At 66.5% G+C, this 899,664-nt stretch carries 828 protein-coding genes, 16 tRNA genes, 3 rRNA genes, 2 other RNA genes, 12 pseudogenes and 6 riboswitches (2 of these 867 cut by a window edge); of the genes and pseudogenes, 458 read left to right on the top strand and 403 right to left on the bottom strand.

The window, feature by feature from the left end:
- From IG194_RS16620 to IG194_RS16710, 20 genes are all read right to left on the bottom strand, one after another.
- On the bottom strand, window positions 1-211 hold the start of the coding sequence (locus IG194_RS16620; protein ID WP_058488254.1) for an urease accessory protein UreD. Its footprint begins 623 nt before the window's first position; 211 of the gene's 834 nt are visible here — the first part of the coding sequence; the start codon lies at window positions 209-211; its stop codon lies beyond the left edge, outside the window.
- Between the two features lie 321 nt (window positions 212-532).
- Window positions 533-1,231 (bottom strand): urea ABC transporter ATP-binding subunit UrtE, encoded by a 699-nt coding sequence (urtE, locus tag IG194_RS16625; protein WP_058488255.1) that lies wholly within the window; start codon window positions 1,229-1,231, stop codon window positions 533-535.
- Window positions 1,232-1,433: 202 nt separating this feature from the next.
- The gene (gene urtD, locus IG194_RS16630; RefSeq protein WP_141679711.1) at window positions 1,434-2,279 is read right to left on the bottom strand and encodes an urea ABC transporter ATP-binding protein UrtD; all 846 of its coding nucleotides are present in this window, start codon (window positions 2,277-2,279) and stop codon (window positions 1,434-1,436) included.
- Window positions 2,276-3,355, bottom strand: coding sequence for an urea ABC transporter permease subunit UrtC (urtC, locus tag IG194_RS16635; RefSeq protein ID WP_058489700.1), 1,080 nt, complete (start codon window positions 3,353-3,355; stop codon window positions 2,276-2,278). The genes urtD and urtC overlap by 4 nt, the downstream gene beginning before the upstream one ends.
- Window positions 3,356-3,476: 121 nt before the next feature.
- The gene (gene urtB / locus IG194_RS16640; RefSeq protein WP_058488257.1) at window positions 3,477-5,066 is read right to left on the bottom strand and encodes an urea ABC transporter permease subunit UrtB; all 1,590 of its coding nucleotides are present in this window, start codon (window positions 5,064-5,066) and stop codon (window positions 3,477-3,479) included.
- A 200-nt stretch (window positions 5,067-5,266) separates the two neighbouring features.
- Window positions 5,267-6,517 carry an urea ABC transporter substrate-binding protein gene (gene urtA, locus IG194_RS16645; RefSeq protein WP_058071126.1) on the bottom strand — a complete coding sequence of 417 codons (1,251 nt, stop codon included), beginning with the start codon at window positions 6,515-6,517 and terminating at the stop codon, window positions 5,267-5,269.
- Window positions 6,518-6,790: 273 nt separating this feature from the next.
- Window positions 6,791-7,387, bottom strand: a complete 597-nt coding sequence (locus IG194_RS16650; RefSeq protein ID WP_009613314.1) for a MarC family protein — start codon at window positions 7,385-7,387, stop codon at window positions 6,791-6,793.
- Between the two features lie 515 nt (window positions 7,388-7,902).
- Window positions 7,903-10,707: a hybrid sensor histidine kinase/response regulator gene (locus IG194_RS16655; RefSeq protein WP_058488258.1), complete on the bottom strand. Its 2,805-nt coding sequence runs from the start codon at window positions 10,705-10,707 to the stop codon at window positions 7,903-7,905.
- Between the two features lie 147 nt (window positions 10,708-10,854).
- Entirely contained in the window at window positions 10,855-12,144 is a 1,290-nt protein-coding gene (gene purD / locus IG194_RS16660; RefSeq protein WP_043268715.1) for a phosphoribosylamine--glycine ligase, read from the bottom strand.
- Window positions 12,145-12,234: 90 nt separating this feature from the next.
- Window positions 12,235-13,842 (bottom strand): bifunctional phosphoribosylaminoimidazolecarboxamide formyltransferase/IMP cyclohydrolase, encoded by a 1,608-nt coding sequence (purH, locus tag IG194_RS16665; protein WP_058488259.1) that lies wholly within the window; start codon window positions 13,840-13,842, stop codon window positions 12,235-12,237.
- A 97-nt stretch (window positions 13,843-13,939) separates the two neighbouring features.
- Complete coding sequence (gene fis, locus IG194_RS16670) at window positions 13,940-14,260, bottom strand: DNA-binding transcriptional regulator Fis (protein WP_009613305.1); 321 nt, start codon at window positions 14,258-14,260, stop codon at window positions 13,940-13,942.
- Window positions 14,257-15,255, bottom strand: coding sequence for a tRNA dihydrouridine synthase DusB (gene dusB / locus IG194_RS16675; protein ID WP_009613304.1), 999 nt, complete (start codon window positions 15,253-15,255; stop codon window positions 14,257-14,259). Before dusB ends, fis begins: the two co-directional genes overlap by 4 nt.
- 227 nt (window positions 15,256-15,482) lie before the next feature.
- The gene (locus IG194_RS16680) at window positions 15,483-16,658 is read right to left on the bottom strand and encodes a DUF3426 domain-containing protein (protein WP_225617126.1); all 1,176 of its coding nucleotides are present in this window, start codon (window positions 16,656-16,658) and stop codon (window positions 15,483-15,485) included.
- A gap of 17 nt (window positions 16,659-16,675) precedes the next feature.
- A complete protein-coding gene (locus IG194_RS32805) occupies window positions 16,676-16,987 on the bottom strand; it encodes an MJ0042-type zinc finger domain-containing protein (protein WP_225617127.1) in 312 nt (103 codons plus the stop codon).
- Between the two features lie 75 nt (window positions 16,988-17,062).
- Complete coding sequence (gene prmA / locus IG194_RS16685; protein ID WP_058488260.1) at window positions 17,063-17,941, bottom strand: 50S ribosomal protein L11 methyltransferase; 879 nt, start codon at window positions 17,939-17,941, stop codon at window positions 17,063-17,065.
- Window positions 17,942-18,049: 108 nt separating this feature from the next.
- Window positions 18,050-19,396, bottom strand: coding sequence for an acetyl-CoA carboxylase biotin carboxylase subunit (gene accC, locus IG194_RS16690; protein ID WP_009613299.1), 1,347 nt, complete (start codon window positions 19,394-19,396; stop codon window positions 18,050-18,052).
- 17 nt (window positions 19,397-19,413) lie between these two features.
- Window positions 19,414-19,884 (bottom strand): acetyl-CoA carboxylase biotin carboxyl carrier protein, encoded by a 471-nt coding sequence (gene accB, locus IG194_RS16695; RefSeq protein ID WP_009613297.1) that lies wholly within the window; start codon window positions 19,882-19,884, stop codon window positions 19,414-19,416.
- 25 nt (window positions 19,885-19,909) lie between these two features.
- Window positions 19,910-20,353: a type II 3-dehydroquinate dehydratase gene (gene aroQ, locus IG194_RS16700; RefSeq protein ID WP_058488261.1), complete on the bottom strand. Its 444-nt coding sequence runs from the start codon at window positions 20,351-20,353 to the stop codon at window positions 19,910-19,912.
- A gap of 141 nt (window positions 20,354-20,494) precedes the next feature.
- Window positions 20,495-22,351: a protein-disulfide reductase DsbD gene (gene dsbD / locus IG194_RS16705; RefSeq protein WP_058488262.1), complete on the bottom strand. Its 1,857-nt coding sequence runs from the start codon at window positions 22,349-22,351 to the stop codon at window positions 20,495-20,497.
- A 133-nt stretch (window positions 22,352-22,484) separates the two neighbouring features.
- Window positions 22,485-23,393 carry a LysR family transcriptional regulator gene (locus tag IG194_RS16710; RefSeq protein WP_058488263.1) on the bottom strand — a complete coding sequence of 303 codons (909 nt, stop codon included), beginning with the start codon at window positions 23,391-23,393 and terminating at the stop codon, window positions 22,485-22,487.
- Window positions 23,394-23,502: 109 nt separating this feature from the next.
- Between IG194_RS16710 and IG194_RS16715 the strand changes: the two genes are divergently transcribed.
- Together IG194_RS16715 and speB are read left to right on the top strand one after the other, a co-directional pair.
- On the top strand, window positions 23,503-24,600 hold the full coding sequence (locus IG194_RS16715; protein WP_141679712.1) for a polyamine ABC transporter substrate-binding protein: 1,098 nt from the start codon (window positions 23,503-23,505) through the stop codon (window positions 24,598-24,600).
- A gap of 66 nt (window positions 24,601-24,666) precedes the next feature.
- Window positions 24,667-25,629 (top strand): agmatinase, encoded by a 963-nt coding sequence (speB, locus tag IG194_RS16720; RefSeq protein ID WP_058488264.1) that lies wholly within the window; start codon window positions 24,667-24,669, stop codon window positions 25,627-25,629.
- Between the two features lie 186 nt (window positions 25,630-25,815).
- On the opposite strand, the gene IG194_RS16725 is transcribed toward speB, so the two are convergent.
- Window positions 25,816-27,429, bottom strand: a complete 1,614-nt coding sequence (locus IG194_RS16725; protein ID WP_043318812.1) for a sensor domain-containing diguanylate cyclase — start codon at window positions 27,427-27,429, stop codon at window positions 25,816-25,818.
- A gap of 249 nt (window positions 27,430-27,678) precedes the next feature.
- On the opposite strand from IG194_RS16725, the gene IG194_RS16730 reads away from it, so the two are divergent.
- The 4 genes from IG194_RS16730 (at window position 27,679) to speA (ending at window position 32,191) form a co-directional block, all read left to right on the top strand.
- A complete protein-coding gene (locus tag IG194_RS16730; RefSeq protein ID WP_024128112.1) occupies window positions 27,679-28,746 on the top strand; it encodes a DUF2333 family protein in 1,068 nt (355 codons plus the stop codon).
- Window positions 28,746-29,285 carry an NUDIX hydrolase gene (locus IG194_RS16735; RefSeq protein ID WP_058488265.1) on the top strand — a complete coding sequence of 180 codons (540 nt, stop codon included), beginning with the start codon at window positions 28,746-28,748 and terminating at the stop codon, window positions 29,283-29,285. The genes IG194_RS16730 and IG194_RS16735 overlap by 1 nt, the downstream gene beginning before the upstream one ends.
- A 389-nt stretch (window positions 29,286-29,674) precedes the next feature.
- Window positions 29,675-30,046 (top strand): translation initiation factor Sui1, encoded by a 372-nt coding sequence (locus IG194_RS16740; protein WP_024128111.1) that lies wholly within the window; start codon window positions 29,675-29,677, stop codon window positions 30,044-30,046.
- 231 nt (window positions 30,047-30,277) lie between these two features.
- Window positions 30,278-32,191 (top strand): arginine decarboxylase, encoded by a 1,914-nt coding sequence (speA, locus tag IG194_RS16745; RefSeq protein ID WP_058488266.1) that lies wholly within the window; start codon window positions 30,278-30,280, stop codon window positions 32,189-32,191.
- Between the two features lie 144 nt (window positions 32,192-32,335).
- Here speA and IG194_RS16750 read toward each other — a convergent pair whose 3' ends face one another.
- Complete coding sequence (locus tag IG194_RS16750) at window positions 32,336-33,754, bottom strand: PLP-dependent aminotransferase family protein (protein ID WP_058488267.1); 1,419 nt, start codon at window positions 33,752-33,754, stop codon at window positions 32,336-32,338.
- Between the two features lie 124 nt (window positions 33,755-33,878).
- Here IG194_RS16750 and cbpA point away from each other — a divergent pair, with 124 nt between their 5' ends.
- Together cbpA and IG194_RS16760 are read left to right on the top strand one after the other, a co-directional pair.
- Window positions 33,879-34,829 carry a curved DNA-binding protein gene (gene cbpA / locus IG194_RS16755; RefSeq protein WP_043268738.1) on the top strand — a complete coding sequence of 317 codons (951 nt, stop codon included), beginning with the start codon at window positions 33,879-33,881 and terminating at the stop codon, window positions 34,827-34,829.
- On the top strand, window positions 34,826-35,128 hold the full coding sequence (locus tag IG194_RS16760; RefSeq protein WP_043318803.1) for a chaperone modulator CbpM: 303 nt from the start codon (window positions 34,826-34,828) through the stop codon (window positions 35,126-35,128). Before cbpA ends, IG194_RS16760 begins: the two co-directional genes overlap by 4 nt.
- A 797-nt stretch (window positions 35,129-35,925) precedes the next feature.
- On the opposite strand, the gene IG194_RS16765 is transcribed toward IG194_RS16760, so the two are convergent.
- On the bottom strand, window positions 35,926-36,486 hold the full coding sequence (locus IG194_RS16765) for an NADPH-dependent FMN reductase (RefSeq protein WP_009613278.1): 561 nt from the start codon (window positions 36,484-36,486) through the stop codon (window positions 35,926-35,928).
- Window positions 36,487-36,731: 245 nt separating this feature from the next.
- Between IG194_RS16765 and IG194_RS33060 the strand changes: the two are divergent.
- The 3 genes and pseudogenes from IG194_RS33060 to IG194_RS16775 form a co-directional block, all read left to right on the top strand.
- Window positions 36,732-36,836 (top strand): annotated as a pseudogene (locus IG194_RS33060) (dTDP-glucose 4,6-dehydratase); the annotation flags it as partial.
- A gap of 187 nt (window positions 36,837-37,023) precedes the next feature.
- Complete coding sequence (locus tag IG194_RS32815; protein ID WP_225617256.1) at window positions 37,024-37,413, top strand: hypothetical protein; 390 nt, start codon at window positions 37,024-37,026, stop codon at window positions 37,411-37,413.
- Complete coding sequence (locus IG194_RS16775) at window positions 37,410-38,243, top strand: arylamine N-acetyltransferase family protein (protein ID WP_043268744.1); 834 nt, start codon at window positions 37,410-37,412, stop codon at window positions 38,241-38,243. The genes IG194_RS32815 and IG194_RS16775 overlap by 4 nt, the downstream gene beginning before the upstream one ends.
- On the opposite strand, the gene IG194_RS16780 is transcribed toward IG194_RS16775, so the two are convergent.
- The 5 genes from IG194_RS16780 to IG194_RS16800 all read right to left on the bottom strand — a co-directional run bounded on the left by IG194_RS16780 (window position 38,240) and on the right by IG194_RS16800 (window position 42,546).
- Window positions 38,240-38,698, bottom strand: a complete 459-nt coding sequence (locus tag IG194_RS16780) for a DUF2214 family protein (protein WP_043268746.1) — start codon at window positions 38,696-38,698, stop codon at window positions 38,240-38,242. The two genes, IG194_RS16775 and IG194_RS16780, sit on opposite strands and share 4 nt — an antisense overlap.
- Window positions 38,699-38,810: 112 nt before the next feature.
- Window positions 38,811-40,160: an MATE family efflux transporter gene (locus tag IG194_RS16785; RefSeq protein ID WP_043318797.1), complete on the bottom strand. Its 1,350-nt coding sequence runs from the start codon at window positions 40,158-40,160 to the stop codon at window positions 38,811-38,813.
- A 52-nt stretch (window positions 40,161-40,212) separates the two neighbouring features.
- Window positions 40,213-40,614 carry a YkgJ family cysteine cluster protein gene (locus IG194_RS16790; protein ID WP_058488268.1) on the bottom strand — a complete coding sequence of 134 codons (402 nt, stop codon included), beginning with the start codon at window positions 40,612-40,614 and terminating at the stop codon, window positions 40,213-40,215.
- An 82-nt stretch (window positions 40,615-40,696) separates the two neighbouring features.
- Complete coding sequence (locus IG194_RS16795; protein ID WP_058488269.1) at window positions 40,697-41,941, bottom strand: DUF1835 domain-containing protein; 1,245 nt, start codon at window positions 41,939-41,941, stop codon at window positions 40,697-40,699.
- Window positions 41,942-42,096: 155 nt separating this feature from the next.
- On the bottom strand, window positions 42,097-42,546 hold the full coding sequence (locus IG194_RS16800; RefSeq protein ID WP_009613271.1) for a DMT family transporter: 450 nt from the start codon (window positions 42,544-42,546) through the stop codon (window positions 42,097-42,099).
- Between the two features lie 89 nt (window positions 42,547-42,635).
- Between IG194_RS16800 and IG194_RS16805 the strand changes: the two genes are divergently transcribed.
- Window positions 42,636-43,070 carry a hypothetical protein gene (locus IG194_RS16805; RefSeq protein WP_058488270.1) on the top strand — a complete coding sequence of 145 codons (435 nt, stop codon included), beginning with the start codon at window positions 42,636-42,638 and terminating at the stop codon, window positions 43,068-43,070.
- Between the two features lie 246 nt (window positions 43,071-43,316).
- Here IG194_RS16805 and IG194_RS16810 read toward each other — a convergent pair whose 3' ends face one another.
- Together IG194_RS16810 and IG194_RS16815 are read right to left on the bottom strand one after the other, a co-directional pair.
- Window positions 43,317-43,604, bottom strand: a complete 288-nt coding sequence (locus IG194_RS16810) for a HigA family addiction module antitoxin (RefSeq protein WP_043318788.1) — start codon at window positions 43,602-43,604, stop codon at window positions 43,317-43,319.
- Between the two features lie 424 nt (window positions 43,605-44,028).
- Entirely contained in the window at window positions 44,029-46,056 is a 2,028-nt protein-coding gene (locus IG194_RS16815) for an NADPH-dependent 2,4-dienoyl-CoA reductase (RefSeq protein ID WP_058488271.1), read from the bottom strand.
- A 198-nt stretch (window positions 46,057-46,254) separates the two neighbouring features.
- Between IG194_RS16815 and IG194_RS16820 the strand changes: the two genes are divergently transcribed.
- The 9 genes from IG194_RS16820 (at window position 46,255) to IG194_RS16860 (ending at window position 56,875) form a co-directional block, all read left to right on the top strand.
- Window positions 46,255-46,449 carry a hypothetical protein gene (locus tag IG194_RS16820; protein ID WP_009613266.1) on the top strand — a complete coding sequence of 65 codons (195 nt, stop codon included), beginning with the start codon at window positions 46,255-46,257 and terminating at the stop codon, window positions 46,447-46,449.
- Window positions 46,450-46,619: 170 nt separating this feature from the next.
- Window positions 46,620-49,715: a formate dehydrogenase-N subunit alpha gene (gene fdnG / locus IG194_RS16825; protein WP_141679713.1), complete on the top strand. Its 3,096-nt coding sequence runs from the start codon at window positions 46,620-46,622 to the stop codon at window positions 49,713-49,715.
- The gene (gene fdxH, locus IG194_RS16830) at window positions 49,712-50,644 is read left to right on the top strand and encodes a formate dehydrogenase subunit beta (protein WP_043318779.1); all 933 of its coding nucleotides are present in this window, start codon (window positions 49,712-49,714) and stop codon (window positions 50,642-50,644) included. The genes fdnG and fdxH overlap by 4 nt, the downstream gene beginning before the upstream one ends.
- A gap of 81 nt (window positions 50,645-50,725) precedes the next feature.
- Window positions 50,726-51,352: a formate dehydrogenase subunit gamma gene (locus IG194_RS16835; RefSeq protein WP_009613255.1), complete on the top strand. Its 627-nt coding sequence runs from the start codon at window positions 50,726-50,728 to the stop codon at window positions 51,350-51,352.
- Between the two features lie 190 nt (window positions 51,353-51,542).
- Entirely contained in the window at window positions 51,543-52,475 is a 933-nt protein-coding gene (fdhE, locus tag IG194_RS16840; protein ID WP_058488273.1) for a formate dehydrogenase accessory protein FdhE, read from the top strand.
- A gap of 95 nt (window positions 52,476-52,570) precedes the next feature.
- The gene (gene selA / locus IG194_RS16845; protein WP_009613252.1) at window positions 52,571-53,977 is read left to right on the top strand and encodes an L-seryl-tRNA(Sec) selenium transferase; all 1,407 of its coding nucleotides are present in this window, start codon (window positions 52,571-52,573) and stop codon (window positions 53,975-53,977) included.
- Entirely contained in the window at window positions 53,974-55,905 is a 1,932-nt protein-coding gene (selB, locus tag IG194_RS16850; protein ID WP_058488274.1) for a selenocysteine-specific translation elongation factor, read from the top strand. The genes selA and selB overlap by 4 nt, the downstream gene beginning before the upstream one ends.
- Before the next feature lie 336 nt (window positions 55,906-56,241).
- Complete coding sequence (locus IG194_RS16855; RefSeq protein ID WP_135499953.1) at window positions 56,242-56,640, top strand: hypothetical protein; 399 nt, start codon at window positions 56,242-56,244, stop codon at window positions 56,638-56,640.
- A 139-nt stretch (window positions 56,641-56,779) separates the two neighbouring features.
- Window positions 56,780-56,875 (top strand) — tRNA-Sec (locus IG194_RS16860).
- A 27-nt stretch (window positions 56,876-56,902) separates the two neighbouring features.
- Here the strand turns inward: IG194_RS16860 and IG194_RS16865 are convergent.
- From IG194_RS16865 to IG194_RS16925, 13 genes are all read right to left on the bottom strand, one after another.
- Complete coding sequence (locus IG194_RS16865) at window positions 56,903-57,943, bottom strand: tyrosine-type recombinase/integrase (RefSeq protein ID WP_058488275.1); 1,041 nt, start codon at window positions 57,941-57,943, stop codon at window positions 56,903-56,905.
- On the bottom strand, window positions 57,943-59,226 hold the full coding sequence (locus tag IG194_RS16870; RefSeq protein WP_058488276.1) for a hypothetical protein: 1,284 nt from the start codon (window positions 59,224-59,226) through the stop codon (window positions 57,943-57,945). Before IG194_RS16870 ends, IG194_RS16865 begins: the two co-directional genes overlap by 1 nt.
- A 93-nt stretch (window positions 59,227-59,319) precedes the next feature.
- Window positions 59,320-60,705, bottom strand: a complete 1,386-nt coding sequence (locus IG194_RS16875) for a type II secretion system protein GspD (RefSeq protein WP_058488277.1) — start codon at window positions 60,703-60,705, stop codon at window positions 59,320-59,322.
- 9 nt (window positions 60,706-60,714) lie between these two features.
- Window positions 60,715-61,803 carry a zonular occludens toxin domain-containing protein gene (locus tag IG194_RS16880; RefSeq protein ID WP_082996219.1) on the bottom strand — a complete coding sequence of 363 codons (1,089 nt, stop codon included), beginning with the start codon at window positions 61,801-61,803 and terminating at the stop codon, window positions 60,715-60,717.
- Between the two features lie 7 nt (window positions 61,804-61,810).
- Complete coding sequence (locus IG194_RS16885; protein WP_082996220.1) at window positions 61,811-62,182, bottom strand: DUF5455 family protein; 372 nt, start codon at window positions 62,180-62,182, stop codon at window positions 61,811-61,813.
- A 2-nt stretch (window positions 62,183-62,184) separates the two neighbouring features.
- The gene (locus IG194_RS16890; RefSeq protein WP_141679714.1) at window positions 62,185-63,663 is read right to left on the bottom strand and encodes a hypothetical protein; all 1,479 of its coding nucleotides are present in this window, start codon (window positions 63,661-63,663) and stop codon (window positions 62,185-62,187) included.
- Between the two features lie 15 nt (window positions 63,664-63,678).
- Window positions 63,679-63,999: a hypothetical protein gene (locus IG194_RS32820; RefSeq protein WP_058488278.1), complete on the bottom strand. Its 321-nt coding sequence runs from the start codon at window positions 63,997-63,999 to the stop codon at window positions 63,679-63,681.
- An 830-nt stretch (window positions 64,000-64,829) separates the two neighbouring features.
- A complete protein-coding gene (locus IG194_RS16900) occupies window positions 64,830-65,162 on the bottom strand; it encodes a hypothetical protein (protein WP_058488279.1) in 333 nt (110 codons plus the stop codon).
- 42 nt (window positions 65,163-65,204) lie between these two features.
- The gene (locus tag IG194_RS16905) at window positions 65,205-65,546 is read right to left on the bottom strand and encodes a hypothetical protein (RefSeq protein ID WP_141679715.1); all 342 of its coding nucleotides are present in this window, start codon (window positions 65,544-65,546) and stop codon (window positions 65,205-65,207) included.
- Between the two features lie 199 nt (window positions 65,547-65,745).
- A complete protein-coding gene (gene pflM / locus IG194_RS33345) occupies window positions 65,746-66,012 on the bottom strand; it encodes a lysogeny maintenance protein PflM (RefSeq protein WP_160329398.1) in 267 nt (88 codons plus the stop codon).
- Between the two features lie 2 nt (window positions 66,013-66,014).
- The gene (locus tag IG194_RS16915) at window positions 66,015-66,242 is read right to left on the bottom strand and encodes a hypothetical protein (protein ID WP_058488281.1); all 228 of its coding nucleotides are present in this window, start codon (window positions 66,240-66,242) and stop codon (window positions 66,015-66,017) included.
- Window positions 66,239-66,520, bottom strand: coding sequence for a hypothetical protein (locus IG194_RS16920; RefSeq protein ID WP_141679716.1), 282 nt, complete (start codon window positions 66,518-66,520; stop codon window positions 66,239-66,241). The genes IG194_RS16915 and IG194_RS16920 overlap by 4 nt, the downstream gene beginning before the upstream one ends.
- Entirely contained in the window at window positions 66,520-66,735 is a 216-nt protein-coding gene (locus IG194_RS16925) for a hypothetical protein (RefSeq protein ID WP_058488282.1), read from the bottom strand. The genes IG194_RS16920 and IG194_RS16925 overlap by 1 nt, the downstream gene beginning before the upstream one ends.
- 137 nt (window positions 66,736-66,872) lie before the next feature.
- Here IG194_RS16925 and IG194_RS32825 point away from each other — a divergent pair, with 137 nt between their 5' ends.
- Complete coding sequence (locus tag IG194_RS32825) at window positions 66,873-67,142, top strand: hypothetical protein (RefSeq protein WP_082996221.1); 270 nt, start codon at window positions 66,873-66,875, stop codon at window positions 67,140-67,142.
- 540 nt (window positions 67,143-67,682) lie between these two features.
- Here the strand turns inward: IG194_RS32825 and IG194_RS16930 are convergent.
- Window positions 67,683-67,940 carry a hypothetical protein gene (locus IG194_RS16930; protein WP_058488283.1) on the bottom strand — a complete coding sequence of 86 codons (258 nt, stop codon included), beginning with the start codon at window positions 67,938-67,940 and terminating at the stop codon, window positions 67,683-67,685.
- A gap of 174 nt (window positions 67,941-68,114) precedes the next feature.
- Here IG194_RS16930 and IG194_RS16935 point away from each other — a divergent pair, with 174 nt between their 5' ends.
- Window positions 68,115-68,354 carry a hypothetical protein gene (locus IG194_RS16935; RefSeq protein ID WP_058488284.1) on the top strand — a complete coding sequence of 80 codons (240 nt, stop codon included), beginning with the start codon at window positions 68,115-68,117 and terminating at the stop codon, window positions 68,352-68,354.
- Between the two features lie 136 nt (window positions 68,355-68,490).
- Here the strand turns inward: IG194_RS16935 and IG194_RS16940 are convergent, their stop codons facing one another.
- From IG194_RS16940 to IG194_RS16950, 3 genes are all read right to left on the bottom strand, one after another.
- Complete coding sequence (locus IG194_RS16940; RefSeq protein WP_058488285.1) at window positions 68,491-69,087, bottom strand: GrpB family protein; 597 nt, start codon at window positions 69,085-69,087, stop codon at window positions 68,491-68,493.
- A 64-nt stretch (window positions 69,088-69,151) separates the two neighbouring features.
- Window positions 69,152-69,328, bottom strand: a complete 177-nt coding sequence (locus IG194_RS16945; protein WP_160326822.1) for a hypothetical protein — start codon at window positions 69,326-69,328, stop codon at window positions 69,152-69,154.
- Window positions 69,329-69,499: 171 nt separating this feature from the next.
- Window positions 69,500-70,174, bottom strand: coding sequence for a M15 family metallopeptidase (locus IG194_RS16950; protein WP_058488286.1), 675 nt, complete (start codon window positions 70,172-70,174; stop codon window positions 69,500-69,502).
- Between the two features lie 191 nt (window positions 70,175-70,365).
- Here IG194_RS16950 and IG194_RS16955 point away from each other — a divergent pair, with 191 nt between their 5' ends.
- Window positions 70,366-71,991, top strand: a complete 1,626-nt coding sequence (locus tag IG194_RS16955) for a methyl-accepting chemotaxis protein (protein ID WP_058488287.1) — start codon at window positions 70,366-70,368, stop codon at window positions 71,989-71,991.
- A 7-nt stretch (window positions 71,992-71,998) separates the two neighbouring features.
- Here IG194_RS16955 and IG194_RS16960 read toward each other — a convergent pair whose 3' ends face one another.
- From IG194_RS16960 to IG194_RS17000, 9 genes are all read right to left on the bottom strand, one after another.
- Entirely contained in the window at window positions 71,999-72,205 is a 207-nt protein-coding gene (locus tag IG194_RS16960; RefSeq protein WP_009613244.1) for a hypothetical protein, read from the bottom strand.
- A gap of 72 nt (window positions 72,206-72,277) precedes the next feature.
- Complete coding sequence (locus IG194_RS16965) at window positions 72,278-72,742, bottom strand: glycine cleavage system protein H (RefSeq protein ID WP_058488288.1); 465 nt, start codon at window positions 72,740-72,742, stop codon at window positions 72,278-72,280.
- Window positions 72,739-73,113, bottom strand: coding sequence for a DsrE family protein (locus IG194_RS16970; protein ID WP_043318751.1), 375 nt, complete (start codon window positions 73,111-73,113; stop codon window positions 72,739-72,741). The genes IG194_RS16965 and IG194_RS16970 overlap by 4 nt, the downstream gene beginning before the upstream one ends.
- A complete protein-coding gene (locus IG194_RS16975) occupies window positions 73,100-73,585 on the bottom strand; it encodes a GNAT family N-acetyltransferase (RefSeq protein ID WP_058488289.1) in 486 nt (161 codons plus the stop codon). The genes IG194_RS16970 and IG194_RS16975 overlap by 14 nt, the downstream gene beginning before the upstream one ends.
- Window positions 73,582-74,145: a DUF4136 domain-containing protein gene (locus IG194_RS16980; protein WP_058489703.1), complete on the bottom strand. Its 564-nt coding sequence runs from the start codon at window positions 74,143-74,145 to the stop codon at window positions 73,582-73,584. The genes IG194_RS16975 and IG194_RS16980 overlap by 4 nt, the downstream gene beginning before the upstream one ends.
- 120 nt (window positions 74,146-74,265) lie before the next feature.
- The gene (locus tag IG194_RS16985) at window positions 74,266-74,856 is read right to left on the bottom strand and encodes a DUF4136 domain-containing protein (protein ID WP_058071695.1); all 591 of its coding nucleotides are present in this window, start codon (window positions 74,854-74,856) and stop codon (window positions 74,266-74,268) included.
- A 59-nt stretch (window positions 74,857-74,915) separates the two neighbouring features.
- Window positions 74,916-75,668: a methyltransferase gene (locus IG194_RS16990; RefSeq protein WP_058488290.1), complete on the bottom strand. Its 753-nt coding sequence runs from the start codon at window positions 75,666-75,668 to the stop codon at window positions 74,916-74,918.
- On the bottom strand, window positions 75,661-75,969 hold the full coding sequence (locus IG194_RS16995; RefSeq protein WP_043318744.1) for a MazG-like family protein: 309 nt from the start codon (window positions 75,967-75,969) through the stop codon (window positions 75,661-75,663). Before IG194_RS16995 ends, IG194_RS16990 begins: the two co-directional genes overlap by 8 nt.
- Window positions 75,970-76,017: 48 nt before the next feature.
- Window positions 76,018-76,875 (bottom strand): MaoC family dehydratase, encoded by an 858-nt coding sequence (locus IG194_RS17000; RefSeq protein WP_058488291.1) that lies wholly within the window; start codon window positions 76,873-76,875, stop codon window positions 76,018-76,020.
- A gap of 212 nt (window positions 76,876-77,087) precedes the next feature.
- Between IG194_RS17000 and IG194_RS17005 the strand changes: the two genes are divergently transcribed.
- Window positions 77,088-78,080: an AraC family transcriptional regulator gene (locus tag IG194_RS17005; protein ID WP_058488292.1), complete on the top strand. Its 993-nt coding sequence runs from the start codon at window positions 77,088-77,090 to the stop codon at window positions 78,078-78,080.
- Between the two features lie 441 nt (window positions 78,081-78,521).
- Here IG194_RS17005 and IG194_RS17010 read toward each other — a convergent pair whose 3' ends face one another.
- A complete protein-coding gene (locus IG194_RS17010; RefSeq protein ID WP_058488293.1) occupies window positions 78,522-79,877 on the bottom strand; it encodes a 3-oxoacyl-ACP reductase in 1,356 nt (451 codons plus the stop codon).
- Between the two features lie 167 nt (window positions 79,878-80,044).
- Between IG194_RS17010 and IG194_RS17015 the strand changes: the two genes are divergently transcribed.
- The gene (locus IG194_RS17015) at window positions 80,045-81,325 is read left to right on the top strand and encodes an acetyl-CoA C-acetyltransferase (protein ID WP_058488294.1); all 1,281 of its coding nucleotides are present in this window, start codon (window positions 80,045-80,047) and stop codon (window positions 81,323-81,325) included.
- Window positions 81,326-81,764: 439 nt separating this feature from the next.
- Here the strand turns inward: IG194_RS17015 and IG194_RS17020 are convergent, their stop codons facing one another.
- Window positions 81,765-82,211, bottom strand: coding sequence for an Lrp/AsnC family transcriptional regulator (locus tag IG194_RS17020; RefSeq protein WP_009613218.1), 447 nt, complete (start codon window positions 82,209-82,211; stop codon window positions 81,765-81,767).
- Between the two features lie 167 nt (window positions 82,212-82,378).
- Here IG194_RS17020 and yedA point away from each other — a divergent pair, with 167 nt between their 5' ends.
- Window positions 82,379-83,266 (top strand): drug/metabolite exporter YedA, encoded by an 888-nt coding sequence (gene yedA / locus IG194_RS17025; protein ID WP_058489704.1) that lies wholly within the window; start codon window positions 82,379-82,381, stop codon window positions 83,264-83,266.
- Between the two features lie 6 nt (window positions 83,267-83,272).
- On the opposite strand, the gene IG194_RS17030 is transcribed toward yedA, so the two are convergent.
- From IG194_RS17030 to IG194_RS17040, 3 genes are all read right to left on the bottom strand, one after another.
- Window positions 83,273-83,524: a hypothetical protein gene (locus IG194_RS17030; RefSeq protein WP_009613214.1), complete on the bottom strand. Its 252-nt coding sequence runs from the start codon at window positions 83,522-83,524 to the stop codon at window positions 83,273-83,275.
- Between the two features lie 120 nt (window positions 83,525-83,644).
- Complete coding sequence (locus IG194_RS17035; RefSeq protein WP_058488295.1) at window positions 83,645-85,228, bottom strand: rhodanese homology domain-containing protein; 1,584 nt, start codon at window positions 85,226-85,228, stop codon at window positions 83,645-83,647.
- A complete protein-coding gene (locus IG194_RS17040; protein WP_058488296.1) occupies window positions 85,225-85,830 on the bottom strand; it encodes a 3-mercaptopropionate dioxygenase in 606 nt (201 codons plus the stop codon). Before IG194_RS17040 ends, IG194_RS17035 begins: the two co-directional genes overlap by 4 nt.
- 113 nt (window positions 85,831-85,943) lie before the next feature.
- On the opposite strand from IG194_RS17040, the gene IG194_RS17045 reads away from it, so the two are divergent.
- From IG194_RS17045 to IG194_RS17125, 17 genes are all read left to right on the top strand, one after another.
- Entirely contained in the window at window positions 85,944-86,840 is an 897-nt protein-coding gene (locus IG194_RS17045) for a LysR family transcriptional regulator (RefSeq protein ID WP_058488297.1), read from the top strand.
- 121 nt (window positions 86,841-86,961) lie between these two features.
- Entirely contained in the window at window positions 86,962-88,047 is a 1,086-nt protein-coding gene (locus tag IG194_RS17050; protein WP_081884617.1) for an IS110 family transposase, read from the top strand.
- 721 nt (window positions 88,048-88,768) lie between these two features.
- Window positions 88,769-89,836, top strand: coding sequence for an LLM class flavin-dependent oxidoreductase (locus IG194_RS17055; RefSeq protein ID WP_082996271.1), 1,068 nt, complete (start codon window positions 88,769-88,771; stop codon window positions 89,834-89,836).
- 12 nt (window positions 89,837-89,848) lie between these two features.
- Window positions 89,849-90,793 carry an ABC transporter substrate-binding protein gene (locus IG194_RS17060; RefSeq protein ID WP_058488299.1) on the top strand — a complete coding sequence of 315 codons (945 nt, stop codon included), beginning with the start codon at window positions 89,849-89,851 and terminating at the stop codon, window positions 90,791-90,793.
- Between the two features lie 17 nt (window positions 90,794-90,810).
- The gene (locus IG194_RS17065) at window positions 90,811-91,893 is read left to right on the top strand and encodes an LLM class flavin-dependent oxidoreductase (protein ID WP_058488300.1); all 1,083 of its coding nucleotides are present in this window, start codon (window positions 90,811-90,813) and stop codon (window positions 91,891-91,893) included.
- 4 nt (window positions 91,894-91,897) lie between these two features.
- Window positions 91,898-93,049 (top strand): acyl-CoA dehydrogenase family protein, encoded by a 1,152-nt coding sequence (locus tag IG194_RS17070; RefSeq protein ID WP_058488301.1) that lies wholly within the window; start codon window positions 91,898-91,900, stop codon window positions 93,047-93,049.
- Window positions 93,050-93,161: 112 nt separating this feature from the next.
- Window positions 93,162-94,148, top strand: a complete 987-nt coding sequence (locus tag IG194_RS17075; protein ID WP_058488302.1) for an aliphatic sulfonate ABC transporter substrate-binding protein — start codon at window positions 93,162-93,164, stop codon at window positions 94,146-94,148.
- Window positions 94,149-94,159: 11 nt separating this feature from the next.
- Window positions 94,160-95,122 (top strand): ABC transporter substrate-binding protein, encoded by a 963-nt coding sequence (locus IG194_RS17080; protein ID WP_058488303.1) that lies wholly within the window; start codon window positions 94,160-94,162, stop codon window positions 95,120-95,122.
- 177 nt (window positions 95,123-95,299) lie between these two features.
- Window positions 95,300-96,202, top strand: coding sequence for an acyl-CoA dehydrogenase family protein (locus tag IG194_RS17085; RefSeq protein WP_058488304.1), 903 nt, complete (start codon window positions 95,300-95,302; stop codon window positions 96,200-96,202).
- A gap of 176 nt (window positions 96,203-96,378) precedes the next feature.
- Window positions 96,379-97,350, top strand: a complete 972-nt coding sequence (locus tag IG194_RS17090; RefSeq protein ID WP_058488305.1) for an aliphatic sulfonate ABC transporter substrate-binding protein — start codon at window positions 96,379-96,381, stop codon at window positions 97,348-97,350.
- A gap of 80 nt (window positions 97,351-97,430) precedes the next feature.
- Window positions 97,431-98,441 carry a taurine ABC transporter substrate-binding protein gene (gene tauA / locus IG194_RS17095; RefSeq protein WP_058488306.1) on the top strand — a complete coding sequence of 337 codons (1,011 nt, stop codon included), beginning with the start codon at window positions 97,431-97,433 and terminating at the stop codon, window positions 98,439-98,441.
- 190 nt (window positions 98,442-98,631) lie between these two features.
- Entirely contained in the window at window positions 98,632-99,423 is a 792-nt protein-coding gene (locus tag IG194_RS17100) for a taurine ABC transporter ATP-binding protein (protein ID WP_058488307.1), read from the top strand.
- The gene (locus IG194_RS17105; protein WP_009613191.1) at window positions 99,413-100,231 is read left to right on the top strand and encodes an ABC transporter permease subunit; all 819 of its coding nucleotides are present in this window, start codon (window positions 99,413-99,415) and stop codon (window positions 100,229-100,231) included. Before IG194_RS17100 ends, IG194_RS17105 begins: the two co-directional genes overlap by 11 nt.
- A gap of 179 nt (window positions 100,232-100,410) precedes the next feature.
- On the top strand, window positions 100,411-101,247 hold the full coding sequence (gene tauD / locus IG194_RS17110; protein WP_043268829.1) for a taurine dioxygenase: 837 nt from the start codon (window positions 100,411-100,413) through the stop codon (window positions 101,245-101,247).
- A gap of 188 nt (window positions 101,248-101,435) precedes the next feature.
- Window positions 101,436-103,460 (top strand): OPT family oligopeptide transporter, encoded by a 2,025-nt coding sequence (locus IG194_RS17115; protein WP_058488308.1) that lies wholly within the window; start codon window positions 101,436-101,438, stop codon window positions 103,458-103,460.
- A 67-nt stretch (window positions 103,461-103,527) separates the two neighbouring features.
- Window positions 103,528-103,743, top strand: a complete 216-nt coding sequence (locus IG194_RS17120; protein ID WP_009613188.1) for a CopG family transcriptional regulator — start codon at window positions 103,528-103,530, stop codon at window positions 103,741-103,743.
- The gene (locus IG194_RS17125) at window positions 103,737-104,102 is read left to right on the top strand and encodes a type II toxin-antitoxin system VapC family toxin (protein WP_058488309.1); all 366 of its coding nucleotides are present in this window, start codon (window positions 103,737-103,739) and stop codon (window positions 104,100-104,102) included. Before IG194_RS17120 ends, IG194_RS17125 begins: the two co-directional genes overlap by 7 nt.
- Here the strand turns inward: IG194_RS17125 and IG194_RS17130 are convergent.
- The 9 genes from IG194_RS17130 to IG194_RS17170 form a co-directional block, all read right to left on the bottom strand.
- Complete coding sequence (locus IG194_RS17130; RefSeq protein WP_058488310.1) at window positions 104,090-104,815, bottom strand: DUF6796 family protein; 726 nt, start codon at window positions 104,813-104,815, stop codon at window positions 104,090-104,092. The two genes, IG194_RS17125 and IG194_RS17130, sit on opposite strands and share 13 nt — an antisense overlap.
- Entirely contained in the window at window positions 104,812-104,994 is a 183-nt protein-coding gene (locus tag IG194_RS17135) for a hypothetical protein (protein WP_043318704.1), read from the bottom strand. The genes IG194_RS17130 and IG194_RS17135 overlap by 4 nt, the downstream gene beginning before the upstream one ends.
- On the bottom strand, window positions 104,991-106,139 hold the full coding sequence (locus IG194_RS17140) for a PepSY-associated TM helix domain-containing protein (protein ID WP_058488311.1): 1,149 nt from the start codon (window positions 106,137-106,139) through the stop codon (window positions 104,991-104,993). The genes IG194_RS17135 and IG194_RS17140 overlap by 4 nt, the downstream gene beginning before the upstream one ends.
- Window positions 106,140-106,146: 7 nt before the next feature.
- Window positions 106,147-108,558: a TonB-dependent receptor gene (locus IG194_RS17145; RefSeq protein WP_058488312.1), complete on the bottom strand. Its 2,412-nt coding sequence runs from the start codon at window positions 108,556-108,558 to the stop codon at window positions 106,147-106,149.
- Between the two features lie 101 nt (window positions 108,559-108,659).
- The gene (locus tag IG194_RS17150; protein ID WP_058488313.1) at window positions 108,660-109,628 is read right to left on the bottom strand and encodes a FecR domain-containing protein; all 969 of its coding nucleotides are present in this window, start codon (window positions 109,626-109,628) and stop codon (window positions 108,660-108,662) included.
- Complete coding sequence (locus IG194_RS17155) at window positions 109,625-110,131, bottom strand: sigma-70 family RNA polymerase sigma factor (RefSeq protein WP_043268844.1); 507 nt, start codon at window positions 110,129-110,131, stop codon at window positions 109,625-109,627. The genes IG194_RS17150 and IG194_RS17155 overlap by 4 nt, the downstream gene beginning before the upstream one ends.
- A 128-nt stretch (window positions 110,132-110,259) precedes the next feature.
- Window positions 110,260-112,215 carry a choline BCCT transporter BetT gene (gene betT, locus IG194_RS17160; protein ID WP_058073012.1) on the bottom strand — a complete coding sequence of 652 codons (1,956 nt, stop codon included), beginning with the start codon at window positions 112,213-112,215 and terminating at the stop codon, window positions 110,260-110,262.
- A gap of 755 nt (window positions 112,216-112,970) precedes the next feature.
- Entirely contained in the window at window positions 112,971-113,867 is an 897-nt protein-coding gene (locus IG194_RS17165) for a sigma 54-interacting transcriptional regulator (protein WP_058488314.1), read from the bottom strand.
- A 90-nt stretch (window positions 113,868-113,957) separates the two neighbouring features.
- On the bottom strand, window positions 113,958-114,737 hold the full coding sequence (locus tag IG194_RS17170; protein WP_058488315.1) for a MetQ/NlpA family ABC transporter substrate-binding protein: 780 nt from the start codon (window positions 114,735-114,737) through the stop codon (window positions 113,958-113,960).
- A gap of 426 nt (window positions 114,738-115,163) precedes the next feature.
- Here IG194_RS17170 and IG194_RS17175 point away from each other — a divergent pair, with 426 nt between their 5' ends.
- The 3 genes from IG194_RS17175 to IG194_RS17185 are packed head-to-tail and all read left to right on the top strand — an operon-like array spanning window position 115,164 to window position 117,767.
- Entirely contained in the window at window positions 115,164-116,600 is a 1,437-nt protein-coding gene (locus IG194_RS17175; protein WP_058488316.1) for a cytochrome ubiquinol oxidase subunit I, read from the top strand.
- A gap of 2 nt (window positions 116,601-116,602) precedes the next feature.
- Entirely contained in the window at window positions 116,603-117,610 is a 1,008-nt protein-coding gene (gene cydB, locus IG194_RS17180) for a cytochrome d ubiquinol oxidase subunit II (protein WP_043318694.1), read from the top strand.
- A gap of 10 nt (window positions 117,611-117,620) precedes the next feature.
- The gene (locus IG194_RS17185) at window positions 117,621-117,767 is read left to right on the top strand and encodes a DUF2474 domain-containing protein (RefSeq protein ID WP_082996270.1); all 147 of its coding nucleotides are present in this window, start codon (window positions 117,621-117,623) and stop codon (window positions 117,765-117,767) included.
- Between the two features lie 376 nt (window positions 117,768-118,143).
- Here IG194_RS17185 and IG194_RS17190 read toward each other — a convergent pair whose 3' ends face one another.
- A complete protein-coding gene (locus IG194_RS17190; protein WP_058488318.1) occupies window positions 118,144-119,355 on the bottom strand; it encodes an MFS transporter in 1,212 nt (403 codons plus the stop codon).
- Window positions 119,356-119,656: 301 nt separating this feature from the next.
- Here IG194_RS17190 and IG194_RS17195 point away from each other — a divergent pair, with 301 nt between their 5' ends.
- From IG194_RS17195 to IG194_RS17215, 5 genes are read left to right on the top strand one after another with little or no spacing between them, the layout of a single operon-like run.
- Complete coding sequence (locus IG194_RS17195; protein ID WP_058488319.1) at window positions 119,657-122,488, top strand: xanthine dehydrogenase family protein molybdopterin-binding subunit; 2,832 nt, start codon at window positions 119,657-119,659, stop codon at window positions 122,486-122,488.
- Complete coding sequence (locus IG194_RS17200; protein WP_009613171.1) at window positions 122,481-123,014, top strand: (2Fe-2S)-binding protein; 534 nt, start codon at window positions 122,481-122,483, stop codon at window positions 123,012-123,014. Before IG194_RS17195 ends, IG194_RS17200 begins: the two co-directional genes overlap by 8 nt.
- A gap of 2 nt (window positions 123,015-123,016) precedes the next feature.
- Window positions 123,017-124,252 (top strand): c-type cytochrome, encoded by a 1,236-nt coding sequence (locus IG194_RS17205; RefSeq protein ID WP_058488320.1) that lies wholly within the window; start codon window positions 123,017-123,019, stop codon window positions 124,250-124,252.
- A gap of 1 nt (window position 124,253) precedes the next feature.
- A complete protein-coding gene (locus tag IG194_RS17210) occupies window positions 124,254-125,222 on the top strand; it encodes an XdhC family protein (RefSeq protein ID WP_058488321.1) in 969 nt (322 codons plus the stop codon).
- Window positions 125,219-125,824 (top strand): NTP transferase domain-containing protein, encoded by a 606-nt coding sequence (locus tag IG194_RS17215; protein WP_058488322.1) that lies wholly within the window; start codon window positions 125,219-125,221, stop codon window positions 125,822-125,824. Before IG194_RS17210 ends, IG194_RS17215 begins: the two co-directional genes overlap by 4 nt.
- Before the next feature lie 527 nt (window positions 125,825-126,351).
- On the opposite strand, the gene IG194_RS17220 is transcribed toward IG194_RS17215, so the two are convergent.
- The 3 genes from IG194_RS17220 to IG194_RS17230 form a co-directional block, all read right to left on the bottom strand.
- Window positions 126,352-126,762: a type II toxin-antitoxin system VapC family toxin gene (locus tag IG194_RS17220; RefSeq protein ID WP_058488323.1), complete on the bottom strand. Its 411-nt coding sequence runs from the start codon at window positions 126,760-126,762 to the stop codon at window positions 126,352-126,354.
- Complete coding sequence (locus IG194_RS17225) at window positions 126,759-127,019, bottom strand: antitoxin (protein ID WP_009613156.1); 261 nt, start codon at window positions 127,017-127,019, stop codon at window positions 126,759-126,761. The genes IG194_RS17220 and IG194_RS17225 overlap by 4 nt, the downstream gene beginning before the upstream one ends.
- A gap of 82 nt (window positions 127,020-127,101) precedes the next feature.
- Entirely contained in the window at window positions 127,102-128,226 is a 1,125-nt protein-coding gene (locus IG194_RS17230; RefSeq protein ID WP_058489705.1) for a methyltransferase, read from the bottom strand.
- A 128-nt stretch (window positions 128,227-128,354) separates the two neighbouring features.
- Here IG194_RS17230 and IG194_RS17235 point away from each other — a divergent pair, with 128 nt between their 5' ends.
- Complete coding sequence (locus tag IG194_RS17235) at window positions 128,355-129,131, top strand: ferredoxin--NADP reductase (protein ID WP_058488324.1); 777 nt, start codon at window positions 128,355-128,357, stop codon at window positions 129,129-129,131.
- A 188-nt stretch (window positions 129,132-129,319) separates the two neighbouring features.
- On the top strand, window positions 129,320-130,873 hold the full coding sequence (locus IG194_RS17240; protein WP_058488325.1) for a TerC family protein: 1,554 nt from the start codon (window positions 129,320-129,322) through the stop codon (window positions 130,871-130,873).
- 17 nt (window positions 130,874-130,890) lie between these two features.
- On the opposite strand, the gene mscL is transcribed toward IG194_RS17240, so the two are convergent.
- A complete protein-coding gene (mscL, locus tag IG194_RS17245; RefSeq protein ID WP_043268871.1) occupies window positions 130,891-131,304 on the bottom strand; it encodes a large-conductance mechanosensitive channel protein MscL in 414 nt (137 codons plus the stop codon).
- Between the two features lie 190 nt (window positions 131,305-131,494).
- On the opposite strand from mscL, the gene IG194_RS17250 reads away from it, so the two are divergent.
- The 3 genes from IG194_RS17250 (at window position 131,495) to radA (ending at window position 133,526) form a co-directional block, all read left to right on the top strand.
- Window positions 131,495-131,737 (top strand): YdcH family protein, encoded by a 243-nt coding sequence (locus IG194_RS17250; RefSeq protein ID WP_009613144.1) that lies wholly within the window; start codon window positions 131,495-131,497, stop codon window positions 131,735-131,737.
- A gap of 77 nt (window positions 131,738-131,814) precedes the next feature.
- Window positions 131,815-132,057: a hypothetical protein gene (locus tag IG194_RS17255; protein WP_043268874.1), complete on the top strand. Its 243-nt coding sequence runs from the start codon at window positions 131,815-131,817 to the stop codon at window positions 132,055-132,057.
- A 95-nt stretch (window positions 132,058-132,152) separates the two neighbouring features.
- Window positions 132,153-133,526, top strand: coding sequence for a DNA repair protein RadA (radA, locus tag IG194_RS17260; RefSeq protein ID WP_058070082.1), 1,374 nt, complete (start codon window positions 132,153-132,155; stop codon window positions 133,524-133,526).
- A 736-nt stretch (window positions 133,527-134,262) separates the two neighbouring features.
- On the opposite strand, the gene IG194_RS17265 is transcribed toward radA, so the two are convergent.
- Window positions 134,263-134,634: a PilZ domain-containing protein gene (locus IG194_RS17265; RefSeq protein WP_009613140.1), complete on the bottom strand. Its 372-nt coding sequence runs from the start codon at window positions 134,632-134,634 to the stop codon at window positions 134,263-134,265.
- Window positions 134,635-135,052: 418 nt separating this feature from the next.
- Here IG194_RS17265 and IG194_RS17270 point away from each other — a divergent pair, with 418 nt between their 5' ends.
- From IG194_RS17270 to yjiA, 3 genes are all read left to right on the top strand, one after another.
- Window positions 135,053-137,119 carry a carbon starvation CstA family protein gene (locus IG194_RS17270; RefSeq protein WP_009613139.1) on the top strand — a complete coding sequence of 689 codons (2,067 nt, stop codon included), beginning with the start codon at window positions 135,053-135,055 and terminating at the stop codon, window positions 137,117-137,119.
- Window positions 137,120-137,134: 15 nt separating this feature from the next.
- Window positions 137,135-137,338, top strand: coding sequence for a YbdD/YjiX family protein (locus IG194_RS17275; RefSeq protein ID WP_009613138.1), 204 nt, complete (start codon window positions 137,135-137,137; stop codon window positions 137,336-137,338).
- A 75-nt stretch (window positions 137,339-137,413) separates the two neighbouring features.
- Window positions 137,414-138,394 (top strand): GTPase, encoded by a 981-nt coding sequence (yjiA, locus tag IG194_RS17280; protein ID WP_043268876.1) that lies wholly within the window; start codon window positions 137,414-137,416, stop codon window positions 138,392-138,394.
- A gap of 265 nt (window positions 138,395-138,659) precedes the next feature.
- Here yjiA and IG194_RS17285 read toward each other — a convergent pair whose 3' ends face one another.
- From IG194_RS17285 to IG194_RS17325, 9 genes are all read right to left on the bottom strand, one after another.
- On the bottom strand, window positions 138,660-140,147 hold the full coding sequence (locus IG194_RS17285; protein WP_058488326.1) for an APC family permease: 1,488 nt from the start codon (window positions 140,145-140,147) through the stop codon (window positions 138,660-138,662).
- Between the two features lie 350 nt (window positions 140,148-140,497).
- Complete coding sequence (locus IG194_RS17290; RefSeq protein ID WP_058488327.1) at window positions 140,498-141,241, bottom strand: cache domain-containing protein; 744 nt, start codon at window positions 141,239-141,241, stop codon at window positions 140,498-140,500.
- A 581-nt stretch (window positions 141,242-141,822) separates the two neighbouring features.
- Window positions 141,823-142,572 (bottom strand): FadR/GntR family transcriptional regulator, encoded by a 750-nt coding sequence (locus IG194_RS17295; protein ID WP_058488328.1) that lies wholly within the window; start codon window positions 142,570-142,572, stop codon window positions 141,823-141,825.
- 153 nt (window positions 142,573-142,725) lie between these two features.
- Window positions 142,726-143,418 carry a substrate-binding periplasmic protein gene (locus tag IG194_RS17300; protein WP_058488329.1) on the bottom strand — a complete coding sequence of 231 codons (693 nt, stop codon included), beginning with the start codon at window positions 143,416-143,418 and terminating at the stop codon, window positions 142,726-142,728.
- Complete coding sequence (locus IG194_RS17305; RefSeq protein WP_058488330.1) at window positions 143,415-144,788, bottom strand: glutamine synthetase family protein; 1,374 nt, start codon at window positions 144,786-144,788, stop codon at window positions 143,415-143,417. The genes IG194_RS17300 and IG194_RS17305 overlap by 4 nt, the downstream gene beginning before the upstream one ends.
- A gap of 121 nt (window positions 144,789-144,909) precedes the next feature.
- Complete coding sequence (locus IG194_RS17310; RefSeq protein WP_058488331.1) at window positions 144,910-145,632, bottom strand: type 1 glutamine amidotransferase; 723 nt, start codon at window positions 145,630-145,632, stop codon at window positions 144,910-144,912.
- A 10-nt stretch (window positions 145,633-145,642) separates the two neighbouring features.
- On the bottom strand, window positions 145,643-146,083 hold the full coding sequence (locus IG194_RS17315) for a flavodoxin domain-containing protein (RefSeq protein WP_058488332.1): 441 nt from the start codon (window positions 146,081-146,083) through the stop codon (window positions 145,643-145,645).
- On the bottom strand, window positions 146,080-147,360 hold the full coding sequence (locus tag IG194_RS17320; protein WP_058488333.1) for an FAD-dependent oxidoreductase: 1,281 nt from the start codon (window positions 147,358-147,360) through the stop codon (window positions 146,080-146,082). Before IG194_RS17320 ends, IG194_RS17315 begins: the two co-directional genes overlap by 4 nt.
- The gene (locus IG194_RS17325; protein ID WP_058488334.1) at window positions 147,357-148,577 is read right to left on the bottom strand and encodes a cytochrome P450; all 1,221 of its coding nucleotides are present in this window, start codon (window positions 148,575-148,577) and stop codon (window positions 147,357-147,359) included. The genes IG194_RS17320 and IG194_RS17325 overlap by 4 nt, the downstream gene beginning before the upstream one ends.
- A 284-nt stretch (window positions 148,578-148,861) precedes the next feature.
- Between IG194_RS17325 and IG194_RS17330 the strand changes: the two genes are divergently transcribed.
- Complete coding sequence (locus IG194_RS17330) at window positions 148,862-149,542, top strand: type 1 glutamine amidotransferase (RefSeq protein ID WP_058488335.1); 681 nt, start codon at window positions 148,862-148,864, stop codon at window positions 149,540-149,542.
- A gap of 1,059 nt (window positions 149,543-150,601) precedes the next feature.
- Here the strand turns inward: IG194_RS17330 and IG194_RS17335 are convergent.
- Entirely contained in the window at window positions 150,602-152,095 is a 1,494-nt protein-coding gene (locus IG194_RS17335; protein WP_058488336.1) for an aldehyde dehydrogenase, read from the bottom strand.
- A gap of 231 nt (window positions 152,096-152,326) precedes the next feature.
- On the opposite strand from IG194_RS17335, the gene IG194_RS17340 reads away from it, so the two are divergent.
- Both IG194_RS17340 and IG194_RS17345 read left to right on the top strand, forming a co-directional pair.
- The gene (locus IG194_RS17340) at window positions 152,327-153,004 is read left to right on the top strand and encodes a YceH family protein (RefSeq protein ID WP_058488337.1); all 678 of its coding nucleotides are present in this window, start codon (window positions 152,327-152,329) and stop codon (window positions 153,002-153,004) included.
- A 97-nt stretch (window positions 153,005-153,101) separates the two neighbouring features.
- Window positions 153,102-153,401 carry a hypothetical protein gene (locus tag IG194_RS17345; RefSeq protein ID WP_058488338.1) on the top strand — a complete coding sequence of 100 codons (300 nt, stop codon included), beginning with the start codon at window positions 153,102-153,104 and terminating at the stop codon, window positions 153,399-153,401.
- Window positions 153,402-153,418: 17 nt separating this feature from the next.
- On the opposite strand, the gene IG194_RS17350 is transcribed toward IG194_RS17345, so the two are convergent.
- The 4 genes from IG194_RS17350 to IG194_RS17365 form a co-directional block, all read right to left on the bottom strand.
- Window positions 153,419-155,038 carry an NADP-dependent glyceraldehyde-3-phosphate dehydrogenase gene (locus IG194_RS17350; protein ID WP_058488339.1) on the bottom strand — a complete coding sequence of 540 codons (1,620 nt, stop codon included), beginning with the start codon at window positions 155,036-155,038 and terminating at the stop codon, window positions 153,419-153,421.
- Between the two features lie 130 nt (window positions 155,039-155,168).
- Window positions 155,169-155,318: a hypothetical protein gene (locus IG194_RS17355; RefSeq protein ID WP_176707146.1), complete on the bottom strand. Its 150-nt coding sequence runs from the start codon at window positions 155,316-155,318 to the stop codon at window positions 155,169-155,171.
- A 36-nt stretch (window positions 155,319-155,354) separates the two neighbouring features.
- Window positions 155,355-156,707, bottom strand: coding sequence for a GntP family permease (locus IG194_RS17360; protein ID WP_058488340.1), 1,353 nt, complete (start codon window positions 156,705-156,707; stop codon window positions 155,355-155,357).
- Window positions 156,708-156,781: 74 nt separating this feature from the next.
- Complete coding sequence (locus IG194_RS17365; RefSeq protein WP_024128099.1) at window positions 156,782-157,303, bottom strand: gluconokinase; 522 nt, start codon at window positions 157,301-157,303, stop codon at window positions 156,782-156,784.
- A 204-nt stretch (window positions 157,304-157,507) separates the two neighbouring features.
- On the opposite strand from IG194_RS17365, the gene IG194_RS17370 reads away from it, so the two are divergent.
- From IG194_RS17370 to IG194_RS17380, 3 genes are all read left to right on the top strand, one after another.
- The gene (locus IG194_RS17370) at window positions 157,508-158,542 is read left to right on the top strand and encodes a LacI family DNA-binding transcriptional regulator (RefSeq protein ID WP_009613113.1); all 1,035 of its coding nucleotides are present in this window, start codon (window positions 157,508-157,510) and stop codon (window positions 158,540-158,542) included.
- 255 nt (window positions 158,543-158,797) lie between these two features.
- A complete protein-coding gene (locus IG194_RS17375; RefSeq protein WP_058488341.1) occupies window positions 158,798-161,455 on the top strand; it encodes an EAL domain-containing protein in 2,658 nt (885 codons plus the stop codon).
- Between the two features lie 276 nt (window positions 161,456-161,731).
- Entirely contained in the window at window positions 161,732-163,063 is a 1,332-nt protein-coding gene (locus IG194_RS17380; RefSeq protein WP_009613109.1) for an OprD family porin, read from the top strand.
- A gap of 812 nt (window positions 163,064-163,875) precedes the next feature.
- Here the strand turns inward: IG194_RS17380 and IG194_RS17385 are convergent.
- Together IG194_RS17385 and IG194_RS17390 are read right to left on the bottom strand one after the other, a co-directional pair.
- Complete coding sequence (locus IG194_RS17385; protein WP_192353593.1) at window positions 163,876-167,148, bottom strand: carboxyl transferase domain-containing protein; 3,273 nt, start codon at window positions 167,146-167,148, stop codon at window positions 163,876-163,878.
- Window positions 167,145-168,836, bottom strand: coding sequence for an AMP-binding protein (locus IG194_RS17390; RefSeq protein ID WP_058488343.1), 1,692 nt, complete (start codon window positions 168,834-168,836; stop codon window positions 167,145-167,147). Before IG194_RS17390 ends, IG194_RS17385 begins: the two co-directional genes overlap by 4 nt.
- Before the next feature lie 158 nt (window positions 168,837-168,994).
- Between IG194_RS17390 and IG194_RS17395 the strand changes: the two genes are divergently transcribed.
- Complete coding sequence (locus IG194_RS17395; RefSeq protein ID WP_009613104.1) at window positions 168,995-169,915, top strand: LysR family transcriptional regulator; 921 nt, start codon at window positions 168,995-168,997, stop codon at window positions 169,913-169,915.
- Window positions 169,916-169,930: 15 nt separating this feature from the next.
- On the opposite strand, the gene IG194_RS17400 is transcribed toward IG194_RS17395, so the two are convergent.
- The 6 genes and pseudogenes from IG194_RS17400 to IG194_RS32830 all read right to left on the bottom strand — a co-directional run bounded on the left by IG194_RS17400 (window position 169,931) and on the right by IG194_RS32830 (window position 173,327).
- Window positions 169,931-170,275 carry a hypothetical protein gene (locus tag IG194_RS17400; protein WP_058488344.1) on the bottom strand — a complete coding sequence of 115 codons (345 nt, stop codon included), beginning with the start codon at window positions 170,273-170,275 and terminating at the stop codon, window positions 169,931-169,933.
- Between the two features lie 104 nt (window positions 170,276-170,379).
- Window positions 170,380-170,640: a hypothetical protein gene (locus IG194_RS17405; RefSeq protein ID WP_058489706.1), complete on the bottom strand. Its 261-nt coding sequence runs from the start codon at window positions 170,638-170,640 to the stop codon at window positions 170,380-170,382.
- A gap of 129 nt (window positions 170,641-170,769) precedes the next feature.
- The gene (locus IG194_RS17410) at window positions 170,770-171,252 is read right to left on the bottom strand and encodes a hypothetical protein (RefSeq protein ID WP_064987552.1); all 483 of its coding nucleotides are present in this window, start codon (window positions 171,250-171,252) and stop codon (window positions 170,770-170,772) included.
- Between the two features lie 525 nt (window positions 171,253-171,777).
- Complete coding sequence (locus IG194_RS17415; protein WP_064987553.1) at window positions 171,778-172,263, bottom strand: ImmA/IrrE family metallo-endopeptidase; 486 nt, start codon at window positions 172,261-172,263, stop codon at window positions 171,778-171,780.
- Window positions 172,253-172,630, bottom strand: a complete 378-nt coding sequence (locus tag IG194_RS17420; protein ID WP_058488347.1) for a helix-turn-helix domain-containing protein — start codon at window positions 172,628-172,630, stop codon at window positions 172,253-172,255. Before IG194_RS17420 ends, IG194_RS17415 begins: the two co-directional genes overlap by 11 nt.
- Before the next feature lie 49 nt (window positions 172,631-172,679).
- A pseudogene (locus IG194_RS32830) lies at window positions 172,680-173,327 on the bottom strand (SOS response-associated peptidase).
- 8 nt (window positions 173,328-173,335) lie between these two features.
- On the opposite strand from IG194_RS32830, the gene IG194_RS17430 reads away from it, so the two are divergent.
- Complete coding sequence (locus IG194_RS17430) at window positions 173,336-174,394, top strand: tyrosine-type recombinase/integrase (RefSeq protein WP_225617128.1); 1,059 nt, start codon at window positions 173,336-173,338, stop codon at window positions 174,392-174,394.
- 67 nt (window positions 174,395-174,461) lie between these two features.
- Here IG194_RS17430 and IG194_RS17435 read toward each other — a convergent pair whose 3' ends face one another.
- The 5 genes from IG194_RS17435 to IG194_RS17455 form a co-directional block, all read right to left on the bottom strand.
- The gene (locus IG194_RS17435) at window positions 174,462-175,472 is read right to left on the bottom strand and encodes a DUF4365 domain-containing protein (protein ID WP_082996226.1); all 1,011 of its coding nucleotides are present in this window, start codon (window positions 175,470-175,472) and stop codon (window positions 174,462-174,464) included.
- A 192-nt stretch (window positions 175,473-175,664) separates the two neighbouring features.
- Window positions 175,665-177,203: an IS66-like element ISSal1 family transposase gene (locus IG194_RS17440; protein ID WP_023911545.1), complete on the bottom strand. Its 1,539-nt coding sequence runs from the start codon at window positions 177,201-177,203 to the stop codon at window positions 175,665-175,667.
- A 61-nt stretch (window positions 177,204-177,264) separates the two neighbouring features.
- Window positions 177,265-177,600, bottom strand: a complete 336-nt coding sequence (tnpB, locus tag IG194_RS17445; protein ID WP_003156940.1) for an IS66 family insertion sequence element accessory protein TnpB — start codon at window positions 177,598-177,600, stop codon at window positions 177,265-177,267.
- A complete protein-coding gene (gene tnpA / locus IG194_RS17450; RefSeq protein WP_023911066.1) occupies window positions 177,597-177,932 on the bottom strand; it encodes an IS66-like element accessory protein TnpA in 336 nt (111 codons plus the stop codon). Before tnpA ends, tnpB begins: the two co-directional genes overlap by 4 nt.
- 409 nt (window positions 177,933-178,341) lie before the next feature.
- Window positions 178,342-179,010, bottom strand: a complete 669-nt coding sequence (locus IG194_RS17455; RefSeq protein ID WP_023082734.1) for a hypothetical protein — start codon at window positions 179,008-179,010, stop codon at window positions 178,342-178,344.
- A gap of 206 nt (window positions 179,011-179,216) precedes the next feature.
- On the opposite strand from IG194_RS17455, the gene IG194_RS17460 reads away from it, so the two are divergent.
- The 7 genes from IG194_RS17460 to IG194_RS17490 all read left to right on the top strand — a co-directional run bounded on the left by IG194_RS17460 (window position 179,217) and on the right by IG194_RS17490 (window position 187,071).
- Window positions 179,217-180,752 carry a hypothetical protein gene (locus IG194_RS17460; protein ID WP_160329399.1) on the top strand — a complete coding sequence of 512 codons (1,536 nt, stop codon included), beginning with the start codon at window positions 179,217-179,219 and terminating at the stop codon, window positions 180,750-180,752.
- A gap of 48 nt (window positions 180,753-180,800) precedes the next feature.
- Window positions 180,801-181,028 (top strand): helix-turn-helix transcriptional regulator, encoded by a 228-nt coding sequence (locus IG194_RS17465; RefSeq protein WP_023082732.1) that lies wholly within the window; start codon window positions 180,801-180,803, stop codon window positions 181,026-181,028.
- 771 nt (window positions 181,029-181,799) lie between these two features.
- Window positions 181,800-182,792, top strand: a complete 993-nt coding sequence (locus tag IG194_RS17470) for an inovirus-type Gp2 protein (RefSeq protein WP_058488350.1) — start codon at window positions 181,800-181,802, stop codon at window positions 182,790-182,792.
- Window positions 182,793-182,948: 156 nt separating this feature from the next.
- Entirely contained in the window at window positions 182,949-183,863 is a 915-nt protein-coding gene (locus IG194_RS17475) for a LysR substrate-binding domain-containing protein (protein ID WP_058488351.1), read from the top strand.
- 97 nt (window positions 183,864-183,960) lie between these two features.
- A complete protein-coding gene (locus tag IG194_RS17480; RefSeq protein ID WP_058488352.1) occupies window positions 183,961-185,244 on the top strand; it encodes an NADH:flavin oxidoreductase/NADH oxidase family protein in 1,284 nt (427 codons plus the stop codon).
- 119 nt (window positions 185,245-185,363) lie between these two features.
- Window positions 185,364-185,945, top strand: a complete 582-nt coding sequence (locus IG194_RS17485; protein WP_058488353.1) for a Fe-Mn family superoxide dismutase — start codon at window positions 185,364-185,366, stop codon at window positions 185,943-185,945.
- Window positions 185,946-185,988: 43 nt separating this feature from the next.
- Complete coding sequence (locus IG194_RS17490; RefSeq protein WP_058488354.1) at window positions 185,989-187,071, top strand: NAD(P)H-dependent flavin oxidoreductase; 1,083 nt, start codon at window positions 185,989-185,991, stop codon at window positions 187,069-187,071.
- A 231-nt stretch (window positions 187,072-187,302) separates the two neighbouring features.
- On the opposite strand, the gene IG194_RS17495 is transcribed toward IG194_RS17490, so the two are convergent.
- Window positions 187,303-188,355, bottom strand: a complete 1,053-nt coding sequence (locus tag IG194_RS17495; protein WP_058488355.1) for a mechanosensitive ion channel family protein — start codon at window positions 188,353-188,355, stop codon at window positions 187,303-187,305.
- A 93-nt stretch (window positions 188,356-188,448) separates the two neighbouring features.
- Entirely contained in the window at window positions 188,449-190,182 is a 1,734-nt protein-coding gene (locus tag IG194_RS17500; RefSeq protein WP_058488356.1) for a peptidoglycan D,D-transpeptidase FtsI family protein, read from the bottom strand.
- 308 nt (window positions 190,183-190,490) lie between these two features.
- Here IG194_RS17500 and IG194_RS17505 point away from each other — a divergent pair, with 308 nt between their 5' ends.
- A complete protein-coding gene (locus IG194_RS17505) occupies window positions 190,491-190,820 on the top strand; it encodes a four-helix bundle copper-binding protein (RefSeq protein WP_082996211.1) in 330 nt (109 codons plus the stop codon).
- A 43-nt stretch (window positions 190,821-190,863) separates the two neighbouring features.
- Here IG194_RS17505 and IG194_RS17510 read toward each other — a convergent pair whose 3' ends face one another.
- Both IG194_RS17510 and nhaA read right to left on the bottom strand, forming a co-directional pair.
- On the bottom strand, window positions 190,864-191,274 hold the full coding sequence (locus IG194_RS17510) for a DUF1330 domain-containing protein (protein ID WP_037011165.1): 411 nt from the start codon (window positions 191,272-191,274) through the stop codon (window positions 190,864-190,866).
- Between the two features lie 117 nt (window positions 191,275-191,391).
- A complete protein-coding gene (gene nhaA, locus IG194_RS17515; protein WP_058488357.1) occupies window positions 191,392-192,750 on the bottom strand; it encodes a Na+/H+ antiporter NhaA in 1,359 nt (452 codons plus the stop codon).
- Window positions 192,751-193,041: 291 nt separating this feature from the next.
- Between nhaA and IG194_RS17520 the strand changes: the two genes are divergently transcribed.
- Window positions 193,042-195,015, top strand: coding sequence for a BCCT family transporter (locus IG194_RS17520; RefSeq protein ID WP_058488358.1), 1,974 nt, complete (start codon window positions 193,042-193,044; stop codon window positions 195,013-195,015).
- 19 nt (window positions 195,016-195,034) lie between these two features.
- On the opposite strand, the gene IG194_RS17525 is transcribed toward IG194_RS17520, so the two are convergent.
- The 4 genes from IG194_RS17525 to IG194_RS17540 all read right to left on the bottom strand — a co-directional run bounded on the left by IG194_RS17525 (window position 195,035) and on the right by IG194_RS17540 (window position 199,922).
- Complete coding sequence (locus tag IG194_RS17525) at window positions 195,035-195,442, bottom strand: DUF1850 domain-containing protein (RefSeq protein WP_024767251.1); 408 nt, start codon at window positions 195,440-195,442, stop codon at window positions 195,035-195,037.
- Complete coding sequence (locus IG194_RS17530; protein WP_058488359.1) at window positions 195,439-197,466, bottom strand: TRAP transporter permease; 2,028 nt, start codon at window positions 197,464-197,466, stop codon at window positions 195,439-195,441. Before IG194_RS17530 ends, IG194_RS17525 begins: the two co-directional genes overlap by 4 nt.
- A gap of 48 nt (window positions 197,467-197,514) precedes the next feature.
- Window positions 197,515-198,468 (bottom strand): TAXI family TRAP transporter solute-binding subunit, encoded by a 954-nt coding sequence (locus IG194_RS17535; protein WP_058488360.1) that lies wholly within the window; start codon window positions 198,466-198,468, stop codon window positions 197,515-197,517.
- A 113-nt stretch (window positions 198,469-198,581) separates the two neighbouring features.
- The gene (locus IG194_RS17540; RefSeq protein ID WP_058488361.1) at window positions 198,582-199,922 is read right to left on the bottom strand and encodes a chloride channel protein; all 1,341 of its coding nucleotides are present in this window, start codon (window positions 199,920-199,922) and stop codon (window positions 198,582-198,584) included.
- Window positions 199,923-200,062: 140 nt separating this feature from the next.
- Between IG194_RS17540 and IG194_RS17545 the strand changes: the two genes are divergently transcribed.
- The 4 genes from IG194_RS17545 to IG194_RS17560 all read left to right on the top strand — a co-directional run bounded on the left by IG194_RS17545 (window position 200,063) and on the right by IG194_RS17560 (window position 203,595).
- Window positions 200,063-200,404: a hypothetical protein gene (locus tag IG194_RS17545; RefSeq protein ID WP_141679707.1), complete on the top strand. Its 342-nt coding sequence runs from the start codon at window positions 200,063-200,065 to the stop codon at window positions 200,402-200,404.
- 342 nt (window positions 200,405-200,746) lie between these two features.
- Complete coding sequence (locus IG194_RS17550; protein ID WP_058488363.1) at window positions 200,747-201,802, top strand: OmpP1/FadL family transporter; 1,056 nt, start codon at window positions 200,747-200,749, stop codon at window positions 201,800-201,802.
- A 153-nt stretch (window positions 201,803-201,955) separates the two neighbouring features.
- On the top strand, window positions 201,956-203,314 hold the full coding sequence (locus tag IG194_RS17555; RefSeq protein ID WP_058488364.1) for a spinster family MFS transporter: 1,359 nt from the start codon (window positions 201,956-201,958) through the stop codon (window positions 203,312-203,314).
- Between the two features lie 140 nt (window positions 203,315-203,454).
- Window positions 203,455-203,595 (top strand): hypothetical protein, encoded by a 141-nt coding sequence (locus tag IG194_RS17560; protein WP_160329400.1) that lies wholly within the window; start codon window positions 203,455-203,457, stop codon window positions 203,593-203,595.
- Between the two features lie 120 nt (window positions 203,596-203,715).
- Here the strand turns inward: IG194_RS17560 and IG194_RS17565 are convergent, their stop codons facing one another.
- The 3 genes from IG194_RS17565 to IG194_RS17575 are packed head-to-tail and all read right to left on the bottom strand — an operon-like array spanning window position 203,716 to window position 207,103.
- Window positions 203,716-204,567: an SDR family oxidoreductase gene (locus IG194_RS17565; RefSeq protein ID WP_058488365.1), complete on the bottom strand. Its 852-nt coding sequence runs from the start codon at window positions 204,565-204,567 to the stop codon at window positions 203,716-203,718.
- 7 nt (window positions 204,568-204,574) lie between these two features.
- Window positions 204,575-205,357: an SDR family NAD(P)-dependent oxidoreductase gene (locus IG194_RS17570; protein ID WP_058488366.1), complete on the bottom strand. Its 783-nt coding sequence runs from the start codon at window positions 205,355-205,357 to the stop codon at window positions 204,575-204,577.
- Entirely contained in the window at window positions 205,358-207,103 is a 1,746-nt protein-coding gene (locus IG194_RS17575; RefSeq protein ID WP_058488367.1) for an N-acyl-D-amino-acid deacylase family protein, read from the bottom strand.
- 116 nt (window positions 207,104-207,219) lie between these two features.
- On the opposite strand from IG194_RS17575, the gene IG194_RS17580 reads away from it, so the two are divergent.
- Window positions 207,220-208,254: an AraC family transcriptional regulator gene (locus IG194_RS17580; protein WP_058488368.1), complete on the top strand. Its 1,035-nt coding sequence runs from the start codon at window positions 207,220-207,222 to the stop codon at window positions 208,252-208,254.
- Here the strand turns inward: IG194_RS17580 and IG194_RS17585 are convergent.
- Window positions 208,251-208,835: a TetR/AcrR family transcriptional regulator gene (locus IG194_RS17585; RefSeq protein WP_058488369.1), complete on the bottom strand. Its 585-nt coding sequence runs from the start codon at window positions 208,833-208,835 to the stop codon at window positions 208,251-208,253. The two genes, IG194_RS17580 and IG194_RS17585, sit on opposite strands and share 4 nt — an antisense overlap.
- An 86-nt stretch (window positions 208,836-208,921) precedes the next feature.
- Between IG194_RS17585 and IG194_RS17590 the strand changes: the two genes are divergently transcribed.
- The gene (locus tag IG194_RS17590) at window positions 208,922-209,743 is read left to right on the top strand and encodes an MBL fold metallo-hydrolase (protein WP_058488370.1); all 822 of its coding nucleotides are present in this window, start codon (window positions 208,922-208,924) and stop codon (window positions 209,741-209,743) included.
- 18 nt (window positions 209,744-209,761) lie between these two features.
- Here IG194_RS17590 and IG194_RS17595 read toward each other — a convergent pair whose 3' ends face one another.
- Window positions 209,762-210,658, bottom strand: a complete 897-nt coding sequence (locus IG194_RS17595; protein ID WP_058488371.1) for a LysR family transcriptional regulator — start codon at window positions 210,656-210,658, stop codon at window positions 209,762-209,764.
- Between the two features lie 145 nt (window positions 210,659-210,803).
- Here IG194_RS17595 and IG194_RS17600 point away from each other — a divergent pair, with 145 nt between their 5' ends.
- The 4 genes from IG194_RS17600 (at window position 210,804) to IG194_RS17615 (ending at window position 215,747) form a co-directional block, all read left to right on the top strand.
- Entirely contained in the window at window positions 210,804-211,448 is a 645-nt protein-coding gene (locus IG194_RS17600) for a carboxymuconolactone decarboxylase family protein (RefSeq protein WP_058488372.1), read from the top strand.
- Window positions 211,449-211,502: 54 nt separating this feature from the next.
- A complete protein-coding gene (locus IG194_RS17605; RefSeq protein WP_058488373.1) occupies window positions 211,503-212,237 on the top strand; it encodes a GlcG/HbpS family heme-binding protein in 735 nt (244 codons plus the stop codon).
- 133 nt (window positions 212,238-212,370) lie between these two features.
- Window positions 212,371-214,317: a DUF1302 domain-containing protein gene (locus tag IG194_RS17610; protein ID WP_058488374.1), complete on the top strand. Its 1,947-nt coding sequence runs from the start codon at window positions 212,371-212,373 to the stop codon at window positions 214,315-214,317.
- Between the two features lie 59 nt (window positions 214,318-214,376).
- A complete protein-coding gene (locus IG194_RS17615) occupies window positions 214,377-215,747 on the top strand; it encodes a DUF1329 domain-containing protein (RefSeq protein ID WP_058488375.1) in 1,371 nt (456 codons plus the stop codon).
- A 96-nt stretch (window positions 215,748-215,843) separates the two neighbouring features.
- Here the strand turns inward: IG194_RS17615 and IG194_RS17620 are convergent, their stop codons facing one another.
- The 5 genes from IG194_RS17620 to IG194_RS17640 all read right to left on the bottom strand — a co-directional run bounded on the left by IG194_RS17620 (window position 215,844) and on the right by IG194_RS17640 (window position 220,578).
- A complete protein-coding gene (locus IG194_RS17620; RefSeq protein ID WP_058488376.1) occupies window positions 215,844-216,698 on the bottom strand; it encodes a hypothetical protein in 855 nt (284 codons plus the stop codon).
- Window positions 216,698-219,259, bottom strand: coding sequence for an autotransporter outer membrane beta-barrel domain-containing protein (locus tag IG194_RS17625; RefSeq protein ID WP_058488377.1), 2,562 nt, complete (start codon window positions 219,257-219,259; stop codon window positions 216,698-216,700). Before IG194_RS17625 ends, IG194_RS17620 begins: the two co-directional genes overlap by 1 nt.
- Before the next feature lie 210 nt (window positions 219,260-219,469).
- On the bottom strand, window positions 219,470-219,733 hold the full coding sequence (locus IG194_RS17630) for a hypothetical protein (protein WP_023101161.1): 264 nt from the start codon (window positions 219,731-219,733) through the stop codon (window positions 219,470-219,472).
- A 9-nt stretch (window positions 219,734-219,742) separates the two neighbouring features.
- A complete protein-coding gene (locus tag IG194_RS17635) occupies window positions 219,743-220,102 on the bottom strand; it encodes a hypothetical protein (RefSeq protein ID WP_058488378.1) in 360 nt (119 codons plus the stop codon).
- A 29-nt stretch (window positions 220,103-220,131) separates the two neighbouring features.
- Window positions 220,132-220,578: a hypothetical protein gene (locus IG194_RS17640; RefSeq protein WP_058488379.1), complete on the bottom strand. Its 447-nt coding sequence runs from the start codon at window positions 220,576-220,578 to the stop codon at window positions 220,132-220,134.
- Window positions 220,579-220,695: 117 nt separating this feature from the next.
- Between IG194_RS17640 and IG194_RS17645 the strand changes: the two genes are divergently transcribed.
- Window positions 220,696-220,941, top strand: a complete 246-nt coding sequence (locus tag IG194_RS17645; protein WP_014833962.1) for a helix-turn-helix domain-containing protein — start codon at window positions 220,696-220,698, stop codon at window positions 220,939-220,941.
- 5 nt (window positions 220,942-220,946) lie between these two features.
- Here IG194_RS17645 and IG194_RS17650 read toward each other — a convergent pair whose 3' ends face one another.
- The 9 genes from IG194_RS17650 to IG194_RS17690 all read right to left on the bottom strand — a co-directional run bounded on the left by IG194_RS17650 (window position 220,947) and on the right by IG194_RS17690 (window position 227,185).
- Entirely contained in the window at window positions 220,947-221,495 is a 549-nt protein-coding gene (locus IG194_RS17650) for a hypothetical protein (protein WP_176707144.1), read from the bottom strand.
- A gap of 69 nt (window positions 221,496-221,564) precedes the next feature.
- Entirely contained in the window at window positions 221,565-221,753 is a 189-nt protein-coding gene (locus IG194_RS17655) for a hypothetical protein (RefSeq protein ID WP_058488380.1), read from the bottom strand.
- Between the two features lie 25 nt (window positions 221,754-221,778).
- Window positions 221,779-221,958, bottom strand: coding sequence for a carbon storage regulator CsrA (gene csrA / locus IG194_RS17660; RefSeq protein ID WP_014833966.1), 180 nt, complete (start codon window positions 221,956-221,958; stop codon window positions 221,779-221,781).
- Between the two features lie 64 nt (window positions 221,959-222,022).
- Window positions 222,023-222,958: a hypothetical protein gene (locus IG194_RS17665; protein ID WP_058488381.1), complete on the bottom strand. Its 936-nt coding sequence runs from the start codon at window positions 222,956-222,958 to the stop codon at window positions 222,023-222,025.
- A 78-nt stretch (window positions 222,959-223,036) separates the two neighbouring features.
- On the bottom strand, window positions 223,037-224,041 hold the full coding sequence (locus IG194_RS17670; RefSeq protein WP_058488382.1) for a YqaJ viral recombinase family protein: 1,005 nt from the start codon (window positions 224,039-224,041) through the stop codon (window positions 223,037-223,039).
- A 134-nt stretch (window positions 224,042-224,175) separates the two neighbouring features.
- Complete coding sequence (locus IG194_RS17675) at window positions 224,176-224,577, bottom strand: hypothetical protein (protein ID WP_023101168.1); 402 nt, start codon at window positions 224,575-224,577, stop codon at window positions 224,176-224,178.
- Window positions 224,578-224,731: 154 nt separating this feature from the next.
- Window positions 224,732-225,700, bottom strand: coding sequence for a DUF932 domain-containing protein (locus IG194_RS17680; RefSeq protein ID WP_023101169.1), 969 nt, complete (start codon window positions 225,698-225,700; stop codon window positions 224,732-224,734).
- Between the two features lie 98 nt (window positions 225,701-225,798).
- On the bottom strand, window positions 225,799-226,071 hold the full coding sequence (locus IG194_RS17685; RefSeq protein ID WP_023436179.1) for a hypothetical protein: 273 nt from the start codon (window positions 226,069-226,071) through the stop codon (window positions 225,799-225,801).
- Between the two features lie 199 nt (window positions 226,072-226,270).
- Window positions 226,271-227,185 carry a LysR substrate-binding domain-containing protein gene (locus IG194_RS17690; protein ID WP_015475656.1) on the bottom strand — a complete coding sequence of 305 codons (915 nt, stop codon included), beginning with the start codon at window positions 227,183-227,185 and terminating at the stop codon, window positions 226,271-226,273.
- A 108-nt stretch (window positions 227,186-227,293) separates the two neighbouring features.
- On the opposite strand from IG194_RS17690, the gene IG194_RS17695 reads away from it, so the two are divergent.
- From IG194_RS17695 to IG194_RS17705, 3 genes are all read left to right on the top strand, one after another.
- On the top strand, window positions 227,294-228,406 hold the full coding sequence (locus IG194_RS17695; protein WP_015475655.1) for an extracellular solute-binding protein: 1,113 nt from the start codon (window positions 227,294-227,296) through the stop codon (window positions 228,404-228,406).
- A gap of 4 nt (window positions 228,407-228,410) precedes the next feature.
- Window positions 228,411-229,187, top strand: a complete 777-nt coding sequence (locus IG194_RS17700) for an MBL fold metallo-hydrolase (RefSeq protein WP_041711727.1) — start codon at window positions 228,411-228,413, stop codon at window positions 229,185-229,187.
- A gap of 268 nt (window positions 229,188-229,455) precedes the next feature.
- Window positions 229,456-230,187 carry a TorF family putative porin gene (locus IG194_RS17705; protein WP_058488383.1) on the top strand — a complete coding sequence of 244 codons (732 nt, stop codon included), beginning with the start codon at window positions 229,456-229,458 and terminating at the stop codon, window positions 230,185-230,187.
- 418 nt (window positions 230,188-230,605) lie between these two features.
- Here IG194_RS17705 and IG194_RS17710 read toward each other — a convergent pair whose 3' ends face one another.
- Entirely contained in the window at window positions 230,606-231,637 is a 1,032-nt protein-coding gene (locus tag IG194_RS17710; protein WP_082996213.1) for an IS110 family transposase, read from the bottom strand.
- Window positions 231,638-231,808: 171 nt separating this feature from the next.
- On the opposite strand from IG194_RS17710, the gene IG194_RS17715 reads away from it, so the two are divergent.
- Window positions 231,809-233,179, top strand: coding sequence for an IS1182 family transposase (locus tag IG194_RS17715; RefSeq protein WP_064987544.1), 1,371 nt, complete (start codon window positions 231,809-231,811; stop codon window positions 233,177-233,179).
- Window positions 233,180-233,377: 198 nt separating this feature from the next.
- Here IG194_RS17715 and IG194_RS17720 read toward each other — a convergent pair whose 3' ends face one another.
- Window positions 233,378-234,067: a GNAT family N-acetyltransferase gene (locus tag IG194_RS17720; protein WP_058488384.1), complete on the bottom strand. Its 690-nt coding sequence runs from the start codon at window positions 234,065-234,067 to the stop codon at window positions 233,378-233,380.
- Between the two features lie 284 nt (window positions 234,068-234,351).
- Between IG194_RS17720 and IG194_RS17725 the strand changes: the two genes are divergently transcribed.
- Together IG194_RS17725 and IG194_RS17730 are read left to right on the top strand one after the other, a co-directional pair.
- A complete protein-coding gene (locus IG194_RS17725) occupies window positions 234,352-234,594 on the top strand; it encodes a YdcH family protein (protein ID WP_058488385.1) in 243 nt (80 codons plus the stop codon).
- Window positions 234,595-234,809: 215 nt separating this feature from the next.
- A complete protein-coding gene (locus IG194_RS17730) occupies window positions 234,810-236,246 on the top strand; it encodes an IS1182 family transposase (RefSeq protein ID WP_058488386.1) in 1,437 nt (478 codons plus the stop codon).
- A 180-nt stretch (window positions 236,247-236,426) separates the two neighbouring features.
- On the opposite strand, the gene IG194_RS17735 is transcribed toward IG194_RS17730, so the two are convergent.
- From IG194_RS17735 to IG194_RS17745, 3 genes are all read right to left on the bottom strand, one after another.
- Window positions 236,427-237,425: an NAD(P)H-dependent flavin oxidoreductase gene (locus IG194_RS17735; protein ID WP_058487236.1), complete on the bottom strand. Its 999-nt coding sequence runs from the start codon at window positions 237,423-237,425 to the stop codon at window positions 236,427-236,429.
- Between the two features lie 211 nt (window positions 237,426-237,636).
- Window positions 237,637-238,731, bottom strand: a complete 1,095-nt coding sequence (locus IG194_RS17740) for a polyamine ABC transporter substrate-binding protein (protein ID WP_192353594.1) — start codon at window positions 238,729-238,731, stop codon at window positions 237,637-237,639.
- 81 nt (window positions 238,732-238,812) lie between these two features.
- A complete protein-coding gene (locus IG194_RS17745) occupies window positions 238,813-239,628 on the bottom strand; it encodes a carbon-nitrogen hydrolase family protein (RefSeq protein WP_023101124.1) in 816 nt (271 codons plus the stop codon).
- 130 nt (window positions 239,629-239,758) lie between these two features.
- Here IG194_RS17745 and IG194_RS17750 point away from each other — a divergent pair, with 130 nt between their 5' ends.
- Entirely contained in the window at window positions 239,759-240,550 is a 792-nt protein-coding gene (locus IG194_RS17750; RefSeq protein ID WP_023436190.1) for a helix-turn-helix transcriptional regulator, read from the top strand.
- A 396-nt stretch (window positions 240,551-240,946) separates the two neighbouring features.
- Here the strand turns inward: IG194_RS17750 and IG194_RS17755 are convergent, their stop codons facing one another.
- The 12 genes from IG194_RS17755 to IG194_RS17810 form a co-directional block, all read right to left on the bottom strand.
- Window positions 240,947-242,191 (bottom strand): acetyl-CoA hydrolase/transferase family protein, encoded by a 1,245-nt coding sequence (locus IG194_RS17755; protein ID WP_023101126.1) that lies wholly within the window; start codon window positions 242,189-242,191, stop codon window positions 240,947-240,949.
- A gap of 63 nt (window positions 242,192-242,254) precedes the next feature.
- The gene (gene catC / locus IG194_RS17760; RefSeq protein WP_023101127.1) at window positions 242,255-242,533 is read right to left on the bottom strand and encodes a muconolactone Delta-isomerase; all 279 of its coding nucleotides are present in this window, start codon (window positions 242,531-242,533) and stop codon (window positions 242,255-242,257) included.
- Window positions 242,534-242,549: 16 nt separating this feature from the next.
- Entirely contained in the window at window positions 242,550-243,848 is a 1,299-nt protein-coding gene (locus IG194_RS17765) for an MFS transporter (protein WP_043273567.1), read from the bottom strand.
- 193 nt (window positions 243,849-244,041) lie between these two features.
- Entirely contained in the window at window positions 244,042-244,929 is an 888-nt protein-coding gene (locus IG194_RS17770; RefSeq protein WP_023101129.1) for an acyl-CoA thioesterase, read from the bottom strand.
- Window positions 244,930-244,939: 10 nt separating this feature from the next.
- Window positions 244,940-245,644, bottom strand: a complete 705-nt coding sequence (locus IG194_RS17775) for a 3-oxoacid CoA-transferase subunit B (protein ID WP_023101130.1) — start codon at window positions 245,642-245,644, stop codon at window positions 244,940-244,942.
- Window positions 245,645-245,646: 2 nt separating this feature from the next.
- Window positions 245,647-246,351 carry a 3-oxoacid CoA-transferase subunit A gene (locus tag IG194_RS17780; RefSeq protein WP_064987623.1) on the bottom strand — a complete coding sequence of 235 codons (705 nt, stop codon included), beginning with the start codon at window positions 246,349-246,351 and terminating at the stop codon, window positions 245,647-245,649.
- Window positions 246,352-246,535: 184 nt separating this feature from the next.
- The gene (locus IG194_RS17785) at window positions 246,536-247,237 is read right to left on the bottom strand and encodes an SDR family oxidoreductase (protein WP_058487244.1); all 702 of its coding nucleotides are present in this window, start codon (window positions 247,235-247,237) and stop codon (window positions 246,536-246,538) included.
- Window positions 247,238-247,249: 12 nt separating this feature from the next.
- Window positions 247,250-248,302, bottom strand: coding sequence for a cyclase family protein (locus IG194_RS17790; RefSeq protein WP_058487243.1), 1,053 nt, complete (start codon window positions 248,300-248,302; stop codon window positions 247,250-247,252).
- 124 nt (window positions 248,303-248,426) lie between these two features.
- Window positions 248,427-249,329 carry a LysR substrate-binding domain-containing protein gene (locus tag IG194_RS17795; RefSeq protein ID WP_058487242.1) on the bottom strand — a complete coding sequence of 301 codons (903 nt, stop codon included), beginning with the start codon at window positions 249,327-249,329 and terminating at the stop codon, window positions 248,427-248,429.
- 129 nt (window positions 249,330-249,458) lie between these two features.
- Window positions 249,459-250,349, bottom strand: coding sequence for an MBL fold metallo-hydrolase (locus IG194_RS17800; RefSeq protein ID WP_058487241.1), 891 nt, complete (start codon window positions 250,347-250,349; stop codon window positions 249,459-249,461).
- Window positions 250,350-250,394: 45 nt separating this feature from the next.
- A complete protein-coding gene (locus tag IG194_RS17805) occupies window positions 250,395-251,264 on the bottom strand; it encodes an alpha/beta fold hydrolase (protein WP_058487240.1) in 870 nt (289 codons plus the stop codon).
- 8 nt (window positions 251,265-251,272) lie between these two features.
- Window positions 251,273-252,469, bottom strand: a complete 1,197-nt coding sequence (locus tag IG194_RS17810) for an acetyl-CoA C-acetyltransferase (protein WP_058487239.1) — start codon at window positions 252,467-252,469, stop codon at window positions 251,273-251,275.
- A gap of 282 nt (window positions 252,470-252,751) precedes the next feature.
- Here IG194_RS17810 and IG194_RS17815 point away from each other — a divergent pair, with 282 nt between their 5' ends.
- On the top strand, window positions 252,752-253,990 hold the full coding sequence (locus IG194_RS17815; RefSeq protein ID WP_058487238.1) for an OprD family porin: 1,239 nt from the start codon (window positions 252,752-252,754) through the stop codon (window positions 253,988-253,990).
- Between the two features lie 249 nt (window positions 253,991-254,239).
- On the opposite strand, the gene IG194_RS17820 is transcribed toward IG194_RS17815, so the two are convergent.
- The 3 genes from IG194_RS17820 to IG194_RS17830 are packed head-to-tail and all read right to left on the bottom strand — an operon-like array spanning window position 254,240 to window position 257,096.
- Complete coding sequence (locus IG194_RS17820; protein WP_023101140.1) at window positions 254,240-255,049, bottom strand: HpcH/HpaI aldolase/citrate lyase family protein; 810 nt, start codon at window positions 255,047-255,049, stop codon at window positions 254,240-254,242.
- A 10-nt stretch (window positions 255,050-255,059) separates the two neighbouring features.
- Window positions 255,060-256,223, bottom strand: a complete 1,164-nt coding sequence (locus tag IG194_RS17825) for an acyl-CoA dehydrogenase family protein (RefSeq protein ID WP_023101141.1) — start codon at window positions 256,221-256,223, stop codon at window positions 255,060-255,062.
- Between the two features lie 45 nt (window positions 256,224-256,268).
- The gene (locus tag IG194_RS17830; RefSeq protein ID WP_034075623.1) at window positions 256,269-257,096 is read right to left on the bottom strand and encodes a MaoC family dehydratase N-terminal domain-containing protein; all 828 of its coding nucleotides are present in this window, start codon (window positions 257,094-257,096) and stop codon (window positions 256,269-256,271) included.
- A 276-nt stretch (window positions 257,097-257,372) separates the two neighbouring features.
- Between IG194_RS17830 and IG194_RS17835 the strand changes: the two genes are divergently transcribed.
- Window positions 257,373-258,809, top strand: a complete 1,437-nt coding sequence (locus tag IG194_RS17835; RefSeq protein WP_058487237.1) for an IS1182 family transposase — start codon at window positions 257,373-257,375, stop codon at window positions 258,807-258,809.
- A gap of 253 nt (window positions 258,810-259,062) precedes the next feature.
- Window positions 259,063-259,182 (top strand): annotated as a pseudogene (locus IG194_RS17840) (transposase); the annotation flags it as partial.
- A gap of 29 nt (window positions 259,183-259,211) precedes the next feature.
- Here the strand turns inward: IG194_RS17840 and hxsC are convergent.
- The 15 genes and pseudogenes from hxsC to IG194_RS17910 all read right to left on the bottom strand — a co-directional run bounded on the left by hxsC (window position 259,212) and on the right by IG194_RS17910 (window position 275,899).
- A complete protein-coding gene (gene hxsC, locus IG194_RS17845; RefSeq protein ID WP_058488387.1) occupies window positions 259,212-260,375 on the bottom strand; it encodes a His-Xaa-Ser system radical SAM maturase HxsC in 1,164 nt (387 codons plus the stop codon).
- On the bottom strand, window positions 260,369-261,823 hold the full coding sequence (gene hxsB / locus IG194_RS17850) for a His-Xaa-Ser system radical SAM maturase HxsB (RefSeq protein WP_034076272.1): 1,455 nt from the start codon (window positions 261,821-261,823) through the stop codon (window positions 260,369-260,371). The genes hxsC and hxsB overlap by 7 nt, the downstream gene beginning before the upstream one ends.
- Window position 261,824: 1 nt before the next feature.
- Complete coding sequence (gene hxsD, locus IG194_RS17855; RefSeq protein WP_058488388.1) at window positions 261,825-262,121, bottom strand: His-Xaa-Ser system protein HxsD; 297 nt, start codon at window positions 262,119-262,121, stop codon at window positions 261,825-261,827.
- Window positions 262,121-262,426: a His-Xaa-Ser repeat protein HxsA2 gene (hxsA2, locus tag IG194_RS17860; protein WP_034076276.1), complete on the bottom strand. Its 306-nt coding sequence runs from the start codon at window positions 262,424-262,426 to the stop codon at window positions 262,121-262,123. Before hxsA2 ends, hxsD begins: the two co-directional genes overlap by 1 nt.
- 622 nt (window positions 262,427-263,048) lie before the next feature.
- Window positions 263,049-263,324: pseudogene (locus tag IG194_RS32835) on the bottom strand (tyrosine-type recombinase/integrase); the annotation flags it as partial.
- Window positions 263,325-263,376: 52 nt separating this feature from the next.
- Window positions 263,377-264,633 (bottom strand): integrase domain-containing protein, encoded by a 1,257-nt coding sequence (locus IG194_RS17865; RefSeq protein WP_058488389.1) that lies wholly within the window; start codon window positions 264,631-264,633, stop codon window positions 263,377-263,379.
- Window positions 264,634-264,818: 185 nt separating this feature from the next.
- Window positions 264,819-265,174: a transfer-messenger RNA gene (ssrA, locus tag IG194_RS17870) on the bottom strand.
- A gap of 73 nt (window positions 265,175-265,247) precedes the next feature.
- On the bottom strand, window positions 265,248-265,925 hold the full coding sequence (locus IG194_RS17875; protein WP_058488390.1) for a type 1 glutamine amidotransferase domain-containing protein: 678 nt from the start codon (window positions 265,923-265,925) through the stop codon (window positions 265,248-265,250).
- A 104-nt stretch (window positions 265,926-266,029) separates the two neighbouring features.
- Window positions 266,030-267,040: a sodium:calcium antiporter gene (locus tag IG194_RS17880; protein ID WP_058488391.1), complete on the bottom strand. Its 1,011-nt coding sequence runs from the start codon at window positions 267,038-267,040 to the stop codon at window positions 266,030-266,032.
- A 64-nt stretch (window positions 267,041-267,104) separates the two neighbouring features.
- Window positions 267,105-267,273: riboswitch (yybP-ykoY riboswitch) on the bottom strand.
- Window positions 267,274-267,385: 112 nt separating this feature from the next.
- Complete coding sequence (locus IG194_RS17885; RefSeq protein ID WP_043268982.1) at window positions 267,386-267,637, bottom strand: hypothetical protein; 252 nt, start codon at window positions 267,635-267,637, stop codon at window positions 267,386-267,388.
- Window positions 267,638-267,729: 92 nt separating this feature from the next.
- Window positions 267,730-269,115 (bottom strand): sensor histidine kinase, encoded by a 1,386-nt coding sequence (locus IG194_RS17890; protein WP_058488392.1) that lies wholly within the window; start codon window positions 269,113-269,115, stop codon window positions 267,730-267,732.
- Window positions 269,112-269,786 carry a response regulator gene (locus IG194_RS17895; protein WP_009613084.1) on the bottom strand — a complete coding sequence of 225 codons (675 nt, stop codon included), beginning with the start codon at window positions 269,784-269,786 and terminating at the stop codon, window positions 269,112-269,114. The genes IG194_RS17890 and IG194_RS17895 overlap by 4 nt, the downstream gene beginning before the upstream one ends.
- Window positions 269,787-270,027: 241 nt before the next feature.
- Window positions 270,028-272,859, bottom strand: a complete 2,832-nt coding sequence (locus IG194_RS17900) for an FAD-binding and (Fe-S)-binding domain-containing protein (RefSeq protein ID WP_058488393.1) — start codon at window positions 272,857-272,859, stop codon at window positions 270,028-270,030.
- A 147-nt stretch (window positions 272,860-273,006) separates the two neighbouring features.
- A complete protein-coding gene (gene lldD, locus IG194_RS17905) occupies window positions 273,007-274,152 on the bottom strand; it encodes an FMN-dependent L-lactate dehydrogenase LldD (RefSeq protein ID WP_009613082.1) in 1,146 nt (381 codons plus the stop codon).
- Between the two features lie 70 nt (window positions 274,153-274,222).
- A complete protein-coding gene (locus tag IG194_RS17910; RefSeq protein ID WP_009613081.1) occupies window positions 274,223-275,899 on the bottom strand; it encodes a lactate permease LctP family transporter in 1,677 nt (558 codons plus the stop codon).
- A 318-nt stretch (window positions 275,900-276,217) separates the two neighbouring features.
- On the opposite strand from IG194_RS17910, the gene IG194_RS17915 reads away from it, so the two are divergent.
- A complete protein-coding gene (locus IG194_RS17915) occupies window positions 276,218-276,982 on the top strand; it encodes an FCD domain-containing protein (RefSeq protein WP_009613080.1) in 765 nt (254 codons plus the stop codon).
- Between the two features lie 153 nt (window positions 276,983-277,135).
- Here the strand turns inward: IG194_RS17915 and smpB are convergent, their stop codons facing one another.
- The gene (gene smpB / locus IG194_RS17920) at window positions 277,136-277,615 is read right to left on the bottom strand and encodes an SsrA-binding protein SmpB (RefSeq protein ID WP_043268990.1); all 480 of its coding nucleotides are present in this window, start codon (window positions 277,613-277,615) and stop codon (window positions 277,136-277,138) included.
- Between the two features lie 172 nt (window positions 277,616-277,787).
- Between smpB and IG194_RS17925 the strand changes: the two genes are divergently transcribed.
- Together IG194_RS17925 and IG194_RS17930 are read left to right on the top strand one after the other, a co-directional pair.
- The gene (locus IG194_RS17925; protein ID WP_058488394.1) at window positions 277,788-278,222 is read left to right on the top strand and encodes a type II toxin-antitoxin system RatA family toxin; all 435 of its coding nucleotides are present in this window, start codon (window positions 277,788-277,790) and stop codon (window positions 278,220-278,222) included.
- Complete coding sequence (locus tag IG194_RS17930) at window positions 278,215-278,523, top strand: RnfH family protein (protein ID WP_009613076.1); 309 nt, start codon at window positions 278,215-278,217, stop codon at window positions 278,521-278,523. The genes IG194_RS17925 and IG194_RS17930 overlap by 8 nt, the downstream gene beginning before the upstream one ends.
- A 61-nt stretch (window positions 278,524-278,584) precedes the next feature.
- On the opposite strand, the gene IG194_RS17935 is transcribed toward IG194_RS17930, so the two are convergent.
- A complete protein-coding gene (locus IG194_RS17935; protein WP_043268997.1) occupies window positions 278,585-279,118 on the bottom strand; it encodes an outer membrane protein assembly factor BamE in 534 nt (177 codons plus the stop codon).
- Window positions 279,119-279,214: 96 nt separating this feature from the next.
- Here IG194_RS17935 and fur point away from each other — a divergent pair, with 96 nt between their 5' ends.
- On the top strand, window positions 279,215-279,619 hold the full coding sequence (gene fur / locus IG194_RS17940) for a ferric iron uptake transcriptional regulator (RefSeq protein ID WP_009613072.1): 405 nt from the start codon (window positions 279,215-279,217) through the stop codon (window positions 279,617-279,619).
- 425 nt (window positions 279,620-280,044) lie between these two features.
- Here fur and recN read toward each other — a convergent pair whose 3' ends face one another.
- The gene (recN, locus tag IG194_RS17945; RefSeq protein ID WP_043268999.1) at window positions 280,045-281,721 is read right to left on the bottom strand and encodes a DNA repair protein RecN; all 1,677 of its coding nucleotides are present in this window, start codon (window positions 281,719-281,721) and stop codon (window positions 280,045-280,047) included.
- Between the two features lie 170 nt (window positions 281,722-281,891).
- Between recN and grpE the strand changes: the two genes are divergently transcribed.
- The 9 genes from grpE (at window position 281,892) to IG194_RS17990 (ending at window position 292,780) form a co-directional block, all read left to right on the top strand.
- Window positions 281,892-282,455: a nucleotide exchange factor GrpE gene (gene grpE, locus IG194_RS17950; RefSeq protein WP_009613068.1), complete on the top strand. Its 564-nt coding sequence runs from the start codon at window positions 281,892-281,894 to the stop codon at window positions 282,453-282,455.
- An 89-nt stretch (window positions 282,456-282,544) separates the two neighbouring features.
- Window positions 282,545-284,461 carry a molecular chaperone DnaK gene (gene dnaK / locus IG194_RS17955; RefSeq protein ID WP_009613067.1) on the top strand — a complete coding sequence of 639 codons (1,917 nt, stop codon included), beginning with the start codon at window positions 282,545-282,547 and terminating at the stop codon, window positions 284,459-284,461.
- A gap of 122 nt (window positions 284,462-284,583) precedes the next feature.
- Window positions 284,584-285,714 carry a molecular chaperone DnaJ gene (gene dnaJ, locus IG194_RS17960; RefSeq protein ID WP_009613066.1) on the top strand — a complete coding sequence of 377 codons (1,131 nt, stop codon included), beginning with the start codon at window positions 284,584-284,586 and terminating at the stop codon, window positions 285,712-285,714.
- Window positions 285,715-285,801: 87 nt separating this feature from the next.
- Window positions 285,802-286,608, top strand: coding sequence for a 4-hydroxy-tetrahydrodipicolinate reductase (dapB, locus tag IG194_RS17965; RefSeq protein ID WP_009613065.1), 807 nt, complete (start codon window positions 285,802-285,804; stop codon window positions 286,606-286,608).
- Window positions 286,609-286,837: 229 nt separating this feature from the next.
- A complete protein-coding gene (gene carA, locus IG194_RS17970; RefSeq protein WP_043269001.1) occupies window positions 286,838-287,974 on the top strand; it encodes a glutamine-hydrolyzing carbamoyl-phosphate synthase small subunit in 1,137 nt (378 codons plus the stop codon).
- A 26-nt stretch (window positions 287,975-288,000) separates the two neighbouring features.
- The gene (gene leuE / locus IG194_RS17975; RefSeq protein WP_099049140.1) at window positions 288,001-288,651 is read left to right on the top strand and encodes a leucine efflux protein LeuE; all 651 of its coding nucleotides are present in this window, start codon (window positions 288,001-288,003) and stop codon (window positions 288,649-288,651) included.
- Between the two features lie 19 nt (window positions 288,652-288,670).
- Complete coding sequence (carB, locus tag IG194_RS17980) at window positions 288,671-291,892, top strand: carbamoyl-phosphate synthase large subunit (RefSeq protein ID WP_058488395.1); 3,222 nt, start codon at window positions 288,671-288,673, stop codon at window positions 291,890-291,892.
- Complete coding sequence (greA, locus tag IG194_RS17985) at window positions 291,889-292,365, top strand: transcription elongation factor GreA (protein WP_009613057.1); 477 nt, start codon at window positions 291,889-291,891, stop codon at window positions 292,363-292,365. The genes carB and greA overlap by 4 nt, the downstream gene beginning before the upstream one ends.
- A 10-nt stretch (window positions 292,366-292,375) precedes the next feature.
- Entirely contained in the window at window positions 292,376-292,780 is a 405-nt protein-coding gene (locus IG194_RS17990) for a hypothetical protein (protein WP_043318857.1), read from the top strand.
- A 49-nt stretch (window positions 292,781-292,829) separates the two neighbouring features.
- Here IG194_RS17990 and IG194_RS17995 read toward each other — a convergent pair whose 3' ends face one another.
- The gene (locus IG194_RS17995; protein ID WP_058488396.1) at window positions 292,830-293,144 is read right to left on the bottom strand and encodes a YhbY family RNA-binding protein; all 315 of its coding nucleotides are present in this window, start codon (window positions 293,142-293,144) and stop codon (window positions 292,830-292,832) included.
- A gap of 78 nt (window positions 293,145-293,222) precedes the next feature.
- Between IG194_RS17995 and rlmE the strand changes: the two genes are divergently transcribed.
- From rlmE to IG194_RS18085, 18 genes are all read left to right on the top strand, one after another.
- Window positions 293,223-293,846 (top strand): 23S rRNA (uridine(2552)-2'-O)-methyltransferase RlmE, encoded by a 624-nt coding sequence (rlmE, locus tag IG194_RS18000; RefSeq protein ID WP_058488397.1) that lies wholly within the window; start codon window positions 293,223-293,225, stop codon window positions 293,844-293,846.
- Window positions 293,847-294,044: 198 nt separating this feature from the next.
- Entirely contained in the window at window positions 294,045-295,964 is a 1,920-nt protein-coding gene (ftsH, locus tag IG194_RS18005) for an ATP-dependent zinc metalloprotease FtsH (RefSeq protein ID WP_058488398.1), read from the top strand.
- A gap of 9 nt (window positions 295,965-295,973) precedes the next feature.
- Complete coding sequence (gene folP / locus IG194_RS18010) at window positions 295,974-296,843, top strand: dihydropteroate synthase (protein ID WP_058488399.1); 870 nt, start codon at window positions 295,974-295,976, stop codon at window positions 296,841-296,843.
- Window positions 296,840-298,180, top strand: coding sequence for a phosphoglucosamine mutase (gene glmM / locus IG194_RS18015; protein ID WP_009613051.1), 1,341 nt, complete (start codon window positions 296,840-296,842; stop codon window positions 298,178-298,180). The genes folP and glmM overlap by 4 nt, the downstream gene beginning before the upstream one ends.
- A 65-nt stretch (window positions 298,181-298,245) precedes the next feature.
- On the top strand, window positions 298,246-299,001 hold the full coding sequence (tpiA, locus tag IG194_RS18020) for a triose-phosphate isomerase (RefSeq protein ID WP_009613048.1): 756 nt from the start codon (window positions 298,246-298,248) through the stop codon (window positions 298,999-299,001).
- Between the two features lie 2 nt (window positions 299,002-299,003).
- Entirely contained in the window at window positions 299,004-299,396 is a 393-nt protein-coding gene (secG, locus tag IG194_RS18025) for a preprotein translocase subunit SecG (RefSeq protein WP_043269011.1), read from the top strand.
- Between the two features lie 13 nt (window positions 299,397-299,409).
- Window positions 299,410-299,495 (top strand) — tRNA-Leu (locus tag IG194_RS18030).
- 89 nt (window positions 299,496-299,584) lie between these two features.
- Window positions 299,585-299,661 (top strand) — tRNA-Met (locus tag IG194_RS18035).
- A gap of 128 nt (window positions 299,662-299,789) precedes the next feature.
- Window positions 299,790-300,248 carry a ribosome maturation factor RimP gene (gene rimP, locus IG194_RS18040; RefSeq protein ID WP_009613046.1) on the top strand — a complete coding sequence of 153 codons (459 nt, stop codon included), beginning with the start codon at window positions 299,790-299,792 and terminating at the stop codon, window positions 300,246-300,248.
- A 46-nt stretch (window positions 300,249-300,294) separates the two neighbouring features.
- Entirely contained in the window at window positions 300,295-301,776 is a 1,482-nt protein-coding gene (gene nusA / locus IG194_RS18045) for a transcription termination factor NusA (RefSeq protein ID WP_009613044.1), read from the top strand.
- A gap of 27 nt (window positions 301,777-301,803) precedes the next feature.
- Window positions 301,804-304,329: a translation initiation factor IF-2 gene (infB, locus tag IG194_RS18050; RefSeq protein ID WP_058488400.1), complete on the top strand. Its 2,526-nt coding sequence runs from the start codon at window positions 301,804-301,806 to the stop codon at window positions 304,327-304,329.
- Window positions 304,330-304,432: 103 nt separating this feature from the next.
- Window positions 304,433-304,822: a 30S ribosome-binding factor RbfA gene (gene rbfA, locus IG194_RS18055; RefSeq protein WP_009613040.1), complete on the top strand. Its 390-nt coding sequence runs from the start codon at window positions 304,433-304,435 to the stop codon at window positions 304,820-304,822.
- Between the two features lie 3 nt (window positions 304,823-304,825).
- The gene (gene truB / locus IG194_RS18060) at window positions 304,826-305,740 is read left to right on the top strand and encodes a tRNA pseudouridine(55) synthase TruB (protein WP_009613038.1); all 915 of its coding nucleotides are present in this window, start codon (window positions 304,826-304,828) and stop codon (window positions 305,738-305,740) included.
- Window positions 305,741-305,839: 99 nt separating this feature from the next.
- Window positions 305,840-306,109: a 30S ribosomal protein S15 gene (gene rpsO / locus IG194_RS18065; RefSeq protein ID WP_009613036.1), complete on the top strand. Its 270-nt coding sequence runs from the start codon at window positions 305,840-305,842 to the stop codon at window positions 306,107-306,109.
- A gap of 166 nt (window positions 306,110-306,275) precedes the next feature.
- Window positions 306,276-308,381, top strand: coding sequence for a polyribonucleotide nucleotidyltransferase (pnp, locus tag IG194_RS18070; RefSeq protein ID WP_009613034.1), 2,106 nt, complete (start codon window positions 306,276-306,278; stop codon window positions 308,379-308,381).
- 288 nt (window positions 308,382-308,669) lie between these two features.
- Window positions 308,670-310,088 carry a hypothetical protein gene (locus IG194_RS18075; RefSeq protein WP_058488401.1) on the top strand — a complete coding sequence of 473 codons (1,419 nt, stop codon included), beginning with the start codon at window positions 308,670-308,672 and terminating at the stop codon, window positions 310,086-310,088.
- A 195-nt stretch (window positions 310,089-310,283) separates the two neighbouring features.
- Window positions 310,284-310,634, top strand: a complete 351-nt coding sequence (locus IG194_RS18080; RefSeq protein ID WP_009613032.1) for a BON domain-containing protein — start codon at window positions 310,284-310,286, stop codon at window positions 310,632-310,634.
- Between the two features lie 52 nt (window positions 310,635-310,686).
- Window positions 310,687-310,884, top strand: a complete 198-nt coding sequence (locus tag IG194_RS18085; protein WP_009613031.1) for a CsbD family protein — start codon at window positions 310,687-310,689, stop codon at window positions 310,882-310,884.
- A 54-nt stretch (window positions 310,885-310,938) separates the two neighbouring features.
- Here IG194_RS18085 and IG194_RS18090 read toward each other — a convergent pair whose 3' ends face one another.
- The 19 genes from IG194_RS18090 to dksA form a co-directional block, all read right to left on the bottom strand.
- Window positions 310,939-312,390 (bottom strand): rhomboid family intramembrane serine protease, encoded by a 1,452-nt coding sequence (locus IG194_RS18090; protein WP_058488402.1) that lies wholly within the window; start codon window positions 312,388-312,390, stop codon window positions 310,939-310,941.
- A gap of 59 nt (window positions 312,391-312,449) precedes the next feature.
- Window positions 312,450-312,746 carry a DUF2845 domain-containing protein gene (locus IG194_RS18095; protein WP_058488403.1) on the bottom strand — a complete coding sequence of 99 codons (297 nt, stop codon included), beginning with the start codon at window positions 312,744-312,746 and terminating at the stop codon, window positions 312,450-312,452.
- Window positions 312,747-312,762: 16 nt separating this feature from the next.
- Window positions 312,763-313,053: a DUF2845 domain-containing protein gene (locus IG194_RS18100; RefSeq protein WP_043269023.1), complete on the bottom strand. Its 291-nt coding sequence runs from the start codon at window positions 313,051-313,053 to the stop codon at window positions 312,763-312,765.
- 11 nt (window positions 313,054-313,064) lie between these two features.
- Window positions 313,065-316,235 carry a DUF748 domain-containing protein gene (locus tag IG194_RS18105; protein WP_058488404.1) on the bottom strand — a complete coding sequence of 1,057 codons (3,171 nt, stop codon included), beginning with the start codon at window positions 316,233-316,235 and terminating at the stop codon, window positions 313,065-313,067.
- 91 nt (window positions 316,236-316,326) lie between these two features.
- A complete protein-coding gene (locus IG194_RS18110; protein ID WP_058488405.1) occupies window positions 316,327-316,947 on the bottom strand; it encodes a response regulator transcription factor in 621 nt (206 codons plus the stop codon).
- A gap of 77 nt (window positions 316,948-317,024) precedes the next feature.
- Window positions 317,025-318,203, bottom strand: coding sequence for an acetyl-CoA C-acetyltransferase (locus IG194_RS18115; protein WP_058488406.1), 1,179 nt, complete (start codon window positions 318,201-318,203; stop codon window positions 317,025-317,027).
- A 116-nt stretch (window positions 318,204-318,319) separates the two neighbouring features.
- Window positions 318,320-319,198 (bottom strand): oxygenase MpaB family protein, encoded by an 879-nt coding sequence (locus IG194_RS18120; protein WP_058488407.1) that lies wholly within the window; start codon window positions 319,196-319,198, stop codon window positions 318,320-318,322.
- Between the two features lie 94 nt (window positions 319,199-319,292).
- On the bottom strand, window positions 319,293-321,230 hold the full coding sequence (acs, locus tag IG194_RS18125) for an acetate--CoA ligase (RefSeq protein ID WP_058488408.1): 1,938 nt from the start codon (window positions 321,228-321,230) through the stop codon (window positions 319,293-319,295).
- Window positions 321,231-321,647: 417 nt separating this feature from the next.
- Window positions 321,648-323,312, bottom strand: a complete 1,665-nt coding sequence (gene pgi / locus IG194_RS18130; RefSeq protein WP_009613022.1) for a glucose-6-phosphate isomerase — start codon at window positions 323,310-323,312, stop codon at window positions 321,648-321,650.
- Window positions 323,313-323,380: 68 nt separating this feature from the next.
- A complete protein-coding gene (gene panD, locus IG194_RS18135; protein WP_009613020.1) occupies window positions 323,381-323,761 on the bottom strand; it encodes an aspartate 1-decarboxylase in 381 nt (126 codons plus the stop codon).
- Between the two features lie 110 nt (window positions 323,762-323,871).
- On the bottom strand, window positions 323,872-324,723 hold the full coding sequence (gene panC, locus IG194_RS18140; protein WP_058488409.1) for a pantoate--beta-alanine ligase: 852 nt from the start codon (window positions 324,721-324,723) through the stop codon (window positions 323,872-323,874).
- On the bottom strand, window positions 324,720-325,520 hold the full coding sequence (panB, locus tag IG194_RS18145; RefSeq protein ID WP_009613015.1) for a 3-methyl-2-oxobutanoate hydroxymethyltransferase: 801 nt from the start codon (window positions 325,518-325,520) through the stop codon (window positions 324,720-324,722). The genes panC and panB overlap by 4 nt, the downstream gene beginning before the upstream one ends.
- A gap of 124 nt (window positions 325,521-325,644) precedes the next feature.
- Entirely contained in the window at window positions 325,645-326,130 is a 486-nt protein-coding gene (gene folK / locus IG194_RS18150; protein ID WP_058488410.1) for a 2-amino-4-hydroxy-6-hydroxymethyldihydropteridine diphosphokinase, read from the bottom strand.
- On the bottom strand, window positions 326,127-327,530 hold the full coding sequence (locus IG194_RS18155; RefSeq protein ID WP_009613011.1) for a polynucleotide adenylyltransferase PcnB: 1,404 nt from the start codon (window positions 327,528-327,530) through the stop codon (window positions 326,127-326,129). The genes folK and IG194_RS18155 overlap by 4 nt, the downstream gene beginning before the upstream one ends.
- 757 nt (window positions 327,531-328,287) lie before the next feature.
- Window positions 328,288-329,724 (bottom strand): sigma-54-dependent transcriptional regulator, encoded by a 1,437-nt coding sequence (locus IG194_RS18160; RefSeq protein WP_058488411.1) that lies wholly within the window; start codon window positions 329,722-329,724, stop codon window positions 328,288-328,290.
- A 26-nt stretch (window positions 329,725-329,750) separates the two neighbouring features.
- On the bottom strand, window positions 329,751-332,702 hold the full coding sequence (locus IG194_RS18165; RefSeq protein WP_058070040.1) for a sensor histidine kinase: 2,952 nt from the start codon (window positions 332,700-332,702) through the stop codon (window positions 329,751-329,753).
- A complete protein-coding gene (locus tag IG194_RS18170) occupies window positions 332,686-332,862 on the bottom strand; it encodes a hypothetical protein (protein WP_003095129.1) in 177 nt (58 codons plus the stop codon). Before IG194_RS18170 ends, IG194_RS18165 begins: the two co-directional genes overlap by 17 nt.
- A gap of 84 nt (window positions 332,863-332,946) precedes the next feature.
- Window positions 332,947-333,834, bottom strand: coding sequence for a tRNA glutamyl-Q(34) synthetase GluQRS (gene gluQRS / locus IG194_RS18175; protein WP_058488412.1), 888 nt, complete (start codon window positions 333,832-333,834; stop codon window positions 332,947-332,949).
- Between the two features lie 85 nt (window positions 333,835-333,919).
- Window positions 333,920-334,363, bottom strand: a complete 444-nt coding sequence (gene dksA, locus IG194_RS18180) for an RNA polymerase-binding protein DksA (RefSeq protein ID WP_192353595.1) — start codon at window positions 334,361-334,363, stop codon at window positions 333,920-333,922.
- Window positions 334,364-334,554: 191 nt separating this feature from the next.
- Here dksA and IG194_RS18185 point away from each other — a divergent pair, with 191 nt between their 5' ends.
- Both IG194_RS18185 and sfsA read left to right on the top strand, forming a co-directional pair.
- Entirely contained in the window at window positions 334,555-335,727 is a 1,173-nt protein-coding gene (locus IG194_RS18185; RefSeq protein WP_058488413.1) for a pyridoxal phosphate-dependent aminotransferase, read from the top strand.
- Window positions 335,727-336,434 (top strand): DNA/RNA nuclease SfsA, encoded by a 708-nt coding sequence (sfsA, locus tag IG194_RS18190; RefSeq protein ID WP_058488414.1) that lies wholly within the window; start codon window positions 335,727-335,729, stop codon window positions 336,432-336,434. Before IG194_RS18185 ends, sfsA begins: the two co-directional genes overlap by 1 nt.
- 147 nt (window positions 336,435-336,581) lie before the next feature.
- Here the strand turns inward: sfsA and IG194_RS18195 are convergent, their stop codons facing one another.
- Window positions 336,582-336,911 carry a Rieske (2Fe-2S) protein gene (locus IG194_RS18195; RefSeq protein ID WP_009612967.1) on the bottom strand — a complete coding sequence of 110 codons (330 nt, stop codon included), beginning with the start codon at window positions 336,909-336,911 and terminating at the stop codon, window positions 336,582-336,584.
- An 82-nt stretch (window positions 336,912-336,993) separates the two neighbouring features.
- Window positions 336,994-339,204, bottom strand: a complete 2,211-nt coding sequence (locus IG194_RS18200) for a TonB-dependent hemoglobin/transferrin/lactoferrin family receptor (protein ID WP_058488415.1) — start codon at window positions 339,202-339,204, stop codon at window positions 336,994-336,996.
- A gap of 185 nt (window positions 339,205-339,389) precedes the next feature.
- Between IG194_RS18200 and IG194_RS18205 the strand changes: the two genes are divergently transcribed.
- The 5 genes from IG194_RS18205 to IG194_RS18225 are packed head-to-tail and all read left to right on the top strand — an operon-like array spanning window position 339,390 to window position 344,046.
- Complete coding sequence (locus IG194_RS18205) at window positions 339,390-340,445, top strand: hemin-degrading factor (protein ID WP_058488416.1); 1,056 nt, start codon at window positions 339,390-339,392, stop codon at window positions 340,443-340,445.
- Between the two features lie 10 nt (window positions 340,446-340,455).
- Window positions 340,456-341,349 carry a heme/hemin ABC transporter substrate-binding protein gene (locus IG194_RS18210; protein ID WP_058488417.1) on the top strand — a complete coding sequence of 298 codons (894 nt, stop codon included), beginning with the start codon at window positions 340,456-340,458 and terminating at the stop codon, window positions 341,347-341,349.
- Between the two features lie 50 nt (window positions 341,350-341,399).
- Complete coding sequence (locus IG194_RS18215) at window positions 341,400-342,383, top strand: FecCD family ABC transporter permease (RefSeq protein WP_099049139.1); 984 nt, start codon at window positions 341,400-341,402, stop codon at window positions 342,381-342,383.
- Entirely contained in the window at window positions 342,383-343,150 is a 768-nt protein-coding gene (locus IG194_RS18220) for a heme ABC transporter ATP-binding protein (protein WP_058488418.1), read from the top strand. Before IG194_RS18215 ends, IG194_RS18220 begins: the two co-directional genes overlap by 1 nt.
- An 11-nt stretch (window positions 343,151-343,161) precedes the next feature.
- Window positions 343,162-344,046 carry a ChaN family lipoprotein gene (locus IG194_RS18225; protein WP_058488419.1) on the top strand — a complete coding sequence of 295 codons (885 nt, stop codon included), beginning with the start codon at window positions 343,162-343,164 and terminating at the stop codon, window positions 344,044-344,046.
- A gap of 805 nt (window positions 344,047-344,851) precedes the next feature.
- Here IG194_RS18225 and IG194_RS18230 read toward each other — a convergent pair.
- From IG194_RS18230 to IG194_RS18240, 3 genes are all read right to left on the bottom strand, one after another.
- Window positions 344,852-345,652, bottom strand: a complete 801-nt coding sequence (locus tag IG194_RS18230; protein ID WP_009612954.1) for a Crp/Fnr family transcriptional regulator — start codon at window positions 345,650-345,652, stop codon at window positions 344,852-344,854.
- 107 nt (window positions 345,653-345,759) lie between these two features.
- A complete protein-coding gene (locus IG194_RS18235) occupies window positions 345,760-346,032 on the bottom strand; it encodes a TfoX/Sxy family protein (protein ID WP_009612953.1) in 273 nt (90 codons plus the stop codon).
- A 209-nt stretch (window positions 346,033-346,241) separates the two neighbouring features.
- The gene (locus IG194_RS18240; protein WP_058488420.1) at window positions 346,242-347,804 is read right to left on the bottom strand and encodes an AAA family ATPase; all 1,563 of its coding nucleotides are present in this window, start codon (window positions 347,802-347,804) and stop codon (window positions 346,242-346,244) included.
- 219 nt (window positions 347,805-348,023) lie between these two features.
- Between IG194_RS18240 and mrcB the strand changes: the two genes are divergently transcribed.
- Genes mrcB through IG194_RS18255 form a run of 3 tightly spaced genes read left to right on the top strand, consistent with a single transcriptional unit; the run spans window position 348,024 to window position 351,521 of the window.
- Window positions 348,024-350,345, top strand: a complete 2,322-nt coding sequence (gene mrcB / locus IG194_RS18245) for a penicillin-binding protein 1B (RefSeq protein WP_009612951.1) — start codon at window positions 348,024-348,026, stop codon at window positions 350,343-350,345.
- A 16-nt stretch (window positions 350,346-350,361) separates the two neighbouring features.
- Window positions 350,362-351,192, top strand: coding sequence for a hypothetical protein (locus tag IG194_RS18250; RefSeq protein WP_058488421.1), 831 nt, complete (start codon window positions 350,362-350,364; stop codon window positions 351,190-351,192).
- Complete coding sequence (locus tag IG194_RS18255) at window positions 351,192-351,521, top strand: YqcC family protein (RefSeq protein WP_009612949.1); 330 nt, start codon at window positions 351,192-351,194, stop codon at window positions 351,519-351,521. The genes IG194_RS18250 and IG194_RS18255 overlap by 1 nt, the downstream gene beginning before the upstream one ends.
- An 18-nt stretch (window positions 351,522-351,539) precedes the next feature.
- Here the strand turns inward: IG194_RS18255 and IG194_RS18260 are convergent, their stop codons facing one another.
- Window positions 351,540-351,986 carry a DUF4124 domain-containing protein gene (locus IG194_RS18260; protein ID WP_009612942.1) on the bottom strand — a complete coding sequence of 149 codons (447 nt, stop codon included), beginning with the start codon at window positions 351,984-351,986 and terminating at the stop codon, window positions 351,540-351,542.
- A gap of 402 nt (window positions 351,987-352,388) precedes the next feature.
- On the opposite strand from IG194_RS18260, the gene IG194_RS18265 reads away from it, so the two are divergent.
- The 62 genes from IG194_RS18265 (at window position 352,389) to katG (ending at window position 402,077) form a co-directional block, all read left to right on the top strand.
- A complete protein-coding gene (locus IG194_RS18265) occupies window positions 352,389-354,119 on the top strand; it encodes an acetolactate synthase 3 large subunit (RefSeq protein WP_009612941.1) in 1,731 nt (576 codons plus the stop codon).
- Between the two features lie 2 nt (window positions 354,120-354,121).
- Window positions 354,122-354,613 carry an acetolactate synthase small subunit gene (gene ilvN, locus IG194_RS18270; protein ID WP_009612939.1) on the top strand — a complete coding sequence of 164 codons (492 nt, stop codon included), beginning with the start codon at window positions 354,122-354,124 and terminating at the stop codon, window positions 354,611-354,613.
- Between the two features lie 46 nt (window positions 354,614-354,659).
- Entirely contained in the window at window positions 354,660-355,676 is a 1,017-nt protein-coding gene (ilvC, locus tag IG194_RS18275) for a ketol-acid reductoisomerase (protein WP_009612937.1), read from the top strand.
- A 140-nt stretch (window positions 355,677-355,816) separates the two neighbouring features.
- Window positions 355,817-356,635: a CDP-diacylglycerol--serine O-phosphatidyltransferase gene (gene pssA / locus IG194_RS18280; RefSeq protein WP_009612935.1), complete on the top strand. Its 819-nt coding sequence runs from the start codon at window positions 355,817-355,819 to the stop codon at window positions 356,633-356,635.
- A gap of 62 nt (window positions 356,636-356,697) precedes the next feature.
- Window positions 356,698-357,711, top strand: a complete 1,014-nt coding sequence (gene msrP, locus IG194_RS18285; protein ID WP_058488422.1) for a protein-methionine-sulfoxide reductase catalytic subunit MsrP — start codon at window positions 356,698-356,700, stop codon at window positions 357,709-357,711.
- Between the two features lie 5 nt (window positions 357,712-357,716).
- Window positions 357,717-358,325, top strand: coding sequence for a protein-methionine-sulfoxide reductase heme-binding subunit MsrQ (gene msrQ, locus IG194_RS18290; RefSeq protein ID WP_024128092.1), 609 nt, complete (start codon window positions 357,717-357,719; stop codon window positions 358,323-358,325).
- 45 nt (window positions 358,326-358,370) lie between these two features.
- A complete protein-coding gene (locus IG194_RS18295) occupies window positions 358,371-358,613 on the top strand; it encodes a hypothetical protein (protein WP_153010615.1) in 243 nt (80 codons plus the stop codon).
- Between the two features lie 247 nt (window positions 358,614-358,860).
- Window positions 358,861-360,396: ribosomal RNA gene (locus tag IG194_RS18300) — 16S ribosomal RNA — on the top strand.
- 148 nt (window positions 360,397-360,544) lie between these two features.
- A tRNA-Ile gene (locus IG194_RS18305) sits at window positions 360,545-360,621 on the top strand.
- A gap of 27 nt (window positions 360,622-360,648) precedes the next feature.
- Window positions 360,649-360,724 (top strand) — tRNA-Ala (locus IG194_RS18310).
- 235 nt (window positions 360,725-360,959) lie between these two features.
- A 23S ribosomal RNA gene (locus tag IG194_RS18315) occupies window positions 360,960-363,849 on the top strand.
- A gap of 131 nt (window positions 363,850-363,980) precedes the next feature.
- Window positions 363,981-364,096 (top strand): 5S ribosomal RNA (gene rrf / locus IG194_RS18320).
- The 16S, 23S and 5S rRNA genes sit together here with 2 tRNA genes alongside, the layout of an rRNA operon.
- Before the next feature lie 498 nt (window positions 364,097-364,594).
- On the top strand, window positions 364,595-365,539 hold the full coding sequence (gene birA / locus IG194_RS18325) for a bifunctional biotin--[acetyl-CoA-carboxylase] ligase/biotin operon repressor BirA (RefSeq protein ID WP_058488423.1): 945 nt from the start codon (window positions 364,595-364,597) through the stop codon (window positions 365,537-365,539).
- Window positions 365,529-366,278 carry a pantothenate kinase gene (locus IG194_RS18330; protein WP_058488424.1) on the top strand — a complete coding sequence of 250 codons (750 nt, stop codon included), beginning with the start codon at window positions 365,529-365,531 and terminating at the stop codon, window positions 366,276-366,278. The genes birA and IG194_RS18330 overlap by 11 nt, the downstream gene beginning before the upstream one ends.
- Before the next feature lie 8 nt (window positions 366,279-366,286).
- Window positions 366,287-366,970 (top strand): SPOR domain-containing protein, encoded by a 684-nt coding sequence (locus IG194_RS18335; RefSeq protein WP_009617111.1) that lies wholly within the window; start codon window positions 366,287-366,289, stop codon window positions 366,968-366,970.
- A 140-nt stretch (window positions 366,971-367,110) separates the two neighbouring features.
- Window positions 367,111-367,195, top strand: a tRNA-Tyr gene (locus IG194_RS18340).
- 25 nt (window positions 367,196-367,220) lie between these two features.
- Window positions 367,221-367,294: transfer RNA gene (locus IG194_RS18345), tRNA-Gly, on the top strand.
- An 18-nt stretch (window positions 367,295-367,312) separates the two neighbouring features.
- Window positions 367,313-367,388: transfer RNA gene (locus tag IG194_RS18350), tRNA-Thr, on the top strand.
- 83 nt (window positions 367,389-367,471) lie between these two features.
- Window positions 367,472-368,665: an elongation factor Tu gene (gene tuf / locus IG194_RS18355; RefSeq protein ID WP_009617114.1), complete on the top strand. Its 1,194-nt coding sequence runs from the start codon at window positions 367,472-367,474 to the stop codon at window positions 368,663-368,665.
- Window positions 368,666-368,718: 53 nt separating this feature from the next.
- Window positions 368,719-368,794: transfer RNA gene (locus tag IG194_RS18360), tRNA-Trp, on the top strand.
- A gap of 46 nt (window positions 368,795-368,840) precedes the next feature.
- A complete protein-coding gene (gene secE, locus IG194_RS18365) occupies window positions 368,841-369,209 on the top strand; it encodes a preprotein translocase subunit SecE (RefSeq protein WP_009617115.1) in 369 nt (122 codons plus the stop codon).
- 9 nt (window positions 369,210-369,218) lie between these two features.
- Window positions 369,219-369,752 (top strand): transcription termination/antitermination protein NusG, encoded by a 534-nt coding sequence (nusG, locus tag IG194_RS18370; protein WP_009617117.1) that lies wholly within the window; start codon window positions 369,219-369,221, stop codon window positions 369,750-369,752.
- Window positions 369,753-369,871: 119 nt separating this feature from the next.
- A complete protein-coding gene (gene rplK / locus IG194_RS18375) occupies window positions 369,872-370,303 on the top strand; it encodes a 50S ribosomal protein L11 (RefSeq protein WP_009617119.1) in 432 nt (143 codons plus the stop codon).
- Window positions 370,303-370,998, top strand: a complete 696-nt coding sequence (rplA, locus tag IG194_RS18380) for a 50S ribosomal protein L1 (protein ID WP_058488425.1) — start codon at window positions 370,303-370,305, stop codon at window positions 370,996-370,998. The genes rplK and rplA overlap by 1 nt, the downstream gene beginning before the upstream one ends.
- Before the next feature lie 204 nt (window positions 370,999-371,202).
- Window positions 371,203-371,703, top strand: a complete 501-nt coding sequence (gene rplJ, locus IG194_RS18385; RefSeq protein WP_009617123.1) for a 50S ribosomal protein L10 — start codon at window positions 371,203-371,205, stop codon at window positions 371,701-371,703.
- A 77-nt stretch (window positions 371,704-371,780) separates the two neighbouring features.
- Window positions 371,781-372,149: a 50S ribosomal protein L7/L12 gene (gene rplL, locus IG194_RS18390; protein ID WP_009617125.1), complete on the top strand. Its 369-nt coding sequence runs from the start codon at window positions 371,781-371,783 to the stop codon at window positions 372,147-372,149.
- A gap of 221 nt (window positions 372,150-372,370) precedes the next feature.
- Window positions 372,371-376,444: a DNA-directed RNA polymerase subunit beta gene (gene rpoB / locus IG194_RS18395; RefSeq protein ID WP_192353596.1), complete on the top strand. Its 4,074-nt coding sequence runs from the start codon at window positions 372,371-372,373 to the stop codon at window positions 376,442-376,444.
- Window positions 376,445-376,505: 61 nt separating this feature from the next.
- Window positions 376,506-380,705, top strand: a complete 4,200-nt coding sequence (gene rpoC, locus IG194_RS18400; protein WP_009617128.1) for a DNA-directed RNA polymerase subunit beta' — start codon at window positions 376,506-376,508, stop codon at window positions 380,703-380,705.
- A 150-nt stretch (window positions 380,706-380,855) separates the two neighbouring features.
- A complete protein-coding gene (gene rpsL / locus IG194_RS18405) occupies window positions 380,856-381,227 on the top strand; it encodes a 30S ribosomal protein S12 (RefSeq protein WP_192353597.1) in 372 nt (123 codons plus the stop codon).
- A 100-nt stretch (window positions 381,228-381,327) separates the two neighbouring features.
- Complete coding sequence (rpsG, locus tag IG194_RS18410) at window positions 381,328-381,798, top strand: 30S ribosomal protein S7 (RefSeq protein ID WP_009617132.1); 471 nt, start codon at window positions 381,328-381,330, stop codon at window positions 381,796-381,798.
- Window positions 381,799-381,828: 30 nt separating this feature from the next.
- Window positions 381,829-383,958 (top strand): elongation factor G, encoded by a 2,130-nt coding sequence (gene fusA, locus IG194_RS18415; RefSeq protein ID WP_009617134.1) that lies wholly within the window; start codon window positions 381,829-381,831, stop codon window positions 383,956-383,958.
- A 30-nt stretch (window positions 383,959-383,988) separates the two neighbouring features.
- The gene (tuf, locus tag IG194_RS18420) at window positions 383,989-385,182 is read left to right on the top strand and encodes an elongation factor Tu (RefSeq protein ID WP_009617114.1); all 1,194 of its coding nucleotides are present in this window, start codon (window positions 383,989-383,991) and stop codon (window positions 385,180-385,182) included.
- A gap of 159 nt (window positions 385,183-385,341) precedes the next feature.
- On the top strand, window positions 385,342-385,653 hold the full coding sequence (gene rpsJ / locus IG194_RS18425; RefSeq protein ID WP_003243886.1) for a 30S ribosomal protein S10: 312 nt from the start codon (window positions 385,342-385,344) through the stop codon (window positions 385,651-385,653).
- Between the two features lie 82 nt (window positions 385,654-385,735).
- A complete protein-coding gene (gene rplC, locus IG194_RS18430; RefSeq protein ID WP_009617147.1) occupies window positions 385,736-386,371 on the top strand; it encodes a 50S ribosomal protein L3 in 636 nt (211 codons plus the stop codon).
- 14 nt (window positions 386,372-386,385) lie between these two features.
- Window positions 386,386-386,988, top strand: a complete 603-nt coding sequence (gene rplD / locus IG194_RS18435) for a 50S ribosomal protein L4 (RefSeq protein ID WP_009617148.1) — start codon at window positions 386,386-386,388, stop codon at window positions 386,986-386,988.
- The gene (rplW, locus tag IG194_RS18440) at window positions 386,985-387,284 is read left to right on the top strand and encodes a 50S ribosomal protein L23 (RefSeq protein WP_043273414.1); all 300 of its coding nucleotides are present in this window, start codon (window positions 386,985-386,987) and stop codon (window positions 387,282-387,284) included. Before rplD ends, rplW begins: the two co-directional genes overlap by 4 nt.
- A gap of 11 nt (window positions 387,285-387,295) precedes the next feature.
- Window positions 387,296-388,117 carry a 50S ribosomal protein L2 gene (gene rplB, locus IG194_RS18445; RefSeq protein ID WP_009617152.1) on the top strand — a complete coding sequence of 274 codons (822 nt, stop codon included), beginning with the start codon at window positions 387,296-387,298 and terminating at the stop codon, window positions 388,115-388,117.
- Window positions 388,118-388,133: 16 nt separating this feature from the next.
- Complete coding sequence (gene rpsS, locus IG194_RS18450) at window positions 388,134-388,409, top strand: 30S ribosomal protein S19 (protein ID WP_003093734.1); 276 nt, start codon at window positions 388,134-388,136, stop codon at window positions 388,407-388,409.
- Window positions 388,410-388,421: 12 nt separating this feature from the next.
- On the top strand, window positions 388,422-388,754 hold the full coding sequence (rplV, locus tag IG194_RS18455; RefSeq protein ID WP_003103908.1) for a 50S ribosomal protein L22: 333 nt from the start codon (window positions 388,422-388,424) through the stop codon (window positions 388,752-388,754).
- 13 nt (window positions 388,755-388,767) lie between these two features.
- On the top strand, window positions 388,768-389,454 hold the full coding sequence (gene rpsC, locus IG194_RS18460; protein ID WP_009617162.1) for a 30S ribosomal protein S3: 687 nt from the start codon (window positions 388,768-388,770) through the stop codon (window positions 389,452-389,454).
- Window positions 389,455-389,465: 11 nt separating this feature from the next.
- A complete protein-coding gene (gene rplP, locus IG194_RS18465) occupies window positions 389,466-389,879 on the top strand; it encodes a 50S ribosomal protein L16 (protein WP_009617163.1) in 414 nt (137 codons plus the stop codon).
- The gene (gene rpmC, locus IG194_RS18470; protein WP_009617164.1) at window positions 389,879-390,070 is read left to right on the top strand and encodes a 50S ribosomal protein L29; all 192 of its coding nucleotides are present in this window, start codon (window positions 389,879-389,881) and stop codon (window positions 390,068-390,070) included. Before rplP ends, rpmC begins: the two co-directional genes overlap by 1 nt.
- 2 nt (window positions 390,071-390,072) lie before the next feature.
- On the top strand, window positions 390,073-390,339 hold the full coding sequence (rpsQ, locus tag IG194_RS18475; protein ID WP_192353598.1) for a 30S ribosomal protein S17: 267 nt from the start codon (window positions 390,073-390,075) through the stop codon (window positions 390,337-390,339).
- 16 nt (window positions 390,340-390,355) lie between these two features.
- On the top strand, window positions 390,356-390,724 hold the full coding sequence (gene rplN, locus IG194_RS18480; RefSeq protein ID WP_003093714.1) for a 50S ribosomal protein L14: 369 nt from the start codon (window positions 390,356-390,358) through the stop codon (window positions 390,722-390,724).
- Window positions 390,725-390,736: 12 nt separating this feature from the next.
- Entirely contained in the window at window positions 390,737-391,051 is a 315-nt protein-coding gene (rplX, locus tag IG194_RS18485) for a 50S ribosomal protein L24 (RefSeq protein WP_009617167.1), read from the top strand.
- Between the two features lie 17 nt (window positions 391,052-391,068).
- Window positions 391,069-391,608: a 50S ribosomal protein L5 gene (gene rplE, locus IG194_RS18490; protein WP_009617168.1), complete on the top strand. Its 540-nt coding sequence runs from the start codon at window positions 391,069-391,071 to the stop codon at window positions 391,606-391,608.
- A gap of 13 nt (window positions 391,609-391,621) precedes the next feature.
- The gene (rpsN, locus tag IG194_RS18495; RefSeq protein ID WP_009617169.1) at window positions 391,622-391,927 is read left to right on the top strand and encodes a 30S ribosomal protein S14; all 306 of its coding nucleotides are present in this window, start codon (window positions 391,622-391,624) and stop codon (window positions 391,925-391,927) included.
- 188 nt (window positions 391,928-392,115) lie between these two features.
- Window positions 392,116-392,508: a 30S ribosomal protein S8 gene (gene rpsH / locus IG194_RS18500; RefSeq protein ID WP_009617170.1), complete on the top strand. Its 393-nt coding sequence runs from the start codon at window positions 392,116-392,118 to the stop codon at window positions 392,506-392,508.
- A gap of 11 nt (window positions 392,509-392,519) precedes the next feature.
- On the top strand, window positions 392,520-393,053 hold the full coding sequence (rplF, locus tag IG194_RS18505; protein WP_009617171.1) for a 50S ribosomal protein L6: 534 nt from the start codon (window positions 392,520-392,522) through the stop codon (window positions 393,051-393,053).
- A gap of 10 nt (window positions 393,054-393,063) precedes the next feature.
- A complete protein-coding gene (gene rplR / locus IG194_RS18510; RefSeq protein ID WP_009617172.1) occupies window positions 393,064-393,414 on the top strand; it encodes a 50S ribosomal protein L18 in 351 nt (116 codons plus the stop codon).
- Between the two features lie 3 nt (window positions 393,415-393,417).
- Window positions 393,418-393,918, top strand: a complete 501-nt coding sequence (gene rpsE, locus IG194_RS18515; RefSeq protein WP_009617173.1) for a 30S ribosomal protein S5 — start codon at window positions 393,418-393,420, stop codon at window positions 393,916-393,918.
- 2 nt (window positions 393,919-393,920) lie between these two features.
- Entirely contained in the window at window positions 393,921-394,097 is a 177-nt protein-coding gene (gene rpmD / locus IG194_RS18520) for a 50S ribosomal protein L30 (protein ID WP_009617174.1), read from the top strand.
- Window positions 394,098-394,100: 3 nt separating this feature from the next.
- Window positions 394,101-394,535, top strand: coding sequence for a 50S ribosomal protein L15 (gene rplO / locus IG194_RS18525; RefSeq protein ID WP_009617175.1), 435 nt, complete (start codon window positions 394,101-394,103; stop codon window positions 394,533-394,535).
- A complete protein-coding gene (secY, locus tag IG194_RS18530) occupies window positions 394,536-395,870 on the top strand; it encodes a preprotein translocase subunit SecY (protein ID WP_009617177.1) in 1,335 nt (444 codons plus the stop codon).
- Between the two features lie 29 nt (window positions 395,871-395,899).
- The gene (gene rpmJ / locus IG194_RS18535; RefSeq protein ID WP_002555468.1) at window positions 395,900-396,016 is read left to right on the top strand and encodes a 50S ribosomal protein L36; all 117 of its coding nucleotides are present in this window, start codon (window positions 395,900-395,902) and stop codon (window positions 396,014-396,016) included.
- A 130-nt stretch (window positions 396,017-396,146) separates the two neighbouring features.
- Complete coding sequence (rpsM, locus tag IG194_RS18540; RefSeq protein WP_009617178.1) at window positions 396,147-396,503, top strand: 30S ribosomal protein S13; 357 nt, start codon at window positions 396,147-396,149, stop codon at window positions 396,501-396,503.
- Window positions 396,504-396,521: 18 nt separating this feature from the next.
- The gene (gene rpsK, locus IG194_RS18545) at window positions 396,522-396,911 is read left to right on the top strand and encodes a 30S ribosomal protein S11 (protein WP_003093689.1); all 390 of its coding nucleotides are present in this window, start codon (window positions 396,522-396,524) and stop codon (window positions 396,909-396,911) included.
- 16 nt (window positions 396,912-396,927) lie between these two features.
- Window positions 396,928-397,548: a 30S ribosomal protein S4 gene (gene rpsD, locus IG194_RS18550; protein WP_009617181.1), complete on the top strand. Its 621-nt coding sequence runs from the start codon at window positions 396,928-396,930 to the stop codon at window positions 397,546-397,548.
- Window positions 397,549-397,570: 22 nt separating this feature from the next.
- Window positions 397,571-398,572, top strand: coding sequence for a DNA-directed RNA polymerase subunit alpha (locus IG194_RS18555; protein WP_009617182.1), 1,002 nt, complete (start codon window positions 397,571-397,573; stop codon window positions 398,570-398,572).
- Window positions 398,573-398,615: 43 nt separating this feature from the next.
- Window positions 398,616-399,005 (top strand): 50S ribosomal protein L17, encoded by a 390-nt coding sequence (rplQ, locus tag IG194_RS18560; RefSeq protein WP_009617183.1) that lies wholly within the window; start codon window positions 398,616-398,618, stop codon window positions 399,003-399,005.
- Window positions 399,006-399,207: 202 nt separating this feature from the next.
- Window positions 399,208-399,672 carry a bacterioferritin gene (gene bfr / locus IG194_RS18565; protein WP_009617184.1) on the top strand — a complete coding sequence of 155 codons (465 nt, stop codon included), beginning with the start codon at window positions 399,208-399,210 and terminating at the stop codon, window positions 399,670-399,672.
- A 260-nt stretch (window positions 399,673-399,932) separates the two neighbouring features.
- On the top strand, window positions 399,933-402,077 hold the full coding sequence (gene katG, locus IG194_RS18570; protein ID WP_176707155.1) for a catalase/peroxidase HPI: 2,145 nt from the start codon (window positions 399,933-399,935) through the stop codon (window positions 402,075-402,077).
- A 302-nt stretch (window positions 402,078-402,379) separates the two neighbouring features.
- On the opposite strand, the gene uvrA is transcribed toward katG, so the two are convergent.
- Window positions 402,380-405,235 (bottom strand): excinuclease ABC subunit UvrA, encoded by a 2,856-nt coding sequence (uvrA, locus tag IG194_RS18575; RefSeq protein WP_009617186.1) that lies wholly within the window; start codon window positions 405,233-405,235, stop codon window positions 402,380-402,382.
- A gap of 211 nt (window positions 405,236-405,446) precedes the next feature.
- Here uvrA and IG194_RS18580 point away from each other — a divergent pair, with 211 nt between their 5' ends.
- The 3 genes from IG194_RS18580 (at window position 405,447) to IG194_RS18590 (ending at window position 408,248) form a co-directional block, all read left to right on the top strand.
- A complete protein-coding gene (locus IG194_RS18580) occupies window positions 405,447-406,835 on the top strand; it encodes an MFS transporter (protein WP_058488427.1) in 1,389 nt (462 codons plus the stop codon).
- An 18-nt stretch (window positions 406,836-406,853) separates the two neighbouring features.
- Window positions 406,854-407,351, top strand: a complete 498-nt coding sequence (ssb, locus tag IG194_RS18585) for a single-stranded DNA-binding protein (protein ID WP_009617188.1) — start codon at window positions 406,854-406,856, stop codon at window positions 407,349-407,351.
- A gap of 699 nt (window positions 407,352-408,050) precedes the next feature.
- Complete coding sequence (locus IG194_RS18590; protein WP_009617189.1) at window positions 408,051-408,248, top strand: hypothetical protein; 198 nt, start codon at window positions 408,051-408,053, stop codon at window positions 408,246-408,248.
- Between the two features lie 43 nt (window positions 408,249-408,291).
- On the opposite strand, the pseudogene IG194_RS18595 reads toward IG194_RS18590, so the two are convergent.
- From IG194_RS18595 to cobG, 8 genes and pseudogenes are all read right to left on the bottom strand, one after another.
- Window positions 408,292-409,302 (bottom strand): annotated as a pseudogene (locus IG194_RS18595) (hypothetical protein); the annotation flags it as partial.
- A 254-nt stretch (window positions 409,303-409,556) separates the two neighbouring features.
- Complete coding sequence (locus tag IG194_RS18600; RefSeq protein WP_058488428.1) at window positions 409,557-411,998, bottom strand: TonB-dependent siderophore receptor; 2,442 nt, start codon at window positions 411,996-411,998, stop codon at window positions 409,557-409,559.
- Window positions 411,999-412,419: 421 nt separating this feature from the next.
- On the bottom strand, window positions 412,420-413,397 hold the full coding sequence (locus IG194_RS18605) for a FecR domain-containing protein (RefSeq protein WP_058488429.1): 978 nt from the start codon (window positions 413,395-413,397) through the stop codon (window positions 412,420-412,422).
- A complete protein-coding gene (locus IG194_RS18610) occupies window positions 413,394-413,894 on the bottom strand; it encodes a sigma-70 family RNA polymerase sigma factor (protein WP_058071839.1) in 501 nt (166 codons plus the stop codon). The genes IG194_RS18605 and IG194_RS18610 overlap by 4 nt, the downstream gene beginning before the upstream one ends.
- A 132-nt stretch (window positions 413,895-414,026) precedes the next feature.
- Complete coding sequence (cobJ, locus tag IG194_RS18615) at window positions 414,027-415,670, bottom strand: precorrin-3B C(17)-methyltransferase (protein WP_058488430.1); 1,644 nt, start codon at window positions 415,668-415,670, stop codon at window positions 414,027-414,029.
- Complete coding sequence (locus tag IG194_RS18620; protein ID WP_167361003.1) at window positions 415,670-416,413, bottom strand: precorrin-2 C(20)-methyltransferase; 744 nt, start codon at window positions 416,411-416,413, stop codon at window positions 415,670-415,672. Before IG194_RS18620 ends, cobJ begins: the two co-directional genes overlap by 1 nt.
- Complete coding sequence (locus IG194_RS18625) at window positions 416,410-417,036, bottom strand: precorrin-8X methylmutase (protein ID WP_009617200.1); 627 nt, start codon at window positions 417,034-417,036, stop codon at window positions 416,410-416,412. The genes IG194_RS18620 and IG194_RS18625 overlap by 4 nt, the downstream gene beginning before the upstream one ends.
- Window positions 417,029-418,357: a precorrin-3B synthase gene (gene cobG, locus IG194_RS18630; protein ID WP_058488432.1), complete on the bottom strand. Its 1,329-nt coding sequence runs from the start codon at window positions 418,355-418,357 to the stop codon at window positions 417,029-417,031. Before cobG ends, IG194_RS18625 begins: the two co-directional genes overlap by 8 nt.
- 90 nt (window positions 418,358-418,447) lie before the next feature.
- Window positions 418,448-418,632, bottom strand: a riboswitch (cobalamin riboswitch).
- A 77-nt stretch (window positions 418,633-418,709) separates the two neighbouring features.
- Here cobG and IG194_RS18635 point away from each other — a divergent pair.
- The 3 genes from IG194_RS18635 (at window position 418,710) to IG194_RS18645 (ending at window position 421,516) form a co-directional block, all read left to right on the top strand.
- On the top strand, window positions 418,710-419,912 hold the full coding sequence (locus IG194_RS18635; RefSeq protein WP_058488433.1) for a bifunctional cobalt-precorrin-7 (C(5))-methyltransferase/cobalt-precorrin-6B (C(15))-methyltransferase: 1,203 nt from the start codon (window positions 418,710-418,712) through the stop codon (window positions 419,910-419,912).
- Window positions 419,909-420,637, top strand: a complete 729-nt coding sequence (locus IG194_RS18640) for a cobalt-precorrin-6A reductase (protein ID WP_058488434.1) — start codon at window positions 419,909-419,911, stop codon at window positions 420,635-420,637. Before IG194_RS18635 ends, IG194_RS18640 begins: the two co-directional genes overlap by 4 nt.
- 255 nt (window positions 420,638-420,892) lie before the next feature.
- On the top strand, window positions 420,893-421,516 hold the full coding sequence (locus IG194_RS18645) for a glutathione S-transferase family protein (protein ID WP_058488435.1): 624 nt from the start codon (window positions 420,893-420,895) through the stop codon (window positions 421,514-421,516).
- A gap of 7 nt (window positions 421,517-421,523) precedes the next feature.
- Here IG194_RS18645 and IG194_RS18650 read toward each other — a convergent pair whose 3' ends face one another.
- Together IG194_RS18650 and IG194_RS18655 are read right to left on the bottom strand one after the other, a co-directional pair.
- On the bottom strand, window positions 421,524-422,207 hold the full coding sequence (locus tag IG194_RS18650) for a vWA domain-containing protein (protein ID WP_225617231.1): 684 nt from the start codon (window positions 422,205-422,207) through the stop codon (window positions 421,524-421,526).
- Entirely contained in the window at window positions 422,189-423,190 is a 1,002-nt protein-coding gene (locus tag IG194_RS18655; RefSeq protein ID WP_058488436.1) for an ATP-binding protein, read from the bottom strand. Before IG194_RS18655 ends, IG194_RS18650 begins: the two co-directional genes overlap by 19 nt.
- A gap of 156 nt (window positions 423,191-423,346) precedes the next feature.
- Here IG194_RS18655 and IG194_RS33065 point away from each other — a divergent pair, with 156 nt between their 5' ends.
- Both IG194_RS33065 and IG194_RS18660 read left to right on the top strand, forming a co-directional pair.
- Window positions 423,347-423,481 carry a hypothetical protein gene (locus IG194_RS33065; protein ID WP_009617212.1) on the top strand — a complete coding sequence of 45 codons (135 nt, stop codon included), beginning with the start codon at window positions 423,347-423,349 and terminating at the stop codon, window positions 423,479-423,481.
- 275 nt (window positions 423,482-423,756) lie between these two features.
- Entirely contained in the window at window positions 423,757-424,854 is a 1,098-nt protein-coding gene (locus tag IG194_RS18660; RefSeq protein WP_058488437.1) for a 3-deoxy-7-phosphoheptulonate synthase, read from the top strand.
- A gap of 471 nt (window positions 424,855-425,325) precedes the next feature.
- Here IG194_RS18660 and cobN read toward each other — a convergent pair whose 3' ends face one another.
- Together cobN and cobW are read right to left on the bottom strand one after the other, a co-directional pair.
- Window positions 425,326-429,057, bottom strand: coding sequence for a cobaltochelatase subunit CobN (gene cobN / locus IG194_RS18665; protein ID WP_058488438.1), 3,732 nt, complete (start codon window positions 429,055-429,057; stop codon window positions 425,326-425,328).
- A 114-nt stretch (window positions 429,058-429,171) separates the two neighbouring features.
- Window positions 429,172-430,224: a cobalamin biosynthesis protein CobW gene (cobW, locus tag IG194_RS18670; protein WP_058488439.1), complete on the bottom strand. Its 1,053-nt coding sequence runs from the start codon at window positions 430,222-430,224 to the stop codon at window positions 429,172-429,174.
- Between the two features lie 91 nt (window positions 430,225-430,315).
- A riboswitch (cobalamin riboswitch) is annotated at window positions 430,316-430,507 on the bottom strand.
- A 99-nt stretch (window positions 430,508-430,606) separates the two neighbouring features.
- Between cobW and IG194_RS18675 the strand changes: the two genes are divergently transcribed.
- Both IG194_RS18675 and cobM read left to right on the top strand, forming a co-directional pair.
- Entirely contained in the window at window positions 430,607-431,011 is a 405-nt protein-coding gene (locus IG194_RS18675; RefSeq protein WP_058071829.1) for a cobalamin biosynthesis protein, read from the top strand.
- A gap of 46 nt (window positions 431,012-431,057) precedes the next feature.
- Window positions 431,058-431,806: pseudogene (gene cobM, locus IG194_RS18680) on the top strand (precorrin-4 C(11)-methyltransferase).
- A gap of 500 nt (window positions 431,807-432,306) precedes the next feature.
- On the opposite strand, the gene IG194_RS33070 reads toward cobM, so the two are convergent.
- The 3 genes from IG194_RS33070 to ccoG form a co-directional block, all read right to left on the bottom strand.
- The gene (locus tag IG194_RS33070; RefSeq protein ID WP_009617223.1) at window positions 432,307-432,429 is read right to left on the bottom strand and encodes a hypothetical protein; all 123 of its coding nucleotides are present in this window, start codon (window positions 432,427-432,429) and stop codon (window positions 432,307-432,309) included.
- 95 nt (window positions 432,430-432,524) lie between these two features.
- Window positions 432,525-433,934 (bottom strand): GntR family transcriptional regulator MpaR, encoded by a 1,410-nt coding sequence (mapR, locus tag IG194_RS18685; protein WP_058488441.1) that lies wholly within the window; start codon window positions 433,932-433,934, stop codon window positions 432,525-432,527.
- A gap of 75 nt (window positions 433,935-434,009) precedes the next feature.
- On the bottom strand, window positions 434,010-435,422 hold the full coding sequence (ccoG, locus tag IG194_RS18690) for a cytochrome c oxidase accessory protein CcoG (RefSeq protein ID WP_058488442.1): 1,413 nt from the start codon (window positions 435,420-435,422) through the stop codon (window positions 434,010-434,012).
- Window positions 435,423-435,535: 113 nt separating this feature from the next.
- Between ccoG and IG194_RS18695 the strand changes: the two are divergent.
- From IG194_RS18695 to IG194_RS18705, 3 genes and pseudogenes are all read left to right on the top strand, one after another.
- Window positions 435,536-435,808, top strand: a pseudogene (locus tag IG194_RS18695) (DUF934 domain-containing protein); the annotation flags it as partial.
- A gap of 140 nt (window positions 435,809-435,948) precedes the next feature.
- Entirely contained in the window at window positions 435,949-436,833 is an 885-nt protein-coding gene (locus IG194_RS18700) for a sugar nucleotide-binding protein (RefSeq protein WP_009617230.1), read from the top strand.
- Window positions 436,826-437,764, top strand: a complete 939-nt coding sequence (locus IG194_RS18705) for an NAD-dependent epimerase/dehydratase family protein (protein WP_058488443.1) — start codon at window positions 436,826-436,828, stop codon at window positions 437,762-437,764. The genes IG194_RS18700 and IG194_RS18705 overlap by 8 nt, the downstream gene beginning before the upstream one ends.
- Here the strand turns inward: IG194_RS18705 and IG194_RS18710 are convergent, their stop codons facing one another.
- The 10 genes from IG194_RS18710 to IG194_RS18755 form a co-directional block, all read right to left on the bottom strand.
- Window positions 437,765-438,121 carry a SirB2 family protein gene (locus IG194_RS18710; protein ID WP_009617233.1) on the bottom strand — a complete coding sequence of 119 codons (357 nt, stop codon included), beginning with the start codon at window positions 438,119-438,121 and terminating at the stop codon, window positions 437,765-437,767.
- Between the two features lie 7 nt (window positions 438,122-438,128).
- Entirely contained in the window at window positions 438,129-439,136 is a 1,008-nt protein-coding gene (locus IG194_RS18715) for a hypothetical protein (RefSeq protein WP_009617235.1), read from the bottom strand.
- A complete protein-coding gene (locus IG194_RS18720; RefSeq protein WP_141679760.1) occupies window positions 439,133-441,667 on the bottom strand; it encodes a fimbria/pilus outer membrane usher protein in 2,535 nt (844 codons plus the stop codon). Before IG194_RS18720 ends, IG194_RS18715 begins: the two co-directional genes overlap by 4 nt.
- A gap of 21 nt (window positions 441,668-441,688) precedes the next feature.
- Window positions 441,689-442,447, bottom strand: a complete 759-nt coding sequence (locus IG194_RS18725; RefSeq protein WP_009617240.1) for a molecular chaperone — start codon at window positions 442,445-442,447, stop codon at window positions 441,689-441,691.
- 215 nt (window positions 442,448-442,662) lie between these two features.
- Window positions 442,663-443,193 (bottom strand): fimbrial protein, encoded by a 531-nt coding sequence (locus IG194_RS18730; protein ID WP_009617242.1) that lies wholly within the window; start codon window positions 443,191-443,193, stop codon window positions 442,663-442,665.
- 944 nt (window positions 443,194-444,137) lie between these two features.
- Window positions 444,138-444,842, bottom strand: a complete 705-nt coding sequence (locus tag IG194_RS18735) for an OmpW/AlkL family protein (protein WP_043273450.1) — start codon at window positions 444,840-444,842, stop codon at window positions 444,138-444,140.
- A gap of 135 nt (window positions 444,843-444,977) precedes the next feature.
- Window positions 444,978-445,505, bottom strand: coding sequence for a DUF3299 domain-containing protein (locus IG194_RS18740; RefSeq protein ID WP_058071822.1), 528 nt, complete (start codon window positions 445,503-445,505; stop codon window positions 444,978-444,980).
- A gap of 8 nt (window positions 445,506-445,513) precedes the next feature.
- Window positions 445,514-446,779, bottom strand: coding sequence for an ABC transporter permease (locus IG194_RS18745; protein ID WP_058488445.1), 1,266 nt, complete (start codon window positions 446,777-446,779; stop codon window positions 445,514-445,516).
- A gap of 2 nt (window positions 446,780-446,781) precedes the next feature.
- Window positions 446,782-447,489 (bottom strand): ABC transporter ATP-binding protein, encoded by a 708-nt coding sequence (locus tag IG194_RS18750; protein WP_058488446.1) that lies wholly within the window; start codon window positions 447,487-447,489, stop codon window positions 446,782-446,784.
- 8 nt (window positions 447,490-447,497) lie between these two features.
- Window positions 447,498-448,058: a DUF2796 domain-containing protein gene (locus IG194_RS18755; protein ID WP_058488447.1), complete on the bottom strand. Its 561-nt coding sequence runs from the start codon at window positions 448,056-448,058 to the stop codon at window positions 447,498-447,500.
- A gap of 135 nt (window positions 448,059-448,193) precedes the next feature.
- Between IG194_RS18755 and IG194_RS18760 the strand changes: the two genes are divergently transcribed.
- Window positions 448,194-448,556 (top strand): hypothetical protein, encoded by a 363-nt coding sequence (locus IG194_RS18760; protein WP_058489709.1) that lies wholly within the window; start codon window positions 448,194-448,196, stop codon window positions 448,554-448,556.
- A gap of 312 nt (window positions 448,557-448,868) precedes the next feature.
- Here the strand turns inward: IG194_RS18760 and trxA are convergent, their stop codons facing one another.
- From trxA to IG194_RS18775, 3 genes are all read right to left on the bottom strand, one after another.
- Complete coding sequence (gene trxA / locus IG194_RS18765; protein WP_009617254.1) at window positions 448,869-449,738, bottom strand: thioredoxin; 870 nt, start codon at window positions 449,736-449,738, stop codon at window positions 448,869-448,871.
- Between the two features lie 261 nt (window positions 449,739-449,999).
- Window positions 450,000-450,659: a class I SAM-dependent methyltransferase gene (locus tag IG194_RS18770; protein WP_058488448.1), complete on the bottom strand. Its 660-nt coding sequence runs from the start codon at window positions 450,657-450,659 to the stop codon at window positions 450,000-450,002.
- On the bottom strand, window positions 450,656-451,102 hold the full coding sequence (locus IG194_RS18775) for a YbaY family lipoprotein (protein ID WP_058488449.1): 447 nt from the start codon (window positions 451,100-451,102) through the stop codon (window positions 450,656-450,658). The genes IG194_RS18770 and IG194_RS18775 overlap by 4 nt, the downstream gene beginning before the upstream one ends.
- A gap of 163 nt (window positions 451,103-451,265) precedes the next feature.
- On the opposite strand from IG194_RS18775, the gene nrdR reads away from it, so the two are divergent.
- The 12 genes from nrdR (at window position 451,266) to IG194_RS18835 (ending at window position 460,448) form a co-directional block, all read left to right on the top strand.
- Complete coding sequence (gene nrdR, locus IG194_RS18780) at window positions 451,266-451,730, top strand: transcriptional regulator NrdR (RefSeq protein WP_024128042.1); 465 nt, start codon at window positions 451,266-451,268, stop codon at window positions 451,728-451,730.
- A complete protein-coding gene (gene ribD, locus IG194_RS18785; RefSeq protein ID WP_058488450.1) occupies window positions 451,727-452,827 on the top strand; it encodes a bifunctional diaminohydroxyphosphoribosylaminopyrimidine deaminase/5-amino-6-(5-phosphoribosylamino)uracil reductase RibD in 1,101 nt (366 codons plus the stop codon). The genes nrdR and ribD overlap by 4 nt, the downstream gene beginning before the upstream one ends.
- Before the next feature lie 114 nt (window positions 452,828-452,941).
- Window positions 452,942-453,107, top strand: a riboswitch (FMN riboswitch).
- 176 nt (window positions 453,108-453,283) lie between these two features.
- Entirely contained in the window at window positions 453,284-453,946 is a 663-nt protein-coding gene (locus IG194_RS18790) for a riboflavin synthase (protein WP_043273458.1), read from the top strand.
- Between the two features lie 14 nt (window positions 453,947-453,960).
- Window positions 453,961-455,055, top strand: a complete 1,095-nt coding sequence (gene ribBA / locus IG194_RS18795) for a bifunctional 3,4-dihydroxy-2-butanone-4-phosphate synthase/GTP cyclohydrolase II (protein ID WP_058488451.1) — start codon at window positions 453,961-453,963, stop codon at window positions 455,053-455,055.
- A gap of 99 nt (window positions 455,056-455,154) precedes the next feature.
- Window positions 455,155-455,631, top strand: a complete 477-nt coding sequence (gene ribE / locus IG194_RS18800; RefSeq protein ID WP_043273459.1) for a 6,7-dimethyl-8-ribityllumazine synthase — start codon at window positions 455,155-455,157, stop codon at window positions 455,629-455,631.
- Window positions 455,628-456,107, top strand: a complete 480-nt coding sequence (nusB, locus tag IG194_RS18805) for a transcription antitermination factor NusB (protein WP_043273460.1) — start codon at window positions 455,628-455,630, stop codon at window positions 456,105-456,107. The genes ribE and nusB overlap by 4 nt, the downstream gene beginning before the upstream one ends.
- Window positions 456,108-456,121: 14 nt before the next feature.
- Window positions 456,122-457,081, top strand: a complete 960-nt coding sequence (gene thiL / locus IG194_RS18810; protein WP_058488452.1) for a thiamine-phosphate kinase — start codon at window positions 456,122-456,124, stop codon at window positions 457,079-457,081.
- 5 nt (window positions 457,082-457,086) lie between these two features.
- Window positions 457,087-457,602 (top strand): phosphatidylglycerophosphatase A, encoded by a 516-nt coding sequence (locus IG194_RS18815; RefSeq protein ID WP_009617274.1) that lies wholly within the window; start codon window positions 457,087-457,089, stop codon window positions 457,600-457,602.
- 99 nt (window positions 457,603-457,701) lie between these two features.
- Window positions 457,702-458,349 carry a TIGR02281 family clan AA aspartic protease gene (locus tag IG194_RS18820; RefSeq protein WP_058488453.1) on the top strand — a complete coding sequence of 216 codons (648 nt, stop codon included), beginning with the start codon at window positions 457,702-457,704 and terminating at the stop codon, window positions 458,347-458,349.
- Window positions 458,350-458,611: 262 nt separating this feature from the next.
- The gene (gene ribA, locus IG194_RS18825) at window positions 458,612-459,235 is read left to right on the top strand and encodes a GTP cyclohydrolase II (protein ID WP_009617276.1); all 624 of its coding nucleotides are present in this window, start codon (window positions 458,612-458,614) and stop codon (window positions 459,233-459,235) included.
- Window positions 459,232-459,648, top strand: a complete 417-nt coding sequence (locus IG194_RS18830) for a hypothetical protein (protein ID WP_009617277.1) — start codon at window positions 459,232-459,234, stop codon at window positions 459,646-459,648. Before ribA ends, IG194_RS18830 begins: the two co-directional genes overlap by 4 nt.
- The gene (locus tag IG194_RS18835; RefSeq protein WP_009617278.1) at window positions 459,648-460,448 is read left to right on the top strand and encodes a cobalamin-binding protein; all 801 of its coding nucleotides are present in this window, start codon (window positions 459,648-459,650) and stop codon (window positions 460,446-460,448) included. Before IG194_RS18830 ends, IG194_RS18835 begins: the two co-directional genes overlap by 1 nt.
- A 144-nt stretch (window positions 460,449-460,592) precedes the next feature.
- On the opposite strand, the gene IG194_RS18840 is transcribed toward IG194_RS18835, so the two are convergent.
- Window positions 460,593-461,606, bottom strand: a complete 1,014-nt coding sequence (locus IG194_RS18840) for a zinc-binding alcohol dehydrogenase family protein (protein ID WP_043313772.1) — start codon at window positions 461,604-461,606, stop codon at window positions 460,593-460,595.
- A 9-nt stretch (window positions 461,607-461,615) separates the two neighbouring features.
- Window positions 461,616-461,909: a putative quinol monooxygenase gene (locus tag IG194_RS18845; RefSeq protein ID WP_043273468.1), complete on the bottom strand. Its 294-nt coding sequence runs from the start codon at window positions 461,907-461,909 to the stop codon at window positions 461,616-461,618.
- Between the two features lie 103 nt (window positions 461,910-462,012).
- Here IG194_RS18845 and IG194_RS18850 point away from each other — a divergent pair, with 103 nt between their 5' ends.
- Window positions 462,013-462,915, top strand: coding sequence for a LysR family transcriptional regulator (locus tag IG194_RS18850; RefSeq protein ID WP_064987594.1), 903 nt, complete (start codon window positions 462,013-462,015; stop codon window positions 462,913-462,915).
- A gap of 3 nt (window positions 462,916-462,918) precedes the next feature.
- Here the strand turns inward: IG194_RS18850 and IG194_RS18855 are convergent, their stop codons facing one another.
- Together IG194_RS18855 and IG194_RS18860 are read right to left on the bottom strand one after the other, a co-directional pair.
- Window positions 462,919-464,232 carry a bifunctional DedA family/phosphatase PAP2 family protein gene (locus IG194_RS18855; RefSeq protein WP_058488454.1) on the bottom strand — a complete coding sequence of 438 codons (1,314 nt, stop codon included), beginning with the start codon at window positions 464,230-464,232 and terminating at the stop codon, window positions 462,919-462,921.
- Window positions 464,229-464,948 (bottom strand): DNA-3-methyladenine glycosylase, encoded by a 720-nt coding sequence (locus tag IG194_RS18860; RefSeq protein ID WP_058488455.1) that lies wholly within the window; start codon window positions 464,946-464,948, stop codon window positions 464,229-464,231. The genes IG194_RS18855 and IG194_RS18860 overlap by 4 nt, the downstream gene beginning before the upstream one ends.
- 63 nt (window positions 464,949-465,011) lie before the next feature.
- Between IG194_RS18860 and IG194_RS18865 the strand changes: the two genes are divergently transcribed.
- Entirely contained in the window at window positions 465,012-465,866 is an 855-nt protein-coding gene (locus IG194_RS18865; protein ID WP_058488456.1) for a class I SAM-dependent methyltransferase, read from the top strand.
- 125 nt (window positions 465,867-465,991) lie between these two features.
- Here IG194_RS18865 and IG194_RS18870 read toward each other — a convergent pair whose 3' ends face one another.
- Window positions 465,992-467,218 (bottom strand): alpha/beta fold hydrolase, encoded by a 1,227-nt coding sequence (locus tag IG194_RS18870; protein WP_058488457.1) that lies wholly within the window; start codon window positions 467,216-467,218, stop codon window positions 465,992-465,994.
- Window positions 467,219-467,536: 318 nt separating this feature from the next.
- On the opposite strand from IG194_RS18870, the gene IG194_RS18875 reads away from it, so the two are divergent.
- From IG194_RS18875 to IG194_RS18960, 18 genes are all read left to right on the top strand, one after another.
- Entirely contained in the window at window positions 467,537-468,802 is a 1,266-nt protein-coding gene (locus IG194_RS18875) for a glutamate-5-semialdehyde dehydrogenase (protein ID WP_058488458.1), read from the top strand.
- Window positions 468,802-469,464, top strand: a complete 663-nt coding sequence (gene nadD / locus IG194_RS18880) for a nicotinate-nucleotide adenylyltransferase (RefSeq protein ID WP_043273479.1) — start codon at window positions 468,802-468,804, stop codon at window positions 469,462-469,464. The genes IG194_RS18875 and nadD overlap by 1 nt, the downstream gene beginning before the upstream one ends.
- An 11-nt stretch (window positions 469,465-469,475) precedes the next feature.
- Window positions 469,476-469,829: a ribosome silencing factor gene (gene rsfS, locus IG194_RS18885; RefSeq protein WP_009617292.1), complete on the top strand. Its 354-nt coding sequence runs from the start codon at window positions 469,476-469,478 to the stop codon at window positions 469,827-469,829.
- 6 nt (window positions 469,830-469,835) lie between these two features.
- Window positions 469,836-470,303: a 23S rRNA (pseudouridine(1915)-N(3))-methyltransferase RlmH gene (rlmH, locus tag IG194_RS18890; RefSeq protein ID WP_009617293.1), complete on the top strand. Its 468-nt coding sequence runs from the start codon at window positions 469,836-469,838 to the stop codon at window positions 470,301-470,303.
- A gap of 15 nt (window positions 470,304-470,318) precedes the next feature.
- Entirely contained in the window at window positions 470,319-472,205 is a 1,887-nt protein-coding gene (gene mrdA / locus IG194_RS18895) for a penicillin-binding protein 2 (protein WP_009617294.1), read from the top strand.
- A gap of 50 nt (window positions 472,206-472,255) precedes the next feature.
- A complete protein-coding gene (gene rodA, locus IG194_RS18900) occupies window positions 472,256-473,359 on the top strand; it encodes a rod shape-determining protein RodA (protein ID WP_099049098.1) in 1,104 nt (367 codons plus the stop codon).
- Window positions 473,360-473,380: 21 nt separating this feature from the next.
- Window positions 473,381-474,403, top strand: coding sequence for a lytic murein transglycosylase B (gene mltB, locus IG194_RS18905; RefSeq protein ID WP_099049029.1), 1,023 nt, complete (start codon window positions 473,381-473,383; stop codon window positions 474,401-474,403).
- On the top strand, window positions 474,400-475,431 hold the full coding sequence (locus tag IG194_RS18910) for a septal ring lytic transglycosylase RlpA family protein (protein WP_009617297.1): 1,032 nt from the start codon (window positions 474,400-474,402) through the stop codon (window positions 475,429-475,431). The genes mltB (IG194_RS18905) and IG194_RS18910 overlap by 4 nt, the downstream gene beginning before the upstream one ends.
- A gap of 89 nt (window positions 475,432-475,520) precedes the next feature.
- Complete coding sequence (locus IG194_RS18915; RefSeq protein ID WP_058488459.1) at window positions 475,521-476,681, top strand: D-alanyl-D-alanine carboxypeptidase family protein; 1,161 nt, start codon at window positions 475,521-475,523, stop codon at window positions 476,679-476,681.
- A gap of 196 nt (window positions 476,682-476,877) precedes the next feature.
- A complete protein-coding gene (locus tag IG194_RS18920) occupies window positions 476,878-477,168 on the top strand; it encodes a DUF493 domain-containing protein (protein WP_009617299.1) in 291 nt (96 codons plus the stop codon).
- Complete coding sequence (gene lipB, locus IG194_RS18925) at window positions 477,168-477,830, top strand: lipoyl(octanoyl) transferase LipB (RefSeq protein WP_058488460.1); 663 nt, start codon at window positions 477,168-477,170, stop codon at window positions 477,828-477,830. Before IG194_RS18920 ends, lipB begins: the two co-directional genes overlap by 1 nt.
- On the top strand, window positions 477,827-478,810 hold the full coding sequence (lipA, locus tag IG194_RS18930) for a lipoyl synthase (RefSeq protein ID WP_009617302.1): 984 nt from the start codon (window positions 477,827-477,829) through the stop codon (window positions 478,808-478,810). The genes lipB and lipA overlap by 4 nt, the downstream gene beginning before the upstream one ends.
- Window positions 478,811-479,204: 394 nt before the next feature.
- Window positions 479,205-479,747: a fimbrial protein gene (locus IG194_RS18935; RefSeq protein WP_009617304.1), complete on the top strand. Its 543-nt coding sequence runs from the start codon at window positions 479,205-479,207 to the stop codon at window positions 479,745-479,747.
- A 49-nt stretch (window positions 479,748-479,796) separates the two neighbouring features.
- Window positions 479,797-480,528, top strand: a complete 732-nt coding sequence (locus tag IG194_RS18940) for a molecular chaperone (RefSeq protein WP_064987593.1) — start codon at window positions 479,797-479,799, stop codon at window positions 480,526-480,528.
- Between the two features lie 5 nt (window positions 480,529-480,533).
- Window positions 480,534-483,083, top strand: coding sequence for a fimbria/pilus outer membrane usher protein (locus IG194_RS18945; RefSeq protein ID WP_082996280.1), 2,550 nt, complete (start codon window positions 480,534-480,536; stop codon window positions 483,081-483,083).
- Window positions 483,084-483,116: 33 nt separating this feature from the next.
- Window positions 483,117-484,115, top strand: coding sequence for a fimbrial protein (locus IG194_RS18950; protein WP_058488461.1), 999 nt, complete (start codon window positions 483,117-483,119; stop codon window positions 484,113-484,115).
- Between the two features lie 8 nt (window positions 484,116-484,123).
- The gene (locus IG194_RS18955) at window positions 484,124-485,110 is read left to right on the top strand and encodes a fimbrial protein (protein ID WP_058488462.1); all 987 of its coding nucleotides are present in this window, start codon (window positions 484,124-484,126) and stop codon (window positions 485,108-485,110) included.
- 243 nt (window positions 485,111-485,353) lie between these two features.
- Window positions 485,354-486,379: a fimbrial protein gene (locus tag IG194_RS18960; RefSeq protein ID WP_082656968.1), complete on the top strand. Its 1,026-nt coding sequence runs from the start codon at window positions 485,354-485,356 to the stop codon at window positions 486,377-486,379.
- 43 nt (window positions 486,380-486,422) lie between these two features.
- Here IG194_RS18960 and IG194_RS18965 read toward each other — a convergent pair whose 3' ends face one another.
- From IG194_RS18965 to leuS, 9 genes are all read right to left on the bottom strand, one after another.
- Window positions 486,423-487,727, bottom strand: a complete 1,305-nt coding sequence (locus tag IG194_RS18965) for a lytic murein transglycosylase (protein ID WP_371263889.1) — start codon at window positions 487,725-487,727, stop codon at window positions 486,423-486,425.
- Window positions 487,728-487,804: 77 nt separating this feature from the next.
- Window positions 487,805-488,095, bottom strand: coding sequence for a hypothetical protein (locus IG194_RS18970; protein WP_058488463.1), 291 nt, complete (start codon window positions 488,093-488,095; stop codon window positions 487,805-487,807).
- Between the two features lie 129 nt (window positions 488,096-488,224).
- The gene (gene arfA / locus IG194_RS18975; protein ID WP_043313745.1) at window positions 488,225-488,377 is read right to left on the bottom strand and encodes an alternative ribosome rescue factor ArfA; all 153 of its coding nucleotides are present in this window, start codon (window positions 488,375-488,377) and stop codon (window positions 488,225-488,227) included.
- A gap of 81 nt (window positions 488,378-488,458) precedes the next feature.
- The gene (locus IG194_RS18980; protein ID WP_058488464.1) at window positions 488,459-489,415 is read right to left on the bottom strand and encodes a helix-turn-helix domain-containing protein; all 957 of its coding nucleotides are present in this window, start codon (window positions 489,413-489,415) and stop codon (window positions 488,459-488,461) included.
- 96 nt (window positions 489,416-489,511) lie between these two features.
- Window positions 489,512-491,593: a hydantoinase/oxoprolinase family protein gene (locus IG194_RS18985; protein WP_058488465.1), complete on the bottom strand. Its 2,082-nt coding sequence runs from the start codon at window positions 491,591-491,593 to the stop codon at window positions 489,512-489,514.
- A 10-nt stretch (window positions 491,594-491,603) separates the two neighbouring features.
- Window positions 491,604-493,340, bottom strand: coding sequence for a hydantoinase B/oxoprolinase family protein (locus tag IG194_RS18990; RefSeq protein ID WP_058488466.1), 1,737 nt, complete (start codon window positions 493,338-493,340; stop codon window positions 491,604-491,606).
- 347 nt (window positions 493,341-493,687) lie between these two features.
- Window positions 493,688-494,725, bottom strand: a complete 1,038-nt coding sequence (holA, locus tag IG194_RS18995) for a DNA polymerase III subunit delta (RefSeq protein ID WP_009617330.1) — start codon at window positions 494,723-494,725, stop codon at window positions 493,688-493,690.
- Window positions 494,726-494,764: 39 nt separating this feature from the next.
- Window positions 494,765-495,379 carry an LPS assembly lipoprotein LptE gene (gene lptE / locus IG194_RS19000; RefSeq protein WP_043273491.1) on the bottom strand — a complete coding sequence of 205 codons (615 nt, stop codon included), beginning with the start codon at window positions 495,377-495,379 and terminating at the stop codon, window positions 494,765-494,767.
- 61 nt (window positions 495,380-495,440) lie between these two features.
- Window positions 495,441-498,062, bottom strand: a complete 2,622-nt coding sequence (leuS, locus tag IG194_RS19005) for a leucine--tRNA ligase (protein ID WP_058488467.1) — start codon at window positions 498,060-498,062, stop codon at window positions 495,441-495,443.
- A 237-nt stretch (window positions 498,063-498,299) separates the two neighbouring features.
- Here leuS and IG194_RS19010 point away from each other — a divergent pair, with 237 nt between their 5' ends.
- Together IG194_RS19010 and IG194_RS19015 are read left to right on the top strand one after the other, a co-directional pair.
- A complete protein-coding gene (locus IG194_RS19010; RefSeq protein ID WP_009617334.1) occupies window positions 498,300-498,728 on the top strand; it encodes a hypothetical protein in 429 nt (142 codons plus the stop codon).
- 50 nt (window positions 498,729-498,778) lie between these two features.
- On the top strand, window positions 498,779-499,540 hold the full coding sequence (locus tag IG194_RS19015; protein WP_058071572.1) for a YdcF family protein: 762 nt from the start codon (window positions 498,779-498,781) through the stop codon (window positions 499,538-499,540).
- A 204-nt stretch (window positions 499,541-499,744) separates the two neighbouring features.
- Here the strand turns inward: IG194_RS19015 and lnt are convergent, their stop codons facing one another.
- From lnt to miaB, 5 genes are all read right to left on the bottom strand, one after another.
- A complete protein-coding gene (gene lnt / locus IG194_RS19020) occupies window positions 499,745-501,274 on the bottom strand; it encodes an apolipoprotein N-acyltransferase (protein WP_058488468.1) in 1,530 nt (509 codons plus the stop codon).
- A gap of 321 nt (window positions 501,275-501,595) precedes the next feature.
- Window positions 501,596-502,435 (bottom strand): HlyC/CorC family transporter, encoded by an 840-nt coding sequence (locus IG194_RS19025; RefSeq protein WP_009617338.1) that lies wholly within the window; start codon window positions 502,433-502,435, stop codon window positions 501,596-501,598.
- Window positions 502,436-502,456: 21 nt separating this feature from the next.
- The gene (gene ybeY, locus IG194_RS19030) at window positions 502,457-502,918 is read right to left on the bottom strand and encodes an rRNA maturation RNase YbeY (protein WP_058488469.1); all 462 of its coding nucleotides are present in this window, start codon (window positions 502,916-502,918) and stop codon (window positions 502,457-502,459) included.
- Window positions 502,911-503,927, bottom strand: coding sequence for a PhoH family protein (locus tag IG194_RS19035; protein WP_043273496.1), 1,017 nt, complete (start codon window positions 503,925-503,927; stop codon window positions 502,911-502,913). The genes ybeY and IG194_RS19035 overlap by 8 nt, the downstream gene beginning before the upstream one ends.
- A gap of 90 nt (window positions 503,928-504,017) precedes the next feature.
- A complete protein-coding gene (miaB, locus tag IG194_RS19040) occupies window positions 504,018-505,358 on the bottom strand; it encodes a tRNA (N6-isopentenyl adenosine(37)-C2)-methylthiotransferase MiaB (RefSeq protein ID WP_043273497.1) in 1,341 nt (446 codons plus the stop codon).
- A 132-nt stretch (window positions 505,359-505,490) separates the two neighbouring features.
- On the opposite strand from miaB, the gene IG194_RS19045 reads away from it, so the two are divergent.
- Complete coding sequence (locus IG194_RS19045) at window positions 505,491-505,820, top strand: DUF1820 family protein (protein ID WP_009617346.1); 330 nt, start codon at window positions 505,491-505,493, stop codon at window positions 505,818-505,820.
- Between the two features lie 57 nt (window positions 505,821-505,877).
- Here the strand turns inward: IG194_RS19045 and IG194_RS19050 are convergent, their stop codons facing one another.
- The 4 genes from IG194_RS19050 to IG194_RS19065 all read right to left on the bottom strand — a co-directional run bounded on the left by IG194_RS19050 (window position 505,878) and on the right by IG194_RS19065 (window position 509,425).
- The gene (locus IG194_RS19050; protein WP_058488470.1) at window positions 505,878-506,423 is read right to left on the bottom strand and encodes a tetratricopeptide repeat protein; all 546 of its coding nucleotides are present in this window, start codon (window positions 506,421-506,423) and stop codon (window positions 505,878-505,880) included.
- A 215-nt stretch (window positions 506,424-506,638) separates the two neighbouring features.
- Window positions 506,639-507,922 (bottom strand): glutamate-1-semialdehyde 2,1-aminomutase, encoded by a 1,284-nt coding sequence (gene hemL / locus IG194_RS19055; protein WP_058488471.1) that lies wholly within the window; start codon window positions 507,920-507,922, stop codon window positions 506,639-506,641.
- A 62-nt stretch (window positions 507,923-507,984) separates the two neighbouring features.
- A complete protein-coding gene (gene thiE, locus IG194_RS19060; protein WP_009617352.1) occupies window positions 507,985-508,608 on the bottom strand; it encodes a thiamine phosphate synthase in 624 nt (207 codons plus the stop codon).
- Between the two features lie 19 nt (window positions 508,609-508,627).
- Entirely contained in the window at window positions 508,628-509,425 is a 798-nt protein-coding gene (locus IG194_RS19065; protein WP_024128129.1) for a hydroxymethylpyrimidine/phosphomethylpyrimidine kinase, read from the bottom strand.
- Window positions 509,426-509,605: 180 nt separating this feature from the next.
- Between IG194_RS19065 and IG194_RS19070 the strand changes: the two genes are divergently transcribed.
- The 3 genes from IG194_RS19070 (at window position 509,606) to IG194_RS19080 (ending at window position 514,417) form a co-directional block, all read left to right on the top strand.
- Window positions 509,606-511,993, top strand: coding sequence for a hybrid sensor histidine kinase/response regulator (locus IG194_RS19070; protein ID WP_058488472.1), 2,388 nt, complete (start codon window positions 509,606-509,608; stop codon window positions 511,991-511,993).
- Window positions 511,994-512,123: 130 nt separating this feature from the next.
- On the top strand, window positions 512,124-512,771 hold the full coding sequence (locus tag IG194_RS19075; protein ID WP_058488473.1) for a TetR/AcrR family transcriptional regulator: 648 nt from the start codon (window positions 512,124-512,126) through the stop codon (window positions 512,769-512,771).
- Window positions 512,768-514,417, top strand: coding sequence for an acyl-CoA dehydrogenase family protein (locus IG194_RS19080; protein WP_058488474.1), 1,650 nt, complete (start codon window positions 512,768-512,770; stop codon window positions 514,415-514,417). The genes IG194_RS19075 and IG194_RS19080 overlap by 4 nt, the downstream gene beginning before the upstream one ends.
- Before the next feature lie 32 nt (window positions 514,418-514,449).
- On the opposite strand, the gene IG194_RS19085 is transcribed toward IG194_RS19080, so the two are convergent.
- Together IG194_RS19085 and IG194_RS19090 are read right to left on the bottom strand one after the other, a co-directional pair.
- Window positions 514,450-514,785 carry a type II toxin-antitoxin system RelE/ParE family toxin gene (locus IG194_RS19085; RefSeq protein WP_009617370.1) on the bottom strand — a complete coding sequence of 112 codons (336 nt, stop codon included), beginning with the start codon at window positions 514,783-514,785 and terminating at the stop codon, window positions 514,450-514,452.
- Window positions 514,785-515,051 (bottom strand): type II toxin-antitoxin system Phd/YefM family antitoxin, encoded by a 267-nt coding sequence (locus tag IG194_RS19090; protein WP_009617373.1) that lies wholly within the window; start codon window positions 515,049-515,051, stop codon window positions 514,785-514,787. The genes IG194_RS19085 and IG194_RS19090 overlap by 1 nt, the downstream gene beginning before the upstream one ends.
- Before the next feature lie 166 nt (window positions 515,052-515,217).
- Here IG194_RS19090 and amn point away from each other — a divergent pair, with 166 nt between their 5' ends.
- Window positions 515,218-516,693, top strand: coding sequence for an AMP nucleosidase (gene amn, locus IG194_RS19095; RefSeq protein ID WP_009617376.1), 1,476 nt, complete (start codon window positions 515,218-515,220; stop codon window positions 516,691-516,693).
- 84 nt (window positions 516,694-516,777) lie between these two features.
- Window positions 516,778-517,536 (top strand): deoxyribose-phosphate aldolase, encoded by a 759-nt coding sequence (gene deoC / locus IG194_RS19100; protein WP_058488475.1) that lies wholly within the window; start codon window positions 516,778-516,780, stop codon window positions 517,534-517,536.
- A gap of 298 nt (window positions 517,537-517,834) precedes the next feature.
- Here the strand turns inward: deoC and IG194_RS19105 are convergent, their stop codons facing one another.
- Window positions 517,835-518,881: an MBL fold metallo-hydrolase gene (locus IG194_RS19105; RefSeq protein WP_043313712.1), complete on the bottom strand. Its 1,047-nt coding sequence runs from the start codon at window positions 518,879-518,881 to the stop codon at window positions 517,835-517,837.
- Between the two features lie 95 nt (window positions 518,882-518,976).
- On the opposite strand from IG194_RS19105, the gene IG194_RS19110 reads away from it, so the two are divergent.
- Window positions 518,977-519,588, top strand: a complete 612-nt coding sequence (locus IG194_RS19110) for a pseudouridine synthase (protein ID WP_058488476.1) — start codon at window positions 518,977-518,979, stop codon at window positions 519,586-519,588.
- A 7-nt stretch (window positions 519,589-519,595) separates the two neighbouring features.
- Here IG194_RS19110 and IG194_RS19115 read toward each other — a convergent pair whose 3' ends face one another.
- Both IG194_RS19115 and IG194_RS19120 read right to left on the bottom strand, forming a co-directional pair.
- Window positions 519,596-519,799 carry a DUF2788 domain-containing protein gene (locus IG194_RS19115; protein ID WP_009617380.1) on the bottom strand — a complete coding sequence of 68 codons (204 nt, stop codon included), beginning with the start codon at window positions 519,797-519,799 and terminating at the stop codon, window positions 519,596-519,598.
- A 458-nt stretch (window positions 519,800-520,257) separates the two neighbouring features.
- Entirely contained in the window at window positions 520,258-520,737 is a 480-nt protein-coding gene (locus IG194_RS19120; protein WP_009617381.1) for an Lrp/AsnC family transcriptional regulator, read from the bottom strand.
- 443 nt (window positions 520,738-521,180) lie between these two features.
- Here IG194_RS19120 and IG194_RS19125 point away from each other — a divergent pair, with 443 nt between their 5' ends.
- On the top strand, window positions 521,181-522,344 hold the full coding sequence (locus IG194_RS19125) for a DUF6515 family protein (protein WP_064987591.1): 1,164 nt from the start codon (window positions 521,181-521,183) through the stop codon (window positions 522,342-522,344).
- Here the strand turns inward: IG194_RS19125 and IG194_RS19130 are convergent.
- Genes IG194_RS19130 through IG194_RS19140 form a run of 3 tightly spaced genes read right to left on the bottom strand, consistent with a single transcriptional unit; the run spans window position 522,337 to window position 524,163 of the window.
- Window positions 522,337-523,227, bottom strand: coding sequence for a cation diffusion facilitator family transporter (locus tag IG194_RS19130; RefSeq protein WP_412535682.1), 891 nt, complete (start codon window positions 523,225-523,227; stop codon window positions 522,337-522,339). The genes IG194_RS19125 and IG194_RS19130 overlap by 8 nt on opposite strands.
- 2 nt (window positions 523,228-523,229) lie before the next feature.
- Window positions 523,230-523,745 carry a DinB family protein gene (locus IG194_RS19135; RefSeq protein ID WP_058488478.1) on the bottom strand — a complete coding sequence of 172 codons (516 nt, stop codon included), beginning with the start codon at window positions 523,743-523,745 and terminating at the stop codon, window positions 523,230-523,232.
- Between the two features lies 1 nt (window position 523,746).
- Entirely contained in the window at window positions 523,747-524,163 is a 417-nt protein-coding gene (locus IG194_RS19140) for a hypothetical protein (protein WP_009617385.1), read from the bottom strand.
- 167 nt (window positions 524,164-524,330) lie between these two features.
- On the opposite strand from IG194_RS19140, the gene hrpB reads away from it, so the two are divergent.
- From hrpB to IG194_RS19165, 5 genes are all read left to right on the top strand, one after another.
- Window positions 524,331-526,847 (top strand): ATP-dependent helicase HrpB, encoded by a 2,517-nt coding sequence (gene hrpB, locus IG194_RS19145; protein WP_058488479.1) that lies wholly within the window; start codon window positions 524,331-524,333, stop codon window positions 526,845-526,847.
- Between the two features lie 88 nt (window positions 526,848-526,935).
- A complete protein-coding gene (locus tag IG194_RS19150; protein WP_058071556.1) occupies window positions 526,936-527,325 on the top strand; it encodes a helix-turn-helix domain-containing protein in 390 nt (129 codons plus the stop codon).
- Window positions 527,326-527,442: 117 nt separating this feature from the next.
- Window positions 527,443-528,099, top strand: coding sequence for a paraquat-inducible protein A (locus IG194_RS19155; protein ID WP_058071555.1), 657 nt, complete (start codon window positions 527,443-527,445; stop codon window positions 528,097-528,099).
- The gene (locus IG194_RS19160; RefSeq protein WP_009617390.1) at window positions 528,086-528,706 is read left to right on the top strand and encodes a paraquat-inducible protein A; all 621 of its coding nucleotides are present in this window, start codon (window positions 528,086-528,088) and stop codon (window positions 528,704-528,706) included. The genes IG194_RS19155 and IG194_RS19160 overlap by 14 nt, the downstream gene beginning before the upstream one ends.
- Window positions 528,699-531,002, top strand: coding sequence for a PqiB family protein (locus IG194_RS19165; protein ID WP_058488480.1), 2,304 nt, complete (start codon window positions 528,699-528,701; stop codon window positions 531,000-531,002). Before IG194_RS19160 ends, IG194_RS19165 begins: the two co-directional genes overlap by 8 nt.
- A gap of 411 nt (window positions 531,003-531,413) precedes the next feature.
- Here the strand turns inward: IG194_RS19165 and IG194_RS19170 are convergent, their stop codons facing one another.
- The 5 genes from IG194_RS19170 to mksB form a co-directional block, all read right to left on the bottom strand.
- Window positions 531,414-532,973: an ABC transporter permease gene (locus IG194_RS19170; RefSeq protein WP_043313694.1), complete on the bottom strand. Its 1,560-nt coding sequence runs from the start codon at window positions 532,971-532,973 to the stop codon at window positions 531,414-531,416.
- Entirely contained in the window at window positions 532,973-533,980 is a 1,008-nt protein-coding gene (locus IG194_RS19175) for an iron ABC transporter substrate-binding protein (RefSeq protein ID WP_009617396.1), read from the bottom strand. The genes IG194_RS19170 and IG194_RS19175 overlap by 1 nt, the downstream gene beginning before the upstream one ends.
- 122 nt (window positions 533,981-534,102) lie before the next feature.
- Window positions 534,103-536,940 (bottom strand): Mks condensin complex protein MksF, encoded by a 2,838-nt coding sequence (mksF, locus tag IG194_RS19180; protein ID WP_058071552.1) that lies wholly within the window; start codon window positions 536,938-536,940, stop codon window positions 534,103-534,105.
- Window positions 536,937-537,656, bottom strand: a complete 720-nt coding sequence (mksE, locus tag IG194_RS19185; RefSeq protein ID WP_058488481.1) for an Mks condensin complex protein MksE — start codon at window positions 537,654-537,656, stop codon at window positions 536,937-536,939. Before mksE ends, mksF begins: the two co-directional genes overlap by 4 nt.
- The gene (gene mksB / locus IG194_RS19190; RefSeq protein ID WP_058488482.1) at window positions 537,646-538,923 is read right to left on the bottom strand and encodes an Mks condensin complex protein MksB; all 1,278 of its coding nucleotides are present in this window, start codon (window positions 538,921-538,923) and stop codon (window positions 537,646-537,648) included. The genes mksE and mksB overlap by 11 nt, the downstream gene beginning before the upstream one ends.
- A gap of 241 nt (window positions 538,924-539,164) precedes the next feature.
- Here mksB and IG194_RS19195 point away from each other — a divergent pair, with 241 nt between their 5' ends.
- From IG194_RS19195 to IG194_RS19235, 9 genes are all read left to right on the top strand, one after another.
- Complete coding sequence (locus IG194_RS19195; protein WP_058488483.1) at window positions 539,165-539,770, top strand: hypothetical protein; 606 nt, start codon at window positions 539,165-539,167, stop codon at window positions 539,768-539,770.
- 161 nt (window positions 539,771-539,931) lie between these two features.
- The gene (locus IG194_RS19200; protein WP_058071550.1) at window positions 539,932-540,996 is read left to right on the top strand and encodes a hypothetical protein; all 1,065 of its coding nucleotides are present in this window, start codon (window positions 539,932-539,934) and stop codon (window positions 540,994-540,996) included.
- Between the two features lie 14 nt (window positions 540,997-541,010).
- Window positions 541,011-541,556 (top strand): hypothetical protein, encoded by a 546-nt coding sequence (locus tag IG194_RS19205; RefSeq protein WP_058488484.1) that lies wholly within the window; start codon window positions 541,011-541,013, stop codon window positions 541,554-541,556.
- Window positions 541,557-541,599: 43 nt separating this feature from the next.
- Window positions 541,600-542,619, top strand: coding sequence for a DUF6160 family protein (locus IG194_RS19210; protein ID WP_009617413.1), 1,020 nt, complete (start codon window positions 541,600-541,602; stop codon window positions 542,617-542,619).
- A gap of 106 nt (window positions 542,620-542,725) precedes the next feature.
- Window positions 542,726-543,535, top strand: a complete 810-nt coding sequence (locus IG194_RS19215; RefSeq protein ID WP_064987590.1) for an energy transducer TonB — start codon at window positions 542,726-542,728, stop codon at window positions 543,533-543,535.
- Window positions 543,532-543,984 (top strand): ribosomal protein S18-alanine N-acetyltransferase, encoded by a 453-nt coding sequence (rimI, locus tag IG194_RS19220; RefSeq protein WP_009617416.1) that lies wholly within the window; start codon window positions 543,532-543,534, stop codon window positions 543,982-543,984. The genes IG194_RS19215 and rimI overlap by 4 nt, the downstream gene beginning before the upstream one ends.
- A 163-nt stretch (window positions 543,985-544,147) precedes the next feature.
- Window positions 544,148-545,392, top strand: a complete 1,245-nt coding sequence (locus IG194_RS19225; protein ID WP_058488485.1) for a C69 family dipeptidase — start codon at window positions 544,148-544,150, stop codon at window positions 545,390-545,392.
- A 66-nt stretch (window positions 545,393-545,458) separates the two neighbouring features.
- A complete protein-coding gene (gene can, locus IG194_RS19230; RefSeq protein ID WP_009617419.1) occupies window positions 545,459-546,103 on the top strand; it encodes a carbonate dehydratase in 645 nt (214 codons plus the stop codon).
- An 87-nt stretch (window positions 546,104-546,190) separates the two neighbouring features.
- On the top strand, window positions 546,191-547,186 hold the full coding sequence (locus IG194_RS19235; RefSeq protein WP_058488486.1) for an isocitrate/isopropylmalate dehydrogenase family protein: 996 nt from the start codon (window positions 546,191-546,193) through the stop codon (window positions 547,184-547,186).
- Window positions 547,187-547,188: 2 nt separating this feature from the next.
- On the opposite strand, the gene IG194_RS19240 is transcribed toward IG194_RS19235, so the two are convergent.
- Window positions 547,189-547,383 carry a hypothetical protein gene (locus tag IG194_RS19240; RefSeq protein WP_009617424.1) on the bottom strand — a complete coding sequence of 65 codons (195 nt, stop codon included), beginning with the start codon at window positions 547,381-547,383 and terminating at the stop codon, window positions 547,189-547,191.
- A 336-nt stretch (window positions 547,384-547,719) separates the two neighbouring features.
- On the opposite strand from IG194_RS19240, the gene IG194_RS19245 reads away from it, so the two are divergent.
- The 6 genes from IG194_RS19245 (at window position 547,720) to IG194_RS19270 (ending at window position 552,262) form a co-directional block, all read left to right on the top strand.
- Window positions 547,720-547,965 carry a FitA-like ribbon-helix-helix domain-containing protein gene (locus tag IG194_RS19245; protein WP_058489713.1) on the top strand — a complete coding sequence of 82 codons (246 nt, stop codon included), beginning with the start codon at window positions 547,720-547,722 and terminating at the stop codon, window positions 547,963-547,965.
- A gap of 88 nt (window positions 547,966-548,053) precedes the next feature.
- The gene (locus IG194_RS19250; protein WP_058488487.1) at window positions 548,054-548,278 is read left to right on the top strand and encodes a type II toxin-antitoxin system Phd/YefM family antitoxin; all 225 of its coding nucleotides are present in this window, start codon (window positions 548,054-548,056) and stop codon (window positions 548,276-548,278) included.
- Window positions 548,279-548,304: 26 nt separating this feature from the next.
- Entirely contained in the window at window positions 548,305-548,556 is a 252-nt protein-coding gene (locus IG194_RS19255) for a HigA family addiction module antitoxin (protein WP_058488488.1), read from the top strand.
- Window positions 548,557-549,283: 727 nt separating this feature from the next.
- Window positions 549,284-550,045: a hypothetical protein gene (locus IG194_RS19260; RefSeq protein ID WP_141679759.1), complete on the top strand. Its 762-nt coding sequence runs from the start codon at window positions 549,284-549,286 to the stop codon at window positions 550,043-550,045.
- A gap of 46 nt (window positions 550,046-550,091) precedes the next feature.
- Entirely contained in the window at window positions 550,092-551,381 is a 1,290-nt protein-coding gene (locus IG194_RS19265) for an AAA family ATPase (protein ID WP_082996278.1), read from the top strand.
- Window positions 551,378-552,262, top strand: coding sequence for a DUF4435 domain-containing protein (locus IG194_RS19270; RefSeq protein WP_082996277.1), 885 nt, complete (start codon window positions 551,378-551,380; stop codon window positions 552,260-552,262). Before IG194_RS19265 ends, IG194_RS19270 begins: the two co-directional genes overlap by 4 nt.
- 576 nt (window positions 552,263-552,838) lie before the next feature.
- Here the strand turns inward: IG194_RS19270 and IG194_RS19275 are convergent.
- Window positions 552,839-553,108, bottom strand: a complete 270-nt coding sequence (locus IG194_RS19275) for a DNA-binding protein (protein ID WP_082996276.1) — start codon at window positions 553,106-553,108, stop codon at window positions 552,839-552,841.
- Window positions 553,109-553,228: 120 nt separating this feature from the next.
- Between IG194_RS19275 and IG194_RS19280 the strand changes: the two genes are divergently transcribed.
- The 4 genes and pseudogenes from IG194_RS19280 (at window position 553,229) to IG194_RS19300 (ending at window position 555,116) form a co-directional block, all read left to right on the top strand.
- On the top strand, window positions 553,229-553,462 hold the full coding sequence (locus tag IG194_RS19280) for a hypothetical protein (RefSeq protein WP_058488489.1): 234 nt from the start codon (window positions 553,229-553,231) through the stop codon (window positions 553,460-553,462).
- A 219-nt stretch (window positions 553,463-553,681) separates the two neighbouring features.
- Window positions 553,682-554,374 (top strand): annotated as a pseudogene (locus tag IG194_RS19290) (tyrosine-type recombinase/integrase); the annotation flags it as partial.
- A gap of 80 nt (window positions 554,375-554,454) precedes the next feature.
- Entirely contained in the window at window positions 554,455-554,700 is a 246-nt protein-coding gene (locus IG194_RS19295) for a FitA-like ribbon-helix-helix domain-containing protein (protein WP_009617429.1), read from the top strand.
- Entirely contained in the window at window positions 554,697-555,116 is a 420-nt protein-coding gene (locus tag IG194_RS19300) for a type II toxin-antitoxin system VapC family toxin (RefSeq protein ID WP_058488490.1), read from the top strand. The genes IG194_RS19295 and IG194_RS19300 overlap by 4 nt, the downstream gene beginning before the upstream one ends.
- Window positions 555,117-555,197: 81 nt before the next feature.
- Here the strand turns inward: IG194_RS19300 and IG194_RS19305 are convergent.
- From IG194_RS19305 to IG194_RS19350, 10 genes are all read right to left on the bottom strand, one after another.
- Window positions 555,198-555,274 (bottom strand) — tRNA-Met (locus tag IG194_RS19305).
- A gap of 177 nt (window positions 555,275-555,451) precedes the next feature.
- On the bottom strand, window positions 555,452-556,552 hold the full coding sequence (gene ychF, locus IG194_RS19310; RefSeq protein ID WP_058488491.1) for a redox-regulated ATPase YchF: 1,101 nt from the start codon (window positions 556,550-556,552) through the stop codon (window positions 555,452-555,454).
- Between the two features lie 24 nt (window positions 556,553-556,576).
- Entirely contained in the window at window positions 556,577-557,161 is a 585-nt protein-coding gene (pth, locus tag IG194_RS19315; RefSeq protein ID WP_043273581.1) for an aminoacyl-tRNA hydrolase, read from the bottom strand.
- Between the two features lie 40 nt (window positions 557,162-557,201).
- Window positions 557,202-557,813: a 50S ribosomal protein L25/general stress protein Ctc gene (locus IG194_RS19320; protein WP_009617434.1), complete on the bottom strand. Its 612-nt coding sequence runs from the start codon at window positions 557,811-557,813 to the stop codon at window positions 557,202-557,204.
- Between the two features lie 106 nt (window positions 557,814-557,919).
- Window positions 557,920-558,861: a ribose-phosphate pyrophosphokinase gene (locus IG194_RS19325; RefSeq protein ID WP_024128138.1), complete on the bottom strand. Its 942-nt coding sequence runs from the start codon at window positions 558,859-558,861 to the stop codon at window positions 557,920-557,922.
- 84 nt (window positions 558,862-558,945) lie between these two features.
- Window positions 558,946-559,020, bottom strand: a tRNA-Gln gene (locus IG194_RS19330).
- Window positions 559,021-559,078: 58 nt separating this feature from the next.
- Window positions 559,079-559,153, bottom strand: a tRNA-Gln gene (locus tag IG194_RS19335).
- A 32-nt stretch (window positions 559,154-559,185) separates the two neighbouring features.
- Entirely contained in the window at window positions 559,186-560,034 is an 849-nt protein-coding gene (gene ispE / locus IG194_RS19340) for a 4-(cytidine 5'-diphospho)-2-C-methyl-D-erythritol kinase (protein ID WP_058488492.1), read from the bottom strand.
- A gap of 1 nt (window position 560,035) precedes the next feature.
- The gene (gene lolB, locus IG194_RS19345) at window positions 560,036-560,659 is read right to left on the bottom strand and encodes a lipoprotein insertase outer membrane protein LolB (RefSeq protein WP_009617438.1); all 624 of its coding nucleotides are present in this window, start codon (window positions 560,657-560,659) and stop codon (window positions 560,036-560,038) included.
- A gap of 8 nt (window positions 560,660-560,667) precedes the next feature.
- Window positions 560,668-562,389 carry a tetratricopeptide repeat protein gene (locus tag IG194_RS19350; protein ID WP_043273584.1) on the bottom strand — a complete coding sequence of 574 codons (1,722 nt, stop codon included), beginning with the start codon at window positions 562,387-562,389 and terminating at the stop codon, window positions 560,668-560,670.
- Window positions 562,390-562,578: 189 nt separating this feature from the next.
- On the opposite strand from IG194_RS19350, the gene hemA reads away from it, so the two are divergent.
- From hemA to IG194_RS19380, 6 genes are all read left to right on the top strand, one after another.
- Window positions 562,579-563,847 (top strand): glutamyl-tRNA reductase, encoded by a 1,269-nt coding sequence (gene hemA, locus IG194_RS19355; RefSeq protein ID WP_043273585.1) that lies wholly within the window; start codon window positions 562,579-562,581, stop codon window positions 563,845-563,847.
- Window positions 563,844-564,926 (top strand): peptide chain release factor 1, encoded by a 1,083-nt coding sequence (gene prfA / locus IG194_RS19360; RefSeq protein ID WP_043273586.1) that lies wholly within the window; start codon window positions 563,844-563,846, stop codon window positions 564,924-564,926. The genes hemA and prfA overlap by 4 nt, the downstream gene beginning before the upstream one ends.
- Before the next feature lie 6 nt (window positions 564,927-564,932).
- Window positions 564,933-565,763 carry a peptide chain release factor N(5)-glutamine methyltransferase gene (gene prmC / locus IG194_RS19365; protein WP_058488493.1) on the top strand — a complete coding sequence of 277 codons (831 nt, stop codon included), beginning with the start codon at window positions 564,933-564,935 and terminating at the stop codon, window positions 565,761-565,763.
- Window positions 565,757-566,542, top strand: a complete 786-nt coding sequence (locus IG194_RS19370) for a molybdopterin-synthase adenylyltransferase MoeB (RefSeq protein ID WP_058488494.1) — start codon at window positions 565,757-565,759, stop codon at window positions 566,540-566,542. Before prmC ends, IG194_RS19370 begins: the two co-directional genes overlap by 7 nt.
- The gene (gene murI / locus IG194_RS19375; protein WP_058488495.1) at window positions 566,535-567,329 is read left to right on the top strand and encodes a glutamate racemase; all 795 of its coding nucleotides are present in this window, start codon (window positions 566,535-566,537) and stop codon (window positions 567,327-567,329) included. The genes IG194_RS19370 and murI overlap by 8 nt, the downstream gene beginning before the upstream one ends.
- Window positions 567,330-567,455: 126 nt before the next feature.
- Entirely contained in the window at window positions 567,456-567,980 is a 525-nt protein-coding gene (locus tag IG194_RS19380; protein ID WP_009617456.1) for an acyloxyacyl hydrolase, read from the top strand.
- A 320-nt stretch (window positions 567,981-568,300) separates the two neighbouring features.
- Here IG194_RS19380 and phrB read toward each other — a convergent pair whose 3' ends face one another.
- The 4 genes from phrB to IG194_RS19400 form a co-directional block, all read right to left on the bottom strand.
- Window positions 568,301-569,728, bottom strand: coding sequence for a deoxyribodipyrimidine photo-lyase (gene phrB, locus IG194_RS19385; RefSeq protein WP_058488496.1), 1,428 nt, complete (start codon window positions 569,726-569,728; stop codon window positions 568,301-568,303).
- A complete protein-coding gene (locus IG194_RS19390; RefSeq protein WP_058488497.1) occupies window positions 569,725-570,675 on the bottom strand; it encodes a MerR family transcriptional regulator in 951 nt (316 codons plus the stop codon). The genes phrB and IG194_RS19390 overlap by 4 nt, the downstream gene beginning before the upstream one ends.
- Window positions 570,665-571,636, bottom strand: a complete 972-nt coding sequence (locus tag IG194_RS19395) for a YbgA family protein (RefSeq protein WP_058488498.1) — start codon at window positions 571,634-571,636, stop codon at window positions 570,665-570,667. The genes IG194_RS19390 and IG194_RS19395 overlap by 11 nt, the downstream gene beginning before the upstream one ends.
- A 117-nt stretch (window positions 571,637-571,753) precedes the next feature.
- Window positions 571,754-572,737, bottom strand: a complete 984-nt coding sequence (locus tag IG194_RS19400; RefSeq protein WP_058488499.1) for an NAD(P)/FAD-dependent oxidoreductase — start codon at window positions 572,735-572,737, stop codon at window positions 571,754-571,756.
- Window positions 572,738-573,003: 266 nt separating this feature from the next.
- Between IG194_RS19400 and IG194_RS19405 the strand changes: the two genes are divergently transcribed.
- Both IG194_RS19405 and hemH read left to right on the top strand, forming a co-directional pair.
- Window positions 573,004-573,930, top strand: coding sequence for a TIGR01777 family oxidoreductase (locus tag IG194_RS19405; RefSeq protein ID WP_058488500.1), 927 nt, complete (start codon window positions 573,004-573,006; stop codon window positions 573,928-573,930).
- Between the two features lie 9 nt (window positions 573,931-573,939).
- Window positions 573,940-574,965, top strand: a complete 1,026-nt coding sequence (hemH, locus tag IG194_RS19410; RefSeq protein WP_009617462.1) for a ferrochelatase — start codon at window positions 573,940-573,942, stop codon at window positions 574,963-574,965.
- Window positions 574,966-575,522: 557 nt separating this feature from the next.
- Here the strand turns inward: hemH and IG194_RS19415 are convergent.
- Window positions 575,523-577,664, bottom strand: coding sequence for a methyl-accepting chemotaxis protein (locus IG194_RS19415; protein WP_058488501.1), 2,142 nt, complete (start codon window positions 577,662-577,664; stop codon window positions 575,523-575,525).
- A gap of 192 nt (window positions 577,665-577,856) precedes the next feature.
- On the opposite strand from IG194_RS19415, the gene IG194_RS19420 reads away from it, so the two are divergent.
- Both IG194_RS19420 and IG194_RS19425 read left to right on the top strand, forming a co-directional pair.
- Window positions 577,857-578,678 (top strand): M48 family metallopeptidase, encoded by an 822-nt coding sequence (locus IG194_RS19420; RefSeq protein ID WP_058488502.1) that lies wholly within the window; start codon window positions 577,857-577,859, stop codon window positions 578,676-578,678.
- A 79-nt stretch (window positions 578,679-578,757) separates the two neighbouring features.
- On the top strand, window positions 578,758-579,741 hold the full coding sequence (locus tag IG194_RS19425) for an NAD-dependent epimerase/dehydratase family protein (RefSeq protein WP_043273600.1): 984 nt from the start codon (window positions 578,758-578,760) through the stop codon (window positions 579,739-579,741).
- A 384-nt stretch (window positions 579,742-580,125) separates the two neighbouring features.
- Here IG194_RS19425 and IG194_RS19430 read toward each other — a convergent pair whose 3' ends face one another.
- From IG194_RS19430 to IG194_RS19450, 5 genes and pseudogenes are all read right to left on the bottom strand, one after another.
- Entirely contained in the window at window positions 580,126-580,569 is a 444-nt protein-coding gene (locus IG194_RS19430) for a ketosteroid isomerase-related protein (protein WP_009617468.1), read from the bottom strand.
- Window positions 580,570-580,655: 86 nt separating this feature from the next.
- Complete coding sequence (locus IG194_RS19435) at window positions 580,656-581,237, bottom strand: TMEM165/GDT1 family protein (protein WP_099049030.1); 582 nt, start codon at window positions 581,235-581,237, stop codon at window positions 580,656-580,658.
- Window positions 581,238-581,317: 80 nt separating this feature from the next.
- Window positions 581,318-581,455: riboswitch (yybP-ykoY riboswitch) on the bottom strand.
- 39 nt (window positions 581,456-581,494) lie between these two features.
- Window positions 581,495-582,961, bottom strand: a pseudogene (locus tag IG194_RS19440) (amino acid permease).
- A gap of 124 nt (window positions 582,962-583,085) precedes the next feature.
- Entirely contained in the window at window positions 583,086-584,090 is a 1,005-nt protein-coding gene (locus IG194_RS19445; protein ID WP_058488504.1) for a class I SAM-dependent methyltransferase, read from the bottom strand.
- 41 nt (window positions 584,091-584,131) lie between these two features.
- The gene (locus IG194_RS19450; RefSeq protein WP_058488505.1) at window positions 584,132-585,094 is read right to left on the bottom strand and encodes a 2-hydroxyacid dehydrogenase; all 963 of its coding nucleotides are present in this window, start codon (window positions 585,092-585,094) and stop codon (window positions 584,132-584,134) included.
- Between the two features lie 83 nt (window positions 585,095-585,177).
- Here IG194_RS19450 and IG194_RS19455 point away from each other — a divergent pair, with 83 nt between their 5' ends.
- The gene (locus IG194_RS19455) at window positions 585,178-585,807 is read left to right on the top strand and encodes a LysE family translocator (protein WP_058488506.1); all 630 of its coding nucleotides are present in this window, start codon (window positions 585,178-585,180) and stop codon (window positions 585,805-585,807) included.
- A 378-nt stretch (window positions 585,808-586,185) separates the two neighbouring features.
- Here the strand turns inward: IG194_RS19455 and IG194_RS19460 are convergent, their stop codons facing one another.
- Window positions 586,186-587,361, bottom strand: coding sequence for an acetyl-CoA C-acyltransferase (locus IG194_RS19460; protein ID WP_058488507.1), 1,176 nt, complete (start codon window positions 587,359-587,361; stop codon window positions 586,186-586,188).
- A 200-nt stretch (window positions 587,362-587,561) separates the two neighbouring features.
- Between IG194_RS19460 and IG194_RS19465 the strand changes: the two genes are divergently transcribed.
- The 4 genes from IG194_RS19465 (at window position 587,562) to IG194_RS19480 (ending at window position 593,365) form a co-directional block, all read left to right on the top strand.
- Window positions 587,562-589,244: a fatty acid--CoA ligase gene (locus IG194_RS19465; RefSeq protein ID WP_058488508.1), complete on the top strand. Its 1,683-nt coding sequence runs from the start codon at window positions 587,562-587,564 to the stop codon at window positions 589,242-589,244.
- A gap of 200 nt (window positions 589,245-589,444) precedes the next feature.
- Window positions 589,445-591,322: a DUF1302 domain-containing protein gene (locus tag IG194_RS19470; protein ID WP_009617480.1), complete on the top strand. Its 1,878-nt coding sequence runs from the start codon at window positions 589,445-589,447 to the stop codon at window positions 591,320-591,322.
- Between the two features lie 112 nt (window positions 591,323-591,434).
- Window positions 591,435-592,808, top strand: coding sequence for a DUF1329 domain-containing protein (locus IG194_RS19475; RefSeq protein WP_009617481.1), 1,374 nt, complete (start codon window positions 591,435-591,437; stop codon window positions 592,806-592,808).
- Window positions 592,809-592,924: 116 nt separating this feature from the next.
- Complete coding sequence (locus tag IG194_RS19480) at window positions 592,925-593,365, top strand: response regulator (protein ID WP_043313648.1); 441 nt, start codon at window positions 592,925-592,927, stop codon at window positions 593,363-593,365.
- Window positions 593,366-593,876: 511 nt separating this feature from the next.
- On the opposite strand, the gene IG194_RS19485 is transcribed toward IG194_RS19480, so the two are convergent.
- Window positions 593,877-594,773, bottom strand: a complete 897-nt coding sequence (locus IG194_RS19485; protein WP_058488509.1) for a neutral zinc metallopeptidase — start codon at window positions 594,771-594,773, stop codon at window positions 593,877-593,879.
- A 67-nt stretch (window positions 594,774-594,840) separates the two neighbouring features.
- Window positions 594,841-595,713 (bottom strand): PhzF family phenazine biosynthesis protein, encoded by an 873-nt coding sequence (locus IG194_RS19490; protein ID WP_058488510.1) that lies wholly within the window; start codon window positions 595,711-595,713, stop codon window positions 594,841-594,843.
- A gap of 141 nt (window positions 595,714-595,854) precedes the next feature.
- Between IG194_RS19490 and alaC the strand changes: the two genes are divergently transcribed.
- Window positions 595,855-597,078: an alanine transaminase gene (gene alaC, locus IG194_RS19495; RefSeq protein ID WP_058488511.1), complete on the top strand. Its 1,224-nt coding sequence runs from the start codon at window positions 595,855-595,857 to the stop codon at window positions 597,076-597,078.
- A gap of 175 nt (window positions 597,079-597,253) precedes the next feature.
- On the opposite strand, the gene IG194_RS19500 is transcribed toward alaC, so the two are convergent.
- Together IG194_RS19500 and IG194_RS19505 are read right to left on the bottom strand one after the other, a co-directional pair.
- A protein-coding gene (locus IG194_RS19500; RefSeq protein ID WP_197674156.1) for an IS3 family transposase occupies window positions 597,254-598,434 on the bottom strand; the annotation gives its coding sequence in 2 pieces (ribosomal slippage) (window positions 597,254-598,179 and window positions 598,179-598,434; 1,182 coding nt in all).
- Window positions 598,435-598,644: 210 nt separating this feature from the next.
- Complete coding sequence (locus tag IG194_RS19505) at window positions 598,645-599,079, bottom strand: DUF411 domain-containing protein (RefSeq protein ID WP_058488512.1); 435 nt, start codon at window positions 599,077-599,079, stop codon at window positions 598,645-598,647.
- Window positions 599,080-599,252: 173 nt separating this feature from the next.
- Between IG194_RS19505 and IG194_RS19510 the strand changes: the two genes are divergently transcribed.
- The 3 genes from IG194_RS19510 (at window position 599,253) to IG194_RS19520 (ending at window position 600,616) form a co-directional block, all read left to right on the top strand.
- The gene (locus IG194_RS19510; protein ID WP_009617493.1) at window positions 599,253-599,720 is read left to right on the top strand and encodes a DUF4345 family protein; all 468 of its coding nucleotides are present in this window, start codon (window positions 599,253-599,255) and stop codon (window positions 599,718-599,720) included.
- A gap of 156 nt (window positions 599,721-599,876) precedes the next feature.
- A complete protein-coding gene (locus tag IG194_RS19515; RefSeq protein WP_009617495.1) occupies window positions 599,877-600,227 on the top strand; it encodes a hypothetical protein in 351 nt (116 codons plus the stop codon).
- A gap of 86 nt (window positions 600,228-600,313) precedes the next feature.
- Complete coding sequence (locus IG194_RS19520; RefSeq protein WP_043273615.1) at window positions 600,314-600,616, top strand: DUF1883 domain-containing protein; 303 nt, start codon at window positions 600,314-600,316, stop codon at window positions 600,614-600,616.
- 13 nt (window positions 600,617-600,629) lie between these two features.
- Here IG194_RS19520 and IG194_RS19525 read toward each other — a convergent pair whose 3' ends face one another.
- From IG194_RS19525 to IG194_RS19535, 3 genes are all read right to left on the bottom strand, one after another.
- Window positions 600,630-601,124: a DUF4136 domain-containing protein gene (locus tag IG194_RS19525; protein ID WP_058488513.1), complete on the bottom strand. Its 495-nt coding sequence runs from the start codon at window positions 601,122-601,124 to the stop codon at window positions 600,630-600,632.
- 76 nt (window positions 601,125-601,200) lie between these two features.
- The gene (trmA, locus tag IG194_RS19530; protein ID WP_058488514.1) at window positions 601,201-602,292 is read right to left on the bottom strand and encodes a tRNA (uridine(54)-C5)-methyltransferase TrmA; all 1,092 of its coding nucleotides are present in this window, start codon (window positions 602,290-602,292) and stop codon (window positions 601,201-601,203) included.
- A 120-nt stretch (window positions 602,293-602,412) separates the two neighbouring features.
- Window positions 602,413-603,708 carry an NCS2 family permease gene (locus IG194_RS19535; RefSeq protein WP_058488515.1) on the bottom strand — a complete coding sequence of 432 codons (1,296 nt, stop codon included), beginning with the start codon at window positions 603,706-603,708 and terminating at the stop codon, window positions 602,413-602,415.
- 330 nt (window positions 603,709-604,038) lie between these two features.
- Between IG194_RS19535 and IG194_RS19540 the strand changes: the two genes are divergently transcribed.
- The 3 genes from IG194_RS19540 to IG194_RS19550 all read left to right on the top strand — a co-directional run bounded on the left by IG194_RS19540 (window position 604,039) and on the right by IG194_RS19550 (window position 608,108).
- Window positions 604,039-604,506: a SecDF P1 head subdomain-containing protein gene (locus IG194_RS19540; protein ID WP_058488516.1), complete on the top strand. Its 468-nt coding sequence runs from the start codon at window positions 604,039-604,041 to the stop codon at window positions 604,504-604,506.
- A gap of 181 nt (window positions 604,507-604,687) precedes the next feature.
- Window positions 604,688-606,391, top strand: a complete 1,704-nt coding sequence (locus IG194_RS19545; protein ID WP_009617515.1) for a molecular chaperone HscC — start codon at window positions 604,688-604,690, stop codon at window positions 606,389-606,391.
- Between the two features lie 10 nt (window positions 606,392-606,401).
- Complete coding sequence (locus IG194_RS19550; RefSeq protein WP_058488517.1) at window positions 606,402-608,108, top strand: J domain-containing protein; 1,707 nt, start codon at window positions 606,402-606,404, stop codon at window positions 608,106-608,108.
- Between the two features lie 54 nt (window positions 608,109-608,162).
- Here the strand turns inward: IG194_RS19550 and glyA are convergent, their stop codons facing one another.
- Both glyA and IG194_RS19560 read right to left on the bottom strand, forming a co-directional pair.
- Window positions 608,163-609,416: a serine hydroxymethyltransferase gene (gene glyA / locus IG194_RS19555; RefSeq protein WP_009617520.1), complete on the bottom strand. Its 1,254-nt coding sequence runs from the start codon at window positions 609,414-609,416 to the stop codon at window positions 608,163-608,165.
- Window positions 609,417-609,596: 180 nt separating this feature from the next.
- Window positions 609,597-613,856: an EAL domain-containing protein gene (locus IG194_RS19560; protein WP_412536087.1), complete on the bottom strand. Its 4,260-nt coding sequence runs from the start codon at window positions 613,854-613,856 to the stop codon at window positions 609,597-609,599.
- Between the two features lie 249 nt (window positions 613,857-614,105).
- On the opposite strand from IG194_RS19560, the gene ettA reads away from it, so the two are divergent.
- Window positions 614,106-615,770 (top strand): energy-dependent translational throttle protein EttA, encoded by a 1,665-nt coding sequence (gene ettA / locus IG194_RS19565; protein WP_009617524.1) that lies wholly within the window; start codon window positions 614,106-614,108, stop codon window positions 615,768-615,770.
- Window positions 615,771-616,000: 230 nt separating this feature from the next.
- Window positions 616,001-617,335 (top strand): NADP-specific glutamate dehydrogenase, encoded by a 1,335-nt coding sequence (gdhA, locus tag IG194_RS19570; RefSeq protein ID WP_058488519.1) that lies wholly within the window; start codon window positions 616,001-616,003, stop codon window positions 617,333-617,335.
- Between the two features lie 389 nt (window positions 617,336-617,724).
- On the opposite strand, the gene IG194_RS19575 is transcribed toward gdhA, so the two are convergent.
- From IG194_RS19575 to IG194_RS19590, 4 genes are all read right to left on the bottom strand, one after another.
- Entirely contained in the window at window positions 617,725-618,747 is a 1,023-nt protein-coding gene (locus IG194_RS19575; RefSeq protein ID WP_043313631.1) for a cytochrome-c peroxidase, read from the bottom strand.
- 130 nt (window positions 618,748-618,877) lie between these two features.
- Window positions 618,878-620,098, bottom strand: a complete 1,221-nt coding sequence (locus IG194_RS19580; RefSeq protein ID WP_058488520.1) for an RtcB family protein — start codon at window positions 620,096-620,098, stop codon at window positions 618,878-618,880.
- A gap of 46 nt (window positions 620,099-620,144) precedes the next feature.
- The gene (locus tag IG194_RS19585) at window positions 620,145-622,010 is read right to left on the bottom strand and encodes a DUF4105 domain-containing protein (RefSeq protein ID WP_058488521.1); all 1,866 of its coding nucleotides are present in this window, start codon (window positions 622,008-622,010) and stop codon (window positions 620,145-620,147) included.
- Between the two features lie 57 nt (window positions 622,011-622,067).
- A complete protein-coding gene (locus tag IG194_RS19590; RefSeq protein WP_009617533.1) occupies window positions 622,068-622,556 on the bottom strand; it encodes a DUF3015 domain-containing protein in 489 nt (162 codons plus the stop codon).
- 231 nt (window positions 622,557-622,787) lie between these two features.
- Between IG194_RS19590 and IG194_RS19595 the strand changes: the two genes are divergently transcribed.
- From IG194_RS19595 to IG194_RS19620, 6 genes are all read left to right on the top strand, one after another.
- Window positions 622,788-623,117 carry a TraR/DksA family transcriptional regulator gene (locus tag IG194_RS19595; protein WP_009617535.1) on the top strand — a complete coding sequence of 110 codons (330 nt, stop codon included), beginning with the start codon at window positions 622,788-622,790 and terminating at the stop codon, window positions 623,115-623,117.
- Between the two features lie 99 nt (window positions 623,118-623,216).
- Window positions 623,217-625,700 carry a Lon protease family protein gene (locus tag IG194_RS19600; RefSeq protein ID WP_009617537.1) on the top strand — a complete coding sequence of 828 codons (2,484 nt, stop codon included), beginning with the start codon at window positions 623,217-623,219 and terminating at the stop codon, window positions 625,698-625,700.
- Window positions 625,701-625,879: 179 nt separating this feature from the next.
- Window positions 625,880-626,221, top strand: coding sequence for a hypothetical protein (locus IG194_RS19605; RefSeq protein ID WP_058488522.1), 342 nt, complete (start codon window positions 625,880-625,882; stop codon window positions 626,219-626,221).
- A 168-nt stretch (window positions 626,222-626,389) separates the two neighbouring features.
- Window positions 626,390-626,884 (top strand): TIGR00645 family protein, encoded by a 495-nt coding sequence (locus IG194_RS19610; RefSeq protein WP_043273630.1) that lies wholly within the window; start codon window positions 626,390-626,392, stop codon window positions 626,882-626,884.
- A gap of 124 nt (window positions 626,885-627,008) precedes the next feature.
- On the top strand, window positions 627,009-627,308 hold the full coding sequence (locus tag IG194_RS19615) for a DUF6482 family protein (RefSeq protein ID WP_009617543.1): 300 nt from the start codon (window positions 627,009-627,011) through the stop codon (window positions 627,306-627,308).
- A 70-nt stretch (window positions 627,309-627,378) separates the two neighbouring features.
- Window positions 627,379-627,996 carry an FKBP-type peptidyl-prolyl cis-trans isomerase gene (locus IG194_RS19620; RefSeq protein WP_009617545.1) on the top strand — a complete coding sequence of 206 codons (618 nt, stop codon included), beginning with the start codon at window positions 627,379-627,381 and terminating at the stop codon, window positions 627,994-627,996.
- 541 nt (window positions 627,997-628,537) lie between these two features.
- On the opposite strand, the gene IG194_RS19625 is transcribed toward IG194_RS19620, so the two are convergent.
- Both IG194_RS19625 and IG194_RS19630 read right to left on the bottom strand, forming a co-directional pair.
- On the bottom strand, window positions 628,538-628,762 hold the full coding sequence (locus IG194_RS19625; protein WP_009617547.1) for a hypothetical protein: 225 nt from the start codon (window positions 628,760-628,762) through the stop codon (window positions 628,538-628,540).
- A 176-nt stretch (window positions 628,763-628,938) separates the two neighbouring features.
- The gene (locus IG194_RS19630) at window positions 628,939-629,907 is read right to left on the bottom strand and encodes a polyprenyl synthetase family protein (protein WP_058488523.1); all 969 of its coding nucleotides are present in this window, start codon (window positions 629,905-629,907) and stop codon (window positions 628,939-628,941) included.
- Between the two features lie 240 nt (window positions 629,908-630,147).
- Between IG194_RS19630 and rplU the strand changes: the two genes are divergently transcribed.
- The 5 genes from rplU to IG194_RS19655 all read left to right on the top strand — a co-directional run bounded on the left by rplU (window position 630,148) and on the right by IG194_RS19655 (window position 633,787).
- Window positions 630,148-630,459, top strand: a complete 312-nt coding sequence (rplU, locus tag IG194_RS19635) for a 50S ribosomal protein L21 (RefSeq protein WP_058488524.1) — start codon at window positions 630,148-630,150, stop codon at window positions 630,457-630,459.
- Between the two features lie 24 nt (window positions 630,460-630,483).
- Window positions 630,484-630,741 carry a 50S ribosomal protein L27 gene (rpmA, locus tag IG194_RS19640; protein WP_009617551.1) on the top strand — a complete coding sequence of 86 codons (258 nt, stop codon included), beginning with the start codon at window positions 630,484-630,486 and terminating at the stop codon, window positions 630,739-630,741.
- Between the two features lie 156 nt (window positions 630,742-630,897).
- Window positions 630,898-632,118 (top strand): Obg family GTPase CgtA, encoded by a 1,221-nt coding sequence (gene cgtA, locus IG194_RS19645; protein ID WP_064987586.1) that lies wholly within the window; start codon window positions 630,898-630,900, stop codon window positions 632,116-632,118.
- A gap of 62 nt (window positions 632,119-632,180) precedes the next feature.
- A complete protein-coding gene (proB, locus tag IG194_RS19650) occupies window positions 632,181-633,299 on the top strand; it encodes a glutamate 5-kinase (protein ID WP_009617553.1) in 1,119 nt (372 codons plus the stop codon).
- A 26-nt stretch (window positions 633,300-633,325) separates the two neighbouring features.
- Window positions 633,326-633,787, top strand: coding sequence for a CreA family protein (locus IG194_RS19655; RefSeq protein ID WP_058489714.1), 462 nt, complete (start codon window positions 633,326-633,328; stop codon window positions 633,785-633,787).
- 363 nt (window positions 633,788-634,150) lie between these two features.
- Here IG194_RS19655 and rpsT read toward each other — a convergent pair whose 3' ends face one another.
- Window positions 634,151-634,420: a 30S ribosomal protein S20 gene (rpsT, locus tag IG194_RS19660; RefSeq protein ID WP_009617555.1), complete on the bottom strand. Its 270-nt coding sequence runs from the start codon at window positions 634,418-634,420 to the stop codon at window positions 634,151-634,153.
- Between the two features lie 242 nt (window positions 634,421-634,662).
- Here rpsT and murJ point away from each other — a divergent pair, with 242 nt between their 5' ends.
- From murJ to ispH, 6 genes are all read left to right on the top strand, one after another.
- Window positions 634,663-636,201 (top strand): murein biosynthesis integral membrane protein MurJ, encoded by a 1,539-nt coding sequence (murJ, locus tag IG194_RS19665; RefSeq protein WP_058071504.1) that lies wholly within the window; start codon window positions 634,663-634,665, stop codon window positions 636,199-636,201.
- A gap of 106 nt (window positions 636,202-636,307) precedes the next feature.
- Window positions 636,308-637,246 (top strand): bifunctional riboflavin kinase/FAD synthetase, encoded by a 939-nt coding sequence (gene ribF / locus IG194_RS19670; RefSeq protein WP_009617557.1) that lies wholly within the window; start codon window positions 636,308-636,310, stop codon window positions 637,244-637,246.
- A 23-nt stretch (window positions 637,247-637,269) separates the two neighbouring features.
- Window positions 637,270-640,104: an isoleucine--tRNA ligase gene (gene ileS / locus IG194_RS19675; protein ID WP_058488526.1), complete on the top strand. Its 2,835-nt coding sequence runs from the start codon at window positions 637,270-637,272 to the stop codon at window positions 640,102-640,104.
- Entirely contained in the window at window positions 640,097-640,600 is a 504-nt protein-coding gene (gene lspA / locus IG194_RS19680) for a signal peptidase II (protein ID WP_043318028.1), read from the top strand. The genes ileS and lspA overlap by 8 nt, the downstream gene beginning before the upstream one ends.
- Window positions 640,593-641,045, top strand: coding sequence for an FKBP-type peptidyl-prolyl cis-trans isomerase (gene fkpB, locus IG194_RS19685; protein WP_043273639.1), 453 nt, complete (start codon window positions 640,593-640,595; stop codon window positions 641,043-641,045). Before lspA ends, fkpB begins: the two co-directional genes overlap by 8 nt.
- An 87-nt stretch (window positions 641,046-641,132) precedes the next feature.
- Window positions 641,133-642,077: a 4-hydroxy-3-methylbut-2-enyl diphosphate reductase gene (ispH, locus tag IG194_RS19690; protein ID WP_058488527.1), complete on the top strand. Its 945-nt coding sequence runs from the start codon at window positions 641,133-641,135 to the stop codon at window positions 642,075-642,077.
- 51 nt (window positions 642,078-642,128) lie between these two features.
- On the opposite strand, the gene IG194_RS19695 is transcribed toward ispH, so the two are convergent.
- From IG194_RS19695 to IG194_RS19730, 8 genes are all read right to left on the bottom strand, one after another.
- Window positions 642,129-642,548 (bottom strand): type IV pilin protein, encoded by a 420-nt coding sequence (locus tag IG194_RS19695; protein WP_058488528.1) that lies wholly within the window; start codon window positions 642,546-642,548, stop codon window positions 642,129-642,131.
- On the bottom strand, window positions 642,545-642,874 hold the full coding sequence (locus IG194_RS19700) for a PilY2 family type 4a fimbrial biogenesis protein (protein ID WP_058488529.1): 330 nt from the start codon (window positions 642,872-642,874) through the stop codon (window positions 642,545-642,547). Before IG194_RS19700 ends, IG194_RS19695 begins: the two co-directional genes overlap by 4 nt.
- A complete protein-coding gene (locus IG194_RS19705) occupies window positions 642,871-646,365 on the bottom strand; it encodes a pilus assembly protein (RefSeq protein WP_058488530.1) in 3,495 nt (1,164 codons plus the stop codon). The genes IG194_RS19700 and IG194_RS19705 overlap by 4 nt, the downstream gene beginning before the upstream one ends.
- Window positions 646,366-646,384: 19 nt before the next feature.
- The gene (locus IG194_RS19710; RefSeq protein ID WP_058488531.1) at window positions 646,385-646,957 is read right to left on the bottom strand and encodes a PilX N-terminal domain-containing pilus assembly protein; all 573 of its coding nucleotides are present in this window, start codon (window positions 646,955-646,957) and stop codon (window positions 646,385-646,387) included.
- Window positions 646,954-647,700 (bottom strand): PilW family protein, encoded by a 747-nt coding sequence (locus IG194_RS19715; RefSeq protein ID WP_058488532.1) that lies wholly within the window; start codon window positions 647,698-647,700, stop codon window positions 646,954-646,956. Before IG194_RS19715 ends, IG194_RS19710 begins: the two co-directional genes overlap by 4 nt.
- A gap of 11 nt (window positions 647,701-647,711) precedes the next feature.
- A complete protein-coding gene (gene pilV / locus IG194_RS19720; RefSeq protein WP_160329401.1) occupies window positions 647,712-648,284 on the bottom strand; it encodes a type IV pilus modification protein PilV in 573 nt (190 codons plus the stop codon).
- Between the two features lie 8 nt (window positions 648,285-648,292).
- A complete protein-coding gene (locus tag IG194_RS32840; RefSeq protein WP_058488534.1) occupies window positions 648,293-648,769 on the bottom strand; it encodes a GspH/FimT family pseudopilin in 477 nt (158 codons plus the stop codon).
- Between the two features lie 149 nt (window positions 648,770-648,918).
- The gene (locus tag IG194_RS19730; RefSeq protein WP_058488535.1) at window positions 648,919-649,431 is read right to left on the bottom strand and encodes a GspH/FimT family protein; all 513 of its coding nucleotides are present in this window, start codon (window positions 649,429-649,431) and stop codon (window positions 648,919-648,921) included.
- A 178-nt stretch (window positions 649,432-649,609) separates the two neighbouring features.
- On the opposite strand from IG194_RS19730, the gene thiO reads away from it, so the two are divergent.
- Window positions 649,610-650,719, top strand: coding sequence for a glycine oxidase ThiO (gene thiO / locus IG194_RS19735; protein ID WP_058488536.1), 1,110 nt, complete (start codon window positions 649,610-649,612; stop codon window positions 650,717-650,719).
- Between the two features lie 97 nt (window positions 650,720-650,816).
- Here thiO and IG194_RS19740 read toward each other — a convergent pair whose 3' ends face one another.
- From IG194_RS19740 to IG194_RS19755, 4 genes are all read right to left on the bottom strand, one after another.
- Window positions 650,817-652,154 (bottom strand): sigma-54-dependent transcriptional regulator, encoded by a 1,338-nt coding sequence (locus tag IG194_RS19740; protein ID WP_009617580.1) that lies wholly within the window; start codon window positions 652,152-652,154, stop codon window positions 650,817-650,819.
- Window positions 652,155-652,165: 11 nt separating this feature from the next.
- The gene (locus tag IG194_RS19745) at window positions 652,166-653,755 is read right to left on the bottom strand and encodes a sensor histidine kinase (RefSeq protein WP_043273654.1); all 1,590 of its coding nucleotides are present in this window, start codon (window positions 653,753-653,755) and stop codon (window positions 652,166-652,168) included.
- Window positions 653,748-653,978 (bottom strand): PP0621 family protein, encoded by a 231-nt coding sequence (locus tag IG194_RS19750; RefSeq protein ID WP_009617584.1) that lies wholly within the window; start codon window positions 653,976-653,978, stop codon window positions 653,748-653,750. The genes IG194_RS19745 and IG194_RS19750 overlap by 8 nt, the downstream gene beginning before the upstream one ends.
- Before the next feature lie 138 nt (window positions 653,979-654,116).
- Window positions 654,117-655,130, bottom strand: coding sequence for an outer membrane protein assembly factor BamD (locus IG194_RS19755; protein ID WP_009617585.1), 1,014 nt, complete (start codon window positions 655,128-655,130; stop codon window positions 654,117-654,119).
- Between the two features lie 146 nt (window positions 655,131-655,276).
- On the opposite strand from IG194_RS19755, the gene rluD reads away from it, so the two are divergent.
- The 4 genes from rluD (at window position 655,277) to clpB (ending at window position 659,866) form a co-directional block, all read left to right on the top strand.
- Window positions 655,277-656,236 carry a 23S rRNA pseudouridine(1911/1915/1917) synthase RluD gene (gene rluD / locus IG194_RS19760; protein ID WP_058488537.1) on the top strand — a complete coding sequence of 320 codons (960 nt, stop codon included), beginning with the start codon at window positions 655,277-655,279 and terminating at the stop codon, window positions 656,234-656,236.
- Entirely contained in the window at window positions 656,233-656,961 is a 729-nt protein-coding gene (pgeF, locus tag IG194_RS19765) for a peptidoglycan editing factor PgeF (protein ID WP_058488538.1), read from the top strand. The genes rluD and pgeF overlap by 4 nt, the downstream gene beginning before the upstream one ends.
- 97 nt (window positions 656,962-657,058) lie before the next feature.
- A complete protein-coding gene (locus IG194_RS19770) occupies window positions 657,059-657,223 on the top strand; it encodes a hypothetical protein (protein WP_160329402.1) in 165 nt (54 codons plus the stop codon).
- A gap of 78 nt (window positions 657,224-657,301) precedes the next feature.
- Window positions 657,302-659,866, top strand: a complete 2,565-nt coding sequence (gene clpB / locus IG194_RS19775; protein WP_009617588.1) for an ATP-dependent chaperone ClpB — start codon at window positions 657,302-657,304, stop codon at window positions 659,864-659,866.
- Window positions 659,867-660,272: 406 nt separating this feature from the next.
- On the opposite strand, the gene IG194_RS19780 is transcribed toward clpB, so the two are convergent.
- Both IG194_RS19780 and IG194_RS19785 read right to left on the bottom strand, forming a co-directional pair.
- Window positions 660,273-660,605 (bottom strand): PilZ domain-containing protein, encoded by a 333-nt coding sequence (locus IG194_RS19780; protein ID WP_009617596.1) that lies wholly within the window; start codon window positions 660,603-660,605, stop codon window positions 660,273-660,275.
- A 3-nt stretch (window positions 660,606-660,608) separates the two neighbouring features.
- Complete coding sequence (locus IG194_RS19785; RefSeq protein ID WP_058488539.1) at window positions 660,609-662,954, bottom strand: DUF1631 domain-containing protein; 2,346 nt, start codon at window positions 662,952-662,954, stop codon at window positions 660,609-660,611.
- A 209-nt stretch (window positions 662,955-663,163) separates the two neighbouring features.
- Between IG194_RS19785 and IG194_RS19790 the strand changes: the two genes are divergently transcribed.
- From IG194_RS19790 to IG194_RS19800, 3 genes are all read left to right on the top strand, one after another.
- Window positions 663,164-663,239, top strand: a tRNA-Asn gene (locus IG194_RS19790).
- Window positions 663,240-663,248: 9 nt separating this feature from the next.
- Window positions 663,249-663,325, top strand: a tRNA-Pro gene (locus tag IG194_RS19795).
- A gap of 6 nt (window positions 663,326-663,331) precedes the next feature.
- Window positions 663,332-663,407 (top strand) — tRNA-Lys (locus tag IG194_RS19800).
- 369 nt (window positions 663,408-663,776) lie between these two features.
- On the opposite strand, the pseudogene IG194_RS19805 reads toward IG194_RS19800, so the two are convergent.
- A pseudogene (locus tag IG194_RS19805) lies at window positions 663,777-664,408 on the bottom strand (CatB-related O-acetyltransferase).
- A gap of 1,061 nt (window positions 664,409-665,469) precedes the next feature.
- Here IG194_RS19805 and cyoA point away from each other — a divergent pair.
- From cyoA to cyoE, 5 genes are read left to right on the top strand one after another with little or no spacing between them, the layout of a single operon-like run.
- A complete protein-coding gene (gene cyoA / locus IG194_RS19810; protein WP_009617601.1) occupies window positions 665,470-666,396 on the top strand; it encodes a ubiquinol oxidase subunit II in 927 nt (308 codons plus the stop codon).
- Between the two features lie 8 nt (window positions 666,397-666,404).
- Window positions 666,405-668,381 (top strand): cytochrome o ubiquinol oxidase subunit I, encoded by a 1,977-nt coding sequence (gene cyoB, locus IG194_RS19815; protein ID WP_009617603.1) that lies wholly within the window; start codon window positions 666,405-666,407, stop codon window positions 668,379-668,381.
- Between the two features lie 3 nt (window positions 668,382-668,384).
- Window positions 668,385-669,014, top strand: a complete 630-nt coding sequence (cyoC, locus tag IG194_RS19820; RefSeq protein ID WP_009617605.1) for a cytochrome o ubiquinol oxidase subunit III — start codon at window positions 668,385-668,387, stop codon at window positions 669,012-669,014.
- Entirely contained in the window at window positions 669,014-669,352 is a 339-nt protein-coding gene (gene cyoD, locus IG194_RS19825) for a cytochrome o ubiquinol oxidase subunit IV (RefSeq protein WP_009617607.1), read from the top strand. The genes cyoC and cyoD overlap by 1 nt, the downstream gene beginning before the upstream one ends.
- A 10-nt stretch (window positions 669,353-669,362) precedes the next feature.
- Entirely contained in the window at window positions 669,363-670,250 is an 888-nt protein-coding gene (cyoE, locus tag IG194_RS19830) for a heme o synthase (protein ID WP_009617609.1), read from the top strand.
- Window positions 670,251-670,557: 307 nt separating this feature from the next.
- On the opposite strand, the gene IG194_RS19835 is transcribed toward cyoE, so the two are convergent.
- The 3 genes from IG194_RS19835 to IG194_RS19845 form a co-directional block, all read right to left on the bottom strand.
- Window positions 670,558-671,856: an NAD(P)/FAD-dependent oxidoreductase gene (locus IG194_RS19835; RefSeq protein ID WP_058488540.1), complete on the bottom strand. Its 1,299-nt coding sequence runs from the start codon at window positions 671,854-671,856 to the stop codon at window positions 670,558-670,560.
- Between the two features lie 46 nt (window positions 671,857-671,902).
- On the bottom strand, window positions 671,903-672,076 hold the full coding sequence (locus tag IG194_RS19840) for a DUF3094 family protein (RefSeq protein ID WP_009617611.1): 174 nt from the start codon (window positions 672,074-672,076) through the stop codon (window positions 671,903-671,905).
- 69 nt (window positions 672,077-672,145) lie between these two features.
- The gene (locus IG194_RS19845) at window positions 672,146-672,775 is read right to left on the bottom strand and encodes a DUF1780 domain-containing protein (RefSeq protein WP_058488541.1); all 630 of its coding nucleotides are present in this window, start codon (window positions 672,773-672,775) and stop codon (window positions 672,146-672,148) included.
- Between the two features lie 132 nt (window positions 672,776-672,907).
- Here IG194_RS19845 and IG194_RS19850 point away from each other — a divergent pair, with 132 nt between their 5' ends.
- From IG194_RS19850 to IG194_RS19865, 4 genes are all read left to right on the top strand, one after another.
- Window positions 672,908-673,324 (top strand): GNAT family N-acetyltransferase, encoded by a 417-nt coding sequence (locus IG194_RS19850; protein ID WP_058488542.1) that lies wholly within the window; start codon window positions 672,908-672,910, stop codon window positions 673,322-673,324.
- A gap of 2 nt (window positions 673,325-673,326) precedes the next feature.
- Window positions 673,327-673,803: a hypothetical protein gene (locus IG194_RS19855; RefSeq protein WP_058488543.1), complete on the top strand. Its 477-nt coding sequence runs from the start codon at window positions 673,327-673,329 to the stop codon at window positions 673,801-673,803.
- Window positions 673,800-674,516, top strand: coding sequence for an energy-coupling factor ABC transporter permease (locus tag IG194_RS19860; RefSeq protein WP_058488544.1), 717 nt, complete (start codon window positions 673,800-673,802; stop codon window positions 674,514-674,516). The genes IG194_RS19855 and IG194_RS19860 overlap by 4 nt, the downstream gene beginning before the upstream one ends.
- 107 nt (window positions 674,517-674,623) lie before the next feature.
- Window positions 674,624-674,839, top strand: a complete 216-nt coding sequence (locus IG194_RS19865) for a hypothetical protein (protein ID WP_058488545.1) — start codon at window positions 674,624-674,626, stop codon at window positions 674,837-674,839.
- Window positions 674,840-674,845: 6 nt separating this feature from the next.
- Here the strand turns inward: IG194_RS19865 and IG194_RS19870 are convergent, their stop codons facing one another.
- The 7 genes from IG194_RS19870 to pilB form a co-directional block, all read right to left on the bottom strand.
- Window positions 674,846-675,121 (bottom strand): type II toxin-antitoxin system mRNA interferase toxin, RelE/StbE family, encoded by a 276-nt coding sequence (locus IG194_RS19870; protein WP_024128153.1) that lies wholly within the window; start codon window positions 675,119-675,121, stop codon window positions 674,846-674,848.
- The gene (locus tag IG194_RS19875) at window positions 675,121-675,315 is read right to left on the bottom strand and encodes a hypothetical protein (RefSeq protein ID WP_009617620.1); all 195 of its coding nucleotides are present in this window, start codon (window positions 675,313-675,315) and stop codon (window positions 675,121-675,123) included. Before IG194_RS19875 ends, IG194_RS19870 begins: the two co-directional genes overlap by 1 nt.
- Window positions 675,316-675,580: 265 nt before the next feature.
- Complete coding sequence (gene yacG / locus IG194_RS19880) at window positions 675,581-675,790, bottom strand: DNA gyrase inhibitor YacG (RefSeq protein WP_043272268.1); 210 nt, start codon at window positions 675,788-675,790, stop codon at window positions 675,581-675,583.
- Window positions 675,787-676,395 (bottom strand): dephospho-CoA kinase, encoded by a 609-nt coding sequence (gene coaE / locus IG194_RS19885; protein ID WP_058488546.1) that lies wholly within the window; start codon window positions 676,393-676,395, stop codon window positions 675,787-675,789. Before coaE ends, yacG begins: the two co-directional genes overlap by 4 nt.
- 73 nt (window positions 676,396-676,468) lie before the next feature.
- Window positions 676,469-677,341: a prepilin peptidase gene (locus IG194_RS19890; protein WP_058488547.1), complete on the bottom strand. Its 873-nt coding sequence runs from the start codon at window positions 677,339-677,341 to the stop codon at window positions 676,469-676,471.
- Window positions 677,342-678,559, bottom strand: a complete 1,218-nt coding sequence (locus IG194_RS19895) for a type II secretion system F family protein (protein ID WP_058488548.1) — start codon at window positions 678,557-678,559, stop codon at window positions 677,342-677,344. It abuts the gene before it with no gap.
- Window positions 678,560-678,562: 3 nt separating this feature from the next.
- A complete protein-coding gene (gene pilB, locus IG194_RS19900; RefSeq protein ID WP_058489715.1) occupies window positions 678,563-680,266 on the bottom strand; it encodes a type IV-A pilus assembly ATPase PilB in 1,704 nt (567 codons plus the stop codon).
- 232 nt (window positions 680,267-680,498) lie between these two features.
- On the opposite strand from pilB, the gene IG194_RS19905 reads away from it, so the two are divergent.
- The 3 genes from IG194_RS19905 (at window position 680,499) to IG194_RS19915 (ending at window position 682,428) form a co-directional block, all read left to right on the top strand.
- Window positions 680,499-680,975 carry a pilin gene (locus IG194_RS19905; protein WP_082996272.1) on the top strand — a complete coding sequence of 159 codons (477 nt, stop codon included), beginning with the start codon at window positions 680,499-680,501 and terminating at the stop codon, window positions 680,973-680,975.
- A gap of 153 nt (window positions 680,976-681,128) precedes the next feature.
- Window positions 681,129-681,204 (top strand) — tRNA-Thr (locus IG194_RS19910).
- A 150-nt stretch (window positions 681,205-681,354) separates the two neighbouring features.
- A complete protein-coding gene (locus IG194_RS19915) occupies window positions 681,355-682,428 on the top strand; it encodes a diguanylate cyclase (protein ID WP_058488549.1) in 1,074 nt (357 codons plus the stop codon).
- On the opposite strand, the pseudogene IG194_RS33350 reads toward IG194_RS19915, so the two are convergent.
- Window positions 682,425-682,631, bottom strand: a pseudogene (locus IG194_RS33350) (type II toxin-antitoxin system HipA family toxin); the annotation flags it as partial. The gene IG194_RS19915 and the pseudogene IG194_RS33350 sit on opposite strands and share 4 nt — an antisense overlap.
- Window positions 682,632-682,673: 42 nt before the next feature.
- Between IG194_RS33350 and IG194_RS19920 the strand changes: the two are divergent.
- From IG194_RS19920 to IG194_RS19930, 3 genes are all read left to right on the top strand, one after another.
- The gene (locus tag IG194_RS19920; RefSeq protein ID WP_058488551.1) at window positions 682,674-682,925 is read left to right on the top strand and encodes a type II toxin-antitoxin system HicA family toxin; all 252 of its coding nucleotides are present in this window, start codon (window positions 682,674-682,676) and stop codon (window positions 682,923-682,925) included.
- The gene (locus tag IG194_RS19925) at window positions 682,922-683,263 is read left to right on the top strand and encodes a type II toxin-antitoxin system HicB family antitoxin (protein WP_043318088.1); all 342 of its coding nucleotides are present in this window, start codon (window positions 682,922-682,924) and stop codon (window positions 683,261-683,263) included. Before IG194_RS19920 ends, IG194_RS19925 begins: the two co-directional genes overlap by 4 nt.
- Before the next feature lie 65 nt (window positions 683,264-683,328).
- Window positions 683,329-683,556, top strand: a complete 228-nt coding sequence (locus tag IG194_RS19930; protein WP_043272290.1) for a DUF433 domain-containing protein — start codon at window positions 683,329-683,331, stop codon at window positions 683,554-683,556.
- Between the two features lie 187 nt (window positions 683,557-683,743).
- On the opposite strand, the gene IG194_RS19935 is transcribed toward IG194_RS19930, so the two are convergent.
- The 3 genes from IG194_RS19935 to nadC all read right to left on the bottom strand — a co-directional run bounded on the left by IG194_RS19935 (window position 683,744) and on the right by nadC (window position 686,338).
- Window positions 683,744-684,940: a type II toxin-antitoxin system HipA family toxin gene (locus tag IG194_RS19935; protein ID WP_058488552.1), complete on the bottom strand. Its 1,197-nt coding sequence runs from the start codon at window positions 684,938-684,940 to the stop codon at window positions 683,744-683,746.
- Window positions 684,940-685,191 (bottom strand): helix-turn-helix transcriptional regulator, encoded by a 252-nt coding sequence (locus IG194_RS19940; RefSeq protein ID WP_009617650.1) that lies wholly within the window; start codon window positions 685,189-685,191, stop codon window positions 684,940-684,942. Before IG194_RS19940 ends, IG194_RS19935 begins: the two co-directional genes overlap by 1 nt.
- 298 nt (window positions 685,192-685,489) lie before the next feature.
- Window positions 685,490-686,338 carry a carboxylating nicotinate-nucleotide diphosphorylase gene (gene nadC / locus IG194_RS19945; protein WP_058488553.1) on the bottom strand — a complete coding sequence of 283 codons (849 nt, stop codon included), beginning with the start codon at window positions 686,336-686,338 and terminating at the stop codon, window positions 685,490-685,492.
- A gap of 269 nt (window positions 686,339-686,607) precedes the next feature.
- Between nadC and IG194_RS19950 the strand changes: the two genes are divergently transcribed.
- From IG194_RS19950 to IG194_RS33355, 4 genes are all read left to right on the top strand, one after another.
- Window positions 686,608-688,890: a DUF1631 domain-containing protein gene (locus IG194_RS19950; protein WP_058488554.1), complete on the top strand. Its 2,283-nt coding sequence runs from the start codon at window positions 686,608-686,610 to the stop codon at window positions 688,888-688,890.
- 920 nt (window positions 688,891-689,810) lie between these two features.
- Window positions 689,811-690,371: a 1,6-anhydro-N-acetylmuramyl-L-alanine amidase AmpD gene (gene ampD / locus IG194_RS19955; protein WP_058488555.1), complete on the top strand. Its 561-nt coding sequence runs from the start codon at window positions 689,811-689,813 to the stop codon at window positions 690,369-690,371.
- Window positions 690,368-691,207, top strand: a complete 840-nt coding sequence (ampE, locus tag IG194_RS19960; protein WP_058488556.1) for a regulatory signaling modulator protein AmpE — start codon at window positions 690,368-690,370, stop codon at window positions 691,205-691,207. Before ampD ends, ampE begins: the two co-directional genes overlap by 4 nt.
- Window positions 691,208-692,684: 1,477 nt before the next feature.
- Window positions 692,685-693,389, top strand: coding sequence for a methyl-accepting chemotaxis protein (locus tag IG194_RS33355; RefSeq protein ID WP_370311529.1), 705 nt, complete (start codon window positions 692,685-692,687; stop codon window positions 693,387-693,389).
- 365 nt (window positions 693,390-693,754) lie between these two features.
- Here the strand turns inward: IG194_RS33355 and IG194_RS19970 are convergent, their stop codons facing one another.
- Together IG194_RS19970 and cra are read right to left on the bottom strand one after the other, a co-directional pair.
- Entirely contained in the window at window positions 693,755-694,534 is a 780-nt protein-coding gene (locus tag IG194_RS19970; RefSeq protein WP_058488557.1) for a TatD family hydrolase, read from the bottom strand.
- A gap of 5 nt (window positions 694,535-694,539) precedes the next feature.
- Window positions 694,540-695,532, bottom strand: coding sequence for a catabolite repressor/activator (gene cra, locus IG194_RS19975; protein WP_043272548.1), 993 nt, complete (start codon window positions 695,530-695,532; stop codon window positions 694,540-694,542).
- 228 nt (window positions 695,533-695,760) lie between these two features.
- Here cra and ptsP point away from each other — a divergent pair, with 228 nt between their 5' ends.
- From ptsP to IG194_RS19990, 3 genes are read left to right on the top strand one after another with little or no spacing between them, the layout of a single operon-like run.
- Window positions 695,761-698,637, top strand: coding sequence for a phosphoenolpyruvate--protein phosphotransferase (ptsP, locus tag IG194_RS19980; protein WP_058488558.1), 2,877 nt, complete (start codon window positions 695,761-695,763; stop codon window positions 698,635-698,637).
- A complete protein-coding gene (pfkB, locus tag IG194_RS19985; RefSeq protein WP_058488559.1) occupies window positions 698,637-699,599 on the top strand; it encodes a 1-phosphofructokinase in 963 nt (320 codons plus the stop codon). Before ptsP ends, pfkB begins: the two co-directional genes overlap by 1 nt.
- Window positions 699,600-699,613: 14 nt before the next feature.
- Window positions 699,614-701,344 carry a PTS fructose-like transporter subunit IIB gene (locus IG194_RS19990; protein WP_058488560.1) on the top strand — a complete coding sequence of 577 codons (1,731 nt, stop codon included), beginning with the start codon at window positions 699,614-699,616 and terminating at the stop codon, window positions 701,342-701,344.
- A gap of 260 nt (window positions 701,345-701,604) precedes the next feature.
- Here the strand turns inward: IG194_RS19990 and IG194_RS19995 are convergent, their stop codons facing one another.
- The 9 genes from IG194_RS19995 to arnB form a co-directional block, all read right to left on the bottom strand.
- Window positions 701,605-702,777: an IS4 family transposase gene (locus IG194_RS19995; protein WP_192353599.1), complete on the bottom strand. Its 1,173-nt coding sequence runs from the start codon at window positions 702,775-702,777 to the stop codon at window positions 701,605-701,607.
- Between the two features lie 158 nt (window positions 702,778-702,935).
- A complete protein-coding gene (locus IG194_RS20000; protein ID WP_058488561.1) occupies window positions 702,936-704,312 on the bottom strand; it encodes a UDP-glucose dehydrogenase family protein in 1,377 nt (458 codons plus the stop codon).
- A gap of 17 nt (window positions 704,313-704,329) precedes the next feature.
- A complete protein-coding gene (gene arnF / locus IG194_RS20005; protein WP_058488562.1) occupies window positions 704,330-704,785 on the bottom strand; it encodes a 4-amino-4-deoxy-L-arabinose-phosphoundecaprenol flippase subunit ArnF in 456 nt (151 codons plus the stop codon).
- Complete coding sequence (gene arnE / locus IG194_RS20010; RefSeq protein WP_009617671.1) at window positions 704,782-705,126, bottom strand: 4-amino-4-deoxy-L-arabinose-phosphoundecaprenol flippase subunit ArnE; 345 nt, start codon at window positions 705,124-705,126, stop codon at window positions 704,782-704,784. Before arnE ends, arnF begins: the two co-directional genes overlap by 4 nt.
- Complete coding sequence (gene arnT / locus IG194_RS20015) at window positions 705,123-706,769, bottom strand: lipid IV(A) 4-amino-4-deoxy-L-arabinosyltransferase (protein ID WP_058488563.1); 1,647 nt, start codon at window positions 706,767-706,769, stop codon at window positions 705,123-705,125. Before arnT ends, arnE begins: the two co-directional genes overlap by 4 nt.
- Complete coding sequence (gene arnD, locus IG194_RS20020) at window positions 706,766-707,650, bottom strand: 4-deoxy-4-formamido-L-arabinose-phosphoundecaprenol deformylase (protein WP_176707137.1); 885 nt, start codon at window positions 707,648-707,650, stop codon at window positions 706,766-706,768. Before arnD ends, arnT begins: the two co-directional genes overlap by 4 nt.
- Window positions 707,647-709,650, bottom strand: coding sequence for a bifunctional UDP-4-amino-4-deoxy-L-arabinose formyltransferase/UDP-glucuronic acid oxidase ArnA (gene arnA / locus IG194_RS20025; RefSeq protein ID WP_058488565.1), 2,004 nt, complete (start codon window positions 709,648-709,650; stop codon window positions 707,647-707,649). The genes arnD and arnA overlap by 4 nt, the downstream gene beginning before the upstream one ends.
- A complete protein-coding gene (gene arnC / locus IG194_RS20030; RefSeq protein WP_043318122.1) occupies window positions 709,647-710,660 on the bottom strand; it encodes an undecaprenyl-phosphate 4-deoxy-4-formamido-L-arabinose transferase in 1,014 nt (337 codons plus the stop codon). The genes arnA and arnC overlap by 4 nt, the downstream gene beginning before the upstream one ends.
- A 4-nt stretch (window positions 710,661-710,664) precedes the next feature.
- Window positions 710,665-711,804 (bottom strand): UDP-4-amino-4-deoxy-L-arabinose aminotransferase, encoded by a 1,140-nt coding sequence (arnB, locus tag IG194_RS20035; RefSeq protein ID WP_058488566.1) that lies wholly within the window; start codon window positions 711,802-711,804, stop codon window positions 710,665-710,667.
- 360 nt (window positions 711,805-712,164) lie between these two features.
- On the opposite strand from arnB, the gene IG194_RS33160 reads away from it, so the two are divergent.
- The 4 genes from IG194_RS33160 to IG194_RS20055 all read left to right on the top strand — a co-directional run bounded on the left by IG194_RS33160 (window position 712,165) and on the right by IG194_RS20055 (window position 716,571).
- Complete coding sequence (locus IG194_RS33160; RefSeq protein ID WP_058488567.1) at window positions 712,165-714,189, top strand: aminotransferase class I/II-fold pyridoxal phosphate-dependent enzyme; 2,025 nt, start codon at window positions 712,165-712,167, stop codon at window positions 714,187-714,189.
- A gap of 71 nt (window positions 714,190-714,260) precedes the next feature.
- Entirely contained in the window at window positions 714,261-715,049 is a 789-nt protein-coding gene (locus IG194_RS20045; RefSeq protein ID WP_058488568.1) for a transporter substrate-binding domain-containing protein, read from the top strand.
- Between the two features lie 51 nt (window positions 715,050-715,100).
- The gene (locus IG194_RS20050; RefSeq protein ID WP_009617684.1) at window positions 715,101-715,811 is read left to right on the top strand and encodes an ABC transporter permease; all 711 of its coding nucleotides are present in this window, start codon (window positions 715,101-715,103) and stop codon (window positions 715,809-715,811) included.
- A gap of 10 nt (window positions 715,812-715,821) precedes the next feature.
- On the top strand, window positions 715,822-716,571 hold the full coding sequence (locus IG194_RS20055; protein ID WP_058488569.1) for an ABC transporter permease: 750 nt from the start codon (window positions 715,822-715,824) through the stop codon (window positions 716,569-716,571).
- Here the strand turns inward: IG194_RS20055 and IG194_RS20060 are convergent.
- Window positions 716,568-717,191 (bottom strand): TetR/AcrR family transcriptional regulator, encoded by a 624-nt coding sequence (locus tag IG194_RS20060; RefSeq protein WP_058488570.1) that lies wholly within the window; start codon window positions 717,189-717,191, stop codon window positions 716,568-716,570. The genes IG194_RS20055 and IG194_RS20060 overlap by 4 nt on opposite strands.
- Window positions 717,192-717,295: 104 nt before the next feature.
- Between IG194_RS20060 and IG194_RS20065 the strand changes: the two genes are divergently transcribed.
- Entirely contained in the window at window positions 717,296-718,309 is a 1,014-nt protein-coding gene (locus IG194_RS20065; RefSeq protein WP_058488571.1) for a succinylglutamate desuccinylase/aspartoacylase family protein, read from the top strand.
- A gap of 126 nt (window positions 718,310-718,435) precedes the next feature.
- Here IG194_RS20065 and IG194_RS20070 read toward each other — a convergent pair whose 3' ends face one another.
- Both IG194_RS20070 and IG194_RS20075 read right to left on the bottom strand, forming a co-directional pair.
- The gene (locus IG194_RS20070) at window positions 718,436-720,019 is read right to left on the bottom strand and encodes a peptide chain release factor 3 (protein ID WP_043272311.1); all 1,584 of its coding nucleotides are present in this window, start codon (window positions 720,017-720,019) and stop codon (window positions 718,436-718,438) included.
- A 113-nt stretch (window positions 720,020-720,132) separates the two neighbouring features.
- A complete protein-coding gene (locus IG194_RS20075; RefSeq protein ID WP_064987531.1) occupies window positions 720,133-721,404 on the bottom strand; it encodes a cation:proton antiporter in 1,272 nt (423 codons plus the stop codon).
- A gap of 666 nt (window positions 721,405-722,070) precedes the next feature.
- Between IG194_RS20075 and IG194_RS20080 the strand changes: the two genes are divergently transcribed.
- Window positions 722,071-723,234 (top strand): type III PLP-dependent enzyme, encoded by a 1,164-nt coding sequence (locus IG194_RS20080; RefSeq protein WP_058071454.1) that lies wholly within the window; start codon window positions 722,071-722,073, stop codon window positions 723,232-723,234.
- 622 nt (window positions 723,235-723,856) lie between these two features.
- Here the strand turns inward: IG194_RS20080 and IG194_RS20085 are convergent.
- The 3 genes from IG194_RS20085 to IG194_RS20095 all read right to left on the bottom strand — a co-directional run bounded on the left by IG194_RS20085 (window position 723,857) and on the right by IG194_RS20095 (window position 727,239).
- The gene (locus IG194_RS20085; protein ID WP_058488573.1) at window positions 723,857-725,647 is read right to left on the bottom strand and encodes a phosphoethanolamine transferase CptA; all 1,791 of its coding nucleotides are present in this window, start codon (window positions 725,645-725,647) and stop codon (window positions 723,857-723,859) included.
- A gap of 115 nt (window positions 725,648-725,762) precedes the next feature.
- A complete protein-coding gene (locus IG194_RS20090; protein ID WP_058488574.1) occupies window positions 725,763-726,557 on the bottom strand; it encodes a tetratricopeptide repeat protein in 795 nt (264 codons plus the stop codon).
- Window position 726,558: 1 nt separating this feature from the next.
- Window positions 726,559-727,239, bottom strand: a complete 681-nt coding sequence (locus IG194_RS20095) for a Fe2+-dependent dioxygenase (protein WP_058488575.1) — start codon at window positions 727,237-727,239, stop codon at window positions 726,559-726,561.
- Between the two features lie 203 nt (window positions 727,240-727,442).
- Here IG194_RS20095 and IG194_RS20100 point away from each other — a divergent pair, with 203 nt between their 5' ends.
- Both IG194_RS20100 and IG194_RS20105 read left to right on the top strand, forming a co-directional pair.
- Window positions 727,443-729,692, top strand: a complete 2,250-nt coding sequence (locus IG194_RS20100) for a TonB-dependent receptor (protein WP_058488576.1) — start codon at window positions 727,443-727,445, stop codon at window positions 729,690-729,692.
- A gap of 90 nt (window positions 729,693-729,782) precedes the next feature.
- On the top strand, window positions 729,783-732,326 hold the full coding sequence (locus tag IG194_RS20105; protein ID WP_225617235.1) for a PepSY domain-containing protein: 2,544 nt from the start codon (window positions 729,783-729,785) through the stop codon (window positions 732,324-732,326).
- A gap of 68 nt (window positions 732,327-732,394) precedes the next feature.
- Here IG194_RS20105 and lpxO read toward each other — a convergent pair whose 3' ends face one another.
- Window positions 732,395-733,294 carry a lipid A hydroxylase LpxO gene (lpxO, locus tag IG194_RS20110; RefSeq protein ID WP_043315260.1) on the bottom strand — a complete coding sequence of 300 codons (900 nt, stop codon included), beginning with the start codon at window positions 733,292-733,294 and terminating at the stop codon, window positions 732,395-732,397.
- Between the two features lie 144 nt (window positions 733,295-733,438).
- On the opposite strand from lpxO, the gene IG194_RS20115 reads away from it, so the two are divergent.
- From IG194_RS20115 to IG194_RS20125, 3 genes are read left to right on the top strand one after another with little or no spacing between them, the layout of a single operon-like run.
- Window positions 733,439-734,194 carry a 5-oxoprolinase subunit PxpA gene (locus IG194_RS20115; RefSeq protein WP_058488578.1) on the top strand — a complete coding sequence of 252 codons (756 nt, stop codon included), beginning with the start codon at window positions 733,439-733,441 and terminating at the stop codon, window positions 734,192-734,194.
- Window positions 734,191-734,868, top strand: coding sequence for a 5-oxoprolinase subunit PxpB (pxpB, locus tag IG194_RS20120; protein ID WP_058488579.1), 678 nt, complete (start codon window positions 734,191-734,193; stop codon window positions 734,866-734,868). The genes IG194_RS20115 and pxpB overlap by 4 nt, the downstream gene beginning before the upstream one ends.
- Window positions 734,865-735,785 (top strand): biotin-dependent carboxyltransferase family protein, encoded by a 921-nt coding sequence (locus IG194_RS20125; protein WP_141679696.1) that lies wholly within the window; start codon window positions 734,865-734,867, stop codon window positions 735,783-735,785. Before pxpB ends, IG194_RS20125 begins: the two co-directional genes overlap by 4 nt.
- Here IG194_RS20125 and IG194_RS20130 read toward each other — a convergent pair.
- Window positions 735,782-736,264 (bottom strand): Lrp/AsnC family transcriptional regulator, encoded by a 483-nt coding sequence (locus tag IG194_RS20130; RefSeq protein WP_009617716.1) that lies wholly within the window; start codon window positions 736,262-736,264, stop codon window positions 735,782-735,784. The genes IG194_RS20125 and IG194_RS20130 overlap by 4 nt on opposite strands.
- Window positions 736,265-736,571: 307 nt before the next feature.
- Between IG194_RS20130 and IG194_RS20135 the strand changes: the two genes are divergently transcribed.
- On the top strand, window positions 736,572-737,198 hold the full coding sequence (locus IG194_RS20135) for a LysE family translocator (RefSeq protein WP_009617717.1): 627 nt from the start codon (window positions 736,572-736,574) through the stop codon (window positions 737,196-737,198).
- A gap of 330 nt (window positions 737,199-737,528) precedes the next feature.
- Here the strand turns inward: IG194_RS20135 and IG194_RS20140 are convergent, their stop codons facing one another.
- The 9 genes from IG194_RS20140 to IG194_RS20180 form a co-directional block, all read right to left on the bottom strand.
- Window positions 737,529-738,500 (bottom strand): peptide ABC transporter ATP-binding protein, encoded by a 972-nt coding sequence (locus tag IG194_RS20140; protein ID WP_058488580.1) that lies wholly within the window; start codon window positions 738,498-738,500, stop codon window positions 737,529-737,531.
- Window positions 738,500-739,471, bottom strand: coding sequence for an ABC transporter ATP-binding protein (locus IG194_RS20145; RefSeq protein WP_058488581.1), 972 nt, complete (start codon window positions 739,469-739,471; stop codon window positions 738,500-738,502). The genes IG194_RS20140 and IG194_RS20145 overlap by 1 nt, the downstream gene beginning before the upstream one ends.
- The gene (locus IG194_RS20150) at window positions 739,468-739,635 is read right to left on the bottom strand and encodes a hypothetical protein (protein WP_009617720.1); all 168 of its coding nucleotides are present in this window, start codon (window positions 739,633-739,635) and stop codon (window positions 739,468-739,470) included. Before IG194_RS20150 ends, IG194_RS20145 begins: the two co-directional genes overlap by 4 nt.
- 11 nt (window positions 739,636-739,646) lie before the next feature.
- Window positions 739,647-740,558, bottom strand: a complete 912-nt coding sequence (locus IG194_RS20155; RefSeq protein WP_058071443.1) for an ABC transporter permease subunit — start codon at window positions 740,556-740,558, stop codon at window positions 739,647-739,649.
- Between the two features lie 10 nt (window positions 740,559-740,568).
- Window positions 740,569-741,579: an ABC transporter permease subunit gene (locus IG194_RS20160; RefSeq protein ID WP_009617723.1), complete on the bottom strand. Its 1,011-nt coding sequence runs from the start codon at window positions 741,577-741,579 to the stop codon at window positions 740,569-740,571.
- 64 nt (window positions 741,580-741,643) lie between these two features.
- Window positions 741,644-743,227 (bottom strand): ABC transporter substrate-binding protein, encoded by a 1,584-nt coding sequence (locus tag IG194_RS20165; protein ID WP_058488582.1) that lies wholly within the window; start codon window positions 743,225-743,227, stop codon window positions 741,644-741,646.
- A gap of 10 nt (window positions 743,228-743,237) precedes the next feature.
- The gene (locus tag IG194_RS20170) at window positions 743,238-744,617 is read right to left on the bottom strand and encodes an OprD family porin (RefSeq protein ID WP_058488583.1); all 1,380 of its coding nucleotides are present in this window, start codon (window positions 744,615-744,617) and stop codon (window positions 743,238-743,240) included.
- Between the two features lie 145 nt (window positions 744,618-744,762).
- On the bottom strand, window positions 744,763-746,346 hold the full coding sequence (locus IG194_RS20175; protein WP_412536090.1) for an ABC transporter substrate-binding protein: 1,584 nt from the start codon (window positions 746,344-746,346) through the stop codon (window positions 744,763-744,765).
- A gap of 239 nt (window positions 746,347-746,585) precedes the next feature.
- Window positions 746,586-747,149, bottom strand: coding sequence for a helix-turn-helix domain-containing protein (locus IG194_RS20180; RefSeq protein ID WP_009617731.1), 564 nt, complete (start codon window positions 747,147-747,149; stop codon window positions 746,586-746,588).
- A gap of 181 nt (window positions 747,150-747,330) precedes the next feature.
- Here IG194_RS20180 and IG194_RS20185 point away from each other — a divergent pair, with 181 nt between their 5' ends.
- Window positions 747,331-748,548: a M24 family metallopeptidase gene (locus IG194_RS20185; protein ID WP_058488584.1), complete on the top strand. Its 1,218-nt coding sequence runs from the start codon at window positions 747,331-747,333 to the stop codon at window positions 748,546-748,548.
- Between the two features lie 295 nt (window positions 748,549-748,843).
- Here the strand turns inward: IG194_RS20185 and IG194_RS20190 are convergent, their stop codons facing one another.
- Together IG194_RS20190 and IG194_RS20195 are read right to left on the bottom strand one after the other, a co-directional pair.
- A complete protein-coding gene (locus tag IG194_RS20190; RefSeq protein ID WP_058488585.1) occupies window positions 748,844-750,232 on the bottom strand; it encodes an OprD family outer membrane porin in 1,389 nt (462 codons plus the stop codon).
- A gap of 265 nt (window positions 750,233-750,497) precedes the next feature.
- Window positions 750,498-751,880, bottom strand: coding sequence for an OprD family porin (locus IG194_RS20195; RefSeq protein WP_058488586.1), 1,383 nt, complete (start codon window positions 751,878-751,880; stop codon window positions 750,498-750,500).
- 1,050 nt (window positions 751,881-752,930) lie between these two features.
- Here IG194_RS20195 and IG194_RS20200 point away from each other — a divergent pair.
- Window positions 752,931-753,866 (top strand): IS110 family transposase, encoded by a 936-nt coding sequence (locus IG194_RS20200; protein ID WP_009615021.1) that lies wholly within the window; start codon window positions 752,931-752,933, stop codon window positions 753,864-753,866.
- Between the two features lie 370 nt (window positions 753,867-754,236).
- Here IG194_RS20200 and IG194_RS20205 read toward each other — a convergent pair whose 3' ends face one another.
- The 3 genes from IG194_RS20205 to IG194_RS20215 form a co-directional block, all read right to left on the bottom strand.
- Window positions 754,237-755,862: an ABC transporter substrate-binding protein gene (locus tag IG194_RS20205; RefSeq protein ID WP_058488587.1), complete on the bottom strand. Its 1,626-nt coding sequence runs from the start codon at window positions 755,860-755,862 to the stop codon at window positions 754,237-754,239.
- A 33-nt stretch (window positions 755,863-755,895) separates the two neighbouring features.
- Window positions 755,896-757,497, bottom strand: coding sequence for an ABC transporter substrate-binding protein (locus IG194_RS20210; protein WP_043315244.1), 1,602 nt, complete (start codon window positions 757,495-757,497; stop codon window positions 755,896-755,898).
- 199 nt (window positions 757,498-757,696) lie between these two features.
- On the bottom strand, window positions 757,697-758,410 hold the full coding sequence (locus tag IG194_RS20215) for an SIMPL domain-containing protein (RefSeq protein WP_009617743.1): 714 nt from the start codon (window positions 758,408-758,410) through the stop codon (window positions 757,697-757,699).
- Between the two features lie 195 nt (window positions 758,411-758,605).
- Here IG194_RS20215 and IG194_RS20220 point away from each other — a divergent pair, with 195 nt between their 5' ends.
- The 13 genes from IG194_RS20220 to IG194_RS20280 all read left to right on the top strand — a co-directional run bounded on the left by IG194_RS20220 (window position 758,606) and on the right by IG194_RS20280 (window position 776,092).
- Window positions 758,606-759,862: an ATP-binding protein gene (locus IG194_RS20220; protein WP_009617745.1), complete on the top strand. Its 1,257-nt coding sequence runs from the start codon at window positions 758,606-758,608 to the stop codon at window positions 759,860-759,862.
- 22 nt (window positions 759,863-759,884) lie between these two features.
- On the top strand, window positions 759,885-760,445 hold the full coding sequence (locus IG194_RS20225; protein WP_009617747.1) for a response regulator transcription factor: 561 nt from the start codon (window positions 759,885-759,887) through the stop codon (window positions 760,443-760,445).
- 225 nt (window positions 760,446-760,670) lie between these two features.
- Window positions 760,671-762,404: an ABC transporter ATP-binding protein/permease gene (locus tag IG194_RS20230; protein WP_009617749.1), complete on the top strand. Its 1,734-nt coding sequence runs from the start codon at window positions 760,671-760,673 to the stop codon at window positions 762,402-762,404.
- 199 nt (window positions 762,405-762,603) lie between these two features.
- Window positions 762,604-763,551 (top strand): M23 family metallopeptidase, encoded by a 948-nt coding sequence (locus IG194_RS20235; RefSeq protein WP_009617750.1) that lies wholly within the window; start codon window positions 762,604-762,606, stop codon window positions 763,549-763,551.
- Window positions 763,532-763,894, top strand: a complete 363-nt coding sequence (locus tag IG194_RS20240) for a metallopeptidase (protein ID WP_009617753.1) — start codon at window positions 763,532-763,534, stop codon at window positions 763,892-763,894. The genes IG194_RS20235 and IG194_RS20240 overlap by 20 nt, the downstream gene beginning before the upstream one ends.
- 17 nt (window positions 763,895-763,911) lie before the next feature.
- The gene (locus IG194_RS20245) at window positions 763,912-764,358 is read left to right on the top strand and encodes a bactofilin family protein (RefSeq protein ID WP_009617754.1); all 447 of its coding nucleotides are present in this window, start codon (window positions 763,912-763,914) and stop codon (window positions 764,356-764,358) included.
- Between the two features lie 73 nt (window positions 764,359-764,431).
- On the top strand, window positions 764,432-765,373 hold the full coding sequence (locus IG194_RS20250) for an AEC family transporter (RefSeq protein ID WP_009617755.1): 942 nt from the start codon (window positions 764,432-764,434) through the stop codon (window positions 765,371-765,373).
- 533 nt (window positions 765,374-765,906) lie between these two features.
- Entirely contained in the window at window positions 765,907-766,713 is an 807-nt protein-coding gene (locus IG194_RS20255; protein WP_058488588.1) for a YfaP family protein, read from the top strand.
- Window positions 766,714-766,753: 40 nt separating this feature from the next.
- Window positions 766,754-768,481: a DUF2138 domain-containing protein gene (locus tag IG194_RS20260; RefSeq protein ID WP_009617757.1), complete on the top strand. Its 1,728-nt coding sequence runs from the start codon at window positions 766,754-766,756 to the stop codon at window positions 768,479-768,481.
- Window positions 768,451-769,110, top strand: a complete 660-nt coding sequence (locus tag IG194_RS20265; RefSeq protein ID WP_043299978.1) for a DUF1175 domain-containing protein — start codon at window positions 768,451-768,453, stop codon at window positions 769,108-769,110. Before IG194_RS20260 ends, IG194_RS20265 begins: the two co-directional genes overlap by 31 nt.
- On the top strand, window positions 769,107-773,651 hold the full coding sequence (locus tag IG194_RS20270) for an alpha-2-macroglobulin family protein (protein WP_082996204.1): 4,545 nt from the start codon (window positions 769,107-769,109) through the stop codon (window positions 773,649-773,651). The genes IG194_RS20265 and IG194_RS20270 overlap by 4 nt, the downstream gene beginning before the upstream one ends.
- A complete protein-coding gene (locus tag IG194_RS20275; RefSeq protein WP_058488590.1) occupies window positions 773,652-775,289 on the top strand; it encodes a DUF2300 domain-containing protein in 1,638 nt (545 codons plus the stop codon).
- Window positions 775,290-775,294: 5 nt separating this feature from the next.
- Entirely contained in the window at window positions 775,295-776,092 is a 798-nt protein-coding gene (locus IG194_RS20280) for a YfaP family protein (protein WP_058488591.1), read from the top strand.
- 638 nt (window positions 776,093-776,730) lie between these two features.
- Here IG194_RS20280 and IG194_RS20285 read toward each other — a convergent pair.
- From IG194_RS20285 to gatC, 5 genes are read right to left on the bottom strand one after another with little or no spacing between them, the layout of a single operon-like run.
- The gene (locus IG194_RS20285; protein WP_043272341.1) at window positions 776,731-777,117 is read right to left on the bottom strand and encodes a carboxymuconolactone decarboxylase family protein; all 387 of its coding nucleotides are present in this window, start codon (window positions 777,115-777,117) and stop codon (window positions 776,731-776,733) included.
- 11 nt (window positions 777,118-777,128) lie between these two features.
- Window positions 777,129-777,515: a septal ring lytic transglycosylase RlpA family protein gene (locus IG194_RS20290; protein ID WP_009617764.1), complete on the bottom strand. Its 387-nt coding sequence runs from the start codon at window positions 777,513-777,515 to the stop codon at window positions 777,129-777,131.
- 53 nt (window positions 777,516-777,568) lie between these two features.
- Window positions 777,569-779,014, bottom strand: coding sequence for an Asp-tRNA(Asn)/Glu-tRNA(Gln) amidotransferase subunit GatB (gatB, locus tag IG194_RS20295; protein WP_058488592.1), 1,446 nt, complete (start codon window positions 779,012-779,014; stop codon window positions 777,569-777,571).
- An 11-nt stretch (window positions 779,015-779,025) separates the two neighbouring features.
- The gene (gene gatA / locus IG194_RS20300; RefSeq protein ID WP_141679702.1) at window positions 779,026-780,480 is read right to left on the bottom strand and encodes an Asp-tRNA(Asn)/Glu-tRNA(Gln) amidotransferase subunit GatA; all 1,455 of its coding nucleotides are present in this window, start codon (window positions 780,478-780,480) and stop codon (window positions 779,026-779,028) included.
- Between the two features lie 19 nt (window positions 780,481-780,499).
- On the bottom strand, window positions 780,500-780,787 hold the full coding sequence (gatC, locus tag IG194_RS20305) for an Asp-tRNA(Asn)/Glu-tRNA(Gln) amidotransferase subunit GatC (protein ID WP_058488593.1): 288 nt from the start codon (window positions 780,785-780,787) through the stop codon (window positions 780,500-780,502).
- Window positions 780,788-781,028: 241 nt separating this feature from the next.
- Between gatC and mreB the strand changes: the two genes are divergently transcribed.
- The 8 genes from mreB (at window position 781,029) to tldD (ending at window position 792,026) form a co-directional block, all read left to right on the top strand.
- Window positions 781,029-782,066 (top strand): rod shape-determining protein MreB, encoded by a 1,038-nt coding sequence (mreB, locus tag IG194_RS20310; protein ID WP_009617768.1) that lies wholly within the window; start codon window positions 781,029-781,031, stop codon window positions 782,064-782,066.
- A gap of 79 nt (window positions 782,067-782,145) precedes the next feature.
- Window positions 782,146-783,195: a rod shape-determining protein MreC gene (mreC, locus tag IG194_RS20315; RefSeq protein ID WP_082996203.1), complete on the top strand. Its 1,050-nt coding sequence runs from the start codon at window positions 782,146-782,148 to the stop codon at window positions 783,193-783,195.
- Complete coding sequence (gene mreD / locus IG194_RS20320) at window positions 783,195-783,683, top strand: rod shape-determining protein MreD (RefSeq protein WP_009617770.1); 489 nt, start codon at window positions 783,195-783,197, stop codon at window positions 783,681-783,683. The genes mreC and mreD overlap by 1 nt, the downstream gene beginning before the upstream one ends.
- 71 nt (window positions 783,684-783,754) lie before the next feature.
- Window positions 783,755-784,339, top strand: a complete 585-nt coding sequence (locus IG194_RS20325; RefSeq protein WP_009617771.1) for a Maf family protein — start codon at window positions 783,755-783,757, stop codon at window positions 784,337-784,339.
- Between the two features lie 39 nt (window positions 784,340-784,378).
- Window positions 784,379-785,836 (top strand): ribonuclease G, encoded by a 1,458-nt coding sequence (gene rng, locus IG194_RS20330; RefSeq protein ID WP_009617773.1) that lies wholly within the window; start codon window positions 784,379-784,381, stop codon window positions 785,834-785,836.
- A 14-nt stretch (window positions 785,837-785,850) separates the two neighbouring features.
- On the top strand, window positions 785,851-789,678 hold the full coding sequence (locus IG194_RS20335; RefSeq protein ID WP_058488594.1) for a YhdP family protein: 3,828 nt from the start codon (window positions 785,851-785,853) through the stop codon (window positions 789,676-789,678).
- A 54-nt stretch (window positions 789,679-789,732) separates the two neighbouring features.
- Entirely contained in the window at window positions 789,733-790,581 is an 849-nt protein-coding gene (locus tag IG194_RS20340) for a carbon-nitrogen hydrolase family protein (RefSeq protein WP_058488595.1), read from the top strand.
- A gap of 2 nt (window positions 790,582-790,583) precedes the next feature.
- Window positions 790,584-792,026 (top strand): metalloprotease TldD, encoded by a 1,443-nt coding sequence (tldD, locus tag IG194_RS20345; RefSeq protein ID WP_009617779.1) that lies wholly within the window; start codon window positions 790,584-790,586, stop codon window positions 792,024-792,026.
- Window positions 792,027-792,186: 160 nt separating this feature from the next.
- Here tldD and yjgA read toward each other — a convergent pair whose 3' ends face one another.
- Complete coding sequence (gene yjgA / locus IG194_RS20350; protein WP_009617781.1) at window positions 792,187-792,711, bottom strand: ribosome biogenesis factor YjgA; 525 nt, start codon at window positions 792,709-792,711, stop codon at window positions 792,187-792,189.
- Between the two features lie 119 nt (window positions 792,712-792,830).
- Between yjgA and pmbA the strand changes: the two genes are divergently transcribed.
- The 6 genes from pmbA to IG194_RS20380 all read left to right on the top strand — a co-directional run bounded on the left by pmbA (window position 792,831) and on the right by IG194_RS20380 (window position 798,537).
- Window positions 792,831-794,180 (top strand): metalloprotease PmbA, encoded by a 1,350-nt coding sequence (pmbA, locus tag IG194_RS20355; protein ID WP_043272348.1) that lies wholly within the window; start codon window positions 792,831-792,833, stop codon window positions 794,178-794,180.
- A gap of 561 nt (window positions 794,181-794,741) precedes the next feature.
- Window positions 794,742-795,113, top strand: a complete 372-nt coding sequence (locus IG194_RS20360; RefSeq protein WP_009617785.1) for a hypothetical protein — start codon at window positions 794,742-794,744, stop codon at window positions 795,111-795,113.
- Between the two features lie 13 nt (window positions 795,114-795,126).
- Window positions 795,127-796,503: a class II fumarate hydratase FumC gene (gene fumC / locus IG194_RS20365; protein WP_058488596.1), complete on the top strand. Its 1,377-nt coding sequence runs from the start codon at window positions 795,127-795,129 to the stop codon at window positions 796,501-796,503.
- A 27-nt stretch (window positions 796,504-796,530) separates the two neighbouring features.
- Window positions 796,531-796,980, top strand: a complete 450-nt coding sequence (locus IG194_RS20370; RefSeq protein WP_009617791.1) for a tetratricopeptide repeat protein — start codon at window positions 796,531-796,533, stop codon at window positions 796,978-796,980.
- Between the two features lie 8 nt (window positions 796,981-796,988).
- Window positions 796,989-797,615, top strand: a complete 627-nt coding sequence (locus IG194_RS20375) for a superoxide dismutase (RefSeq protein ID WP_058488597.1) — start codon at window positions 796,989-796,991, stop codon at window positions 797,613-797,615.
- A 22-nt stretch (window positions 797,616-797,637) separates the two neighbouring features.
- Window positions 797,638-798,537 (top strand): ZIP family metal transporter, encoded by a 900-nt coding sequence (locus IG194_RS20380; protein ID WP_058488598.1) that lies wholly within the window; start codon window positions 797,638-797,640, stop codon window positions 798,535-798,537.
- A gap of 25 nt (window positions 798,538-798,562) precedes the next feature.
- Here IG194_RS20380 and IG194_RS20385 read toward each other — a convergent pair whose 3' ends face one another.
- The 10 genes from IG194_RS20385 to IG194_RS20430 all read right to left on the bottom strand — a co-directional run bounded on the left by IG194_RS20385 (window position 798,563) and on the right by IG194_RS20430 (window position 805,623).
- A complete protein-coding gene (locus IG194_RS20385) occupies window positions 798,563-798,835 on the bottom strand; it encodes an HPr family phosphocarrier protein (RefSeq protein ID WP_009617794.1) in 273 nt (90 codons plus the stop codon).
- Window positions 798,836-798,866: 31 nt separating this feature from the next.
- On the bottom strand, window positions 798,867-799,724 hold the full coding sequence (rapZ, locus tag IG194_RS20390; protein ID WP_058071418.1) for an RNase adapter RapZ: 858 nt from the start codon (window positions 799,722-799,724) through the stop codon (window positions 798,867-798,869).
- A gap of 1 nt (window position 799,725) precedes the next feature.
- Window positions 799,726-800,190, bottom strand: a complete 465-nt coding sequence (gene ptsN / locus IG194_RS20395) for a PTS IIA-like nitrogen regulatory protein PtsN (protein ID WP_043272351.1) — start codon at window positions 800,188-800,190, stop codon at window positions 799,726-799,728.
- A gap of 12 nt (window positions 800,191-800,202) precedes the next feature.
- The gene (gene hpf, locus IG194_RS20400) at window positions 800,203-800,511 is read right to left on the bottom strand and encodes a ribosome hibernation-promoting factor, HPF/YfiA family (protein WP_009617801.1); all 309 of its coding nucleotides are present in this window, start codon (window positions 800,509-800,511) and stop codon (window positions 800,203-800,205) included.
- 76 nt (window positions 800,512-800,587) lie between these two features.
- Window positions 800,588-802,090, bottom strand: a complete 1,503-nt coding sequence (locus tag IG194_RS20405) for an RNA polymerase factor sigma-54 (protein WP_024128165.1) — start codon at window positions 802,088-802,090, stop codon at window positions 800,588-800,590.
- A 207-nt stretch (window positions 802,091-802,297) separates the two neighbouring features.
- Window positions 802,298-803,023: an LPS export ABC transporter ATP-binding protein gene (lptB, locus tag IG194_RS20410; protein ID WP_058071416.1), complete on the bottom strand. Its 726-nt coding sequence runs from the start codon at window positions 803,021-803,023 to the stop codon at window positions 802,298-802,300.
- On the bottom strand, window positions 803,023-803,559 hold the full coding sequence (lptA, locus tag IG194_RS20415; protein WP_009617806.1) for a lipopolysaccharide transport periplasmic protein LptA: 537 nt from the start codon (window positions 803,557-803,559) through the stop codon (window positions 803,023-803,025). The genes lptB and lptA overlap by 1 nt, the downstream gene beginning before the upstream one ends.
- Window positions 803,546-804,115, bottom strand: coding sequence for an LPS export ABC transporter periplasmic protein LptC (gene lptC / locus IG194_RS20420; RefSeq protein WP_009617808.1), 570 nt, complete (start codon window positions 804,113-804,115; stop codon window positions 803,546-803,548). Before lptC ends, lptA begins: the two co-directional genes overlap by 14 nt.
- 8 nt (window positions 804,116-804,123) lie before the next feature.
- Window positions 804,124-804,648: a KdsC family phosphatase gene (locus IG194_RS20425; protein WP_058488599.1), complete on the bottom strand. Its 525-nt coding sequence runs from the start codon at window positions 804,646-804,648 to the stop codon at window positions 804,124-804,126.
- The gene (locus tag IG194_RS20430) at window positions 804,649-805,623 is read right to left on the bottom strand and encodes a KpsF/GutQ family sugar-phosphate isomerase (RefSeq protein WP_009617811.1); all 975 of its coding nucleotides are present in this window, start codon (window positions 805,621-805,623) and stop codon (window positions 804,649-804,651) included.
- A gap of 243 nt (window positions 805,624-805,866) precedes the next feature.
- Here IG194_RS20430 and IG194_RS20435 point away from each other — a divergent pair, with 243 nt between their 5' ends.
- From IG194_RS20435 to hisC, 10 genes are all read left to right on the top strand, one after another.
- Window positions 805,867-806,676 (top strand): ABC transporter ATP-binding protein, encoded by an 810-nt coding sequence (locus IG194_RS20435; RefSeq protein WP_009617813.1) that lies wholly within the window; start codon window positions 805,867-805,869, stop codon window positions 806,674-806,676.
- On the top strand, window positions 806,676-807,473 hold the full coding sequence (gene mlaE / locus IG194_RS20440; protein WP_009617815.1) for a lipid asymmetry maintenance ABC transporter permease subunit MlaE: 798 nt from the start codon (window positions 806,676-806,678) through the stop codon (window positions 807,471-807,473). Before IG194_RS20435 ends, mlaE begins: the two co-directional genes overlap by 1 nt.
- Complete coding sequence (gene mlaD, locus IG194_RS20445; RefSeq protein ID WP_009617817.1) at window positions 807,473-807,949, top strand: outer membrane lipid asymmetry maintenance protein MlaD; 477 nt, start codon at window positions 807,473-807,475, stop codon at window positions 807,947-807,949. Before mlaE ends, mlaD begins: the two co-directional genes overlap by 1 nt.
- A 20-nt stretch (window positions 807,950-807,969) precedes the next feature.
- Window positions 807,970-808,623 carry a phospholipid-binding protein MlaC gene (locus IG194_RS20450; RefSeq protein WP_043272555.1) on the top strand — a complete coding sequence of 218 codons (654 nt, stop codon included), beginning with the start codon at window positions 807,970-807,972 and terminating at the stop codon, window positions 808,621-808,623.
- Window positions 808,620-808,931 (top strand): lipid asymmetry maintenance protein MlaB, encoded by a 312-nt coding sequence (locus tag IG194_RS20455; protein WP_058488600.1) that lies wholly within the window; start codon window positions 808,620-808,622, stop codon window positions 808,929-808,931. Before IG194_RS20450 ends, IG194_RS20455 begins: the two co-directional genes overlap by 4 nt.
- Window positions 808,932-809,045: 114 nt before the next feature.
- A complete protein-coding gene (locus IG194_RS20460) occupies window positions 809,046-809,285 on the top strand; it encodes a BolA family protein (protein WP_009617824.1) in 240 nt (79 codons plus the stop codon).
- A gap of 21 nt (window positions 809,286-809,306) precedes the next feature.
- Window positions 809,307-810,572 carry a UDP-N-acetylglucosamine 1-carboxyvinyltransferase gene (gene murA / locus IG194_RS20465; RefSeq protein ID WP_009617826.1) on the top strand — a complete coding sequence of 422 codons (1,266 nt, stop codon included), beginning with the start codon at window positions 809,307-809,309 and terminating at the stop codon, window positions 810,570-810,572.
- Window positions 810,573-810,584: 12 nt separating this feature from the next.
- Window positions 810,585-811,220 carry an ATP phosphoribosyltransferase gene (gene hisG, locus IG194_RS20470; RefSeq protein ID WP_009617828.1) on the top strand — a complete coding sequence of 212 codons (636 nt, stop codon included), beginning with the start codon at window positions 810,585-810,587 and terminating at the stop codon, window positions 811,218-811,220.
- A gap of 125 nt (window positions 811,221-811,345) precedes the next feature.
- On the top strand, window positions 811,346-812,656 hold the full coding sequence (gene hisD, locus IG194_RS20475; RefSeq protein ID WP_058488601.1) for a histidinol dehydrogenase: 1,311 nt from the start codon (window positions 811,346-811,348) through the stop codon (window positions 812,654-812,656).
- A 109-nt stretch (window positions 812,657-812,765) separates the two neighbouring features.
- The gene (hisC, locus tag IG194_RS20480) at window positions 812,766-813,824 is read left to right on the top strand and encodes a histidinol-phosphate transaminase (RefSeq protein WP_058488602.1); all 1,059 of its coding nucleotides are present in this window, start codon (window positions 812,766-812,768) and stop codon (window positions 813,822-813,824) included.
- A gap of 48 nt (window positions 813,825-813,872) precedes the next feature.
- Here the strand turns inward: hisC and algW are convergent, their stop codons facing one another.
- Window positions 813,873-815,036, bottom strand: coding sequence for a Do family serine endopeptidase AlgW (gene algW, locus IG194_RS20485; protein ID WP_009617842.1), 1,164 nt, complete (start codon window positions 815,034-815,036; stop codon window positions 813,873-813,875).
- A gap of 115 nt (window positions 815,037-815,151) precedes the next feature.
- On the opposite strand from algW, the gene IG194_RS20490 reads away from it, so the two are divergent.
- On the top strand, window positions 815,152-815,910 hold the full coding sequence (locus tag IG194_RS20490; RefSeq protein ID WP_058488603.1) for a Nif3-like dinuclear metal center hexameric protein: 759 nt from the start codon (window positions 815,152-815,154) through the stop codon (window positions 815,908-815,910).
- 13 nt (window positions 815,911-815,923) lie between these two features.
- On the opposite strand, the gene mltB (IG194_RS20495) is transcribed toward IG194_RS20490, so the two are convergent.
- Window positions 815,924-817,030 (bottom strand): lytic murein transglycosylase B, encoded by a 1,107-nt coding sequence (gene mltB, locus IG194_RS20495; protein ID WP_058488604.1) that lies wholly within the window; start codon window positions 817,028-817,030, stop codon window positions 815,924-815,926.
- Between the two features lie 378 nt (window positions 817,031-817,408).
- Here mltB (IG194_RS20495) and cysD point away from each other — a divergent pair, with 378 nt between their 5' ends.
- The 4 genes from cysD (at window position 817,409) to IG194_RS20515 (ending at window position 822,259) form a co-directional block, all read left to right on the top strand.
- Window positions 817,409-818,326 (top strand): sulfate adenylyltransferase subunit CysD, encoded by a 918-nt coding sequence (cysD, locus tag IG194_RS20500; RefSeq protein ID WP_043272357.1) that lies wholly within the window; start codon window positions 817,409-817,411, stop codon window positions 818,324-818,326.
- 39 nt (window positions 818,327-818,365) lie between these two features.
- Window positions 818,366-818,710 (top strand): four helix bundle protein, encoded by a 345-nt coding sequence (locus IG194_RS20505; RefSeq protein WP_009617855.1) that lies wholly within the window; start codon window positions 818,366-818,368, stop codon window positions 818,708-818,710.
- A gap of 70 nt (window positions 818,711-818,780) precedes the next feature.
- Window positions 818,781-820,682 carry a sulfate adenylyltransferase subunit CysN gene (gene cysN / locus IG194_RS20510; RefSeq protein WP_009617857.1) on the top strand — a complete coding sequence of 634 codons (1,902 nt, stop codon included), beginning with the start codon at window positions 818,781-818,783 and terminating at the stop codon, window positions 820,680-820,682.
- A gap of 359 nt (window positions 820,683-821,041) precedes the next feature.
- The gene (locus IG194_RS20515) at window positions 821,042-822,259 is read left to right on the top strand and encodes an ATP-binding protein (RefSeq protein ID WP_058488606.1); all 1,218 of its coding nucleotides are present in this window, start codon (window positions 821,042-821,044) and stop codon (window positions 822,257-822,259) included.
- Window positions 822,260-822,632: 373 nt separating this feature from the next.
- On the opposite strand, the gene IG194_RS20520 is transcribed toward IG194_RS20515, so the two are convergent.
- Window positions 822,633-823,076, bottom strand: coding sequence for a YhcB family protein (locus IG194_RS20520; RefSeq protein WP_009617861.1), 444 nt, complete (start codon window positions 823,074-823,076; stop codon window positions 822,633-822,635).
- Window positions 823,077-823,214: 138 nt separating this feature from the next.
- On the opposite strand from IG194_RS20520, the gene IG194_RS20525 reads away from it, so the two are divergent.
- The 3 genes from IG194_RS20525 to zapE all read left to right on the top strand — a co-directional run bounded on the left by IG194_RS20525 (window position 823,215) and on the right by zapE (window position 826,439).
- Window positions 823,215-823,859 carry an alpha/beta hydrolase gene (locus IG194_RS20525; RefSeq protein ID WP_058488607.1) on the top strand — a complete coding sequence of 215 codons (645 nt, stop codon included), beginning with the start codon at window positions 823,215-823,217 and terminating at the stop codon, window positions 823,857-823,859.
- 43 nt (window positions 823,860-823,902) lie between these two features.
- Window positions 823,903-825,249, top strand: coding sequence for a tryptophan--tRNA ligase (locus IG194_RS20530; RefSeq protein ID WP_058488608.1), 1,347 nt, complete (start codon window positions 823,903-823,905; stop codon window positions 825,247-825,249).
- 95 nt (window positions 825,250-825,344) lie between these two features.
- Window positions 825,345-826,439: a cell division protein ZapE gene (gene zapE, locus IG194_RS20535; protein ID WP_043272363.1), complete on the top strand. Its 1,095-nt coding sequence runs from the start codon at window positions 825,345-825,347 to the stop codon at window positions 826,437-826,439.
- Window positions 826,440-826,794: 355 nt separating this feature from the next.
- Here zapE and IG194_RS20540 read toward each other — a convergent pair whose 3' ends face one another.
- On the bottom strand, window positions 826,795-827,754 hold the full coding sequence (locus tag IG194_RS20540) for a hypothetical protein (RefSeq protein WP_058488609.1): 960 nt from the start codon (window positions 827,752-827,754) through the stop codon (window positions 826,795-826,797).
- A gap of 90 nt (window positions 827,755-827,844) precedes the next feature.
- Complete coding sequence (locus tag IG194_RS20545) at window positions 827,845-828,744, bottom strand: GlxA family transcriptional regulator (protein WP_161788523.1); 900 nt, start codon at window positions 828,742-828,744, stop codon at window positions 827,845-827,847.
- A 250-nt stretch (window positions 828,745-828,994) separates the two neighbouring features.
- Here IG194_RS20545 and IG194_RS20550 point away from each other — a divergent pair, with 250 nt between their 5' ends.
- On the top strand, window positions 828,995-830,131 hold the full coding sequence (locus IG194_RS20550; protein ID WP_058488610.1) for an acyl-CoA dehydrogenase family protein: 1,137 nt from the start codon (window positions 828,995-828,997) through the stop codon (window positions 830,129-830,131).
- Window positions 830,132-830,327: 196 nt separating this feature from the next.
- Here the strand turns inward: IG194_RS20550 and IG194_RS20555 are convergent, their stop codons facing one another.
- Entirely contained in the window at window positions 830,328-831,365 is a 1,038-nt protein-coding gene (locus IG194_RS20555; protein ID WP_058488611.1) for an NADP(H)-dependent aldo-keto reductase, read from the bottom strand.
- Window positions 831,366-831,609: 244 nt separating this feature from the next.
- On the opposite strand from IG194_RS20555, the gene rplM reads away from it, so the two are divergent.
- From rplM to IG194_RS20590, 7 genes are all read left to right on the top strand, one after another.
- Window positions 831,610-832,038, top strand: coding sequence for a 50S ribosomal protein L13 (gene rplM, locus IG194_RS20560; protein ID WP_009617884.1), 429 nt, complete (start codon window positions 831,610-831,612; stop codon window positions 832,036-832,038).
- A gap of 14 nt (window positions 832,039-832,052) precedes the next feature.
- Window positions 832,053-832,445, top strand: a complete 393-nt coding sequence (rpsI, locus tag IG194_RS20565; protein WP_009617885.1) for a 30S ribosomal protein S9 — start codon at window positions 832,053-832,055, stop codon at window positions 832,443-832,445.
- Window positions 832,446-832,707: 262 nt separating this feature from the next.
- Entirely contained in the window at window positions 832,708-833,298 is a 591-nt protein-coding gene (gene petA / locus IG194_RS20570; RefSeq protein ID WP_009617887.1) for a ubiquinol-cytochrome c reductase iron-sulfur subunit, read from the top strand.
- A complete protein-coding gene (locus IG194_RS20575) occupies window positions 833,298-834,509 on the top strand; it encodes a cytochrome b (RefSeq protein ID WP_009617889.1) in 1,212 nt (403 codons plus the stop codon). The genes petA and IG194_RS20575 overlap by 1 nt, the downstream gene beginning before the upstream one ends.
- Window positions 834,509-835,291 (top strand): cytochrome c1, encoded by a 783-nt coding sequence (locus IG194_RS20580; RefSeq protein ID WP_009617891.1) that lies wholly within the window; start codon window positions 834,509-834,511, stop codon window positions 835,289-835,291. The genes IG194_RS20575 and IG194_RS20580 overlap by 1 nt, the downstream gene beginning before the upstream one ends.
- A gap of 93 nt (window positions 835,292-835,384) precedes the next feature.
- The gene (locus IG194_RS20585) at window positions 835,385-836,002 is read left to right on the top strand and encodes a glutathione S-transferase N-terminal domain-containing protein (RefSeq protein ID WP_009617896.1); all 618 of its coding nucleotides are present in this window, start codon (window positions 835,385-835,387) and stop codon (window positions 836,000-836,002) included.
- A gap of 11 nt (window positions 836,003-836,013) precedes the next feature.
- On the top strand, window positions 836,014-836,421 hold the full coding sequence (locus IG194_RS20590) for a ClpXP protease specificity-enhancing factor (protein ID WP_043315205.1): 408 nt from the start codon (window positions 836,014-836,016) through the stop codon (window positions 836,419-836,421).
- Between the two features lie 1,275 nt (window positions 836,422-837,696).
- On the opposite strand, the gene IG194_RS20595 is transcribed toward IG194_RS20590, so the two are convergent.
- Genes IG194_RS20595 through IG194_RS20610 form a run of 4 tightly spaced genes read right to left on the bottom strand, consistent with a single transcriptional unit; the run spans window position 837,697 to window position 841,088 of the window.
- Window positions 837,697-838,278: a BON domain-containing protein gene (locus IG194_RS20595; RefSeq protein ID WP_009617898.1), complete on the bottom strand. Its 582-nt coding sequence runs from the start codon at window positions 838,276-838,278 to the stop codon at window positions 837,697-837,699.
- Window positions 838,275-838,868: a phosphoheptose isomerase gene (locus IG194_RS20600; protein ID WP_009617899.1), complete on the bottom strand. Its 594-nt coding sequence runs from the start codon at window positions 838,866-838,868 to the stop codon at window positions 838,275-838,277. The genes IG194_RS20595 and IG194_RS20600 overlap by 4 nt, the downstream gene beginning before the upstream one ends.
- A 28-nt stretch (window positions 838,869-838,896) precedes the next feature.
- The gene (locus IG194_RS20605) at window positions 838,897-839,277 is read right to left on the bottom strand and encodes a YraN family protein (RefSeq protein WP_058488612.1); all 381 of its coding nucleotides are present in this window, start codon (window positions 839,275-839,277) and stop codon (window positions 838,897-838,899) included.
- Window positions 839,274-841,088 carry a penicillin-binding protein activator gene (locus IG194_RS20610; RefSeq protein WP_058489720.1) on the bottom strand — a complete coding sequence of 605 codons (1,815 nt, stop codon included), beginning with the start codon at window positions 841,086-841,088 and terminating at the stop codon, window positions 839,274-839,276. Before IG194_RS20610 ends, IG194_RS20605 begins: the two co-directional genes overlap by 4 nt.
- A 129-nt stretch (window positions 841,089-841,217) precedes the next feature.
- Here IG194_RS20610 and rsmI point away from each other — a divergent pair, with 129 nt between their 5' ends.
- The 18 genes from rsmI (at window position 841,218) to lpxC (ending at window position 860,554) form a co-directional block, all read left to right on the top strand.
- Window positions 841,218-842,060, top strand: a complete 843-nt coding sequence (gene rsmI / locus IG194_RS20615) for a 16S rRNA (cytidine(1402)-2'-O)-methyltransferase (protein ID WP_058488613.1) — start codon at window positions 841,218-841,220, stop codon at window positions 842,058-842,060.
- A gap of 88 nt (window positions 842,061-842,148) precedes the next feature.
- An RNA gene (gene rnpB, locus IG194_RS20620) (RNase P RNA component class A) lies at window positions 842,149-842,501 on the top strand.
- A gap of 308 nt (window positions 842,502-842,809) precedes the next feature.
- The gene (gene mraZ, locus IG194_RS20625; protein WP_043272369.1) at window positions 842,810-843,265 is read left to right on the top strand and encodes a division/cell wall cluster transcriptional repressor MraZ; all 456 of its coding nucleotides are present in this window, start codon (window positions 842,810-842,812) and stop codon (window positions 843,263-843,265) included.
- Window positions 843,266-843,273: 8 nt separating this feature from the next.
- Complete coding sequence (rsmH, locus tag IG194_RS20630; protein WP_058489721.1) at window positions 843,274-844,215, top strand: 16S rRNA (cytosine(1402)-N(4))-methyltransferase RsmH; 942 nt, start codon at window positions 843,274-843,276, stop codon at window positions 844,213-844,215.
- Window positions 844,212-844,505, top strand: coding sequence for a cell division protein FtsL (gene ftsL / locus IG194_RS20635; RefSeq protein ID WP_009617905.1), 294 nt, complete (start codon window positions 844,212-844,214; stop codon window positions 844,503-844,505). Before rsmH ends, ftsL begins: the two co-directional genes overlap by 4 nt.
- Window positions 844,502-846,247: a peptidoglycan D,D-transpeptidase FtsI family protein gene (locus IG194_RS20640; protein ID WP_043272370.1), complete on the top strand. Its 1,746-nt coding sequence runs from the start codon at window positions 844,502-844,504 to the stop codon at window positions 846,245-846,247. Before ftsL ends, IG194_RS20640 begins: the two co-directional genes overlap by 4 nt.
- On the top strand, window positions 846,247-847,713 hold the full coding sequence (locus IG194_RS20645) for a UDP-N-acetylmuramoyl-L-alanyl-D-glutamate--2,6-diaminopimelate ligase (protein ID WP_058488614.1): 1,467 nt from the start codon (window positions 846,247-846,249) through the stop codon (window positions 847,711-847,713). The genes IG194_RS20640 and IG194_RS20645 overlap by 1 nt, the downstream gene beginning before the upstream one ends.
- Window positions 847,706-849,070 (top strand): UDP-N-acetylmuramoyl-tripeptide--D-alanyl-D-alanine ligase, encoded by a 1,365-nt coding sequence (locus IG194_RS20650; protein WP_043272372.1) that lies wholly within the window; start codon window positions 847,706-847,708, stop codon window positions 849,068-849,070. The genes IG194_RS20645 and IG194_RS20650 overlap by 8 nt, the downstream gene beginning before the upstream one ends.
- On the top strand, window positions 849,070-850,152 hold the full coding sequence (gene mraY, locus IG194_RS20655; RefSeq protein ID WP_009617910.1) for a phospho-N-acetylmuramoyl-pentapeptide-transferase: 1,083 nt from the start codon (window positions 849,070-849,072) through the stop codon (window positions 850,150-850,152). Before IG194_RS20650 ends, mraY begins: the two co-directional genes overlap by 1 nt.
- A 13-nt stretch (window positions 850,153-850,165) precedes the next feature.
- Window positions 850,166-851,512: a UDP-N-acetylmuramoyl-L-alanine--D-glutamate ligase gene (gene murD, locus IG194_RS20660; protein ID WP_058488615.1), complete on the top strand. Its 1,347-nt coding sequence runs from the start codon at window positions 850,166-850,168 to the stop codon at window positions 851,510-851,512.
- The gene (gene ftsW, locus IG194_RS20665; protein WP_043272374.1) at window positions 851,512-852,711 is read left to right on the top strand and encodes a putative lipid II flippase FtsW; all 1,200 of its coding nucleotides are present in this window, start codon (window positions 851,512-851,514) and stop codon (window positions 852,709-852,711) included. The genes murD and ftsW overlap by 1 nt, the downstream gene beginning before the upstream one ends.
- Window positions 852,701-853,774 (top strand): undecaprenyldiphospho-muramoylpentapeptide beta-N-acetylglucosaminyltransferase, encoded by a 1,074-nt coding sequence (gene murG / locus IG194_RS20670; protein WP_043315201.1) that lies wholly within the window; start codon window positions 852,701-852,703, stop codon window positions 853,772-853,774. The genes ftsW and murG overlap by 11 nt, the downstream gene beginning before the upstream one ends.
- Entirely contained in the window at window positions 853,767-855,209 is a 1,443-nt protein-coding gene (murC, locus tag IG194_RS20675) for a UDP-N-acetylmuramate--L-alanine ligase (protein WP_009617917.1), read from the top strand. The genes murG and murC overlap by 8 nt, the downstream gene beginning before the upstream one ends.
- Window positions 855,209-856,156: a D-alanine--D-alanine ligase gene (locus IG194_RS20680; RefSeq protein ID WP_009617919.1), complete on the top strand. Its 948-nt coding sequence runs from the start codon at window positions 855,209-855,211 to the stop codon at window positions 856,154-856,156. The genes murC and IG194_RS20680 overlap by 1 nt, the downstream gene beginning before the upstream one ends.
- A gap of 4 nt (window positions 856,157-856,160) precedes the next feature.
- Window positions 856,161-857,024, top strand: coding sequence for a cell division protein FtsQ/DivIB (locus IG194_RS20685; RefSeq protein WP_043272377.1), 864 nt, complete (start codon window positions 856,161-856,163; stop codon window positions 857,022-857,024).
- 21 nt (window positions 857,025-857,045) lie between these two features.
- Window positions 857,046-858,290 carry a cell division protein FtsA gene (gene ftsA, locus IG194_RS20690; protein WP_009617923.1) on the top strand — a complete coding sequence of 415 codons (1,245 nt, stop codon included), beginning with the start codon at window positions 857,046-857,048 and terminating at the stop codon, window positions 858,288-858,290.
- Between the two features lie 55 nt (window positions 858,291-858,345).
- Window positions 858,346-859,530 (top strand): cell division protein FtsZ, encoded by a 1,185-nt coding sequence (gene ftsZ / locus IG194_RS20695; protein ID WP_009617925.1) that lies wholly within the window; start codon window positions 858,346-858,348, stop codon window positions 859,528-859,530.
- A gap of 112 nt (window positions 859,531-859,642) precedes the next feature.
- A complete protein-coding gene (gene lpxC, locus IG194_RS20700) occupies window positions 859,643-860,554 on the top strand; it encodes a UDP-3-O-acyl-N-acetylglucosamine deacetylase (protein ID WP_009617927.1) in 912 nt (303 codons plus the stop codon).
- A gap of 173 nt (window positions 860,555-860,727) precedes the next feature.
- On the opposite strand, the gene IG194_RS20705 is transcribed toward lpxC, so the two are convergent.
- A complete protein-coding gene (locus IG194_RS20705; RefSeq protein WP_009617929.1) occupies window positions 860,728-861,183 on the bottom strand; it encodes a DciA family protein in 456 nt (151 codons plus the stop codon).
- A 305-nt stretch (window positions 861,184-861,488) separates the two neighbouring features.
- Between IG194_RS20705 and secA the strand changes: the two genes are divergently transcribed.
- From secA to IG194_RS20725, 4 genes are all read left to right on the top strand, one after another.
- Complete coding sequence (gene secA, locus IG194_RS20710; protein ID WP_058488616.1) at window positions 861,489-864,242, top strand: preprotein translocase subunit SecA; 2,754 nt, start codon at window positions 861,489-861,491, stop codon at window positions 864,240-864,242.
- Between the two features lie 95 nt (window positions 864,243-864,337).
- A complete protein-coding gene (gene argJ, locus IG194_RS20715; RefSeq protein ID WP_058488617.1) occupies window positions 864,338-865,555 on the top strand; it encodes a bifunctional glutamate N-acetyltransferase/amino-acid acetyltransferase ArgJ in 1,218 nt (405 codons plus the stop codon).
- A gap of 309 nt (window positions 865,556-865,864) precedes the next feature.
- Window positions 865,865-866,488 carry a glutathione S-transferase family protein gene (locus tag IG194_RS20720; RefSeq protein WP_058488618.1) on the top strand — a complete coding sequence of 208 codons (624 nt, stop codon included), beginning with the start codon at window positions 865,865-865,867 and terminating at the stop codon, window positions 866,486-866,488.
- Between the two features lie 28 nt (window positions 866,489-866,516).
- The gene (locus IG194_RS20725; RefSeq protein ID WP_058488619.1) at window positions 866,517-867,467 is read left to right on the top strand and encodes a Nudix family hydrolase; all 951 of its coding nucleotides are present in this window, start codon (window positions 866,517-866,519) and stop codon (window positions 867,465-867,467) included.
- Between the two features lie 405 nt (window positions 867,468-867,872).
- Here IG194_RS20725 and IG194_RS20730 read toward each other — a convergent pair whose 3' ends face one another.
- Genes IG194_RS20730 through IG194_RS20745 form a run of 4 tightly spaced genes read right to left on the bottom strand, consistent with a single transcriptional unit; the run spans window position 867,873 to window position 872,468 of the window.
- Complete coding sequence (locus IG194_RS20730) at window positions 867,873-868,445, bottom strand: cob(I)yrinic acid a,c-diamide adenosyltransferase (RefSeq protein WP_009617942.1); 573 nt, start codon at window positions 868,443-868,445, stop codon at window positions 867,873-867,875.
- A 3-nt stretch (window positions 868,446-868,448) separates the two neighbouring features.
- The gene (locus tag IG194_RS20735) at window positions 868,449-870,494 is read right to left on the bottom strand and encodes a sensor histidine kinase (protein WP_024128173.1); all 2,046 of its coding nucleotides are present in this window, start codon (window positions 870,492-870,494) and stop codon (window positions 868,449-868,451) included.
- 57 nt (window positions 870,495-870,551) lie between these two features.
- Window positions 870,552-871,466, bottom strand: coding sequence for a putative 2-dehydropantoate 2-reductase (locus tag IG194_RS20740; RefSeq protein ID WP_058488620.1), 915 nt, complete (start codon window positions 871,464-871,466; stop codon window positions 870,552-870,554).
- A gap of 36 nt (window positions 871,467-871,502) precedes the next feature.
- A complete protein-coding gene (locus IG194_RS20745) occupies window positions 871,503-872,468 on the bottom strand; it encodes a response regulator (protein WP_058488621.1) in 966 nt (321 codons plus the stop codon).
- Window positions 872,469-872,618: 150 nt separating this feature from the next.
- On the opposite strand from IG194_RS20745, the gene IG194_RS20750 reads away from it, so the two are divergent.
- Both IG194_RS20750 and IG194_RS20755 read left to right on the top strand, forming a co-directional pair.
- On the top strand, window positions 872,619-873,098 hold the full coding sequence (locus IG194_RS20750) for a YajQ family cyclic di-GMP-binding protein (RefSeq protein ID WP_009617950.1): 480 nt from the start codon (window positions 872,619-872,621) through the stop codon (window positions 873,096-873,098).
- A 119-nt stretch (window positions 873,099-873,217) separates the two neighbouring features.
- Entirely contained in the window at window positions 873,218-874,066 is an 849-nt protein-coding gene (locus IG194_RS20755; RefSeq protein WP_009617952.1) for a mechanosensitive ion channel family protein, read from the top strand.
- 498 nt (window positions 874,067-874,564) lie between these two features.
- On the opposite strand, the gene ampG is transcribed toward IG194_RS20755, so the two are convergent.
- Window positions 874,565-876,373: an MFS transporter AmpG gene (gene ampG, locus IG194_RS20760; protein WP_058488622.1), complete on the bottom strand. Its 1,809-nt coding sequence runs from the start codon at window positions 876,371-876,373 to the stop codon at window positions 874,565-874,567.
- A gap of 39 nt (window positions 876,374-876,412) precedes the next feature.
- Window positions 876,413-876,793, bottom strand: coding sequence for an MGMT family protein (locus IG194_RS20765; RefSeq protein ID WP_009617955.1), 381 nt, complete (start codon window positions 876,791-876,793; stop codon window positions 876,413-876,415).
- 192 nt (window positions 876,794-876,985) lie between these two features.
- On the opposite strand from IG194_RS20765, the gene IG194_RS20770 reads away from it, so the two are divergent.
- Entirely contained in the window at window positions 876,986-877,990 is a 1,005-nt protein-coding gene (locus IG194_RS20770) for a DUF481 domain-containing protein (RefSeq protein ID WP_058488623.1), read from the top strand.
- Window positions 877,991-878,074: 84 nt separating this feature from the next.
- On the opposite strand, the gene IG194_RS20775 is transcribed toward IG194_RS20770, so the two are convergent.
- Window positions 878,075-878,833, bottom strand: a complete 759-nt coding sequence (locus tag IG194_RS20775; protein WP_009617962.1) for an SDR family oxidoreductase — start codon at window positions 878,831-878,833, stop codon at window positions 878,075-878,077.
- Window positions 878,834-878,939: 106 nt separating this feature from the next.
- Between IG194_RS20775 and IG194_RS20780 the strand changes: the two genes are divergently transcribed.
- The 12 genes from IG194_RS20780 (at window position 878,940) to IG194_RS20835 (ending at window position 889,836) form a co-directional block, all read left to right on the top strand.
- Window positions 878,940-879,677, top strand: coding sequence for a HugZ family protein (locus tag IG194_RS20780; protein WP_058488624.1), 738 nt, complete (start codon window positions 878,940-878,942; stop codon window positions 879,675-879,677).
- Window positions 879,678-879,741: 64 nt separating this feature from the next.
- On the top strand, window positions 879,742-880,209 hold the full coding sequence (locus IG194_RS20785; RefSeq protein ID WP_058488625.1) for an FxsA family protein: 468 nt from the start codon (window positions 879,742-879,744) through the stop codon (window positions 880,207-880,209).
- A 192-nt stretch (window positions 880,210-880,401) separates the two neighbouring features.
- Complete coding sequence (locus IG194_RS20790) at window positions 880,402-880,695, top strand: co-chaperone GroES (RefSeq protein ID WP_003094064.1); 294 nt, start codon at window positions 880,402-880,404, stop codon at window positions 880,693-880,695.
- Window positions 880,696-880,741: 46 nt separating this feature from the next.
- Complete coding sequence (gene groL / locus IG194_RS20795; protein ID WP_058488626.1) at window positions 880,742-882,382, top strand: chaperonin GroEL; 1,641 nt, start codon at window positions 880,742-880,744, stop codon at window positions 882,380-882,382.
- A 75-nt stretch (window positions 882,383-882,457) separates the two neighbouring features.
- Window positions 882,458-882,520, top strand: a riboswitch (Fluoride riboswitch).
- 63 nt (window positions 882,521-882,583) lie between these two features.
- Window positions 882,584-882,967: a fluoride efflux transporter CrcB gene (gene crcB, locus IG194_RS20800; protein WP_043315190.1), complete on the top strand. Its 384-nt coding sequence runs from the start codon at window positions 882,584-882,586 to the stop codon at window positions 882,965-882,967.
- Between the two features lie 161 nt (window positions 882,968-883,128).
- Window positions 883,129-883,812: a response regulator transcription factor gene (locus tag IG194_RS20805; RefSeq protein WP_009617976.1), complete on the top strand. Its 684-nt coding sequence runs from the start codon at window positions 883,129-883,131 to the stop codon at window positions 883,810-883,812.
- Window positions 883,802-885,079, top strand: a complete 1,278-nt coding sequence (locus IG194_RS20810; RefSeq protein WP_009617978.1) for a sensor histidine kinase — start codon at window positions 883,802-883,804, stop codon at window positions 885,077-885,079. The genes IG194_RS20805 and IG194_RS20810 overlap by 11 nt, the downstream gene beginning before the upstream one ends.
- A 79-nt stretch (window positions 885,080-885,158) precedes the next feature.
- Window positions 885,159-885,830, top strand: coding sequence for a class I SAM-dependent methyltransferase (locus IG194_RS20815; RefSeq protein WP_009617980.1), 672 nt, complete (start codon window positions 885,159-885,161; stop codon window positions 885,828-885,830).
- A gap of 2 nt (window positions 885,831-885,832) precedes the next feature.
- Entirely contained in the window at window positions 885,833-886,537 is a 705-nt protein-coding gene (locus tag IG194_RS20820) for a lipopolysaccharide kinase InaA family protein (protein WP_009617981.1), read from the top strand.
- A complete protein-coding gene (locus IG194_RS20825) occupies window positions 886,534-886,764 on the top strand; it encodes a hypothetical protein (protein WP_009617982.1) in 231 nt (76 codons plus the stop codon). The genes IG194_RS20820 and IG194_RS20825 overlap by 4 nt, the downstream gene beginning before the upstream one ends.
- Window positions 886,765-887,070: 306 nt before the next feature.
- Window positions 887,071-888,279, top strand: a complete 1,209-nt coding sequence (pncB, locus tag IG194_RS20830) for a nicotinate phosphoribosyltransferase (protein ID WP_058488627.1) — start codon at window positions 887,071-887,073, stop codon at window positions 888,277-888,279.
- A gap of 81 nt (window positions 888,280-888,360) precedes the next feature.
- Window positions 888,361-889,836 (top strand): helicase HerA-like domain-containing protein, encoded by a 1,476-nt coding sequence (locus tag IG194_RS20835; RefSeq protein ID WP_058488628.1) that lies wholly within the window; start codon window positions 888,361-888,363, stop codon window positions 889,834-889,836.
- Window positions 889,837-890,181: 345 nt separating this feature from the next.
- Here the strand turns inward: IG194_RS20835 and IG194_RS20840 are convergent, their stop codons facing one another.
- The 6 genes and pseudogenes from IG194_RS20840 to IG194_RS20860 all read right to left on the bottom strand — a co-directional run bounded on the left by IG194_RS20840 (window position 890,182) and on the right by IG194_RS20860 (window position 897,060).
- Window positions 890,182-892,071: a methyl-accepting chemotaxis protein gene (locus IG194_RS20840; protein WP_058071387.1), complete on the bottom strand. Its 1,890-nt coding sequence runs from the start codon at window positions 892,069-892,071 to the stop codon at window positions 890,182-890,184.
- A gap of 564 nt (window positions 892,072-892,635) precedes the next feature.
- Window positions 892,636-893,400 (bottom strand): methyl-accepting chemotaxis protein, encoded by a 765-nt coding sequence (locus IG194_RS33360; protein WP_371263883.1) that lies wholly within the window; start codon window positions 893,398-893,400, stop codon window positions 892,636-892,638.
- 90 nt (window positions 893,401-893,490) lie between these two features.
- Window positions 893,491-894,531 (bottom strand): annotated as a pseudogene (locus IG194_RS33365) (cache domain-containing protein); the annotation flags it as partial.
- 121 nt (window positions 894,532-894,652) lie between these two features.
- On the bottom strand, window positions 894,653-895,129 hold the full coding sequence (locus IG194_RS20850) for a prepilin peptidase (protein ID WP_058488629.1): 477 nt from the start codon (window positions 895,127-895,129) through the stop codon (window positions 894,653-894,655).
- 73 nt (window positions 895,130-895,202) lie between these two features.
- Window positions 895,203-896,672, bottom strand: a complete 1,470-nt coding sequence (locus IG194_RS20855; RefSeq protein WP_009617996.1) for an inorganic phosphate transporter — start codon at window positions 896,670-896,672, stop codon at window positions 895,203-895,205.
- Between the two features lie 163 nt (window positions 896,673-896,835).
- Window positions 896,836-897,060, bottom strand: a complete 225-nt coding sequence (locus IG194_RS20860; RefSeq protein WP_009617998.1) for a hypothetical protein — start codon at window positions 897,058-897,060, stop codon at window positions 896,836-896,838.
- Window positions 897,061-897,234: 174 nt separating this feature from the next.
- On the opposite strand from IG194_RS20860, the gene IG194_RS20865 reads away from it, so the two are divergent.
- On the top strand, window positions 897,235-897,537 hold the full coding sequence (locus IG194_RS20865; protein WP_009618000.1) for a PsiF family protein: 303 nt from the start codon (window positions 897,235-897,237) through the stop codon (window positions 897,535-897,537).
- 394 nt (window positions 897,538-897,931) lie between these two features.
- On the opposite strand, the gene IG194_RS33075 is transcribed toward IG194_RS20865, so the two are convergent.
- The 3 genes from IG194_RS33075 to IG194_RS20875 form a co-directional block, all read right to left on the bottom strand.
- Window positions 897,932-898,066 carry a hypothetical protein gene (locus IG194_RS33075; RefSeq protein ID WP_009618002.1) on the bottom strand — a complete coding sequence of 45 codons (135 nt, stop codon included), beginning with the start codon at window positions 898,064-898,066 and terminating at the stop codon, window positions 897,932-897,934.
- A 117-nt stretch (window positions 898,067-898,183) separates the two neighbouring features.
- Complete coding sequence (locus IG194_RS20870; RefSeq protein ID WP_058488630.1) at window positions 898,184-899,083, bottom strand: pseudouridine synthase; 900 nt, start codon at window positions 899,081-899,083, stop codon at window positions 898,184-898,186.
- 70 nt (window positions 899,084-899,153) lie between these two features.
- Complete coding sequence (locus tag IG194_RS20875; RefSeq protein WP_009618004.1) at window positions 899,154-899,384, bottom strand: DUF2789 domain-containing protein; 231 nt, start codon at window positions 899,382-899,384, stop codon at window positions 899,154-899,156.
- 146 nt (window positions 899,385-899,530) lie between these two features.
- On the opposite strand from IG194_RS20875, the gene IG194_RS20880 reads away from it, so the two are divergent.
- On the top strand, window positions 899,531-899,664 hold the 5' end (the start) of the coding sequence (locus IG194_RS20880) for an MFS transporter (protein WP_058488631.1). Its footprint extends 1,069 nt past the window's final position; only the first 134 of its 1,203 coding nucleotides appear in the window; the start codon lies at window positions 899,531-899,533; the stop codon falls past the right edge of the window.

The raw sequence follows: 899,664 nt of genomic DNA on the forward strand, positions 1-899,664 counted from the left end.
GGGCGAGGGTGTCGCCGCCGGCGATGCCGCCGGGCGGGTGCACCACGATGTGCTGGCAGACCTGCGGGCCCTCGGCGTACAGGTGCTTCTGCACCCGCAGCGGCCCCAGGTGGCGCCGCGTGACCGGCCGCGTGCCGTCGCCGACGCGGGCATAGGCCAGCTCCAGCTCGGCGTGCCAGGCGGGGTGGAAGAGGGCGGCGGGTGCGTTCATGGGGCGTGTTCTGCTGGGGTTGCCCTGGGTAGAGCAATTGGCGTGCCTTCTGCGCCAGGATAGTGCGTGGGCCTGGCAAGCCTGGGCGGCAGCGGGGGATGGGGTTGTCCGAGTGGTCAGCTATGGGCGCGATTGCGGTGCGTTGGCACGCGCCATGCACCATCATGGGGCGTAGGGCGAATAACCGTTCGCGGTTATCCGCCGCTACACCAATCTCCCTGGCCGTTCCGAAGTCGGCCTGGGTGGTGCCCAGGTCGACACCGAGCGGCCTGGGGCCAAGGTCAAACGGCGGATAACGCCGGAGGCGTTATACGCCCTACGTCAGATGGCCACCAATCCGCGTACCCCTTCGCTTTCCATGTCCGCGCCGCGGCCCTGCTGGACGATCTCGCCGCGGGCCATCACCAGGTACTGGTCGGCCAGTTCGGCGGCGAAGTCGTAGAACTGTTCCACCAGCAGGATGGCCATGTCGCCGCGCTCGGCGAGCTTGCGGATCACCGCGCCGATCTCCTTGATCACCGAGGGCTGGATGCCTTCGGTGGGCTCGTCGAGGATCAGCAGGCGCGGGCGGCTGGCCAGGGCGCGGCCGATGGCCAGCTGTTGCTGCTGGCCGCCTGAGAGGTCGCCGCCGCGGCGTTGCTTCATCTCGCGCAGCACCGGGAAGAGTTCGTAGATGAATGCCGGCACCTGCTTCGCCTCCCTGGCGCCGAAGCGGGACAGGCCCATCAGCAGGTTCTCCTCCACGCTCAGCCGCGGAAAGATCTCGCGGCCCTGGGGCACGTAGGCGATGCCGGCGCGCACCCGCTGGTGCGGCTTGAAGCCGGTGATGGCCTTGCCCTCCCAGGTGACGCTGCCCTCGCGCGCCGGCACCAGGCCCATCAGGCAGCGCAGCAGGGTGGTCTTGCCCACGCCATTGCGCCCGAGCAGGCAGGTGACCTCGCCGATCTTCGCGTCGAACGACAGGCCGCGGAGGATGTGGCTGCCGCCGTAGAACTGATGCAGATTTTCAACATTGAGCATGCTTTGAATCCTTTGAAAAGCCGCTGAAGGCCCGAGGCTGAAGGCTGAACGAAAAAGCGACTCCCTCGTCCAGCCTCCAGCGATTTTCTCGGCTCTTATCGGTTTTAAAAGCCGCTGGAGGCTTAAGGTTGGAGGCTGAACGAGGAAGCACCGGCTCTTTCGTCCAGCCTCCAGCGCTTTTTATCGGCTCTTATCGACTCTTTTATCGTCCTAAATAAACCTCGATCACCTGTTCGTTCGCCTGCACTTCCTCCAGCGAGCCCTCGGCCAGCACGTGGCCCTGGTGCAGCACGCTGACGTGGTCGGCGATGCTGCCGACGAAGCCCATGTCGTGCTCCACCACCATCAGCGAATGCTGGCCGGCGAGGGACTTGAAGAGTTCGGCGGTGAACTCGGTCTCGGCGTCGGTCATGCCCGCCACCGGTTCGTCGAGCAGCAGCAGTTGCGGCTCCTGCACCAGCAGCATGCCGATCTCCAGGAACTGCTTCTGGCCGTGGGAGAGCAGGCCGGCCGGGCGGTTGCGCGATTCGCGCAGGCGGATGGTGGCCAGCACTTCCTCGATGCGGTCCTTCTGCTCGCCGGAAAGCTTCGCCCGCAGGCTGGCCCACACCGACTTGTCGGCCTTCTGCGCCAGCTCCAGGTTCTCGAACACCGAGAGCGCCTCGAACACCGTGGGCTTCTGGAACTTGCGGCCGATGCCGGCCTGGGCGATTTCCACCTCGCTCATGCGCTGCAGGTCGTAGGTCTCGCCGAAGTACGCCTTGCCGCTGTCGGGGCGGGTCTTGCCGGTGATCACGTCCATCAGCGTGGTCTTGCCCGCGCCGTTGGGGCCGATGATGCAGCGCAGCTCGCCCACGCCGATGTACAGCGTCAGGTCGCGCAGGGCGCGGAAGCCGTCGAAGCTGACGTTGATGTCTTCCAGGGTGAGGATGGTGCCGTGGCGCACGTCCAGGCCTTCGCTCGCGCTGGCGCCCAGGCCGACGGCGTCGCGGCCCGTGCCGCTGGGGTCGAAGGCCGGTTCCAGCATCAGGTGGGGGACGGCTCTCATTGCGCTTTCTCCCGCTTGATCAGCCCGAGGATGCCCCGCGGCAGGTACAGGGTGACGACGATGAACAGGGCGCCGAGGAAGAACAGCCAGTACTCCGGGAAGGCCACGGTGAACCAGCTCTTGGCGCCGTTCACCACGCCGGCGCCGAGCAGCGGGCCGAGCAGCGTGCCGCGCCCGCCCAGGGCCACCCACACGGCGGCCTCGATGGAGTTGGTCGGCGACATCTCGCTGGGGTTGACGATGCCCACCAGCGGCACGAACAGGGCGCCGGCCAGGCCGCAGAGCACCGCGCTCAGGGTCCAGACGAACAGCTTGTAGCCGCGCGGGTCGTAGCCGCAGAACATCAGGCGGTTCTCGGCGTCGCGCAGGGCGGTGAGCACCCGGCCGAACTTGCTCCGCGCCAGAGCGAAGCCCAGCGCCAGGCTGGCGGCCAGCAGCAGGACGATGGCCAGGAACAGCGCGGCGCGGGTGCCCGGCGCGGTGATCGAAAAGCCCAGGATGCTGTGGAAGTTGGTGAAGCCGTTGTTGCCGCCGAAACCGGTCTCGTTGCGGAAGAACAGCAGCATGCCGGCGAAGGTCAGGGCCTGGGTCATGATCGAGAAGTACACGCCCTTGATCCGCGAGCGGAAGGCGAAGAAGCCGAACACGAAGGCCAGCAGCCCCGGCGCCAGCACCACCAGGCACAAGGCCCAGAGGAAGTGCTGGGTGCCGGCCCAGTACCAGGGCAGCTCGTTCCACGACAGGAAGGTCATGAACGCCGGCAGGCCGTCGCCGGCGGCCTCGCGCATCAGGTACATGCCCATGGCGTAGCCGCCCAGGGCGAAGAACAGGCCGTGGCCGAGGGACAGCAGGCCGGCATAGCCCCAGACCAGGTCCAGGGCCAGGGCGACTATGGCGTAGCAGAGGATCTTGCCGGTCAGCGTCAGGCCGTAGGCCGACAGGTGCAGGGCGCTGGTCTCGGGCAGCAGGTGCAGCAGCGGCAGGATCAGCAGTGCGACGAGGGCGGAGACGACGATGCCGGCGGTGAGTTTCGGGCCGGCCTTCTGCGCGGCCGTCACGGTGAGTGGTTGGTTCACGGGCAAATCTCCCCCGATTCCTGTAGGAGCGAGCTTGCTCGCGAACGGATTCGCTGCTGGGGCTGTTCGCGAGCAAGCTCGCTCCTACGAAGAGCAACTGGTTCGGGCATTGGCGTTTTCATCAATCGATGACCCTCCCTTTCAGGGCGAACAGCCCCTGCGGGCGTTTCTGGATGAACAGGATGATCAGCGCCAGGATCAGGATCTTGCCCAGCACCGCGCCGATCTGCGGTTCGAGGATCTTGTTCGCCACGCCCAGGCCGAAGGCCGCGCAGACGCTGCCGGCCAACTGGCCAACGCCGCCGAGCACCACCACCAGGAAGGAGTCGATGATGTAGCTCTGGCCCAGGTCCGGGCCGACGTTGCCGACCTGCGACAGGGCCACCCCGCCGAGCCCGGCGATGCCCGAGCCGAGGCCGAAGGCGAGCATGTCCACGCGCCCGGTGGGCACGCCGCAGCAGGCCGCCATGTTGCGGTTCTGCGTCACCGCGCGGACGTTCAGGCCCAGCCGCGTGCGGTTGAGCAGCAGCCAGGTTAGCGCCAGCACGAACAGGGCGAAGCCGATGATGACGATGCGGTTCCACGGCAGCACCAGGTTCGGCAGCAGCTGGACGCCGCCGGAGAGCCAGGCCGGGTTGGCCACCTCGACGTTCTGCGCGCCGAACAGCACGCGCACCAGCTGGATCAGCACCAGGCTGATGCCCCAGGTGGCCAGCAGGGTTTCCAGGGGGCGGCCGTAGAGGTGGCGGATCACCGTGCGCTCCAGGGCCATACCGATGGCCGCGGTGACGCCGAAGGCCACCGGCAGCGCCAGCAGCGGGTAGTACTCCAGCAGGCCGGGGGCGAAGCGTTGCAGCAGCGACTGCACCACGTAGGTGGAGTAGGCGCCGAGCATCAGCATCTCGCCATGGGCCATGTTGATGACGCCGAGCAGGCCGTAGGTGATGGCCAGGCCCAGGGCCGCCAGCAGCAGGATGGAGCCCAGCGACAGGCCGCTGAAGGCCTGGCCGAGCAGGTCGCCGACCATGAGCCGGCGCTTGACCTGGGCCAGGCTGGTGGCGGCGGCGGTGCGCACCTGTTCGTCGGCCTCCACGGCCGGGTCGAGCAGGTTCTGCAGGCGGGTGAGGGCCAGCGGGTCGCCGGAGTCGCCGAGCAGGCGCACGGCGGCCAGGCGTACCTGCGGGTCGGTGTCGGCCAGTTGCAGGTTGGCCAGGGCTAGCTGCAGGGCGGCTTTCACCTTGTCGTCGGTTTCCGCACCGGTGCGCTGGGCGAGCAGTTCGCGCTGCGCGGGCTTGGCGGTCTTCTGCAACTGGCGCGCGGCTTCCAGGCGCAGCGTCGGGTCCTTCGCCACCAACTGGTGGCTGGCCAGGGCGGTGTTGAGCAGGCCGCGCAGGCGGTTGTTCAGGCGCAGCTTGTCGGGCTCGCCGGCGGGCGGGGCGTCGCCTTCGGCGGCGCGGTAGTGCTTGTCGTCGCCGAGGAGGAAGGCATGGTTCTGCGCGTCGACGGCGAAGCGGCCGGCCTGGAGCGCTTCGAGCAGCGGCAGGCGCTCGGCCTCGGGTGCGGCGGCCCAGTGTTCGAGCAGCGTGGCGCGGCCGGCGTTGTCGGCGGCGGCGAAGTCCTGCGCCGGGCCGGCTTGCGCGGGCAGGGCGAGGAGGGTGGCCAGCGCGAGGGCGCAGGTTTGGATGAGACGGATAAGGGCGGGTGGGGGCATGGGTTTTTTCGTTGGTTGGAGGCTGGAAGCTGGAAGCTGGAAGCTGGAAGCTAGAAGCTAGAAGCTAGAAGCTAGAAGCTAGAAGCTAGAAGCTAGAAGCTAGAAGCTAGAAGCTAGAAGCTAGAAGCTAGAAGCTAGAAGCTAGAAGCGAGACCGCGTCGCTTTTGGCTTTCAGCTTCCAGCTTCCAGCTTTTTTCAACTCAGTCCGGCTTCTTGTCGTTGCCCGGGATGAACGGGCTCCAGGGCTGGGCGCGGATCGGCTCGGGGGTTTTCCAGACCACGTTGAACTGCCCGTCGTCCTGGATCTCGCCGATCATCACCGGCTTGTGCAGGTGGTGGTTGGTCTTGTCCATGGTCAGGGTGAAGCCCGAGGGCGCCTTGAAGGTCTGCCCGCCCATGGCTTCGCGGACCTTGCCGACGTCGGTGCTGCCGGCCTTCTCCACGGCCTGGGCCCACATGTGGATGCCGACGTAGGTGGCTTCCATCGGGTCGTTGGTCACGGCGGTGGAATAGTTCGGCAGGTTCTTCGCCTTGGCGTAGGCCTTCCAGTCGGCGACGAACTTCTCGTTCTGCGGGTTCTTCACCGACTCGAAGTAGTTCCAGGCCGCGAGGTTGCCCACCAGCGGCTTGGTGTCGATGCCGCGCAGTTCTTCCTCGCCCACCGAGAAGGCCACCACCGGCACTTCGGTGGCTTCCAGGCCCTGGTTGGCCAGTTCCTTGTAGAAGGGCACGTTGGAGTCGCCGTTGACGGTGGAGATCACCGCGGTCTTGCCGCCGGCGGAGAACTTCTTGATGTCGGCGACGATGGTCTGGTAGTCGCTGTGGCCGAACGGCGTGTAGACCTCCTGGATGTCCTTGTCGGCCACGCCCTTGCTGTGCAGGAAGGCGCGCAGGATCTTGTTGGTGGTGCGCGGGTAGACGTAGTCGGTGCCGAGCAGGAAGAAGCGCTTGGCCGCGCCGCCGTCCTCGCTCATCAGGTATTCCACCGCGGGGATGGCCTGCTGGTTCGGCGCGGCGCCGGTGTAGAAGACGTTGGGCGACATTTCCTCGCCCTCGTACTGCACCGGGTAGAACAGCAGGCCGTTGAGTTCCTCGAACACCGGCAGCACGGATTTGCGCGAGACGCTGGTCCAGCAGCCGAAGACCACCGCGACCTTGTCCTGGGTCAGCAGCTGGCGGGCCTTCTCGGCGAACAGCGGCCAGTTTGAGGCCGGGTCGACCACCACCGGTTCCAGCTTCTTGCCGTTCACCCCGCCCTTGGCGTTGATTTCGTCGATGGTCATCAGCGCCATGTCCTTGAGCGAGGTCTCGGAGATGGCCATGGTGCCGGACAGCGAATGCAGGATGCCGACCTTGATGGTCTCGGCGGCCTGGGAGCCGAAGGGGAACAGGCCGGTGAGCAGCAGCGCGCTCACCGCCAGGGTGCTTTTCAACAGGGGACGACGTTTCATCGCGGCAGCCTCCTTGGCTTCCAGTACCTGGGAGGGTGCCGCGCGGATTCTGGGCCGTCGCCTGTGCAGCCTCCCGAAGTGGGTAGGGGACCCCTGCGGGTCGGGAGGTCTATCGCAGCATCCGTGCCAAGCAGCGCAAAGCCCTGTGCCAGAAGGCCTGCGCGGGATTTTCTGCCGTTTCGGCCAGGCTTTTCGCGGCGCCATTCTGGTGCGCCGAGGGGGCGCACGGACGATTCGCCCCCAATTGGGGCGCGCCGCTGTGTGACGCCGGTCTCAGGGCGCGGGCAGGAAGTAGCCGCGCACGCCGGTCATGATGATCTGCGCGGCCAGGGCGCAGACGAACAGGCCCATCAGCCGGCTGACGATCTGCAGGCCCTGCTCGCCGAGGATGCGTTCGATGCGGTCGGACAGGAAGAGGGTGACGCCGAGGGTGAGGCAGGCGAGGACGATCGCCAGCAGCGCCAGCAGCTTGTCCTCCCAGTGCTGGCCGACGCCCATCACCAGCAGCGCGCCTATGGTGCCGGGGCCGACGGTGATGGGGATGGTCAGCGGGACGATGGTGACGTCCTGCTGCACGTTGTCGCTCTGCACCGCCGAGCGCCCCTGGGCCATGCCCAGGGCGGAGATGAACAGCACGCTGCCGGCGCCGATGCGGAAGGCGTCGGCGGTGATGCCGAAGAGGGTGAAGATGTAGCGCCCGAACAGGTACAGCAGCACGCTGGCGACCAGCGCCGCCAGGGCCACGCGCCAGGCCATGTGCTTGCGATCGCGCGGGGCGAAGCCGCGGCTGAGGCTGATGAAGCAGGAAAGCACGAAGAAGGGGCTGTAGAGCACCAGCATCTTCAGGTACACGCTGAACAGCACATGCATGGGGGGATCTCGTCCGGGTGAGATGGCTCTGCTGGGGCTGAAGCATAGCGGGCGGGGTGGGCGGCGGTCATTGCCTGGGGGCGGGTTTTGGTGGGGGTTTTATTGTAGGAGCGAGCTTGCTCGCGAAGGGGGTTTACCGGTGGCTACGGTGTTTCGGGTTGACCTCGCCCCTCTCCCTAACCCTCTCCCTGAAGGGAGAGGGGACCGTTGGGCAGAGCCGGGCGTTCTGGCGTTAGCCGGCAACGCCGAAGGTTTCCGGCTGAAACCATCACTTCTCTCGGCACGGACAAGCTCCCTCTCCCTTCAGGGAGAGGGCTGGGGAGAGGGAAAGGCGGCAAGCCAATACACCGAAGTCGCCGGTAAACCCCCTTCGCGAGCAAGCTCGCTCCTACACCCTCCGGCAGACACAACGCCCGTAGGATGCGGTTGAGCGAAGCGATACCCATCACCGCAATCGCATGAGTTTCGCAAGCTCAACCCATCCTACGAAAAGCACCTCGGGGCAGTGATGGACGTCAGGACGGCAGCGCCGCGTCGCTCTGCTGGCGCAGGCGGCGTTCGCGTTCGGCTACCCAGTAGGCCACCAGCTCGCGCAGTTGCGACAGTTCCACCGGCTTGGCCATGTGCCCGTCCATGCCGACCAGGCGGGCGCGTTCCTTGTGTTCGCTGAGGATGTGCGCGGTGAGCGCCACCACCGGGGTGTGCGGGCGGTGTTCGCTGGCTTCCCAGGCGCGCAGGCGCTCGGTGGCGGAGAAGCCGTCGAGCACCGGCATCTCGCAGTCCATCAGCACCAGGTCGTACTGGGTGGCCTTCATCGCGGCCAGGGCTTCCTCGCCGTTGCTGGCGGTGTCCGGCTGCAGGTCGAGCTTGCCGAGCATGCCGCGGATGACCTTGGTGGAGATGCTGTTGTCCTCGGCCACCAGCACGCGGAAGTCGCTGGGCGGGCTCAGCGGCGCAGGTTCGGCGGCCGCCGGCAGGTAGTTGGTCACGCCGCTGGGGCCGCGCTGGGCCAGTTCGTCGGCGAGGGTGGCCTTGAGCGTGTAGCCGGCCACCGGCTTGGCCAGGATGCGCTTGATCCCGGCGTTGCGGGCGATGATCTTGCTCGGCGCGTTGCTGATGCCGGTGAGCATGATCAGCAGGATGTCGTGGTTGAGGTTGGGGTCTTCCTGGATCTTGGTCGCCAACTGCATACCGGTCATGCCGGGCATGTCCTGGTCGAGCAGGACCACGTCGAAGTATTCGCGCAGGTGCGCCTTGGTACGCAGCAGGGCCAGGGCTTCCTTGCCGGAAGCCACGGCGCTGACGTTCATGCCCCAGACGCTGCACTGCTGCACCACCACCTTGCGGCAGGTCTGGTTGTCGTCCACCACCAGCAGGCGCGCGCCCTGCAGCGGGCTGTCGAGGTCGGCGGTGGGGTGTTCGAGCATGTCCTGGTCCAGCGGCAGGCTCAGCCACAGGGTGTTGCCGCTGTCGCCGCCGCTGTCCAGGCCGCTTTCGATGCCCAGCTGGCCGGACATCAGCTGGATCAGCTGGCGCGCGATCACCAGGCCCAGGCGGCTGCTCAGGCGGGTGGCGGAGAGGAAGTCGCGGCTGTGCAGCTCGGCGGTGAGCAGGGCCTGGCGGTCGTTGGGGTCCAGCGGGCGGCCGCTGTCCTGCACGGCGATGCGCAGGCGCGTCTTGCCCGGCGGGCCGTCGAGGGCTACCACCAGGAGGATCTCGCCTTCCTCGGTCTGCTTGAAGGCGTTGTCCAGCAGGCTCAGCAGCACCTGGCGCAGGCGCGTCGGGTCGCCGCTGATCACCCGTGGCACCTGCGGCTGGGTGAAGCTGATCAGCTCGATCTTCTGCTGCTCGGCGCGCACCCGGAAGATCGCCAGGCAGTCCTCGATCAGCGCGCCCAGGTCGAACTGCACCTCGTCCAGCTCGATCTGCCCGGACTCCAGCTTGGAGATGTCGAGGATTTCGTTGATCAGCGCCAGCAGCTCGTTGCCGGCGCTGTGGATGGTCTGCACGTAGTCGCGCTGCTTGGCCGACAGCGGCGTGCCGAGCAGCAGCTCGGTCATGCCCAGCACGCCGTTCATGGGGGTGCGGATTTCGTGGCTGATCTTCGCCAGGAACTCGCCCTTGGCCTTGAGCTCGGCGCTGCTGGCGGCGCGCTTGCGGCTGGCGTCGAAGCTCTCCTGCTGCAGTTGGCGCTGGCGCTCGGCCAGGGCCAGGCTGAGCAGGAAGCCGGCCGCCGCGGTCAGCCCCAGCAGCGCGCTGCCGAGCCAGTCGCTGCGCGTGGGCACGTAGCCGAGCAGGGCCGGCAGGCTCAGCAGCCAGGCGCTGACGAACACGCCCATGGCGATGACGAACAGCCGGGCCGGGCGGTAGCCGTGGCGCATGTAGTAGGCGGCGATGAGGAACATGCCCAGGCTGGTGATCGCCACCAGGCCGTAGAGCAGCTCGCCGGTGGGGATGTCCAGGGCCAGGTGCAGCAGCGCGCCGAGGCCCAGCAGGCCGAGGCTGCCCAGGGCCAGCAGGCGGCCCAGGGGGCGGCGTGGCGACTGGCCGTGGAAGAAACTGGCGGTGTAGCCCAGGGCGCAGAACAGCACCAGCAGCAGGGCCAGCTGGGCGGTCAGCGGCTGCCAGGTCTGGTGCGTGCCGTACCAGGGGCTGAGCAGGCCGAACAGCGTCAGGCAGGCCAGCAGCAGCCCGGCGTGCACCCCGGCCAGCCACAGGCCGCTGAGCACGCGGTTGTAGGCGAAGCGCACCAGGTTGTAGAGCAGCAGCATGCCCAGGCAGCCGAGGAGGATGCCGAACTGCAGCGGGCGCTGCTGGCCGGCGGGGTACTCGGCGCTTTCCAGGCTGATGGTGGGGCGCAGGCTCTGGCTGGAGCTCAGGCGCAGGTAGAGGTCGAGGACTTCGGGGCTGCTGCGCAGCGGCAGCAGGATGTCGCTGTTGAGCAGCGGGCGCTGGCCGGGGTAGAGGTTGCCGGCCTGGCGCTCTTCCAGCAGCTGCGAGCCGTGCAGCAGGTAGAGCTGCAGGCTGTCCAGGCTCGGCGAGAACAGGCGCAGCTGGCGCGGCGCGTCGCTGGCCGGCAGGCGGTAGTGCAGCCAGATGGCGCCGGGGCCGGCGGGGGCGTGCAGGTCTTCGATGTCGAGGGGGCTGAACAGCGGGCGCAGGCGTGCGGAGAGGACGTCCTGCAACTGCAGGCGGCCTTCGCCGTCGTGCAACTGCGACCAGCCGTCGGCATCCTGCGCCTGGACGAGGCCCGGGCCTACGAGCAGGGCCGTCAGCAGCAGGCAGACCAGAAGTCCTGTGGCGTTCCAGAGCCGGCGCACGGCGAATTCCCTTCGGTGGAGAGTGGCCGGATTATAGCCAAGTGCCGACGGCCCCGAAATCCACCCGGGCCCGCACGTGGCCGCCTGCCGACCGCAGGTCGGAAAAACGGGCGCAAAGGCGGCTCAGCCCCTGCGCCCGCCGGCCTTTCAGCCTTCGCCGCGTTCGCGGGCGATGGCGCGGTAGCCGATGTCCTTGCGGTAGAAGCAGCCGTTCCAGCGGATCTGCTCCGCCAGGCGATAGGCCTGCTGCTGCGCCGAGGACACGCTCGGGCCGATGGCGGTGGCGCAGAGCACGCGGCCGCCGGAGGTGACCACCTGGCCGTCCTTCAGCGCGGTGCCGGCATGGAACACCTTGCCGTCGAGCTTGGCGGCTTCGGCCAGGCCTTCGATGACGTCGCCCTTGGCGTAGTCGCCCGGGTAGCCGCCGGCGGCCAGCACCACGCCCACGGTGGGGCGCGGGTCCCAGGTGGCCTCGACCTTGTCCAGCGCCTTGGCCAGGGCGGCCTCGACCAGCAGGACCAGGGAGGACTCCAGGCGGACCATGATCGGCTGCGTCTCGGGGTCGCCGAAGCGGCAGTTGAACTCGATGACCTTGGGCGCGCCGCTCTTGTCGATCATCAGGCCGGCGTAGAGGAAGCCGGTGTAGACGTTGCCTTCCTCGGCCATGCCGCGCACGGTCGGGTAGATGACTTCGTCCATCACCCGCTGGTGCACCTCGGGGGTGACCACCGGGGCCGGCGAGTAGGCGCCCATGCCGCCGGTGTTGGGGCCAGTGTCGGCGTCGCCGACGCGCTTGTGGTCTTGGCTGGTGGCCATGGGCAGCACGTTCTGGCCGTCGACCATGACGATGAAGCTGGCTTCCTCGCCGTCGAGGAATTCCTCGATCACCACGCGCGAACCGGCGTCGCCGAAGGCGTTGCCGGCGAGCATGTCGCGCACGGCTTCCTCGGCTTCTTCCAGGGTCATGGCGACGATCACGCCCTTGCCCGCGGCCAGGCCGTCGGCCTTGATCACGATGGGCGCGCCTTTCTCCTTCAGGTAGGCCAGGGCCGGCTCGACTTCGGTGAAGTTCTGGTAGTCGGCGGTGGGGATCTTGTGGCGGGCCAGGAAGTCCTTGGTGAAGGCCTTGGAGCCTTCCAGCTGGGCCGCGCCCTTGGTCGGGCCGAAGATGTCCAGGCCGCGCGAACGGAACAGGTCGACCACGCCGGCGACCAGCGGTGCTTCGGGGCCGACGATGGTCAGTTGCACGTTCTTCGCGGCGAAGTCGGCCAGTTGCTCCAGGGCCAGCACGTCGATGGCGACGTTCTCGCACTTGGGCTCGGTGGCGGTGCCGGCGTTGCCCGGGGCGACGAAGACCTTCGCCACGCGCGGGTCCTGGGCGACCTTCCAGGCCAGGGCGTGTTCGCGACCGCCGCTGCCGATGATCAGTACATTCATATTCGATAGCTCTCGTCTGAGAGCTGGAAGCTGGAAGCTGGAAGCTGGAAGCGGTCGGGCTTCAGGCTTCCAGCTACAGGCTTCCAGCTTTTAGTGCCTGAAATGGCGCATACCGGTGAAGACCATCGCGATGCCGGCTTCGTCGGCCGCCGCGATGACTTCGTTGTCACGCATCGAGCCGCCCGGCTGGATCACCGCGGTGATGCCGGCCTTGGCCGCGTTGTCGATGCCGTCGCGGAATGGGAAGAAGGCGTCCGAGGCCATGACCGCGCCTTTCACTTCCAGGCCGGCGTGCTCGGCCTTGATGGCGGCGATGCGCGCGGAGTTCACGCGGCTCATCTGGCCGGCGCCGACGCCCACGGTCTGGCGGTGCTTGGCGTAGACGATGGCGTTGGACTTGACGAACTTGGCCACTTTCCAGGCGAAGATCAGGTCGTGGATTTCCTGTTCGCTGGGCGCGCGCTGGGTGACGATCTTCAGGTCCGCCTCGGTAATCATGCCGATGTCGCGGCTCTGTACCAGCAGGCCGCCGTTGACGCGCTTGAAGTCCCAGCCCGGGGCGCGCTCGGCCGGCCACTCGCCGCATTCCAGCAGACGCACGTTGGCCTTGGCGGCGACCACGGCGCGGGCGGCCGCGGAGACTTTCGGGGCGATGATGACTTCGACGAACTGGCGCTCGACGATGGCCTGGGCGGTGTCGCCGTCCAGCTCGCGGTTGAAGGCGATGATGCCGCCGAAGGCCGACTCGGTGTCGGTGGCGTAGGCCAGGTCGTAGGCCTTGCGGATGCCGCCCTCGTTCTCCGGGACCACGGCCACGCCGCACGGGTTGGCGTGCTTGACGATGACGCAGGCCGGCTTGACGAAGCTCTTCACGCATTCCAGCGCGGCGTCGGTGTCGGCCACGTTGTTGAACGACAGTTCCTTGCCCTGCAGCTGCACGGCGGTGGAAACGCTGGCCTCGCCCTTCTCCGCCTCGACGTAGAAGGCCGCGCTCTGGTGCGGGTTCTCGCCGTAGCGCATTTCCTGGGCCTTGATGAACTGGCTGTTGAAGGTGCGCGGGAAGGCGCCGCGGCCTTCGGTGGAGAGGGTGTCGCGGGCCTGGTCGATGGTGCCCAGGTAGTTGGCGATCATGCCGTCGTAGGCGGCGGTGTGCTCGAAGGCCTTCAGGGCCAGGTCGAAGCGCTGGGCATAGGTCAGGCCGCCGGCCTTCAGGGCCGCGACCACGCTGGCGTAGTCGCCGGCGTTGACCACGATGGCGACGTCCTTGTGGTTCTTCGCCGCGCTGCGGACCATGGTCGGGCCGCCGATGTCGATGTTCTCGATGGCGGTCGGCAGGTCGCAGTCGGCCTTGGCCACGGTGGCCTCGAAGGGGTACAGGTTGACCGCCACCAGGTCGATCGGCTTGATGCCGTGCTCGGCCATCACCGCGCCGTCGATGTCGCGACGGCCGAGGATGCCGCCGTGCACCTTCGGGTGCAGGGTCTTGACGCGGCCGTCCATCATTTCCGGGAAGCCGGTGTAGTCGGCCACTTCAACGGCGGCGATGGCGTTGTCCTTGAGCAGCTTGTAGGTGCCGCCGGTGGAGAGGATCTCCACGCCGAGGGCGACCAGCTCGCGGGCGAAATCGACGACGCCGGTCTTGTCGGAGACGCTGATCAGCGCGCGGCGGATGGGCAGGCGGAGGGAGTGGTCGGTCATAACGGTTCCATCTGATGAGGATAAGAGCGCTGGAGGCTGGAGGCTGGACGAGGGGCGCTTTTTCGTCCGGCCTTCAGCCTTTAGCCTCCAGCGGCTTTTAGAGGAGGTCGTACTGCTTGAGCTTCTTGCGCAGGGTGCCGCGGTTCAGGCCGAGCAGCTCCGACGCCTTGGTCTGGTTACCCTTGACGTGGTCCATCACGGTTTCCAGCAGCGGTGCCTCCACTTCGCAGAGCACCATGTTGTACACGTCCGTGACCGGCTGCCCATCGAGGTGGGCGAAGTAGTTGCGCAGTGCCTTCTCGACGCTGTCGCGCAGGGTATGGCCTTCCTGCGTCGGCGTGTTCAGGTGCTGTTTGAGGTTCGCGTTGTCGCTCACGGGTGTCATTCCACTCACTAAAGTCTCGGTCATCGTTGTCATGCGGCCACCCCTTTTCCGTTGTCGTGGCGCTCGGCGAAGAACTGCCTGACGCTGGCGCTCTGTGCATCCGTGTTCTGCAAACGATTGAACTGGGCGCGGAACTCCGCCGCCCCCGGTAACGTCGCCAGGTACCAGCCCACGTGCTTGCGGGCGATGCGGACACCCAGCTCTTCCCCATAGAAGGCATGCAAGGCGGCCAGGTGCTCCAGCAAAATGCTTTCCACCTCGGCCAGGGACGGCGCCGGCAAGGTCTCGCCGGTGCTCAGGTAGTGCTCGATCTCACGGAATATCCACGGCCGGCCCTGGGCGGCGCGGCCGATCAGCAAGGCGTCGGCGCCGGTGTGCTGGAGCACCTGGCGGGCCTTCTGCGGCGAGGTGATGTCGCCATTGGCGAACACCGGGATGGACACCGCCTGCTTGATCGCGGCGATGGTTTCGTATTCGGCGTCGCCGGTGTACAGGTCGGCGCGGGTGCGGCCGTGCACGGCCAGGGCCTGGATGCCCGACTGCTCGGCGATGCGCGCGACGTTCACGCCGTTGCGGTTGTCGCGGTCCCAGCCGGTGCGGATCTTCAGCGTCACCGGCACTTCGACGGCGGCCACCACGGCTTCGAGGATTTCGGCCACCAGCTTCTCGTCGCGCAGCAGCGCGGAGCCGGCGGCCTTGTTGCAGACCTTCTTGGCCGGGCAGCCCATGTTGATGTCGATGATCTGCGCGCCCAGCTCGACGTTGGCGCGGGCGGCCTCGGCGAGCATCTGCGGGTCGCCGCCGGCTATCTGCACCGAACGCGGCTGGTCCTCGCCGTCGTGCACCAGGCGCAGGCGCGACTTGCGGCTGTTCCACAGGCGCACGTCGCTGGTGACCATCTCCGAGACCACCATGCCGGCGCCGAGGCGGCGGCACAGCTGGCGGAACGGGCGATCGGTGACGCCGGCCATGGGAGCCAGGATCAGTCTGTTGGGCAGTGTGTAAGAGCCGATGCGAACCACCGACATCGCTTCCCTGTTATGGGGCGCAATCGCTGCACGCTCCCGCGGGTCGAGGACTCGGGGAGGGTCGGCGAGAGGCCACCGGTGCTTGCAAAAAAGGGAGGGCATGATACCCGCTCTCGATGACCGGATAAAGGCGATTTTGGATAAATTCTGAACAGCCGCCGGCTTATTGCCTGGGGTTGGAAGACGAGCGGAACTGGCGCTGCGCGGGGTTCTGCGCTATGCGCCGGTCACTCCGGCGAATGGAAGCTGAGGCTGTAGTTGACCGCCTTGGGGCCCGGGTCGAGGATGTCCAGCGACACGTGGATCGGCGTCTGCGGCGGCATCTCGCTCTGCCCGGCCAGCTCGCCGCCCAGGTATTCGCTGGGCTTGAAGCTGCGGCTGGCGATCAGTTGGCCGTTGAGGTCGGCGAAGCGCAGCTCCAGCAGCGGGAAGGGCTGGGAGAAGCTGGCGCGGTTGTAGATGATCGCGTCCACCACCAGGGCGCCGCTGAAGTCCGGGTGGCTGCGCACCACCAGGTTGCTGCTGCGGATCTGCTCGACGTCGACTTTCGACGGCAGGGTGCAGCCCAATTGCGGGCAGAGTTCGGCGAACCAGGGGCGGTAGGCGTCCTCGCGGGCCAGTTCGTCGAAGTGGTAGGCCACGTACTGGCCGCCCAGGCCGGCCAGGGCCAGGAGGATCAGCAGCAGCCAGAGCAGGCGCCAGCCCCAGCGGCTCTTGGGCTTCTGCCAGTCCAGTTGCAGCGGCTCGTCGCTGAGGTCGTGCAGGGCGGCCTCGCCCAGGCCCGGGTCGGGGCGGCGCGGGGCCTTGTCGTCTGCCTCTTCGTCCTCGTCGTCCAGCGGCGCGCCCAGGCGGGGCATCTCGCGTTCCGCCAGCGGGGGCTCGGCCTCGGGTTCCTCGTCCGGCTCGGCTTCGGTTTCCAGCGGCTCGTCGTCGCGGCGGGCGCTGAAGCTCGGCAGGTCGTCGTCTTCCTCTTCTGCGGCAGCGGCGGCCACGGCCGGCTCTTCGACCGGCGCGCTCTGCGGGTGCGGCGGTGCGACGGGGGGCTGCTCGGGCTCTTCTTCGATGCGGCCCAGGCTCGGTTCCTGGCGGCCGCCTTCGCTCGCCTGGCGTTCCTCGTCGCGCAGCAGGGCCTCGGCCCAGCGTTCGTCATGCGGGTCGCGCGCCGACGGGCGGTTGCCCAGCAGGGCCTCGGCCGGCTTGGGCGCGGCCTGCAGTTCGCGGAATTCCTGGGACAGCTCGAATTCGTCGAGCTTGGCCAGCTCTTCGTCGAGGTTGAGGCTGTCCAGGTCGAGATCGTCGTGGATCCACAGGGTATCGTCGGCGGACTTGGCCGCTACGGCGGCTTCTTGCGCCGGCCTGGCCGGTGCCGGGGCGGGCGCCGGGGGCTGGGTGGGGGCCGGCATGGGTGTGGCGGCCGGGGCTACCGTGCTGTCGGCGGACGGCCGCGCGCTGTGCGGCGCCAGCGGCCAGCCGAGGGTGGCGACGCCGGGCGCCGGGACGGGGCGCGGGGCTCGCTCGGCGCGGCGGGCGCTGCGGGTTTCGGGGCCGCAGCCGGCGGCTGGATGGGCTCGCCGCCGGAGCGCGCGGTGCCGCCCAGCATATGTTGCGGGGCGTTGAACACCTTGAGGCAGGCGCCGCAGCGCACAGCGCCATTGGCCGCACCCAGCTGCGCCTGGTTGACGCGGAAACTGGTGAGGCAATGCGGGCACTGTGTGATGAAACTGGCGCTCATGCGGCGGTCCGGCGATAAACGGTCGATTAGTCTAACTCAAGCCTCGGCGTGCGGGCAGTTGGCCGCCACCAGGGTTCAGCGGCGGCGGCCGCTGATGCGTACCCAGCCTTCGCGCTCGGCGGTGGGCTCCAGCTCGAAGGCGTCGGCGTAGGCGGCGCGCACTTCCTCGGCCTGCTCGGCGAGGATGCCCGACAGGGCCAGGCGGCCGCCGGGCTTGACCAGGGAAGTCAGCTGGCCTGCCAGTGAGACCAGGGGACCGGCGAGAATGTTCGCCACCACCACGTCGGCCTGCCCGGCGGGCAGATCGGCGGGCAGGTAGACCGGGAACAGCGCCGGGTCGATGCCGTTGCGCGTGGCGTTGTCGCGCGAGGCCTCCAGGGCCTGCGGGTCGATGTCGGTGCCCAGCGCCCGCTTCGCACCCAGCAGCAGCGCGGCGATGGCGAGGATGCCGGAGCCGCAGCCGAAGTCCAGCACGGTCTCGCCGGCCAGTTCCTGGCCGTCCAGCCATTCCAGGCACAGCGCGGTGGTCGGGTGGGTGCCGGTGCCGAAGGCCAGGCCCGGGTCGAGCAGCAGGTTCACCGCCTCCGGCTGCGGCGCCTCGTGCCAGCTGGGGACGATCCACAGGCGGCGGCCGAAGCGCATCGGCTTGAAGTTGTCCATCCAGCTGCGTTCCCAGTCCTGGTCCTCGACCACTTCGACCTGGTGCTGGGGCAGTTCGCCGCCGGTCAGCAGCTGCAGGTGCGCCAGCAGCGCGGCCTCGTCGGTGCCGTCCTCGAACAGGGCCAGCAGGTGGGTGTGGGTCCACAGCGGGGTGGTGCCCAGGTCCGGCTCGAAGATCGGCTGGTCCTCGGCGTCCATGAAGGTCACCGAGACGGCGCCGACTTCCAGCAGCGCGTCCTCGTAGGTGGGCGCCTGTTCCGGGGTGATGGCGAGGCGGACTTGAACCCAGGGCATAAAAAACCTCGTGAGAAAACGGCTGAAGGCTGGAAGGCCGGACGAAGGGCGGGATTATCCGCTTTTTCGTCCAGCCTTCCAGCCTCCAGCGCTTTTATCGGCGTGGGGTCAGTGACTCATGCCGAGTTTCTTTTCCAGGTAATGGATGTTCACACCGCCCTTGCAGAATTCCTTGTCGCGGACCAGGTCCTTATGCAGGTCGATGTTGGTCTTGATGCCGTCGACGATCAGCTCGTCCAGGGCATTGCGCATGCGCGCCAGGGCTTCGTCGCGGTCCTTGCCGTAGGTGATCAGCTTGCCGACCAGCGAGTCGTAGTTCGGCGGTACGGTGTAGCCGCTGTACAGGTGCGAGTCGACGCGCACGCCGTTGCCGCCGGGGGCGTGGAAGTGCTTCACGGTGCCCGGGCTGGGCATGAAGTTCTTCGGGTCCTCGGCGTTGATCCGGCATTCCAGGGCGTGGCCGCGGATCACCACGTCCTCCTGGCGGACCGACAGCTTCTGGCCGGAGGCGATGCGCAGCATTTCCTTGACGATGTCGATGCCGGTGACCATCTCCGACACCGGATGCTCCACCTGCACGCGGGTGTTCATCTCGATGAAGTAGAAGCGGCCGTTCTCGTAGAGGAACTCGAAGGTGCCGGCGCCACGGTAGCCGATCTCGACGCAGGCGCGAACGCAGCGTTCGAGGACTTCCGCGCGGGCCTTCTCGTCGATGCCCGGCGCGGGGGCTTCTTCCAGCACCTTCTGGTGGCGGCGCTGCAGCGAGCAGTCGCGGTCGCCCAGGTGGATGGCGTTGCCCTGGCCGTCGGAGAGCACCTGGACTTCCACGTGGCGCGGGTTGGTCAGGAACTTCTCCAGGTAGACCATGGAGTTGCCGAAGGCGGCGCCGGCCTCAGTGCGGGTCAGCTTGGCCGACTTGATCAGCTCTTCCTCGCTGTGCACCACGCGCATGCCGCGGCCACCGCCGCCGCCGGCGGCCTTGATGATGACCGGGTAGCCCACTTCGCGGGCGATGGCCAGGGCGGTTTCCTCGTCTTCCGGCAGCGGGCCGTCGGAGCCCGGTACGGTGGGCACGCCGGCTTTCTTCATGGCGTCCTTGGCCGAGACCTTGTCGCCCATCAGGCGGATCACGTCGGCGCTGGGGCCGATGAAGGTGAAGCCGGAGCGTTCGACCTGCTCGGCGAAGTCGGCGTTCTCGGCGAGGAAGCCGTAGCCCGGGTGGATACCGTTGGCGCCGGTGACTTCGGCGGCGGCGATGATCGCCGGGATGTGCAGGTAGGACTGGCCGGCCGGGGCCGGGCCGATGCACACGGCCTCGTCGGCCAGCGACAGGTGCATCAGCTCGCGGTCGGCGGTGGAGTGCACCGCGACCGTCTTGATGCCCAGCTCCTTGCAGGCGCGCAGGATGCGCAGGGCGATCTCGCCGCGGTTGGCGATCAGTACTTTATCCAACATCGCAGGTTCCCCGCGGCTTAGACGATGGTGAACAGCGGCTGGTCGTACTCGACCGGCTGGCCGCTTTCGACCAGGACCTGCTCGATGACGCCGCTGGTTTCAGCCTCGATGTGGTTCATCATCTTCATGGCTTCGACGATGCACAGGATGTCGCCTTTCTTCACGCTCTGGCCGACTTCGACGAAGGGCGCGGCGGTCGGCGACGGCGAGCGGTAGAAGGTACCGACCATCGGCGAGCGGACCACGTTGCCGTTGAGCTTGGCGGCAGCCGGCGCGGCTTCGGCGGCCGGTGCGGCGGCAGCGGCCACCGGGGCCGGGGCCGCAGCGGGGGCGGGCGCGTAGGCCGGGGCGGCAGCGTAGATCGGCTGGGCGGCGGTCTTGCTGTGGCGGCTGATGCGCACCGATTCTTCGCCTTCGCGGATTTCCAGCTCGTCGATGCCGGATTCTTCGAGCAGTTCGATCAGTTTCTTGACTTTACGGATGTCCATTAGCGTTCGCACTCCCAGGTGATGGTCACGGGCGTTCAAGTTGTTCGAGGGCGGACTCCAGGGCCAGGCGGTAGCCTGTGGCCCCCAGGCCGCAGATCACCCCTACCGCCACGTCGGAGAAGTAGGAGTGATGCCGGAAAGGTTCACGTTTGTGCACGTTGGACAGGTGCACTTCGATGAATGGGATGCTCACCGCGAGCAACGCGTCACGTAGCGCGACACTCGTATGCGTGAAAGCCGCCGGATTGATGAGGATGAAGTCCACGCCTTCGCTGCGCGCGGCATGGATGCGCTCGATCAGTTCGTACTCGGCGTTGCTCTGCAGGTACATCAGGTGATGGCCGGCCTCGCGGGCGCGGCGCTCCAGGTCCTGGTTGATCTGCTCAAGGGTGACCGAGCCGTAGACGCCGGGTTCGCGGGTGCCGAGCAGGTTCAGGTTGGGCCCGTGCAGGACCAGTAGGGTGGCCATCGGCTTTTTGTTCTCTCGTCGCGCGGATTGGAAATTGGCCGGGACTATGCCGGAAACCGGTCGTGACTGTCCAGTCATGCCGGTTTTGCGGTAGATGTCGGCATGTTGCCTGATGATTGCTGCAGAAATATGAGGCGCGCTCTAGCGCGCGCCGGCCTGCTGCAGATGGGCGGCCAGGGTGGCCGCGTTGGTCTCGCCGACGATGCGCAGGTCGCTGTGTTCCTGGCCGCCCGCGTCGAACAGCAGCAGCGCCGGCGGGCCGAAGAGGTTGTAGCGGTCGAGCAGGGCGCGCTGCTCGGCGGTGCTGTCGGTCATGTCGAAGCGCAGCAACTGGTAGCCGGCCAGTTGCGCTTGCACTGCCGCGTCCGGCAGCACCTGGCGTTCGATGATCTTGCAGCTGATGCACCAGTCGGCGTACCAGTCCAGCAGCACCGGCCGGCCGGCGGCGCTGGCCTGGGCCAGGGCGGCGTCGAGCTGCGCTGGGGTGGTCAGGTTCTGCCACTGGCCGGGCGTCGAGCTGGGCGGGCCGGCATGGCTGGAGGGTTCGGAGCGGCCCAGCGGGTGCAGCGGGTCGGATTCGCCGCGCAGGGCGCCGGCCCAGGCCGCCAGGGCGTAGACCAGGAACATCAGGCCGAGCAGCTGGGCGCCGCGCTGCAGCGGCGTCTTGTTCACCAGTTCCAGGGTGCCCAGGGCGATGGCCACGCCGCCGGCCAGGGCGCCCCACAGGGCCAGGCTCACCGGGCCGGAGAGCACCCGCTCCAGCAGCCAGATGGCCACCGCCAGCAGCAGCACGCCGAAGAAGTTGCGCACGCCGGTCATCCAGGCCCCGGATTTCGGCAGCACGGCGCCGCCGCCGGCGCCGAAGATCACCAGCGGGGTGCCCATGCCCAGGCCCAGGGCGAACAGCAGCAGGCCGCCGCCGAGGGCGTCGCCGGTGCTGCCGATGTACAGCAGCAGGCCGGCCAGGGGCGCCGAGACGCAGGGCGAGACCAGCAGGCTGGAAAGCACGCCCAGGGTGGCCGCGCCGGCGATGGAGCCGCCACGGGTGTCGGCCGCCATGCGGTCCAGGCGCTCGCGCAGAAAGCCCGGCAGGCGTAGCTCGAAGATGCCGAACATGGCGATGGCGAAGGCCACGAAGAAGGCCGCGAAGGGCACCAGCACCCAAGGCGACTGCAACATCGCCTGCAGGTTGAGCTTGGCGCCGAACAGGCCCATCAGCGCGCCGAGCACGGCGTAGCACACCGCCATCGGCAGCACGTAGGCCAGCGACAGGGTGAAGCCGCGCATGCCGCCCGGGCGCCCGCGCAGGACCACGCCGGAGAGGATCGGCAGCATCGGCAGCACGCAGGGGGTGAAGGTCAGCGTCAGGCCGGCGAGGAAGGCGATCAGCAGGCCGCGGTCGAGCTTCTTGATCTTGCCGCTGCCTTCGCCCTTGAGCAGCGCCAGCAGGTCGTCGACCACCGCCGGCTCGCCGGAGGCCACGGCCGCCTTGCCGGCGGCGGCGGGCTTGGCGCCGAGGCTGGCGACGCCCGCGGCGGAAACCTGCACCTGGACGGTTTCCGGGGCGTAGCACAGGCCCTTGTCGGCACAGCCCTGGTAGGTGACGGTGAGGCGGTAGGGCAGATTCTGCGGGTTGTTCAGCGGCACCTTGACGTCGGTGATGGCGTAGTAGACCTGGGAGTCGCCGAAGTAGTCGTCGTGGTGGGCCTTGCCCGGCGGCAGCTGCACGTCGCCGAGGCTGACCTCGGCCGGCTCGACCTGGAACTTCATGCGGTGCCGGTAGAGGTAGTAGCCCTCGGCGTTGACGAAGCGCAGCAGCACCTGCTGGCTGTCGCTGTCCTCGACGCTCAGGCGGAAGGCCTCGGCCACCGGGAGGAACTTGCCCTCGGCCGGCGCCGCGGTACTGAAACCGGGGGCGGCGGGGGCCGGCTTGTCGAACAGGCCAGCGGTGGCGGGCAGGGCGACCAGGAACAGGAGCAGGGTCAGCAGACGGCGCATGGAACTCTCGCGGACTTTCTGGGTGGCGGCATGATAGCGGAAAGCTTCCGATGCGGCCCGAGGAGCTGTCACAAGAAGTGCTCGAGGCTGTGGGACTGCGCCGGCGAGCTCGGGTTCCCGCATCGCTGCCGCGTCAATCGGCCGCGTGCTGGCCGAACGCCCCCAGCAGGTCGCTGACGAAGGCCTGCTCGGCGTCGCCGGGGTGGCGGCCACGGTGGCGAGTCAGGCTGAAGGCCACCTCGAAGCCCAGTTCGCCCGGCAGCAGCTCGCGCAACTGGCCGCGTTCGATCCAGGGTTGCGCGACATGCCGGGGCAGGTAGCCGATGTGCGCGCCGGAGAGGATGAACGCCAGGCTGCCGTCCACCTGTTCGCAGCGCGCGCTGCTGCGGCCGGTCTGCAGCGGTTCGTCGGCGGCGATGAAGCGGTAGGGGTGCAGCACCTGGTCGGCGTCGGCCAGGGAGTCGCGGGTCGGCTTGCTGTGCTCGAACGCCGGGTGGCCCGCGCCGCAATACAGGCCCTGGGATTCGACGAACAGGGGGTGATGCTCCAGCGCCGCCTGGGTGCCGGCGAAGTAGCCGACCGCCAGGTGCAGCCGGTCCTGCAGTAACAGGCGCTCCAGTTCGGCGGGCGTGGCGGTGAGCAGTTCCAGGCTGACCGCCTGGTTGCGCTGGCGGAAGCGGCGGATCGCCTCGGACAGTCGCGCGACGACGCTTTCTTCGAGACTTTCCGAAAGGCCGATGCGCACCTCGCCCAGCAGCTTGTCGGCCACGCCGCGCGCCTCGTCGCGGAAGCCCTCGATGGCGACGAACAGCCGCCGCGTCGATTGCAGCAGGCGCTCGCCCTTGGGCGTCAGGCGGAAGCCGCCCTTGCCGCGCTCGCACAGGCGGTAGCCCAGGCGCGTCTCCAGCTTGGCCATCTGGATGCTGATGCTCGGCTGGCTCAGGCCCAGCTCGCCCTGCGCCGCGCTGAAGCCGCCGCACTCCACCACGGTGACGAACAGGCGCAGCAACTGCAGGTCGAGGTCGCGCAACTGGCTGAGCATGGCTGTCTCCAAACATTGCCAAAATGCAATGCCAAAGTAATTAACTTTGTATTTTTACAAAGTAAAGCCCGCCCCATGCTCGCCCCATAACCACAACAACCCCGAGGCGATGATCATGCGTGTGTTTCCCTGGGCTTCCCTTGCGGCCCTGCTCGCGGTCCTGGCCATGCCCCTGCAGGCGCAGGAGCGGGTACTCAACCTGTACAACTGGGCGGATTACGTCGGCGCCGAAGCCTTGCAGCGCTTCCAGAAGGAAACCGGCATCCGCGTCAAATACGACACCTTCGACAGCGCCGAGGTGCTCGACAGCAAGCTGATGACCGGCCGCAGCGGCTACGACGTGGTCTTTCCCGCCAGCAGCGGGCTGGCCCGCGCCATCCAGGCCAAGGCCGTGCAGCCGGTGGACGACGCGCAGCTGAAGAACTTCGCCAACCTCGACCCGGAACTGCTGGCCAAGCTGGCCGCCATCGATCCGGGCAACCGCTACGGCGTGCCCTACACCTGGGGCACCGTGGGCCTGGCGATCAACAGGGACGAAGTGCTCAAGCGCATCCCCGATGCGCCGCTGGACAGCCTCGACCTGCTGTTCAAGCCCGAATACGCCAGCCGCCTGGCCGACTGCGGCATCTCGCTGATCGACTCGCCCCAGGAAGTGATCAGCGTGGCGCTCAACTACCTGGGCAAGCCGCCCTACAGCACCGACGCGGCCGACCTGGCCCAGGTCCGCCAGTTGCTCGAAAAGCTGCAGCCCAACGTGCGTTACATCGCCAGCGGCAAGCACATCAACGACCTGGCCAACGGCACGCTGTGCCTCGCGCTGACCTACACCGGCGACGCGCTGATGGGCGCCGCGCAGGCCAGGCAGGCGAACAAGCCATTCGAGGTGATCTACCGGATACCCAGGGAAGGCACGCTGATCTGGTTCGACACCATGGCCATCCCGGTGGACGCGCCGCACCCGCAGGAAGCGCGCGCCTTCATTGACTTCATGCTGCGCCCGGACGCCATCGCCGAGCTGACCAACACCCTGTACTTCGCCAATGCCAACCGCAAGGCCACACCGCTGCTCAATGCCGATGTGGCCAGCGACCCGGACATCTACCCGGCGCCGGCTATGCGCCAGAAGCTGTTCGGCGAGCAGTTGCTGACCTTGAAGCAGCAACGTGAGCGGACGCGGCTGTGGTCGGCGTTCCGCACCCGCTCCTGAGCGAGGGTAGAGCCGCAGGCACCGAGCTATCAGGACACACCAAAAAACACCGATGATGAGGACACCATGGATCAAGCCCACGACAACGACCAGGCCATCACCCGCGACAGCCTGTATGGCACCGCCGCCGAATCCACCTACGCCGGCATCACCAGCTTCATGCGCCGCCGCTACAGCCGCGACCTGCGCGGCGTCGACCTGGTGGTGAGCGGCGTGCCCTTCGACACCGCCACCACCAACCGCCCCGGCAGCCGCTTCGGGCCGCGGGCGATCCGCGCCGCCTCGGTGCAGATGGCCTGGGCCCGGCACTTCCCCTGGGAGTTCGACCCCTTCGACCACCTGGCGGTGATCGACTACGGCGACTGTTCCTTCGACCACGGCGTGCCGCAGGAAACCCCGGCAGCCATCGAAGCCCACGCCGCGCGCATCCTCGATGCCGGCTGCGCGCTGCTGACCCTGGGCGGCGACCACTTCATCAGCTACCCGTTGCTCAAGGCCCATGCGAAGAAGCACGGCCCGCTGTCGCTGATCCACTTCGACGCCCACAGCGACACCTGGCCGGACGAGGACTGCCAGCGCATCGACCACGGCACCATGTTCTACCATGCCGCCCGCGAGGGGCTGGTGGACCCGGCGCGCTCGGTGCAGGTCGGCCTGCGCACCACCAACGACGATGTGATGGGCTTCCAGGTGCTGGATGCCCGCGAAGTGCACCGCCACTCGCCGCAGGCCATCGCCGAACGCATCCGCGCGCGGGTGGGGGACCACCCGGTGTACCTGACCTTCGATATCGACTGCCTCGACCCGGCCTTCGCGCCGGGCACCGGCACGCCGGTCTGCGGCGGGCTCAGTTCGCACCAGGCGCTGGAAATCCTCCGCGCGCTGCGTGGCATCAACCTGGTGGGCATGGACGTGGTGGAAGTCGCGCCGCCCTACGACAGCGCCGAGATCACCGCCCTGGCCGGCGCGACCCTGGCGATGGAGATGGTTTGCCTGTACGCGGCGCGGCACAAGCTGGGCGAGCGTTGATGGGATGGCCCGGTAGGCGCGGGAAACCCATTTTACGGGGCGTCGTGGTTGGACCTGGCGCGCTCTTCAACGGCGTTTCGTGCCCATCACCGAGCGGGGCATGGCCAAGGTCAAGCGGCGGATAACCGCGAACGGTTATCCGCCCTACGCCGAGCCCATCCCGGCGTTATCCGCCTATCCGCGGGGTCAGGCGAACACCTCGACGCGATTGCGCCCGCCATGCTTGGCGCGGTACAGCGCCTCGTCGGCGCGGCGGGCCAGGACGGTGGCGTCTTCGTCCGCGCCCAGCTGGGCGATGCCGCAACTGAAGGTGCAGGCCAGGTCGGCGGGCTTGGCCGGGTAACGGATTTCGGCGAAGCGCTGGCGGATTTCCTCCAGCACCTTGTGCGCCGCCACGCTGTCGGTGTCCGGCAGCACCACGGCGAATTCCTCGCCGCCGTAGCGGCCGATGTGGTCGGTCTTGCGCAGGCGCTGCTTGAGGAACAGCGCCAGGCTCTTGATCACCCGGTCGCCCATGGGATGGCCGTAGCTGTCGTTGACCTTCTTGAAGTGGTCGATGTCGAGCATGGCGAAGGCCAGCGGCTGGCCTTCGCGGCGCGCGCGGTAGCTGGCGTCTTCCAGCAGCTGCAGGGTGTGGGTGTGGTTGTACAGCCCGGTGAGGCTGTCGCGCACCATGCGCGCCTTGAGGCTGCGCGCCCGCGCCGCGCGGTTGCGCACGGTGGCGATCAGGTGGCGCGGCTTGATCGGCTTGGTGAGGAAGTCGTCGCCGCCCTCGCTCATGGCGTCGAGCTGCTTGTCCAGATCGTCCTCGGCCGACAGGTAGATGATCGGCACGCTGACGTGGCGCTCGTGCTGGCGGATCACCTTGGCCAGCTCGGTGCCCAGGCATTCGGGCATGTACATGTCGAGGATGATCAGGTCCGGCTGGAACTCGGCCAGCTCGGCCATCACCGACAGCGGCGCGGTGAGCGCGCGGGTGACGATGCCGGCGCCGTTGAGGACCATCTCGGTGTGCGCCGCCTGGGCCCGCGAGTCGTCGACGATGAGCACGCGGAAGGGGTCGTAGTGGGCGACGCGGGTGAGCATCTCGATCTTTTCCAGCACCCCGGAGGCGTCCAGGGTGCCGCTGAAGAACTCCTGGCCGCCGGCGCGGGCCGCGGCCAGGCGGGTGGGGGTGTCGGTGTCCTCGTGGCTGAAGAACAGCACCGGCAGCTTGTGCGCCAGGCCCGCCTGCACTTCCTCGGCCAGGGCCAGGCCGAGGCCCGCGCCGGCGAAGTCGACGTCCATCAGCAGCGCCGCCGGGTGGCGTTCGGCCATGGCCGCGCGGAAGGCCGCGGCGTGCTCGCACAGCTGCGCGTGGACGCCGAAGAACTCCAGCTGCTGGGCCAGGCGCTCGGCGCGCTCGGCGTCCTGCAGGGCCAGGTAGACCGGCTTGCGCAGCGGCGGCAGCTGGGTGTGTTCGAGCTGGTCGCCATGGCGCAGGCCGGTGCGCGACAGGCGCAGCATCAATTGGGCGAACTCGTTGATCCGCTCGCTGGACAGGCGCCCGCGATTGCCCGCCACGGCGTCCAGCCCGGCGCCGATGGCGGCGGCCAGCTGGGCGTGCTCGGCCTGCTCGAAGCGCTCGGCGTAGCGCTGCAGGCGCAGGACGGCCTCGCGCAGGTCGGCCATGCCGCTGGCGGTCCATTCCGAGCGGCTGAGCTGCTGCCAGATCTCCAGCACGTGCCGGGCCTGGTGGATCACCCGCTGGGCAAAATGGTGTTTCAAGCGATCGCGGGTGGGATCGTCGTGCTCGGTCATGGCGCACTTCTTGTGAGGGCTGACGCGGTGGCGGGGTCGCCAGAGCGATGATGGCACCATGCTACCATTTGCCGCTGGCAATTCCAGTGATGTCGGTCAAGGATCGCCAGGCGTGCCATGCAGAGGGTAGGCTGCCCTTCGGGCGCCGACTGCGGCATGCTAGTGCGCCTGGATCGCGGCATCGCCCGGCACCTGTGGCGGGGCCTGCGGTCCAACCTTTTTCCGTTAGGTCGAACCAAGGACTTTGCCATGTGGAACTGGAAGAATCGCGGCGGCTCGGTGCGCGAGCGCGTCGACGACAGGGTTGACGATGTGCGCGCCTACTTCGGCGGGCCCTGGCTGGTGCGCGTGGTCGGCGGGCTGCTGGGCGCCTACCTGGTGGTCGCCGCCCTGGTCGGCTGGTACTGGAGCCGCGAGCCGGACCTGTTCCCCGTGCAGCAGCATGCGCAGCAGGCCGCCGAGCGCGCCGGGCGGCAGATGGTGGTGGGCTACACCACCGTGGAAACCCTCAAGGAAGTGGTCGGCACCCTGCTGAACAAGCCGGGCGGCTACCTGTCCAACGACATCTTCCCGCCGGGCCTGTGGCTGGACAACATGCCCAGCTGGGAATACGGCGTGCTGGTGCAGACCCGCGACCTGTCCCGCGCGCTGCGCAAGGACTTCGCCCGCTCGCAGTCGCAGTCCACCGAGGACGCCGACCTGGCCCGCGCCGAGCCGCGCTTCAACTTCGACAACAAGAGCTGGGCGCTGCCGTCTTCCGAGTCGGAGTACGCCGAGGGCATCAAGTCCCTGGACCGCTACCTGGCGCGCCTCTCCGCCGAGCAGCCCAACGCGCAGTTCTACGCCCGCGCCGACAGCCTGAACAACTGGCTGGGCGACGTTTCCACCCGCCTGGGCTCGCTGTCCCAGCGCCTGTCCGCCAGCGTCGGGCGGGTCAAGCTGAACACCAACATCAAGACCGCCTCGGCGCTGGCGCCGGGGGAGGCGCCGCAGGTCGACGAAGAGGTGCAGGAAACCCCCTGGCTGCAGATCGACAACGTGTTCTACGAGGCCCGCGGCCAGGCCTGGGCGCTGTCGCACATCCTGCGCGCCATCGAGGTCGACTTCGCCGACGTGCTGGCGAAGAAGAACGCCACCGTCAGCGTGCGGCAGATCATCCGTGAGCTGGAAGCCACCCAGGAAGCGCTGTGGAGCCCGATGGTGCTCAACGGCAGCGGCTTCGGCGTGCTGGCCAACCATTCGCTGGTGATGGCCAACTACATTTCCCGGGCCAACGCCGCGATCATCGATCTGCGGCAACTGCTGGCGCAGGGCTGATGGACCTCGTCAGCGCCGCCGAGGCCGCCCACCGGCTGGCCTCGGACCGGGAACTGATCGCCTGGGTCGACGAGCGCGACCAACTGCTGGGCGAGCTGCCGCGCGCCCAGCTGCGCGAGCGCGGGCTGATCGGCCGCGGCACCTTCATCCTGCTGTTCAATGGCGCTGGGCAGCTCTGCGTGCACCGCCGCAGCCTGAGCAAGGCGGTGTACCCGGGCTACTGGGACGCCGCCGCCGGCGGGATGGTGCAGGCCAGCGAGAGCTATGCGCTGTCGGCCAGCCGCGAGCTGGAGGAAGAGCTGGGCGTGGCCGGCGTGGAGTTGCGCGAGCATGGCACCTTCTTTTTCGACGAGCCGGGCAATCGGTTGTGGTGTGCGGTGTTCTCGGCGACCTGGGATGGGCCCTTGAGGCTGCAGCCGGAGGAGGTGCTGGAGGCGCGGTTCGTCGAGCCGGGGGTGGTGCTGGAGGAGGCTACCTCTGGGGCTTTGTACTGTCCGGATTCGTTGCAGGCTTTGCGGTTGTATCTGGGGCAGCTTTAAAGAGCAAGAGCCCCTCTCCCTAACCCTCTCCCGCAAGCGGGAGAGGGGACTGTCCGGAGTGTGCAGTAGCACGGTGCTTTGGCCATACCTTCGTTTGTGCATCCACTCCGAAGGTGCGGCGAAGCGCGTAGTTCCCGGCGCGGACTCCCTCTCCCGCTTGCGGGAGAGGGCCGGGGTGAGGGTGCTTTTCAGGCATGTCGCCAATCCGCCGATCAATGACGCATTTCCACCCTTAGCATTTGCCTCCAATGCTGGTAAATTGCGCGACCTTTCCGCTCGGGTCCTCCGGCGGGAATGCGCAGCCCCTGCCTGAGTGGGGCGTCGCGGTCGGCGCCAGCCGATCATTCGTTGACCTGGCCCTTAGAGGCCAATCCTGGGGAAAACGCCCGGTGGTCAAGAAAGCATCCTCCCTGTCCGCCCTTGGCGGGCTCGTCTACTCCACCGATGCGGGCCGGCATTGCCCGGACTGCAACCAGCCCATTGGCGCCTGCATCTGCAAGCAGTCCGTGGTTCCGGCCGGCGACGGCATCGCCCGTGTGCGCCGCGAGACCAAGGGCCGCGGCGGCAAGACCGTGACCACGGTCAGCGGCGTGCCCCTGGCCGAAGACGCCCTCAAGGAACTGGCCACGGCGCTGAAGAAACGCTGCGGCACCGGCGGCGCGTTGAAGGACGGCGTCATCGAGATCCAGGGCGACCACGTCGAGCTGCTCCTCGAAGAGTTGGCCAAGCGCGGCTTCAAGGCCAAGAAATCCGGCGGCTGATTCGTCTCTCCCCTGCAGGGAACGGGTTAGGCAGCGGCGCACGGCGCCGGCATGCCGGCCAGCCCGTTCCCTAGATGGGAGATGCGCCGCGCTCGCGAGTTCGCCACGCTTTCCTAAACTACCGCCAGAGATGGCGGTCAACACGGCAACGTCATACCCGACGTTTAGGCTTGTTGCGTCCGCGCGCTACCCCGCCGGGCGCTCGACATTCTTCTGAGGAGACACCCGCGCATGGCCGCAAGACGGACCCGCAAAGACGACGGCAGCAACTGGACGGTGGCGGACAGCCGCGGCATCTACGGTATCCGCCATTGGGGCGCCGGCTATTTCGCGATCAACGACGCCGGCAACGTCGAGGTGCGCCCGCAGGGGGCCGACGCCCAGCCGATCGATCTGCATGCGCTGGTCGGCCAGCTGCGCGAGGCGGGCCTGTCGCTGCCGCTGCTGGTGCGCTTCCCGGACATCCTGCAGGACCGCGTGCGCAAGCTGACCGGCGCCTTCGACGCCAACATCGCGCGCCTGGAGTACGGCAGCCGCTATACCGCGCTCTACCCGATCAAGGTCAACCAGCAGGAAGCGGTGGTGGAAAGCATCATCGCCACCCAGAACGTCTCCATCGGCCTGGAAGCCGGCTCCAAGCCGGAGCTGATGGCGGTGCTGGCGCTGGCGCCCAAGGGCGGGACCATCGTCTGCAACGGCTACAAGGACCGCGAGTTCATCAAGCTGGCGCTGATGGGGCAGAAGCTCGGGCACAACGTCTTCATCGTCATCGAGAAGGAGTCCGAGGTGCAACTGGTGATCGAGGAGGCCGAGCACGTCGGCGTGCTGCCGCAGGTCGGCCTGCGCGTGCGGCTGTCCTCGCTGGCCTCCTCGAAGTGGGCCGACACCGGCGGCGAGAAGGCCAAGTTCGGCCTCTCCGCCGCGCAGCTGCTGTCGGTGGTCGAGCGCTTCCGCCAGGCCGGGCTGGACCAGGGCGTGCGCCTGCTGCACTTCCACATGGGCTCGCAGATCGCCAACCTGGCCGACTACCAGCACGGCTTCAAGGAAGCCATCCGCTACTACGGCGAACTGCGCGCCCTCGGCCTGCCGGTGGACCACGTCGACGTCGGCGGCGGCCTGGGCGTGGACTACGACGGCACCCACTCGCGCAACGCAAGCTCCATCAACTACGACATCGACGACTACGCCGGCGTGGTGGTGGGCATGCTCAAGGAGTTCTGCGACGCCCAGGGCCTGCCGCACCCGCACATCTTCTCCGAGAGCGGCCGCGCGCTGACCGCGCACCACGCGGTGCTGATCACCCAGGTCACCGACGTCGAGCGGCACAACGACGAACTGCCGAAGATCACCGACCTCGCCGAGCAGCCGGAGATCGTCCAGTACCTGGCCGACCTGCTCGGCCCGACCGACGCCGAGATGGTCACCGAGACCTACTGGCGCGCCACCCACTACATGAGCGACGCCGCCAGCCAGTACGCCGAGGGCAAGATCAGCCTGGCCCAGAAGGCCCTGGCCGAGCAGTGCTACTTCGCCATCTGCCGGCGCCTGCATAACCAGCTCAAGGCCCGCCAGCGCTCGCACCGCCAGGTGCTCGACGAGCTCAACGACAAGCTCGCCGACAAGTACATCTGCAACTTCTCGGTGTTCCAGAGCCTGCCGGACACCTGGGCTATAGGCCAGGTGCTGCCGATCCTGCCGATCCACCGCCTGGGCGAGGAACCGGACCGCCGCGCGGTGCTGCAGGACCTGACCTGCGACTCCGACGGCAAGATCACCCAGTACGTCGACGAGCAGAGCATCGAGACCAGCCTGCCGGTGCATGACGTGAAGGAAGGCGAGGACTACCTGATCGGCGTGTTCCTGGTCGGCGCCTACCAGGAAATCCTCGGCGACATGCACAACCTGTTCGGCGACACCGACTCGGTGAACGTCTACCAGAACGCCGACGGCAGCTTCTACCACGCCGGCATCGAGACCCACGACACCATCGAGGACATGCTGCGCTACGTGCACCTGTCGCCCGAGGAACTGATGACCCACTACCGCGACAAGGTGGCCGGCGCCAAGCTCACCGCCCGCGAGCGCACCCAGTTCCTCGACGCGCTGCGCCTGGGCCTGACGCGCTCGGCCTACCTGTCCTCCTGACCGGCACGGCCTGCTCTTCGTAGGGCGTATAACCGTTCGCGGTTATACGCCGTTACCCCGCCGACGTGGTGCTCTTCGTAGGATGGGTTGAGCTTGCGAAACCCATCGGGTCATGGTGATGGGTATCGCTTCGCTCAACCCATCCTACGTCTCCATCACCTGCGCCACGCGCCTGGCCAATTCGGCTGCCTGCCTTTCGTCCTTCACATTGGTGAAGCTCATCACCAGCGCCGGTTCCTGGCGCGCCTCCACGCACCAATTGTTCAGCGCCTGCAAGCCCAGGCCGGCTTCCCTTGCGCGGGCGGCGATGGCCTTGTCGTCGCCATCGATCCGGCCGATCAGGTGCAGGCCGCCGGGCAGCTCGGCGAATTTCATGCGCTCGCCCAGGCGCCGCTCCAGGGCCGTGCGCAGCAGTTGCCGGCGCTGCGCGTAGAGCGTGCGGGTGCGCTTGAGGTGGCGGGCGAAGTGGCCTTCCGCGATGAAGTCGCACAGCGTCGCCTGCTGCAGCTCGGCGCAGCCGTTGGCGAAGGTCTGTTGGCTGCGCACGAAGCGCTCCAGCAACGGCGGCGGCACCACCAGGTAGCCCAGGCGCAGGGCCGGGCACAGCACCTTGCTGAAGGTCCCGGCGTAGAGCACGCGGCCCTGGCGGTCCAGGCTCTTGAGCGCCGGCAGGGGGAAGCCGGCGTAGCGGTATTCGCTGTCGTAGTCGTCCTCGACTATCCAGGCCCCGGCCTGGGCAGCCCAGTCCAGCAGGGCCAGGCGCCGCGGCAGGCTCAGGGCCACGCCGGTGGGGCTCTGCTGCGAGGGCGTGACCAGGGCGAAGCGGGCGTCGGGCGTGCGGCGCAGGCCTTGTTCCACGCACAGGCCGTCGGCGTCCACCGGCACCGCGACCGGCCGGGCGCCGGCTGCGGCCATCAGCTGGCGCCCGCGGGGGTAGCCGGGGTCCTCGTGCCAGAAGGCGTCGCCCGGTTGCAGCAGGGTGCGGCTGATCAGGTCCAGGGCGCCCTGGTAGCCGGCGCAGATCAGCACCTGCGCCGGCTCGCAGGCGATCCCGCGGGACACGTTGAGGTAACCGGCCAGCGCCTCGCGCAGCGGGGCGTAGCCGCAGGGATCGGGGTAGGCCAGTTCGACCTCGGCGGTGTTGCGCAGGCGGCGCGCGGCCAGGCGCGACCACAGCGCCTTGGGGAAGGCGTCCAGCGCCGGCAGGCCGAGTTGCAGCGGCAGCACCTGCGGGCCGTGGGCGATCAGCCCGGGCAGCACCTGCTCCGGTTGCGGCGCCAGGCGCGCCGGGCGCTCGGCGTTGCGCCCGGCCAGCTGCGGCGAAACCACTGTGCCCGCCGGGCCGCGGGCCAGCAGGTAGCCTTCGCTGGTCAGCAACTGGTAGGCCAGCTCCACGGTGCCGCGGGCCACGCCCAGCTCGCTGGCCAGGCCGCGCACCGGCGGCACCCGCTCGCCCGGGCGCAGGGTGCCGCGGGCGATGGCCTCGCGGATGCGTTCGTAGAGCTGGCGGTAGATCGGCTGCGCCAGGCCGGGGTCCAGGCGCAGGGCGAGGGGCTCGGTCATGGCCTGGTTCGCTGCGGGCTTTGTGGATAAATGACTATGCCATGACGCGGATCAGCCGTCGCGAGCGGACGAGTGCCGCGCCAGCGACTAGGCTTGCAGTTCCAGACCCGGGAGCAGCAAGGCGATGGACTTCAAGGATTACTACGCGGCGCTGGGCGTGGCGCCGGACGCCGACGAAAAGGCGATCAAGACCGCCTACCGCAAGCTGGCGCGCAAATACCACCCCGACGTCAGCAAGGAGGCGGACGCCGAAGCGCACTTCAAGGAAGTCTCCGAGGCCTACGAGGTGCTCAAGAGCCCCGAGAAGCGCGCCGAATACGACCAGTTGCGCCAGTACCAGCAGAGCGGTCGCTTCGAAGCGCCGCCGGGCTGGCAGCCGTCCGGCGGCTTCGAGGGCGCCGAGCATTTCCAGGAGCAGGATTTCTCCGACTTCTTCGAGTCGATCTTCGGCGCCCACGCCGGCCCGCAGGGGCACCGCCGGCGGGAAAGGCGCGGCCGCGACATCGAGCTGGAGGTGCCGTTGTTCCTGGAGGAGAGCCAGTCCGGCGAGCCGCAGCCGATCCGCTTCGGCCTGCCCAGCTACGACGAGCAGGGCCGACGCCTGCCCGACGTGGAGAAGACGCTGAAGGTGCGCATTCCTCCGGGCGTAGTGGACGGCGAGCGCATCCGCCTGAAGGGCCAGGGCGCGCCCGGCATCGGCGGCGCGCCGGCCGGCGACCTCTACCTGATCATCCGCCTGGCGCCGCACCCGCTGTTCGACGTCGACGGCCGCAACCTTGTCCTCAGCGTGCCGCTGGCGCCCTGGGAAGCGGCGCTGGGAGCGAAGATCGAGGTACCCACCCTGAACGGCCGCATCGCCCTCAGCGTGCCGCCGGGCAGCCAGAGCGGCCAGCGCCTGCGCATCCGCGGCAAGGGCCTGGCCGGCAAGGGCGAGGACCCTGCCGGCGACCTCTACGCGGTGCTCAAGGTGGTGATGCCCAAGGGCGCGCCCGAGGGCGAGACGCGCAAGCACTGGGAAGAACTGGCCGCCCGCGCGGCCTTCGATCCACGCAGCCAGTGGGGTAAACGGCCATGAGCGAGATACTGCTGAGCCTGGAGCTGGAAGAGCTCTGCGAGGGCGCGCGGCTGCCGCGCGAGACGCTGCTGGAGATAGTCGAGGTCGGCATCGTCGAGCCCCTGGAGCGGCGGGGCGACACCTGGCTGTTCAGCGTCGAGTCGCTGACCCTGGTGCGCCGCGCGGTGCGCCTGCAGCGCGAGTTCGAGGTGGACTGGCCGGGCATCGCCCTGGCCCTGCGCCTGCTCGACGAGGTGGAGCAGCTGCGCAGCGAGAACGCCCGCCTGCGCCAGCGGCTGGCGCGTTACGAGGAAGATTGAAGGGGCGGGAGAGTCCGCCCCGCTCCACATTCCCCGCTCCTACAGGTTGCCGGAAAGCACGGCATTCCTCCCCGTAGGAGCGGACCTTGTCCGCGATAGCCGGATATCCCGGCGCGGATCGCGGATGAGATCCGCTCCTACGCCACCCCACCCACACCATTCCAATGTAGGAGCGCGCCCTGCGCGCGAAATCGCGGGCAGGGCCCGCTCCTACAGGTTGCCGGAAAGCACGGCATTCCTCCCCGTAGGAGCGGACCTTGTCCGCGATAGCCGGAGGTATCGGCGCGAATCGCGGATGAGATCCGCTCCTACGCCACCCCACCCACACCATTCCAATGTAGGAGCGCGCCCTGCGCGCGAAATCGCGGGCAGGGCCCGCTCCTACAGGTTGCCGGGAAGCGCGGTATTCCTCCCTGTAGGAGCGGACCTTGTCCGCGATAGCCGGAGGTATCGGCGCGGATCGCGGATGAGATCCGCTCCTACGCTGCCCCACCCGCGCCATTCCAATGTAGGAGCGCGCCCTGCGCGCGAAATCGCGGGCAGGGCCCGCTCCTACAGGTTGCCGGGAAGCACGGTGTTTCTCCCCGTAGGAGACCTTGTCCGCGATAGCCGGATATCCCGGCGCGGATCGCGGATGAGATCCGCTCCTACGCCACCCCACCCGCGCCATTCCATGTAGGAGCTCGCCCTGCGCGCGATTTCGTGGGTAGGAAGGCACACCGTTGCCCGGGAACGATGGCGTGCTACGAGAAGGATGATGCTCGCTCCTACAAAAACGGCTCGGCTCGGCGCGGGGCTCAGGCTCCGGCGATCTTCTCCACCCAGCGGGCGTAGCTGTCGATGATGGTCTGCAGGAAGGGCCCGACCTGGTCGTTGGCCTTGCCGGCGGCGTCGAAGAAGTTGCCGGCGCCGCCCAGGTAGGTTTCCGGCTGCTGCATGCAGGGCACGTCGAGGAACACCAGGGACTGGCGCAGCGCATGGTTGGCGCCGAAGCCGCCGATGGCCCCCGGCGAGACGCTGACCACGCCGCCCGGCTTGCCGCCCCAGGCGCTCTTGCCGTAGGGGCGCGAGCCCACGTCGATGGCGTTCTTCAGCGCCGCCGGCACCGAGCGGTTGTATTCCGGGGTGACGAACAGCACCGCGTCGGCGCGGCGGATGCGCTCGCGGAAGGGGGCGTAGGCGGCCGGGGCGTTGTCGCCGTCCAGGTCCTCGTTGTACAGCGGCAACTGGCCGATCTCGACGATCTCCAGCTTCAGGTTCGCCGGGGCCCGCTCGGCCAGGGCCAGGGCCACCTTGCGGTTGAGGGATTCCTTGCGCAGGCTGCCGACCAGCACGGCGACGTCGAAGACTTTGCTCATGGGCGTTTCCTTGTGGCGAGGGAAGTCGGGAACCTTCGTTATAGACGAGAAATCTGGCATTCGCGGAAGCGCTGCGCGGATCGGTCGCGCGATCATGTCCCAGGCTTTCAATCGATTCTTGGCTCTGTCGACTATGCCATGGCGCCCCTAGAGTGGCCCCATCCACTCTCCAGACGAGGTCGAACATGTGCACGAGAATCTTCTTCGCCGGCGCCACCGGCGCCGTGGGCAAGCGCCTGCTGCCCATGCTGCTGGCGCGCGGCTACCGGGTGCTGGCGTGCAGCCGTGAGCCGGCGCGGGCCGAGGCCCTGCGCGCGGCCGGCGCCGAGGCGCAGGTGCTGGACGTCTTCGATGGCGCGGCGCTGACGCGCGCCATGCTGGAGTTCCGCCCGCAGTGGGTGCTGCACCAGCTCACCGACCTGCCGCCCGGCCTGGACCCGGCGCGCATGGCCGAGGCCGCGCCGCGCAATGCCCGGTGCGCCGCGAGGGCACCGCCAACCTCGTGGCCGCCGCCCGCGCCGCCGGGCGCAGCGGCTGGTGGCGCAGAGCATCGCCTGGGCCTATGCGCCGGGGCCCTTGCCGCACCAGGAGCGGCAGCCGCTGGACCTTGCGGCCGAAGGCCCGCGCGCCATCAGCGTCGGCGGCGTCGCCGCGCTGGAGAACGCCGTGCTCGGCGCCGCGCCCCTGGAAGGCCTGGTGCTGCGCTACGGGCGCCTGTACGGCCCGGGCACCGGCTGCGACGAACCCGACCCGCGCCTGGCCCTGCACGTCGACGACGCCGCCCGCGCCGCGCTGCTGGCGCTGGAGTGGGGCGCGCCCGGGTGCTACAACCTGGCGGAGCAGGACACCGAGGTCAGCACCGCGCTGGCGCGCCACCGGCTCGGGTGGCAGCCGGGCTTCCGCCTGGCCCGAGGAGAAACCCCATGACGCCACTCACCCCCTTCACCCCGCAGCAGCTGCAGGCCTGCCTGGCGCGCCTCGGCCTGCCGCCGCAGCCGCCGGCCGCGACCCTGCAGACGCTGGAACGCCTGGTCGACGCGGCGCTGCACCACCTGCCCTTCGAGAACCTCGACGTGCTGCTGGCGCGGCCCGTCGCCATCGAGCCGGAGGCGGTCTTCGCCAAGGTCGTCGAGGGTGGCCGCGGCGGCTACTGCTTCGAGCTGAACAGCCTGTTCGCCCGCCTGCTGGCCAGCCTCGGCTACCGCATCAGCCTGCTGGTGGCACGGGTGCGCTGGGGCATGCCGGCGGAGGTCGAGCGCACCCAGCAGAGCCACCTGCTGCTGCGCATCGAGCTGGACGAGGGGCCCTACCTGGCGGATGTCGGCTTCGGCGGCGCCAACCCGCCGCGGCCGCTGCCGCTGGTGATCGGCGAGGAGCTGCCCGGCGGCTGGCGCATCGCCCCCCACGACGGCGACGAACTGGAACTGGCGCTGCATACCGCCAGCGGCTGGCAGGCGCTGTACCGCTTCACCCTGCAACCGCAGCACTGGGTCGATTACCTGCCGCGCAACTGGTACACCTCGACGCACCCGGACAGCGTGTTCCGCAAGAGCCTGCGGGTAGCGCTCAGCGAGGGCGACAGGCGCCTGACCCTGCTCGACGGCCAGTTCGGCTGGCGCGATGCCAAGGGCAACGCCGAGCAGCGGCGGATTCTCGACGTGGACGAGCTGATCGAGGTGCTGCGCGGGCGCTTCCACCTGCGCCTGCCGCCGGCCACCGCCGAGGCCCTGCGCGAGCCCCTGGCGCGGCTGCTCTAGCTGCCGGTCATGCCGATGCCGTGGGCCATCAGGCTGGCCAGCAGCGGCAGGATCAGCATCGCCAGCAGCTCGATGCGGATCACCAGCGTCACCCGCCGGCCCTGGGCCTCGCCGACCTGCGGGGCCTGCCCGGCCTTGAGCGCGTTGCGCCAGTTGAGGAAGGTCAGCGTCGGGTAGATGGACAGCAGCGCCACCAGCACGAACAGGCCGACCAGGGCGTGGAAGGCGGCGTTGTGCAGGTAGTAGTCCAGGCCCTTGGCGAACCACAGGGTGCGGGCGATGCCGCTGAGCAGCACGACGCCGGCGCTGGCGCCGTAGGCCAGGTCGATGATCACCAGGCTGCGGGCGCGCCTGGCGTCCAGCGGCAGCTGGAACAGGCGGTGCTCCAGCACCAGCAGGGCGAACATCACGAAGATGGAGATGAAGTGCAGGTAGGCAACCAGGGCTGAAGCCATGTCGTCGGGTCCTTGTCAGGCGTGGGCCGTGGTCCGCGCCACGGCTTCGTTGTGCTCGGCGCGATCGTGGGCGCCGCCTGGCACTTTAGAGCGCGGCGGCGGCGCCTGCCAGTCAGGCCGAGGGCAGGCCGACCCATGCGTCGCGGCGCGTCAGGCGCCAGGCGTAGGCGGCGAGGATCAGCCCGCGCAACAGCATGAAGCTGAGGAACGCCAGCCACAGCCCGTGGTTGCCCAGCGGTTGCAGCAGCCAGCCCAGCGGCAGGCTCACGGCGCAGGCCAGGAGCATGGCGTTGCGCATCTCGCGGGCGCGGGTGGCGCCGATGAACAGCCCGTCCAGCAGGTAGCTCCACATGCCGATCAGCGGCAGCGCGGCGAGGTAGGGCAGGTACTGGTCGGCCACCGCACGCACCTCGGGGATGTCGCTCTGCAGGGCGATGAACAGGTGTCCGGCGCTGCCGAAGAACAGCACGAAGGCCAGGCTGGCCAGCAGCGACCAGCCGCAGGCCACCAGCAGCGAGCGGCGCAGCGTGCGCCGGTCGCCGCTGCCGATGGCGTGGCCGCACAGGGCCTCCACCGCGTGGGCCAGGCCGTCGAGGGCGTAGGAGGTGATCATCAGGCCGTTGAGCAGCAGGGCGTTGGCCGCCACCGTGGCGTCGCCCAGGCGCGCGCCCTGCACGGTCACCAGGAAGAACACGCCCTGCAGCGCCAGGCTGCGGATGAAGATGTCGCGGTTGACCATCAGCAGCGGCGCCCAGCTCACCCAGCGGCGCAGGCGGCGCCAGTCCGGCACGCCGGGGAAGCGCCCCAGCGCGCCGCGAGCGAGCCACAGGCCGAGGGCCGCGCCGCTCCACTCGGCGATCACCGAGGCCTGCGCGGCGCCGGCCACGCCCCAGCCCAGGCCGAGCACGAAAAGCAGCTCCAGGGCAATGTTCACCAGGTTGGTGGTCAGCAGGATGGCCAGCGGCCCGCGGGCGTTCTGCGTGCCCAGCAGCCAGCCGATCAGCGCGTAGCTGGCCAGGGCCGCGGGCAGGCCGAACAGGCGGATGTGGAAGAACTGCCGGGCCAGGCCGTCGAGTTCCGGCGAGGCGTTCATCAGGCCCATGGCCAGCGGCGTCAGCGGCAGCGCCAGCAGGCCCAGCAGCAAGGCCAGGCCCATCGCCAGCAGCAGGCCCTGGCCGAGGATGCGCCGCAGCGCGCCGCCGTCGCCGCGCCCGGCGGCCTGGGCGGCGAAGCCGGTGGTGCCCATGCGCAGGAAGCCGAGCACGCCCACCAGCAGGGTGTACAGGCTGCCGCCCACGGCCACCGCGCCCAGCTGATGGGCGTGGGGCAGGTGGCCGATGACCGCGCTGTCGACCAGGGTCACCAGCGGCACGGATACGTTGGACAGGATCATCGGCGCGGCCAGCGCCCAGACCCTTCGGTGGGTCGGGCGATCGCGCCAGGCGTCGCTCAGTGGGTTCATGCAATGCTCCGCAGCAGCGCCGCAGTATAGCGGGGCCTGCGCGCCCGCGGCCTTACGCCGGCTTCTTGCGGTAGGCGCAGTAGCCCGGGCGCGGGCCCACCTGCGGGTGGTTGCGGCAGGTGTCCGGGCGCTTGGCGTAGACGGTGCACAGGCGCGTCTTACGGTCCAGGTACAGGCAGTCGCCGTTGCTGCTGCGGGTGAGGGTGAAGATGCCGCTCTTCTGGTTGAAGCGCTCGACCAGGCCTTCCTTGCTCAGGCGCCTGGCGATGTTCTTGGCCGGCTCCTCGCGTTCGAATTCGTCCACCACGCCCAGGCGGATGAGGTCGCCGATGCGCACTTCCACCGGCATGGTGCAGCAGGTGGCGTGGCAGTCGCGGCACAGGCCCGAGCTGTACTTGGCCCAGGTCTCCAGGCGGTCGAGTTCGGCGTTGGCGATCAGCGGCGGTTTTCTCATGGCGGCGGCACGGTGCGTTGCGGGGCGCGCAATCATAGTGGCCTCGGCGGCGGATTGCGCGCCCTTTCGACGAAACGGCGGCTCAGTCGCGCCAGCGCGGCTGCAGGTCGTCGTCCAGCGTCCAGTGCGGCTGCCCCGGGCGCAGGCGCACGCCGCCGACCCAGCGCTCGGCGGCCAGTTGGTCCAGGCCGTGGCGCTCGCCGGCCAGCACCTGGCGGCCCAGCGCGGTGAGGCGCACCGGGCGCTGCGTCCAGGGCAGGTGCTGCTCGGCTTCGACCAGCAGCGGGGTGGGGCTGTCGATCAGCGGGCGCATCAGCACGTGGAACATCAGGTCGCCCAGATAAGGCAGCGGCTCGCGGTGCGTCATCAGCTCGGCGAACACCCGGCCAAGGGGCAGCTCGCCGCGCTCGGCGACTATGCCCAGGCTCAGGCGCTCGGTCAGCGACAGGCCGTCGCGCGCGTCGGGCAGCTCCTGCAACTGGCGGCGCAGGGCGTTGCCCAGCAGCGGCAGCGCCGGTGTCGGTTTGCTGGCCAGCGTGGCCCAGGCCTGTGGCGAGGGCTGGCGGTAGGCGTCCCAGGCTTCGCGGGCCAGCAGCAGGGCCTCTTCGCCCAGCGGCCGGCGCTGCGGCCAGAGCCAGGCCAGCAGGTCGGGGGCCAGTTGGCCGATGCCGATGAAGCGCTGCACGCCGGGCACCCGGTCGGTCTCGATCAGCTCCAGGCGCTCGGGCAAGCGCGGCAGGCCGGCGAGCACGCGGACCAGGAACAGCTGGTCGTAGGCATCGGCCTCGCACCAGAGCACCACCCGCTGGCGCTCGGGGAGTTGGTCGAGCAGGGCGTATTCGTCCCGGGTGCGGCGCAGGGCGTCGGCCGCGGGGATGTCGAAGGCCTGGCTGACGAAGGCCGCGCGCAGCTGGCGGAAGCTTTCTTCCGGCAGCACCGGCACGGGGCCCATGCTCAGCGGGTCAGCGAACATGCGAAATTCGCCGCGGAAGCCGGCGAGTTCCAGGCTGTGGGCGATATCGTTGCCGCAGCGCAGGTGCAGGCAGGCGGCTTCGTCGCCGCTGGCGAAGTCCGGGTGGCGCGCGGCGAAGGTGATGGCCTCGACGTGGGCCTTGAGCTTCGGCCAGCTGGCGAAGCCCAGTTCCCGCGCCAGCAGCCACTGGCAGTCGGCCAGCCGCGGCGGGTGGCCGAGGCCGTGCGGGGCCTGGGCGTGGAGGCGTTGCAGGGCTTGCGCCTGGCCGGCGCGCAGGTCGCGCAGCAGGGCCTTGGCGTGCTGGCGTTGGCGGTCGAGGTCGATACGGCCGTCTTGGCCGGAAGTCGGGGACATACGAGCTCCTTTCGGGCCGGGTCCGCTGTCGGGCCGGAGTCGTATGGAAAGTCGGCGGATGCATCACCTGGGCGAACCCTTTCCGCGGACCGGTGGCGTGGTGGACGCCGCCGCCCGACTATAGCGGCGGCGCCCGCGCCGGGCAATGCCGGCGCTCAGCCCTTGCGGATCAGCCAGATGCCTACGCCGATGGCGGCGATGCCGGCGAGCTTGAGGGCGCTGATGGGGTTCTCCCTGAAGCCGGCCCAGCCGAAGTGATCGAGGGCCATGGCCATGCCCAGCTGGCCGGCCAGCACCAGCACCATGAACAGCAGGGCGCCGACCCGCGGCGCGGCGAAGGCGGCGATGAAGATGAAGAACATGCCGAGGAAGCCGCCGCACCAATGCCACCAGTGCAGCGAGCGCAGTGCCGGCACGCCGGGGAACTCGCGGTTGGCGAGGGTCAGCACCAGCAGGCCGAGGGTGCCGACGAAGAAGGAGATCAGCGCGGCGGCCAGCACGCTGGACACCTGCTTGGCCAACTGGCCGTTGATGCCCGCCTGCAGCGGCAGGCAGGTACCGGCGATCAGCGGCAGGACGAACATCCACCAGGGTGGCGTGGGCATGGGGGACTCCTTGGCAGTCGAAGCGAAAAGGACAGCCGGCTAGTATGCACCAGACCGGAGCAGCGCTCCCGCTTCCCAGGAGAGAAACCATGGGCACCTCCGCTTCCCGCACCCTGGCCGTGCGCATCGAGCGCCCCTGGCAGGTGGCCTACGACTTCCTCGCCGAACCGCGCAACTTCCCGCGCTGGGCCTCGGGCCTGTGCAGCGCCATCGAACCGCTGGACGCCGACCACTGGCTGGCGCAGACGCCGCAAGGGCCGCTGCGGGTGCGCTTCTCGCCACGCAACCCGTTCGGCGTGCTGGACCACGACGTGCTGCCCGAAGACGCCCCGCCCATCCACATCCCCCTGCGCCTGATCGCCAACGGCGACGGCTGCGAGCTGCAGCTGACCCTGCTGCGCCAGCCGGCGATGGACGACGCCGCCTTCGAGCGCGACGCGCAGTGGGTGGAGAAGGACCTGGGGACGATCAAGGCGTTGCTGGAGTCGGAGGAGCTGCCTTGGACGATGGGGTTTTCGCCGTGAAGTTCGGGGCGGGTGCTTCGAGGTTGAACGCGGAGCGTGTTTGGGGCCAAGGTCAGGCGGCGTATAACCGCGAACGGTTATACGCCCTACGCCACCTGTAGGCGCCGCTGCTTTTCGTAGCCTGTAGGATGGGTTGAGCGAAGCGATACCCATCACCGTGACCGCATGGGTTTCGCAGGCTCAACCCATCCTACGAAATGCACCTGGTGTAGCCGGCAGATAATTGTTCCTACGGGATTTCCCTCTTTACGCCACCGCCTGCAGCCGGGGGATCGGCGGATGGGGTTGCTGGCTGACCTGCCAGAGGTCGTAGGCGGCCTGCATCGCCAGCCAGTGCCGGGCGCTGGACAGGCCGGCCTGTTCCAGGCGCCAGGCCAGGTCGGCGCTGATGGGCGCGCGGCCATGCAGCACCTTGGACAGGTGCGGCCGGCTGAAACCCAGGTGCGCGGCCAGCGCGGTGACCGACAGGCACAGGGCCGGCAAAACATCCTCGCGCAGGATTTCGCCCGGGTGGGGTGGGTTGTGCATGGCCATGGCGAGCCCTCCGCTCAGTGGTAGTCGAGGTAGTCCAGCAGTTCCGCGTCGGTGTCTTCGAAGTGCTAGCTGCTGTTGACGGGCAAGTTTATCGCCAGACTGTAATCGGACCGATTACAGCCGCCCGAGCCGAGATGCTTGTAGGATGGCGCCGCTTCTCGTAGGAGCGAGCTTGCTCGCGAACGGAGTTTCCCGGTCATGGCGGTGCATGAGGTCACCACCGTTCCCTCTCCCCAGCCCTCTCCCTGAAGGGAGAGGGGGCTTGTCCGTGCCGAGAGAAGGCAAGGTTTCCGTCGGAAGCTTTCGGTGTTGCCGGCTGACTCCAGAACAGCCAAGCACGCCGAACGGTCCCCTCTCCCTTCAGGGAGAGGGTTAGGGAGAGGGCGCTCTTCGGAACCGCACCAGGCCCTCCCAACAGAACACCTCACAACCGCGCCCCCAACTCCGCCCCCTCCCTGATCGCCCGCTTGGCATCCAGCTCCCGCGCCAGGCGGGCGCCGCCGATGATGTGGTGGCGCAGGTTCTCCGCGGCCTGGGTGGGGTGCAGTTCCAGCAGCGGTTCCTGGCCGGCGCAGATCACCACGTTGTCCACCGCCAGGCACTGTTCGCGGCCGTCCACGCGGATGTGCAGGCCGGCGTCGTCGATGCGCAGGTATTCCACGCCGCCCAGCATTTGCACCTGGTGATGCCTCAGGTGGGCGCGGTGGACCCAGCCGCTGGTCTTGCCCAGGCCGGCGCCGGGCGTGCCCGGCTTGCGCTGCAGCAGCCAGAGCTGGCGTTTCGGCGTTATCGGCGTGGGCCTGCGCAGCCCGCCGGGTGTGCTGTTGTCCAGGTCGATGCCCCATTCGCCCAGCCACTGGCCCAGCGGCTGCGGGCCTTCGCGTTCGGCGAGCAGGAAGCTGGCGACGTCGAAGCCGATGCCGCCGGCGCCGATCAGCGCCACCTTCCGGCCCACCGGCGCGCCGTTCAGCACGTCGAGGTAGCCGAGCACCCTGGGATGCTCGATGCCCGGCAGCTGCAGCCGGCGCGGGCGGATGCCGGTGGCGACTATCACCTCGTCGAACTGCCCTTGCAGCTCGCCTCGGGCGATGCGCCGGTTCAACTGCAGGTCCACGCCCAGCTCGGCCAGGCGCACGGCGAAGTAGCGCAGGGTTTCGCCGAACTCTTCCTTGCCGGGGATGCGCCGGGCCAGGTTGAACTGCCCGCCGATCGCGCCGCCGGCCTCGAACAGGCTGACGCGGTGGCCGCGCTCGGCCGCCACGCAGGCCGCCGAGAGCCCCGCGGGGCCGGCGCCGATCACCGCGATGCGCTTGGGCTGGCGCGCCTTGCGGTAGCGCAGCTCGGTCTCGTGGGCGGCGCGCGGGTTGACCAGGCAGCTGGCGCGGCGGTTGGCGAAGGCGTGGTCGAGGCAGGCCTGGTTGCAGGCGATGCAGGTGTTGATGCGCCCGGGCTGGCCGGCGGCGGCCTTCTGCACGAACTGCGGGTCGGCCAGCAGCGGCCGGGCCAGGGACACCAGGTCCGCCTGGCCGCTGGCGAGCAGCGCCTCGGCCAGTTCCGGGGTGTTGATGCGGTTGCTGGCGATGAGCGGGATGCGCAGTTCGCGGCGCAGGCGCGCGGTCACCTCGGCGAAGGCCGCGCGCGGCACCGAGGTGACGATGGTCGGCACCCGCGACTCGTGCCAGCCGAAGCCGCTGTTGAGCACATCGACGCCGGCTTCCTGCAGCGCCAGCGCCACCTGGCGTACCTCGTCCCAGGTATTGCCGCCTTCCACCAGGTCGAGCAGCGATAGGCGGTAGCCGATGACGAAGCGCTCGCCCGCCGCGCGGCGGATGCGCCGGACGATCTCCAGCGCCAGGCGCATGCGGTTCTCCAGGCTGCCGCCCCAGCGGTCCCGGCGGCGGTTGCCGCGCGGGCAGAGGAACTGGTTCAGCAGGTAGCCCTCGCTGCCCATGATTTCCACCCCGTCGTAGCCGGCGGCGCGGGCCAGGCGCGCGCAGCGGCCGAAGGCGGCGATGGTGCGGGCGATGCCGCGCTCGGACAGCTCGCGCGGGGCGAACCAGCTGATCGGCGACTTGAGCGGCGAGGCCGAGACCACCAGCGGGTGATAGCCGTAGCGCCCGGCGTGGAGTATCTGCAGCAGGATGCGTCCGCCCTCGGCGTGCACCGCCTGGGTCAGGCGGCGGTGCGCCGGCACCTGCAGGCTGCCGGTCAGGTCGCTGCCCAGCGGCAGCAGCCAGCCCTCGCGGTTGGGCGCGAAGCCGCCGGTGATGATCAGCCCCACGCCGCCGCGGGCGCGCTCGCGGTAGTAGGCGGCGAGCTTGCCGAAGTCCCACAGGCGGTCCTCCAGGCCGGTGTGCATGGAGCCCATGACCACGCGGTTGCGCAGCTGCAGCGGGCCGATCCGCAGCGGGGCGAGCAGGTGAGGGTAGGGGCTGGCGTCGGTGGCGTGCATGCTGGCTTCGTCGGCAGGGCGATGAGCGCACCATAGGAAGTTGCGCGGCGCCGGTGAACGGCCCGGCTGACGGCTGCGCCGGGCATTTGGGCCAAGCCGCCGCGGCTTGACAGCTGGCGCAGCGGGCACACACTGGAACGGTGGGGCGGCAGCTTTCGCCGCCCCCGGTTCCCTGACCGGCTTCCTCGGGAGGTTGTCATGAACGGCACAAGAAGAAAGCACCTGCGGCACTACCGCCACTATCTGCTAGCCGCGCTGCTGGGCCTGTTCCTGCTGGGCCTGCACGAGAGCGTCAACCAGGACCTGCAGCCCTCCTGCCTGGGCGACGACGGCCAACTGATCTGTTCCTACCCCTCGCGTACCGATTTGCAGGTACTGCTTTATTTCCGCTGAGCTGGCCTGCGTGGGCTGACCTGGGTCAGGGAAGCGTCTCGGCCTTTTCAGGCAGAGTGCTCGGCCGCGCCTGCTGGCGCTGCCTGGCGCAATGCGCCAGGTTGGCTATCTTTTAAACAGAGGCGCCTGGCCAGGTACTGGGCGCCCTTTGCCTGATCAGGAGACGCACGATGGATATGAACCGTCGGCAATTCTTCAAGGTCGCCGCCGTCGGCCTTGGAGGATCAAGCCTTGCGGCCCTCGGCATGACGCCCCCGGAGGCCTTTGCCGAACAGATCCGCCACTTCAAGCTCGAACGCACCACCGAGACGCGCAACACCTGCACCTATTGCTCGGTAGGCTGCGGCATCCTCATGTACAGCCAGGGCGACGCGGCCAAGAACGTCACCCAGAACATCATCCACATCGAGGGCGACGGCGACCATCCGGTCAACCGCGGCACCCTCTGCCCGAAAGGCGCGGGCCTGCTGGACTTCGTCCACAGCCCCAACCGCCTGAAGTACCCGCAGATCCGCGAGCCCGGCTCCAGCGAGTGGAAGCGCATCGAATGGGACGAGGCGCTGGACCGCATCGCCCGGCTGATGAAGGACGACCGCGACGCCAACTTCATCGAGAAGAACGAGCAGGGCCAGACGGTGAACCGCTGGCTGACCACCGGCTTCCTGGCCGCCTCGGCGTCTTCCAACGAAGCGGGCTACATCACCCACAAGGTGGTGCGTTCCCTCGGCATCCTGGGGTTCGATAACCAAGCGCGTGTCTGACACGGCCCGACGGTGGCAAGTCTTGCCCCGACGTTTGGCCGTGGAGCCATGACCAACCACTGGACCGACATCAAGAATGCCGATCTGATCCTCATCATGGGCGGCAACGCGGCCGAGGCGCACCCCTGCGGCTTCAAATGGGTGACCGAAGCCAAGGCGCACAACAAGGCGCGCCTGCTGGTGGTGGACCCGCGCTTCACCCGCTCGGCCTCGGTGGCCGACTACTACGCGCCCATCCGCACGGGGACGGACATCGCCTTCCTCGGCGGCCTGATCAGCTACCTGATCGAGAACGGCAAGTACCAGAAGGAATACGTCGAGCACTACACCGACGCCGCCTTCATCGTGCAGGAAGGCTTCGGCTTCGAGGACGGCCTGTTCAACGGCTACGACGCCGAGAAGCGCAGCTACCCGGACAAGTCCGCGTGGAACTACGAGCGCGGCGAGGACGGCTTCGCCAAGGTCGACCCCACGCTGCAGCACCCGCGCTGCGTGTTCAACCTGCTGCGCCAGCACTACAGCCGCTACACGCCGGACGTGGTCAGCAACATCTGCGGCACGCCCAAGGACATGATGCTCAAGGTCTGGGCCGAGATCGCCGAGACCTCGGCCCCCGGCAAGGCCATGACCATCATGTACGCCCTGGGCTGGACGCAGCACTCGGTGGGCGCGCAGATGATCCGCACCGGCGCCATGGTGCAGCTGCTGCTGGGCAATATCGGCATGCCCGGCGGCGGCATGAACGCCCTGCGCGGGCACTCCAACATCCAGGGCCTGACCGACCTGGGGCTGCTGTCCAACTCGTTGCCCGGCTACCTGACCCTGGCCATGGACGCCGAGCAGGACTACGCCGCCTACATCGCCAAGCGCACCGCCAAGCCGCTGCGCCCGGGGCAACTGTCCTACTGGCAGAACTACAGCAAGTTCCACGTCAGCCTGATGAAGTCCTGGTTCGGCAAGGCCGCCACGGCCGAGAACAACTGGTGCTTCGACTGGCTGCCCAAGCTCGACATGCCCGGCGCCGGCTACGACGTGCTGCGGGTGTTCGACATGATGTACCAGGGCAAGGTCAACGGGTACTTCTGCCAGGGCTTCAACCCCATCGCCTCGTTCCCCAACAAGGCCAAGGTCGGCGCCGCGCTGGCCAAGCTCAAGTGGCTGGTGATCATGGACCCGCTGGCCACCGAGACCTCGGAGTTCTGGCGTAACGCCGGCGACTTCAACGACGTCGACACCAAGTCGATCCAGACCACGGTGATTCGCCTGCCCACCACCTGCTTCGCCGAGGAGGACGGCTCCATCGTCAACTCCGGGCGCTGGCTGCAGTGGCACTGGAAGGGCGGCGAGCCGCCGGGCCAGGCACGGCCGGACATCGCCATCATGGCCGGGCTGTACCACCGCCTGCGCACGCTGTACGCGAAGGAGGGCGGCAAGTTCCCCGACGCCATCCTCGGCCTCGACTGGCCCTACCAGCGTCCGGACGACCCGAGCCCCGAAGAGCTGGCCAAGGAGTACAACGGCAAGGCCCTGGCCGACCTGGTGGACCCGAAGAACGGCATGGTCCTGGCCAAGGCCGGCGAGCAGTTGCCCGGCTTCGCGTTGCTGCGCGACGACGGCAGCACCGCCAGCGGCTGCTGGATCTTCGCCGGTTCCTGGACGCAGCAGGGCAACCAGATGGCCCGCCGCGACAACGCCGACCCCTACGCCATGGGCCAGACCCTCGGCTGGGCCTGGGCCTGGCCGGCCAACCGGCGCATCCTCTACAACCGCGCCTCGGCGGACCTTGCCGGCAAGCCGTGGGACCCGGTCAAGAAACGCCTGGTGTGGTGGAACGGCAAGGCCTGGGGCGGCACCGACGTGCCCGACTACAAGCCCGACGTGCCGCCGGAAGCGGGCATGAACCCGTTCATCATGAACCCCGAGGGGGTGGCGCGCTTCTTCGCCGTGGACAAGATGGCCGAAGGGCCCTTCCCCGAGCACTACGAGCCGTTCGAGACGCCCATCGGCATCAACCCGCTGCACAGGGACAACCCCAAGGCCACCAGCAACCCGGCCGCGCGGGTGTTCAAGAACGACATGGAAGTCTTCGGCAAGGCCGACGAGTTCCCCTACGCGGCCACCACCTACCGCCTCACCGAGCACTTCCACTTCTGGACCAAGCATTGCCGGCTGAACGCGATCACCCAGCCGGAGCAGTTCGTGGAAATCGGCGAGGTACTGGCCAAGGAACTGGGGATCGCTGCCGGCGACCGCGTGAAGGTCTCCTCCAACCGCGGCTACATCAAGGCCGTGGCGGTGGTGACCAAGCGCATCCGCCCGCTGCAGGTCGACGGCAAGACCGTGCACCACGTCGGCATCCCGCTGCACTGGGGCTTCGCCGGGGTGGCGCGCAACGGCTACCTGACCAACACCCTGACGCCCTTCGTCGGCGACGGGAACACGCAGACGCCGGAGTTCAAGTCGTTCCTGGTCAACGTCGAGAAAATCAGCGGAGGTGAGGCATGAGCACGCAAGACATCAGTGCCCGTTCGGCCACCACCACGCCGATGCCCTCGGTGCGCAACCAGCAGGAAGTGGCCAAGCTCATCGACGTGTCCAAGTGCATCGGCTGCAAGGCCTGCCAGGTGGCCTGCTCGGAATGGAACGAGCTGCGCGACGAGGTGGGCCACAACCACGGGGTGTACGACAACCCGCTGGACCTGACGGCCGACTCCTGGACGGTGATGCGCTTCACCGAGCACGAGAACCCCAACGGCAACCTCGAATGGCTGATCCGCAAGGACGGCTGCATGCACTGCGCCGAGCCGGGCTGCCTGAAGGCCTGCCCGAGCCCGGGGGCGATCGTGAAATACGCCAACGGCATCGTCGACTTCAACCAGGACCACTGCATCGGCTGCGGCTACTGCATCACCGGCTGCCCGTTCAACATCCCGCGCATCTCGCAGAAGGACCACAAGGCCTACAAGTGCACCCTGTGTTCCGACCGCGTGAGCGTGGGCATGGAGCCGGCCTGCGTGAAGACCTGCCCCACCGGCGCCATCGTCTTCGGCACCAAGGACGCCATGAAGGAGCACGCCGCCGAACGCATCGAGGACCTCAAGTCGCGCGGCTTCGAGCACGCCGGCCTGTACGACCCCGAAGGCGTCGGCGGCACCCACGTGATGTACGTGCTGCACCACAACGACCAGCCCTCGCTGTACGCCGGCCTGCCCGACAAGCCGGCCATCAGCCCGCTGGTCAGCCTGTGGAAGGGCATCACCAAGCCGCTGGGCCTGCTGGCCATGGGCGCGGTGGTGCTCGCCGGGTTCTTCCACTACACCCGCATCGGCCCCAACCGCACGGAAGAGGACGAGCAGCCGGGGCCGGACCCGGAGGCGCCGGTACACAAGGTCGACCCTTCGGTGCACCGCTATGACCCGCGCGACCCGCGTTGAGCCCATGCACCGAACAGCCCCCTCTCCCGTCGGGGAGAGGGTTGGGGAGAGGGCGCTCGTCGGCCCTCAGAGGAGCCCAGCATGAAAAAAGACATCCAACGCTATACCGCCAACGAGCGCAGCAACCACTGGCTGGTGGCGATCTTCTTCATCCTCGCCGGCCTGTCGGGGCTGGCGCTTTTCCACCCGGCGCTGTTCTGGCTCAGCAGCCTGTTCGGCGGCGGGCCCTGGACGCGCATCCTGCACCCCTTCCTGGGGCTGGCGATGTTCGTGTTCTTCCTCGGCCTGGTGCTGCGCTTCGCCCACCACAACCTGCTCGACCGCAGCGACGTGCAGTGGCTGAAGCAGTGGCGCGACGTGGTCGGCAACCACGAGGAGAACCTCCCCGCGGTGGGCCGCTACAACGCCGGGCAGAAGCTGCTGTTCTGGACCCTGCTGCTGTGCATGCTGGTGCTGCTGGCGACCGGCCTGGTGATCTGGCGCCAGTACTTCAGCGCCTGGTTCGGCATCGAGGTCATCCGCCTGTCGGCGCTGCTGCACGCCTTCGCCGCCTTCGTGCTGATCAGCAGCATTATCGTGCACATCTACGCCGGCATCTGGGTCAAGGGCTCCATGGGCGCGATGCTCTATGGTTGGGTCAGCCGCGCCTGGGCCCGCAAGCACCACGCCGCCTGGCTGAAAAGCGTGGACAAGGGCGAGGGCCACTGACCGGGCCCGCACCCCCCGTAGGATGGCGTTGAGCGCAGCGATACCCATCAATGGGACGAGCACAGTAATCCAACCCATGCACCGAACAATCCCCTCTCCCTTCAGGGAGAGGGCTAGGGAGAGGGAACCCACGCCGGCCCAGGGCTCGGCCTTCACCCCTTCTCCAAAGCCCATCGCAAAGGAGTCCTGCGTGCCAGGCCAAATCCTCGAACCCGGCCAGATCGAAGCCGCCGCCAACATCCCCCCCTTCCTCAAGCTGCCCTCGCCGCAACTCTTCACCCAGCGCGGCCAGCGCCTGCGCCAGCTCGCCGAAGGCCACCCCCTGGGCGACTACCTGAACCTGCTGGCCGAACTCTGCGACATCCAGCAGAACCTGCTCGACAACCCACCGCCGCTGCCCATGCCCGACGAAGCCGCCCTGCGCCGCAGCGTCGAACACGGCATGCCGCCGCTGGGCTTCGAAGTGCTGGTGCGCGAAGGCACCTGGCTGGCGCTGCTCGACCCGCTGCTGCAGGCCTTCGCCACCAGCCCCGCCAGCCCCATCGCCGATGCCCTGCAACAACTGCGCAAGGCCGACGCCGGCCAGCGCAAGGCCTGGGCCCTGGCCCTGCTCAACGGCCAGTTCGACCTGCTGCCGGCGGCCCTGGTGCCTTTCCTCGGCGCCACCCTGCAGGTCGCCTTCAGCCACTGGCTGCTGCGCCTGCCCGAAGGCCTGCTCAGCGAGCGCGAGGAACAGACCCTCTGCCCGGCCTGCGGCTCGCCGCCGGTGGCCGGCGTCATCCACAACCGCGGCAAATACAACGGCCTGCGCTACCTGGCCTGCTCGCTGTGCTCCTGCCAGTGGCACTACGTGCGCATCAAGTGCAGCCACTGCCGACAGAGCAAGGGCCTGTTCTACCTGTCCCAGCAGCACGACGGCCGCGAGGTCATCCACGCCCCGCTGCGCGCGGAGGTCTGCCCCAACTGCCAGGCCTACCTCAAGCAGTGCTACCTGGAGCACGACGAAGCCGCCGAGCCCCAGGCCGACGACCTCGCTAGCCTGGCCCTGGATATCCGCCTGGCCGAAGAGGGCTACCTGCGCAGCGCGCCCAACCTGCTGCTGTCACCCGGCGGCGCAGACTGACCTAGACTGCATCCAGACCCCCCGTAGGATGGGTTGAGGAGCCCGCGACGATACCCATCGCCTCCCAACCCTCGAAGCACCAGACAGGACCGCGCATGACCTCCGCCCGCCTGCCCTCCATCGACCGCCTGCTGCGCAGCCCGGCCTGCGCCCCCCTGCAACAGCGCTACGGCCGCGAAGCCCTGCTCGGCACCCTGCGCGACCTGCTCGACGAACTGCGCGAGCCGGCCCGCCACGGCCAGCTCGCCGCCGTGGAACTGAGCGAAGCGGTGCTCGCCGGCCGCGCCGGCGAACGCCTGGCCGCGCACCATGCCAGCCGCGTGCGCCGGGTGTTCAACCTCACCGGCACCGTGCTGCACACCAACCTCGGCCGCGCCCTGCTGCCGGACGAAGCCATCGAAGCCATCACAATGGCCGCGCGCTACCCGCTGAACCTGGAATTCGACCTGGCCAGCGGCAAGCGCGGCGACCGCGACGACCTCATCACCGGGCTGATCCGCGAATTGACCGGCGCCGAGGCGGTCACCGTGGTCAACAACAACGCCGCCGCCGTGCTGCTGGCGCTCAACAGCCTGGGCGCGCGCAAGGAAGGCATCATCTCCCGCGGCGAACTGATCGAGATCGGCGGCGCCTTCCGCATCCCCGACATCATGGCCCGCGCCGGGGTGAAACTGGTCGAGGTCGGCACCACCAACCGCACCCACGCCAAGGACTACGAAGCCGCCATCGGCCCGCGCTCGGGCCTGCTCATGCGCGTGCACACTAGCAACTACAGCGTGCAGGGCTTTACAGCCAGCGTCGCCACCCGCGACCTAGCGGCCATCGCCCACGCTCACGACCTGCCGCTGCTGGAAGACCTGGGCAGCGGCACCCTGGTGGACCTGACGCGCTGGGGTTTGCCCAAGGAACCGACCGTGCAGGAAGCCCTGAAGGACGGCGCCGACATCGTCACCTTCAGCGGCGACAAACTCCTCGGCGGCCCCCAGGCCGGGCTCATCCTAGGCAGCAGGGAACTGATCGGGCGGATCAAGAAGAACCCGCTCAAGCGCGCCCTGCGCGTGGACAAGCTGACCCTCGCCGCGCTGGAAGCCGTGCTCGGCCTGTACCGCGACCCCGACCGCCTGGCCGAACGCCTGACCACCCTGCGCCTGCTCAGCCGCCCGCAGGTCGACATCCAGGCCCAGGCCGCGCGCCTGGCGCCGCTGCTCGCCGCGCAATTGGGCGCCGGCTGGGCGGTAAGCGCGGAAGCCGCCCTGGGCATGATCGGCAGCGGCGCCCAGCCGGTGGCGCGCCTGCCCAGCGCCGCCCTGGCGCTGCGCCCGCAAGCTTCCAAGCGCTTGCGCGGCCGCGCCCTGCGCGAACTGGAAGAACGCCTGCGCGGCCTGCCGATCCCGGTGCTCGGGCGCATCGACGACGACACCCTGTGGCTCGACCTGCGCCAGCTCGACGACGAGGCCGCCTTCCTCGCGCAACTGCCGCTGCTGGCGGAGGGCGAGGCTTGATCGTCGGCACCGCCGGGCACATCGACCACGGCAAGACCGCCCTGCTGCGCGCCCTCACCGGCGTGGAAGGCGACCGCCGCCCGGCCGAGCGCGAACGCGGCATCACCATCGACCTGGGCTACGTCTATGCCGACCTCGGCGACGGCGCGCTGACCGGCTTCATCGACGTGCCCGGCCACGAACGCTTCGTCCACAACATGCTGGCCGGCGCCAGCGGCATCGACCTGGTGCTGCTGGTGGTGGCCGCCGACGACGGCGTGATGCCGCAGACCCGCGAGCACCTGGCTATCGTTGAGCTGCTCGGCATCCCCCGCGCCCTGGTGGCCCTGAGCAAGGCCGACCGCGTCAGCCCGCAGCGCCTGGCCGAGGCCCGCGGCGAAGTGGAAAGTCTGCTGGCCGCGGGGCCGTTGGCCGGCGCGCCGGTCTACCCGGTTTCCAGCGTCACGGGGGAGGGCGTAGATGCCCTGCGCCAGGCCCTGGCCACGGCTGCCCGCGAGGTCCGTGAGCGCTCCAGCCAGGGCGGCTTCCGCCTGGCCGTGGACCGCGCCTTCAGCGTCAGCGGCGCCGGCCTGGTGGTCACCGGAACGGCCTTCTCCGGCAGCGTGAAGGTGGGCGACGAACTCCTCCTCGGCAATGCCGGCCGCCCGGTGCGCGTGCGCGGCCTGCACGCCCAGAACCGCGTAGCCGAACAGGCCCACGCCGGCCAGCGGGTGGCGGTCAACATCGCCGGCGAACGCCTGGGCCCGGACCAGGTGAAACGCGGCGACTGGCTGCTGACGCCGGAACTGCACGCACCCACCACCCGCATCGACATCGACCTGCAACTGCTCCCCGGCGAACCCCGCGCCCTGGCCCACTGGACGCCGCTGCACGTGTACCTGGGCGCCCAGGACGTGACCGGCCGCGTCGCCCTGCTGGAAGACGAACGCCTGGCGCCGGGCGAAAGAGCCTTCGCGCAGCTTGTGCTGAACGCTCCCGTGCAAACCGTGCACGGCGACCGCCTGGTGCTGCGCGACCAATCCGCCCAACGCACCCTCGGCGGCGGCCGCGTGCTCGACCCCTTCGCCCCGGCCCGCAACCGCCGCAGCCCCGAGCGCCTGGCACAACTCCAGGCCCTGCGCGGCGAAGGCCTGGAACAGGCCCTGCCGGTGCTGCTGCAACACGCCGACAACGGCCTGGACCCCAAACTGCTGGCCCGCCAGTTCAACCGCCCCCGGGCAAGCTGGCAACTGCCCGCCGAACTGGTGGAAATCCCCACCCGCGGCGGCCCGCGCCTGTTCACCGCCGAACACTGGCACGCCCTGGGCGAACAGCTGCTGCAAGCCCTGGCCCGCTTCCACGCCGAACAACCCGACGAACTCGGCCCCGACCGCGACCGCCTGCGCCGCTACGCCTTCCCACAACTGGAACGCCCGATCTTCATCGCCCTGCTGGAACAGGCCCTGGCCGGCAAAACCGTGGAAAGCAGCGGCCCCTGGCTGCACCTGCCGGACCACCGCGTACAACTGGGCGCCGAAGACGAAGCCCTGCGCGAACGCATCCGCCCCCTGCTGCAAGCCGGCGCCTACGACCCGCCCTGGACCCGCGACCTGGCCCGCGAACTGCAAGTCGACGAAGCCGCCATGCGCCTGCTGCTGCGCAAACTCGCCCGCCTCGGCCAACTGCACCAGGTGGTAAAGGACCTGTTCTACCCCGACGAAACCCTCCGCCAACTGGCCCGACAAGCCCTGCAACTCCACACCGAACAAGGCCTGATCCGCGCCGCCGCCTTCCGCGACCGCATCGGCATAGGTCGAAAGCGCAGTATCCAGCTACTGGAATACTTCGACCGCATCGGCTTTACCCGGCGCTTCGGCAATGAGAGAAGGGTTCGGGAGGATTCGGCGTTGGCACTCGGGGCAGGCGTCAATGCAGAGCGAACTGCCTGAGTGCCGCCATCATGGTGATCACCAAGACTGCAGGCCAATGGCGGCAAGGCAGGTCTGATTGCTCAAAAAAGCAGCAGCGCTTACCATGGTGAGCATTGCAATCCCCGTTTCAGGAGGGATTTTATGGTGATGCACCTTGTTGGCCGGCCCGCGGCCAAACCTACCGGCAAGCCCAAGCCCAGGACCAAGAAAGGCGCGCGTGATCCGCTCGCGGTCGTGGAACAGGCCGCGCGTGCCGGGGACGCCCAATATCAATACTTTGTCGAGACCGGGAAGCTTCCGGACTCTAAGTGAGGTTGCGTGTCGATTGCGCGAGTCTTCGTAACCGACAGCTTCATGAACCTCCCCGCCTGGCACGACCTGTACGTCGATTTCTACAACCTGAAGGTCTGCGATATTCATCCGTCCCATTGGGGGCGTGATGCCTCTCTTTGGCAGGTGCCTTTCGGCCATGTCCAGTTGACTGATAGCCGAGTGGTCCTGCTGCGCTGGAGCAAAATCGGCGATCCCTTCAAACGCACCGTGAAAGACAGCGAGTCCGAGCATGACCTGTGGCTGCTCTATGCGCAGGACCTCCCGGAAAACCGTTATTTGATGCTGTCCGTATTCGGCCCTCATGCGCATAAGGACTCGCGCTTCCAAAGCTACATCCGCACATTGAAAGTGGATATAGTCGATCCCTGGCTGGATGGCAGGCTTCATTGCTTCGAGCCGCCGGAAGACTATGAGCCGTGATTGAAATGGCCGTTGCTCTTGATGGAAGAAACGGCATTGCTGTTCTGGGCAGTGATGCGTCCAGGGATTTTCGACACTTCTTCGACACTCCACCGGAGTCGGCAACGGAAGCTGGCGAAAAAGCCTTGTAGATCAATATGGAAGGCAATCACGCCCGGTGGCGTGGCCGGGCTTCAAACCCGGTGGGGGACGGCAGCCGTTCCTGGGTGAGTTCGACTCTCACTGCCTTCCGCCACTTCCACACCCCGGAGCCCGCATGGCTCTAGGCTTCCAGCTCGGCGAGCTTAGGCAATTCGACGCCAGTGTCGAAAAAGTGTCGAAAATCCCTGATCGGTCCAAGCATCAACACATCCTGCAAGTGATCAGGCGCAAGGTGCGCATAGCGCATCGTCATATTAAGCGAAGCATGCCCTAGCACCCGCTGCAGAGTCAGGATATTGCCGCCATTCATCATGTAATGACTGGCAAAGGTATGCCGCAGAACGTGAGTTTTCTGACCAGCCGGCAACGACACCCCAGACACCTTCACCGCATAGTCAAAGCTATCCCGGCAGTTTGAAAACAAGCCATAGACCTTGAAATGAGCATGAATCCGAGCCTCAAGCTCTACAGGGATCGGAACCGAACGACGACGCTTCGACTTAGTATTGACGAAGTGGACAGCACCGGCCCGCACACGCTCAGGAACCAACGCTTGTGCCTCGCCCCAACGACAGCCAGTAGCTAAGCAAATCGTCGCCACCATCTCGACATGCGGAGTCTTGCAATGATGCCGCAGCGAGTAAAAAACCTTGGCAATGTCAGCCTTCGACAGAAAAGAAAGTTCACGCTCTTGCAGCTTCAAAGGCCGGACCTTAGCCAAAGGGTCAGGATAATCAATCTCCCCCAGCTGCAACAAAACGTTAAAAAGAGACTTGAGATAGCCAAGTTGAATATTAACCGTTTTCCCACTAATACCAGACGCCAACCGCGCAGCCCGATACGCAGTGTACTGAGCCCCAGTAAGCTCCGAAGCTACCGGATCACCCAACGCCTCAGCCATGCGACGCAACACAAGATCAGTACGCTCCACATCGACCAAAACATGCCCATGAAGCAGCTTCCAACGTTCAATCAGCACCAACAGCCTACGACGATCCTTAGGCTTAGGGTTCCAGGCAGGATTAAGCGCAACCTGAGACCGAACCATCGACTCAAAACGCTGCGCCTCACCCTTTGTCTTAAATTTCTTGCGAAACCGACGGCCCTTAATAGGCTCAACGTCAGACAACCAACGACCGTCCTCAAGCTTACTGATAGTCACTAGACGGCCCTCCCCCAGCGCACAGTCCGCTCCCGAAGCAACTCAGCGACGTGCTTGTAAATCTGATGCTCCCCCTTACCCTTGGACGCGTAATGGTCCCGAATCACAGGCCAACAATCCCATTGCTTTAGCTGCTGAAACGCACGCTGAGCACCGATGCGATCACGCGCAACGATGGAAAGGAAATTCCCTAGAAAAAGCTCCACGTTCTTACCGGAGAAACCCCGAGCCGTCTTGTAGTAGCGCTTGTAAACGGTATCCTCAAGCAAGGAATCCGCCTCAACAGAAACCACCACGTCATCACGAATCAAGGTCCAAAAAGGATCATACATACCGGGCCGAGACAACAGCCGAAACGACCCCAAAGCATAGGTCCAAAGCCCCTGCAAATGCCCCGCTAGCGACGCGAACGAATGCGTTCCAATGCACTCCCCAGTCCGATGCAAAACCGAGCCATCAGCAAACTGGCGCACCACGGAATGATGAAAACGAGCCTCAATGCGATAAACCGGCTTTTCAGGGTCATAGTTGGAAGCGTCATCAGCGTCAAAAGGATTGTCCGAACGTCGCCATACAGATTCCCAATAATCCAGCTTGTCAATGGCACGTGCCTGTAGCGTCTTGTTATAGATCGCCATTTGCATGCCAGATGCAGAGCCAAATAAAAACGACTGGCCTCGCCCATAGGTCGCCACATTCTCATCAAAGCAAACCGACTGAATACCCGAATGGTCACGCTGTGCCCTAGCACGGCAATGCAGGCGAGCCACCAAATCAGCAGGTGGTACCCAACCCTGCACATCAAGGGCAACGTGCACCGCACACTGATTAACCTCGCACTGATCAAGCACCTGAGCCGCAAACCCATCAAGCCACACCTGAAGCTGTTCAGGCGACTTAGAATCGATAGCATGCGGAGACACCTCAATTTTAAGGTGAGAGCCCACCACATCAGCTTTTTCGTTGAAATTCTTGACCAAAAGAATCAAGCCAAGATCAGCGTTCTGAAGCTTGCACTGATACCCCGAATCGCGCCCCACGCGACCGGCATGCCACCACTCGCCTGCAAACTCCACCATGCCGGGCTCTTCAAAAAGCGCCAGCACCTGAGGACGAATCAGTCCCTTGTAAAGCTGGCGAACGGTATCCACGCCACACCGAAGAATGCGAATGCCTGACAGATCGGTGATGGCAGCCGAAGAAGGATCAACGAAGAGCCGCCCCCGCGAACTCTCTTCCCCCGTAAGCACATCCAGACGTTCCTGATCCTTAGCCTTTTTCATTCCCCAATTCCTTCAACAATGTGCAGTAATGACCACTTGGAAAACTGTTTATAAGACGTGCTACAGGGGCGTCTTTGGGCCCCCGGGCGGCCACTAGGGGGCGTCCCCGTGCTGCGCCCGACGCCGCCCCCTATCGGCTCGCCCAGGGGCCTCAGAATCGCCAATGCCGAGCGTCGGCAGAGCCAGTTGGGCGGCTACCTGAGGAGCAGTGAAAGGGGCTTGAGAGAGGTCGGAGAAAGGCTTACTCGGGTCAAACACCCGAGCGGAAAGCATGACCACAAGATTGGATGCCTTAGTCCGCTCAGAATCGAACCGGAAAAGGCGCCCCACCACCGGCACATCCGATAGCAGTGGCACCCTCGAGGTCGACTTATCCGTCTGTTCCGAGCGCAACCCACCCAGCAATATCCCCGAGCCATTGGCAAGCTGCACCTTGGTGGAGATACGCCGCGTATTAGTAATGATATCGGCGGCTGTCTTGTCGTTTGAAACACTAGAGGCATCCTGTTCAATCGTGAGTTCGATCGAACCGGAAGGCGTAATGAAGGGCGTTACCTTGAGCGTAACGCCAACATCCTGCCGCGTAATGGTCTGATAAGGATTGTCCGCAGGCGTAGCGCCAGACGTAGTGGTACCCGTGATGAAAGGGACATTCTGGCCGACGACAATGCTGGCCTCTTCCCGATTGAGCGTCAGCAGCTGCGGAGTCGAAAGAATACGACTACGCCCGGTGGACTTCACCGCCTGAAAAAACGCGCCCAAGGTCGGACCGTCAAACGTCAGGCTAAAACCAAGGTCTGAATAGTCCACCTTACCGAAGGCAGTACCGCTAAGGCTCAACCGATTATTCGCAGCCGTAACATTGAGCCCCAGCGACTGAAAATCATCATCCGAGAGTTCAGCCACAACAGCGGTAATCATCACCTGCCGCCTAGGCCGATCAATCTCTTTGACGACCTGGCGCACCACCTCAAGCTGATCCACCGTCGCAGTCACGATCAACGCGTTAGACGTAGGCGAAGGGGAAACCATCGCTTGAGCTTGCCCAGGCATTGCCCCCTTGTTTGACGCTTGATCGGCGGCCATTCTGGAATTCAGCACATCGCGAACAGACTCAAAAGCAAAATCTGACTGTAGATGCTGAAGTTGAATAACCTCTGTTTTAAATGCCAGCGGAGTAGGCATTTCCTTAGAGCTAACCTGAATAGTCTTTGCGTCACTCGAAAAGTAAAATCCAGCCGTTCTAACAGCTTGGCCTACTAATTCTTCCAGCTGCTGCGGAGTATCATACTTGGCATAAATAGACAAAGGCGCCGACTTCAAATCAGCGCCCACAATTAAAGACTTTCCAAGATGGGCAGATGCCCAATCCACCAAATCCATTACGGTGCCTTCTGATATATCAATTGCCTCAGTGGCGTTAACCACAGGCGCAAGCACCATCCCAAGAGCTAATAGCCCTCTTGCCATATAAGACATGATCAATCCCTAGCGATAGATGGAAAGATAGTCACTGTCACGAACTAACAGAGCCTCAGAGGCACCCCTGTCTTTAACAGTGATGTTCTTTACTGCAAAATCTTTAGAGTTAATGCGCTTGCCGTCCTTAGTCTCAAAAATATATCGAACTCCGTCCGGGAAGCGCTGGAACGAAACTATCTTGTAGTCTGAGAACTCTTCTTTTAGTTTCTTAGTCGCTACAGGAGCAGCTACAGGCTTAACACCCTCGGCCGCTGAAGAAGACGCAGAAGGGCGGTACGTAGCTGCAAAAGTCACCGAGGCGGCAAAGACCGCACCAACAAAGAAGCCCGTAATTACACGAGTGCGACGGAAAAAGATTTTCGTTGTACGCATGTAGAACCCCGCATTACGAACAGCCGCCGGGAGCTTTCTGCGCCAATATCCCGGAGGCAACATTGAATAGCAGCCTTTGTCGTACTCTTTGTCATATTCCTGAGTGGTATCGTAAAAATCATAAAACTCTGACCCGCGATAAAACCACTCATCTACCTTCATTGAATTGAACTTGGCGCCATATTTAACAATGGCGTAATGCATCTTGGGCAAGCATCCATTCCAAAAGCCAAGACTCAAGATTCGACCAATAGAACTTAAGAACGGAACCTTTACGCGATCAAGGCGATTGATATAAACAACATGTTCAGCAATCGATTCACGAACTTGCTTATCGATCACATTGATGTTCTGGACAATAAGCCAAAGGTCCCAGCGCCGTTTGCGGAGGAATAAAAAGAACTTGAGAAGGTCAGAGCGCCCGCCGGAATTCCAATCGCGGGAGTTCAACCAAACGCCGGCTTCATCAAGAAAAATTCCACCAAACTTTTCCTCATCGTAAACATCGCAACCAATACCAAGACCAACCAAGTCATCAGCGGTAGGAAGATCAGGAAGCCGAACAAGGCGAGAGTGCTTATTGTTCGGCCGGCAAAGCTTATCCATCCGAACATCAACATTTACCGCAACACGCCGACCTTTCTTGAGATACTCAAGTATCTTCATTACGGCAAGCAGAGTCTTACCGGCACCAAGTTTGCCGGTGACGATATAAACGGCCATGGCAAACCTATGCGTTTTCGAATTTTTCAGTGATACGGATAACCCACATGAAGATAAGCGACTTCAAACGGGCTAAAAGCAGAGTAGAAATAGCAATGGAGAAATTGCTAGGAATAAACATGCGACCGATAACAATTAAATCATTAGGTGCTTGGGCAGCAATGCCAGAGCCAATCGCATTCAACGCCACAGTAAAAGCAGTGATAGCCGCGCCAATTGCTCCAATAACAAGAATAATCATTCCAAGCTTGCTAAAGAACTTGGCTATGTACTCCAGCAGTGGTCCGATGATTGGCGATATAAAACCAATGAGAAAGCGTGAAAGCTGAGCAAAGAAGCGGGGGAAAAGCTTTTTAAGAAAACCAATTATCCAGCCCATGATTAATACCCCGATTTTGCTGCTTTCGTATCTTCAAGGCGTAAGCCCGAATAGAAAATCTTCCAAACGCCAATAATGGTCCAGCACCAGACAATCCACTCAAGCAATGCCCTGACGCGACTCAGAACACAGGTATCAATGTCCATATGAGCCGAATACTTTCCTAGGCTAAAACTTATCGAAAAAATACCGCAGCCCGAAGCAGAGGGGAAAATTCGCTCAAGCGCATTCCCCATATCAATTCCACCACCAAACCAAGAGTCCACCGTAGACTCAACTTTATCCAATTGCTCCTGAGTCTTTTCCTCGCGCTCTTGCTGAACACGATCACCTTCAGTCTTAATCTTATTGCCTATCGCATCACCGGCGTTCCCACCCTTAACCTCAGCTTCAGAGTCAGAACCATCACCGGAGTTGTCGTAATCCTGGCCAAAAAGACCATCAATAATTTGCTGAAGTAAACTATTGGTTTTATCGATTTTAGGGCCTAGCTTTTCGCCCAAGTCATTTATCGCTTGGTTAGTCGCACCAGAGCCACCAGACTGCGGAGAGCTTCCAGGCGTACCGCCAGGGGCCATAGGATCATTGTTTTGATTGCCATCGGCATTACCGCCATTGGCAGGATGATCGGGCGAAGAGGGATCAATTACCTTTGTAGGATCGCTAGGATCAAAGCAAGTTTGCTGACCATTGAAATAGCCACAATTACCCTGAGGTTTATCAGTACTTACACATTGGAATGTACCGTTAAATGTTCCACAGCCCTCATCTTGCTTATAGCACCCATATTGACCATTAATTGTTCCGCAGCCGTTCTCTTCATCCTTTATACAAATAGTTTTTCCACCAGCCGTAACACAGCCAGAATCAGGATTCGTATCGCCAGGGCTAGGCGCATCAGCACAACTTTGCGCCGTGCAGTCTGTCGAAGTGTCACTAGCCTCTTCACCAGAGCCCGTATAATAAGCAGAACAAACAAATGTACCGTCAGGTGATGCATCCGTATTGCAATTGGTTTTTGCGCCATTGGGAATGTATGCGCACCCATCGGAATTCATTTCACGAGGGCATGAAAAAAGATTCGCACTCTTAACATAGGTACAAGACATAGCCACGGCTTTCTTTTTTCCGGCCGTAGCCGAACAATTCTTAGGAGCAGTGCACTCACCGGTAGACGGATTATAAGTGCCGCCATTAGGGCAGGAGTCCCCTGTTCTTTGAACAGCAACACCAGTATGAATAGAACCATCAGACTGACGAATCGCATAACAATGGTAAAGAGTGTCAGATTCCCTAATTACATGATCAAAAGAAAAACCATTACCATAAGGGATTTGAGAACAAACATTCGCAGGCGATGGACCCGAATAAGTAACACCATTCCATGCCGTAGGCGTAAACCAAGAATAATCAACCGCAAAACCAAATTGCCCCCACGCCAGAAGCGTGAGGGCAACCAGTAGGCGGATAGCCGCGCGCATCTACCCGCCCACCCGTCAGGCGCCGGCCGCGGAGAAGATGCGGCTGGCGATCTTGAAGAGAGCGACACCGCCACGAATCACGCCGAACAGGACGGCACCGGCGGCCATGAGCACGCCGAAGGCGGCTGCCAGATCGGTGAAGACCTCGAGAATCTCCGGCGGAACCGTGATGGCGGCATTGGCCATGCCAGCAGTCATGGAGCCCGCGACGACGGCGATTACAGCAGTGTTTTTGATGGAGAAAGCGGCCAGGCTTTGGCCTCCGGCTTTACCGGCCGGAGTCACTTCGCTGGACACACCAACCGGCATGGCCGGCAGCTTGCTTTGCAGTTTCATGAGGTTTTTCCTCTTACGATGCGGCATCAATCAGTTCCTTCCACCCAAGGCGGAAGTGCCCGTAGGCGATGCCAATACCTACAGAACCCACAGCGAGCCCAGCGATAAACAGATACGTATCCCAAGAGAGCGACATAGCCGTTACCTCTGATGCCCATGAATGAGACCCAAAGCCGCGCACTGGACGAGACCGAGGACGAGTTGAAGGGCGAACAAATCGCCCAAAGTGACATTGGCCAGCCAAGCGGACATTTACGCGTCCCCCTTGCCTTCGCAGGCGGCTGAAAGATCGGTAGAAGTTGCCCGGCTGTGCCGGAGGCTCTTTATTGATGGCCCTCCGGGGGCCAAAGGCTGCGCCCTTGGAACGCAGATCAAAGAGCAAAGTCGTAAGGGCTCCGCCCTTACCATCCCGCCCTTCGCCAGGGAGTCAGAGGGGCGGGGGGATAGAGCTTCCCCCGCCCCTATGACTCGGAGGCTGTTTTGTCGGGGAGCCATCAAGGGTTCGCTTCGCCCGTGCCTCCGTTCGCCGGAACGATGAAGCTGTTCCGACGAGCCGGGGGCGCGGCCCTTGACGGGGGCGAGAGTGGCGCCGTCGGTAAGCACGTAAACGGCAAGATCGGCGCCGACCAGGGCCGCGCAGACGCCGGGAGCATCGTCAGACGGTGCGTGGGCAGAGCGCGGCGGCTCGCAGGAAACGGGCCACGCGATGGAGCAGCGGGCCACACCTGCTAGGCCGCCACGGCCCCCGTTTTCGTCCGAACACATCGACAGAGAGGCGCGGCCGGAGAACGGCGCCACGTCAGACGATGCAACCCAGGCGGCGCACATGCTTAGGCCCCAGCCTTGTCACTGGCGGCAGGACGCGACACAGCAGCACCCGCCTTGACGGCTTCCACGTCCACGATGCGCGGTTGCATCTTGCCGCCCGCCGCCTTGACCAAGCGGATATGCAGGTTCAGCTCCACCGGCTCCGTCACCGCAGGAAACTTGTCGAAGACCGACGGTTCGACGCTGATTTTCGAAATCGCGTAAGCGCGGGTATCGGCTACCCGCTCAGTTTCCGGCTGGCGACCCACGAAGGCCGAGACGAAAACGGAACGATCAACCGTAGTGCGCTCAACACCGAGCACGAGCATTTTTTGTTGCATGACTTGATCGAACATAGGAATTACCTCCTAGGGGTTTTTGAAGTGCCCAACCGGGCGTTAAATCTGAAAGCCTGCTTTTACTGCCTCTTCCCGAAATCGCCCGAACTCTGTCTTTTCAAGACGAGCCCGATTAAGCATCCGAGCCAGCGGCATATAACGATGGCGACACCGACGGCACCGAATCGACCAAACGAGAGTCGCGGCATAACCCGGATCAAACGTTTCGGGACTCTGTCTGCAATGCCACAAATAAATCAGAAACCGCTCGCCAACTTCATGCTTGCTATCCTGATAGTTCCAAACAGCCCGGCAACCGGCACTAATTACTGAAATCAGGACAGCCAGCAGCAAGCCAAGCACTAAGAACAAACCCACCCAGCTTGAGAAGATCAGTTCCACGATTAGCTGCCTCTTGCTGCAAAAGAAGGAAATCGGAAGTTTTCACTTGAACCAGGAACTTTTTGGGCGGGTCGCCCGGAGTTTCCCGGCGCGGGGGAATAATCGCGCTCATAATGACCACCAATAAAAGAAGTAGAGAGGAATCCCCAAGTAAGTCGTAACCACGACAACAAAAAAGAAATACAGCTGCACTACACGACTAGGCTCTACGGAAGATATCTCCCGCATAGAACGCCCTAGAATCGAATCCCTCAGCTCTAGAGATACGCCAATCAGAGCGACTACGATCACCGCAGTAGCAAGGTCCACGTACAAATCGCCAAACACCATCCTGAAGATAAATACGGTGCTTACGACAGAAAGGACCATGTATGCGAACAGGGTTAGGGCCCATTCTCTTAACCCAGCAAACCGAGCAATCACAGTCTTCAGCATGAGGGCGCCCCGAGTACTTACGCGCATGCATGGCTACTCCCCAAGGAAATCCCAAGCCTTGCTTTCAACAATTTGCTTCAACACAAAAGCAAGGACCGGGATAAGCAAAAAGAACAGCGCAGCGATAAACAGCATGAAACAAAGAAAGGTCGAAAAGCTGGAATCATTCAAATCAAAAGTAAACTTAAAAAACGAACCAATAGAGGCAAAGAGAATGAAAAACCAAAACCCCAAACCAAGCATGGCTTTCAAAATATTCATGCCAAAGCCCTCCGCTGACGGGCAACCCAAGAAGGCATAATTGGCCCAACATTCATTGCAGACGGGAAACAAGAGTGACTTTTATCGAACTCAAATTGAAGGTTAATAGAAAAAGACCGCAACAGGCCGCTTTGCTCAGCCGAAATTTGAGACGAAACAAAAAGCGCCTCAATAAATCCATCCAGCTTAAATACATAAAGAAGATTTTGCTGAACGGAATCAGCCAAATAAGCCTTTTCCGCAATACACATGATGGATTGAAGAACAAAGCGATCCATTAGAAATCCTCCTCTTCCAGCAGCTGCTTATTCAGCAAAGCCACATTGACCATCAGGTATTTCCCGACACGACGAGTCGGCAGGTAGCCCTGGCGAATCCAGCCACGCACCGTGTCAGTCTCCGAGCCCATGCCAATCCAGACGCAGAAGACCTTCCACGGCAGAAGGGGAGGGGCTGCCGTCAATTCCTTAACCTTTATCTGTTCCAGTTCCATGGGCTTTGCTGCACTATGTTGGTCTATAGGTAATGCGCTTGGTTCACTTGTAGAGGGTAAATAGTGAACCGTTAGAGACATAGTAATAGTGCATTCCAAGAGAGTAAATACTGAACTTGGAGTCTTTTTAGAACCTTATGGAATCAATCCAGGATAGGGCTATAACCTTAATTTATAAGGTTGGACTAGACGACCTAGTGCGGCAATCTGACATCAACTACAGCCGATGGAAGAACCTACGCCACAAAAAGGCGAGGCTTAGCACTGAAGAAATAGAAGTGCTGGTCAAAATTTATCCACAATATGCTTTGTGGATAGCAAGCGGCCAAATCGCACCAGAATGCGGACAGACAAGCCCCGAATACGACGAGGCCAACAGAAACTTGCCCAATCAAAACGCGGGATAGCGATCACCAAGGAAGTGAGTAGGCGCTGGTACGCCCGAGCAAAAGGACAAGGAGCAGAAAATTGATAAGGACAAACAGGCCAATACATATCCATGTAAGCCCAGCAAACCTAGTTGCATCAATTGCATTAGGAATATTTCTAGGGGGAGTCGGCTTAGGAATGGCATGGCACCTATACATGGCTTGGCAACTAAAAATAATCGAAACAAGCTTCATAGAGCAGCCACCCCAAACCTCGCCGCCGCTCAACAGAAAAACACCTCAAGCCAACCCAAATTGCCAAGCATGGACTTCAATTTTCAATAATGAGAAAAACCCACAATACAAAGAAGCGTACCGTGCACGCATGCTGAAGGAATGCCCATAAGTGTCGAAAAAGTGTCGAAAACATAGCCCAGCAATGGGCTACAAAAACCTTGACGCATGGCACCAAACCCAGCAATGACCAGCGTAGACCATTGATAACCAAGACATTTAAAGGGTTCGACTCTCACTGCCTTCCGCCACTTCCCTCCGCTTCTGTCTTTGCTGCGATAACTTTCAGGTTTCGCTGGCTGGCGTCTCGTCGTCGATTACCTGCATTCTGTGGATATCGCTCCATAACAATTCTTCCGGAAAGCGCTGCGGCTCAGCCGGATTGCGCACCAGAAAGTACGGGGGCTCATCCTCCACGGTCAGGGCCACCCCGACGACGCGACCGCGATAGCTTTCAAGATACGGCGCGTCTTTCAAGGTCAGGTCCGCTTGGATGGTCTTGCCCAGCAGTGCGAGGGCGGTGGAGGTGTCGAAATGGGGCATTGGTGTCTCCTTCCGTGATGGAAACTCAGGGGACAGGAACAGGCCGATCCTGGGCAGCAGTCTTCCAGTTCAACGCCTGTTCCGTCAGTATTCATCGGACTTGGGATCACGATGATTTATGGATTATTTCCATAGATCTGCACTTATGGCAATACTCCATAACGGAATTTTTTAATGGCGCAAGGCATGGCCGATAGAGCGCTGTTCTTGCTGGAGCAGACAAGTCTGAAGGATTTGGCTGAGGTGAACAGCAAGGACTACGTGCGCTGGCAGAGCATCAAGCGGGGAAGAGCACGTATTGGTGCTGAGGAGCTGGAGCGGCTTGGGGAGCTTTATCCGCAGTATCGGTGGTGGTTGTTGACTGGAGAGTCTTTGCCCGTTGCCGGGCAACTCAGTCCTGACGAAGAGCAGTAGTTGCAGTCATGGAAAGCTCGGCAGACAGAGCCAGGAAAGCGATGCGGTATGCGTGCCTGCTGCACCACGTAGGATGGCGTTGAGCGCAGCGATACCCATCATCGACCGCATGGGTATCGCTGGCGCTCAACCCATCCTACGTTCTGGCTCCCTGTACCGATCCACCTGAGTCGCGGCCCTCTTGCAGGGCCTTGCCCAGTATCCGGGCCACCAGCTCGTCCTTGCCTTGCGTGTAGGCCTCGCGGTCGGTGGGGAAGCGTTCTGCCAGTCGTTCCTTGAGGCGTTGGTATTCCGCCGCGTCCTGCGGATGGTTGCGCAGCCAGTTGCGGAAGATCAGGTGGCGGTCGGCGTCGGCCAGGTTCATGACGTGGACGTGGTGGGTTCTGCCCTGGCCCCGGGGTGGCATGCCCTTGACGAAAAACATCCGCTGCGGCGCCGGGTTGTCGCGCCAGTATTGGTAGCCGAGGGCTTCCAGCGGGGCGACCAGGCTTTGCCAGTCGGCGTCGGGCGGGGGTAGCAGGAGGATGTCGATGATCGGCTTGGCCTTCAGGCCGGGCACCGCCGTGCTGCCGAAGTGTTCGATCTTCAGGCCGGGCAGGGACAGGGCGCTGGCGATGGCGCCGGCTTCCTCGGCGAAGCGCCGGGGCCAGTCCGGGTTGGCTTCGGCCAGTTCGATGCGGTCGGCTTCGGCGTTGCTCCAGCGTTGGCCGTCGAAGGTGGGGGGCTGGGTCATGGGATGTCCTGGCTGAGGGGCTGTCGTTCGACGTTCGGGCCGGTGCGCAGGTTCATCGTCGTTGTTAGGGCTTCTTCCTCTGTTCCTTGATTCGGTTGCGCAGGTGCTCGAAGAAGGCCGCATCGGCGTGCTCTGTGGGAGCGGATTCGGCGCCGGCCAGAAGGCGGTTTCGCAAGCGATGGCGGTCTTGCGTCCTTTGATCGCTGGCGTGTGGGTTGGTCTGGTCGTCGACGGTGCTCATGGGTCTTCCCGTTTGCAGGTTTGGGCTGAGCCTATTCCTGAGGTGGGCGGGTTGGCCATGCTCTTGTAGGAGCGAGCTCGCTCGCGAACCGCCTCAACTCCGCAATCAGCGGATAACACGTTCGCGAGCAAGAACTAGGCGTCCCCCTCGCTCCTACGAAAAGCTGGCAGGCTATTTCACCGGGAAGTCGAAGGCAGTGTTGGGATACGGCTCCTGCTTCAACGTGTAGTGCCACCACTCGTTGGCGTAGGGCTCGAAGCCGTGGCGTTGCATGGCGCTGCGCAGGGTTTCGCGGTTGCGCGTCTGTTGCACGCTGATCAGGTTGGTGCCGTGGTGGGAGATGGGGCCGAAGAAGTCGAAGTGGCTGCCCATGTCCAGTTCCTGGCCGGTGCTGGCGTCGACCAGGGTGAGGTCCACGGTGCTGCCGCGGCAGTGGGCGGATTTCTTGGCGATGTAGCCGTCGCGGAACAGCGCCGCCTTGTCCAGGTGCGGGTAGTAGCGGTCCTTGGTGCGGGTGTCGGCCAGGTCCGCGGCCCAGCGCTGGAAGTGGGCCACGGCGCGTTGCGGGCGGTAGCCGTCGAAGAGTTTCAGTTGCAGGCCGCTGAGGGCGACGTCGCGCTCCACTTCGGCCAGGGCCGTGGCCGCTTCCTTCGTGAGGATCACCCGTGGGCTTTCGTAGCCGTCGATGCGGCTGCCGACGAAGTTGTCGCCGCTGTAGTAGCGCGCTTCGTAATGGGCGTGCTGCAGCACCTGGTCGAGGTAGACGAAGCCGGGTTGCGCCGGCTGGTCGGCGTTGGCGCCGAGGCTGGCCAGCAGCAGGAGCAGGGCGAGGGCGTGGCGGAGCATCCGGCCTCCCGGGCGTGGGGTTTCTTTCACCCTAGCAGCCCTTTCCTGCGACGCATCTCTCTAAATGGCGGGATTTTTCCTACTTAATCCTCAGGTCCAGTTATCCCCTGGCGGGCCGATCCATTCGCCGAGACGAGCGGATCGCGGTTGTGCGGTCCGCGCACGAGTTCGAGCAGCCCAGGAGAGATGCGATGCTCAACCAGATCCGCGTACGTACCCGCCTGCTGTCGCTGGCGTTCCTGCCCCTGCTGGTGCTGGCCGGGGTGATGGCGCTGGCGGCGTACAACGCCGACCAGCTCAACGATGATTTCGACGAGCTGTTCAACGACCGCATGCGCCCGGTGAACCGGCTCAACCTGATCTCCAACGCCTATGCGGTGAACATGGTGGATGCGCTGCACAAGTACCGCTCCGGGGTGATAGACGTGGACGCCTTGCGCGGCGCCATCGGCGAGGCGCGCAAGACCATCGCGGATTCCTGGCGCCTGGTGCAGGACAGCAAGATGACCGATGCCGAGCAGCAGATGGTGGCCGGCATCCGCGCGCGCATGGCCGCGGTGGACAAGCTGGTGGACACGCTGCAGGAACAGACCGACGGCAGCCTGCGCGGCGAGAGCGACGCCAGCTTCATCCGGCGCCTGTATGCGGCCTTCGACCCGCTGGGGGATGCGCTGGAGGAACTGGCCCAGCTGCAGGTCCGCGAGGGCGAAAGGCTGAGCCAGGCCTCCACCGCACGCTACCAGGCAATGAAGGCCAGCTTCGTGGCCATCGCCGTGGTGGTGCTGGTCGGCATGCTGCTGTTCAGCCTGCTGGTCAGCCGTTCGATCAACCGCCCGCTGGAACAACTGGGCCGGACCATCGCCACGGTGCAGCGCAATTCCGACCTGAGCCTGCGCGCCGAGGCCGTGGGCCGCGACGAGCTGGCGCAGACCGCCCAGGCCTTCAACACCATGCTCGAGCACTTCCAGCGGCTGATCCGCCACCTGGGCGGCGCCTCGGTGCAGCTGGCCAGCGCGTCGGAAGAGATGAGCGCCATCAGCGCCCAGGTCAGCGATGCCGCCAACGGCCAGGGCGACCAGACCGCCATGGTCGCCACCGCCGTGCACGAGATGAGCGCCGCGGTGCAGCAGGTGGCGGAGAACGCCCTGGACATGGCGCGGGTGGCCGAGGACGTGCGCCGCGAGGCGCACCAGGGCACCGAGCTGGTGGAGGCCAACCTGGGCGCCATCGAACGTCTGTCGCAGGCGGTGCAGGAGAGCGCCGAGGTGATCGACCGCCTGCACAGCCAGAGCGACGAGATCGGCAGCGTGCTGGGGGTGATCCAGAGCATCGCCGAGCAGACCAACCTGCTGGCGCTCAACGCCGCCATCGAGGCGGCGCGGGCCGGCGAGGCCGGGCGCGGGTTCGCCGTGGTGGCCGACGAGGTGCGCAGCCTGGCGAGCAACACGCAGAAGGCCACCGAGTCGATCCGCGGCATGATCGATTCGCTGCAGAGCGGCGCGCGCCAGGCGGTGGGCGTGATGCAGGAGTCCCGCGAGCGGGCCGGGGACAGCGTGCGGCATTCGCGCGAGTCCGGCGAGGCGCTGCGGCACATCGCCAACGCCATCGACCGCATCGCCGACGGCAACGCGCAGATTTCCACCGCCACCGAGGAGCAGACGGCGGTGGCCCATGAGATCAGCCAGAACATCACCCAGCTCAACGACAGCATCCAGAGCGTGGTGGAGAACGCCGAGCAGAGCGCCGCGGCGAGCCTGGAGCTGGCCCGCCTGGCGGTCGAGCAACAGCAGCAGCTGGCCGGCTTCCGGGTGGACTAGGACTGCCTCACTGGCCCATCAGCAGGCGCTGCTGCTGGGAGGAGAAGCCGCCCTGTTGCTGGAACTGCGCGCCCATCATGGGCTGCCGTTCGACGTCGTCGAGGCCGAAGGATTCCTTCACCGGCGACTCGATGGCGCCGAGGTTGTAGCTGCTCTGCCCGGCACAGCCGGAGAGGGCGAGCAGGGCGAGGACGAGCGCGGGAAGCCGGGGCATGGTGGACTCCTTCTGTGGGGGAGCTTGCGGATCGCACAGCCTAGGCCGGCGAAGCTTATGGCTTGCTTAAGCTCAGTCGCGGCGCAGGGCCTGGACGTCGTTGCCCTCGGGGTCGAAGGCGTCCAGGCGCATGCGTTCGGCGAAGGCCTCCAGCGCCGCCTGGCCGCTGACGAAGCCGGCCTTCGCGCTGGCCCAGTCGTCCGGGCGCAGGCGCACCATCCAGCCTTCGCCGTAGCAGTCGAGGTTGATCAGACCTGGGCGGCGCTGCACTTCCTCGTTGCTCACCAGCAGGGTGCCGGCCAGCGGGCAGCGCGCCGAGGAGGCGGCCTTGGCGAATTCCACCACGCCGAAGCTGCGGTCGCGCTCGATGTGCCAGCCGTCGCGCTTGGGGGTGAAGGCGAAGATCTGCCCGTAGAGCGCGCAGCCATAGGCGCTCAGGCCGAGGGTTACGGCGCCGTCGGTTTCCTCGCGCAGCCACAGGTTGTAGTCCGGGGCGTAGAGCAGGTCGTCGGGGAATTCCAGGCCATGCAGTTTCACAGGGTCAGCACCCGGTCGTATTCGAGGATCATCCGCGCCAGTTCGCCGCCGCTGGCGATTTCGTCGATTTCGCCGATCAGCGCGCTTTCGTCGATGGGCACGCCGGGGGCGCGGCACATCAGCAGGCGCGCGCCGGCTTCCTTGGCCTGCTGGATGAAGTGGCTGAGCGGCTCGCCGCCGGGGGCTGCGTAGAGATTGTCCACCACGTCCTGGCGCGCCAGCTGCACGCCCTCGCCGCTGAGGAAGAGCGTCACCTCGGCGTCCATGCAGGCCAGCAGGGTGGCGGTGTAGAAGGGTGCGGCGCAGCGCGCCGGGGTGCTCGGGCCGCTGCTGACGATGATCAGCACGCGCTGGATGTCAGGCTGGTCCAAGGGCTTTCTCCATCTGCACCAGGGCCACGCGGCGGCCGTCCGGCGCCTGGCGCTCGACGATGCCCACCGGGCGATAGCCCAGGCCGGCGTAGAGCAGCAGGCCGCCGGCGTTGTCGTTGAAGCAGGAGATTTTCATCAGCGGTGCAGCGTAGTCGCGCCGGGCGAGGTCTTCCATGACGCCGATCAGGTAGCGCGCCACGCCGTGCCCGCGGGCCCAGGGCGCGACCATCATGTTGCCCAGCGCGCAGTACTCGCCGGGCAGGCTCTGGTAGAAGTTGGCGAAGCCGGCGGCGCGGCCGTCGAGCAGGGCCAGGGTGCTGGCGCGGCGCTCGGCCACCGCCGCGGCCAGCTGTTCGACGCTGAACGGCCAGCGGGCCTTGGGGTAGGCGTAGAAGAGTTCGTCGGCGCTACGCACGAAGCCGGCCACCTCGGCTAGGTCGCCGGCTTCCACGGGGCGATGCTGCAGGCTCATCCGCGCGGCGGGTACTGGGCGAGGACCTTCTGCACGGTCTCGCGGATGGCCGCTTCGCGCTCGGCCGGGGTCGGCGGGCTGCTGCGCATGATCTGCTCGCCGCTGCCGCGCCATACCAATTTGCCGTCCTTGCCGTCGAGCAGGTCGACCTGGATGGTGGCGACCTTGTAGGTCACGGTGCGCGACTCGGCCATCGCCGGGCCGCCCCAGTAGCCGCCCCAATAACCGTTCCAGTAGCCGCCGGTGTAGGTGGTGACCTGGTCCTGGCGCTGGTCGACGATCAGGTAGGCGCGCACCGTCACGTCGGGCGCGGCGCCGCCCTGGCTCGGGCGCAGGCCGCGCTGGTCGAGCTGGTCGGCCACCGCCGAGCGGATGCGTTGCTCGGTGAGGTCGCTCTTGATGCGCGGGTCGTCCGGGCGGTATTCGAAGGCCGGCTGCGCCCAGGCCCAGCTGCGGTAGGCGGCGAAGTCGCGGCTGGAATCGTAGTCGCGGCTGAGGTTGACGGTCTCACAGGCGGCCAGGCCCAGCAGCAGGCCCAGCAACAACAGACGGCGGATCATGATCGGCATACTCCAGGCAGAGTCTTCATCGAAGCTCAGAGCGTGCGCAAAGGCAAGTGGCGGAATGCCTCGAAATGGCCCTATTCCGCAGTTTTCTGGCAGCAAAGCCGGACAAGCGCCTCAGTGCGGCGGGTAGCCCGACAGCGCCTTGCGCACCGCTTCGCGCAGGCCGCGGGCTTGTTCGCTCTGGTTGCCGCTGGGCTGGTATTCGGCCGAGGCCACCCAGACGGCGTGGTTGTCGCGGGCGTCGTAGAGTTCGATGCGCACCACGTTGACCTGCACTATGTAGGTTCGCGTTACCGGGATGGAGGCGCCGTACCAGGGATCGTTCCAGCCGCCGTAGTAGCCGCCGCCGTAGTAGTCGGTGACTTGGCGGGTGCGCTGCTCGCTGCTGACCCGCGCGCTTACGCGCAGGTCCGGCGTGGCGCCGGGGCGCGCCGGGCGCAGGCCGACCTGGTCGAGGCCTTCGCTGACCGCGTCCTGCAGCGAGCTGCCGTAGGTGGTGGCGCCGCTGGGCGCGCCGGTCCAGTTCCACGAGCGGTAGCGGCCGTAGTCCGGCGGCGCGGCCGGGTAGGCGCCGGGATCGAAGCCCGGGGCGCTGGCCTGGGCTGGCACCGGGGGCGGCGGCAGCGACTGGTTGGTGTAGGGATTCTGGCTCTGGCAGGCGGCCAGCGCGGCGAGCAGCGGCAGCAGGATCAGGCGTGGCGACATGCGGGGGCTCCCGCCCGCGCCGGGGCGCGGGCGACGACGGTGATGGGGCGATTGTGCACCTATTCGCGCGGGCGGCACAGCCAGTGCAGGTAGCGGCCCAGGCCGGCGAAGGCCGGGTGGCGGCGGTAGGCCAGTTCCATTTCCACCAGGTCCAGGGGCTCGGCTTTGTGCTGGAACTCCTGCGGCATGTAGTCGTGGAACACCCGCACACCGCTGCGTGCCTCGATGTTCCAGGCATCCGCCATGGCCGCTTCCAGCTCGCGCGGGTCCAGCGGCTGCTGCGGCGTCAGGCTCTGGCCTTCGCCGGCGAAGCGCTGTTTGCGCAGCTTGCGGAAGTGGCCCTTGAGCAGGTTACGGTAGATGAGCGCGTCGCGGTTGTAGAAGGCCAGCGACAGCCAGCCGTCGCGGGCGGTCAACTGGTGCAGCACGGGGAGGATAGCCTGGGGCTCGGCCAGCCATTCCAGCACGGCGTGGCACAGCACCAGGTCGTAGGGTTCGTCGAGCTGGCCGAGCAGTGCCTGCCAGGGCGCCTCGATGAAGGTGGCCGCGCGGCCGGCCTCGGCGAAGCGCTGGCGGGCGCCTTCGAGCATGGGCACGGCGGGTTCGGCGAGGGTCACCTGGTGGCCGCGCTCGGCCAGCCACAGCGCCATGTGGCCCAGGCCGGCGCCTATGTCGAGCACGCGCAGCGGGCGTTCGGGCAGCGTTTCGGCCAGGTCGGCCTGCAGCACGGCCAGGCGGATGGCGCCCTTGGCGCCGCCGTAGATCTTCTCGGCGAAGCGCGTGGCCAGTTCGTCGAAATGCCGGTCAGCCATGCACGAAGCGCCTTTCGCTGTCGGCCAGCTTGGCGCGCACCACCTGGTCCATGTCCAGGCCCAGTTCGGCGCAGAGCAGCAGCAGGTAGAGGACGATGTCGCCGACCTCCTGGCCTGCGTGGGCGAGCTTGTCGGCGGGCAATTGGCGCGACTCGTCTTCGCTCAGCCACTGGAAGATTTCCACCAGCTCGGCCATTTCCACGCTGGCGGCCATGGCCAGGTTCTTCGGGCTGTGGAAGCGTTTCCAATCGTTGTGGTCGCGGATCGCGTGCAGGCGCGCGGTGAGTTCGTCGAGGTTCATCGGGGGCTCCTTGGGAGCCCCATAGCTTCCGGCTTCAGCGGCGCCGCATCAAGCGTCGAGCGGTTTCCAGGCGCCGGCCATGTGCGGCAGGCCGTCCTCGCCGCGCAGGGCGAACTGCCCGGCCGGGGCCACCTCGCTGGCCAGCAGGCTGACGCTGGAGGGCAGCAGCACCGGCTTCTGGAAGCGCACTTGCACCTGGTAGCCGGCCGCCGGCAGGCGCTCGCCCAGGGCCGCCAGGCTGCGCGCCTTGTTCCACAGGCCATGGGCGATGGCGCGGGGGAAGCCGAACAGCCTGGCGCTGGCCGCCGACAGGTGGATGGGGTTGTAGTCGCCGGCCACCCGGGCGTAGCGCCGGCCGATGTCCGCTGGGCATTGCCAGTGGTCGATCTGTTCCAGCGGCAGCTCGGGCTGTTCCTCGCGTTCCGGCGGCGTGCCTTCCAGGCGCATGCCGCGGAACAGCAGGCGGCTGTCGCCTTCCCAGAGCAGGCCGAGCTGGTCGTGCAGCTGGGTGATCAGGCTGAAGGTCACGCCCTTGTCGTGGGGCTGCAGGTCGGCCACCCGCACGCTGGCCTGGAACGGGCCCAGGCCGCCGAGCGGGCGCAACACGCTGATACGGTTCTCCAGGTGCACCAGGCCCAGCAGCGGGAAGGGGAAGCGGGCGTCGGTGAGCAGGCCCATCTGCAGGCCGAAGGCGAGGATGTGCGGGTAGGTCGGCGGCAGCAGGTGGTCGTTCCTGAAGCCGCACACCTGGCGGTAGCGCTCCAGGTTCCGGGCGTCGACCATCACCGGCGCGCGCACGCCGCGGGTGGGCAGGCTGCGGCCGCGCAGGCCGCGGCGCACGGCGGCGCGCAGGAACAGGCCGGGCAAGGCGGGTGGGGCGGACAGGTCCAGCCAGTCTTTGGGCATTAGGAATCTCCTGGGCGGTATTGCCTTCAGCTTAGCCGCCGGGCCCGGCCGGGCATTGGCCGGGGCGGGGCGGCGTGGCGGCAGGCCGGTCAATCGGCGGCTCTGGCATGGGGCTTGTGGATAATTCGACCGCTGCCATGGCGTGTTACTTGAGAGGCGGTAGGAAAGCTGCCTAAGATGGGCCCGCTTCATGGATAACCAGAATAAATACCATGCACGATCTGACCGACGATGTGGCGCTGATGCGCCCGGTGATCGACGCGCTGCGCGCCAGCGGCAGCGATCCCGACCGTGTGCTCGCCCGGGTTGGCCTGCCGCCGGGCTCGCTGCCGGCCGGGCGCTTCCCGCATAGCGCGCAGAACCTGTTCTGGAAGGCCGCCGCCGAGGAATGCGGCGAGGAGCACGTCGGCCTGTACCTGGCCGGGCACCTGCCGGCCTTTCACGGCCTGCTGCTGGAATACCTGTTCCTCTCCAGCGCCACCTTCGGCGAGGGCCTGCGCCACGCCCTGCGCTATGTGCGCCTGCTCTCCGACACCCTCAACGCCCGCCTGGAAGTGGAGGGCGAGCGCGCCGTGCTGCTGCTCGGCCACAGCGCCGGGACCAACCGGCACTTCCCGGAAATGCTCGCCGGCGCGGTGATCCGCCTGTTCCACGCGCTCACCGAGGGCGACTTCCGGCCCCACGAGGTGGAGCTGATGCACGGCGAAGGCGCCCCCGCCGAACGCTACCGACAGGTCTACGGCTGCCCGGTGCGCCTGGGCGCCGAGCGCTATGCACTGGTCTTCGACGCCGCGGTGCTGGACAAGCCCTCGCGCCACGCCGCGCCGGAGCTGCTGCGCATGCACGAGTCGCTGGCGCGCCGGCAACTGGCCGAGGTGGAACGCCTGGACCTGGTGCGCAAGGTGCGCGAGCTGATCGGCGAGCTGCTGGTGGACGGCGGCGCCACCCTGGAGCAGGTCGCCGCACGCCTGGACATGCCGGCCCGGCGCCTGCGCGAGCGCCTGGCCATGGCCGGGGTGCGCTTCAACGACCTGGTTACCGACTATCGCTGCCGGTTGGCCAAGGAGCTGTTGCTGAAGACCGACGAGCGTATCGAGGTGATCGTCGAGCGTACTGGGTTCTCAGAGCCGAGTACCTTTTACCGCGCCTTCAAGCGCTGGGTGGGGGAGACGCCGGTGGAGTTCCGCAAGCGTGGGAAGGTTTGAGAGGGGCGAACCTCGCGACGGGAGGGAGCGGCTTTTCGTAGGAGCGAGCTTGCTCGCGAACGCTGTTCTGCCGGTGGCTGCGGTGCTTGCCCTGAAGAGCGCCCTCTCCCCGGCCCTTGGCTGCGCGCCCCGCGGGCCTGTCCGGCGTGGGGCGAAGGTTCGGCATTAACCTTGTAGGAGCGGGCCCTGCCCGCGAATCGCGCGCAGGGCGCGCTCCTACAGGTGGGTTTGGTGTCATCGTGTGGAAGCACGATCGTAGGGGCAACTGTCTTGCGCCGAGGTGCTCTTCGTAGGATGGGTTGAGCTTGCGATACCCATGCTGCCGTGGTGATGGGTATCGCTTCGCTCAACACCATCCTACGAAAAGCCGTGCTTCCCTGGAGGTGTAGGAGCGAATTCATCCGCGATCCCCCAGGCAATGCCGGCACATCATCGCCACCCTCACGCCCCAAGCAAACTCTGCCCACACACTCTTAACACCTGCCCACTCACCGCCCCGCTGCCCGGCTGGGCGAACCAGGCCACGGCCTCGGCCACGTCCTGGGGCAAGCCGCCCTGGCCCATGGAGTTCATGCGTCGGCCGGCTTCGCGGATGGTCAGGGGGATGGCCGCGGTCATCTGCGTCTCGATGAAGCCCGGGGCCACCGCGTTGATGCTGATGCCCTTCTTGCCCAGGGCCGGGGCCCAGGCCTGGGCCAGGCCGATCAGGCCGGCCTTGCTCACCGCGTAGTTGGTCTGCCCGAGGTTGCCGGCGATGCCGCTGATGGAGGCCAGCAGCACCACGCGGCCGTCGTCGCGCAGCTTGCCGGCGTCGAGCAGGGCCTGGGTGAGCACCTGCGGGGCCTTGAGGTTGACGTCGATCACCGAGTTCCAGAACGCCTCGCTCATCTTCGCCACGGTCTTGTCGCGGGTGATGCCGGCGTTGTGCACCACGATGTCCACGCCTTCGGGCAGCGCTTCCACCAGCTTCTCGCCGGCGTCCGGCGCGCAGATGTCCAGGGCCACGCCTTTGCCGCCCAGGCGCGCGGCCAGGGCGTCGAGGGCGTCCTTGGCCGGCGGCACGTCCAGCAGCACCACCTCGGCGCCGTCGCGGGCCAGGGTTTCGGCGATGGCCGCGCCGATGCCGCGGGCGGCGCCGGTGACCAGGGCGCGCTTGCCCACCAGCGGGCGGCTCCAGTCCTGCACCTGGCCGGCGTAGGCGGAAAGGCGGATCACCTGGCCGGACACGTAGGCGCTCTTGGGCGAGAGGAAGAAGCGCAGGGCGCCTTCGAGCTGGTCTTCCGCACCCTTGCCGACGTACAGCAACTGCACGTTGCCGCCGCGGCGGATCTCCTTGCCCAGGGAGCGGCTGAAGCCCTCCAGGCTGCGCTGCACGCTGGCGGCGATGGGGTCTTTCAGCGATTCCGGGGCGCGCCCGAGGATGACCACGTGGGGGCACAGGTCCAGGCCCTTGAGCGCGGCCTGGAAGAAGTTGCGCAGTTCGATCAGTTGCTCGAAGCCGGTGAGGCCGCTGGCGTCGAACACCATGGCCTTGAGCTTCGGGCCGTGCTCGGCGGTCCAGCGCGGCAGGCCGTACTGGCCTTCCACGGCGGCGTAGACGGCGTCGGTCAGGCGCTGGCTGAAGCCCCGCACGGCCTCGCCCAGGTTGCCCGTCCCGCCCAGCAACAGGGCGCCGTCCACCGGCCGGGTGCGCCCGGCGCTCCAGCGTTCCAGGCGTACCGGCGCGGGCAGGCCGAAGGCGCCGACCAGGCGGCGGCCGACGTTGGAGTTGGCGAAGGCGATGTAGCGATCGGTCATGGACGGGGGCTCCTGCACGGATACTCGAAGTGCCGACCACTCTACGCAGGCACCGGTTCCGCGCAATTGACCGCGCTGACCTGCGCCATGGCGGGGCGGCCAATGCGACGGGACCGGCTAAGGTTAGCCTGTGCGCCAGAACCCGCTCAGCCCGCAAGGAGCCTTGCATGACCCAGACCCGACGGGTCGCCATCGTCGGCGGCAACCGTATTCCCTTCGCCCGCTCCAACACCGTCTACGCCACGGCGAGCAACCAGGAGATGCTCACCTGTGCCCTCGACGGCCTGATCGAGCGCTACAACCTGCACGGCGAGCGCCTGGGCGAGGTGGTGGCCGGCGCGGTGCTCAAGCACTCGCGGGACTTCAACCTCACCCGCGAATGCGTGCTGGGCACCCGCCTGGCCCCGGAAACTCCGGCCTACGACGTCCAGCAGGCCTGCGGCACGGGGCTTGAGGCGGCGATCCTGGTGGCCAACAAGATCGCCCTGGGGCAGATCGACTGCGGCATCGCCGGCGGCGTGGACACCACCTCCGACGCGCCCATCGGCGTCAACGAGGGGCTGCGGCGCATCCTGCTCGAGGCCAACCGCGGCAAGTCCAACGGCGACAAGCTCAAGAGCCTGCTGAAGATCCGCCCGCGCCACCTGATGCCGCACATCCCCAGGAACGGCGAGCCGCGCACCGGGCTGTCCATGGGCGAGCACTGCGAGCTGATGGCGCAGACCTGGCAGATTCCCCGCGACGAGCAGGACAGGCTCGCCTACGAAAGCCACATCAAGCTGGCCGCCGCTTACGCCGAGGGTTGGCAGAACGACCTGATGACGCCGTTCCGCGGCCTGACCCGCGACCAGAACCTGCGCCCGGACATCAACCTGGAAAAGCTCGGCACCCTCAAGCCGGTGTTCGAGAAGGGCCCGCGCGGCACCCTGACGGCAGCCAACTCCACCCCGCTGACCGACGGCGCCTCGGTGGTGCTGCTGGCCAGCGAGGACTGGGCCAAGGCGCGCGGCCTGCCGATCCTGGCGTACTTCCGTGACGGCGAGGCGGCAGCGGTGAACTTCGTCGGCGAAGGCGCAGAAGGCCTGCTGATGGCCCCGGTGTACGCCGTGCCGCGGCTGCTGGCGCGCAACGGTCTGAGCCTGCAGGACTTCGACTACTACGAGATCCACGAGGCCTTCGCCGCCCAGGTGCTGTGCACCCTCAAGGCCTGGGAGGACGCCGAGTACTGCAAGACCCGCCTCGGCCTGGACGCGCCGCTGGGCTCGATCGACCGCAGCAAGCTCAACGTCAAGGGCAGCTCCCTGGCCGCCGGCCACCCCTTCGCCGCCACCGGCGGGCGCATCGTCGCCAACCTGGCCAAGCTGCTGGACACGGCCGGGAAAGGGCGCGGGCTGATCTCGATTTGCGCGGCGGGCGGGCAAGGTGTGACCGCGATCGTGGAAAAGTAATCCAATACATCGGGCGGCTGTGGCCGGCCCACGATGTAACAGCAACTCCGTGACTTAAGGCGGTGCCGTGCGAGCGGTGCCGCCTCTTTTTTTGCGCGCAGGGTGGGGGCTTTGGCTTTTCGTAGGAGCGAGCTTGCTCGCGAACAGCCTCTCCCGGCAGCGCTATCGTCTCAGGTCGACTCCGTCCCCTCTCCCCAGCCCTCTCCCTGAAGGGAGAGGGGGCTAGTCCGTGCCGAGAGAGGAAGTGGTTTCAGCCGGAAATCGCCGAGGTTGCCGGCTGACTCCAGAGCATCCAAGCGCTCCGAACAGTCCCCTCTCCCTTCAGGGAGAGGGTTAGGGAGAGGGTGCTCTAAAGCCCACCTCCCAAGCCCGCCGGCAAGCACCATTCGCGAGCAAGCTCGCTCCTACGAAAAGCCCTCAGCCTCCAGCCTCCAGCCTTTCATCCCCCCTGCAACATCGCCGGATGCACCCGCCCATCCAGCGCCGTGGACAACACCAGCGAAGTCTTGCTCGCCCCATGCTGCGCCAACTGGTCGATCAGTTCTTCCAGCTCGGCGGTGCTGGTTACCGTCACCCGCAGCATCACGCAGGATTCGCCGGTCACCCGGTAGCAGTCGAGCACCTGGGGGATTTCCGTCAGGCGTTGCAGTTGCAGGGCGCCGCGGTGGTCGTTCAGGCGCAGTTCGATCAGGCACTGGATCGGGCGGCCGAGCTTGGTCAGGTCTACGCTGGCGTGGTAGCCGGTGATCACGCCGTCGGCCTCCAGGCGCGCCACGCGGTCGGCCACTGCCGGGGGCGAGAGGTTGATGCGCCGGGCCAGTTCGGCGAAGGACAGGCGGCCGTTTTCCAGCAGGGCGGCGAGCAGTGCGCGGTCGTATTTGTCCATCGGTTTCTCCCGTCTGTCGAATCGACGGCTTTGCGTTTGAAAATCCATCGAAAGAAAAGTGTTCCGCCAGATAATGCGTTTTCTGTGCCTTATAAGGCCTGAAAGCACTTAATAAAATGAGGCGCCACGACCCACTTGTCGAGCCCTCTGCCATGTCTGTCATGCCCATGCCCAAAGCCCGCGTTTCGCTGACGCTGATCGCCGCCTTCTTCGCCCTCTACTTCATCTGGGGCTCGACCTACCTGGTGATCCGCATCGGCGTGGAAAGCTGGCCGCCGATGCTCATGGCCGGCTGCCGCTTCGTCATCGCCGGGACGCTGCTGCTGGCCTGGGCGCTGTACCGCGGCGCGCCGCTGCCCAGCGGGCGGCAGTGGCTGAACGCCGGGGCCATCGGCGTGCTCCTGCTCAGCTGCGGCAACGGCGGGGTGACGGTGGCCGAGCACTGGGGCGTGGCTTCGGGCGTGGCCGCCCTGGGGGTGGCCACGGTGCCGCTGTTCGCGTTGGTGTTCGCGCGCCTGTTCGGCCAGCGCAACAGCCTGCTGGAGTGGAGCGGCATCGGCCTTGGGCTGTGCGGCATCGTGCTGCTCAACCTCGGCTCCAACCTGCAGGGCAGCCCGGCGGGCGCCGCGCTGATTCTCTTCGCCGCCGCGGCCTGGGCCTTCGGCTCGGTGTGGAGCCGGCGCCTGGACCTGCCGGCCGGGCCCATGGCCAGCGCCTTGGAGATGCTGGTGGGCGGCGCCGCGCTGCTGCTGGGCAGCCAGCTTTCCGGCGAGCACCTGCAGCAGATGCCGGATGTGCGCGGCTGGCTGGCGCTGGGCTACCTGGTGGTGTTCGGTTCGATCATCGCCTTCAGCGCCTACGTCTACCTGCTGGCCAACGTGCGGCCGGCGGCGGCCACCAGCTATGCCTTCGTCAACCCGGCGGTGGCCGTGCTGCTCGGGGTGGCGTTCGCCGGCGAGCACATCGGCTGGCCGGAGGCGCTGGCGATGGCGGTGATCATCGGGGCGGTGGTGTTGATCAGCCTGCCGCAGTGGCGGCGGCGCGAGGCGGCCTGAGCCGGCTCAGTCGATCGGGACGATGCGCACGCGGCTGACGCCGACGCGGTCGGCGCTGTTGCGCAGGTTGGGGATCAGGTTGGGGTCCAGCGGCGCGTCGGTCAGCCCGGTGGGGTCTTCGCCGGTCTCCTGCGCCAGGTGCAGCAGCACCTGGAGCAGGGCGAGGAACTCGTTGGGTTCCTCGGACCACTCGTGGATCAGCCGGCGCGGCTGTTCGCGCAGGCGGTAGTGGATGGCGTAGCGGTGGGTGACGTTCATGGTGGCACCTCTGCAGGCTAAGACACCCCAGAACGTCAAAATTCCCATCACTTTCCCGGACAGCCGACAGGTGGTCATTTTTTCGCCACTCACCGACAGACGTCGCGAAATGGCGGGCTTTCAGATGACGAAAAAGCCGTGGGTGCCATCACGGCCGAGCTGCTCGACCAGGCCGAATTCCCAGTCCAGGTAGCCCTGCATGGCCTCGCGCGGGTTGTCGGTGCCCTCGTAGGGGCGGCGGTAGCGGTCGATGCGCGGCGCGGCGAGCAGGCTCTCGCCTTCCTCGGTGGGCAGCCCGGCGGCGACCCAGGCGGCGGTGCCGCCTTCGAGCAGGAACACCGGCTTGCCGCTCAGGGCCTGCACTTCCGGCACGGCGAAGCGCGCCAGCAGGCTGCTGCCGCAGGTGAGCACGTAGCGCTCGGCCGTGCCCAGCTGCGCCAGCGCTTCTTTCAGCTGGCTGCGCAGGGCCCAGGCGGCGCCGGGAATGTGGCGTTTCACGTAGTTGGCGCTGGCGGTGAAGTCGAGCACCCGGGTGCCCGGCTCGCGCAGCCACTCGGCCAATGTCTGCGGGGCGATGGTCTCGGCCTGCGGCTGCTGCGGCAGCGGCGCGGCCCAGGCGCCCCGCTCGCTGAAGTCGGCGGCGGACAGGCCGTCCAGCACCGCCACCTCCCAGCCCATCTGCGCCAGCCAGGAAGCGCTCATGTTGGCGCGCACGCCGTCGTCGTCCACCAGCACCAGGCGCGCGCCGCGCACGCTGGCGACGTGGTCGGTCTCCTGCACCAACTGGCCGCCGGGGGTGGAGCGCGAGCCGGGCAGGTGGCCGGCCTCGTATTCCTCCGCGGTGCGCACGTCGAACAGGTAGGTGGTGCGCGCGCCTTCGGCCTGCCACTGGCGCAGGCCGGCCAGGTCGATGCGCGCCACCCGCGCGCGGTCGGCCACGGCGCGGGCGCGCTGGGCGGCGGCTGCGCGGGTGGCGGCGGAGACTTCGCCGAAGCGTCGCGCCTGGCCGTGTTCCAGTTGCTGGCCGGCGAGGGTCCAGCCGATGGTGCCGTTGCGCAGCGCCGACACCGGGTTGGCGATGCCGGCGTTCACCAGCGACTGGGTGCCGATGATGCTGCGGGTGCGCCCGGCGCAGTTGACGATGACGCGGGTGGCCGGGCTGGGCGCCAGCTCGGCGACGCGCAGCACCAGCTCGGCGCCGGGCACGCTGATGCCGCCGGGGATGCTCATGGTCTGGTATTCGTCGAAGCGGCGGGCGTCGAGCACCACCATGTCGGCCTTGGCATCGAGCAGCGCCTGCACTTCCTCGGCGGCCAGCGACGGCGTGTGGCGCTCGGCCTCCACCAGTTCGCCGAAGGCCTTGCTCGGCACGTTGACGTCCTTGAACAGCTCGCCGCCGGCAGCGCGCCAGCCGGCCAGGCCGCCGTCGAGCACGGCCACGTCGCTGTAGCCCAGCGCCAGCAGGCGCTGCGCGGCGACTTCGGCCAGGCCTTCGCCGTCGTCGTAGACGGTGACCGGCGTATCGCGGCGCGGCACGCGGGCGTAGACCTCCAGCTCCAGCTTCGACAGCGGCAGGTTGGCGGCGAACAGCGGGTGCGCCTGGGCGAAGGGGTCTTCCTCGCGCACGTCGAGCAGCGCCAGCTCGCGGCGGGCGAGGAGGGCGGCGCGGAGGTCGTGGAAGGTACGGCGGGCGATCTGGCTCATGCGGGGTTCTCTTTCGACAGGTCCCAGATATTGGGCAACTGGCTGTTGGAATAGCCGGAGATGAAGGGCTTCTCTTCACCCTCGGCGGTATAGACGGCACGCCGCACCGCGCCGATGTTGGCGCCGTAGACGTGGATGCTGATGGACGGCCGGTCGGCGAAGGCGTTGCTGACCTGGTGGATGTCGCCGATGCGCGGCGACACCGCCTCCACCTCGCCCGGCTCCAGGCGCAGCGCCGCGCCGGCCGGCTGCAGGCTGCCGTCGGCGGCGAAGGCGAAGGGCTGCGAGTATTCGGCGCCGCGCAGCATGCCGATCAGGCCCCAGACGCGGTGGTCGTGCACCGGCGTGCGCTGGCCCGGACCCCAGACAAAGCTGACCACCGAGAAGCGCTGCTGCGAGTCGGCGTGCAGCAGGTACTGCTGGTAGCGCTGCGCGTCGGGCTGGGCGCAGGCCTCGGGCAACCAGTCGTCATGGCGCACCAGCTCGGCCAGCAGCGGGCGGGCGCTGGCGAGCAGGGTGGCTTCGTCGGGATGTTCGTCGAGCAGGCTGGCCAGGTCGCCGATGAACTGGCGCAGGCGGTCGAGACGCAGGGGGGCGGACATGCGGCGTATTCACTCCGGAAGGTTCTGGGTGTACGGTAGCAAACGCGTTTTTATTCCTGAAATGCATTTTGAATCTAAGCTAATATGCAAGAAATGCAATTGGTGCCAGCCCCATGAAGATCGACGACATCGACGCCTTCGTCGCGGTGATCCGCAACGCCTCCCTGAGCCAGGCCGCCGAGAGCCTGGGCCTGACGCAGTCGGCCATCACCCGCCGGGTGCAGAGCCTGGAGGAAGCCCTGGGCGTGGAGCTGCTGGACCGCAACACCAAGCCGCTCAAGCCCACCGCCGCCGGCCTGCGCGTCTACGAGCAGTGCCGCCGGGTGCTGCGCGAGGTGGACGGGCTGCGCGAACTGGTGGCCAGCGACACGACGCCAAGCGGCGTGCTGCGCCTGGGCGTGCCGCAGAGCATCGGCGAGGTGGTGCTGCTGGAAGCGCTGCGGCACCTGGCCGGCGAGTACCCGGAGCTGCGCGCCCAGGTCAGCAGCGGCTGGGGCAGCCACCTGCTGGCGCGGCTGGAGAACGCCGAGCTGGACGCGGCGGTGGTGCTGTTCCCGCCGAGCAAGGTGTTCCCCGACGACCTCGGCGCCACGCCGCTGGGCCGCGTGGAGCTGTGCGTGGTGGCCGCCCGCGACAACGACGTGCAGGCCCGCCGCCTGCTCGACTGCTACCAGCACGGCTGGGTGCTCAACCCCGACGGCTGCGGCTTCCGCGCCGGCCTGCAGCGCGCCCTGGCTGACCAGGGGTTGGGCTTGCAGCTGAACCTGGAGACCTTTGGTAGCGAGCTGCAGCTGGGCCTGGTCGCCGAGGGACGTGGCCTTGGGCTGGTGCCGGCGCCGGCTCTTGCGCGCAGCCGCTACCGCGAGCAACTGCGGGTGTTGCAGCTGGAGGATTTCCAGCCGCTGATCCAGCTCTGGCTGGTGCGGCCGCGCTTGCTGGGCAACCTGGAGGCGCCGGCGCGGTTGTTCGGCGATGCGGTGGCTGATGGGTTGGATATGCGGGTGGGGTGAGTCTTACTCATTCGCCCCCTGTAATTGGATGGACTCACCCTCACCGAGGCGTCGAGGCGCCACGGTGGCGGTCTAAGAAGCCACCGACAGTGAGGGTGAGTCCATGAAAAAGCATACGACGATGAATAAGCCGGTGTCTGCAACCGATGTATCGGTGTGCACGACAGTCGCCGTGGATCTGGCGAAAAAGGTCTTCCAGGTGGCGGGGGAAGACGCCCTGGGTCAACTGGCGTACGAACAGCGAATCAAGTCGCGTGAAGCGTTTCAGGTGTTTCTGCAGAAGCTGCCGGAGGGCGTGACGGTGCTGATGGAGACCGGCCCTGGAGCACAAGCCTGGGCTCGGCTGCTGCAGGCGCAGGGCAACCCGGTGCGTATCCTGCCGGCCCAGCGGGTGGCCGAGCACCGGAGCGGAGCGAAGAATGATCGCAATGATGCCCACGCCATTCTGCGGGCGGGCCGGGATAGCAGTATCGCGTCGGTGCCGGTGAAGAGCGTCGCGGCACTGGCGATGCAGGCCTGGCACCGGGTCCGGCGGGGCTATGTGCGGCGGCGCACCGCCATGGGTAATCAGATCCGCGGGCTGCTGCTGGAGCAGGGCATCGCCCTGGCGCAGGGGGATGTGGGCTTGAAGCAAGGTGTCACCCGGGTGCTGGAAGACGCCCGCCAGCCGTTGCCGGCTCTGCTGCGCGAGCTGATCGACGAGATGCTGAACGAATGGAAACGGCTGGGCGAGCGTATCGCCGCGCTGACCGGGCGTCTGGAAGCCTGTGCCGCCGCCGACCCGACAGCCAAACGGCTGATGACGGTACGTGGTATCGGTCCGATCACGGCCACGGCCTTACTGGCCAAACAGGTCGAGCCGGAACGTTTCGCCAATGCGCGTCAGTTCGCTGCCTACTTCGGCATCGTGCCCGACCAGCACAGCAGCGGGCAGAAGGTACGGCTGGGCAAGATGACCAAACGTGGCGACGCCTATGTGCGCAGCCTGATGGTCGTGGGCTCGCATGCGGTGTTGAAGCAACTGCGGCCCGATTCCGAACACCCGGACGATCGGCGCCTGCAGCGCTGGCTACAACGTCTGGGGCGCAAGGGCGCGGCAGTGCGACTGGCCAACCGCAACCTGCGTATCGCCTGGGTGCTGCTGTGCAGCGAACAGACCTACCAGCGCAAGCCGAATGCTTGCCGGGAGATGGAAATGAGCCACTGATCAACGAGTTCCCGCCAACGGGGCGCCAAGTCGCTCCAACCCTTGCTGAAGAACATTGACCCCTGGTCAGACCGTCGCGGATCGATGCCTACGCTCCTACCGGCCTTCGAGGCCTCTTTGTAATCGGCATTCCGCGGGCTTACCCAATGTTGGCCAGAAGCCCGACGTGGCTTCCTCGAACAGGCCTAATACATAGATGCAGTCGGGTTTTCATGTTCAAAAGCGGGTTGACGGTGGGGGTGAGTCCATACATAGGAGCGAGCTTGCTCGCGAACAGACTCTCCCGGCAGCGCTGTCGTCTCAGGTCGACTCTGTCCCCTCTCCCCAGCCCTCTCCCTGAAGGGAGAGGGGGCTTGTCCGTGCCGGCTGCAAGCCTGATGTTCGCCGGATACGCCAGAGTTTCCGGCTGACTCCGTAATACCCGTTTCTGCCCAACGGTCCCCTCTCCCTTCAGGGAGAGGGTTAGGGAGAGGGCGTTCTCGAACCCAGCCCCGCAGTTTCCGTTGATACGAAAGCGAAAACCCCTCCCGCGCAACTTGCCCAACTCTGAATATGCTTAATTAGCATATTAGAATATGCCAAAAATGAATTTCCATCATGAAGTGCTTGCCTATAGCTTCTAAGAACAACGTCAATCAAGACGTTTTTCTTATAACGAAAGCCGCCGCCCTTATGCAGCGGCCCAGGCGAGGGCAACACAGTGAGCGTGGAAATTCTCGGCATGATCACCGCCACCCCGAGTTCCGAGGTGGACCAGCCGCTGGGGGAGGCGGTGGACGCCGGTTTCGTCCGGCGCTTCGCCCAGGCCCATGAGGACGCCGGTTTCGACCGCGTGCTGGTGGGCTACTTCAGCAATGCCGCCGAGGGCGCCGTGGTCAGCTCCTTCGTTGCCGCCGCCACCCGGCGCCTGGGCATCCTGCTGGCCTACCGGCCCGGGGTGATCGCACCGCCGCTGGCTGCGCGCCAGCTCGCCACCCTCGACCAGTTCAGCGACGGCCGCCTGGCCCTGAACGTGGTCAGCGGCGGCAACGACGAAGACCTGGCGCGCGACGGCGACTACCTCGACCACGACCGCCGCTACGCCCGCACCGACGAATACCTCGACGCCCTGCGGCGCATCTGGACCGCCGAGGCCCCGGTGGACTTCGCCGGCGAGTTCTACCGCTTCCAGGGCGCCTCGCCGGCCGTGCGCCCGCGGCAGAAGCCGCACATCCCGATCTACTTCAGCGGCTCCTCCGACGCCGCCATCGAGGTCGCCGCCAGGCACGCCGACACCTACATGCTCTGGGGCGAGCCGCTGGCCGCCGTCGACGGCCACATCCGCCGGGTGCGCGACGCCGCCAACGCCCAGGGCCGTGAGCCGCGCTTCTCGGTGTCGTTCCGGCCGATAGTCGCCGACACCGAGGAAGCCGCCTGGAAGCGCGCCGCCGAAGTGCTCGAACAGGTGCGCGAGAACCGCGCGCGCCTGGGCCTGCCGCTGCACGACCACCAGCCGCAGAACGTCGGCTCGCAGCGCCTGCTGGCCGCCGCGCAACAGGGGGAGGTGCTCGACACCCGACTGTGGACCGGCGTGGCCCGGCTGACCGGCGCGCGCTGGAATTCCACCGCCCTGGTCGGCACTCCCGAGCAGGTCGCCGCCGCCCTGGGCGAGTACTACCGCCTGGGCGTTTCCACCTTCCTGATCCGTGGCTTCGACCCGCTCGGCGACGCCGTGCGCTACGGCCAGGGCCTGATTCCCGCCATCCACGACCACATCGCCCGCCTGCCGCAACTGCGCCGCGCCGGCTGAGGAGCCCCACCGATGAACCTGAAACGACGCCTGCGCGCCACCTTCGCCGCGCTGCTGCTGGGCGCGCCCCTGGCCCAGGCCGCCGACCTGCCGACGCTGCGCGTGGGCGACCAGAACTACTACAACGTGCGCGCCTCCATGGAGGCCTCCGGGGTGCTCGAAGGCGCGCCCTACACGGTCGACTGGAAGCACTTCCAGTCCGCCGCGCCCGTGGCCGAAGGGCTGCAGGCCGGGGCGCTGGACCTGGGCTTCCTCGGCGATTCCGGGTTCATCTTCCTGGCCGCCAAGGGCGCGCCGGTGAAGCTGATCGGCGTGTCGCGGCAGAACCCCGACACCATCGCCCTGCTGGTGCCCAGGGACTCGCCGGTGCAGAGCATCGCCGACCTCAAGGGCAAGAAGGTCGCCTACTGGCCCGGCGCCTGGAGCCAGCAGCTGACCCTGCGCGCGCTGGAGAGGGCCGGCCTGCCCAGCGACTACGTCGACTTCGTCAAGCTGATGCCCATCGACGCCGCCGCCGCCCTGCCGCGCGGCAGTATCGACGCCTTCCCGGTATGGGAACCGTACATCTCGCAGCAGATCGTGTTTTCCGGCGCGCGCCCGATCCTCACCGCCCGCGACCTGATGCCGGGGCTGTCGAGCATCGCCGCCAACGCCGCTTCCATCGAACCCAAGCGCGCACAGATCGCCGACTTCCTCGGCCGCCTGCAGCAGGCCCGGGCCTGGGTCGAGGCGCACAAGGAGCAGTACGCCGATATCTGGGCGAAGAAGGCCAACCTCGACCCGGCCGTGTCGCGCCACTGGATCGGCCAGGCCGGCATGAGCGTCGGCCCGGTGGACGCCCAGGCCGCCGCCGACTACCAGGGCACCGCCGACTTCCTGCTGCAGACCGGCGCGCTGCCCAAGGCCTTCGACACCGCCAGCGTGATCGACCCCTCCTTCGCCAACGCCTTCCATTGAGCACAGGACGCAACCCCATGAGCATCCAGTTCCTCGGCATGATCGGCCACCGCCTGGCCTCCGAGACCATCGCCCCGGCCGGCCCGATCCTCGACAAGCAGTACATCGCCGCCTTCGCCCGCGCCCACGAGGAGGCCGGTTTCGACCGCATCCTGGTCGGCTACTGGTCCGATCAGCCGGACGGCTTCCTGGTGGCCGCCACCGCCGGCCTGGCCACTTCCAGGATCAACTTCCTGCTGGCGCACCGCCCCGGCTTCGTCGCCCCGACCCTGGCCGCGCGCAAGCTGGCGACCCTCGAGCACCTGCTCGACGGGCGCCTGGCGGTGCACATCATCAGCGGCGGCAGCGACGCCGACCAGCGCAAGGACGGCGACTACCTCGACCACGACCAGCGCTACGCCCGCAGCGACGAGTTCATCGAAGTGCTCAAGCGCACCTGGACCAGCGCCGAGCCCTTCGACTTCCACGGCGAGCACTACCGCGTGGAGCAGGCCTTCTCGGCCATCCGCCCGCAGCAGAAGCCGCACATCCCGGTGTATTTCGGCGGCTCCTCGGAGGCGGCGCTGAAGGTCGCCGGCAGGCAGGCCGACGTGTTCATGCTCTGGGGCGAGCCCCTGGCCCAGGCCGCCGAGACCATCGCCGCGGTGCGCGAGCAGGCGCGGCAGAACGGTCGCGAAGTGGAGTTCAGCCTGTCGTTCCGGCCCATTCTCGGGCGCACCGAGGAAGAGGCCTGGGCCAGGGCCGAGGCGATCCGCGCGACTGCCAGCCAGCGCCTGGGCGAGGCCGGCTTCCCCAAGGGCAAGCCGCAGAGCGTCGGCGCCCAGCGCCTGCTCAAGGCGGTGGAGCAGGGCGACCGCGTCGACGAACGCCTGTGGACCGGCATCGCCAAGCTGGTCGGCGGCGGGCACAATTCCACCGCGCTGGTCGGCACCCCGGAGCAGGTCGCCGATGCGCTGCTGGCCTACTACGACCTGGGCGTGCGCAGCATCCTCATCCGCGGTTTCGACCCGCTCAACGACGCCGTGGAATACGGCCGCGAGCTGATCCCGCTGACCCGCGCCAAGGTCGCCGAGCGCGAGCGCCGGCGTGCCACGGCCTGAGCCCATGAGCAACTTGCAGAGCCCGCCGCTGGCGCTCAACGACCTGCTGCCGGCGCTCACCCGGCAACTGGCCGAGAGCGCCGAGGCCTACGACCGCAGCGGCGACTTCCCCCATGCCAACCTCGCCCTGTTGCAGCACTTCGGCCTGCTCGGCCTGGCCCTGCCGCAGGCGCTCGGCGGCCCCGGCGCCGGCCTCGGCGAACTGCGCCGGGTGGTCGGCGCCGTGGCCCGTGGCGAACCCTCCACCGCGCTGGTGCTGTGCATGCAGTACCTGCACCTGCGGCGCCTGGCGGACAACCCCGGCTGGCCCGAAGCGCTGAAGCGCCGCGTGGCCCGCGAGGCGCTGGAGCAGGGCGCGCTGATCAACAGCCTGCGGGTGGAGCCGGAGCTGGGCTCGCCCTCGCGCGGCGGCCTGCCGCAAACCGTGGCGCGGCGTGACGGCGAGTGCTGGCGGCTGTCCGGGCACAAGCTCTACACCACCGGCATTCCCGGCCTGACCTGGCTGGCGGTGTGGGCGCGCAGCGACGAGCCGACGCCGCGGGTGGGCGCCTGGCTGGTGCGCCGCGACAGCCCCGGCATCCGCATCGTGGAAAGCTGGGACCACCTGGGCATGCGCGCCACCGGCAGCCATGAGGTGATCTTCGAAGAGGTGCCGGTGCCGCTGGAACACGCCGTCGGCCTCTACCCCCACGACCAGCCGCCGGCGCCGGACGAGGCCGTGCTGCGCGACTTCGCCCAGGCCAGCGCGGCGCTGCTCGGCGCGCTCTACGACGGCATCGCCGGTGCCGCCCGCGATTGGCTGCTGGGCTGGCTGCGCGAGCGCGTGCCGGCCAGCCTCGGCGCGCCCCTGGCGAGCCTGCCGCGGGTGCAGGAAGCGCTGGGCGCCATCGACGGCCTGCTGCTGCAGAACCGCCTGCTGCTCGACGCCGCCTGCCGCGAGCGGCTGAGCGCCAGCGAGGCGGGGCTGATCAAGGTCGCCGTCACCGACAACGCGGTGGCGGTGGTCGAGAAGGCCCTGGAGCTGAGCGGCAACCACGGCCTGAGCCGGCACAACCCGTTGCAGCGCCACTACCGCGACGTGCTCTGCGGGCGCGTGCACACCCCGCAGAAGGACAGCGTCTGGATCGCGGCGGGGAGGGCGGCGCTGAGCCCCTGAGCCCGCGCGATCACCCGACAACAACGACGGCAATATCGGCGACCGCACCGGCGGAACGGATAGCCCCAAGACAACCCCTGGCTTCCGTGCGAAGCCGCCTGGAGATTGCCCCATGAAACGAACCCTGCGTGTTTTCGCCGGCCTGCTGGCCGCGACCTTGCTGGCGGGCGCCGCCAGCGCCGCCGAACCCGTCACCCTGCGCCTGGGCGACGTGAAGGGCGACCGCTATGCCTCGCTGCGTGCTTCCGGCGAGCTGGACAACCTGCCGTACAAGCTGGAGATGTCCGCCTTCCCCTCCGGCGCCCCGGTGCTCGAAGCGCTGAACGCCGGCGCCCTGGACATCGGCTTCACCGGCGACATCCCGTTCCTCTTCGTCTATGCCGCCGGCGCGCCGCTCAAGGCCGTGGGCGCCTGGCACTTCAACCCGGCGACCGTGGCGCTGGTGGTGGGCAAGGATTCGCCGATCCACTCGGTGGCCGAGCTCAAGGGCAAGCGCATCGCCGTCAACCGCGGCGGCTGGGGCCACTTCATGGCCCTGGGCGCACTGCGCCGCGCCGGGCTCAAGCCGGAAGACGTGACCTTCTCCTTCCTCGGCCCGGTGGACGGCCGCGCCGCCCTGGTGCGCGGCTCGGTGGACGCCTGGGTGCCCTGGGAGCCCTACACCTCCAGCGCCGTGCTGCTCGACCAGGCGCGGGTGATCGACAACGGCGACGGCATCATGACCGGCTACTCCTACGCCCTGGCCAGCGACGCCGCCATCGCCGGCAAGAAGGCCGCCATCAGCGACCTGCTGACGCGCCTGGCGCGCGCCCAGGTCTGGGCCCTGCAGCATCCAGACGCCTTCGCCGCGGCGCTGGCCAAGGACCTGAACATGCCCCGGGAGGTGACGCGCCGCTGGGTGGGCGAGGCGCGCATCAGCCCCATCGTGTTCGATGCGAACATCGCCGCCACGCTGCAGAAGGCCGCCGACTTCTTCCACGGCGAGGGCGTGCTGCCCAAGGCGCTGGACGTCGCCCCGGCGTTCGATTTCAGCCTGTCCGCCGGCGCCGCCGAAGTGGCCCGCCAGCTACCCGCCGACCTCACAGTCGGCCAGCGTTGAGGAGCCCCGCCATGCGCAAGATCCTCAGCCTGTTCCTGCTGCTGTGCCTGGCCGCCGGCCAGGCCCTCGCTGCCGAGCGCGTGACCCTGCGCCTGGCCGACCAGAAGGGCAACATGCGTGCCCAGCTGGACGCCGCCGGCGCGCTCAAGGGCCTGGCCTACGACATCCAGTGGTTCGAATTCCCCGCCGCCGCGCCCCTGGCCGAGGCGCTCAACGCCGGCGCGGTGGATGCCGGCATCATCGGCGATGCGCCCCTGCTCTTCGCCCTGGCCGCCGGCGCCCAGGTGAAGGCCATCGCGGTGGACAAGTCCGACCCCTATGGCACCGCCGTGATCGTCCGCGGCGACTCGCCGCTGCATTCGGCGGCGGACCTCAAGGGCAAGCGCATCGCCACCGGGCGCGGCTCCATCGGCCACTTCGTGGCGCTCAAGGCGTTGGCTTCGGCAGGCCTGAGCGAGAAGGACGTGGAACTGCGCTTCCTCGGCCCGGTGGACGCGAAGATGGCCCTGGCCAACGGCTCGGTGGACGCCTGGGCGACCTGGGAGCCCTACACCGCGCTCTCGGAGACCGCCGACAAGGCGCGGGTGCTGGTCAACGGCCGCGGCCTGTGGGCCGGCAACAGCTTCCTCGCCGCCACCGACAGCGCCCTGGCCGACCCGGCGAAACGCGCCGCCCTGCAGGACTACCTGCAACGCCTGGCCGGCGCCCAGCGCTGGGCCTACGCGCACCTGGACGAGTATTCGCGCAGCCTGGCGAAAATCATCGGCTTCCCCGAGGACGCCGCGCGCCTGCAGTTCCAGCGCCGGCAACTGCGCTGGCAGGCACTGGATGCCCAGACCCTCGCCCAGCAGCAGGAAACCGCGGACTTCTATCAGGCCCATGGGCTGATCCCGCAGCGCCTGGACGTGCAGCCGACCTTCGCCGCGGGCTTCGCGGTGGAGCAGGGGCCGGCCGTTGGCCAGCGGCAGCCCTGACGGTTCTCAGCTAAGGCAAAAAGGTTATTTAACCTTGCCGCACTGCTTGGATATGGTTCTAAGTGCCGCCCCGGCCACGCCTTGTGCGCGGCGCAACGGGGCGCCGCCGAACCCCTTCGCTTCAGTCTTCCCGCGCGCCATTCGCCCAGGCACTGATTCCGTCGTCCCGAGGTGCCCATGAGCGTCGCCCCGCCCCGGCTGGCTCCCGCCGAGCCGTTCCCCCAGCCCGCCGTCGCCGGCCCCGCCGCCTGGGCCCGCGCCCTGCGCGAGTCCGGGTTGCTGCGGCTGTCGCTGCCGGCCCAGCTGGGCGGCGCCGGCAGCCCCTGGCGCGAGGTCCTGCAGGTTCTGCGCGACCTCTGCGAGCGCGACGGCGGCCTGGCCCGGCTGTTCGCCGTGCACCACCTGCAACTGACCCGCGTGCGCCTGCTCGGCAGCCGCGAACAGCTGCAGCGCCTGTTGCACCTGAGCCTGCTGCGCGAGCCGCTGTGGGGCGCCCTGGGCGAGGACGATGGCCAACTGCTGCGGGCCGAGGAACACCTGCGCGGCGGCTTCCGCGTCAACGGCGCGCAATGGGATGCCTTCACCGCCGAGGCGGCCGACTGGCTGCTGCTGCGCGCCTGGCACGCGCCCAGCGGCGACTTCCTGCTGGCCGCGCTGCCCAGCGCGCGGGCCGGCCTTGCGCTGCGCGCCGGCGCCCACTGCCAGGGCCTGCGCCTGCACCCGGAGGACATCCTGCTGCCGCCGGGCCTGGCGGCCACGCCACGGCGCGTGCTCGGCGACGGCCTGGCGCAACTGCTGCAGGCCAACGTCGCCCTGGGCCTGGCGCTGCAGGCCGCGGACAGCCTGGACCTGCCCGAGGCCTCGGAACTGTCGCGGCTGCTCGGCCTGGGCCTGGTGCTCAGCGAGCAGGCCGCCCGGCAGCTGGACGAGGACATCGAGGCGGGCGCGGCGCTGGCCTTCGGTCGCGCCAGCCACTTCGCCAACCTCGCCGCCCAGGCCCTGGCGGTGGCCCGCCAGGCGGCCCAGGCCAGCCTCCGCGCGGAGGGCGTGAGGGCCCGGCTGCTGGGGGCTGCGCACTGATGGCGGGATGAATCCGCGCGGCATTAGTTAAGAACTAAAAATTATTTATTTCTGATTTTTTATGCCTGTAATCTCTGCTTCACCGGACCACCGGACTCATCCAGAACACCTGACACCAGTCCAGTGGTCCGTCCTCGCTCTGCAGGCGGCCGCCCCGTACCCGAGGAGCCGTACCCATGTCCCGCAGCCCGTTCCTGCGCCGTTTCGCCGTTGGCCTCGCCGCCTTCGCCGCCCTGCTGGGCGCCCTGGGCGCGCACGCCGAAGGCACCCTGCGCATCGGTTTCCAGAAGTCCTCCACCCTGCTGACCATAGTCAAGGCCCAGGGCACCCTGGAGCGCGAGCTGGGCAAGCAGGGCATCAAGGTGTCCTGGCATGAGTTCCCCAGCGGCCTGCCGCTGCTCGAATCGCTCAACGTTGGCAACGTCGACCTGTCCGCCGACGTCGCCGACACCGTGCCGGTGTTCGCCCAGGCCGCCGGCGCGCAGCTGACCTACTTCGCCCGCGAGACGCCGTCGCCCACCGCGCAGTCGATCCTGGTGCCGGAGGATTCGCCGCTGAAATCCCTGGCCGATCTGAAAGGCAAGCGCGTGGCCGTGACCAAGGCCGCCGGCAGCCATTACCTGCTGATCGCCGCATTGGCCAAGGCCGGGCTGAAGTTCTCCGACATCCAGCCGGCCTACCTGACCCCCGCCGACGGCCGCGCCGCCTTCGAGAACCACAAGGTGGACGCCTGGGTGACCTGGGACCCCTACGTCGCCAGCGCCCAGCGCCAGCAGCACGCCCGCGTACTCGCCGACGGCCAGGGCCTGGCCAGCTACCAGCGTTACTACCTGGCCTCCAGCGACTACGCCAAGGCCCACCCGCAAGTGCTCGGGCAGGTCTTCGCCGAACTGCAGAAGACCGGGCGCTGGGTGAAGCAACACCCGGCCGACGCGGCCAAGCTGCTCGGCCCGCTGTGGGGCAACCTCGACGCCGCCACCGTGGAGCAGGCCAACGCCCGCCGCAGCTACGACGTGCAGCCGGTGCGCGCCGACGGCCTCGACGAGCAGCAGCGTATCGCCGATGCCTTCTACGCCGAGGGCCTGCTGCCCAAGCCGGTGGACGCCCGCGCCGTGCAGGTGTGGCAGCCGGACCTGGCGCGCAACTGAAGCGAATTTCCCGCCGCTCCGCGAGGGGCGGCCCGTCACGGCCCGGCCGGCCGCCCCGAATGCATTTCCAGGAGCACCCCATGAAACGCACTTTCGCCCCGCGCCGCCTGCTGGCCGCGCTCGCCCTGGCCGGCGTCGCCGGCATCGCCCAGGCAGACATCACCCTCGGCTACCAGACCGGCGTGGACCCGACCAAGGTCCCGCAGGCCGACGGCACCTACGAGAAAGCCATCGGCGAGAAGCTCGACTGGCGCCGCTTCAACAGCGGCCCGGAAGTGGTCGCCGCCATCGCCTCGGGCGACGTGCAACTGGGCAACCTCGGCTCCAGCCCGTTGGCCGCCGCCACCTCGCGCGGCCTGCCGATCGTGGCCTTCATCGTCACTGCGCAGATCAACGCCGCCGAGGCCCTGGTGGTGCGCAACGGCAGCAGGATCGAGAAGCCCGAGGACCTGGTCGGCAAGACCATCGCCACGCCCTTCGTCTCCACCTCGCACTACAGCCTGCTGGGCGCGCTCAAGCACTGGAAGATCGACCCGACCAAAGTGAAGATCGTCAACCTCAACCCCACCGAGATCGCCGCCGCCTGGCGCCGTGGCGACATCGACGGCGCCTTCGTCTGGTCGCCGGCCCTGGGCGAGATCAAGAAGAGCGGCAAGGTGCTGACCGACGCCGCGGAAGTGGGCAAATGGGGCGCGCCGACCTTCGAAGTCTGGGTGGCGCGCAAGGACTTCGCCGAGAAGCACCCGGAGGTGCTGGCCAAGTTCGCCCGCGTGACCCTCGATTCCTTCGCCGACTACAACGCCCACAAGGCCCAGTGGACCGCCGATTCCGAGCAGGCGAAGAAGATCGCCCGGCTGACCGGCGCGGCGCCTGAGGACGTGCCCGAGCTGCTGGCCGGCAGCGCCTTCCCCGAGACCAAGGAACAACTGTCCAGCGCGCTGTTGGGCGGCGGTACCGCCAAGGACATCGCCGGGACCGCGGCCTTCCTGAAAGAGCAGAAGCGCGTGCCTTCGGTGCTCAAGGACTACTCGCCCTACGTCAGCGCGGAGTACGTGCGCCAGGCGGAGAGCGTGCAGGTGGGGCAGCGCTGAGAGTACTGGGAAGCCCGCTGAAGAGCCCCTCTCCCCAGCCCTCTCCCCGAAGGGAGAGGGAGCCGTCCGTCGCCAGGCCTGGGCACCGATTCCCGGGGATGGCACGGCTAGCCCCCTCTCCCGCTTGCGGGAGAGGGCGGGGGAGAGGGTGCTCCAGCGAGCCACTTCTTACCCTGCGGAGGGCAGAAACATGAGCCGTCTGACGGCAGAGGCCGTGAGCCTTTCTTTCCAGCAGCATGGCCAGACCCGGCGCGTGCTGCATGAGCTGACCCTGGACGTGGCCAAGGGCGAGTCCCTGGTGGTGCTGGGCCCCTCCGGCTGCGGCAAGTCCACGCTGCTCAACGTCCTGGCCGGGTTCCAGAAGCCCGACCGCGGCCGCGTGCAGATCGACGGCCGGACTCTCGAAGGCCCCGGCGGCGAGCGTGGCGTGGTATTCCAGGACGACGCCCTGATGCCCTGGCTGGACGCTCTCGACAACGTCGCCCTGGGGCTGCGCATCCGCGGCCTGGGCCGTGCCGAACGCGAGGCCCGCGCCCGCGCGGTGCTGGCCCTGGTGGGCCTGCAGGAGCACGCGCATTACCGCGTCTCGCAGCTTTCCGGCGGCCAGCGCCAGCGCCTGGGCCTGGCCCGCGCGCTGGCGGTGGAGCCGGACTTCCTGCTGCTGGACGAGCCCTTCGGCGCCCTCGACGCACTGACCCGCGAGCGCATGCAGGTACTCACCCTGGACCTGTGGCGCAAGACCGGCAAGGGCCTGTTCCTGATCACCCACAGCGTCGACGAGGCGCTGTTCCTGGCCACCGACCTGGTGGTCATGGACGGCCCGCCGGCGCGCATCGTCAAGCGCCTGCGCCCGGACTTCGCGCGGCGCTACGCGGCCGGCGAGCCGGTGCGCTCGATCAAGGCCGACCCGGAGTTCGGCCGCCTGCGCCAAGCGTTGTTGGACGAGTTCCTGGAAGAGCCGGAGGCCGAACATGCCCACTGACACCCTCAGCGCCAAGCTGCCTGCCCGCCGCCGCGCCAAGCCTGCCCGCCCACGCGACGCGCGGCGCTGGGCCGCCGCCGGGAGCATCGCCGCACTCGCCGCGCTCTGGTGGTTCGCCACTCACTTCGGCTGGGTCGACACGCTGTTCCTGCCGGCCCCCGAACAACTCTACGAAGCCCTGCAGCGCGTGCTCGCCGAAGGCTACGTCGACGCCACGCTGTGGCAGCACATCGGCACCAGCCTGCTGCGCGTGCTGCTGGCACTCGGCGCGGCGGTGCTCACGGCGATTCCGCTGGGCATCCTCATGGGCCTCAACCCGCTGGTGGGCGCCGCGCTGGACCCGCTGGTGGAGTTCTACCGACCGATCCCGCCGCTGGCCTACCTGCCGCTGATCGTCATCTGGTTCGGCATCGGCGAGCTGTCCAAGGTGCTGCTGATTTACCTCGCGCTGTTCGCCCCGCTGCTGATCGCCACCGCCGCCGGCGTGCGCCGCGTGGACAGGTCGCGCATCCAGGCGGTGCGCTGCCTGGGCGCCAACCGCTGGCAGGTGGTGCGCCACGTAGTGCTGCCCAGCGCCCTGCCGGAAGTCCTCACCGGCCTGCGCATTGCCCTGGGCGTGGGCTGGTCGACCCTGGTCGCCGCCGAGCTGATCGCCGCCAACCGCGGGCTGGGCTTCATGGTGCAGTCGGCGGCACAGTTCCTGGCGACCGATGTGGTGGTGTTGGGGATTCTGCTGATCGCCGGGATCGCGTTGAGCTTCGAGGTGGGCTTGCGCTGGTTGCAGGGGCGGTTTGCTTCCTGGGAGTAGGGCTGTAGAGCCAAGAGCCCCTCTCCCTAACCCTCTCCCTGAAGGGAGAGGGGACTGATCGGAGCTGCCGGCTAGCTCGGCGCTCGACTGACACACCGAACAAAGCCCCCTCTCCCGCTTGCGGGAGAGGGCTGGGGAGAGGGTGCTCTTCCCTGCACAGAACACGAGAGAGAAAAGAAATGACCACCCTGACCCTGGCCCCCCTCAGCCCCGCCCTGGGCGCCGTAGTCTCCGGCATCGACCTGCGCCAGCCGCTGGACGACGCCCAGCAGCAGGCCATCGAGCAGGCCCTGCTCACCCACCAGGTGCTGTTCTTCCGCGACCAGCCGCTGACTCCTTCGCAGCAGGCCGCTTTCGCCGCGCGCTTCGGCGACCTGCACATCCACCCGATCTACCCCAGCGTGCCCGAGCAGCGCGAGGTGATCGTGCTCGACACCGCCGTCACCGACGTGCGCGACAATGCCATCTGGCACACCGACGTGACCTTCCTGGAAACCCCGGCCCTGGGCGCGGTGCTGGCCGCCAAGCAGTTGCCGCCCTATGGCGGCGACACCCTCTGGGCCAGCGGCATCGCCGCTTTCGAGGCGCTGTCCAAACCCTTGCAGCGCCTGCTCGACGGCCTGACCGCCACCCACGACATCAGCAAGTCCTTCCCCCAGGAACGCTTCGGCGCCACCGACGCCGACCTGGCGCGGCTGGAGGAGGCGCGCAAGAAGAACCCGCCGCGCTCGCACCCGGTGATCCGCACCCACCCGGTCACCGGGCGCAAGGCGCTGTTCGTCAGCGACGGCTTCACCACCCGCATCAACGAGCTGTCGGCGGCCGAGAGCCGGGCCATCCTCGACCTGCTGTTCGCCCACGTCGCCCGCCCGGAGTTCACCGTGCGCTGGCGCTGGCGCGAGAACGACGTGGCCTTCTGGGACAACCGCGTGACCCAGCATTACGCGGTGGACGACTACCGCCCGCAGCGCCGGGTGATGCACCGCGCGACCATACTCGGCGACAAGCCGTTCTGACCCCCGCACGCCAACCCTTGCCCTTGTAGGAGCGAGCTTGCTCGCGAACCGCCTCGTGCCGAAGCTGTTCGCGAGCAAGCTCGCTCCTACGAAAAGCGGGGGGCGTCGCCTGGGCGACATTCGGTGACGTGGGCGCGCGCGCCGCTCTGGCCTAAGCTTGGCAGGTTGCCTTTCAGAGACTTCCTTCCATGCTCGAACGGATTCCGGACGAATCGAACCTCGCCGAACTGACCCTGCGCGGGCTCATCCTCGGCGCCCTCATCACCGTCGTCTTCACCGCCTCCAACGTCTACCTGGGCCTGAAGGTCGGGCTGACGTTCGCCTCCTCGATCCCCGCCGCGGTGATCTCCATGGCGGTGCTGCGCTACTTCTCCGGCTCGAACATCCTGGAGAACAACATGGTGCAGACCCAGGCCTCGGCCGCCGGCACCCTGTCGTCGATCATCTTCATCCTCCCGGGGCTGCTGATGATCGGCTACTGGGCCGGCTTCCCGTTCTGGCAGACGGCGGCCATCTGTTCCATCGGCGGCATCCTCGGGGTGCTCTACACCATCCCGCTGCGCCGGGTGATGGTGGTGCAGAGCAGCCTGCCGTACCCCGAGGGCGTGGCGGCGGCGGAAATCCTCCGTGTCGGCAGCCATGACGAGGAACACCCGCAGGCCGGCGACGGCAACAAGCCGGGCCTGCGCGACATCCTCGCCGGCGGTCTGGTGGCGGCGCTGTTCAGCCTGTTCAGCAGCGGCTTCAAGCTGCTGGCCGAGGGCTTCAGCTTCTGGATCAGCGCCGGCCAGGCGGCCTTCCGCCTGTCCACCGGCTTCTCCCTGGCGCTGGTGGGCGCCGGCTACCTGATGGGCATCACCGCCGGCATCGCCATCCTCATCGGCGTGGTGATCGCCTGGGGCGTGGCGGTGCCGCTGCTCACCGTGAACAGCACCCTGGCCGCCGGGCAGAGCCTGCCGGAACTGGCCAGCAAGCTGTGGAGCAGCCAGGTGCGCTTCCTCGGCGCCGGCACCATAGGCGTGGCCGCGCTCTGGACCCTGGCCACCCTGTTCAAACCCATGGTGCAGGGCGTCTGGGCCTCGCTCGGCGCCATCAGCGGACGCGTCGAGGCCAGCGACCTGCGCACCGAGCGCGACATGCCGGCGGCCTGGATCCTGGCCATCGCCGCCTTTCTGCTGGTGGCGCTGTTCGTGGTCTTCGCCTACTTCCTCGGCCAGGCCGCGCCGGACCTCGCCGGCTTCGCCTTCTGGGGCCTGGTGGCCACCTGCGTGGTGTTCGCCTTCTTCTTCGGCTTCCTGATCGCCGCCGCCTGCGGCTACATGGCCGGCCTGGTGGGTTCCTCCAGCAGCCCGATCTCCGGCATCGGCATCATCGCGGTGATCCTGGTGTCGCTGCTGATCCTCGGCGTCGGTTCGCTGGAGACCGGCTTCCTCGACCGCGAGGGCGGCAAGCTGGCGATCGCCCTGGCGCTGTTCACCACCTCGGTGGTGCTGGCCATCGCCGCCATTTCCAACGACAACCTGCAGGACCTCAAGACCGGCTACCTGGTCGGCGCCACGCCCTGGCGCCAGCAGGTGGCGCTGATCGTCGGCTGCCTGGTGGGCGCGCTGGTGATCCCGCCGGTGCTGGAGCTGCTGTACAACGCCTATGGCTTCACCGGTGCCCTGCCGCGCGAGGGCATGGACCCCGGCGCGGCCCTGGCCGCGCCCCAGGCGACGTTGATGACCGCCATCGCCAGCGGGATTTTCCATAACGCGCTGAACTGGAACATGATCCTCATCGGCGTGGCCCTGGGCATCGCCCTGATCCTCGTCGACGTGCTCCTGCGCCGCACCGGCAAGGCCAGCCTGCCGGTGCTGGCCGTGGGCCTGGGCATCTACCTGCCGCCGACCATCGGCATGACCCTGGTGGTGGGCGCGGTGCTCGCCTGGCTGCTGGAAAGCGCGCTGAAGAAGCGCGCCCAGGCCGCCGGAGTGGACGAGGAGAAGTACGCCGACCTGCCGCGCCGCCGCGGCGTGCTGCTGGCTTCGGGGCTGATCGTCGGCGAGAGCCTGATGGGCATCCTGCTCGCCGCGCTGATCGGCACCAGCGGCAAGGACGCGCCCCTGGCGCTGGTCGGCGCCGGCTTCGAGGACAGCGCGCAGTGGCTGGGGCTGCTGGTGTTCGTGGTGGTCTGCGTGCTGTTCCACCGCCAGGTGCTGGGCAAACGCTGATACAAACGCAGGCTTGGTCGATCAGGGATGTGTGATATATGTTGTCGATATCACATATGGAGGCGCCATGCGTACCCTGGTCGACATCCCCGCCGAACATCTCGAGGCGCTCAACGCCCTGGGCGAGCAACAGCAGCAATCGCGCGCCGCGCTGATCCGCGAGGCGGTCGCCGAGTACCTGGTCCGGCACCGCCGGCAGGATGCCGAGGCCGCCTTCGGCCTGTGGAACGGCAGCGCCGGCGACGGCCTGGCCTACCAGGAGAAGGTACGCGAGGAATGGTGAAGGCGCTGTTCGACACCAACGTCCTCATCGACTACCTCAACGGCCACGAACAGGCCCGCGACGAGTTGCGCCGCTACGATGACCCCGCCATCAGCATCGTCACCTGGATGGAGGTGATGATCGGCGCCACGCCCGCCACCGCCGCGGCCACCCGCGCCTTCCTCGACAGCTTCGCCCTGGTGCCGCTCGACGCGCCCGTCGCCGAGCGCGCCGTGGCGGTGCGCCAGGCGCTGCGGGTGAAGCTGCCGGACGCCATCATCAAGGCCAGCGCCGAGGTGCAGGGGCGCCTGCTGGTCACCCGCAACACCAGGGACTTCCCCGTCGACGACGCCGGCGTGCGCCTGCCCTACCGGCTCTGAGCCCCGCGCCGGGCGAACCACAGGCTGGAGAAGGCGTAGGCGACGAACCAGCCGATGTTGATGCCGGCGCCGCGCAGCCAGGTGCCCAGCGGCTCCGGTAGCACGGCGGGGACGAAGTGGCCCAGCACCCCCAGGCTCAGCGGGTTGAGCAGCAGCGCGCTGCTGCGCGGCAGGCGCGTGCGCCCGCAGGCGATGGCCAGGGTGAGCACGCCCAGCCCGGCCACCAGGCCGCCCACCGCCGCCACCCAGGCGATCATCAGCAGGCGGTGGAACTGCTCGCCCAGCGCCAGCAGCGCCGGGTGGGCGTCGGCCGGCACCAGCAGGAGGGTCTTGTAGACCATCCCCAGGTGGTAGAAGGCGGCGTGCCCCAGCGGTGAGTAGGCGTTGCCGCAGACCAGCAGGGCGAACAGCGTCCAGGCCATCCAGCCCCGGCCGCGGGCGACCAGGAACCAGTGCCAGGCGCCGAGCAGGTACAGCGGCATGGCCAGCACCGCCACCAGGGCGCCGAAGGCCAGGCGCGGCTCGCTGTTGGGCAGCATGTAGTCCAGGCCTTCGAAGCTGATCCGCGCCAGGTAGTCCTGCAGCGGCGGGTAGTCGGCGAGGTTGGCCCGGGCGCCGAGCAGGCCGGCGTCGCCGATCATCCAGAACACCGCGGCCAGCAGCCCGGCGTAGCCGCACAGGCGCAGGGCGCGGTCGCTGTAGATCGGGTTCATGGCGACGGCCTGCGGGCGCGGGCCAGCGCCGCCAGGATCACCGCTAGGGGAACGCCCAGGGCGAACCAGGACAGCGCGTCCCAGGGGCCGTCGCCGACCAGCGCGGAAACCAGCCCCACCAGGCTGAGCACGGCCAGCGCCAGGGGCCAGCGGAACACCCTCCACAGGTTGCGCTTCATGCCTCGCCCTCCGCGGCCAGGTGCCCGGCCTGCAGGTCGGCCAGGCGTTTCTCCAGGGTCTTGCGCCGCGCGAACCACAGGTACAGGCCGCTGCCGAGGACGACGATGGCCACCAGGTCGAGCAGCGTCCAGACGATCTTCAGCGGCAGCCCGCCGTAGTCGCCGAAGTGCAGCGGCTGCGAGAGGAACAGCGTCTTCACGTACAGCGGCATCTCGCGGATGTCGGTCAGCTCGCCGGTCTGCGCGTCCACCAGGGCCGGCTTGAGCAGGCGCTTGGTCAGCGGCGTGGCGCCGTGCATGAACACCGCGTAGTGGTGCTGGCTGCTGAACTGGGTGCCGGGGAAGCCGATGAAGCTCATGGTCATGTCCGGCGCCGCCGCCTGGGCGGTCTGCAGCGCCTTGTGCAGCGAGCCGTTGTCGGCCATGGGCGGCGCGTCGCGGTAGGGCGCGGTCATGTCGGCCAGCTGGTCGCCGCGCCAGAGCATGAGGATCGGCAGCGCCAGGGTGTTGATCACCCCGGTGGCGCCCACCACCAGCACCCAGGCCAGGGTGACGATGCCCAGCATGTTGTGCAGGTCCAGCCACTTCACCCGGCGGCTGCGCCGGGTGCGCACCGCGGCGAAGTCGAGCTTGCGCATGAAGGGCGTGTAGACCACCACCCCGGATACCAGCGAGGCCACCAGCAGCAGCCCCATGAAGCCGAGGAACAGGTAGCCGGGCAGGCCCATGAACAGGTCGGTGTGCAGCTTGAGCATCAGGTACATGAAGCCGCCGGGCGGCGGCTCCGGGTCGAAGAACTCGCCGGTGCGCGCGTCGAACGGCTGCACGTGGCCGATCTCCGGCGGCGGCACCAGGCTGGGCGCGGTGATCACCGCGCCCAGCGGCTCGTCGGGGTCGAACACCACGAAGCGCACCACCTCGCCCGGGCGCGCGGCCAGGGCGCGGGCCACCACGTCGTCGTAGTCGATGCGCGGCGACTCGGCGGTCAGCGGCTTGAGTTCCGGGTGCGGTTCCAGGTAGTGCTCGATCTCCTCGTGGAAGATCAGCGGCAGGCCGGTCAGGCACAGCAGCAGGAGGAACAGCGTGGACACCAGGCTGGTCCACTTGTGCACCAGGTACCAGGTGCGCAGGGCTTTCGCGGTCATGGGCGCCTCAGAAGTCCGCGGTCAGCGACAGCGACAGGGTGCGCGGCGAGCTGACGGTCATGTAGCCGTTGGACGCGGTCCAGTAGTTCTTGGCCAGCAGGTTCTCAAGGTTGGCCCGCGCCACCAGCGGCTTGCCGGCGACCTGGAAGGCATAGCTGGCGCCGACGTCGACGCGGTTCCAGTGCGGGACCTTGAGGTCGTTGGTGGTGTCCAGGTAGGCCGCGCCGGTGTAGATCCAGCGGCCGTCGAGGGTCAGCCCCCGGACGAACGGGGTGTCCCAGCTCAGCCCCAGGTTGGCCTGGCGCCGCGGCACGCCGGGGGCGTCCTGGCCTTCGCTGGCGGGGTTGGCGGTCTTGCTCTGCTCGGCCTTGATGTAGGTGGCGCCGGCCAGCACGCGCAGGTCGTCGGTCAGTTCGCCGAACAGGCTCAGCTCGATGCCGCGGTTGCGCTGCTCGCCGTCGGCGCGGAACACGTTGTCGGCGTCGAGGAAGGCATTGGGCTTCTTGATCTCGAACAGCGCCAGGGTGGTGGTGAAGCTGCCCAGTTCGTACTTGGCGCCGACCTCGTACTGCTCGGCCTTGTACGGCGCCAGCGCCTGGCCGGCGTTGGCCGCGGTGGAGGGCGGGGTGTCGCCCTGGCTCAGGCCCTGGATGTAGTTGGCGTACAGCGACAGCTCGTCCAGCGGCTTGACCAGCAGGCTGAACATCGGCGTCCAGGCGTGCTCGTCGTACTTGTTGGTGCGCGCCCCGCTGGACGGGTCGTAGTCCTTGGACTGCACCGTCTGCCGGCGCACGCCGGCGGTGAACTGCACGCGCTCGTCGAGGATCGACAGCTTGTCGGCCAGGGCCACGCCGGAAAGGTCGGTTTCGTTGGTCTTGGGGATGCCGCCGTCGAGGCTGGAGAAGTCCGGGATCGGCGTGTGCGGCGAGGTCTCGTAGAGGCTGCCCGGCTGCATGCCGGTGAATACGTAGACCATGCCCACGCGCTCGTGCAGGCGGTTGGCGCTGAGCGTCCAGTCGTGGCGCACCGGGCCGGTGTCGAAGTCGCCGCGCAGGCCGGCCTCGCCGGAGTAGGTGCGGCGGTCGGCGCGCTGGCGCGCCAGGCCGTTGATGATGTCGCCCTGGTTGCCGTTGAGGATGCTGTTGGCGGCGATGGTCTCGTAGTTGCTCTGCCGCCCGCCGATGCTGGCGAAGGCGGTGAGGTGGTCGCCGAGGTCGTACTCGCCGCGGTTGACCAGGGAGTAGTCCTCCTGGTCCAGGTAGGAATCGCGCAGGCCGAAGCGCGTCTTGGAGTCCGGCGCGTGGGGGATGCTGGTGGCGGTGCCGGTGATCACCGGGCGCACCACGCCTTCCAGGCTCTCCTTCTGGTACAGCAGGTCGCTGGACAGGCGCAGGCGCTCGCCGCGGAAGTCCAGGGCCAGGGACATCAGCGGGAACTCGCGGCTCTGGTGGTCGATGGCGGTGTCGCCGTTGCGGTACACGCCGTTGAAGCGCACGCCGAAGGCGTTGCCCTCGCCGAAGCGGCGGCCGATGTCCAGGTGCGTGCCGACCTGCGAGCGGTCGGTCCAGTCCAGGCTGACGCGGGTCAGCGGCTGGTCCTCGGCGCGCTTGGGCACCAGGTTGATGGTGCCGCCGACGCTGCCGCCGGGGGACATGCCGCCGAGCAGGGCGGTGGGGCCCTTGAGCACTTCGACGCGCTCGGCGAACTCGATCGGCACCCGCCAGTAGGGCAGCACGCCGTACAGGCCGTTGAGGGCGACGTCGGCGTTGTTCACGTTGAAGCCGCGGATGACGTAGGTGTCCACCAGGTCGCCGCGGCCGCCGACCACCCGCACCGACGGGTCGTTGGCCACCAGCAGGTCGGCGACGCTGCGCGCCTGCTGCGCCTCGATGGTCTGCGCGGTGTAGCTGGTGACGCTGAAGGGCGTGTCCATGAGGTCGGCGTTGCCCAGCATGCCCAGGCGCGCGCCGCTGGCCACCTGGCCGCCGGCATAGGCGGGCGGCAGCGTCTCGGCGCCGAGGCTGGCGATGATGGTGCTGGCCGACAGGGCCACGGCGCCGTCGGTGGGCAGTGGCCGCAGCACGTAGCTGCCGTTGGCCTGGGGCTCGGCTTCCAGGCCGCTGCCGGCGAGCAGCGCGCTGAAGCCGCCGGTGACGTCGTAGCTGCCGTGCAGGCCAGTGGACTGGCGGTCGCGCAGTTGCGCGGCGTCGAACGACAGGGCCACCCCGGCGGCGCTGGCGAAGCGCCCGAGCACCTCGGCCAGCGGGCCGGCGGCGATGTCGTAGCGCACGGCTTCCGCGGCCTGGGCCGTGGTGGCGGCGAGCGCGCCGGCGCCCAGGGCCAGGGCGATGGCCAGGGCCAGCGGTTTGTGCAACGAGCGGCTGCCGGTGGTCGGCGCCGGGGCGGTGTAACGGTTCATGCAAGCTCCCCCAAGTTGGGCCAGATGGCCCGGAATAAGAGGGGGCCGGGCGAGGGCGGAAAAAAGTGCAAGGGCGGGCGGATTTTTTTCGCCCCCGGCGTTCAGGCGCGTGGCTGCACGCTGACCCAGAAGCGCGTATGGCGCACGATGCGCAGGTCGAAGCCGGATTCCAGGGCGGCCAGGGCCAGGTCGGTGTCGCCGATGGGGGAGTTGCCGGAGACCTTCAGGCCGGCCACCCGCGGGTCGCAGTGCAGCACGCCGCTGCGGTAGCGCGAGAGTTCCTCCAGCAGCTCGCCCAGCGGACGGTCCACGGTGATCAGGCTGCCGGCGAGCCAGGCGGCGGTGTTGGCGTCGTTGTGCCGCAGCGTGCCGAGGTCCAGCGCGTCGAGGTCGAGCTGCTCGCCACCGTGCAGGATGCGGCTGCGCTGCGGCGCGGCCTGGGGGCGGACTTCCACGGCCTTGTCGAGCACGGCGACGCGGGTACGGCCGTCGAGCAGGCGCACGCTGAAGCGGGTGCCCAGGGCGAGGATGCGGCCCTGGGACGTCTCCACGCGGAAGGGCCGCGCGCTGCCGCTGGGGTCCGGCGCGGTGCTGACGAAGATTTCCCCGCGCAACAGGCGCAGCAGGCGTTGTCGGGGGTCGAACAGCACGTCCACCGCGCTGTCGGTGTTGAGCGTCAGCGAGGAGCCGTCGGCCAGGGTGACTTCGCGGCGTTCGCCCACCGCGCTGCGGTAGTCGGCCAGCCAGGTTTGCCAGGGCGTTTCGCGCCAGGCCAGCCAGGCCAGCGGCAGGCCCAGGGCGAGGCTGCCCAGGCCGCCGAGCATCTGCCGCCGCGACAGCGCGCGGGCGCCCAGCGTCGGCCCGGCCAGTTGCCCCGGCACCCGGGCGAACTGCTGGCGTACTTGTTCCACCCGGGCCCAGGCGCGCTGGTGCTCGGCGCTGGCGGCGTACCAGTGCTGCCAGGCGTTGCGGTCGGCATCGCTGGCCTGGCCGGAATAGAGGCGCGCGTACCACTGGGCGGCGGCGCGGATGGCCTGGCGTTCGGCCTCGTTGGGGTTGGCGGCGCTCATGGCAGCATCAGGCAGCAGTGTTCCATGGCCTTGGCCATGTGGTTGTTCACCGTGCGCAGGGAAATGCCCTGGCGCTCGGCGATCTCGGCGTAGGTCAGGCCTTCCACCTGGGCCAGCAGGAAGCTGCGCTTGACCTTGGCGCCCAGGCCGTCGAGCAGGCGGTCGATCTCCATCAGCGCCTCGAACAGCAGGGCCTGGGTTTCCGGCGAGGGCTGCTCGTCTTCCGGCAGGCTGGCCAGGGCTTCCAGGTAGGCCTGTTCCAGCGCGCGGCGGCGAAAGTGGTCGACCATCAGGCCGCGGGCGACGGTGGCCAGGTAGTCGCGTGGCTCGCGGATTTCGCTGGCGTTGCGCGCGCGCAGCACGCGGACGAAGGTGTCCTGGGCCAGGTCGGCGGCATCGCAGGCATTGCCCAGGCGGCGCCGCAGCCAGCCGTGCAGCCAGCCGTGGTGCTCGCTGTAGAGGTCGCGCAGGGCGTGCTGTGGGTCGAGGACGGTCGCCGACATGGGAATGGCCTGGAAAAAGAATGGCCAATGATAATCACTATCAATTGCCTATTTCCAGGCCTCCCTTGGTCGCGTCTGGAAACTGTCTACGCAGCCATGCCAACGCATGGCGGATCGTAGACGGCTTCTCAGCGGACCAGATGCAGGAACTGCAGATGCCGCTCGTACTGGTCGAGCATGTCGTTGATGATCTGCTCCTTGCCGTAGCCCATCAGGTCGTAGTCCTGGCTGCCCTCGGCCAGGTGCACCTCGGCGCGGAAGTAGCGGCGGTTCTTCAGGTGCAGGCCGCCCATGCCGGCGCGGGCGAAGGACGGCGTGAAGTAGCCGCGCATCGATACCTGGTAGTAGAACGGGTGCTGCTCGCCGTGGCCGATCTCCAGGCTCAGTTCCAGGTTGCCCGGGTCGAGGTCGGCGTCCACCTGCAGGCCCTTGTCGCGGAACACCTCCGCCACCTCGGCCATCGCCGGGCTCACCACGTCCGCCAGGAAGCGGTACACCTCGTCGCGGGTGGGGAAGTGCACCGCCTGGGAGATGCGCCGCTTCCAGCCGCCGGCCTTGGCCGCCAGCGGCGGCGCCAGGGAGTGGCTGCGCGCGCGCTGGCGCTGGGATTCGAGGTAGAAGGCCTTGTGCAGGCCCCACATCATCAGCAGCAGGATCAGCGAGAAGGGTAGCGAGGTGAGCACCACCGCTGATTTGAGCGCGTCGATGCTGCCGGCGAACAGCAACCCGCCGGTGACCAGCGCGGTGGCCAGGCCCCAGAACACCCGCAGCCACTTGGGCCCGTCATCGTCGGCGCTGCCGCCGCGGGCGGAGAGGGTGGAGAGCACCACGGTGCCGGAGTCGGCCGAGGTGACGAAGAACACGAAGCTGACCAGCACGGTCACGGCGATCAGCGCGCGGCTGCCGGGGTAGTCCTGCAGCAGTTGGTAGAGCGCCATCTGCGGCTCCGCCACGGCCACCCGGCCGAGTTCGACGGCGCCGTGGTTGAGCACCTGGTCCAGGGCGCTGTTGCCGAAGATCGACATCCACGCCAGGGTGAAGCCCAGGGGGATGAACAGCACGCCGAAGACGAATTCGCGGATGGTCCGCCCGCGGGAGATGCGCGCGATGAACAGGCCGACGAAGGGCGCCCAGGCGATCCACCAGGCCCAGTAGAACACCGTCCAGCCGCCCAACCAGTCGCCGCCCTCGCCATAGGCGTAGAGGTCGAAGCTCTTGGTCGGCAGCGCGCCCAGGTAGTCGCCGATGTTCTGCACCAGGGTGTTGAGCAGGTGCTGGGTGGGCCCGGCGAACAGCACGAACAGCAGCAGGCCGCAGGCCAGCAGCATGTTGATGTCGGACAGCAGGCGGATGCCCTTGTCCACGCCGGACACCGCCACGGCGATGGCCGCGCCCATCATCAGGGCGATCAGCGTCATCTGCACCGGGTGGCTGTGGGCCACGCCGAACAGGTAGTCGAGCCCGGCGTTGAGTTGCAGCACGCCGAAGCCCATGTCCGCGCCCAGGCCGAACACGGTGGCGACGATGCCGAAGCAGTCCACGGTGTAGCCGATGGGCCCGTTGATGCGCTTGCCGATCAGCGGGTACAGCGCCGAGCGCAGCGCCAGCGGCAGGTTGTGGCGGTAGGCGAAGTAGGCCAGGGCCATGGCCACCAGGGCGAACACGCCCCAGCCGTGCAGGCCCCAGTGCAGGAACAGCAGCTGCATGGCCTGGCGCGCGGCCTCGGCGCCGCCGGCCGCGCCCTGGGGCGGCTGCAGGAAGTGCGTCAGCGGCTCGGACACGCAAAAGAAGAACAGGGTGATGCTGATGCCCGCGGCGAACAGCATGCCGGCCCAGGACAGGTAGCTGAATTCCGGCTCGTCGTGGTCGGCACCGAGCTTGATCTTCCCGTAGCCGGAAAGCGCGGTGACCACCACGAAGATCAGGTACAGCGTCATCGCCAGCAGGTAGTACCAGCCGACGTTGGCGGCGGCCCAGGCCTGGGCGTCGAGCAGCCATTGGCCGGCCTCGGCGGGAAAGCCGATGACCAGGGCGACGAACAGCAGGATCAGCGCTGCCGCACCGTAGAAGACCGGTGGGTTCATGCGCATGACGGGGGTGGGTGGCGCGGTGACGGAGGGGGAGGGAACGGCGGACAAAACGGGCGGGGTTCCTCGTGTTTTTAATTGATCAACCAATCAATATAAACACGAAAGGCCGTGCCAGGGCCAATCCTCGGGACCGATGGTCCCGCCGCCGGCCCCGTGCGGGGGCCGAGCGGAGCGGGTACTGCTTTACTTGCGGCGGCGCTTCACGCGGCGGACTTCACGGCGTTCCGGATCGACCTGCTGAGGTACGTTGAGGAAAGCGGTGGCGGCGAAAAAGCTGGCAAGAGCGGCAAAGCTGGTCACGATAGTCTCCAAAGGCGCCGGGGAAATTGGGTCCCGACTGCCTGACAGCCATTTTCCCTGATCTTCATGACAAAAAGAAGTTGATGCGCCTGATGATCGGTATCGAAGTGGTCGATGAGGCTGCTTTTTTATGTAAATGTCAGAGAAATTCCTGTTTTTGACCTTTCCATCAGGATTCCCTGCTGCCGGCGGCGGGGTAGGCGAATCGTTTCACTGCGACCATTCGTCGCTTTTCGCGGATGTTCGGGGCGCGGGGCCGATTTTTCGCGGGGGCCGAGCTCCTTGCAGGAGCGCGCATGGCTTTTCGTAGGATGGTGTTGAGCGAAGCGATACCCATCAGCGCAACCGCATGGGTTTCGCAAGCTCAACCCATCCTACGAAAAGCACTCTGGTGCGGCTTGCAAGACAGTTGCTCCTACATTGCAGGCGAGCAGAAGAGCAGCTCGGCGTTACGGGAGCGGGTCTTCTTCCAATAACGCGCGCAACTGCTCGCGCACGCCGGGCCGGCGCAGCAGCTGGCGCAGCTCCGCCGGCGCGGCGTCGGGCAGGTTCAGGTGCTGCGGCTGGATTTCCGCGCCCGGGCTGACCAGCAGGGCGAAGTGGATGACGTTCTCCAGCTCGCGGATGTTCCCCGGCCAGGGGTAGGCCTCCAGCGCCGCCTGGGTCGCTTCGCCGATGTGCGGCACCGGCAGGTCCAGGCGCTGGGCGTGGATGCCGAGGAAGTATTCGGCCAATGGCAGGATGTCGCCGATGCGCTGGCGCAGCGGCGGCAGTTCCAGGTCGCCGTCCACCAGGTATTGCCGCAGCGGCTCTAGGAACTTGCCGGCGGCCACCGCCTGGCCCAGGTCGATGCTGGTGGCCACCACCAGGCGCACGTCCACCGGGATCGGCTCGCGGGCGCCGACGCGCAGCACCTCGCGCTCCTGCAGCACGCGCAGGAGTTTTTCCTGCAAGGCCAGCGGCAGGTCGGCGATCTCGTCCAGGTACAGGGTGCCGCCGTTGGCCGAGCCCAGCCAGCCGGCGCGGCTGCCCACCGGGCCGTTGTGGGCGCCGGGGGCGTAGCCGAACAGCTCGGCCTCGGCGAAGTTGCGGCTCAGCGCGCTGCAGCTGACCGCGACGAACAGCCCGGGGCGCTCGCTGGCGCGGTGGATGTGCCGGGCCAGCAGTTCCTTGCCGGTGCCCGTCTCGCCGCGGATCAGTACCGGCTGCAGGCCCGGGGCCAGGCGCTCGACCTCGTCGCGCACCTGGTGCGAACGCGGGTCGAAGAACACCAGCGCCTTGGCGCGGATGCTCAGCGGGCTCTTGTCGGCGTCGGGGAAGGTCAGCAGCGGTTGGGGGACTTTCATCTGCGCGATCTCGAAATGAAAACGCCGGTGCGGATGCTCACCGGCGTGGGGGATGGGCGGCGCTGCGCGGCGCCGCCGGCTGGGCATCGATCAGAAGGCGGGGATCACCGCGCCGTCGTATTTCTTCTCGATGAAGGCCTTCACTTCCGGGCTGGTAAGGGCCGCGGAGAGTTTCTTCAGCGCATCGCTGTCCTTGTTGTCCGGGCGCGCCACCAGGTAGTTCACGTAGGGCGAGTTGCGGTCTTCGAGGATCAGCGCATCCTTCACCGGGTTGAGCTTGGCTTCCAGGGCGTAGTTGGTGTTGATCAGGTCCAGGTCGACCTGGTCCAACACGCGCGGCAGCAGGGCCGACTCCAGCTCCTTGAACTTCAGGTGCTTGGGGTTCTCGGCAATGTCTTTCGGCGTGGCCAGGGCGTTGTGCGGGTCCTTCAGCTTGATGATGCCGGCCTTCTGCAGCAGGAGCAGGGCGCGGCCGCTGTTGCTGCCCTCGTTGGGCAGGGCGACGGTGGCGCCGTCGGGCAGCTCGGCCAGGGACTTGTACTTCTTCGAGTAGCCGCCGAAGGGCTCGACGTGCACGCCGGTCACGGTGACCAGGTCGGTGCCCTTGCCCTTGTTGAAGTTGTCCAGGTACGGCTTGGTCTGGAAGTAGTTGGCGTCCAGGCGCTTCTCGGCCACCTGCACATTGGGCTGCACGTAGTCGGTGAAGACCTTGACCTCCAGGTCCACCCCTTCCTTGGCCAGGGTCGGCTTGATCAGCTCGAGGATTTCCGCGTGGGGCACCGGGGTGGCGGCCACCACCAGTTTCTCGTTGGCGTTGACCGAGGCGCTGAAGGCGGCGGCGAGGGCAGTGATGAGCAGCAGTTTCTTCATGACGGCGTCCTTGTAGGGCAGCGTGCCGGGCAGGTCGCGCTCGTGGCGGCGACGCGGGCGGCGGGGGTTGGCTCCGGCGCCTCTGCGGGCGCCGTTGGAGCGAAAGCTACCGGGATTTTTTATTCCATTAAAATATTATTTATTCATTTTTATATGACTGAAATTCATATTCAGACTGAGGCAAGCTGCCGCGCGGCAACCCGCCACGGCGGCATTTTCCGGGGCCGGGGGTACCATCGACGGGCTTTCTTGAGCTGCATCAATGCACGCCCTGCTAGTCTTTGCTTGGCGTACCGCCGCGACCACAGGTCCGCCGGCCCGAACAAGAATCCGATTCCAGGATCACCACTGAAACTGTCGGCTCCCGTGGGCCGGCGAGTTGCCCGCTGCGTGCGACGACGGGCGTCACCCTGAAGAGGAAACGTCATGTTGGGTCTAGAGGCGTTGGAACTGGCGCGTATGCAGTTCGCCTTTACCGTCTCCTTCCACATCATCTTCCCCGCCATCACCATCGGCCTGGCCAGTTACCTGGCCGTGCTCGAAGGGCTGTGGCTGAAGAGCGGCCAGGAGGTCTACCGCGACCTCTATCACTTCTGGTCGAAGATATTCGCGGTCAACTTCGGCATGGGCGTGGTCTCCGGCCTGGTGATGGCCTACCAGTTCGGCACCAACTGGAGCCACTTCTCCGCCTACGCCGGGAGCATCACCGGGCCCTTGCTGACCTACGAGGTGCTCACCGCGTTCTTCCTCGAGGCGGGCTTTCTCGGCGTGATGCTGTTCGGCTGGAACCGCGTCGGCCCGGGCCTGCACTTCTTCGCCACGGTGATGGTGGCCCTGGGCACGCTGATGTCGACCTTCTGGATCCTCGCCTCCAACAGCTGGATGCAGACCCCGCAGGGCTTCGAGATCGTCGACGGCCGGGTGATCCCGGTGGACTGGCTGGCGGTGATCTTCAACCCGTCCTTCCCCTACCGCCTGCTGCACATGTCCATCGCCGCCTTCCTCGCCACCGCCTTCTTCGTCGGCGCCTCGGCGGCCTGGCACCTGCTGCGCGGGCGCGACAACCCGGCGATCCGCAAGATGCTCTCCATGGCCATGTGGATGGCGCTGCTGGTCGCGCCCATCCAGGCCATGATCGGCGACGCCCACGGGCTGAACACCCTGGAGCACCAGCCGGCGAAGATCGCCGCCATCGAAGGCCACTGGGACAACGCCGAAGGCGGCCCGACGCCGCTGATCCTGTTCGGCTGGCCGGACATGCAGCGCGAGGAAACCCGCTTCAAGGTCGAGATCCCGGTGCTCGGCAGCCTGATTCTGCGCCACAGCCTGACCGAGCCGATCCCGGCGCTGAAGGACTTCCCGCGCGAGGACCGGCCCAACTCCACCATCGTCTTCTGGTCGTTCCGCATCATGGCCGGCCTGGGCATGCTGATGATCCTGGTCGGCGTCTGGAGCCTGTGGCTGCGCTGGCGCGAGGGGCTGTACCGCAACCGCGCCTTCCTGCGCCTGGTGCTGTGGATGGGCCCCTCGGGGCTGCTGGCGCTGCTCGCCGGCTGGTTCACCACCGAGGTCGGCCGCCAGCCCTGGGTGGTCTACGGGCTGATGCGCACCGCCGACGGCGTGTCCAACCACAGCACCCTGCAGATGAGCCTGACCCTGGTGATGTTCGTGCTGGTGTACTTCTCGCTGTTCGGCGTGGGCATCGGCTACATGATGCGCCTGGTGCGCAAGGGCCCGGTCACCGACGAGGGCCGCGAGCACAACGAGGGCGGCGCCGGTCGCCAGCGCACCGCGGCGCGGCCGCTGTCGGCCACCGCCGAGGGCTTCGACGAAGATGACGACCACCCGGCGGGGAGGAACTGAGCATGGGTATCGACCTTCCGCTGATCTGGGCGGTGATCATCATCTTCGGCGTGATGATGTACGTGGTGATGGACGGCTTCGACCTCGGCATCGGCATGCTCTACCCGTTCTTCAAGGACGAGCGCGACCGCGACGTGATGATGAACACGGTGGCGCCGGTGTGGGACGGCAACGAGACCTGGCTGGTGCTCGGCGGCGCGGGGCTGTTCGGCGCCTTCCCGATGGCCTACTCGGTGGTGCTCTCGGCGCTGTACCTGCCGCTGGTGCTGATGCTGGTGGGGCTGATCTTCCGCGGCGTGGCCTTCGAGTTCCGCTTCAAGGCCAAGGCGCACAAGCGGCACATCTGGGACAAGGCCTTCATCGGCGGCTCGCTGGCGGCGACCTTCTTCCAGGGCGTGGCCCTGGGCGCCTTCATCGAGGGCCTGCCGGTGGTCGACGGGCAGTACGCCGGCGACTCGCTGGCCTGGCTGGCGCCCTTCCCGCTGTTCTGCGGCCTGGGCCTGATCGTGGCCTACAGCCTGCTGGGCTGCACCTGGCTGATCATGAAGACCGAAGGCAAGCTGCAGGAGCGCATGCACGACCTGGCGCGGCCGCTGGCGCTGGTGCTGCTGGCGGTGATCGGCATCGTCAGCCTGTGGACGCCGCTGGCCCACGCCGAGATCGCCCAGCGCTGGTTCAGCCTGCCCAACCTGTTCTGGTTCGCCCCGGTGCCGCTGCTGGTGCTGCTGACCTTCTACGCCCTGCTGCGCTCGGTGGCGCGCAACGACAACGCGCTGCCCTTCGTGCTCACCCTGGTGCTGATCTTCCTCGGCTACAGCGGCCTGGGCATCAGCCTGTGGCCGAACATCATCCCGCCGGGGGTGAGCATCCAGGCCGCCTCGGCGCCGCCGCAGAGCCAGGGCTTCATGCTGGTGGGCGCGCTGTTCATCATTCCCTTCATCCTCGGCTACACCGCCTGGAGCTACTACGTGTTCCGCGGCAAGGTGAAGCACGGCGATGGCTACCACTGAGGGCTCGGCGATGAAACCGCAAACCGTGAAGGCACCGCTGTACAAGCGCCTGGGCTGGCTGGTGCTGATCTGGGCATGCAGTGTCGCCGCCCTGGGCGTGGCGGCTTGGCTGATGCGCCTGCTGATGAATGCGGCGGGGTTGGGGGCGCCGCACTGAGACTCCCACTTGGGCGCCTTCGGGTGCCTGTAGCCCTCGCTTTGGCGGGGGCTTTTTTATTGGGGGGCTTTTGGGCTTTTCGTAGGAGCGAGCTTGCTCGCGAATGGCGTTTCCCTGTCGCTACGGCGCCTGAGGTTGACTCCGCTCCCTCTCCCTAACCCTCTCCCTGAAGGGAGAGGGGACCGTTGGGCAGAGTCGAGCGTTCTGGAGTTAGCCGGCAGGTATGGTGTTTCCGGCGGAAACCATATCGTTCTCGGCACGGACTAGCCCCCTCTCCCTTCAGGGAGAGGGCTGGGGAGAGGGCGCTCTGAAACCCGAACTCCAGAATCGCCGGGGAACTCTGTTCGCGAGCAAGCTCGCTCCTACGAAGAGCGCTTCAGTGCAACTTGTCCCGCTGCGCCAACGTCGGAAACAGCTTCATCCACGCCCCCGTCACGACCAGCGTCCCCACGCCGCCAATAACCACCGCCGGCACCGTGCCGAACCAATGCGCCGTCAGCCCCGACTCGAACTCGCCGAGCTGGTTGCTGGCGCCGATGAACAGCCCGTTCACCGCGCTGACGCGGCCGCGCATCTCGTCCGGGGTTTCCAGCTGCACGAAGGCGCCGCGGATCACCATGCTGATCATGTCCGCCGCGCCCAGCACCACCAGCACGCCCAGGGACAGCCAGAAGGACGTGGACAGGCCGAAGGCGATGGTCGCCACGCCGAAGATGCCCACCGCCAGGAACATGATGCGCCCGACGTTGCGCTCGATGGGGAAGCGCGCCAGCCAGAACGACATCAGCAGCGCGCCCAGCGCCGGCGCCGAGCGCAGCAGGCCCAGGCCCCAGGGGCCGGTGAGCAGGATGTCCTTGGCGAACACCGGCAGCAGCGCGGTGGCGCCGCCCAGCAGCACGGCGAACAGGTCCAGGGAGATGGCGCCGAAGATGTCCGGGCGGCTGCGGATGAAATGGATGCCGGCCATCAGCGAGGCCAGGCTGGCCTTGCCCTGGATGCCGTTCTGCCGGCGCGCCTGCAGGCTCAGCGACAGCGCGCAGGCCATGAAGTACAGCAGCGTGGTCGGCGCGTACACCCAGAAGGCGCCGAAGGCGTAGAGCAGGCCGCCCAGGGCCGGCGCGGCGATGGTCGCCGCCTGCATGGCCGAGGCCGAGGCCGCCACCGCGCGGGGGAAGAGGGCGCTGGGCACGATGTTCGGCAGCAGCGCCTGGGTGGTCGGCATCTCGAAGGAACGCGCGCTGCCGAGCAGGAAGGCCAGCACGAAGATCATCTCGCGGGTCACGCTGCCCGTGCTGGCGCCCAGCACCAGGGCCAGCGCCACCAGGCCCTGGGCCACCTGGCACAGGGCGGCGACCTTGCGCCGGTCGTAGCGGTCGGCGACGTGCCCGGTGTGCAGCATGAACAGCACCCGCGGCAGGAATTCCACCAGGCCCACCAGGCCGAGGTCGAGCACGTTGTGGGTCAGCTCGTACATGTGCCAGCCGATGGCCACGGTGAGCATCTGGAAGCCACTGGCAGTGCACACGCGGGCGAGCCAGAAGGCGAGGAAGGGACGGTGGCGGAGCAGCGAGGTGGCTTCGGCGGACATGGTGCGCGGACGACTGGTTAGGGAGCTAAGCAAAGGCCGGTGAGCGTAGCACGCCGTAACAAATTCGGTAGGCATTTTCCTTCAGACGAGTGGACGGCCACGGCGCATTCGGTTCGCTGACCGCCCTGCTTAACTTTTGCCTGAGGCGTGCGATTTGGGTAAAGTTGACGTATCGGTCAGGATTTTCCGTAGGACGACGCGGCCCGCAACGCCGTCGTCGCGCCGTTCCACGCCTCGGTTCCGCCGGTTCCAGAACTCCATAACGACATGGGCGGGTAGTGCACCGCCCAGAGGATGATCCATGTCCAACCGTGATATCTCCCGGCGCGCCTTCCTCCAGGGCGGTCTGATCGCCGGCGTGAGCGTCACCCTGGCGCCGCTGGGCAGCCGGGCTTTCGCTGCCTTGATGGAGAAGAGCGTGACGGTGCCGGCCGAGCAGTGGCTCGGCCACGACGGCAAGGTGCGCTTGCGCAACGACGCCATTTCCAAGGTCTGCGGCAACAAGGTGTTCGCCCGTGACATCCGCGCGAAAGACATGCCCGGCTGGCCGCAGCAGCAGGGCCACGCCATGCTGCTGAAGACGCTCAAGGCCGACCGTATCTACGAAGGCTACGACCTCGCCTGGCTGGGCGACGACCTGCAGCCGGACCGCATCGTCACCGCTGACGATCTGGCCAAAGACGGCATCGCCTTCCCCGAGGCCCACGGCCCGGACCCGCTGCTGCCCACCGGCAAGGTGCCGATGTTCATCGGCCACCCGGTGGCCATCCTCATCTGGCATGACTTCGAGCGCTTCCGCCGGGCCAAGCTCAAGCTGAAGTTCAACGACAAGGCTATCCGCTACGGCGCCCAGGCGCCGCTGTACCAGGGCGACCCCTACGGCAGCTTCCGCTACGTGCGGGTGGGCGGGAAGACCTCGGCCGACGAGGACGAGTTCTCCAGCCTCAAGGCCTCGATCCTCTTCCCGATGATCCGCAACCGCAAGCCGGTGTGGGACCAGCAGCCCAGCCAGCACGGCAACCTCACCGAGCAGGGCCTGTTCTACGCGCAGAAGATCAAGGACCAGGTCGACAACCCGCCGGCCGACTGGCTGGTCTTCGACGAGCGCTACAGGACGCCGTCCATCGAGCCCGCCGCGCTGGAACCGGACAACGGCAACGGCTGGTACGACCCGGCCAGCAAGACCCTGCACTTCGTGGTCGCCACCCAGTGCCCGTTCGAGGCCGCCTACGAGACGGTGCACATGATCGCGCCGTCGCGCTTCGGCCTGGCCACGCTGAACATCCACCCCGGCTACACCGTCGGCTACGGCTCCAAGGACCACAACATCTTCGTCTACTACGCGGCCCTCGCCGCGCTGTACGGCGAAGGCGTGCCGGTGCGCCTGGCGAACGACCGCTACGAGCAGTTCCAGAGCGGCATCAAGCGCCACGCCTTCGACATCCGCTACCAACTGGCGGTGGACAAGAAGGACCTGGGCTTCCGCATCTTCCGCGCCGAGATGAGCCTGGACGGCGGCGGCCGCGCCAACTACAGCGCCTCGGTGGCCGCCGTGGGCGCCACCGCCGCGCAGTCCATCTACTACATGCCGCAGAGCGACCTGCAGGCCACCGCCTACCATTCGCGCGGCGTCGAGGCCGGCTCCATGCGCGTTTACGGTACCCTGCAGAGCATGGCCTCCACCGAGATGATGGTGGACGAGATCGCCGAGCGCCTGGGCGTCGACCCCATCGAACTGCGCAGGCGCAACGCGCTGGTCTCGGGCATGAAGAACACCCAGGGCGCGGTGCCCGCCGGCGCCCTGCGCCTGCACGAGATCCTCGACAAGGCCGCCGCCCACGAGGTGTGGAAGAACCGCGCCGAACGCAAGAAGCAGTTCGACGCGCAGGATGCGGACAACTGGTACGGCGTCGGCTTCGCCATCTGCCAGAAGGACTTCGGCACCGGCTCCGAGGCGCCCATGGCCAGCCTGGAGTTCGACGCCGAAGGGCGCATCCAGCTGCGCCACATCGGCATCGAGATCGGCACCGGCATGTCCACCTCCCAGGCCCTGGTCGCCGCCGACTTCCTCGGCCGCCCGGCGGACGAGGTGAAGACCGCCGAGACGCAGTGGCCGGAGCTGCAACTGCTCAGCGGCGAAGACCCCTACACCATGAGCCAGGCCACCCAGGACGAGAAGCTGCGCAACCCGCGCTGGGTGGGCAAGTACGCCTCGGCGTCCTCGGCCACCAACTCGGCCTACTACTTCAGCCACGCCACCCGCGAGGCGGCGCGCGTGCTGTTCAACCACGGGCTGTGGCCGGCGGCCCTGGAAATCTGGCGCCAGGGCCCCTACGGCGGCCAGGCCAACCCCTACGTGGTGCGCCGCGAGGACGCCCACTGGGTGAACGGCGAACTCACCGCCAACGGCATGCAGCCGCTGCCCTTCGCCGTGCTGGCCAGGCGCGCCCACGAGCGCGGCCTGGTCACCGGCGCCACGGTGCACGCCTTCAACCGCTGGAGCTGGGCCGAGTGCGAGTTCAGCATCGACGGCGTCAGCGAGCGCCTGCCGCTGGACGGCCTGGCGGTGAAGTACGGCGACGGCGCGCCGCAGGCGAAGAAGGCGCAGATGACCAGCGCCGGCTTCCACCTGCTGGACCGCAGGAACGTGAACTACCCGCCGGTGCAGCTGAACAACGCAGCGGTCACCTACTACAGCCCGGTGGCCACCCTGGTGGAGCTGAAGGTCAACAAGGGCAGCCACGAGGTGCAGGTGCTCAACCACCACTCCTGGGTGGAGTGCGGCCGGGTGCTGGTGCCGGAGCTGGTCAAGGGCCAGATCGAGGGCGGCACCGCCATGGGCCTGGGCCACGCGCTGCTGGAAGAGATGCCGCTGCACGAGGGCGGCCCGGCCGAGGGCGACTGGAACTTCAACCGCTACCGCCTGCCGCGCGCCAAGGACGTGGCGGTGTGGAAGCAGACCTCGGAGATCCTCCCGCCGCTGTCGCCCAGCGACCCGTCCAAGGGCATCGCCGAAGTGGTGATGATCCCCATCGCCGGCGCCGTGGGCAACGCCATCGCCCACGCCATCGGCAAGCGCGTCCGCGACCTGCCCGCCACCCCCGCCCGCATCAAGGAGGCCCTCAATGGCTAAGCTCCAGCTGACCCTCAACGGTCAGGGCGTCGGCCCGGTCGAGGTCCCCGAAGACCTGCCGATGATCGACTACCTGCACGAATACCAGAACCTCACCGGCTCGCGCCTGGGCTGCGGCCAGGGCATCTGCCACGCCTGCGTGGTGATCGTCGACAACCCCGACGGCACCAGCGAGGAAGTGCGCACCTGCATCACCGGCGCCAACTGGTTCGACGGCAAGAAGGTGCGCACCATCGAAGGCCACGCCAAGCGCGATGCGCAGGGCCAGGTGAGCGAGCTGAACCCGATCCAGCAGAAGTTCGTCGAGCGCTTCGCCTTCCAGTGCAGCTACTGCGCGCCGGGCTTCGTCAACGCCGCCACCGTGCTGGTGGAAAAGGCCCAGCGCCAGCCGCTGAAGAAGAGCGAGCTGGAGTCGGCGATCGAGGCCAGCCTCGGCCACCACATCTGCCGCTGCACCGGCTACGTGCGCTACTACAACGCCACCGCCGAGGTCCTCAGCGACCTCGGCCTGGTCAAGGAGGGCTGAGCATGGCGCGACTGCTAACCGGCCTGCTGCTGAGCGCGGGCCTGGTCGCCGGCGCCCAGGCCGCCGACGCCGACCTGGTCAAGCGCGGCGAATACCTGGCCCGCGCCGCCGACTGCACGGCCTGCCACACCGCGGCGGGCGGCGCGCCCTTCGCCGGCGGCCTGCCGATCGCCTCGCCGTTCGGCACCATCTACGGCAGCAACATCACCCCGGACAAGGACTACGGCATCGGCAACTACAGCGCCGACGACTTCTTCGCCGCCCTCACCGAGGGCAAGCGCAAGGACGGCGCCAACCTCTACCCGGCGATGCCCTACACCTCGTACCACCTGATCAGGCGCGAGGACTCCGACGCCATCCACGCCTACCTGATGACCGTCGAGCCGGTGCACCGCGCCGCGCCCGAGACTGCGCTGAGCTTCCCGTTCAACGTGCGCGCGGGGCTGGCCGGCTGGAACCTGCTCTACGGCAAGAGCGTCCAGCTGCAGGGCGCCGAGGGCAAGAGCGAGCCCTGGCAGCGCGGCCAGTACCTGGTGGAAGTGCTCGGCCATTGCGGCGAATGCCACACCCCGCGCAACGCCATCGGCGCGCTGCAGCAGGACAAGCGCCTGTCCGGCGCCCTGCTCAACGGCTACCTGGCGCCCAGCCTGCTGCCCGCGGACCTGGCCGCGCGCGGCTGGAACCACGCCGACCTGTCGGCCTTCCTCGAGCACGGCATGAGCGCCCAGGGCAGCATGTTCAACGAGATGTTCCCGGTGCTGCACCACAGCACCCAGCACCTGGACAGCGCCGACCTGCAGGCCATGGCCAGCTACCTGCTGGGCGACCAGCCGCCGGCGGCCAGGGCGGTGCAGGCGGTGGCTTATCCACAGCTGTCCGCCAGCGCCAAACGCGGCCGCCAGCAGTACCTCAACGTCTGCGCCGGCTGCCATGGCACCGAAGGCGAGGGCAAGCCGCACATCGCCGTGGCCATGCAGGGCAACACCACCCTGCGCCTGGCCGACTCGCGCAACCTGCTGCGGGTGATCGTCGACGGCATCGGCGAACAGCAGTTCGGCGGCTTCGAACGCATGCAGCCGATGCCCGGCTTCGCGGATAAACTGGATGACGCGCAACTCACCGATCTGCTCAACTACCTGCGTCAAAGCTGGGGCGGCCTGCCCGGCGACCTCGACGCCAAGGCGGTTGCGCAACTGAAGTCCGATGGTGTGCCGGCCCATGCCGGCAAGGCGATGTGAAGTGCAACATCTCGATCTGCAAGTGATCCGCCAGGCGCTGCGCTGGTCCCGGGAGGGCCAGCGTGTCTGGCTCTGCACCGTGCTCTTCACCTACGGCTCGGCGCCGCGCGCGCCGGGCTCGCTGCTGGCGGTGAACCAGGGCGGGCAGTGGGTGGGCTCGCTGTCCGGTGGCTGCGTCGAGGACGACTTCCTCGAGCGCGTGGCCGCCGGCGAGTTCGCCGAACCGGTAAAGGTGGTGCGCTACGGCGAAGGCGACGAGCGCAGCAACATCCGCCTGCCCTGCGGCGGCATCCTCGACGTGCTGGTGGAAAACCTGGCGCCGGACTGCGAAGTCCAGGCGCACCTGCGCGAACTGGAAGCGGCGCTGCTCGGCCAGCGCCGCCTGCTGCGCCGGGTGGACCTGGCCAGCGGCGCGCGCAGCCTGAACGACGACCACAGCCACGGCCCCCGGGTGGAACGCGACGCCGGCACGGTGCAGCTGCGCGTCGGCGCAGCCCAGCGCCTGCTGCTGGCCGGCTATTCCAGCGTGGCCCATGCCTGCGCCGAGTTCGGCAAGGGCCTGGGCTTCGAAGTGATCCTGTGCGATCCGCGCGAGGAAGCGCTGGATGGCGTCGAGCTGGACGGCATCGAGATCCGCCGCGAACTGCCGTCGATCTTCATCGCCAACGGCGGCTGCCACGCCGACACGGCGGTGGTGGCGCTGACCCACGACCCGAAGATCGACGACCTGGCGATGCTCGAAGCGGTGCGCACCGAAGCCTTCTACATCGGCGTGATGGGCTCGCGCACCACCTCGGCCAGGCGCATGGAGCGCCTGGAGCGCGTCGGCGGCCTGGGCGAGCGCGAACTGGCGCGCATCCACGCGCCCATCGGCCTCAACCTGGGCAGCAAGACCCCGGCGGAAATCGCCCTGGCGGTGCTCGCCGACATCCTCCGCACCCGCAGCGGCATCGAGCGCGAGAGCCTGTGACGACCGTCGCGCTGCTGCTGGCCGCCGGCTTCGCCCGGCGCTTCGGCGCCGACAAGCGCCAGGCGCGCCTGGCCGATGGCCGTGGTTTGCTGGCGGCTAGCCTGGCCAATGCCTGCGAGGCGTTCGACGAAGTCTGCGTGGTACTGCGCCCGGAGGATGATGCGGCGGCGCTCGGCGTGCCTGTGGATATCTCCATCGTGCGCTGCGCGGAGGCGGAATCCGGCCTGGGCCACAGCCTCGCCGCCGGCGTCGCCGCGCTGGCCGACAACCCGGCCACCAGCGTGGCGATCCTGCTCGCCGACATGCCCTGGATAGCCCCGCAAACCCTGCGCCTGCTGGCGTCGCACGCCAGCGAACAGCACATCGTCTTCCCCCTGCACCAAGGCCAACGCGGCCACCCGGTCCTCTTCGGCCGCGCCTTCTGGCCGGAACTCCGCGCCCTGCAAGGCGACGAAGGCGCCCGCGCGGTGCTGCAAGCCCACCGCGAAGCCTGGCAACCCATCGACGTGAACGACCCCGGCGTCCTGCGCGACGTAGACACCCCCGCGGCCCTGACACCCGGCTCGCTCCTACAAGGGAATGGTGCGGGTGGGGCCGCGTAGGAGCGGATCTCATCCGCGAACCGCGCCGATACGTCCGGCTATCGCGGACAAGGTCCGCTCCTACGGGGGAGGCATACCGTGCTCCCCGGCAACTTGTAGGAGCGGGCCCTGCCCGCGATTCGCGCGCAGGGCGCGCTCCTACAGGGGAATGGCGCGGCTGGGGCAGCGTAGGAGCGGATCTCATCCGCGAACCGCGCCGATACGTCCGGCTATCGCGGACAAGGTCCGCTCCTACGGGGGAGGCATACCGTGCTCCCCGGCAACTTGTAGCGGGCCCTGCCCGCGATTCGCGCGCAGGGCGCGCTCCTACAGGGGCGTGGCGCGGCTGGGGCAGCGTAGGAGATCTCATCCGCGATCCGCGCCGATACCTCCGGCTATCGCGGACAAGGTCCGCTACGGGGGAGGAATGCCGTGCCTCCCGGTAACTTGTAGGAGCGGGCCCTGCCCGCGATTCGCGCGCAGGGCGCGCTCCTACAGGGATGCGGCGCGGATGGGGCCGCGTAGCAGCGGACTCCGTCCGCGATGCCCTACTCGACCGCCCAGTCTTCCAGGCGTAGCCCGTCGATGCGTTCGAACTCGCGGGTGTTGTGCGTCACCAGGGTCGCCTCCAGCGCCAGGGCGTGGCAGGCGATCCACAGGTCGTTGGCGCCGATCGGCGTGCCGGCCAGCTTGAGGCGGGTGAACTGCGTCGCGTAGTGCTCGCACAGGCGCGGAGTGCCGTCGTAGACCACCGTCACCTGGCGCGTCAGGCGCTCCAGCTGGCGCAGGACCTCGCTGCGCCGGGTGCTGCGTTCGGCGCCCTTGAGCAGTTCGGCATAGGTGAAGAAGGACATGCACAGGCCGGCGTCGGCGGGCAGGGCATTGACCCGTCGGGCCACGGATTCCGGGCGGTTCTTCAGCAGGTAGATGAGGATATTGGTGTCGAGCAGGTATTTCACAGCTCTTCCCGCTCCTGCATCGGCGGCTGTTCGCGCTGCCCTTCTTCCAGTGCTTCGATGAACTCGTCGTCGAAGCCGGACAGCGCCTGCAGCAACGCCTCGCCGCGGTCCTCGGGCAATGGGTGGATGACCAGGTCGCCATTGGCCTGGCGGCGGATTTCCACGCGGCTGGCGTCCAGGCGGAACTCCTGGGGAATGCGCACCGCCTGGCTGTTGCCGTTCATGAAGACGCGGCTGGGGAGTGTGGGCGAGGACATGGCAAGGACCTCCACAGATATGTGTGTACAGCTATGTGTGTATTCTGCGCCGCCGCCCTGCGGAAGGCAATGACCGTCGGTCCTACTTGCTCGCCTTGAGCACCACGAACTTCGGGTTCGCCGCCACCTGCTCGACGCCGCGGAACAGGCGCTTGAGCTTGGCGTGGTAGCCCAGGTGGCGGTTGCCGACTATCCACAGCTGGCCGCCGCTGACCAGCGCGTGGCGGGCCTGCTGGAACATGCGCCAGGCGAGGAAGTCGCCGACCACCTGCTGCTGGTGGAAGGGTGGGTTGCACAGCACCACATCCAGCGAGTCCGCCGGCTGCCCGGCCAGGCCGTCGGCGGCGTGGAACTGCGCCTCGCGTTCGCCCAGGGCGGCGCGCCAGTTCTCGCGGGCCGACTGCACGGCCATGAAGGATTCGTCCACCAGGCTGTAGTGGGCCTCCGGGTTGGCCAGGGCGCTGGCGATGGCGAGCACGCCGTTGCCGCAGCCCAGGTCCGCCACCCGCGCCCGGCCCAGGCCGCGCGGCAGGTGCGGGAGGAAGGCGCGGGTGCCGATGTCCAGGCCCTCGCGGCAGAACACGTTGGCGTGGTTGAGCAGTTCCAGCTTCGGCTGGTCCAGGGTGTAGCGGTTGGGGTAGGGCGAGGCGACCGGGGCTTTATCCACAGGCGTGGCGAACAGCAGGCGGGCCTTCTTTTCGGCCAGCGAGGCCTGCACCGGGCCGATGTATTTCTCCAGCAGGTCGCCGGCGGCGCGCGGCAGGTGCTTGACCATGGCCCCGGCGATCACCCGCGCGCCCGGCGCCAGGCGGCCGTGCAGGCGGATCAGCTGTTCCTCCAGCAGGGCGAGGGTCTTGGGCACCCGCAGCAGCACCAGGTCGAAGGGGCCCGCCGGGGTTTCGCTGGCCGGCACGAAGGCCACTGCGTCCTCCGCCAGGCCGTTGCGCGCCAGGTTCTTGCCCAGGGCCAGGGCGGCGAGGAAGGAGTCGCCGCTGCTGGTCACCTGCGCGTGCCCGGCCAGGCCCGCGGCCAGGGCGCCGAAGGCATCGTTGAGCACCAGCACCCGGCAATCGCCGGCCAGGCCGTCGGCGGCCACCTGGCGCAGCAGGTATTCGTCGGCGGCGTCGAAGGCTTGCAGCGGGTCGTTGCGTTGCTCCGGCTGGCGGATCAGGTCGAGTTCGGCGAAGGGCGTGTGGAAGGTCGGCATGGGCATCGCTTTTTCGTTGCGCCAGGTCAGGCCGGCCGCGGTTTGCGGCAAAGGCCCTGATATCTGACGGTGTTTCTCGCTCTTGCGATGGGAGAAACTGTAGGCAGAGATTGGATCGGGAGCGGAGTATGACCGCCAGCGAAGAGAAGTTCACCCGTCAGACGCTGCTCGACGTGCAGACGCTGACCCCCAGCCTGTTCACCCTGCGCACCACCCGCGACGCGGGCTTTCGCTTCCGCGCCGGGCAGTTCGCCCGCCTAGGCGTGTACAAGCCCAGCGGCAGCATCGTCTGGCGCGCCTATTCGATGGTCTCGGCGCCCCACGACGAGCACCTGGAGTTCTTCTCCATCGTGGTGCCGGGCGGGGAGTTCACCAGCGAGCTGAGCCGCCTGCGCGAGGGCGACCAGTTGCTGGTCGACCGCCAGGCCTTCGGCTTCCTCACCCTCGACCGCTTCCCCGACGGCCGCGACCTCTGGCTGCTGGCCACTGGTACCGGGCTTGCGCCCTTCCTGTCGATCCTCCAGGACTTCGAGGTGTGGGAGCGCTTCGAGACCATCAAGCTGGTGTACAGCGCCCGCGAGGAAAAGGAGCTGGCCTACCGCGACCTCATCGCCGGCCTGGCCGGGCGCGACTACCTGGCCGAGCACGCGCACAAGCTGCAGTTCATCCCGGTGGTGACCCGCGAGCAGGTGCCCGGCTGCCTGGGCGCGCGCATCACCACGCTGATCGAGAACGGCGAGCTGGAACGCGCCGCCGGCCTGGAACTCACCCCCGAGCATTCGCGGGTGATGCTCTGCGGCAACCCGCAGATGATCGAGGACACCCGCGCGGTGCTGAAGACCCGCGGCATGAACCTGGCGCTGACGCGCAAGCCCGGGCAGATCGCCGTGGAGAACTACTGGTAGGCAAGATTTGGAAAAGATTGCCCGCTTAAGCCGCGGGCGTCTTTGCCCTTAGGATGGCCGTCCATCCATAGCCCCTGGAACCCCATGGACTGCCACACGAGCGAGCCGCCCCCGGCGGCCGACGACCCCTTCGATAATACCTTCCCCCACACCCTCGCCGCGCCCCAGCGCGCGCCCCGGAGCTGACCATGGAGTGGCTCCTGGACCCTACGGCCTGGCTCGGCCTGCTCACCCTGATCCTGCTGGAGCTGGTGCTGGGCATCGACAACCTGGTGTTCATCGCCATCCTCGCCGACAAGCTGCCGCCGCAGCTGCGCGACCGCGCCCGGCTGATCGGCCTGTCGCTGGCGCTGCTGATGCGCCTGGGCCTGCTGGCCAGCATCTCCTGGCTGGTGACCCTCACCGAACCGCTGTTCGAGGTGTTCGGCAAGGCCTTCTCCGGGCGCGACCTGATCATGCTGTTCGGCGGCCTGTTCCTGCTGTTCAAGGCCGCCCTGGAATTGCACGAACGCCTGGAAGGGCGCGTGCACAAGGCTGGCGGCGCGCGGGTCTACGCCGCGTTCTGGCCGGTGGTGGCGCAGATCGTGGTGCTCGACGCGGTGTTCTCCCTGGACGCGGTGATCACCGCCGTGGGCATGGTCGAGCAGCTGGAAGTGATGATGATCGCCGTGGTCTTCTCCATGGCCCTGATGATGGTCGCCAGCAAACCGCTGACCGCCTTCGTCAACGCCCACCCCACGGTGATCATGCTGTGCCTGGGCTTCCTCATGATGATCGGCTTCAGCCTCACCGCCGAGGGTCTGGGCTTGCACATCCCGAAGGGTTACCTGTACGCCGCCATCGGCTTCTCGATCCTCATCGAGCTGGCCAACCAGGCGGTGCGCTGGCGCCGCCGGCGCAGCCTGCAGGGCAGCCGCGGCCCGCGCGAGCGCACGCGCTACGCGGTGCTGCGCCTGCTGGGCGGCAAGGTGGAGGCCGACGAGGTGGGCGAGGAAATCGCCGACATGCTGGGCGAAGAGCCGGCCGACGCGCCCTTCGACCGCCGCGAGCGGGTGCTCATCAGCGGCGTGCTGGAGCTGGCCGAGCGCTCCATCCGCTCGGTGATGACCGAACGCACCGAGGTACACCGCATCGACCTGGACGCCGATGCCGCTCAGACGCGCCAGGTGCTGCTGGATTCGCCCTACTCGCGCCTGCTGGTGATCCGTGCCGGCCAGGTGGACGAGCCGCTGGGCTACGTGCACAAGAAGGAACTGCTCAAGGCCATCCTCGCCGGCCGCCAGCCGGACATCGAGCCGCTGCTGCGGGCGCCGCTGAACCTGCCGGACAGCTGCAGCGTGCTCGGCGCCCTGGAGCAGATGCGCCAGGCATCGACCCACGTGGCCTTCGTGGTCAACGAATTCGGCGGCTTCGAGGGCCTGCTGACGCTGACCGACATCCTTCAGGCGATCGCCGGCGAACTGCCGGACGCCAGCGAGATGGCCGGCCCGGACATCGAGAAGGGCAGCGATGGCTGGCGCGTGCGCGGCGCCACCACCCTGGCGTTGCTGGCCGAGCGCATCGGCTTCCGCGGCCAGGCGCCGGAGGATTGCCGCACCCTGGGCGGCCTGGCGCTGCACCTGCTGGACCGCCTGCCGGCGGCCGGTGACGAACTGGAGCACCGCGGCTGGCGCCTGCGGGTGCTGGAGGTGAAGGAACGGCGCGTCGAGCGCCTGCTGCTGCAGCCGCCGCGCGCCGCCTGACGGCGCGCGGGGCCGGATCAGCTGCGGTTCTGCTGGTTCTTCAGCAGGTCGCGGATCTCGGTCAGCAGCACTTCCTGGGGCGTCGGCGCTGGCGGCGCCTCGGGGGCGGCGGCCTCTTCGCGCTTGAGCCGGTTGATGGCCTTCACGCCCATGAAGATGGCGAAAGCGACGATCAGGAAGTCCAGACAGGTCTGGATGAATTTGCCGTAGGCCAGCACCACCGCCGGAGCGTCGCCCTGGGCGGCCTTGAGGGTGATGGCCAGGTCGGAGAAGTCGACCCCGCCGATCAGCAGGCCGATCGGCGGCATGATCACGTCGCCGACGAAGGACGAGACGATCTTGCCGAAGGCGGCGCCGATGATGATACCGACGGCCATGTCGACCACGTTGCCTTTGACGGCAAAGGCCTTGAACTCGCTAAGCAGACTCATGCACAGACTCCTTGTAGGGATAGAGGGGACAGGGGGGAGTTTAGCGGCCGCGCCGGTGTTGAACACTCCCCCGAGCCGGCATGGACAGCCGCCAGCGCAAAAGTTCCGGCATGACCGGCGGCGCTGGGCGAAATTCGGTGGTGGTCTAGGCTGAAGGGAATCATCCACCCACGCAGTAAGGAGGACCGCCATGCCGCTGGAGCACCATCCCCTGGCCCGTGAGTTTCCCGATCAGCGCGCCAAGATCGCCAAGCTTATCGGCGAGAACAGCCATTTCACCCGCCTGGCCGGCACCTACGAGGAGCTGGACCGGCGCATCTACGACATCGAGGACGGCCGCGAGCCGCTGGATGACCTGGCCCTGAACAACCTCAAGCTGCAGCGCGTCGCCCTGAAGGACGAGATCGCCGAGCTGCTGCAGCGTTCAAGCTGAGCTTGATCGATATCAAGGGAGCTCGCCGAGGTCGGGCGTAGTCTTCGGACAACTTTTTCTACTGCTGGTGATCAGCCATGCGTAAAGAGCAGCGTCCCCTCGGCAAGACCCTCCGCAAGCAGGCCAAGACCTCGTTCGACCCGCACCGGGCCCAGGAGCGTCTGGTACGTCTGAAACTGCAGTACGAATTGCTGGACCAGCGCATCAGCCGGGTGGAAGAGGGCATCGAGCGCCCGGACGGCACCCTGGCCGCGCTGATCATGCGCCGCGAAGGTCTGCGCTACGACATGGAGAGCCAGTACCGCCTGCTGGCGGGCTGATCCTTCGGCCGCATCCGTCGGCCACTGTCGCAGCGGGCTGAAGCGCCAGGCGCGAACCGCTATGATGCGGGCTTTGTCTTCGACGGAGTCCGCCCATGGCCAAGGCCAAGCGCATGTACGGCTGCACCGAGTGCGGCGCCACCTTCCCCAAATGGGCCGGCCAGTGCGCCGACTGCGGCGCCTGGAACACCCTGGTGGAGACCGTTCTCGACACCACGCCTACCGGCGGCTCCGGCAGTTCCGGACGCGGCGGCTGGGCCGGGCAGCAGGCCAACATCAAGACCCTGGCGGAAGTCAGCGTCGAGGAGATGCCGCGCTTCAGCACCGCCTCCAACGAACTCGACCGCGTCCTCGGCGGCGGCCTGGTGGACGGCTCTGTCGTGCTCATCGGCGGCGACCCCGGCATCGGCAAGTCGACCATCCTCCTGCAGACCCTGTGCAGCATCGCCAACCGCATGCCGGCGCTCTACGTCACCGGCGAAGAGTCGCAGCAGCAGGTGGCCATGCGCGCGCGGCGCCTGGGCCTGCCGGAAGACAAGCTCAAGGTCATGACCGAGACCTGCATCGAGAGCATCATCGCCACTGCTCGCCACGAGCAGCCCAAGGTGATGGTGATCGACTCCATCCAGACCATCTTCACCGAACAGCTGCAATCGGCCCCCGGCGGCGTCGCCCAGGTGCGCGAGAGCGCCGCGTTGCTGGTGCGCTTCGCCAAGCAGAGCGGCACGGCGATCTTCCTGGTCGGCCACGTCACCAAGGAAGGCGCCCTGGCCGGCCCGCGGGTGCTGGAGCACATGGTCGACACCGTGCTGTATTTCGAGGGCGAGTCCGACGGCCGCCTGCGCCTGCTGCGGGCGGTGAAGAACCGCTTCGGCGCGGTCAACGAACTGGGCGTGTTCGCCATGACCGACCGTGGCCTGAAGGAGGTCTCCAACCCTTCGGCGATCTTCCTCACCCGCGCCCAGGAATCGGTGCCCGGCAGCGTGGTCATGGCCACCTGGGAAGGCTCGCGGCCGATGCTGGTGGAGGTGCAGGCGCTGGTCGACACCAGCCACCTGGCCAACCCGCGGCGCGTCACCCTGGGCCTGGACCAGAACCGCCTGGCCATGCTGCTGGCGGTGCTGCACCGCCACGGCGGCATTCCCACCTACGACCAGGACGTGTTCCTCAACGTGGTGGGCGGGGTGAAGGTGCTGGAAACCGCGTCGGACCTGGCGCTGATGGCGGCGGTGATGTCCAGCCTGCGCAACCGGCCGCTGGATCATCAACTGCTGGTGTTCGGCGAGGTCGGCCTGTCCGGCGAGGTGCGCCCGGTGCCCAGCGGCCAGGAACGCCTGAAGGAAGCCGCCAAGCACGGCTTCAAGCGCGCCATCGTACCCCAGGGCAACGCCCCCAAGGAAGCCCCGCCGGGGCTGCAGGTGATCCCGGTGACGCGCCTGGAGCAGGCGCTGGATGCGTTGTTCGAATAGCGCGCACCGCCCGCCCATACGGTAGGAGCGGGCCCTGCCCGCGATTCGCGCGCAGGGCGCGCTCCTACAATGGGAATGGCATGAGTGGGGCCGCGTAGGAGCGGATCTCATCCGCGAATCGCGCCGGGACGTCCGGCTATCGCGGACAAGGTCCGCTCCTACGGGGGAGGAATGCCGTGCTACCCAGCGAACTGTAGGAGCGGGCCCTGCCCGCGATTCGCGCGCAGGGCGCGCTCCTACAATGGGAATGGCATGAGTGGGGCCGCGTAGGAGCGGATCTCATCCGCGAATCGCGCCGGGGCGTCCGGCTATCGCGGACAAGGTCCGCTCCTACGGGGGAGGAATGCCGTGCTCCCCGGCAACCTGTAGGAGCGGGCCCTGCCCGCGATTTCGCGCGCAGGGCGCGCTCCTACAGGGGAATGGCGCAGGTGGGGCGGCGTAGGAGCGGATCTCATCCGCGATCCGCGCCGATACGTCCGGCTATCGCGGACAAGGTCCGCTCCTACGGGGGAGGAGGAATAGCGTGCTCCCCGGCAACCTTGTAGGAGCGGGCCCTGCCCGCGATTTCGCGCGCAGGGCGCGCTCCTACAGGGGAATGGCGTGGGTGGGGCGGCGTAGGGCGGATAACGTTCGACGTTATCCGCCGGTTAACCGTGATCCCCGGCAGCCCCGAGGCTGACCTGGGCGCGGCCGTACCCTGGGTCAAACGGCGTACAACCGCGAACGGTCGTACGCCCTACGCCTGTTCCCCCAGCGCCGTCAGCTCGCGCTCCAGCAGGCTTGCGTCGCCCAGGTTGAGTTCCACCAGGCGGCGCAGGTGGCTGATGGAGTCCAGGTCGATGTGCCGGCAGATGAAGCCCAGCAGGCCCTCGCGTTCCCAGGCCAGGTCCGCCTCCATGTAGATGTTGGCGTCGAAGCCCAGGTAGATGCGCACCTCGAAGGGCTTGCCCGGGTCGCCGTTCCAGCCCGGCGGGCGGGTCACCAGCAGGCCCTGCAGCGACAGGTCTTGCAATTCGGCCTTCCAGCGCTGGCCGTCCTGGGCGACCTCGGTGCTGGCGTCGAAGGCGATGCGGCTGAAGCGCCGTCGTTCAGCGTGATCGTCACTCATGGGTGGGCTCTCCGGCCGATTTGCGTTCGCCTCACTATAGCCAAGCCCCTGTCGCCCGTCGCATCGCCGGCCGGCGGTTTGACAGCCGTCCGGGCGTCGCCAAAGCTGCTAGGGCGATTCCCCATCAAACCAAGGCGGAGCGGAGCATGGACAACAAGATTCCGGGAAAGGGGCTTATCCTCGGGGTTCTGGCGCGCTACGCCCAGCAACCCGCCTGAGCTTCCCAGGCCGCGCCGGCCCGCGCGCAAACCCTCGACGCAGAGCGGTTTGCGCGGCGCGGGCCGCGACACCAGACCGCCCCTTTTCAGGCGGCAATATCGTTGCAACGGCTCTAGACTAAGGTCGTATGAATGACTCGCCGGAAAGGACTAGAATTTTTCCTGCGAATTCTCGCCCTTCAACAGTCGGAAGCATCGCCATGAACAATAACAACAGCCTGCTACGTCACCTCGCCTGGGCGATCGTGGCGATAGTCGGAGCATGTGCCTTAGGAGTCGTGGCGCTTCGCCGCGGCGAAGCCATCAATGCCCTGTGGATCGTGGTAGCGGCGGTCGCCATCTACCTGGTCGCCTACCGCTACTACAGCCTGTTCATCGCCGAGAAGGTGATGCAACTGGACCCCAACCGAGCCACCCCCGCGGTGCTCAACAACGACGGCCTGGACTACGTCCCGACCAACAAGCACATCCTCTTCGGTCACCACTTCGCCGCCATCGCCGGCGCCGGCCCGCTGGTGGGCCCGGTGCTCGCCGCGCAGATGGGCTACCTGCCCGGCACCCTCTGGCTGATCGCCGGGGTGGTCCTGGCCGGCGCGGTGCAGGACTTCATGATCCTGTTCATCTCCAGCCGCCGCAACGGGCGCTCGCTGGGTGAACTGGTGCGCGAGGAAATGGGGCAGGTGGCGGGGACCATCGCCCTGTTCGGCGCGTTCCTGATCATGATCATCATCCTCGCGGTGCTCGCCCTGATCGTGGTGAAAGCCCTGGCGGAAAGCCCCTGGGGCATGTTCACGGTGATGGCCACCATCCCGATCGCGATCCTCATGGGCGTGTACATGCGCTACATCCGCCCGGGCCGCATCGGCGAGATCTCGGTGGTCGGCGTGGCCCTGCTGCTGGGCTCCATCTGGCTCGGCGGGCAGGTCGCGGCCAGCCCCGAGTGGGCGCCGGTGTTCACCTTCCACGGCGTGCAGATCGTCTGGATGCTGATCGGCTACGGCGCCATCGCCTCGGTGCTGCCGGTGTGGCTGCTGCTGGCCCCGCGCGACTACCTGTCGACCTTCCTGAAGATCGGCACCATCGTCGCCCTGGCCATCGGCATCCTGATCGTCATGCCGGAGCTGAAGATGCCGGCCCTGACGCAGTTCACCGACGGCACCGGCCCGGTGTGGAAGGGCAGCCTGTTCCCCTTCCTGTTCATCACCATCGCCTGTGGCGCCGTGTCCGGCTTCCACGCGCTGATCTCCTCGGGCACCACGCCCAAGCTGCTCAACCGCGAGCCCGACGCCCGCTACATCGGCTACGGCGGCATGCTGATGGAGTCCTTCGTGGCGATCATGGCCATGGTCGCCGCCTCGGTGATCGAGCCGGGCATCTACTTCGCCATGAATAGCCCGCCGGCGGTGGTCGGCACTGACGTCGCCGCGGTGGCCGCGACCGTCAGCGGCTGGGGCTTTGCCATCACCCCGGAAATACTCACCCAGACCGCCAAGGACATCGGCGAAACCACCATCCTGGCCCGCGCCGGCGGCGCCCCGACCCTGGCCGTGGGCATCGCCCACATCCTCCACCAGGTGCTGCCGGGCGAGAACACCATGGCCTTCTGGTACCACTTCGCGATCCTCTTCGAGGCGCTGTTCATCCTCACCGCGGTGGACGCCGGCACCCGCGCCGGGCGCTTCATGCTGCAGGACCTGCTGGGCAACTTCGTCCCGTCGCTGAAGAAGACCGACTCCTGGGGCGCCAACATCGTCGGCACCGGCGGCTGCGTGGCGCTGTGGGGCTGGCTGCTGTACCAGGGCGTGGTCGACCCGCTGGGCGGCATCAACACCCTGTGGCCGCTGTTCGGCATCTCCAACCAGATGCTCGCCGGCATCGCCCTGATGCTCGCCACCGTGGTGCTGATCAAGATGAAGCGCCAGCAGTACGTGTGGGTCACCGCGCTGCCGGCGGCCTGGCTGCTGATCTGCACCAGCGCCGCGGGCCTGATCAAGATCTTCGACGGCAACCCGGCGGTGGGCTTCGTCGCCCTGGCGCAGAAGTACGGCGCCGCGCTGGACGCTGGCCAGGTCCTGGCCCCGGCCAAGGACCTCGCCCAGGTCAAGACGGTGATGCTCAACGCCTACATCAACGCCGGCCTCACCGTGCTGTTCCTGCTGGTGGTGTTCAGCGTGCTGGTGTACTCCATCAAGGTCGGCGCCAAGGCCTGGACCAAGAAGGAGCGCACCGACAAGGAAGCGCCGTTCCAGCCCATTCCCGAGGCCTGAGGCAGGAGGTGACACGTGTTCAATGACCTCAGCCGCATGGGCAAGTACCTCGGGCAGGCCGCCAGGATGCTGGTGGGCATGCCCGACTACGACACCTATGTCGAGCACATGCGCAACAAGCACCCGGACAAGCCGGTGATGAGCTACAAGGAGTTCTTCCGCGAACGCCAGGAGGCACGCTACGGCGGCGGCAAGGGGCGACCGATCCGTTGCTGCTGAAGCCGCGGATGGGTGTATAAACGGACGGGCCGCCAGCGAGCGGCCCGTTTTCATTTTCCTGCCCGGATGGTTCCCATGAGTGATTCCGTAGTGCCCGCGCAGATTCCGGTGACCGTGCTCACCGGCTTCCTCGGCGCCGGCAAGACCACCCTGTTGCGCCACATCCTGCAGGCCGAGCACGGCCTGAAGATCGCGGTGATCGAGAACGAATTCAGCGACGCCCCCATCGACGGCCAGCTGCTGGGCGATGCCCCGGCGCAGGTCATGACGCTGTCCAACGGCTGCGTCTGCTGCACCATCAACAACGACCTGGAGCGTTCGCTGTACCTGCTGCTGGAGCAGCGCGACAGCGGCGAGATCGCCTTCGACCGCCTGGTGATCGAATGCACGGGCCTGGCCGACCCGGCGCCGGTGGCGCAGACCTTCTTCGTCGACGAGACGCTGCGCGAGCGCTACCTGCTCGACGGCATCATCACCCTGGTGGACGCCGCCAACGCCGACCGCCACCTGCAGGAAGCCATCGCCCAGGCCCAGGTCGGCTTCGGCGACCGCATCCTGGTGAGCAAGCGCGACCTGGTCAGCGCCGAGCAGTACCAGGCCCTGGCCGAGCGCCTGCAGCGCATCAACCGCCGCGCCGAGCTGTACCCGGTGGACCACGGCCGCATCGAACTGGAACGCCTGCTCGACGTGCGCGGCTTCAATCTCAACGCCGACCTCGGCCTGCGCCCGCTGCAGCCGCTGCGCCCGGTGGCGGCCAGCGACGACCGCATCCGCACCCTGGTGCTGCGCAGCGACAAGCCGCTGAACATCGAACGCCTGAGCGAGTTCATGGACGACCTGCTGCAATGGCACGGCAACTCGCTGCTGCGCTACAAGGGCGTGCTGAACATCCAGGGCGAGGAACGCCGCCTGGTGTTCCAGGGCGTGCTGCGGCTGTACGGCTTCGACTGGGACACGCCCTGGGGCGATGACGCGCGCGAGAGCGTGATCGTGTTCATCGGCGACAACCTGCCGGAGGAGCAGATCCGCCAGGGGTTCGAGGCGATCGTGGGGTGAGCGGCGGGGCGCCGTAGGGCGCATCCTACGTGGCCGGTGGGCCCAATCGCGGACAAAGTCTCCTACCGCATGAGCGAGCATGGCTTTTCGTAGGATGGCGTTGAGCGAAGCGATACCCATCAGCGCAACCGCATGGGTTTCGCAAGCTCAACCCATCCTACGAAAAACGCCTCGGCGCAGACAGTTGCTCCCTCTCCCCAGCCCTTAACCCCTCTTCAAAAAGAAACGCCCGGCATTCACCGGGCGTTCTTCTTCAGGCCAGGCCTCAATGCCGGGCCAGCTTCCACGCATCCCCAGCCGGCGCCGTGCCCTTGTCGTAGGGCTTGAACACCGTCATGTACACCAGCCCCACGGCGATCACGATGGCGCCCACCAGGATGATCCCGTAGTTGATGTACCAGGGCGCGTCCGGCGTGCGCGGCCAGGACATGTTGATGATCGCCAGCAGGCCGTAGACCTGGGCGGCGATGTTCACCGGCCAGCCCCACTTGCCCAGGGTGAAGGCGCCGCTGGGCTTCCAGCCGCGCAGGCGGGCGAACAGGGCGGCGCCGACGATCATCTGGAAGGCCAGGTAGATGCCGATGGCGGCGAAGCTGACCACGGTGCCGATGGCGTTCTGCAGGTAGAAACCGATGCACACGATGATCGCCGGGATCACCCCGCACACCACCAGGGCGGCGGTGGGCACGTGGGTGTTGGGCGACAGGCGCTGCAGCAGGCGGCTGCCCATGACCATCTCGTCGCGGGCGTAGGAGTACAGCAGGCGGCTGGCGGCGGCCTGCAGGCTGAGCACGCAGGACACGAACGACACCAGGATCACCAGCATCACCAGGCGCGCGCCGAGCGGGCCGAAGGCGCCGTCGAAGATGGTGGTCATCGGGTCCTTGTCGGCGCCGGAGATCACCGCGCCTATGTCCGGCACCGCGAGGATCAGCGCCAGGGCGGCGAACATCGAGGCGCCGCCGCCGATCCAGATGGTCATGCGCATGGCCTTGGGAATGCGCCGGCTGGGGTTCGGGGTTTCCTCGGCGACGTCGCCGCAGGCCTCGAAGCCGTAGTAGAGGAACATGCCGGCCAGGGAGGCGGTGAGGAACGCCGGCCAGTAGGCGCCGTCGATGCGGATGTCGAAGGTGTTGAACAGCACCGAGATCGGCTGGTGGCGTTCGAAGATCAGCAGGTAGCCGCCGATGACGATGGCGCCGATCAGCTCGCAGAGGAAGCCGAACATGGCCACCCGCGCCAGCAGCCTGGTGCCGCTGAGGTTGAGCAGCGTGGCGACCAGCGTCAGGCCCAGGCCGATCAGGGTGTTGGTCGCCGGGTCGGCCTCGAAGCCGAGCAGCGTGGCGACGTAGGGGCCGGCGCCCAGGGCCACCGCGGCGATGGTCACGCACAGCGACACCGAGTAGATCCAGCCGACCATCCACGCCCAGCGCTTGCCCACCAGGCGTCGGGCCCAGGGGTACACGCCGCCGGAGATCGGGAACTGCGAAACCACCTCGCAGAAGATCAGGCACACCAGCATCTGCCCCAGGCCCACCAGCAGGTACGACCAGAACATCGGCGGCCCGCCGGCGGCCAGGCACAGGCCGAAGATGCTGTACACGCCGACCACCGGCGACAGGTAGGTGAAGCCCAGGGCGAAGTTCTGCCACAGGCTCATGCTGCGTTCGAAGTTGGAGGAATAGCCCAGCGCGCGGAGCTGTTCCGCATCGCGGTCGACCGGGGCGATGCCGGGTTGGATCGGACTGTTCATCGTTATTGTTCCTGTATGGCTATGCACGTCGGCATTGAACAGATGGATCGGGACTGGGAGCCCGCTGCCCACGGTGTGTGGCGGCAGCGGTGAAAACCGGGGCGGCCGGGCTTGGGTAACAGCGGCGGCCGCCTGCGTGGAGCAAGCACAGCCTATGCCATATTACATATGATTTAAAATGTTTTAGTGGGCGCTCTGCGCTGGAAGTTGGGAAGGCTGGAGCTAGAGCGGCGGGCTCTTGCGCGCAACGGCCCGGGCGACGGGGCCGCCAGGGCAGCGCAGCACCCCGGCGGGGAACGAAAATGGGGCGGAGTAACGCCGCATTGCTCCCTTCGGGAGCACTGGCTGGCTCAGGCTGCGCGGTGGCGCTTCTCCGGCAGTTGCACCAGGGTCCAGTGGGCGGACTGCTCGGCCAGGTTGGCGCGCTGGCAGCGGGTATCGCTGGCCAGCCCCAGGCTGGCTATCTCGCCGGCGATGAAGTTGGCGGTGTTGGCCGCCACCACCCGGCCTTCGCCGCTGAGGATCAGCGCCTCGTGCTCCAGGCGCATGAGCTTGGCGGTGACCACCCGCTCGAAGCGGTTCAGCGCGATGTCCGCGGCGGCCACGCCGAGGAAGCGCCCCTCCAGCAGCAGCGGGCGGGAGAAGGTGAGGATGTACATGTCCTGGCCGTAGAGGTCGACGTAGGGACCGACCACGCTGCTGCGCCCGCTGTCGCGCGGGATGGCGAACCAGGGCATGGCGCAGTAGTCGTAGAAGTTCTCGCTGCGCCGGTTGAAGTTCAGGCTCAGCGGCACGGTGCGCCCGCCGGCGCCCAGCTGGCGCCACTCCAGGTACATCTCCTTGTCGCGCAGCACGCCCGGCTGCAGCACCACGCCACAGCCCTGCAGGCAGGCGCCGGGCTGCGTCAGGCAGCCTTCTATCAGCGGCCGCAGGCTGGCCAGGTCGGCGGAATCCACGGGCCTGCCGTTGGCCTCGCGCCAGATGCTGTCGATGGCGTTGGCCAGGGTGTCGATCTGGGCAAAGATGTTACTGATCGACACGTCGATGCGCTGGGCGCACTCGTCCAACGGGGTTTCACACACTGCGCTCGCCATGGCCTGGAGTCTCTTGTTCTAAGGGGAAGCGGACCTCCGGCGGATAAAAATCCTAAATCAGAGGTTTGCACGGGAAAAACAGGGCAAGGGTTGTGCCAATCGGCTCCGAATCCACCTGTAGGAGCGCGCCCTGCGCGCGAATCGCGGGCAGGGCCCGCTCCTACAGGTGTACGCAGTCGACTTCCACGTAGGGTGGGTTGAGCTGTGAATGCTGCCTTGGCGATGGGTATCGCTTCGCTCAACACCATCCTACGAAAGACGCTGCTAGCCGGTGATGTGGGAGCAACTCTTGCCGACTGCACCGAGGCGCTTTTCGTAGGATGGGTTGAGCCTTGGCGAAACCCATGCGGCCGCGGCGATGGGTATCGCTTCGCTCAACGCCATCCTGCGAAAGACGCCGCCAGCCGGTGATGTGGGAGCAACTGTCTTGCCGACCGCACCGAGGTGCTTTTCGTAGGATGGGTTGAGCCTTGGCGAAACCCATGCGGCCAGGCGTTGGGTGTCATATTCGCTGGGGGTGTAGGAGCGGACCTTGTCCGCGATTCGCGCGCAGGGCGCGCTCCTGCATGGGGCCGTTCGGCCTAGGGCGCTTCCTGGGCCAGGAGTTCCAGTTTCATGTCGATCAGGCGCTTGATGCCGCGGTTGACGTGGGCCTCGACCAGGGCGCCGGCCAGGTTCGGGTCGCCAGCGACTATCGCTTCGCGGATCGCCGTGTGCTCCTGCTGGATGGTTTCCACACTGGGCGCGCCGGGCACCGGCAGCCAGAGCAACTCGCCGATCTCCGCCTGCAGGCGGATTTCCGCGTGGGTCAGTCGCACCGACTGCGAGGCCACCGCTATCTCGATGTGGAAGCGCGCATCGGCGCGGCGGCGTTCGTGGCGGGTGGTGGCCTTGCCCAGGGTCTCGATGTACTGCGCCAGGTGCTGGTGGTGCTCGCGGGAGGCGCGGCGGGCGGCCAGGCGCGCGGCGGTGCCGGAGATGGCGATGTGCTCGTCGCAGAGGTCGCGCAGGTCGATGGTGCTCAGCTCGTCGAGGCGGCTCAAGACGATCTCGGCGGGGATTTCCTCGATGGCGCGGATGAAGCTGCCGCCGTTGCGCCCGCGGCGGGTCTCGATGACGCCGCGCTGGCGCAGGTAGGCCAGGGCTTCGCGGAGGGTCACGGTGGCCACGCCGAACTGCATGGCCAGCTCGGTCTCGCTGGGCAGTTGCTGGCCCTCGGCGAACAGGCCGAGGTCGATGGCGTCCATCAGCCGGCGCACGACCTCTTCGGTGCGGCCTTCCTGGCGCAGGCGGATGAAGGGGCCGGGAGCGGTGGGTGAGGATCCATTCATACTGCGTTGCGGCCGCGGCGGGTGCTGGGCGCCGGAGCCAGAACTCCTGTAAGGGCCGGAGGGGGTGAGGGGCTGGCGCAGTATAACCTCATACTCAGAGTTCAATGTAGAAAGCGGCCGCCCCAAAGGGGCGGCCGATTGCCGCGAGTTGTGTCAGAACGGGTAGGCCAGGCTCGGCATCCACCGTTGCCAGATGCGTTGCAGTTCGCCGTCGGCCTTCAGCGCCGCCAGGGCGCTGTCCACCTCGTCCAGCCACGGCCCCTGGCCGCGCTTCACCGCGATGCCCCAGCGGTTGTGGGTGGGCACGCTGAAGCCGATGGCCAGGTCGGGCTCCTCGGCCAGCGGCACCAGCGCCACATCGTCGTCCACCAGGGCGTCGATCTGGCCTTCGCGCAGGGCCCGGACCATGTCGCCGAGCACGTCGTCGGTGTCGCCGCCGAAGGGCACGGTGACGCAGCCTTCGAAGGTTTCCGCCAGGGCCATGTTGAGGCTGTTGGCGATCGCCCCGACCTTCTTCCCGACCAGGTCCGCCGGGCTGCGCACCAGGCTGCCGCGCAGCACCATCACCGCTTCGTCGAACACCGCGTAGGGCGCGGTGAAGTCGGCGAGGGTCAGGCGGTAGTTGGAGATGCCCTGGCCGCACAGCAGGATATCGGCGTCGCCGGCCTGCAGCGCCGGGTAGAAGTCCGCCCAGTTGCGGTAGACGAACTGCGCTTCGCGGCCCAGGCGCCTGGCCAGGGCGCGGGCGACGTCGGACTCGTAGCCGTGGCGGTAGCCCTCGGCGTCCTTGTGGAACAGCGGCGGGGCCGGCAGGTCGGCGCAGAGAACGCGCAATACGCCGCTCATGGCAGGTAGTCCATGTACATCTTGGCTTCCCACTCGGTGACGACGGAGCAGTAGCGCGCCCACTCGTCGGCCTTGAGGTCGCGGTACAGCTCGGCCATCGCCGGCGGCAGCGCGCCGCGCACCACGGCGTCTTCGTCGAAGGCCTGCACGGCTTCGCCGAGGGTCATCGGCATGCGCACGTTCTCGCGGGCGGCGGGGATGCTGTCGCTGTTGTCCGGGGCGCCCGGGTCGGTGCGGTTTTCCAGGCCGTCGCGGATGCCGGCCAGCAGCAGGGTGTGCGACAGGTAGGGGTTCACGCTGGCATCGGGCAGCTTGTATTCCAGGCGGCCGTTGGCCGACAGGCGCACGGTGCAGGTCTTGTTGTCCATGCCCCAGTTCAGGCGGTTGGGGGCGAACAGGCCTGCGTCCCAGAAGCGCTTGTAGGAGTTCACGGTGGAAGCCATCACCAGCATCGAGCCGGGGGCGTGGGCCAGCAGGCCGCCGAGGGCGTGGCGGCCGGTGTCGGTCAGGTGCAGTTCGCGGCGGTCGGCTTCGGCCAGCACGTTCTGCTCGCCGCGCCAGAGGCTGAAATTGTGGTGGCAGCCGCTGCCCATGCTGCCGGTGGTGGGCTTGGGCATGAAGCTGGCGCGCACGCCGAACTCGTTGGCCACCTGGCGGCAGATCAGGCGATAGGTCACCAGGCGGTCGGCGGTGAGGTGGCAGTCGTCGAACATCCAGTTCAGTTCGAGCTGGCCCGGGTCCTCGTAGTCGCCCTCGATCATGTCCAGGCCCATGGCGCCGGCGTACTGCATCACGCGCTGGAAGATTGGTCGCATGGTCTCCAGGTTGCCCAGGTGGTAGGCCGGGCTGGCGCCGGGGCGCATCTTGACTTCCAGCTTGTCGCCGAACCAGGTCATCTCCGGTTCGCAGCCGGTCTTCAGGCTCAGCCCGGTGTCGGCGGTGAAGGCCTTGTGGCTGTCGATCAGCAGGCCGCGGGCGTCGGTGGCCAACACCTGGCCGGCCAGTTCCTGGCGGTGGTCGGGCTCGTACAGGCGGCAGAAGAAGCTGCCGATGGACTTGTCCCAGGGCAGCACGTTGAAGCTGCTGACGTCGGGGATGGCGGTGAACTCGGCGGCCTGGGCGCCGCCGCCGAGCAGCACGCCGGCGCGGGTGCTCTGCAGGTCGGATAGGGCGGTGCGGTGGAACTGCACGCCCTTCTCCAGGTTGCGCAGCAGGTGCTTGGCCGGCACCACCTTGGCCAGCACGCGGCCGCTGAGGGTGACCACCTGGTAGTACAGGTACTCCACGCCGGATTCGCGGATGCGCGCGGCGAGGTCCTGGGCGACGGCGGAGCTGGTGTTGTATTCCTTGTGTAGATCGAGCGCTGTCATTTCGGGGTTCTCCTCGGGCAGCGGCAGGCAAGGCACGCTGCGATGGCGGATGAAATTAAATTTGTAAACTGTGTTTATATGTTTTAGAGCGAAGAACGGAACCTCTCTGCGAAGCGCCGGGCTAGGGGATGAACGGGGAACAGACCGGGCGGGCGTGTTCGCGGAAGAAGGCGGCGGTCCAGCGGGCGATCTGCCGGTTGTCCGGGCTCAGCCGCCGCAGCGATTCCCAGGCCCGCGCGGTGACGTCCGTCGGCAGCAGGCCGTTGCCGTAGCGGTCGAGCAGGGCGGCCAGGTAGTCCACGCTGAACTCCGGGTGGAACTGCACCGAGCGCGCCGGGAAGGCGTACTCCAGCACGCCGTGCGGGCAATGGGCGGAGCCGCCGGCTACGCGCGCCTGCGGCGGCAGGCTGCTGACCTGGTCCTGGTGGAACACCAGGGTGGCCGCGTCCTCCAGGCCCTCGGCGTCATAGTGGTAGGCCTGGGCGCCGACGCCCCAGCCGACCTCGGCGCGGGTGGTGCGGCCGTCGAAGGCGTCGGCCATGATCTGGTGCCCGAAGCAGATGCCGAACACCGGCCGGCGCAGGCTGCGCAGGCGCCGCAACAGGGCGACCAGATGCAGCATCCAGGGGCTGTGCTCGTAGCAGCTGTGGCGCGAGCCGGTCAGCAGGTAGCCGTCGAAGGCGGTGGCCTCGGGCAGCGGCTCGCCGCGCACCGCCGAGACGTAGGTGAAGTCCGCCTCGGGCAGCGCCGGGGCCAGCCAGCTTTCGATCATCGCCGGGTAGCTGCCGAAAGCCTCCTGCAGTTCCTCGGGGATCAGGCCGTTCTCGATGATGCACAGGCGCATGGCGTTCTCCTCAGAGCTGCCCGAGCAGGCCCTTGGCCCAGGCCAGCGCCGCGTCGCCGGGCAGTTCGCCGCTGGAGGCGTCGTGCTGGCCGTGTTCGCCGACCTGCTGCGCGCCCAGTTCCACCAGGGCGTCGGCGATGATCCGGCTGCCGCGGTTGAAGGTCTCGTAGAAGCTGTCGCCCAGGCCGAAGGTGGCGAAGCGCAGGCCGGCCAGGTCCGGGCGCCGGCCTTGCAGCGCGGCGTGGAAGGGCTGGGCGCTGTTGGGCAGCTCGCCGTCGCCGTAGGTGGAGCAGACGATGACGTGGAAGTCCTGCGGGTTCAGCGTGGCCGGATCGAAGGCGGCCATGTCGCGGACCTGGGTGGGGTAATCGGCGCCCAGGGCGTCGGCGAGGTCGTCGGCGACCATCTCGGCGTTGCCGGTCTCGGTGCCGAAGAGGATGAGGATGTTCATGCGGGGTTCTCCTGGGGGCTGCGGGCGATGGCGAGCATGCCGGCGCGGTCGGTGATCTTGCGGCGCACGCGGCCGGGGGCGGCGGCCCGGGTTTCGGCGTGGTCGATGCGCTGCCACTGCGGGTAGCCGACGGTGCGTTCGCGCAGCCCGGCGGGCAGGGCGGCGAGGCCGGGGCGGCCATTGCGCGGCGTGGCCTGCTGGTCGGCGACCATGGTCTCGGCGACCAGGCGGGCGTCCAGGCGGTTCTCCGGGATGGTCCCGCGCGGGCCGCGGCGCAGCCAGCCGACGCAGTACAGGCCGTGGTCCAGGCGGCCACGTTCGAGGTCGGCGTTGGCGCCCCGCAGGGCGTCGCGTTGCAGCAGGCCGTCGGCCGCTTCCTCGAAGCCGATGGCGCTGACCAGGCTGTCCACCTCCAGGCGCAGTTCGCGGCCGTCGGCGTGGCGCAGTTCCAGGGCTTCGACGCTTGCGGCGCCGTGGATGGCCTGGGGTGTCCAACCGAAGTGGAAGACCAGTTCGCGGCCGGCTGCCGGCTGCTCCTGCGCGGCCAGCGCGCGCAGCACGTCCAGGCGCGCCTGCTCGGCGGCGTCGGCACAGGGGGCGTCTGCCGGCGGCAGGTCCTCGATGCGGATGCGCACCCCGGCCAGCTTGCCCAGCTCGCGCAGCATCACCGGGTCGAAGCGGGCCTGGGCGGCGGGCGAGCGGCCGAGGATGTCGATGCGCTCCACGCCTTCGGCCAGCAGCGCCTGCAGCGGCGCCTCGGCGATGTCGGAGCCGGCGAAGTCCTCGGCCGACTTGGCCAGCAGGCGCAGCACGTCGATGGCCACGTTGCCGTTGCCGACGATGGCCACGCGGCGGCCGAATGCCGGGGCGAAGCCCTGTTCGTCCGGGTGGCCGTTGAACAGCCGGGTGACGCGGCCGGAGCCGTAGACGCCGGGCAGCTCGTCGCCGGGGATGCCCAGGCGGCGGTCGCCGTATAGGCCGGTGGCGAGCACCACCAGGTCGAAGGCTTCGCGCAATTGCTCCAGCGATAGGTCGCGGCCGATCTCCAGGTTGCCGAGGAATGCCACGCCTTCGCGCTCGAACAGCCGCTCGAACTGCCGGCACACCGCCTTGGTGCCCTGGTGGTCCGGCGCCACGCCGTAGCGCACCAGGCCGAAGGGCGCGGGCAGACGCTCGAGCAGCACGATCTGCGCGTCCGCCCAGCGCTTGCGCAGGGCCTGGGCCAGGTAGCAGGCCGAGGGCCCGCTGCCGACGATGGCTACGCTGGGGGCGTTCATTTCGCCGGCACCGCGTCGAAGCGGATCGGCAGACGGGTGGCGCCGGTGTTGCCGCTGTCCGGCAGCCACTCGGCCTTGCCGTTGGGCGCCGGATGTTTCAGGTGCTGGGCGAGCAGGGCCAGGGCCGCGGTCATGTCGCCGCGGGCGATGAAGTGGCCGATGCAGTGGTGCGCGCCGGCGCCGAAGCCGAAGTGCGGCAGGCGCTTGGCGGTGATGTCGAAGCTGGCGTCCTCGAAGGCGTGCGGGTCGCTGCCGGCGGCCTGGCTGAACAGGTGCACGGTGGTGCCCTTGGCGATGTGCAGGCCCTGGTACTCGAAGTCTTCCAGCGCCTCGCGGGTCACCCAGGTCACGGTCGGGCGCACGCGCATCACTTCTTCCACGGCGGCGCGGGCCAGTTCCGCGTCGTTGCCCAGCAGCTCCCATTGCGCGGGGTGCTGGAGGAAGGTGTCCATGGCCAGACTGAGCTGGTTGCGGGTGGTGTCGATGCCGCCGAAGATCGCCAGGACGATCATGTCGTACAGCTCCTGGTCGCTGAGGGCGTTCTTGTCCTCTTCGTTGGCGCGCACCAGGCTGCTGAGGAAGTCCTCGCCCAGGCCGTTGCGCTTGAGCGCTTCCACCGCCTGGCGTGCATAGCCGAACAGCTTGTCGGTGGCGGCGTTGATGCGCGCCTCGTCGCGCTTGAAGGTGACGCCCAGGGCCAGGCCCATCTCCACCGCCAGGTCGGCCAGGCCCTTCCACTCGCTGATCGGCAGGCCGAGCAGCAGGCAGATCACCTGGGTGGCGTAGGGCTCGGCGAACTCGCTGACGAACTCGCACTCGCCGCGGCCTTCGAACTGCGCGATCAGGTCGCCGGCCAGGCGCTGGAAGTCCGGCATCATCTGCTTCACCAGCTTGGGCGCGAAGGCCGGGTTGGCCAGGCGGCGCAGGCGCGAATGGTCGGCGCCCTCCTTGCTCAGCAGCATGCGCATCCACCAGTCGGCGAAGCTGCCGCTGGCGTTGTTGTGCGCGGGCCAGGCGTAGCTGCCCTGGCGCAGGCGCTGGTCGCGCAGCAGCTTGTTCACCTCGTCGTAGCGCAGCACGGCGATGCCATAGGGCGTGCGGGCGAACCAGCTTTGCGCGCGGGCATCCATTACCGCCTGGGAGCGGATGGAGAAGCTCGGGTCGCTGACATCCAGGTAGGGCGCGTCATCGAGGCGGGTAGGGGCGCTGGTGGTCATTCGGACACCTCCGTTCTGGCGCTTGCCGCCAGTGGGCGGTGCGCTGTTGTTGTGATGGGCGATGCCGGGCGGCGCCGCCATCCGCCGTCGGTGGGCGGCGGGGGATGGATTTGAATTTAAAATATGGTTTCATAGTTTTCAACAGGCTTTTTTCGCCTTTCCGGTGCCTTTTGGGTGGGGCTTGGTTGCTCGTGAAAGCGAGAATCCAGGTTTCATGCGGGTTCCAGCGCCGCGGATGAGGCAAATAAAAAATCTGTTTTAAAATCTTTTAAGGAGAAAGCGCCATGAAACCATCCCGTGCCATCGCCGTGCTGCACGACGCCGCCGACGTCGCCGGTTGCCTGCCGGAGCTGTTCGCCGAGCAGGGCGTCGACCTGGAGCTGCGCTGCGTAGAGGAAGGCCTGCCGCCGCCGGAGAGCCTGGAACTGCTGCTGGTGCTGGGCAGCCCCGAGTCGGCCTACGACCACCGCGTGCCCTGGCTGGGCGGCGAACTGGCCTGGCTGAAGGCCGTGCAGGCGCGCGGCGTGCCGACCTGGGGCATCTGCTTCGGCAGCCAACTGCTGGCCCGCGCCCTGGGCGGCGAGGTGTACCGCAACCGCCAGGCCGAGATCGGCTGGACGCCCATCGATACACCACAGACGGACTGGGCGTTCCGTGGTCCCTGGCTGAACTTCCACTTCGACGCCTTCACCCCGCCGCCGGGTGCCACCCTGCTGGGTGCAACTGAGTTGGCGGCGCAGGCCTATAGCCATGGGCGCAGCCTGGGCGTGCAGTTCCACCCGGAGATCGACACGGCGATGTTCGATACCTGGATCGCCTACTGGCGGCGCAGCGAGGAGGGCCGGCGTTTCATGGCCGAAGCGGGGGATTTGCCGGAGCGGATTCGCGCGGAGATTGCCGAGCGGGAGGGGGTGAACAAGGGGAATTGCCGGGCGTTGCTGGGGGATTTTCTGGGGCGGTTGTGATTGGGGGGCTTGGTGCTTGTTGTAGGAGCGAGCTTGCTCGCGAAGGGAGTTTGCCGGCGGTTGCGGTGTGTGGGGTTGGCTCCGTTCCCTCTCCCTAACCCTCGGCTGCGCGCCCCGCCCTGAAGGGAGAGGGGACCGTTCGGTGTGCTCGGATGTTCTGGCGTTAGCCGGCTACTCCGGAGGTACCGGCATGAGCCACATTCCCCCTTGGCACGGACGGCTCCCTCTCCCTCTGGGAGAGGGCTGGGGTGAGGGTGACGGACTTCGACGACGCTCCGGAGCACGGCTGGGCTCCGCTCCCTCACCCTAACCCTCTCCCGGAGGGAGAGGGGACCGTTTGGTGCGTTTGGTTGTGCTGGCGTTAGCCGGCTGCCCGGAGGTACCGGCATGAGCCACATTCCCCCTTGGCACGGACGGCTCCCTCTCCCTTTGGGAGAGGGCTGGGGTGAGGGTAACGGACTTCGACAACGCTCCGGAGCACGGCTGGACTTCGTTCCCTCACCCTAACCCTCTCCCAGAGGGAGAGGGGACCGTTCGGTGCGCTTGGTTGTGCTGACGTTAGCCGGTTGCTTCGGAGGTATCGGCGTAAACCATGTTTCCCGGCCGCACGGATAGCCCCCTCTCCCTCTGGGAGAGGGCTGGGGTGAGGGTGACGGACTTCGACGACGCTCCAGAGCACGGCTGGACTTCGTTCCCTCACCCTAACCCTCTCCCAGAGGGAGAGGGGACCGTTCGGTGCGCTTGGCTGTGCTGGCGTTAGCCGGCTGCCCCGGAGGTATCGGCGTAAACCATGTTTCCCGGCCGCACGGACAGTCCCCTCTTCAGAGGGAGAGGGGACCGTTCGGTGCGTTTGGTTGTGCTGGCGTTAGCCGGCTGCCTCGAAGGAGCCGGCGTAAACCATGTTCCCCGGCGGCACGGACAGCTCCCTCTCCCTTCAGGGCGGGGCGCGCAGCCGAGGGTTGGGGAGAGGGAACGGAGCCAACCCCATACACCACAGTCACCGGCAGACTCCCTTCGCGAGCAAGCTCGCTCCTACGAAAGACGCCGGCGCAGGGACAGTCAGAGCTTGATCCAAGTCGCCTTCAACTCGGTGTACTTGTCGAACGCATGCAGCGACTTGTCCCGGCCATTGCCCGACTGCTTGAAGCCGCCGAAGGGCGCGGTCATGTCGCCGCCGTCGTACTGGTTCACCCACACGCTGCCGGCGCGCAGGGCGCGGGCGGTCTGGTGGGCCTTGGTGATGTCGCGGGTCCAGACCGCGGCGCCCAGGCCGTACTGGGTGTCGTTGGCGATGCGGATGGCTTCCTCGGCGCCTTCGAACTCGATCACCGACAGCACCGGGCCGAAGATTTCCTCGCGGGCGATCTTCATGGCGTTGCTCACGCCGTCGAACAGCGTCGGCTCCACGTAGGTGCCGCCGGTTTCCTCCAGCACCTGGCGGCCGCCGGTCATCAGCTGGGCGCCCTCGGCCTTGCCGGCCTCGATGTAGCCCAGCACCTGCTCCAGCTGGCGGCCGTCCACCAGGGCGCCGACGTTGGTGTCCGGGTCCAGCGGGTGGCCGGCCTTCCAGCCTTTCAGGGCCTCGACCACCATGGGCACGAACTGCGCCTTGATGGACTTCTCCACCAGCAGGCGCGAGCCGGCGGTGCAGACCTCACCCTGGTTGAAAGCGATGGCAGCTGCCGCGGCTTCGGCGGCCGCCTGCAGGTCCGGGGCGTCGGCGAAGACGATGTTCGGGCTCTTGCCGCCGGCCTCCAGCCACACGCGCTTCATGTTCGATTCGCCGGCGTAGACCAGCAGTTGCTTGGCGATCTTGGTCGAGCCGGTGAACACCACGGTGTCCACGTCCATGTGCAGCGCCAGGGCCTTGCCGACGGTGTGGCCGTAGCCCGGCAGCACGTTGAGCACGCCCTTGGGCAGGCCGGCGTCCAGCGCCAGTTGGGCGATGCGGATGGCGGTCAGCGGCGAGCGCTCGGATGGTTTGAGGATCACCGAGTTGCCGGTGGCCAGGGCTGGGCCGAGCTTCCAGCTGGCCATCATCAGCGGGAAGTTCCACGGCACTATGGCGGCGACCACGCCCACCGCCTCGCGGGTGACCAGGCCGAGCTGGTCGCGCGGGGTGGCGGCCACCTCGTCGTAGACCTTGTCGATGGCCTCGCCGCTCCAGCGGAGGCTGTCCGCCGCGCCGGGCAGGTCGACGTTCAGCGAATCGCCGATGGGCTTGCCCATGTCCAGGGTTTCCAGCAGCGCCAGCTCCTCGGCGTGTTCCTCCAGCAGCTCGGCGAAGCGCACCAGCACGGCCTTGCGCGCGGCCGGCGCCTGCTGCGACCAGGTGCCTGCCTCGAAGGCGGCGCGGGCGCTCTGCACGGCGCGCTCGGCGTCGGCGGCGTCGCAGCTGGCGACCTTGGCCAGCAGGCGCCCGTCCACCGGGCTGAGGCAGTCGAAGGTGGCGCCGTCGGCGGCGTCGCGGTACTGGCCGTCGATGAAGGCGCGGCCTTCGATGCGCAGTTGGCTGGCGCGGGCTTCCCAGTCGGCTCGGGTCGCTTGGGTCATGGTGGGGTCGCTCCTGATCGTTGTTGTGGTGTGGATGGCCGCCGGGTAGGCGAGCCGAATAATACATATGAGACCATATCTTAAGCCCTCGCCAGTGCCAATAGTCGCCTGCGAAGCGCTGCCGGTCAGCCGCCAGCAAGGAGGCTCGGCATGAGGCGCGACGCCATGGAGGGTGCCAAAGCCGACGGACGCGGCTAGGCTAAGGGCCTCGACGCGACCCCTGGAAACAACATGAACGAAGAATCCACAAGCCTGCCCGAGCGCGACCCCCTTAGCGCGGTGGACATCCGCGTGCTCGGCAGCCTGATCGAGAAGCAGCTGACCACCCCGGAAGCCTATCCGCTGACGCTCAACGCCCTGGTCACCGCCTGCAACCAGAAGACCAGCCGCGAGCCGGTGATGGACCTCAACCCCGGCCAGGTCGGCCAGGCCCTGCGCAGGCTGGAGGGCCTGGAGATGGTGCGCCTGGTGATGGGTAGCCGCGCCGACCGCTGGGAGCAGCGCCTGGACAAGGCGCTGGAGCTGGTCAAGCCGCAGTGGGTGCTGCTCGGCCTGCTGTTCCTGCGCGGCCCGCAGACGCTCAACGAGCTGCTCACCCGCAGCATGCGCATGCACGATTTCGACGACACCGAGGAAGTCCGTCACCAGCTGGAACGCCTGGCCGCCCGCGGTTTCGCCGTGCAGCTGGAACGCCAGAGCGGCCAGCGCGAGGACCGCTACATGCACCTGCTGGGCAGCGCCGCCGACCGCGAGGCCGCCATCGCCGCCAGTGGCCGTGGCGCCCCGGCGCCGCGCGGCGAGCACAGCGTGCAGGACGAGGCGCGCATCCTCGAACTGGAGGCCCGGGTGGCCGCCCTGGAGGAACGCCTGGCGCGCCTGGAACAGGACCGCGACAACGGCCTGGACTGAAACCAACGATGGCCATGGAAACGGCCGGATAAGCATTCTTTAAGAATTCGTCCGCATAGTGCCAGGACCGTTTTCATGGCTGCACAGGGGAGCTTCCATGGGGCCCAGACTTACGCAGGCGCTGCTGGTGTCGGTGCTGTGCCAGCTGTCCGAAAGCCAGCCGCGCTCGCTCGCCGAGTTGAGCGGGCAGCGCGAGAACAACCTGCTGGCGATCCGCGAGCTGTTCCGCCAGGGGCGCATCACCGGCGTGCTGCGCGACGACCCCTTCGGCGCCGAGGACGCCCAGGGCCCGCTGCTCTGCGATGCCGAGCGGCTGCGCCTGCGCCGCTCTTACGCGCTGCAGATGGAGGAACTGAACGAGCAAGCGCCGCCAGCCGAGGGGTTGATCCGCGTCTGACGGTGCTTGCGCAGGCCTCAGAAGATGTAGTCGGTGGTCAGGAAGTTCGACTCGCGGCCCTGGATGATCTCGCTGATCAGCGCCTTGTTGGCGGCATTGAAGCGCGTCGCCACCAGGGTGCGGATGGAGAAGGTGCGCAGCGCGTCGTGCACCGACAGGGTGCCCTCGGCGGAGTTCTTGCGGCCGTTGAACGGGTAGCTGTCCGGGCCGCGCTGGCACTGGGCGTTGAGGTTGATGCGGCCGACCTGGTTGGCGAAGGCGTCCACCAGCCGGCCGACCTGCTCGGGGTCGCTGCCGAACAGGCTCAGCTGCTGGCCGTAGTCGGACTGCAGCACGTAGTCGATCACTTCCTCCAGCTCGCGGTACGGCACCACCGGCACCAGCGGGCCGAACTGCTCCTCGTGGTACAGGCGCATCTGCGCCGTCACCGGGCTGAGCAGCGCCGGGTAGAAGAAGCTCTCGCGCGACTGGCCGCCGCCGGCGTTGATCACCTTGGCGCCTTTCTCCAGGGCGTCTGCCAGCAGGCCGTTGAGGTAGTCCACCTTGCCCGGCTCGGGCAGCGGCGTCAGGGCCACGCCCGGCTCCCAGGGCATGCCCGGCTTGAGCTGGGCCAGGCGCGCGCTGAACTTGTCGAGGAAGCCCTGCAGCACGCTTTCGTGGACGAACAGGATCTTCAGCGCGGTGCAGCGCTGGCCGTTGAACGACAGCGCGCCGGTGATGGCTTCTTCCACGGCGTTCTCCAGGTCCACCTGCGGCAGGACGATGCCGGGGTTCTTCGCGTCCAGGCCCAGGGCCGCGCGCAGGCGGTGCGGGCGCGGGTGCAGGCGCTTGAGGTCGGCGGCGCCCTTGTGGGTGCCGATGAAGGCGAACACGTCGACCTTGCCGCTGGCCATCAGCGCCGAGACGGTTTCGCGGCCGCGGCCGTAGATGATGTTGATCACCCCCGGCGGGAAGCTGTCGCGGAAGGCCTCCAGCAGCGGGCGCATCAGCAGCACGCCGAACTTGGCCGGCTTGAAGACCACGGTGTTGCCCATGATCAGTGCCGGGATCAGGGTGGTGAAGGTCTCGTTCAGCGGGTAGTTGTACGGGCCCATGCACAGCGCCACGCCCAGCGGCACGCGGCGGATCTGGCCGAGGGTGCCCTGTTCCAGCTCGAAGCGGCTGGAGCGGCGGTCCAGGTCCTTGAGCGCGTCTATGGTGTCGACGATGTAGTCGCAGGTGCGGTCGAATTCCTTCTCCGAATCCTTGAGGTTCTTGCCGATCTCCCACATCAGCAGGCGCACCACCGCCTCGCGCTGCTCGCGCATGCGCGCCAGGAAGGTCTCCACGTGCTGGATGCGCTCGGCCACCCGCAGGTTGGGCCACAGGCCCTGGCCGTTGTCGTAGGCGGCCACGGCGGCGTCGAGGGCGGCCAGCGCGGCGTCGGCGTCCAGCAGCGGGGTGCTGCCGAGGATCACCTGGCGCTCGCCCTCGGCGGTCTTCAGGAAGATCGGGCTGCGCACCGGCGCCAGCGGGCCGTCCCAGCGGCGCAGTTGGCCGTTCACCAGGTAGTCGCGTTGCTCGACCGGGGCGTCGGGGCGCCAGGCCTCGGGGATGTCGTCGATGGCGGGGAACAGGGTGTCGAGGTTGTGGCTCATGGTTCCTCCCTCAGGAACGGGCGCCGCTGGGGCAGAAGGGAAGGGCGCCCGGAATGTTGTTTTTAGCCTGGATCGGCCTGAAGGTGAATCGTTTCAGCCTGCGTTCGTCGGAAAGCCCGGCGAGGGGCTTTCAGCGGGCGCGGCCGGACGGCCGGGGCGCGGCTGGCGCCCGGGCCTCGCCGAGCAGCTCCTGCTGCTCGGCATAGCGCTCGCGCACGTCGAAGTCGCGCGGCCAGTCGTTGGCGGGGGAAGGCTTGGGCTCGCGGGCTCGGGCGGACATCGGCGGTACTCCTTTCACGGGGGAAGCCGGTGGTCTTCAGACCACCAGCGAAAGCAGCAGGATGAACACCAGGCCGACCACGGAGAGGATGGTTTCCATGGCCGTCCAGGTCTTGAAGGTCTCGGCGACGCTCATGTTGAAGTACTGCTTGACCAGCCAGAACCCGGCGTCGTTGACGTGGGAGAGGATCAGCGAGCCGGCGCCGGTGGCCAGCACCAGCAGCTCGCGGTTGACCCCCGGGATCATGCCCACCACCGGCACCACGATGCCGGCGCCGGTGATGGTGGCGACCGTGGCGGAACCGGTGGCCACGCGGATCACCGCCGCCACCAGCCAGGCCAGCAGGATCGGCGAAATCTGCGCGTGCACGGCCAGGTGGCCGATCACGTCGCCCACGCCGCTGGCCACCAGCATCTGCTTGAAGCCGCCGCCGGCGCCGATGATCATCACGATGGCCGCGGTGGGCGCCAGGCTCTGGTCGAGCAGCTTGAGGATCTGCTGCGAGCCGAAGCCGCGGGCGTAGCCGAAGGTGTACAGGGCCAGCAGCAGCGCCAGCAGCAGGGCGGTGATCGGGTGGCCGATCATGTCCATCCAGGCGCGGAAGGCGTGGCCGTCGGGCAGCAGCACGTCGGCGAAGGTCTTCAGCAGCATCAGGAACACCGGCAGCAGCACGGTCAGCAGGGTGATGCCGAAGCTGGGCAGGTCGCTGCTCTCCGGCTCGTGGGCGATCTGCGCCACCAGCTCCTCGGACGGGCTGCCGGGGATCACCCGGGCGATCCAGGCGCCGAACAGCGGGCCGGCGATGGCCGCGGTGGGCAGCGCGACTATCAGGCCGTAGAGAATGGTCTTGCCGATGTCGGCGCCGAACACGCCGATGGCCAGCAGCGGGCCCGGGTGCGGCGGCACCAGGCCGTGCACCGCGGAAAGCCCGGCCAGCAGCGGGATGCCGATCTTGATCAGCGACACGCCGCTGCGCCGCGCGACGATGAACACCAGCGGGATCAGCAGGATGAAGCCGATCTCGAAGAACAGCGGGATGCCCACCAGGAAGGCCGCCAGCATCATCGCCCAGTGCACCTTGCGCTCGCCGAAGGCGTCGATCAGGGTGCGGGCGATCTGATCGGCGCCGCCGGACTCGGCCATCATCTTGCCGAGCATGGTGCCCAGGGCGAGGATCACCCCGACGAAGCCGAGCACCCCGCCGAAGCCGTCCTGGAAGGCCTTGACGATCTGCGCCACGGGCATGCCCGAGGTCAGGCCGAGGAAGCCGGCGGCGATGATCAGGGCGAGGAAGGGGTGGATCCTGAAGCGGGTGATCAGCACGATCAGGCCGATGATGGTGACCAGCGCATCCAGCAGCAGGTAGGTGTCGTGGGACAGACCGAACATGGCGGGGCTCCCTTGTCGTTGTTTTTACGGGCGTTTTGGGATAGCGCTGTCTTCAGCGCGCGGCAAAAATCGGTTCAGGCCGGCTCGTGGGCGCGCCACCAGGCCAGGGCCTGCTCGACGATGATTTCCACCGGCAGGGTGGCATCGACGGCGAGGGTCAGCGGTTCGTCGTGGGGCGGTTCCAGGGCGGCGAACTGGCTGTCCACCAGGGTCGCCGGCATGAAGTGCCCGGGGCGCTCGGCGACGCGGCGCGCGGCTTCCTCGCGGGGCAGTTCGAGGAACACCACGCCCAGGCCCGGCACGGCCTCGCGCAGGCGTTCGCGGTAGGCCAGCTTGAGCGCCGAGCAGGTCAGCACCGGGCGCTGGCCGGCGGCCACGGCCTGGCGCAGCAGCTCGGCCAGGGTGGCCAGCCAGCCGGCGCGGTCGTCGTCGGTCAGGGGGATGCCGGCGCTCATCTTGCGGATGTTCTCGGCCGGGTGGAAGGTGTCGCCTTCGATCTCGTGGGCGCCGCTGGCGCGGCACAGCGCCTGGCTGACGCTGGTCTTCCCGCAACCGGAGACACCCATGATCAGCAGGGCGTGGATGGGAGGGAGCATATCGCACCTCGGTGGGGAGACAGCGCTGTCTTTAAAAGTCGAAGCCAAAAGCATGGGGCTGCCTCCGCTTTCTTGTCATTCTAGTGCTTGCGTATGGTGTCCGCGGTTTTTCCGCCACAGCGCGATCCGGGGCTTTCAGGCAATTGCCGGGTTCGCGAGACAGCGCTACCTTAGTGCCTCGATTTTCGTTTGGCAAGCCAGCCGATGCCCTCGCAGAAGAAGAACGACAAGCACTCCCGCGCCAGCGGCCGCCCCACCCTGAACGAAGTGGCGCAGCGCGCCGGCGTCAGCCCCATCACCGCCTCCCGCGCCCTGCGCGGCGTCAGCAGCGTCGCCGAGGCGCTGGTGCTGAAGGTCCGCGAGGCCGCCGCCGAGCTGGGCTACGTGGCCAACCCCGCGGCGCGGGCGCTGGCCTCGGCGCAGAGCCACAGCGTGGTGGTGCTGGTGCCGTCGCTGTCCAACCAGCTGTTCGTCGACACCCTGGAGGCCATCCACGGCGTGCTGCGGCCCCAGGGCCTGGAAGTGCTGATCGGCAACTTCCACTACTCGCGCGACGAAGAGGAGGACCTGATCCGCAACTACCTGGCCTACCAGCCCCGCGGCCTGCTGCTCACCGGCTTCGAGCGCACCGAGAGCGCGCGACGGATGGTCGAGGCCAGCGGCGTGCCCTGCGTCTACATGATGGACCTGGACCATAGCCCCGGCCTGCACTGCGTGGGCTTCTCGCAGATCGCCGCGGGCATGGCCGCCGCCGAGCACCTGCTGGCCGGCGGGCGCAAGCGCCTGGCCTACGTCGGCGCGCAGCTGGACCAGCGCACCCTGCTGCGCGGCGAGGGCTTCCGCCGCGCCCTGCAGAAGGCCGGCTGCTACGACCCGGCGCTGGAGATGCTGACGCCGCGGCCGTCCTCGGTGGGCCTGGGCGGCGAGCTGTTCCGCCAGCTGCTGGCCGCGCGGCCGGACGTGGAAGGCATCTTCTTCGGCAACGACGACCTGGCCCAGGGCGCGCTGCTGGAGGCGCTGCGCCAGGGCATCGAAGTGCCGCGGCAGGTCGCCGTGGTCGGCTTCAACGACCTGCCCAGCTCGGCCTACATGGTGCCGCGCCTGTCCAGCATCCGTACCCCGCGCGAGGCCATCGGCCGCCGCGCCGCCGAGACGCTGCTGGCGCTGATCGCCGGGCGGCCGATCGCCGAGCCGGTGCAGGACCTGGGCTTCGAACTGATGGTGCGCGAGAGCAGTTGAAGCATGCACAGGGTATTTCTGCCGATCTCGCTGCGTCCGCTGCCGCCGCGCTTCATTTCCCGGGCCTTGCGGTCGCCCTGTTTCACGGCCGGCGGGGCGCGTTGCAGAGCGCCCCGCCCATCGTTCGACGGCCGGTACTGGGGAATGCCGCCGGTCTGCCGATAGGCATCAGGTACCCGCCCGGTGGTTGATCGGATGATGGCTAAGTGACATAACCGGGTTCGACACTCTCGCTGCAGTCACAGACGGATCTACATGACCAGCAATTTCGATGTCTTCACCCACGCCCGGGGAGGCTCGCGCCGGCAGCGCATCGGCGTGCTCTTCTATGCCGGCGTGCTGCTGGTCCTCACCCTGCTGGTCGGGCTGAGCGGCTGGAGCGTGTACCGCGACTACCGCAGCAGCACCGACCAGGTGCGGCAGAACCTCTCGGCGCTGGCCCGCTCGCTGGAGGGCTACATCAGCGCGCTGCTGCTGCAGAGCTACGGCAGCATCTACGCGGTGTCGGAAGACCTGCAGGGCCTGGGCGAGGTCGCCGACGCCGGCCTGGTGCGCGGGAAGCTGGCGCAGGCGATGCGCTACGACCCGGTGTCGACCTACCTGTTCGTGCTCCGCGACGGCCACCTCTACGCCGTGGACGGCCACGGCCAGCCGGCCGAGGAGCACCTGCGCCCGCTGCTCGCCCTGGGCGACCTGCCGGCCAGCGAGCGCCCGGCCTTCGGCCACACGCTGCGCGGCCCCAACGGCGCCTTCCTGCTGCCGATGTACGTCGGCCAGCGCGGCGCCGACGGCCGCACCCAGCGCGTCGGCGCGCTGATCGACACCGACCGCGTCGGCGACCTGCTGCGCCGCCTGGGCCTGGCCGAGCACATGAACGCCGGCATGTTCGACAACCTCGGCACCGTGCTCTACCGCACCCCCGACACCCTGAACTCCGTCGGCCGCCGCCTGCCGGAGTGGTCGCCGCTGTTCCCGCGCCTGGGCCGCCCGGACTTCGCCCTGGTCGAGGGCCGCAGCATCAGCGGCGAGCCGTCGCTGTTCGCCGACGCGCCCTCGGCGAGCTTCCCGATCCACGCCGTGGTCGGCCAGGCTTCGGCCAGCTACCTGCTGCCCTGGCTCAAGCGCGCCGGCTTCAGCGCCGTGCTGCTGGCCATCTGCGCCCTGGCTCTGGGCCTTTCCGCCTGGCAGCTGCGCCGGCTGATCGGCGAGATCAGCCAGAACGGCCGCTTCTACCGCCAGCTGTTCACCAACATCAACGACGGCGTGTTGCTGATCGGTGTGGACGGCCGGGTGCGCGCCACCAACGAACGCGCCGCGAGCATGTTCGGCGTCGATTCGCCGGAGCGTCTGATCGGCCTGCTGCCCTCGGAGCTGTCGCCGGAGCGCCAGCCGGACGGGCGCCTGTCGCTGGTGGCCAGCCGCGCCAATCTGGAAGGCCTGCTCAGCGGCGAGCTGCGCGAGGTGGACAGCGAGTGGCAGTTCCTGCGCCGCGACACCCGCCTGCCGTTCGACTGCGAGGCCCACGTCACGCGCTTCAGCTGGCAGCAGAACGCGCTGTTGCTGGTGGTGCTGCACGACATCACCGAACGCAAGCGCTACCTCGCCGAGCAGGAATACCTGGCCAACCACGATTCGCTCACCGGCCTGCCCAACCGCTACTGGCTGGGCCGCCACATCGAGCAGCGCATCGCCCGCGGCGGCGGGCGCTTCGCCATCCTGCTGCTGGACATGAACCGCTTCAAGGAAGTCAACGACACCCTCGGCCACCAGCACGGCGACAGCGTGCTGCAGCAGGTGGGCGCGCGCCTGGGCGCCTGGCTGCGCACCCAGGAGGCCGGCATCGCCCGCCTGGGCGGCGACGAGATGGCGGTGATCACCCGCGAGCTGGACGACGAGCGCGGCGTGCCCGGGCTGTGCCAGGGCATCGCCCGGGTGCTGCGCCAGCCGCTGTCCGCCGGCGGCATCCAGCTGGAGTTGTCGGCCAGCATCGGCGTGGCTCTCTACCCGGACCACGGCGACACCCCCGGCGACCTGCTGCGCTGCGCCGACATCGCCATGTACCAGGCCAAGCACGGGCGCCGCGACTTCCTGCTCTACCAGCGCTGCGACGACACCTACACCCCCGAGCGCCTGGCCTTGCACACCGGGCTGGGGCGGGCCATCCGCGAGGGCGGGCTGCAACTGCATTACCAGCCCAAGGTGAGCCTGGCCGACGGCCAGGTGATCGGCTTCGAGGCCCTGCTGCGCTGGGAGCACCCCGAGCGCGGCATGATCCCGCCCGGCGAATTCATCCCCATGGCCGAGTCCACCGAGCTGATCCACCCGCTCACCCGCTGGGTGCTGGACGAGGCCCTGCGCCAGCTGCGCGCCTGGAGCGAGCACGGCCTGGAAACCTGCATGGCGGTGAACATCAGCGCCAACAACCTGCGCAACCCGCACTTCGTCAGCGAACTGCAGGGCCTGCTGGCCCGCCACGGCATCGCCGGCTCCCTGGTCGAGCTGGAAGTCACCGAAGGCACCCTGCTGGAAGACCCGGAGATGGCCCTGCGCAGCCTGCAGGCGATCCGCGACCTGGGGGTGACGCTGTCGATCGACGACTTCGGCACCGGCTACTCGTCCCTGGCCTACCTCAAGCGCCTGCCGGTGCAGGTGCTGAAGATCGACCGCACCTTCGTCTCCGGCATGGCCGACAACTTCTCCGACGCCATGATCGTGCAGTCGACCATCGCCCTCGGGCACAACTTCGGCATGCAGGTGGTGGCCGAAGGCGTGGAGGACGCGGCCACGGCCACTGCCCTGGCGCGGCTGGGCTGCGACATCGCCCAGGGCTACCACTTCGGCCGCCCGATGGGCGCCGCCCAGGTGATGGACTGGCGCCTGCAGCGCCAGTTGGAAGCCCTCGGCCTGAGCTGAGGCGCGCCGTATGGTGCGCGGACAAGGTCGGGCAATTGTTACGTATTTGTTAAAAGACCTTTGTCCATATCCGGATTCAAATAGCGCTTCGATCCGGCATCATGTCCCCACTCCGCCAGGGGAATAGAGCGGGGTTCGGAAGTACTTCCACTACAGAAACTTACGTTCGCTCGACCATGACTGTTACGCATGGCCGAACATTTGTTCCTGCCTACAAGAAAAGTCGGCCATCACGCTTACCACTGGCCGGCACTCCAAGACTCAAGGGGCAACTCCATGAAGCACCTCAAACGCAGCATGCTCGTGCTCGCCGTTTCCACCGCCGCCATGCAACTGGCCCAGGCCGAACCCTTCGTCAGCGACCAGGCCGACGCCAAGGGCTTCCTCGAGGACAGCCACCTCGACCTGCTGCTGCGCAACTTCTACTACAACCACGACGGCAAGAACGGCGCCGACGACCAGCGCGACTGGACCCAGGGCATCTTCGCCACCTACAGCTCCGGCTACACCCAGGGCACCGTCGGCTTCGGCGTCGACGCCTTCGGCTACCTGGGCATCAAGCTCGACGGCGGCTCCGGCACCGCCGACAGCGGCAACCTCCCGGTGGACCGCCACGGCAACCCCGAGGACGACTACGGCAAGGCCGGCGGCGCGCTGAAGGTGCGCATCTCCAGGACCGAGCTGAAATTCGGCGACATGCAGCCCACCGCCCCGGTCTTCGCCGCCGGCGGCACCCGCCTGATGCCGCAGACCGCCAAGGGCTTCGCGCTGATGAGCAGCGAGCTGCAGGGCCTGGACCTGGAAGCCGGCCACTACACCGCCGGCACCAGCCCGGTGACCACCAGCCACACCGGCGGCATCTGGGCCACCTACGCCAACGTCGAGGCCGACAGCGCCGACTTCGTCGGCGGCCGCTACGCCATCACCCCGGACCTGAGCGTGTCGCTCTACGCCGCCGAGCTGGAAGACATCTGGCGCCAGTACTACGGCAACGCCAACTACAGTCTGGCGCTGGGCGGCGACCAGTCGCTGGGCTTCGACTTCAACATCTACCGCACCAACGACTACGGCCAGGCCAAGGCCGGGCGCATCGACAACACCGCCTGGTCGTTCGCCACTGCCTACTCCTTCCTGCAGGCGCACACCCTGACCCTGGCCTTCCAGAAGGTGCAGGGCGACACCCCGTTCGACTACGTGGGCTTCGGCGACAACGGCGCGGGCGCCGCCGGCGACTCCATCTTCCTGGCCAACTCGGTGCAGTACTCCGACTTCAACGGCCCGGGCGAGCGCAGCTGGCAAGCCCGCTACGACCTGGCGATGGACACCTACGGCGTGCCCGGCCTGAGCTTCATGGCCCGCTACATCAACGGCACCAACATCAACGGCGAGCACATGGCCGCCGACAGCTCGTACCGCGGCTACGAATACGGCCGCGACGGCAGCCACCACGAAACCGACCTGGAAGCCAAGTACGTGGTCCAGTCCGGCCCGGCCAAGGACCTGTCCTTGCGCCTGCGCCAGGCCTTCCACCGCGGCAACGCCGACCAGGCCGAGGACGACAACAACGAACTGCGGCTGATCGTCGACTACCCGCTGTCGATCCTCTGAGGCGCCTCTTTCTTGGGGAAGTTGCCGCGCGATGAACGCAGCTTCCCCAAGAGTTCCCCGCAGATTGTTACGTTTTCGCTGAAGGTGTTTCCCAGGACAGGGAATTTATCTGAGGCCGGCTGGTCGTTAATGTATTACCCATCCGATTCGGCCCGCCGCACAGCGGTTATTCCCGAATCCCTGCTCCTGACGTTGATTAAATCGTGATTGCTCAATTCAACGTCCTTCCAGCCGCTCCGCCAGGGGCGGCTTTTTTTTGCGACGGTGTTTCTCCTCCACCTAGCGCGGTCTTGCAGGCTGCGCCGAGGTGCTCTTCGTAGGATGGGTTGAGCTTGCGAAACCCATGCTGCCATGGCGATGCGTATCGCTTCGCTCAACGCCATCCTACGACGGCGTCGTAGAGCGCGGTCTTGCAGGCTGCGCCGAGGTGCTCTTCGTAGGATGGGTTGAGCTTGCGAAACCCATGCTGCCGTGGCGATGGGTATCGCTTCGCTCAACGCCATCCTACGACGGCGTCGTAGAGCGCGGTCTTGCAGGCTGCGCCGAGGTGCTCTTCGTAGGATGGGTTGAGCTTGCGAAACCCATGCTGCCGTGGCGATGGGTATCGCTTCGCTCAACGCCATCCTACGACGGCGTCGTAGAGCGCGGTCTTGCAGGCTGCGCCGAGGTGGTCTTCGTAGGATGGGTTGAGCTTGCGAAACCCATGCTGCCGTGGCGATGGGTATCGCTTCGCTCAACGCCATCCTACGAGAGGCCGTGCCCTTGTCCTCGATAACCGGAACCAACGGCGCGATTTCACCCAGCTGCCGTCGTCACCAGGTATCGATGAACGACCGCCCTCCGGTGTCCGCGGGTGCAACGCCGGAAGCCGCGTTGAGGCCGCGCAGCAGCCAGGCGCGGGTATCCGCCGGGTCGATCACCGCGTCGATCTCCAGGTAGCTCGCCATGTTCAGCGCCTTGCCGCTCTCGTAGGCCCTGGCCACCAGTTTGTCGAACAGCGCCTGGCGCGCGGCTTCGTCCGGCTGCGCGCCCAGCTCCTTGGCGAAGCCCAGCCGCACCGCGCCCTCCAGGCCCATGGCGCCGAACTCGCCGCTGGGCCAGGCGGCGGTGAACAGCGGCGCGTGGAAGCTGCCGGCGGCCATCGCCTGGGCGCCCAGGCCATAGCCCTTGCGCAGCACCACCGTGAAGAAGGGCACGCTGAGGCTGGCGGCGGTGACGAACATGCGCGAGACGTGGCGCACCGTGCCCTGCTTTTCCGCCTCGGGGCCGACCATGAAGCCGGGGGTGTCGCACAGCGAGACGATCGGCAGGCCGCGCGCCTGGCACAGCTGCATGAAGCGCGCGGCCTTGTCGCCGGCCACCGCGTCGATGGCGCCGCCCAGGTGCGCGGGGTTGTTGGCGATCAGGCCGAACGGCTTGCCCTCGATGCGCACCAGCGCAGTGACCAGCCCAGGGGCGAACTGGCGGCGCAGCTCCAGCACGCTGCCCTGGTCGGCAAGCAGCTCGATCACCCGGCGGATGTCGTAGACGCGCAGGCGGTTTTCCGGGATCACATGGCGCAGCTCGCGCGGGTCGGCGCATTGCCAGTCGCCCGTCTCGCCCTGGAAGTAGGCCAGGTACTGCTTGGCCACCCGCACCGCCTCGGCCTCGTCCTCCACCAGCACGTCGATCACCCCGTTGGGGCCCTGCACGCTGGTCGGGCCGACCTCTTCCGGCGTGTAGCTGCCCAGGCCGCCGCCCTCGATCATCGCCGGGCCGGCCATGCCGATGCTGGCGTTGCGGGTGGCGATGATCACCTCGCAGCAGCCGAGCAGGGCGGCGTTGCCGGCGAAGCAGCGGCCGGACACGACGCCGACGGTCGGCACCCGCCCCGAGAGCTTCGCGAAGCTGACGAAGGTGTGGCAGTCCAGCCCGGCCACGCCGACGAAATCGGTATCCCCCGGACGGCCGCCGCCGCCCTCGGCGAACAGCACCACCGGCAAGCGCCACTGCGCCGCCAACGCGAGCAGGCGGTCGGTCTTCTTGTGGTTCATCACCCCCTGGGTGCCGGCGAACACCGTGTAGTCGTAGGCGATGGCCATGCAGCGCGCCGCCTGCTCGCCGAACTGCGCGGCGCCCACGGTGCCGATGCCGGCCACCAGGCCGTCGGCCGGGCTCAGCTCCAGCAGTTCCTCGGTGGAACGGCGCCGGCGCTGCGCGGCCAGGGCCATGGCGCCGTATTCGCTGAAGCTGCCTTCGTCCAGCAGGTCCGCGAGGTTCTCCCGGGCGGTGCGCTGGCCGGTCTTGCGCCGCTTGGCCACCGCCGCGGGGCGGCGCGCATCGCTCAGGCGCTCGTGGCGCTCCCTGACTTCGGCCAGGTCGGCCCGGATGTGGGCGAGGTCGATGGCCTGCTCGCTCAGCACCACGCCGCCCTCGACCTCGGCCGGTTCGAGGAACAGCAGCGGCTGCTCCTCGGCCAGCGCATCGCCCGGGGCCGCCGCCAGCAGGCGGACGATGCCGCCGCTTGTGGCCTTGACCTCGAACTCCATCTTCATCGCCTCCAGCACGGCGACGGTCTGGCCGGCGGCCACGCTGTCGCCCTCCGCGACCGCCAGGGCCACCACCACCCCGGTGCTCGGCGCGTTCAGGGCGATGGTGCCGGGCGGCGCATCGACGTTCTGGCGCCGGGTTTCGGCCACGCTGCCGGCGCCGCTGAAATAGCGATGCGGGTGGCTCTCGCCGCGCGCGCTGAGCAGTTCGCCCAGGTGGCGCTCGACGAAGCGGGTGTCGACCTGGTTGGCGGCGACCTCCTCGCGTTGCAGCAGGTTCTGCAGCAGGTGCAGGTTGCTCGCCACGCCCTCCAGGCGGAACTCGCAGAGCGCGCGGTAGGCGCGGCGCAGGGCACCGGGATAGTCGCCGGCGCTGGCGATCAGCTTGGCCAGCAGCGAGTCGTAGGCCGGGCTGACCGCATAGCCGGCGTAACCGTAGCCGTCTACCCGCAGGCCGGGGTCGGACGGCGGCTGGTAGGCGCTCAGCACGCCGGCGGCCGGCCGCGCGCTGCCGTCGGCCTGGAGCGTTTCCAGGTTCAGCCGCAGCTGTATGGCGCAGCCCTGCACGGCGGGTGGCCGGTCCAGTTGGAGTTCGCCGAGCGTGGCGCCGGCGGCCAGGCGCAGCTGGGCGTGCAGCAGGTCGACGCCGGTGACCTGCTCGGTGACCGTGTGCTCCACCTGGATCCGCGGGTTGGCCTCCATGAAGTAGAAGCGCCCGTCGGCCACCAGGAATTCGAAGGTGCCCAGGCCGCGGTAGTCCACCGCGCCGGCCAGGCGCAGGGCGCAGGCGATGATGGCCTCGCGCAGGCCCGCGTCCAGGCCGGGGCTGGGGGCGATTTCCACCAGCTTCTGGTGGCGGCGCTGCAGGCTGCAGTCGCGCTCCCACAGGTGGCTGACGGCGCCCGTGCCGTCGCCGAGCACCTGAATCTCGATGTGCCGGGCCTGCTCCAGCAACTGCTCCACGTACAGCGCGCCATTGCCGAAGGCGGCCTGCGCCTCGGACTGGCAGCGGGCGTAGGCCTCGGCCAGTTCCGCCGGATCGCGCACGGCGCGCATCCCCCGGCCGCCGCCGCCGGCCAGGGCCTTGAGCATCACCGCGCCGTGTCGCGCGGCGAAGGCCTGCGCCTCGGCCAGGTCGATGGCGTGGTTCAGGCCGGCCACCAGCGGGGCGCCGCAACGCTCGGCCAGGGCGCGGGCGGCGGCTTTGTCGCCGAACAGCTCCAGCACCTCGGCCGCCGGCCCGACGAAGGTCAGCCCGGCGGCCTGGCAACGGCGGGCGAACCCGGGGTTCTCGGCGAGGAAGCCGTAGCCCGGGTGCACCGCGTCGCAGCCCTGCTCGCGGGCGATGGCGATTAGCTGCTCCATGTCCAGGTAGGCGGGCACGCCGCGCCCCTTGAGCGGCACGGCCTGGTCGGCCTTGCGCGTGTGCAGGCTGGCGGCGTCGTCGTCGGCGAACACCGCGACGCTGCGGATGCCCAGGTCGGCGCAGGCCTGGGCGATGCGGATGGCGATTTCGCCACGGTTGGCGATCAGCAGCTTGGCGAAGGGCGGGGTCACAGCAGAGGCTCCAGTTCGTTCTTCTTGATCTTGCCGGTGGCGGTCATCGGCAGGCTTGCGACCACGCGGACCTCCGGCACCTTGTAGACGGCCATGGCCTCGCGGCACCAGGCGAGCAGGCTCTCGGCGCTTTCGCCGGCGCCCGGCTTGAGCACCACGAAGGCCACCGGCTGCTGGCCGCGGCGCTCGTCGGGGCGGGCGAGCACCGCGCTGGCGAGCACCGCCGGGTGCTGGCCGAGCAGCGCCTCCAGCTCGCTGGGGAACACGCTCATGCCGTTCACCTTGATCATCTCCTTGCGCCGGCCGAGGTAGCGGATGAAGCCCCGCTCGGTGATCTGGCCGAGGTCGCCGGTGTGCAGCCAGCCGTCGCGCAGCACCTCGGCGCTGGCCTCGGGGCGGTTCCAGTAGCCCTTGAGCAGCGACGGGCTGCGGATGCACAGCTCGCCTTCCGCGCCCAGGGGCAGCAGCTCGCCGGTCTCGAAATCGCAGACCTTGAAGTCGGTGCCCGGCACCGGCAGGCCGACGAAGGTCGGCGCGCTGTTGAGGTCGAAATCGTCCTGCTGGAAGCCGACGATGAAGGTGTCGCAGGTGTGGGTCTCGGTCATGCCGAAGCTGGTTTCCACCAGTGTGGTGCCGGTCAGCTCGCGCCAGCGCCGGCGGTAGCTGGGCGTCAGTTTCTTGATGAAGGAAATGGCGCCCGACACCCGCAGCGAGGAGAAGTCGTATTCGCCGACCCGCGGGTGCTCCAGCACTTCGGCGGCGCTGTCGACCAGCAGGGTGCAGTGGCTGACGCGGTAGCGCTGCACGGCGGCCATGAAGGCCTCGGCGTCCCAGCGCGCCAGCAGCACCAGCCGGCAGCCGGCGAACACCGGGAACAGCAGGCCGCCGTTCTCCCCGGCGATCCAGAACTCCGGCAGGAAGTTCAGCAGTACGCTGTCCTGCTCCAGCCGGTTCGCTACCGACAGGTAGCTGGCGCAGGTGTAGAGCATGTCGCCGTGGGTATGCACGCAGCCCTTGGGCAGGCCGGTGGTGCCGCCGGTGTAGTTGAGCGCCGCCACCTCGTCGAGCCGCGCCTGGTGCTGCGGCACCGGCCCCTGGCAGGCCTCCAGGGCCGGGAGGAAGTCGACGAAGTCGTCCCCGGCCAGTTTCGGCGCCAGCAGCATGTCGGGCGGTGGCAGGCTGGGCGTGGCCGGGCACAGCTCGCTGAGGCTGGTGGCCAGCAGCCGGCGCAACGGCGTTTCACCGCGCACCTGGCGCACGACCGGCAGCAACTGGTCGAAGCACAGCAGGGTTTCGGCGCCGCTATCGTTGAGCTGGTAGCCCAGCTCCAGCGCCTTCGACAAGGGGCTGACCGGCACGTACACCGCCCCCGCGCGCAGGATGCCGTAGAAGGCGACGTGCAACTGCGGGCAGTTGGGCATGAATACGGCGACGCGCTCGCCGGGGCGCACGCCCAGCTCGGCCAGCAACGCGGCGCAGCGGTCGGCCAGGCGGTCCAGCTCGGCCCAGGCCAGGCTGTGGCCATAGAAGTCCAGCGCGGGCGCCTCCGGCTTCAGGCGCGCCCAGCTGCGCAGGTATTCGCCAAGCGGCTGCTGCCCATGCGGGTAGTGCGGCTCGCGCGGCGTGCCGGCTGGCCAGGCGGCGGCCTGGAGGCGATGCAGCGCCTGGAGGTAACGGGCTTCGTTCATGGCGGGCACTCTTGTCGTTCTTGTTGAGCCGCATCTTAAAAAGCCGGGGGGAGCGAAAGAACTGACGCCTATTCATCGATATCCATGAACGCTATGCATGGTTGTTCCGGTAGGGATCGCTGCTAGGCTGGAGCGGCTGGGGATAGAGGATGATCGGCATGAATCAAGCACATGAATGGTCGACGCTCGGTCGTCTGGACCTGAACCTGTTCCGCGTCTTCGAGGTGGTCTACCGCGAGCGCAACCTGACCCGCGCGGCGGACGTCCTGCACCTGAGCCAGTCGGCGGTCAGCCACGCCCTGGCGCGCCTGCGCGAGCAGATCGGCGACCCGCTGTTCGTCCGCCACGGCCGCGGCGTGGCGCCGACACCGCTGGCCGAACAGCTGGCGCCGGACATCCAGCACGCCTTGAACGGCCTGCGCCGCAGCGTGATCCGCCGCCAGGACTTCGACCCGCAGCGCGACCAGCGCACCTTCCACCTGAACATGCCCGAACAGTTGGAGCCGGTGGTGCTGCCGGGCATCCTCGACCACCTGCAGCGCACCGCCCCGCAGGTCGGCGTGCGCAGCAGCAGCGTGCACTGGGCGGAACTGAAACAGGAACTGGCCGCCGGCCGCATCGACTTCGCCATCGAGATCGCCCGCCCCACCGACGCCACGCTGCGTCACCGCCAACTGTGGCGCGACGACCTGTGCGTAATGGCCGGCCCGGCCTTCACCGGCGAACTGACGGCGGAGCGCTACCTGGCCGCCGAACACGTCGCCGTCACCTCACGACGCCGCGGCATCTGCATAGAAGACCTGGCGCTCGGCCAACTCGGCCTGACCCGCCAGGTGCGCCAGCATTGCCAGCACTACCTGTCGGCCGCGCTGCTGGTGTCGCAAAGCGATTGCCTGCTGACCATGGCCAGGCGCTACGCCGAACTGCTCAACCGCGGCCTGGGCAACCGCCTGCTGCCAATGCCCCTGGAACTGCCGCCGGTGACGCTGAACCTCTACTGGTCACGGCACGCCGATGGCGAGGCCGGGAACCAGTGGCTGCGCGGGCAGTTGATGGAGGTGGTGAAGCGGATGCGTTGAGGTTGGTGGCTACGCCTAAAGCCATTTCCCGCTGACCAGCATGCTGCCGATCAGCGCCAGCCACAGCGTGGCCGGGACGTTGAGCAACTGCAGCCAATGAAGCGCCCTGGGGCCGCGGAACGCCCAGAAGGACAAAGCTATCAAGGCCAGGGGAAGCAACTGCAGCCAGGCGAACAGTTGCCCATTCACCTCCCGGTGCCAACCGCCGAACCCGATGACGAGCGCGAGCAAAAACAGCAACAGCGCGCACGCCCCATGGGCAGACGAAATCAGCCGCAAGGCCATCGGGGTGCCGGCAGGCGCGGTCTTGAAATACCAGTAGCTCGTCGAAAGCAGGATGAGGACGCAGAGCACTTCCATGGCCTTGCCTCGTGGCGGGAGAGGGATGGAGCACAGTGTGTAATTACAGGCCCGGCAACAAAAAGCCCCCGACGAGGCGAGGGCTTCTGGAAGCGGCGCAGCGCTTACTGCAGCAGCACCAGGTCGATGCTTTCGGGCTTCAGCTTGAGCAGCAGCACGTCGTAGTAGAACGCCAGCGCACCGAAGCCGACGCAGAACACCAGCATGCTCAAGGTGCCGCCAACCATGCCGTCGCGGTCGGCGATAGCGAACAGGCCGAAGATGAAACCGAACAGGAACAGCCCGGAAAGGAGCTTGCAGACCAGCCGTACCAGGCCGCGGAAGGTGTAGAGCAGGTGGAACAGAACGGTCTTGATGGCGCGCATGGCGACCTCCGTGTCGTTGATGAAAGCGAGCGCCGAGTCCATCGGCTGAATGGGGGGGATTATGCCAGAGCTGGCGGCGGTGTCGCTGCCCCAGGCTGTGCCTGAAGGGAATACTCCCTCCTTTTTCGTTCAAGCCGTGGTATTCACCCCGGTCCCGCTGGTGCTGCTGCCGGAGTCCGTCAGCGCCTCGGAGTAGGCGGCATAGGCAGTCGCCACCGCGGCGCTGGCCGTCGCGACGCGCGCCCGGGCAGCTTGCTCCTGCACCTGGCGGGCCTGCTTCTCCTCCTCGGTCTGGTTGCCGCCGCTCTGGCTGACCTTGGCAAGTTCCTGTTCGGCTTCCTGCAGTTCCTTCTGCGCCTGTTCCACAGCCTCCTTGAGCTTCTCCAGCGTGCTGTCCGAGGTGCTGCTGGAACTGCTGCCGCTTCCCCCGGCGCCACCCGCGCCACCGGCCCCGCCAGCACCTTGCGCCGAACCGCTTGTATTGGTTTGGGAGGTGCTCGTTGCGCTAGAGGTGGTACTACTGTCGTCACTCGTCGACGCGGTGGCGGTGGATGAGTTTGAGGTGGAAGTGAAGCGGAGATTCATGTTGCTGACGGACGAGATGCTGGACATCGGAAGGCTCCGGATCGTAATGGATACCCGGCATGGCGGCCTTCGTGGGGAAACCTTTAGTGGGGTTTGTTAGCGGCTTGGTATCGGTCTAGATACTTTGTTTGGGCAAGGTGCGGGAAACAAAAATAAATCTGTCCTCATTTTCTCAGATGTGTGCTGCAGTGGAAGCCTGCAGATGAGAAAGGGTGGCCTTACGGCCACCCTTTGGAGCGAGCTACATCAGCTGATGTAGATTTTGAAGGGCTTGCCCACCGCGCGCTGGATCTGGCCGTTTTTCAGGCGGCGAGTCCAGCGCAGGATGAAGGTGCCCCGTTCGTCGGTGTAGGTCATGACCTAATTCCTTTTCGGGGGTTGCCACCACTTGTCGTTCTGGACAAACCGCAAAGATGTACTTAGACTTGGCTCTTGCGTAGGGAGCCTCCGCTATCACACTTCTTTGCGTTTTGCAAGAAGCGGGTGGAGAACTTCTTTGGCTGGTATTGCTAGCCACCAAGTTCTGACTGTTTACGCCGCAATCGTATTCAGTCAGAACTTAAACTCCATCTGCATTTCAGCTTTTGGCAGCCCGAGCAGCTCAACTACGGAGTCTGCGAAGAAATCTGCCTGCCATTCAGAGTCTTCGTGCTTCGTTGCTTTGCCTTCAGAGAAGTGGAGCAACGGCTTATGGCCAAGCACGATGTGCCCGATCTCATGCAAGAAAATACGAACTGCTTCAGCCTTGCCGCGGCACAGGTCGGTGTAGAGCTTGTTAGGTACGTAGATCATTCCTTTGTTGGGATCGACTGTGGCGCGGGTATAGTCCAGCCATTCCTCATCTTCGATGACGTCCACTTGGATGCCGTAGTGCTCGAGGCGCGAAACAAGGTTTTCTGCTTTGCCGCTTTTGAACGACGTCTTGTGGATCCTGATGATTTCGCATACGCGATGGGCGACGTCGCGAATCAATCTCTGATCTAAGGCGGGGACGCGATGTCCCCGCATGCAATAGTTATCATCGGTTTCAGGCGTCATCTTTACATTTCTCCCCATAAATTTCGGAAAGTAGAGTGCCGAGCTTGGTCAATTGCTCCTGATTGAGGTCGGAATTGGCGAAGCCTGCGATCAGCATTTTGTGATGTGCGGGAAGGCCTTCTAGGGACACGCTTTCATTTGATTCGCATGCCATCGCCTTGAGGCGATTTACTTGGACGTGCTCCCCTTTCGCATTGAAGTAGCTAGCAATTTTTTCCACCCACTCCATGGGCACCTTGCTTCTGCCGGTCTCCATTGCGCTGAGAAAGGCGGGCGAGGTACCGAGTGCGGTGGCCATATTGCTGAGCGTCAGCCCCAAATGGCGCCGATACTCTCTGACGGCGGTGCCGAATTTTGTAAGCGACATAGGTAGCTCCCTTTTGTCCCCAGTGATTTGCTACTTCGTATTCTCGCTTTTAGCGATTCAAGTAGTCAACTTGAAAACTATAATGGTTGAGCGAGACAGTTTCGTCAACCTGTGTTCTGGCAATCTCCTTAGTGGGTTCAATCAACTGTCCCTCTGATTCCGGACGTCCCCTGCATCCGTGCTGACGCGGAACCACTCGAAGGTTCTTCCATGCGCGTGATTTGTTCGATGTGCTACTTCGGCGTCTGCGGGGTCCATCCATTCCGCGGCGAACTCCTGCGATAGCATCACCAGCCGGCGGTCGTTCACGTCCGCCATACTGCCTTGGGCGTCGCGGTGATGATCACGAATCCATCGTGTTCGCCTCCTATTGGGAGCTGGCCGATAGCTGCCGCCAGGCAGGCCTGTCCGTCGCGTCGGCGAATGAAATAAGCCTGCTTCTTCGGCCCGCCTTCGTCCTCTCGGTGCGGCTAGATCGCGCGGAAGAATGGGCCGTGCGCTACCTTCTCGACGCGGGCGCTGATCGGTGTCGCTCGATCCTTGGTCTGTACGGCCGCCATCCTCGTCTCATGCGCTCACCGATGACCACTCTCTCATCGTTGATCGTCAGCAGCACATGGGTGGTCGGCGCCACGTTGTAGCGCATGTCGATAGGCTCTTTCGGCAAGGCCGACCCCGGTATCTGAAGAAAGGCTATGCCGTCTGATGAGTATCACCAAGCTCCCGGATGGCCTCTGGTTCGTCGACGTCGAACCGATCAAGGGCAAGCGCTTCCGCAAGCGGTTCAAGGCCAAGGGCGAGGCCCAGCGCTTCGAGACCACGGTGCGGCAGAAATGCGCGGAGAACCCCGCGTGGAGCATCAAGCCTAAGGATCGCCGTCGACTCTCTGAGCTGGTGCAACTCTGGTACGATCTGCACGGCCGTTCACCGCGCGACGCACCCCGGCGCCTCTCCAAGTTGCGGCAATTGGCTGCGCGATTGGGCGACCCGGTAGCGACGGCCCTGGATGCGTCTTCGTATGCAAGCTTGCGGTGCAAAAGGCTGGAGGAGGGGGTATTCGGAAAGACGCTGAACAACGAGCTGGGCTACATCCGTGCTGTGTTCAACGAGCTGAAGGACCTGGGCCAGATCGACTACGACAACCCACTGGCCGGGGTGAAGCTGCTCAAGCTGCAAGAGCGGGAGCTGTCGTGGCTGACAACTGAGCAGATCGGCGAGCTTCTCGACTCCATCCGCAACTGCTGCGACAACCCGCATACCGAACTGGTAATGCTGCTCTGCCTGGCTACCGGTGCTCGATGGTCTGAAGCGGAAAAGCTGCCTGCGCATCGACTCCAGGGCAACGTCGTAACCTATGCCGGAACCAAGTCAGGGAAGGTACGCCACGTACCGATTCCACCAGAGCTGGCTGACCGAGTAAGGGCGCATTGGCGAATGCATGGTCCGTTCACGTCCTGCATCACATCCTTCCGCCGCGCCCTGGATCGAACCACGATTCAACTGCCGCAAGGTCAGGCTAGCCATGCTCTCCGGCATACCTTCGCCAGTCACTTCATGATGAATGGCGGGAACATCCTGACGCTTCAGAGGATACTCGGGCATTCGACTCTGACGATGACTATGCGTTATGCGCATCTCTCGCCGGAGCATCTGCAAGATGCAATTAGGTATGGGCCATTGGTGGGTTACAAGGGGGGCGCAGTGATGTATAGTTCGCGCCGAGGAAGCTTTAGTACAGGCAATGCCAAGGTTGTCGCTACTTAAAAAAGGCGATAATGTTGCTCCGGCAATAGTCCTATGTTTGTCTAGAACGAGTCTTCCTCTCTTCTTGTTACATGCTCTTTCGAGCGCGCGCTACCTCATAGATTGAGTATAGTGTTCTAGTGGTTTCCTCTTTTCCTGATAGCGGTTCTCTTATGGTCGTGCTTTCTATAATTACGCGAACTACCGCTTCTTGTCGCTCGAAAAAGGTCACTCGTACCGTAATGCCCTCATAGTGCCTACTCTGTATTCTCCCGCTTGGAAGGGTGTGCTGGGATACTTTAGTAAGCATGGCTGGGGTCAGGTTATTCGAGGGGTCGAGTAGTTTGCTGGCAGCGGGGAGCAAAAGTAACGACTGCATCATGCGGGCCTTAGAGCGCCCTGATCGTGTCATGTGGCGCCAGCCGCGGTTAGTGATCCTAACGTTACTAAATCTAGTCGGCCTTTTCTCTGCCTCTTGCATCCACGCACTGTAGAACTCTCTGCACCGCTCGTGAAAGCTTTCGGAGCTAGTGGTGATTTTCCCAGGGTGGATGTTTGTCCAATCAAGTCTCGAAGGCGCGATAACTACAGGGAGTGCCCTTAGTTCTGCCCATTGCCAACAAAGATTGTAGAGTTCGGATTTTCCGTTAATCGCGTCTAGCTTTCTTTTTGTTTCAAAGCGAACTGCGCCACTATCTCTGAAATTAGATGGGTCTCTGAGGTCCGTCCAGAAAACAAGAGGTGTGCCTTTTGTTACCTTGGGAGGTATTACGTTTATCATGATTACCGGGCCTGGAAATTTTAGCCATCTAGGTCGGTGGCTATCCAAGTAATCTTTTTTTAGGTTGATACTATATTCCCTTCCTTTGGGGATGTTGCTTTTGTAGCCGGTTTTAACTTGGGCAAAAATAACATCGCCCGTAGGGCCTGCGTACTTGGATTTTTCCCTTCTCTTTAGGAATATGAGAATATCTAAGCTGTTGTCATTGTGGGCTGATATTGTCTCTATCCCACACCCCCAAAGCCCCTCAAGTATCCAGGACAGCCAGCTAATTCCAATCTGGCCGGTATGGTTCGTATCAGAGAGTTTTTTCCCCATTTGGACCTCAAGCCCTACGATGCTAGGTTGGCCCGTAAGCGTCTAGCTAACTCACCTTGCGTATCTGTATCACAGGCTGCACGGGTAGCTGTATCACACGCTGAACGCTTACCGTGTATCACATCGTGAACGCCCAAAAAATCAGTGCGAGACTATTACGGGTAGGCTGTTTGGGGTGATACACCGCTGTGGTTACATGCCTGCTTCAGGCTGTATCCACTGATGCGGCAGCAGTTGACTGATTTCGCTTGCCCGCTGCGTTGGTAGCCGCATGAGCACGTCCTTCAGGTAGGCGTACGGATCGTGACCGTTGAGGCGTGCTGACTGGATCAGGCTCATGATCGCAGCCGCCCGTTTGCCGCTGCGTAGTGAACCGGCAAACAGCCAGTTCGAGCGCCCCAATGCCCAAGGCCGAATCTGGTTCTCGACCTGATTGTTGTCGATGGGCACGGCTCCATCTTCCAGATAGCGCGTCAGCGCTAGCCAGCGTTTTAGGCTGTAATCCAGGGCTTTTGCCGTGGCTGATCCATTGGGCACCCGATCACGCTGGGCCAGCATCCAGTCATGCAGCGCATCGAGGATCGGTGAAGACTTTTCCTGGCGTATTCGCCAGCGTTCTTCATCGCTCATGTGCCGTGCTTGCCGCTCGATTTCATACAGCCCGGCAATGGAGTGCAGCGCCTGTTCGGCTAACTGGCTTTTGTTCGCTGAGTGCAGATCGAAAAATTTGCGGCGGGCGTGGGCCATGCAGCCAATTTCGGTGATGCCCTGCTCGAAGCTGGCCTTGTAGCCGGCGAAGTCGTCGCAGACCAGTTTGCCATTCCACTGACCCATAAAATTGCGCGCATGCTCACCTGCACGGCTTGGGCTGAAGTCATAGACCACGGCCTTCAGGTCGGCGAAGGGTGTGGTGCAGTATGCCCAGACGTAAGCCCGGTGGGTTTTCTTCTCGCCAGGGGCCAGCATTTGCACGGGGGTTTCGTCGGCATGGATCACGCCTTGCGCCAGTACCGCCTCGCGCAGGGCATCGACCAATGGTTGGAGCTGTACGCCGGTTTGTCCGACCCACTGCGCCAATGTCGAACGCGCGATAGCCAGACCCGCACGGCCAAAGATCTTCTCTTGCCGGTACAGCGGCAGATGATCGGCGTATTTGGCCACCATGACATGAGCCAGCAAGCCGGCAGTCGGGATGCCCTTGTCGATCACCTGGGCTGGTACCGGCGCCTGGATCAATGTTTCGCACTGGCGGCAGGCCCACTTGCCACGCACATGCTGTTCGACGGTGAACACGCCAGGCGTGTAATCCAGCTTTTCGCTGATGTCTTCGCCGATGCGTTGCAGCGGGCAGCCGCAGGCGCATTGAGTGTTCTGCGGCTCGTGACGGATCACAGTACGCGGAAACTGGGCTGGCAGCGGCGCGCGCTTGGGCTGTTGGCGGGGTTCAGCCGGAGCCGCCGGAGGATTGAGGGTTTTCAGTTCCGCCTCGATGGCGGCGATGTCCGTGTCGAGCAAATCATCCAGCAGGCTGCCCTGTTCAGGGCTTAGTTGCTCGCTACGCTTGGCGAACTTGTGGCGCTTGAACCAGGCGATTTCGTGGGTGAGCTGCTCGATGATGGTTTGATCACGGTGGATCTTTTTGCCCATCGCATCGACCTGCGTGAGCAACTGGGCGGCCAGTGCGCGCAGTTGCTCAGGTGTTAGTTGGTCGAGATTGGGCAAGGAAGTCATGCCGCTGATTGTGCCAGAGCAGGCGATCCGCGCAGATAAAGCGATAGGCTAATGGCCGGCGCTACAGCATTGTGATCGCACCGGCTGCACCAACCCGCTGCCAGGGTAAACCGAGCACCAAAGCCTGAAGCTGCTCGGTGTCGAGTTCAACTTCCAAGCCGCGGTGGATGCCTGGCCAGTGAAACTTGCCTTGGTTCAATCGCCGCGCGGCCAGCCAGATCCCTACACCGTCATGCACCAACACTTTCATGCGGTTGGCGCGGCGGTTGGCGAACAGATAAGCACAGTGCGGCTTCGCCGCACCGAATACCGCCACTACACGGGCCAATGCGGTTTCGGTGCCGGCGCGCATGTCCATCGGCTCGGTGGCCAGCCAGATGCGATCGATGCGAATCATGCGAGCAGCCCGCGCAGCAAGCGTGTACAGCCTTCGCCGTCCTGCACCGGCCAGTGCACCGACAGACTGCCGGCGTGGTAGGGGATTTCGATTCGTATCGTCAGCTCTTCAGAGCTGGCCTGCTCTGAAGGCAGGATGCCGAGCGGCACCGGGATAAAGCGTGCAGATACGACCGGTAGCGGCTCGCGCTGCTTACGAATCCATTTATGCACCAGGTTGGCATTGAGCCCGTGGCTGAGCGCCACGCCGGCGACGGAAGCACCGGACTGGGCGCACTCTTCGATGACCTGGGCCTTGAAAGCCTTGGGGAATGTACGGCGCTGTCGAGACACGAAACCCTCCAGAAAGTGGCTTGAAATGGTGTCCACCAAAAATAGGTGCACACCATGCCGCTATCTGGAAGAAGCGGGGAGATGGGTTCGGCGGACGGTTACGTTGGCCCTTCGCGACCACCCCAACATCATTGCAATCTTTTTAGGCGGAATCAGCTAGGTGGCGACACTTTTTCGACATTTAGTATTAGGCATGAAAAAAGCCCCTGGAATTCGCTAGGAAAATCAGGGGCTTATCTCTTTTTTTGGTGGGCCGGGGTAATCTGAAATGACTTTCTATCTGCATGAAATTTAAATAAAAAACCCGGTTAAGAAATTCTGTGGAATGCCATTTGGAATACCTCTTAGCTGGATTTGAACTGGAGGCACCTGACACGGCTTGGTGCAGGTCTCTAGCTTTCACGGCTCGTTAGGTCGGGCGTTCAGTGGTCAGGCGGTCTCTGAGGTCCATGTAGGCCAGCGCGCTTTTAAGGTCCTTCATTCTGGCCTCAATACGCTCGTTGATGTCGTCGTCGCTGTCAGAAGAGGGTATTCCGTCAGGGTACTTCCGCTCCCACTGGGCGAGAAGCCTCAGGTATCGCTCTACGTGTTTTAGTGCTTCGTCCCGTTGAGCGCTCATGGACGCCGTTATCTGGCCGGCAATTTTGCGCTCCCTTGAAATTGATTCCTTGAGCTGTTTTTCGTAGTTCTTCTCGGCTTCGGCCGCTTGCCCTGCCTTATCTATAAGCGCGGTGATTACGGCCGTTTCGCTTGTCTCATGCCGCTTGGCAAGATGCTTCAACCTAGAGATGGTTTCTTTGCTAAGGGTGAACGTCAGCGGCTTCCTGCCGTTGCTATCGGACCGGTACCGACGTTGCCGTACAGCGCCCTGCAGTCTGATGACAAGCTCAGGGTCATTCTTCCGGATTTTTCCGATGGCAGAAACCACGTTTTCGTAGGTTCCCAGTCGATTGGTCGGATTGGGCGCTATCGACTTTATGTACTCGGAATCGAGTCGTTGCACCAGGTAGTCAGCTGCCCACTCCCACTCACCATCCTGCCGGCGCAGCCACCTCAGCGGTTTCTCATTCTCTGACATTACATCCTCCAAAGAGGGCGACTCACGCCTAGCTAGAATTTTTGAAAATAACCGTTACGGTTTCGATATGCAATACGATACAAAACCGTTATTAGTAACGTTTTGATGTTTAGTCGGTTGTGTTTTGATGTGTTATATGAGTTGATACTGCTCGTATGTATGAATAATACAGGGTGTAAAAACCGTGAATTGGAGAGAAATTTGAAATGGCTCTTCTCTTCGAAAGCCTATTGGATGCAGATTCTTCTTTTTCACCTGATACTCGCTTCATATTAGAAGTCATAGCCAGAGATCCAGGGTACTGGCGAGATTCAGCGAGAAAGCGGAGCGTGAAGCCGTTTGCGAAGACGCTCCATGTGGAGGAGAAAGTCGTCTCTGCCGCGTTGAACGAGCTAGTCGATGCCGGTGTCATGAAGCGTCATGTTGTCCCACGAGCGGGAAGCGCAGGGCGGGCATCGGTTGCCTACACGCTAGGTTCGTGTCATGTGGACGCATTGATAGGGGATGACTCCTACCCTCAACATGCCGAGCTGTTGCAGGTGCTGTTCTCGGGCGCGGACATGGCTTTTCCTGTGCTCGGACGTGAGCCTGATGAGGGTGACGAACAAGACGAACAAGACGAGCAAGACGAACAAGGCGAGCAAGACGAACAAGACGAACAAGACGAACAAGGCGAGCAAGACGAAAAAGACGAAAAAGGAGGGGGGAAGATGGCTGCGGAGAAGCCTAAAAAGAAGAGGCATCCGCCGCCAGGTGGTCGTGGGCGGCTGAGCATCCGTAATCGTCTGCTTTTTGCGGTTTTGCTCTCTCGCTCTGATCAGTTTGGTGAGGTACAGATCGGATTCCCTGAACTGGCCCAGCTCACGGGCATGAAGCCTACGCAAGTTAAAAATCGCCTCTTTCGCCTGATGCACCTTGGGCTGATTCGTCGTTATGTGGCGGGGCTTTCGAGCAAGGTTTTCGCCTTGCGCAAAGTCAACAGCACCTACTTCCTGAATATCGATGCCCTCGGGCCGCAGGGAAGTATTGCCATACACATCGCACGTGACCCGGAGGCTAAGAGGTTTATCCATGCTGACCTTCTTCAAGGCGATTGTGCGAAAGCCATGAGGGGCGAGTCCGACGGAGTAAGGACACCCAGCAGCCTTCTCCAGCTCTTGGCTGGGCAGGAATGGGGAGTCTTTTCCCTGTTCCAACATCTGCTCTCCAGGTACGCCTCTCATCTGCTATCTCGCCACTGGCAAGATTTGGGTTCTGGGGTGCAGATTGAAGACGCGGAGCTGATGACGTCTATTAAGAAGGACTTCATCAGGGAGCCACAGCTTGGGGCGGTAAGTGAAACCGATATTGAGTCAGAGGAGGGAGCCAGCAGCGAAGCTCCGAGTAAGCTGAAAGATGGAGCAGGTGGTGATGCCGAGCAAACCTGCGAGAGCATCTACTCGCTGGCGATGGATATCGCACGTGAGTACCGGGAGCGATTTGGCCAGGCTAACTGGGTGGACTTCGAGTCGGCGGATGTTCGAATTCTTCCGGCGAAGCGGCGGACCGGATACAGAGCCATTACGCTCATGCTCCAGCCGGCGCCTGTGGATCTCGGCCGCTTCACGGTGTTTTTCGAGGGCCCTCGGGGAAGTTTGAAAGTAGGGCTGGCGAATGATGAGACCGAAATAACCCTGAAGAGTCGATTGCGGTTCGGGTTGGCCACCTTGCCGCCCAAGGCGAGAAAGGTTCGGGCGCAGTAAAAAAATCCCCGGTGTGCAGATCTTCTGAGCTAATAGAGGAGCCTGCTCATGAGGATCATCCGCCTGAAAGAAGTCATCGATTCGACCGGCCTGGCACGGTCGACCATCTACAAGTACATCGGGGAGGGCACCTTCCCGAAACCCGTCTCTCTGGGTGACCGTTGTGTCGGTTGGGTCGATAGCGAAGTTTACGACTGGATCTTGGCCAGGATCGAGGAGCGCGACTCGGTCAGTGACTCTCCCGTCCGATTTGGCCGCTTGGGTGTGGCCGGCTAATCATTAAGCATCGGCGCCATGACCGGCTGCGGCTGGTCATGGCGTTTATGCCGAATGGGCGGCAGTATGCCTTAGCCCTCCTGGTGGGCCGTCAATGTTGCTCCTCATTGCCGGGGCCATCGGGAGGGTACGCAGTTTGATTGCTGGCTGTATCAAGATGGATGGTCGATGGTTTATTTCCGGAGTAAGTGCAGAGAAGAATTTCCCGGTGTGCCCGGTGAGAAACACCCTTCGATCACGGCGTAGCTGAAAGGATCCTGTGCGGTGTGGGTAATATGCTTTTACTAGCTATTCACTACCCTTGGATTTGAGCCACTCCTGATCTTTCTATCTCTAGATTTCTACCCATAGGCTCGGATGCCCACTACACCATAGAGCAATAGCATCTCCTGCCTGTAGGGGCTCTGGACGGCATCGAGGGGAGCAGCAAGCACCTGTTGGACTGGTGCTATCTCTCAGATAACTCCCAGTGCCCGGCTCTGTGATTTCTCCCGACTACGCTTGACATTCTTCGTCTGGATGCTCGATGGCGCTTGGTGTTTTGCAAGCAGGATAGTGGGGTTTATTGATATAGATAGCTACTAACCATCTCTATCAATCTATCTAATCCATTCATCTACTCCATCGCTAACCATCTCCAATAACCTATCACTAATCCATCCACCTCTACTCACTAATGGCTAGCTACAACAGGAACCTAGCTACCCACCTCTCCAGTTTAAAAATACCCACTCCGTACTTGGTATGCCTTAAACCAACCAGGTACACACCATGACCAATCAAGCAGCGAAACACCTCTCCCAATCCGACATCGCTATCCAGATCGAACGACTCGTGAATGCAGTCATCCGTCATGACTGTCCTGCATTCAGGATCAGCTACGACGCACAGGGGGATGAGGTTGTCGAGAGAACCAGGCTCTCTCGGTACTTCGACCACATTCGGCAGATGTATCACCTGGTGCATGACGAGACGTATGCCCTGAGTGAACACCTGCTTGCGTTCAAGGAAGCGTGCTACGACATCGGCATCGAGTTCGGGATGTTCGGGATGACGTGCATGGATGAGAGCGAGGGAGGGCTCCTGTCAGAGGCCCAGACCTACAATTGGCTCGTGGAGAGGATCCGGGAGCACGTGCAGACCAAGTGGTTCAAGCGTGGGAAGCATGACCGTGTATGCCGGGAGAAACGCAATCGGCAAGCAGTCATCGAGTACGTAGAGCGGGTGATGGCTAGCCGCTCTCGTACCGTAGTGGTGAGGGTGAATCTGTACTACCGGGAAGCAGCACGTGCTCGCCTGAAGGTAGAGGACGTCTTCGAGGACCTGGACAGGCTGATCCGAGCTAGGGAATACGATCCGGTCTTCCAACACGAGACGGGCTATATCTGCGCTGTGGAGCAAGGGGAGGACATGGGCTATCACATCCATGCAGCCTTCTTCTTCGATGGCCGGAAGGTGCTCATGGACATCGCCAAGGCTAAAGCGATTGGCAAGCTGTGGGAGAGGATCACGGATGGCTGGGGGTACTTCCACAGCTGCAACCATGACAAGGCACGGTACAAGGAGCGGTGCGGGGTAGGGATGTTCAAGCATCGCGACAGTACAGGTAAGCAGAACGTCGTCGACGCCTGCCACTACCTGATCGAGGACGGACAGTCTTTGCGAGTGAAGCCAGTGGGAGCCAGGTGTCTTCGCTTGGGGCGCCTGACCAGCTTGTCGGAACGTGCTGACCACGCTCTGACTCCATCTCGTTGGGCCCGTTAACGGTAGTGATGGATTGCGACCCAGAGCAGTCTCAATCCAGCGTTGATGGTCTTGACTGGTTGCCTGCGGTTCCGATGCCAACGTAGGCTGACCTTGTTTCCGATGCGCGGGAACAAGGCATCCATTCCATAGCCGAACCTTCTGAAGCAGCTCTCCATGACATCGATGCGACGTCCGCCTCCGCTTCAACTTCTTCCGGCATTTGAAGCCTCGGCCAGACTTCTGAGTTTCAGCAAGGCCGCCCAGGAACTGCACCTGACGACTTCGGCGATCAGCCAGCAGATCAAACAGCTGGAAAATCAGTTGGGGCTGCCACTGTTCCGGCGCCTGACTCGGCGCCTGGAACTCACGGATGCGGGCCACCAGTTTGCTCGGGTAGCCTCGCAGACGCTGGCGACATATCGACAGGGGCACGCCGAATTCGCCCATCGTTTCGACAGGCCGACGCTGCGGTTGAGCATGACGCCCCTCATTGCACATGAGTTCCTGCTTCCCCACGTCGAGGTTTTCCAGGCCCGCCATCCGGGGGTGAGCCTTTCGCTCGAAGCCAGCATGGAGTTGGTCGATTTCGAAAAGGAGTCGGTCGATGCTGCCATCCGTGTCGGCCACGGCCATTGGCCCGGACTGGAATCCTGGCTGCTGTGCGGATGCGAGGCAGTGCTGCTCGCGGTCCCCTCTCTGCTGGCGCGGCATCCGGTGAACCGACTGGAAGACCTGGAGCACCACACGTTGATCCGCCGCAGGCATGAGCAGTTCGGCTGGGAGTCTCTGGCGAGTCTCGCCAAGGTTCCCACCGTCCCGAGCAAAGGGGACCTGCTGGTGGATTCCGACCTGGCTGCCCTGCATGCGGCGGAACGGGGTCTGGGGATCGCGCTGGGCTTCCTGCCGGCGGGGACACCGTTTTCGAAACTCTGGCCGGACAACCGCCTGGTGGCAGTGCTGCCGCCGCTGACGACGCCACTCAGCGCTTACTTCGTATTCCGTCCTGACAACGGAAAGGCTGAACTGCTCAGGGATGCCTTCGACTGGATTCGTTCCCAGGTGACACCGGTGTCCAGTCATGATGGTTAAGTAGGGCTTAATCGTGTGACAGAAATCATCGTTCGTCATGCGCAGGGCCAGTCCTTAGAGTCGTCTGCACACGCAGGTTGCTGCAGCGAGGGCTCCCATGAACGCATTCCAGTCAGAAAAGCCATCGGTCGAATATCCCGAATCAGGCCTGGCCAAGCCACTGATCCTGAAGACCGGCACCATCATCCGCAATCGCATCGCCAAGGCGGCCATGCACGAATCCATGGGCGACAAGCATGGAGCCCCCAGCCACTGGCTGCTGCCGCTCTACGAGGCCTGGGCGCAGGGTGGTGTCGGCCTGAGCCTCACCGGCAATGTCATGATCGACGGCCGGGCTCGCAGCGAGCCTGGCAACGTGGTGGTGGAGGACGAGCGACATCTGGAGTTCCTGCGCGAGTGGGCACGGAGAGGAAGCAGCGGCGGTACCCAGCTCTGGATGCAGATCAACCACCCCGGGAAGCAGGCGATGAACGGCCTCAATCGGGAGAACCTGGCGCCCTCCGCCATTCCCTTCAACGCGGAGCTGGCTCCCTATTTCCCGACACCCCGCGAAATCCGGCCTGACGAGATCAAGGAGGTCATCGATCGTTTCGCCAGCACCGCTCGTATCGCCAAGAAAGCTGGATTTGGTGGCGTCCAGATCCATGCCGCCCATGGCTATCTGATCAACCAGTTCCTGTCGCCGCACCATAACCGACGCGAGGACGACTGGGGCGGTTCGCCGGAGAAGCGTCGGCGTTTCCTCATGGCCGTCTATCACGCTATGCGAGATGCGGTGGGCCACGATTACCCGATAGGTATCAAGCTCAACTCGGCCGATTTCCAGAAAGGCGGTTACGACGAAGGTGAATCCATGGAGGCCGTGCTGGCCATCGCGGATGCTGGTATCGACATGATCGAGATTTCCGGCGGCACCTATGAGTCACCGGCGATGACCGGCACACAGCCGGTGCAGAAGGAAAGTACTCGTCAGCGCGAGGCCTATTTCCTCGCGTTCGCCGAGAAGGTGAGAGAACAGACGTCCGTGCCACTGATGGTGACCGGTGGCTTTCGTACCGTCGCGGGCATGAATGAGGCGTTGCAGAGTGGGGCTCTGGAGCTGGTCGGGCTGGCTCGCCTGCTCAGCCTCGACCCCGCCGTACCGCAACGTCTTCTTGCTGGCCTGGACCCTAGCCATGAAGTCAGCCCCAGGGTTTCCGGCGTGGAGGCCATCGACCGCTCGCGGATGATGGAAATCATCTGGTACACGCACCAACTCATGCGCATCGCGCGCAAGGGACAGGCCCGCCCGGACGAATCCGTCCTGAAAGTCGCGCTCTGCTACATGCTGGGCAATTTTGTCCGCGGCGACATCGGCTTGCCCAAGTTCCGCGCTGGCTGAGCGCGTATGCCTGCCGGTGAGTAACCGGCCTTCCCTGAAGTGATTCCAGACCTGGCGCTTCGCTGTCCGCCGGTTAGCCCCTGTCGGATGGTTTCTGCCATCGAAAACGGAGAACACCCATGGTATTCGAACTCCCCCAGCTTCCTTTCGAACTGGACGCGCTCGCTCCCCATATTTCGAAAGAGACGCTCGAATATCACTACGGCAAGCATCACGCTGCCTACGTAGTGAAATTGAACGAGTTGATCCGAGGTGGCGAGTTCGAAGGCCGCACCCTGGAGGAAATCATCAGGACTTCCGAAGGGGCGACCTTCAACAACGCTGCGCAAATCTGGAACCACAGTTTCTATTGGAACTGCCTGAGCCCCAGCGGCGGCGGTCGGCCGGACGGCGCGTTGGCCAATGCCATCGACACCGGATTCGGCTCCTTCGAGGGTTTCCAGCAGGCGTTCAACGACAAAGCGGTCAGCAACTTCGGCTCTTCCTGGACCTGGCTGGTGAGAAAGCCCAGCGGCTCGCTCGCCATCGTGAACACCAGCAACGCGGAAACGCCGCTGACCTCTGCCGATAGGCCCCTGCTGACCTGCGACCTGTGGGAGCACGCCTATTACATCGATTATCGCAATGCCCGTCCCAAGTACCTCAATGCGTTCTGGCATCTGGTGAACTGGGATTTCGTAGCGGCCAATCTGGCCTGCTGAGTCATTGCATCGGCGACCTCCACCCACCAAGAGAGTCAATGTAATGAACAACGATCAAGACTCCCGTTGTCTGTCCGCAATCGGTGAAGCGGGCAGGTCATCGCCATTGAGCAAACTCGAGTCGCTGGGAGTCCGTTACCCCGTGATGCAGGCCGGCATGACGTCCATCTCGGGGCCGGCTTTGGCCGGGGCGGTTTGTGCGGCAGGAGGAATCGGCACGCTGGGTCTGCATGATGTCTCGGTCTGGGAACAAACCATCGAGCAGACCCGGGCGAAGGCGGCCGGGCAACCGATCTGCGTCAACCTGCTGTTGCCCTACACGCGCGCGAAGCATGTCGAAGTGGCCATCCGTCAGCAGGTACCGATGGTCACGCTGTTCTGGGGGGATGGAAAACCCTTGATCCAGCAGCTTCGCCGCGAGGGTGTCTTCGTCTTCCAGCAGGTGGGGTCGAGGCAGGAAGCGGAAAGGGCGCTCGATGCCGGGGTCGACGGGTTGATTGTGCAGGGTGTCGAGGCTGGTGGCCATGTCAGGGCAACCCAGCGGCTCGATGCTGTTCTGCCGGAAATCGTTGCGCTGACGTCGACCATCCCCCTTTTCGCTGCCGGAGGCATTTACACGGCAGAGGATGCTGAGCGGGCTATTCGTCTGGGGGCACATGGCGTCTGCTCGGGAACACGCTTTGTGCTGACGCCCGAGAGCAACGCGCATGAGGCATATCGCCAGAGGCTGCTGGCAGCGCAGGATACCCTTGTCACTGAACTGTTCGGATTGGGATGGCCGGACGTTCATCGTGTGGTGCCCAACAAGGCGACCGATCGCTGGTGTCGGGCGGATGGTTCCATTCCCGCCTGGCTGCGGTGCTTCAATTCTAGCCTGTCGTTCACACGTAGGCTGCTGCCGATGAAGGCCCATGCTGCCGTTTTCCAAAGACCGGGCCTGCCGGTCTTTTCGCCCGTTCCACTCGTCGACCAATTGCCCGCGGCCTTGCTCGAGGCTACAGCGCTATATGCCGGCGAGCAGGTGGGCCGTATTCGCAGCATTCTTCCCGCCGCCGAGATCGTCGAAAAGCTGGCTCGAGGAGTGACGCTGGGCGGTGCCGCAGCAAGAGCTTACGCGAGGAGTTAGCTTCAGCCTGAGGGCCAAGAGACTTCCAATGGCCGTTTTGAGGACTGAAGGGGGCTACACCATTACATAGAGGGTTGTATTGCTCGTGTCACTTTGACACTATCCGATCGTCATCATTGCAGCTGACCAGTCTGAACCCCATCTCCTGCTGAGCATCCACAATGATGGATTTTCCCTTTAAGGACCCGGCTTCGGCCGGGTTTCTTTTTTCAGGGCCGCGACAGGAAAGCTCTATTGAACTGCCTTGCCGGTTTGCTCCGGCATGCGCAATTCCCTTACAGGGAAGGCGAATTCGACGCCTAGCTCATCGAGCCCCGAAAGCAGCCGCAGGTTGATCGCCTGCTGGACGTCCATATAGCGGTTGTAGTCGGCGGTCTGCATGATGTAGACGACCTCGAACAGCAGCCGGCTTTCTTCGAAGGTGGCTAGATGGGCGCGGTCGAACTTCGCCTCTGTCTGGGCGTCGATGATTTCCTTCACGAGTCCCGTCACCGCCTTTGCCTTGTCGGCTGGGGTCCGGTAGCTGATCCCGAACTGGAACACGATCCGCCGGGTATTCATTCGTTTGTAGTTATGCAGCGTCTGCTTGAGCAGTTCGGTGTTGGAGCAGACGATCTGCTCGCCACTGAGGCTGCGGATGCGGGTGGTCTTCAAGCCGATGTGCTCGATGGTGCCCGCCACGTCACCGAACACCACGAAGTCATCGATCTCGAACGGCTTGTCGAAGCCAATCGAGAGTGATGCGAACACGTCGCTCAAGATGGTCTGCACTGCGAGTGCTACAGCGATGCCGCCTACGCCCAGGCTGGCGATCAGGGCGGTGATGTCGACGCCCAGGTTGGCCAGGATGGAAAGCAGCATTACAGCCCAGACGACGATCAGCACCACCACCGAGATGATTGTCGCCATCACCGGGTTCTGGATGCCACCGAATCGCGAGAGGGCGAGGTCGCGGGTCCACAGGCGGGCGCAGGCATCGAGCCACAGGGCCACCTGCAGGGCCAGGACGACGAACCATCCATGGGCCAGCGCCATCTCCCAGTTGACGGGAAGGGTGACCAACTTGAGGGCCAGCATCAGCGCGAAGACGAACACCAGGGTGTTGCGGGTCCTGTTCGCGATGACCGATGCGTAGCGTGCCCAGTGGCTGGTCCTGCCCTCCAGGCGCTTCCTCGTGGTGCCCAGCAGGAAACGAAACAGCCCATAGCCGATGACGGTCGTGGCCGCCACTAGCAGCAGATGACCGAGAAAGGCCAGATCGAGCCAGGTGTCGAGTTGCTCCATGGAAATCCTCCCGTTCGACTCGGTTTGAATAGTCTTGGTCGAGTCGGGTCGGGAGAAGTTCAGGAAAATGGCGAAAGGCGTCTCGAGGGCACCTCAGCCCGACGCCAGTGTCTGGCTAGCCGTTGCCGCCTCGCGCAAGGGCGGCTCCGGCAGATTGTCGGGTGGGGCTTCCAGGATGCGCAGGGCGCCACTCATCACGCGACTGAACACCGGCGCGGCGACCTTACCGCCGAAGTAGCCGTCGCGGCTGGGCTCGTCGATCACCACCGAGATGGCGATGCGCGGAGCGCTGACCGGGCCGAAGCCGACGAACATCGAGCGGTAGGCGTTTTCCCGGTAGCCGCGCGCACCGGTGGCGGCCTTGCGCGCTGTGCCGCTCTTGCCGGCCACGTGATAGCCGGGCACCCGGGCGCGATGGATGCCGCGGGGCGATTCGACCACCTGTTCGAGCATGGCCGTCACGGTGTGCGCGACCTTTTCCGGAATGACCTGCTCGGGGCGCGGCGCGCGCTCGCGGCGCACCAGCGATAGGGGCACCATGCGCCCGCCATTGGCCAGGGTGGCATAGGCGTGGGCCAGCTGCACGGCGGTTATCGACAGGCCGTAACCGTACGACAGCGTGGCCGTCTCCGCTGGCCGCCAGCGCGGGTAGGCCGGTAGGTTACCGACGCGCTCGCCGGGGAAGCCCAGACCGGTGTACTGGCCCAGGCCCATCCGTTGCATCACGTCGTGGATGGCTTGGCCGCCGATGTCGAACGCTACCTTGCTCATGCCGACGTTGCTGGAGTTGATGAGGATGCCGGTGAGGTCGAGTATGCGGCCCTCGCTGCGGGTTACGTCGCGAATGGTGTAGTGGCCGATGCGTAGGCTGCCGGGCCACACTTCGACCTGGTCGGACGGCCGCCAGCGGCCGCTTTCCAGCGCCGCGCACATGGAGATGGGCTTGACGGTGGAGCCCGGCTCGAACACGTCGGTCAGCGCGCGGTTGCGGATGGCCGCGGAGTCCAGGCCCTGGCGGTTGTTCGGGTTGAAGGTGGGCTGGTTGGCCATCGCCAGCAACTCACCGGTACGCACGTCGATCATCACCAGGCTGCCGGCCTTGGCGCCGAACTGGTCCAGCGTCCGCTTCAGTTCGCGGTTGGCGAGGTATTGCAGGCGCAGGTCCAGCGACAACGCCAGGTCCTTGCCGGGCTTGGCGTTGCGCACGACCTGCAGGTTCTTCACCACGCGCCCGTACAGGTCCTTGAGCACCAGGCGTCGGCCGGGCACCCCGGACAGCCAACTGTCGAAGGCATATTCCACGCCCTCCTGGCCGTGGCCGTCGATATCAGTGAAGCCGACCACCTGGGACGTCGTATCGCTGGCCGGGTAGAAGCGCCGATACTCTTCCCGCGCATAGACGCCCGGCACCTTGCGCGCCAGGATGGCCTGTCCGATCATCGGCGGCAGGCCCCGCTCCAGGTAGAAGAACTCGCGTTCGCGGTTGGCCTGCAGGCGCGCCGCGAAGGCCGCAGGCGTCTGGCCCAGGGCGTTGGCCAGTTCGGCCCAGCGTTCGGGCGCGGTGGCCAGTTCCCTGCCGTTGGCCCAGAGGGTGAGCATCGGCGTGCTCACCGCCAGGGGCTCTCCCCGGCGGTCGGTGATCTCGCCGCGATGGGCGGGAATCTTCAGATAACGCAGGCTACGCGCATCGCCATGGGCCTGCAGGAACTCGCGCTGATGCAATTGCAGTTCGAGCAGGCGCCAGCAGAGCACGGCCGAAAGAAGGCCGAAGAGCAGGATGACCAGGCGCAGGCGCCAGGGGTGGCTGAGGCTGGGTGGAATGTTCATTGGGCGACGCTGTCCGGGCGTTTCACTGGGCTATCTGTCGACCTGGGGCGCTGAAAGGGGGGCAATGTACCACGTCATCCGGACTGGCCTGCTTCGGGCGTTCGGCCCGAGAGGCTGACGGTCGTTGTGCGCTGGGCCGAGCGCCGGCTGGCAGGCCCTGTCGTTACGCATGGTCACTCGGGCGGTCGGCCGAAATCCTGAACCCCTTTGTCAGACGTCGGTCGACCGGGTTGTCGCCTTGTGCAGAACGATCAAGCGCGGTCGTTTGGCGATTCCTTCAACCACGATAACGAAGCGAGGATCAACCCATGCAGACTCAAGACTACGAGGCCTGTTTGCAGGCGTGCACAGACTGCGCCGTTGCTTGTGAGCGATGTGCCAGTGCATGCCTGGGCGAAGAAAATGTGCGGTCGATGGCTCGATGCATCGAGCTGGATCGCGATTGTGCCGATACTTGCCGTCTCGCCGCATTGCTCATGGCCAGAAACAGCTCGTTGGCCAAAGACGCCTGCCGGCTTTGTGCATGGATTTGCAGGGCATGTGGCGAGGAGTGCGGCAAGCACGAGCATGAGCATTGCCGCCAGTGCGCGGCGGCTTGCCGACTCTGCTCCGAGGCTTGCGAGCGGATGGCAGCCTGAAGTCTCGGGCACCGGTAGCGGATGCAATCGGTGCCTTGGGGGCTCAGGCCTCGCGTTCGGTGCTGGCGATGAGTCGCGAGTCGGCCAGGGCGGCTGTGCGATGCACCGTTGCCGCACGATATTCGCTATCGGCCAGCATGCTCAGGAACGCTTCCCTCGAGGGGTAGCGCACCAGCAGAATTTCGTCCCATCGCTCGTCTTCCGGAGCGATGAGCGCCACATGGGCGTCTGCCAGCAGCCGAACCGAGCCGCCGACTGCGGCGACTTTCGCCCCGGCGACGCGGGCATAGCGGGCATAGGCCTCGCGGCCGGTGCAGGGGGGCGCTCCCGCATCCGGCGGATAGTCGGCTTCGGTCCGGTAACGCAGCAGATTGAGCATCAGTATCGGCTTGCCTGCCGGCATTTCCTCGGTGAACCGGGCAAGTTGTTCGCGGCTTGGATTCAGGCTGGGCATGGCGTCGCTCCGGAAGGGGTGGGGATGACGTTGCTGCCGAGCGAGTTGGGTGGTCAAGGCCTATGCATGTGCTGAATGGCGCCGGATGACCCTGAGGCGGATCCTGGATCGGATCGTTCACTTCGCGCGCGCAGGCTCCCTTCCCTTGTCCTGACGCATGACGAAAGCCCCCCAGGCCAGCCCCAGCGCCGCGGCGAAGGTGGAGCCGATCAGTACGCCGAGCTTCGCGGGGCCGAGCAGGCTGGGCTCGGAGAAGCCGAGCATGGCGATGAAGATCGACATGGTGAAGCCGATACCCGCGAGCAGCCCGATCAGGATGACGCCTCGCCAGGTGACCCCGCTCGGCAATGCACACCAGCCCAGGCGCACCATCAACCAGGTGATGCTGATGATGCCGAGTGGTTTCCCGACGATGAGCGCGGCGGCCACGCCCAGCAGGACCCAATGCGGTGCCTCGGCAGCCAGGTCGATGCCCTGGAGGCTGACCCCGGCATTGGCAAGGGCGAACAGGGGCATGATGCCGTAGGCGACCCAGGGATGCAGGGCCTGCTGAACGCGTACCACGGGCGGGACCAGTTCGCGCTGAGCATGGCGCAGGCTCTTCAGGGGCGGCATCAGGTCGCTTGCGTCCCGTTCCGGCGATTGGGCCCGGCCGATCAGTTCGCCGGTGATGCGCGAAACACGCTTCAGGGGGCGCTCCCGCATCGGCATGCTGTATACCGGTGTCATCAGGCCGAGCACCACGCCAGCCAGGCTGGGATGCGCCCCGGTCATGAGCAGGCCGGCCCAGGTCACCGCACCCGGAAGCACATAGGCGTAGGCGGTTCCGACGCCGATCTTCTGCAGGCCGAGCACGAGCAGGATGCCCACTGCCGCGATGGCGAAGCCACTGTAGTCGAGGCCTCCTGAGTAGAAGACGGCGATGATCAGGACCGCGATGATGTCGTCGATGACGGCCAGCGCCAGCAGGAACACCCTGACGTTGGCGGGGATGGATTTGCCCAGCAACGCCAGCACGCCCACCGCGAAGGCGATGTCGGTGGCCGTCGGTATGGCCCAGCCCGAGTGCGCGGCGGGGGTGTGGTTTATCGCCAGGTAGATCGCTGCCGGCGCCAGGACACCACCAACAGCCGCTATCATGGGTAATGCCGCCTGGCGCAGGTTGGCCAGGGCACCCTCATGGATTTCCCGGCGGATTTCCATGCCGACGACCAGGAAGAACACGGTCATCAACCCATCGTTTATCCAGAAGTGGAGCGAACGCGAGAACGTGAAGGAGCCGATTCCGAAGGACAGCGGAGCGTGCCATAGGGCGTCGTAGCTATGAGCGGCCGGGGAGTTCGCCCACAGCAGGGCGATGACGGCGGCGACCAGCAGGACGGCGCCACTGACGGCTTCGATATGCAGGAAACGTTCAAGGTTGGCGAAGGCGCGTTCGGCCATTCGCTGGGCACGGGGCAGGGGATTCTGTTGCATGCGCACAAGCTCTCCGCGCGGCGGCCCGACCTACGCATTGACCTGTCTCGCCACCCTTGCAGCAGACACCCGGAGCGCAAGTCTACAGGACCCTTTCGCGGTGAGTGAAGTACCAGCGCCTCACGTTCGCACCGTTGCGTAAGCGTCATCACGCTGGCTGGAGAGCCAGGAATTACTCGGCGAAAAAAGCACCCATTTCCCATTTGCGGTAGGGATAGCAGGCCATGCTTGTTACCCTTGATAGGTTTTCCGCTGTGCTTCGGCACACAGATTCAAAGGAGAAAACCCGCAATGAATGCCCCATCCAAGCCAAGGAGTACCCTGAATCCACCGGTGTTCTACAGCAGTGCAGTGCTTATCCTGGTACTGGTGCTCTATGCCTCCGTTTTCCAGGAGCAGGCACAAGCGTTGTTCAACGACGTGCAGCAATGGATCATCACCAATGCCAGCTGGTTCTACATCCTCGCGGTGGCGCTGATCCTGATCAGCGTCGTGTTCCTGGCGGTCAGTCGCTATGGCGATATCAAGCTCGGCCCCGACCACAGCGAGCCGGAGTACCGCAGCAGCAGTTGGTTCGCCATGCTGTTTTCCGCCGGCATGGGCATCGGCCTGATGTTCTTCGGCGTCGCCGAGCCGGTCATGCATTTCACCACGCCGCCGGTGGGTGAGCCGGGCACGGTAGCCGCCGCGCGCGAAGCGATGAAGATCACCTTCTTCCACTGGGGCCTGCACGCCTGGGCGATCTATGCGATGGTCGGGCTGATCCTGGCCTACTTCAGCTTCCGCAAGGGCTTGCCGCTCACGCTGCGTTCGGCGCTCTATCCGCTGATCGGCGAGCGCATCCATGGGCCCATCGGCCATGCCGTGGACATTTTCGCCATCCTCGGCACCGTGTTCGGTGTCGCCACTTCGCTGGGCTATGGCGTGCTGCAGATCAACAGCGGTTTCCACCATCTGTTCGGTTTGCCGGTGAACCCCACCGTGCAGATCGTCCTGATCGCCATTACCTGCGGCCTGGCCACGCTTTCGGTGGCCAGCGGCCTGGATAAGGGCATCCGCATTCTTTCGGAGCTCAACCTGGGGCTGGCGGCGGTGCTGCTGCTCTTCGTGCTGTTGCTGGGCCCCACGGTCTTCCTTCTGCAGACCTACGTACAGAATACCGGCGCCTACCTGTCCGACATCGTCTACAAGACGTTCAATCTCTACGCCTACCAGCCCACGGACTGGATCGGTGGTTGGACCCTGCTGTACTGGGGCTGGTGGTTGTCCTGGTCGCCTTTCGTGGGTCTGTTCATCGCGCGCATCTCGCGTGGCCGGACGATTCGCGAGTTCGTCTGTGGCGTGCTGTTCGTACCGGCCGGTTTCACCCTGCTGTGGATGACGGTTTTCGGTGACTCTGCGATCCACATGATCCTCACCGATGGCGTGCAGGACCTGGCGGCGATAGTCGACCAGGACAGCTCGCTGGCGCTGTTCGCCTTCCTCGAGCATTTCCCGCTGTCGAGCGTGGTGTCCATGGTCGCGGTACTGATGGTGGTGGTGTTCTTCGTCACCTCCGCCGATTCCGGTGCTCTGGTGGTGGATATGCTGGCCTCGTCCGGGCATGACCACTCGCCGCTATGGCAGCGCATCTTCTGGTCGGTGAGCATTGGCGTGGTGGCGATTGCGCTGCTGCTGGCCAACGGACTGAAGGCACTGCAGACCGCGACCATCGCCAGTGCGTTGCCGTTCTCCATCATCCTCCTGGCGTCGATCTGGGGATTGTTCCGTGCGTTGCACCTGGACGCCACCCGCCGCGGCCTGCGCAACCAGGCACTGCCGTCGCCGCGCCAGGCGCCCCATGCCCATGGCGGCTGGCAGCGGCGTCTGCGCAACATCGCCATGTTGCCGCGGCGTGCCCATGTGACGCGCTTCATCGCCGAGGTGGCGAGGCCGGCGTGCGAGGAGGTCGCCGCCGAATTGCGCAAGCAGGGCTACGAGGTAACGGTGAGCGAACGCGAAGACGGCCGCGTGAGCCTGGAACTGGACCACGCCGGCGAAGGCCGCTTCCTCTACGAAGTGCGACCGCGCGCGTTCACCACACCCAGTTTCGTCATGCGTGACACCGAGGAGAGCAGCGATGCGCGCAAATACTTCCGTGCCGAGGTGCATCTGCGCGAGGGTGGCCAGGACTACGACATCATGGGCTGGAGCCGCGATGACGTGATCAGCGACATTCTCGATCAGTACGAAAGGCACCTGCACTACCTGCACGTCGTCGGCTGAATGAGCGCGATTTGCTGCGCTAGAGGGGCCGGGACGTTTCTGTGGTCGTCTCGCAGGCCCAGAAATCCACGGCCGGGGTCGCCGTCGTCGGTGGCCCCAGCCAGTGCGACAGCGCCTGGCAGCCGTGTTCGGTGCATAGCTGGTAGTCGCCGGCCTCGGGCGTGCGCCCGGCGTGCAGCGGTTGCAACGGTGGAAGGTGGCGCCGGTAGTGCCAGGCGCCGTCGCGCAGGACCGCACCATCCGGAATCTCCATGCCGGCGCCGTTGCCGCGCACTCTCGCCTCGCCCAACAGCAGGCCGGCAGAGGTCACCTGGTAGTCCTCCTCCCAGCGGATCTTCTCGATGCTGTGCTGCCAGGCCAGGGTGAAGTGCTGCAGCGGCAGGCTGGCCCAGACCACCCCGGCCAGCCCCAGGCACAGGCCGGTCATGCCGGCTGCCCGGCAGCGCCGCGATGGCGCCACAGGTGCCAGCCGAGCACCGCCGCGCCCAGGGCGAAGCCGGCTTCGTCGCTGATCGGCAGGGCGAGGATCAGCAACAGGCCGGCGGCGAACGCCAGGCCGCGCTCCCACCATGGCATGGGGGCACTGAGGTGGCCGATGGAGGCCATGCCCCAGAGCACCACCGCGAAGATCGCCTTGACCAGCATATAGAGCGTGGCCGCCCAACTGTCGCCCTGCATCATCAGCGCCGGGTCGTAGACCGCCATGAAGGGCACGACGAAGCCGGCCAGGGCGATGCGCACCGCCCAGAAGCTGATCTTCAGCCCCTTCTCCTGGGCGATGGGGGCGGCGGCGAAGCAGGCCAGGGCCACCGGCGGGGTGAGGTCGGCGAGGATGCCGAAATAGAACACGAACATGTGCGAGACGATCAGCGGCACGCCCAGCTCCAGCAGGGCCGGGGCCGCGATGGAACTGGTGATGATGTAGTTGGGGATGGTCGGGATGCCCATGCCCAGCACCAGGCAGGTGAGCATGGTCAGCACCAGTGAGAGAAACAGGTTGTCGCGACCCAGGTCGAGGATGTAGCCGGCGAAGGTGGTGGCCACCCCGGTCAGCGAGATGACGCCGATGATCACCCCGACCAGGGTACAGGCGATGCCCACCGGCACCGCATGGCGGGCGCCTTCGGCCAGGGCCATGACGCAGGCCCGCAGGGTGGCGTGGCCGCCGCGGATGAAGAAGCAGGCCAGCGCCAGGGCGGCGATGACCAGGAAGACGATGCCGATACCCAGGCGGAAGAACCCCGAGCAGAGCACCCCTAGCGCCACCCAGAAGGCGATGCGCAGCCAGGTGTTGCCGGCGCGCAGGATGATCGCCGAGCCGAGGATGACAATGGCAGTCAGCGCTAGGCCGACCATGCCCGAGTACAGCGGGGTACGCCCGGAAAACAGCAGGGCGATCAGCACCAGCAACGGGATCAGCAGGAACCAGCGCTGGCGCAGCGCGCCCCAGGCGCTTGGGCATTGCTCCGGCGGCAGGCCGTGCAGGTGGCTGCGCCGGGCCTCCAGGTGGACCATCCAGTACACCGAGCCGAAATACAGCAGGGCCGGGATCAGCGCCGCCTTGGCCACCTCGGCGTAGGGCACGTTGATGGTCTCGGCCATGATGAACGCCACCGCCCCCATCACCGGGGGCATGATCTGGCTGCCCATGCTGGAGGTGGCTTCGACGCCGCCAGCGAAGGCCGGCGAGTAACCGAAGCGTTTCATCAACGGAATGGTGAACTGCCCGGTGGTGACCACATTGGCCACCCCGGAGCCGGTGATGGTGCCCATCAGCGCCGAGGAGAACACCGAGACCTTGGCCGGTCCGCCGCTGCGGTGGCCGAACAGGCCCATGGCGAAGTCGGTGAACAGGCGGATCATCCCGGCCTGTTCGAGGAAGGCGCCGAATAGGATGAACAGGTAGATGTAGGTGGCCGACACGTAGGTGGGCGTGCCGTACAGGCCTTCCGTGCCGAAGGATAGCTGGTTGACGATTTGGTCGAAGCCATAGCCGCGGTGCGCCAGGTCGCCCGGCAGGTACTGGCCGAGCAGACCGTAGACGAGGAACAGGGCGCAGATGATCGGCAGGGCGATGCCCATGACGCGCCGGGCGGCCTCGAACACCAGCACGATCAGTACCAGGCCGATGAGCATGTCGCCGTGGGTCAGCTCGCCGGAGCGCTGGATCAGGTCGGCCTCGAAGAACCACTGGTAGGCCGCGGTGGCCATGCCCGCTAGGCCTAGCAGCCAGGCCAGCGGTTGCCAGGGACGGCCATGGCCGCGCGCCGGGTAGCTCAGGTAGACCACCAGCAGCAGGAGGCCCACGTGCACCGCGCGCAGGACCTGGGTGGAGATCAGCGGAAAGGCCGCGGTGGCGACCTGGAAAATCGAGAAGGCCAGGGCGACGGCGAACAGGCTGGCGGGCCAGCGCTCGGTGTCGGCATGCAGGCCGTGGGCGGTATCGCTCATTCGGGGTCTCCTGCGGTGGCCGGCCCCGGCGTGGGGCCGGCCCATGGCTCAGGGAAGCAGACCTTTTTCCTTGTAGAAGCGCTCGGCGCCGGGGTGCAGGGGGATCGGCAGGTTCTTCGCCGCCTTGTCCAGGCTGATGTCCTTGGCTGCCGCATGGGCGGTGGCCAGGCGCGGCAGGTTGTCGAACAGTTGCTTGGTCATCTGGTAAGCCAACTCGTCACTCACCCCTTCATGGGTTACCAGGATATTGACGATGGCCGCGGTGGGCACGTCGGCGTCCTGGCCGTCGTAGGTCTTGGCCGGGATGGTCGCCGGCAGGTAGGCGTTGTTGCCGATCTTCGCCACCACCTCGGCGGGGATCGCCACGAAGCTGACCGGCATGGTCGAGGCGAGGTCGCGGATCGATGCCTGGCCCAGACCCGAGGACTGCAGGGTGGCGTCGAGCTGGCGGTTCTTGATCAGCTCCACCGACTCGGCGAAGGGTAGGTATTCCACCTTGCCCATGTCCTGGTAGCTCAGGCCGGCGGCCTTGAAGATCGCACGGGCGTTCAGCTCGGTGCCGGACTTGGGCGCGCCGACGGAGATGCGCTTGCCCTTGAGGTCGGCCAGGGAGGTGATCCCCGACTCCTTGCTGGCGACGATCTGGATGTAGTTGGGGTAGGTGCCGGCGATGGCCCGCAGCTTCTTCAGCGGCGTCTTGAAGCCGGCGTCGGCCTCGCCTTTCCAGGCGTCGGCCACCGAGTCGCCAAGAGCGAAGGCCAGTTCGCCGCGGCCGGCCTGCAGCAGGTTGAGGTTCTCCACCGAGGCCTTGGTGGCCTGCACCGAGGTCTTGCTGCCCTCGATGCCGTGGCTGTAGATCTGCGACAGGCCGACGCCCACGGGGTAGTACACACCGCTGGTGCCGCCGGTGAGGATGTTGATGAAGACAGGGGCGGCCTGGGCGGTGGCGCAGACGGCGAGGAAGGCGGCGCCGGCCAGCGCCAGGCGGGTGCGTCGGATCATGGCTGGGTCTCCAGGTTCTTGTTCTTGTGCCTGAATGACTAACCGTAGAACGCTTGCGCCCGGCTTGCCCAGGTTTTTAGCCGAAAGTCTAAGAGCGCGCGACTGCTTTTAGCTCAGGGTTTATTTGGTGCCAGCTTGTCGAGGACCTGCCGCGCCAGGGCGTGGTACAGCGAGACCGGTGCGATCCAGCCGGAGACGGTGGCGGCCATGACCGTGGCCGCCAGCATGGGGATGAGCAGGTCGGGGCTGTGGGAGAGTTCCAGGACGATCACCGAGGCGGTCAGCGGCGAGCGCGTCACCCCGGCGAGGTAGGCGCCCATGCCCAGCAGCGCGCAGGTCTGCGGGTTGACGTCGGGCAACTGGGCCAGCAGCGGGGCGAAGGCCGCGCCTATGCTCAGCGAGGGCGAGAACAGGCCGCCGGGGATGCCGGCGAGGTAGGACACCACGTTGGCCAGGAACTTCCACAGCAGGAAGCTCTGCTCGGTCATCGGGTGGCCCTCCAGCAGGGCGCGGGTCTCCTCGTAGCCGGTGCCGAACACGTGGTTGCCCGAGGCCAGCCCCAGCAGCGCCAGCAGCAGCCCGCAGGCACCGGCGAAGCGCACCGGGAAGCGCTCGCGCAGGCGGCACATGCGGCCCAGCCAGCCGGCCCGGGTGGGCAGCACCAGCTTGACGTAGAGCCCGCCCAGCAGGCCGCCGAGCAGCGCGCAGGCCGGCACCTCGCTCCAGCCCCAGCCCGCCGGCAGGCTGCCGCCGATCTCGCCGAAGTAGGAGTAGTGGCCCATCAGCCCGAGGGTGACGGCGCCGCCGATCAGCACCGCGGTCAGCACCAGGCCGCTGAAGCGCTGCTCGAAGGTTCGGCTGAGCTCCTCGATGGCGAACACGATGCCGGCCAGCGGCGTGTTGAAGGCCGCGGCGATGCCGGCCGCGCCACCGGCGAGGATCAGCCCGGCGATGGTGCGCCGGCCGTGCAGCCCCAGGCGCCGGCCGAAGGCGTAGATGACCGCGGCGCCGACGTGCACCGTGGGCCCTTCGCGGCCCACCGAGCCGCCCACCAGCAGCGCGCCCAGGGTGAAAAACATGCGCACGGCGGCCACCGGCAGCGTCAGTACCTGGGCGCGGAAGCGCCGCGAAGGCGACTCCAGCGCGGCGATCACCTGGGGAATGCCGCTGCCCTTGGCCTCGACGAACCAGCGCTGGGTGACCCAGGCCAATAGGGCGAAACCCGCGGGGGTGACCAGCAGCGGCAGCCAGGGGGCGACGCCGAGCATGCGCTTGAACAGGGCGAAGGACTGGTCCGCCAGCCAGGCGAAGGCCAGCGCCACTAGGCCCACCAGCAGCGCGCCGACCCAGAACGCCAGGCGCTGTCGCCATTCCAGCCAGCGGGGCCGGCGGAAACGCCGGGGGCGGGCAGGGGAGGCTTGTTCTGCGTTGGCTGGGCTGGGTTGCTCGGACATCGACGGGGCCTGGAGCGTGGACAAGAAGTCGATTATCGTAATCTTTGACTTGTCTGCCGATGAGAGAAATAAGTCTCTGACTCCGATCTAACGTCTCTGTGCCTTCTCTTCAGCCCGATGCCAATCCGATGGAAGGGTGGTTGAGCACACTGGTCAAAATCAAGCGCAAAGTCGGTGATGGCGTGCTGGTGCTGCCCGCCCACAATGAGTGTTTCAGGGGGCTGCATGCCCGCTTGGATGATCTGCTGCAGCTCCAGCACCGGCTGCTGGCGGATTTGCTCGTGCGCCTGAAGCAGCCTCGTCGGGCGGTCGACGTATTCGAGTGCCTCTTCAGGCGCGAAATCACGATGTCCGATGGCTTCCTGCTGACGATGGCAACCGGCGAGAGCCTTGCGAATCTGAACTACCTGGTCGCTTCCGGAAAGGTGACGAGGCAACAGGATGAGTCAGGCGTCGATTGGTATTGCGCCGCAGGTGTCTAGGCACGGATGTCGTGTGCTGAGGATGAACCCCCGTAAGCCATCTCAGCGCAGTGCCCGCCGCAGGATAGCGACGGTCACATCGGGTTCGATTGAACGGTGACCTTCGTGTTCATTTTTTTGCCTGCAGACAGGCCGTGGAAGTCGCCTCGATGGTTGCAGCCGAGGGCGCTCCACTGGGGCGTTTCAAACGCCATTCTCTCGAAGAGTGTCTGCTGGCAGACACTCTGGCCTGCAGCGTACCAATAGGATTGCGAGCGCCATATTCGGGCGCTTCTTCGGAGAGTCCGGGCGTGGTAGCGACCCCTGGCAAGGGGCCTATTTCCGACTCGGAGCCCGATAATAATGTACAGGAAGACCTTTCAAGGCCTGGTCACGATAGCCGCGTGCGCTTTTGCCTTTCAGGCGCGTGCGAATGGAATTGCGCTCAACGAGCAAAGCGCCAGTGGTGCGGGGACTGCGTTCGCGGGGCGGGCATCGACCGCATTGGACTCGAGCGTCATCCATGGCAACCCAGCCGGTCTGGTGAAGCTCAAGCAGGCTGAAGTCAGCGGTGGCGCTGGTGTCATTCGACCGCGCCTGGATATCAGTAGCGGGCACGGCAAGGCGGCGGGCACTAACGAGGGGGACTCCGCGCCCCTCGCCACGGTGCCATTCGGATTCATCTCTTCGCCGATCTCGGAGGACTTCAGTATTGGTCTGGGCCTTTATGTGCCCTTCGGTCTAGTCAACGACTACGAGTCGAGTTTCCAGGGCCGTTACCATGGCTCGTATAGTGAGGTGAAAGTTGCCACGTTGCAGCCGACCGTTAGCTATCGCATCAACGATGTCCTCTCCGTTGGAGGGGGCCTCACTATCAACCGCATCGAGGGCGAGTTGCGCAATAACCTGGCTACGGCTCCGCTCAACCCATCTCGTCGGGACACCGAGATCAAGATCGCAGGCGATGACACTGCCTTCGGTTACAACCTCGGCTTAATGGTCGATCTGAGCGACGCTGCCACTTGGGGGATGACTTATCACTCCAAGGTTCGATACACCCTGCAAGGGCATACCTCGGTAACAGACTCACCCCCCGCTTTTGGGCTCAATGGCCACTACAAGACCCAGATGGAGGTTACCCTGCCCGAGTCCGTTGACACGTCCGTGACCTATCGCTTCGATGAGCGATGGACTGGCTATGTCGGCGCAACATGGACGCGTTGGAGCCGGATGAACGAACTGCTCGCAGAGAATAGCGGCGTGCCGGCGCTAGGGATGGCGCTGGGCTTCGGCTCGATTGGCGAAGAGATGAACTGGCACGATACCTTGGCCATGGCGGTCGGTGCGTCTTATCTAATTGGCCCACAGTGGGTACTGCGCGCGGGCTTCGCTTACCCAGCAGACATGAGACCGGGATGAGGCTCCGTTCACATCCTGTAGCTGGGCTGTCAGCTCATCCGATTTTTGGATTCTCCGAATTCAAAACATGGATTTCCCGCAGGTTTTTCCGCCGCATAGAGTCGGCCGGTCTCGGCGCCACCCGGGCGCCGGCCCACTTGGCGAGATGCAACCATGCACGACGAGTCCTATCCTTCCCCTCTGGCCGCCTGGAGCACGCTGCTGATCCTATTGCTGGCGGCCATCCTATCCTTCGTCGACCGGCAGATCCTCAACCTGCTGGTAGAGCCGATCCGTCGCGACTTGCAGATCAACGATACCCAGATGAGCCTGCTGATGGGCCTGTCCTTCGCGCTCTTCTATGTGGTCTGTGGCATTCCCTTCGGCCGCCTAGCGGATTCCCGGAGCCGGCGTGGCGTGATCGCCCTGGGCGTCCTGCTGTGGAGTGGGGCTACTGCGGCTTGCGGCCTGGCGGTAGCCTATTGGCAGTTTCTTCTGGGCAGGATCAGTGTGGGAGTTGGCGAGGCGGCGCTGACGCCGGCGGCCTATTCGCTGCTTGCCGACAGCTTCCCCAGCGAGCGCCGTGCTACCGCTTTTAGCATCTATGCCATGGGCATCTATCTGGGATCGGGTATCGCCTTCCTGCTCGGCAGTCTGGCGGTGGCCTTCACGGCTGCGCAGCCAAGCGTTGAGTTGCCGCTGCTGGGCAGCATCCGATCCTGGCAGTTGGTGTTCATCCTCCTTGGCATTGTGGGCCTGGTCTTCACCCTGTTGCTGTCGGCGATTCGGGAGCCGCTTAGGCAGGGCGTTGGCGCTGGCAGCGTAGTGCCGCTGGCGCAAGTATTCGACTACCTGCTTGCCAATCGCCGTACTGTGCTGCATCACAACTTGGGGTTCGCCTGCCTGGCGGTGGCCGGCTACGGCAGCAGTTCCTGGGTGCCGACATTCCTCATGCGCACCTATGGCTGGAGCGCCCAGCATGCAGGTGGCGTCTATGGCGGCCTGGTGCTGGTGCTGGGCTGCCTGGGCATTCTCTTCGGTGGTCGCCTTTCCGAGCATCTGGCGCGGCGTGGCTATCGCGATGCCAACATGCGGGTTGGCTTCCTTGCCGCGCTTGGCGCGTTGCCTTGGGTCGTGGCCTTTCCGCTGGCGCAAGATGGTCGCCTGGCCGCGCTGCTGCTGGCACCGACAGTGTTTTGCCTGAGCATGCCGTTCGGCGTCGCCGCTGCGGCGCTGCAAGAGATCATGCCAAACCCAATGCGCGGCCAGGCCTCGTCGCTGTACCTGTTGGTTATCACACTGATCGGCCTGGGGGCGGGGCCGACCCTGGTGGCGCTGCTCACCGACTACCTGTTCGCCGATGACCGCGCGTTGCGTTACTCGCTGTTGCTGGTGTCCTCCGTGGCAGTGGCACTCGCTGCGTTGCTGCTAGGCGGTGGACTGGCACCTTACCGTCGAAGTGTCGAGCATCTGGCCGCTTGGGTGCCGTCGACGTCGGCTCCCGCCGTAGTAGTGACTGCGCTGCGCGGCTAAGGCGAGTGCATCCAGAAAATCGATGCAGGGCATCCATAAAAGCAGTTTCCCCCGGCAACCGGTGGCTGTTTATGGTTGTCCTGCCTGCATGATGCAGGCCTCAGCATGAATTGAAGGGGACAGGCGAGCCGATGTCTCGAGTGAAAGTCGAACGTTTCTTCCGCATCCTGGTTTTGATCCTGATACTGGTGTTCATCTTCAAGGCCCTGACCGGTCCGGTCAGGGCGGCAGAGCGCGAAGGGCGGCCAGCTGTTGTGGTCGCATGCCTCTCGGACCGCTGAGTTAGGTGTCCGGGAGGGAAGATGCGGTATCGGATCTGGCACCGGCCTTGCGCCGGTGCTTTTTTTTGCGGGCACAAAAAAGGGGAGCCGGACGTTCCGGCTCCCCTGGACTGCGTCGGTTCAGCTGCGGCGAATTCCGTACTGGCGGGCGATCAGGCGGTCGACCAACCGCGTGGGCAGCAGCAGCGGCAGCGTCCAGTTGCGCAGCCGGTCGGGAATGATCGCGTAGCGGGCCTTGGGCGAGCGCTCGGTAAGCACCTCGAAAATGATCTCGGCCATGCGTTCGGCGGGCAGGCCGCGCTTGCCCTCGGCGATGAAGTGATCGCGCGAGCGCTGCATCGCCGGGGCAATCTCCAGCCCGGCATACGGCGTGATGTCCATTTCCTCGCCCTTGTCCCAGATCGGCGTAGCGATCTGGCCGGGACCGAGGGTAATGACGTCGATGCCATAGAACAGCAGCTCGCGCCGAAGGCTTTCGGAGAAGCCCTCCATGCCGTGCTTGGACACTGTGTATGGGCCGAGGAAGGGGATGCCGATGCGTCCGGCCAGGGAACTCATGTTGATGATGCGTCCCGGCTCGCCGTGGCGCCGACGTTCGGTGCCAAGCAGGGGCAGGAAGGCCTGAGTGACGATGAGCGGACCAACAAGGTTGATTTCGAGCTGCTTGCGGTATTCGTCCACCGGCAGGTGCGAGAAGGGGCCGGACACCGCAATGCCAGCGTTGTTGACCAGGCCGGCGAGGGTGCTGTCGCGCAAGCGCTCGCGAACGATCGCCGCGCCGACCTGGACGGCGGCGGTGTCGGTGACGTCGAACAGGAGCGGTGTAAAGGTATCGCCCAGGCGCTTGCTCAGCGATTCGGCGTCTTCAGCCTTGCGTACGCTGCCGAAGACGTGGAAGCCGTTTTCGGCGAGGTGGATGGCGGTGGCGCGGCCGATGCCGCTGGAAACGCCTGTTATCACGACTGATTTCATGGAGGGTTCACCGTTGCGTTTTGGGAGCCATGGTTCGTTCTGCAATAGCCATAACCCAGGTCCTCGGGGACATGGGCGCCAGGTGCGCCATCAGGCAGTTCAGCGCGCCGTGCACGGCGACGCCGCGACGGCCCTTGAGGATCAGCCGGCGGATGTCCTCGGCCACCTCGACCGGGGCGACGGTGCGGCCCTGCTTGAAGTTGTTCGACTGCTCGGCTCCGGCGGCCGAGGCGAAGCCGCTGGCGGTGGCGCCGGGGCAGTAGGCCAGCACGCGCACGCCGGTGTGGCGCAGCTCGTAGGCGAGGGCTTCGGTGAGGCTGAGCACGTAGGCCTTGCTGGCGCCATAGACGGCCATCCACGGCAGCGGCTGGAAGGCGCCGGTGGAAGCGACATTGACGACCTGCCCAGCGCCGCGCTGCAGCATGTTCGGCAGCAAGGCATGGGTCAGTTGGGTGAGCGCCACCATGTTGACCTGCAGGGTCTGTCGGTAGTCGGCCCAGTCGGCGTCCTGGAAGCGGTCGAACTCGCCGCAGCCGGCGTTGTTCACCAGGATGTCGACCGGCGCACCGCCGAGCTTCTGCAGTACCTGGTCGACGCCGTCGGGGCGGCCAAGGTCGCTGGCAATGATCTCGACGCGAACCCGCTGGCTACGCTGCAACTCCTCGGCGAGGTTCTGCAGGCGGTCGGCATTGCGCGCCACCAGGATCAGATCGTGGCGGTCGGCGGCGAGCAGGCGCGCCAGTTCCAGGCCGATGCCGCTGGAGGCGCCGGTAATCAGGGCTGTGGTCATTCAGTGGACTCCGAGGGAGGGAAGGAAGCGGCCGAAGCGACGGGTCTTGCCCAGGTCCTGGGCGAAGCCTTCGCGGCGCGAATAGGCGATGTTGCCGTTGATCAGGGTGTAGTCGACCGCCGTATCGTTGCGGTTCACCAGGCGTATCAGGCCGAGGTTCTCCATGACGTCCTCGTGCACCTGGTCGAGTTCGTCGGTCAGCCCTACCGGGTTGACCACCACCAGGTCGGCGCGGTCGCCGACTCGCAGGTGTCCGGCGTCGAGGCCGAACCAGTCGGCCAGTTCTCCGCTGGTGCGATGCACGGCTTGTCCCAGCTTCATGATCGGCGTGCCTTCGAGGTAGGCGTCGCGGACGTACTTGAGCAGGCGCAACGGGAAGTTATAGCCGGCCAGGTTGCGGATATGCGCGCCGGAGTCGGCGAAGCCCACCTGGGTGTGCGGGCTGCGCAGCAGCTTGTGCATGACGTGCGGGCGATGGTTGGCCAACTGGGTGGTCCAGCGCAGTGCCTCGCCATGCTCCAGGCAGAGGTCGAAGAAGGTATCCACCGGGTCCTTGCCGAGGGTTCGGCCGATCTCGGCGAAGTTGCGACCGACCAACGCGCCTTCTGGACAGTGGGTCACGGTGCCATCGGAGAAGTCGCGGTGCCACAGGCCGACGCTGAGCACAGCCTTGAGGTCGCGCTTGAACTGCGCGCGAAACTGCGGATCGCGAATCTTGCCGTACTGCTCGTCGGCGGTACGCAGGTCGCGCAGCAACTCGCCGCTGGTGAACTCCTCGAAGACGTTGAAATCGAGGCCGCGCACATGGATGCGGAAGGGCGCGGGGAGCATCTGCCAGCGGAAATCGGCGCGCAGCAGGCGATTGGCAATCCAGCCGGCTGCCCGGGTCACGGCATGCATCCAGGGCTGCGACTTGAGGTCCATGGCGGTGAGCATGGTCATGCGCAGGCGCCGTCCGGACCAGCCCATTGCGTGCCAGAGGAAGGCGAAGATGTTGATCTTGGTGACTGCGTCCGGGGCACCCTGGAGCACGCCGCCGCGTCGGCGAAGAATCTCGAACAGGCGGCCGAACTCCGACCAGTTGGCGAAGGTGGAGGGCAGCGGGCGCGACCAGGCACGGTCGCCGTCGATCTTGTCCAGCCGCGTGGTCATTACCGAAAGGCCGAGCAGACCAGCGTCCAGCGCTTCTTCGAGAAGCTGCTCCATGCGCCGCATCTCCGACTCGCTCGGCGGCTGCGGACTGGTGGCGCGCTCCATGCCCATCACTGCTACGCGCAGGTCGGAGTGGCCGAGGAAGGCGCAGACGTTGGGGCCCAGCGGGTGCTCATCGAGGAAGGCGCGGTAGGTCTGCGGTCGGTCCCAGCTCTTGCTGCGCTCGAGCATCGGCAGCACCGCTTCGCGCGGCACCGCCTCCACACGTGTGAAGAGGTCGGAGCAGTCCAGCGGCGAGGCCACGATGGTGGACAACGAGCAGGAGCCGACCGCCACGGTGGTCACGCCGTGGCGTACCGATTCCTTGAGCGCAGGTGCGGCTATCACTTCGGCGTCGTAATGCGAGTGGATTTCCAGGAAGCCGGGCATGACCCAGCGGTCCCGGGCGTCGATCACCCGCGCGCAGCTCCATTCCTTCAGGGGTTGCTCGCTGACGACAGCCACGCGGCCGTCACGGATGCCGAGATGGCGGATGCTGCCGGAGGCGCCGCTGCCGTCGAAGTACAGACCGTTCTTGATGATGATGTCGAACATGCACGAATGCTCTCCCAGGGTGTGGGAGACCAGCTTGCCAAGCACCTGGATGCTCCGTCTTTGCCGCCCATGCCGTCGATTGGCTGTCGATGCCACGCCATGCCGAGATTACTTTCATGAACGCTTCCCGCTCCCCGGAAACCACGCAATACATCACCATCGGATACCTGCGCTGCCTGGCCGACTACTTGCGCCAGCAACGCATTTCCCTGCCGCGCGTACTCGCCATGGTCGACCTGCGGGAGGCCGATCTCGACGACCTCGACCGGCGCATTCCCGATGTCGCCGAGGAGCATCTGCTGCAAGTGGCCGAAGAGGTCACCGGTGATCGCAACGTCGGCCTGCACGCCGGACAGAGCATGCGTCCGACCCACCTGGGAATCCTTGGCCATCTGATGATGACGAGCCGGCAGAGCCGTGACTGGTTCGAGCTGCACATGCGCTACGAGCAATTGGTGGGCAACGGCAGCCGCGCCGAATACGAGCTGGTCGACGGCCTGGTGCGCTTGACCTTGCATCGCCGCGGTGCGGTGCCGGCCTATTCGCGCCAGGTCATCGAGTACAGCCTGTCCGGCTGGATGGCGGTGACCCGCTTGCTGGCCGGGCCGGAGTTCTCCCCGGCGCGCATCGACTTCCCGCACCCGGAGCCGGCGGAGCTTGCCGAGCAACAGGCGCTGTTCCGCTGCCCACTGCACTTCGGCTGCGAGGAGCTGCGACTGTACTTCGCCCCGCAGACCCTGGCGCTGCCGCTGCAACATGGCGACACCAGCCTGCGCGAGGCGCTGGAGAAGGAGGCTTCGCGGCGCCTGCAGGCGCTACGCGTGGAGCAGATCGACAGAGACCCGGAAGTGGCGCTGGTTCGCCAGTTCGTGGCCAATAATCTGGCCCTTGGCGTGCCGGGCATCGAGGCAGTGGCGCGAGCCATGCAGACCTCGGTGCGCAGCCTGCAGCGGCGCCTGGATGCCCAGGGCACGCATTACTCGCAACTGGTCGAGCAGGTGCGACGCAGCCTGGTCGAGCAGTACGCGCAGGATCGCTCGCTGTCGCTGGCCGACATTGCCCTGATGCTCGGCTTCTCCGACCAGAGCACCTTCCAGCGCGCATTTCGCCGCTGGTTCGGCATCACCCCCGGCGAATACCGCCGCGGCTAGTCGCCGAGCAGGGCGGCGCGCAGGCCGCGGACCAGGGCTGCGGGGTCGGTGTCGGCGAGCACGCCGCGCTGGGCGATGAAGCCCAGGAGCAGGGAGAGCAGCAACTGTGCGGCGTCCTCCGGCGAGGCGGCGAACTCCGCGCGGCGCGCCAGTGTGCTCGCCAGGCTCTTCCGGAAGCGTGTGTAGTGGCCGCGCATCAGCTCAGCCAGGCCGGCGTTGTGCTGCGCCTCGCTCCAGCCGTGCAGGGCAATGCGCAACAGGTCGAAGCGCTCATGCCCGGCGAAGCGCAGCAGGGCGGCAAGCATGCTCTCCAACAGTTGGTCCAGCGGCTGTGTCGTCCTGTCCTGCAGCAGCGGCGCGAGCTCTTGCTCCAGCCCGCCGAGCGAGCGATCCACCGCTGCCAGCACGAGCTCGTCCTTGCTGGCGAAGTAGAGGTACACCGAGCCGGCGGAGACACCGGCCTCGCGGACGATGTCCTCCATGGTGGTGGCGCTCAGGCCTCGGTGCTGGAAGCAGCACCAGGCGGCTTCGAGTATCTGTTCGCGGCGTTTGGCGCGCTGGGCGTCGGAAATCTTCGGCATGGGGTTTCTCGTCCTGCTTGACAGTCTGGCGGGAGGCGCTCAGATTAAAAAATGAATACTCATTCATTTTAACGGTATTTCAACTCATGCGCATCCATCATCTGAACTGCGGGACCATCCAGGGGCTTTCCGTCTGCGGTAAGCATCTCGTCTGTCATTGCCTGTTGATCGAGACGCCCAGCGACGGGCTGGTACTCGTCGACACCGGCCTCGGTACGCCGGATTTCGTCGACCCTGCCAAACGCCTGGGCAAGATGTTCACCTACGGCTATGCGCGGCCCAAGCGCGATCCGGGACTGGCGGCGTTGGCCCAGGTGCGGCGCCTGGGCTTCGACCCGCGCGATGTACGCAACATCGTCATGACCCATCTGGACCTCGACCATGTCGGTGGCCTGGTGGACTTTCCCCACGCGAAGGTGCACACCCATGCCATCGAGTACGGCCTGGCGATGACCCGGCCGGACCTGCTCAGCCGCAAGCGCTATGCGCCGCGCATGTTCGAGCATGGCCCGCTGTTCCGTACCTATGCCGAGAGTGGCGAGTCCTGGTTCGGCTTCGATGCTGTGCGTCAGCTCGAAGGACTGCCGCCGGAAATCCTGCTGGTGCCGACATTCGGCCATACTCGCGGGCACACGGCTGTGGCCATCCAGCGCGAGGACGGCTGGATGCTCCACGCGGGCGATGCCTACTTCGATTATCGCGAGGTGAAAGGGCCCGCCCGGGTGTGTACGCCGCTGCTGCGCACCTTCCAGTTCTTCAACGAGACCGACCGTCGCCAGCGTCTGCACAACCAGGACCGGCTGCGCCAGTTGATCGCCGGTACGCCTGACGTACAGGTGTTCTCCGCGCACAACCCCTTCGAACTGGAAGAGGCGGTCGAGAGCGCGCAGGCGCGCGCCGTGGACTGATCCCTTCCCGGCGCGAGGTCAGGCGGCGCCCACCAGGCGCCGCACACGCTCGCGCAACCATTGGTGGTCGGGTGCCTGCTGTGTGCGCTCGTGCCAAACCTGCTGCACCTGGAAGGGCGGGAAATCGAACGGTGCCGGCAGCACACGCAGCCCGAAGGTGCTCCGGCAGGTCTGCGCGAGGCGGTTCGGCACTGTTGCTATCAGATCGGTTTGCGCGGCAATCAACGCCGCCTCCATGAAATGCGAAACGTGCGCGCAGATGTCCAGCGTGGCGTTGTGCCGCGCCAGCATGTTGCGTGCATAGACCAGGTACATATGGTCGTCCGCCACGGCCACCACGTGCTTCTCGTTGACGAGGTCCGTCAGGCTCAACTCGTTGCCGATGCGTGGATGTCCCGGGCGCACCGCGCACACCGGATGCCCTTCGAAGAGTTGCTCCCCGCGACAACCCTGAGGAACCTCGCCGAAGCTGCCGATCACCAGGTCGAGCTCGCCGTAGGCCAGTTGTTGTTCGGGAAAGCTTGAGTAGCCGTTGATCTTCACTTCCACCCCGGGCGCCTCCTTGGCCAGGCTGGCGAGCAGTTGCGGCAGCAGTACCGAGGCGTCGTTCATGGCGATGTGGAAGGTGCGCTGCGAGGTTGCCGGGTCGAATACCCGGGCGCTGACCAGTCCTTCGATCTCGCCAAGGATGGTGCGCAACGGTACCGCCAGCTCCTGCGCCCGTGGTGTGAGGGTGTAACCGGAGGGGCCGCGTACCAGCAATGGATCGTCCAGCCATTCACGCAGGCGTGCGACCACATTGCTCATCGCCGGTTGGCTCAGGTGCAGACGCTCCGCGGCGCGGGTGATGTTCTTGTCGGTGATCAGGGCGTCCAGGGCGACCAGCAGATTCAGGTTTCGGCGATGAAAATTCATTTTTTGGATGCCTGTTAACCAAACAATTGATTGGTCCGATGATACAGCGCGCACCTAGCATCGCCACAGGTTCTTCGCCGTCCTGTTGCCATGTTGCGACGGCCGGACGAGGGCCTGCATTCATCGCATCATCACGGAGCAGACAATGACAAAAATCAGCGCCGTACCGGCGGGTGTCGCAGTCGACAGTCCCTACCCGGCAGGCAACTGGCAGCTTCTGCCGCAGGCTCGCGTCACCCCCTTGCCCGAGGGCAAGCGCGGCTTCCTGCACAAGGTCATCCTCTGGATGAGCCGGCGCCAGGGCAAATCCAAGGAAGACATGACGGTCATCTCCACCCTGTTGCGCCTGGGGCCGCTGGCGCCGCGCTACCTGCTGTTCGTTTCCAACCTGCTGTTCAAGGGTGGCATCTCCCGTCAGGACAAGGAACGCGTGATCCTGCGTGTGGCTTGGCGCACCGGCAGCGTCTACGAATGGGCACACCACGTTGCCTTGGGACTCGACGCCGGGCTGAGCCGCGAAGAAATCGACTCCTTTGGCCAGGACGATTCGCCGCTGTGGACGCCGCGCACCCGCGCCTTCGTCCAGGCAATCGACGAACTGCATGTGCGGCAATCGCTGGGCGAGGAGAAGTGGCGCGAGCTGGCGCTGTTCCTCTCCGAGGACCTGTGCGTGGAGTTCCTCGTACTGGTCGGCCACTACGTGATGGCGGCGACCATGCTCAATACCCTGGGCGTGCGCCTGGAACCGGAATTCAGCATCGGCAAGCTGCCGCCGCCCGTATCGCGTTGAGCCCCGGCGCACCTCCCTGGCGGAGGTGCCCCTCCCACCTTCGGAGATACCCGCATGCTTTCCCTACCGTTGCGAATGCTCGCGGCGTTGGGCCTGCTCGTGCCCGCGCTGGCCTGGTCGGCCGACGACTGCGCTGCCTTGCCCGCTCATCAGCTATTGCGCGAGGCGCTGCAAGCGGCGCATGGACCGCACAACGGCGGTTTCGGCCTCGATTTGTGGGCGACCCTGGTCGATCGCAGCGGGCGCATCTGCGCCCTTGCCTATAGCGGTGCCGGGCGCGATGCGCAGTGGCCGGCCGCGCGACTGGTCTCAGCGGAGAAGGCCTACACCGCCAACGCCCTAAGCCTCGACGGCCTGGCCATGGCCACCGCGAATCTGTATGCGGCCATGCAGCCGGGTGGCAGCTTGTTCGGCCTGCAGGGCACCCATCCGCCGCGCACCGAGCTGGCTTATGCCGGTCCAGCCGAGCGCTGGGGGGAGGTCGACGACCCGCTGGTCGGTCAGCGCCTGGGTGGCCTGGTCGCCTTCGGTGGAGGTCTGGCGCTGTACGACCACACCGGGCGCCTGCTAGGAGCCCTTGGCGTCTCCGGTGACAGCGCCTGCGCCGATCACGCGGCGGCTTGGCGCGTACGCCATGCCCTGCAGTTGGACTACGTGCCCGCCGGGGTCGGCCCGGGCGGCTTCGACCAGATCGCCTTCCGCGGTCCCTGGGCCCAGCCGCATTGCTTGAACCCAACCAAGGAGGACGCCGTGGTTCGGAGTCTGCCAGCCGTCTCCAGGCGTTCCTGAACCTTATCCCAGCAGAAAGCGACACGGCCGTGGAGGAGCCGCGTCGCTTGCTTGACCGACGCAAGCCACGACGACCGGGGTCCAGCGAGGCCTCGGCTCCAACAATAACAATGATCGATCGCGGAGCAGTCCCATGACCGTCCCCTCGTGCAAGCCCTCGTTGTCGCTCGCTATCCGCCAGGCTCTCGGCCTGGTCGGCCTCGCCGTCGCCCTGCCGGCCGGCGCGGTGGAATTCAGCTTCCTCGACAACGAGCTCAGCGGAAACCTCGACACCACTCTGTCCTACGGTCGCATCTGGCGTGTCCAGTCCCAGGACAAGCGCTACGACGCAGCCGACATCAACCTCAACGACGGCAATCGAAACTTCGATACCGGACTGGTCTCGGAGGTCTACAAGATCACCAGCGACTTTGAAGCGCGCTACCAGAACTACGGCGCATTCGCTCGCGGTTCGGCGTTCTACGACACGCAGATCATGGACAAGCGCAACGACTACTACCACAACGACGCCTTGCCCCAGCCGAGCCAGAACTATCCGCAGGATGACCACTTCACCTCGGCTACCCGCGACAATGCCGGACGCGGCGCCGAACTGCTCGATGCCTATCTCTTCGGCAACTGGGACTTCTATGGCCACAGCCTGAATGCGCGCGTCGGCCGGCAGGTGTTCAACTGGGGCGAAAGCCTGTTCTATCGCGGCGGCGTCAACACCACCAATCCGGTGGACGCCACCAAGCTGCATTTGCCTGGCTCGGAGATCAAGGAAGTGCTGATCCCCCTGGAGGCTCTGCAGTTCAGTGTCGACCTGACCCAGAACCTGTCGCTGGAAAGCTTCTATCAGTGGAATTGGCGCGAGACCCAGGTGGACCCGGTGGGCACCTTCTTCTCCGAGACCGACCTGTTCGCTGACGGTGGCAACTCCGCCTATCTGCAGAACCCCGGCTTCGCTGCGGTGCTTTCGCCGCTGGCGGTGCTCGGTGGGCGCTCGGCCTATCAGGCGGCGCTGGCCAACCCTGCTTTCGGTCTGGCCGGCAGCAGCTACGCGCAGGGCGACACCATCAAGGTGGCCAACATCGGCAAGGATCTCAACGCCCGCGACAGCGGCCAGTTCGGTGCGGCGCTGCACTATATTGCCGAGCAGCTCAACTCCACCGAGTTCGGCTTGTACTTCGTCAATTATCACAGCAAGGAGCCGCTGACCGCTGTCAGCTTCGCGCCGGGCTACCAGGGAGCTGACATGGCAGCCCTGCGCGGTAGTCCTCTGGCGGCGGGGGCCAACCTGATCGGCAGCATCGACATGGCCGGCAACGCGGTGGCCAGTCGTGAGTACGTCGAGAACATTCAGATGTATGGCCTGAGCTTCAACAGCACCGTCGGCCAGGCCTCGGTGTTTGGTGAGCTGGCCTACCGGCCGAACCTGCCAATTAGCATTGCCGCGACCAACGACATCGTCGGCGACTTGCTCGGCCAGTCGCTCAGCGGAGAGGCCACGGTCTACGACCGCAATACTCCGGCCGACCAGGCCTGTGCTCTGGTGGCGGGCAAGCAGCTGTGCCGCGGCTCGACCTTCCACAACTACGAGCGGGTCGAGGCCTTCAACAGCAGCCTGGGCACCCTCTACAACTTCGGCCAGGGCTTGAGCTTCGACTCACTTCTGGGCACCGCAGAGATCGCCGCTGAGCAGATCCGCGGGAGCAGCCTGAAGTACACCGCCTACAACGGCCAGGTGCGCTACTACGCCGGGAGGCCGAACAACGCCTATGGCGCCGGTTTCGGTGACGGCGACCAGGCGGACCGCAATGCCTATGGTTTCACCCTGCAAATGATCGGCACTTGGAACGATGCTTTCGCCGGCGTCAACGTCTCGCCCTATGCAGTGTTCAAGGACGACTTCAAGGGCAACTCCTACCAGAACGGCAACTTCATCGAGGGGCGCAAGGCCTACACCCTGGGTGTGAAGACCAGCTACCGCAGCAAGTTCGACACCGAGCTGCAGTTCACCAAGTACTACGGCGCCAGCCGCGACAACACCCTGCGCGACAGGGACAACGTCGGCTTCAACGTCAAGTACTCCTTCTGAAACCACCACCTGACCGACCGGTCCGGATGGGGGCGGTCGGTGTAGTCGCGGAGTCGCACATGCTCAACAAGTCGCTCGTCGCCGGGGCGTTGGCCCTGGCCTTCCAATTTTCCTGTTCGCCGATCTTCGCCGGCGTGTCGGCCGACCAGGCTGCACGGCTGGGCAAGGACCTGACGCCGCTGGGGGGCGAACGGGCCGCCAACTCCACCGGCAGCATTCCTGCCTGGGACGGCGGCATCACGCGGGCGCCGGCCGGCTACAAGCCCGGCGACCACCACCTGGATCCGTTCCCCGACGACAAGCCGTTGTTCACCATCGACAAGGCTAATCTGGCGCAGTACCGGGCGAACCTGACGGCAGGGCAGATCGCCTTGTTCGACACCTACCCGGACAGTTTCCGCATGCCGGTGTACGTCACCCGGCGTTCGGCATCGGCACCCCAGTGGGTCTACGACAACACACGCAAGAACGCCGTGACTGCCAAGCTGGCCGACGGCGGTAATGGCTTCACTGACGCCTTCGGCGGCATTCCGTTCCCGGTTCCGCAGAGTGGCGTAGAAGCGCTGTGGAACCACATCGTCCGTTATCGCGGCACGCACATCGTGCGCCAGTCCACTGAAGTGGCGATGCAGCGCGACGGTTCCTACACGCCAATCGACTATGAGCAGGAATCGCTGTTCCGTTACTACGACCCGCAGGGCTCCTACGAGAAGCTGGACAACATTCTCTTCTACTTCGTCGCCTTCGTTAAAACGCCACCACGGCTGGCCGGCTATTCCAGCCTGGTACACGAGACCATGGATCAGGTGAAAGAGCCACGCCAGGCCTGGGGCTATAACGCCGGACAGCGCCGCGTCAGGCGTTCGCCGAACCTCGCCTACGACACCCCGGTACCGGCGTCCGACGGCCTGCGCACCACCGACGACACCGACATGTTCAACGGTGCGCCGGACCGCTTCGAGTGGAAGCTGCTCGGCAAGCGCGAGGTTTACATTCCCTACAACAACTACCGGCTCGCCGCCGCCGGAGTAAAGTACGCCGACCTACTGCAACCGGGGCATCTCAATCCGGCGCTGACCCGCTACGAGCTACACCGGGTATGGGTGGTGGAGGGCACCCTCAAGCCCGATGCCAGGCACATCTACAGCAAGCGCACCTTCTATCTCGACGAGGACAGCTGGCAGATCGCTGTGGCCGACCAATACGACAGCCGAGGCAAAATCTGGCGCGTATCCATGGCCTACCTGAAGAACTTCTACGAGCTGCCCACCACGTGGTCGGCGGTCGAGGTCTATCACGACCTCTATTCGCATCGCTACAACGTGCAAGGCCTGGACAGTGAGCAGAAGTCCGCAATCGATTTCCAGCAGCCGAGCCCCGGGGACAGCTATTTCAATCCTTCGGAGCTGCGCCAGCGGGGCACGCGCTAGAGCGGCTGCACAGGTTCCGGAATTCAACACCAACGTTGACCATGGTTCGTTTGCTAAAGAACAAACCATGGTCACCGACGGCTTGCGGCTGTGGACTCAATTGCTCTTGCAATTTAGCGGTTGACCCCGCCATTTTCTCCAAGAGGTCTCCCAGCCTTGCTGATGATCTGTAGCCGGGGAGACTACAACCTGGCTGCAGGCAGATGGATGTAGCTGCACTAGGTAGGTATTGGCCAGCGATGCTGGAATTACTCCATCCGTATCTCCCACTAAGTGTCGCTGCGGTATTGATGCCAGCCGGTTGCGATAGTCCAACGGATCCAGCGAGCCGCCGAGGGGCGAGAGTCCTTTCATTTCAGCCCAAAGCCGCGGGCTGAGATTGCCGGCCAGGGTTTGGACCAAGGTGACGTCATCCCGCTGCGCCGCCAGCAGCAGCGCCAGTGCTGCGCCACCGGAATAGCCCACCAGTTCGAACTCCCGATTGCCATAGCGCTGCTTCAACTGGTCCAGCGCCCGACTGAGGCTGGTGACCACCTCCTGCGAAAAGCGCCGATTAGTCCAGAGAGTAGGCTCGCAGGCCGGTGCCATGACGAACTGGCAGGGCCGCGCCAGGTAGGCATTCGGCGACGGATCGTCTACCGCCAGCCGCGCCACCAACAGGTTATGTGGGCTCGGATCCACGCTGGGTTGCGTGGCGGTGGCCCAGGCATGACCATCGCCTTCCAGGTAGACGCGTAAACGAGTGGCTTTCGTGGTGTCCTGCGGCGCTAGCATGACCAAAGGAAACGGCTGCCCCGGCAGTATCTCCAGTTGCCGCCCATGCTCATCCGCCAATTGCTGCAGCACTTCGCGTGGCGACTGGCAGCCGGCGAGGAGGGCGCCGACCAGCAGCGCCATCAGGACTTGAAAGAAACCGGCCCACGCGCGTGGGCCGGAAAGATAGTGGCTCATCAGAAGTCGTAACGGACCTTGGCGGTGAAGGTGTCGGCGTTGAAGGCGGTTTTGCCGGTGTAGTCGTAGCTGACCCCGACCGTAACCGCACCCAGATGGTAGTCCGCACCGACACCGGCTTCGTAGCTGTTGCGCACCGCCTTGGCTCCCTGACTCACGAAGGGTGTGCCACCCAGCGTGAAGGTCGAGGTGCTCTGGGCTTCGTCCGCGGCGAAGTCATGGTAGGCCATCAGCTTGGCCTGCGGCTGCAGATTGCCGTTGCCGACTTGGAAGTCGCCCGCTACCCGCACACCAGCACCCAGTTCCGCCACCTCGTAGCGCTGGCTATCCACCTTGAGCGCCGCCGCCGACCCCTTCTCGTGGTAGCCGTCGATATCGACGCGCGCATAGCGTGCGGCCAGGCGCGGCTCGATCAGGAACTGCTGGTTCAGGTGGTAGGTGTAACCACCGACGACGTTGGCGCCCAGCACCTGGCTGTCGTAATCGCCCTTCGCCGTGGTGCCTGCGATGCGGCGCTTGCTCTCGTTGTCGTTGATCCCATAGCTCAGGTTGGCATCGACGAAGTAGTTGTCCTGTTCGAAACCGCTGTACAGGGTGAGAGCATTGCCATCCACATCGGTGGTGTTGCCGCTGTCGCTGTTTACGCTGGAGTGCAGGAAGCTGTAGGCCACGCCCAGGGTCAACTGGTCGGTGAGCTTGCCATCGGCGCCAATGGCGATGCCACGGCTGTAGGCGTTGAAGCCGGCTACACCATCACGCAGGTCCTGGTTGGCATCGCTGTACAGCGCCTGGGCCCAGATCCCGGTGTTCTGCAGCACGTCGCCCGAGGACGCACCGCGTAGGCTGCTGGTGCGATTGCCGGTGATGTTGCTCACCAGCGTTTGCCCACTGGTAGCCGCTTGGGTCGCACCGCCGTTCACCTCAGGGGCGAGCTGCTCAGCCAGTTTCTTCAGTGCTGCTGGATCCTGCGAGGCATTCACGTAAGCCTGGAACACCGGGTCGTTGGGGTTGCTCTGCGCCAGCCCGGTCACCACCTGGCTGAAGGCTGCACCCGCACGTTGGGCGTTGGCCGAACCACCAATCTGGCCGATCACCTCACCGACTTCGTCCTGGCCCTTGGTGCTGACCTTGGCCAGGATCTGGTTGTCGCCACTACTGACGGTGTCGACGTTCAGCAGGGCCGAACGGCTGGTCACGCTCACGCCGTCATCCTGTAGGGTGCCGGCCTGGACCAAAGTGTAAGTCGTGCCCTGGGCCTTGAAGTCGCTGCCCTGGGCCGCCAACTGGATCTGCGAGCCCTTGGCGAATTCCGCGGTACCGGAGACCGCGACCACGGCCTTGTTCGGATCCGTGGCCGAACTCAGGTTGAGCCCCAGCGAGGAGTTGCCCGCCACATCCAGGTTGCCCTGGATCGTGGTGTGTGGCTGAGCGAACTCCAAGTATGCCGGCGTGTTGCCCGCATCGCTGCCGACATCCAGCCAACCGCCGTCCTTCAAGCGGATATTCGCGCCATCGGTGCTGGCGTCGGTACCGCTGAAGGTCACGTCGCCGTTCACTTCGATGTTGGACAGGTCGATCAGGTTGCCGGTGATGCTGCCGGCGTTCCAGATCAGGTGCACGCCGCCACTGGCCTGGGAGGCATCGATGGCTTCGTCCTTGGAAATCAAATTGCCGCTGTTCTGAATGACCAGGGTATTGCTGGCGTTCGCGCCGTCGATATCGAAGGCACCGACCTCGATGGCGGCATCGTCAGCCTGGATCGTGCCGGTGTTGAGCACCTGGACCGGCGCATTGGCAAAGCTCACGCCATCGAGACGTAGCGCGGTTGCATCATCGCCGCTGGCCAGGATGCTGCCATGGTTCTCGATCCCGCCGAGGTCCACCCGATCCGGACCACCGTTGTCATCGTCATAGGTGGCGAGGATTGCCGTCGAGCCGGCGCCGCTGACCTGGATAAGACCATCGTTGATCAGCTTGCCAGCGATGGTGCCGCCCTTGAGCTGAATGCCCGTGGCCTCTTCGCCATCGGCAAGGATCTTGCCGCTGGTAGCGTTGACCAGGTCGCCCTGCAACACCGACTGACCGGCGAACTTCAGGCCACGGATACCATCGCCCTCGAGCACTCCGCCGGCCACCTGCAGGGTGCCTTCATTGACCAGGTTGCCGTAGATGATGGCCGGATCAATCAGCAGGCCGGTGACGCCCGCGCCATTCACCGTGATGCTGCCCTTGTTTTGCAGGTTGCCGAGCACCTCGGTCGGCGCGCCGATGGGCGAGGGAGTGTCATCGTCTCCGGCGTAGGACAGGTCGACACCGTTGAGGTCATCGCCCGTGGCTTGCACCTGGGCGTTGAGCACCAGGTCGTGGTTGAAGGTGTCGCTGTAGAAGCGAATGGGCTGGTCGCTGCCAGTGAAGGCGCCGGTGACTTCGGTGCTGTCGGCGTAGGTGTTGCCTTCGCTATCCAAACCGCTGTTGGTCAACGTCAGGGCGTGGGCGGCGAGGGGCAGGGCACTGGCGGAGATGGCCAGGGCGAGCAGGGTTTTGCGGTACGTCGGGGTCATGGGTTCAGGTCCTTGAGTGTGTGTGGCTGTGGTGCGTTGTTCTTCTGGGATGTGTCTCGACGGGCAGCTCCTGGGTTTTCAAAAAACAAAAGAACCCCTGCCCCGCACACGGCCAGTTATGGCCGTGTGCGGGGTTGGTTATGTTCGGGGCGTGATGCTTGTTAGTTGGTGCTCACGGTTCCGAGGTGATCGGGAGCGGCACGGTTGCTGTCACTGCTCCGCTATACAGGCCTTTGCATACGTGATGCTGTCCTGCATGAAGTTCGATACCAGCGGACTTCGCCCTGCCTGAATCTGCTTCAACTGCTCGGTCGAGTAGGTCTTTTCCAGCTTGTCGTAGACGCATGTGCAAACTGGCTTGGGAGAGCCACCTTGCACGCAGCCTGAGAGAAACTGTCCGCGTAGCTTGGACTTGTCATCCGAACAGCCCGCCAGAACCAGCAGACCCAGCACCAGATAGAACTTGCTCTTCATCGGTCTTCCTTATCGCAATACCAGGGAGCATCCGAGGCCGATGCCAACTACCAGGCCAATGACTTGCGGGCCTATCAGCCAGAACACTTTCAACCAGATCAGGTGAAGCGCGCCGCCGTTGGTGTAGATCGCATCGGGTTGGGCAAACTTGCGGACCGCGTTGCCCACCAGGGCGCCGATCCAGCCTGTTATCAAACCAACGAGGCCGGCCAGCAGCTTCAACATGAAGCTGGCGCCCAACACCATTGCTGAGGTGTTGACGGTCAGGAAAATGATGGTGAGGACGAGCGAGGCGACGCCCCAGCCGATCACCTCCGGACTGGCGGGCAGATCATTCGGCGCGTCTGCCGTTTCGTGTTCATGTTCCATGGTGTTGTCTCTATGTCGTGTGGGAAGGGTTACCAGCCGGAGCGGCAGAGGTTCTTCTTGCTGGTCAGGGGTTGGAGAACCTGGGGAAGGTTCTGGGTTGGGAGCTTCACCGTCTGGCCGCCGGCGCTGAGCTGCAGGGAGTTGGCCTTGCGCAGCGCAGCCCAGAAGCCCGGGAAGCTGGAGCTGCAGGCTTCGCAGTCGGTGTAGAAGGGGTTGCTGAAGGTGGTGCCGTCGACGATGACATCGAAGCCATCGTTTTCGGAGGAGTACTGCTTGCCGGCGATAGTGGCGTAGGCGGAGACCGCGCTCTCTCCATCGTCTGGGCAGGTGATGTTCAACTGGTTGCCGTTGCCGTCGTCGACCAGATGTTCCTCGACGCCCTGGGTGTAGCTGGCGGTCCATGTGGAAGTGCCTGCCTGCGCCACACTGCTTAACAGCGTGCCGAGCAGAGCGGTCAGCAGCAGTTTCTGATTCATCAGGACATTTCCTTCTGTCGATTGGTTGAGTGAGCAGCATGCTCAGGAGGGATACTGAATCTAATTGGGTCGTAAATGCCGTGGTCGTTTTGACATCATAGCGGGACGATTTTTGCCATGGCAAGAATCTCCGCTCAGTTGGATAAAGACCGTGATCTCGTGAAGCTGGGAGCCGCGATACGGGCTCGCCGTATCGCGTTGGCGTATTCGCAAGAAGCACTCGCAGATGCCTCTTCGATAGACCGCTCTCACATGGGCAAGATTGAGCGAGGCGAGCGCAACGTCACCTTCCTCAACATTTGCCGAATTGCAGCCGCTATCGGGTGTAAACCCTCAGAGCTGCTGATGGATGCAGGGTTGTAAGAGGCTTACGCCACGTCCTTGAACACTGGCAGCCCATCCAGCAACGCCGCATCCGGGTCGAACAGCAAAAAGCGCACATCGGCCTCCCCTGCCAGGTGCAGGATCTCCACGAGTTCGGCGGGCAACCCATAGTCCAACTGCTGCTGACGCAGCTCAGCCGAACTGGTGTTGAACAGGTCCAGGTGCTGATCCGTCCAGGGTGTGTTACGCAGCTTGCAGCCAATTACGCTTTGATTGGCGTTCTCGAAAAACTCCAGCTGTAGGGCGTGGAGATCGGTGCGCATAAGGAAAAGTTGGTTCAGCACGTCCTCTGGCAGATGCTCTGCGCTGATTTCCCAGCACCGGCTGAAGTGCCCGGTCTCAAAGCTCAAGCGCTGCACGATGTCGCGAGCTAGCTCCAGTGTCGGCTGTATACCGAGCACTAACGTGTGTTCCTGGTCTTGGGCATGAATCACGTAGGACATTTCGCGTACCGTGCTGCCTGCCTGCAGGTCGTGCACGATCAGTTCAATGGACAGCTTGTCGTAACCGCGTAGAAAGGGATTGGGACTCATGGATGCTCCAAAAGGAATGTCCAGAAAATGAGAAAACAGGAGCCCATGAGGGCTCCTGTTTATGCCGTCTCAGACCGATGTATTCAGGCGCACGCCGGTCCAACGCATGAAGTGCTGGAACAGCAGCAGGGCGAGCACGATGACCACCAGCAATGGCCAGAAGCGCAGCGCCAGAACCGCCAGCGCGACGACAGCTGCCGTACCGGCGAAGAGGCAGACGAGCACGAACAGCAGACCTAAAAATCTCAGTAAGATCATGGGGAAACCTCGTAGGCCAGAAGGGTCAGGACAGCGGGACCTGTGCAGCCTGGATGCGTTGATAGACCTCATCACGATGCACAGCGATGTCGGGTGGCGCGGTGACGCCGACGCGCACTTGGTGGCCCTTGACTTGAAGAATGACGATCTCGATGTCATCGCCAATGCGGATGGTTTTGCCAATGCTACGGGTGAGAATGAGCATGGAGAGTCCTCCAGTGACAGATTGGGTGGAGTAGCGATGGGAGAGAGCCGCCCTGCGTGGGCGGCTAGTTCGTTGAGCTGGTTCGAGCCTCGGCACGTTCGCGTAGCAGGGTGGAAAGGGTCGGACGGGGCTTGTCGGTGAGGGCCGGTGGCGCGGTCTCAGTCGGCTGTGGAGTGGGGGGTACTGGTGTATCGGTAGCGCTCTCCGGAAAGAACTCATCGACGATGGCGGTGCCTTCCTCCTGGCTGTCCTCGAAGGCGCCATTGGCAAAGCCCAGGCGCGCCGTGGCATCCAGTGCCACCTGGTCGAAGCCGGAGGCCTGGCGCGCCTCATCGAGCTCCCGGGCTTGCAGCAGCGCTTCCTCCATCGACAATCCACTGCGCACCGTGATGTCGACGTAGAAGATCGGTGAGCCGTGGCTCTGTCGGGTGGACTTGCCGCGCAGGCGCAGTTCCAACGGCAGGCACGCCAGGCGGTTACCGGAAATCGCTTGCAGGTACTGCAGTCGGGCCGCCAGGGTGCGGATGCTGTTGAAGCCGGTGGTGCGGAACACGAAGCTGCCCAGCGGATCCTCATCGCCGATGGCGACGTTGAGGCGACCGTAGGGCTTGCAGGCACCACCCTTGGCCAACGGACAGCCATCCGGCGAAGGGCAGGGCAGCGAGGCAATGCCGTCCTGGCCCCGACGCTTGCAGGTCTCGCCGTTGCCGACACACAGCGGTCGCCCGGACTGCCGATCGAACAGGCAGTACTCGGCGCGGAAATTCAGTTCCGGCGCATTGAACAGCAGACGGATCGGAATGCTGCGGATCTTGCCGCCCTGCGCTTTGCGCAGTTCTTCGTCCAGCGGATGAGGTAGCCAGCCATCCCGCAGTTGGACCTGTGAGGTGAGGGTGAATTGATCGTCCTTCTCCGGCAGTCGCTTGCCGCTCTTCTCGACGACCTTGCCGATGGAAATCCGTCCGAGCACCGGCGGGGTAATGGCCAAGCCTTTGAGCATGCTGGTTCTCCAGTGGATGAATAAAAAAGACCACCCCGGCGCAGGGGAGGCGCCGGGGTGGTCAAGGGGGAAGCGAATTCAGGTAATCAGGAAGCGTCGGCTGCCGAGCTTGGTGGTGGGGTAGCGCGCCAGCAGGTAGGGCTTTTCCTTGAGCAGTAGGGGCACATCGAGCACCACGCTGTCTTTGGCCTTGCGCCAGGACACCGTGCCATTGGCGAACAGCGCCCGACTGGCATCGCCCATGGCCTGCTGCAGTTGCTGCTTCAGCTCGGCCTCGCGCTTGCTCTGTAACTCCAGGCTGGCGCGGACGGCCTGCAACTCGTCGAAGGCGGCTGACAACATCGGATCCTGGGTAAAGTCCAGGGTATGACCCAGGTCCTCCGGGTACAGGCAGCGCAGGGCCTGCTCCGCCGACTCGGAGCCATCCGCCGGCGGTGGCGTATCGCGTTGCACGTAGCCCCAGAAGTCGCGCTCCAGCTCGATCAACCGGCCGATGAGCTCGTCGTCGCGCTCGATGCGATGGATCTCCAGGTGCTGGCCGCCGAGCAACACGGCCACGTCGGCCGCCTGCTTGCCGGTGACCGCCAACTGGTGCATCACCTGCAGTTGCACGTACACCGGTACACCTTCCTTCCACAGGCGCGCGCCGTTGATGCCGGCGGTCTTGCATTCGAGGATCTGTACGTCGCTGGCGCCGATCACCTCACGGTCGATGTTGGCCAGCATCCAGTCCAGCTTCGGATCGGGATGCTGCAACACCGCATTGATCCGCCGCACCCGATTGCCAGTGCGGCGGACGTAGTGGTTCGCGACTATGGGCTCGAGGATGTTGCCCCAGTAGGTCGGGCTTTCCTCGTCGTTCGGATCGCTCTTGGGCAGCCCAGCGTCGCGGCCGGTCTTTTCCAGCCACAGCTCCAGCTGCGACTTGTAGGGGTTGAGGCCGACCGCGGCCGCAGCGTCAGAACTGCCAATACCGTGTTTGCGTACCGCCAGCCAGTCATCGCGGGACAGATCCTTGGTACCGACCAGGCGCAGGGCAGGGCGCTGCCGTGCCCTGTTGGGCGTGGAATGGGCGTGAGTCATGAGGCTTTTTCTCCGGACATAAAAATGCCCGGCCGGCAGAGCCGGTCGGGCATCGTGGGAGGAATGAAGAGGGCCATGGCCGTCAGGCCATCAACGGGAGGACCGCATCCAGGTGGCGCTGCGATCACTCCCGCTTACTGGGCTACAGCGCCGGCTGTGGCGGTCGCCGACTGACGTCGCCGAGCATGATGGGCGCGAACCTTGTCGCGCCAGGCGGGAGAGAGTTCCTTGGCCAGGTCGAGATAGCGCAGCGGGCAACTGTAGTAGTACGGCGCCATGGACTCATCCATGGCCTTGTACCCCCACTCACCGCCACGGCGTTGCAGCAGATCACAGCGGATGTAGCGCATGGACTCGCCGGGAGCGAGGCCTGGGTGAACGCCTTCGGTTTTCGCTGTCACTTCGCTGACCGACCACAGCACATTGCCCCGCAGGGTGTGGGCAATGACTCGAACGTGGGCGCGAGCCTGGTCTTCAGGTCGGGTCAGATCTCGGATCAGCTCTGACCGGGTACGGGATGAGAACAGCCAGCCCATGAGAGAGGCCTCCAATGAAACACCGGAGTCCACTCCACAGGAGCGGAACCCCGGCGGGTGGAAGAGAGCGCCCAATGCTGTGGTACTTGCGAGCAATCGCTGTAGCCGCAGAACTGCTTGGGCGAAGATGAATAGCGAGAGGAGGGAACTGTCGTCAGGCTACCAGCTGCAGGGCCACATCCAGGGCACGTTGTTTGATCACTGCCCCTTGGCCGAACCAGGCCGAGTCCATGCGGTATTCGTTGCTGCGTGCGCGTCGCTCGTGGTCTACGTACTCGGTGACGGCATTGAGCAGACCCCAAGCGGTGCCGTTGGCAGCCTCCAACTGCGAACCACGACCGCGGCCTTCGTACAGGCTTTGCACTCGACGCAGCGCACGCTCGTTCGGCAGGGCATCCGGTAACGGATTGTTGGGCTGGGCGTCGCAGAGCACTTGCATGAAATAGCCCATAGCTTCGTGCCACTGCACTTTGCGCTCGGCGAGATGACGCATGCGGTACATGAACTCGTCCCATTGCGAGACGGCGATGCCCAGTTGCTTTTTCACCACCTGGGCATCGAAGCGGGTGCTGTGCGGCACCTTGATCGCCCGGGTAGCACCGTCGACGGCGATGGTCAGAGTGTTGTTGCAGACTACCCGTACGGTGGTCGGCGTCGCCGTGGTGGCCAGGGTGCCGTCGCAAGAGGTGGCCAGCAGCAGGTAGCCGTTGACCAGGTCGTTGCCCTTCAGCGAGGTGTTTTGCCCAGTGCGTGCCAGTGCCCAGAATTTGCGGCCGCCCTTGAGCACACCAGCGGTTTCCAACTCGTAGCCAGAGACCTGGGTCAGGTCGCGATAGAACTCCAACACCTCTCGCGGCTGCACCACCTGATAGCGCTGGGAGACTACCGAGAGCGGCGCCTTGGTATCGGAGCGGTAGAGCACCTTCTGTTCGGGGAAAGAATGGATGCTACCCAGGTGACCGACTGCGTCGGCTTTGAAATGGACCGGGCTTTCCTGGATTTGCCAGTCCATGCCAGCTTCTCGCTGCCAGACTTCCAGCGGTTGTTTCGGGGAGAGGCGACTGCCCAGGCCATGCCAGGGAGCTTCGCCGACATAGGCCATACGTTCGATGAGATGAGCCATGATGAGTTTCCTGTGAGCAATAGCCGGCATAAAGCGCTGCGCGAAGCGCAGCACCGGCGGAAGGGATGAAAGGGAAGGGGAGCGAAGAACGAAGCCGATCAGGTCGGCAGGTTGAAGCGATGACCGCAGATCAGGCAGAGGTTGTTGGCGAGCACGTGACGATCCAACTGGTCGCCGAGCTGGGCACCGAGCGCACAACCGCCGACGCCACCGGTCAGGCCGCCGAGAATGGCGCCGGACAATGAGCCAAGGGTGATGCCCAACGGGCCGGCAATGGCGCCGACTGCTGCGCCGGCCTGGCCGCCAGCAAGAGCGGCTGATGCGCCGCGTGCGGCGCCACCGATCGTGCCGACCAAGGCACCGATCTTCATGGCGGGGTGCAGGGTTGCGATCTTGGGGGAGTTACAACGAGGACACTGCAATGACATGGCTGGAGAGCCTCCATGGTGGGTATGTCATGGCAGTGATGTAGGACTGAAATTATTTCGAATCTAATTGCTGTGTCGTAGAAAGCCCAACGCTGCCGGCCGTGGCCGGCAGCAAGCGGCCAAGAGCAGACGTTCCCACCACCTAGGAACGACCGCTAAGTTGCTGTACATCCAGGGCAGTTTGGGCTATCAGCCAGTCTACGAACTGAACCACTCCTGTTATGTGCCGTTGCTCTTCAGGACATAGGCAGTAGTAACCGAGGCCAGCAGGTACTTCAAGATTGAAGGGCCGCACGAGCAGACCCTGATCTAGATCCCGGCGCGAGTTAAACTCATCCGAGAGGGCCACTCCGTAACCGTCGCGGGCAGCTTGCAAGGCCATGCTAAAGCTCTCGATATGCAGATCTGACTCACCTGGGTAGGGTACGCGCGCTTCCAGCAGCCAACGACGCCAGAGGGTGCCGTCATCCTCATGCAGTAGTCGGTGATGTACTAGGTCGTACGGATTAGACAATGCGTTGGGCCCCCGCAACAGTTGTGGGCTACACACCGGAAACATGTGAAGGGTGCGTAGAGGGCGCCACCACAGCCCCTCCCAGGGCGGGGCTGCGTACAGCAGAGCGACATTAGCTCTCTTCCAATCCACTTCCGTGACATGGTTGGCGGCGATAATGCGAAGGCGGATGTGCGGATAGGCCTCCTTGAACCCTAACAAACTAGGTATCAGCCAAGACGAACCAAATACCGGTTCGGTCGAAATGGTCAGAGTTGTTGTCGGTATGGCCTGTTGCGACTGGCTAATGATCTGATTGAGTCCATCGTTAATCTCATGCATGCCCTTGGCAACCGAGCGGTGTAGCGCCAACCCCGCCTGCGTGAGAACTATGTTTCTCCCTTGGCGACTGAATAGTTCCACACCCAGAGCAGATTGCAGGCTCTTGAGCTGCTGGCTGACGGCACCTGGAGTGATGTGCAGCTCCGCAGCCGCAGCCCCCACATGACCAAGACGGGCGACGGACTCAAACACACGCAAGTTATTTAGTGCAGGAATGTGCATGGGAATCGTTTAGCCAGCCTCAACAATAAATCATTAAAATATATAGCTTGTCTGATCTTATTACGCTTGCGAAGAATTGGCTACCACTTCCGATCTGGAGCATTGCCGATGGAAAGCCTGCGATTCGCTTCACTTGTTACAACAGCGACTGGAATGTTGCTAATCGCCTCAAACTCTGTGGCGGCCGATGCCGTACGAACAGTCAACGTCTACGCCTGGGCGAGTTATCTCGCACCAGAGACTCTGGCTCGCTTTGAAAAACAGACTGGCATCAAGGTTAAGTACGACAGCTTTGATAGCGCGGACGTCCTAGAAGCTAAGTTGATGACCGGACACACCGGTTACGACGTAGTCCAACCGGGCGTCGCCATGCTTGATCGCTTGATTCGGGCCAAAGCGCTACAGCCATCGGGCATGCAGCAATATAAAACGAAAGAGCAGTACGATCCCCAGTTGCTCGCTCAGCTCGAGAAGGTCGACCCCGGGAACCTCTATGCTGTGCCCTATGCTTGGGGCACTACTGGCCTTGCATACAACAAGGACGCCATCGAGAAACGCATTCCAAATGCACCGCTAAACAGCTTTGACCTACTGTTCAAGCCGGAATACACCAGCAAGCTGAAGGACTGTGGCATCGCTATCATCGACTCCCCCCAAGAAGTCATGAGTATCGCCCTGCACTACCTCGGAAAGAATCCTTACAGCCAAAATTCGGCCGATTATATAGCCGCCAAACAATTGCTCGACAAGCTGCGGCCGAACCTTCGTTATATTGCATTCGGCAAGCAGAGCAATGATCTGGCTAACGGTGACCTATGCCTGGCTCTGTCTTATAACGGTGACGCCATGACTGCCAAGGGGCAGGCTGTCGCGGCCAATAAACCATTCGCTATCGGCTATCAGATTCCCAAAGAAGGAACCCTGGCCTGGATTGATAACTTCGCAATCCCCGCAGACGCCCCCCACGTTGAGGAAGCGAAGGAATTTATCGAATTTGTGACCGAGGCCGAGGGAATGGCAGAGATGACGAACACTCTGTACTACGCCAATGCCAATCGGGCATCACTCGACAAGGTCAACCCGGTACTACGCAACGACGAAACTCTGTTCCCATCCGCCGAAAGCCGCAAGACATTGTTCGGCGAGGAACCGTTGCCGGCCCGGACATTACGCGAGCGGACTCGGACCTGGGCAAGTTTCAGAACCAATGTCGGGAACTAGCGACATGACGCTCAAAGTGGCAGACGCTTGGTTCGAGAAAAGGACATTTGATGATGGAGTCACGTTGCTATGGGAACCTCATGTACATCCCATGTTGCGCTGCAATATCTGGCATGTCCCTGGGCGCGATCGCGACCTGCTAATCGATACCGGACTAGGTGTTGCCAGCCTTCGCGAAGCAGCACGCAACCTATTTCTGAAACCGGTGTGCGCAGTAGCAACTCATAGCCATCTCGACCACATGGGAGGTCTGCACGAGTTCGAATGCAGGCTATGTCACGCCGCAGAGGCAGAGTATTTTTCTCAGCCAAACAGCGATAACCGCTTGGTTATCAATGATGATCATTGGCTAGCGACGTACATGTCAGACTTGGGCTGCGACCGCCTGGTAATCGATGCCCTCCCAGGGCCTGGCTTCGACCCCGCGAAGTGGGCACTGCTACCGGCGCCGCCTACCGGACTTTTAGTAGACCAAGACATCATCGATCTGGGCGACCGTCATTTCGAGGTGCTCCATCTGCCCGGACACTCCCCAGGCAGCATTGCCTTGTACGAGCAGAGTACGAGAACGCTGTTTTCTGGAGATGTGGTGTACGACGCCGATCTGCTTGATTCCATTCCGCACGCGAATATTGGCGACTACGCGGCGTCCCTAGAACGCCTGCGGGGGCTTCAGGTTGATGTTGTGCATGCCGGACACGAAGCCAGCTTCGGCCGCGAAAGATTGCTAGCCATCATCGATACGTACTTGGAACGCTGGAATAAAGATATAGGGGGCTGAAGGCTGCACTAGTCCACTTGGGTCAGTTGTTGGGTTGGGGTTCACCAACTACAGCAGGCTTTAATCAGCCATTAACGAACTTCCTAGTGTTCGCGACTCACCTGCTCGCGCGAGCTCTCATGCCCAAAAAGTACCAGGTGGTCGTACACGGCAGCCGGGGCGATAAGACTCTCGCGAAGCAAGAAGAAACATCGGCACCTTCTAGTGATGGGGCTTTTAGTCGGAAGGCGTCGTTACAAAACTAGAAAATAAAAGTAGGGAGCACTGCATGAATCACATATCAAAGCTTTGCATTGCTGGCATATTGCTGGCGCCGTGGGGGGCGAGCCAAGCATTCCAGTTGAATGATGACCTTAGCCTAGATTTGAATATTGGCGCTTACAGTGACTACCACAGTCGTGGTATGTCACAAACCCAGAACGATCCAGCCATTCAGGGTTCCGTCACGCTTTCTCACTCCAGTGGGCTGTACGCCGGAGTATGGAGCTCCAACGTCGATTTCGGTTATGGCAGTAAGACTCGCCAAGAAATAGACTATTACGCAGGCTATTACTGGAAAATAACCGACAATGTATCCCTCGACCTTGCTTATTTCGAGTATGAGTACCCGAAAGAAAGCAAGCTTAACTACAGCGAAACCTACGCAAAGCTTTCCGCATACGGGATCTATGCAGGAGGATATTACTCAGGTGATATGGGAGGCGACCAGAGTTACTTGTACAGCTTTGTCGGCTATGAAACCGCACTCCCTATGGATATTGGACTTAATATCCGTTACGGTTTGGTTGACTTCAAAGATGACATCTTGGTTGATGGAAACGGCAGCACTGCCTCCACCTACAAGGAATGGCAGGTTTCGCTAAGCAAGAAATTACTTGGTCTTGACTGGTCGCTAGCCTATGTAGACTCCAACTTGTCGAATGATGAGTGCGCTAGTTACAACGGTTTCGACGATGTCTGTGGCTCAAACCTAGTACTTGGCGTGAGCAAGTCCTTCTGATTTATCGCGTTGCGTGTTACTCCTCTGGCTTGCCTCGATGAACTATGTTCGTCGAGGCTTTTTTTAGGCAAATATCTAAATCCCCAAGAGTCACTGAGCGCAAGGCTTAGATCCCTGTCAGTCATATGCCAGTTTTTCGTTCCGCATGTCCGTATATGGACTCCCCCTCATTGCAAGCCCCTTCGCTTTGGCCCCCGTGCCGACTGCACACGTATATTCGGCCTCTGACTTCGGCATCTCTTTGATGCTGGGCCATGATGGGCTATTCGCGCGCTGGCTCCCAATCGCTTCTACGTGCTTTTCGCACATGGACATTTGAGGGTTTTGCCAGCGCCGGTTCGACCGGTTTGCCATCGTTCAGGTTGCTTCGCAATCGTGGGTGACGGTTACTCTCTTGCTGAGCGTGCTGGTTGGTGGGTCAGGCAGCAGCCCGATCCGGTTGGTAATCGGTGCCGTTACGCAGCATCGCCCAAGCCATGCGCGCGGTTTTGTTGGCCAGCGCGATTGCTGCCACGTTGGCATGTGATCGCTCAGCCAGGCGGACGATCCACTGGCTAAGTCGGTCGTCTTTGGAATTGGCTGTACGTAACGCTGATCGAGCGCCATGAACCATCAGTGTCCGTAAGTAGGCATCGCCGCGTTTACTAATGCCGAGCAATCGATCTTTGCCGCCGGAGCTATGTTGTTTGGGCGTTAATCCCAGCGAAGCAGCAAACTGCCGGCCATTGGCAAACTGACGAGCGTCACCGATGGCAGCGACGAGTGCAGTGGCGATCATCGGGCCGACACCACGCAGTTGCTGTAGACATAGAGCGTCAGGCTCATTTGCCGCGATCACGGATATCTCGCTATCAAGCTCTCTCACCCGTGCATCCAGTGCGCGCAGATCGCCCCACAAGCCATCCAGTAGATGTCGGAAACGCGGCGTTAAACCGTTGTCTGCATCTTCCAGCCAGCACGGTATTGCTCGACGCAGCGAGAGCAATTCTTTCGGTGCAATTAGACCGTACTCAGCGACCAGCCCACGGATCTGATTGGCTTTTGCCGTACGCTGCTCAATTAACCCGGCACGAATTCGATGGGTCGCCTGAATGTCCTGCTGCTCGACTGTTTTGATAGCTACGAAACGCATGCTGGGCCGGCTCATCGCCTCACAGATTGCTTCAGCATCATTGGCGTCATTCTTGTTGCTTTTGACGTAGGGTTTGACGAATTGGGGAGCAATTAACTTGACCTGGAATCCACGAGCCTCAAGTTGCCGCGCCCAATGGTGAGCACCGCCACAACTTTCCATGCCAATTACACAGCCTGGCTCAGCCTGCTCAAGCAAGGCTTGTAGCCATCGATCGCGTTGTAAGCGCTGCCGCCAAATCGGCTTCTCGTGACAGTCAACGCCATGGATCTGAAACACGTTCTTGGCCAAGTCGACCCCAATGCGCATAAGCTTCATGTGTGGACTCCTTCTAGCTGTTAACTGTGGTTCGCACCTTCAGTCTGGCACTCAGATGCCGAGGCGAGGGGGAGTCCATCCCATTGCTTTTGGCCGATTCTGTTGAAAAAGTAGCTGCCGCCCCATGCCGCCGGCAAAATCACGCGCTCAGTGAGCGTGGGGGCAAGCAGCATGATGGGGCAGTTACCGGGAGGACAGCAGCGGCTGTTCTACTCGTTCAATCTGGAAGACCACGTCCCGCCCCAACACCTCCTGCGCAGCATCGATCAGTGCCTGGATCTCAGCGACCTGCGCGCCCACCTGACCGACTTCTACAGCCCTATCGGACGCCCCTCGATTGATCCGGAGTTGATGGTGCGCATGCTGGTGGTTGGCTACTGCTACGGCATCCGTTCCGAGCGGCGACTATGCGAAGAGGTGCATCTGAACCTGGCCTACCGTTGGTTCTGCCGGCTGGGTCTGGAGGACGAAGTCCCCAATCACTCGACCTTCTCGAAGAATCGCCACGGCCGCTTCCGTGACAGCGGCCTGTTCCGCTGGCTGTTCAATGAGGTGCTCCGGCGCTGCATGGCGGCCGGCCTAGTAAAGGGTGCAGGCTTCGCCGTCGACGCCAGCATCATCAAGGCCGATGCCAGCCGGCAACGTGGCGTGGCGGGAGATGAGGTCGACTGGCGCGATCCGGCGCTCAGTACCCGTGCTGTGCGCGAGTACCTCGAAGCGCTCGATGAGGAAGCGCTGGCCGAAGCTCTGCCCAAGAAGATTTCGCTTACCGATCCGCAGGCGCGGTGGACAGCAGCACCAGGTGGGCCGGCCTACTTTGCCTACTCCACCAACTACCTGATCGACACCGAGCACGGCGTGATCGTGGATGTGGAAGCGACTCCAGCGCACCGCACCGCCGAAGTCGAGTCGACCAAAACGATGGTCGAGCGCGTCGAAGCGCAATTCGACCTCACACCTGCACGCCTCATCGGTGATACCGCCTATGGCACGGCCCCGATGCTGGCCTGGATGGTCGAGGAGAAGGACATCGAGCCGCATGTGCCGGTGTGGGACAAGACCGAGCGCAAGGACGACAGCCTCTCCAGCCACGACTTTCACTGGAGTCCGGAAGCGAATGAATACCGCTGTCCGGCCGGTAAACCGCTGCGTAGTGAATGGCGTGCCTTCACTCAGAAACGATCGCGGGTAACCAAGGCCAACACCATCATCTACCGCGCCAGCCAAACCGACTGCGTCACCTGTCCGTTGAAAGCAAAGTGCTGCCCCAACACGCCGAACCGGAAAATCGTCCGTAGCATCCATGAGGCTGCCCGTGACGTGGCTCGACGCATCGCCAAGACATCGGAATACCTGGTCTCTCGTTGCGAACGGAAGAAGGTGGAGATGCTCTTCGCCCACCTCAAACGGATCATGAAACTCGACCGTTTACGACTGCGTGGAATGACAGGTGCGGCTGACGAATTCACCTTGGCCGCGACGGTGCAGAACCTGCGGCGCATGGCCAGGCTTTTGCCTCAAGGGCCACCGCTCACGGGATAGGTGCGCCTGCAGCGAGCAAAAACCCTCGAATTAACCCGCAAACCTGAGCCCGATTGCTCAGTGCCACGCCGAAAGGCAATTTGAAGTGGCTTGCAGCCACTTCAAAAGCTGGTGCACCTGGCCGACTGGCTGCCGCAGAACCGCCTTTTTCAGCAGAATCGGCCGGAAACGGACATTCAAGGCAGGAAAAGCCTGCCCTCAGTGAAACGTAGGGAAACGCTCTTTCACCAATGCCTGAGCCTGATAGGCCAACTGGTCGAGCAGGCGGTCGCGTTTGTTCTCGGCGTCGCTCATGGCCTTCTTGCCGCGTTGCTGCAGCAGGTAGGCGTGGATCTGCCGCACTTCCCTGGATTGGTAGATCGGGGCCAGGTCCTGTACCGCCACCATGCCGTCCGAGCGCTGAGCGCGGGTGTTCAGCAGCACCTGCGGCCCCTGCGCCGCCAGTACCCGAAAGCCCATCGATTCGAAGACCGGCACCTTGCTCGCTACGCAGGCCAGCTCGGCGTGGGCCCGGTGCTCGACCATCTGCCGCAACATGGCCCGGGCAATGCCGCGGCGGCGGTGGCTGGCCTTGACGGCCAGGTAGGCCAGCGTGCAGGCCTCGGCGTCATCCAGGCTCGGCAGGTAGAGGGCAAAACCCAGCACCTGGGAGGGATCGTCGTCATCCAGGGCCAGGATCAGCCGCGTGGGGCTCTCCGGGGTGCCGTTCATGGCCTGCAGGTACAGGTGCACCTCGTAGCCGATCACGTACTGGTACAGCTGATAGAGCGGATTGCTGGGCGTCAGCGGCACCGGGCTGATGTCGCTGAAGTAGTCCACCACCATCTGCAGAACCTGGCTCTTCAGGGATTCGGGCGGCGACGTGTCGAGGTTTGCAAGGGTGAACATCTGAAGCTGGCTCCGGGCATGCCCGATCGGGAAATCGGCGTTGGCGCCATTGTAACGCCCGCGGGCAGCCGGCGTTCTCGCCGTATCTGCGTGGGCACGCTCAACGAAGGGGAGGGCGGATTGATTGTTGCCGTTGGTTTTCGGCTCGAGGCAGTCGGTGGGGGCCGGCAGAAACCGGCCAGGCGCGGACACGCCCTTTCTTTGCGGTGCCTTCAGTGATCTACCTCAACACTGGCCTAGCTTGGATCCTGCAAAGTGCTTTTTCACTCTCCTGGAGAATCCTCATGTTTCCCGAATTCCGCGAAAAGATTTCCCGCCTCAAGACCGAGGATCCGCATTTTGCAAAGCTCTTCCATAGCCACAACGATCTCGACCAGGAGATCAAGAACATGGAAGCTGGCATCACTCCCGCAACCCACGACACCATCGAGTCGCTGAAGAAGCAGAAGCTGCAGCTCAAGGACGAACTCTACGAAATTCTGCGCAAGAAAGATGGCTGCCAATGTGGACATGGCTGCGGCGGTTGACTAGCCCTGGGGCATAGATCTCAGCCTTCGATGCAACGGCAGAAATGCCGTGCACATATGTAACGCCCGCGGGTATCCGGTGTTCTCGCCGTACCTGCGTGGGCGCTCAACGAAGGGGAGGGCGAATCGATTGTCGACGTTGGTTTTCGACCCAGGCTGTGTGAAAACGTCGTCCTCGCCTAGAGTTGCTGGAGCATCGTCAGCGGGGGCGGCGTATGAAGCGATTCATCGAGGAAGCGAGCCGGACACAGGTCAGCTTGCTGCCGGAATGCCTGGATGACTTCGTTGCCGAAGACAATCCGATCCGTGTAGTGGAAACCTTCGTCGAGCAACTCGACCTAGCGGCCTTGGAGTTCGATGGAGTGGCACCGGCTGTAACCGGGCGACCGTCTTATCATCCCGCCGTGATGCTGAAGATCTACATCTACGGTTACCTCAATCGCATCCAATCCAGCCGCCGCCTGGAGCGCGAATGCCAGCGCAACCTTGAACTGATGTGGCTGACTGGACGGCTGGCGCCGGACTTCAAAACTATTGCTGATTTCCGCCGTGACAATGGCAAGGCCATCCGCAATGTCTGCCGGCAGTTCGTCGTGCTGTGTCGTCAGCTCGACTTGTTCTCCCAGTCGCTGGTGGCCATCGACGGCAGCAAGTTCAAAGCGGTCAACAACCGTGATCGCAACTTCACTCACGGCAAGCTGCGCGCCCGCATGGAGCAGATCGAAAAAAGCATCGAGCGCTATCTGGCGGCGATGGATACCGCCGACCGGACGCAATCTGATGTCGCCGAAGCCAAGGCCATCCGCTTGCAGGACAAGCTCGAAAAGCTCAAGCAGCAGATGGAGGCGCTCAAGGACATGGAGGAGCAGTTGCGTGACGCACCGGACGGGCAGATCTCCCTGACCGATCCGGATGCGCGATCCATGGCCACCAGTGGCAGAGGCACCGGCGTGGTCGGCTACAACGTGCAGACGGCCGTAGATACCCAACATCACCTCATCGTCGCCCACGAAGTCACCAATGTCGGCCATGATCGCTCGGCACTGGCGATGATGGCCGAGCAGGCGCGCAGCGCCATCGGGGTTGAAGGCCTGACCGTCGTCGCCGATCGTGGTTATTTCAAGGGCGAAGAAATACTTGCCTGCGACCAATCTGGCATCACCACCTATGTCCCTAAGCCGCTGACATCCAATAGCAAGGCGGACGGGCGCTTCGGCAAGCAGGATTTTGTGTATGTGCCGGAGAAAAATGAGTACCGCTGTCCCGCGGGGCAAAGCCTGATTTATCGCTACACGAATCTTGAGGCCGGCCTGACGACACATGCGTACTGGAGCTCGAACTGCAAGCAATGTGCACTCCGAACGCAGTGCACCAGTGAGCCATTCAGGAGAGTTCGACGCTGGGAGCACGAGGACGTCATCGATGCCATGCAGCGTCGCCTCGATCATCAGCCAGAGATGATGAGCATCCGCCGCCAGACCGTCGAGCATCCATTTGGCACGCTCAAGCACTGGATGGGCTCGACGCACTTCCTGACCAAAACGCTACCCCGAGTGAGCACCGAGATGAGCCTGCATGTGCTCGCCTACAACCTCAAACGACTGATGAGCATCTTGGGCATCCGCGAAGCGGTGGCGGCCTTGCAGTCCTGAGAAGGACTTTTTCCACGTTCCTTGTCGTCTCCCGAGGCGATCGGAGACCTCAGATGACCCACTACCGCAAGCAGAACGCTATTTCGGCCCAAACCCCATCTCAGCCTTTGCCATGGACCAGGAGCGATGCAGAACCCCGAGTTTTGCTCTTTTCACACAGCCTGGACCCGCAGCGGACGTTCAGGCCTGGCAGCAGAGCCCTTCAAAGCGAAGCATCGCCTGCCGTGCATCGTCGAGAACTTCATCGAAGATGGCTTCCACCGGCTGTACGGCATCGGCAAATACCACTGACGGGCCATAGTCGAGCATGCCAAGGCTGCTGTCGCCGGTCAGGTATGCCTGGGTGGTCAGCGCCCCCATGACGTGTGGGCGGTAGCGTTCGAAGTCGCTGGTCCCCGTCGCATCCAGGGCTGCAACTGCTTTTGCGCTTTCGTTGTTCAGCACCCTGTGATGCTGCCGCAGCCCGGTCTTTACAACGACGCTATCGGTACCATCGCTTTTAACCAGCAGATCCTTGTATCGGCGGTGGATCCACAGTTCCTCGGAGACCAGCATCCTCGAACCCATCAGGACGGCGTCCGCCCCCATCATGAGTGTGGCAGCCAACTGGCGGCCGGTTCCCATTCCTCCGCCAATCACCAACGGGATGGATATCTCCTTTGAGGCATGGGGCGCCTGGACCATGCTGCTGATGCCATAAGTCCCCGGATGGCCTCCACAGTCATTGCCGACGACGATCACTGCATCCACGCCAAGCCGTTCAGCCGATCGCGCGTAACGGACCGCGGGAACCTTGTGCAGCACCTTGATACCCGCATCCCGCAGGGCTGGAAGAATACCTTCGGGACTTGCGCCAGAAGTCTCGACGCAGAGGACATCCTCTTCCGCAAGAATCTTCACTTGCTCCTGCAGACGCCCAGCCGCCTTGGCTTGCCCTGAAAGGTAGAGGTTCACGCCGAACCGTTTTCCGAAAGTCAGCTGGCGGCACTTCCGCAGCTGCTCACGAAATTCTTCCGGATCAGGGAAGCCGGCGGCAACGATGAATCCCATTCCGCCGGCGTTGACTACAGCCGCGACATAGGTCGCGTCGGAGAGACCGGGCCCCATGCCTCCGCAAAGGATGGGATGGCGAATGCCGAGCATTTCAGTGATACGGGTCTTGAACAATGGGCTTCGCATGGGAGCACTCCAGTTCATTCACGACACGGGGCGGGCAAGCCGAGCCGGGCAAAGGAAATCGACCCCACAGGGTGGTGCCGCGCAGAGCCGGAAGGTTGCGAACTTATAGCTGAACAATTGTTCAGTAGTAAAGTGCCCTGCGACGCCAATCGACCCAAAAAGGATGCGCAAGACACTCCTCGCACATCCTCCATGGCCTGGACCCAGCCCGTCAGGTACCCGTCTTGATCCTGGTCCACATGCGGGTACGCACGCGCTCGAGCCGCAGGGGCAGGGTTTCCAGCGGGTACAGGGTGCTCATGACTTCCTTGGATGGGTACAGCGCCGGGTTGTCGCGCAGCTGGGCGTCGATCAGGGCGGTGGCGTCCTTGTTGCCGTTGGGGTAGCCCACGTAGTTGGAGTTCCTGGCGGTGATCTCCGGGCGCAGGATGTAGTCCATGAAGGCGTAGCCCTGTTGCGGGTGAGGCGCGTCCTTCAGCAGCACCATGTTGTTCACCCACACCGGCGCGCCCTGGCGGGGGATGCTGTAGGCGATCCTGATGCCGTTGTGGGCGCGCTCGGCGGTCTGCTTGGCGCCGTAGACCGAACCGCCCCAGCCGACCACGGCGCAGATGTTGCCGTTGGCCAGGTCGGAGGGGAATTTCGAGGAGTCGAAGTAGCGGACATAGGGGCGGATGTCGCGCAGCAGCGCCTCGGCCTTCTTGTAGTCGTCGGGGTTCTTGCTGTTGGGCGGCAGCCCCAGGTAGTGCAGGGCGATGGGGATGATCTCCACTGGCGCGTCGAGCATGGCCACGCCGCAGGCGCTCAGCTTGCTGATGTTTTCCTTCTTGAAGATCAGGTCCCAGGAGTCCACCGGGGCATCGGGCCCCAGCCGTTGCGCGACCTTGTCCAGGTTGTAGCCGATGCCGGTGGTGCCCCACATGTAGGGCACCGCGTAGCGGTTGCCCGGATCGTTCACCTGCAGCTTGCGCAGCACTTCGGCGTTCAGGTGCGGCCAGTTGCCCAATTGCGAGCGGTCCAGCTCCTGCAGCACGCCAGCCTTGGCGAAGTTGGGGATCAGATCGTCCGGGATGATGACCACGTCGTAGCCGCTGCGGCCGGCCATCAGCTTGCTTTCCATCACCTCGGCATCGTCGAAGACGTCCTGGACCAGCGTGGTGCCGGTGGCGGCCTGGAACTCCTTGGCGGTTTCCGGGGCGAGGAAGTCGGACCAGTTGTGCAGGTGCACGGTCGGCGGCTCGGCGTGGGCGTTGCCCAGTGCGAGCAGGGAGGCCAGGCCGAACGAGAAAAGACGCAGGTGTTTCATGGGGGCTCCTGGCCGGCCTGTCCCAGGGGAGACGGCCGGCGGTGTGTTTTTGTTGGCAGGTAGCGAAAGGTGCTGGTGAGGTCAGGGAATCAGCAGTTCATGACGCCCATCGGCGTGCTCGATGCGTTCCCCGGGCAGGCGGAAACGCTTTTCCGCCTGGTAGTCGTAGAGTTCGCGGGCGCTGGCGACCTGGCTGAAGTCCAGCTCGACGAAGTGCCGGCACTCGCGGTTGCCGGCCTCGAACAGGGTATGGCCGAAGGGGTCGACCACCGCGCTGCAGCCGGCGAAGGTGATGGCGTCCTCGCCTTCGCCCACGCGGTTCACCACCACGGCGAACACCTGGTTCTCCTGGGCGCGGGCGGCGATCGAGGTGCGGTGCACGTGGCCGAAGGGCTCCATGTTGCCGTCGCTGACCAGGATCAGCTCGGCGCCCAGCTCGGCCAGGGCGCGGGCGCTTTCGGGGAACTCGCTGTCGTAGCAGATCAGCAGGCCGATGCGCACGCCGCGCCATTGCAGCGTGGCGAAGCGGTCGCCAGGCAGCACCAGGCCCGGCTCGGAGACCCACAGGTGGGTCTTGCGGTAGCTCAGCAGCAGGCCCTCGGGGGCGACGAATACCGTGGTGTTGTAGAACTTGCCGCCGTCGTTCTCGATCAACCCGACGACCACCGCCACGCCGCGCTCCCGTGCGGCACGCTGTACCGCCTGCAGGCTCGGGCCATCCAGCGGTTCGGCGTTGCCGGCGATGTTCTGCGCGTTGAGGAAGCCGGTGATCTGCGCCTCGGGGAACACCACGATGTCCGTGTCCGGCGAGCAGCCGGCGATGGCCTGTAGGATGCGGTGGAGGTTGTACGAGGTGTCGCCGTCGCGGGCGGCTTGTTGCACGAGTTCAAGCTTCATTGTTCGGACCTTGTTGATGAACCGGGGCCACAGTGGGAAAGTCGGGGACTTTTCCGAGGGGCCGCTGCAAGTATGCGAGCCGCCACCGAATTTCCTATTCCGCCGATTGATTAACCCCGGGGGTACCCGCATGAACCTGACGCTCCTGGACGTGGGCTGGCACCGGGCCTTCGGGCAACTGGCCGAACGCCTCGACCAGCCCGATTTCTGGCGCGCCATGGCCCAGGTGCTGGGCGACCACATGGCGCTGGGCAGCTGGGTGGCGCTGCTGTTCAGCGACGACCGCCCGCGGATATTCGCCGAAAGCCCCTACGAGGGCGGCGGTCCCGACCCGCTGTTCCACGACTACGTGCAGGGCCTGTACCTGCTCGACCCCTTCTACGTCGCCAACCGCGAGAAGCCGGCAAGCGGCCTGTTCCGCCTCTGCGAGGTGGCCCCGGAATGCTTCCGCGACACGGAATACTACCGGCTGTACTTCACCCACAACGTGGTCGAGGACGAGGTGCAGTACAACGTTGCCCTCGATGGGGAGCGCAGCCTGTGCCTGTCGCTGGGCAGCCGCTCGCGCTTCGAACCGCAGCAGGTCGCGCTGCTCGAGCTGATACGCCCCTGGGTCTGCGCGCTGATGCGCCAGCGCCTGTTCTTCGAGGCCGGCGTCAACGAGCCGCCCTCACGGCCAAGCGAACGCTGGCAGGGCAACCTGGAGCAGATGATGGCGCGCCTGGGCACGCCCCTGACCGCCCGGGAACTGGACGTCATCCGCCTCGTCCTCAGCGGCTGCTCCAACAAGGAGGCGGCGGCGAAGCTCGACATTTCCGCCGAGACCGTGAAGGTCCACCGGCGGCACGTCTACGCCAAGCTCAAGATCAAGTCGCAGTCGGACCTCTTCAAGATCTTCCATAACGCGCAGAGCACTCGCTAGCCCGGGCCGATAGCGGAGGGGCACAACGGCGGCTATCGGCTGTACTTGCCTGGGCCGCCAGGCGTTCGAGAGGCGATGGATAGATTGCGAGGCAATTCCATTCTTCCGTAGTGGACGCCATGAGCACCGGTCGACGACGCCGAACCTCGATAACCGGTTCGACAAGGGCTGCCACCAAACCGTCGGCACTTCCGCCAACGGCAACCTCCACGGTGAACCGCGGAGGCCGGTGCTGGCCGTGCATGGCAAGTTCCGAGGAGGGCAGTTGCCTGGGTGGGAGCCGGTGTCAAGGCTCGTTTCCGAGCCTCAGCGGACATTCCTTCGAAGCTTCGATTTCTTCATGGCGGATCGCTGGGTCGTAAAAAGCGGAAGTCGACCGTCATGCCCAGCGCGAGCTTAGAGCTGTGCCTCCAGCGCCGCACGGTGTCGCGGGTGGGCGATTTCCAGCATGCATGCCACTCTTTCCCGAATAGTCTTGCCACGTAAGTCGGCGACGCCGAATTCGGTGACGATCAACCCGGCGTCACTGCGCGGGATGGTGGCGGGGCCGTTGAGTCGGGCGACGATGCGGCTGCCGCTGCCTGCGGTGGAGGGCAGGGCGATGATGGGCAGGCCGCCTTTGGCGCGAGCAGCGCCGCGCAGGAAGTCCAAGGCACCGCCCACGGCGCCGACGTAGCTGCCGGCGGCGACTTCCGAGTTGATCTGGCCGGTGAGGTCGACCTCCACGGCGGAGTTGATCGCCACGAAGCGGTCCAGGCTGGCGAGCACGTCCGCGTCGTGGGTATAGGCGGTAGAGCGCAACTGGATGGCCGGGTTGTCGTGGGCGTAGTCGTGGATCACCCGGCTGCCCAATAGCACCCCGCCTACGCTGGCATGCCGGTCGCGGCTCTTGCAGGCGTTGGTGATCACGCCGGCCTGCATCAGTTGCGCGACGCTGTCACCCAGGCTGCCCGAATGCACACCCAGGTCGCGATGGGCGCGCAGGGCGCCGAGCACCGCGTCGGGGATGGCGCCGATGCCGATCTGCAAGGTGGCGCCGTCGTCGATCAGCTCGGCTATGTGCGCGGCGATACGGGTGTCCGCTTCGCGGATGCGTGCCGGGGGATTTTCCAGTGGAGGCCGGTCGGTGTGCAGGATGGCGTCGAGGTCTGCCTCGCCCAGCGTGCGTTCGCCGAAGGTGCGTGGTGCCTGCTGGTTCACTTCTGCGATGACCACCCGCGCATGGTCCAATGCAGGCAGCAGGTATTCGTGGGCGATGCCCAGGCTGTAGCGGCCATTGGCGTCGGCGGGTGCCAGTTGCAGCATCAGCACGTCGATGCGCAGGGCTCCGCTGGCGATCAGCCCGGGCAGTTGCGAATAGTGGCTGGGCAGGATGTCGAGCGCCCCGGCGTTGCCCAGTTCGCGGTTGGCGCCGGCGCCGCAGTAGGCGAGGAAATCGACCACGTCGGCATGTTCGGGGCCACAGGTCCGGCTGCTGGCGATGCCGAGCATGACGCGGAAGCGGCCGATGCGCGCGCGTTGCTCCATCAGGGCCTGGGTCAGTGGCAGGGGTTCGGCGTTGGCCTGGCCCCAGAGTACGGTATCGCCGGGGCGGATCAGTTCACTGAGGTCGAGCGCGTCCGCTTGCAGCAGCATTGGCATGGCGTGGCCGCATCCTGAAAGTCGTGGGAAGACGGCGGCGGCCCGGAAGAGCCGCCGCCAGAGTCAGGCGATGGAGGAGGGGTGCCTGGCCAGCGGGGTGACCTGTATCGTCATGAAGGGGAACAGCGGAAGGCTGGAGAGCAGAGCGTGCAGCTCGTCGTTGCTCTCTACGTCGAACACGCTGATGTTCGAGTACTGGCCGACGACGCGCCACAGATGCGGCCATTTCCCCGAACGCTGGATTTCGGTGGCGCGGGCCTTCTCGGCGGCCTTGATCGCCTCGACTTCCTCGGCCGGGATATCGCGGGGAATGTTCACGTCCATTCTTACGCAGTACAGCATGGTGATTCCTCGGGTGTCAGAGTTTGCTCTGGGACAGTTGGGCGCCGCTGGAGGGCTCGCTTTCGCCGTCGTTCATGACCTTGGCGTCGACATCCTGCAGGCGTACGCCACGGGTTTCGGGCAGCAGCAGCACGGCGGTCACGGACAGTGCGTAGGCCACCAGGCAGAACGTGCCGATGGACTGCGCCAGGCCGATCTTCTCGGAGAGCACGCCGACGCCGGCGATGGACAGCGCGCCCAGGGATTTGCCCAGGTTGTAGGAGAAGCCCATGCAGGTGGTGCGCACATGGGTGGGGAAGAGTTCGCTCAGGAACGGGCCGAGCACCGCGAAGATGCCGGTGGCGAAAGCGCCCACGGGGAAGGCCATGGCCATCAGCAGTTCCGTACTCATCGGCACCAGCATGTAGACCACGGTGAAGATCCAAGCGCCGACGCTGAACAGCAGCAGGGCGGGGCGACGGCCGTAGCGGTCGGCGATCCAGGCGGTGACCATGAAGCCGGCGAAAGCGCCCGCGCACATGATCAGCATGGTGAAGATCACCGGGCCAGGCTTGAGCCCGCGCTCGGAGACCATCAGCGTCGGCAGCCAGGCCATGATGGTGTAGGCGGCGGCCTGCAGGCCGGTGACCAGTACGGCGGCCAGCAGAGTCAGGCGGATCACGGCGGGGCGGAAGGCGGAGAGCATCGAGGCCTTCTCTTCTACCTTGGCGGTGGCCTGCCGGTAGATCTCCGGATCTTTCACGTGGAGGCGGATGAACAGCACGAAGCCAGCCGGAATCACGCCGACCCAGAAGGCCACGCGCCAGGCCAGATCCTGCGGCAGCCAGGCGAGCAGGCCAGTCATGATCACCGCGGCGGCGGCCCAGCCCAGGGCGAAGCCGCTCTGCACGAAGCCCAGTGCCTTGCCACGGTGTTCCGGGCGGATGACCTCGGCCATCAGCGCCGCGCCGACCGCCCACTCACCACCGAAACCCAGGCCCTGCAGGGTGCGGATCACCAGCATCTGCTCATAGCTCTGGGTGAAGCCGGCGATGAAGCCGAACAGGGTGAACCAGCAGATGGTGAAGATCAGGATGCGCACACGGCCATAGCGGTCGCTGAGGATGCCGGCGATCCAGCCGCCTAGGGAGGCCGAGAGCAGCGCGGCGGTGCCGACGATGCCGGCCTCGCCCTTGGAGATCTGCCAGACCGCCATCAGCGCCGGCAGCAGGAAGCTGAACATCTGCGCGTCGTAGGTATCCAGCGCCCAGCCGGAGAAGCAGGCCCAGAAGGTCTTGCGCTCCTGCCGGGAGCCGGTTTTGTACCAGTCGAACATGGTGATTACCGTCCTTATTGTTATTGGGTGTCGGTTCGCGGCGCGTGGCCGCGGTTGCAGCGTTTGGGTGGCGCTCGTCGTGCGAGCTGACCGCCAGGCGGGCGGGGCTCGGTTCGTGAAGCGAGCATGCGGCAGATTGCTTCGCGCGCCCATTTGCCTTTGCGAAAGCCTGCCTTTGGGTCGGGTTAAGCGGTCAGTCGGTCCTCGGAGAAATCAGCAGGTCCTGGGCCATGCTGGCGATCAGGCGGCCGTCGCGGCGGTAGATGTGCGCCAGCGCCAGGCCGCGTCCGGCCAGGCTGCGGGTGGCCTGGCTGACGAACAGCAGCCAGTCGTCGCAGGCCGGTTCGGGGGTGTGGAACCACAGCGTGTGGTTGAGGTTGGCGACGTAGTGCCGTTGCCACAGCTCCCTTGCACCCGCAGGGGGTGTCAGGGCGCCGTTGAACCAGCAGTCGGAGAGATACGCAAGCGCCGCATGGTGCAGGCAACCTTCGGCCGTCAGCGGTTGCAGCAGGCGTACCCAGTAGGCGATTTCGTTCTGCGACGGTGTGCGGCCGAAGTACACCGCGGGGTTCACCGGGCGGATATCCAGCAGTGGTTGCCCGGTGAAACGCACCTGCGCCGCCTCGCCCTGGCCGGGGTAGCGCTCGGCCAGTTCGCGCAGGTCCGGCAGGCTTTCCGGGGGCGGGACCTCGCGCTCTAGGCGTGGCGTCGCATCGATGCATTCGCCGGGGTGCTGGAAGGTCGCGTGGGCGCTGAGCACCAGCGCGGTGCCCTGCACGCCGTAGATGTGCCGGCTGGAGAAGCGCCGGCCATCCTGCAGCGCCTCCACCTTGTATTCCAGCGCGTCCTCGGGGCGCGCGCCCTGCAGGAAAGTGGCCTGCAGGGTACTGGGCACGCGGTGCGGCACGGTCTGCGCGGCGGCCCAGAGGGCCTGGCCGAGCAGTTGTCCGGCGTACACGCGGCCGTTGACGTTGCTGTCGTTGACGGTGGCACGGAAGGTGTCCTGCGGGCCGTCTTCCAGGCTCAGCAGCTGTGTCAGATCGCCCTGATCCCAGGCTCTTGCACGGTCGAAGGTGCTCACGGCGGCGTCCTCAGGTGGAGCTGCCCAGCGCCCGCTCGGCGCTCGGGCTCAAGGCCCGCGCAGGGCGGCTGCGCAGCGTGGAGAAGTCCAGCGGGATCGGCGTGACGGCCTGCAGCGCCTCGGCCGTGGTCTCGCCCGCCAGCTCGATGACCTGCACGCCCTCGGCGGTGATCTCCAGTGTGGCGAGGTCGGTGTACACGCGGCTGACGCAGCCGATGCCGGTGAGCGGGTAGGTGCAGTGTTCGATGAGCTTGCACGCTCCGTCCTTCGCCAAGTGCTCCATCATCACGAAGATACGCTTGGCGCCGATGGCCAGATCCATGGCGCCCCCGACGGCAGGGATGGCGTCCGGCGAGCCGGTGTGCCAGTTGGCCAGGTCACCGTTGGCCGCAACCTGGAAGGCGCCGAGCACGCAGATGTCCAGGTGGCCACCGCGCATCATGCCGAAGGAGTCGGCATGGTGGAAAAACGCCGCGCCCGGCGACAGGCAGATGGGCTCCTTGCCGGCGTTGATCATGTCCCAGTCTTCCTCGCCGGGCTTGGCACCGGTCCAGCGGCCGAGCACGCCGTTCTCGCTGTGCAGGAAGATGTCCTTGTCCGCCGGCAGGTGGTTGGCCACCAGGGTCGGCAGGCCGATGCCCAGGTTGACGTAGGCGCCTTCGGGGATGTCGCGGGCCACGCGGGCGGCCATGGCGTTGCGGGTCTGTTTGTCCATGCTCAACCTGCCTTGCTGCGGTCGACTTCACTGGGGGCGACGGCGCGGGTGCGCTGCACGATGTGTTTGACGAAGATGCCGGGGGTGACGACCTGTTCCGGGTCGATCTCGCCCAGGGCGCAGACGCGGCCTACCGAGGCGATGGTGTGGCGCGCGGCCATGGCCATCACCGGGCTGAAATTGCGCGCGGTCTTGCGGTACACCAGGTTGCCCCAGCGGTCGCCGGCCTCGGCGTTGATCAGCGCGTAGTCGACGTGGATCGGCGTTTCGAACACGTAGTGGCGGCCGTCGATCAGGCGGGTTTCCTTGCCTTCGGCGAGCAGGGTGCCGTAGCCGGTGGGAGTGAAGAACCCGCCGATGCCGCAGCCGGCGGCGCGCAGGCGCTCGGCGAGGTTGCCCTGGGGGACGATCTCCAGCTCGATCCTGCCGGCACGGTACAGTTCCTCGAACACGTGGGAGCCGACCATGCGCGGGTAGGAACAGAGAATCCGGCGCACGCGGCCGGCCTTGAGCAGGGCGGCCAGGCCGGTGTCGCCCTGGCCGGCGTTGTTGCTCACCAGGGTGAGGTCGCGCGCGCCCTGGGCGATCAGCGCATCGATCAGGTCCTCGGGCATCCCGGCGCCGCCGAAGCCGCCCACGGCGATGATCGCGCCGTCGGGAATCTCGGCCAGCGCCTGGGCGGCACTGGGGCAAAGCTTGTCGATCATGACTGCGGGTCCTTTTTCGTTTTCATCGCAGGCGGATGCGGCCTTTTCCGGCCTTCATCGCGCCTGGAAACCAGCTTGCCAGCGCGCCCTGGGGGTCACAATTTCAGTCTGCGGAAGGGGTGTTTAACCGCGGATTAACAAGCTGCTGGCCTGCTGATGAGGCGGGCCAGCAGGGTGAGGCAGGTCAGACGGCGGCTACACCGACGGTCATGCCACCGCACACGTAGAGCACCTGGCCGGTGACGAAGCTGGCGCGCGCATCGAGGAAGAACGAGGCCGCCTGGGCGATGTCGTCCGGCACGCCCAGGCGCTTGACCGGCACGCTATCGATGATCGCCCGGGTGCGCGGGCTATCCGGCGGATTGGCGCGCTCGAACAGCTCGGTACGGATGGGGCCGGGGCCGATGGCATTGGCGGTGATGCCATGCCGGCCCAGCTCCAGCGCCCAGACGCGGGTCATGCCCAGCAAACCGGCCTTGGTGGCCGCGTAGGCGCTGCGCAGCTCCTTGCCCAGCGCGGCGCGCGAGGACATGTTGAGGATGCGCCCGAAACCGGCGGCCTTCATGCCCGGCAGCAGCGCCTGCATGCACTGCAGCGAACAGCGGACGTTCAGCGCCCAGACCCGCTCCAGTTCTTCGAGGCTTTGCTCGTCTGCGGGGTTGGGGCAGACCATGCCGACGTTGTTCACCAGGCGGGTGATCGGGCCATCGGCCAGGGCCTGTTCCAGGGCGGTGGCAGTGGCGGCGGGGTCGGTGAGGTCGGCGATCAGGCCGTCGCCGATGCGGTCGATGATCACCGGCTCGAAGCCATCCTCGCGGCAGCGTTGGACGATGGCGGCGCCGATGCCGGAGGCGCCTCCGGTGATGAGTACGCGTTCTCTGGGCACGGTGGAACTCCGTCAGACTGTGGCGATGGGGTTGAGCGGCGCGCCCACGGCGCCGGGCAGGCGCAGCGGCGGGGCGGTGAGCAGGAAGCGGTTGCGGCCGTTGGCGCGCAGCCAGTTGGCCAACGGCGTGAGGTGCCAGAGCTCGCCCAGGTGCACGCCGAGCTTGAACAGGCAGTGGTGGTGCAGCGGCATCACCGAGCAGCAGTCGCCCGCATGGCCGGCGGGGAAGATCTCCACCGAGTAGTTGTCGGCGGCGATGGCCACCAGGTTGCTGTCGGTGATCCAGTTCAACAGGCGCGAATCGTGGCCGTCGAGCACGGCGGCCAGCCGTTCCAGCACCGCCGGGTCGGGGTTGCGGTTCATCCCCAGCAGGGCGTCGGCGTAACCGGTGTGCAGGCAGACGATGTCGCCGGCCTCGACTTCCACCTTGTCGGCGTCCATCACCCGCATCAGCTCGTCGTAGCCGATGTGCGTGCGCTCGAGGCCGAAGTGGTGGTGCAGGTCGATCAGCACGCCGCGGCCCTGCACGCAGGTTTCGGCCATGCGCTCGATGCCCAGGGCGTGGGCGCAGGAGGTGCTGTGGGGCTTGATCGGCCCGGCGATGCCGCAGTCTTCGAGGTCGCTGGGGCCTTCGATGTCGCCGCCGGCGCTGAAGCCGTTGTAGTACAGCGGCTCGGGCACGCCGTCGTCATCGGCGTCGAACAGCGCGCCGACGTGGGAGAGGGCGTCCCACTGGGTGGAGTACTGCAGGTGGAGGATCGCCAGGTCGTCGCTGAGCACGTCGGGGCGGCCTTGCTGGATCAGCTGGTACTGGTAGTTCATGTTGACCCCGCCCTTGCGCAGCAGCGGGCGCAGGATCGGCGGCAGGCGGTTGACATTCATCGCGTTGCCGCCGGGGTAGTCCAGCGGCAGGCTGAGGCAGAAGGCCAGGCCCTCGCGTACTTCGGCGATGCCCTGCAGCACCTTCTGCGGCGTCAGCAGGTTCAGCCGCCCCCTCTGGTCGTCGGGGCCGAAGTCGCCCCAGTTGGAGCCCTCGGGGCGTTTCTTCCAGCGTTGTTCGGCCATGGGTGGTCCTTGTCATTGTTGGTCGCGGAGCGCCCTGGAACGTGGCGCGTCCTTGTGCAACAAGGCTCCCAGACTCGTTTGGGGCGGACAATTGGCCTCTTCGAAAGGGAGGCTTAACCTGGGGTTAAGCCGCGCGGTAGCAGTCGATCAGGCTGTCGGCGAAGTCGCGGGCGAAGGCCGAGAGGCCGTCGAAGTCCTGGGCGCAGAGCTGGAAGGTGCGCACCGCCCAGGGGTCGAGCAGCTTGCACGAGCCGATTTTCTGCTTGCCCTTGAGCCGCTCGAAGCCGGCCTGGGGCACGATGGCGATGCCGGCGCCGGCCTCGACCATGCGGAAGATGGCGTCGGAGCTTGCGACCTGCACGCGGAGGGTCAGCGGGATGTGCAGCGCCGCCGCCGCGCGGCTGAGGAAGACGTGGATGGCGCTGCCTTCGAGCAGGGAGACGAAGGCGTACTGCAGGGCTTGCTTGAAATACACCTCGCCGCCTTCGAGGATCGGGTGGCCTTCGGGGGCGATGACCATCAGCCGGCTACTCACCAGCGGCACGCTCTGCAGGCCGTCGGTGACCACGCTGCCGGAGACGATGCCCAGGTCCGCGCTGCCGTCGCGGATGCAGCGCACGATGTCGTCGCTCAGGCGCTCGCGCATGTCGATGTGCACGTCGGGGTGGCTCTTGAGGTATTCGCCCACCACCGGCGGCAGGTATTCGGTAATGGCCGTGGTGTTGGCCAGCAGGCGCAACTGGCCCTTGAGGCCTTCGGCGTACTGCTGCAGGTCGCCGGTGAGCATCTCCAGCTGGGAGAGGATGATGCGCGCGTGCTGCAGGTAGGTCTTGCCCGCGTTGGTCAGGGTCACGCCCTGGGGCGAGCGCTCCAGCAGGCGCATGCCGAGGTTGTCCTCGAGGTTCTTGATGCGGTTGCTGGTGGCCGGCACGGAGAGGAAGGAGCGCTCCGCGCCGCGGGTGAGGCTGCTGGTTTCCGCGATGTTGATGAACAGCCGGAAATCCGTGATATCGAAATGCATCGCCATGGTCAGGTACTTCTTGCCAAGTGGTATGCCACGGTACTGGCTGGTGAATGGCCTGCATAGACGGTGTTCGTCGCCTCAACGCCGCCATGCGCCGCCCGCGCCGCACAGGGCGCGGCGCGGGCGGCGGGCTCACCAGTGGGCCGCCTCGAAACGGAAGCCCTCGCCCTGGCGGCGGATGAAGCCGCAATGGGGCTCGCCGAAGTGCACCGGCAGGATCAGCGCGCCGGAGTCGGCGGCCTCGTTGAGGAAGGCCAGGCGCGTCTGCCGGGCGGTGTCTTCCCAGATGCAGTAGCCGGAGTTGATGTCCGGGCGGACGATCTGCACCGGGCTGTGCAGGATGTCGCCGCAGAAGATGCCTTCCTCGTTGCCGGAGCGTACCTTGAAGATCACCTGGCCGGGGCTGTGGCCGGGCGCTGCCTGCACCTGCAGGCAGTCGGCGATTTCCTCGCCGGGCAGCATCATCCGCGCAAGGCCGGCATCGACGATGGGCATCACGCTGTCGAAGAAGGATTCGCCGAACACGTCGATGACGCCGCCTTCCCGGTTCTTGCCCTGGTGGCAGAAGTCGAAGTCGTCCTTGGGGAAGTGGTAGGTGGCGTTGGGGAAGGTCGGTTCCCAGCGCCCGTCCTTCCAGGTGGTGTTCCAGCCCACATGGTCGGCGTGCAGGTGAGTGATGACGACGTGGGTGACTTTCTCCGGCGGCGCGCCGGCGGCGATCATCCACTCGCGCACCAGGCCGTTGAGCATGTTCATCCGCGCGATGCCCGGGCGCGGCTTGAAGTTGCCGACGCCGGTGTCGATCACCACGATCTCGCTGCCCACGTGCACGATCCAGAACTGGATGGTGACGATCAGCTTGTTCATGTGCGGAATCCAGTGGTTCGGCGCCATCAGCTCGCGGTGTTCTTCCAGCACCTGGCCGTCCATCTGCGGGAAGAGGAAGGCCGGATCGTGGGTGGGGCCTGCGTATTCGAGTAGGCGGGTGACCTTGATGTCACCGATCATGCGCGACTGCATCATGGGGCATGGTTCCTCATTGTCGTTGTTCAGCTATCACGGTGTGCCTCAGGCGGCATGGCCACTGGCGCCGATGCGGTGCCGGGGGTGTTCGATGAAGGTCCGGTAGATCGCCGAGCCGGACAACCCGGCGCATACATAGCCGCGCACCAGCGCGGCGACCAGGCGCGGGCTCTGCAGCGGCATGAAATGCCCGGAGGCTACCTGCAAAGGCTCGATCTGTGCAGCGAATCGGGCCAGGCGGTCGATTTCCGCCGGGGGCCGCAGGGCGTCGTATTCGCCGGCCACCAGCAGGGTGCGTTGCGGAAGGCGCGGCAGGTCGCTTTCCAGCTCCAGGCCGGCAAGCATGGCGAAGGTCGCGGCGAAGCCCTGGGGATCGGCGGCGCGCCAGCGCAGGCGGAAGGCGTCGAAGCGCCCGGCATCGGTGCGCAGCGGGGCCGGCCAGGTCTTTTCCAGCAGCGCCGGCACCAGTTCGCCCAGGCCTTCTTCACCCAGCGCGGCAGCGCGCTGGCGGGTGGCATCGCGGGCCGAAGCGGCGACCCCGCAGGCCGGCGCCAGGCCGATCAGTTGCTGGCTGCGCCGGGGATGCCGGGCGGCGAAACGGATGGCGATGGCTGCGCCGACAGCGACGCCCATCAGCGCGACCGGGGTATCGATCCGCAGCGCGTCGAGCAGGGCTGCCAGGTCGGCCACGTGATCGTCGATGGCCAGCTCGCCGGGAAATTTTTCCGACAGCCCGGCGCAGCGGGTGTCGTAGCGCAGCAGCGTGAGTTCGCCGGCCAGGGTGGCGCAGAGGTCGTCCCAGCTTTCCAGGCTGCCGCCCATCTCGTGGATGAGTACCAGCACCGGCGTGTCGGGGCGTTCGGCCGGCAGCAACTGGTAGCGCAGGGCGGCCTGGTTGACTTCGATCCAGTTCATGGCGGCCCTCACAACCGCTCGAACAGCGCGGCCATGCCCTGGCCGCCGCCGATGCACAGGGTTTCCAGTCCGTAGCGTGCGCCGCGGCGCTGCATCTCGTGGAGCAGGGTGGTCATGATGCGCACGCCGGTGGCACCGATCGGGTGGCCCAGGGAGATGCCCGAACCGTTGACGTTGACCCGCTCGTCATGCTCCAGGCCCCAGGCCTTGAGCACGGCCAGCGCCTGGGCGGCGAAGGCCTCGTTGACCTCGATCAGGTCCATCTCGGCCAGCGTGCGCCGGGTGCGTTGCAGCAGCTTCTCCACCGCCGGTACCGGGCCGATGCCCATGCGCGCGGGGTCGCAGCCGGCCGCCGCCCAGTCCACCAGGCGCGCCAGCGGCTTGAGGTTGTGGCGTCGGGCGTAGTCCGGTGAGACCACCAGGCAGGCCGCGGCGGCGTCGTTCTGCTGGCTGGAGTTGCCCGCCGTGCACACGCCGTCGGGCCGCAGCACGCGCAGGCCGGCCATGCTTTCCAGGCTGGCGTCCTCGCGGATGCCTTCGTCCATCGACACGCTGGTTAGGCTGCCGCGCCTTCCGGGTACGTCGACCGCCACGACTTCCTCGGCGAAGCGTCCGTCACGCCACGCGGCGGCGGCATTGCGGTGGCTGCGCACGGCGAAACGGTCGGCTTCCTCGCGGCTGATGCCGTAGTCGCGGGCCAGGTTCTCGGCCGTCTCGGGCATGCCGGAGATGTAGCCGAAGCGCTCGTGCGGCTGCGAGCGCTCGCGGCCGCGCTCCAGGCGGTCGTGGAATTTCACGCTGCCGGCGCGGGCGCCCCAGCGCATGTCGGTGCTGTAGTACTCGATGTTGCTCATGCTCTCCACGCCCACCACCAGTACCGCCTGGGCGTGGCCGGTCTGCACGTGCATCGCCGCGTCGGCCAGCGCCTGCAGGCCGGAGCCGCAGCGGCGGTCGAGGGTATAGCCGGGCACTTCCAGCGGCAGGCCGGCGGCCAGCGCGGCGTAGCGGCCCATGCAGGGCGCCTCGCTGGAGGCATAGGACTGCGAGACGATCACCTCGTCCAGTGTCGCCGGGGGAATGTCCAGGCGCTGCAGCAGGGCCTGGATGATGCCGGCGGCGAGCTGGTCGGCGGTCAGCGGGGCGAGGGCGCCGCCGAACTTGCCGATGGGGGTTCGCAGGGGAGAAACGATCAGCGCGTCGTGCATGGGGTCGGCCTTGTTCTTGGGGGAATGGGCTTGCCAGGGGAATGCTGGCCAGCATGGGCAAGGTGACGCAGGTGGGGCAATTTCGCATCGCAAAAGCCTGCCTTCCGCATTGCTTAAGTCGCCGCGCCCGCCTGGGCTGCGAGGCGCTCTTCGTTTTCGTGAAACGGCTCCTTAAGAAAAACCCAATACCTGTCCGTGCCTTCGCGTTTGCATCCTTCTGCGCACCCCGGCGTTCCCCTTCCGGGTCATTCGAAAACAACAACAACCAACACGGATACCTCCATGCAGAATCCTTCTCTGGCCCGGCTCTGCGGCCTGCTCGCGCTGCCGCCGGCCCTGGCGCTCCCGGCGCTGGCCCATGCCGACTTCATCAAGGACAGCAGCGTCAACCTCGGCCTGCGCAACATCTACTTCAACCGCGACTTCCGCCAGGACAACGCGCCGCAATCCAAGCGCGAGGAGTGGGCCCAGGGCTTCATGTTCAGCGCCAAGTCGGGCTACACCGAAGGCACCGTCGGCGTGGGGCTGGAGCTGTACAGCGCGCTGGGCCTGAAGCTCGATTCCTCCGACGCCCGCGCCGGCACCGGCCTGTTGCCCAACCGCTTCGGCGATTCCGGCCCTGGCAGCTACAGCGACCTCTCGGGCGTGGCGAAGGTGAAGATCGCCAGGACCGAGCTGAAGGTCGGCGGCTTCACCCCCAAGACGCCGGTGCTGCTCTCCAGCGATGCGCGCCTGCTGCCGCCGATCTACAACGGCGCCACGCTGACCTCCAGCGACATCGACAACCTGACCCTGGACCTGGGCCGTTTCGACAAGGTCAACTTCCGCAACTCCAGTGGCAACCACGACGAGATCATCGCCGGCAACTACAACGTCAGTGGTGATCACTTCGACTACTTCGGCGCTACCTACGCCTTTTCGCCGACGGTCAACCTCGCCTACTGGCGTGCCGAACTGCAGGATGTCTACGAGCAGAACTACCTGGGCTTCCAGGGCAGCCGCAAGGTGGGTGACTGGGTACTGAGCGCCAACCTGGGCTACTTCGATTCCTCGGAGAACGGCGCTGCCCGTGGTGGCGACATCGACAACGGCCTGACCACCGCTATGCTCTCGGCCAACTACGGCGCGCAGACCTTCCGTGTCGGCTACCAGGACAACAGCGGCGATAGCCCCTTCCCGTACCTGCAGGATGCCGACACCTACGGTGCCAACGTGGTGCAGATCCTCGACTTCACCCGCGCGCAGGAAACCTCCTGGCAGGTGCGCCATGACCTGGACTTCAGCGCCTTCGGCATCCCCGGCCTGACCATGATCAACCGCTACATCCGTGGCGACGGCTATGAGATCGGCGGCAAGGCCGGCAAGGAATGGGAGCGCAACCTGGATATCACCTACGTGGTGCAGAGCGGCCCGCTGAAGAATTTCGGCGTGCGCTGGCGCAATGCGACGGTGCGCTCCGATGGCGCCGGCGAGCTGGACGAGAATCGCCTGATCCTCTCTTACACGCTGTCGCTGAAATGAGTTGCGGGGCCGCCTTCCACAAGAAGGCGGCTGCCCGATCCACCGGGCTTGCCCGGTGCGCCCGGACGGCGAGCCAACTCTTGCCGATGCCGGAATCCCTACCCTGAGGTAAACGCACGCCCGGTCTCCACGATGGACCGGGTGTTCGTCTTTGCGCTGCCTGGATATCTGCTCGCAAGCGCATCTGCGGGGTGGCGGCGGTGCAAAAAAAGCCGGCCACGAGGGCCGGCGCAAGCGAGGTCGGTACTGTCAGTCGTGCAGTGCGAGCAGGCGCCGGGCGCGTTCGATCACCGGTGCATCGACCATCTGCCCGTCCAGTTGGAAAGCACCATTGCCTTGGGCCGCGCCGACGATCTTTTGCGCCCAATCCAACTGTTCACGGGTTGGCGCCAGCGCCTGGTGCACGCCGATGACCTGGCGCGGGTGGATGCACAGCATGCCGGCGAAACCGGCATCTCGGGCATCGCGGGCGAAGCGGGCGAGGCCCTCGGGGTTGGCGATCTCGGGAAACACGGTGTCCAGTGGCGCGGCGAGGCCGGCCAGGCGGGTGTGCAGCAACAGCTCGTAGCGCACCTGGTCGAGCAGGCGCGTTGCGACCGGGGTACCCGCGCTGATGCCCAGGTCCAGGCACAGGTCGAGGCCGCCGAAGGTCAGGCGCTGCACGCCGGCAACCCGTGCCATTTCCGGCAACGCCCGCAGGCCCAGGGCGCTCTCGACGATGGGCAGTACCGGTTTGCCGACCGTGGCGGCATTGACCACCTGCTCGACGCTTTCCGACTTGGGAAGCAGCAGGCCGACCACGCCACGATGACGGCACAGGTCGAGGTCCGCATCGTGTTCCCGGTGCCCGGCCATGTTCACCCGTACCCAGACGCCGGCGTCGGGGTGGGCGTCGAGGAAGGCGCGCAGATGTTCGCGCGCCTGGGCCTTGGCGGACGCCTGCACGGCATCCTCCAGGTCGACGATCACGGCATCGGCGCCGCTGGCCAGGGCCTTGGCGAAGCGCTCCGGGCGATCTCCCGGCACGAACAGCGCGCTGCGCAGCTTGTCCAGTTGCATGTGGCCTCCGTCAGAACGAGCGCGGCAGTTCGAGCAGGTGCTCGGCCACGTAGGAGAGGATCAGGTTGGTGGAGATCGGCGCCACCTGGTACAGCCGCGTCTCGCGGAACTTGCGCTCGACGTCGTATTCGTTGGCGAAGCCGAAGCCGCCATGGGTCTGCAGGCAGGCGTTGGCCGCCTCCCAGCTGGCCTTGGCCGCCAGGTACTTGGCCATGTTCGCCGCGGCCCCGGCGTTGCGCCCGGCGTCGTATTCCGCGCAGGCCTTCCAGCGCATCAGGTCGGCCGCTTCCACCTCGATGTGCGCCTCGGCGATGGGGAACTGCACGCCCTGGTTCTGCCCGATGGGGCGGCCGAACACCACGCGGTCGCGGGCATATTGGCTGGCTTTGTCGATGAACCAGCGGCCGTCGCCGATGCATTCGGCGGCGATCAGCGTGCGCTCGGCGTTGAGGCCGTCGAGGATGTAGCGGAAACCCTTGCCCTCCTCGCCGATCAGGCTGCTGGCGGGGATTTCCAGGTTGTCGAAGAACAGCTCGTTGGTCTCGTGGTTGACCATGTTGGCGATGGGCTGCACGGTCAGGCCGTTGCCGATGGCCTCGCGCAGGTCGACCAGGAAGATCGACATGCCCTCGGCCTTCTTCTTCACCTCGGCCAACGGCGTGGTGCGGGCCAGCAGGATCATCAGGTCGGAGTGCTGCACCCGCGAGATCCACACCTTCTGGCCATTGATGACGTATTTGTCGCCCTTGCGCACGGCGGTGGTCTTGATCTTGGTGGTGTCGGTGCCGGTGGTCGGCTCGGTGACGCCCATGGACTGCAGGCGCAGTTCGCCGCTGGCGAGTTTGGGCAGGTAGTAGCGCTTCTGCTCCTCGCTGCCGTTACGCAGCAGGGTGAACATGTTGTACATCTGCCCGTGGATGGTCCCGGAGTTGCCGCCGCAGCGGTTGACCTCCTCGAGGATCACCGAGGCCTCGGCCAGGCCCAGGCCGGAGCCGCCGTATTCCTCGGGGATCATCGCCGACAGCCAGCCGGCCTCGGTCATGGCCTTGACGAAGGCTTCGGGGAAGCCTTTCGCTTCATCGACCTTGCGCCAGTACTCGGCGGGGAACTCCGCACAGAGGGCGCGCACGCCTTCGCGGATGGCATTGAGTTCTTCGTTGTCGTGGTGGTTCATCGCTCTTCCTTTGGGCTGCGTCAGCGGGATGGACGCGGGGCAGGGTCAGTCGAACAGGACTTCGGCGCGCTGGCACACGCCGGTGGAATTGGCGGCCCACAGTTCGGCTACGCCGGGTTCGGTGTGGCGTCCACCCACCTGGAACGGCTCGGGTGCGATTAACGGGCGCACGCCTCGGAAGCTGAAGCGGCGCAGGCGTGCCAGCGGGTTGGCGCGGGCGAAGGCAGCGAGGCTCAGGGTTGCAGTCAGTGGGCCGTGCACCACCAGGCCGGGGTAGCCCTCGGCGCCGGTGACGTAGGGCCAGTCGTAGTGGATGCGGTGGGCGTTGAAGGTCACCGCGGAGTAGCGGAAGAGCAGGGTGGGGTCAGGCGCGATGCGCTCTTCCCAACCCATCTGGGGCGAGGGCTCGCCTGCGCCGAGCTTGGGCGGCGAGGGCTCGCGGTAGACGATGTCCTGCTCCTCGCGCAGGCACAGTTGACGGTCCTGCCAATACTCGTGGGCGAGGGTAACGAACAGCAGCGAACCGGTGCGCCCGGCCTTCTCCTCGATGCGCTCGATACGCGTCTTGCGCCAGGCTTCGGCGCCGATCCGCAAGGGTTCGAGGAAATCCAGCCGGCCGCCTGCCCACATGCGATTGCGCCCGTGGGCCGGTGGCATGAAAGTACCCAGCACCGGGTGGCCGTCCGGGCCCAGACGGTTGCCCGCCACCTGATCGTTGAAGAAGCACCAGTGCCAGAGCCATGGCAGCTCTTCGCCGTGGGCCGGCGCCGATGCATTGAAGGTAGCCGCGATGCGTTGCACGAGGTTGCGGCTAAGTTGGTCGTGAACTTCCTGGGTACGCCCCAGCCATTCCGAGGGATCGAAGTCGGTCATGCCTTGTATCCGCGTTGAGTGAGATGCCTGGCATGATGCTGGCGAGCGCGGAGGTGGAGGAATTCGATTTTGCCGAAGTCCGGTTGAAGCCCAGGCTAATACGTGGCCCGTTATTGTCGGTCCTTTTCTCTCTATAACGCTGCAGATCGCTGTTAATGAGGGAGTGCCCGCTCCTGGCCGATTGCAGCCCTTGATGAGAGGCCACTACCGACCCAGGCTGTGTGAAAACGTCGCCCTCGCCTAGAGTTGCTGGAGCATCGTCAGCGGGGGCGGCGTATGAAGCGATTCATCGAGGAAGCGAGCCGGACACAGGTCAGCTTGCTGCCGGAATGCCTGGATGACTTCGTTGCCGAAGACAATCCGATCCGTGTAGTGGAAACCTTCGTCGAGCAACTCGACCTAGCGGCCTTGGAGTTCGATGGAGTGGCACCGGCTGTAACCGGGCGACCGTCTTATCATCCCGCCGTGATGCTGAAGATCTACATCTACGGTTACCTCAATCGCATCCAATCCAGCCGCCGCCTGGAGCGCGAATGCCAGCGCAACCTGGAACTGATGTGGCTGACTGGACGGCTGGCGCCAGACTTCAAAACCATCGCTGATTTTCGCCGTAACAATGGCAAGGCCATCCGCAATGTCTGTCGCCAGTTTGTCGTGCTGTGCCGCCAGCTGGAGCTGTTCTCACAGTCACTGGTAGCCATCGACGGCAGCAAGTTCAAAGCCGTCAATAACCGTGATCGCAACTTCACTCCGGGCAAGCTCCGCGCCCGCATGGAGCAGATCGAGAAGAGCATCGAGCGCTATCTGGCGGCGATGGAGACCGCCGATCGGACGCAATCTGATGTTGCCGAAGCCAAGGCCGTCCGCCTGCAAGACAAGCTCGAAAAGCTCAAGCAGCAGATGCAGGCGCTCAAGGACATGGAGCAGCAGTTGCGTGAAGCGCCGGACGGGCAGATCTCCCTGACCGATCCGGATGCGCGATCCATGGCCACCAGTGGCAGAGGCACCGGCGTGGTCGGCTACAACGTGCAGACGGCCGTAGATACCCAACATCACCTCATCGTCGCCCACGAAGTCACCAATGTCGGCCATGATCGCTCGGCACTGGCGATGATGGCCGAGCAGGCGCGCAGCGCCATCGGGGTTGAAGGCCTGACCGTCGTCGCCGATCGTGGTTATTTCAAGGGCGAAGAAATACTTGCCTGCGACCAATCTGGCATCACCACCTATGTCCCTAAGCCGCTGACATCCAATAGCAAGGCGGACGGGCGCTTCGGCAAGCAGGATTTTGTGTATGTGCCGGAGAAAAATGAGTACCGCTGTCCCGCGGGGCAAAGCCTGATTTATCGCTACACGAATCTTGAGGCCGGCCTGACGACACATGCGTACTGGAGCTCGAACTGCAAGCAATGTGCACTCCGAACGCAGTGCACCAGTGAGCCATTCAGGAGAGTTCGACGCTGGGAGCACGAGGACGTCATCGATGCCATGCAGCGTCGCCTCGATCATCAGCCAGAGATGATGAGCATCCGCCGCCAGACCGTCGAGCATCCATTTGGCACGCTCAAGCACTGGATGGGCTCGACGCACTTCCTGACCAAAACGCTACCCCGAGTGAGCACCGAGATGAGCCTGCATGTGCTCGCCTACAACCTCAAACGGTTGATGAGCATTTTGGGCATCCGCGAAGCGGTGGCGGCCTTGCAGTCCTGAGAAGGACTTTTTCCACGCTTCTTGCCGTCTCCCGAGGCGATCGCAGACCTCAGATGCCCCACTACCGCAAGCAGAACGCTATTTCGGCCCAAACCCCATCTCAGCCTTTGCCATGGACCAGGAGCGATGCAGAACCCCGAGTTTTGCTCTTTTCACACAGCCTGGACCCAAAGCAGCGCAGTTTTCTCTTGCCTGAATACGCGAAGCGTTTCATCCAAGGCGAGCATTGAGGTCAATGCACGCAGCTGCCCGGGAACCTGGCCGGCCTGCGTATAACCCGGCCGTCCTGCTGAAGATCTATATCTACGGTTACCTCAGCCGCATCCTGTCGAGTCGCCGCCTCGAACATGAGGCACAGCTCAACATCGGGCTGACGTAGCTGAGCTTTTCATTGGGCAGGCGTCACACTAGGAACGGGGTGATCGCTCTGCTGTACCCATTGCGTACGCCAGAGGAGAAGAAGCCCCCGCATTGGGATTTGCGGGCGCAGCCGTCGCACTCTGGTACGTACTCGTTCTTCCAATCGCTGATGGACTTACGGTAATAGGGAAGCACGTCATCGTTCACCAAGCACAACTGGTGGTTATAAACGGACACGTTCATGCGATAGGCTGCCAAGATGCCTACAGCTTCACTCAGGACGTCTCGGTAGTCTGCGGGGTCAACCCACAGGGCATCCAAATTGGCGCGCGTGAAGCCAATCATTTCCAGTCCCATCAGCGTCACGTGATCGACGAACAGAAGGTTCCGCGCGATGTACTCGCACAGTTGCGGTAGGCGACTGATCGACTGCTTGTGCAGCACGATCCGAATCTCAACCTTCTGACCAAGACGCTTGAGGTTGAGGATCCCTTGAACGGTTTCCTGGAATGCTCCCGGCGCTTGAACAATGTAGTCATGCAGGTCGGGATCATCGGAGTAGAGTGGGATTCCGATCATGATGTCGGGGTGCGCAATCTCTGCGTACTGTCGAGCAAAATGCTCATCTGCGAACGTGCGTCCGTTTGAGAGCACATGGACGACTGTCCTCGGCAGATACGACTTCATCATCCGGATGAGATTGATGAATCGCCTCCCTGCCAGCGTCGGTTCTCCACCTGAAAAACCTACCTCAGGCGTTTCCCTGGGGATCAGGGGAATCAGTGCCTCGAGCTCATCGAGTATCCAGCTGTCGTCGATGTTCTTGGGAGGCTGAGAACACATCAGACAGTAGTGGTTGCACTGCTCAGTTACCAGCAGCGAGTTGTGACCGGAGTTGGCCCTGAAGAGCACTCGGATCGCCTGGCCGTCCAGGCGGATGATGTCGTTGTGGCCCAGGTAGTTGTAGTCATTGGGCAGCAAGGTGAACGAGCTCTTTCCTTCCAGCTCTCGAACGCGCCATTCAAGAGGCTCGGGGATTAGATAGTGCTGGTAGCCTTCCGGCAGCTCCTGCGAAGAGACCAGGAATGCTCTAGTCGTCCGCAGCACCATCGGCAGCTCCGGGTTGGTGCTCACCTGCAGAAGCAATGGGCGATCTTGGACTTCAACCAGTTGGATTCGACCGACTTTCCCAGCGAGTTTCAGCATGCGTTGGCCCACTGCATGAAGAGGCGGCGAGTGGATGCATCAGACTGCATCAGGCGGATAAGGTGTTTGAAGATCGTCATGTTCCGCTTGCAGAACGAGGACTCTGATTTGCGCCCCAAGACGTCTTTGAAAATGGCGTGATGGAAGACCGGCTCGGCACCGCAATAGGGCTCAAAGGCGCAGTCAGAACACATCGGCGCACTAAGCGTGAAAGACTGTTCCAAAGCGTCGAGCAGCACATCGGAGAGGATGATGTCTTCGTAGCTGTCAGTCAGGATGTTGCCCAACCGGAAGGACTGATCACCCATCTCTGCGAGCATCCGACTCTCGTCCGATGCATAGACCGAGCCGTCGTAGTTGAAGACGATCGCCGCGATGCCGGCGCCGGCGGGGTTCATCAGATCAACATAGCCCGGGTCATTGCTGGTCAGCATCTTCTTGAGGATCAACGATGCATAGTGCTCAACGAAGGGGATGCCTGCCTTGTTCAGCTCGAGGATGTACGCGAGGCCTTCCTTGTAGAATTCCAGCCAGCGCTCCGTATTGTAGGTCATGAATTTGCGGGTTTTGATCGCAAATCCATACGGAGAAAGAGCCCGAAGAAAAATGCCGTTGAACCCCAGTCGAACGTACTCATCGATGATTTCACGGACTCGAGGCAGGCTCTTGTCCGTGGTAGTCATGAGGGCGCTGACTCTGTCCACGCCGAGGACATTTCGAGCCTTGGCCAAGCCATCTTCGAAGCGTTCGAAGCTATCGCGACCGACGCGTGGGCGATTGGCGTTGTGTAGGTCTGCAGGACCATCGAGCGAGGTCGACAGGATGATGTCGTGCTCGTGGCAGAACGTGAGGACTTCGTCAGTGAGCAGTGAAAGCGTGGTGGCGATGACAAACTCAAGATCACGCTTTTCAACCAGGTTACGCCGTTTTGCGGCCTCGACCACATAGCGCACCATCTCGAAATTCAAGAGCGGCTCGCCGCCCTGGAACTCGATCTTGATCGCTGGGTTAGGAGATCGGAAAACGAAATCTAAAGCCTTGTCCGCCATCTCTGGCGTCATGTCGAAGGCTTCCCCGTCCATTTGCCGCGACACTTGGCAGTACGGGCAGCTGTGGTCACAACGCAGTGTCACAACGAAGATGTGGAGGCTAGTGAGGCCTGCCAGTCGCGAGAGGCGCGTACGCAGCTTCAGCGCCAGCAGATCCAGCGGTGCCTGCTCATCGGCGTATCGGATGAAATGCTTGGCACGCAGCGACGCATAGAGCGGATGTTCAGCGGCAAGATCTTTGGAGAGGAGCGCGCGCAACTCCTCCATCGGCACGACAAGGTGTTCGCCGGTCATGTTAGTAATGACATAGTCATCACCTTCGAGGCGGTCGAATTTGAACGGCAGCAGCTCGTACCCGTCTCGCCGGATATAAGCATCCAGTCCTTGGAATTTACTCACTTCAGTTCAGCCTGGCATTGGAGAAAGCCAATCCCATGATTAGGTTGCGGATGGGGGCGGTTTCTGCGTGAAGCTGTGCCCGCAACTGATAGTCGAGGACGTCTTTGCGGAACTCTTCGACAGCGCGTTCAAACGCGTCTTGCTCTGTCGTGATGTTGCCGATCAGCTTGCAGAGCATGTTCCCGCCTTCGACCTTTAGATTGAGCGTGAAGGCGTGCATAGAGCGATATGCCGCCTTCTGGATCGCATCCACACCATACAACTGACTGTCGAAGGTCAGCTCAGCGAGACCAGCCATCAGCGGCTCGAGTAGTGCGAGCTGTGAGAGCTATGGGAGGCGTGCGAGCTATGCGAGTAGTGGGCAGCGACCATCTGGCCGTCTTCTCCACGCTTGAGGATGAAGCTGAAGAGGTTGTCGCCTTGGCGACCGGTGACCATTTGCTCGCCGACGTTGACGATTGGCAATGCCGCCCCCTGGTTCTCAATGGCAGTGTTCTCAGCTGCCTTGTCGGTTCCATGCACTGCAACGGAGGCCGAGGCTTGGTTAGCGGTTACGGCGGCAGTCAGGGTAGCAAGGGGCAGCAGGAAATCACGTTTTTTCATCTCAACATCCCTGTGAATGGTGGGGGTATAGCGGCACTATAGGGGCAGATCCATGGTGGAGCAAAGTGCCATTAGTCGAAATTTCACTGACTCCAGCGGACTAACCTTTGTAGGTGCTGCAGCTGCGAATCAGCCCGCTTAGCGCGGCATCTCGGATTCACCTGCCGTTATGCAAAGCTTTAACTGTCAGTGTCCGCTTCTGGCCGAGGCTGTGTAAAAACGCTCGCTCATAATCGAGGTTCACGTCGCTACGTAAAATTTGCGGAGGTTTTCTAGGCTGAACCGGCTGGAATTCGCGAGGAAGTGCGCAATTCGCTCGCTTTTTTAGCAGACCCGATTCTCAGAAACGTTTTTACACAGCCTGGGCCGTTCTCTGCCGTTCACCTGCTAGAGGCTTTGCATCACCCTGCATCGGGGAGCCCGAGCAGCACCAGAACTACTGTCCCGCGGTAGCGGAAGGGGGCTCAGGGGCCCCATTCACAGTGCTGACGTTGCCCTGCTACAAGGAGCACAAAAAAGGCGCCGTGAGGCGCCTTTTTTGTCGGCTTTCACTAGGTCATCTAGGGAAAACTCGTCGGAAGCGTCCACCACCTCAGTGCAGGTAAGGTATGTGAGTCTAGGCCTAGGTGTTTACGCTGGATGAGCCCTCGCTATTGGTCTTCCAAGCTTCCAGCATATCCGCCCATTGCTGCATCATTTTAGCCCGGTCGGCTAGATACTCTGCGTGGTTATAGGTGCGCCGAACTGCATTCTGCTCGGTATGTGCCAGTTGCCTTTCGATCCAGTCTGCTGAAAATCCCATTTCATTGAGTCTGGTGCTGCCTGTCGTCCGTGTGACGTGAGGGCTGTATTTTCCGCCCCAGCCCAAGACGTTGAGCATCTGGCGGAATGAGGAAGCTTCATCAGTCAGTCCTTCAGTACCGCGAAAAACCTGCTTTTAATCTGATTGCTCAACGAAGCGACACGACTTTTCTGTCCCGGTTTTCCTTGATGGCTGACATCGAAAGGTTGCCGGTAGCTGATTCCTGAATGTGTTCACTCCACCACGCCATCATCGGACGTCTGCGCTCGATATAGTCCGCCCGGTTGTAGGCGCTGCGAACCTCGTCCTTGTCTACGTGAGCCAGCGCCACCTCGATCAGTTCAGGATCCCAGCCATGCTCGTTGAGGATGGTGCTCGCCATCGAGCGCATGCCGTGGCTGACCAGGCGCCCTTCGAAACCCATGCGTTTGAGTGCCATGTTGGCGGTCTGGCTGTTGCAGTGGGTGCGAGGGTTCCGGTCTGCGGGGAACACGTATTCCCTGTGCCCACTGTAGGGTTTGATCGCTTCTAGGAGCGCGAGCGCCTGCTCCGTGAGCGGGACAATGTGCGTACGGCGTTTCTTCATGCGTTCTGCAGGGATCGTCCAGATCTTCTTCTCGATATCGATGTCCACCCAGCGGGTGGTCGCTGCCTCGGCTGGCCGGGTCATAGTGTGAAGCTGCCATTCGATCAGGCAGCGGGTTGTCCTTTTGATGCTGGCATTGGCGATTGCCACCATGAGTTCTTTCAGCTCATCAGGAGGCAGTGCTGCCATGTTCTTTTTCTTCGGCTTCTTGAAGACGGAGCGGATCCCACTGAGTGGGTTCGCGTGAATCAGTCCCGAGTTGACCCCGTAGGTCATGATCTCATTGAGCCGCTGTGTCAGCCGCTTAACGGTTTCGAGGCTCCCCTTGGTCTCAAGCGGCCGGAGTAGGTTGATCACCTGGGGGGCGTTGATGGCGGAAATCGGAGTGGTGCCCAAGTCGGGGAAGATGTGCAGCGTGAGGGAGCGCCAGATGTCTTCGGCGTAAGCTTGCGTCACCGCATCCTTTTTCAGTTCATACCAAGCCGTCGCCACATTCTGGAATGTGTGCTCGGTTGCCGCCTTCTTGGCTTGCTGCTCTGTATTCCGTTTCTCTTTGGGGTCGATGCCGTGGGCGAGGAGTTCTCGTGCCTCAACGGTTCTCTTGCGTGCTTGCGCCAATGAAACTTCGGGGAAGGTTCCGAGGCCCATGTTGATCCGGCTCTTCGTCACCGGGTGACGGTAGTTGAAGTTCCAGAGCTTAGAGCCATTGCTTCTCACTCGCATCTGTAGGCCGTCACCATCGCTCAGGACATAGTCCTTCTCCTGAGGTTTGGCGGCTTTGACCTTGAGATCAGATAGGCGGGTTGCTTGGGCGCACATGGGGTATTCCAGGGACGGTTTCGGTATTCCAAAAATTACCAGTGGATGGCTTGGAATACCACTTGGAATACCGAATCTCATAGATCCTGCTGGACGCTATCGGATCGTGATGACGCTGAAAGCCCCGTATTTACTGGGTTTCAGGCGAAAAAAAAGACGTCCGAGGACGTCTTTAGATGTGTATTTGGTGGAGCCGGGGGGATTTGAACCCCCGTCCGCCAGCTCTCCGCTATCGGTTCTACATGCTTAGCCATCTCTACTGAGTTAACTCCGCGCGGCCCGAGTGGCAGGGCGCTTGGAGCGAGCTGTATGAGTTTTAGCCGTTACGTCTACAGCGAACTTGGCGGCGATCCTGTTCTATCTGACAGACCTAATCTTCGGGTTTACAGGCATCCCCTAGGGTCTGCTGGCGCCCTTAGGCGGCCAGAGCGTAGTTGTCGTCGTTGGCAACTATGAATTGTGGCAGCGGATTTACGAGAACTGTCACCTACTCGGCATGCCCCTCAAGTTTTGTTACCGGCGTCGAATCCTAATCGGCCCCAGAACCTTTGAAGGTCCCGGCCAGTGTACGGCAAAGCCCCCGGCGAGTCCACCGGGGGCTCTGCAAGCCCCTGTCAGACCAGGAGTTTCAGCACGGCGGCGGCCACCGCTTCGCTCGATGCGGGGTTCTGCCCGGTGATCAGCAGGCGGTCCACTTCCACGTGGCTTTGCCAGTCGTCGGCCTTGGCGTAGCGGCCGCCCTTGGCCTTGAGTTCGCTCTGCACCAGGAAGGGCACTACGGCGGTCAGGCCCACGGCTTCTTCCTCGCTGTTGGAGAAGCCGGTGACGTGGCGGCCCTCGACCAGCGGCTTGCCGTCGCCGTTCTTCACGTGGCGCAGCACGCCGGGGGCGTGGCAGACGGCGGCGACCGGCTTGCCTGCGCTGGCGAAGGATTCGATCAGGGCGATGGAGTACCTGTCCTCGGCCAGGTCCCACAGGGGGCCGTGGCCGCCGGGGTAGAACACGGCGTCGTAGTCGGCTTCGTTCACCTCGGCCAGCTTGCGCGTGTTGGCCAGGGCGGCCTGGGCTTCGGGGTCCTTGCGGAAGCGCTCGGTGGCCGGCGTCTGGGCGTCGGGCTCGTCGCTTTTCGGGTCCAGCGGCGGCTGGCCGCCCTTGGGCGAGGCGAGCGTCAGCTCGGCGCCGGCGTCCTTGAACACGTAGTAGGGCGCGGCGAACTCCTCCAGCCAGAAGCCGGTTTTCTTGCCGGTGTCGCCCAGTTGGTCGTGGGATGTGAGCACTACCAGGATCTTCATGGCCTCTCCTTGCATGCAGCGGTGTGTCGGCAGGCGCCGGCCGGGCGCCTGGCGGAACCGTCAGTTTAGGCGCTGCGCCGTGGCTTGCACGGCGGCGCCGGCGTTCAGCGGCCGAGGGTGATGGCCAGGTAGGCGACGTAGAGCGCGCCGTTGCCCAGCAGCGCCCAGGCGGCGATGCCGTCGTGGCGGGCGTTGAGGCGCAGCCAGAGCGCCGCGCCGAGGGTCACCAGCACCCCTGTGAGCACTTCGATGCGCGGCTGCCAGGGCGTCAGCAGGATGCCGATGGCCGGCAGCAGGGTGCCCTGGAAGACCATGGCGCCGGTGATGTTGCCGAAGGCCAGGGTGTCCTTGCCGCGGCGCACCCAGAGGATGCTGTTGACCTTCTCCGGCAGTTCGGTGGCGATGGGGATGATCAGCAGCGAGAGCAGCAGGGCGGAGATGCCGAGCAGGTCGGACAGGCCCTCCACGCCGTGGATGAAGCCCTTGGCGCCGAGCACCAGCAGGGCCAGGCCCAGGGCCAGTTGCACGAGGACGGTGAAAACGTTGGTCGGCAGGCCCAGGCGCGACAGCCACATGGGGTTTTCCGCCGCGGTGCCGTGGCCGTCTTCCACCAGGTCGCGGGAGGCGCGCAGGGTGAGGGTGATGTAGCCGACGTAGGTGAGCACCAGCAGCACGCTCAGGCCGATGCGGTAGCTGTGCAGTTGCGAGGGCACGAACATCGCCACCGTGGCCAGGCAGAAGGCCAGGAGGAAGAAGTTGAGGTCGCGCAGCAGGCCGCTGCGCTCGGGCACCAGGCGCCCGCGCAGGCCGCGGCCGCGGAGGACGAAGCAGGCCATCAGGCAGGTGGACAGGGTGGAGAGCATCAGCGGCGCGCCGAGGATGGCGCCCACGCCCACTTCTTCGTTGAGCGAGACGTTGCTGGTGCCGGCCACCAGCGCCAGCAGCGGCACCAGGGTTTCCGGCAGGGCGGTGCCGATGGCGGCGAACAGCGAGCCGGTGACGCCTTCGGAGATGCCCAGGCGCTCGCCCAGGTGTTCCAGGGCGTTGGTGAAGAGTTCGGCGGCGATCAGGATCAGCAACAGCATGCCGAGCAGTTCGAGGACGAAGGTCAGCATGGCGCGCGCTCCTCGCGGGTGGAGGGCGATTCGGGACGGAGGCGGTGCATCACGGTGGAACTCCCGGCCGGTATGGTACCCATGACCATGCGCCTCCCCGGCCGTTGCGGAGGTTGCATGGTCAAAGGTCTTGCCAGGCTTTGCGCTGGCCACGCCATGGCCTGCCGGCCAAGGATGTTGACGTGGTCCCCGCCGGTGTTCCGGGCGGGCGGCTACTCCCCAATGACGCCGGGCATTCTAGCGGATTGCCCGGCGCGCTCAAGGGGTTGTTTCCTCATGTGTCGATTGCCGCGGCCCGGGGCCGCCGCGTTTCCCCGCTCGCGGCGGCGCCCGCCGGGCGTCGGCTCAGCTGCTGGACGAGGCTTTCAGCAGCTTGAGGGCCTTCTCGGTCATGGCGACGCAAGCCTGGGTATTGCCCTGTTCCTGGGCCTGGGCGGCCTTTTCCTGGAGCCGCATGGCCTGCTCCTGCACGCTGTCGCTGCGGTTGGTGCTCTGCATGCTCTCGTCGATTCTCTGCAGGTTGTCGCTGCAGCGGTCGGCGGCGAACACCGGCGACGCGAGCAGCGCGGCACTGATGAACAGGATGGTGGTTTTCATGATGCGGTACCTGTACGGCTGAACATGTCACAGGCGGCGACTCGCCAGGCGAGCGGGGCCTGCACGGTGGACTGCGCCGCAGGTGCCGGGGTTCAGGAAAGTTGCGCGGACGGCAGTTCCACCCGCACGCCCAGGCCGCGCCCGTCCAGGCCGGGGTGCAGGCTGATGTGGCCCTGGTGGATTTCCACCACGCGCTTGACGATGGGCAGCCCCAGGCCACTGCCGCCGGTGCCGGAGGCGACGCCGGGGCTGCGGTAGAAGCGGGTGAAGATGGCGGCCTGCTCGGCGGTGGCCACGCCGGGGCCGGAGTCCAGCACCCACAGCTGCACCTTGCTGCCCTCGGTGCCCAGGCGCACTTCCACGCGGCCGCCCTCGGGGGTGTAGCGCAGGGCGTTGCTCACCAGGTTGCCAAGCATGATGCCCAGCCACACCGGCACGCCCATGACCACGGCGCCCTGGCTCTCCAGGGTCAGTTCGATGTTCTTGTCGATGGCCTGGGGCGCCAGGTCGGCGATGGTTTCCTCGCTGAGCTGGCCGAGGTCGACGGGGGTGAAGGTCTCGTGCAGTTCCTCGTTGTCCAGGCGCGCCAGCAGGAGGATCTGTTCCATCAGCGTGCCGATGCGCTCGACGCTGCGGCTGACCTGCTGCAGGCCGTGGGCGAGCACCGCCGAGTCGGAGGAGCGCAGCGCCACCTGGGCATGGGTGCGCAGGCTGGCCAGGGGCGTGCGGATTTCGTGGGCGGCGTCGCTGGTCAGGCGGCGCTCGGCTTCCATGGCGGTGCCCAGGCGTTCGAGCAGCAGGTTGAGTTCGTTGACCAGGCTGTGCACTTCCACCGGCGCGCGGTTGAGCGCCAGCGGCTGCAGGCTGCGCGCGCTGCGCTGGTGCAGTTGCGCGGTGAGGCTGCGCAGCGGCGCCAGGCCGTTGTTGACGCCGAACCACACCAGCAGGGCCAGCAGGGGCAGGGCCAGCAGCAGCGGGAAGAGGGCGCTGAGCAGCAGCAGGTGCAGGGTATGGCTGCGGTGGTGGAGGTTTTCCACCACCCAGATGCGCGCGTTTTCGTCGCGAGTACTCAGCTGCAGGACGCGCCAGGTGATGCCGCCGTGCCTGATTTCGGAGAAGCCGGTCTCCAGGGCTTCCAGGCCCGTGGGCAGGCCGGGCGTGGCGAACAGCGGCTGGCCCTGGTACCAGAGGCTGTAGCCCAGGGCGGATTCGCGCTTGATCAGCGGCAGGCCCTCGATGGCCTTGCGGCTGCGGGCGATCAGCTCGCCCTGGCCGCCGGCGACGTCCACCAGGCGCAGGGCGGCCTCGCCGAAGTCGATCATGTCTTCGTCGTAGAGCCGGTCCACCTGGCGCGAGGCGAGGTGGTAGGTGAGGGTGCCGGCCAGCAGCCAGCAGAGCGTCACGCCGCCGATCAGCAGCAGCAGCAGGCGCCGGCTCAGCGAGCCGGCGCGGCGCGTGCGGCCGGGCGTGGCGCTCAAGGCGCGTCCTTGGCCGGGCGGTCGATGCCGTAGCCGATGCCGCGCACGGTGCGGATCAGCTCGTTGCCCAGCTTGCGCCGCAGGTGGTGGACGTGGACTTCGATGGCGTTGCTTTCCAGCTCGCCGTCCCAGCCGTACAGGGCTTCCACCAGGCGGGTGCGCGAGAGCACCTTGCCGCGCTGTTCCAGCAGCAGGCGCAGCAGGGCGTATTCGCGCGGAGCCAGTTCCACCGGCTCGCCGCCCAGGCTGACCTGGTGGGTGGCCGGGTCCAGGCGCAGCTGGCCGTGTTCCAGCAGCGGCTGGGCGCGGCCGGTGTGGCGGCGGGTGAGGGCGCGCACGCGGGCCAGCAGTTCGTCGAGGTCGAAGGGCTTGCTCAGGTAGTCGTCGGCGCCGGCGTCCAGGCCGGCCACGCGGTCGGCCACCTTGTCGCGGGCGGTGAGGATCAGCACCGGGGTCATGTCGCCGCGCTTGCGCAGGCCGCGCAGCACTTCCATGCCGTCGCGCCGCGGCAGGCCGAGGTCGAGCACCAGCAGGTCAAACTCGTCGGTGGCCAGGGCCTGGTCGGCGGCCACGCCGTCGGTCACCCAGTCCACGGTGTCGCCTTCCAGGCCCAGCCCGGCGCGGATGCCGTCGCCCAGCAGCGGGTCGTCTTCAGCCAGCAGGATTCTCATCTTCGCCCCCATTCGCATGCTGTCGCCGAGCAGGATAGCCGCAGCGGCGGTTTCGCGGCAGAGGCTGGCAGGGCTCGCTTAACGTGGGGTTAAGGCCGGCGCTTTTCGTAGGATGGGTTGAGCTTGCGAAACCCATGCGGTGGTGGTGATGGGTATCGCTTCGCTCAACCCATCCTACGGGGAGCTCGCCGGGTGGTTGCGTGCCGGGGCAACGGCGGATGACCGCGAACGGTTATTCGCCCTACGGTGCGTCGATCCGCTGCGCCTGCGCGCGGGGGCGGGTTACCCGGTCCACCAGGTAGACCACGCCGTGGTAGTCGATGCCGCTGTGGGCGCTCAGGCCGATTTCGCAGGTGCGGCTGGTGGAGATGCCTTCTTCGCAGTACTGCACCGCGTCCTTCAGGCTGCGCAGCGAGTGGGCGTTGAGTTCCGGGGTGGTGAAGCCCTTGTCGCCGGCGAAGCCGCAGCAGTGGATGCCTTCGGGGATCACCACTTCGTTCGTGCAGCGGCGCACCAGGTCGATCAGCGCCTGGCTTTCGCCCAGGTGCTGGGTGCTGCAGGTGACGTGCACCGCCACCGGCTTGTCCAGCGGCTGGAAGTCCAGGCGTTCGACCAGGAAGCTGCGGATGAACTTCACCGGGTCGTAGATCCGCAGCCGGCTGTCGGCCAGCTCCTGGACCAGGCGCAGGGTGCAGGGGCTGGTGTCGCAGTAGATCGGGTCGAGCCCGCCGCGGCTGGCCTGCAGCAGCGCGGCCAACAGTTCGTCGCGCTTGTCGTCGGCCTGCTGCTTGTAGCCCTTGGAGGCGAAGGGCTGGCCGCAGCAGAGGTTGTCGGCGTTGTCCGGGAACACCACCTGGTAGCCGGCTTTCTCCAGCAACTGGCGGGTCTTGTCGATCAGCGGCACCTGTTCCTCGTCGCCGGCCGCCGGGCCCATGGCGCGGGACACGCAGGCGGTGAGGTAGACCACCCGCGGCTTGTCGGCGATATCGCTGGCTGCCGGCAGGCTGAAGCGCACCGGCTGCGGCATGGCTGGCGTCCACTGCGGCACGCGGCCCTTGCTGGCGTGGCTGATGGAGGCGCTGAGGCTGGCCAGACGCGGTGCGCCGAGCAGCCTGCGTGCGCCGTTGGCGGCATGCAGCATGAAGCGCGCACCTTGCATGGCCGTGGCGAAGTTGCGCGCCAGCCAGGTGGCGGTGCCGGCGTGGTGGGCCTGCTCGCCGCGCAGTTTCTTCACCAGCTCGCCGGTGTTGATGTTCACCGGGCAGCGCTGGGCGCACAGGCCGGTGGCGGCGCAGGTGTCGATGCCCTGGTACTGGTAGTCGCGCTCCAGTTGCGTGGTGTCGACGCCGCTGCGGCGCTTGGCCTGGATGTCGCGCCACATGACGATGCGCTGGCGCGGGCTCAAGGTCAGGCCCTTGGACGGGCAGACCGGTTCGCAGAAGCCGCACTCGATGCACTTGTCGACGATCTCGTCGGCGGCCGGCAGCGGCTTGAGGTTCTTCAGGTGCAGTTGCGGGTCGTCGGTGAGGATGACGCCGGGGTTGAGGATGCCCTTGGGGTCGAGCAGGCGCTTGAGCTGCCACATCAGCTGGTAGGCGTCGTGGCCCCATTCCAGTTCGACGAAGGGCGCCATGTTGCGCCCGGTGCCGTGCTCGGCCTTCAGCGAGCCGCCGTATTCCACCGCCACCAGGTGCGCCACGTCGTCCATGAAGGCCGAGTAGCGCGCCACCTGCTCGGGCGAGTCGAAGCCCTGGGTGAAGACGAAGTGCAGGTTGCCCTCCAGCGCGTGGCCGAACAGGATCGCCTCGTCGTAGCCGTGCTTGTCGAACAGCTCGATCAGGCGGTTGACGCCCTCGGCCAGTTGTTCGACGGGGAAGGTGACGTCTTCGATGATCACCGTGGTGCCGGTCTCGCGCACCGCGCCCACGGCCGGGAAGGTGTCCTTGCGGATGCGCCAGAGCTGGTTGTAGACGAGCGGGTCTTCGCTGAAGTCGACCTGCTTCTCCACCGGGAATTCGGCGATGGAGGCCATGATCTGCGCGAGCTGTTCGTGCAGCAGCGTCTGCGTCGCCGCGCGGGATTCGATGAGCAGCGCGCAGGCGCCGGCGGACAGGCTCTTCACCCACACCGGCATGCCCTGCATGTTCTCCACCGAGCGCAGGCTGCGACGATCCAGCAGCTCCACGGCGGACACCGGCTGCTGCTTGAGCACCGGCACGGCCTTGCAGCAGGTTTCCACGTCGGAGAAGACGATCAGCGCGCTGGCCTTGTGCGGGTGGTCCGGCACGGTGTCGTAGGTCACCGCGCTGATGAAGCCCAGGGTGCCCTCGGAGCCGACCATCAGGTGGGTGAGGATGTCCAGCGGCTGGTCGTAGTCCACCAGGGCGTTGAGGGAGAAGCCGGTGGTGTTCTTCAGCCGGTACTTGTGGCGGATCTTCGCCGCCAGCTCGGTGTTGGCGCGGGTCTGCCGGCCCAGTTCGGCCAGCTGTTCCAGCAGCTCGCCGTGGCTGGCCTGGAAGGCTTCGATGCTGGCTGCGTCCTCGCTGTCCAGCAGGGTGCCGTCGGCCAGCACCAGGCGCAGGCCGGCCAGGGTGTTGTAGCTGTTCTGCGCGGTGCCGCAGCACATGCCGCTGGCGTTGTTGGCGACGATGCCGCCGATCTTGCAGGCGTTGATCGAGGCCGGGTCCGGGCCGATCTTGCGGCCGAAGGGCGCCAGCCAGGCGTTGGCCTGGGCGCCGATGACGCCGGGCTGCAGGCGGATCTGCCCGCCGCTGGCGCGGATGTCGCGGCCGTTCCAGTTGTCGCCCAGCACCAGCAGCACCGAGTCGCTGACCGCCTGGCCGGAAAGGCTGGTGCCGGCGGCGCGGAAGGTCACCGCCACCTGCTGGGCGTGGGCGGCGCGCAGCAGGGTGCGCACCTCGTCTTCGCTCTCCACGCGGATGACCAGCTTGGGGATCAGCCGGTAGAAGCTGGCGTCGGTGCCGAAGGCCAGGGTCGAGAGCGGGTCGTCGAAGCGGCGCTCGCGGGGGATCAGGTGTTCTACCGTGTCGAGGAACGCGGCGGGCAGGCTCATGGCGGCTCCAGTCATCATCGGTGAGCGTGGACCGCTGGACGGCCCATCGGTGTTCTTTTGATTTTGCAGGAGCGAGCTGGCTCGCGAACCCGGCGGGCCCGGGGCCGGGCAGGTTCGCGAGCAAGCTCGCTCCTACAGGGGGCGCCTTCAGGCGCCGAGTTCGCGCACCAGCGAATCGCGGGTGATTTCGCCGATGGACTTGGCGCCGGTGAGCACCATGGCCACGCGCATTTCCTTCTCGATCAGCTCCAGCAGGTTGCGCACGCCGGCCTCGCCGTCCACCGCCAGGGCGTAGAGGAAGGCGCGGCCGAGCAGCACGCTGTCGGCGCCCAGGGCGATCATGCGGACCACGTCCAGGCCGTTGCGGATGCCGGAGTCGGCGAGGATGGTCAAATCGCCCTTCACCGCGTCGGCGATGGCCGGCAGGGCGCGGGCGCTGGACAGCACGCCGTCGAGCTGGCGGCCGCCGTGGTTGGAGACGACGATGCCGTCGGCGCCGAATTTCACCGCGTCCTTGGCGTCCTCGGGGTCGAGGATGCCCTTGATCACCATCGGGCCTTCCCAGAAGTCGCGGATCCACTCCAGGTCCTTCCAGGAAATCGACGGGTCGAAGTTGGCGCCCAGCCAGCCGATGTAGTCGGCCAGGCCTGTGGGGTTGCCGCGGTACTTGGAGATGTTGCCCAGGTCGTGCGGGCGGCCCAGCAGGCCCACGTCCAGCGCCCACTGCGGGTGGGTCATGGCCTGCCACATGCGCCGCAGCGGGGCGTTCGGGCCGCTCATGCCGGAGTGCGCGTCGCGGTAGCGGGCGCCGGGCACCGGCATGTCCACGGTGAACACCAGGGTCGAGCAGCCGGCGGCCTTGGCCCGCTCCAGGGCGTTCTTCATGAAGCCGCGGTCCTTCAGCACGTAGAGCTGGAACCACATGGGCCGGTCGATGGCCGGCGCCACTTCCTCGATCGGGCACACCGAGACGGTCGACAGGGTGAAGGGCACGCCCTTGGAGGCCGCGGCGCGCGCCGCCTGCACTTCGCCGCGGCGGGCGTACATGCCGGTCAGGCCGACCGGGGCCAGGGCCACCGGCATCGCCAGGGTCTCGTTGAACAGCTTGGTTTCCAGGCTCAGCTCGGACATGTTCTTCAGCACGCGCTGGCGCAGGGCGATGTCCGACAGGTCCGCCACGTTGCGGCGCAGGGTGTGCTCGGCGTAGGCGCCGCCGTCGGCGTAGTGGAACAGGAAGGGCGGAATCTTGCGTTGGGCCGCGGCGCGGTAGTCGGTGGAGGCGGAAATGATCATCTGGCAGGGCACCGGTTGGGGTGGACGGTGAAGGCCGGGCCCCGTAGCGCTGGGGCCCGGCAGGTACAGCTTAGTGAACGAGCATGCCGGTGAAGACATAGGCCTGCAGCAGGGTGATCACGCCGATCACCGCGGCGAACAGCAGGCTGTGCTTCAGGGTGAAGCGGAACAGGTCGGATTCCTTGCCGACCATGCCGGTGGCGGCGCAGGCCACGGCGATGGATTGCGGCGAGATCATCTTGCCGGTCACACCGCCGGTGGTGTTGGCGGCCACCAGCAGGGTGTCGTTGACGCCGATCTGGTGCGCGGTGGTGCCCTGCAGGGCGCCGAACAGCGCGTTGGACGAGGTGTCCGAACCGGTCAGGAACACGCCCAGCCAGCCGAGGAACGGCGAGAAGAACGGGAAGGCCGCGCCGGTGCCGGCCAGGACCAGGGCCAGGGTGGTGGACATGCCGGAGAAGTTGGTGACGAAGGCGAAGGCCAGCACCATGCCGATGGACAGCACCGGCCACTTCAGCTCGACCAGGGTTTCCTTGAAAGTGGTCAGACCAGTTTTCGCGGCGATGCGCAGGATGAACATCGAGACGATCGCGGAGATCAGGATCGCGGTGCCGGTGGCGGCCAGCGGGTCGAACTTGAACACGGCCGGCAGCGCGGTGGCGGCGGCAGCGATCGGCGGGCCCTTGAATACCAGTTGGTCCAGGCCCGGGATCGGGAAGTTGAACACCAGGCTGTAGAGCGCGCCGCCGGGCAGGAACATGGCCTTGAACGGCTTCAGCGTCCAGATGGTGACCAGCACGGTGAGCACCAGGAACGGCGACCAGGCCTTGATGATCTCGCCGGTGCTGTAGGGCGAGGGTTCGGAGCGCGGCGCGTTGCCGCCGCCGACCACGGCTGCGCCGCCGGAGACGCCGACCACTTCGACGGCGTTGGCCGGTTGCCAGACTTTCAGGAACAGGGTCAGGCACACCAGGCTGATCAGCGCGGAGGTGATGTCCGGCAGTTCCGGGCCGATGAAGTTGGAGGTGAAGTACTGGCTGACGGCGAAGCTGCCGCCGGCGACCAGGGCGGCCGGCCAGGTTTCCTTCACGCCCTTGAGGCCGTCCATCATGAACACCAGCCAGAACGGCACCAGCAGCGACAGCAGCGGCAGCTGGCGGCCGGCCATGGCGCCGATCTTGAAGGCGTCGATGCCCGAGACCTGGCCGGCGACGATGATCGGGATGCCCAGGGCGCCGAAGGCCACCGGCGCGGTGTTGGCGATCAGGCACAGGCCGGCGGCGTATAGCGGGTTGAAGCCCAGGCCGACGAGCAGGGCGGCGGTGATCGCCACCGGCGCGCCGAAGCCGGCCGCGCCTTCCAGGAAGGCGCCGAAGGAGAAGCCGATCAGCAGCACCTGCAGGCGTTGGTCGGAGGTGATCGACAGGACCGAGCTGCGGATGATCTCGAACTGCCCGCTCTTGACCGTCAGTTTGTACAGGAACACCGCCGCGACGATGATCCAGGCGATCGGCCAGAGGCCGTAGAGGAAGCCGTAGAACGCGGCGCCCAGGGCCTTGCCGACCGGCATGCCGTAGGCGGCGATGGCGACGACGATGGAGAGGATCAGGGTGATGGTGCCGGCGACGTGGCCCTTGAGGCGGAACACGGCCAGCGCCAGGAAGAAGAAGACGATCGGGATCACGGCGACCAGCGCGGACAGGCCGAGGCTGCCGAGCGGGGTATAGATCTGCTGCCAGGTTTGCATGCTGTTTTGGCTCCTAATTGTTTTTTGATTGGAGTCTAGTCTTGCGCCGTGTCGTGGGTTTGGCGCCGCCCCGGGCGGGGTTGGCGGCAGGCGGACGACCGTCTCGGCGGATCTCGCAAAAATTGGTAATACCAATTTACAAAAGCGAGCGCTCAGAGTAAAAGCATCCCTGTAGGCTGTCAATTTGCGGCGCTACAACTTTTGTCGGACCGGGCGATCCCGGCGATCGTCGGGCTTGTTGTGTCGGGTGCCGCTGGTTAGGCTGCCGCCCCTGCGAAACGGGGCCTTCCGCCAGGCGGGCCGAGAGGTGGGGAAAAGATGGCTTTCAATCAGGTACGGCAGCGCCGCTTGTCGGACGATATCGTCGAGCGTCTGGAGGCGATGATCCTCGAGGGCACGCTGAAGGCGGGCGAACGCCTGCCGGCCGAGCGGGTGCTGGCCGAGCAGTTCGGGGTGTCGCGGCCTTCGCTGCGCGAGGCGATCCAGAAGCTGGTGGCCAAGGGGCTGCTGGTCAGCCGCCAGGGCGGCGGCAACTATGTCGCGCAGTCCCTGGGCTCGACCTTCAGCGACCCGTTGCTGCACCTGCTGGAGAGCAACCCCGAGGCGCAGCGCGACCTGCTGGAGTTCCGCCACACCCTGGAAGGCTCCTGCGCCTACTACGCCGCGCTGCGCGCCACCGAGGTGGACCACCAGCGCCTGACCAGCGCCTTCGAGACGCTGCAGGCCTGCTATCAGCGCAACGACAAGGTCAGCGAGGAGGAGGGGGCAGCCGACGCCAGCTTCCACCTGGCCATCGCCGAGGCCAGCCACAACACCGTGCTGCTGCATACCATCCGCGGCCTGTTCGACCTGCTCAAGCACAACGTGGTGACCAACATCGGCGGCATGTACGCCCAGCGCACGGAAACCCGCGAGCAACTGATGAGCCAGCACCGCGAGCTGTACGACGCGATCATGCAGGGCCGGGCGGAAGAGGCGCGGGAGATTTCCCACCGGCACATTTCCTATGTGCGGGAAGTGCTGGAGGAGGCACAGGACGAAGTGCGGCGCCTGGAGCGGGCGCAGCGCAGGCTGGGGGTTTGACGGCAGGAACCTGTAATAGGAGCGAGCAAGCTCGCTCCTACGAAAAGCGGGGGCTGGCGTCAGCTTCGTAGGATGGGTTGAGCCTTGGCGAAACCCATGCTGTCACGGTGATGGGTATCGCTCCGCTCCACCCATCCTACGAAAAGCCTGGCGTCAGTCGTCCTTGCCGTGCCGCATGGCGCGCTGGATCTCGCGATTGGAATCGCGTTCCTTCTCGGTGTCGCGCTTGTCGTATTCCTTCTTGCCCTTGGCCAGCGCGATCTCGCACTTGATCAGGTGCTTCTTCCAGTACATCGACAGCGCCACGCAGGCGTAGCCCTTCTGCTGCACCGCGCCGAACAGTTTGCCCAGCTCGCGCTTGTGCAGCAGCAGCTTGCGCGTGCGCACCGGGTCGGCGATCACGTGGGTGCTGGCAGTGGTCAGCGGGGTGATGTGGCTGCCCAGCAGCCAGGCCTCGCCGTCCTTGAGCAGGACGTAGCTGTCGACCAGCTGGGCCTTGCCGGCGCGCAGGCTCTTGACCTCCCAGCCGGCCAGGGCGATGCCCGCCTCGAAGCGTTGCTCGATGAAGTAGTCGTGCAGAGCCTTCTTGTTCTGCGCGATGGTTCCCTGGGGGTGTTTCTTCTGTTTAGCCATAGGCCGCGCATTATAGGGAGTCGCTCGCCGCGCCGCCATCGGGGTCGGTCAATTCCGGGTGCGGCGGGATGCGCGCTTGAGGGTGGGTGGCTAATCTCGGAGAATGCGCGCTGTTTTTCGTACCGTTGGAGGCCGGTTCGCCGGCGTCCGCCACTGAAGAAGCGAGACCCCTATGAGCACGCATATCCAGCGTTCGGCCCTGCTGCCCTATCCCGCGAAGGCGCTGTACGACCTGGTCAACGATGTGGCGCGCTACCCGGAGTTCCTGCCCTGGTGCTCGGCGAGCAAGGTGCTGGAGGCAAGCGAAACGGCGATGCGCGCCGAGCTCAGTGTGGCCAAGGGCAACCTGTCGCAGCGCTTCAGCACGCGCAACGTGCTGGTGCCCGGGCAGAGCATCGAGATGAACCTCGAGGACGGCCCGTTCTCCGAGCTGCACGGCGTGTGGACCTTCAAGGCCCTGGGCGACAAGGCCTGCAAGATCACCCTGGACCTGACCTTCGATTACGCCGGCGCCCTGGTCAAGGCGACCCTCGGGCCGCTGTTCACCCAGGCGGCCAACACCATGGTCGACGCCTTCTGCCAGCGCGCCAAGCAGCTGTATGGCTGATGAGCGCAGCATCGCCATCGAGGTGGTCTGCGCGCTGCCCGAGCGACAGCGCCTGCTGCGCCTGAGCGTGCCCTACGGCACGCGGGTGCGCGAAGCGGTGAGGTTGTCCGGCATCGCTGCGCAGTTCCCCGAGCTGGACGTGCTCGACAGCCCGCTGGGCATCTTCGGCAAGGCGGTCGCCGACCCGGACGGCCGAGTGCTGGAGGAGGGCGAGCGGGTGGAAATCTACCGGCCGCTGATCGCCGACCCCAAGGAAGTGCGCAAGCAGCGTGCCGCCCGCGCCAAGGCCAGCAAGGGCTGAGCGAAACACGCGGACATGAAAAAGCCCGGTCGATGCCGGGCTTTTTTCATGGATGTGCCGGTTACTGCGGATTGGTTTCCAGCGGTTCCGGGGTGGGCACGGCGACCGGCTTGGCCTCGTCGACTTCGCGCTGCAGCTGTTCTTCCACCGAGCCCGGCTTGGCCGGCTCTTCCTTGGGCTGCTCCGGCTTCTGCTGTTGCGGCTGCTCGGGCGAGGCGGGGGTGGATTCCTTGCCGAGGATGGCCTCGTCGCGGCTGACGCCCGGGCGGAAGTCGCCGTTCAGGCCGATCAGCTGGTCGTTGCCGTTGAACATCAGGCTGACGCGCTCCTGCTGGCGCTGGCCGCCGCCGGGCTGGATGCTGTACAGGTAGTCCCAGCGGTCGGGGTGGAAGGTATCCACGATCAGCGGGTTGCCCATGATGAAACGCACCTGCCGACGGGTCATTCCCGGCTTCAGTTGGTCTATCATGTCTTGTGTTACGACGTTGCCTTGCTGGATGTCGATCTTGTAGACCCCCGGGAACGAACAACCGGCGAGTGCGGCTAGTCCCATTGCGAATGCGAGACTGGTCAGCATGAGCTTGGTGTTTTGCATCGGGGGGTGACTTCCACTATCTTGGCTGGGCGACGAAACCCCGATCATACCCGCATTGAAGGATGCTGCGAAGCATTCCGCGCCGAGAAAGCACACATGGTTGAAAATAGCGAACTGCGCAAGGCCGGCCTGAAAGTCACCCTGCCGCGCGTCAAGATCCTGCAGATGCTCGATTCCGCCGAGCAACGCCACATGAGCGCCGAGGACGTCTACAAGGCGCTGATGGAGGCTGGCGAGGATGTCGGCCTGGCCACCGTGTACCGCGTGTTGACCCAATTCGAGGCAGCCGGCCTGGTGGTGCGCCACAACTTCGACGGCGGCCATGCCGTGTTCGAGCTGGCCGACAGCGGCCACCACGACCACATGGTCTGCGTGGATACCGGCGAGGTCATCGAGTTCATGGACAGCGAGATCGAGAAGCGCCAGAAGGAAATCGTCAAGGAGCGCGGCTTCGAGCTGGTGGACCACAACCTGGTCCTGTACGTGCGCAAGAAGAAATAAGTAGCCTTGCAACGAACGGAAAACGGCGGCCCTGGGGCCGCCGTTTTCATTTTCAGGGGGATTTCAGGTGAGATTGGTGCGTAGGAGCAACTGTCTGCGCCGAGGCGCTTTTCGTAGGATGGGTTGAGCTTGCGAAACCCATACGGTGGTGGTGATGGGTATCGCTTCGCTCAACACCATCCTACGAAAAGCCATGCTCGCTCATGCGGTAGGAGCGGACCTTGTCCGCGATAGTCGGAGGTCTCGGCGCGATTCGCGGATGAGATCCGCTCCTACAGGTTGCCCATGCGCCGTGCCCTTGTAGGAGCGCGCCCTGCGCGCGAATCGCAGGCAGGGCCTGCTCCTACAGTCAGCCCGAGGCGTGGCATTTCCCCGAGTGGACCTTGTCCGCGATAGCCGCGCATCGCGGCGCGATTCGCGGTTTTTCAGCCCTGCAGCGCCCGGTCCACCATCTTGCGGGCGTGGGCCAGGGATTCCTTGGTCATGTCCACGCCGCCGAGCATGCGGGCGATCTCTTCTATGCGTTCGGCCTTCTTCAGGTTGGCCACCGCGGTGCGGGTTTCGCTGCTGCCGCGTTCCTTGTGCACGAACAGGTGCTGGTGGCCCTGGGCCGCGACCTGCGGCAGGTGGGTGACGGTCAGCACCTGGCCGCCTTCGCCCAGGCGGCGCAGCAGTTGGCCGACCACTTCCGCGGTGGGGCCGCCGATGCCGACGTCCACTTCGTCGAAGACCAGGGTGGGCGTGCGCGATGTTTGCGCGGTGATCACCTGGATGGCCAGGCTGATGCGCGACAGTTCGCCGCCGGAGGCGACCCGCGCCAGGCCCTTGAGCGGCTGCCCGGGGTTGGCGCTGACCAGGAATTCCAGCTGCTCCAGGCCGTTGGCCTGGGGCTCGTCGGCGGGGGCGTCGCTCAGTTCGATGGCGAAGCGCCCGCCAGGCATGCCCAGGCGCTGCATTTCCGTTTCCACCAGGGTGGCCAGCTGCGGGGCGGCCTGGCGGCGCAGGGCGCTGAGTTCCGCGGCTTTTTCCTGGTAATGGCGCTCGTAGGCGGCCAGTTCCTCGCCCAGGCGTTCCGCGGCTTCGTCGTCGGCGTTCAGCGCTTCCAGTTCCTCCAGCAGGCGCTGTTGCAGGGCTTGCAGGTCGTGGGGCTGCACGCGGTGCTTGCGGGCCAGGCTGTAGATGGCGTCCATGCGTTCTTCCAGTAGCTGCAGGCGGCTGGGGTCGGCATCGAAGTTGTCGACGAAACGGTTCAGCTCGCCCACCGCTTCCTCTACCTGGATCTGCGCGCTGGACAGCAGGTTGACCGCCTCGGCCAGCGCCGCGGGCTGGCTCTGGAAGGCGGTCAGGCGGTTGAGGCTGGCGGTCAGCACCGAAAGCACGTTGCCGGCGTCGCTTTCGCTGCACATGTCCACCACCTGGCGGCAGGCGCCGAGCAGCGCGCCGGCGTTGCTCAGGGTCTTGTGCTCGGCCTCCAGCGCCTCCAGTTCGTTCTCGCCCAGGGCCAGGTTCTCCAGTTCGTCCAACTGGTAGCTGAGCAACTGGTGGCGGGCGCGCTGTTCGTCGCTGCTGCGCGACAGGCGGTCGAGTTCCTGGCGCGTCTGTTTCCAGCGCTGCGCGGCCAGCTGTACCTGGCGCGCCAGGTCCTGGCTGCCGGCGTATTCGTCGAGCAGGCGGCGGTGGGTGTCGGCCTTGAGCAGCGACTGGTGCTCGTGCTGGCTGTGGATATCGATCAGCAGCTCGCCCAGGGCCTTGAGGTCGCCCAGGGTGCAGGGCGTGCCGTTGATGTAGCCGCGCGAGCGGCCTTCGGCGGTGATCACCCGGCGCAGGATGCACGGGCCGTCCTGCTCCAGGTCGCGCTCGGCGAGCCAGTCGCGGGCCTCGGCGATGGCGCCGACGTCGAAGCTGGCGAGGATGTCGGCCTTGTCCGCGCCGGGGCGCACCACGCCGCTGTCGGCGCGGTCGCCCAGGGCCAGGCCGAGGGCGTCGAGCATGATCGACTTGCCGGCGCCGGTCTCGCCGGTGATCACGGTCATGCCGGCGGCGAGCTCGAGATCGAGGTGCTCGACGATGGCGTAGTTGTGCACGGAGAGGTGAACCAGCATGGAGGGCGGCTCCGGTGAAAAGGTCTGTTTATTTATACAGTATTTTTTGCCGCTGGCAATTCATCGCCCGCCCCTTGAACCGGCGCAAATGGCCCCCATATAGCCGGCAGAGCCGCGAGCCATTGGGTTCGCTTTGTTTTCAAAGGCTTTTTCTTTTTTAGGAGAGTGGCATGTCTGACGAGCAACAGACTCAGGATTCGCACCTGAACGAGCAGCCGGAACAGGTTGCCGGCGACGACCTGAACGCCCGCGTGCTGGACCTCGAGGAACAGCTGGCCGCGGCCAAGGACCAGAGCCTGCGCGTCGCCGCCGAGCTGCAGAACGTGCGTCGCCGCGCCGAGCAGGATATCGAGAAGGCGCACAAGTTCGCCCTGGAGAAGTTCTCCGGCGACCTGCTGCCGGTGGTCGACACCCTGGAGCGCGCGCTGGAAATGTCCAGCCCGGACGACGAGGCGATCAAGCCGATGCGCGAAGGCATCGAGCTGACCCTCAAGATGTTCCACGACACCCTCAAGCGCTACAACCTGGAGCCGGTCGACCCCCACGGCGAGCCGTTCAACCCCGAGCACCATCAGGCGATGGCGATGGAAGAGAGCGTGCACCTGGAGCCCGGCAGCGTGGTCAAGGTGTTCCAGAAGGGCTACCTGCTCAACGGTCGCCTGCTGCGCCCGGCCATGGTCGTGGTCAGCAAGGCACCCGAGCAAACCCCGCCTTCGATCGACGAGAAGGCTTGAAATCCGCCACCCGGTCCCCATCTGGGTAATCAACCGAGCACAAGGTCCGCAGCGGGATCAGCACGGAATCTAATTTCTGGAGAGTGAATATGGGCAAAATCATTGGTATCGACCTGGGGACCACCAACTCCTGCGTCTCCATCCTGGAAAACGGCAGCGTCAAGGTGATCGAGAACGCCGAAGGCGCTCGCACCACCCCGTCGATCATCGGCTACGCCAACGATGGCGAGATCCTGGTCGGCCAGCCGGCCAAGCGCCAGGCGGTCACCAACCCGAAGAACACCCTGTACGCGGTGAAGCGCCTGATCGGCCGTCGCTTCGAAGAAGACGTCGTGCAGAAAGACATCAAGATGGTGCCGTACAGCATCGTCAAGGCTGACAACGGCGACGCCTGGGTCGAAGCCAAGGGCCAGAAGATGGCCCCGCCGCAGGTTTCCGCCGAAGTCCTGAAGAAGATGAAGAAGACCGCCGAGGACTACCTGGGCGAGCCGGTCACCGAAGCGGTCATCACCGTGCCGGCCTACTTCAACGACAGCCAGCGCCAGGCCACCAAGGACGCCGGCCGCATCGCCGGCCTGGACGTCAAGCGCATCATCAACGAGCCGACCGCGGCTGCGCTGGCCTACGGCCTGGACAAGGCCAAGGGCGACCACACCATCATCGTCTACGACCTGGGCGGCGGTACCTTCGACGTCTCGGTGATCGAGATCGCCGAAGTCGACGGCGAGCACCAGTTCGAAGTGCTGGCCACCAACGGCGACACCTTCCTCGGTGGCGAAGACTTCGACCTGCGCCTGATCGACTACCTCGTCGACGAGTTCAAGAAAGAGACCGGCATGGACCTCAAGGGCGACCCGCTGGCCATGCAGCGCCTGAAAGAGGCTGCCGAGAAGGCCAAGATCGAGCTGTCCTCGACCCAGCAGACCGACGTCAACCTGCCGTACATCACCGCCGACGCCAGCGGCCCGAAACACCTGAACGTCAAGGTGTCCCGCGCCAAACTGGAGTCCCTGGTGGAAGACCTGGTGCAGCGCACCATCGAGCCCTGCCGCGTGGCCCTGAAGGACGCCGGCCTGGACGTGTCGAAGATCGACGAAGTGATCCTCGTCGGCGGCCAGACCCGCATGCCGCTGGTGCAGAAGACCGTCGCCGAGTTCTTCGGCAAGGAAGCGCGCAAGGACGTCAACCCGGACGAAGCCGTAGCCATGGGTGCCGCCATCCAGGGCGCCGTGCTGGCCGGTGACGTCAAGGACGTGCTGCTGCTCGACGTCACCCCGCTGACCCTGGGCATCGAGACCCTGGGTGGCGTGATGACCGCGCTGATCGACAAGAACACCACCATCCCGACCAAGAAGTCGCAGGTGTTCTCCACCGCCGACGACAACCAGGGCGCCGTGACCATCCACGTGCTGCAGGGCGAGCGCAAGCAGGCCGCGCAGAACAAGTCGCTGGGCAAGTTCGACCTGGCCGACATCCCGCCGGCGCCGCGCGGCGTGCCGCAGATCGAAGTGACCTTCGACATCGACGCCAACGGCATCCTGCACGTGTCCGCCAAGGACAAGGCCACCGGCAAGCAGCAGTCCATCGTGATCAAGGCCTCTTCGGGCCTGTCCGAGGACGAGATCCAGCAGATGGTGCGCGACGCCGAGGCCAACGCCGAGGAAGACCGCAAGTTCGAGGAACTGGCCGCCGCCCGCAACCAGGGCGATGCGCTGGTCCACGCGACTCGCAAGATGGTTACCGAGGCTGGCGACAAGGCCACCGCCGAGGAGAAGGCTGCCATCGAGAAGGCGCTGGCCGACCTGGAAGCCGCCGTGAAGGGCGACGACAAGGCCGAGATCGAAGCGAAGATGAACGCGCTGTCCCAGGCGTCCACCCCGCTGGCGCAGAAGATGTACGCCGAGCAACCGCAGCCGGGCGCCGAAGCCCAGTCCGGCGATGCTGACCACAAGGCCGGCGACGACGTGGTCGACGCCGAGTTCGAAGAGGTCAAGGAGAACAAGTAAGCCTCGTGCAAGCTTGCGCTCCGGCGCACCGACCAGCGTGTCGGTGCGCATGAAACGTCACGCGGGGGCTTGCTCCCGCGTCGGCGTGTCTGGGGGAGAGGTTTTCAAGGTGCAAAGAATTTATGGCCAAACGTGATTTCTACGAGGTACTGGGTGTCGAGCGTGGCGCCAGCGAGTCGGACCTGAAGAAGGCCTACCGCCGGCTGGCCATGAAGTACCACCCGGACCGCAATCCCGGCGACAAGGAAGCCGAGGATAAATTCAAGGAGGCCAACGAGGCGTACGAGATCCTGTCCGACGCCAGCAGGCGCGCGGCCTACGATCAGTACGGCCACGCCGGCGTCGACCCGCAGATGGGCGGCGGTGGCGCCGGCTTCGGCGGCGCGAGCTTCTCGGACATCTTCGGCGACGTCTTCAGCGACTTCTTCGGTGGCGGCGGCGGTGGCCGTGGCGGCCGCGGCGGCCCGCAGCGCGGCGCCGACCTGCGCTACACCCTGGACCTGGACCTGGAAGACGCGGTCCGCGGCACCACCGTGACCATCCGCGTGCCGACCCTGGTCGGCTGCAAGACCTGCAGCGGCAGCGGCGCCAAGCCCGGCACCTCGCCGGTCACCTGCACCACCTGCGGCGGCATCGGCCAGGTGCGCATGCAGCAGGGCTTCTTCTCGGTGCAGCAGACCTGCCCGCGCTGCCATGGCAGCGGCAAGATGATCAGCGACCCCTGTGGCACCTGCCATGGCCAGGGCCGCGTGGAAGAGCAGAAGACGCTGTCGGTCAAGGTGCCGGCCGGCGTCGACACCGGCGACCGCATCCGCCTCACCGGCGAGGGCGAGGCCGGGGCCCATGGCGGCCCGGCGGGCGACCTCTACGTGGTGGTCAACGTGCGCGAGCACGACATCTTCCAGCGCGACGGCAAGCACCTGTACTGCGAAGTGCCGATCAGCTTCGCCGACGCCGCCCTGGGCGGTGAGCTGGAAGTGCCGACCCTGGATGGCCGGGTGAAGCTGAAGATCCCGGAAGGCACCCAGACCGGCAAGCTGTTCCGTCTGCGCGGCAAGGGCGTGGCCCCGGTGCGCGGCGGTGGCGCCGGCGACCTGATGTGCCGCGTGGTGGTCGAGACCCCGGTGAACCTGGACAAGCGCCAGCGCGAACTGCTCGAGGAGTTCCGCAGCAGCCTGCAGGGCGACACCTCCCACTCGCCCCGCGCCAGTGGCTGGTTCGAAGGCATGAAGCGCTTCTTCGACGATTTATAAGTGATGGGCTGGAAGCTCGAAGCTGGAGGCTTGAAGCGGGCCGGCTCGGGCTTCCGGCTTCTGGCTTCCAGCTTGGAGCTTTCTGTTATGCGACGTATAGCCGTAATGGGCGCCGCCGGGCGCATGGGCAAGAACCTGATCGAGGCGGTGCAGCAGACCAACGGCAGCGCCGGCCTGACCGCCGCCATCGACCGCCCGGACAGCACCCTGGTGGGCGCCGACGCCGGTGAACTGGCCGGCCTGGGGCGCATCGGCGTGCCGCTGTCGGGCGACCTGGCGAAGGTGGTCGACGAGTTCGACGTGCTGATCGACTTCACCCATCCCACCGTGACCCTGAAGAACCTGGAGGTCTGCCGCAAGGCCGGCAAGGCCATGGTCATCGGCACCACCGGTTTCTCCGTGGAGGAGAAGGCCCTGCTGGCCGAGGCCGCCAAGGACATTCCGATCGTCTTCGCCGCCAACTACAGCGTCGGCGTCAATCTCTGCCTGAAGCTGCTGGACACCGCCGCCCGCGTGCTGGGCGACGAAGTGGACATCGAGATCATCGAGGCCCACCACCGGCACAAGGTCGACGCGCCGTCCGGCACTGCCTTGCGCATGGGCGAAGTGGTGGCCAATGCCCTGGGGCGTGACCTGGAGAAGGTGGCGGTCTACGGTCGCGAGGGCCAGACCGGCGCCCGCGAGCGCGAGACCATCGGCTTCGCCACCGTGCGCGCTGGTGACGTGGTGGGCGACCACACCGTGCTGTTCGCCGCCGAGGGCGAGCGCGTGGAGATCACCCACAAGGCCTCCAGCCGCATGACCTTCGCCCGCGGCGCGGTGCGTGCGGCGCTGTGGCTGGAAGGGCAGGGCAGCGGCCTGTACGACATGCAGGACGTGCTCGGGCTGCGCTGAGCGCCTGCCGCGCGTCGGCATGACGGCGCAAAAATGACCCAGCGGTAGCGTTACGCGTCGTGCAAAAGGTGGACCATTATGTCGCGTTTCTGTAAACTACAGATTTAGTGTGTCCACTAAAAGCAGCGCAGCATGAACCATATAAAAAGCGGGATGACCTCTTCTGATGTCATCCCGCTTTTTTACAACCTGCGCACGCCCAGCCAGGCTTGATTCACGGGAGGTCTTCTTGACTAAGCCAGCCATACTTGCACTTGCCGACGGCAGCATTTTTCGCGGTGAAGCCATCGGTGCCGACGGCCAGACCGTCGGCGAGGTGGTGTTCAACACCGCCATGACCGGCTACCAGGAAATCCTTACCGATCCTTCCTATGCCCAACAGATCGTCACCCTGACCTACCCGCACATCGGCAACACCGGGACCACCCCGGAAGACGCCGAAGCCAATCGCGTCTGGGCCGCCGGCCTGATCATCCGCGACCTGCCGCTGCTGGCCAGCAGCTGGCGCAACAAGCAGTCGCTGCCCGACTACCTGAAGGAAAACGGCACCGTCGCCATCGCCGGCATCGACACCCGCCGCCTGACGCGCATCCTGCGCGAGAAGGGCTCGCAGAACGGCTGCATCCTCGCCGGCGACGACGCCACCGAAGAGAAGGCGCTGGAACTGGCGCGTTCCTTCCCGGGCCTGAAGGGCATGGACCTGGCCAAGGTGGTGTCCTCCACCGAGCGCTACGAGTGGCGCTCCAGCGTGTGGAACCTGGAAACCGACAGCCACCCGGAAATCCCCGCCGCCGAGCTGCCCTACCACGTGGTCGCCTACGACTTCGGCGTCAAGCTGAACATCCTGCGCATGCTGGTGGCCCGCGGCTGCCGCCTGACCGTGGTGCCGGCGCAGACCCCGGCCAGCGAAGTGCTGGCGCTGAACCCGGACGGCATCTTCCTCTCCAACGGCCCCGGCGACCCCGAGCCGTGCGACTACGCCATCCAGGCCATCCGCGAGTTCCTCGATACCGAGATCCCGGTCTTCGGCATCTGCCTCGGTCACCAACTGCTGGCCCTGGCGTCGGGCGCCAAGACCATGAAGATGGGCCACGGCCACCACGGCGCCAACCACCCGGTGCAGGACCTGGATACCGGTGTGGTGATGATCACCAGCCAGAACCACGGCTTCGCGGTGGACGAGGAAACCCTGCCGGGCAACCTGCGCGCCACCCACAAGTCGCTGTTCGACGGCACCCTGCAGGGCATCGAGCGCACCGACAAGGTGGCCTTCAGCTTCCAGGGCCACCCGGAAGCCAGCCCCGGCCCGCACGACGTGGCGCCGCTGTTCGACCGTTTCATCTCGGCCATGGCCGAGCGTCGCTGAGAGCTGCGAAGAGGTAAGCGAAGATGATGCCGACCCTGGGAATCACCGACCTCTGGACCTACGTCCTGGGTACGCTGTTCATCGTCCTGCTGCCGGGCCCGAACTCGCTGTTCGTGCTGGCCACCGCCGCCCAGCGTGGCGTCGGCGCCGGCTACCGGGCGGCCAGCGCGGTGTTCCTGGGCGATGCCATCCTGATGCTGCTCTCGGCCCTGGGCATCGCCTCGCTGCTCAAGGCCGAGCCGGTGCTGTTCCTCGGCCTGAAGTACGCCGGCGCCGCCTACCTGTTCTACCTGGGCCTGGGCATGCTCCGCGGCGGCTTGCAGAAGCTGCGCCAGCCGCTGGAACAGGCCGCCCCGGCGAAGGAAGTGGACGTCGCCCAGCCGTTCCGCAAGGCGCTGCTGCTGAGCCTGTCGAACCCCAAGGCGATCCTCTTCTTCGTGTCCTTCTTCATCCAGTTCGTCGACCCGGGCTATGCCTACCCCGGCGTGTCGTTCCTGGTGCTGGGCACGATCCTCGAGGTCATCAGCGCCCTCTACCTCAGCTTCCTGATCTTTTCCGGTGTGCGCCTGGCGGCCTGGTTCCGCCGCCGGCAACGACTGGCGGCCGGCGCCTCGAGCGGCGTCGGCGCCCTGTTCGTCGGCTTCGGCGTGAAGCTGGCCAGCGCAACCCTTTCCTGAATATTGCAACGAGAGTCCCATGCCCAAGCGTACAGACATCAAGAGCATCCTGATCCTCGGTGCCGGCCCCATCGTCATCGGCCAGGCCTGCGAATTCGACTACTCCGGCGCCCAGGCCTGCAAGGCCCTGAAGGAAGAAGGCTTCCGCGTCATCCTGGTGAACTCCAACCCGGCCACCATCATGACCGACCCGGCCATGGCCGACGCCACCTACATCGAGCCGATCAAGTGGCAGACCGTGGCCAAGATCATCGAGAAGGAGCGCCCCGACGCGCTGCTGCCGACCATGGGCGGCCAGACCGCGCTGAACTGCGCGCTGGACCTGGAGCGCCACGGCGTGCTGGAGAAGTTCGGCGTTGAGATGATCGGCGCCAACGCCGACACCATCGACAAGGCCGAGGACCGCTCGCGCTTCGACAAGGCCATGAAGGCCATCGGCCTGGCCTGCCCGCGCTCGGGCATCGCCCACAGCATGGAAGAGGCCTATGGCGTGCTGGAACAGGTCGGCTTCCCCTGCATCATCCGTCCGTCCTTCACCATGGGCGGCACCGGCGGCGGCATCGCCTACAACCGCGAAGAGTTCGAAGAGATCTGCGCCCGCGGCCTGGACCTGTCGCCGACCAACGAGCTGCTGATCGACGAATCGCTGATCGGCTGGAAGGAATACGAGATGGAGGTTGTCCGCGACAAGAAGGACAACTGCATCATCGTCTGCTCCATCGAGAACTTCGACCCCATGGGCGTGCACACCGGTGACTCCATCACCGTGGCCCCGGCGCAGACCCTGACCGACAAGGAATACCAGATCATGCGCAACGCCTCCCTGGCGGTGCTGCGCGAGATCGGCGTGGAAACCGGCGGTTCCAACGTGCAGTTCGGCATCTGCCCGGACACCGGGCGCATGGTCGTGATCGAGATGAACCCGCGGGTGTCGCGCTCCTCGGCCCTGGCCTCCAAGGCCACCGGCTTCCCGATCGCCAAGATCGCCGCCAAGCTGGCCGTCGGCTACACCCTCGACGAACTGCAGAACGACATCACCGGCGGCCGCACCCCGGCGTCCTTCGAGCCGGCCATCGACTACGTCGTGACCAAGGTGCCGCGCTTCGCCTTCGAGAAATTCCCCAAGGCCGACGCCCGTCTGACCACCCAGATGAAATCCGTGGGCGAGGTCATGGCCATCGGCCGTACCTTCCAGGAGTCGGTGCAGAAAGCCCTGCGCGGCCTGGAAGTGGGCGTCGCCGGCTTCGATCCGAAACTCGACCTGGCCGACCCGGAAGCCGAGGGCATCCTGCGCCGCGAGCTGACCGTGCCGGGCGCCGAGCGCATCTGGTACGTGGCCGATGCCTTCCGCGCCGGCAAGAGCATCGAAGAAGTCTTCGCCCTGACCAAGATCGACGAATGGTTCCTGGTGCAGATCGAGGACCTGATCAAGGAAGAAGAGAGGGTCAAGACCCTCGGTCTGTCCGGCATCGACGCCGACCTGATGCGCAAGCTCAAGCGCAAGGGCTTCTCCGACGCGCGCCTGGCCAAGCTGCTCGGCGTCACCGAGAAGAACCTGCGCAGCCACCGCCACAAGCTGAAAGTCGTGCCGGTGTACAAGCGCGTGGACACCTGCGCCGCCGAATTCGCCACCGACACCGCCTACATGTACTCGACCTACGAGGAAGAGTGCGAGGCCAACCCGTCCGGCCGCGACAAGATCATGATCCTCGGCGGCGGTCCGAACCGCATCGGCCAGGGCATCGAGTTCGACTACTGCTGCGTGCACGCGGCGCTGGCGATGCGCGAAGACGGCTACGAGACCATCATGGTCAACTGCAACCCGGAGACCGTCTCCACCGACTACGACACTTCCGACCGCCTGTACTTCGAGCCGGTGACCCTCGAAGACGTGCTGGAGATCGTCCGCGTCGAGCAGCCCAAGGGCGTGATCGTCCAGTACGGCGGCCAGACCCCGCTGAAACTCTGCCGCGCCCTGGAAGAGGCCGGCGTGCCGATCATCGGCACCAGCCCCGACGCCATCGACCGCGCCGAGGACCGCGAGCGCTTCCAGCAGATGGTCCAGCGCCTGAACCTGCGCCAGCCGGCCAACGCCACCGCGCGCAGCGAAGACGAGGCCCTGAGCCTGTCGAAGAACATCGGCTACCCGATGGTGGTGCGCCCGTCCTACGTACTGGGCGGCCGGGCGATGGAAATCGTCTACCAGGAAGAAGAGCTCAAGCGCTACATGCGCGAGGCGGTGAAGGTTTCCAACGACAGCCCGGTGCTGCTCGACCGCTTCCTCAACTGCGCCATCGAGGTGGACATCGACGCGGTCTGCGACGGCGAGACCGTGGTGATCGGCGCCATCATGCAGCACATCGAGCAGGCCGGCGTGCACTCCGGCGACTCCGCGTGCTCGCTGCCGCCGTACTCGCTGCCCAGGCACATCCAGGACGAGATCCGCGAACAGGTCAAGAAGATGGCCCTGGAGCTGGGCGTGGTCGGCCTGATGAACGTGCAGATGGCCGTGCAGGGCGAGGACATCTACGTGATCGAGGTGAACCCGCGCGCCTCGCGTACCGTGCCCTTCGTCTCCAAGTGCATCGGCGAATCCCTGGCCAAGATCGCGGCGCGCGTCATGGCTGGCAAGAGCCTCGCCGAAGTCGGCTTCACCGAAGAGGTGATCCCGCCGTACTATAGCGTCAAGGAAGCGGTGTTCCCGTTCGCCAAGTTCCCTGGCGTCGACCCCATCCTCGGCCCGGAAATGAAATCCACCGGCGAGGTCATGGGCGTGGGCGACAGCTTCGGCGAGGCTTTCGCCAAGGCCCAGCTGGGCGCCAGCGAGATCCTGCCGAACGCCGGTTGCGCCTTCATCAGCGTCCGCGAGGACGACAAGCCGCAGGCCGTGCAGGTCGCCCGTGACCTGGTCGCGCTGGGCTTCGAGGTGGTCGCCACCGCCGGTACCGCCAAGGTGATCGAGGCGGCCGGCCTGCCGGTGCGTCGCGTGAACAAGGTGACCGAGGGCCGCCCCCACGTGGTCGACATGATCAAGAACGACGAAGTCACCCTGATCATCAACACCACCGAAGGCCGCCAGTCGATCGCCGATTCCTATTCGATCCGTCGTAACGCCCTGCAGCACAAGATCTACTGCACCACCACCATCGCGGCGGGGCAGGCGATCTGCGAGGCGCTCAAGTTCGGTCCCGAGAAGACCGTTCGCCGGCTGCAGGACCTGCATGCAGGAATCAACGCATGAGCAAATTCCCGATGACCGTCCAGGGCGCCCGCGCCCTGGAAGAAGAACTGAAACACTTGAAGACCGTTCTGCGCCCGCAGATCACCCAGGCCATCGCCGAAGCGCGTGAGCTGGGCGACCTCAAGGAAAACGCCGAGTACCATGCCGCCCGCGAGCAGCAGGGCATGTCCGAGGCGCGCATCCGCGACATCGAGGCCAAGCTGTCCAACGCGCAGATCATCGACGTCACCACCATCCCGCACACCGGCAAGGTGATCTTCGGCACCACCGTGGACATCGCCAACGTCGAGACCGACGAGACCGTGACCTACCAGATCGTCGGCGACGACGAGGCCGACATCAAGGCGCGCAAGATCTCGGTCAACTCGCCGATCGCCCGCGCGCTGATCGGCAAGACCGAGGGCGACGCCGTGCTGGTGAAGACCCCGGGCGGCGACGTCGAGTACGAGATCGTTGAAGTCCGCCACGCCTGAGTCGCGTCCGCTGAAAGCCGCCGCAGCCAGTTGGTTGCTGGCCCAGACCTTCTGGGTCGGCGGCCTCTGGCTGTTGCGTTTCGTGGTCCTGCCGGCGCTGCAGAAGGTCGGCCTGGCGCCGCTGCTGGTGCAGTCGGTGGCCGACGCCCTGACGCCGTTGCTGGTGGGGTTCGCCGGCTTCTGCGCGCTGCTCCAGGTATTGGTGCTGGTGACTGCGCAGGGGCTGTCGAGCCTCTGGCGCGAGATGCGCGGGCAATTGCTGCTGACGGCGCTGGCGATGGTGGCGAGCTACCTGGTGGTGAACCAACTGGCGCCGGATGCCCAGCGCTGGCTGCTGTTCAACTACCTGGTGCTGGCCCTGTGCGGCGTGCTGCTGGTGCTGCAGCCGGTGCCGGGGCGGGACGCGGCGCGCTGAGCGCCGGCGGGGAGCCTCGGCCGGGCGCCTGGGCGCCCGGCCTATGCTGTCACAGGCCGCTGTAGCGGCTGACGTTCGACAGGTTGCGGTTCGGCTTGGGGTTGCGGCGGTAGACCAGGGCCATCTTGCCGATGGTCTGGATCAGCTCGCAACTGCCGTTGCTGCACAGCTCGTCGATCAGCGCGCGGCGGTCGTCGCGCTCGGTGATGCGGAACTGCACCTTGATCAGTTCGTGATCGTTGAGCGCACGTTCCAGCTCGGCCATGACGCCCTCGGTAAGACCGTTTTCGGCAACGGTCAATACAGGCTTCAGGTGGTGGCCGATAGATTTGAACTGTTTCTTCTGCTCCTGAGTGAGCGCCATAATCAGACCCCTGGGAAAAAAGGCGGATATTCTACCCGAGTTTCGGTTTACCGGGTGCCCGCTCAGACGAGGTAACAAGTGGCCCGTTCCAAGACTAGCCATCGCTGGCTGAAAGAACACTTCGACGATCCTTACGTGAAGATGGCGCAACGCGACGGCTACCGCTCGCGCGCCAGCTACAAGCTGCTGGAAATCCAGGAGAAGGATCGCATCCTGCGCCCGGGCATGACCGTGGTCGACCTTGGCGCCGCGCCGGGCGGCTGGTCGCAGGTCACCAGCCGGGTGATCGGCGACAAGGGCACGCTGATCGCCTCGGACATCCTGCCGATGGACAGCATCCCGGACGTCACCTTCATCCAGGGCGACTTCACCGAGGACGAGGTCTTCGCCCGGCTGCTCGAGGCCATCGGAGAAAATCCGGTAGACCTTGTGATTTCCGATATGGCCCCCAATATGAGTGGACTGCCCGCCGTGGACATGCCCCGTGCCATGTTCCTCTGCGAGCTGGCGCTGGACCTGTGCACCCGGGTGTTGCGACCGGGCGGCGATTTCCTGATCAAGATCTTCCAGGGCGAGGGCTTCGACACCTACCTGAAGACGGTCCGCGAGAATTTCGAGAAGGTACAGATGCGCAAGCCGCTGTCCTCCCGCGACCGCTCCCGCGAGCAATATCTGCTCGCGCGGGGCTTCCGCGGGGCCTAGACTGCGACGAATGGGCCGTCTGTCCGTCCACTGCACGCAAGTAGGGCTTGTCCCGGCTCGCGCCGGGGTTCATAAAGGGTTACAGACGCCTCCTACGTCGCTAGGGGTTGTGTAGTAATTTGGCCGGCAGGAGTCTGGCCGTCGTGTGAAGCGGTTTCCAGGGCGGAGCCGGCTTCAGAGGGTAATCAATTGAACGACATGGCAAAGAACCTGATCCTGTGGTTGATCATCGCGGCGGTGCTGGTCACCGTGATGAACAACTTCTCCAGTCCGAGCGAGCCGCAGACGCTCAACTACTCGGACTTCATCCAACAGGTGAAGGAAGGCAAGGTCGAGCGGGTTACCGTCGACGGCTACGTGATCACTGGCAAGCGCCAGGACGGGGATACCTTCAAGACCGTCCGTCCGGCGATCCAGGACAACGGCCTGATCGGCGACCTGGTCAACAACAACGTGGTCATCGAGGGCAAGCAGCCCGAGCAGCAGAGCATCTGGACGCAACTGCTGGTCGCCAGCTTCCCGATCCTGGTGATCATTGCCGTGTTCATGTTCTTCATGCGCCAGATGCAGGGCGGCGGCGGTGGCCGCGGCGGCCCGATGAGCTTCGGCAAGAGCAAGGCGCGCCTGCTGTCCGAGGACCAGGTCAAGACCACCTTCGCTGACGTCGCCGGCTGCGACGAGGCCAAGGAAGAGGTCAGCGAGCTGGTCGAGTTCCTCCGCGACCCGGGCAAGTTCCAGCGCCTGGGCGGCCGCATCCCGCGCGGCGTGCTGATGGTCGGCCCGCCCGGTACCGGCAAGACCCTGCTGGCCAAGGCCATCGCCGGCGAGGCCAAGGTGCCGTTCTTCACCATTTCCGGTTCCGACTTCGTCGAGATGTTCGTCGGCGTGGGCGCCTCCCGCGTGCGCGACATGTTCGACCAGGCCAAGAAACACGCCCCGTGCATCATCTTCATCGACGAGATCGACGCCGTCGGCCGCCATCGTGGCGCCGGCCTGGGCGGCGGTCACGACGAGCGCGAGCAGACCCTCAACCAGTTGCTGGTGGAGATGGACGGCTTCGAGATGAACGACGGCATCATCGTCATCGCCGCGACCAACCGTCCGGACGTGCTCGACCCGGCGCTGCTGCGCCCGGGCCGCTTCGACCGCCAGGTGGTGGTCGGCCTGCCGGACATCCGCGGCCGCGAGCAGATCCTCAAGGTGCACATGCGCAAGGTCCCGCTGGGCGACAACGTCGACGCGGCGGTGATCGCCCGCGGTACCCCGGGCTTCTCCGGCGCCGACCTGGCCAACCTGGTCAACGAGGCCTCGCTGTTCGCCGCCCGCGCCAACAAGCGCATCGTCGACATGCGTGAGTTCGAGCTGGCCAAGGACAAGATCATGATGGGCGCCGAGCGCAAGACCATGGTCATGTCCGAGAAGGAGAAGAAGAACACCGCCTTCCACGAGGCCGGCCACGCCATCGTCGGCCGCCTGGTGCCGGAGCACGACCCGGTCTACAAGGTTTCCATCATCCCCCGCGGCCGCGCTCTGGGCGTGACCATGTTCCTCCCCGAGGAGGATCGCTACAGCCTGTCCAAGCGCGCCCTGGAAAGCCAGATCTGCTCGCTGTTCGGCGGCCGTATCGCGGAAGAGATGACCCTCGGCTTCGAAGGCGTCACCACCGGCGCCTCCAACGACATCATGCGTGCCACCCAGCTGGCGCGGAACATGGTGACCAAGTGGGGCCTGTCCGAGAAGCTCGGCCCGCTGATGTACGCCGAAGAGGAGGGCGAGGTGTTCCTCGGCCGCAGCGCCGGCAGCCAGCACGCCAACGTGTCCGGCGAGACCGCCAAGCTGATCGACCAGGAAGTGCGGCGCATCATCGACGACTGCTACGGCACCGCCAAGCGCCTGCTGGAAGAGAACCGCGACAAGCTGGACATGATGGCCGACGCGCTGATGAAGTACGAAACCATCGACGCCGACCAGATCGACGACATCATGGCCGGCCGCGTGCCGCGCGAGCCGCGCGACAGGCAGGGCGGCGGTTCCGGTTCCTCCGGCTCGGCGACAGCCAGCCGCGACGAGGGTGGCCGCAAGGAAAACCCCATCGGTGGGCCCGCCGGCGAGCACTGAGAGCACTAGATGAGTTTCGAGCTGTACCCGACCCGGTTGCCTTGCGGCAACCGGGTTCTTGATTTAGGGCGTACCCATGTCATGGGTATCCTCAACGTCACCCCGGACTCCTTCTCCGATGGCGGCCGCTTCAGCCAGCGCGACGTCGCGTTGCGCCACGCCGCCGCGATGGTCGAGGCCGGCGCCAGCCTGATCGACGTGGGCGGCGAGTCGACCCGTCCGGGCGCGCGCCTGGTGTCGCCGACCGAGGAGCTGGAGCGCGTGGCGCCGGTGGTGGAAGCCATCGCCCGCGAGTTGGACGTGGTGATTTCCGTCGACACCTCGACCCCCGCCGTGATGCGCGAGACCGCGCGCCTGGGCGCCGGGTTGATCAACGACGTGCGCTCGCTGCAGCGCGATGGCGCGCTGGACGCCGCGGTGGATACCGGGCTGGCCGTGTGCCTGATGCACATGCGCGGCGAGCCGAGCACCATGCAGGACGACCCGCGCTACCCCGACATCCTGGCCGAGGTGCATGGCTTCCTCGCCGAGCGCATCGCCGTCTGCGAAGCGGCGGGGATCGCGCGCGAGCGCCTGGTGCTGGATCCCGGCTTCGGCTTCGCCAAGACCCAGGCGCACAACCTGGTGCTGTTCCGGCGCATGGAGCGTCTGCTGGAACTGGGCTGCCCGCTGCTGGTCGGAGTGTCGCGCAAGAGCATGATCGGCCGCGCGCTGGGGCGCGAGGTCGGTGACCGTCTGTATGGCAGCCTGGCGCTGGCGGCCTTGGCCGTGGCCAAGGGGGCGCGCATCATTCGCGTGCACGACGTTGCCGAAACGGTGGATGTGGTCCGCATGATCGATGCGGTGGAACAGGCTAAGGAAGAAGGAATGACAGCATGAGCAGGAAATATTTCGGTACCGATGGCATCCGTGGCCGCGTCGGCACGCCGCCGATCACGCCGGACTTCGTGCTCAAGCTGGGCTGGGCGGTGGGCATGGCCTTCCGCCAGCAGGGCAAGTGCCGCGTGCTGGTGGGCAAGGACACGCGGATTTCCGGCTACATGTTCGAATCGGCCCTGGAGGCCGGCCTGTCGGCCGCCGGTGCCGACGTGATGCTGCTGGGCCCGATGCCGACCCCCGGCATCGCCTACCTGACCCGCACCTTCCACGCCGAGGCGGGCATCGTCATCAGCGCCTCGCACAACCCGCACGACGACAACGGCATCAAGTTCTTCTCCGGCCAGGGCACCAAGCTGCCCGACGACGTCGAGCTGATGATCGAGGAACTGATCGACACGCCCATGACGGTGGTCGACTCCGCGCGCCTGGGCAAGGTCTCGCGGATCAACGACGCCGCCGGCCGCTACATCGAGTTCTGCAAGAGCAGCGTGCCCACCAGCACCGACTTCTCCGGCCTGCGCCTGGTCGTCGACTGCGCCCATGGCGCCACCTACAAGGTCGCGCCCAGCGTGTTCCGCGAGCTGGGGGCCCAGGTTTCGGTGATCGGCGCGCAGCCCAACGGCCTGAACATCAACGACAACTGCGGCTCCACCCACGTCGCCGCGCTGCAGGCGGCGGTCATCGCCGAGCAGGCCGACATGGGCATCGCCTTCGACGGCGACGGCGACCGCGTGATGATGGTCGACCATACCGGCGCGGTGGTGGACGGCGACGAGATCCTCTTCCTGATCGCCCGCGACATGCAGGAGCGCAACCGCCTGCAGGGCGGCGTGGTCGGCACCCTGATGAGCAACCTGGGCCTGGAGCTGGCCCTGGCCGACCTGCAGATCCCCTTCACCCGGGCCAAGGTCGGCGACCGCTACGTGATGGCGGAAATGCTCGATCGCGGCTGGCAGCTGGGTGGCGAGAACTCCGGCCACGTGGTCTGCGCCCAGCACACCACCACCGGCGACGCCATCATCGCCGCGCTGCAGGTGCTGATGGCGCTGAAGAGCCGCGGCCAGACCCTCGCCGAGGCGCGCCAGGGCATCCGCAGGTTCCCGCAGGTGCTGATCAACGTGCGCTACCAGGGCAAGGACGTCGATCCCATCGAGCATCCGGCGGTCAAGGAGGCTTGCGCTCGCGTCACCGAAAGCATGGCTGGCCGTGGTCGCGTGCTGCTGCGCAAGTCCGGCACCGAACCGTTGGTGCGGGTGATGGTCGAGGGCGACGAAGAGACCCGGGTGCGTGCCTACGCCGAACAGCTGGCGAAGGTCGTAACCGAGGTATGTGCTTGATTTCTCTTGTCAGTCCGATTTTTGTCGAGTAACATCTGCGCCCACTTTGCTCAGCGAGGTACAGCATGCGTCGACCCTTAGTGGCCGGGAACTGGAAAATGCACGGTACCCGCTCCAGTGTTGCGGAGCTGATCAAAGGCTTGCGACAACTGGCTCTGCCTACAGGTGTCGACGTGGCGGTTCTGCCGCCCTGTCTGTACATCAACCAGGTTCTTCAGGGCCTGGATGGCAAGGCGGTTGCGGTCGGTGCGCAGAACTGCGCGATCGAGCCGATGCAGGGCGCCCTCACGGGCGAGATTGCTGCCAGCCAGCTGGCCGATGCCGGTTGCTCCCTGGTTCTGGTGGGGCACTCCGAGCGCCGCCAGGTGCTGGGCGAAAGCGATGGTGTCATCAGTCGCAAGTTCGCCGCGGCGCAATCCTGTGGTCTGGTTCCCGTGTTGTGCGTGGGCGAGACCCGCGAGCAGCGCGAAGCCGGCAAGACCCTCGAGGTCGTCGGGCGTCAGTTGAGCTCGGTGATAGAAGATTTGGGCGTCGGGGCTTTCTCCCGCGCCGTAGTGGCTTACGAGCCGGTGTGGGCAATCGGGACGGGGCTTACCGCTTCGCCTGAAGAAGCCCAGGAAGTACATGCGGCCATCCGTGCGCAATTGGCGGCAGAGAATGCCGAGGTCGCCCGCGGGGTTCGCCTGCTTTACGGCGGTAGCGTCAAGGCAGCGAATGCGGTCGAACTGTTCGGCATGCCGGACATCGATGGGGGGCTGATTGGTGGTGCCTCCCTGAATGCGGATGAGTTCGGCGCGATCTGTCGCGCCGCGGGAAGCTGAAGATGCTGGAAACAGTTGTAATCGTGATTCACCTGCTGATGGCGCTGGGTCTGGTTGTACTGGTCCTGCTTCAGCATGGCAAGGGTGCGGATGCCGGTGCCTCCTTTGGCGCTGGTGCTTCGGGTACCGTTTTCGGTAGCCAGGGTTCCGCAACCTTCCTCAGTCGTTTTACTGCTGTACTGGCTGCAATTTTTTTCATTACCAGCTTGGGTTTAGCGTATTTCGCTAAAGAAAAAGCTGATATGATACGTCACATCGGACTTCCTGATCCGGCAGTGATGGAGCAGCATCAGGAGAAGGTCCCGGCAACCTCCGACGTGCCGGCGACCCAGGGGCAGCAACAAGCCCCGGCAGCTGGCAACGGTGACGTTCCGGCAGCTCCTGAGCAGAAGTAAGGCAAAGGTTTTTGCCGAGGTGGTGGAATTGGTAGACACGCTACCTTGAGGTGGTAGTGGCCATAGGCTGTAGGGGTTCGAGTCCCCTCCTCGGTACCATATACGAAGCCCCGCATGCGGGGCTTTCGTTTCCGGTGCGTCGGTTGACCTGGATAGGGTGTAACCGTATAATTTCGCACCAGCTTTGACGCGGGATGGAGCAGTCTGGTAGCTCGTCGGGCTCATAACCCGAAGGTCGTTGGTTCAAATCCAGCTCCCGCAACCAGTTATGGCAGAGCCCCTTTTCAGGGGCTTTTTGCTAGCTGGACAGTCCGCGCCGCCGTTGCTGGGCGGCCCTTTAGGGATGGGCGTTTCGCCCATTTTTCGTTTCTACGGCATACGCGAGGCGATCAGGTGTCGAGCAAGCTAGAACAGTTGCAGGCCTTGCTGGCCCCTGTGGTAGAGGCGCTCGGCTACGAGTGCTGGGGCCTCGAGTTCCTGTCCCAGGGACGTCATTCCCTGCTGAGGGTTTATATCGACAAGGCCGACGGCATCCTGATCGAGGACTGCGAGACGGTCAGTCGTCAGGTCAGTGGCGTGCTCGACGTCGAGGACCCGATCAGCGGCGAATACACCCTGGAAGTTTCCTCCCCGGGTATGGACCGCCCGCTGTTCACCCTCGAGCAGTTCGCCCGCTACGTTGGCGAGCAAGTGAAGATCAAGTTGCGCGTGCCCTTCGAGCGTCGCCGCAACTTCCAGGGCGTCCTCCGCGGTGTGGAGGAGCAGGACGTGGTGGTCCTGGTGGACGACCATGAATACCTGCTGCCGATCGATTCGATCGATAAGGCCAACATCATTCCCCGATTTGAGTGAGCCGCGGATCAAGCGGATTCCAATGGATTGAAAGGCGAGGCGTACGATGAGCAAAGAAGTACTGCTGGTTGTTGAGTCGGTATCCAACGAGAAGGGTGTACCGCCCGGCGTGATTTTCGAGGCGCTGGAACTGGCTCTGGCGACCGCCACCAAGAAGCGTTTCGAGGACGAGGTCGACCTGCGCGTGCAGATCAACCGCACCAACGGCAACTACGACACCTTCCGCCGCTGGACCGTGGTCGAGGACGAGGACTACTCCAACCCGGCCGCCGAGCTGACCGTCGAGGACGTGCAGGAAAGCCACCCGGGCACCAAGGCCGGCGACGTCATCGAAGAGAAGATCGAGTCCATCGAGTTCGGCCGCATCGCCGCGCAGACCGCCAAGCAGGTCATCGTGCAGAAGGTCCGCGAGGCCGAGCGCGCCCAGGTGGTCGACGCCTACCGCGAGAAGGTCGGCGAGATCATCTCCGGCACCGTCAAGAAGGTCACCCGCGACAACGTCATCGTCGACCTGGGCAACAACGCCGAAGCGCTGCTGGCCCGCGACCAGATCATCCCGCGCGAGACCTTCCGCGTCGGCACCCGCGTGCGTGCCCTGCTCAAGGAAATCCGCAGCGAGAACCGCGGCCCGCAACTGGTCCTCTCGCGCACCGCGCCGGAGATGCTGGTCGAGCTGTTCCGCATCGAAGTGCCGGAAATCGCCGAGCAGCTGATCGATGTCATGGCCGCCGCCCGCGACCCGGGTTCGCGCGCCAAGATCGCGGTCCGCTCCAAGGACAAGCGCATCGACCCGCAGGGCGCCTGCATCGGCATGCGCGGTTCGCGCGTCCAGGCCGTGTCCGGCGAACTGGGCGGCGAGCGCGTGGACATCGTCCTGTGGGACGACAACCCCGCGCAGTTCGTCATCAACGCCATGGCCCCGGCCGAAGTGGCGGCGATCATCGTCGACGAAGATACCCACACCATGGATATCGCCGTCGCCGAGGACAACCTGGCCCAGGCCATCGGCCGCAGCGGCCAGAACGTCCGCCTGGCCAGCCAACTGACCGGCTGGACGCTGAACGTGATGACCGAGGCCGACATCCAGGCCAAGCAGCAGGCCGAGACCGGCGACATCCTGCAGCGCTTCATCGACGAGCTGGATGTCGACGAGGAGCTGGCCCAGGTGCTGGTCGAGGAAGGCTTCACCACCCTGGAAGAAATCGCCTACGTACCGATGGAAGAGATGCTCAACATCGACGGCTTTGACGAAGACATCGTCAACGAGCTGCGCTCGCGCGCCAAGGACCGTCTGTTGACCAAAGCCATCGCGACCGAGGAAAAACTTGCCGACGCGCAACCGGCCGAAGACCTGCTCAGCCTCGATGGCATGACCAAAGAGCTGGCCTTGGACCTGGTGCTGCGTGGCGTAACCACCCGTGAAGATCTTGCCGAGCAGTCTATCGACGACCTGCTCGACATCGACGGCATGGACGAAGAGCGTGCCGGCAAGTTGATCATGGCCGCCCGGGCCCATTGGTTCGAGTAAGCATTCGCGGCCTGAGGAGAGAAATGCATGACGCAAGTCACGGTGAAAGAACTGGCCAAAACGGTCGATACGCCGGTCGAGCGCCTGCTGCAGCAGATGCGCGAGGCGGGCCTGCCGCACAGCAGTGCCGAGCAGGTAGTGACCGACAACGAAAAGCAGGCTCTGCTGGCGCACCTCAAGGGTGCCCACGGCGATCGCCTGGAAGAACCGCGCAAGATCACCCTGCAGCGTAAGACCACCTCCACCCTGCGGGTGGCCGGCAGCAAGACGGTGAGCGTCGAGGTCCGCAAGAAGAAGACCTACGTCAAGCGCAGCCCCGACGAGATCGAGGCCGAGCGCCAGCGCGAGCTGGAAGAGCAGCGCGCCGCCGAGGAAGCGGCTCGCCTGAAGGCCGAGGAAGAAGCCCGTCAGAAGGCCGAAGCCGAAGCCCGCCGTCAGGCCGAGGAAGCGGCTCGTCGCCAGCCTGACCAGGCTCCCCAGCCGGCGGCCCCCGCTGTCGCCGCCGGGGCTCCGGCTGCCGCGCCTGTCGCGCCCGCCGCCGCTCCGGCTGCTGGCGAGGAGCGCAAGAAGGAAGCCGAAGTACGCCGTCCGCCCAAGCGCGAAGAGGAAGACGAGCGTCGCGATCGCAAGCATGCCCAGCATCGCCCGTCGATCAAGGAAAAGGAAAAGACCTCCGCGCCGCGCGTTGTTCGCACCGGTGTGGATGACGACGACAGTTTCGGTCGCCGTGGCGGCGGTCGCGGCAAGTCGAAGCTGAAGAAGCGTAACCAGCACGGGTTCCAGAGCCCGACAGGACCGATTGTGCGTGAAGTGAGTATCGGTGAGACCATCACAGTTGCTGAGCTGGCTCAGCAGATGTCGGTGAAGGGCGCCGAAGTCGTCAAGTTCATGTTCAAGATGGGCACCCCGGTGACCATCAACCAGGTACTCGACCAGGAGACCGCCCAACTGATCGCCGAGGAACTCGGCCACAAGGTCAAGCTGGTCAGCGAGAACGCCCTGGAAGAGCAACTGGCCGAGTCGCTGAAGTTCGAAGGCGAGGCGGTAGCCCGTGCGCCGGTAGTGACCGTGATGGGGCACGTCGACCACGGCAAGACCTCGCTGCTCGACTACATCCGCCGTGCCAAGGTGGCCGCGGGCGAAGCCGGCGGCATCACCCAGCACATCGGCGCCTACCACGTGGAAACCGACCGCGGCATGGTCACCTTCCTCGACACCCCCGGCCACGCCGCGTTCACCGCGATGCGTGCCCGTGGCGCCCAGGCGACCGACATCGTCATCCTGGTGGTGGCGGCCGACGACGGCGTCATGCCGCAGACCCAGGAAGCCGTCCAGCACGCGAAAGCCGCTGGCGTGCCGATCGTGGTCGCGATCAACAAGATCGACAAGCCCGACGCCAACCCGGACAACATCAAGAACGGCCTGGCCGCGCTCGACGTGATCCCGGAAGAGTGGGGCGGCGACGCACCCTTCGTGCCGGTCTCGGCGAAGATGGGTACCGGTGTCGACGAGCTGCTCGAAGCCGTGCTGCTGCAGGCCGAAGTCCTGGAACTCAAAGCCACCCCGTCGGCCCCCGGCCGTGGCGTGGTGGTCGAGTCGCGCCTGGACAAGGGCCGCGGCCCGGTAGCCACCGTGCTGGTCCAGGACGGTACCCTGCGCCAGGGCGACATGATCCTCTGCGGCGTGAACTACGGCCGCGTGCGCGCCATGCTCGACGAGAACGGCAAGCCGATCAAGGAAGCCGGCCCGTCGATCCCGGTCGAGATCCTCGGCCTGGACGGCACGCCGGATGCCGGTGACGAAGTGACCGTGGTCGCCGACGAGAAGAAGGCCCGCGAAGTCGCGCTGTTCCGCCAGGGCAAGTTCCGCGAGGTCAAGCTGGCTCGCCAGCAGTCGGCCAAGCTGGAAAACATCTTCGAGAACATGGGCCAGGAAGAGAAGAAGACCCTCAACATCGTCCTCAAGGCCGACGTGCGTGGTTCTCTGGAAGCCCTGCAGGGCTCGCTCAGCGGCCTGGGCAACGAAGAAGTGCAGGTCCGCGTGGTCGGCGGCGGCGTCGGTGGCATCACCGAATCCGATGCCAACCTGGCGCTGGCCTCCAACGCGGTGCTGTTCGGCTTCAACGTCCGTGCCGACGCCGGTGCGCGCAAGATCGTCGAGGCCGAAGGCCTGGACATGCGTTACTACAACGTGATCTACGACATCATCGAAGACGTCAAGAAAGCCCTGACCGGCATGCTCGGCAGCGATGTCCGCGAGAACATCCTGGGTATCGCCGAAGTGCGTGACGTGTTCCGTTCGCCGAAGTTCGGCGCGGTCGCCGGCTGCATGGTCACCGAGGGCCTGGTGCACCGCAACCGTCCGATCCGCGTACTGCGCGACGACGTGGTGATCTTCGAAGGCGAGCTGGAATCGCTGCGCCGCTTCAAGGACGACGTGGCCGAAGTCCGTGCCGGCATGGAGTGCGGTATCGGCGTGAAGAGCTACAACGACGTCCGCGTCGGCGACAAGATCGAAGTGTTCGAGAAGGTCGAAGTCGCTCGTACCCTGTAAGGGCCGACGAGCGTAAACGCAGCGCCCGGGTCAGCCTTGCTGATCCGGGCGTTTGCCGCTTATTCGTCCGGTGCCCATGGGCCACCGGAAGCAGGTTAGGAAAATGGCAAAAGAGTACAGCCGTACCCAACGCATCGGCGATCAGATGCAGCGCGAACTGGCGCTGCTGATCCAGCGCGAGGTCAAGGACCCGCGCCTGGGCCTGGTGACCATCACTGGCGTCGACGTGGCGCGCGACCTGTCCCACGCCAAGGTGTTCATCACCGTGATGGGGCAGGACGACAACGCCGAGCTGATCAAGCAGAACGTCTCGATCCTCAACGACGCCGCCGGCTTCCTGCGCATGCACCTGGGCAAGGCGATGAAGCTGCGCAGCGTACCGCAGCTGCATTTCAGCTACGACGCCAGCATCCGCCGCGGTGCCGAGCTGTCGGCGCTGATCGAGCGGGCGGTGGCGGAAGACCGTCGTCACGGTGGCGGTTCCGAGGAGTAAGGCGTGGCCCAGGTGAAACGTATCCGCCGTGCGGTCAACGGCGTGCTGGTGCTCGACAAGCCGCGCGGCATGAGCTCCAACCAGGCCCTGCAGAAGGTGCGCTGGCTGCTCAATGCGGAAAAGGCCGGGCACACCGGCAGCCTCGACCCCCTGGCCACCGGCGTGCTGCCGCTGTGCTTCGGCGAGGCCACCAAGTTCTCCCAGTACCTGCTGGATGCCGACAAGGGCTACGAGACCCTGGCGCGGCTGGGCGTCACCACCACCACTGGCGACGCCGAGGGCGAGGTGCTCGAGGAGCGTCAGGTGACCGTCGGTCGGGAGGCCCTGGAGGCCGTGCTGCCGCGCTTCCGTGGCGAAATAGAGCAGGTGCCGCCGATGTATTCGGCACTGAAGAAGGACGGCCAGCCGCTGTACAAGCTGGCCCGCGCAGGAGAGGTAGTGGAGCGCGAGGCGCGTTCTGTTACTATTGCGCGCTTGGAACTGCTGGCCTTCGAGGCGCCTTGCGCCACCCTGGCCGTTTCCTGCAGCAAGGGCACCTACATCCGCACCCTGGTCGAGGACATCGGCCGCGAGTTGGGCTGCGGCGCCCACGTGGCTGCGCTGCGGCGCACCCAGGCGGGCCCCTTCGGCCTGGCCCAGGCGGTGACGCTGGAGGAACTGGTGCAGGTCCATGCCGAGGGCGGCAACGAGGCCCTCGACCGCTTCCTGCTGCCGGTGGACGCCGGCCTGGAACACTGGCCGCTGCTGCAGCTGTCCGAGCACAGCGCCTACTATTGGCTGCACGGGCAGCCGGTACGCGCACCCGAGGCGCCGAAGTTCGGCATGCTACGGGTACAGGATCACGAAGGTCGCTTCATCGGTATCGGTGAAGTGACCGACGACGGGCGCATCGCGCCGCGTCGACTGATTCGGTCGTAAGGCCGGAAACCCGAGGGTGGCTGTCAACAGGCACGGTCACACCTCCTTTATGAACACAGGGAAAAGTCCCTGGCCTGTTACCTCAGAGGAAAGCCCATCATGGCACTGAGCGTCCAAGAGAAAGCCCAGATCGTAAACGAGTACAAGCAAGCTGAAGGCGACACCGGTTCCCCGGAAGTGCAGGTTGCCCTGCTGTCCGCCAACATCAACAAGCTGCAGGACCACTTCAAGGCCAACGGCAAAGACCACCACTCCCGTCGTGGCCTGATCCGCATGGTCAACCAGCGCCGCAAGCTGCTGGACTACCTGAAGAACAAGGACACTGCTCGTTACAGCGCCCTGATCGGTCGCCTGGGCCTGCGTCGCTAAGACGTGAGCGAGCCGGAAGCTGGAAGTGGGAAGGTGGAAGTGGGGCGTTGCTCTTGCTTCCAGTTTTCGGCTTCCAGCTTTCGGCTTTTTTAGGGAATGATTTTGGGTCCGACTCCCGGCATTTCCACGATTTCCCCCAAGGCAACTAAGTGAAGGTAAAGACACCGTGAACCCGGTAACCAAGAAATTCCAGTTCGGTCAATCGACCGTAACCCTCGAGACTGGCCGCATCGCCCGCCAGGCCACCGGCGCCGTGCTGGTCACCATGGACGACGTCACCGTGCTGGTCACCGTCGTGGGCGCCAAGCAGGCCGACCCGAACAAGGGCTTCTTCCCGCTGTCCGTCCACTACCAGGAAAAGACCTACGCAGCCGGCCGCATCCCCGGTGGTTTCTTCAAGCGTGAAGGCCGTCCTTCCGAGAAGGAAACTCTGACCTCGCGCCTGATCGACCGTCCGATCCGCCCGCTGTTCCCCGAAGGCTTCATGAACGAAGTGCAGGTCGTCTGCACCGTCGTTTCCACCGGCAAGAAGACCGATCCGGACATCGCCGCCATGATCGGCACCTCCGCCGCCCTGGCGATCTCCGGCATTCCCTTCGCCGGCCCGATCGGCGCCGCCCGCGTGGGCTTCCACCCGGAAGTCGGCTACATCCTCAACCCGACCTACGAGCAACTGCAGAGCTCCAGCCTCGACATGGTCGTGGCCGGTACCTCCGACGCCGTGCTGATGGTCGAGTCCGAAGCCGACGAGCTGACCGAAGACCAGATGCTGGGCGCCGTGCTGTACGCCCATGAAGAGTTCCAGGCGGTCATCCGCGCCGTCGCCGAACTGGCCACCGAAGCCGGCAAGCCGAGCTGGAACTGGAGCGCCCCGGCCGAGAACACCGCCCTGATCGAGGCCATCAAGGCCGAGTTCGGCGCCGCCATTTCCGACGCCTACACCATCACCATCAAGCAGGAGCGCTACGCCGCCCTGGACGCCCTGCGCGAAGAGATCGTCGCCAGGTTCGCCGGCGAAGGCGAAGGCCAGTACTCGGCCAGCGAGGTCAAGGACGTCTTCGGCCTGCTGGAATACCGCACCGTTCGCGAGAACATCGTCAACGGCAAGCCGCGTATCGACGGCCGCGACACCCGCACCGTGCGTCCGCTGAAGATCGAAGTCGGCGTGCTCGGCAAGACCCACGGCTCGGCCCTGTTCACCCGTGGCGAAACCCAGGCCCTGGTCGTCGCCACCCTCGGCACCGCCCGTGACGCCCAACTGCTCGACACCCTCGAAGGCGAGCGCAAGGACCCGTTCATGCTGCACTACAACTTCCCGCCGTTCTCGGTGGGCGAGTGCGGCCGCATGGGCAGCCCGGGCCGTCGCGAAATCGGCCACGGCCGTCTGGCCCGTCGTGGCGTCGCCGCCATGCTGCCGTCGCAGGACGAGTTCCCCTACACCATCCGCGTGGTTTCCGAGATCACCGAATCCAACGGTTCCAGCTCCATGGCTTCCGTGTGCGGCGCCTCCCTGGCGCTGATGGACGCCGGCGTGCCGGTTCGCGCTCCGGTTGCCGGCATCGCCATGGGCCTGGTCAAGGAAGGCGACAAGTTCGCCGTCCTGACCGACATCCTGGGTGACGAAGACCACCTGGGCGACATGGACTTCAAGGTCGCCGGTACCGCCAAGGGCGTCACCGCCCTGCAGATGGACATCAAGATCAACGGCATCACCGAAGAGATCATGGAGATCGCCCTGGAGCAGGCGCTGGAAGCGCGCCTGAACATCCTCGGCCAGATGAACCAGGTCATCGCCCAGCCGCGCGCCGAGCTGTCGGAAAACGCCCCGACCATGCTGTCGATGAAGATCGATCCGGACAAGATCCGCGACGTCATCGGCAAGGGCGGCGCCACCATCCGCGGCATCTGCGAAGAGACCAAGGCCTCGATCGACATCGAGGACGACGGCAGCGTGAAGATCTACGGCGAAACCAAGGAAGCCGCCGAGGCCGCCAAGCAGCGCGTCCTGGGCATCACCGCGGAAGCCGAGATCGGCAAGATCTACGTCGGCAAGGTCGAGCGCATCGTCGACTTCGGCGCCTTCGTCAACATCCTGCCGGGCAAGGACGGTCTGGTGCACATCTCGCAGATCAGCGACAAGCGCATCGACAAGGTCACCGACGTGCTCAAGGAAGGCGAGGAAGTCAAGGTCCTGGTTCTGGACGTCGATAACCGCGGCCGCATCAAGCTCTCCATTAAAGATGTAGCCGCTGCCGAAGCCTCCGGCGTCTAAGAACCTGCCCACGACCTGCTGCGCGTCGGCATAACTGCGTTAAAAACAGGCGAGTGATGCTCATTTAGTGGACTAAACTGCGCTCCCTCGCCTGTTTGACTCGCTGCGCTCGCCCTTCGGGCCAGCCTTCGGCTGTTACTCCCGTTGGTCGTTGCGCCTTGTTCTGCTCTAGCTCGCGAGATCGTGAACAGGTTCTAAGCGGTAGCAAAATGAAAGAGGGCCCCTTGCGGGCCCTCTTTTTTTGCCTGGAAAATGGCGTCTCGCCAGCACGCAAGGACAGCCAGGCCGATGGACAAGCATTACTGCCACTACCACCAGGCGCAGCCCGCCACCTGGTTCTGCCTGCCGTGCCAGCGCCACTACGGCGACTGCTGCGTGCCGCTGAACGCCGACGCGCCGGAATACGCCCCGGCCTGCCCGCTGTGCCGCAACGGCCTGCAGTACCTGGGCGCGGCCAACAGCGCCCAGCCGTTCTGGGAGCGCCTGCCGAAGTTCTTCGCCTACGCCCTGCAACCAGGCCCGCTGATGTTCGCCGCGGCGCTGGCCCTGGCCAGCCTGTTCATGCCCAGCATGCTGCTGCTGTGGCTGGCCCTGCTGAGCGTGGCCACCAAGTATCTGCACAGCGTCATCGAGGCGGTCAGCCTGGGCAGCAACGACGCCCCCGGCCTGGCCGAGGCCTTCGATCTCTCCAGCCTCGGCGCCTTCCTGCGCCAGTTGGCGGTGTTCGTCGTGGCCGCGGTGGTGCTGTGGCTGGCCGCGGACTTCGACAATCCCTCGCTGTTCTGGGTGGTGAACGTCGCCCTGGTGCTGGTGTTGCCGGCCAGCGTCATCCGCCTGGCCCTGGACAAGAGCCTGGGCGCGGCGCTCAGCCCGGTGGAGGTCGGCCAGGTGATCGGCGCCATGGGCTGGCGCTACCTGATCCTCTGCGTCTTCCTGTTCATCCTCTGGCAATCGCCGAACTACCTGGCCTGGCTGCTCGGCTTCGGCCTGCCCAAGGTGGTGCTGATGCCGGTGATGGTGGCGCTGCTCGGCTACTTCGGTGTGGTGATGTGCGCGATGATGGGTTACGCCGTGTTCCAGTACCAGGGCGCGCTGGGCTACGCGGTGGCTGGCGATGACCTCGTGCAGGGCTTCCCCGAGGCCGAATGGCGCCGGCGCCGGGCGCTGGCAGAAGCCGAAGTGCGGGTGAAGGAAGGGCAGGGCGGCGCCGCCGTGGAAACCCTGGCCGCGGCCCTGCGCCAGGACCCCGAGGACCTGCGCCTGAACGAGCGCTACCACCAACTGCTGTACGGGCTGAACGAGCGCGAGGCCTGCCTGGCCCACCTGGCGGGCTACCTGCCCCTGGCGACGCGGCTGAACCCGCAACTGGCGGCCGGCGCGCTGCTCAATGCCCGGCAGTTGCAGGCCGACTACCTGCCGGACGACCCGCTGGTGTGCGAACGCATCGCCGAGGTGCTGCTGCAGCGGCACAAGGCCCGCGAGGCCCTGAGCCTGCTGCGCAATCTGCACCAGCGCTTCCCGCAGTACCCGCAGATTCCGCGGGCGTACCTGCTGGCCGCGCGCGGCTTCGCCGAAGGCCTCGGGCAGCTGGAGCCGGCCGGCAAGCTGCTGGCGTTCATCCGCCAGCGCTACCCGGACACGCCGCTGCTCGCCGAGGTGGCCAGCCTGGAACAGGTGCTGGAGAAGATGGCCCGCCAGGGCGGCTAGGGCCGTGCAGTTTGCACGGCCAGGCGTGGCGTACTGTGCAAATTGCCCATGTGCTGGTATTGCTGGTTCAATCTAACTGATTGATCCATAAGGAATTTACATTTCCGGAAAAGCTGGCCCGGAGCTTGCGATATCCCTTGTGAAACTGCCGCCAGGCATGGTCGCAGTTCCTTGCAAAGTACAGGAGAGATCGCCATGAAACACCGTTTCAGCAAACTGGCCCTTGCCGCTGCCACCGCTTCCGCCCTGAGCTTCTCGCTCGCCAGCCCGGTGTTCGCGCAACCGACGACCCTCGCTGCGAATGACACCGTGCAGAAGACCGAGGAAGCGGTTTCCGATACCTGGATCACCAGCAAGGTGAAATCCAGCCTGATCGCCAACAAGGACATCAGCGGCACCAGCATCAAGGTGGAAACCAACCAGGGTGTGGTCTCCCTGTCCGGTACCGTGAAGACCGACGCCGAGCGTGACCTGGCGATCGAAACCACCAAGGGCATCAAGGGCGTCAAGGCGGTTTCCGCCGACGGCCTGAAGGCCGTGGACTGACAATGGCGGCCCGGCTCGCGCCGGGCCTGCCCACCGAACGAGGAATAGCGTGATGAATTCCGACGTGATCAAGGGCAAGTGGAAGCAGCTGTCCGGCACCCTGAAGGAAAAGTGGGGCAAGCTGACCGACGACGACCTGCAAGTGGCGGACGGACATGCCGAATACCTGGTCGGCAAGCTGCAGGAACGCTACGGCTGGAGCCGCGACCGTGCGGAGCAGGAAGTCCGCGACTTCAGCGACCGCCTGTAACCCTGCGCGAGGTTTCACGAGGCCCCGCCGGCGCAAGCCGGCGGGGCCTTTTCGTCAGCGCGCCAGTTGCTGCTGGTAGAGCGCAAGCTGGCGCGTCTGCTCGGCCTCGGGGTAGCGCTGGCGAAGGAACTGCGCCAGTTCGCGCAGGCCCTGGCTGTCGCGCTGGGCGCCGAGGCGCTTGGCCAGTTGCAGCGTCATCTGCGGCAGCTGCGCCGGGTGCTGGCCGCTTTTCGCCAGGCGCCGCCAGGCCCCCAGGGCGCGTGGCCCGTCTTCCAATTGCAGGAGCCTCTGCAGCAGGTGCAACTGCACCGCGGGGTGGGCCAACTGGCGCTGTTTCTCCGCGGCGCTGTCGTCGGCCAGACGGCGCAACAGGGCGGCGGCCTCGCTCGGCGGCAGGGCGAACAACTGCTTGAGCACGGCGCCGAGCAGCGCCGCATCCTGGCGGGAGACCGCCACGCCGTACAGGCGCTCGATCAGCAGCAGGCGCCCGGGGTGGCGTTGCAGCAGGTCCTGCCCGCGGCTCGCCGCCTGGTCCAGGGCGAAGCGGCCGATCAGGGCGTCGAGGGCGGCCAGGTCGCGCTTGAAGGCGGCGTCGGGGTCTTCCTTGGCCAGGTAGGCCTCGTCGACCTTCAGCCGCCCGAAGCGGCGCGGCAGCCACACCAGCAGGAAGCCCGAGGCCAGGCCGCCGAGGTGGGCGTAGTAGTTGACGTGGTCGGCGGCGCGCAGCAGGCCGTAGAGCTCCTTGCCCATCCATAGCGGCAGTATCCACAGCGCCGGCGCGCTGAAGTAGCCGAGCAGCGGCCCCAGCCAGTAGAAGAAGCGGATGCGCCGCAACCCGTAGACGCCGATGTACATGCCCATCAGCCCGGAGATGGCGCCGGAGGCGCCGATGCCGGTCACCCACACCGGGTCCAGCGCCCACCACAGCAGCCCGGAGCAGAGCCCGCTGACCAGGTACAGGGCGAGGTACTTGAGGCGGCCCAGGGCGATTTCCAGGGCGAAGCCGAAGATGAACAGGAACACCATGTTGCCGGCCAGGTGCCAGAAGTCGCCGTGCAGGAACATGGAGCCGAACAGCCCCTGCAGGCTGAATTGCGCGGGGATGAAGCCGAAGCGCAGCGAGCTCAGGCGGTCCCGCGCGGCCTCGGCGCTGGCCCGCGCCGCTTGCCAGGCCGGGTCCTGCTGGAAGGCCGGCTGGCCGCGCAGTTCATGGCCGAACTCCAGGTCGCGGAGGATCAGCCAGGCCAGGTCCTGGCGGCGCAGGCCCTCGATGGCGCGTTTCTGGGTGTCGTCCAGCTTCTCGCGGCGCGCCAGCGATTCGCCGAACAGCGCGCGCTCGCGGCCCAGCAGGTCCAGCTCCAGGTAGACGCCGACGGCCTGTTCCTGGCGGGCCCGGTCGCCCCCCTGGTAGACGAAGAAGATCAGGCAGTTGAGCAGGATCAGCAGCAGCGTCACCAGCGGCGGCTTCTTCCAGTCCAGCGGGTGTTCGGCGGGCACGATGAGCATGGGCGACCTGTCCTTGGCGGTGATGGCGCGAGACTATCACCGGCATCGGGCGCTGTCTGTCAGTTGCTGCGCTTGCTCTGGATGGCGTCGACGCGGTTGCCGCGCAAGCGCACGAAATACAGCATGCCGTTCCAGGGCCCGTAGATCCATTCCTCCACCCGCACCTCCTCGCGCTGGCCCCAGTCGCCGACGACGATGCGGTTGCCCAGGTAGGAACGGTCCACCGGCTGGCCGCAGCGTTCGAGCACGTCGCTGCTGCTGTCGCCGCTGCTGATCAGGCGGCTGCCGCAGCGCAGGCTGTCGGCCAGCGCCGGGGCGGCGGCGAGCAGCAGCAGGGGGAGGACGAACAGGCGCATGGCGGCTCCGCTGCGGTCAGTCGCGCTTGAATTCGATGCGCTTGAGGCGGTTGGCTTCGAAGGTGAGGATGTAGGTGGCGCCGTTGCGCGGGCCGTACACCCATTCCTCGACCTTGAATTCGCGGCGGTCGTAGCCGCCGAGGGTATAGCCGACGTCGTCGCGATGGTCCGGCGCGCCGCACTTCTGCTCCACTTCCCAGGCGCGGTCGCCGACGCTGACCAGGGCGCTGCCGCAGCGCATGCTGTCGGCCTGGGCGCCGGCGCTGGCCAGCAGCAGGGCGCCGGCCAGCAGGGGAAGGGACTTCATCGGGGCGTGCCTCATTCGCTGTCGAGGTGGAGCTGGGTGACGACCTCGCCGCCCTTTTCCGCCTCGGCCTGGCTGACGTCGATCAGGTAGATGCGATCATCCCCCAGTCCGCCCTTGCTGACCAGATAGTCCTTGATGTGCGCGCCGCGCTCCTGGGCCAGCTTGCGCAGCAGCAACTGGCTGCCGCTCCAGGAGTCGACCACCGCCTGGCGCAGCTTGGCGCTGCGCTCGTCCTTGCCCAGTTCCTGCCACTCGGCCGGCGGCTGTTTCTTCAGGCGCGTGCGGTAGATGCCTTCGAGCAGGGCCGGCTGCAGGTCTTCCGGCACCTCCAGCTGGCTGGCGTCGCTGGGCACCTTGTCGCCGCGGCGCTGCAGCATCTTGTAGTAGTTGCTGCGGAATTCCTGCTGCAGGCGCTGCTCGGCCAGCAGCGGGCCGTCGGCCGCGGCGGCGCTCACGCCCTCGACTTCCAGCTTCAGCGCCGGACGCTGCTTGAGCGCGGCGGCGAGCTTGTCGAGGTTGCCTTGCGCCGCGGGCGTCAGCTCGCTGGAGCCGGCGGCGAAGGGCACGTTGCCCAGGTCCTCGTCGCCACCGCCGGCGGCCAGGCCGGCGATGAACTTGAAAGGCGCCTGCACGGCACGCAGCACCAGGTTGCGCAGGGTCTGCCAGACGATGGGCATGACGCTGAACTGCGGGTTGTTCAGGTCGCCTTCCACCGGCAGCTGGATGTCGATGTTGCCGTTGGTGTCCTTGAGCAGGGCCACCGCCAGCTTCACCGGCAGGTCGACGGCGTCGGGGCTGTCGACCTTCTCGCCCAGCTGCAGGTGTTCCACCAGCACCTTGTTGTCGGCCTTCAGCTGGCCCTTGGTGATCTGGTAGTGCAGGTCGAGGTTGAGCCGGCCCTTGCGGATGCGGTAGCCGGCGAATTTGCCGGAGTAGGGCGTCAGGGTGGTCAACTCGACGCGCTTGAAGCTGGTGGCGATGTCCAGCTTCTCCAGCGGCGAGAAGGGGTTGAGGCTGCCCTTGATGGTCACCGGGGCGTACTTGTCGACCTTGCCCTTGATGTCGACGCTGGCCGGCTGCGGGTTGCGGTTGTCGAGGGTGCCGATCTCGCCGCCCAGTTGCTGGATGGCGGTGGCGAAGTCCGGGCGCAGGGTCAGGTCGGCGAAGTTGGCCGAGCCGTCGTTGATGCGGATGCCGCCGATGTGGATGCCCAGGGGCTTGTCGCTGCCGGCCTTGGCCGGGCTGGCGGCGCCCTTGGCCGCCGGCTGCTCGGGCTGGGCGATGATCAGCTCGCTGACGTTGGTGCTGCGGTCCTCGTTGATGATGAAGCGCGCGTAGGGCTGCTCGAAGGACACGCTCTGGATCACCAGGCTGTCGCCATGCTTGTAGGCCAGCCCGTCGAGGGTGAGCTTCTGCCATTTGACGAAGTCGCGGCTCTTCAGGGTGTCCAGGGTGTGCAGCTGGCTGACCTCGGCGCTGCCGCCGACGCTGAAGGCCAGCGGCTCGGTGCTCTTGAGGTCGACGTCGAGCTTGCTGGCGAGGAAGCCGCTGCGCAGCTCCAGGCGGATGAAGGGTTCCAGGTACGACTGCGCCAGGCGCAGGTCGATGTCGCGGGTGGCGACCTTGAGCCTGGCGCTGACCGGGTTGGGGATGACGCTGCCGCTGGCCTCGATCAGCCCGCGGTTGCCGATGCCGGTCTTGAGCTTGAGCTGTAGCGCCTGGGTCAGCGAGCTGTCGAGGTCCTGCAGGTCGAGGTCCAGCGGGCCGACGTCCAGGGCCACCGACCTGGTCGGTACGCGGTCGGCCAGGTGCACCTTGTAGCCGCGCAGCTGGGTGTCGCGCAGGACCACGTGCCAGGGCTTCTGCGGCTCGGTCGGCCTGGCCGGTTCCGGCGGCGGGCTTGCCGGCTTGTCGGCGGCGGCCGCAGCCTGGTCGGCTTGGGCTTGGGCTTGGGCTTGGGCTTGGGCTTGGGCTTGGGCCTCTGCTTCAGGTTTGGCCTCGGGCTTCGCCGCGGCCTGGGTTGCGGTCTTGTCCGCCGGGGCCGCATCGGTCTTGGCGGGCGCAGGGCTGGCTGCGTCCGCTACGGGCTTGGCGGCCGGCGCGGTGTCGGCGGGTTGCGCTGCCTCATCGGCGGTGGGTTTCGGCTGCTCGGCAGGGGCCGGCTTGCGCGCGGGCTTCTGGAAGTCGGCGAAGAGTTTCTGCCAGTCGAGCTGGCCGTCCTTCTCGCGGGCGGCCCAGGTTTCCAGGCCCTGGCTGCGGATCTGGCCGACCAGCACTTCGCGCTTGGCCAGGTCCAGTCTGGTCTCGGCCACGTCGAGGCTGGCCAGGGTGACCAGCGGCTTGCCGGCCGGGCTCTTGAGGTCGAGGTCACGCAGGTTGGCGCTGGTCTTTTCCAACTGCAGCTGGGTGTCCTTGCTCAGGTCCAGCTTGTACTCGGTGGCAACGCTGAGGATGCCCTTCTGCAACTCCAGCGGCGCGTTGTCGCGCACGTAGGGCCACCAGGCCTTGAGCGGAATGCCCTGGATCGACAGGCTGCCGCTGGAGGCGAGCGGGGTCAGGCTGAGGTCGCCCTTCCAGTCGACCTTGCCGCCGTGGGGGCCGGCGCCGCTCAGGGTCATCTGCGCGCCGCTGTCGGGCAGGGTGCTGAGGTTGTGCAACTCGAAGCCCAGCGGGTCGAAGACGAAATCCACCTGCTCGCTCGGGCGGTTGTCCTGGAAGTGCACGCTGCCCTGGCTCAGGGCGACGCGCTCGATGCGCAGCGGGAAGGGCTTGCTGTCCGGCTGCTCGGGCTTGGGCTCGCTGGGCGGCAGCTTGAACAGGCGGCCGAGGTTGAGGCTGCCGTCCTCGGCGAACACCACTTCGCCATGGGGCTTGTCCAGTTGCACGTCGGCCAGGTGCAGCTGGCGCGTCCACAGGCTGTCGAGCTGCAGGTTGGCGTACAGGCGCTCGAAGGCCACCTGCTCCTGGCCGGGCTGGCCGATGCGCAGGCCCCAGACGTTCAGCTCCAGGCTGAAGGGGTTGAGTTCGATGCGCTCGATGTGCGCCGGCACGGTGGCGTACTGGGCCAGTTGCTGGTTGACCACGCGCAGGGCGATGCCGGGGAGGATCAGGAAGCCCAGCAGGCAATAGAGGAGGAACAGCAGCACCAGGGTGCCGATCGCGCGAATCAATCCTTTGGGCATAGCGGGAGTCATTTTCCGTCGTGGCGTACCTCGGAGTATGGCACGCGTGCAAAGTTCCAAGTCTTGAGCCGTGGCAGCGCGGCCGCGGCGCTCAGGCCTGCAGGTTGTGCTGGCGGGCGAACTCCACCAGGTCCACCAGGCTGTTCAGCTGCAGTTTCTCGAGGATGCGCGTCTTGTAGGTGCTGACGGTCTTCTGGCTGAGGAACAGCTCCTCGGCGATCTGCTTGTTGCTCTGGCCGCGCACCAGGCTGCGCAGCACCACCAGCTCGCGCGGGGTGAGCGCCGCCACCGGGTCGTCGCCGGGCTGCCCGGGCGCGCCCAGGGGGCGCTCGGGGAAGCAGCGGTAGCCGGCGACCAGCATGCGCGCGGCGTTGAGGATGGCCGTGGTGTCCTTGTTCTTGCTGACGAAACCGTGCCCGCCGGCGGCTTCCACGCGGTTGGCGTAGAGCCGCTCGTCCTGGGAACTGAGCACCAGCAGGCGGATGTTCTCGTCGAAGATGTGCACCCGCGCCAGCAGGTCCATGCCGTCCATGCCCGGCAGGTTGAGGTCGAGGATGACCAGGTCGGGCTTGTGCTGGCGCACCAGGTTGAGCCCGGTGTTGCCGTCGTCGGCCTCGCCGACGATTTCGAACTGGGGGTCCTGGGCGAGCAGCGAGCGAATCGCCAGGCGCATGGCCGGGTGATCCTCCACCACGATGACGCGTTTGTTCATGGGCAATCCTTTAAGGCGCGATCCGCCCAATGAAGATAGCCCAGTTGGCGCGACCTTGCGGCCGCGCCCGGCGAGGCTCAGCGTTGCAGGGCCAGCGCGACGCCCTGGCCGCCACCGATGCAGAGGGTGGCGAGGCCCTTCTTCGCGTCGCGGCGGAGCATTTCGTGCAGCAGGGTGACCAGCACGCGGCAGCCGGAGGCGCCGATGGGGTGGCCGAGGGCGATGGCGCCGCCGTTGACGTTGACCTTGGCGGCGTCCCAGCCCAGTTCCTTGCCCACCGCCAGGGACTGCGCGGCGAAGGCTTCGTTGGCCTCGATCAGGTCCAGCTCGGCCAACTGCCAGCCGGCCTTGTCCAGGCAGCGGCGGGTGGCGGACACCGGGCCGATGCCCATGATCGCCGGGTCGACGCCGGCATTGGCGTAGGCGGCGATGCGCGCCAGCACCGGCAGGCCCAGTTCGGCGGCCTTGGCGGCGCTCATCAGCAGCACGGCGGCGGCGCCGTCGTTGAGGCTGGAGGCATTGCCGGCGGTGACGCTGCCGTCTTTCTTGAAGGCCGGCTTGAGCTTGGCCAGGGACTCGGCGCTGGTGCCGGCGCGGACCTGTTCGTCGGTGGCGAAGCGCAGCGGCTCGCCCTTGCGCTGGGGAATCTCGATGGGGGTGATCTCCGCCTCGAAGCGCCCGGCGGCGATGGCTTCGGCGGCCTTGCGCTGGGACTCGGCGGCGAAGGCGTCCTGCTCCTCGCGGCTGATGCCGTACTTGTCCACCAGGTTCTCGGCGGTAATGCCCATGTGGTAGTCGTTGAAGGCGTCCCACAGGCCGTCGACGATCATGCTGTCGAGCAGTTGCGCATGGCCCATGCGCAGGCCGGTGCGGGCCTTGGGCAGCACGTAGGGCGACAGGCTCATGCTTTCCTGGCCGCCGGCGACGATCACTTCGGCATCGCCGCAGCGGATGGCCTGGGCGGCCAGGTGCAGGGCCTTGAGGCCTGAGCCGCAGACCTTGTTGACGGTCATCGCCGGTACGCTGTGCGGCAGGCCGGCGGCGATGGCGGCCTGGCGCGCGGGGTTCTGCCCGGCGCCGGCGGTGAGGGTCTGGCCGAGGATGACTTCGTCGACCGCCTCCGCGGCGACGCCGGTCTGCTCGAGCAGGCGGCGGATCACCGCGGCGCCCAGTTCATGGGCCGGCAGGGCCGATAGGGAACCCTGGAAGCTGCCGATGGCGGTGCGGGTGGCAGCGACTATGACGACATCTTGCATGACACGAATCCTCAGCATGGGGCGGCGCGGGCCGCGGCGAACGAGCGGGCATGGTTGCACAGGCGGGCATGGCCGACCACTCTCCGAACCGCTGAGTCAGGCGCGGGATCGGCCGGTCAGCGCAGCGGCGGCAGGCCCATGCGCCGGCGCGCGCGGTGCAGCGAGCCGTTGCGCACCGCCCAGCGCAGCAGTGGCACGCTGCGCTTCACGCTGGTGCGGATCAGCTGGCGTTGCAGCGGGCGCAGGGAGAAACCGAGCATGTCGGCGGCCCAGTCCGGCAGCAGGTCGATGCCGGCGCGCATCATCAGCGCGCTGAAGGGCCTGGCCAGGGAGCTGGGCGCCGGGGCGTCGAGCAGCACCTCGACCACGTCGCGGGTGCGCTCGTTGTAGTGGAGCTGGGGGCGCATGCGTTCCAGGTACTCGGCCACCTCCAGGCGCGAGCGCGGCACGTCGCGGGCGCCCAGGCGCTCGGCGACCAGGGCGATCTCGTCGTAGTAGCGGTCCTGCTCGCTGCCGGGCAGGTCGGGGTTCAGATAGCGCAGGTGCGACTTGAGGAAGCAGCTGACCTCGGCGACGTGCACCCAGGTCAGCAGGTCCGGGTCGCTGGCCGAGTAGAAGGTGCCGTCGGGCAGGGTGCCGCTGACGTTGTCGTGGATGCGCCGCACCCGGGCGATCAGCTTCTCGGCGTCGGCCACCGAGCCGTAGGTGGTGGTGGAGATGAACTGGCCGGTGCGGCGCAGGCGGCCGAGCATGTCGGCGCGGAAGTTGGAGTGGTCCCAGACGCCGCCCAGGGCGGCGGGGTGGAGCATCTGCAGGAGCAGGGCGCTGATGCCGCCGATGAGCATGGAGCTGAAGTCGCCATGGACTTTCCAGCAGGCCGAGTCGGGGCCGAACAGGCCCGGGTCGCCCTTGGGGGATTCGAAATCGACGCCCCCGAGGGCGAGTCCGGTCAGGCTCAGGACCTGGCTTTCGATATGACGGCGAACGGTTTCCATGGCGGGGAGCTGCAAGCCTCAAGCGTCAAGCTACAAGTGGTGCATACGGTTAGCTTAACCGCAGGCGCTCTGTCTTGCAGCTTGCAGCCGCCCTTCACCTGTTGATGCGGTTGTCGATCAGCCCCTGGACCACGCTGGGGTCGGCGAGGGTCGAGGTGTCGCCGAGGTTGTCCAGCTCGTTGCAGGCGATCTTGCGCAGGATGCGCCGCATGATCTTGCCCGAGCGCGTCTTCGGCAGGCCCGGCGCCCACTGCAGCGCTTCCGGCTTGGCGAAGCTGCCGATCTCCTTGCTGACCACCGCCAGCAGTTCCTGCTTCAGCTCTTCGCTGGGCTCGACGCCGTTCATCGGCGTGACGAAGGCGTAGATGCCCTGGCCCTTGAGGTCGTGGGGGTAGCCCACCACCGCGGCCTCGGCGATGCCGTCGTGCAGCACCAGGGCGCTTTCCACCTCGGCGGTGCCGATGCGGTGGCCGGAGACGTTGATCACGTCGTCGACGCGCCCGGTGATCCAGTAGTAGCCGTCCTCGTCGCGGCGCGCGCCGTCGCCGGTGAAGTAGTAGCCGGGATAGGGCTTGAAGTAGGTGTCGACCATGCGCTGGTGGTCGCCGTAGATGCTGCGGATCTGGCTCGGCCAGCTGGCCTTGATCGCCAGCACGCCGGCGCCGGGGCCGTCGATCTCCTTGCCGTGCTCGTCCAGCAGCACCGGCTGCACGCCGAAGAACGGCAGGGTCGCCGAGCCGGGCTTGAGCGAGGTGGCGCCGGGCAGCGGGGTGATGAGGATGCTGCCGGTCTCGGTCTGCCACCAGGTGTCGACGATCGGGCAGCGCGTCTCGCCGACCACGTGGTAGTACCACTCCCAGGCCTCGGGGTTGATCGGTTCGCCCACCGAGCCGAGCAGGCGCAGGCTGGCGCGCGAGGTCTTCTTCACCGGTTCCTCGCCTTCGCGCATCAGGGCGCGGATGGCGGTGGGCGCGGTGTAGAAGATGTTCACCTGGTGCTTGTCGATCACCTGCCAGAAGCGCGAGGCGTCCGGGTAGCTGGGCACGCCCTCGAACATCAGGGTGGTGGCGCCGTTGGCCAGCGGGCCGTAGACGATGTAGCTGTGCCCGGTGACCCAGCCGACGTCGGCGGTGCACCAGTAGATGTCACCCTCGTGGTAGTCGAACACGTACTTGTGCGTCATGGCCGCGCCCAGCAGGTAGCCGCCGGTGGTGTGCAGCACGCCCTTGGGTTTGCCGGTGGAGCCGGAGGTGTAGAGGATGAACAGCGGGTCCTCGGCGTCCATGGGCTCCGGCGGGCAGTCCTCGCTGACGCCGTGCAGGGTCTCGTGGTACCAGAGGTCGCGGCCCTCGACCCAGGGCACCTTGCCCTGGGTGCGCTGCACCACCACCACGGTGGAGACGTTCGGGCAGTCCTGCAGGGCCTTTTCCACGTTCTGCTTGAGCGGGATGTACTTGCCGCCGCGCACGCCTTCGTCGGCGGTGATCACGGTGCGGCAGTCGGCGTCGAGGATGCGGTCGCGCAGGGAGTCCGGCGAGAAGCCGCCGAACACCACAGAATGGATGGCGCCGATGCGCGCGCAGGCCAGCATGGCGTAGGCCGCCTCGGGGATCATCGGCATGTAGATGCACACCCGGTCGCCCTTCTCCACGCCGCGGCTCTTGAGTACGTTGGCCAGGCGGCAGACGTGGCTGTGCAGCTTGCGGTAGGTGATGTGGGCGGACTCGGCGGGGTTGTCGCCTTCCCAGATGATGGCGACCTGTTCGCCGCGCTGTTCCAGGTGGCGGTCGATGCAGTTGTAGGCGACGTTGAGCTGGCCGCCCTTGAACCAGCTGGCCTGGCCGCGGGCCAGGTCGCCGTGGTGCACGGAGTGCCAGGGCTTGAACCAGTCGAGCAGGGCCTTGGCCTGCTCGCCCCAGAACACGTCCGGTTGTTCGATGGATTGGCGGTAGAGGCGCCGGTAGCCCTCCTCGTCGAGGTAGGCACGCTGGCGAACGGCGTCCGGCACCGGGTGAGCGGTGATTTCGAACATGACGATATCCTTGTTGTTGTGATGTTTTGCTAAGGCGTCTGGTTCAAGACTGGGCCAATGCGCGGCCCGGTTCAAGCCTTGGAGGGATGGCCGGCAGTTCGGTTGGGGCGTGGAGCCGTGAGCGCGGCATAGGGGCCATTGCCTTGCCGGCTGCGCCGAGGTGCTTTCGTAGGATGGGTTGAGCCTTGGCGAAACCCATGCGGTCATGGCGATGGGTATCGCTTCGCTCCACCCATCCTACGGGAAGCCGTGCCTTGTAGCGGATCTCATCCGCGAATCGCGCCGGAACCTCCGGCTATCGCGGACAAGGTCCGCTCCTACGAAGAGCATCTCGGCAGGCGGGCGGCGTATGCCGTAGCGGAAATGAAAACGCCGTTTCCCCTAGGGAGGAAACGGCGCTTTTTCCCAGGGCGGGAATCAGCCGCGGTGACGGCCGCGGAAGAAGTCGATCAGGCCCTGGGTGGAGGCGTCCTCGGCCGGGCTTTCCTCGCTGCCGACCAGGCGCCCGTAGACGGCCTTGCCCAGCTCCTTGCCCAGCTCCACGCCCCACTGGTCGAAGGCGTTGATGCCCCAGAGAATGCTCTGCACGTAGACCTTGTGCTCGTACATGGCGATCAGCGCGCCCAGGCGGCGGGCGCTGATGCGCTCCAGCACCAGGGTGTTGCTCGGGCGGTTGCCGGGGATCACCTTGTGCGGCGCCAGGCGCTGCACCTCGGCCTCGTCCAGGCCCTTGGCGCGCAGCTCGGCCTCGGCTTCGGCGCGGGTCTTGCCCTGCATCAGCGCCTGGCTCTGCGACAGGCAGTTGGCGTACAGCCACTGGTGGTGGTCGGCCAGCGGGTTGTAGCTGGACACCGGGACGATGAAGTCCGCCGGGATCAGCTGGGTGCCCTGGTGCAGCAACTGGTGGTAGGCGTGCTGGCCGTTGCAGCCGACGCCGCCCCAGATCACCGGGCCGGTGCCGGCGCTGACCGGGGTGCCGTCCTGGCGCACGCTCTTGCCGTTGGACTCCATGTCCAGCTGCTGCAGGTGGTCGGTGATGTTCCGCAGGTAATAGTCGTAGGGCAGGATGGCGTGGCTGCGCGCGCCCCAGAAGTCGCCGTACCAGACGCCGAGCAGGCCCAGCAGCACCGGGATGTTGCGGGCGAAGGGCGCGCTCTGGAAGTGCTGGTCCATGCTGTAGGCGCCGGACAGCAGTTCCTTGAAGTTGTTGATGCCCACCGACATGGCGATCGGCAGGCCGATGGCCGACCACAGCGAGTAGCGCCCGCCGACCCAGTCCCACATGGGGAACACGTTCTCTTCGCGGATGCCGAAGGCCACCGCCGCTTCCTTGTTGCTGGAAACCGCGATGAAGTGGCGGTACAGCTCGGCTTCGTTGCCGCCCTGGGCCAGGTACCAGGCGCGCGCGGCCTGGGCGTTCTTCAGCGTCTCCAGGGTGCCGAAGGACTTGGAGGAGACGATGAACAGGGTGGTCTCGGCGTTCAGCTTGCTGGTCAGCTCGCGGAACTCGCTGCCGTCGATATTGGCCAGGTAGTGGCAGCGCACGCCTTTCTGGGCGAAGGGCAGCAGGGCCTCGGAGACCAGCTGCGGGCCGAGGAAGGAGCCGCCGATGCCGATGTTCACCACGTCGGTGATGGGCTTCTCGGTGTAGCCGCGCCACAGGCCGTTGTGCACGTAGGCGACCAGCTCGGTCATCTGGTGCAGCACGCGGTGCACTTCCGGCATCACGTCGACGCCGTCCACCAGCACCTTGTCGCCAATCGGCCGGCGCAGCGCGGTGTGCAGCACCGGACGGCGCTCGGAGGCGTTGATCACCTCGCCGCGGAACATGGACTGGATGGCCTCGCCCAGCTGGGCTTCTTCCGCCAGCTTGACCAGCAGGCCGAGGGTGTCCTCGCGGATCAGGTTCTTCGAGAAGTCGAGGAACAGGCCGCAGGCGCTCAGGGAGAAACGCTCGAAACGCTTCGGATCGCCGGCGAATGCCTGGCGCATGCTGAAGTCCTGCAGATCCTTGCGGTGCTCGGCCAGTGCCTGCCAGCTCGGCAGGCGAGTGGCATCCAGCGGGGTGAGGTGGTGTTCCATGCGGTACCTTCGGGGGTGTGACGTGCGTTGGAGCGTGAAAAAGCCCGGGGGTTCCGGGCTTTGACGGTTCAGGCGAGCTGCACCGGGATGGCGTTGCTGGTGTGGCTGAGCTGGTTGCCCGGGGCCATGTAGAGCATGCGCGGCTGGTAGTTGGCGAGCTCGGCGTCGCTGTACTGAGCATAAGCGCAGATGATCACCCGGTCACCCACCTTGGCCTTGTGCGCGGCGGCGCCGTTGACCGAAATCATCCGCGAGCCTTCCTCGCCGCGGATGGCGTAGGTGGTGAAGCGCTCGCCGTTGTCGACGTTGTAGATCTGGATCTGTTCGTACTCGCGGATACCGGCGAGGTCCAGCCACTCGCCATCGATGGCGCAGGAGCCTTCGTAGTCGAGGACGGCGTGGGTGACTTCGGCGCGGTGCAGCTTGGCCTTGAGCATGATGCTGTGCATGGCGGGCGCTCCTGTTGTTGTGGGGCTTGGCGCGGACGGCGGCAGAGTATGCCCAACCTGTTACCTGGCCTCAAGCCGCGTGCGGCGCGGCCTGGGCGGGTAACGGCGGGTCAGTCGAGCTGCAGCGGCAGGTTGTCGATCAGGCGGGTCTTGCCGAGGAAGGCGGCGGCCAGGACCACCACCTGCCGGTCGCCGGCGTCGGCGGGGCGCAGGCTCAGGGCCTCGCGGATTTCCAGGTAGTCCACCCGCAGGCCGGCGGCCTCGATCTGCCGGCGGCCCTCTTCGAGCAGCGCCGGGAAATCGCGCGAGCCGCCGCGCAGGGCCTCGGCGAGCTGCCGCAGGGTGCGCTGGATGACCGGCGCGCGGGCGCGCTCGTCGTCGTTCAGGTAGCCGTTGCGCGAGGACAGCGCCAGGCCGTCCTCGGCGCGCACGGTGGGTTCGCCGAAGATCTGCACGGGGATGTTCAGGTCGCGCACCAGCTTGCGGATCACCGCCAGTTGCTGGAAGTCCTTCTCGCCGAACAGGGCCATGTCCGGCTGCACCATGTTCAGCAGCTTGCAGACCACGGTGGCGACGCCGTCGAAGTGGCCCGGGCGGCTGCCGCCGCACAGCCCCTCGGAAACGCCGGGCACGCTGACCTTGGTCTGGCCTTGCATGCCGTCGGGGTACATCTCTTCCACGCCCGGGGCGAACAGCAGGTGGCAGCCGGCTTCCAGCAGCCTGGCCTGGTCGGCGGCGAGGGTGCGCGGGTACTTGTCCAGGTCTTCGTTGGGGCCGAACTGCAGCGGGTTGACGAAGATGCTGGCGACCACGAAGTCTGCGCGCTGGCCGGCCTTGGCCACCAGGGCGGCGTGGCCGGCGTGCAGGTTGCCCATGGTCGGCACCAGGGCGATGCGCTTGCCTTCGCCGCGCGCGCGGGCGACGGCGGCGCGCAGTTCGCGGACGGTCTTGACGGTGTTCATGCGGAGAATCCGTGTTCGGGGCCGGGGAAGGTGCCGTCTTTCACGGCCTTGACGTAGGCGGCGAAGGCGCCCTGGATGCTGTCCTGGCCTTCCATGAAGTTCTTCACGAACTTGGGCGCGCGGCCGGACAGCGACAGGCCGAGCATGTCGTGCATCACCAGCACCTGGCCGTCGGTGCCGGGGCCTGCGCCGATGCCGATCACCGGGATCTTCACCGCTTCGCTGATCTCCTGGCCCAGGGCGCTGGGCACGCACTCCAGCAGCAGCATGGCCACGCCGGCCTGCTCCAGGGCGATGGCGTCGGCGCGCAGCTGGCGGGCCTGGGCTTCCTGGCGACCCTGGACCTTGAAGCCGCCGAACAGGTTGACCGATTGCGGGGTCAGGCCCAGGTGCGCGCACACCGGCACGCCCATCTGCGCCAGGCGCACGATGGGCTCGGCCAGCCAGGCGCCGCCTTCGAGCTTGACCATGTGGGCGCCGGCCTGCATGACCTTGACCGCGTCGTCCAGCAGGCGCTGCAGCGAGGTGCCGGAGGCGAAGGGCAGGTCGGTGACGATCATCGCGCCCTGGTTGCCGCGCTTCACGCAGGCGGTGTGGTAGGCCATTTCCTCGACCGTGACCGGCAGCGTGCTGTCGTGGCCTTGCAGCACCATGCCGAGGGAGTCGCCGATCAGCAGCATCTCCGCGCCCGCGGCGCTGGCCGCCTGGGCGAAGGTGGCATCGTAGGCTGTGAGCATCGCGATCTTCTCGCCGCTTTGCTTCAGGCCTTGCAGGGTGGTCAGGGTGACATCAGGCATGAAAACGGTCCTCGTTGGGCCGGCTGGCGCCGGCGCGGGGCACCTATAGTCCGGATGGGGCGGAGCGAAGTCAATCGCAGGTGTTACCGGACTGTTACGGCGTTACCGCCAACTGGGGTGACGATCAGGATAGCCGCTCGAGACCGGCGAATGGGCAATCCGCCAGCAGTTCCGACAGGCTGCGGCCATCGGGCAGGCGCAGCTGCGGCGCCAGGTCCGCCAGGGGGTAGAGGACGAAGGCGCGGGCGTGCATGTGGTAGTGCGGCACGGTCAGGCGCGGTTCGTCGAGCTGGCGCTCGCCGAACAGCAGGATGTCCAGGTCGAGGGTGCGCGGGCCCCAGCGTTCGTCCTTGCGCACGCGGCCCTGTTCCAGCTCGATGCGCTGCAGGGCGTCGAGCAGGGCCAGGGGGGCAAGCTCGGTGTCCAGCGCGGCCACGGCGTTGACGTAGCGCGGCTGGTCCGGCGGGCCCAGCGGGTCGCTGATGTAGAAGGGCGAAACCGCGGCCAGCGTGGTTTGCGGGATGGCCCGCAGGGCTTCGATGGCGGCGCGCAGTTGGCCCAGGGGATCGGCAAGGTTGCTGCCCAGGCCGAGATAGACGCGCTCGCTCACTCGTTGCCGGCCCCCTCGCTGCGCGGGCCACGGCGGCGACGGCTAGCACCGCCGCGGCGACGCTTGCGCGGGGCGGCGCCGCCATCGTCCGGGCTGGCTGCCAGGTTGCGGATCATGCCGCGGCGTTCGCCGTCGCTGGCGTCCTGGTAGTCGGTCCACCAGTCGCCGAGGCCGCCGGTTTCCTCGCCGGCGCTCTCGCGCAGCAGCAGGAAGTCGTAGCCGGCGCGGAAGCGCGGGTTCTCCAGCAACAGATCGGCGCGCTTGCCCTGGCGCCGCGGCAGGCGTTCCTGCATGTCCCAGATCTCGCGGATCGGGATGGTGAAGCGCTTGGGCACGGCGGTGCGCTGGCACTGCTCGCTGATCAGTTCGTGGGCGGCTTCCTGCATCGCCGGGATCGGCGGCATGCCGCGCTCCTGCAGCTGCGCCACGCGCGCCGGCAGGGCCGGCCAGAGCAGGGCGGCGAAGAGGAAGGCGGGAGTGACCGGCTTGCCCTGGTGGATGCGCAGATCGGTGTTGGCCAGGGCCTGGCGGATCAGCTTGCCGGTGTACTCCGGGTCGCGGGCCAGGGCCTTGGCGCTGGCCGGGAACAGCGGGGCGAACAGCTCGTATTCGAGCAGCAGCTCGAAGGTGCGCTCGCCGCGGCCGCTGAGGAACAGCTTGAGCACTTCGTCGAACAGCCGCGCCGAGGGAATCTCGCGCAGCAGCGGCGCCAGCTTGCGGATCGGCGCGGCGCTGTGCTTCTCGATCTCGAAGTCCAGCTTGGCGGCGAAGCGCACCGCGCGCAGCATGCGCACCGGGTCTTCGAGGTAGCGCTGCTCGGGGTCGCCGATCAGGCGCACCAGGCGGTTGCGGATGTCGTGCACGCCGTGGGCGTAGTCGAGGATGCGCTCGTCGCTGCAGTCGAAGTACAGGGCGTTGATGGTGAAGTCGCGGCGCTGGGCGTCGTCTTCCAGGGTGCCGTAGACGTTGTCGCGCAGGATGCGCCCGGCCTCGTTGCGCGACGCCTGGTTGCTGTCGCCTTCGCCTTCTTCCTGCGGGTGGTGGGCACGGAAGGTGGCCACCTCGATGATCTCGCGGCCGAAATGCACGTGCACCAGCTTGAAACGCCGGCCGATCACCCGCGCGTTGCGGAATTCGGCGCGCACCTGCTCGGGGGTGGCGCTGGTGGCCACGTCGAAGTCCTTGGGGGCGATGCCCAGCAACTGGTCGCGGACGCCGCCGCCGACGATGTAGGCCTGGTATCCCGCCTTCTGCAGCCGGTCCACCACGCTCACCGCATGCCGGCTGAACTGCTCGCGACGCAGCGGATGCTGGTTGCTGCCGACGATTTCCGGAGTGGTGCGGATTGCGCGCTTGCGGCGCAAGGGAGAGCGAAGGGAGGAGATCAGCTTTTTCAGCATGGAGGCACTATTAACAGGTTGGGGTGGATTGCGTCGCGCAACGCAGCGTGCCCTGGCCGGTGGTCGCAGTCGGCAGGCAGCCCATCATGCTTGAAAAGCATGGCCAGCGGAAACAATCGGCGGTAATTCTGATGCGTTGTATATCCGAACGGGTTCGGATTCTAGCATCGGGGCGCAGGAGATGGGGAACGAAGGAAGGAGAGGGAAGCAGGGGAGAGCGGGGAAAGCTACTGGGGGAGCCGAAGCTCCCCCCCAAGTAGGTGCGTGCTTTGTTCTTGTTATGATGCCGGGCTTGTTGTTTTTGTTTGTAGACCCGTCCTCGAGGCTAGCCGCTTCGAGGCATTCCCATTCGGGATCGACAAGAGCAAACGGATTGCTTTGGTCGCTGAGTGAGCAGTGATCTTTCGATCCAACCGATTTCGCCGCTGCCTCGAGGCAGTTTTATTGTTCTTCGATCGGTTGCGGGATTTCTCCCGCCAGCTACTCTCCTCCAAAAGAATCAGTTAGCTGCGCCTCCGCGATTTTGTTTTTGTTGTGCTGGAGTCGTTACGTGTTGTTTTTGTTCTGTGGTTTCGTGCTTGTTATTGTTGTTGTGCCAATAACAAAGCAGATGCCGTGCCAACTTTTGTGAATCCTTATTTTTCAAGGGTTTAGCTGTAGGAAGGGGTTTCGGGCAGGCACAAAAAAGCCGGGTTATCGTTACCGATGAACCCGGCTTTTGTTACGCGGGATGTCCGCGGTAACAGCTGTGCGCACCTCAGGAGTCGGCCGAGGCCCCCGACTTGCGCCGCGGGATGCCCAGGCGCTGGCGTCGTTCCCACAGGCATTTGCGGCTGATACCCAGCTTGCGGGCCAGCTCGGTCTCGGTCATGTGGTCCTGGTGCTCGAGGACGAAATGCTGGAAGTAGTCCTCCAGCGACAGGTCCTCGGTGGGCTCGTGGTTGTTGGCCGCCACGGCGTTGCGCACCTCCGTCTCGTCGACGAAGTCGTCCTCCAGATCGTCCAGCTCGATGTCGATGCCCAGCAGGTCGGCGGGGATTTCCTGGCCTTCGCTGAGGATCACCGCGCGCTCGATGGCGTTCTCCAGCTCGCGCACGTTACCCGGCCACGGGTAATGGCGGATGGCCTGTTCGGCCTCGTGGGAGAAACTCAGCGGGGCGCGCCCCATCTGCGAGCACTGGCGCGCCAGGAAGGCGCGGGCGATCTCCATCACGTCGCTGCCGCGCTCGCGCAGGGGCGGCAGCTTCAGCGAGATGACGTGCAGGCGGTAATAGAGGTCTTCGCGGAACTGCCCGGTCTTGGCCAGCATCTTCAGGTCGCGGTGGGTGGCGGCGATCAGGCGCACGTCGACCTTCTGCGACTGCACCGAGCCGACACGGCGGATCTCGCCTTCCTGCAGCACGCGCAGCAGGCGGGCCTGGGCTTCCAGCGGCAGTTCGCCGATCTCGTCGAGGAACAGGGTGCCGCCGTCCGCGGCTTCCACCAGGCCGGCGCGGCCGGCGCTGGCGCCGGTGAAGGCGCCCTTCTCGTGGCCGAACAGTTCGGATTCGATCAGGGTTTCCGGGATGGCCGCGCAGTTCACCGAGATCAGCGGCGCCTTGGTGCGCTTGGAGAGGTTGTGCAGGGCGCGCGCCACCAGTTCCTTGCCGGTGCCCGATTCGCCCTGGATCAGGACATTGGAGTCGGTGGGGGCGACCTTGCGGATCTTCGAATACAGCTCGAGCATCGGCGGACAGGAGCCGATGATGCCGATCTCGCCCTCGGCCGGGGCGGCGTTACCGTTACCGCGCTCGCCCGCCGCGCGGGTGTTACCCCGCGCTTCGGCGCTGGCGCCATGGCCTTCCTGGCGGTCCTTGAGGATGCGCGCCACGGCCTGGAGCATCTCGTCGTGGTCGAAGGGCTTGGCGATGTAGTCCACCGCGCCCATCTTCATCGAGTCCACGGCCGAGCGCAGGCTGGCGTAGCTGGTCATGATCAGCACCGGGGTGCCCTGGGCCAGCTTGATCAGTTCGGTGCCGGGGGCGCCGGGCAGGCGCAGGTCGCTGACGATCATGTCGAAGGACGGAATGCTGTAGCGCTCCTGGGCCTCCTGGACCGAGCCGGCCTCGCTGACCTGGTACTGGTTGCGCTCGAGCAACCGTCGCAGGGCGGAACGGATGATGGTTTCGTCTTCGACGATGAGGATATGTGCCATGTATTCAGCTCTCTCGACGTGCTCGTCTACTGCTCGGCCGTCGGGCCAGGATGCCGCGGCAAGGTCACGCGGATGCGGGTGCCGCATTCGCGTTCCGGATCGGCCGGGCTGTCGATGGTGATCTGCCCATAATGCTCTTCCACGATCGAATAGACCAGTGCGAGGCCCAGGCCGGTCCCCTTGCCGGGGTCCTTGGTGGTGAAGAAGGGCTCGAACAGGCGATCGATGATGGACTTGGGAATGCCGCTGCCTTCGTCTTCGACGATGAGGTCGACGGTGTTCTCCGAGGCTTCGCTGCGTACCCGTATGGCGCCGCCGGGCGGGGAGGCGTCGCGGGCGTTGGACAGCAGGTTGATGAGTACCTGGGCGAGGCGCTGGGCATCGCCCTCCACCCAGTGGTCCGGGTCGCACAGGTTGAAGAACTGCACTTCGACGCTGCGCCGGTTCAACGATAGCAAACTGATGGCTTCCTGGGTGACGTCGGCCAGGCACACCGGCTCGGCGGCCACCTGCTTGCCGCCGGCATGGGCGAAGCTCATCAGCGACTGGACGATGCGCGAGACGCGCTTGGTCTGTTCGAGGATCTGCGCGCTGATCTCGGTCAGCTCGCCGTCGCCCTCGCGTTCCTCGCGCAGGTTCTGCGCCAGGCAGGCGATGCCGGTGATGGGGTTGCCGATCTCGTGGGCCACGCCGGCGGCCAGGCGGCCGATGGAGGCCAGGCGCTCGGAGTGGATCAGCTTGTCTTCCAGGGACTGCGTCTCGGTGAGGTCCTCGACCAGCAGCACCAGGCCGCTGTTGCCCGGCGCCAGGGGCTCCTCGATGGCCGCCTTGTGCAGGTTCAGCCAGCGCGTCTGGCCGTCGATGGCCAGGCGCTGCTTGTGCAGGTGCTGGTCGGGGGCCTCGATGAAGCCTTCCAGCAGGCCCTTCCAGGGATCCGGCAGGGCCGACAGGCGCGAGCCGACCACGCGCTGCGCGGGCACCCCGGTGAGTTCCTCGATGGCGCGGTTCCACATCAGCACTTCCTGGTCCTTGGCCAGCGAGCACACGCCCATCGGCAGGTCCTGCAGGGTCTGGCGGTGGTAGCGGCGCAGGGCGTCCAGCTCGGCGGCCAGGCCGGTGAGCCGCGAGTGGTAGTCCTCCAGGCGGCTCTCGATGAAGTGGATGTCCTCGGTGACGTAGCTTTCGCTGCTGGCCTTGTAGGGCAGGAAGGTCTCGACCATGTCCTGGGCCACGCTTGGGCCCATCAGCCCGGAGAGGTTGGCCTCGATGCGGTCGCGCAGGCGGCGCAGGGCGTAGGGGCGGCGCTCGTCGAAGGGCAGGTGCAGGTCGCGCAGGGCCTGTTCCACTTCCTTCTGCGCGGTCTTGGCGCCCAGCGGCTTGGCCAGCTGGCTGGCGAATTCCTGCGGCGAGACGGCGAGCAGTTCGCGGCGCTGCGGGCGGCGCACGTTGTCCACCGCGCAGGCTTCGGCGGCGCCCTTTTCCTCGTCGCTGGGCTCGCTGAACAGCGACACCAGGGTGAACACCAGCACGTTGGCCGCCAGCGAGGCGAGGGCGGCCAGGTGCCAGCTGGCCTCGTCGAGCACGTACAGCGAGTCGAACAGCGGGATGTGCAGGGTCTGCACGTTGCCCATCAGCGGCACCAGCATGGTGGCGCCCCACACCAGCATGCCCGCCACCAGGCCGGCGATGAAGCCGCGGCGGTTGGCCGCGGGCCAGTAGAGCACCGAGAGCGCGCCGGGGAGGAACTGCAGGGTGGCGACGAAGGAGACGATGCCCAGGTTCGACAGTTCCTGCTCCGAGCCCAGCAGCAGGTAGAAGCCGTAGCCGAGCAGGATGATGGTGGCGATCAGCGCCCGCCGCGTCCATTTCAGCCAGCGGTAGATGTTGCCCTCGGCCGGCGGCTGGTACAGCGGCAGCACCAGGTGGTTGAGGACCATGCCCGACAGCGCCAGGGTCATCACGATGATCAGCCCGCTGGCCGCCGAGATGCCGCCGATGAAGGCGGCCAGCGCCAGGGCCGGGCTGTCCACCGCCATGCCCAGGCCGAGGGTGAAGTACTCCGGGTTGGTCGAGGCGCCCAGGTGCAGGCCGGCCCAGAGGATCGGCGGCACCGCCAGGCTCATCGGCAGCAGGAACAGCGGCAGGCCCCAGCTGGCGCTGAGCAGGGCGCGCGGGTTGAGGTTCTCGGTGAAGGTCATGTGATACATGTGCGGCATCACGATGGCCGAGGCGAAGAACACCAGCAGCAGGGTGCGCCAGGGCCCTTCGGCCAGCGGCGTGTGCAGGGTGCTCAGGGCCTCCTGGTTCTGCAGCAGCCACACTTCCAGGCCGTCGGGGCCGCCGAACACGCCGTAGAGGGCGAACAGGCCGATGGAGCCCAGGGCGATCAGCTTGACCAGCGACTCGAAGGCGATGGCCATCACCAGCCCTTCGTGGCGCTCGCGGGTGGCGATGTGGCGGGCGCCGAAGAGGATGGCGAACAGGGTAATCAGCGCGCAGAACGCCAGCGCCGCGCTGTGGGCGTCGGCGCCGCGGGTCAGCAGGCTGATGGAGTTGGTCACCGCCTCGATCTGCAGGGCCAGCATGGGCAGCACGCCGATCAGCATGAACAGCGTGGTCAGCGCGCCGGCCCAGGTGCTGCGGAAGCGGAAGGCGAACAGGTCGGCCAGCGACGACAACTGGTAGGCGCGGGTGATGCGCAGGATCGGGTAGAGCAGCACCGGGGCCAGCAGGAAGGCCCCGGACACCCCCAGGTAGATGGCCAGGAAGCCGTAGCCGTACTGGTAGGCCAGGCCGACGGTGCCATAGAAGGCCCAGGCGCTGGCATAGACGCCCAGCGACAGGGTGTACACCAGCGGATGGCGCACCAGGCGGCGCGGCACGTAGCCGCGCTCGGTGATCCAGGCGACACCGAACAGGGTGGTGAGGTAGGCGGCGCTGATCAGGATCAGCTGGGTGAGGCTAAAGCTCGTCAGCATCGCGCTGGCTCTGCAGGATGAAGGTCACGACTATGAGAATCAGCCACAGCAGGTAAGGGCGATACCAGGCGCCGTTGGGGTCGATCCACCAGTCCATGATGGCGGGCGAGAACAGGTAGATGCCCACGACCAGGAGCAGCACCAGTCGGTAGATGTACATGTCATGCCTCTCGTTGTGCGGACGGCAGGCTACAGGCAGCCGATGGGCGCCTGCAAGCCGGGGCGCATGGCCCCTCCCATCATCTTAGAGCCGGGCGTCTTCCAGCGTCAGTACGCGGGGGATGCGCGCGGCGTCCCAGTGCGCCACGCCCCAGGCCAGCACCTCGGCCGGGGTGGCGCCGGCCAGTTCCGCCGGCGCGGCCTGGCCCAGGGCCTTCAGGGCGCGCAGCAGCAGCGGGGCGGCCTGCTCGGCGGCCAGCGGCGGCGAGCGGTAGGACTTGCCCAGCTTGTGGCCGTCGGGCTGGACGATCAGCGGCACGTGCAGGTAGCGCGGATGGGGCACGCCGAGCAGTTCCTGCAGGTACAGCTGGCGCGGGGTGTTGTCGAGCAGGTCGGCGCCGCGGACGATGTCGGTCACGCCCTGCCAGGCGTCGTCCAGCACCACCGCCAGTTGGTAGGCATAGAGGCCGTCGCGGCGGCGGATGACGAAGTCGCCCACCGCGCGGCCCAGGTGCTGGCGGAACTCGCCCTGGACGCGGTCGACGAAGGCGTATTCCAGCTCCGGCACGCGGATGCGGATGGCCACCTCGCCATGCCAGTCGTGGCCGGCGTTGCGGCAGGTGCCGGGGTAGATGCCGCCCGTGCCTTCGAGTTGCTTGCGCGAGCAGGTGCAGGCGTAGGCCAGGCCGCTGCGCAGCCACTGCTCGACCACCGCCGCGTAGGCTTCGCCGCGCTCGCTCTGGCGTTCCACCGGGCCGTCCCATTCGAAGCCGTAGCGCTCCAGCGTCTGCAGGATGGCGGCCTGGGCGCCGGGCATTTCCCGCGGCGGGTCGAGGTCTTCCATGCGCACCAGCCAGCGCCCGCCAACGGCGCGGGCGTCGAGGTAGGAGGCGACGGCGGCGACCAGCGAGCCGAAATGCAGGTAGCCGCTGGGGGTGGGGGCGAAGCGTCCGGTGTAGCGGGAGTCGGGCATGGCGCAGGCTTGTGGTCAGGGGCGGGGAGCGCCGCACAAACGCGACGGGGCGCCTAGGCGCCCCGTTCGCGAAAAGCCGCCGGCATCAGGAGCCGAGCTGCTTTTCCTTGATTTCCGCGAGGGTCTTGCAGTCGATGCAGAGAGTCGCGGTGGGGCGGGCTTCGAGGCGGCGGATGCCGATCTCCACGCCGCAGGAGTCGCACCAGCCGTAGTCGTTGTCCTCGATCAGTTGGAGGGTCTCGTCGATCTTCTTGATCAGCTTGCGCTCGCGGTCGCGGGCGCGCAGTTCGAGGCTGAACTCCTCTTCCTGGCTGGCGCGGTCGGCCGGGCCCGGGAAGTTGGCCGCTTCGTCCTGCATGTGGTGCACGGTGCGATCGACTTCTTCCATCAGCTCAACTTTCCACTTGTTGAGGATGGAGGTGAAGTGGGCGCGCATGCGCTCGCTCATGTACTCCTCGCCCTTGGTTTCCTGGTAGGGCTCGAAGCCACGAATCAGTTGGCTGCTCTGCTGTTTTGCATTGGTGGGCATGTGTGGCCGCCTCTCACTCTCGCTAATCCTGTCGCGGATGGTCCCTCTCCGGTCGACGCCGGCCCCGCGCTCGCAAGCGGGCGAACTTACCAGATCGATAATCGCGATGCTACTCCCGGTTGTCGAGCCTGCTGCCACCCGCCGATGGCTTGGTTAGAATCGCCTCTTCGTCGCAAAGTTCGGTATTTCCCATGGTTTCTTCCTTCAGTGCCCGCAGCCGCGCCATCGAACCTTTCCACGTCATGGCGTTGCTGGCGCGAGCCAACGAGCTGCAGGCCGCCGGTCACGACGTCATTCACCTGGAGATCGGCGAGCCGGACTTCAGCACCGCCGCGCCCATAGTCGCCGCCGGCCAGGCCGCATTGGCCGCCGGCCATACCCGCTACACCGCGGCCCGCGGCCTGCCGCAGCTGCGCGAGGCCATCGCCGGTTTCTACGCCTCGCGCTACCGCCTGGCCATCGACCCCGAGCGCATCCTGGTCACCCCGGGCGGTTCCGGCGCCCTGCTGCTGGCCAGCAGCCTGCTGGTCGACCCGGGCCGCCACTGGCTGCTGGCCGACCCCGGCTACCCGTGCAACCGCCACTTCCTGCGCCTAGTGGAGGGGGCCGCGCAACTGGTGCCGGTCGGCCCGCAGAGCCGTTACCAGCTCACCCCGGAGCTGGTGAGTGCGCACTGGAATCAGGACAGTGTAGGCGCTTTGCTGGCATCGCCGGCGAATCCTACCGGCACTTTGCTGCACAAGGATGAACTGGCCGCGTTGTCGCAGGCGCTGAAGGCCCGCGGCGGGCACATGGTGGTGGACGAGATCTACCACGGCCTGACCTACGGCGTGGACGCCAGCAGCGTGTTGGAAGTGGACGACGAGGCCTTCGTCCTCAACAGTTTCTCCAAATATTTCGGCATGACCGGCTGGCGCCTGGGCTGGCTGGTGGCGCCGCCGGAGGCGGTGGGCGAGCTGGAGAAGCTGGCACAGAACCTCTACATCAGCGCCCCGAGCATGGCCCAGTACGCCGCGCTGGCCTGTTTCGAGGAAGGCACCCTGGCCATCCTCGAAGAGCGCCGCGCCGAGTTCGCCCGGCGCCGCGACTACCTGCTGCCGGCCCTGCGCGAATTGGGCTTCGGCATCGCCGTGGAGCCGGAAGGGGCCTTCTACCTGTATGCCGACATCAGCGCCTTCGGCGGCGACGCCTACCGCTTCTGCCAGCACTTCATCGAGACCGAGCACGTGGCCTTCACCCCGGGGGTGGACTTCGGCCGCTATCAGGCCGACCACCACGTGCGCTTCGCCTACACCCAGAACCTGGAGCGCCTGGAACAGGCGGTGGAGCGCATCGCCCGCGGCCTGAAGAGCTGGCGGCCCTGATGCGCTTCGCTCCGGAACTGGAAGAGGCGCGCCTGCTGCGCCGCTACAAGCGCTTCCTCGCCGATATCGAAACCGCCGGCGGCGAGCAGTTGACCATCCACTGCCCGAACACCGGTTCCATGCTCAACTGCATGAGCGAGGGCTGCCGGGTGTGGTTCAGCCGCTCGGACGACCCCAGGCGCAAGCTGCCGGGCACCTGGGAGCTGAGCGAGACGCCCCAGGGGCGCCTGGCCTGCGTCAACACCGGGCGCGCCAACCGCCTGGTGGAGGAGGCCCTGCTGGCCGGGAGTGTCGCCGAACTGGCCGGCTTTGCCGCGCTGCGCCGGGAAGTCGCCTACGGCGTGGAGAACAGCCGCGCGGACTTTCGCCTAGAGTTTGCCGCCGGGCCGGTGTTCGTCGAGGTGAAGAGCGTCACCCTGGGCTTCGACGCCACGCCGGTGGCGGCCTTCCCCGATGCGGTCACCACCCGCGGGGCCAAGCACCTGCGCGAGCTGGCGGCGCTCGCGCGGCAGGGCACCCGCGCGGTGCTGCTGTATTGCGTGAACCTGTCCGGCATCGATGCGGTGCGCCCGGCGGAGGAAATCGACCCGGCCTATGCCGCGGCGCTGCGCGAGGCGCGTGACGCTGGCGTCGAGATGCTGGCCTACGGCGCGGACATCGACGTCAGCGAAATCCGCCTGAGCCGGCCGCTGCGCATCGAGCTGTAGGTCGCTCGGAGCCTGTCTACGATCTCGTGAGCTAGAGCAGAACAAGGCTAAAACAAGCGAGAGAGCGCAGTTTAGTCCGCTAAATGAGTATCGCTCGCCTGTTTTTAACGCAGTTATGCCGGCGCGCAGCAGGTCGTAGACTGGTTCTCAGTCATCCTCGGGCAGGCTTATCCACAGCCCCTGCTCGTCCTCGCGACACGGCAGGCTGTCGAGCACCTCGCCCAGGCAGGGGCCCTGGATGCATTCGCCGGATTCGATGAGGAACAGCGCGCCGTGGTGGGCGCACTGCAGCAGCGCGCCACTGGCATCGAGAAAGCGGTCGGCCTCCCATTCCAGGGGCACGCCGCGGTGCGGGCAGCGGTTGCGGTAGACATGGACGCGGCCCTGGCGGCGCACGGCGAAGACCTTCAGGCCTTCGACCTGGAAGCCGCGGGTCCGCCCCTCGGCCAGCTCGCCCGGATGGCACAGCCGGATCATCCGGACGCTCCCGGCGCCGACAGCAGGGCGCAGGGCGCCCTCTGACGTCGGGATAGGGTGCACGTCCTTGTGCTGAAGCTGGTCAGATCTCCCAGATCAGGTTGGCCGCCGCGTAGCGGCCGGGCTGGGTGTAGCGATCCAGGCTGGGGCTGTTCTCGGTGAGGCCGCGTACGTCGCCCCATTGCCAGTACTTCTTGTCGGTGAGGTTGAACAGGCCGGCGTTGAGGGTCACGCCGTCGGTGATCCGCACCCAGCCGCTGAGGTCGAGCAGACCATAGCCGCCGGGCTTGAATTGGCCGGGGACTTCGTTGTCGTCGATGCGCTGCTTGGCCTGCACCAGGGTCCAGGTCAGCTCGCTGCCGAAGCGTCCACCGGGCGCATCATACCCCAAACCGAACACGCCCTTGAGCGGGTCGACGCTGTTGATCGGCTCGCCGGTTTCCTCGTCCTTGCCGCGCGCGTAGGACACGGCGCCGCGCAGGCGGGTGCCGTCGGGCAGGCCGGCGGCCAGGTGCAGGTCGAGGTCGCCGCGGGCCTCGGCGCCGCGGATGGTGACCTTGTCCAGGTTGGTGTACTGGTAGGTCAGGCGGCCGTTGCCGGTGGGGTCGTTGGGCAGGGTGACCTGCTCGATGAAGTCGTCGTAGCGGTTGTAGAACAGGGCGACGCCGAAGCTGCCCATGGCGTACTTGCCGCGCAGGCCGATCTCGTAGCTGTCGCTGGTTTCAGGCTTCAGGTCGGTGTTGGCGATGGTCTGGTAGCCGATGGCGGTGTTGACGAACTCGCCGAAGATATCCACCGGTTCGGGTGCGCGGAAGCCGGCGGCGTACTGGCCGTAGACGCTGTGGTGGTCGTCGATGCGGTAGGTCACGCCGAACTTGGGCGACAGCGCGTGATCGCTGAAGTTGGACGGGTTGGTATCCAGCGGGTTGCTGTTCAGGTAGCGCTGGCTGACCTCCGGGCGCATCTCGTAGTAGTCGTAGCGCAGGCCCGGCAGCAGGGTCCAGCGGCCGATGTCGATGCTGTCCTGGATGAAGACCGCGTATTCGTGGGTGACCGGGTCGGGGAAGTCGCTGAGCGGGAAGGTCTCGCTACCGAAGGCCGGCGGCACCGGCTGGCCGTTGCTCTGGAAGGTCTCGCCGCCCTTGCGCAGGTCGCTGCTCTCCAGGCGCTTGAGATCGAAGCCGTAGATCAGGTGATGCTGGGTGTCGGCCAGGGCGAACCGCTTGTCCAACTGGCTGTTCAGGCCCCAGAGCGTTTCCTGGTATTGCGAATCCCGGGTGCGGTCGCGCAGGCGGCCGCCGCTGAAGCGCTCCTGGTAGGTCTGCTGACGGATCTGGCTGTCCTGATAGTTGAGCTGCCACTGCACCAGGTCGGCCAGCGCGCTGTCGAGCTGGAAGCGGTGCTGCAGGCTGATGCGCTCGCGGTCGGTGCTGTCGTTGGCATCGGAGGTGCGGGTGGTGCCGGTGGCGCTGTATTCGTTGAGCAGGCGGGTGTCGGCGTCGTCGGCGTAGCGCTCGTAGGCCAGCTGCAGGCGGCTGCCTTCGGCGTAGTCCCAGCCGACCTTGGCCAGCAGGTTGTCGGTGTCGAAGTCCACCGGGTTGGCTTCGCCGCGGCTGCTGCCGATGCCGCCCTGGCCGCCGAAGGTCTCGGTGTCGTGGCCTTCGCGGCGGCTGATGGTCAGCAGGCCGTCCACCGGGCCCTGGCGCCCGGCGAAGGTGGCGCTGCCCAGCCAACTGTCGTCGGAGCCGTCGTAGCCGGTCTTGAAGCGGGCGTAGAAGTCCTTGCCGTCCTCCAGGTAGTCCGCGGCGTCCTTGGTCAGGAAGCTCACCGCGCCGCCCAGGGCGTCGCTGCCGTACAGCGAGCTGGCCGGGCCGCGAAGTATTTCAACGCGTTTCACGGTGTCCAGGTCGATGTAGTTGCGCCGCGCATCCATGAAGGGGCCGAAGGCGAAGGCGCCGGGGACGCCGACGCCATCCACCTGGGTCAGCACGCGGTTGCCGCCGATGCCGCGGATGGTGAAGCCCGACAGGCCGAAGCGGCTGCCGCTGCCGCTCACCGACACGCCGGGCTCGTAGCGCACCAGTTGCTTGATGTCGTTGGCGTTGTTGCGGTCGATGTCCTGCTCGGTCTGCACGCTCACGGTGCTCGGCACCGCATCCACGGGCTGCTCGCTACGGGTCGCGGTGACCGTGGTCTCCCCGAGGGAAACTGCGTTGTCCGCCAGAGCGAGGGAAGGGCTCAACAGCAGCAGGGCCAGCCAGTGTCGGCGGGCGAACGGAGGCGTGATCGACATGGGATACCTGTTTTTCTTGGAAATGGCAGATGGCAAATGGCCGTTGGCAGAAGGCGGCGCAGACCATAATTCTTCTCAAATCTAAATGCAAATTATTATCAAATAGATTTATTAAATTCGTTGTGGCACAGTTCGTCGGTGCCGCCGCGATGCGGCAGGTCCCCTTGCGAACGAGGATTTCTGCGATGACTACCCTTTCCGCGCCGGCTTCCGAGCTGTACCGCGCCTGGCAGGCGCTGCGTGCCGAGAAACCGCGCCTGCGCGCCCGCGATGCCGCGCAACACCTGGATGTGAGCGAGGCCGAGCTGACCGCCAGCCGCCTCGGCGTCGATGCCGTGCGCCTGCGCCCGGAATGGGCCGCGCTGCTGCCGGCCCTCGGCGAGCTGGGCCCGATCATGGCGCTGACGCGCAACGAGCACTGCGTGCACGAGCGCAAGGGGCCGTACCAGGAGGTCACCGTATCGGGCAATGGGCAGATGGGCCTGGTGGTGTCCCCGGACATCGACCTGCGTCTGTTCCTCGGCGGCTGGGGCAGCGTGTTCGCCATCGGCGAGGAAACCGCCCACGGCACCCAGCGCAGCATCCAGGTGTTCGACCGCCAGGGCACCGCGGTGCACAAGGTGTTCCTCACCGAGCACAGCGACGTCGCCGCCTGGGCGCCGCTGGTGGAGCGCTTCCGCGCCGAGGAACAGAGCGAGCGCCTGGAGCTGCGTCCGGCCGAGGCGAAAGCCGCGCCGCTGGCCGACGGCGAGATCGACGTCGCTTCCCTGCGCCAGGGCTGGGCGGCGCTGAAGGACACCCACCACTTCTTCGCCCTGCTGAAGAAGCACAAGGCCGAGCGCACCCAGGCGCTGCGCCTGGCCGGCCGCGAATGGGCCGAGCCGCTGGACGTCGCCGAGCTGCCGCGCCTGCTGGAGGCTGCGAGCCAGGCCCGCCTGCCGATCATGATCTTCGTCGGCAACGCCCACTGCATCCAGATCCACACCGGCACCGTGGACAACCTGAAGTGGCTGGACGACTGGTTCAACGTGCTCGACCCGCAGTTCAACCTGCACCTGAAGACCTCCGGCGTGCGTGAGCTGTGGCGCGTGCGCAAGCCGAGCAGCGACGGCATCGTCACCAGCTGGGAAGCCTTCGACGCCGACGGCGAGTTGGTCCTGCAGGTGTTCGGCGCGCGCAAGCCGGGTGTGCCGGAACTGCAAGAATGGCGTAGCCTCGCCGAATCCTTCGCGGCCATCTGAGGAGGCAACCATGACTGCGCGTCCCCTGCTGGCCGGACTGTTCGCCGGGCTGTGCCTCGTTGCCTCCAGCGCCATCGCCGATACTCTGCCCAAGCGCTGGGTGAGCGCCGGCGGTTCGCTGAGCGAGTGGGTGGTGGCCCTGGGCGGCGAGTCGCGCCTGGTCGGCGTCGACACCACCAGCCTGCACCCGGCCAGCCTCAAGGCGCTGCCGAAGATCGGCTACCAGCGCCAGCTGGCGGCCGAAGGCATCCTGGCGCTGAAGCCGGACATCCTCCTCGGCAGCGAGGAGATGGGGCCGCCGCCGGTGCTGCAGCAACTGCGCGCGGCGGGCGTGCGGATCGAAACCCTGTCGGCCAAGGCCGACGAGAAGACCGTGCACGACAACCTGCTACGCCTGGGCGAGCTGCTGGGCACGCCCGAGCAGGCCGGCAAGGCGGCGGCGGACTTCCAGGCGCGCCTGGCGGCGCAGCAGGCCTGGGTGGCCAAGGCCCAGGTCGGGCAGGCCGCGCCGGGCGTGGTGCTGCTGGTCGGCAACGCCGGCGGCAGCCTGCTGGTGGCCGGGCAGGATACTGCCGGCGACTGGATGATCCAGCACGCCGGCGGGCGCAACCTGGCCAGCCACAAGGGCTACAAGGCGTTGTCCGGCGAAGCCCTGACCGCCCTCGATCCGCAGGTGGTGGTGCTGGCCGACCGCAGCCTGGATGGCGACAAGGCCCGCGCGGCGCTGATCCGCCAGAACCCCGGGCTGGCCGCTACCCGCGCGGCGCGTGAGGCCCGCGTGCTGGTGCTCGATCCGACGCTGCTGGTCGGCGGTCTCGGTCCGCGCGTTCCGGACGCATTGGCCAGCCTCTCCCAGGCCTTTTATCCTTCCGCGCAGGCCCTGAACCCGGAAGGTCGTCCTTGACTGCGAAGCACGCTGCCCGACCGCTGTTCCTGCTCCTTGGTTTTCTTCTGCTGCTGGTCCTCTGGCTGTCCCTGGCCCTGGGGCCGGTCAGCCTGCCGCTGGGCGACACGCTGCGGGCGCTGGCGCGTCTGTGCGGCCTGCCGGTGTCCGCCGACGACCTCGGCCAGGCCGAGCTGATCGTCGGGCAGATCCGCCTGCCGCGCACCCTGTTGGGCATCGCCACCGGCGGCGTGCTGGCGCTGGCCGGGGTGGCCATGCAGGGGCTGTTCCGCAACCCGCTGGCCGACCCCGGGCTGATCGGGGTGTCCAGCGGCGCCGCGCTGGGTGCTGCCATCGCTATCGTCTTCGGCGCCTCCATGGGGGGCCTGCCGGAAGCCTTCGCGCCCTACCTGCTGTCCGCCTGCGCCTTCGGCGGCGGTTTGCTGGTGACCGCGCTGGTCTACCGGCTCGGCCGCCACAATGGGCAGACCAGCGTGGCCACCATGCTGCTCGCCGGTATCGCCCTCACCGCGCTGGCCGGCGCGCTGATCGGTCTGTTCACCTACCTCGCCGACGACGCCACGCTGCGCACCCTGACCTTCTGGAACCTCGGCAGCCTCAACGGCGCCAGCTACCCGCGGCTGTGGCCGCTGCTGCTGGTCACGCTGCTGGTGGCCTGCTGGCTGCCGCGCCGGGTGGATGCGCTCAACGCGTTGCTGCTGGGCGAGTCCGAGGCGCGCCACCTGGGCTTCGACGTCGAGCGGCTGAAGGTCGAACTGATCCTCTGCACGGCGCTGGGCGTTGGCGCCGCGGTGGCCGCGGCCGGGCTGATCGGCTTCATCGGCCTGGTGGTGCCGCACCTGCTGCGCCTGATCGTCGGCCCCGATCACCGGGTGCTGTTGCCGGCCTCGATGTTCGGCGGCGCCATCCTGCTGCTGCTCGCCGACCTGGTGGCGCGCCTGGCGCTGGCGCCGGCGGAGCTGCCGATCGGCATCGTCACGGCGCTGATCGGCGCGCCCTTCTTCCTTTATCTGCTGATCCGGGGGCGTTCCTGATGCTGACGGCGGAGAACCTGACGGTGAAGCGTGGGCATCAGGTGGTCCTGCAGGGCGTGAGCCTGGCGCTGCAGCCGGGCGAGGTGCTCGGTGTGTTGGGGCCTAACGGCGCGGGCAAGAGCACACTGCTGGGCGCCCTCAACGGCGAGCTGCCGCTGGCCGGCGGCAGCGTGAGCCTCGATGGCCGCGCGCTGGATCAATGGCAGGGTACGGCGCGGGCGCAGCGCCTGGCGGTGCTGCCGCAGTCCTCGTCGTTGAATTTCGCCTTCAGCGTCGAGTCGGTGGTGGGTTTCGGCCGGCTGCCCCACGACAGCGGCCGCCAGCGTGACCTGCAGATCATCGGCGATGCCATGGCCGCCGCCGATGCCTCGCACCTGGCCGGGCGCAGCTACCTGTCGCTGTCCGGCGGCGAGCGCCAGCGCGTGCACCTGGCGCGGGTCCTGGCGCAACTGTGGCCGGGTGGCGCGGAACAGGTGTTGCTGCTGGACGAGCCGACCTCGGCGCTCGACCCCCTGCACCAGCACACCACCCTGCATGCGGTGCGCGAATTCGCCGGCCGCGGCGCCGCAGTGCTGGTCATCCTGCACGACCTCAACCTCGCCGCGCGCTACTGTGACCGTCTGCTGTTGTTGCACGATGGCCGCCCGCACCTGTTCGGTACGCCTGACGAGGTGCTACGCGCGGAACCGCTGCGCCAGGTGTTCGGCCTGGACGTGCTGGTGCAACGACACCCCGAGCGCGGCCATCCGCTGATCGTTGCCCGTTGAAAGGAGTTCGCATGAAATACCTGCTGATCCCGCTGGTGGCGCTGTTGGCTGCCTGCCAGAGCCTGCCGTCCGCGCCGCCCCTGCCGGCCTGGCAGAGCCCCGAGGGCCGCGACAGCGCGGAGCTGGGCGTCATCCGCGACCTGCGCAGCGGTCAGGCGCTGACCCCGGAGCAATTGCTGGAGCGCTTGCAGGGGGCACCCCGCGTGCTGGTCGGCGAGCAACACGACAACCCGGACCACCACGCCCTGGAGCTGTGGCTGGTGCGCGCCCTGGCCCAGCGCCGCGAGCAGGGCAGCGTGCTGCTGGAAATGCTCAATCCCAACCAGCAGCAGCGGGTGACGGCAGCCCAGGAGGCCAGCGCTGCCGGCAAGGCGCCGCAGGACCTGTATGCCGCATTGGCCTGGCAGCCGGGCTGGGACTGGTCGCTCTACGGCCCGATGGTGACCTGGCTGGTCAAGCAGCCGGCGCCGTTGCTGGCGGCCAATCTGGACCGCAGCGAGATCAAGCGCATCTACGGGGAGCAACCGGCCCTCGCCGGTACCCGTTCGACGGCCGAGGAAGTCCGCCGGGTGCTGCTCGACGACATCCGCGAGTCCCACTGCGGCCTGCTGCCGGAAAGCCAGATGCCGGCCATGCTGGCGGTGCAGCAGCAGCGCGACCGGCGCATGGCCGAACGGCTGAAGGCGGCGCCTGCTCCGGCCGTGCTGATCGCCGGCGGCTTCCACGTCCGTCGTGACCTGGGCGTGCCCCTGCACCTGGAAGACCTGGGGGCGGGGGAGGGCATGCAGGTGCTGATGCTGGCCGAGGTCGGCAAGACGGTGTCGCCGCAGCAGGCTGATTACGTCTGGTACACGCCGGCGCTGCCGCCGCAGGATCATTGTGCGAAGTTGCGTTGATGCGGGCGGGAGGGCTCCTCTTTTGTAGGAGCGAGCTTGCTCGCGAACAGCGCTCCCGGCTGCGTTGGTGTTTCGGTGGTATTCCGTTCCCTCTCCCCAGCCCTCGGCTGCGCGCCCCGCCCTGAAGGGAGAGGGGGCTAGTCCGTGCCGAGAGAAGGCGTGGTTTCAGCCGGTAATCTCTGTGCTAGCCGGCTAACGCCGAAACACCAACGCACTCCGAACGGTTCCCTCTCCCTTCAGGGAGAGGGTTAGGGAGAGGGCGTTCTTCAGAACAGGCGCCGAAGCCACCGGTAGAACACCCTTCGCGAGCAAGCTCGCTCCTACGAAAAGAAATCCCCCCATGACTTTCCTCCAGGCAAAAAAAGACCCGGCGATGAGCCGGGTCGAAACCGTGATTAGCCTGATGAGGAGATAATCTGATCGTCCGACTGCGTGGTCGCTCAGCTTACCGACTGGCCTCGCGACCAGTTGAGTTAATAATAACAATTATCATTCGCGAGTCAATGCTTTTTTCATCGCCCCGGCAATTTCCGGCGAACGGTCAGAGGGAAGCGGCCCTGGAAAAAACGCGGGCAAAAAAAGACCCGGCGATGAGCCGGGTCGAAAACCGTGATTAGCCTGATGAGGAGATAACCTGAGTGTCCGACTGCGGTAGGGCTCTCAGCTTACCCGCCGACCTCGCGGCCAGCTGTGGTAATAATAACTATTATCATTTGTGAGTCAACAGCATTTCGCAAAAAAAGTCCGCCCTGCTGAAATGACGAAGCCCGGCACATGGCCGGGCTTCGTCTGGATCGGGCTTCGGCTAGCCGGCGCCGAGCTGCAGGCGCAGTTGGGTGACCTCGCGGTTGAGCAGGTCGATGCGCCGGGCCATGCCCTCGATCAGGCTGTGGGCGATGCGTGGGTTGCTCTGCATCAGGCTGAGGAACTGGTCCTTGGGGATCACCATCACGGTGCAGGGCTCGCTGGCGACCACGCTGGCGCTGCGTTTCTCGCCGGTGAACACGGCCATGGCGCCGAAGATCTCGTCCTTCTGCACGTCGCCGACCTTCTGCCCGTCGACGAAGGCCTCGGCATGGCCCTCGATGATGATGAACACATGCTCCGCGTCGTCGCCCTGCTGTATCAACTGGTCGCCGGCGGCGAAGTGGCGGAAGCCGGTGGACGGGCGGATGTCCGGCTGCTTGAGGTGCGCCAGGGCATCGGAAAGCAGGGCGGTGTGGCCGATCAGGTAGTGTAGGAAGAGTTCCTGGCGCTGCTCGTCGGCGTGGATGTGGCGGAACACGTCGCTGCGCGAGTAGGGCACCAGGCACAGCGGCTCGTCGCTGGTGTAGCGGCACGGCGGCAGGTCGATGCCCTGGCGCAGTCCCACCAGGTCGCCCTCTTGCAGGTAGAACAGCGGGCGTTCGTCGACCAGCGCGTGGAGCAGGCCGTTCTCGATCAGGAACAGCTGCTGGTTCGGCAGCTCGGCCGACAGGTCGTCGGTACGTTCCAGGCGGATGGGCTCCGCGCAGGGGGCGAGGCCGGAAAGCAGCTGGGCGGGAATCCCCTGCAGACGGCTGATCAGCTGGTCGGCATAGGCCGGTTGTTCACCGAGTAGGTACATGGGCCGTAATTCCTTGGACGGACGTTGGCGGTCGGGGCGCACGAAGGGCCCTGAAACGATAGGGTTCTGGCCCGCGGCCGTAAATCATTTCCTGGAAGGCTTGTGAGCTAACTCTGATTCCTTTGAGGAAAAGTCTCCAATTGGCCCAATAGTTCGGCCTTGTGCGCCGGCGGCAGGTCGTTCCAGTGGACGTCCAGCAGGGCGCCCTCGATGGCATAGAGCAGCACCTTGGAGGCCCGGAAGCCGCGGGCCCGAACGGCGCGGTAGGCGCCGACCGCCCCCAGGCGGCGGAGGTCGGAGGCGTTGTGGATGCCCACGGCGTGCAGCCACTGGGCCGAGGTCTTGCCGAGATTCTTCAGATGCAGCAGTTCGTCGTTCATCGTCGGTCCTTGCGATGCGGCACACGGGGTGGGTCATGCATGGCGGCGAGGGCCGTGAACTGCTGGAGACGGCCGGCTCACTTGACGATGAAGTGTAGCGGGCCCTTGGCGGGGCAATGTGGCTTTGTGATATCGGCAGGCGCCAAAGCGCCCTCGGCATGACGAACGGCAGCCCGGGCATCGATCGTGCCCGGGCTGCGTCGAGGGGGTCAGATGCCCGGCAGGCGCTGGCGGATGCTTTCCACCAGGGTATCCAGGCTGGCGCTGTCCTGGGTGTCGACGCGCTTGCTGTGGGCCTGCTCGTCGGCGTCCAGGGCTTCGCGTCCGGCCTGTTGGGCCTGCACCACTTCGAGGGTGGCGTCGGACGGGTCGCCGCCTTGCGCCTGGCGCTGGGCCAGCCAGCCGGCGATCACGCTTTCCGGCGCCTGGCAGTCGAGGATCAGGTAGGGCACCCCGGTGTCGTCGGCGATATGGCGCGCGGCCTGGCGCTGGGCGTGCTTGAGGAAGGTGGCGTCGAGCACCACCGGGTAGCCGGCGCGGAGGATGTCGCCGGCCAGGGCGTTGAGGCGCTCGTAGGTGGCCGCGCTGGATTCGGGATTGTAGATGCCGCCTTGCAGGGCGCCGCGCTGGGCTTGCTGCTGTTCGCCGAACAGGCGCTTGCGCTCCACGTCCGAGCGCAGGCGGATGGCGCCCAGGGCCTCGACCAGGCGCAGCGCCACCGAGCTCTTGCCCACCGCGGAAACGCCCATGGTCAGGGCCAGGAAGCGCGAGGGGATGGCGCTGTAGCTCTCCGCCAGGTTGGCGTAGTTGCGGTACTGGCGCAGGGTCGCGGCCTTCTGCACGGCGTCGTTCTGGTGGGCCAGGCTGAACAGGGCGATCTTGGCCCGCACCAGGGCGCGGTAGGCCTTGTAGAAGTTGAGGATTTCCAGGGACTGGTAGTCGCCGGTCTGCTCCAGGTACTGGCTGACGAAGCGCCGCGAATGGCACTTCAGGCCGCGGTCCTCGAGGTCCATGGCGAGGAAGGCGTAGTCGGCGCAGACGTCGGTGAAGCGGAACGGCTCGTTGAACTCGATGCAGTCGAACAGCACCACCTGGCCGTCGATCAGCGCGGCGTTGCCCAGGTGGATGTCGCCGTGGCATTCGCGGATGAAGCCGTTCGCCTTGCGCGCCTGCAGCAGCGCTTCCAGGCGGTCGTAGGAGCTTTCGGCCCAGGCTTCCAGGGCGTCCAGCTGCAGCAGGTCGGCCTTGTCGCTGAGCAGCGGGCGGATCTGCTCGAAGTTCTGCCGCACCGGCGCCATCACCGCCTCGGCCGAGCCCAGCGGGTTGTCCTGCGGCACCTGCGGGGTGCGCAGGTGGAAGCCGGCGATCTGCTTCGCCAGGGCGTCGATGTGCTCGGAGCTCAGCTCGCCGCGCGTCTGCACCTCGCTGAGCAGGGCGTTCTGCGGGAATTCGCGGCACTTGAGCGCGTATTCGATCGCCGGGCCTTCACCGCCCAGTTGCGGCGCGGCCTCGCTGCCGGTGATCGGCAGCACTTCCAGGTACAGGCCTTCGGTGAGGCGCTGGTTCAGGCGCAGTTCCTCCTCGCAGAAGTGCTTGCGCGCCGCGAGGTCGGTGAAGTCGAGGAAGCCGAAGTTCACCGGCTTCTTGATCTTGTAAACGTACTGGCCGGTGAGCAGGACCCAGGAAATGTGGGTTTCGATGACCCGCACCTGCTCCACCGGGTGGGGGTACAGGGCAGGGTTCTGCAGGGCAGCGATCAGAGTCTGGCTCACGGGATATTGTCCTTGGCTGTCCGGATTCGGGAGGCAGGCATTATGGCGGCATCGCCGGTGGCTGCAAACTTGCCTGGCGCCGCAGGCAACCAATCGGCCGCCCGCTGGTCGAAGCTGCGTCGCTTTGGCCGGGGCACTTCCGCGCGCCTGCGACAGAGCCCGGACACCGCCTCGCGCGGCGTCTGTCCCCTGTGGATAAAGTACGTATAATGCGCCGCCATGACGCGTCCCCGATCCCCCCGTTCCCGTAAGAATCAAAAAGCAGCTCCGTCGCGCAAGTGGTTGGGCTGGCTGCTCAAGCTCAGCCTCGTCGGCCTGGTCGTGCTGGCCGGTTTCGCCGTGTACCTCGATGCGGTCGTGCAGGAGAAGTTCTCCGGCAAGCGCTGGACCATCCCGGCCAAGGTCTATGCCCGGCCGCTGGAGCTGTTCGTCGGCCTGAAGCTGAACAAGGACGACTTCCTCCAGGAACTCGGCGCCCTGGGCTACCGCCGCGACGGCACGGTCAGCGGCCCGGGCATGGTGGCCGTGTCCGGCGGCACGGTCGACCTCAATACCCGCGGCTTCCAGTTCTACGAGGGCGCCGAGCCCGCGCAGCGCATCCGCGTGCGTTTCTCCGGCGACTACGTGGCCGGCCTGTCCCGCGCCGACGGTTCCAAGCTGGACGTGGCGCGCATGGAGCCGCTGCTGATCGGCGGCATGTACCCCTCGCACAACGAAGACCGCATCCTCATCAAGCTGGACGAGGTGCCGCCGTACCTGGTCGACACCCTGGTGGCGGTGGAAGACCGCGACTTCTGGTCCCACCACGGCGTCTCGCTGAAGTCCATCGCCCGCGCCGTCTGGGTCAACGCCAGCGCCGGGCAGCTGCGCCAGGGCGGCAGCACCCTGACCCAGCAGCTGGTGAAGAACTTCTTCCTGACCAACGAGCGCAGCCTCAGCCGCAAGCTCACCGAAGCCATGATGGCGGTGCTGCTGGAGCTGCACTACGACAAGCGCGAGATCCTCGAGGGCTACCTCAACGAGGTGTTCCTCGGCCAGGACGGCCAGCGTTCGGTGAACGGCTTCGGCCTGGCCAGCCAGTACTTCTTCAGCCAGCCGCTGGCCGAGCTCAAGCTGCCGCAGATCGCGCTGCTGGTGGGCATGGTCAAGGGGCCGTCCTACTACAACCCGCGGCGCAACCCGGAGCGCGCCATGGAGCGGCGCAACGTGGTGCTCGACGTGCTCGCCGAGCAGGGCGTGATCACCCCCGAGCAGGCCGCGGCGGCCAAGCAGGCGCCCCTGGGCGTGACGCGCCAGGGCAGCATGGCCAACAGCTCGTACCCGGCGTTCCTCGACCTGGTGAAGCGCCAGCTGCGCCAGGACTACCGCGAGGAAGACCTGACCGAGGAAGGTCTGCGCATCTTCACCAGCTTCGACCCCATCCTGCAGTACAAGGCGGAAACCGCGGTCAGCGAGACCTTCAAGCGCTTCGCCGGGCGCAAGGGCCTGGACCAGACGGAAACCGCGATGGTCGTGACCAACCCGGAGACCGGCGAGGTGCAGGCGCTGATCGGCAGCCGCGATTCGCGCTTCGCCGGCTTCAACCGCGCGGTGGACGCCACCCGGCCGATCGGCTCGCTGGTCAAGCCGGCGGTCTACCTGACCGCCCTCGAACGGCCCAGCCAGTACACCCTGACCACCTGGATCCAGGACCAGCCGTTCTCCATCAAGGGCAAGGACGGCCAGGTGTGGACGCCGAAGAACTACGAAGGCAGCTCCAACGGCACCATCTTCCTCTACCAGGGGCTGGCGCGTTCGCTGAACCTGTCCACCGCCAAGCTGGGCCTGGACCTGGGCGTGCCCAACGTGCTCAAGACCCTCGAACGCCTGGGCGTGCAGGTGGACTGGCCGGCCTACCCGTCGATGCTGCTGGGCGCCGGCGCCATGACGCCGATGCAGGTGGCGACCATGTACCAGACCATCGCCAGCGGCGGCTTCAACACCCCGCTGCGCAGCATCCGCAGCGTGGTCGCTGCCGACGGCCAGCCGCTCAAGCGCTATCCGTTCCAGGTCCAGCAGCGCTTCGACTCGGGCTCCATCTACCTGCTGCAGAACGCCATGCAGCGGGTGATGCGCGAGGGCACCGCGCGCTCGGCCTACAACCAACTGCCGTCGAACCTGACCCTGGCGGGCAAGACCGGCACCACCAACGATTCCCGCGACAGCTGGTTCTCCGGTTTCGGCCAGGACCTGCTGGCGGTGGTCTGGCTGGGCCGCGACGACAACGGCAAAACGCCCTTCACCGGCGCCACCGGCGCGTTGCAGATCTGGACCAGTTTCATGCGCAAGGCCGACCCCCTGCCGCTGGACATGCCGATGCCGGATAATGTCAGCATGGCCTGGGTCGATCCGCGTACCGGCCAGGGCAGCGACGCCAATTGTCCGGGCGCCGTGCAGATGCCCTATATTCGCGGAAGCGAGCCGGCGCCCGGCGCCGGCTGTGGCAACAACCAGACGCCGGCCGGCGAGGTCATGGACTGGGTCCGTGGCTGGCTGAACTGAGGCGAGAGGATTCGAAGTGAAAAACGCGTGGTTTGTCGTGGCTGCCGCCGCGGCCGTGCTGTCCGGCTGCGCCTCCCCGCAGCAGGGCGCCATCCCGGTACGGGATTCCGGCACCTCGGTGTCCAACCAGGAGCGGGTCGGCTATTCCAATGCCAACCGCCCGGCCAATGCCAGCACCGCGCCGAGCGCGGCCTCGCAGCCAGCGGGTGATTCCGGCGTGACCGTGATGGTGCCCCAGGATGCCGGCATGGCGCCGATCCAGACCTTCCCGGCGCAGAGCGGCGCGGCGCCGCTGTCCACCGGCCCGATCACCCCGGGCGTGCAATCCGGCAGCGTCCCCGCGGCCCCCGCCGCCAGCGCGCCGAGCAACATCAGCGCCACCGGCGGTTTCAGCCAGCAGACCTACCAGCAGCCGGTCTACCAGCAGCAACAGCCCAGCTACCAGCAGCAGGCCCCGGCCGCGCCGGTGCAGGCGCCGTCGGGCATTCCCTCGCGCAACGCGCCGCTGGCCGCCGACGAGCAGCTCGATGGCCCGGTCCTGGCGCTGCTCACCACCGCTCAGCAACAGCAGGGCGGCGGCGACCTCAACGGCGCCTCGGCCAGCCTGGAGCGCGCCCAGCGCATCGCCCCGCGCGAGCCGCAGGTGCTCTACAAGCTCGCCCAGGTGCGCCTGGCCCAGGGCGATGCCGCCCAGGCCGAACAGGTGGCGCGCCGCGGCCTGTCGCTGGCCAATGGCCGGCCGACGCTGCAGGCCAGCCTGTGGGACGTGATCGCCAAGGCCCGCGAAGCCCAGGGTGACGCGGCCGGCGCGGCCACCGCGCGGCAGAACGCCAAGGCAACGCTGTGATGGACGACCGCCTGCCGGCCGTGGCCGACCAGCTCCTGCTGATCGAGCGGGAGCTGCGCGCGCTGTCGCTGTGGGGGGAACAGCCGCCCTCGGAGGAGGCGCTGGCCAGCCAGGAGCCGTTCTGCGTGGATACGCTGGAGCTGGAGGAATGGCTGCAGTGGATCTTCCTGCCGCGCATGAAGCTGATCATCGAGACGGGCGCGCAGCTGCCGCGCGCCTCGGGCATCCGCGCCATCGCCGAAATGGTCTACGTGGACGAGGGCGAGCACATGCACGCCCTGTTCGAGGCCCTGGGCGAGTTCGACCGGCTGATCGGCGAGGCGCCCTGAGCCGCGCCTACGCGCCGGTCAGTTGCAGTTCTTCTGCAGGTCCTGCTCGGTCTGGGTGATGCGGGCCTGCCGCTCTTCTTCCGGTATGCGCCGCATCTCGCCGTCGTCGTCGGCCACCCGCACCCGCGGGTTGTTCTTCAATTGCGCCAGGTTGGTCCGCAGGGTGTCGCAGTAACGCGCGCGCTCGGCCTCCTGCTGGGCGACCTCCTGGCGCACCTTCTCGTCGGCGGCCTTCTGCTTGTCGCTGGCCGAAGGCGCCGGCGCGGGAGCCGGCCTGGGCGGCAGCGGGAAGCCCGAGGGCGGCGGGGCGACCTTGGTGTCCACGGTGGCGGCTTCGGCGCCCTGCGGCGGCTGCGCGCCAAAATGCGTGACGCCCTGGGCGTCGACCCACTTGTATACCTGGGCGGCCATCAGCGGAGCACTCAGGGCGAACATCAGGGCGCCCATCACAATCGTCCGTCGCATGCGGTTTCGGTCCTTGGATGCGGAAACTGCGGGTAACTATAACCAAAAGTGTCGATGCGTCCGCAGAGAAAGATCACAACCTGCGTTAGACACAAATCCATATATGGCTTGACTTGACGCGGCCGAATCAGAAGAATCCAAGGTTCGCTGCAGTGGGCCGGCCGCAAGCTGGTTTTACTCGGCAGACAAGAGGCGCTACCCGCGCCGCTAAGTTTCACCCTGCTTCGCGTTACCTCGCGCTGGGTGGAGGCCCTCCGTAACACACCAGGTGCGCCTCCAAGTTCTGCTCATTCGGCAGTCGACGTAGCCGGCGATTACATTCGCCCAATTGTCTGCCGGGCAGCCAACCAAGTTTCGGTCCCCCGCCCCTGGGAGATCGTTTAGCGTTCTAGAGGTGACAACGTGGAGCTTTTATCCGGCGCTGAAATGGTCGTCCGCTCGTTGCGTGACGAAGGCGTTAAGTACATCTACGGGTACCCGGGCGGTGCCCTCCTGCACATCTACGACGCTCTCTTCAAAGAGAACGACGTGACCCACATCCTCGTGCGTCACGAGCAGGCCGCTACCCACATGGCCGACGGCTATGCGCGCGCCACCGGCAAGCCCGGCGTGGTCCTGGTGACCTCCGGCCCCGGCGCGACCAACGCCATCACCGGCATCGCCACCGCCTACATGGACTCCATCCCGATGGTGGTGATCTCCGGCCAGGTGTCGAGCAACATGGTCGGCACCGACGCCTTCCAGGAAACCGACATGGTCGGCATTTCCCGGCCGATCGTGAAGCACAGCTTCATCATCAAGCACCCTTCGGAAATCCCCGAGGTCATCAAGAAGGCCTTCTACATCGCCCAGTCCGGCCGTCCCGGCCCGGTGGTGATCGACATTCCGAAGGACATGGGCGACCCGACGCAGAAGTTCGAGTACGCCTATCCGAAGAAGGTCAAGCTGCGCTCCTACAGCCCCGCGGTCCGCGGCCACTCCGGCCAGATCCGCAAGGCCGCCGAGCTGCTGCTGTCGGCCAAGCGCCCGATCATCTATTCCGGTGGCGGCGTCATCATGGGCAACGCTTCCGAGCCGCTGACCGAAGTGGCGCGCCTGCTCAACGTCCCGGTGACTAACACCCTGATGGGCCTGGGCGGCTTCCCCGGCAACGACCGCCAGTTCGTCGGCATGCTCGGCATGCACGGCAGCTACACCGCCAACCTGGCGATGCACCACGCGGACGTGATCTTCGCCGTCGGCGCGCGCTTCGATGACCGCGTCATCAACGGCGAGACCGCGGCCAAGTTCTGCCCGAACGCCAAGATCATCCACGTCGACATCGACCCGGCGTCGATCTCCAAGACCGTCAAGGCCGACATCCCGATCGTCGGCCCGGTGGACAGCGTGCTGGCCGAGATGGCCACCATCCTCAAGGAAATCGGCGAGACGCCGAACAAGGAAGCCCTCGCCGCCTGGTGGAAGCAGATCGACGAGTGGCGCGGCAACCGCGGCCTGTTCCCCTACGACAAGGGCGACGGCAGCATCATCAAGCCGCAGAGCGTCATCGAGACCCTCTGGGAAGTCACCAACGGCGACGCCTTCGTGGCTTCCGACGTGGGCCAGCACCAGATGTTCGCCGCCCAGTACTACCGCTTCAACAAGCCCAATCGCTGGATCAACTCCGGCGGCCTGGGCACCATGGGCTTCGGTTTCCCCGCGGCCATGGGCGTGAAGCTGAACTTCCCGGAGGCCGACGTGGCCTGCGTGACCGGCGAAGGCAGCATCCAGATGAACATCCAGGAGCTGTCGACCTGCCTGCAGTACGACCTGCCGGTGAAGATCGTCAACCTGAACAACGGTGCGCTGGGCATGGTCCGCCAATGGCAGGACATGCAGTACAACAGCCGCTACTCGCACTCCTACATGGAATCCCTGCCTGACTTCGTCAAGCTGGCCGAGGCCTATGGCCACGTCGGTATGCGCATCACCGACCTCAAGGACCTGAAGCCGAAGATGGAAGAGGCGTTCGCCATGAAGAACCGCCTGGTCTTCCTCGACATCCAGGTCGACACCAGCGAGCACGTCTATCCGATGCAGATCCGCGGCGGTGCGATGCGCGACATGTGGCTGAGCAAGACGGAGCGTACCTGATCATGCGACACATCATTTCCCTGCTGCTGGAAAACGAACCCGGCGCGCTGTCCCGCGTGGTCGGCCTGTTCTCCCAGCGCAACTACAACATCGAGACCCTGACCGTGGCGCCGACCGAGGACCCGACCCTGTCGCGCCTCACCCTGACCACGGCCGGGCATGACGAAGTCATCGAGCAGATCACCAAGAACCTCAACAAGCTGATCGAGGTGGTGAAGCTGGTGAACCTGTCGGAAAGCGCCCACATCGAGCGCGAGCTGATGCTGGTGAAGATCAAGGCCACCGGCGCCCAGCGCGCCGAGGTCAAGCGCACCACCGACATCTTCCGCGGGCAGATCGTCGACGTCACCAGCAGCGTCTACACCGTGCAGCTGGCCGGCACCAGCGACAAGCTCGACAGCTTCATCCAGGCCATCGGTACCGCTGCGATCATCGAGACGGTGCGCACCGGCGTGACCGGCATCGCCCGCGGCGACAAGACTCTCAGCATCTGAATTTGAAAGACGGCCCACGAGGCCACTAGACCAGGGGATTACCCAAATGCGCGTTTTCTACGATAAAGACTGTGACCTCTCCATCATCCAGGGCAAGAAAGTTGCCATCATCGGTTACGGTTCCCAGGGCCACGCCCATGCCTGCAACCTGAAAGACTCCGGCGTCGACGTCACCGTCGGCCTGCGTTCGGGCTCGCCGTCCGCCGTCAAGGCGCAGAACCACGGCCTGAAAGTCGCCGACGTGGCCAGCGCCGTCGCCGCCGCCGACCTGGTGATGATCCTGACCCCGGACGAGTTCCAGGGCCGCCTGTACAAGGACGAGATCGAGCCGAACCTGAAGAAGGGCGCTACCCTGGCCTTCGCCCACGGCTTCTCCATCCACTACAACCAGGTCGTACCGCGCGCCGACCTCGACGTGATCATGATCGCGCCGAAGGCTCCGGGCCACACCGTGCGTTCCGAGTTCGTCAAGGGCGGCGGCATCCCTGACCTGATCGCCATCTACCAGGACGCTTCGGGCAATGCCAAGAACGTCGCCCTGTCCTACGCCTGCGGCGTCGGTGGCGGCCGTACCGGCATCATCGAAACCACCTTCAAGGACGAGACCGAAACCGACCTGTTCGGCGAGCAGGCCGTTCTGTGCGGCGGTTGCGTCGAGCTGGTGAAAGCCGGTTTCGAAACCCTGGTCGAAGCCGGCTACGCGCCGGAAATGGCCTACTTCGAGTGCCTGCACGAACTGAAGCTGATCGTCGACCTCATGTACGAAGGCGGCATCGCCAACATGAACTACTCGATCTCCAACAACGCCGAGTACGGCGAGTACGTGACCGGCCCGGAAGTCATCAACGCCGAATCCCGTGCTGCCATGCGCAATGCCCTCAAGCGCATCCAGAACGGCGAATACGCCAAGATGTTCATCAGCGAAGGCGCCACCAACTACCCGTCGATGACCGCCTACCGCCGCAACAACGCGGCCCATGGCATCGAAGTCATCGGCGAGCAGCTGCGCGCCATGATGCCCTGGATCGCCGCCAACAAGATCGTCGACAAGTCCAAGAACTAAGGGCTTAGCGACACTCGAAGAAACGCGGCCCCGGCCGCGTTTTTTCGTTCTTGCCCGGGGTTCTGGTATAAAGCCTGTGCGCCCGGGCGTCAGTGCCCCGCGCTCGATCTTTTTCCGCTGAGTTCCCTAAGGAAGTCTCCATGAGTGAAGGTCCCGAGGAGCCGAACAAGGCCTCCGAAGAAACCGAAAGCCTGCTGCCCATCGACGAGCACGTCGAGGAAGGGCACGACGCCGACGGCCGCAAGGTCCGCCACCGCGGCATCTACCTGCTGCCCAACCTGTTCACCACCGCGGCGCTGTTCACCGGTCTGTACGCCATCATCAACGCCATGAGCGGCGACTTCTCCAATGCCGCCATCGCCATCTTCGTCGCCATGGTCCTGGATGGTCTGGACGGTCGCGTCGCGCGCCTGACCAACACCCAGAGCGCCTTCGGCGCCGAGTACGACTCGCTGTCGGACATGGTCGCCTTCGGCGTGGCCCCGGCGCTGGTCGCTTTCGAGTGGGCGCTGAGCAGCCTGGGCAAGGTCGGCTGGATGGTCGCCTTCATCTATGTGGCCGGTGCCGCGCTGCGCCTGGCGCGCTTCAACACCCAGGTGGGCAAGGCCGACAAGCGCTACTTCATCGGCCTGGCCAGCCCGGCCGCCGCCGCCCTGGTGGCCGGCACCGTGTGGGCCTTCGCCGACTTCGACATCCAGGGTGCCAAGGTCTCCCTGCTGGTCGCGCTGATGGTCGCCGCCGCCGGCATGCTGATGGTCAGCAACATCAAGTACCACAGCTTCAAGGATCTCGACCTGCGTGGCCGCGTGCCTTTCGTGGCGATCCTGGTGGTGGTGCTGGCCTTCGCCGTGGTCTTCACCGACCCGCCGCGCATCCTGCTGCTGCTGTTCCTCGCTTATGCCGCGTCCGGTCCGGTGCAATACTTGTTGCAATTGCGCCGTCGCCGCCGTCCGAGCTGATGTAATTTCCCCCGGGCTCCGCAGTCTATTGGCGCACACAGCCAGTCGTTGCGGAGCCCGCCATGCTGATCCGTATTGCCCGACCTTCCGCTTGCCACGAGTCGGAAGTCACCCCTGAACCCCTCTATCTCTCCCGCCGCCGTTTCCTCGCCGCCAGTGCGGCAGGCGCCGCCCTTGCCGGGCTGCCGGCCATGGGGTTGGCTGATCCTTCCCGATATGCCGATGTGGAAGCCGCTGCGAGCACACCGGGCTGGTTCAGTGAGAAGCTGCCGGCGATCAAATGGGATGCCGTCACCGTGCAAGGGGAGAGCATCACCCCCTTCAAGGATGCGACCACCTACAACAACTTCTACGAGTTCGGCCCGGACAAGGGCGACCCGGCCGCCAACGCCGGCGCGCTGAGGACCGAGCCCTGGTCGGTGGTGATCGATGGCGAGGTGGCGAAGCCCGGCAAGTACGCCCTCGAGGACTTCATCAAGCCCTACCAGTTGGAAGAGCGCATCTACCGCCTGCGCTGCGTGGAGGCCTGGTCGATGGTCATCCCCTGGATCGGCTTCCCGCTGTCGGAGCTGATCAAGCGTGTCGAGCCGACGGGCAACGCCAAGTACCTGCGCTTCGAAACCCTGGTCGACCGCGAGCGCATGCCCGGCGTGCAATCCAATTTCGCCCTGATCGACTGGCCCTACGTGGAGGGCCTGCGGATGGATGAGGCCATGCACCCGCTGGCGATTCTCGTCGTGGGCATGTACGGCCGCATCCTGGCCAACCAGAACGGCGCGCCGCTGCGCCTGATCGTGCCGTGGAAGTACGGCTTCAAGGGCGCCAAGTCGATCATCCGCATCAGTTTCGTCGCCGAGCAGCCGAAGACCACCTGGGAAAGCCTGGCGCCCGACGAGTACGGCTTCTATGCCAACGTCAACCCGACGGTGGACCACCCGCGCTGGAGCCAGGCCCGCGAGCGGCGCCTGCCCAGCGGACTATTCAGCCCCAATGTTCGTCCCACCCTCATGTTCAACGGCTACGCCGACGAAGTGGCCTCGCTGTACGCGGGGATGGACCTGAGGAAGAACTATTGATGCAGATGCGCAATCCTATCTGGCGCGCCAGCGTATTCCTGCTGGCGCTGATACCGCCGCTCTACTGGCTGTACCTGGCCTGGATCTTCGCCCTGGGGCCCGACCCGGGCAAGGCGCTGGTCGACAACCTGGGGCAGGGCGGCCTGGTCCTGTTGCTGCTGACCCTGGCCATGACCCCGCTGCAGAGGCTGACGCGCTGGAACGGCTGGATCCTGGTGCGCCGGCAGCTCGGCCTGTGGTGTTTCACCTATATATGCCTGCATCTGTGCGCCTACCTGGTGTTCATCCTCGGTCTGGACTGGACGCAACTGGGCGTCGAGTTGCGCAAGCGGCCCTACATCATCGTCGGGACCCTGGGTTTCCTGGGCCTGTTGCCGCTGGCCCTGACCTCGAACAAATACAGCATGCGCAAACTGGGCAGCGGCTGGAAGAAGCTGCACCGGCTGGTCTATGTCATCCTCGCTCTGGGGCTTCTGCATATGCTGTGGGTGGTGCGTTCGGACATCGAGCGCTGGTCGCTATATGCAGCCATAGGCGTATTCCTGCTGTTGCTGCGCCTGCCGCCGGTGGCGCGGCAATTGCCGGCGCTGCGGGCCCGTTTCGCATCCCGCTGAAGATTCTTTCAGAAAAGTGTTGACGGGCATTTTGAAGTCCCTATAATGCGCACCACTCCCAGCGACGAAGCGCTGAAAGAGCTTGAAAATCAAGCACTTAAGCAGGTTCGAAGTTGGGGTGGTGATCAGGCGGGTGATTCACTCGCCGCCTTTGGGTTCGACAACTGCTCCGGCAGCGAGCTGAAAAGGAAGGTCGCCGAGGTGCTTGACAGCGAGTTTGAACGCTGTAGAATGCGCCTCCCGCTGACGAGAAGCTCCGGCCGATCAACAGCGCAAGCGGTTGAGTAGGAACGAAAAATTCTGAAAATAACGCTTGACGAAATAAGAGGTTGGCGTAGAATACGCGGCCTCGGTTGAGACGAAAGCCTTAACCAACTGCTCTTTAACAAGTTGAATCAAGCAATTCGTGTGGGTGCTTGTGAGTTAAGACTGGTGATCGCAAGATTATCAGCATCACAAGTAACACTCGTGAATTCGAGAGTTTTTTGCGATTGCTGAGCCAAGTTTAGGGTTTTCTCAAAACCCGATCAGTATTGAACTGAAGAGTTTGATCATGGCTCAGATTGAACGCTGGCGGCAGGCCTAACACATGCAAGTCGAGCGGATGAAGGGAGCTTGCTCCCGGATTCAGCGGCGGACGGGTGAGTAATGCCTAGGAATCTGCCTGGTAGTGGGGGACAACGTTCCGAAAGGAGCGCTAATACCGCATACGTCCTACGGGAGAAAGTGGGGGATCTTCGGACCTCACGCTATCAGATGAGCCTAGGTCGGATTAGCTAGTAGGTGGGGTAATGGCTCACCTAGGCGACGATCCGTAACTGGTCTGAGAGGATGATCAGTCACACTGGAACTGAGACACGGTCCAGACTCCTACGGGAGGCAGCAGTGGGGAATATTGGACAATGGGCGAAAGCCTGATCCAGCCATGCCGCGTGTGTGAAGAAGGTCTTCGGATTGTAAAGCACTTTAAGTTGGGAGGAAGGGCAGTAAGTTAATACCTTGCTGTTTTGACGTTACCAACAGAATAAGCACCGGCTAACTTCGTGCCAGCAGCCGCGGTAATACGAAGGGTGCAAGCGTTAATCGGAATTACTGGGCGTAAAGCGCGCGTAGGTGGTTTGGTAAGATGGATGTGAAATCCCGGGCTCAACCTGGGAACTGCATCCATAACTGCCTGACTAGAGTACGGTAGAGGGTGGTGGAATTTCCTGTGTAGCGGTGAAATGCGTAGATATAGGAAGGAACACCAGTGGCGAAGGCGACCACCTGGACTGATACTGACACTGAGGTGCGAAAGCGTGGGGAGCAAACAGGATTAGATACCCTGGTAGTCCACGCCGTAAACGATGTCGACTAGCCGTTGGGATCCTTGAGATCTTAGTGGCGCAGCTAACGCGATAAGTCGACCGCCTGGGGAGTACGGCCGCAAGGTTAAAACTCAAATGAATTGACGGGGGCCCGCACAAGCGGTGGAGCATGTGGTTTAATTCGAAGCAACGCGAAGAACCTTACCTGGCCTTGACATGTCCGGAATCCTGCAGAGATGCGGGAGTGCCTTCGGGAATCGGAACACAGGTGCTGCATGGCTGTCGTCAGCTCGTGTCGTGAGATGTTGGGTTAAGTCCCGTAACGAGCGCAACCCTTGTCCTTAGTTACCAGCACGTTATGGTGGGCACTCTAAGGAGACTGCCGGTGACAAACCGGAGGAAGGTGGGGATGACGTCAAGTCATCATGGCCCTTACGGCCAGGGCTACACACGTGCTACAATGGTCGGTACAGAGGGTTGCCAAGCCGCGAGGTGGAGCTAATCCCAGAAAACCGATCGTAGTCCGGATCGCAGTCTGCAACTCGACTGCGTGAAGTCGGAATCGCTAGTAATCGTGAATCAGAATGTCACGGTGAATACGTTCCCGGGCCTTGTACACACCGCCCGTCACACCATGGGAGTGGGTTGCTCCAGAAGTAGCTAGTCTAACCGCAAGGGGGACGGTTACCACGGAGTGATTCATGACTGGGGTGAAGTCGTAACAAGGTAGCCGTAGGGGAACCTGCGGCTGGATCACCTCCTTAATCGAAGATCCCGGCTTTCTCATAAGCTCCCACACGAATTGCTTGATTCACTGGTTAGACGATTAGGTTGTTGCTCGGTTGGTTAGAGCGCACCCCAGGCTCTTGGATAGAGAGCAGGGTGAGGTCGACCTGCAGGGCCAAAACGATTGGGTCTGTAGCTCAGTTGGTTAGAGCGCACCCCTGATAAGGGTGAGGTCGGCAGTTCGAATCTGCCCAGACCCACCAATTGTTGTGGTGGTGCCTTGATCCGATGGGGCCATAGCTCAGCTGGGAGAGCGCCTGCTTTGCACGCAGGAGGTCAGGAGTTCGATCCTCCTTGGCTCCACCATCTCCAAATCGTCGTGAAAGCTCAGACAGGAATGTTCGAAGAAACGAACCTTGCTGTCTGGTCTTTGTACCGGAATCGTTCTTTAAAAATTTGGGTATGTGATAGAAGTAGACTGAATGATCTCTTTCACTGGGGATTGTTCAAGTCAAGGTAAAATTTGCGAGTTCAAGCGCGAATTTTCGGCGAATGTCGTCTTCACGTTCGAGACGTATGACCAGATTGCTTGGGGTTATATGGTCAAGTGAAGAAGCGCATACGGTGGATGCCTTGGCAGTCAGAGGCGATGAAAGACGTGGTAGCCTGCGATAAGCTTCGGGGAGTCGGCAAACAGACTTTGATCCGGAGATCTCTGAATGGGGAAACCCAACCAGCACAAGCTGGTTATCACACACTGAATCCATAGGTGTGTGAGGCGAACCAGGGGAACTGAAACATCTAAGTACCCTGAGGAACAGAAATCAACCGAGATTCCCTTAGTAGTGGCGAGCGAACGGGGACTAGCCCTTAAGCTTCTTAGAATCTAACAGAACGCTCTGGAAAGTGCGGCCATAGTGGGTGATAGCCCCGTATGTGAAAGGTTCTAGGAAGTGAAATCGAGTAGGACGGCGCACGTGAAACGTTGTCTGAACATGGGGGGACCATCCTCCAAGGCTAAATACTACTGACTGACCGATAGTGAACCAGTACCGTGAGGGAAAGGCGAAAAGAACCCCGGAGAGGGGAGTGAAATAGAACCTGAAACCGTATGCGTACAAGCAGTGGGAGCCCACTTGTTGGGTGACTGCGTACCTTTTGTATAATGGGTCAGCGACTTATATTCAGTGGCGAGCTTAACCGAATAGGGGAGGCGTAGCGAAAGCGAGTCTTAATAGGGCGTTTAGTCGCTGGGTATAGACCCGAAACCGGGCGATCTATCCATGAGCAGGTTGAAGGTTAGGTAACACTGACTGGAGGACCGAACCCACTCCCGTTGAAAAGGTAGGGGATGACTTGTGGATCGGAGTGAAAGGCTAATCAAGCTCGGAGATAGCTGGTTCTCCTCGAAAGCTATTTAGGTAGCGCCTCACGTATCACTCCAGGGGGTAGAGCACTGTTTCGGCTAGGGGGTCATCCCGACTTACCAAACCGATGCAAACTCCGAATACCTGGAAGTGTCAGCGTGGGAGACACACGGCGGGTGCTAACGTCCGTCGTGAAAAGGGAAACAACCCAGACCGTCAGCTAAGGTCCCAAAGTTGTGGTTAAGTGGTAAACGATGTGGGAAGGCTTAGACAGCTAGGAGGTTGGCTTAGAAGCAGCCACCCTTTAAAGAAAGCGTAATAGCTCACTAGTCGAGTCGGCCTGCGCGGAAGATGTAACGGGGCTCAAACCACACACCGAAGCTACGGGTGCATCGCAAGATGCGCGGTAGAGGAGCGTTCTGTAAGCCTGTGAAGGTGAGTTGAGAAGCTTGCTGGAGGTATCAGAAGTGCGAATGCTGACATGAGTAACGACAATGGGAGTGAAAAACTCCCACGCCGAAAGACCAAGGGTTCCTGCGCAACGTTAATCGACGCAGGGTTAGTCGGCCCCTAAGGCGAGGCAGAAATGCGTAGTCGATGGGAAACAGGTTAATATTCCTGTACTTCTAGTTACTGCGATGGAGGGACGGAGAAGGCTAGGCCAGCTTGGCGTTGGTTGTCCAAGTTTAAGGTTGTAGGCTGGGCACTTAGGCAAATCCGGGTGTTCAAGGCCGAGAGCTGATGACGAGCTTTCTTTTAGAGAGCGAAGTGGTTGATGCCATGCTTCCAGGAAAAGCTTCTAAGCTTCAGGTAACTAGGAACCGTACCCGAAACCGACACAGGTGGTCGGGTAGAGAATACCAAGGCGCTTGAGAGAACTCGGGTGAAGGAACTAGGCAAAATGGCACCGTAACTTCGGGAGAAGGTGCGCCGGTGAGGGTGAAGTATTTACTGCGTAAGCCCACGCCGGTCGAAGATACCAGGCCGCTGCGACTGTTTATTAAAAACACAGCACTCTGCAAACACGAAAGTGGACGTATAGGGTGTGACGCCTGCCCGGTGCCGGAAGGTTAATTGATGGGGTTAGCGAAAGCGAAGCTCTTGATCGAAGCCCCGGTAAACGGCGGCCGTAACTATAACGGTCCTAAGGTAGCGAAATTCCTTGTCGGGTAAGTTCCGACCTGCACGAATGGCGTAACGATGGCGGCGCTGTCTCCACCCGAGACTCAGTGAAATTGAAATCGCTGTGAAGATGCAGTGTATCCGCGGCTAGACGGAAAGACCCCGTGAACCTTTACTGTAGCTTTGCACTGGACTTTGAGCCTGCTTGTGTAGGATAGGTGGGAGGCTTTGAAGCGTGGACGCCAGTTCGCGTGGAGCCAACCTTGAAATACCACCCTGGCATGCTTGAGGTTCTAACTCTGGTCCGTGATCCGGATCGAGGACAGTGTATGGTGGGCAGTTTGACTGGGGCGGTCTCCTCCTAAAGAGTAACGGAGGAGTACGAAGGTGCGCTCAGACCGGTCGGAAATCGGTCGCAGAGTATAAAGGCAAAAGCGCGCTTGACTGCGAGACAGACACGTCGAGCAGGTACGAAAGTAGGTCTTAGTGATCCGGTGGTTCTGTATGGAAGGGCCATCGCTCAACGGATAAAAGGTACTCCGGGGATAACAGGCTGATACCGCCCAAGAGTTCATATCGACGGCGGTGTTTGGCACCTCGATGTCGGCTCATCACATCCTGGGGCTGAAGCCGGTCCCAAGGGTATGGCTGTTCGCCATTTAAAGTGGTACGCGAGCTGGGTTTAGAACGTCGTGAGACAGTTCGGTCCCTATCTGCCGTGGACGTTTGAGATTTGAGAGGGGCTGCTCCTAGTACGAGAGGACCGGAGTGGACGAACCTCTGGTGTTCCGGTTGTCACGCCAGTGGCACTGCCGGGTAGCTATGTTCGGAATAGATAACCGCTGAAAGCATCTAAGCGGGAAACTAGCCTCAAGATGAGATCTCACTGGGAACTTGATTCCCCTGAAGGGCCGTCGAAGACTACGACGTTGATAGGTCGGGTGTGTAAGCGCTGTGAGGCGTTGAGCTAACCGATACTAATTGCCCGTGAGGCTTGACCATATAACACCCAAACAATTTGTGTGTTAGACGGTGAAGTCGACGAACCGAAAGTTCGTGTGAACCGCAAATACCTGTCACATACCCGAATCTGGGTGAGCGTGAGCGCAAGCCACGAGCATCCGAAAGAATTGCTTGACGACCATAGAGCGTTGGAACCACCTGATCCCATCCCGAACTCAGCAGTGAAACGACGCATCGCCGATGGTAGTGTGGGGTTTTCCCATGTGAGAGTAGGTCATCGTCAAGCACCTATCCCAAAACCCCTGATCAGCCTGGCTGGTCGGGGGTTTTGCTTTTGGGCGCGGAAAAGCCGGAACGGCAGAAGCGCTCCCGGCGTAGGGCGCATAACGCCTACGGCGTTATCCGCCGTTTGGCCTTGGCCCCCGGCGACTCCGGGGTTGGCCTGGGCACGGCCTGTGGCCTCGGTGTATCGGCGGATAACCGCGAACGGTTATTCGCCCTACGGCTTGCCCTGGGCTGGCTGTGGCGCTTCGCTCAACGCCATCCTATGTAGCTGCACCCCGTAGGAGCGGACCTTGTCCGCGATCGCCGGCGGTCCCGGCGCGGTTCGCGGATAAGATCCGCTCCTACGCCGCCCCACCTGCGCCATTCCCTCTGTAGGAGCGCGCCCTGCGCGGGAATCGCGGGCTACAAAGGCATCTCCTGTCATTCCGCCCTCCGCTAGTGCATAGGCAAGCGGAAAGCGCCTCTATATCATGCGTGCCTTATTGTGGCGGGACGCGATATGCAGACATTGCTGAAACTACTGGGCGATGGACGATTCCATTCCGGCGAGGAGCTGGGGGCGGCGCTGGGTGTCAGCCGTAGTGCCGTCTGGAAACGCCTGCAGGGCCTGGAGAGCGAGTTCGGGCTGGAGGTGCAATCCGTGCGCGGCCGTGGCTATCGCCTGGCCGAGCCGTTGGTGGCCATCGATCCGCAACAGGTCCGGGCGCCCTGGCCTCTGGACGTGCTGTTCTCAGTCGATTCGACCAATGCCGAAGTCATGCGCCGTCTGGATGCCGGCGCCGCCACGCCCTTCGCCGTGGTGGCCGAGCGGCAGACGGCGGGAAGGGGGCGGCGCGGGCGCGCCTGGGTGAGTCCGTTCGGCGCCAACCTTTATTGCACCCTGGGCATCTCTGTGAGGGGAGGGCCCAAGGAGCTGGAAGGGCTGAGTCTGGTCGTCGGCCTTGCCGTGGTGCGCGCCATCCAGTCGCTCGGCATCGCCGGTGTCGGCCTGAAGTGGCCGAACGACATCCTGCTCGATGGCAGGAAGCTGGCCGGCATTCTCCTGGAGTTGACCGGCGACCCTGCAGACCTGTGCAGCGTGGCCATCGGCATAGGCATCAATGTGAACATGCGTGCCGCTGAAGGCATCGACCAGCCCTGGACGTCCTTGCGCGAAGCCGCGGGGCGCCCGGTGGATCGCAACGAACTGCTCGCCGCGCTGAGCCGGGAATTGGAGTGGCACCTGGCCCGTCATCGCGAGCAGGGCTTTGCGGCCAGCCAGCGGGAGTGGGAGTCCTTCCACCTGTGGCAGGGGCGCGAAGTCGTGCTTTCGACCGCGGCCAAGCACATCGTCGGTCGCGCCTTGGGGATCGACGAGCAGGGGGCGTTGCGCCTCGAGGTCGATGGCGTGGAAAGCCGCTTCAGCGGGGGCGAGTTGAGTCTGAGGTTGTCTGATGATTCTTGAACTGGACTGTGGCAATAGCCTGATCAAATGGCGGGTGATCCGCTCCGCCGGGTTGACGACCGTCGCCTCCGGCGTCGCGGATTCCGATGCTGCGCTGCTCGAGCGGCTGCGCGGCTGCGAGGGGCTCGCGCTTCGTCATTGCCGTCTGGTCAGCGTGCGCAGCGAACAGGAAACGGCGTCGCTCGTGCAGGCGTTGAGCGAGGCTTTCGGCATAGACGCGAGCATCGCGCAGCCGGCCGAGGTCCTGGCCGGTGTCCGCAATGGCTATCGCGACTACCAGCGCCTCGGCCTGGATCGCTGGGTGGCTCTGGTGGCTGGCTACAAATTGGCGGGTGGTGCGTGCCTGGTGCTCGATCTGGGCACCGCGGTGACCTCCGACCTGGTGGATGCCGCCGGGCAGCACCTGGGGGGCTATATCTGCCCGGGCATGCCGTTGATGCGCAGCCAACTGCGCACCCATACCCGGCGTATCCGTTACGACGACGCGGCGGCTCGCGAAGCCCTGCAGGGGCTCTCGCCGGGGCGCGAGACCGCGGAAGCGGTGGAGCGAGGCTGCCTGTTGATGCTGCGCGGTTTCGTGCGCGAGCAATATCAGTTGGCCTGCGAGTTGCTCGGCGGCGACTGCGCCGTGTTCCTCACCGGCGGAGATGCCGAGCTGGTCAGGGATGAGCTGCCCCAGGCGCGAATCCTTCCCGACCTGGTCTTTACCGGCCTGGCCATCGCCTGCCCGCTGGAGTAATACCCCTCATGCGTTGGTTCTTTCTGTTCCTCCTGGTGCTGAACGCCTTCTACTTCATCTGGCATCAGCAGCAGACGCCCTTGCGGGCGAAAGAAATCGCGCCCCTGAGCCTGTACCGCGGCGAGCAGAAGAACATTCGCCTGCTCAGCGAGTCGCCGGAGTCCGCGCAGCGGCGTCAGTCGGAGATGGCCGGGGCGCCGCCGACGCAGGAGAGCGCATGCCTCTATTTCGGTCCCTTCTCCGACGAGAACCGGGCCAAGGCGCTCGAGCAGCGCCTCACCAGTCTCGACGTGCATGTGAGCCGGCAGAAGATCGACGCCGCCGCCGGAACCGACTACTGGGTCTACCTGCCGCCGTTGGCCTCGCGCCAGGCTTCGCTCTGGCAACTGCGTGAGCTGCAGGCGCGCAAGATCGACAGCTACATCATCACCGAGGGCGACCTCGCCGATGGCATTTCCCTGGGGATCTTCCAGAACGAGGATTCGGCCAACGCGGTCGTCGAGCGCCTGAAGACCGCCGGGTACGATGCCCTGGTGCGGGAGCTGGGGCGCAATCGTCATGATTTCTGGGTGCAGATCGCTCCCGAGAGCCGGCGCCTGGCGGACGATAGCCTGCTGCGCCAACTGCTCGTGGACTTCCCGGAATTGCAAAGGCAAACAATGCCATGCAAAAGCGTTGCAACCGCCGAATAGTTTGCATAGAATGGCGCCCGCTTCGTAGGGGGGACCTGAAAGGGGAATTTCACGAAGTCGTTGTCGAAGAGCTAAGCTCAAGTTTTTAAAGAAAAAACTGTTGACAACGCGGTGGCAGACTGTAGAATGCCGCCTCACTCGGAGGGGTTCCCGAGCGGCCAAAGGGATCAGACTGTAAATCTGACGTCTCAGACTTCGAAGGTTCGAATCCTTCCCCCTCCACCAGTTTCAAGCGTGAGCGTCAGGCTCCGCGGGTATAGTTCAGTGGTAGAACCTCAGCCTTCCAAGCTGATGATGCGGGTTCGATTCCCGCTACCCGCTCCAGACTTGCTGCTTATGTTTGCTCATGTAGCTCAGCTGGTAGAGCACACCCTTGGTAAGGGTGAGGTCAGCGGTTCAAATCCGCTCATGAGCTCCACTTAACAAAGGCAGATATGAAAGTATCTGCCTTTGTTTTATCGGTGATACGGCTTTCTCAATTCCTAGTGGGAGACGGTCAAAATGGCTAAAGAGAAGTTTGAACGTAACAAACCGCACGTCAACGTTGGCACCATCGGCCACGTCGACCACGGTAAGACCACTCTGACCGCTGCTCTGACCAAGGTCTGCTCCGAGACCTGGGGTGGCTCCGCTCGCGCCTTCGACCAGATCGACAACGCGCCGGAAGAGAAAGCCCGTGGTATCACCATCAACACTTCGCACGTCGAATACGACTCGCCGGTACGCCACTACGCTCACGTAGACTGCCCGGGCCACGCCGACTACGTGAAGAACATGATCACCGGTGCTGCCCAGATGGACGGCGCGATCCTGGTTTGCTCGGCTGCCGACGGCCCCATGCCGCAGACCCGCGAGCACATCCTGCTGTCCCGTCAGGTAGGCGTTCCCTACATCGTCGTGTTCCTGAACAAGGCCGACATGGTCGACGACGCCGAGCTGCTGGAACTGGTCGAGATGGAAGTTCGCGACCTGCTGAACACCTACGACTTCCCGGGCGACGACACTCCGATCGTGATCGGTTCCGCTCTGATGGCTCTGAACGGCCAGGACGACAACGAGATGGGCGTTTCCGCCGTGCGCAAGCTGGTAGAAACCCTGGACTCCTACATCCCCGAGCCGGTTCGTGCCATCGACCAGCCGTTCCTGATGCCGATCGAAGACGTGTTCTCGATCTCCGGCCGCGGCACCGTGGTAACCGGTCGTGTCGAGCGCGGTATCGTCAAGGTCCAGGAAGAAGTGGAAATCGTCGGCATCCGTCCGACCACCAAGACCACCTGCACCGGCGTTGAAATGTTCCGCAAGCTGCTCGACGAAGGTCGTGCTGGCGAGAACGTCGGCGTCCTGCTGCGCGGCACCAAGCGTGAAGACGTAGAGCGTGGCCAGGTTCTGGCCAAGCCGGGCACCATCAAGCCGCACACCAAGTTCGAGTGCGAAGTGTACGTGCTGTCCAAAGAAGAAGGTGGTCGTCACACCCCGTTCTTCAAGGGCTACCGTCCGCAGTTCTACTTCCGTACCACCGACGTGACCGGCAACTGCGAGCTGCCGGAAGGCGTCGAGATGGTAATGCCGGGTGACAACGTCAAGATGACCGTCACCCTGATCGCCCCGATCGCCATGGAAGACGGCCTGCGCTTCGCTATCCGCGAAGGCGGTCGTACCGTTGGCGCCGGCGTGGTTGCCAAGATCATCGAATAATCGATTGATCTTTCCCTCTCAGGCCGGCATAATGGTCGGCCTGACTTTGTTCTAGGCCAGTAGCTCAATTGGCAGAGCGGCGGTCTCCAAAACCGCAGGTTGGGGGTTCGATTCCCTCCTGGCCTGCCAAATTTCTCGACGGAATTTGGCATTTCTTCAACGGGATTCCCAGCAGATGAATGCGAAGGCAGAAGCCAACGAGTCGCGTTTTGACATCTTGAAGTGGCTCTTGGTCGCAGTGGTTGTCGTGGTCGGCGTCGTCGCCAACCAGTATTACTCCGCTCAACCGCTCCTCTATCGCGTGCTCGGTATCCTGGTTCTTGCGGCTGTAGCTGGTTTCGTGGCCCTGCAGACCGTCAAGGGTCGTGCCTTCTTCACCCTGGCGAAAGAGGCGCGTGCCGAGATTCGCAAGGTCGTATGGCCGACTCGCCAAGAAACGACTCAGACCACCATGATCGTGGTCGCTGTAGTGCTGGTTATGGCGCTGCTGCTGTGGGGGCTCGACTCCCTGCTGGGTTGGTTGGTTTCCATGATCGTAGGTTAAGGGTGTTCCGTGGCTAAGCGTTGGTACGTAGTGCATGCCTACTCGGGTTACGAGAAGCATGTCATGCGCTCGCTGATCGAGCGGGTCAAGCTGGCCGGCATGGAAGACGAGTTCGGCGAGATTCTGGTTCCCACGGAAGAAGTCGTGGAAATGCGTAACGGCCAGAAGCGCAAGAGCGAGCGCAAGTTCTTCCCCGGCTATGTGCTGGTCCAGATGGAAATGAACGAGGGTACCTGGCACCTGGTCAAGGATACTCCTCGCGTCATGGGCTTCATCGGCGGTACCGCCGACAAGCCGGCTCCGATCACCGACAAGGAGGCTGAGGCCATCCTGCGTCGTGTCGCCGACAGCGGCGACAAGCCCAAGCCGAAGACGCTCTTCGAGCCGGGTGAAACCGTTCGCGTCATCGACGGTCCCTTCGCGGACTTCAATGGCGTGGTTGAAGAGGTCAACTACGAAAAGAGCCGGATCCAGGTCGCAGTGCTCATTTTCGGTCGCTCTACCCCGGTAGAGCTGGAGTTCAGCCAAGTCGAGAAAGTCTGACTTGCACAATGCATCCCACACCCCGCAGCCATAGGCTGCGGGGTTTTGTCGTCCTTGGGATAAACGCGAAAGCAACCGGGGAGCCCTTGTGGCGCTAGAACCCGTAACTGGAGTAGCACATGGCTAAGAAAATTCAGGCTTACATCAAGCTGCAGGTAAAGGCTGGTCAAGCCAACCCGTCGCCGCCGGTCGGTCCCGCTCTGGGTCAGCACGGCGTGAACATCATGGAGTTCTGCAAGGCGTTCAACGCCAAGACCCAGGGCATGGAGCCCGGTCTGCCGACTCCGGTGATCATCACCGTATACAGCGACCGCAGCTTCACCTTCGAAACCAAGAGCACCCCGGCTTCGGTACTGCTGAAGAAAGCTGCTGGCATCAGCAGCGGCTCCAGCCGTCCGAACAGCCAGAAAGTGGGCACCGTTACCCGTGCTCAGCTGGAAGAGATCGCCAAGACCAAGCAGGCCGATCTGACCGCAGCTGACATGGATGCGGCCGTGCGTACCATCGCCGGCTCCGCGCGTAGCATGGGCCTCAACGTGGAGGGTGTGTAATGGCTAAGCTGACCAAGCGCCAAAAGGCTATCGCCGAGAAAATCGAAGCCGGCAAGCAATACGGCTTCGAAGACGCCGCCAAACTGCTGGCCGAGCTGTCGACCATCAAGTTCAAGGAGTCCGTGGACATCGCCATCAACCTGGGCGTCGATCCGCGTAAATCCGACCAGGTCGTTCGTGGTGCCACCGTTCTGCCGAACGGCACCGGCAAGAGCGTCCGCGTTGCCGTCTTCACCCAGGGCCCGGCTGCCGAAGCCGCTCTGGCTGCAGGCGCCGACAAGGTCGGTATGGACGAGCTGGCTGCCGAGATGAAGGCCGGCGACCTGAACTACGACGTGGTCATCGCCTCCCCGGACGCGATGCGCGTTGTCGGTCAGCTGGGTCAGGTTCTCGGCCCGCGCGGCCTGATGCCGAACCCGAAAGTCGGTACCGTGACCCCGGACGTAGCCACTGCCGTGAAGAACGCCAAGGCTGGTCAGGTTCGCTTCCGTACCGACAAGAACGGCATCATCCACGCCTCCGTTGGCAAGATCGATTTCGAGCCGGTGAAGCTGAAGCAGAACGTCGAAGCTCTGCTGGCTGACCTGAAGCGCCTGAAGCCCGCCTCCTCGAAGGGCGTGTACGTTCAGCGCGTGACCCTGAGCACCACCATGGGCCCGGGTCTGCAGATCGATCAGGCTTCCCTGGACGGCTGATAGGACAAAGTCGGGTGGTGGGCCTGGCCCATCACCCGCAGGTATTGGGGTCCCTGCCTGGCGGGGGCTGTCCAAGACCGTAGGCGGCGCAAGCCTTAAACCACAAGCCTACGCAGATGGTGCTCCCGATTCGTTAACCGGATCAGACACCAAAACGCCGTCCGGCTCCGGCTGGACGAAACGGTAACATCCAGGAGTAAACCCGTGGCAATTAAACTCGAAGACAAGAAGGCCATCGTCGCTGAAGTCAACGAGGCTGCCAAAGCCGGTCTGTCCGCTGTCGTGGCTGATGCCCGTGGCGTGACCGTCGGCGCAATGACCGGACTCCGTAAAGAGGCCCGCGCAGCTGGTGTGTACGTGAAAGTCGTACGTAACACCCTGCTCAAGCGCGCCGTTGAAGGCACTCAGTTCGAAGTGCTCAACGACACGTTCAAGGGCCCGACCCTGATTGCTTTCTCCAACGAACATCCGGGCGCTGCCGCCCGTATCTTCAAGGAGTTCGCCAAGGGTCAGGACAAGTTCGAGATCAAGGCGGCCGCGTTCGAGGGGCAATTCCTCGCAGCCAATCAGATCGACGTTCTGGCGACCCTGCCGACCTACAACGAAGCCGTTGCACAGCTGATGAGCGTGATCCAAGGCGCCACCAGCAAGCTGGCTCGTACTCTGGCGGCTATTCGCGACCAGAAAGAAGCCGCCGCTGCCTAAGGCAACCGGTACGCTTTCAAACCTTTTTTGTTTAATCGATGGCGCGAGCGCCGTCACCCAATACAGGAATTAGAGTCATGGCTCTGACCAACGAAGACATCATCAACGCCGTATCCGAAATGTCCGTCATGCAGATCGTTGAACTGATCAAGGCGATGGAAGAGAAGTTCGGCGTTACCGCTGCTGCCGCTGTTGCCGCTGGCCCGGCTGTTGCCGCTGCCGCTGCCGAAGAGCAGACCGAGTTCACCATCGTCCTGGCCGAAGCCGGCGACAAGAAAGTGAACGTGATCAAGGTCGTTCGTGAACTGACCGGCCTGGGCCTGAAAGAAGCCAAGGCTGTCGTTGACGGCGCCCCGGGCGTGGTCAAGGAAGGCGCTTCGAAAGAAGAGGCCGAAGCTGCCAAGAAAGCCCTGGAAGAAGCTGGCGCCAAGGTCGAGCTCAAGTAAGCTCGCCCCTTGCGTCTACAGCCCGAGCGTCAAGCGACAGGCTGATGGCTGGTGGCTTTTGCCACCGGCCTTTTTCCGTTCTGGGTGGGGTGCCGACAGGCCCCTTCCCATAACGGAAAACTCCCACCCTCAGGGGTGGCGCAAACGCCAGGTTTGCACGATTTTTCGGCTGCTCCCGTGGGAGAGGCCAAACAAGCAGGTGACCAAGCTGGGGAACGCTGATGGCTTACTCATACACTGAGAAAAAACGTATCCGCAAGGACTTTAGCAAGTTGCCGGACGTCATGGATGTGCCGTATTTGCTGGCCATCCAGCTGGATTCCTATCGCGAATTCCTGCAGGCAGGTGCAAGCAAGGATCAGATCCGCGACATCGGTCTGCATGCGGCCTTCAAGTCCGTTTTCCCGATTATCAGCTATTCCGGCAACGCTGCCCTGGAATACGTCGGTTATCGCCTGGGTGAGCCGGCCTTCGACGTCAAGGAGTGCGTGCTGCGCGGCGTGACCTTCGCCGTCCCGCTGCGGGTGAAAGTGCGCCTGATCATCTTCGACAAAGAGTCGTCGAGCAAAGCGATCAAGGACATCAAGGAACAGGAAGTCTACATGGGGGAAATCCCCCTGATGACCGAGAACGGTACCTTCATCATCAACGGTACCGAGCGCGTCATCGTTTCCCAGCTGCACCGTTCCCCGGGTGTGTTCTTCGACCACGACCGTGGCAAGACCCACAGCTCCGGCAAGCTGCTGTACTCCGCGCGCATCATTCCTTACCGCGGTTCCTGGCTGGACTTCGAATTCGATCCGAAGGACTGCGTGTTCGTCCGTATCGACCGTCGCCGCAAGCTGCCGGCGTCCGTCCTGCTGCGCGCGCTGGGCTATAGCACCGAGGAGATCCTCGATGCCTTCTACGCGACCAACGTCTACCACATCAAGGGCGAAGGTCTGCGTCTGGAGCTGGTGCCGCACCGTCTGCGCGGCGAGATCGCCAGCTTCGACATCAAGGATGCCGCCGGCAAGGTCATCGTCGAAGCGGGCCGCCGTATCACCGCGCGCCACATCAATCAGCTGGAGAAGGCTGGCATCACCGAGCTGGAAGTGCCCTTCGACTACCTCATTGGCCGTACCGTGGCCAAGGCTGTCGTGCACCCGGCTACCGGCGAGATCATCGCCGAGTGCAACACCGAGCTGACCGTCGACGTCCTGGCGAAGATCGCCAAGGCCCAGGTCGTGCGCCTGGAAACCCTGTACACCAACGACATCGACTGCGGTCCGTTCATCTCCGACACGCTGAAGATCGACTCCACCGGCAACCAGCTGGAAGCCCTGGTCGAGATCTACCGCATGATGCGTCCCGGCGAGCCGCCGACCAAGGAAGCCGCAGAGACCCTGTTCGGCAACCTGTTCTTCAGCGCCGAACGCTACGACCTGTCCGCCGTCGGCCGCATGAAGTTCAACCGCCGCATCGGCCGCAGCGAGATCGAAGGTCCGGGCGTGCTGAGCAAGGAAGACATCGTCGACGTACTGCGCACCCTGGTCGACATCCGTAACGGCAAGGGCATCGTCGACGACATCGACCACCTGGGCAACCGTCGCGTCCGCTGCGTCGGCGAGATGGCCGAGAACCAGTTCCGCGTTGGCCTGGTGCGCGTCGAGCGCGCGGTCAAGGAACGCCTGTCCATGGCCGAAAGCGAAGGCCTGATGCCGCAGGACCTGATCAACGCCAAGCCGGTGGCCGCCGCGATCAAGGAGTTCTTCGGTTCCAGCCAGCTGTCGCAGTTCATGGACCAGAACAACCCGCTCTCCGAGATCACCCGCAAGCGCCGCGTCTCCGCACTCGGCCCGGGCGGTCTGACCTGTGAGCGCGCGGGCTTCGAGGTTCGTGACGTACACCCGACCCACTACGGCCGCGTGTGCCCGATCGAAACCCCCGAAGGTCCGAACATCGGCCTGATCAACTCCCTGGCGACCTACGCCCGCACCAACAAGTACGGCTTCCTGGAAAGCCCGTACCGCGTGGTGAAGGAAGGTCTGGTCAGCGACGAGATCGTGTTCCTCTCCGCCATCGAAGAGGCCGACCACGTGATCGCCCAGGCCTCCGCGACCCTGGACGCGAAGGGCCGCCTGATCGACGAGCTGGTCGCCGTACGTCACCTGAACGAATTCACCGTGAAGGCGCCGGAAGACGTCACCCTCATGGACGTATCGCCGAAGCAGGTCGTTTCCGTCGCTGCCTCGCTGATTCCGTTCCTCGAGCACGACGACGCCAACCGTGCGCTCATGGGTTCGAACATGCAGCGTCAGGCCGTTCCGACCCTGCGCGCCGACAAGCCGCTGGTGGGCACCGGCATGGAGCGCAACGTCGCCCGTGACTCCGGCGTCTGCGTGGTGGCTCGCCGCGGCGGTGTGATCGACTCGGTCGACGCCAGCCGTATCGTGGTGCGCGTGGCGGATGATGAGGTCGAGACCGGTGAAGCCGGCGTCGACATCTACAACCTGACCAAGTACACCCGTTCCAACCAGAACACCTGCATCAACCAGCGTCCGCTGGTGAGCAAGGGTGACGTGATCGCCCGTGGCGACATCCTCGCCGACGGTCCGTCCACCGACATGGGTGAGCTGGCCCTGGGCCAGAACATGCGCGTCGCGTTCATGCCCTGGAACGGCTTCAACTTCGAAGACTCCATCTGCCTGTCCGAGCGCGTGGTCCAGGAGGATCGTTTCACCACGATCCACATCCAGGAACTGACCTGCGTCGCCCGTGACACCAAGCTCGGCCCAGAGGAAATCACCGCGGACATCCCGAACGTGGGCGAGGCCGCGCTGAACAAGCTGGACGAAGCCGGCATCGTCTACGTCGGCGCCGAAGTACAGGCCGGCGACATCCTGGTCGGCAAGGTCACCCCGAAAGGCGAGACCCAGCTGACTCCGGAAGAGAAGCTGCTGCGCGCGATCTTCGGTGAGAAGGCGTCCGACGTTAAGGACACCTCCCTGCGCGTGCCGACCGGCACCAAGGGCACCGTGATCGACGTCCAGGTCTTCACCCGCGACGGCGTGGAGCGCGACAGCCGCGCCCTGTCCATCGAGAAGATGCAGCTCGACGAGATCCGCAAGGACCTCAACGAGGAGTTCCGCATCGTCGAAGGCGCCACCTTCGAGCGTCTGCGTTCGGCCTTGGTCGGCGCCGTCGCCGATGGCGGCCCGGCGCTGAAGAAAGGCACCGAGATCACCGACGAGTACCTCGACGGCCTCGAGCGCGGCCAGTGGTTCAAGCTGCGCATGGCCGAAGACGCCCTGAACGAGCAGCTGGAGAAGGCCCAGGCCTACCTCAGCGACCGCCGTCAGATGCTCGACGACAAGTTCGAGGACAAGAAGCGCAAGCTGCAGCAGGGCGACGACCTGGCTCCGGGCGTGCTGAAGATCGTCAAGGTCTACCTCGCCATCAAGCGCCGCATCCAGCCGGGCGACAAGATGGCCGGCCGCCACGGTAACAAGGGTGTGGTCTCGGTGATCATGCCGGTCGAAGACATGCCGCACGACGCCAACGGCACGCCGGTGGACATCGTTCTGAACCCGCTGGGCGTACCCTCGCGGATGAACGTCGGTCAGATCCTCGAAACCCACCTGGGCCTCGCGGCCAAAGGCCTGGGCGAGAAGATCAACCGCATGCTCGAAGAGCAGCGCAAGATCGCCGAGCTGCGCCAGTTCCTGAACGAGATCTACAACGAGATCGGTGGCCGCCAGGAGAACCTGGAAGAGCTGTCCGATAACGAGATCGTCGCTCTGGCCAACAACCTCAAGGGCGGCGTGCCCATGGCTACCCCGGTGTTCGACGGTGCCAAGGAGCGCGAGATCAAGGCCATGCTGAAGCTGGCCGACCTGCCGGAGAGCGGCCAGATGCGCCTGTTCGACGGCCGCACCGGCAACCAGTTCGAGCGTCCGACCACCGTCGGCTACATGTACATGCTCAAACTGAACCACCTGGTCGATGACAAGATGCACGCACGTTCCACCGGCTCCTACAGCCTGGTCACCCAGCAGCCGCTGGGTGGTAAGGCGCAGTTCGGTGGCCAGCGTTTCGGGGAGATGGAGGTCTGGGCGCTGGAAGCCTACGGCGCCGCCTACACCCTGCAGGAAATGCTGACCGTGAAGTCGGACGACGTGAACGGCCGTACCAAGATGTACAAGAACATCGTGGACGGGGATCACCGCATGGAGGCCGGCATGCCCGAGTCCTTCAACGTGCTGATCAAAGAGATCCGCTCGCTCGGCATCGATATCGAACTGGAAACCGAATAACACGTGACGATAAACGGTGCGGCGGCTAGCCGCCGCACCGGGTCCGTGAGGAGGAAAGGCCTTGAAAGACTTGCTCAATCTGTTGAAAAACCAGGGTCAAATCGAGGAGTTCGATGCCATCCGTATTGGTCTGGCCTCGCCCGAGATGATTCGTTCCTGGTCGTTCGGCGAAGTTAAGAAGCCGGAGACCATCAACTACCGCACCTTCAAGCCGGAGCGCGATGGCCTGTTCTGCGCCAAGATCTTCGGCCCGGTGAAGGATTACGAGTGCCTGTGCGGTAAGTACAAGCGCCTGAAGCACCGCGGTGTGATCTGCGAGAAGTGCGGCGTCGAAGTCGCCCTGGCCAAGGTGCGCCGCGAGCGCATGGGCCACATCGAACTGGCCTCGCCGGTCGCCCACATCTGGTTCCTGAAGTCCCTGCCGTCCCGTATCGGCCTGCTGCTGGACATGACCCTGCGTGACATCGAGCGCGTGCTCTATTTCGAGAGCTACGTGGTGATCGACCCGGGCATGACCACCCTGGAGAAGGGCCAGCTGCTGAACGACGAGCAGTACTTCGAAGCCCTCGAGGAGTTCGGTGACGACTTCGACGCGCGCATGGGCGCCGAGGCCGTTCGCGAGCTGCTCAACCAGATCGACCTGGAGCACGAGATCGGCCGCCTGCGCGAAGAGATTCCGCAGACCAACTCGGAAACCAAGATCAAGAAGCTGTCCAAGCGCCTGAAGCTGATGGAAGCCTTCCAGGGCTCCGGCAACCATCCGGAGTGGATGGTGCTGACCGTCCTGCCGGTGCTGCCGCCGGACCTGCGTCCGCTGGTTCCGCTGGATGGCGGCCGCTTCGCGACTTCGGATCTGAACGATCTGTACCGCCGGGTGATCAACCGTAACAACCGTCTGAAGCGCCTGCTCGACCTGGCCGCTCCGGACATCATCGTGCGCAACGAAAAGCGCATGCTGCAGGAGGCCGTCGACGCCCTGCTGGACAACGGCCGCCGCGGTCGCGCCATCACCGGCTCGAACAAGCGCCCGCTGAAGTCCCTGGCCGACATGATCAAGGGCAAGCAAGGTCGCTTCCGTCAGAACCTGCTCGGCAAGCGCGTGGACTACTCCGGTCGTTCGGTAATCACCGTCGGCCCGACCCTGCGCCTGCACCAGTGCGGCCTGCCGAAGAAGATGGCCCTCGAGCTGTTCAAGCCGTTCATCTTCGGCAAGCTCGAAGCCCGCGGCATGGCCACCACCATCAAGGCCGCGAAGAAGATGGTCGAGCGCGAGCTGCCCGAGGTCTGGGACGTTCTCGCCGAAGTCATCCGCGAACACCCCGTGCTGCTGAACCGTGCGCCGACCCTGCACCGTCTGGGTATCCAGGCGTTCGAGCCGGTGCTCATCGAAGGCAAGGCCATCCAGCTGCACCCGCTGGTGTGCGCGGCGTACAACGCCGACTTCGACGGTGACCAGATGGCCGTCCACGTTCCGCTGACCCTCGAGGCCCAGCTGGAAGCGCGCGCGCTGATGATGTCGACCAACAACATCCTCTCGCCCGCCAACGGCGAGCCGATCATCGTGCCGTCGCAGGACGTGGTGATGGGTCTGTACTACATGACCCGTGAAGCCATCAACGCCAAGGGCGAGGGCATGGCCTTCGCCGACCTGCAGGAAGTCGACCGCGCGTACCGCAGCGGCCAGGTGTCCCTGCACGCCCGCGTGAAAGTACGGATCAACGAGAAGATCAAGAACGAAGACGGCAGCCTGACCGCCAACACCCGCATCGTCGACTCCACCGTCGGCCGCGCCCTGCTGTTCCAGGTCGTGCCGGCAGGCCTGCCGTACGACGTGGTCAACCAGCCGATGAAGAAGAAGGCGATCTCCAAGCTGATCAACCACTGCTACCGCGTGGTGGGTCTGAAGGACACCGTCATCTTCGCCGACCAGCTGATGTACACCGGCTTCGCCTACTCGACCATCTCCGGCGTCTCGATCGGCGTGAACGACTTCGTCATCCCGGACGAGAAGGCGCGCATCATCAATGCCGCCACCGAGGAAGTGAAGGAGATCGAGACCCAGTACGCCTCCGGCCTGGTAACCCAGGGCGAGAAGTACAACAAGGTGATCGACCTCTGGTCCAAGGCCAACGACGAAGTGTCCAAGGCGATGATGGCCAACCTCTCGAAAGAGAAGGTCATCGACCGCGAGGGCAAGGAAGTCGACCAGGAGTCCTTCAACTCCATGTACATGATGGCGGACTCCGGTGCGCGGGGTTCCGCGGCCCAGATCCGTCAGCTGGCCGGTATGCGTGGCCTGATGGCCAAGCCGGACGGCTCGATCATCGAGACCCCCATCACCGCGAACTTCCGTGAAGGCCTGAACGTACTCCAGTACTTCATCTCCACCCACGGTGCTCGTAAAGGCCTGGCGGATACCGCACTGAAGACCGCGAACTCCGGTTACCTGACCCGTCGCCTGGTCGACGTGGCCCAGGACCTGGTAGTGACCGAGATCGACTGCGGCACCGAGCACGGCCTGCTGATGTCGCCGCACATCGAAGGCGGCGACGTGGTGGAACCGCTGGGCGAGCGCGTGCTCGGCCGTGTGGTCGCGCGCGACGTGTTCAAGCCTGGTGGCGACGACGTCATCGTGCCGGCCGGTACCCTGATCGACGAGAAGTGGGTCGATTTCCTCGAGCAGATGAGCGTCGACGAAGTCCTGGTCCGTTCGCCGATCACCTGCGAAACCCGTCACGGCATCTGCTCCAAGTGCTACGGCCGCGATCTGGCCCGTGGTCACCAGGTGAACATCGGTGAAGCGGTCGGCGTCATCGCCGCGCAGTCGATCGGTGAGCCGGGTACCCAGCTGACCATGCGTACCTTCCACATCGGTGGTGCGGCCAGCCGGACCTCCGCCGTGGACAACGTCCAGGTGAAGAACGGCGGTACCATCCGCCTGCACAACCTGAAGCACGTCGAGCGTGCCGACGGCGCGCTGGTGGCGGTTTCCCGTTCCGGCGAGCTGGCCGTGGCCGACGACTTCGGTCGCGAGCGCGAGCGCTACAAGCTGCCGTACGGCGCCGTGATCTCCGTGAAGGAAGGTGACAAGGTCGACCCGGGCGCCATCGTCGCCAAGTGGGACCCGCACACCCACCCGATCGTCACCGAAGTGGACGGTACCGTTGCCTTCGCCGGCATGGAAGAGAACATCACCGTCAAGCGCCAGACCGACGAACTCACCGGTCTGACCAACATCGAGGTGATGGATCCGAAAGACCGTCCGGCTTCCGGCAAGGACATCCGTCCGGCGGTGAAGCTGATCGACGCCGCAGGCAAGGACCTGCTGCTGCCGGGCACCGACGTGCCGGCGCAGTACTTCCTGCCCGCCAACGCCCTGGTCAACCTGACCGACGGCGCCAAGGTGCGCGTGGGTGACGTGGTTGCACGTATCCCGCAGGAAACCTCGAAGACCCGCGACATCACCGGTGGTCTGCCGCGCGTTGCCGACCTGTTCGAGGCTCGTCGTCCGAAAGAGCCTTCGATCCTGGCGGAAATCAGCGGCACCATCTCCTTCGGCAAGGAAACCAAGGGCAAGCGCCGCCTGGTCATCACGCCGAACGATGGTAGCGATCCGTACGAGGAGCTGATTCCGAAGTGGCGTCACCTGAACGTGTTCGAAGGCGAACAGGTGAACCGCGGCGAAGTCATCTCCGACGGCCCGAGCAACCCGCACGACATCCTGCGTCTGCTGGGCGTCAGCTCGCTGGCCAAGTACATCGTCAACGAGATCCAGGACGTGTACCGCCTGCAGGGCGTGAAGATCAACGACAAGCACATCGAGACCATCCTGCGGCAGATGCTGCGCAAGGTCGAAGTGGCCGAGTCGGGCGACTCCTCCTTCATCAAGGGCGACCAGGTCGAACTGGTCCAGGTGCTGGAAGAGAACGAAGTACTGGCCACCGTGGACAAGTTCCCGGCCAAGTACGAGCGCGTCCTGCTGGGTATCACCAAGGCCTCGCTGTCGACCGAGTCGTTCATCTCCGCGGCTTCCTTCCAGGAGACCACCCGCGTCCTCACCGAGGCGGCGGTCACCGGCAAGCGCGACTTCCTGCGCGGCCTGAAGGAAAACGTGGTGGTCGGTCGACTGATCCCGGCGGGTACCGGCCTTGCCTATCACAGCGAGCGCAAGCGTCAGCGCGAGCTCGGCAAACCGCAGCGCGTGAGCGCCAGCGAAGCCGAAGCAGCACTGGCCGAAGCGCTCAACCTGAGTGGCAATTAAGCCTTGAGCGAAGCCCCGGCTGTCCTGACAGCCGGGGCTTTGTCTTGACGGGGTGCTGGAAGCTCTTTAGTATTTTGTACCCCGAAAATTGGCAGGGCGCATGCTCTGCCATTTCGTTTAAGTGTCGTAAGACAATCAGTGGAGCTATAGATGGCAACTATCAACCAGCTGGTGCGTAAGCCGCGCAAGCGCATGGTCGACAAGAGCGACGTGCCGGCGCTGCAGAACTGCCCGCAACGTCGTGGCGTATGCACCCGCGTATACACCACCACGCCGAAAAAGCCGAACTCGGCACTGCGTAAGGTATGCCGTGTTCGCCTGACCAACGGCTACGAAGTTACTTCGTACATCGGTGGTGAAGGTCACAACCTGCAAGAGCACAGCGTAGTGCTGATCCGTGGCGGTCGTGTAAGGGACCTTCCGGGTGTGCGTTACCACACCGTGCGCGGTTCGCTGGACACCTCGGGTGTCAAAGACCGTAAGCAGGGTCGTTCCAAGTACGGCGCCAAGCGTCCGAAGTAATCGTTTTTTCCTATTTGCTGAGTCGATAAGAGTAAGGTCGGGCGCGTAACCAAAGTGTTGCAGTCCCGGGCTAACCTGAAGACCGTTTGAGGGCTTATCAATGCCAAGACGTCGTGTAGCGGCCAAACGTGAGATCCTGGCCGATCCGAAATACGGAAGCCAGATTCTGGCCAAGTTCATGAACCACGTGATGGAAAGCGGCAAGAAAGCCGTTGCCGAGCGTATCGTTTACGGTGCTCTGGACAAGGTCAAAGAGCGCAGTAAAGGTGACCCCCTGGAACTCTTCGAGAAAGCTCTCGACGCCATCGCTCCGCTGGTCGAAGTGAAGTCCCGCCGTGTCGGCGGTGCTACCTACCAGGTTCCGGTCGAAGTACGTCCGTCCCGTCGTAATGCCCTGGCCATGCGCTGGCTGGTGGACTACGCCCGCAAGCGCGGCGAGAAGTCCATGGCCCTGCGCCTCGCCGGCGAACTGCTGGATGCCGCCGAAGGCAAAGGCGCCGCCGTCAAGAAGCGTGAAGACGTGCACCGTATGGCTGAAGCCAACAAGGCCTTCTCCCACTACCGCTTCTAATCGCGGCTTCCATTCTTTTGCGAGGGCTTTATGGCTCGTACTACAGCAATTAACCGCTACCGGAACATTGGTATCTGCGCCCACGTCGACGCGGGCAAGACCACCACTACCGAGCGGATCCTGTTCTACACAGGTCTCAGCCACAAGATGGGTGAGGTACACGACGGCGCTGCTACCACCGACTGGATGGTGCAGGAGCAGGAGCGTGGTATTACCATCACCTCCGCTGCGATCACGACCTTCTGGGAAGGTTCGCGCGGCCAGTACGACAAGTACCGCGTAAACGTCATCGACACCCCCGGCCACGTAGACTTCACCATTGAAGTCGAGCGCTCCCTGCGCGTACTGGACGGCGCTGTCGTGGTGTTCTGCGGCACCTCCGGCGTTGAGCCGCAGTCCGAAACCGTATGGCGTCAGGCCAACAAGTACGGCGTTCCGCGTATCGTCTACGTGAACAAGATGGACCGCGCCGGCGCCAACTTCCTGCGCGTCGTCGGTCAGATCAAGAACCGCCTGGGCCACACCCCGGTCCCGGTTCAGCTGGCCATCGGTGCAGAAGATGACTTCCAGGGTCAGATCGACCTGATGAAGATGAAGGCCATCTACTGGAACGAAGACGACAAGGGCACCAGCTACCGCGAGGAAGAGATTCCCGCCGAGCTGCTGGACCTGGCCAACGAATGGCGCAACAACATGGTCGAGGCTGCTGCCGAGGCCAACGAAGAGCTGATGAACAAGTACCTGGAAGGCGGCGAGCTGTCGATCGAAGAGATCAAGGCCGGCCTGCGCCAGCGTACCATCGCCTGCGAAATCGTTCCGGCGGTCTGCGGTTCGTCCTTCAAGAACAAGGGCGTGCCCCTGGTTCTGGACGCCGTCATCGACTTCCTGCCTGCTCCGACCGAGATCCCGGCCATCCAGGGCGTCCACCCGGACAGCACCGATGACAACGAGATCCACGACGAGCGTCCGGCCGACGACAACGCTCCGTTCTCCGCTCTGGCGTTCAAGATCGCTACCGACCCGTTCGTCGGTACTCTGACCTTCGTCCGCGTCTACTCGGGCGTTCTGGAGTCCGGCCAGTCGGTCATCAACTCCGTGAAGGGCAAGAAAGAGCGCGTTGGTCGTATGGTGCAGATGCACGCCAACCAGCGTGACGAGATCAAGGAAGTGCGCGCTGGCGACATCGCGGCTCTGATCGGCATGAAGGACGTCACCACCGGTGACACCCTGTGCGACATCGAGAAGCCGATTATCCTCGAGCGCATGGACTTCCCGGAGCCGGTCATCTCGGTCGCTGTCGAGCCGAAGACCAAGGCTGACCAGGAGAAGATGGGCATCGCCCTCGGCAAGCTGGCCCAGGAAGACCCGTCGTTCCGCGTCAAGACCGACGAAGAAACCGGCCAGACCATCATCTCCGGTATGGGTGAGCTGCACCTGGACATCCTCGTCGACCGCATGAAGCGCGAGTTCGGCGTCGAGGCCAACATCGGCAAGCCGCAGGTTTCCTACCGCGAAACCATCTCCAAGGACAACGTCGAGATCGAAGGCAAGTTCGTTCGTCAGTCCGGTGGTCGCGGTCAGTTCGGTCACTGCTGGATCCGCTTCTCGACTCCGGATGTGGACGAGAAGGGCAACATCACCGAAGGCCTGGTGTTCACCAGCGAAGTCGTAGGTGGTGTGGTTCCGAAGGAATACATCCCGGCGATCCAGAAGGGCATCGAAGAGCAGATGAAGAACGGCGTCGTCGCCGGCTATCCGCTCATCGGCCTGAAGGCCACCGTGTTCGATGGTTCCTACCACGACGTCGACTCCAACGAGATGGCGTTCAAGATCGCTGCTTCCATGGCGACCAAGCAGCTGGCCCAGAAGGGCGGCGGCAAGGTGCTCGAGCCGATCATGAAGGTGGAAGTGGTGACTCCTGAGGACTACATGGGCGACGTGATGGGCGACCTGAACCGTCGTCGCGGTCTGATTCAGGGGATGGAAGACTCGGTTTCCGGTAAGGTTATCCGTGCCGAGGTTCCGCTGGGCGAGATGTTCGGTTATGCGACCGACGTACGTTCCATGTCCCAGGGTCGCGCGAGCTACTCCATGGAATTCTCCAAATACGCCGAAGCTCCGTCGAACATCGTCGAAGCGCTGGTTAAAAAACAAGCTTGATTCAGCCCTTTAAGTTAAGAGGTTACTGTCGTGGCTAAGGAAAAATTTGAACGTAACAAACCGCACGTCAACGTTGGCACCATCGGCCACGTCGACCACGGTAAGACCACTCTGACCGCTGCTCTGACCAAGGTCTGCTCCGAGACCTGGGGTGGCTCCGCTCGCGCCTTCGACCAGATCGACAACGCGCCGGAAGAGAAAGCCCGTGGTATCACCATCAACACTTCGCACGTCGAATACGACTCGCCGGTACGCCACTACGCTCACGTAGACTGCCCGGGCCACGCCGACTACGTGAAGAACATGATCACCGGTGCTGCCCAGATGGACGGCGCGATCCTGGTTTGCTCGGCTGCCGACGGCCCCATGCCGCAGACCCGCGAGCACATCCTGCTGTCCCGTCAGGTAGGCGTTCCCTACATCGTCGTGTTCCTGAACAAGGCCGACATGGTCGACGACGCCGAGCTGCTGGAACTGGTCGAGATGGAAGTTCGCGACCTGCTGAACACCTACGACTTCCCGGGCGACGACACTCCGATCGTGATCGGTTCCGCTCTGATGGCTCTGAACGGCCAGGACGACAACGAGATGGGCGTTTCCGCCGTGCGCAAGCTGGTAGAAACCCTGGACTCCTACATCCCCGAGCCGGTTCGTGCCATCGACCAGCCGTTCCTGATGCCGATCGAAGACGTGTTCTCGATCTCCGGCCGCGGCACCGTGGTAACCGGTCGTGTCGAGCGCGGTATCGTCAAGGTCCAGGAAGAAGTGGAAATCGTCGGCATCCGTCCGACCACCAAGACCACCTGCACCGGCGTTGAAATGTTCCGCAAGCTGCTCGACGAAGGTCGTGCTGGCGAGAACGTCGGCGTCCTGCTGCGCGGCACCAAGCGTGAAGACGTAGAGCGTGGCCAGGTTCTGGCCAAGCCGGGCACCATCAAGCCGCACACCAAGTTCGAGTGCGAAGTGTACGTGCTGTCCAAGGAAGAAGGTGGTCGTCACACCCCGTTCTTCAAGGGCTACCGTCCGCAGTTCTACTTCCGTACCACCGACGTGACCGGCAACTGCGAGCTGCCGGAAGGCGTCGAGATGGTAATGCCGGGTGACAACGTCAAGATGACCGTCACCCTGATCGCCCCGATCGCCATGGAAGACGGCCTGCGCTTCGCTATCCGCGAAGGCGGCCGTACCGTTGGCGCCGGCGTGGTTGCCAAGATCATCGAGTAATCGACCGATCTAGCGCATGAGGAAAAGGGGCCCTTCGGGGCCCCTTTTTCGTTGGATTGGTTAAATATTGACACCCTCCAGGGGCATCCGTACAATTGCGCCTCCTTTTAACGGGCGGAGTCCGCCCGTTGGGAATGGCAACTTGGAGTCTGAGGTCAAATGCAAAATCAACAAATCCGTATTCGGTTGAAGGCTTTTGACCATCGCCTGATCGACCAGTCTACCCAGGAAATCGTGGAAACCGCGAAACGTACTGGGGCTCAGGTGCGTGGTCCGATTCCTCTGCCGACCCGCAAGGAACGTTACACCGTGCTGATTTCCCCGCACGTCAACAAGGACGCTCGTGACCAGTACGAAATTCGTACCCACAAGCGTGTGCTCGACATCGTTCAGCCGACCGACAAGACCGTCGACGCGCTGATGAAGCTCGACCTTGCTGCTGGCGTCGAAGTACAGATCAGCCTCGGCTAATGCCTTCGGCATTGGTCGTGTAACGCTCTGAAATGGGCGGCCATAGCGGGTGAAAGCCCCGTACACTAAAGAGGTTCTTAAGATGACAATTGGTGTTGTCGGTCGTAAGTGCGGCATGACCCGCATTTTCACCGAAGATGGTGTCTCCATTCCGGTCACGGTCATTGAGGTCGAGCCGAATCGCGTCACCCAGTTCAAGAACGAAGAGACCGATGGCTATCGCGCTGTGCAGGTAACTGCCGGCGAGCGTCGTGCTTCTCGCGTGACCAAGGCTCAGGCCGGTCACTTTGCCAAGGCGAATGTCGCCGCCGGTCGCGGCGTGTGGGAATTCCGTCTGGGCGAAGAGGAGTTCAAGGCAGGCGATTCCATCTCCGTCGATCTGTTCCAGGCAGGCCAGCTGGTAGACGTTACCGGCGAGTCCAAGGGTAAAGGCTACGCCGGTACCATCAAGCGCTGGAACTTCCGTGGTCAGGACAATACCCACGGTAACTCCGTTTCCCACCGCGTCCCGGGTTCGATCGGCCAGTGCCAGACTCCTGGTCGAGTGTTCAAGGGCAAGAAAATGTCCGGTCACATGGGTGCTGAGCGTGTAACCGTTCAATCCCTTGAGGTCGTGCGTGTCGATGCCGAGCGTAATCTGCTGCTGGTCAAGGGTGCCGTTCCTGGCGCTACCGGCGGTGACGTGCTCGTGCGTCCGGCAGCCAAGGCTCGCGGTTAAGAGGGGAAGCTGAGATGCAACTTAATGTGAACGGCGCTCAGGCTATCGAAGTCTCCGAGCGTACCTTTGGCAGCGAATTCAACGAGACTCTGGTTCACCAGGCAGTCGTCGCCTACATGGCTGGCGGCCGTCAGGGCACCCGCGCTCAGAAGACTCGTTCCGAAGTCTCCGGTGGCGGCAAGAAGCCGTGGCGTCAGAAGGGCACCGGTCGTGCTCGCGCTGGCACCATCCGCAGCCCCATCTGGCGTGGGGGCGGCACCACTTTCGCCGCCAAACCGCAGGATCACTCCCAGAAGCTCAACAAGAAGATGTACCGCGCAGCCCTGCGCTCCATCCTCTCCGAGCTGGTCCGTCTGGACCGCCTGGTTGTCGTTGCCGACTTCGCCGTCGATGCACCGAAAACCAAAGGTCTGGTCAGCAAGCTGGACGGCCTGGGCCTGAAAGACGTGCTGATCGTCACCGATGGCGTTGATGAAAACCTGTACCTGGCTGCGCGCAACCTGGCGCACGTCGATGTACGCGACGTCCAGGGTTCCGACCCGGTCAGCCTGATCGCCTACGACAAGGTGCTCGTCACCGTGTCCGCCGTGAAGAAGTTCGAGGAGCTGCTGGCATGAACCAGGAACGCGTATTCAAAGTGCTGCTGGGCCCGCATATCTCCGAGAAAGCCACGGGGCTGGCGGACGGCAAGAGCCAATTCGTTTTCAAGGTTGCCACTGATGCAACCAAGCTGGAAATCAAGAAGGCCGTCGAAAGCCTGTTCGGCGTGAAAGTACGTCGCGTCACCACCCTGAACGTTCAGGGCAAGACCAAGCGTACCGTTCGCGGCCTGGGCAAGCGTAACGACTGGAAGAAGGCGTACATCGCCCTTCAGCCCGGCCAAGATCTCGATTTCGCAGCTGGCGCTGAGTAAAGGGGTGCATCATGGCAATCGTTAAATGCAAACCGACTTCCGCTGGTCGTCGCTTCGTCGTCAAGGTCGTGAACCAGAACCTGCACAAGGGTGCTCCGTTCGCTGGCCTGGTCGAGAAGAAGTCCAAGTCGGGCGGCCGTAACAACAACGGTCGTATCACCACCCGCCACATCGGCGGTGGTCACAAGCAGCACTACCGTCTGGTCGACTTCCGCCGCAACAAGGATGGCATCCCTGCCATCGTCGAGCGCGTGGAATATGACCCGAACCGCACTGCGCACATCGCTCTGCTGAAGTACGCGGACGGTGAGCGTCGTTACATCATCGCCCCCAAAGGCGTGGTGGCTGGCGATCAACTGATCTCCGGTATCGGCGCTCCGATCAAGCCCGGCAACAACATGCCGCTGCGCAACATCCCGGTTGGTAGCACCATCCACGGTATCGAGCTGAAGCCGGGCAAAGGCGCCCAGCTGGTTCGCTCCGCTGGCGCCTCGGCCCAGCTGGTAGCCCGTGAAGGCGCTTACGTAACCGTGCGTCTGCGTTCCGGTGAAATGCGTAAAGTCCTGGCTGACTGCCGTGCGACCCTGGGCGAAGTCTCGAACTCCGAGCACAGCCTGCGTTCGCTGGGTAAAGCTGGTGCCAAACGCTGGCGCGGCATTCGCCCGACCGTTCGTGGTGTTGCCATGAACCCGGTCGACCACCCGCATGGTGGTGGTGAAGGTCGTACCTCTGCTGGTCGTCATCCGGTATCGCCGTGGGGTCTTCAGACCAAGGGTAAGAAGACTCGCGCGAACAAGCGTACCGATAACATGATCGTCCGTCGCCGCAAGTAAATAGAGGGATACGACAGTGCCGCGTTCTCTGAAAAAAGGTCCTTTTATCGATCTTCACCTGCTGAAGAAGGTCGAAGTGGCGGTGGAAAAGAACGACCGTAAGCCGATCAAGACCTGGTCGCGTCGTTCGATGATTCTGCCGCATATGGTTGGTCTGACCATCGCTGTCCACAACGGCCGTCAACACGTGCCGGTCCTGGTCAACGAAGACATGGTCGGTCACAAACTCGGCGAGTTCGCTGCTACCCGCACTTATCGTGGGCATGCTGCGGACAAGAAAGCCAAGCGTTAAGGGGTAAGGAAGATGGAAGTAGCCGCTAAGCTGTCGGGCGCTCGTATCTCCGCCCAGAAAGCCCGCTTGGTCGCCGACCAGATCCGCGGGAAGAAGGTGGGCGAAGCGCTCAACCTCCTGGCTTTCAGCAGTAAGAAAGCCGCCGAGATCATGAAGAAAGTGCTGGAGTCGGCTGTTGCCAACGCTGAGCACAACGAAGGCGCCGATGTGGACGACCTGAAGGTCTCCACCGTCTTCGTCAACGAAGGTCGTTCGCTCAAGCGCATCATGCCGCGCGCCAAAGGCCGTGCTGATCGCATCGTCAAGCGGTCTTGCCATATCACTGTCAAGGTTGCGGACAAGTAACGGAGTCGATCAGATGGGTCAGAAAGTACATCCCAATGGCATCCGCCTGGGTATCGTCAAGGAGCACACCTCCGTTTGGTACGCAGATAAGCGCACTTACGCCGATTATCTGTTCGCCGACCTGAAGGTCCGTGAGTACCTCCAAGACAAACTAAAAAGCGCGTCCGTAAGCCGTATCGATATCCATCGCCCGGCTCAAACCGCACGTATCACCATCCACACCGCCCGTCCCGGTATCGTGATCGGCAAGAAAGGTGAAGATGTTGAGAAGCTGCGTCAGGACCTGACCAAGCAAATGGGTGTGCCCGTGCACATCAACATCGAGGAAATCCGCAAGCCGGAACTCGATAGCATGCTGGTTGCGCAGAGCGTAGCTCAGCAGCTGGAACGCCGCGTCATGTTCCGTCGCGCCATGAAGCGCGCCGTGCAGAACGCCATGCGTATTGGTGCCAAGGGCATCAAGATCCAGGTGAGTGGTCGTTTGGGCGGCGCTGAAATTGCTCGTACCGAATGGTATCGCGAAGGTCGTGTGCCCCTGCACACCCTGCGTGCCGATATCGACTATGCCACCTACGAAGCGCACACCACCTACGGTGTGATCGGTGTCAAGGTTTGGATCTTCAAAGGCGAGGTCATCGGTGGCCGCCAGGAAGAGCTCAAGCCGGTAGCGCCCGCTCCTCGTAAAAAAGCTGCTAAGTAAGGAGTACGCAAATGCTGCAACCTAAGCGTACGAAGTTCCGCAAGCAAATGACCGGTCACAACCGTGGCTTGGCTCATCGCGGTAGCAAAGTCAGCTTCGGCGAGTTCGCCCTCAAGGCGACCAGCCGTGGCCGTCTCACCGCGCGTCAGATCGAGTCCGCACGTCGTGCGCTGACCCGTCACGTAAAACGTGGCGGCAAGATCTGGATCCGCGTATTCCCCGACAAGCCGGTTACCAAGAAGCCCCTCGAAGTTCGTATGGGTAAAGGTAAGGGCGGCGTCGAGTACTGGGTAGCCCAGATTCAACCGGGCAAGGTCCTGTACGAGATCGAGGGTGTATCCGAAGAGCTGGCGCGTGAGGCATTCGCCCTGGCTGCTGCAAAGCTGCCGCTCGCCACCTCCTTTGTTAAGCGGACGGTGATGTGATGAAAGCGAATGAACTTCGTGAGAAATCCGTGGAGCAGCTGAACGAGCAACTGCTCGGCCTGCTGCGCGACCAGTTCAATCTGCGTATGCAGAAAGCAACTGGCCAGTTGGCGCAGTCCCACCTGCTCTCGCAGGTGAAGCGCGACATCGCTCGCGTCAAAACTGTGCTCAATCAGCAAGCAGGTAAGTGAACATGGCTGAAGCTCAGAAAACCGTCCGTACGCTGACCGGCCGCGTCGTCAGCGACAAGATGGACAAGACCGTCACCGTTCTGATCGAGCGTCGCGTCAAGCGCCCGATCTACGGCAAATACGTGAAGCGTTCGACCAAGCTGCACGCCCACGACGAAACCAATCAGTGCCGCATTGGTGACCTGGTCACCATTCGCGAAACCCGTCCGCTGGCCAAGACCAAGGCCTGGACCCTGGTTGATATCGTCGAGCGCGCAGTGGAAGTCTAAGGGTCGGAGATAGATAATGATTCAGACTCAATCCATGCTCGATGTCGCTGATAACAGCGGCGCGCGTCGCGTAATGTGCATCAAGGTGCTCGGCGGTTCCCACCGTCGCTACGCCGGCATTGGCGACATCATCAAAGTCACCGTCAAGGAAGCGATTCCGCGCGGCAAGGTGAAGAAAGGCCAGGTCATGACTGCCGTGGTCGTTCGTACCAAGCACGGCGTTCGTCGTACCGACGGCTCCATCATCCGCTTCGACGGTAACGCCGCCGTCCTGCTGAACAACAAGCAGGAGCCGATCGGCACCCGTATCTTCGGGCCCGTGACTCGTGAACTTCGTACCGAGAAGTTCATGAAGATCGTCTCGCTCGCCCCTGAAGTGCTGTAAGGAGTAGCCGTCATGCAAAAAATTCGTCGTGACGACGAAGTCATCGTCATTGCCGGCAAGGACAAGGGCAAGCGTGGCAAGGTGCTGAAAGTTCTCGCTGACGACCGTCTGGTCGTCGGCGGTGTGAACCTGATCAAGCGCCACACCAAGCCCAACCCCATGCTCAACCAGCAAGGCGGGATCGTCGAGAAGGAGGCGCCTCTGCACGTCTCCAACGTCGCCATCTTCAACCCGGAAACCAGCAAGGCTGACCGCGTTGGCTTCAAGGTAGAAGACGGTAAGAAGGTTCGTGTCTTCAAGTCGACCCAGAAACCGGTCCAGGCTTGAGGGAGTAGGTAGATACCATGGCACGATTGAAAGAACTGTACCGGAAGGAAATCGCGCCCAAGCTGAAGCAAGAGCTTCAGCTGGCGAACGTGATGGAAGTTCCGCGCGTTACCAAAATCACCCTGAACATGGGTCTTGGCGAAGCTGTCGGTGACAAGAAAGTCATCGAGAGCGCCGTGGCCGATCTGGAAAAGATCGCAGGCCAGAAGCCGGTCGTGACTTACGCTCGTAAGTCCATCGCCGGCTTCAAGATCCGTGAAGGCTGGCCGATCGGCGTGAAGGTCACCCTGCGTGGCGACCGCATGTACGAATTCCTGGACCGCCTGCTCTCCATCTCCCTGCCGCGCGTGCGTGACTTCCGCGGCCTGAATGCCAAGTCCTTCGATGGCCGCGGCAACTACAGCATGGGCGTGAAAGAGCAGATCATCTTCCCGGAAATCGATTACGACAAGATCGATGCTCTGCGCGGCATGGACATCACTCTGACCACCACCGCCCGTACGGACGATGAAGGTCGCGCTCTGCTGCGCGCCTTCAACTTCCCGTTCCGCAACTGATTGGAGTAGGAACATGGCCAAAGAGAGCATGAAAAACCGTGAGCTGAAGCGTCAGCGCACGGTAGCCAAGTACGCCCAGAAGCGTGCCGAGCTGAAAGCGATCATCGCTAATCCGAACTCCTCCCAGGAAGAGCGTTGGAATGCGCAGGTCGCCCTGCAGAAGCAACCGCGTGACGCGAGCGCCAGCCGCCTGCGTAACCGTTGCCGCCTGACCGGTCGTCCGCACGGCTTCTACCGCAAGTTCGGCCTGAGCCGTAACAAGCTGCGTGAAGCCGCCATGCGCGGCGACGTACCGGGCCTGGTGAAAGCCAGCTGGTAAGTCGGTCGAGACGGGGCCGGCAACGGCTCCGTTGATCGCTTTGCGAAGCAAGCCCCCTCGTGGGGCTTGATTCGTTTTTGAGCGGTCTCTAGAATACCCGGCTCCCCTGAGCCTGGGTTTTTCTCACCCTGCGTTTTGAGGGTGAGTATCGTTGAAGGCTTATCTTTTGTATCAGGAGCATTAAGCCCATGAGTATGCAGGACCCGTTAGCAGACATGCTAACTCGCATCCGTAATGCCCAGATGGCTGAGAAGACCGTCGTGAGCATGCCGTCTTCCAAGCTGAAGGCGGCAGTAGCCAAAGTCCTCAAGGACGAAGGTTACATTGCGGACTATCAGGTCAGCGCCGAGGCCAAGCCTCAGCTGTCCATCGAGCTGAAGTACTTCGAAGGCAAACCCGTCATCGAAGAAGTGAAGCGAATCAGCCGTCCTGGCCTGCGCCAGTACAAGTCCGTAGATCAGCTGCCGAAAGTTCGCGGTGGTCTGGGTGTGTCGATCGTCTCCACCAACAAAGGTGTGATGACCGACCGCGCAGCCCGTGCCGCTGGCGTTGGTGGCGAAGTGCTCTGCACTGTGTTCTAAGGGGAATCAGCATGTCTCGCGTTGCTAAGAACCCCGTCAAGCTGCCCGCCGGCGTCGAAATCAAGCTGGCTGGTCAGGAACTCTCGGTCAAGGGCTCCAAAGGCTCCCTCGAGCTGAAAGTCCACCCGTCCGTAGAAGTCATCCAGGACAACGGTGAGCTGCGTTTCGCCGCCCGTAACGGCGACCAGCAGACCCGTGCCATGGCCGGTACCACCCGCGCCCTGGTCAACAACATGGTGATCGGCGTCAGCCAGGGCTTCGAGCGCAAGCTCCAGCTGGTCGGCGTTGGTTACAAGGCGCAGGCCAAAGGCCAAGTGCTGTCCCTGGCCCTCGGCTTCTCCCACCCGGTCGATTACGAACTGCCCGCCGGCATCGTCGCCGAAACCCCCAGCCAGACCGATATCCTGATCAAGGGCATCGACAAGCAGCTGGTCGGCCAGGTTGCCGCGGAGATCCGCGATTTCCGTCCGCCGGAGCCGTACAAAGGCAAGGGCGTGCGGTATTCGGACGAAGTCGTACTTCGTAAAGAAGCCAAGAAGAAGTAGGGCATAGCAAATGAGCGTCAAGAAAGAAACCCGTCTGCGTCGCGCTCGCAAGGCACGCCTGAAGATGCGCGAGCTGGAAGCCGTACGCCTTTGCGTGTACCGCTCCTCCCAGCACATTTACGCCCAGGTCATCGCGGCCGACGGCGGCAAGGTCCTGGCCAGCGCCTCGACCCTGGACAAGGAACTGCGCGAAGGTGCCACCGGCAACGTCGACGCAGCCAAGAAAGTTGGTCAACTGGTCGCCGAACGCGCCAAGGCTGCCGGCGTCACCCAAGTGGCGTTCGACCGTTCTGGCTTCAAGTACCACGGCCGCATCAAGGCCCTGGCTGATGCCGCTCGCGAAGGCGGTCTGGAGTTCTAAGTTATGGCAAACAACGATCAAAAGCGCGACGAAGGCTACATCGAGAAGCTGGTTCAAGTTAACCGCGTCGCCAAAACCGTAAAAGGTGGCCGTATCTTCGCCTTCACCGCGCTGACCGTGGTTGGCGATGGCAAGGGCCGTGTTGGCTTCGGCCGTGGCAAGGCGCGTGAAGTGCCGGCCGCGATCCAGAAGGCCATGGAAGCTGCTCGCCGCAACATGATCCAGGTCGATCTGAACGGCACCACCCTGCAGTACCCGACCAAGTCCGCCCATGGCGCCTCCAAGGTGTACATGCAGCCGGCTTCCGAAGGTACCGGCATCATCGCCGGCGGCGCCATGCGTGCCGTCCTGGAAGTGGCCGGTGTGCAGAACGTTCTGGCCAAGTGCTACGGTTCGACCAACCCGGTCAACGTGGTATACGCCACCTTCAAGGGCCTGAAGAACATGCAGTCCCCTGAGTCGGTAGCGGCCAAGCGTGGCAAGAGCGTCGAGGAGATTCTCTAACCATGGCAACTGTAAAAGTTACCCTGATCAAGAGCCTGAACGGCCGCCTGGCCAATCACAAGGCTTGCGTCAAAGGCCTGGGCCTGCGTCGCATCAATCATACCGTCGAAGTTCAGGACACTCCTGAAAACCGCGGCATGATCAACAAGGCCTACTACCTGCTGCGTGTGGAGGGTTAATCCATGCAACTGAACGATCTGCGTTCCGCGCCGGGTGCCCGTCGCGAGAAGCTGCGTCCGGGCCGTGGCATCGGTAGCGGTCTGGGCAAGACCGGTGGCCGTGGTCACAAAGGTCAGACCTCGCGCTCCGGCGGCACCATCGCCCCGGGCTTCGAGGGTGGCCAGCAGCCGCTGCACCGTCGTCTGCCGAAGTTCGGCTTCAAGTCCCTGAAAGCCCTGGATCGCGCCGAGGTTCGTACCTCCGAGCTGGCCAAGGTCGAAGGCGAAGTCGTCACCGTGCAGGCCCTGAAGGATGCCAACGTGATCAACCGCAACGTACAGCGCGTCAAAGTCGTGCTGTCCGGTGAAGTTGCCCGCGCGGTCACCCTGAAAGGCATCGGCGCCACCAAGGGCGCTCGTGCGGCTATCGAAGCAGCTGGCGGCAAAATCGAGGACTAAATGGCTAAGCAAGGTGCTCTCTCTGCGCTGAGCAACGGTGGCGGTCTGTCCGAGCTCTGGGCACGTCTGCGTTTCCTGTTCCTGGCGATCATCGTCTATCGGATAGGTGCGCACATCCCGGTTCCGGGCATCAACCCCGATCGCTTGGCGGCACTGTTCCGGCAGAACGAGGGGACCATTCTTAGCCTCTTCAACATGTTTTCCGGCGGCGCGCTGGAGCGCATGAGCATCTTTGCACTGGGGATCATGCCGTACATCTCGGCGTCGATCATCATGCAGCTCATGACCGCTATCAGCCCGCAGCTGGAGCAGTTGAAGAAAGAGGGTGAGTCTGGGCGTCGCAAGATCAGCCAGTACACCCGCTACGCAACGCTCGTCCTGGCGCTCGTCCAGGCCATCGGCATGGCCGTTGGTCTGGGCAGCCAGGGCGTGGCCTTCTCCAATGACTTCGGCTTCTACTTCGTGGCAGTCACCACCTTCGTGGCGGGTGCGCTGTTCATGATGTGGCTGGGCGAGCAGATCACCGAGCGGGGCGTCGGCAATGGTATCTCCATGCTGATCTTCTCCGGGATCGTCGCCGGCCTTCCGCGCGCCATCGGGCAGTCCTTCGAGTCCGCCCGTCAAGGTGACATCAACATCTTCGCCCTGATCGCCGTAGGCCTGCTGGCCGTCGCGATCATCGCGTTCGTGGTGTTCATCGAGCGCGGTCAGCGCCGCATCGCCGTGCATTACGCCAAGCGCCAGCAAGGTCGCAAGGTGTTTGCCGCGCAGACCAGCCATCTGCCGCTGAAAGTGAACATGGCGGGCGTGATCCCGGCCATCTTCGCCAGCAGCATCCTGCTGTTCCCGGCGTCCCTGGGCGCCTGGTTCGGTCAGTCGGAGGGCCTGGGTTGGCTGCAGGACGTCGCGCAAGCGATCGCTCCGGGGCAGCCGCTGAACATTCTGCTGTTTAGTGCAGGGATCATCTTCTTCTGCTTCTTCTACACAGCGCTGATGTTCAATCCCAAGGACGTGGCGGAAAACCTCAAGAAGTCCGGTGCATTTATTCCGGGTATTCGTCCGGGCGAACAGTCCGCTCGCTACATCGATGGCGTGCTGACCCGTTTGACCATGTTCGGTGCCCTGTACATGACGGCGGTGTGCCTGTTGCCCCAGTTCCTGGTGGTGGCTGCCCACGTTCCGTTCTACCTCGGCGGGACCTCGTTGCTGATCGTGGTCGTGGTTGTGATGGACTTTATGGCCCAAGTACAATCGCACCTCGTTTCTCACCAGTACGAATCCCTCATGAAGAAAGCCAACCTGAAGGGTTATGGCGGCAGCAGCATGCTGCGCTGACCGGCCCGTAAGGTTAGTAGGAGTCACTGATGAAAGTTCGTGCATCGGTTAAGAAGCTGTGCCGCAACTGCAAGATCATCCGTCGCGAAGGCGTCGTTCGCGTGATCTGCAGCGCGGAGCCGCGTCACAAGCAGCGCCAAGGCTGAGTGTGATCCACGCGTTATAGCCCGGCAGCTAGTGCGCTGCCGGGTTGATTATTTGTTATTACAGCGCTAATATCCGCGCCCTTTCTTGGCTTCCTGGGCGCCGGGTAGCTGTCAATTGGAGTTTTTCTGAATGGCCCGTATTGCAGGCGTAAACATTCCGGATAACAAGCACACTGTTATCTCGCTGACCTACATCTATGGTGTAGGTCGCACCACCGCACAGAGCATCTGCGCTGCCACGGGCATCAGCCCGGTAGTGAAGATCAAGGACCTGAGCGAAGAGCAGATCGATTCGCTGCGCAACGAGGTGGCCAAGCTGACCACCGAAGGTGACCTGCGCCGCGAAATCAACATGAACATCAAGCGTCTGATGGACCTCGGTTGCTACCGCGGTCTGCGTCATCGTCGCGGTCTGCCGGTTCGCGGTCAGCGTACCAAGACCAACGCGCGCACCCGCAAGGGCCCGCGTAAGCCGATCCGCAAGTAATCGCTTAGGAATATAGTCATGGCAAAACCTGCTGCTCGTCCTCGTAAGAAAGTCAAAAAGACGGTGGTTGACGGGATCGCGCATATCCACGCGTCCTTCAACAACACCATCGTTACCATCACCGACCGTCAGGGCAACGCCCTGTCCTGGGCCACTTCCGGTGGTTCGGGCTTCCGCGGCTCGCGTAAGAGCACCCCGTTCGCTGCCCAGGTAGCGGCCGAGCGTGCCGGCCAGGCTGCTCTGGAATACGGTCTGAAGAACCTTGACGTCAACGTCAAAGGCCCGGGCCCGGGTCGCGAATCGGCTGTTCGTGCGCTGAATGCCTGCGGTTACAAGATCGCCAGCATCACCGACGTAACCCCGATCCCGCACAACGGCTGCCGCCCGCCGAAAAAGCGTCGCGTGTAATAGGAGACAGTGAGAAATGGCTCGTTACATTGGTCCCAAATGCAAACTGTCTCGCCGTGAAGGCACCGACCTGTTCCTGAAGAGCGGCGCTCGCGCGCTCGACTCCAAGTGCAAGGCCGAACAGGTTCCTGGCCAGCACGGCGCTCGCCGTGGCCGTCTGTCCGACTACGGTCTGCAGCTGCGTGAGAAGCAGAAAGTCCGCCGCATCTACGGCGTGCTGGAGCGTCAGTTCCGTGGCTACTACCAAGAGGCTTCCCGCCGCAAGGGCTCCACTGGTGAGAACCTGCTGCAACTGCTGGAATGCCGTCTGGACAACGTCGTCTATCGTATGGGCTTCGGTTCCACCCGTTCGGAATCCCGTCAGCTGGTGTCCCACAAGACCATCAGCGTGAACGGTCAGACCGTCAACATCCCGTCCTATCAGGTGAAGGCCGGCGACGTCGTTGCTGTTCGCGAGAAATCGAAGAACCAGCTGCGTATCGCTCAAGCCCTTGAACTGTGCGCCCAGCGCGGTCGCGTTGAGTGGGTCGAAGTGGACACCGACAAGAAGGCCGGTACCTTCAAGAGCGTTCCGGCTCGTGCCGACCTGTCCGCCGACATCAACGAAAACCTGATTGTCGAGCTCTACTCCAAGTAAGGGCTAGAAAATAGGTGCATCCATGCAGAGTTCGGTAAATGAGTTCCTGACCCCCCGCCACATCGATGTGCAGGTGGTCAGCCAAACCCGCGCCAAGATCACGCTCGAGCCTCTCGAGCGTGGCTTCGGCCATACCCTGGGCAACGCGCTGCGTCGCATCCTGTTGTCCTCCATGCCTGGCTGTGCAGTGGTCGAGGCCGAGATCGACGGCGTACTCCACGAGTACTCGGCGATCGAAGGTGTTCAGGAAGACGTCATCGAAATCCTGCTCAACCTGAAAGGTCTGGCCATCAAGCTGCACGGCCGTGACGAAGTGACGCTGACCCTGGCGAAAAAGGGCTCGGGTGTGGTGACCGCTGCCGATATTCAGCTGGATCATGATGTCGAGATCGTCAACGGTGACCATGTTATCGCCCACCTGGCCGATAACGGCGCGCTGAACATGAAGCTGAAAGTCGCTCGTGGCCGTGGCTACGAGCCGGCTGATGCCCGCTCGAGCGATGAAGACGAAAGCCGCAGCATCGGCCGTCTGCAGCTCGATGCCTCGTTCAGCCCCGTGCGTCGTGTTGCCTACGTGGTCGAGAACGCCCGTGTCGAACAGCGTACCAACCTGGACAAACTGGTCCTCGATCTGGAAACCAACGGCACCCTGGACCCCGAAGAGGCTATCCGTCGCGCCGCTACCATCCTGCAACAGCAGCTGGCAGCGTTCGTGGACCTCAAGGGCGACAGCGAACCCGTCGTTGAAGAGCAGGAAGACGAGATCGATCCGATCCTGCTGCGTCCGGTCGATGACCTGGAGCTGACCGTTCGTTCGGCCAACTGCCTGAAGGCGGAGAACATCTACTACATCGGTGACCTGATCCAGCGCACCGAAGTAGAGCTGCTGAAAACTCCGAACCTGGGCAAGAAGTCCCTGACCGAAATCAAGGACGTCCTGGCCTCTCGCGGTCTGTCCCTCGGTATGCGCCTCGACAACTGGCCGCCGGCAAGTCTTAAGAAAGACGACAAGGCTACTGCCTGATCGTCGTAGCTACCGAACGTAAAGTTTGGAAAGGAATTGAACCATGCGCCATCGTAAAAGTGGTCGTCACCTGAGCCGCACCAGCGCGCACCGCAAGGCTATGTTCCAGAACATGGCTGTGTCGCTGTTCGAACACGAACTGATCAAAACCACCCTGCCCAAGGCCAAGGAACTGCGCCGCGTTGCCGAGCCGCTGATCACCCTGGCCAAGGAAGACAGCGTCGCCAACCGTCGTCTGGCTTTCGACCGTACCCGTTCGAAAGCTGCCGTAGGCAAGCTGTTCAACGAGCTGGGCAAGCGCTACGCCAACCGTCCGGGCGGCTACCTGCGCATCCTCAAGTGCGGTTTCCGCGCTGGCGACAACGCCCCCATGGCGTACGTCGAGCTGGTTGATCGTGCTGTCGGCGGCGAAGCGGTCGAAGCTGCTGAGTAAGGCGAACGCCACTCATGAAAAACCGGGCCTTGGCCCGGTTTTTTATTGCCCGCTGGAAATGTATCTCGTTCCCTTCGGCCCAGGATCCGCGCGTCTTGCAAGGCACTCTCGCGCCGGCGGGACTATCCTCGAATTGATGCGGGTCATGGTCGTCGAGGACCAAATTCTCTTCAATTATTCACCGGACTCATGGAGCTGACTGATGCAAGGCCATGCTGAAGTAATCGACTACCTCAATACCCTGCTGACCGGCGAGCTGGCCGCGCGCGACCAGTACTTCATCCACTCGCGCATGTACGAGGACTGGGGCTTCGCCAAGCTCTACGAGCGCCTCAACCACGAGATGGAAGAGGAAACCCAGCACGCCGACGCCCTGATCCGCCGCATCCTGTTGCTGGAAGGCACGCCGCGTATGCGTCCCGACGATATCCACCCGGGCCGTACCGTGCCGGAAATGCTCGAAGCCGATCTCAAGCTGGAGCGCCAGGTGCGTGCGGCCCTGGCCAAGGGCATCGCGCTGTGCGAGCAGCACAAGGACTTCGTCAGCCGCGACATGCTCAAGGTCCAGTTGGCCGATACCGAGGAAGACCACGCCTACTGGCTGGAGCAGCAACTCGGGCTGATCGCCAAGATGGGCCTGGAGAACTACCTGCAGTCGCAGATATGAGGTTTCGTCTGCAATGAAAGAAGCCCCTCGCGCCTATCGGTCGCAGGGGCTTTTTTGTTTCCACCAGGCGCGCCAGGGGGAGGATTCCGGTGCTGTATTTCCGTTGTTCGGGAGGCTATCGCGCACGGTTCTGCTAAGAGACAAAAACTATCGTGCCGTTGCTTTTCATAAATTGGTCCCCCCAGCGGAGCGGTACTAGTCTTAATCCACCGTCGGCAGCTGTCGACCAGACCGACCCGATGAGGACAAAGGAGAAAGCAATGTCGAATGAATCGAAATGCCCGTTCCATTATGTTGCTGGTGGCGGTACTACCAACGAGGACTGGTGGCCGAATCAACTGAAGTTGGACCTACTGAACCAGCATTCGGAAAGATCCAACCCGTTGGGTGAGAAGTTCAACTACCGCGACGAGTTCAAGAAACTCGACTACTCGGCCCTGAAGGCCGACCTGAAGCACATGATGACCGACTCCCAGGAATGGTGGCCGGCCGACTGGGGCCACTACGGTGGCCTGATGATCCGCATGGCCTGGCACGCCGCCGGGACCTACCGTATCGCCGACGGCCGCGGCGGCGTGGGCCGCGCCCAACAGCGCTTCGCCCCGCTGAACTCCTGGCCGGACAACGTCAGCCTGGACAAGGCGCGGCGCCTGCTGTGGCCGATCAAGCAGAAATACGGCCAGAAGATCTCCTGGGGCGACCTGATGGTGCTCGCCGGCAACGTGGCTCTGGAAACCATGGGCTTCCGCACCTTCGGCTTCGGCGCCGGCCGCGAAGACGTATGGGAGCCGGACAACGACGTCAACTGGGGCGACGAGAAGACCTGGCTCGTCCACCGCGACCCCGAGGCCCTGGCCAAGAACCCCCTGGCGGCCACCGAGATGGGCCTGATCTATGTGAACCCCGAAGGCCCCAATGCCAGCGGTGATCCGTTGTCGGCCGCGCCCGCCATCCGTGCGACCTTCGGCAACATGGCGATGAACGACGAAGAGATCGTCGCCCTGATCGCCGGTGGCCACACCCTCGGCAAGACCCACGGTGCCGGCTCGGCGGACCACGTCGGCGCTCCCCCGGAAGACGCCCCCCTCGAGCAGCAGGGCCTGGGCTGGGCCAGCAGCTATGGCTCCGGCGTCGGCGCCGACGCCATCACCTCCGGCATCGAGGTGGTATGGACGCAAACGCCCACCCAGTGGAGCAACTTCTTCTTCGAGAACCTGTTCAAGTACGAATGGGAACAGACCCGCTCGCCCGCCGGGGCCATCCAGTGGGTCGCCAAGGATGCGCCGGAGATCATCCCCGATCCCTTCGATCCGTCGAAGAAGCGCAAGCCCACCATGCTCACCACCGACCTGACGCTGCGCTTCGATCCGGAATTCGGGAAAATCTCCAAGCGCTTCCTCGATGACCCGCAGGCCTTCGCCGATGCGTTCGCCCGCGCCTGGTTCAAGCTGACCCACCGCGACATGGGGCCGAAGGCCCGCTACCTCGGCCCGGAAGTGCCGAAGGAAGACCTGATCTGGCAGGACCCGCTGCCGCCGGCCACGCACAACCCGAGCGCCGCGGACATCGCCGACCTGAAGGCGAAGATCGCCGAGTCCGGCCTGTCGATCGCCGAGCTGGTGTCTACCGCCTGGGCCTCGGCCTCCACCTTCCGCGGTGGCGACAAGCGCGGCGGCGCCAATGGCGCGCGCATTCGCCTGGCGCCGCAGAAGGACTGGGAGGTCAACAACCCGCAGCAGCTCGCCAAGGTATTGGCCAAGCTCGACGAGATCCAGCGGTTCTCCGGCAAGGCCTCGCTGGCCGACGTGATCGTGCTGGCCGGCAACGTGGGCGTCGAGCAGGCCGCCAAGGCTGCCGGCGTGAACATCGAGGTGCCCTTCGCTCCGGGCCGCGCGGATGCCCGCCAGGACCAGACCGACGTCGAGTCCTTCGAGGTGCTCGAACCCATCGCCGATGGCTTCCGCAACTACAAGAGCGCCAATCCCGGCGCGTCCACCGAGGCACTGCTGGTCGACAAGGCCCAGTTGCTGACCCTGACCGCTCCGGAAATGACCGTGCTCGTCGGCGGCCTGCGTATGCTGGGGGCCAACTACGACGGTAGCGCCCATGGCGTGTTCACCGACCGGCCTGGCGTGCTCAGCAACGACTTCTTCGTCAACCTGCTGGACATGGGGACCGTCTGGGCGCCGGTGGACGGCTCCGCGGAGGTCTTCGAGGGCCGGGCCCGCAAGGGCGGCGAGCTGAAGTGGACCGCTACCCGTGCCGACCTGATCTTCGGTTCGCACTCGGTGCTGCGGGCGCTGGCCGAGGTCTACGCCAGCAGCGATGCCAAGGAGAAGTTCGTGAAGGACTTCGTCGCCGCCTGGACCAAGGTGATGAACCTGGACCGCTTCGATCTGGCCTGATGTTCTTGGGCTGGGAAGAAAAGGCGCCGCTTTGGCGGTAGCAGTGGCCACTTGAAAGAAAATGCCGTTTCCCTTTTACGGGGAAGCGGCATTTTCATGTGGGTTGCCGGCTGCTTCGAGGTGCTTTTCGTAGGATGGGTTGAGCTTGCGAAACCCATGCGGCCATCGGTGATGGGTATCGCTTCGCTCAACGCCATCCTACGAAAAGCTACGCTCGCTCCTACGCCGCCCAGGCTATGACATTGCCATGTGGACTCACTGGCCCCCGGACGCCCGGGGGCACGGACAGCCTCTTTCAGCAGTCAGGCCCGATCGCGTTCCAGCAGTGGCTTGAGGAAGCGCCCGGTGTGCGAGGCCTCCATCTCCGCCACCTGCTCCGGCGTGCCGCTGGCGATGATCTGGCCGCCCTTGGAGCCGCCCTCGGGGCCGAGGTCGACCAGCCAGTCGGCGGTCTTGATCACGTCCAGGTTGTGCTCGATCACCACCACCGTGTTGCCGTGGTCGCGCAGGCGGTGCAGTACGTCGAGCAGTTGCTGGATGTCCGCGAAGTGCAGGCCGGTGGTCGGTTCGTCGAGGATGTACAGGGTCTTGCCGGTGTCGCGCTTGGACAGCTCGCGGGACAGCTTCACCCGCTGCGCCTCGCCGCCGGACAGGGTGGTCGCGCTCTGCCCCAGCTTGATGTACGACAGGCCCACGTCGATCAGTGTCTGCAGCTTGCGGGCGATGGCCGGCACGGCGTCGAAGAACGCGCGGGCGTCTTCGATGGTCATGTCCAGCACCTCGGTGATGCTCTTGCCCTTGTAGCGGATCTCCAGCGTCTCGCGGTTGTAGCGCTTGCCCTTGCAGACGTCGCAGGGCACGTAGATATCCGGCAGGAAGTGCATCTCCACCTTGATCACGCCGTCGCCCTGGCAGGCTTCGCAACGGCCGCCCTTGACGTTGAACGAGAAGCGCCCCGGGCCGTAGCCGCGGGAGCGGGCTTCCGGCACGCCGGCGAACAGCTCGCGGATCGGGGTGAACAGGCCGGTGTAGGTCGCCGGGTTGGAGCGCGGCGTGCGGCCGATCGGGCTCTGGTCGATGTCCACCACCTTGTCCAGGTGCTGCAGGCCGTCGAAGGAGTCGTAGGGCGCGACTTCCAGGCTGGTGGCGCCGTTCAGCGCGGTGGCGGTGATCGGGAACAGGGTGTTGTTGATCAGCGTCGACTTGCCCGAGCCGGACACGCCGGTGACGCAGGTGAACAGGCCGACCGGAAGCTCCAGGTTGACGTTGCGCAGGTTGTTGCCGCGCGCGCCCTTGAGCTTGAGCAGTTGCTTCTTGTTGCGCGGCGTGCGCTGCGCCGGCACCACGATCTTCTGGCGGCCGGAGAGGTACTTGCCGGTGACCGAGTCCGGGTGGCTCATGACCTGCTCGGGCGTGCCTTCGGCGACGATCTGCCCGCCATGCACGCCGGCGCCGGGGCCGATGTCCACCACATAGTCGGCGAGGCGGATGGCGTCCTCGTCGTGCTCCACCACTATCACCGTGTTGCCCAGGTTGCGCAGGTGGGTGAGGGTGGCCAGCAGGCGTTCGTTGTCGCGCTGGTGCAGGCCGATGGAGGGCTCGTCGAGGATGTACATCACCCCCACCAGGCCGGCGCCGATCTGGCTGGCCAGGCGGATGCGCTGGGCCTCGCCGCCGGACAGGGTGTCGGCGCTGCGGTCGAGGGTCAGGTAGTCGAGGCCGACGTTGACCAGGAACTGCAGGCGCTCGCGGATTTCCTTGAGGATCTTCGCCGCGATCTCGCCGCGGCGGCCGGTCAGGGTCAGGCCGGCGGCGTATTCGCTGGCCTCGCCCACCGGCATCGCGGTGACCGCCGGCAGCGTCTTGTCGCCCACCCATACGTGGCGCGCCTCGCGGCGCAGGCGGGTGCCGTGGCAGTCCGGGCAGGGCTGGGTGCTGAGGAACTTGGCCAGCTCCTCGCGCACGGTCATGGACTCGGTCTCGCGGTAGCGGCGCTCCAGATTCGGCAGGATGCCCTCGAAGGGGTGCGCGCGCTTGACGATGTCGCCGCGGTCGTTGAGGTAGCGGAACTCGACGTTCTCGCGCCCCGAGCCGCCGAGGATGAACTTCTGGTGCTCGGGCGAGAGTTCCTGGAAGGGCACCTCCAGGCTGAAGCCGAAATGCGCGGCCAGCGAGCCGAGCATCTGGAAGTAATAGACGTTGCGCCTGTCCCAGCCGCGGATGGCGCCCTCGGCCAGGGTCAGTTCGCCGTTGACCACCCGGCGCGCGTCGAAGAACTGCTTCACGCCCAGGCCGTCGCAGGTGGGGCAGGCGCCGGCGGGGTTGTTGAAGGAGAACAGCTTGGGTTCCAGCTCGCTGATGGAGTGGCCGCACACCGGGCAGGCGAAGCGTGCGGAGAAGATCATCTCCTCGCCTTCTTCGCCCTGCTTTTTGTCGTCTTCGTCGGGAAGGGGGGCGACCAGGGCGATGCCGTCGGCCAGGTTGATGGCCGTCTCGAAGGATTCCGCCAGGCGCTGCTGCAGGTCGCCGCGGACCTTGAAGCGGTCCACCACCACGTCGATGGAGTGCTTCTGCTTCTTGTCCAGCTTGGGCAGCTCGTCCAGCTCGTAGAGCTTGCCGTCGACCCGCGCGCGGACGAAGCCCTGGGCACGCATCTCGTCGAACACCGCCAGGTGCTCGCCCTTGCGCTCGCGGATCACCGGGGCCAGCAGCATCAGCCGGCGGCCTTCGGGCAGCGCCAGCACCTGGTCGACCATCTGGCTGACGGTCTGCGCCTCCAGCGGGATGTCGTGGTCCGGGCAGCGCGGGATGCCGACGCGGGCGTAGAGCAGGCGCAGGTAGTCGTAGATCTCGGTGATGGTGCCCACGGTGGAGCGCGGGTTGTGCGAGGTGGACTTCTGCTCGATGGAAATCGCCGGCGACAGGCCCTCGATGGTGTCGACGTCGGGTTTTTCCATCATCGAGAGGAACTGCCGGGCGTAGGCCGACAGGGATTCCACGTAACGGCGCTGGCCTTCGGCGTAGAGCGTGTCGAAGGCCAGGGACGACTTGCCGGAGCCGGACAGGCCGGTGATCACGATCAGCTTGTCGCGCGGCAGGGTCAGGTCGATGTTCTTCAGGTTGTGGGTACGTGCCCCACGGATGAGGATCTTGTCCACAGCGGCCTCGCATGGCGGGCGAAAACCGTTGAGTATACGTTTCCCCGGCAGTACGCGGCAAAGTGGCGCGTCTGTGCCTCCGGGCGGCTGGGCTGCTAGAATGCCCGGCTATTTTTCGGCGTCGGCGGCAGCCGGCCATCCGGGAACGGATGGGCACGCCATTGCGGGGGCAAGAAGCACAGCCCGCTCCAGTCATTCCCCTGAGGGACTTATGCACGACACCCACACTGAGCGCATGAGTGGCACCGAAACCCGCGCGGCCGTCGGCCTTTCCCTGGTCTTCGCGTTCCGCATGCTCGGCATGTTCATGGTCCTGCCGGTCCTGGCCACCTACGGCCAGGACCTGGCCGGCGCGACCCCGGCGCTGATCGGCCTGGCCATCGGCGCCTACGGCCTGACCCAGGCCATCCTGCAGATTCCCCTGGGCACCCTGTCCGACCGCATCGGCCGCCGGCCGATCATCGTCGTCGGGCTGCTGGTGTTCGCCCTCGGCGCGGCCGTGGCGGCCAACGCCGACAGCATCTGGGGCGTGATCGCCGGGCGGGTGATCCAGGGCGCCGGGGCGATCTCCGCGGCGGTGATGGCGATGCTCTCGGACCTGACCCGCGAGCAGCACCGCACCAAGGCCATGGCCACCATCGGCATGAGCATCGGCGTGTCCTTCGCCGTGGCCATGGTCGCCGGCCCGGTGCTGACGCACCTGTTCGGCCTGCACGGGCTGTTCTGGTTCACCGCCGGCATGGCCCTGGTCGGCCTGCTGATGATCCTGTTCTTCGTGCCGACCCCGGACCACCGCCTGCAGCACCGCGAGTCCAGCGTCGCCGGCCAGGCGCTGCTGCCGACCCTGAAGAACGCCGAGCTGCTGCGCCTGGACGCCGGCATCCTGGTGCTGCACGCGATCCTCATGGCCAGCTTCGTGGCCTTGCCGCTGGCCCTGGTGGAGCGCGCCGGGCTGCCCAAGGAAGAACACTGGTGGGTCTACCTGACCGCGCTGCTGGTGGGCTTCTTCGGCATGGTGCCGTTCATCATCTACGCCGAGAAGAAGCGCCAGATGAAGCGCGTGCTGGCCGGCGCGGTGGCCACCCTGATGCTCTGCGAGCTGTTCTTCTGGGAATTCGGATACAGCCTGAAGGAACTGCTGTTCGGCATCGTCGTCTACTTCACCGCGTTCAACCTGCTGGAAGCCTCGCTGCCGTCTCTGGTGAGCAAGGTCTCGCCGGCCGGCGGCAAGGGCACGGCGATGGGCGTGTACTCCACCAGCCAGTTCCTCGGCGCCGCCGTGGGCGGCATCCTCGGCGGCTGGATGTTCCAGCACGGCGGGTTGGACGGGGTGTTCATCGGCTGCGCCGTGCTGGCTGCCATATGGTTGGCGATTGCTGTTACCATGCGCGAACCGCCGTATGTAACGAGCATCCGCCTGCCCCTGTCCGACGAGGCGCTGGGCGATGCCTCGTTGGCCGAGCGTTTCAAGGCATTGCCCGGTGTGAGCGATGTGATGGTGGTCGCCGAAGAGGCCGCCGCTTATGTCAAAGTAGATTCCCAACAAGTGGATCGCACGTCCCTCGAACGCCTGGCAGGCATCGAGCCGGCGACGTGCTGAAGCCTTTAGGAGAGCGTCATGGCCCGTGGGGTTAACAAAGTCATTCTGGTTGGTAACGTCGGTGGCGATCCGGAAACCCGCTACCTGCCCAACGGCAACGCGGTGACCAACGTCACCCTGGCCACCAGCGAGAGCTGGAAGGACAAGCAGACCGGCCAGCAGCAGGAACGTACCGAATGGCACCGCGTGGTGTTCTTCGGCCGCCTGGCGGAAATCGTCGCCGAGTACGTGCGCAAGGGCTCGCAGATCTACGTCGAAGGCAGCCTGCGCACCCGCAAGTGGCAGGGCCAGGACGGTCAGGACCGCTACACCACCGAGATCGTGGTAGACATCAACGGCAACATGCAACTGCTCGGCGGCCGTCCGGGCGCCGGTGGCGACGACGCCCCGCGCGCGCCGCGCGAACCCCAGCAGCGCCCGCAACAGGCCCCGCGCCCGGCGCCGCAACAACAGGCCGCCCCGGCTCCACAACCGGCCGCCGACTACGACAGCTTCGACGACGACATTCCGTTCTAAGCGTCGGACAGGTCCGAAAAAGCCCGGCATTCCCCCAGGGGATGCCGGGTTTTTTCATGCCTGCAGAGCGTCGGCTGTCTCGCCGGCCCGGCCCGGCCCGCGATCCGCGCCGGGGCGTCCGGCTATCGCGGACAAGGTCCGCTCCTACGGGGGAGGCATACCGTGCCTGCCGGCAACCTGTAGGAGCGGGCCCTGCCCGCGATTTCGCGCGCAGGGCGCGCTCCTACATGGGAATGGCGCGGGTTGGGCAGCGTAGGAGCGGATCTCATCCGCGAATCGCGCCGGGACGTCCGGCTATCGCGGACAAGGTCCGCTCCTACGAGGAAACTCCATGCCTCACAGCAAATTGTAGGAGCGGGCCCTGCCCGCGATTTCGCGCGCAGGGCGCGCTCCTACATGGGAATGGCGTGGGTTGGGCAGCGTAGGAGCGGATCTCATCCGCGATCCGCGCCGGATCGTCCGGCTATCGACACCTCGTAGGATGGCGTTGAGCGAAGCGATACCCATCGCCATCGCCGCATGGGTTTCGCAGGCTCAACCCATCCTACGAAAAGCGCCCCGGCGCGGTGGGCACGGCAATTGCCTCGCGTTCCCCACGTTTTTCGCAAAAAACCTTTGCTGACTCGGCTATTTCGTTAGCTGGCTAATTAAGTGATTCTGACTCCGCCTTGATGCAAGTCAAACAACGGAGAAGAACCCATGAGCGTAGTTGTCACTGAGCGCGACGAAGACCATAAATCCCGCGAATTCCGTGCCCTCGGCCGGCGCTGCTGGGACGTGCACCAGCAGGGCCTGCTGGTCGGCGTGTTCTACAGCGAGCAGGAGGCCCACGCCTACCGCGAGAGCCTGGAGCGGGAAGAGGTGCAGCGCCACGCGCAGGACGCGGAGCGGTTCTGAGCGGCCCGCGGGGCCAGGCGCCGGCCTGGCCCCGCCGCCCGGCTCAGAAGTAGTAGCCGATGTTCAGGTTGGTGCGGAAGTACCAGTCGTTGCTGCCCGAGGAGGTGGTCGAGGTCCAGCCCGTGCCGTTCTCCGCGCCGCCCCAGGGGTTGGCGTTGCGCGCCCAGGTGAAGTCCAGCCAGGCCATCACCGGCAGGGCGAAGAACTGGATGCCGGCGGTGTACATCTGCGAGTCGTCCCAGCCGCTCTTGTCCTTCCACAGCCGGCTGTAGTCGTTGTACAGCTTCACCTTCTTCACCGGCCCCAGCCAGGGCGTGGCGAGGTCGTAGCCGACGTTGAGCCCGCCGATGCTGCCCTTGGCCGCGACCATGAAGGCCGGGGTCAGGCCGTTGCCGCCCATGAGCACGGAATCGTCGCTGACGCCGCCGGGGTTCTTCGGGTCGTATTCGTAGCGGATCGCCTGGCTCGAGATCGTCCAGGGGCCGTTCTTGAACACCCCGTGGGCGCCGGCCGCCCAGAAGCTGCCGTTGTCGTCGGTGGTGGCGTTGTACAGCCGCGAGGCGGCCAGGGACGCGCCCAGCTCGTTGTTCCAGTCGCCGGCCTGGAAGCTGCGCGCCAGGCGCAGGTTGACCTGGTCGCGCTTCTCGTTGTCCTGGCGGCCGTGCAGCGCCGGGATGGCGTTGTCCTTGAGGTCCGCGTAGCGCCCGACTTCCGGGGCGTAGCGGATGCTCGACGGCAGCATGCGCGGGTAGTAGGCGGCCTGGAAGTCCCAGTCGTTGTCCTTGTAGCCGTACTTCAGACCGGTACCGGTATTCACGCCGAAGCCGAGGAAGAACGGGATGTGGTAGCTCCAGCCGAACTGCGGGTAGGGCAGCAGGCCGAAGGGCCTGGCCGGCGCGCCGACCTGCAGGTCGGAACGCTCGTCGAAGCGGTAACCGAGGTAGGCGCGGTCCACCGCGCGCTTGTTGCGGTCCTGGAACCAGTAGCCGGCATCGAGGTTGAACTGCTGGTAGCGGCCCTGCACGTCCAGGCGGAAGGTGTCGAACAGCCAGCGCGCCGGGCGGTTGATGCTGCTGCCTATCAGTGCGCCACCAAGGGCGCGCGGCGGGAAGGAGAGGGGGACTTTGTAGGAGCGAGCTTGCTCGCGAACAGCCTCCGCAGCGAGGCCCGTTCGCGAGCAAGCTCGCTCCTACGAGGGAATGGCGCCCTCACCCCAGCCCTCTCCCGCGCGTCCGGTCCTGGGGAGGGAATGCGGCGGGCGGAAGAGGGCTGGGGTGAGGGGCCGCCCGCGGTGCGGGCGGCTTGGGCTCAGAACTGGTAGTTGACCGTGGCGGTGACGTTGCGTTTCTCGCCGAAGTAGCAGTAGTCGAGGTTGTAGCAGGAGGCCACGTAGTCCTTGTCCAGCAGGTTGTTGGCGTTGAGGCTGACGTCCAGGCCCTTCATGCCGAGCTTGCCAAGGTCGTAGCCGATGCGCGCGTCGACCAGGGTGTAGTCGGGCACGCGCAGGGTGTTTTCCTTGTCCGCCCAGGTTTCGCCGACGTAGCGGGCGCCGCCGCCGATGCTCAGGCCGTCCAGGGGGCCTGCGTCGAAGGCGTAGTCGGCCCACACCGAGGCCATGTGCTTGGGCGCCTGGTTCGGGGTGTGGCCCTGGTTGCCGTCCAGCGCCTTGCTGTAGGTGATGTCGGTGTAGGTGTAGCTGCCCAGCAGCTTGAGGTTCTTGGTCGCCTGGATGTGCGCTTCCAGTTCCAGGCCCTGGGAGCGGATCTCGCCGACCGAGGTGTAGAAGTTGTCCTGCGGCTCCTTGGTGGCCACGTTTTCCTGGGTGATGTGGAACAGCGAGGCGGTGTACAGGCTGGCGCTGCCCGGCGGCTGGTACTTCAGGCCAAGCTCCCACTGCTTGCCTTCGGTGGGTTCCAGCGGGGTGCCGTTCTGGTCGGAGTAGGCGTTGGGGTTGAACGACTCGGAGTAGCTGACGTAGGGCGCTATGCCGTTGTCGAACAGGTAGAGCACGCCGGCGCGGCCGGTGAATTTCTTCCAGTCGTCGTCGGCCTTGCTGCCGCTGCTGCGGTTCTTGTCTTCCACCGTCACCCAGTCCTGGCGCATGCCCAGGGAGAAGCGCCAGTTGTCCAGGTCGATCAGGTCCTGGGCGTAGACGCCGGTCTGTTCCAGGCGGCGGGTGTGGTTGTCGTCGGGGTAGTAGCTGATGGCGGCGTTGCCGTAGACCGGGTCGAAGGCGTCGATGGGCGCCACCGAGCCGGAGGACCAGTCCACCGAGGTGTGCCGGCGCTGGTAGTCCAGGCCCATCAGCAGGGTGTGCTGCGCCGCGCCGGTGGCGAATTCGGCCTGGGCCATGTTGTCGATGATGTAGGCCTCCAGGCGCTCGCGGGCGCCGGAGAAGTAGCGCATCAGCTCGTTGCTGTCCGGGGCGGTCCAGCCGTAGCCATAGACTTGCGCCAGGCTTACGTCGGACTCCAGGTAGCGGAAGTTCTGCCGCGCCGACCAGACGTCGTCGATGCGGTGCTCCAACTGGTAGCCGAACATGCGCTGGGTGCGGTCGAAGTCGTCGACGCTGGGCTCGCCGTCGAAGAAGTCGCGGTCGATCTTGCGGCCGTTGTGATGGTACAGCGCGCCGTCGGCCGGCACGCCGCTGTGGTAGCCGCCGTTGGGGTCGTGCTGCAGGTAGCCCTGGAGGGTCAGGGTGGTGTCGTCGCTGAAGTCGATGGCCAGGCTCGGGGCGATGGCGTAGCGCTCTTCCTTGGTGTGGTCGAACTGGGTGTCGGCGCCCTTGCCCAGGCCGACCACGCGGTAGGCGATGCGTTTCTCCTCGTCCAGCGGGCCGCTGAAGTCGAAGCCCAGCTCGCGCTGCTGCATGTTGCCGACGCTGGCGGTGACCTGGTGGTAGTCCTCGTACAGCGGTTTCTTGCTGGTCAGCGCCACCAGGCCGCCGGGCAGGCTGCGGCCATAGAGCACCGAGGACGGGCCCTTGAGCACGTCGATGCGCTCGAGGAAGTACGGGTCGACCTGCATCGAGCTGAAGGTACCGCTGTCGCCCATGGCCTTGAGGCCGTCCAGGTAGATGTTGTCCACGCTGTTGTCGGCGAAGCCGCGCATGACGATGTAGTCGTAGCGGTTGGAGGCGCCGACCTGGCCGGTGAAGATGCCGGGGGTGTAGCGGATCGCCTGCTGCACGGTCTTCGAGCCCTGGTCCTGGATCTGCTCGCGGGTCACCACCGAGACGCTCTGGCTGGTTTCCAGCAGGGCCTTGGAGGTCTTGGTGGCGATCTGGCTGTGGGTGGCCAGGTAGCCGTCCTCGCTGCCCAGCGCGTTGCCCAGGGCGAACACGCTGGTGGCCGGCATGGCCAGGGCGTCCTGGGGCGCGACGCTGCGCAGCACGTAGCTGCCGTCGCCCTGGTCCTCGGCCTGCAGCGGGGTGTCGGCGAGCAGGCGGGCCAGGCCCTGGTCCACCGAGTAGGTGCCGTTGAGCCCTTCGGACTGCAGCCCGGCGGTCTGCTGCGGGGTGGCCGAGAGGGTGATGCCGGCTTCGCGGGCGAAGCTGTTGAGCACCTCGCCCAGGGGCCCGGCGGGGATGGCGTAGGCGCGGCTGCGAGTGATGCTGGCGGCGTCGGCGGCCCAGGCCGTCAGGGGCAGGGCGCTGCCCAGGGCGGCGCACAGCAGGGCGCCGCGCACGGCGATGGCGAGGCGGCTGGCGGGGGCGTTCGGGGAGGGAGATCGGGCCGGGACTGCGCGCATGGGGAGGTATCCGTCAGGGCGGGAAATGGGAGGGTTTATCTCCATGCCGGGCCAGTGGGGAAAACCCGACAAAAATAATTCTCATCCGCGAAAAAATGGTACCCAGGCGGCTCTTCGTAGGCGCGAGCTTGCTCGCGAATGGAGTTTCTAGGTGGCTTAGATGTTTTGGTTTGACTCCGTCCCCTCTCCCCAGCCCTCTCCCTGAAGGGAGAGGGGGCTAGTCCGTGCCGAGAGGAGGAATGGTTTCAGCCGGAAACCTTCGGTGCTGCCGGCTAACGCCAGAACACCCAGCCCTGCCCAACGGTCCCCTCTCCCTTCAGGGAGAGGGTTAGGGAGAGGGCGCTCTCATGCCTGGCACCGGCATGACCGGGAAACTCCATTCGCGAGCAAGCTCGCTCCTACAGGTACAGGGGAGTCCGGTTCAGGTGCGGGCTTCGACGGTCACCCACCAATCGCTGCGACGCATGACGCGTACTGGCAGGGTGCGCGGCAGCAGGTCGAGCAGCTTGTCGGTGTCGTCCAGGCGGAACACGCCGGACAGGCGCAGGTCGGCCACCAGCGGGTCGCAGCCGAGGTGGCCGTGGCGGTAGCGGGCGACCTCGGCGAGGAAGTCGGCCAGGCGCATGTCGCGGCTGACGATCAGGCCGTCGGCCCAGGCGCCGCTGTCCATGCCGCTGGCGGCCAGCGGGGCGGCGCCGTTGGCGTCGACCAGGTAGCGCTGGCCGGCCTCGGCCAGTGTGCTGGTCTGGCCGAGGCGGCGCGGGGCGATGGCCACGGCGCCCTGCTGCACGCTGAGCAGGGTGTCGCTCGCGTTCTGGCGCAGCACGAAGCGGGTGCCCAGGGCTTCGAACAGGCCGTCGCGGTTGCGCACGCGCAGCGGCCGGGCGGGGTCCCTGGCGGTGCTGACGAGGATTTCGCCGCGCTGCAGGACCAGCAGGCGCTGCTGCGGGGCGAAGAAGACGTCGACGGCGGTGTCGGTGTTCAGTTGCAGTCTGCTGCCGTCGGCCAGGACGAAGCGCTTGCGTTCGCCGATGCTGCTGGCGTAGTCGGCGCTCCAGCGCTGCCAGGGGCCGAGGTCGCGGCTCAGCCACAGGGCGGAGCCGCCCAGGGCGACCACCGAGAGCAGTTTCAGGGCCTGGCGGCGTTGCAGGCGCTGGCTGCCTTTCTCCAGGGTTTCCAGGGCCACGCGGCTGCCCGGTACGCTCTGCAGGCCGCTGCGCAGTTCCTGGTTCAGCGACTGCACGCGTTGCCAGGCCAGTTCGTGCTCGGCGCGCTGGGCGCGCCAGCGGGCGCAGGCTTCCTGCGCGGCCGGGTCGGCGCCGCCGGAGAGGCGCAGCATCCATTGGATGGCCTGCTTGACCACCCGGGCGTCGGGTTGCAGTTCGGCGCTGGCGTTCATTCGGCGTAGCGCGCCTGGTAGCAGTGGAACAGCGCCTCGGCCACGTAGCGCTCCACCGAGCGCACGGAAACCCCGAGCCGTTCGGCGACCTGCGCGTGGGGCAGGCCCTCGCACTGGGCCAGGAGGAAGGCGCTGCGTACCTTGGGCTTCAGGCCGTCGAGCAGGCGGGCGATGCTTTCCAGCAGTTCCAGGAGCATTTCGCGGGTTTCCGCCGAGGGCGTTTCCGCCTCCGGCAGGTGGGCGATGGACTCCAGGTAGGCGCGCTCCAGTTCCTCGCGGCGCCAGTGGTCGATCACCAGGCCGCGGGCGATGGTGCGCAGGAAGGCGCGCGGGGTGCGCAGCTCCAGCAGCTCCTGCTTGAGCAGCACGCGCAGGAAGGTGTCCTGGGCCAGGTCGGCGGCATCCGCGGCATTGCCCAGGCGGCTGCGCAGCCAACCGTGCAGCCAGCCGTGGTGGTCGCTGTACAGCTGGTCGATGTCGAGGGTGGAGGAGGCCATGGGCGCCGGGAAAGATGAAGAATGATAATTCGTCGCATTTTCATCAACGCACTGGCCATTTGCAAGCGGGCGCCGAACTTCCAGGGACGTAGGGCGAATAACCGTTCGCGGTTATCCGCCGCCTGGCCTGCCTCAGCGATACCACCGCGGCGTATACACCCAATCACCACCGCCGGCGCGGGGGAAGCGGCGGGTCAGCGACGAGCCGATGATCACCAGGGTGCGCATGTCCACCATCTCCGGCCGCAACTCGCCGAGGGTGAGCGTGCGCAGCGCCTCGGCCGGGCGGCCGATGTCGCGGCCGAGCACCACCAGGGTCTGCGGCGCGCGGTGTTGGCGGACGATCTCCAGGGCGCGGCCCAGCTGCCAGGGGCGGGCCCTGGAGATGGGGTTGTAGAAGGCCATGGCCAGGTCGGCGGCGCCGGCGTGGTCGAGGCGCTTTTCGATGACTTCCCAGGGCTTGAGGTTGTCCGACAGCGAGATCAGGCAGAAGTCGTGGCCCAGCGGCGCGCCGGCCTTGGCCGCGGCGGCCAGGGCGGCGGAGACGCCGGGCAGCACTTCCAGTTCGACGTTGTGCCAGTCGGCGTCGCTGCTTTCATGCAGCGCCTCGACCACCGCCGCGGCCATGGCGAACACGCCTGGGTCGCCGGACGACACCACCACCACCCGCCGGCCGCTGGCGGCCAGTTCGAAGGCGTGGCGGGCGCGCTGCATCTCTTCGCGGTTGTCGCTGCAGTGGCGCACCTGGTCCGCGCGCAGCGGTTCGGCCATCTTCACGTAGGTCTCGTAGCCCAGCAGGTCCTGGGCCTCGTCCAGGGCGCGGCGCACTGCCGGAGTCATGTGTTCGGCGGCGCCGGGGCCGAGGCCGATCACGCTCAGGCGCCCGCGTGGGCGGCCGATGCCGGCGGCCTGTTCGGGGGAGTCGGCGAGGCGCAGGTGGATGCCATCCTGCGCCGCCGGCAAGGCTTGCTCATCGATGAAGCGCAGCGGCACGTCGAGTGCCTTGGCGGCCTCGGCCAGGCTCGCATCGGCCATGTACCGGCGCGGAGCGAGCAGGGCGGCCAGGGCAGCCTCCGCCAGCCCGGATGCGCGCAAGGCCTGGCGGACCCGCTCGGCGAGGTCGTCCACAGGCGCGGCGACTTCCGCCAGCACCTGGCGCGGGTGGATCAGCAGTTCGTCGCGTTGCGCCGGGCGGGCCTCGCAGGTCACCCGCACGCTGCGCCGGGCATCCTCGGCCAGCGGCAGGCGCGCTGCGGCCAGCCAGGGCGCGTCGCCGTCGATGCGCAGGCTTTCGCCGCCCAGCAGGTCGGCGACGAAGCGCTTGCCCTGCTCGATGTCGGCCAGGGCGTAGCCTGGCGGCGGTTCCAGCAGGCAGGTGCCGAAGCGCAGCTCGCCGCTGGTGGTGATGGCCGGCGCCACTTCCAGCGCGGCGGCGATCTCCCGGGCCAGGCGGTTGACCCCGGCCAGGCCGCCGAGCAGCGGCACCACCGCGCTGCCGTCCTCGGCCACGGCCAGCACCGGCGGCTCCGCGCCCTTTTCCTGCAGCGCCGGGGCCAGGCTGCGGATGACGATGCCGGCGGCGCACAGGGCGATGATCGGCGTACCGCTGCGATAGAGCGCGCGCAGGCTGTCGCCGAAGTCCTGGTAGCTTTCTTCGGCGCCGTCGACGCGGCCCTGCAGGCCGTGGATACGCGCCTGTGGATAAAGCGCCTGCACGCGCCGGGCGGTGGCCAGGGCGCTGGCGCCGAGGATGACGATGGCGGGGGAGGCGTTCATCAACCGCGCCACCTCTGCCCGGGGATCACCACCATGGAGAAGTAGGGCGAGGCCATCGGGTCCACCTCGTCCAGCGGCACGATGCGCTGCTCGCGCATGGTCGCCCGCTCCACGTAGTGCGCGCCGCCGTCGCGGCCCAGTTCACGGAGCACGCGGCGGACCTTGTCGAAGTTGCGCCCGAGCTTCATCACCACCGCCGCATCGGCGGCCGCCAGGCGCTGCTTCAGCTCGTCCTCCGGCAGCACGCCGGAGAGCACCGAGAGGCTCTGGTTGCGGTACACCAGCGGCACGCCGAGCACCGCCGCGCTGCCCAGCATGGAGCACACGCCGGGCACCACTTCGGCCGGGTAGCGCTCGGCCAGGCGGTCGTGCAGGTACATGTAGGAGCCGTAGAAGAACGGGTCGCCCTCGCAGATCACCGCGACGTCGCGGCCGGCTTCCAGGTGGCCGGCGACCTGTTCGGCGGCGGTGTCGTAGAAGTCGCTGATGACGCCCTCGTAGGTCAGCGGCGGCTCCAGCTTCTCGGTGGTCACCGGGTACACCAGGGGCAGGCGCTGCTGGCTCGCCCCCAGGTGCTGCTCGATGATGCCGAAGGCGTTGCCGCCATGGCCGGCGTGGTGCTTGGCCTTGGCCACGAAGTAGGCGACCACGGGCGCGGCTTGCAGCAGGCGCAGGGCCTTGAGGGTGATCAGTTCGGGGTCGCCGGGGCCGACGCCCAGGCCGAGCAGGCGGCCAGTCATCATTCCACCTCCGTGGCCAGGGCGTTCACCGCGGCGGCGGCCATGGCGCTGCCGCCGCGGCGGCCGCGGACGATGACGTAGGGCACGCCGCGGCTGTCGGCGGCGAGCAGGTCCTTGGATTCGGCGGCGCCGACGAAGCCCACCGGGAAGCCGAGGATCAGCGCCGGCTTCGGCGCGCCGGCGTCGAGCATTTCCAGCAGGTAGAACAGCGCGGTGGGGGCGTTGCCGATCACCACCACGCTGCCTTCCAGGTGTTCGCGCCAGTGCTCCAGGGCCACCGCCGAGCGGGTGTTGCCCAGCTCGCGGGCCAGGGCCGGGACGTCCGCTTCGTTGAGCGTGCAGATCACCTCGTTGGCCGCCGGCAGGCGTGCGCGGGTGATGCCCTCGGCGACCATGCGCGCGTCGCAGAGGATCGGCGCGCCCGCCGCCAGGGCCGCGCGGCCGATGGCGCCGGCACCGGGGGAGAAGCGCAGGTCCTGCACCACGTCGACCATGCCGCAGGCGTGGATCACCCGCACGGCGAGCTTTTCCAGGTCGGCAGGAATGGCCGAGAGGTCGGCCTCGGCGCGGATGGTGGCGAAGGATTGGCGGTAGATCGCCTGGCCGTCGCGGATGTAGTCAAGCATCGGGTAGGGCTCCGGGATCGCGCAGCCGGTCGGCTGCGGCGTCGAGGGTCAGGTCGCGCGCTAGCGGCTGGCCGAAGCCGGCGTGGCCGGGGGCGCGGCGGTAGAGGTCGTAGCGGCCGTCGGCGACGGCCAGCAGGGTCAGCGGCGCCACGTGGGCGGCGGCGCAGGAGCGCGGGCAGCCGCACAGGTGCACGCCGGCGGGCAGCGGCGCGCCCAGGCGTTCGGCCAGGCGCAGGGCGTCGGCCTTGGTGTCGGCCAGGCCGCGGGCGCAGCCGGCCGAGCCGCTGCAGGCCACTAGCCGGGACAGCGGCTGTTCGGCCGAGGTGATCAGGCCCAGGCTGTCGAGTGCGGCGATCACGGCGCTGGCGCGCGCAGCCGGTACATTGGGCAGCAGCAGGCCCTGCCAGGGCGTCAGGCGCAGGCTGCCGTCGCCTTCGCGCTCGGCGAGGTCGGCCAGCTCGCGCAGCAGTTCGCTGTGCAGCCGGCCGAGGACGAAGCCTGCGCCGACGCTGCACAGGCCGCCCTGGCGCTGTGGGCGGATGCCCAGGTGGGCGAAGGGCTCGACGGCGGCGCGGCGCCAGTCGGCCACGTCCTGTTGCAGCGGCAGGTCGAGGCGCGCCAGCAGGTCTTCGGCGGGAAGGCTTGCCAGCAACTGGCGCATGCGCGAGACGCCTTCGCCGGCCAGGTCGAGGAACAGGTTCAGCAACGCCTCGACCAGGGCCGGCAGCTGTTCGCTGGCGACGGCGGCGAGCGCGGGTCTGTCCTGCGCGCGCAGCGGTGGGCAGCCGGCCAGGCCGAAGGCGAAGCGCCCGGCGTCCATGGCCGACAGCCAGATGTCGTGGGGGTGTTCGAGCATCGCCAGGGATTCGCCGCCATCCAGTTGCAGGGCGAACTTGGGCGACAGGCCGTGGAAGCGCGGCTCGTCCTGCAGCAGGTCGAGCAGCGTGGCGGCCAGCGGCGCGACGTCCAGGGCCTGGGCCGGGTCGAGGCCGGCGGCGGGGCTGAGCAGCAGGTTGCGCACGTCGTCGGCGGCGGCGATGCGCGGGCCCAGCCCGGCCCGCAGCAGCTCGGCGGACAGCGCCGCGCCGGCGCCTTCGTGCACGCCGCGGATCTGCAGGTTGGCGCGGTTGGTCGCCTCCAGCACGCCGTCGGCATGGCGTTCGGCGGCGCGGGCGATGGCCCTGGCGCCACTGGCGTCGAGGTGCCCGCCGGGCAGCTTGATGCGGCAGATGCCGCCATCGCCGGAAGCGACCACGCGCAGCAGCCCCGGGCAGGGCGACGGGCGGATTTCGACAGGGGGAACGGGCGGCAGATTCGGCACAGGGTCACCATGGCTGGGTCGCGGTGACCTTGCGGATCGCCCCTGATTGGGAGGATCTACAACATCGATACACCCCGCTCGATGCTTGCACGCGCGACTGGTCCCGTCGGCAGGTCTCCTGGCTGGCAGGTCTTCGCCCGACGCGGCCTTCCCGGTCTCCCAGTGGCCAATGACGCGTGGACTCGCTGCTTACAGTTGCGGGGGCAGCCGCGCTTGGATGGCTCCTGCGCGTTCCCTCTTCGGCCCTGATGGGCACCGACGAAGGTTGTATTATGCCCGCTTTGGCCGACCCCTTGAAAACCCTGCCCGTCGGAACGCCGGCGGCGCAGTGTCGCAACGCAGAGGAACCCCCATGACGCCCTGGCTGACCATCGTCGGCATCGGCGAGGACGGCTATGCCGGCCTCGGCAAGACCGCCCGCCGCGCCCTGCTGGCGGCCAGCGACGTGTTCGGCGGCGAGCGCCAGCTGGCCCTGCTGCCGCCGTGCATCGGCGCGCAGCGCAGGCGCTGGCCGAGTCCCTTCGACATGGCGCCGCTGCTGGCGCGGCGCGGTACTCCGACCTGCGTGCTGGCCAGCGGCGATCCGCTGTTCTTCGGCGTGGGCGCGAGCCTGGCGCGGCAGCTGCCGGCGGCGGAAATGCGCGTGCTGCCGGCGCCGTCCTCGGTGAGCCTGGCGGCGGCGCGGCTGGGTTGGGCGCTGCAGGACGTGGAGCTGCTGTCGCTGGTGGGCCGCCCGCTGGCGGCGCTGAACGCGCGCCTGCATCCGGGGCGCCGCCTGCTGGTGCTGTGCGCCGATGGCCGCAGCCCGGCAGCGGTGGCCGCGTTGTTGCGCGAGCGCGGCTTCGCGCCGAGCCGGCTGAGCGTGCTGGAACACCTGGGCGGCGAGCGCGAGCGGCGCATCGACGGCCTGGCCGCCGACTGGTCGCTGGACGAGGCCGCCGCGCTCAATGTGCTGGCCATCGACTGCGTGGCCGGAGCCGACGCCCGGCGCCTGGCGCTGACCCCCGGCCTGCCCGACGACGCCTACCGCCACGACGGCCAACTGACCAAGCGCGACGTGCGCGCGGTGACCCTCGCGCGCCTGGCCCCGGAGCCGGGCGAACTGCTCTGGGACGTCGGCGCCGGCTGCGGCTCCATCGGCATCGAGTGGATGCGCGCGCACCCCAGTTGCCGGGCCTTCGCCATCGAGGCCGAGGAAAGCCGCCTCGGACACATCGCCCACAACCGCGACGCCCTCGGCGTACCCGGCCTGCAACTGGTGGCCGGGCGCGCACCGGAAGCCCTGGAAGGCCTGGAGGCGCCGGACGCCATCTTCATCGGCGGCGGTGTCACCGTGCCGGGCGTGCTGGAGTATTGCTGGGATTGCCTCAAGCCCGGCGGCCGGCTGCTGGCCAACGCGGTGACCCTGCAGAGCGAGGCGGCCCTGGTCGGCTGGCGCGAACGTCACGGCGGCGAGCTGGTGCGCCTGCAGGTGGCCCAGGCGCAGCCCCTGGGCGGCTTCGACACTTGGCGCGCGGCCCTGCCGATCACCCTGCTGGCGGTGCGTAAGCCGTGAGCGGCAAACGCATCCTGCTGCTGGGCGGCATCGGCGAGGCCCTGGCCATCGCCCGCCGCCTCGGTCCCGGTCACCTGTACAGCCTGGCCGGCCTGGGCAAGGTGCCGGACGACCTGGCCTGCCAGGTGCGTGTCGGCGGCTATGGTGGGGCAGAGGGCCTGGCGGATTTCATCGCCGGGCAGGGCTACGATCTGCTGCTCGACGCCACCCATCCCTATGCCGCGCAGATCAGCCGCAACGCCGCCCGCGCCGCGCAGCTGGCCGGCGTGCCCTGCTGGGCGCTGCGTCGCCCCGGCTGGCAGCCCGGGCCCGGTGACGACTGGCGCGAAGTGGAAGGCTGGGCGCAGTTGATCGCCGCCCTGGCGCCGTTCCGCCGGCCGCTGTTCACCCTGGGGCGCGAGCCGCTGGAGCACCTCGGCGAAATTCCCGAACATCAGTTCTGGACCGTGCGCTGTTTGCAGAGCCTGCCGGGCAATGCGCGCGCCGAAGTGCTGGGCGCGCGCGGGCCCTTCAGCCTGGAGGGCGAGCGCGAGCTGTTCGCGCGCCTGGGCACCGACGTGCTGGTGAGCAAGAACAGCGGCAGCCAGGCCACCGAGCCGAAGCTGCAGGTGGCGCGCGAGCGGGGCGTGCCGGTGCTGATCCTGGCGCGGCCGGAGTTGCCCGAGGTGGATCGGCGGTTCGACAGCGTCGAGGCGTTGTGGATGGCGTTGGAGGCGCTTCTGTAGGGCCGGGTTCGCGAGCAAGAACTAGGCGTCCCCCTCGCTCCTACGAAGAGCGTATGTGCGCCGCCTATGGGAGCAATTGTCTTGCCCATCGCGCCGGGGCGCTTTCGTAGGATGGGTTGAGCCTGCGAAACCCATGCTGCCATGGTGATGGGTATCGCTTCGCTCAACCCATCCTACGGGGGTGGAGGGTGCAGGGCTTGCTCGCGAACCGCCCGCCGACGCTCTAAGCTGCCCTTTTCGGCAAGGAGCCGGCAGATGCTGCGAATCCTCGGCAAGGCCTCATCGATCAACGTGCGCAAGGTACTGTGGACCTGCGCCGAGCTGCAGCTTCCCTACGCCAGGGAAGACTGGGGCAGCGGTTTCCGCGCCACCGACTCGGAGGAATTCCTCGCGCTCAATCCCAATGCGCTGGTGCCGGTGCTGGTGGACGGCGATTTCGTGCTCTGGGAGAGCAATGCCATTTGCAGTTACCTCGCCAGCCAGTACCCGCGCGACGAGCTGCTGCCGTCCGCGCCTCGCGAGCGGGCGCTGGTGGAGCAGTGGATGGGCTGGCAGGCCACCGAGCTGAACAACGCCTGGCGCTACGTGTTCATGGCGCGGGTGCGCAACAGCCCGGCCCATGCCGATGCTGCTGCCATCGCGGCGAGCGAGCGGGAATGGGGCCGGCTGATGGCGCTGCTCGACCGCCAGCTGGAGCGCACCGGCGCCCATGTCGCCGGCGAGCGTTTCAGCCTGGCCGACGTCGCCGTCGGCCTGTCGGTGCAGCGCTGGTTCATGACGCCGATGCAGCGCCCCGAACTGCCTGCCGTGGCCGCCTATTACCAGCGGTTGGGCCAGCGTCCGGGGTTCTGCGAGCACGGTTGCAACGGCCTGCCCTGAGCCTGCTTCAGTGCAGGGGCAGGTCGCCGATGGCGCAGTATTCGGCGCCGAGGTTCGCGGCCAACTGGCGGGCGCGGCCCAGGCGCACCGGGCCGCTCTCGATATCCACCAGCAGGCTGGCGCAGGGCAGCGGCGCCAGGGGCGGGCAGTCGCTCAGGCGGCCGTCGGTGACGATCAGCAGGCGCTGGCGTTCGCCGGGCTTGTGGCGCTGGCGCTGCTGCAGCCAGTCGGCGGCCTGGGCCAGCGCCTCGGGCAGCGGCGTGCCGCCGCCGGCGCCCAGTTCATGCAGCCAGTCGCGCAGCTGCGCCGAAGCCTTCTGCCCCTGCCACAACCAGCGCGGCTGCCGCCCCGCGGCGTGCAGCACGGCCAGGCGCGCGCGTTGCCGGTAGGCCTGCTCGAAGACTTCCGCCAGCAGGCCCTTGGCCTGGCCCAGGGCGCCGTGCCGGCGGGTGCTGGCCGAGGCGTCGACGATCACCAGCCAGAGTTCGCGGGGCTTGGCGCTGCGGGCGCGCAGCACCAGTTCGTCACGCTTCTTCGGGCGCCCGCGCAGGAAGCTGGCTGGCCAATCGACGCGCGACTGCGCGCCGTGCCGGCGGGCGCCGCTGCGGCCGCCGGCGAGTTGGCCGGGTGTGGGGCTGGCATCCGCGCCTGGGGCCGGGCGCGGGCGGATGCTCAGGGCTTTTTTGGCCAGCGCGGCAGTTCGCGGGCGGCGCCGGCGGGCACGGCGCGGGGCGGCAGTTCGCCCCACTGGCCTTCGTTTTGCGCGCCTTGTTCGGGCTGGTTGGCGGCCGGGGCCTGGGGTGCCTGCGGCTGCGCCGGTGCTGGCGGCGCATGACGGCGGCGGTGGGCGAGGGCGAAGGGCTCCAGGGCGTCGATATCTTCCTTCTCGATGCGCTCGGCGCCGCGCCAGGCGGCATGGGCGCGGGCGCCGCGCAGCCAGACCAGGTCGGCGCGCAGGCCGTCCACCCCGGCGGCGTAGCAGCGCTCGGCGATGGCCTGCAGCGCGGCATCGTCCAGGGGGATGCCGGGAAGACGCTGGCGGGCCTGGGCGCAGCGTTGGCGCAGGGCGTCCTGCTCGGCCTGCCAGTGGCCGAGGAAGGCCTGTGGGTCGGCGTCGAAGGCCAGGCGGCGGCGGACGATCTCGGCGCGCTCGGCCGGCGGCGGCGTGCCGCCCAGCTCGACCTTGAGGCCGAAGCGGTCCAGCAACTGCGGGCGCAGTTCGCCTTCCTCGGGGTTCATGGTGCCGATCAGCACGAAGCGCGCCGGGTGGCTGTGGGACAGGCCGTCGCGCTCGACATGGTTGACGCCGCTGGCGGCCACGTCCAGCAGCAGGTCCACCAGGTGGTCGGGCAGCAGGTTCACCTCGTCGACGTAGAGCACGCCGCCGTCGGCATTGGCCAGGATGCCCGGGGAGAAGCGCGCGCGACCCTCGCCCAGGGCGGCGTCCAGGTCCAGGGTGCCGACGATGCGTTCCTCGCTGGCGCCCAGGGGCAGGGTGACGAAGCGCCCGCCGTCGAGCAGGTCGGCCACGCCGCGGGCCAGGGTCGACTTGGCCATGCCGCGAGGGCCCTCGATCAGCACCCCGCCGATGGCCGGGTCGATGGCGGCCAGGCACAGCGCCAGTTTCAGGTCGTCGGCGGCGACCACGGCGGCGAGGGGGAAGTGCGGTTGCATGGGCGTTACCTGCGGCGAGCTTGGGCGTGCATGGAAGGCGAATGGTAGCGAAGCCGGCGCGGCCGGGCGAGGCGCCGTCGATGAAGGCGATAGGAAAGGATGATTGAAAGCCCCGCGCCGATGCGGTAGCTTGGCCGGCATCTTGTGGAGATAACCATGCCGTCCAGCCTGTCCATCCAGTCCCTCGCCCGCCCCGGTGCCCTCGGCTCCGCGGTCGTTCGCGCACAGGTGCTGGCCGCTGCCGCCGGTTATTTCTTCTATGGGTATTGGTTTAGCCACAGGCGCGCCTGATACCCCACAGGCGCCCTAGCAAGCAGGGTCGCCAACCAGACAGTTTCAGCAAACCCCGGTCGGCAACCCGACCGGGGTTTTTGTTTTTCCGGCCCACAAGGCCAACGCACTTCAACCAAAGGATCGAAACATGACCGCCTACACCACCTACCGCTATTACCGCACCTCCGACTGGCGATTTAGCAGCCGTACCGCTGCCACACCCGAACTACTCAGTCGAACACTCAGATAGCGCCGCGCGCGGCCACGACCGCGCCGGCCAAGGATGCCAGTCCATGAATTCCTCCGTTTCCGCCCTGATCCGCAACGACCTGCCGCAGTCCGCCGAAGTCCTCGAACTGCCGCGCCCCTCCGCCCGCCGCCGCGAACAGCCGCTGCCAAGCCCCGCCGAACTGCGCCAGCGCCTGCCGCTTTCCGCCGCCCTGGCCGAACGCGTACAGCACGACCGCCAGGCCATCCGCGCCATCCTCGACGGCCGCGACCCGCGCCTGCTGGTGGTGGTCGGCCCCTGTTCCCTGCACGACGCCGATTCCGCCCTCGACTACGCCGAACGCCTCGCCGCCCTGGCCCCCGAAGTGAGCGACCAGTTGCTGCTGGTGATGCGCGCCTACGTCGAGAAGCCGCGCACCACCGTCGGCTGGAAGGGCCTGGTGTACGACCCGCGCCTGGACGGCAGCGGCGACATGGCCGAGGGTCTGGCGCTGTCGCGCCGGCTGATGCTGGACATGCTCGAACGCGGCCTGCCGGTGGCCACCGAGCTGCTGCAACCGCTGGTGGCCGGCTACCTCGACGACCTGTTGGGCTGGGCCGCCATCGGCGCGCGCACCAGCGAATCCCAGGTGCACCGCGAGATGGTCAGTGGCCTGGACCTGCCGGTGGGCTTCAAGAACGGCACCGACGGCAGCCTCGGCATTGCCTGCGACGCCATGCGCTCGGCGGCGCACCCGCACCAGCACTTCGGCATCGACGGCCTGGGCCGCCCGGCGCTGGTGCAGACCCTCGGCAACCCGGACACCCACCTGGTGCTGCGCGGCGGCCACGGCGGGCCGAACTACGACGTGGCCAGCGTGCGCGCGGCCCGCGAGGGGCTGGAGAAGCAGGGCATCCCGGCGCGGATCATGGTCGACTGCAGCCACGCCAACAGCGCCAAGGACCCGCTGCGCCAGCCGGCGGTGCTGGCCAGCGTGCTCGACCAGCGCCTGGGCGGCGACGCCTCGCTGCGCGGGGTGATGCTGGAGAGCCACCTGTTCGACGGCTGCCAGCCGCTGAAGGGGGAGCTGCGTTATGGGGTTTCCATTACCGATGGCTGTCTGGGGTGGAGCGGGACCGAGGCGTTGTTGCTGGATGCGGCGGGGCGGTTGCGGCGGGGGTAATGGGCTCCGCGTTATACGCCGTTTATCCGATGTTTCCGTGTGCTCCGGGGGTTGTTACGGAGCCGCTGTTTGGGGGGCGCTTCGGGGTCGACCGGGAGGCCGGGCATGAGGTGGGTGTATCGGCGTATAACCGCGAACGGTTATACGCCCTACGTTACTGGATGCCTGTAGGAGCGAGCTTGCTCGCGAAGGGAGTCTCCCGGTCGTGTCGGTGCCAGGTATGAGAGCGCCCTCTCCCTAACCCTCTCCCTGAAGGGAGAGGGGACCGTTCGGTGTGCTCGGGTATTTCGGAGTTAGCCGGCAGCGCCGAAGGTTTCCGGCAGAAACCACTCCTCCTCTCGGCACGGACTAGCCCCCTCTCCCTTCAGGGAGAGGGCTGGGGAGAGGGGCGGACTCAGCCGAAAACACTGGAGTCGCCGGCGAGCCCCTGTTCGCGAGCAAGCTCGCTCCTACGAAGAGCCAGCACGCGCCTCACTGCTCCTCGCTATCCACCAGAATGTTCTCCAACGCCTCGCGATACTCCCCAGGCTCCTGCCAAAGCCCGCGCTGCTGCGCCTCCAGCAGGCGTTCGGCCATGTCGCGCAGGGCTTCGGGGTTGTGGCGCTGGATGAATTCGCGGGTGTCTTCGTCCAGCAGGTAGGCGTCGGCCAGTAGCTGGTACTGGTGGTCTTCCACCAGCTCGCTGGTGGCGTCGAAGGCGAACAGGTAGTCCACCGTGGCGGCCATTTCGAAGGCGCCCTTGTAGCCGTGGCGTTTCATCCCGGCGATCCATTTCGGGTTCACCGCGCGGGCGCGCAGCACGCGGCCGAGTTCTTCCTTCAGCGTGCGGATGCGCGGGTTGTCCGGCTGGCTGTGGTCGCCGTGGTAGCTGGCCACGCGGCGGTCCTGGATGACCTCGGCGGCGGCGAGCATGCCGCCCTGGAACTGGTAGTAGTCGTTGGAGTCGAGGATGTCGTGCTCGCGGTTGTCCTGGTTGTGCAGCACCGCCTGCAGGCCGTCCAGGCGCTGGGCGAAGCGCTCGCGGGCCGGGGTGCCGTCGTCGCCGGCGCCGTAGGCGTAGCCGCCCCAGTTGAGGTAGGCCGCGGCGAGGTCGGCGCGGTTCTCCCAGCTGCGTTCCTCGATCACCCCTTGCACGCCCGCGCCGTAGGCGCCGGGCTGGGCGCCGAAGATGCGCCAGCCGGCCTGGCGCCGGGCTTCTTCCTCGGCCACGCCGCTGGCTTGCAGTTGGGTGCTTTCGGCGCGCACGCGGGCGGCCAGGGGGTTCATGTCTTCCGGCTCGTCCAACGCGGCCACCGCCTGCACCGCGGCGTCGAACAGGCGGATGAGGTTGGCGAAGGCGTCGCGGAAGAACCCGGAGACGCGCAGGGTCACGTCCACCCGCGGGCGGTCGAGCAGGCTCAGCGGCAGTATCTCGAAGTCTTCCACGCGCTGGCTGCCGGCCTGCCACACCGGGCGCACGCCGAGCAGCGCCAGGGCCTGGGCGATGTCGTCGCCGCCGCTGCGCATGGTCGCCGTGCCCCACACCGAAAGGCCGAGCTGGCGCAGGTGGTCGCCGTGGTCCTGGAGGTGGCGCTCCAGCAGGCGGCTGGCGGATTGGAAGCCGAGGCGGTAGGCGGTGGGCGTGGGCAGGTTGCGCACGTCCACGGTGAAGAAGTTGCGTCCAGTCGGCAGCACGTCCAGGCGCCCGCGGCTGGGCGCGCCGCTGGGGCCGGCGGGGACGAAGCGGCCGTTCAGCCCGGCGAGCAGTTGGCCGATCTCGTTGGCGCCGCAGGCATCCAGCAAGGGCGCCACGTTTTCCCGCAGTTGCCGGAGGACCAGCGCGCTGGCTTCGCCGGGGCCGTCAAGGTCGTGCTCGATCAACTGCAGAGCCAGCAGTTCCAGGCGCTCGCGGGTGTCGCCGTTGCTGCGCCAGGGTTCGTCGCTGACGGCCTGCAGCACCTCGGGGCGCGGGCCGTCCCAGGGTTCGGCGAAGTTGCTGTCCAGCGGGTCGCGGCCCAGTCGCAGGTCCGCCGCCAGGGCGCGCAGCAGGCTGGCGTTGCCGCCGCGTCCGTCGCCCCGGGGGATGCGCACCAGCGACAGCAGGGTGTCGCGGCGCAGTTGGCCCACCGGCGATTCGCCGAACACGTGCAAGCCGTCGCGGATCTGCGATTCCTTGAGGTCGCAGAGGTAGGCGTCCAGCTGCGGCAGCCAGCTGTCTTCGTCGTCGTTGAGTTGCAGGCCCAGCTCGCGGTCCAGGGCGGCGGCGCGCACCGCGTCGAGGATTTCCCCGCGCAGCTGCACGGCGCGGCGCGGGTCCAGCAGCGAGGCGTCGTAGTACTCGTCGGCCAGGCGCTCCAGGTCGCGCAGCGGGCCGTAGTTCTCGGCGCGGGTCAGCGGCGGCATCAGGTGGTCGATGATCAGCGCCTGGCTGCGGCGCTTGGCCTGGGCGCCTTCGCCGGGGTCGTTGACGATGAACGGGTAGAGGTTCGGCAGCGGGCCGAGGATCGCGTCCGGCCAGCATTCCTCGGACAGGCCCACGCCCTTGCCCGGCAGCCATTCGAGGTTGCCGTGCTTGCCGACATGGATCAGCGCGTCGGCGCCGAAGGCCTCGCGCAGCCAGAAGTAGAAGGCCAGGTAGCCGTGCGGCGGGACCAGCGCCGGGTCGTGGTAGATGGCCGCCGCATCGAGCTGGTAGCCGCGCGCCGGCTGGATGCCGACGAAGGCCAGGCCCAGGCGTAGGCCGGCGACCATCATGCGGCCGTTGCGGTGCATCGGGTCTTGCTCGGGCTCGCCCCAGCGTTCGCGCACGGCGCGCTGGTTGGCCTCGGGCAGGCGCGCGAAGCAGGCCAGGTAGTCGGCCAGCGCCAGGCTCTGGGCGCAGGGGCGCAGGTCGAGGTTGTCGAGGTCGTTGCTCACCCCGCCGAGCAGGCTGTGGATAAGCGCGTCGCCAGTCTCCGGCAGGCCGGCCACCGGGTAGCCCGAGGCTTCCATGGCGCGCAGGATGTTCAGCGCCGCGGCGGGCGTATCCAGGCCGACGCCGTTGCCGATGCGCCCGTCGCGGGTCGGGTAGTTGGCCAGGATCAGCGCCACGCGCTTGTCGGCGTTGGCCTTGCGCGCCAGCAGCACCCAGCGCCGCGCCAGCTCGGCGACGAAGTCCATGCCCGGGCGGTGCGCCAGGTAGCAGACCACGTCGCTCTGGCTGCGCTCGCTGCGCCAGGCCAGGCCCTTGAAGCTGACGGGGCGGGTGATCAGGCGGCCGTCCAGCTCCGGCAGCGCCACGTGCATGGCCAGGTCGCGCGGGCCCAGGCCCTGGGCGTTGGCGCGCCACAGTTCGAGGTTGTCCAGCGAGCAGATGGCTTGCAGCACCGGCACGTCGCGGCGGAACGGGCGGGCCTGGGGCGCGTCGGGGTTGGACTGGGCGAAGCCGGTGGTGTTGATGATCAGCTCGGCGCAGGCCTCGTCCAGCAGCGCCTCGACCTGCTCCAGGCAGGCCGCTTCCTTGAGGCTGGCCACGGCGATCGGCAGCGGGTTGAGCTGCTGCGCGCGCAGGCTGGCGCAGAAGGTGTCGATGAAGCCGGTGTTCGCCGCCTGCAGGTGGGTGCGGTAGAACAGCAGCGCCGCCACCGGCCAGCCGGGGTTCCACTCGGCCTGCCAGTGGCCGAGTTCGGCTGCGGCATGGGTGGGGTGATGCAGGGCGACGCGGGGCAGGGTGCGCGGTTCGTTCCAGGGATAGGCGCGGTCGAGGTACTGGCTGGCCAGGTTGGCGAAGAATTGCCGGGCGTTGTCCAGGCCGCCCTGGCGCAGGTACTGCCAGAGGCGTTCGGCCTCCTCGGGGGTCACGCTGCACAGCGCGGTGAGTTCGGGGTCGGGCTTGTCGTCGCCGGGCACCAGAATCAGCGTGGCGCCGCGCTCGGCCAGGGCCACCAGTTGCTCGATGCCGTAGCGCCAGTAGCCGACGCCGCCGTGCACCGAGATCAGGATGACCTTGGCGTGCTGCAGCACCTCGTCGACGTAGAGGTCCACCGAGGCGTGGTTCTGCAGCTGCATGGGGTTGGCCAGGCGCAGGCTCGGGTAGTCGTCGGGCAGCGCGCGGGCGGCCTCGGCGAGCAGCGCCAGGTGCGAGTCGCCGCTGCAGAGGATGACCAGCTCGGCGGGCGTCTGGGCCAGGTGGGCGATGCCGTCGTCGGGGACGAAGCCGCCGGGTTGGGTGCGCAGCAGGTGCATGGGGTCGCCTCGGTCTATGGCTTCTCGTAGGAGCGAGCTTGCTCGCGAACGGCTCCGCAGCGGGGTTGGTTCGCGAGCAAGGGCTAGGCGCCCCCCTCGCTCCTACAGGGGGCGTTAGGCGAGTGCGGTGCGCAACTCGTTGGCGATGGCGGCCTGGTCCAGCTCCTGGCCGATCACCACCAGGCGGGTGGCGCGGGTTTCGTCGCTCAGCCACTTGCGGTCGAAGTGCTTGTCGAAGCGCTTGCCCACGCCTTGCACCAGCAGGCGCATGGGCTTGCCGGGGATGGCCGCGAAGCCCTTGACGCGCAGCACCGCGTGGCGCTCCACCAGTTGGCCGAGGGCGGCGAGCAGGGCCTGTTCCTGCACTTCCGGGAGGTCGACGTGGAAGGAGTCGAACTCGTCGTGGTCGTGGTCCTCATGGCCTTCGTGGTCGTGGTGGGTGGGGCGGCTGTCGATGTGCAGCTCGGCCTCGGCGTTGAGCCCCAGCAGCACCGACAGCGGCAGTTGGCCGGCGCTGGCTTCGACTATCTTCACCGCTGGCGGCAGTTCTTCGGACACGTGCGCGCGCACTTGCGCGAGGGTGTCGGCGTCGAGCAGGTCGGCCTTGTTCAGCACCACCAGGTCGGCGCTGGCCAGTTGGTCTTCGAACAGCTCGTGCAGTGGCGATTCGTGGTCCAGGTTCGGGTCCTGCCTGCGCTGCTCGTCCACCTGCTCGGGATGCGCGGCGAAGGTGCCGGCGGCCACCGCCGGGCTGTCGACCACGGTGATCACCGCATCCACCGTGCAGGCGTTGCGGATTTCCGGCCACTGGAAGGCCTGCACCAGGGGCTTGGGCAGGGCCAGGCCGCTGGTCTCGATGAGGATCTGGTCCAGCTCGCCGCGACGCGCCACCAGTTCGCGCATTACCGGGAAGAATTCTTCCTGCACGGTGCAGCACAGGCAGCCGTTGGCCAGTTCGAAGACGCGGCCCACGGCTTCTTCTTCGCTGCAGCCGATGGAGCATTGCTTGAGGATTTCGCCGTCGATGCCCAGTTCGCCGAACTCGTTGACGATCACCGCGATGCGGCGACCTTCGGCGTTGTCGAGCATGTGCCGGAGCAGGGTGGTCTTCCCGGCGCCGAGGAAGCCGGTGACGATGGTGACGGGGAGCTTGGCCAGGGTTTGCATGGTCGCCTCTGCGCTGCGATGGCGGGAGGCAGGGGCGCGCGCACGGAGGTTCCGCGCGTCGGAAGCCGCCACCGGATCACCCCGCCCGGTTGTGGTAATGCTGGTTCGAGGCAGGTCTCCTGGCTCACGATCCGGCTTGCGCCTGGCCTTCGCCTTCCCGCCCGTGGGCAGTGGCATTCGAAGGGTTTTGGACCGTTCACAGTTGCGGGGGCAGCCGTGGCCTTGACCACGTTCCCTCTTAGCTCCGGCGCCGGGCCGAAGAACCTCGAAGCGGCAAAGGCTACGCAGTGCCCGGCGGGCGGTCAATCGCCGCCGGGCCGGTTGACGCTCTGCCTGGGCCGTGCTGTGCTGCCCGGCGATAGCCCGTGGAAGGATCGCCCGCGTGATACTGGTTGCCGGACTGGGGTGCCGCCGTGGCTGCGGCGCCGACGAACTGCTCGCCCTGCTGCGCGCCTGCCTGCGCGAGGCCGGCCTCGACGAGGCGGCGCTGAGCGCCCTGGCCAGCAGCGAGGCCAAGGCCCTGGAGGGCGGCCTGCGCGACCTGTCGCGGCAACTGCGCCTGCCCCTGGAACTGCTGGATGCGCAGCGCCTGGCGCCTTACGAGCAGCGCCTGACTTCCACTTCCGAGCGGGCTCGCCAGGTCACCGGCAGCGCTGGGGTGGCTGAGGCTGCTGCCCTGGCATTGGCCGAAGCGCTGGCCGAGGGCCCGGCGCGGCTGGTGGTGCCCAAGCGGCGCAGCGCCAATGCAACCTGCGCGCTGGCCATGGCGCCGGCTCTGATGGGATAGCTGGCTGGGGTAGACTGCGCCTTTTCCGATCCGAAGCGAAACGCCCATGGCGGTCTATTTCATCGGCGCCGGCCCCGGCGATCCCGAGCTCATCACGGTCAAGGGCCAGCGCCTGCTGCGCAGCTGCCCGGTGATCCTCTACGCCGGCTCGCTGGTGCCCGAGGCGGTGCTCGAAGGGCACAGCGCCGAGGTGGTGGTGAACACCGCCGAGCTGCACCTGGAGCAGATAGTCGCGCTGCTGGCCGAGGCCCACGCGAAAGGCCAGGACGTGGCCCGCGTGCATTCCGGCGACCCTTCGCTGTACGGCGCCATCGGCGAGCAGATCCAGCACCTGCGGCGGCTCGGCATTCCCTACGAGATCGTCCCCGGCGTCACCGCCACCGCCGCCTGCGCCGCGCTGCTGGGCTGCGAGCTGACGCTGCCGGAGGTGTCGCAGACGCTGATCCTCACCCGCTATGCCAGCCGCACGAAGATGCCCGAGGGGGAATCCCTGGGCGACCTGGCGCGGCACCGGGCGAGCATGGCCATCCACCTGGGCGTGGGCCAGTTGGAGAAGATCGTCGCGGAGCTGTTGCCGCACTACGGCGCGGACTGCCCGATCGCAGTGATCCACCGCGCCAGTTGGCCGGACCAGGACCAGGTCAGCGGCACTCTTGGCGACATACTGCCCAAGGCCCGGGCCAAAGGCTTCAAGCGGACTGCGCTGATTCTGGTCGGGCGGGTGCTGGCGGCGGAGGGGGCGGCGAGTCGTCGTTGTATAGCGCGGGGCATGGGCATTTGTATCGGCCGGACTGACGGCAGATGGCTGGGGCTTGTTTGTAGGAGCGAGCTTGCTCGCGAACGGTGCCAACCGGATGCTCTGGTGCTGGGTGTGGCGCCTTTCCCTCTCCCCAGCCCTCTCCCTGAAGGGAGAGGGGGCTTGTCCGTGCCGAGAGGAGGAGTGGTTTCAGCCGGAAACCAACGGCGCTGCCGGCTAACGCCGAAATATCCAAGCACACCGAACGGTCCCCTCTCCCTTCAGGGAGAGGGTTAGGGAGAGGGCGCTCTCAAACCCAGCCCCCACAGCTCCCAGCCGTGGCGATGGGTATCGCTTCGCTCAACCCATCCTACGACGGCGTTTCTCCGCACCTTGCAGGAGCAACTGTCTTGCAGGCCGCGCCGGGATGCTCTTCGTAGGAGCAAGCTCGCTCCTACGAGAAACCGTGCCCACCGATATGGTAGGAGCGGATTCATCCGCGATTCCGCCGGCAGGGCGGACGACGCCCGGGCTAACCTTGGCGCCGCCGGGGCTTGCCCTACGCCATCCAATCATCCGGCCCGCGCCCGGGCAGGCCGTGGCGGATGTACCAGCGCACGCCCAGGTGCAGGCCCAGGGCGGTGCCCACTGTCAGCAGGATCGTCAGGGTTTCCGCGTCCATGGTCGCTGTCCTTCGTCCGGGGTCTGGTCTGACAGCCTATGCCTGCGGCAATCTGTCGCACAGATACAGATCCTGTCCGAATGTACGGAGCAGCGCTACAGCGACTGGATGATCCGCCCGAGGGTCTCCATGGCCTTTTCGCTGCGCGGCGTCCAGGGGTGGCCATAGTTCAGCCGCAGGCAGTGGCGGAAGCCGCGGGTGGCGGAGAAGATCGGCCCGGGGGCGATGCTGATGCCCTGGGCGTGGGCCAGCTGGAACAGTTTCAGCGCATCGACCCGTTCGGGCAGCTCCAGCCAGAGGAAGTAGCCGCCGCTGGGGCGGGTCACCCGCGTCGCTTCGGGGAAGTGCCGGGCCACCGCGGCGAGCATGGCGTGCTGCTGGCTTTCCAGGGCGTGGCGCAGCTTGCGCAGGTGGCGGTCGTAGCCGCCGTGCTGCAGGTAGTCGGCGATGGCCGCCTGGGCCGGCACCGAGGCCGACAGGCTGGTCATCAGCTTCAGGCGCTCGATCTGCTCGTGGAAGCGCCCGCCGGCCACCCAGCCGACGCGGTAGCCCGGCGCCAGGCTCTTGGAGAAGCTGCCGCAGTGCATCACCAGGCCCTCGGCGTCGTAGGCCTTGACCGGCTTGGGCGCCTGCTGGGCGAAGTACAGCTCGGCGTAGACGTCGTCCTCGATCAGCGGCACCTGGTGCTTGCCCAGCAGGCCGGCGAGGGCGCGCTTGCTGTCCTCGCCCATGCTCGCGCCCAGCGGGTTCTGGAAGTTGCTCATGAACCAGCAGGCCTTGATCGGCAGGCGCTCCAGGCTGTCGGCCAGCACCTGCAGGTCGATGCCCTCGCGCGGGTGCACGGGGATTTCCACGGCCTTGAGCTTGAGCCGCTCCAGCACCTGCAGGGTGGCGTAGAAGGCTGGCGCCTCGATGGCCACCAGGTTGCCGGGCTGGGTGACCACCTGCAGGCACAGGTTCAGCGCCTCCAGCGCGCCGTTGGTCACGACCAGTTCCTCCACCGGCAGCGGCGTGCCATTGACCATATAGCGCAGGGCGATCTGCCGGCGCAGGGCGTGGCTGCCCGGGGTCATGTCGGCCACCGCGGCGCGCGGCTCCATGTCGCGCACGGCGTGGGCCATGGAGCGCGCCAGGCGTGGCAGGGGGAACAGCTCCGGGGCCGGGAAGGCCGAGCCGAAGGGCACGGTGTCCGGGTCCTTGATCGAGCTGAGCACCGAGAACACCAGCTCGCTGACGTCCACCTCGGTGGTCTGCGCCTCGTGGCGGGCGATCTCCGGTTCGGCCAGGGCGCGGCGTACGTGCTCGCGGACGAAGTAGCCGGAACGCGCGCGGGCCACGATCAGGCCGCGGTCCTCCAGCAGGTAGTAGGCCTGGAACACGGTGGAGGCGCTGACCCCGTAGGTGCGGCTGGCGTGCCGCACCGAGGGCACCTTCTGCCCGGGGGCGAGCACCCCGTTGCGGATCAGTTCGGCGATCTCGTCGGCGAATTTCTCGTAGCGCTTCATCTTGTCCCGGGGGCCGTTGGGGAGCTCCCACTCTAGGCGTTGCGCGGCGCCGCCGCCATGCCGCGGGGCCATCGCTCAGCGCCTCGGCGCGACGAAGGTACTGGCCGCTTCGACCTGCTCGCCGTCCTGCGCGCTCACGCGGAAGTGCAGGGGCACCGGGCCGCCGCTGCCGCTCAGTTCGAGGCGCGCCACCGAGACGGCGAAGTCACGGATCTCGCCCGGCTCCAGGCGCTGGTCGAGGGCGCCCTGCAGGCGGTAGCCGCTGGCCTCGGCCAGGCCCAGGCGGTAGCGCTGCGCCTGCTGGGTCTTGTTGATCAGCTTGAGGTTGTAGACGTTCTCGATCTCGCCGGCCGCGTTCTCGCGGAACAGGCCGCGGTCGCGGGCCACGTCCAGGGCGATCAGCGGGCGCGCCTGCAGGGCCCAGGCGAAGGCGCCGAACATGGCCAGCAGCACCGCCGCGTAGCCGACCAGGCGCGGCCGCAGCAGGTGGGTGCGGCCGCCTTCCAGGGCGCGCTCGGAGGTGTAGCGCACCAGGCCGCGGGCGTAGCCCATGCGGTCCATCACCGAGTCGCAGGCGTCGACGCAGGCGGCGCAGCCGATGCAGGCGATCTGCAGGCCGTCGCGGATGTCGATGCCGGTGGGGCAGACCTGCACGCACTGCTGGCAGTCGATGCAGTCGCCCAGGCCGAGGGCCTTGGGCTCGGCGTCTTTCCGGCGCGCGCCACGGGATTCGCCGCGGGCGGCATCATAGGAAATGATCAGCGTGTCCTTGTCGAACATCACGCTCTGGAAGCGCGAGTAGGGGCACATGTGGATGCACACCTGCTCGCGCAGCCAGCCGGCGTTGGCGTAGGTGGCGGCGGCGAAGAAGGCCACCCAGAAGGCGCTTTCCAGGTCCAGCTTCAGGGTGAAGAGGTCCGCCACCAGCGGCCGCACCGGGGTGAAGTAGCCGACGAAGGTCAGCGCCGTGGCCAGGCTGACCAGCAGCCAGAGCCCGTGCTTGGCGCCCTTGCGCAGGTACTTGGCGGCGCTGGGCGGGGCCTTGTCCAGCTTCATGCGCTGGTTGCGGTCGCCCTCGGTGACCTGCTCGGCCCACATGAAGATCCAGGTCCACACGCTCTGCGGGCAGGTGTAGCCGCACCACACGCGGCCGGCCAGCACGGTGATGAAGAACAGGCCGAAGGCGGCGATGATCAGCAGCGCCGAGAGCAGGATCAGGTCCTGCGGCCAGAAGGTCGCGCCGAAGATGTAGAACTTGCGCTCGGGCAGGTCCCAGAGCACCGCCTGGCGGCCGTCCCACTGCAGCCACAGGGTGCCGAAGAACAGCAGGAACAGCAGTGCCCCGCCGAGCCGCCGCAGGTCGCGGAAGCGGCCGCTGAAGCGCTTGGTGTAGACCGCCGGAGTGACCGCCGAGAGCGGCTTGGGCGGCGGGGTGAAGCGTTGCGGGGCGGCGATCTCGACGATCTTCGCGGGGATTCTCTGGCTCATTGTCGTGGCCCATCAGGCTTGGGATGCGCCGCGACTATAGGAAGCGCCCTGGGCACGAAACAGATTCAGGTCTCCCGCAAAAAACCGGATCAGATGCGCCGCGCCTGGCATGGCCGCTCATCGCCATCGATTTCCCCAGCTTCCGCGACGGCCGCGGCTACAGCCTGGCCTACCTGCTGCGCCGGCGCCTGGGCTGGCGCGGCGAGCTGCGCGCGGTGGGCGATGTGCTGCGCGATCAGTTGGCGCACCTGCGCCAGTGCGGGTTCGACGCCTTCGCGGTGCGCCCGGACAAGTCCGTGGAGGACGCGCTCAAGGGCCTGGCCGGGCTCGGCGTGCTCTACGGGCGCTCGGCGATCGAGCCGCGGCCGCTGTTCCGCCGGCGCTGAAAACCGCCCGCTTTCAGGGACCCGGGCCGCGCCGTGCGTGGCGCCGCGCTTGACGCTGTTCCGGTGCGCAGGAAAAATGCCGGCAAAGTGTCGGCGAAACGCCGCCGGCCGTGGCCCACGATTCGAGTGACCCCCTGAAGATGCGTATGCGCCTGATGCTGTTGGGTGGCGGTAATGCCCTGGGACAGGCGCTGATCCGCCTGGGAGCCGAGGAAGACATCGGCTTCCTCGCCCCGCGCCCGCCCGAGCAGGGCTGGGATGCCTCCAGCCTGACCCTGCTGCTGGACGAGACCCGCCCCGACGCGGTGATCAACCTCGCCTACTACCACGACTGGTTCCAGGCCGAGCAGGTCGACGACGCCCGCCTGGCCGGCCAGGAACGCGCCGTGGAGCGCCTGGCCGAACTCTGCCAGCACTACGAGATTCTCCTGCTGCAGCCTTCCAGCTACCGCGTGTTCGACGGCGCCCGCGCCACCGCCTACAGCGAGAAGGACGAGCCGCTGCCCCTGGGCCGACGCGGCCAGGCGCTGTGGCGCATGGAACAGTGGGTGCGCGCCACCTGCCCGCGCCACGTGCTGCTGCGCTTCGGCTGGCTGCTGGACGACAGCCCGGGCGGCAGCCTGGACCGCTTCCTCAGCCGCGCCCTGGGCGAGGACGAGCTGTACCTGGCGGACGACCGCCGCGGCAACCCCACCCCGGTGGACGACGCCGCGCGGGTGATCCTCTCGGTGCTCAAGCAGCTGGACTGCCAGGCGCCGCTGTGGGGCACCTACCACTATGGCGGCCTGGAGGCCACCACCACCCTGGCCCTGGGCCAGGTGATCATCGCCGAGGCCCGCACCCTCACCGGCCAGGCCCTGCGCGACCCCGTCGCCCAGGCCCACGCGGCGCGCCCGGACGCCAGCGAGGAACCGCAGCACGCGGTGCTCGCCTGCAAGAAAATCCTCCACACCTTCGGCATCAAGCCGCGCGCCTGGCGTGCAGCGCTGCCGACCCTGCTGGACCGTTACTACCGTCATGGCTGACATCTCCCCGGCATCCGCCGCCCCCATCCTCATCACCGGCGGCGCCGGCTTCATCGGCTCGCACCTGGCCGACGCGCTGCTGGCGCGCGGCTTCAAGGTCCGCGTGCTGGACAACCTGTCCACCGGCAAGCGCGAGAACCTCGCCGCGGATGTGGAACTGCTGGTCGGCGACGTCGCCGACGCGGCCGTGGTCCGCCGCGCCCTGCAGGGCTGCCAGGCGGTGGCGCACCTGGCCGCGGTGGCCTCGGTGCAGGCCTCGGTGGACGACCCGGTGGCCACCCACCAGAGCAACTTCATCGGCACCCTGAACCTCTGCGAAGCCCTGCGCGAAGCCGGGGTGAAGCGCGTGCTGTACGCCTCCAGCGCCGCCGTCTACGGCCACAACGGCCAGGGCACGGCGATAGCCGAGGACCTGCCCAAGGCGCCGCTGACGCCCTACGCGGCGGACAAGCTGGCCGGCGAGTACTACTTCGACTTCTATCGCCGCCAGCATGGCCTGGAGCCGGCGGTGTTCCGCTTCTTCAACGTCTACGGCCCGCGCCAGGACCCGTCCTCGCCCTATTCCGGGGTGATCAGCATCTTCACCCAGCGCGCCCTGAGCGGGCAGCCGATCACGGTGTTCGGCGACGGCGAGCAGACCCGCGACTTCATCTACGTCGCCGACCTGGTGCAGTTGCTGGTGCAGGCGCTGGAGGCACCACAGGTGCCGGAAGGGGCGGTCAACGTCGGGCTGAACCAGGTGACCAGCCTGAACCAGCTGCTGGGCGAGATCGGCGCGCTGGTCGGCGGCCTGCCGCAGGTAGCCCACGCCGAGGCGCGCCCTGGCGACATCCGCCATTCCCGCGCCGACAACGGCCGCCTGCTGGCGCACTACCGCCTGGAACGGCCGACGCCGATCGGCGAGGGCCTGGCGCGCCTGCTCGGGCGCTGATCACCACCAGGGCTTGTTCAGCGCCAGGTAGAAGATGCCGCCCAGGCAGGCCAGGGCCAGGGCGCTGAGCAGCGCCTTGGGCCCGCGCGCGGCGCTGCGCATGGCGAAGGCGGCGAGCACGATGTAGCCCACCAGCAGCCCCAGCTTGGCCTGCAGCCACAGCGGCAGCGGCCAGGGCATGGCCAGGTGCACCAGGCCCAGGGCGCTGAGCAGCAGCAGGCTGTCCACCAGGTGCGGCGCCCAGCGCTGCCAGCCGGCCAGGCGCCGGCCTCGCCAGCTCAGCCCCAGGCGCCAGAGGAAGAGCAGGCTGCTGAGGACTGCCAGGGTGATGTGCAGGTGCTTCAACCAGAGGTACATGGGGCGCTCACTTGTATTCGGTGGTGTAGAGCACGACGAACTCGAAGGGCCCCGGCCGGACCTCGGCGCCCGCCAGCAGCTCGGCCTCGAAGGCGGTGTCGAAGCTCAGCGAGCGCGGCGTGCGGACCACGTGCTCGACGGGCTGGTTGAAGACTACGTACCGCTCGTTCTGCAGGTCCTTGATCTTCAGCAGCAAACCGGCGGATTCGTGGAGCAGCGCGGTGTTGCCGTCGAGGAGCTGGCCGTTGGCCGGTGACAGCGTGGTGTGGATGACCGCGCCGCCGTCGCACTGCCAATGAAAGTCGAAACGCCGCTGCAGGGGCAACTGGTTCTTGCTGAAACTGCCGAAATCGACCCGCGTCGGCGCGTCGGTCATCTCGCAGGTGGTGGGCAGGAAGGTCAGGGCGACGCCCGGGAAGGGGTCGATGGGGTAGGCCGGCGGCGTGTTGTTCCAGCGCGAGCCGACGAACAGCGCCGGCTCGCGGAAGTTGATCGAGTACACCCCGGGGGTGTCGATCGGGCCGTTCTTCAGCACCTCGATGAAGCTGTTGGACAGCGAGCCGCTGACGCATTCGCTGGGGCCCAGGCTGCGGTCGCCGACGATGCCCAGCTGGATGCGCTCGGCCACCCCGCCCACCTGCTTGACGCCGACGCCGTCCTTGCCCGAGGGAATCACCCGGTAGACCAGGCCGTTGAGGTTGGTGGCGAAGTCGTTGCCCTGCATGTGGCTGGCCTCGCTGGCCACGCCCAGCACGATGTAGCGCCCGGCGTCCCCGGCCAGGTATTCCTGCAGGCGGCAGGCGTAGTCCAGAGACAGGTTCAGGGTGCCCAGCACGCTGCCCACCGGCAGGCCGGCGCTGATGTAGGTCTCGCCGTCGTAGGTGAACTGCTGGTTGGTGAAGTAGCACTGGTTCGGCTCGACCGGGCACTCGTCGGCGGCGGCCGGCAGCGCCTGCAGCAGGCAGGCGGCCAGGGCCAGGCAGTGGAACAGGGGGCGGCGGCGCGGGTGGATCATGGTCTTTCCTCGCTTGGCGGGCCGCCGGCGGCGGCCTGGCAGTCGACCGGGATGGCCCGGTAGCTGTCCTGCTTGTCCTTCTTCGCCGGCATGGCGTAAGTGAAGCTGCATTGCTGCTCGTCCGCCTCGCCCCAGGATACCCGGTAGCTGTCGCGGCCCTTTTCCAGGTACAGGTAGACCAGGTTGTCCTGGCCGACGTAGGCGAGGACTTCGCCGGCGCCGCCGACCTCGGCGCCGAAGGGCACCTCCTGGCCTCCGGGGCGGCGCAGTTCGAGCAGCACCGAGATGCCGCTGCGGGTGCGGTAGGGCACCCGCACGATGGCGCCGTAGCGCGGCGCGGTCTTCTGGATGTTTTCCTTGATCTCGACGTCGGCGGTGGCGCTCTTGGCGTCCAGCACTATCTCGTTGTGGCGGTAGGGCGTCAGCCCGGTGAGCAGGGCCTTGCCGTCGTCGTCGAGGCGCACGCGGCCGCGGGGCAGCAGGGCGCCCGCGGCGCCTTCGGCCTCGACTATCGCCATGGTCTCGCCCTGGCTCGGCGACAGCGCGATGCCGCCGGAATAGGCCACCAGGCTGCCGCGCGCCGACAGCGACTCGCGGCTGAAGCCGTCGCCGCGCGCCAGGCTGGCGCCCAGGGCGCTGGCGGAGGTGCGCAGGTTGAGGTTGCCGCCGTAGGACTGGGTGCTGGCGCTGTCGGCCTGGCTGTGGTTGCCGTACAGGTTGTAGTTCCACTGGCCGCGCTCGCCGGCGATGCCGCTGAGGCTGGTCTGCAGCGAGCGGTTGTGCGCGTCCTGCAGCGACAGGGTGCTGCTCAGGCGCGGCGCGCCGGCATCGCGGCCCAGCGGGATGCTGATGCTCAGCAGGTACTGGTTGTCGTAGCCGTCGACGCTCTGGAAGCGCGTCGCCGACAGGCCCAGGCTGCCCCAGTTGAAGGTGCGGCTGAAGCCGCTGCTGAAGGTCAGGCTGCGCCGCTCGCCGGTCCAGTAGCTCTGCCCCACGCCGGAAATGTACAGGCTGCCGCCGGCCAGCGCCTGGCTGAGGCTGAGCTGGACGCGGTCGCGCTCGCGGAACAGGCTGGCGTTGTCGGTGTCCAGGGCGTCGGCCGCGGCGGCCAGCCCCAGGTAGCCCTTGTCCGAGCGGCGGTAGGACAGCTGCAGGTTGGTGCCGCCGAACGACTTGTTGTAGGCCAGGCGGTAGCTTTCGCCGTTGTCGGGCATGCCCTGGCCCGCGGCGTCGGCGGGCAGGGCGTCGAAGCGCGACAGGGTGGCGTCCAGGGAGAAGGCGCCGTAGCGCGTGTTCAGCGCGGCGCCGATCAGCGAGGCCATGTAGCTGTCGGCGATCACCGCGCCGGAATAGGCGCTGAGGTTGTTGCTCAGGCCCCGGCGGTAGCCGCCCTGGACGAACTTCAGCGGGTTGTCGACGTCCTCGCCGCGGTAGCTGCCGGAGGCCACCTGGTAGCGCGAGGCGCCGGGCCTGAGCAGTTCGGCGGCATAGGAATAGGGCACGCTGAAGCTCTTCTCGCGGCCGTCGGCCTCGATCACCGTGACCAGCAGGTCCTCGGTGTAGCCGGTGTTGTACAGGTCGTCGATGACGAAGGGGCCGGGCGGCACGCTGACCTGGTGGATCAGTTGCTGGCCCTGGTGGATCTTCACGGTCGCGTTGCTGTCGGCGATGCCGCGCACCACCGGCGCGAAGCCGCGCTCGCTTTCGGGCAGCATGCGCTCGTCGCTCTCCAGCTGCACGCCGCTGAAGGGGATGCTGTCGAACAGGTCGCCGGCGGTGAAGTGCTGGCCGAGGGTCAGCTGCGAGGACAGCGCGGTGATGTCGCGCTGGGCGTAGTTGTTCAGGGTGCGGTAGTGGCTGCCCTGGCGGGTGGTGTCGCCGTGGCTGAAGGTGGCGTTGTGGCGCAGGCGCCAGTCCATCAGGTTGAGGCCGCCGTTGAGGCCGAGGAACAGGTCGTTGCGGGTGTCCTGGCTGTTGCTGGAGCGGTCGAAGTTGCTGGTGTAGCTGACGAAGCCGGCGTTGATCCCCGAATCCCAGCTCTGCGGCGGCGCATAGTTGCGCGGGCGCTGTTTGACGTAGGCCTGGGGCAGGGTGAGGAGGATGGCCCCGCTGGCGCCGTCCAGTTCCACGCGGCTCTGCGGCACGCGTTCGGGCAGGTCGACGCAGTCGCCGCTGGCGGGCTTGGCGTCGGCGGCGGGCCCGGGCAGCAGCACGCCCCACTGTTCCAGTTGTTCCTGGGTGAAGCAGTAGACCTGGCGTTGCTCGGCGGTATGCACCACGCGTACTTCCTGCTGGCCGAAATACACCTTGTTCAGGGTCAGGTCGAGGGAGTAGGTGCCCGGCGGCAGCGCCGAGGGATTCTTCTCGAACCCGGAAACGTCCGTGCTCATGCCCAGCGTCTCCAGCAGGCCGCGGTCGAAGTGCACCTCGCCGGTGCCTTCGGCGGCCACTGCCGGGGCCGGGAGCAGGGCGCAGAAGAGCCCTCCCAGGCACCCCAGACGCAGGAGGCGGGACAGTATCGAAGGGGACACGATGGACCTCGCGAGGGAGGGTTACTCGACGGTGGCTTCGGTTTCGATCAGGCCGCCGAAATCGTTGATCCAGGTGTAGCGGACCCGTGCGCCGGGCCTGGCCCAGGCCGCCGCGTCGCGGGGCAGGGCGATGCCGTAGCTGCCCTTGGCCGGGACCATGTCCAGGTCGTCGTTGTCGTATTGCCTGGCGCCCGAGCGCAGTTGCAGGCGGGCCAGGGACACCGAGTAGGGCAGGTCGTTGACCGCGCGCAGCGTGCTCTTGCCGCCCTCGGAAACGATGCGCCACTTCAGCTGCTGCGCCGCGTCGGCGGCCACGCCCTTGAGCTTGGCCGGGCGGTAGAACAGCTTGAGCTGCGAACGGAAGGCCACCTGCAGCTTGCCCGCGCTGTTGTTGCTGGCGGCTGCGTCGGCCTTGTCCGGGCTGCTCGAGGGCACCTCCAGGACGTTCAGCCAGAACACCGATTCGCGGTCCTGGGGCAGCGAGCGGTCGATGTTGGCGATGCGCAGCAGCAGGCCCTTGTCCGGGTCGACCCGCGAGACCGGCGGCGTGACGATGAAGGGCGAGCGCCCCTGCTTGTCGGCGCCGGGCGTGCCCTTGCCGTTGTCCACCCAGGCCTTGATCAGCGACGGCGTCTTGCCGGTGTTGCGGATGTTGACGGTGATGTCCCGCTCGGCGGCCGGGTAGACCACGCGGGTGCCGGTGATGACGATGCTGGCGTTGGCCTGGAACGCCAGCAGGCAAAGACCGAGCAGGAAGAACAAGTGGGTAGCGGGACGCATCGGGCAACCTCCTTCTCTGTAAAGAAGGACTTTGGGTGGAGTCTAGGCGGGGCCGGCATACTGGCAAGTTCCCGGGCGGTGAAGTTTTCCGGAGAACTTGTAAGTGCGTTTACTCATTCAGCCTGTGTATGAACTTTCGTCGATGTGTTCATGCGCGTGATGAATATTCCGAGTGCATCCCCCGATGGGGGAGGGGGATGCATCCGGGGTCGCTGTCAGTCGTAACGGATGGAATACAGCAGGGCGGTGTCGGCGGTACCGGGCGATACCAGTTCCGAGGTCTGCACGTAACGGGCGTAGTAGGCGAATTCCAGCGGGCCGGCTTCGTCCATGGGCTTACTGACGTTGTTGGCGTTGGTGCGCAGGTCGATGGCTTCCAGTTCTTCGTTGGCGATCTGCAGCTCGATGCCGGACATGCTCATGGCTTCGCCGTTGAAGGCGAGGTTGCCGGTGGTCGGGTTGACGTTGGCCGAGGCGAAGTCGACCTTGTAGGTCTGGCCGACGGTGCAGCCGTTCAGGGCGATGGTGAAGCGCTGCTCGCCGGCGGTGGAGCCCACGGTGTCGAAGTCGCTGGTGGAGATCGACGGCAGGTTGATGGAGGCATCGGCGCCGCCACCGTTCACGCTGACTTCGCAGGTGTCTTCCATAACGTGGCCGGTGAAGCTGATCTGGCCACCGGTCGCTGCCTGGGCGCCACCGGCCGCCAGGGCGAGGAGTACGGCTGCGGGGAGAGTGAGACTTTTCATGGAGTTTTTCCTTGCAGGTTTTTCGGTAGGTGAATTCTCCCTGCTTCCTGAAATTTCGAATATTAGGAAACTTCTGATGAGTCGTAGGTGTATTCCTATGAATGAGGTAGGCAACGGATATAAGTGGGTTAATTATTGAAAAGCAGGAAGTAAACAAGTTGCCTGGAATGTAGGGCGTATAACCGTTGGCGGGGACACCGGGGTCCTATGCAGGTGGGTTTAAGAGCGCCCTCTCCCCAGCCCTCTCCCGCAAGCGGGAGAGGGGGCTGTCCTGAGCGGGGGGCGAATCCTGAGTCATCCTGAAATGCCTATCTCCCCCCACGTCATTCCCGCGAATGCTGGAGCCCAGTGACTGGCGGGTTCGCGAGCAAGCTCGCTCCTACGAAAAGCAAAAGCGCGTCCGCTCTTGCTCTGGCTTTTGGATTTCCAGAGAAACATCCGCGCGCACCGGAACGCCCCTTCAGCAGGCCGAGCGAAACCGGCGCTCAGGAGGTCATGCGACATGGATGTCGCGAGAGCCCCGATGGGCTACAGGGACGTACCCTCGGGGCGGGCCTCCGTGGCGGGGGAGTTCGCGAGGGTAGCCCGGCTCCATCGGGCCCGTATGTCGGGGCAAGCCTTTTTGGTTCCTTTTGTGGCGATTGACAAAAGGGACTCGCCCGAGGGGGCGAAACAAGACGGTCGGGCAGACTCGGAGCGGCGCAGAAACACCCAAGCCAAGGCAACTGGGTTATTCCCCTTCGGGCCAGCGCAAGCGCGCGTTCGCAGGAATGAGGGAGTCAAGGTCGGAGAGGAGGACAGGCTTCGCGAGCCAAGCCTCAGCCCCCCAAATGAAAAAATGCCGTTTCCCCAGACAGAGAAACGGCATCCCTTCCTAAGCACTACCGGCATTTGTCGACGGCTATCGCCGTTATGCCGACTCGCAACAGATCGTGGTCAGGCGCTTAGAACTTGTAACCGAAGCCGATCATGTACACCCACGGATCGACGTCCACGTCGACCTTGGTCTTCTGGATGCCCAGGGCGCCCGGGCCGTTGACGCTGGCCTTGGTGTCGATGTCCATGTACCACACGGCAACGTTGAACAGGGCGTGCTCGTTGAGCATGTAGTCGAAGCCCAGTTCGCCGGCCAGGCCCCAGGAGTCCTGCAGCTTCAGGTTGCTGAAGCCCTGGTCCTTGCGGAAGCCGGCCAGGTCTTCGTCGAAGAAGGTGGTGTAGTTCACGCCCAGGCCGCCGTAGGGCTGGAAGGCGGAGTTGGTGCCGCCCATGGGGTAGTACTGCAGCAGCACGGTCGGCGGCAGCTGCTTGATGTCGGCCAGCTTGCCGTCCAGGCCTGGGCCGAGGCCCTTGACGTCGACCTGGTGGTTGAACGGGGTGGCGGCGACCAGCTCGACACCGATCTTGTCGGTGATCAGGTAGCTGAAGGTCAGGCCCAGCTGGGTATCGCTGTCCACGGTGGCCTTGGTGCCGCCGACCTTGGCACCGTCGAGCTTGAGGTTGCCGCTGTCGTCGTTGGGGTCGACGGTGGCGAAGCCGCCGCGGACGATGAAGTCACCGGCCTTGTGGCCCTGGATGTCCGCAGCCTGGGCGGCGAACGGCGTGGATACGGCGGCGGCGAGCAGGGAGGCGGTGAGCCAGGACTTGCGCATGATGGTGATGCTCCATGATTTTGGAATAAGCGTTGGTAAGCATCATGGTAGACAGCGCTAAGCGATTCTTCTTGATTCAGCTCAATAAAGCCCCCCTACCTCGTAGGGGTAATGCCTGTGGCAGATGGTCGCAGGTCATTCGCCCTCGTATTCGTAGGGCGTGACCTCGTCGGCCTTGAGCTGGTAGCCGGCCTGGGCCAGGTCGCTGTCGATGTGCTTCACCTGCATGCGCCCGACCACCCAGTAGGGCTGGTACAGCTCGTCCATCTTCACCCCGTGGGCCTGGTGCACGTAGACGATCTGATTGGACGGCGGCGGCGGCACGTGGATGCAGGCGCCGTAGTAGGGCACCAGGAGGAACTCGTTGACCTCGCCGTCCTGGCCGACGTCCAGCGGCACTATGTAGCCGGGCAGCTTCACCTGCTGGCCGTCCAGCGCCTGCACCACCGGGGCGGCCGGCGACTGCTGCTTGGCCGCCGGGCCGCTCTCGGCGTTGAGCGCGTCGCTGAGCTGGGAAATGTCGTGCAGCGGCACCGGCGGCGGGGGCGGCGGCGCGCCCTCGGGGATCAGCTGCGGCCAGGTCAGCGTCTGCGGCGTGGCGGCCCAGGCCGCGCTGGTAGCGAGCAGGCACAGGGCGAGGAGAGTGGAAGCGGTTGTTTTCATGGGGCTACTCAGATGCGGATCGACAGGCCGTCGGCCAGCGACTGGCGATAGGCGCGCCAGGCCGGCACGCAGCCGATCAGTACGGCGGCCAGCAGTATGCCGCCGAGCAGCGACCACTCATAGGCGCTCGGCGCCGCTAGCGGCAGGAAGATGCCGTAGTTGGCCTGCACGTAGCCCTGGGCGGCGGCGATGCCGGCGTACAGCAGGCCCAGGCCGAGGGTGACGCCGGCCAGCGCCAGGGCGAAGGCCTCGGCCAGCAGCAGGCTGAACACGTGCCAGGGCCGCGCGCCCACCGAGCGCAGGATGGCCATCTCGCGGCGGCGTTCGTTGAGGCTGGTGAGGATGGCGGTGAGCATGCCGATCAGCCCGGTCAGCACCACGAACAGCGAAACCACGAACAGCGCCTTCTCCGCCGTGCCCATCAGCCCCCACAGCTCCTGCAGGGCCACGCCGGGGAGGATGGCCAGCAGCGGCTCGCCGTCGTATTCGTTGATCTGCCGCTGCAGGGCGAAGGTCGCCACCTTGCTCTTCAGGCCGAGCAGGAAGGCGGTGATGGCGGTCGGCTGCAGGTCCATGTGGCGTGCCTGGTCGGCGCTGATACGCCCGGCGCCGCGGGCCGGCACGCCGTTCTTCCAGTCGACGTGCAGCGCCTCCATGCCGGCCAGGGAAATGTGCAGGGTGCGGTCCACCGGGGTGCCGGTGCGCTTGAGGATGCCGACCACGGTGAATGGCTTGTCGTCGTGCTGCACCAGGCTGATGGTGCTCACCCCATGGCTCAGCACTATGTGGTCGCCCAGCTTGTAGTGCAGCGCCTCGGCCACCTCGGCGCCGAGCACCACGTCGAACAGGTCCTGGCCGAATGGCCGGCCCTCGGCCAGTTGCAGCTGCTGGTCGCGGCCGTAGCGGTAGTGCTCGAAGTAGCCGGTGTCGGTGCCCATCACCCGGTAGCCGCGGTGCGAGTCGCCCAGGGATATCGGGATGGCCCACTTCACCAGCGGGCTGGCCTTGACCGTCTGGAAGCTCTCCCAGCGGATGTTGTTGGTGGCGTTGCCGATGCGGAACACCGAGTACAGCAGCAGGTTGATCGAGCCCGAGCGCGCGCCGACGATCAGGTCGGTGCCGGAAATGGTGCTGGCGAAGCTGGCGCGGGCCTCGCTGCGCACCCGCTCCACGGCCAGCAGCAGGCAGGCGGAGAGGGCGATGGCGAAGACCGTGAGCCACGCGGTGAAACGGCGGTTGGAAAGGCTGGCCAGGGCCAGGCGCAACAGATACATGCTCAGATTCCGGGGGCGGTGGCGGCGCGGTTGAGGTCGGCCAGCGACAGGCTGCGGTCGAACAGTGGCGCCAGGCTCTGGTCGTGGCTGACGAACAGCAGGCTGGCGCCGGCCGCGCGGCATTCGGCGAACAGCAGCTGGAGGAAGGCTTCGCGGGCGTCGGCGTCCAGCGCCGAGGTCGGCTCGTCGGCGATCACCAGTTCTGGCTGGCCGATCAGCGCGCGCGCCGCGGCGACGCGCTGCTGCTGGCCGATGGAGAGGTTGTCGGCGCGCCGCTGCAGCAGCGCCGCGTCGCCCAGGCCCAGGTGCGCGAGCAGGGCTCTGGCGGCTTCGCCGACGCTGCCGTGGCGCTCGCGGGCGCGGGCCGCGCGGCTGCGCGAGAAGTGGCAGGGCAGCTCGACGTTCTCCTGCACCGAGAGGAACGGCAGCAGGTTGAACTGCTGGAAGATGTAGCCGGTGTGGTCGACGCGGAAGTGGTCGCGGCGCGCGGCGGAGAGCTGCGCCAGGTCCTCGCCGAGCAGGCGGATGCTGCCGCGCCGGGGCTTCTGCACGCCGCCCAGCAGGCCGAGCAGGGTGGTCTTGCCGCTGCCGGAGGGGCCCTTGAGGAACAGCGTCTCGCCACGGCCGAGGGAAAACTGCGGGATGTCCAGCAGCTCCGCCTGGCCGGGCCAGGCGAAGCCGAGGTCGCGGAGTTCGAGCAGGGTGTCCATGGGGCGCGTCAGAACTTCAGCAGGCTGCTGGCCGGGGTCAGCTCGGCGCCCTGCTGGCCGTTCGGGCCGATCAACTGCACCACCAGCTTCTGGGTGCCGGGGAAGCGCTTGAACAGCGGGGCGAAATCGAGGCTGGTGAGGGCCTCGGGCGCGGCGCAGGTCAGCTTGTAGTGGGCGTTGATGTCGCTGTGCTGATGGCCTTCGTGCTCGTCGCCATCGTGGTCGTGCTCGTGGGCCTTGGCATTGCCGAACAGCGGGCTTTCCAGTTCCACCTCGGCGACGCCGCACTTGGCCGCGGCCGGCGCCTGCACCAGCTCCAGGGGCTTGCCCAGCTGGGCGCGGGCGGCGGCCACGGTGGCCTGGTCGGCGGCGCTGCTGGCCGGGTGCTCGAAGCCGACGAAGTTCATCGCCGGGCTGTCCACTTCCAGCTCCAGGGTGTTGCCGTCCAGCGCGACGTTGAGCTGGGCCACGCCGTGCTCGTGCTTGCCGAGGCTGCCGTGCTCGTGTTCGTCATGGGCCTGGGCGGCGGCGAAGGGGATCAGGGCGAGGGCGAGCAGCAAGGGGCGCATGGACGGTCTCCGGGAGGGGAAAATCGAGGGTTCGTTACGTTATAACGAAATATTGCGGCTGGCTAGAGGCGCCCCAGGAGATTGGCGCGGCCGGGCAGGCGTGGGAGCATGCCGGCCATGCAGGAGGAAACCGACATGCGAATCCGTGGAAGCATCGGCGACTGGCCGGTGGACCTGAGCCTGGAACTGGACGAGGAAGAGTGGCAGCGCCTGGGCGCGGCACTGCGCCATGCGCCCGCCGCACCGGTCGCCGCGCCGGCAGCGCCTGTGGATAACCCGCCGGTAGCGCCCAGCGGCGTTGATCGACTGTGGCAGGCGGCCCGCGACCTGCTGCGCCGGGCCGGCAGCTGCGAAGGCCCGCAGCTGCTCGATGAACTGGCGGCTCTGGCTGGTAGTGCTGGCGCGGCCAAGGGGTTGTTGGTGCGCTTGCGGCATAGCGCGGATGTGAGGATCGAGGTGCGGGAGGGGACTCAGGTGTTTACCTGGGTTGGGGAGTAGGAGCTTTTTGATTTTTGCTTTTCGTAGGAGCGAGCTTGCTCGCGAACGGTGCCAACCGGATGCTCTGATGCTGGGTGTGGCGCCTTTCCCTCTCCCCAGCCCTCTCCCTGAAGGGAGAGGGGGCTTGTCCGTGCCGAGAGAGGTGATGGTTTCAGCTGGAAGCCAACGGACTAGCCGGCTAACTCAGGAATACCCAAGCACGCCGAACGGTCCCCTCTCCCTTCAGGGAGAGGGTTAGGGAGAGGGAGCGGAGTTGAACCCCGCGCCAGGTTCGCGAGCAAGCTCGCTCCTACACGAAACGAACCCCGCCACTCAATACAGCAGATTGGCCAACTTCCGCCGATAGGCGATCACCAGCGGATGCTCATTGCCCAGCAGGTCGAACACCTGCACCAGCGTCTTGCGCGGCAGATCTTCGCCATAGCCGCGGTTGCGCTGGAACAGGCGCAGCAGGCCATCCATCGCCGCCTCGTACTGCTGCCGCGCGAGTTGCTGCACGGCCAGTTGGTAGGCGGCCTCGTCGTCGCCGGCGTCGGCCGCCAGGCGGGTTTTCAGGGTGGCGGCGTCGGGCAGGTCGGCGGCCTGGCGCAGGAAGGTCAGCTGGGCGCGGGCGGCGGCCAGGGCGGACTTGTGCTCGTCGCTCTTCACCGCGTCCAGCACCGTCTCGGCTTCGCCCAGTTCACCGCGCTCGGCCAGGCAGCGGGCGTAGAGGATCAGCGCCGCGGCGTTGGTGTTGTCTTCGCCCAGCAGGGCCTTGAGCTGGGCCTCGGCCTCGGCGAAGCGGCCTTCGGCGAAGGCGGCTTCGGCAGCGTCCAGCGGGTTGGCGGCGGGGGCTGCCGGCGGCTGTACGTGCTGCTCCAGCATCTGCCGCACCGCCGATTCCGGTTGCGCGCCGGCGAAGCCGTCGACCGGCTGGCCGTCCTTGAACAGCACCACGGTGGGCAGGCTGCGGATGCCGAAGCGCATGACGATGTCCTGCTCGACGTCGCAATTGACCTTGGCCAGCAGCAGCTCGCCCTGGTAGGACTCGGCGACCTGCGCCAGCATCGGCATCAGCGCCTTGCAGGGCGCGCACCAGTCGGCCCAGAAGTCGACCAGCACCGGCTTGTGGAAGGAGTTCTGGATCACCAGCTGGTCGAAGTCGGCGCTGGTGACGTCGAAGATGTAGGGCGTGTCGCTCATGGGGGCTCTCGTCGGGCGAAAGGGGCGAAAGGATGCTGGTCACTATAAGTGGGGGCGCGGCGGACGGAAACAAGGCAATGCCGCGCCCTGGGTTCCTGTAGGAGCGCGCCCTGCGCGCGAATCGCGGGCAGGGCCCGCTTCCTACAGTTCCAGGAAAGCCCGTAGGATGGGTTGAGCGAAGCGATACCCATCACCATGGCCCGATGGGTTTCGCAAGCTCAACCCATCCTACGAAAAGCACCTCGACGCAGACGGTTGCTCCTACAGGGGACGGCTGGCGTGATACAGGCTGACCTTGCGGAATTCGTGGGGCTCGGCCAGGTCCGGCCAGGTGCAGGCGTCGAGGATGTCCAGGCGCCGGTACAGCGGGTGCTGGAAGTCGCGCACCCGCGAGTCGGCCACCAGGGCCTCGCGGCCCTTGCCGAGGAAGGCGTCGAGCAGCGGCAGGTTGGCGCGGTCGTAGAGCACGTCGGCGACCAGGATCAGGTCGTAGCGGTCCTCTTCGCCGAAGAAGTCTTCGGAATAGCTCAGCTGCACGCCGTTCAGCTCGGCATTGGCGCGGCTGGCGGCCAGGGCCAGCGGATCGAGGTCGCAGGCCACCACTTCGGCGGCGCCGGCCCTGGCCGCGGCGATGGCGGCGATGCCGGAGCCGGCGCCGAAGTCCAGCACGCGCTTGCCGGCCACCCACTGCGGGCGCTCGGCCAGCCAGCGCGCCAGGGCCAGGCCGCTGGCCCAGCAGAAGCACCAGTAGGGCGGTTCCTCGAGGATGCGGCGGGTCTCGTCGGGGCTGAACTGGCGGTCCATGTTCTGCGCATCGATCAGCCACAGCGCGATGTCGGTGCCGGGCAGGCGCTCGGCGCCCAGGCGGGCGTCGCCGAGCAGCTCGCCCAGGGCCCGCTGCAGGTCCTGCGGGGCCTTCATGGCGCCGGCTCCAGGCGCAGCTCGCCGAGGGCCCGGGACTGCCCGGGAGCGATGGTCAGCGGGCGCAGGCGCCAGGCCAACTGGCCGTTCTGCGCCACCCGCGCATGCAGTTCTATGCGTCCGCCGCTGGGGAAGTCGCTGGGGTCGTAGCGCAGGCTGAAGGGCAGGGCGCCGCCATTTCCCACCAGCTCCAGGCTGGCCAGGGCGCGCTGCGGGCGGTCGCGTTCGTCCATCAACAACAGGGCCAGTTCCACTTCGGCGCCATCGGGCAAGGCGCCGCGGCTGCTGGTGAGCACCCCGGACAATTCGCGTTGGTTGGCCGGCAGCGGCGTCGCGACGGCCTTGGCCGGGGCGCTGGCGGCGGGAGGCTGCGGAGCGGGTTGCTTGCTCGAACAGGCGGCCAGCAGGGCCAGGGCGAGCAGGCAGAGAAGGCGGTGCGGCATGGGCGATTTCCCTCGCGGCGGTTTCCAGGGCGGCGCCTGTATAGCGTAAAGCCTGCGGCTTGTCTCGGGGAGCGCGGCGCCGGATGTTTCGTCGAACGGCCGGTCGAAGGGCCCGGGCGGATGGGGTACCATGGGCCACCATTTCGTAGGGCCATTCTCTGCCATGCATTGTCCCTTCTGCGGTGCCCACGACACCAAAGTCATCGATTCCCGCCTGGTCGCCGAGGGCGACCAGGTCCGCCGCCGCCGCGAGTGCCTGGCCTGCGGCGAGCGCTTCACCACCTTCGAGACCGCCGAGCTGGTCATGCCGCGGCTGATCAAGCAGGACGGCAGCCGCCAGCCGTTCGACGAGGACAAGCTGCGCGCCGGCATGCAGCGCGCGCTGGAGAAGCGTCCGGTCAGCGTCGAGCGCCTGGAAGAGGCCATCGCCCACATCAAGCACAAGCTGCGCGCCACCGGCGAGCGCGAGGTGAAGTCGCGGGTGCTCGGCGAGCTGGTGATGGCCGAGCTGCAGAAGCTCGACGAGGTGGCCTACATCCGCTTCGCCTCGGTGTACCGGCGCTTCCAGGACCTCAACGAGTTCCGCGAGGAGATCGAGCGCCTGGCCCGGGAGCCGTCCAAGGAATGAGCGCCGTCGACCAGGCCTACATGGCCCGCGCGCTGGAGCTGGCGCGCAAGGGGCTGTATTCCACCCACCCCAACCCCCGCGTCGGCTGCGTGCTGGTCAAGGACGGCGTGGTGATCGGCGAAGGCTGGCACGTCCGCGCCGGCGAGCCCCACGCCGAGGTCCACGCCCTGCGCCAGGCCGGCGACAACGCCCGCGGCGCCACCGCCTACGTCACCCTGGAGCCCTGCAGCCACTTCGGCCGCACCCCGCCCTGCGCCGATGCCCTGGTGAAGGCCGGCGTCGCCCGCGTGGTGGCGGCCATGCAGGACCCCAACCCGCAGGTTGCCGGGCAGGGGCTGCGGCGCCTGGCCGAGGCCGGCATCGAGGTGGCCTGCGGCGTGCTGGAGGCCGAGGCCCGGGAAATCAACGTCGGCTTCATCAAGCGCATGGAGACCGGCCTGCCCTTCGTCCGCGTCAAGCTGGCGATGAGCCTGGACGGGCGCACCGCCATGGCCAGCGGCGAGAGCCAGTGGATCACCGGCCCCGCCGCGCGCCGCGCCGTGCAGCGCCTGCGGGCGCGCTCCAGCGTGGTGCTTTCCGGCGCCGACACGGTGCTGCTGGACGCTGCCCGCCTGACCGTGCGCCCCGACGAACTGGGCCTGGACGCCGAGCAGACCGCCCTGGCCGCCGCGCGCCAGCCGCTGCGCGTGCTGGTGGACGGCCGCCTGCGGGTGCCGACCGACGCCGCCTTCTACCAGGCAGGCCCGGCGCTGGTGGCCAGCTGCGCCGAACGCGACGGTTTCGCCGCCGAGGGCCGCGAGCTGCTGGTGCTGCCCGGCGCCGATGGCCACGTCGACCTGGCGAAGCTGCTCGCCGGACTGGGCGCGCGCGGCGCCAACGAAGTGCTGGTGGAAGCCGGCCCGCGCCTGGCCGGGGCCTTCGCCCGACTGGGGCTGGTGGACGAGTACCAAATATTCGTTGCGCCCAAGCTACTGGGCTCCAGCGCCCGCCCGCTGCTGGAGCTGCCGCTGGAGAAGATGGCCGAGGCGCGCGAACTGAAGATCGCCGACATCCGCGCCGTGGGCGACGACTGGCTGGTCACGGCGCGGCCGGTCTGACGGAATTGTCTGCGCTACCCCCTGCGAATGCGCGGGGAGAGCAAACTGAACCTTCCGACTTGCGCCGGCCTGTGGTAAAACGCCACACGCGGTCAACGCTGTAACGGCCGCGATTGACGTTCTCAGGGCGGGGTGCAAGTCCCCACCGGCGGTGATGGCGCGCAACGCGTCGAGCCCGCGAGCGCTTGCCACGACCGGCTTACCGCCGCAGCGGCAAGGTCAGCAGACCCGGTGCGATCCCGGGGCCGACGGTAACAGTCCGGATGAAGAGAGAACGGGATGAACCTGCGCAAGGTGCTTCTGCACGCCTGCGCGTCGTGTCCCTTCGATCGGTATGCCCTGTTTTTCCCAAAACAGGAGTTCCAACACCATGCACCACCCCTTCGTTTCCACTGCGCTGGCTCGCGCCGGCCGGCACGCCTGCGCGCAACCGCATTGCGCCGTCCGGGAGGCCCCATGTTCACCGGCATAATCGAAGCCATCGGCAGCATCCGCTCGATCACCCCCAAGGGCGGTGACGTGCGTCTCTACGTGCAGACCGGCAAGCTCGACCTCGCCGACGTCAAGCTCGGCGACAGCATCGCCGTCAACGGCATCTGCCTGACCGCCGTGGAGCTGCCCGGCGACGGCTTCTGGGCCGACGTCAGCCGCGAGACCCTGGCGCGCACCGCCTTCGCCCAGCTCAAGGTCGGCAGCCGCGTCAACCTGGAGAAGGCCCTGACCCCCACCACCCGCCTGGGCGGCCACCTGGTCAGCGGCCACGTCGACGGCGTCGGCGAGATCGTCAAGCGCGAGGATAACGCCCGCGCCATCCAGTTCACCGTGCGCGCCCCGCGCGAGCTGGCCAAGTACATCGCGCTGAAGGGCTCGATCACCGTCGACGGCACCAGCCTCACGGTCAACGCGGTGAATGGCGCCGAGTTCGAGCTGACCATAGTCCCGCACACCCTGCTCGAGACCATCATGGGCGACTACCGCCCCGGTCTTCAGGTGAACCTGGAAGTGGATCTGCTGGCGCGCTACCTGGAGCGCCTGCTGCTCGGCGACAAGGCCGCCGAGCCCGCCGCCAGCGGCATCACCGAAGCATTCCTGGCCGAAAACGGCTTCATGAAGCATTGATAGGAGCTGCCCAGATGGCACTCAACAGCATCGAAGAACTGGTCGAAGACATCCGCCAAGGCAAGATGGTCATCCTCATGGATGACGAGGACCGCGAGAACGAAGGCGACCTGATCATGGCCGCCGAGTGCGTGCGCACCGAAGACATCAACTTCATGGCCAAGTACGCCCGCGGCCTGATCTGCATGCCGATGACCCGCGAGCGCTGCGAGCGCCTGGGCCTGTCGCTGATGGTGCAGCGCAACGGCTCGGGCTTCGGCACCAAGTTCACCGTTTCCATCGAGGCCGCCGAAGGCGTCACCACCGGCATCTCCGCCGCCGACCGCGCCCGCACCGTGCAGGCCGCCGCCGCGAAGGAAGCGGTGGCCGCCGACATCGTCAGCCCCGGCCACATCTTCCCGCTGATGGCCCAGCCCGGCGGCGTGCTGGCCCGCGCCGGCCACACCGAGGCGGCCTGCGACCTGGCGCGCATGGGCGGCTTCGAGGCCTCCGGGGTGATCTGCGAGATCATGAACGACGACGGCAGCATGGCCCGCCGCCCGGAGCTGGAAGCCTTCGCCGCGCAGCACGGCATCAAGATCGGCACCATCGCCGACCTGATCCACTACCGGCTGATCCACGAGCGCACCGTCGAGCGCCTCGCCGAGCAGCCGCTGGACACCGAGCTGGGCCAGTTCAACCTGATCACCTACCGCGACTCGGTGGAGGGCGAGGTGCACCTGGCATTGACCCTGGGCGAGATCTGCGCGGAAGAGCCGACCCTGGTGCGCGTGCACAACATGGACCCGCTGCGCGACCTGCTGATGGTCAACCAGGCCGGGCGCTGGAGCCTGCGCGCGGCCATGGCCAAGGTGGCCGAGGCCGGCAGCGGCGTGGTGCTGCTGCTGGGCCACCAGATCGGCGGCGAGGACCTGCTGGCCCACGTGCGCGAGATCGCCGCCAGCGCGCCGGCGCCCAAGCCCACCACCACCTACAGCACCGTCGGCGCCGGTTCGCAGATCCTCCGCGACCTGGGCGTGCGCAAGATGCGCCTGATGTCGGCGCCGATGCGCTTCAACGCGATATCCGGTTTCGACCTGGAAGTTGTAGAATACCTGCCCGCCGAATGAACCCGCGCCGCCGTGCCCTGGCACGGCGGCGTTGTTCTTCTAGCCTAATTTCGCGGAGCGTCGCCGACGCTCTGGCTCTTTAACAGACGAGACCTGCCCATGACCCTGAAGACCATCGAAGGTACCTTCATCGCCCCTAAAGGCCGCTTCGCCCTGGTGGTTGGCCGCTTCAACAGCTTCGTGGTGGAAAGCCTGGTGCAAGGCGCCATCGACGCGCTGGTGCGCCACGGCGTCGCCGAAGGCGACATCACCATCATCCGCGCCCCGGGTGCCTTCGAGATCCCCCTGGTAACCCAGAAAGTCGCCCAGCGCGGCGAGTTCGACGCCATCATCGCCCTCGGCGCGGTGATCCGCGGCGGCACCCCGCACTTCGAATACGTTGCCGGCGAGTGCACCAAGGGTCTGGCGCAGGTTTCCCTGCAGTTCGGCGTGCCGGTGGCCTTCGGCGTGCTGACCGTCGACTCCATCGAACAGGCCATCGAGCGCTCCGGCACCAAGGCCGGCAACAAGGGCGCCGAGGCCGCGCTGTCCGCCCTGGAAATGGTGAGCCTGCTGTCGCAGCTGGAGGCCAAGTGAGCAGCAACGACAACGGCGCTCCGTCCAAGCCGGCCAAGCCCAACAAGATCGCCATGCGCCGCAAGGCCCGCAGCCTCGCGGTGCAGGCCCTGTATTCCTGGCAGATGGCCGGCCAGCCGCTGAACGAGATCGAGGCGACCTTCCGCACCGACAACGACTTCAGCGACGTCGACGGCGCCTACTTCCACGAGATCCTCCACGGCGTGCCGCGCCTGAAGACCGAGCTGGACCAGGAATTCACCCCCTGCCTGGACCGCCCGCTGGAAGAGATCGACCCGGTCGAGCTGGCCATCCTGCGCCTGGCCACCTACGAGCTGCGCAACCGCCTGGACGTGCCCTACAAGGTGGTGATCAACGAAGGCATCGAGCTGGCCAAGACCTTCGGCGCCACCGACGGCCACAAGTTCGTCAACGGTGTGCTGGACAAGCTGGCGCCGCGTCTGCGCGCCGCCGAGCTGCGCGGCGCCAAGCGCTGAGTCCGCCGCAAGGCATGGGTGAGTTCGAACTGATCCGCCGCTATTTCGCCGCGGCCGCCTGTGCGGCCGCGGCCGATGGCGTGGCCCTGGGCATCGGCGACGACTGCGCCCTGCTGGCGCCGGCCGCCGGGCAGCAACTGGCGGTGTCCACCGACACCCTGGTGGCCGGCGTGCACTTCCCCGCGCTGTGCGATCCCTTCCTGCTCGGCCAGCGCGCCCTGGCGGTTTCCGCTAGCGACCTGGCGGCCATGGGCGCCGCGCCCCTGGCCTTCACCCTCGCCCTGACTCTGCCCGAGGCCGATCCGACCTGGCTGGAAGCCTTCGCCCGGGGCCTGAACCGCATGGCCGCGGCCTGCGGCCTGGCGCTGGTCGGCGGCGACACCACCCGCGGCCCGCTGAGCATGACCCTCACGGTGTTCGGCCAGGTGCCCGTCGGCCAGGCGCTGACCCGCAGCGGCGCCCGTCCCGGCGACCTGCTCTGCGTCGGCGGCCCGGTCGGCGAGGCTGGCGGCGCCCTGGAGCTGGTGCTCGGCCGTCTGGCCGCCGAACCCGAAGTGGCCGAGCCGCTATTGGCGCGCTACTGGGCGCCGCAGCCGCAACTGGCCCTCGGCCAGGCCCTGCGCGGCCGCGCCACGGCGGCGCTGGACGTGTCCGACGGCCTGCTCGCCGATTGCGGCCACATCGCCCGCGCCTCCGGCGTGGCCTTGATCGTCGAAGCCGAACGCCTGCCGGCCAGCGCGCCGCTGGAAAGCCTGCTGGGCGCCGAGCGCGCGTTGCAGGCCAAGCTCGGCGCCGGCGACGACTACGTCATCGCCTTCACCCTGCCGCCTGCGCAGTTGCCGGTTCTGCAGGCGCAATGGCCGCAGCTGGCGGCCATCGGCCGCGTCGAGGCCGGCAGCGGGGTGCGCGTGCTGGACGGCGCAGGCCACGACATCACGCCGCGCCAGGGCGGCTACCTGCATTTCACGGAGTGACCGCAGTGCCCGAACATCCCGACCAAGCCCCCGCCCAGCCCGTGCCGCCGTCGGTCTGGCGCAACCCCTGGCACTTCCTGGCCTTCGGCTTCGGCTCCGGGACCCTGCCCAAGGCGCCGGGCACCTGGGGCTCGCTGGTGGCCATTCCCTTCGTCCCGCTGTGGCAGCTGCTGCCGGACTGGGGCTACTGGCTGATGCTGGGGCTGACCATGCTGTTCGGCTTCTGGCTGTGCGGCAAGGTCGCCGACGACCTGCGCGTGCACGACCACGAAGGCATCGTCTGGGACGAGATGGTCGGCATGTGGATCACCCTCTGGCTGGTGCCCGAGGGCTGGTGGTGGCTGCTGGTGGGCTTCCTGGTGTTCCGCTTCTTCGACATCCTCAAGCCCTGGCCGATCCGCTGGGTCGACCGCCACGTGCACGGTGGCGTGGGCATCATGCTCGACGACGTCCTCGCCGGGGTCTTCGCCTGGCTGGCCATGCAGGGCCTGGTCTGGGCCTGGGCCACCTGGCTGCTCTGACGATAGCCGCCCTGACAACAGCCGACTTCATCACTGACGGCGCAGCGGCGCCGGTGTAACGTGGCGCCACCCTCGCGCCAGCCGACAAGGAGCCCCACCATGCTGCGCCTGCTGCCCGCCCTGAGCCTCGCCCTTGCCGCCAGCGCGGCCCTCGCCGCCCCGCAGGTATGGGTGGTGGGGCTGTTCCCCAACGCCGCGGTGGTCAACATCGACGGCCAGCGCAAGTTCCTCCGCGTCGGCGAGACCGGGCCGCTGGGCGTGCAGGTGGTCAGCGCCGACGCGCACAAGGCGGTGCTGCGCGTCGAGGGCGTGGAGCGCACCTACGAACTGAGTCGCGAATACAACGCCAGCGGCTACTCGGCCCCGGCGCCGGTGCAGGAAATGAGCATCGCCCGCGGCACCGGCGGGCATTACTGGGTGTCCGGCTCGATCAACGGCCAGAACGCCCAGTTCCTGGTCGACACCGGCGCCACCACGGTGGCCATGAACGAAGCCCAGGCGCGGCGCCTGGGCATCGACTACCGGGTGGTCGGCAAGCCCATGGTCGCCTCCACCGCCAGCGGCACCGTCAAGGGCTGGCGCATCAGCCTGAACAGTGTGAAGCTCGGCGGCATCGAGGTGCTGGGCGTGGACGCCAGCGTGCTGGAGGGCGAGTTCCCCACCGAGATCCTGCTGGGCATGAGCTTCCTCAACCGCGTCGGTTGGCGGGAGGAGCAGGGGATGATGTATATCCAGTCCAAACACTGAGAGCCCCTCCACCGCCTGCTGCGCGTCGGCATAACTGCGTTGGGAACAGGTTCGAAATGCTCATTTAGCGGTCTGAACTGCGCTTCCGAACCTGTTCCCGCCTTGTTCTGCTCTAGCTCGCGAGGCCGTGAAGGGACTCTGCCAGATCGCCGATCCATCGATGGCTTCGATAGCCAACTTGCGGATTTCGCAATGACGGCGGCCCCGGCACTGCTGTTACAATGCCGGCTCCTTACTACTGTCTGACTTTCAGGAGTTTCCGGTGTCCGTCGTGTTCGTCGCCGCCTCCAAGCTGCCCACTCCCTTCGGCGAATTCACCATGCATGGCTTCCTCGACGAGGAAACCGGCAAGGAACATGTCGCCCTGACCATGGGCACCATCGACGACGGCCAGCCGGTGCTCGGTCGCCTGCATTCCGAATGCCTGACCGGCGATGCCCTGTTCAGCCTGCGCTGCGACTGCGGCTTCCAGCTCGAAGGCGCGCTCTCGGCCATCGCCCGCGAAGGCCGCGGCGTGCTGCTGTACCTGCGCCAGGAAGGCCGCGGCATCGGCCTGCTGAACAAGATCCGCGCCTACGCCCTGCAGGACGAAGGCGCGGACACGGTCGAAGCCAACCTCAGGCTGGGCTTCGGCGCCGACCAGCGCGACTACGCCATGTGCCTGCCGATGCTGCAGCACCTGGGCGTCTGCTCGCTGAAGCTGATGACCAACAACCCGCGCAAGGTCAAGGCGCTGGAAGGCTACGGCCTCACCGTGGCCGAGCGCGTGCCCCTGCAGAAGGGCCTGAACCCGCACAACAAGCGCTACCTGGCGACCAAGGCCGGCAAGCTCGGGCATATGCTCGGCGAGCTGCACCAGGGCGAGGCGGAGATCGAGGCGCAGTGAACCGCGCCGCCGAGTTCGGCCGCCTGGGGCGTCTGTGGTGGCTGCACCTGGCCCTGGCTCTCGGGCCGCTGCTGGCGCTGCTGCTATGGGGCTTCGAGATCGACGCCCTGGCCGTGCTGGCCACCCCGCTGTACGTCGTTGCGCTGGTCTCGATGTACTTCACCCTGCCGCTGTTCCGCCGCTACAAGCTTGCCCTGATCGACGCCGGCAAGGCCCGTGACACGGCCGAAGAGCCCGCCGCCTGGGCGGAGTTGGCGCGCACCTGGCGCAATGGCGTCCTCGGCGCCAGCCTGCCGGCCTGGATCGGCGTGCTGGCGTGCTTCACCGACCTGTCCGGCGTGGCGCTGATCCTCCTCGGGCTGACCAGCCTGCTGATCCTCTGGCTGTACCGCCTGCCGCGCCAGTTGCTCTGATGCGCCTGCTCGCCGCCATCCTGCTGCTATCGCTAGGCCTGCCGGCACTGGCGGCGCAGCGGGTGGTGAGCCTGTCGCCCTCGATGACCGACAGCGTCCTGGAACTGGGCGCCGGCGCGCGCCTGGTGGGTGTGCTCGACGGCGACGAACGTCCGGCGCAACTGGCGGCCCTGCCGTCGCTGGGGCGCTACGGGCAGCTGAACCTGGAGCGCCTGCTGAGCCTGCGGCCGGACCTGGTGCTGGTCTGGCCCGGCAGCATTCCCGATGCGCAGATGGCGCGGCTGAAGGGCCTGGGCCTGAAGCTCTACGTCGCCGAACCGCACCGGCTGGAGGATATCCCCAGCCAACTGGAAGAGCTGGGCGCGCTGCTCGACGCCCAGGACAAGGCCACGGCCCTGGCCGCCAGCTTCCGCCAGCGCATCGCCGAACTGCGCCAGCAGTACGCCCGCGAGCACCCGCTACGGCTGTTCTACCAGGTATGGAACCGCCCGCTGTACACCCTGGGCGGACGCCAGGTGGTCAGCGACGCCCTGCAGGTCTGCGGCGCGCGCAACCTGTTCGACGACCTGCAGCAGCCGGCGCCGCAGGTGGGCATGGAAGCGGTGCTGGCCCGCGATCCGCAAGTGATACTGGCGCCCAATGCCGAACAGGCGGCGCAATGGCGGACCATGAAACAGCTGAGCGCAACGCGCCTGAACCAGCTGTGGGTACTGCCCGACCGCAACCTGGAGCGGCCGAGCTACGCCATGCTGGCCGCCACCGAAAAACTCTGCCGCCTGCTCGCCAAGGCCGAGCCGTAGGGCGGATAACCGTTCGCGGTTATCCGCCGGCCGGGATGCCGTACCTCCCCATAACCTGTAAGCGGGCCCTGCCCGCGAAATCGCGCGCAGGGCGCGCTCCTACATGGGGATGGCGTGGGGGCGGCGTACCGTGCCTCCCGCCGTTCAGAACCCCTCCAGCACGATCTTGCCCTTGGCCTTGCCGCTCTCCAGCAGCGCGTGGGCGCGGCGCAGGTTGGCGGCGTCGATGCGGCCGAAGTGCTCGCCCAGGGTGGTGCGCAGCACGCCCTGGTCGACCAGGCTGGACACGCGCTGCAGCAGGCGGTGCTGCTCGATCATGTCGTCGGTCTGGAACATCGAGCGGGTGTACATGAACTCCCAGTGCAGCGACAGGCTCTTCTGCTTGAGCAGGCTCACGTTCAGGTTCGCCGGGTCGTCGATCAGGCCCAGGCGGCCCTGCGGGCGCAGGCTGGCGACTATCTGCTGCAGGTGGCTGTCGGTGTGCGTCAGGCTGGCCACGTGGCTCACCTGGCCGATGCCGATGCGCTGCAGTTCCTCGCTCAGCGGCTTGCCGTGGTCGATGACGTGGTGGGCGCCGAGGTCGCGGACCCATTCCCGGGTTTCCGCCCGCGAGGCGGTGCCGATCACGGTTACGCCGGTCAGGTGCCGGGCCAGTTGGACGAGGATGGAGCCCACGCCGCCGGCGGCGCCGACGATCAGCAGGCTCTGCCCGGCGCTGCCCGGGCCCTCGGCGATCTGCAGGCGTTCGAACAGCAGTTCCCAGGCGGTGATGCTGGTCAGCGGCAGGGCCGCGGCCTGGGCGAAGTCGAGGCTGGCCGGCTTGGCGCCGACGATGCGCTCGTCCACCAGCTGCAGTTCGGCGTTGCTGCCCGGGCGCGTCAGGTCGCCGGCGTAGAACACCTCGTCGCCGGGGCGGAACAGGCTGACCTCGCTGCCCACCGCGCGGACCACGCCGGCGGCGTCCCAGCCCAGCACCTTGTATTCGCCGGCCGCAGGCTCCGCGCGCTGGCGCACCTTGGTGTCCACCGGGTTGACGGAAATGGCGCGGACCTCCACCAGCAGGTCGCGCGGGCCGGGCGTCGGCTCCGGCAGTTGGATGTCGAGCAGGGCGTCGTCGGCGTCGATCGGGCGGCTGTGGGTGTAACCGATGGCTTTCATGGCGGCTCCTCAGTCGATGCGGTTCATCAGGCGGATGTCGAGTTCGTCCAGATCGTCCCGGCTGGCCGCGACGAAGGCCTGGAAGTGCTCGCTGGCCTCGTGCTCGGCGAGGGCCGCCTCGTCGCGCCATTGCTCGATCATGTAGATCAGGTCGGCGTCCTTGCGGTCGCGGTGCAGGTCGTACTGGATGCAGCCGGGCTCGGCCCGCGAGGGCACGCGCAGCTCGGCCAGGCGGGCCTGCAGGGCGTCGGCGCGGCCGGGCTTGGCGCGGATGATGGCGATCAGGGTAATGGGGCTGCTCATCGGGACTCTTCCTTGCGGCAGTGGGGGATGGGCGCATCCTCCGCTCTTTCGTTGTGAAGAAAAACCGGGTAGGAAGAAAGTCTCTTTCAAAGGAAAATTGAAAATGCTGCGTTTCGACGACCTCCAGCTGTTCGTCCGCACCGCCGAGCGCGGCAGCCTCTCCGCCGCGGCCCGCGAACTGGAGGTGTCGCCGGCGGTGGCCAGCGCCGCGCTCAAGCGCCTGGAGGGCGCCCTGCAGGCGCGACTGTTCGCCCGTTCCACCCGCAGCCTGCGCTTGACCGCCGAGGGCGAGCTGTTCCTGGCCCATGCGCGGGCCTCGCTGCAGAGCCTGGAGGAGGGCCGCCAGCTGCTGGCCGGCGGGCGCAGCGAGATCGCCGGGCCGTTGCAGGTCTCGGCGCCCTCGGACCTGGGGCGCAACGTGCTGTTGCCCTGGCTCGACGAGTTCCAGGCGCAGCACCCGCGGCTGGTTTTGCGCCTGCTGCTCAGCGACCGCCAGGCCGACCTCTACCGCCAGCCGGTGGACGTGGCCATCCGCCTCGGCCAGCCGCCGGACTCCAGCCTGGTGGCGCTGCCCCTGGCGGCGGACAACCGCCGCGTGCTGTGCGGCGCGCCGGCCTATTTCGCCCTGCATGGCCGGCCGCAGCGGCCGCAGGACCTGGCCCGGCACAACTGCCTGCTGTACATGCTCGGCGGCCGTGTGCACGAACGCTGGCGCTTCGGCGACGAGACGGTCGAGGTGGGCGGCGACCGCGTCAGCGACGACGCCGACGTGGTGCGGCGCTGGGCGGTGGCCGGGCGCGGGCTGGTCTACAAGTCCTGGCTGGACGTGGCCGCCGACGTGCGCGCCGGGCGCCTGGAAGTGGTCCTGGCCGACCAGCGGGGCGAGGCGGCGCCGCTGAACCTGTTCTGCACCCACCGCGCGCAGCTGAGCCCGCCGGTGACCCTGCTACGCGAGTTCGTCCAGCAGCGCTGCGCCGAGCATCTGCGCGGCGCGCCCTGGCGTTGAGGCTCAGAGCGGGGTGTAGCGCGCCACGGCGTGGCTGAGGTCCCAGCCGACCGAGACCGAGAACACCAGCAGCAGGGTCGGCACCAGGCACCACCAGATGCGCCTGGGCAGGGCCGGCAGCGGCTGGCGCAACTGGCTGGCCCAGAGCGCGGCGGCGCAGACGGCGGCGGCGAGCAGGGCGCCGGCGATCACGTCGCTGGGCCAGTGCGCGCCCAGGTACAGACGCGAGCCGGCGATCCACGCGGCCGGCAGCATGGCCAGCAGCAGCCAGGTCAGGCGCACCCGCGGCGAGCCCTCGCGGCTGGCCAGCACGCCGAGCACCAGGAAGCAGGCGAAGGACGCCGAGCTATGCCCGCTGGGCATGCTGAAGGCGCTCAGCGGGTCGGCGATCACCTCGGGGCGGGCGCGGCCGAAGAAGTGCTTGAGGGTGGTGTTGAGCAGCGCCGTGGCCAGCAGGGTGCCGCCGGCGAACAGCGCGTGGCGCCACTTGCCCAGGCCCAGCAGCAGGCCGCTGACGACGATGCCGACGATCACCTGGGTGCGGAAGTCGCCCAGGCGCGTCACCGCCACCATGATGTGGTTCAGCAGCGGGCTGCGTTCCTGCTGGATCAGCGTCATCAGGCCGTGGTCGAGGGCATCCAGGTGCGGCCAGCCGATCAGGATACCCAGCAGCAGGGCGGTGCTCAGCCCGGCGGCGATCAGTGCGGTGCCGTGGCGCCGCTTCAGGCAGGCATGGATCAAGGCGCCGCCGAGCACGGCCAGGCCGCCGGCGACCACCGCCATCTCCGGCCAGAAGCCTTCCGGCAGTGGCAGGCGCAAGGCCGCGCCGGTGGTCCAGCCGGGCAGCAGGTAGGCCACCGACCAGCCGGCGGCGGCCAGGATGGAGACCGCCAGGAAGCGCCCGAAGGGCATGTCGAGCATGCCCGCCACCAGCGGCAGGAACGGCCGCAGGGCGCCGATGAAGCGGCCCACCAGCAGGCTGGTGACGCCGTAGCGGGCGACGAAGCCTTCGGCGCCGGCCAGCCATTCCGGATGGTGGCGCAGCAGCGGCAGGCGGCGGATGTCCTGGTGGAAGCGGCGGCCGAGGAAGTACGAGCAGAGGTCGCCCAGCAGGCCGCCGGCGAAGGCCAGCAGCAGCGTCTGCCCCAGGCCCAGGGCGCCGCCGCCGGCCAGCACGGCCACGGCGAAGAGCATCACCACGCCGGGCAGCACCAGGCCGACCACCGCCGCGCATTCGAGGAAGGCGATGAGGAAGACCACCAGCCCCAGCCACTGCGGGTGGCCGGCGATCCATTGGTTGAACAGGTCCAGGCTCATGTGCGGTGCGCTTCCGAGCTGTCCAGCAGGTAATAGTCGCGGCCTTCGACCTGGCCGCGGCGCAGTGGGTTTCGCGTGCAGAAGGGCGCGAAGGCAGCGTCGACGAAGCGGTACATCAGGTGCTCGTCGCGGCCGTGGGGGATGCCCAGGCGGGTGGTCTGGATGACCTGGGCCGGGGTGTCGCCGACGTCGTCGACGAACAGCCGCTGCACGTCGAACTGCCTGGCGTCCCAGTCCGGCACCTTGAGGCCCATGGCCTTGCACAGCAGGGTCTGGCCGGCGCAGAGCTTGCCCAGCGGGCGCTCGCTGCCATCGGCGGCGGGGTTGAGCTGGCGCATGCGGGCCAGGGCCTCGTCGCCGCTGACGCGGTCCATCCACGGGTGGCCGGACTTGATCAGCACGGCATTGCCGGCGCCGCCTGCGCTGAAGTTCAGCGAGTCGCCGCCGCGCGCGTAGTACATGTAGATGTGCCCGCCGTCGAGGAACAGCGCCTTGCGCTTCTCGGTGTAGCCGAGCGAGGCGTGGCTGCCTTTCTCGGCCAGGTAATAGGCTTCGGTCTCGATGATCCGCGTGGACAGCCAGAGCTCGCCGACGCGGTGACGGATCACCTTGCCCAGCAGCTGGCGCGCCACCAGCAGGGCGTCGCGGTCGAGGAAGGAATGGGGCAGCGGCCGCGCTTCGGGCCAGGGCAAACCAAGGATGGGATCGGCAGGCATGGGATTGTCGTGGGTACCAGGGCGCTTTTAGGCTGGCGGATGATAACAACAAGAGACTGAATCATGGCTGAACGCATCCGCGCCGACAGCGCGCACATCACCCCCAGTGCGCACTACACCGGCTATGTCTGGTTCCGTCACAAGCTCGCCGAGCCGGCCTTCGCCACCGCCTTCGGGCGCTGGGTGCACGGCTGCGTGGCGCCGATCGCCTGGGGCGCGCGCCTGGGCTTCGGGCTGAACATCGAGGACTTCCTGCTGCAGCGCCACCTGCTGATAGACGCGCGCCTGCGCCAGGCCATCGAGCAGCGCGGCGTCACCCAGGTGGTGGAGATCGCCTGCGGCCTGTCGCCGCGCGGCAGGCGCTTCCGTCAGCGTTACCCACAACTGGACTACCTGGAGGCGGACCTGCCGCCCATGGCCGCGCGCAAGTCGGCCCTGCTGCAAGGGCAGGGCTGGCTGGACGAAAGGCACCGGGTGCACCCCGTGGACATCCTCGCCGAACAAGGCCCGCATACCCTGGCCGCGCTCTTCGCCCAGCTCGACCGCCAGCGCCCGGTGGTGGTGATCACCGAGGGTCTGGTGAACTACTTCCGGCGCCCGCTGATCGAGGGCTTCTGGACGCGCCTGGCGGCGGCCCTGGCCGACTTCCCGGCGGCCACCTACCTTACCGAACTCTACCCCGACCTGCGCGAACACCCGCGCTACCGGCAGATCCGCTGGGGCGTCGGCCTGATCGGCCGGCTCACTCGCGGCGGCTATCCGCTGCACTACCGCAGCGAGGCGGAAATAGCCGCGGCCTTCCGCGGCTGCGGCTTCGCCGGCGTGGAAGTGCTCGACCCGCAGGTGCACGGCGCCGAGCTGTGCCTGCCGCGCGGGCGCATGCCGAGCCTGGTGCGCGTCATCGAAGCCCGCACCTGAACTGCTCTTCGTAGGAGCGAGCTTGCTCGCGAACCGCATCCTGCCCAAGGGTGGGTTCGGCGGGGTTCGCGAGCAAGCTCGCTCCTACAGGGGAGGGCGAACCTAGGCGGCATCGTTCCGTTGCCTCAGGCCGCGCAGGCTCCTTGCTGCAGCGGCACCACCAGCTCCGCCAGGCTGGCGCTGGCGCGGGGATCGCCGTGGGGGAAGATGAAGGCGACGCCGTCCGTGGTGCGGCGCAGCGGGAGGATGTCCAGTTCTTCCACGCCGGGGATGGCCAGGCGCCAGCCGCGTTGCGGCAGTTCTGGCGGCAGGTCGGCGTGGGCCAGGCCGCCGAAGTAGCCGATCTCCATCAGTTCGGCGCGCCATTGCCCGCCGTCGGCGTGGCGCAGCAGGGCGCGGGGTTGCGGTGGCGCCAGGCGCGGTTCGAAGCGGCGTTCCAGGTGCGGCAGTTGCTGGCGCTGGAAGCGCGTGCTGCCGGCGGCGTTGCGCGGCAGCGGCTGGCCGTCGAGGAAGGGTGTGTACAGCCGGGCGCAGGCGCCGCGGCGTTCGAACTGGGCCAGGTGGTCGGCGTCGTGGATCAGGGCGAACTGGGCGTCGGCGCAGGCGAGGGCGAATTCGGCGTGTTCCCAGGGTTGGGTGAAGTGGTCGTATTCGCCGGCCAGCACCAGGGTCGGGCATTGCGGGTGGCGCTCGAAGCCGCCGAAGGCCAGCAGGCGCCGGCTGTTCTGCCGGTAGCGTTCGACTTCCGCCGGCGTCAGGCGCTGCAACTGGCGCAGCAGGGCCTTGCGGAACACCGGGGAGACGCCGGTATCGGCCAGGCGCAGCGGGTTGACCAGGCCGGTCAGCACGCCGTTGGCGAAGGGCTCGTGCTGGCCCAGGTCCAGGCGCGCCAGGGCTTCTTCCAGCAGGGCGCGGGCGCCGGGGCGGCCGAAGGCGGTGATGCCGGCCAGCAGCAGGCGCGCGCAGCGCCCGGGATGGCGGGCGGCGAAGAGGGCGGCCAGGGCCGAGCCGTAGGACAGGCCGATGGGCATCAGCGGTGGCAGGCGCAATGCCTCGGCGAAGGCGGCGATCAGGTCGGCCAGGTCCTCCAGGCTCAGTTGCGGCGCCAGTTGCAGGTTGCCGCCCTGGCTGGGCAGGTCGAGGAGGATCACCGGGTGCTCGGCGAGCAGCTCGCTGACTTCGCCGGCGAAGGAGCGGAAGCTCTGGAAGGCGCCGCCGAGCAGCAGCACCGGCGGGCGCGGGTCGTCCGCGCGGTGGGCGAAGGCCTGGTAGTGGAGTTGCCAGCCGTCCAGTTCGAGCACCGCCGGGGCGGCGGTGAGGGCCTGGGCGCTGTAGTCGGTGCGGTAGCGCATGGCGAATCTCCGGCGGTGTTCCGCCTCTTGTTGTTCTTCCCTGGCGTGCCGGATGGCGAACGGCTGGCAGTGCGCGGCGGGGTGGCTCCAAGGTAGACAGAGGCCGGCCTTTTGTTTACCCAACCTTCGGGCGGGGGAAATCGCAACGCGCTGTTGCGGGTGTCACCGTTCCGCGGCCGGGGCGCGGCCCGCGGCGCCTGGGCGGCGTTACCGGCGCGCCGGTGGGACGCCCTGTCTACCGGCTGGCTGCTGTGGCTGGGCGGGCGCAGGCGGGGTCGCTATAATCGCGCATTTCCCTCACGCAGACGCGTACGAACCATGACCGAGTCCGTCCTCGACTATATGAGCCGCCTGGGCCGCGCCGCCCGTGAAGCCTCGCGCGTGCTCGCGCGGGCCTCCACCGCGCAGAAGAACGCCGCCCTGCTGGCCGCCGCCGATGCCCTGGACGCTGCCCGCGAGCAGCTCGCCCACGCCAACGAGCAGGACCTGGCCGCCGGCCGGGCCAATGGCCTGGAGCCAGCCATGCTCGACCGCCTGGCGCTGACCCCGGCGCGCATCGACGACATGATCGAGGGCCTGCGCCAGGTGGCCAAGCTGCCGGACCCCATCGGCGAGATCCGCGACATGCGCTTCGTGCCCTCGGGCATCCAGATCGGCAAGATGCGCGTGCCCCTGGGCGTGGTCGGGATCATCTACGAGTCGCGGCCGAACGTGACCATCGACGCCGCCAGCCTGTGCCTGAAGTCGGGCAACGCCACCATCCTGCGCGGCGGCTCCGAGGCCATCCATTCCAACCAGGCCATCGCCCGCTGCATCCAGCAGGGCCTGGCCGCGGCCGGCCTGCCGGCGAGCGCCGTGCAGGTGGTCGAGACCACCGACCGCGCCGCCGTGGGCGCGCTGATCAGCATGCCCGAGTACGTCGACGTGATAGTCCCGCGCGGCGGCAAGGGCCTGATCGAGCGCATCAGCCGCGAGGCCAAGGTGCCGGTGATCAAGCACCTGGACGGCATCTGCCACGTGTTCATCGACGAGTCGGCCGACCTCGACAAGGCCATCCGCATCGCCGACAACGCCAAGACCCAGCGCTACGCGCCGTGCAACACCATGGAAACCCTGCTGGTGCACAAGGCCATCGCCGCGCGCGTGCTGCCGCCGCTGGCCGCCATCTACCGCGACAAGGGCGTGGAGCTGCGCGGCGACGCCGCCACCCGCGCGCTGCTGGGCAGCGACGTGCTGGAGGCGACCGAGGAAGACTGGCGCACCGAGTACAACGCGCCGATCCTGTCGATCCGCATCGTCGACGACCTGGACAGCGCCATCGAGCACATCAACACCTACGGCTCGCAGCACACCGACGCCATCGTCAGCGAGAACTTCAGCAACGCCCGGCGCTTCCTCGCCGAGGTGGACTCGGCTTCGGTCATGGTCAATGCCTCGACGCGCTTCGCCGACGGCTTCGAGTATGGCCTGGGGGCGGAGATCGGCATCTCCACCGACAAGCTGCATGCCCGCGGCCCGGTCGGCCTGGAAGGCCTGACCAGCGAGAAGTACGTGGTCTTCGGCGACGGGCACGTGCGCACCTGATGGGCAAGCAACGCCCGCGGCGGATCGGCCTCTTCGGCGGCACCTTCGATCCGGTGCACATCGGTCACCTGCGCAGCGCGCTGGAGACCGCCGAACTGCTGGGGCTCGACGAGCTGCGCCTGTTGCCGGCGGCGCGCCCGCCGCACCGCGAGACGCCGCAGGTCTCGGCGCAGCAGCGCCTGGCCATGGTCGAGCTGGCGGTGGCCGGCGTCGCGCCCCTGACGGTGGATGCCCGCGAGCTGGCCCGCGACAAGCCGTCCTACACCATCGACACCCTGGAATCGCTGCGCGCGGAGCTGGGGAGCGAGGCGCAGCTGTTCCTGATGGTCGGCTGGGACGCTTTCTGCGGCCTGCCCACCTGGCACCGCTGGGACGAGTTGCTGCAGCACTGCCACATGCTGGTGCTGCAACGCCCGGATGCCGACGTGGAGGCGCCGGAAGCCCTGCGCGACCTGCTGGCGGCGCGTAGCATGGCCGACCCCAACGCCCTCGCCGGGCCGGCCGGGCAGGTCACTTTCATCTGGCAGACGCCCCTGGCGGTGTCGGCCACCCAGATCCGCGCCCTGCTGGCGCAGGGGCGCTCGCCGCGCTTCCTGGTGCCGGACGCGGTATTGAACTACATCGAGGCGCACGGGCTGTACCGCGCGTCCCTGGCAAACTAGAGAGTCATTCAATGCAAACCGAACAACTGGTCGAGCTGGCCGTCGCCGCTCTGGAAGACATGAAAGCGCAGGACATCACCGTCCTCGACGTGCGCGACAAGACCAGCATCACCGACGTCATGGTCATCGCCTCCGGCTCCTCCAGCCGCCAGGTCAAGTCGCTGGCCGACAACGTCCTGGAGAAGGTCAAGGAACAGGGCGTCAAGCCCATCGGCAGCGAGGGCCAGGAAGGCGGCGAATGGGTGCTGATCGACCTGGGCAACGTCGTGGTCCACGTCATGCAGCCGGCCACCCGCCAGTTCTACGACCTGGAGCGCCTCTGGCTCGGCGCCGAACAGAGCCGCGCCCACCACAGCGGCGAGTAAGCGCCCTTGCGCCTGCGTCTGATCGCGGTCGGCTCGCGCATGCCGCGCTGGGTCGAGGAGGGCTGGCAGGAGTACGTCAAGCGCCTGCCCTCGGAGCTGTCCCTGGAACTGGTGGAGATCCCGCTGAACACGCGCGGCAAGAACGCCGACGTGGCCCGGCTGATCCGCCAGGAAGGCGAAGCCATGCTGGCCAAGGTGCAGCCCGGTGAACGGGTGGTGACCCTGGAAGTCGAAGGCAAGCCCTGGAGCACCCCGCAACTGGCCGCCGAGCTGGATCGCTGGCGCCTGGACGCACGCACCGTCAACCTCATGGTCGGCGGCCCGGAAGGGCTGGCGCCGGAGGTCTGCGCGCGCAGCGAACAGCGCTGGTCGCTGTCGCCGCTGACGTTGCCGCACCCGCTGGTGCGCATCCTGGTGGGCGAGCAGATCTACCGCGCCTGGACGGTGCTGTCCGGGCACCCCTACCACAAGTAGTCGTAGCCGTACCCGATGCCGCAGCCGATACAACTCAAGGACCACGAGAAGGACGCCCGCCTGGTGCGTCGCCGGGTCGTCGTCGGCGCGGTGGCGATCTTCCTCCTGGCCCTGGTGCTGGTGGCGCGCATGTACCACCTGCAGGTCACCCAGTACGAGTACCACTCGACGCTGTCGGAGAACAACCGCGTCCACGTCCAGCCGATCCCGCCGAACCGCGGCCTGATCTACGACCGCAACGGCGTGCTGATCGCCGACAACCGCCCCAGCTTCAGCCTCACGGTCACCCGCGAGCGCACCGAGAACCTGCAGCAGGAGCTGCAGGCGCTGGTGGAGATCCTCGGCCTGACCGAGGAGGACAAGGCGATCTTCGAGAAGCGCATGAAGCAGGGCCGGCGGCCGTTCGAGCCGGTGCCGATCATGTTCGAGCTGTCCGAGGAGCAGATCGCCCGCATCGCCGTGAACCAGTACCGTCTGCCGGGTATCGACGTCACCGCGCAGTTCGTCCGCCACTATCCGCTGGGCGAGCACTTCGCCCATTCGGTGGGCTACGTCGGGCGGATCAACGAGGCCGAGCTGAAGGTGCTCGACCCGGTCAACTATTCCGGCACCCACCACATCGGCAAGACCGGCGTGGAGAAGTTCTACGAGGCCGAGCTGCACGGCACCGTGGGCTACGAGGAGGTCGAGACCAACGCCCGCGGCCGCGTGCTGCGCGTGCTCAAGCGCACCGACCCGGTGCCGGGCAAGGACATCGTCCTGAGCATCGACAGCAAGCTGCAGGCCAAGGCCGAGGAGGCCCTGGGCGGGCGCCGCGGCGCCATCGTGGCGATCCAGCCGGCCACCGGCGAGGTGCTGGCGATGGTCAGCCAGCCGAGCTACGACCCCAACCTGTTCGTCACCGGCATCAGCTTCAAGGACTACTCGGCGCTGCGCGATTCCATCGACCGCCCGCTGTACAACCGCGTGCTGCGCGGCCTGTACCCGCCGGGCTCGACGGTGAAGCCGGCGGTGGCCCTGGCCGGGCTCGACGCCGGAGTGGTCACGCCCAGCTCGCGGGTCTTCGACCCCGGCTACTACCAGCTGCCCAACTACGACCACAAGTACCGCAACTGGAACCGTTCCGGCGAGGGCTGGGTGAACCTGGAGACGGCGATCATGCGTTCCAACGACACCTACTTCTACGACCTCGCCCACAAGCTCGGCATCGACAGGCTGCACGACTACATGAGCCGCTTCGGCTTCGGCCAGCGCGTGTCCCTGGACATGTACGGCGAGTCGCCGGGGCTGATGCCCTCGCGCGAGTGGAAGCGCGCCACCCGCCGCCAGGTCTGGTTCCCCGGCGAGACGCTGATCCTCGGCATCGGCCAGGGCTACATGCAGTCCACGCCGCTGCAGCTGGCGCAGATGACCGCGCTGATCGCCAACCACGGCAAGTGGATCCGCCCGCACCTGGCCAGGACCGTCGACGGCCAGCCGCCGGTCGACCCCGAGCCGATGCCCGACATCGAGCTGCGCGAGCCGGGCAACTGGGAACTGATCGACTCCGACATGCAGCAAGTGGTGCACAATGCCCGCGGCACCGCGCACAAGGTCGGCGCCGCCTCGGTCTACCGCATCGCCGGCAAGTCCGGTACCGCGCAGGTGGTGGCGATCAAGCAGAACGAGCGCTACGACCGTTCCAAGCTCAACGAGCGCAACCGCGACCACGCGCTGTTCATCGGCTTCGCCCCGGCGGACAACCCGCAGATCGCGGTGTCGGTGATGGTGGAGAACGGCGAGTCCGGCTCCGGCGTCGCCGCCCCCGTGCTCAAGCAGGTGATGGATGCCTGGCTGCTGGACGAGAGCGGCAAGCTCAAGCCCGAATTCGCGCCACAGGTGGCGGAGGCGCCGAAGCCATGAGCATGAACATGAACCCCAACTTCGACCGCACGCTGTCCAACGAGGACGTGATGAAGCGGCGCGCCAGCCTGCTGCAGCGGCTGCACATCGACGGCCTGCTGCTGCTGCTGTTGCTGGTGCTGGGCGCGGCCGGCCTGTTCGTCCTCTATTCGGCCAGCGGCAAGAGCTGGGACCTGCTGCTCAAGCAGGCCTCGTCCTTCGGCCTGGGCCTGGTGATGATGTTCGTCATCGCCCAGATCGAGCCGCGCTTCCTGGCCCGCTGGGTGCCGCTGGGCTACCTGATCGGGGTGCTGCTGCTGGTGGTGGTGGACGTCATGGGCCACAACGCCATGGGCGCCACGCGCTGGATCAACATCCCCGGGGTGATCCGCTTCCAGCCCGCCGAGTTCATGAAGCTGTTCATGCCCATGACGCTGGCCTGGTACATGTCCAAGCGCAACCTGCCGCCGAATCTCAAGCACCTGGCGATCAGCCTGGCGCTGATCGGCGTGCCCTTCGTGCTGATCCTCAAGCAGCCGGACCTGGGCACCGCCATGCTGGTGCTGGCCTCTGGCGCCTTCGTGCTGTTCGTCGGCGGCCTGCAGTGGCGCTGGATCCTCGGCGCGGTGACCGCGGCGGTGCCGGTGGCGGTGGCCATGTGGTTCTTCGTCATGCACGATTACCAGAAGCAGCGGGTGCTGACCTTCCTCGACCCGGAAAGCGACCCGCTGGGCACCGGCTGGAACATCATCCAGTCAAAAGCGGCCATCGGTTCCGGCGGCGTATTCGGCAAGGGCTGGCTGCTGGGCACCCAGTCGCACCTGGATTTTTTGCCGGAAAGCCATACGGACTTTATCATTGCCGTGCTCGGCGAAGAGTTCGGCCTGGTGGGGGTATGCCTGCTGCTGGCCCTGTACCTGATGGTGATCTACCGCGGGCTGGTGATCACGGCGCAGGCCCAGACGCTGTATGGCAAGCTGCTGGCCGGCAGCATCACCATGACCTTCTTCGTGTACGTGTTCGTCAACATTGGTATGGTCAGCGGGTTGCTGCCGGTCGTGGGGGTTCCGCTTCCCTTCATCAGCTACGGCGGAACTTCGCTGGTGACGCTGATGTCAGGGTTCGGGGTTTTGATGTCGATTCATACGCACCGGAAATGGATCGCCCAGGTTTGAAGAAGAAACGTTGAGACCAGAGTGAAGAAAGGAATGCAGATACTGCGCGAGTGGGCCGTCAGGGGTGTCCATTGGGTGGGGCTGGCCGGGGCCATCGGCTTCGGCGGCGCCGCCCAGGCGGGCGACTACGACGGCTCGCCCCAGGTCGCCCAGTTCGTCGGCGAGATGACCCGCGACTACGGCTTCGCCGACGAGCAGCTGCTTTCGCTGTTCCAGGACGTCGAACGCAAGCAGTCGATCCTCGACGCCATTTCCCGGCCCGCCGAGCGCGTCAAGCCGTGGAAGGACTACCGGCCGATCTTCCTCACCGACGCGCGCATCAAGCGCGGCGTGGAGTTCTGGAACCAGAACGCCGAGGCCCTGGCCCGCGCGGAGAAGGACTACGGCGTGCCGGCCCAGTACATAGTGGCGATCATCGGCGTCGAGACCTTCTTCGGCCGCAACACCGGCAACTACCGGGTGATGGACGCGCTGTCCACCCTGGCCTTCGACTACCCGCCGCGCGCCGACTTCTTCCGCAAGGAACTCAAGCAGTTCCTCCTGCTGGCCCGCGAGCAGCAGGTCGACCCGCTCGGCCTGAACGGCTCCTACGCCGGCGCCATGGGCCTGCCGCAGTTCATGCCCAGCAGCTTCCGCGCCTACGCCGTGGACTTCGACGGCGACGGCCACATCAACATCTGGACCGACCCGACCGATGCCATCGGCAGCGTCGCCAGCTACTTCAAGCAGCATGGCTGGCAGGCCGGCGAGCCGGTGGTGTCGCAGGCCGAGCTGAGCATGGACAGCGCCCAGGACGCCATCACCCAGGGCCTGGAGCCGCAGATGAGCCTCGGCCAGCTGCGCGCCGCGGGCTGGCGCACCCATGACGTGCTGCGCGACGACCTCAAGGTCACCGCCATCCGCTTCGAAGGCGCCGACGGCCCCGAATACTGGGTCGGGCTGCCCAACTTCTACGTGATCACCCGCTACAACCGCAGCGCCATGTACGCCATGGCGGTCCATCAGCTGGCCGGCGAGATCGTCCGGGCGCGAGGTGTCCAGTGAACCAGCGACTGAAGCGACCGGGCTTCTGGTCGGCGGCGGCGTGCTTCGGCCTGAGCGCCGTGCTGCTCGCCAGCTGCACCAGCTCCCGGGCTCCGCAACCGGCGAAAAGCGGCGGCCTTTCCGGGCCGATGGACTACAACCGGCCGCACCGCGACGGCGCCCCCTGGTGGGACGTCGACGTATCGCGCATCCCCGATGCCGTGCCGATGCCGCACAACGGCCCGTTCAAGAACAACCCCTACACCGTGCTGGGCAAGACCTACTACCCGCTCAGCGACGCGCGCGCCTACAGCGTGACCGGCACGGCGTCCTGGTACGGCACCAAGTTCCACGGCCAGGCCACCGCCAACGGCGAGATGTACGACCTCTACGGCATGACCGCGGCGCACAAGACGCTGCCGCTGCCCAGCTACGTGCGGGTGACCAACCTGGACAACGGCAAGAGCGTCATCGTCCGCGTCAACGACCGCGGCCCGTTCTATTCCGACCGCGTCATCGACCTGTCCTTCGCCGCGGCCAAGAAGCTCGGCTATGCCGAGACCGGCACCGCGCGGGTCAAGGTCGAGGGCATCGACCCGCAGCGCTGGTGGGCCGCCCAGGGGCGCCCGGTGCCGATGGTCCTGGCGCAGCCGAAGATGGCGCCGGTGCAGAGCGCCCCGGCGGCCGGCGCGCAGCCCCAGGCGGTGGCCATGGCCCAGCCGATCGAGGTCTACACCCCGCCGCCGGCGCAGCACGCCGCGCCCGTGGCGCCGGTGCAGGTCGACTCAAAAAAAAACGCTTCATTACCAGCCGCTGGCCTGTATCTCCAGGTGGGTGCCTTCGCCAACCCGGACGCTGCGGAACTGCTCAGGGACAAGATCAGCGGCATGACTTCCGCCCAGGTCTTTATCAGCTCGGTCGTGGTCAACAAGCAGACCCTGCACCGGGTACGCCTGGGGCCGATCGGAACGCAGGATGAAGCGGCGCGGATGCAGGACAGCATCCGCCTGGCCAACCTCGGCCAACCCAAGCTGGTGCGCCCGGACTGAACGCGGCGCACCGATCAAGCGGCACGCCAGAGGCCGCCCGGGAATTCCCCCAAGGGATTGTTTGACCATTAGTGAACCCAGAGAGACGGATGAATATCATCACCATCGCCAAACGCCTGTCCATGCTCGTGTTGCTCAGCGCCCCCGTGGCCGGCTGGGCGGCTGAATCCGTTGTCCCCGCCGCGCCGCAGCTGGCGGCCAAGGCCTGGGTGCTGATGGACGGCGCCAGCGGCCAGGTCCTGGTGGAGAACAACGCCGACGAGCGCCTGCCCCCGGCCAGCCTGACCAAGCTGATGACCGCCTACATCGCCACCAAGGAAATCGAGGGCGGGCGCATCGCCGAGAGCGACATGGTGACCGTCAGCGAGCACGCCTGGCGCACCGGCGGTTCGCGCATGTTCATCAAGCTGGGCTCGCAGGTGTCGGTCAGCGACCTGCTGCACGGCATCATCATCCAGTCGGGCAACGACGCCTCCGTCGCTCTCGCCGAGCACATCGCCGGCAGCGAGGACGCCTTCGCCGACATGATGAACAACACCGCGCAGAAGCTGGGCATGACCAACTCCCACTTCATGGACGCCACCGGCCTGCCGAACCCGGAGCACTACTCCTCGGCCCGCGACATGGCGACCCTGGCCCGCGCCATCATCTACGGCGAGCCGACCCACTACGCCATCTACGCGCAGAAGGAATTCCTCTGGAACAACATCAAGCAGCCCAACCGCAACCTGCTGCTGTGGCGCGACAAGACCGTCGACGGCCTGAAGACCGGCCACACCGAGGAAGCCGGCTACTGCCTGGTGGCCTCCGCCGTGCGTGACGGCCAGCGCATGATCGCCGTGGTGTTCGGCACCAACAGCGAGCAGGCCCGCGCCGCCGAGACACAGAAGCTGCTGACCTACGGCTTCCGCTTCTTCGAATCGCAGACCTTCTACAAGAAAGGCGCCGAGCTGACCAAGGCCCTGGTCTGGAAGGGCTCCGAGCATGAAGTGAAGGCCGGCCTGTCCGAAGACCTGACCATGACCGTGCCGCGCGGCCAGCTCAAGCAGCTGCAGGCCAACATGGTGCTGCAGCCGCAGCTGATGGCCCCGATCCAGCAGGGCCAGGTGATCGGCAAGGTGGAAGTGAAGCTGGGCGACAAGGTCGTGCGCACCTCCGACCTGGTGGCCCTGAACGCCGTGGAGGAGGGTGGTATCTTCCGCCGCCTGTGGGATAGCATCCGCCTGTTCTTCTACGGCCTGTTCAACTGACCGACGGTCCCCCGGGCTCGTACTTTTGTATACAAGCCCGGGAATTTCTACGCATGCGCGCGCTCGACTCAGGTAAAATGCGCGCCTGCGCCTGATCGACCTCCCCCGTGGCGTCGGCAGCCGTCAGGTCCGATCCATCCGGAACCTCCCGACCCGGGAGCTTCGTGCGGAGGCGGGCTACCCGCCCGCGACAGCCATGACTGAAACCACTGATACCAGCACTCCTCCCGCGCCCAAGATCGAGTTCCCCTGCGAACGCTACCCGATCAAGGTGATCGGTGACGCCGGCGACGGCTTCGCCGACCTGGTCGTGGAGATCATCCAGCGCCACGCGCCGGACCTGGACGTCACCACCCTGGTGAGCCGCGACAGCCGCAACGGGCGCTTCCTCTCGGTGCAGGTGCTGATCACCGCCACCGGCGTCGACCAGTTGCAGAACATCCACAGCGACCTGCGCGCCAGCGGCCGCGTGCACATGGTGCTGTGATGCCCGAGGCCGGTTCTTCCCTGGGCTTCCGCGAACTCGGCGTGCTGCCCTACGAGCCGACCTGGCACGCCATGCAGCGCTTCACCGCCGAGCGCGACGAGGGCACGCCCGACGAAGTCTGGCTGCTGGAGCACGAGCGGGTGTTCACCCAGGGCCAGGCCGGCAAGGCCGAACACGTGCTGATGCCCGGCGACATCCCGGTGGTCAAGGTGGACCGCGGCGGCCAGGTGACCTACCACGGCCCCGGCCAACTGGTGGCCTACCTGCTGCTCGACGTGCGCCGCTCGCACCTGGGCGTGCGCGAGCTGGTCACGCGCATCGAACAGAGCCTGATCGGCCTGCTCGAGGGCTTCGGCGTCAGCGCCGTGTCCAAACCCGACGCCCCGGGCGTCTACGTGGACGGCGCGAAGATCGCCTCCCTCGGCCTGCGCATCCGCAACGGCCGGTCCTTCCATGGCCTGGCGCTGAACGTCGACATGGACCTGGAGCCTTTCCGTCGTATCAATCCCTGCGGCTACGCAGGCATGGCCATGACCCAGCTGCGCGAGCTGGCCGGCCCCATCACCCTGGCCGAGGTGCGCAAACGCCTGCGCGGCGAACTCACCGAGCGTCTTGGCTACGCTGAACAGAAGACCCTAACGGGCGGGATCGAACTGAGATGAGCACTGTTGTGGAGACCCCGGGCCAAGGCAAGCCGGGCAAGGTGGAAGTCGGCGTGAAACTGCGCGGCGCCGAGAAGGTGGCGCGCATTCCGGTGAAGATCATCCCCACCGAGGAACTGCCGAAGAAACCCGACTGGATCCGCGTGCGCATCCCGGTCTCGCCCGAGGTGGACCGCATCAAGCAGCTGCTGCGCAAGCACAAGCTGCACAGCGTGTGCGAAGAGGCCTCCTGCCCGAACCTGGGCGAGTGCTTCTCCGGCGGCACCGCGACCTTCATGATCATGGGCGACATCTGTACCCGCCGCTGCCCGTTCTGCGACGTCGGCCACGGCCGGCCGAAGCCGCTGGACGTGGACGAGCCGACCAACCTGGCCATCGCCATCGCCGACCTGCGCCTGAAGTACGTGGTGATCACCTCGGTGGACCGCGACGACCTGCGCGACGGCGGCGCCCAGCACTTCGCCGACTGCCTGCGCGAAATCCGCAAGCTGTCCCCCGGCATCCAGCTGGAAACCCTGGTCCCGGACTACCGCGGACGCATGGACATCGCCCTGGAAATCACCGCCGCCGAGCCGCCGGACGTGTTCAACCACAACCTGGAAACCGTGCCGCGGCTGTACAAGTCCTCGCGCCCGGGTTCGGACTTCGAGTGGTCGCTGGACCTGCTGCAGAAGTTCAAGCAACTGGTGCCCCACGTGCCGACCAAGTCCGGCCTGATGCTCGGCCTGGGCGAGACCGACGACGAGGTCATCGAGGTCATGCAGCGCATGCGCGAGCACGACATCGACATGCTGACCCTCGGCCAGTACCTGCAGCCCTCGCGCAACCACCTGCCGGTGCAGCGCTTCGTCCACCCAGACACCTTCGCCTGGTTCGCCGAGGAAGGCGCGAAGATGGGCTTCAAGAACGTCGCCTCCGGCCCGCTGGTGCGCTCCTCGTACCACGCCGACCAGCAGGCCCACGGCGGCAAGATCGGCTGACCGGCGCCCGATACCCCGGCCGGCCCGCAAGGGGCCGGCCGTTCATCCTGCGAATTTTCCCCTCCCTGCGACACCTCTCTTTCCCCTCCGCGCCATACCCACGAACCGCGCTTGCCCCGGGCCTCTGTGCGGCCGGTCACAGATATGGCTTACGGGAATAGTGGCACATTGCCAGGAAATAAGTGGGGCTGAAGGCGCCTTTCCCTGACTGTATAGGGGAAAAGTTCGATTGGGCGTATAGGGCGTTTCCTACGTTTTTTGGGGGTTCCCTTACCTTAATTCATTTCCGAGTTTGTTCGACCATTTGTCCGGGCCTTTGAAGACGCCCTGACAACCAACGAGTCAGTGCCAGCCAAGCGCTGCCTGACGCCGTATCGACCTGGAGTTCGAACAAATGAGCAAGAAGCTAATCGCCGCCCTGGCGTGTCTTTCCGTGGCCGGCTTGTCCGGTGCGGCAACGGCTGCCGACGGTACCCTGACCTTCGAGGGCCTGGTCAACGCCAAGACCTGCACCCTCGAGCCTTCCAGCGCCAGCCAGCTCGTCACCCTGCAGCCGGTGAACGCCGACCTCCTGCAGGGCGCCGGGACGGTTGCCGGCTCGCAGACCTTCACCCTCAACACCACTGGCTGCGACGCCAATGCCATGGTCGCCGCGGTGTTCGCCACCGGCGGCAACGTCGACCCCGCCACCGGCAACCTGAACAACACCATCCCTCCCGCGAACGGCGGCACCAATGCGCAAGTCGCCCTGTTCCGCGCCGACGGCACCACCAAGATCGACCTGAGCGACATCTCCAGCTCCGGCGGCTACCAGGTGGAGTCCGGTGCCGACGGCAAGGCTTCCCTGGGGTTCGTCGCCAAGTATGCCGCGAGCAGTGCCACCACCACCCCTGGCGTACTGAAGACCAACCTGCAGTACACCATGAGCTACCAGTAAGTCCCGCTTCCCCCGGGAGGCGACTCCCGGGGCATCCACCGAGGTTTCCATGAGCATGCTGATTCGTGCTGTCGCAATGACGGCAGGGCTCGCCTTTGCCGCGTGCCTGAGCACTTCCGCCTGGGCCGCCGTCACCGTCCAGGGCACCCGCCTGGTCTACCCCGCCGGCGAGCGGGAAATCACCGTCCGCCTGAGCAACGACGGCAAGGTCCCGGCGCTGATGCAGATCTGGGTCGACGAAGGCGACATCCAGACGCAACCCCAGGATGCCGACGCGCCCTTCGTCATCACCCCGCCGATCTTCCGCCTCGACCCCGCCAAGGGCCAGTCGGTGCGCGTGGCCTTCAGCGGCGAGACGCTGCCGGACGACCGCGAGTCGCTGTTCTGGTTCAACGCCCTGGAGATCCCGCCGCTGCCGGACGCCAGCGAGCGCAGCTACATGCAGATCGCCGTGCGTTCGCGGCTGAAGCTGTTCTACCGCCCCTCGGGGCTGCCCGGCAGCGCCGCGGAGGCGGTGCGCAAGGTGCGCTGGCAGGTGCTGGAGCAGGCGGGCAAGCGCGTACTGCGCGGGGAAAATCCCACGCCTTACCACGTGTCCTACGCCAGCTTGGGGCTGAAGCAGGGCGGGCGCGGCCACGATCTCGGCCCGGGCATGCTCAAGCCGTTCTCCCACGAGGATTTCGCCCTGCCCGCCACCCTGAAGGCCGCCGGCGGCACCCTGGAGTACAGCTGGATGAGCGACTACGGCGTCGCCACCGACGACAAGGTCAAGCTGCCGTGACCGGCATGGGCTCCTGCACAGGCTTCATCCGGCGCTGGAGCGGGCGGCGCGGGACCACCGTCGCCCTGGGCTCGCTCGCCGCCGCCCTGGCCGGCCTGCCGAGCCTCGTCGGCTGGGCGGACGACCAGCCGGTGCGCTTCGACACCGACTTCCTGCGCAACGCGCCGGGCCAGACGGTCGACCTGACGCGCTTCGAGCAGGGCAGCCCGGTGCAGCCCGGCAGCTACACGCTGGACCTGTACCTCAACGACAACTGGCAGGGGCGGCAGCGCGTCGAGGTGCGCGAGGACGCCAGCGTGTGCTGGGCGCGCGAGCAACTGCCGCTGCTGGGGCTGGCCATCGACCGCCTGCCGGCCGAGGCCCGCGAGGCGCTGCAGGCCGCCGACCCGGCGTGCATCGACCTCCAGCGCCTGATCCCGGACAGCCGGGTTGCGCCCGACCTGGCCGACATGCGCCTGGAACTGAGCATTCCCCAGGCCTATCTGCGCCGCACCCGCGCCGACCACGTCGACCCGCGCGACTGGGACCGCGGCATCACCGCGGCCTTCGTCGACTACAACGCCAACGCCTACCGCAGCGACGTCGGCGGCAGCAGCTCCAGCCAGTACTACGCCGGGCTCAACAGCGGGGTGAACCTCGGCGACTGGCGCCTGCGCCACAACGGCAGCTACAGCCGCTCCGACGGCGTTTCCGAGTACGACGCCATCAGCAGCTACGCCCAGCGCGACATCACCGCGCTGAAGTCGCAGCTGACCCTGGGCGAGTACTACACCCCCGCCGACCTGTTCGACAGCGTGCCCTTCACCGGCGTCCAGCTGGCCTCGGACGAGCGCATGCTGCCCGACTCGCAGCGTGGTTTCGCCCCGGCCATCCGCGGCACCGCCGAGACCAACGCCAAGGTCACGGTGCGCCAGGGCGGCAACATCCTCTACGAAACCACGGTGGCGCCCGGCCCCTTCATCATCGACGAGCTCTACGGCACCGGCTATGCCGGCGACCTTGAGGTCACCGTGACCGAGGCCGACGGCCGCGAACGGCGCTTCACCGTGCCCTTCGCCAGCGTGGCGCAGCTGCTGCGTCCGGGCGTGTCGCGCTACAGCCTCAGCGCCGGCGAGTACCGCGACGAGCGCCTGGACGACGCGCCTAAGTTCCTCCAGGGCACCTACCAGCGCGGCCTGTCCAACCTGTGGACCGGCTACACCGGCGGCATAGTCGCGCAGAACTACCTGGCGCTGCAGGGCGGGGTGGCGCTGAGTACGCCGGTGGGCGCCTTCGCCTTCGACGTCACCCGCTCCAGCGCCTCCGGCCTGGACCCGGTCCACGGCCTGGGCGGCGATGCCAGCGGGGAGAGCTACCGGCTGAGCTACAGCAAGCTGGTGGAGTCGACGCGCACCAACTTTGCGGTCGCCGCCTACCGCTTTTCCAGCGAAGGCTACCTGGGGCTGGGCGAGTTCGCCGAACTGAGCGACGGCTCCGGCGGCACCGGGCGCTTCCGCCAGCGCAACCGCCTGCAGGCCAACATCAGCCAGCCCCTGGCGGACGGCTGGGGCAGCTTCTACCTCAGCGGCTCGGCGCAGAACTACTGGAACGTCGACGCCGGCAGCGACCTCAGCTACCAGGCCGGCTATAGCAACGGCTGGCGCTGGGGCAGCCTGAACCTGTCGGCCAGCCGCACCCGCTCGCAGTCCGGGCAGAGCCAGAACCAGTACATGCTCAGCCTGTCGCTGCCCCTGGGCCGCGCGCCCAGCTCGCCCTACCTGAGCAGTTCCTACAGCCGCACCGACAACGGCGCCAGCGATGCCCAGCTCGGCCTGTCCGGCTCCCTCGGCGAGCGCAGCGCCTTCAGCTACGGCGTCTACGCATCGCGCAGCCGCAACGACGGCGGCAGCAGCACCAGCAGCGGCGCCAACGCCCAGTATCGCGCCTCGGCCGCCTCGCTGTCGGCCAGCGTCAGCGATGGCGACGGCTACCGGCAACTGGGCGTGGGCCTGTCCGGCAGCCTGCTGGCCCATGCCGGCGGCATCAACTTCAGCCCCGACCAGGGCGAGACCAAGGTCCTGGTCGAGGCCCGCGGCGCCAGCGGCGCCGGCCTGGTCAACAGCACCGGCGCGCAGGTCGCCGGCAACGGCTTCGCCTTCACCAGCGGCCTCACCCCCTACCGGCGCAATCGCGTGGGGCTGGACCCCAAGGGCCTGGGCGAGGACGTCGAACTGCAACTGACCGAACAGACGGTGTCCCCGCGCTTCGGCTCGGTGGCCCTGCTCAAGTACCCGACGCGCAACGGCCAGCCGCTGCTGCTGACGCTGCGGGACGAGGACGGCGGCAAGCTGCCGGTGGGCGCCGAGGTGCTGGATGCCGAGGGTACCAGCCTGACCCTGGTGGGGCAGGGCAGCCGCGTGTTCCTGCGCGCCGAACAGGCGCAGGGCGAACTGCTGGTGCGCTGGGGAACCAGCCCCGACCGCCAGTGCGCGGCCGCCTACCAACTGCCGGAAGCGAAGGCCGAAGGCCAGCCGTTCTTCCGCCTCGAGGCGCTCTGCCGCCGATCCGCCAACTGACAGGTGGGCGCCCGGCGTCCACGGAGACTCCCCATGCTGAGAACAACCCTGTCGCTCTGCCTGCTGCTGTTCGCCGCGCCCTCGGCCTGGGCTTCCTGCGCCTTCGTGCCGGGCTACATGACCTCGGTCTTCAGCGTGCCCATCGATAACGTCCTGGCCGTTCCGCGGGACGTGCCGGTCGGCACCGCGCTGTTCGACAGCGGCTGGCGGCGCGCGACCGGCGTGACCATCCGCTGCGACAGCAGCGGCCAAGCCCAGGGCCAACTGGGCGGCGGCTTCGGTGCGCCACTGTCGGGCATTCCCGGGTTCGGCAATGGCGAGGTGCTGGATACCGACATTCCGGGTGTGGGCATCCAGGTGTTCTGGTGCAACTACGACTCCAAGTGCGGAAGCCCTCCCGTGCCGAACGAGAGCGTGTCGCTGGTACAGAAGCTGGACTGGCGGGTGTTTGCCGAGACCTATTCGCCCAGGAACAACTGGTGGGTGCGGCTGGTGAAGACCGGGCCGCTCCAGGCTGGCCTCCACAGCTTCGCTGGCACGGCGACGGTACGCTACATCGACCTGGACATCGGTACGCTCAGCGTCCAGGGCTCGTTGACCACCAGCGCACCGACCTGTCGGCTGGACACGCCCAACCTGGTGGTGCAGATGCCCACCGCGCCCCTGGATGCCTTCCAGGGCCCGGGGGTATTGCCGGAGCCCTGGCAGAAGCGCTTCGACATCAACCTGCAGTGCGACGCCGGCATCCGCCTCAGCTACCGGGTCGACCCGCTGTCGCTGTCGGCCGCGGCGGTGGGCGTCATGGCCAACCGCGAGGGGCCGCACATGGCCAGGAACGTCGGCATCCAGCTGTTCCACGGCGATGGCGAGGACGCGCAGCCGCTGCCCATCATGACCAAGCTGCTGCACACCCCCTCGACCGCGGCCGGCCTGGTGCGCATCCCGCTGCTGGCCAGGTACTACCAGATTTCCCCGAAGGTCACCTCGGGGCTGGTGACCACCTCGGCCACGCTGACCCTGACCTACGAGTGAGGCCTCCCATGTTCAACAGAACCCTGGGTTGTGCCCTGTGCCTGCTGCTGTGCCTCGCCGCACCGGCGGCCTGGGCGAAATGCAGTTTCAAGCAGGGCTACAGGAAGTCCGTCTACAACGTCGAGCTGCCGGCGGACCTGGACTTCCCCCAGGACCTGGCGCCAGGCCGGATGCTGTATTCCAGCGCCTGGCAAAACGCCACCGGCGTGCGCATCGCCTGCAACGCCTCGGGCAGGGTGTCCGGGCGGGTGGCGGGGCACATCGGCCCGCTGCTCGAGGTGCCGGGCTGGTACAACGGCGGCGTGCATTCCACCAACGTGCCGGGCGTGGGCGTCGCCGTGTACTGGTGCAACCGGGGCAACAGCTGCGAGCCCTCGCTGCCGGTCACCAGTCTGGACTGGGAGGTCGGGCCCTGGGACTACGATCCGGAGAACAACTGGCTGGTGCTGCTGGTCAAGACCGGGCCGATCGCCTCGGGCGTGCACGACTTCCTCGGCACCGCGACGGTGCGCTACGACAACCTGGACGTCGGCGAGCTGAGCATCCACGGGCGCTTGAAGGTGACCGCCCGGGGCTGCCGGCTCGACCCCGCCAGCAGCACCCAGACCATACGCCTGCCGACGGTCCCGGTGGATGCCTTCCAGGAGGGCGGCGTGTTGCCCGACCCCTGGCTGGGGCGGCCGTTCGACCTGCGCATGGAGTGCGATCCGGACATCCGCCTGAGCTACCGCATCGATCCGCTGTACCCCAGCAACTTCCCCGACGTCCTGGCCAACCGGCAGGGCGACGGCCTGGCGCGCAACGTCGGCATCCAGCTGTTCCGCGAGCTTGGCGGCAAGAGCGTGGTGCTGCCGCTACGGATGACGGTGTTCGAGGGCTGGACCCAGGGCGGCGCGCAGCGTATCTCGCTGTTCGCCCGCTACTACCAGACCGGCGCGCGGGTCACGCCCGGCGCCCTCAACACTGCTGCGACCTTCAGCATGATCTACGAGTGACGCATTCGACATCCTGAGCCCTGGCGGCGGAACCCGTTTGCATTTGCGCGGACGGGCCGTTGAGCCAGGGCGGCGGCACCCCGATCATGGTCCGACCCGGCAGGCGCCTGCCGCCGAGCCGGGGCACATTGCCACGGAGCGGGGGAGTCGTGTGCGGAGGTTCCTGGCACCGTTCGTCTGCCACTGGATGGAGAACGAGAAGTGTCACGGAAATGCTTGCGTGTCGGATCCTTGTCATTGCCCATGAAATCCCTGGGGTTGTCGATCGCCTCGGGCCTGGCGCTACTGTCGCCGGTGCTGGCCCAGGCCGACTGCTCCTGGAGCAACGGCGGCTCGGGGTATGCTGGCCCCGGCAAAGTCGATTGGCCTCTACCTGCCACGCTGTCGGTCCCGCGGGATAAACCGGTAGGCGCGGTGCTCTGGCGTTCGGGTTGGAAATGGGGGGCCACCGGCATGCTCAACCGCTGTTCGGCGGGGCGTATCAGCGGCCGCCTGAGCAGCGACATCGGCCAGCCCACCGGCAATCCTGCGGTCCATGCCACGAACGTTCCCGGTATCGGCATCGCGGTGTTCTGGTGCAACGTGGGCCAGTCTTCCTGTGTACCCGATCCGTTTCCGCTCGGGCTGACCGACAATCGCACCTGGTCGGAAGTCTCGGCGCTGAACTGGAGCTACCGGGCCGGCACCTACGATCCTTTCACGCACTTCATCGTGTATCTGGTGAAGACCGGCGACGTCAGCCCCGGCGTGATACGGATCGGTGGCCTGTCACAAGTGTTCTACAACGCCATCGAGGTCTCCCAGCTGACCCTGTCGGGGCAGACCATCGTCAGCGCGCCCGCCTGCCAGATCACCTCGGGCACCGACGTGCGCGTGCGGATGCCCCAGGTGACGGTCACCGACTTCCCGCCGGGCATCGGGGTGATGACCGACGACAGCAAGGCCGCCCCGTTCAATATCGGCCTGCTGTGCAGCGGCAGCATGAAGGTCAGCTACAGGATCGATCCGCTGAACGCCGCGACCGTCGCCAACGTCATCGACAATGCGAAGGGCGCGGACTACGCGGCGGGCGTCGGCATCCAGCTGTTCCAGGGCGACGCGTCCAGTTCCACGGTGCTGCCGCTGTCCACCCGCCTGACCCAGGCGAACGTCTCGGGCTCCAACCTGCCGCTGTCGATCCCGCTGGTGGCCAGGTACTACAAGACTTCCAACCGCATCAGCGGCGGTGCGGTGCGGGCTTCGGCGATGTTCACGCTGTTCTACGAATGAGGCGGTCGGTGCGGGCCGGCGTTGCCGGCCCGCACTGGACCTTTCAGTCGCCTTGCTGCAGGCGCGCCAGCAGCGCCGGAGTGGGGTAGCCGTCGGCCGGCAGGCCCTGGCTCTGCTGGTAGGCGCGGATGGCCGTGCGGGTGTTGGCACCGATGATGCCGTCCGGGTTGCCCGGCTGGTAGCCGCGGGCGGCCAGGCCCTGCTGCAGGGCGATGCGCTCGCTGCGGCTGAGCGGGCGGTCTTCCACCGGCCAGCCGGCCTCGATGCGGCCCAGGCCCTTGAAGCTGTCCGACAGCAGCCCGACGGCCAGCGCATAGGCGGTGGAGTTGTTGTACCTGAGGATGGCGCGGAAGTTGTCCAGCACCAGGAACGCCGGGCCGCGGTAGCCGGCCGGCAGCAACAGCGAGGCCGTGGCCTGGGGGTTGCCCGGCAGGCGCCCGCCCACCGGTTGCACGCCCAGGCGCAGCCATTCGCCGATCGGCTTGCGGATGCTCATGTCGGCCTGGGCGTAGTCGAAGCCCTGGGCCAGGCGCACCTCGAAACCCCAGCTCTGGCCGGGCTTCCAGCCGGAGGCCTGGAGGTAGTTGGCGGTGGAGGCCAGGGCGTCGTCGGCCGAGCGCCAGATGTCGCGGCGGCCGTCGCCGTCGAAGTCCACCGCGTACTGGTCGTAGGTGGTGGGGATGAACTGCGTCTGGCCCATGGCGCCGGCCCAGGAGCCGACCATGGCGCTGGCCGGCACGTCGCCGTGCTGGATGATCCGCAGGGCGCTCAGCAACTGGCCGTGGGCGTACTCCGGGCGGCGCCCTTCGTAGGCCAGGGTGGCCAGGGAGCGGATCACGTTGCGCTCGCCCATGTTGTTGCCGAAGTTGCTTTCCATGCCCCAGATCGCCACCACGGCCTCGGCATCCACCGCGTAGCGGCTGTCGATGCGCTGCAGCACGGCGGCGTTCTGCGTCAGCTTGCCCTGGCCATTGCGGATGCGCGCCGGCGACACGGCGCCGGCCAGGTATTCCCACACCGGCCGGGTGAACTCCGGCTGGCTGCGGTCGGCGGTGACCACCGCCGGGTCGGGCTCCAGGCCGGCGAAGGCCTGGTCGAAGGTCTGCGCGCTGATGCCGGCGGCCAGGGCCTGCTGGCGGAAGCCCTCGCGCCAGGTCTCGAAGCTGATGGACGGCAGCGGCTGGCCATCGGCGTCGAGCAGCACGCTGGCCGTGGACGGCTGCGAATTCGCCGCCGGCGCGTCGGCGCAGGCGGAGAGCACGCAGGCACTGAGAAGGGTCAGGCAGAGGGGAAACAGACGGAAGGGTGAAGCGGGTGTGCGCATTGCGCTCCTCGGCGGGTTCTTCAGGCAGCGGCCACCTTAGCACGCGGACGCCGGAGCGTCTGCCGCCGGGCCGGGCGCCGCGATGACAGGTTGTTGCAGGTTCAGGGGGCGGGCTTGGCCTTGGCGGCGCTCTGGTCCAGCTCCTTGAGCATCTGGTCGTAGGCCGCGCAGTCGTCCGGGCGCTCCTTGCTGGAACGGCTCTTCTTCATGGCGGCGAGCTGGGCGTTGAGGCGCTTGGCGGTTTCCGGGTCGCGCTTGGTGATGGCGGCGACCTTGTCCGCGACCTGGCGGCCCTTGGCCAGGGCCTGCTGGTCGGAACAGAAGGCCCAGGCCGAGCCGGCCATGGGCAGCAGGGCCAGCACCAGGCCGGCGGCGAGTGTCCTGGTGTTCATCGTGCTTCTCCGGGTGTCGTGCCTATTCCATGGAGGCTCGAACGGGCTGCCAAGTTCAATCGAACTGGCCGGGAAGCGCAGGGGGCGGGGAGGGACGAGGGCAGGGCGATGCGGAGGGACGTGCGGTTTTCAGGCTGCCAGAAAGAACGAAGCCTCCCAGTTGTGGGAGGCTTCGCGGCGGTAGCTGCCTTTGCCTTTCTGCGGTTTTTCCTGGCGGCTGCGGAACAGCGGTTGGGCTACCAGGGACTTGGCCTTGTTCGGCCGCTTGGCTTTCTTCGCCATGCTCTTCTCCTCGGGATGAACGCCCGCCCATTGCGGGCGCGGGCATCATCGGCGCTTTCGCCGGGAATGTCCATGCTCGGCTCAGGCCTTTGGTCGGTTGCGCCGGACCTCGCCGGGGGTGACGCCGAAGCGCTGCTTGAACAGGCGGCTGAAGTGGGCCTGGTCGGCGAAGCCCCAGCGGTAGGCCAGCTCGCCCAGCGGCAGGTTCGGCGGGCCGCTGCTCAGGGCTTCGTGGCAGGCCTGCAGACGCAATGCGCGAATCCACTCCTGCACGCTGCGGCCGCTGCCCTGGAACAGGCGGTGCAGGTAGCGCACCGAAATGCCGCAAGCCGCGGCGATGTTGGCTGGACTCAGGTCGTTGTCGCCGAGGTGGCGGTGGATGTGCCGCTCGATGCGCAGCAGGTGGGCGGCGCTCACCGCGCTTTCGCCGCTCTCGCCCGGGGCCTGGCGCTCCAGGGCCAGGCCCAGCAGTTCCATGAGCTGGCGGCCAAGGTGCGCTTCGTCGCCGGGGTGCAGTTCGCCGAGGCGCCGCACGCACAGCTCCAGGTAGTCGACGAAAAGGGCGCCGGCGCCCTGGCTGGCGTCGAAGGCCAGGGCGCAGAGGCGATCGGGTGCGGCCACGTGGCGGCGCAGGGTGGTTTCGGGCAGCTTGAGCACGCGCAGCAGGTTGTCCTGGGCGTAGTGGAACTCGTAGGGCTCGGCGCTGCGCTCGAGGACGAAGGACCCGGGCGCGCAGCGGATGCTGCGGCCGCGCTGGGTAAATTCGAAACAGCTGTGCAGCGGCAGCGTCAGCAGGAACGACGCCTCGTCGCAGGCGCTCAGGTGGCGCGTCTGGCGGCGGTAGCACAGCGGCGTGGAGCGCAACTGGGAGAGCGACAGTTCGCCCAGGTCGAAGAGCTCCAGGCTGGCGCACAGGGGCTGGGGCCCGGTGTAGTCCAGTTCCAGCGGGAAATAGGCGCCGCTGACGCACTGGTTCCAGTAGGCCTGGCGCTGCTGTTCGGGCTGGCTGGCGGTGTCGAAGCGGGCGATGGCGGTCATGGCGGGCGCTGTGTGGCTGGCGTGCAGGGGCGTTTTTCAAGCAGGTCCCGTGCCGCATCCCGGGCAACGGCCGGGGCGGGGCCCCGGCCGTGCGGCTCAGCGCTGGCGGGTCAGGCGGTAGCAGCCGGACTCGTGCAGCTCGACGACCCAGCCGGGGCGGATGAGGATGTTGGTGGTGGCTTCTTCGATCACCGCCGGGCCGTGCAGGCGGTCGCCGGCCAGCAGCAGGGCGCCCTGGTAGACCGGCGTGTCGGTGCGGATGCCGTCCTCGCCGAAGAGCATCGGCCGGCTGCCGGCCAGGGCCCGCCGGGCGTGGCCGTCGCTGGCCGCCAGGCTGGGGAAGGGCGGGCGCGAGACGCGGCCGATCACCTGGCTTTCCAGGTTGACGATCTCCACCGGGTTGTCCGCCTCGGCGTAGGTGTAGAGCGCCTCGTGGCGGCGGTGGAAGGCTTCGACTATGGCCGGCAGGGTGTCGGCGTTGACCTGCAGGTCGCCGATTTCCACCGTGCATTCGTGGATCTGCCCGACGTAGCGCATCTCCAGGCTGCGCACCACGGCGATGTCCTCGTCGCGGAAGCCGTCGCCGCGCAGGGTGGCGCGGCCCTGCTGCTCCAGTTCGGCGAAGGCCGCTTCCAGGCCGGCAAGGTCGGCGTCCTCGCGGGCGAGGATGGGGTAGGTGGCCAGGTAGTTGTGCTTCACGTCGGAGAGGATCTGCCCGAGCGCGCACAGGCCGGAGGCGACCTTGGGGATCAGCACGGTGTCGATGCCCATGTCCTCGGCCAGCGCGGTAATGTGCACGCCCGCCGCGCCGCCGGCGCCGATCAGGGCGAAGTCGCGCGGGTCGTAGCCGCGCTCGATGGACACGCGGCGGATGCCGTTGACCATGTTGGCGTTGACGATGGCGTGGATGCCCCAGGCCGCCTTGTCCGAGTCCATGCCCAGGGGCTCGGCGATCTTCCCGCGGATGGCCGCCAGCGCCGCCTCGCGGTCCAGGCTGATGCGCCCGCCCAGGCGCGCCTCGGGGTTGAGGTAGCCCAGGGCGAGGTTGGCGTCGGTCACCGTCGGCTGCTCGCCGCCCTGGCCGTAGGCCACCGGGCCGGGGCTGGAGCCGGCGCTCTGCGGGCCCACCTCGAGCATGCCGTAGGGGTTGATGTGGGCGATGGAGCCGCCGCCGGCGCCGAGGGTCTCGACCTGGATCATCGGCACGCCGATGCGCTGGCGCAGGAAGTCGGCGTCGCGGCTGAGGTTGGTCTTGCCTTCGCGGGTCAGGGTGATGTCGAAGGAAGTGCCGCCCATGTCCACGGTGATGACGTTGCGGATGCCGAATGGCTGGGCCACGAACAGCCCGGCCTGGGGCGCCGAGGCCGGGCCGGAGTTGATCGCGTTCACCGCGCGGCCGCGCATGTGCTCGCCAGTGGCCAGGCCGCCGTTGGACTGGAAGTAGCGCACCGGGCGCTGGGCGCCGAGCTGGCGGAAGTAGTCGTCGATCTTCGCCACGTAGCGCGCCATCACCGGGCTCAGGTAGGCGTTGACCAGGGTGGTGGAGGTGCGGGTGTATTCGCGGATCTGCGGGAACACCTCGGTGCCGGTGCAGACGAACACCCCCGGCAGCATCTCGCGGAGGATGGCCGCGGCGCGCTGCTCGTGGGCCGGGTTGCGCACCGACCAGAGGAAGGACACGGCGACCGCCTCCACGCCCTGCTCGGCGAACAGCCGCGCGGCCTCGCGCACGTCGTCCTCGTTCAGCGGCGTGTGCTCGCGGCCATCGGCGAGGATGCGCCCGCGCACCGGGCGGCGCAGGAAGCGCGGGGCCAGCTGCGGCGCCGGCGGGTAGTCGGGGTCGTAGCGGTAGCCTTCTTCCTTGTGGCCCAGGCGGATCTCGATGCTGTCCTCGTGGCCGGCGCTGGCCAGCAGGCCGACCTTCACGCCCTTCAGCTCGATCAGCGCGTTGAGCGCCACGGTGGTGCCGTTGATGCAGAGGTCGCAGTTGGCGACGACCTCTTCCACCGGGCGGCCCAGCGCCAGGCTGATCTGGCGCAGGCCGTCGGCGATGGCCAGGGTGCCGTCCTGCGGGGTGGAAAGGGCCTTGAACAGGTGAACGCGGCCTTCGCGCTCGGCCAGGATGAAGTCGGTGAAGGTGCCGCCGGCGTCGACACCGAGGCGGTATTGGCTGTGCATGTCGGTTTCCTCAGGCGGTTTGGCGGCGTTGGGCGGTGGCGTCGTGGTCGACTTCGCCGGCGGGGCTCAGCACCACGCCGTAGTCGAGTTCGGCGCCCTGCGGCGAAACCAGGCCGTCGCGCACGTCGCGGGCGACCGCCTCGGGCAGGCGGCGGAAGGCCGGGCCGTAGCCGCCGCCACCCGGGGTGCGGTTGACCAGGCGCTCGCCGGGCTTGAGCACGGTCATGACGTTGCGGGTGTGCTTCTCGTGCTCGCCGCCTCGGACGATCTCCACGCCGCCCAGCTTGGGCGCGTCCAGGCCGTTGGCCGCGCCGGCGGCGCCCATGGTGGTGCGCTGGCGGCCTTCGCCGAAGGAGATCACGGTCATCTCGTGGTCCAGCGGCTCCACTTCCAGGCAGGTGCCCGAGCCGCCGCGCAGCTGGCCGGCGCCGGCGCTGTCGGCCATCAGGCCGTAGCGGTGGATGAGGATCGGGTAGCTGTACTCCAGCAGCTCGATGTCCCCGGAGTAGAGCGCGCCGAAGCAGCACAGCGGGCCGCAGGCGTGCCAGCCGTCCAGCTCCGAGGTGGCGCCGGCGCCGGAGATGATCGAGGCCAGCACCATGGTCACGTATTCCTCGCCGGTGCGCGGGTCGACGCCGGCGATGTTCACCCCGCTGGTGTGCCCCCAGGAGGCGGTGACGCGTTCCGGCGCGGCCTGCTCGAAGGCCTGGCGCACGGCGTCGGTGAGGGTTTCCATGGGCGTGGTGGTGCAGTTGACGTGGGGCGCCGGTTCCTCGGCGTTGCACAGGGTGCCTTTCGGCCCCAGGTCCACGCTCACGCAGCGGTACAGCCCGGCGTTATAGGGCGGCGGCACCTGGGCGAACATCATCAGCCCGAGGTAGATGCCCGACATCGAGTTGCCGGCGTAGGAGTTGATGAAGTAGGGCACCTGCGGCGGGCTCTGCACGGCGATGTGGCAGCTGTCGTCCTCGATGGTGACGGTGGCGCTGATGGCCAGTTCGCCCAGACCGTGGCCGGAGTCCTCCAGCACTGCGTGGCCGGTGTAGCTGCCGTCGGGCACCGAGCGGATCAGCTCGCGCATCTGCCGGTCGGCCATGTCCTTCAGCTCGGCGATGCACTCGCGCACCGTGGCCACGCCGTACTTGTCGAGCAGGGCGACCAGGTTGCGCTCGCCGACGCGGCAGGCGCCGTACTGGGCGTTGAGGTCGCCTTCCTGGTTGCGCCGGGCGCGCATGTTGGTGAGCAGCAGGTTGATCACGTCCTCGCGGCGGCGGCCCTTTTCCCACAGCTTCACCGGCGGGATGCGCAGGCCTTCGGCGTAGATTTCCTTGGCGTCGGGGTTGTAGCCGGCCGGCACCGGGCCGCCGATGTCGGTGAGGTGGCCCTTGCACACGGTCCAGAACACCAGTTCGCCCTGGTAGAACACCGGCTTGTACATGCAGCAGTCGATGATGTGGCTGCCGGCGTAGGTGGGGTCGTTGTGGTAGATCACGTCGCCTTCGGCGATGTCGTCGCCGAAGTAGCCGGACACGGCTTTCATCGCCGGGATCAGCGAGCCCAGGTGGATGGGGATGTCCTGGCCCTGCAGGATCATTTCCGAGTGGTGGTCGAAGAGCGCGTTGGAATAGTCGTGGGCGAGGTTGAAGACGCTGGAGCGGCTGGTTTTTTCCAGCGTCAGGGTCATCTCGCGCTGGGTCATCTCCAGCGCGCCGCGCACCACGGCCAGGGTAATAGGATCGGCCGGCATCGCTTTGTTCTCCTTATCGGCGGGTCGATGGGGCGACGATAGGGAGGCGCCGGCCGGGCGTATTGCGCGGCAGCGCAGTGGTTCTTGTCGTACAGCGCACAGGTGCCGAACGGCGGTTGTCCGGCATCAACCTGTAGGAGCGGGCCCTGCCCGCGATTCGCGCGCAGGGCGCGCTCCTACGAGATGCCGTGCGACTGTCTTGCCCACTGCACCGAGGCGCTTTTCGTAGGATGGGTTGAGCTTGCGAAACCCATGCGGTGGTGGTGATGGGTATCGCTTCGCTCAACCCATCCTACGGGTGTCGTGTTTGCCGGAGGATGTATTCGCGATTGCGCCAGGCCGGGAAATCAGCCCGGCGGCAACGGCAAACGCTGGCCGGCCAGCAGCAGCGCCAGGCGCGCCAGGCCGTTCCAGGCGTCGCCCTGGGCCTGGCCCTTGATCTGCGCGTCGATCAGCTGGGCGTCCTGCAGCAGCTGGTTCCAGCGGTTGCCGCTGTGGCGCTGCAGGGCGCGGGTGAGCAGGGGGCGGCGTTTGTCCCACACCGGCGGGCGGCACTGGGCGAAGGCCTTGTCCAGGGGCACGCCCTGGCCGAACTGCTGGGCGATGCCGGCCAGCTGGCGGATTTCCCGGGCCAGGGCCCAGAGGATCACCGGCGGCTCCACGCCCTCGCCGCGCAGGCCTTCGAGCATGCGCAGGCTGTGCGCGGCTTCGCCGGCCAGGGCCGCGTCGATCAGGCCGAACACGTCGAAGCGCGCGCTGTCGGCCACCGCCGCCTGCACGGTGGCGGCGTCGAGCTGGTTGCCGTCGGCCAGCAGCTTGAGCTTTTCGATCTCCTGCGCGGCGGCCAGCAGGTTGCCTTCCACCCGCGCGGCGATCAGGTCCACCGCGTCCTGGCTGGCGGCGAGGCCGGCCTGGGACAGGCGCTGGCGAATCCACTGCGGCAGCTGGTGCACGTCCACCGGCCAGATCTGGATGAACTGCGCGGCCTCGCCGTCGATCAGCGCCTTGGCCCACTTGGTCTTCTGGGTGGCGCCGTCGAGCTTGGGCAGGGTGACCAGCAGCACCGTGTCTTCCGGCGGGCGCTGCAGGTATTCCTGGAGGGCGGCGGCGCCCTTGTCGCCGGGCTTGCCGGAGGGCAGGCGCAGTTCCAGCAGGCGCTTTTCGGCGAACAGCGAGAGGCTGGCGCCGGCTTCCAGCAGCAGGCCCCAGTCGAAGTTGGCTTCGGCGTTGAACACCTGGCGTTCGCTGAAATCACGCTGGCGGCAGGCGGCGCGGATGGCGTCGCAGGCTTCCTGGCAGAGCAGCGGTTCGTCGCCGCTGACCACGTAGACGGGGGCCAGGCTGCCCTGCAGGTGCTTGGCGAGTTGGGCGGGATTGAGCTTCATGAAAGTACTGGGGCCGGCATGGCCGGCCCCCTGGTCCTCTTACTGCGCCTTGGGCAGTTCGATCGGCGACTGCTGCGGCTGCTGCCTGGCCGCTTCGTCCGCGGCCTTGAGCGCGTCGGCTTCGGCCTTGGCCTTGGCTTCGGCCTGCTGCTGCAGGTATTCCAGGCGGGCCGGGGTGAGCATCTGCAGGCGCAGGGCGAGTTGCTGCACCAGGTCGCGGCGCATTTCCTTGCGCAGCTGGGCGGCTTCCTGGTCGGAGCCGATCAGGTTGTTCTCGTCGTGCAGGTAGACCTTCTGCACCTCGACCTTGTCGGTCATCAGCAGCAGGTTGTCGGCGCCGCGCACTTCGTAGTCGACCGTGGTGGTCAGCTCGTACTCGGCACTGCGCGCCGAGCTGCTGTAGCTGGCGGTGCGCTGGGTCTCGGCCTCGCTGGCGAGGAACAGGTGGTAGGGCGCGCTCTTGGTCACTTTCACGCCGCTGTTCTCCAGCAGGCGCTGCAGGTCCTTGACGGTGTCGCCATAGGCGTTGCGCGCGCTCAGGTCGACTTCCTTGAGCGCGAAGTTCGTATCGCCCAGGCCGCGCAGGTGGAAACCGCAGGCGGCCAGCACGGTGGTCAGGCCGATCAGCGCGATGCCGGTCAGGATACGTTTCATCAAGCTTCCCTCACTCCTGTTGATCCGGGTTGCCCGCGGCAAGCGCCGCGGGCGAATGCCATCAGTTGGCGACGATGTTGACCAGCTTGCCGGGGACCACGATCACCTTGCGGATGGTCAGGCCGTCGGTGAAGCGCAGCACGTTCTCGTTGGCGCGGGCGGTGGCCTCGACGTCTTCGCGGCTGGCCTCGGCCGGCACTTCGATGTGCCCGCGCAGCTTGCCGTTGACCTGCACCACCAGTTGCAGGGTGTCCTGCACCAGTGCGCTCTCGTCGACCTGCGGCCAGGGCGCGTCGATCACCGCGCCGGTGTGGCCCAGCTCGTGCCAGAGCACGTGGCTGATGTGCGGGGTGATCGGCGCCAGCAGCAGGGCGACGGTCTCCAGGCCTTCCTGCAGCAGGGCGCGGTTGCCGGCGCCTTCCTGCGGGACCTTCTCCAGCACGTTCATCAGCGTCATCACCGCGGCGATGGCGGTGTTGAACTTGTGGTTCTGGCCGATATCCTGGCTGGCCTGCTTGATGGCCAGGTGGATGGCGCGGCGGATTTCCTTCTGCGCGTCGTCCAGCGTGTCCTGCGCCACGGCGGCGGCGAAGCCGGCGTTGACGTGGGCCTGGGCCAGGCGCCAGACGCGGCGCAGGAAGCGGCTCGCGCCCTCGACGCCGGAGTCGGACCATTCCAGGCTCATGTCCGGCGGCGAGGCGAACATCATGAACAGGCGGCAGGTATCGGCGCCGTAGGCGTCGATCATGGCCTGCGGGTCCACGCCGTTGTTCTTCGACTTGGACATCTTCTCGGTGCCGCCGATCTCCACCGGCAGGCCGTCGGTCTTCAGGCGCGCGCCTATGACCTTGGCCTTGGCGTCGCGCTCGACTTCCACGTCGGCCGGGTTGAACCAGTCCTTGCCGCCGTTGGCGGTGGTGCGGTAGTAGGTCTCGGCGACCACCATGCCCTGGGTCAGCAGGTCCTTGAACGGCTCGTCGGAGTCGATCAGGCCCTCGTCGCGCATCAGCTTGTGGAAGAAGCGCGCGTACAGCAGGTGCAGGATGGCGTGCTCGATGCCGCCGATGTACTGGTCCACCGGCAGCCAGTAGTTGGCGGCCTTCTTGTCCAGCATGCCGTCTTCGAACTGCGGGCAGGCGTAGCGGGCGAAGTACCAGGACGACTCGACGAAGGTGTCCATGGTGTCGGTTTCGCGCTTGGCCGGCTGGCCGCATTTCGGGCAGCTGCACTCGTAGAACTCGGGCATCTTGGCCAGGGGCGAACCGGCGCCGTCCGGCACCACGTTCTCCGGCAGCACCACCGGCAGCTGCTCGGCCGGCACCGGCACGTCGCCGCAGGCCTCGCAGTGGATGATCGGGATCGGGCAGCCCCAGTAGCGCTGGCGGCTGATGCCCCAGTCGCGCAGGCGGAACTGGGTGCGCGCCTGGCCCAGGCCCTTGGCGGCCAGGTCGGCGCCGATGGCGTCGAAGGCGGCCTGGTAGCCGAGGCCGTCGTACTTGCCGGAGTTGACGGTGCGAATGCTGTCGTCCTTGGCGCCGTACCACTCCTGCCAGGCGCTGGCGTCGTAGCCGTCGTCGCCGGCGGCCAGGGTGATCACCTGCCGGATCGGCAGCTGGTACTTGTTGGCGAACTCGAAGTCGCGCTCGTCATGGGCCGGTACGGCCATCACCGCGCCTTCGCCGTAGGTCATCAGCACGTAGTTGGCGATCCACACCGGCAGCTTCTCGCCGGTCAGCGGGTGCTCGACGAACAGGGAGGTGGCGACGCCCTTCTTCTCCTGGGTGGCGATGTCCGCCTCGGCGACGCCGCCGCGCTTGCACTCGTCGATGAACGCCTGCAGGGCCGGCTCGCGCTGGGCGGCCAGGGTCGCCAGCGGGTGCTCGGCGGCCACGGCCACGTAGGTGGCGCCCATCAGGGTATCCGGGCGGGTGGTGAAGACCTTCAGTTGGCCGGCCTCGCCGATGGAGGCCTGGTCGTAGGGGAAGGCGATCTCCATGCCGCGGGACTTGCCGATCCAGTTGCGCTGCATGGTCTTGACCTGCTCGGGCCAGCCCGGCAGGTGGTCGAGGCTTTCCAGCAGTTCTTCGGCGTAGGCGGTGATCTTGAAGTAGTACATCGGGATTTCGCGCTTCTCGATCAGCGCGCCCGAGCGCCAGCCGCGGCCGTCGATGACCTGCTCGTTGGCCAGCACGGTCTGGTCCACCGGGTCCCAGTTGACGGTGCCGTTCTTGCGGTAGATCACGCCCTTCTCGAACAGGCGGGTGAACAGCCACTGCTCCCAGCGGTAGTAGTCCGGCTTGCAGGTGGTGACTTCGCGCGACCAGTCGATGGCCAGGCCCAGGCTGTTGAGCTGGGCCTTCATGTAGGCGATGTTGTCGTAGGTCCAGGCGGCGGGGGCGACGTTGTTCTTCATCGCAGCGTTTTCCGCCGGCATGCCGAAGGCGTCCCAGCCCATCGGCTGCAGGACGTTCTTGCCCTGCATGCGCTGGTAGCGGCTGATCACGTCGCCGATGGTGTAGTTGCGCACGTGGCCCATGTGCAGCTTGCCGCTCGGATACGGGAACATCGACAGGCAGTAGAACTTCTCCTTGCCGGGGACTTCCTCGACGCGGAAGGAGTTGTGTTCGTTCCAGTACTTCTGGGCCTGGGATTCGATCTCGAGAGGCTGGTATTGCTCGTGCATGGCGCGACTTGGACCTGTACGGAATAGACGGCGCGGCCGTGGGAGCGGAGCGGGCGCTCCCGTCTTGCCGGGGCACCGCGGCGGCCGGTCGGCAAGGGGCTGCATAAAGCCTCGTAGCATACATGAGCCCTCCCCGAGCCGGTAGCCCGCGCCGTTTGTCGCGCGCTCGGTGGCCCGGGGGCCGGGGCGCTAAGCTTGGCCTGAGGGCGGGAGGTTTCCGCCTGCTTGAGGTGACTGATGGCTGAGCTGCATCGTGCAAGTTTGTCGGGTCCCGGTCTTTATGAGCGGTTGTTGCATCGACTTGAACTGGCCCTGGACGAGGCCGAGACCGCGGAACGCCTGCGCGATGAGCATCCCGAGGAATTGGAGTTGCGCGGCCTGAGCAGCGCCGAGATGCAGCTGATCCGCGCCTACCTCGACCAGGATGTCAACTGGCTGCGCGGCTGGCACGCCGCCGCCGAGGAACTGGCGCTGATCGAGCACGCTCCCGCCCGCTCCACGCGGGCGCGCCTGGGCGGCAGCGCCGGCAAGACGCGTCCGTCCCACCGCCACCTGCAATTGCTCTGCGCGCTGTGCGGCACGCCGGTTGTGTACAACCGCCAGCACGGGGTGATGCCCTGCGCTTCCTGTGGTTCGCAGTTGTTCCGCGGCTCCCGCGGGCGTTGATTCCGCGCGTTCATCCGCTAGGCTGTGGCGCTCCATGAAAGGAGCCGCCGATGCCGTTGCGCTATCTCATCAAGCAGATCCTGATGCCGCCGGGCATCCTGCTCATTCTCCTGTTGCTGGGCTTCGTCCTGCGCCGCCGTCGGCCGAGGCTGGCGTTGGCCTGCTTCGTCGCCGGGTTCGCCGGCTTCTGGCTGCTCAGCCTGCCGCTGACGGTGGAGTGGGGCGCGCGCCTGCTGGAGCGCCAGCCAGCCCTGGCGCGTTCGGAGTGGGCGGGGTTGGCGCAGCGCGCCGAGGCCATCGTCATCCTCGGCGCGGGCCGCGAGCGCGGCGACCCGGCCTGGGGCGACGACCAGCCCGGGCTCATGGCCCGCGAGCGGCTGCGCTACGCCGCGCGCCTGGCCAAGGCCAGCGGCTTGCCGATCCTGACTTCCGGCGGCCTGCACTACGGCACGCCGCCCAGCGAGGCGCAGATCATGGCCACCAGCCTGGCGGATGACTACGGCGTGAGCGTGCGCTGGCAGGAAGGGCGCAGCCGCACCACCTGGGAGAACGCCGCCATGAGCGCGGAAATTCTTCGCCAGGCCGGCGTGCGCCGCGTGGTGCTGGTCACCCAGGCGCAGCACATGCCGCGTGCGGTCTGGAGTTTCGAGGCCAATGGCCTGGAGGTGGTGCCGGCGCCGATGGGCTTCATCGGCGTGGACAACGCCCGCCCGTTCGGCGGCTGGCTGCCGGAGGCCAAGGCGTTCTGGCAGAGCAACCAGTTGCTCAACGAGGCGCTGGGGTTGCTGGGGTACCGGTTGTTCTATCGCTGAGGGGATGCATCGCGGACCTTGTCCGCGATTCGCGCGCAGGGCGCGCTCCTACAGGGGAACGATGTGGGTGGGGCAACGTAGGGCGGATAACCGTTCGCGGTTATCCGCCGCCTGACCTTGGCTGCATTCCGCTCGGTGTCGAGCACGGAGCCGCTGTTGAACTCAACCTCGGCGTACAACCGCGAACGGTTGTACGCCCTACACTCAACCGAACATCCGGCGCTGCTCGGGCGCGGTCTGGCGGCGCGCCACGGCCCAGAGCGCCAGGACCACCGCCAGGCTGCCCAGCGGCCACAGGCGCCATTTCAGGTAGGGCGTCAGGCCCTGCATCGGGGTGACCTCGCCGCGCAGCACGCCCTGCTGGAACTGCGGGATCTCGTGGGCGATGCGGCCCTGCGGGTCGATCAGCGCGGTGACGCCGTTGTTAGTGCCGCGGACCATCCAGCGTCCGGCTTCCAGGGCGCGCATCTGCGCCATCTGCAGGTGCTGCAGCGGGCCGATGGAGGTGCCGAACCAGGCGTCGTTGCTGATGGTCAGCAGCAGCTGGCTCTGTGCCGCCAGGCCGGCTGCGAACTCCGGGTAGACCACTTCGTAGCAGATGTACGGCGCGACGGCGTAGCCCTTGGCCTTGAGCAGCGCCTGGTCGGCCGGGCCGCGGGCGAAGTCGGACATGGGCAGGTCGAAGAAGGTGATCAGGCCGCGCAGGTCCTGCAGCGGCACGTACTCGCCGAAGGGCACCAGCTTCTGCTTGAGGTAGTCGCCGCTGCCGTCGCCGACCACGGTGATGCCGTTGTAGTAGTGCACGCCGTCGGCGTCGCGCTGGCGCATGGGCACGCCGGTGATGAGCGCGGCGCGCTTCTGCTTCGCCATCTCGTCGAGCATGGCCAGGTAGCCGCCGGCCTGGTCCTTGAGCAGCGGCACGGCGGTTTCCGGCAGGACGATCAGGTCGACATCGTGCTGCTCGGCGCTGAGGTCGCGGTACAGCTCCAGTTGCGCGGTGACGTGCTTGGGGTCCCACTTCATGTCCTGGGCGACGTTGCCCTGGATGGCGGCGACGGTCAGCGGCGCGCCGGCGGGGGCGGTCCAGGCGTGGCCCTTGAGGACGAGGCCGGCGATCCACGGTGCCAGCAGCAGGAGCAGGCCGACGACCAGTTGCGCCGGGCGGAAGGTCAGCTGCGGCAGGTTGATCAGCAGCGCGGCGCACAGGGCGATGCTGAAGGAGATCAGCCACACGCCGCCGATCGGCGCCAGGCCGGCCAGCGGGCCCTGCAGCTGGCTGTAGCCGGTGAACAGCCAGGGGAAGCCGGTGAGGAACCAGCTGCGGAACACCTCCAGGCCCAGCCACAGCGCGGCGAAGGCCAGGGAATCGCTGACCGGTGCGTTGTTGCGCCGCAGCAGGCGCACCCAGGCCCAGGCCGGCAGGCCGAAGAAGAACGCCACCCCGGCGCTGAAGCCGACCACCAGGAAACCGGCCAGGGCCGGCGAGGCGCCGCCGAAGTCGTGGATGCTGTAATAGATCCAGCCGGTGCCGGCGAGGAAGGCGCCGAAGCCGTACCACCAGCCGCGCCACAACGCCGAGCCCGGGGTGACGCCACGCAGCCCGAGGTAGAACAGGGCGACGGAGAGCAGCGCCAGCGGCCAGATGCCGTAGGGGGCCAGGGCCAGCGGGGTGATGGCGCCGGCGGCGAGGGCCAGCAGGTGGCCCGGCCAGCCGGGACGGGTGATCCAGCGCATCGGTATTCCTTGGAAGCGATTTGGCGATGCGCAAGAGTAATGGAGAGACGAACGGTCGGCTATGGGGACGAGGGCGAAAAGCCACGAGGCGTCTGCGACGCGGTGTTGCAGGACGTCTGAACGGCCCGTAGGCGCGGAGCTTGTCCGCGGCGGGAGGCGCTCTTCGTAGGATGGGTTGAGCCTTGCGAAACCCATGCGGTTGCGGTGATGGGTATCGCTTCGCTCAACCCATCCTACGATGGTGCTTCCCTGGAACTGTAGGAGCGGGCCCTGCCCGCGATTCGCGCGCAGGGCGCGCTCCTACAGAGCAGCAGGCCCGCCTCAGTCGCGCAGCGGCGTCAGGCGCAGCAGGTGCAGGCGGCGGCTGTCGGCGTTGAGCACGCGGAAGCGGAAACCGCCCAGCTCGGTGGTCTCGTTGCGCTTGGGCAGGTGGCCGAAGGCGCTCATCACCAGGCCGCCGACGGTGTCGAATTCCTCGTCGGAGAATTCCGCGCCGAAGAAATCGTTGAAGGCTTCCACCGGGGTCAGCGCCTTGACGATGAAGTCGCCGCTGGGCAGCGGCTTGATGTAGCTGTCTTCCTCGACGTCGTGCTCGTCCTCGATGTCGCCGACGATCTGCTCCAGCACGTCCTCGATGGTCACCAGGCCCGCCACGCCGCCGTACTCGTCGATGACGATGGCCATGTGGTTGTGGTTGGCGCGGAACTCGCGCAGCAGCACGTTCAGGCGCTTGGACTCGGGCACGAAGGTGGCCGGGCGCAGCAGGTCCTTGATGTTGAAGGCGTGGCTGTCGTCGTGGAGGATCAGCGGCAGCAGGTCCTTGGCCAGCAGCACGCCCATCACGTCGTCGAGGCTCTCGCCCACCACCGGGTAGCGCGAGTGCGCCGCCTCGATGATCGCCGGGAGGAACTCGCGCGGGCTCTGGCTGGCCTTGATGCTGATCATCTGCGAACGCGGCACCATGATGTCGCGCACCTGCAGGTCGGCGACCTGGATGGCGCCCTCGACGATGGACAGCGCCTCGCTGTCCAGCAGCTTGTTGTCGTGGGCGTCGCGCAGCAGCTCGAGGAGCTCCTGGCGGTTTCTCGGCTCATGGGCAAAAGCCTGGGTGATCTTGTCCAGCCAGGACTTATGCCCGTTGCTCGATCGGTCTTCGCTCATCTTTCCTTTGCTCGTTGGCTTTTATTCTTCATCCGCCGCGTACGGGTCGGGGTAGCCCAGTTCGGCCAGCAATTGCCGTTCCAGGGCCTCCATTTCCTCGGCCTCGGCGTCTTCGATATGGTCGTAGCCCAAAAGGTGCAGGCAACCGTGGATCACCAGGTGGGCCCAGTGCGCCGCTGGTTCCTTGCCCTGTTCGGCGGCTTCGCGCTCGACCACCGGCACGCAGATCACCAGGTCGCCCAGCAGCGGTATGTCCAGCAGTTCGTCGGGTACGTCGGCGGGGAAGGACAGCACGTTGGTGGCGTAGTCCTTGTGCCGCCAGGTGCGGTTCAGCTCGCGGCCCTCGGCCTCGTCCACCAGGCGAATGGTCAGCTCGGAGTCGGCCTGGCGCTGGCGCAGGGCCAGCTCGCACCACTGGCGCAGCTGCGCCTCGGCGGGCAGGTCGGCAGCCTGGCTGGCGACCTGCAGGTCGAGTTCAAGCATCGCGGGTTTCCCCGGGGGCGCGCTCGCCGTCCTGGCGCAGCGGCTGGCGTGCCTCGAAACGCTCGTAGGCCTCGACTATGCGTTGCACCAGTGGGTGGCGCACCACGTCCTTGGGCTTGAAGTGGGTGAAGCTGATGCCCGGCACGTCGCGCAGCACTTCCATCACGTGCTTGAGGCCCGAGCGGGTGCCGCGCGGCAGGTCGACCTGGGTGGCGTCGCCGGTGATCACCGCGGTGGAGCCGAAGCCGATGCGGGTGAGGAACATCTTCATCTGCTCGATGGTGGTGTTCTGGCTTTCGTCGAGGATGATGAAGCTGTTGTTCAGCGTGCGGCCGCGCATGTAGGCCAGCGGCGCGACCTCGATCACCTGGCGCTCGATCAGCTTGGCCACGGTCTCGAAGCCGAGCATCTCGTACAGGGCGTCGTACAGCGGGCGCAGGTAGGGATCGATCTTCTGCGACAGGTCGCCAGGGAGGAAGCCGAGCTTCTCGCCGGCCTCCACCGCCGGGCGCACCAGCAGGATGCGGCGGATCTGCTCGCGCTCCAGGGCGTCCACCGCGCAGGCCACCGCCAGGTAGGTCTTGCCGGTGCCGGCCGGGCCGATGCCGAAGTTGATGTCGTGGTCGAGGATGGCCTTGACGTAGCGCTGCTGGTTGGCGCCGCGCGGGCGAATGTGCGCCTTGCGCGTCTTCAGCGTGATGCTGGGCGCTTCGCCGGAGCTGGCCAGGTCTTCCAGGCCGGATTCCTGGAGGAACAGGTGGACCATGTCCGGGGTCAGCTCGGTGCCGCTCTGCGCCTCGCGGTACAGGCGCTGCAGCAGGTGCTCGGCGGCCTGGGTGCGCGCGGCCTCGCCAACCAGTTCGAACTGGTTGCCGCGGTTGCGGATCTCGATGTCCAGGCGTTTCTCGATCTGGTGCAGGTGCTCGTCGAACTGCCCGCAGAGATTGGCGAAGCTGCGCGCGTCGAAGGGTTCCAGGGTGAAGCGATGAAGATCCAGGGGGGCGTTCAAGGTGCTGTCGGTATGACCGTTGGGAAATTAGGGATGACCGAAGAATAACCCCGGCGGCCCCTGTGGGAAAGTCGGGCGCCGGGATGCACTTCAGTGGCGGGTGGGTTCGATGAGGCGGCCGCGCAGCGAGTTGGGCAGCGCTTCGTAGATCTCCACCTCGGCGAACTGGCCGATCAGGCGCGGATTGTCGCAGGCGAAGTTGACCACGCGGTTGTTCGCCGTGCGGCCCTGCAGCTGGCCCGGGTCGCGCTTGGAATAGTCGGTGACGAGGATGCGCTGGATGCTGCCGACCATGCGTCGGCTGATCTCGAAGCCCTGCTGCTGCAGGCGCGTGTTGAGAATCATCAGGCGCTGCTTCTTCACTTCTTCCGGGGTGTCGTCCGCCAGGTCCGACGCCGGGGTGCCCGGGCGCTGGCTGTAGATGAAGACGAAGGAGTAGTCGAAACCGACTTCTTCCACCAGCTTCATGGTCTGTTCGAAGTCCTTGTCGGTCTCGCCGGGGAAGCCGACGATGAAGTCCGAACTGATGCAGATGTCCGGCACCGCGGCCTTGAGCTTGCGGATGCGCGACTTGTATTCCAGCGCGGTGTGGTTGCGCTTCATGGCGGCCAGCACGCGGTCCGAGCCGGACTGCACCGGCAGGTGGACGAAGGGCACCAGCTGCGGCAGTTCGGCGTGGGCGGCGATCAGCGCGTCGCTGAACTCCAGCGGGTGCGAGGTGGTGTAGCGGATGCGCTCGATGCCGTCGACCTCGGCGACCACGCGCAGCAGTTCGGCGAAGTCGGCGATGCGCCCGTCATGGGTGGCGCCGCGGAAGCCGTTGACGTTCTGCCCCAGCAGGGTGACTTCCCTGACGCCGTTCTCGGCCAGGTGGATGACCTCGGCGAGCACGTCGTCGAACGGCCGGCTGACTTCCTCGCCGCGGGTGTAGGGCACCACGCAGAAGCTGCAGTACTTGCTGCAGCCTTCCATCACCGAGACGAAGGCGGTGGGGCCGTCGACGCGCGGTTCGGGCAGGCGGTCGAATTTCTCGATCTCCGGGAAGGACACGTCCACCTGCGGCTTGCGGGTGGTGCGCGCGGCGTCGATCATTTCCGGCAGGCGGTGCAGTGTCTGCGGGCCGAACACCACGTCGACGAACGGCGCGCGCTCGCGGATGGCGGCGCCTTCCTGGCTGGCCACGCAGCCGCCGACGCCGATCACCAGTTCCGGCTTGCGCTGCTTCAGGGCCCGCCAGGCGCCCAGTTCGGAGAACACCTTCTCCTGGGCCTTTTCGCGGATCGAGCAGGTATTGAGGAGGATCACGTCGGCTTCTTCGGCCTTCGCGGTCAGCTCCAGGGCATGTTCCTCGCCCAGCAGATCGGCCATGCGCGAGCTGTCGTACTCGTTCATCTGGCAGCCGTGGGTCTGGATGAAAAGCTTCTTGGCCATGCGCGTTTCGTCGGGGAAATCCAAAATGACCGGGCATTATAGTGGCGCGCCGGGCCCGTTCCTAGGGTTGCGCGCCAGGCGGCTGTGCTATGATTCGCGCCCTCCTTTTCGCAGAACTGTCACCCGTCGTTCATGAACAAGCGCGAGAACCCGATCTACAAAGTCGTCTTCCTCAACCAGGGCCAGGTGTTCGAGATGTACGCCAAGCAGATCTACCAGAGCGATCTGTGGGGCTTCCTGGAAATCGAGGAGTTCGTCTTCGGCGAGCGCACCCAGGTGGTCGTGGACCCCAGCGAAGAGAAGCTCAAGGCCCAGTTCGAGGGCGTTATCCGCAGCTTCGTGCCGCTGCACGCGATCATCCGCATCGACGAAGTCGAGCGCCTGGGCACACCGAAGATCAGCGAAGCCAAGGGCGGCGGCAACGTGATGCCGTTTCCGATGCCGATGCCGGACAAGAGCTAGAAGCTTGAAGCCATGAGCTGGAAGTGGCTGCATGCTTCCAGCTTCCAGCTTCTTTTTTTAGGGCAACGGCGAAAACGGCGTATTGCCCGCGGTCTGCAGTTCGATCAGGTAGTTGCGGAAGATCTGCCCCAGCACCTTGCTGGCGATGTCCAGTTCGTCCTTGCTCATCTGCTCGGCGACCAGGTCGGCGCTGTCCATGGCGTCTTCGGCGCCGTTCACCGCGGCCATCTTCAGCACTATGTAGGCCTGGATGTTGTTGGCCTTGACCCCTTCGCCGCGGAAGAACATGGTCCCCAGGCGCCACTGGGCCTGGGCGTGGCCCTGCAGCGAGGCTTTTTCGTACCAGCGCAGGGCGGCGGGGAAGTCGCGCGGGGCGCGTTCGCCGGTGTAGTAGTACTCGCCCAGTTCGAACTGCGCCTGGGCGTCGCCGCCATTGGCGATCTGCTGGCAGCTGGCCAGGGCCTGCTGCAGTTGCTCGGGGACGGTGTTCAGGGTGCAACGGCCGGTCGCCGGAACCAGCAGCGAGTTGCCTCCCGCCTGCGCGAGCAGGGGCGAGATGAACAACAGGCTGCCCAGCAGCAGGGCGCGACCAGAACGGTACATGGGGAGAAACGGCCTCCGGCAACGGGGCGGGCACAATGCCCGGCCGGCGAAAACGTGCCGGCCTGCACATTATGAAATAAGCCGATGCTTCCTTACAAAGTCTTTACGGTGTTTTTCGCGGTTTCCGTCCGAATGGCCAAGAAACCGGCGTAGGGCTCGCCGGGAAAGCGTAACGACGGAAAATTGGCCGCGGCGGGCGCCGCGGCCGGAGGGAGTTACTTGAGGGCGGCGAAGGCACGCTCGGCGGCGTCCAGGGTCAGCTTCAGCTCGGTGTCGCCGTGGGCGATGGAGGTGAAGCCGGCCTCGTAGGCGCTGGGCGCCAGGTACACGCCGCCGTCCAGCATCAGGTGGAAGAAGCGCTTGAAGCGCTCGGCGTCGCTGGCCATCACGTCGGCGAAGGTGACGATGTCGTCCGCGCCGCTGAAGTACAGGCCGAACATGGCGCCGGCCTGGGTGGTGACGAACGGGATGCCGGCGGCATCGGCGCGCTCCTGCAGGCCCTGCAGCATGCGGCTGGTGTAGTCGGTCAGCTCGTCGTGGAAGCCCGGGCGGCTGATCAGCTTCAGGGTGGTCAGGCCGGCGGCCATGGCCAGCGGGTTGCCCGACAGGGTGCCGGCCTGGTAGACCGGGCCCAGCGGGGAAATCTGCTGCATGATCTCGCGCTTGCCGCCGAAGGCGCCCACCGGCATGCCGCCGCCGATGATCTTGCCGAAGGTCGACAGGTCCGGGGTCACGCCGTACAGCGCCTGGGCGCTGCCGAGGTGGACGCGGAAGCCGGTCATCACCTCGTCGAAGATCAGCACCACGCCGTGCTTGTCGCAGGCCTTGCGCAGGCCCTGGAGGAAGCCCGGGGCGGGCGGCACGCAGTTCATGTTGCCGGCCACCGGCTCGACGATGATGCAGGCGACGTTCCGGCCGCACTCGTCCAGGGCCTTCTCCACCGCTTCCAGGTCGTTGAACGGCAGCGTCAGGGTGTGCTTGGCGAAGTCCGCCGGCACGCCCGGGGAGTTCGGCACGCCGAAGGTCAGGGCGCCGGAGCCGGCCTTCACCAGCAGGCTGTCGGAGTGGCCGTGGTAGCAACCCTCGAACTTGATGATGTCGTCGCGCCCGGTGTAGCCGCGGGCCAGGCGGATGGCGCTCATGGTCGCCTCGGTGCCGGAGCTGACCATGCGCACCATGTCCATGGACGGCACCAGCGAGCAGACCAGGTCGGCCATTTCCACTTCCAGCGCAGTCGGCGCGCCGTAGGACAGGCCGTGCTCCAGCTGGCGGCGCACCGCGTCGAGCACTTCCGGGTGGGCGTGGCCGAGGATCATCGGGCCCCAGGAGCCGACGTAGTCGACGTAGCGCTTGTCGTCTTCGTCCACCACGTAGGCGCCTTCCGCGTGCTTGAAGAACAGCGGGGTGCCGCCGACGCTCTTGAAGGCGCGCACCGGCGAGTTGACGCCGCCGGGGATGTGCTTCTGGGCGTTGGCGAAGAGGAGTTCGGAACGGGACATGGCGACCTCTCGTTGGGATCCGTGAAAGCGGGGCGGCGCCGGGCCGGCGCCGCGGGAAAAGGTTAGAACAGCGCGGCGAAGGCGCGGGCGCGGCGCTCGACCTCGGCCGGGGTGTCGGCGGCGAAGAGCGCGTTGATCACCGCCAGCAGGTCGGCGCCGCGGCCGATCAGCTCGGGGGCGTTGTCCAGGCTCACGCCGCCGATGGCCACCAGCGGCACGTTGGCGAAGCGCGCGCGGGCCTGCTCCAGCAGCTCGGGGCTGGCCTCGGAGGCGCCGGGCTTGGTCAGCGACTGGAAGAAGCGGCCGAAGGCCACGTAGTCGGCGCCCTCGGCGACGGCCTGGTCGGCCAGTTGCAGGCTGCCGTGGCAGGTGGCGCCGATGATCGCCTGGCGGCCCAGCAGGGCGCGGGCGGCGGCCAGGGAGCCGTCGGTCTGGCCCAGGTGCACGCTCACGCCCAGGCGCGCGGCCAGCTCGGCGTCGTCGTTGATGATCAGGGTGGCGCCGTGGCGCTCGCACAGCTCGCGCAGGGCCTCGGCCTCGCGCAGGCGGCGCGACTCGTCGGCGGACTTGTCGCGGTACTGCAGCAGGCGCGCGCCACCGCGCAGCGCGGCCTCGACGTAGGGCAGCAGGCGGCCGTCGGCGAGCAGCTTGCTATCGGTGATGGCGTAGAGTCCGCGGAGTTTCATGAAGGCCTCGGCAGGTGAATCAGGAGCAGAAGTCCAGCGGCAGCCGGCGCGGGACGTACTGGCCGTGGCCGGGGGCCTCGGCGTCGCGCAGGGTGCGCCAGGTGTAGTCGAGGGCGCTGCGCACGGCGCTGGCCAACTCCTCGCCCAGGGCCAGGCGGCCGGACAGGGCGCTGGCCAGGGTGCAACCGGAGCCGTGGTAGCTGCCCGGCAGGCGCTGGCAGGTGAAGGTGTGCCGGCTGCCGTCGCGGCCGTACAGGCGGTTGTGCACCTCGGACTCGTCGCCGTGGCCGCCGGTGATCAGCAGGTTGCGGATATACGGCAGCAGCTTCTCGGCGCATTCCTCGGCGCTGCCTTCGGGCAGCTCGGCGAGGATGCGCGCCTCCGGCAGGTTCGGCGTGGCAATGGCGGCCACCGGGAACAGCCGCTCGCGGATCGCGTAGCCGACTTCGTCCTTGCCCAGGGCGCCGCCGCCGCCGGCGCGCAGCACCGGGTCGCAGACCAGCGGCACGCCGGGCAGCGACTGCATGATCTCGACCACGGTGTCGACCATCTCCACCGAGCCGAGCATGCCCAGCTTGACCGCGGCCACCGGCAGGTCGGCGATCACGGCGTTGGCCTGGGCCAGCACCCACTCGCGGTCGAGCACGCGGAAGTCGGAAACGTTGACGGTGTCCTGAACGGTCAGCGCGGTGACGGCGGGCGCCGCATGGCAGCCTTGGGCGATCAGGGCTTCGATGTCGGCCTGCAGGCCGGCGCCGCCACTGGGGTCGTGGCCGGACAGGCAGAGCACTACGGGACGGGAGGTTGGCGTTTTCATGGCGCGGGAGCTTACCACTAAACCCGGCAGGCGTCGTTTGCCCCGACCCCCGGCCCGGCGCTGCTTGATCGTCATGCCGGCGTGCTAAAGTTGGCCGATTCGAAAATCACGCCCACAGGGCGCGCCGATCGCGGGGGATGGGGCCCCTGGGCGCCGTCCGGAGGGGCACTGCGGGGTAGCATGCAGCGCTGGCTGATCCTCTTCCTTCTCCTTCTTTCGCCGCTGGCCGGCGCGGTCAGCTTCGACGAGCACACCAGCCGCCTGCCGCTGGGCCACTCGATCGACGTCTTCGAGGACGTGCGCGGCACCGCCGACATCGCCGACATCACCTCCGCGGCCCTGGCCGACAGCTTCCGCCGCCACGACCGCGACGTGCTCAACGCCGGCTACTCGCGCTCGGTGTTTTGGATCCGCCTGGACCTGGACTACCGCCCGCAGGAGTCCCAGGACCCGGCGCCCTGGCTGCTGGAACTGGCCTACCCGCCGCTGGACCGCCTGGACCTCTACCTGCCCGGCGCCGACGGCAAGTACCAGCTGGCCCAGCGCACCGGCGACACCCTGCCGTTCGCCAGCCGGCCGATCAGCCTGACCAACTACCTGTTCGACCTCAAGCTGGCGCCGGGCAAGCCGCTGCGGGTGTACCTGCGCCTGGAGAGCCAGGGCTCGATCCAGGCGCCGCTGACGCTCTGGTCGCCCAAGGCCTACATGGAAAACCTGCCGGGCAACGTCTACGTGCTCGGCATCATCTACGGCGTGCTGCTGGTGATGCTGGTGTACAACCTGTTCATCTTCGTCAGCGTGCGCGACACCAGCTACCTCTATTACATCCTCTACATCGCCTCCTTCGGCCTCTACCAGGTCTCGGTCAACGGCGCCGGCATCGAGTACTTCTGGCCCAACAGCCCCTGGTGGGCCAACGCCGCCACGCCCTTCCTGATCGGCTCCGCCAGCCTGTTCGGCTGCCAGTTCGCGCGCAGCTTCCTGCACACCCGCGAACACAGCCCGTGGGTCGACCGCACCCTGCTGGCGCTGATGGCGGTGGGCGCGCTGGTGATGCTGCTGGCGTTCTCGGCCAGCTATGCGTTGTCGCTGCGCCTGGCCACCTACCTGGCGCTGGCGTTCGTGGTGGTCATCTTCAGCGCCGGCATCCTCGCCTGGCTGCGCGGCATGCGCGTGGCGCGCTACTTCATCTTCGCCTGGACCGCCTTCCTCCTCGGCGGGACCATCAACACCCTGATGGTGCTGGGCTTGCTGCCCAACGTGTTCTTCACCATGTACTCCGGGCAGATCGGCTCGGCGCTGGAGGTGGGCCTGCTGTCCCTGGCCCTGGCCGACCGCATCAACGCCATGAAGGAAGAGCGCACGCGCATCCTCCAGGAATCCAGTCGCAAGCTGGAACAGCTCAACCTCGAACTGGCCAACAGCAACCGCCTGAAGGACGAGTTCCTGGCCACCGTCACCCACGAGCTGCGCACGCCCATGAGCGGGGTGATCGGCTCGCTGGAGCTGATGCAGACGGTGCCCATGGACGTGGAGCTGGCGCAGTACCAGAAGACCGCCACCGGCTCGGCGCGTGACATGATGCGCATGGTCAACGACATCCTCGCGCTGATCGAACTGCAGGCCGGCAAGCTCTACCCGCGGCGCGAGCCCTTCAGCCTGCGCGGCCTGTTCGACAGCCTGCGCGCCCAGTACGCGCCGCGCGCCGAGGCCAAGGGCCTGCGCTTCGACCTGCAACTGGAGGAGAACCTGCCCGACACCCTGGAAGGCGACGCCGGCAAGCTGGCCCAGACCCTCGGCTACCTGCTGGACAACGCCATCAAGTTCACCCACCAGGGCGGCGTGAGCCTGCGGGTGGACGGCCAGCGGCAGAGCGACGGCGTCGCCCTGCGGGTGACGGTGCAGGACTCCGGCATCGGCTTCGAGACGCCGGCCGACGATGCGCTGTACCAGCGCTTCCACCAGCTCGACGGCTCGCTGACCCGCGAGTACGGCGGCCTGGGCATCGGCCTGGCGCTGTGCCGCCAGCTCACCGAGCTGCTCGGCGGGCAGCTGCAGCACCATTCCAGCCCCGGGCGCGGCAGCCGCTTCGTCCTCGAACTGAACCTCGGCCAGCCGGCGCAGAGCTTCAGCGTGCCGCCACGCCGCGCCGGCGGCCAGGCCCTGCGCCGTCCGGAACAGTGCACGGTGCTGGTGGTGGAGGACAACGCCATCAACCAACTGGTGATCCGCGGCATGCTGCTCAAGCTGGGCTACCGGGTGCGCACCGCCGACAACGGCTCGGAAGCCATCGACCTGCTGCGCCGCGAAGGCGTCGACGCCGTGCTGCTGGACTGCCAGATGCCGATCATGGACGGCTTCGCCACCTGCCGGGCGATCCGCGCGCTGCCCCAGGGCGGCGAGCTGCCGGTGCTGGCCATCACCGCCCACAGCCACAGCGGCGACCGCGAACGCTGCCTGGCGGCGGGCATGAGCGACTACCTGGCCAAGCCGGTGAAGTTCGAGGAACTGCAGACCCTGCTGCACGACTGGCTGCTGTGCCAGCCGGCGCTGCCCAGCCACGCCTGATCCGCCACGCCCGTTGCTTCACGCGGCGCGCTCCGCTGGCCGGAACGCCCGCACCGCTGGCGCAATTCCCCCTATGGCCAAGCCCTGAACCGTGATTCACTGCTTGAAACAATGAATCCGGATTCAGAGCATGGTCTACCGTCTCACCGAAGCCCGCCTGCAGAAAGATGTGGAACTGCGCGAGCGCATTCTCCAACTGGCCCTGGCGCGGGTCGCCGAGGGCGGCTTCGCGGCGCTGACCATGCAGGGCCTGGCCGAAGAGGCGGGCATCGCCACCGGCAGCCTGTACCGGCATTTCCGCGGCAAGGGCGAACTGGCCGCCGAAGTCTTCGCCCGTGCCAGCCAGCGCGAGGTGGACGCCCTGGCCGTCGTCCTGCGCGGCCCAGGCGGGCCCGCCGGGCGCCTGGCCCGTGGCCTGCGCCAGTTCGCCCGGCGCGCCTGGGAGAGCCGGCGCCTGGCCTTCGCCCTGATCGCCGAACCGGTCGACCCCGAGGTGGACGAGCAGCGCCTGCTCTACCGCGAGGCCTATGCCGAACTGTTCATCGAACTGCTGGAAGAGGGCATGCGCAGCGGCCACTTCCACTGCGGCCCCGCGCCGCTGATCGCCGCCTGCCTGGTGGGGGCGATCGCCGAATCCCTGGTCGGCCCGCTGTCGCCGCCGGCCCGAGCCGCCCGCGATGCCGGGCAACCCAGCCCTGGCCTGGAGCAAGTCAGCCAGGCCCTCGTCGATTTCTGCCTGCGCGCCGTCGGCGCGCCCCAGCCGGAGGAACAGCGATGAACCTGCACCAGTACGCCGAGACCCACGAAGTGACCAACCAGGTGCCGCCGCTGGATGGCGCCAACCTCTACCGCATCGACCTGCCCTTGCAGGAATGGGTGCGCCGCTACGACGGCGGCTGGGCCGAGCAGCGCCTGGGAGCCTACGGCGCCCTGGCCGGCGGGCCGCTGATGGCCGCCGGCTTCCTGGCCAACGAGAACAAGCCGGTGTTCAAGAGCCACGACCGCTACGGCCACCGCATCGACCTGGTGGAGTTCCACCCGGCCTACCACGAGCTGATGCGCACGGCCATCGAGCACGGCATCCCGTCCATGCCCTGGACCGACCCGCGCGCCGGCGCCCACGTTGCCCGCGCCGGCCTGAGCTACCTGCACAGCCAGGCTGAGGCCGGCACCGGCTGCCCGCTGACCATGACCTTCGCCAGCGTCCCGGCGATCCGCCTGCAGCCGGACATCGCCGAGAAATGGCTGCCGAAGATCCTCGCCAGCGAATACGACCCGCGCAACCTGCCGATCGAGCAGAAGGCCGGCGCCACCATCGGCATGGCCATGACCGAGAAGCAGGGCGGCACCGACGTGCGCGCCAACACCACGCGCGCCTACCCGGTGGGCATCCCCGGCCCGGGCCAGGCCTACGAGCTGGTCGGGCACAAGTGGTTCTGCTCGGCGCCGATGTGCGACGCCTTCCTCACCCTGGCCTATACCGACAAGGGCCTGACCTGCTTCCTGCTGCCGCGCCACCGCCCGGACGGCACGCGCAACGAGCTCTACGTGCAGCGCCTGAAGAACAAGCTGGGCAACTGGTCCAACGCCTCCAGCGAGGTGGAGTACCGCGGCGCCCTGGCCTGGATGGTGGGCGAGGAGGGCCGCGGCGTGCCGACCATCATCGAGATGGTGGCCATGACCCGCTTCGACTGCATGGTCGGCTCCAGCGCCCTGATGCGCCAGGCGCTGACCCAGGCCGCGCACCACTGCGCCTACCGCCAGGTCGGCGGCCGGGTGCTGGCCGAACAGCCGCTGATGCAGAACGTGCTGGCCGACCTGGCCCTGGAAAGCGAGGCCGCGCTGGCCCTGACCATGCGCATGGGCCGCGCCCTGGACCACCTGCCCGACGAGCAGGAAGACAAGTTCGCCCGCCTGGTCACCGCCGTGGGCAAGTACTGGATCTGCAAACGCGCCCCGGCGATGATCAACGAAGCCGCCGAATGCCTGGGTGGCGCCGGCTACGTCGAAGACACCATCCTCCCGCGCCTGTACCGCGAGGCCCCGGTGAACTCCACCTGGGAAGGCTCGGGCAACGTCCAGTGCCTGGACGTGCTGCGCGCCCTGTCCAAGGAGCCGGGCGTACTCGACGCGCTGTTCCACGAACTCGGCGACGGCCACGGCGACGCCCGCCTGGCAGCCTTCATCGGCAACCTCAAGGCCTCCTTCGCCGACACCGCCGACATCCAGTTCCGCGCCCGCCAGCTCACCGAGGACGTGGCCGTGGCCCTGCAGGCCAAGCTGCTGCTGGAAGCCGGCAACGCCACCGTCTCCGACGCCTTCATCGGCAGCCGCCTGGGCGGCGGTGGCCGCGTCTATGGCACCCTGCCGCGCGGCACGGACGTCGAGGCGCTGGTGGCGCGGGCTACGCCGCATCTGGCGTGATGCCGCTGGCCGGGAGCCGCGAGGCTCCCGGCCTAGCCCAGCAGGCGCCGACTCAGCAGGTGTTGCAGGTCGCGGCGGCCGTCCACTACCAGATAGACGTGAATGTCCCGTTCACGCTGGCGATAGATGATGCGGTAGGGCTTGAAGAACAGCTGGCGGTATTCGCGGATGCCCAGGCTCAGCAGTTCCTTGGGGAAATTTCCGCGCTCCGGTGAGTGACTCAGCTCGCCGATGCATTCCAGCAGCATGCTCAGGACATGAACCGCATGTTGCGGCCCGTCGAATTCGGCAACGTAGTCGTGGATGGACTTCAAATCGCGTTCGGCGCCCTGCGTGATGAACACGCGATAGGGCGATTCTGCCCCCATCAGGCGTCCCCGCGCAGGCGTTTCGCCACTTCGTCCAGAGCAGCGAATCGGCCTTCCTCGATTTCCTGGTTGCCCAGTGCCAGTAGTTTCAGCAGGGCCAGGGTCTCCTGGGTTTCCTCATAGCTGCGGACGTCCTGAATCACCGCCTTGGCTTCGCCGTTCTGGGTGATGATGAGCGGCTCCTGCTGCTCGCCGAGCTGCTTGAGCACCTCTGCCGCATTGGCCTTGAGGTAACTGATGGGTTTGACCTGGGAGGAGTAGCGCATGGTGGCGGCACCTGGAAGAGTTAAGGACTGAATATAGTCTTTTAATGGTTGCCCGCACAGTGGGAGTCCTCCCGGCTGGATGGGGAACCAAGGACATGATTCAGTCATCCCCTTCCTGCAAATAAGCAGGCAAGATGGAGCTGATCGCTCAGACAGGAAGCCCACCATGAATGCCGAGCTCGGCGACGCTTTCGTCGTCGCCCATACCGCAGAAGAAGCGGTCGACCGCCTTGCCGCCTTGCACCAGCGCGCCACCGGGGCGCTCAGCCAGGCTCTGCGGCGCTACCTGAAGACCCGCGAGCAGCCGGGCGCCGAGGAGCGCGCGCTGTTCCGCTATCCGCAGCTTCGCCTGACCTACCTGTGCCAGGGCGAGGTGCCCTCGACCACCCGCGCCTATGCCAAGGTGCAGACGCCCGGCACCTATGCGGTGACCATCACCCACCCCGCGGCCTTCCGCAAATACCTGCTGGAGCAGTTGCGCCCGCTGATGGAAGACTTCACCGTGCGCATCGAGGTCGGCCCCAGCGAGCAGAACATTCCCTATCCCTACGTGGTGGAGCAGGGCGACGAGCTGGCCGGCTCGGGCGTGACCGCCGCCGAGCTGGCGCGGGTGTTCCCCAGCACCGATCTGTCGGCCACTTCCGACGGCATTGCCGACGGCCTGTACCAGTGGGAAGGCGCCGACCCCATGCCGCTGGCGCTGTTCGACGCGGCGCGCACCGACTTCTCGCTGCGCCGTCTGGTGCACTACACCGGCAGCGACTGGCGCTGCGTGCAGCCGTGGATCCTGCTGACCAACTACCACCGCTACGTCGACCAGTTCATCCACATGGGCCTGGAGCGCCTGCACGAGGACCCGCGCTTCGTGCGCATGGTGCTGCCGGGCAACGTGGTGATCGAGCGCGACATGGATCGGGGCGAGGCCAACGCCATCATCGCCGGCGTCGAGTGGCACCGTTTCCAGATGCCGGCCTATCACCTGATCGCCAGCGACGGCGACGGCGTCACCCTGATCAACATCGGCGTCGGCCCGTCCAACGCCAAGAACATCACCGACCACCTGGCCGTGCTGCGCCCGCACTGCTGGCTGATGATCGGCCACTGCGGCGGCCTGCGGCAGTCGCAGACCATCGGCGACTACGTGCTGGCCCACGCCTACATGCGTCGCGACGGCATCCTCGACCGGGTTCTGCCGCCACACATCCCGATCCCGGCGCTGGCCGAGGTGCAGGTGGCGCTGCAGGAGGCCGCGGCGCTGGTCACCGGCGAACGCGGCGAGCAGCTCAAGCGGCGCCTGCGCACCGGCACCGTGCTGACCTACGACGACCGCAACTGGGAGCTGCACTGGGCCCAGGAGCGCCCGCTGATCAACCTGGCGCGGGCCGTGGCGGTGGACATGGAGAGCGGCACCATCGCCGCCCAGGGCTACCGCCTGCGGGTGCCCTACGGCACGCTGCTGTGCGTCTCGGACAAGCCGCTGCACAGCGAGATCAAGCTGCCGGGCGCCGCCAGCGCCTTCTACCAGCGCGCGGTGAGCCAGCACCTGGCGATCGGAATCGCCGCCGTCGACCTGCTGCGCACCCAGCTCAACTCGCTGCATTCGCGCAAGCTGCGCAGTTTCGACGAGCCGCCGTTCCGTTGATCCGGCGCATGGCCACGGCCCTTTCCCGCCCGCGCGGGGAGGGGCCGTGGCAGGATGGCGCAAAGGCCGCAACCGGAGGACGCCATGGCTGAACCCCTGCAACCGACCCGCGCCGAGCGCGCTGCGCGGGTACTGTCGCTGCTCGACCTGACCTCGCTGAATGCCGACGACGATATGCCGCGCATCGTCCAGCTCTGCCGCCGGGCGTTGACGCCCTATGGCGAGGTGGCGGCGGTGTGTGTCTACCCGCGTTTCGTGCATGTGGCGCGGCGCACGCTCAATGGCTTTGGTGCGCGCTCGGTGAAGGTCGCCAGTGTGTGCAACTTTCCCGCCGGTGATGCGCCTTTGGCCGAGGTGGTGGAGGAGGTGCGGCGTACCCTTGCCGAGGGTGCTGATGAGATCGATCTGGTCTATCCCTGGCAAGCGCTCAAGGCTGGACGGGCAGATGGGGCGGTGGAACTGATTCGTGCCTGCAAGGCGCTTTGCGGGCCCTACCATCGGCTCAAGGTGATTATCGAAAGTGGCGAGTTGGGTGAGCCCGAGTTGATTCGTACGGCTTGTCGCGAGGCTATTGCCGGTGGTGCCGATTTTCTCAAGACCAGTACTGGCAAGGTGGCCGTGAACGCCACGCCTGAGGCTGCGCGGGTGATGCTGGAGTGCATCGTGGAGTCGGGCGGCAAGGTGGGACTCAAGGTGGCCGGTGGTATTCGTAGCCTGGACGATGCCGAGGTCTACCTGGCTATCGCGCAGGAGATGCTTGGGGATGACTGGATTACGTCCGAGCACCTGCGCATCGGGGCTTCGGCGTTGCTCGATGAGCTGTTGCGCGAAATGGAGGCGTGACTTTTGTAGGAGCGAGCTTGCTCGCGAATGGCGCCTCTCTGCGATGCCTCCAAAGAGCACCCTCTCCCCAGCCCTCTCCCTGAAGGGAGAGGGGGCTAGTCCGTGCCGACGTGGAAGACATGTCTCATGGAAATATCAGGCGCTATGCGGGGCATCAGGGAGTGCGGAAGTGCCAGCGCACGCCGAACGACTCCCTCTCCCTTCAGGGAGAGGGTTGGGGAGAGGGGCGGCGTTCGTATTGGCACCAATGGTTCCGGGAGACTCTGGTCGAGAGTCCCCCCACACACGAAGCTAAGGCCTACCCACCCATCCGCCCCACCAACCACTGCTCCCCCGGCTTTGGCGCACGAAACGCCTGGCTTTCCACGCCCTGTTCGTCCAGCGCCCGGGCCAGGTCGTGGACGGGGGCGAACTGGCCTTCGTCGCTGAGGCGGAAGGTGCCGAAGTGGATGGCCATGCTGCACTGCGATTCCAGCGTGCGGTGGGCCTGCACGGCGTCGTCCGGGTTCATGTGGTGGTGGCGCATGAACCAGCGCGGTTCGTAGGCGCCGATGGGCAGCGCGGCGAAGCGCATCGGCCCGAAGCGTTCGCGGATCAGCGCGAATTCCGGGCCCAGGCCGGTGTCGCCGGGGAACAGCACGGGGCCGTCCGCCGATTTCAGCACGAAGCCCAGCCACAGGGTGCGGTTGGTGTCGTAGCGCGAGCGCGCCGACCAGTGCTGCGCCGGCACGCCGGTGAGCAGCATGCCCTCGTGCAGCGGCAGGCTCTGCCACCAGTCCAGCTCGTGCACGTCGACGAAGCCGCAGGCGCGGATCAGCTCGGCGTTGCCCAGGCCGGTCACCACCTTCGCTTGCGGGAAGCGCCGGGCCAGTTCGCCCAGGCTGCCGACGTCCAGGTGGTCGTAGTGGTTGTGGCTGACCAGGATCAGGTTGATCGGCGGCAGTTCGTCCAGGGCCAGGCCCGGCGGATGGTGGCGCTTGGGGCCGACGAAGCTGAAGGGGCTGGTGCGCTCGCACCACAGCGGGTCGGTGAGGATGTTCAGGCCGCGGTGCTGGATCAGCAGGGTGGCGTGGTTGATGTAGGTGACGCGCAGTTCCTCGCCGCTGACCTGCGCCGGGGTTTCCGGACGGCGTTCGGCGCCGGGCTGTTCGATCCAGGCCAGTTGCCTGTCGCGCTCCAGCTGCCACTTGAGGAATTCACGGAAGCCGTGGTGCGGCTTGGCGTCCAGGTTGCGGAAGCGCAGGCCGTCGAAGTTCGGGCTTTGCGGCCCGCTGTAGCCGCCGCCGAGGCGGCCGGCGAGGTTGAGCAGGGTGATCAGCCAGGGGGAGCGACGGGCCTTGGGCATGGTGGGATGCTCTGCGTGCTCTTGCGGGGGAACGGTGGCACAACCTAGCATGCCGGCCCATCCTTGTGCTCCGCCGACTCGTTGCCTTTTCGCCCATGCCCCGTCCGCCTCGTCCCACCGCACGTCGTCCCGCTCCCCGCCGCGTCGCCAAGGCGCCGCCGGCGCAGCCGCGGCTGATCCTGCTGAACAAGCCGTTCGACGTGCTGACGCAATTCAGCGATGGCGAGGGCAGGGCGACGCTCAAGGACTACGTGCCGGTGCCCGGCGTCTATCCCGCCGGGCGCCTGGACCGCGACAGCGAGGGGCTGCTGCTGCTGCTGACCAACGACGGCCGCCTGCAAGCGCGCATCGCCGACCCCAGGCACAAGCTGCCGAAGACCTATTGGGTGCAGGTGGAGGGCGAGCCGGACGAGGCGCAGTTGCAGCGCCTGCGCGAAGGCGTGCAGCTCAACGATGGCCCGACGTTGCCGGCCGAGGCGCGGCGCATCGACGAGCCGCAATTGTGGGAGCGGGTGCCGCCGGTGCGTTTCCGCAAGTCGGTGCCCACTGCCTGGCTGGAACTGGTGATCCGCGAGGGGCGCAACCGCCAGGTGCGGCGCATGACGGCGGCCGTCGGCCTGCCGACCCTGCGCCTGGTGCGGGTGCGCATCGGCCCCTGGAGCCTGGACGGGCTGCAGCCGGGGGAGTGGCGCGAGGTGCAGCCCTAGGGCTGGATCAGAAACCGCCTTCCAGGCCGGCGACCACGAAGGATTTGACCAGGAAGCCGAAGACGCCGAGGCCGAGGGCGAAGAACAGCACCATGGTGCCCATGCGTCCGGCCTTGGACTTCTTGGCCAGGTCCCAGACGATGAAGGCCATGAACAGGACCAGGGCGCTGACCAGCCCGTACATCATCCAGTCTTCGAAACTCTCGTTCATTGCTGCTCCTGCCCGGCGCGGGCGCTTGAGTGGGGGCCGGAAGGTCCGGCGGTCGCGAGGACGGGCGGCATTATAAGGGCTTGGTCGCCGGTTGATCAGCGCTGTGCAGAAAGTGAGCAGAATTTCCCGCGCGGGGCCGGCGACGGCCGAAGAAGTCCCGCCGCAGCGGCCCCGGCGGGAAATAGTCGAGCGCCGGGCGGCGCTGGCAGGACGCGGGGTGCGCGGATTTGTCGCAGTGGGCGTCCTTCGTAGGAGCGAGCTTGCTCGCGAATGAGCCCCGCGGCGGAATCTGTTCGCGAGCAAGCTCGCTCCTACGAGAAGCCGTGCCTGCCCATGCGGTCGTGGTGATGGGTATCGCTTCGCTCAACGCCATCCTACGTGTCTTGTGTTTGCCTGAGAGCGTAGGAGCGGACCTTGTCCGCGATTCGCGCGCAGGGCGCGCTCCTACATTTGCCGGGTCAGCTGCGCAGGTGCTCCAGCGGCAGCTCGGTGCTGGCCATGATGTTGCGCAGCACGAAGCTCGACCGCACGCTGGTCACGCCCTCGATGCGCGTCAGGGTGCCGAGCAGGAAGTGCTGGTAGTGCTCCATGTCCGGCACCATCACCTTCAGCTGGTAGTCCGCATCCATCCCGGTGACCAGGCTGCACTCCAGCACCTCCGGGCACTGGGCGATGATCGACTGGAAGTGCTCGAAGCGCTCCGGGGTGTGCCTGTCCATGCCGATCAGGACGAAGGCGGTGAGGCTCAGGCCGAGCTTCTTGCTGTCCAGCAGGGCGACCTGGCGCAGGATGTAGCCGTCGTCTTCCAGTTGCTTGACGCGCCGCGAGCAGGGCGAGGGCGACAGGCCGATGCGTTCGGCCAGCTCCTGGTTGGAGATGCGCGCGTCGCGCTGCAATTCGGCGAGGATTCGCAGGTCGTAGCGGTCCAGTTTGTTCATTGTGGCCTCGAAAATTTATCGGCTTGCATGTTTTTATACATTCTTGGGGATTTATTGCGCAATGGATAGTTTGATGCGCAATCTTCGCAATCCGCTGCCGCTTCGCTCCCCGTAACATGGCTCCAGAAATCACGGCCCGGACCCATACGTCCACGGCGATCCGCCCAATCAGGCGCATCGCGGCCTGCCGACCCGATCGGGTCGCCCAGGCCACCGGGCTACGCACCGCCCAGAAGGTGGAGCGAGGTGAGCCGGCGCCAGGAGCGACGAGCCAGGACGAATTTCCCGAGGGGAGGTCACTGACCTCCCTTTTTTCTTGCCTGCGATTCGCCCGCCGACCTTTACCTTGACTTTACCCTGGCCCCGGGGATGCGCGGCCTGCGCGGTTGTCTATCTGTCATGCAAACGAGTGAGATCGGCCGGCAGGCCGCTGCGAGGCATTCATGAAGTCGGGCATCTGGCGTCTGGCATCCGTTGGGTTGCTGTCACTGGCCATCGCTGGCCAGGCCTTCGCCGAAGGGCAGGGGCCCGGGCAGGGCGGCCATGGCGGACAGGGTGGGCATGGTGGCGGAAATGGGGGCGGCCAGTGGCAGGGCCGTCCGCAGGGCAACCAGGGCAACCAATGGCAGGGGCGTCCGCAGGGCAACCAAGGCAACCAATGGCAAGGCCGGCCGCAGGGCAACCAGGGCGGCCAGTGGCAGGGCCGGCCGCAAGGCAACCAGGGCGGCCAGTGGCAAGGCCGGCCGCAAGGCAGCCAGGGCAACCAATGGCAAGGCCGACCGCAGGGCAACCAGGGCGGTCAATGGCAAGGCCGGCCCCAGGGCAACCAGGCCAGCCAGGGACAAGGCCGACCCCAGAACGACTGGAACGGCCAATCGCCGGGCCGCCCCGCCACCGGTCATGACGACCGCGGCCCCGACCACCGTCCCGGGAACTGGACCACCCAGTGGTCCAGCCCCAACCAGGGTGGCGGCAATGGCCACGGCCCCGGCCGGCCTTCCGGCGGAGGCGGTTCCTGGCAGGGCCGGCCGCCGCCCGCGCCCGGCAATGCCTGGCATGGCCGCCCGGGCGGCAACTGGGGGCCGCATCCGTCGAACTGGCGGCCGGGCTATGTGGTGGACCGCGTGCCCTCGGGCTATTACCGGGTGCCCTGGCGCGGCAGCGACTACTTCTTCAACGACGGCTACTGGTACCGCCCCCATGGCGCGCGTTACGTGGTGGTGGTGCCGCCCTACGGCGTGCGGGTGAGCTACCTGCCGTCCTATGCTGAGCAACTGTGGTTCGGCAGCATGCTGTACTTCCTCGCTGCCGGCACCTACTACCTGTTCGACAATTCCTCGCAGACCTACGAGGTGGTGCCGCCCCCGCCGCAAGTGGCGCAGGCCCCGGCGCCGACGGGCAACCCCTACGACGTGATCGCCTACCCGATGTACGGGCAGAGCCCGCAGCAGCAGGCCCAGGACCACTACGAGTGCCATACCTGGGCGGTCGGGCAGAGCGGCTTCGACCCGGCCATGGCCGGCTACGCGCCGTCGCAGCAGGCCGTGGATACCTACCGCGGCGCGCTGGGCAGTTGCCTGCAGGGGCGCGGCTACAGCATCAACTGATGGTTTCCCGGCCCACCACTTCCAGCGGGTCTGCGTGTACCAGCACCTCGGCCCGGGGGAACTCGGCGCGGATCGCCAGTACGGCTTGATCGCACAGGGTGTGGGCCTGGGACAGGCGCATGTCGCCGGGCAGCTCCAGGTGCAACTGGACGAACCAGCGATCGCCGGAAATCCGCGTGCGCAGGTCGTGTGCACCGACTACTCCGGGCACCTGGCGCACCAGTTCGAGCATGCGCTCGCTGACGTCCGCCGGCAGTTCCTCGTCCATCAGCACCGCCACCGACTCGCGGGCGATGCGCACGGCGCTCCAGAGGATGTAGGCGGCGATGCCCAGGCCGAAGAACGCGTCCATCCGCGGGAAGCCGTAGTGCGCCAGCAGCAGGGCGACCAGGATGCTGCTGTTGAGCAGCAGGTCGGAGCGGTAGTGCAGCGAGTCGGCCTGCACCGCCAGCGAGCCGGTGCGCTTGATGACGTAGCGCTGCACGCCCAGCAGCGCGGCGGTCAGGGCCAGCGACAGCAGCATCACCAGGATGCCCCAGCCGGTGGCGCCCAGCGGTTCGGGGTGCTGCAGGCGGTCCAGCGCCTGGGAGCCGATGAGCACGGCGCTGACCGAGATGAACAGCGCCTGGCCCATGCCCGACAGCGACTCCGCCTTGCCGTGGCCGTAGCGGTGGTCGTCGTCCGCCGGGCGCAGCGAATAGCGCACCGCCAGCAGGTTGAGCAGCGAGGCGGCGCCGTCGAGCAGGGAGTCGGTCAGGCCGGCCAGCAGGCTCACCGAGCCGCTGTGCCACCAGGCCAGGGCCTTGGCCACTACCAGGGTGACGGCCACCGCCAGCGAGGCGCTGGTGGCCAGGTGCAGCAGGCGGGCGCGTCGGTTGTCCAAGTTCAGCGGGTGTCCTGGCGTTGCGGCAGGAAATAGATGTAGTCGAGCAGCGGCGCCGGCTGGCCGAGGGCGGTGAGCGCGGCGCTCATCTGCCCGCGGTGGTGGGTGCCGTGGTTGACCAGGTGCTGGACGATGTCGGCCAGGCTCTGGCGGTGGTCCTGGCCGGCCATGTTGCGGTATTCCAGCAGCTTGCCGAGGTCGCGCTCGTCCTGCCGGGCCAGCCACTGCTTCCAGCCGTGCACGCCCTCGCGGAGGAAGTCGGCCAGGGCTGCGCGGTCCGGCGCGGCCTCGCTGTCCAGGCGGGTGAACTGCCAGGGCCGGCCGACGACGCGATCGAGCCAGATGCGGTCGACCACCGCGAGGTGGTTGAGGGTGCCGTGCAGGCTGCCGAAGAACAGCCCGCGCGGTTCGCGGTAGGCGGCCTCGTCCAGGGGCGCGACGGCCTCGAGGATGCGTTCGTGGGCCCACAGATGGTAGTCGAGGAGTTTTTCCAGGTGGCGCCCCAGTGCCGCGTGCATGTCAGCCCTCCAGCTTGAGCCCCAGGCTGGCCAGCTGCTGCGGGTTGCCGACGCGCTGGATCAGGCGTGGGTCGTCCAGCGGCAGGGCACGGCCGGTCTCGCGTTCGATGATTGCCTTGAGTTTAGTCCGGTCCACCTGGCCGTCGGCGCCGACCGCCTCGTGCAGTTTCTCGGGGGCGACGGAGTATTTCTCGTCCGGCAGATAGATGGCTCCGGTGGCGAAGTCTACGCCGAAGGCGATCAGCCCCGGGATGATGTAGAACAACAGTCCGATGGCGTCGAACACGGCGATGGCCGGGTCGATGCGGCCGTCGATCTGGCCGCGGCGGTCGGGGTAGAACAGGGTGCCGCAGGCGGCCAGTTGGCTCAGCAGGGCTGCGCTGAGAACCGCGCAGGAAACTCGGGTGGCAAGACGCATCTAGGACCTCCGGAATAGGCTTCGGGCAACTATATCAATGCGGCGCAGGGGCCTCTATCGTCGGCCGCCGCCCTTGTTGCATAGGACTGCGGCGGGTCGGTCGTGGTTCGCCGTTATAATCGCCGGTTCGTTGTTTCCGCGTGCTTAAGGGTGGATGAAATATAGCCATGAATGCCCTTCCCATCGATGCCATTCTGCCATCCCTGCGCCAGGCCCTGGGCGAGCGCCACGAGGCCGTGCTGGAGGCGCCGCCCGGCGCCGGCAAGACCACCCGGGTGCCGCTGGCGCTGCTCGACGAGCCCTGGCTGGCCGGGCAGGGCATCCTCATGCTCGAACCGCGCCGCCTGGCCGCCCGCGCCGCGGCCGAGCGCCTGGCCGCGGAGCTGGGGGAGAAGGTCGGCGACACGGTCGGCTACCGCATCCGCCTGGACAGCAGGGTAGGGCCGAAGACGCGCATCGAGGTGGTCACCGAGGGCATCCTCACCCGCCGCCTGCAGGACGACCCGGCGCTGGAAGGCGTGGGCCTGGTGATCTTCGACGAATTCCATGAGCGCAGCCTGGACGCCGACCTGGCCCTGGCGCTGACCCTGAACGGCCGCGAGCTGCTGCGCGACACGCCGCTGAAGGTGCTGGTGATGTCCGCCACCCTGGAGGGCGAGCGGTTGTCCGCCTTGCTCGACGAGGCGCCGGTGGTGCGCAGCGAGGGGCGCATGTTCCCGGTGGAGCTGCGCTGGGGACGGCCCTGGCAGGCTGGCGAATTCGTCGAGCCGCGGGTGGTGCAGACGGTGCTCCAGGCCCTGGCCGACGAGCCCGGCAGCCTGCTGGTGTTCCTCCCGGGGCAGGCGGAGATTCGCCGCGTCGCCGAGCAACTGGGCGAGGCCCTGGCCGGGCGCGACGAGGTGCTGCTGTGCCCGCTGCACGGCGAACTGGAGCTGTCCGCCCAGCGCGCCGCTATCGAGCCGGCGCCGCCCGGCAAGCGCAAGGTGGTGCTGGCCACCAACATCGCCGAGACCAGCCTGACCATCGACGGCGTGCGCGTGGTGGTGGACGCCGGGCTGGCGCGGGTACCGCGCTTCGACCCGGGCAGCGGCATGACCCGCCTGGAGACCCAGCGCATTTCCCGCGCCTCGGCCACCCAGCGCGCCGGCCGCGCCGGACGCCTGGAGCCGGGCGTGTGCTACCGGCTGTGGTCGGAGGCGCAGCATGAGCAACTGCCGGCCTACGGCACGGCGGAAATCCTCCAGGCCGACCTCGCCGGCCTGGCGCTGCAACTGGGCCGCTGGGGCGTGGCGCCGGAGGAGCTGGCCTGGCTCGACGTGCCGCCGGCGGCGGCCTATGCCCAGGCCCGCGAGCTGCTCGCGCGTCTCGGTGCACTGAACGACAGCGGCGCGCTGAACGCCCACGGCCAGGCCATGGCCGAACTGCCGGCGCACCCGCGCATCGCCCACCTGCTGCTGCGCGGCCAGGCGCTGGGCCTGGGCAGCCTGGCCTGCGACGTCGCCGCCTTGCTGGGCGAGCGCGACATCCTGCGCGGCGCTGGCGCCGACCTGCACGAACGCACGGCGCTGCTTGCCAGAGAGTCGGCCGGCAACCGCGCCAGTCGCGGCGCAGTACAACGGGCCAAGCAACTGGCCCGGCAGTTCCGCGGCTACCTGCGCGGCAAGCCGAGCGAAGCGGTGGCCGACCCCGACCACCCGCGCTGGCTGGGCGCGCTGCTGGCCTTCGCCTATCCCGACCGCGTGGCCCGCCAGCGTCGCGAGGGCGGCGGCGAATACCGCCTGGCCAACGGCCGCGCCGCGCAGTTCGGTGAGCCGGATGCATTGATGAAGGAACCCTGGCTGGTGGTCGCCGACCTCGGCAGCCGCCAGGGCCAGCGCGAAGAACGCATCTACCTGGCCGCCGCCCTGGACGCGGCGCTGTTCGATACTGTGCTGGCCGAGCAGGTGAAGGTGCACGACGAACTGGACTGGGACGAGCGCGAAGGCGTGCTGCGCGCCGAACGCCAGCGCAAGGTCGGCGAACTGGTGCTCAGTCGCGAGGCGCTGCCCGGCCTCGACGCCGAAGCCCGCAGCCGCGCGCTGCTCGGCCTGGTGCGGCGCAAGGGCCTGGAACTGCTGCCCTGGACCCCGGAACTGCGCCAGTGGCAGGGGCGGGTGAACCTGCTGCGCCGCCTCGACCTGGAAGGCAAGGGCGAAAGCGAGTGGCCGGACGTTAGCGATGCGGCCCTGCTGGCCTCCCTGGAGGACTGGCTGCTGCCATACCTGGGCAAGGTCTCGCGCCTGGCCCACTTCGCCAACCTGGAACTGCCCGGCATCCTCCACGGCCTGCTGCCCTGGCCGCTGCCGCAACGCCTGGACGAACTGGCGCCACGCACCCTGCAGGTGCCGTCCGGCTCGAACATCCGCCTGGACTACAGCGAATTCCCGACGGTCCTGGCGGTGCGCCTGCAGGAACTGTTCGGCCTGGCCGACACCCCGCGCATCGCCGGCGGCCGCCTGGCGGTGAAACTGCACCTGCTGTCGCCGGCACAGCGCCCGGTGCAGGTGACCCAGGACCTGGCCAACTTCTGGCGCAGCACCTACGCCGAGGTGAAGAAGGACCTCAAGGGCCGCTACCCCAAGCACTACTGGCCGGATGACCCGCTGATCGCCGAACCCACCGCCCGGGCCAAGCCGCGCAAATGAATGTGAGTCGGAATTAAAATGCCGATTTATAGGGGGCGGAAGGGATGAACCGGAATTTTATTGCCGAAAAAGGCTGATGGGGCCTGCTATGAGGAACATCACCACCGAGGAGCGCCAGCGGCTGATCGACGACATTCTGCGGGCGAATGTGCAGGGGCGGGAGTCGCTCGGTGTTTCCATTCGCCGGTTGCGCGTCGAGGTCACCGGGCTCGACCAGGACACCTTCGCCGCCATGTGCAGGATATCGACGAAGGCGCTCTACCAGCTCGAGAGCGACAAGGGAAACCCCACCATCGGGACGCTCAATGGCATCCTCAACAAATTCGGCATGCGGATGACGCTGGGTGCGATCGTGGCTGATGCGCTGCTTCCGGCGCGGCCCGCCAAGGCCGAGGGCCGGTTCCTTCCACGCGGCACCAGCCCCGCCATGGCAAAGCGCCGGGCGGCGGCAGGAGCCACTGGGAAACCCAGGGCCTGAAACACCGCCGATGGCAAGCCCCGCGAGCGGCTTTTCGGCTGATTCCGAGGCGCTGCGGGCGCAGCGCCGCGGGGGCCGCCTCGTCTACAATAGGCACAAATCATCCAGAGTCCCCCCATGTCCGAAACCGACAGCCGTGCGCTGCGAGACCTGCCGCTGGAGCAGCTGATCGCCTGCCATGAATGCGACCTGCTGATGCGCCGCGAGCCGGTCCCCACGGGCAGCCGCTCGGTCTGCCCGCGCTGCGGCTACGAGCTGGAAATCCACCGGCCGCACATGGTGCGCCGCGCCATGGCGCTGGTGCTCACCGCGCTTTTCCTCTACATCCCGGCCAACTTCCTGCCGATCATGAAGATCGACATCCTCGGCCAGGTCGGTATCGACACCGTCTGGGGCGGGGTGCTTGGCCTGTACGCCTCGGGCATGCACGGAGTGGCCGTGCTGGTGTTCCTGTGCAGCATGGTGATCCCCCTGGCCAAGCTGCTGTGCCAGCTGTTCGTCCTCTGCAGCCTGCGCTTCGACGTGGCGCGCGCGCAGGCCATGCAACTGCTGCGCTGGTACCAGCACCTGCGCGAGTGGGGCATGCTGGAGGTCTACCTGATGGGCATCCTGGTGGCCATCGTCAAGCTGATCGACATGGCCGAACTGCACATCGGCGTGGGCCTGGCCTGCTTCATCGGCCTGCTGCTCAGCCAGATATGGCTGGAGGTGACCATGTCGCGCCACCAGGTGTGGGAATCGCTGGCCGGGGAGTTCGACGATGAGGGCCATTGACGCCGGCATCCTGACCTGCGGCGAATGCCACCAGCTCAACCGCGCCACCGACGAAGAGCCGCAGCACTGTTCGCGCTGTGGCTCGGTGCTGCACGCGCGGCGGCCGAACAGCCTCACCCGCACCTGGGCGCTGCTGATCACCGCGGCCATCCTCTACATCCCGGCGAACCTGCTGCCGATCATGACCGTCAACTTCCTCGGCAGCGGCACCCCGGCGACCATCATGGAAGGGGTGGTGGAGCTGATCCACGCGGACATGATCCCGGTGGCCGCGGTGGTGTTCGTCGCCAGCATCCTGGTGCCGACCTTCAAGCTGGTCGGCATCGCCCTGCTGCTTTATTCGGTGCAGCGCCACCAGCCGATGTCGGCGCGGCAACGCATCCTGATGTACCGCTTCATCGAGTGGATAGGTCGCTGGTCGATGCTCGATATCTTCGTCATCGCCATCCTCGTGACCCTGGTGAACTTCGGCAACCTGGCCAGCATCGAGGCGAACCTCGGTGCAGCCGCCTTCGCCACTGTGGTGGTGCTGACCATGCTGGCGGCAGTGACTTTCGATCCCAGGCTGATCTGGGATAACACGGACGCGGAAAACGACGATGAGTGAACTCCCCACCCCGAAACTGCGCAAGACCACCAACTGGTCGGCGATCTGGATCCTGCCGCTGATCGCCCTGGCCATCGGCGCCTGGCTGGCCTGGCGCGCCTACGACCAGGCCGGGGTGACCATCAACATCCAGTTCGAGAGCGGCGACGGCATCCAGCCGAACAAGACCGAGGTGATCTTCAAGGGCATCGCCGTGGGCAAGGTCGTCGACCTGCACGTGAACAAGCCTACCCTGGGCGTCACCGCGGTGGTCGAGATGCGCAAGGAAAGCATCGAGTACCTGAGCAAGCGCACGCGCTTCTGGCTGGTCAAGCCGCGCGTGTCCCTGGCCGGGGTGACCGGGCTGGAGACCCTGGTGTCGGGCAACTACATCGCCGTCGACCCGGTGAAGGGCGAGCTCAACCACGACTTCGTCGCGCTCAAGGAGCCGCCGCCGCTGTCCGACAGCCTGCCCGGCCTGCACCTGATGCTCAAGGCCGAGCGCCTGGGTTCGCTGGAGCAGGGCAGCCCCATCTACTACCGGCAGATCCAGGTCGGCCAGGTGAAGAGCTACCAGCTGGCCGACGACCAGAAGACCATCGAGGTGAAGATCCACATCGAGCCGGCCTACGCCAACCTGGTGCGCAAGCACACGCGCTTCTGGAACGCCAGCGGCATCACCCTGTCCGGCAGCCTCAGCGGCCTGAAGCTGCGCACCGAGTCGCTGGCCAGCATCGCCGCCGGCGGCATCGCCTTCGCCACCCCGGACAGCTACCCGGACAGCCCGCCCACCGACCCGACCAAGCCGTTCCGCCTCTACGAGGACTACGACGCCGCCCAGGCGGGCCTGGCGGTGCGCCTGAAGGTGGACGACGTCAGCGGCCTTTCCGCCGGCAGCACCCCGGTGATGTACAACGGCGTGCAGGTGGGCACGGTGAAGGCCATCGACATGAACAAGGACTTCAACGGCGCCACCGCCACCCTGTCCATGGACCCGCGCACCGAGGAGTTCCTCAACGCCAAGAGCGAGTTCTGGCTGGTCAAGCCGAGCATCTCGCTGGCCGGCATCACCGGGCTGGAGGCGCTGGTGAAGGGCAACTACATCGCCGTGCGCTTCTCCAAGGAGGGCGAACCCACCCGCGAGTTCACCGTGCGCCCGAAGGCGCCGCCGCTGAACCTGGACGCGCCCGGCCTGCACCTGGTGCTGACCAGCGACCGCCTGGGCTCGCTGGAGGTGGGCACGCCCATCCTCTACCGGCAGATGAAGGTCGGCACCGTGCAGAGCTACCAGCTGTCCCGCGATCGCCAGCGGGTGGTGGTGGGCGTGCACATCGAGCCTGAATACGCGGCCTTGGTGAACACCTCGACGCGCTTCTGGAACGTCAGCGGCGTGACATTGAGCGGCGACCTCAACGGCATCAAGTTCAAGAGCGAATCGCTGCAGACGCTGATCAGCGGCGGCATCGCCTTCGACACCCCCGACCCCAAGGCCGCGCCCGTCACCAAGGTGCGCCGCTTCGCCCTCTACGGCAGCGAGGACAGCGCCCACGCCAAGGGCCAACTGATCGAGCTGCGCGCCGACTCGGCCGACGGCCTGCGCGAGGGCACGGTGATCCGCTACCGCGGCCTGGACGTGGGCCGCGTGGAACAGGTGGACCTCAGCCGCGACCTCGGCGGCGTGGTGCTCAAGGCGCGCCTGATCAAGGCCCAGGACAGCATCGCCCGCCAGGGCAGCCGCTTCTGGGTGGTCTCGGCGCAGCTCGGCCTGGGCGGCGCGGAGAACCTCGGCACCCTGGTCAGCGGCCCGTATATCGAAGTGCTGCCGGCGGCCAAGCCGGGCCCGGCGCAGAACAGTTTCAAGCTGCTGGCGCAGCAGCCCAACCGCCTGCTCGACGCCGACGGCCTGCGCCTGACCTTGAGCGCCGCCCGCCGCGGCTCGCTGAAGCCCGGCGTGCCGGTGACCTACCGCGAGGTGCAGGTGGGCAAGGTGACCTCCTTCGAACTGGGCGAGCAGGGCGACCGGGTGCTGATCCACATCCTCATCGAACCGCGCTACGCGCCCCTGGTGCGCACCGGCAGCCGCTTCTGGAACACCAGCGGGGTAGGCGTGGATGCCGGCCTGTTCAAGGGGGTGAAGGTGCGTACCGAGTCCTTCGAGACCATCCTCGCCGGGGGCGTGGCCTTCGCTACGCCGGACAATGCACAGATGGGCGCTGCGGCGCGGCCGGGGCAGACCTTTGCGTTGTTCGACGAGTACCAGGATGAGTGGCTGCAGTGGGCGCCGAAGATTCCGTTGGGGAAGGCGGTGGGCGAGTAGGGCGTATAACCGTTCGCGGTTATACGCCGCTTATCCGAGACCAAGCGCCCCGCCGGGAGACCGGCGGGGCGTTTTTGCTTGGGATGTGCGGGGCTTTTGATTTTCGTAGGAGCGAGCTTGCTCGCGAACAACAGGCGGCTTGGTGTTTGGCTCAAAGAGCACCCTCTCCCCAGCCCTCGGCTGCGCGCCCCGCCCTGAAGGGAGAGGGGGCTTGTCCGTGCCGAGAGAAGTGATGGTTTCAGCCGGTAGCTTTCGGTGTTGCCGGCTGACTCAGGAGCACCAGCGTCTGCCCAATGGTCCCCTCTCCCTTCAGGGAGAGGGTTAGGGAGAGGGGGCGGAGTGTCCCATCGCGTCTATGTCACAAGGAGCCTGGTTCGCGAGCAAGCTCACTCCTACGAAAGCGCTCCCGCTTCAGCGCCCACTCCGCGCTGCCCGCGTCGTCAGCAGGTACACCGGCACCCCGGAAATCAGAATCAGCAACGCCGCATAGGGCGCCGCCGCCGCGTACTCCAGCGTCGACGTATGCACCCACACCGCCGTAGCCAAGGTCGTCAGCCCCGTGGGCCCAAGCACCAGGGTGGCGGTCAGTTCCTTCATGCTATCCAGGAACACCAGCACGAACCCCGCACCCATGGCCGGCGAGATGATCGGCAGGGTGATGCGCAGGAAGGCGCGCAGCGGTGTCTGGCCCAGCGTGCGGGCGGCTTCTTCCAGTTGCGGCGAGGCCTTTTCCAGGGCCACGCGGATCGGCGCCTGGGCCAGGGGCAGGAACAGCAGGGCGTAGGCGATCAGCAGCAGCGCGCTGGTCTGGTACAGGTCCGGCACGTAGTGCAGGGCGAAGTACACCAGCGACAGGGCGATCACCAGCCCCGGCAGGGCCTGCAGCAGGTAGGGCAGGCGTTGCGCCCAGCGCGCCAGCGGGCCGGGGTAGCGCACCACCAGGATGCTCACCGGCAGCGCCAGCAGGCAGCCGAGCAGGGCGCCGCCGAAGGACAGCGACAGTGACGACAGCAGCGCCTGGCCGATCTCCAGCAGCGGGAAGGCCGCCGAGGCGCCGGTGAGCAGCCAGTAGCCGAGCATGGCCATGGGGATGCCGGTGCCGATCACCACCAGCGCCACCAGCAGCAGTTGCAGCGGCCATTTCCAGGCGTGCAGGCGCACCCGCTCGGCCTGCCGCGCGCTGCCCTGGCCGGTGCGCACCAGGCGGCCGCGGCCGCGCATGCGCAGTTCCAGCCACAGCAGCAGGAAGCACAGCGCCAGCAGCACCGAGGAGAGCATGGCCGCGGTGGCGTTGCTGAACTCCAGTTCGAACTCCTGGTAGATCGCCGTGGTGAAGGTCTGGAAGCGCAGGATCGACAGCGCGCCGAACTCCACCAGCATGTGCAGCGCCACCAGCAGACTGGTGGCGGCCAGGGTCGGGCGCAGCAGCGGCAGGGTCACCCGCCAGAACACCTGGCGGCGCGACACGCCGAGCATGCGCGCGCTTTCCTCCAGCGACGGGTCGAGGTTGCGCAGGGTGGCGGCCAGCGGCAGGTACACCAGCGGGTACTTGGACATGGCCATGACCAGCACCGCGCCGCCCAGGCCTTCGTAGGCCGGGCTCAGCGACACCCAGGTGAAGCTGCTGACGAAGGAGGGAATGGCGAACGGCAGGCACAGCAGCACGTTCCAGTAGCGCCGCCCGGGCAGGTCGCTGCGCTCCACCAGCCAGGCGCAGGCCAGGCCGAGCAGGGCGCTGAGCACGGTGACCAGCACCAGCAGCTTGAGGGTGTTGCCGAACAGGCGGAACACGTAGGGCCGCCAGAGCAGTTCCCAGGCCAGGTGCCAACCCGAGTCCCAGGCCTTGGCCGCGACGTAGAACAGCGGCAGCGCCGCCAGCAGGGCGAGCAGGAGCACCGGCGGCAGCAGCCACAGCGGCGCCTTGCGCCCGTGGCCGCCGCGGGCCTGGACCACGGGCGCGGCGATGGACATCAGTTCAGGCCGACGTCGCGTTCGAGGTCCAGCGCATCCTTGGCCTCACCCATGTCGGCGGGGCTGAGCTGCGGCGGGTTCAGCTCGGCGAACGGCTTGAGCTGCGGGTCGGCCTGCATGCCCTTGCGCAGCGGGTATTCGGCGGACTGGCTGAGGATGGCCTTCTGGCCCTCTTCGCTGAGCATGAAGGCGACGAACTGCTGGGCCTCCTGCGGATGCTGGCTGGACTTGAGCACGGCGGCGCCGGAGACGGTGACCAGCGCGCCCGGGTCCTGGTTGCCGAAGAAGTACAGGCGCGAGTTCAGCTCGCCCTTCTCCTTCTTCAGGGTGTACCAGTAGTAGTTGTTGATCAGCGCCATGTCGACCTCGCCGTTCTCCACGGCTTTCATGGCGGTGACGTTGTTGGTGTAGATGGAGCCGAAGGCCTTCAGCCCGGTGAGCCAGTCCTCGGCGGCGTCGCGGCCCTTGAGCTTGATCACCGCGGAAACCTGTTCGAGGAAGGCGCCACTGGTAGGAACGAAGCCGAAGCGCCCGGACCACTGCGGGTCGGACAGGTCCATCAGGCTCTTGGGCAGGTCCTTCTCGTCGATCTTCTTCGGGTTGTAGGCCAGCACTCGGGCGCGGGCGGTGATGCCGACCCAGTCGCCCTTGCCGCCGGCGTTCTGCGCCTCGACCAGGGCCAGGGTGCCGGCGTCCAGCGGGGCCAGCAGGCCGGCGCCGGACAGGCGCATCAGCGGCGGCGATTCCTCGGTGTAGATGACGTCGGCCGGCGAGCGCGCGCCTTCCTCGGTGATCTGGCTGGCCAACTGGCCGTCGCCGCCCTTGCGGATCTTGACCTGGATGCCGGTCTTGTCGGTGAAGGCCTTGGCGATGGCGATGCCGGTGGCGGCGTGCTGGCCGTTGTACAGGGTGAGGGTGACCGGATCGGCAGCGGCGTGCAGAGACAGGCCGCCGAGCAGGCAGGCCAGGACAGCGCCCTTGACGCCGGCGAGCAGACGAACAGACATGGAAACTCCCGTGGTGTCGCCAATGAGAATGCAAGCCATTATATGTAACCTGGCCTTTCCGGCCAAACTCCATAGCCTGCTCATGAATGCCGCCGCCGGCTGCGCGCCGGCGGCGGGGGCGCTCAGGCCGGTTCCGCGGCCTCCTCGGCCGTGGCGGCGGGGTGGTCGACGGCCAGTTCGCGGCGGCGGATGAACTTCCAGTCGGCCTCGTCGATGTAGATGCCGTTGGGCCCGCTGCCGCCTTCCAGGTCGATGGCCACCTGCGCCGATACCTGCGGCTTGACGCTCGCCAGGATCGGCACGAAGCCCAGCTGCAGGCTGGTTTCCAGCAGCGCGGCCTGGTTGCGTTCGTCGATGTCGGCGGCCTCGTCGAGGTAGTAGGGCAGGCGGATGCGCCCGGCCTGCTCGCGGTCCATCAGGTGCAGCAACAGGTACATGTTGGTCAGCGCCTTGATGGTCATGGTGGTGCCGTTGGAGGCGGCGCCGTCGATGTCGGTGTGGACGATCGGCTGGCCGCCGACCTTGGTGATCTCGAACGCCAGCTCGAACAGGTCCTTCAGGCCCAGCTGGTTGTTGTTCGCCGCCACCAGGCGCGACAGGTAGTCCTTGGCTTCCTCGTTCTTGGCATCCTGCTCGGCGCTCTGCGTCAGGTCGAACACCGAGAGGTTCTCGCCTTCCTCGTACTGGCCGGCGCTGTGGATGATCTGGTCGATGTGCTTGAGCGCTTCCTTGTTCGGCGCCAGCACGATGCGGAAGCTCTGCAGGTTCGACACCTGGCGCTTGTTGATCTCGCGGTTGAACAGCGCCAGCTGGTGCTCGAGGTTGTCGTAGTCGCTGCGGATGTTGCGCAGCGTCCGCGCGATGTCGGTCACCGCCGCGCGGCGCGCCTTGGCCAGGGTCAGGGCCTCGTCGGTGCGGTGCGCGTAGGCGTTGATCAGCAGTTGCAGGCGACGCTCGGGGTCGTCCTCGCTGTCGAACTTGGCCACGCCCTTCAGGCGTACCTGGGCATACAGCGCCTCGATCTGGCCGTCGATGCGCTGCAGTTGCTGCCAGGTGTCCTGGTAGTCGTTGAGCAGCGGCAGCAGATTGTCCAGGGAGTCGTCCACCGGCTCCATGAACGGCGTGCCGAAGGGCAGGTCGGCGGGCAGCAACTGGCGGCGGCGCAGGGCGTCGTCGAGGGTGCGCTGCTTGGCTTCCAGGTCGGCCAGTTGGCGGCCCACCAGTTGCAGCTTGGCGGAGAGCTGCTGGACGCGCTCGGTGAAGGCGTCGGCCGAGCGCTTGAGCTCGTCCTGGGTGGCTTCCAGTTGCGCGAGTTTTTCCAGCTTGGCCGGTTCCTCGGCGCTCAGCGTCTCGCTGCGGCGGAAGTCTTCCAGGGCCTTCTGCGCGTCGAGCACGTCCTGGTACAGCTTGTCGGCCTGGGCCTTGCTGGCGTTGCGGTCGGCGGCCACGGCTTGCTGCGTCCTGAGCTGCTTGAGCTCCTTCTCCAGGCGCTCCTTCTGGTCGCGCAGGGCGGCGCGGTCGGCCAGTGCCTGCAGCGCCGGCGGCTCGATGTGCGACAGGTCGATGGCAAGGCCGGGCACTTCGAAGCGCTCGCCCTTGAAGGCGTCGAGGATCTTCTCGACGCTGCCCACCCACTGGCCTTCCTCGTCCAGGCTCACGCCCTTGTCGCCCAGCGGCAGGCTGAACAGCGCGCCGTTGAACAGGCGCATCAGGCGCTCCACGTCCTGCTGCGAGAACTCCTCGCGCAGGCGCGCATAGCTGTTGTTGTCGGCGTGTTCGAGCTGCTGGCGCACGCTCTTCACGCGCTTCTCCAGGTCGCGCACGCGCTCGTCCAGGTCTTCGCTGGAGAACTGCCGCGAGTGGGCCAGGGCGCCGGCCAGTTCGTCGTGGGCGTCCTTGGCGGCGAGCAGTTGCTGCTCCAGGACCTTGGCGTCGTCGACCAGGGCGAAGCGGTTCTTCAGCACCGCCAGCTCGCCCATCCAGCGCTGGATTTCGCTGATCTCGCGCTCCAGGCGCATCAGCTCGGCGGTGCCGCCGCGCTGTTCGTTCTGCAGGCCGTCCTGCTCGCTGCGGTAGTGCTCGGCCTGGATCACCAGCTCTTCCTTGCGCGCCCCGGCGTAGTCTTCCCAGGTGCCCAGCAGGTTGTCGAGCAGCGGCGAGAGGCGGTGCATCTTGCCGCGCAGGAATTCGCGCTGCTGCACGCCGTTGGCCAGCGCCTCGACCAGCGGGCCGGCGGCGACCAGGGCCTGGTAGTCGCCCTCCATGCGGCGCACGTCGCGGAAGGCTTCCTCGCAGGCGGCGATGTAGTCGACGCTGCCCGAGCGCAGGCTGTGCTCGAAGGCGTCGAGGAACAGCTGCTTGAGCTTGGCCGCGGTGATCTCGCGCATGTGCAGCAGGTTGATGAACAGCGAGCGGAAGGTCTTCAGGCTCTGTTCGCTGGTGGAGCGCAGCGGGATCAGCGTCAGGTCCAGCGGCACCGAGGTGTGGCCGCCGACCAGCAGCCGGCGCAGCTCGTCGGGCTTGAGCTCGTAGGCCTTCAGGCCGGCGCGCTCCAGGCTGGCGTACAGCTCGCGCAGGCGCAGGCAGGTGCCGTTCTTCTGGTAGTGCTCCAGGTCCAGCTCGCCCTGGTAGGCGAAGAACTGGTGGCCGAAGCCGCCGCCCGGGCCGCGCCCGCCGCAGCCGATGACGTGGCGGCCGTGGGGCAGTTCCAGCTCGATGAGGATGTAGCTGGTGTCGGTGGCGAAGTAGAACTTGCGCGAGGCTTCCAGGCTGTACTTGCCGAAGCTCATGTCCGACATGCGCGCCAGGATCGGGAACTGCAGCGCGTTGATCGAGGCGGACTTGCCGAGGTTGTTGGCGCCGTACACCGACAGCGGCTGCTCCAGGGGGAACACGCCGAGGCTGTAGCCGGCGGTGTTGAGCAGGGCGAAGCGGCGAATGCCGTAGCGTTCCTGGGTCATGCCTGGGCCTCCATGTCGGCTTGTTCTTCGGCGATGGCGCGGGCGAGGGCGTCTTCCTCGCTTTCCGCTTCTTCAATGAGCGGCGCGGCCGGCTCGGCGGGTTCTTCCAGGCTGACGATGGGCTCTTCGTCCTCCTCGGCCAGGGCCGGGGCGACGTAGGCCAGGTCCTTGGCGTGCAGGCTGGCGGCCAGGTCGCGGTCCTGCTGCACCGACAGGCAGACGTCGAGGAAGCGGTGCACAGGCGGCAGGAAGCGGTACACGCCGTTGTCCTCGGCGGCGAAGCCGAGCTGGGTCATCCGGCGCATGACCTTCTCTTCCAGTTCCTCCTGGGTGGTCACCTCGGCCTGCAGGAACAGGTCGCGGTACTTCTCCAGCAGCGGCGGCAGCTCGTCGCGGCCGATGCTGCCGCCGTCGAGCACGGCCAGCGGGTCGCGGCCCTGGTCGGCCAGGTGTTCCACCAGGATGAAGGTGAACAGCGCCAGGCGCTGGGCGGTCTTGTTGACCTGGGCGCCGATCTGCTCGGGGACGAAGTAGTAGAAGCCGCGGGTGTCGCAGACCAGCTCGAAGCCCAGCGAACGGAACAGCGCGCGGTACTGGTCCTGCTGGTTGGACAGCTGGCTGTACAGCTCGGGGTCGCGGCGGCTGATGTGGAAGCCCTTGAACAGCTCGCGGAAGATGGGCCCGAGCTGGGTCAGTTCGGAAAGGTCAATTTGCATGGGGTTCGCTCGCTTTGTCGGCCTTGCCGCTCGGGGCGGCGAGCAGGGCGAAGGAGCACAGGCTGACGCTGTGCTGGGCGGTATCGTAGTCGCGGCGCTCCAGGCGCTCGCGCTGGAAGCGGCCGTCGCGCGACAGGCGCGAGAACCAGTAGAGCAGCTCGTCGGTGGCGCCCTCGGGCTCCTGCTCCAGCAGCCAGACCATCAGGTCCGGCAGCGGCAGGGCGGCCTGGCAGCGCTCGAGCATCTCCCGCGCGGTGCGTGGCGCGCTGCGCGGGCCGTCGCCGCCGCGCTTGCCGGTGGCCTTGGGGAAGTGCGCGGGCTTGGGCTCGAAGCGGGCCAGGGCGAAGACGTAGCTTTCCACCTGCGAGGCGCTGCCGAGGAAGGTGCTCTGCGGCCGGGTGAACAGCGGCAGGGAGGCCTGGGGCACGGCGTCGATGCCCTTGCGGCGGATCACCGACAGGGCCAGGGCGGCGCCGCGGGTGATCGCGTTGTGCCGGCGCGCTTCCTCGCGCAGTGGCAGCAGCAGTTCGCGGGCGCGGCGCAGGGTGAGCTGGGCGGTGGTCTGCATCTCCAGGATGCGCGCGTGGGTGCGCAGCAACTGGTCGTCGTCCACCAACTGGCCGAGGCGCTGCTGTTCGCCCAGCAGGCGCAGCAGCACCTGCTCGACGCGGCGCACTCCCTGTTCGAAGGCGCCGTCGGCGGAAACCAGCTGGATCATCGGCTCGACGTACTCGTCCCAGGTCGCCAGGACCTCGGCGTAGCGCTGGCGCAGGGGAATCTGCCGGTCGCTGGTCTTGGCCCGCTCGGCCACGGCGATCAGCGCCTGTTCGTCGTTGGCCAGCTTCTTCAGCACGTCGCGCACGCGCATGTCGAGCAGGCGCAGCTGGCGCGCCAGGTCGTTGCCGTCGCGCACCTCGAAGGCGTCGCGGATGTAGCCGGCCAGGCGCTCCAGGTGGCGCAGGTAGGCCTCGATCTCCAGGCACAGGCCCAGGCGGTGCTCGTGGCGCAGGTAGGCGAGGAAGTCGTGGATCTGGGCGTTCAGCTCGAAGCGGTTGGGGCTCTTGGCCACCGGCACCAGGATGTCCAGGCGGATCCACTGGTCGAGCAGGGCGGTGACGTCCGCCGGGCTGCCTTCGGGCAACTGCGCCGTGAGTTGCAGGCGCAGCTCCGCCAGTGCCAGGGTGCCGCTGTCGAAGCGCTCGCAGAGCGGTTCGAGCAGGGCCCAGTGTTCGGCGAGGGCGCGCAGTACGCGTCGGGGGTCGATCATCGGGTAGCCGCTGTTGACGGGTAAAGGGGGCGATTGTACTGCAAAGGTCCGCCCGCGGCGGAAGGGGTGACGAAACGCGGCAGTTTACGCCGTGAGGGATGTCGCCACGGCCCTGAAAAACGGCGTTAACCCCCTGAAATTCCTGGCATGTTTTCTGCCAGTTGGCCAGGGCCTGTTCCCGTTTCGTTCGCTCGTGAACGAAACGGGAACAGGCCCTGACAGCCAGTAGCCAATTGCCGCCATGACTTACGACGCCGCACTCGCCAAGGCCCGCTGGGCCGAACTGGAGCGCCAGGACGATCTGGACTGGGACCTGGACGCCATCACCGACCGCAGCGAGGCCATCGACTTCCTCAGGCGCTTCGAGAACCGCCTGTGCATCTATTCCTCCTACGTGGAGAAGCTCTACAGCAACTACAGCTTCGTGATCCCCGAGAGCCAGGAGGGCGGCATCACCATCCTGCCCAACGAGCAGGCCTGGTTCGACACCTTCCACGACATCCCCGCCGACGCCGTGGAACCCACCGGCATCCACATCCTGCCCGGCGAGACCATGGGCCACAGCGGCCTGTACCTGAAGATCCCCGGCGAGCACCGCCTGGTGGGCTCCGCCGAGCTGCCGTTCCAGGACGGCCTGAAGCTGCTGATCCGCCGCTACCGCATGCGCGACGAGCCCTTCCTGCCGGTGCTGGTCAAGGGCGACCTGCGCGAGTACGAGGCGCGCATGCCCTCGCTGCACCTGCACCGGCTGAACAGCGCGAAGCTGCAGACGCAGTCGCGGCTGAACCTGGAGGCCATCAAGGGCGCCATCGCCGAGCACCTGATCGGGCTGTTCCGCCACGGCTGACGCGGCTGTTACGCCGGTGTGACCTTGGGTAACACGGCGGCCACCTGCCAGCAGGCGATTCTCGACTATGGGTCGGGCCACGATGGCCGGCGACTCCCTATAGTGGCAGACAGGGTTTTTTGCCCCTTGGTCGGCGAACGAGAAAAGAACAAGAGGTGGCCATGGCCAGCAGCCGTATCAGCCTTCCGCGCCCCGCCCGCATTGCGCTGGCGACCGGCGCCTGCCTTGCCTGGATGGCCCTGGCGGCGCGCGCCGACATGGTCGCCCTGGACGACGAGCAGCTGTCCGACGTGCAGGGCGCCGGCATCGGCTTCGTGGTGGACAACGCCATGATCGACGGCAGCAAGGCCACCACCAACATCACCGGGCTGAAAGACCCCAACGGCAAGGACGTCTCCATCGCGGTGCGCAACCTCTACCTGGGCGCCACCGGCAGCAACCACGGCAGCAACCTGCAGCCGGTGACCATCGGCCGCCTGACCTATCCCTTCAAGCTCAACCTGGCCAAGGGCTCGGTGCTCACCACCCAGCTCGCCGACGGCCGCGTGGTCAACACCCTGCCCAGCGATGCCGACGTGCTCGAACTGGCCTTCCCGCCGCTGATCGCCAACAACGCCGGGCAGCCCTGCATCAGCGGCTACGCCGGCGCCGGCAGCGGCTGTTCGAGCCGCGCCAGCGAGAAGGTCGACCTGGGCGCGCGCTTCGACTTCACCGTGCCGGTCAGCGGCGGCACCCGCACCGACGTGCTGGCCCTGGACTTCCAGGACCTGGCGATGGACGGCAGCTACCTGCGCCTGTGGGGCTCCAGCGCGCGCAGCCAACTGGTCGGCGAACTGCGCCTGAACCTCTACGCCAAGACCCTGGACATCCTCTCCTGCGCCGCGGGCAACACCAACTGCGCCAGCGCGGCGGAGAAGGCCGCGCGCAGCGTCTACCTGACCAACGCCTACGCCAGCGTCGCCCTGGGCTACGGCAAGTCCCAGCCGCTGCTGCTGTCGGTGACCGCGGACGGCAACTTCACCTTCGAGCTGCCCATGCTGACCGCGGCCAACGCCGCGGACTTCTATGCCAACGCGCCGCGCACCAGCCTGGTGATCGACAACCTGAACATCGGCGGCACCCGGGCCTCCTACGGCGCGGTGCCGACCGGCGGGGTCAACCTGGGGCGCAGCGAGCTGTCCGGGTTGAGCTTCAACTACCTCAAAGTCACTTCCCACAACCTCTGACGGAGCACGGCACGATGAGCTTTCCACCGCTGCTTCCGCCCGGCCGCCGGCTCCGGGCCGCCGCCGTCGCCCTGCTGGCGATGCTGGCTGGCCCGCTCGCCCAGGCGGAACTGCGCACCCTGCCGGACGACGACCTCGGCCTGGTAGTGGGCCAGGACGGCCTGAGCCTGGGCGTCACGGTCAACATCCAGAAGACCCCCAGCATCACCCGTTGCCCGGGCGGCTGCGGCGCGCGGGTGGCGATCCAGCCGGCAGGCAGCGGCAACAACTTCCTGGTGCTGGACAACATCAGCGGGACCTTCAGCTTCGACGAGGTCACCGTGGACATCCTCTCCATCAACAGCGGCTTCGGCGGCGATGGCGCCGCCTTCAACCGCCAGGTCCTGCGGGTCGGCCTGAAGGACGTCAACTTCGACAACATCAGCCTGACCCTGGCCGGCGCCAACAAGGCCCGCAGCACCGACGCCGGCCTGGTGCAGACCGACCTGCTCAGCGCCCGTGTCGACGGCGTGCTGCACGTGCAGGGCAACCTCAACCTGTTCCAGGTCCCGGCCCGATGAGGGGAGCGCCCATGGCCGGGACCAAGCTCCAGGGGGAAAACCCATGACCTTCCTTTGCGTACGGCGCCTGCTGCTGGCCGGCGTGCTGCTGTGTCTGGCCGGCGGCGCGAACGCCGAGCTGCGGGCGCTGAGCGACAGCCAGCTGTCCGACGTCACCGGCCAGGCCTTCATCAACCTGGCCACCGACGCCGCCGCGGGCATCAACTACACCCGCCTGAACATCGGCGCCACGGTGGAAACGCAGCTGAACATGAACAAGCTGCAGCTCGGCCTGTACGACCGCGCCGGCGAAGCCGCCAACAGCGCGGACATCTCCATCAACAACTTCGCCCTGGGCACGGTCAACAACCAGACCGGGCAGATCAACCCCTTCACCATCGTCGATCCCTACGTCGAGTTCGCCTACGACGGCAACAAGATGGTCGGCGTGCGCATCGGCTTCAACCAGGCCAAGGGCGTGCTTTCCGGCGACATCCAGTCGCTGACCGGGAACATTCCGGTGCACATCAAGGGCACTGCCGACGCCATCTACAACAAGGCCACGGTAGGGCAGCAACTGCTGCTCGGCCTGGCGGGCATCTACCGCAGCAGCACGGTGGAGGCGGATGCCGGCCTGGTCACCTCCGGCGGCGCCAGCGACCCGGTGCGCGGCACCTACGCCGGCATGACCAACGGCTCGCGGCTGGACTGCACCAACGGCTGCGTGCCGCTGTGGACGGACATCGTCACCGGGCTGTTCACCTCCAACAGCTGCGCCATCCTCGGCATTACCACCTGCTTCAAGCTCAGCCAGTTCCAGTCGCTGCCGGTGGGCGACCTGAGCCAGGCCGGCCTGGCCGGCGCCGCCAAGGGCTTCTTCATCTCCCTGCAGAGCCAGGACGTGCAGTGGCGCGACATGGACTCCGGGCAGATGATCACCGCGCTCAAGGGCGCCTTCATGAACATGCCCAAGTACCGCGACGCCAACGGCAACCTGGTTTCGCCGATCAACATCGACTTCAACCAGGCCTTCAACGGCATCCCCCGCCAGGACACCTGCGTCGGCATGAACAAGGGCTGCTGAGCGGCCCATCCGCCGGCCGGCCTTTCCGTCGGACGCGTTTCACGCGACAATTCCGCTCCGTTGCGTTTAGCCCTGCGCCCGCAGGATGCCCACAGGTACAGGACTCTTGATCGAAGAAGCCCGCCGCCGCGCCTATCTCGGCGCCATGCAGGTCGCCTCCTGGCTGCCCCGCGTGGTGCTGCCTTTCGCCGCGCCTTCGCGCCCGCAGCTGCTGGAAGCGCCGGAGCCCGTCCAGGCCCCGGTGCCGAGCGCCGCGCCCGTAACCGCCCGCACGCCGGCCGCCGCGCCGGAGAAACCGGCGCCGACGCCCGAGGCCCGGCCCTCGATCCCGGTGGTGGTGCCGCGCCCCGCCGCCCAGGCCCGCACGCCGGTGGCCGCAGAAGCGCCCGCCGAAGCCGAGGCGCCTGCACCGCGCGCGCCGGTCGAGCCGCCGCCGCGCTTCAGCCTGCAACTATTGCGCGCCGGCGATTGCGCGCTGCTTGTCGAGCTGCCCACCGGCGAGCTCCTGGCCAGCCGCGACCCGGCCTACCTGCTGCTCAAGGACCTGCTGCGCGCCGCCGGCCTGCCGGACAGCCCGCAACTGCTCGGCGAGCCGGTGCGCTGGCCGCTGCTTTCCGGCGGCAACATGGACCAGGGCCCGCAGGCGGCCCGCGAGTTCGTCCAGGGCTTCGTCGCCGCGCGCCTGGAAGACAGCGGCCCGTGCCGCTGCCTGTGGCTGGTCGGCCGGCCGGCCGTGCGCTTCGCCGGCGAGGCGGACGACGAGGCGATGCTGCGCGAGCTGCAGATCGAGGAACTGGGCGTGGCCTGGGCCATCCCCGGCCTGGAGCGGCTGAGCGACGAACCCGCCCTCAAGGGCGAGCTGTGGCGCGCCATGCGCCGGGTGCGCCAGCGCTGGCTGGACCAGGACGCAGAATGACCGACGCCATTTCCTTCCGCCCGATGACCGAGGCGGATCTCGACGCCGTGCTCAAGATCGAATACGCCGCCTTCAGCCACCCCTGGACTCGCGGCATCTTCACCGACGGCCTGAAGAGCTACGACTGCTGGCTGATGTTCGAAGGCACCCAGCAGGTCGGCCATGGCGTCATCCAGATCATCCTCGACGAGGCGCACCTGCTGAACATCACTGTGAAGCCGGAAAGCCAGGGCCGCGGCCTCGGCCTGCGCCTGCTCGAACACCTGATGGCGCGGGCCGGCGAGCTGGGCGCGCGGGAGTGCTTCCTGGAGGTGCGCGAGACCAACCAGAGCGCCTACCGCCTGTACGAGCGCTTCGGCTTCAACGAGATCGGCCGCCGGCGCGGCTACTACCCGGCGGTGGGCGGGCGCGAGGACGCCCTGGTGATGGCCTGCACTCTGCTCGACTGACCGTCATCCAGGCCATATCCGGCCGCCGCGCACAGGCGTAGGCTGGGCGATCAATAACAAGAACAAGGTCGCGACATGAAGCCAACCGCTGCAGCGGCGGCGCCTGCCCGTCGTCATCCGCTTCCCGCCTCACATGCCGCCGGCGCGCGGCAGGGGGGCGCCCATGTGTGACACCCTCGTCCTGCGCGCCGACGGCTGCACCTGGTTCGCCAAGAACAGCGACCGCGAACCCTCCGAACCCCAGCGCCTGCTGCGCCTGCCCGCGGTGCGTGGCGATACGGCCAGGCAGGTGCGCGTGACCTACCTGGAGATTCCCCAGGCCGCCGACCGCCATGCCGTCATCCTCAGCCAGCCCGCTTGGCTGTGGGGTGCGGAAATGGGTGTGAACGAGCACGGCGTGGCCATCGGCAACGAAGCGGTCTTCACTCGCCTGCTGGACCAGACCGGCGAGGCGCTGCTGGGCATGGACCTGGTGCGCCTGGGCCTGGAGCGCGGCGCCAGCGCGCGAGAAGCCCTGGAAGTGATCACCGGCCTGCTGGAGCGCCACGGCCAGGGCGGGCCGGCGGGCTTTCGCAACAAGCGCCTGCGCTACGACAACAGCTTCGTCATCGCCGATGCCGGCGAGGCCTGGGTGCTGGAGACCGCCGGCCGCCTGTGGGCGGCGCGGCGGGTGGAGCGCTGCGCCATCTCCAACGCCCTGAGCATCGGCCACGAATACGACCTGTGCAGCCACGACCTGCCGGCCCACGCCCGGCGCCTGGGCTGCTGGAACGGCCGCGGCGACTTCCACTTCGCCCGCGCCTTCGACGGCCGCCTGCTGCCCTGGGTGGCCGGGGCGCACCAGCGCCGGCGGATGAACCAGGAGTTCCTCGCCAGCTGCCCGCGCCAGCCCGGCTGGGAGGCCCTGGTGGTCGCCCTGCGCAACCATGGCCGGCGCGACCACAACTTCACCCGCCACGACAACCGCCAGGTGTGCATGCACGCCGGCAGCTTCTGGCGTCCCTCGCAGACCACCGCCAGCCTCATCGCCCGCCTGGGCCCGGACGGCCCGCGCCTGGCCGCCACCGGCACCTCGGCGCCGTGCCTGTCGCTGTTCCAGCCGCTGGGCTTCGAGGCGGCCGCCGGCGCCAGCCTGCTCAGCAAGGCCGACGAGCCGCTGGAGCAATCCCTCTGGTGCCGTTTCGAAGCGGTGCACCGCCGCGCCCTGGTAGATGCCGAATTCGCCGCCGCCCTGCGCGCCGGGCACGCCTGGCTGGAGGCCGAGCAACTCGCCGCGCTGGACCGCCGCAACCCCGACTGGGCGCGCCTGGCCGCCGAAGCCGAGGCCTGGCATGCGGCCTGGCAGCAACTCGCCGGGCAACTGGAGCCGCGCCTGCCGCGCTGGTGGCGGCAGCACGCCACGCCTTGAGCCATAGTGCTTGTCAAAGGCCGTCGGCGTTACGTAAGGTGCGCCAGCCGCAGAGGAGGAGCCACCATGAGCGACCTGGAACAACTGTTCGAGAACAACGCCCGCTGGGCCGAAGCAATCAATCGCGAGGACCCTGACTTCTTCGCCAAGCTGGCCCGCCAGCAGGCACCGGAATACCTGTGGATCGGCTGCTCCGATGCGCGGGTGCCGGCCAACGAGATCGTCGGCATGCTGCCCGGCGACCTGTTCGTCCACCGCAACGTCGCCAACGTCGTGCTGCACACCGACCTCAACTGCCTGTCGGTGATCCAGTACGCGGTGGACGTGCTCAAGGTGAAACACATCCTGGTCACCGGCCACTACGGCTGCGGCGGCGTGCGCGCCTCGCTGCAGGACCAGCAGTTCGGCCTGATCGACGGCTGGCTGCGGACCATCCGCGACCTCGCCTACGAGTACCGCGACCACCTGTCCCAGTTCGCCAGCGAGGAAGAGCGCGTCGACCGCCTGTGCGAGCTGAACGTCATCCAGCAGGTGGCCAACGTCAGCCACACCACCATCGTGCAGAACGCCTGGCACCGCGGCCAGTCGCTGTCGGTGCACGGCTGCATCTACGGCATCAAGGACGGCCGCTGGAAGAACCTCAACGTCACCGTCAGCGGCCTCGACCAGCTGCCGCCGCAGTACCGCCTGCGCCCCATGGGCGAGGCCTGAGCCGCCCCGTGCCGGTCGTCCGGCCCGCCTCGCCGGGCGCGCCGGGCAGACCGAAGATAGGGCAAGGCCACTGACGAAGAGGCGAGCATGCGCGAACTCTGCGTGATCCCCGGCGACGGCATCGGCCGTGAGGTTGTGCCGCCGGCCGTGGCCGTGCTGCAGAAACTGCTGCCCGACCTGCGCCTGCGCGAAGCGGAGGCGGGTTGGGACTGCTTCCAGCGCCACGGCACCTCGGTGCCCGAGGCCACCCTGGAAGCGCTGCGGGCATGCGGAGCCGGGCTGTTCGGCGCGGTGTCCTCGCCCAGCCACAAGGTGGAAGGCTACCGCAGCGCCATCCTGCGCCTGCGCCAGGAACTGGGCCTGTACCTCAACCTGCGCCCGGTGCGCACCTGGCCGGTGGTATCGCCCCACGCCGGCATCGACCTGCTGATCCTGCGCGAGAACAGCGAAGGCCTGTACAGCGGCCGCGAGCACTGGGAGGCCGACGGCGTGGCCATCGCCGAGCGGGTGATCAGCCGCGCCGCCTGCACGCGCCTGGCCCAGGCCGCATCGCGCATCGCCCGGCAACGCCAGGCGCGGCGCATCACCCTGGTGCACAAGGCCAACGTCCTGCCGCTGACCTGCGGCCTGTTCCGCGACACCTGCCGCGACCTGCTGGCCACCGAAGGCTGGGGCGACGTGCTCGACGAGCGCCTGGTGGACGTGGCGGCCCTGCAACTGGTGGAGCGCCCGGAAGCCTTCGACCTGATCGTCACCAGCAACCTGTTCGGCGACATCCTCTCCGACCTCGCCAGCCACTGGGGCGGCGGCCTGGCCCTGGCGCCCTCGCTCAATCTGGGCGAGCAACTGGCCCTGGCCGAACCGGTCCACGGCAGCGCCCCCGATATCGCCGGCAGCGGTCGCGCCAATCCCCTGGCTGCCATCCTCAGCGCCGCCATGCTGCTGCGTTTCCACTGGCACGACGAAACCGGCGCTACACGCATCGAGCGCGCGGTGGAAAGCTTCCTGCGCGAAGAAGGCCACCTCGACCACGGCCTGGAAACCACCCGCGTGGTGGGTGAAGGCGTCCTGCAGCGTCTCTAGGGCTAGCCCAACTCGGGATGGTCGGCCAGCCAGGCCGCGCAGCCGCTGCCCACGGCCAACAAGGGCAGCACCGTCAGCATCGCGCGCAAGCCTCCGCCCATGGGCAGCCCCTGGACGAACAACGTCCATTCCTGGGCCGCCAGCCCGAGCAGCAGGGAAAGACAGACCACGATCAGCGTGCGGACGAGATAACGCATACAAACGCCCTGAAAAGCGGGAAAAAAGAAGCCATCGCCCGCTCGGAGCGGGGGCGGGCAATGGCTATGGGAGGGCAGGAAATGGAAGAACCTGCGAAGGAAAAGGTAGCGCCCGGGGATAACATTAGCTAGCTAACGAATGCGCGAAGGAGTTTTTCCCGGGGTGAAACAATTCGGGTATCTGGAGTGGGAGCCGATGGGCGGGGCTGCGTCCTACGGCATGCCTTCGCCTGTCATTACAGGAGAGGGGGAGGAAGCATACCGCCGTTGCGGCGAATTCCGGGGCACTCTTCGATCATCATGGATGCGCTTTGAATGATCGCACTGGAGGCAGCCATGGCCAGCATCACCATCAGAAACCTGGATGACGACCTGGAGACCCGGCTCCGTGCGCGCGCCGACAGTCATGGCCGCTCTATGGAAGAGGAGGCCAGGGAGATCCTGGTTCGTGCACTCTCCAAGGATGAAAAGCGGGGAGGCCTGGGGAGCCGGATTCATACCCACTTCGCATCTGTAGGTGGAGCTGACATCGAGCTTCCAGTTCGCAGGCGCAAGGCTCGAGCGGTGGTCTTCGGAGAATGATCCTGTTCGATACCGGCCCGCTTTCGGAGCTGAACTTCGAGGTTTTCAGCGCTCGGCCTGTACGAGAAATACCCAAGGAGGTGCCGTTATGCGTGTAGTCAACTTCTCCTATGCCCGCAACAACCTGAAGAAGCTCATCGAAGATGTTGTTGATGGCGAGGATTTCATCGTGATTTCTCGTCGAGACGCGCCGAATGCCGTGCTGCTTTCGCTCGATAGCTTCAACAGCCTGATGGAAACCGTCCATCTGCTGAAGTCCCCAGCCAATGCCGCGCGCCTGGCGCGTTTCTTGGCTCAAATGGAGCAGAGATAGTGGATTGCCACTGAGGGAGCTGGACCATGACAACCAACGGCATGCGCCCCATTCATCCTGGGGAAATCCTGCGTGAAGAGTTCCAGCAGGCGCTGGGGATAACTCCGGCCGCTCTGGCTGGCGCCTTGAACGTGTCGGTCCCGACTGTCAAAGACATTGTCCGCGAGCGCCGTGGCGTCACTGCGGATATGGCTATTCGGCTGGGCCGCTACTTCGACACCTCCGCCGGGTTCTGGATGAACCTGCAGAGCCAGTACGAGCTAGCGACTCACGGTTAGAACTACTGGCTCGATGAAAGTATCAGGATGACTCCGAACTCTCAGCACCTAAAGCACTCGGGAAATCCGTAGGGCGCATAACGCCTATGGCGTTATCCGCCGAATCGCGGACAGAGTCCGCTCCTACGGTTCAGGGAAGCATGGGCGTAGGAGCGGACTTCGTCCGCGATTGGACTTGCCGGCCACTCCAGCCGTCCAGATGGCACGGTCGGCGGCGGATAACCGCGAACGGTTATCCGCCCTACGTATTCAGGATGACTCCAGACTCACCATCTGCTCCGAACGGCCCCCTCTCCCTCCGGGAGAGGGCTGGGGTGAGGGGAGCGGAGCCAGGTGGCTCCTTCGCTGAACCAACGCATCGCTTAAATGAACAGAGGGATGCGGAGGCTTGAGCGCGCAGGGAAGGGCGGAGTCAGGTTGCGGACGCTTTGTAAGCGCCGCCCCAAAAGAAAAGGGGTTAGCTTGCGCTAACCCCTTGAAAATAATGGTGGCTACACCGGGACTTGAACCTGGGACATCAGCATTATGAATCGCATGGGACACCCCATGTCCCACCCTAAAGCCCCATGAGTCGGGCCTTTCAGCGGTTCCACTTCCTCACACGAACAGGCTTTTCCTGACAATACACCTTATGTAGTCACCTTAGACTCTTTACGGATACTAGCGTCTCGCGCTAGCTTCGATCATGGCCTCGTGCCATGAAGGGATGCACCGTAAGGATCAGATCATGGGATTAGATGACCGCGACTGGACGCGTCGCGAAAGCAAGGAACGTCGGGAAGAAGGTAGGTCCCACAGACAAGCCCGCCGAGGCTTTCGTCTGAATGTGCTCCATTTGTTCGCCGGCCTGATGTTTCTGATTGTCCTTGTGGTGGCTTGGCCGTTGCTATGCTCGCTTGTGAATCAGATTATTGTTTCTCCTCCGGTTGATGAGTCCAGCCCGCTCGCGGATGTACCCGGCCACTCCCCTTCTGTACCACCGTCACCGGCGATTGCTCACCACCTGCATCTCTCTGTAGAGCCCAATCGCCGCTCCCTCCGAGACTGTTTCAATGGTGGCAACATCATTGATGAAAGCGTGATCCGTTGCCAAAACGGTGGCGAACTGCCGCGCGTTCATATTCCACAGAAGACTTCTGAGTCTCAAGGCATGGTTTCTCAAGAGTATTTGACTCAGTTTCAGGCTGAGCGGGATCGGCGCATCTCTCAGCAAGGCAACACTCAAAATTATGCGCAGGAGCGTGACTCTCGGCGGATAAAGAGTTGGGACGGTGGCAGCAATTACTTGGCTGAATGGGTCGTTGTAAATAACGTTATTGACGGAGGAACTGTATGCCGAAATCAAGGCTGGGGCTCTGTCGAGTACAGAGAGTGTCGAAAGGGCGCCAAGGTATATTTTCGAGATCAATGCCGTGCATGGCGGCTTCTTAATGAACGAGATAGTTCAGGCTGGAGCCTGAAAATGAGACAGCAGTTACTGTACTGCTGAAAGTGGTTTTAGCTCTATGGGTTAGTTAATAGGTTTGAGGTGGCTTATGCAGAATTATCTTATTCGAGTTGATATTGAAGGGTTGTGGGGCGATGGTCCGGGGGTCTCAATACCTTTTGATCGAAAGTTTAATTTTATTATTGGAAAGAATGGGACGGGTAAAACTACTGTAATTAATCTCTTGGCTGCCGCTTTGACGGGGGATTTTGAACGGCTAGATAAAATTAATTTTAGCAGGATATTTATCCTGTTGGGGACTGCAGGCAATCGCCGGCGTCCGTCAATTGAAGTAATAAAAGAGCAAAAGCCGGATTTGCCTTACTTTGATATTACCTACAAGATAAAAATGTCATCCTCGGAAGATCCTATAATTTATGATCTGGATGCGTTTGCAGAGGAGCGCTCCTTTAGAGGTGCTCCGCAAAGGTTTGTTCGAGATCGGTTCTATCGAGAGAAGTTTATATACATTCAAAGCCAGCTTGAGAATATGATAAAAGTGAACTGGCTTTCTGTTCATCGCCATGTGGAAAGTGAGCGGGTTGGTGAGGATCGGCGCCCAATTAATGCTGTTGATCAAAAATTAGCTTTGATGAATAATCAGTTGGTGCGATATTTTTCCAGGTTAGGGACTAGTTTCGCCGAAGAGACAAAGAATTTTCAAAAATCTAGTTTCCTTTCTTTGACGAGCATACAGAAAGAGGCAAATATTCGGTCGTTCGTCGAGTCCGTCGATGTCGAAAATGAGAAGAGGTCGCTGGCTTCTATTTTTGAGTTGTTGGGGGTAGAGCAAACAAAGGCCACTCGGCAAGTCGAGCGGATTTCTCAAGAGCTGGTTAAGGCGAAAACTCCTTTTTTGAAAAATGAGGGTATAAGTCTTCAGCAGTTGCTAGCTGTTTTTAATTCATTCAAAACTCATGCGCTTGTACAGTCATATGAGAGTCTTCAGGAGAAAAAGGAAGCAATTTTCCAGCCAATAAATAAATTCATTGATGTGGTCAATAGCCTTTTCAGTCCACAGAAAAAAGTTGAGATATCTCCGCAGAATGAGCTTATCGTTAGAAGTCGAACTGGCTTGAAGATTGAAATTGAAGATCTTTCCTCGGGGGAAAAGCAGCTTCTTATCATCCTTGGGCAGGCGCTCCTGCAGGAGTCTGGTCAGGTTGTATATATCGCGGATGAGCCAGAACTATCGTTGCATATTGATTGGCAGGAGAGATTAACTACCTCAATTTCGAAGCTTAACCCCAATGCGCAGATCGTCTTCGCTACACATTCCCCTGATATAGTTGGAGAACATCCTGACAACGTTATGGATATGGAGGCGTTGTTAGTATGAGGGCGTTTACACGAACGGTTTCTGGAATTGCTAACTATCATAAGTTCCATCATGCAAACTTTACTGTATTTATAGAAGGTAAGGTTTTAAGCGATAGTGATGATGATGGGGTTTTGTATAAGGATATTAGGTATTATTTAAGCATTCTCTCTGCCGCATCTGATGGGCGTAAGGCAAAGGTGAAGTGTCTCGGAAATAAGGCGGTTGTCCTAGAGTACGCTAAAGTAATTTCACGTAATAATATTCCAAATAGTTTTGTTTTAATTGATAAGGATCTGGAGGGGGTTATTACCTCATCTCTAAATTGTCCTGGTGTTGTTAGGACGTACGGTTATAGTTGGGAGAATGAACTTTGGACGTCTTCAACAGTATCTTATGTCGTTGATCAGTTAACTGGAAGTTGCCAAAGGGCAGTGAATGATGCTGGGAAATATTACAATCAGCTCTTGCGCAAGGTTAAATATTTGTCGGCATTAGATGCAGCGGCGCAGGCAGATGGAACCGCTCTCTTGAAAAAGAGTTCGGCGCTCTGCGGTGTTGGGTTTAATTTTCCATATTTGCCTACTGGTGAGCTTAAAAGAGTGGCGCAAAGATTTAGGGCTCTCCCGGCTGCAAACTGTGATATTTGCAAAGAGGTCGCAAGGTATGCGTATACGAAATCTCCCGAGGAAATTATTCAGGGGCATTTTTGGTCAAACGTAGCTATGCGATTGATTGCTTTTTTATACAAGAAACACACAGGTGATACTCCACCGAGTAACGGAGTTTTAGAGAATATAGCGTTGAGCGGAATTGCAAGTAACCCATTGGTGCTGGCAGGTGAGAAATTAATTGGCCGCTACCATGCTGAATTGGCAAGGGTCGGAATTTTACCGAATTAATATTTCGCCCATTCTGGGCGCAAATTAAATATTGCTTAGTTCTGGCTGAATCATTTTGAGTGCTTATTGGAAAGTTTAGAGGCGTAGGGGCAGCATAAACCTTATGCTGCCCTACCCAGCACACCAACAGGAAAATACTGAAAAGCATGGAGCGAGACTTATTCGCTGAGCATACTCGTCACCTTCTGATGCCTAGCGCAGGCTAAGCCTGCTGACACATGCATTATATCTTCTTGGCGGATTTGTCTTGGGTAAGCTAACGCCTAGCAGCTATTTGAGTGATCTCTATCCCGCGTTTTGTTCGGTCAAGTTTCGGCTTGCCTCATCGTAGTTGCTATCTGGAGCGATTTTTCCAGTCACGAGCCATAGTGCGTACTGAGGGAATAACTCTACGACTGCCTCAATCTCGGTATCGGTGATCCTGGTCTTACCGTTTCGGAGAGAGCGGTCTTTTCTTCTGCGATTGCTGCAGTACTGAGAAGGAGAGTGGTGATGGTGACGAATCGTTTCATGGTGAGTTCCTCCTGTATTGCTATCCCTTCGTGAGCCAGCGCAGTGCTGCTTTCCGTGTCAGCTCTACTCCGCGTTTGGTTGGCGCAAGCTTATATTGGCCTCGTCATAGGCCGGGCTCACATGGCCGTTTTGAGGTTCGATCCGTCCTGAGATCAACCATAGGGCGTACTGCGGAAATGCGTCCGCAAGAATTCCTACTTCTTCCGTACTGATTCTGATCTTCCCGCCGCTGATATTTTTCCAGCGGTCGTAGTTTTTTCCTCCGAGCTCGCTGAGATGCTTAGGACCAATTGTTCGGATCAGTTGTAATGCTCTATTTCGTACAGGATCCATAGAAATTTCCCGCCAGGAGTAACCTTTACTAAGCCTAGAGGCGGGAGTAAATTTTACTAAGGGGTAAATTTTACTCCATTCGAGAGCTGGTTAAGTCTCGCCCGATTATAGGGATTTCGTATGGAAGAGTCTGGAATAGTGGGGTTCACCGCTCTATTCTGCTCCCAGGCGGTATTCGCCCAGATGCTGGGCCTGGAAGAGATCACCGAGGACGTAGTGCGTGGCTGGGCCGAGACCAAGACCATCCTCACCGCCAAGATCGGCCGCCGTCGCGTCATCAACCTCCATCGCATCCGCCGTGATCTGGAGCGGGGCAAGTCGATCTTCTGCCAAGGGGATTACGACGATGAGTAAGCCGCTCGCCACTGAGAAAGCGAGGCGCACTCACTACCTCGTCGAAATGTCCACGCTCCACGGCCCGGCTCGCCAACGCCGCTGGCATCGCGTCCATCAGGGGGCTTCCCGCGCCGACTGCCATGGATTGAAGAGTCGGTTTCGTGCTTCCCCGCCGAAGCTGAGGTCCGCCGCTATTTTAGTCTTCCCCGCGAACGCGCCTTGCAGGCCTACCGCGTGCGTGGGGTGTCGGCGGTCTTCTCGGAGCTGATTCGTCTAGGGTCCTGGCACAAGGTGAACCCCCTGGCCAAGGTCCGCCAGATCAAGACGGATCAGGTGTCGCTGCTGCTGGAGGAGTGCAAAGCAAGCACGAACACCCACACGTATCCCGTCGCGATGTTGTGTCTCGCCACTGATGCCCGTTGGAATGAGGCCGAAAGCCTGCCCCGAGGCGCCGTCCAGGGTGGGAAGGTCCACTATCACCGAACCAAGAACCGGCAGAGTAGGGCGGTGCCTATTCCTAAGGACTTGGAGAGGCTGATTCTCAAACGGGGTATGCCCGGTACTGGTCGCCTGTTCATGTCCTGCCGTGCTGCCTTTCGCAGTGCATACCGGCGTTGCGGTTTCCACACGCCCGGCCAGATGACACACATCCTACGGCATACCTTCGCTAGTCATTACATGATGGGCGGAGGCGACATACTGACGTTGCAGCGCATTCTCGGGCATTCCTCCATCACCATGACCATGCGTTATGCACACCTGTCGCCGGAGCATCTGGAGTCCGCCATGCGTCTATCACCCCTTGTGCAGTCGGAGCATCAACTGGATGCAGCAGATATCGACGAAGCTGAAGATGATATGGAGCTATGCCGAATCGTTGAGAAGCGAGTGAACGAGCCGTCTCGGGAGGTTTCTCTGGATGAGCTGTGAACGTTGTCAGGAACCGTTGGTGTAATGGGATGAGCCCTAGTATGCTATCAGTGATTTCATTGATTGCGTCGGAGACGATTATGGCCAGCATCACTATTAGAAACCTGGATGAAGATCTCAAAGCCAAGCTTCGCGTGGTTGCCGCCAGCCACGGTCGCTCGATGGAGGAGGAAGTGCGGATCATCCTCGCTCAGGCGCTCTCCAAGGGGGAGAAGCGGGGAGGGCTGGGTAGCCGAATCCATGCTCGCTTTGCTTCCGTGGGTGGCGCTGAAATCGAGCTACCGGCGCGCAAGACCAAGGCTCGGGCTGCGGACTTTGATGAATGATTCTGCTCGACACCAATGTGCTTTCGGAATTGATGAGGCCCAATCCGGATCCGGCAGTGGTGGCCTGGCTCGATGCCCAGTCTGTGGATGACTTGCACATCTGTGCGATCACTGTGGCAGAAATTCTCTACGGCATAGCCAGGATGCCCGATGGGAAGCGTAAGCAGGCCCTCCATGACCTGGCCCTCGCAATGTTCGAGGAAGACTTCTCCGGCAACATCCTGCCGTTCGATACCGATGCAGCGGTGCACTATGCCGAACTGGTTGCTGCGAGCGAAGCGCGAGGCAAGATTGCCGATATGGCGGATGGGCAGATTGCCGCGATTGCCAGGTTGAATGGCGCGCAGATCGCCACGCGGAATGTCCGGCACTTCGAAAGCTTCGGTGTTCCGCTGATTGATCCCTGGAAGGGCTAGGCGGTAGACACGCTGTAGTCACTTCGTAGTCACCACAGGCAAAAGAAAAGGGGTTAGCTTTCGCTAACCCCTTGAAAATAATGGTGGCTACACCGGGACTTGAACCTGGGACATCAGCATTATGAATGCTGCGCTCTAACCGACTGAGCTATGTAGCCGAGTGGCGCGCATTTTCCGGATCTTTCGGGAGGCTGTCAACCCCCTTTGGTTAGATATTTTTCTGTTCTTTCAAGCGTTTAGCGGGACGAGCGGTAGGGCGGGAACGAAAAAGGCCCCGCGGGCTGCGCGGGGCCTTTTCGGCTTGCTGGCGGGCGCTTTGGGGCGCTGCCGGGGGCTTAGACGTTGAAGCGGAAGTGCATCACGTCGCCGTCCTTGACGATGTAGTCCTTGCCTTCCAGGCGCCATTTGCCGGCTTCCTTGGCGCCGGCTTCGCCCTTGTACTGGATGAAGTCGTCGTAGGAGATGACTTCGGCGCGGATGAAGCCTTTTTCGAAGTCGGTGTGGATCACTGCGGCGGCCTGCGGGGCGGTGGCGCCGATGCGCACGGTCCAGGCGCGGACTTCCTTCACCCCGGCGGTGAAGTAGGTCTGCAGGTTGAGCAGTTCGTAGCCGGCGCGGATCACGCGGTTCAGGCCCGGCTCTTCCATGCCCATGGACTCGAGGAACATCTGCTTCTCCTCGTCGTCGTCCAGTTCGGCGATTTCCGCTTCGATCTTGTTGCACACCGGCACCACGACTGCGCCTTCTTCTTCGGCGATGGCGCGCACGGCGTCCAGGTGCGGGTTGTTCTCGAAGCCTTCCTCGGCGACGTTGGCGATGTACATCACCGGCTTGCTGGTCAGCAGGTGGAAGCCGCGCACCAGGCGCTTCTCTTCGTCAGCCATGTCCTTGACCAGGCTGCGCGCGGGCTTGCCGGCGGTGAAGTGGGCGATGAGCTTTTCCAGCAGGGCTTTCTGCGCCACCGCTTCCTTGTCACCGCCCTTGGCGTTGCGGGCGACCTTCTGCAGTTGCTTCTCGCAGCTGTCGAGGTCGGCGAAGATCAGTTCGAGGTCGATGATCTCGATGTCGCGCTTGGGGTCGACGCTGTTGCTGACGTGGATGACGTTGTCGTCCTCGAAGCAGCGCACCACGTGGGCGATGGCGTCGGTCTCGCGGATGTTGGCGAGGAACTTGTTGCCCAGGCCCTCGCCCTTGGAGGCGCCCGCCACCAGGCCGGCGATGTCGACGAATTCCATGGTGGTGGGGAGCACCCGCTCGGGCTTGACGATCGCCGCCAGGGCGTCGAGGCGCGCGTCGGGCATGGGCACGATGCCGCTGTTCGGCTCGATGGTGCAGAAGGGGAAGTTCTCCGCCGCGATACCCGATTTGGTCAGGGCGTTGAACAGGGTGGATTTGCCGACGTTGGGCAAGCCGACGATGCCGCAGTTGAAGCCCATGCTGTGTACCTCTGGCGAGACGGGTCAGGCCTTCGGGCTGTGCAGCTTGTGCATCGCGCGGGTCCAGTCGCCTGCGAGCATTTCCGGCAGCACGCCGAGGGCGGAATCGATGCTGGCGTCCAGCAGCTCCTGCTCGCTGCGCGGGGCGCGGCCGAGGACGAAGCCGGAGACCAGGCTGCTGTGCCCCGGATGGCCGATGCCAAGCCGCAGGCGATGGAAGCCGTTCTGGTTGCCGAGCTGGGCGATGATGTCGCGCAGCCCGTTGTGCCCGCCATGGCCGCCGCCCTTCTTGAGCTTGGCGGTACCGGGGGGCATGTCGAGTTCGTCGTGGGCCACCAGGATGGCTTCGACCGGGATGCGGAAGAACCCGGCGAGCGCCGCCACGGCCTGGCCGCTGCGGTTCATGTAGGTGGTGGGGATGAGCAGACGAACGTCGCGGCCCTGGTGGCTGAACTTGCCGACCAGGCCGAAATACTTCTTGTCGGGGCTCAGGCTGACGCGTTCGCGGTCGGCCAGGCGCTCGACGAAAAGGGCCCCCGCGTTATGCCGGGTCTGTTCGTATTCCGGGCCTGGGTTGCCCAGGCCAACGATCAGTTGCACGGCGGTCACGACGGGGGCCCTTTCCTTGAGGCGGGAGGCTAGCGAGCGATTACTCGGCCGCGCCTTCCTCGCCTTCTTCCTTGACTACGCGGGAAGCGTGGATGTTGGCCACGGCCAGGTCGTTGCCATGGGCCAGTTGAACCAGTTCCACGCCTTTCGGCAGCTTGAGGTCGGACAGGTGAACGATCTGACCGACTTCGACTTTCGCCAGGTCGACTTCGATGAATTCCGGCAGGTCTTTCGGCAGGCAGGAAACTTCGACTTCGGAAATGACGTGGGAAACTTCACCGCCGCCTTGCTTGACGCCAACTGCGGTTTCCTCGTTGAGGAAGTGCAGCGGAACGTGAGCGGTCAGCTTGTGGTCGGCGACGACGCGCAGGAAGTCGGCGTGCATGACGAAGCCTTTGGCCGGATGGCGCTGCAGGGCCTTGATCAGCACGGTTTCCTTGGCGCCATCGACGTTCAGGGCGATGACGTGGCTGAAGGCAGCCTCGTTTTCCAGCAGTTTGGCGATTTCACGCAGTTCCAGGGTCACGGAAACCGGGGCTTTCTCGCCGCCGTAGATGACCGCGGGAACCAGGCCGGCGTTACGACGCAGGCGGCGGCTCGCACCTTTCCCCAGGTCGGAACGCGCTTGGGCATTCAGAACAAAGTCAACCATTACTCTATCTCCACAATGAAAAGATCGCCCGAGCGCTTGCGACCAGCGTTCGGGCGAATCTTCAATTGCCCCGCCGTGGCGGGGCGCTTTCGTCAGGCCCTGTTCCTCAGCGGAACATGGCGCTGATCGATTCTTCGTTGCTGATCCGGCGCATGGCTTCGGCCACGACCGGCGCGATGTCCAGCTGGCGGATGCGGCCACAGGCCTGGGCAGCGGCGGACAGCGGGATGGTGTTGGTCACCACCAGCTCGTCCAGTACGGAACCCTCGATGTTCTCGATGGCACGGCCCGACAGCACCGGGTGGGTGCAGTAGGCGATGACCTTGGCGGCGCCGTGCTCTTTCAGAGCCTTGGCGGCGTGGCCGAGGGTGCCGGCGGTATCGACCATGTCGTCGACCAGTACGCAGGTACGGCCTTCGACATCACCGATGATGTGCATGACTTCGGACTGGTTGGCCTTCGGACGACGCTTGTCGATGATGGCAAGGTCCACGCCCAGGGACTTGGCGACGGCGCGAGCGCGCACCACGCCACCGATGTCCGGGGAGACGATCATCAGGTTCTCGAAGCGCTGGTCCTCGATGTCGTCGACCAGTACGGGCGAGCCGTAGATGTTGTCGACGGGGATATCGAAGAAGCCCTGGATCTGGTCGGCGTGCAGGTCGACGGTGAGGACGCGGTTGACGCCCACCACGGTCAGCATGTCGGCGACGACCTTCGCGCTGATGGCCACGCGGGCGGAACGCGGGCGGCGATCCTGGCGGGCATAGCCGAAGTAGGGGATGACCGCGGTGATACGAGTGGCCGAGGAGCGGCGGAAGGCATCGGCCATCACCACCAGTTCCATCAGGTTGTCGTTGGTCGGAGCGCAGGTCGGCTGGATCAGGAAGACGTCCTTGCCGCGGACGTTCTCGTTGATTTCGACACTGATTTCGCCATCGGAGAACTTGCCGACGGAAACATCACCGAGGGGAATGTGCAGTTGACGCACGACTCGGCGTGCCAGGTCGGGGTTGGCGTTCCCCGTGAAGACCATCATCTTGGACACGCGCAGTACCTGCCGGCTGAGGGTGGGCCTGATGAACCAAAAAGCTGTTCAAAGGCCGTGGCTTTTGAACAGCTTTTTTGTATATGGCAGGGGCGGCTGGATTCGAACCAACGCATGGCAGGATCAAAACCTGCTGCCTTACCGCTTGGCGACGCCCCTATGAATTTTGCTGTGCAGCGCTTCGGTTACCGTCGTACGCAAACCCCCGTGGGGTTAATGGCAGGGGCGGCTGGATTCGAACCAACGCATGGCAGGATCAAAACCTGCTGCCTTACCGCTTGGCGACGCCCCTGTATCGTACAACCGAATGCTCTGCATCCCTTCTCAGGTCAGCTCTTGAAGCTTGCGATGCAACAGGGAGATGTTGCGACCCCGTGCGACGAAGCTTGGCAGAGTGGCCGGAAGTTGGCGGCGAACTTTATCAGCATCGCCCTGGTTTGGGAAGCTCCCAAACACACAAGCTCCGGTTCCGGTCAGTCTGGCCGATGTGAATTTGTTCAACGACATCAGCGCGTTACGTACAGCTGGGTAACGTTTCTCGACGACCGTCTGACAGTCGTTTCGACCGTCCACCCCGAGAAGGCTGCGAACTTTAATGGGCGCGGTATCCCGTGTCAACTCGGGATCGGAGAAAACTTCTGCTGTGCTGACAAAGACTTGCGGCACGGCGACGAGGAACCAGGGCTCCTCCAGTTCGACCGGCGTGAGCTTCTCGCCCACCCCTTCGGCGAAGGCCGCGCGGCCGCGCACGAACACCGGAACGTCGGCGCCCAGGCCCAGGCCCAGGGCCGCCAGGCGGTCTTCGTCCCAGCCCAGTTGCCAGAGGTGGTTGAGGCCGACCAGGGTGGTGGCCGCGTCCGAGCTGCCGCCGCCGATGCCGCCGCCCATGGGCAGGTGCTTGTCCAGCCAGATGTCGGCGCCCAATCGGCAGCCGGACTGTTCCTGCAGCTGGCGCGCGGCGCGGACGATCAGGTTGCTGTCGTGGGGCACGCCGGGTATCTCGGTGTGCAGGCGGATCTGCCCGTCCTCGCGGGGGGCGAAGTGCAGTTCGTCGGCGTGGTCGAGGAACTGGAACAGCGTCTGCAACTCGTGGTAGCCGTCGGCGCGGCGCCCGAGGATGTGCAGGAACAGGTTGAGCTTGGCCGGGGCCGGCAGCGTCAGGCGTTCGCGCATGTCAGCGGGCCTGGCCGAGCAGACGCGGTTGCCAGCTCTTGATCACCAGGGTGACGTCGAGGTTCTCGCCGTGCAGCTTCAGGCGCTCGGGCAGCCAGTAGCCGTCCTGCTGGGCGTAGCTGCTGTATTCCACGTCCCAGCCGTCCTGCTCCAGGCGCGCCAGGCGGCTGTCGCTGTCGAGGGTCAGGCGGCTCTTGCTGTCCGGGGCCGGCAGGCCGCGGATCCACCAGAGCAGGTGGGATACCGGCAGGCGCCAGCCCATCTGCTGCTCCAGCAGGGCCTCGGGGGACTCGGCCTGGTAGCGGCCCTGACCGGCGACTTCGAGGGTCACCGCGCCTTCGCGCCCGGTCAGGCGCGCCGCGCCGCGGCCCAGCGGGCCGGACAGGCGGATGTCGTAGTAGCCCTGGCGTTGCAGCCAGAACAGGGTGCCGCTGCCGGAATCCCGGGGCGCGCGAATGCCGACCTTGCCGTCGATCTGCCAGCCATCGAGGGCGGCGACGCGTTCCTTGTGGGTCTTCCAGCTGTTGGCGTTGCCCTGGCCTTGCAGGGCTTCCTGGGTGGTGAAGCCGGCGCAGCCGCTGAGCAGGAGCAGGGCGGCGGCGCCAAGGACGTGAATCAGACGCATGGGAAATCTCAGGGGGTCTTGGACCCGGTCAGGCGCAGCAGGGTGTCGCGCAGCACCGGGCTGTCGGGCTGGTTCTGCAGGGCGGTGCTCCAGACTTCGCGGGCCTCGCGCTGCTTGCCGCGGGCCCAGAGCACTTCGCCCAGGTGGGCGGCCACTTCGTGGTCGGGGAACTTCTCCAGGGCCTGGCGCAGGTAGGTTTCGGCCTGGTCGAGGTTGCCCAGGCGGTAGTTGACCCAGCCCAGGCTGTCGAGGATGGCCGGGTCGTCCGGGTTCAGCTGGTGGGCCTTCTGGATCAGCTCGCGGGCCTCGTCGTAGCGCGTGGTGCGGTCGGCCAGGGTGTAGCCTAGAGCGTTGAGCGCCATGGCGTTGTCCGGCTCGCGCTGGATGATCAGGCGCAGGTCCTTCTCCATCTGCACCAGGTCGTCGCGCTTCTCCGCCAGCATGGAGCGGGTGTAGAGCAGGTTGAGGTCGTCGGGGAACTGCTTGGTGCCCTGCTCGATGACCTGCCAGGCGCGGTCGGTCTGGTTGCGGTTGGACAGGCCCTCGGCCTCGATCAGGTACAGCTGGATGGCGTAGTCGGGCTGGCGCTCGCGGGCCTCGGCGAGGCGCCGCGAGGCTTCGGCGCTGCGCCCGGAGTCCATGAGGATTTCGCTCTGGCGCAGCTGCGCCGGGAGGAAGTCGTTGCCCGGGCCGACCTGGGCGTATTCCTTCAGTGCGGTTTCCGGGTCCTTCTGCTCCTCGGCGAGGCGGCCGAGGTTGAAGTGCGCGGCGTCGGTGTGGCTGTCGCGTTCGACCAGTTCCTGCAGGTAGACCTTGGCTTCGTTCCAGGCCTGGGCCTCCAGGCACACCAGGGCTAGGGAGAAGCGCAGGTCGTCGTCGTCGGGGAACTGCTGCACCAGGGCGGAGAACTCGGCCTTGGCGTCGTCCAGGCGGTTCTGCTCCACCAGCAGGCGAGCGTAGGCCAGGCGTACGCGCTTGTCGTCCGGGTGTTCCTTGATGCCGGCCTTGAGCAGCGGCAGGGCCTCGTCGCTGCGCTTCATGCTCTGCAGCAGGCGCGCGCGCAGCAGCATCGGCGCCACTTCGTGGCGGCTGGCCGGCTTGCTCTCCAGCAGGCTCAGGGCCTCCTGCGGGCGGCCGTCCTGCTGCAGCAGCAGGGCCTTGCCGAACAGCAGCTGGCCGTTGTCGGGATACTTCTTCAGCAGGCGGTCGAAGCTCTGCAGCAGGCCGGCGCGGGTGTCCGCGTCGGTTTCCGCGGCGGACAGGGCGAGGAAGTCGAAATGGGTGTCGCCCTGGCCGTTGAGGACCTTCTCCATGTACACCATGGATTCGTCGTACTGGCCGGTGCGCGCCAGCTGCAGGGCGGCGGCGCGCTGCGCGTCGAGGTCGTCGGGGGCGGCCTTGGCCCAGATCAGCGAGGTGTCCAGGGCTTCCTGGTCGGCGCCCAGGTACTCGGCGATGCGGAAGGCGCGCTCGGCCACGCCCGGATCCTGGGTCTGCTTGGCTTGGTCGACGTAGTTGGCCAGGGCGATGTCGAAGCGGTTGCGCTGCCCGGCGATCTCCGCCACCAGCAGGGAGTACAGGGTGTCCTCGCTGAAGGAGCCGTACTTGCGGCCCTTCTCCGCGCTGGCCGCACTGTCCTTGGCCGGTTTCGGCGCCGGTTCCTTGTGCAGCATGGATTGGCAGCCACCGAGCAGCAGCAGGGCGGTCAGCAGCGCTAGGGATTTGTTCATAGACGAAAGAGAGGGACCTGAACGGCGGGTTGTGCCCCATCATGACATAAGCCATTCGGCAAGCCCATGGGGTGGGGGCCGCCAAACCCAGCATAGACGCACAGATCGGCTGCTTGTATTGCGGTGGTTGTCCTCCACCGGTCGACGTAGGACAATTGCGGGCTTCCCGAATTACCTCAGCGATCCCGCATGGCCTTCATCGCCCTTGGCATCAACCACAAGACAGCTTCCGTGGCCGTCCGTGAGCGCGTGGCGTTCACCCCCGGGCAGATGGTCGAGGCCCTGCAGCTGCTCTGCCGGCTGACCGCCAGCCGCGAGGCGGCGATCCTCTCCACCTGCAACCGCAGCGAGCTGTACCTGGAGATCGAGCACCCGGAAGCCGAGGACGTGCTGGCCTGGCTCGCCGACTACCACCGCCTGAGCCTGGACGAGCTGCGCAACTGCGCCTACGTGCACCAGGACGAGGACGCGGTGCGCCACATGATGCGCGTGGCCGCCGGCCTGGACTCCATGGTGCTCGGCGAGCCGCAGATCCTCGGCCAGATGAAGTCCGCCTACGCCGTGGCCCGCGAGGCCGGCACCATAGGCCCGATGCTCGGCCGCCTGTTCCAGGCCACCTTCAGCACCGCCAAGACCGTGCGCACCGACACCGCCATCGGCGAGAACCCGGTGTCGGTGGCCTTCGCCGCGGTCAGCCTGGCGCGGCAGATCTTCAGCGACCTGCACCGCAGCCAGGCGCTGCTGATCGGCGCCGGCGAGACCATCACCCTGGTCGCCCGCCACCTGCACGAGCAGGGCGTGAAGCGCATCGTGGTGGCCAACCGCACCCTCGAACGCGCCAGCCTGCTGGCCCAGGAGCTGGGCGCCGAGGCGATCCTGCTGGCGGACATGCCCGAGCACCTGGCGCACAGCGACATCGTCATCAGTTCCACCGCCAGCCAGTTGCCGATCCTCGGCAAGGGCGCGGTGGAGCGGGCGCTCAAGCAGCGCCGGCACAAGCCGATGTTCATGGTCGACATCGCCGTGCCGCGCGACATCGAGCCGGAAGTCGGCGAACTGGACGACGTCTACCTCTATAGCGTCGACGACCTCCACGAAGTGGTGGCGGAGAACCTCAAGAGCCGCCAGGGCGCCGCCCAGGCCGCCGAGGAGCTGGTTGGCGACGGCGTCCACGAATTCATGCAGCGCCTGCGCGAGCTGGCCGCGGTGGACGTGCTGCGCGCCTACCGCCAGCAGGCCGAGCGCCTGCGCGACGAGGAACTGCAGAAGGCCCAGCGCCTGCTGGCCAACGGCGGCGACCCGGCGGACATCCTCGCCCAGCTGGCCCGCGGCCTGACCAACAAACTGCTGCACGCGCCCAGCGTACAGATGAAGAAACTCTCCGCCGAGGGCCGCATCGATGCGCTGGCCCTGGCCCAGGAACTGTTCGCCCTCGACGAGGGCCCTGAGAAGCGATGAAAGCCTCCCTGTTGACCAAGCTGGACACCCTCAGCGACCGCTACGAGGAGCTCACCGCTCTGCTCGGCGACGCCGAGGTGATCAGCGACCAGACCAAGTTCCGCGCCTATTCCCGCGAGTTCGCCGAAGTCGAGCCGGTGATCCTGGCGTTCCGCGACTTCCGCAAGACCCAGGCCGACCTGGAGGGCGCCCAGGCGCTGCTCAAGGACAGCGACCCGGACCTGCGCGAGATGGCCGAGGAAGAAGTCGCCAGCGCCAAGGCGCGCCTGGCCGAGCTGGAAGACGCCTTGCAGCGCATGCTGCTGCCCAAGGACCCGAACGACGGGCGCAACGTGTTCCTGGAAATCCGCGCCGGCACCGGCGGCGACGAGGCGGCGATCTTCTCCGGCGACCTGTTCCGTATGTATTCGCGCTATGCCGAGCGCCAGGGCTGGCGCGTCGAAGTCCTCTCGGAGAATGAGGGCGAACACGGCGGCTATAAAGAGGTGATCGCCCGCGTCGAGGGCGACAACGTCTACGCCAAGCTCAAGTTCGAATCCGGGGCGCACCGCGTGCAGCGCGTGCCGGCCACCGAATCCCAGGGCCGCATCCACACCTCCGCCTGCACCGTGGCGGTGCTGCCGGAGCCCGACGAGCAGGCGGCCATCGAGATCAACCCGGCCGACCTGCGGGTGGACACCTATCGCTCCTCCGGCGCCGGCGGCCAGCACGTGAACAAGACCGACTCGGCCGTGCGCATCACCCACATCCCCTCGGGCATCGTGGTCGAGTGCCAGGAGGAGCGTTCGCAGCACAAGAACCGCGCCAAGGCCATGGCCTGGCTCGCGGCCAAGCTCAACGACCAGCAGCAGGCCGCGGCGCAGCAGGCCATCGCCAGCACCCGCAAGCTGCTGGTGGGCTCGGGCGACCGCTCCGAGCGCATCCGCACCTACAATTTCCCCCAGGGACGGGTCACCGACCACCGCATCAACCTTACCCTGTACTCCCTGGGCGAGGTGATGGAGGGCGAAGTGGAGCAGGTGATCGAACCGCTGCTGCAGGAATACCAGGCCGACCAGCTGGCCGCCCTGGGGGATTGAGGCGCCATGGCCACCATCATGACTCTGCTCGCCGAAGCGCAACTGCCGGATTCGCCCAGCGCGCGCCTGGACGCCGAGCTGCTGCTGGCCGCCGCCCTGGGCAAGCCGCGCAGCTTCCTGCGCACCTGGCCGGAGCGGGTGGTCGACCGTGAGGTGCGTGAACGCTTCGAAGGCTGGCTGGCGCGCCGCCGCGCCGGCGAGCCGGTGGCCTACATCCTCGGCCGCCAGGGCTTCTGGAGCCTGGACCTGGAAGTGGCGCCGCATACCCTGATCCCGCGTCCGGACACCGAGCTGCTGGTGGAAACCGCCCTGCAACTGATGCCGGCCAGCCCGGCGCGGGTGCTCGACCTGGGCACTGGCACCGGCGCCATCGCCCTGGCCCTGGCCTGCGAGCGCCTGAGCTGGCAGGTCAGCGGCGTCGACCGCATTCCCGAGGCCGTGGCCCTGGCCGAACGCAACCGCGAGCGCCTGCGCCTGGCCAACGTCGGCTTCCGCCAGAGCCACTGGTTCTCCGCCCTGGAAGGCGAGCGCTTCGCCCTGATCGTCGGCAACCCGCCGTACATCCCCGGCAGCGACCCGCACCTGCAGCAGGGCGACGTGCGCTTCGAGCCGAAGAGCGCGCTGGTGGCCGGCCACGACGGCCTCGACGACATCCGCCTGATAGTCGCCCAGGCCCCGCGCTTCCTCGAACCGGGCGGCTGGCTGCTGCTGGAGCACGGCTACGACCAGGCCGCGGCGGTGCGCGACCTGCTGCTGGGCAACGGTTTCAGCGAAGTGGAAAGCCGCCGCGACCTCGGCGGCCACGAACGCATCAGCCTGGGGCGCCTGCCATGTTGAACGACCAAGAGTTGAACGACGAACAGTTGAACGACGAAGAACTGCTGCGTTACAGCCGGCAGATCCTCCTGCCGCAGATCGACATCGACGGCCAGCTGCGCCTGAAACAGGCCCGCGTGCTGATCGTCGGCCTCGGCGGGCTGGGCTCGCCGGTAGCGCTGTACCTGGCCGCGGCCGGCGTCGGCGAGCTGCACCTGGCCGATTTCGACAGCGTCGACGTGACCAACCTGCAGCGCCAGGTGGTGCACGACAGCACCCAGGTCGGGCGCAGCAAGGTGGACTCGGCCATGGCCCGCCTGGCCGCCATCAACCCGCAGGTGAAGCTGGTGCCGCACCGCCAGGCGCTGGACGAGGATTCCCTGGCCGCGGTGCTGGCCCAGGTCGACCTGGTGCTGGACTGCTGCGACAACTTCTCCACCCGCGAGGCGGTCAACGCCGCCTGCGTCGCCGCCGGCAAGCCGCTGGTCAGCGGCGCGGCCATCCGCCTGGAAGGCCAGCTCTCGGTATTCGACCCGCGCCGCGACGACAGCCCCTGCTACCACTGCCTCTACGGCCACGGCAGCGAAGCCGAGCTGACCTGCAGCGAAGCCGGCGTGGCCGGGCCGCTGGTGGGCCTGGTCGGCAGCCTGCAGGCGCTGGAGGCGCTGAAGCTGCTGGCCGGCTTCGGCGAGCCGCTGGTGGGCCGCCTGCTGCTGGTGGACGCCCTGGGCACGCGCTTCCGCGAGCTGCGCGTCAAGCGCGACCCGCAGTGCGCGGTCTGCGGTTCACGGCATGGCTGACGAGCGGCCGATAGGGGTCTTCGACTCCGGCGTCGGCGGCCTTTCGGTGCTGCGCGAGATCCGCGCGCGGCTGCCGGACGAATCGCTGGTGTACCTGGCCGACTGCGGCCACGTGCCCTACGGCGAGAAAACCCCGGAATACATCCGCGAGCGTTGCCGGCGCATCGCCGAATTTCTCATCGCCCGCGACTGCAAGGCCCTGGTGCTGGCCTGCAACACCGCCACCGCGGCGGCGGCCTCCGACCTGCGCGAGCGTTATCCACAGCTGCCGATCCTGGCCATGGAGCCGGCGGTGAAACCGGCCGCGGCGGCAACCCGCAGCGGCGTGGTCGGCGTGCTCGCGACCACCGGTACGTTGAAGAGCGCGCGCTTCGCCGCGTTGCTCGACCGCTTCGCCAGCGACGTGCGGGTGATCACCCAGCCCTGCCCGGGGCTGGTCGAGCGCATCGAGGCCGGCGACCTGGAGGGGCCTCAGACCCGCGAGCTACTCCGGGGCTTCGTCGAGCCGTTGCTGGCCGAAGGCTGCGACACCCTGATCCTCGGTTGCACCCATTACCCCTTCCTGCGCCCGCTGCTGGGCCGGATGCTGCCGCCCGGCGTATCGCTGATCGACACCGGCGCCGCAGTGGCCCGCCACCTGCAGGCGTCGCTGGCCAGCCGCGGCCTGGAGGCGCGGGGGCCGGCAAAAAAAACGCACTTCTTCACCAGCGGGGCGGTCGAGATGTTCGAGAGGGTGTTGCCGGTGCTGTGGGGCCTTGATGAATCGGTCAGTTTTTTTGCCGATTGAGCAAGGAAGTTTCCGCGCATACGTAACAATGCGCTGACATTTCGCAGGCCATATCTGGCAAATCGCCTTATAATCATTAGCTATTCGCGGGGATTTTTCATTCAGCTTATCCATAAGGATCTTTCGATGAAGAAGCTACTCTCGCTGGCCGCCTTGGCCGCAATCATGATGGTGGGTGCCGCCGGCGCAGCGCAGGCCGCGAATCTGACCGCCGCGGCAGGCGCCACCGGCCAGGGCGACATGACCCTGCGCCTGGGCGCGAGTTTCGACTGGGACAAGACCTGGTGGGAAAGCAGTACCGGCCACCTGACCGGCTACTGGGACACCGGCGTCACCTACTGGGGGGCCGGCGACCGCGCGGGCGCCCGTTATTCGCTGTCCGTCGCGCCGGTGTTCGTCTACCAGTTCAACGGCGACAGCGTGAAGCCCTTCATCGAGGCCGGCATCGGCATCGCCGGCTTCACCGGCTCCGAGGTCGGCGACCATGACCTGGGCAGCGCCTTCGCCTTCGAAGACCGCCTGGGCTTCGGCCTGAAGTTCGCCGGCGGCCAGTCGGTGGGCATCCGCGCCATCCACTACTCGAATGCCGGGCTCGCGATGCCCAACGACGGCATCGAGTCCTACAGCCTGTTCTACAGCCATCCGCTGTAAGTTCCAGCTGTGCGAAAAAGCCGGCCCTGGTGGCCGGTTTTTTCATGCCTGTTTGCCGACTACGCCAAAGGGTTTTTCGTAGGATGGGTTGAGCTTGCGAAACCCATGCGGACATGGCGATGGGTATCGCTTCGCTCAACCCATCCTACGGGCTGTTTCTTCCGGACCATGTCACACCCCGGCGCGATTCGCGGATGAGATCCGCCTACGCCGCCCCACCCACACCATTCCATGTAGGAGCGCGCCCTGCGCGCGATTTCGCGGGCAGGGCCTGCTCCTACAGGCCCCGAGAAGCCATGTTCGCCTGCAACGTAGGCAGACTAGGCAGCTCCCGGCAGATTGCGGAAGGCCTCCAGCACCCGCTCGCGGCTCGCCGCCAGATCGAGCATCGGCGCCGGGTAGCCGGGCGCGCCGAACAGCCCCAGGCGCGATGGCTCGTGCAGGCTTTCGTTGTCCAGGCCGGCCAGCTCCGGCAGCCACTGGCGCAGGAAACGCCCGTGGGGATCGAAGCGGCGCGATTGCGCCAGCGGGTTGAACAGGCGGAAGTAGGGCGCGGCGTCGGTGCCGGTGGAGGCGCTCCATTGCCAGCCGCCGTTGTTCGCCGCCAGGTCGCCGTCCACCAGGTGGCGCATAAACCAGCGCTCGCCTTCGCGCCAGTCGATCAGCAGGTTCTTGCTGAGGAACATGGCGGTGAGCATGCGCAGGCGGTTGTGCATCCAGCCGGTGGCCAGCAACTGGCGCATCGCCGCGTCGATGATCGGGAAGCCGGTGCGGCCCTGCTGCCAGGCTTCCAGCTCCGCCGGCGCGTGGCGCCAGGGCAGCGCCTCGGTTGGCGCGCGGAAGGCGCGGCCGCGGCTGACCTGCGGGAAACCGACCAGGATGTACTTGTAGAACTCGCGCCAGAGCAGTTCGTTGATCCAGGCCACGGGGCCCGGGCCGCCGCTCTCGAATTCGCCCCGGTTGTTCGCCAGTGCCGCGTGCAGGCACTGGCGCGGCGAGAGCACGCCGGCGGCCAGGTAGGCGGAGAGTTGGCTGGTGCCGTCGAGGTCCGGGCGGTCGCGTCGCTCGTGGTAGTGCGCCAGGCCATCTTCGGCGAAGCCGGCCAGGCGTTCGCCGGCGGCCTTTTCCCCGGCGGGCCAGAACTCCCGCGCCAGTGCTGCGCTGGGCGTGAAGCCGGGCAGTTCCCGTGGCACGGGGTCGCCGTCCACCTCCAGCGGCGCCTGCGCTGGCGGCGCCGGTAGGCAGGCGGGCAGGGCAGTGGCCAGTCGCTGGTAGCAGAGCTTGCGGAACTGGCTGAAGACCTGGAAGTAGCTGCCGCCGCGGGTGAGCAGGCTGCCGGGGGCGAACAGCAACTGGTCCAGGTGGCTGTGGAAGCCGACGCCGGCTTCGGCCAGGCGCCGTTTCACCGCCTCGTCGCGGCGGCTTTCGTGGATGCCGTACTCCTCGTTCACCCGTACCGCGGCGATGCCCAGGCTGCGGCACAGCTGCAGCAGCACTTCCGGCGCCTGGCTCCAGGTGTCCGCTTCACGCAGCAGCAGGGGAATGTTCAGCCGCGCCAGGTCGCGTTGCAGCACCTGCAGGTTGCGCAGCCAGAAGTCGACCTTGTTCGGCGAATCGTCATGGGCGCGCCACTGGCCGGGGCTGAGCAGGTAGCAGGCGATCACCGGGCCGGCCTGGGCGGCGGCGGCCAGGGCGCTGTTGTCGCGCACGCGCAGGTCGCTGCGTAGCCAGAGCAGTTGGCGCCTCATTCGCCACCCCCGCCGTTGAGCAGGCCCAGGGCGTGCAGGGTGGCGCGCGCTTGTAGCGGGTCTTGCGCCAGGTGCAGGCCCGGGTGGCTTTCACGTTGCAGCTCGGCCAACTCCTGGGCATGGATGTCCACGCTGGCGCCCACCAGCAGGGTGGGGCAGATGCAGCCGGCGAGCAGGCGCGACAGCTGCGCCGGGCTCAGGCTCTGGTCGGAATAGAGGAGCAGGGCGCGCGGGTTCAGGCGCTGTTCGACCAGGGCGATCTCGGCGCAGGACAGCGGGCCGTCGAACACCTGCACCGGGCACCCGGCGGAGCTGGCCAGCCAGGCGCACAGCCAGTGGCCGGTTTCCCGCGGGTGTTCCGACTGGTTCACCAGCAGCAGCGGCCGCCCCTGGTGCTGGCGGTTGTAGTGATACAGGCGGCCGCCCAGCTTGCTGCGCAGCCAGGAGTGGTAGAGCAGGCGCTCCAGGCCGCTGCCGAACTGGCCCTGCCAGCGTAGCTGGAGGTCGCGCTGCAACGGCAGCATCAGGTGCTCGCACAGTGTCTGCGCCGGGTAGATCGACAGCGCGCCGTTGAACAGCTCGTCCAGGCGCTGTTCGTCGAGCCGGGCGATGGCGCTCAGCGCCTGCTGGCGCAGGTCGTCCCAGGGCGAGTGGGTATCGGCTGCCGCCCGCGGCGGTTCGTCGAGCAGGTCGCGCACCTTGCCCACCGCCACGCCGCGCTCCAGCCAGGTGAGCACACGGCGGATCCGCTCCAGCTGCTCGGCGGAGTACAGGCGGTGGCCCTTGGCGGTGCGCTGGGGGACGACCAGCCCGTAGCGGCGTTCCCAGGCGCGCAGCGTCACCGGGTTCACCCCGGTGCGCCGGGCTACTTCGCTGATCGGCAGCCAGCCGGCGGCCAGCGCCTGGCGATAATCGTCGGGAAGGGTGTTGCTTCGTTCAGATGGCATTGCGTAGACCCAAGGCCTCGGGGTGGGGTTGCAGGTACGCCTGGCGGGCGATGTACGGGTGCGGGTGGCGGCGGAAGTGGTGCTTGAGCAGCGCCAGGGGCACCACCAGCGGTACCTCGCCGTGGCGGTACTGTTCGATCAGCCGTTGCAGCTCGGCGCGGTCGTCCGCCCCCAGCGCGCGCTTGAGGTAGCCGGCCAGGTGCTGCAGCACGTTGCTGTGGCTGCCGCGGCTGGCGCAGTGGCCCAGCGCCTGGCTGAAGGCCCGGTAGTAAAGCGGGCCGAACTGCTCCGCCGGATAGCGGCCGATGTCCGCCAGCAGCCGGCCCAGTTCGGCGTACTGGCGCGGGGCGTGGGCGAGCAGCTGGTACTTGTGGCGCGAGTGGAAGTCGAGGATCGCCTTGTGCGTCAGCCCCGCGCGGCACAGGGCGAGCCAATCGAGATGGGCGTAGACGCGGGTGACGAAGTTCTCGCGCAGGCGGGGATCGTGCAGACGGCCTTCCTCTTCCACCGGCAGCTCGGGGCGGGCGGCGCAGAAAGCCTCGGCGAACAGGCCGCGGGCGCCGGCCATGGGCGGCTGGCCATCTTCCGCGTAGAGCTTGACGCGGTGCAGGCCGCAGGAGGGGGACTTCTGCATGAAGATGAAGCCACCCAGCTCACTCAACTGGCCGGCCTGTTCCGCGCCATAGCGACGCAATGCCGCACTGTGGTCCAGGGTCGCATCGCGGCTATCTACCGCACTGGCCACCGCGCGTGGCTGCGTGGCCTCGCCAACCAGGCGCAGGGTAGGGCGCGGCACGCCCAGGCCGATGGCGACTTCCGGGCACAGCGGGACGAAGTCGAAGTGCCGGGCGAAGTCCTCCAGGCACAGGCGCGAAGCCTTGTGCCCGCCGTTGTAGCGGACGTTCGCGCCGAGCAGGCAGGCGCTGATGCCGAGCTTGGGCCGGGAAGGGGAGGTGGGCATGGTCTGACCCTGTACAAGTAGGCTTTGCGTGTACAACTGCTTTTCAGCATAGGCCGAACGTTGTACAGCCGCAAATCATTTGTACAGGGTACGGCGCCCAAGCGGGCGCCGTCGGGCTCAGAGGTGTTGCAGCAGGCGGCGGGCGGCTTCCAGGCCGCTCAGCCAGGCGCCTTCGACGCGGCCGGAGAGGCACCAGTCGCCGCAGGCATAGATGCCCAGGTCGGCATCGGCCAGCGCGCCCAGCTGGTGCGCTTCCAGCGGCCGGGCATAGAGCCAGCGGTGGGCCAGGGCGAACACCGGTTCGGGCACCGCGCAGCCGATCATCTCGGCGAAGGTGCCCAGCAGGTGCTCGATGACGGTTTCCTTGGGCTTGTCGATGTTCTGCCGGCTCCAGCTGCTGCTGGCGTGCAGCACCCAGGTGTCCATGTGTTCGTCGCGGCCGGGCTTGCAGCGGTTGCTGGCCATCCAGGTCAGCGGGCCTTCCTGGACGAAGCAGCCTTGCACCGGCGTCTGCAGGGGCTCGGCGAAGCCCAGGGCCACGGCCCAGGTCGGCTCCATGGCGATGCTCGCCGCCGCTGCTGCCAGCTTGGGCGCGCCGGCCAGCAGCGCCGCGGCCTGCGGCGCCGGGGTGGCGACCAGGACGTGGCTGAACGGGCCGTGGTTGCAGCCTTCGGAGTCCTGCAGGTGCCAGTGCTGTTCGCCGCGGAAGACTTCGGTGATGCGGCAGGAGAAGGTGACCTGCAGCCCCTGCAGCAGCGCGCGGGTGATGGCGCTCATGCGCGGGGTGCCGACCCAGCGCGGCTGCTCGTCCGGCGATGGGCTGAGCATGCCGTCGCGGTACTGGTACAGGGCCGGGTTCCACTCAGCGACCCAGCCGGCGTCGCGCCAGTGCTGGATGGCGTCGAGGAAGCGGCGGTCGCGGGCGGTGAAGTACTGGGCGCCGAGGTCGAGCGCGCCAGCATCGCTGCGCTTGCTCGCCATGCGGCCGCCGCTGCCGTGGCCCTTGTCGAAGAGCTGGACTTCCTGTCCCGCGTCGAGCAGGGCGTGGGCGGCTGAAAGTCCGGCGATTCCGGTGCCAATGATGGCAATGGGGGCGCTCATGACATGCCTCGTAGGTTGTTGTGTTCAGGTTAGCGAGTCGAACAGCCTTGTACAATCTGTTTTATTTGTATAGTTGTTCGGTCGCCGTTCGAACGGTCGAGCGGAATTTCGTCCACGCTTCGCGGCCATTCCTTCGGGGCGTCGCGTATCGGTTCCGGCATTTACAGCGTAGACGTTCGCCACACTCGGACGGGTGCAGTAATGCAAGCGTCGTTCCCTCGTCCAGACTGATGGTAGGTGTGGGAGTTCAGCGCAAGGAGGTTCAGATGCACATCTTCATTACCGGCGGTACCGGCCTGATCGGCCGCCGCCTGTGCCGCCACTGGAGCGCCGCCGGCCATCGGCTGACGGTGCTCAGCCGCCGTCCGGAGCGCGTCGCCGAGCTTTGCGGGCGCGAGGTGCGGGGCGTTTCCAGCTTCGAGGCGGTGGGCGACGAACAGGTCGACGCGGTGGTCAACCTGGCCGGCGAGCCCATCGCCGAGCGGCCCTGGACGTCGCGGCGCAAGGCGCTGCTGTGGGACAGCCGGGTGCGCCTCACCGAGCGTCTGGTGGAGTGGCTGGAAGGCCGCAGCCAGCGGCCATCGGTGCTGATCAGCGGCTCGGCGGTCGGCTGGTACGGCGACGCCGGCGAGCGTCCGCTGGACGAAGGCAGCGCGGCGGCCGGCGAGGATTTCGCCAGCGAGCTGTGCCTGGCCTGGGAGCAGATCGCCATGCAGGCCGAGGGCCTGGGCATCCGCGTGGTGCGCCTGCGCACCGGGCTGGTGCTGGCGCCGGAGGGCGGCTTCCTCGCGCGCCTGCTGCCGGCCTTCCGCTTCGGCCTGGGCGGCCAGCTGGGCAACGGCCGGCAATGGATGTCCTGGGTGCACATCGAGGACATGATCGGCCTGATCGATTTTCTCTTGCAGCTAAGCGACGCCAGCGGTCCGTATAATGCGTGCGCGCCGCAGCCGGTGCGCAACCGCGACTTCACCCGGGCCCTGGGCCAGGCGCTGCACCGCCCGACCCTGCTGGGCGTGCCGGCCTTCGCCCTGCGCACCCTGCTCGGCGAGCTGTCGCTGCTGTTGCTCGGCGGCCAGCGCGTGGAGCCCCGGCGCCTGCTGGAAGCCGGCTTCGTGTTCCGCTACAACGATCTGCCGGCCGCCCTCGCCGATGTCCTCGCGCATCGCCCGGCGGCCGCCGCCCACCGTCACTAAGGATGCTGCATGACCCTCAACGCCCTGCTGCTGGTCAACCTGGGCTCGCCGGCCTCGACGGAGGTGGCCGACGTGCGCCGTTACCTGGACCAGTTCCTCATGGACCCGTACGTCGTCGACCTGCCCTGGCCGGCGCGGCGCCTGCTGGTGTCGCTGATCCTGCGCAAGCGCCCGGAGGAGTCGGCGCACGCCTATGCCTCCATCTGGTGGGACCAGGGCTCGCCGCTGGTGGTGATCAGCCGCCGCCTGCAGCAGGTCATGCGCAAGTACTGGCCGCACGGCCCGGTGGCGCTGGCCATGCGCTACGGTCAGCCGTCCATCGAGAACGCCCTGCTGGACCTCTACGAGCAGGGCGTGCGCCAGGTGACCCTGGCGCCGCTGTACCCGCAGTTCGCCGACAGCACCACCACCACCGTCATCGAGGAGGCCCGCCGGCTGATCCGCCAGCTCGGCCTGCACGGCATGCACCTGCTGGTGCTGCCGCCGTTCTACGCCGAGCCGGAATACCAGCAGGCCCTGCTGACCAGCGTGCAGCCCTACCTGGAGCAACCCTACGACCACCTGCTGCTGAGCTTCCACGGCCTGCCCGAGCGGCACATCCGCAAGCTGGTGGGCGACCGCAAGCATGACCTCGACGCCGCCGACAGCCGCCACGTGCGCCCGGAGGTCCTGGCGCTGTGCTACCGCAGCCAGTGCCTGCGCACCGCGGAGCTGTTCGCCGAGAACGCCGCCCTGGAGAAGGGCCGCTGGTCGGTGTCGTTCCAGTCGCGCCTGGGCCGCGCCAAGTGGATCGGCCCCTACACCGACGCGCAGCTGGAAGTCCTGGCGAAGCAGGGCGTGAAGCGTTTGCTGGTGATGTGCCCGGCCTTCGTCGCCGACTGCATCGAGACCCTGGAGGAAATCGGCCAGCGCGGCCGCGAGCAGTTCATCGCCGCCGGCGGCGAGGAGCTGGTGCTGATTCCCTGCCTGAACGACCAGCAGGCCTGGGCGCTGGCGCTGGCGCGGTTGTGCGAGCGGTTGCCGGAGCCGCTCTGACGGCCGGCTTTGCGCCCGCAGGAGAAACGTCGTCGTAGTCGTAGGATGGGTTGAGCGAAGCGATACCCATCACCATGGCTCGGCTTTGGCCCGGCGCCTCCGGGGCTGGCCTTGGCGTTGGCTGTGGCCCCGGTGTATCGGCGGATAACCGCGAACGGTTATTCGCCCTACGTCACGGTCGGGCCTGGCGTAGGGCGCATAACGCCTACGGCGTTATCCGCCGTCTGGCCTTGGTTCCCGGCGGCTCCGGGGCTGGCCTGGGCGTTGGCTGTGGCCTCGGTGTATCGGCGGATAACCGCGAACGGTTATTCGCCCTACGTCAAGGTCGGGCCTGGCGTAGGGCGCATAACGCCTACGGCGTTATCCGCCGTTTGGCCTTGGTTCCCGGCGCCTCCGGGGTTGGCCTTGGCGTTGGCTGTGGCCCCGGTGTATCGGCGGATAACCGCGAACGGTTATTCGCCCTACGTCCCGGTCGGGCCTGGCGTAGGGCGCATAACGCCTACGGCGTTATCCGCCGCTTGGCCTGGGCTATGCCGATTCAGGGCGGCAGCCAGGCCCTACACCTTGAATTGATTCACCAACCGCCGCTGCTGCTCCGCCAGCCTGGTCAGCTCGGCGCTGGCCTGGGAGGCCTCGTCGGCGCCGCCGGCCACCTGGTTGGCGACCAGGCCGATGTTGGCGACGTTGCGGTTGATGTCCTCGGCTACCGCGCTCTGTTCCTCGGCGGCGCTGGCGATCTGGGTGTTCATGTCGTTGATCACCGACACCGCCTGGGTGATCGACTCCAGCGCCTGGGCCGCCTCGTGGGCGTGGCGCACGCTGTCGTCGGTCTTCTCCTGGCTCTGCTGCATCACCTGCACCACTTCGCGGGTGCCGTTCTGCAGCTGCTGGATCATGCTCTGGATTTCCTCGGTGGCCTGCTGCGTCTTCTGCGCCAGGTTGCGCACTTCGTCGGCCACCACGGCGAAGCCGCGGCCCTGCTCGCCGGCCCGCGCCGCCTCGATGGCGGCGTTGAGCGCCAGCAGGTTGGTCTGCTCGGCGATGCCGCGGATGGCCACCAGGATGGCGTTGATGTTCTCGCTGTCGCGGGCCAGCGACTGCACCACGCCGACCGCGCGGCCGATCTCGGTGGCCAGGGCCTGGATCGCCGCCGAGCTGCTTTCGACTATCTGCTTGCCCTGGTGCGCGGCCTGGTCGGCGTGGCTGGCCGCTTCCGCCGCGTGGGTGGCGTTGCGCGCCACGTCCTGGGCGGTGGCGGTCATCTCGTGGACGGCGGTGGCCACCAGCTCGATCTCCGCCAACTGCTTCTGCACGCCCTGGTTGGTGCGGATGGCGATGTCCGCGGTGTGCTCGGAGGAGTCGCTGACGTGCTGCACCGACGTCACCACCTGGCCGATCATGCCCTGCAGCTTGCCGAGGAAGGTGTTGAAGCCGCGGGCGATGGAGCCCAGCTCGTCGGCGCGCTCGCTGGACAGGCGGCGGGTCAGGTCGCCTTCGCCCTGGGCGATGTCGTCGAGCATGCCGACCAACTGGCGCAGCGGCCGGGCGATGCCGTGGCCCACCAGCCAGATCACCAGCAGGCCGCCGGCGGCGATGAGCAGGCCGACCAGGGTCATGCCCAGGGTGTCGGAATCGCTCTGCGCCTTGAGCGCGCCCTGCAGTTGCTTGAGTTCGCCGAACACGGCCTGCCGCGGGATCTCCAGCATCAGCGTCCAGCGCGTGCCGGTGTCGCCGATGGCGAAGGGCAGGAACACGGCGATGGTGTCGCGAGTCGGGTCCTGCAGGTACAGCGGCTCCTCGCCCTGCAGCTTGCCGAGGCTGGCGGCCTGGCTCGCGTCCAGCACCTTGTCGGCCGGTTCGCCGAGCTTGCCGGCGTCCTTGGTGTAGGCCACCAGGCGGCCGTTGGCGGAGATCAGCGCCAGCTCGCCGGCGCCGTCGTAGAGGGTGGCGTCGGCGGCCTTGAGCAGGTCCTGGATGAAGTCCAGGGACAGGTCGGCGCCCACCGCGCCGCGGAACTGGCCGTCGACCAGGATGGGCGCGTTGAAGGACGACATCATTACCATTCTGCCGCCCATTTCATAGGGCGCGGGGTCGATCACGCAGGGCTTGTGGCGTTCCTTCGGGCACAGGTAGTACTCGCCCTCGCGCACGCCGGTGGGCAGCACCTTCTGGCTTTCCAGGGTGTCGCCCATGGCTTCCACGGTGAGGCTGCCGTCGGCCTTGCGGTACCACCAGGGCATGAAGCGCCCGCTGGCGTCGTAGCCGGCGCCGGTCTGCCCGGCGTAGAGGCTGTCGGGGCCGGCGAAGGCGCCGGGTTCCCAGCCGGCGAAGGCGTCCAGCAGCTTGGGGGTCTGCTGCACGGTCTGGCGCAGCAGGTTGGACATCTCGCCGCGACTGATGCCCAGCAGCGGCTTGCCCTCGGCATCCTTGCCGTCCATCAGCATGTTGGCCTGGGCCAGGCCCTTGACCACCGTCAGCGGGTATTCCAGCTCGCGCTGGATCTGGCTGGCCTGGGCGCGCGCCAGGGCCACCAGGCGTTCGTTGATGACCTTCTCCAGCAGCGCCTGGGTGCGTTCCTGCACCAGCGTCTGGGTGCGCCCGCCGGCGAACAGGGCATAGAGTACCAGCGCAGCCACCACTGCCAGGACGCTGGCCCCGGCCAGCGCCACCACGGAAAACTGGATCGACTTGAACTTCATGGCGAAATACTCGCGTACCAGGGACAGCCTGTTCCGCTGTATCGGCAGGACTTCAGAGTTTCCTTAGGAAATGCCTGTAATGGGTTGTAACGCCCTTGTGTCGTCTCCTTTGCGGAGCGGTTGCCGGCCACCGGGGGGCGGCCTACCATTGCGCGCTGTCCAAGGGAGATTGCATTGCTTCAGGAGAGCATCATGCCCAGCCTATTCCGCTTCACCGGCCTGGCCGCCGCCCTGCTCCTGGCCGGGTGCCAGCAGGTCAACACCACCAGCGGCGGCGCCGTCGGCGTCGAGCGCAAGCAGTACATGTTCAGCATGCTGTCGAGCCAGCAGGTCGACCAGATGTACTCGCAGTCGTACCAGAAGACCCTCACTGACGCGACTTCGGCGGGCAAGCTGGACAACGACAGCAGCGACGCCAAGCGCGTCAAGGCCGTGGCCGCGCGGCTGATCCCGCAGACCGGTTCGTTCCGCCAGGACGCCCCGGGCTGGGACTGGCAGGTCAACGTGATCAAGAGCGACGAGCTCAACGCCAACTGCGGCCCCGGCGGCAAGATCATCTTCTACAGCGGCCTGATCGATCAGCTGAAGCTCACTGATGACGAGATCGCCGCGGTGATGGGCCACGAGATCGCCCACGCCCTGCGCGAGCACGGCCGCGAGCAGATGTCCCGCGCCTACGCCGTGCAGATGGGCGAGAACCTCGGCGGCGCGCTGCTGGGCCTGGGCGAGACCAGCAAGCAGCTGGCCGACCAGGTGGTGCAGTACAGCCTGACCCTGCCCAACAGCCGGCAGAACGAGACCGAGGCCGACCTCATCGGCCTGGAGCTGGCCGCCCGCGCCGGCTACAACCCCCAGGCCGCGCTGACGCTGTGGCAGAAGATGGGCCAGGCCGGTGGCGATGCGCCGCCGGAAATCCTCAGCACCCACCCGGCGGACAGCACGCGCATGGCCAACCTGCAGGCCGCCATTCCCAAGGTGATGCCGCTGTACGAGCAGGCCAAGGGCCGCAATTGACGAGCGGGGGGATCGACGCCGTCGATCCGTTGCAGCCGGCCGCCGACGCGGCCGGTTCGACCACCACCAGGGAGCGCCAGTGAAAATCGCAGTACTCGGAGCCACCGGGCTCCTCGGCCACCACGCCGCGCGCGCCATCAAGGCCGCCGGCCACCAGCTGGTGCTGATCCACCGCCCGTCCTCGCAGATCCAGCGCCTGGCCTACCTGGAGCCGGAGTGCCGGGTCGCCGAACTGTTCGACTACAAGGGGCTGGAGCGCGCCCTGAGCGGGCTCGACGCGGTGATCTTCAGCGCCGGCTACTACCCGCAGCGGCCGCGCCGCTGGCAGGAGGAGGTGGCCAGCGCCCTGGACCAGACCAATCATTTCTACGCGGCCTGCCTGCACAACAAGGTGCCGCGCATCCTCTACGTCGGTTCGGCCTTCGCCATGCCCCCGCACCCCCAGGGCCTGCCCGGCCACGAGGGGCTGTTCTACGAGAGCCTGCCCACCGGCAAGAGCGCCTACGTGATGTGCAAGTGGGCGCTGGACGAACAGGCCCGCGAGCAGGCCCGCGGCGGCCTGCCGGTGGTGATCGGGATTCCCGGCATGGTGCTGGGCGAGCTGGACATGGGCCCGACCACCGGGCGCCTGATCACCGCCATCGGCCGCGGCGAGATGTCCCACTACGTGCCGGGGCGGCGCAACGTGATCGATGCCGGCGAGGCGGGGCGCGGCCTGCTGATGACCCTGGAGCGCGGGCGCATCGGCGAGCGCTACCTGCTCACCGGGCACAACGTGGAGATGGCCGAGCTCACCGCCACCATCGCCCACCTGCTGGGCCGCCCGGCGCCGCAGCCGATGCCGCTGCACCGCGCCCGCGCCCTGGCCACCCTGGGCCGCTGGCGCTACCGCCTGACCGGCAAGCTGCCGCTGCTGGACGAAACCGCCATCGAGGTGATGGCCGGCGGGCAGTTCCTCGACGGACGCAAGGCCCGCGAGGAGCTGGGCTTCGAAAGCCACGTGCCGCTGGAAGACACCTTGCAGCGGGCCATCGACTGGTTCCGCGCCAACGGGTACCTGTAGGCGCAACAGTCTTGCCGACTGCGCCGGGGAATACCGTGCCTTACCGCAAACTGTAGGAGCGGGCCCTGCCCGCGAATCGCGCCGATATGTCCGGCTATCGCGGACAAGGTCCGCTCCTACGGGGGAGGAACACCGCGCTTTCCCGGCTACCTGTAGGAGCGGGCCCTGCCCGCGAATCGCGCGCAGGGCGCGCTCCTACGGGGGAATGGCGTGGGTGGGGTGGCGTAGGAGCGGATCTTATCCGCGAATCGCGCCGATATGTCCGGCTATCGCGGACAAGGTCCGCTCCTACAGGGAGACTCCGTGCCTTACCGCAAACTGTAGGAGCGGGCCTTGCCCGCGATTCGCGCGCAGGGCGCGCTCCTACAAGAGAAGGCCGCTGCCTCAGGGTAGCGCCTGCTCCGCCAGCGGGCGGTTCTGCAGGCCCATCTGGCTGCGGAAGCTTTCCATGTCGATCAGCGTGCACAGCTCCTGCAACTTGCCCTGGCTGTTGAACAGCCACAGGGCCATGCCGGGGATGCTGACCACCTTGTCGCTGGCCGGGTAGCCGAAGGCGGGGCGGCTGATGGTGCCCACCAGGGTGCTCCAGGTGAACACCTTGTGGCCCTCGCTTATGCATTCCTCGACCACCACTTCCAGGTCGTCCATGGACGCGCGGATGCCCTCGATCAGTTGCCGGTAGCCGGCGCTGTCCAGGGGCTGGGCGGAGAAGCTGCTCTTGTAGAGGAAGTCCGGGCTGTGCAACTGGGTGGCCAGGGCCAGGCGGCCCTTGTTCCAGCTCAGGTCGATGTGCTGGCGGGCGAGGCGTTTCAGGTCCTTGTCGGTCATGGCTGTTTCCTTCAGCGAAGGGACGACAGCCACAACTATAGGACGAAGGCGTGGCGGCAGCATTGGCCGCCACGCCGGAGCGCCTGTCAGAACAGCCCGGACAGCTTGGCCGCGTGCCAGGCCGCGGCCAGGCCCAGGACGGCGAAGGCGCAGGCGGCCAGGCGGCGGATCAGTGCCAGCGGCAGGCGTTCGGCGGCGAAGTTGCCGGCCAGTACCACCGGCACGTTGGCCAGCAGCATGCCGATGGTGGTGCCCAGTACCACCAGCCAGAAGTGCGGGTACTGCGCGGCCAGCATCACGGTGGCGACCTGGGTCTTGTCGCCCATCTCGGCGAGGAAGAAGGCGATCAGCGTGGTGAGGAAGGGGCCGAACTTCTTCAGGCCGCCCTCTTCGTCGTCATCCAGTTTGTCCGGCACCAGGGTCCAGGCCGCCACGGCGAGGAAGGAGGCGGCCAGCAGCCAGCTCAGGGCGGCTTCGGAGAAGAAGGTGGAAACCCATTTGCCCACGGCGCCGGCGGCGAAGTGGTTGACCAGGGTCGCGGCGACGATGCCGGCGATGATCGGCCAGGGCTTGCGGAAGCGCGCGGCGAGGACGAGGGCGAGCAGTTGCGTCTTGTCGCCGATTTCGGCGAGGGCAACCACCAGGATGGGGACGAACAGGGATTCCATCAGGCTTTCCTAAGGGGGCGGGTCGACTAATCACCAATGACACGTGCCATCCGCCCACCCCGGGTCGGATCGCTCGTGTCATAGGTCTTGTCAAACCCGGGCCCGACTGCTGCGGGCCTTGGGGCCGCACGCGCCATGGTCTGCGGACCAAGTGTGTTGACGCGTGCCGGGCGAGGGCGGGAACCGCTCGCGGGAGACTACTCCCCTAGGACGGGGCGCATTCTGCCCAAGTCGTCCGGCTTGGGCAAGCCCGGCGTTCAGTCGACGTCGCGGCCGGAGGTGACGTCCATCTCCTCGTAGCGGACGAAGCGGCTGCCGTTCTTCAGCCGGTAGCCCCACTAGATGACGAGGAACAGCGGCAGGCTGACGTAGGTGGCGACCAGCCCGGTCCAGTCGATCGTCTCGCCGACGAACGCCTGGTAGTTCTGCCCCAGGGTGATCGCCAGGCACAGGGCGAAGGCGAACAGCGGGCCGAAGGGGAACCACTTGGCGCGGTAGGGCAGCTCCTCCAGCTTGCCGCCCTGCAGCAGGTAGCCCTTGCGGAAGCGGTAGTGGGAGATGGCGATGCCCAGCCAGACGATGAAGCCGCACATGCCCGAGGTATTGAGCAGCCAGGTGTAGACGGTCTTGTCGCCGATGAAGCTGGTGAGGAAGCACAGCCCGCCCACCAGTGTGGTGGCGTAGAGCGCGTAGCGTGGCACGCCGCTCTGCGAGATCTGCCGGAACAGGCGCGGCGCCTGGCCATGCAGGGCCATGGTGTAGAGCATGCGGGTGGAGGCGTACATCCCCGAGTTGCCGGCGGAGAGGATCGCCGAGAGGATCACCGCGTTCATCACTCCGGCCGCCGCGGCCAGGCCGGCGCGCTCGAAGAGCAGGGTGAAGGGCGAGGTGCTGATGTCGCTGCTGTCGGTCTTCAGCAGGTTCGGATCGGTGTAGGGGATGAGCATGCCGATGACGAAGATCGACAGGATGTAGAACATCAGGATCCGCCAGAACACCTGGCGGATGGCGATGGGGATCGACTTGTGCGGGTGCTCCGACTCGCCGGCGGCGACGCCGATCAGCTCGGTGCCCTGGAACGAGAAGCCGGCGATCATCGCCACCCCGACCATGGCCTGCAGGCCTCCGACGAAGGGCGCGTCGCCGGTGGTGAAGTTGCTGAAGCCGGGGGAGTCGATGCCGTGCATGATGCCGAAGATGCTGGCCAGGCCGATGCCGATGAAGATCACCACGGCCACCACCTTGATCAGCGCGAACCAGAACTCGCTCTCGCCAAAGCCCTTCACCGAGAAGAAGTTGAGGCCGAACATGATGGCCAGGAAGATCGCGCTCCAGTACAGGCCGGGCACGTCGGGGAACCAGAAGTTCATCACCAACTGCGCGGCCACCAGTTCCGCGGCGATGGTCACCGCCCAGTTGTACCAGTAGTTCCAGCCCATGGCGAAGCCGAAGCCTTCGTCGATGAAGCGGCTGCCGTAGGTGGAGAAGGAGCCGGAGTCGGGGATGTAGGCGGCCATCTCGCCCAGGCTGGTCATCAGGAAGAACACCATCAGGCCGATCAGCGCGTAGGCCAGCAGCGCGCCGCCGGGGCCGGCGGTGGCGACGGTGCTGCCGGAGGCGACGAACAGCCCGGTGCCGATCGAGCCGCCGATGGCGATCATGTTCAGGTGCCTGGGCTTGAGCGAACGCTTCAGGTGCGCTGGGGTCTTTTCCGGCGACTTCACGAAGGTCAGCTCGGCTTCTTTCACGGTGCTTTTCACGGCGATCCTCGGCTCGTGAGGCGCGCCGGCCCGGCGCGCCCTTTCGGTCTGGGTGGAGTGTAGTGGGGCTGCGGCGAGGCGCCCGGGCTCAGGGGCGACGGGCGCTGTAGATGCGGAAACCGTCGCCCTCGGCGAGGCTGCGGCAGGGCCCCAGGTGCTGTTCGATCAGCGGCGGGTACTTGAGGAAGCTGTTGGCCACCAGGCGCAGTTCGCCGCCCGGGCGCAGGTGTTGCGCGGCTTCGCGCAGCAGGCGCTCGCTGGCCTGGTAGTCGGTGTGCACGCCCTGGTGGAAGGGCGGGTTGCTGACGATGGCGGCCAGGCCGGCCGGCGCCGCGTCGATGCCGTCGCCGCCGATCACCTCGCCTTCCAGGCCGTTGGCGGCGAGGGTCAGGCGGCTGCTCTCCAGGGCGAAGGCGTCAACGTCGAGCAGGCTCAGGCGGCTGCCCGGGTAGCGGCGCTTGAGCACCGCGCCGAGCACGCCGGCGCCGCAGCCGAAGTCCAGCACCTGGCCTTCGGGCAGGCCGTCCAGGTGTTCCAGCAGCAGGGCGCTGCCGCGGTCCAGGCGGCCATGGCTGAACACGCCGGGCAGGCTGACCACCTGCAGTTCGCCGTCGGCCAGGGCCAGCGTGTAGCGCTGGGCCAAGGAATGCAGGTCGGGGCAGGGCAGGGCGCCGTCGATGGCGGCGTGCCACAGCTGGCAGTGCCGCGCGCTGTCGAGCTTGGCGGCCTTGGCCAGGGCGCCGAGCTGCTTGGCGGCGCGCTCGACGCCGGCGCGCTTCTCGCCCACCAGGTACAGCTGGCCGCCGGGCACGCGGCTGGCCAGGGCGGCCAGCAGGTAATCGGTCAGCTCGCGGGACTTGGGCAGGAACAGCACGGCGGCGTCGAACCCGCCCTCCGGCGGCGTCACGCCGAAATGGCAGCGTCCCGGGTAGCGGCCGTCCAGTTGCCGCTGCTCGCCGGCGTGCCAGCTCCAGCCCAGGGCGTGCGGCAGTTCGCCGAGCAGGCCGTCGGCGGGCAGGCCGGCCAGCAGCACTCGGCCGGCGAAACGTTCGATCTGGCGCAGCAGCACCTCGCTGGTGGGGGCGTTGGACATGCGGCCTCCTGAAAAAGGGCGCGAGTTTAGCACTTCGCGCTTCAGTCGACCCGCCGCAGCTTGTCGCCGCGGAAGAAGGCCGCGGCGTTGTCCGTCACCTGGCCGACGATGCGCTGCCGCGCCTCGCGGCTGCCCCAGGCGTTGTGCGGGGTGACGATCAGCCGCGGGATGTCGCCGGCCAGCAGCGGGTTGCCGTCCTTCGGCGGCTCGACGCTGAGCACGTCGGTGGCGGCGCCGCCCAGGTGCCCGCGGCGCAGGGTGTCGGCCAGGGCCTGCTCGTCGATCAGGCCGCCGCGGGCGGTGTTGACGATGAAGGCGCCGGGCTTCATCAGGTCCAGTTCGCGCTGGCCGATCATCCCGCGGGTCTGCTCGGTCAGCGGGCAGTGCAGGCTGATGGCGTCGACCTGCGGCAGCAGCTCGTCCAGCGCCAGGCGGTCGGCGCGCGGCGGGCGGCCAGGAAGTTGGCCGAGCAGCACGCGCATGCCGAAGGCCTCGGCCAGGCGGGCCACCGCGCCGCCCAGTTCGCCGTGGCCGAGCAGGCCGAGGGTCTTGCCTTCCAGCTCGACGATGGGGAAGTCCAGCAGGCAGAACTGAGTGGACTGTTGCCAGCGTCCGGCGCGGACCGCCGCCTGGTAGTCGGGCAGCCGGGTGGCCAGGGCGAGCAGCAGCAGGATGGCGTGCTGGGCCACCGAGGCGGTGCCGTAGCCCTGGCAGTTGGCGACGGCGATGCCGCGCTCGCGGGCGGCGGCCAAGTCGACGTTGTTGGTGCCGGTGGCGGTGACCAGGATCAGCCTGAGGTCCGGGCACTGGGCCAGGGTTTCGGCGCTGATGGGCGCCTTGTTGCTGATGGCCACGTTGGCCTCGCGCAGGCGCCCGGCGATTTCGCCGGGGGCGCTGGCGGGGTGCAGGACCAGCTCGCCGAAGGCCTGGCGCAGGGGCTGCAGGTCGAGGTCGCCGAGGTCGAGGGAGGCGGTGTCGAGGAAGACGGCGCGGGCACTGTTCATCTGTGGCTGTACCTTTTGCGGGAAGCGGGGCTGGCGTAAGGTTGCCAGCCTGACGGCGTTAATCCCACCCCTGCGGAGGTTGCATGTACTGGACGGAATTTCTCACCGTGGCGCTGATCCACCTGCTGGCGGTGGCCAGCCCGGGCCCGGACTTCGCCGTGGTGGTGCGCGAGAGCGTCACCCACGGCCGCCGCGCCGGCACCTGGACGGCGCTGGGCGTGGGCTGCGCCATTTCCATCCATGTGACCTACTCGCTGCTGGGCATCGGCCTGATCGTTTCGCAGTCGATCATGCTGTTCAACACCCTCAAGTGGCTGGCCGCGGCCTACCTGTTCTACATCGGCATCAAGGCCTTGCGCGCCAAACCCAGCGGTGGCGACGGCAGTGTGACGGCCGCTGCGCCGAGCGAACGCACCCCGCGCGGCGCCTTCGTCGCCGGCTTCGTCACCAACGGCCTGAACCCCAAGGCCACGCTGTTCTTCCTCTCGCTGTTCACCGTGGTCATCAACCCGCACACCCCGGTACTGGTGCAGGCCGGCTACGGCGTCTACCTGGCCTGCGCCACCGCGGCCTGGTTCAGCTTCGTGGCGCTGCTGTTCAGCCAGCAGCGCGTGCGCGCCGGCTTCGCCCGCCTGGGGCACTGGTTCGACCGGATGATGGGGGTGGTGCTGGTGGGGTTGGGGGTCAAGCTGGCGTTTACCGAGTTGCGCTGAGGGTTGGGGGCCGCCTTTCGTAGGGGCGAGCTTGCTCGCGGATGGTGTTTGGCTGGGGCTTTGGGGGTTGCGCTTTAGAGCGCCCTCTCCCTAACCCTCTCCCTGAAGGGAGAGGGGACCGTTCGGTGTGTTCGGTTGCTTCGGCGTTAGCCGGCTTGTACCGATTACCCGGCTAACACCAAATCCTTTCTCGGCACGGACAAGCTCCCTCTCCCTTCAGGGAGAGGGCTGGGGAGAGGGGCTCTCAAGCAGCCGAGAATCGCGACAGCCCTGTCCGCGATATCACGCGCAGGGGAATGGCATACACAGCGGCTCGCACGGAGCCGAAACGCAAAGGGCGCGACCATGGTCGCGCCCTTTGCGTTTCCGGTAACAGCGTTACAGCAACTCGACGGCCACCGCGGTGGCTTCGCCGCCGCCGATGCACAGCGAGGCCACACCGCGCTTGCCGCCCTTGTTCTGCAGGGCGTTGATCAGGGTGACGATGATCCGCGAGCCGGTGGAGCCCACCGGGTGGCCCTGGGCGCAGGCGCCGCCGTAGACGTTGACCTTGGCGTGGTCCAGGCCGTGCTCGCGCATGGCCAGCATGGTGACCATGGCGAAGGCTTCGTTGATCTCGAACAGGTCGACGTCGTCCTTGTTCCAGCCGGTCTTCCTGAACAGGTTGGTCATGGCGCCGATCGGGGCCAGGGTGAACTCGCTCGGGTCCTGGCTCTGGGTGGCGTGGCCGACGATCTTCGCCAGCGGCTTCAGGCCGCGGCGCGCGGCTTCCTCGGCGGTCATCAGGACCAGCGCGCTGGCGCCGTCGGAAATGGAACTGGCGTTGGCCGCGGTGATGGTGCCGTCCTTCCTGAAGGCGGGCTTCAGTGTGGGGATCTTGTCCAGGTTGGCGGTCAGCGGCTGTTCGTCGTCCTTCACCACGACCTCGCCCTTGCGGGTGGTGACGGTGACCGGGACGATCTCGCTGGCCAGCGAGCCATCCCGGATGGCGGCCTGGGCGCGCTTGAGCGATTCGATGGCGTAGGCGTCCATGTCTTCGCGGGCGATGCCGTTGCTGTCGGCGGTGTCCTGGGCGAAGGAGCCCATCAGGCGGCCGCTGCGGGCGTCCTCCAGGCCGTCGAGGAACATGTGGTCCTTGATCTCGGCATGGCCCATGCGCAGGCCGGTGCGGGCTTTCTCCAGCACGTAGGGGGCGTTGGACATGCTCTCCATGCCGCCGGCGACCATCACCTGGTTGGTCCCGGCCTTGAGCAGGTCGTGGGCCAGCATCACGGCCTTCATGCCCGAGCCGCACAGCTTGTTGATGGTGGTGCAGCCGGTGGCGGCGGGCAGGCCGGCGTTGAGCGCCGCCTGTCGGGCCGGGCCCTGCTTCAGACCGGCGGGCAGCACGCAGCCCATGATCACTTCCTCGACATCGCCGGCCTCGATGCCGGCGCGGGCGACTGCTTCGCGGATGGCGATGGCGCCCAGGTCGACGGCGGAAACGCCGGCCAGGCTGCCCTGGAAGCCGCCCATGGGAGTGCGGGCGCCGCTGACGATGACGATTTCGGACATGGAAACTACCTCTTGGCTTTTGTTCTCGGGGTGTTCTGGAGGCTCGGCCGTGAACGACCGGGTGGCGGCGATTCTAGCGCGTGACCCGATCAGGCCAAAGAGTCACCCGCAAATCACTCTTTGGATGGATGATTGGTCATGGTTGCGCCTCTACAGTCACCGGCATCGACTCCCATGAAGGTCCCACAGGTAAGCCGAACATGCTCAAGACCCGTCTCCTCCCCGCTGCGAGCAATGCCTACCAGTACCCGTTGCTGATCAAGAGCCTGCTGCTGTCCGGCGCGCGCTATGAAAAAAGCCACGAGATCGTCTACCGCGACCTGGTGCGCTACAACTACGCCACCTTCAACGAACGCGTCGCGCGCCTGGCCAACGTGCTCACCGAGGCCGGCGTGCAGGCCGGCGACACCGTGGCGGTGATGGACTGGGACAGCCATCGCTACCTGGAGGCGATGTTCGCCATCCCGATGATCGGCGCGGTGCTGCACACCATCAACATCCGCCTTTCGCCGGAGCAGATCCTCTACACCATGAACCATGCCGAGGACCGCTTCGTGCTGGTCAACGCCGAGTTCGTGCCGCTCTACCAGGGCATCGCCGGGCAACTGACCACGGTGCAGAAGACCCTGCTGCTGACCGATGGCGCCGACAAGAGCTGCACACTGGCCGACTGCATCGGCGAGTACGAGACGCTGATGGCCGCGGCCAGCCCGCGCTACGCCTTCCCCGACTTCGACGAGAATTCGGTGGCCACCACCTTCTACACCACCGGCACCACCGGTAACCCCAAGGGGGTGTATTTCACCCACCGCCAGTTGGTGCTGCACACCCTGGCCATGGCCTCGACCATCGCCAGCCTGGACAGCATCCGCCTGATGGGCAACAGCGACGTGTACATGCCGATCACGCCGATGTTCCACGTGCACGCCTGGGGTACTCCCTACGTGGCCACCATGCTCGGTATCAAGCAGGTGTACCCGGGGCGTTACGACCCGGAACTGCTGGTCGAGCTGTGGAAACGCGAGAACGTCACCTTCTCCCACTGCGTGCCGACCATCCTGCAGATGGTGATGAACGCCAAGGCCGCCCAGGGCGTGGACTTCAAGGGCTGGAAGATCATCATCGGCGGCAGCGCGCTGACCCGCTCGCTGTACGAGGCGGCCCAGGCCCGAGGCATCCAGCTGACCGCGGCCTACGGCATGTCCGAGACCTGCCCGCTGATCTCCTGCGCCTACCTCAACGACGAGCTCCTGGCCGGCAGCGAGGACGAACGCACCACCTACCGGATCAAGGCCGGCGTGCCGGTGCCGCTGGTGGACGCGGCGATCATGGACGAGCACGGCCAACTGCTGCCGGCCGACGGCGAGGCCCAGGGCGAGCTGGTGCTGCGTTCGCCCTGGCTGACCCAGGGCTACTTCCGCGAGCCGCAGAAGGGCGAGGAACTCTGGGCCGGCGGCTGGATGCACACCGGCGACGTGGCCACCCTCGACGGCATGGGCTTCATCGACATCCGCGACCGCATCAAGGACGTGATCAAGACCGGCGGCGAATGGCTGTCCTCGCTGGAGCTGGAAGACCTCATCAGCCGTCACCCGGCGGTGCGCGAAGTGGCGGTGGTGGGGGTGCCGGACCCGCAATGGGGCGAGCGCCCGTTCGCCCTGCTGGTGCTCTTCGAGGGCCAGCAGCTGGACGCCAAGGGGCTGAAGGAGCACCTCAAGCCTTTCGTCGAACAGGGCCACATCAACAAGTGGGCGATTCCTTCGCAGATCGCCGTTGTTACTGAAGTTCCCAAGACCAGCGTGGGCAAGCTGGACAAGAAGCGCATCCGTGTGGATATCGCTCGTTGGCAGGAGTCCGGCAGCGAATTCCTCTCCGCCCTGTAAGCCCTTCCCTACAGGCTGCGTCCCCCGAGCAAGCGCTTGGCACGGGGCGCAGCCTCTGCTAATCCTTCCTGCGAGCCGTCTAGCTTGCGGCTCGTTGCCGCAGCGACGCGCTAAATCACACTTTCGAGGGATCAAGCCCGCCGGGGGGCTGGCTATAGTCGCTGCCACTCATAACAAAAAACACACATGGAGTAGCGTCGATGACACAAATGAAGAAGATCTGGCGCCTGGCTCGTTTGCCACTGGCCGTCAGCCTGGCTTCCACGCTTGCCACCCCCGCTTCGGCGGTCACCTTCAACATCGGCGAGATCGAGGGCTCCTTCGACTCCAGCCTGTCGGTCGGCGCCAGCTGGTCGACGCAGAATCCGGACAAGAACCTGATCGGTTCCAACAACGGCGGTCACGGCCTGTCGCAGACCTCCGACGACGGCCACCTGAACTACAAGGCCGGCAAGACCTTCTCGAAGATCTTCAAGGGCATCCACGACCTGGAGCTGAAGTACGGCGACACCGGCGTGTTCCTGCGCGGCAAGTACTGGTACGACTTCGAGCAGAAGGACGAGAGCACCGAGTTCAAGCCGCTCAGCGACAGTGGCCGCAAGACCGCCGCCAAGGCTTCCGGCGCCGAGCTGCTGGACGCCTTCATCTATCATAAGTACAGCATCGCCGACCTGCCGGGCAACGTGCGCCTGGGCAAGCAGGTGGTGAACTGGGGCGAGAGCACCTTCATCCAGGGCGGCATCAACTCGATCAACCCGTTCGACGTCACCGCGCTGCGCCGTCCTGGCTCCGAGATCAAGGAAGCCCTGGTACCGGTGAACATGTTCTACCTGTCGCAGAACCTCACCGACAACCTGTCCGCCGAAGGCTTCTACCAACTGGAGTGGGACCAGACGGTGGTGGACAACTGCGGCACCTTCTTCTCCCAGCCGGACGTGATCGCCGACGGCTGCACCGACAACCTGCGCGTGCTGACCAACGCCCAGGCGCTGGGGGCGGGGAACGTGGCGCTGGCCAAGCAGTTCGGCGTGGACGTCAACAACGAGGGCGCCCTGGTGCGCCGCGGGCCGGACCGCGATGCCCGCGACAGCGGCCAGTATGGCCTGTCGCTGAAGTACTACGCCGACGCCCTGAACACCGAGTTCGGCGGCTACTACATGAACTACCACAGCCGCCTGCCGATCTTCAGCGGCCGTGGCGCTTCCCAGTCCATCTACAACCTGGCCAACTCCCTCAGCGGCACCCCGCTGCAAGCCTTCGCCCCGCTGCTGGTGGCGGGCAACTCCTCGTACTTCGTCGAGTACCCGGAAGACATCCACCTGTATGGCCTGAGCTTCTCCACCACCCTGCCCACCGGCACGGCCTGGCAGGGCGAGATCAGCTACCGGCCCAACGCCCCGGTGCAGCTGAACACCACCGACATCCTGTTCTCCGGCGTGGTGCCGCTGGGCGGCGTGTACGGCAACGCTTCGGTGCTCCAGGGGGTTCCGGACACCGACCTGCACGGCTACCGCCGCAAGGAAATCACCCAGCTGCAGACCACCTTCACCCACTTCTTCGACCAGGTCATGGGCGCCGAGCGTCTGACCCTGGTGGGCGAGGTGGGCTGGACCCACGTCGGCGGCCTGGAAAGTACCTCCAAGGCGCGCTACGGCCGCGACCCGGTATTCGGCCCCGGCCCGCTCCCGGCGACCGGCAACCTGAACACCTGCCAGGTGCTGAACAACTCGACCCTGGGCAGCGCGCCGAAGAACAACCTGTCGCGCAACTGCGAGAACGACGGCTTCACCACCGCCGACTCCTGGGGCTACCGCATGCGCGCCATCTGGGACTACAACGACGTGTTCGCCGGGGTGAACCTCAAGCCCAACGTGGCCTGGTCCCACGACGTAGACGGCTATTCGCCCGGCCCGGGCGGTAACTTCGAGGAAGGCCGCAAGGCGATCAGCCTGGGCGTCGACGCCGACTACATGAACACCTACACCGCGAGCCTTTCCTACACCAACTACTTCGACGGCAAGTACTCCACCCTGGTCGACCGCGACTTCGTCGCGCTCAGCTTCGGCGTGAACTTCTAAGCGGCACCCGCGCCCCGCCCGGGCCCGGGCGGGGCGCCAGCAGACAGAGATCGCGAGCGCGGCGGCGCGGCCGCCGCGCGAGCAGTAACGACTCATCGAGGACGACGCGATAATGAGAACAACAAAGAGACTGCTGCAAACCGGCGCACTGGCCCTGGGCCTGAGCCTGCTGGCCACCCAGGTGATGGCTGCGGTGTCCGCCGCCGACGCCGCCAAGCTGGGCACCACCCTGACCCCGGTCGGCGCCGAGAAGGCCGGCAACGCCGACGGCAGCATTCCCGCCTGGACCGGCGGCCTGCCGAAGAACGCCGGCGCCGTGGACAGCAAGGGCTTCCTCGCCGACCCCTTCGCCAGCGAGAAGCCGCTGTTCACCATCACCGCGCAGAACGTCGAGCAGTACAAGGACAAGCTGACCCCCGGCCAACTGGCCATGTTCAAGCGCTACCCCGACACCTACAAGATGCCGGTGTACCCGTCGCACCGCACCGCCACCCTGCCTGACTCGGTGCTCGAAGCGACCAGGAAGAACGCCACCGCCACCAACCTGGTGCAGGGCGGCAACGGCCTGCAGAACTTCCAGACCGCCAACCCCTTCCCGATCCCGCAGAACGGCCTGGAAGTCATCTGGAACCACATCACCCGCTACCGCGGCGGCCACGTGCGCCGTCTGGTGACCCAGGCCACCCCGCAGGTCAACGGCAGCTACTCGCTGGTGTACTTCCAGGACGAGTTCGTGTTCCGCACCGACCTGAAGGACTACGACCCGAGCAAGCCGAGCAACGTGCTGTTCTACTTCAAGCAGCAGGTCACCGCCCCGGCGCGCCTGGCCGGTAACGTGCTGCTGGTGCACGAGACCCTCGACCAGGTCAAGGAACCGCGCCTGGCGTGGCTCTACAACGCCGGCCAGCGCCGCGTGCGCCGCGCCCCGCAGGTGTCCTACGACGGCCCCGGCACCGCCGCCGACGGCCTGCGCACCTCGGACAACCTGGACATGTACAACGGCGCGCCGGACCGCTACGACTGGAAGCTGGTGGGCAAGCAGGAGCTGTACATCCCGTACAACAACTACAAGCTCGACGATCCCAAGCTGAAGTACGCGGACATCATCAAGCCCGGCCACCTGAACCAGGACCTGACCCGCTACGAGCTGCACCGCGTATGGCATGTGGTCGCGACCCTGAAGGCCGGCGAGCGCCACATCTACGCCAAGCGTGACTTCTACATCGACGAGGACACCTGGCAAGCCGCCGAGATCGACCATTACGACGGCCGCGGCACCCTGTGGCGCGTAGCCGAGGCCTTCTCGCAGTACTACTACAACAACCAGGTACCGTGGTACACCGCGGAAACCCTGTACGACCTGCTCTCCAGCCGCTACCTGGTGCTGGGCCTGAAGAACGAGGAGAAATCCGCCTACGACTTCAACTACAGCGCCTCTGAAAGCGACTTCACCCCCGCGGCGCTGCGTCAGGAAGGCGTGCGCTAAGTCGAGTCGCTTTGCTGAAAGCCGGCCTTCGGGCCGGCTTTTTCATGGGCGGACGGATACGGTGATGTGGCGATATGCCGCTATAATCACGGCAAAACGCCGCCATGGGTGAGCCCTTGCCTCACGCGTACCGCAACCTGCTCGACGACGAAGAGATCGAGGCGCTGCTGGAAATCACCGTCCGTCCCGAGCGTCCGCCGACGGTGCTACTGGTGGACGACGACCCGCAGGTGCTCGCCGAGATGCGCGAGCTGATCGAAAGCGCCGACCTGCAATGCCTGACCGCGAGCAACAGCGCCCAGGCCCTGCGCCGTATCGGCCGCGACGAATCGGCCATCGACCTGCTGGTCACCGACCTGTGCATGGAAGGCGAGGGCGCCGGCCTGGAGCTGATCCGCCAGCTCCACGCCCAGGGCACCTTCCTGCCGATCATCGTGCTCTCCGGCACCACCCGCGCCCGCGACGTGGTCGAGGCGATGCGCCTGAACGTACTGGACTTCCTGCTCAAGCCGGTGGAGCCGGAGGAGTTTCTGCGAACGCTCAAGCGTTGCCTGTGAGGCGTTCCGATAGCCCTGGCCATCTCCGCTACGGGGGGAGGAAACCGCGCTTTCCCGGCTACCTGTAGCGGGCCCTGCCCGCGATTCGCGCGCAGGGCGCGCTCCTACATGGGAATGGCGCGGGTGGGGCGGCGTAGGAGCGGATCTCATCCGCGAACCGCGCCGTTGGTTCCGGCCATCGCGGACAAGGTCCGCTCCTACGGGGAGGAGCAGCAACCTGTAAGCGGGCCCTGCCCGCGATTCGCGCGCAGGGCGCGCTCCTACATGGGAATGGCGCGGGTGGGGCAGCGTAGCGGATCTCATCCGCGAATCGCGCCGATACGTCCGGCCATCGCGGACAAGGTCCGCTCCTACGGGGGGAGGAACACCGCGCTTTCCCGGCTACCCGCGGGCCCTGCCCGCGATTTCGCGCGCAGGGCGCGCTCCTACATGGGAATGGCGTGGGCATGGCTTTTCGTGGGAGCGAGCTTGCTCGCGAACATGTCCCCGCGGCGGAATCCCTTCGTACTGGTTACAGCGCCTGCGCCTTGAGGGTATCGCACTTGCCCGGCGAGCCCGTGTCGAAGCCGAGCTTGAACCAGCGCATGCGCTGCGCCGAGGTGCCGTGGGTGAAGGAGTCCGGCACCACGGTGCCGCGCGACTGCTTCTGCAGGCGGTCGTCGCCGATGGCGTTGGCGGCGTTCAGCGCGCTTTCGATGTCGCCCGGCTCCAGCCATTGCAGGCGCTGCTGGGCTTTGTTGGCCCATACGCCGGCGAAGCAGTCGGCTTGCAGCTCCAGGCGCACCGACAGGCCGTTGGCGCCCTCCATGGGCGCGCCGCGGCGGCGCGCGGCCTCGACCTTGGCCGAGATGCCCAGCAGGTTCTGCACGTGGTGGCCGACCTCGTGGGCGATCACGTAGGCGCGGGCGAAGTCGCCGGCGGCGGAGAAGCGCTGCTCCATCTCGCGGAAGAAGCCCAGGTCCAGGTACACCCGGTGGTCGCCGGGGCAGTAGAACGGGCCCACCGCCGAGGAGGCGAAGCCGCAGGCGGAGTTCACCCCGCCGTTGAACAGGATCAGCTTGGGCTGCTCGTACTGGGCGTTGCTGTGGGCGAAGATCTGCCCCCAGGTGTCCTCGGTGTCGCCGAGCACGGCGCGCACGAAGTCCACCTGCGGGTCGGCGCCGGTCGCCGGGCGGCCCTGCACCTGCGGGCGCGCCGGGGCCTGGCCGGCGTCCATCTGGCCGAGCAGGCTGCCGAGGATCTGCATCGGGTCCTGGCCCATCAGCAGGCCGACCACCACCACGATGGCCACCCCGCCCAGGCTCAGGCCGCGGCCGCCGATGCGCATGCCGCCACCGCCCATGCCGCCGCCGCTGTCGTCGCGGGCATCCACCACGTTGTCGCTGCGTCGTCCTTTGCGCCAGAGCATGGCGTCTTCTCCTGAAAGTTCGTGGATTGAGTGTCGTCGGCGCCCGGCCGACCCGCCAGGCCGGCCGTCAGGCCAGCGCGCAGAGCAACTGGGCGTGGGCCAGCAGCTGCACCTTGCCGCCCACCTGCACCTGGTCGTCGTCGCCGACGCGCACCTCCAGCAGGCTGGGGCGACCGGCGAAGCGGCCCTGGTGCAGCTCGAAGGTCTCGCCGCGACGGGCCTTGCCCAGCTCCACCAGGTAGGCGGCGACCGGGCCGGCGGCGCTGCCGGTGGCGACATCCTCGACCAGCCCGGCGTTGTCCCAGGTGCGGCCCTCGCGGTTATCCACATCCAGCAGGAAGACGAAGGCCGCGCCCAGGGCGGCCAGGCGCTCGGCCAGTTGTGCGGTGAACTCGGCGCGCTGACGGATGCGCCCGAGAGCCTCGCTGCGCACCGGCAGCAGCACGTAGGGCAGGCCGGTGCTGATCACCTGCGCCGGGTAGTCGGCGAGGTCGCCCGCGTTCAGCGAGAAGGCTTCGGCGAACCAGCGGCGCTCCTCCGCGTCGAGCACGGCGCCGAACTGCGCCTGGCCCTGGTTCATCTGCGCGATGAAACTTTGACCGTGGCGGCGGGTGGTGAGGTTCACGTCCCTGGTCGCCAGCTGCAGCGTCCAGTGCTCCTGTTCGCCGCGCTGGTGGATGTGGTGCAGCAGCGCGGCGGCGCCCAGCAGCGGGTGGCCGGCGAAGGGCAGTTCTTCCTCGGGAGTGAAGATGCGCGCGGCGTAGGTGTCCAGCTCGGCGCTGGGGAACAGGAAGATGCTCTCGAACTGGCGCAGCTCCTGGGTCAGCGCCTGCAGCGTGGCGTCGGCCAGGCCGCGCGCGTCGGCGAACACCGCCAGGCCGTTGCCGGCCAGCGGGCGGTCGGCGAACACGTCGAGTTGCCAGTAATGCAGAAAGGACATGGTGCTCCCGTGGAAAGTAGGGCTCGACAGCGAGCCTAGCGGCGGATATGTTCGCCGACAAGAAAAGCCCAGCTTTTCAGGCCACCGCAGTGGCCGGCGTCGCTCGGACGGTTCCGGGCGCTTACGTTCACCGAGGAAATCATGACTGAACCCCGTTCAGCACGCCGCTTCGCGCGTATCGACCGTCTCCCGCCCTACGTCTTCAACATCACCGCCGAACTGAAGATGGCCGCCCGCCGCCGCGGCGAGGACATCATCGACCTGTCCATGGGCAACCCCGACGGCGCCACCCCGCCGCACATCGTCGAGAAGCTGGTGCAGGTCGCCCAGCGCGAAGACACCCACGGCTACTCCACCTCCCGCGGCATTCCGCGCCTGCGCCGGGCGATCTCGCACTGGTACAGGGAGCGCTACGCGGTGGACGTCGACCCGGAAACCGAGGCCATCGTCACCATCGGCTCCAAGGAAGGCCTGGCGCACCTGATGCTGGCCACCCTGGACCATGGCGACAACATCCTGGTGCCGAACCCCAGCTACCCGATCCACATCTACGGCGCGGTGATCGCCGGCGCCCAGGTGCGCTCGGTGCCGCTGGTGCCGGGCATCGACTTCTTCAACGAGCTGGAGCGGGCGATCCGCGAGTCGATCCCCAAGCCGAAGATGATGATCCTCGGCTTCCCCTCCAACCCGACCGCTCAGTGCGTGGAGCTGGACTTCTTCGAGCGCGTGGTGGCCCTGGCCAAGCAGTACGACGTGCTGGTGGTGCACGACCTGGCCTACGCCGACATCGTCTTCGACGGCTGGAAGGCGCCGTCGATCATGCAGGTGCCGGGGGCCAAGGACATCGCGGTGGAGTTCTTCACCCTGTCCAAGAGCTACAACATGGCCGGCTGGCGCATCGGCTTCATGGTCGGCAACCCGGAACTGGTCTCGGCTCTGGCGCGGATCAAGAGCTACCACGACTACGGCACCTTCACCCCGCTGCAAGTGGCTGCCATCGCCGCCCTGGAAGGCGATCAGCAGTGCGTGCGCGACATCGCCAGCCAGTACCAGGCGCGCCGCGACGTGCTGGTGAAGGGCCTGCACGAGGCCGGCTGGATGGTCGAGAACCCCAAGGCGTCGATGTACGTCTGGGCGAAGATTCCCGAGCCCTATGCGCACCTAGGCTCGCTGGAGTTCGCCAAGAAGCTGTTGAAGGATGCCAAGGTGTCGGTGTCGCCGGGTATCGGCTTTGGTGACTATGGCGACGACCATGTGCGCTTTGCGTTGATCGAGAACCGTGATCGCTTGCGCCAGGCGGTGCGGGGGATCAAGGCGATGTTCCGGGCGGATGGGGTGTTGCCGAAGGCCAAGGTGGCTGAATAAGGCGGGAATGAAGAAGGGGCGGCCGGTTGGTCGCCCCTTTTTGTTTGTGGGGGAGGGGCGGAAGGGCTTGGTGGGGGACTGGAGAGCGCCCTCTCCCTAACCCTCTCCCTGAAGGGAGAGGGGACCGTTGGGCAGGGTTGGATGTCGTGGCGTTAGCCGGCAACGCCTGTAGTGGTCAACTAATTCCGGACACCTCGATAGGTGGTTTCGACGCCATCGCCCGCTCGTAAACGGTCGGTGGCAGATATCCCAGTTTCGAGTGCAGCCGCTCGTTGTTGTAAAACCCAACGATGTATTCCACGATGTCACGTATCGCTTCTGCGTGATTGGCGTAGTCGCGGCGCCATACCCGCTCCATTTTCAAACTCAGAAAAAAGCGTTCCATCACTGAGTTGTCCCAGCAGTTACCTTTACGGCTCATGCTTTGCTGCATGTCATTTCGCGCCAGCAACGCTCTGTAGCTTGCGCTGGCGTACTGGCTACCGCGATCCGAGTGGGCGATCAGGCCAGGTGGCGGTTGACGCTGAGCAATTGCCAGCTGCATTGCACTACACACCAGCTCGGCAGGCATGTTCGGGGCCATGGACCAACCCACGATCTTGCGTGAGAACAAATCCAATACCACAGCCAGGTACAGCCAGCCGCTGCGGGTCCGGATGTAGGTAATGTCCGCTACCCAGGCCTTGTTTACCGCCTCAGGCTCGAATTGACGATTCAGTACATTGTCGGCAACTGGCAGGTCGTGCTTGCTATCGGTCGTGTGCACAAACTTACGCTTCCAAGCCGAACGCAGGCCGTTGGCACGCATCAAGCGACGAATTTTATAAACGCCGATTTCCATACCCTTGGCGCGCAACGCTTTACGTAACGGACGGCTCCCATAGCAGCCGCCACTCGCATCAAACGACGCTTTGAGCTGCACGGTCACGGGGCAAACCGATGCTGGCGTGTCGGCACGCCTGTTTGCCTCGTAGAACCCCGATCGGCTGACCCCCAGCAGCCGACAGACATACGCCACCGAATAAGCCTTCTGTTGCAGCTGCCGAACCAGGCGATACGTTACTTCAGCTCGCGGGCAAAGAAGGCGGTGGCTTTTTTTAATACATCGTTATCCATCTTGAGCTGGCGGTTTTCCTGCTCCAGCTGCCGGATTCGCTGCTGTTCGGATGTTAGTGGTTTACCGATCCCGGGCTGACCCAATTGCTCAGCCTCGTACTGCTGAACCCAGCGCCGGACGGCTGTCTCACCAATATTCAGATCGCGACAGACCTGCGGAGCGGTCAGCCCCTGGTCCTTGATCATCTTCACGACTTGCAGCTTGAAGCTGTCGTCGAATGTCCTGCGTTTGGTGGTCATGAAAAACTCCTCGATAGATGCATTTTCCACCTATCGAGGTGTCCGGGGAAATTAGACCACTACAGCCGGAGGTTTCCGGCTGAAACCATTCCTTCTCTCGGCACGGACTAGCCCCCTCTCCCTTCAGGGCGGGGCGCGCAGCCGAGGGCTGGGGAGAGGGCGCGGAGTTGATCCCAGGCTCCAAAGCAGCAGGGATACTCCAAGCCCCCCTCAACGCCCCGGATAATCCGCCAGCACCACCGCCTTCCCATCCTTGCCCAACCCCAGCACCTGGTAGGCATCGTAACGCCCACCCATCTCCATCCCCGGCGAGCCCATGGGCATCCCCGGCACCGCCGCGCCCACCAGGTCGGCGCGCTCGCGCAGCTTGAGCACTTCGCTGGCCGGCACGTGGCCTTCGACGAACTTGCCGTCGATCACCCCGGTGTGGCACGAGCCCATGGCGTAGGGCACGCCCAGGCGCGTCTTCACCGCGCTCATGTCCGCCTCGACGTGGTCGTTGACCGTGAAGCCGTTGGCCTGCAGGTGCTTGATCCAGTCCTTGCAGCAGCCGCAGTTGACGTCGCGGTGCACGTCGATGGTCAGCGGCTGGGCGGCCTGGGCGGTGCCGGCGAGGAGGGCGGCGAGAAGGAGGATGCGGCGCATGGGAAGCTCCTGTCAGAACGAAATCCGTGGAGCATACTCTCAGGGACGGCGGCGCCCGTCCCTGCTCTGTATCAGCTTATGACGCCGCCGCCGAACTCGGCGTGCCGAGCAAGGTCTGTGTCCTTTATCCATCTTCATTTTGCCGAGGGCTGACGGGCCCCAGGAGGAACAGGATGCTCTTCGCCCGCTTCGTCTTGCTGCTACAGGCCCTGGTGTGGGCCGGCCTGGGCCTGCTGTACTGGGTGCGCCCCTACGAGATGGCCAACCTCAGCGGCATGCTGCTGATGGAGCCGGAGTCGGTCAGCGACGCCCAGGTGTTCTACGGCGGCCACCAGTTCGCCCTGGCGCTGTTCCTGCTGTTCGCCCTGCGCCGCCGCGAGCTGCTGCGCGCCGGGCTGATCCTGGTGGTGCTGGTGCAGCTCACCCTGACCCTGTCGCGGCTGCTCATCGCCTGGTCCTCGGGCCTGGGCATCGACACCGACGCCACCCTCTACGGCCTGGTCTACCGCGGCAGCGTGTCGCTGCTGGCGATCTTCGCCCTGTACTGGCTGGAGCGCGGCCGGCGCGAGCCGGAGCCGGCCGAACCGCTGCCGGAGGCGCCGGTGGAGAAGGTGCGCGACGCCGACTTCGAAGGGCTCTGAAACAAGGTCCGAATGACTCTGCGGCGAGTCAGGATGACTCCGCCGGATGATGTCATTTCGACTCCTTCATCGCGCCAACCCTTGATCCATGGGCCCTCGGGGGCTGGCACGCTTGCTGTAATGGCTTGGCTACCTTCAAACGCCAATGGAGCGATCATGAAAGTAGCGAGCCTGTGTGCAATGGGTGTGGTGCTGTTGTCCTGCGCGGTGGCGCAGGCGGACCAGGTGGTGGCTGAACGGCCGGACAACACGGTCGGCGGCGGTTTCGGCGCGGGCAGCGGGGTGCTGATCGGCGGCGCCCTGGGCGGGCCCTTCGGCGCGCTGGCGGGGGCCGGCATCGGCTGGCTGGCCGGCAGTGGCGTGCAGCAGGCCAGCGGCGCCAGCCAGAAGGCCTACGTGGTGCAGGCGGAGGACGGCAGCCAGCGCAGCGTGCGTTCGCCCAACGCCGAGTTCCAGGTGGGCCAGCGCGTGGAGGCCGACGGTATCCGCCTGCGCGCCGCGAACTGACGCGCATCCGCCCGGCGCCGCTGGGGCGGCGCCGGCTTCCGTGCTATCGTTGCGCCCCGTTCGATCGTCACCCGCAGGCCCGCAACATGAAATTCATCCACAAGCGCGAACACCTCAACGAGGGCGACCTCGTGGTCATCGAATGCTCGCGCACCTGCAACATCCGCCTGATGACCGACGCCAACTTCCGCAGCTTCAAGAACGGCGCGCGCCACGCCTACCACGGCGGTGCCTTCGAGCGCTTCCCGGCGCGCATCCGGGTGCCCAGCACCGGGTTCTGGAACGTCACCCTGGACACCGTCACCCGCCGCGCCATCAGCGTCACCCGCAAGCCGGACTTCAGCTACAGCATCAAGTTCGTGCGCAAGACTCCTTCCAGCTATAGCTGAGAGCTGAGCCGCCTCAGGGGCGGTGCGCCGGGAAATCCTCCAGCAGCTTCGCCAATGCCTTGTCGAAAGCCTCCTGGCTCAGGTTCGGGTCCTGTAGCTGGCTGCTCAGCTGCGCTTCGTAGAGCACCTCGCGACTCCTCTCGTCGACGATGCGCATGACCAGCCGCGCCAGGTCGGAATCGGCGATCTGCGTCTGGTTCACCACGCCTTCCTGGGTCGCCACCGGGCGCTGGATCACCCCGGTCTGGCGCTCCAGGCCCAATGCATAGAGCACCCGCAAATCGCCATTCTGCGCCTGGAAGCGGTAGCCCTTGGCTTCCAGGGCGCGGCGCAGGGCGGCGTCGAAGCGCTCCTCCAGGTCCAGGCGATGGCCGGGGGCGCGTACCGCCTGGATGGAGAAGCTGCCCTGGTGGCCATCGGCGACCGGCGAGACCGTGACTTTGGCCGGGTCGCTGCCGGCGCAGGCGGCCAGCAACAGGGCGAGCAGGGGAAGCAGGAAGCGGTGCATGGCGAGGCTCTCTTGTGGTTATCCACAGCAGCCTAGCCGGCGGCGCTGGGGGCGCCGCCCAACCCAGGTTGGGTTCTCAGCGGCGTTCCAGTAGCACGCCCGCTTCCATGTGATGGGTATAGGGGAACTGGTCGAACAGCGCGCAGCGCGTCACCTGGTGGGTGTCGTGCAGTTGGGCGATGTTCTGCGCCAGCGTCTCCGGGTTGCAGGAGATATAGAGGATGCGCTCGAAGCGGCGGGTCAGCTCGCAGGTGTCCGGGTCCATGCCGGCGCGCGGTGGGTCGACGAACACGCTGCCGAAGTCGTAGCCCTTCAGGTCGACGTCGGCCAGGCGGCGGAAGGGGCGCACCTCGTTCAGCGCCTGGGTCAGCTCCTCGGCGGACAGGCGCACCAGGGTGACGTTATCCACGGCGTTGTCGGCCAGGTTGGCCAGGGCGGCGTTCACCGAAGTCTTGCTGATCTCGGTGGCCAGCACCTTGCGCACCCGGGTGGCCAGCGGCAGGGTGAAGTTGCCGTTGCCGCAGTACAGCTCCAGCAGGTCGTCGTCGCGCTGGCCGAGGGACTCGTAGGCCCAGTTCAGCATCTTCTGGCAGACCGCGCCGTTGGGCTGGGTGAAGGCGCCTTCCGGCTGGCGGTAGCGGAAGGTCCGCCCGGCCACCTGCAGTTCCTCTTCGACATAGTCGCGGCCGACCACCAGGCGCTTGCCGCGCGAGCGCCCGACGATGCTCACGCCCAGCTCGGCGGCCAGCTTCTGCGCGGCGGCCTGCCAGGCGTCGTCGATGGGGCGGTGGTAGCAGAGGGTGATGAGCGCGTCGCCCGCCAGGGTGGTGAGGAATTCCACCTGGAACAGCTTGTGGCCCAGGGCGCGCTCGGCCCAGGCGGCCTTCAGGCGCGGCATCAGTTCGTTGATACGCTGGCTGGCGATGGGGAACTGCTCGATGTAGATGGGCGTGTGCTTGTCGCCCTGCTCGAACATCGCGTAGTGCCGGCTTTCGGTCCCGGCGTCGCGCCACAGGCGGAACTCGGCGCGCAGGCGGTAGTGCTCGCGGGGCGAGTCGAATACCTGCGGCTCGGGCGCGGCGAAGGGCGCCAGCAGCTCGCGCAAGCGCGCGGCCTTGTCGGCCAGTTGGGTGTCGTAGGTGGCGGGGTCGAAACGGGGACTGCTCATGGGGAACTCTTGCTGCGCGGTGGCGGGCGATGGGTTTCGTTGCGCCCGACCCATCCTGCAGGCGACTCGCGGGATGGGTGGAGCGAAGCGATACCCATGCTGCACGGGTATCGCTATCGGTCAGGCGTTGTACCAGCCCAGCTTGATGACGAACAGCACCGAGAGGATCACCAGCGCCCAGTTCAGTTCGCGGAAGCGGCCGGACAGCAGCTTGCAGGCGGTCCAGGTGATGAAGCCGAAGGCGATGCCGTTGGCGATGGAGAAGGTCAGCGGCATGGCCAGGGCGGTGACCACCACCGGCGCGGCGACGGTCAGGTCGTCCCAGTCGATCTCGGCCAGGCCCGAGGCCATCAGCACGGCGACGAAGAACAGCGCCGGCGCGGTGGCGAAGGCCGGGACGTTGCCCGCCAGCGGGGCGAAGAACAGCGCCAGCAGGAACAGGACGGCGACCACGATGGCGGTCAGGCCGGTGCGCCCGCCGGCGGACACGCCCGCGGCCGACTCGATGTAGCTGGTGGTGGTGGAGGTGCCCAGCAGCGAGCCGAACATGGCCGCGGTGCTGTCGGCGATCAGCGCGCGGCCCATCTTCGGCATGTGCCCGTCCTTGCCCATCAGCCCGGCGCGCTTGGCCACGCCGATCAGGGTGCCGGAGTTGTCGAACAGGTCGACGAAGAGGAAGGCGAAGATCACGCTGGTCAGGCCGATGTCCAGGGCGCCCTTGATGTCCAGCTGGAGGAAGGTCGGCGCCAGCGACGGCGGCATCGACACCACGCCGCCGAACTGGGTCACGCCCAGGGCGATGGCGACGAAGGTCACCACCAGGATGCCGATCATCACCGCGCCGGTCACGCGGCGGGCTTCCAGGGCGACGATGAGGATGAAGCCGAGGATGGCCAGCAGCGGCTCGGGCCTGGCCAGGTCGCCCATGCCCACCAGGGTGGCCGGGTTGGCGACGACGATGCCCGACTCCTTGAGCGCGATCAGCGCCAGGAACAGGCCGATGCCGGCGGCAATGGCCGAGCGCAGGGCCAGCGGGATGCTGTTGATGATCCATTCGCGGATGCGGAAGATCGAAATGACGAAGAACATGCACGCCGAGAGGAACACCGCGCCGAGCGCCACCTGCCAGGTGTGGCCCATGTGCAGCACCACGGTATAGGTGAAGAAGGCGTTCAGGCCCATGCCCGGGGCGAGGGCGATGGGGTAGTTGGCGATCAGGCCCATGATCGACGAGCCGATGGCTGCGGCCAGGCAGGTGGCGACGAACACCGCGCCCTTGTCCATGCCGGTTTCGCCGAGGATGCTCGGGTTGACGAAGAGGATGTAGGCCATGGTCAGGAAGGTGGTGATCCCCGCCAGGATCTCGGTGCGTACGTTGGTATTGTGCGCCTTGAGTTGGAACAGCTTTTCCAGCATGTCGTGCTCCCGTGTTTGGGCGTCTTGTCGGCTCGACCGGTCGGTCAGGATTGGCCGTCTTGCGCGGCCTGGGCAAAAAAGGCGGGCATGATAGCAGCTCGCCGGAAACGCGGGTATCGAGCCCGTCGACCGGCCCCACGACGAGCCTAGTTGGCCGGGGCCGTCACTGCCAGCGCAGGGCCCGCGCCAGCGCCTTCGTTGACTTCGGCCACGCCTGCCGGGAGGTCATTGGCGTTATCATGCGCCGGCCGGTACGCAATGACCGGCGCGCGCCGTTGTCCAACCGGCATTCGGCCCGATTCCCTTGTTGCCTGACCCCATCGTCGACCCATGAAACGCCTGATTCCGCTCTGCCTCCTCGCCCTGCTGGGCGCCTGCGCCGGCGCGCCGCCAGTCCTGCCGCAGCACAGCTTCGACATCCACGCCACCGCCGACAAGCCCAGCGCCAGCACCCGCACCCTGGCCGACCCGCAGGGCCAGGCGGTGCTGGTCATCGCCCGCGCCGAACTCACCCAGCGCGACGTGCAGCGCGCCGAGGTGGTGCTGGGCAACGGCGGCCGCCCCGGCGTGCTGGTGACCTTCGCCCCCGACGCCAGCAAGCGCCTGGCCCGGCTGACCGAAAAGCAGCAGGGCAAGGCCCTGGCGGTGGTCATCGACGGTCGCCTGCGCATGCTGCCGCAGGTATCCGAGCCGGTGCGCGACGGCCGGGTGATGCTGGAGGGCTTCGACAGCCAGGCCGAGGCGGAGGTGCTGGCGCGGCAGCTCAATGGGCTGCGGGATGTGCCGGCGCAGCCTTGAGCAGCGGCAAGCAGGAGGGAAAGTCCGAATCCCCCGAATTCTTCCGAGGCCAACCGGCTCACTCTGATACTGCTTCGGGGGGCTTTACCGGATACTGGCATCTCGCTGTAATAGTGCTCTTTCCCTTCCATGGATGGGCCTGGCTTGCAGAGCCCACCAAGCCCGCAAGGAGAGCGCCAGTATGATAGTCGGCATTGATCTGGGCACAACCAACAGCCTCGTCGCCGTATGGCGCGACGATGCCCCGCAACTGGTGCCCAATGCGCTGGGTAGCGTGATCACCCCAAGCGTAGTTGGCCTCGACGACCAGGGCCTGGTTCTGGTCGGCCAGGCTGCCCGCGAGCGCCTGCAGACCCACCCCCAGCTCACTGCAGCCTTGTTCAAGCGCCATATGGGCAGTGCCCAGGAAATTATCCTGGGCAAGCGCAGGTTCCGCCCCGAGGAGCTCTCGGCGCTGGTCCTGCGTAGCCTCAAGGAAGATGTCGAGCGCGTCTTCGGTGAGCCGGTAGAGGAGGCGGTGATCAGCGTGCCGGCCTATTTCAGCGATGCCCAGCGCAAGGCCACGCGTATCGCCGGCGAGCTGGCCGGGCTGAAGGTGGACAAGCTGGTCAACGAGCCCACTGCCGCGGCGTTGGCCTATGGCGTGCACCAGAAGGGCCAGGAGACCTCCTTCTTGGTTTTCGACCTGGGCGGCGGCACCTTCGACGTTTCCATCCTCGAACTCTTCGAAGGCGTCATGGAGGTGCGCGCCAGCGCGGGCGACAACTTCCTTGGCGGTGAAGATTTCGATACCGCGCTGGTCCAGCATTTCGTCGCCAGCCAGCGCCAGGACAAGCAGTTTCCCGATGTCGAGGCCCCCGGCATGTACAACCGTCTGCGCCGGGAAGCAGAACGGGTGCGCCATGCACTTGGCCTGCAACCCAGCGCCAGCTTCTCCCTGGCGCAGGGTGGCCGGCAATGGGCGCTGGAAGTCACCCTGGACGACTTGCAGCGCGTCTGCGCCCCGCTACTGGAGCGCCTGCGCGGGCCTATCGAGCGGGCTTTGCGCGATGCGCGCATCCGCGTCGCCGACCTCGACGAGATCCTGCTGGTGGGCGGCACTACCCGCATGCCGTTGATCCGCAAGCTGGCCGCGACCCTGTTCGGCCGTTTCCCGGCCATGCACGTCAACCCCGACGAAGCGGTTGCCTTGGGCGCCGCGGTACAGGCGGCGTTGAAGCAGCGTGAGGCGGCGCTGGAGGAAGTGGTGCTGACCGACGTCTGCCCCTACACCCTGGGCATCGAGACCACCGCGCAGTTCGGCCGGGTATACGAAGGCGGCCACTACCTGCCGATCATCGAGCGCAACAGCGTGGTGCCGGTGAGCCGGGTGAAGACGGTGCAGACTCTGCAGGACAGCCAGACCCGGGTGCTGCTGCAGATCTACCAGGGCGAGAGTCGCCTGGTGAAGGACAATATCCCCCTCGGCGAGCTGGATATCCCGGTACCGCCGCGCAAGGCGGGCGAGGTCAAGCTGGACGTACGTTTCACCTACGACAACAACGGTATTCTCGAAGCGGAGGTGACGCTGCCGGAGAGCGGCGCGCGGCACAGCCTAGTCATCGAGAAGAACCCCGGCGTACTGACTCCCGAGGAAATCCGCGAACGCCTGGCGGCCCTGGCGCAGCTGAAGGTGCATCCGCGCGACCAGTTGCTTAACACGACCTTGCTGGCGCGCCTGGAACGCCTTTACCAGGAACACCTGGGCGACACGCGGGAAGCGCTGGCGCAGATGGCCGGGCGTTTCCAGCAGGTGCTGGGCGAGCAGGACCCGCAGCGCATCGACAATCTGCGCGCGTCGATCGAAGCGCAGCTCGACGAGCTCGAACGTTCGTCCTGGCGCTGAGGAGGCTGCGATGAGCTGTTGGGAGATTCTCGGCCTGGAGGCCGAGGCCGATGAGCGGAGCATCAAGCGTCAGTACGCGCGGTTGCTCAAGGTCACCCGGCCGGACGAGGATGCGCAGGCTTTCCAGGCCCTGCGTGAAGCCTATGAACAGGCTATGAGCTTCGCCCAGTGGCGCGAGCGAGGTGGCACCGAGGATGGGGATGACGACATCGCCGTTGCGGCCCCCCCTCTGGCGGCTAGCCCGTTGCATTCTGTTGCCGTCGAGGTTCCATTTCGTTCCTTGGCGTCGCTGCTGGAGGATCTGCGCCCGGACGAGTTGTCCGAACGTCTGCGCACGGCCGAGGCGGAAGGGCTGGCGCTGTCCTTTGAGGATGGCGTACTGCAGTTGTGCCTGGCGGATGCGCGAGGCACCGGGTTGCGTGATGCCGCCTGCGAGACGTTCGGCTGGTTGCGCACCAACGAACGTTCGGGCCTGAGCGCACAGACGCTATGGCCGTTGTGGGTGCAATTGCTTGGCGAGCGTCTGGACGCTCTGCGCGAATTGCATGAGCAGGATGGCGGAGAGGCGTTCGTCAGGGGGCTGGCGGCTCTGGCCGGGGAGCCCTGGTTGCAGAGTTTCGATGCCCGTGAACTGTTGGAGACGGCGGTGGTGCGGCTGCTGTTGGACTTGCCGTACTGTTCCGGGAGGACCCTCGATGAAATTGCGGCGCTCTTCCGCTGGAATGAAGGGCAGCGTGACGCCAGTTGCCCCGCGCACCTCTGGCATGCCCTTCTAGATCGCTGGGATGCTGAGCGCTTCTATGACCGCTTGCAAAATGACGCACGGCGCTGGGAGTTGACCAGTGAATGCCGTGCGGCAAGGCTGGTGCTCGGTCCGTTCGATCGCTTCCAGCGGCGACGCTTCAGCGCAGACTTCACGGAGGCCGACTGGGACTGTTCGCGGCGCGTCGCGGAAACGCTCAGGCATCGCTATCCGCAACTGACTCGACGCCTGCCATTGGCCAATAGCCTGGATGCCGGCTTCTGGCACGACCTGGCCCGCAGCGAGACCCGCTGGCCACGGGTGTTGATGCTCTGGCTGGGGTTCATGCTGATGTATGCCATTGCCCTCATGCCGGCCGAGTTGGCGAAGCCTTCGCCCAACCTGACGCAGCTGTTCATCAGCGTCCCGGTCACCTCGGTGCTGCTGGCTGCGTCGCTCGATAAGCTGCTCCGGATTTCCCAGCGATTCCTCGGGGCACCGCTCAAGCGCCTTGACTACTACTTGAGCAGCCTTCTACCGGCGGCCTTGCACGAGCATGGCGCGGGGCTACGACCGTTGCGCGACGGTGCCATTGGCTACCTGCTCGGGCTGGGCGCCGCGATGCTGGCAGGGTGGCGGGGACACGAAGTGTGGTGGGGAGGGCTGATCCTCGCCGTGCCGGTTCTAGGGGCCATGCAGTTGCTTCGCCGTACCAGCTTGCTCGGACGTGCGCAATTACTGCTGGAGCGTGGTTGGGCCTATCGGCGCAACGCCTTCTTCATCGGCGTCTTGTTGCTTGCCGGCTTGGCGGCCATCGCTGGCAGTGTGTCGAAGAACGCAAATCAGGTTCGGCGCCAAGTCCCGAACATTGCGCCGGCGGAACTGGAGCGTTTCTGTAGCGATCTGCGCTATCGGCGCGATCTGGTCTGCCTGCGCTGGCAAATTGAGCGCACGCCGCCGCTCTCAGGTGATTAGACAGCAATGAAAAAGCCCGGCATTCGCCGGGCTTGTTCGTGTTCGCGGTTCGGCTTACTTGCCATACACCGGGAACTGGGCGCACAGGGCCTTGACCTGCTCGCGCACGCGGCCTTCCACGGCTTCGTCGCCCAGGTTGGCGAGGATCTCGCAGATCCAGCCGGCCAGTTGGCGGCACTCGCCTTCCTTGAAGCCGCGGGTGGTCACGGCCGGGGTGCCGATGCGCAGGCCCGAGGTGACGAAGGGCGAGCGCGGGTCGTTCGGCACGCTGTTCTTGTTCACGGTGATGAAGGCGCGGCCCAGGGCGGCGTCGGCGTCCTTGCCGGTGATGTCCTGCTTGATCAGGCTGAGCAGGAACAGGTGGTTCTGGGTGCCGCCGGAAACCACGTCGTAGCCGTTCTCGATGAACACCTGGGCCATGGTCTGGGCGTTCTTCACCACTTGTTCCTGGTAGGCCTTGAACTCGGGCTGCAGGGCTTCCTTGAAGCACACGGCCTTGGCGGCGATGACGTGCTCCAGCGGGCCGCCCTGGCCGCCCGGGAAGACCGCGGAGTTCAGCTTCTTCTCCAGCTCTTCGTTCTTGCGTGCCAGGATCAGGCCGCCGCGCGGGCCGCGCAGGGTCTTGTGGGTGGTGGTGGTGACGACGTCGGCGAAGGGCACCGGGTTCGGGTAGATGCCGGCGGCGACCAGGCCGGCCACGTGGGCCATGTCGACGAACAGGTAGGCGCCTACCTTGTCGGCGATGGCGCGGAAGCGCGGGAAGTCGAGGATCTGCGAGTAGGCGGAGAAGCCGGCGATGATCATCTTCGGCTTGTGCTCCACGGCCAGGCGCTCGACTTCGTCGTAGTCGATCAGGCCGTTGCCGTCGATGCCGTACTGCACGGCGTTGTAGATCTTGCCGGAGAAGCTGACGCTGGCGCCGTGGGTCAGGTGGCCGCCGTGGGCCAGGCTCATGCCCAGCACGGTGTCGCCGGCATTCAGCAGGGCCATGTAGACCGCGGCGTTGGCCTGGGAGCCGGAGTGCGGCTGGACGTTGGCGTAGTCGGCGCCGAACAGCTGCTTGGCACGGTCGATGGCCAACTGCTCGACCACGTCGACGTACTCGCAACCGCCGTAGTAGCGCTTGCCCGGGTAGCCTTCGGCGTATTTGTTGGTCAGCACGCTACCCTGGGCTTCCATCACCGCCGGGCTGGTGTAGTTCTCGGAGGCGATGAGCTCGATGTGCTCTTCCTGGCGCTGGGCTTCCTGCTCCATCGCGGCGAAGAGTTCGGCATCGTAGCGGGCGAGGGTCAAATCACGGCTGAACATGGCGGTCCTCATAAGGATCGGTGCTGGGAAAGGGGCGCATTCTAACCCAGGGCGCGCGCGCTGGCATATGAAAGGCGGTCATGTGGCGGATAAGCGGGGTTCACGCGGGGGGAGCGCTGTAGGAGCGGGCCCTGCCCACGATTCGCGCGCAGGGCGCGCTCCTACAGGGGAATCCTGGCGCTAGCCGAGCAGGAACAACGCATTGCTGGAGAACAGCGCGGCGAACTGCTCGGCGGTCATCGGCCGGCCGAACAGGAAGCCCTGCACCTCGTCGCAGCCGTGCTCGCGCAGGAAGTCCAGCTGCGCCTGGCTCTCCACGCCCTCGGCGATCACCATCAGGTTCAGGCTGTGGGCCATGGCGATGATGGCGCGGGCGATCTGCGCATCCTGCTCGCCGTGGGGCAGGCCGTCGACGAAGCTGCGGTCGATCTTCAGCACGTCGATGGGGAACTGCTTGAGGTAGTTCAGCGACGAGTAGCCGGTGCCGAAGTCGTCCACCGCGATGGCCAGGCCCAGGCGCTTGAGCCCGGAGAGAATGTGCATGGCCTCGGACACGTCGCTCATCAGGATGCTTTCGGTCAGCTCCAGCTCCAGGCAGGCCGGTGGGATGCCGGTTTCCATGAGGATGCCGGCGATGCGCGTGCCCAGTTGGCCATCGGCGAACTGCCGCGCCGAGAGGTTCACCGAGACCTTGGGCACCCGCACCTTGTCGCGGTGCCAGATGCGGATCTGCCGGCAGGCCTCGGCCAGCAGCCAGTCGCCGACCTGGGCGATCAGCCCCAGTTCCTCCAGCACCGGGATGAACTCGGCGGGCGCGATCAGCCCGCGCGTGGGGTGCTGCCAGCGCAGCAGGGCCTCGGCGCCGGTGAGGCGGCGGCCGTCGCCGGTGAACTGCGGCTGGTAGTGCAGGACGAATTCGTCCTGCTCGATGGCGCGGCGCAGGTCGCTTTCCAGCTCCAGGCGCTCCAGGGCGCGGGCGTTCATCTCGGCCTGGTAGAACTGGAAGTTGTTCTTGCCCACTTCCTTGGCGTGGTACATGGCGGTGTCGGCGTTCTTCATCAACTGGCTCAGCTCGGCGCCGTCCTGCGGCGACAGGGCCACGCCGATGCTGGCGGTGACGAAGAACTCGCGGCCTTCCAGGGTGAAGGGCCGGGCGAGGCTGGCGAGGATGCGCTCGGCCACCTGGATGGCGCGCTTGAGCGCCTTGTCGCGGTCCTCCAGGCCCGGCAGCAGCAGGGTGAACTCGTCGCCGCCCATGCGCGCCACGGTGTCGTTGTCGCTGACGCACTGGTTCAGGCGCTCGGCCACTTCCTTGAGCATGCGGTCGCCCGCGGCGTGGCCCAGGGAGTCGTTGATCGGCTTGAAGCGGTCGAGGTCGAGGAACATCAGCACCACCCACTGGCGGTGCCGCTCGGCCTGCATCAGCGCGGTGTGCAGGCGGTCCTGGAACAGCGTGCGGTTGGGCAGGTGGGTGAGGGCGTCGTAGTAGGCCAGGCGGTGGATGCGCCGTTCGCTGGCCTTGCGCTCGCTGATGTCGCTGAAGAAGCAGACGAAGCTGACCAGGTCGCCTTCCTCGTCCTGCACCGCGGTGATGCCCACCCAGGACGGGTACAGCTCGCCGCTCTTGCGTTTCTGCAGGATCTCGCCCTCCCAGCTGCCGCTGCGCTGCAGGCTGTCGAGCACGTGCTTGAGCTGGTTGGCTTCCTGCTGGTCGGCGGTGAGCAGGCGCGGCTGCTGGTCGAGCACCTCGGCGGCGCTGTAGCCGGTTAGGCGCGAGAAGGAGTCGTTGACCTGGACGATGTAGCCGGCCGGGTCGGTGACCATGATGGCCGCGGTGGAATGCTCGAACACGGTGGCGGCCATGCGCATCTCGCGCTCGGCGCGGCGCTGCTGGCTGATGTCGCGGGCCACGCCGAGCAGGCCGACGAAGCGCCCGTTGTCGTCCCACATCAGGGCGATGCGCAGCTCCACCGGGACCTTGCGGCCGTCGGCGCGCAGGCAGTCGAAGGTGAACAGGTGCACCGCGCTGGATTCGCGCAGCGCGGCCAGCCGGCGCGGCGCGCCTATGGCGTCGCGCACGCGCTCCAGCAGGTCGTGCAGGCGCCCCAGCTGCGCCGGGTTGGCGGCGATCTGCTGCAGGTCGTTGTGCAGCAGCCAGGCCGGGCTGTAGCCGAAGGTCTGCTCGATCGACGGGCTGATGTAGTCGATGTTCAGCTGGGCGTCGGTGGTGAGGATCACGTCGCTGATGCTTTCCGCCAGCATCTGGTAGCGGCGGCTGCTCTCGCGCAGCGAGTTGTTCGCCTCCACCGTGTCGGTGATGTCCTTGGCCACGCCGATCAGGCGCGCCACGCGGCCGTCGGCGTCGCGGCTGAAGGCCTGCTCGCGGATGTCGAACCAGTGCCAGCTGCCGTCGCGGTGGCGCCAGCGCAGCAGGCTGTCGAGCAGCAGGTTGTCGCCGATCACCTGTTGCAGGTTGCGCACGCGCCAGTAGTACTCGACGTCGTCCGGGTGCAGCAGGCATTCCCAGAAGCGCTCGCCCATTTGCTGCAGCTCGTCCTTGCCGTAGCCCAGCTGGCTGCCCAGGTGGTGGTTGCTGAAGATCACCCGGCGCGCGGTGATGTCGTGGATGTAGAGGGTGTCGGGCACCGCGCGCACGGCGTCGGACCAGAACTTCTCGCGCTCGATCAGCGACAGCTCGACCTGCTTGCGGCTGCTGATGTCGGACAGGCTCAGGGTGACCGCGCGGTAGTCTGGCAGGTGCTCGGGGATGCGCAGCTGCAGCCAGAAGTGGCGCAGCTCGCCCTGGCCGGTGCGGATGGCGACTTCCTGCTCGATGGGGCCGGTGCCGCAGAGGATTGCCTCGATGATGCGCGCGCGGGCGCTGCCGGGGCGCCGCGGGCTGTCGCTGATCAGGCGCCGCCAGGCCTGCTCGCCGCTCTCCACGCCGAGCAGCCGGCGCGCCACCTCGTTGACCTCGCTGATGCGGATCAGCCGCAGCAGCTGCGGCCAGTGTTCCTCGCGGCGATCCAGCCAGGCCTCCAGGCGGCCCGGCTCGCGCAGGCCGTTGTCGGTGAAGAAGCGCTGCAGGTCCGAGAGGTCGAGCACGCAGAGCGCCACGCCGACGCCGTCGAAGATGTCCTGGTAGCGTCGCCGGGTTTCTTCCAGCACCTGCAGCGAGCGCTGTTCCTCGGTGACGTCGCGCAGCACCCAGACATGCCCGCCCGGCGCCTGCTGGCCGCGCAGCACCCAGCCGGGCGCCTCGCCCGGCGGGGACTCCTCCAGCGGATGGCGGCTGACGGCATAGCGCCGGCGGCGGCCGTTGCGTTCCAGGGTGACGTGCTGGGTACCCGATGGCTGGCCTTCGCCGCTCTGCCGTTCCAGTTCCGGCAGCAGGCGGGCGAGATGGTGCTGCGGGGCGTCTTCGGCGCTCACGCCCAGCAGCCGCTCCGCCGGCGGGTTGAGATAGACCAGGCGGCCGTCGGCGCTGGTCACCAGCACCCGCTCGTCCACCGCCGCCAGGGCCTGGGCGGCCTGGCGCAGGCGCGACTGCGAATCGGCGGTCTGCGCGCGCAGGCTCTGTTGTTCGCGTTGCAGGCGCAGCAGGGCGGCGCAACTGATGCCGGCCAGCAACAGCAGCAGGCCCAGCTCGCCGAGCAGGCGCGGCGGCAGCCTGGGCTGCAGGACGGGCGCATCGACCAGCGGGCGGACCTGCCAGTCGCTGTTGGCGACCTTCAGCGCCGGCGCTTCGACGCTTTCCGGCGCGGCGTCGGTCGGCTCGTCGGGCGCGGCCAGGATCGGGTGGCCGACCTCATCTTCCAGCACCCAGGCGTGGCCGCCGTCCAGGATGCGTCCGGTCCATTGCCGGCGCGCCTCGGCGGCGTCCAGGCGGAGCACGGCGAAGGGGCCACCGGCATCCTGGAGGCGCAGCAGCAGGTAGAAGTGGCCGCCATCGGCGTCGCTGTAGGCGTAGTGGAAGGAGCTGGCGCCGGCGCGCTGACGCAGGCCGGCGATGAAGGCGTCGTCGCCGCTGTCCGGCGCGGTGTCCAGTTGCTTGGCGCCGCTGGCCGCATACCAGGCCAGGCTGCGCAGGGCGGGGTAGACCTGGCGCAGGTCGTCGAGCAGCAGCGCCGGCTCCTCGCCGCGGCCCAGGCGTTGCAGCGCCAGGCTGCGCGCGGCCAGGGCCTTGAGCTCCAGGGCCAGGGACAGCTGGTGCGCCAGTTCCTGGCTCTGGTGCACCACGCGCTCGCGCTCCAGCCGCGCCTGGCCGAAGTATTCCTGGCCCAGCTGCCAGAGCAGCAGGCCGAGCATCAGCGGCACCAGCAGCAGGGCGCTCCTGATGGCCAGCCGTTCAGGCCGGGCCAGGCTGGCCGGAGGGCGGGGAGGTCTGGACAAGGAGCGGCTACCTGGAACGGGGCGACGGGGTTCGGCGCGCAGTAGCATGCCCGGAAGCAGGGCCAAGTGCCAGTATCGCCGACGAGCGTCGTTTGCCCTTCACGGTCCATTCCGGTAGCTTTGCCGCACGCGCGCGTTGAACGCTGCGCCCTGTTTCCGCGAGTCCGGCCCTGCCGTCGCCGTTCTCGCCGGTCGCCCGCGGCCAATGGTCGCGCCCGGAGCCCCGGGCAACACCGGCCCGCAGGCCGCGACAGCCATAACGGCCATTCACACTTTCATCCCAGAAGCTAGGTATCCATGGCTCAATACGTCTATACCATGCACCGGGTCGGCAAGGTCGTGCCGCCCAAGCGTGAAATCCTCAAGGACATCTCCCTGTCGTTCTTCCCCGGCGCCAAGATCGGCGTGCTGGGCCTGAACGGCGCGGGTAAATCCACCCTGCTGCGCATCATGGCCGGCGTCGACACCGAGATCGAGGGCGAAGCCCGCCCGATGCCGGGCATCAAGGTCGGCTACCTGCCGCAGGAGCCGCAGCTCGACCCGCAGAAGACCGTGCGCGACGTGGTCGAGGAAGCGGTGGACGAGGTCAAGCAGGCCCAGGCCCGTCTGGACGAGGTCTACGCCGCCTACGCCGAGCCGGACGCCGACTTCGACGCCCTGGCCGCCGAGCAGGCCAAGCTGGAAGCCATCATCCATTCCTCCGACGGCCACAACCTGGAGCGCCAGCTGGAAGTCGCCGCCGACGCCCTGCGTCTGCCGCCGTGGGACGCGAAGATCGAACACCTCTCCGGTGGCGAGAAGCGCCGCGTGGCGCTGTGCCGCCTGCTGCTGTCGGCCCCCGACATGCTGCTGCTGGACGAACCGACCAACCACCTGGACGCCGACTCCGTCGCCTGGCTGGAACACTTCCTCCACGACTTCCCCGGCACCGTGGTGGCGATCACCCACGACCGCTACTTCCTCGACAACGTCGCCGGCTGGATCCTCGAGCTGGACCGTGGCCACGGCATCCCCTTCGAAGGCAACTACTCCGGCTGGCTGGAATCCAAGGCCAACCGCCTGGCCCAGGAAGCCAAGCAGGAGGCCTCCCACGCCAAGGCCATGAAGGCTGAACTTGAGTGGGTGCGTCAGGGCGCCAAGGGCCGCCAGGCCAAGTCCAAGGCCCGCCTGCAGCGCTTCGAGGAAATGCAGTCGCAGGAATTCCAGAAGCGCAGCGAGACCAACGAAATCTACATCCCGGCCGGCCCGCGCCTGGGCGACAAGGTCATCGAGCTGCGCAACGTCTGCAAGGGCTACGGCGACCGCGTGCTGATCGACGACCTGTCGCTGAGCATTCCCAAGGGCGCCATCGTCGGCGTGATCGGCGGCAACGGCGCGGGCAAGTCCACCCTGTTCCGCATGCTGACCGGCAAGGAACAACCGGACTCGGGCACCATCGAGATCGGCGAAACCGTGCAGATCGCCAGCGTCGACCAGAGCCGCGACAGCCTGGACGGCACCAAGACCGTGTGGGAGCAGGTTTCCGACGGTTTCGAGCAGATCAGGATCGGCAACTACGAAGTCCCCTCGCGCAGCTACGTCGGCCGCTTCAACTTCAAGGGCGCCGACCAGCAGAAGTTCGTCAAGGACCTCTCCGGTGGTGAGCGTGGCCGCCTGCACCTGGCCCTGACCCTGAAGCAGGGCGGCAACGTGCTGCTGCTCGACGAACCGTCCAACGACCTCGACGTGGAAACCCTGCGCGCCCTGGAAGAGGCGCTGCTGGACTTCCCCGGCGCCGCCATCGTGATTTCCCACGATCGCTGGTTCCTGGACCGTATCGCCACCCACATCCTGTCCTACGAGGACGACGGCAAGGTGACCTTCTTCGAAGGCAACTACACCGAGTTCGAAGCCGACCGCAAGAAGCGCCTGGGCGAGGCTGCAGCGCAGCCGCACCGCGTGCGCTACAAGAAGCTGGCGTAAGCCGCTTCTCACGACAGACGGGGCCTTCGGGCCCCGTTTTCGTAGGTGTACGAGGTTGTTTGAAATATTTAGAAATACTTGCTGCAGCCCAGTAGCTGAAAGGGCTTTCTTACAGATTTGCACCAAAAAGATTCATAAAGGCGTCATGTCGCACTGTCTCGGTGCGATATCGGTTGTTAGAGTCTCGCCGCAAAAGGGCCCCGCCCATAATCAGAAAGACCGGTGTAGACATGACGCAATCCGTTGACTCGTTCCTCGAGCGCCTCAAGCGGCGCGACCCCGATCAGCCCGAATTCCACCAGGCGGTGGAAGAGGTGCTGCGTTCCCTCTGGCCGTTCCTCGAAGCCAACCCGCGCTACCAGCAGGCCGGCATCCTCGAGCGCATCGTCGAGCCCGAACGCGCCATCCTGTTCCGCGTGCCCTGGGTCGACGACCAGGGCCGGGTGCGGGTCAACCGCGGCTTCCGCGTACAGATGAGCAGCGCCATCGGCCCGTACAAGGGCGGCCTGCGCTTCCACCCCTCGGTGAACCTGGGCGTGCTCAAGTTCCTGGCCTTCGAGCAGGTGTTCAAGAACTCCCTGACCTCGCTGCCCATGGGCGGCGGCAAGGGCGGCTCGGACTTCGACCCCAAGGGCAAGAGCGACGCCGAGGTGATGCGCTTCTGCCAGTCGTTCATGAGCGAGCTGTACCGCCATGTCGGCGCCGACCTGGACGTGCCGGCCGGTGACATCGGCGTGGGCGCCCGCGAGATCGGCTATCTGTTCGGCCAGTACAAGCGCCTGGCCAACGAGTTCAGCTCGGTGCTCACCGGCAAGGGCCTGGCCTACGGCGGCAGCCTGATCCGCCCGGAAGCCACCGGCTACGGCTGCGTGTACTTCGCCCAGGAGATGCTCAAGGCCCGCGAAAGCGGTTTCGACGGCCAGCGCGTGGCCATCTCCGGCTCCGGCAACGTGGCCCAGTACGCGGCGCAGAAGGTGACGGAGCTGGGCGGCAAGGTGATCTCGCTGTCCGACTCCGAAGGCACCCTGTTCGCCGAGGGCGGCCTGAGCCTGGAACAGTGGGAAGAAGTGATGGAGCTGAAGAACGTCCGCCGCGGCCGTCTCAGCGAAATGACCGGCCCCGGCCTGCGCTTCCTGGCCGGCCAGCGCCCCTGGGCGCTGCCCTGCGACATCGCGCTGCCCTGCGCGACGCAGAACGAACTGGATGCCGAGGACGCCCGCACCCTGCTGGGCAACGGCTGCATCTGCGTGGCCGAGGGCGCCAACATGCCGTCGACCCTCGAGGCTGTGGATATCTTCCTCGAAGCCGGCATCCTCTACGCGCCGGGCAAGGCCTCCAACGCCGGCGGCGTCGCCACCAGCGGCCTGGAGATGAGCCAGAACGCCATGCGCCTGCACTGGAGCGCCGGCGAGGTGGACCAGCGCCTGCACGGCATCATGCAGAACATCCACCACGCCTGCGTCGCCCACGGCGAGGAGAATGGCCGGATCAACTACGTGAAGGGCGCCAACATCGCCGGCTTCGTCAAGGTCGCCGACGCCATGCTGGCGCAAGGGGTGGTCTGACCTGCTGATGCGTAGGGCGTATAACGCTCCGCGTTATACGCCGCCTGGCCTTGGCTCCAGGCGCGCTCGGATTTGGCCTCGGAGGCGCTTCGATCCCGACCAATAAGCCGGGCATGAGATAGGTGTAGCGGCGGATAACCGCGAACGGTTATTCGCCCTACGTCCCGGTCGGCCACGGCGATGGGTATCGCTTCGCTCCACCCATCCTACGCGAGCGCACCGAGGTGCTTTTCGTAGGAGCGGACCTTGTCCGCGATAGCCGGACGTCCCGGCGCGATTCGCGGATGAGATCCGCTCCTACACTGCGCCACCTATGCCTTTCCCCTGTAGGAGCGCGCCCTGCGCGCGAATCGCAGGCAGGGCCTGCTCCTACAGGGGGAGGCCCCTGGTCAATCCACCGGGCGCGGTGTGCTGGCGGTGCTCGGCGGCAGCAGCGGGTATTCCACCTGCGGCTGCTTGCCGGTGACGGTCTTGAGGAAGGCGACTATGTCGCCCACTTCGCCGGCATCCAATTGCTTGCCCAGTTGCGCGGTGCCCATGATCGTCACCGCTTCCTCCAGGTCCCACACCTGCCCGCTGTGGAAGTAGGGCGCGGTGAGGGCCACGTTGCGCAGCGGCGCGGCGCGGAACACGTATTCGTCGTTCTGCGTCTTGGTCACCGCGAAGCGGCCCTTGTCGCCGCTGGGCAGGATGCTGGCGTCGGGTTTTTTCACCAGGCCGAACGGGAAGTAGGCCTGGCCGCCCAGGTTCACGCCGTTGTGGCAGCTGATGCAGCCGGCGCTCATGAAGGCCTGCAGCCCTTTCTTCTCCTTGGCGTCCAGGGCCTTGTCGTCGCCCTTGAGGTACTGGTCGAAACGCGAGTCGGGGGTGATCAGTGTCGATTCGAAGGCTTGCAGCGCGCGGGCCATGTTGTCGAAGCTCACCGCCTGCTTGTCGCCGGGGAAGGCCTTTTCGAAGGCCGCCACGTACTCGGGCATGCTCTTGAGCGTGGCCTCGACGTTCTTCGGCGTGTTGTGCATCTCCACCGGGTTCTGCACCGGGCCCTTGGCCTGTTCCTCCAGGTCCTTGGCGCGGCCGTCCCAGAACTGCGCCACGTTGAACACCGCGTTGAACACCGTCGGCGAGTTGCGCGCGCCTTTCTGCCAGGCGTGGCCGCTGGAGGCCGGCACGTTGTCGGCGCCGCCGGTGCCGATGTTGTGGCAGGTGTTGCAGCTGATCACGTGGCTGGCCGACAGGCGTGGCTCGAAGAACAACTGGCGGCCCAGCTCCACCTGGGCCGCATCCAGCCCGGTGGTCTGCTCGGGAATGGGCTTGAAGATGGCGTTGGCCTGGTCGCGCAAGGCGTCGGCGTGGGCGGCGGTGCTGCTGGCGGCCAACAACAGGCCGCCCAGGGCCAGTTTCAGGGGCTGCATGGAGTGTTCTCCTCGTTATCAGGCTATTGGTTTTTTCCTGTTTCAAGGAGAGGCCAGGCGGCGGGGGCGAGAATTGACCGGGATCAAGCCGCCCCTCCCGGGGCAATGGGTGCGGGGATATGCCGCAGCTTCAACCCTTCACGCAGACCACCTGGCGCAGGGTGTGCACCACTTCCACCAGGTCGCGCTGGGCGGCCATCACCGCGTCTATGTCCTTGTAGGCCATGGGGATCTCGTCGATCACGTCCTTGTCCTTGCGGCACTCGACGTGGGCGGTGGCGCGCACCTGGTCCTCGACGCTGAAGCGCTTCTTCGCCTGGGTGCGGCTCATGCTGCGCCCGGCGCCGTGGCTGCAGGAGCAGAACGCTTCTTCGTTGCCCAGGCCCCGGACGATGAAGCTCTTCGCGCCCATGGAGCCGGGAATGATGCCCAGCTGGCCCTTCTGCGCCGAGACCGCGCCCTTGCGCGTGACCAGCACCTCGCGGCCGAAATGCCGCTCGCGCTGCACGTAGTTGTGGTGGCAGTTCACCGCTTCCAGGCTGGCCTCGAAGGGTTTGCGGATCACCTTGCGCGCCGCGGCGATCACCGCCTGCATCATCAGCTCGCGGTTCTGCCGGGCGAAGTCCTGGGCCCAGCCCACCCCCTCGACATAGTCGTCGAAGTGCCGGCTGCCTTCCTCGAAGTAGGCCAGGTCCTTGTCCGGCAGGTTGGCCAGGTGCTGGCGCATGTCCGCCTGGGCCAGTTCGATGAACAGGCAGCCGATGGCGTTGCCCACCCCGCGCGAGCCGCTGTGCAGCATGAACCACACGCGCCCGGCCTCGTCCAGGCAGACCTCGATGAAGTGGTTGCCGGTGCCCAGGGTGCCCAGGTGGTTGCGGTTGTTGGTCTTCTCCAGGCGCGGGTACTTGTCGGTGATGGCGTGGAAGCGCCGGGCCAGGCCCTTCCAGGCCTGGTCGGCATGCGCGGGTACGTCGCCCCAGGCGCCCTGATCGTGGCGGCCGAAGGTCTTGCCGTGGGGCACCGCCTTCTCGATGGCGCTGCGCAGGCCGTGCAGGTTGTCCGGCAGGTCGGCGGCGAGCAGCGAGGTGCGCGCGGCGATCATGCCGCAGCCGATGTCCACGCCGACCGCGGCCGGGATGATGGCGCCGACGGTGGGGATCACGCTGCCGATGGTCGAGCCCTTGCCCAGGTGCACGTCGGGCATCACCGCCAGGTGCCTGAAGATGAACGGCAGGCGCGCGGTGTTCATCAACTGCTGGCGCGCCTCGTCTTCCACGGGCACGCCCTGGGTCCAGAGCTTGATCGGCTTGCCGCCGGCGACTTCGAGCAGGGTGGGGGCTGGGGTTTTCATGGCGCGCTACCCGCCCGCCATCGCGGCGGGCGCTGAATCCGTCGATTCAGTAATGGTACCAGCGCAGCTCCAGCATGACCTCGCTGACCGGCCCGGCCTGGTGGCTGAACTGGCGTTCGGCAGACAGCCGCAGGCCCAGGTTGCGGCCCAGTTCCACCTGCTGGCCGAGGCTCAGGCTGCGGCGCACCTCGCCGTTGTGGAAGTAGTCGCCCTTGCCCTCCAGGGCCAGGTTGCCCAGCGGGTTGCGCCAGAGCACGCCGGTGTCGAAGCCCACTGCCGGCGCTATGGTCGCGGCGAAGTCGGGGTTGTTCTCGATGCGCGCGGTGCCCAGGGCGTAGGCCTGCAGGTCGTCGGCGAGCTTCCAGCTGCCGCCGGCGCCGCCGTTGACGTGGCCGGCCAGGGTGTCGTGGTCGTCGTCGCTGTGCTTGCCCGGCACCCGCTCCCAGCCGCCGGTGACCTGCCAGGACAGCGGCTGCAGCAGGGCGTTGCGCGGGGTCATGGAGCGGATGCTGACCACGTCGAAGCGCTGCAGCTGCCAGCGGTTGCCTTCGTACTGGCGCAGACGCAGGTCGCCCAGTTCCAGCTGCGCGCCCTGGGGGAAGCCGTAGCTGTTGTCCAGCAGGTCGTGGTAGGCCATGCGCAGGCCGTAGTCGGCGAAGGCCTGGCCGTCGCGGCTGCCGGCGCCGAGCTGCCAGGTCAGCGACTGGTGGCCTTCCTCCGGCTGCCCCGGGCGTTCCACCTGGGCCGGCGGCGGCGGGTTCTGGTTGATCGCCCGCAGCAGCTGGTAGCTGCGCGCGGCGTCGGCCTCGTCGCGTTCCTTGCCGGTGGCGCGGTAGCGCAGCAGGCGGAAGGCGGTGTCCTGCACCAGGGCCTGGCGCGGCGCGGGCAGGGCCTTGAATTCGGGGGAATCGAGCAGGCGGTCGTCGTCGGCCAGGCGCCGGGCCAGCTGCTTCTCGCCGGCGTCCAGCGGCTCGGCGCGGGCCAGCAGTTCCTTCTCCCGCGAGGGGCGGTAGTCGACCTTGTCGATCATCCCGGCCTGCTTCACCGCGCGCACCGTGTCGGTGGGGATGGCGTAGAGCGGGAATTCGTCGGTCAGCTTCACCCCGGGGCGGGCGATCTCCAGCAGTTCGAGCAGGCGGAAGGAGCAGTTCTCGTCGAAGAAGAAGTACTTGAAGCGGACCTGCTTGAGCTCCCACACGTGCTCGACCATGCGCCCGGTCTCCTCGGGCGTGAGGTTCAGGCGGTACTCCCAGAGGTCGCGGTTCTCCAGGCGGCTGTATTCGGAGAGCTTCTCGCGGTAGGGCACCAGGGCGAACAGGCCGGGGTAGCCGCCCATCAGGCCCTTCCAGGCGTAGAGGATGCTGTTGTCCATGCCCTCGATGTAGGCGCCGAAGTTCAGCGCGTAGCTGAGCAGGGCGGTGTTGTTGCTGTCGACGTCGGCCTGGTCGATGCGCAGCAGGGTGTGGCCGAACATCGACGAGGGGCTGTTCAGGTAGGCGGCGGGGAACACCAGCACGGCGCTGTGCGGGTTGATGTCGCCGTACCAGGTGTCGTACTCCTTGCACGCCGGCCGCGGCAGGCCGGTCAGCTGCAATTGCTGCTTCAGCCAGCGGGTGCGCGCCGGGTAGACGCACTGGGCATGCTTGTCGCCGAGGTCGGGGGCGGCGTAGAGGGCGTCGACGGTGGCCTTGAGCTCATGCTCCGGCGAGCGGTCGCCGTCCTCGGCGAGGAAGAATTTGTCGTCGTCAACGAAGCTGCGCCAGCCGCCCAGCTTGCTCGGCGTGTAGTGCCCCAGGGCCAGCCAGTAGGGCTGCGCGGCCAGGGCCTGGAGGCGGGATTCGGGAAACTGGGGGCTCGCGTGCAGGGATGCGCAGGCGCACAGCGCCAGCCATGGCAACAGGCGTTTGGGCATGGGGACCTTAGCGGGTCGGGGTAGGGGAGCCCGCCCCGGTGGGGCGGGCCATCAGGCTCAGGCCTGTTCGGCGTACTTGGCCAGGCGGGTGTCCTGTTTCAGCACGGCCTGGGTGTTGGCGTAGACGTCCTCGGCGGTGACGTCGGACTTGTTGAAGATCTGCGCGAAGTGCTCGTGGGTCACTTCGGCGAAGTGCGCGCGGTCTTCGGGCTTCACGCCCAGGACCACGGCGTAGGTGGTCAGCGCTTCGCCGTCACCCTTGGCCATGTCTTCGGACAGCTCGTCCATCATGCTGCTGAGCACGATCATCGGCTTGCCGCCGTAGGTCAGCGCGCCATTGGTGTGGCAACCGTTGGTGCCGGTGGTCATGCCGAAGGTGTTGTTGCCCGAGGAGCCGTTGGTGGTGGCCGCCAGCACGTGGGTGGCGGTGCCGCGCTGGCCCTTGAAGAGCATCTGGCCCCAGCCGCAGCCGTCGCTGCCGGGGGCGTCGGCGAAGGCGCCGATGGAAACGGTGGCGAGGAGGGTACCGAGTAGAATCCTTTTCATCTGCGTATCTCTCTTTGTTCGAATGCATGGCTGTACGTAGCCGCTGACAGCAAACAGCGCCTGCCAGAGCTTTGTAGGAATATCCTGAGGGTGTCAAGGCGCGATGTCCCTGAATCCTCGGCGGGGAGAACCGCGTCATGCTCCCTGCAACAGGCTATTGATCGGTATCAGCGGCGATTCCCTTGGAACCGGCCACACTTGAAACAGTTTCTTGTCCGTCGGAGAGGCGTCATGGCCGTAGATGATTTCGACCCCCGTTCTGCCCTGGATGCGCTGGCCAGCGAATATTCCCAGCGTGCCGCCGCGATCCGCAGCGACCTGGCGCGGACCCACTCGCCGGACTTCGCCGAACAGGCCCAGCAGCGGGAGAACGACGATGTGCTGCGGGCCCTGCTGGCCGAAGCCGAGGCGGGCATGCGTCTGGTGGGCCTGGCGCGCCTGCGCCTGGCAGACGGAACCTACGGACAGTGCGTACGCTGCGGCGAAGCCATCGAGCCCCGCCGCCTGCGCGCCCTGCCGGCCACGGAATACTGCCTGCGCTGCGCCGATCTGCAGCACTGATCGGCCAGGGCTTGCGCGCGCCTTGCCAGTGGCGCGCGGGCAGCGCGAGAATGCGGGCAACTCTCCGCGGCCCCGTGCCGCCCGATGCAAGGATTTCCGATGCCCCAATCCGTTGCCGCCGGCCTGCGCCTGGCGCCCGATGAACTGACCCGTCCCTTCTCGCCCGAGCAGTTTGCCTTCGCCACCACCGACGATCTGGAGCCCTTCCTCGGCGTCCTAGGACAGGAGCGTGCGGTGGAGGCCCTGCAGTTCGGTGTGGCGATGCCGCGGCCGGGCTACAACGTGTTCGTCATGGGCGAGCCGGGGACCGGGCGCTTCTCCTTCGTGCAGCGCTATCTGAAGGCCGAGGCCAAGCGCCTGCCGACGCCGGCCGACTGGGTCTACGTCAACCACTTCGAGGAGGGCCGCGAGCCGCGCGCCATCGAACTGCCGCCGGGCAGCGCCGCCGACTTCGGCGCGGACATCGACCAACTGATCGACAACCTGCTGTCGACCTTCCCCTCGGTGTTCGAGAACCCGGCCTACCAGCAGAAGAAAAGCGCCATCGACCGCGCCTTCAACCAGCGCTACGACAAGGCCCTGGACACCGTCGAGCGCCTGGCCCTGGAGAAGGACGTGGCGCTGTACCGCGATAGCGCGAACATCGCCTTCACCCCGATGAAGGACGGCAAGGCCCTCGACGAGGCCGAGTTCGCCCAACTGCCGGAGGCCGAGCGCGAGCGTTTCCACGCCGACATCGCCGACCTCGAGGAGCAGCTCAACGAGGAGCTGGCCAGCCTGCCGCAGTGGAAGCGCGAGTCCAGCAACCAGCTGCGCCAGCTCAACGAGGAGACCATCACCCTCGCGCTGCAGCCGTTGCTGGCGCCGCTGGTGGAGAAGTACAACAACAACACCGGCGTGTGCACCTACCTGCAGGCCATGCAGCTGAACCTGCTGAAGACCGTGGTCGACCAACTGGTGGACACCGAGCGCAGCGATGCTCAGCGCAAGCTGATGCTGCAGGAGCTGTACGCGCCCAACCAGGTGATCGGCCACCACACCACCAGCGGCGCGCCGGTGGTGTTCGAGTCGCACCCGACCTACGACAACCTGTTCGGCCGCATCGAGTACGCCTCCGACCAGGGCGCCCTCTACACCAGCTACCGGCAGCTGCGCCCGGGCGCGCTGCACCGCGCCAACGGCGGCTTCCTGGTGCTGGAGGCGGAGAAGCTGCTGGGCGAGCCCTTCGTCTGGGACGCGCTCAAGCGCGCCCTGCAGTCGCGCCAGCTGAAGATGGAATCGCCGCTGGCCGAACTCGGCCGCCTGGCCGCCATGAGCCTGACGCCGCAGGTGATCCCGCTGCACCTGAAGGTCATCATCATCGGCTCGCGGCAGATCTACTACACCCTGCAGGACCTGGACCCGGACTTCCAGGAGATGTTCCGCGTGCTGGTCGACTTCGACGAGGACATCCCGCTGGCCGAGGACAGCCTCGAACAGTTCGCCCAGTTGCTCAAGACGCGCACCTCGGAAGAGGGCATGGCGCCGCTGAGCGCCACCGCGGTGGCGCGCCTGGCCACCTACAGCGCGCGCCTGGCCGAGCACCAGGGGCGGCTGTCGGCGCGCATCGGCGACCTGTTCCAGCTGGTCAGCGAGGCGGACTTCATCCGCCAGCTGGCCAATGAGCCGGTCACCGACCTGGGCCACATCGAGCGCGCCCTCAAGGCCAAGGAAACCCGCACCGGCCGCGTCTCGGCGCGGATCCTCGACGACATGCTGGCCGGCATCGTGCTGATCGACACCGAAGGCGCCGCCGTGGGCAAGTGCAACGGCCTCACCGTGCTGGAGGTGGGCGACTCGGTGTTCGGCGTGCCGGCGCGCATCTCCGCCACCGTCTACCCGGGCGGCAGCGGCATCGTCGACATCGAGCGCGAGGTCAGCCTGGGCCAGCCGATCCACTCCAAGGGCGTGATGATCCTCACTGGCTACCTGGGCAGCCGCTACGCCCAGGAGTTCCCGCTGGAAATCTCCGCGAGCATTGCCCTGGAGCAGTCCTACGGCTACGTCGACGGCGACAGCGCCTCGCTCGGCGAGGTCTGCACGCTGATCTCGGCGCTGTCGCGCACGCCGCTGCGGCAGTGCTTCGCCATCACCGGCTCGATCAACCAGTTCGGCGAAGTGCAGGCGGTGGGCGGCGTCAACGAGAAGATCGAAGGCTTCTTCCGCCTCTGCGAGGCTCGCGGCCTGACCGGCGAGCAGGGGGTGATCATCCCGCGTTCCAACGTCACCACCCTGATGCTCGACGAGCGCGTGCTGCAGGCGGTGCGCAACGGCCTGTTCAACGTCTACGCGGTGCGCCACGTCGACGAGGCGCTGGGCTTGCTGGTCGGCGAGCCGGCCGGCGCGCCGGATGCCAAGGGCCAGTTCCCGGCCGGCAGCGTCAACGCGCGGGTGGTCGAGCGCCTCAAGGAGATCGACGCCATGGGCATGGACGAGGAGGACAAGGAAAAGCTCGCCAAGGAAGCCGCGCCTGCCGCCGCCAAGGCCGCCAAGGCGCCCCAGGTGGAGAAGGAGCGGGCGCGCAAGAAGAAGGACAGCGACTGAGCCCGCTGCCGCTGGCCAGTCCTTGACCAGCGGCGGGCCCCCCAGCAATGGCGCTCGTCGGGCGCCGTTGCCCCCGTGGTGTCCATAACGATATCCACAGCTATGGTGGATAAAACGGGCTTTCCCGAGGTCAACCCCGGGTGTAGGCTCGAAAACAGGACAACCGCGAGGGTGCCGCCATGCCGCGTAACCTCTGCCTTATCCGCCCCTGTCTGGGGCTGACCACGCGCATCGAGTGCGTGATCAGGCCGCTGGCCGGAGAGAATGGACTCTGGACACTGCTCTGCGCCGCGGGCATGGCGGGGGCCCAGCCCACCGCCATCAAGGCCCAGGGCCCGTTCTACGGGCCTTTCGTGGCCGAGGGCGTGCTCGACGCCATCGCCGACTGCCTGGCCCAGCAGGGCTACGTGCTCGCCGACGACCTGCCCATCTGGCAACTGCACCTGCAGGCCGAGCTGCGCCGCATCAACGGCGAGCGCGTGCGCAATTTCGGGGACTACCAGTCTCACCCCGAGTCCTGAAGGCGCATTGCGCAGTCTCTGAGCGACCGCCGGCAACCCACGGCGGGCGGGGGCTGGCGCGTTTCTTCCGGCGTTCCTGCACATATTTATCCACAGAATAACTGGATAACTCGTCGCGGGCCTTCAGCTATAATCCTGCGCCATTTCTGAACTCCTTTTGCGAAGGCCATGGAACGTTTCATCGAAAACAGCATGTACGCCGCCCGCTGGCTGCTGGCGCCGGTCTATATCGGCCTGTCGCTGGCATTGCTGGCATTGACCATCAAGTTCTTCCAGGAAATCTTCCACATCCTGCCGGACATCTTCTCCATCGCCGAGGCCGACCTGATCCTGGTGCTGCTGTCGCTGATCGACATGGCCCTGGTCGGCGGGCTGCTGGTGATGGTGATGTTCTCCGGCTACGAGAACTTCGTCTCGCAGCTGGACATTTCCGAAGGCAAGGAAAAGCTCAGCTGGCTCGGCAAGATGGACGCCAGTTCGCTGAAGAACAAGGTGGCCGCCTCCATCGTGGCGATCTCCTCGATCCACCTGCTGCGCATCTTCATGGACGCCAAGAACGTCCCGGACAACAAGCTGATGTGGTACGTGATCATCCACCTCACCTTCGTCCTCTCCGCGTTCGCCATGGGCTACCTGGACAAGGCCACGCGCCACGACCACTGATCGCTTTTCCCGCCTCCAGCGCACCGCCCGTCAGCCACAACTGACGGGCGGTGTCGTTTGCGCTGGGCGCGGCCGGCGCGCTGTACCAGACTGGCTGCGTTGGAGCCTACCCTGGAGGTGCGCGATGAACCTGCAAGAGCTGACCAACCGTTCCCTCGCCGGGGATATCGACGAACTCAACCTGGTATCCCTGGAGGGCGGCATCTACGTGCTGGAGGCGCGCGTGGGCCAGCGTTTCTTCCCGATCCAGGACGCCAAGGGGCACGTGCTCGGGGTGCGTTCGCTGGAGCACGCCCGCCAATTGCTGACGGCGTTGCCACCGATCCCTTTCCAACTGGTGCATGCCGCGGTGCAGGACGAGATGTGCGGCTCGCAGAGCGGCAGCGCGCAGAACGACGAGGGCGTGCCCATGCCGCTGCATTGAGGCCGCGGTGGGGCGGGGCGGCCGACTGTGCTAGGCTGGCCGCCCTTTTTTACCCAGCGGAGCCCCCGCCATGAGCGAACTCAACCTTTCCACCGACGAAGCCCGCGTCAGCTACGGCGTCGGCCGCCAGTTGGGCGACCAGCTGCGTGCCAACCCGGTCCCGGGCATGAGCCTGGACGCGGTGCTGGCCGGCCTCTCCGACGCCTTCGCCGGTGCCGATAGCCGGGTGCCCGCCGAGCAGCTGTCCGCCAGCTTCCAGGTGATCCGCCAGCGCATGCAGGCCGAAGCCCAGGCCAAGGCCGATGCGGCCGCCGCCGAAGGCAAGGCCTACCTGGTGGAGAACGCCAAGCGCGAGGGCGTCACCGTGCTGCCGTCCGGCCTGCAATACGAAGTGCTGGTCGCCGGCGAGGGCGCCAAGCCGTCCCGCGACGACACCGTGCGCACCCACTACCACGGCACCCTGATCGACGGCAGCGTGTTCGACAGCTCCTACCAGCGCGGCCAGCCGGCCGAGTTCCCGGTGGGCGGCGTGATCGCCGGCTGGGTCGAGGCCCTGCAACTGATGAACACCGGCAGCAAGTGGCGCCTGCACGTGCCGGCCGAGCTGGCCTATGGCGGCCAGGCGGTGGGCAGCATCCCGCCGCACAGCACCCTGGTGTTCGACGTCGAGCTGCTCGACATCCTCTGATGGATGCAGCCCGCGGCGGCCGTCCCTGGCCGCCGCGGCATGCAGGGGGCTCCACGTTGCCCCCGCTGTGCAGCCGCCTCCCGGGCGGCGACCGCACGGATGGCGCATCCTGCGCCATCGCAAAAAGCCCTGTACATCCCGCTCTTGCTCTTCGTAGGAGCGAGCTTGCTCGCGAACGGCCCGCATCCGACCCATCCTAGGGGTCGTTATGTTTGCCAGATGAGATGTAGCGGATTTATCCGCGATTCCGCCGGCAGGGCCGGCGCTCATCCCGCCATCGCGGACAAGGTCCGCTCCTACGCCCGTGCTTCCCCGGAACTGTAGGAGCGGGCCCTGCCCGCGATTCGCGCGCAGGGCGCGCTCCTACAGGGGAATGAGCGTAGGAGCGAGCGTGGCTTTTTCGTAGGATGGTGTTGAGCGAAGCGATACCCATCAGCGCAACCGCATGGGTTTCGCAAGCTCAACCCATCCTACGAAAAGCGCCTCGGCGCAGACAGTCTCTCCTACGAAGCCCCGTCGCTCCCGCGAACAGCCGCGGCGTTCAACGCAGCGCGCGGGCGTAGCAGAACAGGAACAGGTTGCGCACCAGCTCCTTGAGCACCTGCGGCTCGCTGGTGCCCAGTTCGTGCAGGTCCAGACCGCCCTGTTCGCGCAGCTCATCCAGGGCGTCTTCCTGCAGCAGGGCGCAGACTTCCCCGGTATCGCGATTGAGGATGCGCAGATAGGGATGGGGGCGGTCCAGCCAGGCATCGATCATGTAGGTCATCTCTGCATCTCCTTGGTAGCTGAGTTAATGAGAATAATTCTTATTATCTCGATAGCAAGCCCCTATGCAGAATTTTTTTCCACCAACCGACCAATGCCATGGCCTGGATCAACCGCGCATAACGCAGAACGCCCGCGCGGCAGGGCCGGGCGGGCGTTCGTCGGATCGTGTGCGGATCAGTGGGTGCGGGCGACGGCGAATTCGCTGAGCTCGATCAGCGCGGCGCGGTACTCGTTGTCCGGCAGCGCCTTGAGGCAGTCGATGGCACGGGCGGCGTATTCGCGCGCCAGCTTCGCGGTGTAGTCCAGGGCGCCGGCGGCTTCCACGGCGGCGCGGATACCTTCCAGGTCCTGGCTGCCGCCCTGCTGGATGGCCTTGCGCACCAGCTGCGCCTGCTCCGGGGTGCCGTCGCGCATGGTGGCGATCAGCGGCAGGGTGGGCTTGCCCTCGGCGAGGTCGTCGCCGACGTTCTTGCCCAGGGTGCTGGCGTCGCCGCGGTAGTCCAGCAGGTCGTCCACCAGCTGGAAGGCGATGCCCAGGGCGTCGCCGAACTGGCGCAGGGCCTCGGCCTGTTCCGGCGTGGCGCCGGCGATGGCGGCGGCGCTGTGGGTGGAGGCCTCGAAGAGCATCGCGGTCTTGCCGCGGATGACTTCCATGTAGGTTTCTTCGGTGGTGCTGGCGTCGCGCACCTTGGTCAGCTGCAGCACCTCGCCCTCGGCGATCACCCGGGTGGCCTGGGAGATGATGCGCATCACCGGCATGGAGCCGAGTTCGACCATCATTTCGAAGGAGCGGGCATAGAGGAAGTCGCCGACCAGCACGCTGGGCGCATTGCCCCATTGCGCGTTGGCGGTGGCGCGGCCGCGGCGCAGGCCGGAGGCGTCGACCACGTCGTCGTGCAGCAGGGTGGAGGTATGCAGGAATTCGATGGTGGCGGCCAGCAGGCGCAGGTCGTCCCCGGAGTAGCCCAGGGCTTTGCCGCTGAGCAGCACCAGCAGCGGGCGAAGACGCTTGCCGCCGGCGGAGATGATATAGTCGCCGATCTTCTCGACCAGGGGAACGCGGGAGCTGAGCTGGCGACGGATGATGCCGTCGACGGCGGTGAAGTCGTCCGCCACCACCCGATAGAAAGCCTGGGGTTGCATATTACGAAGGCGCTCCTCGAAGAATGCGCGGCATGCTAGGTGCCGGGGTGGGGGCTGTCAAGGAAAGCGCCGCAAGGCTTGTGTCCGCGTAGGGCTTTGCGTACAATCGCGGCCCCGAACTTCCCTGGCATACCCTGCCTTACGCAATTGCACGGGCGCTCTTCCGGCCCCATGCAGCCATGCCGACCGATACCTCTTCCTATAAAGCGTCGGGTGAGCAGGTCTAACGGAGACATCCAGATGTACGCAGTTATTGTTACCGGCGGCAAGCAATACAAAGTCGCCGAAGGCGAATTCCTCAAGGTCGAGAAACTCGACGTCGCCACCGGCGAATCGATCAACCTGGATCGCGTTCTGCTGGTCGCCAATGGCGATGACGTCAAGATCGGCCTGCCGGTGGTAGAAGGCGCGAAAGTGACCGCTGAAGTGGTTTCCCACGGTCGTCACGACAAAGTGCGCATCATCAAGTTCCGCCGCCGCAAGCACCACATGAAGCGTCAGGGCCACCGCCAGTGGTTCACTGAAATCAAGATCACCGGCATCCAGGCCTAATTCCTTTTTTGGAGGATATGACTCATGGCACACAAGAAAGCTGGCGGTAGTACCCGCAACGGCCGCGACTCCGAAAGTAAACGCCTTGGCGTGAAGCTGTTCGGTAGCCAGGCTGTCAAGGCAGGCAACATCATCGTGCGTCAGCGCGGCACCCAGTTCCACGCCGGCTACGGCGTTGGCATGGGCAAGGATCACACCCTGTTCGCGAAAATCGACGGCGTGATCAAGTTCGAAGTGAAAGGCGCCTTCGGCCGTCGCTACGTAAGCGTCGTCGCTGCCTAAGCGAGCCTTCACTGAAAAAGCCCTGTCTCGCGACGGGGCTTTTTTGTTTCTGGCGTTTCCCGGCAACGGATCCCGGGCTCCTGCGTTTGCGCGGGCTTGGCTGTATCCTATGCTCCTTTTCTTATTCAACCCGCCACGCTGGCGGGAGGCGTTCCCATGAAATTCGTCGACGAAGTATCCATCCACGTGAAAGCCGGTGACGGCGGCAATGGCCTCATGAGCTTTCGCCGCGAGAAGTTCATCGAGAAGGGCGGCCCCAACGGCGGTGACGGCGGTGACGGCGGCTCGGTGTTCCTCGAGGCCGACGAGAGCCTGAACACCCTGGTGGACTATCGCTACACCCGCCGTTTCGACGCCCAGCGCGGGCAGAACGGCGGCAGCAAGGACTGCACCGGCGCCAAGGGCGACGACCTGGTCCTGCCGGTGCCGGTGGGCACCACCGTGATCGATGCGAACACCCATGAAGTCATCGGCGACCTGACCGAGCCCGGCCAGCGCCTGATGGTCGCCCAGGGCGGCTGGCACGGCCTGGGCAACACCCGCTTCAAGTCCAGCACCAACCGCGCGCCGCGGCAGACCACCCCGGGCAAGCCCGGCGAGGCCCGCGACCTCAAGCTGGAGCTGAAGGTCCTGGCCGACGTCGGCCTGCTGGGCCTGCCGAACGCCGGCAAGAGCACCTTCATCCGCGCCGTGTCCGCGGCCAAGCCGAAAGTCGCCGACTACCCCTTCACCACCCTGGTGCCGAACCTGGGCGTGGTCAGCGTCGGGCGCTTCAAGAGCTTCGTGGTCGCCGACATCCCCGGCCTGATCGAGGGCGCCGCCGAAGGCGCCGGCCTGGGCATCCGCTTCCTCAAGCACCTGGCGCGTACCCGCCTGCTGCTGCACATCGTCGACATGGCGCCGCTGGACGAGAGCGACCCGGCCGATGCCGCCGAGACCATCGTCAACGAGCTGGCCAAGTTCAGCCCGGCGCTCACCGAGCGTGACCGCTGGCTGGTGCTGAACAAGATGGACCAGATCCTCGAGCCGGAAGAGCAGGAGCGGCGCAAGCAGCAGGTGGTCGAGCGCCTGGGCTGGGAAGGTCCGGTCTACGTGATCTCCGCCCTGGAGCGCGAAGGCACCGAGGCGCTCAGCCAGGACATCATGAAGTACCTCGACGAGCGCAGCCTGCGCATCGAGGAAGACCCGGCCTACGGCGAGGCCCTGGCCGAACTCGACCAGCGCATCGAAGACGAGGCGCGTTCCCGTCTGCAGGCCATGGACGACGCGCGCGCGCTGCGCCGTGCCGGCCTGAAGAATGCCGACGACCTCGACGACGACGATGATTTCGACGACGAGGACGACGGCGACGGGCCGGAAATCTTCTACGTGCCCTGACCGGCGCCGCGTGCGCCGGTCCCGAAGCAACCTGGTGAAACCTGACTTCGTAAGGTTGATGTATGCGTGAGAAAGTGACCGGCGCGCGGCGCTGGGTGGTGAAGATCGGCAGCGCCCTGCTCACGGCCGATGGCCGCGGGCTGGACCGCGACGCCATGGCGGTGTGGGTCGAGCAGATGGTCGCGCTGCACTGCGCGGGCGTCGAGCTGGTGCTGGTGTCCTCCGGCGCCGTGGCGGCGGGCATGAGCCGCCTGGGCTGGGTCTCCCGCCCGAGCGACATGCACGAGCTGCAGGCCGCGGCGGCGGTCGGCCAGATGGGCCTGGTGCAGGCCTGGGAGTCCAGCTTCGGCCAGCACGGCCTGCAGACCGCCCAGGTGCTGCTGACCCATGACGACCTGTCCGACCGCAAGCGCTACCTGAACGCCCGCAACACCCTGCGCACCCTGGTCGACCTCGGCGTGATCCCGGTGATCAACGAGAACGACACCGTGGTCACCGACGAAATCCGCTTCGGCGACAACGACACCCTGGCGGCCCTGGTGGCCAACCTGGTGGAGGCCGACCTGCTGGTGATCCTCACCGACCGCGACGGCATGTTCGACGCCGACCCGCGCAACAATCCCGAAGCCCAGCTGATCTACGAAGCCCGCGCCGACGACGCCCAGCTCGACCTGGTGGCTGGCGGCAGCGCCGGCGCCCTCGGCCGCGGCGGCATGCAGACCAAGCTGCGCGCGGCGCGCCTGGCGGCGCGTTCCGGTGCGCATACGGTGATCGTCGGCGGGCGCATCGAGCGCGTGCTCGACCGCCTGCGCTCCGGCGAGCGCCTGGGCACCCTGCTGACCCCCGAGCAAAGCCGCAAGGCCGCCCGCAAGCAGTGGCTGGCCGGCCACCTGCAGATGCGCGGCACCCTGGTGCTGGACGCCGGTGCGGTCAAGGCCATCGCCGAGGACCACAAGAGCCTGCTGCCGGTGGGCGTGAAGCAGGTCCAGGGCAGCTTCCGCCGCGGCGAGATGGTGGTCTGCGTGGACCCGCAGGGTCGCGAGATCGCCCGCGGCCTGGCCAACTACAGCGCCCTGGAGGCGCAGAAGATCATCGGCCAGCCGACCGATGCCATCGAGGGCCTGCTGGGCTACGTCGACGGCCCGGAGCTGGTGCACCGCGACAACCTCGTGCTGGTCTGAAGGAGTCACCGATGAAGCTGTCGTCCATGAGGCTGTGGAAGAGCGTGTGCGCCGGTCTGTTGATGTTGCCGGCGCTGGCGGGCGCGGAGGAGATCGGCGAGGTCTCCACGGTGTTCAAGTGGGTGGGGCCGAACGACAAGATCGTGGTGGAGGCTTTCGACGATCCCAAGGTGGAAGGGGTGACCTGCTACCTGTCGCGGGCCAAGACCGGCGGCGTCAAGGGTGGCCTGGGCCTGGCCGAGGACCGTGCCGAGGCGTCCATCGCCTGCCGCCAGGTCGGACCGATCCGCTTCGTCGGCGAGCTCAAGGATGGCGAGGAGGTGTTCAAGCAGCGCACTTCGCTGGTGTTCAAGTCCATGCAGGTGGTGCGCTTCTTCGACAAGAAGCGCAACGCGCTGGTCTACCTCGTCTACAGCGACCGCATCATCGAAGGCAGCCCGCAGAACGCGGTGACCGCCATCCCGATCATGCCCTGGCCGACGAAATAGAAGCCTTTCGCTTTTCGTAGGAGCAACTGTCTTGCGCCGAGGTGCTCTTCGTAGGATGGGTTGAGCTTGCGATACCCATGCTGCCGTGGTGATGGGTATCGCTTCGCTCAACACCATCCTACGAAAAGCCGTGCTTCCCTGGAGGCGTAGGAGCGGGCCCTGCCCGCGATTCGCGCGCAGGGCGCGCTCCTGCAGGGGAATGCGTGGGTGGGGCGGCGTAGGAGCGGATCTCATCCGCGAATCGCGCCGGGGATTACGGCTATCGCGGAGAAGCTCCGCTCCTACGGTCCGGGGCTGGGGTTTGGGCTTTTCGCGGGCAATAAAAAACCGGCCACTGGGGCCGGTTTTTCAAGAACGGAACGCTTACGCGGTGGCCAGGGCCTTCACGTGGGCGTTCAGGCGGCTCTTGTGGCGAGCGGCCTTGTTCTTGTGGATGATGCCTTTGTCAGCCATGCGGTCGATGACCGGTACGGCGGCAACCAGAGCGGCCTGGGCCTTGGGCAGGTCCTTGGCATCGACTGCCTTGACTACGTTCTTGATGTAGGTACGAACCATGGAACGCAGGCTGGCGTTGTGGCTGCGACGCTTCTCAGCCTGTTTGGCGCGTTTTTTGGCGGAAGGTGTGTTGGCCACCGTCGAGCTCCTCGAGAAAAACTTGGGATATAGCGAATAAATTAAGGCCGCGAATGATGCCGTCGAGTCCGTGCCTTGTCAAGGGTATGAGCGGCCTCCGACGAGCGGCATGGCCGGGTATTCGCGGACTGGGTGGGTGATTTATTCGACCGGCGGCCATACACTCGACGCCCTTTACTGGCCGCCGGGCGATCCGGCCGCCCGCGGGCAGGGCCACCCTGCGCTGACAAGTCCCGGATGCAATGAATCTACTCAAATCGCTGGCCGCGGTCAGCTCCATGACCATGATCTCGCGGGTGCTCGGCTTCGTCCGGGACACCATAGTAGCGCGCATGTTCGGCGCCGGCATGGCCACCGACGCCTTCTTCGTCGCCTTCAAGCTGCCCAACCTGCTGCGCCGCATCTTCGCCGAGGGCGCCTTCTCCCAGGCCTTCGTGCCGATCCTCGCCGAATACAAGACGCAGCAGGGCGAGGAGGCCACCCGCACCTTCATCGCCTATGTCTCCGGCCTGCTGACCCTGGTGCTGGCGCTGGTCACCGCGCTGGGCATCCTCGCCGCGCCCTGGGTGATCTGGATCACCGCACCGGGCTTCGCCGACACTCCGGAGAAGTTCGACCTGACCACCGCGCTGCTGCGGGTGACCTTCCCCTACATCCTGCTGATTTCCCTGGCCTCGCTGGCCGGGGCCATCCTCAATACCTGGAACCGCTTCTCGGTGCCGGCCTTCGTGCCGACCCTGCTGAACGTCAGCATGATCGTCTTCTCGCTGTTCCTCACGCCGTACTTCGACCCGCCGGTGATGGCCCTGGGCTGGGCGGTGCTGGCCGGCGGCCTGGCGCAGCTGCTCTACCAACTGCCGCACCTGAAGAAGATCGGCATGCTGGTGCTGCCGCGCCTTAACCTGCGCGACAGCGGCGTGTGGCGCGTGCTCAAGCAGATGGGCCCGGCGATCCTCGGCGTGTCGGTGAGCCAGATCTCGCTGATCATCAACACCATCTTCGCCTCCTTCCTGGCCGCAGGCTCGGTGTCCTGGATGTACTACGCCGACCGCCTGATGGAGCTGCCCTCCGGCGTGCTGGGCGTGGCCCTGGGCACCATCCTGCTGCCGTCCCTGGCCAAGACCTACGCCAGCGACGACCGCCACGAGTATTCGCGCCTGATGGACTGGGGCCTGCGCCTGTGCTTCCTGCTGGTGCTGCCCTGCGCCCTGGCCCTGGCGCTGATCGCCGAGCCGCTGACCGTGTCGCTGTTCCAGTACGGCAAGTTCAGCGCCAACGACGCGCTCATGACCCAGCGCGCGCTCATCGCCTACGCCGTGGGCCTGCTCGGGATCATCCTGGTCAAGGTGCTGGCGCCGGGCTTCTATGCCCGGCAGAACATCCGCACGCCGGTGAAGATCGCGCTCTTCACCCTGGTTTCCACCCAGGCGATGAACCTGGTCTTCATCGGCCCGCTCAAGCACGCGGGCCTGGCCCTGGCCATCAGCCTGGCGGCCTGCCTCAACGCCGGCCTGCTGTACTGGCAGTTGCGCAAGCACGACCTGTTCGAGCCGCAGCCGGGTTGGGCGAAGTTCCTCGGCAAGCTGGTGCTGGCGGTGCTGGTGATGTCCGCCGTGCTGCTGGGCCTGATGCATTTCATGCCGGCCTGGGACCTGGGCGGCATGCCGCTGCGCCTGGCGCGCCTGGGCGTGCTGGTGGTGGCCGGCGTAGTGGCCTATTTCGGTATGCTGGCGCTGCTGGGCTTCCGCCTGCGCGACTTCTCGCGGCGGGCGGTGAGCTAGCCCGGCGCCGGCACTTGGGTGCATCCGTGACGCGCGGCGGCTTTGTGCCTGTCGCGCGGCGGCGGGTGCAGGTATAATCGACCACTTTCTGAGCAATACGCGCGATATGCAGCTGCTTCGAGGCCTCCACAACCTGCGGCCCCTGTCCGGGGGCTGCGTTGCCACCATCGGCAATTTCGACGGCGTCCACCTTGGCCACCAGGCGATCCTGGCGCGTCTGCGCGAGCGCTCGCAGGAGCTGGGCGTGCCCAGCTGCGTGGTGATCTTCGAGCCGCAGCCGCGCGAGTACTTCGCCCCGGATGCCGCGCCGGTGCGCCTGACGCGCCTGCGCGAGAAGCTCGAACTGCTGCGCGAGCAGGGCGTCGACTTCGTCCTGTGCCTGACATTCAACCGCCGCCTGCGCGAGCTGTCGGCCGCCGAGTTCGTCCGCCAGGTGCTGGTGGACGGCCTGGCAGTGCGCCACCTGGAAGTGGGCGACGACTTCCGCTTCGGCTGCGACCGCTCCGGCGACTTCGCCTTCCTGGTCCGGGCCAGCGCCGAGCAGGGCTTCACCGTCGAGGCCGCCACCACGGTGGAAGTCGACGGCATGCGGGTGAGCAGCTCGCGCATCCGCAAGGTGCTCGCCGACGGCGACCTGCACCAGGCCGAGCGCCTGCTGGGCCGGCCGTTCCGCCTGAGCGGGCGGGTGCTGCACGGGCAGAAGCTCGGCCGCACCCTGGGTTCGCCCACCGCGAACATCCAGCTCAAGCGCCGCAAGGCGCCGCTCAACGGCGTCTACCTGGTCAGCACGGAAGTGGCCGGCCAGCGCGTCAACGGGGTGGCCAACATCGGCACGCGGCCGTCGGTCAACGGTGATGGCCGGCCCCACCTGGAAGTGCATCTGCTGGACTTCGCCGGCGACCTCTACGGCCTGCACCTGGATGTGACCTTCCACCAGAAGCTGCGAGATGAGCAGCGCTTCGCCTCCCTTGAGGCACTGAAGGCGGCGATCCTCGCCGACATAGCCGCCGCCCGGGCCTACTGGCTGGGCCAACCGCTTGATTGAAGAAATTCCGAACAGGCCCTGAGATGACCGACTACAAAGCCACGCTGAACCTTCCCGATACCCAGTTCCCGATGAAAGCCGGCCTGCCCCAGCGCGAGCCGGAAACCCTGAAGTTCTGGAACGACATCGGCCTGTACCAGAAGCTGCGGAAGGCCGGCGAAGGTCGCCCGAAATTCATCCTGCACGATGGCCCGCCCTACGCCAACGGCAGCATCCACATCGGTCACGCGGTCAACAAGATCCTCAAGGACCTGATCGTCCGCTCGCGCACCCTGGCCGGCTACGACGCCCCCTACGTGCCGGGCTGGGACTGCCACGGCCTGCCCATCGAGCACAAGGTCGAGACCACCCACGGCAAGAACCTGCCGGCGGACAAGACCCGCGAACTGTGCCGCGCCTACGCCAGCGAGCAGATCGAAGGGCAGAAGGCCGACTTCATCCGCCTGGGCGTGCTCGGCGAGTGGGACAACCCCTACAAGACCATGAACTTCGCCAACGAGGCCGGCGAGATCCGCGCCCTGGCCGAGATGGTCAGGCAGGGCTTCGTGTTCAAGGGCCTGAAGCCGGTGAACTGGTGCTTCGACTGCGGCTCGGCCCTGGCCGAGGCGGAAGTCGAGTACGCCGACAAGAAGTCCGACGCCATCGACGTCGCCTTCCCGGTGGAAGACGAAGGCAAGCTGGCCGCCGCCTTCGGCCTGCAGAGCCTGGCCAAGCCCGCCGCCATCGTCATCTGGACCACCACCCCCTGGACCATCCCGGCCAACCAGGCGCTGAACGTCCACCCCGAATTCACCTACGCCCTGGTCGATACCGGCGAGCGCCTGCTGGTGCTGGCCGAGGAGCTGGTCGAGTCCTGCCTGCAGCGCTACGGCCTGGAAGGCCAGGTCATCGCCACCGCCAAGGGCGAGGCGCTGGACCTGATCCGCTTCCGCCACCCATTCTACGAGCGCTTCTCGCCGGTCTACCTGGCCGAGTACGTGGCCCTGGACGCCGGCACCGGCATCGTCCACTCCGCGCCAGCCTACGGCGAGGACGACTTCCGTACCTGCAAGCAGTACGGCATGAGCAACGACGACATCCTCAGCCCGGTGCAGAGCAACGGCGTGTATGTAGCCGACCTGCCGTTCTTCGGCGGCCAGTTCATCTGGAAGGCCAACCCGAACATCGTCGCCAAGCTCGACGAAGTCGGCGCGCTGCTCAAGCACACCAGCATCAACCACAGCTACATGCACTGCTGGCGCCACAAGACCCCGCTGATCTACCGCGCCACCGCGCAGTGGTTCGTCGGCATGGACAAGCAGCCGGAGAGCGGCGCGACCCTGCGTGAGCGTGCGCTGGAAGCCATCACCCAGACCGAATTCGTGCCCAGCTGGGGCCAGGCGCGCTTGCACGGCATGATCGCCGGCCGTCCGGACTGGTGCATCTCGCGCCAGCGCAACTGGGGCGTGCCCATCCCGTTCTTCCTGCACAAGGCCACCGGCGAGCTGCACCCGCGCACCGTCGAGCTGATGGAAGCAGTCGCCCAGCGCGTGGAGAAGGAGGGCATCGAGGCCTGGTTCAAGCTCGACGCCGCCGAGCTGCTCGGTGACGAAGCCGCGCAGTACGACAAGATCAACGACACCCTGGACGTCTGGTTCGACTCCGGCACCACCCACTGGCACGTGCTGCGCGGCTCCCACGCCGAACTCGGCCACGCCAGCGGCCCGGCCGCCGACCTCTACCTGGAAGGTTCCGACCAGCACCGCGGCTGGTTCCACTCCTCGCTGCTGACCGGCTGCGCCATCGACGGCCACGCGCCGTACCGCCAGTTGCTGACCCACGGCTTCACCGTGGACGAGTCCGGCCGCAAGATGTCCAAGTCCCTGGGCAACACAGTGGTGCCGCAGACCGTGATCGATACCCTGGGCGCCGACATCCTGCGCCTGTGGGTGGCCTCCACCGACTACTCCGGCGAGATCGCGGTCTCCCAGACCATCCTGCAGCGCAGCGCCGACGCCTACCGGCGCATCCGCAACACCACGCGCTTCCTGCTCTCCAACCTGACCGGCTTCGACCCGGCCAAGGACCTGCTGCCCAACGACCAGTTGCTGGCCCTGGACCGCTGGGCCGTGGACCGCGCCCTGCTGCTGCAGCGCGAGCTGGAAGAGGCCTACCGCGAGTACCGCTTCTGGAACGTCTACTCCAAGGTGCACAACTTCTGCGTGCAGGAGCTGGGCGGCTTCTACCTGGACATCATCAAGGACCGCCAGTACACCACCCAGGCCGACAGCGTCGCCCGCCGCTCCTGCCAGACCGCGCTGTTCCACATCGCCGAGGCGCTGGTGCGCTGGGTTGCGCCGATCCTCGCCTTCACCGCCGAGGAAGTGTGGAAGTTCCTACCCGGCGAGCGCGCCGAGTCGGTCATGCTGACCACCTGGTACGACGGCCTGTCCGAACTGCCGGCCGACGCCGAGCTGGGCCGCGCCTACTGGGAGCAGGTCATGGCCGCCAAGGCCGCGGTCAACAAGGAGCTGGAGAACCAGCGCACCGCCAAGGCCATCGGCGGCAACCTGCAGGCCGAGGTCACCCTCTACGCCGAGGACGACCTGGCCCGCAGCCTGGGCAAGCTGGGCAACGAGCTGCGCTTCGTGCTGATCACCTCCACCGCCACCCTCGCGCCCCTGGCCGATGCCCCGGCCGATGCCGTGCAGAGCGAACTGCCCGGCCTCAAGCTGAAGGTAGTGAAGTCGGCCCACGCCAAGTGCGCCCGTTGCTGGCACCACCGCGAGGACGTCGGCAGCCACGCCGCGCACCCGGAAATCTGCGGCCGCTGTGTGGAAAACATCGAAGGCGCGGGCGAGGTTCGCCACTATGCCTAACCGCTTCGGCCGCCTTGGCTGGTTGTGGATAACCGTGCTGGTCCTGGTCCTCGACCAGGTCAGCAAGGCCTACTTCGAGGGCACGCTGAGCCTGTACCAGCAGATCGTGGTCATCCCCGACCTGTTCAGCTGGACCCTGGCCTACAACACCGGCGCGGCCTTCAGCTTCCTGGCCGACAGCTCCGGCTGGCAGCGCTGGCTGTTCGCCCTGATCGCCATCGTGGTCAGCGCGGTGCTGGTCATCTGGCTCAAGCGCCTGAAGCCCAGCGACACCTGGCTGGCCATCGCCCTGGCCCTGGTGCTGGGCGGCGCGCTGGGCAACCTGTACGACCGCATCGTGCTCGGCCACGTGATCGACTTCATCCTGGTGCACTGGCAGAACCGCTGGTACTTCCCGGCGTTCAACCTGGCCGACAGCGCCATCACCGTAGGCGCCATCATGCTGGCGCTGGACATGTTCAAAACGAAGAAATCCGGAGAGACCGCCCATGGCTGACAGCAACAGCGATATCCAGCGCATCGGAGCGGATACCGAAGTCACCCTGCACTTCGCCCTCAAGCTGGAAGACGGCAACGTCGTCGACAGCACCTTCGACAAGCAGCCGGCCACCTTCAAGGTCGGCGACGGCAACCTGCTGCCGGGCTTCGAGCAGGCGCTGTTCGGCCTCAAGGCCGGCGACAAGCGCACTCTGAACATCGAGCCGGAGCAGGGCTTCGGCCAGCCGAACCCGGCCAACGTGCAGGTGATGCCGCGCGACCAGTTCCAGGACATGGAACTGGCCGAAGGCCTGCTGGTGATCTTCAACGACGCCGCCAAGACCGAGCTGCCCGGCGTGGTCAAGGCCTTCGACGAACAGCAGGTGACCATCGATTTCAACCACCCGCTGGCCGGCAAGAGCCTGACCTTCGAAGTGGAAATCATCGACGTAAGGGCGCTCTGAGGGCCCTTCGCAGGCGTAGGATGGGTTGAGCCAAGCGATGCCCATCGCGCCATCCCCTCTGCGCGCCGAGGCCGAGACAGACCGACCATGCAAATCAAACTCGCCAACCCCCGCGGCTTCTGTGCCGGCGTCGACCGGGCGATCGAAATCGTCAACCGCGCCCTGGACGTGTTCGGCCCGCCGATCTACGTGCGCCATGAAGTGGTGCACAACAAGTTCGTGGTGGAGAACCTGCGCAACCGCGGCGCGGTGTTCGTCGAGGAACTCGACCAGGTGCCGGACGACACCATCGTCATCTTCAGCGCCCACGGCGTGTCCCAGGCCGTGCGCAAGGAGGCCGAGAACCGCGGCCTGAAGGTCTTCGACGCGACCTGCCCGCTGGTCACCAAGGTGCACATGGAAGTGGTGCGCTACAGCCGCGACGGCCAGGAGTGCATCCTCATCGGCCACGAAGGCCACCCCGAGGTGGAAGGCACCATGGGCCAGTACAACCGCGACAATGGCGGCGACATCTACCTGGTCGAGGACGAGGAAGACGTGGCCGCGCTGCAAGTGCGCAACCCCGAGGCCCTGCACTTCGTCACCCAGACCACCCTGTCGATGGACGACACCTCCAAGGTGATCGACGCCCTGCGCGCGAAATTCCCCCACATCAAGGGCCCGCGCAAGAACGACATCTGCTACGCCACCCAGAACCGCCAGGACGCGGTCAAGGACCTGGCCGACCAGTGCGACCTGGTGCTGGTGGTGGGCAGCCCGAACAGCTCCAACTCCAACCGCCTGCGCGAACTCGCCGAACGCATGGGCACCCCCGGCTACCTGATCGACGGCGCCGAAGACCTCAAGCGCGAATGGTTCGAAGGCAAGCGGCGCATCGGCATCACCGCCGGCGCCTCCGCCCCGGAAGTGCTGGTGCGCGGTGTGATCGAGCAACTGCGCAAATGGGGCGCGGAGCCCGAGGTGGAGCTGGATGGGCGGGAGGAGAACATTACCTTCTCGATGCCCAAGGAACTGCGGGTGAAGGCGGTTTAGTCTTGCCCATGCAACAAAAGATGCCCGATTGGATGATCGGGCATTCTCGTCTTAATGCCAGCAGCTTTCCGTGCTTCCAGTTCCGCTTGAGCCACGAGTACCCACCGCGTTCAGTGTCAAGGTTTCACATTCATCGTCGTTGGTCTGCGGTGCTCGTTGAGGCGTGGCTGTCAGCAGATAGCCCCCATCAGTCGCTGTTCCCGGTGCAATGGCGAGGGTGTAGAGGCCTGTCCGCGAGGCGGCGCTGATGCCTAGGTTGGCGATATTCGTCGTGCTGGTAACGTAGCTGTTGTTTTGGGTGAAGAAGCGCTCTTCCCGGGCCGCCGCGTCGCTCAGCAGCGCCTGTGCTTCGCTGCGATTGCTGCGGATGACATAGCTTTGATAGCTGGGAACCACGATGGCGGCAAGGATGCCCAGAATGACTACCACGATCATGATTTCGATCAGAGTAAAACCTGCGGAGCGCTTCATTCGTCTTCTGCCTTGGGCTCGGTTGTGTCGGTCGGTTGGCGCAGGTGGATGGCTAGGGAGTCGATGGTATCTATAGCCCCAGTGTGGCCGGAGAAGACCACGAACATGCCGGGCTGTAATTGCAAGATCGCAGGTCCTGCAGTGGGGGTGTTGCTTTCCGGAACGTTGTTGGGCAGGAGATAGCTCTTGCCGTCTACGATGATGTGGTTGGTCGCCAGTATGACGTTCTCGACCGTGCCGTTGTCTTCGAAAGCTTCTGCCTGAGCCAGGCAGGGAAGAAACGCTCCGAAAAATAGTGTGATGTACTTTGTTCGGCTTTTCATCATTCATCCTCGATCTGCCGCCAGTTCTGACGACCGCGAGCCAATTCACCGAAGGTGATCCGAGTACGGGATACGCCATCAGGCAAGTTGGTATAGAGATCCTTGCCGACAACACTGGGTGAGCCGTAGCCTGGCATGCGTATGCTTGATACCACCTTGCCGGAGGCGCTGTCTGCCGCAGTCACGTAGTTGTTGCCGGTCAGGTCAATCACATCGTAACTGGTCGAGCCGCCGGTGACGGCATCGACGACTTGGATCCAGCGATCGATACTAGGTTGGCACGGATCCACGTTGGGAATGGTGCTGGTAAAGATCAGCACGTTGCCACGTATCGTCATATCGGTGGTAATCATTTCACCTTTGAGAGTGTCACCTTCCTTGAGGTCCATGTACCAGCCGTACTTGTTGATGCCCTCGGCAGGATTGTTGTTGCGATACCACTGTATGGGGTTGCGGCTGATGAGCCGATATTCTTGTGTCCGACCGCTGCCATCGGGGTCGGTGAAGGTGCCTGCGGTTCGGGTCGATATGGTTTGCTGGACTAGGTTTGAGCGACTCAGTGATGGTGTGGAGGTGGCTCCACCGGATACGGGGCTAGTCTGCGTGTCCCAGATGCCGTAAAGAGCCATGGCTTTGCTGGAGTCTGCCTGGGCGTCGCTACTTTCGAAATACTTGCCGGTGCCGAAGTCGACAATATAGCCGACTCCACTCGGGTGGCGGACCAGAGACGGGGCCGCGGTGATGGGCTGAGCTACTGTCTGGCCGGATGTATTGGTCGTAGTGGCCCGGTAGAGCGGATTGCCCCCGAATGCGACGCGCCATTTTGCTGAACTGCCAGTAGGTACTGCTCCGTTGCTGCCGATGACCTCGAGACTTGTCAGGCTAGGGTCGAACAGATCGAAGCGCCACAGGTTGCCCTGAAGGTCTCCAGCATAGACATAATCGGCTATGAGGTCGCCATTGATATCCGCTACTCGAGGCGTGGAGAGACCATTGACCAAGTTGCCGGTATTCGGTGTCAGTTTCTTGATAACCGCTCCGGTGACTGCATTGAGGACAAACAAAACGGCCTTGTCGTTGGTGCTGTTGTAGCCGTTGGTAAGGATTACTCCCCAGTTGCCATCGTGCAGTTTGGCTACCACCGGCTTGCTAAAGGTGTAGCCGAGATCACCGTCGTCATTGTCACTGAACTCCCACAGCAGCTTTTCCTGCCCCGGGATGGTGATATCCAGGGCGAAGACCGAACGACCACCTCCACGCAGGCTGCCAACCAGAATAGTGCGCCACTCTTTTCCGATCTGGATTTCCGATACTACCGGCGTGCCATCGACGTAGAAGCGGTGCTTGGTTCCCTTGTAGGTCTGTGAACTGAGCAGATAGAGCTTGTTCAGCACTGCCGTGGGGATGAAGGCGAAGCGTTCGATGCCATCGGCATCGAAACCATGGAGCATGCCGTCGTTGGCGCCGACATAGATGCGTTTTGCCCGGTCTTGGTTGGCGCTGAAGAAGGCTGCATATTTTTGCTGTGTCGACCCGGTTTGAGTGGCCCCGCTGACTCGGTCCATCAACGAGGGCAAGCTGTCCGGTTTGCTGACGACTACCGGGCTGGAATAGATGATGTCGCCCAGTACGTAGTTGCGTTCGCGCAGGTCGGTGCTGCCAGTTCCCTCGTAGGTCCGGTCGCCTCGAATATAGGCAACACGTCGTTGGGCATAGGTGTCGGTGCTTTCGGTATTGCCGTCGTCATCTTTCTGGAATAGCAATCTTTGTGCTGAGCTGAGGTTGCTCCAGTTGAAGTCGGTCAATTGATTATTTTGAACAAACTTGATGTTACGGCTCGAGGCTGCCCGATTGTTCAGTAGATCGCGGGCATCCCATGAAGGCGTGAGAGCGCCACTTTGGTCGTTAATTTCGTACTTGATCAACTGCCCGCTCCAGTTCTGGCTGGAGAAGCGGGCGTAATAGGCTTCGTTGCCCGCAGTAGTGACAGCCGATTCCAGGGATACGGCAGAGGCCGAAGTATCGCGATCGGAAATGCGGCTGAGGATGGTCGAGAAAGCGTTGGTCATGGCTTCGGGGCTGTCGGCGCTGAAGAATTCTCCGCGACCGTTGATTGCCGCATGCCACAGGTCGTAGACGTTATTGGCGCTGTTGTCGGCCGCTTTGGGCCATGTTTTGTCGCCTCTGGCTAGGGCCGAATAGTCCCCGGTATAGGTGGACCCTCCCCACTTGGGATCGGTCAGGCTGGTTGTCAGGCCGAGGCCAAGCGTATAGGTGACTAGATGTTGCCAAGTTGCCGGGTCATTGCGTGGATCGAAATACTGCTTTGTCGCGTCGCTGTCTTTATATGGTGAGTAAGGTGCCAGGTTGTTGGCGAGATCCGACCGGGCATCCGTGGCCCAATAATAGAAAGTGAGATCGGCGAGGGTGTTGCTGGTACCATCCTTATAAGGGGGGCGCGAGTTGTATGTGATTCCGTCTGGCAGGGAGGTTGAGCTACTGTCGGTATCGCCGACACTAACCTTGTCGCCATTCCATAGACCATCGGTCATCACGATGCTGTAGCTCGGGCGACAGGTGTATTCGGTACCGATGCTGGTACCGGGAACTGCTGCATAAGGTCCATTCACGTCTTTCCTGCGCAGGAATTCCCCTGCACGTTGTACCGCGACTCGCAGGGGGGTGCCGCCTGTCACGCTCAAGTTCTCGAGGAAACTGAAGAAATTGGCGCGGTGATTGCCCGAAAAGGGGCGCAGGTAGTTGCTGTAGCATTTGGAGTTTCCTTCGCCAATGCTGTCACAACTGGAATTGTTCAGAACCTGCCAGGTTACCCGGACGTTTTCCGGCAGGCTGTAGAAGGCCAGGTTGGCTGCAGACTGGGTAGCCAGTGCACGTGTCCGATAGAAGGAGAACCAGATTGCGAAGTTGGTCTGCTGGCTGGAGGGTACTACAGCTTTTGTATAGCAGGACTCGTTGGTCAGGCTTCCTGTTTTGCAACCGGAGCCACCAGGGGTGTAATCGTAGTAGTAGGCAGCCTGGGCGGTGCCGGTATCTTCGTCGTAGCCGCGACCATATTCAACTGTGGCTTTATAGGATTTTGAAAGATTGATGCTACCCGACTGGGTGAAGCCGTTCTTCCAGGCAGACGTGAAGCTTGGTGTCGGGTAGTCGGTTACCTGCAAGTTCCCATTGGATACCGTTACCTTCTTCGGCACCTTATAGATGATGTTCGGGTTGTAGTACATTGGGTTGTAGACATTGGACTTGAAGTAGTCTTTCGATTTGTTCGACTCGATGGAGTCCGGCGCATACGCAAAGGCCATGCTGCCAGAATCATCCAGCGTGACCAGAATATTCGGGTCCACCGTTTCGTTGAGGAAAAGCGGCTGCTGACTGATGGTCAGGGCTGCCGCCTGGATGGCATTCGAAGTGAGCGCGAGGTAACCGAAAGCAAACGAGGTGAGCACCGTCCTGCGGAGTAGGCTGAGCTTCATGAATTGAGTTCCCTGGTCGTCAATAGCGCTGCACGGAGGAAGACTGCAGCATCACCATGATTCGCTGTGAGTCACCTTGAGCGGCTGCGTTCAACTGGTAGTAGTAAGGGCCAACGCCTCGTCTACGTTCGTCGATATCGGTTACTTCCACCGTGCCCTTCGAGTTCTGCGGATCGAATCCTATGAAGGCGGCGAACCAGCGGGGAGAGTTGTTCAGACCGAACAGTCTGGTTGTGTCCGAGGTATTGCCGTTGTATGTCTGCGAATGATCATCGTTATCCCACCAGTCCCAGTCATGGGGATGCGTGTTGGCTGGCACTTGCTGCAGGACGCACATGCCGCTCTGGCTACTGCAATCTGTCATAGTGTCCGCCGGCCCCAGACTGGCGGCCAGACGGTTTTCTCCTTCGCGTAGAGCCGATTCGGCGCCGGCGGCGGAAATCTGGTAGGAGCGCAGGTTGCCGACCAGGCGCTCTTCCAGAACGGTGCCACGCATACTGGAGATCGCGAGCAGGGTGACGACCAGTAGCAAGATCAGGCTGATGAACAGCACAGCACCTCGTTGGTAATGAACGCTGCTTTCTTGCTTCATTGTGCGATGTTCCTCAGAGTCACGGTCGTCTGCGCCGACCGATAGAGTCGGGTATCGGGAGCAGTTGTCGTGGCAGAGGCGGACAGGGGGAAGTGGTAGACCTGCTTGGCCAGGGCGATGCTATTACTTGCGCTGCCCTGTAGGAGCGCAGTCCGGACGGAGACCAGAGAAGCGTTGGTGTCTGGATCAGTTGCGTAGGACTCGGCGAGACGATCATCGTTGGTGTCGATACCGAACGAGAAGCGGATATCGACGACATCCGAGACCAGGGTTTGTGCTGTTGCGCCTTGGGCCGCACATTGCAACTCGTTGGTTTTGGTATCGAGTTCCAGACGGGTCACGATGGCGTTGCTGGTATCGATGGTGGCTCCAAGACAGTCTTTCTCGTTGTTTGAGCTGTGTTGGTAGCGGATGCAGACGCCTTTGCCCGAAGCTGTTGGTAGCACAGTCTGCCCTGCTTGGAAGGCCGGACAGCCGGAGCCGGCGGCCTGGTAGGGAAAGGCGATTTCACGGCTGTCCTGAGGCAAGGTCTTGTAGCCGGTCTTGAGCAGCAATTGCTCGATGGCATAAAGGGCAAATCGACTGTTGTCCTGGGTATCGGCGTGGCCGTGCTGGGCCAGGTAGGTACGCTTATTGTCGAGATAGACCTGGGTGACGCCTAGGATCAGAAAGCTGGTAATCAGCATGGCAACCATCAGTTCGACTAGCGACAGGCCTTTCTGCTGGAATATCCATCGGCTCATTGTCTGGCTCCTCATGGCTGGAAACTGACCCGGTAGAACTCGCGGCGATTACTGTCCAGGGCGGTGCAATTTTCTCCGCTCGGACAGGTGTCTTTGCCTAGCCAGGCAATCTGGATCAATACGCTGGAGCCGGTTCCTGAGCAGGGGGCGTCCTCGTCGCTAGGGTTATCGGTTCTGCAAATAACATATTGGTTTTTGAGTAAGGACAGAGTGCTATCCAGCGGTAGGCTGTTGCGCACTTGTTGGGTCCATTGAGCCAACTGCGTCGTGGCCATCTGATCGGCGGTGCATCCCGTACCATCCAGGCAGGCCGTGGTTTGTGCCGTCGGGAAGGAACTGCCCGCTGCTTTGTAATAGCTCGAGGCATTTCTGAGCAGACCGTCGCCGTCAATCAGTGCCGATCGGTTGCTTCGCATCAATTCGATGAGATCGTTGGCCAGCATGGCCGCATTGTTACGCTGGGCGTTCTCATTGGCGTACTGGACGGCTCGTCCTTGTAGGGCAACCAGCCCCAGTATCCCAATGCAGATGATTAACAGGGCGACCATGGTTTCTATCAGGCTGAAACCCTTTTGCGTTTTCATTATTCGGTTCACGGTGAACATGATGTCAGGGCTGTGTTGTTTTCATTCATGCCGCGGCCAAAATGGCGCACTCGGCCGCTTCGTTCCGCAATGATCTTGCGTGCCTCAGCTGCGCTCTCGTCACGGCAGAGAACGATACTTACCGTTTCGCTTGCAGCGCCCGTGGCGTTGTACTGAATGTCGTCGGCGGAAAGCTGAAGGTTGATGTCGGTGGAGAGCGTTATCTGGCGTAAGGGCGTGTTTCCCTGGCGGACTGTCAGGGTGTCTCCGTTGAAATTGACTGTGATCGCTGTGCCACGAGTTGCCGCCTCCATGCGCGCGTACTCCAGGAGGCCGCTGACATCGTTGCTGGCGTTCTCCAGACGGTTGCTGGTTATCAGGCCCTGCATTGCCGGCATGGCGATACTGGCGAAGATGGCCAGCAGAACCACTACGATCATCAACTCGATCAACGTGAACCCCGCCATTTTCTGGGGGCGCGACATGGCGCATTCCTCCTATTTACCTTGAAGGAAATGCTGCCAATTTGTGTGGGAAATGTCCCTTTTTGTTGGATGGCCGATACAAAACGCGCGATGTCCGGTCATATCCGCTGGTCTTCTGTGACCTCGGTCGCAGAGCGGCTGTGCGCTGCTCAGCGTGCGCAGAGGCTGGCGCTGGGGGCGCTTTCGTGGCGGATGCGGCCGCTGCGGTTGATCACGATCCGGTGGGCTGTGGCGTGCTGGGCACAGATCCGGAAATGGCCGGCGTGGAAGGCGCCGTTGGGGCGGATGGCGCGGCCCTGGGGGCGGTAGTGGATGTAGCGGCGGGAGGTTTCGTCCGGGTGTATTTCCACGTCTTCCAGGGCTGGGTGCAGGCGCAGCAGGGGTTCGCCGGATTGCTGCTGGCCGTCGTTGTTGTCGTCGTGGAACAGCGCCCAGCCTTTGGCCCAATCGCCTTCGTGGGCCACGACGCTGACCGGGCGGCCAGTCAGTACCGCGGTTTGCCGGGCATGGCTCAGGGCGCCATGCAGGCTGTGCAGGGCGACAAGGGCGCGATTTGACTGGAGCAGGTTGTCGAAGGCCGGTACGGCCAGGCTGGCGAGCAGCGAGAGCAGGAGAATCGAGAGCAATGCTTCCAGCAGGCTGAATCCGCGATTCTTGGGCATGAGGAGCCGTCCCTGGCTTTGCCTTGCTGCCGCAGTATCTTTCTTTTGGTCCGTTATCTGGGCCTTGGGTGTTGTGCGTCGATTCTGTCGAGAGTGTAGGGCGATTCGCTTCGGTGGGGTTGGTATAGTGGCGCGCCGGATGACCGTCCGGTTTCCTGTCGGTTCGAGGTGCAGCGGTATGTCGGATGTTCTGCTTGTCGGTGGTGGCGTTGTCGGGCTGTTGAGCGCCTGGACCCTGGGGCGCGAGGGGCTGCGGGTGACTCTGGTCGAGCGTGGCGAGACCGGGCGCGAGGCCTCCTGGGCCGGCGGCGGCATCGTTTCCCCGCTCTACCCCTGGCGCTACAGCCGGGCGGTGGCGAACCTGGCGCACTGGTCGCAGGACTTCTATCCGGCACTGGGCCAGCAACTGCTGGAGGACACCGGCGTCGACCCCGAGGTGCACGTCACCGGCCTCTATTGGCTGGACCTGGACGACCAGGCCGAGGCGTTGGCCTGGGCCCGCGCCAACGACCGCCCGTTGCAGGAGGTGGATATCTCGGCGGTCCATGATGCCGTCCCCGCGCTGGGAGCCGGTTTCCAGAAAGCGGTCCACATGCCGGGCGTGGCCAACGTGCGCAACCCGCGCCTGGCGCGTTCGCTGCGCGAGGCGCTGCGGCGCATGCCGAACGTCGAGGTGCTTGAGGGTTGCGAGGTCAGCGGTTTCATTCATGAGCAGGGCGCCATTCGCGGCGTGCGCTGCGCCGCCGGCGAGCTGCGGGCCGATGCGACCGTGCTGGCGGCCGGCGCTTGGAGCGGCGAGCTACTGGCCGGCCTGGGCCTGGAACTGCCGGTCGCGCCGGTGAAGGGGCAGATGATTCTCTACAAGTGCGCGGCGGATTTCCTGTCCAGCATGGTGCTGGCCAAGGGGCGCTACGCCATTCCCCGGCGCGACGGCCATATCCTGGTGGGCAGCACCCTGGAGCATGCCGGCTTCGACAAGACGCCCACGGACGAGGCCCTGGCCAGCCTGCGCGCTTCCGCCGAGGAATTGCTGCCGGCGCTCGCCGGGCAGGCGCCGGTGGGGCATTGGGCAGGGCTGCGGCCGGGCTCGCCCGAGGGCATTCCCTTCATCGGCCAGGTGCCGGGGTACGAAGGGCTTTGGCTGAACACCGGGCACTACCGCAACGGCCTGGTGCTGGCGCCGGCGTCCTGCCGGTTGCTGGCGGACCTGATGTTGAAGCGCGAGCCGATCATCGAGGCGCAACCCTATGCGCCGGAAGGGCGGTTGGTGGCGACGCCGTTGGCGTGATCCCGTTCGCGAGGACGGGCAGGGCGGCAATAGGTGGGCTTTGCGTAGGGCGAACGGTTATCCGCCCTACGTTCTGCCTGGGCGGGGCGTAAGGGGCTCAATCGATACCCAGCTTCTTCAAGCGATAGCGCATCGAGCGGAACGTCAGACCCAATCGCTGGGCTGCGGCCGTGCGGTTCCAGCGGGTTTCCTCCAGCGCCTGCATGATCAGCTTGCGCTCGATCTCTTCGAGGTAATCCTCGAGATTGTCGATCTGCGCCAGGCTGGCCTCGCCGCTTTCGCCGCCGCCGGTGGCCTCGGCGAAACGAAGGTCGTTGGGCTGGATGACATCGTCCTCGCACAGGGTGTAGGCGCGTTCGAGCATGTTCTCCAGTTCGCGCACGTTGCCCGGGAAGCGGTAGCTCTTGAGCTTTTCCAGAGCTTCGGGGCTGACCTGTGCCGCGGCCAGGCCGCTGTCGCTGGCCAGGCGCTTGAGCACGCGCTCGGTGAGCAGCGGGATGTCCTCGCGGCGCTCGCGCAGCGGCGGCACGCGCAGTTCGATGACGTTCAGGCGGTAGTAGAGGTCCTGGCGGAAGCGGCCGGCGGCGACTTCCGCGGCCAGGTCCTTGTGGGTGGCGCAGAGCACGCGCACGTCCACCGCCACTTCCTGCTGGCCGCCCACCGCGCGCACGGCCTTTTCCTGGATGGCGCGCAGCAGTTTCACCTGCATCGGCAAGGGCAGGTCGGCCACTTCGTCGAGGAACAGGGTGCCGCCATTGGCGGCCTGGAACAGGCCCTGCTTGTCTTCCACGGCGCCGGTGAAGCTGCCTTTCTTGTGCCCGAAGAATTCGCTTTCCATCAGCTCGGACGGAATGGCGCCGCAGTTCACCGGGACGAAGGCCACTTCGCTGCGCGGGCCCTGTTCGTGGATCAGCCGGGCCACCAGCTCCTTGCCGCTGCCGGATTCGCCGCTGATGTAGACCGGCGCCTGGCTGCGCGCCAGCTTGGCGATCTGGTTGCGCATCTGCCGCATGGGCGGCGAATCGCCCAGCAGGCGGTTGTCCACCGGCGCGTCTTCCGCGCCCGGCGAGCGCAGGCGCAGGGCCGTGGCCACCAGTTCGCGCAGGCGGCCGAGGTCCACCGGCTTGGTGAGGAAGTCGAAGGCGCCGGCCTTGAGTGCGTTGACCGCGGTGTCCAGGCTGCCGAAGGCGGTGATCATGGCCACCGGCACCTGCGGGTGGCGCTGCTGGATGTGCTGCACCAGGTCCATGCCGGTGCCGTCGGGCAGGCGCATGTCGGTCAGGCACAGGTCGAAGGGCTCGCGGGCCAGGTATTCCTTGGCCTCCTTGACGTTGCGGGCGCTGCGGGTGTCCAGCTTCATGCGGCCGAGGGTGATCTCCAGCAGCTCGCGGATATCCGGTTCGTCGTCGACGATCAGGGCTTTTTGCCGGCTCATGCTCTTTTCTTTCAGCTCTGCTTGCGCGGGTGGGCGAAGGTGATGCGGAAGCTGCCACCGCCTTCGTCGCGGTTCTTGAAGTCGATGCGAGCCTGGTTGCTTTCGCACAGCTCGCGGGAAATGTACAGGCCCAGCCCGGTGCCCTTGCTCTCGGTGGTGAAGAAGGGTTCGAACAGCTTGCCCAACTGCTCCGGGGCGATGCCGGGGCCGTCGTCGAGCACCTCCAGCACCGGCAGGTCGCTGTCCCGGTCGCGGAACAGGTTCAACCACACCTGGCCGCTGCCGTTCTGCCGGGCACTGTACCGTAACCCATTCTGCACCAGGTTACCCAGCACCTGGGTGAGTTGGCTGGGGTCCATGCGCGTCTGGATCTCGCCGCCGCCCATTTGCAGGTGGATCTGCTGGTCGCCGCGCAGGCCTTCGCGCTGCTCGTCGGTGAAGCGTTGCAGCCACTGCCTGAGGTCCAGCTGTTGCGGCTCGGCCTGGCGTCGCCGCGACAGTTGCAGGACGTTCTCGATCACCAGGTTCATGCGCCGCGACTGGTCCTGGATGATCTGCGTCAGGCGCCGGTCGGGGGCGTCGAGCGTTTCGGATTCCTGCAGCAGCTGCGCGGCGTGGCTGATGGCGCCCAGGGGGTTGCGGATCTCGTGGGCGATGCCGGCGGTGAGCCGGCCCAGGGCCGCCAGCTTGAGCTGCTGGGCCTGCTGGGCGATCTGCGAGATGTCTTCGAGGAACACCAGGGTGTGCTGCTCCTCGCCGCGGCGCAGCGGGATGAAGCTCGGCTGCAGCATGGGGCCGCCTTCGGGCGCCTGCAGGCTGGGCGGGCGCAGCGAGGGGTTGCGCTCCCACTGCTGCAGGCTGTCGAGCAGCTCCGGGCAATGCTCGGTGGCGAGCTTGCCGGCCAGTTCCGGCTGGGCCAGCAGGCCCAGGGCGCTCTGGTTGGCCAGCAGCACGCGGTGCCGGCTGTCCAGCACCAGGATGCCGGTGCGCATGCGCTGCAGGATGAGGGCGTTGAGTTCTTCGAGGTTGGCCACGGTGGTGGCGCGTTCCTCGGCCAGGTGCTCGGTGAGTTGCTGGCGCCGCGCCAGGCCCTGCAGCAGCAGCGCGGCGGCGAAGCTCAGGGCGCCGAGGCTGCCGGCCTGGACGTAGTGGTTGATCGCCGTGGGCTGGCTGAGGCTGAGGTAGAAGGTCAGGTAGATCATGCCGATCGCGGCGACGGCGGCGATCAGCAGGCCGATGCGTCCGCGCAGCAGGATGTTGGCGATGCCCACCGCCACCACCAGCAGGTTGCCGATGCCGCTGGGCACGCCGCCGGCGGCGTAGAACAGGCCGCACAGCGCGAGGATGTCGAACAGCGCCAGGAGGAAGATCGGCAGCAGCTGGCGCGGCGTCGGCATCAGCACGGCGATCAGGATGTTGACGATCAGGTAACTCCAGCAACTGGCATGGAACAGCGCCGACTGGCCGACGTTGAGCACGCGGTCGTCGAGGTCGCTGGAAATCAGCAGCACCAGCAGCAGGCCGATGCTCAGGCGGTACAGGTGGTACAGGCGGAGGATGCGCTGCCCCTGCTGGCCGCTGATGGGGATGGCCTTAGCCATGCCGCTGGCTGTCCTGCTGCAGGTGGGCCTGGCTGCAGTACCAGCGCTGCTCGTGCTGCAGTGCGTTGGCGCGCGGTACGTGCACGCCGCACTGGGCGCAGCGGACCATGGGCTCGGCCGGGTCGTCCGGCGGCGCCTGGGGCGGGCGTTGCGGGCGGGTAGCCTTGCGCCACAGCCACCAGATCAGGGCGATGAGGAGGATCCAGAACAGCAGGCGGACCATGGCGTTCCCTTTTTTCGTGAAGAGCCGCAGTTTATCCGAGCCACCACGGCGTACAAGTCGCGCGGGCCGCTACTGTGCGGCAGATTCGCGCGGGCATGAAAAAGGGAGGCCGGAGCCTCCCTCTGCATGGCGGGTCGATCAGTCGACCAGGCCGAAGGTCAGGTAGTGCCACCAGGAGTGGCTCTTCTTGCCGCTGGTGTCCGGCTTCTCGACTTCCTCGTCCTGGTGCTCGGGCTGCAGCTCGCGCGGGATCTGCTGGCGCGCGTCTTCGTACTGGCGCATCACGTCCTTGCTCGCCTGGGTTTCCATCTGCGGCGGCGCGGTGTTGGAGTCGATCAGGCCGAGGGTGGCCTTGGCCAGCCAGGAGCGGCTGCTGTCGTCGTCCTCGCGGGGCTCGAACTGGCCGTCCTTCAGGCTGGGGTTGTCCGGGTAGTTGAGCTTGAGGGTCTGCAGGCTGCTGTCGGCCAGGTCGTTCAGGCCCAGGCGCTGGTAGGCCTCGGTCATGATCGCCAGGCCATCGCCGACGGCCGGGGTCTCCTGGAAGTTCTCCACCACGTAGCGGCCACGGTTGGCGGCGGCCACGTAGGCCTTGCGCTTGAGGTAGTAGTGGCCGACGTGCACTTCGTAGGCCGCCAGCAGGTTGCGCAGGTAGACCATGCGCGCCTTGGCGTCCGGGGCGTAGCGGCTGTTGGGGAAGCGGCTGGTGAGCTGGGCGAACTCGTTGAAGGAGTCGCGCGCCGCGCCCGGGTCGCGCTTGGTCAGGTCCAGCGGCAGGAAGCGCGCCATCAGGCCGCGGTCCTGGTCGAAGGAGGCCAGGCCCTTCATGTAATAGGCGTAGTCGACGTTCGGGTGCTGCGGGTGCAGGCGGATGAAGCGCTCTGCCGCCGACCGCGCGGCTTCCGGCTCGGCGTTCTTGTAGTTGGCGTAGATCAGCTCCAGCTGCGCCTGTTCGGCGTAGCGGCCGAACGGGTAGCGCGACTCCAGCGCCTTCAGCTTGTTGATGGCGTTGGTGTAGCTGTTGTTGCCGAGGTCTTCCTGCGCCTGCTGGTACAGCTGGCTCTCGCTCAGGTTCTCGTCGACCTTGTCGCCCTTGGACGAGCAGGCGGAGACCAAGACGAGGGTGGCGATCAGCAGCAGGTGTTTCACTTGCATGGCGGCTTGCGTCCCTGGACGGTCGGCTGTCGCGGCCGCATCCGTCTGTTATGATTGGCGCCCCAGGCGAACCCCTGGGACAAAGGCCCCGTATTTAACCACAGCGTGCCGCCCACCAAAAGGTGGCGCGCCTACTGTGTCCCATCATGTCCGATCTCATCCAACTGGCGGCAGAAGTGCCGTTCGACCTGGGCGGCCAACGCCTCGACCAGGTCGCCGCACAACTCTTCCCCGAACACTCCCGCTCGCGCCTGGCCGGCTGGATCAAGGACGGCCGCCTGACCGTCGACGGCGCCGTGCTGCGCCCGAAGGACGTCGTCCACGCCGGCTCGCACCTGGCGCTGGAGGTGCAGCTGGAGGCCCAGGGCGAATGGAAGGCCCAGGACATCGAGCTGGACATCGTCTACGAGGACGAGCACATCCTGGTGATCGACAAGCCCGCGGGGCTGGTGGTCCACCCGGCCGCCGGGCACCAGGACGGCACCTTGCTCAACGCCCTGCTGCACCACGTGCCGCACCTGGCCAACGTGCCGCGCGCCGGCATCGTGCACCGCCTGGACAAGGACACCACCGGCCTGATGGTGGTGGCCAAGACCCTCGAAGCCCATACCAACCTGGTCGCCCAGCTGCAGGCGCGTTCGGTGAGCCGTATCTACGAGGCCATCGTGGTCGGGGTGATAGTCGCCGGCGGCAAGATCGACGCGCCCATCAGCCGCCACGGCGTGATGCGCCAGAAGATGGCGGTGGTGTCCACCGGCAAGCAGGCGATCAGCCATTACCGGGTGCTGGAGCGCTTCCGCTCGCACACCCACACCCGGGTGAAGCTGGAGACCGGCCGCACCCACCAGATTCGCGTACATATGTCGCACATCGGCTTCCCGCTGGTGGGCGACCCGGTCTACGGCGGGCGCTTCCGCATTCCGCCGGGGGCCAGCCCGACGCTGGTCGAGTCGCTGCGCGACTTCCCGCGCCAGGCCCTGCACGCGCGCTTTCTCGAACTGGACCACCCGGCCACCGGCGCGCGCATGAAGTGGGAGTCGCCGCTGCCCGACGACTTCACCTGGCTGCTCAGCCTGCTGCGCCAGGACAACGAGTCCTTCGTATGACTTCGCCCTGGCTCATCCCCGACTGGCCGGCGCCGGCCAATGTGCGCGCCTGCGTCAGCTCCCGCGCCGGCGGGGTGAGCCAGGCGCCGTTCGACAGCTTCAACCTCGGTGACCACGTCGGCGACGAGCCGGCTGCGGTGGCCGAGAACCGCCGCCGCCTGGAACAGGCCCAGGGCTGCCGCCCGGCCTGGCTGAGCCAGGTGCACGGCATCGAGGTGGTGGAAGCCGATCCTTCCCGCGTCGCCACTGCCGACGCCAGCTGGAGCGCCACGCCGGGCATCGCCTGCGCGGTGCTCACCGCCGATTGCCTGCCGGCGCTGTTCTGTGACCGCGCCGGCACCCGTGTTGCAGCGGCCCACGCCGGCTGGCGCGGGCTGGCCGGCGGCGTGCTGGAAGCCACGTTGGACAGGCTGGCGGTGCCGGCTGGCGAGGTGCTGGTCTGGCTCGGCCCGGCCATTGGCCCGCAGGCCTTCGAGGTCGGTCCGGAAGTCCGTGAAGCCTTCCTCGCCGACCACGCCGAGGCCGCGGCGGCCTTCGTGCCCAGCGTCAATGCCGGCCGCTACATGGCCGACATCTACCAGCTCGCGCGCATCCGCCTGGCCGCGCGGGGCGTCACCGCCGTCTATGGCGGGGGGCTGTGCACCTTCAGCGACACCGAGCGTTTCTATTCCTACCGCCGCAACCCGCGCACTGGGCGTCAGGCCAGCCTGGTCTGGTTGGCCTGACTCTGTAGGTCCCGATCTTCGTAGGAGCGAGCTTGCTCGCGAACAGGTTCCGCAGCCCCGTAGGATGGGTTGAGCCTGCGAAACCCATGCTGCCTTGATGGGTATCGCTTCGCTCAACCCATCCTACGAAGAGCACCTCGGCGCAGTCGGCAACGCTCTTCCCCTGCATGCGAATGCCGGTGCCGTGATGGCCTTGCGCCGGCACGAACTGACCGGCGTCATGGCGATTTGGCTTGAAGCGGCCAAAATCGTCCTTATCTAACTGGCATCCCGGCGGGTTGTTTCTTCATCAGGGGCAGGTATCGCCCCGACCCGCTATCTAGAAGGAAGGACGAACTCCATGCGAATCGACCGTTTGACCAGCAAGCTGCAACTGGCGCTGTCCGATGCCCAGTCCCTGGCCGTTGGCCACGATCACCCGGCCATCGAGCCGGTGCACCTGCTTTGCGCCCTGATCGACCAGCAGGGCGGCTCCATCAAGCCCCTGCTGATGCAGGTCGGCTTCGATATCCCGGCCCTGCGCGCAGCCTTGAATAAAGAGCTGGATGCGCTGCCGAAAATCCAGAATCCCACCGGCGATGTGAACCTCTCGCAGGACCTGGCGCGCCTGCTCAACCAGGCCGACCGCCTGGCCCAGCAGAAGGGCGACCAGTTCATCTCCAGCGAACTGGTGCTGCTCGCCGCCCTGGACGACAACGCCAAGCTCGGCAAGCTGCTGCTCGGCCAGGGCGTGAGCAAGAAGGCCCTGGAGAACGCGGTGAACAACCTGCGCGGCGGCGAGGCGGTCAACGACCCCAATGCCGAGGAGTCGCGCCAGGCCCTGGACAAGTACACCGTGGACATGACCAAGCGCGCCGAGGACGGCAAGCTCGACCCGGTGATCGGCCGTGACGACGAGATCCGCCGGACCATCCAGGTCCTGCAGCGGCGCACCAAGAACAACCCGGTGCTGATCGGCGAGCCCGGCGTGGGCAAGACCGCCATCGTCGAGGGCCTGGCCCAGCGCATCGTCAACGGCGAGGTGCCCGACGGCCTCAAGGACAAGCGCCTGCTGGCCTTGGACATGGGCGCGCTGATCGCCGGCGCCAAGTTCCGCGGCGAGTTCGAGGAGCGCCTGAAGGCGGTGCTCAACGAGCTGTCCAAGCAGGAAGGGCGGATCATCCTGTTCATCGACGAACTGCACACCATGGTCGGCGCCGGCAAGGCCGAGGGCGCCATGGACGCCGGCAACATGCTCAAGCCGGCCCTGGCCCGCGGCGAGCTGCACTGCGTCGGCGCCACCACCCTGGACGAATACCGCCAGTACATCGAGAAGGACGCGGCCCTGGAGCGGCGCTTCCAGAAGGTGCTGGTGGACGAGCCCAGCGAGGAAGACACCATCGCCATCCTCCGTGGCCTGAAGGAGCGCTACGAGGTGCACCACGGGGTGACCATCACCGACGGCGCCATCATCGCCGCGGCCAAGTTGTCGCACCGCTACATCACCGACCGCCAGCTGCCGGACAAGGCCATCGACCTGATCGACGAGGCCGCCAGCCGCATCCGCATGGAGATCGACTCCAAGCCGGAGGAACTGGACCGCCTGGACCGCCGGCTGATCCAGTTGAAGATCGAGCGCGAGGCGCTGAAGAAGGAAGACGACGAGGCCACCAAGAAGCGTCTGGCCAAGCTGGAAGAAGACATCGCCAAGCTCGAGCGCGAGTACGCCGACCTGGAAGAGATCTGGAAATCGGAGAAGGCCGAGGTGCAAGGTTCGGCGCAGATCCAGCAGAAGATCGAGCAGGCCAAGACCGAGCTGGAGCTGGCCCGCCGCAAGGGCGACCTGAACCGCATGGCCGAGCTGCAGTACGGGGTTATCCCGGACCTTGAGCGCAGCCTGCAGATGGTCGACCAGCACGGCAAGGCGGAGAACCAGCTGCTGCGCAACAAGGTGACCGACGAGGAAATCGCCGAGGTCGTGTCCAAGTGGACCGGCATCCCGGTGTCGAAGATGCTCGAAGGCGAGCGCGAGAAGCTGCTGCGCATGGAAGACGAGCTGCACAAGCGCGTCATCGGCCAGCACGAAGCGGTGGTGGCCGTGGCCAACGCCGTGCGCCGTTCCCGCGCCGGCCTGGCCGACCCGAACCGGCCCAGCGGTTCCTTCCTGTTCCTCGGCCCGACCGGGGTGGGCAAGACCGAGCTGTGCAAGGCCCTGGCCGAATTCCTCTTCGACACCGAAGAGGCGCTGGTGCGCATCGATATGTCGGAGTTCATGGAAAAACACTCGGTGGCCCGCCTGATCGGCGCCCCGCCGGGCTACGTCGGCTATGAGGAAGGCGGCTACCTGACCGAGGCCGTGCGCCGCAAGCCGTACTCGGTGGTGCTGATGGACGAGGTGGAAAAAGCCCACCCGGACGTCTTCAACATCCTCCTGCAGGTGCTGGAAGACGGCCGCCTGACCGACAGCCATGGCCGCACCGTGGACTTCCGCAACACCGTGGTGGTGATGACCTCCAACCTCGGTTCGGCGCAGATACAGGAGCTGGTCGGCGACCAGGAGGCCCAGCGCGCGGCGGTGATGGACGCGGTGAACGCGCACTTCCGTCCGGAGTTCATCAACCGGATCGACGAAGTGGTGGTGTTCGAACCGCTGGCCCGCGAGCAGATCGCCGGCATCGCCGAGATCCAGATGGGCCGCCTGCGCAAGCGCCTGGCCGAGCGCGAGCTGAGCCTGGAGCTGAGCACGGAGGCGATGGACAAGCTGATCGCCGTCGGCTTCGACCCGGTGTACGGCGCGCGGCCGCTGAAGCGGGCGATCCAGCGCTGGATCGAGAACCCGCTGGCGCAGCTGATCCTGGCCGGCAAGTTCCTTCCCGGCGCGAAGATCCATGCCAAGGTGGAGGGTGACGAGATCGTGTTTGCCTGATCTTGGTGCCTCTGGAAAAGCCCCGCGTTGCGGGGCTTTTTCTTTTTTGCTTTTTGCTTTTGTAGGAGCGAGCTTGCTCGCGAATGGTGCTTACCGGCAGCACAGGTGCCTTGGAGTGGCTCCGCTCCCTCTCCCCAGCCCTCTCCCTGAAGGGAGAGGGGGCTTGTCCGTGCCGAGAAATGGCGTGGTTTCAGCCGGCAATCTCTGTGCTAGCCGGCTGATTCCAGAACATCAGCGTCTGCCCAACGGTCCCCTCTCCCTTCAGGGAGAGGGTTAGGGAGAGGGCGTTCTTTGGAATCCTGCCAACTCCTTCCGGCAGAACACCATTCGCGAGCAAGCTCGCTCCTACGAGGAGCGCGGCAAATGATGGGATATCGGAGGATGGTTCGCGTAGCGCGAAGCCCCCTCAAAGATGCGCAATCAACTCCTCCAGCGCCTTCGCCTGGTCGTCCGCCAGGTCGATGATGTGGAAGCCTGCCCAGCCCAACTGCCCGTCGGTGCCCTTGCGGCTCCACAGGCAGTCGGCGCCGAGGGTGATCTCGCCCACCTCGTGCAGCGGCGGCAGGGGCACCAGGCGGCATTCCAGCACCGAATCCGCCGCCGGCACGTCGACGCCGCAGAGCATGAAGCCTTCGACGGAGAGGTCGGCCAGGCGGCCGAGGCTGCGTCCGGTGTGGCGGTCGAAGACCTCGACCTTCAGGTCCGTGCTGTGCCGGTTGTGCTGGCGGCGTTCGTCCATCGCTTACTCCTCGGATGGGCTGTTGGGGCGCCCGGCAAAGCGCTGCAGCATGCGGTAGATGGCGCCGAGCGCGCGGTCGACCAGGGGCTGGGCCCCGGCTCCGGCCAGGCGCACCTTGCCTTGTTCCATCTCCAGCGCCAACTGGCCGATGGGTTTGACGGCGACGCGCTGCCCCAGGTGATCGACGAACATATAGTTGCGCGTGGTGGGGCTGAACCAGGACAGCTTCAGGCGCCGTGGCGGCGTGCTGTCGGTGAACTCGAACCAGGTGCCGAATTCGATGCGGCGCAGTTCCTCCATGATCGCCCGGGCGCGGATGGACAGGCTTTCCTCGGTTTGCCGCTCGGCCACGCTTTCGCCGTCGAGCATCGCCCCCAGCGGGCTTTCCGGCAGTTCGGGGTGCAGCCTGGCGGCGATTTCCGGCTGCTGCGCCTGGATCGCGTGCTGGCAGGCGACCAGGTCCTGCAGCAGGCGGCGGATGCCTTCCTCGTGATAGCCGCCGAGCACTTCCAGGCCCTTGCGCAGGTCTTCCAGCAGCGCCGGGCGCATGGCTTGCAGGCGCGCGCGGCCGGTGCTGTCCTGCGGTGTGACGCTCCAGGCCAGTTGCTCGGCGATCTCGCAGGCGCGGCGCCATTCATCGCTGTCCTCGCCGTTGCGCAGGAGGATGAAGGTCAGGGCGTCGGCCCAGCTGAGGTCGAGGAAATTGCGCACCAGCTGCGGCAGTTCGCGTTCGGCGCAGGCCTTGCGGATGACCTCGATCGCCTGTTCGCGCGCACCCAGCAGGCGGTCGCGGCCGCGGGCCGCCTCGGTGGCGCGGCGTTCGCGCAGTTCGGCCTTCTGGCGGATGTTGCCGATGTATTCGTTGAAGTCGCCGAGCAGCTCGTCGAACAGGCGCAGGTCGCCGGCGAAGTCCTGGATCACCCGCTCGACCACCCAGTGCATCTTCGCCAGCAGCCCGCGCTCCTCGCCGTCGCCGCCGTACAGCGAACCGGCCTGGGCCATGGCGTTGAGCAGGCGGCGGGCCGGATGGTGGTGCTGGGTGAACAGCGCCTTGTCCTGCAGGGCCACCTTGAGGAAGGGCGTGTGCAGGTGGGAGAGGGTGGTCTTGCAGCTGTCCGGCAGGCTTTCGTCGTCGAGGATGAAGTCGAAGACCATGCCGACCAGGTCGATGACGTCGGCTTCCTGGTCGGTCAGCTTGTTCTGCCCGGGGCGGTCGCTGCCGGCTTCCAGTTGCTGGTGCAGGTCCTCCTTGAACTGCTGGACCGCCTGGGGCTGGCGGATGCGCCGGGCGAGGTCCTGGGCGGAGATACGCTGCAGGCGATTGAGCGCGTCGAGCAGTTCCCCGGCGCTGTAGGTGCGGGTAGCGCCGCGTGGCGTCAGGCGGGCGATGCTGTCGCTATGGCCGAAGTTCTCCAGGCCGCGCCGCCGGTGTTCGGCGAGCAGGGCGTTGAGGCCGCCGTAGAGCGCCTGCTGGTCGCTGGGCGGGTAGGGCGGCAGCTCGCTGAAGTCCAGCGGCGGCGCTTCGGTGCTGGCGGATGCGCCCGGGGCGCCGGGAGGCACCGCGGCGTTGCTGCCTCCGCTGCCGGTATCGGCCGGCGCCGCTGGCGTGGCTTGCCCGGGGGCCGCTGCGCTCGGGCGTGGTGCCGGGCGCGAGCCCTGCTGGGCGCGGTAGCGCAGGTTGGGCAGGATGCCGGCCTCGGTCAGGCGTCGGTTCAGCTGTTCATATAGAGGCGGCAGGTTGCGCATCACCTGCTGGTCGAACAAGACATAGAGCACGGTCTTGATGCGCAGGGCGAAGCGGCTTTCCGCGAGCATCTCGCGGAAGCACTGGGCGATCGCCTGGGGGCCGAAGGGGTTGCTGTCCTCGGCCAGCTTGCTGCCGTTGTTGAGCAGGGCCAGGCGCTGGTCCAGGGCGAACAGGGACTGCGCGCACTGCGCCTTGACCTGGTTCACCATGTTGGTGATGAGCAGGGTTTCCTCGTATTCCTCGTTGCCGACCAGGGACAGCTGCTCGACGTCCAGCTCCTCCAGATGCGCCCGGGAGGGCAGGGTGCCCTGCATGAAGTCGCCAAGGCCCTTGGCGAAGCGCTGGTGATAGAGGCGCTCGAGGGTGGGGCGCTGGCGGCGGATCTCGCGCATGCTGTCGAAGAACAGCGCCTGCACCTGGTTGTTCTCGGCCTTCTCGGCGCATTCGAAGAGGGTGTCGTCGACCTGGGCGAAAACCGCCGCCAGGAGTTCCGCCAGGTGGTTCATCGCCAACTGCCGGCAGCCCTGTACCAGCTCGCCGAAGCGTGGCTGGATGGCCCGGCTGGCGACGTTGGAAGACGGCGGGGTGTCCTTCGAACTCATGGGCGATCCTGTCCGTGATCTCAGCGCCTGCAGGCGAGGGCAACTTGTTTTATGCAGATATAGCAATCTGCCTGCCGGCCTGCAAAGAAAAAGAAGAAAAACTTTTTGGATCAGAGGGTTGACAGTCCGTTCGAGACCCGTAAAATGGCGCGCCTCTGATACGGGAAACGGCAACGCCGAAACGTAGAAGGGATTGGAAGGCTCGTCGTTCCGCGATAGCTCAGTCGGTAGAGCAAGTGACTGTTAATCACTGGGTCCCTGGTTCGAGTCCAGGTCGCGGAGCCAACTTCCAAGCGGGGTATAGCGCAGTCCGGTAGCGCGCCTGCTTTGGGAGCAGGATGTCGGGAGTTCGAATCTCTCTACCCCGACCATATCGAGGGTCGTTAGCTCAGTCGGTAGAGCAGTTGGCTTTTAACCAATTGGTCGTAGGTTCGAATCCTACACGACCCACCATCTTCCAGCCGGTCGCCCAGGTGAACGGCAATCGAAAAGCCCGCAGTCTCGTTGAGATTGCGGGCTTTTTTGTTTTTCGGCTGGGGGGGTATTGGGGCTGGTGTTGGGATCTGTAGGAGCGAGCTTGCTCGCGAACCGGCCGGTGATATCTGCGCTTTGGTTCCACTCCGCTCCCTCTCCCTAACCCTCTCCCTGAAGGGAGAGGGGACTATTCGGAGTGCGTGGGTATTCCTGAGTTAGCCGGCAGCGCCGAAGGTTTCCAACTGAAACCATTCCTCCTCTCGGCACGGACTAGCCCCTTCTCCCTTCAGGGCGGGGCGCGTAGCCGAGGGCTGGGGAGAGGGGCGGAGTCAATCTAAAGCACCTGCGCTACCCGTGAAGCACTGCGCGGCTTTCGACGTACCGGCGGAAGGCCGCGAAGTCGCTGGAGCAGAGCAGCGGTGAGATGCGCCGCAGTTCTTCCTCGGGCCAGGTCCACCAGGCGGATGCCAGCAACAGTTCGCGCTCCGCTTCTTCGAAGCGCCAGCGGATGAAGCGCGCGGGGTTGCCGCCGATCACCGCATAGGGCGCACGTCCTTGGTTACCACCGCGCCCGCTGCCACCACGGCGCCGTCGCCGATGGTCACGCCCGAGAGGATCATGACGTTGGAGCAGATCCAGCAGTCGCTGCCGATGACCACGTCGCCGTTGGTGCCGCCGTATCCGGTGACATGAGCGGCTTCCTCGACCTTGGCGGGGAAGGGGAAGCAACTGATCCAGTCCGTGCGATGGTGGCCGCCGAGGTAGATCTCGACGCCGGCGGCAATCGAGGTGTAGGCGCCGACGCTGAGCGTCGAGCCTTCGTTCCAGTCGTATACCTCCGGCTCGCCATAGGTGCCCGGCCCGAAACTGTAGTTCGGGTAGCGATTCTTCAGGCGCTGGGTTTCCCGGTGGAGCTTCGGGAGTTCGCGGATCTGGCGCCGCTCTGCGCGCTTGCGGAATTTCAGGAACTGCTTGAGCACGGTGCACCGCTTGGGCTGTGTTCGAGGGCGCCTGCACGGCAGGCAGCTGGATGTAAGGCGAATGATACATGAGCCCGGATGCCGAGGCTTCGGGGCTAGGTCGCAGGCATTTCGAATGCGCTATCTTCCGGTCGGGGTTCAGTCGATCCTGATCGGGCGGGTATGAAGCCAAGCAGTGCTTCGCCAAACTAATGTTTTTCGCCGTTTGTACTCATCGCAAAATCAGTCATATCCGGCCGGATTTTGCCCAGTCAAAAACGGCCACGCCGTTAGAATCTGAAACGCTTTTCCCGCCCGAATCGCTTGCTGCGGCGATGTGTCGCACTCTGCGCAGGGCGTTTGCGACAGCTTTTTCGGCTCTCTTGATCGAGATCATTTTCAGCCTTGCGAGGTTGTTCTAAGGCACCTCGCCAAGGCACCTTTCGATGCGGCTGGATGCCGCGCCAGTCGGGGCATTCAGGCCTCCTGGCGAGGGCTTTCGGAGGGTTCCGGAAAGCGCCTTTCCAACCTTGCATTTCCTGTGGGAATTGCTCGTTTTTCGAGCAGTGGCGGCGGCCACTCTTAACCCTGGCGAGATAATGTCTTGTTAAAAATGAGACCATCAGGCCTTGCCAGTGGTTTCTGAAATGTCTTGTAATATCGCCCGCCCATTCCTGACCCCATAGCGCCTCGGTTCCAGCGTCGCAGAACCTTGGCAGGCACCCGCCGCAGGCGGTGCTGGAATAACAACGAGGGGCTGACTGTGGTGGGTTTCCGCTCAACAACGAGTAGGGCAATCCGCTCGTGAACAGGTGTCGGCCAGGCAGGCTTCCGAGGAAGCGGCAGGGCAGGCGCCAACACGCTGAATAACACGGAACGAATCAGCACACGGATCGGTTTCGCTACGCGAAAGCCGGGCTGGGTTCCTTTTGCCTTGTTTTCTTGCAGCGCCGATTCGCTACCCCATGGATCCACTAAGACGTCTCGCCTTGGAAGGCGCGGCGGGCAGTTCGTCGAGCATGAACCCTGCGTGGGTAAATCTCATGGGCGGTGTAGCTATGTTCATCCATTAAGGCCGCAAGATGAAAATAGACCAGTACTCTGGATACCTGAAGAGATTGTCCGTGCTGCTCCCCCTGCTCTCGCTGGGTGGCTGCAACATGGTCCTGTTCGACCCCAAGGGGCAGATCGGCGTCGATGAGAAGTCGCTGATCATCACCTGCACCCTGCTGATGCTGCTCGTGGTGGTGCCGGTCATCGTCATGACCCTGGCATTCGCCTGGAAATACCGCGCTTCCAACACCAAGGCCACCTACATGCCCGACTGGGCGCACTCCACCCGCATCGAGGTGGTTGTGTGGCTGGTGCCCTGCATCATCATCGCCATCCTCGGCTGGCTGACCTGGGAATCCACCCACAAGCTGGACCCCTATCGCCCGCTGGATTCCGACGTCAAGCCGATCACCATCCAGGCCGTCTCGCTGGACTGGAAGTGGCTGTTCATCTATCCGGAACAGGGCATCGCGACCGTCAACGAGATCGCCTTCCCGAAAGACACCCCGGTGAACTTCCAGATCACCTCGGACACCGTGATGAACTCCTTCTTCATCCCGCAGCTGGGTAGCCAGATCTACTCGATGACCGGGATGCTGACCAAGCTGCACCTGATCGCCAACGAAGAAGGCGTGTTCGACGGCATCTCCGCGAACTATAGCGGCAGCGGCTTCTCGGGCATGAAGTTCAAGGCCATCGCCACTTCCGAGCAGGGCTTCCAGGACTGGGTCGCCAAGGTCAAGTCCGCCCAGGCCGGCCTCACCGAGGAAGGCTTCCCTGAGCTGGCCAAGCCGAGCGAGAACGTTCCGGCTACCTACTTCTCCTCGGTCACCCCGGACCTGTTCCAGCACATCCTGACCAAGCACGAGCGTGCCGGTCTGGCCATGGGCAAGGGCAAGGCCGAGCACGCCGAAGGCGAAGCAGAATCGCAATCCAATCCGAGTATCCAGGAGTAACCGCGCAGATGTTCGGGAAACTGACTCTGTCGGCCGTGCCTTATCACGAGCCGATCATCATGGTCACGCTGGCGGTCGTTGCCCTGTTGGGCATCGGCGTCTTCGGCGCGATCACCTACTACCGCAAGTGGACCTACCTGTGGACCGAATGGCTGACCTCCATCGACCACAAGAAGATCGGCGTGATGTACATCATCGTCGCCCTGATCATGCTGCTGCGCGGCTTCGCCGACGCCATCATGATGCGCGGCCAGCTGGCCCTGGCCGAAGGTGCCAACCACGGCTTCCTGCCGCCTGAGCACTACGACCAGATCTTCACCGCGCACGGCATGATCATGATCATCTTCATGGCCATGCCCTTCATGACCGGCCTGATGAACCTGGCCGTGCCGCTGCAGATCGGCGCCCGCGACGTGGCCTTCCCGTTCCTGAACTCCCTCAGCTTCTGGCTGCTGGTGGTCAGTGCGATGCTGGTCAACGTGTCCCTGGGCCTGGGCGAATTCGCCCGTACCGGCTGGGTGGCCTACCCGCCGCTGTCCGAGCTGGCCTACAGCCCGGGCGTGGGTGTGGACTACTACATCTGGGCCTTGCAGATATCCGGCATGGGTACGCTGCTGACCGGTATCAACTTCCTGGTCACCGTGTTCAAGATGCGCACCCCGGGCATGAAGCTGATGCAGATGCCGATCTTCACCTGGACCTGCACCTTCGCCAACATCCTGATCGTCGCGTCCTTCCCGATCCTGACCGCGGCCCTGGGCCTGCTGTCGCTGGACCGCTACCTGGACATGCACTTCTTCACCAACGAGCTCGGCGGCAACGCCATGATGTACATCAACCTCTTCTGGGCCTGGGGCCATCCTGAGGTGTACATCCTGATCCTGCCGGCCTTCGGTATCTTCTCCGAAGTCACCGCCACCTTCGCCGGCAAGCGCATGTTCGGCTACACCTCGATGGTGTGGGCGAGCGCCGCGATCACCTTCCTCGGCTTCACCGTGTGGCTGCACCACTTCTTCACCATGGGTTCGGGCGGCGACGTCAACGGCTTCTTCGGCGTTGCGACCATGCTGATCTCCATCCCCACCGGTGTGAAGCTGTTCAACTGGCTGTTCACCATCTACCGCGGCCGCCTGCGCTTCGACACCCCGATCCTGTGGACCCTGGGCTTCATGATCACCTTCACCATCGGTGGCATGACCGGCGTTCTGCTGGCTATTCCGGGCGCTGACTTCCTGCTGCACAACAGCCTGTTCCTGATTGCCCACTTCCACAACACCATCATCGGTGGCGCGGTGTTCGGCTACCTGGCCGGCTTCGTCTTCTGGTTCCCGAAAGCCTTCGGCTTCAAGCTGGACGAGAAGTGGGGCAAGCGTTCCTTCTGGTGCTGGCTGGTCGGCTTCTACATGGCCTTCATGCCGCTGTACATCCTCGGCTTCATGGGCATGACCCGTCGTCTGAACCACTACGACAACCCGCTGTGGAAGCCGTACCTGGTGGTGGCGTTCTTCGGCGCCGTGCTGATCCTGTTCGGCATCCTCAGCCAACTGATCCAGCTGTTCGTCTCCATCAAGAACCGCAAGCAACTGGCCGACGTGACCGGCGACCCGTGGGGCGGCCGTACCCTGGAATGGTCCACCTCCTCGCCGCCGCCGTACTACAACTTCGCCGAGCTGCCGGTGGTGCGTGACGTCGACGCCTTCCACGAAATGAAGCAGAACGGCCGCGCCTACCAGGCCCCGGCCTCGTACAAGCCGATCCACATGCCGAAGAACACCGCCGCTGGCTTCTCCATCGCGCTGTTCGCCTTCATCTTCGGCTTCGCTGCGATCTGGCACATCTGGTGGCTCGCGGGCATCGGCTTCGTCGGCATGATCGCCTCCGTCATCGTGCGAAGCTACGTCACCGACCTGGACTACTACGTCCAGCCGGACGAGATCGAGCGCATCGAGAACCGCCACTTCCAGCAACTCGCCAAACAGGTCTGATCCATGTCTACGGCAGTATTGAGCAAACACTCGGTCGCCCACGAAGCGGGGCATGACCACGATCACGAACACCACGACGCGGGTGGCATGACGGTCTTCGGCTTCTGGCTGTACCTGATGACCGACTGCATCCTGTTCGCCAGTGTCTTCGCCACCTACGCTGTGCTCGTCGGCCATACGGCCGGCGGCCCCAGCGGCAAGGACATCTTCGAACTGCCCTACGTGGCCGTCGAAACCGCGATCCTGCTGATCTCCAGCTGCACCTACGGCCTGGCCATGCTGGCCGCGCACAAGGGCGCCAAGGCCAAGGCCATCGCCTGGCTGGGCGTGACCTTCCTCTGCGGCGCCGCGTTCATCGCGATGGAAGTCAACGAGTTCCATCACCTGATCGTCGAAGGCTTCGGCCCGAGCCGCAGCGCGTTCCTGTCGTCCTTCTTCACCCTGGTCGGCATGCACGGCCTGCACGTGACCGCAGGCCTGCTGTGGATGCTGGTGCTGATGGCGCAGATCGGCAGCCGTGGCCTGACCGCGCAGACCAACACCCGCATGATGTGCCTGAGCCTGTTCTGGCACTTCCTGGACATCGTCTGGATCTGCGTATTCACAGTCGTCTACCTGATGGGGGCCGTGTAATGAGCGCCGCTGCACACGACAACCACGGCGCCGGCCACGGCAGCCTGGGTTCCTACGCAATCGGTTTCGTGCTGTCGATCATCCTCACCGCGATTCCGTTCTACATGGTCATGGACGGCGGCTTCACCCGCCACGCGACCATCCTCACCATGGTCATCCTCGGCCTGGTGCAGGTGGTGGTGCACCTGGTGTGCTTCCTGCACATGAACATGTCCTCGGAAGGCCGCTGGAACGTGATGGCGTTCATCTTCACGGTGATCGTCATCCTGCTGGTGGTGGGCCTGTCGCTGTGGATCATCTTCAGCGCCGATGGCCTGATGATGCCGATGGTGAACTGAGGCTGACGACGTGAAGCTGAAGCGTTATCTCCTGGTGACCAAGCCGGGCATCATCTTCGGCAACCTGATCGCCGTGGCGGGGGGCTTCTTCCTCGCCGCGCGCGGCAGTGTCGACCCGATGCTGCTGCTGGCGACGGTGATCGGGCTGTCGCTGGTGGTGGCCAGCGGGTGCGTGCTGAACAACTGCATCGACCGCGACATCGACCGCCACATGGAGCGCACCCGCGGCCGCGTGACCGTGACCGGGCAGATCTCGCTGAAGGCCGCCCTGGCCCACGGCGTGGTGCTCGGCCTGGCCGGCTTCGGCCTGCTGCTGTGGAAGACCAACCTGCAGGCGACCCTGATGGCGGCGTTCGGCTTCGTGGTCTACGTCGGCTTCTACAGCCTGTGGCTCAAGCGCACCTCGATCTACGGCACCCTGGTGGGCAGCCTCTCCGGGGCCATGCCGCCGGTGGTGGGCTACTGCGCCGCGGCCGGTCACTTCGACATGGGCGCCGCGGTGTTGCTGCTGATCTTCTGCCTGTGGCAGATGCCGCACTCCTACGCCATCGCCATCTTCCGCCTGAACGACTACAAGGCGGCGGGTATCCCGGTGTGGCCGGTGGCGCGTGGCATCGAGGCGACCAAGCGGCAGATCCTCTACTACGTGCTGGCCTTCGGCGCCGCCACCCTGCTGCTGACCCTGACCGGCTTCGCCGGCTACGGTTACCTAGTGGTGGCCCTGGCGGTCAGCGCCTGGTGGCTGTTCATCGCCGTGTCGGGCTTCCGCGCCGAAGACGATCGCCTGTGGGCACGCAAGCTGTTCGCGTTCTCCATCATCGCCATCAGCGTGCTGAGCCTGATGATGTCGATCGACTTCCAGGGCCTCCCGGCCCCGGCGCTGGTCGCAGCGCTCTAAGGCAAGCCTGTGGTACGAAAAAGCCGCCTCTCGGGGCGGCTTTTTCATGCCTGGAAAAACATCGCGGAGGACGGGTACGGCTTTTCGTAGGAGCGAGCTTGCTCGCGAACAATAGACCCACCGCCGAACCCTCCTGTAGGAGCGCGCCCTGCGCGCGAATCGCGGGCAGGGCCCGCTCCTACAGGGAGCACGGCATTTTCCGGCGGGCGTAGGAGCGGACCTTGTCCGCGATAGCCGGACGTATCGGCGCGTTTCGCGGATGAGATCCGCTCCTACGGGTTGCCCCGCACCGTGCCGCTTGTGGCCGTCAATGCAACTTCAACCGCGGCTCGGTGCTGCGCCCGATGCGGTCGCCGATCATCATCAGCGCCGTGCGCGTCACGCCGTACAGCGCCATCTGGTGCATGCGGTACAGCGAGATGTAGAACATCCGCGCCAGCCAGCCTTCCAGCTTCACGCTGCCCATCAGGTTGCCCATGAGGTTGCCCACGGCGCTGAAGCGCGACAGCGAGATCAGCGAGCCGTAGTCGGTGTAGCGGTATTCCCCCAGCGGCTTGCCGTCCAGGCGCGCCACCAGCGACTTGGCCAGCAGCGAGGCCTGCTGGTGCGCCGCCTGGGCGCGGGGCGGCACGTTGCGTTCGCTGCCATTGCCGAGCGGGCAGGCGGCGCAGTCGCCGAAGGCGAAGATGTCGTCGTCGCGGGTGGTCTGCAGGGTCGGGCGCACCACCAACTGGTTGATGCGGTTGCTCTCAAGGCCGTCCAGGTCCTTCAGCAGGCTGGAGGCGCGGATGCCGGCGGCCCAGACCTTGAGGCTGGCGGGGATGAACTCGCCGCTGGCGGTCTTCAGGCCCTCGGCGGTCACCTCGCTGACCGGCGAGCCGACCATCACCCGCACGCCGAGCTTCTCCAGGGTGCGGTGCACCGGCTGGCTGATGCGCTCGGGCAGCGCCGGCAGCACCCGCGGGCCGGCCTCGATCAGGGTGATGCGCATGTTCTCCGGCTGGATGCCGGTCAGCCCGTAGGCGGCCAGCTCCTGCGCGGCATGGTGCAGCTCGGCCGACAGCTCGACGCCGGTGGCGCCGGCGCCGACGATGGCCACGCTGATCTGGTCGTCCTCGCCCTGGCGGGCATGGGCGCGCAGGTAGTGGGTGAGCAGCTGCTTGTGGAAGCGCTCGGCCTGCTCGCGGGTGTCCAGGAAGATGCAGTGCTGCGCGGCCCCGGCGGTGCCGAAGTCGTTGGTGGTGCTGCCGATGGCCAGGACCAGGGTGTCGTAGTCCAGGGTGCGCGCCGGCAGCAGCTCGCGGCCGTCCTCGTCGAGGGTGGCGGCCAGCTGGATGCGCTTGGTCGCGCGGTCCAGCCCGCTCATCCGGCCGAGCTGGAACTGGAAGTGGTTCCATTTCGCCTGGGCGACGTAGTTCAGCTCATCCTCCGAGGAGTTGAGCGAGCCGGCGGCCACTTCGTGCAGCAGGGGTTTCCAGATGTGGGTGAGGTTGGCGTCGACCAGGGTGACCTGGGCGCGGCCCTTCCTACCCAGGGTGCGGCCGAGACGGGTCGCGAGCTCCAGCCCGCCGGCGCCGCCGCCGACGATCACGATACGATGGGACATGGGACGTACTCATAGCTAGGGAATCCTGTGCGGGCCGGCGGCGCTGCTAATGCGCGAGGTAGGCCAGGAGGCGGCTGAGCAGTCCCAGGACGATGACCACGAGGGTGAGCCCGGCCATCATCAGCCAGGGCTTGAAAGGTGCACGCTCGACTTGGTGAACGGGCGAGCTGAGGTACTGCTCGACCTTCTGCTGGTCTTCGGGGCTCAAGCGACTGGGCATGGGCGGCCTCCGTTTCTAATGCCGAGCATTCTAGTCGGCTGTTGGCTCGCGCTCAATCCGACCCGGCGGTCAGAGCCCGACACCGTTGTCCAGCAGCACCACGCGGCCGAGCTGGTCGCGCAGGAAGTCCGGGGCGTCGTCGTGGGCGAAGATCACCCGGGCGAAGTTCGGCCCCACCAGCGACAGCGAACGCCGGCCCTGGCGCAGGAACTCGGTGGGCGGCGGAAAAGGGGTGTTGAAGTCCGGCGTTTCGCGCTTGAGGCTGACGAAGGCGAGCAGGTCCAGCTCGCCCGGGTCGATGCCGCGCTCGCTGTAGTTGTGCGCCTTCTTGCGCAGGGTCGGCGCCAGGCGCCGCTGCAGCTCGGCGCAGTTGATCCGCCTGGGCTTCTGCTCGCGGCGGATCAGCTGGCGCAGGCTCTGCGCCAGGCGCCGGCGCTGCAGTTCGTCGCGCCATTCCTCGTTGAGCCGGCGGCCCTCGTCGAGGACGAAGAACACCTCGAAGCAGGCATCGCGAAACAGCACGTCCGGCGGCTGCTGTTCCGGCGCGATGAACTCGTCCTGGCGAAAGGGCACCTTGAGCGTCTGCAGCAGGCGCTCGCAGGCCCAGCACTCCCGGTCCCACTTGCGCGCGTTGGAGAGGAACTCATTGGCCAGTTCCGCCTGGCGCCGGAGCAGGTGCAGGTAATCGGCTTCATTCATATCAACAGCTTAGCCGCTGCTGGCGCTTCGGTCCCGCTGCGACATGGCGCCTCACCCCGCGGCCGGGCAAAAGCGGCGGAATCGGCGGCGCCCTGTGTACACTGTGGCGATCCTTCCCCGGAGCCCTTCAGCATGTTCCTGCGCAGCGCCTCGACCGCCGACCACCCGCGGCTCATCGCCCTCTGGGAACGCACGCCGGGCATCCAGCTGCGCCGCGACGACGAATTCGAACCCTTCGCCGCCTACCTCGCGCGCAACCCCGACCTCAGCCTGGTGCTGGAGGCCGAGGGTGCGCTGATCGGCAGCCTGCTGGTCGGCCACGACGGCCGCCGTGGCTACCTGCAGCACCTGGTGGTGGACGCGCCCTACCGCGACCGCGGGCTGGCCCGGCGGATGCTCGACGAGGCCCTGGCACGCCTGGCGCGGCTGGGCATCGGCAAGTCCCATGTCTTCGTCCTGCGCGACGCCCCCGAAGCGCTGGCCTTCTGGGAGGGCCAGGCCGACTGGGGGCGGCGCGACGACATCCTGGTCTATTCCGCCGGAGCCTGAGCATGAACATCAGAAGAACCTGCGCCGCACTCTTGCTATCCCTGGTCCCGCTGCTGGCCCTGGCCGCCGGCGAGGCGGGTGCCCCGACGGGCTGGACGCTGCTCGACCAGTACGACAAGTCCTACACCCAGAACGATGACCTGAAGGTCCTGCTGGTGGCCCGCGACATGGCCGGCGGCAAGTTGGTGAAGGCAGCATTGGAGGGGCGCCCGCAGGGTTACCTGGAGCAACGCCACGCGGTCTTCGTCGCCGACATCAGCCGCATGCCCTCGCTGATCTCCAGGATGTTCGCCGTGCCGGCCATGCGCGACTACAACTACCGCGTGCTGCTCGACCGCGAACCGCGGGTGGCCAGCCACTTCCAGGTGCCGGAAGACAGCGTGTTGTGGATAAGCCTGCAGCAGGGCAGGGGGCTCGCCAGCCAGGCCTATACCTCGGCGCCCGCGTTGCGTGAGGCGCTGGAGCAGGTCGCCAAGTGATAGCCGCGCAACTGCTCTCGGAAGAGAGCCTGGCCCTGGGTTGGGCGATCTACCTGCCCGCGCTGGCCCTCGCCGCATGGCGCGCGCCCTGGGTGGAAATGGTCAGCGACTTCCGCCGCCAGCACCTGGTGTTCGGCACCATGCTGGCGCTGTTCCTGCTGTGGCTGGTGCGCCGGGACTTCGCCTCGGGGCTGTCGTTCCATTTCATCGGCATGACCGCGGTGACCCTGCTGCTGGACTGGCCGCTGGCGCTGCTCGTCGGCCTGGTGGCGCAGCTCGGCCTGTGCCTGCTGGGGCGCCAGGACTGGGTGGCGATCGGCGTCAACGGCGTGCTGCTGGTGCTGGTGCCGGTGTTCATCACCGAAATGGCCGCGCTGTTCGTCGAGCGCCGCCAGCCGCGCAACCTGTTCGTCTACATCTTCTGCTCGGGCTTCTTCCCCGCGGCGCTGGCGGCCCTGTGCTGCATGCTGCTGGGCCTGGGCCTGCTGTGGGTCGACGGCATCTTCCCGATGCCCCCCTGGCTGGATGACTTCATCGGCTACCTGTGGCTGATCATGTTCCCCGAGGCCTTCATCAATGGCACCGTGGTCACCGGCCTGGTGGTGTTCTACCCGGACTGGCTGGAAACCTTCAACCGCACCCGCTACCTGCAGGCGCCCTGGAAGGAAGAGAAGAAGGAAGAGGGCAAGGACGACGAGGATGAGCCGCCTTGATGACAGCCAATTCGCCGCTGTCATCCTTTTCCTCGGATTGATCCAGGTCAGTTCGCCGTGATCGCCACGCCGGGACACTCTGCTGCCCCACAGCAATGGAGAACGGCATGAGCATTCACAGTTGGGCCGAACAACGTCTTCACGAACTGCTGCTGGAAGCCGAAGCGGCGGGCATGGACACGCAACTGGTGCTGCGCGCCCTGCTCAGCTCGGTGGTGCGGGCCAACGCCCAGGTCCGCACGGAAGAAGACCTGGCGCACGAACTGCACTTCCTCGCCGAGAACCTCGACGAGGAGCGTGACTACGCGTTCATGCGGCCGTGAAGACGATCAGGGATATTCCTGGCGCGAATGCAGGACGCTGACTACTTCGATGCATTCAGCGTCGATCCGGTAAACCAGGATGTAGTTGGGGTGGATCACGACTTCTCGTGTGCCGGGTACTCGTCCATGACGGTAAAGGTAGGGATGCTGGGCCAACGGCAGCACGGCAGACTCCACGCGTTCCTTGAGGCGCCTTGCTGCTTGGGGATCCTCGTTGGCTATATAGGCGAGAATGGTCGCGAGGTCATCACTGGCACTCCTGCGCCAGATGATCGATAGCACTAGTCGTTGCCCTGGCGCCGGGCTTCGGCCTGGGCAATGATGGCGTCCATGTCGACCATTACCTCGTCATGGGGACGCCCTGGTTGGTTGTCTGTAAGGGACTTCTGCACCTTTTGGCGGAACCAGCGATCATGGCTGGCTGCCTGCTCCGGGGTTTCGAACTCGGAGACTATGGGGGAAAGTCGGGCGCTCATGATTCGGGCCTCTGCTGCAATTCTCGTCAGTCTACACCCCGGCGTGGGCCAGGGCGCAACCGTGAAGTCTCTGGTTGGTTCGTAGGAGCAACAGTCTTGCCGACTGCGCCGAGATGCTCTTTGTAGGATGGGTTGAGCTTGCGAAACCCATGCGGTCGCGGTGATGGGTATCGCTTCGCTCAACACCATCCTACGGGGGAAGGTGTAGGAGCGGATTCATCCGCGATGCCGGCCAACAGGCCGGCCCATCCAACTCGGCGAACCCTCAATGCCCCCGCAGCGGCGGCGCATCCAACTCCCCGGAGAACACATCGTCTTCCAGGTCGTTGCCGGGAATCGCATGCTCCTCGGCGGCCCAGGCGCCCAGGTCGATGAGCTTGCAGCGCTCGGAACAGAAGGGGCGGTAGAGGCTCTTGGCACTCCACTCCACCGGGGCGCCGCAGGTCGGGCATTCAACGGTCAGGGGCTGGCTCATGGGCGTCCTCCGCGTAGGCTGAGATAAAAGTCGTGCAGGCGCTCCACTTCGCGCTGCAGGTGGCCGAGATCGCGGTCGTTCAGCAGTATGTCATCGGCATGCTTGAGGCGGTCGTCGCGCTGCGCCTGTGCCTGCAGAATGGCGCGCACCTGTTCCTCGGAAACGTTGTCCCGGCGCACGGTGCGCTCCAGCTGCAGGTGTTCGGGCGTATCCACCACCAGTACCCGCTGGGCCATGCGGTGCTGCCCGGATTCCACCAGCAACGGCGAAACCAGAATGGCATAGGGCGACTCGGCCTGCGCCAGGTTGCTGGCGATCTCCTGGCCGATCAGCGGGTGCAGCAACTGCTCCAGCCAGCGGCGCTCCTCCGCGGACTGGAAGATGCACTCGCGCAGGGCAGCGCGGTTCAGAGTGCCGTCGGGCTGCAGCATGGCTTCGCCGAAGCGCTCCACGATGCTCGCCAGCGCCGGCCGGCCGGGCTCGACGACCCAGCGCGCGGCATGGTCGGCATCCACCATGTGCACGCCAAGGTTGGCGAAGTGGGCGGCGGCGGCGCTCTTGCCGCTGCCGATGCCGCCGGTGAGGCCAAGGATCCAGGGTTTCATCGTACTCCTCGCGCCAGGCTCTCCGTCGCCCCGCGAACGCAGGGGCCCAGGCGAGCCAGCGTTCGAGCAGGAGCTACCGGAAACCGGCGAACTGCAGATAGGTAGTGGTTATTTGATCACCCCAGAGCAGCGCAATCCAGCCGGCAATGGCCAGATAGGGCCCGAAGGGGATCGGCGTGCTGGTCTCGGCATTGCGCAGACGCAGCAGAATGACCCCCAGCACGGCCCCGACCAGGGACGAGAACAGAATGGTCAGCGGCAACACCTGCCACCCACCCCAGGCGCCGAGCATGGCCAGCAGCTTGAAGTCGCCATAACCCATGCCTTCCTTGCCGGTCAGCAGCTTGAACAACCAGTACACCGACCACAGGCTCAGGTAACCGAACACCGCACCCCAGAGCGCATCGCCCAGGCTGGTGAAAAGCCCGAAGTAATTGACGATCAAGCCCAGCCAGAGCAGCGGCAGCACCAGCGCATCCGGCAGCAACTGGTGATCGACATCGATCAGGCTCATGGCCAACAGCCCCCAGGTCAGCAACAGCATGGCCCCGGCCTGCCAGGTAAAGCCGAAGTGCCAGGCAACGAAACCGGAAAGCAGGGCGGTGGCCAGCTCGACCAGCGGATAACGCGCACTGATCGGCACCTTGCAGGCCGAGCACTTGCCGCGCAGGGCCAGGTAGCTGATGACGGGGATGTTCTCCCAGGCACGGATTTCATGACCGCAATGCGGGCACGCCGAGTTGGGTAGGACCAGGTTGTAGGTGGCTTTCTGCTCAGGCTGAGGCAGGGAAAGAGCGTCACGCGCTTGTTGCTGCCACTCCAGTTCCATCATCTTCGGCAGGCGATGGATGACCACGTTGAGGAAGCTGCCGACCAGAAGGCCGAGCAGGGCGGCGCATAAAACAAAGGCCAGCGCGTGGCTGGCCAGGAAGTCGAATACGAGCATTTAGACGACGTTGCCGAGTTGGAAGATAGGGAGGTACATGGCGATGATCAAGCCGCCGACTAGTACACCAAGTACGGCCATGATCATGGGTTCCATCAGGGTGGTGAGGTTATCGACAGCGTTGTCCACTTCCTCTTCGTAGTAGTTGGCGACCTTGTCCAACATGGAGTCCAGAGAGCCGGACTCCTCGCCAATGGCCGCCATTTGTACGGCCATGGTGGGAAAGACACCGGTGGTGCGCATGGAGAAGTTGAGCTGGGTGCCCGAGGATACGTCTTGCTTGATCTTGGTCACTGCGTTGCGGAACACGACGTTGCCAGTGGCGCCGGATACCGAGTCCAGTGCTTCCACCAAGGGAACGCCTGCCGCGAACGTGGTGGACAGGGTGCGTGCATAACGGGCGACAGCAGATTTGTAGATAATGCCGCCAACGATGGGGAGCTTAAGGGTTGCCCTGTCTATTGAGTCGCGGAATCTCTCTGATCGGCGGTGCGCCTCACGGAAGGCGAAAGCCAGCGCGAACAAGGCGATCAAGACGATAAACCACCATTCCTGTAATACTTCTGAGAGACCGATAACCATCAGAGTGAAGGCAGGAAGTTCGGCGCCGAAGTTGGCGAATACGGACTGGAATTGGGGGACCACTTTGATGAGAAGGATTGCAGATACGATAATTGCAACGATGATTACCGCTATCGGATAGGTCATCGCCTTCTTGATCTTGGCTTTCAGTGACTCGGTCTTTTCTTTGTAGGTGGCTACGCGATCCAACAGGGTTTCCAGTGCACCGGATTGTTCACCTGCGTCGACTAGGTTGCAGTAGAGGTCATCGAAGTACTGTGGTTTCTTGCGCAACGAGTTGGCTAAGCTGTTGCCCGCAGCCACTTCCTGTTTGATGTCGTCGACCAGCTTCCTCATGTTGGGGTTGTCGAAACCCTCCGCGATGATGTCGAAGGACTGCAGCAAGGGTACGCCTGAGCCCATCATGGTCGCCATCTGCCGAGTGAAAAGGGCGATGTCCATAGGCTTGATCTTCTTGCCCTTGCTCAGCAGCGAGACGCCCTTCTTGCGAACCTTGATCGGGTTGATGCCCTGTTTGCGCAATTGCGCCTTGACCAGAGCGACATTCGTGCCAGATAGCTCTCCCTTGATCTTGCCGCCCTTGCGATCCGTGCCTTCAAATGCGAAGACACTGGTTTTCAACGCTTTTTCCGCCATGGATTAATCCTTGGTCACGCGGTTGACTTCCTCGAGGCTGGTAATGCCTTGCATGGCCTTGACCAGGCCCGAGGTACGCAGGTCATTGAAGCCTTCTTTGCGGGCTTGCTCCGCGATCTGAATGGAGTTGCCTTCTTCCATGATAATCCGCTGCAGCGCCGGCGTGATTTTAACCACTTCATAAATACCCACGCGGCCCTTGTAGCCGTTCTTGCAATTTTCACACCCCACGGGGGCGTACAGCTTGAAGCTGCCGATCCTGTCCTCGGGAAAACCTTCATGGAGCAGGGTTTCGTTGGGGACGTCGTGTTCCTTCTTGCAGTGCGGGCACAGCTTGCGTGCCAGGCGCTGGGCGATGATCAGATTGGTGGAAGTAGCCAGGTTGAAGGATGCTACTCCCATGTTCAGCAGGCGCGTCAGGGTTTCCGCAGCACTGTTGGTGTGCAAGGTGGACATCACCATGTGACCAGTCTGTGCGGCCTTGATGGCGATCTCTGCGGTTTCAAGGTCGCGGATCTCACCAACCATGATCACGTCTGGATCCTGACGGAGGAAGGCGCGCAACGCCTGAGCGAAGTCCATGCCCTGGCGTGGATTGACATTGACTTGATTGATGCCCTCCAGGTTGATCTCCACTGGATCTTCAGCGGTGGAGATGTTGATGTCCGGAGTATTGAGGATATTCAAGCCGGTATACAGGGAGACGGTCTTGCCGGAGCCGGTTGGTCCGGTCACCAGGATCATGCCCTGTGGTTGCTTCAAGGCTTCAAGATAGAGCTGTTTCTGCGCATCCTCATAGCCAAGGGCATCAATGCCCATCTGTGCGCTGGCCGAGTCGAGAATACGCATCACGATCTTCTCACCCCACAGGGTAGGCAGGGTGTTGACGCGGAAGTCGATGGACTTGCTCTTGGATACACGCATCTTGATGCGGCCGTCCTGAGGCTTGCGCCTTTCGGAAATATCCAGTCCGGCCATTACTTTCAGGCGCGCCGAGATACGGCTAGCCAGTTGGATTGGAGGCTTGGCCACCTCATGCAGCATGCCATCGGTACGGAAGCGTACGCGGTAGATCTTCTCGTAGGGCTCGAAGTGTAGGTCCGATGAGCCTCCCTTGATGGCGTCCAGTAGCATCTTGTTGACGAAGCGGACTACTGGAGCATCGTCAGCATCTCCTCCGATACTTTCTTCCTTGCGGTCTGCATCACCACTTTCAATGTCCAGCCCATCCAAATCGACGTCGGCCAGATCGTCCAGGCCGCCGGTAGCACTTTCGAAGAGCTTCTCAATGGTGTCACCGAGCTTGTCGTCTTCGACCAGAATCGCCTCAGTGGTCAGGCCGGTGCTGAACTGGACGTCAGTAATGGCTTGGTGATTGGTTGGGTCGGAAATGCCCACAAATAGCTTATTTCCGCGCCGCCAGAGTGGGATGACGCGGTGTTGGCGTACCAGCTTTTCGCTGATCAGATCCCTTGGAAGGCTGTCCTTGTCTATGGCGCCCAGATCACAGAAGGCTATTCCGAACTGCTCAGCGGCCAACTCGGTAAGTGGCCGACTCTTCACCAGTTTGTTCTGTACGAGGTAAGTCACCAGCGAGAGCTTGTTCCGCTGTGCTTGCTGCTGTGCTTGTTGAGCGCTTTTTTCGTCGAGTAACTCAGCTACCACCAGTTGGCGGGCAAGCCCGGAAAGCATGACTTGGTCGTTCATGAGGAAGGCGGCGTGCAAATGGAGGTTGGGTAGCTCTTATAACGTACTGACTTAATGGTGCCAAATCGCCAAGCTGAAAGTGTCAATTTTTGTCAGATTCTGACTGGTGCGGATTTCCCTGTTCGTAGGCAATGTCTGTAGGTGTTGGTCTTGCGTGCGTGTAGGAATTGGCATGAGATGTGCTTGGATTTTGTCAGGTCGACAGGCCTTATCCCATTTCAAGGAGAGTTTCATGAAGGCTCAAAAAGGCTTTACCCTTATTGAATTGATGATCGTGGTAGCGATCATTGGTATTCTTGCCGCGATTGCCATTCCGCAGTATCAAAGCTATGTTGCTCGTTCCCAAGTTTCCCGAGTTATGGAAGAAACTGCTTCGCTGAAGACTGCTATTGAAAGCTGCATTGTCGATGGTCGTTTGACTATTGGTGCAGGTGCTGGTGAGTGTGATCCGGGTGGTACTGGTTCTAACTTGATGGCCGCTGCGGCTGGCGGCTCTAGTGTCATGGTGAGTGGTGCCCCAGGGGCCGGTCAGGGTACTGCCGGTGTTACTAACCCTCTGACTACTACGTCCGTTATCACCGCTACTTTTGGCAACAACGCTGCTGCTGTTCTTGGTAATGCTACCTTGACTTGGACTCGTGATGCCAATGGAGGTTGGACTTGTGCGACCACCGCTCCTGCTAACCTGCGTCCTGCTGGTTGCCAGTAAGCATTTACTCCGAGGTCCTGGGCTGATGGGGCCTTTGCATTGGGTTGCGATATATTGAGGTTGTGTCATTCACAGGGATAGACCCTTGGGCATATCGATCTGTCTATGTGGTGATTGATTGCTCTTGTACTCACTGTTAGAGTGCGCCCGCCCGCCGGTGTAGCTCAGTCGGTAGAGCAGCTCATTCGTAATGAGAAGGTCGGGGGTTCGATTCCTCTTACCGGCACCATCTCTGGCAAAGGCCCCGCTTCGGCGGGGCTTTTTGCTTTCCGGCGCCGAAACCGCCGTACTTGCCGCTTGGGCGCTATCGAACTGCCATCATTCGCCGGACTATACTCTCGCTGCCCAGGGAAGCTTTCGGTGAGGAAGGGAGCGGTCTGTGAAGCAGTCGAGTGAGTCCGCCAGGTTCAGCCGTTCCTATGCCCAGCGCGTGCTTTTGCCGCGCGCGGTGGGTTTGGCCGTGGGGTTCTTCTGTGTCGCCGGCGTGCTCTGGGGGAAGGGGCATTCGCCTTGGCTGTGGGGGCTGCTGTTGTGGTTCTGCTATCTGTGGCCGCTGATGGCCTACCAGATCACTTCGCGTTCGCCGCGGCCCAGGGAGCTGGAGCGGCGTTTCGTGCTCTTCGATTCGCTGATGGGCGGATTCTGGATCGCCACCATCCAGTTCAACGTGCTGCCCTCGGTGATGATGCTTTCCATGCTGGCGATGAACAACACCGCCGCAGGCGGCGCGCGGTTCGTGGCCCAGGGTTTCGTGCTGCAGGCGCTCGGCATGGTGCTGTCCGGCCTGGTGCTGGGCTTCGGTTTCTCGCCTGACACCTCCCAGGCCGAGTTGTATGCCTGTATTCCCATGCTGGTCATCCACCCCATGACCATCGGCCTGGTGCTCTATCGGCTGGCCATCCAGCTGTCGCGACACAAGAAGGCGCTGCGCGACCTGAGCCGCACCGACAGCCTGACCCAACTGTTCAACCGCGGCTACTGGAAGGAGCGTCTGCAGCAGGCCTTCGAGCACTGCCGGCAGGCGCAGCAGCCCGCTTCGCTGGCGCTGATCGACGTCGACCATTTCAAGACCACCAACGACCGCCATGGGCACGTGATCGGCGACCTGGTGTTGCGTCGGCTCAGCGAGTTCATGCGCAGCCACCTGCGCGCCGAGGATCTGGCCGGGCGCTACGGTGGCGATGAGTTCTGCGTGCTGTTGCCGGGGCTGCAGCCGGAGGCGGCGCGGGAGGTACTGGCGCGGCTGTCCCGCGAGTTGGCCGGGGAGGACTGGGAGCGGGTGCCGGAATTGCGCGTCAGCCTCAGCATCGGCATCGCCGGCTTCGATCCGGCCATGCCCGACGCCACCGAATGGCTGCGCCGGGCCGACCAGGCGCTGTACGAGGCCAAGGGGCAGGGACGCGACCGCATCGTCCTGGCTTCCGCGCTGGATGCCGCTGCGCGCCTGGCCTAGCCGAAGGTCCTGGCGAAGGGTTCGGCGCTGTGTCGGACAGCGGCCACCACCTGGGGCACCTGCTCGCAGAGCCCGGGGTGGCTCGCCAGCACCTTTTCCACCGCTTGCAATTGAACGCGTATGACTTCGGCCGGCCGGGCCACATCACATGCCCTGGCAAGGTCCAGGGCAAGCACGTCTCTGGGGTAGAGGACCGTTGACGATCAAATGGTATGCAACTATTTTTAGTTGCATGAAGGGGCTCCATGTCCAGGAACGAGAAACTGCTGGCCAAGCTACTCAACGAAAGCACCAGCTTTACCTGGCAGGAGCTTGTGACACTGCTGCGTTGGCTGGGCTACAGGCAATTGGAGGGCAGCGGGAGCCGGGTCAAGTTCGACAACGGCGACCCGCAGGCGTTGATCAACCTTCACAAGCCGCACCCGGGCAACGAGCTGAAAGCCTATGTCCGGCGCCAGATCATCGAGCACCTCAAGGCGGGGGAACTGATTCCGTGAACAACCTGCTGCAATACCGGGGCTATTACGGCTCCATCGAAGCCAGCACCGAGGACAACTGCCTGTTCGGCAAGCTGCTCTTCATCCGCGCGCTGGTCAACTACGAAGGCGAGACGGTGGCCGAACTGCAGGCCGCTTTCCGCGAGGCGGTGGACGACTACCTGGCCACATGCCAGGCGCAGGGGCAGGAGCCGGAAGTGCCTTGCAAGGGATCGTTCAACGTGCGGGTCGGCCATGACTTGCATCTGGCAGCGAGCCTGGCAGCCAACCGGCAGCACATGAGCCTGAACGACCTCACCCGGCAGGCGCTGAGCGAGTATTTGCAGCACCACGGCTGAGGCGCAAACAAAGCGGATTCGGATGGCTCCCGGATCATCGAACGAACATAAGTCGAGACAGAGCCATGGCGGATGAATCGAGGATTACCCTGGAGCCCGGCAGGCGTGGCGGGAAGCCCTGTGTGCGTGGGCTGCGGATAACCGTGGAGGATGTCCTGAGCTGGCTGGCCGCCGGAATGAGCCAGGAAGAAATCATCGCTGACTACCCGGAGCTCGAGCGTGAAGACATTCTCGCTTGCCTGGCCTTCGCGGCGGCCCGCATGAAACATTCGGCCAGGATCGAGGCGGCATGAAGCTGCTGCTGGACGAAATCTTTCCCGGCGCATGTTGCCCTTTCTGAAGAAGGGCAGCAGTTCGAACCAGGCGATCGCCCAAATTCGGCAGAGCAATTGAAAAGGAGCCTGGAAGACGAGCGTATCGGCCTGGTGGAGCTGATCTGACCTGCTGCGCCGTTACAGGCTCAACCGCCGCGCGCCGGGCCTAGCCGAAGGTCCTGGCGAAGGGTTCGGCGCTGTGCCGGATGGCGGCCACCACCTGGGGCACCTGCTCGCAGAGCCCGGGGTGGTTCGCCAGCACCTTTTCCACCGCTTGCAGTTGAGCACGTATGACTTCGGCCGGCCGGGCCACATCACATACCCTGGCAAGGTCCAGAAGCCCTTGCCGCGACGCGAACAGCGACTTGTTGCCGGCAAGGTCCAGGGCAAGCACGTCCTCTGGGATATAGGCGGTGGTATTGACGATGTCATAGGCCGGCGCCAGCCGCGCGTCGGCTTGTGTCGGATCCGAATAGAGCAGGCCGAAATTCTTCAGGTGCGCGTCGCCATTGCCGACGATGCAGCTCAGGGACACGATGCCGAAAAGCTGTTCCAGGGAGGCCTGCACATGCTCGGGAGGACAGAACAGCCGGATGGCCTTGGCAATGGCTGCATAGCTCTTGCTGTACTTCTGTTGCGCCGAGAGTCCCATCAGGGCCGCCATGTCCTCGAAGCCGATGGGGTCGAGTTGCTCGTCCCTGTCGAAACGTCTCATGACGAACAGCCTGGCGTTGTCTGACAAGTAGAACTCTGGAACGGAAATGCCGCATGCCTTTGCCATGGACATGCAGAGGAATTCATTGATCGCCAGCCCCGGGAGTTCAGCCCGGCCGCTCTTGACGATCAGGTCGGAGGTTTTCGAGGTGAACCGCTGCGGTAGCGAATCCCGGTGTTCCGGAACCAGCACCTTAGGCTGTACGCCCGATATGCCGGCCCGCAGGATGTAGCGGTCCACCAGTTCGGCAAAGATATCGTCCGTGCCGTCCCAGGCCAGGATTTCCTCCAGCTTCTCACCTGGAAACTGCCTGCGTTGCAGTAGCGCATCGACCTCTTGCGAATTCACCAGGACCCGTCCGATAGGCGCACTGCTGCCAGACAGGGCCAGCAACAGCATCGGGTCGACATTCACCACCTTGGCCAGGCGGTTGCGCAGTTGTTCCAGGGCATAGCCTTCGGGCAGGTTCATCTGGAAAATCGGGTGCAACTCGCGATGGCGATACTCTTCCAGGCGCACGGGCATGAGCAGGCTGACCGCGGCGCGCGCATCCGTCCCTTCCTGATAGCGGAACAGGTAGTCATCCGCGCTACTGAAGAGCCTTCCGCTCGGACCTTCTGGCGTCGAAACCTTCAGCGTCGCCGGCATCAGTCGAACACTCCCTGGATTTCCTCCAGCGTAGGCCTCGCTGCCGGCACGAGCGCGAACTCGCAGTCCAGGGCGCCGAGGATGCGGGCATAGGCCATCATGGCGACCGACAGGCTGCCTTTCTCGGCGGCGATGATCTTTTGTCGGGTGAGCCCGGCCATGGAGGCGAGCTCGGCCTGGGTCAGCCCGCGATTCAGGCGCCTCTGTCGAATCTGCTCACCCAGGCGGGTCGAGATGAGGGAATAGTCCATGTTCTGAATACGTGACAAGTCATGTGTTATGTAACGTATACGGAACCTGCTGGAAAGGCAAAGTCCTGGGTCGCCTACGCCGCCCCACCCGCACCATTCCCTTGTAGGAGCGCGCCCTGCGCGCGATTTCGCGGGCAGGGCCCGCTCCTACAGGTAGCCGGGAAGCACGGTATTCCTCCCCCCGTAGGACCTTGTCCGCGATGACCGGGTATATCGGCGCGATTCGCGGATGAGATCCGCTACGCTGCCCCACCCACGCCATTCCCTTCTGGTGGAGCTGATCTGACCCGCCGCGCCGTTACAGACTCAGCCGCATCGACAGGTCCAGCGCCTTGACGTCCTTGGTCAGGGTGCCGATGGAGATGTAGTCCACGCCGGTTTCGGCGATGCCGCGCAGGGTGCTTTCGTCGATCCCGCCGGAGGCCTCCAGCTTGGCGCGGCCGGCGGTCACTCGCACGGCGGTGCGCATGTCTTCCAGGCTCAGTTCGTCGAGCATGACGATGTCGGCGCCGGCGGTCAGGGCCTGGTTCAGTTCGTCCAGGTCTTCCACCTCGATTTCCACCGGCTTGCCCGGGGCGATGCGCCGGGCCTCGGCGATGGCCTGGGCGATGCCGCCGCAGGCGGCGATGTGGTTTTCCTTGATCAGGAAGGCGTCGTACAGGCCGATGCGGTGGTTGTGGCAGCCGCCGCAGGTGATCGCGTACTTCTGCGCCAGGCGCAGGCCGGGCAGGGTCTTGCGGGTGTCCAGCAGCTTGACGCCGGTGCCTTCCACCAGGTCGGCGTAGTGGCGCGCGCGGGTGGCGGTGCCGGACAGCAACTGGAAGAAGTTCAGCGCGCTGCGCTCGCCGCTGAGCAGCGCGCGGGCCGGGCCCTGCAGGCTGAATAGCGTCTGGTCGGCGCTGACCCGCTCGCCGTCGCGCACCTGCCATTGCACCTGCACGCGCGGGTCGATCTGCCGGAATACCTCGTCGACCCAGGCGCTGCCGGCGACGGTGGCGTCTTCGCGGGTGATGACGCGGGCCTGGGCCTCACGCTCGGCGGGGATCAGCTGCGCGGTGATGTCGCCGCTGCCGATGTCTTCGGCCAGGGCGGCGCGGACGTTGGCCTGGATTTCCCCGGAAAGGTCGGCAAGGGTGAGGTTCGGCATGGCGGACTCCTGATTCGCGGTGGCGGGATTATACGGGGCGCGGCGGCCGCCGTGTGCATCCGCGGCGGCCGGCGGGAGTCGGACGAACGGTGGCTGTTCTTGTGTGAATTTCATCAAGAATGCCTTCTAAGGGTCTTGGTTGTCATAGGCGCTTCTCTATAATGACTAAGAATATTCTTATTTTGACGTCAGTCGATTGACATTCCGAACGACGCTTACCCGATTGGTGTCATCGGGCCTTTGGTAGGCCCGGCGGCAGGAGACTAGCGATGCAGAACGACGCGAACGTAGTGCCGCTGAACAAGGCGGCCCAGGGCCAGTCGCCGACTGCTATCCCCGGGCGCCTGCCCGCGGCGCTGGTCAACGTCCGCGACAAGGCTTCGGTGCAGCTGCGCCAGGCTCTGCAGGTGTTGTTCGACAATGCCGACGACACCCTCTTCGAGATGGCCGACCGCGCCACCAGCAACGCCGAGCAGAGCGCCTTCTTCGAGGCCATGCGCGACCTGCGCCTGAAGCGCAAGGGCATCGAGCGCGGCTTCGTGCAGAAGTTCTTCGAGGGCTTCGCCAACCTCAACCAGTACCAGGTCGGCAAGGCGCCGCAACTGGACGCCGTCTCCTTCGACAACCTGTCGCTGGTGCAGAACGACGAACTGGAAGAGACCGTGGCGATGGACGCCATGGTCGGCAAGGTGCTCAGCCGCGACGGCCTGGCCCTGGGCCACCTGACCACGCGCCTGAACACCCTGGTCAGCAACAAGGTCGATGACAAGACCAACCCGCTCGGCCCGCGCCCGCTGTGCGAGGCCTTCCTCGAGGCCTGCCAGGGCCTGGGCGTGGAGATCAAGGTCAAGCTGATCGTCCTCAAGCTGTTCGAGAAGTACGTGCTTGCCGAGCTCGAGCAACTGTATGCCGAGGCCAACGAGATTCTCGTCGCCCATGGCGTGCTGCCGGAGCTGAAGTCCGCCCCCGTGCGCCGCCCGCCGCGTCCCGCCGCCGAGGCCCCGGCCAGCGCCGGCTACACCGGTGCCGCCGCCCAGGCCGCCGCTTCCGGCGCCTACCTGGATGCCGAGAGCCAGGAAGCCTTCGGTGCCCTGCAGGAGCTGATGTCCCAGGTCCGCGGCAGCCTGGCCGCGCGCCGCCAGGTGCCCGCCGACGCGGTGCCGATTTCCAGCAACGACCTGATGCGCCTGCTCTCGCACCTGCAGGACCACCTGCCGGCCCAGGGCATGGACGAGGTGGACGTGCGCCACCACCTGGACCACCTGCTCACCCGCGTCAGCCACAAGAGCGGGCGCTCGCGGGTGGTGGGGCAGGTCGACGAGGACGTGATCAACCTGGTGTCCATGCTCTTCGAGTTCATCCTCGACGACCGCAACCTGCCGGATTCGCTCAAGGCCCTGATCGGCCGCATGCAGATCCCCATGCTCAAGGTCGCGGTGCTGGACAAGACCTTCTTCAGCCGCGGCAACCACCCCGCCCGGCGCCTGCTCAACGAGATCGCCTCGGCGGCGCTCGGCTGGGCGGAACAGACCGACCTGCAGCGCGACAGCCTGTACCAGAAGATCGAGCAGGTGGTGATGCGCCTGCTGAACGACTTCGTCGACGACACGGCGATCTTCGGCGTGCTGCTGGAGGACTTCATCGCCTTCACCGGCGACGAGCGCCGCCGCAGCGAACTGCTCGAACAACGCACCCGCGACGCCGAGGAAGGCCGAGCCCGCGCCGACGCGGCCCGGCGCGAGGTGGCGCAGGTGCTCAACCAGCGGCTGTTCGGCCGCACCCTGCCCGAAGTGGTGGTGCGCCTGCTGCGCGAGGCCTGGAGCAAGGTGCTGCTGCTGACCTGCCTGAAGCACGGCAGCGACTCGCAACCCTGGCGCGACGCCGTGGCGACCATGGACGACCTGATCTGGAGCGTCGAGCCCCATGAGGACCCGGAGTCACGCACGCGCCTGCTGGAAATGGTGCCGCAACTGCTCAAGTCGCTGCGCGAGGGCCTGACCAGCGCGGCCTTCGATCCGTTCTCCACCGGCGAGTTCTTCAGCCGCCTGGAGAGCCTGCACGTGCAGGCCTTCCAGCGCTTCAAGCAGGCGCAGGAAGCGGCGGCCGACGACGACCTGCTGGATGGCATTCCGCTGCTTGACGACGCTGTCGAGGCGCCTGCGGCGCAGGCTAGCGGTCAGCCGGAGATGGTCGCCGTGGTGGAGGAAATCGTCCTGGCGACGCCTGGCGAGGAGCGCGCGCCTGAGCCGGAAGAACTGCTGGCGGACGACGACGAGTCGCTGCGCAAGGTCGACGAGTTGCGCGTCGGCAGCTGGGTGGAAATCCTCGAGGATTCCGAGCACAAGCTGCGTTGCAAGCTGGCCGCGGTGATCAAGCCGACCGGCCGCTACATCTTCGTCAACCGCACCGGCATGAAGGTGCTGGAAAAGACCCGCATGGGCCTGGCCGTGGAATTCCGCCGCAACGCCGTGCGGCTGCTGGATGACGCGCTGTTGTTCGACCGGGCGTTGGAGTCGGTGATCGGCAACCTGCGGCGGTTGAAGAACGGCTGAGCCAGCCGCCTCCTGGGGACTGTGTAGGAGCGCGCCCTGCGCGCGAATCGCGGGCAGGGCCCGCTCCTACAGGGGATGCCGGGCTGCGGCGTATAACCGCGAACGGTTGTACGCCCTACGACTTGGGATCGAGCGAGCAGGCCTGCGGCCCCCTCACCCTAACCCTCTCCCGGAGGGAGAGGGGACCGTTCGGCAGACGCTGGTGTTCCTGAGTCAGCCGGCTGGCACGGCGGCTACCGGCTGAGGCCAAGCCTTCTCTTGGCACGGACAAGCCCCCTCTCCCTCTGGGAGAGGGGGCTGTTCGGCAGACGCTGGTGTTCCTGAGTCAGCCGGCTGGCACGGCGGCTACCGGCTGAGGCCAGGCCTTCTCTCGGCACGGACAAGCCCCCTCTCCCTCTGGGAGAGGGGGCTGTTCGGCAGACGCTGGTGTTCCTGAGTCAGCCGGCTGGCACGGCGGCTACCGGCTGAGGCCAGGCCTTCTCTCGGCACGGACAAGCCCCCTCTCCCTCTGGGAGAGGGGGCTGTTCGGCAGATGCTGGTGTTCCTGAGCCGGCTGGCACGGCGGCTACCGGCTGAGGCCAAGCCTTCTCTCGGCACGGACAAGCTCCCTCTCCCTCTGGGAGAGGGGACTGTTCGGCAGATGCTGGTGTTCCTGAGTCAGCCGGCTAGCACGGTGACTACCGGCTGAGGCCAGGCCTTCTCTCGGCACGGACAAGCCCCCTCTCCCTCTGGGAGAGGGCTGGGGTGAGGGAGCGGAGTCAACCCAACGCACCAGCGCCCCCGGGAAACACGGTTCGCGAGCAAGCTCGCTCCTACGAAAAGCGCTTCGGCGCAGTCGGCAAGACTCTCGCTCCCGCACCGCAGCGGCCGTTCTCTTCCGCCGCAAGCTGCTTTAGAGTGGGTCCAATCAAGGAGCCCCTATGCAGTTCGATCCCCGCAGCGGCTGGTGCCAGGGCATCAGCCACTGTCCTTCGCCCAATTTCAATGCCCGCCCGGAGGGGGAGGTGGTCTCCCTGCTGGTGATCCACAACATCAGCCTGCCGCCCGGGCAGTTCGGCACCGGCAAGGTGCAGTGCTTCTTCCAGAACCGCCTGGATGCCGACGAGCACCCCTATTTCGCCGACATCGCGCAGATGACGGTGTCCGCGCACTTCCTCATCGAGCGCGATGGCAGCGTGTTCCAGTTCGTCTCCTGCAACGACCGCGCCTGGCATGCCGGCGTGTCGCGCTTCGACGGCCGGGAGAACTGCAACGACTTCTCCATCGGCATCGAGCTGGAAGGCACTGACGATGAGCCCTACAGCGATGCGCAATATGCCGCCCTGGCGGAGCTGGGCCGGCAGTTGTTGCGGGCCTACCCGGCCATCACCCCTGGGCGCATCCAGGGCCACAGCGACATCGCCCCGGGGCGCAAGACCGATCCCGGCCCGGCTTTCGACTGGCAGCGTTTCCTCGCCGCCCTCTGCAAGGAGTCGACATGAGTTTCCTGGTACTGCTGCTGGCCCTGCTGGTAGAGAAGTTCTCCGGCTGGCGCGCGCGCCTGCAGAGGGATGGCGCCTGGCTCGCCTGGCTGGGCCTGGTGCAGGGGCTGCCGGGCGTGGTGGCGCGGCCCTGGCTGGCGCTGCTGGTGGCCCTGCTCGGGCCCTTGCTGGTGCTGGCGCTGGTCCTGACCTTGCTGCAGCCGCTGGCCTACGGCCTGCTGGCGCTGCCTGCGCACCTGCTGGTGCTGATCTGGAGCCTGGGCCGCGGCGACGTGCACCAGGCCATGGGGCCGTTCCGCGACGCCTGGCGCCGCGAGGACCTGCAGGGCGCCTACCACGTCGCCGAGCGCGATCTGGGCGTGCAGGCCGATTCCGATGCCGAGCTGTTCGCCCAGGTCCAGGGCATGCTGGTGTGGCAGGCCTTCCAGGGCTTCTTCGCGGTGATCTTCTGGTACGCCCTGCTGGGCCCGGCGGCGGCCCTGGCCTATCGCCTGCTGTCGCTGACCGAGGTGCACCTGGGCCGGGGCTCGGGCCTGGGCGAGCGGGCCGCGCTGCTGCGCCACGCCTTCGACTGGCTGCCGGCGCGGGCCCTGGCGCTGAGCTTCGCCTTCGTCGGCAACTTCGTCGCCGTGGCCCGGGTGCTGCTGCACCACCTGCTGGCCTGGGATTACCCGGCGGCGCGCCTGCTGGCCCAGGCCGCCTGCGTCGGCGAGGACCTGTGCGACGCCACTCCCGGCCCGGCCGGGGTGGCCAGCCTGGATGCGCTCTGGCAACTGCTGGTGCGCACGGCGGTGCTCTGGTACGCGGCCTTCGCCCTGTGCGCGATTTTCCTCTGAGTACCGCACGTCGCCACTGATGGCGTTTTAACCTTAAGTTACAGAACGTCCCGCCGATATCGGGTACACAGGAGCCTGCGCCAAGCGCGGGCTCATAGCCCGCCTCGGCCATCCCACACAAGAACAACAACGGGAACAGGAGACGTCTTACGTGAAGACCGTGCTCTATCCAGCTATCGCACTGATGAACCGCCTGAGCTTCGGCATGAAGTTCAGCCTCATCAGCGTGCTCTTCTTCCTGCCGATGCTGGTGACCAACTTCTACCTGGTGCGTGATTCCTACCGCCAGTTCGTCAGCACCCGCGCCGAGCTGCAGAGCCTGCAGCTGATCGCCTCGGGCATGCAGATCCGCCGCGACGTCGAGGCCTACAACGACCTCCTGCAGATCAACATCGGCATCGGCCAGACGCGCACCACCGGCGACCTGGACAGCCGCATCGGCCAGTTGCAGCAGCGCCTGCACACGGCGCTTTCGGCGCTGCAGCCGGTGGCGCGGGACAGCGAGCAGGTGGCCGCCTTCACCGCCAAGCGCGACGAACTGCTCGCCGCCCTCAAGGCCGTGGAGACCGAAGGCTCGATGCAGAGCAAGGCCGGCATGGCCATGCGCCTGCTGAGCAACGTGCAGATCTTCAACAAGCTGCTGGCCACGCAGTCCGGGCTGAGCCAGGACGACAGCGCCGAAGTGCGGCAGATGGCCGACCTGATCAGCAGCGTCACCCCGGCGGTCACCGAGACCATCAGCCGCGGCCGCGTGCTGGGCACCGCGGCGCTGGGCCAGGGGTTCCTCAATTCCTCCACCAGCGGCAAGCTCGACGACCTGCTGCAGGACCTGGAGAAGCTCCACGCCGAATACGCCCTGAAGCTGCAGGAGGCGCTGGGCGCCAGCAGCGCGGCGCAGCAGGCGCTGGCCGGCGAGGCCGAGGCCAGCCGCGAGACGCTCAAGAGCCTGGGCAAGCTGATCGAGGACAAGGTGGTGATGGCCGACTCCCTCGACCTGCCCTGGGCGCAGTTCTACGACCAGGTCAGCCAGGGCATGGACAAGACCTATCAGCTCAACGACAAGGTGCTCGGCTACCTCGGCGGCCAGCTGGAGCAACGCCTGACCGGCAAGCAGGCGCAGATGGTCCTGCTGGTGGTGGCGCTGTTGGTGGTGTTCCTCGCCATCGTCTACCTCTATGGCGGTTTCTACGTCTCCACCCGCTCCACGCTCAAGAGCCTGGGCGCGATGATGGAGCGCGTCGCCGCCGGCGACATGACGGTCAACTACCAGGCGCAGAGCCGCGACGAACTGGGCGAGCTGGGCCAGGCCTTCAACGAGACGGTGCGCCGCGTGCACGACCTGATCGAGCAGGTGGGCCGCACCGTGGCCGAGGTGGAACGGCAGACCGGCCGCGTGGAAGTGGTATCGGCGCAGAGCAACCAGGCGGTGGCCGGCCAGCGCGACCAGATCGAGCAGGTGGCCACGGCGATGAACCAGATGGCCGCCACGGCCCAGGAAGTGGCGCGCAGCGCCGCCGCCGCCGTGGGCAGCGCGCAGAGCGTGAACCAGGAGACGGTCAGCGGCCGCGACCTGGTGGAATCCCAGGTGGGCAGCATCCAGCGCCTGGCCGCGGAGATCGACCAGTCGGTGGAAGTGATCAACCAACTGGCTGCCGACAGCGCCTCCATCAGCCGTGTGCTGGACGTGATCAAGGGCATCGCCGAACAGACCAACCTGCTGGCGCTCAACGCCGCCATCGAGGCGGCCCGGGCCGGCGAGCAGGGCAGGGGCTTCGCGGTGGTGGCCGACGAGGTGCGCACCCTGGCCAAGCGCACCCAGCAGTCCACCGAGGAGATCGAGCAGATGATCTCGCGCCTGCAGAGTGGCGTGGGCGCCGCGGTGAAGGCCATGGGCAGCAGCCACCAGACCGCCGATGGCACCGTCAGCCAGTCGGCGCAGGTGCAGCAGGCGCTGGACAACATCCTCGGCGCGGTGGGCATGATCGTCGACCAGAACCAGCAGATCGCCGCCGCCGCCGAGCAGCAGACCACGGTGGCCCACGACATCGACCAGAACATCGTGCAGATCAACCAGGCCGGCGAGCGCACCGCCCTGGGCGCCAACGAGACCGAGCGCGCCAGCCGCGAGCTGTCCGAACAGGTGGTGGAGCTGAAGCGGCTGATCGGCGCCTTCAGGGTCTAAGGGGTTTCACCAGCAGCCCGGCACCCGCGCGAGCGCAAGGATGCTTCCCCGTCTCGCGGGTGCCGGGTTGTCGGTGGAAGGCTGTCGCCGGGAGCGTAGGGCGTATAACGTTCCGCGTTATACGCCGTTTGGCCTCGCCCCCCGGCGGCTCCGGGGTTGACCTTGGCGTTGGCTGTGGCCCCGGTGTATCGGCGGATAACCGCGAACGGTTATGCGCCCTACGCTATGGTCGGGCCTGGCGTAGGGCGGATAACGCCTACGGCGTTATCCGCCGTCTGGCCTTGATTCCCGGCGGCTCCGAGGTTGACCTGGGCGTTGGCTGTGTCCCCGGTGTATCGGCGGATAACCGCGAACGGTTATGCGCCCTACGTCCAGCCGAAAACCTCCCTCGCATTCCGCGTACTAACCTGCGCCAACTCCTCCGCACTCACCCCCCGCAGCTCCGCCAGCGCCTCGCAGATCGCCGGCAGGTGCTCCGGGCTGTTGCGCTGGCCGGGGAACATCGCCGGGGCCATGTCCGGGGCGTCGGTTTCCAGCACGATCGACTCCAGCGGCAGTTCCGCCACCGTCTTGCGCAGGCGGTTGGCCTGGGGCCAGGTGGGCGCGCCGCCCAGGCCCAGGCGGAAGCCCAGCTTGATGTACTCGCGGGCTTCCTCGCGGCTGCCGGCGAAGGCGTGGACGATGCCGCGGCGCGGCGGGCGGAAGCGCTTGAGGGTGGCGATCGTCGCGGCGTGGGCGCGGCGCACGTGGAGCAGCACCGGCAGTTCGCAGTCGATGGCGATGCGCAGCTGTTCCTCGAACAGCGCCTGCTGCGCCTCGCGGTCCAGGTCCTCGAGGTAGTAGTCCAGGCCGATCTCGCCCACCGCGCACAGCTTCGGGTGGCCGGCCAGGCGTTGCAGGTGCTCGCGCAGGTCGCGCAGGTGTTCGGGGCGGTGCTGCGCCAGGTAGATCGGGTGCAGGCCCAGGGCGGCGTAGAGCGTGTCGTTCTGCTCGGCCAGTCGCAGCACCCGCTCCCAGTTCTCGCGGAACACCCCCAGCAGCACCTGGCGCTCCACGCCGAGCCTGGCGCAGCGTTGCAGCAGGGCGGCGCGGTCGGTGTCGAAGTCCGGGAAGTCGATGTGGTTGTGGGTGTCGACCAGGCGCATGGCGGTCACCCGGCGCGCAGTTTGAGGGTGCGCGGGATGGGGTGCACGCCGGGCTGGTAGTGCTCGTGTTCCACGGCCTCCAGGGCCAGGTCCAGCGCGCGGGCGGCGATCAGCGCGTGCTGCTGGGAGATGGCGTTGACCTTCAGCGGCACGAAGTCGAGCAACTGGGTATCGCCGAAGGTGCCCAGGCGCAGGTCGCGTGGCCAGCCGCCGGGCAGCGCCTGGAACACGTCGAACACGCCTTCGAGCAGCACGTAGGAGGTGGTGATCAGCGCGTCCGGCAGGTAGCCCAGGCGCTGCAGCAGGCCTTCCATCAACTGGCGGCCGCACTCGCGGCTGAAGCTGGCGCCCTGTTCGATGAAGCGCTCGCCGCCAAAGCCCTGCAGGGCCTGTTCGAAGCCGGCGCTGCGTTCCTGGCTGATGATCAGCTCCGGGCGGGCGCCGAGCAGGGCGATGTGCCGCGGCGCGGGTTGCAGCAGGGTGGCGGTGAGGCGCTGGGCGGCGTCGCGGTCGTCGCTGACCACCGAGCAGAAGCGCCGTGGGTCCAGTTGGCGGTCGATGGCAATCACCGGCACGCCCTTGTCCAGCAGTAGCTGGTGGCTGTCGTCGTCGGCCGGCAGGCAGCTGGCCACCACCAGGGCGTCGCAGCGCCGCGCGCGGAACAGGTTCAGGGCCTGGCGCTCGCTTTCCGGTTCGTCGTCGGAGCAGGCGATCAGCAACTGGTAGCCGCGGGCGCGGGCGCCCTGTTCCAGCAGCTTGGCGATGCGCGCGTAGCTGGGGTTCTCCAGGTCCGGGAGGATGAAGCCGAGGGTGCGCGTCTGCCCGCGGCGCAGGCTGGCGGCCTGCTGGTCGGGGTGGTAGCCGTGGGCTTCGATCACCGCGCGCACGCGCTCCACGGTGGCCGCGCTGATGCGCCGCTGCACGGCCTTGCCGTTGATGACGTAGCTGGCCGTGGTCACCGAGACCCCGGCCAGACGGGCGATATCACTGAGTTTCAACACATACCCCGGCACTGCTGACTGACAACTGGAGGCTTCCAAGGATCACGCATTATCGGGTAACGTGCCAGTCTCAATAGGTGAAACGATTCAGCAAAAGCTGTCCCCCTGCCTGCGGCCACTATGCTGGTCACCAGGGACAGCCTCGCTGTTCACCCCAACAAGCGGATAACCGCCCCGTTTCGGCAGCCCGGCCTTCCTCCCGGGCGAGCCGCTGAGGAGAACGATGTGCTCGAACTGACCGCGCAGCAGGTCCGCATGCAACAGCGGGCCGCGGACAAGCCGGCCGCCCTCGAACTGCTCTGCCGGGCCCTGGAGGCCGACGGCCTGGTCGAGCCGGGCTACCTCGCCGGGCTCAAGGCCCGCGAGGCCCAGGGCTCCACCTACCTCGGACAGGGCATCGCCATCCCCCATGGCACCCCGCAGACCCGCGACCTCGTGCGCCGCACCGGCGTGCGCCTGCTGCATTTCCCCGAAGGCGTGGACTGGGGCGACGGGCAGATCGTCTACCTGGCCATCGGCATCGCCGCGCGTTCGGACGAGCACCTGAACCTGCTGCAACTGCTGACCCGCGCCCTGGGCGAGGGCGACACCGGCGCGGTGCTGCGCGAGGCGCAGGATGCCGAGCAACTGCTGAAGGCACTGAGCGGCGCCCCGCAAGCCCTGGCCCTGGACGCGCAACTGGTGGCGCTGGGGCAGGGCGCCGAAGACTTCGACGAACTGCTGCTGCTCGCCGCGCGCCGGCTCAAGGCCGCCGGCTGCGTGGAGAGCGGCTTCCTCGCCGCGCTGCAGCAGGGCGAGGTGCTGCCGCTGGGCGAGGGCCTGTGGTGGCTGGGCGGCGGCGAGAAGGTCAGCCGGCCCGGCCTGGCCTTCGTCACCCCGCAACGCGAGCTGCAGCACGCCGGCCAGCCCCTGCGCGGGCTGTTCTGCCTGGCCGAGCGCGGCGATGCGGCGCGCGTTGTGCTGGAGCGCCTGTGCGACCTGCTGGTGGACGGCCGCGGCGCCGAACTGGCCCGTGCCACCTCGGTGCGCGCCGTGCTGGAGGCCCTGGGCGGCGAGCTGCCGGTGGACTGGCCGAGCCTGCGCGTGCCCCTGGCCAACCCCCATGGCCTGCATGCGCGGCCGTCGCAGGTGCTGATGCAGATGGCCCGCGACTTCGACGGCGAAATCCGTGTGCGCGTCGCCGACAGCGAGGCCGCGCCGGTGTCCATCCGCAGCCTGAGCAAGCTGCTCAGCCTGGGCGCCCGGCGTGGCCAGGTGCTGGAGTTCTTCGCCGAGCCGGCAATCGCCGAGGCGGCGCTGCCGGCCTTGCGCGAGGCGGTGGAGCAGGGCCTGGGCGAGGAAGTCCTGCCGCTGGCGGAAGCGCCCGTGGAACCCGAGGCGCCTGCCGAGCCGGAAGCGCCCTTGCCCGAACTGGTCCGGGGCGAGTGGCTGGACGCCATTGCTGCCGCCCCGGGCATCGCCAGCGGCCCGGCGCACCTGCAGGTGGAGCCGAAATTCCAGTACCCCGCCCGCGGCGAATCCCCCGAGATCGAGACGCAGCGCCTGGCCGAGGCCAAGGCCGCCATCGCCACGGAAATCGAGGCCCTGGTGGCGCACAGCCGCAGCAAGGCGGTGCGCGACATCTTCGTCACCCACCAGGCCCTGCTCGACGACCCCGAACTGGGTGCCGAGGTGGCTGTGCAACTGGCCGACGGCGCCAGCGCCGAAGCGGCCTGGCACGCGGTGATCGAACGGGCCGCCAGCCAGCAGGAGGCCCTCGGCGACGCCCTACTCGCCGAGCGCGCGGCGGACCTGCGCGACCTCGGCCGCCGGGTGCTGGCGCGCCTGTGCGGGGTGAGCCTGCCTGCCGAGCCGGCGCAGCCGTACATCCTGGTGATGGACGAGGTCGGGCCTTCCGACGTGGCGCGCCTGGACCCCGAGCGCGTGGCCGGCATCCTCACCGTGCGCGGCGGCGCCACCTCGCACAGCGCCATCATCGCCCGCGCCCTGGGCATTCCCGCCCTGGTCGGCGCCGGCGAAGGCCTGTTGGCGCTGCCGCCGGGCACGCCGCTGCTGCTCGACGGCGAGCGCGGCCGCTTCGTGGTGGCGCCCGCGGACGAGGTGCTGGAACAGGCCCTGCGCCAGCGTGAGGAACACCAGCGCCGCCAGGCCCTGGCCGAGGCGCGCCGGCATGAACCGGCGCGCACCCGCGACGGCCATGCGGTGGAAGTCTGTGCCAACCTCGGCGACAGCGCCGGCGCCGCCCAGGCCGTGGAACTGGGCGCCGAAGGCGTGGGCCTGCTGCGCAGCGAGTTCGTCTTCCTCGACAGCCCGCGCGCGCCGGACCTGGCGGCCCAGGAAGCCGAGTACCGCCGTGTGCTCGACGCCCTCGACGGCCGCCCGCTGGTGGTGCGCACCCTGGACGTGGGCGGCGACAAGCCGCTGCCGTACTGGCCGATCCCGGCCGAGGCCAACCCCTACCTGGGCGTGCGCGGCATCCGCCTGACGCTGCAGCGCCCGCAGATTTTCGAGACGCAGCTGCGCGCCCTGCTGCAGGCCGCCGCCGGACGGGCGCTGCGGATCATGTTCCCGATGGTCGGCCAGGTCGAGGAATGGCGCCGGGCGCGCGACCTGGCGCTGGCCCTGCGCGAGGAATACGACTGCGCCGACCTGCAGCTGGGCATCATGGTCGAGGTGCCCTCGGCGGCGCTGCTGGCGCCGGTGCTGGCGCGCGAGGTGGACTTCTTCAGCGTCGGCACCAACGACCTGACGCAGTACGCCCTGGCCATCGACCGCGGCCACCCGACGCTGTCCGCCCAGGCCGACGGCCTGCACCCGGCGGTGCTGCAACTGATCGACATGACCGTGCGCGCCGCCCATGCCCACGGCAAGTGGGTGGGCGTGTGCGGCGAGCTGGCCGCCGACGCCCAGGCGCTGCCGGTCCTGCTGGGGCTGGCGGTGGACGAGCTGAGCGTGTCCGCGCGCAGCATCCCGCTGGTGAAGCAGGGCGTGCGCGAACTGGACCTGGGCCAGGCCCGCGAACTGGCCGGCGCCGCCCTCGGCCTGGCCTCGGCGGCGGAGGTCCGCGCCCTGGTGGCGCGGGCCCTGGGGGAGGCGCGCTGATGGCCCGCATCCTCACCCTCACCCTGAACCCGGCGCTGGACCTCACCGTGCGCCTGCCGAGCCTGGAACTGGGCGCGGTGAACCGCTGCAAGGCGGTGCTGGCCCAGGCCGCCGGCAAGGGTCTGAACGTCGCCCAGGTGCTCGCCGACCTCGGCCATGAGCTGAGCGTGGGCGGCTTCCTCGGTGCCGACAACGCGGAGGCCTTCGAGGCGCTGTTCCGCCGCCGCGGCTTCCGCGACGCCTTCGTCCGGGTGCCGGGCGAGACGCGCAGCAACATCAAGCTGGCCGAACGCAGCGGGCGCATCACCGACCTCAACGGCCCCGGCCTGGAAGTGCATGCCGAGGCCCAGCGGCGCCTGCTGGACGGTTTGGACGAACTGGCCGCCGATCAGGACCTGGTGGTGGTGGCCGGCAGCCTGCCGCGCGGCGTGGACCCGCAGTGGCTGCATGAACTGCTGCTGCGCCTGAAGCGCCTGGGCCTGCGGGTGGCCCTGGACAGCAGCGGCGAAGCCCTGCGCCAGGGGCTGGCGGCCAGGCCCTGGCTGGTCAAGCCGAACGCCGAGGAACTGGCCGAGGCCTGCGGCCCGGCGGGCGAGGGCGGCGCCGATGCCCAGGCCCGTGCCCTGCGCGCCGGCGGCATCGAGCACCTGGTGCTTTCCGAGGGCGCCGAGGGCGTGCGCTGGTACGGCCCGGACGGGCTGTGGCAGGCGACGCCGCCGAAGGTCGAGGTGGCCAGCACCGTGGGCGCCGGCGACTCGCTGCTGGCGGCCATGGTCGACGGCCTGCTCGCCGGCCGGCCCGCCGCGCAGGTGCTGCGCCAGGCCACCGCGGTGGCCGCCCTGGCCGTGACCCAGTTCGACTTCGGCATCGCCGACCGCGAGCGCCTGGCCCGCCTGCAGGCGCAGGTGGCGGTGCGCGCGCTGGATCGATCCGCCCGCCCGCAGCGCCGGGCGGAGCCATGACAAGAGGTATGACGATGAACCTTGCCCTGATCACTGCCTGCCCCAACGGCCAGGTCACCAGCCTGCTCAGCGCGCGCCTGCTGCGCGCCGCCGCCGAACGCCTGGGCTGGTCGGTGTGCGTCGAGAGCAACGAACCGCAGCGCCCCGAGCAGCGCCTGAGCGCCGAACAGATCGGCTCGGCCGACCTGGTGCTGGTGGTCAGCAGCCAGCCGCTGGACTTGTCCCGCTTCGCCGGCAAGCCGCTGTTCCAGGCACGCCCGGCCGAGGCCCTGGCCGAGTCTGCGGCCTTTCTGCAACGCGCCGCCGCCGAGGCGCAGCCCTGGCAAGGCAACGCTGAACCGCAGGCCAAGGCGCTGCGGGTAGTGGCGGTGACCGCCTGCCCCACTGGTGTGGCGCACACCTTCATGGCCGCCGAGGCGCTGCAGCAGGCCGCCGAGCGCCTGGGCTGGCAACTGCGGGTGGAAACCCAGGGCTCGGTGGGCGCGCGCAACCCGCTGTCGGCCGAGGACATAGCCGCCGCCGACGTGGTGCTGCTGGCGGCCGACATCGAGGTGAACGACGAACGCTTCGCCGGCAAGCGCATCTTCCGCTGCGGCACCGGCGTGGCGCTGAAGCAGCCCGAGGCGACCTTGCGCAAGGCCCTGGAGGAAGGTGCCACGGAAAGCGCCGTCGCCGCCGCTGCGCAGAAGCCGGGCAAGGGCGAGGCGCGCGGGCTGTACAAGCACCTGCTGACCGGCGTGTCGTTCATGCTGCCGATGGTGGTGGCCGGCGGCTTGCTGATCGCGCTGTCCTTCGTGTTCGGCATCCAGGCCTTCAAGGAGCCGGGCACCCTGGCCGCGGCGCTGATGCAGATCGGCGGCGAGAGCGCCTTCAAGCTGATGGTGCCGATGCTCGCCGGCTACATCGCCTGGTCCATCGCCGACCGCCCGGGCCTGGCGCCGGGGATGATCGGCGGCCTGCTGGCCAGCAGCCTGAGCGCGGGCTTCCTCGGCGGCATAGTGGCGGGCCTGCTGGCCGGCTACTCGGCGCGCGCGGTGAGCCAGTGGCTGAAGTTGCCGCAGAGCCTGGAGGCGCTCAAGCCGATCCTGCTGATCCCGCTGCTGTGCAGCCTGTTCACCGGGCTGGTGATGATCTACGTGGTGGGCCAGCCGGTGGCCGGGCTGATGAGCGCGCTGACCGATTTCCTGGCCGGCATGGGCACGGCCAACGCCATCCTCCTCGGCCTGCTGCTCGGCGGCATGATGTGCGTCGACCTCGGCGGGCCGATCAACAAGGCCGCCTACGCCTTCTCCGTGGGCCTGCTGGCCTCGCAGAGCTACGCGCCCATGGCGGCGACCATGGCCGCTGGCATGGTGCCGCCAATCGGCATGGGCCTCGCCACCCTGCTGGCCCGACGCAAGTTCGCCCGGAGCGAGCGCGAGGCCGGCAAGGCGGCGCTGGTGCTGGGCCTGTGCTTCATCTCCGAGGGCGCCATCCCCTTCGCCGCCAAGGACCCGCTGCGGGTGTTGCCGGCGAGCGTGGTGGGCGGCGCGTTGACCGGGGCGTTGTCGATGTACTTCGGCTGCAAGCTGCTGGCGCCCCATGGCGGGTTGTTCGTGTTGCTGATTCCCAATGCGATGAATCATGCGTTGGCGTATCTGCTGGCGATCGTCGTGGGGAGTGTGGTGACGGGGGTGATTTATGCGCTGCTCAAGCGGGATGAGGTGCAGGGGATGGTGGGGGTGCCTGTGCGGGCTGCTGAGTGATTCCGTTGGGCAATGCACCGGTGCCAGTTCCAAGAGCGCCCTCTCCCTAACCCTCTCCCTGAAGGGAGAGGGGACCGTTCGGAGCGCTTGGATGTTCTGGAGTCAGCCGGCTGGCACGAAGTTTCCGACTGACGCCAAACCTTCTCTCGGCACGGACAAGCCCCCTCTCCCTTCAGGGCGGGGCGCGCAGCCGAGGGCTGGGGAGAGGGAGCGGAGTCAATCCAACGCACCAGCGCCGCCGCACTACTGTCCGGCACGCCTTATGCTATTAACAGCTGCCCCTGACGCAGGCTGATCTCGCGTATTCGCTCCTGCCGTCGTCGGTAACGTTCGGCCTCCAGGCCAGGACGCTGAAACAGCGTCGCCTGTACCTCCACCATCAGCATCCACAGGCTTTGCCGCGTTCCCGTCCTGCGTTGGTAAAGGTTCAGCAGCAAGTAGCTGATCAGCGCACAGAGAATCTGGATGCGCACGGCATTCTCGCTACGGCCCAGGAAACGCCTGACCTTCAGGTGTTGCTTGATCCATTTGAAAAACAGCTCGATCCGCCAGCGATCCCGGTAGCGCTCGGCGATTTCTGCCGCCGGGCTGCTCAGGTCGTTGGTCGCCAGGCTTAGAGGCGGCTCATCGCCTGGGCGGTTCACCAGGATCCGCCGCAGGGGCTGGGTGTAGTGATTACGCCGTCGGCCACCTGGGTTGCGGTTGGAGAAGTTCACCTCTTCGTCTCGCAGGATCGTTTCCCGGTCTTGCTGGGGAACCTCGCGCTGGGCCAGGACCTTGAGCCGCACATTGGACTTGAATCGTGTGACGAAGCGGGCCTTCTGGGCATCCAGGCTCGCCCACCAGTTGAAGTCGTAATAGCCCTTGTCGAATACGTAGGTGGCCTGTGGCTCGATACCCAGCGTCCGGCCTTCGTCGATGTCGTTGACGTTGGCTGCGCTGAAGCTGCAATGCACCGGCGCCGCCGCCTGCTCGGCATACAGCACATGGACTTTCAGCCCCTGGGAGCGGGTTCGATTGGACAGCGTCCATTCGTCGAAGCCAGGGCCCTTGAGGGTGATCGTGGTGGAGTCCAGCAGGTACAGCAGTTCCTTCCCGTCACGGCGTAACTGCCGGCAGACGCCCGCCATCAGGTAGTGCGCAACCTGGGCGAAGACCTCGGTATTACGGCGTTCGTTGGCGTCGGCCAGGGTGGAACGCCGGATCGGGCCCGTACCCAGGTGATAGTGCTGATGGGGATGGCTGTTGAAGCTGGTTTCAAGCGCCCGCAGGCTGCTCACGCCGGCCAGTTGGGCATACACCATGGCGACCAGGTGATCCCAGCTGCCAAAGCGCTTGCTGTGCTTGTCGGCGCCGTGTTCGGCGACCAGTCGATCGAAGACGCCGCGAGGCAGCGCTTTTAGTACATCGTGAAAACGGCTTATCCTGAACATCTTGCGGGGGCTGTGAGGTTGAGTTGGCGCTCAACGGTTTAACCCGTGCCTTCAGCCCCCGCAAGCCCTCCAGACGCCCCCTCGAAAATATTCCGGACAGTAGTGAGCGCCGCCGGGAAACACGGTTCGCGAGCAAACTCGCCTACGAAGAGCGCCCCTCAGGCACTCCGCCGCAACGGCTGCTCTTGCGCCGGCACCGGCAGCCGGTGCGAATCCCCCCGGCCCATGGCGAAGTATTCGAAGCCATAGCGCGCCATCCGCTCCGGATCGTAGAGGTTGCGCCCATCGAAGATCACCGGCGCCTTCAAGCGGCTGGCCAGCAGCTCGAAGTCCGGGGCCTTGAACTGCTGCCACTCGGTGCAGATCACCAGGGCATCGGCGCCGCCCAGCGCCGCTTCCGGGGTGCCCATCAGCGTCAGGCGTTCGTCATGGCCGTACAGGCGCTGGGCCTCGGGCATGGCTTCGGGGTCGAAGGCGCGGACCTTGGCCCCGGCCGCCCACAGCGCCTCCATCAGGGCGCGGCTGGGGGCGTCGCGCATGTCGTCGGTGTTGGGCTTGAACGACAGGCCCCAGAGGGCGAAGGTGCGGCCCTTGAGGTTGCCGCCGAAGTAGGCGGCGATGCGCTCGAACAGCTTGTGCTTCTGGCGCTGGTTGATGGCCTCCACCGCGCGCAGCAGGTCGCTGGAGCAGCTGGCGTCGTCCGCGCTGTGGATCAGCGCCTGGACGTCCTTGGGGAAGCAGGAGCCGCCGTAGCCGCAGCCGGGGTAGATGAAGTGGTAGCCGATGCGTGGGTCGGCGCCCATGCCCTGGCGCACCGCTTCGATGTCGGCGCCCAGGTGCTCGGCCAGCTCGGCGATCTGGTTGATGAAGCTGATCTTGGTGGCGAGCATGCAGTTGGCGGCGTACTTGGTCAGCTCCGCGCTGCGCAGGTTCATGCACAGGATGCGGTCGTGGTTGCGGTTGAACGGCTCGTAGATCTCGCGCATCACGTCCAGCACCTCGGGCCGCTCGCAGCCGATGACGATGCGGTCGGGGCGGCGGCAGTCGGCCAGGGCCGAGCCTTCCTTGAGGAATTCCGGGTTGGACACGATATCGAAGTCCAGGCTGCGGCCATGCTGGCTCAGCACCTTGTGGATATGCGCCTTGACCAGGTCGCCGGTGCCCACCGGCACCGTGGATTTCTCGACGATCACCACCGGCGCCTTGCGGTGCAGGGCGATGCCCTCGGCCACCGCGAACACCGCGCCCAGGTCGGCCGAGCCGTCGGCGCGCGGCGGCGTGCCCACGGCGATGAACTGCACCAGGCCGTGGGCCGCGGCCACTTCCACCTCGCTGGTGAAGCGCAGGCGGCCGGCTTCCAGGTTCTCCTTCACCAGCTCGGCCAGGCCGGGTTCGTAGATGCTCACCTGGCCGCGCTGCAGCTTGGCGACCTTGGCCTGGTCGATGTCCATGCAGACCACGTCGTGGCCCACTTCGGCCATGACCGCGGCCTGCACCAGGCCGACGTAGCCGATCCCGAATACGCTGATTTTCATGGTTGTGTCCCTGGTGGTTACGGGTGATTCGAGCGCACCGCCGTGCTGCCGCCCTGGCTGGATCCAGCATGCCGGTGCTTCGTTACGGTTCTTTTGCCGCGCGGCGCGTTGATGGTCAGCACGCCGGCGATCACCAGGGCCACGCCGAGGGCGCCGCGGGCGCTGAGCGGTTCGCCGAAGCCGGGCAGCGCGGCGGCGCCCAGGTAGACCAGGGCGTAGCTGATGCTCAGCAGCGAATAGGCGCGACCCAGCGGCAGCTGGCGCAGGGCGCCCAGCCAGCACAGCAGCGACAGCGCGTAGGCCAGCACGGCGGCGGCGAGCACGCCCAGCAGCGGCAGGTGGTAGGTGCTCAGCGCTTGCAGCCACTGCGCCGGCTCGGGCAGGCGCACCATGGCCCAGCGCATGCCCAGTTGGGCACTGCTGACCAGCGCCACGCTGCCCAGCGCCAGGGCAAAGCCGGCGACGCGGCTCATGCCTGCGCCCCCAGCAGCGCCACGCCGGCGCCGATCAGCAGGATGCCCAGCCAGTGGCGCGCATCGACGCTTTCGCCGAAGAGCAGGCGCGCGGCCAGGGTGACCAGCACGAAGTTCAGGCTCAGCATCGGGTAGGCCAGGCCCACCGGCAGGCGCTGCAACAGCAGCAGCCAGAGCAGCAGGGCGGCGCCCAGGCAGGCCACGGCCAGCAGCAGCCAGGGCGACAGCAGCTTGCCCAACAGGCTCAAGTCGCGTTCGCCCCAGCCGTCCACGGCGAGTTTCTGGGCCACCTGGCCGAGGCAGGTGAGCAGGCACACGGCGGCGAGCAGCACGGCGGTCATGGCGCGGCCTGCGGGATCAGCAGGAACACCAGGTGGTTTTCCCGGTAGCTGGTGACGTCCTTGGGCATCAGCGCCAGCTCGGCTTCGTCGCCGGGGCTGTTGACGCGCAGGATCACGCCCACCGGCCCCTTGCGGCGCGCATCGGCGAGCCAGGCGGGGAAGCCTTCCAGGCTCAGCGAGCGGCCCTGGGCGTCGGGGTAGCCGAGGCCGTACTTGAGCTCGCCCTCGGTGTTGAGCAGGAACACCTCGCTGCGCCCGGTGCGCCAGGCCAGCGCCGAGGCGCTGCCCAGGTCGTTGCTCAGCAGGGTGCGGGCGCCGGCCAGCTCCTCCAGGTGCTGGGCGATGAACTGGTCGGGCATCTTGCTGTTGACCATGCGCTCGGGCAGCGCCGCCGGCGCCGCAGCCACCAGCAGCCAGGCGGCCAGCGCCGGTGCGCCCCACAGCTGCTGCGGGCGCAGCCATTGCAGGGCGCCGCACAGGGCCCAGAGGGCGCAGACCAGGCCGATCAGCAGCAGGCTCGGCAGTTGCTGGTGGTACAGCGCCTTCTTCGCCTGCAGGAATGCCAGCGCGGCCAGGCCGAGCAGGCCCAGCAGCAGGTTCAGCGCGCCGTTCAGGCGCAGCGCCCGCAGGCGCCCGCTCTCCAGGGCGCCGGCCAGGGCATCGGCCATCAGCAGGGCCAGGGGCGCGAAGCAGGGCATGATGTAGGTCGGCAGCTTGCCCCTGGCCAGGCTGAAGAACAGGAAGGGCATGGCGAACCACAGCAGCAGGAACACCGCGTGGGGCGTGCGGCGCGCCTGCCAGCCGCGCTGGAAGGCGGCGGGGACCAGCAGCGTCCAGGGCGCCGCGCAGGCGAACAGCAGCGGCACGAAGAACCAGAACGGCCGCGCGTGCTGGGCGTCGCTGCCGGCGAAGCGCTGGATGTGCTCGTGCCAGAAGAAGAAATGCCAGAAGTCCGGCTCGCGCAGGTGCACCGCCAGCGCCCAGGGCAGGCTGGCCAGCAGCGCCACCAGCAGCGCCAGCGGGCCGAGCAGGAAGAGTTCGCCCAGGCGCCGGCGCCACAGCGCGTAGGGCAGCGCCACCAGCACCGGCAGCAGGCCGGCGAGGAAGCCCTTGGTCATGAAGCCCATGGCGCAGGCTGCGCCCAGCGCCACCCAGGCGCCGAGGCGGGCACGGGGCGAGGTGGCCTCGAAGGCGAACCACAGGGCGAACAGGCTCAGGTTCACCCACAGGGTGAATTGCGGGTCGAGGTTGGCGTAGCCGGCCTGCCCGGCGATCAACGCGAAGCTGCCGTAGAGCAGCGCGGCCATCCACGCCCGGGCCGGCTGCGGCCACAGCCGCCGGCCCAGCAGCCACACCAGCAGTGTGCTGCAGGCGCTGACCAGCACCGAGGCGAAGCGCACGCCGAACAGGTTCTCGCCGAACGCCGCCTGGCCGAGGGCGACCAGCCAGTAGCCGGCGACGGGCTTCTCGAAGTAGCGCAGGCCGAGGAAGTGCGGCGCTACCCAGTCGCCGCCATGCAGCATGTCCTGGGCGACCTGCGCGTAGCGCGTCTCGTCGGGTATCCACAGGCCGTGCAGGCCCAGCGGCACGAGGAAGAACAGGACCAGCACGGCCCCGGCCAGCAAGCTATAGCGCCGGTTCATCGCTGTACGCCCAGCCAGCCTTCGCGGCCCGCCAGGCTGCCGCGGCGCAGCTCGCCCAGCGGCAGCGTCGCCGGGTCGGCCGGCAGCAGCTGGCCGAGGGGGCGGAAGCAGATGCCGCCCTCGCGGGCATGGCTCAGCAGCGCGCGGAAGACGTCGGCCATGACGATGCCTTCCACCTCGGCGTGCACGGTGTAGACGTTCAGCGCCCGCGGGCGGAAGCGGGCCATGATGAAGTCGTTGAAGGCGTCGGCGGAAAGGTCCGGGCCCACCACCTCGTCGAAGGTCGGCAGGTCCACCGGCACCTGCGGGGTGCCCGGGCGGCCGTCGGCCAGGCGCGGGCGGAACGGCGAGGCGCCGCGGCAGTCGCTGTTGTAGCGGAAGCCGAAGGCCTCCTTGGCCTGCACGGTGCGCTCGTCGGCGCGCCAGCCGGCCACCGCCGAGCAGTCCACGCGCTGGCCGAGGATGTCGCTGAGGCTGTCCACGCCCAGGGCGATCTGCCGGTGCAGCTGCTCGGCGCTCCAGTGGCCGGCGTTGGCCTGCCAGCCGTGGTGGTCCCAGGCGTGCAGGCCGACCTCGTGGCCGGCGGCCAGGGTGCGCCGCATCAGCGGGCCGAGGTCGCGGCCGATGGGCCGGCCGGGCCAGGCGGTGCCGGCCAGGAGGATGTCCCAGCCGTACAGGCTGGCGGCTTTGGAGCGCAGCATCTTCCACAGGAAGCGCGGCCGCGCCAGGCGCCACAGGTGGCGGCCCATGTTGTCCGGGCCGACGCTGAAGAAGAAGGTCGCCTTCACCCCCGCCTCGTCGAGTAGCTCCAGCAGCCGCGGCACGCCGTCGCGGGTGCCGCGGTAGGTGTCGACGTCGATGCGCAGCCCGGCCTGCATCAGCTGGCGATCCTCAGCTTGCCGGCCTGCTGCTGTTCGGCGATGGCCTCGCGCAGGAAGAAGTCGAGGGTCTTGGCGATGGTCTCGCGCATGTGCACCTTCGGCTCCCAGTCCAGCAGGCGGCGGGCGTTGTCGATGCTCGGCTTGCGGTGCGCCACGTCCTGGTAGCCGTCGCCGTAGAAGCTGCGGCTCTCCACCTCGCGGAAGCCGGCGAAGGGCGGGAAGTGCGCGCGCAGCGGGTGGGCCTCGAACTGGCGCAGCAGTTCCTCGCCCAGCTCGCGGATGCTCGCCTCGTTGTCCGGGTTGCCGATGTTGACGATCTGCCCGTCGCAGCGCCCGCCGTCGTTGTCGACGATGCGCGCCAGGGCTTCGATGCCGTCGTCCACGTCGGTGAAGCAGCGCTTCTGCGCGCCGCCGTCGACCAGGCGGATCGGCGTGCCTTCCACCAGGTGCAGGATCAGCTGGGTGATGGCTCGCGATGAGCCGATGCGCGCCGAGTCCAGGCGGTCCAGGCGCGGGCCCATCCAGTTGAACGGGCGGAACAGGGTGAAGCGCAGGCCCTTCTGGCCGTAGGCCCAGATCACCCGGTCGAGCAGCTGCTTGGACACCGAGTAGATCCAGCGCTGCTTGTTGATCGGGCCCACCACCAGGTTGGAGCTGTCCTCGTCGAAGCTGGCGTCGCTGCACATGCCGTACACCTCGGAGGTGGACGGGAAGATCACCCGCTTGCCGTATTTCACGCAGTAGCGCACCAGCTTGAGGTTTTCCTCGAAGTCCAGCTCGAACACGCGCAGCGGGTTGCGGGTGTACTCGATGGGGGTGGCGATGGCCACCAGCGGCAGCACCACATCGCACTTCTTGATGTGGTACTCGATCCACTCGGTGTGGATGCTGATGTCGCCCTCGACGAAGTGGAAGTCCGGGTTGCTCTTCAGCCGTTCGATGGCGTCGGAGCCGATGTCCAGGCCGTACACCTCGTAGTGGCCGTCGCGCAGCAGGCGCTCGGAGAGGTGGTTGCCGATGAAGCCGTTGACGCCGAGGATCAGCACCCGCGTCTTGCGCCGGGGCTTGCCCACCGCGTGCAGCCGCGAGCCGGTCACCAGGCCCATCTCGCGGGCCAGTTGCGCGCCGGCGAGGAACAGCCCGGCGTCGCCCTGCTGGCCGGCGACTATCTCCAGGCTGTCTTCGCCGCAGGCGATGCGCAGCGGTTCCACGCCAAGCACGGCGCCGGCCGGGCGGCCCTGGTTGCCGGGCACCACCTTCGACTGCCAGACGATCAGCTTGCGCTCGCCCACCGGGGCGAAGGCGCCGGGGTAGGGTTGCGTCACCGCGCGCACCAGGTTGTGCAGTTCGCTGGCCGGGCGGCGCCAGTCGAGCAGGCCGTCGGCCGGGGTGCGGCGGCCGAAGTAGCTGGCCTGGCTTTCGTCCTGTTCGCGCTCGACGAAGTCGCCTTCGAGCATCGCCGGCAACAGCCGGCCGAGCAGTTCGCCGGCGGCCTCGCGCAGCTTGCCGTGCAGGCTCAGGGCGGTGTCCTCGGCGTCGATGGCCACGCGCTGCTGGGCGATGATGGCGCCGGCGTCGGGGCGCTTGACCATGCGGTGCAGGGTCACGCCGGTTTCGCTTTCTCCGTTGACCAGCACCCAGTTGGCCGGGGCGCGGCCGCGGTAGCGCGGCAGCAGCGAGCCGTGCAGGTTGAAGGCGCCGCGGCGGGCGCAGGCCAGCAGTTCCTCGCCGAGCAGGTGGCGGTAGTAGAACGAGAAGATGAACTGCGGCTGCAGCTCGCGGATGCGCGCGATCCACAGCGGGTGGTTGACGTCCTCCGGGGCGTGCACCGGGATGCCGCGCTGCGCGCACAGCTGCGCCACCGAGCCGAAGAAGCGGTTTTCCCGCGCATCGTCGGCGTGGGTGAACACCGCGTCGATCTGGTAGCCGGCGGCCAGCAGGGCTTCGATGCCGGCGCAGCCGATGTCGTGGTAGGCGAATACGAGGGTCTTGGCGCTCATTGGGCTAGGGACTCGACGGCAGGGGTAGGGGAGATCGACGCGGTGCTGGCGGTGGGCAGGGCCGCGCCGCGCGCCACGCGCTCGATGAAGAAGCGCGGGCGGGCGCGCACGTCGTTGTACATGCGGCCCAGGTACTCGCCGAGCAGGCCCATGCCGACCAGCTGCACGCCGCTGAACAGGAATAGGATGGCGAACAGCACGAACAGGCCGTCGCCGGCCCAGGCCGCGCCGAACAGCAGGCGAAGCGCCAGCAGCAGGACGCCGAAGGCCGTCCCGGCCAGGGCCATGCCGGCGCCGACCAGGCTGAGCAGGCGCAGCGGGCTGGTGGTCATGCAGGTGACCAGGTCGAACATCAGGTTGACCAGGCGCAGGAAGCCGTACTTCGACTCGCCGTGCTCGCGCTCGGCGTGGCCGACCACGATCTCGCTGGTGTGGCGGGCGAAGCTGTTGGCCAGGATGGGGATGAAGGTGCTGCGCTCGCGGCAGGCCAGCATCGCCTTGACGATGCCGCGGCGGTAGGCGCGCAGCATGCAGCCGTAGTCGCTCATGGCCACGCCGGTGGAGCGCTGCACGGCCAGGTTGATCAGCTTCGACGGCCAGCGGCGCAGGGCCGAGTCCTGGCGGTTGCCGCGCACCGTGCCGACCACGTCGTAGCCCCTGGCGGCCTGCTCGACCAGGCGCGGGATTTCCTCCGGCGGGTTCTGCAGGTCGGCGTCGAGGGTGATCACCAGGTCGCCGCGGCACTGCTCGAAGCCGGCCATGATCGCCGCGTGCTGGCCGTAGTTGCGGTTGAGGATGACCGCCAGCACGTGGCTGTCGGGCGCCTCGGCGGCTTCCTGGAGCAGTTCGGCGGAGTCGTCGCGGCTGCCGTCGTCGACCAGCACGATTTCGTAGGCGCGGCCGAGCTGGCGGCAGGCGGCGTCGGTGCGGCGCAGCAGTTCGGGCAGGCTGTCCTGCTCGTTGTACACCGGGATGACCACGGAGACGCAGTCGATGGCATAGGGTTTCACGGGTTCACCGAAGAAGGGTTTCGCAGGCCCCGACCACGCGCTCCAGGTCGGCGTCGGTCATGTCGGGGAACAGCGGGATGGAACACAGGCGCGCCGAGTTCCATTCGGTGGCGGGCAGGCTGACGCCGGGGAAGCGCTGGCGGTACCAGCTGTGCAGGTGGGTGCCGATGAAGTGGATGCCGCTGCCGATGCCGCGCTGCTGCAGAGCCTGCATGAAGGCGTCGCGGTGCATGCCGCAGGCCTGCTCGTCGATGCGCAGGATGAACAGGTGCCAGGCGTGCTGCTGCGGGTAGCCGGGCACGCTCAACGGCTGCACCGGCAGGTGCGCCAGGCGCTCCAGGTACTGCGCGGCGAGTTCGGCGCGGCGGGCATTGAGCGCGTCCAGGCGCTCCAGCTGTACCAGGGCAATGGCGGCGTTGATGTCGGTGAGGTTGTACTTGAAGCCTGGCTCGATCACCTGCGCCTGGGGCTTGCGGCCGTGGCTCAGGCGGTCGTAGGCGTCCACCCCCAGGCCGTGGAACTTCAGGGTGCGCACGCGGTTGGCCAGGGCCTCGTCGTCGCTGACGAACATCCCGCCCTCGGCGCAGGTCATGTTCTTGATGGCGTGGAAGGAGAAGATCGCCGTGCCGCGTGAACCGACGTGGCGGCCGCGGTAGCGGGTGCCGGCGGCGTGGGCGGCGTCCTCGATCACTGCGATGCCGTGTCTTTCGGCCAGGGCGTAGAGCGGGTCGAGGTCGAAGGCGGCGCCGGCATAGTGCACCGGGATGATCGCCTTCGTGCGCGGGGTGATGGCCGCCTCGATGCGCGCGGCGTCGGTCATCAGGGTGTCGCGGTCGACGTCGACGAACACCGGCGTGGCGCCCAGCAGGCAGATCATGTTGGCGGTGGACACCCAGGTCTGCGACGGGGTGATTACCTCGTCGCCCGGGCCGATGCCCAGCGCGAGCAGGGCGATGTGCATGGCGCCGGTGGCCGAGGCCACGGCCACGGCGTGCTTGCAGCCGACGTAGTCGGCGAAGCGCTGCTCCAGCAACTGGTTCTGCGGGCCGGTGGTGATCCAGCCGGAGCCGAGCACCTGGCTGACGGCCTGGATTTCCTCGGCGCCGATGCTGGGCCGGGAGAAGGGGAGGAACGCGTTGTCCATGCGGGTCACGGGACTGTGGCCATTGAGTGCATCCATGCTCGCCGAGCAATCGTTAAGAACCCGTTATGAGCATGTTCGGAAAATGTCGCGGCCCTGCCTGCACCCTGGCGGGGCAGGGCAGACGGGTGGGAAGGGAGCGTTGCGGGCCCTTCGCCAGGAGTGCCGGTGCCTGCCGCGCCGGGCGCCGAAAATGGGCCCGCAGGCCGCAGCCGCTCTATTCCGGGGCAAATTGAACGAGCGCTCGATTTGGCCGGAAAACACTGTTGAACACTCGTTCATTCGTGGTTATGGTGATGCCACGCCCCGCCGCCGAACGCCGTTCCCGCCGCGGGTTCTCCGTCATTCGGGTGAGGTCCGTGCATGCGTTATTCGTCGCTTGTGGACAGGATGGTCGGGCCAGGCGCAGCCGCCTGGGATATCCACTACGCCGCCGTGGCGGCGCAACGCGCTGGGGAGGACGCGATCGTCCTCAGCGTCGGCGATCCGGACTTCGCCACCCCGGCCTTCATCACCGACGCCGCGGTGGTCTCGCTGCAGGCCGGCGACACCCATTACAGCGACGTGGCCGGGCGCCCGGAACTGCGCCAGGCCATCGCCGACCTGTACCGGCGGCGCTTCGACCTGCAGGTGTGCGCGGACAACGTTATCGTCCTAGCCGGCGCGCAGAACGCCCTGTTCGCCGCCGCCCTGTGCCTGCTGGAGGCCGGCGACGAAGTCATCGTCTTCGACCCGGTCTACGTCACCTACGAGGCCACCTTGAAGGCCACCGGCGCCAAGCTGGTGGCGGTGCCCACTCCCGCCGACAACGGCTTCCGCCTCGACGCGACGGCCCTGGAAGCTGCCATCACCCCGCGCACCCGGGCGATCTTCTTCGCCAACCCGAACAACCCCACCGGCGTGGTCATGCGCCCCGACGAGCTGCGCGCCATCGCCGCCGTCGCCGAGCGCCACGACCTCTGGGTGGTGGTGGACGAGGTGTACGAGGCGTTGACCTTCGAACAACCGCACCAGAGCTTCGCCGCGCTGCCGGGCATGGCCGCGCGCACCCTGAGCCTGGGCAGCCTGTCCAAGTCCCACGCCATGACCGGCTGGCGCGCCGGCTGGATCGTCGCCGAGCCGAAGCTGGTCGGGCACATCGAGAACCTGGCGCTGAACATGCTCTACGGCCTGCCCGGCTTCGTGCAGGAGGCCGCGCTGGCGGCGGTGCGCCGCCACGACGAGGTGGCCGCCGGGATGCGCGAGGTCTACCGCCGGCGCCGCGACCTGGTGCTGCGGCAACTGGCGCGCAGCCCGCGGCTGAAGGTGCTGAGCCCCGAGGCCGGGATGTTCGTGATGGTCGACGTGCGCGGCACGGGCCTGAGTTCCCTGGACTTCGCCTGGCAGCTGTTCCGCGCCCGCGGCGTGTCGGTGCTCGACGCCGCTGCCTTCGGGCCCCAGGCCGACGGCTTCGTGCGGCTGTCCTTCACCCTGGCCGACGAGACCCTGGCCGAGGCTTGCGAGCGCATCCTCGCCTTCGTCGAATCCCTGCCCGCGGCCTCCCCTGTAGGAGCGGGCCGTGCCCGCGAATCGCGCGCAGGGCGCGCTCCTACACAGAGCGTACCGGCGCAGCCCGCCGGCAAACCGGTGATCGAAGTCTGCGACCTGCACAAGCGCTTCGGCCAGTTCGAGGTGCTCAAGGGCGTCTCGCTGTCGGCCCGCGAGGGCGGCGTGGTCTCGCTGATCGGCGCCAGCGGCTCGGGGAAGAGCACCCTGCTGCGCTGCATCAACATGCTCGAGGTGCCCAACGCCGGCAGCGTCAGCGTCGACGGCGAGATCATCCGCCTCGACCAGGACCGCCACGGCGAGCCGCGGGTGGCCGACCAGAAGCAACTGACGCGCATCCGCTCGCGGCTGGGCATGGTGTTCCAGAACTTCAACCTGTGGCCGCACCGCACCGTGCTGGAGAACCTGATGGAGGCGCCGACCTTCGTCCTCCACGAGAGCCGCGCCGAGACCCGCGAGCGCGCCGAGGCGCTGTTGGCGCGGGTGGGCCTGGCGGAGAAGCGCAACGAATACCCGGCCTTCCTCTCCGGCGGCCAGCAGCAGCGCGTGGCCATCGCCCGCGCCCTGGCGGTGCGGCCGAAGGTGATGCTGTTCGACGAGCCGACCTCGGCGCTGGACCCGGAGCTGGTCGGCGAGGTGCTGCGGGTGATCCGCTCGCTGGCCGAGGAGGGCCGCACCATGATCCTGGTGACCCACGAAATGGCCTTCGCCCGCGACGTCTCCAGCCACGTGGCCTTCCTCCACCAGGGCCTGATCGAGGAGGAGGGCACCCCCGAGGAGGTCTTCGCGCGGCCGCGCAGCGAGCGCTGCCGGCAGTTCGTCAACGCGCACCAGAATCGTTGAACCGGCCGCCCCGCGCGGCCACCCGGGCAAGCTTCTAGCATGACAAACCACAAGAAGGCGGAAGGGGCATCATGAACAGACAGGGTCTTTGCGGTTGGTTGGCGGGTGCGGCATTGCTGGCGGCGGGCATGGCCAGCGCGCAGGCGGAGACATTGCGCTTCGCCCTGGCGGCGGAGCCCTACCCGCCGTTCTCGGTGAAGCAGCCGGACGGCCAGTGGACCGGCTTCGAGCCGGACCTGATCCACAAGGTCTGCGCCGAGATGAAGGCGCAGTGCGAGATCGACGAGGTGGCCTGGGACGGCATCATCCCGGCGTTGATGGCGAAGAAGATCGACGTCATCTTCAACTCCATGTCCATCACCGACGAGCGCGAGAAGCAGATCGCCTTCAGCGTGCCCTACTACGACACCCCGGTGGCGGTGGCCGCGCCGGCCGCCAGCGACATCACCATCAGCCCCGAGGGCCTGAAGGGCAAGGTGATCGGCGTGCAGATCTCCACCGTCAGCTCCAACTACCTGAAGAAGTACTACGAGAAGATCGCCGACGTGCGCTACTACGACACCCAGGACTCGGTGAACGCCGACCTGGTGGCCGGGCGCATCGACCTGATGATGGCCGACGGCATCGCCGTGAAATCCTTCCTCGACTCCCCCGACGCCAAGGCCGCGGGCATCGTCAGCAAGGGCGAGGTGCCCCACGACCCGCTGTTCGGCCGCGGCGTGGGCGCCGGCCTGCGCAAGGACGACACCGCGCTGAAGGCCAGGCTCGACGAGGCCATCGGCAAGCTGCTGGCCAGCGACGACTACAAGGCGCTGTCGGACAAGTACTTCGGCCTCAGCGTCGCGCCCAAGCAGCAGTGATGAGCCGGCGCCGCCCCTGCCCGGGCGGCGCCGTCGTTCGAGGAATTCACCATGCAATCCTATCTCGACCTCGTCGGCTTCGGCGCCCAGGGCTGGGGGCCGGCGCTGCTGCGCGGGCTGCTGGTCACCCTGCAGATTTCCTTCGGCGCCTTCCTGGTCGGCATGCTGATCGGCCTGGGCGCCGCCAGCGCCAAGCTCAACGGCCCGCGCCCGCTGGCCGCCGCCGCGCGCGGCTATACCACGCTGTGCCGGGCGGTGCCGGAGCTGCTGCTGATCCTGCTGCTGTACTACGTCGGCTCCATGGGCCTGAACCAGTTGTTCGCCTGGCTCGGCTACGGCGACGTGAAGCTCAACGGCACCATGGTCGCCATCGCCGTGCTCGGCCTGGTGCAGGGCGCCTACGCCTCGGAAATCTTCCGCGGCGCCATCCAGGCCATCCCCTACGGCCAGATCGAGGCGGCGCGGGCCTACGGCATGCACGGCTTCGGCCTGTTCCGCCGCGTCACCCTGCCGATCATGGCGCCCAACGCCCTGGCCGGGATGGCCAACCTGTGGGTCAACCTGATCAAGGACAGCGCGCTGATCAGCGTGGTGGGCACCAACGAGCTGCTCTACACCGCCAAGCAGGCGGCCGGCTCGACGCGCCACTACCTGACCTTCTACCTCACCGCGGCGGCGCTGTACTACCTGCTCACGGTGCTCTCCAACCTGTTCTCCGGCTGGCTCGAGCGGCGTTTCCGCCGCTGGATACCGGCGGTATGAGGCGCGCGCGATGAGCGATCACTGGATATTCGCCTACGCCAGCCTGCTGCTGCGCGGCCTGGGCACCACCCTGTCGCTGCTGCTGGTCAGCGCCGTGCTCGGCTTCGCCCTGGCGCTGCTGGTGGCGCTGGCGCGGATGTCGCGCAACCTGTTCGTGGCCAAGGCCAGCCTGGCCTTCACCAGTGTCATCCGCGGCACGCCGCTGCTGGTGCAGATCTACACCTGCTACTACGGCCTGGGCAGCCTGTTCGCCACCTACCCGCCGATCCGCAGCAGCTTCCTCTGGCCGTACCTGCGCGACGGCTACTGGTACATAGTGCTGGCGCTGGTGCTGTCGGTGGGGGCCTATGTCGGCGAGGTGGTGCGCGGCGGCCTCAAGGCCGTGCCGCGCGGCGAGCTGGAAGCCGCCGCGGCCTTCGGCATGCACCGTCGCCTGGTGCTCTACCGGGTGTGGCTGCCGCGGGCGATCCGCCTGCTGCTGCCGACCCTGGCCGGGGAAACGGTGCTGCTGCTCAAGTCCACCGCGCTGGCCTCGACCATCGCCGTGGTCGACCTGCTGGGCGCGGCCAACGTGGTGCGCGCGCAGACCTTCCAGGTGTACCAGCCGCTGCTGCTGGTGGCGGCCATCTACGTGTGCCTGACGTTCATCATCGAGGGCTGTTTCAACCTGCTGGAGCGCGCCACGCCGGTCCGCCGCGAGTCCGCCGCGCCGCGTTCGCGCGCCGGCTGGGTGTTCTGGCGGCGCAAGGCGAAGGTCTAGGCGTAGGCGCCGCGGCGCAGGCCCTCGACCCAGTGGCGGCTGAGCTGCAGGCCGTCCTCGGCGCTGAAGGTGGTGGGGTTCAGGCACCACTCCAGCCACAGGCCGTCGAGCATGGCCGACAGGCCGATGGAGGCCAGGCGCGGGTTGGCGATGGCGAAGCCCTCGCTGCGGGCGAGGTCGGTGATCAGGCCTTCGAGCAGTTGCAGGTAGGCGCGGTAGCCGCGCTCGTGGGCGTCGTTGACCGGCGTGGAATGGCGGATGAGGCTCCAGAACACCACCCAGGGGCTGAGCAGGTCGGGGTCGAGCACGCCCGGGGAGAAGGAGCCGACCAGGAAGGCGTCCAGGCGTGCGGCGGGGTCCGGGCCGGCGGCGGCGACGCTCTCGCGCAGCGACTGGGTGACGCCGGCGGCGAGGCTCTCGTAGGCCTGGGCGACCAGCGCCTCGATGCTGCCGAAGTGGTGGTTGACCAGGCCCACGGCCACCCCCGCTTCCCTGGCGATGCGCCGCACCGAGATGCCGGCGTGGCCATCGGCGACCAGGCACTTGAGGCAGGCGCGCACCAGGTCCTCGCGGCGTTCCTCGGGCGTGGCGCGGCGGGCTTTCTGGCGGGGGCTGTCCACGCGGGGGAGTTCCTTGTGCGGGGCGCCGGGGCGCGGTGGGTGGAATCGATACTAGGGGGCGCCGGGCAAGTTTGCCATGCCCCGCGACGAGGGAGGAGGCAAGCATGATCGAAGACGTATCGCTGCGGCTGAGCGGGGATTCCGGCGCGCCATTGACGGTGCCGGCCTGGCGCATCGACGCCGGCCGGCCGGGGCCGCGGGCGCACCTGCAGGCCGGGGTCCACGCCGACGAAATCGCCGGCATGCTGGTGCTGCACCAGTTGCTGCCGAGGCTGCGCCAGGCGGCGGAGCAGGGGCGGCTCAACGGCAGCGTGACGCTGGTGCCCCAGGCCAATCCCTTCGGCATCGGCCAGTTCCGCCAGGGCCGGATTCTCGGCCGCCATCACGAAGCGACGGCGCGCAACTTCAACCGTGGCTTCCCGGCCTCGGCGAAAGCCACGGGCACGCTGGACAACCTCGGCGACTGGCAGCGCCAGCTGGCCGCGCTGGCGGCGCCGGCGGATATCGTGTTGGACCTGCATACCGACGACGAGGCGCTGCAGTACCTCTACGTCCACGAACGCCTGTGGCCGGCGGCGCAGGACCTGGCCGCGGCGCTGCGCGCCGAGCTGGCGATCATCTGGGAAGGCGACAGCGACGGCGCCTTCGAGGAAGTGGTGATCGAACCCTGGTTGGCCGAGGATCGCTTCGACGGGCGCCTGGTGGCCACGCTGGAACTGCGCGGCCAGGGCGACGTCAGCGACGCGCTGGCGCAGCAGGATGCTGACGGGCTGTGGGCCTTTCTCTGCGGGCGCGGGGTGATCGAGGAAGCGGCGGAGCTGCCGGCCTGGCAAGGCGTGGCGGTGCCCATGGGTTTCATGGAAACGGTGTTTGCGCCGGTGGCCGGGGTGCTGGTGTTCGAGCGCGAGTTGGGCGAGGTGGTGCAGGCTGGCGAGCGCTTCGCCCGCATCGTCGCCCGGCCGGGGGATGCCGGGAGCGAGGTGGTGCTGCGGGCGCCGCAGACCGGGTTGTTCGTTACCCGCTATCGCGACCGGTTGATCCCGCGCGGGGCGATTGCGGCGAAATTTACCGGGGCGGCGCCGTCGTCCACCTGGAGCTCCGGTGCGTTGGATCCGTGATGAGATGTCAGGTGGGAAGAGTTGTGAGGGGGCGGAGTTCATTCGGAATACCGGCCCACCCGGGAGGCCCCCGCCACCAACAAAAACGCCCGCACAACGGCGGGCGTTTTCACGAAGGCACCGAACTCAGTGGTGTTCGCGCGTGGCGCGGAAGGTGATGTCCGGCCAGCGCTCTTCCATCAGGCTCAGGTTCACCCGGGTGGGGGCCAGGTAGGTGAGGTGGCCGCCGCCGTCCACGGAGAGGTTCTCGAAGGCCTTGTCCTTGAACTCCTTGAGCTTCTTCTCGTCCTTGCACTCGATCCAGCGCGCCGACCAGACGTTGATCTGCTCGTAGGCGCACTCGACCTTGTATTCCTCCTTCAGGCGGCTGGCGACCACGTCGAACTGCAGCACGCCCACGGCGCCGAGGATGATGTCGTTGTTGCGCTCGGGGAAGAACACCTGGGTGGCGCCTTCCTCGGCCAGTTCCTGCAGGCCCTGGCGCAGCTGCTTGGACTTCAGCGGGTCCTTCAGGCGCACGCGGCGGAACAGTTCCGGGGCGAAGTGCGGGATGCCGGTGAAGCCGAGGTTCTCGCCCTCGCTGAAGGTGTCGCCGATCTGGATGGTGCCGTGGTTGTGCAGGCCGATGATGTCGCCGGCGTAGGCCTCTTCCAGCTGCTCGCGCTCGCTGGAGAAGAAGGTCAGGGCGTCGGCGATCTTCACGTCCTTGCCCAGGCGCACGTGGCGCATCTTCATGCCCTTCTCGTACTTGCCCGAGCAGATGCGCATGAAGGCGATGCGGTCGCGGTGTTTCGGGTCCATGTTCGCCTGGATCTTGAACACGAAGCCTGTGAACTTCTCCTCGGTGGGCTCGACGATGCGCTCGTGGGCAGCGCGCGCCAGCGGCTGCGGGGCCCAGTCGACGATGCAGTCGAGCACCTGGTCGACGCCGAAGTTGCCCAGCGCGGTACCGAAGAACACCGGGGTCATCTCGCCCTTGAGGAAGGCTTCCTTGTCGAACTCGTGGCAGGCGCCCTGCACCAGCTCCAGCTCTTCTAGGAAGTTGTCGTAGAGGTCGCCCAGGTGCGCGCGGGCCTCGTCGGAGTCGAGCTTGTCGATCACCTGGGTCTCGATGCGCTCGTGGCCGTGGCCGGGCACGTAGACGATGATCTTGTCCTCGGCCAGGTGGTACACGCCCTTGAAGTCCCGGTAGCAGCCGATCGGCCAGGTGATGGGCGCGGCCTTGATCTTCAGCACCGCCTCGATCTCGTCGAGCAGCTCGATGGGGTCGCGGATGTCGCGGTCCAGCTTGTTGATGAAGCTGACGATGGGCGTGTCGCGCAGGCGGCAGACTTCCATCAGGGCGATGGTCCGCGGCTCTACCCCTTTACCGCCGTCGAGCACCATCAGCGCCGAGTCCACCGCGGTCAGGGTGCGGTAGGTGTCTTCGGAGAAGTCTTCGTGGCCGGGGGTGTCGAGCAGGTTGACCATGTGCTCGCGGTAGGGGAACTGCATCACCGAGGTGGTGATGGAGATGCCGCGCTGCTTCTCCATTTCCATCCAGTCGGAGGTCGCGTGGCGGTCGGACTTGCGCGACTTCACGGTGCCGGCGACGGCGATGGCCTTGCCCATCAGCAGCAGCTTCTCGGTGATGGTGGTCTTACCGGCGTCGGGGTGGGAGATGATCGCGAAGGTACGGCGCTTGGCGACTTCGGCGGCCTGGTTGGTCATGGGTGCGTGCCTGCTGGAGTTCGGTGACGGCGGGCGCGGTCGGCCCGGAAAAGCGCGGGATTATAGCCCAAAGCCTTGCGTCGCCGGCAGGTGCGGCGACGCAAGGCCCCGCCTCAGTGGCCGTCGTCGGCCGCGGGCGCCGCGCCGCGGTAGAGGGCGCGCACCAGCGGGCCGATGGACAGGCCCTGGAGCAGGATGGACACCAGCACCACCACGTAGGTCAGGCTGAGGATCAGGTCGCGCTGTTCGCCCAGCGGCAGCGACAGCGCCAGGGCCACCGAGACGCCGCCGCGCAGACCGCCCCAGACCAGGATGCGGATGGTCCCGCTGGGCACCTGGCGGCGCCCGGCCTCGGTCTGGCGCAGCACCAGGATGGCCGGGGCCACGGTGAGCAGGCGCGAGGCCAGCACCGCGCCGCCGAGGACCAGGGCGGCCACCACGTGCAGCCAGTTGAACGGCAACAGCAGCAGTTCCAGGCCGATCAGGGCGAACAGCAGGGCGTTGAGGATTTCGTCGATCAGCTCCCAGAACTTGTCGATGTAGCGCCGCGTCTCGTCGGACATGGCGTACTGGCGCGCCTGGTTGCCGATGATCAGCCCGGCCACCACCATGGCGATCGGCGCCGACACGTGCAGGCGCGCGGCCAGGGCGGCGCCGCCGATGACCAGGGCGAGGGTCAGCATCACTTCCACCTGGTACTGGTCGATGCCGCGCATCATCAGGAACACCCCGTAGCCCAGCGCCGCGCCGAACAGCACGCCGCCCACCGCCTCCTGCAGGAACAGCCAGGCGGTGGCCGAGACGGTCGGCGTCTCGCCGGCCATGAGGATGCCCAGGAGGATGGTGAACACCACCACCGCAGTGCCGTCGTTGAACAGCGACTCGCCGACGATGGTGGTGGCCAGCGGCTTGGGCGCGCCGGCCGAGCGCAGGATGCCGAGCACGGCGATGGGGTCGGTGGGCGAGATGAGCGCGCCGAACAGCAGGCAATAGATGAAGTCCACGTGCCAGCCGAACAGGGCGAAGGTGTAGTAGGCCAGGTAGCCGATCACCGTGGTGGCGATCAGCACGCCGAAGGTGGCCAGCAGGCCGATGGGCCACTTGTAGTTGCGCAGGTCGCCGAGGTTCACGTGCAGGGCGCCGGCGAACAGCAGCGCGGGCAGGAACCAGGTCATCAGCACTTCGGAGAAGTCGATGCGGCGGATGATCTGCTGCATCTCCACCTCCAGCACCGGGTAGCCGGCCATCGACAGGCCCTGGGCGAGGAGCGAGAACACCAGCGCCGTGGCCATCACGCCGATGGTCGGCGGCAGCCGCACGAAGCGGTAGTTCACGTAGGTGAGCAGGGTGGTCAGCGTGATGAACGCCGCGGCGAGGTCGAGCATGTCGCAGGTACTCCTTGGCAAGGCAAGTGGGCCGGCCCCAGTGACCTATCCCTGGGTCGGGGGCACGCGGAAAGAGACCGGATGATAACCGGATATGGCGGACATATTGGCGAGCGCCGAGGTTTCGTCCGACAGGGGCGGGGAGTATGGGGTCCAGCCGTGGTTCGGGTTTCCGAGCCTGGTGCGCGAACTTTCCCCAAAGTGAGGGGGCGGTGGTCGGTCGGCACTGCTTGCGGATGAACCCTCGTCGCTGTCCCCGGTCTGTCAAAAAGAAGGGGGATGATCGGGGCGTTCCGAAACCCCTGGAAAGCCCGTGCTGTGCGGTATTCCGTGCATTTTGTGGAGTATCTAGAACAGTCAACCGGCAAGGCGACAAAGGGATTCGGGAAAGCGGCAATTTCTGGTTGAACTCACGGACTTCAGGTCCTAAAGTTCGCGCCCGAACGTCCATGCTGGAAACGATCCATCCGGCTCAAGTACTGACGACGAGAGTCTGCCTGACTAATCAGTTCAGCGGTTTCAGCGAGCCCTTCGCAGAAAGCGCCGGGCACCAGGTGATACTCGGCGACATGCCTTGGGAAGTAGGCGAACCAAAGTGGGGAAACGGATTAGACGTTCAGCTTCACCCCTACGTATCCATGTGTTTTGCCATTGGGAGTCCCAACCATGTCCATCAAGGTCGAGGATTACTTCGCCCCTGAAACCTTCCAGCGTATGAAGGCATTTGCCGACAAGCAGGAAACCCCCTTCGTCGTCATCGACAAACAGACCATCGCCGACGCCTACGACCAGCTGACCCACTGCTTCCCGTTCGCCAAGGTGTACTACGCGGTCAAGGCCAACCCGGCCACAGAGATCACCGAGCTGCTGCGCGACAAGGGCTCGAACTTCGACATCGCCTCGATCTACGAGCTGGACAAGGTGATGAAGACCGGCGTGGGCCCGGAGCGCATCAGCTACGGCAACACCATCAAGAAAGCCAAGGACATCCGCTACTTCTTCGATAAGGGCGTGCGTCTGTTCGCCACCGACTCCGAGGCCGACCTGCGCAACATCGCCAAGGCCGCGCCGGGCTCGAAGGTCTACGTGCGCATCCTCACCGAGGGTTCGACCACCGCCGACTGGCCGCTGTCGCGCAAGTTCGGCTGCCAGACCGACATGGCCATGGACCTGCTGATTCTCGCCCGCCAGCTGGGCCTGGTGCCCTACGGCATCTCCTTCCACGTCGGCTCGCAGCAGCGTGACATCTCCGTGTGGGATGCGGCCATCGCCAAGGTCAAGGTGATCTTCGAGCGCCTGAAGGAAGAAGACGGCATCGAGCTGAAGATGATCAACATGGGCGGCGGCTTCCCGGCCAACTACATCGCCAAGACCAACGACCTGGAAACCTACGCCGAGGAAATCATCCGCTTCCTCAAGGAAGACTTCGGCGACGACCTGCCGGAAATCATCCTCGAGCCGGGCCGCTCGCTGATCGCCAACGCCGGCATCCTGGTCAGCGAAGTGGTGCTGGTGGCGCGCAAGTCGCGCACCGCGGTGGAGCGCTGGGTCTATGCGGACGTGGGCAAGTTCTCCGGCCTGATCGAAACCATGGACGAATCCATCAAGTTCCCGATCTGGACCGAGAAGAAGGGCGAGATGGAAGAAGTGGTGATCGCCGGCCCGACCTGCGACAGCGCCGACATCATGTACGAGCACTACAAGTACGGCCTGCCGCTGAACCTGGCCGCCGGCGACCGCCTGTACTGGCTGTCCACCGGCGCCTACACCACCAGCTACAGCGCGGTGGAATTCAACGGCTTCCCGCCGCTGAAGGCCTTCTACATCTGAGCCGTAGCTGAACCGAAGAAACCCCGCCGATGCGGGGTTTTTTCTTTGCCCCCGGCCAATGCCTTCCCCACTGCGCCGAGGTGCTTTTCGTAGGATGGGTTGAGCTTGCGAAACCCATGCGGTGGTGATGATGGGTATCGCTTCGCTCAACCCATCCTACGGGCTGGATGGCACGGGCGTAGGAGCGGACCTTGTCCGCGATAGCCGGGGGTGTCGGCGCGATTCGCGGATGAGATCCGCTACGCTGCCCCACCCACACCATCCCCGGGACGCACGTCATGCGCACGAAATCGCGGGCAGGGCCCGCTCCTACAGTTCCAGGAAAGCACGGGCGTGGGCGGACCTTGTCCGCGATAGCCGGAGGTATCGGCGCGATTCGCGGATGAGATCCGCTCCTACGCTGCCCCGCCCACACCATCCCCGGGACGCACATCATGCGCACGAAATCGCGGGCAGGGCCCGCTCCTACAGTTCCAGGAAAGCACGGGCGTAGGACCTTGTCCGCGATAGCCGGGGGTATCGGCGCGATTCGCGGATGAGATCTGCTCCTACGCTGCCCCGACCACGCCATCCCCAGGACGCACGTCATGCGCACGAAATCGCGGGCAGGGCCCGCGCGGCCTCAACCCTCGTTGGCCTGGCGCACCTGGACGGTGGCCGGCGCCTTGCTTGCCTTGGCCAACTGCTGGTCGCCCATTGCGTTATCCAGCGGCAACTTGTCGAACTCGTGCAGGCCGTTCTTCGCGTAGGGGTCGCCGATCCAGCGTGGCGCCGCGACGAACTCGGGGCTGACCAGGCTCTTGCCCGGCTCGTAGCGGTCGTAGCTCAGGCCGGCCAGGTCGGACAGGGTGTGGATCAGGTGCGAGCTGCTGTAGGGCCTTCCGCTCAGCGCCTGCAGGTCGCGCGGGTGGGCCTGTTGCCAGCTCGGCGAGGTCCAGAGCAGGAAGGGGATGGTGTACATCGGCCGCGTCGGGTCGCCTTCGTTGCGCCCCAGGCGGTCGTGCTTGCCGGAGCTGAAGACTTCCTCGCCATGGTCGGAAAGGTACACCAGGAAGCCGTTCGGCTCGCTGGCGGCGTAGCGCTTGATCAGGCTGGCGACCACGAAGTCGTTGTGCAGCACCGCGTTGTCGTAGGCGTTGTAGGTGTCCGCCTGGTCGTCCGAGAGCCCGGCCGGCACGCCCTGGCGGTCCTTGAAGCGGGCGAACGCTTCGGGGTAGCGATAGCGGTAGTCCATGTGGGTGCCCAGCAGGTGCACCACGATGAGTTTCTTCGGCGCCGGGTCCTTGAGCACCTGTTCGAAGGGCGCGAAGACCACGTCGTCGTACTGGCGGGCGTTCTGGTTGCGCTGGTTGTTCAGGTAGAACTGCTCGTCCGTCTGCTGCGAGAAGGTGGTGAGCATGGTGTTGCGCTTGGTCATCGTCTGCTGGTTGGTGATCCAGAAGGTCTTGTAGCCGGCCTGTTTCATCAGGTTGATCAGCGACGGGTCGGTGAGGAAGCGGTCCGGGTGCTGCTCGTCGCCGAAGGTGAGGATCTGCTGCATCACCTCGATGGTGTAGGGGCGCGGCGAGACCACGTCCTTGAACACCGTCAGGTTGCGGTCGCCGGCGGCCAGGGCGTCGAGGTTCGGCGTGGTCGGCCGGTCGTAGCCGTACAGGTGCATGTGCTCGCGGGTGGTGGATTCGCCCAGCACCAGCACCAGGGTGCGCGGCGCCTCGCCGCTGTCATCCTTGAGGTTCTTCAGCGGCGGCAGGGCGGCGTTGCGCTGCAGCAGCTTCTGCATGTTGTCCAACTGCTGGCGGTACTGCGCGTAGCCCACCACCAGTTGCCAGGGCACCGCCGGCTCCATGCGCTGCTGCACCTTCTCCAGGGCCTGGGCGAAGCTGCGCTCCTGGCTGACCATCTGCTTGTAGAAGGGGTAGACCAGGTTCGCCGCCACCAGCAGCACGGCCAGGGCCACCCGGGCCGGCGCCGGCATGCGCAGCGGGCGCACGCGCCGCCACAGCAGCACCGCCACCGCCGTGTAGAGCAGCAGGGCCAGGCACAGCCAGGTGCTGAAGTACTGGCTGAAGTATTCGCCGGCCTCGGCCGTGTTCGACTCGAACATGACGAAGATGACGCTCTGCGAGAACTCCTGGTGGTAGATGCCGAAGTAGCTCAGGCCCACCAGCGAGGCCGCCCACAGCACCAGGCCGATCAGCGCCGCCAGGCCGCGGGTGAAGCGTGGCAGCAGCAGCGGCGGGGCCAGCCACAGGCTGCTGAGGAAGAAGGCGTCGCGGAAGCCGGCGAAGCCGGTGGTGCCGCTGAACAGGATCAGTGCCTGGGTGACGCCGGAGAAGTACCAGAAGAACAGCAGCAGCCAGCCCAGGCCGGCCCAGTCCACCTTGCGGCGGGAGGGGTTGGTTGCAGTCGACACGCTTGCCTCGTCTTGCAGGGGCCGCCCGTGCGGGGCGGTCAGTTGGCTTGTGAGCCTAGCGAGGCATGTGTGAAGGGCGGGGCAAGGACATGTGAAAAAAACGTCAAGAAATCGCTTACAGGCGCTTGAGCGCCGCGGCGAACAGATCGGCGTCGGCCGTCTCGCCGAGTTCCGCGGCGCGCCGGTAGTAGGCCAGGGCCAGGCTGCGCAGTTCCGCCTGCGGCGCCCGTTCCAGCTGTTCGCGGGCCACCCGCAGGAAGTTCAGGTTGCCGCCCTCCAGGGCGCGCAGCAGCCAGTAGCGCGCGTCCTCCACCTCGCCCCGCTCGGCCAGCGCCGCGGCGTGGCTGAACTGGCCGCGGAAGTCGCCGGCCACCGCCGAGCGGCGGTACCACTCGCGGGCCAGTTCCGGGTTGCGCGGCACGCACAGGCCTTCCTCGTAATGGCGGCCGACCAGGTTCATCGACTTGGCGTGGCCGAGGTCGGCGGCGCGCCGGTACAGCGCCAGGGCATGGGCCGCGTCGCGCGGCACGCCGCGGCCGGTGGCCAGCAGGTTGGCCAGGTTGTACAGGCCCCAGTCGAGGTCCACCGCCGCTGCGCGGGCGTAGTGTTCGGCCGCCTCGGCGGGGTTGGCGGGCACGCCCCAGCCGTGCTCCAGGCAGCGCCCGAGCATGTTGCGCGCCATGGCGTGGCCGCGCTCGGCGGCGATGCGGAACCAGGTCGCCGCCAGCGCGGCGTCGCGCTCGATGCCCTGGCCGTCGAGGAGGATCTGCCCGAGCAGCGCCTGGGCCTCGACGTCGCCCTGGCGCGCGGCTTCGAGGATGGCCGCCGCGGCCTGGCGCGGGTCGCTGGCCAGGCGGGCGCGCAATTGCTCCACCGAGAGCTCTTCGCGCCGGCGCAGGACGAACGCCATGTCAGACCTCGACCCAGCGCCGCAGCAGGTTGTGGTAGGTGCCGGTCAGCTCGACCAGGGCCGGGTGCTCCGGCACGTCGGCGGTGAGCTTCTGGATCGCCTGGTCCATCTGGAACAGCAGGGCGCGCTGGCTGTCCTCGCGCACCAGGCTCTGCGTCCAGAAGAACGAGGCGAAGCGCGCGCCGCGGGTCACCGGCTCGACCTTGTGCAGGCTGGTGCCGGGGTAGAGCACCAGGTCGCCGGCCGGCAGCTTCACGCGCTGCTCGCCGTAGGTGTCCTGGATGACCAGTTCGCCGCCGTCGTAGTCCTCGGGGTCGCTGAAGAACAGGGTGGAGGAGAGGTCGGTGCGCACCCGTTCGCGGCCGCCCTGCACGTCGCGCACGGCGTTGTCGATGTGGAAGTCGAAGTTGCCGCCGCCGGTGTAGCAGTTGAACAGCGGCGGGAACACCTTGTGCGGCAGGGCCGCGGACATGAACAGCGGGTTCTGCCACAGGCGCAGCAGCATGGCCTCGGAAATCTCGCGGGCCAGCGGGTGGTCCTGGGCCAGCTGCAGGTTATGCTTGGCCTTGGCCGACTGGTAGCCGGCGGTGACCTTGCCGTCGCCCCACTCGGCCTGCTCCAGGGCGGTGCGGATGCGGGTCACCTCGTCGCGGGTGAACAGGCCGGGAATGTGCAGCAGCATGGCGGGGCTCGGTCAAATGAAAATCCGACGCCGATGATAGACATTTGCATTTGCAGCGTATAGCCGAGGTGGCGAACGGTCGCACGGGGTAAATGTAAATGTTGTAAATAAAGTGCGTCTGATAATATTTACTAATTGATACAGATTCTCGTTTTGCACTAGATTGCGCCGCCTTCAGCAAGTCCCTGGGGAGGGAACTTTCGATGTCGCGTCAATCTGTCGAAGCCACCAGCGCTCCGCGCCTGCTGGTCTCCGCCGTCGGTGTGGCCATCACCGCCATGTCCGGCAGCCACTTCGCCCAGGCGGCGGAGTCCTCCGAGAAGAAGCCCGCACAGGATGTGCTGTCGCTGGATGCCGACACCGTCGTCGGCCAGCAGGGCGAAGAAACCTACAACGTCCAGCAGTCGGCCTCGCAGAAGTACACCGCGCCGCTGCTCGACACGCCCAAGACCGTCACCGTGATCCCGCAGCAGGTGATCAAGGACACCGGCGCCCTGACCCTGGTCGATGCCCTGCGCACCACGCCCGGCATCACCTTCGGCGCCGGCGAGGGCGGCAACCCGGCGGGCGACCGTCCGTTCATCCGCGGCTTCAACGCCGAGAGCGACACCTTCCTCGACGGCATGCGCGACGTCGCCTCGCAGACCCGCGAAGTGTTCAACATCGAGCAGATCGAAGTCAGCAAGGGCCCGGGCTCGGCCTACACCGGCGCCGGCTCCACCGGCGGCAGCCTGAACCTGGTGAGCAAGACCGCCAAGCTGCAGGACTTCAACGACGCCAGCTTCACCTACGGTTCCGACCAGACCCACCGCACCACCCTGGACGTCAACCACACCCTGGGCGACAACGCGGCCTTCCGCCTGAACCTGATGAAGCACGAAGCCAACGTCGCCGGCCGCGACGACGTCAGCGTCAGCCGCTGGGGCGTGGCGCCGACCATCACCTTCGGCTTCAACACCCCGACCCGCGCGACCTTCTCCTACTACCACCTGGCCACCGACGACATCCCGGACTACGGCCTGCCGCTGACCAACGTCGACCGCAGCAAACACAACCCGAGCAAGCCGGCCTCGGTCGACCGCGACAACTTCTACGGCCTGACCCACCGCGACTACCGCAAGAGCACCACCGACAGCGGCACCTTCCGCATCGAGCACGACCTCAACGACGACCTGACGCTGTCCAACAGCTTCCGCATGGTCCGTACCACCCTCGACTACGTGGTCAGCAACCCCGACGACAGCCGCGGCAACGTCGCCAACGGCTACGTCTATCGCTCGTCGAAGAACCGCAATTCCACCTCCAAGGGCTGGGTCAACCAGACCGACCTGAAGGCCACCTTCGACACCGGCAGCATCCAGCACAGCCTGGTGACCGGCCTGGAGTTCAGCTACGAGGACGTGCACAACCGCCCCTACGTGGTGACCCCGGGGGCCGCGGGCAACACCTGCAACGCCGCCCTGCTGGCCAGCGGCGACTGCACCAGCCTGGCCAACCCGACGCCCAAGGACCCCTGGACCGGCAGCATCGTCGACAGCCAGGCCTACACCGACACCGATACCAAGACCTCGGCCGTCTACGTGTTCGACACCCTCAAGCTCAACGAGCAGTGGGACCTGAACCTGGGCCTGCGCTACGACGACTTCGACACCGAGTCCAGCGGCTACAGCACCGGTGGCCGTGGCTCGGCGCCGGGCAACTTCAAGCGCGAGAGCAACACCCACTTCTGGAACTACCAGACCGGCCTGGTCTACAAGCCGCTGCCCAACGGCAGCATCTACCTGGCCTGGTCCACCTCCAGCAACCCCAGCGGCGAGACCGCAGGCGAGGGCGGCCAGGAAGTCAGCGCGGCCAACACCAGCCTGGACCCGGAACGCAACCGCAACCTGGAGCTGGGCACCAAGTGGGACTTCTTCGACGAGGCGCTGTCGCTGAACGCCGCGGTGTTCCGCACCGACAAGACCAACGCCCGCGTCGCCGACCCGGACAACAGCTCCTTCCAGGTGCTCGACGGCGAACAGCGCGTACAAGGCGTGGAACTGGGCTTCAGCGGCCAGCTGACGCCCAAGTGGAAGGTCTTCGGCGGCTACACCTACCTGGATAGCGAGATCCGTAAGTCGACCACCAAGTCCGACGAAGGCAACCGCATGCCGCAGGTGGCGCCGAACAACTTCACCCTGTGGACCACCTACGAGGTGCTGCAGGACCTGACCATCGGCGGCGGCACCACCTATGTGGACAAGCAGTTCGGCAACACTGCCAACTCGACCTACATCCCGTCCTACTGGCGCTACGACGCCATGGCCAGCTACAAGCTGAGCAAGAACGTCGACCTGCAGCTGAACGTGCAGAACCTGACCGACAAGCGTTACTTCGACCAGGTCTACAGCACCCACATGGCCCACGTGGCCCCGGGCCGCACGGCGCTGCTGGGGGTGAACCTGCACTTCTGATCGCACGGCCTTCCGTGCACCCCGCCCGTTGCTCCTTCGGGCGGGGTTTTCTATTGTTTGGCGCCCCGCGCCCGAGGTGAGAGCAAGGTGTTGAAGAAAGTCTGGTTCCAGCTGCATTGGTTCTTCGGCATAAGCGCCGGCCTGGTGCTGGCCCTGATGGGCGTGACCGGGGCGGCGCTGTCGTTCCAGGACGAACTGCTGCGCGCCTTCAACCCTGCCAGCCTGACGGTGCAGGAGCAGCCCGGCGGCACCCTGGCGCTGGACGAACTGGTGCAGCGGGTGGAGTCCGCCGAGCCGGGCAGGAAGGTGTCCTTCGTCTGGGCCAAGGTCGACGGCGACGAGGCCGCGCGCATCTTCTTCACCCCGCCACCGGGCCAGCGCCGCGGCGAATCGCGCTACGTCGACCCCTACACCGGTGCCTCGCTGCCGGCGCCGTCCGGGGAAGGCTTCTTCATGTTCATCATGCAGCTGCACCGCTTCCTGGCCCTGGGCGAGTTCGGCAAGCAGGTGACCGCGGCCTGCACCCTGATCCTCATCTATTTCTGCCTCTCCGGCCTGTACCTGCGCTGGCCGCGCAAGACCCTGAGCTGGCGCGCCTGGCTGGCCCTGGACTGGCGCAAGAAGGGCCGCGCCTTCAACTGGGACCTGCACGCGGTAGCCGGCACCTGGTGCCTGGCCTTCTATCTGCTGGCCTCGCTGACCGGCCTGTACTGGTCCTACGACTGGTACCGCGGCGCGCTGTTCAAGCTGCTCGACGACGCCCCGGCCGGCCAGCAGCGCCAGGGCGGCCGCGGTGGCCGTGGCGGCGAAGCGCCCAAGGGGCCGCCGCTGGAAGTGGACTACAGCGCCCTGTGGAACACCCTGCGCAGCACCGCCGGTCCTGGCCTTGAGGCCTACAACCTGCGCCTGCCGCCGGTGGGCGGGCAGCCGGCCACGGTGTTCTACCGCCTGGACGACGCCGCCCACGAACGCGCCTTCAACGAAATGCGCATCGACCCGAAAAGCGGCCGCCTGCTGGGCGACAAGCGCTACGCCGACAGCAGCTTCGGCAAGCAACTGCTGACCAGCGTCTACGCCCTGCACGTGGGCAGCTACTTCGGTATGCCCGGGCGCATCCTGATGATGCTGGCGAGCCTGGCCATGCCGCTGTTCTTCGTCACCGGCTGGCTGCTCTACCTCGATCGCCGGCGCAAGAAGAAAGCCGCCCAGGCTGCCCGCGTCGAACTGGCTGGCGCCGGCGGCGCCGATGCCTGGCTGGTGGGCTACGCCAGCCAGAGCGGTTTCGCCGAGCAACTGGCCTGGCAGAGCGCCGGGCAGCTGCAGGCCGCGGGCCTGGCGGTGCGCGTGGAGCCCCTGGCGCGCCTGGACCGCCAGCAACTGGAGCAGACGCGCAACGCGCTCTTCGTGGTCAGCACCTTCGGCGACGGCGGGGCCCCGGACAGCGCCCGCGGCTTCGAGCGCAAGCTGCTCGGCGAAGCCGCCGGCCTCGGCCAGCTGCGCTTCGCCATGCTCGCCCTGGGCGACCGCCAGTACCAGGCCTTCTGCGGCTTCGCCCGGCGTATGCAGGGCTGGCTGCAAGGACAGGGCGCGCAGCCGCTGTTCGACGGCGTGGAAGTGGACAACGGCGACGCCGCCGCCCTGCGCGAGTGGCAGCAACAGCTGGCACAACTGACCGGCGTGGCCGCGCCGACGCCCTTCGCTGCGCCGCAATACGAGCTGTGGAGCCTGGCCGCCCGCGAACACCTCAACCCCAGCAGCCAGGGCCAGTCCACCTGGCTGCTGCGCCTGCAGGCGCCGGCCGGCAGCAGCGCCGACTGGCGCGCCGGCGACCTGGTGGAAATCCTTCCGCAGCACCCGCGCGAACGCGTGCTGGCCTGGCTGGAGCATCTGGGCGTGGACGCCGAGGCCAGCGTCGAGGTCGAGGGCGGCAGCATGGCCCTGGCCGATGCCCTGACCGGGCGCGAGCTACCGGTTTCCCTCGGCCACCTGGTCGGCCTGCACCCACAGGCCGTGCTGGACGCCCTGGTGCCGCTGGCGGCGCGGGAATACTCCATCGCCTCGCTGCCCAGCGACGGTGCCCTGGAACTGATCGTGCGCCAGGAGCGCCACCCCGACGGCAGCCTGGGCGTGGGCTCCGGCTGGCTCACCGAATACCTGCAACCCGGCGCCGGCCTGGCCCTGCGCCTGCGCCGCAACGCCGGCTTCCACCTGCCGGAGGAAGACCGCCCGCTGATCCTGATCGGCAACGGCACCGGCCTGGCCGGCCTGCGCTCGCTGCTGCGCGCCAGCATAGGCGCGGGCCGCCGGCGCAACTGGCTGCTGTTCGGCGAACGCAACCGCGAGCACGACTTCTACTGCCGCGAAGAGCTGGAAGGCTACCTGCTGAGCGGCGAACTCCAGCGCCTGGACGTGGCCTTCTCCCGCGACCAGGCGAGCAAGGTCTACGTGCAGGACGTCCTGCGCGAACGCGCTGAGGAGTTGCGGCAGTGGCTGGAAGAGGGCGCGGCGATCTACGTTTGCGGCAGCCTGGAAGGCATGGCCGGCGGCGTGGACGCAGTGCTGCGCGAAGCGCTGGGCGACCTGGCGGTGGAAGCGTTGCTGGAAGAAGGGCGCTACCGGCGGGATGTTTATTAAAGAGGCTGAAGGCTGAAGGCGGAAAGGCTCTTACCTCCAGCCTTCAGCCTCTAGCCTCCAGCGGCTCTTCAAACCCAGAGAATGAACGCCAGGATCGCCCCGAAGAACGCCCACTTCTGCAGGTAGTACAGCTTGCGGTTGCGCTTCTTCAGCGCCTTGCCCTGCAGGCGGATCTTGTACAGCGTGCCGAAGGCGCGGTTGATGCCGCCGGTCTTGTCGCCGTCGTCGTTGGGCGAGGCGGCGGCGGCCATCACGTTGCGGCTGAACCAGCGGTTGAAAGCCTGCGCCCAGCGGTACTTCAGCGGCCGCTCGACGTCGCAGAAGAGGATCACCCGGTCGTGCTCGGTGGTGTTCTCGGCATAGTGGATGTAGGTCTCGTCGAACACCACGGCCTCGCCGTCCTTCCACGAGTAGCGCTGGCCGTCCACCTCGATGAAGCAGCCCTCGTCGTTCGGCGTGAACAGCCCCAGGTGGTAGCGCAGCGAGCCGGCGTAGGGGTCGCGGTGGCGCACCAGGCGCGAGCCCGGCGGCAGCTCGGCGAACATCGCCGCCTTCACCGAGGGGATTTCCCGCAGCAGCGCAGTGGTCTGCGGGCAGACCACGTCGGCCGAGGGGTGGGCGTCGTCGTACCACTTCAGGTAGAAGCGCTTCCAGCCGGTCTTGAAGAAGGAGTTGAAGCCGACGTCGTTGTACTGCTCGGAGCGCTTGATGCTGCCGGCCTCGCGCAGGCGCAGGGCCTCGGCGCGGATGACTTCCCAGTTGTCGGTGAGCTTCTGCATCTCCGGGAAGGCGTTGGGCGTCAGGTACGGCGTATTGGGCACCCTGGAGAACAGGTACATGAAGCAGTTCAGCGGGGCGAGGAAGCTGGAGTGGTCGCTCAGCTGCCGGGACAGCTTGTGGCGGACCTTGCCGCGCACGTGCACATAGGCGATGCAGGCCGCGTAGGCAGCCAGGATCAGGGCTTTCATCTTCGAGTCGATGGCTTTCGGCGGGAGGAAGCGGAGGATATTACTCCCCTGAATCGTTACTGAATATTCCTAAGACTAAATGATGGCTCTCTGGTTTAACCTAGGGATGTTTCCGAAACTCGCCGGCGAAGTCGAGGCAGTATCATGACCGATCAGTCAACTCGCATCCTGCTCAACTGCGACATGGGGGAAAGCTACGGCGCCTGGCGCATGGGCGACGACGTCCACGCCATGCCGCTGATCGACCAGGCCAACCTGGCCTGCGGCTTCCACGCCGGCGACCCGCTGACCATCCAGCGCACCGTGCGCCTGGCGCTGGAGCAGGGCGTGAGCATAGGCGCGCACCCGTCCTACCCCGACCTGGCCGGCTTCGGCCGCCGCCATCTGAGCTGTTCGCCGGAAGAGGTGCAGGCCCTGGTGCTGTACCAGGTGGGCGCGCTGGACGCCTTCTGCCGTGCCGCCGGCACCCGCGTCGACTATGTGAAGCCCCACGGCGCGCTGTACAACGACCTGGTGCGCGACGACGCCCTGCTGGCGGCGGTGCTCGATGCCTGCGCGGCCTACCGCAAGGGCCTGCCGCTGATGGTCCTGGCCCTGGCCGACAACCGCCGCGAACTGGCCCTGGCCGACGCTGCCGACGTACCGCTGATGTTCGAGGCCTTCGCCGACCGCGCCTACCTGCCCGACGGCCAGCTGGCCCCGCGGCGCCTGGCCGGCGCGGTGCACCACGAGCCGCAGCGCATCCTCGACCAGGCCTTGGCCATCGCCCGTGGCGAGCCCTTCCCGGACATCGACGGCAACCCCCTGCGGCTGCGCGCCGACAGCCTTTGCGTGCACGGCGACAACCCCGAATCCCTGGCGGTGCTGCGGCGCCTGCGTGGCCTGCTGGACGCCGCATGATCCGCGTCGAGCCCTTCGGCGCCGAAGCCCTGCTGCTGACCCTGGCCGAACGCCCGGACGCGCACCTGCCGTTGCGCATAGCCGCCCTGGCCGAACGCCTGCGCTCGGCCTTGGGCGAGGTGCTGACCGATTTGGTGCCGGGCTGGACCACGCTGCTGCTGCACTACGACCTGCGCCGCACCAACCCCCTCGACCTGCAGCGCCGCCTGGCGCCGCTGCTGGCGGACTGGCCCGGCCCAGAGCCAAGCGACGCCGCCGGGCGCCTGCATGAAATCCGCGTGTGGTACGCCGGCGAGGACCTCGACGAGGTGGCCCGGCGTTGTGGCCTGCGGCGGGACCAGGTGATCGAGCTGCACAGCGCCCGCGAGTACCGCGTCGGCGCCATCGGTTTCGCGCCTGGCTTCGCCTACCTCGGCGAGCTGGACGAGCGCCTGGCCCTGCCGCGCCGGGCCAACCCGCGCACCCGCGTGGCGGCCGGCAGCCTGGCCATCGCCGAGCGGCAGACCGCGGTCTATCCACAGGCCTCGCCGGGCGGCTGGCACCTGCTGGGGCTCACCGCGCAGCGTCTGTTCGACCCACACCAGGAGCCGCCGTGCCCGCTGGCGGTGGGCGACCAGGTGCGTTTCCTGCCCATCGACGAGGCGGCCTTCCGCCGCGCCGGAGGTTGCCCATGAGCGGCCTGCGGGTGCTCAAGGCTGGCCTGCTGAGCCTGCTGCAGGATGCCGGCCGCCACGGCTGGCAGCATCTGGGTGTTTCCACTGGCGGGCCTGTGGATATCCATGCCGCGGCCTGGGCCAACCATCTGCTGGGCAACGCCTGGGGCACGCCGCTGCTGGAGGTGGCCCTCGGCGGCCTGCGCCTGCGGGCCGAAGCGGACTGCTGGCTGGCGCTGTGCGGTGCGCAAGTGCCGATCCGCGTGGACGGCGAAGCGCGCCCTGGCTGGTCGCGCTTTGCCCTGCGCGCCGGGCAGGAACTGGAACTGGGCTTCGCCGCCGGCGGCCAGCGCGCCTACCTGGCGGTGGCGGGCGGCTTCCGCGTCGAACCCGTGCTGGGCAGCGTCGCCACCCTGCGCCGCGAGGGCCTGGGCGGCTTGCACGGCGACGGCCGGGCGCTGGAGGAGGGCGACCTGCTGCCTTGCGCGGCTAGCGGCGAAGCCTTCGAACGCGGCGCCAGCGTGCCCTGGCCCTACGTGCCGGACTACCGCGAGACGCCGATGCTGCGCGTGCTGCCCGGCGGCGACGTCTTCGAGCCGGAGCAGCGGGCGGCCTTCTTCGAGCGCACCTGGCAACTCAGCCCGCAATCCGACCGTATGGGCGCGCGCCTGCACGGCGAGCCGATCCGCGCACCCCGCCGGCAGTGGTCGCTGGGCATGGTCCGCGGCGCCATCCAGGTGCCGCCGGACGGCCAGCCCATCGTCCTGCAGGCCGACCACCAGAGCATGGGCGGCTACCCGCTGCTCGGTTTCGTCCACCCCCTGGACCTGGGCCGCCTGGCGCAGTGCCTGGCCCACGCCGAGGTGCGCTTCGCCGAGACGACGCTGGAAGCAGCGCAGGATGAACTGCGGCGCTTCTACCGTTTCTTCCGCGGCTAGCGGGGCAGGTGCTGCAAGGGCAGCGGCGCCGATTCCTTGAGGGTGCTGATGGCGAAGTTGCTGCGGATGTCGCTCACCCCCGGCAGCTTCAGCAGGGTGCCGGTGAGGAAGTGCTCGTAGGCGCGCAGGTCCGGCACCACCACCTGCAGCAGGAAGTCCGCTTCGCCGGAGACCAGGTGCACCGAGATCACCTCGGGCAGGTCGACCACCGCGCGGCGGAAGGCTTCGGCCTGCTCCTCGTGGTGGCGCTCCACCTTGATCCCGACGAACACCGTCAGGCCCAGGCCGACCTGGTCGCGGTCCAGGTCGGCGCCGTAGCGGCGGATCACCCCGGCCTCTTCCAGCAGGCGCACGCGGCGCAGGCAGGGGGAGGGCGACAGGCCGATGGCCTCGGCCAGTTGCACGTTGCTCAGGCGGCCGTCGCGTTGCAGGGCGGCGAGGATGCGGTGGTCGTAGGCGTCCAGTTTGTGGTTTGGCATATCTGGCCAGCTTTCAGGATTTGGATTGGCAGATCATGCCAAAACTACCCAGGCTGGCAAGCCGAATACGCAAGCACCTGCCCTGGCCTTCGGGCATAGAATCCTCCTACAGGTCGCCGAGTGGCACGGCATTCCTCCCCGTAGGAGCGGAACTTGTCCGCGATAGCCGGACATTCCGGCGCGGTTCGCGGATGAGATCCGCTCCTACGCTGCCCCACCCGCAGCGTCCCCATGTAGGAGCGGGCCCTGCGCGCGAATCGCGGGCAGGGCCCGCTTGACCGGAGCCCCTTCCTGCGGAGTGCGAACCATGGATTTCGGCGTCTTCCTGCTGGCCCTGGCGATGGTCTACCTGCTGCCCGGGCCGGACATGCTCCTGCTGCTGCACACCGGCGCCAGCCGCGGCGGCCGCACGGCCCTGGTCACCGCCTTGGGCCTGGCCACGGCGCGGGGCTGCCATGTGGTATTGGCTGGTGCCGGGCTGGCGCTGTTGTTTCGCAGTGTGCCCTGGACCTTCGATGCGGTGCGTTTGGCTGGCGCGGCCTACCTGGCGTGGCTGGGGTTGCGCATGTTGCTGGCGCGGCCGTCGTTGGCGGGCATCGAGCCTGTGGCCGAGGTCCAGGCGCGGAGTTGGCGGCGGGCCTTTGGCAATGGATTGTTGACCAATCTGCTCAATCCCAAGGCGTTGTTGTTCTGTTCGGTGCTGTTGCCGCAGTTCGTGCGGCCGGATGCGGGGCCGTTGGCGTTGCAGTTCGGCGTGCTGGGGGCGGTGTTGGTGGGGGTGGGCTTGGTGTTCGATAGTTTCTATGCGTTGAGCGGGGCGCGGTTGGGGCGTTGGTTGGAGCGGCATGCCTTGGCGCAGCGGGTGCAGCAGTGGGCTTTTGCTTCGTTGCTGATCGGGTTCGGGGCGCGGTTGGCTTTGTTGAGGGAGGTGTAGGAGTGTGGGGGAATTGTGGAGTACAGGGATGCTCCGTTCCCCTCACCCCAGCCCTCTCCCGGAGGGAGAGGGGGCTTGTCCGTGCCGGCTGGGGGTGAAGTTTCAGCCGGATATCACAGCGTCCGGCTGACTCCGAAATATCAGCACACTCCGAACGGCCCCTCTCCCGGAGAGAGAGGGGGGCTTGTCCGTGCCGGTTGGAAGTGTGGTTTCAGCCGGACAGCACGGAGAGATATCCGGCTAACTGCAGAATACCCAGCTCTGCCCAACGGTCCCCTCTCCCTTTGGGAGAGGGTTAGGGTGAGGGAGCGGAGCCCAGCATTAGCACCATTACCCCAGAAACTGCTCCGCATGATGACAAGCCACCTGCCGCTCATCCAGCAGCCGCAGTTCCGGCACTTCCACCTTGCAGCGCTCCGTCGCATAGGGGCAGCGCTTGTGGAAGGCGCAGCCGCTGGGCGGGTTGAGCGGGTTGGGCAGCTCGCCCTGGATTTTGATCTTCGGCTTGCCCGGGTCCGGGTGGATCGCCGGGGTGGCCGAGAGCAGGGCGCGGGTGTAGGGGTGCAGCGGGCGTTCGTAGAGCTTGTCCGCCGGGCCCATTTCCGCCGGGCGGCCGAGGTACATCACCAGCACGTCGTCGGCCACGTGGCGCACCACCGCCAGGTTGTGGGAGATGAACACGTAGGCGGTGCCGAACTCCTGCTGCAGGTCCATGAACAGGTTGAGCACCTGGGCCTGGATGGACACGTCCAGCGCCGAGGTCGGTTCGTCGGCCACCAGCACCTTGGGCTGCAGCATCATGGCGCGGGCCAGGGCGATGCGCTGGCGCTGGCCGCCGGAGAACATGTGCGGGTAGCGCTGGTAGTGCTCCGGGCGCAGGCCCACCTGCTGCATCATCGCCTGCACCCGCTCGCGGCGTTCGCTGCGCGACAGACCGGTGTTGATCAGCAGCGGCTCGCCGAGCTGGTCGCCGATCTTCTGCCGCGGGTTGAGCGAGGCGTAGGGGTTCTGGAACACCATCTGCACGTCGCGGCGCAGTTGCTTGCGCTGCTCGTGGCTGGCGCCCTTCACTTCCTGGCCGGCGATGCGCAGGGAGCCGGAGGTGGGCTCCTCGATCAGCGTCAGGGCGCGGGCCAGGGTGGACTTGCCGCAGCCGGACTCGCCGACCACCGCCAGGGTCTTGCCGGCCTGCAGTTCGAAGGACACGCCGTTGAGGGCGCGGACCAGGGCGTGGGGCTTGAACAGACCCTGGGCGATGTCGTAGTGGCGGGTCAGGTCGCGGGCGGTCAGTACGGCTTCCATCAGACCACCTCCTTCAGGTTCAGCGGGTAGTAGCAGCGCACCGCGCCGCGGACGTGGGATTCCAGGGCCGGGCGGATGGCGCGGCAGTCATCCTGCACATAGGGGCAGCGCGGCGATAGCAGGCAGCCCTGTGGCCGGTCGTAGCGCCCGGGGACGATGCCGGGCAGGGTGGCCAGGCGTTCTTCGCCTGCGCTGTGCTCGGGAATCGCCTTGAGCAGCGCCTCGGTGTAGGGGTGGGTGGGCAGGTCGAACAGCGCCGGCACCTGGCCGATCTCCACCGCCTGGCCGGCGTACATCACGCAGACGCGCTGGGCGGTCTCGGCGACCACGGCGAGGTCGTGGGTGATGAGGATCAGCGCCATGCCTTGGTCGCGCTGCAGGTTCAGCAGCAGTTCCATGATCTGCGCCTGGATGGTCACGTCCAGGGCCGTGGTGGGTTCGTCGGCGATCAGCAGCTTGGGCTCGCCGGCGATGGCCATGGCGATGGCCACGCGCTGGCTCATGCCGCCGGAGAGCTGGTGCGGGTAGGCGTCCAGGCGCTGGGCGGCGCCGGGGATCTCGACCTTCTCCAGCAGTTCCAGGGCGCGCTGGCGCGCGGCCTTGCCGCGCAGGCCCAGGTGCAGGCGCAGCACTTCCTCGATCTGGAAGCCCACGGTGTAGCTGGGGTTGAGCGCGGTCATCGGGTCCTGGAAGACCATGGCGATGTCCTTGCCGACGATGCGCCGGCGCTCGCGGCCCTTGAGCTTGAGCATGTCGCTGCCGTCGAAGCGCAGGGTGTCGGCGGTGATGCGCCCGGGGGCGTCGATCAGGCCCATCAGCGCCATCATGGTCACCGACTTGCCGGAGCCGGACTCGCCGACGATGGCCAGCACCTCGCCCTTGTCGACGTTCAGGTCGAGGCCGTCGACCACGGGCACGGCGTCGGCGCCGCCGAAGCGCACCGAGAGGTTGCGGATTTCCAGGAGGCTCATACGGCGGTCTCCATCAGGCGCTGCACGGGAACATTCATCGTTGCGGGGGCGGGCATGCGGGGCGCGTAGGATGGGTTGAGTGCAACGAAACCCATCGGCTTGGCGCTGGAATGATGGGTATCGCTTCGCTCCACCCATCCTACGAGGAGCATGAAGTTCTTCATCTGCATGCTCCTTACGCCGCGCTCTTGAGTTTCGGGTCCAGCGCGTCGCGCAGGCCGTCGCCCACCAGGTTGATGGCCAGCACGCTGAGCAGGATGGCCAGGCCCGGCAGGCTCACCACCCACCAGGCGCGCTCGATGTAGTCGCGCGCCGAGGCCAGCATGGTGCCCCACTCCGGGGTCGGCGGTTGCACGCCGAGGCCGAGGAAGCCCAGGGCGGCGGCGTCGAGGATGGCCGAGGAGAAGCTCAGGGTGGCCTGGACGATCAGCGGCGCCATGCAGTTGGGCAGCACGGTGACGAACATCAGCCGCCAGAGGCCGGCGCCGGCCAGGCGCGAGGCGGTGACGTAGTCGCGGTTGACCTCGCCGAGCACCGCCGCGCGGGTCAGGCGCACGTAGGAGGGCAACGAGACCACGGCGATGGCGATCACGGTGTTGAACAGTCCCGGGCCGAGTACCGCGACGATGGCCACCGCCAGCAGCAGCGAGGGCAGCGCCAGCATGATATCCATCAGGCGCATGATCACCGGGCCCAGGCGGTTCGGCGAGAAGCCGGCGACCAGGCCCAGCACCAGCCCCGGCAGCAGCGAGATGACCACCGAGCTGAGGGCGATCATCAGCGACAGGCGGGCGCCGAAGATCAGCCGCGAGAGCATGTCGCGGCCCACTTCGTCGGTGCCCAGCAGGAACTGCCCGGTGCCGCCTTCCAGCCACACCGGCGGGGTGAGCAGGAAGTCGCGGAACTGCTCGCTGGGGTCGTAGGGCGCCACCCAGGGTGCGAACAGCGCGCAGAAGACGATCAGCACCATGAAGGCCAGGCCGCCCACCGCACCCTTGTTGTGCGCGAAGGCTTGCCAGAACTCTTTCAGGGGCGAGGGGTAGACCAGGCTCGGGTCGCCGGCGGGAGCGTTTTGCATGGAATTCATCGCGGGCTCCTCAGCGTTGGTGGCGGATGCGCGGGTTGACCAGGCCGTAGAGGATGTCCACGGTGAAGTTGACCAGGATCACCAGGGTGGCGACCAGCAGGATGCCGTTCTGCACCACCGGGTAGTCGCGGCGGCTGATGGCGTCGATCAGCCACTTGCCGATGCCCGGCCAGGAGAAGATGGTCTCGGTCAGCACGGCGCCGGCCAGCAGCGCGCCGACCTGCAGGCCGAACACGGTGAGCACCGGGATCATGGCGTTGCGCAGGGCGTGCACGAACACCACGCGGGCCGGCGACAGGCCCTTGGCGCGGGCGGTGCGCACGTAGTCCTCGCGCAGCACTTCGAGCATGGCCGAGCGGGTCATGCGGGCGATCACCGCCAGCGGGATGGTGCCCAGCACGATGGCCGGCAGGATGAGGTGGTGCAGGGCGTCGAGGAAGGCGCCCTCCTCGTCGGAGAGCAGGGTGTCGATGAGCATGAAGCCGGTTTTCGGCTCGATGTCGTAGAGCAGGTCCAGGCGCCCGGACACCGGCGTCCAGCCGAGGGTCACGGAGAACAGCATGATGAGGATCAGGCCCCACCAGAAGATCGGCATCGAGTAGCCGGCCAGGGAGATGGTCATCACCCCGTGGTCGAAGACCGAGCCGCGCTTGAGCGCCGCTATCACCCCCGCCAGCAAGCCGAAGGTGCCGGCGAAGAGCATGGCGGCGATGGCCAGCTCCAGGGTCGCCGGGAACAGCGTGAGGAACTCGTGCCAGACGCTGTCGCGGGTCACCAGGGATTCGCCGAGGTTGCCCTGGGCGAGGTTGCCGATGTAGTCCAGGTACTGCTGGTACAGCGGCTTGTCCAGGCCCAGGCGGTGCATGGCCTCGGCGTGCATCTGCGGGTCGACGCGGCGCTCGCCCATCATCACCTCGACCGGGTCGCCGGGGATCATGCGGATCAGCGCGAAGGTCAGCAGCGTGACGCCGAAGAAGGTCGGAATGAGCAGGCCGAAACGGCGTGCGATGAAACTCAGCATGGTGGGGGCGGACTCCTCATCACGCGGCTGCCCGCGGGGATAACGCGGGCGCCCGTTTTTATTGTCACTTCACCCGGGTTTCGGCGAAGTTGTTATTGCTCAGCGGGCTGATGGTGTAGCCCTCGATATTGCTGCGGCGCACATTGAACAGCTTAGGATGCGCCAGGGGAATCCAGGGGGCCTGTTCGTGGAATATCTTTGTCGCCTTTTCATAAAGTTCCTGCCGTTTCGACCGCTCGTCGGTGCGCCGGGCCTGCTGGATCAGTGATTCGAAGGCCGCGTCGCACCAGCGCGCCTGGTTTTCCCCGGATTTGGCCGCCGCGCAGCTGAGGTTGGGGCTGAGGAAGTTGTCCGGGTCGCCGTTGTCGCCGGCCCAGCCGAGCAGCGAGAGGTCGTGCTCGCCGGCCTTGGAGCGCTTGAGCAACTCGCCCCATTCCAGCGAGCGGATCTGCAGCGCGATGCCGACCTTGGCCAGGTCCGCCTGCATCATCTGTGCCGCCAGCGCCGGGTTGGGGATGGTCGGCGAGCTGCCGTTGCGGATGAACAGCGTCAGCTTCAGGCCGTCGTCCACCCCGGCTTCCTTGAGCAGGGCCCGGGCGCGCCCGGGGTCGTGCGGCCAGTCCTGGAGCTGCTTGTTATAGCCGAGCAGCGTCGCCGGGTAGGGGTTGATCGCCGGGGTCGCCGCGCCGGGGCCGAACACCGCCTCCAGCAGCGCCGGCTTGTCGATGGCCAGGTTGATGGCCTGGCGCACTCGCGCATCGTCCAGCGGCTTGTGCTGGGTGTTGAGGGCCACGTAGGTGGTCAGCAGGGCGTCGGTGCTGTCCACCGCCAGGTTCGCTTCCTTCTGCAGCTGCGGCACGTCGGCCGGTTTCGGGTAGAGCGCCACCTGGCATTCGCCGCGGCGCAGCTTCTGCATGCGCACGTTGGGGTCGAGGGTGATGGCGAACACCAGGTTGTCGATGGCCGGCTTGCCGCCGAAGTAGTCCGGGTTGGCCTTGTAGCGCACCTGGGCGTCGCGGGCGTAGCGGCTGAAGACGAAGGGCCCGGTGCCGATGGGCTGGGTGTTGAGCTGCTCCTGCTTGCCGGCCTTGAGCAACTGGTCGGCGTATTCGGCCGAGTAGATGGAGGCGAAGCCCATGGCCATGTCGGCGAGGAAGGGCGCTTCCGGGTGGTTGAGGGTGAAGCGCACGGTCAGGTCGTCGAGCTTGTCCACCGACTTGATCAGCTCGCCCATGCCCATGGCCTCGAAGTAGGCGTAGCCGCGCGGCGCCGAGGCGTGCCAGGGGTGTTGCGGGTCCAGCGCGCGCTGGAAGCTCCAGAGCACGTCGTCGGCATTCAGCGTGCGGCTGGGCTTGAAGTAGTCGGTGCTGTGGAACTTCACTCCCGGGCGCAGGTGGAAGGTGTAGGCCAGCCCGTCGGGGCTGACCTCCCAGCGCTGCGCCAGGGCCGGCACTACCTCGGTGGTGCCCGGGCGGAACGCCACCAGGCGGCTGAACACCGTCTCGGCGGCGGCGTCGGCGGTGACCGCGCCGGTGTACTGGACGATGTCGAAACCCTCCGGGCTGGCCTCGGTGCACACCACCAGGTTCTGCGCCAGCGCGGGGCCGGCGCCGAGCGCCAGGAGCAGGGGCAGGTAGCGCGGGATCATGGGGGTTCTCCTACAGCAGGTCGAAGGGGAAGGTGCTGACCAGGCGGACCTCGTCGACGCTGCCGTCGACCTGGTTCTGGCTGGCCAGGTGCTTCATGTACATCAGGCGGAACTTGCTGCGCTTGAGCGGGCCGTCCTGGACCACGTAGGTGCCCATCAGGCCCAGCTCGTGGTGCTTCTCGCCGTCCTGGTTGCGGACCTCGGCATAGTTGCCGTAGGCGCCGTTGCGATCGCCGTCGTAGTGGGTGCCGTCGATGTCCCAGCCCTTGGCGTACCACACCGCGGTGCTCAGGCCGGGCACGCCATAGGGCGCGAAGTCGGTGCTGTAGCGCAGCTGCACGGACTTTTCGTTGGGACCGTTGTAGTCCGACAGCAGCGAGTTGGCCAGGTAGATGGCCGAGGTCTCGTGCACGTAGTCGAAGTACTCGTTGCCGTCCACCTGCTGCCAGCCGAGCATCAGGCTGTGGGCGCCATGGCTGAGGGTGAAGGCCAGGCTCCAGGTGTCGTTGTCGATGTAGCCGGCCTCGCGGTTACCGGTGTCGCGGGTGCTGTAGAGGTTGAAGCTGGTGTTCAGGGCCAGGCTCTGCGCATCGCCCAGGTCGTGGGAGAAGCCGAGGTAGTACTGGTTCCAGACGTCCTCGAAATGCCCGCCGTAGGCGCTCACCGAGAGGTTGTCGGCGACCTTGTAGGTGCCGCCGAGGTAGCTGTAGCGGTCGCCCTTGACCTGGCGCGTGCCGTACTCGGTGGTGAAGTCCTCGTCGCCCGCCCCGGTGCGCGGGCTGGCGCGGGTGAAGCTGCCGGCCTGCAGCGAGAGGCCGGCCAGCTCCTCGCTGAGCAGACCGACGCCGTTGAAGCTCGACGGCAGGGCGCGGTTGTCGATGCTGTTGAACACCGGCGTCTCCACCTGGAAGCGCCCGGCCTTGAGCTCGGTGTTGGAGACGCGCAGGCGCAGGTTGGCGATGCCCAGCTTCGACCATTCGTCCAGCGCCTCGCCGTCGCTGTGGGCCAGGGTGCGGTTGCCGCCGCCGCCGATCACGCCCTTGCCGCGCTCCAGGTTGATGGCGTTGAAGCCGGCCACGTCGAGGCCGAAGCCGACGGTGCCCTGGGTGTAGCCGGAGCTGTACTGGAGGATGCTGCCCTGCACCCAGGCGCGGCGGCTGTGGGTGAATTCCGAGCCGCCTTCCTTGGGAATGCGGAAGCCGAAGCTGTCGTGCATCTGCTCGCGGGAAAAGAAGTTGCGCGTGCTGAGGGTCAGTTTCTGGCCCTCGATGAAGCCGCTGGCGCCGGCCTGGCCCTTGTTCGCATCGTCCTCGGCGGCCTGCGCCTGGCCGAGCAGCCCGGCGCCGATCGCCAGGCCCAGTACAGCGGGTTTGAGGTAGGGACACTGCATGGATTGCTCCTTTTTCTTCTTCGTTGTTGTTCGAGACGGCAAACGCATCCCGCCGCGCCTGCCGGGGCGGGCGCGCGGGGTGTGGGGCAGTGGCGAAACGAAGGGCCGCCCGGTCTGCGCCGGGTCGGCGGGCCGAAAGCCTCGGCTAGGGCTGGTTGCTCACGCCGTAGAAGGTGTTGCGCCCGAAGGGGCTGATGAGGAAGCCCTGCACCGACTTGCGCATGGGCTGGTACACCGTGGAGTGGGCGATGGGGCTGATGGGCAGTTGCTGGGCGAGCAACTGCTGGGCCTGCTGGTAGAGGGCGACGCGCTGGGCATGGTCGGTGGTGGCCTTGGCCTGCTTGACCAGCTTGTCGTAGGCCGTGTCGCACCACTTGGAGATGTTGTTGCCGTTGACCGCGTCGCAGCCGTAGAGGGTGCCGAGCCAGTTGTCCGGGTCGCCGTTGTCGCCGGTCCAGCCGAACAGGGCGGCGTCGTGCTCGCCGGCGTGGGCGCGCTTGATGTACTCGCCCCACTCGTAGCTGACGATCCTGGCCTTGATGCCGACCTTGGCCCAGTCGGCCTGGATCATCTCGGCCATCAGCCTGGCATTGGGGTTGTACGGGCGCTGCACCGGCATGGCCCAGAGGGTGATCTCGGTGCCTTCGGCGATGCCGGCCTGCTTCAGCAGTTCGCGGGCCTTCGCCGGATCGTAGGCCTGGCCCTTGATGGATTCGTCATAGGACCACTGCGTCGGCGGCATGGCGTTCACCGCCAACTGGCCGGCGCCCTGGTAGATGGCGTCGATGATCGCCTGCTTGTTCACCGCCATGTCCAGCGCCTGGCGCACCTCGACGCGGTCCAGCGGCTTGTGGGTGACGTTGTAGGCGATGTAGCCGAGGTTGAAGCCCGGCTGCGAGGGCATGTTCAGGTTGGCGTCCTGCTTCAGCGAGGCCAGGTCCGCCGGGCGCGGGTTGAGGCTGATCTGGCATTCGCCGGCCTTGAGCTTCTGCATGCGCACCGAGGCGTCGGTGTTGATGGCGAAGATCAGGTTGTCCAGGCGCACGTCCTCGGGCTTCCAGTAGTCCTTGTTGCCCTTGAAGCGGATCAGCGCGTCCTTCTGGTAGCGGCTGAGCACGAAGGGCCCGGTGCCGATGGGCTTCTGGTTGATCTCGCTGGCCTTGCCTTGGGCGAGCAACTGGCCGGCGTATTCGGCGGACTGGATGGCCGCGAAGCTCATGGCCAGGTTCTGGATGAAGGCGGCGTCGACTTCGTTGAGGACGAACCTGACGGTGTAGTCGTCGAGCTTCTCCACCCTGGCGATGTTGCGGTCCAGGCCCATGTCGGTGAAGTAGGGGAACTCGGTGGGGTAGGCCTTACGGAACGGCTGGTCCTTGTCGAGCATGCGCTCGAAGGTGAAGACCACGTCGTCGGCGTTGAACTCGCGGCTGGGCTTGAAGTAGTCGGTGGTGTGGAACTTCACGCCGTGGCGCAGGTGGAAGGTCCAGGCCTTGCCGTCGGCGCTGGTCTCCCAGCTTTCGGCCAGGGCCGGCACGGCCTCGGTGCCGCCGCGCTCGAACTGCACCAGGCGGTTGAACAGGGTTTCCGACGTGGCGTCGTAGTCGGTGCCGGTGGTGTACTGGCCCGGGTCGAAGCCGGCCGGGCTGCCTTCGGAGCAGTACACCAGGGTGCTGCCGGCGAAGCTCGCCGAGCTGGCCAGCAGCAGGCCGCCGGCGACCAGTGAATGCATGGAGTTACGACGCTTCATACGCATGCCTAACCTCGTTGTTCTTTTTCTGAGGGAGCCGGGCGCGGGCCTGATGGACCTGTGCCGGCTCGGGCGCCACCGCTCCCCCGTGGGCGATGGTCGGATGCCGCCGGGGTAGCCGGCGAACGTCGAACGCGAAGTTAAGTCAGGCTGAAATTAAGGTCAACTTAAATTCAGTGCTACTGCAAAAATCAGAAGCGTCCTAATACCTAGGGAATGTCTCAGGTACCCGGATGCTCGCCGAACAGCGGCATGGTGGTGACGGTCAGCACCTCGGCGGTTTCCTCGCCGGCATTGCGCAGGCAGTGGGGCTTGCCGGCGTCGAAGTGCACCGAGTCGCCGGGGCCCAAGGGGTAGCTGCGGCCGTCGATGGTGTAGACGATGCTGCCGCTGAGCACGTAGGCGAATTCCGCGCCCTCGTGGGCGATCAGCTCGGACTGGTAGCCGACCGGCATGTTCATCTTCACCGCGTTGAGCTGGTTGCCGGGGAAGGAACTGGACAGGCGTTCGTAGCCCAGCGGCTGGCCCTCGATGGCATAGCGCACGCGCTCGCCCTGGTGGGTGTCCGGCTGCGCTTGCTGCGGCTGGTCGAACAGTTCGTTGAGCGGCACCCCCAGGGACTTGGCGATGCTGGCCAGGGACGAGATGGAAACCCCGGTGAGGTTGCGTTCGGCCTGGGACAGGAAGCTGGCGGTGAGGCCGGATTCGCTGGCCACCTGGTTGAGGGTCTTCTTCGCGGCGCGCCTATAGCGACGCAGGCGCTCTCCGATTCGATCGACGGTCATTGGCTGGGCTCTTGGAGGATGCCGGCAGTATACCGGCGAAGGAAGGCGGAGGAAGAGGGCCGGAAAGGTTGGCTTGCGAAGAGGGCTTTTGCCGTGATTTTAAGTGGTGCTTAAAATTCGTTTGGCATGAAATTTAAGTAATGCTTAAATTCCGCTGAATTTTTCAGGATGGGAGTTGGCGATGACGTTGGGCGTTGGGGGCAGCAGCCCCGAGCAGGCTCTGGCGGGGCTGCGCGACATGAGCGGCGGCGTCGAGCCGATCGGGCTGGACGAATACCGGGCCCGCGTGGCCGGCCTGCAGGCGCGCCTGCGCGAGCAGGGCATGGCCGCGGCGTTCGTCGATGCCGGCAGCTACCTGCGCTATTTCAGCGGGGTGAAATGGAACCCCAGCGAACGCCTGGTCGGCCTGCTGGTGCCCGCCGAGGGCGCGCCGCAGTACCTCGCCCCGGCCTTCGAGGAGGGCACGGTGCGCGACTTCCAGGTGCTGCCCGGGGCGATCCGCACCTGGCAGGAACACCAGAGCCCCTACCGCCTGCTGCTGGACATGCTGGTGGAGCTGGGCGTACCGGCCAACGCCCGCCTCGGCCTGTGCCCGAGCCTGCCGTTCGGCATGGCCGAGCGCCTGCGCGAGGTTGCCGGCGCCCTGCGCCTGGTGGATGCGAGCGCCGCCGTCGACCATGGACGGCAGCGCAAGTCGGCCGCCGAGCTGGCGCTGATGCAGCGCGCCAAGGACATGACCCTGGAAGTGCACAAGGCCGCCGCCAGCATCCTCCGCGAAGGCATCAGCACCACCGAGGTGGTGCGCTTCATCGAGGCGGCGCACCGCCGCGTCGGCGCGCCCGGCTCGACCTTCTGCATCGTGCTGTTCGGCGAGGACAGCGCCTTCCCCCACGGCGTGCGCGAGCCGCGCCCGCTGCGCGAAGGCGACATGGTGCTGATCGACACCGGCTGCCAGTTGCACGGCTACAACTCGGACATCACCCGCAGCTACGTGTTCGGCACGCCCAGCGAGCGCCAGCGCAGCCTGTGGAACCTGGAGAAGGCCGCGCAACTGGCCGCCTTCGCCGCCGCCGTGCCGGGTGCGCCCTGCCAGGCGGTGGACGCCGCCGCGCGGCGCTGCCTGGAAGCCGGCGGCCTGGGCCCGGACTACGCCTTGCCCGGCCTGCCGCACCGCACCGGCCATGGCATCGGCCTGGACATACACGAAGGCCCCTACCTGGTGCGCGGCGACGAAACCCCGCTGGAGACCGGCATGTGCTTCAGCAACGAACCGATGATCTGCGTGCCCGGCGAGTTCGGCATCCGCCTGGAAGACCACTTCTACATGAGCGCCGAAGGCCCGCGCTGGTTCACCCGGCCGAGCCATTCCATCGACGATCCGTTCGGTCTGGCGGGGTAAGGCCAACCTACAGGGGATGCCATGGCTGGTGCGGCGTAGGGCGCATAACCGTTCGCGGTTATCCGCCGATACACCGAGGCCATAGCCAACGCCCAGGTCAACCTTGGCGCCGCTGGAAGCCAAGGCCAAACGGCGGATAACGCCGTAGGCGTTATGCGCCCTACGGGTTGTGGGAACACCGTCGTAGGATGGTGTTGAGCGAAGCGATACCCATCATCACCACCGCATGGGTTTCGCAGGCTCAACCCATCCTACGAAAAGCGCTTCGGCACGGCTGGCAAGACAGCTGTGGCTACTAGAGCAATTCGAAGGGAAAGGTACTGACCAGCCGCAGCTCGTCGACGCTGCCGTTGCTCTGTTTCTGGCTGGCGCGGTGGCTGACGTACATGAGGCGGAAGTGGCTGCGTTTGAGCGCCCCGTTCTGCACCACGTAGGCGGCCGACAGGCCCAGTTCGCGGTGCTTCTCGCCGTCCTGCTCGCGGCCCTTCGCGTAGTTGCCGTAGGCGCCGTTGCGGTCGCCGGTGTAGCCCGTGCCGTCGATGTCCCAGCCCTTGACGTACCACACCGAGGTGCTCAGCCCCGGCACGCCGTAGGCCGCCCAGTCGGTGTTGTAGCGCAGCTGCGCGGATTTCTCGTTGGGCCCGTTGTAGTCGGCGAAGGCCACGTTGCTCAGGTGGATGGCCTTGGTCTCGTGCACGTAGTCGAAGTACTCGTCGCCTTCGACCTGCTGCCAGCCGAACATCAGCGAGTGGGCGCCGCGGCTGAGGGTGAAGTCCAGGCTCCAGGTGTCGTTGTCGATGTAGCCGGCGGCGCGGCGGCCGGTGTCGCGGGTGCTGTAGAGGTTGGCGCGGGTCCGCAGGGCGAGCTTCTGCGGGTCGCCCATGCTGTGGCCCAGGCCCAGGTAGTACTGGTTCCAGATGTCCTCGAAATGCCCGCCGTAGAGTGTCGCCGACAGGCCGCCGGGGGCCTTGTAGCTGCCGCCGAGGTAGCTGTAGCGGTCGCCCTTGGCCAGGCGGGTGCCGTATTCGGTGGTCAGGTCCTCCTCGCCGGCGCCGGCGCGGGGGCTGGCGCGGGTGAAGCTGCCGGCCTGCAGCGCCAGGCCCGGCAGTTCCTCGCTGAGCAGGGCGAAGCCGTCGAAGCTGGCGGGCAGGACGCGGTTGTCGTGGCTGTTGAACACCGGCGTGTCGACCTGGAAGCGGCCGCCCCTGAGCTCGGTGCCGGAGACGCGCAGGCGCAGGTTGGCGATGCCCAGCTTGGACCATTCGTCCACCGCGTTGCCGTCGCTGTCGGTCAGGGTGCGGTTGCCGCCGCCGCCGGCGATCACACCCTTGCCGCGCTCCAGGCTGAGGGCGTGGTAGCCGGCCACGTCCAGGCCGAAGCCGACGGTGCCCCGGGTGTAGCCGGAGCTGTACTTGAGCAGGGTGCCCTGCACCCAGGTGCGGCGGTTGTGGGTGAACTCCGAACCGTCTTCCTTGGGGATGCGGAAGCCGTTGCTGTCCTGGGCCTGCTCCAGGGCGGCGAAGTTGCGGGTGCGCAGGCTCAGGCTCTGGCCTTCGACGAAGCCCTTGGCGCCGGCCTGGCCGCGGGCCTCGCGGCGGTCGTCCTCGGCGGCCCAGGCCTGGCCGAACAGGCAGGCGCCGAGGGACAGGCCCAGGGCGGTGGGGCGGATGTGCTGCTGGATCATTGGCTGTTGCTCCCTTCTTGTTCTTGTTGGAGGGGCTAGGCCGATGACGCCGTGGGTGCGCTGGCCCCTGTGAGGGGCCGAAGCTAAGTGGGGGCGGGAAGGGCGATCAAGGCGGATTCGGCCGCGCCGCGAAAAACGGAAAATTCCGAATATTCAGGGGATTGCATTCGGGCGACGGGGTACTCGTCGAAGGTAGGCGCGGGGGCGATGGAGGGCGCCTACCTGCCCGGCGCCGCCTCTGGCGGGGCGGCGCCGGGGTGGGTGGCTACAGCAGGTTGAAGGGCAGGGTGGTGATCAGGCGCACGTCGTCGATGCTGCCGTCGGCCTGGTTCTGGCTGGCCCGGTGGCGCCGGTAGGTCAGCTTGATGCTGCTGCTCTTGAGCGGGCCGTCCTGGATCTTGTAGGCGATGGTCATGCCCAGTTCGCGATGCCTTTCGCCATCCTGCTTGCGCACCTCGGCGTAGCTGCCGTGGGCGCCGTTGCGGTCGCCGTCGTAGCGGGTGCCGTCGATGCCCCAGCCCTTGGCGTACCACAGCGTGCTGCTCAGCCCCGGTATGCCGTAGCGGGCCCAGTCGGTGCCGTAGGCCAGCTGGGCGGACTTCTCGTTGGGGCCGTTGTAGTCGGATTGCAGGTAGTTGACCAGGTAGATGGCCGCGGTCTCGTTGACGTAGTCGAAATACTCGTCGCCATCGACCTGCTGCCAGCCCGCCATCAGGCTATGGGCGCCGCGGGCGAGGGTGAAGGCCAGGCTCCAGGTGTCGTTGTCGATGTAGCCGGCCTTGCGGCTGCCGGCATCGCGGGTGCTGTAGCCGTCGAAACGGGTGTGCAGGGCCAGCACGTCGGGGTCGCCGAGGTCGTGGGAGAAGCCCAGGTAGTACTGCCGCCAGATGTCCTCGAACTCGCCGCCGTAGGCGCTGAGGCTGAGGTTGGGCATCGCGCGGTAGGTCCCGCCGAGGTAGCTGTAGCGGTCGCCCTTGGCCTTGCGGTCGCCGTAGGTGGTGGTGAGTTTCTCGTCGCCGGCCCCGGTGCGCGGGCTGACACGATCGAAGCTGCCGGCCTGCAGCCTGAGCCCGGTGAGTTCGCTGCTGGTCAGGCCGACGCCGCGGAAGGTGGAGGGCAGGGCGCGGTTGTCGATGGTGGCCAGCACCGGCGTCTGGACCTGGAAGCGGCCGGCGCGCAGTTCGCTGTTGGACAGCCGCAGGCGCAGGTTGGCCACGCCCAGCTTGGACCACTCGTCCAGCGGCCGCCCGTCGCTGTCGGTCAGGGTGCGGTTGCTGCCGCCGGCGACCACGCCCTTGCCGCGCTCCAGGTTGAGGGCATGGAAGGCGCCGACGTCGAGGCCGAAGCCGACGGTGCCCCGGGTGTAGCCGGAGCTGTACTGCAGGATGCTGCCCTGCACCCAGGTGCGCCGGCTGTGGGTGGGCTCGTAGCCGTCGTCCTTGGGGATCTTGAAGACGAAGCGACCGTGCTTCTGCTCACGGGAGGCGAAGTTGCGGGTGCTCAGGGTCAGGCTCTGGCCTTCGATGAAGCCCTTGGCGGCGGCCTGCCCCCGCTGCCTGTCGTCCTCTTCGGCCGCCCAGGCCTGGCCGGTGACGCCGGCGAGCAGCGCCAGGCCGATGGCGGTGGGGCGGATGTGTGGATTGGTCATCTGATTGCTCCTCGTTTCTAGTGCTGTGCGCAACGGCGGGCACCTGGGCGCGCGCCGGGAACGGCCGGTGGCCGGCTGCAAGGCGGAAAGCGAGTGCGGTGGGATGATTGTTGGAAGAGCCTGGCCGGTCGGGCCTGGCTCGTGGCTGCCCGCAGCGGATGGGGCGGGCGCAGGGACGGCAGCGGCGGGTACGCCGTGCCGTAGAAGGCGTGGGGGCCGGGGCTGCCGGACCTTCAGGGGGGAAGCTAAGCCATGCCTGGCGGCCGCGACAATGAAAAAATGCCTGGTGCTTCACTACGCCGCTTCTCGCCGATGCCCGGAATAGAGGCTTCGCAGCGTTTTTGGATACAGTGTCGTAGGAATATTAGTGCCAACCTGTAGGAGCGGGCCCTGCCCGCGATTTCGCGCGCAGGGCGCGCTCCTACATGGGAATGGTGCAGGTGGGGCGGCGTAGCGGATCTTATCCGCGAACCGCGCCGGAACCTCCGGCTATCGCGGACAAGGTCCGCTCCTACGGGGGAGGCATGCCGTGTCTCTCGGTAACCTAGCGGGCCCTGCGCGCGATATCGCGCTCAGGGCGCGCTCCTACATTGGAATGGTGCGGGTGGGGCGGCGTAGGAGCGGATCTTATCCGCGAACCGCGCCGGAACCTCCGGCTATCGCGGACAAGGTCCGCTCCTACGGGGGAGGCATGCCGTGTCTCTCGGTAACCTGTAAGCGGGCCCTGCGCGCGAAATCGCGCGCAGGGCGCGCTCCTACATTGGAATGGTGTGGGTGGGGCGGCGTAGGAGCTGATCTTATCCGCGAACCGCGCCGGAACCTCCGGCTATCGCGGACAAGGTCCGCTTGTGTCAGCGACTTTCGATAGGATCGAAGATGAGAGCGACGGGAGGCAAGCTGCAGGTCCGCGGTGTTGCGAGCACGAGTAGGAGCCCAAGCTGCCTCCCGCCGTCCTCTGACTCAAGCCCGAACAGTTGAACGAGCTAAACCTCGAACCACAAGCGTGGGCAGTCAGAGTGCTCTCGCCGTGCAGTTTACGAGGGTTTGGTCATGACGTGTTGGGTCGGTATCGATGTCGCCAAGGATTCGCTGGCCGTATGGCTGCGTCCACAAGGCAAGAGCTTCAGCGTTTCCAATGACGAGCAGGGCCACCAGCAGTTGCTGGCGCTGTTCGCCGAGGAAAAGCCCGAACGTATCGTGCTGGAGGCGACCGGCGGTTATGAGTGCGGAGTGATGTTCAGCCTGTCTCGTGCCGGTCATAGGGTTTCACGGCTTAACCCCACACGGGTGCGAGCCTTTGCCACGGCCATGGGCAAGCTGGCCAAGACCGATCCCATCGATGCAGCCGTCCTGGCGCATCTGGCGCAGACGCTGGAGGAAGCGCCCAGCACGGTGCCTTCGCCAGAGCGCGAGCGGCTACGGGAATTGGTGCAACGCCGAGAGCAACTGGTCAGCCAGCGCGATGATGAACGTCGTCGTTTGCATCAAGCCCGGGATTCCTTCGTCCGCCAATGCCTGGAAGGCGCCATCAAGGCGCTTAAAGAAACGATCCGCGGCTATGACAAGGAAATTGCCAAAGCGATGAACGTCGTGGACGCAGAACAGGCCCAGCAATTATGCCAAGTCAAAGGCGTGGGGCCGGTCACCGCGGCTGGGCTGCTGGCCTATCTGCCGGAGCTGGGACAACTGAACCGCCGCCAGATCGCCGCCCTGGTGGGCCTGGCCCCGTACAACAGCGACAGCGGGCAGAAGTCGGGACAGCGCCGAATCCGGGGAGGACGAGGAATGATCCGGCGCATCCTGTACATGACGACCTTGTCGATTATTCGCTATCAGGAAGACTTCGCCCGCCGCTACCAAGGCCTGCGCGAGAACGGTCGATGCGCCAAGGTTGCCCTGGTGGCCTGCATGCGTGTGCTCATCGTGCGGTTGAACGCCATGGTCAGGGACGGTACCTGCTGGAGAACAGGTACCGTGCAGCAGTGAAAGACAGTTGCTCCTACGGGGGAGGCATGCCGTGTCTCTCGGTAACCTGTAGGAGCGGGCCCTGCCCGCGATTTCGCGCGCAGGGCGCGCTCCTACATGGGAACGGCGGGGTGGGGTGGCTTAGCGGATCTTATCCGCGAACCGCGCCGGAACGCCCGGCTATCGAGGACAAGGTCCGCTCCTACGGGGGAGGCATGCCGTGTCTCTCGGTAACCTGTAGGAGCGGGCCCTGCCCGCGATTTCGCGCGCAGGGCGCGCTCCTACATGGGAACGGCGGGGTGGGGTGGCTTAGCGGATCTTATCCGCGAATCGCGCCGGAACGCCCGGCTATCGAGGACAAGGTCCGCTACAGGGGGCGGGAAATACGGGCTCAGGGCCCCAGTTCGACGTGGGTGAAGTTGTTCGAGCCCAGCGGGCTCAGGGTGAAGCCCTTCACCCTGGGGCTCAGCACCACGAACTGCTTCGGGTAGGCCAGGGCTATCCAGGGCGCTTCGCGCTGGAAGATCGCCAGGGCCTGGCGGTACAGCGCGGCGCGGGCGTCCTGGTCTGTGCTGGCGCGGGCCTGGCGCAGCAGGTCGTCGAACTGGGCGTTGCACCAGCCGGCCATGTTCTCGCCGCTCTGCGCGGCGGCGCAGGACAGGTTGGGGGTGAGGAAGTTGTCCGGGTCGCCGTTGTCGCCCACCCAGCCCATGAACACCAGGTCGTGCTCGCCATGCTTGGCACGGCGGATCAGCTCACCCCATTCGTAGACGCGGATGTCGGCGCGGATGCCCAGCTTGCCCAGGTCGTTCTGCAGCATCTGCGCGCCTATGCCGGGGTTGGGGTTGGCCGGGCCGCCGCCGGGGCGGGTCCAGATGCTGAGCTTCTGCCCTGGCTGCACGCCGGCCTCGGCCAGCAACTGGCGGGCCCGTTCGAGGTCGCGCGGCCAGCCCTTCAGGTCCGCGTCCGAACCCCACAGCGTCGGCGGGTAGGGCGCCACCGCGGGGCTGGCGCCGCCCTCGCCGAACTGCGCCTTGCGGTAGGCGTCGCGGTCGAAGGCGAGGTTGATGGCCTGGCGCACACGCACGTCGTCCAGCGGCTTGTGCCGGGTGTTGATGGCGACGTAGGCGACCAGCAGGGAGTCCAGTTCCTCCACCTTCAGGCGCGGGTCCCTGCGCAGTTCGGGGATGTCCGTGGGCCGCGGGTACACCGCCACCTGGCAGTCGCCGGCGCGCAGTTTCTGGATGCGCACGCTGGGGTCGGGAGTGATCGCCAGCAGCAGGCGCTCGATCTTCGGCGTGCCGCCCCAGTAGTCGGGGTTGGCGGCGAAGCGCACCTGGGCGTCCTTCTGGTAGCGCTGGAAGACGAAGGGGCCGGTGCCCAGGGGCAGGTTGTTCAGTTGTTCGGGCTTGCCGGCCGCCAGCAGCAGGTCGGCGTATTCGGCCGAGTAGATGGAGGCGAAGCCCATGGCCAGGTCGGCGAGGAAGGGCGCCTCGGGATGGCGCAGGGTGAAGCGCACGGTCAGGTCGTCGACTTTCTCGACGCGCTCGATCAAGCCCGGCAGGCCCATCGACTGGGCATAGGGGAAGCCGCGCGGGGCCAGCCTGTTCCATGGATGCGCCGGGTCGAGCTGGCGCCGGAAGCTCCAGAGCACGTCGTCGGCGTTGAAGGTGCGGGTAGGCGTGAAGTAGTCGGTGCGCTGGAACTTCACGCCGGGGCGCAGGTGGAAGGTATAGGCCAGGCCGTCGGCGCTGATGTCCCAACTCTGCGCCAGCGCGGGGATCACCTTGGTGCTGCCGGGGGCGAACTGCACCAGGCGTTCGTACACCGTCTCCGCCGTGGCGTCGGCGGTGGTGGCGGCGGTGTACTGGGTGATGTCGAAGCCTTCCGGGCTGCCCTCGGTGCATACCACCAGGGGCCGGGCCAGGGTCGGCGCGGCGACGAGCAGCAACGCCAGGGCCGCCCACGTGGGGCGGCCCGGTCGTCTATCGGTAAGCGGCTGTAACCAGCGCAGCATGGCGTGACGGCCGCCTCGCGGCGGCCGCGGGCCTTACTTGCCGACGCCCACGCCGTAGAAGGAGTTGAGCGCGAAGGGGCTGATCTTGAAGTCCTCGACCGTCTTGCGCATCGGCTGGTACACGGTGGAGTGGGCGATCGGGGTGATCGGCACCTGCTCCTTGAGGATGTGCTGGGCCTGCTTGTACAGCTCGGTGCGCTTGGCCTGGTCGGGGGTGCGCTTGGCTTCCTTGATCAGCTTGTCGTAGGGCTGGTCGCACCATTTGGAGAAGTTGTTGCCGTTGACCGCGTCGCAGCTGTACAGGGTGCCCAGCCAGTTGTCCGGGTCGCCGTTGTCGCCGCTCCAGCCGATCAGCATGGCGTCGTGCTCGCCGGCCTTGGCGCGCTTGATGTACTCGCCCCATTCGTAGGTGACGATCTTCGCCTTGATGCCGACCTTGGCCCAGTCGGCCTGGAGCATCTCGGCCATCAGCTTGGCGTTGGGGTTGTACGGGCGCTGCACGGGCATGGCCCACAGGGTGATCTCGGTGCCTTCGGGCACGCCGGCCTTCTTCAGCAGTTCCTTGGCCTTCTCCGGGTCGTAGCCGGCGTCCTTGATGCTGTCGTCGTAGGACCACTGGGTCGGCGGCATGCCGTTCACGGCGAGCTGGCCGGCGCCCTGGTAGACGGCGTCGATGATGGCCTTCTTGTTCACCGCCATGTCCAGCGCCTCGCGCACTTCCAGCTTGTCCAGCGGCTTGTGCAGCACGTTGTAGGCGATGTAGCCGAGGTTGAAGCCCGGCTGCGAAGGCATGTTCAGGTTGGCGTCCTTCTTCAGCGACTCCAGGTCCGCCGGGCGCGGGAACAGGGTGATTTGGCACTCGTTGGCCTTGAGCTTCTGCATGCGCACCGAGGCGTCGGTGTTGATGGCGAAGATCAGGTTGTCGATCTTCACCTCGCCGGGCACCCAGTAGTCCTTGTTGGCCTTGAAGCGGATCATCGCGTCCTTCTGGTAGCGGCTGAACACGAAGGGCCCGGTGCCGATCGGCTTCTGGTTGATGTCGCTGGCGCGGTTCCGCTTGAGCAACTGGTCGGCGTATTCGGCGGACTGGATGGAGGCGAAGCTCATGGCCAGGTTCTGGATGAACGCGGCGTCGACCTCGTTGAGGACGAACTTCACGGTGTAGTCGTCGACCTTCTCCACCTTGGCGATGTTGGCGTCCATGCCCATGTCGGTGAAGTAGGGGAATTCGGTGGGGTAGGCCTTACGGAACGGGTGGTTCTTGTCGAGCATGCGCTCGAAGGTGAACAGCACGTCGTCGGCGTTGAATTCGCGGGTCGGCTTGAAGTAGTCGGTGGTGTGGAACTTCACGCCGTGGCGCAGGTGGAAGGTGTAGGTCTTGCCGTCATCGGATACGTCCCACTTCTCGGCCAGGCCGGGGATCACCTGGGTGCCGCCGCGCTCGAACTGGGTGAGGCGGTTGAATACCGTCTCGGCGGCGGCGTCGAAATCGGTGCCGGTGGTGTACTGGCCGGGGTCGAAGCCCGCCGGGCTGCCCTCGGAGCAGAACACCAGGTTGCCGGCGGCGTGGGCGAAGGGAGCGCTGGCGATCAACCCAGCGGCGATCATGGAGCGGATGACGGCATTCTTGCGCATGCTGACCTCAGTTTGTTGTGGTTGTCATCGAGGCACGTCCTTGTGGGGCGTGTCGCCTGAAACTATGCAGGGCACATGCCGGGCGCAAGGGCCACACCCGCCACAGTGTAGAAGCTGTGGGGAAGTCGTAAGGGAATGTCGCAATAACGCAAGAAGCCCGCCGCGGCGCCCAGGTGGGCGGCGCCGCGGCGGGCCCGCATCAGGGCATCTGCACTTCGATGGTGCCGTCGGCGGTCACCGTCACCTGGCTGGTGCCGGCCTCGATCTCCGGGGCCGCGGCGAAGCCGGCGTCGGCCTTCATCGCCGCCATGCGCATCACCGGCATCGGCCGTGGCGCGCCGGCGCTGTTCAGGTTCAGGTTGACCAGGCGGTAGCCCTTGCCGCCGAGGGAGTCGGTCAGCAGCTGGGCGCGGGCCTTGAACGCCGCCACGGCGTTCTTCATCAGGCTGTCCTCGTTCTGCTGGCGGGTGGAGTCGGCGATGCTGAAGCTCATGTTGCCCATCTTCAGCTTGCCCAGCAGGCTGGCGGTGAGCTGCGACAGCGCGGCGAAGTCGGAGCTTTCCAGGCGCAGCTCGGCGCGTTCGCGCCAGGCGGTGATCTTCTGGCCCTTGTCGTCGTACACCGGGTAGCTGTTGCGGCTGCCCAGGCTGACGGTCACGCCCTTGGCCTTGCGCGCCTCGGTCACCGCGGCGTTGAGGGCGGCGGTGGTCTCGGCGGCGAGTTTGGCCGGGTCGCTGGCCTGGGCTTCGTTGAAGAGGGTCACGTGCATCTGGTCGTGGGCCACTTCCTGGCTGGCCTCGGCATGCAGCGACACCAGGTTGTAGCGCGGCTCGTCGGCCTGGGCGGCGAAGCTGGTGGCGGCCAGGGCGACGGCTGCGGCCAGGGCGGCGAGGCTTTTCTTCAATGCGGACATGTTCGACTCCTTGGTCCTGTAATGAGTCCCGGGTGCAGGGTAGACGACCCCGCACATGGACAGTCAGACCTATTGACGCAGGTCGGCGTTCAAAGGGGTTGAATCGCGATAGCCTTTATCTCGTATGCTGTGTCGCTATGACGCACCGAGAGGGGAAGGGGCTTGGCTATACTCGCGCAAATTCCGGAATTCACCATGCGCACACCGGTTTTCCAGTTATCCGCCAGCCGGCAGAACCTGCTGCACCTGACGCTCATCCGTATTCTCGTGCTGGCCGCCCAGGCCGGTTCGGTGGGCATCGCCTACAAGGCCCAGTTGATCCCGCTGCCCTGGGCTGCGCTGGGGGTGACCCTCGGCGTGTCCCTGGTGCTGTGCCTGGCCACCGCCCTGCGCCTGCGCGGGCCCTGGCCGGTGACCGAGGTGGAGTACGCGGTGCAGCTGGGCTGCGACCTGATCATCCACAGCGCCCTGCTGTATTTCTCCGGCGGCTCGTCCAACCCCTTCGTCTCCTATTACCTGGTGCCGCTGACCATCGCCGCGGCGACCCTGCCGTGGCTCTACACCATCGTCCTCGCCGGCCTGGCCCTGGCCGCCTACACGGTGCTGCTGGTGTGGTTCCACCCGCTGAACATCGCCCCGGCGCAGCGCGACTACCTGCTGATCTACGGCATGTGGCTGAGCTTCGCCCTGGCCGCCGGGCTGATCACCTTCTTCGTCGCGCGCATGTCCCAGGCGCTGCGCCGCCAGGAACAGATAGTCGCGCAGCGCCGCGAGGAGGGCATGCGCGACCAGCAGCTGCTGGCCGTGGCCACCCAGGCCGCCGGCGCCGCCCATGAGCTGGGCACGCCGCTGGCGACCATGAGCGTGCTGCTCAAGGAGCTGCGCCAGGCGCACCCGAAGGACCCGCTGCTGCAGGAAGACCTGGCGCTGCTGCAGGAGCAGGTCAAGCTGTGCAAGGACACCCTGCAGCAACTGGTGCGCGCCGCCGAGGCCGACCGCCGCCAGGCCATCCAGGAACAGGGCGTCAACGAATGGCTGGAGGCGGTGCTGCGCCGCTGGCACCTGATGCGCCCGGAGGCCACCTACCGCTACCTGAACCTGGGCCCGGGCAGCGCCCCGCGGCTGACGCCGCCCACCGACCTCACCCAGGCCCTGCTGAACCTGCTGAACAACGCCGCCGATGCCTGCCCGGACGACCTGGAGATCTGCGTCGACTGGACTGCCACCGACATCTGCCTGAGCATCCGCGACCACGGCCCCGGCGTGCCTCTGGCGATCGCCGAGCAACTCGGCAAACCCTTCTTCACCACCAAGGGCAAGGGCTTCGGCCTCGGCCTGTTCCTCAGCCAGGCCAGCGTCACCCGCGCCGGCGGCACGGTGAAGTTGTACAACCACGAAGACGGCGGCACGCTTACCGAGCTGCGCCTGCCGCGCAGCTATGGTGTGGTGTGAACCCACGCGCGAGGAAGTACCCATGAGCGAAGAGAATCTGTTCGAAGGCGAAGAGCAACCCCACCTGCTGCTGGTGGACGACGACGCCACCTTCACCCGTGTGATGGCGCGCGCCATGAGCCGCCGCGGCCTGCGCGTATCGGTCGCCGGCTCTGCCGAGGAAGGCCTGGCATTGGCCAAGGAGGACCTGCCCGACTACGCCGTGCTGGACCTGAAGATGGACGGCGACTCCGGCCTGGTGCTGCTGCCCAAGCTGCTGGAGCTGGACGCGGAGATGCGCGTGGTGATCCTCACCGGCTACTCCAGCATCGCCACCGCGGTGGAGGCCATCAAGCGCGGCGCCACCAACTACCTGTGCAAGCCGGCCGACGCCGACGACGTGCTGACCGCGCTGCTCTCGCAGCACGCCGACCTGGACAGCCTGGTGCCGGAAAACCCCATGTCGGTGGACCGCCTGCAGTGGGAGCACATCCAGCGCGTGCTGGCCGAGCACGACGGCAACATTTCCGCCACCGCCCGCGCCCTGGGGATGCATCGGCGGACGTTGCAGCGTAAGCTGCAGAAGCGCCCCGTGAGGCGTTAAGGAATTCATAAGAAGCTGTATCTACGATCTCGCGAGCTAGCGCAGAACAAGGCGAAAACAGGCGAGGGAGGCACCGGGCTCGCGTTCGAGTTCAGTCCGCTAAATGAGCATCACTCGCCTGTTTTTAACGCAGTTATGCCGACGCGCAGCAGATCGTAGACAGGTTCTAAGACAGGGAGCGCCGACTGGGCGCTCTTTTTTTGTGCCCGTGCTGAGCCCGACCCGATGACCGAAAGCGCCGAATACCGTGCCGCGAACGATGCCGTTCGCGGGCATTTCTTCTCCCAGGTGTGGAAACTGACGGCGCCCTACTGGCGCAGCGAAGAGAAGGGCATGGCCTGGCTGCTGCTGATCGTGGTGATCGTCCTGTCGCTGGTCGGCGTGGGCGTCTCGGTGTGGGTCAACACCTGGTACCGCGACTTCTACAACGCCCTGCAGAACAAGGACCTCGACGCCTTCATCCGGCTGATCCTGTACTTCTGCGGGATCGCCGCGGTGGCCATCCTGGTCGCCGTGTACCGCCTGTATCTGACGCAGATGCTGACCATCCGCTGGCGTCGCTGGCTCACCGAGAAGCACTTCGCCGCCTGGCTGTCCGACAAGAACTACTACCGCCTGGAACAGCGCGGCTACACCGACAACCCCGACCAGCGCCTGTCCGAGGACCTCAACAGCTTCACCGACACCACCCTGAGCCTGGGCCTGGGGCTGATCCGCAACCTGGTCAGCCTGGTGTCCTTCTCGGTGATTCTCTGGGGCGTGTCCGGCAGCATCGAACTGTTCGGCATCAGCATCCCCGGCTACATGTTCTGGGCCGCGCTGCTCTACGCCCTGGTCGGCAGCTGGCTGACGCACCTGATCGCCCGCCGCCTGATCGGCCTGAACAACCAGCAGCAGCGCTACGAGGCCGACCTGCGCTTCGGCCTGGTGCGCATCCGCGAGAACGCCGAGAGCATCGCCCTGTACAACGGCGAGGGCAGCGAGAACGAGCGCCTGATGACGCGCTTCCGCAACGTCTGGGGCAACTTCTGGGAACTGATGAAGGTGCAGAAGCGCCTGACCTTCTTCAGCTCCGGCTACGCCCAGATCGCCATCATCTTCCCCATCGTGGTAGCCGCGCCGCGCTACTTCGCCGGCAAGATCCAGCTCGGCGAGCTCATGCAGATCAACTCCGCCTTCGGCAACGTCCAGGACGGCCTGAGCTGGTTCATCGACGCCTACTCCAGCCTGGCCACCTGGCGCGCCACCTGCGACCGTCTGCTGAGCTTCCGCAACGCCATGGACGAGGTCGCCGGCGAGCACGAGAGCATCGCCGTGCACGCCGCCGGCAACGGCCTGCAGCTCAAGCACCTGAGCCTGCGCCTGGGCGACGGCAGCGTGCTGCTGGAACCCACCGACCTGACCCTGCGAGCCGGCGAGCACGTGCTGATCAGCGGCCCCTCCGGCGCCGGCAAGAGCACCCTGCTGCGCGCCATGAGCGGGCTCTGGCGCTACGGCGCCGGGCAGGTGCAGATGCCCGCGGCGCGCACGCTGTTCCTGCCGCAGAAGCCCTACCTGCCGATCGGCAGCCTGGCCACGGCCCTGAGCTATCCGGAAGAACCCGGCCGGCACGGCCCCGAGCGCCTGCGCGAAGTGCTGCGCCTGTGCCGCCTGGAGCACCTGGGCGAACGCCTGGACGAAGCCCAGCACTGGCAGCGCCTGCTCTCGCCGGGCGAACAGCAACGCCTGGCCATCGCCCGCGCGCTGCTCTATGCGCCGGCCTGGCTGTTCCTCGACGAGGCCACCTCGGCGCTGGACGACAACGACGAAGCCGCGCTCTACCAGACCCTGCTGGAGCAACTGCCCGGCGTGACCCTGGTCAGCATCGGCCACCGCGCCGACCTCAGGCGCTTCCACGAGCGCCAGCTGCGCCTGGAGGATCGTCACCTGCGGGAGGTCGAGGCGGTGCTCCCGGCCTGACACGCCTACCTGTCGCAAGGGAATCCCCCGGCGATAGGATTTTGGGAAAGATCGTGCTGTGAATTCCTTCAGATTTTGCAGGAAAGCTCGCAATTGCTTGGCAGTTTTGGGGACTGCTGCATCGTTCCCGGACCCATACCCGGTACCCTCGACGGCTTTGCGGTAAACAGCCCGTCGCATTCGGATTCCGGATATCGCCATGCATGGTCTTTCCCCTTCTGGTCAGGCGTTGACGCGCGAGGCATTGCGCCTGGTGAACCCGCGCCGCTTCCTTGGCCTCGCGCTCGCCGGCGCCGCGGCGCTGGCGCTGCTGACCTTCGCCGCCGGCCTGTGGCTCGGCCGCGTCATGGCGCCGCCCGCGCCGCTGGCCGAGGCCGCCCCGCAGCAGACGCCGGAGCAGCGCTTCGCCGTGGCGCGCCTGGGCGAGCTGGCCGGGCGCCTGCAAGTGCTGGAAAAGGACGCCGCCTACCTGCTGAAAGTGGTCGACGGCCACGAGGACATCGCCCGCAAGCTGGCGCGCATCGACCCCGGCCTGGTGCCGGAGCAGGCACCGGCACGCGGCGCTGACGGGGAGGGCGGCCTGCTGCTGCCGCCGCGGCCATGCCAGGCCGCGCCGCTGGTCGACGTGCAGCAGGGCACCGAGGCCGCCCGTTGCCTGAGGCGTCAGCTAGACCTGCTGCTGGACGCGGTGTCGCGGCGCAACGCCGACTTCCTCGCCATCCCCACCCATCGCCCGGTGGACAAGGCGCGCCTGGGCTCGGCCTTCGGCAACCGGGTGGACCCGTTCAACCGCCGCCTGGCCTTCCACTCCGGGCTCGACTTCGCCGCGCCCGGCGGCACCGGGATCCAGGCCGCCGCCGGTGGCCGGGTGGTCGCCGCCGGCCCCTTCAGCTCCTATGGCATCCGCGTGGAAATCGACCACGGCAACGGCCTGCTCACCCGCTATGCGCACCTGTCCAGGGCCGAGGTGCGCGTCGGCGACGTGGTGATGCCCGGCCAGCGCATCGCCGCCATGGGCTCCACGGGCCGCTCCACCGGCTCGCACCTGCATTTCGAAGTGCTCTACCGCGGCGAGTTCGTCGACCCGCAGCACTTCCTTTCCCTCGGCGACATGGAGAAGGCCCTCGATGCGCTGGCGCAGGACTAGGCCGGCGACCACCCGCGAACTGCTGCGCGCCGAGCACCAGCCGCGGGCCCAGGTGGCGCGCAGCTACCGGCCGCTGCTCTGGGCCGCGCTGGCGCTGGCCATGGCCTTCGCCGCGGTGCATTTCTGGCGCGGCTCGCAGCAGGCCGAAACACAGCGGCGCATCGACGCGCTGCAGGCCGGCAATGCCGCGCTGGCCGCCGACCTGCAGCGCCAGCGGCTGCTGACCGCCGAGGCCCAGGCTACGCGCGAGCAGCTGCAGCGGCGCATCGACCAGATGTCCGGGGAACTCAAGAAGCTCAAGACCGACCTGGCGTTCTACCGCCAGCAGAAACCCGCCAAGTGATCCGCAGGAGGACGAACATGTTCAGCAGCAACAAGAAGAAGGGGCCGCAGGTGGCGGTGGACAGGTTTTCCAGCCTGCTGTCGGGCAACCTGGCGCTGGTGGGCGACCTGGAGTTCGAGGAGGGCCTGAAGGTCCAGGGCCGCATCCAGGGCAACGTGCGCCACAAGCCGGGTACCCAGAGCCTGCTGGCCCTGGGCGCGGAAGGGCGGATCGAGGGCTGCGTCAGCAGCTACGACGCGCTGATCGACGGCACCATCGTCGGCGACCTCTACGTCGAGCACCTGCTGGAACTGCATTCCAACGCCCGCGTCATCGGCAATATCCACTACCGCCAACTGAGCATGGAGAACGGCGCCAGCGTCGACGGCAAGCTCACCCGCCTGGACGAGCAGCGCCCGCTGGAACTGCCGGCGCCCGAGAGCCACCGGGCGCGTGCCGGGGCCGAGGAAGCGGAGCCCGCCTGAGGCAAATCGTTAGCACGCGAAGCACTGCCCCTTGCTATGATCGCCGCAGTTCTTCCGCCGGCGCTTCCCCTCCATGCTCGCACTGCTGCTCCAGACTCTCGGCATCACCGCGCCGGTGTTCTCCATGCTGTTCATCGGCGTGCTGCTGCGCCGCGTCGGCTGGATCGACCAGGGCTTCATCCAGACCGCCTCGGCCCTGGTGTTCAACGCCACCATGCCGGTGATGCTGTTCCTCGGCATCTACCATTCCGACCTGCACCGCGCGGCCAGCCCGGCGGTGCTGACGTTCTTCTGCCTGGCCACCCTCGGCGGCTTCCTGCTGGCCTGGGCCTGGGCGCACTGGCGGGTGCCGCGGCAAGAGCGCGGCGTCTACGTGCAGGGCGCCTTCCGCGGCAACAACGGCATCGTCGGCCTGGCCCTGGCCACCAGCCTCTACGGCGAGCACGGCCTGGCCCTGGGCTCGGTGCTCGCGGCCCTGGTGATCCTCTGCTACAACACGTTGGCCACCGTGGTCCTGGCGATCTACAGCCCGGTGCTCAAGTCCGACCCGCTGAGCATCGCCCGCCAGGTGCTGGTCAACCCGCTGATCATCGGCGTACTGGCGGCCTTCCCGTTCGCCTGGTGGGGCATCGCCCTGCCGGCCTGGGTGCTCACCTCCGGCGACTATTTCGCGCAGATGACCCTGCCCCTGGCGCTGGTCTGCATCGGCGGCACCCTGTCGCTGCCGGCCCTGCGCAGCAGCGGCAGCCTGGCCCTGAGCGCCAGCCTGATGAAAATGCTCTGGCTGCCGGCGCTGTGCACCGCCGCCGCCTGGCTCTGCGGCTTCCGCGGCGCCGAACTGGGTGTGCTGTTCCTCTACTTCGCCAGCCCCACGGCCGCCGCCAGCTACGTGATGGCGCGCGCCGCCCAGGGCAACGCCGAACTGGCGGCCTCGATCATCGTCATCACCACCCTGGCGGCGGCGCTGACCACCAACCTCGGGCTGTTCATCCTGCAGTGGGGTGGGTGGATCTGAGGTGCTCAACCTCGAATCGCGGCGTCAGCCGGCAAGTTCGTAGGGCGTATAACCGTTCGCGGTTATACGCCGCTTCACCTAACTCATGCCCGGCGTTGCGGTCGAGCCCGGAGTGTCCCGAAACAGGCGCTCCGTGGCCGAACCCGAAGCGCGCCTGGGATCGAGGTTAAACGGCGTATAACGCCGTAGGCGTTATACGCCCTACGCCCAGCCCTCCCTCGGCGTAGGGCGTATAACCGTTCGCGGTTATACGCCGCTTCACCTAACTCATGCCCGGCGTTGCGGTCGAGCCCGGAGTGCCCCGAAACAGGCGCTCCGTGACCGAGCTCGAAGCGCGCCTGGGATCGAGGTCAAACGGCGTATAACGCCGTAGGCGTTATACGCCCTACGCCCTGGACAACCTCCCGCTGGGGCGCGGTCTAGGCAGATTCTGAATTCGCAGACAGCATCACTTACTCTGCCCGAAGGCCATTTCAAGCCGTTTTACAGGCGGTTACACTGTCCCCCTTCCAACGCGCGACAAAGGATTGCTCATGCGTTTCCAGGATTCCGCCCGCAGCCTCGCGCTGCTGCTCGGCCTGCTGTGGCTGGCGTCGTCGTATGCCGGGCCGGGGGCCGAACTGTCCAGCCCGGCCGCCGGCTGGCGCTACTCGGGGTTGCTCGACGACCTCGACAGCCCGCGCGTGGCCTATCCGACCCCGCCCATCGACCGTGGCGGCCAGCGCGGCCGCAGCCTGATCGAGGGCGACCTGAAGAACCTCGCCGGCACCGACCGCGCCCAGCGCCTGGTGGTCAACGGCAACCCGCTGCCGCTCTATACCGACGCCCAGGGCCACTTCGTCCGCCCCTACGCCTTCGGCGCGGGCTCCAACAGCGTCGAGGTGGCCAGCGCCGACGGCCAGTCGCTCAAGCGCGTGCAGTTCTACGAGGCCAACGCCGGGCGCGTGCCGCCGCGGGTGCGCGTGGCCCTGGGCTGGGACGACCCCAAGGCCGAGCTGGACCTGCACATAGTCACCCCCGACGGCCAGCACGCCTTCTGGGCGCGCCCGCGGCTGGGCAACGGCGGCGGCCTCGACCCGGACGGCGTCGACGGCCCCGGCCCGGAAATGTTCAGCATGGCCGCGCCGCTGCACGGCACCTACCTGGTCTACGTCAACTACTGGGGCAATTTCGGCGCGCAGGGCTATAACTTCCAGGCCGGCGCCAACCAGCAGGACGTGATCACCGCCCAGGTCAACCTGGTGTTCAACGAAAACAGCGTCGACGAGAAGCGCGAGACCTTCGTGGTGCCGCTGCGCACCATCGGCGATCTGGTCCTGGTCAAGACCTTCACCTACTGAAAGCTGTCCCCTGCCAGGGATGAAACGGGATCGAGCAAGCATGAGCGACAACACCACTCCCAGCCCCACTCCTTCCGCCGAAGCCGCACCGGTGAAGCGCTGGCCGCTGATCTTCGGCGGCCTGGTGCTGGCCCTGCTGGTCCTCGGCGGCCTGTTGGCGCGCTACGTCTGGCTGGCGCCGCCGAGCGGCCCGCTGGCCGGGCTGGAGGCGCCGCCGGCCAATGCCCCGGGCCGCGACATCAGGCACCCGGACGCGCTCATCGAAAGCGCCTCGCTCGCCCGCCTGCCCAAGGAACTGCTGGAGGTGCCGCTGCTGCGCGACACCCTCACCGAGGACTTCGTCTTCTACTACGAGAACGACGGCGACCGCCTCGGCCTGGCCGGCAGCCTGCGGCGCATCGTCTACGAGCACGACCTGACGCTGAAGGACAGCCTGGTCGAGGAACTGCTTGACCAGCCGGCCCAGGTCGCCCTGTGGCGTGGCGCCGACGGCCGCCTGCGCGACTTCCTGGTGGTGATGAAGCGCGGCGGCCTGGCCAAGTTGCTGGAGCCGCTGGCGCACATCGCCGCCGACGACAGCCAACTGCGCAAGGTCGGCGAGCTGAAGGGCGGCACCGGTGTCTATCGCCTGCGCTACAACGCCCAGAAGACCCTGCTGTTCGCCTCCAGCGGCGACTACCTGGTGCTGCTGTCCAACCCGAAGATGCTGTTCCCCGACGCCAGCGACGAGGAGCCTGGCGCGGCCGATGCCCAGGTCAGCGCCGACCTGGCTGCTCTGCTCGGCGGTGACGACGCCTTCCCGCGCGCCTTCGGCCTGGGTCCGCGCGGCGAGCTGAGCCAGCGCATCAGCCTCGGCGCCGGCGCCCTGGCCATGGGCTACCAGCGCTTCATCCCGGCCTTCGCCGGGGTGCGCTTCGACAAGGATGCCAAGGGCTGGAGCAGCTACCTGGCGCTGAACGCGGTGGAGCGCCAGCCGGACCTCGACTTCAGCCCCGTGTGGCAGGCCATGCCCATGGGTGCCAGCGCCTGCGTGGCGCTGCCGCTGACCCCGGGCCTGTACGACAGCCTGCTGGTGCGCCTGGGCGCCGAGCAGAAGATGGCCGCGGCCTTCTCCGAACACCTCTCCGGCGCCGCCGGCCTGTGCTGGTACGCCGACTCGCGCCTGTACACGCCGCTGCTGGTGGCCACGCTCAGCGCGCCGCCCGGCCCGGAACTGGACGCCGACCTGGGCAGGCTGTTCGACAGCCTGGTGGGCGCCTACGAGGCCAACGCCGAAGGCGGCAACTTCCCGGTGGACGAGCAGAACCAGGGCGAGACCCACAAGTGGCTGCGCCAGGTCAGCTCCAATTTCGGCCAGTACGCCGCTGCCGATGCGGCCGACCCGGACGCCGTCAGCGGCCGCGGCTTCTTCCGCGTCGGCCTGGCGCGGCAGGGCAGCACCCTGCTGTTCTCCCTCGACGACCAGTTGCTGGACAAGGCCCTGGGCACCCTCGACAAGCGCTTCCCGCCGCTGGCCGACGTGCTGCCCAAGGACGCCCTGGTGCCGGCCTACCTGGCGCCGCAGTCGCTGTCCACGCTGCTCCAGCGCGAAACCCTGGAGAGCCTGCCGCAGGACATGGAGCCGGTGTTCCGCAACGCCGCCGACAGCCTGCTGCTGCCGCGCCTGAAGGCCCTGGCCGGGCACGGCGGCTACGCCCTCGGCCTGCCCGCCGGCAGCCGCGCCGAACAACCCTGGCAATGGCTGCCGCTGCAGTGGCGCGCGCTGTGACGGCACGCGCCCTGCTGCTGGCGTTCGGCCTGTGGGCCGCCCAGGCGGCACAGGCCGGTAGCGTGTCGCTCGACCCGCAGCAGTCCCAGGTGTTCCGCGCCTGGTTCGTGCGCATCGCCGAGGAACAGCTGCGCCAGGGCCCCAGCCCGCGCTGGCACCAGCAGGACTGCGCGGGCCTGGTGCGTTTCGCCGCCAACGAGGCGCTCAAGCCCCACGACGCCAAGTGGCTGCGCGCCAACGGCCTGTCCAACCGCTACCTGCCGCCGGAGCTGGCGCTGAGCGACGAGCAGCGCGCCCTGGCGCAGAACTGGCGGCAGGGCGGCGGCCAGGTCGGCCCCTACGTCAACGCCATCAAGCTGATCCAGTACAACAGCACCCTCGTCGGCCGCGACCTCAACCAGGCACGGCCCGGCGACCTGATCTTCTTCGACCAGGGCGACGACCAGCACCTGATGATCTGGATGGGCCGCAACATCGCCTACCACACCGGTACCAGCACGCCGACCGACAACGGCATGCGCTCGGTCAGCCTGCAACAACTCATGACATGGAAGGACACCCGATGGATACCCGACCCTGCCAACCCCAACTTCGTCGGCGTGTACCGCTTGTCGTTCCTCGCCCGATGAAGCTGCTCGCGCTGTGCGCCGGCCTGGCCCTGGGCGGCCTGCTGGCGGGCGCGCCGGCGCAGGCGTGGGCCGACGACGAGGTGCCGGCGAGCAACTACGCGCCGATCAGCGGCGAGTCGTTCTTCCTGCTCGCCGACAGCAGCTTCGCCCCCGATGAGCAGGCCCGCGTGCGCCTGGAGGCGCCGGGCCGCGACTACCGCCGCTACCGCATGGAGGCCTACGGCGGGGTGGACATGCGCGTCTACCGCATCGACAAGCCGCTGGACTTCCTCAAGCGCCAGAAGAACCTGCACCGGGTACTGGCCGAGGGGCAGTTCAGGGGCGAGGGGCTGTCCAACACCCTGGCCTACCTGTGGGACAACTGGTACCGCAAGTCGCGGCGGGTGATGCAGCGCGCCTTCTCCTACGAGTCGCGCAAGCAGGTCACCGAGGTGGTGCCGGAGCTGAAGATGGGCCAGGCTATGGCCGCACCCACGCCCTACGACGCCCAGCCGCAGTACGCGCCGATCCCCGGTCTGCCGCTGGTCGAGCAGTTCCGCTACCCGCTGTGGGACGCCAAGCCCATAGAGCCGCCGGCCGACGTCAAGCTGGCCGGCTCCTCCAGCGAGTTCATCAACGTCTCGCCGGGCAACGTCTACGTGCCGCTGGGCAAGCTCAAGCCGGGGCTGTACCTGGTCGAGGCGCTGGTGGGCAAGTACCGCGCCACCACCGTGGTGTTCGTCTCCAGCACCGTGGCGGTGAGCAAGATCGCCGGCAACGAGCTGCTGGTGTGGTCGGCGCGCAAGCACGAAGGCACCCCGGTGCCGGATACCCAGGTGCTCTGGACCGACGGCCTGGGTGTGATGAGCAGCGGCCGCACCGACGCCGAGGGCCTGCTGCGCCTGCAGCACGCCAGCCCCGAGCGCTCCTTCGTGATCGGCGAAGACAAGGAGGGCGGCGTCTTCGTCTCGGAAAACTTCTACTACGACAGCGAAATCTACGACACCAAGCTCTACGCCTTCACCGACCGCCCGCTGTACCGCCCGGGCGACTGGGTGGCGCTGAAGATCTACGGCCGCGAATTCAAGAACGCCCGCGACTCCGCCGCGCCCCAGGCCGCGCCGGTGAAGCTGAGCGTGATCGACGCCGCCGGCACCACGCTGCAGACCCTCGACCTGCAGATGGACCCCAAGGCCGGCGCCAACGGCCGCTTCCAGCTGCCCAGCAATGCCGTGGCCGGCGGCTACGAGCTGCGCTTCGACTACCGCGGGCAGACCTACAGCAGCGCCTTCCGCGTGGCCGAGTACATCAAGCCGCACTTCGAGATATCCCTGGACCTGGCCAAGCCGGACTTCAAGACCGGCGAAGCGGTGAAGGGCAACCTGATCCTGCTCTACCCGGACGGCAAGCCGGTGGCCAACGCCAAGCTGCAACTGAGCCTGCGCGCCCAGCAGCTGTCCATGATGGACAACGAGCTGCAGTACCTCGGCCAGTTCCCGGTGGAGCTGAGCAGCACCGAGCTTGCCACCGACGCCCAGGGCCGCGCGGCCCTCGAACTGCCGGCGGCGGACAAGCCCAGCCGCTACCTGCTGACGGTGTTCGCCAGCGACGGCGCGGCCTACCGGGTGAAGACCAGCAAGGAAATCCTCATCGAGCGCGGCGCCGCGCGCTACCGCCTGGCCGCGCCGCAGCGCTTCAGCGCGGTGGGCGACAAGGTCGAGTTCAGCTACGCGCCCGAACAGCCCACCGAACTCAAGCCCAAGAGCTATCGCTGGGTGCGCCTGGAAGACCGCTCCACGGGTGACGGCGAGGCTGGCGACGGCAAGTTCGTCATCGCCTTCGACAAGCCCGGCACCTACAGCATCGAGCTGCGCGACGCCCAGGGCCAGCTGCTCGGCGGCACCGGCCACTCTGTGAGCGGGGAGGGCGTGAAGGCGGTGCCCGGCACCGTGGAAATCGTCCTCGACAAGGCCGAGTACCAGGCCGGCGACGAAGCCCTGGCGCTGATCACCTTCCCCGAGCCGGTGGACGACGCCCTGCTGTCGCTGGAGCGCGACAAGGTCGAGGCCACCGCGCTGCTGTCCAAGGGCGGCGACTGGCTGAAGCTGGAGAAGCTCAACCCCACCCAGTACCGCGCGCGCATCCCGGTGAAGCCGGACTTCTCGCCGAACCTGACCTTCTCCGTGCTCTACACCCGCGGCGGCGACTACAGCTTCCAGAACGCCGGCATCAAGGTGACGGTGCCGCAGGTGGAAATCGCCATCGCCACCGACAAGGAACGCTACGAGCCGGGCGACACCGTGACCGTCGACCTCTCCACCAGTTACGCCGGCAAGCCGGTGTCCAGCCAGGTGGCGGTGGGCGTGGTGGACGAGATGATCTACGCCCTGCAGCCGGAGATCGCCCCGGGCATCGACCAGTTCTTCTACCACCCGCGGCGCAACAACGTGCGCACCAGCGCCAGCCTGTCGTTCATCAGCTACGACGTGGCCCTGCCGGGCAGCGCCAGCGCGCCGGGGCGCAGCAACCGCAGCGAGCGCGGAGTGAAGGTGCTGGAGCGGCCGCGCCGCGAGGATGTAGACACCGCCGCCTGGGAACCGAAACTGGTCACCGATGCCGAGGGCAAGGCGCGCTTCAGCTTCCGCATGCCCGATTCGCTGACGCGCTGGCGCATCACCGCGCGGGCCATGGACGGCGACGGCCAGGTCGGCCAGAAGAAGCAGTTCATCCGCTCGGAAAAACCGCTGTACCTGAAATGGAGCGGCCCGAAGCGCTTCCGCGCCGGCGACAAGCCGGACCTCGGCCTGTTCGTCTTCAACCAGGGCGAGCAGGCCAAGGCCGAGCTGCTGGTGCGCTACGCCGGCCAGGAGCAGACCCAGGCGCTGGAACTGGCCAAGGGCGTGAACTACGTGCGCCTGCCGGCCCAGGCCCTGAGCGACGGCGAGTGGAGCGCCGAGCTGCGCCAGGACGGCCAGGTGCGCGACAGCCTGGCCGTGCGCTTCGCCCTGGCCGCCGACGGCTGGCAGGTGCTGCAAGCGCGCAGCCTGCAACTGGCCGGGCAGAACAGCCCGCTGCAACTGCCGGCGGACGCCCGCGACATCCGCCTGCGCCTGGACGACAGCGCCAGCGCGCTGTTCCGCGGCAGCCTCGACGACCTGCTGGCCTACCCCTACGGCTGCGTCGAGCAGACCGCCAGCCGCCTGCTGCCGCTGAGCGTGGCCTACCCGCTGCTGGCCGAGGGCGAGCCGCGGGTGCGCGACCGTCTGCGTCTGATCATGCAGAACAGCCGCCTGCGCCTGGTGCAGATGGCCGGGCCGAACGCCTACTTCACCTGGTGGGGCGACAACACCGACAGCGACGCCTTCCTCACCGCCTACGCCTACTACGCCGACTGGCACGCCAGCCGCGCCCTGCAGATCAGCCTGCCGCCGGAGCACTGGCAGCGCGTGCTCGACCTCTACGCCAAGCTGGCCGAGCAGACGCCGCTGCTGCAGCGCGCGCTGATCCTCGGCTTCGCCCGCGACATGCAACTGCCGGTGCAGACCCTGGTCGGCGGCCTGCTCGACGACCTGGCCAAGGCCGGGGCGGGCGAGGACGCGAAACTGCCGGCAGACGCCGAAGTCAGCCTGGTGATGGCCGAGCCGGACTCCAACCTCGGCCTGGCCGTGGCGCGGGTGCTGGCCGCGAACCTTGCGCAGCAGGCCAAGGTGCCGCTGCCGGCGGCCTTCGCCAAGCAATTGGATGCCGCTCGCTTCAAGGTCAACAACAGCGACCAGCCGTTCGCCCAGGCGGTGCAGCTGTCGCTGGCGGCGCCCGAAGTCAACCGCGCCCGCGTCCTGCTGGCGCGCCTGGGGCCGCAGCAGTCGACCCTGGAACGCGCCCTGGCGCTGACCTGGCTGCAGCGCGCCCTGGCCCAGGCGCCAGCGGCCGAACCGCTCAAGCCGGGCAAGGACTGGGCCGAGCAGCAAGGCCCCAGCGGCGAGCGCTACTGGCAGTGGCAAGGCCAGGGCGTGCCCGCCGAGCTGACCCTGCAGACTCCGCCGTCGCGCCCGCTCAATGCCGCGCTCAGTTACCGCAGCGCTGAGGCGCCGGCCAGCCAGTTGCCGGTGAGCATCAGCCGCCGCCTGCTGCGCCTGGTGCCGGGGGACAAGGCCTTCGAGTTCAAGGTCGAGGAACTGGGCGACAAGCCGCTGTCCAGCGACGAGCTGTACCTGGACGAAGTGACGGTCAAGACCGAGCAGCCCACCGCGCTGCGCTACGGCATGCTGGAAGTGCCTCTGCCGCCGGGCGCCGACGTCGAGCGCACCACCTGGGGCATCCAGGTCAGCGGCCTGGGTGGTACCGAGGCCACCAGCCTGGAACGCGCGCGCAACGAGCCGGGCGACCTGCACTACGGTACCCCGGTGGACAGCCTGGCCGGCGAGCTGCGCTTCCGCCACCTGGTGCGCTTCTCGCAGAAGGGCGAGTTCGCCCTGCCGCCGGCGCGCTATGTGCGCATGTACGCGCCGGCGGAGCAGGCCCTGGAGCAGCACCCGGCGCTGGCCAGGGTGAAGGTGCAGTAAATGGGACGGCGCCTGGCCTGGCTGCTGCTTCTGCTGCCGCTGTGCGCGGCGGCGCAGGCGCCCGTCGAGCTGGCCTGGCGCAGCCCCCAGGGCGATCTGCTGCTGCGTCTGGACCAGCAGCAGGTACTCGCCCGCGAGCCCCTGCCGGCGGACCTGCGCACGCCGCTGGGCAGCCTGTGGAAACTCTTCGTCTTCGCCTGGCTGGTGGACAACGACCGGCACGAGCCGGAGTACGCCTGCAAGGGCCAGTCCCGCGAGGAGGTGTACTGCTGCTCGGCCGGGCAGAGCATCGGCCGCGACCAGGCGCTGGTGAAGTCCTGCGGCCTCTACTACCAGCCGGCGCGCCTCGGCCTGGACGCCGCGACCTGGCGCCGCTACTGGCAGGAACGCCAGGCGCCGGCCTGGCTGCTCGACCTCGAACACCTGCAACCACAGACCGAAGTGCCGGTGGCCGAACTGCTCGACATGCTGACGCGCCTGCCGGCCCAGGCCGAGGCGCGCCAGGTGCTGCTCGACGTGGTGGTCAACGCCGACGACGGCCGCGCCCTGGCCAGCCTGGGCGGGCGCCTGCGGGTGAAGACCTGGAGCTGGCTCGACGAGCACGACCCGCAGTCCCGCCGCGGCGGCTTCGCCGGCTGGCTGGCGGACGGCTCGGCGGTCTGGGCCTCCGGCCCTGGCACCAGCAAGACGGTGCTGGCGCAGTACGCCGAAGCCCTGGGCGCCGCATTGCCGGCGCCCTGGCCGCGCGAGCCGGGGCGCTGCGTGGCGGTGGCGCTGTTCGAGCGCTATCCGCTGCGCGAGGTCTTCGACGTCCAGGGCCGCCCGGCGGCGGCCGGCGGCCTCAGCGGCAGCTACCGGGTGAGCTTCGCGAACGGCAACGACCTGGATATCCACAGCGACGGCGAACTCTTCCTGCAGCGCGACGGCAAGCCGCAACTGGTGGCGCGCCTGGACCGCGAGGAATACGTCGCCCGGGTGCTGCAGCGCGAAGCCGCGGCAACTCCGGTCGAGGCCGCCCGCGCCTTGGCAGTGGCCATCCGCAGCTACCTGCTGCAGAACGCCGGGCAGCGCGGCGAGTGCCTGAGCATCGCTGACAGCAGCCAGCGCCAGCGCGTCGCGCCGCGCCCGGCCACGGCGCAGATGCGCGCCGTGGCGGCCTTCACCGATGGACTGGTACTGGCCGGCAGCCCGGTCACTTACCACGCCGACCAGGCCGGCCCGGCGAAACTCTCCTGGCAGGACGCCAAGGCCCAGGCGACCAACGGCCTGCGCTTCGACGCCATCCTCGCCCGCGCCTTCCCGCAGGCCAGCCTCAGCGCCTGGAACAACCCGGTGGCCGCCTGCCAGCCGCTGCCGGCGGCCGAGGACTGGCTGCGCAAGCAGCGCCGCGCGTGGCGCACGAAGCTGGACGGTGAGCCGGGCTACGAGGAACTGCAAAGCTTCGCCGTGTGCCAGCTGTCCTCCGGGCGCCCCTACGTCGACCGCGAGCGCCAGCGCATCTACGTGCGCGGCCTGTACTCGCTGCAGGACCGCCTCGACCTCACCCACGAATACCTGCACCTGGCTTTCCAGGCGCACCCCAACGGCCAGGACGAGGGCTTCGTCGAAAGCCTCGCCCGCCGCCTGATACTGGAATGACCGCCATGAAGCTGCGTCCCTGCCTGCTCCTCCTCCTCATCACCGGGCTCGCCCAGGCCGCCGAGCCGGGCATCCGCCTGGACGCCCCGCTGGGCGGCTGGCGCCCCGGCAACGGCGAGGGCGCCAACTTCCGGCAGAGGGTGAACTACCCGGCGGCCTCGGTGAACACCCCGGCCGACCAGGCCATGACCGCGCGGATCAAGGGCGAGATCGCCAACGCGGCCAAGGACAAGCCGGCGACTTTGGTGGTCAACGGCGTGTCGATGCCGCTGAAGATAGGCGAAGACGGCGGCTTCGACAGGCCTTACGCGTTCCCGGCCGGCAGCAACAGCCTGGAAGTGATCAGCCCCGATGGCCAGCAGCGCAAGCGCGTGCAGTTCTACCACGGCGGTGGCGGCGGCGAGGTGCCGGCCAAGCTGCGGGTGATGCTGTCCTGGGACAGCGACAACACCGACCTCGACCTGCACCTGGTGACCCCCGACGGCGGCCACGTCTGGTACGGCAACCGCAGCCTGCCCAACGGCGCCACCCAGGACGTCGACGTGACCACCGGCTACGGCCCGGAAATCATTGCCACCCCTACGCCGCTGAAGGGCGCGTACCTGGTCTACGTGAACTACTTCGGCGGCGGCTACAGCCAGGACGAGGAGAGCGGCGACGTGGAAGCCGCCCAGCCGCTGACCACGGCCAGGGTGACGATAGTGACGGAGGAGGGCACGCCGAACGAGAAGCAGGAGAGCTTCCTGGTGCCGATGCGCCAGCCGGGGGAGCTGACGTTGGTGAAGCGGTTCAGTTATCCGTAAGGGCGGCTGGAGGCTGGAAGCCGTAAGCAAAAGCGTTCCCTACGAAAGCGCCGGGGTTGCCGGCTGACTCCTGACCTTGAACTCGCTCAGGACAAGCCCCCTCTCCCTTCAGGGAGAGGGCTGGGGAGAGGGTTACGGACTTCGCCCACACACCTCTGCCAACCCTGACTCCGCTCCCTCTCCCTAACCCTCTCCCTGAAGGGAGAGGGGACCGTTTGGAGCGAGCTGGAATCGCGGAGCTCCCGGTTATCCGCCATTGGCCCTGTCTCCGGCGTTCCGGCTGTCGTAGGAGCGAGCTTGCTCAGGACAAGCCCCCTCTCCCTTCAGGGAGAGGGCTGGGGAGAGGGTTACGGACTTCGCCCACACACCTCTGCCAACCCTGACTCCGCTCCCTCTCCCTAACCCTCTCCCTGAAGGGAGAGGGGACCGTTTGGAGCGAGCTGGAATCGCGGAGCTCCCGGTTATCCGCCATTGGCCCTGTCTCCGGCGTTCCGGCTGTCGTAGGAGCGGACCTTGTCCGCGATAGCTGGACGTATCGGCGCGATTCGCGGATGAGATCCGCTCCTACGGGCTGCCCCAACACCATGCCCATGTAGGAGCGCGCCCTGCGCGCGATTCGCGGGCAAGGCCCGCGCCCGTCAGGCCTGCCGATCCGCCTGCCACGCCTCGATCACTTCCTGCGCCGCGCGGAAGGCATCGATCGCCGCCGGCACCCCGGCGTAGACCGCGCAGTGCAGCAGCGCCTCGCGAATCTCCTCCACCGTGCAGCCGTTGTTCAGCGCGCCGCGCACGTGGCCTTTCAGTTCCTGCGGGCATTTCAGCGCGGTGAGGGCGGCCAGGGTGATCAGGCTGCGGGTCTTGCGCGGCAGGCCGTCGCGGGACCAGACGCTGCCCCAGGCGTTTTCGTTGACGAAATCCTGCAGCGGCTGGGTGAAGTCGGTAGCGTTGTTCAGGGCGCGGTCGACGAAGGCGTCGCCCATCACTTCGCGGCGAACCTGTTCGCCGGCCTTGCGCTTGTCGGTCATTCGGACTGCTCCTAATCGATGGCTTCCAGGCGCACCGGCGCGGTGCCGCTGCGCAACATGTCGAGGCGTTCCGCGGCCGCCCGCGACAGGTCGATGATCCGCCCGCGGCCGAAGGGCCCGCGGTCGTTCACCCGCACCACCACGCTGCGGCCGTTGTCGAGGTTGGTGACCTTCAGCCGCGTGCCGAACGGCAGGCTGCGGTGCGCGGCGGTCAGGGCGTGCTGGTCGAAGCGCTCGCCGCTGGCGGTTTTCTTCCCATGGTGCGCGCGGCCGTAATAGGACGCGGTGCCCTCGGCGCGGTAGCCGCGCGCCGAGCCGCTTTCATAGGACGAGCTGGCGCAACCGGCCAGCAGGGCCAGGCCGCAGAGCAGGGCAGGCAGGGCGAGGGAGCGCAGCATCGAACCTCCGGACGAAAAAACGCCGGGCAAGCCCGGCGTCAGGAAGAGTGGGCTCAGCCTTCGAGCTTTTTCTTCAGCAGTTCGTTCACCTGGCCGGGGTTGGCTTTCCCCTTCGAGGCCTTCATGGCCTGGCCGACGAAGAAGCCGAACATCTTGCCGCGCTTGGCTTCGTCGCTGGCACGGTACTGTTCGACCTGCTCGGCGTTGGCCGCCAGCACTTCGTCGAGCATCTTGTCGATGGCGCCGGTGTCGGTGACCTGCTTCAGGCCCTTGGCCTCGATGATCTGGTCGGCCGAGCCTTCGCCGGCGGCCATGGCCTCGAAGACCATCTTGGCGATCTTGCCGCTGATGGTGTTGTCCTTGATGCGCAGGATCATGCCGCCCAACTGCTCGGCGGAAACCGGCGACTGCTCGATCTCCAGGCCGTCCTTGTTGAGCAGGCTGGACAGCTCGCCCATCACCCAGTTGGCCGCCAGCTTGGCGTCGCCGCATATGCCCTGCACCTGCTCGAAGTAGTCGGCCATCTCGCGGCTGGCCGAGAGCACGCTGGCGTCGTAGGCGGACAGCCCGTACTGGCTCTCGAAGCGCTCGCGCTTCTGGTCCGGCAGCTCCGGCAGGCCGGCGCGCAGCTCTTCCAGGAAGCTGCGCTCGATCACCACCGGCAGCAGGTCCGGGCAGGGGAAGTAGCGGTAGTCGTTGGCTTCTTCCTTGCTGCGCATGGAGCGCGTCTCGTCCTTGTTCGGGTCGTACAGGCGGGTTTCCTGCACCACCTTGCCGCCGTCCTCGATCAGCTCGATCTGCCGCTGCACTTCGTGGTTGATGGCCTTTTCGATGAAGCGGAAGGAGTTGACGTTCTTGATCTCGGCGCGGGTGCCGAACTCGGCCTGGCCCTTCGGCCGTACCGAGACGTTGCAGTCGCAGCGCAGCGAGCCCTCGGCCATGTTGCCGTCGCAGATGCCCAGGTAGCGCACCAGCGCGTGGATGGCCTTCACATAGGCCACCGCTTCCTTGGCGCTGCGGATGTCCGGCTCCGAGACGATTTCCAGCAGCGGCGTGCCGGCGCGGTTCAGGTCGATGCCGCTCATGCCGTGGAAGTCTTCGTGCAGGCTCTTGCCGGCGTCCTCTTCCAGGTGCGCGCGGGTGATGCCGACGCGTTTGACGGTGCCGTCTTCCAGGGTGATGTCGAGGAAGCCCTTGCCGACGATGGGGTGGTCCATCTGGCTGGTCTGGTAGCCCTTGGGCAGGTCCGGGTAGAAGTAGTTCTTGCGGGCGAAGACGTTGCGCTCGGCGATTTCGGCGTTGATCGCCAGGCCGAACTGGCAGGCCATGCGCACCGCCTCGGCGTTGAGCACCGGCAGGGTGCCGGGCATCGCCAGGTCGATCAGGCTGGCCTGGGTGTTGGGCTCGGCGCCGAAGGTGGTGGCGCTGCCGGAGAAGATCTTCGATTGGGTGGCGAGCTGCGCGTGGATTTCCAGCCCGATCACGGTTTCCCATTGCATGTGTGTCGTCCTCAGAATCCAGCCGGTGCTTGTTTGTGCCAGTCGGTCACCTGTTGGTACTGGTGCGCGACGTTGAGCAGGCGGCCTTCCTGGAAGTACGGGGCGAGCAGTTGCACGCCCACCGGCAGGCCATCGACGAACCCGGCGGGCATGGACAGCCCGGGGATGCCGGCGAGGTTGGCGGTGATGGTGTAGATGTCTTCCAGGTACTGGGCGACCGGGTCGTCGTTCTTGGTGCCGAGCTTCCAGGCCGGATTCGGCGTGGTCGGGCCGAGGATGACGTCGACGTCGGCGAAGGCGCTGACGAAATCGTTCTTGATCAGCCGGCGAATCTTCTGCGCCTTCAGGTAATAGGCGTCGTAGTAGCCGGCGGAAAGCGCGTAGGTGCCGACCATGATGCGGCGCTTCACCTCGGCGCCGAAGCCTTCGGCGCGGGAGCGCTTGTACAGGTCCTGCAGGTCCCTGGGGTTCTCGCAGCGGTAGCCGTAGCGCACGCCGTCGAAGCGCGACAGGTTGGAGCTGGCCTCTGCAGGCGCGATCACGTAGTAGGCCGGGATGGCGTGCTGCATGTTCGGCAGGGAGATGTCCTTGACCTGCGCGCCGAGCTGCTTGAGCTGCTCGACCACGGCCAGCACCGCGTCGGCGATGCGGCTGTCCAGGCCGGCGCCGAAGTATTCCTTCGGCAGGCCGATGCGCAGGCCGGCCAGGGGCTTGCCCAGGGCGGCCAGGTAGTCGTCCAGCGGCTGGTCGACGCAGGTGGAGTCCTTGGGATCGAAGCCGGCCATGGCGCCGAGCATCAGCGCGCAGTCCTCGGCGGTGCGGGCCAGCGGGCCGGCCTGGTCGAGGCTGGAGGCGTAGGCGATCATGCCCCAGCGCGAGACGCGGCCGTAGGTCGGCTTGATCCCGGTGAGGTTGGTCAGCGCCGCCGGCTGGCGGATCGAGCCGCCGGTGTCGGTGCCGGTGGCCGCGGGGATCAGGCGCGCGGCCACGGCCGCGGCCGAGCCGCCGGAGGAGCCGCCGGGCACGCGGCTGGTGTCCCAGGGGTTCTTCACCGCGCCATAGTGGCTGGATTCGTTGGCCGAGCCCATGGCGAACTCGTCCATGTTCAGCTTGCCCAGGCTCACGGCGCCGGCGGCGGCCAGGCGCCCGACCACGGTGGCGTCGTAGGGCGAGACGAAGTTGTCGAGGATCTTCGAGCCGCAGCTGGTGCGCACGCCCTTGGTGCAGAACAGGTCCTTGTGGGCGATGGGCGCGCCGAGCAGGGCACCACTTTCGCCATTGGCGCGCCGTTGGTCGGCTGCCTTGGCCTGGGCGATGGCTTCGTCGGCGGTGACGCTGATGAAGCTGTTCAGCTGCGGGTCGAGCTGCTCGATGCGGCTCAGCAGGGCACGGGTCAGCTCTTCGGCGGAGAACTGTTTGTCGGCGAGGCCGCGGGCGACTTCGGCGAGGGTCAGTTGGTGCAGCATGGGTCCGTGTCCTTCCTTATTACTCGATCACTTTCGGAACCAGGTACAGGCCGTCTTCCACGGCCGGTGCGATGGCCTGGTAGGCCTCGCGCTGGTTGCTTTCGGTCACCACGTCCTGGCGCAGGCGCTGGGTGGCTTCCAGGGGGTGGGCGAGGGGGTCGACGCCGTCGGTGTTCACCGCCTGCATCTGGTCGACCAGGCCGAGGATGTTGTTCAGGGTCGCGGTGGTCGGTTGGACGTCGGTTTCCGCCAGGCCCAGGCGGGCCAGGTGGGCGATTTTTTCCACGTCGGAGCGGTCAAGCGCCATCGGGGGTCTCCAGGCTAGAGCTGCCAGCGTCGATCGGACGCATGGCCGGACGAAACGTAGGCGGGGGAACGGAACCCGCGGCGGGCGGTCCCAGGGACCGCGGGGACAGGCCTCAAAGGCACTGAAAGTCAAGCAATTTAACACAATGCCGCCTTGCCCAAAATCCCCGTCGTTGTTAGAGTTTGCCGCACTTTTTTACCCGCGCATTTTTCACCCACGCATCGTCCAGGGTTCCCTTTCCATGTTCAAAAAATTGCGTGGCATGTTCTCCAGTGATCTGTCGATCGACCTGGGCACTGCCAATACCCTTATTTATGTGCGCGAACGCGGCATCGTCCTCAATGAGCCTTCGGTAGTGGCCATCCGCAACCATGGCAACCAGAAGAGCGTGGTCGCTGTCGGCACCGAGGCCAAGCGCATGCTCGGCCGCACCCCGGGCAACATCTCGGCCATCCGCCCGATGAAGGACGGCGTCATCGCCGACTTCAGCGTCTGCGAGAAGATGCTGCAGTACTTCATCAACAAGGTGCACGAGAACAGCTTCCTGCAGCCCAGCCCGCGCGTGCTGATCTGCGTGCCGTGCAAGTCCACCCAGGTGGAACGCCGCGCCATCCGCGAGTCGGCCCTCGGCGCCGGCGCCCGCGAGGTGTACCTGATCGAGGAGCCCATGGCCGCGGCCATCGGCGCCGGCCTGCCGGTTGAGGAAGCCCGTGGCTCGATGGTCGTCGACATCGGCGGCGGCACCACCGAGATCGCCCTGATCTCGCTGAACGGTGTGGTCTACGCCGAATCCGTGCGCGTCGGCGGCGACCGCTTCGACGAAGCCATCGTCACCTACGTGCGCCGCAACTACGGCAGCCTGATCGGCGAATCCACCGCCGAGCGCATCAAGCAGGAGATCGGCGCGGCCTTCTCCGGCGGCGAAGTGCGCGAGGTGGACGTCCGCGGCCGCAACCTGGCCGAAGGCGTGCCGCGCAGCTTCACCCTGAACTCCAACGAGGTCCTGGAAGCCCTGCAGGAATCCCTGGCGACCATCGTCCAGGCGGTCAAGAGCGCCCTGGAGCAGTCCCCGCCGGAACTGGCCTCGGACATCGCCGAGCGCGGCCTGGTGCTGACCGGTGGTGGCGCCCTGCTGCGCGACCTGGACAAGCTGCTGGCCCAGGAAACCGGCCTGCCGGTGATCGTCGCCGAAGACCCGCTGACCTGCGTGGCCCGTGGCGGCGGCAAGGCGCTGGACATGATGGACCGTCACTCCATGGACCTGCTCTCCACCGAGTGAGGTGGGAGCCTTGAGGGTGGTTGACGTTTTGTCGCGCGCGGCGAAACATCAACCGCCTTCAATCAGCTAGGAGCTGGTCATCAAACCGCTATTCTCCAAAGGGCCCTCGCTGGGCGTGCGCCTGCTGGTGCTTGCCGTGCTCTCGGTGGGCCTGATGGTGGTCGACGCGCGTTTCGACTACCTCAAGCCCGTGCGCAGCCAGATGGGCCTGGTGCTGACCCCCTTCTATGGCGTGGCCGACCTGCCGGTGCGCGCCTGGGAAGGCGTGCGCGACCAGTTCACCAGCCGCAGCGAGCTGCTCGCCGAGAACGAACGGCTGAAGGCCGAGTCGCTGTTGATGCAGCGCCGCCTGCAGAAGCTGGCCACCCTGACCGAACAGAACGTGCGCCTGCGCGAGCTGCTCAACTCCGCCGCCCTGGTGGACGACAAGGTGCTGGTCAGCGAGCTGATCGGCGTCGACCCCAACCCCTTCACCCAGCGCATCCTCATCGACAAGGGCTCGAAGGACGGCGTGTTCCAGGGCCAGCCGGTGCTCGACGCCAGCGGCCTGATGGGCCAGGTGGTCGAGGTCATGCCCTACACCGCCCGCGTGCTGCTGCTCACCGACACCACCCATAGCATCCCGGTGCAGGTCAACCGCAACGGCCTGCGCGCCATCGCCGTCGGCACCGGCAACCCGGAGCGCCTGGAACTGCGCTTCGTCGCCGACACCGCGGACATCAAGGAAGGCGACCTGCTGGTCAGCTCCGGCCTCGGCCAGCGCTTCCCGGCCGGCTACCCGGTGGCGGTGGTCAAGGAAGTCATCCACGATTCCGGCCAGCCGTTCGCAGTGATCCGCGCCGTGCCCACCGCGAAGATGAACCGCAGCCGCTACGTGCTGCTGGTGTTCAGCGACAGCCGCACCCCCGAACAGCGCGCCACCGAGGCCGCCGAAGCCCAGGCCGAGGCCGACCGCAAGGCCGCCGAGGCCGCCGGCCAGGCACCGGCGCCTGCCGCTCCAGCCACGCCTGCCGCTCCGGCTGCCCCGGCCCAGGGCGCCGCTCCGGCACCTGCACCCGCCACGCCGGCCGCTACCCCCGCGCATCCGCCGGCGCCGGCCCAGGCCGCGCCACAAAGGAACCGTCACTGATGCCCGCTCAAGGACCGCGCAACGGCTGGCTGATCTGGGTCAGCCTGCTGCTGGCGCTGCTGCTGTCGGTGGCGCCGATGCCCAGCTTCACGGAAATCGGCCGGCCGCTGTGGCTGGCGCTGTTCCTCACCTTCTGGGTGCTGATGGTGCCGCAGCGGGTGGGCATGGTCACCGCCTGGGTCTGCGGCCTGGCCGAGGACGTGCTGTACGGCAGCCTGCTCGGGCAGAACGCGCTGATCCTCAGCTTCATCGTGTTCCTGGTCATGGCCCTGCAGCAGCGCCTGCGCCTGTACCCCGTCTGGCAGCAGTGCCTGGTGCTGATGGTGGTCTACGGCCTGGCGCAGCTGGTGCAGCTGTGGCTCAACGCCCTGACCGGCAACCGCCCGCCGACCCTGGCCTTCCTGTTGCCGGCGCTGGTCAGCGGCCTGCTCTGGCCCTGGGTGCTGGTGCTGCTCAAGGGCCTGGGTCAGCGCCTGAAGGTCTACTAATAGCCGTCCCGCCGCTTCCCACCTGGCACGGGCCGGGGGAGGGGCGGCCGGGACTCTTCCGGGAGTCGCAGATGCCCCAGCTTTACCTGGCCTCCAGCTCGCCGCGCCGGCGTGAGCTGCTGACACAGATCGGCCTGTCCTTCCACCTGGTTTCCGGCAATATCGACGAAACCCCGCAGGACGGCGAGACGCCGGCCGCCTACGTCGAGCGCCTGGCGCGCGGCAAGGCCCTGGCCGGACTGACTATGCTTGCCCAGAGGCCCGACGTCTGCGTGCTCGGCGCCGATACCGCGGTGGTGCTCGACGGCCGCATCCTCGGCAAGCCGGCGGACCGCGAGGACAGCCTGGCCATGCTGCGCGCGCTGTCCGGCCGCCAGCACCAGGTGCTGACCGCGGTGGCGGTGGCCGACCGCGACCGCTGCGAGGTGCGGGTGGTGACCAGCCTGGTATCGTTCCGCAATGTTTCCGAGGCCGAAGCCGAGGCCTACTGGGCCACCGGCGAGCCCCAGGACAAGGCGGGCGGCTACGCTATCCAGGGGCTGGCGGCGATCTTCGTCAACCGCGTCGAGGGCAGCTACAGCGGGGTGGTCGGCCTGCCCCTATGCGAGACCGCGGAACTGTTGGCTGACTTCGCGATCCCTTGCTGGCAGTCTTGAAGAAGTAGCGCTGCACACGGGCGCGATAAGGAAGGGCGCATGAGCGAAGAGATCCTGATCAATATCACGCCGATGGAATCGCGCGTGGCGGTGGTGGAAAACGGTGTCCTTCAGGAAGTCCACGTCGAGCGCACGCTGCGCCGCGGGATAGTCGGCAACATCTACAAGGGCAAGGTGGTCCGCGTGTTGCCGGGGATGCAGGCGGCCTTCGTCGACATCGGCCTGGAGCGCGCGGCCTTCATCCACGCGGCGGAAATCTCCACCCGCGAGGGCAGCGCGGTGGAAAGCATCGGCGCCCTGGTCCACGAGGGCCAGAGCCTGGTGGTGCAGGTCACCAAGGACCCGATCGGCACCAAGGGCGCGCGCCTGACCACGCACCTGTCGATCCCCTCGCGCTACCTGGTGTACATGCCGCGCACCAGCCACGTCGGCATTTCCCTGAAGATCGAGGACGAGCAGGAGCGCGAGCGCCTCAAGCAGGTGGTGGCCAAGTGCGTCGAGGCCGAGGGCATCGTCGAGAAGGGCGGCTTCATCCTGCGCACCGCCGCCGAGGGCGCCGGGGAGGACGAAATCCTCGCCGACATCCGCTACCTGCGCCGGCTGTGGGACCAGATCGATGCGCAGATGCAGACGGTCGGCGCGCCGACGGTGATCTACGAGGACCTGTCCCTGGCCCAGCGCACCCTGCGCGACCTGGTCAACCCGCGCATCGAGAAGATCCGCGTGGATTCCCGGGAGAACTTCCAGAAGATCACGCAGTTCGTCGACGAACTCATGCCGGAAATCGCCGACCGCCTGGAGCACTACCCCGGCGAGCGGCCGATCTTCGACCTCTACGGCGTCGAGGACGAGATCCAGAAGGCCCTGGAGCGCAAGGTGCTGCTCAAGTCCGGCGGCTACCTGATCATCGACCCGACCGAGGCGATGACCACCATCGACGTCAACACCGGCGCCTTCGTCGGCCACCGCAACCTCGAAGAGACCATCTTCAAGACCAACCTCGAGGCCGCCACCGCCATCGCCCGCCAACTGCGCCTGCGCAACCTCGGCGGGATCATCATCATCGACTTCATCGACATGGAGGACGAGGAGCACCGCCGCCAGGTCCTGCGCACGCTGGAGAAGCAGCTCGAGCGCGACCACGCCAAGACCAACATCATCGGCATCACCGAGCTGGGCCTGGTGCAGATGACCCGCAAGCGCACCCGCGAGAGCCTGGTGCAGGTGCTCTGCGAGCCCTGCCCGTGCTGCCAGGGGCGCGGCATGCTGAAGACGCCGGAAACCATCTGCTACGAGATCTTCCGCGAGATTCTCCGTGAGGCCCGCGCCTACCAGGCCGATTCCTACGTGGTGCTGGCCAACCAGAAGGTGGTCGACCGCCTGCTCGACGAAGAGTCGGGCAACGTTGCCGATCTGGAGATGTTCATCGGGCGCACCATCAAGTTCCAGGTCGAGCCGATGTATTCCCAGGAGCAGTACGACGTGGTTCTGCTCTGAGGCGCGCGGCTGAGATGGACCGCTTCGGCCGCCTGTTCGCCCGCCTGCTGCGCCTGCTCCTGGGGCTCTGCGCCCTGGGCCTGGTGCTACTGGCGCTGTACGTCAGCCTGGGGCGCCAGTTGGCGCCGCTGGTGGCGGAATATCGCGAAGACCTGGCCGAGCAGGCCAGCGCGCGGCTGCACATGCCGGTGCGCATCGGCGCCCTGGAAGGCAGCTGGCGCGGCTTCGGCCCGATCATCACGGTGCGCGACATCCAGCTCGGCGAGGGCAGCGACGCCCTGCGCCTGGAGCAGGTGCGCCTGACCCCCGACCTCCCCGCCAGCCTGCTGGCGCGCCAGCCGCGCATCGACAGCCTGGAGCTGCAGGGGCTACACCTGAGCCTGCGCGAGGGCGAGGACGGCCACTGGCAGGTCGAGGGCCTGCCGGCCAGCCCGCAGGGCAGCGACCCGCGCCAGCTCGTCGACCTGCTGCTGACGCCGCGCCGCCTGTCGCTGCTGGACAGCCAACTGAGCCTGCTGCCGCGCGAGGGGCAGACGCTCAACCTGACCTATCTCGGCCTGACCCTGCACAGCGGCGTGTTCGGCCAGCGCCTGGACGGCCGCTTCAACCTGCCCGACGGCCAGCCGGTGGCGCTGCGGGTGGACACGCGCATCGACCGCGAGGACTGGAAGCGCAGCTCGGCCGACGCCTACCTCAGCCTGCCGCAGAGCGACTGGGCGAAGTGGCTGCCGGCGAGCCTGACGCGGCAATGGCGCATCCAGCGCCTGGAGGCCGGCGGCGAGTTCTGGGCGCGCATCGACAAGGGCCAGCCCAGCGCGGCGGTGGCCAGGCTCAATGCGCCGCAGGTGCAGGCCTCCTTCGATGGCCGCGAGGCGGTGAAGGTCGGCGACCTCGGCGTGGGGCTGTACTTCCAGCGCCAGGGCGAGGAAATGAGCCTGCGCGTCAGTGATCTGGCGGCCAACCTCGGCGAAAAGCGCTGGGGCGAGGCGGAACTGGAGCTGAACCGGCAGACCCGCGGCGAAGACCACTGGCGCCTGCGCGCCGACCGCCTGGACCTGGGCCCGCTGCTGCCGGTGGTGGAAAGCCTGGCGCCCTTGCCGGACAAGGCTGTGGAATGGCTGCAGGGCCTGGCGCCGCAGGGCGTGCTGCACCACCTCAACCTCGACTGGTGGCCGCAGCGCCAGGGCGCCGAGCGCCTGGCCTACGGCGTGAACCTGGAGAAGGTCGGCGTCAGCGCCTTCCACGAAGTGCCGGCGGTGGCCAACGTCGACGGCACCTTCAGCGGCAACCTCGGCGGCGGCCAGCTGGACGCCTCGGCCAAGGACTTCATGCTCCACCTGGCCACGCTGTTCCCCGAGCCGTGGCGCTTCCGCAGCGCCAACACGCGGCTGTTCTGGAAGTGGGACGACGAGGCCTTCACCCTCGGCAGCCACCTGATGAAGGTCGAGGGCGACGTCGGCCGCCTGGGCGGCGACATGCTGATCCGCCTGATGCACGACCACGACAAGGAAAGCTACATGGACCTGCGCGTGGGCCTGGAGGACGGCGACGGCAGCTACACCCCGCAGTTCCTGCCCACGGTGCTGCCGGAGATGAACAAGGACCTGGCCCGCTGGCTGGCCAGCGCCATCAAGGGCGGGCGCGTCGAGCAGGGCTACTTCCAGTGGCAGGGTTCGCTGAAAAAGGGCTCGGCGCCGGAAGACCACGCCATGAGCCTGTACTTCAAGGTCCACGACGGCGAGCTGGACTACCAGCCGGGCTGGCCGGCGCTGAGCCAGGCCGAGGGCGAGGTGCTGGTGGAGGACAGCGGCGTGCGCATCCGCGCGCAGTCCGGGCGCATCCTGCAGAGCCAGGTCCGCGACGTGCAGGTGGACATTCCCCACGTGCCCAAGGGCGAAGTCGCCCACCTGCACGTCGATGGCGACGTCGACAGCAGCCTGGGCGACGGCCTGAAGATCCTCCAGGACTCGCCCCTGGGCGTGCAGCAGGTCTTCGCCGGCTGGGAAGGCGAGGGCCCGCTCAAGGGCCACCTGAACCTGGACATCCCGCTGGCCAAGGAACAGGCGAAGCAGGCGCGGGTGGTGGTGGACTTCGCCACCGAGGGCACGCGCCTGAAGATCGCCAAGCCGGCCCTGGAACTGGCCCAGCTCAAGGGCGACTTCCGCTACGACACCAACAGCGGCCTGAGCGCCAAGGGCCTCAGCGCCCAGGCCCTGGGCAGCCGCGTCAGCGGCAGCATCCGCGCCGAGGGCAGCCCGGGCAAGCCGCGCACCCGCGTGCTGGTGGGCGGCCAGGTGGCGCTCAAGAGCCTGCTCGACTGGGGCGGCGTGAAGCAGGCCGTGCCGGCCGCCGGGCGCCTGCCGTTCCAGCTCGACCTGCTGCTCGACGGCCATGACAGCCAGTTGCAGGTCAATTCCGACCTCAAGGGACTGGCCATCGACCTGCCGGCCCCCTTTGGCAAGGCCGCCGACGAGACCCGCGCCAGCGACTGGCGCATGACCCTCGAAGGCCCCGAGCGGCGCTACTGGGCCAACTACGACAAGGTGGCCAGCCTGGCCTACGCCGCCCCCGCCGACAAACCCCTGGGCGGCCGCGGCACCCTGCGCCTGGGCGGCGACCCGGCGCTGCTGCCCAACTGGAGCGGGGTGCAGGTGCGCGGCAGCCTGGACACCCTGGACGTCGAGCAGTGGCAGGCGGTGCTGAAGAAGTACGGTATTGGCGGCGTGCCCAGCGATACCCAGGGCCTGCTGCGTGGTGCCGACCTGCAGATCGGCCATTTCCGCGGCTTCGGCACCAGCCTGGACAACTTCAAGCTCGACCTGGCGCGGATTTCCGGCGGTTGGCAACTGGGCGTCGACAGCGCCCCGCTGGCCGGCCAGGCGGTGTTCCCGGACAGCGGCCAGCGGCCCATCCAGATCAACCTGGCGCGCCTGGACCTGCCGAAGAACCCCACCAACGACCTGGCCGCCGCGCCGACCATCGCCCCCGACCCGCTGGAAAAGGTCGACCCGCGCAGCATTCCGGCGATGGACGTGGCCATCCGCCAGATCTCCCAGGGCGGCAAGCCCATCGGCGCCTGGAGCTTCAACGTGCGCCCGACCACCAGCGGCATCGCCTTCAACAGCCTCAAGCTCGACCTGCGCGGCCTCAAGGTCGGCGGGACGCTGCGCTGGGAAGGCCCGGTGGGCTCCACGCGCAGCACCTTCCAGGGGCGCCTGGAAGGCAAGAACCTGGCCGACGTGCTCAAGGCCTGGGACTTCGCCCCCACCGCCACCAGCGACCGCTTCAGCCTGGACATCGACGGCAACTGGCCCGGCTCGCCGGCCTACATCAGCCTGCGCCGCTTCGGCGGGCGCCTGGAAGCCGACATGCGCAAGGGCCAGTTCGTCGACGTCGAGGGCAGCGCCCAGGCCCTGCGGGTGTTCGGCCTGCTCAACTTCAACGCCATCAACCGCCGCCTGCGCCTGGACTTCTCCGACCTGTTCGGCAAGGGCCTGAGCTACGACCGCGTGCAGGGCGTGCTGGGCGCCACCAATGGCGTCTACCTCACCCGCGAGCCGATCAGGCTCACCGGGCCGTCCAGCAACATCGAGATGAACGGCACCCTGGACCTGGCCCACGATCAGATCGACGCCAAGCTGCTGGTGACCCTGCCGCTGACCAACAACCTGCCGCTGGCCGCGCTCATCGTCGGCGCGCCGGCGGTGGGCGGCGCGCTCTTCGTGGTGGACAAGCTGCTGGGCGACAGGGTGGCGCGCTTCGCCAGCGTGCAGTACCGCGTCAAGGGCCCCTGGCAGAACCCCGAGATCGCCTTCGACAAGCCGTTCGAGAAACCGCGGTGAGCAGAGCCGGCGGGCATCGGTTAGGATGAATCGCATCTGTCGTCGGAGAAACGCATGTCCCTCGCCGTGATCCAGATGGTCAGCCAGGACGACGTCCCGGCCAACCTCGCCGCCGCCCGTCGCCTGCTCGAACAGGCCGCCGAGGGCGGCGCGCGCCTCGCCGTGCTGCCGGAGAACTTCGCCGCCATGGGCCGCCGCGACCTGGCCGAGCTGGGCCGCGCCGAGGCCCTGGGCGAGGGCCCGATCCTGCCCTGGTTGAAAAGCGCCGCCCGCGACCTCAGGTTGTGGATAGTCGCCGGCACCCTGCCGCTGCCGCCGGACGGCCAGCCCGAAGCCAAGGCCAACGCCTGCTCGCTGCTGGTCGACGAGCGCGGCGAGCGGGTGGCGCGCTACGACAAGCTGCACCTGTTCGACGTGGACGTCGCCGATGCCCGCGGCCGCTACCGCGAGTCCGACGACTACGCCTTCGGCGGCCAGGTGGTGGTGGCCGACACGCCGGTCGGCCGGCTGGGCCTGACGGTGTGCTACGACCTGCGCTTCCCCGAGCTCTACACCCGGCTGCGCGAGGCCGGCGCCGAGCTGATCACGGCGCCCTCGGCCTTCACCGCGGTGACCGGCCAGGCGCACTGGGAAGTGCTGATCCGCGCCCGCGCCATCGAGACGCAGTGCTACGTGCTGGCGGCGGGGCAGGGCGGCACCCACCCGCGCGGCCGCGAGACCTGGGGCCAGTCGGCCATCGTCGACCCCTGGGGGCGCATCCTCGCCGAGCGCGACAAGGGCGAGGCGGTGCTGCTGGCCGAACGCGACAGTGAAGAACAAACGGCGCTCCGGCAACGCATGCCGGTGGTCCGCCATCGAAGATTCTACCCGCCGGCCGTACCCGGACCGGCGCCTACGGAGTAGCCATGAGCGAGTTGTTGTCATCCGTCAGCCAGCACCTGCTGGCCCCCGGCGGCCTGGACGTCGACGGCCTGCAGCCGATCCTGCACGAGCTGAGCGGCCCGGGCATCGACGCCGCCGACCTGTACTTCCAGAGCCAGGTGTCCGAGTCCTGGATGCTCGAGGACGGCATCGTCAAGGAAGGCAGCTTCCACATGGACCAGGGCGTGGGCGTGCGCGCCCAGTCCGGCGAGAAGACCGGCTTCGCCTACAGCAATGCCATCACCCCCGATGCCCTGTCCCAGGCGGCGCTCGCTGCGCGCTCGATCTCCCGGGCCGGGCAGAACGGTAGGGTGCAGGCGTTCAAGGCGGTCGCGCCGACGCGCCTGTACGCCGGCGAGAACCCGCTGGACGTGCTCAGCCGCGCCGAGAAGGTCGAGCTGCTGAAGAAGATCGACGCTGCCACCCGCGCCCTCGACCCGCGCATCCAGCAGGTCACCGTGAGCCTTGCCGGCGTCTGGGAGCAGGTCCTCATCGCTGCCGCCGACGGCTCCCTGGCCGCGGACATCCGCCCGCTGGTACGCTTCAACGTCAGCGTCATCGTCGAGCAGAACGGTCGCCGCGAGCGCGGCGGCCATGGCGGCGGCGGGCGCACCGACTATCGCTATTTCCTGTCTGAAGACCGCGCCATGTCCTACGCCCGCGAGGCGCTGCGCCAGGCTTTGGTCAACCTCGAAGCGGTCCCCGCGCCGGCCGGCACCCTGCCGGTGGTGATGGGCGCCGGCTGGTCCGGCGTGCTGCTGCACGAGGCGGTGGGCCACGGCCTGGAAGGCGACTTCAACCGCAAGGGCAGCTCGGCCTACAGCGGGCGCATCGGCGAGAAGGTGGCCTCCAGCCTGTGCACCATCGTCGACGACGGCACCCTGGCCGGGCGCCGCGGCTCGCTGTCGGTGGACGACGAGGGCACTCCCACGCAATACAACGTGCTGATCGAGAACGGCATCCTCAAGGGCTACATGCAGGACAAGCTCAACGCCCGCCTGATGGGCGTGGCGCGCACCGGCAACGGCCGCCGCGAGTCCTACGCGCACCTGCCGATGCCGCGCATGACCAACACCTACATGCTGGCCGGGCAGAGCGACCCGGCGGAGATCATCGCCTCGGTGGAGAAGGGCATCTACTGCGCCAACCTCGGCGGCGGCCAGGTGGACATCACCAGCGGCAAGTTCGTCTTCGCCACCAGCGAGGCCTACCTGATCGAGAACGGCAAGATCACCCGCCCGGTGAAGGGCGCGACCCTGATCGGCAACGGGCCGGAAGTGATGAGCCGGGTGTCCATGGTCGGCAACGACATGGCCCTGGACAGCGGCGTGGGCACCTGCGGCAAGGATGGCCAGTCGGTACCGGTGGGCGTCGGCCAGCCGACGCTGAAGATCGACGGCATCACCGTGGGCGGGACCGGCGCCTGAGGCGCCGGGGAGCATTTGGAAAGTCTGCTCACGGCCTCGCGAGCTAGAGCAGAACAAGGCAAAAACAGGTGAGGAAGCGCAGTTTACTGATGCTAAATGAGCATTTCTCACCTGTTTTTAACGCAGTTATGCCGACGCGCAGCAGGTCGTGGGTAGGCTTTCAGCGGAGGCCGCGCTTGAGCTCGTCTAGTTCGCGGATGTATTTGAAGATCTTCCGCGCCGCGGCCGGAGGCTTGTCGTGAGCGGCCTCGTGCTGGGCGTGGCGGATCAGTTGCAGCAGGTGCTGGCGGTCGCTGTCCGGGTATTCGGCGAAGAATGCGGAAAGGGCCTCGTCGCCGCCGGTGACGAGGCGGTCGCGCCAGCGCTCCAGGGCGTGGAAGCGCTCGTTGTACTGGCGCGTGGAGCTGTCGAGCTGGTCGAGCAGGGCGACGATGGCGTCGAGGTCCTGGTCGCGCATCAGCTTGCCGATGAACTGCCGGTGGCGTTTGCGGGCGGCATTGGCCTTGTGCTTGGGCGCCTCGTCGATGGCGCGGCGCAGCGGCTCGGTGAGCGGCAGGCGGTCGAGCATGTCCGGCTTGAGCGCGGTCAGGCGCTCGCCGAGGTCCTGCAGGGCGTGCAGCTCGCGTTTTACTTGCGACTTGCTCTTCTCTTCGAACAGCGAGTCGTCGTCTTGATATTCAGCCATGGCGGTGGTCCAGTGGAAAACGCCGCCATGATAACGAGTCGAGGGTCGCTTGTCCGGCCCGCCCGCGATGCCACGGGGCCCGTCGCCCCGGCCGCGGAACAGAACAGGAGAGTTTGGCAATGAGCGAACAGGCCAAGGCAGTCGGCCCCGAGGCACTTCCGGCGCTGCGCGAGCAGGTCGAGCGGATCGTCGCCGAGGCGAAGCGCCAGGGCGCCACGGGCTGCGAAGTGGCGGTGTCCCTGGAGCAGGGGCTGTCCACCAGCGTGCGCCAGCGCGAGGTCGAGACGGTCGAATTCAACCGCGACCAGGGCTTCGGCATCACCCTCTACGTCGGCCAGCGCAAGGGCTCGGCGAGCACCTCGGCGACTGGTGACGAGGCCATCCGCGAAACCGTGGCGGCGGCGCTGGCCATCGCCAGGCACACCTCGGAGGACGACTGCGCCGGCCTGGCCGATCCCGCGCTCATGGCCCGCGACCTCCCCGACCTGGACCTCTACCACGCCTGGTCGCTGACCCCGGACCAGGCCGTGGAGCGCGCGCTGGCCTGCGAAGCCGCGGCCTTCGACGCCGACCCGCGGGTGACCAAGGCCGACGGCACCACCCTGAACATCCACCATGGCTGCCGCGTCTATGGCAACAGCCATGGCTTCATCGGCGGCTACGCCAGCACCCGTCACAGCCTCAGCTGCGTGATGATCGCCGAGGGCGAGGGGCAGATGCAGCGCGACTACTGGTATGACGTGAAGCGCCGCGGCGAACTGCTGGACAGCCCGGAAAGCATCGGCCGCCGCGCCGCCCTGCGCGCCGCCAGCCGCCTGGGCGCGCGCCCGGTGCCGACCGCCGAGGTGCCGGTGCTGTTCGCCCCGGAGGTCGCCGTGGGCCTGTTCGGCCACTTCCTCGGCGCCATCTCCGGCGGCAGCCTGTACCGCAAGTCGTCGTTCCTCGAAGGCTGCCTGGGCCAGCGCCTGTTCCCCGAGTGGCTGACCCTCGACGAACGCCCGCTGCTGCCCGGCGCCCTGGGCAGCGCCTCGTTCGACAACGACGGCCTGGCCACCTACGCCAAGCCCTTCGTGGAGAACGGCACCCTGGTTTCCTACGTGCTCGGCACCTACTCCGGGCGCAAGCTGGGCATGCCCAGCACGGCCAACGCCGGCGGCGTGCACAACCTCTTCGTCAGCCACGGCGACGAGGACCAGAAGGCCCTGCTGCGGCGCATGGGCCGCGGCCTGCTGGTCACCGAGCTAATGGGGCAGGGCGTCAACCTGGTCACCGGCGACTACTCCCGCGGCGCCGGCGGCTACTGGGTGGAGAACGGCGAGATCCAGTTCCCGGTGCAGGAAGTCACCATTGCCGCCAACCTCAAGGACCTGTTCGCCAGCATCCTGGCCATCGGCAATGACGTGGAGAATCGCGGGAACCTGCATACCGGGTCGGTGCTGGTGGAAAGGATGATGGTGGCCGGGAACTGATAGCAGGCTGTGGTTCTGGAGAACGCCGTTTCCTGCCGAGGGAAGCGGCGTTTTTCTTTCCGTAATGGCTCTTCGTAGGAGCGAGCTTGCTCGCGAATGGCGTTCTGCCGGCTAGGCTCGGCGTTTGCTCCAAGAGCGCCCTCTCCCCAGCCCTCTCCCTGAAGGGAGAGGGGGCAGTCCGTGCCGAGAGGAGGAATGGTTTCAGCCGGTCATCTCTGTGCTAGCCGGCTAACGCCGAAACATCAGCATCTGCCCAACGGTTCCCTCTCCCTTCAGGGAGAGGGTTAGGGAGAGGGGCGGCCTTGATCCAATGCACCTCAGCCACCAGCAACTTCCCTTCGCAAGCAAGCCCACTCCTTACCATACGATCAGGCACGGCTTCTCGTAGGAGCGAGCTTGCTCGCGAACACACTTCGCTGCGGGGCCCATTCGCGAGCAAGCTCGCTCCTACGAAGAGCACCCGGCGCATACCACCCCCGATTTGCCCTACTCCCTTGCTCTGACTTGTATTTTCTTTCTCTCGTAACGATAATCAATCTCATTATCGTTCGAGAGCCAGCCATGTTTGTCGAAACCCACACCTCCCTGCTCGACCGCTGGTATCGCCTGGGCACCCGCATCCGCTGCGCGCTGGAGCCCGACGAGCCGCGCCTGCTGGAGCTCTACCTGTTCGAGACGCGCTACCTGGTGGCCTGGGAGCCGCTGCCGGCCTGGCAGTTGTTCGAGAAGAGCTTCCAGCTGCTGCTCGACACCGCCGCCGATGTCGCCTTGCCGTGGCATTGGCGCGGGCTCTGCCTCGACCACGCCTATCGCCCGCTCTGCGACCTGCGCCGCCTCGCCGGCGATGCCGAACGCAGGCAGCGCCTGCAACAGCTTTCGCGCCGGCTGGCCACGCAGCCGATGGCGCCTTCCCTGACGTACCACGACCTGTAAGCGAGAAAGCAGAATGACTGACAGCCGTATCGAACGCGACAGCATGGGTGAACTGGCGGTGCCGGCCGCGGCGCTGTATGGAGCCCAGACCCAGCGTGCGGTGAACAACTTCCCGGTCAGCGGCCAGCGCATGCCCGCCGCCTTCATCCGCGCGCTGCTGCTGGCCAAGGCCGCCGCGGCGCGGGCCAACGTCGCCCTGGAGCAACTGGATGCCGAGACCGGCGCGGCCATCGTCGCCGCCTGCGAGGAACTGCTGGCCGGCGACTTCCTCCAGCACTTCCCGGTGGACGTGTTCCAGACCGGCTCCGGCACCAGCTCCAACATGAACGCCAACGAGGTGGTGGCGACCCTCGCCGGCCGTCGCCTGGGCCGCGCGGTCAATCCCAACGACCAGGTCAACTGCGGGCAGAGCAGCAACGACATCATCCCCTCGACCATCCACATCAGCGCCGCCCTGGAAATCCACGAGCGCCTGCTGCCGGCGCTGCGCCACCTGCAGGCCACCCTCGAGCGCAAGGCCGGCGAGGTGCAGCAGTACGTCAAGACCGGGCGTACCCACCTGATGGACGCCATGCCGGTGCGCCTGAGCCAGGTGCTCGGCGGCTGGGCCCAGCAGGTACGCCAGGCCAGCGCCAACCTCGAGGCTCTGCAGCCGGCGCTGCAGCAACTGGCCCAGGGCGGCACCGCCGTCGGCACCGGGGTGAATGCCCACCCGCAGTTCTCCGCGCGCTTCTGCCAGGAACTCAACGGCCTGACCGGCCTGGCCTTCCGCCCGGGAGACGACTTCTTCGCGCTGATCGGCGCCCAGGACACCGCCGTGGCCGTCTCCGGCCAGCTCAAGACCCTTGCCGTGGCGCTGATGAAGGTCGCCAACGACCTGCGCTGGATGAACTCCGGCCCGCTCGCCGGCCTCGCCGAGATCGAGCTGGAAGCCCTGCAGCCGGGCTCCTCGATCATGCCCGGCAAGGTCAACCCGGTGATCCCCGAGGCCACCGCCATGGTCGCCGCCCAGGTGATCGGCAACGACGCCACCATCGCCGTGGCCGGGCAGTCCGGCAACTTCGAGCTGAACGTGATGCTGCCGGTGATCGCCGACAACCTGCTGCAGAGCATCCAGCTGCTGGGCAACGTCAGCCGCCTGCTGGCCGACAAGGCCATCGCCAGCTTCAGGGTCAACGAGGCGCGCCTGCGCGAAGCGCTGTCGCGCAACCCGATCCTGGTCACCGCGCTGAACCCGATCATCGGCTACCAGAAGGCCGCCGAGATCGCCAAGCAGGCCTACCGCGAGGGCCGCCCGATCATCGAGGTGGCGCTGGAGAACACCGATCTCGGCCGCGAGCGCCTGGAGGCCCTGCTGGACCCCGAGAAACTCACCGCCGGCGGCCTCTGAGGCCGCTTCACCATGGAGGTATGTGACATGCGCCATTGGCAACAGACCATCGAACTGGGCAACCGCTGCTTCATCCGCAACGAGTTGATCGATGCCCGCGAGCACTACCTCCACGCCCTGGCCCACGCCCAGTTGCTGCTGGGCCGCTGGCACGACCCGGACGAGGCGGTGATGGCTTTCGTCATCTCCCACCACAACCTGGGCGACCTGCACGTGCAGCTGGGCCAGCCGGAAGAGGCCGCCGAATACCTGTGCAACTGCCACGAGCGGCTGCTGGAGCTGAGCATCGACCCGCGGCAGAGCCGCGACATGCGCGAGGCCGCGCTGCGCCACAGCCGGCGCAGCTACCTCGAACTGCTCAACTTCATCGGCGAGCACGGCAACTACCCGCGCACCCGCGAGCTGCTGCACCAGCAGGGCGAAGTGGAGCTGCGCCCCGGCCTCTTCGCCACCCCGCAATCCATGCGCTACCACTAGGAGCGACCATGCCCCACAGTCTTCCCGCCTTGCCCTACGCCTACGACGCCCTGGAGCCGCACATCGATGCGCGGACCATGGAGATCCACCACAGCAAGCACCACCAGACCTACGTCAACAACCTGAACGCCGCGCTGGAGGGCACGCCCTTCGCCGAACTGCCGGTGGAAGAACTGCTGCAGCAGCTCAACCGCCTGCCGGAGAAGCTGCTCGGCGCGGTGATCAACAACGGCGGCGGCCATGCCAACCATTCGCTGTTCTGGCAGGTGATGTCGCCGAGCGGCGGCGGCGAGCCCGACGGCGCCCTGGCCCGCGCCATCGAGACCGAGCTGGGCGGCTACGCGGCCTTCCGCGAGGCCTTCACCAAGGCCGCGCTGACCCGCTTCGGCAGCGGCTGGGCCTGGCTCTGCGTCGACCGCCAGGGCCGCCTGAAGGTGGAAAGCAGCGCCAACCAGGACAGCCCGCTGATGCAGGACCTGATCCCCATCCTCGGCCTGGATGTCTGGGAGCACGCTTACTACCTGCAGTACCAGAACCGCCGGCCGGAATATATCGCGGCCTTCTACGAGGTCGTCGACTGGCCGGAAGTGGCGCGCCGCTACCGCCTGGCCCTGGAGCAGCGGGGGCTCGCCTGATGCCCGCCGCGGAAGTGACGCCATGCGCCCGCTAGAGGCAGGCGCGCGGCAGGGCGGCGCGCGCAGCCTGCGCTGGCTGCTCGGCCTGGGGATAGTGCTGCTGGGCAGCGGCCTGCTGTTCAACCACCTGTTGCTGCTGGCGCGCCTGCAATTGCCGGCGCCGCTGTACCAGGCGCTGAGCGGCGGCCTGATCTGCGCCCTGGGCACCGCCCTGGGCGCCGTGCCCGTGCTGCTGATCCGCAGCATGCCGGCGCGGGTCGCCGATACCCTGCTGGGCTTCGGCGCCGGGGTGATGCTGGCGGCGACGGCCTTTTCCCTGCTGCTGCCGGCCCTGGAGGCGGTCGAGGCGGGCGGTCGCTCGCCGTTGTACGCCGCGTTGCTGGTCAGCTTCGGCATGGCATTGGGCGTGCTGGGGCTGATGCTGGCCGGGCGGATGCTGGACGATGCCCAGCATGACCTGGACGACGCGCCGACCCCCGCCATTCCCGCCCGCATCCTGCTGTTCGTCGCGGCCATCGTCCTGCACAACATTCCCGAGGGCATGGCCGTGGGCGTTGCCGCCGGCGGCGAGGTCCAGGGCGCCGGCGGCCTGGCGCTGGGCATCGCCCTGCAGGACGTGCCCGAAGGCTTGGCCATCGCTCTGGTGCTGGCCGGCGCGGGGATGTCGCGGGTGCGGGCGATGCTGGCCGGCGCGGCTTCCGGGCTGGTCGAGCCGCTGTTCGCGGTGCTCTGCGCCTGGCTGGTGGGGGTGTCGCGGATGCTGCTGCCCTGGGGCCTGGCCCTGGCGGCGGGGGCGATGCTCTACGTGGTGGTGCGGGAGATCATTCCCGAATCGCAGCGGCGCGGCTATGCCGGGGAGGCGACCCTGGGCCTGATCGTCGGCTTCTGCCTGATGATGGTGCTGGATACGTCGCTGGGCTAGCGCCCGGCGCGGTGCGGACGGGCGGTCACTCGCCTTCGTCGAAGTAGTTGTTGATCAGGTCGACGAGAGCCTGCAGGGCCTCGTCGGCCTGCTCGCCCTCGGCGTTCAGGTGCAGGTTGGTGCCCTTGCCCGCGGCCAGCATCATCACCGCCATGATGCTCTTGCCATCCACCGTGCTCTCCGGGCTGCGACCGACGCGGACCTGGCACGGGAAGCGGCCGGCCACGCCGACGAATTTGGCCGCCGCGCGGGCGTGCAGGCCGAGCTTGTTGATGATGGTGATCTCGAGGGCGGGCATCGCGAGGGGGCTGTCCTTTCGTTATCTGCTGCTAGCTCAGGTCGCGGTGGCGAATCTGCACGTTCTTCAGGGTGGCTTTCAGGGCATTGCCGATGCGCTCGGCGAGGTAGACCGAGCGATGATGGCCGCCCGTGCAGCCGATGGCAATGGTGACGTAGGCGCGGTTGCTGGCGGCGAAGCGCGGCAGCCATTTGTTCAGGTAGCCCAGGGTGTCCTGGTACATCTCTTCCACGTCGGGCTGCTCGGCGAGATATTCCTGCACGCCCTTGTCCAGGCCCGACTGCTCGCGCAGCTCGGGTTTCCAGTAGGGGTTGGGCAGGCAGCGCACGTCGAACACCAGGTCGGCGTCCACCGGCATGCCGCGCTTGAAGCCGAACGACTCGACGAGGAAGGCGGTGCCCGGCTCGGGTTTGTTCAGCAGGCGCAGCTTGATGACGTCGCGCAACTGGTAGAGGTTGAGGCTGGTGGTGTTCAGCTTGAGGTCGGCGAGGTCGGCGATCGGGCTGAGCAGTTGCTCCTCGTCGGCGATGGCCTCGGCGAGGGAGCGGGTGTCGGTGGTCAGCGGGTGGCGCCGGCGCGTCTCGGAGAAGCGCTTGAGCAGCGTCTCGTCGTCGGCGTCCAGGTACAGCACGTCGCACTGGATGTGCTTGTCGCGGGCTTCCTGCAGCAGCTCGGGGAAGCGCTTGAGCTGGCTGGGCAGGTTGCGCGCGTCGATCGACACGGCCACCTGCGGGTGCATCAGCTCGGTGTGCAGCAGTGCGCGCTGGGCCAGGTCCGGCAGCAGGCTGGCCGGCAGGTTGTCGATGCAGTAGAAGCCGTTGTCCTCGAGGACGTTGAGGGCAGTGCTCTTGCCGGAGCCGGAACGGCCGCTGACGATGATCAGGCGCATACTAGTGGCCGTTCTGCACTTCCACGACTATCTGGTACAGCGCCTCGCCATCGCTCGCGCGGCGCAGGCGTTCGCGCACCTCGGAACGGTCGAGCATCGAGGCGATCTGGCGCAGCAGCTCCAGGTGCTCCTCGGTGGCCGCTTCGGGTACCAGCAGGACGAACACCAGGTCGACCGGGGCGCCGTCGAGGGCGTCGAAGTCCACCGGCGCATCGAGGTGAAGAATGGCGCTGATCGGCGCCTTGCAGCCGGTCAGGCGGCAGTGGGGAATGGCGATGCCATTGCCGAAGCCGGTGGAGCCCAGGCGTTCGCGGGCCACCAGGCTTTCGAAGATGTCTTGCGCGTCGAGGCCGGGAAGGTCTTTCACGACCAGGTTGGCGATCTGTTCGAGTACGCGCTTCTTGCTGCCGCCCGGCACGTTCACCAGGGAACGGCCGGGGGACAGGATCTGCTCAAGTCGGATCATAGGGGAGGGGGGTTAGCGGACTCCAACGCCCTGTTGGCGTTCGAGGTACTTTTCCTTGTGTTTGATCAGTTGTCGATCGAGTTTGTCGGTCAGCAGGTCGATGGCGGCGTACATGTCTTCGTGTTCTGCACAGGCCACGACTTCGCCACCGGAAATGTGCAGCGTGGCTTCGATACGCTGTTTCAGCTTTTCGACCTCCATGATGACCTGAACATTGGTGATCTTGTCGAAGTGGCGCTCCAGTCGGCCGAGTTTCTCGACCACGTAGTCGCGCAGGGCGTCGGTCACATCCAGTTGATGGCCACTGATGTTGACTTGCATACCGCTTTCTCCTTATTGCCCGTGTATAAGTGGCAGGTTATGGGGCCTGCCGCCGGAACACCTTGGCTTGGGTCAATCAGACCAGTCGCTTGCGCTCGCTCGATGGAGCTATTCCGAGAGATTCCCGGTACTTGGCGACTGTCCGACGTGCCACTTGAATGCCCTGTGCCTCCAGTAAACCAGCGATCTTGCTGTCGCTCAACGGCTTTTTCGGACTTTCTGCCGCGACCAGTTTCTTGATGATCGCGCGGATCGCCGTGGACGAGCATTCGCCGCCCTCGGAAGTGCTCACGTGGCTGGAGAAGAAGTACTTCAGCTCGAAGATGCCGCGCGGGGTGTGCATGAATTTCTGCGTGGTGACCCGCGAGATGGTCGACTCGTGCATGCCCACCGCCTCGGCGATGTCGTGCAGGACCAGCGGCTTCATGGCCTCCTCGCCGTACTCGAGGAAACCGCGCTGGTGCTCGACGATCTGCGTCGCCACCTTCATCAGCGTCTCGTTGCGGCTCTGCAGGCTCTTGATGAACCAGCGGGCTTCCTGCAACTGGTTGCGCATGAAGGTGTTGTCGGCGCTGGAGTCGGCGCGGCGCACCAGGCCGGCATACTGCGAGTTGACGCGCAGGCGCGGCACCGCTTCCTGGTTCAGCTCCACCAGCCAGCGCTCGTTGTGCTTGCGCACTATCACGTCCGGCACCACGTACTCGGCCTCGCCGGACTCGATCTGCGAACCCGGGCGCGGGTGCAGCGACTGGATCAGCTCGATGGTCTCGCGCAGCTCGTCTTCCTTGAGCTTCATGCGCCGCATCAGCTGGGTGTAGTCGCGGCTGCCGAGCAGGTCGAGGTGGTCGGCGACCAGGCGCAGGGCCTCGCTCAGCAGGTGGGTGTTGGCGGGCATCTGGCGCAGCTGCAGCAGCAGGCATTCGCGCAGGTTGCGCGCGCCGACGCCGGCCGGCTCCATCTGCTGGATGCGCCGCAGCACCACTTCCACCTCGTCCATCTCGATGCCCAGCTCGGGGTCGAGGGAGGTGAGGATGTCCTCCAGGGACTCTTCCAGGTAGCCGTCGTTGTTGATGCCGTCGATGATGCTCAGGGCCACCAGGCGGTCGCTGTCGGACATGGGGCAGAGGTTCAGCTGCCACAGCAGGTGGCTCTGCAGGCTTTCGCCGGCGGAGGTGCGGGCGGTGAAGTCCCATTCGTCGTCGTCGTTGCTGGGCAGGCTGCTGGCGCTGGTCTGGTAGACGTCTTCCCAGGCGGTGTCGACCGGCAGCTCGTTGGGGATGCGCTCGGCCCACTGGTCTTCGTCCAGGCTGTCGGCGCTGGGCGTGGTGGTTTCCTGGAAGCTTTCGCTCTGCGAGTTGACGTTGGTATTGGTGGGGGTTTCCGCGCCCTCGGCGTAGGGGTCGCTACCGTCGAAGTCTTCGCCTTCTTCCTGGCGCTCGAGCATCGGGTTGGATTCCAGCGCCTCCTGAATCTCCTGTTGCAGATCCAGGGTGGAGAGTTGGAGCAGTCGGATGGCCTGTTGCAGCTGCGGAGTCATCGTCAGCTGCTGGCCCATCTTGAGGACGAGCGATGGTTTCATGGCTGGAACTTGGCACCTTGTCCGCGGGCGTGTAGCGCACCCAATCCACGACTACGGGCGCCTGGACCCAAATTCCCGGACGCCGCTAGGAAGCAAATTATATGCCTGAATTCTCAGACTTTGCCTAGGGGCGTTTGCGCATAATTCGCTGCCTGTCCGTCGGCGCGACATGAGGTTGCGCCCCGGCGCGACGGCCGGGGCAGGACTTCAGAGGCGGAACTCGTGGCCCAGGTAGACTTCCTTGACCAGTTCGTTGGCCAGGATGGCCGCGGAATCGCCCTCGGCGATCAACTGGCCGTCGTTGACGATGTAGGCTGTCTCGCAGATGTCCAGGGTCTCGCGCACGTTGTGGTCGGTGATGAGCACGCCGATGCCCTTGGCCTTGAGGTGGTGGATGATCTGCTTGATGTCGCCCACCGAGATCGGGTCGACGCCGGCGAAGGGCTCGTCGAGGAGGATGAACTTCGGCGAGCTGGCCAGGGCGCGGGCGATCTCCACGCGGCGGCGCTCGCCGCCGGACAGGCTCATGCCGAGGTTGTCGCGGATGTGGTGGATGTGGAACTCCTCCAGAAGGCCTTCCAGGGCCTCCTTGCGGCCGTTGCGGTCGAGGTCGGAACGGGTCTCGAGGATGGCGCCGATGTTGTCCGCCACCGACAGCTTGCGGAAGATCGAGGCTTCCTGCGGCAGGTAGCCGATGCCGGCGCGGGCGCGGCCGTGCATGGGCAGGTTGGTGACGTCCTGCTCGTCGATGCGGACCACGCCCTGGTCGGCGCGGACCAGGCCGACGATCATGTAGAAGCAGGTGGTCTTGCCGGCGCCGTTGGGGCCGAGCAGGCCGACGATCTGCCCGCTGTCGATGCTCATGCTGACATCGCGGACGACCTGGCGACCCTTGTAGCTCTTGGCGAGGTGCTGTGCGGTGAGCGTGGCCATTACTGGGCTTGATCCTGCTTCTTCTTGGGCTGGATGACCATGTCGATGCGCGGGCGCGGGGTGGTCACCTGGGTGCCGGTGGCGCGGCCGGCGTTGACGATCTGCCGTTCGGTGTCGTAGACGACCTTCTCGCCTTCGAAGGTGTTGCCTTCCTGGATCACCTTGGCCTGGTCGATCAGGATCACCCGGTTCTGGGTGACGAAGTACTGGATGGTCAGGCCGTAGGCCTTGGTGATTTCCTTGTCCGGCGCCGGCTTCTGCTCGAAATAGGCGGGCTTGCCGACCGAGGTGACCACCTCGATCTCGCCGTCCTTGTTCTGCTTGAGGGTGACGGTGTTGCCGGTCAGCTTCATGCTGCCCTGGGTCACCACCACGTCGCCGCGGTACACGGCGACGCCCTGCTTGTCGTCCAGTTCGGCGCTGTCGGCCTGCACGCGGATCGGCTGCTCGCGATCCGTCGGCAGCGCCCAGCCAGCGCTGCTGCCCAGGGCGGCGACGAGGCCGAGGAAAAGGGGGAAGGTTTTAACGAACCTCATGCTGACCTCTTACGTTGGACAGCAGGGTCATCCGGCTGTCTTTCAGATACGCTTTCATGCCTACCGCCGTGGTCACCCCTTGGGGCTCGGTGATCTTAACGGGTTGACTGGTCTCGGCATAATCCTTGTCCGGGAACACCGTCATGCGCGTGGTGGTGAGCAGCAGGGTGCGGTTCTGCGCGTCGGTGCGCTGGACCCGGACGTTGTCGATCAGTTCGACCTGCTTGCCTTCCGGACCCACCTCGGCGCGCACGCTCTGCACGTGCCACGGCTGCGGCTCGCCCTCGCGGAAGAAGAACAGGTCCGGCGTGGTGACGTTGGTGACGTCGGTGGCTTTCATGTGCTCCAGGCGATCGGCGGTCATCTCGTAGGCCAGGCTGCCGTCCTCGCGGTACTGCAGGCTGTGGGCATTGGCCGCGTAGAAATCGATGGCGTCGTTGCTCGGCGCGACCTGGCGCTCGTTGAAGTCCAGGCGCACGTTCCAGTAGTAGCCCAGTGCGACCAGCAGGACCGCGATCAGGGCGAGGAGGAGCTTCTGGCGAAGGGTCTTCGGCATGTCTGGCTCTACAGGTAGGCGCTTTGCGCCGCCTCGAGGTTGCCCTGGGCGCGCAGGATGAGTTCGCAGAATTCACGGGCCGCGCCTTCGCCGCCGCGCGCCTGGGTCACGCCGTGGGCGTGCTGGCGAACGAAGGCGTCGGCGCTGGCCACCGCCATGCCCAGGCCGACCCGGCGGATGACCGGAAGGTCCGGCAGGTCGTCGCCCAGGTAGGCGACCTGTTCATAGCCTAGCCCGAGTTCGGCGAGCAGTTGGTCGAGGACCACCAGCTTGTCCTCGCGGCCCTGGAACAGGTGCTCGATGCCCAGGTTCTGCGCGCGGCGCTCGACCACGGCGCTCTTGCGGCCGCTGATGATGGCGGTGCGCACGCCCGAGGCGATGAGCATCTTGATGCCGTGGCCGTCGAGGGTGTTGAAGGTCTTGAACTCGCCGCCGTCGGGCAGGAAGTAGAGCTTGCCGTCGGTCAGCACGCCATCCACGTCGAACACCGCCAGGCGCACGCCACTGGCGCGTTGCAGCAGGTCTGCGGTCATTCAGATGACTCCGGCGCGGGTCAGGTCGTGGACGTGCAGGACGCCGACCGGGTGGTCGTCGCCGTCGACCACCACCAGGACGTTGATCTTGTGGTCGTCCATGATCTTCAGGGCTTCGGCGGCGAGCATGTCCGGGCGCACGGTCTTGCCGTGCACGGTCATCACCTGGTCGATGGTGGCCGTGCGCACGTCCACGCCCTTGTCCAGGGTGCGGCGCAGGTCGCCGTCGGTGAACACGCCGGCCAGGCGGCCGTCTTCGCCGAGGACGATGGTCATGCCAAGGCCCTTGCGGGTCATTTCCAGCAGGGCGCCGCTGAGCGAAGTGCCGGGGGAGACCTGCGGCAGTTCTTCACCCACGTGCATGATGTTTTCCACTTTCAGCAACAATCTCCGGCCCAGGGCACCGCCCGGATGGGAGAAGGCGAAGTCCTCGGCGGTGAAGCCGCGGGCCTCCAGCAGGGCCACGGCGAGGGCGTCGCCGAGCACCAGGGAGACGGTGGTGGAGGAGGTCGGCGCCAGGTTCAGCGAGCAGGCCTCGTGTTCGACGCTGGCGTCCAGGTTCACCGCGGCGGCCTTGGCCAGCGGCGACTCGGGGTTGCCGGTCATGCTCACCAGGGTGATGCCCAGGCGGGCGATCAGCGGCAGCAGGGTGATGATCTCGGCGGTGGAGCCGGAGTTGGACAGCGCCAGGACCACGTCGTCCCTGGTGATCATGCCCATGTCGCCGTGGCTGGCCTCGGCCGGGTGCACGAAGAACGCCGGGGTGCCGGTGCTGGCCAGGGTGGCGGCGATCTTGCGGGCGATGTGCCCGGACTTGCCCATGCCGACCACCACCACGCGGCCGGTGCAGCCGAGCAGCAGTTCGCAGGCCCTGGAGAAGTCGGCCCCGATGCGTGGCAGCAGGGCATCCACCGCATCGCGCTCGAGGCCGATGGTGCGTTGTGCCGACTGGATGAAATCGTGATTCTGGCTCATGTTCCGATCGCGTGGGGCGAAGTGAAGGGCGAGATTATAACGGTAAAGCGGTCCGGGCTTCACCCTGCCGATACCGGATCTTGCACAGGGAAAGCTGAATCCGAGCTGAATCGCCGGCGGCGGGCCTTGGGCCGCCGCGCGCGCCAATGCTATAGTTCGCCGCCGTTCGGCCTGTCTTGCGTTACCGTGTTCCGACGGTTCGACGGGGCATTGCAGGGACAGGGCCGTCATGCAAGGAGTTCTATGAGCACCGATGAAAAATACGCTGTCGAGCTGAAGGGGGTCACCTTCAAGCGCGGTACCCGCGCCATCTTCGACAACGTGGATATCCGTATTCCGCGCGGCAAGGTCACCGGCATCATGGGGCCGTCGGGTTGCGGCAAGACCACCTTGCTGCGCCTGATCGCCGCACAGCTGCGCCCGGTCAAGGGCGACGTCATGGTCAACGGGCAGAACCTGCCGAAGCTGGCCCGCGCCGACCTGTTCGACCTGCGCAAGCAGTTCGGCGTGCTGTTCCAGAGCGGCGCGCTGTTCACCGACCTGGACGTGTTCGAGAACGTCGCCTTCCCGCTGCGGGTGCACACCGACCTGCCCGAGGAGATGATCCGCGACATCGTCCTGATGAAGCTGCAGGCCGTGGGCCTGCGCGGGGCGCTGGAGCTGATGCCGGACGAGCTGTCCGGGGGCATGAAGCGCCGCGTGGCGCTGGCCCGGGCGATCGCCCTGGACCCGCAGATCCTCATGTACGACGAACCCTTCGTCGGCCAGGACCCGATCGCCATGGGCGTGCTGGTGCGGCTGATCCGCCTGCTCAACGATGCCCTGGGCATCACCAGCATCGTGGTCTCCCACGACCTGGCGGAAACCGCCAGCATCGCCGACTACATCTATATCGTCGGCGACGGCAAGGTGCTGGGGCAGGGCACGCCGGCGGAGCTCAAGGAGCTCGACGATCCGCGCGTGCGCCAGTTCATGAAGGGGATTCCGGATGGTCCGGTGCCCTTCCACTATCCCGCGCGCGACTATCGCGCCGACCTGCTGGGGGAACGCTGATGCGCAAGACTTCACTGCTCGAGCGGATTCGCCTGCTCGGGCGGTCGGGCCTCGACGTGCTCGAGGCGCTCGGCCGTTCCACGCTGTTCCTCGGCCACGCCATGCTCGGCCGCCGGGTGCCCGGCGGCATGGGCCAACTGCTGGTCAAGCAGCTGTACTCGGTGGGCGTGCTGTCGCTGGCGATCATCGTGGTTTCGGGCGTCTTCATCGGCATGGTGCTGGCCCTGCAGGGCTACAACATCCTCAAGGACTATGGTTCGGAGCAGGCGGTGGGACAGATGGTGGCCCTGACCCTGTTGCGCGAACTGGGCCCGGTGGTGACCGGCCTGCTGTTCGCCGGCCGCGCGGGCTCCGCGCTGACCGCCGAGATCGGCAACATGAAATCCACCGAACAGCTCTCCAGCCTGGAGATGATCGGCGTCGACCCGCTGCGCTACGTGATCGCGCCGCGCCTGTGGGCCGGCTTCATCTCGATGCCGCTGCTGGCGGCGATCTTCAGCGTGGTCGGCATCTGGGGCGGCGCCGCCGTCGCCGTCGACTGGCTGGGCGTATACGAGGGTTCCTTCTGGTCGAACATGCAGAACAGCGTGCAATTCGGCGAGGATGTGCTCAATGGCGTGATCAAGAGCGTGGTGTTCGCCTTCGTGGTGACCTGGATCGCCGTGTTCCAGGGCTATGACTGCGAGCCGACCTCCGAAGGGATCAGCCGCGCAACGACTCGAACCGTGGTCTATGCCTCCCTGGCGGTACTGGGGCTGGACTTCATACTGACCGCTTTGATGTTTGGAGACTTCTGATGCAAACCCGCACCCTGGAAATCGGTGTAGGCCTGTTTCTTCTCGGCGGCCTGCTGGCCCTGCTGCTGCTGGCGCTGCGTGTCAGCGGCCTGACCATCGGGCATTCCAATGACACCTACCAGCTGTATGCCTACTTCGACAACGTCGCCGGTGTGACCGTGCGCGGCAAGGTGACCATGGCCGGCGTGACCATCGGCAAGGTGGTTGCCGTGGACCTGGACCACGACAGCTACCGTGGCCGGGTGACCATGGAAATCAACAAGAGCGTCAACAACCTGCCGGACGACTCCACCGCGTCTATCCTCACCGCAGGCCTGCTGGGCGAGAAATACATCGGCATCAGCGTCGGCGGCGACGACAAGATGCTCACGGACGGCGGCGTCATCCACGACACCCAGTCCGCGCTGGTGCTGGAGGACCTGATCGGCAAGTTCCTGTTGAACTCGGTCAACAAAGAAGAGCCCAAGAAGCAATGACGATGATGAGGATGAACGCCATGCTGACTCTCCTGCGCCGCGGCCTGCTGGTCCTGCTCGCAGCACTGCCGCTGATCGCCAGCGCCGCGCCCAATGCGCAGCAGGTGGTGCAGCAGACCGTCGACAACCTGCTGTCCGACCTCAAGGCCAACAAGCCGGCCTACCGCGCCGATCCCAAGCAGCTCTACGCCGCCCTGGACCGCATCCTCGGCCCGGTGGTGGACTCCGAGGGCATCGCCAGGGGCGTGATGACCGTCAAGTATTCGCGCCAGGCCTCCCCGGAGCAGATCAAGCGCTTCGAGACGGTGTTCAAGAACAGCCTGATGCAGTTCTACGGCAACGCCCTGCTCGAGTACGACAACCAGGACATCCGCGTGCTGCCGTCCACCGGCAAGCAGGACCCGGAGCGCTCCAGCGTGAACATGGAGATCCGTGACAGCAAGGGCACCGTCTATCCGGTGCAGTACACCATGGTCAACCAGTCGGGGACCTGGCGCCTGCGCAACGTGATCATCAACGGCATCAACATCGGCAAGCTGTTCCGCGACCAGTTCGCCGACTCCATGCAGAAGAACGGCAACGACCTGGAGAAGACCATCGCCGGTTGGGACCAGGTGGTCGCCCATGCCAAGGATGCCGCCAAGGGCAACCCGGACGAGGGTGGCGCGCAATGACCAGCGCCGCCAGCATCAGCGAGGGCGCGGCCGGCGAGCTGCGCCTGGCCGGGGTGCTCGACTACCGCAGCGGCACGCAGCTGCGCGAGCAGGGCAAGGCCCTGATCGCCGCGAGCGGCGCCCAGCAGCTGGTGGTGGATTGTTCGGCGGTGGAGAAGTCCAGCAGCGTCGGCCTGTCGCTGCTGCTGGCCTTCCTGCGCGATGCGCACCAAGCGGGCAAGAGCCTGCAGGTCCGCGGCTTGCCGAAAGACATGCAAGACATCGCCAAGGTCAGCGACCTCGACGGCATCCTGCCGCTGCAGGGCTGATCGGGGCGCTCGAAAGGCCCTCCGTCCGCGACTTCCCCTGGCGGGGTTCGCAGGCGGGGGGCTTTTTTGTATCATTGCCGGCCCGCGCGCGTTGAGCGCCGATCGAGGTCGAGCATGCAGGCGATTGAAGTCAAGAACATCCTGGAAGCCAAGCTCCCGGGTACCCAGGTCGAAGTGGAAGGCGAAGGCTGCAACTTCCAGCTGAACCTGATCAGTGACGAACTGGCCGGTCTGAGCCCGGTGAAACGTCAGCAGCAGATCTACGCGCACCTTAACGAATGGATCGCCAGTGGCGCCATCCATGCCGTGACCATGAAATTCTTCAGCCGCGCCGCCTGGGCCGAGCGTTCCTGAGCCGCCGGGGATATACCTGCTATGGACAAACTGATCATTACCGGCGGTTCCCGTCTCGACGGCGAAATCCGCATCTCCGGCGCCAAGAACTCCGCGCTGCCGATCCTTGCCGCCACCCTGCTGGCGGATACTCCGGTTACCGTGTGCAACCTGCCGCACCTGCACGACATCACCACCATGATCGAGCTGTTCGGTCGCATGGGCGTGCAGCCGGTGATCAACGAGAAGCTCAACGTCGAAGTCGACGCCAACAGTATCAGGACCCTGGTCGCGCCCTATGAATTGGTGAAAACCATGCGCGCCTCGATCCTGGTGCTCGGCCCGATGGTCGCGCGCTTCGGCGAGGCCGAGGTGGCCCTGCCCGGCGGCTGCGCCATCGGTTCGCGTCCGGTCGACCTGCACATCCGCGGCCTCGAGGCCATGGGCGCGCAGATCACCGTCGAAGGCGGCTACATCAAGGCCAAGGCCCCGGCCGGCGGCCTGCGTGGCGCGCACTTCTTCTTCGATACCGTGTCCGTGACCGGCACCGAGAACATCATGATGGCCGCGGCCCTGGCCAACGGCCGCACCGTGCTGGAAAACGCCGCCCGCGAGCCGGAAGTGGTCGACCTGGCCAACTGCCTGATCGCCATGGGCGCGCAGATCCAGGGCGCCGGCACCGACACCATCGTCATCGACGGCGTGAAGCGCCTGGGCGGCGCCAAGTACAACGTGCTGCCCGACCGCATCGAGACCGGCACCTACCTGGTCGCCGCCGCCGCCACCGGTGGCCGCGTCAAGCTCAAGGACACCGACCCGACCATCCTCGAGGCGGTGCTGCTGAAGCTGGAAGAGGCCGGTGCGCACATCAACACCGGCAACGACTGGATCGAGCTGGACATGAAGGGCAACCGGCCGAAGGCGGTGAACATCCGCACCGCGCCGTACCCGGCTTTCCCCACCGACATGCAGGCCCAGTTCATCTCGCTGAACGCCGTGGCCGAAGGCACCGGCGCGGTGATCGAGACCGTGTTCGAGAACCGCTTCATGCATGTCTACGAGATGAACCGCATGGGCGCGCAGATTCTCGTCGAAGGCAACACCGCCATCGTCACCGGCGTGCCGCAGCTCAAGGGCGCCCCGGTCATGGCCACCGACCTGCGCGCTTCCGCCAGCCTGGTGATCGCCGGCCTTGTGGCCGAGGGCGACACCCTGATCGACCGCATCTACCACATCGACCGTGGCTACGAGTGCATCGAAGAGAAGCTGCAACTGCTCGGCGCCAAGATCCGCCGCGTACCGGGCTAGGGCTGACCAGACATGCTGACCATCGCCCTGTCCAAGGGCCGGATCCTCGATGACACCCTGCCGCTGCTCGCAGCGGCAGGCATTGTGCCGACCGAGAACCCGGACAAGAGCCGCAAGCTGATCATCCCCACCAGCCTCGACGACGTGCGCCTGCTGATCGTCCGCGCCACCGACGTGCCGACCTACGTCGAGCACGGCGCCGCCGACCTCGGCGTGGCCGGCAAGGACGTGCTGCTCGAATACGGCGGCCAGGGGCTGTACGAGCCGCTGGACCTGAAGATCGCCAACTGCAAGCTGATGACCGCCGGCGCGGTCGGCGCGGCCGAGCCCAAGGGCCGCCTGCGCGTGGCCACCAAGTTCGTCAACGTGGCCAAGCGCTACTACGCCGAGCAGGGCCGCCAGGTCGAGGTGATCAAGCTGTACGGCTCCATGGAGCTGGCGCCGCTGGTCGGCCTGGCCGACAAGATCATCGACGTGGTCGACACCGGCAACACCCTGCGCGCCAACGGCCTGGAACCCCAGGAGCTGATCGCCCACATCAGCTCGCGGCTGATCGTCAACAAGGCCTCGATGAAGATGCAGCACGCGCGCATCCAGGCCCTGATCGACACTCTGCGTGAAGCGGTGGAGTCTCGACACCGGGCGTAATTCCCTGCGCGGCCTTCCCGCCGCGCCCGCCTATCCGTGTCATAGCCAAATTTTCTCGGGTGCCCGCACGGTGGGCTTGCTAGTCTAGCGGCGCCCGAGATCACGCCAATTTTAAGAGGCCAGCTATGACCGCACCCTTCGCCATCCGTCGACTCAATGCCGCCGATCCGGACTTCGCGCGTCATCTGGACCATCTGCTGTCCTGGGAAAGCGTGTCCGACGACGCCGTGAACCAGCGCGTGCTGGACATCATCGCTGACGTGCGCAGCCGTGGCGACGCCGCCCTGGTTGAGCTCACCCAGCGCTTCGACGGCCTCGCGGTCGCCAGCATGGCCGACCTGATCCTGCCGCGCGAGCGCCTGGAACTGGCCCTGACGCGCATCACCCCGGCCCAGCGCGAGGCGCTGGAAACCGCCGCCGAGCGCGTGCGCAGCTACCACGAGAAGCAGAAGCAGGACTCCTGGCGCTACACCGAGGCCGACGGCACCGTGCTCGGCCAGCAGGTCACCCCGCTGGATCGCGCCGGCCTGTACGTGCCCGGCGGCAAGGCTTCCTATCCGTCTTCGGTGCTGATGAACGCGATTCCCGCCAAGGTCGCCGGCGTCGCCGAAGTGGTCATGGTGGTGCCGACGCCGCGTGGCGAGATCAACGAGATCGTCCTCGCCGCCGCCTGCATCGCCGGCGTCGACCGCGTCTTCACCATCGGCGGCGCCCAGGCGGTGGCCGCGCTGGCCTACGGCACCGAGAGCGTGCCCCAGGTGGACAAGATCGTCGGCCCGGGCAACATCTACGTGGCCACCGCCAAGCGCCACGTGTTCGGCCAGGTGGGCATCGACATGATCGCCGGCCCCTCGGAAATCCTCGTGGTCTGCGACGGCGGCACCGACCCGGACTGGATCGCCATGGACCTGTTCTCCCAGGCCGAGCACGACGAGGACGCCCAGTCGATCCTGGTCAGCCTGGACGCGGCCTTCCTCGACAAGGTCGCCGCCAGTATCGAGAAGCTGCTGCCGACCATGGAGCGCGCCGAGATCATCCGCACCTCGCTGGGCAACCGCGGCGCGCTGATCCAGGTCGCCGACCAGGCCCAGGCCTGCCAAGTGGCCAACCGCATCGCCCCGGAGCACTTGGAATTGTCGGTGGCCGACCCGGAAAGCTGGCTGCCGAACATCCGCCACGCCGGCGCCATTTTCATGGGCCGCTACACCGCCGAGGCCCTGGGCGACTACTGCGCAGGCCCGAACCACGTGCTGCCCACCTCCGGCACCGCGCGCTTCTCCTCGCCGCTGGGCGTGTATGACTTCCAGAAGCGCTCGTCGATCATCTTCTGTTCGGCCGACGGCGCCTCGGTGCTCGGCAAGACCGCCTCGGTCCTGGCCCGCGGCGAGTCGCTGACCGCCCACGCGCGCAGCGCCGAATACCGGATCAAGGGCTGAAAAGCCGATAAAAGCCGCTGGAGGCTTGAGGCTGGACGAAGTGGGTTTCGCTTTTTCGTTCAGCCTCCAGCCTCCAGCCTTCAGCGAATCTTTTAAAGGAGCGAGGGCGATGAGCAAGTTCTGGAGCCCCTTCGTCAAGGACCTGGTGCCCTACGTGCCGGGTGAGCAACCCAAGCTGGCCAAGCTGGTCAAGCTCAACACCAACGAGAACCCCTACGGCCCGTCGCCCAAGGTGCTGGCCGCCATGCAGGCCGAGCTGGGCGACGCCCTGCGCCTGTACCCGGACCCCAACGCCGAGCGCCTGAAGCAGACCATCGCCGACTACTATGGCGTGCGCCCGGGCCAGGTGTTCGTCGGCAACGGCTCCGACGAGGTGCTGGCCCACGCCTTCCACGCGCTGTTCCAGCACGACGGCCGGCCGCTGCTGTTCCCCGATGTGACCTACAGCTTCTATCCGGTGTACTGCGGCCTCTACGGCATTCCCTTCGAGGCGCTGGCGCTGGACGAGCAGTTCCAGATCCGCGTCGAGGACTACGCCCGCCCCAACGCCGGGATCATCTTCCCCAACCCCAATGCGCCGACCGGCTGCCTGCTGCCGCTGGACGCCATCGAGCGCCTGCTGCTGGCCAACCCGGACAGCGTGGTGCTGGTGGACGAGGCCTATGTCGACTTCGGCGGCGAGACCGCCATCGGCCTGGTGGAGCGCTACCCGAACCTGCTGGTGGCGCAGACGCTGTCCAAGTCGCGCTCCCTGGCCGGGCTGCGCGTCGGCCTGGCGGTCGGCCACGAGGACCTGATCGAGGCCCTGGAGCGGGTCAAGAACAGCTTCAACTCCTACCCGCTGGACCGCGTGGCCCAGGCCGGCGCCATCGCCGCCTTCGAGGACCGCGAGTACTTCCAGCGCACCTGCCAGGCGGTGATCGACAGCCGCGAGAAGCTGGTCGGCGAACTGAGCGGCATGGGCTTCGAGGTGCTGCCGTCGGCGGCCAACTTCATCTTCGCCCGCCACCCGCGCCACGACGCCGCCGAACTGGCCGCCGGCCTGCGCGAGCAGGGTGTGATCGTCCGCCACTTCAAGCAGGCGCGCATCGCCCAGTTCCTGCGCATCAGCATCGGCACCGAGGAGCAGAACCAGGCGCTGCTGGACGCCCTGCGCACGCGGCTCTGAACCACTCCCGGCGGAAAAAGCAACGGCGCCCTCGGGCGCCGTTCTTCGTTACTGCTGCTGCGGTTGCTGCACCGGCGGAGTGGGCGGCGGGCGCAGGCCCACTTCCGCCTCCAGGGTGACGTGCTTGCCGTTGCGCAGCACCTGGATGCTGATCTTCTCGCCCGGCTTGGTGCGCGCCACCTGGTTCATCGCGGTGCGGCCGTCGGCGGCCTTCTTGCCGTCGATGTCGAGGATGATGTCGCCCGGCTGCATGCCGGACTGGGCGGCCGGGCCGTCGCGGTAGACACCGGCGACCACCACCCCGCCCTGGTCCTGCAGGCCGAAGGACTCGGCCAGCTCCGGCGTCAGCGGCTGCACCTCGACGCCCAGCCAGCCGCGGATCACCGAGCCGTGCTCGACGATCGACTTCATCACCTCCAGCGCCAGCTTGATCGGGATGGCGAAGCCGATGCCCTGGGAGCCGCCGGACTTGGAGAAGATGGCGGTGTTGATGCCCACCAGGTTGCCGCTGGCGTCGACCAGGGCGCCGCCGGAGTTGCCCGGGTTGATCGCCGCGTCGGTCTGGATGAAGTCTTCGTAGGTGTTCAGCCCCAGCTGGTTGCGGCCGGTGGCGCTGATGATGCCCATGGTCACCGTCTGGCCCACGCCGAAGGGGTTGCCGATGGCCAGGCAGACGTCGCCGGTGCGGATGCCGTCGGAGCGGCCGAGGGTCATCACCGGCAGGTCCTTGAGGTCGATCTTGAGCACCGCAAGGTCGGTTTCCGGGTCGCTGCCGACCAGGCGCGCCGTGGTTTCGCGGCCGTCGCGCAGGGCCACGACTATCTGGTCGGCGCCGGCGGTGACGTGGTTGTTGGTCAGCAGGTAGCCCTCGGGGCTCATGATCACCGCCGAGCCCAGGCTCGACTCCATGCGCTTCTGCTGCGGCAGGTTGTCGCCGAAGAAGCGGCGGAACAGCGGGTCGTCGAGCATCGAGTTGCCCGGCCGGCTGACCATCTTGGTGGTGTACAGGTTGGCCACCGCCGGCGCGGCGCGGGTCACGGCGTCGGCATAGGTTCCGGGGCCCTGCTGCAGGCGGCTGAGCAGGGGCGCCTGCTGCAGGTGGACTTCCTGTTCGGGCAGGCCGACCCATTCGGGGTTACGCTGGATGATCAGCAGCGCCAGCAAGACGCCGACAAGCGCGGGCCAGCCGAGAAAACGCAGGGCCTTCAGCATCGGAGGACGATCCTTGGGGGTTGCTCGGCCTGGGGAAGGCCGCTAGGGTGGCCGCCATTATACGGGCGGCGTGGCAAGAAAATAGCCGTCTCCCCTAATGCCTGGAGGAAATTCGATGGCGATCGATCTGACCGAGCTGGTCGAAGAGGCCGACCGCTACCTGGACGCCGCGCGCATCCAGGACTACTGCCCCAATGGCCTGCAGGTGCAGGGCCGGCCGCAGGTGCGGCGCATCGTCAGCGGCGTGACCGCCAGCCAGGCGCTGCTGGACGCGGCGGTGGCCGAGCAGGCCGATGCGGTGCTGGTCCACCATGGCTACTTCTGGAAGGGCGAGAACCCTTGCGTGGTGGGCATGAAGCAGCGCCGCCTGAAGACCCTGCTGGCCCACGACATCAGCCTGATCGCCTACCACCTGCCGCTGGACCTGCACCCGCAGGTGGGCAACAACGTGCAGCTGGGCCAGCAGCTCGGCCTGGACATCGAAGGCCCGCTGGAACCGGGCAACCCGCGCTCCATCGTGCTGCTGGGCGCGCCCGCGGCACCCGTGGCGCCGGCCGATTTCGCCGCCCACGTGGCCCGGGTGCTGGGCCGCGAGCCGCTGCTGGTGGAAGGCGAGCGGCCGATCCGGCGCATCGCCTGGTGCACCGGCGGCGCCCAGGGCTACATCGACCAGGCCATCGCGGCGGGCGTGGACGCCTACCTCACCGGCGAGGTCTCCGAGCAGACGGTGCACAGCGCCCGCGAGAACGGCATCACCTTCATCGCCGCCGGCCACCACGCCACCGAGCGCTACGGCGTGCAGGCGCTGGGCCGCTACCTGGCCGAGCGCTTCGGCATCGAGCACCGCTTCATCGACTGCCCGAACCCCGCCTGAGCGCCGCGGGCGCTCACGGCGTCGAGGCGTAGCGGCGCCGGGCCTGGTCCACGGCCGCGCCGAGCTGCCAGACCGCCATCGCATAGTGGGTGCTGTGGTTGTAGCGGGTGATCACGTAGAAGTTCGGCAGGCCGTACCAGTACTGGTAGTTGCGGCCCATGTCCAGGCGCAGCAGGCTGGCGCTCTGGTGCTTGCCCAGCGGCGCCTGCGGGCGCAGCCCGGCGGCGCTCAGCGTCTGGATCGGATACTGTGTCTTGAAGCCATCCTCGAGCCCGCGCGCCTGGCCGCTGGCCGGCACGGCGATGCTGTCGTGGGTGACCCAGCCGTGCTGCTGAAAATAGTTGGCGACGCTGCCGATGGCGTCCTGCGGGTCCCACAGGTCGACGTGGCCGTCGCCATCGAAGTCCACCGCGTAGCGGGCGAACGAGGTCGGCATGAACTGGCCGTAGCCCATGGCGCCGGCGTAGGAGCCGCGCAGGGCCAGCGGGTCGTCGCGCTCCTTGCGCGCCAGCAGGAGGAACTGCTCCAGCTCGCCGGTGAAGAAGTCGGCGCGCCGCGGGTAGTCGAAGGCCAGGGTGGCCAGGGCATCCATGATCCGCGTCTTGCCCATCACCCGGCCCCAGCGGGTTTCCACGCCGATGATGCCGACGATGATCTCCGGCGGCACGCCGTAGATCTTCGAGGCGCGTTCGAGGGCGTCTTCGTACTGGTTCCAGAAGGCCACGCCGTTCTGGACGTTGTCCGGGGTGATGAACTTCTTGCGGTAGCGCAGCCAGGCGCCGTTCGGCCCGCTAGGCGCCTGGTAGGTCGGCGCCTGGCGGTCCATCAGGCGGATCACCCAGTCCAGGCGCTGGGTGCGGCCCAGCACGTCCTGCAGCTGCTGGCGATCGAAGCCGTGCAGGCTGACCATCCGGTCGACGAAGCGCTGGGCGTTGGGGTTGTTGGCGAAGTCGCCGGTCAGCGGGCGGATCGGCTGCACCGGGTTCGCCGGGGTGTACAGGCGCGTCGTGCCGGTAGCGGCGCTTTTCTGCGGGGCGGCTGCCGGCGTCGGCGCGGTGGGCTTGCTGCTGCAGGCGGCGATGAGGAGGAACAGGGGCAGGAGCGGAGCGATGCGGCGCATGGGAAATCTGCTGGGGCGTGGGGAATGAGGAATAGGGTAGCGCAGATGGGGGCGCTTACCGGGGCCTACTCTAGCGGAGGGCGGGATGCGCTTCCTCCTGAATCTGTTTCCGGGCCCGGAGCGGGTGGCGGCTTTGCGGGTGAAGGGCAGTTCGTCGGAGAGGCGGGCGTCTGTGGATATCTCGTTTCCAGCGGCGCGCCCCATCCGCCCGGTCAGGCCCGGGGCCTTAGTCTCCTGGGCGCTGGCGCGGTCTGACAAGTGGCTATATGGGTATATTCTTTCGGTATAAGTGGCCGCCCGGTTAGAGTCTGACGTTGTGGTAGAGTGCGCCCTCGTCTACGGCCCGAAGGCCGTCCATAAGCAATTCCGTGAGTAGCCATGGTCGACAAACTGACGCATCTGAAACAGCTGGAGGCGGAAAGCATCCACATCATCCGCGAGGTGGCCGCCGAGTTCGACAACCCGGTGATGCTGTACTCGATCGGCAAGGACAGCGCGGTGATGCTGCATCTCGCGCGCAAGGCCTTCTTCCCCGGCAAGCTGCCGTTCCCGGTGATGCACGTCGACACCCGCTGGAAATTCCAGGAGATGTACCGCTTCCGCGACAAGATGGTCGAGGAAATGGGCCTGGACCTGATCACCCACATCAACCCCGATGGCGTGGCCCAGGACATCAACCCCTTCACCCACGGCAGCGCCAAGCACACCGACATCATGAAGACCGAGGGCCTCAAGCAGGCGCTCGACAAGTACGGCTTCGACGCCGCCTTCGGTGGCGCCCGCCGCGACGAGGAGAAGTCCCGCGCCAAGGAGCGCGTCTACTCCTTCCGCGACAGCAAGCACCGCTGGGACCCGAAGAACCAGCGCCCGGAGCTGTGGAACGTCTACAACGGCAAGGTGAAGAAGGGCGAGTCGATCCGCGTCTTCCCGCTGTCCAACTGGACCGAGCTGGACATCTGGCAATACATCTACCTGGAACAGATCCCGATCGTCCCGCTGTACTTCGCCGCCGAGCGCGAAGTGATCGAGATGAACGGCGCGCTGATCATGATCGACGACGAGCGCATCCTCGAGCACCTCAGCGACGAGCAGAAGGCCAGCATCCAGAAGAAGATGGTGCGCTTCCGTACCCTGGGCTGCTACCCGCTGACCGGAGCGGTGGAATCCACCGCCACCACGCTGCCGGAAATCATCCAGGAAATGCTGCTGACGCGCACTTCCGAACGCCAGGGCCGGGTCATCGACCACGACCAGGCAGGTTCCATGGAAGAGAAGAAGCGGCAGGGGTATTTTTAAAAGCCGAAAAAAGCGCTGGAAGGCTTGAGGCTGGACGAAATGGATTTCGAACGACTCGATGTATGGAAGCTCTCCGCAAGGCTTTCGGTTGATGTCTATCGGGCGCTGGCCGGCTGCCGAGACTTCGGTTTCAAGGATCAGATCACCCGATCGGCCCTGTCCGTTCCCAGCAACATTGCCGAAGGCATGACGCGGGATGGCGACAAGGAAAAGCGCTACTTTCTGAGCATGGCCAAGGGCTCGTGCTCGGAGTTGAGAACTCAGATTTATATAGGTGTTGAAGTCGGCTTCATATCGGCCGAGATCGGCCGGGACTGGATCGAGCGATGCAAGCGCATCGCGGCGATGCTTTCCGGCCTTCTAAAACGACTTCAACGTCCATGAATTATCGGCTTGCTCGGTGCGCTCGTTCGTTCAGCCTCCAGCCTCAAGCCTTCAGCGATAGAGAAAGACCATGTCCCACCAGTCTGACCTGATCAGCGAGGACATCCTCGCCTACCTGGCCCAGCACGAGCGCAAGGAACTGCTGCGCTTCCTCACCTGCGGCAACGTCGACGACGGCAAGAGCACCCTGATCGGGCGCCTGCTGCACGACTCCAAGATGATCTACGAAGACCATCTGGAAGCTATCACCAAGGATTCCAAGAAGGTCGGCACCACCGGTGACGAAGTCGACCTGGCGCTGCTGGTCGACGGCCTGCAGGCCGAGCGCGAGCAGGGCATCACCATCGACGTGGCGTACCGCTACTTCAGCACCGCCAAGCGCAAGTTCATCATCGCCGACACCCCCGGCCATGAGCAGTACACCCGCAACATGGCCACCGGCGCGTCCACCTGCGACCTGGCCATCATCCTGATCGACGCCCGCTACGGCGTGCAGACGCAGACCCGCCGGCACAGCTTCATCGCATCCTTGCTGGGCATCAAGCACATAGTCGTGGCCATCAACAAGATGGACCTGAAGGACTTCGACCAGGGCGTCTTCGAGCAGATCAAGGCCGACTACCTGCAGTTCGCCGAGAAGATCAACCTCAAGACCAGCTCGCTGCACTTCGTGCCCATGTCGGCGCTCAAGGGCGACAACGTGGTCAACAAGTCCGAGCGTTCGCCCTGGTACACCGGCCAGTCGCTGATGGAAATCCTCGAGACCGTCGAGATCGCCGGCGACCGCAACCTGGACGACATGCGCTTCCCGGTGCAGTACGTCAACCGCCCGAACCTGAACTTCCGCGGCTTCGCCGGTACGCTGGCCAGCGGCATCGTGCGCAAGGGCGACGAGGTCGTGGCGCTGCCGTCGGGCAAGGGCAGCAAGGTCAAGTCCATCGTCACCTTCGAGGGCGAGCTGGAACACGCCGGCCCCGGCCAGGCCATCACCCTGACCCTGGAAGACGAGATCGACGTCTCCCGCGGCGACATGCTGGTCCACGCCGACAACCGCCCGCTGGTCACCGACGGCTTCGACGCCATGCTCGTGTGGATGGCCGAGGAGCCCATGCTCCCGGGCAAGAAATACGACATCAAGCGCGCCACCAGCTATGTGCCGGGCTCGATCCCGAGCATCGCCCACAAGGTGGACGTGAACACCCTGGAAGAGACCGCCGCCAGCGAACTCAAGCTCAACGAGATCGCCCGCGTGAAGGTCAGCCTGGATGCGCCCATTGCCCTTGACGGCTATGCGCAGAACCGCACCACCGGCGCCTTCATCGTCATCGACCGGCTGACCAACGGCACCGTCGGCGCCGGCATGATCATCGCCGCGCCGCAGGCCGGCCAGAGCCATGCCAGCCATCACGGCCAGGGCGCCCACGTGAGCCGCGAGGAGCGCTCCGCGCGCTTCGGCCAGCAGCCGGCCACCGTGCTGTTCAGCGGCCTCTCCGGCGCCGGCAAGAGCACTCTGGCCTACGCCCTGGAGCGCAAGCTGTTCGACATGGGCCGCGCGGTCTACGTGCTGGACGGCCAGAACCTGCGCCACGACCTGAACAAGGGCCTGCCGCAGGACCGCGCCGGGCGCACCGAGAACTGGCTGCGCACCGCCCACGTCGCCAGGCAGTTCAACGAAGCGGGGCTGATCAGCCTGTGCGCCTTCGTCGCCCCCAGCGCCGAAGGCCGCGAGCGGGCCAAGGCGCTGATCGGCGACGAGCGCCTGATCACCGTCTACGTCCAGGCATCGCCGCAGGTCTGCCGCGAGCGCGACCCGCAGGGCCTGTACGCGGCCGGCCAGGACAACATCCCCGGCGAGTCCTTCCCCTACGACGTGCCGCTGGATGCCGACCTGGTGATCGACACCCACCACCAGTCGGTGGAAGAGGGCGTGAAAGCGGTCCTCGACCTGCTGCGCCAGCGCGGCGCGATCTGATCGCGACAGCGTTGTGAAAAGCCCCGCCTAGGCGGGGCTTTTTCTTTGGTGCTCGGCGGGGGCCGGAACGCCACGCCTCACGGTGAGCTGTAGGAGCGGACTCCGTCCGCGATTCGCGCGCAGGGCGCGCTCCTGCATGGGGTGCGAAAGGTAGGATGTTGCGCTCCCTGGTTTGCCTGGCCTCTCTGTAGGACGCCCTGCTAAGACGATATTTGGTATCCGAAGGTCGTGTACTGGTTTGGCTACGAGTGCGTGAGTAGTAAGCCGATGGCCATTTGCCGAGGGTAGGCGGGGTCGGGGACTGGAAAGCATCCAGGTTAATGGTGTAATTTCACCCGGTTGATGGATGAATTTACACAATGTACCCACGCAAAATCCGCCAGTACACGCTTGAAGCTTTGGATGACTCTCCGGTCGTTCTGATCAATGGCGCCCGCCAGACAGGCAAGAGCACCCTGGTTCGAACTCTGGAGCAGGATGTCCGCTATTTCACCCTTGACGATCCGGCTGTGCTGGCGGCTGCTCAAGCCGACCCGTTCGGCTTCATCGGGGCGCTCGAAGGGGCGGTCTGCCTGGATGAAGTGCAGCGAGCTCCCGGGATTTTTCTGGCCATAAAGGCCGAGGTGGACAAGGATCGTACGCCCGGCCGTTTCCTACTGACCGGATCGGCCAACGTCCTGCTACTGCCCCAGATTGCCGATTCTCTGGCCGGGCGTATGGAGGTGCTGACGCTCTGGCCGCTGGCGCAGAGTGAAATTGCCGGCCGGCCAATCAGCATGATCGATAGGCTGTTCGACGGGGAGTTCCCGGATCGCTGTGCCTATCAACGCGATGACTTCATCGGGCGGCTGATGGCTGGGGGCTATCCGGAGGCATTATCGCGTACGAGCGAGCGCCGGCGCGAAGCCTGGTTCGACAACTACCTGAGCACCATCCTGTTGCGTGACGTTCGTGATCTGGCCCAGATCGAGGGGCTGACGGAGCTGCCCCGGTTGATGCAGTTGCTGGCCGCGCGTAGTGGTGGCCTGCTCAACGCTGCTGAGCTGTCCCGCGCCACAGGCATTCCGCAGACGACTTTGAAGCGCTACCTGACGCTGCTGGAAACACTTTTCCTGATTCGCCAGGTTCCGGCCTGGTCCTCCAATCTGGGCAAACGCCTGCAGAAGTCCCCCAAGCTATTCGTGACGGACTATGGGCTGATGGCTCACCTGCTGGGGGTGAGCAAATCCGGCGTATCAGCTTCGCTCGGTTTGCCGGGTGACCTAGTGGAGGCCTTTGTATATGCGGAGCTGGCCAAGCATCAGACATGGGCGGAGATACGCACGACATTGATGCACTATCGAACTTCCACGGGGATGGAGGTCGACTTTGTCCTGGAGAACCGGCGGGGTGATCTGGTCGGGGTAGAGGTCAAGGCGGCTACCACGATCAGTGCGAAGGACTTCAACGGCCTGCGTCACCTGCGTGATACGACCCCTCGGCAGTTCAAGCGAGGAATCGTTTTCTACACGGGGGAGCAGGTGGTGCGTTTCGACCAGCAACTGACGGCCGTTCCGCTTTCTCTGTTCTGGGGATGATTGGCTGAAACGGTTCTTCAGATGCGCAATTGCACTTCTCTTGACTGTCCATTGACCACACATTGCGCCTCCCCTGGCTCGTGGCTCGCTCAGGGACTTTTGCGGGGAACCGTCGGAAATCGTCTGACATTGTTGGGCATCGATTGCAGCGAGAGCTGTTTTTAGTGTTTAAAATCAAAGCCTTACAGTCTAAATGCGTAGATGGGGTGCATGGTGGGGCGGCGTAGGACTTCATCCGTGATCCGCGCCGACATCTTCGATCATCGCGGACGAAGTCCGCTCCTACAGGGGATGCTCGTCGCCAGTGCCTGTAGGTCGCTTCTGAAATGAAAAAGCCCCGCCATGGCGGGGCTTTTCTGCGGGCGCTGCGGGCTCAGAGCTTGCGCTTGAGGCCGTAGGTCTCGTCCAGGGTGCCGGGGCCTTCGCCGCTCTTCGGCGCGTAGTCCTTCGGCGCTTCCTGGCTGGCCGGCGGGGTCAGGCGCTCGCGGCGTTCGGGGTAGCCGTCCTCTGCGTGCAGGGCGGCCAGCAGGCGCTGCTTGGTCTGCTCGTCCAGGGCCAGGCGCTCGGCGCTCTCGGACAGGTGTTCCTGGACGTCCTGGTAGCTCTGGGTGAGCTTTTTCACCAGGCTGGCGGTGGTGTTGAAGTGCGTCACCACCTCGCGCTGGTAACTGTCGAAGCGTTCCTGCAGGTCATCGACCTGGCGTTGCATGCGGTTGGGTGCGGCGCTGGGCAGCAGGCGGGCGATCAGGAAGCCGACAGCGGCCCCGACGAGCAGAGCGATGACCGGGACCAACCAGGTGGTGAGGGACTGTTCCACGCGAATCCTTCCTCTATAGACGGCTTTGCTTTACGTTAGCGGCTTGCACCTGCGCTGTATACCACGGGGCGAGGCCTCGGTGTCGGCGCGGTATCGAGCTAGACGAGACGACTCGCTTCGGGGTCACGGAGTTGTTGTTTGTCCACCCGCGAAATCCCCCTGTTCATCGATGGCCCGGACGGCCCCCTGGAAGCCCTGCACCTGGACACCCCCGAGGCCATCGGCGTGGCGCTGATCTGCCATCCGCACCCTCTGTTCGCCGGCACCATGCAGAACAAGGTGGTCGCCACCCTGCAGCGCATCGCCCGCGACGCCGGCTACGCCACCCTGCGTTTCAACTTCCGCGGCGTCGGCCAGAGCGCCGGCAGCTACGCCGAAGGCCGTGGCGAAATCGACGACGCCCTGGCCGCGGCCCGCTGGCTCGGCGAGCGACATCCCGGCCTGCCGCTGACGCCGATGGGCTTCTCCTTCGGCTCCTGCGTGGCCGGCAATGCCGCCGCGCGCCTGGAAGGGCAGGGCGTGGCCCTGCGCCACCTGTTCATGCTGGCGCCGCCGGTGGAGCGCTTCGCGGTCGAGCTGCCGCGGCAGTGTCCCATCACCGTGGTACAGCCCGAAGATGACGAAGTGGTGACTCCGGCCCGCGTCTACGCCTGGAGCGAGTCGCTGGCGCTGCCTCACGAACTGCTGCGCGTGCCCGGGTGCAGCCACTTCTTCCACGGCAAGCTGATCGAGCTCAAGGACCTGCTGCAGCCCCGGCTCGCGCCGGCCGGCGCCGCGGGTTAACATCCAGGCCGCTCATTTTTCCCGCGCTGATTTCTGGTATCCCATGACGACCCGCATCCTTACCGGCATCACCACCACCGGCACCCCGCACCTGGGCAACTACGCTGGCGCCATCCGCCCGGCGATCGTCGCCAGCCGCGACCCGCAGGCCGATTCGTTCTACTTCCTGGCCGACTACCACGCGCTGATCAAGTGCGACGACCCGCTGCGCATCCAGCGCTCGCGCCTGGAGATCGCCGCCACCTGGCTGGCCCTGGGCCTGGATACCGACAAGGCGACCTTCTACCGCCAGTCCGACATTCCCGAGATCCCCGAGCTGACCTGGCTGCTGACCTGCGTCTCGGCCAAGGGCCTGCTCAACCGCGCCCACGCCTACAAGGCCTCGGTGGACAAGAACGTCGAGGCCGGGGAAGACCCGGACGCCGGCGTCAGCATGGGCCTGTACAGCTACCCGATCCTGATGGCCGCGGACATCCTGATGTTCAACGCGCACAAGGTGCCGGTCGGCCGCGACCAGATCCAGCACGTGGAAATGGCCCGCGACATCGGTCAGCGCTTCAACCACCTGTTCGGCAACGGCAAGGAGCTGTTCACCCTGCCGGAAGTGGTGATCGAGGAAGAAGTGGCGACCCTGCCGGGCCTGGACGGGCGCAAGATGTCCAAGAGCTACGACAACACCATCCCGCTGTTCGGCAGCAGCAAGCAGCTCAAGGATGCCATCGCCCGCATCGTCACCGACTCCCGCGCCCCCGGCGAGCCGAAGGACCCGGACAACTCGCACCTGTTCACCCTCTACCAGGCCTTCGCCACGCCGGCGCAACTGGCCGAATTCCGCGCCGCGCTGCTCGAAGGCCTGGCCTGGGGCGAGGCCAAGCAGCGCCTCTACGAGCTGCTGGAAGCCGAGCTGGGCGAGGCCCGCGAGCGCTACCACACGCTGATCGCCCGCCCGGGCGACCTGGAGGACATCCTCCTGGCCGGCGCCGCCAAGGCCCGCCGCATCGCCACCCCATTCCTCGGCGAGCTGCGCGAAGCAGTTGGTCTGCGCTCCTTCCGCGAGCAGGTGCAGGTGGCCGGCGAGGGCAAGAAGAAGGCCGCCAAGAGCGCGCGCATCGTCAGCTTCCGCGAGGACGACGGCAGCTTCCGCTTCCGCCTGCTGGACGCCGCCGGCGAGCAGCTGCTGCTGTCCAATGCCTTCGCCGACGGCAAGTCCGCCGGTGCGGTGAGCAAGCGCCTGCAGGGCGGCGAGGCGCTGGACCTGCGCGTCGAAGGCAATGCCTTCGCCCTGTGGCTGGATGGAGCGGCCGTGGCGCAAAGCCCCGAGTTCGCCGACGCAGCTAGCCGCGACGCCGCCATCGAGCGCGTGCGCGAGGCCCTGGCGCCACAGGAGTAAGCCCGCACACGGCCATCCTCGACGGATGGCCGATTGCCAAGAAGCGGGGCCGTCGCTAAAGTGTCGGCCCCGTTTTCGTTGCCTTGCTACCGATCATGACGCCCCTTCAGCGCTACCAGGAAGACCTCAAACGTCCCGATTTCTTCCACGATGCGGCCCAGGCCAATGCCGTGAAGCACCTGCAGCGTCTATATGACGACCTGCTGGCGGCCGACCAGGCCAAGCCCGGGCTGTTCGGCAAGTTGCTCGGCAAGAAGTCCAACGGGCCGGTCAAGGGCCTGTACTTCTGGGGCGGCGTGGGGCGCGGCAAGACCTACCTGGTGGACACCTTCTTCGACGCGTTGCCGTTCAAGCAGAAGATGCGTACGCACTTCCACCGCTTCATGAAGCGCGTGCACGAGGAAATGAAGACCCTCAAGGGCGAGAAGAACCCGCTGACCATCATCGGCAAGCGCTTCGCCGACGAGGCCCGGGTGATCTGCTTCGACGAATTCTTCGTCTCCGACATCACCGACGCCATGATCCTCGCGACCCTGCTGGAGGAGCTGTTCAAGAACGGCGTCAGCCTGGTGGCGACCTCCAACATCGTGCCCGACGGCCTGTACCGCGACGGCCTGCAGCGCGCCCGCTTCCTGCCGGCCATCGCCCTGCTCAAGGAGCACACCGAGGTGGTCAACGTCGACAGCGGCGTGGACTACCGCCTGCGCGCCCTGGAACAGGCCGAGCTGTATCACTGGCCGCTCACCGAGCAGGCCGAGCAGGCCATGGCCCGCGACTTCCGCAAGCTCACCCCGGAATGCGCCGCGGCCACCCGCGACGACGTGCTGATGATCGAGAACCGCGAGATCCGCGCGCGCCTGACCTGCGACGACGTGGCCTGGTTCGAGTACCGCGAGCTGTGCGACGGCCCGCGCAGCCAGAACGACTACATCGAGCTGGCGAAGATCTTCCACGCGGTGCTGATCTCCAACGTCGAGCAGATGAACGTGGCCAAGGACGACATGGCCCGCCGCTTCATCAACCTGGTGGACGAGTTCTACGACCGCAACGTCAAGCTGATCATCTCCGCCGAGGTGGAGCTGAAGGACCTGTATACCGGCGGGCGCCTGGAGTTCGAGTTCCAGCGCACCCTGAGCCGCCTGCTGGAGATGCAGTCCCACGAGTTCCTCAGCCGGCCGCACCGGCCTTGATGGGGTCGTGCTGATGCGAAAAGGGCTGCCGGATGGCAGCCCTTTTTCGTTTCTGGCTCTTCGTAGGAGCGAGCTTGCCCGCGAAGGATGCTGGCAGGGTGGTTTAGTGCCAAGGTTGAGGCCGCCCCCTCTCCCCAGCCCTCTCCCTGAAGGGAGAGGGGGCAGTCCGTGCCGAGAGATGGAATGGTTTCAGTTGGAAGCCGTCGGAGTTGCCGGCTAACTCCAGTATACCCAGCCCTGCCCAACGGTCCCCTCTCCCTTCAGGGAGAGGGTTAGGGAGAGGGGCTCTTCGGGACAACACCAAGCACCGCCGGCAAACCCCCTTCGCGAGCAAGCTCGCTCCTACGAAAAGCGTTCAGCGCTGCGCCGTCTGCGCCTCCGCCTTCTGCAACAACTGCTTCGCATGCGCCACTTCCAATGCCTCCATGGCATTGATCGGCTTGATCGCCACCGCTTTCCTCAACTGTTCCAGCGCCTTGTCCTGCTCGTCATCTCCATACACATAGCCCAGCGCATTGGCGTATTCGTAGTGCCCGATGGGCAGGTCGTCGCTGGCGCGGAATGAGCGGGCGAAGTAGGTCTCCATCTTGTCCGCGCTGACGCCGTAGGTCATGCGCCCGACCAGCTTGCCGACCTTGCGGATCACCCCGGCCTCGTAGCCGCCGTACAGCGCCAGGGCGAAGGGCTGGCTGGGCTGCTTGGCGAGGATGGCGTCCAGTTCCTTGGGAATGTCGCTGGTGTAGCCGCGCTTGAGCACCACCGGGACCGGCAGTTCCTCGGCCAGCCGCGCCTTGGCGTAGGCGCGGCCGAACTGGGCGATGGGGTCGGCGTTGAGCAGCGGGCCGGCCTGGTCGGTGTAGCTGATCACCTCTTCCAGCAGTTGCTGCTTGTCCGCCGCCGGAGCCAGGAACATGGCGTAGAGCACCTGGGCGAACATCGCCGGCACCTGGCCGCCGACGCCCAGGGCCAGGCCGTCCTGTTTGGCCTGGGCGAAGTCGCCGCGGAACAGCTTGCGCCAGACGTCCTGCAGCTTCTCGGCGTAGGCCTGGGCTTCCTCGGGCCTGCCGCTGAAGCCGCTGCCGGCGGCGACGGTCTTCGCCACCGCGTCCGGGTGGGCGGCGGCCATCTTCGTCACCCAGTCGGCGTCGGGGAAGGGGTAGCCGCCGAAGCCGCGGGTCAGTCGCGGCCAGGCGCTGCGCAGCTTGTCGCCGGAATAGTCGAAGGCGCTCTGGTCGTAGGGGAAGGGTTTCCAGTCGCCCGCGGCGAAGGCGGGCAGGCAGAAGCAGGCGAGCAGGACGAGCAGTAGGCGGTGCATGAGGGAATCCCGTGTTCTTGTTCTGGAAGGGCAGCCCCGATCATAGGGAGCTGCCCGCGGGCACGGGACCTATCCTATGGATAGCGTGTTTCAGGCCTCTTTCCGTCGGTACTGATTGCGGTAGTGGTTGGGCGACAGCTTGGTGTGCTGGCGGAACAGCCGGGCGAAGAAGCTGGCGTCGTCGTAGCCCACCTCGTAGCTGATGGTCTTGATGCTCTTGCGCGAGGTCGACAGCAGGCTGCGCGCCGTCTCGATGCGCAGGCGCTGCAGGTAGTGCAGCGGCTTGTCGCCGGTGGCGGCCTGGAAGCGGCGCATGAAGTTGCGGATGCTCATGCCGTGCTCGCGGGCCACGTCCTCGAAGCGGAACTTGTCCGCGTAGTGCTCCTCCAGCCACTGCTGGACCTGCAGGATGGCCGGGTCGTGGTGCAGCTTCTGGCCGCCGAAGCCCAGGCGCCCGGGGGTGTAGCTGCGCTGCACCTCGAAGAGGATGTCGCGGGACACGCCCTGGGCCACGCTGGCGCCGCAGAAGCGCTCGATCAGGTACAGGTAGAGGTCGCGGGCGGAGGTCACGCCACTGGCCGCGTAGAGGTTGTCGGCGTCGGTGATGTGCTTCTCGCGGTTGAGCAGCACCTTGGGGTAGCGCGCGGCGAAGTCGTCGAAGAAGCGCCAGTAGGTGGTCGCCTCCTTGCCGTCCAGCAGGCCGGCCTCGGCCAGCCAGAACACCCCGGTGGCCTCGCTGCCGATGGCGCTGCCGGCGGCATGGCGTTCGCGCAGCCAGGGCACCACCTGCGGGTAGCGCGCCAGGAGCTGGTCGAAGTCGCCCCAGAAGGCCGGCAGTATCACCAGGTCGGATTCCTCGAGGGCGCCGTCCACCGCCAGCAGGTCGCCGCTGAAGGCGCGCACCGGCTGGCCGTCGGGGCTGACGATGCGGCTTTGCAGCAGCGGCGTGAGGCCCAGGCCTTCCTGCCTGCCGAAGCGCAGGCTGGCCATGTGCAGGAAGTCCCGCGCCTGCATGAGGGTGGAGGCGAAGACACCGTCGGTCGCCAGGATGCAGACCCTTTTCAGGGAAGATTCGGATTGTTCGGACATCGTTCTTATCATTGTTGTGGAGGGCCGCATTCGACGCCTAACCGGTCAAATGGCGGCTGGATCGTCTTATTTTTTGGCGCAAGTGTCCAGTAGGCGCCGCTCGGCGGGCTGACCTACATTCGGCCCTCCAGCGAGGCGCCAGGAGGCGAGCATGATCCCCAGAACCCTGTTCAGTTCCGACCACGAGCTTTTCCGCGACAGCGTGCGCAAGTTCCTCGAGCAGGAAGCCGTGCCCTTCCATCACCAGTGGGAAAAGGACGGTCACATCGACCGCGCCCTGTGGAACAAGGCGGGGGAGGCGGGGATGCTCTGCTCGCACATCCCCGAGGCCTACGGCGGCATGGCCGCGGACTTCCTCTACAGCGCCGTGGTGATCGAGGAGATCGGCCGTTTCGGCCTGACCGGCATCGGCTTCTCCCTGCACTCGGACATAGTCGCGCCCTACATCCTGCATTACGGCAGCGAGGCACAGAAGCAGCACTACCTGCCCAAGCTGGTTTCCGGCGAGATGGTCGGCGCCATCGCCATGACCGAGCCGGGCGCCGGTTCCGACCTGCAGGGGGTGAAGACCACCGCGGTGCTGGATGGCGACGAGTACGTGATCAACGGCTCCAAGACCTTCATCACCAACGGCTTCCTCGCCGACCTGGTGATAGTGGTCGCCAAGACCGATCCCAAGGCCGGCGCCAAGGGCACCAGCCTGTTCCTGGTCGAGGCCGGCACCCCGGGCTTCGAGAAGGGCAAGCGCCTGGAGAAGGTCGGCATGAAGGCCCAGGACACCTCGGAGCTGTTCTTCCAGGACGTGCGCGTGCCCAGGGAGGCGCTGCTCGGCCAGCCGGGGCAGGGCTTCATCTACCTGATGCAGGAACTGCCCCAGGAGCGCCTGACCGTGGCCCTGGGCGCCCTGGCCTCGGCCGAGGCGGCGCTGAAGTGGACGCTCGACTACACCCGCGACCGCAAGGCTTTCGGCAAGGCCGTGGCGGACTTCCAGAACACCCGCTTCAAGCTGGCCGAGATGGCCACCGAGATCCAGATCGGGCGCACCTTCGTCGACCGCTGCCTGGAGCTGCACCTGGAAGGCAAGCTCGACGTGCCCACCGCGGCCATGGCCAAGTACTGGACCACCGACCTGCAGTGCAAGGTGCTCGACGAGTGCGTGCAGCTGCACGGCGGCTACGGCTTCATGTGGGAGTACCCGGTGGCCCGCGCCTGGGCCGATGCGCGGGTGCAGCGCATCTATGCGGGGACCAACGAGATCATGAAGGAAATCATCGCCCGGGCGCTGTAAGCGGCAAGGCCCTCCTGCGAGGTGCAGGAGAAACGCCACCGTAGGATGGGTTGAGCGAAGCGATACCCGTCGCCACCACCGCATGGGTTTCGCAGGCTCAACCCATCCTGCGAAGAGCGCAGTCGGCAAGACAGTAGCTCCTACAGGCGGCAGGCTCTTGCCTGCAGCCTATGGCTTGTAGCCTGCCGCCGCTTTTTCAGGGCGCCGGGTTCGGCTGGTCCTTGTGGATCGCCTCGATGCCGGCCAGGACTTCCTCGGAGAGTTGCAGCTGGAAGCTGGCGAGGTTGCTTTCCAGCTGCTCCAGCGAGGTCGCGCCGATGATGTTGCTGGTCACGAACGGCTGGCGGGTGACGAAAGCCAGGGCCATCTGCGCCGGGTCCAGGCCGTGCTCGCGGGCCAGGGCCACGTAGCGGGCGCAGGCGCGCTCGCTCTGCGGGTTGGTGTAGCGGGTGAAGCGGCTGAACAGGGTGATGCGGGCGTTGGCCGGGCGCGCGCCGTTGTCGTACTTGCCCGAGAGCATGCCGAAGGCCAGCGGCGAGTAAGCCAGCAGGCCGCAGCGCTCGCGGATGGCGACTTCCGCCAGGCCCACCTCGAAGCTGCGGTTGAGCAGGTTGTAGGGGTTCTGGATGGAGACCGCGCGCGGCCAGCCGCGCTCCTCGGCCAGCTGCAGGAAGCGCATGGTGCCCCAGGGCGTCTCGTTGGACAGGCCGACGTGGCGGATCTTGCCGGCGCGCACCTGCTCGTCGAGCACCTCCAGGGTTTCCTCCAGCGGAGTGAAGTCCTGCGTCTTGTGCTGGTAGCCGAGCTGGCCGAAGAAGTTGGTGCTGCGTTCGGGCCAGTGCAACTGGTAGAGGTCGATCCAGTCGGTCTGCAGGCGCTTGAGGCTGGCGTCCAGGGCCGCGACCAGGTTCTTGCGGTCGTGCTTGAGCTGGCCGTCGCGGATATGGCTGATGCCGTTGCCGGGGCCGGCCACCTTGCTGGCCAGGATCCAGTCGGCGCGGTCGCCGCGCTGGCGGAACCAGTTGCCGATGATCTGCTCGGTGCGCGAGTAGGTCTCCGCGCGCGGCGGCACCGGGTACATCTCGGCGGTGTCGATGAAGTTGACGCCGGCGGCCTTGGCCAGGTCGATCTGGGCGAAGGCCTGGGCCTCGGTGTTCTGCTCGCCCCAGGTCATGGTTCCCAGGCACAGGGCGCTGACTTTCAGTTCGGTGCGGCCGAGCGGGCGGTACTCCATGGCGTCTCCTCGTGAAATCAAGTAGTTAACAAGGTTGTAAATTCTGCCGGAATCTGCATAATTCGGCAGCCTTTCATCGGTAGGGGATGCCTAGCCTGCCGATTGATACATCTAGTCGTTACGGACGCACACTGACCCGAGCCCCAAATCGTGTCTGTTTCTGGCTGTCCTTGACTTGTCAAGGCAACCACTGTCCAGTAAGATTCGCCGTCTTATTTTCAGGCGGCCCCTGAGGCTATAACGAATGAAAACTTTCACCGCGAAACCAGAAACTGTTAAGCGCGACTGGTTCGTCGTCGACGCTGCTGGCCTGACCCTGGGTCGTCTGGCTACCGAAATCGCTACCCGCCTGCGCGGCAAGCACAAGCCGGAATACACCCCGCACGTTGACACCGGCGACTACATCGTCGTGATCAACGCCGAGCAGGTTCGTGTCACCGGCGCCAAAGCCACCGACAAGATGTACTACCATCACTCGGGCTTCCCGGGCGGTATCAAGTCGATCAACTTCGAGAAGCTGATTGCCAAGGCTCCCGAGCGCGTCATCGAGATCGCGGTCAAAGGCATGCTGCCGAAGAACCCGCTGGGTCGCGACATGTACCGCAAGCTGAAAGTGTACAAGGGTGCCAACCACCCGCACACCGCTCAGCAGCCTCAAGAACTGAAGATTTAACGGGATAGCTCATCATGTCGGCGACTCAAAATTACGGCACTGGCCGTCGTAAGACCGCTACCGCACGCGTCTTCCTGCGTCCGGGTACCGGCAATATCTCCATCAACAACCGCAGCCTGGACGTGTTCTTCGGCCGCGAAACCGCTCGCATGGTCGTGCGTCAGCCCCTCGAGCTGACCGAGAACACCGAGAAGTTCGACATCTACGTCACCGTCGTCGGTGGTGGTGTCAGCGGCCAGGCCGGTGCGATCCGTCACGGTATCACCCGCGCCCTGATCGAATACGACGAGACCCTGCGCAGCGCCCTGCGCAAAGCCGGCTACGTCACCCGCGATGCCCGTGAGGTCGAGCGTAAGAAAGTCGGTCTGCGTAAAGCGCGTAAGCGTCCGCAGTACTCCAAGCGTTAATACGACGCTTCGAAAAAAACGCCCAGCGCCGAGAGGACTGGGCGTTTTTTTATGCCTAGGATTAAGGGGGCCGGTAATTTATGCGGCAAGGTGTCGCACGGTCTGGGAGCCGCATGGCGCAAGGGTTCCAGCTTCCTGCTCGGGGGTAATTACCTTGTCAGCTACAGGGCTTTTCTTTACCATTTGGCGAATTTTTCTGCGGCACAACTTTTACTCTAAGGCCCGAGAAGATAACGGGCTAAAGCTGATGGGAGACGACTGAATGAGTAATGACGGCGTGAATGCAGGCCGGCGTCGCTTCCTCGTCGCGGCCACTTCGGTGGTCGGCGCCGCGGGAGCTGTCGGAGCTGCGGTCCCGTTCGTGGGGTCATGGTTCCCCAGTGCCAAGGCCAAGGCGGCCGGCGCGCCGGTGAAGGTGAACGTCGGCAAGATCGAGCCAGGACAGCAGGTCATCGCTGAATGGCGCGGCAAGCCGGTGTTCCTGGTTCACCGAACCAAGGAAATGCTCGATGCCCTGCCGACCCTCGAAAGTCAGCTGGCCGACCCGGAGTCCAAGGCTTCCGAGCAGCCGACCTACGTCGATCCCAAGCTGCGCTCCATCAAGCCGGAACTCGCCGTCATCGTTGGTATCTGCACCCACCTGGGCTGCTCGCCGACCTTCCGCCCGGAAGTCGCTCCCGCCGACCTCGGCCCGGACTGGAAGGGTGGCTACTTCTGCCCCTGCCACGGCTCCCACTACGATCTGGCCGGTCGCGTCTACAAGGGCCAGCCCGCGCCCCTGAACCTGCCGATTCCGCCCTATAGCCTCGATGGTGACGTGCTGACCATCGGTGTGGACCAGGAGAAAGCCTGATGAACAAGTTCATGGCTTGGGTCGATGCCCGCTTCCCCGCGACCAAGATGTGGGAAGACCATCTGAGCAAGTATTACGCCCCGAAGAACTTCAACTTCTGGTACTTCTTCGGCTCCCTGGCACTGCTGGTGCTGGTCAACCAGATCCTCACCGGTATCTGGCTGACCATGAGCTTCACGCCGTCCTCGGAAGAAGCCTTCGCCTCCGTGGAATACATCATGCGCGATGTGGACTACGGCTGGATCATCCGCTACATGCACTCCACCGGTGCATCGGCGTTCTTCATCGTGGTCTACCTGCACATGTTCCGTGGCCTGCTCTACGGCTCCTACCAGAAGCCGCGCGAACTGGTCTGGCTGTTCGGCATGCTGATCTACCTCGCCCTGATGGCCGAGGCCTTCATGGGCTATCTGCTGCCCTGGGGCCAGATGTCCTACTGGGGCGCCCAGGTGATCATCTCGCTGTTCGGCGCCATCCCGGTGGTGGGCGAGGCGCTGGCGCAGTGGATCCGCGGTGACTTCCTGATCTCCGGCATCACCCTGAACCGCTTCTTCGCCCTGCACGTGATCGCCCTGCCGATTGTCCTGCTCGGCCTGGTCGTGCTGCACATCCTGGCGCTGCACGAAGTGGGCTCGAACAACCCCGACGGCGTGGACATCAAGAAGAAGAAGGACGAGAACGGCATCCCGCTGGACGGCATCCCGTTCCACCCGTACTACACCGTCAAGGACATCCTCGGCGTGGTGGTCTTCCTGTTCGTGTTCTGCACCGTGATCTTCTTCTTCCCGGAAATGGGCGGGTTCTTCCTCGAGAAGCCCAACTTCGAGATGGCGAACCAGTTCAAGACCCCCGAGCACATCGCCCCGGTGTGGTACTTCACCCCGTTCTACGCGATCCTGCGCGCCGTTCCGGACAAGCTGATGGGCGTCATCGCCATGGGCGCCGCCATCGCCGTGCTGTTCGTCCTGCCGTGGCTCGACCGTAGCCCGGTGCGCTCGATCCGCTACAAGGGCTGGCTGAGCAAGATCTGGCTGGTGATCTTCGCGGTGTCCTTCGTGATCCTCGGCTACTACGGCTCGCAAGCGCCGTCTCCGCTGGGCACCACGCTGTCGCGTCTGTGCACCATCCTGTATTTCGCGTTCTTCATCCTGATGCCGTTCTACACCCGGATGGAGAAAACCAAACCGGTTCCGGAAAGGGTGACTGGCTGATGAAAAAGCAATTCGCAGCATTGATTCTGGCCCTGGTGCCCCTCTTCGGCTTCGCCGCCGAAGGCCACGGACCGGCCCTCGATCACGTCGACATCGACCTGACCGACAAAGCAGCCATGCAGGATGGCGCGCGTACCTTCGCCAACTACTGCATGGGTTGCCACAGCGCCAAGTTCCAGCGCTACGAGCGCGTTGGCCGTGACCTGGGGATTCCCGAGGAGCTGATGCTCAGCCACCTGGTGTTCACCGGGGCGAAGATCGGCGACCACATGGACATCGGCATGAAGCCGGCCGACGCCAAGGTCTGGTTCGGCGCCGCGCCGCCGGACCTGACCCTGGTGGCCCGCGTGCGTGGCACCGACTGGCTGTACACCTACCTGCGCTCCTTCTACGAGGATCCCAAGCGTCCGTGGGGGGTGAACAACAAGGTGTTCCCCAACGTCGGCATGCCCAACGTGCTGGGTAGCGTGCAAGGCCGCCAGGTTATCGGTTGCAAGCAGATCCAGGTCGTGGAAAATGGCAAGAAGCAGTTCGATCCGCTGACCGGTACGCCGCTGACCCACGAGGCCTGCGACCAGCTCACCGTGGTGCCGAAGACCGGCCAGCTGACCGAAGCGCAGTTCGACGAGAAGGTGAAGAACCTGGTGACCTTCCTGGCTTACTCGGCTGACCCGAACAAGCTGGATTCCCACCGCATCGGCACCTACGTCCTGCTGTACCTGGCCTTCTTTTTCGTGTTCGCCTACCTGCTCAAGCGCGAGTACTGGAAGGACGTGCACTAAGCACAAGCCAGTTCCAAGCGTTGAAGCGCGCGCGCCCTACGGGGCGCGCGCGTCTTTTTACCTCCCTGAAATGCTGTTGCGAGGAGGCCCGGCATGGCCGCAGTCAATAAGCTCACCTGTTACTCCGACCCTGCCGATCACTACTGCCATCGTGTGCGTCTGGTCCTGGCGGAAAAGAACGTCCAGGCCGACATCGTCGAGGTCCAGGCCGGGCGTTGCCCGCCGAAGCTGGCCGAGGTGAACCCCTACGCCAGCGTGCCGACCCTGGTCGACCGCGACCTCGTGCTCTACGAGTCGACGGTGATCATGGAGTACCTGGAGGAGCGCTATCCGCACCCGCCGCTGATGCCGGTGTACCCGGTGGCGCGGGCCAACACCCGTCTGCTGGTGCACCGCATCCAGCGCGACTGGTGCGCCCTGGTCGACCGCATCCTCGACGATCGTCAGAAGGATGGCGATCGCGCCTTGGCGCGCAAGGAGTTGCGTGAGAGTCTAACGGGGGTGTCGCCGCTGTTCGCCGAGAAGCCTTTCTTCCTCAGCGAGGAGTTGAGCCTGGTCGACTGCTGCCTGCTGCCGATCCTCTGGCGCCTGCCGCTGCTCGGCATCGAGCTGCCGCGCCAGGCCAAGCCGTTGCTCGACTACATGGAGCGGCAGTTCGCCCGCGACAGCTTCCAGGCTAGTCTGTCCTCCATCGAACGTGATATGCGCTAAGGAAACCGATGATGAATTCCAGTCGACCCTACCTCGTACGAGCCCTCTATGAGTGGATCGTCGACAACGGCTGTACGCCGCATATCCTGGTGAACGCCGAATATCCAGGGGTCAGGGTGCCGCCGGGATATGCCAGCGATGGCCAGATCGTCCTCAACGTATCGCCCACGGCGGTGCGCCACCTGCAGATGGACAACGAGGCGGTGAGTTTCGAAGGGCGCTTCGGCGGTGTGGCGCAGAGCCTGTACATCCCGTCCCAGGCGGTGATGGCGGTCTACGCGAGGGAGAATGGCCAGGGCATGGTCTTCGACCTGGAGCCGCCAGTGCCGGCGGACGACGAGGAACTGCAGGACGACGACGGCCCCAGCGACGAGCCGCCACGGCCCAGCGGGCGGCCCAGCCTGAAAGTGGTCAAGTAGGAAAAAAGGCGATCCTCGGATCGCCTTTTTCATGCCCGCGCGGTTGCGATGGTTCGCTGCCAGGTGGCATTTCTCCGGTGTGCCAACGTCTACGGGTTATCCGCCGAATCGCGGACAGAGTCCGGGCAAACACAACGCCCCGTAGGATGGTGTTGAGCGAAGCGATACCCATCGCCACGACCGCATGGGTTTCGCCAAGGCTCAACCCACCCGTTGAGGTGCACCTCGGCGCGGCCTGCAGGACAGTTGCTCCTACGGTTCCAGGGAAGCACGGGTGTAGGAGCGGACTCCGTCCGCGATTGGTTTCGCCGGCCACGCCGGACACCTCGGCGGCACGGCCAACGGCGGATAACCGCGAACGGTTATGCGCCCTACGTTCCTGCCAAGGAAAAAGCCCCGCATGGCGGTAATGCTGTTCACTTAAGAAGGGATGCCGTTTCTCTGCCTGGGGGAAACGGTATTTTTCATTTGGGGTTATGGCTTGGCTCGCGAAGCTTGCCCCACTCCGGCCTTAACCTCGTCATTGCCGCGAACAATACTGAAGGGGAATAACCCAGTTGCCTTGGCTTGGGTGTTTCTGCGCCGCACCGAGTCTGCCCGACCGTCTTGTTTCGCCCCCTCGGGCGAGTCCCTTTTGTCAGTCGGTGGAAGGCCACCCCCGCAAAAAGGAACCAAAAAGGCTTGCCCCGACATACGGGCCCGACACAGTCGGGCTACCCTCACGAATTCCCCCGCCACGGAGGCCCGAACTAGGCGTCCCCCCCCGAGCGTACGTCCCTGTAGCCCATCGGGGCTCTCGCGACATCCATGTCGCATGACCTCCTGAGCGCGGGTTTCGCTCGGCCTTCTGAAGGGGCGTTCCGGTGCGCTCGGGTATTTCTCTGGAAGTCCAAAAGCCAGAGCGAATGCGCTTTGGCTTTTCGTAGGAGCGAGCTTGCTCGCGAACCCAGGGTTCGCGTTCGCGGGAATGACGGGGTGGGGTTAGGCGTTTCAGGAAGACTCCGAACTCTCCAGCCACTCAGGACAGCCCCCTCTCCCTTCAGGGAGAGGGCTGGGGAGAGGGTGCTCTTGAGTCCAGCACCTAAGCCACCGACAAACCCCGTTCGCGAGCAAGCTCGCTCCTACAGGGGAGACGCCATGCCTTCCGCTGGACTGTATACGCCCCGGTGGCACGGCCGACGGCGGATAACCGCGAACGGTTATGCGCCCTACAGCGGTCGCGGTAGCAAGAAAAAAGCCCCGCGTGGCGGGGCTTCTTCAACTGGCTGAAGTCGCTCAGTCGATGTACTCGAACAGCCGGACGATCTTCTGCACGCCATTGACGTTCTGCACCACCTGGGTGGCCAGGTCGCCTTCGCGGCGGGTCACCAGGCCCAGCATGTAGACGATGCCGTTCTCGGTGACGACCTTGATGCGCGAGGACGGCACGTTGGCGTCGGTGAGCATCTGCGTCTTGATCTTGGTGGTCAGCCAGGTGTCGTTGTTGCGCGCCAGCAGCGAGGAGGGCTGCAGGACCTGCAGCTCGTTGTGCACGGTCTTGACCTTCTGCACGTTGCGCGCGGCCTGCTCGGCCTTGTTCTTCAGGTCGGCGCGCGGCGTCTGGCCGGCCAGCAGGACCACGCCGTTGTAGCTGATGACCACGATGTGCGAGTTGCGGTCCAGGTCCGGATCGGCCTTGGCGACGTTGACCGCGACCTTGGTCTCGATCAGCGAGTCGTCGATGGTGCTGCCGATGGTGCGGGTGCCGCGGTTGTCGTCGATGGGCTCCTCGCGGGTGGCGCTGAGGAAGCTGCTGCAGCCGCCCATGACCAGGGTCAGGGCAAGGAGGCCGGCGAGGGTCAGCGGACTACGACTCATTCTTCACTCCCGAACAGTTGACGATCGATGAGGTCGCACAGGCAGTGGATCACCAGCAGGTGCACTTCCTGGATGCGTGCGGTCACCTTGGCCGGCACGCGGATTTCGACGTCCTCCGGCAGCAGCAGCGAGGCCATGCCGCCGCCGTCGCGGCCGGTCAGGGCCACCACCACCATCTCGCGGTCGTGGGCGGCCTGGATGGCCTGGATGACGTTGGCCGAGTTGCCGCTGGTGGAAATCGCCAGCAGCACGTCGCCGGGCTGACCGAGGGCGCGGATCTGTTTGGAGAACACCTCGTTGTAGCTGTAGTCGTTGGCGATCGAGGTGATGGTCGAGCTGTCGGTGGTCAGGGCTACTGCGGGCAGGCTCGGGCGCTCGCGCTCGAAGCGGTTGAGCAGCTCGGAGGAGAAATGCTGGGCGTCGCCCGCCGAGCCGCCGTTGCCGCAACTGAGGATCTTGCCTTCGTTGAGCAGGGCATTGACCATCACCATGCTGGCCTGTTCGATATGCGGAATCAGCACTTCCGTGGCCTGCTGCTTGGTCTCGATGCTGGCGTGGAAGAGCTGGCGGATACGGGATTGCATGTCCATCAGGTGTGACCTTTCGTCGAGCGTCTGATCAGGTGTCAAAGGCGTTGGTGATCCAGTTCAGTTGAGCGGGTGGGATTCCCGCGGAGGGCTGCACCGCTATTACGTCGAACCGGCAAGGGTGCCGGGACCAGCGGGCTTCCTGTTGCAGAAAATGTTCGGCGGCGGCGATCAGCCGTTGGCGCTTGTGCGCGTCCACGCTTTCCAGGGCGCCGCCCCAGGCCTGGTGCCGGCGGCAGCGAACTTCGACGAATACTACTGTATCGCCGTCCAGCATGACCAGATCGAGCTCGCCGCGGCGGCACCGCCAGTTCTGCGCCAGCAGGCGCAGGCCATGGCGCTGCAGATGCTCGCGGGCGAGCTGCTCGGCGCGGCGCCCGAGTTCCTGCGAGTCGCCGCGCCGTCCGCTCAAAGGCCGCCGTTCTCCAGCGGCTGCGCCTGGCCATTGCGGAATTCCGCCCAGGGCAGCTGGCGCTGGATGCGCTGGTTGGGCGCCAGGCTCAGGTTGCCGGTGAAGCCGTCGAGCTGCATGCTCGGCAGCGCCTTGAGTTCCGGCAGGCGCGGCGCCAGGCGGTAGGCGTCGGCGCCCATGGCGTAGAGCCGGCCGAGGCTGCTGGCGGCCTGCGGCCACTGGGCCACGACCTGCTGGCGCAGCGGGTTGCCGGTCTGCAGCAGCCAGGGCGTCTCGCAGAAACGGATGCCGTTGAGGTCCTGGTCCTGCGCCGGGTTGTTCTGCCCGGTGTAGAGGTTGGAGGTGGCGTAGACCGGCAGGTCGCCGGCGTACTGGAAGGCCAGGGTCGGCTTGATCTGGCGCGCCTGCTGCGGGGTCGAGGCGAGGAAGATGAAGTCGATGTCCTGGCGCCGCGAGGGCTGGGTGTCGACGTTGCTGTCGAGCACGCCCTGCAGGCGCTTGGCACGGCCTTCGCTCTGGCGCAGCTGGAGCAGGTCGGCGATCTGCTGGGCCAGCTCCACCGGCTGGTCGACGTGCTCGGCGGCGATCAGGGTGCCGCCGCGGGCCTGCCAGTCACGGCTGAAGGCGGCCAGCACGCGGTCGCCCCAGTCGCCGCGCGGCACCAGCGCCACGGCGCGGCGCATGCCGTCGTCCCAGGCCTTGCGGGCCACTTCGCGGGCCTCGTCCTCGGCCGACAGGCCGAACTGGAACAGCTGGGCCGGGCCGGTCTGGGCGCTGTCGGTGTAGTTCAGGGCCAGGGTGGTGATGGGCAGCTGCGGGCGATCGCCGAGTTGCTTGACCAGCGGCTTCTCCAGCGGGCCGACCACCAGTTGCACGCCGTCGGCCTGGGCCTGGCGGTAGAAGTCGTCCAGCGAGCGCACCTGGCTGCTGTCGTAGAGCTGGATGGACGGTTGCTGGCTGCCGCTCTGCTGGGCCTGGTAGTAGGCGGCCATGAAGCCGTCCTGCAGGGCTCGGGCGACGCCGGCCAACTGGCCCTGCTGGGGCAGCAGCAGGCCGATCTTGTTCAGCGGCTGGGCGGCCAGCGACTTGAGCTTCTCCAGGGCGTCCGGCAGTTGCTTGGCCGCCGGGTGCTGCGGGTTCTGCTGGCGCCAGGTGTCGATGTTGGCCTGCTGCTCCTGCAGGGTCGAGGCGCTCTTCACCACGCGGGCCAGCTCCATCCAGCCGTTCAGGTCGCCTTCGTTGGCCACGGGTTGCAGCTGCTCCACCGGCAGGCTGGAGACCAGGCCCCAGATGGCCTCGTGGTTGGCCTTGCTGGCCTCGGCGTTGAGCAGTGGGTCGACGAACACGCGTTCGCGGGCGGCGGCCAGGGTCTGGCCGTCGGCGGCCAGGGCCTGGGCCTTGACCAGGCCGCTGCGCGCCTGCTGTTCCACCGGCAGTTCGCCCAGGTGGGTGAAGCTGGGGTGGTCGAAGGCCTTGAGGGCGGCCTTGGGCTTGTTGCGGGCCAGGGCGATCTGCGCGTCCAGGGTGCTGGCGAAGATCTGCTGCGCCGGCTTCAGGCTATCCATCGGGATCTGTTCGAGGATCTGCGCGGCGCGGCCGACGTCCTTCTGCTGGTAGGCCAGGTCGGCGGCCGACAGCTTCAGCAGCACGGCTTCCTCGGGCTTGGCGGTGGCGGCCTGCTGCAGCAGTTGCTCGATGCTGGCGTTCGGGGTGCGCGGCAACTCGCCGAGGTTGGAAGAGGGCGAACTGGCGCAGGCGGCCAGCAGGGTGGCCAGGCACAGGGCGGAAAGCGGACGCAGTCGAGCGATCATCATCGGGCTTCTCGTGGCGCATTCAAAAAGAGTCGGCAATTGTACCCAAGGCGGCTGGCCGAGGCGATGGCGGGTGCCGGAAACGGGATACAATGGGGAATTTTCCGGTTCGGCTTTAAGGAGTGCTGCGTGTCCCTCGGTACCTTGTATGTGGTGGCTACGCCCATCGGCAACCTCGACGACATCAGCGCCCGCGCCCAGCGCACCCTGCGCGAGGTGGCCCTCATCGCCGCCGAGGACACCCGCCATTCGATCCGCCTGCTGCAGCACTTCGGCATCGAGACGCCGCTGGCCGCCTGCCACGAGCACAACGAGCGCGAGCAGGGCGGGCGCTTCATCACCCGCCTGCTGGCGGGGGACGACGTGGCGCTGGTGTCCGACGCCGGCACGCCGCTGATTTCCGACCCCGGCTACCACCTGGTGCGCCAGGCGCGCGCCGCGGGTATCCGGGTGGTCCCGGTGCCGGGGGCCTGCGCGCTGATCGCCGGGTTGTCGGCGGCGGGCCTGCCGTCGGACCGCTTCGTCTTCGAAGGGTTCCTGCCGGCGAAGACCGCCGGGCGCAAGGCGCGCCTGGAGGCGCTGCGCGAGGAGCCGCGCACGCTGATCTTCTACGAGGCGCCGCACCGCATCCTGGAGTGCATCCAGGACATGGTCGAGGTGTTCGGCGAGGCGCGCCAGGCGGTGCTGGCCCGCGAGCTGACCAAGACCTTCGAGACCCTCAAGGGCCTGCCCCTGGGCGAGCTGCGCGACTGGGTGGCGGCGGACGCCAACCAGCAGCGCGGCGAGTGCGTGCTGCTGCTGGCCGGCTGGGAGGCGCCTGAGGATGAGGGCATCGACGCCGAATCGCTGCGGGTGCTCGACCTGCTGCTGGCGGAGCTGCCGGTCAAGCGCGCGGCGGCGCTGGCGGCGGAGATCACCGGGGTGCGCAAGAACCTGCTGTACCAGGCGGCGCTGGAGCGCAAGGCGGACTGAAGCGTCGGTTCGCGATTTTAAGACCTTCGTACCAGGCTGGCGGATTGCCCTTGCGGCTGGCCGCCGCTGTCGCTAACCTTGGCGGCGGAGAGTCGATTGGACAGTCGCTGCTTCGTGGTTCGCCACGGGGGGGAGGAAAGTCCGGGCTCCATAGGGCAGAGTGCCAGGTAACGCCTGGGAGGCGCGAGCCTACGGAAAGTGCCACAGAAAATAACCGCCTAAGCGCTACAGCGCCGGTAAGGGTGAAAAGGTGCGGTAAGAGCGCACCGCACGGCTGGCAACAGTGCGTGGCTAGGTAAACCCCACTCGGAGCAAGACCAAATAGGAATCCGTTGCGTGGCCCGCGCTGGATTCGGGTAGGTCGCTTGAGGCGTTCAGTGATGGATGTCCCAGAGGAATGGCTGTCCTCGACAGAACCCGGCTTACAGATCGACTCTCTCCTCTTTTCCCACTTCTTCCCACAACGACCATTTGTCGCGCGATGGAAGAAGCATAAATCTTAAGAAGTTGCTTTAAGTAGAAAAGCCCAGTGTTTTGAAAACACTGGGCTTTTTGCCTTTCAAGGTGGCGTCAAAAACACTGCGAAACCTCTTAAAAGCACGCTAAATCTCCGTCCTATAAGGATTTTTCCCTCCAGCCTCGCCTTGACGGTGGGGAGCGCGCATTTCTATAGTGTGCGCAAGTGGTATGAAGTGGGTAAAAGTGGGATCAACTGGCAAGGAAAGCCAACCACCGGGGGAAACGCTGACGTGTTTCGCGGAGCTAACGCCATCAGTCTCGACGCCAAAGGGCGCCTCGCGATGCCGAGTCGGTATCGTGACGAGCTCGTTTCGCGTTGCAATGGCCAGCTCATCGTCACCATCGATGCCGTCGACCCCTGCCTGACCGTCTACCCCTTGCCCGAATGGGAAATCATCGAAGCCAAGCTCCGCGAGCTGCCCTCGCTGCGTGAAGAGACGCGGCGCCTGCAGCGTTTGCTGATCGGCAACGCGGTGGACCTGGAACTGGATGGCAACGGGCGTTTCCTGGTGCCGCCGCGGCTGCGCGAGTACGCCAAGCTGGACAAGCGGGCGATGCTCGTCGGCCAGTTGAACAAGTTCCAGTTGTGGGACGAAGACAAGTGGAATGCGGTGGCCGAGGCCGACCTCGCCGCCATCAAGGAACCCGGCGGACTGCCGGACGAACTACGCGACCTTATTCTGTGAGCCTGCCTGTGAACGCCACCTACCAACACATCACCGTACTGCTCGAGGAGGCCGTCGAAGCGCTGGCCCCAAGGGTGGGCGGCTGCTATGTGGACGGTACCTTCGGCAGGGGAGGGCACAGCCGGGCCTTGCTTGGCAGGCTGGACCCGGGCGGGCGGTTGCTCGGGTTCGACAAGGACCCCCAGGCGATAGCCACGGGTCAAGCACTGGCGGCCGAAGATGGCCGCTTCGTCGTTGTACAAAGGTCGTTCGCCGAGATGGGCGAAGAGCTGGCCGCGCGCGGCCTGACCGGCCAGGTCGACGGCGTTCTGCTGGACCTGGGCGTGTCCTCGCCGCAGCTGGACGACCCCGAGCGCGGCTTCAGCTTCCTCAACGACGGCCCGCTGGACATGCGCATGGACCCCAGCCGCGGCGTCAGCGCCGCCCAGTGGATCGCCAGCGCCGCCGAGGACGAGATCGCCCGGGTGTTCAAGGAGTACGGCGAGGAGCGTTTCGCCAAGCGCATGGCCCGCGCCATCGTGCAGCGCCGGGCGGAGAAACCCTTCGAGCGCACCGCCGACCTGGCCGCCGTGATCACCGAGGCCAACCCGGCCTGGGAAAAGGGCAAGAACCCGGCCACCCGGGCCTTCCAGGGCCTGCGTATCCACGTCAACAACGAACTGGGCGACCTCGAGCGTGGCCTGGACGCCGCCCTGGAGGCGCTGGCCGTGGGCGGCCGCCTGGTGGTGATCAGCTTCCACTCCCTGGAAGACCGCATCGTCAAGCAGTTCATGCGCAAGCACGCCAAGGGCGAGGCGGACAACCTGCCGCGCGACCTGCCGATCCGCGCCAAGGTCTTCGAACCGCGCCTGAAGCTGCTGGGCAAGCCGCAGTACGCTTCCGAGGCCGAGCTCAAGGCCAACCCGCGCTCGCGCAGCGCGGTGATGCGCGTGGCGGAGAAGCTGCGATGAGCCGCCTGTTCGCCAAGCGCCTGCCCACCGGCAGCTTCATCATGCTGCTGCTGTTCATCGGCGTGCTGCTGTCGGCGATTTCCGTGGCCTACAGCGCCTACTGGAACCGCCAGCTGCTGAACACCCTGTACACCGAGCTGAGCGTGCGCGACAAGGCGCAGGCCGAATACGGCCGGCTGGTCCTGGAGCAGAGCACCTGGACCGCCTACAACCGCATCGAGACCCTGGCCACCGGCCAACTGAAAATGCGCGTGCCGGACCCGGCGGAAATCATCATGGTGGCGCCATGAAGAACCTCAACGGCGCGCTCTACCCCTGGCGTTTCCGCGTCGCCGTCGGCCTGTTGCTGGCGATGGTGTCGGCCATCGTCTGGCGCATCGTCGACCTGCACGTGATCGACCATGACTTCCTCCAGGAGCAGGGCGACGCGCGCAGCGTGCGGCACATCTCCATTCCTGCCCACCGCGGGCAGATCACCGACCGCAACGGCGAGCCGCTGGCGGTGAGCACCCCGGTCGCCACCCTTTGGGCCAACCCCAAGGAACTGGTCCTCGAACGCGACAAGTGGCCGATCCTTGCCCACGCCCTGGGGATCAACCGCGATGCGCTGAGCGCACGGCTGGAGCAGATGGCCGACAAGGAATTCATCTACCTGGTCCGCGGGCTGACGCCCGAGCAGGGCGAGGCGGTGATGGCCGAGGTCAAGGCCAACAGGATTCCCGGCGTCTACTCCATCGAGGAGTTTCGTCGTTTCTACCCGGCCGGCGACGTCACCGCCCAGGTGGTCGGCTTCACCGACGTGGACGACCGCGGCCGCGAGGGCGTCGAGCTGTCCTACGACAGCTGGCTGGCCGGCGTGCCGGGCAAGCGCCAGGTGCTCAAGGACCGCCGCGGCCACCTGATCCGCGACCTGCAGGTCACGCGCAACGCCAAGGCCGGCAAGACCCTGGCGCTGTCCATCGACCTGCGCCTGCAGTACCTGGCCAACCGCGAGCTGCGCAACGCCATCGTCGAGAACGGCGCCAAGGCCGGCAGCCTGGTGATCCTCGACGTGAAGACCGGCGAGGTCCTGGCCATGGCCAACCAGCCGACCTACAACCCGAACAACCGCCGCGACATGCAGCCGGAGATGATGCGCAACCGCGCCATGATCGACGTCTTCGAGCCGGGTTCGACCATGAAGCCGTTCTCCATGAGCGCGGCCCTGGAAACCGGGCGCTGGAAGCCCAGCGACACCGTCGAGGTCTACCCCGGCACCCTGCAGATCGGCCGCTACACCATCCGCGACGTGTCGCGCACCGAAGGTCCGGTGCTGGACCTCACCGGCATCCTCATCCGCTCCAGTAACGTGGGCATGAGCAAGGTCGCCTTCGACATCGGCGGCGAAGCCATCTACCAGCTGATGCAGAAGGTCGGCCTCGGCCAGGACACCGGCCTTGGCTTCCCCGGCGAGCGCGTCGGCAACCTGCCCAACTACCGCGAGTGGCGCAAGGCCGAGACCGCGACCCTGTCCTACGGCTACGGCCTGTCGGTCACCGCCATCCAGCTGGCCCATGCCTACGCGGCCCTGGCCAACAACGGCCAGACGGTGCCGCTGACCATGGTCCGCGCCGACCGCCTGCCGACCGCCACCCAGGTGATCCCGGAGCCGGTCGCCAAGACCATGCAGGGCATGCTGCAGCAGGTGGTCGAGGCGCCGAACGGCGTCTACCGCGCCCAGGTCCCCGGCTATCACGTGGCCGGCAAGTCCGGTACCGCGCGCAAGACCCAGACCGGTGCCAAGGGCTACGCCGAGAATTCCTACCGCTCGCTGTTCGCCGGCTTCGGGCCGATGAGCAACCCGCGTTTCGTGGTCGTCGTGGTGATCGATGAACCCAGCAAGGCCGGCTACTTCGGTGGTCTGGTCTCGGCCCCGGTGTTCAGCAAGGTGATGTCCGGCACGCTGCGCTTGATGAACATTCCGCCAGACAACCTGCAGACGACCCCGCAGCAGCAAGCCGATGCTGCGCCCACGAAAGGAGGGCGTGGCTGATGCCGATGAGCCTTAACCAACTGCTGCCGCAGGCCGAAGCCGGCGTGCTGATCCGCGAGCTGACCCTGGACAGCCGCGCGGTCAAGCCGGGCGACCTGTTCCTGGCCATTCCCGGCGCCCAGCATGACGGCCGCGCGCATATCGCCGACGCCGTCGCCCGTGGCGCCGCCGCCATCGCCTACGAAGCCGAGGGCGCGTCCGTCGCGCCCATCGGCGATACGCCGCTGGTCGCCATCAAGGGCCTGGCCGCGCAGCTGTCGGCCATCGCCGGGCGCTTCTACGGCGAGCCCAGCCGCGGCATCGAGCTGATCGGCGTGACCGGCACCAACGGCAAGACCAGCGTCAGCCAGTTGCTGGCCCAGGCCCTGGACCTGCTCGGCCAGCGCTGCGGCATCGTCGGCACCCTCGGCAACGGTTTCCACGACGCCCTGGAAAGCGGCAAGCACACCACGCCCGACGCCCTGGCGCTGCAGGCCACCCTGGCGCGGCTGAAGCAGGCCGGCGCGCGCGCCGTGGCCATGGAAGTGTCCTCCCATGGCCTGGAGCAGGGCCGCGTGGCCGCCCTCGAATTCGACGTCGCGGTGTTCACCAACCTGTCCCGCGACCACCTCGACTACCACGGCACCATGGAAGCCTATGGCGCCGCCAAGGCCCGGCTGTTCGCCTGGCCGGGCCTGAAGTGCCGGGTGATCAACCTGGACGACGCCTTCGGCCGCCAACTGGCCGGCGAAGCCCATCCCTCGCGCCTGATGGGCTACAGCCTGGAAGACGCCAGCGCCTTCCTCTATTGCCGCGAGGCGCGCTTCAGCGACGCCGGCGTCGAGGCCCTGCTGGTCACGCCCAAGGGCGAAGGCGTGCTGCGCAGCTCGCTGCTCGGCCGCTTCAACCTGAGCAACCTGCTGGCGGTGGTCGGCGCGCTGCTCGGCCTGGACTACCCGCTGGGCGACATCCTCAAGCTGCTGCCGCAACTGCAAGGCCCGGTGGGCCGCGTGCAGCGCCTGGGCGGCGGCGACAAGCCGCTGGTGGTGGTGGACTACGCCCACACCCCCGATGCTCTGGAGAAAGTCCTGTTGGCGCTGCGCCCGCACGCCCACGGCAAGCTGCTGTGCCTGTTCGGCTGCGGCGGCGACCGCGACCGCGGCAAGCGCCCGATCATGGCCCAGGTGGCCGAGCAGCATGCCGACGGCGTGCTGGTGACCGACGACAACCCGCGTAGCGAAGACAGTGCGCGGATCATCGACGACATCCGCGCCGGTTTCGCCAGGCCCGAGGCCGTGCGCTTCGTGCCGGGCCGCGGCCAGGCCATCGCCGAGCTGATCGCTGGCGCCGGCGCCGACGACGTGGTGCTGCTGGCCGGCAAGGGCCATGAGGATTACCAGGAGATCGCCGGCGTCCGCCATCCGTTCTCCGATCTGCAAGAAGCCGCCAAGGCGCTGGCTGCCTGGGAGGTGAAGAAAGATGCTTAAGCCGCTGCTGCTCAGTGAAGTCGCCGCCGCCCTCGAGGGCCGCGTGCTCGGCGCCGACGTCGCCTTCGACGCGGTGAGCACCGACAGCCGCGCCATCGAGGCCGGCCAGTTGTTCGTTGCCCTCGCCGGGCCGCGCTTCGACGGCCATGACTACCTTGCCGAGGTCGCCGCCAAGGGCGCCGTCGCCGCCCTGGTGCAGCGCGAAGTGGCGGATGCGCCGCTGCCGCAACTGCTGGTGGCCGATACCCGCGAGGCCCTTGGCCGCCTGGGCGCGCTGAACCGCGCCGGCTTCACCGGCAAGGTGGCGGCGGTCACCGGCTCCAGCGGCAAGACCACGGTCAAGGAGATGCTCGCCAGCATCCTGCGTACCCAGGGCGAAGTCCTGGCCACCCGCGGCAACCTGAACAACGACCTGGGCGCGCCCCTGACCCTGCTGCAGATCGGCCCGCAGCACGCCAGCGCGGTGATCGAGCTGGGCGCCTCGCGTGTCGGCGAGATCGCCTACACCGTCGGCCTGACGCGCCCGCAGGTGGCCATCATCACCAACGCCGGCACCGCCCACGTCGGCGAGTTCGGCGGCCAGGACAAGATCGTCCAGGCCAAGGGCGAGATTCTCGAAGGGCTCGACGATACCGGCACCGCCGTGCTCAACCTCGACGACCGCGCCTTCGACACCTGGAAGAAGCGCAATGGCGAACGCCGCGTGCTGAGCTTCGCGCTGAACAAGACCAGCGCCGACTTCCACGCCCGCGACCTGCAGCGCGACGCCCGCGGCTGCGTCGGCTTCACCCTGCTGGGGCTGGCCGGCGAGGCGCGCATCCAGCTCAACCTGCTGGGCGAGCACAACGTCGCCAACGCCCTGGCCGCCGCCGCCGCCGCCCACGCCCTTGGCGTGCCGCTGGTCGGGATCGTCCAGGGCCTTGCGCAACTGCAGCCGGTCAAGGGCCGCGCGGTAGCCCAGCTGGCGACCAACGGCATGCGGGTGATCGACGACAGCTACAACGCCAACCCGGCGTCAATCTGCGCGGCCATTGATATACTCGCCGGCTTTTCCGGCCGGACCGTCCTGGTCCTCGGGGACATGGGCGAACTGGGCGCCTGGGCCGAGGCCGCGCACCGCGAGGTGGGCGCCTACGCTGCGGGCAAGGTCGGTGCGCTCTATGCCGTGGGGCCGCTGATGCGCAACGCCGTCGAGGCGTTCGGCGCGGCGGGCCGGCACTTCGCCGACCAGGCCAGCCTGATTCAGGCCCTGGCCGGCGAACCCTCCACCACCACCATTCTGATCAAGGGCTCGCGCAGCGCGGCGATGGACAAGGTCGTCGCGGCGCTGTGCGCGTCCCCCGAGGAGAAACATTAATGCTGCTGCTGCTCGCCGAGTACCTGCAACAGTTCTACAAGGGCTTCGGCGTCTTCCAGTACCTGACCCTGCGCGGCATCCTCAGCGTGCTGACCGCGCTCGCCCTGTCGCTGTGGCTGGGCCCGTGGATGATCCGCACCCTGCAGATCCGCCAGATCGGCCAGGCCGTGCGCAACGACGGGCCGCAGTCGCACCTGTCGAAGAAGGGCACCCCGACCATGGGCGGCGCCCTGATCCTCACCGCCATCGCCATCAGCACCCTGCTCTGGGCCGATTGGTCGAACCGTTACGTTTGGGTAGTGCTGGCCGTGACCCTGCTGTTCGGCGCCATCGGCTGGGTCGACGACTACCGCAAGGTGATCGAGAAGAACTCCCGCGGCCTGCCGAGCCGCTGGAAGTATTTCTGGCAGTCGGTGTTCGGCCTGGGCGCCGCGGTCTTCCTCTACCTGACCGCCGAGACGCCGGTCGAGACCACGCTGATCCTGCCGCTGCTGAAGAACATCGAGATTCCCCTGGGCATCTTCTTCGTGGTGCTGACCTACTTCGTCATCGTCGGCTCCAGCAACGCGGTGAACCTGACCGACGGCCTGGACGGCCTGGCGATCATGCCGACGGTGATGGTCGGCGGCGCCCTGGGCATCTTCTGCTACCTGTCGGGCAACGTGAAGTTCGCCGAATACCTGCTGATCCCCAACGTGCCGGGGGCCGGCGAACTGATCATCTTCTGCGCCGCCATCGTCGGCGCCGGGCTGGGCTTCCTGTGGTTCAACACCTACCCGGCGCAGGTCTTCATGGGCGACGTCGGCGCGCTGGCCCTGGGCGCCGCGCTGGGCACCATCGCGGTGATTGTCCGCCAGGAAATCGTGCTGTTCATCATGGGCGGGGTGTTCGTCATGGAAACCCTGTCGGTGGTCATCCAGGTCGCCAGCTTCAAGCTGACCGGGAAACGGGTGTTCCGCATGGCGCCCATCCACCACCACTTCGAACTCAAGGGCTGGCCGGAGCCGCGCGTGATCGTGCGCTTCTGGATCATCACGGTGATTCTCGTGCTGATCGGCCTGGCCACGTTGAAACTGCGTTGAGGGCAGAGCGAGCATGAGCCTGATCGCTTCGGACAATTTCCGCATCGTTGTCGGCCTCGGCAAGAGCGGCATGTCGCTGGTGCGCTTCCTGGCGCGCCAGGGCGTGCCTTTCGCCGTGGCCGACACCCGCGAGAATCCGCCGGAGCTGGCCACCCTGCGCGCCCAGTACCCGCAGGTGGAAGTCCGCTGCGGCGAGCTGGACGCCGGCTTCCTCTGCCGCGCCAGCGAGCTGTACGTCAGCCCCGGCCTGTCGCTGCGCACGCCGGCGCTGGTCGAGGCCGCCGCCCGTGGCGTGCGCCTGTCCGGCGACATCGACCTGTTCGCCCGCCATGCCAAGGCGCCGATCGTCGCCATCACCGGTTCCAACGCCAAGAGCACCGTGACCACCCTGGTCGGCGAGATGGCCGTGGCGGCCGGCAAGCGCGTGGCCGTGGGCGGCAACCTGGGCACCCCGGCCCTGGACCTGCTGGCCGACGACGTCGAGCTGTACGTGCTGGAGCTGTCCAGCTTCCAGCTGGAGACCTGCGAGCGCCTGGGCGCCGAGGTCGCCACCTGCCTGAACGTCAGCGAAGACCACATGGACCGCTACGACGGCATGGCCGACTACCACCTGGCCAAGCACCGCATCTTCCGCGGCGCGCGCCAGGTCGTGGTGAACCGCGCCGACGCCCTGAGCCGGCCGCTGATCGCCGACTCGGTGCCGTGCTGGACCTTCGGCACCAACAAGCCCGACTTCAAGGCCTTCGGCCTGGTGGAAGAGGGTGGCGAGAAGTACCTGGCCTTCCAGTTCGAGGCGCTGATGCCGGTGCGCGAGCTGAAGATCCGCGGCGCCCACAACCAATCCAACGCTCTGGCCGCCCTGGCCCTGGGCCACGCCGTAGGCCTGCCGTTCGAGCCCATGCTGCGGACCCTGCGTGAATTCGCCGGCCTGGCCCACCGTTGCCAGTGGGTCGGCGAGCGCGCCGGGGTGAGTTTCTATGACGACTCCAAGGCCACCAACGTCGGCGCCGCGCTGGCCGCCATCGAAGGCCTGGGCGCCGACATCGACGGCAAGCTGGTGCTGCTCGCCGGCGGCGACGGCAAGGGCGCGGACTTCAGCGCCCTGCGCGAGCCGGTGGCGAAGTTCTGCCGCGCCGTGGTGCTGCTCGGCCGTGATGCCGAGCTGGTCGGCGCCGCGTTGAGCGACGAGACGCCGAAGGTGCGCGTGCAGACCCTGGACGAAGCCGTGCGCAAGGCCGCCGAGCTGGCCAAGCCGGGCGATGCCGTGCTGCTGTCGCCGGCCTGCGCCAGCCTGGACATGTTCAAGAACTTCGAAGAGCGCGGCCGCCTGTTCGCCAGGGCCGTGGAGGAGATCGCCTGATGTTCTCCTTCCTGCGTCCGTACCCGTCCCCGCTGATCAGCCGCAACGGCATCGATCTGGACTTCCCGCTGCTCGCCGGTTGCCTGGCGCTGCTCGGCCTGGGTCTGGTGATGGTGACCTCGGCGTCCTCGGAAGTGGCGGCGGCGCAGTCGGGCAACCCGCTGTACTTCTCGGTGCGCCACCTGATCTACCTGGCCATCGGCTTCGTCGCCTGCGGCGTGACCATGCTGACGCCGATGGAGACCTGGCAGCGCCACAGCTGGAAGCTGCTGGGCGTGGCCTTCCTGCTGCTGGTGGCGGTGATCACCCCCGGCGTCGGCCGCGAGGTCAACGGCTCCATGCGCTGGATCGGCTTCGGCCTGTTCAACATCCAGCCCTCGGAGATCGCCAAGGTCTTCGTGGTGGTGTTCATGGCCGGCTACCTGGTGCGCCGCCAGCACGAGGTGCGCGAGAGCTGGATCGGTTTCTTCAAGCCCTTCGCCGTGCTGCTGCCGTTCGCCGGCCTGCTGCTGCGCGAGCCGGACTTCGGCGCCACCGTGGTGATGATGGGCGCCGCGGCGGCCATGCTGTTCCTCGGCGGCGTCGGCCTGTTCCGCTTCGGCCTGATGGTGGCCCTGGCGGTGGGCGCGGTGGCCCTGCTGATCTGGACGCAACCCTACCGGATGGCGCGCCTGACCAACTTCAGCGACCCCTGGGCCGACCAGTTCGGCGCCGGCTACCAGCTCAGCCAGGCGCTGATCGCCTTCGGCCGCGGCGGCTGGCTGGGCATGGGCCTGGGCAACAGCATCCAGAAGCAGTTCTACCTGCCCGAGGCGCACACCGACTTCGTGTTCGCCGTGCTGGCCGAGGAGCTGGGCATCGTCGGCGCCCTGGCCACCGTCGGCCTGTTCGTCTTCGTCGGCCTGCGCGCGCTCTACATCGGCATCTGGGCCGAGCAGGCCAAGCAGTACTTCTCCGCCTACGTGGCCTACGGCCTGGCGTTCCTGTGGATCGGCCAGTTCCTGATCAACGTCGGGGTGAACGTCGGCCTGCTGCCGACCAAGGGCCTGACCCTGCCGTTCCTCAGCTACGGCGGTTCCTCGCTGGTCATCTGCTGCGGCTGCCTGGGCATGCTGCTGCGCATCGAATGGGAGCGGCGCACCGCGGTGGGCAGCGAAGAGTACGAATTCACCGAGGAGGACTTCGCCGATGAAAGGTAACGTCCTCATCATGGCCGGCGGCACCGGCGGCCACGTGTTCCCGGCCCTGGCCTGCGCCCGCGAGTTCCAGGCCCGCGGCTATGCCGTGCACTGGCTCGGCACCCCGCGCGGCATCGAGAACGACCTGGTGCCCAAGGCCGGCCTGCCGCTGCACCTGATCAACGTCAGCGGCCTGCGCGGCAAGGGCCGCCTGGCCCTGCTGCGCGCGCCCTTCGACCTGCTCAAGTCGCTGTTCCAGGCCCTGGGCGTGGTGCGCAAGCTCAAGCCGGTGTGCGTGCTCGGCCTGGGCGGCTACGTCACCGGTCCCGGCGGCGTGGCGGCGAAGCTGAGCGGCGCGCCGCTGGTGATCCACGAACAGAACGCCGTCGCCGGCACCGCCAACCGTGGCCTGGCGCCGCTGGCCAAGCGCGTCTGCGAGGCCTTCCCGGACACCTTCCCGGCCAGCGCCAAGCGCCTGACCACCGGCAACCCGGTGCGCGCCGAGCTGTTCCTCGAGGCCGATGCCCGCGCCGAGCTGGCCGGCCGCAAGGTCAACCTGCTGGTGCTGGGCGGCAGCCTGGGCGCCGAGCCGCTGAACAAACTGCTGCCCGAGGCGCTGCGGCTGATCCCCGCCGAGCAGCGCCCGGCCATTCGCCACCAGGCCGGTCGTCAGCATGCCGAAGTCACCGCGGAGCGTTACGCCCAGGCCGGTGTCCAAGCCGACGTTGCTGCGTTCATCGGCGACATGGCCGCGGCCTACGCCTGGGCCGACCTGGTGATCTGCCGCGCCGGCGCCCTGACCGTCAGCGAGCTGACCGCCGCCGGCCTGCCGTCCTTCCTGGTGCCGCTGCCCCACGCGATCGACGACCACCAGACCCGCAATGCCGAATTCCTGGTACGGGAGGGCGCCGCCCGCCTGCTGCCGCAAAAGTCTACCGGCGCCGCCGACCTGGCCGCGCAGCTGTCCGAGGTATCGATGCATCCCGAATCCCTGAAGCAGATGGCCGCCAGCGCCCGGCGCCTGGCCATGCCCGAGGCTACCCGCACGGTAGTCGATGCCTGCCTGGAGGTGGCCCGTGGTTAAGGAACCCAACGGCATCACCCGCACCATGCGGCGCATCCGCCGCATCCACTTCGTCGGCATCGGCGGCGCGGGCATGTGCGGTATCGCCGAAGTGCTGCTGAACCTCGGCTACGAAGTGTCCGGTTCCGACCTCAAGGCTTCGGCTGTGACCGAGCGCCTGGAGAAGTTCGGCGCCCAGGTATTCATCGGCCACCGCGCGGAAAACGCCGACGGCGCCGACGTGCTGGTGGTTTCCAGCGCGGTGAACAAGGCCAACCCGGAAGTCGCCGCCGCCCTGGAGCGCCGCGTGCCGGTGGTGCCGCGCGCGGAAATGCTCGCCGAGCTGATGCGCTACCGCCACGGCATCGCCGTTGCCGGCACCCACGGCAAGACCACCACCACCAGCCTGATCGCCTCGGTGTTCGCTGCCGGTGGGCTGGACCCGACCTTCGTCATCGGCGGCCGCCTGAACGCCGCCGGCACCAACGCGCAGCTGGGCACCAGCCGTTACCTGGTGGCCGAGGCCGACGAGAGCGACGCCAGCTTCCTGCACCTGCAGCCGATGGTCGCCGTGGTCACCAACATCGACGCCGACCACATGGCCACCTACGGCGGCGACTTCAACAAGCTGAAGAAGACCTTCGTCGACTTCCTGCACAACCTGCCGTTCTACGGCCTGGCGGTGATGTGCGTGGATGACCCGGTGGTCCGCGAAATCCTCCCGCAGGTGGCGCGCCCGACCGTCACCTACGGCCTGAGCGAGGATGCCGACGTCCGCGCCATCAACATCCGCCAGGAAGGCATGCGCACCTGGTTCACCGTGCTGCGCCCGGAGCGCGAGCCGCTGGACGTCTCGGTGAACATGCCCGGCCTGCACAACGTGCTGAACTCCCTGGCGACCATCGTCATCGCCACCGACGAAGGCATCTCCGACGAAGCCATCGTCCAGGGCCTGTCCGGCTTCCAGGGCGTGGGCCGGCGCTTCCAGGTCTACGGCGAACTGCAGGTCGACGGCGGCAGCGTGATGCTGGTCGACGACTACGGCCACCACCCGCGCGAAGTCGCGGCGGTGATCAAGGCCGTGCGCGGCGGCTGGCCGGAACGGCGCCTGGTGATGGTCTACCAGCCGCACCGCTACACCCGTACCCGCGACCTCTACGAAGACTTCGTGCAGGTGCTCGGCGAAGCCAACGTGCTGCTGCTGATGGAGGTCTACCCGGCCGGCGAGGAGCCGATCCCCGGCGCCGACAGCCGCCAGCTGTGCCACAGCATCCGCCAGCGCGGCCAGCTCGACCCGATCTACCTGGAGCGCGACGGCGACCTCGCCGCGCTGCTCAAGCCGCTGCTGCGCGCCGGCGACATCCTGCTCTGCCAGGGCGCCGGCGACATCGGCGGCCTGGCCCCGGCGCTGATCAAGAACCCGATGTTCGGCGGCGACGCCCCGAGGAAGGCGTGATGAACGACGCACTCAAATCCACCCTCGAGCCCCGCGCCTTCGGCCGCGTCGCCGTGCTCTACGGCGGCAAGAGCGCCGAGCGCGAGGTGTCGCTGAAATCCGGCGGCATGGTCCTCAAGGCCCTGCAGGACGCCGGGGTGGACGCCTTCGGCATCGACGTGGGCGACGACCTGCTGCAGCGCCTGCTGAGCGAAAAGATCGACCGCGCCTTCATCATCCTCCACGGCCGTGGCGGCGAGGACGGCAGCATGCAGGGCCTGCTGGAAGTCGCCGGCATCCCCTACACCGGCAGCGGCGTGCTGGCTTCGGCGCTGGCCATGGACAAGCTGCGCACCAAGCGCGTGTGGCTGAGCCTGGGCCTGCCGACGCCGGCCTATGCCGTGCTGGCCAGCGAGGACGACTGCCGCCGTGCTGCGGCGGAACTGGGCTTCCCGCTGATCGTCAAGCCGGCCCATGAAGGCTCCAGCATCGGCATGGCCAAGGTCGACGGCGTGGACGCGCTGATCGCCGCCTGGCGCAGCGCCGCCGAATACGACTCGCAAGTGCTGGTCGAGCAGTGGATCAGCGGCCCCGAGTTCACCGTGGCCACCCTGCGCGGCCAGGTGCTGCCGGCCATCGGCCTGGGCACCCCGCACAGCTTCTACGACTACGACGCCAAGTACCTGGCCAGCGACACCCAGTACCGCATCCCCTGCGGCCTGAGCCCCGAGAAGGAGCGCGAGCTGCAGGACCTGTGCGCCCGCGCCTGCGAGGCCCTGGGCATCCAGGGCTGGGGGCGGACCGACGTGATGCAGGACGCCGAGGGGCGTTTCTGGCTGCTCGAAGTCAACACCGCACCGGGCATGACCGACCACAGCCTGGTGCCCATGGCCGCGCGCGCGGCCGGCCTGGATTTCCAGCAACTGGTGCTGGCGATCCTCGCCGACAGCGTCGAGGCAAGGGGGTAAGACCATGAACGGCGCGATGCTCCGCCACTCGCAACCCGGTATCGGCCGCGTGCCCGCACGCAAGCCGGTGCCGCGCGGCGCCAGCCGCCTGGTGGCGAAGGAGCCGATCAGCGCTCGCCTGCCCAGGCCCAGCTTCGGCTTCCTGCGCATGCTGATGTGGCCGGTGCTGCTGGCCGTGCTGGGCTTCGGCGCCTACCAGGGCGCGCAGTACGTGCTGCCCTACGCCGACCGCCCGATCGCCAAGATCAGCGTCGAGGGCGACCTCAGCTACATCAGCCAGCAGGCGGTGCAGCAGCGCATCGCGCCGTTCGTCTCGGCCAGCTTCTTCAGCATCGACCTGGCCGGCATGCGCCAGGAACTGGAGCAGATGCCCTGGATCGCCCACGCCGAAGTCCGCCGCGTCTGGCCGGACCAGGTGGTGATCCACCTGGAGGAACAACTGCCGGTGGCCCGCTGGGGCGACGAGGCGCTGCTGAACAACCAGGGCCAGGCCTTCGCGCCCCACGAGGTGTCGCACTACGAACACCTGCCGCGCCTGTCCGGCCCGCAGTTCGCCCAGCAGAAGGTGATGCAGCAGTACCAGATCCTCAGCCAGCTGCTGCGGCCCCTGGGCTTCACCATCGCCAGCCTGGAGATGAGCTCGCGCGGCGCCTGGACTCTGGACACCGCCCAGGGCGTGCAGATCGTCCTGGGCCGCGACCACACGGTCGAACAGATCCGCCGTTTCGTGACCATCTACGAAAAGGCCCTGAAAGAACAGATATCGAAGATTGCGCGCATCGACATGCGCTACCCCAACGGCCTGGCCGTGGCGTGGCGCGACCCGCTGCCGCAGACGGACGTGGCCCAGGCCGCGCCCGCGCAGTGATTTGAGGAGACAGCAATAAACATGGCAAGCGTGCAGAGCGGCAAGATGGTCGTCGGCCTGGACATCGGCACCTCCAAGGTGGTGGCGCTGGTGGGCGAGGTAGCGGCCGATGGCAAGCTGGAGATCGTCGGCATCGGCACCCATCCGTCGCGCGGCCTGAAGAAGGGCGTGGTGGTGAACATCGAGTCCACCGTGCAGTCCATCCAGCGCGCCATCGACGAGGCGCAGCAGATGGCCGGCTGCCGGATCCACTCGGCCTTCGTCGGCATCGCCGGCAACCACATCCGCAGCCTGAATTCCCACGGCATCGTGGCGATCCGCGACCGCGAGGTGAGCCCGGCCGACATCGACCGCGTGCTCGACGCCGCCCAGGCCGTGGCGATCCCGGCCGACCAGCGGGTGCTGCACACCCTGGCGCAGGACTACGTGATCGACAACCAGGAAGGCGTGCGCGAGCCGCTGGGCATGTCCGGCGTGCGCCTGGAAGCCAAGGTGCACGTGGTGACCTGCGCGGTGAACGCCGCGCAGAACATCGAGAAATGCGTGCGCCGCTGCGGCCTGGAAGTCGACGACATCATCCTCGAGCAACTGGCCTCGGCCTACTCGGTGATCACCGAGGACGAGAAGGAACTGGGCGTGTGCCTGGTGGACATCGGCGGCGGCACCACCGACATCGCCATCTTCACCGAGGGCGCCATCCGCCATACGGCGGTGATCCCGATCGCCGGCGACCAGGTCACCAACGACATCGCCATGGCCCTGCGCACGCCCACGCAGTACGCCGAGGAAATCAAGATCCGCTACGCCTGCGCACTGGCCAAGCTGGCCGGCGCGGGCGAAACCATCAAGGTGCCCAGCGTCGGCGACCGGCCGCCGCGGGAGCTGTCGCGCCAGGCCCTGGCCGAGGTGGTGGAGCCGCGTTACGACGAGCTCTTCACCCTGGTCCAGGCCGAGCTGCGCCGCAGCGGCTACGAAGACCTGATCCCGGCCGGGATCGTCCTGACCGGCGGCACCTCCAAGATGGAAGGCGCCGTGGAGCTGGCCGAAGAGATCTTCCACATGCCGGTGCGCCTGGGCGTGCCGCATGGCGTCAAGGGGCTGACCGACGTCGTGCGCAATCCTATCTATTCCACTGGCGTGGGCCTGCTCATGTATGGCCTGCAGAAGCAATCCGACGGCATCTCCATGTCCGGCGGCAGCTTCAGCGATGAACCCAAGACACCTGTTCTGGAACGGCTCAAACGCTGGGTCCAGGGCAATTTCTGATTTACCGGCGCGGTAAAACGTAGGCGACACAACTAGAAAGGAAGGAGAGGGGAAAATGTTTGAACTCGTCGATAACGTCCCACAAACGGCAGTAATCAAAGTCATCGGTGTCGGTGGGGGCGGCGGCAACGCCGTGAACCACATGGCCAAGAACAACGTCGACGGCGTGGAATTCATCTGCGCCAACACCGACGCCCAGGCGCTGAAGAACATCGCAGCGCGCACCGTGCTGCAGCTCGGCCCGGGCGTGACCAAGGGCCTGGGCGCCGGCGCCAACCCTGAAGTCGGCCGCCAGGCCGCGATCGAGGATCGCGAGCGCATCGCCGAGGTGCTGGAAGGCGCCGACATGGTCTTCATCACCACCGGCATGGGGGGCGGCACCGGTACCGGTGCGGCGCCGATCATCGCCGAAGTGGCCAAGGAAATGGGCATCCTGACCGTTGCAGTGGTCACCCGTCCGTTCCCGTTCGAAGGCCGCAAGCGCATGCAGATCGCCGACGAGGGCATCCGCTCCCTGGCGGAAAGCGTCGACTCGCTGATCACCATCCCCAACGAGAAGCTGCTGACCATCCTCGGCAAGGACGCCAGCCTCTTGGCCGCCTTCGCCAAGGCGGACGACGTGCTGGCCGGCGCCGTGCGCGGCATCTCCGACATCATCAAGCGTCCGGGCATGATCAACGTCGACTTCGCCGACGTGAAGACCGTGATGAGCGAGATGGGCATGGCCATGATGGGTACCGGCGCCGCCAGCGGCCCGAACCGCGCCCGCGAGGCCACCGAGGCGGCGATCCGCAACCCGCTGCTGGAGGACGTCAACCTGCAGGGCGCGCGCGGCATCCTGGTGAACATCACTGCCGGTCCCGACCTGTCCCTGGGCGAGTACTCCGACGTGGGCAACATCATCGAGCAGTTCGCCTCCGAGCATGCCACCGTCAAGGTGGGCACCGTGATCGATCCGGACATGCGCGACGAACTGCACGTCACCGTGGTCGCCACCGGCCTGGGCGCACGCCTGGAAAAACCGGTCAAGGTGGTCGACAACACCGTGCAGACCCAGGCGGTCAGCAGCCAGGCTCCGGTACAGCGCGAGCAGCAATCGGTGAACTACCGCGACCTGGACCGCCCGACCGTGATGCGCAACCAGGCGCACGGCAGCGCGGCCACCGCGGCCAAGCTCAACCCGCAGGACGACCTGGACTACCTGGACATCCCGGCATTCCTGCGTCGCCAGGCCGATTGAGGCAATTTATCAGGAGTATGAATGTGATTGGTGTTCAGCAAAGGGCGGTTCTGCTATCATCGCCGCCCATTGTTGACAACAGTTCGCAACTTGCGCGAAAGCGGCCAAAGCCATGATCAGACAACGCACCTTGAAGAACATCATCCGGGCCACCGGCGTCGGTCTGCACTCGGGGGAGAAGGTCTACCTCACCCTGAAGCCGGCTCCGGTGGACAGCGGTATCGTGTTCGTCCGTACCGACCTCGACCCGGTGGTGGAAATCCCGGCTCGGGCCTCGAACGTCGGCGAGACCACCATGTCGACCACCCTGGTCAAGGGTGACGTCAAAGTGGATACGGTGGAGCATCTGCTCTCGGCCATGGCTGGCCTGGGCATCGACAACGCCTATGTCGAGCTGTCCGCCTCGGAAGTGCCGATCATGGACGGCAGCGCGGGGCCCTTCGTATTCCTGATCCAATCCGCCGGTCTGCAGGAGCAGGAGGCGGCCAAGAAGTTCATCCGCATCAAGCGTGAAGTGACCGTGGAAGAGGGCGACAAGCGCGCCACTTTCGTTCCCTTCGACGGCTTCAAGGTGAGCTTCGAGATCGATTTCGATCACCCGGTCTTCCGTGGTCGCACCCAGAAGGCGACGGTGGACTTCTCCAGCACTTCCTTCGTCAAGGAAGTCAGCCGCGCGCGGACCTTCGGGTTCATGCGCGACATCGAGTACCTGCGTTCGCAGAACCTGGCGCTCGGTGGCAGCGTGGAGAATGCCATCGTGGTCGACGAGTATCGCGTGCTCAACGAAGACGGCCTTCGTTACGAGGACGAGTTCGTCAAGCACAAGATCCTGGACGCCATCGGTGACCTGTACCTGCTTGGTAACAGCCTTATCGGCGAGTTCCGCGGCTTCAAGTCCGGCCATGCCCTGAACAACCGCCTGCTCCGCGCACTCATCGCGGACAAGGAGGCCTGGGAAGTGGTCACCTTCGAAGACGCGAGCACCGCGCCGATTTCCTACATGCGGCCCGCTGCGGCCGTTTGAGGAAACCTCCTCCTTTCAAGCTGTACATATTGAAGGCCACCCTCGGGTGGCCTTTTTTTATGCGCGCGAAATGGCGCGGGCAGGAGGCTTGGAGTTTGGAGGGGGAAAGTTCTCACGAGTTCATCGGCAAGCGCCGACGAGGGGCGTTATGAGACCGGCGGTAGGCGAGGGGTTCAGTCTTCGCGCGGGCGGCTGCGGCTGGCCAGGCGTTCCAGCGCCGCGCGCAGGCGCGGGTTGGCGATGCCTTCGGCGGCCTCCTGCAGGGCCTCGGCGGCGGCGGGGGAGAGCTGGTGGGTGCGCACCGGCGCCTGGCGCTCGACCTGGGGCTGGACCTTGAACAGGATGTGCTGCAGCCCGGCGAACTCGTCGAACATCTGCAGCTGGCGCAGCAGGCGCTTCTGCTGGTAGCGCAGGCGCGTGGCCCAGTGCGCGTCGGTGAGCACCAGCAGCAGGTTGCCGCCGCGCCAGGAGGCGACCCGGCAGTGCGGGCGCGCGGCCGGCTGCAGCTGGCTGTCGAGCAGCTGTTGCAACTGAGCGAGGCGCTGGGCCTCGTTGAACAGCGACTGCAGCGGCTTGGCTTCGCGCAGCAGCTTGGTGGTGGCCTGTGCGGGCAGCGGGCGGAACGCCATGGTGAAAATTCCGGGGTTGTTGAGCGCCGATGGTATCAGAATGCGGTCATCGCAGGCCGTCGCGCCGACGCCCGCCGGCGCCGAGCCTTGAACTTTGCCGGCGCGACACAATATAAAGCAGGCGGACTGCCAGTCCTCCCCCGAGTTCCTGCCGGGCAATGTGCGCGCATGGAAAGTCCCCGGCATGACCTGGGCACTTCTTTCGTTCACGTTTCCGAGTAGAATGCCCCCTTTGCCGTCGATGCAAGCCGCGGCCAGCCAGTCGGGCAGCCCTCCATTCCCCAAGTTCGGATGACCCAGTCGATATGTTTGCGCCTTTGTTGAAAAAACTCTTTGGAAGCAAGAACGAGCGTGAAGTGAAGCGCATGGCCAAGCAGGTCCAGGCCATCAATGCGCTCGAACCACAGATGGTGGCGCTTTCCGATGAGCAACTGAAGGCCAAGACCGAGGAATTCAAGCAGCGCCTGGCCAAGGGCGAGACCCTCGACCAGATTCTCCCGGAAGCCTTCGCCGTGTGCCGCGAGGCGGGCAAGCGGGTGATGGGCATGCGCCACTTCGACGTCCAGCTGATCGGCGGCATGACCTTGCACGAGGGCAAGATCGCCGAGATGCGCACCGGCGAGGGCAAGACCCTGGTGGGCACCCTGGCGGTGTACCTGAACGCGCTGTCCGGCAAGGGCGTGCACGTGGTCACCGTGAACGACTACCTGGCCCGCCGCGACGCCAACTGGATGCGTCCGCTGTACGAGTTCCTCGGCCTCTCGGTGGGCATCGTCACGCCCTTCCAGCCGCCGGAAGAGAAGCGCGCGGCCTACGCCTCGGACATCACCTACGGCACCAACAACGAATTCGGCTTCGACTACCTGCGCGACAACATGGCCTTCAGCCTGCAGGACAAGTTCCAGCGCGAGCTGAACTTCGCCGTGGTCGACGAAGTGGACTCCATCCTCATCGACGAGGCGCGGACCCCGCTGATCATCTCCGGCCAGGCCGAAGACAGCTCCGAGCTGTACATCAAGATCAACAAGCTGATCCCGCGCCTGAAGCGCCACATCGAGGAAGTCGAGGGCCAGGTGACCCAGCAGGGCCACTACAGCATCGACGAGAAGACCCGCCAGGTCGAACTCAACGAGCAGGGCCACGCCTACGTCGAGGAACTGCTGAGCCAGGCCGGCCTGCTCGGCGAGGGCGAGAGCCTCTACTCGGCGCACAACCTCAGCCTGCTGACCCACGTCTACGCCGCGCTGCGCGCCCACACCCTGTTCCACCGCAACGTCGAGTACATCGTCCAGGGCGACCAGGTCCTGCTGATCGACGAGCACACCGGCCGCACCATGCCCGGCCGCCGCCTCTCCGAGGGCCTGCACCAGGCCATCGAGGCCAAGGAAAACCTGCCGATCCAGGCCGAGAGCCAGACCCTGGCCTCCACCACCTTCCAGAACTACTTCCGCCTCTACACCAAGCTGTCCGGCATGACCGGCACCGCCGACACCGAGGCCTTCGAGTTCCGCCAGATCTACGGCCTGGACGTGGTGGTGATCCCGACCCACCGGCCGGTCGCCCGCAAGGACTTCAACGACCTGGTCTACCTGACCCAGGAAGAGAAGTACGCCGCGATCATCACCGACATCCAGCAGAGCCAGGCCCTGGGCCGGCCGATCCTGGTCGGTACCGCGTCCATCGAAACCTCCGAGTACGTGTCCAAGCTGCTGGAGCAGGCCGGCATCGAGCACAAGGTGCTCAACGCCAAGTACCACGAGAAGGAAGCCGAGATCATCGCGCAGGCCGGCGCGCCGGGCTCGGTGACCATCGCCACCAACATGGCCGGCCGTGGTACCGACATCCTCCTGGGCGGCAACTGGGAAGCCGAGATCGCCGGCCTGGAAAACCCCAGCGACGAGCAGATCGCCCAGATCAAGGCCGAGTGGCAGAAGCGCCACCAGCAGGTGATCGAGGCCGGCGGCCTGCATGTGATCGCCTCCGAGCGCCACGAATCCCGCCGTATCGACAACCAGTTGCGGGGCCGTTCCGGCCGCCAGGGCGACCCGGGCTCCAGCCGCTTCTACCTGTCGCTGGAAGACAACCTGATGCGCATCTTCGCCTCCGACCGGGTGAAGAACTTCATGAAGGCCCTGGGCATGCAGCCGGGCGAGGCCATCGAGCACCGCATGGTCAGCAACGCTATCGAGAAGGCGCAGCGCAAGGTCGAAGGCCGCAACTTCGACATCCGCAAGCAACTGCTCGAATTCGACGACGTGGCCAACGAGCAGCGCAAGGTGATCTACCACATGCGCAACAGCCTGCTGGCCGCGGAGAACATCGGCGACACCATCGCCGAGTTCCGCGAGGAAGTGCTGAACAACACCATCAGCCAGCACATCCCGCCGCAGTCGCTGCCCGAGCAGTGGGACATCGCCGGCCTGGAAGCCGCGCTGTACAGCGACTTCGGCCTGAAGCTGCCGGTCCAGCAGTGGCTGGACGACGATGAGAAGCTCTACGAGGAGACCCTGCGCGAGAAGATCCTCGCCGAGCTGGTCGCCGCCTACAACGAGAAGGAAGACCTGGCCGGCGCCGAGGCCCTGCGCACCTTCGAGAAGCAGATGCTGCTGCGCGTGCTGGACGACCTGTGGAAGGACCACCTGTCCACCATGGACCACCTGCGCCACGGCATCCACCTGCGCGGCTACGCGCAGAAGAACCCGAAGCAGGAGTACAAGCGCGAGTCCTTCAACCTGTTCCAGGAACTGCTGGACTCGATCAAGCGCGACACCATCCGCGTGCTGTCCTTCGTCCAGGTCCGCCGCGAGGACCCGGCCGAGGAAGAGGCGCGCCTGCGCCGCGAAGCCGAGGAAATGGCCAAGCGCATGCAGTTCCAGCATGCCGAGGCGCCGTCCATCGACCAGGCCCCCGATGCCGAGGAAGGCGAAGAAGGCGAGCAGGGCCCGGGCCAGGTCGTGCCGCTGGAGCCGGTGCGCGCCGAGCCGAAGATCGGCCGCAACGAGCTGTGCCCCTGCGGTTCCGGCAAGAAGTACAAGCATTGCCACGGCCAGGTGAACTGATCCGCCTGCCGTCGTAACCCCCGACGCCGCGACCGGCCCTGCCGCTCGCGGCGTTTTTCACATTCGATCCACCCTTTTTCGTAAGGAGCACATCCATGGCTGTCGGTCTCGGCCCCATCTCCACCCTGCACCCGGTCCCCGGCTTCGAACTCGGCATCGCTTCCGCCGGCATCAAGCGCCCCGGTCGCAAGGACGTCGTGGTGATGCGATGCGCCGAAGGCTCCAGCGTGGCGGGTGTGTTCACCACCAACGCCTTCTGCGCCGCCCCCGTGCTGCTGTGCAAGCAGCGCTTCCTCGGGCCGGTGCGCTACCTGGTGACCAACACCGGCAACGCCAACGCCGGCACCGGCGAGCCGGGCCTGGCCAACGCCTCGGCGGTGTGCGCCAAGCTGGCCGAGCTGGCAGGCGTGGACGAAAGCCAGGTGCTGCCGTTCTCCACCGGGGTGATCGGCGAGCCGCTGCCGGTGGCCAAGATCGAAGCCGCGCTGCCGGCCGCCCTGGCCGCCCTGGGCCCGGACAACTGGGCCGAGGCCGCCGCCGGCATCATGACCACCGACACCCTGCCCAAGGGCGCCAGCCGCCAGTTCGTGCACGACGGCATCACCGTCACCGTCACCGGCATCAGCAAGGGCGCCGGCATGATCAAGCCGAACATGGCCACCATGCTCGGCTACATCGCCACCGACGCCAAGGTCGCCCAGGGCGTGCTGCAGGACCTGCTGCGCGACGCGGCGAACAAGTCGTTCAACCGCATCACCATCGACGGCGACACCTCCACCAACGACAGCTGCACCCTGGTCGCCACCGGTCAGGCCGCGCTGCCGGAGATCACCCAGGCCAGCGGCGCGCTGTTCAGCGCCCTGAAGCAGGCGGTGATCGAGGTGTCCATGGAGCTGGCCCAGGCCATCGTCCGCGACGGCGAGGGCGCCACCAAGTTCGTCACTGTGCAGGTCAACGGCGGCGGCACCCACCAGGAGTGCCTGGACGTCGGCTACGCCGTGGCCCACTCGCCGCTGATCAAGACCGCGCTGTTCGCCTCCGACCCTAACTGGGGCCGCATCCTGGCCGCGGTCGGCTACGCCGGCGTGCCGAACCTGGACGTCAGCAGGATCGACGTCTTCCTCGACGAAGTCTGCATCGCCAGCCGCGGCTGCCGCGCCGCCAGCTACACCGAGGACCAGGGCGCGCGGGTGATGGCCCAGGAAGAGATCACCATCCGCATCGAGCTGGGTCGCGGCGACTGCAGCGAGACCATCTGGACCACCGACCTGTCCCATGAGTACGTGAAGATCAACGCGGAATACAGGACTTGATGGGAGCGGGAAGCTGGAAGCTGGAAGCTTGAAGCCGGAAGTGAAAGGCGCCACGCTCTCTAGCTTCTAGCTTCTAGCTTCTAGCTTCTAGCTTCTAGCTTCTAGCTTCTAGCTTCTAGCTTCTAGCTTCTAGCTTCTAGCTTCTAGCTTCTAGCTTCTAGCTTCTAGCTTCTAGCTTCTAGCTTCTAGCTTCTAGCTTCTAGCTTCTAGCTTCTAGCTTCTAGCTTCTAGCTTCTAGCTTCTAGCTTCTAGCTTCTAGCTTCTAGCTTCTAGCTTCTAGCTTCTAGCTTCGTAGCGGAGAAACGAGCGATGAAACTGGTCATTGGCAGCAAGAACCTGTCGTCCTGGTCGTTGCGCGGCTGGCTGGCCATGCAACTGACCGGTGCGGAATTCGAAGAGGTGCTGATCCCGCTGGGCGGCGTCGACACTGCGCGGCGCATCCGCGAGCACTCGCCCACCGGCAAGGTGCCGGTGCTCAAGTGCGAGGACGGGGTGATCTGGGATTCCCTGGCGATCGCCGAGTACCTGGCCGAACGCTTCCCCGAGGCGCACCTGTGGCCGCGCGGCGAGGCGGCCCGGGCGCTGGCGCGGTCGATCTGCGCGGAGATGCACAGTGGCTTCCTCGCCCTGCGCTCGCACATGCCCATGGACCTGCAGCGGCACAAGCCGCTGGCCAAGGTGCCGCCCGAAGTGGAAACCGACATCGCCCGCGTCGTCGAGCTGTGGACCCTGTGCCGCCAGGGCTTCGGCCAGGACGGGCCGTTCCTGTTCGGCCACGCCAGCATCGCCGACGCCTTCTACGCGCCAGTGGCCACGCGCCTGCGCAGCTACGCCGTGGAGCTGCCGCCGCTGGCCAAGGCCTACGTGGACACCATCTACCAGTGGGCGGCTTTCCAGCCCTGGCTGCAGGCCGCGCAGGCCGAGCGCCCCTGAGCGCCGGCAACCGACGAGGAGTAATGCTGTGAAACGAGTACATGTCGCCGCCGCCGTGATCCGTGGCGCCGATGGCCGCGTGCTGATCGCCCGGCGCCCGGACGACAAGCACCAGGGCGGCCTCTGGGAATTTCCCGGCGGCAAGGTGGAGGAGGGCGAGCCGGTGCAGGCCGCGCTGGCCCGCGAGCTGGAAGAGGAGCTGGGCATCCGCGTCGAGCGCGCCCGGCCGCTGATCCGCGTGGCCCACGACTACCCGGACAAGCAGGTGCTGCTGGACGTCTGGGAAGTCTCGGCGTTCTCCGGCGAACCCCATGGCGCCGAGGGCCAGCCGCTGGCCTGGGTGGCCCCGCGGGAGCTGCCCGACTACGAGTTCCCCGCCGCCAACCGGCCCATCGTGCAGGCCGCGCGGCTGCCCGAACGCTACCTGATCACCCCCGACGGGCTGGAGCCGCAGGAAGTCCTGCAGGGCATTCGCGCCGCCGTGGCTGGGGGCGTGCGCCTGATCCAGCTGCGCGCGCCGAACATGTACAGCCCGGAGTACCGCGACATGGCGGTGGACGCCGTCGGGCTGTGCGCGGGCAAGGCGCAACTGATGCTCAAGGGCCCATTGGAATGGCTGGGCGACTTCCCCGCCGCCGGCTGGCATCTGACCGCCGAGCAACTGCGCAAGTACGCCCCCAACGGCCGCCCGTTCCCCCAGGAGCGCCTGCTGGCGGCGTCCTGCCACGGCGCCGAAGAACTGGCGCTGGCCAGCGCGATGGGCGTGGACTTCGTCACCCTGTCGCCGGTGCAGCCGACCGAGAGCCATCCGGGCGAACCGGCAATGGGTTGGGATGTGGCGCAGCAACTGGTGGAAGGCTTCAACCAGCCGGTATTCCTGCTCGGCGGCCTGGGCCCGCAGGACCTGGAACGCGCCTGGCAGATAGGCGCCCAGGGCGTGGCCGGCATCCGCGCGCTCTGGCCGAAGGCCGGGGCATAGGCCGTCGTAGGTGCCGCTTTCTTTCCGGCTGCACCGGGGTGCTCTTCGTAGGATGGGTATCGCTTCGCTCAACCCATCCTACGGGGCTTCAGGGAGACACGTTCGTAGGAGCGGACCTTGTCCGCGATAGCCGGGCGTATCGGCGCGATTCGCGGATGAGATCCTACAACCGCCCCCACGCCATTCCCATTGTAGGAGCGGGCCCTGCGCGTGAATCGCGGGCAGGGCCCGCTCCTACAGTTTTGCCGTGAGGCATGGCGTTTCCCCGTAGGAGCGGACCTTGTCCGCGATAGCCGGACGTATCGGCGCGGATCGCGGATGAGATCCGCTACAACCGCCCCCACGCCATTCCCATTGTAGGAGCGCGCCCTGCGCGCGAATCGCGGGCAGGGCCCGCTTACACATCTACGCGGGCTTTTCCGCCGCCTTCCACAGCACTTCGGCGACGCCCTGGCGCTTGGCGGCTATGCGGGCTGCCACGAACAGCAGGTCCGACAGCCGGTTCAGGTAGCGCAGCCCGGCGCCTTCCAGCGGCTCCTCGGCGTTGAGCTGCTGGCAGCGGCGCTCGGCCTTGCGCGCCAGGGCGCGGCATACGTGGATCTGCGCCACCAGCCGGGAGCCGCCGGGGAGGATGAAGTCCTTCAGCGGTTCCAGCTCCTCGTTCCAGGCGTCGATGGCCTGTTCCAGGCGCGCCACCTCGTGGTCGTCCAGGGCGCGGTATTCCGGCATCGCCAGTTCGCCGCCGAGGTCGAACAGGCGGTGCTGCACCGGCGCCAGCACCGTCAGCAACTGGTCCAGCGCGGCGCTGCGGGCTTCCTGCAGGTCGGCCAGCAGCAGCCCCAGCTGGCTGTTCAGCTCGTCCACGCAGCCGATGGCTTCGATCCGCGGGTGGTGTTTCGGCACCCGGCTGCCGTCGGCCAGGCCGGTCTCGCCGGCGTCGCCCGTGCGGGTGTAGATCTTCGACAGGCGATAGCCCATGCCTCAGAGCTCCTTGTTCTGCGGGGGCGGCAGCGCCACCGGCGCCACGGGCTCGTCGCCCAGCGGCAGGCGCAGGGTGAAGCAGGTGCCCTGGCCGAGTTCCGATTGCACTTCCATCTGCCCCTTGTGGTTGTTGGTGATGATGAAATACGACACCGACAGGCCCAGGCCGGTGCCCTGGCCCACTTCCTTGGTGGTGAAGAAGGGCTCGAAGATGCGCTTGCGCACCGTTTCCGGCATGCCGCAGCCATTGTCTTCCACCTGCACTTCCGCCCACGGCGGGTTGAGCCGGGTGCGCAGGACGATGCGGCCGTGCTCGCCTTCCTCTTCGTCGTCGCGCAGGTGGATGGCCTGGGCGGCGTTCTTCAGCAGGTTGAGCAGCACCTGCTCGAATTCGTTGGCGATGACCGGCACCGGGCCCAGGCGCGGGTCGAACTCGTGGACGATCTCCAGCGACTTGAAGTCGAAGCCGCCGGCCAGGTCGAAGTCGTTGCCGGCGATCTCCACCGCCTGCTCGATCAGCGAGGGCAGTTCGCAGGGCGCCATCTGCCGGTGGCTGCGGCGGCTGAAGGCGAGCATGTGGGTGACGATCTTGGCGGCGCGCGAACCGGCGTACTGGATGCCGTCCATCAGCTTGGGAATCTCCCGCGCCTCCAGGTAGTGGTTGAGGTCGTCCAGGGCGACGCCCACCTCGGCCGCCACTTCCAGGTTCTTCGGCAGTTCCGGCGACAGCCGCCGGCGAATGTTCTGCACGTTGTGCAGGATGGCCCCCAGCGGGTTGTTGATCTCATGGGCCATGCCGGCGGCCAGGCCGCCCACCGAGAGCATCTTCTCCGACTGCACCATCAACTCTTCCATGCCCAGGCGCTCGGTGATGTCGTCGATGCGGATCACCGCGCCACGGCCGGTGCCGCCCATCAGCGGATAGAAGGTCAGGGCGTAGTGCCGTGGCGAGTCGATCAATGCCCAGGTGACGCGCTCCACGCGCTCCACCTTGTGCTGCTCGGCGGCGCGGGTCAGTTGCAGCAGGAAGGGCTTGAGCGAGGGGAAGGCGAGGAACACCGGCTGGTTCACCGCGTCGTCCAGGCTGGTGCCGGAAAGCCGGCTGGCCTCCTGGTTCCATTGGGTGACGTAGAGCTGCTCGTCCACCGCGATCAGCGCCGAGGGCATGGAGTCGATGATGCTGTTGAGGTAGTGCTGGAAGCCGGTGAGCTTCTTCTCGATCTTGCTGCGCACCTGCACTTCCAGCTCCAGCTTGCGGTTGGAGCGGCGGGTTTCCTCGGCCAGGTCCTGGGCCTGGGCCATGGCGTCCTGGGCGTCGTCGCGGGCGCGCTTGAGCTGCTGCTCGCGGGCCTCGATGCGGGTGAGCATGGTGTTGAAGGCGTCGGACAGGCGGCCGATCTCGTCGGCGTTGCCGCGTTCGGCGCGCAGCGAGTAGTTCTCCTCGCGGGTGACCTGGCGCGACAGCTCTTCCAGGCTGCGGATCGGCCGGGTGATCAGGCGGCGGATCTGCCGGGCGATCAGCATCCACAGCAGCACGCTCACGGCTAGGATCGCCAGGCTGGCGGTCAGCGTGCCGGTGTAGAAGGCGCCGGGCAGCTCGCTGCTGGCCACCAGCAGCAGGTAGCCGTTGCGCCCGCCGGGCTGCGGCAGTTCGAACAGGGCGTTGAGGCGGTATTCGTGGGCGCGCCAGCGTTCCAGGTCCTCCAGGTGCCTGGGCAGCGAGCCTTCCCGGGGCGACTGGGCGATGCGCGTGCCGTTGGCGTCGTAGAGCGCGGCGGCGCGCAACGGCTGGTAGTCGTCGAGCTGGTGCAGCAGGGTGTCGGCCTGCTCCGGGGAACTCAGCGCCGGGTAGCTGAGCGCCGGGTTGGCGATCAGCCGGCCGATGGTCTGCAGGGCCTGGGGCGCCACGCTGTCCTGGGAGATCCAGTAGGCCGCGCTGATGAACGCCAGGTTGGCCGCCAGCAAAACAGTGGCCAGCAGCACCAGCAGGGCGGCGAGAATCTTCTGGCCGACCGGCAGGTTTTCCAGGCGCTGGCGCAGGTTGATGAAGGACAGCATAGGGGCTCGGCGATCGAAAGCGTGGCGGGCAGGTTAGCCCGCCGCTCAGGCCTCGGGCAATCCGCGTTGGCGCAGCGCGTCGCGCAGGCGCCGGTGCAGGGCGTTCAGCCCGGGCAGCGCCAGGTGGCGGCGCTGGCCCTCGGCGCAGGCATGGCCGAGCAGGTAGGCGATTTCGGTGCGCCGACCGTTGGCCACGTCCTGGTACATGGAGGAATAGTTGGCCGCGGTGGCGGCGATCACCCGTTCCACTTCGCCCTGCAGCTCCCGCGCCGCCGTGTCGTAGCCGCAGGCGTGGAGCAGTTGGCCGAGTTCGTCGCACAGGCCGGCGACTTCCTCGGCATGGCTGGCCAGTTCGCCGTTGCGGCAGTGGTGCAGTACGCTCAGCGGGTTGATCGCGCAGTTCAGCGCCAGCTTGCGCCACAGCCGTTCGAGGATGTCGCCGCTCCACTGCACGGGGATTTCGGCGCGGGCCAGCTCGTCCAGCCAGGCCGGCGCAGGGCCACCGCGCTCGTCGCCGAGCCAGGTCTGCCCGCGGCCGGCGAAGACCACGCGGAAATCGCCGTCGCGGAACGCCCCTTCGGTGCTGGAGGCGTACAGGCAGCGCGCCCGCGGCAGGTGCGCGGCCACCGCCTGCTGGCTGCCCAGGCCGTTCTGCAGGAGGATGATCTCGGCGCCGGGCGCCAGGTGCGCGGCCACGCTGGCGGCGGCTTCCTCGGCGTCGTAGGCCTTGCTGGCCAGGAGCAGGCGCTGGATGGGCGCGTTCAGGTGCCCGGCGGTTTCCGCCGGGATCGGGTAGAGGCTCTCGCGGCCGTCCTCGCAGAGGGTGATGCCGCCGCAGGCGCGGTACGCCGCCAGGCGCTGGCGGTCACGCAGCAGCAGCTGCACGGGCAGGCCGGCGCGGGCCAGGCGGGCGGCCCAGAGGCTGCCGAGACTGCCGGCGCCGAGGATGGTCCAGTTCATGGTGGGCTTCGCGTGTCGATGGGCGTACTGCGAAGTCTAGCGCACCCCGGGCAGCCGGCTGGCGTTGATTCGCCCGCTGGCATAGGCATCGGGCAGCAACTGGCGGGCCTGTTCCATCACCTCTTCGGCCTGCAGCGGCAGGGACTTGGCGTCCAGCCCCACCAGGCCGATGCCGGCCTTCAGGCTGACGAAGCCGCGGCTGGTCTTGAAGGCCTTGAGGTTGAGCCCTTCGTGCAGGCGACGGAAGCTGCTCGGCGAGCATTCCTGGAGGTCGTCGATCAGGGTGATGAGGCCGAAGTGCTGTTCGTCGATGCGCGCCAGCACGTCCAGCGGCCGCACCAGTTGCTGCAGGCGCCGGCCGATGCCGTGCAGCAGCTCCTGGTGGAAGCCGGGGAAGTGCTGGCCGTCCTGCTCCAGCAGGACGGGAATGCCGATCAGCAGGTAGCACACCGCGCCGCCGCGGGATTCCACCTGGCGGATGCTGTCGGCGAGCTTCTGCCGCAGGTAGCGCAGGTTGCCCAGGCCGGTGGCGGCGTCCACCAGGTTGCGCTCTTCCAGGCGGTTGATGTTCTCGGTGAGCAGGCGGTTCTCCACCAGCAGGCGCTGCAGGGTGTTGCACAGGCGGTCGGCGGCCAGCACCCGCGGCACCAGTTGCTCGCTCATCGCCGTCTTGCTGACGAAGTCGTCCACGCCGCGGTCGAAGGCCTCGGCCAGGGCGTTGTCGCCCTCCTTGCCGGTGAGCAGCATGATGTAGGTGTAGTGGTCGCCGCTTTCGTCCAGCTGGCGTACCCGCGCGGTGAGCTCCAGGCCGTCCATCTCCGGCATCAGCCAGTCGGCCAGGAGCACGCTCACCGGTTCCCGTTCCAGCAGTTGCAGGGCCTCGCTGGCGCTGCTGGCGAAGCGCACGTTCTGGTAGCCGGCCTGGCTCAGCGCCCGGCCGATCATGGCGCTGGAGAATTTCGCGTCGTCGACCACCAGGATGCTCAGATGGTTGGTTGGCATGGGGCAGGGGACTCGGAGGAGGCGGGGATTCGCCGGTTCTGGGCCGGGCGCGTGCTTGTGGCTCAGTTATAATGAGCGCGCATTTTTACCGTCAAGCCAGGCGCGTGCCCGAGTGTGAACCGGATCGCGCCGTCCATCTGGAGAGATGACATGCCTTCGTTCGACGTGGTGTCCGAACTGGACAAGCACGAACTGACCAACGCCCTGGATAACGCCGGCAAGGAGCTCGAGCGCCGCTTCGACCTCAAGGGCAAGTGCAGCTTCGAGCCCAAGGACAAGTCGGTTACCCTGACCGCCGAGGCCGATTTCATGCTGGAGCAGATGCTCGACATCCTGCGCAGCAACCTGATCAAGCGCAAGATCGACATCCAGTGCATGGAGCTCAAGGATGCCTACCCCTCGGGCAAGGTGGTCAAGCAGGAAGTGAACTTCCGCGAGGGCATCGACAAGGACCTGGCGAAGAAGATCGTCGGCCTGATCAAGGACCGCAAGATGAAGGTCCAGGCCGCCATCCAGGGCGAGCAGGTGCGCGTCACCGGCAAGAAGCGCGACGACCTGCAGGAAGTGATCGCCATGCTGCGCGGCGAGTCCCTGGGCATGCCGGTGCAGTTCAACAACTTCCGCGATTGAGCGGAACCTCGTTGTCCGGGCGGCGTCGCAAATAGAGCGCCGCTCGGCGAATACCGATCGCCATGGTTCGCCATGGCGTTCGTATTTCTAATAATCGAAAACCAAGGGGGCCCCATTCCATGGACATGAATTACGACCAGCTAGTACGGAGCGCAGAGGCCTGGATGCCGGTGGTGCTGACTTACCTGGGCAACGCCGTGCTGGCGCTGATCACCCTGCTGATCGGCTGGTGGCTGATCAACCTGCTGACCCGCCGGGTGGGCGGGCTGATGGCCAGCCAGCGGGTGGACAAGACTCTCCAGGGCTTCATCGGCAGCCTGGTGAACGTGGCGCTGAAGATCCTCCTGGTGGTCAGCGTGGCCTCGATGATCGGCATCCAGACCACCAGCTTCGTCGCCGCCATCGGCGCCGCCGGCCTGGCCATTGGCCTGGCCCTGCAGGGCAGCCTGTCGAACTTCGCCGGCGGCGTGCTGATCCTGCTGTTCCGTCCGTTCAAGGTCGGCGATGCCATCGAGGCGCAGGGCGTCTCCGGCACCGTGGACAGCATCCAGATCTTCCACACCGTGCTGCGCACCGGCGATAATCGCACGGTCATCATGCCCAACGGCGCGCTGTCCAACGGCATCATCACCAACGTCTCGAGCCAGGCCACGCGCCAGGTGATCTTCGACATCAAGCTGGCCTTCGACGCCGACCTGGACGCGGCCCGCGGCATCCTCCTGGAACTGGCCCAGGACCCGCGCGTGCTCAAGAACCCGGCGCCGGTGGTGGTGGTCTCGGCCCTGGGCGAGAACTCGGTGACCCTGTCGCTGCGCCTGTGGACCGCCAACGCCGACTTCGGCGCGGTGACCTTCATGCTCAACGAGCAGGTGCGCCTGTGCCTGCGCGACCGCGGCATCGACCTGGCCCTGCCGAGCCGGGTGGTGCGGGTGGTCAGGGGCTCGGAGGAAGAAGCATTCGCCGAATAAAGGCGAATCCATCCATGGAAAAGGCCGGCGATATCAGGCTGTGTGAAAACCTCCGGATCGGTCCAGCTGGTTAAAAAACAACCTGGATTTCGCGTTTCTACGCGGATTCTGGGTTGGCTGAATAGCCAAGCCTTTTCAGATTTCACGTAGGAACGCACTCTTCGAAGAGCCGCTCGGGTTTTCACACGGCCTGGATATGTCGGCCTTTTTCGTTTCTGGGCCGGCCTTGCCGGCGCAATCGCGGGCAGGGCCCGCTCCTACAGGTCGAGGGGGAATTCTGGCGTAGGATGGGTGGAGCGAAGCGATACCCATCGCCATGACCGCATGGGTTTCGCAGGCTCAACCCATCCTACGAAGGCGCCTCGGTGCAGATTCCCCTGTAGGAGCGCGCCCTGCGCGCGAATCGCGGGCAGGGCCCGCCCAAGGCCGCTCAGTGGCGCTGATGGGTATCGCTTCGCTCAACACCATCCTACGAAAAGCCATGCTCGCTCATGCGCCCTACGAACCTGCGCTGCGCGGGGGGGCTACCGGCTCTTCCGGCTCGCTCGGCACGCCGTCGGGCATGCCCTTGTCGCGGCGCATCCACAGCCAGCCGATCAGCAGCAGGGTGGGGATGCCGAGCACGGCGGTGACGAAGAAGAAGTGCTCGTAGCCCATGTACTCGACCATCTTGCCCGAGTAGCCGCCGATGAAGCGCGGCAGCAGCAGCATGGTGGAGCTGAGCATGGCGTACTGGGTGGCGGAGAACTTCAGGTTGGTCAGGCTCGACAGGTAGGCGACGAAGGCCGAGGCCGCCAGGCCGCCGCTGAAGTTGTCGAGCATGATGGTCAGCACGAACATGCTGACGTGGGGCTCGAATTCGCGCAGCAGGGTGAAGACGTCTTCGCTGATCACGCTCGGGTCGGTGATCGGCCCCATGTGCGCGAGCATGGCGAACAGCAGGTTGGTGCCGGCCGAGGCGGCGCCGGCGAGGAGCAGGATCGGCAGGATGCTGAAGCGGGCGATGAGCAGGCCGCCGGCCGCCGCGCCGACCAGGGTCATGATCACCCCGAACAGCTTGCTGACGGTGGCGATCACTTCCTTGGAGAAGCCCATGTCGATGTAGAACACCCCGGCCATCACCCCCATCACGGTGTCGGAGAGCCGGTAGGTGGAGATCAGCCCGAGCAGCAGCAGCGCCTGCCAGCGGTAGCGGCGGATGAACTCGGTGATGGGCGTGAGCACCGGCGCCATCAGCAGGCGGCCGGGGGCCGACAGGCAGCTCAGGGCGATCAGCAGGTAGAGGCTGGCCAGCCACCATTTGCCGGCGCCCGCGGAGTTGGTCATGGCGGTGCCGGTCACCAGCAGGATGATCAGCACTATCACCGACACCGCCTGGTGGACGAAGTCGAACTGCGGCACGCCCTTGCCGTGGGCGGCGATCAGCAGCGGCCGGCGCACCCGCGAGAGCAGCTCGCGCACCGGGCGGATCTGCTTGCGCCCGCGCGGGCTCAGGCAGAGGACGATGAACAGGGCGTAGAGCGCCGCCCGCGGCCAGGCCTGGTTGGTCAGCGCGGTGAGCATGGCCGGCACCGAGATCAGCAGCACCAGCAGCTGCAGCACCGAGAGCAACTGGTGGTTGAAGGCGTAGGCGGAGTTGCCCACCGCCTGCGGCTGGACGTTCACCTCGGGCTCGCGGATCAGCAGGCTGGTGACCAGCCCGGGGAGGATCAGCAGGGCGAACAGCGCATAGGTCAGGCCCCAGGCCGCCTGGCTGTAGTGCAGGCTGCTGGAGCCCAGCCATTCGGCGAGGAACAGCGCGCCGGCGCTGGCCAGCAGCACGGCGCCGCGGTAGCCGGTCATGTAGCAGGCGGCCAGGGCGGCCTGGCGGGTGTTCTCGGCGATCTCCAGGCGGTAGGCGTCGATGGCGATGTCCTGGGTGGCCGAGGCGAAGGCCACCACCAGGGCCAGGCCGATCAGCCACGGCAGGTGGCTCTGCGGGTTGCACAGGGCCATGCCGAGCAGGCCGATGGCGATCAGCGCCTGGGAGAACACCAGCCACGAGCGGCGCCGGCCGAGCCGGCCGACGACGGGCAGGCGCCACTGGTCGAGCATCGGCGACCACACCCACTTGAACGCGTAGACCAGCCCCAGCCAACTGGCGAAGCCGATGGTTTCCCGCGCCACGCCGGCTTCCCGCAGCCACACCGAGAGGGTGGTGAAGACCAGCATCGTCGGCAGCCCGGCGGCGAAGCCGAGCAGCAACAGCGCGAGACTGGCGGGAGACTTGTAGGCAACCAGTGCCTCTCGCCAGGAGTGCTTCTTCATGAAAGGTTTCCAGCACGCAAAAAATTATCGCGAACTCTACTAGCAGAGCCCGGCGTGAAGCCAGCCATGCCGACGTATGTCCACCCGATCGTTGTGGATTCGGACTCCCTCGGCGCGCAATCGTGCCCGTTGTTCGTCGCCGCCCGGGCTGCCCAACGGCAGGCTGATGCGCCCGCCGGCGGCGATCACCCGGTGCCAGGGCAGGCGCGAGCCCTCCGGCAACTGGCTGAGCACGCGGCCCACCAGGCGCGCTGCGCGGCCCAGGCCGGCCATGCGGGCCAGCTCGCCGTAGCTCACCACGTAACCTTCGGGCACCTGGGACAGCGCCAGGTAGATGGCTTCGCGGCGCACCTGCAGGCTTTCCAGGCCGAGGTCGGCGACATTTTCAGGGGCGGGGGCGGGCGGTTTTCTCGAAGGCATGGGGCGGCTTTCCGATGGCTGCGGGCCAGGTCGACAGCATATCGCCAGGCACCGTCGGGGCAATGATGCAGGAGGTACCCTTCATCCATCCAGTTGAACTCCCTGCATGGGCCCCGGTCAGTCGTTGCTCTGGTGTCGGGTATGCGGATAATGCCCGGCTTTTTTTCCAGCCATCCGAATTGAATGCCGCTCATGCTGTCGAGAACCCTGCTGTGCCTTGCCGTCGCCGCCGCTCCCCTGACTTCCCTGGCCGATACCGTCTGGTTGAAGAACGGTGACCGGCTGACCGGCAAGATCAAGCTCTACGACGGGGGCCGCCTGGTGCTGGCCACCGACTATGCCGGCGAGGTCACCCTGACCGGCGACAAGATCGCCACCCTGCAGACCGAGCAGAACCTGCTGGTCAAGCACGACGAGGATGCCACCGGCGAGCACTCCAAGGGCCTGAAGGCCGCCGAGCCGGGCAAGGTCACCCTGGTCAACGGCGCCGAGGAGACGGTGCCGCTGGCCAGCATCGAGCAGATAGTGCCGCCGCGCCCGCTGCTGCAGGACTGGGTATGGAAGGGCCAGGTGGACTTCTCCGTCGACCACACCATGGCCGAGAACGACGTCGAGGACTACGACGTCGACTTCAAGACCAACGCCCGCCACGGCATGTGGCGGCACAACCTGCAGGGCGAGTACAACCGCGAGAAGAAGGACGACTCGGTCAGCGTCAACAACTATTCCGCCGAATACGCCCTGGACCGCTTCCTGGACGAGCACTGGTTCTGGCAGGGCAAGGTGGAATACAAGCGCGACTGGGTCGAGGACCTGGAGAAGAAGCGCACCGTCGGTACCGGCCCCGGCTACCAGTTCTGGGACAACGAGCTGGGCGCCTTCTCCCTGGCCACCCTGGTCAACCGCAACGACTACGACTTCGTCGGCGGCGAGAAGGACCACTTTTATTCGGCGAGCGTGAAGTGGGACTACAACCGCTACCTGTTCGCCAAGCAGTTCGAGATCTTCACCAACGGCGAAGTGGGCAAGCCGCTGTCTTCGAAGGTGGACTACGAGGTGGAGAGCGAGGCGGGCGTCCGCTACAAGCTGACCTCCTGGGCGGCGCTGAGCCTGAAGGGCGAATGGGACCGCCTGAGCGCCGAGGATGGCGGGGTGAACCAGCGGCGCTATACGCTGGGGATCGGGGTGGGGTGGTAAGTAAATTAGCTAGAAGCTAGAAGCTAGAAGCTAGAAGCTAGAAGCTGGAGGGCGCTTCCAGCTTCGGGCTTCGGGCTTCGGGCTTTACAATCTCAACCCGCCATCCAGCTCCAGCACGCGGCCGGTGTAGTAGTCGTTCTCGAGGATGTAGGCCACCGAGTGGGCAATCTCGTCCGGGCGGCCCAGGCGCTTGAGCGGGATGCCGCTGGTCATCTTCTCCAGGGCCTCGGGCTTCATGCTGGCGACCATGTCGGTCTCGATGAAGCCCGGCGCCACGCCGGCCACGCGGATGCCGTAGCGCGCCAGTTCCTTGGCCCAGACCACGGTGTCGGCGGCGACGCCGGCCTTGGCCGCGGAATAGTTGGCCTGGCCCATGTTGCCGGCGCGGGAGATGCTGGAGATGTTGACGATCGCGCCCTGGTTGTCCAGCTCGATCATCTTCGCCGCCACTTCGCGGGTGCAGAGGAACACGCCGGTCAGGTTGACGTCGATCACCGCCTGCCACTGGGCCAGGCTCATCTTGCTCAGCTGGCCGTCCTTGACCTTGATGGTCAGGCCGTCGCGCAGGATGCCGGCGTTGTTCACCAGGCCGTTGATGGCGCCGAAGTCGCTGGCCACCTGGGCCACCATGTGGCTAACCTGTTCCTCGTTGGCCACGTTGCACAGGTAGGCGCGGGCGTCGCCGCCGGCGGCCTTGCAGGCGGCGACGGCCTCGTCCAGTTTCTCCTGGTTCAGGTCGACCAGCGCCAGTTTCGCTCCCTTGGCGGCGAGGAACTCGCCCATGGCGCGGCCCAGGCCCTGGCCGCCGCCGGTGATGATGATGACCTTGTCTTGCAATTGCATGGTTGGAATCCCCACGGCAATGTCGAGTGATTGGCCTCGCCGGCAACGGTGAACGAATTTTCTGTGCCCGTCCGTTTGCGACGGATTCTTAGCGAGGAGTCATAAGGTGAGCGTGAAAGCTGCCAAGAATGCCCGAGAATTGCTGCTCAAGGAATACCGGGCAGTGCTTTCCACCCAGTCGAAGAAGTGGCCGGGCTACCCCTTCGGCTCGGTGGTTCCATACTGCCTGGACGGCGCCGGCCGGCCGCTGATCCTGATCAGCCGGATCGCCCAGCACACCCACAACCTGCAGGCCGACGCCAAGTGCTCGCTGCTGGTCGGCGAGCGCGGCGCCGACGACATCCAGGCCGCCGGCCGCCTGACCCTGCTGGCCGAGGCCCGGCCGCTGGAAGACGTCGAGGAGATCGAGGCCGCGGCGGAGCGCTACTACCGCTTCTTCCCCGGCTCGCGCGACTACCACACGGCCCACGACTTCGACTTCTGGGTGCTGCAGCCGGTGCAGTGGCGCTTCATCGGCGGCTTCGGCGACATCCACTGGCTGGGCGCCGACAGCGTGCCGCTGGCCAACCCCTTCGTCGGCGAGGTGGAGCGGGGCATGGTCGGGCACATGAACCAGGACCACGCCAACGCCATCGCGCATTACCTGGAACTGGCCGGCCTGCCGGTGGGCGAGGCCCCGGAGCTGGCGGGAATCGATACGGAAGGTTTCCACCTGCGTGTCGGCTTCATCCTCCACTGGCTGCCGTTCCCGGCGCCCTGCGCCAACCCCGGCGAGGTTCGCCAGGCGCTGGTGCAACTGGCGCGGGCGCAGGCCTGGCCGGGTACCGAGGTGATCCAGGCTTGAAATAGGCGGCTGTCGGCGCCAACTACTGAATATCCGGGCCGACGCCCCGCCAAGGACCCCTGAAATGCGAGTTACCCTGTTCTTCCTGCTGCTCTTCCCGCTGATCGAACTGGCCGTGCTGATCAAGGTCGGCAGCGTCATCGGCGTGGGCTGGACCCTCCTGCTGCTGGTCGCCGGTGCCTTCCTTGGCGCGGCGCTGCTGCGCGTGGCCGGCCTGGCCACCCTGTGGCGCGCCCGCGAGCGCCTGGCCCGCGGCGAACTGCCCGAGCAGGAAATGCTCGAGGGCCTGCTGATCGCCGTCGGCGGCGCCCTGCTGATGCTGCCGGGCTTCATCAGCGACGTCTTCGGCCTGCTCTGCCTGCTGCCGTTCACCCGCAGCCTGCTGCTGGGCGGCCTGCGCCGGCGCATGCGCGAGCAGGAAGAGCGGCGCCGCGCCTTCGCCGGCGACCCGTCGGCGCAATCCCGCGGCCCGCATGGGCCGAACGTGATCGAGGGCGAGTTCGAACGCCGCGACAACGATCGCCTGCGCTGAAAATTTTTTCTTCACGGCCTTGAAATGCCCCACGACGACCTCATGTAGCAGGCACCGCAAGGTCCCTGTCATTCGGACAGGCTGTCTTACGCGGCTCGCCCGTCGGGCCGCAAACCGGCGAAGCCGGCTTCAACAAAACCTGCCGGACACTGATCCGGCCGTTGTAAACCACTGTTTGGGAGAGTTACGACTATGAAGCTTCGTCCTCTGCATGATCGCGTCGTCATCCGTCGCAGCGAGGAAGAAACCAAGACCGCAGGCGGCATCGTGCTGCCGGGTTCCGCCGCCGAGAAGCCGAACCGTGGCGAAGTCGTCGCCGTCGGTACCGGCCGCGTGCTGGACAACGGCGAAGTTCGCGCTCTGGCAGTGAAAGTGGGTGACAAGGTGGTGTTCGGCCCCTACTCGGGCAGCAACGCCATCAAGGTCGACGGCGAAGAACTGCTGGTGATGGGCGAGTCCGAGATCCTCGCCGTCCTGGAAGACTGATCAGTCCGCCCCAACCCCACTGAATTCGATTTAGAGGAAACAGAACATGGCTGCTAAAGAAGTCAAATTCGGCGATTCCGCTCGCAAGAAAATGCTGGTCGGCGTGAACGTCCTGGCCGACGCCGTCAAGGCCACCCTCGGCCCGAAAGGCCGCAACGTGGTGCTGGACAAGTCCTTCGGCGCACCGACCATCACCAAGGATGGCGTGTCCGTCGCCAAGGAAATCGAACTGAAGGACAAGTTCGAGAACATGGGCGCCCAACTGGTGAAAGACGTTGCCTCCAAGGCCAACGACGCCGCCGGTGACGGCACCACCACCGCCACCGTCCTGGCCCAGGCCATCGTCAACGAAGGCCTGAAGGCCGTTGCCGCCGGCATGAACCCGATGGACCTGAAGCGCGGCATCGACAAGGCCACCATCGCCATCGTCGCCCAGCTGAAGGACCTGGCCAAGCCGTGCGCCGACTCCAAGGCCATCGCCCAGGTCGGCACCATCTCCGCCAACTCCGACGAATCCATCGGCCAGATCATCGCCGAAGCCATGGACAAGGTCGGTAAAGAAGGCGTCATCACCGTCGAAGAAGGCTCGGGCCTGGAAAACGAACTGTCCGTCGTCGAAGGCATGCAGTTCGACCGCGGCTACCTGTCGCCCTACTTCATCAACAAGCCGGACACCATGGTGGCCGAGCTGGAAAACCCGCTGCTGTTGCTGGTCGACAAGAAGATCTCCAACATCCGCGAAATGCTGCCGGTGCTGGAAGCCGTCGCCAAGGCCGGCCGTCCGCTGCTGATCGTCGCCGAGGACGTCGAGGGCGAAGCCCTGGCCACCCTGGTGGTCAACAACATGCGCGGCATCGTCAAGGTCGCCGCCGTCAAGGCCCCGGGCTTCGGCGATCGCCGCAAGGCCATGCTGCAGGACATCGCCGTCCTGACCGGCGGTACCGTCATCTCCGAAGAAGTCGGTCTGAGCCTGGAAGGCGCCACCCTGGAGCACCTGGGTAACGCCAAGCGCGTGACCATCAACAAGGAAAACACCACCATCATCGACGGCGCCGGCGCCCAGGCCGACATCGAGGCCCGCGTCGCCCAGATCCGCAAGCAGGTCGAAGAGACCTCCTCGGACTACGACCGCGAGAAGCTGCAAGAGCGCCTGGCCAAGCTGGCCGGCGGTGTTGCCGTGATCAAGGTCGGCGCTGCCACCGAAGTCGAGATGAAAGAGAAGAAAGCCCGCGTCGAAGACGCCCTGCACGCTACCCGCGCTGCGGTGGAAGAGGGCGTGGTCCCCGGCGGTGGCGTGGCCCTGGTGCGCGCACTGCAGGCCATCGAAGGCCTGAAGGGTGACAACGAAGACCAGAACGTCGGCATCGCCCTGCTGCGCCGCGCCGTCGAATCCCCGCTGCGCCAGATCGTCGCCAACGCCGGTGACGAGCCGAGCGTGGTGGTCGACAAGGTCAAGCAAGGCTCCGGCAACTTCGGCTTCAACGCCGCTACCGGTATCTACGGCGACATGATCGAGATGGGCATCCTGGACCCGGCCAAGGTCACCCGTTCGGCCCTGCAGGCCGCTGCCTCCATCGGCGGCCTGATGATCACCACCGAGGCCATGGTTGCCGAAGTGGTGGACGACAAGGCCGCTCCGGCCATGCCGGACATGGGCGGCATGGGTGGCATGGGCGGCATGATGTAAGCCTCCCGGCCCCAGACTGAGAAATAGCCCCGCTTCGGCGGGGCTTTTTCGTTTCCGGCCCTTTGTGCCAAGATGTGCCGCGCAGGAGATGGCATTCCTCCTTCAACCGCCCCCGTGGCTGATGATGCCTACGCATTCACCTGGACCAGGCGCGTAGGCGTTCGCCTGCGGCCTGTCCGAAAGCCCCTCAAGGACAGGATCATGTGGAAACCCGTTCTCGCCATCGCCCTCGGCGCCGCCATCGGCGCGTTGCTGCGCTGGTACCTCGGCCTCAAGCTGAACAGCCTGATGCCCAACGTCCCTCCCGGCACCCTGGCCGCCAACCTGATCGGCGGCTACATCATCGGCGTCGCCGTCGCCTACTTCGCCAGCGCCCAGGGCATCGCCCCGGAGTGGCGGCTGCTGATCATCACCGGCTTCTGCGGCGGCCTGACCACCTTCTCGACCTTCTCCGCCGAGGTCGTCACCCTGCTGCAGGAAGGCCGCCTGGCCTGGGCCATGGGCGCGGTCGCCGTGCATGTCTGCGGCTCCCTGGCGATGACCCTGCTCGGCCTGTTCAGCGGCAACTGGCTGATGGGCAAGTGAGGCGCTGCAAGTTCGCCTCTGCAGGCCTTCGCAACACCTCCCCTGCGATCCCCTTGACGCCCCGGCTGGCGCGGCCTGGCGCTTTGTGAAAAAAACGTCAAAGACGCTTAAGTTCCAATTAAGCGAGCTAGTCTAGGGTGCCCTGCAAAGCGGAGAGGAACATGCGGATTCTGTTGGTGGAAGACAATCGGGACATCCTGGCCAACATGGCGGATTACCTGGGGCTCAAGGGTTACACGGTGGATTGCGCGCAGGACGGCCTGTCCGGCCTGCACCTGGCGGCCACCGCGCACTACGACCTGATCGTCCTGGACGTGATGCTGCCCGGCCTGGACGGTTTCACCCTGTGCCGGCGCCTGCGCGAAGACGCGCGGCGCGACACCCCGGTGATCATGCTGACCGCCCGCGACCAACTGGACGACCGCCTGCAAGGCTTCCGCTCCGGCGCCGACGACTACCTGCTCAAGCCCTTCGCCCTGTCGGAGCTGGCCGCGCGCATCGAGGCGGTGCTGCGCCGGACCCAGGGCGGCGGCCGCCGCGAGCTGCAGGTGGCGGACCTGAGCTACAACCTCGATACCCTGGAAGTGAACCGCGCCGGCAAGGCGCTCAAGCTCAACCCCATCGGCCTCAAGCTGCTGGCCGTGCTGATGCAGAAGAGCCCCCACGTGGTGCGCCGCGACGTGCTCGAGGAAGCCGTCTGGGGCGACGACTGCCCGGACAGCGACAGCCTGCGCAGCCACGTGCATCAACTGCGCCAGGTGATCGACAAGCCTTTCGCCCTGCCGTTGCTGCACACCGTCCACGGTGTCGGCTACCGCCTGGCGGAGGAAACGAATGGAGTATAGGCAGAGCCTTTCCCGCCGGATCGTCTTTGCCTTCGTGTTCATGACCGCGCTGGTCGGCGGCCTGTTTTCCCTGAGCATCGTCGGCGTGGTGCACGTGGTCGAGGAACGCCTGATCTCCCGTGACCTGGGCGGCGAACTGGACCGCATCATCAACGAGGACCTGCACAGCGGCAGGGGCCCGCGGCTGGACCCGGGCATGCGCTTCTTCGTCAGCGATGGCGTCGGCATCTATGCCATGCCGCCGGCGCTGCGGCGCCTGGAGTCGGGCTTCCACGAAGTGTTCGACGGTGAGCTGTCGTTCCACGCGCTGGTGCGCGACACCGACGGCCGCCGCTACGTGCTGCTGCAGGACCAGAGCGATTTCGAGGCGCGTGAGCAGGTGCTGTACGCCGCCGTGGTGACCGGCTACGTGCTCAGCCTGGCGCTGGCCGGCCTGCTCGGCTGGCTGCTCTCGCGCAAGGTGATGGAGCCGGTGGTGCGCCTGGCGCGCCAGGTGCGCCACCGCGACCAGTTGCTGGACCTGGCGCCGCCGCTGGCGCCGGACTACGCCCACGACGAGGTCGGCGAACTGGCCGAGGCCTTCGACTATGCGATCGGCCAACTGCACCAGGTGCTGACCCGCGAGAAGCTGTTCACCAGCGACGTCAGCCACGAACTGCGCACGCCGCTGATGGTGATCGCCACCAGCAGCGAGCTGCTCGCCGAGGAACCGGGCCTGAGCCCGAAGGCGCGCACCCAACTGGCGCGGATCGCCAGCGCCAGCGAGGAAATGCGCGACCTGGTGCAGACCTTCCTGATGCTGGCGCGCTCGCGCACCAAGGAACTGGACATCGCCCCGCGGGCCGGCCTGCAGCGCATCGCCGACGACCTGGCCGGGCAATGGCGCGGGCCCATCGAGGCCAAGGGGCTGCAGCTGATCTACGAGGTGCAGGGCGTGCCGCCGGAGGAATACAACGCGGCTTTCCTGCGCTCGGTGATGAGCAATCTGTTGCGCAACGCCATGCACTATACGGACGCCGGACATATCCGCTTGCAATTGACCGACAGCGGTTTCGTCGTCGAGGACAGTGGCCAGGGCATTCCCGAGGAGCAGCGCGAGCGCATGTTCCAGCCCTTCGTCCGCGGCCCGCAACAGCGCGGCGAGGGCCTTGGCCTGGGCCTTTCGCTGGTGAAGCGGATCTGCGCGGCGGAAGGCTGGGAAGTCGGCCTGACGCCGGCGCAACCGCACGGATGCCGTTTCGAGGTTCGCCTGGTGGGCGAGCCTTGACGAATTTTTCACATGCGCATGACCGCATGGATACAGAATCACCCTTAGTTTCGTATAAAAAATGAGCAGGAACCCCATCATGAGCGACAAGCCCGTCGAGCTTGAGTTTTCCCAGAAGTACGACCGTCAGCATGCCGAGCGCTACCTGCGCAAGCATCGCAGTGGGCTGTCCCGGAAACTTTCCCATTGGCGCGATGTCCAGATCGCCCGCCAGGCACTCAAGCTGGCCGGCCAGCCGAACCTGGTGCTGGACCTGCCGTGCGGCGCCGGTCGCTTCTGGCCGATGCTGGCCGAGAAGGACAACCGGGTGATCATCGGCGCGGACAATTCCGCCGACATGATCGCCGTGGCCTGCGCCGGCCAGCCGGAGGAGGTTGTCAAACGCGTGCGGCCTTTGCAGACTTCGGCGTTCGCCATCGATTTGCCGGACAACGCCGTCGACAGCATTTTCAGCATGCGCCTGATGCACCACATCGGTGAACCGAGCGACCGCATGACCATGCTGCGCGAGTTCCACCGCGTGACCCGCGACAGCGTGATCCTCTCGCTGTGGGTCGACGGCAACTTCAAGGCCTGGAAACGCCGTCGCGCCGAGGAAGGGCGCAAGAAGCACGCGTACCAGAACCGCTTCGTGATTCCTGCCCGCAGCATCGAGGAGGAGTTCCGCCAGGCCGGTTTCTCGGTGCAGGACCATATCGATTTCGTCCCGCTGGTGCACATGTGGCGGGTCTACATTCTGCGTAAGGAGTAATGATGGGCGCTGATTTGGCCGCTCTGCAGCGAATTTCCGGTGAAGATGCCATCGATCGCTGGTTGCAGATTCCCGGCAAATGGGTAGAGGAGCCGAATCGGCGGCGGGGCGGCGAAAGCGGGGTCCAGCGCGTGCTGACCGACGATGGCCGCCTGCTCTACCGCAAGCAGCAGGTCGGGCATATCTACCGCGACCTGCTGCACCCCTTCGGCTACCCGACCGCCATCCGCGAGCGCGATGCGCTGCAGGCCGCCGCGAGCCTGGGCGTCAAGGTGCCGACCCTGGTCTACGCCGGCTGCCGCAAAGTGGACGGCGAATGGCAGGCGCTGCTGGTCACCGAGTCGCTGGACGGCTACTCGAGCCTGGAAGACTGCTACGCCCGCGGTGACCACGAGCGCTGGGGCGAGGCCGTGCACCAGCGCATTCTGCAGCAGTACGGCAAGACCCTCGCCAGGCTCAACCTGGGCCGCTGGCAGCATGGCTGCCTGTACCTCAAGCATGTCTTCGTCAAGGTCGAGGGCGAGCAGATCGACGTCGCCCTGATCGACCTGGAAAAAGCCCGCCAGCGCTTCAGCGCCCGCCGCGCGGCCCGCCACGACCTGCGCCAGGTGAAGCGCCGTTCGTCGTGGACGGAAGCGCAATGGCAAGCCTTTGTCTATGGTTACGAGGCGGCGTTTGGCAGCGCCATCAAAGGGTTGCAGGCATGAAACTAGAAATCACACGAAGTTTGCTCCTCGTTGGCGCCCTGGGCGTGGCAACGCTGGCGGCGGCTGCCTGGCATGAGCCGGGTCCCGAGGTGATCGGCTCCCATGGCGAGCAGGCCAGCTGCCGTGTGCCGGCGAACGTGCAGGCCAAACAGGCGGCGCGGCCGGACCACGATCTGCTGCTGTTCCTCTTTGGCATGTCGCAGGGTGGTGTCAGCGCGCCACGTTGAGCAGGGTCCGCCTCGGCGGTGAAGAAAAGAATGCCGTTTCTCCCTATGGGGGAAACGGCATTTTTCATGATGCACCGGGGCCCGGCGTGGCCGGTGAATCCAATCGCGGACAAAGTCCGCCCGTGTCTCCCTGAACTCGTAGGAGCAACTGTCTTGCCGGCTGCGCCAAGGCGCGCCTCAACGGATGGGTATCGCTCCGCTCAACGCCATCCTATGGGTCTTGTGTTTGCCGGAGGGCTACGGATTTTCTGCGCCTGCCGAACACATCCCGTTAGACTGCAAGCTGACGACAAGCGAGAGGCGAGCATGGCTGAGTCCGCATTCACCCCCTTCGGCGTGCAGAACCTGCTGGATACCGACTTCTACAAGTTGAGCATGATGCAGGCGGTGTTGCACAACTACCCCAACGTCGAGGTGGAGTGGGAGTTCCGTTGCCGCAACCGCGAGGACCTGCGCCCCTACCTGGCGCGCATCCGCGAGCGCATCGAGGCGCTGGCCGGGTTGAGCTTCAGCAGCGAGCAACTGGCCTTCCTCGAACGCATTCCCTTCTTCAAGCCGGACTTCATCCGCTTCCTCGGCCTGTTCCGCTTCAACATGCGCTACGTGCAGACCGGCATCGAGAACGACGAGTTCTTCCTGCGCCTGAAAGGCCCCTGGCTGCACGTGATCCTCTTCGAGGTGCCTGTGCTGGCCAGCATCAGCGAGGCGCGCAACCTGCAGCGTTATCCACAGGTGACCCTCGACCTGGTGCGCGAGCGCCTGAGCGACAAGCTCGACTGGCTGCGCCGCGAGGCCAGCGCCGAGGAACTGGCCGGCTTCAAGATGGCCGACTTCGGCACCCGTCGGCGCTTCTCCTATGCTGTGCAGGAATGCGTGGTGCGCGAGCTGAAGGCGAGCTTCCCCGGGCGCTTCGTCGGCACCAGCAACGTGCACCTGGCGCGCAAGCTCGACCTCAAGCCGCTGGGCACCATGGCCCACGAATGGCTGATGGCCCACCAGCAGCTCGGCCCGCGGCTGATCGACAGCCAGGCCGCCGCGCTGGACGCCTGGGTCCGCGAATACCGCGGCCAGCTGGGCATCGCCCTGACCGACGTGATCACCATGGACGCCTTCCTGCGCGACTTCGACCTGTACTTCGCCAAGCTCTTCGACGGCCTGCGCCACGACTCCGGCGACCCGCTGGTCTGGGCGGAGAAGGCCATCGCCCACTACGAGAGCCTCGGCATCGACCCGTGCAGCAAGACCCTGGTGTTCTCCGACGGCCTCGACCTGCCGCGCGCGCTGCACATCTACCGCTCGCTGCGCGGGCGCATCGACGTCAGCTTCGGCATCGGTACCCATTTCACCTGTGATATCCCCGGCGTCGAGCCGATGAACATCGTGCTGAAGATGACCGCCTGCAACGGCCAGCCGGTGGCGAAAATCTCCGATACCCCGGGCAAGATGCAATGCAACGACGAGAATTTCGGCCGCTACCTCAAGCACGTCTTCCGCGTCGACGAGGCCCGCGGCTGAAAAGCGCTGCGGCGCCGTTGCGCTCGGGCGCGCGAAGCGCCAGTCTTGCCGGGTGACCTTCCGTTCACCAGGGGAGCAAGGATGTCAGCAAGCAACCAACTCATCATCGGCGCCGGTCCCGATGGCCAGGCCGTCAGCCAGCCGTGGAAGCTGGCCAACCGCCACGGCCTGATCGCCGGCGCCACCGGCACCGGCAAGACGGTGACCCTGCAGCACCTGGCCGAGAGCTTCAGCGATGCCGGCATCGCGGTGTTCGCCGCCGACATCAAGGGCGACCTCTGCGGCCTGGGCGCGGCGGGCAACCCGCAGGGCAAGGTGGCCGAGCGCATCGCCTCGATGCCCTGGCTGGGCTACCAGGCCAAGGCCTATCCGGTGAGCCTGTGGGACGTCGCCGGCCACAGCGGCCACCCGCTGCGCACCACCCTCAGCGAGATGGGCCCGCTGCTGCTGGGCAACCTGCTGGAGCTGACCGACAGCCAGCAGGCCGCGCTCTTCGCCGCCTTCAAGGTGGCCGACCAGCAGGGTCTGCTGCTGCTCGACCTGAAGGACCTCAAGGCGTTGCTCAATTACCTCAAGGACCACCCGGAAGTGCTCGGCGACGACCGCGCGCTGTTCACCGGCGCCTCGTCCCAGGCGCTGCTGCGGCGCCTGGCGACCCTGGAACAGCAGGGCGCCGAGGCCTTCTTCGGCGAGCCGGCGTTGCAGCTGGAAGACATCCTGCGCCCGGATTCCGACGGCCGCGGGCGCATCCACCTGCTCGACGCCAGCAAGCTGGTGCACGAGGCGCCCAAGGTCTACGCCACCTTCCTGCTCTGGCTGCTGTCGGAACTGTTCGAGCAACTGCCCGAGCGCGGCGATGCCGACAAGCCGGTGCTGGCGCTGTTCTTCGACGAGGCGCACCTGCTGTTCAACGGCACGCCCAAGGCCCTGCACGACCGCCTGGAGCAGGTGGTGCGGCTGATCCGCTCCAAGGGCGTGGGTGTGTACTTCGTCACCCAGTCGCCCAGCGACCTGCCGGACGACGTCCTGGCCCAGCTCGGCCTGCGCATCCAGCACGGCCTGCGCGCCTTCACCGCGAAGGAGCAGAAATCCCTGCGCGCGGTGGCCGACGGCTTCCGCCCGAACCCGGCGTTCGACACCCTGAAGGTGCTCACCGAGCTGGGCATCGGCGAAGCGCTGGTGGGCACCCTGGAAGAGAAGGGCACCCCGGCCATGGTCCAGCGCGTGGCCATCGCCCCGCCGCAGTCGCGCATCGGCCCACTGACCGATGCCGAGCGCGCGCAGATCATCCGCACCTCGCCCCTGGCCGGGCGCTACGACAAGCCGATCGACCGCGAATCGGCCTACGAGCGCCTGACCGGCCGCACCGACGACAAGATGGCGCCCAGCGAAACCAAGGCCGACGCCGGCAGCAGCCTGGGCAGCATGGCCGGGGAAATCCTCGGCAACCTGGCCAGCCAGACCATGAAGACGGTGGTGCGCCAGGCCGCCAACCAGATTGGCCGCGAGCTGGTGCGCGGGCTGATGGGCTCGCTGCTGGGCGGCAAGCGGCGGTAGGTGGGCATATCGCTTACAGCCGGCGCCGCGATGCTCTTCGTAGGATGGGTTGAGCTTGCGAAACCCATGCGGTTGCGCTGATGGGTATCGCTTCGCTCAACGCCATCCTACGAAAAGCCGTGCTTCCTGGAACCGTAGGAGCGGACTCCGTCCGCGATGGGCCGGGCATGAGATCGGTGTATCGGCGTATAACCGCGAACGGTTATTCGCCCTACGGGTGCCCATGCCCCGCACCCCTGTAGGAGCGCGCCCTGCGCGCGATTCGCGGGCAGGGCCCGCTACTGCAGGTAGCCTCTTGCGAACATGAAAAAGGCGCCCGCAGGCGCCTTGTTCATGGATGGCGGTTCAGATACGGAAGCTGTCCACCAACTGCCGCAGCCGCCCGGCCTGGGTCTCCAGGTCGGCGCAGGCGCGCAGGGTGGCCTTGAGGTTCTCCACGCCCTCCTGGTTGAGGGTGTTGATCTCGGTGATGTCCATGTTCAGCGAGTCGACCACCGCGGTCTGTTCCTCGGTGGCGGTGGCTACCGACTGGTTCATCGCATCGATCTCGCTGATCCGCCCGGTCACGCTGGCCAGGCGCTGGCCGGCGCGGTTGGCGATCTCCACGCTCTCCAGGCTGTAGCGCTGGCTTTCGCCCATGGTGGTGACCGCCTCGCGGGCACCCACCTGCAGTTCCTCGATCATGCCCTGGATCTGCTGCGCGGCTTCCTGGGCGCGGTGCGCCAGGTTGCGCACCTCGTCGGCGACCACGGCGAAGCCGCGGCCCGCCTCGCCGGCGCGGGCGGCTTCGATGGCGGCGTTGAGCGCCAGCAGGTTGGTCTGCTCGGAGATGCCCTTGATCACTTCGAGAATCTGCCCGATGTTCACCGTGCGGCTGTTCAGCGACTCGATGTGGGTGCTGGCGTAGCTGATCTTCTCCGACAGCTGGTTCATCGCGCTGATGGTCTGCTCCACTACCTGACGGCCGTCGCCGGCCTGGTGGCTGGCGTCGCTGGCGTGGTGCGAGGCATCGGCGGCGTTGCGGGCGATCTCCTGGGCGGCGGCGCCCAGCTCGTTGATCGCCGCGGCCACGCTGTTGGTGCGGTTGGCCTGCTCGTCGGAGTTGGCCATGGACGAGTTGGAGGCGTTGACCACCAGTTGCGACACGTCATGCAGTTGGCGCGCGGTGCCGGCTACTTCGCGAATGGACTCGTGGATGCGCTCGACGAAGCGGTTGAAGGCTTCGGCCAGGGCGCCGAACTCGTCGCGGCTGTGCACCGCCAGGCGCTTGGTCAGGTCGCCTTCGCCCTGGGCGATGTCCTGCATGGCGCGGCCCATGGCGGTGAGCGGCTGCATCAGCACGCGGATCAGCATGCCCAGCAGCAGGAGGATCGCGACTATGGCGACCAGCGCGGCTATCACCGCCGAGGTGCGGAAGGTGCTGAGCATGGCGTAGGCCTTGTCCTTGTCGATGGACAGGCCGATGTACCAGTTCACCGAAGGCAGGCCCTTGACCGGGGCGAAGGCGAGGATGCGGGTAGAGCCGTTGAGCTCGCTCTCGCTGAAGCCGCTGCCGATCCGCGGGGTGTTCTGCGGGTAGATTTCGCTGAGGTTCTTCATCACCTGCTGCTTGTCCGGGGCGACCAGCACCTTGCCGTCGCCGCTGACCAGGAAGGCGTAGCCCATGCCGCTGAAGTCCAGCGAGTTGATGATCTGCACGATGGCCTGCAGGTTGAGGTCGCCGCCGACCACGCCCACGGTCTTGCCGGCGGCTTGGGCCGGCGTGGCGATGGTGATGATCAACTGGCCGGTGGCGGCATCGACGTAGGGTTCGGTCAGGGTGGTGCCGCCGGCGGCCAGGGCGTCCTTGTACCAGGGGCGGGTGCGCGGGTCGTAGCCGTCGGGCATCTTGTCGTCCGGGCGCATGGTGAAGCTGCCGTCGGCCTGGCCGAGGTAGGTGAAGCTGAAGGTCGAGGTCAGCGCCTTCTGCTCCAGCAGGCCGCCGAGGCTGGCCGGCGCGCTGTCGCGGCCGATGCTCTGGGCGGTGTGTTCCACCAGCAGGATGCGCCCGCTGAGCCAGTTCTGGATGTTGCTGGCGGTGACTTCACCCATTTCCTGCAGGTAGGACTCCAGGTCCGCGCGGATGGCGTTGCGCTGCAGGGAGTCGTTGTACAGGGTGAAGAGCGCGAATGCGGCGAAAACCACCAGAGAAGCGGCCAGCAGTATTTTGTGGCTGAACTTCAGGTTCTTCATCATCTTGTTTTTGCATCCAGGGATGGGGCCAGTGATTTGGGGGCCTCGGCGATGGTTCCGAGCCCCCGGACTACAGACCGCGCGCCGGGTGGGGCGGCGGTGGGGCCGCCCGCGGGTGACGTGCGGCCGGTGGCACTCCTGTGCCGGGAAGCCCTTGCCCGGGGCTGAAGCGCCGGCTGATGCGGCTTTCAGACAAGAAGTCGGCATTTTCCGTAGGAAGCTTTAGCGAGGCGGACGAACGGTAGCGGCCGGAGGGTGAAAGGCAGAGAAGTGTGTAGGGCGTATAACGCTCCGCGTTATACGCCGCTTGGCCTTGGTTCCAGGCCCTTGCATGGTCGAGCCCGAACCTCTGTTTCCGCGCATTCCGGGCTCGGCCAGGAGGTTGGCCTGTGGATGAGGTGTATCGGCGTATAACCGCGAACGGTTATACGCCCTACGGGTGCCCATGCCTCGCACCCTTGTAGGAGCGCGCCCTGCGCGCGATTCGCGGGCAGGGCCCGCTCCTACAGATGGCATCTTGCGAACATGAAAAAGGCGCCCGCAGGCGCCTTGTTCATGGATGGCGGATCAGATGCGGAAACTGTCCACCAGGTGCCGCAGCCGCCCGGCCTGGGTTTCCAGGTCGGCGCAGGCGCGCAGGGTGGCCTGGAGGTTTTCCACGCCTTCCTGGTTGAGGGTGTTGATCTCGGTGATGTCCATGTTCAGCGAGTCGACCACCGCGGTCTGCTCCTCGGTGGCGGTGGCCACCGACTGGTTCATCGCGTCGATCTCGCTGATGCGCCCGGTCACGCTGGCCAGGCGCTGGCCGGCGCGGTTGGCGATTTCCACGCTCTCCAGGCTGTAGCGCTGGCTTTCGCCCATGGTGTTGACCGCCTCGCGGGCGCCCACCTGCAGTTCCTCGATCATGCCCTGGATCTGCTGCGCCGATTCCTGGGCGCGGTGCGCCAGGTTGCGCACCTCGTCGGCCACCACGGCGAAGCCGCGGCCCGCCTCGCCGGCGCGGGCGGCTTCGATGGCGGCGTTGAGCGCCAGCAGGTTGGTCTGCTCGGAGATGCCCTTGATCACTTCGAGGATCTGCCCGATGTTCACCGTGCGGCTGTTCAGCGCCTCGATGTGGGTGCTGGCGTAGCTGATCTTCTCTGACAGTTGATTCATCGCGGCGATGGTCTGCTCCACCACTTGGCGGCCGTCGCCGGCCTGGTGGCTGGCGTCGCTGGCGTGGTGCGAGGCATCGGCGGCGTTGCGGGCGATTTCCTGGGCGGCGGCGCCCAGTTCGTTGATCGCCGCTGCCACGCTGTTGGTGCGGGTGGCCTGCTCGTCGGAGTTGGCCATGGACGAGTTGGAGGCATTGACCACCAGCTGCGACACGTCATGCAGCTGGCGCGCGGTGCCGGCCACTTCGCGGATGGACTCGTGGATGCGCGCGACGAAGCGGTTGAAGGCCTCGGCCAGCAGGCCGAACTCGTCGCGGCTGTCGACCTTCAGGCGCTTGGTCAGGTCGCCCTCGCCCTGGGCGATGTCCTGCATGGCGCGGCCCATGTCGGTGAGCGGCTGCATCAGCACGCGGATCAGCATGCCCAGCAGGAAGATGATCGCGACGATGGCGACCAGGGTGGCGATCACCGCCGAGGTGCGGAAGTCGCTGAGCATGGCGTAGGCGGCGCTCTTGTCCAGCACCAGGGCGACGTACCAGGACACCCCCGGCAGGCCCTCGACGCGGGTCATGGAGACCAGTTGCGTATGGCCGTCGACTTCCACTTCCTGCACGCCGGGGCGGACCTGCGGCGCGCCGTGCGGGTAGACCTCGGCGAGGTTCTTGAACACCTTCGCGTCGTCCGGGTGCAGGAGGATCTTGCCGGCGTCGCTGACCAGGAAGGCATAGCCGTCGCCGTCGAACTTCAGCGAGTTGAGGATGGCGGTGATGGTCTGCAGCTTCATGTCGCCGGCGGCCACGCCGACCAGTTGGCCGTTGCGCATGACCGGCATGGACATGGCGAGGATCTGCTCCTTGGTGCCGGCGTCGAGGAAGGGCTCGGTGACGATCAGCCGGCCGGCGGCCGCGGCGTCCTTGTACCAGCCGCGCTGGCGCGGGTCGTAGCCGTCGGGCATGGGCGAGTAGGGGCGCATGGTGAAGACGCCGCTGGCGGCCTCGCCCAGGTACACCGATTCGAAGTTCCGCTGCAGCACCTGCTGCTCCAGCACGTGCTGGATGCGCTCGGCGGTGGGCTCGCCATCGGCCAGTTGCGCGGCTTCCATCTCCACCAGGTGGATGCGGCCTTCCAGCCAGCTCTGGATGTTGCTGGCGGTGAGGCTGCCGATCTCGCGCAGGTAGGAGTCGGTGTCCTCCTGGATGGCGCGGCTCTGGCGGAAGTCGTTGAAGAAGATGAAGCAGGCGAAGGCGAAGATCACCACGAGGGAGGCCGCCAGAAGGATCTTCTTGGCGAAGGACAGCGAGCGAAGCATGGGTAGAGCATCCTGCGGGAACGACGGTGTGGGCAGGTTGTATCGGCCGTTTTCTGTAGGACTTTAGCTTTGTGATGGGAAAATGACGTCAGAAAAGAATGACGGATCCCGCGGGCATCGTTCAGGTGAATGCCAGTTGCAGCAGATAGCCGGTAAAGATCGAGAAAGCGAAGGGAAATGACTTGGAACGGCTGGCATCGAAGGATTTCAGCCGCGCCACGACGGGCTGCGGAAGCCTGTTCGAGTCGATCGAAAGCCTGCTGCCCAGCATCAGCAGCAGCGTCGCCAGGCAGGCCAGGCCCAGGCTGTAGAGCAGGGTGTCGGGGTCGCTGGCCAGGCCCAGCGCGGCCAGCAGCTTGACGTCCGCCGCGCCCAGCTTGCCGAGCCAGTAGCCGGGCAGGCTCAGCGAGAGGCCCAGGGCCGCCGCGGCGAGGGCGGCCGCCACGGAATGCTGGGTCAGGCTGTGGCCGTGCAGGTACAGGTAGGCGGCGGCCGCGGCCAGGCCGCCGAGGGTCAGCAGGTTATCCACCTTGCGGCGGCGCAGGTCCTGGTAGGCACAGGCGGCCAGCCAACCGAGCAGCATCCATGTCGCCAGCATTCGCTCGTGTCCTGCTCAGGTCAGGCCCGGATGGCCAGGCGACGCCTGCGCGGGGCAGGCGTCGGCGGGGCCGTCAGTAGAAGCGCGAGGCCAGCCAGAACAGGCCGGCGGCCAGGGCCATGGAGGTGGGCAGGGTGAGGATCCAGGCCATCAGGATGTTGCGCACGGTGCCGCCCTGCAGGCCGCTGCGGTTGGCGACCATGGTGCCGGCCACGCCCGAGGACAGCACGTGGGTGGTGGACACCGGCAGGCTGTAGAGGTTGGCCATGCCGATCGCCGCGGTGGCGGTGAGCTGGGCGCTGATGCCCTGGGCGTAGGTCATGCCCTGCTTGCCGATCTTCTCGCCGACGGTGAGCACCACGCGCTTCCAGCCGACCATGGTGCCCACGCCCAGGGCCAGGGCCACCGCGATGATCACCCAGAAGGGCGCGTATTCGGTGGTGCTGGTCAGGTCCTTGCGCAGCTTCTCCAGGTCGGCCTTCTCGCGCGCCGGCAGGCTGTCGAGCTTGCCGACCTTCTTCGCGGTGTCGTCCAGGCACAGCAGGTAGCGGCGCACCTGCACGCGGCTGTCGGCGGACAGCTCGTTGTAGCTGGAGATGCCCTTGATGTCGCTCAGCAGGCCCTTGAGGGTGGATTCGGTCTGCTTTGCTTCGCAGCGGTACAGCTCGGGCATCTCGCCGTCGGCGCCCTTGCCCAGGGCGAGCATGTCGCCGAGCACGTCGGTGTGGCGCTGGTAGAACTGGCTGAGGTGGATGGCGGCGTCGCGGGTGCGTTCGATCTGGTAGGTGGTGCTGTTCAGGTCGAGGACGAACTTGGCGGGGACGATGCCGATCAGCACCAGCATGATCAGGCCGATGCCCTTCTGGCCGTCGTTGGAGCCGTGGACGAAGCTCACGGTCATGGCCGAGAGCACCAGCACCAGGCGGTTCCAGAACGGCGGGTGCTTCTTCTCGTCGACTTCGCGGCGGGTTTCCGGGGTCTTGTGCATCTTCGACAGCGGGTACATCCACTTCAGGCCGATCAGCACCAGGGCCGCGACGATGAAGCCGGCCAGCGGCGAGAAGATCAGCGACATGGCGATGTCGATCGCCTTCTGCCAGTTCACCCCGTCGGCCAGCGGCACGCCGGTGATGACGGCGTTGGCCAGGCCCACGCCGAGGATCGAGCCGATCAGGGTGTGCGAACTGGAGGCGGGGATGCCGAAGTACCAGGTGCCCAGGTTCCAGGCGATGGCCGCGGCCAGCAGCGAGAACACCATGGCCAGGCCGTGGCCGCTGTTGACGTTGATCAGCAGTTCCACCGGCAGCAGGTGCACGATGGCATAGGCCACGCCGACGCCACCGAGCAGCACGCCGAGGAAGTTGAAGATGCCGGAGAGGATGACCGCGCGGTAGGGCGACATGGCCTTGGTGTAGATCACCGTGGCCACCGCGTTGGCGGTGTCATGGAAGCCGTTGATGAACTCGAAGGCCAGGACGAAGCCCAGCGCCAGCACCAGGCTGATGCCTACCCAGAGGTCGAGTCCGCTGAAGAGATCGAACATGAAGTTTCTGTGACCGGTCGGTGACGGGGCGGCGATTATGCCAGAAGCGATAGGATGTCGTCTGAAACCTGAAGCGATTCTCGGAATCCAGCGACACCCGGTCGCACGGGGCTTGCAGCGCTGCGGGCAATGCGCTGCAACGTTTTCGGGGGGCCGTCGCGGCTCAGTTCGCGTCCTGTTCGGCCTGGCGTTGCTGGGCCTTCTGCAGGTCGGTCTGCATCTTCTCCAGTTCCCGGTCGAAGGCCTTGTCCTGCACGGTCGGGCGCTTGCGCCAGGGCTTCTTGTCGGGGTCGGGCTGGGCGGCGTAGAGGGTGACCTCGCCGCCATAGACATCCTTGTAACGCTGTTCCTGGCGCTCCAGTTCGGCGCGCAGTTCGTCTTTCGTCACCTGTGTTCCTGATGGCGTGTGGCTGATGGGGGGATATGCGGGGAAAGCATAGCAGGCGCGATTATAACCGCTGGCGAGGCGCTGTCAGCCGTGACCGGGGCACGCGGGTGGGCTCGCACAAATGTAACAGCAGGCTACGCTCAGGAAGCGATCAACATTCGAGGAGACCGCTCCATGATCAAGCTCCGCCTTCCCCTGCTGCTGTGCGCGCTGTTGTTCTCGGTGCAGGGTTTCGCCGCCAACACCGCCCAGCAGGAAAAGATGAAGACCTGCAACGCCGACGCTACCGCCAAGTCGCTGAAAGGTGATGAGCGCAAGACCTTCATGAGCAGCTGCCTGAAGGCCGGCGGCGGCGATACCGGCAAGAAGCTGACGCCGCAGCAGGAGAAGATGGCCCAGTGCAACAAGGACGCCGCGGCCAAGGCGCTGAAGGGCGATGAGCGCAAGACGTTCATGAGTGGGTGCCTGAAGAAATAGCGGGGGCGGGGCGCAGGTGTGGCCGGGGCGTCCGGCGTGGCCGGTGAACCCGATCGCGGACAAGGTCCGCTCCTACGCCGGTGCTTCCCTGGGGCCATAGAAGAAACTGGCGCTCTTCGTAGGATGGGTTGAGCCTTGGCGAAACCCATGCGGTCGTGGTGATGGGTATCGCTTCGCTCAACACCATCCTACGGGGCATTGCGTTTGTCGGAGGGATAGGACTCTGTCCGCGGTGGAGCCGCGTTCCGCGTTCGTGGGAATAGCGAGGTGGACGGTGCGAGAGGACAAGGCCCGCTCGCTCAAACTCCCGAGCACAATAACCAGGCCACCGCCAGCAGATAGAACAACACCGACCCATCTTCGCTCAACGGCGACTGGACGTAATGACGTGCGTTCATGCCTTCACCTCCGCCGACCAGTAACCCTGGGCATTGCGGAAGGGCTGCCGGGCCATCTGCTCCGGGCGGGTGATGCCGTTGGCGCGCAGGGCGTTGACCAGCGCCGAGAAGGACTTCGCGGTATAGCTCATGGCGGGCTCCTTGCGTTCCGTCAGTGGGGGACGGAGCTATGAAAACGCAACGGCCACCATCAACGGAAATGGAACTTCCTGCTTTCGACTATTGATGAAATCGATGAAAGACCCGGCTCACCAGTCCAGCTGCAACTGGCTGTCGAACTGCCGCGGCCGGCCCGTCAGCGGGTCGTCGAAGGCCAGGTGCCGGGCCAGCAACTGCAGCGGGCGGGAATAGTCGTCGCTGCGCCGCTGCTCTTCCGGCAGCAGCTGTGGATAAAGCGGATCGTTGCGCAGCGCCGCACCCAGGGCGGCCATGTGCACGCGCAGCTGGTGGCGCTTGCCGCTCACCGGGTAGAGCGCGTAGCGCCACCAGTGCTCGCGGCGCTCCAGCACCTCGATGCGGGTTTCGCTGTTGATCGCGCCCTCGGCCTCGCGCATGAGGATGAAGGGCTCGCCGTCCACCAGGCGGCTGCGCCGCACATGGGGGAAGTCCAACTGCGGCAGCGGCGGGGCGATGGCCTCGTAGCGCTTGTGCATGCGCCGCTCGCGGAACAGCGCCTGGTAGGCCGTGCGGCTGGCCGGGTTGGCGGAGAACAGCACCAGCCCGGCGGTGGGCCGGTCGATGCGGTGCAGCGGCACCAGCAGCGGGTTGTCCAGGCGCCGGGCCAGGCGCGCCAGCAGGGTCTGCTCGACGTACTGGCCGGAGGGCGTCACCGGCAGGAAGTGCGGCTTGTCGGCCACCACCAGGTGCTCGTCGACGTGCAGGATGCGTTCTTCGAAGGGGATCGGCGTTTCCGCCTCCACCTCGCGGAAGTAGTGCACGCGCAGGCCCTCGCGGTGCGGTGTGCTGGCGTCCAGCGGCTTGCCCTCGGCGTCCAGCACGCGGCCGCGGGCCAGGCGTTGCAGCCAGGTCTCGCGGGGGATCGCCGGGAAGCGCGCGCACAGGCAGTCGAGCACCGTCGACCAGGGCCCGGCCGGCAGGTGCAGGGTGCTGGCGCGGTGCTGGGCGGCGGAAAACGGCTTCTCGGACATGGGCGGCGGTGGCGGTCGGGGGCGTGCATTAGGCCGCAGATGGGAGTCGCCGTCAAAGGCCGCCCGGCGCTCAGTGGGACAGCCGCGCGGCCAGTTCGTCGACTTCCTCGGCCCAGTCCGAGTCCTCTTCCAGGGCCTCGCGGATGAAGGCCGCCTGGGCCTCGTTCCAGAAGGGCGCGTCGGCCAGGGCCTGGTCCGCGGGCAGGCGGTGCGCGGCGAGGAAGGCGTCGATCTCCTGGCGGCCGCTGGGCAGGCCCAGTTGCTTGAACAGTTCGGCGAAGGTGTGGGGTGTGGTGTCCATGGCGGGCCTCCTGTGGTCGGTCGTGCATCAACTATAGGCGTTCGGCGCGGGCCGGTCGGCCGCGGAATCGATAGGTGGCTTTCAATTTTCCCGGCATCGGGCAATGATGGCGCAGTCCCTGACATCCCCTCGCGCCAGGCCCGTTCATGAGCTCTCCCGAGCAGCGTCCGCACGCCGTCACCCTGCAGATCGTCTCGATCGTCGGTTTCACCTTCCTGCTGTTCCTGTGCATCGGCTTCCTGCTGCCGGTGCTGCCCGGCTTCGTCCACCACGACCTGGG

The sequence above is a fragment of the Pseudomonas sp. ADPe genome (assembly GCF_014843515.1).
Taxonomy (GTDB): Bacteria; Pseudomonadota; Gammaproteobacteria; order Pseudomonadales; family Pseudomonadaceae; genus Pseudomonas; species Pseudomonas citronellolis.

Excerpts from the sequence above, each read along its gene's own strand:
- lptE (WP_043273491.1), bottom strand. The coding sequence starts at position 495,379 with ATGAAACGTATCCTGACCGGCATCGCGCTGATCGGCCTGACCACCGTG.
- IG194_RS20160 (WP_009617723.1), bottom strand. The coding sequence starts at position 741,579 with ATGCTGAGTTTCATCGCACGCCGTTTCGGCCTGCTCATTCCGACCTTC.
- IG194_RS17105 (WP_009613191.1), top strand. The coding sequence starts at position 99,413 with ATGCCCACTGACACCCTCAGCGCCAAGCTGCCTGCCCGCCGCCGCGCC.
- rpmJ (WP_002555468.1), top strand. The coding sequence starts at position 395,900 with ATGAAAGTTCGTGCATCGGTTAAGAAGCTGTGCCGCAACTGCAAGATC.
- IG194_RS17675 (WP_023101168.1), bottom strand. The coding sequence starts at position 224,577 with ATGGGCTGGCTGTTCTCATCCCGTACCCGGTCAGAGCTGATCCGAGAT.
- IG194_RS19395 (WP_058488498.1), bottom strand. The coding sequence starts at position 571,636 with ATGCCCACCTCCCCTTCCCGGCCCAAGCTCGGCATCAGCGCCTGCCTG.
- IG194_RS17130 (WP_058488310.1), bottom strand. The coding sequence starts at position 104,815 with ATGAACCCGATCTACAGCGACCGCGCCCTGCGCCTGTGCGGCTACGCC.
- rpsJ (WP_003243886.1), top strand. The coding sequence starts at position 385,342 with ATGCAAAATCAACAAATCCGTATTCGGTTGAAGGCTTTTGACCATCGC.
- mksF (WP_058071552.1), bottom strand. The coding sequence starts at position 536,940 with ATGACCCAGGAACGCTACGGCATTCGCCGCTTCGCCCTGCTCAACACC.
- IG194_RS16680 (WP_225617126.1), bottom strand. The coding sequence starts at position 16,658 with ATGCCGGCCCCCACCCAGCCCCCGGCGCCCGCCCCGGCACCGGCCAGG.
- IG194_RS17910 (WP_009613081.1), bottom strand. The coding sequence starts at position 275,899 with ATGCAAACCTGGCAGCAGATCTATACCCCGCTCGGCAGCCTCGGCCTG.
- IG194_RS17035 (WP_058488295.1), bottom strand. The coding sequence starts at position 85,228 with ATGAGCCAGATCGCCCGCCGTACCTTCCACGACCTCCGCGCCGCCCTC.
- cydB (WP_043318694.1), top strand. The coding sequence starts at position 116,603 with ATGGGTATCGACCTTCCGCTGATCTGGGCGGTGATCATCATCTTCGGC.
- IG194_RS16735 (WP_058488265.1), top strand. The coding sequence starts at position 28,746 with ATGGACCTCGTCAGCGCCGCCGAGGCCGCCCACCGGCTGGCCTCGGAC.
- IG194_RS20740 (WP_058488620.1), bottom strand. The coding sequence starts at position 871,466 with ATGAACTGGACCATCCTCGGCGCCGGCAGTCTCGGCAGCCTCTGGGCC.
- gatB (WP_058488592.1), bottom strand. The coding sequence starts at position 779,014 with ATGCAATGGGAAACCGTGATCGGGCTGGAAATCCACGCGCAGCTCGCC.
- IG194_RS19505 (WP_058488512.1), bottom strand. The coding sequence starts at position 599,079 with ATGCGCCGCATCCTCCTTCTCGCCGCCCTCCTCGCCGGCACCGCCCAG.
- rplF (WP_009617171.1), top strand. The coding sequence starts at position 392,520 with ATGTCTCGCGTTGCTAAGAACCCCGTCAAGCTGCCCGCCGGCGTCGAA.
- IG194_RS16765 (WP_009613278.1), bottom strand. The coding sequence starts at position 36,486 with ATGAGCAAAGTCTTCGACGTCGCCGTGCTGGTCGGCAGCCTGCGCAAG.
- IG194_RS19520 (WP_043273615.1), top strand. The coding sequence starts at position 600,314 with ATGAAATTCATCCACAAGCGCGAACACCTCAACGAGGGCGACCTCGTG.
- IG194_RS19275 (WP_082996276.1), bottom strand. The coding sequence starts at position 553,108 with ATGGATCCTGTACGAAATAGAGCATTACAACTGATCCGAACAATTGGT.
- rplL (WP_009617125.1), top strand. The coding sequence starts at position 371,781 with ATGGCTCTGACCAACGAAGACATCATCAACGCCGTATCCGAAATGTCC.
- IG194_RS18730 (WP_009617242.1), bottom strand. The coding sequence starts at position 443,193 with ATGAAAAGTCTCACTCTCCCCGCAGCCGTACTCCTCGCCCTGGCGGCC.
- IG194_RS19210 (WP_009617413.1), top strand. The coding sequence starts at position 541,600 with ATGACCTTCCTTTGCGTACGGCGCCTGCTGCTGGCCGGCGTGCTGCTG.
- petA (WP_009617887.1), top strand. The coding sequence starts at position 832,708 with ATGAGTAATGACGGCGTGAATGCAGGCCGGCGTCGCTTCCTCGTCGCG.
- ispH (WP_058488527.1), top strand. The coding sequence starts at position 641,133 with ATGCAAATCAAACTCGCCAACCCCCGCGGCTTCTGTGCCGGCGTCGAC.
- tldD (WP_009617779.1), top strand. The coding sequence starts at position 790,584 with ATGAGCGAGTTGTTGTCATCCGTCAGCCAGCACCTGCTGGCCCCCGGC.
- IG194_RS19110 (WP_058488476.1), top strand. The coding sequence starts at position 518,977 with ATGCCCCGTCCGCCTCGTCCCACCGCACGTCGTCCCGCTCCCCGCCGC.
- yjgA (WP_009617781.1), bottom strand. The coding sequence starts at position 792,711 with ATGGCTGAATATCAAGACGACGACTCGCTGTTCGAAGAGAAGAGCAAG.
- mksB (WP_058488482.1), bottom strand. The coding sequence starts at position 538,923 with ATGATCGACCCCCGACGCGTACTGCGCGCCCTCGCCGAACACTGGGCC.
- tnpB (WP_003156940.1), bottom strand. The coding sequence starts at position 177,600 with ATGATTCGCATCGATCGCATCTGGCTGGCCACCGAGCCGATGGACATG.
- folP (WP_058488399.1), top strand. The coding sequence starts at position 295,974 with ATGAGTTTCGAGCTGTACCCGACCCGGTTGCCTTGCGGCAACCGGGTT.
- IG194_RS17150 (WP_058488313.1), bottom strand. The coding sequence starts at position 109,628 with ATGAGCGCCGCCAACCCCAACGAGGCCGAACGCCAGGCCATCCGCGCC.
- lpxO (WP_043315260.1), bottom strand. The coding sequence starts at position 733,294 with ATGAAAGCCCTGATCCTGGCTGCCTACGCGGCCTGCATCGCCTATGTG.
- IG194_RS17655 (WP_058488380.1), bottom strand. The coding sequence starts at position 221,753 with ATGATCTTACTGAGATTTTTAGGTCTGCTGTTCGTGCTCGTCTGCCTC.
- IG194_RS18860 (WP_058488455.1), bottom strand. The coding sequence starts at position 464,948 with ATGCCTGCCGATCCCATCCTTGGTTTGCCCTGGCCCGAAGCGCGGCCG.
- IG194_RS32840 (WP_058488534.1), bottom strand. The coding sequence starts at position 648,769 with ATGTCGCGCCCCCAGAAAATGGCGGGGTTCACGTTGATCGAGTTGATG.
- IG194_RS19865 (WP_058488545.1), top strand. The coding sequence starts at position 674,624 with ATGAGCATTCACAGTTGGGCCGAACAACGTCTTCACGAACTGCTGCTG.
- IG194_RS17295 (WP_058488328.1), bottom strand. The coding sequence starts at position 142,572 with ATGAATGGATCCTCACCCACCGCTCCCGGCCCCTTCATCCGCCTGCGC.
- IG194_RS17830 (WP_034075623.1), bottom strand. The coding sequence starts at position 257,096 with ATGACCGACTTCGATCCCTCGGAATGGCTGGGGCGTACCCAGGAAGTT.
- IG194_RS16710 (WP_058488263.1), bottom strand. The coding sequence starts at position 23,393 with ATGCTCAGCCAGTTGCGCGACCTCGACCTGCAGTTGCTGCGCCTGTTC.
- IG194_RS17065 (WP_058488300.1), top strand. The coding sequence starts at position 90,811 with ATGAGCATCCAGTTCCTCGGCATGATCGGCCACCGCCTGGCCTCCGAG.
- IG194_RS18750 (WP_058488446.1), bottom strand. The coding sequence starts at position 447,489 with ATGGACACCCTGCTCGAACTCCGCGACCTCGGCTTCGCCTGGCCCGGC.
- rpsG (WP_009617132.1), top strand. The coding sequence starts at position 381,328 with ATGCCAAGACGTCGTGTAGCGGCCAAACGTGAGATCCTGGCCGATCCG.
- prmA (WP_058488260.1), bottom strand. The coding sequence starts at position 17,941 with ATGCCCTGGGTTCAAGTCCGCCTCGCCATCACCCCGGAACAGGCGCCC.
- IG194_RS19170 (WP_043313694.1), bottom strand. The coding sequence starts at position 532,973 with ATGTCCATCGCCGCGCCCGTGGTCCAGGCCCGCGGCGGCCACGGGCGC.
- IG194_RS17755 (WP_023101126.1), bottom strand. The coding sequence starts at position 242,191 with ATGCCAATGCTGCTGCAAGCGGACGCGCTCGACCTCAGTGAACTGATC.
- IG194_RS18160 (WP_058488411.1), bottom strand. The coding sequence starts at position 329,724 with ATGGCACATATCCTCATCGTCGAAGACGAAACCATCATCCGTTCCGCC.
- IG194_RS19700 (WP_058488529.1), bottom strand. The coding sequence starts at position 642,874 with ATGATGAAAAGCCGAACAAAGTACATCACACTATTTTTCGGAGCGTTT.
- IG194_RS20870 (WP_058488630.1), bottom strand. The coding sequence starts at position 899,083 with ATGTCCGAGAAGCCGTTTTCCGCCGCCCAGCACCGCGCCAGCACCCTG.
- IG194_RS18165 (WP_058070040.1), bottom strand. The coding sequence starts at position 332,702 with ATGCTGACGAGCTTTAGCCTCACCCAGCTGATCCTGATCAGCGCCGCC.
- lspA (WP_043318028.1), top strand. The coding sequence starts at position 640,097 with ATGCCTAACCGCTTCGGCCGCCTTGGCTGGTTGTGGATAACCGTGCTG.
- cyoB (WP_009617603.1), top strand. The coding sequence starts at position 666,405 with ATGTTCGGGAAACTGACTCTGTCGGCCGTGCCTTATCACGAGCCGATC.
- IG194_RS20045 (WP_058488568.1), top strand. The coding sequence starts at position 714,261 with ATGAACAGACAGGGTCTTTGCGGTTGGTTGGCGGGTGCGGCATTGCTG.
- IG194_RS17195 (WP_058488319.1), top strand. The coding sequence starts at position 119,657 with ATGTCCAACCGTGATATCTCCCGGCGCGCCTTCCTCCAGGGCGGTCTG.
- IG194_RS20335 (WP_058488594.1), top strand. The coding sequence starts at position 785,851 with ATGGACCGCTTCGGCCGCCTGTTCGCCCGCCTGCTGCGCCTGCTCCTG.
- IG194_RS20050 (WP_009617684.1), top strand. The coding sequence starts at position 715,101 with ATGCAATCCTATCTCGACCTCGTCGGCTTCGGCGCCCAGGGCTGGGGG.
- IG194_RS17670 (WP_058488382.1), bottom strand. The coding sequence starts at position 224,041 with ATGACTCACGCCCATTCCACGCCCAACAGGGCACGGCAGCGCCCTGCC.
- pmbA (WP_043272348.1), top strand. The coding sequence starts at position 792,831 with ATGAGCGAACAGGCCAAGGCAGTCGGCCCCGAGGCACTTCCGGCGCTG.
- coaE (WP_058488546.1), bottom strand. The coding sequence starts at position 676,395 with ATGAAACCCTGGATCCTTGGCCTCACCGGCGGCATCGGCAGCGGCAAG.
- ribE (WP_043273459.1), top strand. The coding sequence starts at position 455,155 with ATGACCCTGAAGACCATCGAAGGTACCTTCATCGCCCCTAAAGGCCGC.
- IG194_RS17430 (WP_225617128.1), top strand. The coding sequence starts at position 173,336 with ATGAGTATCACCAAGCTCCCGGATGGCCTCTGGTTCGTCGACGTCGAA.
- rluD (WP_058488537.1), top strand. The coding sequence starts at position 655,277 with ATGTCCGATCTCATCCAACTGGCGGCAGAAGTGCCGTTCGACCTGGGC.
- IG194_RS33360 (WP_371263883.1), bottom strand. The coding sequence starts at position 893,400 with ATGGCCAACTCCGACGAGCAGGCCACCCGCACCAACAGCGTGGCAGCG.
- IG194_RS18655 (WP_058488436.1), bottom strand. The coding sequence starts at position 423,190 with ATGCAACCGCACTTCCCCCTCGCCGCCGTGGTCGCCGCCGACGACCTG.
- IG194_RS20290 (WP_009617764.1), bottom strand. The coding sequence starts at position 777,515 with ATGCTGCGCTCCCTCGCCCTGCCTGCCCTGCTCTGCGGCCTGGCCCTG.
- IG194_RS18945 (WP_082996280.1), top strand. The coding sequence starts at position 480,534 with ATGGGCTCCTGCACAGGCTTCATCCGGCGCTGGAGCGGGCGGCGCGGG.
- IG194_RS20595 (WP_009617898.1), bottom strand. The coding sequence starts at position 838,278 with ATGAGTCGTAGTCCGCTGACCCTCGCCGGCCTCCTTGCCCTGACCCTG.
- IG194_RS17015 (WP_058488294.1), top strand. The coding sequence starts at position 80,045 with ATGACCCAGACCCGACGGGTCGCCATCGTCGGCGGCAACCGTATTCCC.
- radA (WP_058070082.1), top strand. The coding sequence starts at position 132,153 with ATGGCCAAGGCCAAGCGCATGTACGGCTGCACCGAGTGCGGCGCCACC.
- IG194_RS19895 (WP_058488548.1), bottom strand. The coding sequence starts at position 678,559 with ATGGCGGAAAAAGCGTTGAAAACCAGTGTCTTCGCATTTGAAGGCACG.
- IG194_RS17885 (WP_043268982.1), bottom strand. The coding sequence starts at position 267,637 with ATGAAAACCACCATCCTGTTCATCAGTGCCGCGCTGCTCGCGTCGCCG.
- IG194_RS16805 (WP_058488270.1), top strand. The coding sequence starts at position 42,636 with ATGGGCACCTCCGCTTCCCGCACCCTGGCCGTGCGCATCGAGCGCCCC.
- IG194_RS19300 (WP_058488490.1), top strand. The coding sequence starts at position 554,697 with ATGATTCTGCTCGACACCAATGTGCTTTCGGAATTGATGAGGCCCAAT.
- alaC (WP_058488511.1), top strand. The coding sequence starts at position 595,855 with ATGACTGAACCCCGTTCAGCACGCCGCTTCGCGCGTATCGACCGTCTC.
- IG194_RS19715 (WP_058488532.1), bottom strand. The coding sequence starts at position 647,700 with ATGAGCCGATGGATATTCCAGCAGAAAGGCCTGTCGCTAGTCGAACTG.
- zapE (WP_043272363.1), top strand. The coding sequence starts at position 825,345 with ATGACGCCCCTTCAGCGCTACCAGGAAGACCTCAAACGTCCCGATTTC.
- IG194_RS17680 (WP_023101169.1), bottom strand. The coding sequence starts at position 225,700 with ATGGCTCATCTCATCGAACGTATGGCCTATGTCGGCGAAGCTCCCTGG.
- yjiA (WP_043268876.1), top strand. The coding sequence starts at position 137,414 with ATGAGTGATTCCGTAGTGCCCGCGCAGATTCCGGTGACCGTGCTCACC.
- ampD (WP_058488555.1), top strand. The coding sequence starts at position 689,811 with ATGCAGTTCGATCCCCGCAGCGGCTGGTGCCAGGGCATCAGCCACTGT.
- IG194_RS19525 (WP_058488513.1), bottom strand. The coding sequence starts at position 601,124 with ATGCACCGCTTCCTGCTTCCCCTGCTCGCCCTGTTGCTGGCCGCCTGC.
- ccoG (WP_058488442.1), bottom strand. The coding sequence starts at position 435,422 with ATGAGCCAGAGAATCCCCGCGAAGATCGTCGAGATCGCCGCCCCGCAA.
- yedA (WP_058489704.1), top strand. The coding sequence starts at position 82,379 with ATGCCCAAAGCCCGCGTTTCGCTGACGCTGATCGCCGCCTTCTTCGCC.
- IG194_RS17405 (WP_058489706.1), bottom strand. The coding sequence starts at position 170,640 with ATGCGCGCCATCAAGACCGTTCTGTTCCACCTGCTCTACACCTTCCGC.
- catC (WP_023101127.1), bottom strand. The coding sequence starts at position 242,533 with ATGCTGTACTGCGTAAGAATGGACGTGAACATTCCCCGCGATATCCCG.
- IG194_RS17435 (WP_082996226.1), bottom strand. The coding sequence starts at position 175,472 with ATGGGGAAAAAACTCTCTGATACGAACCATACCGGCCAGATTGGAATT.
- IG194_RS17595 (WP_058488371.1), bottom strand. The coding sequence starts at position 210,658 with ATGAATTTTCATCGCCGAAACCTGAATCTGCTGGTCGCCCTGGACGCC.
- urtD (WP_141679711.1), bottom strand. The coding sequence starts at position 2,279 with ATGAGAGCCGTCCCCCACCTGATGCTGGAACCGGCCTTCGACCCCAGC.
- IG194_RS20245 (WP_009617754.1), top strand. The coding sequence starts at position 763,912 with ATGTTCAGCAGCAACAAGAAGAAGGGGCCGCAGGTGGCGGTGGACAGG.
- dusB (WP_009613304.1), bottom strand. The coding sequence starts at position 15,255 with ATGTCGGTGGTTCGCATCGGCTCTTACACACTGCCCAACAGACTGATC.
- rbfA (WP_009613040.1), top strand. The coding sequence starts at position 304,433 with ATGGCAAAAGAGTACAGCCGTACCCAACGCATCGGCGATCAGATGCAG.
- IG194_RS17335 (WP_058488336.1), bottom strand. The coding sequence starts at position 152,095 with ATGACCCAAGCGACCCGAGCCGACTGGGAAGCCCGCGCCAGCCAACTG.
- IG194_RS17815 (WP_058487238.1), top strand. The coding sequence starts at position 252,752 with ATGCAGAATCCTTCTCTGGCCCGGCTCTGCGGCCTGCTCGCGCTGCCG.
- IG194_RS19935 (WP_058488552.1), bottom strand. The coding sequence starts at position 684,940 with ATGCCGGCGACGCTGAAGGTTTCGACGCCAGAAGGTCCGAGCGGAAGG.
- IG194_RS17000 (WP_058488291.1), bottom strand. The coding sequence starts at position 76,875 with ATGCCCAAAGACTGGCTGGACCTGTCCGCCCCACCCGCCTTGCCCGGC.
- cyoD (WP_009617607.1), top strand. The coding sequence starts at position 669,014 with ATGAGCGCCGCTGCACACGACAACCACGGCGCCGGCCACGGCAGCCTG.
- IG194_RS16990 (WP_058488290.1), bottom strand. The coding sequence starts at position 75,668 with ATGGCTGACCGGCATTTCGACGAACTGGCCACGCGCTTCGCCGAGAAG.
- IG194_RS17010 (WP_058488293.1), bottom strand. The coding sequence starts at position 79,877 with ATGACCGATCGCTACATCGCCTTCGCCAACTCCAACGTCGGCCGCCGC.
- IG194_RS18110 (WP_058488405.1), bottom strand. The coding sequence starts at position 316,947 with ATGAACAAACGCGTCATCGTGGTGGAGGATCACCCGGCCATGCGCCTG.
- rplK (WP_009617119.1), top strand. The coding sequence starts at position 369,872 with ATGGCTAAGAAAATTCAGGCTTACATCAAGCTGCAGGTAAAGGCTGGT.
- rpmD (WP_009617174.1), top strand. The coding sequence starts at position 393,921 with ATGGCAACTGTAAAAGTTACCCTGATCAAGAGCCTGAACGGCCGCCTG.
- clpB (WP_009617588.1), top strand. The coding sequence starts at position 657,302 with ATGCGAATCGACCGTTTGACCAGCAAGCTGCAACTGGCGCTGTCCGAT.
- nhaA (WP_058488357.1), bottom strand. The coding sequence starts at position 192,750 with ATGCAACAGAATCCCCTGCCCCGTGCCCAGCGAATGGCCGAACGCGCC.
- IG194_RS20255 (WP_058488588.1), top strand. The coding sequence starts at position 765,907 with ATGCGTTTCCAGGATTCCGCCCGCAGCCTCGCGCTGCTGCTCGGCCTG.
- rimI (WP_009617416.1), top strand. The coding sequence starts at position 543,532 with ATGACCGACGCCATTTCCTTCCGCCCGATGACCGAGGCGGATCTCGAC.
- IG194_RS18990 (WP_058488466.1), bottom strand. The coding sequence starts at position 493,340 with ATGCCGGCCGATCCTATTACCCTGGCCGTGGTGCGCGGCGCGCTGGAG.
- IG194_RS20405 (WP_024128165.1), bottom strand. The coding sequence starts at position 802,090 with ATGAAACCATCGCTCGTCCTCAAGATGGGCCAGCAGCTGACGATGACT.
- arnB (WP_058488566.1), bottom strand. The coding sequence starts at position 711,804 with ATGGACAACGCGTTCCTCCCCTTCTCCCGGCCCAGCATCGGCGCCGAG.
- betT (WP_058073012.1), bottom strand. The coding sequence starts at position 112,215 with ATGAACCCACCGGTCTTCTACGGTGCGGCAGCGCTGATCCTGCTGTTC.
- IG194_RS19540 (WP_058488516.1), top strand. The coding sequence starts at position 604,039 with ATGAAACGCCTGATTCCGCTCTGCCTCCTCGCCCTGCTGGGCGCCTGC.
- IG194_RS16900 (WP_058488279.1), bottom strand. The coding sequence starts at position 65,162 with ATGTTCGATCAAGTCATGCAACAAAAAATGCTCGTGCTCGGTGTTGAG.
- IG194_RS16975 (WP_058488289.1), bottom strand. The coding sequence starts at position 73,585 with ATGAGCCTGCAGCATCGCCCCGTGGAAGCCGGCGACCTAGCCGAGGTG.
- IG194_RS19085 (WP_009617370.1), bottom strand. The coding sequence starts at position 514,785 with ATGGGGGCAGAATCGCCCTATCGCGTGTTCATCACGCAGGGCGCCGAA.
- IG194_RS19075 (WP_058488473.1), top strand. The coding sequence starts at position 512,124 with ATGGTCTACCGTCTCACCGAAGCCCGCCTGCAGAAAGATGTGGAACTG.
- IG194_RS17235 (WP_058488324.1), top strand. The coding sequence starts at position 128,355 with ATGACCGCCAGCGAAGAGAAGTTCACCCGTCAGACGCTGCTCGACGTG.
- IG194_RS17565 (WP_058488365.1), bottom strand. The coding sequence starts at position 204,567 with ATGAAATCAGTCGTGATAACAGGCGTTTCCAGCGGCATCGGCCGCGCC.
- rpsI (WP_009617885.1), top strand. The coding sequence starts at position 832,053 with ATGTCGGCGACTCAAAATTACGGCACTGGCCGTCGTAAGACCGCTACC.
- IG194_RS18235 (WP_009612953.1), bottom strand. The coding sequence starts at position 346,032 with ATGAACGACGAACTGCTGCATCTGAAGAATCTCGGCAAGACCTCGGCC.
- IG194_RS20540 (WP_058488609.1), bottom strand. The coding sequence starts at position 827,754 with ATGCACCGCCTACTGCTCGTCCTGCTCGCCTGCTTCTGCCTGCCCGCC.
- IG194_RS17265 (WP_009613140.1), bottom strand. The coding sequence starts at position 134,634 with ATGAGTGACGATCACGCTGAACGACGGCGCTTCAGCCGCATCGCCTTC.
- rplR (WP_009617172.1), top strand. The coding sequence starts at position 393,064 with ATGAGCGTCAAGAAAGAAACCCGTCTGCGTCGCGCTCGCAAGGCACGC.
- IG194_RS17120 (WP_009613188.1), top strand. The coding sequence starts at position 103,528 with ATGCGTACCCTGGTCGACATCCCCGCCGAACATCTCGAGGCGCTCAAC.
- IG194_RS19125 (WP_064987591.1), top strand. The coding sequence starts at position 521,181 with ATGAAGTCGGGCATCTGGCGTCTGGCATCCGTTGGGTTGCTGTCACTG.
- IG194_RS17420 (WP_058488347.1), bottom strand. The coding sequence starts at position 172,630 with ATGTCGCTTACAAAATTCGGCACCGCCGTCAGAGAGTATCGGCGCCAT.
- aroQ (WP_058488261.1), bottom strand. The coding sequence starts at position 20,353 with ATGGCCACCCTACTGGTCCTGCACGGGCCCAACCTGAACCTGCTCGGC.
- IG194_RS17590 (WP_058488370.1), top strand. The coding sequence starts at position 208,922 with ATGCGCATCCATCATCTGAACTGCGGGACCATCCAGGGGCTTTCCGTC.
- rapZ (WP_058071418.1), bottom strand. The coding sequence starts at position 799,724 with ATGCGCCTGATCATCGTCAGCGGCCGTTCCGGCTCCGGCAAGAGCACT.
- IG194_RS18255 (WP_009612949.1), top strand. The coding sequence starts at position 351,192 with ATGGACGACCGCCTGCCGGCCGTGGCCGACCAGCTCCTGCTGATCGAG.
- IG194_RS16920 (WP_141679716.1), bottom strand. The coding sequence starts at position 66,520 with ATGGATCGCTTTGTTCTTCAATCCATCATGTGTATTGCGGAAAAGGCT.
- ileS (WP_058488526.1), top strand. The coding sequence starts at position 637,270 with ATGACCGACTACAAAGCCACGCTGAACCTTCCCGATACCCAGTTCCCG.
- rplQ (WP_009617183.1), top strand. The coding sequence starts at position 398,616 with ATGCGCCATCGTAAAAGTGGTCGTCACCTGAGCCGCACCAGCGCGCAC.
- IG194_RS19580 (WP_058488520.1), bottom strand. The coding sequence starts at position 620,098 with ATGAAAACCCCAGCCCCCACCCTGCTCGAAGTCGCCGGCGGCAAGCCG.
- IG194_RS18635 (WP_058488433.1), top strand. The coding sequence starts at position 418,710 with ATGACGCCCTGGCTGACCATCGTCGGCATCGGCGAGGACGGCTATGCC.
- IG194_RS17055 (WP_082996271.1), top strand. The coding sequence starts at position 88,769 with ATGATCACCGCCACCCCGAGTTCCGAGGTGGACCAGCCGCTGGGGGAG.
- IG194_RS20180 (WP_009617731.1), bottom strand. The coding sequence starts at position 747,149 with ATGACCGTCGATCGAATCGGAGAGCGCCTGCGTCGCTATAGGCGCGCC.
- IG194_RS20230 (WP_009617749.1), top strand. The coding sequence starts at position 760,671 with ATGACCGAAAGCGCCGAATACCGTGCCGCGAACGATGCCGTTCGCGGG.
- IG194_RS18260 (WP_009612942.1), bottom strand. The coding sequence starts at position 351,986 with ATGCGACGGACGATTGTGATGGGCGCCCTGATGTTCGCCCTGAGTGCT.
- IG194_RS20235 (WP_009617750.1), top strand. The coding sequence starts at position 762,604 with ATGCATGGTCTTTCCCCTTCTGGTCAGGCGTTGACGCGCGAGGCATTG.
- IG194_RS17230 (WP_058489705.1), bottom strand. The coding sequence starts at position 128,226 with ATGCCGACCTTCCACACGCCCTTCGCCGAACTCGACCTGATCCGCCAG.
- IG194_RS17780 (WP_064987623.1), bottom strand. The coding sequence starts at position 246,351 with ATGATCGACAAGCTTTGCCCCAGTGCCGCCCAGGCGCTGGCCGAGATT.
- IG194_RS19730 (WP_058488535.1), bottom strand. The coding sequence starts at position 649,431 with ATGCCCAAGAATCGCGGATTCAGCCTGCTGGAAGCATTGCTCTCGATT.
- IG194_RS20190 (WP_058488585.1), bottom strand. The coding sequence starts at position 750,232 with ATGATCCAGCAGCACATCCGCCCCACCGCCCTGGGCCTGTCCCTCGGC.
- mlaE (WP_009617815.1), top strand. The coding sequence starts at position 806,676 with ATGCGCAAGACTTCACTGCTCGAGCGGATTCGCCTGCTCGGGCGGTCG.
- IG194_RS20195 (WP_058488586.1), bottom strand. The coding sequence starts at position 751,880 with ATGACCAATCCACACATCCGCCCCACCGCCATCGGCCTGGCGCTGCTC.
- IG194_RS18790 (WP_043273458.1), top strand. The coding sequence starts at position 453,284 with ATGTTCACCGGCATAATCGAAGCCATCGGCAGCATCCGCTCGATCACC.
- holA (WP_009617330.1), bottom strand. The coding sequence starts at position 494,725 with ATGAAGCTCAATCCCGCCCAACTCGCCAAGCACCTGCAGGGCAGCCTG.
- glyA (WP_009617520.1), bottom strand. The coding sequence starts at position 609,416 with ATGTTCAGCCGTGATTTGACCCTCGCCCGCTACGATGCCGAACTCTTC.
- IG194_RS17795 (WP_058487242.1), bottom strand. The coding sequence starts at position 249,329 with ATGGCGATGCATTTCGATATCACGGATTTCCGGCTGTTCATCAACATC.
- mapR (WP_058488441.1), bottom strand. The coding sequence starts at position 433,934 with ATGAAGCGCTACGAGAAATTCGCCGACGAGATCGCCGAACTGATCCGC.
- IG194_RS19705 (WP_058488530.1), bottom strand. The coding sequence starts at position 646,365 with ATGAAGCTCAGCCTACTCCGCAGGACGGTGCTCACCTCGTTTGCTTTC.
- IG194_RS20280 (WP_058488591.1), top strand. The coding sequence starts at position 775,295 with ATGAAGCTGCGTCCCTGCCTGCTCCTCCTCCTCATCACCGGGCTCGCC.
- IG194_RS17290 (WP_058488327.1), bottom strand. The coding sequence starts at position 141,241 with ATGGCGAGCGCAGTGTGTGAAACCCCGTTGGACGAGTGCGCCCAGCGC.
- pgi (WP_009613022.1), bottom strand. The coding sequence starts at position 323,312 with ATGGAACACCACCTCACCCCGCTGGATGCCACTCGCCTGCCGAGCTGG.
- IG194_RS17585 (WP_058488369.1), bottom strand. The coding sequence starts at position 208,835 with ATGCCGAAGATTTCCGACGCCCAGCGCGCCAAACGCCGCGAACAGATA.
- rpsM (WP_009617178.1), top strand. The coding sequence starts at position 396,147 with ATGGCCCGTATTGCAGGCGTAAACATTCCGGATAACAAGCACACTGTT.
- IG194_RS32805 (WP_225617127.1), bottom strand. The coding sequence starts at position 16,987 with ATGAGCGCCAGTTTCATCACACAGTGCCCGCATTGCCTCACCAGTTTC.
- IG194_RS18590 (WP_009617189.1), top strand. The coding sequence starts at position 408,051 with ATGAGCGTAGTTGTCACTGAGCGCGACGAAGACCATAAATCCCGCGAA.
- IG194_RS18090 (WP_058488402.1), bottom strand. The coding sequence starts at position 312,390 with ATGCTCATCGTGCCCGCCGAACACCCGCTGGACTGGAAGAAGCCGCCG.
- IG194_RS18715 (WP_009617235.1), bottom strand. The coding sequence starts at position 439,136 with ATGATCCACCCGCGCCGCCGCCCCCTGTTCCACTGCCTGGCCCTGGCC.
- IG194_RS17810 (WP_058487239.1), bottom strand. The coding sequence starts at position 252,469 with ATGCACGACGCGCTGATCGTTTCTCCCCTGCGAACCCCCATCGGCAAG.
- ribBA (WP_058488451.1), top strand. The coding sequence starts at position 453,961 with ATGGCACTCAACAGCATCGAAGAACTGGTCGAAGACATCCGCCAAGGC.
- bfr (WP_009617184.1), top strand. The coding sequence starts at position 399,208 with ATGCAAGGCCATGCTGAAGTAATCGACTACCTCAATACCCTGCTGACC.
- IG194_RS19455 (WP_058488506.1), top strand. The coding sequence starts at position 585,178 with ATGTACTGGACGGAATTTCTCACCGTGGCGCTGATCCACCTGCTGGCG.
- IG194_RS20220 (WP_009617745.1), top strand. The coding sequence starts at position 758,606 with ATGCGCACACCGGTTTTCCAGTTATCCGCCAGCCGGCAGAACCTGCTG.
- IG194_RS19150 (WP_058071556.1), top strand. The coding sequence starts at position 526,936 with ATGAGGAACATCACCACCGAGGAGCGCCAGCGGCTGATCGACGACATT.
- IG194_RS17320 (WP_058488333.1), bottom strand. The coding sequence starts at position 147,360 with ATGAACGCCCCCAGCGTAGCCATCGTCGGCAGCGGGCCCTCGGCCTGC.
- pfkB (WP_058488559.1), top strand. The coding sequence starts at position 698,637 with ATGGCCCGCATCCTCACCCTCACCCTGAACCCGGCGCTGGACCTCACC.
- IG194_RS20775 (WP_009617962.1), bottom strand. The coding sequence starts at position 878,833 with ATGCAATTGCAAGACAAGGTCATCATCATCACCGGCGGCGGCCAGGGC.
- rplB (WP_009617152.1), top strand. The coding sequence starts at position 387,296 with ATGGCAATCGTTAAATGCAAACCGACTTCCGCTGGTCGTCGCTTCGTC.
- IG194_RS19430 (WP_009617468.1), bottom strand. The coding sequence starts at position 580,569 with ATGACCGACAAGGACCTGAAACGCCTCGCCCGCCAGCACATCGACCTG.
- IG194_RS19845 (WP_058488541.1), bottom strand. The coding sequence starts at position 672,775 with ATGAATGAAGCCGATTACCTGCACCTGCTCCGGCGCCAGGCGGAACTG.
- IG194_RS18840 (WP_043313772.1), bottom strand. The coding sequence starts at position 461,606 with ATGAAAGCCATCGGTTACACCCACAGCCGCCCGATCGACGCCGACGAC.
- hisG (WP_009617828.1), top strand. The coding sequence starts at position 810,585 with ATGCTGACCATCGCCCTGTCCAAGGGCCGGATCCTCGATGACACCCTG.
- IG194_RS17140 (WP_058488311.1), bottom strand. The coding sequence starts at position 106,139 with ATGACCGCGAAAGCCCTGCGCACCTGGTACCTGGTGCACAAGTGGACC.
- gdhA (WP_058488519.1), top strand. The coding sequence starts at position 616,001 with ATGACGCAATCCGTTGACTCGTTCCTCGAGCGCCTCAAGCGGCGCGAC.
- lptA (WP_009617806.1), bottom strand. The coding sequence starts at position 803,559 with ATGAGGTTCGTTAAAACCTTCCCCCTTTTCCTCGGCCTCGTCGCCGCC.
- IG194_RS17580 (WP_058488368.1), top strand. The coding sequence starts at position 207,220 with ATGAACGCTTCCCGCTCCCCGGAAACCACGCAATACATCACCATCGGA.
- IG194_RS18960 (WP_082656968.1), top strand. The coding sequence starts at position 485,354 with ATGAAATCCCTGGGGTTGTCGATCGCCTCGGGCCTGGCGCTACTGTCG.
- IG194_RS17370 (WP_009613113.1), top strand. The coding sequence starts at position 157,508 with ATGCCCTCGCAGAAGAAGAACGACAAGCACTCCCGCGCCAGCGGCCGC.
- IG194_RS18755 (WP_058488447.1), bottom strand. The coding sequence starts at position 448,058 with ATGCGCCCCTTGCTGCTCGCCCTCGCCCTGATCCCCTTCGCCGCCGCC.
- IG194_RS20730 (WP_009617942.1), bottom strand. The coding sequence starts at position 868,445 with ATGGGCTATCGCCTGTCGAAGATCTACACCCGCACGGGCGACGCCGGC.
- IG194_RS17375 (WP_058488341.1), top strand. The coding sequence starts at position 158,798 with ATGACCAGCAATTTCGATGTCTTCACCCACGCCCGGGGAGGCTCGCGC.
- IG194_RS19115 (WP_009617380.1), bottom strand. The coding sequence starts at position 519,799 with ATGAACGAGAGTTTCGAAGACTGGATGATGTACGGGCTGGTCAGCGCC.
- IG194_RS18740 (WP_058071822.1), bottom strand. The coding sequence starts at position 445,505 with ATGAAAACAACCGCTTCCACTCTCCTCGCCCTGTGCCTGCTCGCTACC.
- ftsZ (WP_009617925.1), top strand. The coding sequence starts at position 858,346 with ATGTTTGAACTCGTCGATAACGTCCCACAAACGGCAGTAATCAAAGTC.
- IG194_RS17790 (WP_058487243.1), bottom strand. The coding sequence starts at position 248,302 with ATGGCCGAACAACGCTGGAAGAAACGCCCCGAGGGCTCCAACTGGGGC.
- can (WP_009617419.1), top strand. The coding sequence starts at position 545,459 with ATGAGCGACCTGGAACAACTGTTCGAGAACAACGCCCGCTGGGCCGAA.
- IG194_RS17365 (WP_024128099.1), bottom strand. The coding sequence starts at position 157,303 with ATGCTCCCTCCCATCCACGCCCTGCTGATCATGGGTGTCTCCGGTTGC.
- IG194_RS16750 (WP_058488267.1), bottom strand. The coding sequence starts at position 33,754 with ATGACCGAGCCCCTCGCCCTGCGCCTGGACCCCGGCCTGGCGCAGCCG.
- IG194_RS20140 (WP_058488580.1), bottom strand. The coding sequence starts at position 738,500 with ATGGAAGCCGTACTGACCGCCCGCGACCTGACCCGCCACTACGACATC.
- cbpA (WP_043268738.1), top strand. The coding sequence starts at position 33,879 with ATGGACTTCAAGGATTACTACGCGGCGCTGGGCGTGGCGCCGGACGCC.
- IG194_RS16995 (WP_043318744.1), bottom strand. The coding sequence starts at position 75,969 with ATGAACCTCGACGAACTCACCGCGCGCCTGCACGCGATCCGCGACCAC.
- cyoA (WP_009617601.1), top strand. The coding sequence starts at position 665,470 with ATGAAAATAGACCAGTACTCTGGATACCTGAAGAGATTGTCCGTGCTG.
- IG194_RS33075 (WP_009618002.1), bottom strand. The coding sequence starts at position 898,066 with ATGAGCTATACCGCGAAGTCCTTCTCGGCGCTGGTCAACGCCCTGCGC.
- yacG (WP_043272268.1), bottom strand. The coding sequence starts at position 675,790 with ATGAGCCAGCCCCTGACCGTTGAATGCCCGACCTGCGGCGCCCCGGTG.
- IG194_RS17620 (WP_058488376.1), bottom strand. The coding sequence starts at position 216,698 with ATGAGCCACTATCTTTCCGGCCCACGCGCGTGGGCCGGTTTCTTTCAA.
- IG194_RS17170 (WP_058488315.1), bottom strand. The coding sequence starts at position 114,737 with ATGAAGAAACTGCTGCTCATCACTGCCCTCGCCGCCGCCTTCAGCGCC.
- IG194_RS18330 (WP_058488424.1), top strand. The coding sequence starts at position 365,529 with ATGATTCTTGAACTGGACTGTGGCAATAGCCTGATCAAATGGCGGGTG.
- lnt (WP_058488468.1), bottom strand. The coding sequence starts at position 501,274 with ATGCGCTGGATCACCCGTCCCGGCTGGCCGGGCCACCTGCTGGCCCTC.
- IG194_RS20260 (WP_009617757.1), top strand. The coding sequence starts at position 766,754 with ATGAGCGACAACACCACTCCCAGCCCCACTCCTTCCGCCGAAGCCGCA.
- IG194_RS19600 (WP_009617537.1), top strand. The coding sequence starts at position 623,217 with ATGCCCCAATCCGTTGCCGCCGGCCTGCGCCTGGCGCCCGATGAACTG.
- IG194_RS18935 (WP_009617304.1), top strand. The coding sequence starts at position 479,205 with ATGAGCAAGAAGCTAATCGCCGCCCTGGCGTGTCTTTCCGTGGCCGGC.
- IG194_RS18915 (WP_058488459.1), top strand. The coding sequence starts at position 475,521 with ATGAATATCATCACCATCGCCAAACGCCTGTCCATGCTCGTGTTGCTC.
- IG194_RS19610 (WP_043273630.1), top strand. The coding sequence starts at position 626,390 with ATGGAACGTTTCATCGAAAACAGCATGTACGCCGCCCGCTGGCTGCTG.
- IG194_RS17200 (WP_009613171.1), top strand. The coding sequence starts at position 122,481 with ATGGCTAAGCTCCAGCTGACCCTCAACGGTCAGGGCGTCGGCCCGGTC.
- IG194_RS17575 (WP_058488367.1), bottom strand. The coding sequence starts at position 207,103 with ATGTTCGACATCATCATCAAGAACGGTCTGTACTTCGACGGCAGCGGC.
- IG194_RS20575 (WP_009617889.1), top strand. The coding sequence starts at position 833,298 with ATGAACAAGTTCATGGCTTGGGTCGATGCCCGCTTCCCCGCGACCAAG.
- IG194_RS17020 (WP_009613218.1), bottom strand. The coding sequence starts at position 82,211 with ATGGACAAATACGACCGCGCACTGCTCGCCGCCCTGCTGGAAAACGGC.
- hemL (WP_058488471.1), bottom strand. The coding sequence starts at position 507,922 with ATGTCCCGTTCCGAACTCCTCTTCGCCAACGCCCAGAAGCACATCCCC.
- IG194_RS19140 (WP_009617385.1), bottom strand. The coding sequence starts at position 524,163 with ATGCGTCTTGCCACCCGAGTTTCCTGCGCGGTTCTCAGCGCAGCCCTG.
- IG194_RS17315 (WP_058488332.1), bottom strand. The coding sequence starts at position 146,083 with ATGAACATCCTCATCCTCTTCGGCACCGAGACCGGCAACGCCGAGATG.
- IG194_RS19515 (WP_009617495.1), top strand. The coding sequence starts at position 599,877 with ATGAAAGTAGCGAGCCTGTGTGCAATGGGTGTGGTGCTGTTGTCCTGC.
- IG194_RS16815 (WP_058488271.1), bottom strand. The coding sequence starts at position 46,056 with ATGCACGCCACCGACGCCAGCCCCTACCCTCACCTGCTCGCCCCGCTG.
- IG194_RS18205 (WP_058488416.1), top strand. The coding sequence starts at position 339,390 with ATGACTACCCTTTCCGCGCCGGCTTCCGAGCTGTACCGCGCCTGGCAG.
- IG194_RS19405 (WP_058488500.1), top strand. The coding sequence starts at position 573,004 with ATGCACATCTTCATTACCGGCGGTACCGGCCTGATCGGCCGCCGCCTG.
- IG194_RS19615 (WP_009617543.1), top strand. The coding sequence starts at position 627,009 with ATGAACCTGCAAGAGCTGACCAACCGTTCCCTCGCCGGGGATATCGAC.
- IG194_RS16940 (WP_058488285.1), bottom strand. The coding sequence starts at position 69,087 with ATGACCCAGCCCCCCACCTTCGACGGCCAACGCTGGAGCAACGCCGAA.
- IG194_RS20645 (WP_058488614.1), top strand. The coding sequence starts at position 846,247 with ATGCCGATGAGCCTTAACCAACTGCTGCCGCAGGCCGAAGCCGGCGTG.
- algW (WP_009617842.1), bottom strand. The coding sequence starts at position 815,036 with ATGCTGAAGGCCCTGCGTTTTCTCGGCTGGCCCGCGCTTGTCGGCGTC.
- IG194_RS18555 (WP_009617182.1), top strand. The coding sequence starts at position 397,571 with ATGCAGAGTTCGGTAAATGAGTTCCTGACCCCCCGCCACATCGATGTG.
- IG194_RS20430 (WP_009617811.1), bottom strand. The coding sequence starts at position 805,623 with ATGAGCCAGAATCACGATTTCATCCAGTCGGCACAACGCACCATCGGC.
- IG194_RS17440 (WP_023911545.1), bottom strand. The coding sequence starts at position 177,203 with ATGACTTCCTTGCCCAATCTCGACCAACTAACACCTGAGCAACTGCGC.
- IG194_RS17705 (WP_058488383.1), top strand. The coding sequence starts at position 229,456 with ATGAATCACATATCAAAGCTTTGCATTGCTGGCATATTGCTGGCGCCG.
- grpE (WP_009613068.1), top strand. The coding sequence starts at position 281,892 with ATGTCTGACGAGCAACAGACTCAGGATTCGCACCTGAACGAGCAGCCG.
- IG194_RS17475 (WP_058488351.1), top strand. The coding sequence starts at position 182,949 with ATGACATCGATGCGACGTCCGCCTCCGCTTCAACTTCTTCCGGCATTT.
- IG194_RS17040 (WP_058488296.1), bottom strand. The coding sequence starts at position 85,830 with ATGTCCGCCCCCCTGCGTCTCGACCGCCTGCGCCAGTTCATCGGCGAC.
- IG194_RS17480 (WP_058488352.1), top strand. The coding sequence starts at position 183,961 with ATGAACGCATTCCAGTCAGAAAAGCCATCGGTCGAATATCCCGAATCA.
- rpmA (WP_009617551.1), top strand. The coding sequence starts at position 630,484 with ATGGCACACAAGAAAGCTGGCGGTAGTACCCGCAACGGCCGCGACTCC.
- IG194_RS16760 (WP_043318803.1), top strand. The coding sequence starts at position 34,826 with ATGAGCGAGATACTGCTGAGCCTGGAGCTGGAAGAGCTCTGCGAGGGC.
- IG194_RS17100 (WP_058488307.1), top strand. The coding sequence starts at position 98,632 with ATGAGCCGTCTGACGGCAGAGGCCGTGAGCCTTTCTTTCCAGCAGCAT.
- ftsW (WP_043272374.1), top strand. The coding sequence starts at position 851,512 with ATGTTCTCCTTCCTGCGTCCGTACCCGTCCCCGCTGATCAGCCGCAAC.
- IG194_RS17325 (WP_058488334.1), bottom strand. The coding sequence starts at position 148,577 with ATGACCACCAGCGCCCCTACCCGCCTCGATGACGCGCCCTACCTGGAT.
- IG194_RS16785 (WP_043318797.1), bottom strand. The coding sequence starts at position 40,160 with ATGAACCCACTGAGCGACGCCTGGCGCGATCGCCCGACCCACCGAAGG.
- pilV (WP_160329401.1), bottom strand. The coding sequence starts at position 648,284 with ATGAAAACGCAAAAGGGTTTCAGCCTGATAGAAACCATGGTCGCCCTG.
- IG194_RS19200 (WP_058071550.1), top strand. The coding sequence starts at position 539,932 with ATGGCCAGCAGCCGTATCAGCCTTCCGCGCCCCGCCCGCATTGCGCTG.
- IG194_RS19510 (WP_009617493.1), top strand. The coding sequence starts at position 599,253 with ATGCTCTTCGCCCGCTTCGTCTTGCTGCTACAGGCCCTGGTGTGGGCC.
- IG194_RS19390 (WP_058488497.1), bottom strand. The coding sequence starts at position 570,675 with ATGCCATCTGAACGAAGCAACACCCTTCCCGACGATTATCGCCAGGCG.
- IG194_RS20805 (WP_009617976.1), top strand. The coding sequence starts at position 883,129 with ATGCGGATTCTGTTGGTGGAAGACAATCGGGACATCCTGGCCAACATG.
- IG194_RS16935 (WP_058488284.1), top strand. The coding sequence starts at position 68,115 with ATGGCGCAAGGCATGGCCGATAGAGCGCTGTTCTTGCTGGAGCAGACA.
- pflM (WP_160329398.1), bottom strand. The coding sequence starts at position 66,012 with ATGCATGCGCGTAAGTACTCGGGGCGCCCTCATGCTGAAGACTGTGAT.
- IG194_RS20765 (WP_009617955.1), bottom strand. The coding sequence starts at position 876,793 with ATGCCTTCGAGAAAACCGCCCGCCCCCGCCCCTGAAAATGTCGCCGAC.
- IG194_RS17725 (WP_058488385.1), top strand. The coding sequence starts at position 234,352 with ATGTTTCCCGAATTCCGCGAAAAGATTTCCCGCCTCAAGACCGAGGAT.
- IG194_RS17185 (WP_082996270.1), top strand. The coding sequence starts at position 117,621 with ATGAAACCGCAAACCGTGAAGGCACCGCTGTACAAGCGCCTGGGCTGG.
- ssb (WP_009617188.1), top strand. The coding sequence starts at position 406,854 with ATGGCCCGTGGGGTTAACAAAGTCATTCTGGTTGGTAACGTCGGTGGC.
- ribF (WP_009617557.1), top strand. The coding sequence starts at position 636,308 with ATGCAGCTGCTTCGAGGCCTCCACAACCTGCGGCCCCTGTCCGGGGGC.
- IG194_RS19990 (WP_058488560.1), top strand. The coding sequence starts at position 699,614 with ATGAACCTTGCCCTGATCACTGCCTGCCCCAACGGCCAGGTCACCAGC.
- IG194_RS19950 (WP_058488554.1), top strand. The coding sequence starts at position 686,608 with ATGCAGAACGACGCGAACGTAGTGCCGCTGAACAAGGCGGCCCAGGGC.
- IG194_RS20720 (WP_058488618.1), top strand. The coding sequence starts at position 865,865 with ATGAAACTGGTCATTGGCAGCAAGAACCTGTCGTCCTGGTCGTTGCGC.
- IG194_RS20375 (WP_058488597.1), top strand. The coding sequence starts at position 796,989 with ATGCCCCACAGTCTTCCCGCCTTGCCCTACGCCTACGACGCCCTGGAG.
- IG194_RS19470 (WP_009617480.1), top strand. The coding sequence starts at position 589,445 with ATGACACAAATGAAGAAGATCTGGCGCCTGGCTCGTTTGCCACTGGCC.
- IG194_RS18610 (WP_058071839.1), bottom strand. The coding sequence starts at position 413,894 with ATGGCCTCCTCCACCCTCGACATCGACCAGCTGTACAGCGACCACCAC.
- IG194_RS18230 (WP_009612954.1), bottom strand. The coding sequence starts at position 345,652 with ATGTACCTACTCGGTGAACAACCGGCCTATGCCGACCAGCTGATCAGC.
- proB (WP_009617553.1), top strand. The coding sequence starts at position 632,181 with ATGCGTGAGAAAGTGACCGGCGCGCGGCGCTGGGTGGTGAAGATCGGC.
- IG194_RS16650 (WP_009613314.1), bottom strand. The coding sequence starts at position 7,387 with ATGCATGTGCTGTTCAGCGTGTACCTGAAGATGCTGGTGCTCTACAGC.
- hxsD (WP_058488388.1), bottom strand. The coding sequence starts at position 262,121 with ATGGCTGGTCTCGCTGAGCTGACCTTCGACAGTCAGTTGTATGGTGTG.
- IG194_RS19050 (WP_058488470.1), bottom strand. The coding sequence starts at position 506,423 with ATGTACCGTTCTGGTCGCGCCCTGCTGCTGGGCAGCCTGTTGTTCATC.
- IG194_RS19120 (WP_009617381.1), bottom strand. The coding sequence starts at position 520,737 with ATGAACAAACTGGACCGCTACGACCTGCGAATCCTCGCCGAATTGCAG.
- IG194_RS16875 (WP_058488277.1), bottom strand. The coding sequence starts at position 60,705 with ATGTCTTATATGGCAAGAGGGCTATTAGCTCTTGGGATGGTGCTTGCG.
- gluQRS (WP_058488412.1), bottom strand. The coding sequence starts at position 333,834 with ATGCCCGACTCCCGCTACACCGGACGCTTCGCCCCCACCCCCAGCGGC.
- IG194_RS16790 (WP_058488268.1), bottom strand. The coding sequence starts at position 40,614 with ATGAGAAAACCGCCGCTGATCGCCAACGCCGAACTCGACCGCCTGGAG.
- IG194_RS17615 (WP_058488375.1), top strand. The coding sequence starts at position 214,377 with ATGCTCAACAAGTCGCTCGTCGCCGGGGCGTTGGCCCTGGCCTTCCAA.
- IG194_RS18710 (WP_009617233.1), bottom strand. The coding sequence starts at position 438,121 with ATGTACCTCTGGTTGAAGCACCTGCACATCACCCTGGCAGTCCTCAGC.
- IG194_RS19235 (WP_058488486.1), top strand. The coding sequence starts at position 546,191 with ATGCGCGAACTCTGCGTGATCCCCGGCGACGGCATCGGCCGTGAGGTT.
- IG194_RS19270 (WP_082996277.1), top strand. The coding sequence starts at position 551,378 with ATGAGGGCGTTTACACGAACGGTTTCTGGAATTGCTAACTATCATAAG.
- ftsA (WP_009617923.1), top strand. The coding sequence starts at position 857,046 with ATGGCAAGCGTGCAGAGCGGCAAGATGGTCGTCGGCCTGGACATCGGC.
- thiO (WP_058488536.1), top strand. The coding sequence starts at position 649,610 with ATGTCGGATGTTCTGCTTGTCGGTGGTGGCGTTGTCGGGCTGTTGAGC.
- IG194_RS17240 (WP_058488325.1), top strand. The coding sequence starts at position 129,320 with ATGGAGTGGCTCCTGGACCCTACGGCCTGGCTCGGCCTGCTCACCCTG.
- IG194_RS19320 (WP_009617434.1), bottom strand. The coding sequence starts at position 557,813 with ATGGTTGACTTTGTTCTGAATGCCCAAGCGCGTTCCGACCTGGGGAAA.
- IG194_RS20130 (WP_009617716.1), bottom strand. The coding sequence starts at position 736,264 with ATGCCAAACCACAAACTGGACGCCTACGACCACCGCATCCTCGCCGCC.
- IG194_RS17520 (WP_058488358.1), top strand. The coding sequence starts at position 193,042 with ATGAATGCCCCATCCAAGCCAAGGAGTACCCTGAATCCACCGGTGTTC.
- IG194_RS20135 (WP_009617717.1), top strand. The coding sequence starts at position 736,572 with ATGGATTTCGGCGTCTTCCTGCTGGCCCTGGCGATGGTCTACCTGCTG.
- pilB (WP_058489715.1), bottom strand. The coding sequence starts at position 680,266 with ATGAACGACCAAGTCATGCTTTCCGGGCTTGCCCGCCAACTGGTGGTA.
- IG194_RS16800 (WP_009613271.1), bottom strand. The coding sequence starts at position 42,546 with ATGCCCACGCCACCCTGGTGGATGTTCGTCCTGCCGCTGATCGCCGGT.
- IG194_RS18855 (WP_058488454.1), bottom strand. The coding sequence starts at position 464,232 with ATGAGCCTGGACCTGTTCAACCAATGGATCGCCGGCCACCCGCAGTGG.
- IG194_RS16985 (WP_058071695.1), bottom strand. The coding sequence starts at position 74,856 with ATGTCGCCACGCCTGATCCTGCTGCCGCTGCTCGCCGCGCTGGCCGCC.
- prfA (WP_043273586.1), top strand. The coding sequence starts at position 563,844 with ATGAAAGCCTCCCTGTTGACCAAGCTGGACACCCTCAGCGACCGCTAC.
- IG194_RS17765 (WP_043273567.1), bottom strand. The coding sequence starts at position 243,848 with ATGTTCGACTGGTACAAAACCGGCTCCCGGCAGGAGCGCAAGACCTTC.
- pgeF (WP_058488538.1), top strand. The coding sequence starts at position 656,233 with ATGACTTCGCCCTGGCTCATCCCCGACTGGCCGGCGCCGGCCAATGTG.
- IG194_RS16960 (WP_009613244.1), bottom strand. The coding sequence starts at position 72,205 with ATGCCCCGGCTTCCCGCGCTCGTCCTCGCCCTGCTCGCCCTCTCCGGC.
- IG194_RS17345 (WP_058488338.1), top strand. The coding sequence starts at position 153,102 with ATGGGGCCCAGACTTACGCAGGCGCTGCTGGTGTCGGTGCTGTGCCAG.
- IG194_RS16775 (WP_043268744.1), top strand. The coding sequence starts at position 37,410 with ATGACGCCACTCACCCCCTTCACCCCGCAGCAGCTGCAGGCCTGCCTG.
- IG194_RS17695 (WP_015475655.1), top strand. The coding sequence starts at position 227,294 with ATGGAAAGCCTGCGATTCGCTTCACTTGTTACAACAGCGACTGGAATG.
- IG194_RS19920 (WP_058488551.1), top strand. The coding sequence starts at position 682,674 with ATGTCCAGGAACGAGAAACTGCTGGCCAAGCTACTCAACGAAAGCACC.
- IG194_RS18950 (WP_058488461.1), top strand. The coding sequence starts at position 483,117 with ATGCTGAGAACAACCCTGTCGCTCTGCCTGCTGCTGTTCGCCGCGCCC.
- amn (WP_009617376.1), top strand. The coding sequence starts at position 515,218 with ATGAATGCCGAGCTCGGCGACGCTTTCGTCGTCGCCCATACCGCAGAA.
- IG194_RS18820 (WP_058488453.1), top strand. The coding sequence starts at position 457,702 with ATGCTGCGCCTGCTGCCCGCCCTGAGCCTCGCCCTTGCCGCCAGCGCG.
- IG194_RS17485 (WP_058488353.1), top strand. The coding sequence starts at position 185,364 with ATGGTATTCGAACTCCCCCAGCTTCCTTTCGAACTGGACGCGCTCGCT.
- IG194_RS18770 (WP_058488448.1), bottom strand. The coding sequence starts at position 450,659 with ATGAAGGCCCCGCAGGACCTGCAGCGGGCCCTGGGCGAGCTGCTCGGC.
- IG194_RS20850 (WP_058488629.1), bottom strand. The coding sequence starts at position 895,129 with ATGCTGGCGACATGGATGCTGCTCGGTTGGCTGGCCGCCTGTGCCTAC.
- IG194_RS20055 (WP_058488569.1), top strand. The coding sequence starts at position 715,822 with ATGAGCGATCACTGGATATTCGCCTACGCCAGCCTGCTGCTGCGCGGC.
- lipA (WP_009617302.1), top strand. The coding sequence starts at position 477,827 with ATGAGCACTGTTGTGGAGACCCCGGGCCAAGGCAAGCCGGGCAAGGTG.
- IG194_RS20175 (WP_412536090.1), bottom strand. The coding sequence starts at position 746,346 with ATGCATTCACTGGTCGCCGGCGGCCTGCTGCTGGCCAGCTCGGCGAGC.
- IG194_RS16730 (WP_024128112.1), top strand. The coding sequence starts at position 27,679 with ATGTGGAACTGGAAGAATCGCGGCGGCTCGGTGCGCGAGCGCGTCGAC.
- dksA (WP_192353595.1), bottom strand. The coding sequence starts at position 334,363 with ATGCCCACCAATGCAAAACAGCAGAGCAGCCAACTGATTCGTGGCTTC.
- IG194_RS17490 (WP_058488354.1), top strand. The coding sequence starts at position 185,989 with ATGAACAACGATCAAGACTCCCGTTGTCTGTCCGCAATCGGTGAAGCG.
- IG194_RS19245 (WP_058489713.1), top strand. The coding sequence starts at position 547,720 with ATGGCCAGCATCACCATCAGAAACCTGGATGACGACCTGGAGACCCGG.
- IG194_RS17135 (WP_043318704.1), bottom strand. The coding sequence starts at position 104,994 with ATGAAGCGCAACCTGTGGAGGGTGTTCCGCTGGCCCCTGGCGCTGGCC.
- IG194_RS20145 (WP_058488581.1), bottom strand. The coding sequence starts at position 739,471 with ATGAGCCTCCTGGAAATCCGCAACCTCTCGGTGCGCTTCGGCGGCGCC.
- urtB (WP_058488257.1), bottom strand. The coding sequence starts at position 5,066 with ATGCCCCCACCCGCCCTTATCCGTCTCATCCAAACCTGCGCCCTCGCG.
- IG194_RS19400 (WP_058488499.1), bottom strand. The coding sequence starts at position 572,737 with ATGAGCGCCCCCATTGCCATCATTGGCACCGGAATCGCCGGACTTTCA.
- IG194_RS19755 (WP_009617585.1), bottom strand. The coding sequence starts at position 655,130 with ATGCAAGTGAAACACCTGCTGCTGATCGCCACCCTCGTCTTGGTCTCC.
- IG194_RS19465 (WP_058488508.1), top strand. The coding sequence starts at position 587,562 with ATGCTCAAGACCCGTCTCCTCCCCGCTGCGAGCAATGCCTACCAGTAC.
- arfA (WP_043313745.1), bottom strand. The coding sequence starts at position 488,377 with ATGGCGAAGAAAGCCAAGCGGCCGAACAAGGCCAAGTCCCTGGTAGCC.
- IG194_RS17925 (WP_058488394.1), top strand. The coding sequence starts at position 277,788 with ATGAGCACGCATATCCAGCGTTCGGCCCTGCTGCCCTATCCCGCGAAG.
- fis (WP_009613305.1), bottom strand. The coding sequence starts at position 14,260 with ATGACAACGATGACCGAGACTTTAGTGAGTGGAATGACACCCGTGAGC.
- IG194_RS20705 (WP_009617929.1), bottom strand. The coding sequence starts at position 861,183 with ATGGCGTTCCGCCCGCTGCCCGCACAGGCCACCACCAAGCTGCTGCGC.
- IG194_RS19280 (WP_058488489.1), top strand. The coding sequence starts at position 553,229 with ATGGAAGAGTCTGGAATAGTGGGGTTCACCGCTCTATTCTGCTCCCAG.
- IG194_RS19415 (WP_058488501.1), bottom strand. The coding sequence starts at position 577,664 with ATGAAGTTCAAGTCGATCCAGTTTTCCGTGGTGGCGCTGGCCGGGGCC.
- IG194_RS19970 (WP_058488557.1), bottom strand. The coding sequence starts at position 694,534 with ATGCGCCTGGTCGACACCCACAACCACATCGACTTCCCGGACTTCGAC.
- IG194_RS17455 (WP_023082734.1), bottom strand. The coding sequence starts at position 179,010 with ATGTCAGAGAATGAGAAACCGCTGAGGTGGCTGCGCCGGCAGGATGGT.
- IG194_RS20555 (WP_058488611.1), bottom strand. The coding sequence starts at position 831,365 with ATGGAGTACCGCCCGCTCGGCCGCACCGAACTGAAAGTCAGCGCCCTG.
- IG194_RS19545 (WP_009617515.1), top strand. The coding sequence starts at position 604,688 with ATGATAGTCGGCATTGATCTGGGCACAACCAACAGCCTCGTCGCCGTA.
- hpf (WP_009617801.1), bottom strand. The coding sequence starts at position 800,511 with ATGCAAGTCAACATCAGTGGCCATCAACTGGATGTGACCGACGCCCTG.
- IG194_RS16915 (WP_058488281.1), bottom strand. The coding sequence starts at position 66,242 with ATGAATATTTTGAAAGCCATGCTTGGTTTGGGGTTTTGGTTTTTCATT.
- thiE (WP_009617352.1), bottom strand. The coding sequence starts at position 508,608 with ATGAAACTCCGCGGACTCTACGCCATCACCGATAGCAAGCTGCTCGCC.
- IG194_RS33160 (WP_058488567.1), top strand. The coding sequence starts at position 712,165 with ATGCGTTATTCGTCGCTTGTGGACAGGATGGTCGGGCCAGGCGCAGCC.
- secA (WP_058488616.1), top strand. The coding sequence starts at position 861,489 with ATGTTTGCGCCTTTGTTGAAAAAACTCTTTGGAAGCAAGAACGAGCGT.
- IG194_RS18775 (WP_058488449.1), bottom strand. The coding sequence starts at position 451,102 with ATGCCGCACCGCCTTCTCTGCCTGCTCGCCCTGGCCCTGCTGGCCGCC.
- hemA (WP_043273585.1), top strand. The coding sequence starts at position 562,579 with ATGGCCTTCATCGCCCTTGGCATCAACCACAAGACAGCTTCCGTGGCC.
- IG194_RS17835 (WP_058487237.1), top strand. The coding sequence starts at position 257,373 with ATGAAGCGATTCATCGAGGAAGCGAGCCGGACACAGGTCAGCTTGCTG.
- IG194_RS19260 (WP_141679759.1), top strand. The coding sequence starts at position 549,284 with ATGGGATTAGATGACCGCGACTGGACGCGTCGCGAAAGCAAGGAACGT.
- murD (WP_058488615.1), top strand. The coding sequence starts at position 850,166 with ATGAGCCTGATCGCTTCGGACAATTTCCGCATCGTTGTCGGCCTCGGC.
- tuf (WP_009617114.1), top strand. The coding sequence starts at position 367,472 with ATGGCTAAAGAGAAGTTTGAACGTAACAAACCGCACGTCAACGTTGGC.
- fusA (WP_009617134.1), top strand. The coding sequence starts at position 381,829 with ATGGCTCGTACTACAGCAATTAACCGCTACCGGAACATTGGTATCTGC.
- IG194_RS17465 (WP_023082732.1), top strand. The coding sequence starts at position 180,801 with ATGAGGATCATCCGCCTGAAAGAAGTCATCGATTCGACCGGCCTGGCA.
- arnT (WP_058488563.1), bottom strand. The coding sequence starts at position 706,769 with ATGAACCGGCGCTATAGCTTGCTGGCCGGGGCCGTGCTGGTCCTGTTC.
- IG194_RS18185 (WP_058488413.1), top strand. The coding sequence starts at position 334,555 with ATGGTTTCTTCCTTCAGTGCCCGCAGCCGCGCCATCGAACCTTTCCAC.
- mreD (WP_009617770.1), top strand. The coding sequence starts at position 783,195 with ATGCCCGCTCAAGGACCGCGCAACGGCTGGCTGATCTGGGTCAGCCTG.
- IG194_RS20425 (WP_058488599.1), bottom strand. The coding sequence starts at position 804,648 with ATGACCGCAGACCTGCTGCAACGCGCCAGTGGCGTGCGCCTGGCGGTG.
- urtE (WP_058488255.1), bottom strand. The coding sequence starts at position 1,231 with ATGCTCAATGTTGAAAATCTGCATCAGTTCTACGGCGGCAGCCACATC.
- IG194_RS19015 (WP_058071572.1), top strand. The coding sequence starts at position 498,779 with ATGCCGTTGCGCTATCTCATCAAGCAGATCCTGATGCCGCCGGGCATC.
- IG194_RS19850 (WP_058488542.1), top strand. The coding sequence starts at position 672,908 with ATGTTCCTGCGCAGCGCCTCGACCGCCGACCACCCGCGGCTCATCGCC.
- rpsD (WP_009617181.1), top strand. The coding sequence starts at position 396,928 with ATGGCTCGTTACATTGGTCCCAAATGCAAACTGTCTCGCCGTGAAGGC.
- IG194_RS20640 (WP_043272370.1), top strand. The coding sequence starts at position 844,502 with ATGAAGAACCTCAACGGCGCGCTCTACCCCTGGCGTTTCCGCGTCGCC.
- mrcB (WP_009612951.1), top strand. The coding sequence starts at position 348,024 with ATGACGCGTCCCCGATCCCCCCGTTCCCGTAAGAATCAAAAAGCAGCT.
- recN (WP_043268999.1), bottom strand. The coding sequence starts at position 281,721 with ATGCTGGTTCACCTCTCCGTGCACAACTACGCCATCGTCGAGCACCTC.
- IG194_RS17460 (WP_160329399.1), top strand. The coding sequence starts at position 179,217 with ATGGCTCTTCTCTTCGAAAGCCTATTGGATGCAGATTCTTCTTTTTCA.
- IG194_RS18075 (WP_058488401.1), top strand. The coding sequence starts at position 308,670 with ATGGACAAGCATTACTGCCACTACCACCAGGCGCAGCCCGCCACCTGG.
- IG194_RS20580 (WP_009617891.1), top strand. The coding sequence starts at position 834,509 with ATGAAAAAGCAATTCGCAGCATTGATTCTGGCCCTGGTGCCCCTCTTC.
- hisC (WP_058488602.1), top strand. The coding sequence starts at position 812,766 with ATGAGCAAGTTCTGGAGCCCCTTCGTCAAGGACCTGGTGCCCTACGTG.
- IG194_RS20385 (WP_009617794.1), bottom strand. The coding sequence starts at position 798,835 with ATGCCCGCCCTCGAGATCACCATCATCAACAAGCTCGGCCTGCACGCC.
- panB (WP_009613015.1), bottom strand. The coding sequence starts at position 325,520 with ATGCCTGATGTCACCCTGACCACCCTGCAAGGCCTGAAGCAAAGCGGC.
- IG194_RS17740 (WP_192353594.1), bottom strand. The coding sequence starts at position 238,731 with ATGAAACACCTGCGTCTTTTCTCGTTCGGCCTGGCCTCCCTGCTCGCA.
- IG194_RS16930 (WP_058488283.1), bottom strand. The coding sequence starts at position 67,940 with ATGCCCCATTTCGACACCTCCACCGCCCTCGCACTGCTGGGCAAGACC.
- dsbD (WP_058488262.1), bottom strand. The coding sequence starts at position 22,351 with ATGCGCCGTCTGCTGACCCTGCTCCTGTTCCTGGTCGCCCTGCCCGCC.
- IG194_RS20360 (WP_009617785.1), top strand. The coding sequence starts at position 794,742 with ATGTTTGTCGAAACCCACACCTCCCTGCTCGACCGCTGGTATCGCCTG.
- IG194_RS16945 (WP_160326822.1), bottom strand. The coding sequence starts at position 69,328 with ATGAGCACCGTCGACGACCAGACCAACCCACACGCCAGCGATCAAAGG.
- IG194_RS17820 (WP_023101140.1), bottom strand. The coding sequence starts at position 255,049 with ATGCAACTGGACAAGCTGCGCAGCGCGCTGTTCGTGCCGGGAGATCGC.
- rplW (WP_043273414.1), top strand. The coding sequence starts at position 386,985 with ATGAACCAGGAACGCGTATTCAAAGTGCTGCTGGGCCCGCATATCTCC.
- IG194_RS19625 (WP_009617547.1), bottom strand. The coding sequence starts at position 628,762 with ATGACCTACATGATCGATGCCTGGCTGGACCGCCCCCATCCCTATCTG.
- mreB (WP_009617768.1), top strand. The coding sequence starts at position 781,029 with ATGTTCAAAAAATTGCGTGGCATGTTCTCCAGTGATCTGTCGATCGAC.
- ampG (WP_058488622.1), bottom strand. The coding sequence starts at position 876,373 with ATGAAGAAGCACTCCTGGCGAGAGGCACTGGTTGCCTACAAGTCTCCC.
- IG194_RS18745 (WP_058488445.1), bottom strand. The coding sequence starts at position 446,779 with ATGTATCTGTTGCGCCTGGCCCTGGCCAGCCTTTCCAACCGCCGTTTC.
- IG194_RS19890 (WP_058488547.1), bottom strand. The coding sequence starts at position 677,341 with ATGCTCGTATTCGACTTCCTGGCCAGCCACGCGCTGGCCTTTGTTTTA.
- IG194_RS20855 (WP_009617996.1), bottom strand. The coding sequence starts at position 896,672 with ATGTTCGATCTCTTCAGCGGACTCGACCTCTGGGTAGGCATCAGCCTG.
- IG194_RS18845 (WP_043273468.1), bottom strand. The coding sequence starts at position 461,909 with ATGAGCAGCCCCATTACCCTGATCGCCATCATCCGCGCCAAGCCCGGC.
- IG194_RS17060 (WP_058488299.1), top strand. The coding sequence starts at position 89,849 with ATGAACCTGAAACGACGCCTGCGCGCCACCTTCGCCGCGCTGCTGCTG.
- cobJ (WP_058488430.1), bottom strand. The coding sequence starts at position 415,670 with ATGAACGCCTCCCCCGCCATCGTCATCCTCGGCGCCAGCGCCCTGGCC.
- IG194_RS20755 (WP_009617952.1), top strand. The coding sequence starts at position 873,218 with ATGGACATGAATTACGACCAGCTAGTACGGAGCGCAGAGGCCTGGATG.
- IG194_RS19875 (WP_009617620.1), bottom strand. The coding sequence starts at position 675,315 with ATGAGCGCCCGACTTTCCCCCATAGTCTCCGAGTTCGAAACCCCGGAG.
- IG194_RS17495 (WP_058488355.1), bottom strand. The coding sequence starts at position 188,355 with ATGGAGCAACTCGACACCTGGCTCGATCTGGCCTTTCTCGGTCATCTG.
- rng (WP_009617773.1), top strand. The coding sequence starts at position 784,379 with ATGAGCGAAGAGATCCTGATCAATATCACGCCGATGGAATCGCGCGTG.
- IG194_RS17735 (WP_058487236.1), bottom strand. The coding sequence starts at position 237,425 with ATGCGAAGCCCATTGTTCAAGACCCGTATCACTGAAATGCTCGGCATT.
- IG194_RS20840 (WP_058071387.1), bottom strand. The coding sequence starts at position 892,071 with ATGATGAAGAACCTGAAGTTCAGCCACAAAATACTGCTGGCCGCTTCT.
- rpsK (WP_003093689.1), top strand. The coding sequence starts at position 396,522 with ATGGCAAAACCTGCTGCTCGTCCTCGTAAGAAAGTCAAAAAGACGGTG.
- IG194_RS17510 (WP_037011165.1), bottom strand. The coding sequence starts at position 191,274 with ATGCCCAGCCTGAATCCAAGCCGCGAACAACTTGCCCGGTTCACCGAG.
- IG194_RS17745 (WP_023101124.1), bottom strand. The coding sequence starts at position 239,628 with ATGAAGCTTGAACTCGTGCAACAAGCCGCCCGCGACGGCGACACCTCG.
- IG194_RS18625 (WP_009617200.1), bottom strand. The coding sequence starts at position 417,036 with ATGCTTGACTACATCCGCGACGGCCAGGCGATCTACCGCCAATCCTTC.
- IG194_RS16820 (WP_009613266.1), top strand. The coding sequence starts at position 46,255 with ATGAACGGCACAAGAAGAAAGCACCTGCGGCACTACCGCCACTATCTG.
- rpsH (WP_009617170.1), top strand. The coding sequence starts at position 392,116 with ATGAGTATGCAGGACCCGTTAGCAGACATGCTAACTCGCATCCGTAAT.
- thiL (WP_058488452.1), top strand. The coding sequence starts at position 456,122 with ATGGGTGAGTTCGAACTGATCCGCCGCTATTTCGCCGCGGCCGCCTGT.
- hemH (WP_009617462.1), top strand. The coding sequence starts at position 573,940 with ATGACCCTCAACGCCCTGCTGCTGGTCAACCTGGGCTCGCCGGCCTCG.
- IG194_RS17935 (WP_043268997.1), bottom strand. The coding sequence starts at position 279,118 with ATGCAAAACACCAAGCTCATGCTGACCAGTCTCGCATTCGCAATGGGA.
- IG194_RS19590 (WP_009617533.1), bottom strand. The coding sequence starts at position 622,556 with ATGAAAAGGATTCTACTCGGTACCCTCCTCGCCACCGTTTCCATCGGC.
- pncB (WP_058488627.1), top strand. The coding sequence starts at position 887,071 with ATGGCTGAGTCCGCATTCACCCCCTTCGGCGTGCAGAACCTGCTGGAT.
- csrA (WP_014833966.1), bottom strand. The coding sequence starts at position 221,958 with ATGCTCATTCTCACCCGTAGCATTGGCAAAACCATCCGCATTGGCGAT.
- IG194_RS17080 (WP_058488303.1), top strand. The coding sequence starts at position 94,160 with ATGCGCAAGATCCTCAGCCTGTTCCTGCTGCTGTGCCTGGCCGCCGGC.
- IG194_RS17700 (WP_041711727.1), top strand. The coding sequence starts at position 228,411 with ATGACGCTCAAAGTGGCAGACGCTTGGTTCGAGAAAAGGACATTTGAT.
- dapB (WP_009613065.1), top strand. The coding sequence starts at position 285,802 with ATGCGACGTATAGCCGTAATGGGCGCCGCCGGGCGCATGGGCAAGAAC.
- IG194_RS33065 (WP_009617212.1), top strand. The coding sequence starts at position 423,347 with ATGCCGTCCAGCCTGTCCATCCAGTCCCTCGCCCGCCCCGGTGCCCTC.
- IG194_RS19105 (WP_043313712.1), bottom strand. The coding sequence starts at position 518,881 with ATGCCCAAGGCCCGTCGCTCCCCCTGGCTGATCACCCTGCTCAACCTC.
- ispE (WP_058488492.1), bottom strand. The coding sequence starts at position 560,034 with ATGCGCGAACGCCTGACGCTGCCGGCCCCGGCCAAGCTCAACCTGTTC.
- murG (WP_043315201.1), top strand. The coding sequence starts at position 852,701 with ATGAAAGGTAACGTCCTCATCATGGCCGGCGGCACCGGCGGCCACGTG.
- carB (WP_058488395.1), top strand. The coding sequence starts at position 288,671 with ATGCCCAAGCGTACAGACATCAAGAGCATCCTGATCCTCGGTGCCGGC.
- IG194_RS17115 (WP_058488308.1), top strand. The coding sequence starts at position 101,436 with ATGCTCGAACGGATTCCGGACGAATCGAACCTCGCCGAACTGACCCTG.
- IG194_RS17720 (WP_058488384.1), bottom strand. The coding sequence starts at position 234,067 with ATGTTCACCCTTGCAAACCTCGACACGTCGCCGCCCGAATCCCTGAAG.
- IG194_RS20815 (WP_009617980.1), top strand. The coding sequence starts at position 885,159 with ATGAGCGACAAGCCCGTCGAGCTTGAGTTTTCCCAGAAGTACGACCGT.
- IG194_RS17330 (WP_058488335.1), top strand. The coding sequence starts at position 148,862 with ATGAAACCATCCCGTGCCATCGCCGTGCTGCACGACGCCGCCGACGTC.
- IG194_RS17305 (WP_058488330.1), bottom strand. The coding sequence starts at position 144,788 with ATGACAGCGCTCGATCTACACAAGGAATACAACACCAGCTCCGCCGTC.
- hxsA2 (WP_034076276.1), bottom strand. The coding sequence starts at position 262,426 with ATGAAAAAACGTGATTTCCTGCTGCCCCTTGCTACCCTGACTGCCGCC.
- accC (WP_009613299.1), bottom strand. The coding sequence starts at position 19,396 with ATGTTGGATAAAGTACTGATCGCCAACCGCGGCGAGATCGCCCTGCGC.
- IG194_RS20790 (WP_003094064.1), top strand. The coding sequence starts at position 880,402 with ATGAAGCTTCGTCCTCTGCATGATCGCGTCGTCATCCGTCGCAGCGAG.
- IG194_RS20875 (WP_009618004.1), bottom strand. The coding sequence starts at position 899,384 with ATGGACACCACACCCCACACCTTCGCCGAACTGTTCAAGCAACTGGGC.
- IG194_RS17255 (WP_043268874.1), top strand. The coding sequence starts at position 131,815 with ATGCGTAAAGAGCAGCGTCCCCTCGGCAAGACCCTCCGCAAGCAGGCC.
- IG194_RS18985 (WP_058488465.1), bottom strand. The coding sequence starts at position 491,593 with ATGCACAGCCAATACCGCCTCGGTGTCGACGCCGGCGGCACCTTCACC.
- IG194_RS19250 (WP_058488487.1), top strand. The coding sequence starts at position 548,054 with ATGCGTGTAGTCAACTTCTCCTATGCCCGCAACAACCTGAAGAAGCTC.
- IG194_RS17525 (WP_024767251.1), bottom strand. The coding sequence starts at position 195,442 with ATGACCGGCCTGTGCCTGGGGCTGGCCGGGGTGGTCTGGGCCAGCCTG.
- rpsC (WP_009617162.1), top strand. The coding sequence starts at position 388,768 with ATGGGTCAGAAAGTACATCCCAATGGCATCCGCCTGGGTATCGTCAAG.
- IG194_RS20770 (WP_058488623.1), top strand. The coding sequence starts at position 876,986 with ATGCTGTCGAGAACCCTGCTGTGCCTTGCCGTCGCCGCCGCTCCCCTG.
- lptB (WP_058071416.1), bottom strand. The coding sequence starts at position 803,023 with ATGGCCACGCTCACCGCACAGCACCTCGCCAAGAGCTACAAGGGTCGC.
- IG194_RS17630 (WP_023101161.1), bottom strand. The coding sequence starts at position 219,733 with ATGAAGAGCAAGTTCTATCTGGTGCTGGGTCTGCTGGTTCTGGCGGGC.
- IG194_RS19585 (WP_058488521.1), bottom strand. The coding sequence starts at position 622,010 with ATGCCCAAACGCCTGTTGCCATGGCTGGCGCTGTGCGCCTGCGCATCC.
- rplE (WP_009617168.1), top strand. The coding sequence starts at position 391,069 with ATGGCACGATTGAAAGAACTGTACCGGAAGGAAATCGCGCCCAAGCTG.
- IG194_RS18080 (WP_009613032.1), top strand. The coding sequence starts at position 310,284 with ATGAAACACCGTTTCAGCAAACTGGCCCTTGCCGCTGCCACCGCTTCC.
- IG194_RS16835 (WP_009613255.1), top strand. The coding sequence starts at position 50,726 with ATGAAAAAAGACATCCAACGCTATACCGCCAACGAGCGCAGCAACCAC.
- IG194_RS19695 (WP_058488528.1), bottom strand. The coding sequence starts at position 642,548 with ATGAAGCGCTCCGCAGGTTTTACTCTGATCGAAATCATGATCGTGGTA.
- IG194_RS17555 (WP_058488364.1), top strand. The coding sequence starts at position 201,956 with ATGCACGACGAGTCCTATCCTTCCCCTCTGGCCGCCTGGAGCACGCTG.
- IG194_RS20545 (WP_161788523.1), bottom strand. The coding sequence starts at position 828,744 with ATGGCCAGCCTGCGCTTCGGCAGGCAGGAAGGCCTGGGCCTCACGCCG.
- IG194_RS19550 (WP_058488517.1), top strand. The coding sequence starts at position 606,402 with ATGAGCTGTTGGGAGATTCTCGGCCTGGAGGCCGAGGCCGATGAGCGG.
- IG194_RS20095 (WP_058488575.1), bottom strand. The coding sequence starts at position 727,239 with ATGCTGCTGCACATTCCCGGCCTGTTCACCCGCGACGAGGTGACCCGC.
- IG194_RS18120 (WP_058488407.1), bottom strand. The coding sequence starts at position 319,198 with ATGGAAACCGTTCGCCGTCATATCGAAAGCCAGGTCCTGAGCCTGACC.
- lipB (WP_058488460.1), top strand. The coding sequence starts at position 477,168 with ATGCCCGAGGCCGGTTCTTCCCTGGGCTTCCGCGAACTCGGCGTGCTG.
- IG194_RS17930 (WP_009613076.1), top strand. The coding sequence starts at position 278,215 with ATGGCTGATGAGCGCAGCATCGCCATCGAGGTGGTCTGCGCGCTGCCC.
- IG194_RS17145 (WP_058488312.1), bottom strand. The coding sequence starts at position 108,558 with ATGAACCGTTACACCGCCCCGGCGCCGACCACCGGCAGCCGCTCGTTG.
- IG194_RS17715 (WP_064987544.1), top strand. The coding sequence starts at position 231,809 with ATGATGGGGCAGTTACCGGGAGGACAGCAGCGGCTGTTCTACTCGTTC.
- rpmC (WP_009617164.1), top strand. The coding sequence starts at position 389,879 with ATGAAAGCGAATGAACTTCGTGAGAAATCCGTGGAGCAGCTGAACGAG.
- IG194_RS17395 (WP_009613104.1), top strand. The coding sequence starts at position 168,995 with ATGAATCAAGCACATGAATGGTCGACGCTCGGTCGTCTGGACCTGAAC.
- IG194_RS19350 (WP_043273584.1), bottom strand. The coding sequence starts at position 562,389 with ATGAACAAATCCCTAGCGCTGCTGACCGCCCTGCTGCTGCTCGGTGGC.
- IG194_RS17075 (WP_058488302.1), top strand. The coding sequence starts at position 93,162 with ATGAAACGAACCCTGCGTGTTTTCGCCGGCCTGCTGGCCGCGACCTTG.
- IG194_RS18835 (WP_009617278.1), top strand. The coding sequence starts at position 459,648 with ATGCGCCTGCTCGCCGCCATCCTGCTGCTATCGCTAGGCCTGCCGGCA.
- ampE (WP_058488556.1), top strand. The coding sequence starts at position 690,368 with ATGAGTTTCCTGGTACTGCTGCTGGCCCTGCTGGTAGAGAAGTTCTCC.
- cobN (WP_058488438.1), bottom strand. The coding sequence starts at position 429,057 with ATGCACCTGCTGCGCACCCAACCCGGCGGCTTCGTCCCCGACGACGGC.
- rpsL (WP_192353597.1), top strand. The coding sequence starts at position 380,856 with ATGGCAACTATCAACCAGCTGGTGCGTAAGCCGCGCAAGCGCATGGTC.
- IG194_RS20340 (WP_058488595.1), top strand. The coding sequence starts at position 789,733 with ATGTCCCTCGCCGTGATCCAGATGGTCAGCCAGGACGACGTCCCGGCC.
- gatC (WP_058488593.1), bottom strand. The coding sequence starts at position 780,787 with ATGGCGCTTGACCGCTCCGACGTGGAAAAAATCGCCCACCTGGCCCGC.
- IG194_RS17895 (WP_009613084.1), bottom strand. The coding sequence starts at position 269,786 with ATGAGAATCCTGCTGGCTGAAGACGACCCGCTGCTGGGCGACGGCATC.
- IG194_RS17155 (WP_043268844.1), bottom strand. The coding sequence starts at position 110,131 with ATGTCGGCGACCGTCCTCGACCCACAGCACGCCCTGCGCGACCTCTAC.
- IG194_RS18850 (WP_064987594.1), top strand. The coding sequence starts at position 462,013 with ATGCTGCGTTTCGACGACCTCCAGCTGTTCGTCCGCACCGCCGAGCGC.
- IG194_RS18295 (WP_153010615.1), top strand. The coding sequence starts at position 358,371 with ATGCGCACCACTCCCAGCGACGAAGCGCTGAAAGAGCTTGAAAATCAA.
- IG194_RS19070 (WP_058488472.1), top strand. The coding sequence starts at position 509,606 with ATGCAGCGCTGGCTGATCCTCTTCCTTCTCCTTCTTTCGCCGCTGGCC.
- IG194_RS18600 (WP_058488428.1), bottom strand. The coding sequence starts at position 411,998 with ATGCGCGCAGTCCCGGCCCGATCTCCCTCCCCGAACGCCCCCGCCAGC.
- IG194_RS20205 (WP_058488587.1), bottom strand. The coding sequence starts at position 755,862 with ATGCTGCGCTGGTTACAGCCGCTTACCGATAGACGACCGGGCCGCCCC.
- IG194_RS17355 (WP_176707146.1), bottom strand. The coding sequence starts at position 155,318 with ATGTCCGCCCGAGCCCGCGAGCCCAAGCCTTCCCCCGCCAACGACTGG.
- rplP (WP_009617163.1), top strand. The coding sequence starts at position 389,466 with ATGCTGCAACCTAAGCGTACGAAGTTCCGCAAGCAAATGACCGGTCAC.
- IG194_RS18095 (WP_058488403.1), bottom strand. The coding sequence starts at position 312,746 with ATGCGCCTGTTCGTCCTCCCCCTGCTGCTGCTCGCCGCCGCCCCGGCG.
- IG194_RS16925 (WP_058488282.1), bottom strand. The coding sequence starts at position 66,735 with ATGGAACTGGAACAGATAAAGGTTAAGGAATTGACGGCAGCCCCTCCC.
- IG194_RS19855 (WP_058488543.1), top strand. The coding sequence starts at position 673,327 with ATGAACATCAGAAGAACCTGCGCCGCACTCTTGCTATCCCTGGTCCCG.
- cgtA (WP_064987586.1), top strand. The coding sequence starts at position 630,898 with ATGAAATTCGTCGACGAAGTATCCATCCACGTGAAAGCCGGTGACGGC.
- IG194_RS17250 (WP_009613144.1), top strand. The coding sequence starts at position 131,495 with ATGCCGCTGGAGCACCATCCCCTGGCCCGTGAGTTTCCCGATCAGCGC.
- IG194_RS18225 (WP_058488419.1), top strand. The coding sequence starts at position 343,162 with ATGAAATACCTGCTGATCCCGCTGGTGGCGCTGTTGGCTGCCTGCCAG.
- IG194_RS17225 (WP_009613156.1), bottom strand. The coding sequence starts at position 127,019 with ATGTCCTCGCCCACACTCCCCAGCCGCGTCTTCATGAACGGCAACAGC.
- IG194_RS20165 (WP_058488582.1), bottom strand. The coding sequence starts at position 743,227 with ATGATCCCGCGCTACCTGCCCCTGCTCCTGGCGCTCGGCGCCGGCCCC.
- IG194_RS20515 (WP_058488606.1), top strand. The coding sequence starts at position 821,042 with ATGTACCCACGCAAAATCCGCCAGTACACGCTTGAAGCTTTGGATGAC.
- IG194_RS17125 (WP_058488309.1), top strand. The coding sequence starts at position 103,737 with ATGGTGAAGGCGCTGTTCGACACCAACGTCCTCATCGACTACCTCAAC.
- IG194_RS17570 (WP_058488366.1), bottom strand. The coding sequence starts at position 205,357 with ATGACCACAGCCCTGATTACCGGCGCCTCCAGCGGCATCGGCCTGGAA.
- IG194_RS17300 (WP_058488329.1), bottom strand. The coding sequence starts at position 143,418 with ATGAGCGGCGTATTGCGCGTTCTCTGCGCCGACCTGCCGGCCCCGCCG.
- IG194_RS19595 (WP_009617535.1), top strand. The coding sequence starts at position 622,788 with ATGGCCGTAGATGATTTCGACCCCCGTTCTGCCCTGGATGCGCTGGCC.
- IG194_RS20810 (WP_009617978.1), top strand. The coding sequence starts at position 883,802 with ATGGAGTATAGGCAGAGCCTTTCCCGCCGGATCGTCTTTGCCTTCGTG.
- IG194_RS20650 (WP_043272372.1), top strand. The coding sequence starts at position 847,706 with ATGCTTAAGCCGCTGCTGCTCAGTGAAGTCGCCGCCGCCCTCGAGGGC.
- rplD (WP_009617148.1), top strand. The coding sequence starts at position 386,386 with ATGCAACTTAATGTGAACGGCGCTCAGGCTATCGAAGTCTCCGAGCGT.
- IG194_RS18170 (WP_003095129.1), bottom strand. The coding sequence starts at position 332,862 with ATGTACATCTACCGACTGGTGCTGCTCCTGGTCGTGGGCATCTACCTG.
- mrdA (WP_009617294.1), top strand. The coding sequence starts at position 470,319 with ATGCCGCAGCCGATACAACTCAAGGACCACGAGAAGGACGCCCGCCTG.
- IG194_RS32825 (WP_082996221.1), top strand. The coding sequence starts at position 66,873 with ATGGAATCAATCCAGGATAGGGCTATAACCTTAATTTATAAGGTTGGA.
- IG194_RS16870 (WP_058488276.1), bottom strand. The coding sequence starts at position 59,226 with ATGAAAAAGGCTAAGGATCAGGAACGTCTGGATGTGCTTACGGGGGAA.
- deoC (WP_058488475.1), top strand. The coding sequence starts at position 516,778 with ATGGCTGAACCCCTGCAACCGACCCGCGCCGAGCGCGCTGCGCGGGTA.
- IG194_RS17645 (WP_014833962.1), top strand. The coding sequence starts at position 220,696 with ATGGCAAGAATCTCCGCTCAGTTGGATAAAGACCGTGATCTCGTGAAG.
- IG194_RS16725 (WP_043318812.1), bottom strand. The coding sequence starts at position 27,429 with ATGACCGAGCACGACGATCCCACCCGCGATCGCTTGAAACACCATTTT.
- katG (WP_176707155.1), top strand. The coding sequence starts at position 399,933 with ATGTCGAATGAATCGAAATGCCCGTTCCATTATGTTGCTGGTGGCGGT.
- rpsQ (WP_192353598.1), top strand. The coding sequence starts at position 390,073 with ATGGCTGAAGCTCAGAAAACCGTCCGTACGCTGACCGGCCGCGTCGTC.
- mraY (WP_009617910.1), top strand. The coding sequence starts at position 849,070 with ATGCTGCTGCTGCTCGCCGAGTACCTGCAACAGTTCTACAAGGGCTTC.
- IG194_RS17880 (WP_058488391.1), bottom strand. The coding sequence starts at position 267,040 with ATGCTGACCTTCGTCCTCGAACTGCTCGGCATGCTGTTGCTGATCCTG.
- ftsH (WP_058488398.1), top strand. The coding sequence starts at position 294,045 with ATGGCAAAGAACCTGATCCTGTGGTTGATCATCGCGGCGGTGCTGGTC.
- groL (WP_058488626.1), top strand. The coding sequence starts at position 880,742 with ATGGCTGCTAAAGAAGTCAAATTCGGCGATTCCGCTCGCAAGAAAATG.
- IG194_RS16950 (WP_058488286.1), bottom strand. The coding sequence starts at position 70,174 with ATGCTCCGCCACGCCCTCGCCCTGCTCCTGCTGCTGGCCAGCCTCGGC.
- IG194_RS17500 (WP_058488356.1), bottom strand. The coding sequence starts at position 190,182 with ATGAACATTCCACCCAGCCTCAGCCACCCCTGGCGCCTGCGCCTGGTC.
- IG194_RS17865 (WP_058488389.1), bottom strand. The coding sequence starts at position 264,633 with ATGTGCGCCCAAGCAACCCGCCTATCTGATCTCAAGGTCAAAGCCGCC.
- IG194_RS16890 (WP_141679714.1), bottom strand. The coding sequence starts at position 63,663 with ATGCGCGCGGCTATCCGCCTACTGGTTGCCCTCACGCTTCTGGCGTGG.
- IG194_RS17685 (WP_023436179.1), bottom strand. The coding sequence starts at position 226,071 with ATGAAGATCGGTGCCTTGGTCGGCACGATCGGTGGCGCCGCACGCGGC.
- IG194_RS17730 (WP_058488386.1), top strand. The coding sequence starts at position 234,810 with ATGAAGCGATTCATCGAGGAAGCGAGCCGGACACAGGTCAGCTTGCTG.
- nrdR (WP_024128042.1), top strand. The coding sequence starts at position 451,266 with ATGCATTGTCCCTTCTGCGGTGCCCACGACACCAAAGTCATCGATTCC.
- IG194_RS20170 (WP_058488583.1), bottom strand. The coding sequence starts at position 744,617 with ATGCAGTGTCCCTACCTCAAACCCGCTGTACTGGGCCTGGCGATCGGC.
- speA (WP_058488266.1), top strand. The coding sequence starts at position 30,278 with ATGGCCGCAAGACGGACCCGCAAAGACGACGGCAGCAACTGGACGGTG.
- IG194_RS20745 (WP_058488621.1), bottom strand. The coding sequence starts at position 872,468 with ATGCCAACCAACCATCTGAGCATCCTGGTGGTCGACGACGCGAAATTC.
- rpsO (WP_009613036.1), top strand. The coding sequence starts at position 305,840 with ATGGCACTGAGCGTCCAAGAGAAAGCCCAGATCGTAAACGAGTACAAG.
- IG194_RS19380 (WP_009617456.1), top strand. The coding sequence starts at position 567,456 with ATGAAGAAGCTACTCTCGCTGGCCGCCTTGGCCGCAATCATGATGGTG.
- IG194_RS18760 (WP_058489709.1), top strand. The coding sequence starts at position 448,194 with ATGCGAATCCGTGGAAGCATCGGCGACTGGCCGGTGGACCTGAGCCTG.
- IG194_RS17360 (WP_058488340.1), bottom strand. The coding sequence starts at position 156,707 with ATGTTCGGTCTGTCCCACGACACCTACCTGCTGCTGGATGCGCTGGTC.
- rplM (WP_009617884.1), top strand. The coding sequence starts at position 831,610 with ATGAAAACTTTCACCGCGAAACCAGAAACTGTTAAGCGCGACTGGTTC.
- IG194_RS17690 (WP_015475656.1), bottom strand. The coding sequence starts at position 227,185 with ATGCACATTCCTGCACTAAATAACTTGCGTGTGTTTGAGTCCGTCGCC.
- rplC (WP_009617147.1), top strand. The coding sequence starts at position 385,736 with ATGACAATTGGTGTTGTCGGTCGTAAGTGCGGCATGACCCGCATTTTC.
- IG194_RS20550 (WP_058488610.1), top strand. The coding sequence starts at position 828,995 with ATGATCCCCAGAACCCTGTTCAGTTCCGACCACGAGCTTTTCCGCGAC.
- IG194_RS17030 (WP_009613214.1), bottom strand. The coding sequence starts at position 83,524 with ATGAACGTCACCCACCGCTACGCCATCCACTACCGCCTGCGCGAACAG.
- IG194_RS20215 (WP_009617743.1), bottom strand. The coding sequence starts at position 758,410 with ATGTCCGCATTGAAGAAAAGCCTCGCCGCCCTGGCCGCAGCCGTCGCC.
- IG194_RS19175 (WP_009617396.1), bottom strand. The coding sequence starts at position 533,980 with ATGTCTGTTCGTCTGCTCGCCGGCGTCAAGGGCGCTGTCCTGGCCTGC.
- IG194_RS17340 (WP_058488337.1), top strand. The coding sequence starts at position 152,327 with ATGAACGAAGAATCCACAAGCCTGCCCGAGCGCGACCCCCTTAGCGCG.
- ilvN (WP_009612939.1), top strand. The coding sequence starts at position 354,122 with ATGCGACACATCATTTCCCTGCTGCTGGAAAACGAACCCGGCGCGCTG.
- IG194_RS17310 (WP_058488331.1), bottom strand. The coding sequence starts at position 145,632 with ATGCGCCTGTGCATCATCGAGAACGGCCTGATCCCCGAGGAACTGCAG.
- IG194_RS16810 (WP_043318788.1), bottom strand. The coding sequence starts at position 43,604 with ATGGCCATGCACAACCCACCCCACCCGGGCGAAATCCTGCGCGAGGAT.
- IG194_RS17900 (WP_058488393.1), bottom strand. The coding sequence starts at position 272,859 with ATGAGCCTGCCCGCCGCGTTCCTCGACACGGTAGAACACCTGATCCCC.
- IG194_RS19620 (WP_009617545.1), top strand. The coding sequence starts at position 627,379 with ATGAGCGAACTCAACCTTTCCACCGACGAAGCCCGCGTCAGCTACGGC.
- infB (WP_058488400.1), top strand. The coding sequence starts at position 301,804 with ATGACGCAAGTCACGGTGAAAGAACTGGCCAAAACGGTCGATACGCCG.
- murJ (WP_058071504.1), top strand. The coding sequence starts at position 634,663 with ATGAATCTACTCAAATCGCTGGCCGCGGTCAGCTCCATGACCATGATC.
- IG194_RS18920 (WP_009617299.1), top strand. The coding sequence starts at position 476,878 with ATGACTGAAACCACTGATACCAGCACTCCTCCCGCGCCCAAGATCGAG.
- IG194_RS19025 (WP_009617338.1), bottom strand. The coding sequence starts at position 502,435 with ATGAGCGAAGACCGATCGAGCAACGGGCATAAGTCCTGGCTGGACAAG.
- cyoC (WP_009617605.1), top strand. The coding sequence starts at position 668,385 with ATGTCTACGGCAGTATTGAGCAAACACTCGGTCGCCCACGAAGCGGGG.
- urtA (WP_058071126.1), bottom strand. The coding sequence starts at position 6,517 with ATGAAACGTCGTCCCCTGTTGAAAAGCACCCTGGCGGTGAGCGCGCTG.
- IG194_RS19090 (WP_009617373.1), bottom strand. The coding sequence starts at position 515,051 with ATGCGCTACTCCTCCCAGGTCAAACCCATCAGTTACCTCAAGGCCAAT.
- IG194_RS18865 (WP_058488456.1), top strand. The coding sequence starts at position 465,012 with ATGGCTGAACGCATCCGCGCCGACAGCGCGCACATCACCCCCAGTGCG.
- mlaD (WP_009617817.1), top strand. The coding sequence starts at position 807,473 with ATGCAAACCCGCACCCTGGAAATCGGTGTAGGCCTGTTTCTTCTCGGC.
- IG194_RS19370 (WP_058488494.1), top strand. The coding sequence starts at position 565,757 with ATGTTGAACGACCAAGAGTTGAACGACGAACAGTTGAACGACGAAGAA.
- IG194_RS19995 (WP_192353599.1), bottom strand. The coding sequence starts at position 702,777 with ATGTTCAGGATAAGCCGTTTTCACGATGTACTAAAAGCGCTGCCTCGC.
- IG194_RS20750 (WP_009617950.1), top strand. The coding sequence starts at position 872,619 with ATGCCTTCGTTCGACGTGGTGTCCGAACTGGACAAGCACGAACTGACC.
- IG194_RS19205 (WP_058488484.1), top strand. The coding sequence starts at position 541,011 with ATGAGCTTTCCACCGCTGCTTCCGCCCGGCCGCCGGCTCCGGGCCGCC.
- rplU (WP_058488524.1), top strand. The coding sequence starts at position 630,148 with ATGTACGCAGTTATTGTTACCGGCGGCAAGCAATACAAAGTCGCCGAA.
- rplV (WP_003103908.1), top strand. The coding sequence starts at position 388,422 with ATGGAAGTAGCCGCTAAGCTGTCGGGCGCTCGTATCTCCGCCCAGAAA.
- IG194_RS17540 (WP_058488361.1), bottom strand. The coding sequence starts at position 199,922 with ATGTCCGAGCAACCCAGCCCAGCCAACGCAGAACAAGCCTCCCCTGCC.
- IG194_RS20460 (WP_009617824.1), top strand. The coding sequence starts at position 809,046 with ATGCAGGCGATTGAAGTCAAGAACATCCTGGAAGCCAAGCTCCCGGGT.
- IG194_RS20590 (WP_043315205.1), top strand. The coding sequence starts at position 836,014 with ATGAATTCCAGTCGACCCTACCTCGTACGAGCCCTCTATGAGTGGATC.
- IG194_RS19240 (WP_009617424.1), bottom strand. The coding sequence starts at position 547,383 with ATGCGTTATCTCGTCCGCACGCTGATCGTGGTCTGTCTTTCCCTGCTG.
- IG194_RS19490 (WP_058488510.1), bottom strand. The coding sequence starts at position 595,713 with ATGTCCTTTCTGCATTACTGGCAACTCGACGTGTTCGCCGACCGCCCG.
- IG194_RS18980 (WP_058488464.1), bottom strand. The coding sequence starts at position 489,415 with ATGACCGCCATCGCCCGCTTCGACACCGCCAGCCAGCCCGAACAGCAG.
- mltB (WP_058488604.1), bottom strand. The coding sequence starts at position 817,030 with ATGCGCCGCATCGCTCCGCTCCTGCCCCTGTTCCTCCTCATCGCCGCC.
- IG194_RS17410 (WP_064987552.1), bottom strand. The coding sequence starts at position 171,252 with ATGTCCAGCATCTCGTCCGTCAGCAACATGAATCTCCGCTTCACTTCC.
- IG194_RS19435 (WP_099049030.1), bottom strand. The coding sequence starts at position 581,237 with ATGGAATCCCTGTTCGTCCCCATCCTGGTGGTTGCCCTCGCCGAAATC.
- IG194_RS19065 (WP_024128129.1), bottom strand. The coding sequence starts at position 509,425 with ATGAAAACGCCAACCTCCCGTCCCGTAGTGCTCTGCCTGTCCGGCCAC.
- IG194_RS20200 (WP_009615021.1), top strand. The coding sequence starts at position 752,931 with ATGACGTGTTGGGTCGGTATCGATGTCGCCAAGGATTCGCTGGCCGTA.
- IG194_RS20455 (WP_058488600.1), top strand. The coding sequence starts at position 808,620 with ATGACCAGCGCCGCCAGCATCAGCGAGGGCGCGGCCGGCGAGCTGCGC.
- IG194_RS19420 (WP_058488502.1), top strand. The coding sequence starts at position 577,857 with ATGCCCAGCCTATTCCGCTTCACCGGCCTGGCCGCCGCCCTGCTCCTG.
- panD (WP_009613020.1), bottom strand. The coding sequence starts at position 323,761 with ATGCACAGCATCATGCTCAAGGCCAAGCTGCACCGCGCCGAAGTCACC.
- fdxH (WP_043318779.1), top strand. The coding sequence starts at position 49,712 with ATGAGCACGCAAGACATCAGTGCCCGTTCGGCCACCACCACGCCGATG.
- IG194_RS18660 (WP_058488437.1), top strand. The coding sequence starts at position 423,757 with ATGAATTCCTCCGTTTCCGCCCTGATCCGCAACGACCTGCCGCAGTCC.
- tauA (WP_058488306.1), top strand. The coding sequence starts at position 97,431 with ATGAAACGCACTTTCGCCCCGCGCCGCCTGCTGGCCGCGCTCGCCCTG.
- IG194_RS20240 (WP_009617753.1), top strand. The coding sequence starts at position 763,532 with ATGCGCTGGCGCAGGACTAGGCCGGCGACCACCCGCGAACTGCTGCGC.
- lldD (WP_009613082.1), bottom strand. The coding sequence starts at position 274,152 with ATGATCATTTCCGCCTCCACCGACTACCGCGCCGCGGCCCAACGCAAG.
- IG194_RS17710 (WP_082996213.1), bottom strand. The coding sequence starts at position 231,637 with ATGAAGCTTATGCGCATTGGGGTCGACTTGGCCAAGAACGTGTTTCAG.
- secY (WP_009617177.1), top strand. The coding sequence starts at position 394,536 with ATGGCTAAGCAAGGTGCTCTCTCTGCGCTGAGCAACGGTGGCGGTCTG.
- IG194_RS18735 (WP_043273450.1), bottom strand. The coding sequence starts at position 444,842 with ATGCGCAAGTCCTGGCTCACCGCCTCCCTGCTCGCCGCCGCCGTATCC.
- IG194_RS16885 (WP_082996220.1), bottom strand. The coding sequence starts at position 62,182 with ATGGGCTGGATAATTGGTTTTCTTAAAAAGCTTTTCCCCCGCTTCTTT.
- IG194_RS18605 (WP_058488429.1), bottom strand. The coding sequence starts at position 413,397 with ATGAACGCCAGCGCCGAACTGCAACCCGACGCCCGGGTGGTCAAGCAG.
- accB (WP_009613297.1), bottom strand. The coding sequence starts at position 19,884 with ATGGACATCCGTAAAGTCAAGAAACTGATCGAACTGCTCGAAGAATCC.
- IG194_RS17775 (WP_023101130.1), bottom strand. The coding sequence starts at position 245,644 with ATGGACAAACAGACCCGCAACGCCATGGCCGCCCGCGTGGCCCGCGAC.
- IG194_RS20505 (WP_009617855.1), top strand. The coding sequence starts at position 818,366 with ATGGATTTCGAACGACTCGATGTATGGAAGCTCTCCGCAAGGCTTTCG.
- panC (WP_058488409.1), bottom strand. The coding sequence starts at position 324,723 with ATGAACACCGTCAAGACCGTCCGCGAACTGCGCGCCGCCGTCGCCCGC.
- IG194_RS17165 (WP_058488314.1), bottom strand. The coding sequence starts at position 113,867 with ATGAAAGTCCCCCAACCGCTGCTGACCTTCCCCGACGCCGACAAGAGC.
- hrpB (WP_058488479.1), top strand. The coding sequence starts at position 524,331 with ATGAATGCCCTTCCCATCGATGCCATTCTGCCATCCCTGCGCCAGGCC.
- IG194_RS20435 (WP_009617813.1), top strand. The coding sequence starts at position 805,867 with ATGAGCACCGATGAAAAATACGCTGTCGAGCTGAAGGGGGTCACCTTC.
- mksE (WP_058488481.1), bottom strand. The coding sequence starts at position 537,656 with ATGCAAATTGACCTTTCCGAACTGACCCAGCTCGGGCCCATCTTCCGC.
- IG194_RS20820 (WP_009617981.1), top strand. The coding sequence starts at position 885,833 with ATGGGCGCTGATTTGGCCGCTCTGCAGCGAATTTCCGGTGAAGATGCC.
- IG194_RS17270 (WP_009613139.1), top strand. The coding sequence starts at position 135,053 with ATGAACAATAACAACAGCCTGCTACGTCACCTCGCCTGGGCGATCGTG.
- IG194_RS16715 (WP_141679712.1), top strand. The coding sequence starts at position 23,503 with ATGATCATGCGTGTGTTTCCCTGGGCTTCCCTTGCGGCCCTGCTCGCG.
- IG194_RS19930 (WP_043272290.1), top strand. The coding sequence starts at position 683,329 with ATGGCGGATGAATCGAGGATTACCCTGGAGCCCGGCAGGCGTGGCGGG.
- IG194_RS19045 (WP_009617346.1), top strand. The coding sequence starts at position 505,491 with ATGAACAAGCGCGAGAACCCGATCTACAAAGTCGTCTTCCTCAACCAG.
- IG194_RS17285 (WP_058488326.1), bottom strand. The coding sequence starts at position 140,147 with ATGAACAGTCCGATCCAACCCGGCATCGCCCCGGTCGACCGCGATGCG.
- IG194_RS17610 (WP_058488374.1), top strand. The coding sequence starts at position 212,371 with ATGACCGTCCCCTCGTGCAAGCCCTCGTTGTCGCTCGCTATCCGCCAG.
- fur (WP_009613072.1), top strand. The coding sequence starts at position 279,215 with ATGGTTGAAAATAGCGAACTGCGCAAGGCCGGCCTGAAAGTCACCCTG.
- crcB (WP_043315190.1), top strand. The coding sequence starts at position 882,584 with ATGTGGAAACCCGTTCTCGCCATCGCCCTCGGCGCCGCCATCGGCGCG.
- IG194_RS18085 (WP_009613031.1), top strand. The coding sequence starts at position 310,687 with ATGAATTCCGACGTGATCAAGGGCAAGTGGAAGCAGCTGTCCGGCACC.
- dnaJ (WP_009613066.1), top strand. The coding sequence starts at position 284,584 with ATGGCCAAACGTGATTTCTACGAGGTACTGGGTGTCGAGCGTGGCGCC.
- IG194_RS19740 (WP_009617580.1), bottom strand. The coding sequence starts at position 652,154 with ATGAGCCGGCAAAAAGCCCTGATCGTCGACGACGAACCGGATATCCGC.
- IG194_RS20250 (WP_009617755.1), top strand. The coding sequence starts at position 764,432 with ATGCTCGCACTGCTGCTCCAGACTCTCGGCATCACCGCGCCGGTGTTC.
- IG194_RS19575 (WP_043313631.1), bottom strand. The coding sequence starts at position 618,747 with ATGCAGCCCCTGAAACTGGCCCTGGGCGGCCTGTTGTTGGCCGCCAGC.
- sfsA (WP_058488414.1), top strand. The coding sequence starts at position 335,727 with ATGCGCTTCGCTCCGGAACTGGAAGAGGCGCGCCTGCTGCGCCGCTAC.
- IG194_RS20380 (WP_058488598.1), top strand. The coding sequence starts at position 797,638 with ATGCGCCCGCTAGAGGCAGGCGCGCGGCAGGGCGGCGCGCGCAGCCTG.
- IG194_RS32820 (WP_058488278.1), bottom strand. The coding sequence starts at position 63,999 with ATGAAACTGCAAAGCAAGCTGCCGGCCATGCCGGTTGGTGTGTCCAGC.
- IG194_RS19780 (WP_009617596.1), bottom strand. The coding sequence starts at position 660,605 with ATGGACGAACGCCGCCAGCACAACCGGCACAGCACGGACCTGAAGGTC.
- IG194_RS19080 (WP_058488474.1), top strand. The coding sequence starts at position 512,768 with ATGAACCTGCACCAGTACGCCGAGACCCACGAAGTGACCAACCAGGTG.
- IG194_RS20450 (WP_043272555.1), top strand. The coding sequence starts at position 807,970 with ATGCTGACTCTCCTGCGCCGCGGCCTGCTGGTCCTGCTCGCAGCACTG.
- trmA (WP_058488514.1), bottom strand. The coding sequence starts at position 602,292 with ATGAGCAGTCCCCGTTTCGACCCCGCCACCTACGACACCCAACTGGCC.
- IG194_RS18705 (WP_058488443.1), top strand. The coding sequence starts at position 436,826 with ATGGCTGACATCTCCCCGGCATCCGCCGCCCCCATCCTCATCACCGGC.
- birA (WP_058488423.1), top strand. The coding sequence starts at position 364,595 with ATGCAGACATTGCTGAAACTACTGGGCGATGGACGATTCCATTCCGGC.
- IG194_RS17050 (WP_081884617.1), top strand. The coding sequence starts at position 86,962 with ATGAATAAGCCGGTGTCTGCAACCGATGTATCGGTGTGCACGACAGTC.
- tpiA (WP_009613048.1), top strand. The coding sequence starts at position 298,246 with ATGCGTCGACCCTTAGTGGCCGGGAACTGGAAAATGCACGGTACCCGC.
- IG194_RS19225 (WP_058488485.1), top strand. The coding sequence starts at position 544,148 with ATGTGTGACACCCTCGTCCTGCGCGCCGACGGCTGCACCTGGTTCGCC.
- prmC (WP_058488493.1), top strand. The coding sequence starts at position 564,933 with ATGGCCACCATCATGACTCTGCTCGCCGAAGCGCAACTGCCGGATTCG.
- acs (WP_058488408.1), bottom strand. The coding sequence starts at position 321,230 with ATGTTCGAAATCACCGCTCACCCGGTGCCGGACGCCGTTCGCCAGCGT.
- IG194_RS18875 (WP_058488458.1), top strand. The coding sequence starts at position 467,537 with ATGACCGAGTCCGTCCTCGACTATATGAGCCGCCTGGGCCGCGCCGCC.
- IG194_RS17875 (WP_058488390.1), bottom strand. The coding sequence starts at position 265,925 with ATGAAGATCCTGGTAGTGCTCACATCCCACGACCAACTGGGCGACACC.
- IG194_RS18970 (WP_058488463.1), bottom strand. The coding sequence starts at position 488,095 with ATGAACACCAGGACACTCGCCGCCGGCCTGGTGCTGGCCCTGCTGCCC.
- IG194_RS17665 (WP_058488381.1), bottom strand. The coding sequence starts at position 222,958 with ATGCTCAAAGGCTTGGCCATTACCCCGCCGGTGCTCGGACGGATTTCC.
- purD (WP_043268715.1), bottom strand. The coding sequence starts at position 12,144 with ATGAATGTACTGATCATCGGCAGCGGCGGTCGCGAACACGCCCTGGCC.
- purH (WP_058488259.1), bottom strand. The coding sequence starts at position 13,842 with ATGACCGACCACTCCCTCCGCCTGCCCATCCGCCGCGCGCTGATCAGC.
- IG194_RS19840 (WP_009617611.1), bottom strand. The coding sequence starts at position 672,076 with ATGCCCAGTCGCTTGAGCCCCGAAGACCAGCAGAAGGTCGAGCAGTAC.
- ptsN (WP_043272351.1), bottom strand. The coding sequence starts at position 800,190 with ATGATCCGACTTGAGCAGATCCTGTCCCCCGGCCGTTCCCTGGTGAAC.
- IG194_RS18210 (WP_058488417.1), top strand. The coding sequence starts at position 340,456 with ATGACTGCGCGTCCCCTGCTGGCCGGACTGTTCGCCGGGCTGTGCCTC.
- IG194_RS19475 (WP_009617481.1), top strand. The coding sequence starts at position 591,435 with ATGAGAACAACAAAGAGACTGCTGCAAACCGGCGCACTGGCCCTGGGC.
- IG194_RS17205 (WP_058488320.1), top strand. The coding sequence starts at position 123,017 with ATGGCGCGACTGCTAACCGGCCTGCTGCTGAGCGCGGGCCTGGTCGCC.
- IG194_RS19940 (WP_009617650.1), bottom strand. The coding sequence starts at position 685,191 with ATGGACTATTCCCTCATCTCGACCCGCCTGGGTGAGCAGATTCGACAG.
- IG194_RS20185 (WP_058488584.1), top strand. The coding sequence starts at position 747,331 with ATGACGTTGGGCGTTGGGGGCAGCAGCCCCGAGCAGGCTCTGGCGGGG.
- nusA (WP_009613044.1), top strand. The coding sequence starts at position 300,295 with ATGAGCAAAGAAGTACTGCTGGTTGTTGAGTCGGTATCCAACGAGAAG.
- fkpB (WP_043273639.1), top strand. The coding sequence starts at position 640,593 with ATGGCTGACAGCAACAGCGATATCCAGCGCATCGGAGCGGATACCGAA.
- ilvC (WP_009612937.1), top strand. The coding sequence starts at position 354,660 with ATGCGCGTTTTCTACGATAAAGACTGTGACCTCTCCATCATCCAGGGC.
- IG194_RS20680 (WP_009617919.1), top strand. The coding sequence starts at position 855,209 with ATGAACGACGCACTCAAATCCACCCTCGAGCCCCGCGCCTTCGGCCGC.
- IG194_RS20865 (WP_009618000.1), top strand. The coding sequence starts at position 897,235 with ATGATCAAGCTCCGCCTTCCCCTGCTGCTGTGCGCGCTGTTGTTCTCG.
- IG194_RS18620 (WP_167361003.1), bottom strand. The coding sequence starts at position 416,413 with ATGATGACTGGCCGCCTGCTCGGCCTGGGCGTCGGCCCCGGCGACCCC.
- IG194_RS17415 (WP_064987553.1), bottom strand. The coding sequence starts at position 172,263 with ATGACGCCTGAAACCGATGATAACTATTGCATGCGGGGACATCGCGTC.
- IG194_RS16880 (WP_082996219.1), bottom strand. The coding sequence starts at position 61,803 with ATGGCCGTTTATATCGTCACCGGCAAACTTGGTGCCGGTAAGACTCTG.
- rsfS (WP_009617292.1), top strand. The coding sequence starts at position 469,476 with ATGCAAACCGAACAACTGGTCGAGCTGGCCGTCGCCGCTCTGGAAGAC.
- IG194_RS17530 (WP_058488359.1), bottom strand. The coding sequence starts at position 197,466 with ATGAGCGATACCGCCCACGGCCTGCATGCCGACACCGAGCGCTGGCCC.
- IG194_RS16980 (WP_058489703.1), bottom strand. The coding sequence starts at position 74,145 with ATGATCCGCCGTCTGTTGTTGCTGGGCCTGCTGCTGGGCCTGGCCGCC.
- IG194_RS19460 (WP_058488507.1), bottom strand. The coding sequence starts at position 587,361 with ATGTCCGAAATCGTCATCGTCAGCGGCGCCCGCACTCCCATGGGCGGC.
- IG194_RS19560 (WP_412536087.1), bottom strand. The coding sequence starts at position 613,856 with ATGCTACTGCGCGCCGAACCCCGTCGCCCCGTTCCAGGTAGCCGCTCC.
- IG194_RS17600 (WP_058488372.1), top strand. The coding sequence starts at position 210,804 with ATGACAAAAATCAGCGCCGTACCGGCGGGTGTCGCAGTCGACAGTCCC.
- phrB (WP_058488496.1), bottom strand. The coding sequence starts at position 569,728 with ATGAGGCGCCAACTGCTCTGGCTACGCAGCGACCTGCGCGTGCGCGAC.
- secG (WP_043269011.1), top strand. The coding sequence starts at position 299,004 with ATGCTGGAAACAGTTGTAATCGTGATTCACCTGCTGATGGCGCTGGGT.
- dnaK (WP_009613067.1), top strand. The coding sequence starts at position 282,545 with ATGGGCAAAATCATTGGTATCGACCTGGGGACCACCAACTCCTGCGTC.
- IG194_RS20835 (WP_058488628.1), top strand. The coding sequence starts at position 888,361 with ATGTCAGCAAGCAACCAACTCATCATCGGCGCCGGTCCCGATGGCCAG.
- IG194_RS20075 (WP_064987531.1), bottom strand. The coding sequence starts at position 721,404 with ATGCTCGACCTCGCCGCGGCGTTCATCACGCTGACCACCCTGCTCACC.
- IG194_RS17400 (WP_058488344.1), bottom strand. The coding sequence starts at position 170,275 with ATGGAAGTGCTCTGCGTCCTCATCCTGCTTTCGACGAGCTACTGGTAT.
- IG194_RS17090 (WP_058488305.1), top strand. The coding sequence starts at position 96,379 with ATGTCCCGCAGCCCGTTCCTGCGCCGTTTCGCCGTTGGCCTCGCCGCC.
- cysD (WP_043272357.1), top strand. The coding sequence starts at position 817,409 with ATGGTCGACAAACTGACGCATCTGAAACAGCTGGAGGCGGAAAGCATC.
- IG194_RS17045 (WP_058488297.1), top strand. The coding sequence starts at position 85,944 with ATGAAGATCGACGACATCGACGCCTTCGTCGCGGTGATCCGCAACGCC.
- IG194_RS18100 (WP_043269023.1), bottom strand. The coding sequence starts at position 313,053 with ATGAAGTCCCTTCCCCTGCTGGCCGGCGCCCTGCTGCTGGCCAGCGCC.
- IG194_RS20610 (WP_058489720.1), bottom strand. The coding sequence starts at position 841,088 with ATGATCGCTCGACTGCGTCCGCTTTCCGCCCTGTGCCTGGCCACCCTG.
- IG194_RS19710 (WP_058488531.1), bottom strand. The coding sequence starts at position 646,957 with ATGAAGCAAGAAAGCAGCGTTCATTACCAACGAGGTGCTGTGCTGTTC.
- ettA (WP_009617524.1), top strand. The coding sequence starts at position 614,106 with ATGGCTCAATACGTCTATACCATGCACCGGGTCGGCAAGGTCGTGCCG.
- IG194_RS17505 (WP_082996211.1), top strand. The coding sequence starts at position 190,491 with ATGCAGACTCAAGACTACGAGGCCTGTTTGCAGGCGTGCACAGACTGC.
- IG194_RS19770 (WP_160329402.1), top strand. The coding sequence starts at position 657,059 with ATGGGTATCGCTTCGCTCAACCCATCCTACGAAGAGCACCTCGGCGCA.
- IG194_RS20370 (WP_009617791.1), top strand. The coding sequence starts at position 796,531 with ATGCGCCATTGGCAACAGACCATCGAACTGGGCAACCGCTGCTTCATC.
- smpB (WP_043268990.1), bottom strand. The coding sequence starts at position 277,615 with ATGGCTAAACAGAAGAAACACCCCCAGGGAACCATCGCGCAGAACAAG.
- IG194_RS20070 (WP_043272311.1), bottom strand. The coding sequence starts at position 720,019 with ATGACCAACCAGGCCGCCGAAGTCGCCAAGCGCCGTACCTTCGCGATC.
- IG194_RS18200 (WP_058488415.1), bottom strand. The coding sequence starts at position 339,204 with ATGTCGATCACGCCTCCGTTCGCCCGCCGACACTGGCTGGCCCTGCTG.
- IG194_RS20785 (WP_058488625.1), top strand. The coding sequence starts at position 879,742 with ATGCGAGTTACCCTGTTCTTCCTGCTGCTCTTCCCGCTGATCGAACTG.
- IG194_RS17085 (WP_058488304.1), top strand. The coding sequence starts at position 95,300 with ATGAGCGTCGCCCCGCCCCGGCTGGCTCCCGCCGAGCCGTTCCCCCAG.
- rplO (WP_009617175.1), top strand. The coding sequence starts at position 394,101 with ATGCAACTGAACGATCTGCGTTCCGCGCCGGGTGCCCGTCGCGAGAAG.
- IG194_RS19255 (WP_058488488.1), top strand. The coding sequence starts at position 548,305 with ATGACAACCAACGGCATGCGCCCCATTCATCCTGGGGAAATCCTGCGT.
- IG194_RS16855 (WP_135499953.1), top strand. The coding sequence starts at position 56,242 with ATGAACCTCCCCGCCTGGCACGACCTGTACGTCGATTTCTACAACCTG.
- arnE (WP_009617671.1), bottom strand. The coding sequence starts at position 705,126 with ATGACCGCCGTGCTGCTCGCCGCCGTGTGCCTGCTCACCTGCCTCGGC.
- IG194_RS20225 (WP_009617747.1), top strand. The coding sequence starts at position 759,885 with ATGAGCGAAGAGAATCTGTTCGAAGGCGAAGAGCAACCCCACCTGCTG.
- arnF (WP_058488562.1), bottom strand. The coding sequence starts at position 704,785 with ATGAGCCGCGTCGCCGGCTTTGCCCTGGCGCTGGGCAGCGTGGCGCTG.
- IG194_RS20275 (WP_058488590.1), top strand. The coding sequence starts at position 773,652 with ATGGGACGGCGCCTGGCCTGGCTGCTGCTTCTGCTGCCGCTGTGCGCG.
- IG194_RS18870 (WP_058488457.1), bottom strand. The coding sequence starts at position 467,218 with ATGCGCTACCGCACCGACTACAGCGCCCAGGCCCTCACCGCCGCCCCG.
- IG194_RS19785 (WP_058488539.1), bottom strand. The coding sequence starts at position 662,954 with ATGAGTTCGAAGGACACCCCGCCGTCTTCCAACGTCGCCAGCCGGGCC.
- IG194_RS19485 (WP_058488509.1), bottom strand. The coding sequence starts at position 594,773 with ATGCTCTGGCGCAAAGGACGACGCAGCGACAACGTGGTGGATGCCCGC.
- IG194_RS17650 (WP_176707144.1), bottom strand. The coding sequence starts at position 221,495 with ATGAGTCCCAATCCCTTTCTACGCGGTTACGACAAGCTGTCCATTGAA.
- IG194_RS19655 (WP_058489714.1), top strand. The coding sequence starts at position 633,326 with ATGAGGCTGTGGAAGAGCGTGTGCGCCGGTCTGTTGATGTTGCCGGCG.
- leuE (WP_099049140.1), top strand. The coding sequence starts at position 288,001 with ATGCCGACCCTGGGAATCACCGACCTCTGGACCTACGTCCTGGGTACG.
- IG194_RS16780 (WP_043268746.1), bottom strand. The coding sequence starts at position 38,698 with ATGGCTTCAGCCCTGGTTGCCTACCTGCACTTCATCTCCATCTTCGTG.
- IG194_RS19155 (WP_058071555.1), top strand. The coding sequence starts at position 527,443 with ATGTCCGAAACCGACAGCCGTGCGCTGCGAGACCTGCCGCTGGAGCAG.
- IG194_RS19745 (WP_043273654.1), bottom strand. The coding sequence starts at position 653,755 with ATGGCTAAGGCCATCCCCATCAGCGGCCAGCAGGGGCAGCGCATCCTC.
- IG194_RS20585 (WP_009617896.1), top strand. The coding sequence starts at position 835,385 with ATGGCCGCAGTCAATAAGCTCACCTGTTACTCCGACCCTGCCGATCAC.
- IG194_RS20150 (WP_009617720.1), bottom strand. The coding sequence starts at position 739,635 with ATGAAGAACTTCATGCTCCTCGTAGGATGGGTGGAGCGAAGCGATACC.
- trxA (WP_009617254.1), bottom strand. The coding sequence starts at position 449,738 with ATGAGCGACACGCCCTACATCTTCGACGTCACCAGCGCCGACTTCGAC.
- IG194_RS20125 (WP_141679696.1), top strand. The coding sequence starts at position 734,865 with ATGAGCGGCCTGCGGGTGCTCAAGGCTGGCCTGCTGAGCCTGCTGCAG.
- msrP (WP_058488422.1), top strand. The coding sequence starts at position 356,698 with ATGCTGATCCGTATTGCCCGACCTTCCGCTTGCCACGAGTCGGAAGTC.
- IG194_RS17640 (WP_058488379.1), bottom strand. The coding sequence starts at position 220,578 with ATGAATCAGAAACTGCTGCTGACCGCTCTGCTCGGCACGCTGTTAAGC.
- IG194_RS19445 (WP_058488504.1), bottom strand. The coding sequence starts at position 584,090 with ATGTCCAACGCCCCCACCAGCGAGGTGCTGCTGCGCCAGATCGAACGT.
- IG194_RS17635 (WP_058488378.1), bottom strand. The coding sequence starts at position 220,102 with ATGGAACATGAACACGAAACGGCAGACGCGCCGAATGATCTGCCCGCC.
- IG194_RS20090 (WP_058488574.1), bottom strand. The coding sequence starts at position 726,557 with ATGGCGTTCGTCCTGCGCCGGCGCGAAGAGCTCTCGGTGGAGCAATTG.
- IG194_RS20285 (WP_043272341.1), bottom strand. The coding sequence starts at position 777,117 with ATGACCGACAAGCGCAAGGCCGGCGAACAGGTTCGCCGCGAAGTGATG.
- IG194_RS18155 (WP_009613011.1), bottom strand. The coding sequence starts at position 327,530 with ATGCTGAAAAAGCTGATCTCCTCCCTTCGCTCTCCCTTGCGCCGCAAG.
- fumC (WP_058488596.1), top strand. The coding sequence starts at position 795,127 with ATGACTGACAGCCGTATCGAACGCGACAGCATGGGTGAACTGGCGGTG.
- rpoB (WP_192353596.1), top strand. The coding sequence starts at position 372,371 with ATGGCTTACTCATACACTGAGAAAAAACGTATCCGCAAGGACTTTAGC.
- rplA (WP_058488425.1), top strand. The coding sequence starts at position 370,303 with ATGGCTAAGCTGACCAAGCGCCAAAAGGCTATCGCCGAGAAAATCGAA.
- cysN (WP_009617857.1), top strand. The coding sequence starts at position 818,781 with ATGTCCCACCAGTCTGACCTGATCAGCGAGGACATCCTCGCCTACCTG.
- IG194_RS20155 (WP_058071443.1), bottom strand. The coding sequence starts at position 740,558 with ATGAATTCCATGCAAAACGCTCCCGCCGGCGACCCGAGCCTGGTCTAC.
- tauD (WP_043268829.1), top strand. The coding sequence starts at position 100,411 with ATGACCACCCTGACCCTGGCCCCCCTCAGCCCCGCCCTGGGCGCCGTA.
- IG194_RS17995 (WP_058488396.1), bottom strand. The coding sequence starts at position 293,144 with ATGGCGCTCACTCAGGAGCAGAAGAAACAGTTCAAATCTATCGGCCAC.
- murI (WP_058488495.1), top strand. The coding sequence starts at position 566,535 with ATGGCTGACGAGCGGCCGATAGGGGTCTTCGACTCCGGCGTCGGCGGC.
- IG194_RS17005 (WP_058488292.1), top strand. The coding sequence starts at position 77,088 with ATGCACGATCTGACCGACGATGTGGCGCTGATGCGCCCGGTGATCGAC.
- IG194_RS17535 (WP_058488360.1), bottom strand. The coding sequence starts at position 198,468 with ATGATCCGACGCACCCGCCTGGCGCTGGCCGGCGCCGCCTTCCTCGCC.
- IG194_RS19535 (WP_058488515.1), bottom strand. The coding sequence starts at position 603,708 with ATGCTGGAAAAGCTGTTCCAACTCAAGGCGCACAATACCAACGTACGC.
- rodA (WP_099049098.1), top strand. The coding sequence starts at position 472,256 with ATGAAGCGGCGCGCCAGCCTGCTGCAGCGGCTGCACATCGACGGCCTG.
- nadD (WP_043273479.1), top strand. The coding sequence starts at position 468,802 with ATGGGCAAGCAACGCCCGCGGCGGATCGGCCTCTTCGGCGGCACCTTC.
- IG194_RS17800 (WP_058487241.1), bottom strand. The coding sequence starts at position 250,349 with ATGATGCAGTCGCGCATGATCGGTGACATCAAGGTCACCCGCCTACTC.
- IG194_RS18700 (WP_009617230.1), top strand. The coding sequence starts at position 435,949 with ATGCGTATGCGCCTGATGCTGTTGGGTGGCGGTAATGCCCTGGGACAG.
- IG194_RS20530 (WP_058488608.1), top strand. The coding sequence starts at position 823,903 with ATGACGACCCGCATCCTTACCGGCATCACCACCACCGGCACCCCGCAC.
- IG194_RS20825 (WP_009617982.1), top strand. The coding sequence starts at position 886,534 with ATGAAACTAGAAATCACACGAAGTTTGCTCCTCGTTGGCGCCCTGGGC.
- IG194_RS17350 (WP_058488339.1), bottom strand. The coding sequence starts at position 155,038 with ATGAGCCACAACCTCGACACCCTGTTCCCCGCCATCGACGACATCCCC.
- pssA (WP_009612935.1), top strand. The coding sequence starts at position 355,817 with ATGAGTGAAGGTCCCGAGGAGCCGAACAAGGCCTCCGAAGAAACCGAA.
- pxpB (WP_058488579.1), top strand. The coding sequence starts at position 734,191 with ATGATCCGCGTCGAGCCCTTCGGCGCCGAAGCCCTGCTGCTGACCCTG.
- lpxC (WP_009617927.1), top strand. The coding sequence starts at position 859,643 with ATGATCAGACAACGCACCTTGAAGAACATCATCCGGGCCACCGGCGTC.
- IG194_RS17605 (WP_058488373.1), top strand. The coding sequence starts at position 211,503 with ATGCTTTCCCTACCGTTGCGAATGCTCGCGGCGTTGGGCCTGCTCGTG.
- IG194_RS20065 (WP_058488571.1), top strand. The coding sequence starts at position 717,296 with ATGATCGAAGACGTATCGCTGCGGCTGAGCGGGGATTCCGGCGCGCCA.
- arnA (WP_058488565.1), bottom strand. The coding sequence starts at position 709,650 with ATGAGCGCCAAGACCCTCGTATTCGCCTACCACGACATCGGCTGCGCC.
- rplN (WP_003093714.1), top strand. The coding sequence starts at position 390,356 with ATGATTCAGACTCAATCCATGCTCGATGTCGCTGATAACAGCGGCGCG.
- IG194_RS19135 (WP_058488478.1), bottom strand. The coding sequence starts at position 523,745 with ATGCACGCGGCACTGGGGCGCCACCTGGAAAAACTCCTCGACTACCAT.
- lptC (WP_009617808.1), bottom strand. The coding sequence starts at position 804,115 with ATGCCGAAGACCCTTCGCCAGAAGCTCCTCCTCGCCCTGATCGCGGTC.
- IG194_RS18105 (WP_058488404.1), bottom strand. The coding sequence starts at position 316,235 with ATGCCCAAAGGATTGATTCGCGCGATCGGCACCCTGGTGCTGCTGTTC.
- IG194_RS18725 (WP_009617240.1), bottom strand. The coding sequence starts at position 442,447 with ATGCGTCCCGCTACCCACTTGTTCTTCCTGCTCGGTCTTTGCCTGCTG.
- gatA (WP_141679702.1), bottom strand. The coding sequence starts at position 780,480 with ATGCTGCACCAACTGACCCTCGCCGAAGTCGCCCGCGGCCTCGCCGAC.
- IG194_RS18115 (WP_058488406.1), bottom strand. The coding sequence starts at position 318,203 with ATGCAAGATGTCGTCATAGTCGCTGCCACCCGCACCGCCATCGGCAGC.
- IG194_RS17750 (WP_023436190.1), top strand. The coding sequence starts at position 239,759 with ATGAACCTGACGCTCCTGGACGTGGGCTGGCACCGGGCCTTCGGGCAA.
- ftsL (WP_009617905.1), top strand. The coding sequence starts at position 844,212 with ATGAGCCGCCTGTTCGCCAAGCGCCTGCCCACCGGCAGCTTCATCATG.
- mscL (WP_043268871.1), bottom strand. The coding sequence starts at position 131,304 with ATGAGTCTGCTTAGCGAGTTCAAGGCCTTTGCCGTCAAAGGCAACGTG.
- rpsN (WP_009617169.1), top strand. The coding sequence starts at position 391,622 with ATGGCCAAAGAGAGCATGAAAAACCGTGAGCTGAAGCGTCAGCGCACG.
- IG194_RS17390 (WP_058488343.1), bottom strand. The coding sequence starts at position 168,836 with ATGAACGAAGCCCGTTACCTCCAGGCGCTGCATCGCCTCCAGGCCGCC.
- IG194_RS19450 (WP_058488505.1), bottom strand. The coding sequence starts at position 585,094 with ATGAACAGTGCCCGCGCCGTCTTCCTCGACACCGCCTCCCTCGACCTC.
- IG194_RS20490 (WP_058488603.1), top strand. The coding sequence starts at position 815,152 with ATGGCGATCGATCTGACCGAGCTGGTCGAAGAGGCCGACCGCTACCTG.
- argJ (WP_058488617.1), top strand. The coding sequence starts at position 864,338 with ATGGCTGTCGGTCTCGGCCCCATCTCCACCCTGCACCCGGTCCCCGGC.
- hxsC (WP_058488387.1), bottom strand. The coding sequence starts at position 260,375 with ATGCTGAAACTCGCTGGGAAAGTCGGTCGAATCCAACTGGTTGAAGTC.
- IG194_RS18940 (WP_064987593.1), top strand. The coding sequence starts at position 479,797 with ATGAGCATGCTGATTCGTGCTGTCGCAATGACGGCAGGGCTCGCCTTT.
- IG194_RS20600 (WP_009617899.1), bottom strand. The coding sequence starts at position 838,868 with ATGGACATGCAATCCCGTATCCGCCAGCTCTTCCACGCCAGCATCGAG.
- IG194_RS19835 (WP_058488540.1), bottom strand. The coding sequence starts at position 671,856 with ATGTCCCATCGTATCGTGATCGTCGGCGGCGGCGCCGGCGGGCTGGAG.
- msrQ (WP_024128092.1), top strand. The coding sequence starts at position 357,717 with ATGCGCAATCCTATCTGGCGCGCCAGCGTATTCCTGCTGGCGCTGATA.
- greA (WP_009613057.1), top strand. The coding sequence starts at position 291,889 with ATGAGCAAATTCCCGATGACCGTCCAGGGCGCCCGCGCCCTGGAAGAA.
- IG194_RS19605 (WP_058488522.1), top strand. The coding sequence starts at position 625,880 with ATGCCGCGTAACCTCTGCCTTATCCGCCCCTGTCTGGGGCTGACCACG.
- IG194_RS17915 (WP_009613080.1), top strand. The coding sequence starts at position 276,218 with ATGGCTTTCAATCAGGTACGGCAGCGCCGCTTGTCGGACGATATCGTC.
- IG194_RS20115 (WP_058488578.1), top strand. The coding sequence starts at position 733,439 with ATGACCGATCAGTCAACTCGCATCCTGCTCAACTGCGACATGGGGGAA.
- IG194_RS19630 (WP_058488523.1), bottom strand. The coding sequence starts at position 629,907 with ATGCAACCCCAGGCTTTCTATCGGGTGGTGGCGGACGACTTCACCGCC.
- IG194_RS20270 (WP_082996204.1), top strand. The coding sequence starts at position 769,107 with ATGAAGCTGCTCGCGCTGTGCGCCGGCCTGGCCCTGGGCGGCCTGCTG.
- IG194_RS17825 (WP_023101141.1), bottom strand. The coding sequence starts at position 256,223 with ATGAACCACCACGACAACGAAGAACTCAATGCCATCCGCGAAGGCGTG.
- IG194_RS18220 (WP_058488418.1), top strand. The coding sequence starts at position 342,383 with ATGCTGACGGCGGAGAACCTGACGGTGAAGCGTGGGCATCAGGTGGTC.
- IG194_RS16955 (WP_058488287.1), top strand. The coding sequence starts at position 70,366 with ATGCTCAACCAGATCCGCGTACGTACCCGCCTGCTGTCGCTGGCGTTC.
- IG194_RS19265 (WP_082996278.1), top strand. The coding sequence starts at position 550,092 with ATGCAGAATTATCTTATTCGAGTTGATATTGAAGGGTTGTGGGGCGAT.
- rpsE (WP_009617173.1), top strand. The coding sequence starts at position 393,418 with ATGGCAAACAACGATCAAAAGCGCGACGAAGGCTACATCGAGAAGCTG.
- lolB (WP_009617438.1), bottom strand. The coding sequence starts at position 560,659 with ATGCGTCTGATTCACGTCCTTGGCGCCGCCGCCCTGCTCCTGCTCAGC.
- nadC (WP_058488553.1), bottom strand. The coding sequence starts at position 686,338 with ATGCCGAACCTCACCCTTGCCGACCTTTCCGGGGAAATCCAGGCCAAC.
- ychF (WP_058488491.1), bottom strand. The coding sequence starts at position 556,552 with ATGGGCTTCAACTGCGGCATCGTCGGCTTGCCCAACGTCGGCAAATCC.
- hisD (WP_058488601.1), top strand. The coding sequence starts at position 811,346 with ATGACCGCACCCTTCGCCATCCGTCGACTCAATGCCGCCGATCCGGAC.
- IG194_RS20100 (WP_058488576.1), top strand. The coding sequence starts at position 727,443 with ATGTCGCGTCAATCTGTCGAAGCCACCAGCGCTCCGCGCCTGCTGGTC.
- cobW (WP_058488439.1), bottom strand. The coding sequence starts at position 430,224 with ATGCAAACCCTGGCCAAGCTCCCCGTCACCATCGTCACCGGCTTCCTC.
- selA (WP_009613252.1), top strand. The coding sequence starts at position 52,571 with ATGACCTCCGCCCGCCTGCCCTCCATCGACCGCCTGCTGCGCAGCCCG.
- secE (WP_009617115.1), top strand. The coding sequence starts at position 368,841 with ATGAATGCGAAGGCAGAAGCCAACGAGTCGCGTTTTGACATCTTGAAG.
- IG194_RS19195 (WP_058488483.1), top strand. The coding sequence starts at position 539,165 with ATGACTTACGACGCCGCACTCGCCAAGGCCCGCTGGGCCGAACTGGAG.
- IG194_RS18195 (WP_009612967.1), bottom strand. The coding sequence starts at position 336,911 with ATGATCCGGCTGTGCCATCCGGGCGAGCTGGCCGAGGGGCGGACCCGC.
- murA (WP_009617826.1), top strand. The coding sequence starts at position 809,307 with ATGGACAAACTGATCATTACCGGCGGTTCCCGTCTCGACGGCGAAATC.
- IG194_RS33070 (WP_009617223.1), bottom strand. The coding sequence starts at position 432,429 with ATGGACGCGGAAACCCTGACGATCCTGCTGACAGTGGGCACCGCCCTG.
- IG194_RS17470 (WP_058488350.1), top strand. The coding sequence starts at position 181,800 with ATGACCAATCAAGCAGCGAAACACCTCTCCCAATCCGACATCGCTATC.
- IG194_RS20000 (WP_058488561.1), bottom strand. The coding sequence starts at position 704,312 with ATGAAAATCAGCGTATTCGGGATCGGCTACGTCGGCCTGGTGCAGGCC.
- leuS (WP_058488467.1), bottom strand. The coding sequence starts at position 498,062 with ATGCACGAGCAATACCAGCCTCTCGAGATCGAATCCCAGGCCCAGAAG.
- IG194_RS20210 (WP_043315244.1), bottom strand. The coding sequence starts at position 757,497 with ATGCGCAAGAATGCCGTCATCCGCTCCATGATCGCCGCTGGGTTGATC.
- IG194_RS20080 (WP_058071454.1), top strand. The coding sequence starts at position 722,071 with ATGTCCATCAAGGTCGAGGATTACTTCGCCCCTGAAACCTTCCAGCGT.
- IG194_RS19905 (WP_082996272.1), top strand. The coding sequence starts at position 680,499 with ATGAAGGCTCAAAAAGGCTTTACCCTTATTGAATTGATGATCGTGGTA.
- speB (WP_058488264.1), top strand. The coding sequence starts at position 24,667 with ATGGATCAAGCCCACGACAACGACCAGGCCATCACCCGCGACAGCCTG.
- ybeY (WP_058488469.1), bottom strand. The coding sequence starts at position 502,918 with ATGCTTGAACTCGACCTGCAGGTCGCCAGCCAGGCTGCCGACCTGCCC.
- glmM (WP_009613051.1), top strand. The coding sequence starts at position 296,840 with ATGAGCAGGAAATATTTCGGTACCGATGGCATCCGTGGCCGCGTCGGC.
- IG194_RS19160 (WP_009617390.1), top strand. The coding sequence starts at position 528,086 with ATGAGGGCCATTGACGCCGGCATCCTGACCTGCGGCGAATGCCACCAG.
- IG194_RS17805 (WP_058487240.1), bottom strand. The coding sequence starts at position 251,264 with ATGAACTGGATCGAAGTCAACCAGGCCGCCCTGCGCTACCAGTTGCTG.
- IG194_RS19010 (WP_009617334.1), top strand. The coding sequence starts at position 498,300 with ATGGCTGAGCTGCATCGTGCAAGTTTGTCGGGTCCCGGTCTTTATGAG.
- IG194_RS18955 (WP_058488462.1), top strand. The coding sequence starts at position 484,124 with ATGTTCAACAGAACCCTGGGTTGTGCCCTGTGCCTGCTGCTGTGCCTC.
- IG194_RS17380 (WP_009613109.1), top strand. The coding sequence starts at position 161,732 with ATGAAGCACCTCAAACGCAGCATGCTCGTGCTCGCCGTTTCCACCGCC.
- ribD (WP_058488450.1), top strand. The coding sequence starts at position 451,727 with ATGAGCGCCGTCGACCAGGCCTACATGGCCCGCGCGCTGGAGCTGGCG.
- IG194_RS17175 (WP_058488316.1), top strand. The coding sequence starts at position 115,164 with ATGTTGGGTCTAGAGGCGTTGGAACTGGCGCGTATGCAGTTCGCCTTT.
- IG194_RS19295 (WP_009617429.1), top strand. The coding sequence starts at position 554,455 with ATGGCCAGCATCACTATTAGAAACCTGGATGAAGATCTCAAAGCCAAG.
- miaB (WP_043273497.1), bottom strand. The coding sequence starts at position 505,358 with ATGGCCAAGAAGCTTTTCATCCAGACCCACGGCTGCCAGATGAACGAG.
- IG194_RS20685 (WP_043272377.1), top strand. The coding sequence starts at position 856,161 with ATGAACGGCGCGATGCTCCGCCACTCGCAACCCGGTATCGGCCGCGTG.
- IG194_RS19165 (WP_058488480.1), top strand. The coding sequence starts at position 528,699 with ATGAGTGAACTCCCCACCCCGAAACTGCGCAAGACCACCAACTGGTCG.
- IG194_RS17190 (WP_058488318.1), bottom strand. The coding sequence starts at position 119,355 with ATGTCCGCCGAAGCCACCTCGCTGCTCCGCCACCGTCCCTTCCTCGCC.
- IG194_RS20265 (WP_043299978.1), top strand. The coding sequence starts at position 768,451 with ATGGCTGCCGCTGCAGTGGCGCGCGCTGTGACGGCACGCGCCCTGCTG.
- IG194_RS33355 (WP_370311529.1), top strand. The coding sequence starts at position 692,685 with ATGGCCGCCACGGCCCAGGAAGTGGCGCGCAGCGCCGCCGCCGCCGTG.
- IG194_RS18580 (WP_058488427.1), top strand. The coding sequence starts at position 405,447 with ATGCACGACACCCACACTGAGCGCATGAGTGGCACCGAAACCCGCGCG.
- IG194_RS20325 (WP_009617771.1), top strand. The coding sequence starts at position 783,755 with ATGCCCCAGCTTTACCTGGCCTCCAGCTCGCCGCGCCGGCGTGAGCTG.
- IG194_RS17070 (WP_058488301.1), top strand. The coding sequence starts at position 91,898 with ATGAGCAACTTGCAGAGCCCGCCGCTGGCGCTCAACGACCTGCTGCCG.
- IG194_RS17550 (WP_058488363.1), top strand. The coding sequence starts at position 200,747 with ATGTACAGGAAGACCTTTCAAGGCCTGGTCACGATAGCCGCGTGCGCT.
- rplX (WP_009617167.1), top strand. The coding sequence starts at position 390,737 with ATGCAAAAAATTCGTCGTGACGACGAAGTCATCGTCATTGCCGGCAAG.
- IG194_RS17625 (WP_058488377.1), bottom strand. The coding sequence starts at position 219,259 with ATGACCCCGACGTACCGCAAAACCCTGCTCGCCCTGGCCATCTCCGCC.
- IG194_RS18645 (WP_058488435.1), top strand. The coding sequence starts at position 420,893 with ATGCTGCGAATCCTCGGCAAGGCCTCATCGATCAACGTGCGCAAGGTA.
- IG194_RS16795 (WP_058488269.1), bottom strand. The coding sequence starts at position 41,941 with ATGTCCCCGACTTCCGGCCAAGACGGCCGTATCGACCTCGACCGCCAA.
- IG194_RS18335 (WP_009617111.1), top strand. The coding sequence starts at position 366,287 with ATGCGTTGGTTCTTTCTGTTCCTCCTGGTGCTGAACGCCTTCTACTTC.
- IG194_RS19750 (WP_009617584.1), bottom strand. The coding sequence starts at position 653,978 with ATGGTCCGCCTGCTGTTCTGGATCCTCCTCATCGCCCTGATCTGGTGG.